The sequence below is a fragment of the Sphingomonas zeicaulis genome (genome assembly GCF_050433225.1).
Taxonomy (GTDB): Bacteria; Pseudomonadota; Alphaproteobacteria; order Sphingomonadales; family Sphingomonadaceae; genus Sphingomonas_D; species Sphingomonas_D zeicaulis.
The window spans coordinates 449,112-1,371,857 of the sequence record NZ_JBNPXQ010000001.1 but is presented as its reverse complement, the minus strand read 5'-3'; the positions used below and the strand labels follow the sequence as shown (position 1 = coordinate 1,371,857).

General features: G+C 66.2%; 816 protein-coding genes, 10 tRNA genes, 6 pseudogenes and 3 riboswitches (1 of these 835 cut by a window edge). Of the genes and pseudogenes, 361 read left to right on the top strand and 471 right to left on the bottom strand.

The genetic code is table 11. The annotated features are described in order from the left end of the window. Positions 1 to 262 carry the 3' portion of an HAD family hydrolase gene (locus tag FHS96_RS06435; protein WP_429588649.1) on the top strand. Its footprint begins 434 nt before the window's first position, so only the last 262 of its 696 coding nucleotides appear in the window; the start codon falls outside the window, past its left edge; it ends in the stop codon at positions 260 to 262. A 149-nt stretch (positions 263 to 411) separates the two neighbouring features. Here FHS96_RS06435 and FHS96_RS06430 read toward each other — a convergent pair whose 3' ends face one another. From FHS96_RS06430 to FHS96_RS06415, 4 genes are read right to left on the bottom strand one after another with little or no spacing between them, the layout of a single operon-like run. Continuing rightward, positions 412 to 4,725, bottom strand: coding sequence for a hypothetical protein (locus tag FHS96_RS06430; protein WP_429588648.1), 4,314 nt, complete (start codon positions 4,723 to 4,725; stop codon positions 412 to 414). Next, positions 4,725 to 6,755: a hypothetical protein gene (locus FHS96_RS06425; RefSeq protein WP_429588647.1), complete on the bottom strand. Its 2,031-nt coding sequence runs from the start codon at positions 6,753 to 6,755 to the stop codon at positions 4,725 to 4,727. The genes FHS96_RS06430 and FHS96_RS06425 overlap by 1 nt, the downstream gene beginning before the upstream one ends. A gap of 3 nt (positions 6,756 to 6,758) precedes the next feature. Next, entirely contained in the window at positions 6,759 to 8,747 is a 1,989-nt protein-coding gene (locus FHS96_RS06420; protein WP_429588646.1) for a GlcG/HbpS family heme-binding protein, read from the bottom strand. Next, the gene (locus tag FHS96_RS06415) at positions 8,747 to 10,138 is read right to left on the bottom strand and encodes a multiheme c-type cytochrome (RefSeq protein WP_429589652.1); all 1,392 of its coding nucleotides are present in this window, start codon (positions 10,136 to 10,138) and stop codon (positions 8,747 to 8,749) included. The genes FHS96_RS06420 and FHS96_RS06415 overlap by 1 nt, the downstream gene beginning before the upstream one ends. A gap of 204 nt (positions 10,139 to 10,342) precedes the next feature. On the opposite strand from FHS96_RS06415, the gene FHS96_RS06410 reads away from it, so the two are divergent. After that, positions 10,343 to 11,035 (top strand): Crp/Fnr family transcriptional regulator, encoded by a 693-nt coding sequence (locus FHS96_RS06410; RefSeq protein WP_429588645.1) that lies wholly within the window; start codon positions 10,343 to 10,345, stop codon positions 11,033 to 11,035. A gap of 18 nt (positions 11,036 to 11,053) precedes the next feature. Here FHS96_RS06410 and FHS96_RS06405 read toward each other — a convergent pair whose 3' ends face one another. Both FHS96_RS06405 and FHS96_RS06400 read right to left on the bottom strand, forming a co-directional pair. After that, the gene (locus FHS96_RS06405) at positions 11,054 to 12,487 is read right to left on the bottom strand and encodes an aldehyde dehydrogenase family protein (RefSeq protein ID WP_429588644.1); all 1,434 of its coding nucleotides are present in this window, start codon (positions 12,485 to 12,487) and stop codon (positions 11,054 to 11,056) included. 142 nt (positions 12,488 to 12,629) lie between these two features. Next, the gene (locus tag FHS96_RS06400) at positions 12,630 to 14,273 is read right to left on the bottom strand and encodes an acetolactate synthase large subunit (RefSeq protein WP_429588643.1); all 1,644 of its coding nucleotides are present in this window, start codon (positions 14,271 to 14,273) and stop codon (positions 12,630 to 12,632) included. A gap of 214 nt (positions 14,274 to 14,487) precedes the next feature. On the opposite strand from FHS96_RS06400, the gene FHS96_RS06395 reads away from it, so the two are divergent. Then, on the top strand, positions 14,488 to 14,784 hold the full coding sequence (locus FHS96_RS06395) for a putative quinol monooxygenase (protein ID WP_429588642.1): 297 nt from the start codon (positions 14,488 to 14,490) through the stop codon (positions 14,782 to 14,784). A gap of 4 nt (positions 14,785 to 14,788) precedes the next feature. On the opposite strand, the gene FHS96_RS06390 is transcribed toward FHS96_RS06395, so the two are convergent. Further along, positions 14,789 to 16,915 carry a prolyl oligopeptidase family serine peptidase gene (locus tag FHS96_RS06390; RefSeq protein WP_429588641.1) on the bottom strand — a complete coding sequence of 709 codons (2,127 nt, stop codon included), beginning with the start codon at positions 16,913 to 16,915 and terminating at the stop codon, positions 14,789 to 14,791. Between the two features lie 337 nt (positions 16,916 to 17,252). On the opposite strand from FHS96_RS06390, the gene FHS96_RS06385 reads away from it, so the two are divergent. Next, positions 17,253 to 18,083, top strand: a complete 831-nt coding sequence (locus FHS96_RS06385) for an alpha/beta fold hydrolase (protein ID WP_429589648.1) — start codon at positions 17,253 to 17,255, stop codon at positions 18,081 to 18,083. Between the two features lie 134 nt (positions 18,084 to 18,217). Further along, positions 18,218 to 18,979 (top strand): SDR family NAD(P)-dependent oxidoreductase, encoded by a 762-nt coding sequence (locus tag FHS96_RS06380; protein ID WP_429588640.1) that lies wholly within the window; start codon positions 18,218 to 18,220, stop codon positions 18,977 to 18,979. Positions 18,980 to 19,030: 51 nt separating this feature from the next. Here FHS96_RS06380 and FHS96_RS06375 read toward each other — a convergent pair whose 3' ends face one another. From FHS96_RS06375 to FHS96_RS06360, 4 genes are all read right to left on the bottom strand, one after another. Next, on the bottom strand, positions 19,031 to 21,037 hold the full coding sequence (locus FHS96_RS06375) for a TonB-dependent receptor plug domain-containing protein (protein ID WP_429588639.1): 2,007 nt from the start codon (positions 21,035 to 21,037) through the stop codon (positions 19,031 to 19,033). A gap of 888 nt (positions 21,038 to 21,925) precedes the next feature. Further along, positions 21,926 to 23,446 (bottom strand): aldehyde dehydrogenase, encoded by a 1,521-nt coding sequence (gene adh / locus FHS96_RS06370; RefSeq protein ID WP_429588638.1) that lies wholly within the window; start codon positions 23,444 to 23,446, stop codon positions 21,926 to 21,928. A 406-nt stretch (positions 23,447 to 23,852) separates the two neighbouring features. Next, the gene (locus FHS96_RS06365; protein WP_429588637.1) at positions 23,853 to 24,119 is read right to left on the bottom strand and encodes a hypothetical protein; all 267 of its coding nucleotides are present in this window, start codon (positions 24,117 to 24,119) and stop codon (positions 23,853 to 23,855) included. Further along, on the bottom strand, positions 24,116 to 25,168 hold the full coding sequence (locus FHS96_RS06360) for a Leu/Phe/Val dehydrogenase (RefSeq protein WP_429588636.1): 1,053 nt from the start codon (positions 25,166 to 25,168) through the stop codon (positions 24,116 to 24,118). Before FHS96_RS06360 ends, FHS96_RS06365 begins: the two co-directional genes overlap by 4 nt. Before the next feature lie 127 nt (positions 25,169 to 25,295). Between FHS96_RS06360 and FHS96_RS06355 the strand changes: the two genes are divergently transcribed. Both FHS96_RS06355 and FHS96_RS06350 read left to right on the top strand, forming a co-directional pair. After that, positions 25,296 to 25,757, top strand: a complete 462-nt coding sequence (locus FHS96_RS06355) for an Lrp/AsnC family transcriptional regulator (protein ID WP_429588635.1) — start codon at positions 25,296 to 25,298, stop codon at positions 25,755 to 25,757. An 89-nt stretch (positions 25,758 to 25,846) separates the two neighbouring features. Continuing rightward, a riboswitch (SAM-I-IV-variant riboswitch) is annotated at positions 25,847 to 25,955 on the top strand. Positions 25,956 to 26,001: 46 nt separating this feature from the next. After that, positions 26,002 to 27,084 (top strand): threonine aldolase family protein, encoded by a 1,083-nt coding sequence (locus tag FHS96_RS06350; protein ID WP_429588634.1) that lies wholly within the window; start codon positions 26,002 to 26,004, stop codon positions 27,082 to 27,084. On the opposite strand, the gene acuI is transcribed toward FHS96_RS06350, so the two are convergent. Next, complete coding sequence (acuI, locus tag FHS96_RS06345) at positions 27,074 to 28,108, bottom strand: acrylyl-CoA reductase (NADPH) (RefSeq protein ID WP_429588633.1); 1,035 nt, start codon at positions 28,106 to 28,108, stop codon at positions 27,074 to 27,076. The two genes, FHS96_RS06350 and acuI, sit on opposite strands and share 11 nt — an antisense overlap. 284 nt (positions 28,109 to 28,392) lie before the next feature. On the opposite strand from acuI, the gene FHS96_RS06340 reads away from it, so the two are divergent. After that, on the top strand, positions 28,393 to 30,063 hold the full coding sequence (locus FHS96_RS06340; RefSeq protein WP_429588632.1) for a long-chain-fatty-acid--CoA ligase: 1,671 nt from the start codon (positions 28,393 to 28,395) through the stop codon (positions 30,061 to 30,063). Positions 30,064 to 30,164: 101 nt separating this feature from the next. Continuing rightward, positions 30,165 to 32,024: a gamma-glutamyltransferase family protein gene (locus tag FHS96_RS06335; protein WP_429588631.1), complete on the top strand. Its 1,860-nt coding sequence runs from the start codon at positions 30,165 to 30,167 to the stop codon at positions 32,022 to 32,024. A 6-nt stretch (positions 32,025 to 32,030) separates the two neighbouring features. On the opposite strand, the gene sigJ is transcribed toward FHS96_RS06335, so the two are convergent. Beyond that, on the bottom strand, positions 32,031 to 32,945 hold the full coding sequence (sigJ, locus tag FHS96_RS06330; protein WP_429588630.1) for an RNA polymerase sigma factor SigJ: 915 nt from the start codon (positions 32,943 to 32,945) through the stop codon (positions 32,031 to 32,033). A 179-nt stretch (positions 32,946 to 33,124) separates the two neighbouring features. Here sigJ and FHS96_RS06325 point away from each other — a divergent pair, with 179 nt between their 5' ends. Together FHS96_RS06325 and FHS96_RS06320 are read left to right on the top strand one after the other, a co-directional pair. Further along, positions 33,125 to 33,580 carry a carboxymuconolactone decarboxylase family protein gene (locus tag FHS96_RS06325; RefSeq protein ID WP_429588629.1) on the top strand — a complete coding sequence of 152 codons (456 nt, stop codon included), beginning with the start codon at positions 33,125 to 33,127 and terminating at the stop codon, positions 33,578 to 33,580. A gap of 26 nt (positions 33,581 to 33,606) precedes the next feature. Then, on the top strand, positions 33,607 to 34,011 hold the full coding sequence (locus FHS96_RS06320; RefSeq protein ID WP_429588628.1) for a YybH family protein: 405 nt from the start codon (positions 33,607 to 33,609) through the stop codon (positions 34,009 to 34,011). Between the two features lie 16 nt (positions 34,012 to 34,027). Here the strand turns inward: FHS96_RS06320 and FHS96_RS06315 are convergent, their stop codons facing one another. The 5 genes from FHS96_RS06315 to FHS96_RS06295 form a co-directional block, all read right to left on the bottom strand. Beyond that, positions 34,028 to 34,516, bottom strand: coding sequence for a MarR family winged helix-turn-helix transcriptional regulator (locus tag FHS96_RS06315; protein WP_429588627.1), 489 nt, complete (start codon positions 34,514 to 34,516; stop codon positions 34,028 to 34,030). Between the two features lie 100 nt (positions 34,517 to 34,616). Then, the gene (locus FHS96_RS06310) at positions 34,617 to 35,027 is read right to left on the bottom strand and encodes an acyl-CoA thioesterase (RefSeq protein WP_429588626.1); all 411 of its coding nucleotides are present in this window, start codon (positions 35,025 to 35,027) and stop codon (positions 34,617 to 34,619) included. A 14-nt stretch (positions 35,028 to 35,041) separates the two neighbouring features. Further along, positions 35,042 to 37,321 carry a bifunctional salicylyl-CoA 5-hydroxylase/oxidoreductase gene (locus FHS96_RS06305; RefSeq protein WP_429588625.1) on the bottom strand — a complete coding sequence of 760 codons (2,280 nt, stop codon included), beginning with the start codon at positions 37,319 to 37,321 and terminating at the stop codon, positions 35,042 to 35,044. 61 nt (positions 37,322 to 37,382) lie between these two features. After that, a complete protein-coding gene (locus tag FHS96_RS06300) occupies positions 37,383 to 38,294 on the bottom strand; it encodes a fumarylacetoacetate hydrolase family protein (RefSeq protein WP_429588624.1) in 912 nt (303 codons plus the stop codon). 28 nt (positions 38,295 to 38,322) lie between these two features. Further along, positions 38,323 to 39,453: a cupin domain-containing protein gene (locus FHS96_RS06295; protein WP_429588623.1), complete on the bottom strand. Its 1,131-nt coding sequence runs from the start codon at positions 39,451 to 39,453 to the stop codon at positions 38,323 to 38,325. 107 nt (positions 39,454 to 39,560) lie between these two features. Between FHS96_RS06295 and FHS96_RS06290 the strand changes: the two genes are divergently transcribed. Further along, positions 39,561 to 40,490, top strand: coding sequence for a carbon-nitrogen hydrolase family protein (locus tag FHS96_RS06290; protein WP_429588622.1), 930 nt, complete (start codon positions 39,561 to 39,563; stop codon positions 40,488 to 40,490). A 1-nt stretch (position 40,491) separates the two neighbouring features. Beyond that, a complete protein-coding gene (locus tag FHS96_RS06285; protein WP_429588621.1) occupies positions 40,492 to 41,115 on the top strand; it encodes a flavin reductase family protein in 624 nt (207 codons plus the stop codon). Between the two features lie 166 nt (positions 41,116 to 41,281). Here FHS96_RS06285 and FHS96_RS06280 read toward each other — a convergent pair whose 3' ends face one another. Beyond that, positions 41,282 to 42,118, bottom strand: a complete 837-nt coding sequence (locus FHS96_RS06280; protein ID WP_429588620.1) for an alpha/beta fold hydrolase — start codon at positions 42,116 to 42,118, stop codon at positions 41,282 to 41,284. Between the two features lie 588 nt (positions 42,119 to 42,706). Continuing rightward, on the bottom strand, positions 42,707 to 43,174 hold the full coding sequence (locus FHS96_RS06275) for a MarR family winged helix-turn-helix transcriptional regulator (RefSeq protein ID WP_429588619.1): 468 nt from the start codon (positions 43,172 to 43,174) through the stop codon (positions 42,707 to 42,709). Between the two features lie 126 nt (positions 43,175 to 43,300). Here FHS96_RS06275 and FHS96_RS06270 point away from each other — a divergent pair, with 126 nt between their 5' ends. From FHS96_RS06270 to FHS96_RS06260, 3 genes are read left to right on the top strand one after another with little or no spacing between them, the layout of a single operon-like run. After that, positions 43,301 to 44,080 carry a cyclase family protein gene (locus tag FHS96_RS06270; protein WP_429588618.1) on the top strand — a complete coding sequence of 260 codons (780 nt, stop codon included), beginning with the start codon at positions 43,301 to 43,303 and terminating at the stop codon, positions 44,078 to 44,080. A gap of 6 nt (positions 44,081 to 44,086) precedes the next feature. Further along, positions 44,087 to 46,213 (top strand): thiamine pyrophosphate-dependent enzyme, encoded by a 2,127-nt coding sequence (locus FHS96_RS06265; RefSeq protein ID WP_429588617.1) that lies wholly within the window; start codon positions 44,087 to 44,089, stop codon positions 46,211 to 46,213. Further along, positions 46,213 to 47,688: an indolepyruvate oxidoreductase subunit beta family protein gene (locus FHS96_RS06260; RefSeq protein WP_429588616.1), complete on the top strand. Its 1,476-nt coding sequence runs from the start codon at positions 46,213 to 46,215 to the stop codon at positions 47,686 to 47,688. The genes FHS96_RS06265 and FHS96_RS06260 overlap by 1 nt, the downstream gene beginning before the upstream one ends. Before the next feature lie 56 nt (positions 47,689 to 47,744). Here the strand turns inward: FHS96_RS06260 and FHS96_RS06255 are convergent, their stop codons facing one another. Further along, positions 47,745 to 49,070 (bottom strand): M24 family metallopeptidase, encoded by a 1,326-nt coding sequence (locus FHS96_RS06255; RefSeq protein ID WP_429588615.1) that lies wholly within the window; start codon positions 49,068 to 49,070, stop codon positions 47,745 to 47,747. Between the two features lie 248 nt (positions 49,071 to 49,318). On the opposite strand from FHS96_RS06255, the gene FHS96_RS06250 reads away from it, so the two are divergent. Continuing rightward, entirely contained in the window at positions 49,319 to 49,840 is a 522-nt protein-coding gene (locus FHS96_RS06250; protein ID WP_429588614.1) for a MarR family winged helix-turn-helix transcriptional regulator, read from the top strand. Between the two features lie 86 nt (positions 49,841 to 49,926). On the opposite strand, the gene FHS96_RS06245 is transcribed toward FHS96_RS06250, so the two are convergent. From FHS96_RS06245 to FHS96_RS06210, 8 genes are all read right to left on the bottom strand, one after another. Further along, positions 49,927 to 51,306 carry an amidohydrolase family protein gene (locus FHS96_RS06245; protein WP_429588613.1) on the bottom strand — a complete coding sequence of 460 codons (1,380 nt, stop codon included), beginning with the start codon at positions 51,304 to 51,306 and terminating at the stop codon, positions 49,927 to 49,929. 40 nt (positions 51,307 to 51,346) lie between these two features. Beyond that, complete coding sequence (locus tag FHS96_RS06240; protein WP_429588612.1) at positions 51,347 to 53,053, bottom strand: DUF885 domain-containing protein; 1,707 nt, start codon at positions 53,051 to 53,053, stop codon at positions 51,347 to 51,349. Beyond that, the gene (locus FHS96_RS06235; protein WP_429588611.1) at positions 53,053 to 54,360 is read right to left on the bottom strand and encodes an NAD(P)/FAD-dependent oxidoreductase; all 1,308 of its coding nucleotides are present in this window, start codon (positions 54,358 to 54,360) and stop codon (positions 53,053 to 53,055) included. Before FHS96_RS06235 ends, FHS96_RS06240 begins: the two co-directional genes overlap by 1 nt. Positions 54,361 to 54,374: 14 nt before the next feature. Then, complete coding sequence (locus tag FHS96_RS06230; RefSeq protein ID WP_429588610.1) at positions 54,375 to 55,274, bottom strand: bile acid:sodium symporter family protein; 900 nt, start codon at positions 55,272 to 55,274, stop codon at positions 54,375 to 54,377. A gap of 14 nt (positions 55,275 to 55,288) precedes the next feature. Continuing rightward, entirely contained in the window at positions 55,289 to 55,768 is a 480-nt protein-coding gene (locus FHS96_RS06225) for a DUF3830 family protein (protein ID WP_429588609.1), read from the bottom strand. Positions 55,769 to 55,777: 9 nt separating this feature from the next. Continuing rightward, on the bottom strand, positions 55,778 to 57,445 hold the full coding sequence (locus FHS96_RS06220) for a DUF885 family protein (protein ID WP_429588608.1): 1,668 nt from the start codon (positions 57,443 to 57,445) through the stop codon (positions 55,778 to 55,780). A gap of 1 nt (position 57,446) precedes the next feature. Next, positions 57,447 to 59,687 (bottom strand): S9 family peptidase, encoded by a 2,241-nt coding sequence (locus FHS96_RS06215; RefSeq protein WP_429588607.1) that lies wholly within the window; start codon positions 59,685 to 59,687, stop codon positions 57,447 to 57,449. Between the two features lie 71 nt (positions 59,688 to 59,758). Continuing rightward, entirely contained in the window at positions 59,759 to 62,617 is a 2,859-nt protein-coding gene (locus tag FHS96_RS06210; RefSeq protein WP_429588606.1) for a TonB-dependent receptor plug domain-containing protein, read from the bottom strand. Between the two features lie 286 nt (positions 62,618 to 62,903). On the opposite strand from FHS96_RS06210, the gene FHS96_RS06205 reads away from it, so the two are divergent. Next, entirely contained in the window at positions 62,904 to 64,592 is a 1,689-nt protein-coding gene (locus FHS96_RS06205; protein WP_429588605.1) for a DUF885 family protein, read from the top strand. Positions 64,593 to 64,631: 39 nt separating this feature from the next. On the opposite strand, the gene FHS96_RS06200 is transcribed toward FHS96_RS06205, so the two are convergent. The 3 genes from FHS96_RS06200 to FHS96_RS06190 all read right to left on the bottom strand — a co-directional run bounded on the left by FHS96_RS06200 (position 64,632) and on the right by FHS96_RS06190 (position 69,646). After that, the gene (locus FHS96_RS06200; RefSeq protein WP_429588604.1) at positions 64,632 to 65,699 is read right to left on the bottom strand and encodes a CDGSH iron-sulfur domain-containing protein; all 1,068 of its coding nucleotides are present in this window, start codon (positions 65,697 to 65,699) and stop codon (positions 64,632 to 64,634) included. A gap of 52 nt (positions 65,700 to 65,751) precedes the next feature. After that, positions 65,752 to 68,127: a TonB-dependent receptor gene (locus FHS96_RS06195; protein ID WP_429588603.1), complete on the bottom strand. Its 2,376-nt coding sequence runs from the start codon at positions 68,125 to 68,127 to the stop codon at positions 65,752 to 65,754. Between the two features lie 226 nt (positions 68,128 to 68,353). Further along, positions 68,354 to 69,646 (bottom strand): NAD(P)/FAD-dependent oxidoreductase, encoded by a 1,293-nt coding sequence (locus FHS96_RS06190; RefSeq protein ID WP_429588602.1) that lies wholly within the window; start codon positions 69,644 to 69,646, stop codon positions 68,354 to 68,356. Positions 69,647 to 69,946: 300 nt separating this feature from the next. Here FHS96_RS06190 and FHS96_RS06185 point away from each other — a divergent pair, with 300 nt between their 5' ends. The 3 genes from FHS96_RS06185 (at position 69,947) to FHS96_RS06175 (ending at position 74,475) form a co-directional block, all read left to right on the top strand. Next, the gene (locus tag FHS96_RS06185; protein WP_429588601.1) at positions 69,947 to 72,247 is read left to right on the top strand and encodes a TonB-dependent receptor; all 2,301 of its coding nucleotides are present in this window, start codon (positions 69,947 to 69,949) and stop codon (positions 72,245 to 72,247) included. 60 nt (positions 72,248 to 72,307) lie between these two features. Continuing rightward, positions 72,308 to 73,873 (top strand): amidohydrolase family protein, encoded by a 1,566-nt coding sequence (locus FHS96_RS06180; RefSeq protein ID WP_429588600.1) that lies wholly within the window; start codon positions 72,308 to 72,310, stop codon positions 73,871 to 73,873. A gap of 338 nt (positions 73,874 to 74,211) precedes the next feature. Next, positions 74,212 to 74,475: a hypothetical protein gene (locus FHS96_RS06175; RefSeq protein WP_429588599.1), complete on the top strand. Its 264-nt coding sequence runs from the start codon at positions 74,212 to 74,214 to the stop codon at positions 74,473 to 74,475. 61 nt (positions 74,476 to 74,536) lie between these two features. Here the strand turns inward: FHS96_RS06175 and FHS96_RS06170 are convergent, their stop codons facing one another. Then, complete coding sequence (locus FHS96_RS06170) at positions 74,537 to 75,820, bottom strand: metal-dependent hydrolase family protein (RefSeq protein ID WP_429588598.1); 1,284 nt, start codon at positions 75,818 to 75,820, stop codon at positions 74,537 to 74,539. A 35-nt stretch (positions 75,821 to 75,855) separates the two neighbouring features. Here FHS96_RS06170 and FHS96_RS06165 point away from each other — a divergent pair, with 35 nt between their 5' ends. The 4 genes from FHS96_RS06165 (at position 75,856) to FHS96_RS06150 (ending at position 79,735) form a co-directional block, all read left to right on the top strand. Then, entirely contained in the window at positions 75,856 to 78,039 is a 2,184-nt protein-coding gene (locus FHS96_RS06165; protein ID WP_429588597.1) for a penicillin acylase family protein, read from the top strand. A gap of 150 nt (positions 78,040 to 78,189) precedes the next feature. Then, positions 78,190 to 78,504: a hypothetical protein gene (locus FHS96_RS06160; RefSeq protein WP_429588596.1), complete on the top strand. Its 315-nt coding sequence runs from the start codon at positions 78,190 to 78,192 to the stop codon at positions 78,502 to 78,504. A 30-nt stretch (positions 78,505 to 78,534) separates the two neighbouring features. Next, the gene (locus tag FHS96_RS06155; RefSeq protein WP_429588595.1) at positions 78,535 to 79,464 is read left to right on the top strand and encodes a pirin family protein; all 930 of its coding nucleotides are present in this window, start codon (positions 78,535 to 78,537) and stop codon (positions 79,462 to 79,464) included. 55 nt (positions 79,465 to 79,519) lie between these two features. After that, positions 79,520 to 79,735, top strand: a complete 216-nt coding sequence (locus FHS96_RS06150) for a hypothetical protein (protein ID WP_429588594.1) — start codon at positions 79,520 to 79,522, stop codon at positions 79,733 to 79,735. 12 nt (positions 79,736 to 79,747) lie between these two features. Here FHS96_RS06150 and scpC read toward each other — a convergent pair whose 3' ends face one another. The 8 genes from scpC to fabD form a co-directional block, all read right to left on the bottom strand. Further along, positions 79,748 to 81,259, bottom strand: coding sequence for a succinyl-CoA:acetate CoA-transferase ScpC (scpC, locus tag FHS96_RS06145; protein ID WP_429588593.1), 1,512 nt, complete (start codon positions 81,257 to 81,259; stop codon positions 79,748 to 79,750). A gap of 122 nt (positions 81,260 to 81,381) precedes the next feature. Then, the gene (locus FHS96_RS06140; RefSeq protein ID WP_429588592.1) at positions 81,382 to 85,719 is read right to left on the bottom strand and encodes a beta strand repeat-containing protein; all 4,338 of its coding nucleotides are present in this window, start codon (positions 85,717 to 85,719) and stop codon (positions 81,382 to 81,384) included. 343 nt (positions 85,720 to 86,062) lie between these two features. After that, positions 86,063 to 86,602, bottom strand: a complete 540-nt coding sequence (locus tag FHS96_RS06135) for a peroxiredoxin (RefSeq protein ID WP_429588591.1) — start codon at positions 86,600 to 86,602, stop codon at positions 86,063 to 86,065. A 71-nt stretch (positions 86,603 to 86,673) separates the two neighbouring features. After that, a complete protein-coding gene (gene mltG, locus FHS96_RS06130; RefSeq protein ID WP_429588590.1) occupies positions 86,674 to 87,702 on the bottom strand; it encodes an endolytic transglycosylase MltG in 1,029 nt (342 codons plus the stop codon). Positions 87,703 to 87,724: 22 nt separating this feature from the next. Next, positions 87,725 to 88,984: a beta-ketoacyl-ACP synthase II gene (fabF, locus tag FHS96_RS06125; protein WP_429588589.1), complete on the bottom strand. Its 1,260-nt coding sequence runs from the start codon at positions 88,982 to 88,984 to the stop codon at positions 87,725 to 87,727. Between the two features lie 127 nt (positions 88,985 to 89,111). Then, on the bottom strand, positions 89,112 to 89,351 hold the full coding sequence (locus tag FHS96_RS06120) for an acyl carrier protein (protein ID WP_429588588.1): 240 nt from the start codon (positions 89,349 to 89,351) through the stop codon (positions 89,112 to 89,114). A gap of 98 nt (positions 89,352 to 89,449) precedes the next feature. Further along, on the bottom strand, positions 89,450 to 90,193 hold the full coding sequence (fabG, locus tag FHS96_RS06115) for a 3-oxoacyl-[acyl-carrier-protein] reductase (RefSeq protein WP_429588587.1): 744 nt from the start codon (positions 90,191 to 90,193) through the stop codon (positions 89,450 to 89,452). A gap of 136 nt (positions 90,194 to 90,329) precedes the next feature. Further along, complete coding sequence (fabD, locus tag FHS96_RS06110) at positions 90,330 to 91,268, bottom strand: ACP S-malonyltransferase (protein WP_429588586.1); 939 nt, start codon at positions 91,266 to 91,268, stop codon at positions 90,330 to 90,332. 213 nt (positions 91,269 to 91,481) lie between these two features. On the opposite strand from fabD, the gene FHS96_RS06105 reads away from it, so the two are divergent. From FHS96_RS06105 to FHS96_RS06080, 6 genes are all read left to right on the top strand, one after another. Further along, positions 91,482 to 91,862 carry an RcnB family protein gene (locus tag FHS96_RS06105; protein WP_429588585.1) on the top strand — a complete coding sequence of 127 codons (381 nt, stop codon included), beginning with the start codon at positions 91,482 to 91,484 and terminating at the stop codon, positions 91,860 to 91,862. Positions 91,863 to 92,032: 170 nt separating this feature from the next. Continuing rightward, on the top strand, positions 92,033 to 92,458 hold the full coding sequence (gene rpsF / locus FHS96_RS06100; protein ID WP_429588584.1) for a 30S ribosomal protein S6: 426 nt from the start codon (positions 92,033 to 92,035) through the stop codon (positions 92,456 to 92,458). 3 nt (positions 92,459 to 92,461) lie between these two features. After that, on the top strand, positions 92,462 to 92,686 hold the full coding sequence (rpsR, locus tag FHS96_RS06095; protein WP_025292255.1) for a 30S ribosomal protein S18: 225 nt from the start codon (positions 92,462 to 92,464) through the stop codon (positions 92,684 to 92,686). Positions 92,687 to 92,699: 13 nt separating this feature from the next. Continuing rightward, positions 92,700 to 93,293, top strand: a complete 594-nt coding sequence (gene rplI / locus FHS96_RS06090; RefSeq protein WP_429588583.1) for a 50S ribosomal protein L9 — start codon at positions 92,700 to 92,702, stop codon at positions 93,291 to 93,293. Between the two features lie 225 nt (positions 93,294 to 93,518). Then, complete coding sequence (locus FHS96_RS06085) at positions 93,519 to 95,561, top strand: carbon starvation CstA family protein (RefSeq protein WP_429588582.1); 2,043 nt, start codon at positions 93,519 to 93,521, stop codon at positions 95,559 to 95,561. Beyond that, positions 95,558 to 95,743, top strand: a complete 186-nt coding sequence (locus tag FHS96_RS06080; protein ID WP_429588581.1) for a YbdD/YjiX family protein — start codon at positions 95,558 to 95,560, stop codon at positions 95,741 to 95,743. Before FHS96_RS06085 ends, FHS96_RS06080 begins: the two co-directional genes overlap by 4 nt. A 65-nt stretch (positions 95,744 to 95,808) precedes the next feature. On the opposite strand, the gene FHS96_RS06075 is transcribed toward FHS96_RS06080, so the two are convergent. Both FHS96_RS06075 and folE read right to left on the bottom strand, forming a co-directional pair. After that, positions 95,809 to 96,291 (bottom strand): hypothetical protein, encoded by a 483-nt coding sequence (locus FHS96_RS06075; protein WP_429588580.1) that lies wholly within the window; start codon positions 96,289 to 96,291, stop codon positions 95,809 to 95,811. Then, positions 96,285 to 96,893 (bottom strand): GTP cyclohydrolase I FolE, encoded by a 609-nt coding sequence (gene folE, locus FHS96_RS06070; protein WP_429588579.1) that lies wholly within the window; start codon positions 96,891 to 96,893, stop codon positions 96,285 to 96,287. Before folE ends, FHS96_RS06075 begins: the two co-directional genes overlap by 7 nt. Positions 96,894 to 97,212: 319 nt before the next feature. Here folE and FHS96_RS06065 point away from each other — a divergent pair, with 319 nt between their 5' ends. From FHS96_RS06065 to FHS96_RS06035, 7 genes are all read left to right on the top strand, one after another. After that, positions 97,213 to 99,744, top strand: coding sequence for a TonB-dependent receptor (locus tag FHS96_RS06065; RefSeq protein ID WP_429588578.1), 2,532 nt, complete (start codon positions 97,213 to 97,215; stop codon positions 99,742 to 99,744). A gap of 47 nt (positions 99,745 to 99,791) precedes the next feature. Further along, positions 99,792 to 100,430, top strand: a complete 639-nt coding sequence (locus FHS96_RS06060; RefSeq protein ID WP_429588577.1) for a phosphoribosylanthranilate isomerase — start codon at positions 99,792 to 99,794, stop codon at positions 100,428 to 100,430. Then, positions 100,427 to 101,638 carry a tryptophan synthase subunit beta gene (trpB, locus tag FHS96_RS06055; protein ID WP_429588576.1) on the top strand — a complete coding sequence of 404 codons (1,212 nt, stop codon included), beginning with the start codon at positions 100,427 to 100,429 and terminating at the stop codon, positions 101,636 to 101,638. Before FHS96_RS06060 ends, trpB begins: the two co-directional genes overlap by 4 nt. Then, entirely contained in the window at positions 101,635 to 102,453 is an 819-nt protein-coding gene (trpA, locus tag FHS96_RS06050) for a tryptophan synthase subunit alpha (RefSeq protein ID WP_429588575.1), read from the top strand. Before trpB ends, trpA begins: the two co-directional genes overlap by 4 nt. Beyond that, entirely contained in the window at positions 102,450 to 103,301 is an 852-nt protein-coding gene (gene accD, locus FHS96_RS06045) for an acetyl-CoA carboxylase, carboxyltransferase subunit beta (protein WP_429588574.1), read from the top strand. Before trpA ends, accD begins: the two co-directional genes overlap by 4 nt. A 45-nt stretch (positions 103,302 to 103,346) precedes the next feature. Further along, positions 103,347 to 104,672, top strand: a complete 1,326-nt coding sequence (locus FHS96_RS06040) for a bifunctional folylpolyglutamate synthase/dihydrofolate synthase (protein ID WP_429588573.1) — start codon at positions 103,347 to 103,349, stop codon at positions 104,670 to 104,672. 75 nt (positions 104,673 to 104,747) lie between these two features. Then, positions 104,748 to 105,188, top strand: a complete 441-nt coding sequence (locus FHS96_RS06035) for a DUF6628 family protein (RefSeq protein ID WP_429588572.1) — start codon at positions 104,748 to 104,750, stop codon at positions 105,186 to 105,188. Here FHS96_RS06035 and FHS96_RS06030 read toward each other — a convergent pair. Together FHS96_RS06030 and FHS96_RS06025 are read right to left on the bottom strand one after the other, a co-directional pair. Further along, on the bottom strand, positions 105,169 to 105,915 hold the full coding sequence (locus FHS96_RS06030) for a tetratricopeptide repeat protein (RefSeq protein ID WP_429588571.1): 747 nt from the start codon (positions 105,913 to 105,915) through the stop codon (positions 105,169 to 105,171). The genes FHS96_RS06035 and FHS96_RS06030 overlap by 20 nt on opposite strands. Positions 105,916 to 105,978: 63 nt before the next feature. Further along, on the bottom strand, positions 105,979 to 107,322 hold the full coding sequence (locus FHS96_RS06025; protein WP_429588570.1) for an AmpG family muropeptide MFS transporter: 1,344 nt from the start codon (positions 107,320 to 107,322) through the stop codon (positions 105,979 to 105,981). 81 nt (positions 107,323 to 107,403) lie between these two features. On the opposite strand from FHS96_RS06025, the gene greB reads away from it, so the two are divergent. Further along, complete coding sequence (gene greB / locus FHS96_RS06020) at positions 107,404 to 107,889, top strand: transcription elongation factor GreB (protein WP_429588569.1); 486 nt, start codon at positions 107,404 to 107,406, stop codon at positions 107,887 to 107,889. Positions 107,890 to 107,898: 9 nt separating this feature from the next. Here greB and FHS96_RS06015 read toward each other — a convergent pair whose 3' ends face one another. Next, entirely contained in the window at positions 107,899 to 108,687 is a 789-nt protein-coding gene (locus FHS96_RS06015; RefSeq protein WP_429588568.1) for a polyphosphate kinase 2 family protein, read from the bottom strand. A 55-nt stretch (positions 108,688 to 108,742) separates the two neighbouring features. Next, positions 108,743 to 110,521, bottom strand: a complete 1,779-nt coding sequence (gene aspS / locus FHS96_RS06010; protein WP_429588567.1) for an aspartate--tRNA ligase — start codon at positions 110,519 to 110,521, stop codon at positions 108,743 to 108,745. Positions 110,522 to 110,653: 132 nt separating this feature from the next. Here aspS and rnd point away from each other — a divergent pair, with 132 nt between their 5' ends. Further along, positions 110,654 to 111,832, top strand: coding sequence for a ribonuclease D (gene rnd / locus FHS96_RS06005; protein ID WP_429588566.1), 1,179 nt, complete (start codon positions 110,654 to 110,656; stop codon positions 111,830 to 111,832). Next, complete coding sequence (locus FHS96_RS06000; protein WP_429588565.1) at positions 111,829 to 112,158, top strand: I78 family peptidase inhibitor; 330 nt, start codon at positions 111,829 to 111,831, stop codon at positions 112,156 to 112,158. The genes rnd and FHS96_RS06000 overlap by 4 nt, the downstream gene beginning before the upstream one ends. Positions 112,159 to 112,191: 33 nt before the next feature. On the opposite strand, the gene FHS96_RS05995 is transcribed toward FHS96_RS06000, so the two are convergent. The 9 genes from FHS96_RS05995 to FHS96_RS05955 form a co-directional block, all read right to left on the bottom strand. Then, complete coding sequence (locus FHS96_RS05995; protein ID WP_429588564.1) at positions 112,192 to 113,688, bottom strand: Ppx/GppA phosphatase family protein; 1,497 nt, start codon at positions 113,686 to 113,688, stop codon at positions 112,192 to 112,194. Between the two features lies 1 nt (position 113,689). After that, a complete protein-coding gene (locus tag FHS96_RS05990) occupies positions 113,690 to 115,852 on the bottom strand; it encodes an RNA degradosome polyphosphate kinase (RefSeq protein WP_429588563.1) in 2,163 nt (720 codons plus the stop codon). Positions 115,853 to 115,872: 20 nt separating this feature from the next. After that, on the bottom strand, positions 115,873 to 116,481 hold the full coding sequence (locus FHS96_RS05985; protein WP_429588562.1) for an HdaA/DnaA family protein: 609 nt from the start codon (positions 116,479 to 116,481) through the stop codon (positions 115,873 to 115,875). Beyond that, entirely contained in the window at positions 116,478 to 117,737 is a 1,260-nt protein-coding gene (locus tag FHS96_RS05980) for a heavy-metal-associated domain-containing protein (RefSeq protein ID WP_429588561.1), read from the bottom strand. The genes FHS96_RS05985 and FHS96_RS05980 overlap by 4 nt, the downstream gene beginning before the upstream one ends. A gap of 89 nt (positions 117,738 to 117,826) precedes the next feature. Beyond that, entirely contained in the window at positions 117,827 to 118,837 is a 1,011-nt protein-coding gene (locus FHS96_RS05975) for an AAA family ATPase (RefSeq protein ID WP_429588560.1), read from the bottom strand. Then, positions 118,834 to 119,460 carry a dTMP kinase gene (tmk, locus tag FHS96_RS05970; RefSeq protein WP_429588559.1) on the bottom strand — a complete coding sequence of 209 codons (627 nt, stop codon included), beginning with the start codon at positions 119,458 to 119,460 and terminating at the stop codon, positions 118,834 to 118,836. Before tmk ends, FHS96_RS05975 begins: the two co-directional genes overlap by 4 nt. Positions 119,461 to 119,500: 40 nt before the next feature. Further along, on the bottom strand, positions 119,501 to 120,673 hold the full coding sequence (locus tag FHS96_RS05965) for a D-alanyl-D-alanine carboxypeptidase family protein (RefSeq protein WP_429588558.1): 1,173 nt from the start codon (positions 120,671 to 120,673) through the stop codon (positions 119,501 to 119,503). An 84-nt stretch (positions 120,674 to 120,757) separates the two neighbouring features. Further along, positions 120,758 to 121,741, bottom strand: a complete 984-nt coding sequence (locus FHS96_RS05960) for a septal ring lytic transglycosylase RlpA family protein (protein WP_429588557.1) — start codon at positions 121,739 to 121,741, stop codon at positions 120,758 to 120,760. Next, a complete protein-coding gene (locus tag FHS96_RS05955; protein ID WP_429588556.1) occupies positions 121,725 to 122,777 on the bottom strand; it encodes a lytic murein transglycosylase in 1,053 nt (350 codons plus the stop codon). Before FHS96_RS05955 ends, FHS96_RS05960 begins: the two co-directional genes overlap by 17 nt. 107 nt (positions 122,778 to 122,884) lie before the next feature. On the opposite strand from FHS96_RS05955, the gene FHS96_RS05950 reads away from it, so the two are divergent. The 3 genes and pseudogenes from FHS96_RS05950 to FHS96_RS05940 all read left to right on the top strand — a co-directional run. Further along, positions 122,885 to 122,974: transfer RNA gene (locus FHS96_RS05950), tRNA-Ser, on the top strand. A gap of 43 nt (positions 122,975 to 123,017) precedes the next feature. Then, entirely contained in the window at positions 123,018 to 123,356 is a 339-nt protein-coding gene (locus FHS96_RS05945; RefSeq protein ID WP_429588555.1) for a YciI family protein, read from the top strand. 337 nt (positions 123,357 to 123,693) lie between these two features. Beyond that, a pseudogene (locus FHS96_RS05940) lies at positions 123,694 to 123,831 on the top strand (DUF1761 domain-containing protein); the annotation flags it as partial. Here FHS96_RS05940 and FHS96_RS05935 read toward each other — a convergent pair. After that, entirely contained in the window at positions 123,823 to 124,485 is a 663-nt protein-coding gene (locus tag FHS96_RS05935; RefSeq protein ID WP_429588554.1) for a TetR/AcrR family transcriptional regulator, read from the bottom strand. The pseudogene FHS96_RS05940 and the gene FHS96_RS05935 sit on opposite strands and share 9 nt — an antisense overlap. An 80-nt stretch (positions 124,486 to 124,565) precedes the next feature. Between FHS96_RS05935 and FHS96_RS05930 the strand changes: the two genes are divergently transcribed. Together FHS96_RS05930 and poxB are read left to right on the top strand one after the other, a co-directional pair. Further along, complete coding sequence (locus FHS96_RS05930) at positions 124,566 to 125,306, top strand: SDR family NAD(P)-dependent oxidoreductase (protein ID WP_429588553.1); 741 nt, start codon at positions 124,566 to 124,568, stop codon at positions 125,304 to 125,306. A gap of 172 nt (positions 125,307 to 125,478) precedes the next feature. Further along, entirely contained in the window at positions 125,479 to 127,203 is a 1,725-nt protein-coding gene (gene poxB / locus FHS96_RS05925; RefSeq protein WP_429588552.1) for a ubiquinone-dependent pyruvate dehydrogenase, read from the top strand. A 42-nt stretch (positions 127,204 to 127,245) separates the two neighbouring features. Here poxB and ndk read toward each other — a convergent pair whose 3' ends face one another. From ndk to FHS96_RS05910, 3 genes are all read right to left on the bottom strand, one after another. Further along, positions 127,246 to 127,668, bottom strand: a complete 423-nt coding sequence (ndk, locus tag FHS96_RS05920; RefSeq protein WP_429588551.1) for a nucleoside-diphosphate kinase — start codon at positions 127,666 to 127,668, stop codon at positions 127,246 to 127,248. A gap of 91 nt (positions 127,669 to 127,759) precedes the next feature. Next, the gene (locus FHS96_RS05915) at positions 127,760 to 128,200 is read right to left on the bottom strand and encodes a DNA polymerase III subunit chi (RefSeq protein ID WP_429588550.1); all 441 of its coding nucleotides are present in this window, start codon (positions 128,198 to 128,200) and stop codon (positions 127,760 to 127,762) included. Positions 128,201 to 128,206: 6 nt separating this feature from the next. Beyond that, complete coding sequence (locus FHS96_RS05910) at positions 128,207 to 129,679, bottom strand: leucyl aminopeptidase (protein ID WP_429588549.1); 1,473 nt, start codon at positions 129,677 to 129,679, stop codon at positions 128,207 to 128,209. Between the two features lie 187 nt (positions 129,680 to 129,866). On the opposite strand from FHS96_RS05910, the gene FHS96_RS05905 reads away from it, so the two are divergent. The 4 genes from FHS96_RS05905 (at position 129,867) to rsmA (ending at position 135,350) form a co-directional block, all read left to right on the top strand. Beyond that, a complete protein-coding gene (locus FHS96_RS05905; protein ID WP_429589644.1) occupies positions 129,867 to 132,077 on the top strand; it encodes an LPS-assembly protein LptD in 2,211 nt (736 codons plus the stop codon). Between the two features lie 127 nt (positions 132,078 to 132,204). Next, entirely contained in the window at positions 132,205 to 133,491 is a 1,287-nt protein-coding gene (locus tag FHS96_RS05900; protein WP_429589642.1) for a peptidylprolyl isomerase, read from the top strand. A 13-nt stretch (positions 133,492 to 133,504) separates the two neighbouring features. Then, a complete protein-coding gene (gene pdxA / locus FHS96_RS05895; protein ID WP_429589639.1) occupies positions 133,505 to 134,497 on the top strand; it encodes a 4-hydroxythreonine-4-phosphate dehydrogenase PdxA in 993 nt (330 codons plus the stop codon). A gap of 19 nt (positions 134,498 to 134,516) precedes the next feature. Then, complete coding sequence (rsmA, locus tag FHS96_RS05890; protein WP_429588548.1) at positions 134,517 to 135,350, top strand: 16S rRNA (adenine(1518)-N(6)/adenine(1519)-N(6))-dimethyltransferase RsmA; 834 nt, start codon at positions 134,517 to 134,519, stop codon at positions 135,348 to 135,350. Between the two features lie 80 nt (positions 135,351 to 135,430). Here rsmA and FHS96_RS05885 read toward each other — a convergent pair whose 3' ends face one another. The 4 genes from FHS96_RS05885 to FHS96_RS05870 all read right to left on the bottom strand — a co-directional run bounded on the left by FHS96_RS05885 (position 135,431) and on the right by FHS96_RS05870 (position 139,542). After that, positions 135,431 to 135,952 (bottom strand): hypothetical protein, encoded by a 522-nt coding sequence (locus tag FHS96_RS05885; protein ID WP_429588547.1) that lies wholly within the window; start codon positions 135,950 to 135,952, stop codon positions 135,431 to 135,433. A gap of 35 nt (positions 135,953 to 135,987) precedes the next feature. Next, a complete protein-coding gene (locus FHS96_RS05880) occupies positions 135,988 to 137,169 on the bottom strand; it encodes an RsmB/NOP family class I SAM-dependent RNA methyltransferase (RefSeq protein ID WP_429588546.1) in 1,182 nt (393 codons plus the stop codon). Positions 137,170 to 137,196: 27 nt separating this feature from the next. Then, positions 137,197 to 138,657 carry an IMP dehydrogenase gene (guaB, locus tag FHS96_RS05875; RefSeq protein WP_429588545.1) on the bottom strand — a complete coding sequence of 487 codons (1,461 nt, stop codon included), beginning with the start codon at positions 138,655 to 138,657 and terminating at the stop codon, positions 137,197 to 137,199. 66 nt (positions 138,658 to 138,723) lie between these two features. After that, the gene (locus FHS96_RS05870) at positions 138,724 to 139,542 is read right to left on the bottom strand and encodes an HpcH/HpaI aldolase/citrate lyase family protein (protein WP_429588544.1); all 819 of its coding nucleotides are present in this window, start codon (positions 139,540 to 139,542) and stop codon (positions 138,724 to 138,726) included. Between the two features lie 105 nt (positions 139,543 to 139,647). Between FHS96_RS05870 and FHS96_RS05865 the strand changes: the two genes are divergently transcribed. Then, entirely contained in the window at positions 139,648 to 140,094 is a 447-nt protein-coding gene (locus tag FHS96_RS05865; RefSeq protein WP_429588543.1) for an NfeD family protein, read from the top strand. Beyond that, positions 140,091 to 140,405 (top strand): antibiotic biosynthesis monooxygenase family protein, encoded by a 315-nt coding sequence (locus FHS96_RS05860; protein WP_429588542.1) that lies wholly within the window; start codon positions 140,091 to 140,093, stop codon positions 140,403 to 140,405. The genes FHS96_RS05865 and FHS96_RS05860 overlap by 4 nt, the downstream gene beginning before the upstream one ends. A 5-nt stretch (positions 140,406 to 140,410) precedes the next feature. On the opposite strand, the gene FHS96_RS05855 is transcribed toward FHS96_RS05860, so the two are convergent. The 8 genes from FHS96_RS05855 to FHS96_RS05820 are packed head-to-tail and all read right to left on the bottom strand — an operon-like array spanning position 140,411 to position 146,015. Further along, positions 140,411 to 140,839 (bottom strand): hypothetical protein, encoded by a 429-nt coding sequence (locus tag FHS96_RS05855; protein ID WP_429588541.1) that lies wholly within the window; start codon positions 140,837 to 140,839, stop codon positions 140,411 to 140,413. A 2-nt stretch (positions 140,840 to 140,841) separates the two neighbouring features. After that, positions 140,842 to 141,648, bottom strand: a complete 807-nt coding sequence (locus FHS96_RS05850) for a TrmH family RNA methyltransferase (RefSeq protein ID WP_429588540.1) — start codon at positions 141,646 to 141,648, stop codon at positions 140,842 to 140,844. A 3-nt stretch (positions 141,649 to 141,651) separates the two neighbouring features. Continuing rightward, positions 141,652 to 141,924, bottom strand: a complete 273-nt coding sequence (locus FHS96_RS05845) for an HPr family phosphocarrier protein (RefSeq protein ID WP_429588539.1) — start codon at positions 141,922 to 141,924, stop codon at positions 141,652 to 141,654. Further along, positions 141,921 to 142,325 carry a PTS sugar transporter subunit IIA gene (locus FHS96_RS05840; RefSeq protein WP_429588538.1) on the bottom strand — a complete coding sequence of 135 codons (405 nt, stop codon included), beginning with the start codon at positions 142,323 to 142,325 and terminating at the stop codon, positions 141,921 to 141,923. The genes FHS96_RS05845 and FHS96_RS05840 overlap by 4 nt, the downstream gene beginning before the upstream one ends. Before the next feature lie 16 nt (positions 142,326 to 142,341). Further along, positions 142,342 to 143,298 (bottom strand): RNase adapter RapZ, encoded by a 957-nt coding sequence (gene rapZ, locus FHS96_RS05835; RefSeq protein WP_429588537.1) that lies wholly within the window; start codon positions 143,296 to 143,298, stop codon positions 142,342 to 142,344. After that, positions 143,295 to 143,750, bottom strand: a complete 456-nt coding sequence (locus FHS96_RS05830) for an HPr kinase/phosphorylase (RefSeq protein WP_429588536.1) — start codon at positions 143,748 to 143,750, stop codon at positions 143,295 to 143,297. The genes rapZ and FHS96_RS05830 overlap by 4 nt, the downstream gene beginning before the upstream one ends. Then, positions 143,747 to 145,336: an ATP-binding protein gene (locus FHS96_RS05825; protein ID WP_429588535.1), complete on the bottom strand. Its 1,590-nt coding sequence runs from the start codon at positions 145,334 to 145,336 to the stop codon at positions 143,747 to 143,749. The genes FHS96_RS05830 and FHS96_RS05825 overlap by 4 nt, the downstream gene beginning before the upstream one ends. After that, the gene (locus tag FHS96_RS05820; protein WP_429589636.1) at positions 145,302 to 146,015 is read right to left on the bottom strand and encodes a response regulator; all 714 of its coding nucleotides are present in this window, start codon (positions 146,013 to 146,015) and stop codon (positions 145,302 to 145,304) included. The genes FHS96_RS05825 and FHS96_RS05820 overlap by 35 nt, the downstream gene beginning before the upstream one ends. A gap of 218 nt (positions 146,016 to 146,233) precedes the next feature. Between FHS96_RS05820 and FHS96_RS05815 the strand changes: the two genes are divergently transcribed. From FHS96_RS05815 to FHS96_RS05800, 4 genes are all read left to right on the top strand, one after another. Next, on the top strand, positions 146,234 to 147,832 hold the full coding sequence (locus tag FHS96_RS05815) for a phosphoenolpyruvate carboxykinase (protein WP_429588534.1): 1,599 nt from the start codon (positions 146,234 to 146,236) through the stop codon (positions 147,830 to 147,832). A gap of 234 nt (positions 147,833 to 148,066) precedes the next feature. Continuing rightward, positions 148,067 to 148,837, top strand: a complete 771-nt coding sequence (locus tag FHS96_RS05810) for a PilZ domain-containing protein (protein ID WP_429588533.1) — start codon at positions 148,067 to 148,069, stop codon at positions 148,835 to 148,837. Positions 148,838 to 148,963: 126 nt separating this feature from the next. After that, entirely contained in the window at positions 148,964 to 149,179 is a 216-nt protein-coding gene (locus FHS96_RS05805) for a hypothetical protein (protein ID WP_429588532.1), read from the top strand. A 39-nt stretch (positions 149,180 to 149,218) separates the two neighbouring features. After that, the gene (locus tag FHS96_RS05800; RefSeq protein WP_429588531.1) at positions 149,219 to 149,989 is read left to right on the top strand and encodes a ThuA domain-containing protein; all 771 of its coding nucleotides are present in this window, start codon (positions 149,219 to 149,221) and stop codon (positions 149,987 to 149,989) included. A gap of 204 nt (positions 149,990 to 150,193) precedes the next feature. Here the strand turns inward: FHS96_RS05800 and FHS96_RS05795 are convergent. Further along, positions 150,194 to 150,270, bottom strand: a tRNA-Arg gene (locus FHS96_RS05795). A 54-nt stretch (positions 150,271 to 150,324) separates the two neighbouring features. Next, positions 150,325 to 150,401: transfer RNA gene (locus FHS96_RS05790), tRNA-Arg, on the bottom strand. An 82-nt stretch (positions 150,402 to 150,483) separates the two neighbouring features. Between FHS96_RS05790 and FHS96_RS05785 the strand changes: the two genes are divergently transcribed. Then, entirely contained in the window at positions 150,484 to 150,999 is a 516-nt protein-coding gene (locus FHS96_RS05785; RefSeq protein ID WP_429588530.1) for a hypothetical protein, read from the top strand. On the opposite strand, the gene FHS96_RS05780 is transcribed toward FHS96_RS05785, so the two are convergent. From FHS96_RS05780 to FHS96_RS05765, 4 genes are read right to left on the bottom strand one after another with little or no spacing between them, the layout of a single operon-like run. Next, positions 150,996 to 151,556, bottom strand: a complete 561-nt coding sequence (locus FHS96_RS05780; protein ID WP_429588529.1) for a gamma carbonic anhydrase family protein — start codon at positions 151,554 to 151,556, stop codon at positions 150,996 to 150,998. The genes FHS96_RS05785 and FHS96_RS05780 overlap by 4 nt on opposite strands. Positions 151,557 to 151,576: 20 nt before the next feature. Further along, positions 151,577 to 152,086, bottom strand: coding sequence for a GNAT family N-acetyltransferase (locus FHS96_RS05775; protein WP_429588528.1), 510 nt, complete (start codon positions 152,084 to 152,086; stop codon positions 151,577 to 151,579). 20 nt (positions 152,087 to 152,106) lie between these two features. Continuing rightward, positions 152,107 to 153,102 carry a porphobilinogen synthase gene (gene hemB, locus FHS96_RS05770; protein WP_429588527.1) on the bottom strand — a complete coding sequence of 332 codons (996 nt, stop codon included), beginning with the start codon at positions 153,100 to 153,102 and terminating at the stop codon, positions 152,107 to 152,109. Positions 153,103 to 153,143: 41 nt separating this feature from the next. Further along, positions 153,144 to 154,295, bottom strand: coding sequence for a cytochrome P450 (locus tag FHS96_RS05765; RefSeq protein ID WP_429588526.1), 1,152 nt, complete (start codon positions 154,293 to 154,295; stop codon positions 153,144 to 153,146). A gap of 86 nt (positions 154,296 to 154,381) precedes the next feature. Between FHS96_RS05765 and FHS96_RS05760 the strand changes: the two genes are divergently transcribed. After that, a complete protein-coding gene (locus FHS96_RS05760) occupies positions 154,382 to 154,918 on the top strand; it encodes a TetR/AcrR family transcriptional regulator (RefSeq protein ID WP_429588525.1) in 537 nt (178 codons plus the stop codon). Positions 154,919 to 154,955: 37 nt separating this feature from the next. Here the strand turns inward: FHS96_RS05760 and FHS96_RS05755 are convergent, their stop codons facing one another. Together FHS96_RS05755 and recG are read right to left on the bottom strand one after the other, a co-directional pair. After that, positions 154,956 to 155,990: a shikimate kinase gene (locus tag FHS96_RS05755; RefSeq protein WP_429588524.1), complete on the bottom strand. Its 1,035-nt coding sequence runs from the start codon at positions 155,988 to 155,990 to the stop codon at positions 154,956 to 154,958. Between the two features lie 109 nt (positions 155,991 to 156,099). After that, a complete protein-coding gene (gene recG, locus FHS96_RS05750) occupies positions 156,100 to 158,154 on the bottom strand; it encodes an ATP-dependent DNA helicase RecG (protein ID WP_429588523.1) in 2,055 nt (684 codons plus the stop codon). 73 nt (positions 158,155 to 158,227) lie between these two features. Here recG and FHS96_RS05745 point away from each other — a divergent pair, with 73 nt between their 5' ends. Continuing rightward, positions 158,228 to 158,494 (top strand): FAD assembly factor SdhE, encoded by a 267-nt coding sequence (locus FHS96_RS05745; protein WP_429588522.1) that lies wholly within the window; start codon positions 158,228 to 158,230, stop codon positions 158,492 to 158,494. A 201-nt stretch (positions 158,495 to 158,695) separates the two neighbouring features. Next, positions 158,696 to 162,157, top strand: coding sequence for a transcription-repair coupling factor (gene mfd, locus FHS96_RS05740; protein WP_429588521.1), 3,462 nt, complete (start codon positions 158,696 to 158,698; stop codon positions 162,155 to 162,157). Between the two features lie 51 nt (positions 162,158 to 162,208). Here mfd and FHS96_RS05735 read toward each other — a convergent pair whose 3' ends face one another. Both FHS96_RS05735 and FHS96_RS05730 read right to left on the bottom strand, forming a co-directional pair. Further along, positions 162,209 to 162,460 carry a hypothetical protein gene (locus tag FHS96_RS05735; protein ID WP_429589721.1) on the bottom strand — a complete coding sequence of 84 codons (252 nt, stop codon included), beginning with the start codon at positions 162,458 to 162,460 and terminating at the stop codon, positions 162,209 to 162,211. A gap of 315 nt (positions 162,461 to 162,775) precedes the next feature. Next, positions 162,776 to 163,291, bottom strand: coding sequence for a hypothetical protein (locus FHS96_RS05730; protein WP_429589719.1), 516 nt, complete (start codon positions 163,289 to 163,291; stop codon positions 162,776 to 162,778). Between FHS96_RS05730 and FHS96_RS05725 the strand changes: the two are divergent. The 3 genes and pseudogenes from FHS96_RS05725 to FHS96_RS05715 all read left to right on the top strand — a co-directional run. Next, positions 163,175 to 163,570, top strand: a pseudogene (locus tag FHS96_RS05725) (AAA domain-containing protein); the annotation flags it as partial. The gene FHS96_RS05730 and the pseudogene FHS96_RS05725 sit on opposite strands and share 117 nt — an antisense overlap. Before the next feature lie 546 nt (positions 163,571 to 164,116). Beyond that, on the top strand, positions 164,117 to 167,365 hold the full coding sequence (locus tag FHS96_RS05720; protein WP_429589633.1) for an AAA domain-containing protein: 3,249 nt from the start codon (positions 164,117 to 164,119) through the stop codon (positions 167,363 to 167,365). 264 nt (positions 167,366 to 167,629) lie between these two features. Next, positions 167,630 to 168,238, top strand: a complete 609-nt coding sequence (locus FHS96_RS05715) for a cell wall hydrolase (protein ID WP_429588520.1) — start codon at positions 167,630 to 167,632, stop codon at positions 168,236 to 168,238. Between the two features lie 27 nt (positions 168,239 to 168,265). Here FHS96_RS05715 and FHS96_RS05710 read toward each other — a convergent pair whose 3' ends face one another. From FHS96_RS05710 to FHS96_RS05665, 10 genes are all read right to left on the bottom strand, one after another. Next, entirely contained in the window at positions 168,266 to 168,607 is a 342-nt protein-coding gene (locus FHS96_RS05710; protein ID WP_429588519.1) for a hypothetical protein, read from the bottom strand. Between the two features lie 14 nt (positions 168,608 to 168,621). Next, positions 168,622 to 170,034 (bottom strand): MBOAT family O-acyltransferase, encoded by a 1,413-nt coding sequence (locus tag FHS96_RS05705; protein ID WP_429588518.1) that lies wholly within the window; start codon positions 170,032 to 170,034, stop codon positions 168,622 to 168,624. Between the two features lie 20 nt (positions 170,035 to 170,054). After that, on the bottom strand, positions 170,055 to 171,350 hold the full coding sequence (locus tag FHS96_RS05700; protein ID WP_429588517.1) for a GDSL-type esterase/lipase family protein: 1,296 nt from the start codon (positions 171,348 to 171,350) through the stop codon (positions 170,055 to 170,057). After that, positions 171,350 to 172,252, bottom strand: coding sequence for an SGNH/GDSL hydrolase family protein (locus FHS96_RS05695; RefSeq protein WP_429588516.1), 903 nt, complete (start codon positions 172,250 to 172,252; stop codon positions 171,350 to 171,352). The genes FHS96_RS05700 and FHS96_RS05695 overlap by 1 nt, the downstream gene beginning before the upstream one ends. Before the next feature lie 280 nt (positions 172,253 to 172,532). After that, positions 172,533 to 172,943 carry a hypothetical protein gene (locus FHS96_RS05690; RefSeq protein WP_429588515.1) on the bottom strand — a complete coding sequence of 137 codons (411 nt, stop codon included), beginning with the start codon at positions 172,941 to 172,943 and terminating at the stop codon, positions 172,533 to 172,535. Between the two features lie 13 nt (positions 172,944 to 172,956). Continuing rightward, positions 172,957 to 173,721 (bottom strand): SDR family oxidoreductase, encoded by a 765-nt coding sequence (locus FHS96_RS05685; RefSeq protein WP_429588514.1) that lies wholly within the window; start codon positions 173,719 to 173,721, stop codon positions 172,957 to 172,959. Between the two features lie 152 nt (positions 173,722 to 173,873). Beyond that, positions 173,874 to 175,532: a sensor histidine kinase gene (locus tag FHS96_RS05680; RefSeq protein ID WP_429588513.1), complete on the bottom strand. Its 1,659-nt coding sequence runs from the start codon at positions 175,530 to 175,532 to the stop codon at positions 173,874 to 173,876. Then, positions 175,529 to 175,921, bottom strand: coding sequence for a response regulator transcription factor (locus tag FHS96_RS05675; RefSeq protein WP_429588512.1), 393 nt, complete (start codon positions 175,919 to 175,921; stop codon positions 175,529 to 175,531). The genes FHS96_RS05680 and FHS96_RS05675 overlap by 4 nt, the downstream gene beginning before the upstream one ends. Before the next feature lie 82 nt (positions 175,922 to 176,003). Beyond that, on the bottom strand, positions 176,004 to 176,702 hold the full coding sequence (locus tag FHS96_RS05670; RefSeq protein WP_429588511.1) for a response regulator transcription factor: 699 nt from the start codon (positions 176,700 to 176,702) through the stop codon (positions 176,004 to 176,006). Between the two features lie 96 nt (positions 176,703 to 176,798). Beyond that, positions 176,799 to 177,194, bottom strand: a complete 396-nt coding sequence (locus FHS96_RS05665) for a hypothetical protein (RefSeq protein WP_429588510.1) — start codon at positions 177,192 to 177,194, stop codon at positions 176,799 to 176,801. A 122-nt stretch (positions 177,195 to 177,316) separates the two neighbouring features. On the opposite strand from FHS96_RS05665, the gene FHS96_RS05660 reads away from it, so the two are divergent. The 3 genes from FHS96_RS05660 to FHS96_RS05650 all read left to right on the top strand — a co-directional run bounded on the left by FHS96_RS05660 (position 177,317) and on the right by FHS96_RS05650 (position 182,091). Next, on the top strand, positions 177,317 to 180,385 hold the full coding sequence (locus FHS96_RS05660) for a sensor histidine kinase (protein ID WP_429588509.1): 3,069 nt from the start codon (positions 177,317 to 177,319) through the stop codon (positions 180,383 to 180,385). Continuing rightward, a complete protein-coding gene (locus FHS96_RS05655; RefSeq protein ID WP_429588508.1) occupies positions 180,378 to 181,013 on the top strand; it encodes a response regulator in 636 nt (211 codons plus the stop codon). Before FHS96_RS05660 ends, FHS96_RS05655 begins: the two co-directional genes overlap by 8 nt. A gap of 112 nt (positions 181,014 to 181,125) precedes the next feature. Further along, positions 181,126 to 182,091 (top strand): hypothetical protein, encoded by a 966-nt coding sequence (locus tag FHS96_RS05650; protein ID WP_429588507.1) that lies wholly within the window; start codon positions 181,126 to 181,128, stop codon positions 182,089 to 182,091. A gap of 26 nt (positions 182,092 to 182,117) precedes the next feature. Here the strand turns inward: FHS96_RS05650 and FHS96_RS05645 are convergent, their stop codons facing one another. The 6 genes from FHS96_RS05645 to pelA form a co-directional block, all read right to left on the bottom strand. Continuing rightward, positions 182,118 to 183,746: a pectinesterase gene (locus tag FHS96_RS05645; RefSeq protein ID WP_429588506.1), complete on the bottom strand. Its 1,629-nt coding sequence runs from the start codon at positions 183,744 to 183,746 to the stop codon at positions 182,118 to 182,120. Beyond that, positions 183,743 to 184,558 carry a rhamnogalacturonan acetylesterase gene (locus FHS96_RS05640; RefSeq protein ID WP_429588505.1) on the bottom strand — a complete coding sequence of 272 codons (816 nt, stop codon included), beginning with the start codon at positions 184,556 to 184,558 and terminating at the stop codon, positions 183,743 to 183,745. The genes FHS96_RS05645 and FHS96_RS05640 overlap by 4 nt, the downstream gene beginning before the upstream one ends. Next, the gene (locus FHS96_RS05635; RefSeq protein ID WP_429588504.1) at positions 184,558 to 185,874 is read right to left on the bottom strand and encodes a family 43 glycosylhydrolase; all 1,317 of its coding nucleotides are present in this window, start codon (positions 185,872 to 185,874) and stop codon (positions 184,558 to 184,560) included. Before FHS96_RS05635 ends, FHS96_RS05640 begins: the two co-directional genes overlap by 1 nt. Positions 185,875 to 185,904: 30 nt before the next feature. Continuing rightward, positions 185,905 to 189,318, bottom strand: a complete 3,414-nt coding sequence (locus tag FHS96_RS05630; protein ID WP_429588503.1) for a TonB-dependent receptor domain-containing protein — start codon at positions 189,316 to 189,318, stop codon at positions 185,905 to 185,907. A gap of 657 nt (positions 189,319 to 189,975) precedes the next feature. Then, complete coding sequence (locus FHS96_RS05625; RefSeq protein ID WP_429588502.1) at positions 189,976 to 190,743, bottom strand: enoyl-CoA hydratase; 768 nt, start codon at positions 190,741 to 190,743, stop codon at positions 189,976 to 189,978. An 83-nt stretch (positions 190,744 to 190,826) separates the two neighbouring features. After that, positions 190,827 to 192,113, bottom strand: a complete 1,287-nt coding sequence (gene pelA / locus FHS96_RS05620; RefSeq protein ID WP_429588501.1) for a pectate lyase — start codon at positions 192,111 to 192,113, stop codon at positions 190,827 to 190,829. A gap of 383 nt (positions 192,114 to 192,496) precedes the next feature. On the opposite strand from pelA, the gene FHS96_RS05615 reads away from it, so the two are divergent. Next, the gene (locus FHS96_RS05615; protein ID WP_429588500.1) at positions 192,497 to 195,097 is read left to right on the top strand and encodes a glycoside hydrolase family 3 C-terminal domain-containing protein; all 2,601 of its coding nucleotides are present in this window, start codon (positions 192,497 to 192,499) and stop codon (positions 195,095 to 195,097) included. A 26-nt stretch (positions 195,098 to 195,123) separates the two neighbouring features. Here the strand turns inward: FHS96_RS05615 and FHS96_RS05610 are convergent, their stop codons facing one another. Continuing rightward, the gene (locus tag FHS96_RS05610) at positions 195,124 to 196,749 is read right to left on the bottom strand and encodes an amino acid ABC transporter ATP-binding/permease protein (protein WP_429588499.1); all 1,626 of its coding nucleotides are present in this window, start codon (positions 196,747 to 196,749) and stop codon (positions 195,124 to 195,126) included. Continuing rightward, positions 196,746 to 198,410, bottom strand: coding sequence for a thiol reductant ABC exporter subunit CydD (cydD, locus tag FHS96_RS05605; RefSeq protein ID WP_429588498.1), 1,665 nt, complete (start codon positions 198,408 to 198,410; stop codon positions 196,746 to 196,748). The genes FHS96_RS05610 and cydD overlap by 4 nt, the downstream gene beginning before the upstream one ends. Positions 198,411 to 198,531: 121 nt before the next feature. On the opposite strand from cydD, the gene FHS96_RS05600 reads away from it, so the two are divergent. From FHS96_RS05600 to FHS96_RS05580, 5 genes are all read left to right on the top strand, one after another. Further along, on the top strand, positions 198,532 to 200,106 hold the full coding sequence (locus FHS96_RS05600) for a cytochrome ubiquinol oxidase subunit I (RefSeq protein WP_429588497.1): 1,575 nt from the start codon (positions 198,532 to 198,534) through the stop codon (positions 200,104 to 200,106). 17 nt (positions 200,107 to 200,123) lie between these two features. Further along, the gene (gene cydB / locus FHS96_RS05595) at positions 200,124 to 201,263 is read left to right on the top strand and encodes a cytochrome d ubiquinol oxidase subunit II (protein WP_429588496.1); all 1,140 of its coding nucleotides are present in this window, start codon (positions 200,124 to 200,126) and stop codon (positions 201,261 to 201,263) included. A gap of 12 nt (positions 201,264 to 201,275) precedes the next feature. Beyond that, positions 201,276 to 201,392 (top strand): cytochrome bd-I oxidase subunit CydX, encoded by a 117-nt coding sequence (gene cydX / locus FHS96_RS05590; RefSeq protein ID WP_429588495.1) that lies wholly within the window; start codon positions 201,276 to 201,278, stop codon positions 201,390 to 201,392. 99 nt (positions 201,393 to 201,491) lie between these two features. After that, positions 201,492 to 202,202, top strand: a complete 711-nt coding sequence (locus FHS96_RS05585) for a Crp/Fnr family transcriptional regulator (protein ID WP_429588494.1) — start codon at positions 201,492 to 201,494, stop codon at positions 202,200 to 202,202. 136 nt (positions 202,203 to 202,338) lie between these two features. Beyond that, a complete protein-coding gene (locus FHS96_RS05580; RefSeq protein ID WP_429588493.1) occupies positions 202,339 to 203,607 on the top strand; it encodes a hypothetical protein in 1,269 nt (422 codons plus the stop codon). 53 nt (positions 203,608 to 203,660) lie between these two features. Here the strand turns inward: FHS96_RS05580 and FHS96_RS05575 are convergent, their stop codons facing one another. The 3 genes from FHS96_RS05575 to cysD are packed head-to-tail and all read right to left on the bottom strand — an operon-like array spanning position 203,661 to position 207,375. Continuing rightward, positions 203,661 to 204,410, bottom strand: a complete 750-nt coding sequence (locus FHS96_RS05575; RefSeq protein ID WP_429588492.1) for a 3'(2'),5'-bisphosphate nucleotidase CysQ — start codon at positions 204,408 to 204,410, stop codon at positions 203,661 to 203,663. Then, positions 204,407 to 206,323: a sulfate adenylyltransferase subunit CysN gene (gene cysN, locus FHS96_RS05570; protein ID WP_429588491.1), complete on the bottom strand. Its 1,917-nt coding sequence runs from the start codon at positions 206,321 to 206,323 to the stop codon at positions 204,407 to 204,409. Before cysN ends, FHS96_RS05575 begins: the two co-directional genes overlap by 4 nt. Beyond that, positions 206,323 to 207,375 (bottom strand): sulfate adenylyltransferase subunit CysD, encoded by a 1,053-nt coding sequence (cysD, locus tag FHS96_RS05565; RefSeq protein ID WP_429588490.1) that lies wholly within the window; start codon positions 207,373 to 207,375, stop codon positions 206,323 to 206,325. The genes cysN and cysD overlap by 1 nt, the downstream gene beginning before the upstream one ends. On the opposite strand from cysD, the gene FHS96_RS05560 reads away from it, so the two are divergent. Next, positions 207,316 to 208,383, top strand: coding sequence for a helix-turn-helix transcriptional regulator (locus tag FHS96_RS05560; protein WP_429588489.1), 1,068 nt, complete (start codon positions 207,316 to 207,318; stop codon positions 208,381 to 208,383). The two genes, cysD and FHS96_RS05560, sit on opposite strands and share 60 nt — an antisense overlap. A 1-nt stretch (position 208,384) precedes the next feature. On the opposite strand, the gene FHS96_RS05555 is transcribed toward FHS96_RS05560, so the two are convergent. Beyond that, on the bottom strand, positions 208,385 to 209,113 hold the full coding sequence (locus tag FHS96_RS05555) for a hypothetical protein (protein WP_429588488.1): 729 nt from the start codon (positions 209,111 to 209,113) through the stop codon (positions 208,385 to 208,387). A gap of 478 nt (positions 209,114 to 209,591) precedes the next feature. Between FHS96_RS05555 and FHS96_RS05550 the strand changes: the two genes are divergently transcribed. Further along, positions 209,592 to 212,003, top strand: a complete 2,412-nt coding sequence (locus FHS96_RS05550) for a TonB-dependent receptor (protein ID WP_429588487.1) — start codon at positions 209,592 to 209,594, stop codon at positions 212,001 to 212,003. A gap of 65 nt (positions 212,004 to 212,068) precedes the next feature. Here FHS96_RS05550 and FHS96_RS05545 read toward each other — a convergent pair whose 3' ends face one another. From FHS96_RS05545 to araD1, 6 genes are all read right to left on the bottom strand, one after another. After that, positions 212,069 to 214,900 (bottom strand): TonB-dependent receptor, encoded by a 2,832-nt coding sequence (locus FHS96_RS05545; protein ID WP_429588486.1) that lies wholly within the window; start codon positions 214,898 to 214,900, stop codon positions 212,069 to 212,071. A gap of 215 nt (positions 214,901 to 215,115) precedes the next feature. After that, complete coding sequence (locus FHS96_RS05540) at positions 215,116 to 216,522, bottom strand: glycoside hydrolase family 43 protein (protein WP_429588485.1); 1,407 nt, start codon at positions 216,520 to 216,522, stop codon at positions 215,116 to 215,118. A 17-nt stretch (positions 216,523 to 216,539) separates the two neighbouring features. Beyond that, a complete protein-coding gene (locus FHS96_RS05535) occupies positions 216,540 to 217,580 on the bottom strand; it encodes an arabinan endo-1,5-alpha-L-arabinosidase (RefSeq protein WP_429588484.1) in 1,041 nt (346 codons plus the stop codon). 79 nt (positions 217,581 to 217,659) lie between these two features. Next, positions 217,660 to 219,225, bottom strand: a complete 1,566-nt coding sequence (locus FHS96_RS05530) for an alpha-N-arabinofuranosidase (RefSeq protein ID WP_429588483.1) — start codon at positions 219,223 to 219,225, stop codon at positions 217,660 to 217,662. Positions 219,226 to 219,244: 19 nt separating this feature from the next. Continuing rightward, positions 219,245 to 220,171, bottom strand: coding sequence for a Gfo/Idh/MocA family protein (locus tag FHS96_RS05525; protein ID WP_429588482.1), 927 nt, complete (start codon positions 220,169 to 220,171; stop codon positions 219,245 to 219,247). A gap of 3 nt (positions 220,172 to 220,174) precedes the next feature. Next, positions 220,175 to 221,173: an AraD1 family protein gene (gene araD1 / locus FHS96_RS05520; RefSeq protein ID WP_429588481.1), complete on the bottom strand. Its 999-nt coding sequence runs from the start codon at positions 221,171 to 221,173 to the stop codon at positions 220,175 to 220,177. A gap of 177 nt (positions 221,174 to 221,350) precedes the next feature. On the opposite strand from araD1, the gene FHS96_RS05515 reads away from it, so the two are divergent. Beyond that, positions 221,351 to 222,115, top strand: a complete 765-nt coding sequence (locus tag FHS96_RS05515; RefSeq protein ID WP_429589631.1) for a FadR/GntR family transcriptional regulator — start codon at positions 221,351 to 221,353, stop codon at positions 222,113 to 222,115. An 83-nt stretch (positions 222,116 to 222,198) separates the two neighbouring features. Further along, positions 222,199 to 223,338, top strand: coding sequence for an aldose epimerase family protein (locus FHS96_RS05510; protein WP_429588480.1), 1,140 nt, complete (start codon positions 222,199 to 222,201; stop codon positions 223,336 to 223,338). Between the two features lie 28 nt (positions 223,339 to 223,366). On the opposite strand, the gene FHS96_RS05505 is transcribed toward FHS96_RS05510, so the two are convergent. The 6 genes from FHS96_RS05505 to FHS96_RS05480 are packed head-to-tail and all read right to left on the bottom strand — an operon-like array spanning position 223,367 to position 229,669. After that, positions 223,367 to 224,854, bottom strand: a complete 1,488-nt coding sequence (locus FHS96_RS05505) for an FAD-dependent oxidoreductase (RefSeq protein WP_429588479.1) — start codon at positions 224,852 to 224,854, stop codon at positions 223,367 to 223,369. Beyond that, the gene (gene dmpG, locus FHS96_RS05500) at positions 224,851 to 225,891 is read right to left on the bottom strand and encodes a 4-hydroxy-2-oxovalerate aldolase (RefSeq protein WP_429588478.1); all 1,041 of its coding nucleotides are present in this window, start codon (positions 225,889 to 225,891) and stop codon (positions 224,851 to 224,853) included. Before dmpG ends, FHS96_RS05505 begins: the two co-directional genes overlap by 4 nt. Next, positions 225,888 to 226,832 carry an acetaldehyde dehydrogenase (acetylating) gene (locus FHS96_RS05495; protein ID WP_429588477.1) on the bottom strand — a complete coding sequence of 315 codons (945 nt, stop codon included), beginning with the start codon at positions 226,830 to 226,832 and terminating at the stop codon, positions 225,888 to 225,890. The genes dmpG and FHS96_RS05495 overlap by 4 nt, the downstream gene beginning before the upstream one ends. Positions 226,833 to 226,842: 10 nt before the next feature. Then, positions 226,843 to 227,622, bottom strand: a complete 780-nt coding sequence (locus FHS96_RS05490; protein WP_429588476.1) for a fumarylacetoacetate hydrolase family protein — start codon at positions 227,620 to 227,622, stop codon at positions 226,843 to 226,845. Continuing rightward, complete coding sequence (locus FHS96_RS05485) at positions 227,615 to 228,430, bottom strand: alpha/beta fold hydrolase (RefSeq protein ID WP_429588475.1); 816 nt, start codon at positions 228,428 to 228,430, stop codon at positions 227,615 to 227,617. Before FHS96_RS05485 ends, FHS96_RS05490 begins: the two co-directional genes overlap by 8 nt. Positions 228,431 to 228,463: 33 nt before the next feature. Next, positions 228,464 to 229,669 (bottom strand): acyl-CoA dehydrogenase family protein, encoded by a 1,206-nt coding sequence (locus FHS96_RS05480; protein WP_429588474.1) that lies wholly within the window; start codon positions 229,667 to 229,669, stop codon positions 228,464 to 228,466. 193 nt (positions 229,670 to 229,862) lie between these two features. Here FHS96_RS05480 and FHS96_RS05475 point away from each other — a divergent pair, with 193 nt between their 5' ends. The 6 genes from FHS96_RS05475 to FHS96_RS05450 all read left to right on the top strand — a co-directional run bounded on the left by FHS96_RS05475 (position 229,863) and on the right by FHS96_RS05450 (position 236,464). Continuing rightward, a complete protein-coding gene (locus FHS96_RS05475) occupies positions 229,863 to 232,079 on the top strand; it encodes a TonB-dependent receptor (protein WP_429588473.1) in 2,217 nt (738 codons plus the stop codon). After that, positions 232,079 to 233,791, top strand: coding sequence for an FAD-binding protein (locus FHS96_RS05470; RefSeq protein WP_429588472.1), 1,713 nt, complete (start codon positions 232,079 to 232,081; stop codon positions 233,789 to 233,791). The genes FHS96_RS05475 and FHS96_RS05470 overlap by 1 nt, the downstream gene beginning before the upstream one ends. A 13-nt stretch (positions 233,792 to 233,804) precedes the next feature. Beyond that, complete coding sequence (locus tag FHS96_RS05465; protein ID WP_429588471.1) at positions 233,805 to 234,560, top strand: SDR family oxidoreductase; 756 nt, start codon at positions 233,805 to 233,807, stop codon at positions 234,558 to 234,560. Next, the gene (locus FHS96_RS05460; protein WP_429588470.1) at positions 234,557 to 235,420 is read left to right on the top strand and encodes an SDR family NAD(P)-dependent oxidoreductase; all 864 of its coding nucleotides are present in this window, start codon (positions 234,557 to 234,559) and stop codon (positions 235,418 to 235,420) included. The genes FHS96_RS05465 and FHS96_RS05460 overlap by 4 nt, the downstream gene beginning before the upstream one ends. Before the next feature lie 61 nt (positions 235,421 to 235,481). Next, on the top strand, positions 235,482 to 236,000 hold the full coding sequence (locus tag FHS96_RS05455) for an Lrp/AsnC family transcriptional regulator (protein WP_429588469.1): 519 nt from the start codon (positions 235,482 to 235,484) through the stop codon (positions 235,998 to 236,000). Then, a complete protein-coding gene (locus FHS96_RS05450) occupies positions 235,997 to 236,464 on the top strand; it encodes an Lrp/AsnC family transcriptional regulator (protein WP_429588468.1) in 468 nt (155 codons plus the stop codon). Before FHS96_RS05455 ends, FHS96_RS05450 begins: the two co-directional genes overlap by 4 nt. 66 nt (positions 236,465 to 236,530) lie before the next feature. On the opposite strand, the gene FHS96_RS05445 is transcribed toward FHS96_RS05450, so the two are convergent. From FHS96_RS05445 to FHS96_RS05425, 5 genes are read right to left on the bottom strand one after another with little or no spacing between them, the layout of a single operon-like run. Beyond that, the gene (locus FHS96_RS05445) at positions 236,531 to 236,701 is read right to left on the bottom strand and encodes a hypothetical protein (protein ID WP_429588467.1); all 171 of its coding nucleotides are present in this window, start codon (positions 236,699 to 236,701) and stop codon (positions 236,531 to 236,533) included. Beyond that, positions 236,698 to 237,471, bottom strand: coding sequence for an MBL fold metallo-hydrolase (locus FHS96_RS05440; protein ID WP_429588466.1), 774 nt, complete (start codon positions 237,469 to 237,471; stop codon positions 236,698 to 236,700). The genes FHS96_RS05445 and FHS96_RS05440 overlap by 4 nt, the downstream gene beginning before the upstream one ends. Continuing rightward, a complete protein-coding gene (locus FHS96_RS05435) occupies positions 237,468 to 238,244 on the bottom strand; it encodes a TatD family hydrolase (RefSeq protein WP_429588465.1) in 777 nt (258 codons plus the stop codon). The genes FHS96_RS05440 and FHS96_RS05435 overlap by 4 nt, the downstream gene beginning before the upstream one ends. Further along, entirely contained in the window at positions 238,244 to 239,806 is a 1,563-nt protein-coding gene (gene metG, locus FHS96_RS05430) for a methionine--tRNA ligase (RefSeq protein WP_429588464.1), read from the bottom strand. Before metG ends, FHS96_RS05435 begins: the two co-directional genes overlap by 1 nt. Before the next feature lie 48 nt (positions 239,807 to 239,854). Next, positions 239,855 to 240,763: a LysR family transcriptional regulator gene (locus FHS96_RS05425; RefSeq protein WP_429588463.1), complete on the bottom strand. Its 909-nt coding sequence runs from the start codon at positions 240,761 to 240,763 to the stop codon at positions 239,855 to 239,857. 121 nt (positions 240,764 to 240,884) lie between these two features. Between FHS96_RS05425 and FHS96_RS05420 the strand changes: the two genes are divergently transcribed. Further along, the gene (locus tag FHS96_RS05420) at positions 240,885 to 241,649 is read left to right on the top strand and encodes an SDR family oxidoreductase (RefSeq protein ID WP_429588462.1); all 765 of its coding nucleotides are present in this window, start codon (positions 240,885 to 240,887) and stop codon (positions 241,647 to 241,649) included. A 59-nt stretch (positions 241,650 to 241,708) separates the two neighbouring features. Here the strand turns inward: FHS96_RS05420 and FHS96_RS05415 are convergent, their stop codons facing one another. Further along, a complete protein-coding gene (locus FHS96_RS05415) occupies positions 241,709 to 243,895 on the bottom strand; it encodes a hypothetical protein (RefSeq protein WP_429588461.1) in 2,187 nt (728 codons plus the stop codon). Positions 243,896 to 244,111: 216 nt separating this feature from the next. Here FHS96_RS05415 and FHS96_RS05410 point away from each other — a divergent pair, with 216 nt between their 5' ends. The 3 genes from FHS96_RS05410 to FHS96_RS05400 are packed head-to-tail and all read left to right on the top strand — an operon-like array spanning position 244,112 to position 247,832. Next, entirely contained in the window at positions 244,112 to 245,722 is a 1,611-nt protein-coding gene (locus FHS96_RS05410; protein WP_429588460.1) for a glycoside hydrolase family 43 protein, read from the top strand. Then, entirely contained in the window at positions 245,719 to 246,876 is a 1,158-nt protein-coding gene (locus FHS96_RS05405; RefSeq protein ID WP_429588459.1) for an endo-1,4-beta-xylanase, read from the top strand. The genes FHS96_RS05410 and FHS96_RS05405 overlap by 4 nt, the downstream gene beginning before the upstream one ends. A gap of 56 nt (positions 246,877 to 246,932) precedes the next feature. Next, positions 246,933 to 247,832, top strand: coding sequence for a diacylglycerol/lipid kinase family protein (locus tag FHS96_RS05400; protein ID WP_429588458.1), 900 nt, complete (start codon positions 246,933 to 246,935; stop codon positions 247,830 to 247,832). Here the strand turns inward: FHS96_RS05400 and FHS96_RS05395 are convergent. From FHS96_RS05395 to FHS96_RS05375, 5 genes are all read right to left on the bottom strand, one after another. Then, entirely contained in the window at positions 247,829 to 249,301 is a 1,473-nt protein-coding gene (locus tag FHS96_RS05395) for an MATE family efflux transporter (RefSeq protein ID WP_429588457.1), read from the bottom strand. The two genes, FHS96_RS05400 and FHS96_RS05395, sit on opposite strands and share 4 nt — an antisense overlap. After that, entirely contained in the window at positions 249,301 to 251,925 is a 2,625-nt protein-coding gene (locus tag FHS96_RS05390; RefSeq protein ID WP_429588456.1) for a valine--tRNA ligase, read from the bottom strand. The genes FHS96_RS05395 and FHS96_RS05390 overlap by 1 nt, the downstream gene beginning before the upstream one ends. A gap of 74 nt (positions 251,926 to 251,999) precedes the next feature. Continuing rightward, complete coding sequence (locus tag FHS96_RS05385; protein ID WP_429588455.1) at positions 252,000 to 253,208, bottom strand: MFS transporter; 1,209 nt, start codon at positions 253,206 to 253,208, stop codon at positions 252,000 to 252,002. A gap of 155 nt (positions 253,209 to 253,363) precedes the next feature. Further along, on the bottom strand, positions 253,364 to 253,852 hold the full coding sequence (locus tag FHS96_RS05380; protein ID WP_429588454.1) for a nuclear transport factor 2 family protein: 489 nt from the start codon (positions 253,850 to 253,852) through the stop codon (positions 253,364 to 253,366). A gap of 34 nt (positions 253,853 to 253,886) precedes the next feature. Further along, complete coding sequence (locus FHS96_RS05375) at positions 253,887 to 254,957, bottom strand: aldo/keto reductase (RefSeq protein ID WP_429588453.1); 1,071 nt, start codon at positions 254,955 to 254,957, stop codon at positions 253,887 to 253,889. Between the two features lie 150 nt (positions 254,958 to 255,107). On the opposite strand from FHS96_RS05375, the gene FHS96_RS05370 reads away from it, so the two are divergent. Further along, positions 255,108 to 255,998: an AraC family transcriptional regulator gene (locus FHS96_RS05370; RefSeq protein ID WP_429588452.1), complete on the top strand. Its 891-nt coding sequence runs from the start codon at positions 255,108 to 255,110 to the stop codon at positions 255,996 to 255,998. 47 nt (positions 255,999 to 256,045) lie between these two features. Here the strand turns inward: FHS96_RS05370 and FHS96_RS05365 are convergent, their stop codons facing one another. Beyond that, a complete protein-coding gene (locus tag FHS96_RS05365; RefSeq protein WP_429588451.1) occupies positions 256,046 to 256,960 on the bottom strand; it encodes an MBL fold metallo-hydrolase in 915 nt (304 codons plus the stop codon). A 186-nt stretch (positions 256,961 to 257,146) separates the two neighbouring features. Then, positions 257,147 to 257,680, bottom strand: a complete 534-nt coding sequence (locus tag FHS96_RS05360; RefSeq protein ID WP_429588449.1) for a VOC family protein — start codon at positions 257,678 to 257,680, stop codon at positions 257,147 to 257,149. Between the two features lie 158 nt (positions 257,681 to 257,838). Here FHS96_RS05360 and FHS96_RS05355 point away from each other — a divergent pair, with 158 nt between their 5' ends. Beyond that, complete coding sequence (locus FHS96_RS05355; RefSeq protein WP_429588447.1) at positions 257,839 to 258,849, top strand: alpha/beta hydrolase; 1,011 nt, start codon at positions 257,839 to 257,841, stop codon at positions 258,847 to 258,849. Positions 258,850 to 258,859: 10 nt separating this feature from the next. On the opposite strand, the gene FHS96_RS05350 is transcribed toward FHS96_RS05355, so the two are convergent. After that, positions 258,860 to 259,306: a cupin domain-containing protein gene (locus FHS96_RS05350; RefSeq protein ID WP_429588445.1), complete on the bottom strand. Its 447-nt coding sequence runs from the start codon at positions 259,304 to 259,306 to the stop codon at positions 258,860 to 258,862. Between the two features lie 45 nt (positions 259,307 to 259,351). Here FHS96_RS05350 and dapE point away from each other — a divergent pair, with 45 nt between their 5' ends. After that, on the top strand, positions 259,352 to 260,476 hold the full coding sequence (gene dapE, locus FHS96_RS05345; protein WP_429588443.1) for a succinyl-diaminopimelate desuccinylase: 1,125 nt from the start codon (positions 259,352 to 259,354) through the stop codon (positions 260,474 to 260,476). A 54-nt stretch (positions 260,477 to 260,530) separates the two neighbouring features. Here the strand turns inward: dapE and gspN are convergent, their stop codons facing one another. The 12 genes from gspN to FHS96_RS05285 all read right to left on the bottom strand — a co-directional run bounded on the left by gspN (position 260,531) and on the right by FHS96_RS05285 (position 271,777). Next, positions 260,531 to 261,199, bottom strand: coding sequence for a type II secretion system protein N (gene gspN / locus FHS96_RS05340; protein WP_429588441.1), 669 nt, complete (start codon positions 261,197 to 261,199; stop codon positions 260,531 to 260,533). Beyond that, a complete protein-coding gene (gspM, locus tag FHS96_RS05335; protein ID WP_429588438.1) occupies positions 261,199 to 261,678 on the bottom strand; it encodes a type II secretion system protein GspM in 480 nt (159 codons plus the stop codon). Before gspM ends, gspN begins: the two co-directional genes overlap by 1 nt. Next, positions 261,675 to 262,796, bottom strand: a complete 1,122-nt coding sequence (gene gspL, locus FHS96_RS05330) for a type II secretion system protein GspL (protein ID WP_429588436.1) — start codon at positions 262,794 to 262,796, stop codon at positions 261,675 to 261,677. The genes gspM and gspL overlap by 4 nt, the downstream gene beginning before the upstream one ends. Continuing rightward, positions 262,793 to 263,788: a type II secretion system minor pseudopilin GspK gene (gene gspK, locus FHS96_RS05325; protein ID WP_429588434.1), complete on the bottom strand. Its 996-nt coding sequence runs from the start codon at positions 263,786 to 263,788 to the stop codon at positions 262,793 to 262,795. The genes gspL and gspK overlap by 4 nt, the downstream gene beginning before the upstream one ends. After that, positions 263,788 to 264,402 (bottom strand): type II secretion system minor pseudopilin GspJ, encoded by a 615-nt coding sequence (gene gspJ / locus FHS96_RS05320; protein WP_429588432.1) that lies wholly within the window; start codon positions 264,400 to 264,402, stop codon positions 263,788 to 263,790. Before gspJ ends, gspK begins: the two co-directional genes overlap by 1 nt. Continuing rightward, positions 264,399 to 264,773, bottom strand: coding sequence for a type II secretion system minor pseudopilin GspI (gene gspI / locus FHS96_RS05315; RefSeq protein ID WP_429588430.1), 375 nt, complete (start codon positions 264,771 to 264,773; stop codon positions 264,399 to 264,401). The genes gspJ and gspI overlap by 4 nt, the downstream gene beginning before the upstream one ends. After that, positions 264,766 to 265,320 carry a GspH/FimT family pseudopilin gene (locus FHS96_RS05310; protein WP_429588428.1) on the bottom strand — a complete coding sequence of 185 codons (555 nt, stop codon included), beginning with the start codon at positions 265,318 to 265,320 and terminating at the stop codon, positions 264,766 to 264,768. The genes gspI and FHS96_RS05310 overlap by 8 nt, the downstream gene beginning before the upstream one ends. Positions 265,321 to 265,324: 4 nt before the next feature. Next, positions 265,325 to 265,804 carry a type II secretion system major pseudopilin GspG gene (gene gspG / locus FHS96_RS05305; RefSeq protein WP_429588426.1) on the bottom strand — a complete coding sequence of 160 codons (480 nt, stop codon included), beginning with the start codon at positions 265,802 to 265,804 and terminating at the stop codon, positions 265,325 to 265,327. An 8-nt stretch (positions 265,805 to 265,812) separates the two neighbouring features. Further along, entirely contained in the window at positions 265,813 to 267,057 is a 1,245-nt protein-coding gene (gene gspF, locus FHS96_RS05300) for a type II secretion system inner membrane protein GspF (protein WP_429588424.1), read from the bottom strand. A 7-nt stretch (positions 267,058 to 267,064) separates the two neighbouring features. After that, on the bottom strand, positions 267,065 to 268,582 hold the full coding sequence (gene gspE / locus FHS96_RS05295; protein ID WP_429589628.1) for a type II secretion system ATPase GspE: 1,518 nt from the start codon (positions 268,580 to 268,582) through the stop codon (positions 267,065 to 267,067). A 73-nt stretch (positions 268,583 to 268,655) separates the two neighbouring features. Then, positions 268,656 to 270,929, bottom strand: a complete 2,274-nt coding sequence (gspD, locus tag FHS96_RS05290) for a type II secretion system secretin GspD (RefSeq protein WP_429588422.1) — start codon at positions 270,927 to 270,929, stop codon at positions 268,656 to 268,658. Further along, on the bottom strand, positions 270,926 to 271,777 hold the full coding sequence (locus FHS96_RS05285; protein ID WP_429588420.1) for a type II secretion system protein N: 852 nt from the start codon (positions 271,775 to 271,777) through the stop codon (positions 270,926 to 270,928). The genes gspD and FHS96_RS05285 overlap by 4 nt, the downstream gene beginning before the upstream one ends. 197 nt (positions 271,778 to 271,974) lie before the next feature. Between FHS96_RS05285 and FHS96_RS05280 the strand changes: the two genes are divergently transcribed. The 4 genes from FHS96_RS05280 to FHS96_RS05265 all read left to right on the top strand — a co-directional run bounded on the left by FHS96_RS05280 (position 271,975) and on the right by FHS96_RS05265 (position 277,892). Beyond that, the gene (locus tag FHS96_RS05280; protein WP_429588418.1) at positions 271,975 to 272,607 is read left to right on the top strand and encodes a prolyl hydroxylase family protein; all 633 of its coding nucleotides are present in this window, start codon (positions 271,975 to 271,977) and stop codon (positions 272,605 to 272,607) included. A gap of 204 nt (positions 272,608 to 272,811) precedes the next feature. Then, positions 272,812 to 274,347 (top strand): hypothetical protein, encoded by a 1,536-nt coding sequence (locus tag FHS96_RS05275; RefSeq protein ID WP_429588416.1) that lies wholly within the window; start codon positions 272,812 to 272,814, stop codon positions 274,345 to 274,347. Positions 274,348 to 274,427: 80 nt separating this feature from the next. After that, positions 274,428 to 277,178, top strand: a complete 2,751-nt coding sequence (locus tag FHS96_RS05270; RefSeq protein WP_429588414.1) for a TonB-dependent receptor domain-containing protein — start codon at positions 274,428 to 274,430, stop codon at positions 277,176 to 277,178. Between the two features lie 540 nt (positions 277,179 to 277,718). Continuing rightward, a complete protein-coding gene (locus tag FHS96_RS05265) occupies positions 277,719 to 277,892 on the top strand; it encodes a hypothetical protein (protein ID WP_429588413.1) in 174 nt (57 codons plus the stop codon). Between the two features lie 71 nt (positions 277,893 to 277,963). Here FHS96_RS05265 and FHS96_RS05260 read toward each other — a convergent pair whose 3' ends face one another. Then, complete coding sequence (locus tag FHS96_RS05260; protein ID WP_429588412.1) at positions 277,964 to 279,196, bottom strand: GNAT family N-acetyltransferase; 1,233 nt, start codon at positions 279,194 to 279,196, stop codon at positions 277,964 to 277,966. 64 nt (positions 279,197 to 279,260) lie between these two features. Between FHS96_RS05260 and FHS96_RS05255 the strand changes: the two genes are divergently transcribed. The 3 genes from FHS96_RS05255 to FHS96_RS05245 all read left to right on the top strand — a co-directional run bounded on the left by FHS96_RS05255 (position 279,261) and on the right by FHS96_RS05245 (position 282,337). Continuing rightward, on the top strand, positions 279,261 to 280,322 hold the full coding sequence (locus FHS96_RS05255; RefSeq protein WP_429588411.1) for a LysR family transcriptional regulator: 1,062 nt from the start codon (positions 279,261 to 279,263) through the stop codon (positions 280,320 to 280,322). Positions 280,323 to 280,454: 132 nt separating this feature from the next. Further along, positions 280,455 to 280,772, top strand: coding sequence for a hypothetical protein (locus tag FHS96_RS05250; RefSeq protein WP_429588410.1), 318 nt, complete (start codon positions 280,455 to 280,457; stop codon positions 280,770 to 280,772). A 104-nt stretch (positions 280,773 to 280,876) separates the two neighbouring features. Further along, complete coding sequence (locus tag FHS96_RS05245; RefSeq protein WP_429588409.1) at positions 280,877 to 282,337, top strand: AMP nucleosidase; 1,461 nt, start codon at positions 280,877 to 280,879, stop codon at positions 282,335 to 282,337. 90 nt (positions 282,338 to 282,427) lie between these two features. On the opposite strand, the gene FHS96_RS05240 is transcribed toward FHS96_RS05245, so the two are convergent. From FHS96_RS05240 to FHS96_RS05215, 6 genes are all read right to left on the bottom strand, one after another. Then, a complete protein-coding gene (locus FHS96_RS05240) occupies positions 282,428 to 283,546 on the bottom strand; it encodes a GGDEF domain-containing protein (protein WP_429588408.1) in 1,119 nt (372 codons plus the stop codon). 57 nt (positions 283,547 to 283,603) lie between these two features. Then, the gene (locus FHS96_RS05235) at positions 283,604 to 284,752 is read right to left on the bottom strand and encodes a GGDEF domain-containing protein (protein ID WP_429588407.1); all 1,149 of its coding nucleotides are present in this window, start codon (positions 284,750 to 284,752) and stop codon (positions 283,604 to 283,606) included. Positions 284,753 to 284,943: 191 nt separating this feature from the next. Beyond that, positions 284,944 to 286,746, bottom strand: a complete 1,803-nt coding sequence (locus tag FHS96_RS05230) for a M2 family metallopeptidase (protein WP_429588406.1) — start codon at positions 286,744 to 286,746, stop codon at positions 284,944 to 284,946. Positions 286,747 to 286,811: 65 nt separating this feature from the next. Beyond that, on the bottom strand, positions 286,812 to 287,576 hold the full coding sequence (locus FHS96_RS05225) for an alpha/beta fold hydrolase (protein ID WP_429588405.1): 765 nt from the start codon (positions 287,574 to 287,576) through the stop codon (positions 286,812 to 286,814). Between the two features lie 36 nt (positions 287,577 to 287,612). Then, on the bottom strand, positions 287,613 to 288,287 hold the full coding sequence (locus FHS96_RS05220) for a DUF2238 domain-containing protein (protein WP_429588404.1): 675 nt from the start codon (positions 288,285 to 288,287) through the stop codon (positions 287,613 to 287,615). A 62-nt stretch (positions 288,288 to 288,349) separates the two neighbouring features. Further along, positions 288,350 to 289,378, bottom strand: a complete 1,029-nt coding sequence (locus FHS96_RS05215) for an aspartate-semialdehyde dehydrogenase (protein WP_429588403.1) — start codon at positions 289,376 to 289,378, stop codon at positions 288,350 to 288,352. Between the two features lie 204 nt (positions 289,379 to 289,582). On the opposite strand from FHS96_RS05215, the gene FHS96_RS05210 reads away from it, so the two are divergent. Beyond that, on the top strand, positions 289,583 to 290,395 hold the full coding sequence (locus FHS96_RS05210) for a DUF2189 domain-containing protein (protein ID WP_429588402.1): 813 nt from the start codon (positions 289,583 to 289,585) through the stop codon (positions 290,393 to 290,395). Between the two features lie 96 nt (positions 290,396 to 290,491). Here FHS96_RS05210 and FHS96_RS05205 read toward each other — a convergent pair whose 3' ends face one another. From FHS96_RS05205 to ffh, 7 genes are all read right to left on the bottom strand, one after another. Next, on the bottom strand, positions 290,492 to 292,726 hold the full coding sequence (locus tag FHS96_RS05205; protein ID WP_429588400.1) for a S9 family peptidase: 2,235 nt from the start codon (positions 292,724 to 292,726) through the stop codon (positions 290,492 to 290,494). A gap of 162 nt (positions 292,727 to 292,888) precedes the next feature. Further along, positions 292,889 to 293,272 (bottom strand): 50S ribosomal protein L19, encoded by a 384-nt coding sequence (rplS, locus tag FHS96_RS05200; protein WP_429588398.1) that lies wholly within the window; start codon positions 293,270 to 293,272, stop codon positions 292,889 to 292,891. A gap of 1 nt (position 293,273) precedes the next feature. Then, positions 293,274 to 294,005: a tRNA (guanosine(37)-N1)-methyltransferase TrmD gene (trmD, locus tag FHS96_RS05195; RefSeq protein WP_429588397.1), complete on the bottom strand. Its 732-nt coding sequence runs from the start codon at positions 294,003 to 294,005 to the stop codon at positions 293,274 to 293,276. A gap of 70 nt (positions 294,006 to 294,075) precedes the next feature. Next, positions 294,076 to 294,390: a hypothetical protein gene (locus tag FHS96_RS05190; protein WP_429588396.1), complete on the bottom strand. Its 315-nt coding sequence runs from the start codon at positions 294,388 to 294,390 to the stop codon at positions 294,076 to 294,078. A gap of 62 nt (positions 294,391 to 294,452) precedes the next feature. After that, on the bottom strand, positions 294,453 to 294,989 hold the full coding sequence (gene rimM / locus FHS96_RS05185) for a ribosome maturation factor RimM (RefSeq protein WP_429588394.1): 537 nt from the start codon (positions 294,987 to 294,989) through the stop codon (positions 294,453 to 294,455). A gap of 53 nt (positions 294,990 to 295,042) precedes the next feature. Next, complete coding sequence (gene rpsP / locus FHS96_RS05180; protein WP_429588393.1) at positions 295,043 to 295,435, bottom strand: 30S ribosomal protein S16; 393 nt, start codon at positions 295,433 to 295,435, stop codon at positions 295,043 to 295,045. 41 nt (positions 295,436 to 295,476) lie between these two features. Continuing rightward, a complete protein-coding gene (ffh, locus tag FHS96_RS05175; RefSeq protein WP_429588392.1) occupies positions 295,477 to 296,958 on the bottom strand; it encodes a signal recognition particle protein in 1,482 nt (493 codons plus the stop codon). Positions 296,959 to 297,168: 210 nt separating this feature from the next. On the opposite strand from ffh, the gene dapF reads away from it, so the two are divergent. From dapF to FHS96_RS05155, 4 genes are read left to right on the top strand one after another with little or no spacing between them, the layout of a single operon-like run. Continuing rightward, positions 297,169 to 297,978: a diaminopimelate epimerase gene (dapF, locus tag FHS96_RS05170; protein ID WP_429588391.1), complete on the top strand. Its 810-nt coding sequence runs from the start codon at positions 297,169 to 297,171 to the stop codon at positions 297,976 to 297,978. Then, the gene (mtaB, locus tag FHS96_RS05165; protein ID WP_429588390.1) at positions 297,975 to 299,225 is read left to right on the top strand and encodes a tRNA (N(6)-L-threonylcarbamoyladenosine(37)-C(2))-methylthiotransferase MtaB; all 1,251 of its coding nucleotides are present in this window, start codon (positions 297,975 to 297,977) and stop codon (positions 299,223 to 299,225) included. Before dapF ends, mtaB begins: the two co-directional genes overlap by 4 nt. Continuing rightward, positions 299,222 to 300,148, top strand: a complete 927-nt coding sequence (ftsY, locus tag FHS96_RS05160; RefSeq protein WP_429588389.1) for a signal recognition particle-docking protein FtsY — start codon at positions 299,222 to 299,224, stop codon at positions 300,146 to 300,148. The genes mtaB and ftsY overlap by 4 nt, the downstream gene beginning before the upstream one ends. A gap of 11 nt (positions 300,149 to 300,159) precedes the next feature. After that, complete coding sequence (locus FHS96_RS05155; RefSeq protein ID WP_429588388.1) at positions 300,160 to 300,786, top strand: septation protein A; 627 nt, start codon at positions 300,160 to 300,162, stop codon at positions 300,784 to 300,786. A 180-nt stretch (positions 300,787 to 300,966) separates the two neighbouring features. On the opposite strand, the gene FHS96_RS05150 is transcribed toward FHS96_RS05155, so the two are convergent. The 12 genes from FHS96_RS05150 to FHS96_RS05095 all read right to left on the bottom strand — a co-directional run bounded on the left by FHS96_RS05150 (position 300,967) and on the right by FHS96_RS05095 (position 312,170). Continuing rightward, positions 300,967 to 301,719 (bottom strand): AIM24 family protein, encoded by a 753-nt coding sequence (locus FHS96_RS05150; RefSeq protein WP_429588386.1) that lies wholly within the window; start codon positions 301,717 to 301,719, stop codon positions 300,967 to 300,969. A 33-nt stretch (positions 301,720 to 301,752) separates the two neighbouring features. Next, entirely contained in the window at positions 301,753 to 302,682 is a 930-nt protein-coding gene (locus tag FHS96_RS05145; RefSeq protein ID WP_429588385.1) for an HpcH/HpaI aldolase/citrate lyase family protein, read from the bottom strand. A 4-nt stretch (positions 302,683 to 302,686) separates the two neighbouring features. Beyond that, positions 302,687 to 303,766, bottom strand: coding sequence for a cysteine protease StiP family protein (locus FHS96_RS05140; protein ID WP_429588383.1), 1,080 nt, complete (start codon positions 303,764 to 303,766; stop codon positions 302,687 to 302,689). Between the two features lies 1 nt (position 303,767). After that, a complete protein-coding gene (locus FHS96_RS05135; protein ID WP_429588381.1) occupies positions 303,768 to 304,520 on the bottom strand; it encodes an HAD family hydrolase in 753 nt (250 codons plus the stop codon). Continuing rightward, entirely contained in the window at positions 304,517 to 305,668 is a 1,152-nt protein-coding gene (locus FHS96_RS05130) for a phosphoribosyltransferase domain-containing protein (protein WP_429588380.1), read from the bottom strand. Before FHS96_RS05130 ends, FHS96_RS05135 begins: the two co-directional genes overlap by 4 nt. Positions 305,669 to 305,676: 8 nt before the next feature. Next, positions 305,677 to 306,864: a trypsin-like peptidase domain-containing protein gene (locus tag FHS96_RS05125; RefSeq protein WP_429588378.1), complete on the bottom strand. Its 1,188-nt coding sequence runs from the start codon at positions 306,862 to 306,864 to the stop codon at positions 305,677 to 305,679. Next, positions 306,857 to 307,942 (bottom strand): ATP-grasp domain-containing protein, encoded by a 1,086-nt coding sequence (locus tag FHS96_RS05120; RefSeq protein ID WP_429588376.1) that lies wholly within the window; start codon positions 307,940 to 307,942, stop codon positions 306,857 to 306,859. The genes FHS96_RS05125 and FHS96_RS05120 overlap by 8 nt, the downstream gene beginning before the upstream one ends. Before the next feature lie 18 nt (positions 307,943 to 307,960). Next, on the bottom strand, positions 307,961 to 308,536 hold the full coding sequence (locus FHS96_RS05115; RefSeq protein WP_429588375.1) for a TerD family protein: 576 nt from the start codon (positions 308,534 to 308,536) through the stop codon (positions 307,961 to 307,963). 33 nt (positions 308,537 to 308,569) lie between these two features. Next, positions 308,570 to 309,148, bottom strand: coding sequence for a TerD family protein (locus tag FHS96_RS05110; RefSeq protein ID WP_429588373.1), 579 nt, complete (start codon positions 309,146 to 309,148; stop codon positions 308,570 to 308,572). 31 nt (positions 309,149 to 309,179) lie between these two features. After that, positions 309,180 to 310,259 carry a DUF475 domain-containing protein gene (locus tag FHS96_RS05105; RefSeq protein ID WP_429588371.1) on the bottom strand — a complete coding sequence of 360 codons (1,080 nt, stop codon included), beginning with the start codon at positions 310,257 to 310,259 and terminating at the stop codon, positions 309,180 to 309,182. Positions 310,260 to 310,298: 39 nt separating this feature from the next. Next, complete coding sequence (locus FHS96_RS05100) at positions 310,299 to 311,513, bottom strand: TerD family protein (protein ID WP_429588370.1); 1,215 nt, start codon at positions 311,511 to 311,513, stop codon at positions 310,299 to 310,301. Between the two features lie 75 nt (positions 311,514 to 311,588). Further along, entirely contained in the window at positions 311,589 to 312,170 is a 582-nt protein-coding gene (locus tag FHS96_RS05095) for a TerD family protein (RefSeq protein WP_429588369.1), read from the bottom strand. Between the two features lie 211 nt (positions 312,171 to 312,381). Between FHS96_RS05095 and FHS96_RS05090 the strand changes: the two genes are divergently transcribed. The 5 genes from FHS96_RS05090 to FHS96_RS05070 are packed head-to-tail and all read left to right on the top strand — an operon-like array spanning position 312,382 to position 317,675. Next, a complete protein-coding gene (locus tag FHS96_RS05090; protein ID WP_429588367.1) occupies positions 312,382 to 313,389 on the top strand; it encodes an arginine N-succinyltransferase in 1,008 nt (335 codons plus the stop codon). Further along, positions 313,376 to 314,806 carry a succinylglutamate-semialdehyde dehydrogenase gene (gene astD, locus FHS96_RS05085; protein ID WP_429588366.1) on the top strand — a complete coding sequence of 477 codons (1,431 nt, stop codon included), beginning with the start codon at positions 313,376 to 313,378 and terminating at the stop codon, positions 314,804 to 314,806. The genes FHS96_RS05090 and astD overlap by 14 nt, the downstream gene beginning before the upstream one ends. After that, positions 314,803 to 316,092, top strand: coding sequence for an N-succinylarginine dihydrolase (locus FHS96_RS05080; protein WP_429588365.1), 1,290 nt, complete (start codon positions 314,803 to 314,805; stop codon positions 316,090 to 316,092). The genes astD and FHS96_RS05080 overlap by 4 nt, the downstream gene beginning before the upstream one ends. Before the next feature lie 37 nt (positions 316,093 to 316,129). After that, complete coding sequence (locus FHS96_RS05075; RefSeq protein WP_429588363.1) at positions 316,130 to 317,014, top strand: dienelactone hydrolase family protein; 885 nt, start codon at positions 316,130 to 316,132, stop codon at positions 317,012 to 317,014. Positions 317,015 to 317,057: 43 nt separating this feature from the next. Continuing rightward, positions 317,058 to 317,675: a glutathione S-transferase family protein gene (locus tag FHS96_RS05070; protein ID WP_429588362.1), complete on the top strand. Its 618-nt coding sequence runs from the start codon at positions 317,058 to 317,060 to the stop codon at positions 317,673 to 317,675. Between the two features lie 203 nt (positions 317,676 to 317,878). On the opposite strand, the gene FHS96_RS05065 is transcribed toward FHS96_RS05070, so the two are convergent. Further along, entirely contained in the window at positions 317,879 to 318,625 is a 747-nt protein-coding gene (locus tag FHS96_RS05065; protein WP_429588361.1) for a Bax inhibitor-1/YccA family protein, read from the bottom strand. A gap of 159 nt (positions 318,626 to 318,784) precedes the next feature. On the opposite strand from FHS96_RS05065, the gene thpR reads away from it, so the two are divergent. Then, positions 318,785 to 319,318 (top strand): RNA 2',3'-cyclic phosphodiesterase, encoded by a 534-nt coding sequence (gene thpR, locus FHS96_RS05060; protein ID WP_429588360.1) that lies wholly within the window; start codon positions 318,785 to 318,787, stop codon positions 319,316 to 319,318. Here the strand turns inward: thpR and FHS96_RS05055 are convergent. Continuing rightward, positions 319,303 to 319,773, bottom strand: coding sequence for a low molecular weight protein-tyrosine-phosphatase (locus FHS96_RS05055; RefSeq protein ID WP_429588359.1), 471 nt, complete (start codon positions 319,771 to 319,773; stop codon positions 319,303 to 319,305). The two genes, thpR and FHS96_RS05055, sit on opposite strands and share 16 nt — an antisense overlap. A gap of 110 nt (positions 319,774 to 319,883) precedes the next feature. Here FHS96_RS05055 and FHS96_RS05050 point away from each other — a divergent pair, with 110 nt between their 5' ends. Continuing rightward, a complete protein-coding gene (locus FHS96_RS05050; RefSeq protein ID WP_429588358.1) occupies positions 319,884 to 321,470 on the top strand; it encodes an MFS transporter in 1,587 nt (528 codons plus the stop codon). 106 nt (positions 321,471 to 321,576) lie between these two features. Then, the gene (locus FHS96_RS05045; protein ID WP_429588356.1) at positions 321,577 to 321,819 is read left to right on the top strand and encodes a DUF2061 domain-containing protein; all 243 of its coding nucleotides are present in this window, start codon (positions 321,577 to 321,579) and stop codon (positions 321,817 to 321,819) included. Between the two features lie 77 nt (positions 321,820 to 321,896). Here the strand turns inward: FHS96_RS05045 and FHS96_RS05040 are convergent, their stop codons facing one another. Further along, positions 321,897 to 322,520, bottom strand: coding sequence for a superoxide dismutase (locus tag FHS96_RS05040; protein WP_429588355.1), 624 nt, complete (start codon positions 322,518 to 322,520; stop codon positions 321,897 to 321,899). Positions 322,521 to 322,622: 102 nt separating this feature from the next. Then, positions 322,623 to 323,660, bottom strand: a complete 1,038-nt coding sequence (gene pspF, locus FHS96_RS05035; RefSeq protein WP_429588354.1) for a phage shock protein operon transcriptional activator — start codon at positions 323,658 to 323,660, stop codon at positions 322,623 to 322,625. A gap of 177 nt (positions 323,661 to 323,837) precedes the next feature. Here pspF and FHS96_RS05030 point away from each other — a divergent pair, with 177 nt between their 5' ends. From FHS96_RS05030 to FHS96_RS04990, 9 genes are all read left to right on the top strand, one after another. Next, positions 323,838 to 324,011: a hypothetical protein gene (locus tag FHS96_RS05030; RefSeq protein WP_429588353.1), complete on the top strand. Its 174-nt coding sequence runs from the start codon at positions 323,838 to 323,840 to the stop codon at positions 324,009 to 324,011. A gap of 104 nt (positions 324,012 to 324,115) precedes the next feature. Next, a complete protein-coding gene (gene pspA / locus FHS96_RS05025; RefSeq protein WP_429588351.1) occupies positions 324,116 to 324,784 on the top strand; it encodes a phage shock protein PspA in 669 nt (222 codons plus the stop codon). Between the two features lie 3 nt (positions 324,785 to 324,787). Further along, the gene (pspB, locus tag FHS96_RS05020; protein WP_047099784.1) at positions 324,788 to 325,012 is read left to right on the top strand and encodes an envelope stress response membrane protein PspB; all 225 of its coding nucleotides are present in this window, start codon (positions 324,788 to 324,790) and stop codon (positions 325,010 to 325,012) included. A gap of 51 nt (positions 325,013 to 325,063) precedes the next feature. Beyond that, positions 325,064 to 325,441 carry an envelope stress response membrane protein PspC gene (gene pspC / locus FHS96_RS05015; protein ID WP_429588350.1) on the top strand — a complete coding sequence of 126 codons (378 nt, stop codon included), beginning with the start codon at positions 325,064 to 325,066 and terminating at the stop codon, positions 325,439 to 325,441. A gap of 32 nt (positions 325,442 to 325,473) precedes the next feature. Continuing rightward, positions 325,474 to 325,782, top strand: a complete 309-nt coding sequence (locus FHS96_RS05010; RefSeq protein ID WP_429588349.1) for a hypothetical protein — start codon at positions 325,474 to 325,476, stop codon at positions 325,780 to 325,782. 32 nt (positions 325,783 to 325,814) lie between these two features. Further along, entirely contained in the window at positions 325,815 to 326,060 is a 246-nt protein-coding gene (locus tag FHS96_RS05005) for a hypothetical protein (protein WP_429588347.1), read from the top strand. A gap of 31 nt (positions 326,061 to 326,091) precedes the next feature. Beyond that, positions 326,092 to 326,340 (top strand): hypothetical protein, encoded by a 249-nt coding sequence (locus tag FHS96_RS05000; RefSeq protein ID WP_429588345.1) that lies wholly within the window; start codon positions 326,092 to 326,094, stop codon positions 326,338 to 326,340. Positions 326,341 to 326,389: 49 nt separating this feature from the next. Next, positions 326,390 to 326,803 (top strand): SufE family protein, encoded by a 414-nt coding sequence (locus FHS96_RS04995; RefSeq protein WP_429588344.1) that lies wholly within the window; start codon positions 326,390 to 326,392, stop codon positions 326,801 to 326,803. Continuing rightward, positions 326,800 to 327,255, top strand: coding sequence for a c-type cytochrome (locus FHS96_RS04990; protein WP_429588342.1), 456 nt, complete (start codon positions 326,800 to 326,802; stop codon positions 327,253 to 327,255). The genes FHS96_RS04995 and FHS96_RS04990 overlap by 4 nt, the downstream gene beginning before the upstream one ends. Positions 327,256 to 327,279: 24 nt before the next feature. Here FHS96_RS04990 and FHS96_RS04985 read toward each other — a convergent pair whose 3' ends face one another. From FHS96_RS04985 to ccmC, 8 genes are all read right to left on the bottom strand, one after another. Continuing rightward, positions 327,280 to 329,220: a potassium transporter Kup gene (locus FHS96_RS04985; RefSeq protein WP_429589625.1), complete on the bottom strand. Its 1,941-nt coding sequence runs from the start codon at positions 329,218 to 329,220 to the stop codon at positions 327,280 to 327,282. A 200-nt stretch (positions 329,221 to 329,420) separates the two neighbouring features. Further along, positions 329,421 to 330,050, bottom strand: coding sequence for a tetratricopeptide repeat protein (locus FHS96_RS04980; protein ID WP_429588340.1), 630 nt, complete (start codon positions 330,048 to 330,050; stop codon positions 329,421 to 329,423). Continuing rightward, positions 330,050 to 330,460: a cytochrome c-type biogenesis protein gene (locus FHS96_RS04975; protein WP_429588339.1), complete on the bottom strand. Its 411-nt coding sequence runs from the start codon at positions 330,458 to 330,460 to the stop codon at positions 330,050 to 330,052. The genes FHS96_RS04980 and FHS96_RS04975 overlap by 1 nt, the downstream gene beginning before the upstream one ends. Further along, a complete protein-coding gene (locus FHS96_RS04970) occupies positions 330,457 to 330,984 on the bottom strand; it encodes a redoxin family protein (protein WP_429588338.1) in 528 nt (175 codons plus the stop codon). The genes FHS96_RS04975 and FHS96_RS04970 overlap by 4 nt, the downstream gene beginning before the upstream one ends. Continuing rightward, positions 330,981 to 332,909, bottom strand: a complete 1,929-nt coding sequence (locus tag FHS96_RS04965; RefSeq protein WP_429588337.1) for a heme lyase CcmF/NrfE family subunit — start codon at positions 332,907 to 332,909, stop codon at positions 330,981 to 330,983. The genes FHS96_RS04970 and FHS96_RS04965 overlap by 4 nt, the downstream gene beginning before the upstream one ends. Beyond that, positions 332,906 to 333,364 (bottom strand): cytochrome c maturation protein CcmE, encoded by a 459-nt coding sequence (gene ccmE / locus FHS96_RS04960; protein WP_429588336.1) that lies wholly within the window; start codon positions 333,362 to 333,364, stop codon positions 332,906 to 332,908. The genes FHS96_RS04965 and ccmE overlap by 4 nt, the downstream gene beginning before the upstream one ends. After that, positions 333,361 to 333,492 (bottom strand): hypothetical protein, encoded by a 132-nt coding sequence (locus FHS96_RS04955; RefSeq protein ID WP_429588335.1) that lies wholly within the window; start codon positions 333,490 to 333,492, stop codon positions 333,361 to 333,363. The genes ccmE and FHS96_RS04955 overlap by 4 nt, the downstream gene beginning before the upstream one ends. Before the next feature lie 18 nt (positions 333,493 to 333,510). Beyond that, entirely contained in the window at positions 333,511 to 334,227 is a 717-nt protein-coding gene (ccmC, locus tag FHS96_RS04950; protein ID WP_429588334.1) for a heme ABC transporter permease CcmC, read from the bottom strand. A gap of 246 nt (positions 334,228 to 334,473) precedes the next feature. Here ccmC and sthA point away from each other — a divergent pair, with 246 nt between their 5' ends. After that, a complete protein-coding gene (gene sthA, locus FHS96_RS04945; RefSeq protein WP_429588333.1) occupies positions 334,474 to 335,907 on the top strand; it encodes a Si-specific NAD(P)(+) transhydrogenase in 1,434 nt (477 codons plus the stop codon). Between the two features lie 10 nt (positions 335,908 to 335,917). Here the strand turns inward: sthA and FHS96_RS04940 are convergent, their stop codons facing one another. The 5 genes from FHS96_RS04940 to FHS96_RS04920 all read right to left on the bottom strand — a co-directional run bounded on the left by FHS96_RS04940 (position 335,918) and on the right by FHS96_RS04920 (position 341,858). After that, positions 335,918 to 336,838: a M15 family metallopeptidase gene (locus FHS96_RS04940; RefSeq protein ID WP_429588332.1), complete on the bottom strand. Its 921-nt coding sequence runs from the start codon at positions 336,836 to 336,838 to the stop codon at positions 335,918 to 335,920. Between the two features lie 156 nt (positions 336,839 to 336,994). Then, positions 336,995 to 337,071: transfer RNA gene (locus FHS96_RS04935), tRNA-His, on the bottom strand. A 54-nt stretch (positions 337,072 to 337,125) separates the two neighbouring features. After that, on the bottom strand, positions 337,126 to 339,003 hold the full coding sequence (locus tag FHS96_RS04930; protein WP_429588331.1) for an asparagine synthase-related protein: 1,878 nt from the start codon (positions 339,001 to 339,003) through the stop codon (positions 337,126 to 337,128). Positions 339,004 to 339,102: 99 nt separating this feature from the next. Then, on the bottom strand, positions 339,103 to 340,338 hold the full coding sequence (locus tag FHS96_RS04925) for a pyridoxal-dependent decarboxylase, exosortase A system-associated (RefSeq protein WP_429588330.1): 1,236 nt from the start codon (positions 340,336 to 340,338) through the stop codon (positions 339,103 to 339,105). Beyond that, entirely contained in the window at positions 340,335 to 341,858 is a 1,524-nt protein-coding gene (locus tag FHS96_RS04920) for an acyl-CoA ligase (AMP-forming), exosortase A system-associated (protein ID WP_429588329.1), read from the bottom strand. Before FHS96_RS04920 ends, FHS96_RS04925 begins: the two co-directional genes overlap by 4 nt. A gap of 220 nt (positions 341,859 to 342,078) precedes the next feature. Between FHS96_RS04920 and FHS96_RS04915 the strand changes: the two genes are divergently transcribed. Then, on the top strand, positions 342,079 to 342,351 hold the full coding sequence (locus FHS96_RS04915; RefSeq protein WP_429589622.1) for an acyl carrier protein: 273 nt from the start codon (positions 342,079 to 342,081) through the stop codon (positions 342,349 to 342,351). A 59-nt stretch (positions 342,352 to 342,410) separates the two neighbouring features. On the opposite strand, the gene trxB is transcribed toward FHS96_RS04915, so the two are convergent. Next, positions 342,411 to 343,385, bottom strand: a complete 975-nt coding sequence (gene trxB / locus FHS96_RS04910) for a thioredoxin-disulfide reductase (RefSeq protein ID WP_429588328.1) — start codon at positions 343,383 to 343,385, stop codon at positions 342,411 to 342,413. A gap of 215 nt (positions 343,386 to 343,600) precedes the next feature. On the opposite strand from trxB, the gene FHS96_RS04905 reads away from it, so the two are divergent. Beyond that, positions 343,601 to 343,981 carry a hypothetical protein gene (locus FHS96_RS04905; RefSeq protein ID WP_429588327.1) on the top strand — a complete coding sequence of 127 codons (381 nt, stop codon included), beginning with the start codon at positions 343,601 to 343,603 and terminating at the stop codon, positions 343,979 to 343,981. Between the two features lie 158 nt (positions 343,982 to 344,139). Next, a complete protein-coding gene (locus FHS96_RS04900; protein WP_429588326.1) occupies positions 344,140 to 345,156 on the top strand; it encodes a peptidase associated/transthyretin-like domain-containing protein in 1,017 nt (338 codons plus the stop codon). A gap of 57 nt (positions 345,157 to 345,213) precedes the next feature. Here FHS96_RS04900 and gorA read toward each other — a convergent pair whose 3' ends face one another. Beyond that, a complete protein-coding gene (gene gorA, locus FHS96_RS04895) occupies positions 345,214 to 346,560 on the bottom strand; it encodes a glutathione-disulfide reductase (RefSeq protein WP_429588325.1) in 1,347 nt (448 codons plus the stop codon). Positions 346,561 to 346,710: 150 nt separating this feature from the next. Beyond that, positions 346,711 to 348,213 (bottom strand): glucose-6-phosphate isomerase, encoded by a 1,503-nt coding sequence (gene pgi / locus FHS96_RS04890; protein WP_429588324.1) that lies wholly within the window; start codon positions 348,211 to 348,213, stop codon positions 346,711 to 346,713. A 166-nt stretch (positions 348,214 to 348,379) separates the two neighbouring features. On the opposite strand from pgi, the gene lepB reads away from it, so the two are divergent. The 6 genes from lepB to FHS96_RS04860 all read left to right on the top strand — a co-directional run bounded on the left by lepB (position 348,380) and on the right by FHS96_RS04860 (position 355,033). Further along, entirely contained in the window at positions 348,380 to 349,246 is an 867-nt protein-coding gene (gene lepB, locus FHS96_RS04885) for a signal peptidase I (RefSeq protein ID WP_429588323.1), read from the top strand. Then, on the top strand, positions 349,246 to 349,911 hold the full coding sequence (rnc, locus tag FHS96_RS04880) for a ribonuclease III (RefSeq protein WP_429588322.1): 666 nt from the start codon (positions 349,246 to 349,248) through the stop codon (positions 349,909 to 349,911). Before lepB ends, rnc begins: the two co-directional genes overlap by 1 nt. Continuing rightward, positions 349,908 to 350,801, top strand: coding sequence for a GTPase Era (era, locus tag FHS96_RS04875; protein WP_429588320.1), 894 nt, complete (start codon positions 349,908 to 349,910; stop codon positions 350,799 to 350,801). The genes rnc and era overlap by 4 nt, the downstream gene beginning before the upstream one ends. A gap of 231 nt (positions 350,802 to 351,032) precedes the next feature. Further along, positions 351,033 to 351,914 (top strand): hypothetical protein, encoded by an 882-nt coding sequence (locus FHS96_RS04870; RefSeq protein ID WP_429588319.1) that lies wholly within the window; start codon positions 351,033 to 351,035, stop codon positions 351,912 to 351,914. Between the two features lie 216 nt (positions 351,915 to 352,130). Then, positions 352,131 to 354,683: an HWE histidine kinase domain-containing protein gene (locus FHS96_RS04865; protein ID WP_429588318.1), complete on the top strand. Its 2,553-nt coding sequence runs from the start codon at positions 352,131 to 352,133 to the stop codon at positions 354,681 to 354,683. Positions 354,684 to 354,691: 8 nt separating this feature from the next. Continuing rightward, complete coding sequence (locus FHS96_RS04860) at positions 354,692 to 355,033, top strand: hypothetical protein (RefSeq protein WP_429588317.1); 342 nt, start codon at positions 354,692 to 354,694, stop codon at positions 355,031 to 355,033. On the opposite strand, the gene xth is transcribed toward FHS96_RS04860, so the two are convergent. Then, positions 355,003 to 355,821 (bottom strand): exodeoxyribonuclease III, encoded by an 819-nt coding sequence (gene xth, locus FHS96_RS04855; protein WP_429588316.1) that lies wholly within the window; start codon positions 355,819 to 355,821, stop codon positions 355,003 to 355,005. The genes FHS96_RS04860 and xth overlap by 31 nt on opposite strands. Before the next feature lie 276 nt (positions 355,822 to 356,097). On the opposite strand from xth, the gene FHS96_RS04850 reads away from it, so the two are divergent. Further along, positions 356,098 to 358,905 carry a PAS domain S-box protein gene (locus tag FHS96_RS04850; RefSeq protein WP_429588315.1) on the top strand — a complete coding sequence of 936 codons (2,808 nt, stop codon included), beginning with the start codon at positions 356,098 to 356,100 and terminating at the stop codon, positions 358,903 to 358,905. Between the two features lie 78 nt (positions 358,906 to 358,983). On the opposite strand, the gene FHS96_RS04845 is transcribed toward FHS96_RS04850, so the two are convergent. The 3 genes from FHS96_RS04845 to FHS96_RS04835 form a co-directional block, all read right to left on the bottom strand. Continuing rightward, on the bottom strand, positions 358,984 to 359,250 hold the full coding sequence (locus FHS96_RS04845) for a hypothetical protein (protein WP_429588314.1): 267 nt from the start codon (positions 359,248 to 359,250) through the stop codon (positions 358,984 to 358,986). Between the two features lie 137 nt (positions 359,251 to 359,387). Beyond that, on the bottom strand, positions 359,388 to 359,612 hold the full coding sequence (locus FHS96_RS04840) for a hypothetical protein (protein WP_429589619.1): 225 nt from the start codon (positions 359,610 to 359,612) through the stop codon (positions 359,388 to 359,390). A gap of 5 nt (positions 359,613 to 359,617) precedes the next feature. Further along, the gene (locus FHS96_RS04835) at positions 359,618 to 360,361 is read right to left on the bottom strand and encodes a Crp/Fnr family transcriptional regulator (RefSeq protein ID WP_429588313.1); all 744 of its coding nucleotides are present in this window, start codon (positions 360,359 to 360,361) and stop codon (positions 359,618 to 359,620) included. A gap of 240 nt (positions 360,362 to 360,601) precedes the next feature. Here FHS96_RS04835 and katE point away from each other — a divergent pair, with 240 nt between their 5' ends. Next, positions 360,602 to 362,806, top strand: a complete 2,205-nt coding sequence (gene katE, locus FHS96_RS04830; RefSeq protein WP_429588312.1) for a catalase — start codon at positions 360,602 to 360,604, stop codon at positions 362,804 to 362,806. Then, entirely contained in the window at positions 362,799 to 363,350 is a 552-nt protein-coding gene (locus FHS96_RS04825) for an ankyrin repeat domain-containing protein (protein ID WP_429588311.1), read from the top strand. The genes katE and FHS96_RS04825 overlap by 8 nt, the downstream gene beginning before the upstream one ends. A gap of 263 nt (positions 363,351 to 363,613) precedes the next feature. Here FHS96_RS04825 and FHS96_RS04820 read toward each other — a convergent pair whose 3' ends face one another. Further along, positions 363,614 to 363,916, bottom strand: a complete 303-nt coding sequence (locus FHS96_RS04820) for a hypothetical protein (protein WP_429588310.1) — start codon at positions 363,914 to 363,916, stop codon at positions 363,614 to 363,616. 387 nt (positions 363,917 to 364,303) lie between these two features. Between FHS96_RS04820 and FHS96_RS04815 the strand changes: the two genes are divergently transcribed. From FHS96_RS04815 to htpG, 4 genes are all read left to right on the top strand, one after another. Continuing rightward, positions 364,304 to 364,969: a dienelactone hydrolase family protein gene (locus FHS96_RS04815; RefSeq protein ID WP_429588308.1), complete on the top strand. Its 666-nt coding sequence runs from the start codon at positions 364,304 to 364,306 to the stop codon at positions 364,967 to 364,969. Positions 364,970 to 365,145: 176 nt separating this feature from the next. Then, positions 365,146 to 365,352, top strand: coding sequence for a hypothetical protein (locus FHS96_RS04810; protein ID WP_429588306.1), 207 nt, complete (start codon positions 365,146 to 365,148; stop codon positions 365,350 to 365,352). A 19-nt stretch (positions 365,353 to 365,371) separates the two neighbouring features. After that, entirely contained in the window at positions 365,372 to 365,761 is a 390-nt protein-coding gene (locus tag FHS96_RS04805) for a GFA family protein (RefSeq protein ID WP_429588305.1), read from the top strand. 79 nt (positions 365,762 to 365,840) lie between these two features. Next, positions 365,841 to 367,721, top strand: a complete 1,881-nt coding sequence (gene htpG / locus FHS96_RS04800) for a molecular chaperone HtpG (protein ID WP_429588304.1) — start codon at positions 365,841 to 365,843, stop codon at positions 367,719 to 367,721. A gap of 132 nt (positions 367,722 to 367,853) precedes the next feature. Here htpG and FHS96_RS04795 read toward each other — a convergent pair whose 3' ends face one another. The 8 genes from FHS96_RS04795 to FHS96_RS04760 all read right to left on the bottom strand — a co-directional run bounded on the left by FHS96_RS04795 (position 367,854) and on the right by FHS96_RS04760 (position 376,771). Continuing rightward, a complete protein-coding gene (locus FHS96_RS04795; protein ID WP_429588303.1) occupies positions 367,854 to 368,018 on the bottom strand; it encodes a divalent metal cation transporter in 165 nt (54 codons plus the stop codon). A gap of 339 nt (positions 368,019 to 368,357) precedes the next feature. Further along, the gene (locus tag FHS96_RS04790) at positions 368,358 to 369,098 is read right to left on the bottom strand and encodes an NRAMP family divalent metal transporter (protein ID WP_429588302.1); all 741 of its coding nucleotides are present in this window, start codon (positions 369,096 to 369,098) and stop codon (positions 368,358 to 368,360) included. Positions 369,099 to 369,144: 46 nt separating this feature from the next. Further along, positions 369,145 to 370,242, bottom strand: coding sequence for a UDP-glucose 4-epimerase GalE (galE, locus tag FHS96_RS04785; RefSeq protein WP_429588301.1), 1,098 nt, complete (start codon positions 370,240 to 370,242; stop codon positions 369,145 to 369,147). Beyond that, on the bottom strand, positions 370,242 to 372,545 hold the full coding sequence (gene glf, locus FHS96_RS04780; RefSeq protein ID WP_429588300.1) for a UDP-galactopyranose mutase: 2,304 nt from the start codon (positions 372,543 to 372,545) through the stop codon (positions 370,242 to 370,244). Before glf ends, galE begins: the two co-directional genes overlap by 1 nt. A 114-nt stretch (positions 372,546 to 372,659) precedes the next feature. Beyond that, positions 372,660 to 374,045, bottom strand: a complete 1,386-nt coding sequence (locus tag FHS96_RS04775; RefSeq protein WP_429588299.1) for a glycoside hydrolase 5 family protein — start codon at positions 374,043 to 374,045, stop codon at positions 372,660 to 372,662. A gap of 258 nt (positions 374,046 to 374,303) precedes the next feature. Further along, complete coding sequence (locus FHS96_RS04770; protein WP_429588297.1) at positions 374,304 to 375,098, bottom strand: ZIP family metal transporter; 795 nt, start codon at positions 375,096 to 375,098, stop codon at positions 374,304 to 374,306. Next, positions 375,095 to 375,610 (bottom strand): YciE/YciF ferroxidase family protein, encoded by a 516-nt coding sequence (locus FHS96_RS04765; RefSeq protein ID WP_429588296.1) that lies wholly within the window; start codon positions 375,608 to 375,610, stop codon positions 375,095 to 375,097. The genes FHS96_RS04770 and FHS96_RS04765 overlap by 4 nt, the downstream gene beginning before the upstream one ends. A 12-nt stretch (positions 375,611 to 375,622) precedes the next feature. Continuing rightward, entirely contained in the window at positions 375,623 to 376,771 is a 1,149-nt protein-coding gene (locus FHS96_RS04760; RefSeq protein ID WP_429588295.1) for a manganese catalase family protein, read from the bottom strand. A gap of 129 nt (positions 376,772 to 376,900) precedes the next feature. On the opposite strand from FHS96_RS04760, the gene FHS96_RS04755 reads away from it, so the two are divergent. After that, on the top strand, positions 376,901 to 377,167 hold the full coding sequence (locus tag FHS96_RS04755; RefSeq protein WP_429588294.1) for a hypothetical protein: 267 nt from the start codon (positions 376,901 to 376,903) through the stop codon (positions 377,165 to 377,167). Positions 377,168 to 377,332: 165 nt separating this feature from the next. Here the strand turns inward: FHS96_RS04755 and FHS96_RS04750 are convergent, their stop codons facing one another. From FHS96_RS04750 to FHS96_RS04740, 3 genes and pseudogenes are all read right to left on the bottom strand, one after another. Beyond that, the gene (locus FHS96_RS04750) at positions 377,333 to 379,564 is read right to left on the bottom strand and encodes a hypothetical protein (protein WP_429588293.1); all 2,232 of its coding nucleotides are present in this window, start codon (positions 379,562 to 379,564) and stop codon (positions 377,333 to 377,335) included. Between the two features lie 36 nt (positions 379,565 to 379,600). Beyond that, on the bottom strand, positions 379,601 to 380,101 hold the full coding sequence (locus FHS96_RS04745) for a DUF4142 domain-containing protein (RefSeq protein WP_429588292.1): 501 nt from the start codon (positions 380,099 to 380,101) through the stop codon (positions 379,601 to 379,603). Between the two features lie 120 nt (positions 380,102 to 380,221). Beyond that, a pseudogene (locus tag FHS96_RS04740) lies at positions 380,222 to 380,374 on the bottom strand (hypothetical protein); the annotation flags it as partial. Positions 380,375 to 380,704: 330 nt separating this feature from the next. On the opposite strand from FHS96_RS04740, the gene FHS96_RS04735 reads away from it, so the two are divergent. Then, complete coding sequence (locus FHS96_RS04735; protein ID WP_429588291.1) at positions 380,705 to 381,388, top strand: PAS domain-containing protein; 684 nt, start codon at positions 380,705 to 380,707, stop codon at positions 381,386 to 381,388. A 45-nt stretch (positions 381,389 to 381,433) separates the two neighbouring features. Here FHS96_RS04735 and FHS96_RS04730 read toward each other — a convergent pair whose 3' ends face one another. The 6 genes from FHS96_RS04730 to FHS96_RS04705 are packed head-to-tail and all read right to left on the bottom strand — an operon-like array spanning position 381,434 to position 388,062. After that, on the bottom strand, positions 381,434 to 381,850 hold the full coding sequence (locus FHS96_RS04730; protein ID WP_429588290.1) for a c-type cytochrome: 417 nt from the start codon (positions 381,848 to 381,850) through the stop codon (positions 381,434 to 381,436). Beyond that, the gene (locus tag FHS96_RS04725) at positions 381,847 to 382,461 is read right to left on the bottom strand and encodes a cytochrome c oxidase subunit 3 (protein ID WP_429588289.1); all 615 of its coding nucleotides are present in this window, start codon (positions 382,459 to 382,461) and stop codon (positions 381,847 to 381,849) included. Before FHS96_RS04725 ends, FHS96_RS04730 begins: the two co-directional genes overlap by 4 nt. Then, a complete protein-coding gene (gene ctaD / locus FHS96_RS04720) occupies positions 382,458 to 384,347 on the bottom strand; it encodes a cytochrome c oxidase subunit I (RefSeq protein ID WP_429588288.1) in 1,890 nt (629 codons plus the stop codon). Before ctaD (FHS96_RS04720) ends, FHS96_RS04725 begins: the two co-directional genes overlap by 4 nt. Further along, positions 384,344 to 385,339: a cytochrome c oxidase subunit II gene (locus tag FHS96_RS04715; protein WP_429588287.1), complete on the bottom strand. Its 996-nt coding sequence runs from the start codon at positions 385,337 to 385,339 to the stop codon at positions 384,344 to 384,346. Before FHS96_RS04715 ends, ctaD (FHS96_RS04720) begins: the two co-directional genes overlap by 4 nt. Then, positions 385,336 to 385,785 carry a cytochrome c family protein gene (locus tag FHS96_RS04710; RefSeq protein ID WP_429588286.1) on the bottom strand — a complete coding sequence of 150 codons (450 nt, stop codon included), beginning with the start codon at positions 385,783 to 385,785 and terminating at the stop codon, positions 385,336 to 385,338. The genes FHS96_RS04715 and FHS96_RS04710 overlap by 4 nt, the downstream gene beginning before the upstream one ends. After that, entirely contained in the window at positions 385,786 to 388,062 is a 2,277-nt protein-coding gene (locus tag FHS96_RS04705; protein ID WP_429588285.1) for an FdhF/YdeP family oxidoreductase, read from the bottom strand. It abuts the gene before it with no gap. Between the two features lie 280 nt (positions 388,063 to 388,342). On the opposite strand from FHS96_RS04705, the gene FHS96_RS04700 reads away from it, so the two are divergent. Genes FHS96_RS04700 through FHS96_RS04685 form a run of 4 tightly spaced genes read left to right on the top strand, consistent with a single transcriptional unit; the run spans position 388,343 to position 392,030 of the window. Continuing rightward, positions 388,343 to 388,933 carry an SRPBCC family protein gene (locus tag FHS96_RS04700; protein WP_429588283.1) on the top strand — a complete coding sequence of 197 codons (591 nt, stop codon included), beginning with the start codon at positions 388,343 to 388,345 and terminating at the stop codon, positions 388,931 to 388,933. Then, entirely contained in the window at positions 388,933 to 390,111 is a 1,179-nt protein-coding gene (locus tag FHS96_RS04695) for a zinc-dependent alcohol dehydrogenase (protein WP_429588281.1), read from the top strand. Before FHS96_RS04700 ends, FHS96_RS04695 begins: the two co-directional genes overlap by 1 nt. A gap of 22 nt (positions 390,112 to 390,133) precedes the next feature. Then, on the top strand, positions 390,134 to 390,928 hold the full coding sequence (locus FHS96_RS04690; protein WP_429588279.1) for an SDR family NAD(P)-dependent oxidoreductase: 795 nt from the start codon (positions 390,134 to 390,136) through the stop codon (positions 390,926 to 390,928). Between the two features lie 25 nt (positions 390,929 to 390,953). Then, positions 390,954 to 392,030 (top strand): catalase family protein, encoded by a 1,077-nt coding sequence (locus tag FHS96_RS04685; RefSeq protein ID WP_429588277.1) that lies wholly within the window; start codon positions 390,954 to 390,956, stop codon positions 392,028 to 392,030. An 80-nt stretch (positions 392,031 to 392,110) separates the two neighbouring features. Here the strand turns inward: FHS96_RS04685 and FHS96_RS04680 are convergent, their stop codons facing one another. From FHS96_RS04680 to FHS96_RS04620, 13 genes are all read right to left on the bottom strand, one after another. Next, positions 392,111 to 392,713, bottom strand: a complete 603-nt coding sequence (locus tag FHS96_RS04680; protein ID WP_429588276.1) for a DUF4142 domain-containing protein — start codon at positions 392,711 to 392,713, stop codon at positions 392,111 to 392,113. A 53-nt stretch (positions 392,714 to 392,766) separates the two neighbouring features. Next, on the bottom strand, positions 392,767 to 393,534 hold the full coding sequence (locus FHS96_RS04675) for a cytochrome c oxidase assembly protein (RefSeq protein WP_429588275.1): 768 nt from the start codon (positions 393,532 to 393,534) through the stop codon (positions 392,767 to 392,769). Between the two features lie 87 nt (positions 393,535 to 393,621). Beyond that, complete coding sequence (locus tag FHS96_RS04670) at positions 393,622 to 394,743, bottom strand: GAF domain-containing protein (RefSeq protein WP_429588274.1); 1,122 nt, start codon at positions 394,741 to 394,743, stop codon at positions 393,622 to 393,624. A 1-nt stretch (position 394,744) separates the two neighbouring features. Then, complete coding sequence (locus tag FHS96_RS04665; protein WP_429588272.1) at positions 394,745 to 395,497, bottom strand: Crp/Fnr family transcriptional regulator; 753 nt, start codon at positions 395,495 to 395,497, stop codon at positions 394,745 to 394,747. Positions 395,498 to 395,667: 170 nt separating this feature from the next. After that, a complete protein-coding gene (locus FHS96_RS04660; RefSeq protein ID WP_429588271.1) occupies positions 395,668 to 397,680 on the bottom strand; it encodes a hybrid sensor histidine kinase/response regulator in 2,013 nt (670 codons plus the stop codon). After that, positions 397,670 to 398,308, bottom strand: coding sequence for a chemotaxis protein CheX (locus FHS96_RS04655; protein WP_429588270.1), 639 nt, complete (start codon positions 398,306 to 398,308; stop codon positions 397,670 to 397,672). The genes FHS96_RS04660 and FHS96_RS04655 overlap by 11 nt, the downstream gene beginning before the upstream one ends. Then, positions 398,305 to 398,685 (bottom strand): response regulator, encoded by a 381-nt coding sequence (locus FHS96_RS04650; RefSeq protein ID WP_429588269.1) that lies wholly within the window; start codon positions 398,683 to 398,685, stop codon positions 398,305 to 398,307. Before FHS96_RS04650 ends, FHS96_RS04655 begins: the two co-directional genes overlap by 4 nt. Positions 398,686 to 398,732: 47 nt before the next feature. Continuing rightward, the gene (locus FHS96_RS04645) at positions 398,733 to 399,008 is read right to left on the bottom strand and encodes a hypothetical protein (protein ID WP_429588268.1); all 276 of its coding nucleotides are present in this window, start codon (positions 399,006 to 399,008) and stop codon (positions 398,733 to 398,735) included. Then, positions 399,005 to 400,972 carry a chemotaxis protein CheA gene (locus FHS96_RS04640; protein WP_429588266.1) on the bottom strand — a complete coding sequence of 656 codons (1,968 nt, stop codon included), beginning with the start codon at positions 400,970 to 400,972 and terminating at the stop codon, positions 399,005 to 399,007. Before FHS96_RS04640 ends, FHS96_RS04645 begins: the two co-directional genes overlap by 4 nt. Then, positions 400,972 to 401,820, bottom strand: a complete 849-nt coding sequence (locus FHS96_RS04635) for a CheR family methyltransferase (protein ID WP_429588264.1) — start codon at positions 401,818 to 401,820, stop codon at positions 400,972 to 400,974. Before FHS96_RS04635 ends, FHS96_RS04640 begins: the two co-directional genes overlap by 1 nt. Next, on the bottom strand, positions 401,817 to 402,881 hold the full coding sequence (gene cheB / locus FHS96_RS04630; protein ID WP_429588263.1) for a chemotaxis-specific protein-glutamate methyltransferase CheB: 1,065 nt from the start codon (positions 402,879 to 402,881) through the stop codon (positions 401,817 to 401,819). The genes FHS96_RS04635 and cheB overlap by 4 nt, the downstream gene beginning before the upstream one ends. Further along, positions 402,878 to 404,239 (bottom strand): chemotaxis protein CheW, encoded by a 1,362-nt coding sequence (locus FHS96_RS04625; protein ID WP_429588261.1) that lies wholly within the window; start codon positions 404,237 to 404,239, stop codon positions 402,878 to 402,880. The genes cheB and FHS96_RS04625 overlap by 4 nt, the downstream gene beginning before the upstream one ends. Before the next feature lie 41 nt (positions 404,240 to 404,280). Beyond that, positions 404,281 to 406,332 (bottom strand): methyl-accepting chemotaxis protein, encoded by a 2,052-nt coding sequence (locus FHS96_RS04620; RefSeq protein WP_429588260.1) that lies wholly within the window; start codon positions 406,330 to 406,332, stop codon positions 404,281 to 404,283. 342 nt (positions 406,333 to 406,674) lie between these two features. Between FHS96_RS04620 and FHS96_RS04615 the strand changes: the two genes are divergently transcribed. The 3 genes from FHS96_RS04615 to FHS96_RS04605 all read left to right on the top strand — a co-directional run bounded on the left by FHS96_RS04615 (position 406,675) and on the right by FHS96_RS04605 (position 409,792). Continuing rightward, positions 406,675 to 408,705 carry a PAS domain-containing sensor histidine kinase gene (locus FHS96_RS04615; protein WP_429588259.1) on the top strand — a complete coding sequence of 677 codons (2,031 nt, stop codon included), beginning with the start codon at positions 406,675 to 406,677 and terminating at the stop codon, positions 408,703 to 408,705. After that, positions 408,695 to 409,063, top strand: coding sequence for a response regulator (locus tag FHS96_RS04610; RefSeq protein WP_429588258.1), 369 nt, complete (start codon positions 408,695 to 408,697; stop codon positions 409,061 to 409,063). The genes FHS96_RS04615 and FHS96_RS04610 overlap by 11 nt, the downstream gene beginning before the upstream one ends. 411 nt (positions 409,064 to 409,474) lie before the next feature. After that, the gene (locus FHS96_RS04605; protein WP_429588256.1) at positions 409,475 to 409,792 is read left to right on the top strand and encodes a hypothetical protein; all 318 of its coding nucleotides are present in this window, start codon (positions 409,475 to 409,477) and stop codon (positions 409,790 to 409,792) included. A 334-nt stretch (positions 409,793 to 410,126) separates the two neighbouring features. Here the strand turns inward: FHS96_RS04605 and FHS96_RS04600 are convergent, their stop codons facing one another. After that, entirely contained in the window at positions 410,127 to 410,876 is a 750-nt protein-coding gene (locus FHS96_RS04600) for a Crp/Fnr family transcriptional regulator (protein WP_429588254.1), read from the bottom strand. Positions 410,877 to 411,132: 256 nt separating this feature from the next. After that, a complete protein-coding gene (locus tag FHS96_RS04595) occupies positions 411,133 to 411,906 on the bottom strand; it encodes a Crp/Fnr family transcriptional regulator (RefSeq protein ID WP_429588252.1) in 774 nt (257 codons plus the stop codon). 230 nt (positions 411,907 to 412,136) lie between these two features. Here FHS96_RS04595 and FHS96_RS04590 point away from each other — a divergent pair, with 230 nt between their 5' ends. The 5 genes from FHS96_RS04590 to FHS96_RS04570 all read left to right on the top strand — a co-directional run bounded on the left by FHS96_RS04590 (position 412,137) and on the right by FHS96_RS04570 (position 419,004). Next, a complete protein-coding gene (locus FHS96_RS04590; RefSeq protein ID WP_429588250.1) occupies positions 412,137 to 415,328 on the top strand; it encodes a helicase-related protein in 3,192 nt (1,063 codons plus the stop codon). Positions 415,329 to 415,425: 97 nt separating this feature from the next. Continuing rightward, positions 415,426 to 416,109 (top strand): hemerythrin domain-containing protein, encoded by a 684-nt coding sequence (locus tag FHS96_RS04585; RefSeq protein ID WP_429588249.1) that lies wholly within the window; start codon positions 415,426 to 415,428, stop codon positions 416,107 to 416,109. A gap of 182 nt (positions 416,110 to 416,291) precedes the next feature. Beyond that, positions 416,292 to 417,377 (top strand): patatin-like phospholipase family protein, encoded by a 1,086-nt coding sequence (locus FHS96_RS04580; protein ID WP_429588247.1) that lies wholly within the window; start codon positions 416,292 to 416,294, stop codon positions 417,375 to 417,377. Positions 417,378 to 417,592: 215 nt separating this feature from the next. After that, positions 417,593 to 418,000, top strand: a complete 408-nt coding sequence (locus FHS96_RS04575; RefSeq protein ID WP_429588245.1) for a hypothetical protein — start codon at positions 417,593 to 417,595, stop codon at positions 417,998 to 418,000. Beyond that, a complete protein-coding gene (locus tag FHS96_RS04570) occupies positions 417,997 to 419,004 on the top strand; it encodes an SDR family oxidoreductase (protein WP_429588243.1) in 1,008 nt (335 codons plus the stop codon). The genes FHS96_RS04575 and FHS96_RS04570 overlap by 4 nt, the downstream gene beginning before the upstream one ends. Before the next feature lie 39 nt (positions 419,005 to 419,043). On the opposite strand, the gene pncB is transcribed toward FHS96_RS04570, so the two are convergent. The 8 genes from pncB to FHS96_RS04530 form a co-directional block, all read right to left on the bottom strand. Then, positions 419,044 to 420,348 (bottom strand): nicotinate phosphoribosyltransferase, encoded by a 1,305-nt coding sequence (gene pncB / locus FHS96_RS04565; protein ID WP_429588241.1) that lies wholly within the window; start codon positions 420,346 to 420,348, stop codon positions 419,044 to 419,046. A gap of 92 nt (positions 420,349 to 420,440) precedes the next feature. After that, positions 420,441 to 421,463 carry a UDP-glucuronic acid decarboxylase family protein gene (locus tag FHS96_RS04560; protein ID WP_429588240.1) on the bottom strand — a complete coding sequence of 341 codons (1,023 nt, stop codon included), beginning with the start codon at positions 421,461 to 421,463 and terminating at the stop codon, positions 420,441 to 420,443. A gap of 25 nt (positions 421,464 to 421,488) precedes the next feature. After that, a complete protein-coding gene (locus FHS96_RS04555; RefSeq protein ID WP_429588238.1) occupies positions 421,489 to 422,568 on the bottom strand; it encodes a CgeB family protein in 1,080 nt (359 codons plus the stop codon). After that, a complete protein-coding gene (locus FHS96_RS04550; RefSeq protein ID WP_429588236.1) occupies positions 422,565 to 423,656 on the bottom strand; it encodes a CgeB family protein in 1,092 nt (363 codons plus the stop codon). Before FHS96_RS04550 ends, FHS96_RS04555 begins: the two co-directional genes overlap by 4 nt. Further along, a complete protein-coding gene (locus tag FHS96_RS04545) occupies positions 423,653 to 424,780 on the bottom strand; it encodes a CgeB family protein (protein ID WP_429588235.1) in 1,128 nt (375 codons plus the stop codon). The genes FHS96_RS04550 and FHS96_RS04545 overlap by 4 nt, the downstream gene beginning before the upstream one ends. Then, positions 424,777 to 425,880 carry a glycosyltransferase gene (locus tag FHS96_RS04540; RefSeq protein ID WP_429588233.1) on the bottom strand — a complete coding sequence of 368 codons (1,104 nt, stop codon included), beginning with the start codon at positions 425,878 to 425,880 and terminating at the stop codon, positions 424,777 to 424,779. The genes FHS96_RS04545 and FHS96_RS04540 overlap by 4 nt, the downstream gene beginning before the upstream one ends. Next, positions 425,877 to 426,947 carry an SDR family NAD(P)-dependent oxidoreductase gene (locus tag FHS96_RS04535; protein WP_429588232.1) on the bottom strand — a complete coding sequence of 357 codons (1,071 nt, stop codon included), beginning with the start codon at positions 426,945 to 426,947 and terminating at the stop codon, positions 425,877 to 425,879. The genes FHS96_RS04540 and FHS96_RS04535 overlap by 4 nt, the downstream gene beginning before the upstream one ends. Then, positions 426,944 to 428,056 (bottom strand): NAD-dependent epimerase/dehydratase family protein, encoded by a 1,113-nt coding sequence (locus FHS96_RS04530; RefSeq protein ID WP_429588230.1) that lies wholly within the window; start codon positions 428,054 to 428,056, stop codon positions 426,944 to 426,946. The genes FHS96_RS04535 and FHS96_RS04530 overlap by 4 nt, the downstream gene beginning before the upstream one ends. A 249-nt stretch (positions 428,057 to 428,305) precedes the next feature. Between FHS96_RS04530 and FHS96_RS04525 the strand changes: the two genes are divergently transcribed. The 8 genes from FHS96_RS04525 to FHS96_RS04490 all read left to right on the top strand — a co-directional run bounded on the left by FHS96_RS04525 (position 428,306) and on the right by FHS96_RS04490 (position 435,176). Next, the gene (locus FHS96_RS04525) at positions 428,306 to 428,902 is read left to right on the top strand and encodes a histidine phosphatase family protein (RefSeq protein WP_429588228.1); all 597 of its coding nucleotides are present in this window, start codon (positions 428,306 to 428,308) and stop codon (positions 428,900 to 428,902) included. Further along, the gene (locus tag FHS96_RS04520) at positions 428,899 to 429,720 is read left to right on the top strand and encodes a TIGR04290 family methyltransferase (protein ID WP_429588226.1); all 822 of its coding nucleotides are present in this window, start codon (positions 428,899 to 428,901) and stop codon (positions 429,718 to 429,720) included. Before FHS96_RS04525 ends, FHS96_RS04520 begins: the two co-directional genes overlap by 4 nt. After that, positions 429,717 to 430,637 carry a beta-xylosidase gene (locus tag FHS96_RS04515; RefSeq protein WP_429588225.1) on the top strand — a complete coding sequence of 307 codons (921 nt, stop codon included), beginning with the start codon at positions 429,717 to 429,719 and terminating at the stop codon, positions 430,635 to 430,637. Before FHS96_RS04520 ends, FHS96_RS04515 begins: the two co-directional genes overlap by 4 nt. Before the next feature lie 17 nt (positions 430,638 to 430,654). Next, the gene (locus FHS96_RS04510; protein WP_429588223.1) at positions 430,655 to 431,821 is read left to right on the top strand and encodes an inositol-3-phosphate synthase; all 1,167 of its coding nucleotides are present in this window, start codon (positions 430,655 to 430,657) and stop codon (positions 431,819 to 431,821) included. Continuing rightward, positions 431,818 to 432,786 carry an MDR/zinc-dependent alcohol dehydrogenase-like family protein gene (locus FHS96_RS04505; RefSeq protein WP_429588221.1) on the top strand — a complete coding sequence of 323 codons (969 nt, stop codon included), beginning with the start codon at positions 431,818 to 431,820 and terminating at the stop codon, positions 432,784 to 432,786. Before FHS96_RS04510 ends, FHS96_RS04505 begins: the two co-directional genes overlap by 4 nt. Continuing rightward, complete coding sequence (locus FHS96_RS04500; protein WP_429588220.1) at positions 432,783 to 433,811, top strand: Gfo/Idh/MocA family protein; 1,029 nt, start codon at positions 432,783 to 432,785, stop codon at positions 433,809 to 433,811. The genes FHS96_RS04505 and FHS96_RS04500 overlap by 4 nt, the downstream gene beginning before the upstream one ends. A 19-nt stretch (positions 433,812 to 433,830) precedes the next feature. Further along, positions 433,831 to 434,115, top strand: coding sequence for a hypothetical protein (locus FHS96_RS04495; RefSeq protein WP_429588219.1), 285 nt, complete (start codon positions 433,831 to 433,833; stop codon positions 434,113 to 434,115). Between the two features lie 137 nt (positions 434,116 to 434,252). Then, positions 434,253 to 435,176 (top strand): dimethylarginine dimethylaminohydrolase family protein, encoded by a 924-nt coding sequence (locus FHS96_RS04490; RefSeq protein WP_429588218.1) that lies wholly within the window; start codon positions 434,253 to 434,255, stop codon positions 435,174 to 435,176. A gap of 203 nt (positions 435,177 to 435,379) precedes the next feature. Here FHS96_RS04490 and FHS96_RS04485 read toward each other — a convergent pair whose 3' ends face one another. The 4 genes from FHS96_RS04485 to FHS96_RS04470 all read right to left on the bottom strand — a co-directional run bounded on the left by FHS96_RS04485 (position 435,380) and on the right by FHS96_RS04470 (position 437,894). Continuing rightward, positions 435,380 to 435,988, bottom strand: coding sequence for a hypothetical protein (locus tag FHS96_RS04485; protein ID WP_429588217.1), 609 nt, complete (start codon positions 435,986 to 435,988; stop codon positions 435,380 to 435,382). Positions 435,989 to 436,044: 56 nt separating this feature from the next. After that, a complete protein-coding gene (locus tag FHS96_RS04480) occupies positions 436,045 to 437,016 on the bottom strand; it encodes an SDR family oxidoreductase (RefSeq protein ID WP_429588216.1) in 972 nt (323 codons plus the stop codon). A gap of 176 nt (positions 437,017 to 437,192) precedes the next feature. After that, complete coding sequence (locus FHS96_RS04475; RefSeq protein ID WP_429588215.1) at positions 437,193 to 437,423, bottom strand: hypothetical protein; 231 nt, start codon at positions 437,421 to 437,423, stop codon at positions 437,193 to 437,195. A 114-nt stretch (positions 437,424 to 437,537) separates the two neighbouring features. Then, on the bottom strand, positions 437,538 to 437,894 hold the full coding sequence (locus FHS96_RS04470) for a response regulator (protein ID WP_429588214.1): 357 nt from the start codon (positions 437,892 to 437,894) through the stop codon (positions 437,538 to 437,540). Positions 437,895 to 438,008: 114 nt separating this feature from the next. Here FHS96_RS04470 and FHS96_RS04465 point away from each other — a divergent pair, with 114 nt between their 5' ends. The 3 genes from FHS96_RS04465 (at position 438,009) to FHS96_RS04455 (ending at position 440,172) form a co-directional block, all read left to right on the top strand. Further along, positions 438,009 to 438,791 (top strand): Crp/Fnr family transcriptional regulator, encoded by a 783-nt coding sequence (locus tag FHS96_RS04465; RefSeq protein WP_429589616.1) that lies wholly within the window; start codon positions 438,009 to 438,011, stop codon positions 438,789 to 438,791. After that, complete coding sequence (locus FHS96_RS04460; protein WP_429588213.1) at positions 438,788 to 439,387, top strand: HWE histidine kinase domain-containing protein; 600 nt, start codon at positions 438,788 to 438,790, stop codon at positions 439,385 to 439,387. Before FHS96_RS04465 ends, FHS96_RS04460 begins: the two co-directional genes overlap by 4 nt. 143 nt (positions 439,388 to 439,530) lie before the next feature. Then, positions 439,531 to 440,172: a LuxR C-terminal-related transcriptional regulator gene (locus FHS96_RS04455; RefSeq protein ID WP_429588212.1), complete on the top strand. Its 642-nt coding sequence runs from the start codon at positions 439,531 to 439,533 to the stop codon at positions 440,170 to 440,172. Positions 440,173 to 440,278: 106 nt separating this feature from the next. Here FHS96_RS04455 and FHS96_RS04450 read toward each other — a convergent pair whose 3' ends face one another. Then, the gene (locus FHS96_RS04450; protein WP_429588211.1) at positions 440,279 to 440,584 is read right to left on the bottom strand and encodes a hypothetical protein; all 306 of its coding nucleotides are present in this window, start codon (positions 440,582 to 440,584) and stop codon (positions 440,279 to 440,281) included. A 138-nt stretch (positions 440,585 to 440,722) separates the two neighbouring features. On the opposite strand from FHS96_RS04450, the gene FHS96_RS04445 reads away from it, so the two are divergent. Then, positions 440,723 to 440,920: a hypothetical protein gene (locus tag FHS96_RS04445; RefSeq protein ID WP_429588209.1), complete on the top strand. Its 198-nt coding sequence runs from the start codon at positions 440,723 to 440,725 to the stop codon at positions 440,918 to 440,920. Between the two features lie 145 nt (positions 440,921 to 441,065). On the opposite strand, the gene FHS96_RS04440 is transcribed toward FHS96_RS04445, so the two are convergent. From FHS96_RS04440 to FHS96_RS04405, 8 genes are all read right to left on the bottom strand, one after another. Further along, on the bottom strand, positions 441,066 to 441,530 hold the full coding sequence (locus FHS96_RS04440; protein ID WP_429588208.1) for a DUF4267 domain-containing protein: 465 nt from the start codon (positions 441,528 to 441,530) through the stop codon (positions 441,066 to 441,068). Continuing rightward, positions 441,527 to 441,961, bottom strand: coding sequence for an NUDIX hydrolase (locus FHS96_RS04435; RefSeq protein ID WP_429588206.1), 435 nt, complete (start codon positions 441,959 to 441,961; stop codon positions 441,527 to 441,529). Before FHS96_RS04435 ends, FHS96_RS04440 begins: the two co-directional genes overlap by 4 nt. 661 nt (positions 441,962 to 442,622) lie before the next feature. Further along, the gene (locus FHS96_RS04430; RefSeq protein WP_429588205.1) at positions 442,623 to 442,997 is read right to left on the bottom strand and encodes a response regulator; all 375 of its coding nucleotides are present in this window, start codon (positions 442,995 to 442,997) and stop codon (positions 442,623 to 442,625) included. After that, positions 442,990 to 447,858, bottom strand: coding sequence for a PAS domain-containing protein (locus FHS96_RS04425; RefSeq protein WP_429588203.1), 4,869 nt, complete (start codon positions 447,856 to 447,858; stop codon positions 442,990 to 442,992). The genes FHS96_RS04430 and FHS96_RS04425 overlap by 8 nt, the downstream gene beginning before the upstream one ends. A 236-nt stretch (positions 447,859 to 448,094) precedes the next feature. Further along, complete coding sequence (locus FHS96_RS04420) at positions 448,095 to 448,406, bottom strand: hypothetical protein (RefSeq protein ID WP_429588202.1); 312 nt, start codon at positions 448,404 to 448,406, stop codon at positions 448,095 to 448,097. A gap of 36 nt (positions 448,407 to 448,442) precedes the next feature. Beyond that, positions 448,443 to 449,564 (bottom strand): glycoside hydrolase family 130 protein, encoded by a 1,122-nt coding sequence (locus FHS96_RS04415; RefSeq protein WP_429588201.1) that lies wholly within the window; start codon positions 449,562 to 449,564, stop codon positions 448,443 to 448,445. After that, on the bottom strand, positions 449,561 to 450,322 hold the full coding sequence (locus FHS96_RS04410) for an SDR family oxidoreductase (RefSeq protein ID WP_429588199.1): 762 nt from the start codon (positions 450,320 to 450,322) through the stop codon (positions 449,561 to 449,563). The genes FHS96_RS04415 and FHS96_RS04410 overlap by 4 nt, the downstream gene beginning before the upstream one ends. Positions 450,323 to 450,556: 234 nt before the next feature. Beyond that, positions 450,557 to 450,646: transfer RNA gene (locus FHS96_RS04405), tRNA-Ser, on the bottom strand. A 130-nt stretch (positions 450,647 to 450,776) separates the two neighbouring features. Between FHS96_RS04405 and hspQ the strand changes: the two genes are divergently transcribed. From hspQ to FHS96_RS04385, 4 genes are all read left to right on the top strand, one after another. Further along, the gene (gene hspQ, locus FHS96_RS04400) at positions 450,777 to 451,154 is read left to right on the top strand and encodes a heat shock protein HspQ (protein ID WP_429588198.1); all 378 of its coding nucleotides are present in this window, start codon (positions 450,777 to 450,779) and stop codon (positions 451,152 to 451,154) included. Positions 451,155 to 451,311: 157 nt separating this feature from the next. Next, on the top strand, positions 451,312 to 451,629 hold the full coding sequence (gene rplU / locus FHS96_RS04395; RefSeq protein WP_429588197.1) for a 50S ribosomal protein L21: 318 nt from the start codon (positions 451,312 to 451,314) through the stop codon (positions 451,627 to 451,629). Between the two features lie 29 nt (positions 451,630 to 451,658). Next, positions 451,659 to 451,928: a 50S ribosomal protein L27 gene (gene rpmA / locus FHS96_RS04390; protein ID WP_429588195.1), complete on the top strand. Its 270-nt coding sequence runs from the start codon at positions 451,659 to 451,661 to the stop codon at positions 451,926 to 451,928. 171 nt (positions 451,929 to 452,099) lie between these two features. Further along, on the top strand, positions 452,100 to 452,651 hold the full coding sequence (locus FHS96_RS04385) for a GNAT family N-acetyltransferase (protein ID WP_429588194.1): 552 nt from the start codon (positions 452,100 to 452,102) through the stop codon (positions 452,649 to 452,651). 73 nt (positions 452,652 to 452,724) lie between these two features. Here the strand turns inward: FHS96_RS04385 and FHS96_RS04380 are convergent, their stop codons facing one another. The 15 genes from FHS96_RS04380 to FHS96_RS04310 all read right to left on the bottom strand — a co-directional run bounded on the left by FHS96_RS04380 (position 452,725) and on the right by FHS96_RS04310 (position 464,721). Then, a complete protein-coding gene (locus tag FHS96_RS04380) occupies positions 452,725 to 453,111 on the bottom strand; it encodes an Mth938-like domain-containing protein (RefSeq protein ID WP_429588192.1) in 387 nt (128 codons plus the stop codon). Further along, positions 453,111 to 454,073, bottom strand: a complete 963-nt coding sequence (gene secF, locus FHS96_RS04375) for a protein translocase subunit SecF (RefSeq protein ID WP_429588190.1) — start codon at positions 454,071 to 454,073, stop codon at positions 453,111 to 453,113. The genes FHS96_RS04380 and secF overlap by 1 nt, the downstream gene beginning before the upstream one ends. Before the next feature lie 16 nt (positions 454,074 to 454,089). Further along, entirely contained in the window at positions 454,090 to 455,691 is a 1,602-nt protein-coding gene (gene secD / locus FHS96_RS04370; protein WP_429588189.1) for a protein translocase subunit SecD, read from the bottom strand. Positions 455,692 to 455,698: 7 nt separating this feature from the next. Then, positions 455,699 to 456,037, bottom strand: coding sequence for a preprotein translocase subunit YajC (gene yajC, locus FHS96_RS04365; protein WP_429588188.1), 339 nt, complete (start codon positions 456,035 to 456,037; stop codon positions 455,699 to 455,701). Positions 456,038 to 456,306: 269 nt separating this feature from the next. Continuing rightward, positions 456,307 to 457,212: a hemolysin family protein gene (locus FHS96_RS04360; RefSeq protein ID WP_429588186.1), complete on the bottom strand. Its 906-nt coding sequence runs from the start codon at positions 457,210 to 457,212 to the stop codon at positions 456,307 to 456,309. A gap of 11 nt (positions 457,213 to 457,223) precedes the next feature. Continuing rightward, complete coding sequence (gene ybeY, locus FHS96_RS04355; RefSeq protein WP_429588185.1) at positions 457,224 to 457,733, bottom strand: rRNA maturation RNase YbeY; 510 nt, start codon at positions 457,731 to 457,733, stop codon at positions 457,224 to 457,226. 2 nt (positions 457,734 to 457,735) lie between these two features. Further along, positions 457,736 to 458,731, bottom strand: coding sequence for a PhoH family protein (locus FHS96_RS04350; RefSeq protein ID WP_429588183.1), 996 nt, complete (start codon positions 458,729 to 458,731; stop codon positions 457,736 to 457,738). Between the two features lie 103 nt (positions 458,732 to 458,834). After that, positions 458,835 to 460,193, bottom strand: a complete 1,359-nt coding sequence (gene miaB, locus FHS96_RS04345) for a tRNA (N6-isopentenyl adenosine(37)-C2)-methylthiotransferase MiaB (RefSeq protein ID WP_429588181.1) — start codon at positions 460,191 to 460,193, stop codon at positions 458,835 to 458,837. 7 nt (positions 460,194 to 460,200) lie between these two features. Beyond that, positions 460,201 to 460,980, bottom strand: coding sequence for a lysophospholipid acyltransferase family protein (locus FHS96_RS04340; protein ID WP_429588179.1), 780 nt, complete (start codon positions 460,978 to 460,980; stop codon positions 460,201 to 460,203). Beyond that, positions 460,952 to 461,374 (bottom strand): Fur family transcriptional regulator, encoded by a 423-nt coding sequence (locus FHS96_RS04335; protein WP_429588177.1) that lies wholly within the window; start codon positions 461,372 to 461,374, stop codon positions 460,952 to 460,954. Before FHS96_RS04335 ends, FHS96_RS04340 begins: the two co-directional genes overlap by 29 nt. Before the next feature lie 111 nt (positions 461,375 to 461,485). Next, on the bottom strand, positions 461,486 to 461,911 hold the full coding sequence (locus FHS96_RS04330; RefSeq protein ID WP_429588175.1) for a Ros/MucR family transcriptional regulator: 426 nt from the start codon (positions 461,909 to 461,911) through the stop codon (positions 461,486 to 461,488). A 117-nt stretch (positions 461,912 to 462,028) separates the two neighbouring features. Further along, the gene (rimI, locus tag FHS96_RS04325) at positions 462,029 to 462,535 is read right to left on the bottom strand and encodes a ribosomal protein S18-alanine N-acetyltransferase (RefSeq protein WP_429588174.1); all 507 of its coding nucleotides are present in this window, start codon (positions 462,533 to 462,535) and stop codon (positions 462,029 to 462,031) included. Then, a complete protein-coding gene (gene tsaB, locus FHS96_RS04320) occupies positions 462,532 to 463,164 on the bottom strand; it encodes a tRNA (adenosine(37)-N6)-threonylcarbamoyltransferase complex dimerization subunit type 1 TsaB (RefSeq protein WP_429588172.1) in 633 nt (210 codons plus the stop codon). Before tsaB ends, rimI begins: the two co-directional genes overlap by 4 nt. Before the next feature lie 22 nt (positions 463,165 to 463,186). Continuing rightward, positions 463,187 to 463,747, bottom strand: coding sequence for a NifU family protein (locus FHS96_RS04315; protein WP_429589613.1), 561 nt, complete (start codon positions 463,745 to 463,747; stop codon positions 463,187 to 463,189). Positions 463,748 to 463,809: 62 nt separating this feature from the next. Further along, a complete protein-coding gene (locus FHS96_RS04310; protein ID WP_429588170.1) occupies positions 463,810 to 464,721 on the bottom strand; it encodes an alpha/beta hydrolase in 912 nt (303 codons plus the stop codon). A gap of 29 nt (positions 464,722 to 464,750) precedes the next feature. On the opposite strand from FHS96_RS04310, the gene FHS96_RS04305 reads away from it, so the two are divergent. Next, on the top strand, positions 464,751 to 465,863 hold the full coding sequence (locus tag FHS96_RS04305) for a helix-turn-helix transcriptional regulator (protein WP_429588169.1): 1,113 nt from the start codon (positions 464,751 to 464,753) through the stop codon (positions 465,861 to 465,863). Positions 465,864 to 465,903: 40 nt separating this feature from the next. On the opposite strand, the gene FHS96_RS04300 is transcribed toward FHS96_RS04305, so the two are convergent. Beyond that, on the bottom strand, positions 465,904 to 466,674 hold the full coding sequence (locus FHS96_RS04300) for an SDR family NAD(P)-dependent oxidoreductase (RefSeq protein WP_429588167.1): 771 nt from the start codon (positions 466,672 to 466,674) through the stop codon (positions 465,904 to 465,906). Then, positions 466,671 to 467,819 carry an LLM class flavin-dependent oxidoreductase gene (locus FHS96_RS04295; protein WP_429588165.1) on the bottom strand — a complete coding sequence of 383 codons (1,149 nt, stop codon included), beginning with the start codon at positions 467,817 to 467,819 and terminating at the stop codon, positions 466,671 to 466,673. The genes FHS96_RS04300 and FHS96_RS04295 overlap by 4 nt, the downstream gene beginning before the upstream one ends. Positions 467,820 to 467,980: 161 nt before the next feature. On the opposite strand from FHS96_RS04295, the gene FHS96_RS04290 reads away from it, so the two are divergent. After that, the gene (locus FHS96_RS04290) at positions 467,981 to 468,856 is read left to right on the top strand and encodes a VOC family protein (protein ID WP_429588163.1); all 876 of its coding nucleotides are present in this window, start codon (positions 467,981 to 467,983) and stop codon (positions 468,854 to 468,856) included. Positions 468,857 to 468,997: 141 nt separating this feature from the next. Here the strand turns inward: FHS96_RS04290 and FHS96_RS04285 are convergent, their stop codons facing one another. Continuing rightward, positions 468,998 to 469,867: a LysR family transcriptional regulator gene (locus FHS96_RS04285; RefSeq protein ID WP_429588162.1), complete on the bottom strand. Its 870-nt coding sequence runs from the start codon at positions 469,865 to 469,867 to the stop codon at positions 468,998 to 469,000. Positions 469,868 to 469,952: 85 nt separating this feature from the next. On the opposite strand from FHS96_RS04285, the gene FHS96_RS04280 reads away from it, so the two are divergent. The 3 genes from FHS96_RS04280 to FHS96_RS04270 are packed head-to-tail and all read left to right on the top strand — an operon-like array spanning position 469,953 to position 471,973. Beyond that, positions 469,953 to 470,969, top strand: a complete 1,017-nt coding sequence (locus FHS96_RS04280) for a bile acid:sodium symporter family protein (RefSeq protein ID WP_429588160.1) — start codon at positions 469,953 to 469,955, stop codon at positions 470,967 to 470,969. A gap of 44 nt (positions 470,970 to 471,013) precedes the next feature. Further along, on the top strand, positions 471,014 to 471,415 hold the full coding sequence (locus FHS96_RS04275) for a DUF1801 domain-containing protein (protein ID WP_429588159.1): 402 nt from the start codon (positions 471,014 to 471,016) through the stop codon (positions 471,413 to 471,415). 18 nt (positions 471,416 to 471,433) lie between these two features. Continuing rightward, positions 471,434 to 471,973, top strand: a complete 540-nt coding sequence (locus FHS96_RS04270) for a GNAT family N-acetyltransferase (RefSeq protein WP_429588158.1) — start codon at positions 471,434 to 471,436, stop codon at positions 471,971 to 471,973. Here the strand turns inward: FHS96_RS04270 and FHS96_RS04265 are convergent. From FHS96_RS04265 to FHS96_RS04245, 5 genes are all read right to left on the bottom strand, one after another. Next, positions 471,909 to 472,211, bottom strand: a complete 303-nt coding sequence (locus FHS96_RS04265; RefSeq protein ID WP_429588157.1) for a hypothetical protein — start codon at positions 472,209 to 472,211, stop codon at positions 471,909 to 471,911. The genes FHS96_RS04270 and FHS96_RS04265 overlap by 65 nt on opposite strands. Beyond that, positions 472,208 to 472,711: a class I SAM-dependent methyltransferase gene (locus tag FHS96_RS04260; protein ID WP_429588156.1), complete on the bottom strand. Its 504-nt coding sequence runs from the start codon at positions 472,709 to 472,711 to the stop codon at positions 472,208 to 472,210. The genes FHS96_RS04265 and FHS96_RS04260 overlap by 4 nt, the downstream gene beginning before the upstream one ends. Before the next feature lie 14 nt (positions 472,712 to 472,725). Continuing rightward, complete coding sequence (locus FHS96_RS04255; RefSeq protein WP_429588155.1) at positions 472,726 to 472,989, bottom strand: hypothetical protein; 264 nt, start codon at positions 472,987 to 472,989, stop codon at positions 472,726 to 472,728. 157 nt (positions 472,990 to 473,146) lie between these two features. Next, complete coding sequence (locus FHS96_RS04250) at positions 473,147 to 476,254, bottom strand: glycoside hydrolase family 2 protein (protein WP_429588154.1); 3,108 nt, start codon at positions 476,252 to 476,254, stop codon at positions 473,147 to 473,149. 159 nt (positions 476,255 to 476,413) lie between these two features. Next, entirely contained in the window at positions 476,414 to 477,484 is a 1,071-nt protein-coding gene (locus tag FHS96_RS04245) for an ATP-dependent DNA ligase (protein ID WP_429588153.1), read from the bottom strand. Positions 477,485 to 477,588: 104 nt separating this feature from the next. On the opposite strand from FHS96_RS04245, the gene FHS96_RS04240 reads away from it, so the two are divergent. Both FHS96_RS04240 and FHS96_RS04235 read left to right on the top strand, forming a co-directional pair. Further along, complete coding sequence (locus tag FHS96_RS04240; RefSeq protein WP_429588152.1) at positions 477,589 to 478,767, top strand: mechanosensitive ion channel family protein; 1,179 nt, start codon at positions 477,589 to 477,591, stop codon at positions 478,765 to 478,767. Between the two features lie 51 nt (positions 478,768 to 478,818). Further along, positions 478,819 to 480,447, top strand: coding sequence for an alpha-D-glucose phosphate-specific phosphoglucomutase (locus FHS96_RS04235; protein ID WP_429589610.1), 1,629 nt, complete (start codon positions 478,819 to 478,821; stop codon positions 480,445 to 480,447). Positions 480,448 to 480,511: 64 nt separating this feature from the next. On the opposite strand, the gene hslU is transcribed toward FHS96_RS04235, so the two are convergent. The 4 genes from hslU to sseA form a co-directional block, all read right to left on the bottom strand. Then, on the bottom strand, positions 480,512 to 481,810 hold the full coding sequence (hslU, locus tag FHS96_RS04230) for an ATP-dependent protease ATPase subunit HslU (protein ID WP_429588151.1): 1,299 nt from the start codon (positions 481,808 to 481,810) through the stop codon (positions 480,512 to 480,514). A gap of 45 nt (positions 481,811 to 481,855) precedes the next feature. After that, positions 481,856 to 482,407: an ATP-dependent protease subunit HslV gene (gene hslV, locus FHS96_RS04225; protein ID WP_429588150.1), complete on the bottom strand. Its 552-nt coding sequence runs from the start codon at positions 482,405 to 482,407 to the stop codon at positions 481,856 to 481,858. Between the two features lie 81 nt (positions 482,408 to 482,488). Continuing rightward, positions 482,489 to 483,679 (bottom strand): cystathionine beta-lyase, encoded by a 1,191-nt coding sequence (metC, locus tag FHS96_RS04220; protein WP_429588149.1) that lies wholly within the window; start codon positions 483,677 to 483,679, stop codon positions 482,489 to 482,491. Next, entirely contained in the window at positions 483,676 to 484,518 is an 843-nt protein-coding gene (sseA, locus tag FHS96_RS04215) for a 3-mercaptopyruvate sulfurtransferase (RefSeq protein WP_429588148.1), read from the bottom strand. The genes metC and sseA overlap by 4 nt, the downstream gene beginning before the upstream one ends. Positions 484,519 to 484,599: 81 nt before the next feature. Here sseA and queF point away from each other — a divergent pair, with 81 nt between their 5' ends. From queF to FHS96_RS04190, 5 genes are all read left to right on the top strand, one after another. Beyond that, positions 484,600 to 485,046 (top strand): preQ(1) synthase, encoded by a 447-nt coding sequence (gene queF, locus FHS96_RS04210; RefSeq protein WP_429588147.1) that lies wholly within the window; start codon positions 484,600 to 484,602, stop codon positions 485,044 to 485,046. Between the two features lie 93 nt (positions 485,047 to 485,139). Beyond that, positions 485,140 to 485,424 carry a YggT family protein gene (locus FHS96_RS04205; protein ID WP_429588146.1) on the top strand — a complete coding sequence of 95 codons (285 nt, stop codon included), beginning with the start codon at positions 485,140 to 485,142 and terminating at the stop codon, positions 485,422 to 485,424. Further along, positions 485,421 to 486,299 (top strand): bifunctional methylenetetrahydrofolate dehydrogenase/methenyltetrahydrofolate cyclohydrolase FolD, encoded by an 879-nt coding sequence (gene folD / locus FHS96_RS04200; RefSeq protein ID WP_429588145.1) that lies wholly within the window; start codon positions 485,421 to 485,423, stop codon positions 486,297 to 486,299. Before FHS96_RS04205 ends, folD begins: the two co-directional genes overlap by 4 nt. Then, positions 486,299 to 487,099, top strand: a complete 801-nt coding sequence (locus FHS96_RS04195; protein WP_429588144.1) for a hypothetical protein — start codon at positions 486,299 to 486,301, stop codon at positions 487,097 to 487,099. The genes folD and FHS96_RS04195 overlap by 1 nt, the downstream gene beginning before the upstream one ends. Then, entirely contained in the window at positions 487,096 to 487,716 is a 621-nt protein-coding gene (locus tag FHS96_RS04190) for a MarC family protein (protein WP_429588143.1), read from the top strand. The genes FHS96_RS04195 and FHS96_RS04190 overlap by 4 nt, the downstream gene beginning before the upstream one ends. 12 nt (positions 487,717 to 487,728) lie before the next feature. Here FHS96_RS04190 and FHS96_RS04185 read toward each other — a convergent pair whose 3' ends face one another. After that, positions 487,729 to 488,490, bottom strand: coding sequence for a phosphodiester glycosidase family protein (locus tag FHS96_RS04185; RefSeq protein WP_429588142.1), 762 nt, complete (start codon positions 488,488 to 488,490; stop codon positions 487,729 to 487,731). Between the two features lie 100 nt (positions 488,491 to 488,590). Between FHS96_RS04185 and FHS96_RS04180 the strand changes: the two genes are divergently transcribed. Then, positions 488,591 to 489,043, top strand: a complete 453-nt coding sequence (locus FHS96_RS04180; RefSeq protein ID WP_429588141.1) for a YaiI/YqxD family protein — start codon at positions 488,591 to 488,593, stop codon at positions 489,041 to 489,043. An 81-nt stretch (positions 489,044 to 489,124) separates the two neighbouring features. On the opposite strand, the gene FHS96_RS04175 is transcribed toward FHS96_RS04180, so the two are convergent. The 6 genes from FHS96_RS04175 to FHS96_RS04150 all read right to left on the bottom strand — a co-directional run bounded on the left by FHS96_RS04175 (position 489,125) and on the right by FHS96_RS04150 (position 492,731). Then, positions 489,125 to 489,194 (bottom strand) — tRNA-OTHER (locus FHS96_RS04175). 107 nt (positions 489,195 to 489,301) lie between these two features. After that, entirely contained in the window at positions 489,302 to 489,847 is a 546-nt protein-coding gene (gene rpsI / locus FHS96_RS04170; protein ID WP_429588140.1) for a 30S ribosomal protein S9, read from the bottom strand. Then, on the bottom strand, positions 489,847 to 490,326 hold the full coding sequence (rplM, locus tag FHS96_RS04165; RefSeq protein WP_429588138.1) for a 50S ribosomal protein L13: 480 nt from the start codon (positions 490,324 to 490,326) through the stop codon (positions 489,847 to 489,849). Before rplM ends, rpsI begins: the two co-directional genes overlap by 1 nt. A 115-nt stretch (positions 490,327 to 490,441) precedes the next feature. Beyond that, positions 490,442 to 491,350: a hypothetical protein gene (locus FHS96_RS04160; protein ID WP_429588136.1), complete on the bottom strand. Its 909-nt coding sequence runs from the start codon at positions 491,348 to 491,350 to the stop codon at positions 490,442 to 490,444. 32 nt (positions 491,351 to 491,382) lie between these two features. Then, a complete protein-coding gene (cutA, locus tag FHS96_RS04155) occupies positions 491,383 to 491,697 on the bottom strand; it encodes a divalent-cation tolerance protein CutA (protein ID WP_429588135.1) in 315 nt (104 codons plus the stop codon). Then, entirely contained in the window at positions 491,694 to 492,731 is a 1,038-nt protein-coding gene (locus FHS96_RS04150; RefSeq protein WP_429588134.1) for a COX15/CtaA family protein, read from the bottom strand. The genes cutA and FHS96_RS04150 overlap by 4 nt, the downstream gene beginning before the upstream one ends. 159 nt (positions 492,732 to 492,890) lie before the next feature. On the opposite strand from FHS96_RS04150, the gene FHS96_RS04145 reads away from it, so the two are divergent. The 4 genes from FHS96_RS04145 to FHS96_RS04130 all read left to right on the top strand — a co-directional run bounded on the left by FHS96_RS04145 (position 492,891) and on the right by FHS96_RS04130 (position 496,842). Continuing rightward, positions 492,891 to 493,238, top strand: a complete 348-nt coding sequence (locus FHS96_RS04145) for a MerC domain-containing protein (protein WP_429589607.1) — start codon at positions 492,891 to 492,893, stop codon at positions 493,236 to 493,238. A gap of 37 nt (positions 493,239 to 493,275) precedes the next feature. Next, on the top strand, positions 493,276 to 493,752 hold the full coding sequence (locus FHS96_RS04140; RefSeq protein WP_429588133.1) for a Fur family transcriptional regulator: 477 nt from the start codon (positions 493,276 to 493,278) through the stop codon (positions 493,750 to 493,752). A gap of 268 nt (positions 493,753 to 494,020) precedes the next feature. Further along, positions 494,021 to 495,946: a 1-deoxy-D-xylulose-5-phosphate synthase gene (dxs, locus tag FHS96_RS04135; protein ID WP_429588132.1), complete on the top strand. Its 1,926-nt coding sequence runs from the start codon at positions 494,021 to 494,023 to the stop codon at positions 495,944 to 495,946. Positions 495,947 to 495,954: 8 nt separating this feature from the next. Next, entirely contained in the window at positions 495,955 to 496,842 is an 888-nt protein-coding gene (locus tag FHS96_RS04130; RefSeq protein ID WP_429588131.1) for a tyrosine recombinase XerC, read from the top strand. A gap of 9 nt (positions 496,843 to 496,851) precedes the next feature. Here the strand turns inward: FHS96_RS04130 and FHS96_RS04125 are convergent, their stop codons facing one another. The 3 genes from FHS96_RS04125 to FHS96_RS04115 are packed head-to-tail and all read right to left on the bottom strand — an operon-like array spanning position 496,852 to position 499,428. Further along, positions 496,852 to 497,244 carry a DUF2497 domain-containing protein gene (locus tag FHS96_RS04125; protein WP_429588130.1) on the bottom strand — a complete coding sequence of 131 codons (393 nt, stop codon included), beginning with the start codon at positions 497,242 to 497,244 and terminating at the stop codon, positions 496,852 to 496,854. Positions 497,245 to 497,263: 19 nt separating this feature from the next. After that, positions 497,264 to 498,754: a TolC family outer membrane protein gene (locus FHS96_RS04120; protein ID WP_429588129.1), complete on the bottom strand. Its 1,491-nt coding sequence runs from the start codon at positions 498,752 to 498,754 to the stop codon at positions 497,264 to 497,266. Positions 498,755 to 498,774: 20 nt separating this feature from the next. Beyond that, positions 498,775 to 499,428 carry a protein-L-isoaspartate O-methyltransferase family protein gene (locus tag FHS96_RS04115; RefSeq protein ID WP_429588128.1) on the bottom strand — a complete coding sequence of 218 codons (654 nt, stop codon included), beginning with the start codon at positions 499,426 to 499,428 and terminating at the stop codon, positions 498,775 to 498,777. A gap of 162 nt (positions 499,429 to 499,590) precedes the next feature. Between FHS96_RS04115 and FHS96_RS04110 the strand changes: the two genes are divergently transcribed. Beyond that, positions 499,591 to 499,664, top strand: a tRNA-Cys gene (locus FHS96_RS04110). A 181-nt stretch (positions 499,665 to 499,845) separates the two neighbouring features. Then, entirely contained in the window at positions 499,846 to 500,964 is a 1,119-nt protein-coding gene (locus FHS96_RS04105; RefSeq protein ID WP_429588127.1) for a hypothetical protein, read from the top strand. A 6-nt stretch (positions 500,965 to 500,970) separates the two neighbouring features. Here FHS96_RS04105 and FHS96_RS04100 read toward each other — a convergent pair whose 3' ends face one another. The 5 genes from FHS96_RS04100 to FHS96_RS04080 all read right to left on the bottom strand — a co-directional run bounded on the left by FHS96_RS04100 (position 500,971) and on the right by FHS96_RS04080 (position 508,401). Next, entirely contained in the window at positions 500,971 to 502,512 is a 1,542-nt protein-coding gene (locus tag FHS96_RS04100; protein WP_429588126.1) for an MBL fold metallo-hydrolase, read from the bottom strand. Next, the gene (locus tag FHS96_RS04095) at positions 502,509 to 504,737 is read right to left on the bottom strand and encodes a gluzincin family metallopeptidase (protein ID WP_429588124.1); all 2,229 of its coding nucleotides are present in this window, start codon (positions 504,735 to 504,737) and stop codon (positions 502,509 to 502,511) included. Before FHS96_RS04095 ends, FHS96_RS04100 begins: the two co-directional genes overlap by 4 nt. A 14-nt stretch (positions 504,738 to 504,751) precedes the next feature. After that, positions 504,752 to 505,291, bottom strand: coding sequence for a hypothetical protein (locus FHS96_RS04090; protein WP_429588123.1), 540 nt, complete (start codon positions 505,289 to 505,291; stop codon positions 504,752 to 504,754). A 175-nt stretch (positions 505,292 to 505,466) separates the two neighbouring features. After that, on the bottom strand, positions 505,467 to 507,851 hold the full coding sequence (locus FHS96_RS04085; RefSeq protein WP_429588122.1) for a serine/threonine-protein kinase: 2,385 nt from the start codon (positions 507,849 to 507,851) through the stop codon (positions 505,467 to 505,469). Further along, a complete protein-coding gene (locus tag FHS96_RS04080) occupies positions 507,844 to 508,401 on the bottom strand; it encodes an ECF-type sigma factor (RefSeq protein ID WP_429588121.1) in 558 nt (185 codons plus the stop codon). The genes FHS96_RS04085 and FHS96_RS04080 overlap by 8 nt, the downstream gene beginning before the upstream one ends. 229 nt (positions 508,402 to 508,630) lie before the next feature. Here FHS96_RS04080 and FHS96_RS04075 point away from each other — a divergent pair, with 229 nt between their 5' ends. From FHS96_RS04075 to FHS96_RS04040, 8 genes are all read left to right on the top strand, one after another. Continuing rightward, positions 508,631 to 511,726, top strand: a complete 3,096-nt coding sequence (locus FHS96_RS04075; protein WP_429588120.1) for a CHAT domain-containing protein — start codon at positions 508,631 to 508,633, stop codon at positions 511,724 to 511,726. Between the two features lie 20 nt (positions 511,727 to 511,746). Beyond that, positions 511,747 to 513,810 (top strand): CHASE2 domain-containing protein, encoded by a 2,064-nt coding sequence (locus tag FHS96_RS04070; RefSeq protein WP_429588118.1) that lies wholly within the window; start codon positions 511,747 to 511,749, stop codon positions 513,808 to 513,810. Positions 513,811 to 513,829: 19 nt separating this feature from the next. Then, positions 513,830 to 514,627 carry a hypothetical protein gene (locus tag FHS96_RS04065; protein ID WP_429588116.1) on the top strand — a complete coding sequence of 266 codons (798 nt, stop codon included), beginning with the start codon at positions 513,830 to 513,832 and terminating at the stop codon, positions 514,625 to 514,627. A 202-nt stretch (positions 514,628 to 514,829) separates the two neighbouring features. Next, on the top strand, positions 514,830 to 515,597 hold the full coding sequence (locus FHS96_RS04060; protein WP_429588115.1) for a hypothetical protein: 768 nt from the start codon (positions 514,830 to 514,832) through the stop codon (positions 515,595 to 515,597). A 420-nt stretch (positions 515,598 to 516,017) separates the two neighbouring features. After that, positions 516,018 to 517,754: a ShlB/FhaC/HecB family hemolysin secretion/activation protein gene (locus tag FHS96_RS04055; RefSeq protein ID WP_429588113.1), complete on the top strand. Its 1,737-nt coding sequence runs from the start codon at positions 516,018 to 516,020 to the stop codon at positions 517,752 to 517,754. 15 nt (positions 517,755 to 517,769) lie between these two features. Beyond that, on the top strand, positions 517,770 to 532,790 hold the full coding sequence (locus FHS96_RS04050) for a hypothetical protein (protein WP_429588111.1): 15,021 nt from the start codon (positions 517,770 to 517,772) through the stop codon (positions 532,788 to 532,790). Positions 532,791 to 532,946: 156 nt separating this feature from the next. After that, positions 532,947 to 534,395, top strand: coding sequence for a cysteine--tRNA ligase (cysS, locus tag FHS96_RS04045; protein ID WP_429588109.1), 1,449 nt, complete (start codon positions 532,947 to 532,949; stop codon positions 534,393 to 534,395). Beyond that, entirely contained in the window at positions 534,395 to 535,339 is a 945-nt protein-coding gene (locus tag FHS96_RS04040; protein WP_429588108.1) for a D-2-hydroxyacid dehydrogenase, read from the top strand. The genes cysS and FHS96_RS04040 overlap by 1 nt, the downstream gene beginning before the upstream one ends. A gap of 12 nt (positions 535,340 to 535,351) precedes the next feature. Here FHS96_RS04040 and FHS96_RS04035 read toward each other — a convergent pair whose 3' ends face one another. Further along, on the bottom strand, positions 535,352 to 536,611 hold the full coding sequence (locus tag FHS96_RS04035) for a M24 family metallopeptidase (protein WP_429588107.1): 1,260 nt from the start codon (positions 536,609 to 536,611) through the stop codon (positions 535,352 to 535,354). Positions 536,612 to 536,721: 110 nt separating this feature from the next. Here FHS96_RS04035 and FHS96_RS04030 point away from each other — a divergent pair, with 110 nt between their 5' ends. Further along, entirely contained in the window at positions 536,722 to 538,020 is a 1,299-nt protein-coding gene (locus FHS96_RS04030; protein WP_429588106.1) for a dicarboxylate/amino acid:cation symporter, read from the top strand. Positions 538,021 to 538,274: 254 nt separating this feature from the next. Here the strand turns inward: FHS96_RS04030 and FHS96_RS04025 are convergent, their stop codons facing one another. The 3 genes from FHS96_RS04025 to FHS96_RS04015 all read right to left on the bottom strand — a co-directional run bounded on the left by FHS96_RS04025 (position 538,275) and on the right by FHS96_RS04015 (position 540,216). Next, positions 538,275 to 538,901, bottom strand: a complete 627-nt coding sequence (locus tag FHS96_RS04025; RefSeq protein WP_429588105.1) for a glutathione S-transferase family protein — start codon at positions 538,899 to 538,901, stop codon at positions 538,275 to 538,277. Positions 538,902 to 538,957: 56 nt separating this feature from the next. Then, positions 538,958 to 539,722 (bottom strand): DUF1223 domain-containing protein, encoded by a 765-nt coding sequence (locus FHS96_RS04020; RefSeq protein ID WP_429588104.1) that lies wholly within the window; start codon positions 539,720 to 539,722, stop codon positions 538,958 to 538,960. Between the two features lie 68 nt (positions 539,723 to 539,790). Then, positions 539,791 to 540,216: a response regulator gene (locus FHS96_RS04015; RefSeq protein ID WP_429588103.1), complete on the bottom strand. Its 426-nt coding sequence runs from the start codon at positions 540,214 to 540,216 to the stop codon at positions 539,791 to 539,793. 24 nt (positions 540,217 to 540,240) lie between these two features. Here FHS96_RS04015 and FHS96_RS04010 point away from each other — a divergent pair, with 24 nt between their 5' ends. The 5 genes from FHS96_RS04010 to FHS96_RS03990 all read left to right on the top strand — a co-directional run bounded on the left by FHS96_RS04010 (position 540,241) and on the right by FHS96_RS03990 (position 545,348). Next, positions 540,241 to 541,122, top strand: coding sequence for a pseudouridine synthase (locus tag FHS96_RS04010; RefSeq protein WP_429588102.1), 882 nt, complete (start codon positions 540,241 to 540,243; stop codon positions 541,120 to 541,122). Positions 541,123 to 541,129: 7 nt separating this feature from the next. Continuing rightward, complete coding sequence (rsmD, locus tag FHS96_RS04005) at positions 541,130 to 541,669, top strand: 16S rRNA (guanine(966)-N(2))-methyltransferase RsmD (protein ID WP_429588101.1); 540 nt, start codon at positions 541,130 to 541,132, stop codon at positions 541,667 to 541,669. A 103-nt stretch (positions 541,670 to 541,772) separates the two neighbouring features. Then, the gene (locus FHS96_RS04000) at positions 541,773 to 542,882 is read left to right on the top strand and encodes a DUF4272 domain-containing protein (protein WP_429588100.1); all 1,110 of its coding nucleotides are present in this window, start codon (positions 541,773 to 541,775) and stop codon (positions 542,880 to 542,882) included. A gap of 136 nt (positions 542,883 to 543,018) precedes the next feature. Next, positions 543,019 to 544,110: a YfiM family protein gene (locus tag FHS96_RS03995; protein WP_429588099.1), complete on the top strand. Its 1,092-nt coding sequence runs from the start codon at positions 543,019 to 543,021 to the stop codon at positions 544,108 to 544,110. 5 nt (positions 544,111 to 544,115) lie between these two features. Beyond that, positions 544,116 to 545,348: a phospholipase A gene (locus FHS96_RS03990; protein WP_429588098.1), complete on the top strand. Its 1,233-nt coding sequence runs from the start codon at positions 544,116 to 544,118 to the stop codon at positions 545,346 to 545,348. Positions 545,349 to 545,351: 3 nt separating this feature from the next. Here the strand turns inward: FHS96_RS03990 and FHS96_RS03985 are convergent, their stop codons facing one another. Further along, positions 545,352 to 546,632: an MFS transporter gene (locus FHS96_RS03985; RefSeq protein WP_429588097.1), complete on the bottom strand. Its 1,281-nt coding sequence runs from the start codon at positions 546,630 to 546,632 to the stop codon at positions 545,352 to 545,354. Between the two features lie 43 nt (positions 546,633 to 546,675). After that, the gene (locus FHS96_RS03980) at positions 546,676 to 547,548 is read right to left on the bottom strand and encodes an EamA family transporter (RefSeq protein WP_429588096.1); all 873 of its coding nucleotides are present in this window, start codon (positions 547,546 to 547,548) and stop codon (positions 546,676 to 546,678) included. Between the two features lie 86 nt (positions 547,549 to 547,634). On the opposite strand from FHS96_RS03980, the gene FHS96_RS03975 reads away from it, so the two are divergent. Continuing rightward, positions 547,635 to 548,183: a helix-turn-helix domain-containing protein gene (locus tag FHS96_RS03975; protein WP_429588095.1), complete on the top strand. Its 549-nt coding sequence runs from the start codon at positions 547,635 to 547,637 to the stop codon at positions 548,181 to 548,183. On the opposite strand, the gene FHS96_RS03970 is transcribed toward FHS96_RS03975, so the two are convergent. Continuing rightward, positions 548,173 to 549,000, bottom strand: coding sequence for an oxidoreductase (locus FHS96_RS03970; protein WP_429588094.1), 828 nt, complete (start codon positions 548,998 to 549,000; stop codon positions 548,173 to 548,175). The genes FHS96_RS03975 and FHS96_RS03970 overlap by 11 nt on opposite strands. A 91-nt stretch (positions 549,001 to 549,091) precedes the next feature. Here FHS96_RS03970 and FHS96_RS03965 point away from each other — a divergent pair, with 91 nt between their 5' ends. The 6 genes from FHS96_RS03965 (at position 549,092) to purN (ending at position 558,298) form a co-directional block, all read left to right on the top strand. After that, positions 549,092 to 549,673: a TetR/AcrR family transcriptional regulator gene (locus tag FHS96_RS03965; RefSeq protein WP_429588093.1), complete on the top strand. Its 582-nt coding sequence runs from the start codon at positions 549,092 to 549,094 to the stop codon at positions 549,671 to 549,673. Positions 549,674 to 549,684: 11 nt separating this feature from the next. Continuing rightward, entirely contained in the window at positions 549,685 to 551,169 is a 1,485-nt protein-coding gene (locus tag FHS96_RS03960) for an ABC1 kinase family protein (protein WP_429588092.1), read from the top strand. A 230-nt stretch (positions 551,170 to 551,399) separates the two neighbouring features. Continuing rightward, positions 551,400 to 554,489, top strand: coding sequence for a TonB-dependent receptor domain-containing protein (locus FHS96_RS03955; protein ID WP_429588090.1), 3,090 nt, complete (start codon positions 551,400 to 551,402; stop codon positions 554,487 to 554,489). A gap of 65 nt (positions 554,490 to 554,554) precedes the next feature. After that, positions 554,555 to 556,138 carry a rhamnogalacturonidase gene (locus FHS96_RS03950; RefSeq protein WP_429588089.1) on the top strand — a complete coding sequence of 528 codons (1,584 nt, stop codon included), beginning with the start codon at positions 554,555 to 554,557 and terminating at the stop codon, positions 556,136 to 556,138. 107 nt (positions 556,139 to 556,245) lie between these two features. Next, positions 556,246 to 557,355, top strand: coding sequence for a phosphoribosylformylglycinamidine cyclo-ligase (purM, locus tag FHS96_RS03945; RefSeq protein WP_429588088.1), 1,110 nt, complete (start codon positions 556,246 to 556,248; stop codon positions 557,353 to 557,355). Beyond that, complete coding sequence (gene purN, locus FHS96_RS03940; RefSeq protein WP_429588087.1) at positions 557,348 to 558,298, top strand: phosphoribosylglycinamide formyltransferase; 951 nt, start codon at positions 557,348 to 557,350, stop codon at positions 558,296 to 558,298. Before purM ends, purN begins: the two co-directional genes overlap by 8 nt. Before the next feature lie 16 nt (positions 558,299 to 558,314). Here purN and FHS96_RS03935 read toward each other — a convergent pair whose 3' ends face one another. Both FHS96_RS03935 and FHS96_RS03930 read right to left on the bottom strand, forming a co-directional pair. Next, the gene (locus FHS96_RS03935; protein WP_429588086.1) at positions 558,315 to 559,460 is read right to left on the bottom strand and encodes a sterol desaturase family protein; all 1,146 of its coding nucleotides are present in this window, start codon (positions 559,458 to 559,460) and stop codon (positions 558,315 to 558,317) included. Positions 559,461 to 559,617: 157 nt separating this feature from the next. Continuing rightward, the gene (locus FHS96_RS03930; RefSeq protein ID WP_429588085.1) at positions 559,618 to 564,378 is read right to left on the bottom strand and encodes a beta strand repeat-containing protein; all 4,761 of its coding nucleotides are present in this window, start codon (positions 564,376 to 564,378) and stop codon (positions 559,618 to 559,620) included. A 204-nt stretch (positions 564,379 to 564,582) separates the two neighbouring features. Between FHS96_RS03930 and FHS96_RS03925 the strand changes: the two genes are divergently transcribed. Both FHS96_RS03925 and FHS96_RS03920 read left to right on the top strand, forming a co-directional pair. Further along, positions 564,583 to 565,059: a DUF4126 family protein gene (locus FHS96_RS03925; RefSeq protein WP_429588084.1), complete on the top strand. Its 477-nt coding sequence runs from the start codon at positions 564,583 to 564,585 to the stop codon at positions 565,057 to 565,059. A gap of 7 nt (positions 565,060 to 565,066) precedes the next feature. Then, positions 565,067 to 566,449: an FAD-containing oxidoreductase gene (locus FHS96_RS03920; protein WP_429588083.1), complete on the top strand. Its 1,383-nt coding sequence runs from the start codon at positions 565,067 to 565,069 to the stop codon at positions 566,447 to 566,449. A 48-nt stretch (positions 566,450 to 566,497) separates the two neighbouring features. Here the strand turns inward: FHS96_RS03920 and FHS96_RS03915 are convergent, their stop codons facing one another. The 14 genes from FHS96_RS03915 to rpsB all read right to left on the bottom strand — a co-directional run bounded on the left by FHS96_RS03915 (position 566,498) and on the right by rpsB (position 583,737). Next, complete coding sequence (locus tag FHS96_RS03915) at positions 566,498 to 568,975, bottom strand: TonB-dependent receptor (protein ID WP_429588082.1); 2,478 nt, start codon at positions 568,973 to 568,975, stop codon at positions 566,498 to 566,500. A gap of 210 nt (positions 568,976 to 569,185) precedes the next feature. Then, positions 569,186 to 572,116, bottom strand: coding sequence for a M10 family metallopeptidase C-terminal domain-containing protein (locus tag FHS96_RS03910; protein WP_429588080.1), 2,931 nt, complete (start codon positions 572,114 to 572,116; stop codon positions 569,186 to 569,188). Between the two features lie 150 nt (positions 572,117 to 572,266). Next, complete coding sequence (gene rpmE / locus FHS96_RS03905; protein ID WP_429588078.1) at positions 572,267 to 572,497, bottom strand: 50S ribosomal protein L31; 231 nt, start codon at positions 572,495 to 572,497, stop codon at positions 572,267 to 572,269. A 143-nt stretch (positions 572,498 to 572,640) separates the two neighbouring features. Further along, complete coding sequence (gene fabZ / locus FHS96_RS03900; protein ID WP_429588077.1) at positions 572,641 to 573,123, bottom strand: 3-hydroxyacyl-ACP dehydratase FabZ; 483 nt, start codon at positions 573,121 to 573,123, stop codon at positions 572,641 to 572,643. After that, positions 573,120 to 573,767, bottom strand: a complete 648-nt coding sequence (locus FHS96_RS03895) for an OmpH family outer membrane protein (RefSeq protein WP_429588075.1) — start codon at positions 573,765 to 573,767, stop codon at positions 573,120 to 573,122. Before FHS96_RS03895 ends, fabZ begins: the two co-directional genes overlap by 4 nt. After that, the gene (gene bamA / locus FHS96_RS03890; RefSeq protein ID WP_429589604.1) at positions 573,767 to 576,424 is read right to left on the bottom strand and encodes an outer membrane protein assembly factor BamA; all 2,658 of its coding nucleotides are present in this window, start codon (positions 576,422 to 576,424) and stop codon (positions 573,767 to 573,769) included. Before bamA ends, FHS96_RS03895 begins: the two co-directional genes overlap by 1 nt. 146 nt (positions 576,425 to 576,570) lie before the next feature. Further along, complete coding sequence (gene rseP, locus FHS96_RS03885) at positions 576,571 to 577,704, bottom strand: RIP metalloprotease RseP (protein WP_429588074.1); 1,134 nt, start codon at positions 577,702 to 577,704, stop codon at positions 576,571 to 576,573. After that, a complete protein-coding gene (locus FHS96_RS03880) occupies positions 577,701 to 578,858 on the bottom strand; it encodes a 1-deoxy-D-xylulose-5-phosphate reductoisomerase (RefSeq protein WP_429588073.1) in 1,158 nt (385 codons plus the stop codon). Before FHS96_RS03880 ends, rseP begins: the two co-directional genes overlap by 4 nt. Next, complete coding sequence (locus tag FHS96_RS03875) at positions 578,855 to 579,646, bottom strand: phosphatidate cytidylyltransferase (RefSeq protein ID WP_429588072.1); 792 nt, start codon at positions 579,644 to 579,646, stop codon at positions 578,855 to 578,857. Before FHS96_RS03875 ends, FHS96_RS03880 begins: the two co-directional genes overlap by 4 nt. Then, positions 579,643 to 580,389, bottom strand: coding sequence for an isoprenyl transferase (locus tag FHS96_RS03870; protein ID WP_429589601.1), 747 nt, complete (start codon positions 580,387 to 580,389; stop codon positions 579,643 to 579,645). The genes FHS96_RS03875 and FHS96_RS03870 overlap by 4 nt, the downstream gene beginning before the upstream one ends. A 2-nt stretch (positions 580,390 to 580,391) precedes the next feature. Beyond that, positions 580,392 to 580,949 carry a ribosome recycling factor gene (gene frr / locus FHS96_RS03865; RefSeq protein WP_429588071.1) on the bottom strand — a complete coding sequence of 186 codons (558 nt, stop codon included), beginning with the start codon at positions 580,947 to 580,949 and terminating at the stop codon, positions 580,392 to 580,394. Further along, positions 580,936 to 581,679 carry a UMP kinase gene (gene pyrH / locus FHS96_RS03860; protein WP_429588070.1) on the bottom strand — a complete coding sequence of 248 codons (744 nt, stop codon included), beginning with the start codon at positions 581,677 to 581,679 and terminating at the stop codon, positions 580,936 to 580,938. The genes frr and pyrH overlap by 14 nt, the downstream gene beginning before the upstream one ends. Before the next feature lie 140 nt (positions 581,680 to 581,819). Next, on the bottom strand, positions 581,820 to 582,767 hold the full coding sequence (tsf, locus tag FHS96_RS03855; RefSeq protein WP_429588068.1) for a translation elongation factor Ts: 948 nt from the start codon (positions 582,765 to 582,767) through the stop codon (positions 581,820 to 581,822). 190 nt (positions 582,768 to 582,957) lie between these two features. Next, positions 582,958 to 583,737, bottom strand: coding sequence for a 30S ribosomal protein S2 (gene rpsB, locus FHS96_RS03850; protein ID WP_429588067.1), 780 nt, complete (start codon positions 583,735 to 583,737; stop codon positions 582,958 to 582,960). A 253-nt stretch (positions 583,738 to 583,990) separates the two neighbouring features. Between rpsB and FHS96_RS03845 the strand changes: the two genes are divergently transcribed. After that, positions 583,991 to 584,224, top strand: a complete 234-nt coding sequence (locus tag FHS96_RS03845; RefSeq protein WP_429588066.1) for a hypothetical protein — start codon at positions 583,991 to 583,993, stop codon at positions 584,222 to 584,224. On the opposite strand, the gene FHS96_RS03840 is transcribed toward FHS96_RS03845, so the two are convergent. Then, entirely contained in the window at positions 584,187 to 584,984 is a 798-nt protein-coding gene (locus FHS96_RS03840) for a CDP-alcohol phosphatidyltransferase family protein (RefSeq protein ID WP_429588065.1), read from the bottom strand. The genes FHS96_RS03845 and FHS96_RS03840 overlap by 38 nt on opposite strands. A gap of 2 nt (positions 584,985 to 584,986) precedes the next feature. Next, entirely contained in the window at positions 584,987 to 585,721 is a 735-nt protein-coding gene (locus tag FHS96_RS03835) for a phosphatidylserine decarboxylase (RefSeq protein WP_429588064.1), read from the bottom strand. A 122-nt stretch (positions 585,722 to 585,843) separates the two neighbouring features. Here FHS96_RS03835 and FHS96_RS03830 point away from each other — a divergent pair, with 122 nt between their 5' ends. Next, entirely contained in the window at positions 585,844 to 587,064 is a 1,221-nt protein-coding gene (locus FHS96_RS03830; protein ID WP_429588063.1) for an NADP-dependent isocitrate dehydrogenase, read from the top strand. A 102-nt stretch (positions 587,065 to 587,166) separates the two neighbouring features. Beyond that, on the top strand, positions 587,167 to 588,771 hold the full coding sequence (locus tag FHS96_RS03825) for a GNAT family N-acetyltransferase (RefSeq protein ID WP_429588062.1): 1,605 nt from the start codon (positions 587,167 to 587,169) through the stop codon (positions 588,769 to 588,771). 3 nt (positions 588,772 to 588,774) lie between these two features. On the opposite strand, the gene ybaL is transcribed toward FHS96_RS03825, so the two are convergent. After that, positions 588,775 to 590,415, bottom strand: a complete 1,641-nt coding sequence (ybaL, locus tag FHS96_RS03820; protein WP_429588061.1) for a YbaL family putative K(+) efflux transporter — start codon at positions 590,413 to 590,415, stop codon at positions 588,775 to 588,777. A gap of 138 nt (positions 590,416 to 590,553) precedes the next feature. Here ybaL and FHS96_RS03815 point away from each other — a divergent pair, with 138 nt between their 5' ends. Continuing rightward, positions 590,554 to 592,350 (top strand): cation:proton antiporter domain-containing protein, encoded by a 1,797-nt coding sequence (locus FHS96_RS03815; RefSeq protein WP_429588059.1) that lies wholly within the window; start codon positions 590,554 to 590,556, stop codon positions 592,348 to 592,350. Between the two features lie 38 nt (positions 592,351 to 592,388). Here FHS96_RS03815 and alaS read toward each other — a convergent pair whose 3' ends face one another. Together alaS and FHS96_RS03805 are read right to left on the bottom strand one after the other, a co-directional pair. After that, positions 592,389 to 595,046, bottom strand: coding sequence for an alanine--tRNA ligase (alaS, locus tag FHS96_RS03810; RefSeq protein WP_429588057.1), 2,658 nt, complete (start codon positions 595,044 to 595,046; stop codon positions 592,389 to 592,391). Positions 595,047 to 595,129: 83 nt separating this feature from the next. Beyond that, entirely contained in the window at positions 595,130 to 596,905 is a 1,776-nt protein-coding gene (locus tag FHS96_RS03805; RefSeq protein ID WP_429588056.1) for a hypothetical protein, read from the bottom strand. 133 nt (positions 596,906 to 597,038) lie between these two features. Between FHS96_RS03805 and FHS96_RS03800 the strand changes: the two genes are divergently transcribed. Next, the gene (locus tag FHS96_RS03800) at positions 597,039 to 598,832 is read left to right on the top strand and encodes an MBL fold metallo-hydrolase (protein WP_429588054.1); all 1,794 of its coding nucleotides are present in this window, start codon (positions 597,039 to 597,041) and stop codon (positions 598,830 to 598,832) included. A 23-nt stretch (positions 598,833 to 598,855) separates the two neighbouring features. On the opposite strand, the gene FHS96_RS03795 is transcribed toward FHS96_RS03800, so the two are convergent. Genes FHS96_RS03795 through FHS96_RS03745 form a run of 11 tightly spaced genes read right to left on the bottom strand, consistent with a single transcriptional unit; the run spans position 598,856 to position 609,545 of the window. Then, positions 598,856 to 600,517: an FAD-dependent oxidoreductase gene (locus tag FHS96_RS03795; RefSeq protein WP_429588052.1), complete on the bottom strand. Its 1,662-nt coding sequence runs from the start codon at positions 600,515 to 600,517 to the stop codon at positions 598,856 to 598,858. Between the two features lie 5 nt (positions 600,518 to 600,522). Further along, positions 600,523 to 601,293, bottom strand: coding sequence for an anti-sigma factor family protein (locus FHS96_RS03790; protein WP_429588051.1), 771 nt, complete (start codon positions 601,291 to 601,293; stop codon positions 600,523 to 600,525). Then, positions 601,286 to 601,858, bottom strand: coding sequence for a sigma-70 family RNA polymerase sigma factor (locus tag FHS96_RS03785; protein WP_429588049.1), 573 nt, complete (start codon positions 601,856 to 601,858; stop codon positions 601,286 to 601,288). The genes FHS96_RS03790 and FHS96_RS03785 overlap by 8 nt, the downstream gene beginning before the upstream one ends. A 19-nt stretch (positions 601,859 to 601,877) precedes the next feature. Continuing rightward, a complete protein-coding gene (locus tag FHS96_RS03780; protein WP_429588047.1) occupies positions 601,878 to 603,209 on the bottom strand; it encodes a lipopolysaccharide biosynthesis protein in 1,332 nt (443 codons plus the stop codon). Positions 603,210 to 603,259: 50 nt separating this feature from the next. Continuing rightward, positions 603,260 to 605,317 carry an NAD(+) synthase gene (locus FHS96_RS03775; protein WP_429588046.1) on the bottom strand — a complete coding sequence of 686 codons (2,058 nt, stop codon included), beginning with the start codon at positions 605,315 to 605,317 and terminating at the stop codon, positions 603,260 to 603,262. Then, positions 605,314 to 605,853 (bottom strand): CinA family protein, encoded by a 540-nt coding sequence (locus tag FHS96_RS03770; protein WP_429588045.1) that lies wholly within the window; start codon positions 605,851 to 605,853, stop codon positions 605,314 to 605,316. Before FHS96_RS03770 ends, FHS96_RS03775 begins: the two co-directional genes overlap by 4 nt. 55 nt (positions 605,854 to 605,908) lie before the next feature. Then, on the bottom strand, positions 605,909 to 606,337 hold the full coding sequence (locus FHS96_RS03765; RefSeq protein ID WP_429588044.1) for a YbaN family protein: 429 nt from the start codon (positions 606,335 to 606,337) through the stop codon (positions 605,909 to 605,911). Next, complete coding sequence (locus FHS96_RS03760) at positions 606,315 to 606,524, bottom strand: DUF4169 family protein (RefSeq protein ID WP_429588043.1); 210 nt, start codon at positions 606,522 to 606,524, stop codon at positions 606,315 to 606,317. Before FHS96_RS03760 ends, FHS96_RS03765 begins: the two co-directional genes overlap by 23 nt. Before the next feature lie 59 nt (positions 606,525 to 606,583). Beyond that, positions 606,584 to 607,621: a sensor histidine kinase gene (locus FHS96_RS03755; protein WP_429588041.1), complete on the bottom strand. Its 1,038-nt coding sequence runs from the start codon at positions 607,619 to 607,621 to the stop codon at positions 606,584 to 606,586. Then, positions 607,621 to 608,064 carry a response regulator gene (locus FHS96_RS03750; RefSeq protein WP_429588039.1) on the bottom strand — a complete coding sequence of 148 codons (444 nt, stop codon included), beginning with the start codon at positions 608,062 to 608,064 and terminating at the stop codon, positions 607,621 to 607,623. Before FHS96_RS03750 ends, FHS96_RS03755 begins: the two co-directional genes overlap by 1 nt. Beyond that, positions 608,061 to 609,545 carry a sensor histidine kinase gene (locus FHS96_RS03745; protein WP_429589598.1) on the bottom strand — a complete coding sequence of 495 codons (1,485 nt, stop codon included), beginning with the start codon at positions 609,543 to 609,545 and terminating at the stop codon, positions 608,061 to 608,063. The genes FHS96_RS03750 and FHS96_RS03745 overlap by 4 nt, the downstream gene beginning before the upstream one ends. Positions 609,546 to 609,676: 131 nt before the next feature. Between FHS96_RS03745 and FHS96_RS03740 the strand changes: the two genes are divergently transcribed. Continuing rightward, positions 609,677 to 610,201: a hypothetical protein gene (locus FHS96_RS03740; protein ID WP_429588038.1), complete on the top strand. Its 525-nt coding sequence runs from the start codon at positions 609,677 to 609,679 to the stop codon at positions 610,199 to 610,201. Here FHS96_RS03740 and FHS96_RS03735 read toward each other — a convergent pair. The 4 genes and pseudogenes from FHS96_RS03735 to FHS96_RS03720 all read right to left on the bottom strand — a co-directional run. Continuing rightward, the gene (locus tag FHS96_RS03735) at positions 610,167 to 610,817 is read right to left on the bottom strand and encodes a M23 family metallopeptidase (protein WP_429588037.1); all 651 of its coding nucleotides are present in this window, start codon (positions 610,815 to 610,817) and stop codon (positions 610,167 to 610,169) included. The two genes, FHS96_RS03740 and FHS96_RS03735, sit on opposite strands and share 35 nt — an antisense overlap. Continuing rightward, positions 610,814 to 611,911, bottom strand: coding sequence for a L,D-transpeptidase family protein (locus FHS96_RS03730; protein WP_429588036.1), 1,098 nt, complete (start codon positions 611,909 to 611,911; stop codon positions 610,814 to 610,816). Before FHS96_RS03730 ends, FHS96_RS03735 begins: the two co-directional genes overlap by 4 nt. A gap of 63 nt (positions 611,912 to 611,974) precedes the next feature. Then, positions 611,975 to 613,030, bottom strand: coding sequence for an AI-2E family transporter (locus FHS96_RS03725; protein ID WP_429588035.1), 1,056 nt, complete (start codon positions 613,028 to 613,030; stop codon positions 611,975 to 611,977). Positions 613,031 to 613,132: 102 nt separating this feature from the next. Then, positions 613,133 to 613,861: pseudogene (locus FHS96_RS03720) on the bottom strand (aldehyde dehydrogenase family protein); the annotation flags it as partial. A gap of 176 nt (positions 613,862 to 614,037) precedes the next feature. Between FHS96_RS03720 and dapB the strand changes: the two are divergent. The 3 genes from dapB to FHS96_RS03705 are packed head-to-tail and all read left to right on the top strand — an operon-like array spanning position 614,038 to position 615,899. After that, positions 614,038 to 614,766 (top strand): 4-hydroxy-tetrahydrodipicolinate reductase, encoded by a 729-nt coding sequence (gene dapB / locus FHS96_RS03715; protein WP_429588034.1) that lies wholly within the window; start codon positions 614,038 to 614,040, stop codon positions 614,764 to 614,766. A 10-nt stretch (positions 614,767 to 614,776) separates the two neighbouring features. Further along, complete coding sequence (gene nth, locus FHS96_RS03710) at positions 614,777 to 615,448, top strand: endonuclease III (RefSeq protein ID WP_429588032.1); 672 nt, start codon at positions 614,777 to 614,779, stop codon at positions 615,446 to 615,448. Positions 615,449 to 615,503: 55 nt separating this feature from the next. Beyond that, the gene (locus FHS96_RS03705) at positions 615,504 to 615,899 is read left to right on the top strand and encodes a hypothetical protein (protein WP_429588030.1); all 396 of its coding nucleotides are present in this window, start codon (positions 615,504 to 615,506) and stop codon (positions 615,897 to 615,899) included. A gap of 18 nt (positions 615,900 to 615,917) precedes the next feature. Here the strand turns inward: FHS96_RS03705 and FHS96_RS03700 are convergent, their stop codons facing one another. Further along, entirely contained in the window at positions 615,918 to 616,514 is a 597-nt protein-coding gene (locus FHS96_RS03700) for a YdeI/OmpD-associated family protein (protein WP_429588029.1), read from the bottom strand. A gap of 421 nt (positions 616,515 to 616,935) precedes the next feature. Continuing rightward, complete coding sequence (locus tag FHS96_RS03695) at positions 616,936 to 617,271, bottom strand: DMT family protein (RefSeq protein ID WP_429589596.1); 336 nt, start codon at positions 617,269 to 617,271, stop codon at positions 616,936 to 616,938. 397 nt (positions 617,272 to 617,668) lie between these two features. Between FHS96_RS03695 and FHS96_RS03690 the strand changes: the two genes are divergently transcribed. Then, positions 617,669 to 618,169, top strand: a complete 501-nt coding sequence (locus tag FHS96_RS03690; RefSeq protein ID WP_429588027.1) for a glycine zipper 2TM domain-containing protein — start codon at positions 617,669 to 617,671, stop codon at positions 618,167 to 618,169. Between the two features lie 73 nt (positions 618,170 to 618,242). On the opposite strand, the gene FHS96_RS03685 is transcribed toward FHS96_RS03690, so the two are convergent. The 4 genes from FHS96_RS03685 to FHS96_RS03670 are packed head-to-tail and all read right to left on the bottom strand — an operon-like array spanning position 618,243 to position 620,687. Further along, positions 618,243 to 618,833, bottom strand: a complete 591-nt coding sequence (locus tag FHS96_RS03685; protein WP_429588026.1) for a hypothetical protein — start codon at positions 618,831 to 618,833, stop codon at positions 618,243 to 618,245. 39 nt (positions 618,834 to 618,872) lie between these two features. Continuing rightward, positions 618,873 to 619,814, bottom strand: a complete 942-nt coding sequence (gene rarD / locus FHS96_RS03680; protein ID WP_429588024.1) for an EamA family transporter RarD — start codon at positions 619,812 to 619,814, stop codon at positions 618,873 to 618,875. Positions 619,815 to 619,846: 32 nt separating this feature from the next. After that, on the bottom strand, positions 619,847 to 620,068 hold the full coding sequence (locus FHS96_RS03675; protein ID WP_429588023.1) for a hypothetical protein: 222 nt from the start codon (positions 620,066 to 620,068) through the stop codon (positions 619,847 to 619,849). Between the two features lie 7 nt (positions 620,069 to 620,075). Further along, complete coding sequence (locus FHS96_RS03670; protein ID WP_429588022.1) at positions 620,076 to 620,687, bottom strand: SOUL family heme-binding protein; 612 nt, start codon at positions 620,685 to 620,687, stop codon at positions 620,076 to 620,078. Between the two features lie 94 nt (positions 620,688 to 620,781). Here FHS96_RS03670 and FHS96_RS03665 point away from each other — a divergent pair, with 94 nt between their 5' ends. The 3 genes from FHS96_RS03665 (at position 620,782) to purQ (ending at position 622,426) form a co-directional block, all read left to right on the top strand. Continuing rightward, complete coding sequence (locus FHS96_RS03665) at positions 620,782 to 621,450, top strand: hypothetical protein (RefSeq protein ID WP_429588021.1); 669 nt, start codon at positions 620,782 to 620,784, stop codon at positions 621,448 to 621,450. Between the two features lie 77 nt (positions 621,451 to 621,527). Next, positions 621,528 to 621,761 carry a phosphoribosylformylglycinamidine synthase subunit PurS gene (gene purS / locus FHS96_RS03660; RefSeq protein WP_429588019.1) on the top strand — a complete coding sequence of 78 codons (234 nt, stop codon included), beginning with the start codon at positions 621,528 to 621,530 and terminating at the stop codon, positions 621,759 to 621,761. After that, positions 621,758 to 622,426 carry a phosphoribosylformylglycinamidine synthase subunit PurQ gene (gene purQ, locus FHS96_RS03655; protein WP_429588018.1) on the top strand — a complete coding sequence of 223 codons (669 nt, stop codon included), beginning with the start codon at positions 621,758 to 621,760 and terminating at the stop codon, positions 622,424 to 622,426. Before purS ends, purQ begins: the two co-directional genes overlap by 4 nt. 44 nt (positions 622,427 to 622,470) lie before the next feature. On the opposite strand, the gene FHS96_RS03650 is transcribed toward purQ, so the two are convergent. Together FHS96_RS03650 and FHS96_RS03645 are read right to left on the bottom strand one after the other, a co-directional pair. Then, positions 622,471 to 622,776 carry a hypothetical protein gene (locus FHS96_RS03650; RefSeq protein WP_429588016.1) on the bottom strand — a complete coding sequence of 102 codons (306 nt, stop codon included), beginning with the start codon at positions 622,774 to 622,776 and terminating at the stop codon, positions 622,471 to 622,473. A gap of 2 nt (positions 622,777 to 622,778) precedes the next feature. After that, positions 622,779 to 623,555: a queuosine precursor transporter gene (locus FHS96_RS03645; protein ID WP_429588015.1), complete on the bottom strand. Its 777-nt coding sequence runs from the start codon at positions 623,553 to 623,555 to the stop codon at positions 622,779 to 622,781. 29 nt (positions 623,556 to 623,584) lie between these two features. On the opposite strand from FHS96_RS03645, the gene FHS96_RS03640 reads away from it, so the two are divergent. Next, positions 623,585 to 623,661: transfer RNA gene (locus FHS96_RS03640), tRNA-Arg, on the top strand. A gap of 59 nt (positions 623,662 to 623,720) precedes the next feature. Here the strand turns inward: FHS96_RS03640 and FHS96_RS03635 are convergent. Then, positions 623,721 to 624,098, bottom strand: a complete 378-nt coding sequence (locus FHS96_RS03635; protein WP_429588014.1) for a VOC family protein — start codon at positions 624,096 to 624,098, stop codon at positions 623,721 to 623,723. 75 nt (positions 624,099 to 624,173) lie between these two features. Here FHS96_RS03635 and FHS96_RS03630 point away from each other — a divergent pair, with 75 nt between their 5' ends. Next, positions 624,174 to 624,686 carry a hypothetical protein gene (locus tag FHS96_RS03630; RefSeq protein ID WP_429588013.1) on the top strand — a complete coding sequence of 171 codons (513 nt, stop codon included), beginning with the start codon at positions 624,174 to 624,176 and terminating at the stop codon, positions 624,684 to 624,686. A gap of 99 nt (positions 624,687 to 624,785) precedes the next feature. Continuing rightward, entirely contained in the window at positions 624,786 to 626,957 is a 2,172-nt protein-coding gene (locus FHS96_RS03625) for a TonB-dependent receptor (protein WP_429588012.1), read from the top strand. Positions 626,958 to 627,219: 262 nt separating this feature from the next. On the opposite strand, the gene FHS96_RS03620 is transcribed toward FHS96_RS03625, so the two are convergent. Together FHS96_RS03620 and FHS96_RS03615 are read right to left on the bottom strand one after the other, a co-directional pair. Continuing rightward, positions 627,220 to 627,477: a hypothetical protein gene (locus FHS96_RS03620; RefSeq protein ID WP_429588011.1), complete on the bottom strand. Its 258-nt coding sequence runs from the start codon at positions 627,475 to 627,477 to the stop codon at positions 627,220 to 627,222. Between the two features lie 320 nt (positions 627,478 to 627,797). Further along, the gene (locus FHS96_RS03615) at positions 627,798 to 628,802 is read right to left on the bottom strand and encodes a phytase (RefSeq protein ID WP_429588010.1); all 1,005 of its coding nucleotides are present in this window, start codon (positions 628,800 to 628,802) and stop codon (positions 627,798 to 627,800) included. Between the two features lie 210 nt (positions 628,803 to 629,012). Between FHS96_RS03615 and FHS96_RS03610 the strand changes: the two genes are divergently transcribed. Next, complete coding sequence (locus tag FHS96_RS03610) at positions 629,013 to 631,244, top strand: TonB-dependent receptor plug domain-containing protein (protein ID WP_429588009.1); 2,232 nt, start codon at positions 629,013 to 629,015, stop codon at positions 631,242 to 631,244. 45 nt (positions 631,245 to 631,289) lie between these two features. On the opposite strand, the gene FHS96_RS03605 is transcribed toward FHS96_RS03610, so the two are convergent. Continuing rightward, positions 631,290 to 631,475 (bottom strand): hypothetical protein, encoded by a 186-nt coding sequence (locus FHS96_RS03605; protein WP_429588007.1) that lies wholly within the window; start codon positions 631,473 to 631,475, stop codon positions 631,290 to 631,292. Positions 631,476 to 631,577: 102 nt separating this feature from the next. Between FHS96_RS03605 and FHS96_RS03600 the strand changes: the two genes are divergently transcribed. Beyond that, positions 631,578 to 632,399, top strand: a complete 822-nt coding sequence (locus tag FHS96_RS03600; protein WP_429588006.1) for a class I SAM-dependent methyltransferase — start codon at positions 631,578 to 631,580, stop codon at positions 632,397 to 632,399. Positions 632,400 to 632,515: 116 nt separating this feature from the next. On the opposite strand, the gene FHS96_RS03595 is transcribed toward FHS96_RS03600, so the two are convergent. The 11 genes from FHS96_RS03595 to FHS96_RS03545 form a co-directional block, all read right to left on the bottom strand. Further along, positions 632,516 to 632,938, bottom strand: coding sequence for an acyl-CoA thioesterase (locus FHS96_RS03595; RefSeq protein WP_429588004.1), 423 nt, complete (start codon positions 632,936 to 632,938; stop codon positions 632,516 to 632,518). Between the two features lie 79 nt (positions 632,939 to 633,017). Then, positions 633,018 to 633,917, bottom strand: a complete 900-nt coding sequence (argB, locus tag FHS96_RS03590) for an acetylglutamate kinase (RefSeq protein WP_429588002.1) — start codon at positions 633,915 to 633,917, stop codon at positions 633,018 to 633,020. Between the two features lie 55 nt (positions 633,918 to 633,972). Beyond that, complete coding sequence (locus FHS96_RS03585) at positions 633,973 to 634,638, bottom strand: queuosine precursor transporter (protein ID WP_429589593.1); 666 nt, start codon at positions 634,636 to 634,638, stop codon at positions 633,973 to 633,975. Positions 634,639 to 634,759: 121 nt separating this feature from the next. Further along, positions 634,760 to 636,295 carry a FadD3 family acyl-CoA ligase gene (locus FHS96_RS03580; RefSeq protein WP_429588001.1) on the bottom strand — a complete coding sequence of 512 codons (1,536 nt, stop codon included), beginning with the start codon at positions 636,293 to 636,295 and terminating at the stop codon, positions 634,760 to 634,762. A gap of 33 nt (positions 636,296 to 636,328) precedes the next feature. Further along, entirely contained in the window at positions 636,329 to 637,447 is a 1,119-nt protein-coding gene (locus FHS96_RS03575) for a Gfo/Idh/MocA family protein (protein ID WP_429588000.1), read from the bottom strand. After that, complete coding sequence (locus FHS96_RS03570) at positions 637,440 to 638,291, bottom strand: sugar phosphate isomerase/epimerase family protein (protein WP_429587999.1); 852 nt, start codon at positions 638,289 to 638,291, stop codon at positions 637,440 to 637,442. Before FHS96_RS03570 ends, FHS96_RS03575 begins: the two co-directional genes overlap by 8 nt. Next, complete coding sequence (locus FHS96_RS03565) at positions 638,281 to 638,688, bottom strand: VOC family protein (protein WP_429587998.1); 408 nt, start codon at positions 638,686 to 638,688, stop codon at positions 638,281 to 638,283. Before FHS96_RS03565 ends, FHS96_RS03570 begins: the two co-directional genes overlap by 11 nt. Then, entirely contained in the window at positions 638,688 to 639,446 is a 759-nt protein-coding gene (locus FHS96_RS03560; RefSeq protein WP_429587997.1) for an SDR family NAD(P)-dependent oxidoreductase, read from the bottom strand. Before FHS96_RS03560 ends, FHS96_RS03565 begins: the two co-directional genes overlap by 1 nt. Before the next feature lie 12 nt (positions 639,447 to 639,458). Next, complete coding sequence (locus tag FHS96_RS03555; RefSeq protein WP_429587995.1) at positions 639,459 to 640,676, bottom strand: hypothetical protein; 1,218 nt, start codon at positions 640,674 to 640,676, stop codon at positions 639,459 to 639,461. After that, positions 640,673 to 641,926 (bottom strand): sulfotransferase family protein, encoded by a 1,254-nt coding sequence (locus FHS96_RS03550; protein ID WP_429587993.1) that lies wholly within the window; start codon positions 641,924 to 641,926, stop codon positions 640,673 to 640,675. Before FHS96_RS03550 ends, FHS96_RS03555 begins: the two co-directional genes overlap by 4 nt. Next, a complete protein-coding gene (locus tag FHS96_RS03545; RefSeq protein ID WP_429589590.1) occupies positions 641,919 to 642,926 on the bottom strand; it encodes a zinc-dependent alcohol dehydrogenase in 1,008 nt (335 codons plus the stop codon). The genes FHS96_RS03550 and FHS96_RS03545 overlap by 8 nt, the downstream gene beginning before the upstream one ends. Positions 642,927 to 643,183: 257 nt before the next feature. On the opposite strand from FHS96_RS03545, the gene FHS96_RS03540 reads away from it, so the two are divergent. From FHS96_RS03540 to FHS96_RS03455, 18 genes are read left to right on the top strand one after another with little or no spacing between them, the layout of a single operon-like run. Beyond that, positions 643,184 to 644,077, top strand: a complete 894-nt coding sequence (locus FHS96_RS03540) for a VOC family protein (RefSeq protein ID WP_429587991.1) — start codon at positions 643,184 to 643,186, stop codon at positions 644,075 to 644,077. Then, positions 644,074 to 644,961: a CoA transferase subunit A gene (locus FHS96_RS03535; RefSeq protein WP_429587989.1), complete on the top strand. Its 888-nt coding sequence runs from the start codon at positions 644,074 to 644,076 to the stop codon at positions 644,959 to 644,961. The genes FHS96_RS03540 and FHS96_RS03535 overlap by 4 nt, the downstream gene beginning before the upstream one ends. Positions 644,962 to 644,971: 10 nt before the next feature. Beyond that, positions 644,972 to 645,757, top strand: coding sequence for a CoA-transferase subunit beta (locus FHS96_RS03530; RefSeq protein WP_429587988.1), 786 nt, complete (start codon positions 644,972 to 644,974; stop codon positions 645,755 to 645,757). Next, positions 645,754 to 646,191 (top strand): Zn-ribbon domain-containing OB-fold protein, encoded by a 438-nt coding sequence (locus tag FHS96_RS03525; RefSeq protein WP_429587987.1) that lies wholly within the window; start codon positions 645,754 to 645,756, stop codon positions 646,189 to 646,191. The genes FHS96_RS03530 and FHS96_RS03525 overlap by 4 nt, the downstream gene beginning before the upstream one ends. Beyond that, positions 646,188 to 647,369, top strand: coding sequence for a lipid-transfer protein (locus FHS96_RS03520; protein ID WP_429587986.1), 1,182 nt, complete (start codon positions 646,188 to 646,190; stop codon positions 647,367 to 647,369). The genes FHS96_RS03525 and FHS96_RS03520 overlap by 4 nt, the downstream gene beginning before the upstream one ends. Positions 647,370 to 647,373: 4 nt before the next feature. Then, positions 647,374 to 648,465 carry an NAD(P)H-dependent flavin oxidoreductase gene (locus FHS96_RS03515; RefSeq protein WP_429587985.1) on the top strand — a complete coding sequence of 364 codons (1,092 nt, stop codon included), beginning with the start codon at positions 647,374 to 647,376 and terminating at the stop codon, positions 648,463 to 648,465. Then, positions 648,465 to 649,214 carry an enoyl-CoA hydratase family protein gene (locus tag FHS96_RS03510; RefSeq protein ID WP_429587984.1) on the top strand — a complete coding sequence of 250 codons (750 nt, stop codon included), beginning with the start codon at positions 648,465 to 648,467 and terminating at the stop codon, positions 649,212 to 649,214. Before FHS96_RS03515 ends, FHS96_RS03510 begins: the two co-directional genes overlap by 1 nt. Position 649,215: 1 nt before the next feature. Continuing rightward, complete coding sequence (locus FHS96_RS03505) at positions 649,216 to 650,367, top strand: acyl-CoA dehydrogenase family protein (protein ID WP_429587983.1); 1,152 nt, start codon at positions 649,216 to 649,218, stop codon at positions 650,365 to 650,367. Between the two features lie 11 nt (positions 650,368 to 650,378). After that, positions 650,379 to 651,362, top strand: coding sequence for an acyl-CoA dehydrogenase family protein (locus tag FHS96_RS03500; protein WP_429587981.1), 984 nt, complete (start codon positions 650,379 to 650,381; stop codon positions 651,360 to 651,362). Beyond that, the gene (locus FHS96_RS03495) at positions 651,355 to 652,509 is read left to right on the top strand and encodes an acetyl-CoA C-acetyltransferase (RefSeq protein WP_429587979.1); all 1,155 of its coding nucleotides are present in this window, start codon (positions 651,355 to 651,357) and stop codon (positions 652,507 to 652,509) included. Before FHS96_RS03500 ends, FHS96_RS03495 begins: the two co-directional genes overlap by 8 nt. After that, entirely contained in the window at positions 652,509 to 653,108 is a 600-nt protein-coding gene (locus FHS96_RS03490; protein ID WP_429587977.1) for a gamma carbonic anhydrase family protein, read from the top strand. The genes FHS96_RS03495 and FHS96_RS03490 overlap by 1 nt, the downstream gene beginning before the upstream one ends. A gap of 14 nt (positions 653,109 to 653,122) precedes the next feature. After that, a complete protein-coding gene (locus FHS96_RS03485; protein ID WP_429587976.1) occupies positions 653,123 to 654,037 on the top strand; it encodes an SDR family oxidoreductase in 915 nt (304 codons plus the stop codon). After that, a complete protein-coding gene (locus tag FHS96_RS03480) occupies positions 654,037 to 655,167 on the top strand; it encodes an acyl-CoA dehydrogenase family protein (RefSeq protein ID WP_429587975.1) in 1,131 nt (376 codons plus the stop codon). Before FHS96_RS03485 ends, FHS96_RS03480 begins: the two co-directional genes overlap by 1 nt. Further along, positions 655,164 to 655,946: an SDR family oxidoreductase gene (locus FHS96_RS03475; protein WP_429587974.1), complete on the top strand. Its 783-nt coding sequence runs from the start codon at positions 655,164 to 655,166 to the stop codon at positions 655,944 to 655,946. Before FHS96_RS03480 ends, FHS96_RS03475 begins: the two co-directional genes overlap by 4 nt. Continuing rightward, complete coding sequence (locus FHS96_RS03470) at positions 655,943 to 656,410, top strand: MaoC family dehydratase (protein ID WP_429587973.1); 468 nt, start codon at positions 655,943 to 655,945, stop codon at positions 656,408 to 656,410. The genes FHS96_RS03475 and FHS96_RS03470 overlap by 4 nt, the downstream gene beginning before the upstream one ends. A gap of 2 nt (positions 656,411 to 656,412) precedes the next feature. Beyond that, positions 656,413 to 656,799 carry a nuclear transport factor 2 family protein gene (locus FHS96_RS03465; RefSeq protein ID WP_429587972.1) on the top strand — a complete coding sequence of 129 codons (387 nt, stop codon included), beginning with the start codon at positions 656,413 to 656,415 and terminating at the stop codon, positions 656,797 to 656,799. Next, on the top strand, positions 656,792 to 657,991 hold the full coding sequence (locus FHS96_RS03460; protein ID WP_429587971.1) for a thiolase family protein: 1,200 nt from the start codon (positions 656,792 to 656,794) through the stop codon (positions 657,989 to 657,991). Before FHS96_RS03465 ends, FHS96_RS03460 begins: the two co-directional genes overlap by 8 nt. Positions 657,992 to 658,020: 29 nt before the next feature. Continuing rightward, the gene (locus FHS96_RS03455; protein WP_429587970.1) at positions 658,021 to 658,770 is read left to right on the top strand and encodes an SDR family oxidoreductase; all 750 of its coding nucleotides are present in this window, start codon (positions 658,021 to 658,023) and stop codon (positions 658,768 to 658,770) included. Between the two features lie 69 nt (positions 658,771 to 658,839). On the opposite strand, the gene FHS96_RS03450 is transcribed toward FHS96_RS03455, so the two are convergent. Next, positions 658,840 to 659,766, bottom strand: a complete 927-nt coding sequence (locus FHS96_RS03450; RefSeq protein WP_429587968.1) for an alpha/beta fold hydrolase — start codon at positions 659,764 to 659,766, stop codon at positions 658,840 to 658,842. Positions 659,767 to 659,874: 108 nt separating this feature from the next. On the opposite strand from FHS96_RS03450, the gene FHS96_RS03445 reads away from it, so the two are divergent. The 4 genes from FHS96_RS03445 (at position 659,875) to FHS96_RS03430 (ending at position 666,172) form a co-directional block, all read left to right on the top strand. Next, a complete protein-coding gene (locus tag FHS96_RS03445; protein ID WP_429587967.1) occupies positions 659,875 to 660,771 on the top strand; it encodes a LysR family transcriptional regulator in 897 nt (298 codons plus the stop codon). 101 nt (positions 660,772 to 660,872) lie between these two features. Next, positions 660,873 to 662,501 carry a Na+/H+ antiporter gene (locus FHS96_RS03440; RefSeq protein ID WP_429587966.1) on the top strand — a complete coding sequence of 543 codons (1,629 nt, stop codon included), beginning with the start codon at positions 660,873 to 660,875 and terminating at the stop codon, positions 662,499 to 662,501. 62 nt (positions 662,502 to 662,563) lie between these two features. Next, positions 662,564 to 662,772, top strand: a riboswitch (cobalamin riboswitch). 113 nt (positions 662,773 to 662,885) lie between these two features. After that, entirely contained in the window at positions 662,886 to 665,189 is a 2,304-nt protein-coding gene (gene metE, locus FHS96_RS03435; RefSeq protein ID WP_429587965.1) for a 5-methyltetrahydropteroyltriglutamate--homocysteine S-methyltransferase, read from the top strand. A gap of 179 nt (positions 665,190 to 665,368) precedes the next feature. Next, positions 665,369 to 666,172, top strand: coding sequence for an acyl-CoA thioesterase (locus FHS96_RS03430; RefSeq protein ID WP_429587964.1), 804 nt, complete (start codon positions 665,369 to 665,371; stop codon positions 666,170 to 666,172). A gap of 235 nt (positions 666,173 to 666,407) precedes the next feature. Here FHS96_RS03430 and FHS96_RS03425 read toward each other — a convergent pair whose 3' ends face one another. After that, complete coding sequence (locus tag FHS96_RS03425; RefSeq protein ID WP_429587962.1) at positions 666,408 to 667,361, bottom strand: haloalkane dehalogenase; 954 nt, start codon at positions 667,359 to 667,361, stop codon at positions 666,408 to 666,410. A 115-nt stretch (positions 667,362 to 667,476) separates the two neighbouring features. Between FHS96_RS03425 and FHS96_RS03420 the strand changes: the two genes are divergently transcribed. Continuing rightward, positions 667,477 to 667,917: a nuclear transport factor 2 family protein gene (locus tag FHS96_RS03420; RefSeq protein ID WP_429587960.1), complete on the top strand. Its 441-nt coding sequence runs from the start codon at positions 667,477 to 667,479 to the stop codon at positions 667,915 to 667,917. Next, positions 667,914 to 668,483, top strand: coding sequence for an EthD domain-containing protein (locus FHS96_RS03415; protein ID WP_429587959.1), 570 nt, complete (start codon positions 667,914 to 667,916; stop codon positions 668,481 to 668,483). The genes FHS96_RS03420 and FHS96_RS03415 overlap by 4 nt, the downstream gene beginning before the upstream one ends. A 54-nt stretch (positions 668,484 to 668,537) precedes the next feature. Here FHS96_RS03415 and FHS96_RS03410 read toward each other — a convergent pair whose 3' ends face one another. Further along, complete coding sequence (locus FHS96_RS03410) at positions 668,538 to 669,308, bottom strand: SDR family NAD(P)-dependent oxidoreductase (RefSeq protein ID WP_429587958.1); 771 nt, start codon at positions 669,306 to 669,308, stop codon at positions 668,538 to 668,540. A 31-nt stretch (positions 669,309 to 669,339) separates the two neighbouring features. Continuing rightward, entirely contained in the window at positions 669,340 to 670,479 is a 1,140-nt protein-coding gene (locus FHS96_RS03405) for an NADH:flavin oxidoreductase (protein ID WP_429587957.1), read from the bottom strand. A 214-nt stretch (positions 670,480 to 670,693) separates the two neighbouring features. Here FHS96_RS03405 and FHS96_RS03400 point away from each other — a divergent pair, with 214 nt between their 5' ends. Genes FHS96_RS03400 through FHS96_RS03390 form a run of 3 tightly spaced genes read left to right on the top strand, consistent with a single transcriptional unit; the run spans position 670,694 to position 675,907 of the window. Further along, positions 670,694 to 673,045, top strand: coding sequence for a TonB-dependent receptor (locus tag FHS96_RS03400; RefSeq protein ID WP_429587956.1), 2,352 nt, complete (start codon positions 670,694 to 670,696; stop codon positions 673,043 to 673,045). A gap of 46 nt (positions 673,046 to 673,091) precedes the next feature. Further along, positions 673,092 to 674,681, top strand: a complete 1,590-nt coding sequence (locus tag FHS96_RS03395; protein ID WP_429587955.1) for an arylsulfatase — start codon at positions 673,092 to 673,094, stop codon at positions 674,679 to 674,681. After that, a complete protein-coding gene (locus FHS96_RS03390) occupies positions 674,678 to 675,907 on the top strand; it encodes an MFS transporter (RefSeq protein WP_429587954.1) in 1,230 nt (409 codons plus the stop codon). The genes FHS96_RS03395 and FHS96_RS03390 overlap by 4 nt, the downstream gene beginning before the upstream one ends. A 4-nt stretch (positions 675,908 to 675,911) precedes the next feature. Here the strand turns inward: FHS96_RS03390 and FHS96_RS03385 are convergent, their stop codons facing one another. Next, positions 675,912 to 676,370 carry a DUF2721 domain-containing protein gene (locus tag FHS96_RS03385; protein WP_429587952.1) on the bottom strand — a complete coding sequence of 153 codons (459 nt, stop codon included), beginning with the start codon at positions 676,368 to 676,370 and terminating at the stop codon, positions 675,912 to 675,914. A gap of 102 nt (positions 676,371 to 676,472) precedes the next feature. Here FHS96_RS03385 and FHS96_RS03380 point away from each other — a divergent pair, with 102 nt between their 5' ends. Next, positions 676,473 to 679,511 carry a M16 family metallopeptidase gene (locus FHS96_RS03380; protein ID WP_429587951.1) on the top strand — a complete coding sequence of 1,013 codons (3,039 nt, stop codon included), beginning with the start codon at positions 676,473 to 676,475 and terminating at the stop codon, positions 679,509 to 679,511. A gap of 27 nt (positions 679,512 to 679,538) precedes the next feature. Here FHS96_RS03380 and FHS96_RS03375 read toward each other — a convergent pair whose 3' ends face one another. Further along, positions 679,539 to 680,216, bottom strand: coding sequence for a S24 family peptidase (locus FHS96_RS03375; RefSeq protein ID WP_429587949.1), 678 nt, complete (start codon positions 680,214 to 680,216; stop codon positions 679,539 to 679,541). Between the two features lie 99 nt (positions 680,217 to 680,315). Here FHS96_RS03375 and FHS96_RS03370 point away from each other — a divergent pair, with 99 nt between their 5' ends. Further along, positions 680,316 to 680,552 carry a hypothetical protein gene (locus FHS96_RS03370; RefSeq protein ID WP_429587948.1) on the top strand — a complete coding sequence of 79 codons (237 nt, stop codon included), beginning with the start codon at positions 680,316 to 680,318 and terminating at the stop codon, positions 680,550 to 680,552. Here FHS96_RS03370 and FHS96_RS03365 read toward each other — a convergent pair. Beyond that, on the bottom strand, positions 680,497 to 681,054 hold the full coding sequence (locus tag FHS96_RS03365; protein ID WP_429587947.1) for a type 1 glutamine amidotransferase domain-containing protein: 558 nt from the start codon (positions 681,052 to 681,054) through the stop codon (positions 680,497 to 680,499). The two genes, FHS96_RS03370 and FHS96_RS03365, sit on opposite strands and share 56 nt — an antisense overlap. A 96-nt stretch (positions 681,055 to 681,150) precedes the next feature. Between FHS96_RS03365 and FHS96_RS03360 the strand changes: the two genes are divergently transcribed. Then, positions 681,151 to 682,197, top strand: coding sequence for a DNA topoisomerase IB (locus FHS96_RS03360; RefSeq protein ID WP_429587945.1), 1,047 nt, complete (start codon positions 681,151 to 681,153; stop codon positions 682,195 to 682,197). 5 nt (positions 682,198 to 682,202) lie between these two features. Continuing rightward, positions 682,203 to 683,450: a mechanosensitive ion channel family protein gene (locus FHS96_RS03355; protein WP_429587943.1), complete on the top strand. Its 1,248-nt coding sequence runs from the start codon at positions 682,203 to 682,205 to the stop codon at positions 683,448 to 683,450. A 27-nt stretch (positions 683,451 to 683,477) separates the two neighbouring features. On the opposite strand, the gene FHS96_RS03350 is transcribed toward FHS96_RS03355, so the two are convergent. After that, positions 683,478 to 683,957 (bottom strand): hypothetical protein, encoded by a 480-nt coding sequence (locus FHS96_RS03350; protein ID WP_429587941.1) that lies wholly within the window; start codon positions 683,955 to 683,957, stop codon positions 683,478 to 683,480. Between the two features lie 227 nt (positions 683,958 to 684,184). On the opposite strand from FHS96_RS03350, the gene FHS96_RS03345 reads away from it, so the two are divergent. Next, positions 684,185 to 684,667, top strand: coding sequence for a pyridoxamine 5'-phosphate oxidase family protein (locus FHS96_RS03345; RefSeq protein ID WP_429587939.1), 483 nt, complete (start codon positions 684,185 to 684,187; stop codon positions 684,665 to 684,667). A 103-nt stretch (positions 684,668 to 684,770) separates the two neighbouring features. On the opposite strand, the gene FHS96_RS03340 is transcribed toward FHS96_RS03345, so the two are convergent. Beyond that, the gene (locus FHS96_RS03340; protein ID WP_429587938.1) at positions 684,771 to 685,190 is read right to left on the bottom strand and encodes a DUF2147 domain-containing protein; all 420 of its coding nucleotides are present in this window, start codon (positions 685,188 to 685,190) and stop codon (positions 684,771 to 684,773) included. Positions 685,191 to 685,286: 96 nt separating this feature from the next. Here FHS96_RS03340 and FHS96_RS03335 point away from each other — a divergent pair, with 96 nt between their 5' ends. The 6 genes from FHS96_RS03335 (at position 685,287) to FHS96_RS03310 (ending at position 695,466) form a co-directional block, all read left to right on the top strand. Beyond that, the gene (locus FHS96_RS03335; protein WP_429587937.1) at positions 685,287 to 687,575 is read left to right on the top strand and encodes an ATP-binding cassette domain-containing protein; all 2,289 of its coding nucleotides are present in this window, start codon (positions 685,287 to 685,289) and stop codon (positions 687,573 to 687,575) included. A 173-nt stretch (positions 687,576 to 687,748) separates the two neighbouring features. Further along, on the top strand, positions 687,749 to 689,104 hold the full coding sequence (locus FHS96_RS03330; protein WP_429587935.1) for a PP2C family protein-serine/threonine phosphatase: 1,356 nt from the start codon (positions 687,749 to 687,751) through the stop codon (positions 689,102 to 689,104). Between the two features lie 62 nt (positions 689,105 to 689,166). Then, the gene (locus FHS96_RS03325; RefSeq protein ID WP_429587934.1) at positions 689,167 to 689,706 is read left to right on the top strand and encodes a hypothetical protein; all 540 of its coding nucleotides are present in this window, start codon (positions 689,167 to 689,169) and stop codon (positions 689,704 to 689,706) included. A gap of 541 nt (positions 689,707 to 690,247) precedes the next feature. Next, entirely contained in the window at positions 690,248 to 693,034 is a 2,787-nt protein-coding gene (locus tag FHS96_RS03320) for a TonB-dependent receptor (protein WP_429587932.1), read from the top strand. Between the two features lie 12 nt (positions 693,035 to 693,046). Further along, positions 693,047 to 694,516 (top strand): sulfatase-like hydrolase/transferase, encoded by a 1,470-nt coding sequence (locus tag FHS96_RS03315; protein ID WP_429587931.1) that lies wholly within the window; start codon positions 693,047 to 693,049, stop codon positions 694,514 to 694,516. Beyond that, positions 694,513 to 695,466: a formylglycine-generating enzyme family protein gene (locus tag FHS96_RS03310; RefSeq protein ID WP_488168721.1), complete on the top strand. Its 954-nt coding sequence runs from the start codon at positions 694,513 to 694,515 to the stop codon at positions 695,464 to 695,466. Before FHS96_RS03315 ends, FHS96_RS03310 begins: the two co-directional genes overlap by 4 nt. A 6-nt stretch (positions 695,467 to 695,472) precedes the next feature. Here FHS96_RS03310 and FHS96_RS03305 read toward each other — a convergent pair whose 3' ends face one another. Then, complete coding sequence (locus FHS96_RS03305; protein ID WP_429587929.1) at positions 695,473 to 696,339, bottom strand: helix-turn-helix domain-containing protein; 867 nt, start codon at positions 696,337 to 696,339, stop codon at positions 695,473 to 695,475. Between the two features lie 114 nt (positions 696,340 to 696,453). Between FHS96_RS03305 and FHS96_RS03300 the strand changes: the two genes are divergently transcribed. The 3 genes from FHS96_RS03300 to FHS96_RS03290 all read left to right on the top strand — a co-directional run bounded on the left by FHS96_RS03300 (position 696,454) and on the right by FHS96_RS03290 (position 699,137). After that, a complete protein-coding gene (locus tag FHS96_RS03300; RefSeq protein WP_429587928.1) occupies positions 696,454 to 697,692 on the top strand; it encodes a hypothetical protein in 1,239 nt (412 codons plus the stop codon). Between the two features lie 5 nt (positions 697,693 to 697,697). Continuing rightward, positions 697,698 to 698,525: an oxidoreductase gene (locus FHS96_RS03295; protein WP_429587927.1), complete on the top strand. Its 828-nt coding sequence runs from the start codon at positions 697,698 to 697,700 to the stop codon at positions 698,523 to 698,525. A 72-nt stretch (positions 698,526 to 698,597) separates the two neighbouring features. Next, positions 698,598 to 699,137, top strand: a complete 540-nt coding sequence (locus FHS96_RS03290) for a nuclear transport factor 2 family protein (RefSeq protein ID WP_429587926.1) — start codon at positions 698,598 to 698,600, stop codon at positions 699,135 to 699,137. Positions 699,138 to 699,190: 53 nt separating this feature from the next. On the opposite strand, the gene FHS96_RS03285 is transcribed toward FHS96_RS03290, so the two are convergent. Beyond that, complete coding sequence (locus FHS96_RS03285; protein ID WP_429587924.1) at positions 699,191 to 699,709, bottom strand: flavin reductase family protein; 519 nt, start codon at positions 699,707 to 699,709, stop codon at positions 699,191 to 699,193. A gap of 295 nt (positions 699,710 to 700,004) precedes the next feature. Between FHS96_RS03285 and FHS96_RS03280 the strand changes: the two genes are divergently transcribed. Further along, entirely contained in the window at positions 700,005 to 700,385 is a 381-nt protein-coding gene (locus FHS96_RS03280) for a hypothetical protein (RefSeq protein WP_429587923.1), read from the top strand. A gap of 25 nt (positions 700,386 to 700,410) precedes the next feature. Here the strand turns inward: FHS96_RS03280 and FHS96_RS03275 are convergent, their stop codons facing one another. Both FHS96_RS03275 and FHS96_RS03270 read right to left on the bottom strand, forming a co-directional pair. Continuing rightward, the gene (locus FHS96_RS03275) at positions 700,411 to 700,773 is read right to left on the bottom strand and encodes a hypothetical protein (RefSeq protein ID WP_429587921.1); all 363 of its coding nucleotides are present in this window, start codon (positions 700,771 to 700,773) and stop codon (positions 700,411 to 700,413) included. Between the two features lie 22 nt (positions 700,774 to 700,795). Beyond that, a complete protein-coding gene (locus tag FHS96_RS03270) occupies positions 700,796 to 702,133 on the bottom strand; it encodes a phage tail tip lysozyme (RefSeq protein ID WP_429587920.1) in 1,338 nt (445 codons plus the stop codon). 160 nt (positions 702,134 to 702,293) lie between these two features. On the opposite strand from FHS96_RS03270, the gene FHS96_RS03265 reads away from it, so the two are divergent. Next, positions 702,294 to 703,208: a Tle-like phospholipase domain-containing protein gene (locus FHS96_RS03265; protein WP_429587919.1), complete on the top strand. Its 915-nt coding sequence runs from the start codon at positions 702,294 to 702,296 to the stop codon at positions 703,206 to 703,208. Between the two features lie 38 nt (positions 703,209 to 703,246). After that, the gene (locus FHS96_RS03260; RefSeq protein ID WP_429587917.1) at positions 703,247 to 704,113 is read left to right on the top strand and encodes an ankyrin repeat domain-containing protein; all 867 of its coding nucleotides are present in this window, start codon (positions 703,247 to 703,249) and stop codon (positions 704,111 to 704,113) included. A 24-nt stretch (positions 704,114 to 704,137) separates the two neighbouring features. Here FHS96_RS03260 and FHS96_RS03255 read toward each other — a convergent pair whose 3' ends face one another. Then, complete coding sequence (locus FHS96_RS03255) at positions 704,138 to 704,770, bottom strand: ATP-binding protein (RefSeq protein WP_429587916.1); 633 nt, start codon at positions 704,768 to 704,770, stop codon at positions 704,138 to 704,140. 364 nt (positions 704,771 to 705,134) lie between these two features. On the opposite strand from FHS96_RS03255, the gene coxB reads away from it, so the two are divergent. Genes coxB through FHS96_RS03230 form a run of 5 tightly spaced genes read left to right on the top strand, consistent with a single transcriptional unit; the run spans position 705,135 to position 710,665 of the window. Next, complete coding sequence (gene coxB, locus FHS96_RS03250; RefSeq protein WP_429587915.1) at positions 705,135 to 706,106, top strand: cytochrome c oxidase subunit II; 972 nt, start codon at positions 705,135 to 705,137, stop codon at positions 706,104 to 706,106. Beyond that, the gene (gene ctaD / locus FHS96_RS03245) at positions 706,106 to 708,640 is read left to right on the top strand and encodes a cytochrome c oxidase subunit I (protein WP_429587913.1); all 2,535 of its coding nucleotides are present in this window, start codon (positions 706,106 to 706,108) and stop codon (positions 708,638 to 708,640) included. Before coxB ends, ctaD (FHS96_RS03245) begins: the two co-directional genes overlap by 1 nt. Next, positions 708,640 to 709,023 carry a hypothetical protein gene (locus FHS96_RS03240; RefSeq protein ID WP_429587912.1) on the top strand — a complete coding sequence of 128 codons (384 nt, stop codon included), beginning with the start codon at positions 708,640 to 708,642 and terminating at the stop codon, positions 709,021 to 709,023. The genes ctaD (FHS96_RS03245) and FHS96_RS03240 overlap by 1 nt, the downstream gene beginning before the upstream one ends. Continuing rightward, positions 709,023 to 709,628, top strand: a complete 606-nt coding sequence (locus FHS96_RS03235; RefSeq protein WP_429587911.1) for a cytochrome c oxidase assembly protein — start codon at positions 709,023 to 709,025, stop codon at positions 709,626 to 709,628. Before FHS96_RS03240 ends, FHS96_RS03235 begins: the two co-directional genes overlap by 1 nt. Then, the gene (locus tag FHS96_RS03230) at positions 709,625 to 710,665 is read left to right on the top strand and encodes a c-type cytochrome (protein ID WP_429587909.1); all 1,041 of its coding nucleotides are present in this window, start codon (positions 709,625 to 709,627) and stop codon (positions 710,663 to 710,665) included. Before FHS96_RS03235 ends, FHS96_RS03230 begins: the two co-directional genes overlap by 4 nt. A 50-nt stretch (positions 710,666 to 710,715) precedes the next feature. On the opposite strand, the gene FHS96_RS03225 is transcribed toward FHS96_RS03230, so the two are convergent. Then, on the bottom strand, positions 710,716 to 711,534 hold the full coding sequence (locus FHS96_RS03225) for an ABC transporter substrate-binding protein (protein ID WP_429589584.1): 819 nt from the start codon (positions 711,532 to 711,534) through the stop codon (positions 710,716 to 710,718). A 117-nt stretch (positions 711,535 to 711,651) separates the two neighbouring features. On the opposite strand from FHS96_RS03225, the gene FHS96_RS03220 reads away from it, so the two are divergent. The 7 genes from FHS96_RS03220 (at position 711,652) to cobS (ending at position 718,607) form a co-directional block, all read left to right on the top strand. Then, a complete protein-coding gene (locus tag FHS96_RS03220) occupies positions 711,652 to 712,644 on the top strand; it encodes a FecCD family ABC transporter permease (RefSeq protein WP_429589581.1) in 993 nt (330 codons plus the stop codon). After that, positions 712,638 to 713,411: an ABC transporter ATP-binding protein gene (locus tag FHS96_RS03215; protein WP_429587907.1), complete on the top strand. Its 774-nt coding sequence runs from the start codon at positions 712,638 to 712,640 to the stop codon at positions 713,409 to 713,411. The genes FHS96_RS03220 and FHS96_RS03215 overlap by 7 nt, the downstream gene beginning before the upstream one ends. 207 nt (positions 713,412 to 713,618) lie before the next feature. Next, positions 713,619 to 713,805, top strand: a riboswitch (cobalamin riboswitch). Positions 713,806 to 713,950: 145 nt separating this feature from the next. Further along, positions 713,951 to 715,909 carry a TonB-dependent receptor plug domain-containing protein gene (locus FHS96_RS03210; RefSeq protein WP_429587906.1) on the top strand — a complete coding sequence of 653 codons (1,959 nt, stop codon included), beginning with the start codon at positions 713,951 to 713,953 and terminating at the stop codon, positions 715,907 to 715,909. After that, positions 715,909 to 716,445, top strand: coding sequence for a hypothetical protein (locus FHS96_RS03205; protein ID WP_429587904.1), 537 nt, complete (start codon positions 715,909 to 715,911; stop codon positions 716,443 to 716,445). The genes FHS96_RS03210 and FHS96_RS03205 overlap by 1 nt, the downstream gene beginning before the upstream one ends. Before the next feature lie 4 nt (positions 716,446 to 716,449). Next, positions 716,450 to 716,857, top strand: a complete 408-nt coding sequence (locus FHS96_RS03200; RefSeq protein ID WP_429587903.1) for a DUF1636 domain-containing protein — start codon at positions 716,450 to 716,452, stop codon at positions 716,855 to 716,857. Continuing rightward, a complete protein-coding gene (gene cobT, locus FHS96_RS03195) occupies positions 716,854 to 717,873 on the top strand; it encodes a nicotinate-nucleotide--dimethylbenzimidazole phosphoribosyltransferase (RefSeq protein WP_429587902.1) in 1,020 nt (339 codons plus the stop codon). Before FHS96_RS03200 ends, cobT begins: the two co-directional genes overlap by 4 nt. Continuing rightward, complete coding sequence (gene cobS, locus FHS96_RS03190; protein WP_429587901.1) at positions 717,870 to 718,607, top strand: adenosylcobinamide-GDP ribazoletransferase; 738 nt, start codon at positions 717,870 to 717,872, stop codon at positions 718,605 to 718,607. The genes cobT and cobS overlap by 4 nt, the downstream gene beginning before the upstream one ends. Positions 718,608 to 718,612: 5 nt before the next feature. Here cobS and FHS96_RS03185 read toward each other — a convergent pair whose 3' ends face one another. From FHS96_RS03185 to FHS96_RS03140, 10 genes are all read right to left on the bottom strand, one after another. Then, the gene (locus FHS96_RS03185) at positions 718,613 to 720,082 is read right to left on the bottom strand and encodes a PepSY-associated TM helix domain-containing protein (protein WP_429587899.1); all 1,470 of its coding nucleotides are present in this window, start codon (positions 720,080 to 720,082) and stop codon (positions 718,613 to 718,615) included. 10 nt (positions 720,083 to 720,092) lie between these two features. Then, a complete protein-coding gene (locus tag FHS96_RS03180) occupies positions 720,093 to 720,662 on the bottom strand; it encodes a hypothetical protein (RefSeq protein WP_429587898.1) in 570 nt (189 codons plus the stop codon). An 89-nt stretch (positions 720,663 to 720,751) separates the two neighbouring features. Continuing rightward, on the bottom strand, positions 720,752 to 722,239 hold the full coding sequence (locus FHS96_RS03175) for a cobyric acid synthase (RefSeq protein ID WP_429587896.1): 1,488 nt from the start codon (positions 722,237 to 722,239) through the stop codon (positions 720,752 to 720,754). Next, complete coding sequence (gene cbiB / locus FHS96_RS03170; protein WP_429587894.1) at positions 722,239 to 723,189, bottom strand: adenosylcobinamide-phosphate synthase CbiB; 951 nt, start codon at positions 723,187 to 723,189, stop codon at positions 722,239 to 722,241. The genes FHS96_RS03175 and cbiB overlap by 1 nt, the downstream gene beginning before the upstream one ends. Beyond that, a complete protein-coding gene (gene cobD / locus FHS96_RS03165) occupies positions 723,182 to 724,153 on the bottom strand; it encodes a threonine-phosphate decarboxylase CobD (protein ID WP_429589578.1) in 972 nt (323 codons plus the stop codon). Before cobD ends, cbiB begins: the two co-directional genes overlap by 8 nt. Positions 724,154 to 724,358: 205 nt before the next feature. Further along, on the bottom strand, positions 724,359 to 734,213 hold the full coding sequence (locus tag FHS96_RS03160; protein WP_429587893.1) for a cadherin domain-containing protein: 9,855 nt from the start codon (positions 734,211 to 734,213) through the stop codon (positions 724,359 to 724,361). A 432-nt stretch (positions 734,214 to 734,645) separates the two neighbouring features. Continuing rightward, positions 734,646 to 735,464 (bottom strand): SDR family NAD(P)-dependent oxidoreductase, encoded by an 819-nt coding sequence (locus tag FHS96_RS03155; protein ID WP_429587892.1) that lies wholly within the window; start codon positions 735,462 to 735,464, stop codon positions 734,646 to 734,648. Positions 735,465 to 735,489: 25 nt separating this feature from the next. Then, the gene (locus FHS96_RS03150; RefSeq protein ID WP_429587891.1) at positions 735,490 to 737,118 is read right to left on the bottom strand and encodes a DUF5597 domain-containing protein; all 1,629 of its coding nucleotides are present in this window, start codon (positions 737,116 to 737,118) and stop codon (positions 735,490 to 735,492) included. Between the two features lie 11 nt (positions 737,119 to 737,129). After that, entirely contained in the window at positions 737,130 to 737,474 is a 345-nt protein-coding gene (locus FHS96_RS03145; protein ID WP_429587890.1) for an L-rhamnose mutarotase, read from the bottom strand. A 106-nt stretch (positions 737,475 to 737,580) separates the two neighbouring features. Then, entirely contained in the window at positions 737,581 to 740,403 is a 2,823-nt protein-coding gene (locus tag FHS96_RS03140; RefSeq protein WP_429587889.1) for a TonB-dependent receptor, read from the bottom strand. Between the two features lie 206 nt (positions 740,404 to 740,609). Here FHS96_RS03140 and FHS96_RS03135 point away from each other — a divergent pair, with 206 nt between their 5' ends. From FHS96_RS03135 to FHS96_RS03115, 5 genes are read left to right on the top strand one after another with little or no spacing between them, the layout of a single operon-like run. Next, positions 740,610 to 741,401 carry an IclR family transcriptional regulator gene (locus tag FHS96_RS03135; RefSeq protein WP_429587887.1) on the top strand — a complete coding sequence of 264 codons (792 nt, stop codon included), beginning with the start codon at positions 740,610 to 740,612 and terminating at the stop codon, positions 741,399 to 741,401. Beyond that, complete coding sequence (locus FHS96_RS03130; protein WP_429587886.1) at positions 741,401 to 742,390, top strand: alpha/beta hydrolase; 990 nt, start codon at positions 741,401 to 741,403, stop codon at positions 742,388 to 742,390. Before FHS96_RS03135 ends, FHS96_RS03130 begins: the two co-directional genes overlap by 1 nt. Continuing rightward, positions 742,387 to 743,217 (top strand): SGNH/GDSL hydrolase family protein, encoded by an 831-nt coding sequence (locus tag FHS96_RS03125; RefSeq protein WP_429587884.1) that lies wholly within the window; start codon positions 742,387 to 742,389, stop codon positions 743,215 to 743,217. The genes FHS96_RS03130 and FHS96_RS03125 overlap by 4 nt, the downstream gene beginning before the upstream one ends. Then, positions 743,214 to 744,848, top strand: a complete 1,635-nt coding sequence (locus FHS96_RS03120; RefSeq protein ID WP_429587883.1) for an alpha-L-fucosidase — start codon at positions 743,214 to 743,216, stop codon at positions 744,846 to 744,848. The genes FHS96_RS03125 and FHS96_RS03120 overlap by 4 nt, the downstream gene beginning before the upstream one ends. Positions 744,849 to 744,895: 47 nt before the next feature. Next, a complete protein-coding gene (locus FHS96_RS03115) occupies positions 744,896 to 747,250 on the top strand; it encodes a glycoside hydrolase family 31 protein (RefSeq protein ID WP_429587881.1) in 2,355 nt (784 codons plus the stop codon). A gap of 300 nt (positions 747,251 to 747,550) precedes the next feature. Here FHS96_RS03115 and FHS96_RS03110 read toward each other — a convergent pair whose 3' ends face one another. From FHS96_RS03110 to FHS96_RS03095, 4 genes are all read right to left on the bottom strand, one after another. Further along, complete coding sequence (locus FHS96_RS03110) at positions 747,551 to 749,794, bottom strand: TonB-dependent receptor (protein WP_429587879.1); 2,244 nt, start codon at positions 749,792 to 749,794, stop codon at positions 747,551 to 747,553. Positions 749,795 to 750,010: 216 nt separating this feature from the next. Continuing rightward, positions 750,011 to 750,847, bottom strand: a complete 837-nt coding sequence (kduI, locus tag FHS96_RS03105) for a 5-dehydro-4-deoxy-D-glucuronate isomerase (protein WP_429587878.1) — start codon at positions 750,845 to 750,847, stop codon at positions 750,011 to 750,013. A 26-nt stretch (positions 750,848 to 750,873) separates the two neighbouring features. After that, positions 750,874 to 752,028, bottom strand: a complete 1,155-nt coding sequence (locus FHS96_RS03100; protein ID WP_429587876.1) for a glycoside hydrolase family 88/105 protein — start codon at positions 752,026 to 752,028, stop codon at positions 750,874 to 750,876. A 194-nt stretch (positions 752,029 to 752,222) separates the two neighbouring features. Continuing rightward, positions 752,223 to 753,002 carry a FadR/GntR family transcriptional regulator gene (locus tag FHS96_RS03095; protein WP_429587874.1) on the bottom strand — a complete coding sequence of 260 codons (780 nt, stop codon included), beginning with the start codon at positions 753,000 to 753,002 and terminating at the stop codon, positions 752,223 to 752,225. 88 nt (positions 753,003 to 753,090) lie between these two features. Here FHS96_RS03095 and FHS96_RS03090 point away from each other — a divergent pair, with 88 nt between their 5' ends. The 3 genes from FHS96_RS03090 to FHS96_RS03080 are packed head-to-tail and all read left to right on the top strand — an operon-like array spanning position 753,091 to position 758,560. Beyond that, complete coding sequence (locus tag FHS96_RS03090) at positions 753,091 to 756,336, top strand: glycoside hydrolase family 2 TIM barrel-domain containing protein (RefSeq protein ID WP_429587873.1); 3,246 nt, start codon at positions 753,091 to 753,093, stop codon at positions 756,334 to 756,336. After that, positions 756,333 to 757,274, top strand: coding sequence for a DUF4861 family protein (locus FHS96_RS03085; RefSeq protein ID WP_429587872.1), 942 nt, complete (start codon positions 756,333 to 756,335; stop codon positions 757,272 to 757,274). The genes FHS96_RS03090 and FHS96_RS03085 overlap by 4 nt, the downstream gene beginning before the upstream one ends. Positions 757,275 to 757,297: 23 nt before the next feature. After that, complete coding sequence (locus FHS96_RS03080; protein WP_429587871.1) at positions 757,298 to 758,560, top strand: DUF2264 domain-containing protein; 1,263 nt, start codon at positions 757,298 to 757,300, stop codon at positions 758,558 to 758,560. Here the strand turns inward: FHS96_RS03080 and FHS96_RS03075 are convergent. Then, positions 758,545 to 759,396: a helix-turn-helix transcriptional regulator gene (locus FHS96_RS03075; protein WP_429587870.1), complete on the bottom strand. Its 852-nt coding sequence runs from the start codon at positions 759,394 to 759,396 to the stop codon at positions 758,545 to 758,547. The two genes, FHS96_RS03080 and FHS96_RS03075, sit on opposite strands and share 16 nt — an antisense overlap. 90 nt (positions 759,397 to 759,486) lie before the next feature. On the opposite strand from FHS96_RS03075, the gene FHS96_RS03070 reads away from it, so the two are divergent. After that, positions 759,487 to 760,392 (top strand): SDR family oxidoreductase, encoded by a 906-nt coding sequence (locus FHS96_RS03070; protein WP_429587869.1) that lies wholly within the window; start codon positions 759,487 to 759,489, stop codon positions 760,390 to 760,392. Here the strand turns inward: FHS96_RS03070 and FHS96_RS03065 are convergent. Next, positions 760,370 to 761,128, bottom strand: a complete 759-nt coding sequence (locus tag FHS96_RS03065; protein ID WP_429587868.1) for an alpha/beta fold hydrolase — start codon at positions 761,126 to 761,128, stop codon at positions 760,370 to 760,372. The genes FHS96_RS03070 and FHS96_RS03065 overlap by 23 nt on opposite strands. Before the next feature lie 202 nt (positions 761,129 to 761,330). Between FHS96_RS03065 and FHS96_RS03060 the strand changes: the two genes are divergently transcribed. Beyond that, positions 761,331 to 762,620, top strand: coding sequence for an MFS transporter (locus FHS96_RS03060; RefSeq protein WP_429587867.1), 1,290 nt, complete (start codon positions 761,331 to 761,333; stop codon positions 762,618 to 762,620). Between the two features lie 14 nt (positions 762,621 to 762,634). Here the strand turns inward: FHS96_RS03060 and hutC are convergent, their stop codons facing one another. Then, positions 762,635 to 763,387, bottom strand: a complete 753-nt coding sequence (gene hutC / locus FHS96_RS03055) for a histidine utilization transcriptional repressor HutC (protein WP_429587866.1) — start codon at positions 763,385 to 763,387, stop codon at positions 762,635 to 762,637. A 78-nt stretch (positions 763,388 to 763,465) separates the two neighbouring features. After that, positions 763,466 to 766,045, bottom strand: coding sequence for a M14 family zinc carboxypeptidase (locus tag FHS96_RS03050; RefSeq protein WP_429587864.1), 2,580 nt, complete (start codon positions 766,043 to 766,045; stop codon positions 763,466 to 763,468). A 650-nt stretch (positions 766,046 to 766,695) separates the two neighbouring features. Between FHS96_RS03050 and FHS96_RS03045 the strand changes: the two genes are divergently transcribed. Then, entirely contained in the window at positions 766,696 to 774,576 is a 7,881-nt protein-coding gene (locus FHS96_RS03045; protein WP_429587862.1) for a hypothetical protein, read from the top strand. 44 nt (positions 774,577 to 774,620) lie between these two features. Here the strand turns inward: FHS96_RS03045 and FHS96_RS03040 are convergent, their stop codons facing one another. The 5 genes from FHS96_RS03040 to hutI are packed head-to-tail and all read right to left on the bottom strand — an operon-like array spanning position 774,621 to position 780,400. After that, on the bottom strand, positions 774,621 to 775,187 hold the full coding sequence (locus tag FHS96_RS03040) for a HutD/Ves family protein (RefSeq protein ID WP_429587861.1): 567 nt from the start codon (positions 775,185 to 775,187) through the stop codon (positions 774,621 to 774,623). Positions 775,188 to 775,189: 2 nt separating this feature from the next. Next, a complete protein-coding gene (hutU, locus tag FHS96_RS03035; RefSeq protein ID WP_429587860.1) occupies positions 775,190 to 776,857 on the bottom strand; it encodes a urocanate hydratase in 1,668 nt (555 codons plus the stop codon). Continuing rightward, the gene (gene hutG / locus FHS96_RS03030; RefSeq protein WP_429587859.1) at positions 776,854 to 777,678 is read right to left on the bottom strand and encodes an N-formylglutamate deformylase; all 825 of its coding nucleotides are present in this window, start codon (positions 777,676 to 777,678) and stop codon (positions 776,854 to 776,856) included. The genes hutU and hutG overlap by 4 nt, the downstream gene beginning before the upstream one ends. Continuing rightward, entirely contained in the window at positions 777,675 to 779,201 is a 1,527-nt protein-coding gene (gene hutH, locus FHS96_RS03025) for a histidine ammonia-lyase (RefSeq protein WP_429587857.1), read from the bottom strand. Before hutH ends, hutG begins: the two co-directional genes overlap by 4 nt. Then, complete coding sequence (gene hutI / locus FHS96_RS03020) at positions 779,198 to 780,400, bottom strand: imidazolonepropionase (protein ID WP_429587856.1); 1,203 nt, start codon at positions 780,398 to 780,400, stop codon at positions 779,198 to 779,200. Before hutI ends, hutH begins: the two co-directional genes overlap by 4 nt. Before the next feature lie 100 nt (positions 780,401 to 780,500). On the opposite strand from hutI, the gene FHS96_RS03015 reads away from it, so the two are divergent. Continuing rightward, entirely contained in the window at positions 780,501 to 781,865 is a 1,365-nt protein-coding gene (locus tag FHS96_RS03015) for a formimidoylglutamate deiminase (protein ID WP_429587855.1), read from the top strand. A 104-nt stretch (positions 781,866 to 781,969) separates the two neighbouring features. Here FHS96_RS03015 and FHS96_RS03010 read toward each other — a convergent pair whose 3' ends face one another. Then, positions 781,970 to 784,045 (bottom strand): malate synthase G, encoded by a 2,076-nt coding sequence (locus tag FHS96_RS03010; protein ID WP_429587854.1) that lies wholly within the window; start codon positions 784,043 to 784,045, stop codon positions 781,970 to 781,972. Positions 784,046 to 784,171: 126 nt separating this feature from the next. Here FHS96_RS03010 and FHS96_RS03005 point away from each other — a divergent pair, with 126 nt between their 5' ends. Together FHS96_RS03005 and FHS96_RS03000 are read left to right on the top strand one after the other, a co-directional pair. Then, positions 784,172 to 785,380 carry a hydrolase gene (locus tag FHS96_RS03005; RefSeq protein ID WP_429587853.1) on the top strand — a complete coding sequence of 403 codons (1,209 nt, stop codon included), beginning with the start codon at positions 784,172 to 784,174 and terminating at the stop codon, positions 785,378 to 785,380. Further along, positions 785,377 to 786,399 (top strand): arginine N-succinyltransferase, encoded by a 1,023-nt coding sequence (locus FHS96_RS03000; protein ID WP_429587852.1) that lies wholly within the window; start codon positions 785,377 to 785,379, stop codon positions 786,397 to 786,399. Before FHS96_RS03005 ends, FHS96_RS03000 begins: the two co-directional genes overlap by 4 nt. A 3-nt stretch (positions 786,400 to 786,402) precedes the next feature. Here the strand turns inward: FHS96_RS03000 and FHS96_RS02995 are convergent, their stop codons facing one another. Together FHS96_RS02995 and FHS96_RS02990 are read right to left on the bottom strand one after the other, a co-directional pair. After that, positions 786,403 to 786,894, bottom strand: coding sequence for an EF-hand domain-containing protein (locus FHS96_RS02995; protein WP_429587851.1), 492 nt, complete (start codon positions 786,892 to 786,894; stop codon positions 786,403 to 786,405). 44 nt (positions 786,895 to 786,938) lie between these two features. Next, positions 786,939 to 787,697, bottom strand: coding sequence for a squalene/phytoene synthase family protein (locus FHS96_RS02990; protein WP_429587850.1), 759 nt, complete (start codon positions 787,695 to 787,697; stop codon positions 786,939 to 786,941). 74 nt (positions 787,698 to 787,771) lie between these two features. Here FHS96_RS02990 and FHS96_RS02985 point away from each other — a divergent pair, with 74 nt between their 5' ends. Beyond that, positions 787,772 to 788,221 (top strand): hypothetical protein, encoded by a 450-nt coding sequence (locus FHS96_RS02985; protein ID WP_429587849.1) that lies wholly within the window; start codon positions 787,772 to 787,774, stop codon positions 788,219 to 788,221. Continuing rightward, positions 788,191 to 789,051 carry a hypothetical protein gene (locus FHS96_RS02980; protein ID WP_429587848.1) on the top strand — a complete coding sequence of 287 codons (861 nt, stop codon included), beginning with the start codon at positions 788,191 to 788,193 and terminating at the stop codon, positions 789,049 to 789,051. Before FHS96_RS02985 ends, FHS96_RS02980 begins: the two co-directional genes overlap by 31 nt. 118 nt (positions 789,052 to 789,169) lie before the next feature. Here the strand turns inward: FHS96_RS02980 and FHS96_RS02975 are convergent, their stop codons facing one another. From FHS96_RS02975 to eno, 4 genes are all read right to left on the bottom strand, one after another. Continuing rightward, on the bottom strand, positions 789,170 to 790,561 hold the full coding sequence (locus FHS96_RS02975) for a pyruvate dehydrogenase complex E1 component subunit beta (RefSeq protein WP_429587847.1): 1,392 nt from the start codon (positions 790,559 to 790,561) through the stop codon (positions 789,170 to 789,172). Next, positions 790,561 to 791,637, bottom strand: a complete 1,077-nt coding sequence (gene pdhA / locus FHS96_RS02970) for a pyruvate dehydrogenase (acetyl-transferring) E1 component subunit alpha (RefSeq protein WP_429587846.1) — start codon at positions 791,635 to 791,637, stop codon at positions 790,561 to 790,563. Before pdhA ends, FHS96_RS02975 begins: the two co-directional genes overlap by 1 nt. Positions 791,638 to 791,777: 140 nt before the next feature. Further along, a complete protein-coding gene (locus FHS96_RS02965; protein ID WP_429587844.1) occupies positions 791,778 to 792,089 on the bottom strand; it encodes an FtsB family cell division protein in 312 nt (103 codons plus the stop codon). A gap of 158 nt (positions 792,090 to 792,247) precedes the next feature. Beyond that, positions 792,248 to 793,522 (bottom strand): phosphopyruvate hydratase, encoded by a 1,275-nt coding sequence (gene eno, locus FHS96_RS02960; RefSeq protein ID WP_429587843.1) that lies wholly within the window; start codon positions 793,520 to 793,522, stop codon positions 792,248 to 792,250. A 156-nt stretch (positions 793,523 to 793,678) separates the two neighbouring features. Here eno and FHS96_RS02955 point away from each other — a divergent pair, with 156 nt between their 5' ends. The 4 genes from FHS96_RS02955 to FHS96_RS02940 are packed head-to-tail and all read left to right on the top strand — an operon-like array spanning position 793,679 to position 795,621. Then, positions 793,679 to 794,308: a hypothetical protein gene (locus FHS96_RS02955; protein WP_429587842.1), complete on the top strand. Its 630-nt coding sequence runs from the start codon at positions 793,679 to 793,681 to the stop codon at positions 794,306 to 794,308. A gap of 10 nt (positions 794,309 to 794,318) precedes the next feature. After that, on the top strand, positions 794,319 to 794,723 hold the full coding sequence (locus FHS96_RS02950) for a phage holin family protein (RefSeq protein ID WP_429587841.1): 405 nt from the start codon (positions 794,319 to 794,321) through the stop codon (positions 794,721 to 794,723). After that, a complete protein-coding gene (locus FHS96_RS02945; protein ID WP_429587839.1) occupies positions 794,720 to 795,061 on the top strand; it encodes a hypothetical protein in 342 nt (113 codons plus the stop codon). The genes FHS96_RS02950 and FHS96_RS02945 overlap by 4 nt, the downstream gene beginning before the upstream one ends. Positions 795,062 to 795,096: 35 nt before the next feature. Next, a complete protein-coding gene (locus FHS96_RS02940; RefSeq protein WP_429587838.1) occupies positions 795,097 to 795,621 on the top strand; it encodes a hypothetical protein in 525 nt (174 codons plus the stop codon). A gap of 49 nt (positions 795,622 to 795,670) precedes the next feature. Here the strand turns inward: FHS96_RS02940 and FHS96_RS02935 are convergent, their stop codons facing one another. Further along, a complete protein-coding gene (locus tag FHS96_RS02935; protein WP_429587836.1) occupies positions 795,671 to 796,471 on the bottom strand; it encodes a DUF72 domain-containing protein in 801 nt (266 codons plus the stop codon). Between FHS96_RS02935 and FHS96_RS02930 the strand changes: the two genes are divergently transcribed. Both FHS96_RS02930 and FHS96_RS02925 read left to right on the top strand, forming a co-directional pair. Beyond that, entirely contained in the window at positions 796,458 to 796,997 is a 540-nt protein-coding gene (locus tag FHS96_RS02930) for a hypothetical protein (protein WP_429587835.1), read from the top strand. The genes FHS96_RS02935 and FHS96_RS02930 overlap by 14 nt on opposite strands. Before the next feature lie 18 nt (positions 796,998 to 797,015). After that, positions 797,016 to 797,504, top strand: a complete 489-nt coding sequence (locus FHS96_RS02925) for a MaoC family dehydratase (protein WP_429587834.1) — start codon at positions 797,016 to 797,018, stop codon at positions 797,502 to 797,504. A 111-nt stretch (positions 797,505 to 797,615) separates the two neighbouring features. On the opposite strand, the gene FHS96_RS02920 is transcribed toward FHS96_RS02925, so the two are convergent. From FHS96_RS02920 to FHS96_RS02905, 4 genes are all read right to left on the bottom strand, one after another. Next, a complete protein-coding gene (locus FHS96_RS02920) occupies positions 797,616 to 798,950 on the bottom strand; it encodes a cation:proton antiporter (protein ID WP_429587833.1) in 1,335 nt (444 codons plus the stop codon). Beyond that, positions 798,931 to 799,152, bottom strand: a complete 222-nt coding sequence (locus FHS96_RS02915) for a hypothetical protein (RefSeq protein ID WP_429587832.1) — start codon at positions 799,150 to 799,152, stop codon at positions 798,931 to 798,933. Before FHS96_RS02915 ends, FHS96_RS02920 begins: the two co-directional genes overlap by 20 nt. A 283-nt stretch (positions 799,153 to 799,435) precedes the next feature. After that, positions 799,436 to 799,512 (bottom strand) — tRNA-Pro (locus FHS96_RS02910). Positions 799,513 to 799,561: 49 nt separating this feature from the next. Next, positions 799,562 to 799,637: transfer RNA gene (locus FHS96_RS02905), tRNA-Ile, on the bottom strand. Between the two features lie 185 nt (positions 799,638 to 799,822). On the opposite strand from FHS96_RS02905, the gene FHS96_RS02900 reads away from it, so the two are divergent. Further along, positions 799,823 to 800,293, top strand: coding sequence for an Lrp/AsnC family transcriptional regulator (locus FHS96_RS02900; protein ID WP_429587831.1), 471 nt, complete (start codon positions 799,823 to 799,825; stop codon positions 800,291 to 800,293). Positions 800,294 to 800,378: 85 nt separating this feature from the next. Here FHS96_RS02900 and FHS96_RS02895 read toward each other — a convergent pair whose 3' ends face one another. Continuing rightward, complete coding sequence (locus FHS96_RS02895; protein WP_429587829.1) at positions 800,379 to 801,662, bottom strand: hypothetical protein; 1,284 nt, start codon at positions 801,660 to 801,662, stop codon at positions 800,379 to 800,381. Positions 801,663 to 801,879: 217 nt separating this feature from the next. Here FHS96_RS02895 and yaaA point away from each other — a divergent pair, with 217 nt between their 5' ends. The 4 genes and pseudogenes from yaaA to FHS96_RS02875 all read left to right on the top strand — a co-directional run bounded on the left by yaaA (position 801,880) and on the right by FHS96_RS02875 (position 806,692). Further along, positions 801,880 to 802,635, top strand: coding sequence for a peroxide stress protein YaaA (gene yaaA, locus FHS96_RS02890; protein WP_429587828.1), 756 nt, complete (start codon positions 801,880 to 801,882; stop codon positions 802,633 to 802,635). A 135-nt stretch (positions 802,636 to 802,770) separates the two neighbouring features. Next, positions 802,771 to 805,476 carry a DNA gyrase subunit A gene (gene gyrA, locus FHS96_RS02885; RefSeq protein WP_429587827.1) on the top strand — a complete coding sequence of 902 codons (2,706 nt, stop codon included), beginning with the start codon at positions 802,771 to 802,773 and terminating at the stop codon, positions 805,474 to 805,476. A gap of 109 nt (positions 805,477 to 805,585) precedes the next feature. Beyond that, positions 805,586 to 805,873: pseudogene (locus FHS96_RS02880) on the top strand (DUF952 domain-containing protein); the annotation flags it as partial. Then, positions 805,862 to 806,692 carry an aspartyl/asparaginyl beta-hydroxylase domain-containing protein gene (locus FHS96_RS02875; RefSeq protein WP_429589575.1) on the top strand — a complete coding sequence of 277 codons (831 nt, stop codon included), beginning with the start codon at positions 805,862 to 805,864 and terminating at the stop codon, positions 806,690 to 806,692. The pseudogene FHS96_RS02880 and the gene FHS96_RS02875, both read left to right, overlap by 12 nt. Here FHS96_RS02875 and FHS96_RS02870 read toward each other — a convergent pair. The 3 genes from FHS96_RS02870 to FHS96_RS02860 all read right to left on the bottom strand — a co-directional run bounded on the left by FHS96_RS02870 (position 806,689) and on the right by FHS96_RS02860 (position 808,932). Continuing rightward, a complete protein-coding gene (locus tag FHS96_RS02870) occupies positions 806,689 to 807,285 on the bottom strand; it encodes a hypothetical protein (protein WP_429587826.1) in 597 nt (198 codons plus the stop codon). The genes FHS96_RS02875 and FHS96_RS02870 overlap by 4 nt on opposite strands. A gap of 6 nt (positions 807,286 to 807,291) precedes the next feature. Next, the gene (locus tag FHS96_RS02865; RefSeq protein ID WP_429587825.1) at positions 807,292 to 807,729 is read right to left on the bottom strand and encodes a DUF488 domain-containing protein; all 438 of its coding nucleotides are present in this window, start codon (positions 807,727 to 807,729) and stop codon (positions 807,292 to 807,294) included. Between the two features lie 216 nt (positions 807,730 to 807,945). Continuing rightward, positions 807,946 to 808,932 (bottom strand): DUF6607 family protein, encoded by a 987-nt coding sequence (locus FHS96_RS02860; protein WP_429587824.1) that lies wholly within the window; start codon positions 808,930 to 808,932, stop codon positions 807,946 to 807,948. 76 nt (positions 808,933 to 809,008) lie between these two features. On the opposite strand from FHS96_RS02860, the pseudogene purU reads away from it, so the two are divergent. Further along, positions 809,009 to 809,152 (top strand): annotated as a pseudogene (purU, locus tag FHS96_RS02855) (formyltetrahydrofolate deformylase); the annotation flags it as partial. A gap of 91 nt (positions 809,153 to 809,243) precedes the next feature. Here purU and FHS96_RS02850 read toward each other — a convergent pair. The 16 genes from FHS96_RS02850 to FHS96_RS02775 all read right to left on the bottom strand — a co-directional run bounded on the left by FHS96_RS02850 (position 809,244) and on the right by FHS96_RS02775 (position 819,269). After that, entirely contained in the window at positions 809,244 to 809,681 is a 438-nt protein-coding gene (locus FHS96_RS02850) for a hypothetical protein (protein ID WP_429587823.1), read from the bottom strand. 8 nt (positions 809,682 to 809,689) lie between these two features. Beyond that, the gene (locus FHS96_RS02845; RefSeq protein ID WP_429587822.1) at positions 809,690 to 809,998 is read right to left on the bottom strand and encodes an immunity protein YezG family protein; all 309 of its coding nucleotides are present in this window, start codon (positions 809,996 to 809,998) and stop codon (positions 809,690 to 809,692) included. After that, positions 809,999 to 810,772, bottom strand: a complete 774-nt coding sequence (locus FHS96_RS02840; protein WP_429587821.1) for a DNA/RNA non-specific endonuclease — start codon at positions 810,770 to 810,772, stop codon at positions 809,999 to 810,001. It abuts the gene before it with no gap. Positions 810,773 to 810,796: 24 nt separating this feature from the next. Beyond that, positions 810,797 to 811,693: a DUF1521 domain-containing protein gene (locus FHS96_RS02835; protein WP_429587819.1), complete on the bottom strand. Its 897-nt coding sequence runs from the start codon at positions 811,691 to 811,693 to the stop codon at positions 810,797 to 810,799. A 43-nt stretch (positions 811,694 to 811,736) separates the two neighbouring features. Continuing rightward, positions 811,737 to 812,180: a hypothetical protein gene (locus FHS96_RS02830; RefSeq protein WP_429587818.1), complete on the bottom strand. Its 444-nt coding sequence runs from the start codon at positions 812,178 to 812,180 to the stop codon at positions 811,737 to 811,739. 311 nt (positions 812,181 to 812,491) lie between these two features. Continuing rightward, positions 812,492 to 813,469, bottom strand: a complete 978-nt coding sequence (locus FHS96_RS02825; RefSeq protein WP_429587817.1) for a DUF6683 family protein — start codon at positions 813,467 to 813,469, stop codon at positions 812,492 to 812,494. A 19-nt stretch (positions 813,470 to 813,488) separates the two neighbouring features. Next, positions 813,489 to 813,797 (bottom strand): hypothetical protein, encoded by a 309-nt coding sequence (locus FHS96_RS02820; RefSeq protein ID WP_429587816.1) that lies wholly within the window; start codon positions 813,795 to 813,797, stop codon positions 813,489 to 813,491. Positions 813,798 to 813,881: 84 nt separating this feature from the next. Further along, entirely contained in the window at positions 813,882 to 814,493 is a 612-nt protein-coding gene (locus FHS96_RS02815; RefSeq protein WP_429587815.1) for a hypothetical protein, read from the bottom strand. A gap of 140 nt (positions 814,494 to 814,633) precedes the next feature. Then, positions 814,634 to 814,999: a helix-turn-helix domain-containing protein gene (locus FHS96_RS02810; RefSeq protein WP_429587814.1), complete on the bottom strand. Its 366-nt coding sequence runs from the start codon at positions 814,997 to 814,999 to the stop codon at positions 814,634 to 814,636. Continuing rightward, positions 814,996 to 815,784 carry a type III secretion system export apparatus subunit SctT gene (gene sctT, locus FHS96_RS02805; RefSeq protein WP_429587813.1) on the bottom strand — a complete coding sequence of 263 codons (789 nt, stop codon included), beginning with the start codon at positions 815,782 to 815,784 and terminating at the stop codon, positions 814,996 to 814,998. The genes FHS96_RS02810 and sctT overlap by 4 nt, the downstream gene beginning before the upstream one ends. Before the next feature lie 7 nt (positions 815,785 to 815,791). Further along, positions 815,792 to 816,061, bottom strand: a complete 270-nt coding sequence (gene sctS, locus FHS96_RS02800) for a type III secretion system export apparatus subunit SctS (RefSeq protein WP_429587812.1) — start codon at positions 816,059 to 816,061, stop codon at positions 815,792 to 815,794. A gap of 42 nt (positions 816,062 to 816,103) precedes the next feature. Then, on the bottom strand, positions 816,104 to 816,754 hold the full coding sequence (gene sctR, locus FHS96_RS02795; RefSeq protein WP_429587811.1) for a type III secretion system export apparatus subunit SctR: 651 nt from the start codon (positions 816,752 to 816,754) through the stop codon (positions 816,104 to 816,106). A gap of 5 nt (positions 816,755 to 816,759) precedes the next feature. Beyond that, positions 816,760 to 817,074, bottom strand: coding sequence for a FliM/FliN family flagellar motor C-terminal domain-containing protein (locus FHS96_RS02790; protein ID WP_429587810.1), 315 nt, complete (start codon positions 817,072 to 817,074; stop codon positions 816,760 to 816,762). Between the two features lie 13 nt (positions 817,075 to 817,087). Continuing rightward, positions 817,088 to 817,840, bottom strand: coding sequence for a hypothetical protein (locus FHS96_RS02785; RefSeq protein ID WP_429587809.1), 753 nt, complete (start codon positions 817,838 to 817,840; stop codon positions 817,088 to 817,090). Further along, positions 817,837 to 818,145 carry a flagellar biosynthetic protein FliO gene (gene fliO / locus FHS96_RS02780; protein WP_429587808.1) on the bottom strand — a complete coding sequence of 103 codons (309 nt, stop codon included), beginning with the start codon at positions 818,143 to 818,145 and terminating at the stop codon, positions 817,837 to 817,839. The genes FHS96_RS02785 and fliO overlap by 4 nt, the downstream gene beginning before the upstream one ends. After that, entirely contained in the window at positions 818,142 to 819,269 is a 1,128-nt protein-coding gene (locus FHS96_RS02775; RefSeq protein WP_429587807.1) for an EscU/YscU/HrcU family type III secretion system export apparatus switch protein, read from the bottom strand. The genes fliO and FHS96_RS02775 overlap by 4 nt, the downstream gene beginning before the upstream one ends. 561 nt (positions 819,270 to 819,830) lie before the next feature. Here FHS96_RS02775 and FHS96_RS02770 point away from each other — a divergent pair. The 14 genes from FHS96_RS02770 to FHS96_RS02705 all read left to right on the top strand — a co-directional run bounded on the left by FHS96_RS02770 (position 819,831) and on the right by FHS96_RS02705 (position 831,404). Then, positions 819,831 to 820,595: a lytic transglycosylase domain-containing protein gene (locus tag FHS96_RS02770; RefSeq protein WP_429587805.1), complete on the top strand. Its 765-nt coding sequence runs from the start codon at positions 819,831 to 819,833 to the stop codon at positions 820,593 to 820,595. After that, positions 820,592 to 822,562: an FHIPEP family type III secretion protein gene (locus FHS96_RS02765; RefSeq protein ID WP_429587804.1), complete on the top strand. Its 1,971-nt coding sequence runs from the start codon at positions 820,592 to 820,594 to the stop codon at positions 822,560 to 822,562. Before FHS96_RS02770 ends, FHS96_RS02765 begins: the two co-directional genes overlap by 4 nt. Continuing rightward, entirely contained in the window at positions 822,559 to 824,415 is a 1,857-nt protein-coding gene (gene sctC / locus FHS96_RS02760; protein WP_429587803.1) for a type III secretion system outer membrane ring subunit SctC, read from the top strand. Before FHS96_RS02765 ends, sctC begins: the two co-directional genes overlap by 4 nt. After that, on the top strand, positions 824,412 to 825,548 hold the full coding sequence (locus tag FHS96_RS02755) for a hypothetical protein (protein ID WP_429587802.1): 1,137 nt from the start codon (positions 824,412 to 824,414) through the stop codon (positions 825,546 to 825,548). Before sctC ends, FHS96_RS02755 begins: the two co-directional genes overlap by 4 nt. A 25-nt stretch (positions 825,549 to 825,573) precedes the next feature. Next, on the top strand, positions 825,574 to 825,891 hold the full coding sequence (locus FHS96_RS02750) for a hypothetical protein (RefSeq protein ID WP_245648603.1): 318 nt from the start codon (positions 825,574 to 825,576) through the stop codon (positions 825,889 to 825,891). 4 nt (positions 825,892 to 825,895) lie between these two features. After that, complete coding sequence (locus FHS96_RS02745) at positions 825,896 to 826,300, top strand: hypothetical protein (protein ID WP_025293053.1); 405 nt, start codon at positions 825,896 to 825,898, stop codon at positions 826,298 to 826,300. A 19-nt stretch (positions 826,301 to 826,319) separates the two neighbouring features. Beyond that, positions 826,320 to 827,063, top strand: coding sequence for a type III secretion system inner membrane ring lipoprotein SctJ (gene sctJ, locus FHS96_RS02740; RefSeq protein ID WP_429587801.1), 744 nt, complete (start codon positions 826,320 to 826,322; stop codon positions 827,061 to 827,063). Further along, the gene (locus FHS96_RS02735) at positions 827,060 to 827,554 is read left to right on the top strand and encodes a hypothetical protein (protein WP_429587800.1); all 495 of its coding nucleotides are present in this window, start codon (positions 827,060 to 827,062) and stop codon (positions 827,552 to 827,554) included. The genes sctJ and FHS96_RS02735 overlap by 4 nt, the downstream gene beginning before the upstream one ends. Next, the gene (locus tag FHS96_RS02730) at positions 827,551 to 828,153 is read left to right on the top strand and encodes a FliH/SctL family protein (protein WP_429587798.1); all 603 of its coding nucleotides are present in this window, start codon (positions 827,551 to 827,553) and stop codon (positions 828,151 to 828,153) included. The genes FHS96_RS02735 and FHS96_RS02730 overlap by 4 nt, the downstream gene beginning before the upstream one ends. After that, a complete protein-coding gene (locus FHS96_RS02725) occupies positions 828,143 to 829,456 on the top strand; it encodes a FliI/YscN family ATPase (protein ID WP_429587797.1) in 1,314 nt (437 codons plus the stop codon). The genes FHS96_RS02730 and FHS96_RS02725 overlap by 11 nt, the downstream gene beginning before the upstream one ends. Further along, complete coding sequence (locus FHS96_RS02720; RefSeq protein ID WP_429587796.1) at positions 829,453 to 829,920, top strand: hypothetical protein; 468 nt, start codon at positions 829,453 to 829,455, stop codon at positions 829,918 to 829,920. The genes FHS96_RS02725 and FHS96_RS02720 overlap by 4 nt, the downstream gene beginning before the upstream one ends. After that, positions 829,911 to 830,528: a hypothetical protein gene (locus FHS96_RS02715; RefSeq protein ID WP_429587795.1), complete on the top strand. Its 618-nt coding sequence runs from the start codon at positions 829,911 to 829,913 to the stop codon at positions 830,526 to 830,528. Before FHS96_RS02720 ends, FHS96_RS02715 begins: the two co-directional genes overlap by 10 nt. A 46-nt stretch (positions 830,529 to 830,574) precedes the next feature. Beyond that, a complete protein-coding gene (gene cobU / locus FHS96_RS02710; protein ID WP_429587794.1) occupies positions 830,575 to 831,096 on the top strand; it encodes a bifunctional adenosylcobinamide kinase/adenosylcobinamide-phosphate guanylyltransferase in 522 nt (173 codons plus the stop codon). 155 nt (positions 831,097 to 831,251) lie between these two features. Beyond that, a complete protein-coding gene (locus FHS96_RS02705) occupies positions 831,252 to 831,404 on the top strand; it encodes a hypothetical protein (protein ID WP_429587793.1) in 153 nt (50 codons plus the stop codon). Between the two features lie 130 nt (positions 831,405 to 831,534). On the opposite strand, the gene FHS96_RS02700 is transcribed toward FHS96_RS02705, so the two are convergent. Continuing rightward, complete coding sequence (locus tag FHS96_RS02700) at positions 831,535 to 832,911, bottom strand: sensor histidine kinase (RefSeq protein WP_429587792.1); 1,377 nt, start codon at positions 832,909 to 832,911, stop codon at positions 831,535 to 831,537. Between the two features lie 6 nt (positions 832,912 to 832,917). After that, positions 832,918 to 833,610: a winged helix-turn-helix domain-containing protein gene (locus FHS96_RS02695; protein WP_429587791.1), complete on the bottom strand. Its 693-nt coding sequence runs from the start codon at positions 833,608 to 833,610 to the stop codon at positions 832,918 to 832,920. Positions 833,611 to 834,136: 526 nt separating this feature from the next. Between FHS96_RS02695 and FHS96_RS02690 the strand changes: the two genes are divergently transcribed. Next, positions 834,137 to 834,349 (top strand): hypothetical protein, encoded by a 213-nt coding sequence (locus tag FHS96_RS02690; RefSeq protein WP_429587790.1) that lies wholly within the window; start codon positions 834,137 to 834,139, stop codon positions 834,347 to 834,349. Between the two features lie 187 nt (positions 834,350 to 834,536). Here the strand turns inward: FHS96_RS02690 and FHS96_RS02685 are convergent, their stop codons facing one another. Both FHS96_RS02685 and FHS96_RS02680 read right to left on the bottom strand, forming a co-directional pair. After that, positions 834,537 to 834,716 carry a hypothetical protein gene (locus FHS96_RS02685; RefSeq protein ID WP_429587789.1) on the bottom strand — a complete coding sequence of 60 codons (180 nt, stop codon included), beginning with the start codon at positions 834,714 to 834,716 and terminating at the stop codon, positions 834,537 to 834,539. An 86-nt stretch (positions 834,717 to 834,802) separates the two neighbouring features. Beyond that, positions 834,803 to 835,003: a DUF6771 family protein gene (locus tag FHS96_RS02680; protein ID WP_429587788.1), complete on the bottom strand. Its 201-nt coding sequence runs from the start codon at positions 835,001 to 835,003 to the stop codon at positions 834,803 to 834,805. 127 nt (positions 835,004 to 835,130) lie between these two features. On the opposite strand from FHS96_RS02680, the gene FHS96_RS02675 reads away from it, so the two are divergent. Then, a complete protein-coding gene (locus FHS96_RS02675) occupies positions 835,131 to 836,612 on the top strand; it encodes a protein adenylyltransferase SelO (protein WP_429587787.1) in 1,482 nt (493 codons plus the stop codon). 134 nt (positions 836,613 to 836,746) lie between these two features. Here the strand turns inward: FHS96_RS02675 and FHS96_RS02670 are convergent, their stop codons facing one another. Then, positions 836,747 to 837,001 (bottom strand): YMGG-like glycine zipper-containing protein, encoded by a 255-nt coding sequence (locus FHS96_RS02670; RefSeq protein ID WP_429587786.1) that lies wholly within the window; start codon positions 836,999 to 837,001, stop codon positions 836,747 to 836,749. A 583-nt stretch (positions 837,002 to 837,584) separates the two neighbouring features. Here FHS96_RS02670 and FHS96_RS02665 point away from each other — a divergent pair. After that, positions 837,585 to 837,824: a DUF5818 domain-containing protein gene (locus tag FHS96_RS02665; protein ID WP_429587785.1), complete on the top strand. Its 240-nt coding sequence runs from the start codon at positions 837,585 to 837,587 to the stop codon at positions 837,822 to 837,824. Next, positions 837,781 to 838,143: a gamma-glutamylcyclotransferase family protein gene (locus FHS96_RS02660; protein ID WP_429587784.1), complete on the top strand. Its 363-nt coding sequence runs from the start codon at positions 837,781 to 837,783 to the stop codon at positions 838,141 to 838,143. The genes FHS96_RS02665 and FHS96_RS02660 overlap by 44 nt, the downstream gene beginning before the upstream one ends. Positions 838,144 to 838,197: 54 nt before the next feature. Here FHS96_RS02660 and FHS96_RS02655 read toward each other — a convergent pair whose 3' ends face one another. The 7 genes from FHS96_RS02655 to FHS96_RS02625 all read right to left on the bottom strand — a co-directional run bounded on the left by FHS96_RS02655 (position 838,198) and on the right by FHS96_RS02625 (position 848,011). Continuing rightward, positions 838,198 to 840,963: a TonB-dependent receptor gene (locus FHS96_RS02655; RefSeq protein WP_429589572.1), complete on the bottom strand. Its 2,766-nt coding sequence runs from the start codon at positions 840,961 to 840,963 to the stop codon at positions 838,198 to 838,200. 251 nt (positions 840,964 to 841,214) lie between these two features. Next, entirely contained in the window at positions 841,215 to 842,624 is a 1,410-nt protein-coding gene (locus FHS96_RS02650; RefSeq protein ID WP_429587783.1) for a zinc-binding metallopeptidase family protein, read from the bottom strand. Positions 842,625 to 842,637: 13 nt separating this feature from the next. Further along, complete coding sequence (locus FHS96_RS02645) at positions 842,638 to 843,855, bottom strand: MFS transporter (RefSeq protein ID WP_429587782.1); 1,218 nt, start codon at positions 843,853 to 843,855, stop codon at positions 842,638 to 842,640. Next, positions 843,855 to 845,279, bottom strand: coding sequence for an amidohydrolase family protein (locus FHS96_RS02640; protein WP_429587781.1), 1,425 nt, complete (start codon positions 845,277 to 845,279; stop codon positions 843,855 to 843,857). The genes FHS96_RS02645 and FHS96_RS02640 overlap by 1 nt, the downstream gene beginning before the upstream one ends. Beyond that, positions 845,276 to 845,932, bottom strand: a complete 657-nt coding sequence (locus FHS96_RS02635) for a cysteine hydrolase family protein (RefSeq protein ID WP_429587780.1) — start codon at positions 845,930 to 845,932, stop codon at positions 845,276 to 845,278. The genes FHS96_RS02640 and FHS96_RS02635 overlap by 4 nt, the downstream gene beginning before the upstream one ends. After that, positions 845,925 to 847,049: an LLM class flavin-dependent oxidoreductase gene (locus FHS96_RS02630; protein WP_429587779.1), complete on the bottom strand. Its 1,125-nt coding sequence runs from the start codon at positions 847,047 to 847,049 to the stop codon at positions 845,925 to 845,927. Before FHS96_RS02630 ends, FHS96_RS02635 begins: the two co-directional genes overlap by 8 nt. A gap of 23 nt (positions 847,050 to 847,072) precedes the next feature. Next, positions 847,073 to 848,011, bottom strand: coding sequence for a ribokinase (locus FHS96_RS02625; protein WP_429587778.1), 939 nt, complete (start codon positions 848,009 to 848,011; stop codon positions 847,073 to 847,075). 165 nt (positions 848,012 to 848,176) lie between these two features. Between FHS96_RS02625 and FHS96_RS02620 the strand changes: the two genes are divergently transcribed. From FHS96_RS02620 to FHS96_RS02605, 4 genes are all read left to right on the top strand, one after another. Further along, the gene (locus FHS96_RS02620; protein WP_429587776.1) at positions 848,177 to 849,007 is read left to right on the top strand and encodes an oxidoreductase; all 831 of its coding nucleotides are present in this window, start codon (positions 848,177 to 848,179) and stop codon (positions 849,005 to 849,007) included. Continuing rightward, a complete protein-coding gene (locus FHS96_RS02615) occupies positions 849,007 to 849,669 on the top strand; it encodes a cysteine hydrolase family protein (protein ID WP_429587774.1) in 663 nt (220 codons plus the stop codon). Before FHS96_RS02620 ends, FHS96_RS02615 begins: the two co-directional genes overlap by 1 nt. 226 nt (positions 849,670 to 849,895) lie before the next feature. Further along, complete coding sequence (locus FHS96_RS02610; protein ID WP_429587773.1) at positions 849,896 to 850,153, top strand: hypothetical protein; 258 nt, start codon at positions 849,896 to 849,898, stop codon at positions 850,151 to 850,153. Positions 850,154 to 850,293: 140 nt separating this feature from the next. Next, complete coding sequence (locus FHS96_RS02605; RefSeq protein WP_429587771.1) at positions 850,294 to 850,458, top strand: hypothetical protein; 165 nt, start codon at positions 850,294 to 850,296, stop codon at positions 850,456 to 850,458. A gap of 47 nt (positions 850,459 to 850,505) precedes the next feature. Here FHS96_RS02605 and FHS96_RS02600 read toward each other — a convergent pair whose 3' ends face one another. Both FHS96_RS02600 and FHS96_RS02595 read right to left on the bottom strand, forming a co-directional pair. Further along, positions 850,506 to 851,603 carry a TauD/TfdA family dioxygenase gene (locus FHS96_RS02600; RefSeq protein ID WP_429587770.1) on the bottom strand — a complete coding sequence of 366 codons (1,098 nt, stop codon included), beginning with the start codon at positions 851,601 to 851,603 and terminating at the stop codon, positions 850,506 to 850,508. Between the two features lie 176 nt (positions 851,604 to 851,779). Continuing rightward, entirely contained in the window at positions 851,780 to 852,808 is a 1,029-nt protein-coding gene (locus FHS96_RS02595) for an oxidoreductase (protein ID WP_429587769.1), read from the bottom strand. A gap of 134 nt (positions 852,809 to 852,942) precedes the next feature. Here FHS96_RS02595 and FHS96_RS02590 point away from each other — a divergent pair, with 134 nt between their 5' ends. Next, positions 852,943 to 854,058 (top strand): glycoside hydrolase family protein, encoded by a 1,116-nt coding sequence (locus tag FHS96_RS02590; protein WP_429587767.1) that lies wholly within the window; start codon positions 852,943 to 852,945, stop codon positions 854,056 to 854,058. A 31-nt stretch (positions 854,059 to 854,089) separates the two neighbouring features. On the opposite strand, the gene FHS96_RS02585 is transcribed toward FHS96_RS02590, so the two are convergent. Beyond that, positions 854,090 to 855,115, bottom strand: coding sequence for a LacI family DNA-binding transcriptional regulator (locus FHS96_RS02585; RefSeq protein WP_429587766.1), 1,026 nt, complete (start codon positions 855,113 to 855,115; stop codon positions 854,090 to 854,092). 356 nt (positions 855,116 to 855,471) lie between these two features. On the opposite strand from FHS96_RS02585, the gene FHS96_RS02580 reads away from it, so the two are divergent. Next, positions 855,472 to 856,971, top strand: a complete 1,500-nt coding sequence (locus FHS96_RS02580) for an SH3 domain-containing protein (protein ID WP_429587764.1) — start codon at positions 855,472 to 855,474, stop codon at positions 856,969 to 856,971. Between the two features lie 51 nt (positions 856,972 to 857,022). On the opposite strand, the gene FHS96_RS02575 is transcribed toward FHS96_RS02580, so the two are convergent. Then, positions 857,023 to 857,946 carry a pirin family protein gene (locus FHS96_RS02575; RefSeq protein ID WP_429587763.1) on the bottom strand — a complete coding sequence of 308 codons (924 nt, stop codon included), beginning with the start codon at positions 857,944 to 857,946 and terminating at the stop codon, positions 857,023 to 857,025. 70 nt (positions 857,947 to 858,016) lie between these two features. After that, complete coding sequence (locus FHS96_RS02570; protein ID WP_429587762.1) at positions 858,017 to 858,862, bottom strand: diacylglycerol/lipid kinase family protein; 846 nt, start codon at positions 858,860 to 858,862, stop codon at positions 858,017 to 858,019. Positions 858,863 to 859,083: 221 nt separating this feature from the next. Here FHS96_RS02570 and FHS96_RS02565 point away from each other — a divergent pair, with 221 nt between their 5' ends. The 6 genes from FHS96_RS02565 to FHS96_RS02540 all read left to right on the top strand — a co-directional run bounded on the left by FHS96_RS02565 (position 859,084) and on the right by FHS96_RS02540 (position 869,577). Then, entirely contained in the window at positions 859,084 to 859,452 is a 369-nt protein-coding gene (locus tag FHS96_RS02565) for a hypothetical protein (RefSeq protein ID WP_429587760.1), read from the top strand. Continuing rightward, entirely contained in the window at positions 859,452 to 860,201 is a 750-nt protein-coding gene (locus tag FHS96_RS02560) for a cellulose synthase operon protein YhjQ/BcsQ (protein WP_429587758.1), read from the top strand. The genes FHS96_RS02565 and FHS96_RS02560 overlap by 1 nt, the downstream gene beginning before the upstream one ends. Before the next feature lie 10 nt (positions 860,202 to 860,211). Beyond that, a complete protein-coding gene (gene bcsA / locus FHS96_RS02555; protein ID WP_429587757.1) occupies positions 860,212 to 864,600 on the top strand; it encodes a UDP-forming cellulose synthase catalytic subunit in 4,389 nt (1,462 codons plus the stop codon). Positions 864,601 to 864,603: 3 nt separating this feature from the next. Continuing rightward, the gene (locus FHS96_RS02550) at positions 864,604 to 868,089 is read left to right on the top strand and encodes a cellulose biosynthesis protein BcsC (RefSeq protein ID WP_429587756.1); all 3,486 of its coding nucleotides are present in this window, start codon (positions 864,604 to 864,606) and stop codon (positions 868,087 to 868,089) included. An 83-nt stretch (positions 868,090 to 868,172) separates the two neighbouring features. Beyond that, the gene (gene bcsD, locus FHS96_RS02545; protein WP_429587755.1) at positions 868,173 to 868,565 is read left to right on the top strand and encodes a cellulose biosynthesis protein BcsD; all 393 of its coding nucleotides are present in this window, start codon (positions 868,173 to 868,175) and stop codon (positions 868,563 to 868,565) included. Positions 868,566 to 868,617: 52 nt separating this feature from the next. Further along, on the top strand, positions 868,618 to 869,577 hold the full coding sequence (locus tag FHS96_RS02540) for a family 8 glycosyl hydrolase (RefSeq protein WP_429587754.1): 960 nt from the start codon (positions 868,618 to 868,620) through the stop codon (positions 869,575 to 869,577). A gap of 68 nt (positions 869,578 to 869,645) precedes the next feature. On the opposite strand, the gene FHS96_RS02535 is transcribed toward FHS96_RS02540, so the two are convergent. The 4 genes from FHS96_RS02535 to FHS96_RS02520 all read right to left on the bottom strand — a co-directional run bounded on the left by FHS96_RS02535 (position 869,646) and on the right by FHS96_RS02520 (position 873,211). Continuing rightward, on the bottom strand, positions 869,646 to 870,059 hold the full coding sequence (locus FHS96_RS02535) for a hypothetical protein (protein ID WP_429587753.1): 414 nt from the start codon (positions 870,057 to 870,059) through the stop codon (positions 869,646 to 869,648). Positions 870,060 to 870,192: 133 nt separating this feature from the next. After that, a complete protein-coding gene (locus FHS96_RS02530; protein WP_429587752.1) occupies positions 870,193 to 871,104 on the bottom strand; it encodes an Hsp33 family molecular chaperone HslO in 912 nt (303 codons plus the stop codon). Continuing rightward, positions 871,104 to 872,030 carry an ornithine carbamoyltransferase gene (gene argF, locus FHS96_RS02525; RefSeq protein ID WP_429587751.1) on the bottom strand — a complete coding sequence of 309 codons (927 nt, stop codon included), beginning with the start codon at positions 872,028 to 872,030 and terminating at the stop codon, positions 871,104 to 871,106. Before argF ends, FHS96_RS02530 begins: the two co-directional genes overlap by 1 nt. Continuing rightward, complete coding sequence (locus tag FHS96_RS02520) at positions 872,027 to 873,211, bottom strand: aspartate aminotransferase family protein (RefSeq protein ID WP_429587749.1); 1,185 nt, start codon at positions 873,209 to 873,211, stop codon at positions 872,027 to 872,029. Before FHS96_RS02520 ends, argF begins: the two co-directional genes overlap by 4 nt. A gap of 138 nt (positions 873,212 to 873,349) precedes the next feature. Here FHS96_RS02520 and FHS96_RS02515 point away from each other — a divergent pair, with 138 nt between their 5' ends. Beyond that, positions 873,350 to 874,054 (top strand): TonB family protein, encoded by a 705-nt coding sequence (locus FHS96_RS02515; RefSeq protein WP_429587748.1) that lies wholly within the window; start codon positions 873,350 to 873,352, stop codon positions 874,052 to 874,054. Here FHS96_RS02515 and FHS96_RS02510 read toward each other — a convergent pair. From FHS96_RS02510 to nadC, 4 genes are all read right to left on the bottom strand, one after another. Then, positions 873,967 to 874,797 carry a prephenate dehydrogenase/arogenate dehydrogenase family protein gene (locus FHS96_RS02510; protein WP_429587747.1) on the bottom strand — a complete coding sequence of 277 codons (831 nt, stop codon included), beginning with the start codon at positions 874,795 to 874,797 and terminating at the stop codon, positions 873,967 to 873,969. The two genes, FHS96_RS02515 and FHS96_RS02510, sit on opposite strands and share 88 nt — an antisense overlap. Positions 874,798 to 874,999: 202 nt before the next feature. Continuing rightward, complete coding sequence (locus FHS96_RS02505; RefSeq protein WP_429587746.1) at positions 875,000 to 877,585, bottom strand: TonB-dependent receptor; 2,586 nt, start codon at positions 877,583 to 877,585, stop codon at positions 875,000 to 875,002. Positions 877,586 to 877,678: 93 nt separating this feature from the next. Further along, entirely contained in the window at positions 877,679 to 878,398 is a 720-nt protein-coding gene (locus tag FHS96_RS02500; protein WP_429587744.1) for a ribonuclease T2 family protein, read from the bottom strand. Further along, on the bottom strand, positions 878,385 to 879,230 hold the full coding sequence (gene nadC / locus FHS96_RS02495) for a carboxylating nicotinate-nucleotide diphosphorylase (protein WP_429587742.1): 846 nt from the start codon (positions 879,228 to 879,230) through the stop codon (positions 878,385 to 878,387). The genes FHS96_RS02500 and nadC overlap by 14 nt, the downstream gene beginning before the upstream one ends. A 156-nt stretch (positions 879,231 to 879,386) precedes the next feature. On the opposite strand from nadC, the gene FHS96_RS02490 reads away from it, so the two are divergent. Then, on the top strand, positions 879,387 to 879,734 hold the full coding sequence (locus FHS96_RS02490) for a DUF6152 family protein (RefSeq protein ID WP_429587740.1): 348 nt from the start codon (positions 879,387 to 879,389) through the stop codon (positions 879,732 to 879,734). Between the two features lie 22 nt (positions 879,735 to 879,756). Continuing rightward, positions 879,757 to 880,218 carry a DUF6644 family protein gene (locus FHS96_RS02485; protein WP_429587738.1) on the top strand — a complete coding sequence of 154 codons (462 nt, stop codon included), beginning with the start codon at positions 879,757 to 879,759 and terminating at the stop codon, positions 880,216 to 880,218. 49 nt (positions 880,219 to 880,267) lie between these two features. On the opposite strand, the gene nadA is transcribed toward FHS96_RS02485, so the two are convergent. From nadA to FHS96_RS02455, 6 genes are all read right to left on the bottom strand, one after another. Beyond that, a complete protein-coding gene (nadA, locus tag FHS96_RS02480) occupies positions 880,268 to 881,278 on the bottom strand; it encodes a quinolinate synthase NadA (protein WP_429587737.1) in 1,011 nt (336 codons plus the stop codon). Between the two features lie 48 nt (positions 881,279 to 881,326). After that, on the bottom strand, positions 881,327 to 882,028 hold the full coding sequence (locus FHS96_RS02475) for a DUF4230 domain-containing protein (protein ID WP_429587735.1): 702 nt from the start codon (positions 882,026 to 882,028) through the stop codon (positions 881,327 to 881,329). A gap of 1 nt (position 882,029) precedes the next feature. Continuing rightward, positions 882,030 to 882,887, bottom strand: coding sequence for an MBL fold metallo-hydrolase (locus tag FHS96_RS02470; protein ID WP_429587733.1), 858 nt, complete (start codon positions 882,885 to 882,887; stop codon positions 882,030 to 882,032). 123 nt (positions 882,888 to 883,010) lie between these two features. Beyond that, a complete protein-coding gene (locus tag FHS96_RS02465; protein WP_429587731.1) occupies positions 883,011 to 884,729 on the bottom strand; it encodes a M56 family metallopeptidase in 1,719 nt (572 codons plus the stop codon). Next, positions 884,726 to 885,094, bottom strand: coding sequence for a BlaI/MecI/CopY family transcriptional regulator (locus FHS96_RS02460; RefSeq protein ID WP_429587730.1), 369 nt, complete (start codon positions 885,092 to 885,094; stop codon positions 884,726 to 884,728). The genes FHS96_RS02465 and FHS96_RS02460 overlap by 4 nt, the downstream gene beginning before the upstream one ends. 136 nt (positions 885,095 to 885,230) lie before the next feature. Then, positions 885,231 to 886,193, bottom strand: a complete 963-nt coding sequence (locus FHS96_RS02455) for an L-threonylcarbamoyladenylate synthase (RefSeq protein WP_429587728.1) — start codon at positions 886,191 to 886,193, stop codon at positions 885,231 to 885,233. A gap of 49 nt (positions 886,194 to 886,242) precedes the next feature. Between FHS96_RS02455 and FHS96_RS02450 the strand changes: the two genes are divergently transcribed. Next, complete coding sequence (locus FHS96_RS02450) at positions 886,243 to 887,952, top strand: acyl-CoA dehydrogenase family protein (RefSeq protein ID WP_429587727.1); 1,710 nt, start codon at positions 886,243 to 886,245, stop codon at positions 887,950 to 887,952. A 134-nt stretch (positions 887,953 to 888,086) separates the two neighbouring features. Here FHS96_RS02450 and FHS96_RS02445 read toward each other — a convergent pair whose 3' ends face one another. Continuing rightward, positions 888,087 to 889,814, bottom strand: coding sequence for a type I secretion system permease/ATPase (locus FHS96_RS02445; protein WP_429587725.1), 1,728 nt, complete (start codon positions 889,812 to 889,814; stop codon positions 888,087 to 888,089). 485 nt (positions 889,815 to 890,299) lie between these two features. On the opposite strand from FHS96_RS02445, the gene FHS96_RS02440 reads away from it, so the two are divergent. From FHS96_RS02440 to grxD, 9 genes are all read left to right on the top strand, one after another. Beyond that, a complete protein-coding gene (locus tag FHS96_RS02440; RefSeq protein WP_429587724.1) occupies positions 890,300 to 891,667 on the top strand; it encodes a TolC family protein in 1,368 nt (455 codons plus the stop codon). Positions 891,668 to 891,691: 24 nt separating this feature from the next. After that, positions 891,692 to 892,990: an HlyD family type I secretion periplasmic adaptor subunit gene (locus FHS96_RS02435; RefSeq protein ID WP_429587722.1), complete on the top strand. Its 1,299-nt coding sequence runs from the start codon at positions 891,692 to 891,694 to the stop codon at positions 892,988 to 892,990. A 276-nt stretch (positions 892,991 to 893,266) separates the two neighbouring features. Further along, positions 893,267 to 894,577: a serine hydrolase domain-containing protein gene (locus FHS96_RS02430; RefSeq protein WP_429587720.1), complete on the top strand. Its 1,311-nt coding sequence runs from the start codon at positions 893,267 to 893,269 to the stop codon at positions 894,575 to 894,577. A gap of 79 nt (positions 894,578 to 894,656) precedes the next feature. After that, entirely contained in the window at positions 894,657 to 896,090 is a 1,434-nt protein-coding gene (gene leuC / locus FHS96_RS02425) for a 3-isopropylmalate dehydratase large subunit (RefSeq protein ID WP_429587718.1), read from the top strand. Between the two features lie 4 nt (positions 896,091 to 896,094). Further along, the gene (locus FHS96_RS02420) at positions 896,095 to 896,967 is read left to right on the top strand and encodes an N-acyl homoserine lactonase family protein (protein WP_429587717.1); all 873 of its coding nucleotides are present in this window, start codon (positions 896,095 to 896,097) and stop codon (positions 896,965 to 896,967) included. 14 nt (positions 896,968 to 896,981) lie between these two features. Continuing rightward, on the top strand, positions 896,982 to 897,560 hold the full coding sequence (gene leuD / locus FHS96_RS02415) for a 3-isopropylmalate dehydratase small subunit (protein ID WP_429587716.1): 579 nt from the start codon (positions 896,982 to 896,984) through the stop codon (positions 897,558 to 897,560). A 120-nt stretch (positions 897,561 to 897,680) separates the two neighbouring features. After that, positions 897,681 to 898,004, top strand: coding sequence for a DUF1476 domain-containing protein (locus FHS96_RS02410; protein ID WP_429587715.1), 324 nt, complete (start codon positions 897,681 to 897,683; stop codon positions 898,002 to 898,004). A gap of 1 nt (position 898,005) precedes the next feature. Beyond that, entirely contained in the window at positions 898,006 to 898,248 is a 243-nt protein-coding gene (locus tag FHS96_RS02405; protein ID WP_429587714.1) for a BolA/IbaG family iron-sulfur metabolism protein, read from the top strand. 2 nt (positions 898,249 to 898,250) lie between these two features. After that, the gene (gene grxD, locus FHS96_RS02400) at positions 898,251 to 898,583 is read left to right on the top strand and encodes a Grx4 family monothiol glutaredoxin (RefSeq protein ID WP_429587713.1); all 333 of its coding nucleotides are present in this window, start codon (positions 898,251 to 898,253) and stop codon (positions 898,581 to 898,583) included. A gap of 231 nt (positions 898,584 to 898,814) precedes the next feature. On the opposite strand, the gene galU is transcribed toward grxD, so the two are convergent. The 8 genes from galU to FHS96_RS02360 form a co-directional block, all read right to left on the bottom strand. Then, positions 898,815 to 899,681, bottom strand: coding sequence for a UTP--glucose-1-phosphate uridylyltransferase GalU (gene galU / locus FHS96_RS02395; RefSeq protein WP_429587712.1), 867 nt, complete (start codon positions 899,679 to 899,681; stop codon positions 898,815 to 898,817). Between the two features lie 193 nt (positions 899,682 to 899,874). Further along, positions 899,875 to 900,423: a peptide-methionine (S)-S-oxide reductase MsrA gene (gene msrA, locus FHS96_RS02390; RefSeq protein WP_429589569.1), complete on the bottom strand. Its 549-nt coding sequence runs from the start codon at positions 900,421 to 900,423 to the stop codon at positions 899,875 to 899,877. Between the two features lie 56 nt (positions 900,424 to 900,479). Next, complete coding sequence (locus tag FHS96_RS02385; protein WP_429587711.1) at positions 900,480 to 901,478, bottom strand: M48 family metalloprotease; 999 nt, start codon at positions 901,476 to 901,478, stop codon at positions 900,480 to 900,482. Positions 901,479 to 901,505: 27 nt separating this feature from the next. Continuing rightward, positions 901,506 to 902,123 (bottom strand): ATP-binding cassette domain-containing protein, encoded by a 618-nt coding sequence (locus FHS96_RS02380; protein ID WP_429587709.1) that lies wholly within the window; start codon positions 902,121 to 902,123, stop codon positions 901,506 to 901,508. Further along, on the bottom strand, positions 902,116 to 902,793 hold the full coding sequence (gene modB / locus FHS96_RS02375) for a molybdate ABC transporter permease subunit (protein ID WP_429589566.1): 678 nt from the start codon (positions 902,791 to 902,793) through the stop codon (positions 902,116 to 902,118). The genes FHS96_RS02380 and modB overlap by 8 nt, the downstream gene beginning before the upstream one ends. Continuing rightward, positions 902,793 to 903,545, bottom strand: coding sequence for a molybdate ABC transporter substrate-binding protein (modA, locus tag FHS96_RS02370; protein WP_429587707.1), 753 nt, complete (start codon positions 903,543 to 903,545; stop codon positions 902,793 to 902,795). Before modA ends, modB begins: the two co-directional genes overlap by 1 nt. 96 nt (positions 903,546 to 903,641) lie before the next feature. Next, positions 903,642 to 906,395: a preprotein translocase subunit SecA gene (gene secA, locus FHS96_RS02365; protein WP_429587706.1), complete on the bottom strand. Its 2,754-nt coding sequence runs from the start codon at positions 906,393 to 906,395 to the stop codon at positions 903,642 to 903,644. A 112-nt stretch (positions 906,396 to 906,507) separates the two neighbouring features. Then, positions 906,508 to 906,786, bottom strand: coding sequence for a hypothetical protein (locus FHS96_RS02360; RefSeq protein ID WP_429587705.1), 279 nt, complete (start codon positions 906,784 to 906,786; stop codon positions 906,508 to 906,510). A gap of 141 nt (positions 906,787 to 906,927) precedes the next feature. On the opposite strand from FHS96_RS02360, the gene argJ reads away from it, so the two are divergent. The 3 genes from argJ (at position 906,928) to FHS96_RS02345 (ending at position 909,658) form a co-directional block, all read left to right on the top strand. After that, entirely contained in the window at positions 906,928 to 908,154 is a 1,227-nt protein-coding gene (gene argJ / locus FHS96_RS02355) for a bifunctional glutamate N-acetyltransferase/amino-acid acetyltransferase ArgJ (protein WP_429587704.1), read from the top strand. A gap of 1 nt (position 908,155) precedes the next feature. Beyond that, the gene (locus tag FHS96_RS02350) at positions 908,156 to 908,950 is read left to right on the top strand and encodes an inositol monophosphatase family protein (protein ID WP_429587702.1); all 795 of its coding nucleotides are present in this window, start codon (positions 908,156 to 908,158) and stop codon (positions 908,948 to 908,950) included. Between the two features lie 93 nt (positions 908,951 to 909,043). Then, entirely contained in the window at positions 909,044 to 909,658 is a 615-nt protein-coding gene (locus FHS96_RS02345; RefSeq protein WP_429587700.1) for a glutathione S-transferase family protein, read from the top strand. Between the two features lie 416 nt (positions 909,659 to 910,074). On the opposite strand, the gene FHS96_RS02340 is transcribed toward FHS96_RS02345, so the two are convergent. The 5 genes from FHS96_RS02340 to dnaK all read right to left on the bottom strand — a co-directional run bounded on the left by FHS96_RS02340 (position 910,075) and on the right by dnaK (position 915,204). Next, entirely contained in the window at positions 910,075 to 911,028 is a 954-nt protein-coding gene (locus FHS96_RS02340; protein WP_429587698.1) for an MBL fold metallo-hydrolase, read from the bottom strand. Between the two features lie 108 nt (positions 911,029 to 911,136). Beyond that, positions 911,137 to 911,529 carry a type II toxin-antitoxin system VapC family toxin gene (locus tag FHS96_RS02335; protein ID WP_429587697.1) on the bottom strand — a complete coding sequence of 131 codons (393 nt, stop codon included), beginning with the start codon at positions 911,527 to 911,529 and terminating at the stop codon, positions 911,137 to 911,139. After that, positions 911,526 to 911,771, bottom strand: coding sequence for a type II toxin-antitoxin system Phd/YefM family antitoxin (locus FHS96_RS02330; RefSeq protein WP_429587696.1), 246 nt, complete (start codon positions 911,769 to 911,771; stop codon positions 911,526 to 911,528). Before FHS96_RS02330 ends, FHS96_RS02335 begins: the two co-directional genes overlap by 4 nt. 309 nt (positions 911,772 to 912,080) lie before the next feature. Beyond that, complete coding sequence (gene dnaJ / locus FHS96_RS02325; RefSeq protein ID WP_429587695.1) at positions 912,081 to 913,196, bottom strand: molecular chaperone DnaJ; 1,116 nt, start codon at positions 913,194 to 913,196, stop codon at positions 912,081 to 912,083. A gap of 109 nt (positions 913,197 to 913,305) precedes the next feature. Next, the gene (gene dnaK, locus FHS96_RS02320; protein WP_429587694.1) at positions 913,306 to 915,204 is read right to left on the bottom strand and encodes a molecular chaperone DnaK; all 1,899 of its coding nucleotides are present in this window, start codon (positions 915,202 to 915,204) and stop codon (positions 913,306 to 913,308) included. A gap of 211 nt (positions 915,205 to 915,415) precedes the next feature. On the opposite strand from dnaK, the gene FHS96_RS02315 reads away from it, so the two are divergent. The 4 genes from FHS96_RS02315 to FHS96_RS02300 are packed head-to-tail and all read left to right on the top strand — an operon-like array spanning position 915,416 to position 917,833. Next, on the top strand, positions 915,416 to 915,889 hold the full coding sequence (locus tag FHS96_RS02315) for a copper chaperone PCu(A)C (RefSeq protein WP_429587692.1): 474 nt from the start codon (positions 915,416 to 915,418) through the stop codon (positions 915,887 to 915,889). 10 nt (positions 915,890 to 915,899) lie between these two features. Next, complete coding sequence (locus FHS96_RS02310; RefSeq protein WP_429587691.1) at positions 915,900 to 916,382, top strand: vgr related protein; 483 nt, start codon at positions 915,900 to 915,902, stop codon at positions 916,380 to 916,382. Then, positions 916,379 to 917,353, top strand: a complete 975-nt coding sequence (locus FHS96_RS02305) for a hypothetical protein (protein WP_429587690.1) — start codon at positions 916,379 to 916,381, stop codon at positions 917,351 to 917,353. Before FHS96_RS02310 ends, FHS96_RS02305 begins: the two co-directional genes overlap by 4 nt. 36 nt (positions 917,354 to 917,389) lie before the next feature. Beyond that, positions 917,390 to 917,833, top strand: a complete 444-nt coding sequence (locus FHS96_RS02300) for a PH domain-containing protein (protein ID WP_429587689.1) — start codon at positions 917,390 to 917,392, stop codon at positions 917,831 to 917,833. A gap of 340 nt (positions 917,834 to 918,173) precedes the next feature. On the opposite strand, the gene FHS96_RS02295 is transcribed toward FHS96_RS02300, so the two are convergent. Then, positions 918,174 to 918,830 (bottom strand): hypothetical protein, encoded by a 657-nt coding sequence (locus FHS96_RS02295; protein WP_429587688.1) that lies wholly within the window; start codon positions 918,828 to 918,830, stop codon positions 918,174 to 918,176. A 598-nt stretch (positions 918,831 to 919,428) separates the two neighbouring features. Then, the gene (locus FHS96_RS02290; RefSeq protein WP_429587687.1) at positions 919,429 to 919,770 is read right to left on the bottom strand and encodes a VOC family protein; all 342 of its coding nucleotides are present in this window, start codon (positions 919,768 to 919,770) and stop codon (positions 919,429 to 919,431) included. A 55-nt stretch (positions 919,771 to 919,825) separates the two neighbouring features. Between FHS96_RS02290 and FHS96_RS02285 the strand changes: the two genes are divergently transcribed. Beyond that, a complete protein-coding gene (locus FHS96_RS02285; RefSeq protein ID WP_429587686.1) occupies positions 919,826 to 920,902 on the top strand; it encodes a PA0069 family radical SAM protein in 1,077 nt (358 codons plus the stop codon). Between the two features lie 186 nt (positions 920,903 to 921,088). After that, the gene (locus FHS96_RS02280) at positions 921,089 to 922,339 is read left to right on the top strand and encodes an oligogalacturonate lyase family protein (protein ID WP_429587685.1); all 1,251 of its coding nucleotides are present in this window, start codon (positions 921,089 to 921,091) and stop codon (positions 922,337 to 922,339) included. Positions 922,340 to 922,746: the final 407 nt, after the last annotated feature.

Sequence of the window (922,746 nt, the reverse complement as noted above, 5' to 3'; positions counted from 1 at the left end):
CGAAATCGTCAGCGACAAGAATGCCGGCACGTTCCACCGGTTGTTCGCGCGCTATGACGTGAACCCCGGCCGCGCAATCATGGCCGGCGATTCCATGCGATCCGATGTCTTGCCAGCGCTCGAAGCAGGCGCATGGGCGGCCTTCGTCCCCCAAGCGCTGGCATGGAGCCATGAGCGCGCCGAGGCGCCAGCCGCGCATGATCGCTTCCGTCAGTTGGCGTCACTCAGCGAGTTGCCGGACTGGATCGATCAGATCGGGTGACGCTCGCGGCTTTCTCTCAGGCGCGCTGCCGCGATACTTGAGGATCACGCCGCACAGCGATCCGGCGAAGTGCAGGAGATGGCTTCGGGGGCTTCTCAACGTTGAATAAGTGCACGCACTTCCGCTGAGGTGGAACGTCCCTCAACGCATTACTTGCCCGAAGCCATCATCATCCCAGGCACCCACGCGGTCATGTCAGGCTTGTCACTGACCTTGTAAGGCACGCCGCGGCGCGTGAGGAACAACCGCTCCATCTCGCTGCGATTGAACGGCCGGGAGCCGAGGCGGCCGAAGACCGCGATCTGCCCGCCGGTCTCGTCCACCGCGCGATCGCGATCGAGTCCCTTGGACAGCGCGAGCGCGGGGCTCGGCGTCCGTGCCCACGCGATCAGTTCCGGCACCGGCTTCGGCGAGAAGCCGTAGAAATTTGGCTGGCTGCCGGGGCTGGTGAGTTGGATGACCTTCAGGCCATTCCGGCCGTCTGCGACATAGGCGAACAGCGAGGCGTTGGTGGTGCCGACGATGACGTCCTCGGCGTCGTTGAGCGCGCCGTTGAACGTCACCTTGTCGACGATCTTCTGCGCCTCCGGGTTCGTGATGTCGACGATCACGAGGCCATCAGACTTTGCCGCGACATAGGCGTAGGTGCGCGCCAGATACACGCGACGGGCGTCGGCGAGCGGGATCGTTGCCTCCGGGATCAGCCGCGGCGCGGTCCAGCGGTCCGGCTTGGTCGGATCGGGATCGACCGAAAGACCGGTGATGTCCACCACCTGGAGGCCGTCCGCGGTGGTCACCCAAAGATAGCGGAACTGAAGTGCAGTCGCCCGGGCGTCGCGCAGCGGGATCGTCGCGACATGGACGGGCTTGAGCGGATCTTTGAGGTTCAGGATCACCAGGCCGGCGTCGGCCGCGATATAGGCGTAGCGGCCGCCCAAGGTGATATGGCGCGCGCCCTTCAATATGCCGCCGGCGTTCCAGGTGAGCGCCCGCTTCAGCTGATTGTTGCGGAACTCGCCGTCGGCCATCGTATCGATGTCGACGACGACCAGACCTTCGACGCTGTCGGTGATGAAGGCGTAGCGATAGAGTTCCTCCAGCGCCTGTTCCTCATTCTCTGGGAATTCGGTCAGGATCCGTTTGTTGCGCGCCATGCTGATCGGCTGCGTCGTCGCCAGTGCCATGCAGGTCGCATTGCTCGTTTTGACATGCGTGTCCTGGCCCAGCGGCGAGAAGGGCGCCGTCACGATCCGCTCAGAGAAGCCCTTGTTGCCGATCGAGGCGACATCATAGACGCGGAAGCCGCTCTTGCCCTCGGCGACATACATATATTCGCCGCGAAGCTGCAGGCAGCGCACCGCATCGGGCGTGCCCTGGACGACGTTGGCGAACTGCTCCAGCGCCTGCGTCTCACCGCTCAGATTCTTGTCGAATGTCTTGCCGCGGGTCCATTCGACCAGCTCGCGCTTGTTGCGGTTGACGTGCGCGTCATACCAGTCGGGCGACGAATAACGATGAAGATAGGATCCGATCACCGCCTGCGGCTCGTCCCACTCGGTCACACGGATCGCCTCGAAGCCGCCCTGCAGGCCGGTCCAGGCATGGAGTCCGACGAAGTTCACGAAGTTTGTGCCGAGCAGCAACAACTGCGACATGATCGCATTGTTGTCGTTCGCCGCGGAGAGGTGGCAGTCCGTGCACACCTTGGTCTCGGTCTTGCGTACCGTGTGCGGGAAGTGGGGAGCGAACGCCTGGCTCGAGAAGCCGGCCGCGCTGATCGGCGGCTGCTGCACATAGATGCGCTCGCGGTTGATGTTGGTCGACGACAGGACCAGCGCCGAAGTCGAGCGCACCGGCGCGATCTGGTTCCCCTTGGTCGTCTGATGCCGACCGAGCTGGAACATGTCGTCGCGCGCGACCTGCGGGTTGTAGGTCGCGAAGTTGCGCGTCTCCAGCCCATCATATTTGTGGCTGGTCGTCTTCCAGTTCGCTTCGATCGGCAGATGGCAGCCGCCGCAGCTCGTCGTCCAGCTCAGATGGCAGGTGAAGCAAGCCATTTCGTCCGGATTGTGCGCGCGGTCGGCCGGGGCGACGCCCGGGCCGAAGGCGAACGTCCCGTCTTCGGCGCCATGCTTGCTCATCAGCTTGGCGCGGGCAGCGCGCGGGTTGAACAAGGGCACGCCCTTATCGTCGAGCACATTTTCAAGGTTGCGATCGACCGCGTCCTTGACGAGGCTGACAGTCCACTTGAGTTCGGGGTCGACGATCGAACGCTGGATCAGCGCGCGGCGGCCATGCTTGTCATAGCCCCACTCGAAGCGGCGCTCGCCATTGGCGTTGCGGAGCAGCGCGAGGTTGGTGCCTTGCGGCCGCGCCGCGACGTTGGAGGTCAGCAGGGTCGGGTAGGCGTCGGCGGTGCCGTGGCAATCCTTGCACCCGATCTCGACCGCGTTGGCGACCTCGCCCTGGATCAGGCCATTGCCATGGCTGTCCTGAGCGAAGTGGCAGTCGGCGCACTGCATGCCGACCTCGGCGTGGATATCCATCATGTGGACGGTCTTGCCGGGGTTGGTACCCGGTTCGACGAACTGGCCTTCACCCGCCTTGCGGAACTTCTCGGGGTCGTCGGGCGAAACGATCTTGCCGTCCGCATCGAGCAGATTGCCCTCGCGATCACGCTTCAGGATCGATCGGAAATTCCAGCCATGGCCGTGATAGTCGGCGAACTGGGTATCCTTCGCTTTCGGATTGACCGTGTCATAGACGTTACGAAGGAAGGACATATTGCCCCAGCGCCCGCGCGTCGCGGCCATTTCCGGGTTGCGGTTGAGGATCTCGTGAGCCTCGGCCGCGGTCGGATATTTCTGCTTTACCGGCCACATCAGCGGCGCGTCGGACTCATAGTCCCACATCGTGTAGCCGAGGAAGCTGTTCAGGAAGATGTTGGGCTGGTGCATGTGACAGTTCATGCACTGCGCGGTAGGGATCGCGCGGGTGAAGGTGTGGCCGATCGGATGGCCGCGTTCCTTGATCATCCGGCCTGCACCGTGCTCGCCGCCGGCGGCGCCATGCGGGCCGGCGGGGGCCCGCGCCGCGATTGCTACATCCTTCATGCCAACGCGTGTCATATCCAGATCATGGCCTTCGCCGCTCGCAGCGCCATAGGCCCGGGGGCTCTTGCCCTTCAACGCGACGGTCGCGGGATGATCGGGTGCGCCGGGGCAGGCGAGATGCTCCCCCTTGGCGTGCGCCTTCTCGATCTTTTTCGCATGCGGACGAAGCGCCTCTTCCTCCTCCTCGGTCGGATCGTCGCATTCCATCTTGGATGCGATCGTCGGATCCTTGGAGAAGCTCTGCCCGTCACGACCGAACTTGGCGTAGGTCAGGCTGTGCCGCGGCTCGCGATCGTTTGCGTAGATCACGTGGCACGACGCGCAACCCGAGGAGCGATAGTCACCCGGCTGGTCGTTGGTGCCCAGGAACCAGGTGAACGGATCATTGAGGCGCGTCTTGTGGATGTTGAGCACGGGGATAGCGACTCGCAGACCCGTGCCGGGCCCACGGTTGGACTGCTTCAGATCCGGTCGGCCGGGTTCCTCGAGCCGCTGGATGTTGCCCGAGGGATTGGGTAGCGCGAGTTCGGGGAAGGCGCTGGAAATATTGCGACCGCCGCGCTCGAACACGCGGAACACGTCGCCCGGCGGGATCACGTGCCATGTCGGCAGCGGATAGAGCAGCGGCAGCGCGCCACGCTTCTTCTGCGCCTCGCTCACCGTCCCGTGCTGGCCGGTCTCGCTCGGCGATACGATCTTCGCTGGCTCACCGTCGCGCGTATAGGCCTCGCCGAACGCATAATTTTTATAGGGGACAATGCCGTTATTGTAGGCCGCACCGCCCCATAGCATCGCGCCCGAGGCCATCAGCGAGCGTTCCGCGGCCTCGATCACCTCGATATGGCAGGCACCGCAGCTATCGCGCGCAACGCGATAGTCCGAAGGGTTCACGAACCGGATGAACTCCGGCGATTCCTTGTTGAGCAGCGTGTAGCTCTGCTTAGGGTTCGCCGACGACGGCCAGTTCCAGCTCTTGGGGTAGCGCGGCAGCACGTGCGCGGCCTTGATCCGGTCGACATAGCGCGGATCGGTCTGGGCGAGGCTCGTATCTACCGAGGCCGGGTCGATCTGGTTGCCGCCATGGCAGTCAATGCACGACAGGTTGACCGCAGGGGTCGCGTGCATCGTCTTCTGGTCACTCTCGGTATGGCAGGCGACGCAGCCGGCGTTCATCTTCTCCATGTCTTCATAGGTGCGGTCCGACGGCGCGGGCGCATAGAAGGCATAATCGATCTTCTGCGGCTTTTCCGCATCGGACGCGAGCGACATCGCGGACGGGATGACGAACGCCGCAAGCAGCGCGAAGCGCGCGCGGGCGAGGGCTTTGAGGAGGGCGTTCGCCTTCAGCATCAGTAGGCCAGGATCACGTTGAGGAGGACCGAATAGTAGCGGTCATCCCCGTGGTTGTTGGTAAACAGGTCGGCAAAGCCCTTCGAAGGGTCAAGCACCGCGCCCGAAAGGCGGAACACGATGTTCTGGTTGCCCTTCGGCCGCCAGATCGCCGCGGCCGACAGATCCCAGCCGATCGACTTAGGGATGCTACCTTCGTTGCGCAGCGCCTGCAGCGAACTCGTATTCTCGAACCACATATGATTGACGTTGGTCGAGAGCCGGAACGTCGGCGTGATGTCGAAATCGGTGCCAGCGCCGAGCAGCATGAAGCCCGGATTGTTGAAGTTGGACTGCCCCTGTTCCTTGGAACTGCGCAGCGACGGCAGCAGGCCGTTGCGGCCGTTGACGCCCACCGCGCGACCGCCGCCGGCAAAGGGGATCACCTGGCGGATCCAGTAGCTGGTATCGGCACCCGCGATGATCGGGTTTTCGAAGATCGCGTCGAACCCGCCCAGCGTGTCGTCATACGGATCCTTGTCGCCCGAGGCGTAGACACCGGAAAGCCGGAAGCGGATCCAGTCATGATCGTAGCTCGCCTCGGCCGCCGCGAAATAGGCGCGGATGTCGGCGGGCCGGCTGGTGAAGAAATTATTGCTGATCTCGCCGAACGCGCCGTAGATCTGCGCGGACAGGTTGAGCCGGCCGATGCGGCCGTCCACCGCATAGCCCGGATAGAAGACTTCGTAGCGATAGGCGCGCAGATCACCCAGCAGCGAAGGACGGATCGGGAAGCCGTTATCGTCGATCGCGATCTCGTCTTCCTCGCGATTGATGTTGAACGCCGCGATCGCCTGACTGGTGAGGCCGACCACGGGGAAATCCTGCCGGAACAGATTGCCGAAGATCACGACATCGTCGCGCGGCCGCTGATAGACGTCGTTGAGGCCACTGTTGGTATCCTTGTCAAACCGCCAGATCGCGCCGACGCTGTACTGGAAGCGGTTGTTGTCGCGCGTGCCGAACAGGCGGATCGCGAGATTGTTGTCGTTGAACAGGAAGCCACGAAAATCGAGCTGCAACGGCTGAATGCCGACCCGGATGGAGTCGAAGTCGAACCGATCCGACGTGTTGCGAATGTGATAGTCGAAGAAGAATTCCTGCACGCCGACGAAACCGTCATGGCGGTGCGTGGGGTAGCTTGGCTCGACGCGCAGCACGCGACGCTCGCTGACGTCGACATAGTTGGTGTTGAACGCCAGTGCGACGCGATACTCGATCTTCGGCGGCTCGTAGGCTGTCGAGCCCTTGGTCAGCGCCGCGCCCAATATGACGGTCTGCGACAGCAAGAGGCTGTTGGCGCGGCCGAAAACATCGTTGCTCCCCGGATTCTGCACCGACTGGCGATTGACCGGCTGCGGAAAGCTGCGCGGCTCGACCACAGTGTCCGAGATCGCGTTGAGCGTCAGGAACCAGTCGTCCGACTTGAAGCCGAGGAATTTGGGGGTGCGGCACTTGGGCAACTTTTCACGCCGCCGCCGTTCGCGCTCTTCCTCATTTTGTAGGCAGAGCGGCCGATCACCCTTGTAGGTGTTCTGGTTGTAGGGATCCCACCAATGCTCACGCACGAGGCCAAGCGATTCGACCAGCCGCCAGCGATCGGGCAGCGGGAACTCGTCGGTCGGGAAGGCCTCAGGCGGGGGCGGGCGGACCGCGCCGATATTGTCCTGTTCGATTCGTTCAGGCAGCCGGCGCTCCGAACCGGGGCGGCGGCGGCCTGGCAACAGACTGTCGTCGGCGTCAAGTTCCGGCGCGCCATCGGGCGGGGGCGGTTCATCCGCGGACGATGTGGGCGGCGACGCGTCTTCAGCAGACTGTGGCACACCATCGCCCGAGGCCGCCTGGGTGACGTCTCCCGTCACCGCGACTGAGGACGGGGTTGCCTGCCAAGCTACCGCCTGATCGGCGATCAGCAACGGGGGTGCGTCGACCGGCAAAGCATCGCCGCTCATCAGCGCGAGAATGGGCAAGAAGGGCGTGGCGACGCTCATCCGCTATTTGTCCTGACACGCATTCTGGTCGCTGGTGTCGAGGAACGGCGCGAATGGGCATTGCACATAGAGCAGCCGCGCCTGACGATTGCCGACGGGCACGGTGATGCGGTCGGCACGCATCTCCGGTGGTGCGTTGCCGATTGCGCCATTAACGCGCAGTCCGCCGAAATGCGTGCCGAGGAACGAGATCATATCGTCCTGGTCGATGCCGTCACCGGAGATGCCGATCGCTCCGATCAGCGCGTTGCCGCGATAGATCGGCATGCTGCCGGGGAAGATCTGCGCGCCATTCTGCAGCCGGTTCCGCCCCGGCGCAAACTCGGGCAGGAAGGTGCAGACCTCGCGCGTGTCGGCGGGGTTCATCCCGTCGACGAAGAAGATGTGCGCGGCCAGATTGGTGATGATCAGCGCCGATTGCAGGCCCGTGGAGAACGGGTTGAAATTCTCGATCGGGCGCGACAGTGGGCCGTTAGGGCGACCGACCTCACCATCGGGGAAGAAAGGCCGGGAGAGGTTTCCGCCCGCACGATCGCTGAACGCCACCTTGCCGGTCAGCGCGGTCTCGTCGTTCAGGAATGTCCGCAGCCGCGGCACGAACTCGCGGATGTCGGGAATGGTGTTCTGCTGCAGTTCGTCTGCGGCGAAACGGCTGGAGAAGAAGGCCGCGGTGCGCGCTTTCTGGAGCGACACGTCGGTGCCGAACACCGGCGCATCCGGCGCGCGGACAACACCCAGCACCTGACCGCGGGTATCGACGAGGGAGATCGTCACTTGCGCCCGACTGTCGAGCGGGCGGCGAATCTGTGCGCGAGCGCGCGACATGATCGTGAACGCCTCTTCCAGCACCGCGCGCGATTCGGCGAGCGTCAGCGGCTGGGAAACTTCGGCGCTGTCGGTGCCGGCGCGCACCGGGAAGCGGTTGTTACCATTGCCATCTGTCAGGATGAACGCGTCGCTGTTTGCAAACTCGGCGCTGGTTGCCTTCCGATAGCCGGAGGCCTCGGTGCCATAAGGCGTGCCGGCGAGCACCACCGGATCGGGTGCGCCGACCTGGTAATAGCCGCGCACTGCGGTCAGCCGGCCGATCGCGCTGTTGTTGATCGCCGAGAAAGGCGGCGCAGACGCAGGCGTGCTCTTGAAGTTCGCGGCGGTCGCGTCGGTGAAACGTAGGGAGGTGCCGTCGATCGTGATCCGGTTGGCCTTGATCGTTTCGGACGGCTCGAACCCGACCGAGCCAGCGAGGGCGACGAATTCTTCGCCATCCTCGTCGATATTGGTGACGTCGGGATCGTCGGCATAGTTGCCGTCCGCCATCACCCCGATCGCGCCGACCACGACACCGTTCTTGTAGAGCGGGATGCCGCCTGGATCGGCCGAAAGACCGAGCGGAGAGCGCTTGGGGCCGATGAAGGCGGAGGCGGCCGGCGCCGTCGCGCTGTAGCGGTTGACGAGATCGGAGCAGGGCAGCGAACTGAACTGCACACCGAACAGTGGGCCGCTTTCGAGGCCTGCGGTGTTCGGTCCTGGCGGGAAATGCTCCTTCACGATCATGCTCGCGGTGCGCGTCGTGAACGCGTTGCCGCTACTCGACAGATAGGCGCCGGTGATCGCCTTCGAGATAGCACCCATCGAAGCGGGGAAATTAACGTTCTGTACGTCGAGATTCTGGCCGTTGGGCGCAGGCTGTGCGGTCGCGCGCGGCCGAGCTCCGGTCATGGTGTAGACTGCCAGCACATTGCCGACGCGATCGACCACCGCGATCACCGCGGGCAGGTTACGCGCCTGCGCCTCGGCGACGGCGCGAGCAAGGATGCCCTGCACGTCGGCGACGCTCAGCGCCTCGGCCGCGGGAACCTGATAGCGGCCCGGTGATGGGGTGGGGGAGGGCGTCGGCGTCGGCGTGCCGCCGCTGGCGGTGCCGCCGCCACCGCAGGAGGCGAGGAGCAGCCCGGCCATGGTGACCGCCGCGGTGAGTTGAAGCCGCCGCATCAGCGCAGCGTCCGGATCGTCCTCACCGCGCTGCCAAGCGCACGGCGGAACTCAACTGGCCGGTAATCATTGGGATCGCGCACCGCGCCATAGGCGACATTGACGTCACCGCGGATCGAGGTCGCAGCACCTGCCGGGATCTGACCGGAATTCACCAGCGCATTAAGCAAGGTGTCGACCGCCATCACCGCCTGCACGCTGCCTTCATAGTCGGTGTAGCGCTGGCTGATCGCCTCGCTCGAAACGCTGTCGATGATCGCGAACACCTGCTCGCGGCTGAAGCTGGCCGCGGAGAACGCCGAGGCGAGTGCCTGCGCTGTGCCGCGCAGCTTGGCTGCCGCCGTAATTGACGAGGCGCGATCCTTGGCGAGCGCGGCGTGGAAGGCACGACTGTCGGCGTCGAGCCGCCCGGCGAGCGCCGGTGCCGCGATGCGCGCGGCGGCGCTCAGCATGATCATGTTCTCATCATTGTAGGGTGGCATGCCAGCCGGGATCGGACGGCCGGGATTGGCCAGCTTTTGCGGACGCGCGTCCTCATCGTCGAAGATGCGGCGATGGCAGCTATGGCAATCAAAGAAATAGAATTCGGGGAAGACGCCCGCGCCGCCGGTCGGCTTGCCATAAAGGTCCAGCGACCGGTCCAGCGCCATCGCTTGGCCGACTGCCCAGAAGCGGACATTGTTGGTGCGGCCGCCCTTGCGCTCGATATAGTCGCGATCCTCGTCATGATGCTGCTGCAGCGTCGAGAAGAGATCGAGCTCGAACGCGATCCTGGGATGGCCGGCCGCCATGATCCGGTGATTGACGAACTGCCCCTTGCGGGCAGAGCCGAAGTGGCAATCAAGGCAGACCGAGGCGCGTTCCGCCGGATTTTCCAGCGCGCGCATGCCCATCTGCACATTGCCGCGATGCGTCGCGCCGACCGAATAGTGGCTTTGCAGCCAGTTCTGCGCGCCGCCATGGCACGCCTCGCAACCGACGCCATCGCTCAACTGGAAGCGCGGACCACGGCCCGCAGGAGCCGGATCGGCGTGGCACCCCAGGCATTCCGAGGAACTGCTGGCCGAACCGATCCCCATCCGTGCGGCGATCGCCTGGCTGCGCGCCGACGCCAGCACGGCATAGGCACGGCTATGGGCGCCGCCTGGGGTCGACGGCTCCTGCCAGCGCATCAATTCGTCCTGGCGTACGATTCGGCCGTCGGCCTCCTGACGGCCATGGCACGTCGAGCCGGAGCAGGATGCTACGCCAAGGTGAAGATTTTCGGTTGAAGCAGGTGCGGCGACGGCAGGTTCACCGCGGCCGAAACCAATCAGTAACGCAAAAGCTGCAAGCGACAGACAAAGCGCGACAGCGCCAATCCAGGCGCGCGCGCGCAGCGCTTCCGCCATGTCATTGTAACGCATCGCCACCCCGCTCGGCCCTGAACCACGCGATGCAACCCTGTTGTTTTTTTGGACTTATGAGCAGTTCGGCGCGGAGAGGCAAGCGCGCTTTTGTGACTTGACGCAGCCTTGGGATGATTCATCCCTGTGCGCCGACGACTGTCCGTCATAATGCGAGTATATGCTCGCTTCACAATGCGGTGGGAAGGCATGCATTTCGATCCGATCACGACGCCAGACGGACTGCTGCTCCACCTCATGCTCGGCTTGCTGGTGCTCACCGCGCTGCTGCCTCGCGGAAGCGGCATGCGCGCGGCACTGGCGGGCGCAGCGCTCGCGGGCCTTGCCTATTTCATCCGCACGACCAGTCTTTCGGGGATGGTATGGACCAGCGTGCTGCTGCTCGTCACCGGCGCGCAGCTTGCGCGCCTCGTCATCGGCGATGTCCGTGCGGGCTTCCGGCCCGAGGAACAGGGTCTGCTCTCGACGCTCGACGGGCTCAGTCGCAGCCATGTTCGCCACCTGATCGACCAAGGCCTCTGGCTGAACGGCAAGGCGGGGGACATTCTGACGGAAGAAGGGCAGGCGGTGCCCAACCTCTATTATCTCGCGTCGGGCAGCGCGACCGTGTCCAGCGGCGGCAAGGTCGTCGCGACTTGCCCGCCGGAAAATTTCATCGGCGAGGTCACCGCGCTGGCGGGAACGCCGGCGACCGGCACGGTGATGCTGGATCGCCCGTCGCGCATCTGGTGCATGCCGGCGGACAAGCTGCGCGTCTATGCGGACACGCATGATGGCGTCCGCGCCGCGCTGGAGCGGGCGTTCCGCAAGGCACTCACCGCCAAGCTCGTCGCCGCCAACGCCACGATCGCCGAACTCAGCAATGTCGAACGCCCGGTTTGACGGCGCAGGGCTGCGCCGTCAGCGCCGCCGGATCACCAGATTGCGGATCTCGGTCATGTCTTCCATCGCGAACTTCACGCCCTCGCGGCCAAGACCCGAATCCTTCACGCCGCCGTAGGGCATGTTGTCGACGCGATAGCTGGGCACGTCGTTGATCACGACGCCGCCGACGTCGAGCCGGTCCCACGCGTCGAGCGTCTTGAACAGGTCGCGCGTGAAGATGCCCGCCTGCAGCCCGAACTTCGAATCATTCACCTCGTCGAGTGCGTCTTCAAATTTCTCGAACTTCGAAAGAAGCGCGAGCGGACCGAACGCTTCCTCGCGATAGGCCTTGGTGTCGCGATCGACATTTTCCAGCAAGGTCGCTTCGAGCATCGCGCCGTCGCGCTTGCCGCCGCACAGCAGGGTCGCGCCCTTCGCCAGCGCCTCCTGGATCCAGCCATCGAGGCGGGTCGCTTCCTTTACGTCAATCATCGGGCCGACGAAGGTGTCGCGGTCCTTGGGATCGCCGGCAATCAACGTCTTCGTCTTGGCAACCAGCATGTCGCGGAACTGGTCGTAGATGTCGGCATGCGCGATGATGCGCTGCACGCCGATGCAGCTCTGGCCAGATTGATAGAAGGCGCCGAAGATCACGCGATCGACCGCGTCGGCCAGATCGGCATCATGATCGATGATCACCGCGGCATTGCCGCCGAGTTCCAGGATCACCTTCTTCTTGCCGGCCTTGGCCTTCAGATCCCAGCCGACGCCCGGCGAGCCGGTGAAGCTCAGCAGTTTCAGCCGGTCATCCTCGGTGAACAGGTCGGCGCCGTCGCGGTGCGCAGGCAGGATCGAGAAGGCGCCCGCCGGCAGGTCGGTCTCCGCGAGCACCTCGCCCATGATAATCGCGCCCAGCGGCGTACGGCTGGCCGGCTTCATCACGAACGGGCAACCCACGGCGATCGCCGGCGCCACCTTGTGCGCCGCCAGGTTGAGCGGAAAGTTGAACGGCGAGATGAAGCTGCACGGCCCGATCGGCACGCGCTTCCAGATGCCCTGATAGCCCTTGGCGCGCGGCGAGAAATCGAGCGGCTGAACCTCGCCGGTCATCCGCACCGACTCCTCGGCGGCGATGCGGAACGTATCGATCAGTCGGCCGACCTCACCCTCGCTGTCCTTGATCGGCTTGCCCGCCTCGACGCACAGCGCGTAGGCGAGTTCGTCATAGCGTTCCTTGAATCGGTCAACGCAGTGCTGCAGCACCGCCTGCCGCTGATAGGCGGGCAATCGTGCCATCGGCTCAGCCGCAGCGACCGCGCCGGCAATACCGGCATCGATCGTCTTCGCATCCGCCTGTGCCACGCGGAACGCAACCTCGCCGGTGAACTTGTCGGTCACCTCCAGGTCCGCGTTAGGCTGCTCTGCCTTGTTGTTGAGATAGAGCGGATAAACGGATTTGAGCTTGGTCATCTGATGTCCTCGACCTTCACGCGCGATCCTCGGCGGAACCGGCGGCACCAGGCACCGGTCTTCCGGGTAGACCGATCCAAAGGCTGGCGCCTCGCTTTGGTTCCGCCAAGTTAAATTCCGGTAGTTTCAGCGCCGTGTCAGATCACAGCGCTGCACTGAGCTGCTTGATCTCTTGGTTGAGGATGCGGTCATTGTCCGCATAGTCGACCGGGCAGTCGATCAGTTGCACACCCTTGGCGTTGAGGCATTGCTCGATCAACTGCGGTAGCTGCTCCGCGCTTTCCACGCGATGGCCGGTGGCGCCGTAAGCCTCGGCATATTTCACGAAATCGGGATTGCCATAGGTCAGCCCCCAATCCTGGAACCCCATATTCGCCTGCTTCCAGCGGATCATGCCATAGCTGCCATCGTTGAGGATCAGCACGGTGATATTGAGGCCGAGGCGAACCGCGGTCTCCATCTCCTGGCTGTTCATCATGAAGCCGCCGTCGCCGCAGATCGCCATTACCTTCCGGTTCGGATAGACCATCGCGGATGCCATGGCGGAGGGCAGGCCGGCGCCCATCGTCGCCAGCGCGTTGTCAAGCAGAACCGTGTTCTGCTGACGCGCCGGATAGTTGCGCGCGAACCAGATCTTGTAGACGCCATTGTCGAGGCAGATGATGCCGTCGTTGGGCATCGCCTTGCGGATCTGCTTGACCAAGTAGGGCGGGAAGATCGGGAAGCGGGCGTCATCCTCAAGGGTGGCAGTGTGCGCCACCTCCGCCTGCCGCGCGGCGAGCATGCGGCTGCACGCCCAATCCTTGGGAACGATGTCTTCCTTCATCTGCCAGATGGCGTTGGCGATGTCGCCGATCACCTCGATCTGCGGAAAGTAGACCGGATCAACCTCCGCTGAGCGGGTCGAGACATGGATCACAGGGCAGCCGCCATTCTTCATGAAGAATGGCGGCTTCTCGATCACATCATGACCGATATTGACGATCACGTCGGCCGCCTCGACCGCCTTGTGGACGAAATCGCCAGCGGACAGCGCGGCGCAGCCGACGAACTTCGGATGGGTCTCGTCGATCACGCCCTTGCCGAGCTGGGTGGTCAGGAAGGGAATGCCCGTCTTCTCCACGAACTGGAAAAGCATCCGCCCGGTCATCTTGCGGTTGGCGCCGGCGCCGATCACCAGCAGCGGCGATTTCGACTTCTCGAGCATCTCGACCGCGGCGCGCACCGCCTTGGGCTCGGCGGAGGGCCGGCGCGCAAGACTTGGTTTGATCGGCAGGCTTTCGGTCTGCTCGTCCGCAACGTCCTCGGGAAATTCGAGGTGGGTCGCGCCGGGCTTTTCCTCTTCCGCCAAGCGGAACGCCTCGCGGATCCGGCTTGGAATGTTGTCGGCGCTGGCGAGCTGGTGGGTATATTTGGTGATCGGCCGCATCATGTCGACCACGTCGAGGATCTGGAAACGGCCCTGCTTGGATTTCTTGATCGGCTTCTGGCCGGTCACCATCAGGATCGGCATGCCGCCAAGCTGTGCATAGGCTGCAGCGGTCACGAAATTGGTCGCGCCAGGGCCCAGCGTCGCCAGGCACACACCGGTCTTGCCGGTGTGGCGGCCATAGGTGGCGGCCATGAAGCCGGCACCCTGTTCATGCCGGGTGAGGATCAGCTTGATCGATGTCGAGCGCGACAGCGAATCCAGCAGGTCGAGATTCTCCTCACCGGGCACGCCGAACATATATTCGACACCCTCTTCCTCGAGGCACGCGACGAAAAGATCGGAAGCCTTGGTCATGGTTCGCCATTTCCCCTTGCCCGGCATGGGCGTTGATCGCGGCAACTGTCTGGCGACCTCACGATTGGCTGCTCCGGTCTGCCGCCGGACGATGGTTGGGGTCTAGCCGCCTTTGTCCACCGTCGCCAGCCTCAATGCACCAACGCCGACTATCGCTCGAAATCGGCGCGCCGCAGGCTATGACGCGGGGGACACAGACGAAAGGGAACAGGCGATGACCAGTCCGGTGAAGATTGTGGCGGTGCTGACGGCACGTGCCGGCAAGGCGCAGGATCTGGCTGCACTGCTCGAATCCATGCTGGCTCCGTCGCGCGCAGAGCCCGGCAATCTGCGCTACGACCTGTGGCGCGACAAGGCGGATGCCACCCGCTTCGTTCTCGACGAACTCTATACCGACGATGTGGCGGTCGCCGCGCACCGGGCGACCGCGCATTTCCAGGCCTATCTCGCGCGGATCAACGATCTCGCTGAACGCAGCGCATTCGTGCTCGATCCCGTCGCAATCGGCTGAATCGTCACTTCGCCGGCGCCATCAACTCCTTCTTCAAGAAGGCGTGGAGCATCGCCGCGCGCACCGCATCCTCGGCATGATCAGCCCCCACCGAATGGCCGCCTTCCAGATACTCGTGATAATAGACGCGGTTGCCATAGGCGCCCAGCCGGGCCGCCATCTTGCGGGCGTGGCCCGGGTGGACGCGGTCGTCCCGCGTCGAGAGGTAGAAGAAGGCGGCCGGGTAGCGCACGCCCGGCTTCACATTCTGATAGGGCGAATAGAGCTTCATGAAGGCCCAGTCGGCGGGCACGTCGGGATCGCCATATTCCGCCATCCATGACGCCCCGGCAAGGAGGTGCGAATAGCGCTTCATGTCGTGCAGCGGCGATCCCGAGATGACGGCGCCGTAGAGATCGGGCCTTTGCGTCATCGCCGCGCCGACCAGCACGCCGCCGTTGGAGCGGCCCGAGATCGCGATCCTGCCCTTGCCGCTGATCCCGGCCTTCACCAGATCCTCGGCGACGGCGTGGAGATCGTCGAAGCTGTTCTGCCGCTTCTCGCGCAGCGCCGCTTCGTGCCAGGCCGGCCCATATTCGCTGCCACCGCGGATGTTGGCGAGAACATAGGCGTTGCCGTCTTCCGCCCAGAACAGCCCCAGCGGGCCCGCGCGATAGGGCTGTCCCGTCAGATAACCGGGAAGCTGCGCGGCGCGGAAGCCGCCATAGCCGTGGATCAGCGCCGGCACCGGACCGGTCGCGCCCTTCTTGCGAACGAGGAAATAGGGAACGCGCGTGCCATCTTTCGAGGTCGCGAAGCGCTGTTCGACGGTGAAGGCGTTCGCATCGAAGCGGGCCGGCAAGCTCTGCACGGGAGCGGACGAGCCCACCGCCGGCACCGCCATCAGCGCCGGCGGCTGTAGCATCGTCTCGACCGTCACGAACGCCAGATCCTGCGCAGCCGCGCCGGCCGCGATGTCAAGGGTCGCATTGGCCGCAAGCGGGATCGCGCGGCTGCTCCAGCGCCTTGACGTCGCATCGCGGGTGAGCGCCAGCAGCTTGCCAGAGACATCGTCGAGCAGCCGCACCCACAGCACATGGTCGGTCGCGACGGCTTCCTCGATCGATTGGCTCTCGGTCGGCGCAAGCACGAGTTCCGGCTTCGCGTCACGCCCCGCGGCGATATCGGCAATCGCGTAGGAAATGAGCGCACCAGCGGGGAAGGCATCGAGTGGCTTGTTGAGGAACACGATCATCCGCCCGCCGATTACCGCGCGAAGATCAGCGCTCGGCGGCACCGGCGTCGGCACGAAACGGCCGTCGGGAAGGCGCAGCGAAAGGATGCTTGTATAGAAATCGACGCCGCGCGATGCGAACACGCGCCGCACATCGCCATCCATCACCGCCGAGGGGGCGAGGCTGACATCCTCCGCCTTGCCGGCCATCACGTCGGTGGCGGCAGACAGCGGCGTGCCGCGCTTCCACTGCTTCAGCAGTCGGGGATAGCCCGAATCGGTCATCGATCCGGCGCCGAAATCGGTGCCGACCAGCAGCGTATCGCGATCGATCCACGCCACATTGCTCTTCGCTTCCGGCAGTCCGAAGCCGTCCTTCACGAACGCGCCCGTCTTCATGTCCCACTCGCGGACGACATCGGCATCGGTGCCGCTGGGCGAGAGCGAGACGAGGCAGCGTTCATAGGCCGGCGCAAGGCAGTCCGCGCCATGCCACACCCAACTCTTGCCCTCTGCCTTGCCAAGCGCGTCGACATCGATCAGCGTCGTCCACACCGGCTTCCCCGCGCGATAGGCGGCAAGCGGGCTCACCCGCCAAAGCCCGCGCGGATTCCTCGCGTCGCGCCACAGGTTGAGGACCTTGTCGCCAAAGATCTGGTCCGGCATCGCGATCTGCGCCTCGTCGTCGAGGATCGCGCGCGCCCGTGCCCGATCGGCCTCGAAGCCCGGCATCGATCGGACGCGCTGGTCGGTATCGGCGTTCCACGCCTCCACCTGCTTCAGCGCGCGTGGCCCATCGATCTCTTCAAGCCAGAGAAACGGATCTTCATCCTGCGGCGCGGCGCCGAGTGCGGCGCTGGCGAGCGCGATGGCGAAAAGGGCGGAACCGGCGATGGCGGTGCGGGATCGGAACGTCATCGGCATGGCCTAACCCTGACGACGGCGTTCATCAACATCGCCCGATCCGGCGGAGACGGACCAAGGTATGGGATCGCGCCTGCCTTGGTCGAATGGCGGCCAGCGGCGGCTGCGCCCATTATCACCGGCATGGCGGGCAGGCGATGAGGCGTGCCGCCAGCGAGGACGCCCGATGGCCACCATCCAGAGATATTCCGCCACTGCCAATATCACCGCATGGTCGCTCGACACCAGCCGCCGCGAATTGCTCGGCGGGATGATCGCCGCGGGCCTCCTCGCAGGCACGCCGGCATTCGCCGCACCGCTTTCCGGAAATCTGCAGCACGGAGACAAGAACATGGCCACGATCACCACGAAGGACGGCACCCAGATCTTCTACAAGGATTGGGGCCCCAAGAGCGCGCAGCCGATCGTCTTCCACCATGGCTGGCCGCTCAGCGCCGACGATTGGGACGCGCAGATGCTGTTCTTCCTCGACAAGGGCTATCGCGTGATCGCGCATGACCGGCGCGGACACGGCCGCTCGACCCAAACCGACACCGGCAACGACATGGATACCTATGTCGCCGACCTGATCGAACTCACCGACCATCTTGACCTGAAGAATGCCGTGCACATCGGCCATTCCACCGGCGGCGGCGAGGCGGCGCGTTATGTGGCGCGCGCTAAGCCCGGCCGCGTCGCCAAGGCGGTGCTGGTCAGCGCGGTGCCGCCGATCATGATCCAGTCGGAAAAGAACCCCGGCGGCCTGCCCAAATCGGTCTTCGACGGTCTGCGCGAAGGCCTCGCCGCCAATCGCGCCCAATTCTATCTCGATGTCGCGTCGGGGCCGTTCTACGGCTTCAACCGGCCGGGCGCGAAGATCCTTCCGGGAACCATCCAGAATTGGTGGCGGCAGGGCATGATCGGCGGCGCCAAGGCACATTATGATTGTATCGCCGTGTTTTCCGAGACGGATTTTACCGAGGACCTGAAAGCGATCACGGTGCCGACGCTGGTGATGCACGGCGATGACGACCAGATCGTGCCGATCGCCGACGCCGCCCTGCTGTCGGTCAAACTGCTCAGGAACGGCGAACTCAAGGTCTACAAGGGCTATCCGCACGGCATGCTGACCAGCCATGCCGACGTCCTCAACCCCGATCTGCTGGCCTTCATCAAGGGCTGACGCTGGCCGCAGGAGACCTTCCGCCCGGTTCGGGTGGATCGATCGCGCAATCCGATCTATCCGGCATGCCTCCCTGGCGGAGTCATGCCGGATAGGCGCGCGACCGCCATTGAACCGATCTGAACGGAGGTCTCATGCAGCTCAACGGAATTCCGGTCATCGTGACGGGGGGCGCGTCCGGGCTGGGCGCCGCCACGGCGCACCTGCTGGCCGAACGCGGTGCGCGCGTGTCGCTGTTCGACCTCAACGCGGAGGCTGGGGAAAAACGCGCTGCCGCGATCGGTGGCGCCTTCTTCGCGGTCAATGTGACCGACGATGCCAGCGTTGCAGCGGGTATTGCGGCCGCCGAGGATCGGCATGGTGTCGCTCGCATTCTCGTCAACTGCGCGGGCATCGCACCCGCGATCAAGACGGTGGGCAAGGAGAATGTGCCGCATCCGCTCGATGCCTTTCGTCGCGCGGTCGAGATCAACCTGATCGGCACCTTCAACATGATCGCCAAGTTCGCGGCGCGGCTGGCGAGCGTCGAGACGGATGAGGAGGAACGCGGCGTCATCGTCAACACCGCATCGGTCGCTGCCTATGACGGGCAGATCGGGCAGGCGGCCTATGCCGCGAGCAAGGGCGGCGTCGTCGGCCTGACGCTCCCCGTGGCGCGCGATCTGGCACAGCACCGCATCCGCGTCGTCACGATCGCGCCCGGCATCTTCCTCACGCCAATGCTGATGGGGCTGCCGCAAGCGGCGCAGGATTCGCTGGGAACGCAGGTGCCCCATCCCAGCCGCCTGGGGCGGCCGGAGGAATATGCGCAACTCGTTGAGTCGATCATTGCCAACCCTATGCTCAACGGGGAGGTGATCCGTCTGGACGGCGCGATCCGCATGGCGCCGCGCTAGGCCGGCTCAGGTTTCGCGCACAGCGCTGCCGTTGCTCATCTTTCTCCCCCTTTATCGTTCGAGCTTGATCCCGATCCAAAGCGTGCGCGGGGTGCCGACATCGATCGATCCGGCAACATTGCGGGTGACGACGGCGGTATCGAAGAGGTTCTCCGCGCGGCCGACAAGGAAAGCGCCTTTGCCGAGCGGCACGCGCGCGACCGCATCGACGGTCAGCGCATCCTTCAGCGCATCGGTCTCGCGATCATCCTCGAACTGGCGGCCGACATAGCGCAGCGTTCCCGAGAGGTTCCAACCGGGGGCGGGGCGCCAGCCGAGCGTCGTGCTCGCCGCATGGCTCGGCGTCTGCGCCGGGATCAGCCGGTCGAACGCTTCGCCCGGCGCATCCACCCGGCTGTGGCTGTAGGCGTAGCTCGCCAGTGCGAAGACCTGGCCGAGCCGCAGGCTGGCCGAAAGCTCGACGCCCTTCGCCGTCACCGCATCCACATTCTGCCGTTCCCGCAGATTGGTTCCGATCGTCACATTGGCGATCGCGCCTTCCAGCCGGTTGTAGAAGGCGGTCGCAGCGAGCGTGACGCCAGGGGCGGGCATGAGATCTACGCCCGCTTCGACGCCCTTCAATCGCTCAAGCCCCAGCGCGGCATTGGCCCGCGTCGTCACCGGGAACACGGTGAAGGGACGATAGAGTTCGTTGAGCGTCGGCAGGCGGAAGCCGGTATAGCCCGCACCGCGCAGCGCGACCGCGCTCGACAGCTTCAGCACTCCGCCCGCGCGGAAGCTGGGGCGCCAGCCGTCACGATCGGCGAATTGCCGATCGTTGGTGACCATGCCGACGGCATTGCGCTCGGTCAGGAAACCACCGTCGATCGACCAGTGATCGAGCCGCGCGCCGCCAGTCAGCGTGAGGCGGCCGATCGTCCAGTCATCCTCGACGAACAGGCCGAAGGTCGCCTGCTCGCCGCCGGCATTGCGGCGGACCGTGACGGCGCCGGTAGTGGCGTTGAACCCGTCCTCGAACATCTCGCCATCGGCCAGCCGCGCGTCCGCACCGATGCGCAGCAGATGCGCATCGGCAACCGGCGGGCGCAGCTCGATCTTGCCGCCATAGCCGGTCGAGGGCGTGTTGCGCTGGTCGAGCGTCTTGCGGAAGCTGGTGGCGCTGATCACAACGTTGGAGAAGTTGCGCGCCTGCACATAGGCGAGCAGATCGACCTGCCAGCGCCCCCGCGACACCAGCCGGATGCTGGCGTCCTGCCCTTCCGAATGGCTGTCCGCACCTGCGAAGCGCAGGGTGCGGTCATCGCTGAACAGGAGCCCGCGGAACTGGACTTCAAGGTCCGGTGCGATCGGCGCGACCGCGCGCAGCCCCGCCGACCAGCTTTCATATCGCGCCCGCGCTGTGGCCGCGACTCGCTGGTCGCGCGGCGTGGTATGGAAGCCGTCGCCACGGTCCCACCGGCCGGAGACCGTCACGAAGCCCTCGCCGAGATCCGGGGTGATGGCAGCGGAAAGTTCGGTTGCATCCTGGCTGCCGTAGAAGGCGCTTGCCGCCACCGTCGGCAGTTGCGCGCGACCGGCGCTGGCGAGTTCGATCGTGCCGGCGACCGCGCCTGCCCCGAACGCGCCGGTACCGCCGCCCCGGGTGATGCGCGCCTCGGCGAGCCGCTCGGGGGCGAGGGCGCTGTAAGGGATATAGCCGAAGAAGGGATCCGCCTGCGGCACCCCGTCGAGCAGCAGGAGGGTGCGGCTGGAGGCATTGCCGCCCAAGGCCCGCAAGGTCGCGCCCTGCGCCGACGGATTGGCCGAGCGGCTGTCCGATCGGCGGAACTGCTGGAAGCCGGCGACGTCGGCCAGGATATCCTCGATGCGGCCCGCGGCGCTGTCGGTCAGCCGGTCACGGTCGATCGTCACCGCGCCGTAGGCGGGCGTTCCCGGTGGCAGCGGCAGGCCTTCGCCCGTCACGACGATCGGATCCCCTTCGTCCGGCGCCCCTTCCGCCGCAGCCGGGCTGGGCAGCGCCAGCAGCGCGAGCGCCAGCGCGGAAAGGGACGTAACCAAAGGAACCGGGATCGGGCGACAGGGGGCAGGGAACATCAACGCGCTTTCGTCGGACAGGAAGCGGCGCCCGCCGGGCACCGCCTTCCCAAGGAGAACGGGGTTATCGGAATAAGCCGGCAGGGTCAGGCTCCCCCGCGACCAAGCCTCAAGGACAGGGGAGGGGGATCTAAGCCTTCATCTCGTGAATCCGAACGCATCCGGAAAAGCGGCGGTTAGGACGTATTTTTTCGCCAGAGGCAAACGCAAGCGAGCCCGCGCAGGCGAAAGTGACAAAGGTTACACTGAAATCCGGTTTCGCGGGTGCCATTCCGCCGCCGCTAAGTGGCGTCGCGGGCGATATTCTGGTTTTTCTGAAGCATCTCATGACCTTCCACTCTTAATGAAGACGTTGCCAGGCTTGAATCGCAAGCGCCTCAAAACCGGCGCCATAAGCGGCACGATCGGCGCCTTCGCTTCACCGCATGGCGGCATTGCCAGGGCGGTGAGCGACAATGCGCCCACGCCTGATTATCACACCAGCGTCCGGATGCGATGTCGTGGCCTGCCTGTACGGCAAGCGCTCTCGTCGTTGCTGCGATCTGGCAGGGGGCAGGCACAGCGATCAAGCCGACGAGCGATTTAAGGACACGAAGGCACGCTTTCGATCACTAATGTCAAGAACGAGGATATTCCGATAAAGTCTTGAAAAATCACAGATGTTCGTCTGGGGCGCCGAAATAAGGCGCCGAAATGGGACTGTCGTGCTCGGTTCGACCGCGCCGTCGGCGAGCGGATGTGGCTGGGCCGATGCACTGGCCAAGTGGAAACGCGTACAGATCGGCGACATTCCGGCGAGCGGGAAGGCCCGCCGGTTTGCCGTCGTCGTTCAACACAGCCTTAGAAGGCGTCTCAGAAGAAGCCTAGCGCCTTCGGGCTATAGCTGACCAGCAGGTTCTTGGTCTGCTGATAATGATCGAGCATCATCTTGTGGGTTTCGCGGCCGATGCCCGACTGCTTGTATCCGCCGAATGCGGCATGTGCCGGATAGGCGTGGTAGCAGTTGGTCCACACGCGCCCGGCCTGGATCGCGCGGCCCATGCGATAGGCGGTGTTGCCGTCACGCGTCCACACGCCGGCGCCGAGGCCGTAGAGCGTGTCGTTGGCGATGGCGAGCGCATCCGCCTCATCCTTGAAGCGCGTCACCGCCAGCACCGGGCCGAAAATCTCCTCCTGGAAGACCCGCATCTTGTTGTGGCCTTCGAGGACGGTGGGGGTGATGTAGAAGCCGCCGTCGAGATCGGCGCCGAGCGTGGCACGGTCGCCGCCGGTCAGCACCCGCGCGCCCTCATCCTTGCCGACCGCGATGTAGGAGAGGATCTTGTCCATCTGCTCGCTCGACGCCTGCGCGCCGATCATCGTCGAGGGGTCGAGCGGGTTGCCCTGCTTGATGCTCTTCACGCGAGCGACGGCGCGCTCGATGAAGGCGTCGTAGATCGAATCCTGGATGAGCGCGCGGCTGGGGCAGGTGCAGACCTCACCCTGGTTGAGCGCGAACATCGCGAACCCTTCGAGGCATTTGTCGAAATAATCATCGTCGGCGTCCATCACATCGGCGAAGAAGATGTTCGGCGATTTGCCACCCAGTTCCAGCGTCACCGGGATCAGGTTTTCGCTGGCATATTGCATGATGAGGCGGCCGGTGCTGGTTTCGCCTGTGAAGGCGATCTTGCTGATCCGCTTGCTGGTGGCCAGCGGCTTGCCGGCTTCGAGGCCGAAGCCGTTGACAACGTTGAGCACGCCCGGCGGCAGCAGATCGCCGATCAGATCCATCAGCACCATGATCGACATCGGCGTCTGCTCGGCGGGCTTGAGCACCACGCAATTGCCCGCGGCGAGGGCCGGCGCCAGCTTCCACGCAGCCATCAGGATCGGAAAGTTCCACGGGATGATCTGGCCGACGACGCCCAGCGGCTCATGGAAATGATAGGCGATGGTATCCTTGTCGATCTCGGCGATCGAGCCTTCCTGCGCGCGGACGCAGCTTGCGAAATAGCGGAAATGGTCGATTGCGAGGGGGATGTCGGCTGCGGTGGTCTCGCGGATCGGCTTGCCGTTGTCGATCGTCTCGGCCATCGCCAGCAGATCGAGATTTTCCTCCATTCGCTGCGCGATCTTCAGCAGCACGCCCGCACGATCGGCCGCCGCGGTTTCGCCCCAGCCGGCCTTCGCCGCATGCGCCGCATCGAGGGCCAACTCGATATCCTCGGCACTGCTGCGGGCGACCTTGCAAACGACCTCGCCGCTGACGGGGGAGACGTTGTCGAAATAGGCGCCACGCGACGGCGCGACCCAGGCGCCGCCGATGAAATTGTCATAACGTTCACCGATCAGGCTCTTTCCCGCCAGACCGTCGATGGCTTGCTGCAGCATCTCTCTCTCCATGTAGCGCGAGCTATTTTCAGCTTCCCCGCGATCATGAAGGCAGGGAGCAAGGGGAGCAATTGGCCGTTCGGTCGTTTGAGCCAGCCATCGCATTGCAGGCACGGTTCGACGGAGAAATTTTGAGCGCTGCGAGTTGCGATCCGCGCTTTGCAATTCGCTCCGGATGTAGGGCTGAGCGGATGAAGATGAATCAGCGCGCCATTGATTTGGAGGCTGTTGAACCGAGGTCAAATGGACGGCAGCGGTCGACTGCTCGCAAAGCCGTGCGGTATGATCGGCCTTATCCCAAACCGTCATCGTCATTCGACAGCCAGCGTGCCGCCAAACCCCGCGGCAAATCTAATAGACCGATAATATACATTATGTAAAATACGCGTCGATATGGCGGTCCGGGTTAGGCCGCCGCCGCGACTATGGCGTCGCCACCGCCCAGCAGCGTCACATGGCAGACGAGCACATTCTCGCGCAGCTTTGCCGCGATGATCGCGGCGCCCTGCTCATCGAGCGTGTCGACTGCCACGGCGACGTCGATCGCCATGCCGCCGTCGCGCAGCGCCATCGTCACGCCGCTCGGTACGATCCAGCGTTGCGCGAAATAACCGACGATCCGCGGCAGGCTTTGCGGATCATCGGCGGCCTCGATGGCGAAGCGCCAGCTCATGCCGCCTGCCTCTCCTCACCAGCGATGATCCGCTCGGCCATCTCGTTTGCGACGAATGCGGGTGAGCGATGCTCGCGCGCGGCCTGTTCGAGGACGGATGCGACGCGCTCACCGATGCGGTCGACCCGCGCGGAAACGCCGGCCTTGTCCTCGCCCAGATATTCGGCGGCGACGCTGATGATGCCGCCGGCATTGGCGACATAATCGGGCACATAGGCGATGCCGCGATCAAGCAGCAGATCGGCGACAGCCGGCTCGGCCAACTGGTTGTTGGCGCCGCCGCACACCAGCCGGACCGGCGTTGCCGCGACGCTCTCCATCGTCAGCGCGCCGCCGAGCGCGCAGGGCGCGAAGACATCCGCATCGACCGACGCGATCTCCGTGGCGTCGACGACGCGCGCGTCGAGCACGGCGGCCAGCGCATCACGCCGGCGGCCGTCGATATCGGCGATGACCAGCGTCGCGCCGGCATCCTTGAGGCGGCGGCACAGCCCGGCGCCAACATTGCCGGTGCCCTGCACTGCGACGGTCAGGTCGGAAAGATCGGCGCCCAGCGTCAGCCGTGCGGCGGCCTTCATCGCCTCGAACACGCCCTGCGCGGTCCAGGGCGACGGATCGCCGCCGGCGCGGCCGTCGACCGCGTCGAGTCCGGCGACGTGGCGGGTCGACTTGGCGACCTCGCGCATGTCGAACAGGGTCGTGCCGACATCCTCGGCGGTGACGTAGCGTCCCTCCAACTCCTCGACCGCGCGGCCGAATGCACGGAACAAGGCGGCGCGATCGAACGCGCCTTCGGGCCGGCGTAGCACGGCCTTGGCGCCGCCGAACGGCAGCCCGGCCAACGCATTCTTGTAACTCATGCCCTCGGCCAGCCGGCGCGCATCTTCCAGCGCTTCGCCGAACTCGGGATAGGTCCAGAAGCGGCAGCCACCGGCACCCGGGCCGAGCGCGAGCGAATGGATCACGATGACGCCGTCGAGCCCGGTCTCCGCATCCTGAAGGCGGACCGATTGCTGCATCGGATTGAGCGGCGCTGCGCGGACGACCATGACATTCTCCCGGTGGTTGGCGGGCGCGCTTATCCCGTGTTCGGCGCGAAGAATCTTGCTCGATATGTGGCGACAAACGCGTTAATCGAGGAAAAATACTCCGTCGATCATCTGATTGTGGATTAAAATGACCGAACTGGACAGTTTCGAGCGGAAGATCCTCCGCGAGTTGCAGCGCGATGCCGGCCAGACCACCGCCGAGATCGCGGAGAAGGTGGGGCTCACCCCCTCCCCCTGCTGGCGTCGCATCGACCGGCTTGAACGCGAGGGCTTCATCCGCAAGCGGGTGGCGCTGATCGACCGGCGCAAGCTGGGGCTGAACGCACATGTGCTGGCGCAGGTGAAGCTCAACGCGCATGGCCGCGCCAATCTCGACGAGTTCAGCGAGGCGATCCGATCGTTTCCCGAGGTGCTGGAGGCCTATGTGTTGATGGGTCAGATGGATTTCATGCTGCGCGTCGTAGCCAAGGATATCGACGCCTATGAGCGCTTCTTCTTCGACCGGCTGAGCAAGCTGCCCGGGGTGCAGGAAATCAACTCCACCGTGGCGCTTTCCGAGATCAAATCGACCACCGAACTCCCCCTTTAGACACTCCTAACACCCCTTTAACGCCCCCGTAACGCCCCCTTCCCCAGCCCTTAGGGTGTTGATCCCGGCTCCGCGCCGGAGTAGCAGCGCGGCAACATCAAGAGTCGGGCCGACGCCCGGCACCAACCTGCTCCCGGGCAAGGTGGTGCCTCGTTTCAAACGAGGGATGTGGCCGGACCGGCAACAAACGGGTACCCAAGCCGCACGCGCGTCGACCTGGCTTCTGTGTGACAGGAGCTTTGGAATGACTATTCGACCGCAGCAGTTCGCCAGCGACAATTATGCCGGGATCTGCCCCGAGGCCTGGGCCGCGCTGGCGCGCGCCAACCAGGGGTCACAACCGGCCTATGGCGAGGATATCTGGACGACGCAGGCGGCGGACGGATTGCGCAGCCTGTTCGGCACCGCGTGCGAGGTGTTCTTCGTGTTCAACGGCACCGCGGCCAATTCGCTCGCGCTGGCATCCTTGTGCCAATCCTATCACAGCGTGATTTGCGCGGCGGCGGCGCATGTCGAGACCGACGAATGCGGCGCACCCGAATTCTTCTCCAACGGATCGAAGCTGCTGGTGGCCCCTGCCCCCGACGGCAAGCTGACGCCGCAGGCGATCCGCGACCTGGCGACCAGCCGATCGGACATCCATTTCCCCAAGCCGCGCGTGGTGACGATCACCCAGCCGACCGAGACCGGGCTGGTCTATACGATCGAGGAGATCCGGGCGATCTCGGCGGTGTGCCGATCGCTGGGGCTGAAGCTGCATATGGATGGCGCGCGCTTCGCGCATGCCTGTGCGGCGCTCGGCTGCGCGCCCGCCGACATCACGTGGCGCGCGGGCGTGGACGTGCTGTGTTTCGGCGGCACCAAGAATGGCATGGGCGTGGGCGAGGCGGTGATCTATTTCGACACCGCGCTGGCTGAGGATTTCGCCTATCGCTGCAAGCAGGCGGGGCAGCTCGCTTCGAAAATGCGTTTTCTTTCAGCCCCCTGGATCGGCATGCTCGAAAGCGGTGCATGGATGCGCAACGCGCTTCACGCCAATGATTGCGCGCGGCGGCTGGCGACAGCGGTGGGTGAGACCGACGGCCTCGACCTGATCTTCCCGTGCGAGGCCAATGCAGTGTTCATCGCCGCGGCCGATGACGTGCTCGACGGGCTGCGCGCGCGGGGATGGCGGTTCTACACCTTCATCGGCGGCGGCGCCCGGTTCATGTTCGCCTGGGATGCCGACCCCACGGTGGTCGATGCGCTGATCGGCGACCTCAGGGATCTCGCGGCCGGCGCGCGCCTCGCAGTGTCGGCCGCGGGCATGGTGGCGGTCAGCGGTTGACGTCGACCACGAAGCGGCCGCGCACGGTGCCGGCCATGAGGCCGGCGGCGGCATCGATCGCCTCGCCGAGCGCGATGTCGATCGCGATGCTCTCGAGCGCCGCGGCCGGCAGATCGCGCGCGAGGCGCTGCCACGCCGCGAGGCGGGCGGCCCGGGGCGCCATCACGCTGTCGACGCCGAACAATGTGACGCTGCGCAAAATGAAGGGCATGACGGTGGCGGGCAGATTGCTGCTTTCCGCGAGACCGCAAGCGGCGACCGCGCCGCCATAGCGGGTCTGCGCGCAGGCGTTGGCGAGGGTGTTGCCGCCCAGCGTATCGACCACGCCGGCCCAGCGTTCCTTCTGGAGCGGCTTGCCCGGCGCGGTCAGTTCGGCGCGATCGAGCGTGGCCGCGGCGCCGAGATTGTGGAGATAGGCCGCCTCGGCGGGCTTGCCGGTGGCGGCGACCACGGTGAACCCCGCCTTGTGGAGCAGCGCGATGGCGACGCTGCCGACGCCGCCGGTCGCGCCGGTCACCAGGATTTCGCCCTGGTCGGGGGTGATGCCGGCCTTCACCAGTGCTTCGACGCAGAGTCCGGCGGTGTAGCCGGCGGTGCCGATCGTCATCGCCTGGTGCGTCGTGAACGCGTCGGGCAGCGGCACCAGCCAGTCGCCGTTCAGCCGGGCCTTCTGCGCGAGCCCGCCCCAATGCCCCTCGCCGACGCCCCAGCCGTTGAGCACGACCTTGTCGCCGGCCCTCCAATCGGCATGGGCCGACTGGACGACGGTGCCGGCAAGGTCGATGCCGGGGACCATCGGGAAACTGCGGACGATCGGGATCTTGCCGGTGATCGCCAGCGCATCCTTGAAGTTGAGCGTGGAATAATCGGTGTCGATGAGGACATCGCCCTCGGGCAGCGCGGCCTCGTCCAGCGTGGCCAGCGCGGCGCTTTGGCCGGCATCGGTCTTCGTGATCAAAATGCCCTGAAACATCGCTGCATCCTCATCGTCGCCCACCCCGAACGGCTCGCGATAGATGCGCATTCGCCGCCACCGTCAATCCCCTTCGAAGGTATGGGAGGGTGCCGCGGAATCCGCCTGCACGGAGAGGATGCGCGAAAAATCATCATTTCATTCGATTTCCGAACGGAGAACCGCCCTCGCCGGCCGCGCATCACGCGTTATGATGATCAAATTCGAATCATCGGTATGCAAAATACCGAGGCGGAGAAGGATGTTCGTGTGGACCGTGGCGCCATCATCGGGGGCGGCTGGGAGGACGGGCACCCGCATGCCATAATCGCCGAAAACAGATCGAGGAGAGAGCCATGCCATTGCGCTTCGCCGAACCGGCGACGGAAGCCTATCGCTTTCCGCTGACCATCCGACACCTGCTGGACGGCGTCGTCACCCGATCGGGCGACCAGCAGATCCTCTACCGCGACGAGAAAAGCTACAGCTATCGTGAGTTCGTCGGGCGGGTCGGCCGGCTCGCGGACATGCTCGCGAGCGCAAGCGCGGCGCAGGGGATGACGGTGGCGGTGATGGACTGGGACAGCCATCGCTATCTCGAGGCCTATTTCGCGATCCCGATGATGGGCGCGGTGCTGCAGACCGTGAATGTCCGGCTGCCGCCGCCGCAGATCGCCTATACGCTGCAGCATGCGCGCGCCGAGATCCTGATCGTCCACCGCGACTTCTTCCCGATCGTCGAGGCGATCCTGCCCGCGCTGCCCGAGGTGAAGGCGGTGATCGCGATCCTGGACGGAGCGGATGCGGATCTGCCGCCCTGGACGGTCGGCGAATATGAAACGCTTTCCGCTGCGGCATCGCCCGATTATCCGTTCGAGGATTTCGACGAAAACGCGGTGGCGACGACCTTCTACACCACCGGCACCACCGGCAATCCCAAGGGGGTGTGCTTCACCCACCGCCAGTTGGTGCTGCACACGCTGGCGGCGACCGGGCCGTTCGGCGCGTCTCGCGCGGCGCCCTGCCTCGGCGTCGGCGACGTCTATATGCCGCTGACGCCGATGTTCCACGTCCATGCCTGGGGCGTACCCTATGTCGCGACGATGCTGGGACTGAAGCAGGTCTATCCCGGCCGCTATGAGCCGGCGATGATCTGCCGGCTGCGCAGCGAGCATCGGGTCACCTACTCGCATTGTGTGCCGACGATCCTTGAAATGGTGCTGCAGGCGGCGCGCGAGACCGGCGCGGACCTCCAGGGCTGGCGGATGACGATCGGCGGCTCGGCGCTCTCCAAGGCGCTGTGTGCGGCGGCGCGCAGCGTCGGCATGGATGTGGGCGCCGGCTACGGCATGTCGGAAACGGCGCCGATGGTCCTGATGGCCGCGCGCCGCGACCCCGATCTCGCGGGAAATGAGGAGGCGATCGTCGACATGCTGACGACGTCAGGTGTGCCGATCTCGCTGGTCGAGGTGCGGATCGTCGACGATGCGATGCGCGACCTGCCGCATGACGGCGAGACGCGCGGCGAACTGGTGATCCGCACGCCGTGGCTGACGCCCTGCTACACGGGCGACAGCGCCGCATCCGAGACATTGTGGCGCGGCGGCTGGCTGCACACGCAGGATATCGCGACGATCGACGCGCAGGGGCAGGTCCGCATCCGTGACCGGCTGAAGGATGTGATCAAGACCGGTGGCGAATGGATCGATTCGATCCAGCTTGAGGAACTGGTCGCGACCGTGGAGGGCATCGCCGAAGCCGCGGTGGTCGCGATACCCGATGCCAAATGGGGCGAGCGGCCGCTGGCGGTGGTGGTGCCGAAGCCCGGTGTCGTGCCGACGCTGGCTATGCTCAACCAGCCGGTCGAGGCGGCGATCGGAAAAGGTGCGATCACCCGCTACGCCCGGCTCGAGCATTTCGAGATCCTCGAGCAATTGCCGCGCACCAGCGTCGGCAAGATCGACAAGAAGCAGTTGCGCGCGCGGTTCGGTGAGTCCCCGCCGGAACTGTGCCGGCAGGCGGGCTGACGCTGCGGCGACGCTTCAGGCCGCGATCATTTTTTGGCTGCGCGGCCGGCGCGGGCTGTTAGGACGGACTTTCTGCCGCTGCGGCAAGAAGGAGTTCGACCATGCGCCGACGGACGTTCATCGCCACATTGCCCGCCGTGGCGCTGGCGCCGGCCCTGGTCAATGCCCGGCGGGCGGACGAGGCGGCTGGCGGTGCGGCGGCCCCCGCCCCCGCCCAGCCCCCTGCCCCGGCCAAGTCCTGGGTCGCGGGTGAGGACCGGTTCCTCCGCCCTGATGTGCATGCCGGCGACCGCCCGGTCGGCGCGAGCTTCGCATCGCGCACCGCCGCCTATGGACTGAACGGCGCCGCCGGCACCGCGCATCCGCTCGCCACGCAGGCGGGCATCGATATCCTCAAGCGCGGCGGTTCGGCAGTGGACGCGGCGATCGCGATCAATGCCTGCCTGGGGCTGCTCGAACCCACCGCCAGCGGCATCGGCGGCGACGTCTATGCGATGATCTGGGATCCGGCGACGCGCAAGGTGGTGGGGCTCGCCGGCTCGGGCGCCAGCCCGAAGGGCCTGTCGCTGGAGACGGTGCGGAAGCGCGCGGTCAACGGCGCGCTGCCGCCGCTGGGCGCGATCACGGTCTCGGTGCCCGGCGCGGTCGACGGCTGGTGGACGATGCACAAGCGCTACGGCAAGCTGCCCTGGCCGCAATTGTTCGAGCCGGCGATCGCGCTGGCGGAGGCGGGCGCGCCGGTGCCCGACATGATCGCCTATTATATCCGCCGCAGCATGGCCTCGTTCGCGCGGCGTGGCAACGGCGTGGAGGAGACCGCCAATGCGCTCGCGACCTGGGGCATGGCCGAGGGCAAGGGGCCGAAGGCGGGCCAGGTGTTCCGCAACCCCGACCTCGCCCGCACCTATCGCGCGATCGCCGCGGGCGGCCGCGACGCCTTCTACGCCGGCGACATCGCCCAGCGGATCGACGCCTATTTCCGGCGGATCGGCGGCTGGCTGCGCAAGGAGGATCTGGCGGCGCACCGATCGGAATGGATCGAGCCGAGTCGCACCGACTATCGCGGCACCACCGTCCATGCGCTGGGGGCGAACACGCAGGGCATCGCGACCTTGCAGATGCTCAACATCCTCGAGCATTTCGACCTTGCCGGCGCCGGCTTCCAGTCACCGCTGTCGATCCACCTGCAGGCGGAGGCCAAGCGCCTTGCGTATGAGGATCGCGCGCGCTTCTACGCCGATCCCCATTTCTCAAAGGTTCCGGTGGAGTGGCTGATTTCAAAGGATTATGCCGCCGGACGCGCGAAGCTGATCCGCCCCGACCGCATCCTGACCCCGGTCTATCCCGGGCAGGCGCCGAGCCGCGGCGACACCACCTATTTCTCCTGCGCCGATGCCAGCGGCATGATGGTTTCGATGATCCAGTCCAACTTCCGCGGCATGGGATCGGGGCTGGTGGCCGACGGGATGGGTTTCATGTTCCAGGATCGCGGCCAGTTGTTCAGCCTGAAGGACGGCCACCCCAACATCTACGCCCCCGGCAAACGCCCCTTCCAGACGATCATTCCGGGCTTCGCCACGCGCGGCGACGATCCGTGGATGAGCTTCGGCGTGATGGGCGGCGACATGCAGCCGCAGGGCCAGACGCAGATCATCGTCAACCGCGCCGATTACGGGCTGGAGATCCAGTCCGCGGGCGACGCGCCGCGCTGGCATCATGAGGGCTCGTCACAGTCGATGGGCGAGGACGCGCCGGACCTCGCCCCCACCGGCCTGCTGCGCCTCGAAAGCGGCGTGCCCGCAGAGACGCGCAAGCGCCTCGCCGAGATCGGCTGGACGATCGGCGAGCCCGATGGCGGGTTCGGCCGCTACCAGTGCGTCGAACATCGGATGGACGGCCCGACGCGCGTCTATGCCGCAGCCAGCGAAATGCGTGCCGATGGATGTGCGCTCGCCTATTAGGCCGCGCTAACCCTGCGGCGCCCGATCCCGCTCGGACGCGAGATGCAGCAGCTTGTCGGGGTTCTTGACGATGTAGATCGCGACGATCTTGCCATCGCGCGTGTCCAGCGCCGTCGTCTGCAAGGCACCGGCCTGATCGAAACTGATATAGCCGGGCAAGCCATCGATCATCACGGTTCGCAGCAAGGTCGGCGGAAGCACATTCTTGCGCCGGATGCCTGCGAACAACCGCAGCGCGCGCTCGATGCCACGCAACACGTTGCGCAAGGCAAGCACCTTGCCGCCGCCATCGGTATGGATTTCGACATCCTGCGCGAGAAGTGCCGAGAGCTGCGCCATGTCGCCATCATGCGCGGCGGCGAAGAAGGCGCGCGCCATCCGGTCCGCCTCGGCGACCTCGACGGTGAAGCGCGGCCGCGCCGCCTGGACATGTTTTCGCGCACGGGAGGCGAGCTGGCGGACAGCGGCAGGTTCTCGGCCCAGGGTGACGGCGATCTCGTGCAACCCGATCTCGAACACATCGTGAAGGAGAAACGCTGCCCGCTCCAGCGGGGAGAGGCGCTCCATGGCGAGCATCAGAGTGACCGTGATGTCGTCAGCCACGATCTCGTCGGGCTCGGCAGACCCGAGCAGCGGATCGGGCAGCCAGGGACCGACATATGCCTCGCGTTGCACACGCGCCGATTTTTGCCGGTCGAGGCAGAGACGGGTGACGATGCGGGTGAGATAGGTGGTGGGGAAATCTATCCCGTCTTCGACCCGGTCCCAGCGCAACCACGCATCCTGCACGACATCCTCTGCATCGCTGAGTGAGCCGAGCATCCGGTAGGCAAGGCGCAGCAATCGACTGCGCTCCGCCTGGAAATCGGCGGTGCGCCGGTCCTTCTCTCCCGCCGGTCGCTTCGCGGTTGCGCCGGTCATGCTCGCTGGCACCGATGCCTCCCAATATGGTCATGTCCATAAGACGACATAGCCCGGCTGGATGTGACACGGGCTCGTCTTTCCCGGGATATTTTTTGCCGCGCATGTCACACGCGCCCCTCCTGTCTCGTCAAGTCGAGGAGCGTCGCATCCCGGCGCCGAGACCAAGGGACATCATCATGAGCGAGAGTAAAAGGCTGATCTGGCACGACGTAGCGCCCCAGGGCGCAAAGGCGCTGTTCGGCCTGCATCATTATGTCGTCACGGGCACGAACCTGCCGGCGGAACTGATCCACCTCATCTTTCTGCGGGTTTCGCAGATCAATGGCTGCGCCCATTGCATCGACCTGCACACGCGCGACCTGCTCAAGACTATGGCGGTCGATAGGGTTGCGCTGGTGCCGGTGTGGGCCGAGGTGCCGCACCTGTTCCCCGATCAATATCGCGCCGCGTTGGCCTGGGCCGAAGAGGTGACGCTGGTGAGCGAAACGCATGCGTCCGACGAAGCTTATGCGGCTGCGGCCGCCGCGTTCGAGCCGAAGGATCTGGTCGATCTCACCATCGCGATTGCCGCGATGAACGCGTTCAACCGGCTCGGTGCGCCTTTCCGGCTGCCCGTCAAGGCGCAAGCCTGACCCGCTTTTCCAAAAGGACCGCAAGCATGACGGCCAAGCCCGAACTCTCCCGCACACCGGAAGGGATCGTTCCCTCGCTCCTCCAGCATTTCAACTCGATGGACGTCGACACGATGTGCGGATTCTACGAACCCGACGCCATCCTGGTCAGCGCCAATGGCGAGCCGCAGCGGGGCATCGCCGCCATCCGTGCGGAACTGCTCAAATATTATAGCGTGCAGCTTCCGATGGCGATCATCGCCCGCCATGTGTTCGTCGCCGACACGATTGCATCGCTTGTGCTCGACTGGAACATCGTCGGCAAGACGCCGAACGGCGACAACTTCCATATGGTCGCGACGTCGAACGACATCGCGCGACGCGGCGCGGACGGTTACTGGCGGTACATCATCGACAACCCGTTCGGAACACAGGTGCGCAGCCTGGCCTAGCGACGGGCGGCAACCGCTACTCCTGCGGCTCGTTCTCGTCGCCCGCCAGCGATTCCTTGAGGATCGCGAGGAGGCCGTAGAGTTCGAGCTGCTGGGCGCGAGTCATGCCTTCGAACATGGCCTTGATCCAGCGGTGGTGTGCGGCGGCGAGGTCGGTAAAATGGGTGCGGCCCTTATCGGTCATCGCGACGATCGACGAGCGGCGGTCGCCCGGGGCGGCGCGCGATTCGATCAGCCCCTGCCCCTCAAGCTGGCGGACGAGCGCGGTGACATTGCCGTTAGAGACGAGCAGCGCGCGCGACAATTCGCCCATGCTGATGCCTTCGGGTGCGCGCTCCAGCGCCGCCAGCACATCGAAGCGCGGCAACGTGGTTTCATATTGTTCGGCAAAGCGGCGACGCAGGCGCTTTTCGATGATCGTCGAGCAACTGAGCAGCCGCAGCCATACCCGAATGTCCGAGCGCCACACCATTGCGCCGTCATGCTTCTCGCGCACGTCGAGCATTGCCCACCTTACTCCTACAGACACAGCGCGATCACGCGGTGCTTGAAGCCTTAAAGGCTCCTGCGGGCGACGCCAAGCGCGCTGCGGATCGGCGCGTCGATCAGGCGGCGAGCGTGGCAGTGACCGCAGGGCGCATATCGTCAGGCCAGGGCATCGACTTGCCGGCGACGAGATCCATGCAGACGAGGACGACGCGCAGCGACAGCCGCGGCGCGCCGGCGCAGGTCACCGCGACGTTGAGCGTGGCCGAACTGCCGCCGACCTTCTCGACCTCGATCGCGAAGTCGAGGACATCGCCCAGCCGGCTTGCCGACTGGAAATCGACCTGCAGGTTGACAGTGGGCACGCCGATTTTGCGATCGAGGTGCATGGTCGCGAAGTCGACGCCGATCTGTTCGGCGAACATGTCCTCGACCGCGGCGTTGAGCATCTCGAAATAGCGCGGATAAAAGACGATCCCGGCCGGATCGACATGCGCGAAGCGAACGATGGTCTGCGAATGAAAGGTCATGAGGCCGATCTTGATCAGTTGCGCGGGGCGGTGCGCGCCAGTTGCGCGAAGCCGAGAGCGTAGGCGGCCGGGGCCGAGGGAACGCGGCCGGCGAGCGCGGCCATGCGGTTGGTCCAGGCCGGATCGGCGAGGTGCGGGCGGCCGAGCGCGACCAGATCCGCGCGGCCCGCCGCGAGGATCGAGTTGACGTGATCGGCCTCGAAGATGTTGCCGACCGCCACCGTGGGGCAACCGGTTTCGTTGCGGATCCGGTCCGAAAACGGCGTCTGGTACATGCGGCCGTAGACCGGGCGCGCATCGACCGAGGTCTCGCCCGAGGACACGTCGACAAGGTCGACGCCGATGTTGCGGAACGCGGCGGCGATGGCGACGGCATCGTCGGGCGAAATCCCTTCCGCGCCCTTCCAGTCGTTCGCGGAGATGCGGACGGCGAGCGGCTTTTCCTCCGGCCACGCCGCGCGCACCGCCTTGGCGACTTCGAGCGGAAAGCGCAGGCGGTTGCCGAGATCGCCGCCATAATCGTCGGTGCGGCGGTTCATCAGCGGGGTGATGAAGCTGGAGAGCAGGAAGCCATGGCCCGCCTGCAGTTCGACCATGTCGAAGCCGGCGCGATCGGCGTTGCGGGTGGCGGCGACGAAGTCGGCGATCACCGCATCCATGTCCGCCCGGCTCATCTCCGCGGGCACGCGGCCATTGGCGGCGAAGGGCTGCGCGCTGGCGGCGAGCAGGGGCCAGGCGGCATCCTCGGCAAGCGGCCGATCGGGGTGCTGTGCATCGGCGACGGTCGCGCCGCGCGGGCCGGCATGGCCGATCTGCACCGCGATGCGCGCATCCGAACTGGCATGGACGAAATCGGTTACCCGCGCCCAGGCGGCGACATGCGCTTCGTCATAGAGGCCGGGGCAGCGATCGGTGATGCGGCCCGCGGCGCTGACCGCGACCATCTCGGTCACCAGCAGCCCCGCCCCGCCCAGCGCGCGCGCGCCATAATGGACGAGGTGGAAATCGCCGGGATTGCCATCCGCGTCAGCGGCATAGGTCAGCACCGGGGAGACCATCACGCGGTTGGCGAGATCCATGCCGCGCAGGCGATAGGGCGCGAACATCGGCGGCAGCGGCTCGTTGCAGCCGACGCGCTCGGCGAACCAGCTTTCGACATGGCTCAGCCATTTCGGATCACGCTTGCGCAGATTCTCATGGCTGACGCGCTGGCTGCGGGTGAGCAGCGAATAGGCGAATTGCGGCAGGTCGAAGTCGATATAGCGATCCAGCGTCTCGAACCATTCGGTCGAGTTACGCGCCGCGTTCTGGATCTTCATCACCTCGGTGTGGCGCTCACGCTGATATTCGGCGAGCGCGGCGGGCAGGTCGGCGCGGGTCAGTTCACCGCGGCTCATCACCTCGGCGAGCTTGATGGCATCCTCCAGCGCCAGCTTGGTGCCGGAGCCAATCGAGAAATGCGCGGTGTGGGCGGCATCGCCCAGCAGCACGACATTGTCGAACGACCATTGGTGGCAGACGACGCGGCGGAAATTGATCCACGCCGCCGAGCCGCGCAGGTGCGCGGAGTTGGAGAGCAAGGGATGGCCATCGAGGTGGCGCGCGAAGATGCGCTCGCAGGTCGCGATCACCTCGGACTGTTCCATCACATCGAAGCCGAGGCCGCGCCAGGTGTCCTCGGAGCTTTCGATGATGAAGGTCGAATGGGTATCGTCGAAGCGATAGGCGTGCGCCCACAGCCAGCCCGCCTCGGTCTTCTCGAAGAAGAAGCCGAAGGCATCGAACTTCTGGGTGGTGCCCAGCCAGGTGAACTTGTTCTTGCGCACCTCGATATCGACATCGAGCCGATCCGCGTTGGCGGTGCGGATCTGGCTGTTGATGCCGTCCGCCGCGACGATCAGGTCATAATCGCCGTAGGCTGAGAGATCGGCCGAGAATTCGGTTTCGAAACGCAGGTCGACGCCCAGTTCGTGGGCGCGATCCTGCAGGATGTTGAGCAGCCGCTTGCGCGCGATGCCGATGAAGCCGTGGCCGGACGAGCATTCGCTGGCGCCGTCGACGCGGACCTCGATATCGTCCCAATGCGCGAAGCTCGCCGCGATGGTCTCGGCGCTCGCCGGGTCGTTCGCGCGCAGATTCCCGAGCGTGTTGTCCGAAAACACCACGCCCCAGCCGAAGGTGTCGCCCGCGCGATTGCGTTCGATCACGGTGATCTCGTGCGCGGGGTTCCGCAGCTTCATCGAGATCGCGAAATAGAGACCCGCTGGGCCCCCACCGAGGCAAACCACCTTCATGCGCCTACCCAACTTTCTTCAGGGCCGGGCCGCGACGATGCGGCCCGGCAAAGAGGGATGATCAGGCCGGAACGACCGGCACGCGGAGCTGGCCGATGCCCTCGACGGTGGCGACGATCATGTCGCCCGCACCCAGCCATTCTTGCGGGGTGCGGCCGGCACCGACGCCCTCGGGCGTGCCGGTGGCGATGATGTCACCCGGTTCCAGGCTGATGCCCTGCGACAGATCGGCGATCAGCTCGTCGACCTTGAACAGCATGTGGCTGGTGTTCGAACGCTGCTTCTCGACGCCGTTGACGGTCAGCCACAAGTCCAGCGTCTGCGGGTCGGGGATCTCGTCCGCGGTGACGATGCACGGACCCATCGGCGCGTAGCTGTCCTGCCCCTTCGAATAGATCCACTGGCCGGCGCGGCGGCAATCGCGCGCGCTCATGTCGACGATCAGCGAGTAGCCGAACACGTGCGACAGCGCATTCTCACGCGTGACCGCCTTGGCGCCCGAGCCGATGATCGCGGCGAGTTCGACTTCCCAGTCGAGCTGCTTGGTGATCTTGGCGTTGAGGCGCACCGGATCATTGGGCCCGATCACCGTCGTCGGCGGCTTGGAGAAGATCACCGGCTGCTTGGGCAAATCCGGCGAGGTATCGAGCGCGGCCGCCGATTCGGCGACATGATCGATATAGTTCAGGCCGATGCCGAAGATGTTCTTGCGCGGGCGCGGGATCGGCGCGAGCAGGGTGACGCTGGTCAGCGGCACCGCGACGCCGATGGGCCACGCCTTGGCGGCATCCTTGAGCATCGCGGTGACCGCAGGGATCGCGGTGGACCCCAGATCGATGAAATCGAGCATCCGGTGCGGCAGTTCCACGCCGGCGGCGCGGCCGAGCATCGCGATATCGGCGACGAGGCCGTCGACGATGGCGCCGAGCCGCGCTTCGGATTCGATCGAACGACGATAGGTGACAAGACGCATGCTGTGACTTTCCGCTTCTTGGATGGTGTCAGGCGAGGATCGGCTGGTGGCCGCCATTTTCGGCGAGCGCTTCCTGCCGGTAGAGGTTGAGCGAGCGCATCACCGGCAGGTCATGGAACGAGAACAGGCAGGCATCCTCGCTCTCCGAGAGGTTCACATGTTCGTGGAACATCCAGGAGGGCACGCAGAAGATGTCGCGTTCCTGCCAGTCGAAACGCTGGCCGTTGATGATCGAATAGCCGCGGCCCTTGCAGCACTGATAAAGGAAACTGCCGACCTCGCGGTGCGCCTTGGTGTGCTCGCCGGGGCGCAGCATCTGGATCGAGGCGCCCATCGTCGTCATCACCGGGCCGCCGGTGCTGGGATCGACATAATCCATGTGGATGCCGTCGAACGGCGATCCTTCGCTGACCTCGGCGGCGCGCAACAGCGCCTCATAGGTCGGCGCCCATTCATATTTGAACATCGGCGAATAGCGCTTGGACCAGCTTTCGCCGGCCGGACGCAGGCCGGGATTGCCCCAGCGCATCGTCGTGTCGTCGACCGGGAAGGTCACCGCTTGCTGCAGTTCCGGATGGACCTCGTAGAAATTGGCTTCCAGCGCGTTCATCAGCGGGATATCCAGCCCGTCCTGCCAGATGCAGGTCGTGCCTTCCGCCGCCACGCCATGTTCGTGCCAGGTGCCGTTGGGGGTCAGCACGAAATCATTGGCGTTGAGCGGCATCTTGTGGCCGTCGACATTGGTGAAGGCGCCCTGCCCTTCCATGATGAAGCGGATCGCCGAGGCCGAATGGCGGTGGCTGGAGGCCACCTCGCCCGGGTTCATCACCTGCAGCCCCGAATAGAGCCAGCCGACCGCGGCGGCGGCATCATCCCCCCGCCCCGGATTGTTGAGATAGACGACGCGGCGGCCGGCCTTCTCGGGCGTCACCAGATCCAGCGCGCGCAGCACGTGCGGGCGCAGATCCTGATAGCGCCACAGCACCGGCACCGATCGCGACTCGGGCTGCCACGGTTCGATCCTGTTCGCCACCGTCCACAGCGCGCCGGCGTGGAAGCGTTCGAGATCCCCGTAGAAGTCGACAAGCTCCTCGGTATCCGCGACATTCGCGCGGCCGATGACGTCTTCGCGATACTGATCGTGCCTGCTGGTTGCCATGTGTCGGCCCTCCAATTGTTATAGGCTTAAAATTTCCTGTTGCGTCCTGTCAACCGTCCTCCGAAAAGAGGCTATCGCTATTCGTGATCCAGATCCGTGGAGGTCAGATGAGCAAGTTTCGGGCAGCCGTCGTGCAAGCGGCTTCGATTCCCTTCGACACACCGGCGGCGGCGGCCAAGGTTGCCGGCCTCGTGCGTGAGGCGGCGGCCGGCGGCGCGCAACTGGCCGTGTTTCCCGAAGCGATGCTGGGCGGCTATCCCAAGGGCTGTTCGTTCGGCACGCCGGTGGGGATGCGCAAGCCCGAGGGGCGCGACATGTTCTCACGCTATCATTCCGCCGCGATCGATCTCGACGGGCCGGAAGTCGCGCTGCTGGTCGATGCCGCGCGTGAGACCGGGCTGTTCTTCGTGATCGGCGTGATCGAGCGCGACGGCGCCACGCTCTATTGCACCGCCCTGTTCTTCGATGGCGCCAAGGGGCTGATCGGCAAGCATCGCAAGCTGATGCCGACCGGCGCCGAGCGGCTGATCTGGGGCTTCGGCGACGGTTCGACCTTGCCGGTGTTCGAGACCAGCATGGGCAAGGTGGGCGCGGTGATCTGCTGGGAGAATTACATGCCGGCGCTGCGCCTGGCGATGTATTCGCAGGGCATCACCATCTATTGCGCGCCGACCGCGGACGATCGCGACGGCTGGGTCGCCTCGATGCGCCACATCGCGCTGGAGGGCCGATGCTTCGTGCTGTCGAGCTGCCAGCACATCACCCGCGGCGCCTACCCCGCCGACTATGAATGCGCGCTGGGCGACGATCCGGAAACGGTGCTGATGCGCGGCGGCAGCCTGATCGCGGGGCCGCTGGGCGACCTGCTCGCCGGACCCGACTATAGCGGCGAGACCATCCTCTACGCCGATCTGGAGACCGACGAGGTGATCCGCGGCCGTTACGATTTCGACGCGAGCGGCCATTATTCGCGGCCGGACGTGTTCCGTCTGGAGGTCGACACCCGCCCGCGCACCGCGACCAACTGGATCGGCTGACATGCGCTTCGACATGGCAGAATTGGCGGGGGCCGAGCGCTACAAGCTGCTCGCCTCCTCGGTCACGCCGCGGCCGATCGCCTGGGTGACCAGCCTCGATCCGAAAGGCCGGTTGAACACCGCGCCCTACAGCTTCTTCAACGTGATGGGGCATACGCCGCCGACGGTGGTGCTGGGCTTCCTCGTGCGCGAGAATGGCGAGCCCAAGGATACCCCCGCCAACATCCTCGCGCGCGGCGAGTTCGTGGTGAACCTCGTCTCCGAAACCGACGCCGCGGCGATGAACGCGACCTGCATCGACGCGCCGCCGGGGTGGGACGAGGCCAGCTATGCCGGGCTAGACCTGATCCCCAGCGACCATGTTGCCCCGCCCCGCATCGCCTCCGCGCCGGTCAGCATGGAATGCCGGCTGCTGCAGGCGGTGCATCCTGGGCCGCAGCAGATCATCGTGATCGGCGAGGTGGTGACGATGCACGTCGCCGACCATCTCGTACTGGACGCCGACCGCTGCCACCTCGACACGCCGGCAATGGGGCTGGTCGGCCGCGTGCATGGCGCAGGCTGGTATGCGCGGACGACGGACCTGTTCCAGTTGGAACGGCCGCGTTTTGCGGATGTGAAGTAACGTGGCGTTGGCGGGGGCGGGCTTCCGGCCCGCGCCCGCCATGACAAGGCATTCGGCCTCTCCCGATCACTCCGGATCGCTGTGATCAGCTTAAGGGGACGTCCGAACCAGCCTGGAGCTTGCGATCGGTTGTCCGCTGCGGTCGGTCAGCAAAGGCACCGGTTGCTCATGCCGGGTGTCTCGACATGAATTCGAGAATCAGCCTTGCAATCTCCTCGGCTCTTTCGTCGAGCGCGAAGTGGCCTGCGTCGAGCAAATGAATGTCCGCATGGGGCAGGTCTTTCCTGTAGGCCGCGCCTCCTGCCGCGATGAAGGATGGGTCATTGGCTCCCCACACGACCAAGGTGGGCGGCTGGTGCTCGCGAAGCCAAGCCTGCCACTGCGGATAGGCTGCAACATTGGTTCGGTAGTCGTATAGCAATGCCGCCTGGATCGCGTGTTGCCCGGGCTTGGACAGGTGAGCAAATTCGCCTAGCCATGCGTCAGGATTGTAGCGCTCGGGATGCAGGCTGCCCGCCCTATGACGCAGCTTGGTCGTCTCCAGCGACAAAAAGGTCTCAAGTATCTTTCGATGAGCTTTCGGATCAGCCCAGTATTGGGCGATACCGGCCCACTTTTTGCCCAACCCTTCCTGGTATGCATTGCCATTTTGAACGATCAGGGCGTGAACGCGCTCTGGATGCGCCAGCATCAAGCGAAAGCCAATTGGCGCACCATAATCGTGAATGTAGAAGCTGTAGCGGTTGATGCCGAGGCTGACGATCAGATCGTCCATCACCTTCGCAAGATGATCGAACGTATACATGAATGCAGACGGATCGGGCGCATCGCTTTGTCCGAAACCCGGATAATCTGGCGCGATGATGTGGTATTCCGCGGCCAGCAGCGGGATTAACGTTTCATATTGGTGAGACGAAGTTGGGAACCCGTGCAACAGAATGATCGTCGGCGCATCTTTGGGTCCGGCCTCGCGATAGAAGATCCCGACGCCGTCGATCTGCACTCTGTGGTAGGTAATGGTCGAATGAGCCGATCGCAATGGAGCGGCCCATGCCGCCGGCGCGAGGCAAAATACACAGAGAGATGCAACCGCAAGTGTCAGTGATCTATACACGAGGCGAAGGGGCGGGCGACGCATTTTGATTATCTCCTCGTCGAGGGCGCTTCCATGCCAGGCTCGTGCGATCGGAGCCGACGTTTATTTCCCACCTTTCGCCCAAACGCAGGGATCGGTTACATCCATTAGCCGCGATGTGACGTGGGGCGTTTGGGGGGCGGCAGAACGAGGCACCTTCGCAACGCTTCGCCATGGTGCACACTTTCTTGGCGGGCGCGCGGCGCACCACCCACCCTACCTGAGCTCGACCTGCCTATCCGCCGATGAAGTCGTTACCGTCATGAACAAGCTTGATCGTCTAGTTCGAATGCTGGGTCGCGCTGCTGGACGAGCGTCTTGGTGCTGAGCCGGTCGGCAAAGCATCGAAGCCGCAGGAAGCGCCTTCAATGCGCTCAACGATATGCGTTTAATTTTCCGAAGATCGGCCTATCCCCACGTTGGGGCTTGGCCATTCATGATTTTTGGTCGCGCACGCTATCGCAGCCCTTCCAAATTCTCATCCAGCCTCCCCAGCAGCGCCAGCAATTTCTCGAAATCCCGCGCCGAGAAGCCGTCGATAATCCGCGCATAGACCGGCGCGGTTACTTCGCGTGCCTCGCTGAGCTTGGTCTCGCCGAGGCCAAGTAGTGACACCTCTGTTACCCGCGCATCCTCCGCGCTGGCGGCGGGGGCGACAAGGCCGGCGGCGGCCATGCGCTGGATGATGCGGGTCATCGTCGAGAGCGGGATCACCGCGGCCTCGGCGATCTCGCGGACGCCGCGCGGCGCCTGTCCGCCCAGGATCATCAGCACGCGCCAGCTCGGAATGTCGAGATCGATCGCGCGCAGCCGCGCGTCGATGATGCCGTTGTAGCGGCCGACCAGCCGGTTGAGCCGGTAGAACGGATATTTGTCCACCTGGAACGCCGGGGTTCCGGGATCACCCAAGATGCGACTGTCCAACCGATCCTCCGCTTTGGCGCCCTTAGGCAATCGGCGGACGCGTCACAAGCCATGCCCGAAATTAGTTGCACATGCACGTTTTATCAGGCAGCTTTCGATTCGCTCCAGCCAGACGGAGGAAAAATCATGACAACAGCCATCCTCGCCCAGTTCGCCACCGCGCTCGCCGCGGGCAGTGTTCGCACGATCGACCTCACCCAGACGCTGTCGGAAGACACGCCCTTGCTCGTCCTGCCCGAGCCGTTCGGCCAGACCGCCGCGTTCAGCCGCCAGGAAATCTCGCGCTACGACGATCGCGGCGTCGCCTGGTATTGGAACAATTTCACCGTCGGCGAGCATACCGGCACCCATTTCGACGCGCCGATCCACTGGGTCAGCGGTGCCGAGTTGCCGGACAACACGGTCGACGCGATCGATCCGGCCGCCTTCGTCGCCCCCGCCGTCGTCATCGACGTGTCCGCCGCCTGCGCCGCCGATCCGGACTATCTGCTGACGGTCGCCGATATCGAGGCGTTCGAGGCCGCGCATGGCAAGATCCCGCCGCGCCACTGGGTGCTGATGCGCACCGACTGGTCCAAGCTGCCGGTCGACCAATATACCGGCCGCCGCGCGGATGGCGCGCACACGCCGGGGCCCTCGGCGGAGGCCGTGCGTTTCCTGATCGACGAGCGTGACGCGCATGGCTTCGGCACCGAGACGATCGGCACCGATGCCGGCCAGGCACATCTGCTGCACCCGATGTATCCGGCGCATACCTTGTTCCACGGTGCCGGCCGTTACGGCCTGCAATGCCTGACCAACCTCGACCAGCTTCCCGCGACCGGCGCGATCATCGTCGCCGCGCCGCTGAAGATCCAGGGCGGCTCGGGCAGCCCGCTGCGCGTGCTCGCGCTCGTCGGCGAGTAATTCGAGATGGCCGAACGCTCGTTCAAGAAGGAAGTCGAGAAGCTGCGCGTCGGCGCCGGGGAGGTTTTCGAAGGCGAAGGCATTCTCGCGGTCACCAAGGCGCTGCTCCAGGCCGGCGTCGCCTATGTCGGCGGCTATCAGGGATCGCCGATCAGCCACCTGATGGACGTGTTCGCGGATGCCGACCCGCTGCTTCGCGAACTGGGCGTCCATTTCGAATCCAATGCGAACGAGGCGGCGGCGGCAGCGATGCTCGCCGCCTCGGTCAACTATCCGCTGCGCGGCGCGGTGGCGTGGAAATCGGTGGTCGGCACCAATGTCGCCTCGGATGCGCTGGCCAACATCGCCTCGGGCGGCGTCACCGGCGGCGCGCTGATCATCGTTGGCGAGGATTATGGCGAAGGCTCCTCGATCATGCAGGAGCGCACGCACGCCTTCGCGATGAAGAGCCAGATGTGGCTGCTCGATCCGCGCCCCAACCTGACGAGCATCGTCGACATGGTGGAGCGCGGCTTCGAACTGTCCGAGGCGAGCAACACGCCGGTGATGATCGAGCTGCGCGTGCGCGCCTGCCACGTGACCGGCAGCTTCGTCGCGCGCGACAACAGGCGCCCGGCCATGACGGTGGGCCAGGCCGCGGCCAATCCGCGCCGCGACGTCGACCGCATCGTGCTGCCGCCCGCCAATTTCCTGCATGAGCATGAGAAGATCGAGAAGCGCTGGCCCGCCGCGGTGCGCTTCGTCAGCGAGAACCGGCTCAACGAGTGGTTCGGGCCGGAACGCGACGATATTGGCATCATCGTGCAGGGGGGACTCTACAACTCGCTCAACCGCGCGCTCGAACTGATCGGCCTGTCCAACTCGCATGGCGCCAGCGCGATCCCGATCTACTGCATGAACGTCACCTACCCGCTGATTCCTGACGAATTGCGCAGCTTCTGCGCCGGCAAGAAGGCGGTGCTGATGGTGGAGGAGGGCCAGCCCGAATTCATCGAGCATGAGCTCAACACGTTGCTGCGCAAGGCGGACCTGCAGACCCGCGTGGTGGGCAAGGACATCTTGCCGCGCGCCGGCGAATATACCGGCGCGGTGCTGCGCGACGGCGTCGCCGCCTTCCTGCGCACCTGGGCGCCGGAACGCGCGCCGAAGGAACTCGTGCCCGTGCCACCCGAGCCCGAACTGGCGCGCACCGTTCCGCAACGGCCGGCGGGCTTCTGCACCGGCTGCCCCGAACGCCCGATCTTCTCGGCGATGAAGCTCGTCCAGCAGGAACTGGGCGAGTTGCACGTCTCCGCCGACATCGGCTGCCACCTCTTCTCGATCCTGCCGCCCTTCCACATCGGCAACACGACGATGGGCTATGGCCTCGGCACCGCCGCCGCATCCGCCTTCAAGCCGGACGGTAAGCGCGCGGTGGCGGTGATGGGCGATGGCGGTTTCTGGCACAACGGCCTGACCTCGGGCATCGGCAACGCCGTCTTCAACCAGGACGACACCGTCACGCTGATCGTCGACAATGGCTATTCGGCGGCCACCGGCGGGCAGGACATCCTTTCCTCCCGCGCCGAAAACGCGACGCGGACGACCAACAACCCGATCGAGAAGGCGGTGCGTGGCATGGGCGTCGGCTGGGCGCGCACGCTCACCCGCACCTATGACGTCGCCCGCATGCGCGACACGCTGCGCGAGGCGCTGACCAGCCCCGAAAAGGGGCCCAAGGTGATCGTCGCCCAGTCCGAATGCATGCTCAACAAGCAGCGCCGGGTGAAGCCGCTGATGGCGCAGGCGATCAAGGAGGGCAAAAGGGTCGAGCGCGAGCGGTTCGGCGTCGATCCCGACACCTGCACGGGGGACCATGCCTGCATCCGCCTTTCCGGCTGCCCCTCGCTCAGCATCCGCGACAATCCCGATCCGCTGCGCGCGCATCCGGTGACGCATATCGACAATAGCTGCGTGGGCTGCGGCAATTGCGGCGAGGTCGCCCACGCCGCCGTGCTCTGCCCCTCCTTCTACAAGGCGCGGATCGTCAGCAATCCGAGCCGGTGGGAGAAGATGCGCGATCGCGTGCGCCGTTCCGTGATCGGGTGGCTGCAGGCGCGCCACGCCCGCACGCTCGCGGCGAGGGCCTTCTGATGACGATGCCAATCATGATGTCGCAGGATCCGGATCGCGACCGCATCACCCTCGCGATCCTTGCGCTCGGCGGCCAGGGCGGCGGCGTGCTCGCCGACTGGATCATCGAGATCGCCAACGCCAATGGCTATATCGCGCAGGGCACCTCGGTGCCCGGCGTCGCGCAGCGCACCGGCTCTACGGTCTATTATGTCGAGATGGTCCGCGCTGCGGCGGCGGGCGCCAACAGGCCCGCGCCGGTGCTGGCGATGATGCCGGTGCCGGGCGATGTCGACGTAGTCGTCGCCTCCGAACTGATGGAGGCGGGCCGCGCGATCCTGCGCGGCTTCGTGACCGAGGACCGCACGACGCTGATCGGCTCCACCCACCGCATCTATGCGATCTCCGAGAAGGCGGCGCTGGGCGACGGGCGCGGCGCGAGCGAGCGCATCCTCGACGCCGCGGAGCGCCGTTCGGCGCGCTTCATCGGGTTCGACATGGAGGAAACCGCCGGCAAGGCGGGCAGCCTGATCAGCTCGGTGATGCTCGGCGCGCTCTCCGCCAGCGGCGCCCTGCCCTTCCCGCCCGCGGCCTTCGAGGAGGCGATCCGCCATGGCGGCAAGGCGGTGGCGGCAAACCTCAAGGGCTTCGCGGCGGGCGCCGAGGCGGCGCTCGACAAGCGGCGCGAGGCCGAGGCGGCGGAAGCCTTGCCCGAGCCGACCACCGCGATCGGCCAGCAGCTTCAGACCCGCATCCTGCTCAACCTGCCGGCGCCCGCGCAGGCCAATGCGCTGCGCGGTGTCGCCCGGCTGCTCGACTATCAGGATGCGCGCTATGCCGAGGATTATCTCGACCGGCTCGAACGCATCGCGACGCTGGACGGCGCCGAGGATGGCTGGGCGCTGACCAGCGAGACCGCGCGCCACCTCGCGCTGTGGATGGCCTATGAGGATACGATCCGCGTCGCCGACCTCAAGATCCGCGAGACGCGCAGCCGGCGGGTCGAGAAGGAGGTCAGGGTCAAGGACGATCAGGTGCTGACCGTGACCGAATATATGCACCCGCGCCTGCGCGAGGTGTGCGAGACGCTGCCCGCCTCGATCGGCGGCGCGATCCTCGACAAGCCGTGGCTGCGCAAGCGGCTGGAACCGCGCTTCGCGCACGGCCGCCATGTGCGCACGACCAGCCTGCGCTGGCACCTTGCGCTGCGCCTCGTCGCATCGATGCGCGGCATCCGCCGCTCGACCTTGCGCTATGCCGAGGAACAGGGCCGCATCGCCGACTGGCTGCGGCTGGTCGAAACCGCGGCGGCCACCGACCGTGCGCTCGCGCTGGCGATCGTGCGCACCCAGTCACTCATCAAGGGCTATGGCGACACGTTCGACCGTAGCCTGGGCAAGTTCCAGGCGGTCACCGGCGCGGCCAACGACCTGATCGGCCGGCCGGATGCGGCCGAAAGGGTGCGTGCGCTGCACGACGCTGCCCTCGCCGGCTGACCGCCAGGAAAGCGCGCCGGCGGCCTGGCAGATGCCGCCGGCGCGTTTATTTCCGCCTATTTCACCAGAAGGATGCGGCTGTTGGCCGGATAGCTCCATTCGAAGCCGCGTTCGGTGACGACGCCATTGTCCTCGAGCGGGATCTTGATCTTGCGATCGCCCCATTCCGGCACGACAGTGTAGAGGAACAGCTCGATCGACAGGAAATTGCTCGGGCGCAAGGTGTAGGTCATGCGCAGCGGGTTGAAGTCGGCCATCGAGGGGCCCGACCCGTGGCCGAGATCGCCGACCGAATGGCTGCCGATCACCACATCCGACACCTTCGGATCGGCGCTGGGATCGTCATAGCGGCCGAGCACATAGCCCTTCGTCGCGGCGACCTTGCGGTTGACCGCCGCCAGCGCATCGCCCGCAGTCACGCCCGGGCGGATCTCGTCGAGGATCATGCGGCGAATACCGAGCGCGCGATCAAAGGCGCGCTGGACGCCCGCGGGCGGTGCATTCTCGCCGGGCTTCAGCACATAGGCCATGCGCTTCATGTCAGTGTAGCTGAGCTGGTAATTGACGCCCCAGTCCATCGTGATCAGGTCACCCGGCTGGATGACATGATCGCCCGAGGTCGGCCCGCGCTCACCCGGCCCCAGCACATAGATGCTGGGCAGGCCGAAGGAATCGCCTAGCCCTTCCTCCTGCAGCCGCTCCATCATCCACCAGGCGACATCGCCGGTGGTGGTGTGGCCGGGGCGGATCACCTCGTTGGAGAGCGCACGTTCGGCGATGGTGCGCGAATATTCGCCGGCGCGGGCGAAGGCGGCGATCTCGGTCATGGTGTGGCGTGAACGGACGTCCGACACGAGCTTCTCGGCGGAGACCAGCCGCGCGGCGAAGGTGGCGCCGAGCGTTTCGCGCAGTTTCTCGTGCAGCGAATGGCTGAGGCCGTCCGCCGCGCCGATCTCGTTGGCGACGTCGATGCCGATGCGCTTCGGGTTCCGCTCCGCGACGAAGCGCTGCACGGTCGCCGGATCGCCCTTGATGTCGTAGAGCGGGCACTGGTCGAACGCGGCGCCGCCGATGCCCAGCGCCGCACGTTCGATGCGGCCGCCACCGCGATCGGTGAAGACATAATAGCCGATGTCGCCGACATAGCCGCCGCCCAGCATCGCCGCGTTGGGATCGGCATGGCCTTCGCGGCTGGCGACCAGCCACATGTCGATGCCATTCTCACGCATGGCCTGCGGCAGGATCTGGTCCAGCTTGTCCTTGCGGATCTGGCAGAGCTCATCCCAGCGGCGCTTCGCCTCGCGCGCCTGGGCCGGCGCCAGCATGGCGGCGCCCAGCGCGATCATGGCCCCCGTTCGCAGCACGGCACGTCGCATTGTCATATTCTTTCTCCCCCGATGACGTCACCGCCGCCCCTTCGGCACGAACGGTCAACAACAAATTTCACATGAATTTCATCATATCGCGTTTATAGGCTGCGTCATTAGGTTACGAACATAGGCATTCAGCCTCTTTCGCCGACCGGATAATGCGTGCAGAAACATGTGCATTCGGCTCGTTCTCCCGTCCCGCCCAATGTTGCAAGGCCGGGCAACAGACGGGTTCGACAAGCGTTTCAAGTGAGGGCAAGATGGCGACCAAATCGACAAAGAACTCGCCGGGCATGGCAGAGGATGAGATGAGCCAACAGAGCCCCTACGATCCGAGCGCGCCGGAATTCCGGCTCGAAAACTCGCCCTTTTACCAGATGGCGCACGCCGACTTCAAATATCACGAAGACATGGACAAGGTGCTGCACAAGCATGGCGTCTCCAAACCAATCTATCGCGTGATGACGGTGCTGCGCGAACGCCAGCCGGCCAGCATCGGCACGATAGCCGAAGCCGCGCTGACCAAGCGTTCGACGGTGAGCCGCATCATCGACCGCATGGTGGAACAGGGGCTCGTCAGCACCGAGCCCAATGCGGAGGACAATCGCATCACCGAAGTCACGCTGACCGCCGCGGGCCAGCAGAAGCTGCGCAAGCTGACCCCGATCGTCGGCCGCCAGTTCGTCCGCGCGATGGACGGCATCAGCGAACGCGACATTGCCCACCTGCTCAAGACGTTGCAGAAGATCAGCGCCAATCTGAGCAAGTTGCCGATCGAGTAGGGCCAGCCGCGGCGCTCGTTCGGCTTGCGCCGAAGGCCCCCATCCCAACCCCTCCCCTGAAGGGGAGGGGCTGAAATGGGCTCGCCTCAGCGGGCGGAGCCGTCGACCACAAGCTTGCCGTCGGCGATGACGTAGCGCACGTCGCGCAGGTTCTTCAGCGCGACGAGCGGATCGGCACCGACGACGAGGATGTCGGCGATCTTGCCGGATTCGATCGTCCCGAGCTTGTCGCCCATCCGCATGATCTGCGCGCCGACGCGGGTGGCCGAGGCGAGCACGTCGGCATTGCTGAGGCCGGCCTGGTGAAGATAGTCGAGCTCGCGGAAATAGGCGTCCGGATAGCGGACCTCGTTCTCGAACGGGATGTCGGTGCCGACGCCGATCGGCACGCCTGCGCGGAACGCCTCGGTCACCTTCTTCAGATGATCCTGCTGGTTAATCACGAAGCGGCGCGAATGAGTGTGATAGAACCCGCCGGTCGGGATCCCCGCGGTCGGGTAGCCACCCTCCAGCAAATTGTCGAACGCGCCGATCGTGGGGACGAAGGCGGTCTTGTGCTGCTTCATCAGCGGCACCGCCCGGTCGCTCATCGCCAGCGGATGTTCGAGCGTGTCGACGCCGGCCTCGATCGCCCAGTCGGTATAGACGCCATAGCTGTCGATCGCCACCGGCACGCCCAGCGAATGCGCCTCGTCGATCGCGGCGGCCAGTTCCTCCTTGGCGGCCGGGGCGCCCAGCTTGATCCAGTCGGCAAGACCGCGGATCTGCTGGCGGACGGCGGCGCGCCATTCCCACGGGCCATTATATCCGCGTGTCTCGCCACCCATGCCGGGCTTCTCGCGGCCGGTGGCGGTGGAGGTGACCTCGTCGCCATGGCCGCCGGTGGACGAGATGATCTTGCCGCTCCACAGCACGCGAGGCCCGCGAATGATACCGCGGTCGACCGCTTCCTTGATGCGCAGCGCGACGTCATCCATCGTGCCGACGTCGCGCGCGGCGGTGATGCCGGCGGTGACGAGCTGGTTCGCGAGCGCGGTGCCGCGGATCGCAGCGGCGGCTGGACTGTCCGCATATTTGCCCATGTCGGGCCCGCGCTGCTGGGTGAAGTGGATGTGGAGGTCGATCAGCCCGGGCAATATGTACAGCCCGGTGGCGTCGATCCGTCGCGCGACCGTGGCAGGCAACGGCGTGCTGGCGGCCGGACCGGCGGCAAGAATGCGATCGCCCTGCGTTACCACGACCGCATCGCGGATCGCCGCCCCACCCCGCCCGTCGAGCAATGTGCCGCCGACGAGCGCCACGATCGGCTCGCGGCTGCGATCGACCGGCGGGATCGGCACGCGCCGCACATCGTCGCTGGTTTCGGGGATCGGCCGATCCGCCATCGCGATGCCGGGCACGATCAGCGCCGCCCCCGCCAGCATCACCGCCATCCGCCGCCACCCGCGCGCACCGCCGATCTTCATGCCCAACCCCTTTCGATTGATGATCATATCTGCCCCCGATCTAGCGCTGCGCGGCGATCCAGCCGTCCACCCGCCGTTCGAGAATTGAGAGCGGCAACTGACCCTGCGCGAGGATCAGATCGTGAAAGCCGCGAATGTCGAAGCGATCGCCCAGCGCCGCCTCCGCACGCCGTCGCAGTGCGACGATCTTGAGTTCGCCGACCTTGTAGGCGACCGCCCCGCCCGGCGCGCCGATATAGCGCGCCAGTTCGGTGTCGATGTTGATGTCGGCCAGCGCCGTGTTCTCGACGAAGCAGGCCCGCGCCTGCGCGTGGCTCCAGCCCATCGCGTGAATGCCGGTATCGACGACCATCCGGCACGCGCGCCACATCTCGTTGGAGAGCGCGCCGAACGCCTCATAGGGATCGCGATAGACGCCCATCTCATGCCCGAGCCGCTCGGTGTAGAGCGCCCAGCCTTCCCGGAAGGCGAGCAGATCGCGCTGGCGCCGGAACGACGGCAGATCGGGCTGTTCCTGCGTGATCGCGGCGTGGGTGTGATGGCCCGGCGCCGCCTCATGCAAGGTCAGCGCCGGCACTTCGTAGAGCGGCCTCTGATCGAGGTGAGAGGTGTTGACGATGAACCGGCCCGGAAAGCCCTTGCTGAAGTCGCCGCCGCCCGAGCGCGCGGTGGTATAGCCTTCCTCCAGATCGGGCGGCACTGGCTCGACCGTGAAGGGCTGGCGCGGCAAGGTGCCGAAGAAGCGCGGCAGCACGCCATCAATCCGCTTGGCAGCCGCGCTATATTTGTCGATCAGCTCCTCGCGGCTGCGCGCGTAGAAGCGCGGATCGGTGCGGAGGAAGCGCAGCCATTCGGCGAAGCTGCCGGTGAAGCCACTGGCCGCGATCACCCGCTCCATCTCGCCGCGGATGCGCTTGACCTCGGCGAGGCCCATCGCGTGGATCTGCTCGGCGCTGTAATCGGTGGTCGTGTAATAGCGCAGCAGGAAGTCGTAATAGGCGCGGCCGCCCGGCACCGCGGCGATGCCCAGCGCCTGTCGGGCGCGGGCGCGATAGGGCCCGTCGATATAAGCGAGCGCCGCGCGCTGCGCCGGCCGGATCTCGCGCTCGATCAACGCCCGCGCCTCGGCGCCCAACGCCGGATAGGCGGCGAGCGGGGCCAGCAGCGGATCCTCGCCCGCCGGCCGCGCGATCTGCTTGCGCAGCACCGCGGCCGCGACGTCGACGACCAGCCCGGGCTGCGTCCAGCCGGTGGCGATGCCGCGTGCCAGATTGCCGCGTTGCGCCGCGAAATAGGCGGGCACGCCGCGCAGCCGCTCGACCCAAGCGCGCGCCTGCGCTTCGTTCGCCACGGTCACGCCGCGCGCGGTCTGGTAGGGCGTGTTGTAGAAGCCCTCATGCGCGACGAAGGCGAAGCGGCGCTCGTCGAAATCGATGCCCTCGATCCGCCAGCGGATCAGGCCGAGCAGCACGTCGCGATTGATCCGGCCTTCCTCGCCGAGCGCAGCGCCATCAAGCGCAGCCAGGCCGGTGGCGATCCGCTGCAGCTCCGCCTTGCGGCGCGCCATCGCCGCCGGATCCTCCTGTGGCCAGCCTTCGCGGGCATGCGAAGGGTCGGAGCGGCCGGCCTCCATCGGATAGTCGGCGGAGAAGGCCTCATAGCGCGCGATAAGACCGGGCAACCCCTCTGCCGAGGCGGGGGCAGCAACGACCAAAGCCGCCGCGAGGAGGATGCGGAAGCTGCGCATCAGTTGGACAGATAGGCTATCGACATCAGCAATTTGGGCACCAGCGTGGCCGCGGCGTGGAAGCGGATGGGCCTGGGCGCGCGCATCGGCACCGCCAGCGCATCCCGATCGCCCCGCGCGAGCATCGCCGCCATGCCGATGCCGATCGACGTGTTGACGGTAATGCCGCGACCATTGCACGCCTGGATCGCGAAGGCGTCGTCGCCAAGCTCATAGACCTCGGGCAGCAGCGACGGATTGACCCACGCAGTGCCCGGCCAGAGATAGGCGATGCGCGGCTCGGGCATCGCTGCAAAATGCTGCTTGAGCCGCCGCTCTGCCTCGCGCAGCCCGGCCTTCTCGCCGCGCACGAGGAAGGAGGCGGCGAAGGCGGAGATCAGGTGGCCGACGCCATCGAGCCGCGCGGTGAACAGATAGGGAACCTTGTCCGTGAAGGCGCCGCCCATCGGCATGATGAACCGCCGCTGTTCGGGCGAGAGCGGGGCGCTGGCGAACTGCATGACCTGAAGCGGCAGCGCGGTGCGGCGCAGCGCCGGATGCAGCGCGGCGTTGCCACCATTTGCAGCCAGCACCAGCCGCCGCGCGGTCACTGTGCCGCCGGGGGTCCGTGCCTGCCACTGCCCACCCACGCGGGTCAGCGTGACGACCGGGCTGCCGGCGAACAGCCGCGCCCCCGTCTGCCCCGCCGCGCGCGCCAGCCCGCGCGAATAAGCGAGCGGGTTGAGGCGGCCGCCATCGGCGAAATAGAGCGCGCCGCAATAACGACCGGCGCCGAAGGTGGCGCGTGCCGCCTCCGCCTCGATGAAGCCGACATCATAGCCGCGCGACCGCCATTGATTGGCGTAGCGGCGCTGGTTCTCGGCAAGCGCCTCGCTGTGCGCCGGGGTGTAGAACCCATCCTGATGCGCGTCGCAATCGATCGCGTGGCGCGCGATCAGGCCGAACACGTCGCGCGCGGAATTGCCGATCATCTGCGTCAGCCGCGTCGCCGCCTGCCGGCCGATGACGCGGCCCAGCGTCTCCGGCGTATGGCGGATGAAGTCAGGCGCGATCACGCCGCCGCTCTGGCCGCTGGCGCCATCGCCTACCTGGCCCGCTTCGAGCAGCACAGTATCGACGCCGGCCTCGGCCAGATGCAGCGCGGTGGTGTTGCCGGCGATGCCGCCGCCGATCACCAGCGTGTCCGCCTGCACGTCTCCGGCGAGCACCGGCAGCGCCGGCCCGGCGGGGGCTGTCGCCAGCCACAGAGATGAACCGGCGGGCGGCGCGAGAGGGCTCGCGACGTCCGCTTCACGCGACACTTTCATCAATCGGTCTCTGGTTATGCGGTTGCGGGTGCCGGCGCGCCCTCACGCCCCGTCCGCCGCGCGATCGCGACGAACGCCAGCACGAAGCACAGGGCCACCGGCGTGTTCATGATCATCGGCAGCGACATCTGGTTGTTGCCGACGATGGATACGGCGATGAAGATCGCGGTGCCTTCCTGGCGCATCAGATGCTCGACACCGATCGCGATATTCTCCCGCCGGGTGAACCCGGCGAAGCGCACGATGCTCATCACGACGATGACCATCACGAGGTTGAGCGCGACGGTGATCCAGAACAGTGCGCCGAGATTCTGGCGCAGCACCGGCACCTGATCGAACAGGATCACGCCGAAGGAGGAGAAGAGCACGATCGTCGCCGCGTTCTTGACGTAGCGCTTGGCCCGGATCGCGAAATCCGGCCACAGCGCGCGGATCGCGAAACCGGTCGCCGCCGGCAGCACCGTGATCGAGAAGATATCCCAGAAGAAGGAGGCGAGCGGCACCTTCACATCCGCTTCCAGCCCCATGAAGTGGAGCAGCGCAAAATGCGCGTAGAAGGGGATGACGAGGATATAGATCATGCTCAGCAGCAAGGTCATCGACATGGACAGCGCGAGATCGCCCTTGGCCATGTCGGTGAACAGGTTGGAGAGCATGCCGCCCGGCGTCGTCGCCAGCAGCACGAAGCCCACCGCCAGCGCCGGGGTCGGCGCGACGGTGACCGCGAGGGTGATGCCGATCAGCGGCGGCACCACCAGCATCGAGCAGACGCCGAAGATCAGCGCCCGCTTGTTGCGGAAGACGTGAGCGAAATCATTGGCGGTCAGCGACAGCCCCATAGCCGTCATGATCGCCACGAGCGATCCCGGCAGCAGCCAGTTCCCCAGGAGCGACATCAGATCGGCATAGGTCATCGCCGGCGCCTCCCTCAGCCCAGTTCGATCGAGAAGCTGCAGGCGCCGTTGCGCCGGATGGTGCGGCAATCGGCCTGCGCCTTGGCGAGATCTTCGGCCACGATACGCGCGCAGACATTGGCCTGGATCCAGCCGAACGGCATCAGCAGCCGGCCGCCCGAACCATAGAAGACGCCGATGTCGTAGAAATTGCCCGGCGGCAGGCCGCGCGTGCTGCCCGCGGCGAGATAGGCGAGGACGATGTCACCGGCGTCCGGATAGGATGTGGCGTTCTCGGCCGGGATCGCCGGCTGGGCCATGCCCTCCGGCAGCGCCGCCGACGGCATCGGCACCGAGATTTCCGGGCCGGTCCAGATCGCGTGCATCGCCTCGAAGCTCGCCTTGCGCTCGGCCAGATCCCACAGGAAGGCGCACGAGGCGGGCGCCGCCGCATCGAGCAGTTCGCACCGCGCGTCGAGCCCCGATTTGGGTTCGGTAAAACGAATGATACGCATCGATGCCACCTATTCCTTGGCCGTCATGGAGAGATATTCCTGCTTCAGCAGGGCGATCGGCACATTGCCGTTCTGCCAGAGATAATCGTGGAAGCGGCGCAGATCGAACGCCTTGCCTTCCCGCACGCGCGCCTCTGACAGGAATTCCAGCGTCTGCAGCTTGCCGATCTGGTAACTGATCGCCTGCCCCGGCGCGGCGGCGAAGAACACTGCTTCCTCTTCCGCGGTGGCGCGGTCCATCGGCACCATCGCTTCCAGATAATCCGCGGCCTGGGCGATGCTGAACTGGCCGAGCGCGAGCTTCACATCGACCTCGACGCGCAACGCGCGCAGGCGGGCGAAATTATACACGATCTCACGGCTGCGCGGCGCATCCGCCCACAGCCCGGCCTGCAGCATCATTTCTTCGGCATAGAAGCCGGTGCCCTCATTGGCGGCGCTGTCATAATAATGGCGGCGCAGCTTGTTGGGGTTCGCCCAGCTCATCGCGAGCTGGAAATAATGGCCGGGCACGCCTTCATGGACGATGATCGGACGCGGATCGCGGGTGATCGAGAGGTTGAAATAACCGAGCTTCGGCGACGGCTCCGGCAGATAGACGGTCGCGTCCTGCCCCAGCCGCGACGGGCCGGTGAAGTCGAAGGTGCGGCCCAGCCAGCCGATCGGCGCGAGATAGGCGGGAAAGCCCTGCCCGCGATAATGGCCCGCCCAAGCCGGAATGGTCAGCAGGCGCTGATCGGTAAGGAAGCGGCGGACCGCCAGTTCGTCCGCGTCGAGCTTCTTGACCACCGCGTCGAGCGAGGCGCCGATCGGAAGTTCGGGCACGCCCTGGTTGCGGTTGCGCTCGACCTCCTCGAACTGGACCGCGCGGGTCCATTCCTGGCGGCCCATGACGAGCAGTTGATCGGGCGTGTAGGGATAGAGCGCCACTTGCTCCAGGAAATAGCGGTAGCCCGCCTCCCCCACCGCGGTTTGTTCGGACAGGCCGGCGCGGTGCGCGCGGAGATGATCGGCGAAGGCGGCAAAGGCCGGGATCGCCTTCGCCACCGCCGCATCGAGCCGGCGGCGCCGCGCGGCATCGGCGAAGGGCTTCAGCCCCGCCGCCATGCCGGTGAGGCTTTCCGGCACCTGCGCGAGCTGCCCCAGCGCGACATCGACGAAGGGGCCGCGCATATCATCGAGGTTGGTTCGCCCTGCCGCGAGCGTGGCGGGTGCGGCCTCGAGCAGGCGGACGACACCGTCGATACGGTCATGCGCGACAGGCGGCGGCGGCAACAGCAGTTCGAAGATCGGGTTGAGCGCCTGCGCCACATAGAAATGCGGCTGCCGGCGCCAAGCCGCGACCGTGTCCAGTTCCCAGTGGACGCGCGCGAAGGCGGAGCCGAGCAGGCGATAATCGACGGTTTCGGAGACGCTCTGCGGCGCGGCCGCCAGCGCCTGCCAGCGCGCCTCGAACCCGGCGAGGTCCGCGCGCTGCGCCTTGACCGCGGCGGGCGACCAATCCGGCACCCACGCCTTCGGCCGCTCGATGCGCGGGATATCGTCGCTGCTGGCGGGCTGGGTCTTCGCGCGCCACGCCCAATAATCGGCGCCGAGCGCCTGCACCGCCGGCTGCGCGGCGGCGGGCGCCGCCGACAGCATGGTCGATGCGATCAGGATCAGCGCGGCGCGCAGCATGTCACTTCTTGTTCTTCACGTTGCGGTCGAAGAATTCGACCATCTTCTTGAAGGCGAAGCGGGTCTGCACAATGCCCTCATTGTCCCAGCCATGATTGGCGCCGGGCAAGGTCACCAGCTCGAACATCTGCTGGTTGGCGATCATCTTTTCCGTCAGCGCCACCGTATCCGAATAGAGCACCACCGGATCGCGCGTGCCGTGGATCAGCATCAGCGGATCCTTGACGCCCTGCACCTGGTAGAGCGGCGATTGCGCCTCGTAGCGGCCGGGCATGTCCGGACCGTCCGGCGGGCCCATGATCCACATCTGCGACGGATAGGCGTGCCACACATTGGTCGCCGGCGCGCCGGCAATGCCCGCGGCATAGACATCGGACTTCTTGGCGAGCGACATGATCGTCATCAGCCCGCCATAGCTGGAGCCCCAGATGCCGACGCGGGCCGGATCGACATAATTCTTCGCGACCAGATAGCGAACGCCGCTTTCCAGATCGTTGATGTCCATCGTGCCATAGCTGTGCCACTGCGCCTGGTTGTGCTCGCGACCCTGCCCCCATGATCCGCGCAGATTGACGTTGAGCACGATATAGCCCTGCGCGACGAAATACTGGTCCAGCCCCCAGGTCGGGTGCGCGCGGCGGCCGCCCCACTGGTTCTGCACCGCATCCGAATAGACCGAGCCGACGATCAGCGGATAGCGCTTCGACGGATCATAATTGGCCGGCAGGCTGACGCGGCCGATCAGCTTCTGGCCGTCGACATGGCTCGGGAACTCGACATAGCCGGTGTTGCTCCACGTCTGCGCGTAGAATTCCGGCTGCGGCGATTTGGTGACCTGCGTCGCGCGGCCCGGCTTCGCGGTGTCGATCATCGTCAGTTCGGGCGGCATCGTGTCGCTGCTGAACTGGCTGGCGACATGGCGGAAGTCCGGCGACCAGACCGGCTGGTTGGTGCCCGCGGTCTCCGGCGAGATGCGCTGCACCGCGCCGCCCGCCAACGCCACGCGATAGAGCTGCCGTTCGGGGATGTAGGATTTGTTGGCGACGAAATAGAGCTGGCGCTTCGCCGCATCGACCTCGAACGAGGCGATTTCCCATTCGCCGCTGGTGATCTGGCGCGGCGCGGCACCCGCGCTGCGCTGGTGATAGAGGTGCAGCCAGCCGTCACGATCGGTGAGGATGATCAGGCCGTCGTCACCCGGCGCCCAGGCGACCTGCCAGTCCGGCCGGATATGCTTCGGCTCGCGCAACTGATAGAAGGTCTCGCGCGTGCCGGAGGCCACATCGAACATGTAGATCGTGTGTTCCTTGGCCTCCATGTCGGAGCCGCTGACGAACAGCCTTTTGCCGTCATGCGACAGGCCATAGCCCCAGATATGGTGCTTGGCGTCCGGCCGCTCGTAGAAGCGGGTCTCGCCCGAGGCGAGGCTGACGACGCCGATGCGCGCCCTGGTGGTCTCGTCCCCCGGGAAGGCGCGGATCACGCGATTGTTCTGCAGCCCGCCCTTGGCGTAGAAATAGATATCCCGCTCAGGCATGGCGCGGTCATCGGCCTGCTCGAACGCGATCGCCTTGCCGTCGTCGCCCCACTGGAAGCTGTCGACATAGATCTTGGGATCGTCCTCGCCGGCGACGCGGCGGGCGACATTGCCGCCCTTCGCGGTCACGTCGCGCACCCAGAGCAGCCCGCCCAAGGTCACGCGGTTGCGCGTGTCGACCGGATTGCCCGAAACGAAGGCGAGTTTGCTGCCGTCGGGCGAGACGGCGAGCTTGCGGATCGCCTGCTTGTCGGTCTCGACCGCGGTGACGGTGCCGTCCGCCTCGCGGATGTTGAGCGCGCCGCCAACGGTGAAGGCGACGCGGCCCTTGTCGAGGAACACCGCCTGCATCACGCCGGGGCGCTCCGCCTCGGGCTTCGCATCCTTGCCGAGGAAGGTCAGGCGGGTCTTCCGGCCGGTCTTGATCGAATAGGACCAGACGTCGCGGAAGGTGTAGCCCTCGTCATTCCACAGGAACAGCACGGTGCCGCCATCGGCAGACCAGGCGAAATTTTCCGGCGTGGTGCCGATCAGCGACTTGAACTTGTAGAGCTCATCGAGGGAGAGGCTGGTACCCGCGACTTGCGCGGTGCCCTTCGCCGGCTCATGCGACTGCGCGAAAGCGGGCATCGCTGCCCCCATGCCAGCGGCCATCAGCAGCGCCGCTGCCGAAACGCGGCAGCGGAAAAGGCGAGACTTGATCATCGTACCAGTACCCCAACCAGAAGCTTTGCCGGCAGGGATGGCACCCCGCCACCCTTGCCGGCACATCAACCTTAGAACTTCGTCCGGAAGCCGACGGTGAACCGGCGACCGATCGCGTCATAGGTTTCCCGCTCATAGAGCTGGAACGGCGGATCCTTGTCCGTCAGGTTGTCGATCGTGCCGAAGAAGCTGAAATTCTCGTTCACGTTGAAATAAGCGGTGACGTCAAAATAGTTGACTGTCCCCGTCTTGGGCACGGCGAGCAGCGGCGCCGGGGCGCCATTGGCCTTCGCCGCGGCGATGCGGCCATCCTTGGCCGAACCGATGAAGCGATGGCGCACCGAGAGCTGAAGCTGGTCGATGCTCCAGGTCAGGCGCTCGACGAAGCGCCAGTGCGGATTGGCGCTGCCACACGACCCCCCGCCGATATAGCCGGCGCAGTCGACCGCCGGGACCACCGGGCTGCTCTGCGTGGTGTTCTTGATCAGATAGCTGCCGGCGATGAAGTAGCTCAGCTTGCCGAGATTGCCGATCTCGCGCGCATAATCGAGGCGGAAGTCGACGCCGGACGCCTTGATCGCCGCGATGTTCGCGTTGAGCAGCGACACGTCATAGAGTTGGCCGTCGGGCGTGCGGTGGTTGAGCGGCGCGCAGAACGGGTTGGCGAGCGACAGGTTCTGGGCGCAAGCCGTGATCGTCGGCTGCAGACCGCCGCCGAACACCGCGATCGCACCGTCGATCTTGATGTTGTAATAATCGACGGTGAGTTGGAGGCCGGGGATGAACGCCGGACGAAGCACGCCGCCGACCGACCAGGTATCCGAGGTTTCTTCCTGCAGGTTCGGATTGCCGCCGGTAATCGCGCGGATCTGGGTGTTCTCCTGCTGGAACACGTCGATCACGCTCGCCGGAACGCCGAGCTGGAGGCAGAAATCGCGCTGTGCGGCGGTGCGCGAAGGCAGCGCGTTACAGAAGTCGGTTGCCTGCGGGGCGGTGTTGGTCGCACCCGAATAGAGCTCGATCACGTTCGGCGCACGCACCGCGCGCTGATAGAGGCCGCGCAGCTTGAAGCCCTCGACCGGCGAATATTCGCCGCCGGCCTTCCACGACACCACTGAACCCGCGGTGGAATAGTCGGAGAGGCGGATGCCGCCTTCGAACGCCAGCAGGTTGACGAACGCCATGTCCGCGAGCAGCGGCACATAGACTTCGCCATAGACTTCCTTGACGTCGAAGCTGCCGCCGGTCGGCTGGATGCCGGCCGAACGCGACAGTGCCTTGCCCTCGACATAAAGCTGGTCGGGGCGGAAATCCGAACTTTCCTTGCGATATTCCGCGCCCACCGAGATGCCGACATCGCCGGCCGGCAAGGTGAACAGCGTGCCAGTGACCGTGGCGCCTGCCTGCCGCTGCTTGACGGTCGTGACGTTGGTGAGATCGGTATAGATATAGTCGATCATCTCCTGCGTGAGCGAGCCGAATCCAAACGGATTGATCGTGACGCAGCGCGGATCGGCGACTGCGCAATCATAGGGATTGCTCGGGTTGGTCAGGAAGCTGTTGGCGAAGTTCTGGATCAGCACGCCACCGCCCTGAAGGTCGGTGATCTTGCTCTTGCCCTGGTTGTAGAAGACTTCCCACTTCAGCCGTTCGGTCAGCTTGCCGCGCAGGCCGACGACGCCGCGATAGAATTCGCGGGTCTGGTCGCTGGTGCGGTCGCCACCTTCCACCAGACGACGGTTGATATTGAGGGTGACGAGATTGTTGCCGTCCTGATCGAGATTGGTGCTGAGGAAGCTCCGCAGCGACGGATCGAGATAGGGGTTGCGCAGATCGAGCTGGAAGCCGGGAATGAAGCCCGAGCTCGACATCGGTACGGCGCCCAGCGTCGAGTTGATCTTGTTATGGACATAGGCGCCTTCCCAGAAGGCGGTGATGTTCTCCGTCAGGTCGAAATGGCCCTGCACCGAGGCCTGCCAGCGCTTCATCGGCATCTGCAGGTTGGTGAAGGGGCGATCGTTGAAACCGTCAGCAGTGGTGTACGCACGCCAGCCCTCGGGCGCGAAGAAGATGCCCGCGGTGCCGATGCGGTTGCCGAACTGGTCGATCTTGCCGACCAGGTTGGGCGTGAAGATCGTACCCTGCGGGGTCACGCCGTTGCCGCCCGGCACCAGCACGCCGACGCCATTCTGCACGGCATCGACCAGATAGAGCGAGGCATGGTCGCGCGCGGCGCCCTTCACCTGGGCGCGATCATAATAGCTTCCCGAGAAGGTGATGTTGCCGCGGTCGCCGGCAAAGTTGGTGCCCGCGGTCAGCTCTAGATTGTAGCGCCGCGAGTCACCCTCGTCACTGATGCCCATCTGGCCACCGGCTTCGATGCCCTGAAAATCTTCCTTGGTGACGAAGTTGACGACGCCGGCCATCGCGTCCGAACCGTAGACGGCGGAAGCGCCGCCGGTGACGACCTCAACGCGCTGGATCAGCGCGGTGGGGATCATGTTGAGGTCGACGACGCCATCCTGGCTGGAACCGACGATACGGCGGCCGTTCTGCAGCACCAGGGTGCGGACGGTGCCGAGATTGCGCAGGTTGACGGTGGCCGAGCCATTGCCCGCGTTGGACTGACCGCCGGCGCCGGCAACCGCCTGCGGCAGCGCGTTCAACAGCTGCTCGGTCTCGATCGTGGCGGTGAGCTTGATTTCTTCCTGGCCGATCACGTTGACCGGGCTGTTGGAATCGACGTCCGGCCGCGGGATGCGCGAACCGGTGACGACGATCTCGCCGCTCTCGGTCTGACCCGATGCGATCTCCGCAATGTCGGCCGGCGCAGCATCCTGCGCGAACGCGGTGCCGGTGACGAGCATCGCCACCATCGTCGCGGCGCTGCCCTTCAGCGCCGCACGCACAACCATACCCCTGTTGCTCATTCGATTTCTCCCCGAAATGCCTTCACCCCTGCGGCGCTGCTCATCGGGAGCGTCGATGCGCCCCCTGTTATTCGTGAACAGTTGTGTGATTTTGATCATATCTGCCGGAGCCGGTCAACGGCTGTTTATCGGAAAGGAGAAATCTGTCACTTTATCGACACATCTTTGATGCCTGGGCGCGCCGAAACGCAAAATTCGCCGAAAATGCTGGTGCTACGGCGCTTGACCGGTGAGACCGGCCACCGCATCATAACCAAATTCACGTGATTTGAAGGGGGATGGAATGATGCGGAACAGGGCTGTGATCGCAGCTTTGCTGGCCGGTGGCTCGACCATGATGGCAGCACCCGCCGTCGCGCAGACCACCGCTGCGATAGCAGAGGTGGGGCCGCCGCGCGGCACACAGGATTATGCAGCGCTGGTCAGCCTGTTCGCATCGTTCAACGCGTCGAAGGATCCGAAGCCGGTCGACGGCGTGGTCGATTACAGCCCGGCCACCGTCGAGAAGCGCCGCGCTGAATTGCGCGCCTTCCAGGCGCGCCTGCCCGACTTCGCGGTGGCGAGCTGGGACCGGCATCAGCAGGTGGATTATCTCGCGGTGCGCGCGCAGATGGACCAGCAGGATTTCATTCTCAACGTCACCAAGCCCTGGGCGCGCGATCCGGGCATGTATGTCGATGAATTGCAGCAGCTCGCCTATACCGAGCTGCCGCTGGAGCCGGCGAAGCTGGCACCGTTCCAGGTGCGGCTGCGCACGATCCCCGCCTATCTGGCGCAGGCGCGGATCAACCTGGATGCGGTGGCGGCGGACTATGCCGATCTCGCGATCCACAGCCTTTCCAATGGTGACGGCGTCGGCCATGGCATGCCCTATCGCGCGGTCGAGCCCGCCGGGCTGATCGGCTGGTTCGCCGACCTGCGCGGCCGCGCCGAAAAGCAGCAGCCCACGCTGGTTGCCGACATCGTTGCCGCGGACAAAGCGATCGCATCCTTTCGCGACTGGCTGGTCGCGCGACGCCCTAAGATGGTCGCACGCGCCGGCGTCGGCCGCTCGGCCTATGACTGGTTCCTCACCAATGTGCGGCTGATGCCGTACACGTCGGACGAGATCGTGCTGCTCGCGGAGCGTGAGCTCGAGCGCCACTGGGCGAACTACACCACCGAGCGCCACCGCAACCGCAAGCTGCCCGAACTGGCGCTTCCGAAGTCCGGCGCCGAATATGAGGCGCAGCTCGCCGGCACCGACGCCAAGATCCGCAAATGGCTGGTGGACGAGGAGATCATCAGCGTCCCCGATTATATGCCCAAGACCTATCAGGAGATGGGCTATAACGCGCCGTGGATCGTGCGGCCGACCGGGCCGATGTTCTGGGAGCAGGTGCAGTTCCGCGACGCTTCCCCCGACCATCTCCACGCGACCTTTCCGGGCCACCGCTTCGACGGTCTTGCCGGTGCGCGCGTCGACCATCCGATCCGCCGCTTCATCAAGGACAGTGGCCGCACCGAGGGATGGGGCTTCTATCTGGAAGAGACCGCGCTGCAGCTCGGCCTGTTCGACGATCGCCCCCGCACGCGCGAGCTGATCTATATCTTCGGCCTGTTCCGCGCGGCGCGCACGATGGGCGACGTGAAGATGCAGCGCAACGAAATGACAGTCGATCAGGCGATGCGCTTCTGGAAGCAATGGACGCCCTATCTCGACGACGATGTCGCGCGCACCGACGCCGGCATCTATATCCGCCGCCCGCCGGGCTACGGCATGACCTACACGATCGGGATGATGCAGCTTCAGAAGCTGATGATCGATCGCAAGCGCCAGTTGGGCGACGCCTTCTCGATCAGGGACTATCACGATTATCTGATGAACACCGGCCGCCTGCCTGTCTCGCTGCTGCGCTACGACCTCACCGGCCATGATGACGAGGTGAAGCGCTTCTGGGCGCATGTGCCGCTGTCGGCGGTGAAGCGGCAATAGGAGCCTGGTCCGGCGGGATCGTGCGATCCCGCCGGATGCTCAATAATTCACGCCCGGATTGTCGCCCGGGTGGATCAGCCCGACGACATCCATCCCCTCGGGTGCCACGCATTCCAGCGAATGGAGATGCTTGCGCGGGAAGAAGATCACGTCGCCGGCGCCGACCCGCGCGGCGCTGGTTTCATTCCAGATTATACCTTCACCCGACATGATGATCAGCGCTTCCTCATAGAGGTGGCGGTGCATCTCGGCGCGCGAACGCGGGATATGACCGATGAACTGAGCGGCAGTGGTCGATCCGATGCGCTTGTCGACGAGCATCTGGAACCATCGCGGCCCCATCGCCGTGCGCTCTTCCTCGTCGATCGAAACGACGCGGTCAGGCCAATTCGCATCGAACGCGGGCATCTCCGCCAGTTCGGTCAGCGCCTCGACCGCCGGACAGGCGGAGACATAGGCGCGCAGCGGCGCATCGGCGGACAGCCGGAAGGCCTCGCCAGCGCGAACATAGACGCCGCAAGGCGCGGCGACCGGAAAGCTGCGATCGCCAATCTCGATCGCGCCCCTGCCCGCCATGATCCAGAGGATGGTGTCGACGTCCTCGGCGGCGAGGATCGGCGTCTGCCCTTCTTCCAGCCGGAGATGGAATTGCGATTGATGCTCGGCCCCCAGCGACGGGCCGACGAGCGTGCGCAGCGCGTAGCGCAGCGAGGGATCGGCGCCCTGTTCGGGCGAGACCGCGAAGCAGCGCCCGTCGACGCGCGAGACGCCGGTGGCGTCGGCGCTGACGAGATCGGGGCGCGGTGCCTCGGCGCCATCGGTCGCGTCGCTATAGCCGCCGGGGAGGTTGGAATGGGCGCCGTCGCAGAAAGGCGCGGTCGCGCTGTGCTTGCACCCGCAGAACAGCACCTCCTCGCCATCCTTCGTCGCGGTGTAGCGCACGGGTTCGAAGCCAGTCCCGATGTGCGAGCGGCCATCGCACAAGGGCTGGCGCTTCGATCGGCCGCAGGAGCACCAGAGGTAGGAACGCCCCGCGCGCAACTCGGCATAATAGGGCTTGCGATTGGCAATCACCGGACATGTGCCGGTGCAGGCATGGTCGGCCATGGTCAAATCCCTCGCAGGAAGGGGCACAGCCCCTCCCCGCTCATGGTCCTTATCAAAAGCGCTTGGTCACTTCGAAGCCGATCGTCCGGGGACGATTGGTGATCTTGGTGGTCGGCACATTGGCGGCGGCGGCAAGGAAGACATCGCCCTGCACGTCGAACACATTGTCGACGTAGAGCGCGAAGCCCAGTTCGGAATCGGCATTGTCGGCGCCGATGCGGGCGTTGACGATGCTGAAACCCTTCTGGGTGCGGTAGGTCGGCGCGGTCGGGCGCAACTCGGTGCCGGCCTTGCCCTTGTAGCTGTAATCGCCGCGGATCCAGCCGCTCCAGCCGTCGACCGCGAGGTCCGTGGTGTATTGGGCGGAGAAGTTGGCGGTCAGCGCCGGGATGCGCGGGATCTTGTCGCCCGCTCTGCCCGGAGCCGAGATATCGCTGCTGATCTGGTCCTCGGTCAGCTCACGCTTCGGCAGCCAGTTGAGGCCGGTGGTGATCTGCAGGCTGTCGATCGGCCGGCTCTGCACTTCCAGCTCGATGCCCTCGATCCGCGCCGCACCGGCGTTGCCGATGAAGCCGAACGAGTTGGTCGGATCGCGGCCGGTGACCTGGATGTTGCTCCAGTCGACGCGATAGGCGGCGGCGTTGAAGATCAGGCGACGGTCGAGCCAGGTCGACTTGAAGCCCAGTTCATAGTTCCACAGCGAGTCCGATTCATAGCCATCGGGCACCGCCACCGCGGCGGACTGGTTGGTCCCGCCGAGACGGAAGCCCTTGGAGGCCAGCGCATAGACGGTGATGTCCTCGGTTGGCTTATACGAGACCTGCGCTTTGGGGATGAAGCGATCCTCATTGACGCGACGGTTGTAGGGCGCCGGCAAGGTGCTGCCGAAGGTCGGGAACTGGAACAGCGTCGTGCCCACGTCACGCTGCTTGGCCTCGAACCAGCGCAGGCCGCCCATGATCTCGAAACCGTCGAGCAGTTCCAGCGTCGCTTCGCCGAACACCGCCTTTTCCTTGATCCCGCGGGTGTTGACGCGGGCGAAGGCGCACGGATTGCAGCCCTCGATGCCGGCACCCGGCGCGGTCGAGAAGCCTGTGGGCGGTGTCGTCGCGACGATCGGATAGCCATCCTCGTCGACCAACGGCGAATAGCTGCGGAAGTCGGAGTCGCGATCGCGATAGAAAACGCCGGCGACCCATTGGAAGGCACCCGTGCCGGTGGAGTTGAGGCGCGCCTCGAACGTCTTCTGCTCAACGCTCTGGGTCTGATCGGTCAGCTGGGGCACCAGGTCCGGCCGGACGCACGGGCGACCGTTCGGGCAGATTTCGCCCGCCGGGCCGACTCCCAGCGACCAGACGAAATTGTCGCGATAGAATTGCAGCTTGCGCTTGTAGATCGAGCCCGTGACGGTGAGTTGCGCGAAGCCGAGATCGCCATTGCCGGTCAGCGAGTAGATCTCCTGCCGGTCAGGCCGCGGCGAGCGGACATAGCTGCCCGAATTGAACTTGCCGGTTTCGAAATAGGCGAAGCGCGGGACGGCGTCGTTCCAGCCCTGGTCGCTGGGATCGCCGCGCTCACGGAAGCTGTCGAACGGGCTGTATTCGCTGGCGCCATGCGTGTTGCGGCGCTGGTACCAGGCCATCGCATCGACCGACCAGCCCGGTGCCGGCTCCCAGCGCAGGATGGCGCGGACGCCCGAGGTGGCATCCGAATTGACGTCCTTGAGGCCGAGGCGGACGTTGTCGACATAGCCGGCGGTGCGATCATGATAGCCGACGACGCGCAGGCCGAGCGTTCCCGCCACGATCGGCATGTTGAGCATGCCATAGACATTGTAGCCTTCGTCGCCACCCGTCACGATGTTGGCGCCGGCCTTCACCGAGCCTTCCACGTCGGTGAGGTTGGGCTTGTTGGTGATGAAACGGATCGCGCCGGTCTGCGAATTGGCACCGAAGGTGGTGCTTTGCGGCCCCTTCAGCACCTCGACGCGCGACATGTCGTAAAGCTGGAGGTCGCCGATCTGGGAACCCGAGTCACCGGTTGAGCTCTGAATGCCCGGCACCGGCACTTCATCATAATAGACCGCGACCTGTTCCTGCCCGGCCGACTGGATACCGCGCAGCGTATAGCGCTTCAGTCCTGGTCCCTGATCGGTGAAGGTGAGGCCCGGCACGCGATAGGCGAAATCCTGGAAGCCGGTGGCGCCGGTGCGGGCCAGCGTGTCGCCGCTGATCGCGCTGATCGACGCCGGGATATCCTGCAGCCGTTCCTCGCCGCGCTTGCGGGCGGTGACGACGATATCGCCGTCGATCCCGCCGGCGGCAGCGGCCGGCTCCTCGCTCTGCGCCATGGCAATAGCGGGCATGGTCGCCAGCGCGACCACCGCGAGCGAGGCATAGGACCAGAGCTGTGCGTTACGTCGTTGCATCGTGATTCCCCTTATATCCTTGAAACGTGCTTCCCCTGCGCGTCCTCGCATTCATATTCTTTTTCATATGTTATGGTTGATTTAGGCTTGAAGCAAGTGAGGAATCGTCACGCGCGACGGTGCGCCGCGCGGGCCAGCCGCAGCCTGCGGAAATCCTTTGTTACGGCAATGTTAAAGCCCGCGCGAGGGGGTCGCGCGGGCTGGATCGTCTCGGCGGAACGCCCAATCAGCGCGTGAAGGCGCTGCGGATCTTCTTTGTAGCGAGTCCCGCGGCGAGGATGAGTCGCGGCAGATGGCGAGCGATCAGGAAGCCGCTCACCCGACGCGGCGGCTCCAGTGCGAGCAAAGGCTGGCCCGGCAGATGGCCGAGGCTGCGCGCGACCTCGCGGCCGATCAGCACATTGGTCGCAAGGCCGCGGCCATTGCACGCCTGCACCGCGACCAGCCCCTCGGCGACGCGCACCAGCCTCGGCAGCAGATCGGTGTTCACCCAAGCGGTGCCCTGCCAGACATGGTCGAGTGCGAGCGGGCGGTGGACAGAAAGCATCGCCGCCAGCCGCGCATTGACCCCGGCGGTCGCCGCTTCATGCGTCAGCCGGTCGGAGGCAGGAAAGGCGGTGACGAGCCGAAAGCCGGCGGCATAGCGGATCGAGAAGACGTCGGTCTCCAGATCGGTCATGCTCTCGCCGCCGGGCAGGATCGCCGCGCGCATCTCCGCCGGCAGCGGTTCGGTCGCGACCTCGCACACCGGCAGCGGCAGCACCGATCCGCGCAGTTCGTGGCGCAGCGCCGCATTGCCGCCGTTTGCGGCCAGGATCACGGTGCGCGCGAGCACCTCGCCGCCGGCAGTGCGGAGCCGCCACGCGCCGGGGCCACCCTCCACCGCGCACACCGCGCTGGCCTCATGCAGCCGCGCGCCCGCCTGTTCGGCAAGATCGGCGAGGCCGCGGGCGAGCAACAGCGGATCGACCGCTCCGCCGCTGGCATCGTGGATCGCGGCGCCATAGCCGCGACAGCCGGTCGCCTGCGCGACTTCGGCCGCATCGAGCAGGCTGAGGTCGCTGCGCACGCCGCGCCATTCCTCGATTACCGCGTCCAGCCGCCGCGCCGCGCCCTGCCCGGCTGCCGGCGCGAGGAAGCCCGCCGGTCGCGCGTCGCACGCCAGCCCTTCCCGGTCGATCAGATCAAACAGATGCCGGCCGCTCTCGGCCACGAACCGCAGCAGCGCGGTGCCGCGATCCCTCCCCAGCCGCCGCAGCACCTTGGCGGGTGTGGTGCGCACGAGTTGCGGTGCGACCACCCCGGCGCTGGTGCCGGTCGCGCCTGCGCCGATGCGCGCGCTCTCCAGCAGCAGCACATCGAGCCCGGCGCGCGCGAGGTGCAGCGCGCTCGACAGTCCAGCGACGCCGCCACCGACGATCGCGACTTCCGTACGCACGCTGCCGTCCAGCGCCGGCCGTGGTACCGCCCCCGCCCCCGCGCCCCACACGGGTACGCCATCAGCCGCAAGCCCGCTCATGCGCCGGCCGTCCCGAGAGCGAATCGGCGTGCCGCGCCCGTGCACAGAGCACCGGCACTTTGGGCTATCCAATCGCGGTTATTACCCGATCCACGCCAGGCATCGGCCAAGCGACGGCAAACATCTCTGTTTTTCAACGTTTTCAGACCCGCCCTGCCCCGTGACGATTCAATGACAAGCATCTTGCATTGTAATGCGATTACACACAATATCGCATGCATATTCACATAAAAAGTATCGCAAGCGAGGAACGGACGGTCCCCGGCGCCGTGGCATGCCGGATGAAAAAGGGGTCCCGTGATGATGCTACCAGGAACGCGCGCTCATCTTTCGACCACCAGCCTGATCGGGCTGGCCATTCTGGCCCTTGCCGGCGCATCGCCCGCATCGGCGCAGACCGAGCCCGGCGCCGAAGATACCGGCACCAACAGCGGCGACATCGTCGTCACCGCCGAACGCCGCAGCCAGAACCTGCAGGACGTGCCGGCATCGATCACCGCCTTCGACGGCAATTCTCTGCGTGACCTCCGCGTCACCCAGGTGAGCGATCTGTCGCGACTAACGCCCGGCCTCGCGGTGCGTGTGTCGGGCTCGACCTCCGATCCGCAATTCACCGTGCGCGGTATCGGCATGAACAATTCGGAGACCAACCAGAACCCCGCGGTCACCACCTATCTCGATGAGATCGCCCTGCCCTCCAACGCGATGCTCGGCGTCCAACTCTTCGATCTCGAGCGGGTCGAGGTGCTCAAGGGGCCGCAGGGCACCTTCTATGGCCGCAACACCACCGGCGGCGCGGTCAACCTGATAACCAAGCGGCCGACGCGCGAACTAAGCGTCGATGCGCGCGTCGATGCCGGATCGCTGGCACTGCGCGAGATAGAGGTCGGCATCGGCGGGCCGATCACCAACACCCTGTCCGCGCGCATCGCCGCCAATTCCTACCAGCGGCATGGCTGGCAGGATCTGATCGTCAGCGGCCCTCGCCACGGCGATTTCAGCACGCGAAACGGCGATCTCGACCGGCAGGCGTTCCGCGCCTCGCTGCTGTGGGAACCGGGCACGGTGTTCAGCGCGCTGCTGGTGGGCGATTACTCGACCACCAACGACGATGCGATGGCCTATCAGCACACCGGCAATCTTAAAAGGGACGGCAGCCGCACCTTCTGCGGCTATGTCACCACCGGCGTCCGTGATGAGGCGAATTGCGGATCCTATGCGATCCCGCGCACGGGACCGGGCGGCACGCCCGTTGCCGGCCTGCAGATCTTTTCGGACCGGCAGGACGATCCCCGCACCGCTTATGCGAGCTTCGTCTACGGCAACCAGAACGATGTCGATAGCGGCGGCGTCTCGCTCAAGATGAACGCCGACTTCGGCCCGGTCATCCTTACCTCGGTGACCGGCTATCGCAAATATAAGCGGATCAGCACCGCCGACGACGGTTCACCCTATGTACTGAGCGACAATTATCGCGATCAGCGTATGAGCGTGTTCCAGCAGGAGTTGCGCGCGGGATCGGGCGACGGCTGGGGTGCGCTGAGCTGGATCGCCGGCATGTATTACACCCGCGACACCAATGATGATTTCGTGCTGTTCGACCAGAGCGACCAATTCGCCTATTCGGCCGAATTCGTTTCCACCTATCGCCAGGTGACCGAGTCACTGGCCGCCTTTGCGCAGGTCGATTACGCGCTGACCGACCAGCTCACCTTGACCGCGGGCGGCCGCTACACTGGCGAGCGCAAGGAATTCTCCTATGACGGGTCGGTGATCGGATCGGGGGCCTTCCCCGTGCCGGTGCAAGGCTATGAGAACCATATCAACGCCGATCGCGGCACATGGCGCGTCTCGCTGAAATATGAGCCCAGCGCCGATCTCAACCTCTACGCGAACGTCAGCACCGGCTTCAAGGGCGGCGGCTTCCCGGGGACAATCGCATTCTCGGTGGGCCAGCTCACCCCGTTCGCGCCGGAGACGATCACCGCCTATGAAGGCGGCGTGAAGGCGGCCTTGTTCGACCGCACCGTGCGCCTGAACACCGCTTTCTATTATTACGACTGGAAGGATTTCCAGGCGACCACGCAGGTCAATGTCTCGGGCGTGCCGCTGGTCATCCTCGGTACCGCCGGTGACGCCCGCATCTATGGCGTGGAAGGCGATATCAGCTGGTATCCGGTGCCCTCCCTGGTGCTGCGTGGCGGCTTCAACTGGAACGACGCGAAGATCAAGAATGGCCGCTATGACGGCCAGATCCCCCCCAATACGCCGGACATTTCGGCAACCGGTTTCGCCCGCTGGGAGCCGAAGAACCTGTTCGGATCGCTGACCCCCTATGCGCAAGCGGATGTCAGCTACACCAGCGCCACCTTCGTCGCCCTGGCCAATGCGCCGACGGTGAAGGAGCCAAAGGCCTTCTTCGCCAATGCCCGCATCGGCTTGAAGCATGACAATGGCATCGAGATCGCCGGCTGGGTGCGCAACCTGACCGACAAGCTTTACCGCACCTCGATCCTGGGCTCGGGCTCCGCCTCGCTGCCCGCGCGCGCCACGTTCAACGATCCACGCACCTGGGGCGTCAGCCTCGGCTACCACTTCTAGAGAAATTCGACCTCAATGCCCGGGGCGCAGCGACGCTCCGGGCCAGTCGGGAGGAAATCCATGACCCTTCGTAACAGCCTTCTCCGCACCGTCGCGCTCACCGGCGCCGCGCTGTTTACCGCCACAGCCGCCACCGCACAGGCCCCCGCCGGCCCCGCTGCCACCGAACAGCCGCCCAAGGCCTGGTTCGGCCCGCAGGCCGCGCCCTATAAGGTTGAAACGCCGATCGCGCTGATCCACGGCCTGCTGATCGACGCCACCGGCGCGCCGGCCAAGCCCCGCCACACGGTGTTGATCGACGGCGGCAAGATCAAGGCGGTCGGCCCGGACGGGTCGATTCCGATCCCGTCCGATGCGCGCGTATTCGATGCCAGCGGCATGACAATCATGCCCGGCCTGATCAATTCCAACCAGCATATCCAGTTGAACCCGCTGTTTCCCGCACCGGTGGCCGACCTGCCGATCGCCGATCTGCGTGCGCGCTGGGAAGCCAATTTCGCGAACATGCCGCGCAAGGCATTCGTGTATCTGATGCAGGGCGTAACGACGATGCGGCAGACCAGCGGGCCCTACAAGCGCGAGCTGCCGGTGAAGCAGCAGATCGATTCCGGCCAGATCCCGGGACCGCGGATCATGCTGGGCGGCGCGCTGATCATGAGCCGTCAGCACTTCCAGCAATATACCGAAAAGAACCGTACCCCCGCCGAGGCGATGGACTGGCTGGAGAACGACTTCGCCTATTTTGTGGTCGACGATATCGACAAGGATCTCGCCAAGATCGCTGGCCCCGAGTTCAATTACTGGAAGCTCTACCTCGGTGACGAAGTGTTCGACGGCAAGAACGACTTTACCGACGAGCAGCTCCGCAAGATCATCGCCAAGGGCCATGCGCTCGGCAAGAAAATCGACGTCCATGCCAACAGCACGCCGGAAGGGTTCGCCCGCCTGCTCAAGTTCGACATCGACACGCTGGAGCATCCGTTCGAGACCGACTTCCTGCTCGACGAAAAGACTATCGCCGGTTTCGCGAAGAAGGGTGTGATTGCCGATACGCTGCTGCGCGTGAGGGTGACCGCGGCGGAGCATCAGATGGATCCCAACCGCTTCAACACCACCGACTACATCATGTCATCGACGCCTGAAGAATATCGCATTATCATGAATTATCGGGACAAGATGCTCTACAACAAGCGCAACCCCGATCATCGCGGCCTCGCCTTCTATGAGAAGCGCGCCTCCAACAGCGACATGTTCGGCCAGTCCGGCCCCTCCTTCAACGACCAGATGAAGGGGCGTGAGACCGCGCGCGAGAATATGCGTCGCTTCATCAAGGCCGGCGTCAAATTCTCGATGGGGACGGACAGCACCTCCTTCCTCAACTTCCAGCAGGACGATCCCAACGCCACCGAGATGGCCTATATGGTCGAACTGGGGATGACGCCGATGGACTCGATCATCGCCTCCACCCGCAACGGCGCCGAGATGCTGGGCATGTCGAGCGCGCTCGGCACCGTCGAGGTCGGCAAGATCGCCGACGTCATCGTCGTCGCCGGCAATCCGCTGGAGGATATCGGGGTGATGAAGAATGTGGCGATCGTCATCAAGGACGGCATCCGCTTCAAATAACTCTCCCCGCGCGACGGGTCGCAACGCCTGCCGGCCATCCGGTTTCCGGAAGGCCGGCAGGCGAACGCATTTCCGGACACTGCACTGTTCGCGAACGGACCGGCGTTCGAATTCGGACGCTTTCGGCGAGGACCTCTCGGCACATTTCGCCAATAAGCGGTCATAATCGCAGATTATCGGAAATTTTTCGGCTGAAATGCCTCAAATCCGTCAAACCGGTCGGCGAAATCCCCGCTTTTCGGGGCTTTTTCGAAGTTGGCACAGCGCTTGCTGAATATCGGGCACAGGCGGACATCGCCGCCTGGTTACCAACTGGTTCCGTCAGAAAGGATTTCGAGATGACCCGTCAGCCGATCTTCGCCCACCTTTCCCGCACCGCCACCCAGGCCGTTCTGGGCGCCGTCGCCGCCTTCGCAACTGTCCCCGCCATCGCCGGTGCAGCCGCGCCGCAGCAGGCTGTGCCTGTCGCCGACAAGCCGGCGGCCGAGCAAAAGGTCTGCGTCAAGACCACTCCGACGGGTTCGCGCATCGCCCGGATGGTCTGCATGACCCGCGCTGACTTCATCGCTCGCAGCGGCGTCGATCCCTTTACCGCCAAGTAACACCAGCGGCTGACGGCGACCAGCGGCGGCATGTGCCGTCGCTGGACCGCCGAACCTCCGGTCAGTCCCCTTCCCGGCGCACGATCGCGCCATTCTTCACGACCAGGCGGATGCGGCGCACCGCCTTGATATCCGCCACCGGATCGCCTTCCACCGCGACCAGATCGGCGAGAAGCCCCGGTTTCACCGCACCGATCCGGTCTACCATGCGCAGCCAGCGCGCATTGCCCGAGGTGGCGGCGACCAGCACCTGTGCCGGGCTCATCCCGGCCTCGACCATCTGCTCCATCTCTCGCGCATTGTCACCATGCGCGTAGACGCCGACATCACCGCCCATGCAGATCGGAACGCCGGCCTTCAGCGCCAGCTGGAGGCTTGAAACGCTGTGCTGCACAGCCGACGGTGCGGGCGCGCGGCCTTCCCAGCCGCGATAGCGTGAGACCGCGTCCGACGCGGCGAGCGTCGGACAGAACGCCACGCGCTTCGCCGCCATCGCCGCGAAAATCTCCGCTGTACCGCCATCGCCATGTTCGATCGTGTCGGCGCCGGCGGCGATCGCGCGCTTCATCCCCTCCGCGGTGCCGGCATGAACCGCGACGGGGCGGCCGGCATCATGCGCTGCCGCCACCGCAGCTTCGATCTCGGCCGCGCTCAACGTCGCGCGGCTCGGCTCGCCGGGGCGCCAGCGATAATCAGCATAGAGCTTGATCCAGTCCGCGCCCGCGGCGATCTGGCGACGCACGGCGGCGACGACGCCATCGACGCCCGACGCCTCCTCCGCCCCCTGCGGCACCGGTACGCCAGGCTCGAACCCCTTGGGGCCATAGGCGCCGAGCGCGACGATCGCGCGGGTCGAGACGAGCAGGCGCGGCCCTTCGACGATGCCCTGTTCGATCGCCGCCTTGAGCCCGACATCGGCATAGCCGGCGCCCTCGGTGCCGAGATCGCGCAGGGTGGTGAAGCCCGCGCGCAAGGTGGTGCGGGCTTGCGCCACTGCCCGCGCGGTGCGCAGCGCCAGCGCCTCATGAAGCACCTGATCGTCCCAGCTCGTCTCATTATAGGGGTGGAGGAACAGGTGACCGTGACCCTCGATCATCCCCGGCATGAGCGTAGCGCCGGCGAGGTCGATGACCGTCGCATCGGCGGGCGCGGCGAGATCGGGACCGACCGCGGCGATCGTATCCCCACGCACCATCACCTGCCAGCCGCGATGCGTCTTGCCGTCAACGCCGTCGAACACCGCCGCGGGCTTCAGCAGCAGCGTTGCCGGTTGCGTTGCAGATTGGGCGTGCGCCGCCATCGGGGCCAACGCCAATGCCGCAAACATCATCATCAGCCAGCGCATGGTCTTTCCCCCCGTCCCCAACTAGGCTTCGGTCCATGAATAGGGCTCTCCGACGCGCGCGCAATCCACTGATCCTGCTGGCAATGCTGACCGCGGCGGCGAGCGCACCGGATGCCGAGACGGCGCGGTGGCGCGCGCAGGCGGCGCGCGTGACGATCATCCGCGACGATTGGGGCATTCCCCATGTGAAGGGACGGACCGACGCGGATGCGGTGTTCGGACTGATCTATGCGCAGGCGGAAGATGATTTCGCGCGGATCGAGGCCAATTACCTGACCGCGCTGGGGCGGACGGCGGAGGCCGAAGGTGAGGAGGCGATCTGGGCGGACCTGCGCCAGCGGCTGTTCGTCGATCCCGCCGAGCTGCAGGCCGATTATGCCGCGAGCCCGGCCTGGCTGCGCGCGTTGATGCAGGCCTGGGCCGATGGGCTGAACCATTATCTCGCGACTCATCCCGAGACGAAGCCGAAGGTGTTGAAGCGGTTCGAGCCGTGGATGGCGCTGAGCTTCACCGAGGGCAGCATCGGCGGCGATATCGAGCGGATCTCGCTGAGCGCGCTGCAGCGTTTCTATGGCGTGCCCCCGCAGCCGACGCCCGAAGAGATCGGCATGGTGCCGCGCGAACCTTCGGGGTCCAACGGCATCGCGATCGCGCCGCGGCTCACCGCCGATGGTCGTGCGCTGCTGCTGATCAACCCGCACACCAGCTTCTATTTCCGCTCCGAAGCGCAGATGACCAGCGCGGAAGGGCTGAACGCCTATGGCGCGAGCACCTGGGGGCAGTTCTTCATCTATCAGGGGTTCAATGCGCAGGCCGGCTGGATGCACACCTCGTCCACCGTCGACAATGTCGACGAATTCGCCGAGGCGGTGGTGCGACGGAAGTGCACGCTTTCCTACCGTTATGGCGATACGCTGCGCCCGCTGACCAAGCAGGTCGTCACCTTGCGTTTTCGCCGGCCGGATGGCGCGATGGGGGAGCGCAGCTTCACCACCTGGCGATCGCACCACGGCCCGATCGTCGCGGCGAAGGACGGCAAGTGGATCGCCACGGCGCTGATGTGGAAGCCGGTGCCGGCGCTGGAGCAAAGCTATTTGCGCACCAAGGCGACCGACCTGAAGACCTATATGGCGGTGGCGGAACGCGCCGCCAATTCGTCCAACGACACGCTGTTCGCCGACAGCGCGGGCAATATCGCCTTCCTGATGCCGCAGTTCATGCCGGTACGCGATGACCGCTTCGACTATCGCAACCCGGTGGACGGCAGCGATCCCGCGACCGACTGGAAGGAAATCCACAGGCTGGACAGCCTGCCAAGCGTCGCCAATCCGCGCATCGGCTGGGTCTACAACACCAATGACTGGCCGTGGAACGCAGCGGGGCCGGAAAGCCCGAAGGCCAGCGCCTTCCCACGCTATATGGACCAGGTGGGCGGTAATGCGCGCGGCGTGCATGCCGAACTGCTGCTGAAGGGCAAGAGCGGCTGGACCGCCGACAAGCTGCGCACGGCCGCGTTCGATCCTTATCTGCCGGCGTTCGCCCGGCTATTGCACGACCTCGTCGCCGCATGGGAGGCGCTGCCAGCCGGCGATCCGGGGCGCAAGAGGCTGGCCGCGCCGATTGCGCTGCTGAAAGGCTGGGATCATCGCTGGGCGGCGGACTCCACCGCGACCAGCCTGGCGATCTTCTGGGGCGATGAACTCTGGCGTAAGGTCGGCAGCGCGGCGCAGGCGGAACGGATGAACGTGCCCGACTATATCGCCACCCGCGTCAGCGCCGAGGCGCGGCTGGCGGCGCTGGCCACCGCGGTCGACCGGCTGACGCAGGATTTCGGCGACTGGCGCACGCCGTGGCGGACGATCAATCGCTTCCAGCGGCTGGACGGCGCGATCCGCCCGCATTTCGACGATGATAAACCTTCTGTGCCGGTGCCCTTCACCTCGGCGCAATGGGGCAGCCTCGCCTCGTTCGGTGCAAAGCCCTGGCCGGGGACGAAGCGCTATTATGGCAGCAGCGGCAACAGCTTCGTCGCGATCGTCGCTTTCGGCCAGCGTGTGCAGGCGATGGCGGTGATGGCCGGCGGCCAGAGCGGTAACCCCGCCTCCCCCCATTTCGCCGACCAGATCCCGCTTTATGCCGAAGGCCGGCTGCGCCCGGTCTATTTCTATCCCGACGAGCTCGAAGGCCATATCGAACGGCGCTACCGCCCGGGGGAATAGAGATCCCATCGATCGGGAATGGCGGCGATGGTGTCAATCATACCGATGGATGATCATTTCTAAATTTTAGAAAGTTTCGTCGCCTTTTATCTGACTGATCCTGAGAGCCGCGTGCGCCTACATCCAAGTCATCGAAGGATGGAGGCAGAGATGGCGTCGAGTGTCGCGGAGCTGAGCAAGACCGAGTGGATGGCGGTTGCGGTGGCGCTGAATGACGCCAACGCCTTCGGCTGCAGCATCCCGCCCGAAGCCGGCAGCCTGCGCGACAAGCTGAGCGGCGCCGCACGGACCCTGTTCGGCATCGAGCAGCGCAAGCAGCTCGCGGATCCGCGGCTGGAGACGTTGCGCCGCTTCGTCTGCACGACGCGCGCGCGCCGCCGCCCGGCCGATGAGTTCATGCCCGCCCTCATCCAGCATGGTTTCAACCCCGCGCAGGTCCACGCGATCGCGCAGCTTTCGGCCTGAGCCGAACCCGCTTCTCCAAGGAAATATCCCATGAGCATCCAGTCCAGCACCGACACCATCGACAATGGCATCGACCGCGTTCTTCTGGCGCCGCTGCGCGACCTGGGCGACGGGTTCAACGTCCGCCGCGCGCTGCCTTCGCCGCAGCGCAGGATGGTCGGCCCCTTCATCTTCTTCGACCAGATGGGCCGCGCAACCTTCGGCAGCGGCGAGGGGCTGGACGTTCGCCCGCACCCGCATATCGGCCTCGCCACGATCACCTATCTGCTGGAAGGCGAGATCCTGCATCGCGACAGCGTCGGCAGCGTCCAGACGATCCGCCCCGGCGAGGTCAATCTGATGACCGCGGGTTCGGGCATCGTCCATTCGGAGCGCACCGGCCCCGCCGTCCGCGCCGCCGGCGGCCCACTGTTCGGGCTGCAGAGCTGGATCGCGCTGCCGACCCGGCTGGAGGAAATGGATCCCGGCTTCGACCATCACAAGGCGAGCGAGATCCCCGGCATCGACGCGGAAGGTGTGACGCTCAAGCTGATCGCCGGCACCAGCGACGGCCTGCGCTCACCGGTGAAGAGCTATTCGGACATCGTCTATGCCGACATCCAGTTGGCGGACCGCGCCCGCTACCAGCTTCGCGCCGACCATATCGAGCGAGCGATCTACGTGGTCTCGGGGAAGGTCGAGGTGGCGGGGCAGACCGGTGCGTTCGAGGAAGGCCAACTCGTGCTGTTCAAGCCGGGTGCCGAGATCGTGATCCGCGCGATCGGTGCCGCACGGGTGATGCTGGTGGGCGGCGAGCCTTTCGCCGAGAGCCGTCACATCTTCTGGAACTTCGTCTCCAGCTCACCCGAGCGGATCGAGCAGGCCAAGCGCGACTGGCAGCAGCGCCGCTTCGCAGAGGTGCCCGCAGAGACGGATTTCATTCCGTTGCCCGACCCTGTTCCCGCCCGTGCCGCGGCGTGACCCGCATCACTGCGGCATCCGCGAATCGCAGCTACCCAGACTGCGGAGGAAAGACATGCAGACCCAATCGACCCAACTGACCCACACCCGCAGCACCGCGCACCAGACGCTTGCCGTCTTCGGCGCGCTCGCCGCGACCCTCATCGTCCTGTTCGTGCTCATCAATCAGGCGATCGGCGACAAGCTGATCGCGTCCAGCGTAGCGCTGATCATTGTCGCGATGGTTGCGGCGCTGGGCGCCTCCGGCGGGACCGAGAAGCGCCGCCGCTGAGCCGCTTCCGCTTCAGGGCAGCATGCTGCCCGTATCGATGAAGCGCTGATGCCAGCTCAGCGCCTCGCCCGGGAGCGAGGGAGATTGCTGGCCATAGGATCCCTTCCGCGCCCGCTCATAATAGTCGGCCAGCATCGGCCGGTAATTCGGGTGCGCGCAATTCTCGATGATGAGCTGGGCGCGCTGCTTGGGGCTGAGGCCGCGGAGGTCGGCCAGCCCCTGTTCGGTCACCAGCACCTGCACATCCTGCGCGATATGATCGACATGCGAGGCCTGCGGCACGATCGCCGAGATCGCGCCGCCCTTCGCCGTCGACGGCGTCATGAAGATCGAGACATAGGCGTTGCGCGCGAAATCGCCCGAGCCGCCGATGCCGTTCTGGATGCGCGATCCCATCACATGGGTCGAGTTGACGTTGCCGTAGATGTCGGCCTCGATCAGCCCGTTCATCGCCAGGCAGCCGAGGCGGCGGATCAGCTCCGGATGGTTGCTGATTTCCTGCGGGCGCAGGATCATGCGCTCACGATAATGGAGCATGTCGGCATTGATCCGTGCCGCCGCTTCCGGGCTCAGCGAGAAGGCAGTGGCGGAGGCGATGCGCAGCTTGCCGGCATCGAGCAGGTCCAGCATGCCGTCCTGGATCACCTCGGTATAGGCGGTCATGTCCGTGAAGGGGCCGTCGACGAGGCCGGTGAGCACCGCGTTGGCGATGTTGCCGACCCCGGACTGGATCGGCAGCAGCGAGGCGGGCAGCCGGCCGCGCTTCACCTCATGCGCGAAGAATTCGAGCAGATGGCCGGCGATCGCATGCGCGCTGGCATCGGGCGCGGCGAAGGGCAGGTTGCGATCGGGCGCCTCGGTCTCGACGATGGCGACGATCTTGGCGGGATCGCAGCGCAGATAGGCTTCGCCGATGCGGTCATCCGGGCGGACCAGCGGGATCGGCACGCGATCCGGCGGCAGGCGGGTGCCGTAATAGATGTCGTGCATCCCCTCCAGCGCCGGGTTCTGCCAGGCGTTGACCTCGAGGATGATCTGGCTGGCGCGATCGAGCCAGGTCTTGTTGTTGCCGACCGAGGATGAGGGGATCAGCGAGCCATCCGGGCGGATGCCGCTGATCTCGACGACGGCGGTGTCCAGCGGCCCCAGAAAGCCCTGCCACGCCATCGGCGCGACCTGGCTGAGATGCATGTCGAAATAGTCCATCTCGCCGCGGTTGATCTTTTCGCGTGCGATCGGATCGGAATTATAAGGCAGCCGGAATTCGATGCCATCCGCCTTGGCGAGCGCGCCGTCGAGCTCGGGGCCGGTCGAGGCGCCGGTCCACACGCGGATGCGGAACGGGTTGCCGGCAGCATGTTCAGCCTCGATGCGCGCGGCAAGCGCCTGCGGCACCGCCTTGGGATAGCCCGAGCCGGTGAAGCCGCTCATGCCCACCGTGCTGCCCGATCCGATCAACGCCGCCGCTGCATCCGCCGACATGATCTTCGACCGCAAATCGGCATGGGCTATCCGGCTGCTCATAGCTGTTCCTCATATCATTTTTTCATGTTCAGCCGGCCCTAGAACCCTCCGTCACGGAGGGGAACCCCTAGAGGGGCGCATCGCGACCGAAGTATGGGCCGCAACCGCGATGCGCCCTTCGCTCAAAGAAAAAAGTCGGTCGAGACCAACGGATCGGCCGCGGTCACCCCGGTCAAGATGATCTGGATGTCGGCCACTCGGTCACCATCCACATCGCCCGACACGATCGCCGATCCCGCGCCATAGGTGACCCGCAACTGCCCCGCCGCGCCCGTGAACGCACCGGTCCCGATGAAGGCGAAGGCGTTGTTGCCGTTGACCGTGGCATTGGCGTCGATCGCAGTCAGGTCCACCCGGTCACTCTCGGTGCGGTTGAAGTCCCGTATCGTGTCACGCGCGGTGCCGCTGCTGTCGGCAACCGACTGGAAGGTGAAGCGATCGCCGCCGAGCCCGCCGGTCAACTGGTCTGCGCCGGCACCGCCGATCAGCCGATCATTGCCGGCATCGCCGCGCAGATCGTCCGCCCCGGCGAGCCCCGCCAGCACATCATTGCCGGCGCCGCCGAAGAGGCTCTCCGCCACAGCGCTGCCCGAAAGGCTGTCGGCAAAAGCGGAGCCGATCACCGACTCGATGTTGATGATGCTCTCACCGAGATCGCCGGCGTGCGCACCGAGCCCGAGGGTGAGATCGACGACAACCGCGCCGCCGGCCAATGCATAGTCGACAGTGTCGATACCACCGCCGCCGTCGATCGTATCCGCGCCGGTGCCGACGATGATGCGGTCATTGCCATTGCCGCCGACCATCACATCGTCACCCGCGCCGCCATCGAGCAGGAACTGCCCGGCGGATGCGCCGACGCCGGCATCGATGGCCAGGAGATCATTGCCGCTGCCGCCGCGGATTTCGAAAAGGTCGGTCGCATCGGCGTTGCGGACGCCGATCACCGCACCCAATCCGGTCACGGCGAAGCCGCCGATCTCTGCGATGACCTGGATGACATCGTTGATGCCGCTGCCCTCCAACGTCACCCGATCGACCCGGGCGTCGCCGCTGAGTGCGGCGGCTGTGGCGCCGAGGTTGAGCGCGACGCGCTGCACGTCGGTGCCGCCGAGATGGCCGATCACGATGCTGTCCGTACCGCCCAGCGGCGCGAGGTTGATCGTCTCGATGGTCGCGGCGCTGACCGCGCCGCCCCCTGCCTCCGCGACCAGCACGCGACTGCCGACGGCGGTCACGCTCACCGCGTCCGCAAGCGCGCCGGTGGAGAAAGCGAGACTGTCCAGCCCGCTTTGCCCTTCAACCTGATCGGCGCCGCCGCCCGCGGCCCAGCGGAATTCGTCATCGCCATTGCCGAGCTTGGCGAGATCATTGCCAGCGCCGCCGATGACAATGTCCGCCCCCTCGCCGCCATCGAGCTGGTCGGCGCCGGCACTGCCGGTGAGCATATCATTGCCGTCCCCGCCGCGCAGTTGGACACCGACGCCGCTGAGCCCCGCGGCGGAGAGCCGGTCATTGCCCGCGCCGCCATTCACCGAAACGATGTCCGACGCGTCGGCGCGAACGATGCTGAGCTTGCCGGCCAGCCCGCTGGTGAAGACGGTGCCGCCGCTGCCGCTGAGGTTCACCATCGCATCGCCCGCGCCGGTGAACAGGCTGACGAAATCGGACGCGCCATCGGCCAGCGCGGGGTTCGCGCCGGCGAGGTCGATCGTGACTTGCGGCAGATCGGTGCCCGAAAGGTCGCCGACCGAGATCGTGTCGCTGCCGGCGCCGGCGATGATCGCCACCCGCTCGACATCATCCGTGTCGACGCTGCCTCCAATGCCGAACGCCACCAGCCGGCCGCCCGCCGGAGCGAGCGCGAACACATCATCGCCCGCGCCGCCGACGAGATCGAGCTGGTCGATGCCGGCGCCGGCTTCGAACAGGTCATTGCCGTCGCCGCTGTTCCAGATGAAGCGATCATTGCCGGCGCCGAGCAAGGCGATGTCGTTGCCGCGCCCGGCGGCGACGGTATCGACGCCATCGCCGCCCGTCACCACATCGGCGCCCTGGCTGCCGGTGACGCGGTTGGTGCCCGCGCCGAGGTCGATCTCGAGGATGGCGCCACCGTCGAGCAGCGCGCCGGCGTTGACGACGTCATTGCCGCCGCCGAGCGCCAGCCGCACCCGGTCGGTCGGCTCGGCGCCGCCGACGATCACCTCGGCGACCAGCCCTTGCACCGCGATCTGGCCGGGACCGCCGGTCAGGATGATCTGGTCGATACCCGCGGTGCCGGCAATGTTGACGACATCGGCCGCCGCATCCGCGCCGCCCAGATCGATGCGCACCTGCCGAACATCGGTGCCGGTGAGCGGATTGACGTTGATCACGTCAGCCCCGCCGACCGCCTTGATGTCGATCGTCTCGACATCGTTGAGGTCCATGACGATGTTGGCGATGTTGCGGGTCAGCAGCGCGCGGCCGCCACTAGCGGACACCTCCATGATCTCCGCAGCGTTGGAGCCGTTGAACAGCAGCCGGTCGGCGCCGGTCTGCCCTTCGACGACATCGCTGCCGTCGCCCGGATCCCATTGAAACAGATCATCTCCGGCGCCGAGCAGCGCGGTGTCATTGCCCTGCTGGCCGTCGACGAAATCGTCGCCATCGCCGCCAAGCAGCAGGTCTGCGCCATTGCTGCCAAGCAATGTGTCGTTGCCGGCGCCGCCATCGACGGTGATCTGGATGAGCGCGGCGAGGTTGCCGGTGGCGGACACGGTGTCATCGCCCCCGCCGGCGGTCAGCACCAGCCGTTCGGCCGTGCCGATATCGAGCGAGAACGGTGCCGGATCGAGGCGATCGAACCGCACGCGGGCGCCATTGGCAGTGATGGTGAACAGCGCGTCGCCATTGCCGCCATTGACCTCGACGGTGTCGGTGCCGTCGCCGCCCTCGGCGAGATCGGTGTCGTCACCGGGGTTCCAGATGATGCGATCGTCGCCGGCACCGCCGACCATCTGGTCGTACCCGTCGCCGCCGCGCAGCACGTCATCGCCGTCGCCACCGGTCAGTATATCGCGCGCGGAGCCGCCATTGAGTTGGTCATTGCCAGTGCCGCCGTCGAGCTCGAACTGGATCGCCGCGAATCCCGTTGTGGTGAGAACATCATCACCACCCAGCCCCATCAGCACCAGCCGATCACCCACGAAACCGCCGCTGACAATGGTCGTCGCGGCAAGGCCGCTGGTGGCGACACCATCGGGACCGACGACGATGCCCGCGCTGTCTGCGCCGCCGGTCGCGTGCGCTTGAACCACATCCGCCGCGAGATCATCGACACCGCCCGCCGCCGCGAGATCGACGCGTATCTGGGTCACGTCCGTACCGCTCAGATCGTTGACCGTGACGAGGTCCGCACCGCCGAACGCCCTGACGTCGATCGTCTCGACATCGTTGAGGTCCATGACGATGTTGGCGATGTTGCGGGTGAACAAGGCACGCTCGCCATTGGCGAGCAGGTTCATGATCTCGCCGGCGGCGGAGCCGTTGAACAGCAGCCGGTCGATACCGCTCTGCCCCTCGATCACATCATTGCCGTCGCCCGGATCCCATTGGAACACGTCATTGCCGGCGCCAAGCAGCGCAGTGTCGTTGCCTTGCTGGCCATCGACGAAATCATCGCCATCGGCGCCCAGCAGCAGGTCATTGCCGTTGCTGCCCAGCAATGTGTCATTGCCGGTGCCGCCATCGACGGTGACCGCGATCAGCGCGGCGAGATTACCGGTGGCGGAGAATGTATCGTTGCCGCCATTCATGTTGACGACCAGCCGCTCGGAGGTGCCGATGTCGAGCGCGAAAGGGGCCGGCTCGAGCCGGTCGAAGCGGACGCGGGTGCCGTTGGCCGTCACGGTGAACAGCTCGTCGCCATTGCCGCCACTGACCTCGACCGTGTCGGTGCCGTCGCCACCTTCGGCGAGATCGGTATCGTCGCCGGGGTTCCAGATGATGCGGTCGTCGCCGCTTTCGCCGAACATCTGATCGTCGCCATCGCCACCGATCAGCACGTCATTCTCGGTGCCGCCGAACAGGAAGTCGGTGCCGCCGCGCCCGACCAGCATGTCGTTGCCGGCCTGGCCGAAAAGCTGATCCGCCCCCGAGCCGCCCGTCACGCTGTCATTGCCGGCACCGCCGAACAGGTTGGCGCGGGGCAGCGCGCCACTGGCCTCGTCGAGCGCGAGCACATCGTCACCCGTCTGCCCGAAGGCCTGGATCAAAGCGGTGTTGGCCACAGTCGGCGTGCCGCCGGTCACCGGTGTAGCGCCGCCATTGACGAGGATCACACCCGCCGCATTGCGACTGAAGACGATGGTGTCGGCAAAGGACGCACCAAACGCCGATAGCGTGTCGTTCGCGAAACTGGCGGTGACGTCTGTAATGCTCGCGAAAGCGGGATCCGCCTCGACAAACTTCTTGCGCATGTTCGATATCTCCGAACGTTCCGCAGGCGCAGCACGGCGCTTCACGCGGAACGGGCGCGACGGGACCTGTCACAATCACCCCGCCGCAGGGTTGGACCTCAGCCGAGCCTCAAGCCCGGCACACGAGCGCCTGCGAACCCTAAAGTATCGATATGGAAAGCGGCCCTCCGGATCCTGGACGGGCGAACATGCGGCCGTGCCGCGCTGGCGCGCGCGACGGTTCACTACCACTGCTCAATCTCCGCCCGAGGCACCGCCCCGTTCGACATGCGCCTTTTACGCGCTCCCGGTGGGAACGCGCGTGGAAATCAACGTGGAAATTTCGAGCGCGCGCGATCGCGAGTCAGGCGGCCGGGTTCTTGCTCAACCATTCAAGCACCGTGTCGGGGCTCGACACGCCATAGGGATCATCGTCTTGACCGGCATCGTTGATGCCCGGTTCCTCGAACCACGCGACGATCCGGCCATCGTCTACCACCATCGCGTAGCGCCACGACCGCTCGCCGAAGCCAAGATGATCCTTGCGGATCAGCATGCCCATGCGGCGGGTGAAATCGCCCGAGCCATCGGGCAGCAGCTTGAGGTTCTTGATACCCAGCATCTTGCCCCACTGGAACATCACGAACGCGTCGTTGACCGACAGGCAGTACACCTCGTCGGCGCCTGCCGCCTTGAGATCGTCATAGACCCGCTCATAGGCCGGGCATTGCTCCGTGGTGCAGGTGGGGGTGAAGGCGCCGGGCAGCGCGAACACCACGGTGCGCTTGCCGGCGAAGAGATCGCCGGTCTGCACATCCTGCCAGCGGAAAGGGTTCGGGCCCTCGACGCTATCGTCGCGCACACGGGTCTTGAGCGTCACGTCTGGAACCGTACGTCCGATCATAAATGCCTCCTTGATGCCGGGCCACCGGCCCTCCTCCGGCGGGTCGAGAACTTCGCTCAACGCACGTTGCGTCACATCTCTCCGCGTTCGCGGCGCAACGCGTACCATTTGCGGACATTGGCATTATGCTGATCGAGCGTCTCGGCAAAGGCGTGACCGCCCGACCCGTCCGCTACGAAATACAGCGCGTTGCTGCGCGCCGGATCGAGCACCGCTGCGATCGAGGCGCGGCCGGGGTTGGCGATCGGACCGACCGGCAAGCCCGGGATCCTGTAGGTATTATAGCCGTTCTCGGCCTGAAGCTCCGAGCGCAGGATGCGGCGGCCGAGGCGCCGCCCCTTGGTGATCGGATAGATCACGGTGGGGTCCGCCTGCAGCGGCATGTTGCGTTTGATGCGGTTGGAATAGACCGCTGCGACCGTCCGCCGCTCGGCGGCGACCGACGTTTCCTTCTCGACGATCGAGGCCAGGATGATCGCCTCGCTCGGCGTCTTCACTGCGATGCCGGGCTTGCGCGCCTTCCACAGTTCGTCGAGCGTGCGGGTCATCGCCGCCTGCATGCGCTTGAGCACCGCCGCACGCGTTTCGCCGCGTTCGAACGTGTAGCTGTCTGGCAGCACCGATCCTTCGGCCGGCACCACGACCGCGCCGGTCAGCAGCGGTTCGGCCATCAGCCGTTCGTGGACCAGCACCGCCGGCATCCCCTCGGGGATCGAGACGAGCCGCTGGATCGGAACGCCCGACTGCATCGTACGCAGGTGGGCCGCCCAATTGTCGGTGGGGTAGAAGCCATATTCGCCCGCCTTGATCGGCGCGTCGGAGCCGAGGAAGCGGGCGAGTGTCAGGAAGCGATCGGCCGAGCTGATGACATCGGCCTTCTCCAGCTTGGCCGCCGCCTTTGCGAGCGTATCCCCGCTCGATACGGTGACCTCGACCGGCTTGGCCCGGGCGGGGCGCGGCGATCCCTTGAACCAGGGGGCGACATAGGCCGCACCTGCCGCGCCGATTGCGCCGACGAGCAGCAGCAGGAGGAGCCAGCGCTTCGCCGCCCCTCCCCGCTTCTTCCTGCCGCGCGCCGCCGGGCGCTTCTTGCTGGCCATCGGCCTGGCTCCGGTCAGGCGATCAGACCGCCTTCATCACCAGCGAGGCGTTGGTGCCGCCAAAGCCGAAGCTGTTGTTCAGCACTGCGCTCACCTTCCGCTGCTTGGCGACATGCGGCACCAGGTCGACGCCGGCGCAATTGTCGCTCGGATTGTCGAGGTTGAGCGTCGGCGGCACGATCTGGTCGCGCAGCGCGAGGATGCAGAAGATGCTCTCCACCGCGCCGGCGCCGCCCAGCAAGTGGCCGATCGCCGACTTGGTCGAACTCATCGACAGCGTGCCCATTGCATCGCCAAACAGGCGGCGTACGGCGCCGAGTTCGAGTTCATCGCCCAGCGGCGTCGAGGTGCCGTGCGCGTTGATATAGTCGATGTCGCTAAGCGCGAGGCCCGACTTCTTCATCGCCATTTCCATCGCACGGAACGCGCCCGAGCCTTCCGGATGCGGCGCGGTGACGTGATAGGCATCGCCCGACAGCCCATAGCCGATCACCTCGGCATAGATCTTGGCACCGCGCGCCTTGGCGTGTTCATATTCCTCGAGGCAGACGACGCCTGCGCCCTCGCCCATCACGAAGCCATCACGGTCCTTGTCATAGGGCCGGCTCGCCTTCTCGGGCTGGTCGTTGAACTGTGTCGACAGCGCGCGCGCCTGCGCGAAGCCGGCGATGCCGATCGGGCAGATCGCGCCCTCGGCGCCACCCGCGAGCATCACGTCGGCATCGCCCAGCGCGATCATCCGCGCGGCGTCACCAATCGCGTGCGCACCGGTGGAGCAGGCGGTGACGACCGCGTGGTTGGGGCCCATCAGGCCATATTTGATGCTGACCTGGCCCGAGATCAGGTTGATCAGGCGGCCATGGACGAAGTGCGGCGAAACGCGGCGCGGGCCCTTGTTGGCGAGCACCAGCGATTCGCTTTCGATGCCCGGCAGACCGCCGATGCCCGAACCGATCGAGCAGCCCATGCGGAAACGCTCTTCCTCGGACGCGTCGACAAGGCCAGCATCCTCGAGCGCCTGGCCGGCGGCATCGATGCCATAGACGATGAACGGATCGACCTGGCGCTGGACCTTGTGATCGACGCGCTTGTTGGCATCGAAGCCATATTCATGGTCCGTGGGCTTCACCTCGCAGGCGATGCGGCACGCATAGTCGGTCGCGTCGAAACGGGTGATGGTGCCAGCACCGGATTTCGCGGCGATGATGTTGGCCCAGGCGGTCTCGACATCGGCGCCCAGCGGCGTGACGAGCCCAAGTCCGGTTACGACGACACGGCGCATCCCAACTCTCCAAATACTTCAACAAAAACAAACGGCTCCCCGGCCCCTTTCATCCGGGTCGGGAAGCCGTCCTGAATGGCTCCGAAGCCAGGCAGGCGCGCCGAACCCGGCGCGCTCACCCGAGACATCAGCCCTTGGCGTGCGTCTCGATATAGTTGATCGCGTCCTTCACGGTCGTGATCTTCTCGGCGGCGTCGTCGGGGATCTCAACGCCGAAATCTTCCTCGAAAGCCATCACCAGTTCGACGATGTCGAGGCTGTCGGCGCCAAGATCGTCGATGAAGCTCGCATCCTCGGTCACCTTCTCGGCTTCAACGCCAAGATGCTCGACGACGATCTTCTTCACCCTCTCGGCGGTGTCGCTCATAAACGGTCCTTCTCTTCAGAATTTGAGGATGCACTAATCGGCAGTCAGAACGCTGGCAAGCCCTGCCGGTTCACCCGGCGTTCACCGTAACGGATACGTCACGAAATCATTGCCATGCCGCCATTCACGTGGATCGTCTGACCGGTAACGTAACCGGCCTCGCGACTTGCGAGATAGGCGACCGCGGCGGCCACGTCACCCCCCTCGCCCAACCGACCGGCGGGAATCCGGCCCGTCAGTGCCTCTTTCTGCGCCTCCGGCAGCGCGTCGGTCATCGCCGACTTGATGAAGCCGGGGGCAACGCAGTTCACCGTGATGTTGCGCGTCGCCAGTTCCTGCGCCAGCGCCTTGGTCATCGCGGTGAGCCCGCCCTTGGACGCTGCATAGTTCGCCTGCCCCGGATTGCCGGTGGCCCCCACCACCGAGGTGATCGAGACGACGCGGCCGAAGCGCGCCTTCATCATCGGCTTCGTCGCGGAACGGATCAGGCGGAACGCGGCTTCCAGGTTGACGCGGATCACCGCATCCCAATCCTCATCCTTCATCCGCATCACCAGATTGTCGCGGGTGACGCCGGCATTGTTGACGAGGATGTCGAGCTTGCCGCCCAGCGCCTCGACGGCGGAAGGCACGAGCGCGTCGACAGCAGCGGAGTCGCCGAGGTCGCACGGCAGGATCACCGGATCATTGCCGAGGCCGGCCGCGACCGCCTGCAGCTTTTCCGCGCGCGTGCCCGAGAGCGCGACCCGCGCGCCCTGCGCCGCGAGCGCCTCGGCGATCGCCGAGCCGATACCCCCCGATGCGCCGGTCACCAGCGCGGTCATGCCTGAGAGATCGAACATGCCTGTCTTTCCTGTATGAAATCGTTGAGGCATCGCGCGGACGGCAGAATGTCGTCCACCGATGCCTATCCAAAGTCCGCGCGGTCGCGCCAGCCCCTTCGTCGCATTCGCGGGCCCGGCCGATCGGTTGGCGGGCTCAGAGGCTCTTCGCCAGCGCCTCGATATCGGCCATAGCGATGATGCTTGCGGTCTCGACGTCAGTCGGGGCGCTGCGCTTGACCATCGGCGCCAGCACCTTGCCGCCAAACTCGACGAAGCTGGTGACACCGGCCTCCGTCATCGCGATCACCGATTCGCGCCAGCGGACGCGGCCGGTGACCTGGCTGACGAGCAATTCGCGGATCGCGGCGGGATCAGCGACGGGGGCGGCGGTGACGTTGGCGAATACCGACACCAGTGGCGGCACCAGCGCCGCCGCGCCCAGCGCCTCGGCCATCGCATCGGCCGCCGGCTGCATCAGCGGGCAGTGGAAGGGCGCCGACACCGGCAGCAGCACGCCGCGCTTGATGCCATGATCCTTCACCAGCGCCACCGCGCGATCGATCGCGCCCTTGTGGCCGGAGATCACGACCTGCGTCGGATCATTGTCATTGGCGACGGTGCAGACCTCACCCCCGGCCGCGGCATCGGCCAGCGCCTGCGCCTTGTCGATATCGGCGCCGAGCAGCGCGGCCATCGCGCCGATGCCCACCGGCACCGCCGCCTGCATCGCCTGCCCGCGCAGCTTGAGCAGCCGCGCGGTGGTCGCGAGATCGAGCGCCTGCGCGGCGCACAGCGCGCTATACTCGCCCAGCGAATGGCCGGCGACGAACGCGGCCTTGTCGGCAAGGCTGATGCCGCCTTCCTTCTCGAGCACGCGCAGGAATGCGATCGCATTCGCCATGATCGCGGGCTGGGCATTTTCGGTCAGCGTGAGCTGATCCTCCGGCCCCTCGCTCATCAGGCGGAACAGGTTCTGGCCGAGCGCATCGTCGACCTCCTGAAACACTTCGCGCGCGGCCGTGCTCGCATCGGCCAACGCCTTGCCCATGCCCACCGCCTGGCTGCCCTGGCCGGGAAAGATGAATGCACGCATGTCGAAGACCTCGCTGAGAAAACGAGCGGGCGCACTAGAAAGCCGCACCGCGCATGGCAAGCCCAAGCGTAGCGAAGCGGGCCACTTCATGACAGCCGCAAGACAATTTGCGACCGTTTCGGCGCGACGTTGACAAAGATGCGCGACAGCCGCCGCCCATAAAGCCCCTGTCAGCGCCGCTGGTGCGCTTCGAAAATTCAAGGAGACGCAGTCATGAAGACCTTCATCCTCGCCGCCGTCGCCGCCTCGCTGGTTGCGACCCCCGCAATGGCCGCCCCGGGCCGCGACCATGGCCGCAACGATCGCGTGGCGGTGAAGACGGTCAAGCATGAGACCGTCCGGCGCGGGCCGCAGCGCACCGTCGTCAAGAAGACGGTGGTGAAGCGCACCCCCACCAACTATCGCGCCTGGTCCAAGGGGCAGCGCTTCGACTCCCGCTATGCCCGCAACTATCGGGTTGTCAGCCAGCCGCGGAACTATCGGCTCTACGATGCGCCGCGCGGCTATCACTGGGTGCAGTCAGGCAATGATGCGGTGCTGGTGGGTATCGCCAGCGGCATCATCGGCGCGGTGATCGCGGGGGCGCTTAACTAAGGAGCGCTCCGCCCAATCCGGGCTTGCCTTTTCCCCGGGTTTCGGCCAAGGGCCCCTCAGCCGAGGCGGAGAGCATCGCTTTCCGCCCGGCTTTCTATTTGGAACGACAGCCGGAGGGGCGTCCGCATGGGGCGGCGTCAGCGATCGGCCAACGTGAAGGACAAGCGCGCATGGCTCTGTACGAGCATGTGTTCCTCGCGCGTCAGGATCTGGCTCAGACCCAGGTCGACGCGCTGGCGGAAACCGCCACCAAGATCATCGAGGAGAATCAGGGCAAGGTCGTGAAGACCGAGACCTGGGGCCTCCGCAGCCTCGCCTATCGCATCGCGAAGAACCGCAAGGCGCATTATGTGATGCTCGAGTTCGAGGCGCCGAGCGGCGTCGTCGCCGAGCTGGAGCGCCAGACGTCGATCAACGAAGACGTCATCCGCTACATGACCATCAAGGTCGACGCCCATGAGCAGGGCCCGTCGGCGATGATGCGCCGTGGCGAGCGTGAAGGCCGCCGTGGCGACCGTGATGGCCGCGAAGGTGGCCGCCGTGACGATCGCCCCCGCGAAGACCGTCCGCGCCGCGAAGAAGCGCAGGGAGAATAATCAATGGCCCGCCCGTTTTTCCGTCGCCGCAAGAGCTGCCCCTTCTCCGCGAAGGACGCGCCCCGGATCGACTATAAGGACGTTCGTCTGCTGCAGGGCTTCGTGTCCGAGCGCGGCAAGATCGTGCCCAGCCGCATCACCGCGGTTTCCGCCAAGAAGCAGCGCGAACTCGCCCAGGCGATCAAGCGCGCCCGTCACATCGGGCTGCTTCCCTACATCGTGAAGTAAGGAGGGCACGCACATGGATGTGATCCTGCTCGAACGCGTCGAGAAGCTCGGCGCCATCGGCGACGTGGTTTCGGTGAAGCCCGGCTTCGCCCGCAACTATCTCCTGCCCCGCAAGAAGGCGCTCCGCGCCAACGAAGCGAACAAGAAGGTCTTCGAGGCCAACCGCGCGACGATCGAGGCGGACAACGCCAAGCGCCGAGAGGTGGCCCAGGCCGACTCGAAGGGCATCGACGGCAAGACCGTGACCCTGATCCGTCAGGCGTCGAACACCGGCCAGCTTTATGGTTCGGTTTCGGTGCGTGACATCGTCGAGGCTCTCGAAGCCGATGGCGCCAAGGTCAACAAGAGCCAGATCGTGCTCGACCGTCCGATCAAGGCGATCGGGGTGAACGAGGTGAAGGTCGTCCTTCACCCGGAAGTGTCGGTGACGATCAAGGTCAACGTCGCGCGCAGCCCCGAGGAAGCCGAGCTTCAGGAGCAGGGCGTGGACGTGATGTCCGCGATGTTCGAGAAGGACGTCGCCGGCTTCACCGAGGATTACGATCCGAACGCCGAGCCGGGCGAAATCGCCCCCGAGACGGTGGACTCGGACGAAGCGCAGGGCTGACCAGAGCTTCCTGCCAGACCAGCGAAAGGGCCGTCCGGAGCGATCCGGGCGGTCTTTTTGCGTTTGGAGGGCCGGGGAGAACTGCGCCATCCCACGCCGGGTGCGGGCTTCGTTGAAAGGATAGCCGCTCCCCCGAACATGGGTTCAGATTCCGCTGCAAAGCTTCTAGACCGGCGCAGGGCGCGCCTACGGCGTCCGCGTAACCTGTCGAGAGAGGTGCCCCGCTTGTTCGCCCGCCATCTGCCCTGGATCCTGCTCGCCATCGTCGGCGCCTTCGCGCTCGCCACCCTTGCCGTCTCACGCGGTGAGACCGTCAATGCGCTGTGGATCGTGGTCGCCGCGACCTCCATTTTCCTCGTTGCCTATCGCTATTACGCGCTCTACATCGCGCGCCATGTTATGCGGCTGGATCCGGCGCGGTCGACGCCCGCCGTGCGTCTCGCCGACGGGCTCGATTATGTCGCGACCGACCGGCGCGTGCTGTTCGGCCATCATTTCGCGGCGATTGCCGGCGCAGGGCCGCTGGTGGGGCCGGTGCTCGCAGCGCAGATGGGCTATCTGCCCGGCACCTTGTGGATCATCGCGGGGGTCGTGCTGGCGGGCGCTGTGCAGGATTTCATGGTGCTGTTCATCTCGATGCGGCGCGACGGGCGCTCGCTGGGAGAACTCGTCCGCATGGAGATGGGATCGATCGCGGGCACGATCGCGCTGTTCGGCGCGTTCATGATCATGGTGATCATTCTCGCGGTGCTTGCGCTAATCGTGGTGCGCGCGCTGGCCGAGAGCCCGTGGGGCATGTTCACCGTCGCCGCGACGGTGCCGCTGGCGCTTTTCATGGGCGTCTACACGCGCTGGATCCGGCCTGGACGGATCGGCGAGGTTTCGCTGCTTGGCTTCGTCGGTCTGATCGCGGCGATCCTATTCGGCCAGCAGATCGCCGAGTCCGTGTTCTGGGGGCCCGCCTTCACCTTCACGCCGGTGCAACTCTGCTGGATCCTGATCGGCTATGGCGCGGTCGCGTCGGTGCTGCCGGTGTGGCTGCTGCTCGCACCACGCGACTATCTTTCCACCTTCCTCAAGATCGGCGCGATCGCGGCGCTGGCGATCGGCATCGTCATCATGGCGCCGCCGCTGAAGATGCCGGCGCTGACCCAGTTCGTCGGCGGTGGCGGGCCGGTCTGGTCCGGCGCGCTCTTCCCCTTCCTGTTCATTACCATTGCCTGCGGCGCGGTTTCCGGATTCCACGCACTGATCGCCAGCGGCACCACGCCAAAGCTGATCGCCACAGAAGCCGACGCGCCCTTCATCGGCTATGGCGCGATGCTGATGGAGGCCTTCGTGGCGATCATGGCGCTGGTCGGCGCCTCGATCCTTGATCCGGGCATCTATTTCGCGATGAACAGTCCGACCGCCCTGCTCGGCAGCGATCCTGCCTCCGCCGCCGCCGCCGTGACCGCGATGGGCTTCCCGGTCGATGCCGGCACGCTCACCCAGACCGCGCGCGAGGTCGGCGAGGCGACGATCGTGTCACGCACCGGGGGTGCACCGACCCTCGCGGTGGCGATGGCTGAGATCTTCAGCCATGTTGTCGGCGGTGCTGCGATGAAGGCGTTCTGGTATCACTTCGCCATCCTGTTCGAAGCGCTGTTTATCCTGACCGCAGTCGACGCGGGCACCCGCGCCGGCCGGTTCATGCTGCAGGATCTGATCGGCCTTGCGGTCCCCAGCTTCCGCAAGAGCGGTGCGGTGGTGCCCGGATTGATCGCGACAGCGCTATGCGTGAGCGCCTGGGGCTTCTTCCTCTACCAGGGGGTCACCGACCCGCTGGGCGGGGTCAACACGCTGTGGCCAGTGTTCGGCATCTCCAACCAGATGCTCGCCGCGATCGCGCTGATGTTGGCGACCGCCGTGCTGTTCCGGATGAAGCAGCACCGCTTCGCCTGGGTGACGGTGGTGCCGACCGCCTGGCTGCTGATCTGCACGATCACCGCAGGCGCGCTGAAACTCTTCTCCAGCGATCCGAAGGTCGGCTTTCTCGCGCATGCAGATCTGTTCGCAACCGCCTATGGCGAGGGCCGGTTGATGGCGCCGGCCAAGTCGATGGCGGAGATGCAGCGGATCATCTTCAACGACCGCATCGACGCCGCGCTGTGCGGGCTGTTCCTGACGGTTGTGCTGGCGATCCTGTTCTTCACGATCCGCACCTGCGTGAGGGCGTTGGCCGTCCCGCAGCCAACAGCCGTCGAACTGCCGGCGACCGTAGCGTGAACGGCTGGATCGCCCTGATCGGCGAGACCGCGCGGCTGATGGTCGGGATGCCGAGTTATGAGGCCTATTGCCGACACATGGCGGAGCACCACCCCGATCAGCCGGTAATGACGCGGACGGCGTTTTTCAGGGATCGGCAACAAGCACGCTATGGCGGGCGTGGCGGCGGGCGGTGCTGCTGAACCGCCGGGTTCAACAGCACTGAACACCAAAAAAGCGGATAAATCAACGATTTAAGGAAAGGTTCTCACTTGCATTGCCAAGTGCCGGCATGGCGCGCGTTACGGCCTGCGCGATCGATGATTGCCGCTGCGGTCCATGCCGTACCGCCCCCCGCGGCGGCACGGGCCGTTGCGCTGTCCGGCTCGATCACGATGGTCACGTCACCAGCGGTGAAATAGCCGCCGAGCCGCAATTCGGGGCCCTCATAAAACATCGGCGTGGCGACACCGCCAGGGCGCGCGAAGGCCAGCCGTTCCGCGCCGGCGATCAGCACTGCGCCGCGATCGGTGGCGAAGCTGCAATGTTCGCCGGCGGGCATCGTCCCGCGCCGATCCTCGTCGGTTACCGGATCCAGCCCCGGCGGCGGCGTGGTCGCCGCATATGCGGGCAGGTCGTCAGACTCCGGCGGCAAGCCGGTGCCCTTCACCATCGGCGGCGAGCGCGTGATCTCCCCGCCCTGCCCCATCAGCGCGAGCGCGGCGGCGGCGATCCCGAGACGCTTCAGCATCCCATCAACGCCAATACTTCCTTGCGGCTGCGATCATCGTCGCGGAACACGCCCATCATCCGGCTGGTCGTCATCACGACGCCGGGGGTGCGCACGCCACGCGCGGACATGCAGGCATGGCTCGCCTCGATCACCACCGCGACGCCGATCGGGTCCAGGTGCCGCCAAATGCAATCGGCGACCTCGGCGGTCAGCCGTTCCTGCACCTGCAGGCGGCGGGCATAGCCCTGCAGCACGCGGGCGAGCTTGGAGATGCCCACCACCCGATCGCGCGGCAAATAGGCGATGTGCGCGCGGCCGATGATCGGCGCCATATGATGTTCGCAATGCGACTGGAACGGAATGTCCTTCAGCAGGACGATCTCGTCATATCCGCCGACCTCCTCGAAGGTCCGGCTGAGGTGCACCGAGGGATCCTCGAGATAGCCCTGGCAATATTCCCGCCACGCGCGCGCCACGCGCCGCGGCGTATCGACCAGCCCTTCGCGGGTGGGATCGTCACCCGCCCAGCGGATCAGCGTGCGGATCGCCTCTTCGACATGGTTCGGCACCACGATCTTGCCATCGTCGCCGATCGCAATGTCGCCGCTGTCATCCTCCATCATCGCGTCCTTCTTTGCATTACCGAATGGCGCCTAGTCCAGAAATCGCACGCTCGCAAAGTCCGGGGCGATGCGCGGGGTGCATCCCATGCACGCTCCACAACCATCCAACGACCCGGATGGCTTCACGGTTCATGGCGCCTCGCGCGCGCCAACAGGTTCCGCCCCTGCGATTTGCGTGCAGTAGAGATTTTGCGTGCAGTAGAGATATGGTCCCCACTCAAAACGACCATTGACCTGCGTTACAATCGGGTTTCAAGAATAGGGAGAATTCAGGACACCCGTCCTGACTCGGGGGCGGGCTGGGAGCGATCGGGTCGTGGGGAAAACCGATATCTTGTTTGCAGCGGCGCTGGGGGCGCTGCTCGCAACTCAGGCACGCGCCGATGATGGCGCAGCAGCACCTGCCCAGCAAGGGGCAGAACAACCCGAAATGGGTGACATTGTCGTTACGGCTCAAGGACGTGCGCAGGCGGCACAGGATGTGCCGCTGGCGGTGGCCGTCATCGATCCGCAACTGATCCAGAACGCCGGCATCGTCGATGTCCGCGGTTTGCGGCAGTTGACGCCCAGCCTTCAGGTCACCACGGGCCAGTCGGCCGCGACCGGCGTCGTCATCACGATCCGCGGCGTGGGCACCGCCAGCGACAATCCCGGGTTCGAGCCAGCGGTGGGCGTGTTCATCGACGGGGTCTTCCGCGCCCGCGCCGGCCTAACCCTCACCGAATTTCCCGAGCTGGAACGCGTCGAGGTGCTGCGCGGGCCGCAAGGCACATTGTTCGGCCGCAACACCTCCGCAGGTGCGCTCAACATCATCACCGCGGGGCCGAAATTCGATTTCGGCGGCTATGCGGAAGCGTCCTACGGCAATGCCGACGAGATCGAGCTCAAGGCAGGCGTCACCGCACCGGTGGCAGAACATCTCGCGCTCAGGGTCGACGCCGGCTATCACAAGCGCGACGGTTATTCGCGCGACGTCAACAGTGATCGCCGGTTCAACGATCTCAATCGCTATTTCGTACGCGGCCAAGCGCTCTACGAGGATGGCGGGCTCAAGATCAGGCTGATCGGAGATTACGCCGAGACCGACGAGCAGTGCTGCATCGCGATCCATACCGAGCCGGGTACGACCGGACCGATCATCGACGGGTTGGCGGCACTTGCAGGCCGCGAAGGCATCATCACGCCCGTCGACATCGAGAAGCGCCTGTCGTCGATCACTCCTGCGCGCGACCTGAAGGAGAAGGTCAAGGATTGGGGGTTTTCAGGCCAGATCGATCTGGCGCTGGGCGACTTCAACCTCACCTCGATCAGCGCCTATCGCGACTGGCGGGCGTTGCGTAACCAGGACATCGACTTCACCGGCCTCGACCGTACCTATCGCGAGGGTTACCGCACCGCGATCCGCGACATCACGCAGGAAGTGCGGCTGCAGGGCACGGTGTTCGACGGCACGCTCGATTTCATGGTCGGCGGCTTCTATCTCGACGAGCGGTTGAAGCTGCGCGACACGATCCGCTTCGGCGCGCAGGCCGGCCAATATGTCGATGCGCTGCTGGGCGCTGCGACCGCGGGGCTTTCGCCGCTCGCGCCCAACGGCTTCTCGCTCTACGGCTCGCTGCCGGGGCGCCCATTCCTCGGCAACGCCTTCCTTGCCAACCCGCAGGTGCAGGCGCTGATCGCGCAGAACCCGGCGCTGCTGCCACAGTTTACCAATTTTCTACCCAGCCCGGTCGGCACCGGGCAATATAGCGACAATTTCGAGGTCGATACGCGCGCCATCGGTCTGTTCACGCACAACATCGTCAACCTCACCGACGCGCTCTCGCTGACGATCGGCCTGCGCTACAACCATGAGCGCAAGAAGATCCGCGCCGACCTCAATGGCGTCAACGCCCCCTGCACCGCGCTGCTGCCCGGCGGCGCCAGCGCGGTGTTCGGCCAGGTGCTCGCCGCCAACGCCAGGTTCGATCCGATCCGCCTGCTCGTCTGCAATCCCACGATCAACGCCGAGTTCAACGGCGACTATGCCGACAGCCACAGCGAGAGCGAACTCACCGGCACCGCGCGCCTCGCCTACAAGCTGACGCCCGACGTTCTGATGTTCGCGGGCTATGCCCATGGCTACAAGTCGGGCGGCTATAATCTCGATCGCGGCGGCTTCGATTCGACCTATTTCGGAGGCAATGGCGCGCAGCTCAGCGATCTTTCCTTCGGTAAGGAAACTGCGGACTCGTTCGAGGCCGGCATCAAGACCAACCTCAGCCGCGCCTTCCAGCTCAACATCACCGGCTTCTATCAGGACTTCTCAGGCTATCAGAGCCTGCGCTTCGAGGGATCGAGCTTCGTCGTCCGCCAGTTCGACAAGGTGATTTCGAAGGGCGTCGAGCTGGAAAGCATCATCCGGCCGAGCGGCAATGTCAGCGTCAATCTCGGCTACACCTATCTTCACACCGTGGTCGACGATCCGCTCCACGCCGGCGACGATGATGGCAAGCAGGCGACCAATCAGCCGCGTCACGTCGTCACCAGCGCCTTCACCTGGACGCCGCCGATCACCGATACCCTCTCCGGCCTCGTCCATGTCGATGCGCGCTTCAACAGCGATTCGAACACGCTGAACGCGCCCGGCGGAATCGCTTCGACCACCAACGACGCCTATGTGCTCGTCAATGCGCGGCTGGGGCTGGATTTCGACGAGGGCCGCTTCGGCATCGAGGCCTATGTCGAGAATGTGTTCGACGTCTATTACAACATCCTCGGTTTCCCGGTGCCCGAGCAGATCGGCGCCTATGCCGTCTACCCTTCCCCGCCGCGCTTTTATGGCGTGCGGCTGCGGACGCGGTTTTGACGGCGGGAACGGTTTGGATTTCGCGCGCACCAGCCTAAATCGCCGCCATGCCTCGAATCACAGCCAAGATCTGCGGCCTTTCGACCGCTGACAGCGTCGGTGCCGCGGTGCGCCATGGCGCGTCGCATGTCGGCTTCGTCTTTTTTCCCAAGAGCCCGCGCCATGTGAACACCGAACGGATGCAGGCGCTTGCCGCCTTCGTGCCGGGCCATGTGTCGAAGGTTGCGGTGCTGGTCGATCCCGACGACGCGCTGCTGGCTTCGGTTGCGCCGCTCGTCGACATTCTCCAGCTTCATGGCAGCGAAACGCCCGAACGGGTGGCCGCCGCGGCGCGTGCGACGGGGCGCGAGGTGTGGAAGGCGGTTTCGGTGCGGACCCGAGCCGACCTGGCGACCGCGCCCGCCTGGCGCGGCGCCGCCCAGCGCATCCTCTATGACGCCAAGCCGCCGGCAGGTGCCGACCTGCCCGGCGGGCTCGGTCTGCGTTTCGACTGGACCTTGCTGAGCGGCTTCGATCATCCTCTGCCCTGGGCGCTTTCGGGCGGCATCGATATCGACAATGTCGCGCGCGCGGTCAGCACCACGGGTGCGCGCCTCGTCGACATTTCCTCCGGCGTCGAAACCGCGCCAGGCGTCAAGGATGTGGACAAGATCGCCGCATTCCTTAAAGCCGTCGCCATATTATGACCCTGACCAACTCGCTCAGAAGCCAGCCCGACGCGCGCGGGCATTTCGGCCAGTTCGGCGGACGCTATGTCGCCGAGACGTTGATGCCGCTCATCCTCGACCTCGAGCGCGCCTATCGCGACGCCCAGGCGGACCCGGCCTTCCAGGCCGAGTTCGACGATCTGATGAAGCATTATGTCGGCCGGCCCAGCCCGCTCTATCTCGCGCGGCGGCTGACCGAGGAGCTTGGCGGCGCCAAGATCTATTTGAAGCGCGAGGAACTGAACCACACCGGGGCGCATAAGATCAACAATTGCATCGGCCAGATCCTGCTCGCCCGGCGAATGGGCAAGACCAAGATCATCGCCGAGACCGGCGCGGGCCAGCATGGCGTGGCGACCGCGACCGTCGCGGCCTTGTTCGGCCTGCCCTGCACGATCTTCATGGGCGCGGTCGACGTCGCCCGCCAGCAGCCCAACGTCTTCCGGATGAAGCTGCTCGGCGCCGAGGTCGTGCCGGTCGAATCCGGCGCGAAGACGCTGAAGGACGCGATGAACGAGGCGCTGCGCCACTGGGTCGCGAACGTCCACGACACCTTCTACATCATCGGCACCGCCGCGGGCCCGCACCCCTATCCGGAACTCGTGCGCGATTTCCAGTCGGTGATCGGCAAGGAAGCGCGTGCGCAAATTCTCGAGGCGGAGGGGCGCCTGCCCGACATGCTGATCGCTCCGGTCGGCGGCGGATCCAACGCGATTGGGCTGTTCCACCCCTTCCTCGACGATCCCGACATCGACATCGTCGGCGTCGAAGCGGCGGGCGATGGCGTGGAGACCGAGCGCCACGCGGCCAGCATCGCTGGCGGTTCGCCGGGCGTGCTCCACGGCAACCGCACCTTCCTGCTGCAGGACGAGGACGGCCAGATCACCGAGGCGCATTCGATCTCGGCCGGGCTCGACTATCCGGGCATCGGCCCCGAACATGCCTGGCTGCATGATATCGGCCGCGTCCGCTATGTGCCGGCGACGGATGCCGAGGCGCTCGCCTCGTTCCAGCGGCTGTGTCGGCTGGAAGGCATCATCCCCGCGCTCGAATCCGCGCATGCGCTGGCCGCGGCGGAACGGATCGCGCCGGGCATGGACAAGGACAAGCTCATCATCGTCAACCTCTCGGGGCGCGGCGACAAGGACATCTTCACCGTCGCCGAAGCGCTGGGGGTGAAGCTATGAGCGATCGTATCGCCAGCGCCTTCGCCGCCGCCCGCAAGGAGGGTCGCGCGGCGCTGGTCACCTTCGTGACCGGCGGCGATCCGACGCCCGCCGCCACCGGTGCGATCCTCGACGCGCTGGTCGAAGGCGGTGCCGACCTGATCGAACTGGGCATGCCCTTCACCGATCCGATGGCGGACGGTCCAGCGATCCAGCGCGCCAACCTGCGCTCGCTGGGGGCCGGCACCAGGACGACGGACATTATCGACATCGCCCGCGCTTTTCGCGCGCGCCACCCCCACGTGCCGCTGGTACTGATGGGCTATGCCAATCCGATGGTGCGCCGCGGCGCCGACTGGTTTGCCGCCGCTGCCCGCGAAGCCGGCGTCGATGGCGTGATCTGCGTCGACCTCCCGTCGGAGGAGGATGACGTCCTCGGCCCCGCGCTGCGCGACGTCGGCGTACACCTGATCCGCCTCGCGACGCCGACGACCGACACCGCCCGGCTGCCGGCCGTGCTCGATGGCGCATCGGGCTTCCTCTATTATGTGTCGGTCGCCGGCATCACCGGGCTGCAGCAGGCAGCGCAGGCCTCGATCGAGGATGCTGTGGCGCGGCTGAAGGCCGGCACCGCGCTTCCCGTCGCGGTCGGCTTCGGCGTCCGCACCCCCGAACAGGCGGCAGCGATCGGCCGCGTTGCCGATGGCGTCGTCGTCGGCTCCGCGATCGTGGACATCGTCGCCGAGCATGGCGCCGATGCCGCCGCGTCGGTCAGTACCTATATCTCGTCGCTGGCGGCCGCGATCGCCGCCGCACGTCAGGAGATTGCCGCATGAGCTGGCTGAACCGTGTCCGCCAGTCGATCCCGCTCATCGCCAAGCGCGAGACCGCCGATGTTCTCTGGCAGAAATGCCCGGGTTGCGGTCAGATGGTGTTCCTCAAGGAATATGAGGAAAATCTGTCGGTGTGTCCGAAATGCGGCCACCATGGCCGCATCGGCGCCAAGGCGCGCTTCCGCCAGATCTTCGACGAGGGCAGCTTTCAGTTGATGCACGCGCCGCAGGTGGCGCTCGATCCGCTGAAGTTCCGCGATTCCAAGCGCTACACCGATCGCATCAAGGCCGCGCGTGCGCAGACCGGCGAACCCGACGCGCTGCTCAACGCCGAGGGCCGGATCAAGGGCCTGAAGGCGGTGGTCGGCGTGCAGGATTTCGCCTTCATGGGCGGATCGATGGGCCTCGGCGTGGGCGCGGCGTTCGTCGCCGGCGTGCGCGCCGCGCTGAAGGCACGCGCTCCCTATATCATCTTCACCGCCGCGGGCGGCGCGCGGATGCAGGAAGGCATCCTCTCGCTGATGCAGATGCCCAAGACGACAGTGGCGATCGCCGAGCTGCGCGACGCAGGGCTGCCCTATATCGTCGTGCTGACCGACCCCACCACAGGCGGCGTCACCGCGAGCTATGCGATGCTGGGCGACATCCAGATCGCTGAGCCCGGCGCGCTGATCGGCTTCGCGGGCCAGCGCGTGATCGAGAACACGATCCGCGAGAAGCTGCCCGAAGGCTTCCAGCGCGCGGAATATCTGCTCGCGCACGGCATGATCGACATGGTCACGCCGCGCCACGACCTGCGCGACACGCTGGCTTCGCTGATCGGCTATCTGGCGCCGGCCGAAGCGGCCTGATGCTTTTTCTCCCTCTTCCCTGTGGGGAGAGGGGCAGGGGTAAGCATGGATTACGCCGTTTCCACCGATCCTGCCGTCCAGCAGCAGCTCGACCGGCTGGCAATGCTCTCGCCCGGGCGCGATGTGCTGGGGCTGGAGCGGATCAGCCAGTTGCTCGACCGGCTCGGCAAGCCGCAGCACCGCTTGCCGCCGGTGTTCCATGTCGCCGGCACCAACGGCAAGGGATCGACCTGCGCCTATCTCCGCGCGGCGCTCGAAGCGGCGGGGCTGACCGTGCATGTTTATTCCAGCCCGCACCTCGTGCGCTTCAACGAGCGGATCCGCATCGCCGGCCGGCTGATCGACGACGCGACACTGGCACCGCTGCTGGCCGAAGTCCTCGACGGCGCAGACGACATCAATCCGAGCTTTTTCGAGACGACCACCGCCGCCGCCTTCCTCGCCTTCGCGCGCACGCCCGCCGACGCCTGCATCGTCGAGGTCGGGCTCGGCGGGCGGCTTGATGCCACAAACATCATCGAGCGGCCCGTGGTGTGCGGCATCGCGCGGCTGGGCATCGACCATGAGGCGTTCCTCGGCGACACGATCGTCGCGATCGCGCGCGAGAAGGCAGGCATCGCCAAGTCCGGCGTACCGCTGGTGATGCTCGATCATCCCGCCGAGCCGCTCGGCGCCGTCGCCGAGGCGGCAGCCGCCGCCGGTGCGACCTTCCTGCCCGGCGGCACCGCCTGGCGACACGCCGAATATCGCGGCCAGCTCCATTATCGCGACGAGGCTGGCGTGGTGACGACACCCCTGCCCCGCCTGCCCGGCGCGCACCAGCAGGACAATCTGGCGCTGGCCATCGCGATGCTGCGCCACCAGAGCGCCGTGCCGATCCCCGCCGCTGCCCTTTCCGCGGCGCCGCTGTGGGCGCAATGGCCCGCGCGACTGCAACTGCTCGAACAGGGGCCGCTGACGGCGCTTCTGCCCGCCGGCAGCCGCGTCTGGCTTGACGGCGGCCATAATCCGGCCGCCGGGGAGGCGATCGCCGCCTATTTCCGCGAGGCCGCCAGCGACGCGCGGCCGCTGCACCTGATCCTGGGCATGCTCGCCAACAAGGATCCGGTGGGGCTGCTCAAGCCCTTCGTTGGACTGGCGACGAGCGTTTCGACCGTGCCGGTGCCTGGCCATGAGCATCATAGCCCCGCGGCGCTCGCCGCGCTGGCATCCGACCTCGGCGTCGCAGGCCTTTCCGCGGAGGATCCCCGCTCCGCGTTGGCGCGGATCGCGCGCACCAGCGCACCGTCACAGCCGCCGGCGGTGCTGATCCTAGGCTCGCTCTACCTCGCCGGCACCATTTTGGACGCAAACAACCAGCCACCCGACTAACTGCCGCTCAATTGCGATTGACTTGCAATAGCTGATGCTGAAGGATCGTCTTCCGATATGGAGACGAGGCGACTCATGAACAGCAGCCAGGCCGACATCGACGATCTGCTCATCCGGACGGCGCCGGAAGCGCCCACCGATCGCACCCTTTTGTTCGCGATGCGGCGGATGGCGATGGGCGGGCTGAACGATGCGTATGCCGCGCATGCGCTGTTCTCCGCATTCGGCGGATCGCATCGCCGGCCGCTGGTGCTGTTGCGCGCGCTCATGGCGGAACTCGCCCGCAGCTCGCGCAACCGCATCATGGTCGCGCCCTGCTGCTGCGGCCGCATGACGCACGGCGAGGCGATGCTGATGGGCGCGATCGGCGTCGCCGCTGAGGATCCGCGCCGTGCGCACAGCAGGCTGTCGATGGTGCTGGGAACATCGGACTGCCTCGGCGCCCTCTCCAGCGCGCAGGCGCTGGGGCAGACCTTCGAGGATCTCGGCAGGCCGCTCAGCCCCGCAGCGCTTTGAGCTCGCGCTCGGCCCAGTCATACATGTCGCGCTCGGCGAAGCGCTGGGTGCGGTCGAGCCGCCTCGCGCGGCGTTCGACCTCTTCCAGCACGCTGCGCGCCTGCATGCGATCGCCGGTTTCGAGCAGCAGCGCGGCATAGCGGCAGCGCGCCTCCTCACCAGGCACGCGGTTAACGATATCGGCGTAGAGCGAGAGCGCTTCGGCGGAGCGACCGATCTCGGCGAGAATGCGCGCCTTGAGCAGCAGGCGCTGATCACCTTCGCCCGTGCCGGCGGCTTCGGGCAGCGCCTCGATCACAGCGAGCGCGCTTCTGGAATCGCCGCTTTCGAACAAAGACCGCGCCAGCCGGGTTTGGACGCGCGGATGGTCCATCGGCATCATCGCCAGCGCTTCCCGATACGCGGCCACGGCCTCGCCATGACGGCCAAGCACGGCGAGAGCATCGGCGAGCGCGACACGGTTGGCGATGGTATCGGCCACATCGAGCCGGCCCTGCGCTTCCCGCAGATCGCGTTCGGGATCTAGCTTCGCCATCGCCGCGCCACGTGCGGTACGGACATGGCGGTTGCCGCGCATGTCGGGCAGCACCTCGGCGAAGAAATAGACGACGCAGCCGATCACCGAGAACAACAGGATGATGAACAGCCACATCTGGCCGCGCCCGGTACGAACCGCATGCACGGCGCAAAGCACCTGAAGAAGCATCGACGCGACGAGCAAAGCCATGCTGCTATCCCCCCGCCGCGCCTATAGCCGCAGCGGGGGAACACGGGAAGCGCAACCGCTTGTCTAGTCGAAGATGTCCTTGTCGTTCGCCGGCTCCTTGCCAGCGCTGCCGATCGAATCGTCGATCATGCCCGCGCGCATCATCAGCCAGAACAGGATCACGCCCGGGAAGGCGATCAATGTGGTGAACAGATAGAAGTTCACATAGCCCATCGCCTCGATCAGCGCGCCAGCGGTGGTGCCCGTAAGTAACCGCCCGACGATGCTGGAGGCGGCGGAGATCAGCGCATATTGCGCGGCGGTGAAGCGCAGATCGGTCAAGGCCGAGAAATAGGCGACGACGGTGACGCCGCCGATGCCGCTGGCGAAATTCTCGAAACCGATTGCGGCCGCCATGCCGATGTTGCTGTGCCCGGCACCCGCCAGCAGCGCGAAGCTGAAGTTGGAAACCGCCATCAGCACCAGGCTGACCAGCACCGACCGCTTCATCCCCCAGCTGGCGTAGAGGAAGCCGCCGGCGAAGATGCCGAGCAAATAGGCCCAGAAGCCGACGCCGACATCGTAGATCGCAATCTCGCTGTTGCTAAAGCCGAGATCGTTGAACAGCAGCCGGAAGGTCAGGTTGGCAAGCGTATCGCCGATCTTGTGGAGCAGGATGAACAGCAGCACCAGCAGCGCGCCGCGGCGCTGGAAGAATTCGATGAACGGCCCGATGATCGACGTACCGAGTTCGCCGAGCCCCTTTCGCGGTGCTGCCTCACGGTGGCGCTGCGGCTCGCCAAGGATGAGGCCGGTCAGCATCGCCGGCAGCGCAAACACCGCGCACGCCATGTAGGCGATCGTCCAACCAACCGATTCGGCCAGCACCAGCGCCAGCGCGGCCGCGGCGACCGAGCCGATCCGCCAGCCATATTGGGTCATCCCCGATCCGACGCCGAGCTGACGCGGCTCGAGGATCTCGATGCGATAGGCGTCGATCACGACGTCATAAGTGGCGCCGGCGAAGCCCACCAGCACTGCCGCCCAGGCCGTCCACAACAGGTTGGTCGAAGGATCGACGAGCGCAAGGTTCGCGACGGCCGCGATCACCAGCATGCCGGTGACGATCAGCCACGACACGCGCTGGCCGAGACGCCCGAGTACCGGGATCCGGACGCCGTCGATGATCCACGCCCACAGGAATTTGAAGTTGTAGACGAGGAAGGCGAGCGCGAAGGCGGTCACCGTCTTCTTGTCGATTCCGCTCTGCGCGAGCCGCGTCGTCAGGGTAGCGGCGATCATGGCATAGGGAAAGCCCGACGACACGCCGAGGAAGAAGGAAGCCAGCGGAGCCCGTTCGACATAGGGCTTGATACCGGCGATCAGGCGGTTGGCGCCGGCATCGGCGGCGGGCGGGCTGCTCGTCATCGGGAGAGACAATAGCGCCCGCTTCGCGTCCGTCCAGCGGCAGCGATTGTGCGCCGATGCGCGGCGGGATAGGCAGGCGGGATGGATCGCCCCAATTACATCACCCCCGATGGCTATGCCAGGCTGCGCCGCGAATATGACGAACTGTTCAGCGTCGAGCGCCCGAAGTTGATCGAGACCATCTCATGGGCGGCGGGCAATGGCGACCGATCCGAGAACGGCGATTATATCTATGGTCGCAAGCGGCTGCGCGAGATCGATCGCACGCTCAACCGGCTGTCGCGCAAGATGAAGGCGGCGAAGGTGGTCGATCCCGCCGCGCAGGCCGATCGCAGCCGCATCTTCTTCGGCGCGACCGTGACCATTGCCGACGAAGACGACAATCATCGCACCTTGACCATCGTCGGCGATGACGAGGCGGACGCCGGCGCCGGACTGATCGGCTGGAACGCCCCCCTCGCCCGCGCGCTGCGCGGTGCCGGCATCGGCGACGTTCGCCGGATCGAGCTGCCGGCGGGGGCGAGGGAGTATGAGGTGATGACGATCGGCTATCCGCCGGCCAACTGACCCCGCGTCTCAGATCTTCCCGATCCGGTCGCCATACGCCTCCTGCGCCAGCCGCAGCACTTCGGGATCGACGCTCGGCGGCTTCATCGAGACTGCCGCCTCGAGACGGTCGGCGATATAGGTCAGCCCGGCGATCCGTGCGCCCTTCTTGCTGTTGCCGTCGACCACCTGCCACGGCGCAACCTTGGTGTCGGTCTTGCGGAACATCGCGTCCATCGCCTTCAGATAATCGTCGCGCCGCGCACGGTTGCGATAATCCTCCGTGCCCGTCTTCCAGCGCTTCCACGGATTTTCGATGCGCTCGATCAGCCGGCGATCCTGTTCCTCCTGGCTGACATGGACGAACAATTTCACGATCGTTGCGCCGGCATCATGCTGCTGCTGCTCGAAGGCGTTGATCTCGTCGAAGCCGCGCTTCCATTCGGCCTTGCTCGCAAAGCCCTCGACGCGCTCGACGAGGACGCGGCCGTACCAGCTCCGGTCGAATACGGCGATCTGGCGGTTGGCGGGCAGCTTGTTCCAGAATCTCCACAGGAAATGGCGCTGCTTTTCCTCGGGGGTCGGCGCCGCGATCGGCCAGACGTGGAAATAGCGCGGATCCCACTCGGCGGTCATCCGCTTGATGATGCCGCCCTTGCCGGCGGCGTCCCATCCCTCGAACAGGATGATCGCCTTGCCGCCGCGGACGATGAAGGCGGACTGGATCCGCGCCAGCCGCTTCTGGATGTCGGCGAGCGCTGCATCATAATGTTCGGGCGCCGCGACGCCCCGTTCATAGTCCGACAGATCGATGGTCATACGCACCCAACTCCCTCGACAGGAAGCTAGGCGCGCATGGCCATCGTTCGCAAGCTTAGCCCTTGGTCTGCTCGACGACCCGGATGCTCAGCTCGCGGAGCTGCTTCGGGGTCGCCGGCGCCGGCGCATTCATCATCAGGTCTTCCGCCTTCTGGTTCATCGGGAAGACGATGACCTCGCGGATGTTCGGCTCGTCCGCCAGCAGCATGACGATGCGGTCGATGCCCGGCGCGGAGCCGCCGTGCGGCGGCGCGCCGAACTTGAAGGCGTTGATCATGCCGGAGAAGTTCGCGTCGACCTGCTCCTGCGTGTAGCCGGCGATCTCGAACGCCTTGTACATGATCTCCGGGCGATGGTTCCGGATCGCGCCCGAGCTCAGCTCCACGCCGTTGCAGACGATGTCATACTGGTAAGCGAGGATATCGAGCGGATCCTTGGTCTCCAGCGCCTCCAGCTCGCCCTGCGGCATCGAGAAGGGGTTGTGGCTGAAGTCGATCTTCTTCGCGTCCTCATCATATTCGAACATCGGGAAGTCGACGATCCAGCAGAACTCGAAACGCTTGGGATCGATCAGGTTCAGCAACTCGCCCGTGCGGGTACGCGCAAGGCCGGCGAGCTTGGCGGCATCGGCTTCCTTGCCGGCGGCGAAGAACACGCCGTCGTTGGCGCCGAGGCCGAGCTCGGCGATCAGCTTCGCGGTCGCCTCTTCGCCATGATTCTTGGCGATCGGGCCGCCGGGCACACCATCCTTGATGTTGATATAGCCGAGACCGGTGAAGCCCTGGGCGCGGGCCCATTCGTTCATGTCGTCGAAGAATTTGCGGCTGCCCGCACCCGCGCCCGGCGCCGGGATCGCGCGGACCTTGCCGCCGCCCTCGACGATGCGCGAGAAGATGCCGAAGCCCGAGTCGACGAAATGGTCCGAGACGTCGGTGATCAGCAGCGGGTTGCGCAGGTCGGGCTTGTCGTTGCCGTATTTGAGCATCGATTCCGCATAGGGAATGCGGCGGAACGGCAGCGGCGAAACCTGGCGGTCGCCCGCGAATTCCTCGAACAGGCCGTGCAGCACCGGCTCGATCGCGGCGAACACATCGTCCTGCGTGACGAAGCTCATCTCGAAATCGAGCTGGTAGAACTCGCCCGGGCTCCGGTCGGCGCGCGCGTCTTCATCGCGGAAGCAGGGCGCAATTTGGAAATAGCGGTCGAAGCCCGCCACCATCAGCAACTGCTTGAACATCTGCGGCGCCTGCGGCAGCGCGTAGAACTTGCCCGGGTGAACACGGCTGGGCACCAGATAGTCGCGCGCACCTTCCGGGCTCGATGCTGTCAGGATCGGCGTCTGGAACTCGGTGAAGCCCTGGCTGATCATCCGATTGCGAACCGAGGCGATCACATTGGAGCGCAGCACGATATTCTTGTGCAGCCGCTCGCGCCGCAGGTCGAGGAAGCGATAGCGCAGGCGGATGTCTTCGGGATAATCGGCTTCGCCGGCGACGGGCATCGGCAGTTCCTGCGCCGCCGATTGCACGCTCACGCCCCGCGCGAACACCTCGATCTCACCGGTCGACAGGTTCGGGTTCACGGTCGAGCCCGACCGCGCCTTCACCACGCCGTCAATCGTGACGACGGATTCGACCCGCAGCGATTCGAGGATCGGCAGCGCGGCGGAATCGGAATCGGCGACGATCTGGGTCAGGCCGTAATGATCCCGCAGATCGACGAACAACACGCCGCCATGGTCGCGCTTGCGGTGGACCCAGCCCGAAAGACGGACGGTCTCGCCGACGTGGCGCGCATTGAGTTCTGCGCAGGTGTGGGTGCGATAGGCGTGCATGATGCTGCTCATGTTGCGAATGGGATGGACGGCGTCCGTAAAAGCCGCGCCTAACACAGGCGATGGGGGGCTTTGTCAAGGGATGGCGCCGTCACGCTTCCCCCTTGCGTGTTCACGCTCTATGGGAACGTGATGGAAATTCACCCTCTTATCGAAGACAGCCAGACGCTCGCGGACCTTTGTATCCGTCTTGCCAAGTCGCCGTTCGTCGCCGTCGATACCGAATTCATGCGCGAGAACAGCTATTGGCCGGAACTTTGCCTGATCCAGATCTCCGACGGCAAGGAAGCCGCCGCGATCGATCCAATGGTCAAGGGCATCGATCTCAAGCCGCTGCTCGACCTGCTCGTCGAGAATGAGGATGTGCTCAAGGTCTTCCATGCCGGGGGGCAGGACATCGAGATCGTCCACAACCTGACGGGCAAGACCCCGCATCCGATGTTCGACACCCAAATCGCGGCAATGGCGCTCGGCCAAGGCGAGCAAGTGGGCTATTCCAATCTGGTCGACAATTATCTGGGCATCACGCTCGACAAGGGCGCGCGCTTTACCGACTGGTCGCGCCGCCCGCTCGACCGGCGCCAGATCGACTATGCGATCGCGGACGTCACCCATCTCGCCAAGATTTTCCCGCGCATGCTCGACAAGCTGCGCAAGACCGGGCGCGGCGACTGGCTGGACCAGGAGATGGAGCGGATCGCCGACCCGTCCAACTATGTGAACGATCCCGAGGAGGCGTGGCAGCGCGTCCGCATCCAGGGCCGCAAACCCGAGGTGCTCGGCCGCCTGAAGGCACTGGCGGCGTGGCGCGAGCGCGAGGCACAGGGCAAGAACCTGCCGCGCGGCCGCATCATCAAGGACGAGACCCTGGCGGACGTCGCCGCACATCCCCCGCGCCAGCAGGCCGATCTTGCCAAGGTGCGCGGGCTCTCAACGAGTTGGGCGACCAATGATATCGGCGGACGGCTGATGGCGGCGATCGCCGCCGCGAAGCCGATGTCGGCGAGCGACATGCCGCCGCGCGACGATCGCAAGCCGGGGCTCGGCAAGGATGGCGGCCTGGTCGCCGACCTGCTCAAGCTGCTGCTCAAGATCCGCGCGCGCGACATCAGCGTTGCCCCCCGACTGCTTGCGCGGAGCGAGGAACTGGAACTGCTTGCCGCCGGCGTGCGTGACGATCTCGCGATCCTCGACGGCTGGCGCTACGATCAGTTCGGCCGGGATGCACTGGCGCTGGTCGAAGGCCGATTGGGCTTCGCGGTGATGGGCGGTAAACTCAAAATGAACCGTATCGGAGACGAAGCCGCATGATCCTGTCCGTCACCCGCACGTCCGCGGCCCTGCTTGCCGCCTGCATGACGCTGGGCGGTTGCGCCACCGCCAACGCCGGCGACGCCCCCGAAACTGCGCCGGCCCCGCCCACGGAAGCCGGTGGCGCTTGTAACGCCAGCGCGCTCACCGATCTCGTCGGCCAGCCGCGTTCCGAAACGCTAGGCGATGAAGCGATGAAGCGCTCCGGCGCGCGCAGCCTGCGCTGGATTTCGCCCGGCATGGCGGTAACGCAGGATTATCGCGAGGACCGGCTGAACATCGAGCTGGATGCGGCGAACAAGGTGGTTTCCGCCCGCTGCGGGTAAAATGGCCGGGCGGCGTTTGCCGCCCGCGCCCCTTCAACCCATCAATACCGGCGTAAGCCCCATCAAGCCGGCCAATTGCCGGTGGCGGCGCTCGACTGCCTCGCCATAGAGCGGAGCATCCTCTGCGGTGAGAAACAACCGCAGCGCCCCCTCACCCACTTCGACGCGGCTCGATTCCAGTGGACCAGCAACGCCGCCGCTCAGCCGCTGTCCCAGCCGCATCGCGAGCCCCCATCGAAGCGCACGCTTGAGTTCGGCTTCGGGGCAGATCGAGAACAGGCTGTTCATCGCTGTCGACCCGCCACCGAAATTGGCGCACAACGCCTGCGCCACCATCGCGCGGCCGAACGCATCGATGCCCACCCAATTGCCGTGCAACGCGGTCTCGACACCGCGTTCGGCGCGGAAATCGGGGTTGGCGCGCCAGCCGACATCGGCAAGCAGGCAGGCGGCATGGCGGAGCCGCTGCTGCTCCGCGCTCTCGCCCTCGAACAGCGGCGCGATCCAGCGCGCGAGCAGATCGCCATGTTCGCGGAAGCGGCCCTGCCGAACACCTTCCTCGCGCGCCGCCGCGATCAACGGATCGATCGCGCGCTCTTCATCGGAGAGGTTCTGGTAGAGCAGGCCTTCGCGCAGGCCGTTGGCCGACGCGATCAGCACGCGCGATCCCAGCGCACGGCCCAGTACCGCCAACAGCAACGCCGAGTCGAGCAGGGTCGGGATACGGCCCGGCGAGATCTCGGTGATCTGCTTCAGCTTGCGCTTGTCTATCCGCGCCAGCACCCGCACCAGCCGCGCCGCGGCAGTGGGATCCATCTCATAATGATGGACGATCGGCAGCGGATAATCCGTGGCATGCATGTCGAGCCGCGCGAGCGCGCGCCACGAGCCACCGACCAGATAGAAGGGCAACCCCTGGCTGTCCGCGATCCAACCGACATCGGCCAGCGCCTTGCGCACGAAGCTATCGAGCGCGCGCTTGCCCTTGGCACGGATCGCTGCGATGCGCAGCGCGCCGAGCGGCAGCGAGAGGCGATCATGCACCGCACCGCCGCGCACCCGGACGAGTTCGAGGCTGCCGCCCCCCATGTCGCCGACGATGCCATCGGCATCGGGAATACCCGAGATCACGCCAAGCCCTGCGGCCTCGGCCTCCTGCTCCCCGCTCAGCAATTCGACGGGTAAACCCAGCGCTTCGATGCGCTGAATGAAGCGCGGCCCGTTGGACGCATCGCGCACCGCTGCGGTTGCGACCGTGCGCAGGTTGCCGACCGCCATCTCGACGCAGAGCCGCCGGAAGCGCGCCAGCGCGACCAATGCCGAATCCATCGCCTCGCGATCGAGCGCGCCGTTCGAGGAAAGCCCGCGGCCGAGGCCAGCGAGCACCTTCTCGTTGAACAGCGTCGCGGGCGAACGACGCGGCCCATCATAAACGACGAGACGGACCGAGTTGGAGCCGATGTCGATGATCGCGGACCGATCAAGCACGGGCGCGGACTGGTTACGCTGGAACAGGTCAAGCACGGCCATGTCAGCGCCTCAGGCGAAGCTTCGGCACGGCATCCGATCCCTGCAGCGCGGCACCACGGCCCGACAGTGAGGGATTGGTCATGAAATAACGATGAAGATTGAACGACTTGGTGCCAGGTTCTGCCACGACACGTTCATAGCGGCCATCGGCTCGCAGCTCCCAGCTCTGCTCATTGTCGATCAGGTTGGCGACCATCACCTGGTCAAGCACCTGATCATGGACCGTCGGGTTCTCGATCGGCATCATATATTCGACGCGCCGATCGAAGTTGCGTGACATCCAGTCAGCCGACGAGATGAACAGCCGCGCATCGTCATTGGGCATCACCCTGCCCTTGCCGAATGCCCAGATGCGGCTGTGCTCGAGGAAGCGGCCGACCACCGACTTCACCCGGATGTTGGCGGACATGCCGGGTACGCCGGGCCTCAGGCAGCACATGCCGCGCACGATCAGTTCGATCCTGACCCCGGCTTCGCTCGCCTGATACAGCTTCTCAATGATCGCCGGATCGACCAGCGAGTTCATCTTGGCCCAGATCGTCGCCGGTTTGCCCGCCTCGGCAAAGGCGATCTCGCCATCGATCAGCGCGCAGAGCTTCTGGCGCATGTTGATTGGCGACATGGTGATCAGTTCGAGGTTGGTCGGCTCGACATAGCCGGTGATGTAGTTGAAGAGTTGCGCCGCATCGCGGCCCGCGCGCGGATCGGCGGTGAAGAAGCTCAGATCGGTATAGATGCGCGCGGTGATCGGGTGATAATTGCCCGTCCCGAAATGGCAGTAGGTGCGATAGCTGCCGCCCTCGCGTCGCACGACCATCGATACCTTGGCGTGAGTCTTCCAGTCGATAAAGCCATAGACCACCTGCACGCCGGCACGCTCCAGCGCGCTTGCCCACAGCAGGTTCTGCTCCTCGTCGAAGCGCGCCTTGATCTCGACCACCGCGGTCACCGACTTGCCGGCCTCCGCCGCCGCGATCAGCGCATTGATCACCGCGGACTGCTTGCCGGCGCGGTACAGCGTCTGCTTGATCGCCACCACGTCAGGGTCGGCCGCCGCCTGGCGCAGGAAGGCCAGCACGACGTCGAACGCCTCATAGGGGTGATGGACGACGATATCCTTGGCGCGGATCGCAGCGAAGCAATCGCCGCCATGCTCGCGGATGCGCTCGGGGAAGCGCGGGCTGTAGGGGGTGAATTTCAGATCGGGCCGGTCCTCGTCGACCAGCATGTCGAGATCGCCGAGGCCAAGGAAGCTCGCCTGCTCGGTGATCAGCGCGTCATTGCCGCCCAGTTCTTCCTTGACCAGCGCCTCCACCTCGGGCGGCACCGCGGTCTCGATCTCCAGCCGGATCACCCGACCGCGGCGGCGCCGCTTGATCGCGCTGCGGAAGTGGCGGACGAGATCCTCGGCCTCTTCCTCGATTTCCAGATCGCTGTCGCGGATGATACGGAACGCACCGACGCCCTGCATCTCGAAGCCTGGAAACAACAGCCCCGCAAAGCGCCGCAGCACATGTTCCATGGAGATGTAGCGCGCCGCGTCTCCGGGAAAGCGGACGAAGCGCTGCAAGGTGGACGGCACCATCAGCAGTTCGCGGATCGGTTCCTTGTCAGAGAGCCGCACCAGATCGAAGATCAGGCTCAGCCCCTTGTTGGGGATGAAGGGAAAGGGATGCGAGGGATCGAGCGCCTGCGGCGTCACGATCGGAAAGATCTGCTCGCGGAAATGCTGTTCCAGCCAAGCTTCCGATTCGTCATCGATGCGATCGCTGCCGACCACCTCAATGCCCGCTTCGGCGAGTTCGCGCCGCATGGAGCGCCACTGCGCCTGCTGCTCCACCATCAGCGCATCCGCCTCCGCGGTGATCGCCGCGAGTTGCTGCGTCACCGTCATGCCATCGGGGGCGCGCGCCTCGATCGCCTGCATCTGCTGGCCCTTGAGGCCGGCGACGCGGACCATGAAGAACTCATCGAGATTGTTGCCCGAGATGGACAGGAACCGCAGCCGCTCCAGCAGCGGATGTGCGGTGTTCGCGGCCTCCTCCATCACGCGACGGTTGAAAGCGAGCCAGCTCAGCTCGCGGTTGAAATAGCGTTCCGCGTCGATGATCGCGGGTTCGATGGGGGTCGCATCAGCGGCCACGCGTTCGGCTGGATGGCTCATATGCGAATCACCTAGCTGCATTATGTTACGGGGTCGATCATGCCGATGCCGGCAAGTGCGGTTCTTGCAAGCGGCACCGACAGCCGGGTGCGGCGGCTGAACGCCTCCTGGTCGAGCGCGTCGATGACGCGATGGACTGCGACATAGTCGCGTTCTACCCGTGCAAGGATGAAGACGAGCAGGTCCGGCGCCACCGCCAGCCCGCGCCGGCCAAGTTGATCCTCGATCAGGCGCGCGATCAGCGCATCGTCAGGATTGCCGATCTCTACCGCAGGTGTGGCCGCGATGCGCGAGGCGAGATCAGGAAGGGCGATCTCCCAGGCGGGCGGCGGCCGATCCGCGACGATCACCAGGGGCCGGCGCTTTTCCTGGGCGTTGTTCCATGCGTGGAACAGGCCTTCTTCCGGCTGGGATTCGGCATTGTCGATCAGCCGCCCACCGGTTCGCAGCGCGAACTGCGCGGCGAAGCGCGAGCGGCCGGACTTGCGCGGGCCGGTGAGCAAGGTCGCCATCACCGGCCAGGTCGTCCACCGTTCGAAATGGTGGGCGACATGGGCGTTGGCGTCACTCACGATGATGTCGGCAGCCGTCGGGTCTGGCCAGTCGAGCGGCAGCGCGATCTGGCTCATGGCGTCGGCGTTGCACTCGGCGAGGGTGAGGCGCTCCCGCCGCGTCGGATGCGCAGCACGCCGCCCGCTTCCTCGACCTGCCAGCCGCGCGCCTGCAGTGCGAGGCGCAGCGCAGCGGCATCTCCGCGATAGACGACGCGCATGACCGAGGTGCCACCGATCGCGAGGCTCGTCGTCGATGCGCCGCTCACACCCGGAAGCCCGCGGACCTGAGTCTCGGCGGCGTTGAGCGCGGCGACATCCGGCGTCATGAACTGGACGGTAACCGAGGTCGTGCCCTGCGTGGCATCCGGCGTCACGATCTCGGCGGTGTCGGCGGCCTCGACCGCTTCCTCCATCTCCTCGACCTCGACCGGATCCTCGATCACCAGCGACGGATCGGGTCGCAACCGTCCCTCGCGCAGCGCAGTGACATAGAGTTCGTCGAGCCGCTGGACGCCGCTGTCGAGCAGTTGCGGCAGCAACTCGCTGCGCTCGACGCGCAACGTGAACTCACCGAGCAGCTTCGAATCGGGGCCGTAATGCGCGCTGAAGCGGCCGATCACCGGGCCGCCGGGCCACATCCGGCTGAGCTTCACCGTCGGCACCAGCACGTCGGCGGCGCCGAACTGGTCGAGCAGCATCCGCCACCAGATCCGCCCGGGGCGGCCGGCCTGCGCTGCGTTCAGCAGCAAAGGATCGGAGCCGGTGCCGGTGGGGCGGACATAGTCGATCGCACTCGATCCGGTGCGGAAACGCGCCCAGGCCTTCTGCCATTCGGTGCGGGTCTCGAAGCTTTGCGGCGCACCGCCCGACCATTGCACGGGGATTACCAGGAGCGGCGGCGAGCGCATGATCTGGCCACTCACGCCCAGGATCTGGCCGGCGCGCGCCCGATCGAACAGTACCCCCAACCGCGCGATATAGCGGGTGGGGCCGATCTGTTCATTTTCGACGACGACGCCGGCGACGATCGCATCGAGCGCGCTGTCCGAAAGCTGGGGTGCCGCGGCACCGGCGTGGGTGCGGCTCCACAGCGCCTTCCAGCCCTTGCGCTGAGCCTCTCGCCAGCCGGCATAGCGCGCGGCGTCAGCGGTCTTGGCGGCGACATCGACCTGGATGCCGGTCACCTCAAAGCTCGACGAACTGTCGATCGGCGAGACGCCGCGTTCGGCGCCGCCCTCGATCTGCGCGACCACGGCCACGCCGCCACCGACGAGCGCAAGCCCGGCGCACAGCATCAGCAAGGGGCGGAACGATGGGGTAGCGGACGTCACGGCGCCCTTTTGGCGAGTACGGCGCAGAAATCCAAGCACGATGTCATGGGCGGGTGCGAAGCGGGGCATGGCCGGGGCGGAAGAGGGGTTCAGGCGGCCCGCGCGGTGGCGAGTTCGGCGAGAATCGAGCCGAGTTCGATTACCACGCTCTGCGGGTCGAGCGACAGGTGGACGGCGCTGCCCGCGAGCCGGCGCGCGCGTTCCCACTGGTCGAGCGATTCTCCCAGCGCGGTGCCGCGCCGCCGCCGTGCCTCCGCCGAGATCGCGGCGGGCACGCGCTCGAGGAACGCCTCATAACGCTGCTGTGCGGCCTTGGCCGACAGCATCTTCGCAAGCTTCGCCCGCGCCGCATTGGCGGGATCGCCGCTTTCGATGATCGCGGCGATCGCCGCATCGAGCGTAGCGATGTCGAGGCCGGCGAAACGCAACGCACGGCCCGGAGATCCCTCGCCGACCTCGACCAGTGCTGCGATCTCGTCCGCCTCCAGATCGGGCCGCTCGGCGCGCAGCACAGCCGATACATCCTCACTGCCCAACCGGCCGAAGCGCAGCACCCGGCAGCGCGAGCGGATCGTCGGCAGCAGCCGGCCCGGCGCGTGGCTGACGAGCAGGAACAAGGTGCCGGCGGGCGGCTCCTCTAGGCTCTTGAGCAGCGCGTTGGCGGCGGGCCGTTCAAGATCGTCGGCGGCGTCGATCAGCACGACGCGGCGCGGCGACAACGAAGGCGTCGTCGCGAACAGCCCCTGCAGCGCGCGCACCTGCGCGATGGTGATGCTGCGCGCGCGCTCGGCATCGTCCCACTCGGCGCGCGGCTGATCGCGCAGCTTGATGTCCTTGGGCAGGCGTTCGAGCCGGCGGAAATCGGGATGGCTGTCCGCCAGGAAATAGCGGGCTACGGGATGATCGCCGGGCACGCCGAAACCATCGCCGGGCGGCGGCCCCGCGGCCTCGGCGAGCAGGCGCAACGCCGCCGCCTGGGCGAAGCTCGCTTTGCCGACGCCCTGCGGGCCGACCAGCAGCCAGGCATGGTGGAGCGCGCCCTGCGCCATCGCCGCGCGGAACGCGGCGATCTGGGGGTCATGGCCGATCGGCACGGTCATGGCAGCAGGTCCGCCAGTGCGGCGACGAGCCGTTCGGTCACTTCTTCTGCGGATCCGCGCGCATCGACGGTACGGAAGCGATCCGGCTCCGCCAAGGCGAACCCCGCGAAGGCGGCCGCGACCGCGGCGTGATAGGCGGCATCGCGTCCACCGATCCTGTCCGCTCCCCCCACGTCGCGCGCGGCGCTGCGCGCGGCCGCCTCTTCGGCGGGCAGATGGAGCAGCAAGGTACGATCGGGCAGCACGCCGTCGCTGCCGACGCGGTGGAGCGCGACGATGTCTGCATCCGCCAGCCCGCCGGCACCACCTTGATAGGCGCGGCTCGAATCGAGGAAGCGATCGCACAGCACGATATGCCCCGCTGCGACTGCGGGCAGGATCGTGCGCGCCACATGGTCAGCTCGCGCCGCGGCGAACAGCAGCGCCTCGGCGCGCGCATTCCAGCGGCCGGCATCGCCCTCCAGCAGCAGGCGGCGGATCGCCTCCGCCCCCTCGCTACCCCCGGGTTCGCGAGTGATTGTGACCGTCAGCCCGCGCGCGCGCAACGCATCGGCCAGGCGGGCGAGTTGCGTAGACTTGCCGACGCCCTCGCCGCCCTCAAGGCTGATGAACCGCCCCGTCACCGCTGATTGCCTGCGCCCATGGTGGGCGCCTGCTGATCGATCACGCGCCGAACAGCGACATCAGTCCCGCCCAGGCGCGGCCGAAGAAGCCGGCTTCCTCGACATCGGCCGCGGCAACCAGCGGCATGATCTGCGGCGGCGTGTCCGGCGTGGTCACGACGAGATCGGCGATGTGCTGCCCCTTCTTGATCGGCGCCTTCACCGGACCCTGATACACCACCTTGACCTGCATGTTGCTGGCGGCACCGCCCGGCAAGGTCACCGCGAGGTTGCGCGGGGCCACGAGACCGACCTGATCCTCGGCACCCTGCTGCACCTCGGCGGTTTCCACCGCGGCGCCCTGCTTGAACAGCGGCTTGGACGCCCAGGCGCGGAATCCCCATTCGATGAAGCGCACCGATTCTGTCGCACGGCCATTATAGCTGTCCAGCCCGGCGACGACCATGACGAGGCGGCGGCCATTCTGCTCGGCGGAGCCGGTGAAGCCATAGCCGGCTTCCTCGGTGTGGCCGGTCTTCAGGCCATCGGCACCCTGCACCTTGCCCAGCAGCGGGTCACGGTTCATCTGGGTGATGTCCTGCCCCGAACCCAGCGTCTTGCCCCAGGTGAAGCTCGTCTGGCTGTAATATTTCTTGTAGAGCTGCGGGAAGTCCTCGATCGTCCGCTCCGCCAATGTGGCGAGATCACGCGCGGTCACATAGGTGCGCCCCTCGTCCGGCCAGCCGTTCGACGTGCCGAACTGGCTGTTGGCGAGGCCGATCTTCTTCGCCGTCTCGTTCATCCGCGCGACGAAGGCTTCCTCGGTGCCCGAAATGCCCTCTGCCAGCACGACGCAGGCATCATTGCCCGACAGAGTGACGATGCCGTGGAGCAGGTTCTGGACGCTTACATTCTCGTCGACCGAGAGGAACATCGTGGAACCCGCCGCCGGGCCATGCCAGCGCTTCCACGTTTCGGGCCGCACATGCATCAGGCGATCTTCCTTGAGCTCGCCCTTCTTGATCATGTCGAACACGACATAGACCGTCATCATCTTCGCCATCGAGGCGGGCGGCATCCGCCGGTCCGCATCCTTGGCGTAGAGCACCGCGCCCGACGACAGATCCTTGAGGAACGCGACCTGCGCCGGGGATTCATAGGGCGGCGCTGCGGCGCTCGCGGGCAGGCTCATGGCGACGGCGAACAGGGAAGGAAGAACAAGGGCTCTCATCATCGGCATTCCAGCTTGGCTCGGTTCAAGGTCGCGGCACGATAGTGGCCCCGGCTCCGCCGCGCGTAGGCGCCGGGGCGTAAAGCATCAATCCTGCACGATCTGTGCATCAGCATAGCCCGCCGCGCTCGCCTTGGCGACGCCATCTCGCGCGGCATCGGCACTGGCATAGGGGCCGAGGCGAACGCGGTGCAATGCGCCGACGTCAGACACGCGTGCGCCGAGCTGCCCGGCGATCATGGCCGCGCGTTCGCGGCTGGAAAAGGCGCCGACCTGCACGAACCAGCCTCCGCTTTCGGGGAGCGGCGCAACGGCCGGGGCCGGAGCGGCCTGCGGCATCGCCGTGGACGGCGCGCTGTAGGGTGGCGGCATCGGGATGCCGATCGGCACCTGCCCCTGCTGCGGCGCGGGTGCCGAGGTAGGGACGCGATAGGGTTGAGGCGCAGGCTGCGGCACAGATCGGGCTTGGGGCTGCGGCGGCGGGGTCGGCGCGCGTGCCGCTGTCGGCAGCCGCGCCGGCACCGAATCGGTCCGCATTGCAAGCTGGCCGCCGCTGCGCAGCGCCGCGCGATCGCGCTCCGAGGGATAGACGCGGCGCACCCGCACGCGCGCAGTGCCCGATCGCTCGATGCCCAGCGCGCGCGCCGCCGCCTGCGAGAGATCGATCACGCGATTGCCCGCGAACGGCCCGCGATCATTGACGCGCACCGTGATCGTGCGCCCGGTATCGAGCGCGGTCACCTCGACATAGCTGGGCAGGGGCAAGGTCTTGTGCGCGGCCGACATGCGGCCGGGATCGAAGCGCTCACCATTCGCCGTCGGGCTGCCGCCGAACTCGCCGCCATACCAGCTCGCCAAGCCGACCATGTCATAATCGGGATCGTCGACCGGCATGTAGGTGATGCCACCCACCTGATAGGGCGCGCCCACCTTCACCGGATAATCGACCACCTTGCCGCCGGTCGGCCGCCCCGCCCCCGCCGTCGGCCGCGGCGTCGATCCGCAGCCGGCGAGCAGCAATGTCAGCGTGGCGACGGCTGCGGTCGCCGCGCCGCTACTGCCTGACCGCATCGGCCAGCAGACCCACCGAGAGCGCGTAGAAGTTCGAGCAGTTATAATCGAGGATCACCCGGTAGTTGCCGGTCAGCAGATAGGCGGTGCGGCCGGGGCCGTCGGGCTCCAGCAGCGAGGCCATTTCGGTGTCCGCGGGCACCGGCGCACCGATCGGCCGCACGCCGAGCGCCCGCCATTCGGCGATCGTCTTCCAGCGGCTGTGCCGATCATGCACGCGCGGGCAACGCGGGGAGACGGTGCGGTTGGCGATCGCGCCGCGGTTGAGCGTCGACGGCACCGTCGCCGCGACGCCCCACGGCACGCCGGGCTTCCACCCGGCATTCACGAAATAATTGGCGATCGAGGCCAGCGCATCCGCCTCGCTGGACCAGATGTCGGCGCGGCCATCGCCGTCACCGTCGCGGGCGAGGCGGAGGTACATCGAGGGCAGGAATTGCGGATAGCCGGTGGCGCCCGCCCAGCTTCCCTTCAACTGATCACGCCGGAAGCCCATGTCCATCAGCTTCAGCGTGGCGATCAGTTCGCCGGTGAACAGCTCGCGCCGGCGCCCCTCATAGGCGAGCGTGGCGAGCGAGCGCGCCAGATCGAAATCGCCGCTGAACGCGCCATAATTGGTCTCATGGCCCCAGATCGCGACCATGATCGATTCGGGCACGCCGGTCTGCCGCTCGATCGAGCCGAGCTTCGGGCGCAGCGCATTGTATTTCGCGCGCCCCCGACTGATCCGCGCGGCATCGACATGACGCACGCGATAAGGCTCGAAGGCGGGGATCGCGGCGGCCGGCGCGTTGGGATTGCCGCCCGGCTGGTCGCGATCCAGCGCGATCACGCGCGGATTGAGCGTCAACGTCGGCAACACCGAATCGAGCGTTCGCCGCGACACCCCTTCCCGCTCCGCGCGCACGCGGAACTGGGCGAGCCAGGCCTGGAAGCCAGCTTCTTCCTGCGCGAGCGCCACATGCCCGCTGCCGAGATCCGCCGACGGCAACACCGCCGCAAAGGCGAGTGCGGCGAGGAAAGACTTGATACGCATACTGCCCCTTTCGCGAGCGCGACGATGGCACAGGCAGCAGTGCAGATTAAACCCCCTTTCGCCGCCCCCTTGCGTCAAACGGCCGAGACGGCGATAGCGCACGGCGAGGACAGGTGGCCGAGTGGTTTAAGGCAGCGGTCTTGAAAACCGCCGTGGGTTCACGCTCACCGTGGGTTCGAATCCCACCCTGTCCGCCAACACTGAGTTGCTTCCGCACAGGTCGCGCGGCAACATCCCTTCATGACCAAATATCTCATCTCCTTCCCAAGCGAAGCGATGATGGTGACGGACGAGGAACTGCCGACCGTCGCCGCGGCGGCGCACGCGGTGATCGAGGAAGCCAAGGTTGCCGGCGTCTATGTCTTCGGCGGCGGGATCGACGAGCAGGTCGATCCAGTGCTGGTTTCCGCCGCTGGGGCCGTCTCCGACAGGATCTATCCCGGCAGCCACCTCAATGGCGGATTCACGGTGCTCGAACTGCCGACGCGCGAGGATGCCATCGCCTGGGCGCGAAAGATCGCGGCCGCGTGCCGCTGCGCCCAGGAACTGCGGGAGTTCATGTACGACCCGGCGAGTTGAGGTGACGGCGAGCCCATCGGCGCCCATCAAGCTGGACCGACTCGCGGCCGGGATGAAAAAAGATGCTCTCCCTGGTTGGAAGCGTGCCGACACAGGGGCGAAAGTGACACGCGTTACAGTGAAATTCGGTCTGTTCGACCTTCCCGATCACCCCCTGACGGAGTCGCTGCCCGGCATTTCGGCGCAGGCAGCGCATCGCTGACGCATGGCTATCGTCATCGCGTTTAGGTTTGAATCGGCGATCCGCCCTCCTGACTCTTGACTGAACATTCAATCAACTACCGCTCATCAACCCGCCTAAACCCACCCGCGACAAGATCGTCGAGGGGTTGCGTGCGGGATCGCCTGGGTCGCCCCGTCGTTCGGGATCAACTATCTGTTCGAGCATCGCAGCCTGAAGCATTGGCTGATCGATGGCGGCTATCACGTCGTGCAGTTCACGGCGTTCGGCTTCATCATCGGGACGCTACAATAAGGACGGGCCACCTGCCCGCGCATCCCAGCCGAGCATCGCCACCGCGACAACCTCTTCCAGATCGGCGCGGGTGGCGCCGTCGCGGGCGAGGATCGACATGCCGTTCTGGACGATCTGCACGAAGCGGGCCAGCGCGGCGGTATCGGTTCCGGCGGGAACATCGCCGTCGGCAACGCCCCGATCCAGCCGCCGCTTGAGCCGCGCGAAGGTCTCCCCGCGGGACGCGCGCACCAGATCGCCCAGTTCCGCATGCCCTTCGCTGCCCACCGACGACAGCGCCACCATGCAGCCGCGAGGATTGTCGACGACGCAGCCGGTGAGTGCCGCGGCCGAATCCATCAGGAAAGCGTCGAATGCCGCGCGCGCAGTGGAGGCGGCGGCGAAACGTGTCCAGAAATAGGGCTCGTTATGGTCATGATAGTGGCGCAGCGCCTCGGCGTAGAGCGCCTCCTTCGAGCCAAAGGCGGCATAGAGGCTAGGCGATCCGATCCCCATGGCCTTGGTCAGATCGGCAATCGACGTCGCCTCATAGCCCTTGGTCCAGAACAGCCTCGTGGCGCTGGCGAGCGCCGCCTCCCGATCGAAAGCACGCGGCCGCCCCCGGCTTCGCACACCGCCCCCGTCGGCATTTTCGGGCTGATCCGATTTCTGCATCGATCGTTATATAAATCCGTTGACACCCGAAATCAACCTTCCTAGCTAATTGTGTATTGATCATTATAGAAAGACGATCCATGACTGAACTGGCTGGCAAGCGTGCGCTCGTGACGGGCGCGTCTCGTGGCATCGGCGCCGCGATCGCCTTGGCGCTCGCCGAAAAGGGCGCCGATGTTGCCATCACCTACGAACGCTCGGCCGATCGCGCCGCCGAGGTCGTTCGCACGATCGAAGCCGAGGGGCGCAAGGGCTTTGCCTTCCAGGCGGACAGCGCCGATCCTGCGGCGGTCAAGCAGTCGGTGGACGATGCTGCGTCAGCGCTGGGCGGGCTCGACATCCTCGTCAACAATGCCGCGATCGTGATCTACGATACGATCGCCGGCATGGCGCTGGACTCGATCGACGCGCTGCTCAACGTCAACATCCGCTCCCCGATCCTCGCGGCGCAGGCGGCGATACCGCATCTCAGCGAAGGCGGCCGCGTGATCGGGATCGGATCGGCGGGCGCCGACCGCATCGTGGGAGACACCGGTACGGTCTATTACATGACCAAATCCGCGCTCCATTCCTTCACGCGCGGCCTCGCCCGCGAACTCGGCCCGCGTGACATTACTGTCAACCTCGTCCAGCCGGGCTCGACCAACACCGACATGAACCCGGCCGATGGCGAATTCGCCGACTTTCAGCGCGCACTGATCCCGCTCGGCCGCTATGGCGAACCGCGGGACGTGGCCGCCGCAGTCGCCTTCCTCGCGAGCCCCGCGGCGCGGCAGATCAGCGGCGTCATCCTCAACGTGGATGGCGGGCTGAACACCTGACGGCATCGGCGCGATCCACCCCGCCTATCGTCGCACTCGACGATGGGCGGGAGCGGCGTGCATATTCCTGACGAGCGGTGAGCAAAGCCGCATGGAACCGGATCGCGCCGCATGGGCTTCCATAAGGGGTGCCCGTGTTGATGGGCGCCAGTACCCAGGGAGTCCGCCGACCATGGCCCGAACCGTTGCCGATCTTCTCGCCCACACGCTTGCCGATGCCGGCGGCCAGCGTATCTGGGGCGTCACCGGGGACAGTTTGAATGGCCTCAATGACAGCCTGCGCCGGCTCGGCCGGATCGAATGGATGCATGTCCGCCACGAGGAGACCGCAGCCTTCGCGGCGGGAGCCGAAGCGGCGATCACGGGCAAGCTGGCGGTGTGCGCGGGCAGCTGCGGGCCGGGCAACCTCCACCTGATCAACGGGCTGTTCGATTGCCAGCGCAACCATGTGCCCGTGCTCGCCATCGCCGCGCACATCCCCTCATCCGAGATCGGCCTCGGCTATTTCCAGGAAACGCATCCGCAGGAATTATTTCGCGAATGCAGCGACTTCGTCGAACTTGTTTCTAGCCCTTCGCAAATGCCGGAAGTGCTGCATCGCGCGTTGAACACCGCGGTCGGGCGCGGCGGCGTGGCCGTCATCGTCATTCCCGGGGATGTCGCGCTGGCCGAAGCACCCGCCGGTGCCTCGACAGCTTGGGCCGCGCCCCTGCCCCCGCGCATCCTGCCCGCCGACACCGAACTGGACCGGCTGGCGGCCCTGCTCGACGGATCGGAGGCAATCACAATCCTTGCCGGCAGCGGCTGCGCGGGCGCGCATGATGCGGTGGTCGATCTCGCGGCGCGGTTGCGCGCGCCGATCGTCCATGCCCTGCGCGGCAAGGAGCATGTAGAGTGGGACAATCCCTATGATGTCGGGATGACCGGGCTGATCGGTTTTTCTTCCGGCTATCATGCGATGATGAGCAGCGACACGCTGCTGATGCTCGGTACCGATTTCCCCTATCGCGCCTTCTATCCCAAGGACGCAAAGATCGTTCAGGTCGATCGCGATCCCGGCGCTCTGGGCCGTCGCGCCACCTTGACACAGGGCATCGTCGGCGATGTGGGTGAGACGATCGCGGCGCTGCTGCCGAAGCTCAAGCCGCGGTCCGATGAGGCCTTCCTCTCAACCGCACTCAAACATTATGCAAAAGCGCGGGAGGGTCTCGACGATCTCGCGGTGCCCGACAAGCCCGGCCGCCCGATCCATCCGCAATATCTGACCCGGCTGGTCAGCGAGATCGCAGCCGAGGATGCGATCTTCACCGCCGATGTCGGCACGCCGACGGTGTGGGCCGCGCGCTACCTGAAGATGAACGGCAAGCGCCGGCTGCTCGGCTCGTTCAATCATGGTTCGATGGCGAATGCGATGCTGCAGGCGATCGGTGCGCAGGCGGCGGCGCCCGAGCGGCAGGTGGTTTCACTGTCCGGCGATGGCGGGTTCACGATGATGATGGGCGATTTCATCAGCCTTACCCAGCTCGGTCTGCCGGTGAAGGTGATCGTTTTCAACAATGGCTCGCTGGGATTCGTCGCGATGGAGATGAAGGCCGGCGGCTATCTCGACAGCGGCACCGATCTGGAAAACCCCGATTTCGCGGCGATGGCGACAGCGATGGGGGTGAAGAGCTTCCGCGTCACCGATTCGGCCGCGCTGGAGGGCGCGCTGCGCGAGGCGCTGGCGCATCCGGGGCCGGTGCTGGTGGATGTGGTGACGGCGAAGCAGGAACTGGTGATGCCGCCCAAGATCCAGCTCGAACAGGCCAAGGGCTTCAGCCTCTATATGCTCAAGGCGATCATCAGCGGTCGGGGCAGCGAAGTCGTCGAACTGGCGCGGACGAACTTCAGAAGTTGAGAGAGCAGGGGCGCGGCGATCGATGCCGCGCCCCCTTCGCGATCAGCCGACGATTTCTTCCGGCTTGAAGAAGAAGGCGATCTCGATCGCCGCATTCTCATCGCTGTCCGAACCGTGGACGCTGTTCGCCTCGATCGATTCGGCGAGTTCCTTGCGGATCGTGCCGGCATCGGCGTTCGCCGGATTGGTGGCGCCCATGATGTCGCGATTGCGCTGCACGGCGTTCTCGCCTTCCAGCACCTGCACGACGACCGGGCCGGAGGTCATGAAGCCGACCAGATCGTTGAAGAAGGGGCGTTCCTTGTGGACGCCGTAGAATTCCTCGGCCTGCTCCTTGGAGAGTTGGATGCGCTTGGAAGCGACGACGCGCAGGCCCGCTTCTTCCAGCATCTTGGTGACTGCACCGGTCAGGTTGCGGCGGGTGGCATCGGGCTTGATGATCGAAAAGGTCCGGTTCGCGGCCATTGCCGTGTCGCTCCGTAAAGTTGCTGGGGAAAAAGTGGCCGCCCCCTAGCCGCTCGGCCGCGCGGGGGCAAGTCGGGGTTTGGTCTGCGGGCTAAGCCACTCGTTCCCAGCGACCCTGTTCGTTCTGCTTCCAGTAGCGCGGCTCGATGCCCTCGCGGCCGGAAAGTGCGCGCCATGCGGTGCGTGCCACGGCGATGCTCGCTTCGTCGAAGAAGTGGAAGGCGCGGTCGAAGTCCAGCGCGGCATCCCGCCATTCGCCGTCGACCAGCGCGACGTGGCTTGCGCCATTCGCGGCGGCGACGTCCGCGCCGATCAGCACGGGCTGGTCGGCATCATGGTCGCCACCCGCCAACCCATGCGGCAGGAAGCTTTCCTTGTCCTGCGTCCACAGCGCGCCGTCGATGCGCTCGCGCTGTGCCTCGTCCGCCGAGACCACCAGCAGCCGCGCGCCCGATTCCAACACGCGGTCGGCGATGCGCGGCAGCACCGCCTCCACTGGCCGCGCGGTCAGGTGGTAGAAGTCCACCTGCACCGCCGATCAGCCCTCGAACTGGTCGGCGACGAGCCGGTCGAGCAGGCGCACGCCATAGCCGGTCGCGCCCTTCTCCCACAGCGGCGTCGCCTTGTCGGACCAGACCATGCCGGCGATGTCGAGATGCGCCCATTTCACGCCCTCGTCGACGAAGCGCTGGATGAACTGCGCCGCGGTGATCGATCCGGCGCCGCGCGGGCCGACATTCTTCATGTCGGCGATCGGGCTGTCGATCAGCTTGTCGTAATCATCGGAAAGCGGGAAGCGCCACAGCGGATCGCCCACCGCCTTGCCCACGGCGAGAAGCTGGTCGGCGAGCGTATCGTCGTTGGAGAACAGCCCGGCATATTCGTTGCCCAGCGCGATGATCATCGCGCCGGTCAGCGTCGCCAGATCGACGATCACCGAAGGCGAATGGTTGCGCTGAACCCAGGTGATCACGTCGCACAGCACCAATCGCCCTTCGGCGTCGGTGTTGATCACCTCGATCGTCTGGCCGGACATGCTGGTGACGACGTCGCCCGGGCGCTGCGCGGTGCCGGACGGCATATTCTCCACAAGACCGCACACGCCGATCACATTGGCGCGCGCCTTGCGCAGTGCCAGCGCCTTCATCGCACCGGCGACGGCGCCCGCGCCGCCCATGTCCCACTTCATGTCTTCCATGCCGGCGCCCGGCTTCAGCGAGATGCCGCCGGTGTCGAAGGTCACGCCCTTGCCGACGAAGGCGACGGTCGGCTGGTCGGCGCTCTCGGCACCGTTCCAGCGCATCACCAGCACTTGCGCCTCGCGCGCCGAGCCTTGGGACACGCCGAGCAGCGCGCCCATCCCCGCGGCCGCCATCGCCGCCTCGTCCAGCACTTCGATCTCGACGCCGAGCTCGGCGAGCGAACGGCAGCGTTCGACGAAGCTTTCCGGATAGATGATGTTGGGCGGCTCGGACACGAGTTCACGGGTCAGGAACAGCCCCTCCGCAATCGCCGAGAGCCGCGACCATGCCTCGTCGGCACCGCTGCCGCCTCCAATGACGATCAGTTCCTCAAGGGTCGGCTTCTGCTTGGCGGTCAGCTTGGTGCGATAGGTATCGATCCGCCAGTTGCGCTGCGCTGCGCCGAACGCCACGCGTGCGGCCGCCTCGGCATCGCCACCCTCGCCGCCGAGCGTGACGACCAGCCGAGTTTCGCCCGAGGTCTGCAGCCGCGCGACCAGTGCGCCGCCCGCTTTCTCCAGATCGGTCGGTGCGGCTTTGCCGATGCCGACCAGCAGCACGCGGCGCACCCCATCACCCGCGCCGACGAAAAATTCGACGATGCTGCCCGAATCGCCTTCGAAGCGCTGCGCGGCCGCGGTCAGCCGCGCATGCGCCACGTCGCCAGCCTCAAGCCCGGCGAGCGGCAGCGCTTCGAGCGCGCCCTTGGCGACGGGAAAAGCGAGGGCGTGGGCGCCCTCGGGCGCGGTGTCGGCGAAGCTGATACGCATGATCTATGCTGTCCTGATGCGAGACGTCGGCTGCCTCTCTAGGCCAGCCGGACCGTTCAGGCCAACCCCGCCCGACGTCAGGGCAATTGCGGTTGGCGCTGAGCGATGCGATAGGCCGTCGGATGCAGCGTTCGGCATATGGTGTGTGGGGACTTCGGTGACGAGCAGGATCGCAATCATCGTGGCCATGCTTGCTGTCGCCGGCTTCGCGGAAAGCCGCGCAGCGGCGCAGGATCTTTCGGAGCGCCCGGTCGACCCGCCGCCGCTGCCCCCCGAGGCGGCGGCGCCGGCCGATCCCGAACAGATCGATTTCACCGCCGATGCGCTGACCTATGACAATGATGCGGATGTCGTGACAGCCAGCGGCGACGTCCGCATGTTTCGCGAAGGCAACCGCCTGCGCGCGGACAGCGTGACATGGAATCGCAAGAGCGGTGAAGTGCGCGCGACCGGCAATGTCGCGGTGACAAATCCGGGGGGCGACACCGCCTATGGCGATTCGGTGGAGCTCACCGACACGCTGAAGGACGGCGCGGTCGAAAACCTGCTGCTCGTGCTGCAGGATGGCGGCCGCCTCGCCGCCCGCCGCGGCACCCGCGTCAACGGCGTCTCGACGCTGGACCATGCCGCCTACACGCCCTGTTCGGTGGTCAACCAGGATGGTTGCCCGAAGGATCCGGTTTGGCGGATCACCGCGGTGAAGGTTGTCCATGATCCGGTGCGCCACCGCATCAGCTACAAGGGCGCGCGCATCGAGATGTTCGGGCTGCCGTTCATTCCGCTGCCCGGTCTGTCGCATCCCGATGGCGGCGCCGGCGGCGCCGGCCTGCTGGTGCCGAACCTGCGCTACAGCCGGCGCAACGGGCTCGAGATCGGCCTGCCCTACTACATGCCGCTCGGCCCCAATCGCGACGTCACGATTACACCGCACCTCTATACAGGGGTGCTGCCCGCGATCGAAGGCCAGTATCGTGCGCTGACCTCGAGTGGCGCCTACCAGGTCTCCGGCTGGGCCACCTATGGTTCGCGCCTGCCGGCGACCGCAGAGCAGACCGCGGATTCGCAGCGCGATTTCCGCGGCTATCTCGACGTCAGCGGCAAGTTCCAGCTTTCGCCCTATTGGAGCGTGCGCGGTTCGGGCCGGCTGACCACCGACCGCACCTTTCTGCGCCGCTATGACATCAGCCGCGAAGATCGCCTGCGTTCGGTGGTCGAGGCGGAGCGGATCGACGATAATTCCTACCTATCGATCGCCGGCTGGGCGGTGCAGACGCTGCGCGTCAACGACGTACAGAGCCAGCAGCCGATCGCTCTGCCGATCATCGATTATCGCTATCGCCTGACGGATCCGCTGCTCGGCGGACGGATCGAACTGCAGGCGAACAGCCTCGCGCTGGCGCGCACGGAAGGACAGGATACGCAGCGCGCCTTCGCCAGCGCGCGCTGGGACCTGCGGACGCTGACCGGCATGGGCCAGGAGGTCGTGTTCACCGGCTATGTCCGCGGCGACGTCTATCATACCGACGAGGTGTTGCGCACGATCACCGAGAGCTATCGCGGCCGCCCCGGCTGGGAAGGCCGCGGCATCGCCAGCGCGGCGGTGGACGTGAAATGGCCGTTCGTGGGCGAGTTGTTCGGCGGCACCCAGCGGCTGACCCCGCGCGTTCAGGTGGTCGCCACGCCCGACGTCGCCAACCTCAAGATCCCCAACGAGGATTCCCGCGCGGTCGACCTGGAAGACAGCAACCTGTTCGCGCTCAACCGCTTCCCGGGCTATGATCGCTACGAGGATGGCACGCGCGTCACCTACGGCGTCGAATGGCAGCTCGACCGGCCGGGCCTGTCGATCAACGCGATCGTCGGCCAGAGCTATCGCCTGACCAGCAAGCCCAGCCTTTTCCCCGACGGCACCGGGCTTTCCAGCCGCACGTCGGATATCGTCGGCCGCACCACGGTGCGCTATCGCGATTTCGTCAGCGTCACGCATCGCTACCGGCTCGACAAGGACGGCTTTTCGATCCGCCGCAACGAGATCGACGCGACCGTCGGTTCCGAGAGCACCTATGCCCTGGTCGGCTATCTCCGGCTCGATCGCAACATTGGCCCGGAGCTTGAGGATCTGCGTGACCGCGAGGAGCTTCGGCTGGGCGGCCGCGTGCAGGTGGCGCGTTATTGGTCGCTGTTCGGATCGACGATCATCGACCTCACCAGCCGTGGCGAGGATATCTTCTCTTCGGCCGACGGCTATGAGCCCGTCCGCCACCGTCTGGGCATTTCCTATGAGGATGATTGTCTGGAGCTTGGCTTGACGTGGCGGCGCGATTATGAGGACACGGGTGACGCGCGGCGCGGCAACAGCTTCCTGTTGCGGCTGTCGCTGAAGAATATTGGCCGCTAAGCGTGCGTTCAGCGACATTGGGGCACAAGCGCCGCATGGTGGAAGCGATGGGACTTTGAGCAAGGCAGTGGGAAAAACCAACAGCATCGGCCTGCGCGCGTGCGCAGCGCTGGCAGCGATCGCGACGATGACGAGTGGTGCGATCGGCCAGGCCGTTCCCGACCAGGGCGCCCCCGGCGAAGCGCAGCTCAACCTGCCGGACAATCCGACGATCTACGGTCCGTCGACGATCGCGATGCGCAAGGCGACCGCGATCATCAACGGTGAGATCATCACCGAGACCGACGTTGCGCAGCGGCTCGCGCTCGTGATCACCGCCAATGGCGGCAAAGTACCCGCCGAGGAGCGGGAGCGTCTTCGGCTGCAGGTGTTGCGCAACCTGATCGACGAAACGCTGCAGATCCAGGAGGCCAAGGCCAACGAGATCACCGTTTCCGACGACGAAGTGCAGCAGAGCTATGTGCGCGTCGCCCGCAATTTCGGCCGCGCGCCCGACGATTTCGCCAAATATCTGCGTGAGAACGGCTCGTCCGAGTCCTCGATCAAGCGCCAGATCCGCGGCGAACTCGCCTGGAGCCGGCTGCTGCGCCGCCGTGTCGAGGCCGGCGTCAGCGATGCCGAGGTGCAGGCGGTGATCGACCGCCTGAACGCCGCGAAGGGCCAGTCCGAATATCATATCGGCGAAATCTATCTCTCCGCGACAGCCGAAACCGCGGGCGAGGTTTTTCAGAACGGCCGCAAGATCATCGAGCAGATCCGCGCCGGCGGTTCGTTCGCTGCCTATGCGCGGCAGTTCTCCGAAGCCTCGACCAAGTCGGTCGGCGGTGACGCCGGCTGGATCCGCGCCGGCCAGCTGCCCGACGCGCTTGATACCGCGATGCGCGAAATGAAGATCGGCCAAATCGCAGGTCCGATCGAAATCCCCGGCGGCTTCTCGATCCTCTATATGGTCGATCAACGCCAGGTGCTGACTGCGGATCCGCGCGACGCGCTGCTCAGCCTGCGCCAGATCTCGCTGCCCTTCCCGCCAGGCACCACCCAGGCGCAGGCATCGGAAAAGGCTGCCGCCTTCGCCGCCGCAACCGCCAAGATCCAGGGTTGCGGCGGCGCGACCGAGATCGCCAAGTCGGTAGGCGCGGAGGTCGTCGACAATTCGCAGATCCCGGTGAAGAACCTGCCGGCGCAGCTTCAGGACATGATGCTCAACCTGCAGATCGGCCAGGCGACACCACCATTCGGCTCGCAGGAAGATGGCGTGCGCGTGCTGGTGCTGTGCGGCCGCGACGACCCGCAGGTGGCGGACGGTCCGTCGTTCGAGCAGATCAAGAACGACATGGAAGACCAGAAGGTCAACCGCCGCGCGCAAATCTATCTGCGCGACCTTCGGCGTGACGCGGTGGTCGATTATCGCTGACCGTCCCGCATCGATGCCGCCGCTCGCGGTGGCACTGGGTGATCCTGCCGGTATCGGCCCGGAGATCGCGGCGAAGGCCTGGGCGGCCCGCGGCGCGCATTCGCTCCATCCGTTCTTTGCAGTCGGCGATGCGCGGTCGGTTGAGACCGTGTGGAGCGGGCCCGTCGTTCGCATCACCGATCCCGATGAGGCGGTGCCAGCGTTCGAGCGCGGCTTGCCGGTTATCCAGATGGAGGATGCAGGGCCCATCACGCCCGGCCAGCCAAGCCTTGAAGGCGCGCGCTGCTCGCTGGATTCGCTTGAACTGGCTGCCGGGCTGACCCGCGCCGGCATTTCGAGCGGGCTGGTGACCGGGCCGGTTTCGAAGAGCCAGCTCTACGCGATTGGTTTCCGCCACCCCGGCCAGACCGAGTTCGTCGCCGAGCGCTGCGGCATCGCGCGCGACAATGTCGCGATGATGCTGGCAGGCCCGTCGCTGCGCGTCGTGCCGATCACCACGCATGTGCCGCTGTCGCAGGTATCCTCGTTGCTGACGGTCGACTTGCTCGTCGCCAAGGCTCGCACCACCGCGCGTGGGCTGACGCGCAACTTCGGCATCGCCGCCCCTCGCCTCGCCTTCGCCGGGCTGAACCCGCATGCGGGCGAGAATGGCGCGATGGGGCGCGAGGAAATCGACATCATCCTGCCCGCGATCGCGCAGCTGCGCGACGAGGGTGTCGACGTAAGCGGCCCGTTCGCGGCGGATGCGATGTTCCATGCGCGCGCGCGGCAGGGCTATGACGTGGCGATGTGCCTCTATCATGATCAGGGGCTGATCCCGCTCAAGACGCTGCATTTCGACGAAGGCGTCAACATGACGCTAGGGCTTCCGATCGTGCGCGTCGCGCCCGACCATGGCACCGCATTCGCCATCGCCGGCCGTGACGAGGCGATCCCGGGGGCGATGATCGCCGCGATCAAGCTTGCCGCCACCGCCGCCGAGCATCGCGCGCGCGCCAACCAGTGACGATGGGCCTGACGGGCCGATGACACAGCCCTCTTCATCGCTGCCGCCGCTGCGGGACGTGATCGCGCGGCACGGCCTCGCCGCCTCCAAGGCGCTCGGTCAGAACTTCCTGCTGGACGAGCAATTGCTCGATCGCATCGCCGCCATTCCCGGCGACCTTGCCGGCCAGACCGTGTTCGAAGTCGGCCCCGGCCCCGGCGGCCTGACCCGCGCGCTCCTCCGCGCCGGCGCCTCGGTGGTCGCAGTCGAGCGCGACCGGCGCTGCCTGCCTGCGCTCGCCGAGGTCGAGCAGGCTTTTCCGGGCAAGCTCCGCGTGATCGAGGGCGATGCGCTGGCGATCGATCCCGAGCAGGAAGCCGGGGCAGGTGCGCATATCGTCGCCAACCTGCCCTACAACGTCGGCACCGCGCTGCTGGTCGGCTGGCTCTCTGGCGACCGCTGGCCGTCCTGGTGGCGATCGCTCACCCTGATGTTCCAGCGCGAAGTGGCCGAACGGATCGTCGCCGCGCCGCAGTCGGACGCGTTCGGCCGGCTGGCGGTGCTGGCGCAGTGGCGCAGCAGCGCAAAGATCGCGATGAACGTCCATCGCTCCGCCTTCGTGCCGCCGCCCAAGGTGATGTCCGCGGTGGTTCACATCCGGCCGCAGCCGTCGCCCGAAGGCGTGCGCTTCGCGACGTTGGAGCGGCTGACCGGCGCCGCCTTCGGCCAGCGCCGCAAGATGCTGCGGCAGAGCCTGAAGGGCATGCCCGGCGCCCTGGATGCGCTGGAACGCTGCGGCATCGATCCGACGCGGCGTGCCGAGACGCTGTCGGTCAGCGATTTCGTCGAGGTTGCCCGCGCGATCGGGCGCTAATATCGTCCCGAGCGGTCTGAGGCCGTTCGGAACAAGGTTTCGCTCAGGCGCCGCGCTGGATTAAGCCAGTCGCGATTGACCTATTCGACCGCTTCCACCGCCACGGTCGGCGCCGGCGTCACCGCCTTGGCGCTGAGCGCGGTCGGCGGCGGGCCCTTGTCGATCGCTGCCGCAAGCGTGGTCGCCTCCGCGCACGTCGACGAACCGCACAGCCCCTTGATCCGCGCCAGATTCTCGCGGGCTTTGGCGACTGCGCCCTTCTGGACGAGCGCCTCACCCTGCCCCTTGAGCGCCGCCAAATCGGTCGGTTCGAGCAGCAGCGCTTCGCGATACATGCGGATGGCCTTACCCGGCAGTTGCTGCGCCTGGGCGATGCTCGCGAGCGCAATGAACGCAGACCGGTTGCGGGGATCGACGGCGAGCGCCGTTTCGAGCAGGTCGGTCGCGCCGTTAAGATCGCCAGCCGCGCGCACCGCTGCAGCCCGCTGGACCAGTGCCACCGACCGGGCATCGACCTGATGGTCTGGTCTTTGACCCGTCACGCTGCTGGAGACGGCGGCAAGCGCCAGCGCCAGGGCACAGGCAACGGGTGTATAACGCATCACGGTCTCCCAAACGGGCGAAACAGGGTTTCGTATCACGGCTTGATCAGTCTCGCGACGAAAAATCCATCGGTACGATCATGCCCCGGTGTCAGCAAGATGCCCGCGCCATCGCTTCGTCCGACTTCGGCCAGCGGCGCAACCGCGCGCCACCCCGGATTGCGATCGAGGAAGGCCGCCACCTGCGCCGCCCCCTCGTCGGCGACGAGCGAGCATACCGCATAGATGAGGGCGCCGCCCGGCCGAACAAGCCCCGCACCGATCTCAAACAACCGGGTCTGCACCGAAATCACGCGCTGCAGCCGTTCCGGGGTCAGCCGCCAGCGCGCCTCGGGGTTGCGCCGCCACGTACCGGTGCCCGAACAGGGCGCGTCGATCAGCACCAAATCGGCCGCACCGCCCAGGTCTGCGAACGCCGCCACCTCACGGCCGTCGTCCAGCAGCCGCGTCTCGATGATCGTCGCCCCGGCCCGAGCGACGCGCGGCTCCAGCCGCCGCAGCCGGTCACGCACCGTATCCGACGCGATCAGCCGGCCGCGATTCGCCATTGCCGCCGCCAGGGCCAGCGTCTTGCCGCCGGCGCCCGCGCAAAGATCGACCGCGACCATATCGGGCGCGGCGGCGCAGGCGAGCGCCAGCAGCTGACTGCCCTCGTCCTGCACCTCGACGAAACCATCCTTCCAGACGTCGCTCTGCTCAATCTGGACATTGCCGGCCAGCCGCACGCCATCGGGCGCGTGCGGCGTCGGCTGCGCACCCGCGAGCCCGGCCAGCACCGTAGCCCTATCGGCCTTCAGCCGGTTGACCCTGAGATCGAGCGGCGCACGCCCGACCAGCGCGTCACGTTCTTCCGCGTCGACGAGCGGCGAAAGCCGATCGACCAGCCAGCCCGGGATCGCCGACGCAGCCTGCCCCGGCTCGTCCGCCGCGATCGGCGCCGGGCCGTAGCCGCTGCCATCGAACAGCGCCGCGAGCGCGGCATCCTCGCGCGCCAGCCCGACCATCGCCGCACGGCCATTTGCTGGCCGCTCGCCGCTGCGCCGGATCGCGGCATAGACGAGATCGCGGATCGCCCGCCGATCCTTGCTGCCGGCAAAGCGCCGCTCGGCAAACCAGCGCGCGATCAGCGTATCCGCAGCCGCCCCGCCCTCACGCGCTGCGACGATGATCAGGTCGAGCAGATCGATCGCTGCCTGAGTCCGCGCCGAGGGCGTCATGCCACGTCCCGCTGAGCGATCACCCGATCACCCACGCGTCGGATAGTTCGGCGCCTCGCGGGTGATCGTGACGTCGTGGACATGGCTTTCGCGCAGGCCGGCGTTGGTGATCTGCACGAAGCGCGCGCGCTCCTGCAGTTCGGGTACCGTCTTCGCGCCGGTATAGCCCATCGCCGCCTTCACGCCGCCGACAAGCTGGTGGATCACGTCGCGCGCCGGGCCCTTGTAGGGCACCTGGCCCTCGATGCCTTCGGGTACCAGCTTGAGCTGATCCTTGATGTCCTGCTGGAAATAGCGGTCCGCCGAGCCCCGCGCCATCGCCCCGACGCTTCCCATGCCGCGGTAGCTTTTGTACGCGCGGCCTTGATAAAGAAAGGTTTCTCCCGGCGCTTCTTCGGTGCCCGCGAGCAACGAGCCAACCATCACGCAGCCGGCACCCGCAGCGAGCGCCTTGGCGATGTCGCCCGAGGTGCGCAGGCCGCCGTCGGCGATCACCGGCACGCCATGCTTGGCGGCTTCCTTCGCCGAATCCATCACCGCGGTGAGCTGCGGCACGCCGACGCCGGCGACGACGCGCGTAGTGCAGATCGAGCCCGGCCCGATACCCACCTTGATGCCGTCCGCGCCGGCATCGATCAGCGCCTTGGTCGCCTCGGCCGTCGCGACATTGCCGGCGACGATCTGCACCGAGTTGCTCAGCTTCTTGATCCGCTCCACCGCGACCGCGACCATCTTGCTGTGGCCGTGCGCGGTGTCGACCACGATCAGGTCGCAGCCGGCGTCGATCAGCGCCTCGGTGCGCTCGAAGCCCGCATCGCCCACCGTCGTCGCCGCGGCGACCCTCAGGCGCCCCGACTCGTCCTTGGTGGCGTTGGGATAGGTGACCGCCTTTTCGATATCCTTCACCGTGATCAGGCCGATGCAGCGATAGGCATCGTCGACCACCAGCAGTTTCTCGATGCGGCGCTGATGGAGCAGGCGGCGCGCTTCGTCCTGCGACACGCTTGCCGGCACCGTCGCGAGGTTCTGGCTGGTCATCAGCTCACGTACCGGCTGCGCCGGATTCTCCGCGAAGCGGACGTCGCGGTTGGTGAGGATGCCGACCAGCTTGCCGTTCGCCTCGACCACCGGAATGCCCGAGATGCGGTGGCGCTCCATCAGCGCCTGTGCCTCGGCAAGGGTCTGGCTCGGCTCGATCGTGATCGGGTTGACCACCATGCCGCTTTCGAAACGCTTCACCTGGCGGACGGCGGCGGCCTGTTCCTCGACGGTGAGGTTGCGGTGGAGCACGCCGATGCCGCCGAGCTGCGCCATGACGATCGCCATGTCCGCTTCGGTGACGGTATCCATCGCCGAGGAGAGGATCGGGATGTTGAGGCCGATCTCACGCGTGACCTTCGTCCGCGTGTCCGCCATGCTGGGCAGCACTTCGGATGCGCCCGGCACGAGCAATACGTCGTCAAAGGTGAGGCCGAGGGCGATGTCCATGGGGTGCCGCGCTTTCCTGCTGGGGAGATTCGTGGCGGCCCATGTAACCAGTCAGGCTGCCCGACGCTAGGCCGCGCCTGCACCCCGCAGCGCACGCGCGATCAGCGCCTTTGCCTGATCGACATGCATCGTCTCCACCATCCGCCCTTCGAAGCGCTCGGCACCGCCCGTCGCCGCCGCGATCAGCGCGTGCGCATCAGCCAACTCGGCATCGGAGGGGCCGAAGGCGCGGTTGGCGATCTCCACCTGGTTGGGGTGGATCAGGCTCTTGCCATCGAATCCGTAGCGCCGGCCCTCCAGGCACTGCCGTTCCAGCGCCTGCGGATCGTCGAGCCGGTTGAAGACGCCGTCGATCGCCCAGATGCCCCCCGCGCGCGCCGCCAGCACCACGGTCTGCAGTGCCAGCACCAGCCCTGTCCGGTCGTCGCCCGCGGGCGTGCCCAGCGTTACCGAAAGATCGTTGGTTCCCGCAATCAGCCCTGCGACGCCCGGAACCCGTGCGATGTCCGCCGCCGCCAGCAACCCCAAAGGTGTCTCGATCATCGCGAGCAGTCGCTTGCCGCTGCCCCGAACCGCCGCTGCTGCCGCCGCCGCCGACTCCACCTTCGGCAACACCACCATCTCCACCGCGGACGCGCGTACTGCGGCCATATCCTCGGCATGAAGGCTGGTATCTTCGCCATTGACGCGAATTGCCGCCGCCCGCTGCCCAAAGCCCTCGGCCACGGCAGCAACCGCGCCGGCGCGCGCGGCGAGCTTGTCCTCGGGCTTCACCGCGTCCTCGAGATCGAGCAGGACCAGATCTACCGGTAGGCTGCGCGCCTTGGCGATCGCGCGCGCATTGGATGCCGGCAGAAACAGTGCTGAACGTGGCGCGAGCCCCATAGTCATCCCCTGGTCATCATGCGATCCCGATAACACTTGGCGGGTCGTGCGGCCGCGGGCAATATCCCGTTGACCGTGCGAAGAGCGGCATGATGGAGGGATGCGATGGCGGAAACGCTTCCGCTGGAAGGCCATTGGCTGTGGATGGTACTCGGCTTCGCGATGGGCGTGGTGGAGATCATCGCGCCAGGATATTTCCTGATCTGGCTCGGTGTCGCGGCGCTGCTGACCGGCATCGTTGCGCTGCTGACCGGCATCACGCTGGCGCTGCAATTGGCGGTGTTCGCGGTGCTGGCGGCGATTGCGGTGTTCGCCGGACGCCGCTGGTTCGGCCCCGACGCGATCAGCACCAGCGATCCGTTGCTGGGCGATCGCGCGCAGCGACTCGTCGGTCATGTCGTGGTGGTGATCGAGGCGATCGACCATGGCCGCGGCCGAGTGGAGGCCAGCGGCGGCATCTGGAATGCGCGTGGGCTCGACGCGCCGGTGGGGGCGCAGCTGCGCGTCGTCGGCAGCGACCATGGCGCGCTGCTCGTCGAGCCGCTGCCATGATCCTGCGCCGCTGGCGGGGCCGCATCCGCACTGCCGACCGCCAGGCCTATGCCGACTATATCAGCGGGACCGGCGGCAGCGACTATCGATCGACGCCGGGCAATCTCGGCTTCCAGATGCTTTTCCGCGATCTGGGAGACGGCAGCTCGGAGGTGACGACGTTGAGCTGGTGGCGGACGCTGGAGGATATTGCGGCTTTCGCCGGCGCCGACATCGCGCTTGCCCGCTATTACCCCGACGACGACCGCTTCCTGCTCGATCGCCCGCGCGAGGTGGAACATCATGAGGTGGTCGCGGACTCGATCTTCTGACGACCTCAGAGGTCGGGCGCGACATAGCCCCGTCGTGCTGCGACCGAGAACAGCCGCTCGCGACTATAGAGCGTCAGCGGATAATCGCGTTGACCGCGCGGCGACAGCAGCAGCGCGTTGACTGCGGTGACCAGATCCTCACCTGCCTGGCGCTCGACGAGATGCGCGCGCACCGCAGCGATGAAGCATTGGGTGATCGTCTCATGATAGCCGTTATGATCATCGTTCACGCCACCCACTGAGACGTTGTAGGCGCCGATCAGCGCGGGCAGGTCGCGCTCCGCGACGATGTCCGGTCGCTCGACGAGAATGTAGAGGCAGGTGCCGAGATGCGCCTCATGCGTCCATTCCGCCTTGGGCAAGGTGCAGCCGATCATCCCTTCGCCGACATGCCGGATTGCGGCGGCATCCGCGAACAGGCGCGGCGCGTTCATGCTCAGCCCCGAGCGCGGCGCTGATTGAGCAGCTCATAGGCCATCACCGCGGTCGCAACCGCGGCATTGAGGCTGTCCGCCTTGCCCAGCATCGGCATCTTCACCAGCAGGTCGCACTCTGCCTCATAGGCTTCGGGCAGGCCCTGCGCCTCGTTGCCGACGAACAGGAAGGCCGGGCTTTCATAACGCGGCGCCTGATAATCATTGTCGGTGTTGAGGCTGGTGCCGATCAACTGCCCTTCGCCGCCGCGCAGCCAGGCAAGAAAATGCTCCCAGCGCGCTTGCACGATCGTCTGCGTGAACAGCGCGCCCATGCTGGCGCGCACCGATTCCACCGAGAAGGGATCGACGCAATCGTCGATCAGGATCAGCCCCCCTGCCCCCACCGCGTCGCCGGTGCGCAGGATCGTGCCGAGATTGCCGGGATCGCGCAGCGCCTGCGCGACGATCCAGATGTCGGCACTGCTGCGGTCGATCGCATCCAGCGGCGTGAAGCGTTCGGGATAGACCCCGACGACGGTCTGCGGATTGTCCTTGCCCGAAAGCTTGGAGAGAATGTCCGGCGTCGTGCGCAGCACCTCGCCGCCCGCCGCCTCGGTCGCCGCGATCAGCGACGCGACCAGCGGGTGCGTATCATGATCGCCGGCGAAGAACAGAAGTTCGGGCAGCGCGCCGGCCTCACGCGCCTCGGTCAATATGCGCAGCCCCTCCGCGAGGAAGCGGCGCGACAGGCGACGGTGCTTCTTCTCGCGGAGCTGGCGAACCTGCTTGACCAGCGGGTTCGAGAAGCCGGTAATCTCACGGATCAACGACTATTCCTCGCCGAACTTGTCCTCGACGAGCTTGGCAAGCACCGTCACTGCAGACTCCGCACCTTCGCCACGGGCGCTGATCGTCACGCTGTCGCCCTTGGCGGCGCCCAGCATCATCAGCCCCATGATCGAGGTGCCCGTCACCTTGGATCCATCCTTTTCGACCATCACCGTGGCCGCCAGCGACGCCGCGAGCGTCACGAACTTCGCGCTTGCCCGCGCGTGCAGCCCGCGCTTGTTGGTGATCGTTACCGTCCTGCTGATTTGCGTCACGCCGCCTCGCCAAGCACCTCGGATGCCACGGAAATATATTTACGGCCCGCCTCCCGTGCTGCGGCGACCGCTTCCTTAACCTTCATCGTCTTACGCGCGCCGTCCAGTCGGATCAGCATCGGCAGGTTGATTCCCGCGATCACTTCCACCCGACCCGGCGACATCAGCGAAATCGCAAGGTTGCTGGGGGTGCCGCCGAACAGGTCGGTCAACAGGATGACACCGCGGCCGCCATCGACCGATTCGATGGCCCTCGCAATATCCGCGCGGCGAATCTCCATATCGTCGTCGGGACCAATGCAGATCGTCGCAATCGCGGTCTGCGGGCCGACGACATGCTCCATCGCGACCACGAACTCGGCGGCAAGCCGACCGTGTGTCACCAGCACCAGACCGATCATGATTGCACCCGAGTCCCTACTTCAGCCCCTGTTGCCCCACCGGCATCCCCTCAAGCGCGTCTTGTGGTTTTGATCCCAGATCGCGATGGGCGACGTTGAGCGAAAAACCCGCTTTGCGCAACCGTTGCGCAATCCGCTCAGCGCAATGGACCGAGCGGTGACGCCCTCCGGTGCAGCCAAAAGCTATTGTAACATAAGCCTTTCCTTCGCTTTCATAGCGAGGAAGCAATAACAGTAACAAATCTTCTATTTGCGTCAGCGCGGGCCCGTAAAGCGCATCCTCCGCAACATAGGCGGCAACGTCGGAGTCGAGCCCGCTCTTGGGCTTCAGCGCCGGCACCCAGTGCGGATTGCGGAGAAACCGCATGTCGAACATCAGATCGGCATTACGCGGCACGCCGCGCGAAAAGCCGAACGACATCACCGACACGGTGGTGACCGGTCCGTGGGTACCCCCGAAGCGCCCGCGTATCTCACCCTGCAACGCGTTGCTGTTGAACGCCGTCGAGTCGATCAGATGATCCGCCCATTCGCGGATCGGCGCCATCAGTTCCCGCTCACGAGCGATACCGTCGGCAGCCGGCCGGTCCTGCGCCAGCGGATGGCGCCGCCGCGTCTCGGCATAGCGACGCTCAAGCTCGGCGCCCGCGCAATCGAGGAACAGCGTTTCGACGGCCGGTCCGCCCTGCCCTGCGAGTTGACGGATACGGCGAACGATCGCAGCCGGATCGAACCCCCGCGTGCGGCTGTCGACGCCGATCGCAAGCGGCCGTTCACCATCCGCTGCGCCCGCGGCGATCGGCGCGTCGAGCAGCCGATCGAGCAACGGCAGCGGCAGGTTGTCGACCACCTCCCATCCAAGATCCTCGAGCGTGTTGAGGGCGGTCGACTTGCCCGCGCCCGACATCCCTGTGACGATCAGGATACGCTCGGGCCGCGGCGCTCCCGTGCCCGCCTGGTCGATGTCGCTCATTCCGCTTCCCCCACGGCGGCAAGCGCCAATTCGACCTTGATCGGCGCGGACGGCTCGGTGCCCGCCAACGTGACCCGCGGCACCGCCACCCCCGCAATTCGCCGCCTCAGCCCTTCCTCGGGCAGGCGGGCGACAGGCTCACCAAGACCGACGATCAGCGCGACCGGCACATCCTCGACATGCGCCATCGCGACGATGCCGATGCCGCGCACCTCGATGCTGCCGGCAATGGTCTCTGGCGCGAAGGCGCGCAGCCCGGCCGCGGTGCGCCGGACGATCGTATAGTCGTCACTGACCAGCGCCGCGCCGCGATCGATCAGGCGCAGCGCCAGATCCGACTTGCCGGTGCCCGAGAGCCCTTCGATCAGCACCGCGTGTCCGCCGATCGCGACGCAGGACGCATGCAGCGTCTCGGTCGCGCCACCCTCGGTGCCGTCGTTTCCTTCGCTCATGCCACCTCGCCCGTGGTCGCGGCCGGCAGGCGGATCGCGAAATGCGCGCCGTTGCTGCCGTCGCGCCGATCCTCGATGTCGATCCGGCCGCCATGGCCCTCCATGATCGTCTTGGCGATCGCGAGCCCCAGCCCCGAATGGCGACCGAACTCCTCGCCGGGCGGGCGCTCGCTGTGGAAGCGACGGAACACCGCTTCGCGGCTGTCCGGCGGCACGCCCGGCCCTTCATCCTCGATCGAGACGATCACTTCATGCGCCACACGCGTCGCGCTGATCTGCACCAGCCCGCCATCGGGCGAGAAGGAGATCGCATTGTCGACGAGGTTCTGGACGACGCGCGCGAGTCGCTGATCCTCCCCCATCACCACCGCCACGCCCACGCGGGGGCGCGCGAAGGCGATACGTACGCCGCGCTCCACGCCGCGCGCTTCATAGGTGCCCAGGATCGATTCGATCATCGCGCCGAGGTCGACGGGCTCGAAGCGCGCACGGGCAAGCTGCGCATCGATGCGGGAGGCATCGGACACGTCGGTAATCAGCCGGTCGAGCCGGCGGACATCGGCGCGGGCGATGCCCAAAAGCTGTTCGGCCAGCGCCGGATCCTTGACCCGGTCCAGCGCCTCCAGCGCCGATCCCAGCGAAGCCAGCGGGTTCTTGAGCTCATGCGTGACGTCGGCGGCAAAGGCCTCGATCGCGTCGATGCGCTGGTTGAGCGCGTGACTCATATCCGAAACCGCGCGCGCCAGCAGCCCGATTTCGTCGCGGCGTGAGGGCAACCGCGGCACCACCACCTCGCGCGCGCGCCCCAGCCGCACGCGCACCGCTGCGCGCGCCAGCCGCCGCAGCGGGCGGACGATGGTGCGGGCGAGGAACAGCGAGAGCAGGATCGAGACGAGCGTGACCAGCGCAAGCACGATGCCGAGCCGCAGCCGTTCCGCCCGCACCGTGCGGACGATGTCGCGGGCATTGGCGGTGGTCAGCACCAGCGCGCCGCTGCGGCCAATCGGCGCCGCCGCCGAGATCATGTGCGTGCGATCCGGCGCGCGGCGCAGATAGACCTGCGAATGATGCGTGCGCTGCGCCGCGACCAGTTCCGGCCAGGCGGAGACATTGTCCTTGCCCGGCTCCTCATAGGGCGGCGGCCGTTCGGCACCGACCACGGCATCGATGATGCGATCGAGATAGCGTGCGGCTTCCCGCTCCCAGCGTTGGTCGGCCGGATCGATCAAGCGATAGTTGGGGCCGGCGAGCGTCCAGCTGTCCCCGGTCAGCCGGCCGTCGGCGGCATAGGTGCGCACGCGCGCCTCGGTGGTCGCGCCGAAGCCGACCAGCAGGCGCGGCTCCTGCGAGACCATCGCCGCATCGAGCGAATCGGCGAGGATGCGCACCTCGCGCTCCGCCTGCCCAAGGCGGTCGTCGACCAGCCGCGCGCGGTAGCTGTCGAGGTAGAAGAATCCCCCGGCGAGCATCGCCAGGGCGAAGATGTTGACCGCGAGGATGCGCCGGGTGAGCGAGACGCGCCCTGCCCACAGCGGCGCCCCGTCACGCGGCTCAACCGTCGTCGCTGAATCGGTATCCGGCGCCATAGAGCGTCTCGATAGCCGAAAAATCCGAATCCACCTGCCTGAACTTGCGCCTCAGCCGCTTGATGTGGCTGTCGATGGTCCGATCGTCGACATAGACATCGTCCTGATAGGCGGCGTCCATCAGCTGGTTGCGGTTCTTCACCACACCCGGCCACTGCGCGAGCGTCTCCAGGATCATGAATTCGGTGACGGTCAGCACCACCTCCCGCCCGGCCCATTTCACGCGATGCCGCGCCGGATCCATTTCCAGCCGGCCGCGCACCATCGGTTCCGAAACCGGCTCATCGCTCGCTTCGTCGCGCGGCTGCGCGCGTGCCTCGGTACGCCGCAGGATCGCCCGGATGCGCGCGATCAGCAGGCGCTGCGAGAAGGGCTTGGTGATGTAATCGTCGGCGCCCATTGCGAGCCCCAAGGCCTCGTCGAGCTCATCATCCTTGGAGGTCAGGAAGATGACCGGCATGTCGCTTTTCTCGCGCAGCCTGCGCAGCAGTTCGAGGCCATCCAGCCGCGGCATCTTGATATCGAAAACGCCGAGGTCTGCGGGGGTGTCGGTAAGCGCCTTCAGCGCCGCCTCACCATCCGAATATAGACGGGTGACGAAGCCTTCGGCCTGTAAAGCGATCGACACCGATGTCAGAATGTTACGGTCGTCGTCGACGAGCGCGATCGAAGCGGCCATGCCAGCGTCGGTCTCCATGGGTTCCTCACCCGCCCCTAGACCATGGCGGGCAGCCAGGCAACGCGCGCCGGATTGCCGCACCGGCGCGACGGAACCGCCATATTGTCATAAATTTACAGCCTAACCCGTGTGATTGACCATATAGTGGGCGTTCGATATGCCGACGCCCGACTGGAGGACGCCGGAAACAGGCGCCTCGGTGGAGAGGGATTCCAGCTATGGCAAACCGCATTCCATCCTTCACACTCTCCGATCAGGGCATCACGACCGATGCCGAACTGCATTGGAACCTGGGCACCGCGCCGCTCGTCGAAACCGCGGTGAAGCGCGGCGAAGGGCTGCTGGCCAAGGATGGTCCCCTCGTCGTCAAAACGGGCAAGCACACCGGCCGTTCCGCCAATGACAAGTTCATCGTGCGCGACGCCGAAACCGAAGAGACGGTGTGGTGGGGCAAGACCAACAAGGGCATGAGCCCTGCGCAGTTCGCCGCGCTCAAGGCGGCCTTTCTCGCCCACCTCGGCACGAGGGACACGCTGTTCGTCCAGGACCTTCACGGCGGTTCGCAGCCCGAACATCGCGTCAACGTGCGGGTGATCACCGAGTTCGCCTGGCACAGCCTGTTCATCCGTACGCTGCTGGTGCGGCCCGAGGTCGAAGCGCTGGCGGGGTTCATGCCCGAATATACGATCATCGACCTGCCCAGCTTCCAAGCCGATCCCGAGCGGCACGGCACGCGCAGCGAAACGGTGATCGCGGTCAACTTTACCGAGAAGCTGATCCTGATCGGGGGCACGCGCTATGCCGGCGAGATGAAGAAGTCGGTATTCGGCATCCTCAACTACAAGCTTCCCGTCGCCGGCATCATGCCGATGCATTGCTCGGCCAATATCGGGGCCGATGGCGACACGGCCGTGTTCTTCGGCCTTTCCGGCACCGGCAAGACGACGCTGTCGGCAGACGCGAGCCGCACGCTGATCGGCGATGACGAGCATGGCTGGTCCGACACCGCCGTCTTCAATTTCGAGGGCGGCTGCTACGCCAAGATGATCCGTCTCTCGCCCGAGGCCGAGCCGGAAATCTTCGCCACCACCAAGCGGTTCGGAACCGTGTTGGAGAATGTGGTGATCGACGAGGACAGCCGCGAGATCGATCTCGACGATGACAGCCTGGCCGAGAACAGCCGGGGCTCCTACCCGATCGACTTCATCCCCAATGCGTCGAAGGACAATCTGGGGCCAGTGCCGACCAACATCATCATGCTGACGGCGGATGCGTATGGCGTGTTGCCGCCGATCGCCAAGCTGACGCCCGACCAGGCGATGTATCACTTCCTGTCGGGCTATACCGCGCGCGTCGCCGGCACCGAGATCGGCGTGACCGAACCGACCGCAACTTTCTCGACCTGTTTCGGCGCTCCCTTCATGCCGCGCCACCCCTCGGTCTACGGCAACTTGCTCAAGCAACGGATTGCGAAAGGCGGCGTCGATTGCTGGCTGGTCAACACAGGCTGGACCGGCGGCAGCTATGGCACAGGCACGCGCATGCCGATCAAGGCGACCCGTGCGCTGCTCAACGCGGCGCTCGACGGCAGCCTCAACGATGCCGAATTCCGCACCGATCCCAATTTCGGGTTCAAGGTACCGGTGGCGGTGCCGGGCGTGGAGGCTGCGATGCTGGATCCACGTGCGACCTGGGCGGACAAGGCTGCCTATGATGCGACCGCCAGGAAACTGGTCGGTCAATTCATCGACAATTTCGCGCAATTCGAGGAGCACGTCGACGCAGCCGTGCTGCAGGCCGCGCCAAAGGCGGCCTGACCCAGATTGCCATCCCATGGCGAATCACGCCGCGCGTCCCCCGGCGCGCGGCGTCTTTTTTATGCAATGACGCCCCGCGCGTATTCCTTCTGCCGTCACCCGACCTCGACTCATCCCGATCTGCGCGCGGATGACGCCGTTTTGCGGCCGTTAACCATAAAAAAAGGTGAGTTGGTCATTCATATCGTCGATTCGGGTAACATGAATGGATTGTGTGATCCGCGGGGGGGCGAAATGAAGGCTTTGGAACCGGCGAATGCGGCAGCGGTCGATGACGGTGGGCCGAAGACCGGCGCCTCGGCAGCATGGAGCGTGATGATGGACGATGTTGCCCCGCCCCCTCCCCCGTTGCGGCTGGCGACCGACGAGGATGAGGCGCGCGCGGCGGGGACCGCAGCGCTCTCCGTCCTGCAGATCGGCAAGCTCATCACCGCGGAAGGCCAATCCTTGTGCACGCTGCACAGCGTGACCGCGAACGGCGCCACTGCGCTCGCCACGATCGCGCTTGCCGTTGGCACGCCGGTCGCCATCGGCTTCCGTTCCTCGCACATCCTCACTGGCCGGGTCTCCTCGTCGCGCAACATGCTGACGACGGTGGTTTTCGACGAGATCGCGGACAGCGATTCGCTGCTGGCAGTCCAGCATTATGGCGTCAGCGGCCGCTTCCTGCCCGACTCGGTGCGCGTCGAACTGTTCGGCACCGTCCATGTCGAGGTCGATGGCCGAAGCTTCGATACCGAATTGTTCGACATCTCGCTGTCGGGCGCGAAGCTCGCCGATGCCGAGGCGTTCATGATCGGCACCCGCATCGTCCTGTCGATCGACGGGCTGCCGATGCGCTCGGGCTATATCCGGTGGCGGCGCGATGGCCGTGCCGGGGTGGCCTTCAACCTGGGCATGCCTTTCGAAGTGCTTTCCGCCTGGGTGTTGCAGCAGCCGTCGCGCCTGACGCTCGACACGCTGGGGACCGGCACAATCCATCCATCGGCGCGACAGGTTGGCTGAGTGGAATTGCGAATAGCGCGATTACCGGGTGTCCGCGTACGCGCTGCTTTGCCGACGTCCATCACACTCGCCGCCGCACTGCTCGCCAGCGGATGTGATGGTGCATCAAGCAGTCTCACCAATCCGATGGATCCGCACGCCGACGAGGTCGAGCAGTTTGCCGACGAATGGGTCGCGGGTCTGCAAGAGGAACAACGCGTTCTGCTCGAGCGCGGCGCGCGCGGCGATAGCGACGCGCAGGCGCGGGCGATGGCGCTGGAAGAGCAGATCGATGATCGCATGGCCACCAGCAGCGAACGCGCGTCGATCGCGCGTGAGGCCGGCGATCTGCTGAGCGACTAGACGGCCGCCAGGCACAGCAAAACCCGACGGAGAACGGCCATGAACCGCACGATCCCCCTCGCGATCGCCGCCCTTACGCTCGCTGCACCCTCAGCCGCGTTGGCGGACAGCCAGTTCAAGCTGCTCATCCTCTCGATCCCCAACAAATATCATTACGAGTATATACCCGTGGCGCGCGACAGCCTCGAACGGCTCGCGAAACTTCATGCCTTCGAATTCACCTGGGCGAACCGCACCGATGCGTTCGACGGCGACCTCAGCCAATATGCTGCGGTGATGTTCCTCAACACCCCTGGCGAGGAACTGAGCCCGGCGCAGCGCGCCAAGTTCGAAGCCTATATGCGCGCGGGCGGCAATGCGATCATCGTCCACCGCGCGGCGATCATGCCGGCGGGAAACTGGCCCTGGTATGAGAAGCTGGTTGGCCGATCCTTCATTATCCACCCGATGCTGCAGACCGGCGTGGTGACCGTTGCCGACAGGGGCTTTCCGGCCACCTTCGGCGTTCCCGACCGCTGGATCTGGAGCGACGAGTTCTACGTGCTGGCCAACCCCTACAAGGTCAGCATCAATCCGGTGCTGAATGTCGACGAAACAAGCTATGATCCGACGAAGATCTGGCCCGGGCAGGTCTCCAAACCGATGGGCAAGGACCATCCCGTCGCATGGCACCACGGTTATGAGAAGGGCCGCGTGTTCGTCACCACGCTCGGCCACAATGTCGAGATGTATCGCGATCCGACCTATTTGACGCACCTGATGGGCGGCATCTACTGGACCGCGACAGGGCTGGGCCAACGGCGGCCCTGAGTCGCGACGGGAGCGCATGCGCGCTCGTTCGAACAGCGCCCAATCCCCGGCGCGAAGATCAACGCGCTGAACGCCGCATCTTCGACATCGCCGGCCTCGACGGGAAAGACCATCGGCTCGGTCACGAAGCGCGGCTTTGAGGAGGCGCAGGTCACGCCCGCCTCGGCGACATCCACATGATTTGCATGGCCGAGCAGAAAGCGTTGGCGCACCCGGAACGATTCGAACGTCCGACCCTCAGATTCGTAGTCTGATGCTCTATCCAGCTGAGCTACGGGTGCCCACCACGCCGATGTGCGATCGATTACCGATCCCACATCGCTGCGGAAGTATGTTGGCGCACCCGGAACGATTCGAACGTCCGACCCTCAGATTCGTAGTCTGATGCTCTATCCAGCTGAGCTACGGGTGCGTGGGAGGCGGGCAATAGTCGTGTCTTTCGAATGATGCAAGCCCGTTGCGACGATTGTTCGCAAAGCTTATCGACTTCGCCCATGAATAGCCGCCGCCCCCCTATCCTGCCCCTGTTCGTAATGCTGGCGCTGGGCGCTTGTGCGGGCGGCGCGACGCAGGGCACGCCTTCGTTGGCACGCCGCCCGATCGAGGCCCCGCGCCCCGATCCGACGCCCACGCCCACGGGACCCGCCGAATCATCGCTGGTGCAGCGGATCGCCGCGCTGGTCGACGATGCCCGTCAGGGCGATGCCGCGTTCAACAGCGCTGCTTCGGCTGCGGAGCCGCGGATCGCGCGCGCCGCGGGTGCCGCCGCTGGCAGCGAGGCGTGGATCGAGGCACAGCAGGCGGTGGCCGCGGTCGAATTCTCCCGCGAGAAGAGCGTCGGCGCGATGGTGGCGATCGATTCGCTGCTGAGCGAGCGGCTGAACGCGATGGCCGCGCGCGATGCGGCCGGCGGCGCGACCGAGATCGCCGCCGCCCAGGCCCAGATCAGCGGCATCGTCGAGGCGCAGGCGACCCGCCTCGCCGCGCTCCAGCGCCAATTGCAGCGTTAACCGGCCGATCCGTCGCCAGCGATGGCTGCGCGATGCGCGCGGCCGTTGCGCACATAATTGGCTACGCCCGCGGCATGCGCCGCGCGTTCCGCGTCGGCCAGGTCACGGATATGCTTGGCAGGGCGACCGAGCCACAGCTGGCGAGGCCCGATCGTCTTGCCCGGGGTCAGCATCGCGCCGGCGCCAATCATGCCTTCCGACTCGATCACCGAATCCAGCACGATCGCGCCAAGCCCCACAAACGCCCGGTCGTGCAGAACGCTGCCATGAATCAGCGCCATATGGCCGATCAGTACATCCTCACCGATGATCGTCGGCGCGCCTTCGGGATGTTCCGCGGTCGGCGAATCGACATGGACGACGCTGCCGTCCTGGATGTTGGTGCGCGCGCCGACACGGATGCTGTTCACGTCCCCCCGCAGGACGCAATTGTACCAGATGCTCACGTCCGGCCCGATCTCGACATCGCCGATCAACCGGCAGCCGGGTGCGATGAAGGCGCTGTCGTGGATCCGCGGCGTCTTGCCGCCGAAGCTGATGATGCTGACACCGTCCATGATAGTCCCTTCCGCTGCGATCAGGCCGGCCGCGCCACCCGGTAGGTCACATGCGCGCACAGCGCCGCATCTCCGGCGAGCAGCGGATGGACAAAATCGTGCGCCGGCACATGCACCATGCCGATTCGGTCCATCACCTGCCGGCTGGCGGCGTTGGCGGCGGTGGTGATCGCGGCGATCGACGGCACGTCGAGCATCGCCCACCCCCAGCCCAGCGCCGCGCGCGCGGCCTCCAAGGCATAGCCCTGGCCCCAATAGTCGGCACCGAAAAGCCAGCCGATCTCCACTTCACCCTCGATCGGCGTACCCGGCGCGCCCGGCTTCAGCCCGCAAAAGCCCATCACCGCGCCATCCGCGCGCCGTTCGACCGTGAAGAAGCCCAGCCCGTGCGATCGTTCATAGCCGCGGTGGCGTTCGCGCACTGCGTCAGACTGTTCAGCGGTCAGCAGCGGCCCCATGAACCGCCGCACGCGCGGATCGGCATCCTGCGCGCGAAAGGCCGGCAGGTCGGCGTCGCGCCAGCGGCGCAAGATCAATCGTTCGGTATCGATCATCCCGCCAGCAGGCGCGCGGCATGCATCGCATGATAAGTAAGCACGCCGGAACATCCCGCGCGCTTGAAGGCCAGCAAGGTCTCCAGAACGAGCGCATCGCGCTCCCCGGCACCGGCCGCGACCGCCGCCTCGATCATCGCATATTCGCCGGATACCTGATAGGCGAACACCGGCACCTCGAACCGCTCCTTCACACGGCGGACGATATCGAGATAGGGAAGGCCAGGCTTCACCATCACCGTGTCCGCGCCCTCCGCCAGATCGAGCGCGACCTCACGCAACGCCTCCTCGGCATTGGCATGGTCCATTTGGTAAGTCTTCTTGTCGCCCTTCAGCAGCCCGCGTGAGCCCACCGCATCGCGGAACGGTCCATAGAAGGCGCTCGCATATTTGGCGGCATAGGCCATGATCTGGACATTGACGTGGCCGCCCGCCTCCAGCGCGGCACGGATCGCGCCAACGCGCCCGTCCATCATGTCCGAAGGCGCGATGATGTCGGCACCCGCCGCGGCCTGTGTCAGCGCCTGGCCGACCAGCAGTTCGGACGTCACATCATTGAGTACATAGCCCGCGTCATCGACAAGCCCGTCATGGCCATGCGCGGTATAGGGATCGAGCGCGACATCGGTCAGCACGCCGATGTCAGGCACCGCATCCTTGATCGCACGGATCGCGCGGCACATCAGATTGTCGGGGTTCAGCGCCTCACGGCCATCCTCGGTGCGCAATTCGGGCGGCGTGTTGGGGAAGAGCGCGAGGCAGGGAATGCCGAGATCGCGCGCTTCGCGGGCGCGCTCGACCGCCAGATCGACCGACCAGCGCGAGACACCCGGCAAGGTCGCGATCGGTTCCTCCACCGCGCTGCCCGAGGTTACGAACAGCGGCCAGATCAGGTCCGCGGGGGTCAGCACGGTCTCCGCCACCATCGCGCGGCTCCAGCCATGGGCACGGGTGCGACGAAGGCGGAGCGCGGGATAGGCGGCGTGTGTCATGCCGGCGACTTACACAGTTTGGACGCGGCTGTGAAACCGGCTCAACAGGAAATGCGGCAACCGCGGAGTTCATATCCGGTGACCAGCGCATTCCATCGCATCGCCGGCGGCCGTTCGAGGCGCAGCCCCGGCACGCGCAGCAGACGATCGAGGAACAAAGCCGATTCAAGCATCGCCACCCCCGCCCCCGGGCAACGGTGCGCGCCATCGCCGAAAGCCAGCCCAGCCGCGGATACCCGCGGCGCCCGATCGCGCGCAGGATCGATCCGGTGCGGGCAAGCGCCCATCGCCGCTTCATCGGCATTGGCCGCACGAATATCGAGTGCGGTCGCTGCCGGCTCGCCGGGGATGCGGCGATAGAGTGTGCCCACCACCGGCTCCAGCCGCAGGATTTCCTCCAGCAACGCGATCTGCCCGGCTTCGTCCGCTTCGAGGAAGCGCGCGCGCAACGCCGGATCCTCGAGCATGTGCCAGCCCGCCATCGTCACGAACTCGCGGGTCGTCACCATGCCCGCCGCACCATAAGTGACGCATTCGGTGAGGATCTCGCGCTCGGCATAGCCCTCATCGATGAGGTGCGAAATGACATCATCCTGTCGTTCGGCTCGACGGGTACGGATCGCAGGCAGCACATCGGCACGGTGGAAGCGCAGCATCCGCCATTGGCCGAGCAGGAAATTGATGAACGCGGTAACGCGACCGCCACCCCCGCCGCTCACCGACAGGAACGCATCGAGCCGCCGGATCATACCGGCGCGGTCGCTGTCGGTCAGCCCCACGATCTCCCCCGCAACGGTCACCGCAAGATCAAGGCTCATCGCGTCGAGATCGCCCGCACCATCGCGCCGAAATGCCGCCACCAGCCGGTCGCTCGCATCCACCATCACCGCGCGGTGCCGGGTGGCGACCAGCTTGGGCGCGAAGAAGCGCGCGGTGGCGCTGCGCTGCCGCCGATGTGCGGCGCCTTCGAGGAACAGGATCGGCGGCCGCATCGCACCGCCGAACCTTTCAAGCAGTTCGGCCATGAAGCCGGCCTGCCGCGCGCCATCATCGCGCAGCACCGCGCGCGCCGCATCATAGCCGGCGATGGTGCGGTGCGTTTTCGTCAGGCCATCGGCGGCGATCGCAGCGCTCTTGCGATCATCGTCATTTGCTGCTGGGCATCGACCATGAGAGAGGGTTGCGTCCATCATCCCGGCCTCCATTTATGAGCAGTGATGGATCATAATTAAGGTATTCGATCGTGGATGCAAGCAGCCGCCGAACCCGTGACGCCAGAGTGGTTCGAACCCGCGCCGCCTTGCGCGACGCACTGATCGCGCTGCTTGCCCACCATCCGTTCACGGAGATCACTGCGGCCATGGTGGTGGCGGAGGCGGGCGCGGGGTACGCCACTTTCTTCCGGCATTATGCGGATACCGCCGCGCTGCTGACCGACGCCGCCGACGCCATGATCGCCGAACTTGTCGCCATTGTGGGCCCTGCGCTGCGCGCCGGCACGCCCGACGCCGCGATGGTCGCGCTGGCGGCCTATGTCGATGCGCGACGCGACGCATGCCGGGCAATGCTCTGCGGAGCGGGCGACGCGGTGCGCGCAGCGATCGTTGCACGGGCCATCGCACTCGCGGAAGCGGCGCCGGTCGATCTTGCCGGCGGCCTGCCCCCTGCACTCACCATCCGCTTCCAGACCGCGGCCGCCGTGGAAGTGCTCGGCTGGTGGCTGGATCAGGCGCCTGAACGGACGCCGGAGGAGGTTGCGCGGCTGCTGCGTCGGCTGGTCATTGCCCCCGTGCTAGTCGACGCGATCATGCCATAGGCACCACCGCGCCAACCCAACCCATTGTCGACCCTGCTCAGCAATGGCCGAGCGCATCCTCCGGCGCGTCGCCATTGATCCAGCACAGCAATTGCTCGGCAAGATCGACCTCGGCGTCGGGCGCGACGACATGTTCGGTGCGCCAGACCTCCCGCCGGGTCTGGCCGTCGGCGAAGTGCAGCACGGCCGACATTTGCCAGGGCAGTGTGCCGTGGGTGAACAGGAAGAGCTCGATCGTGGGTGAGACCCGATCGGTCGTAAGTAGGATCAGGCGCCAGCCTTCCGAATGCCAGGGCGCGCGATAAGCCTGATAGCGCCCCGCATAGGTGGTCGAGTCGAGCAGCGCCGAGACCACCGCCAGCGCGATGCCATGTTCGAACCGGCCGTGCGGCAAGGCGCCCGACAGCCGATCGATGACATTATCGCCCATTCCCACTTCGCCGGGCAGGCGTTGGCGCCGATGCCAGGGTTCGGCATCTCGCCAGTCAAGCCGCGGCAGCACCCAATTGTCGGCGTCGCCGCCCTGCCCCAGATGGCGTTTCACCGCGCGGATCAGACAATAGGCGGAAAGCTGCACAGGCAAGCTGCCGATGTCGACGACGATGTCGGCGGCACGATAGACATCCGAAGGCAGCGCGAAGGCACGGGTTTTGGCGATGCGCTCACCGGCCGCTGCCCCACCCTCTCCAGGCTCGGCTCGAAAGGCGGACATCGGCGCCGCAGGCGTCGTCGAGATCAGTTGGGTTGAACCGCGCCGCTCGGCGACCTGCCCCTCGATGAAGACGGACAGCGCATGTTGGCGGATGCGATCGCCGGCGACGTCGGGCAGGAAATCCTCGAAACCCGTCGCGATCACCGCGGCGCCGCCCGACAGCAGCTTGTCGATCACTGCCTGCCGCCGGGCGACCGCGGCCGTGCCGGGTTCGGCGCGTCGGAAGCGGACCAGCGACTGGTCGACATCAAAAAAAGGAATGTCGAGCGCCTCCGCCAGATAAGGCCCAAGGGTCGACTTGCCCACACCGGTCGGACCGACCAGCACAATGATCGGCACCGACAATCGATTGTCCGCCATATCCCCCCGCTGCGATGTTACGGCGCACCCCGTCTTGTGCCGCACGCGACCCCTAATCGGGTATGGTCTGTAAAAACATCAATAATTTGGGATATCTTAGGAGATATCATTATCCCGAACGTAGAAGCTGAACACCCGCTTCCCGCTCAAACAGGTAAAGCGCCACCCGCGCAGCCTGTCCACGCGGTCCTTCCAGCCCGCCGTCGCGATCGATCAGCAACCGCGCATCGTCGGTCGCGATCGGCAGCATTGCCTCCAACCGCTCGGGCGTCGCCAGCTTGAATCGCGCCTCGCCCGACTGCTTGGTGCCCAGCACCTCGCCGGCACCGCGCAGCCGCAGATCCTCCTCGGCAATGCGGAAGCCGTCATTGGTCTCGCGCATCAGCGCCAGCCGCGCGCGCGCCGTCTCGCTCAGCCCGTCGCCGCGCAGCAGCAGGCAGGTCGACTTGCCGCTGCCGCGCCCCACCCGCCCACGCAACTGGTGAAGCTGGGCGAGGCCGAAACGATCGGCGCCCTCGACCACCATCAAGGTAGAGTTGGGCACGTTGACGCCGACTTCGATCACCGTCGTTGCGACCAGCACGGACAATTCGCCGCGCTGGAAGGCGTCCATCACCTTGTCCTTTTCCGGCCCCTTCATTCGGCCGTGGACGAGGCCGATGCGGTCGCCAAAGCGCGCGCGCAAGGTTGCGGCGCGATCCTCCGCCGCGGCCATGTCGCTGTTGGCGCTTTCCTCGACCAGCGGACACACCCAATAAGCCTGCCCGCCGCCCGTGATGTGTCGATCGAGCGCATCGACGATCTCGACCAGGCGCTGCACGCTCATCACCCGCGTTTCCACCGGCTGCCGACCCGGCGGCATTTCGTCGAGCCGGCTGACATCCATCTCGCCATATTGGGTCAATGTCAGCGTGCGTGGAATCGGCGTCGCGGTCATTACCAGCAGGTGGGGCGGATGTTCGGCCTTGGCGGTAAGCATAAGCCGCTGCGCCACGCCGAAGCGGTGCTGCTCGTCGATCACGGCGAGGCCGAGGCGCTTGTAGTTGACCTGTTCCTGGAAGATCGCATGGGTGCCGACGAGGATGTCGATCGATCCGTCCGCCAGCCCCATCAACGTCGATTCGCGTGCCCTGCCCTTGTCGCGCCCGGTGAGGATGGCGAGGTTGACCGGCACGCCGGCGAGCATCTCGCGCAGCGTATCGAAATGCTGCCGCGCGAGGATCTCGGTGGGCGCGAGCAAGGCGCCCTGCGCCCCCGCCTCCACCGTGACCAGCAGCGCCACCAGCGCGACCAACGTCTTGCCCGAGCCGACATCGCCCTGCAGCAGCCGTACCATCGGCGTCTGCTGCTGCATGTCGCCCTCGATCTCCCCGATCGCGCGGGTCTGCGCACCGGTCGCGGCATAGGGCAGCCGCAGCGCGTCCCGCAGCCGGCCATCACCCCTCAATGGCAGCCCACGCCGCTTGCGAGTGGAGGCGCGCACCAGCATCAGCGCGAGCTGGTTGGCAAAGATCTCATCATAGGCGAGCCGGTCACGCGCCACCGAATCCATCGGATCGGCGTGCGCGCGCCCCAGCGCCTCGCGCCAGTCCGGCCAGTTGCGGCGCTCCTTCAGGCCGGTTTCGATCCATTCGGGCAGTTCGGGGGCGCGGGTCAGCGCCGCTTCGGCAAGCTGCACCATGCGCTTGCCGGTCAGCCCATCGGACAGCGGATAGACCGGCTCGCGCTCCGGCAGCATCTCGTCCAGCGCCAGGACATGATCGGGATGGACGATCTGGAGATGCTCGCCATAGGATTCGAGTTTGCCCGAAACGAGCCGCGGCTCCTCCACTGGCAGCAGCTTCCTCGCCCAGCCCGAACCGCCGCCGAAGAAGACGAGGCTGACGACATCGCCGCCGGCATCGCGCGCGAACACGCGGAACGGTCCCCGCCCGCCGCTCTGCCGATAATCGAACGGGGTCAGCACGATGCTGATGATTCGCCCGACATCGGCCATGGCGAGGCCATGGACGCGCGTGCGCTCGACCAGTCCGGTGGGCAAGTGGAAGGCAACATCCACCGCACGCGCCAGCCCCAGCCGTTCCAGCGGCCGGGCAAGCGCCGGTCCCACTCCCTTCAGAGCGGTGACCTCGGCGAACAGCGGATTGAGAATATCGGGACGCATGCTTATCTGCGCCCATATAGCTCAGCCGACAGACGCTTCCAGCGTCCGCCGGCCTTTCTTGTATTGGAGACCCATGGACCGCGAGATTCGCCTCAAGCGCCTGCGCTTCCGCGCCTGGCACCGCGGCACCCGCGAAGCCGACATGATGATCGGCGGCTATTTCGACCATGCCCACCATGGCTGGTCCGAAGGCGAGATGCAGTGGTTCGAGGCGCTGCTGGAGGAGCAGGACGTGGATATCATGGCCTGGGCGATGAAGGTGCAGCCGGTGCCGGCGAACTGGTCCGGACCGATGATGGAGCGTCTGCAGAAGCTGGACTTCATCGAGGTGAACGAGTGAGTGCACCCACCTCTCCTCCCCGGCACGGGGAGGGGGACCATGCGCGCGAGCGCATGGTGGAGGGGATTGCGCCGAAGACCCCCGCGCCACCTTCGCCTGTTCCGCTCGCCCCCATGATCGCGCGTATGCTCCGGCGCCGTCCCCTCCACCACCGGCTTCGCCGGCGGTCCCCCTCCCCGTTCCAGGGAGGAAAGTGAGTCCATGCCCAACCTCAAGACCATCCTCTCCGCCGCCCGGCCGCTGACCCTTGCCGGCGTGCCTGCCGGCTTCCTGCCCTGGCTCGCGGCCGACATCGCCCGCGCCGCGCCGACGCGGGCAGTGCTGATCGCGTCCGACGATGTCGCGATGCGCGCGGTTGCCGAGGCTGTGCATTATTTTGCACCGGAGCTTGAGGTGCTGGTTTTCCCGGCGTGGGACTGCCTGCCCTATGACCGGGCCTCCCCCTCGCTGCGCTCGACGTCCGGGCGCCTCGCGACGTTGCACGCGCTCCAGCGCAAGCCGAGGGGGCCGCAGCTCGTCATCACCACACTCAACGCGGCGACGCAGCGTACCTTGACGCCGTTCCGCGTCCGCCAGCTTACCGCTCGGCTGGCGCCCGGCGAGCGCATCGACCGCGACCGGCTCGCCACCTTGCTGCAGGCCAATGGTTATGTCCGCACGGATACGGTGGCGGATGCCGGCGAGTTCGCGGTACGCGGCGGACTTGTCGACCTCTATCCGGCCGGCGAAGAACTCGCGCTGCGCCTCGACTTCTTCGGGGACGAGATCGAGAGCGTGCGCCGCTTCGATCCTGCCGACCAGCGCACCGTCGACCGCGTGGACGGCTTCACCCTGCTGCCAGCCTCCGAAGCCTTGCTTGACGAGGACAGCGTCAAGCGCTTCCGCAGCCGTTACCGCGAACGCTTCGGCGCCACCGCGACCGGCGATCCGCTCTACCAGGCAGTCAGCGAAGGCCGCCGCCTCGCCGGTATGGAGCATTGGTTGCCCTTGCTCGAAGAGCGGCTCGAGACCTTGTTCGACCATCTCGGCGACGATGCGGTGATCCTGCGCGACAGCGGCGTCGCCGGCGCCGCCGATGCGCGCTTCGAGGCGATCACCGACTATCACGCCAACCGCGTCCGCGCGCAGTCCTCCGACCCCGGCAGCTATCGCCCGCTGGCGCCCGACGCGCTCTATCTGGCCCGGGCGGACTGGGACGCGGCGATCGCCGAACGTCCGATTCACCTCACCTCCCCTTTCCACGAGCCCGAAAGCGCAAGCGTCGTCGAGTTCGATGTCGAGGGGCCGCGCGATTTCGCGCCCGAGCGCGCGCAGAACGCCAATATCTACGAAGCGGTGGCGGCGCACGCCCGCGCCGTGCAGCGCGACGGCAAGCGGCTGGTGCTGGCGAGCTATTCCAACGGCTCGCGCGAACGGTTGCAGGGGCTGCTGTTCGACCATGGTCTGAAGGATATCGCGCTTGCCGATAGCTGGCAGGAAGCGCTGGGAGCCGCCGCGCAGGGCCGCGCCGCGCTTACCGTGCTGCCGCTGGACCATGGCTTTACCGCGCCCGACGTTGCGCTGCTCACCGAGCAGGACATGCTCGGCGACCGCCTCGTCCGCCGCGCCAAGCGCAAGAAGAGCGCCGACGCCTTCCTCAACGAACTGGCGACGCTTTCCCCCGGCGACCTCGTGGTCCATGCCGATCATGGCATCGGCCGCTATGAGGGGCTGACCTCGATCCCGGTCGGCAAAAGCCCGCATGACTGCGTGTGGCTAAGCTATGCCGGCGGCGACAAGCTCTATGTGCCGGTCGAGAATCTCGAGGTTCTGAGCCGCTACGGCGCCGAGAATGACGGCGTCCAGCTTGACAAGCTGGGCGGCGTCGCGTGGCAGGCGCGCAAGGCAAAGATGCGCGAGCGCATCCGCGAGATCGCAGGCGAGCTGATCGCCACCGCCGCCGAGCGCGCGCTGCGCCCGGCCGAAGTGGCGGAGCCAGACAGCGGCGGCTATCCGGCGTTCGTCGATCGTTTCCCCTATCAGGAAACCGACGATCAGGACCGCGCGATCGGCGATGTGATCAGCGATCTCGGCGCGGGCCGGCCGATGGACCGGCTGGTCGTCGGGGATGTCGGCTTCGGCAAGACCGAGGTGGCGCTGCGTGCCGCCTTCGTCGCGGCGATGGCGGGAATGCAAGTGGCGGTGGTCTGCCCGACGACATTGCTCGCGCGCCAGCATTTCAACAATTTCCGCGAACGCTTCCAGGGCTTCCCGCTCGAAATCGGCCGCCTTTCCCGCCTCGTCACCGCGAGCGAGGCGAAGGCCACCAAGGACGGGCTTGCCGCGGGCACGATCGACGTCGTCGTCGGCACCCATGCGGTGCTCGCCAAGGGCATCGAGTTCAAACGGCTCGGGCTCGTCATCGTCGATGAGGAACAGCGTTTCGGCGTCACCCACAAGGAACGGCTGAAAGCGCTCAAGACCGACGTCCATATGCTGACGCTGACCGCGACGCCGATCCCGCGCACATTGCAGATGGCGATGAGCGGATTGCGCGAGCTTTCGGTGATCCAGACGCCGCCGGTCGACCGCCTCGCGGTGCGCACCTATGTGATGCCCTGGGATCCGGTGGTGCTGCGCGAGGCGCTGCTGCGCGAACATTATCGCGGCGGGCAGAGCTTCGTGGTCACCCCGCGCATCGCCGACCTGCCGGACATCGAGAAATTCCTCCGCGATGAGGTGCCCGAGGTCCGCTATGTCGTCGCGCACGGCCAGATGGCACCGTCGATGGTGGAAGAGCGGATGTCCGCCTTCTACGACAAGCAGTTCGAGGTGCTGCTGTCGACGACGATCGTCGAGAGTGGGCTCGACATTCCGAGCGCGAACACCCTCATCATCCATCGCGCCGACCGGTTCGGCCTCGCCCAGCTCTACCAGCTCCGCGGCCGCGTCGGCCGCTCGAAAACACGCGCCTATGCCTATCTCACGACGCACGAGCGGGTGATGACCGAGGCGGCGGAGAAGCGGCTCAAGGTGCTGTCGGACCTCGACAACCTCGGCGCCGGCTTCCAGCTCGCCAGCCACGATCTCGACATTCGCGGCGCGGGCAACCTGCTGGGCGACGAACAGTCCGGCCATATCAAGGAGGTCGGGTTCGAACTCTACCAGTCGATGCTGGAAGAGGCGATCCTCGACGCCAAGGCCGGCGGCATCGCCGCCGAGACGCGCAAGACCGATTTCAGCCCACAGATCACCGTCGACGCGCCGATCATGATCCCTGACGATTATGTGCCGGATCTCGACTTGCGCATGGGTCTCTATCGACGCCTCAACGAACTTGACGACGCCCAGGCGATCGAGGCGTTCGCCGCCGAACTGATCGACCGCTTCGGCAAGCTGCCGGATGCGACGCAGAACCTGCTGAAGCTCATCGAGATCAAGCTCAACGCCAAGCGCGCGCGCATCTCGAAGATCGACGTGGGGCCCCGCGGCGCGCTGGTCAGCTTCTTCGAGGACCAGTTCCCCGACCTGCCCGGCCTCATCGCCTATGTGCAGCGGCTGAAGGACACGGCCAAATTGCGGCCGGACAGCAAGCTGGTGATCACCCGTGCGTGGAACGATCCGGCGGCGCGGCTGAGCGGCGCGCTGCAATTGTCGCGGGGGTTGGCGAAGATCGTGCGGTGATCCGCGCGTGACGGCTACGCCCGCGCACTATTGCCTCCCGTTGCTCATCGTCTAGACATCGATCGGGGACGAATAGAGAACGGTGCGCGCTCGGCCGTGCCGGAGAGCCGGGGCATAATGATGAGCGTGCAGCGTGATCGACTTCTCGACTTGATCGCCTATGTCGAGGCGACCGAGCGGGACAAGCTGAAAACGGTGCTCGATGTTACGCGGCACAACGGCTTTCTTTACGCTAAAGACGAACTCGACCTGCCCGGCGTGACGCTGAATCGTCTGGTCGACGATGACGTCATCTGGCTTCACGTCGAACGGTTGACCAAGCAGGCGCCGCCGGTTCCCGAGAGCATTGGCCTGCGCTGCTGGCTGAGGCTGCAGGATGATCCCGCGCAGCCGCCGCGGCTGATGGGCGAGGTTGCAACGCGAGCGTTGATCGACGCCGGCTTGTCCGTCGTGGATGAAACGGCCCCGTCCGTTCGGATCGACGATTATCCCGATGCCGAGGAACTTCGCTCTGCGCTGGACGGCTACATCGCCGGTCCGTGGACATTATGGGCCGAGCAGGAACGGCCTCGGCGGCTTACGATCAAGCTGTACAACGCGTTGTTCCTGCTTCGGCAGTCACTGGAGATCGCGGTCGATACACCGAGCGAACTTGTATGTGGCATCGGCCTGGCGACGCTGGACCGTGACGGCCAGACCTTGCGTTATCCTTTGCTGACGATGGCGACTGAGATCGCCCTCGACCCTTTGACCCACGCCATCGAAGTCCGCCCGCGCATGGAAGCGACGCCGGCCGTGGAGGCGGAAACGCTCGACCGTATGGCACTCCGGTCGGTCGATGAGTGGAGAGCCAATGCAAAGCTTCATCTTGCCGAACTGGAAGATGAGCCGCTGTCTCCCTTCGCCCCGGAGAGTTACGAAGCGATCCTGCGCCAGGCTGCCGCGCTGCTTGATCCCGATGGCCGCTATCAACCGCTCGATGATGCGACAGCATCCGGCTTGCCCAAAGCCGTCCAGATGCTTGAGGTCCACGAGACCTTCATGTTCTTTCAGCGGGAACGCCGCGCCTCGCAATTGATGGACGATCTCGATCGCTTCCGCGATCAGGCCCTCGCCACGGAGCCCGACCTTCAATTGCCGGGTGCGTTGCTCGCGTTGCTGACCGAACCGGCAAGCGCGCCCAATGAGGAGGACTATCCTTCATACCGGGGAATCTCGACGATTCCCGGCATCACTTCGTCCGACGGCGGCGGCGAGGATCTGTTCTTTCCCAAGCCGTTCAATCGTGAGCAGGTCGAGGTCGTCCAGCGGCTCGCGGTGAGGCCGGGCGTGGTTGTTCAGGGGCCTCCCGGCACCGGCAAGACGCACACCATTGCCAATATCGTCAGCCATTATCTGGCACTGGGAAAGCGCGTTCTGGTCACGTCCCAGAAGGCGCCGGCTCTTAAGGTCCTGCGGGATCAGTTGCCGCCTGCCGTCCGACCACTGGCAGTCAGCCTGCTCGACAGCGACCGCGATGGCCTGAAGCAATTTCAGGAATCCGTGGAAATTATCGCGGATCGCCTGCAGCGCATCAAGCGCAGCGAACTGACCAGCGAGATCGAGGCGCTCGACACCCAGATTGACAATCTCCACCGCACATTGGCCCGGATCGACAAGGAGGTGGACGATATCGGCCGCACGGCGATCACAAGCATCACGCTGGATGGGGAACAGATCGAACCGCTCCGCGCCGCACGCGACCTGATCGCAAACCCGGACCTGGCGACTTGGCTCACCGATCCGATGGACGAGCAGGCCGCATTTGCGCCGCGCTTCTCCGATCAGGAGATCGTCGATCTCCGCGCCGCGCGGAAGGCATTGGGCAGACGGCTGGCCTATCTTGGCATCGACCTTCCGATGGCGGATGGCCTTCCCGACGACGATGCGATGACCGATGCGCATCGCGATCTCGCACAGATGGAAGCGCTGCAGCGACAAATCGCTTCCGGCGAGATCGTCGCGCTCGTCGATCACCGTCCGGAAACCTTCGCGCGCGCCGACGCGCTGCTGGCGATGGCGCGCAGCCTCAAGGCCGGCCGAGACGCGCTGTCGTCATCGGAGCATCTCTGGACGGAGCAGACGATCAGCCTGCTCCGCCGTGTTCCCGACGACGAAGCGATCTGCGCACTCGAAGCGAAGCGGCCCGAGGCCGAGGCACTGCTGGAGGAAAACCGCTACTTCCTCTCTCGCCCGGTGGAACTGCCGGCGGACGCCATCGACGATGACAAGCTCATCGGCGCGATCGCTGACCTTGCGGGCGGCGGCACCGGTCTCGGTCTCGTCGCCGGCCTGTTCGCGGGTCAGCTCAAGATGCGCCTCGCCAGCATCCGCATTCTCGGCGAAAAGCCGCGCACGACGGCAGACTGGATGGATGTGCGCCGGTTCGTGACGGCCCAGCAACAGGCCAAGCGGCTGAAGGTCGCATGGAACCACGCAGCCGCACACAGCAGCCTCAGCCCCATCGACGTCGATGGCCTGATCGGTGTCCGCCCCCTGCTCGCCCAACTGAACCAGCTCGGCTCGATCCGGGAGCATATCGCGCTGGAGAATAGGGTCGCTGAAGACATCGCCAGCGTCGCCCCGCGCTGGTCGAAACCGGTTCAGGCCGGCAGCGAGGCGATCGCCGCACTGCTCGACATGCTCGAAACCCATGCCCTGCGGCGACGGCTCGAACGAGCCGGGGAAGTCCGCAGATCCATGGTCGATCTTTTCGCAAAAGGGGGCGGAGAACTCGGCGCACGGTTCAGGGGCTGCCTGCAAGCCGATCTTGGATCGCAGTCGATCACCACATCCGACTTCCGCCATCGTTGGGCGGACTTGCGCAATGAACTCTCCGAGATACTCGCGCTGGGTTCGGCGTTCGAAACGGTTGCGCGGGTTACGCGGTTGATTGAGGAATCCGGGGCGCCGACCTGGGCACGGCAATTACGTACCGAGGCGGTCGACGGGGTCGAGGATCCGTTGACGCCGGGCGATTGGGCGCGCCGCTGGCGCCTGCGACAGCTTGACGGATGGCTGTCGCGCATCGACCGCCATGGCCGGCTACATCGGCTGGCGACCGAACGCGTGGAAAGCGAAACGCTACTGAAGACGGCTTACGAGCGCTCGATCGAACAGCGGACATGGCTGAAACTCAGCAATCGTGCGACCGACAAGGTGCGCGCCGCCCTCGCGGCCTATGCCACTGCCGTCCGGCGCATCGGCCGCGGCACCGGCAAGAGTGCGGCACGACACCGGCGCGATGCGCGCGACGCATCCGACCGGGCGAAAGGCGCACTGCCCTGCTGGATCATGCCGCATTATCGCGTTTCGGAATCGCTGCCGTCCGATTTCGGCCTGTTCGATCTGGTGATCGTCGACGAGGCGTCGCAGTCGACGCTCGCAGCGCTGCCCGCGCTGATGCGCGCGGAGCAGATCCTGATCGTCGGCGACGACAAGCAGGTCAGCCCAGAGCATGTCGGCCTCGACCAAGAGCGCGCCGACACCCTCGCCCACCGTCACCTAGATGATCAGGTGCCGGACTATCGGCGGCAGTTGCGCCAGGAGAACTCGCTTTACGATCTTGGACAGGTCGTATTCGCCGGCGGACGGCTGATGCTCAAGGAGCACTTTCGCTGCGTCGCACCGATCATCGAATTCTCGAAAGCCCAGTTCTACGCCCATGAACTGATGCCGCTGCGGCTGCCTCGTGCGTCCGAACGCCTCGACCCACCGCTGATCGATATTCTCGTGGAGGACGGCTATCGCAACGGAAAACAAAACCGGCCGGAAGCCGACTGCATCGTGTCGGAAATCCGGAAGATCGCCGACGATCCCGCCATGGCGAAGCGCACTGTCGGCGTCACGACGCTCCTTGGGCAGGAGCAAGCCAAACATATCTACGACAAGATCCAAGACGAAATCGGCACCGAGATCATCGAACGGCACGACATCCGCGTCGGTGACCCGACCGCCTTTCAGGGCGATGAGCGCGACATCATGTTCGTGTCGCTCGTCGCCCAGCGGGGTGACATCGCCTTGTCCGGCTCCGCTTATGATCAGCGGTTCAACGTCGCGGCATCGCGCGCGCGCAACCGCATGATCCTCGTGCGGTCGGTAGACCTTGGCGATCTCAAGCCCGCTGATAAGCTGCGGCGCGCGCTGATCGAACATTTCCGGGCGCCCTTCGCCAACGAGGCGGCCGGCACCGGCAGCCGCCGCGAACGGTGCGAATCCGACTTCGAGCGGGAGATGTTCGATCTGCTCGTGGCGCGCGGCTTTCACGTCGATACACAGGTCCGCGTCGGCAACTTCCGGATCGACCTGGTCGTGGAGGGTGAGAATGATCGACGCCTCGCCATCGAATGCGACGGCGATCGGTTCCACGGTCCTGACATGTGGTCGCGCGACATGGAGCGCCAACGCCTGCTGGAACGGGCTGGCTGGGAAGTCTGGCGCTGCTTTGCCTCACGCTTCGTCCGGGAACGAAGCGCCGTGCTCGACGAACTGCTCATGCTGCTCGAAACGCGCGGCATCGAGCCGATGGGTGCCGAAGAAGGGTGGACGAGCCGCCACACGGAGCATCGGCGCTGGCGCTCGCGATCCAGCGACAGCGACGAGCAATCCGCGACTGTAGAGGAGCGCGCGGTAGACGAGGCCAAGGATGTGCTTCCTGCGGATGAAGCGCCCGCAGCGAGCCCGGATCCTGGAAGCAGGGCTGACTTTCCGTTCGTGACGGATCAGAATCCCGACGCATATATCTTCGAGAACGGCCGGAGAACGCCTCATCGACCAACGAAACGCCGCGTCGCCGTCGACCTGTTCGATAGGTCCGGCGATGAGGGCGATCATCCATCCGATGCGCCGGAACACCGGACGACCGAGTCAGAAATCCAGTTGGCGATCCTTTATGTGATGACCGACGGTGCGGAGTGGACAAACGGCGAACTGAAGCGCGTTCTGGACGAGAGCTTCCCGTTGACAGCGGGTGACCGGATGCAAGCCGCGCACCGCCCGAATGAGCGAAAATGGGAGGAGTTGGTGGACAATGCATTGTCACCGTCCCGCGGCAATTCGCTGACATCGAGAGCGCTGGTCCGAACCGTTTCGAGGGGCCATCATGTTCTGACCGACGAGGGCCGGGCGCTGATAGAAGCCAAGATCGCGAAGGATCGCGGGGCAGACTGAGCCATGGCTTCGCGGTGATTTGCACCACAGCGCACCCCAAAAACCTCCTCCGTTCACCGGGTTCGCCCAACAACTGGTCGTAACGCGGTTGCAACATATCGCACGCGCGGCCATCGGCGGCAGGTCGTTTGCCCGGGGGCATCACCAGATTGCGTTTCGACGCGTTTGCGCGCGCCCGTGGGAAGACGTGGGAAGCCTGTGTACCGCCAGTGTTTTTAGAGTTTGGCGCGGTCCACACTTCTTGCGCATGTGATGGGGCTCTTGATGTCCGCCGGACGCAAGACATTTTTGATTGCTACTCTGTCCGTCGCCGCGGTGGCCTCCATGGCCGTGCCCGAGACGTACAGCCTCGCCGCCAGCAGCCTGGTCGAACCCAAGCCTGCAGCGGTGGTCGGTGCCGAAGCACCGATCCAGATCGCGCCTGCCACGGCTGAGTCGCAGCCCGCGATGATTGCCACGGACACCACCGTGGCCGATGCCGGTGCCGAGCCGGCCCTTCAGGTCAACGAAGCCGATCCCGAACTGGTCTGCATGGCCAAGGTCGTTCGCCATGAGGCTGCAAACCAGCCGCGCGATGGTCAGCTTGCCGTCGCCCAGCTCATCATGAACCGTTTGCGTTCGCCGAAGTTCCCGAAGACCGTGTGCGGCGTGGTTCATCAGGCCGGCCAATTCTTCAACACCAACACCTACAACCCGTCGCGCAACGATCGCATGTGGCGCACGGCGATGGATGTTTCGATCGAAGCGCGCAACGCGATGCGCGAATCCGTGATCGGCAACGCTATCTATTACAACGCGGCGCGCACCCGATCGGCCTTTCATGCCGGCCGCAAGCTTGCCGCCACGATCGGCGACCACGCCTTCTATCATTGATCGGCCGATTGGCGGCCGCTCCGGCGCTCAGCCGGCGACGTCGGCCCCTTCCGGCTTCTTCCCATCCTGATCACCGAACCGCGCGGCCTTGACCCCGTCATAGGCAGCGCGGATCGTTTTGCCGGGCGCGGTCAGCCCGATCCGGTCGGTCAGCGCATACCAGCCTTCTGCCGCCGCCACGATGCGCTCGGTCACCGGGCCTGGCGGCAGATCCTGCGCCCATCCGCGCAAGGCGGTGGCGTTGAACAGCGCAAGCAGCGCCGCTGCCGTCACGATCACTGTCGCGGTCCAGCCTAGCGGACGAAGCGTCCCGCGCTCGTCCTCATCGACCGGCAGATCGACAGGCGAGGCGAATTCGCTGTGTGGCATACCGCGCTCCTTCCTCAGAATTGGTAATAGATGAAGGGCTCGACGCCCTCGGGCCGCATCGAATCCACCACCAGGATGGTCGCGCCGATCGCCAGCCCCAGCATCAGCGGCGACCAGCGCCGCATCACCAGCGCGACCCGCTGGATCAATGTCGGCGGGAAGGCATGCAGCGCGAGGCCGAACAGGATCAGCACCAGGCCAAGCGGCGCCACTGTCGTGCCGCGGCTGAAATCGAGCGCGGCGATACCGGCCAGATAGGCGCTCGCGGCATCGAAGCTTGCCGAGCGGAAGAAGATCCAGGCGAGCGTGACGATGTGGAAGGTGATGAAGATCCCAAGCGCGGTCGGCAGCAGGGGCCAGCCTTCCGAGCGATGCTGGCGCCAGAGCCGTTCGAGCACCAGCACGCCGCCATGGATCGCGCCCCAGATCACGAAGTTCCAGCTCGCGCCATGCCACAGGCCGCCGAGCAGCATCGTCGTCATCAGCGCGAGATAGAGCCGCGCCGGACCATGCCGGCTGCCGCCGAGGGCAATATAGAGATAGTCGCGCAGCCAGCTCGACAGGCTGATATGCCAGCGCCGCCAGAAATCCTGCAGCGAGGCGGCGCGATAGGGCTGGTCGAAGTTGGTCGGGAAGCGATAGCCGAGCAGCGCCGCGAGGCCGATCGCCATATCGCTGTAGGCCGAGAAATCGCAATAAATCTGAACGGCATAGCCGTAGGATGCGAGAATCAGGTCGAGGCTGCCATGCGCCGCCGGATCAAAGAAGATCGGATCGACGAACTCGGTGGCGAGGTAGGAGGCGATGATCGACTTCTTGAACAGGCCCCAGACGATCAGCAGGAAGCCCATCGTTGCCATGCCGCGATCGAGCTTCGGCCCCGCCTCCAGCTGCGGCACGAGGTGCGAGGCGCGCACGATCGGCCCGGCGACGAGGTGCGGGAAGAACGACATCAGCAGCACCATGTCGAGCAATCGCGCCGGCTGCGTCTCGCGCCGGTAGATGTCGATCAGGTAGCTCATGCCCTGGAAGGTGAAGAAGGAGATGCCGACGGGCAGCACCACCTGCATGATGGTGACGTCCCGCTGCCAGCCGAGGCCATGAAGCAGCTCGACGAACTGCTCCATGAAGAAGCCATAATATTTGAACCAGCCGAGGATGCAGAGATTGGCGACGACGCCCGCGATCAGTACCAGCCGGCGCCCCCGTTCCTCCGCATCGAAATGCAGGATCAGCCGCGCGGCGCCCCAGTTGAGGAAGCCGCTGGCGATGAGCAGAGCGACGAAGCGCCAGTCCCATGCACCGTAAAAGATCCAGCTCGCCACGAGCAGCACGATCTTGTGCCATTCGAGCGAACGCCGCGTGCTCCAGCCGAGCGCGAACACGCCCAGAAAGAACAGCCCGAAGCTGGCCGTTGGAAACAGCACCCCCGCCCCCTCGCCTGCCGTTACCGCGGACGCGATGCGGCGAAGCGCGCATAGGCGGCATCGAGATCCGAGAAGATCATCGATCCGATGCGGCCGCCACCGGCGCGAGTGAAGTGAACATGGTCGCCACGCACCAGCGGCGGATCAGCGTTGCGCCAGGTCGATGCCGAGCATGCGCCGCCCATCGCCGCGTTCCAATCCCAGAAGCCGAGCTTCAGGTCACGCGCGACGATACGCTGGCGTTCGCGGATCGCGGAAAGGAGCGTCGGGGTGTACCAGCCGGGATCGCCCGGGCAGGCGACGGGGCTGCCATAATTGCGCGCGAGCGCGACATTGCTGGTCCCGGCATCGGGCGCACCGATCAGCAGGATCGGCACGTCGCGTCCGGCCAGCCGGCGCAGGCGCCGCACCTGCGCGCGCAGGTCGACCTCGAACACCGCCGGTGTCAGCGCCTGCGAGAACCCCTCATTGGTGCCGAAGGCGAGTACGATCAGATCGGGCTTGTACTCGGCCAGCTCGTCGGCGACGACGCGGTCGTCCTCGCGGCCGAGATGGGTGAGCTGCGACCCGCTGACGCCGAGATTGGAGACGACCACCCCGCCCTTGCGCATGAAGGTGGCAAAGGAGGTGATGGTGACGACGCCATTGCCCTCGGTGGTGAGTTGGGCTGCTGACTGGCGCCAGTCGCTGTCCACCGTCTTGCAGGCGGCACCGCCCTGGCTGCCCGACAGGTCGAGCCGTTCGGTCTTGGCACCCAGCTGGATGATCGCACTGCCGCCGCCCGCGCGACGGACACCGCACACAGTGACCCGATCGAAGTTCTGGTCGGGCGTATCGCTGGTCACCCCCATACGCTCGTCGCCGCCGACGGCGGTAAGCGAGAAGCCGGCGATGCCGATCGGCGCACCCGCGCTGTTCCAGCCCCTGCCGAAATTGGCGTTGACCGTCCATCCCGCCGACATCGTCTGGGTGACGCCGAAGGTGATCACCCCCGGATAGGGCCGGCCCGGCGCCAGCATGCCGCGCCCGCCGAAACCGAAGCGCGCCTGCATCGGCACGCGCCAGCCATTGGAGATCATGTCGCCGGCGGTGTGGCTGTCGCCCACCTGCATGATGTGGACGGGCCGGCGCCCTTTGCTGCGCGCATCGTCCAGCGCGGCGAGGAAGGGTTCGAGGTTGCGCGCATAGCACAGGCGCGGGCCGCAATCGCGCGCCGCCGCCTGCGCCGCTGCTTCGGCCGTTTCCTGCGCCGCGACCGGAGTCACCGATGCCGCCGCCGCGATGATCGCGGCGGCTATTGTTGCGATCTGCCGCATCAGTTGGTGCGCTCCTCGACGGGATCCGCAGCGGGGGCCGGACGGCCCGCTTCGGTCCGCGCGATATCGACGCTCTTGCGGATGCGCGTCGTCAGGCTGTTGGTCAGCAGCGAATAGGCATGCCCCGTTGCCATATGAATTCCGTCATTGGCACGGGCCAGTTCGCTCTTGCCGGTTTTGGGGTCGGTCAGATGTGCAGTATATTGCCCATTGCCATCGACACTCAGCGGCACCGTGTCGATGAAGGGCACGCCTAGCGCCTGCATGCGCGCGGCATAAAAGGCGTTCATCTGCGCGACCTTCGCCTCGAAATCCGGCTCGCGCATCTTGGGCAGCCCGACCCAGTAGACCGCGATGCCGCGATCCTTGAGCAGTTTGACGATCGCCTCTGCGCGATCACCGACGATCTTCTGCCATTCGGGGGTCATATATTTGGCGGCTACGCCATCGGCATAGATGTCGAACGTGTCGTTCGCGCCGAACGAGATCACCGCGACATCCACCGGCTCGGCATCGATTTTGCTGCGGATGTCGTCAAGGAGGTTGAGCTTGGCGTAACGAGTGAATCCGGTCGCCTGCCTGGCGAACCCTTCCACCTCATAGCCCTTGTCGCCCTTGAACTGCAGGTAAAGCCCCTGCGTCAGGCCGACGCCGAAGCTGTCGCCGAATACGCCGATCTTCACCGGCCGTCCGGCAGCGGCGGAGCGCGCGACCGCGGGGCTGACCCGGTCGATTGCGATCTGCGGCGCGGTGGGCTGCGCCTGTGCGCCGATGGCGGGAGACGGCGTCGCGACGGGCGGGAGGACCGCGGCGGGCGCCGGCGTTCCGCCATGTTCGCCGAACGCGAAGCCGATCGTGACACCCACTGCGATGCCGACGAACAGTACCGCGGTGCGATCCATCACCAGCGCCAACGGAGAGCGTCGCCGCGGCGCCCGCGCCCAGGCGGGCGCGCCCGGTTCGATCCCTGGGGGGATACTGCTCTCATTCGATGTCGGGCGTGCCGCCGCCCCGTCCGTTGCCCAATCCCGCGTATCGACCATCAATCACCCTTCGCGACCGGTGCATGTCCGATCGCCCCGGGATTGGCAAGCGCCCGCCGGGAAGGACACACCGTTCGCGACGGGCAGTGCATGCGGCACCATGGACCGCCCGTGAACGAGCCGCCCATACCAACCCCTTTCAGTATGATCCGGCCGCTCTCCGTTCACCGACGGCCCAACAGGTCAGCAGGATCCCGATCAGTGCGGGCAAGGTGACCGCCGGGAAATCGCGGGCAAGCGCGGAGGCACCGCAGATCCCGACCGCGACCTCCCAGAAGTGAAACAGCGCGTGCGCGCAAAGCCACAAGGTCGCGCCGCCCCACAGCACGACGCGCGCCGCAGGCCTAACGATGCCGGCAAGGAAGGCCGCGCCGAGAAACATGAAGATGATGCCGATGTCGCGGATGAAGTGCTGGTTGAACGGGCCGGTGGTGGTCACACCGGGCACCGCAAAATACCAGTCCGCAGGGGCGATCAGCATGAAGATGCCGTTGACCACCGACAATGTGCCGAGAAGGCCGGCGAGCAGCAGGCAAGTCTGTCTGAGCATCGTCGATACTCCCTCAGGCGCGGGGCTGCGGGGGCGGCACATTGGCGAGCCACCAATCGAAGCCGGTTTCGCCTGCATGTGCACCTGGCGCCGGCATCAGCGATGCATCGTCGAGCAGTACGCCGAAGTAGGGCGCTGCCGGATCGGCGACAACTCGCCGCGGATCCTCGTCGAAGGCGAGAGTGCGGGCCACGAGTTCGTCCAGAAAGAAGGGTTCGGGACCGGACACCTCGACGATACCGTTCACCGGCTCCGCCAGCGCGGCCTCCGCGACCGCCGCCGCCACATCCTGCGCCGCCATCGGCTGGAACCGCGCATGCGGCAGGCGCACGATATCGCCTTCGGTGGCCGAGGCCGCGATGCCGCGCACGAACTCGAAGAACTGGGTGGCATGCAGCAGGGTGTAGGGAATGCCCGCGCCCGCGATCAGCTTTTCCTGCGCCAGCTTCGCGCGGAAGTAGCCGCTGTCCTGCAGCCGATCCGTGCCGACCACCGATAAAGCGACATGGTGGCCAACGCCCGCTGCCCGCTCTGCCGCCGCGATGTTCTGCCCCGCAGTCTGAAAGAAGCGCATCGCCGCCTCATCTTCAAACGATGGCGAGTTGGAGACGTCGACGACGACCGCCGCGCCCTCCAGCGCCTCGGCGAGCCCCGCGCCGGTGATCGTGTCGACCCCGGTGTTGGGAGCGGCGGCAATCACCTCATGCCCCCGGGCCCTGAGCAACGCGACGGTCTTCGACCCGATCAGGCCGGTGCCGCCAATCACGACGATCTTCATCATCCTATCCTCTGCTTAAGATATCCGCAGGCGCGCGCTGCCCCGCGACGACGAGCAGCATCGTCGAAAGCGTTCGGCGGCGGCATTGTACCGGAAGCCATGCGAGGTTCGACGAAAGGCAAGGCAACCTCTCCCTGAGGTCAGGGTACGCATCAGGCGACGGGCAGCACGAACCGGAAGCGTGCGCCGCCATCGGGATGGTTGGCAGCACCGATCGCGCCGCCATGCGCGGTGATGATCGACTGGCAGATCGCCAGCCCGATGCCCATCCCCTCATCCTTGGTGGTGAAGAAGCTGGAGAAGATCCGATCGAGATGCTCAGGCGCGATGCCGGGTCCGCTGTCATGGATCGCAAAGGCCACCCCACCCGCCGGATCCAATGCGGTGCTGAGGTCGATCCGCCCCTTCTTCCCCACTGCCTGAACGGCGTTGAGGATCAGGTTGACGATCACCTGCTGCAATTGCACGCGATCGCCGAATATGTTCGGCAGGCCGCTGCCAAGGCGCATCGCCAGATCTATGGCGCGCGATTCCAGTTCATGCCGCACGAACACCAGCGCCTCGAACACGACGATGTTGAGTTCCAGCGGTTCGCGCTCGGGCGCGCGCGGTGCTGCCATCGCCCGCACCCGCTTCACGATGTCGCTGGCGTGACGCGCGCTTTCGGCGATGCGCGCGGTCAACTGCATCACCTTGGCAAGATTAGGATCGTCACGCGCCAGCCAGCGCAGGCTGGTTTCGGCATTGGTGACGATCGCCGCGAGCGGCTGGTTGACCTCATGCGCTATGGAGGTTGCCAGTTCGCCCAGCATCGAGATTCGCGCCGCGCGCGAATAATCCGCCTGGAGCTGCCGATACTGCACCTCGGTGCGCAACCGGTCGGTGATGTCGTCGAGGCTCAGCATCGACACGTCGAGCCGCTCGGGTGGGGTCGGGTAGGTCACGGTCAGTTCCACGTCCCGTAACCGACCGTCGAACGTCCGCAGCTTCATCACCTCGGTATAGCTGCGCTCACCGTCGAAATGCGCCTTGATCACACGCTTGGCGGTTTCGGGCGAAGCGGCGAAGACGAAGTCGACCGGACCGATCACCTGATCGACCGAAGCAACGCCCAGCACCTGCAGCGCCTTCAGATTGGCATCCGTCACGCGCACGATGTCACGCGACTCAAGCGCGACTTCGGGCGCGGTGGCAAGGAACGCGCCGATGTCGGTCACGCCGCGGCAGCGCAGCGCCTCGAAGATCGGCGCCATCGCGGTGGCATCGACCTGCAGCAGCGCCCAGGGCAGATGGTGAATCAGGCTGCGATAGCGCTGCTCCGATGCGCGCACCGACCAGAAGGAGCGATCGTCCGCAGGACAGCCGCCGAGCGAGGCGACAAGCATGTCGGGTCGTGCCGGATTGCCGGAGACGGTGAGCGTCGCGTCGTCGAACAGCGATGTGGAAATGCGGCGCGACGCCATCCGGCCAGCGACGGCGGCGACCACCAGCTCGGCAAGATCGCGCCAGCCTTCGGAAGGCCAGTAGGCAGTTACCGGTTGGCCCAGCATCCGCCAGCGCGCGCCGATCGGCCCCAGCGCGTGCATCGCATTCTGATCGGCATCGGCGATGCGCACTGCGGCGAGCAGTGCAGATGCCCAGTCCACCGGCCGGGCGCCATCATCGGCGGCGGCGATAAGTGCATGCGCCTTCGAAATGTCCAGCGCCCACCAAGCGGTGCCATCCCCATCGACTTGGCGCAGCCGGTCGCGGCCGGGATCGACGGCCCCCGCGGGCACGGCATCGATGAGGAACCGATAGGACTCAGTCATGTTGAGGCGCCCGGCTTCTCCGTGCCCCGAAGCACGGCGCGGAGCGAAACGAACAATGCATCGTCGGAGAAGGGCTTGGTGAACCAGGCCGTGGCGCCGGCCGCCATTGCCCGCGCGCGCGCTGCCTCGTCCTGCAGCGACGTGATGACGATGACCGGCAGCGTCGATCCGCGCTGTCGCAGGCGTCGCACCAGCTCGATCCCGTCCATCTCCGGCATCCTCACATCGGTGATCAGGCAGGCGAAACGGTCTGGCGCCGGGTCGTTCAGGAAATCGATCGCACCTCTGAATGTCTCCGCGGCATAGGCTTCGACCAGCAGCAGGTCCGACAGCGCCTCACGAACGGCTTCATCATCATCCACGATCGCGATCAGGGGCGGTGTCGACACGCGGTAGGCCCTTATCGAAATGGCCGGTGCGGCCACCCCGCGATGTCGCCGAAACCTGTTGGTTTCGTAACCATCCCATGGTCTAGGTCACCAGATCGCGCAGCTCCTCAGGCAGCAGATCCCAGGCGCGGATAAGTTCGCCGACCGACGTGGCCTGCATCTTGCGCATCACGCTGCTGCGATGAAGCTTCACGGTCACTTCCGAGATACCGAGATCGAACGCGATCTGCTTGTTGAGTCGGCCATTAGCGACATGGCGCAGCACCTGGCGCTCCCGCGCGGTGAGCGTGGCGTGACGATCGGTCTGCTGGCGCTTCACCCGCGCGCCGGCGCGATAGGCCATGTCGCGCTCGATACCGGTCATCACCGCATCGAGCAGCGACTGATCGCGCACCGGCTTGGTGAGGAAGTCGATCGCGCCGGCCTTCATCGCCTGAACGCTCATCGGAATGTCGCCATGGCCGGTCAGGAAGACGATCGGCCAGGCCTTGCCCGACGAAGCGAGGTGCTGCTGCAGATCGAGCCCGCTCGATCCCGGCATCCGCACGTCGAGGACGAGGCAGCAGGGGCGATCGGGAATGTCGCGCTCGAGCAGTTCGCGCGGCGAAGCGAAGCCGATCGCCTCGAGACCGACCGAGTCCATCAATTCCATGAGGGCGCTGCGGACGGCGGCATCATCGTCGACGATCAGCACCAGTGGTGCGTCATGCCCTTTCGCCGGCCGGCACTGGGCGAGATCGCTGGCGCGCGGCGGCGTCGGGCGCGCAAGCGGAGGGCTCATCTGCAATCCGAGGCTCATCCTGTGCTCTCCCAGTGATCGCGACAGCGGATGCTGGATATTTTCATGAGGCATCGCGGAACAAAATCCCAAGATCAGTTATTCGGCACCTCCCCGATCGGGGGAGCGCGGTTCGAGGCGGATCACCCGGCGGCCATAGCGGTGGGCATCCACCGAAAACGCCCCCGGGCCGAGCAGCGCGAGCGCCCCCGCCCCCATCGCTGCGGCAAGCGGCAGCAGGATCGTCTCTCCGGCGACCATCGAAAGATCGGCGGCGAGCGTACCCACCAGCAGCAAGGCCACCGCGCGCGTGCCGAAGCCGGCAACGAACGCGAGCGCCATCACCGTCGCCGGCATGGCCACCAACCAGCCATGCGTGCCCGTGGGCAGGATCCGCGCCAATGCCGGAAAGGCCATCAGCGCACAGGAAAACCGCATCAGCAGCGCCGCGGCGCCAGGCGCGCCATCCGGATAACGTATGATCAGCTTCGCCACGGCAAGCCGATAGCATCCGCTGGCTGTCGGGCCAGCCTTCGTTGCGGCTATGTCTCTATCCCCCATTCGGGGGTAGCATCGATCCCCGCTCCCGCGGAATGGGAGCGCATTGGAATGATGCTGTGGGGAAGGGCCAGCGTGGCTTGCTGACGGGAATGATGCGGCTGATCGGGATCCCGCTTGCCCTGGCGCTGCTGATGCGGTCGCCAGCGGTCGAGGCCGATCCGGGCCGGCGGCTGGCGCATTATGTCCATTATCGCTGGACCGGCGGCGACGAAGTGCCCGCGCCCGTGCTCGGCATGGCGCAGGGGCGTGATGGCTTCCTCTGGCTCGCCACCGCCGAGGGCCTGTTCCGCTTCGACGGCATCAGCTTCGAAGCGATCCGCGCGGGCACCGCCGCCGGCAGCGAGGATCCACCCAGCACGGTGATGGTCGCGCGCAATGGCGATGTCTGGGTGGCGCTGCGACGCTCGCATCGCTTCCTCGTCTATCGCGGCGGGCGCCTGCGCGCGCCCGCGCCGGCCGCCCCCGAGTGGATCATCGAGCTTGCCGAGGCCCGTGACGGCGCAGTGTGGGCGCTGACCGCCAGCCACAGTGCGGAGGTGCTCCGCGTGGCCGATGGCCGCTGGCAACGCTTCGGCCCGGCGCAGGGCGTGCCCCACGATGACGCGCTGAGCCTCCTCGTCGCGCCTGACGGCGCTATCTGGGTCTCCCTGTGCAATTCGATCATCCGCATGGCGCCGGGAGCCCCGCGTTTTTCGCTGGTGCGCGAAACGCCGCGCGCCAATGGCCGGCTGTCGCTCGACCCCGAGGGGCGCGTGTGGATCTCCGAGCGGGGCGGCAGCTATGCGCTTACCGGCACCGGCGGCCGCGGCGCACCCGACCGGCCGGGCAGGCCCTATGCCACCGACGATGCGCAGATCCGCGGCGCGCCGATGTTCGATCGCAGCGGCAATCTGTGGCTGGCGACGCGCTATGCCGGGCTCCAACGCGTCGCCGCTGGCGCCACGCCCGGCACCGCGCCTGAGCTTTTCCGCACCAGCGACGGTCTCTCGTCCGATGTCACCAACCGGCTGCTGGAGGATCGCGAAGGCAATATATGGATCGGCACCGAAAAGGGGCTGGACCGGCTGCGCGCATCGACACTGCGCTTCGAGCCGCGCCTCACCGCCCCCGCCGCCTTCGGCGACAAGTTGATGGTAGCGCGCGACGGCAGCGTCTATGTCGGCCAGGCCCGTGCGCTCTACCGCATCCGCCCCGGCGGCGATCCGGAGGCGATCCTCACCGGAATCCGGGAGCCCCAGAGCCTGTGCGAAGCGCCCGACGGCGCGATCTGGGTGGGGTTCGGCACCGACATCCTCATCCTCGACGGCGGCCGGGTTCGCCGCACCATCCCGCGCCCCGAAGTCCGCAGCATCATCTATGATTGCGCGTTCGACGCGGCGGGCGATTTCTGGATCTCGGCTGCCGCCGGCGGCCTCCACCGTTACCGCCAAGGCCATTGGGAGCGTATGTACGGCGCCACCCACGTCGATGGCTTCACCCCGATGACATTGGTGCGCGATTCCGCAGGCCGCCTTGTGGTGCAATGGTCTTTCGGGGAACTTGCCTGGCTCGACGGCACGACGCCCAGGCTGCGCCCGATCGATTTCGGTAATGCCGAACGCGATGCGGTGACACTGCACGCGGGCCGCTCCGGCGATATCTACGTCGCCGGCGCCTTCGGCATCAGCCGTTTCCACAACGGTCGCATCGAACGCCGCGCCGCACGCCCTGCGTCGGACAACAGCCGCATCAACGGCATGGTCCAGACGCCCGATGGCGACACCTGGCTGGCCTATCCCCGCGCACTGGTGCGGATGCGGTCGGCGGACTTCGCTCGTGCGCTCGCCGAGCCGGCCTTTAATCCACCGGTCCTCGCGCTGGGTGCTGCGGAAGGGCTGGTCAGCCGCCCGCATTCCAAAAGCCAGCTCGCGCTGGTGCAGGGCGGCGACGGGCGACTGTGGCTCGCCACCGAAACCGGCACGATGTGGATGGACCCGCATCATATCGTGCGCAACGCCCTGCCCCCGCCCGTCGCGATCAAGTCTATCGTGGCGGACGGGCGGATGTTTCGCGATCCGGCGTCGGTGTTGCTGGCAGCAGGCACGTCGAGCATCGAGATCGACTTTGCGGCGCTGAGCTTTGCCGATCCGCGGCAGGTCGGCGTGCGCTATCGGCTCGACGGCTTCGACCGGGGCTGGCTCGATCCGGGGGCGCGGCGGCAGGCCTTCTACACCAACCTGCCGCCCGGCCAGTATCGCTTCCGCGTCATCGCGGCGAACGAGGCGGGCATCTGGAACCGCGAGGGCGCCGCGGTGGCGTTCGAGATCCCGCCCACCTTCCTTCAATCCCGCTGGTTCATCGCCGCCTGCGCGCTGGCGTTGCTGCTGCTCGGCTGGCTTCTCTATCGGCTGCGGCTGGCACAGGTGGCCGGCCGCATTCGCAGCCGGCTGGAAGAAAGGCTCGGCGAGCGCGAACGGATCGCGCGCGAACTGCATGACACGCTGCTGCAGAGCGTGCAGGGGCTCGTGCTACGCTTCCAGTCGGTCGCCAACCGGATGCCGGCGGAGGGCGAGGCGCGCGCGCACCTCGAATCCGCGCTGCGGCGCGCCGACGACGTCATCACCGAGGGCCGCAATCGCGTGCAGGATCTGCGTGTGAGCGACGGATCGAGCGACCTGCCCGGGCTGCTGAAGGAGCGTGCGGAGGCCGCCGGTTTCGACGGCACCGTACATGTCCGCATCGTAGTGGAAGGGCGGCCGCGCCCGGTGCATCCGCTGGTCTCGGTCGAGCTCGGCCGCATCGCCGACGAAGCGCTGTTCAACATCGTTCGCCATGCCCGGGCCAGCGCGGTGGAGATCACCATCCGCTTCTCCCGCCGCGAACTGGGCCTCGAAGTCTGCGACGATGGCATCGGCATGCCCGCGCACATTTGCGATGCCGGGCACAAGCCAGGGCATTTCGGCCTCGTCGGCATGCAGGAACGCGCGCAGCGCATCGGCGGCACCTTCTCGATCGAAAGCAAGCCCGGCATGGGCGCGGCGGTGACGATCACCTTGCCCGCCCGCCTCGCCTTTGCCGACCACCGGCCGCGCCGGCGATTGCTGCCGCGCCTCTTCTTCCGACACAGGGACGCTGACCATGGCTGATCCGGCCGCACCACCGATCCGCATCCTCCTTGTCGATGACCATCCGATGCTGCGCGAAGGCGTGATCGCGATCGTCGAGGATCGCACCGACATGATCGTCGCCGGCGAGGCGCGCAACGGCCTTGAGGCGATCGAGCAGTTCGCCGCGCTGCATCCGGACGTGACGTTGATGGATCTGCAGATGCCGGTGATGAACGGGCTGGAAGCGCTCATGGCGATCCGCGCCGATCATCCCGATGCGCGCATCCTGGTCCTCACCACTTATGCCGGCGACGTGCAGGCCGTGCGCGCGCTCAGGGCCGGTGCCACCGGCTATCTGCTGAAGAGCAGCCTCAGGACCGAACTGATCGAAGCGATCCACGACGTTCATCGTGGCCGGCGCCACATCCATGGCGACGTCGCCGCCGAAATCGCGCTGCACATCACCGATGACGCGCTGACCGAGCGCGAGGCGGCGGTATTGCGGCTGGTGGCGGTGGGCAAGGCCAACAAGGAGGTGGCCCGTGCGCTCGGCCTTTCCGAGGAGACGGTGAAGGCGCATCTGAAGAATATCTTCGCCAAACTGGACGTGGCCGATCGGACGCACGCGGTGACCGTTGCTGTGCGACGCGGGATCATCGAGCTATGAGTGCGCCGATGGCGTGAATCATACCATCGTCTGGGTTTTCCCCGCCGGGGAGCGGATTCACTCTGCAAGTCGAATGGGCCATGCCCCGCATCAGCCCATCAGGAGACCATCAATGGCACCGCCGATCCGCATCCTTCTCCAGACCACGATCCCGCCCATCGAGGATGACTGGCATATCGGCCGCTTCTCGATGCTGCGCGATCATCTTGCCGGGCTGACCGACGAGGATGGCGCGCCGCTCTACGCGGTCACCGCGCGTGACCGGGCGCCGCCGGGCACGCCCGATCCGGTGCTGTCGCAAATCGACACCAGCGATTTCGACCAGTTGTGGCTGTTCGCGGTCGATACCGGCGACGGGCTGCATGCCGATGATTGCGCCGCGATCGGTCGCTTCAGGCAACGCGGCGGCGGGCTGCTGGCAACGCGCGACCATATGGACCTGGGCAGTTCGCTTTGCACGCTGGGCGGCGTGGGCGAGGCGCATTTCTTCCACAGCCGCAATCTCGACCCCGATCCCGCCCGGCGTGTGATCGACGATCGCGAGACGGGATATATCCTGTGGCCCAATTATCATTCGGGTGCCAATGGCGACTATCAGGACATCGAACCTGTCGATCCGCCGCACGTGCTGCTGAGCGATCCCGGCGCGGTAGACGGGTTGATCCATTATCTGCCCGCGCATCCGCACGAGGGCGCGGTCGGCGCACCGCTCAACGATCCTTCAGCGCGGGTAATCGCCACAGGCACCAGCAAGGTGACCGGTCGCCGCTTCAACATCGCGGTGGCGTTCGAACCGACGACGGAGACCGGCCCTGCGCTCGCCGAATCCACTTTCCACCATTTCGTCGACTATAATTGGGATCCGGCCGCCGGCTGCCCCAGCTTCGTCAGCGAGGCGCCGGGATCGGAGATTGCGGAGTCACCGGACGCGCAGCGTGCGGTCCGCCGTTATGTCCACAATCTCGCGCAGTGGCTTTCCGGACGGCCTGTCGAGGACAGCCGCGAGCGGCTCGACCGCGAGCGCGACGAGGCGCTGGAAGACAGCTTCCCGGCAAGCGATCCGCCCGCGATCCCCTGAGCCACCATGTCAGGAATAGGAGCGGTTCAGGGGTGCGGATCCCACCCCGCCCCGCCGTTCCAGCCGGCGAATATCTCGGCCCGCGTGTCGAGCCCGGAAAGGTCGATGCGCGTTCCCCCCACCGGCGACCGCCGGCTGAGGTCAAGCGGACGGCCGGTGGGACCGGTGCTGCGCCATTCACGCCACCCTGCCATGGCTGATGGCAGAACGCCGGGCATCGGCTGTTCGAGCCAGCCGACCGGCGCAATGTGCGGCCCCATCCGCGTGCCGATATAGGCGATGTTGTCGCAATTGACGGTGCGGTTGCCCTGCGGTGCGCCCTCGGGCCGTTCGAGGCAGTGGCCATCGCGCGGCTTGAACCCGCCCGAGCGCGCGAGGAAGGTGCTGCGATCGGGCACGCCAGGCCCTGCGGTCAGCCGTGAATTCAGTACGACGAAGCCAGGATAACCCGCGACGGCGCGGGCCTGGAAGATGTAGCCGCCGGATCCTGGTGTCACCGTGTCGGCGAGCGTCCTGATCTCGCTGTCCTCGATCAACACGGCGTAGGGCGTGCCCCAGATGAAATCGACATCGCCAGCGATCAGGCTGCGATGGATCCACACCCAGCCCTTCAGCAACAGCGTGTCCTGCGCGCTTTCGAAGCTCATGTCGGTGGCTATCAGCCGTGATCCACGGGGCGAGGTCGAGTTGAAATGCAGCGTCTCGGCCTGGCCGCCGAGCACTGGCGCTTTGATATGGCGGTTGCGCAAGGTGAACCCGGTGAGGCGGATCTGGTCGGCATCCTCGATCAGGAACAATGACCGCCCGCCGCCGAGCCGCAGGCGGGTGCCCAGCACGCCATCCTTGCCGACCGGGCTGTAGCGGGTGTCGGGCGCCGCGCGACCTTCGCCGATGCCGGGGTTCATCAGGTCATAATTGTCGGCCGAAACCTCGGTCCGCGCCCTGCCCTCGCCTGCGATCGTCAGCCGGTCGACGCCGGTGAGGTAGAGCTGTCCATCATAGCGCCCGGGACGCAAGGCGATGCGCTTGTCCTGCGCCCCAGCGGCGCAGGTGCGGCAGCCGGTGGCCATGACATGATCGAGCGCGCCCTGCAGCGTGCGGAAGTCCGCCTCGCCATCATCGTCTACGGTCAGGCGGGTGGCATCGCGAGGGGCGGCGCGGGTGCGGAAGCGCCATTGCCCGGCAGAAATGCCGGTGAACGGCTTTCCCTCTGTCGCGCCCTCGATCGTGCCCGGATCAATGGTGACATAATAAGTGCCGCCGAACCGCAGCGCGCCGTCGCGAAGCTTGATCACCGCGCGGTCGCCGACGATCGAGACCGGCCGGTACCAGGTGAAGCGCCAGCGCGTCAGCCCCGGCACGCCCGCACCGAGCTTGTCGATCTCCATATTGCGGCGATCAAGCAGGCGCTGGGTCTCGCCGCCTGCATCGACCGCGGTCGTGCCGAGATCGAGATCGTCGACCAGCACTCCCGCGGCGGTGAAGACGCGGATATGCCCGCCCTCCCCAAGCCGCGGCGGTGCGTCGAAGCGGATTTCCAACAATGTATCGCTGTGGACGTCCGCCGACCCGGGGGCCGGCAGCATCACTTCGCTCGCAAGCGCGGGCGCGGCGTTCAGTGCTGCGGCGAGCAGCAGGGTCAGTGCGATCCTCATCGAGCGAGCGGCACCGCATCGGGCTGGCTTTCGAACAGCAGCCCGCGCATTTCCGGCACTGCCCGCACCAGCGCTGTGGTCACCAACCGCGCATAATGATCCGCCCCGGCACGGCCGAGATGGGTACGATCGAAGGAGAGCTTGCGCTGCGCGAAGGGCGTATCGTTGACCTCGGTCGCGGCATTGGGCGGTGCGGTGCCCTCGGCCGGCTTGGGCAGTTGCGCCAGCCGGTCCGCCCACGCCTCTCCCTTCGCGTCCAGCTCGGCGACGCTCAGCGCGTTGAAATCGAGCAAGGGCGCGCCGGTTTCCGCCGCTACCTTGCGCGTTGCTTCCGCCCACGGCGCCAGATCATTGTCGATGCGGCCATCCTTGTAGATGCGTCGGCTGAGCGGCGTGACGAGGATCGGGATCGCTCCCGCTCCACGCACCTCGGCCACGTAGCGCCTGAGATTAGCGGGGAATTCGGTGGCGAGATCGGTCGAGCGGCCGGGTTTGCCGGGCTGGTCGTTATGGCCGAACTGGATCAGCACCCAAGTCTTCACGAAACCCGGCGCGCGCATCTCGGCGAGCGCGAGATCCCAGGAACCTTCGGCACGATAGCTGCCCGAAGAGCGGCCGCCGCGCGCAAGGTTTACACAGGCGACGAAGGAACTGACATGCTCGCCGCAGAAGCTGCCGCCCCAGCCGCCGCTGACCGCGGTGGTGGAATCGCCGACGAGGATGATCTTCGAGGCGCGGATCGGGGTCGGGGTTGGTGGCTGTGCGAAAGCGGGCGCCGCGACCAGCGCCAGGGTAAGAAGCAAATTCCGCATCAGGCTGTCATTCCCCCTTCGAACGGCTGGGTAGCGAAAGGCTGGTCGCGCATGAAGCGTAAATGGCCCTTGGCGTCGAAACCGACCCGCGCCAGCCCCGGCATCTCACGGAACGGTGATGGCGATCCGTTGCCGAAAAAGGTCACCCACCATTGCCCCTGATGGTCGCGGAAGAAATTGCCGCCGCCGCAATCCGGCATTTCATGCCGCTCGCGATAGGGGCCGGTGATCCTCTCCGCAATCCACATGGCGAAGGAATAGCGATCCTCATAACGGTCGACGACGCCCAGATAATAGCGCCCGTCGCGCTTGAACAAGGTCGCACCTTCATAGCCGAAATGCTTGTAGCCGTTGGCGGTGCATTGATCGCGATGATGCGTGGGATCGAGATCCCAGCCATCGGCACTCAACGGCTGCCACGACCCGGCAATGCCGGACAGATCATCCTTCAGCCGCACGATCGTGTCGGCGGAACCGGCGGTCAGCCACACCGATCCGTCCTCGTCCTCGAACAAGGTTGAATCGATCCCCTTCCCCACCGGCTTGTCGGGCGAGAAGGCGTGGATATAGGGGCCTTCGGGCCGGCCGCTGGTCGATTTCAGGACGGCAAGGCCGGCGCGGCTCATCGAATGGCAGATCAGCCAGTTGCCGCGGATGTAGTGGATCTCGGGGGCCCACAGCGCCCGGAACGGCACGCCCTTGCGCATTCGCCAGTGCCGTTCCCAAACGCCGTCGCGCTCGATCGACCAGACGAGGCCGCGATACTCCCAGGCGGAAAGGTCGCGGGAGCGCCACAGTTCGACGCCGTCATTGGCGGCCCAGATATTATCGCCGGTGGAGCCGGTCATATAGTACCAGCCATCCGGCCCCGGCTGAATGATCGTGTCGCGGATATGGACGTGATGGATCGGCCGCAATGCGGGCAGCACGCCCTGCTTCACCGCCGTCGCCGCTGTCGCGTCCCCCCATGGCACGGTAGGGTAACGCGGCGTCTCCGGCCCCGCATAGCGTACGTCGGGAAGCCCCGAGACCCAGCCCTGGCCGATGCTCGCCGCCGTCGCCGCGCGGCCTGGGCCGCTCAACCCCGAATAGGGCCAGTAGCCGGCGGGTGGCGGACCGACGAGGCGGCCGCTGTCGTCGCCCGGTGGCAGCGGCTGGCCCGCCAGCGGCGCGGCGCCATAGGTTTCGGCCGCGAACGCGCGATCGCCGCCGGCGCCCAGCGCGCCGAGGGCAAGGCCGCCGACCAGGATATGGCGGCGCGAGAGCGCCGCATCCTGGCCGGCGCAGTGTGCCGGGTGGAGAGAAGGGATGGTCATCACCGCGGTGATCCTGGGATCAGGCATCGTTCAGAACCTCACCCGCGCGCCGACGCGGTAGATCGGGCCCGAACTGGCATATTGGGACACCGCGTTCTGCCCCGCATAGGCATAGCGGTCGCTGGTCTGGTTGGTGAGGTTGAGCGCCTCGGCGCTGACCGAGAACCATTCGGTGACCTTGAAGCTGGTCGAGGCATCGAGGTTCAAGGTCGAGCGGCTATAGACGAAATCGTTGATCAGCGGGCTGCCGCAATAGCTGGGCTGAGTGTTGGGGCTTGCCGGCGTCGGCGGCACGAGGCCCGGCGCGCAGGAACCCGCCGCGATCGGATAGGTGGTGCTGTAGCCGGTACGCCATGCCGCGGAGACGCGTGCGCGGAACCGCTCGGTTTCATAATAGAGCGTCGCGTTGACTGCCTTGGGCGAGACGCCGAGGAACGGCCCCTTACCGATCGTCGCGGGGATCGTCCGCGTGCCCGGATCGAGGATATAGTTGAGGCGGGACTTGATGTAGGTGCCGTTCACCTGGATGCCGAAATTCTTGAGGAAGCCCGGCAGGAAGGTGAGATCCTGCTGGTAGCTTGCCTCGATGCCGCGCAGCCAGCCGCCCGGCGCGTCGCGGAACTGGCGCGCGAGGAACGGGAAATTGCCGTCGATATAGGCCTGCTGCTGCGGGTTGGTGAACTGCGCGCGGATCGCTGCGATCGTCTCCGCATCGGCGAATTCCGAGAGGTTCGCTTCATAGAGCACCGTCTGCGGGAAGCTGCTGATCTCCTTCGAGAAGCCCGCGATGGAGATCAGCCCGCCCGGCGCGAAATACCATTCGGCGCTGACATCGAAATTGGTCGACCGGAACGGGTTGAGCTTAGGGTTGCCGATCGTCAGCGTGCCGCCCGTCGTGTTGCCGTCGTTGGGTACGCTGATCGACTGGATGGTCGGTGAAAGATTGCCGAGCAGCGGCCGCGCCATCACCTTCGAGACCGCGAAGCGCAGGATGAGGTTATCGAGCGGTTCGTAGTTCACGTTCACCGAGGGCAGATAGTCGGTATATTTGTTGGTGCCGCGGATCGGGCGGCCCGCCTGCGTCTCGCCAAAGGAATCGACCTCGGTCACCGCGATGCGCGTGCCGGCATTGCCGCGTAACGGCGCACCGAACAATTCGGTCTGGAAATCAACCTGGAAATAGTAACCGGTGTCAGTCTCATTGACACCAAAACTGGTCGTGCGATTGCGCAGATTGGTGATCCGCCAGTCGCCCCACTTGTTGACGCAGTTGCAGGTGAAATCGAGGATCTGGTTGAATTTCTCGATGCTCGGCACGACGAATTCGGTGACGGTGCCGTCGGGCACGCTCAGCCCCTGGCCGAACTGCACCTTCTCCGCCAGTGCACCCGCGGTCGTGCCCATTTCCTTCAACGTCGGGTTGAGCAAATCGTTGACGCGTTCGAACTGGTTGGTCTCGAAGCCATATTCGCGGCGATTGAAACCGGCCTTCAGGGCGAACTGATCGTTGACGTTCCATTCGAGATCGATCTTGCCGCCATCATAGGTGTTCTTGGCAAGCCGAGTGTAATGGCGGATCGCCGAGAAGCCCTTCACCGTATCCCAATTGTTCGGATCGGCGGCGTCGAAGCCGAAATCGATCTTGGGCATCGATCCGCCATCGCGCTCGTCATAGACGAACAGCCCCTGGCTATCCATGCGGTTGAACTCAACGAGCAGCCCACGCGAATTGTTGGTCGATCGCGACTGGCCGTAGAGCAGGTTGACACGGAAATTGTCGGTGAATTCGTGCGTCAGGTTGATATTGCCCTGCCGAAACTTGGTCACATAATCATTCTGGTCCTGCGCCGATCGGAAATCGACATTCTGCAGCACCAGATAATCGGCAAAGCCATTGGTGACGTTGGATTCCAGCACGCGCACCGCCGGGCGGCCGATCAAATTGCCACGGAAGGCGAGCCGATTGGCGGACGGGATGTAGCCCACCGAATTGGGGTTGTTGTAATAGTCGTAGGGATCGAGGTTGTTCGGGTTGACGCTGAAGATGTTGGCATTGCCCGGGTTGGTCGACCCCGGCACCACCGCCGCCGATCCAAGCACGGAGGGCACGACGTTGCCGTTCTGGTCGAGCGCGGTCGAAAAGGCAGGGGTGGTGCCGTAAAGCTGCTGGCCGCAATCGACCGGCGCGTTCAGATCGTCACCCGCCACCGGCGCGCAGAGGCCGGGATAAAGCCCGCGCGCAGCGGTGGGGCTCAAATTGTTGCCCGCGGTGTTGAGCGTCGCATTGGTGTTGTTGCGGTTGAGCCCCACCGACGAGATCTGGTTGTAGGTGCTGACATTGTGGAAGCGCGAATAGACGCCGTCGATCGTCAGGCGCGTGCGCGGGCCGATCTGCCACTGATAGGCCGCAGTCAGGCCGAGGCGATCATTCTTGACGTTCTGCTGTTCGAGCGCGCCGAGCGCGGGAATGCGGACCTGCGAGTCATCGAACCGCCCCGGCGTGTTATAGGGCGCACCGGGATAAAGATTGGCATAGGCCTGCGGGTTGGAGCCTGAGAGCAACGCCGCGATTTCCGGATTGGTGATCGCCGATCCGAAATTGGTGCCGGCCGGCGCGGCAAAGCCGGCGCGCTGCGGCCCTTCGCTGCCCGCCCAATCGGCGCCACGATAGAGATAGTCGGCCGAGCCGACGCCGCGGCGATACTGGTCGATCTCGTTGACCGACTTGCTGTAGGCACCCGAAATCAACAGCCCCATGCTGTCATCGAGGAAGCGCTTGGAGACGAGCCCGGCGATGCGCGGCGACCATTTCTTGCTGTTCTTCTGGTAACTGCCCTCGGTCGACAGCGCGAGCGCGCCCTTCTTATAGTCGAAGGGCTTGCCGGTGATCAGGTCGATCGTCGCGCCAAGCGAGCCTTCGTCGGTTTCGGCCGACGGTGTCTTCTGCACCTTCAATGCACTGAACAACTCGGATGCGAAGGTATTATAGTCGAAGGACCGGCTGCGGTTGGGGCTGGTGCCGGCGTCGTTCGAGCCCGCGGTCGCCAGCGCCTCCAGCCCGTTGAGGCGAGTGCGGTTGAAGTCGCCGCCCAGGCCGCGCACCGTGATGGTGCGCCCCTCGCCATTGTCGCGGTCGATCGACACGCCCGGCAGGCGCTGCAGCGATTCCGCCAGGTTGGTGTCGGGAAAATCCGCGATATCCTCGGCGGTGATCGCATCGACCTGGACGATCGCCTCGCGCTTGATGTTGAGCGAGTTGCGCAACGAAGCGCGATAGCCGGTAACGACGATATCCTCCACCGTGGCTTCGTCGAGCGGCGCGCCGGCGCCATCGGTTTCGCTCTGCGGCGCGGCAGCGGCTGCCGCCGTGCCGGCATCCGCCCTTGGCTGCCCCGGCGCCACATCCTGAGCCATCGCCTGTTGCGCCGCACTGATCAGCGCCAACGCTGAAATCCCTTGGCAAATCGCACGCACATTCGCTCGATCGGTCATCCTTGCCTCCCTCCGTTCCGGGCATGGCTCCGCCTCCGATATAGTAACCGGTGTCAAAGCCGTCGCCTTCTTGGTCCTGTAGGCCGCCCCCGGCGCACAGGTCGTCCGCGGCTGCGCGCCGCTCAATTCTTGGTTAAAACCATGGCGATCCGGATCGGACGCACGACGTCGCCTGCGCCGGTGAGGCGCATGACACTGATCCTTACTGTCACCGAGACGATAGCACGCTATCTCATCGGTGACGGATCTATCAGATTATGATAGCGCTCTCACAATCGAGCGAATGACTGCATCTTTCATTCAGCCTCCTCTCCCGCTGACCTCACTTCACAGGGCTGCTCTGTCGCCGCCTTCTTCGGTTACCGGTGTCATGTCATGACCGACATATGATGTAGTGTCAAGGCCCACAATATGACTTCACTTGCTGTTGGTTTCGACTGAGCGCAGATCTCTGATCAACTTGCCGCGATTATTAACGGCTACTCGTTTGCGACGCAGCACTTGGCTCCGGATCATAACGAATCCGCACCAACTCGAAAACCGAGCATGCCAACGCGATTTCTTATGTGCAAGTCTTTTTCATATATGACGGATAGATGGCGGCTTTGGTCAGGCAAACCGGCTGAAATCCGGCGCTCTTCGTTCGGCGAAGGCGGTGAACGCCTCGCGTGCCTCGTCCGTCCGCAGGCGAGCGTCGAACTGCTCGTTCTCGGCTTCCATCTGCGCGGCTACCGGGCCTGCATCGCGCATCAGGCGTTTGGTCGCGATCACCGCACCCAGCGGCTGGCCGGCAAGTCGCTCGGCAAGGGATGCGGCCGTCGGCAACAGGTCAGCGGTCGGCACCAGCCGATTCGCCAGCCCCCAGGCCAGCGCGTCTCGCGCCGAAACCGGCTCACCCAGCGCGAACATCGCGAAGGCGCGGGCGTGACCGATGCGTGCGGGCAGCAACAGGCTGGAAGCCGCCTCGGGCACCAGCGCGAGGTTGACGAAGGGCGTCGTCAGCACCGCATCCTCAGCCAGCACGACGAGATCGCAGTGGAGCAGCATCGTGGTGCCGACGCCGACCGCCCTGCCCTGCACCGCCGCGATCAACGGCTTAGCGTTGCCTGCCAGCGCCTTGAGGAACCGGCCGACATGCGGACCCGGCACGCCGCCGGCGGCCACCTTGGCGAACTCGCCGACATCATTGCCCGCGGTGAACATGTCGCCCTCGCCGCGCAGCAGGATCACCCGGGCGGAGGCATCGTCCTGCGCATGTTCGATGGCATCGGCAAGTGCGCCATACATCGCGTCGGTGAGCGCATTTTTCTTGTCGGGCCGGTTCATCACAAGCGTCAGCACGCCGTTCGAAATGCTGGTCATGATCGCATCGGTCATCGTTCACTCTCCCGCGGGCGCGTCGGTCGTTGGTCCGCCGAGCGCACCTTTGCCCCGATCTCGTCAATGTTTTGCGGCGTTCGTCAACTGCGCCACCGATCATAGGCGGCAAACAGACGCACCGGGCTGGTCGTGAACCAGCTATAGCCGTTGCGGCGCTCAACGCTGATCTCGTTGACATCGTCGTGGATCGACTTGTCGCGATCGCCGAAGATCGGTTGCCCGGTCCGCAGATCATAGATCCGCGCCCAAAGTGGTCCGGCCCCCGGCGACGGTACGAGGCGGCGCCCTTCGGTACCCGCCGGCCGCTTCGTCCACTCCACGTCGTGCAGCGCATGCGCCCGCAGCCACGCGACGCCCCCCTCCACCGCCGCGACCATCTCGGGCGAGCGATCCGGTTGGCGCATCAGGAACAGCAGCAGGTCGACGCTTTCGTCGGAGGCGAGCGACGCGGGCTCGAAATTGCGCGCACCCACCGGTTCCAACGTCAGCGCATCATGCTGCTGGCCCCACAAGGTGCGCTTGCCGTCGATCACGACCTGCGTCCTGATCACAAGCGCGACGGCGCGACCGACTGCGGCGCGCGCCTCGGCCGCGACATCGGCCGGCACCGCAGCATAATCGCCCTGCCGCGCCCCGGCATCGGCGAGCAGGTTCGCGGCCTGCTGCAACGCTCCGTCATTATAGGTCAACGCGTCATGATAGCCGCCCTGCAACGGGAACACCTGCGGCCAGCCGCCATTGGGGAATTGCGCGGTCAGCAAATAGCGCAGCCCCTTGAGCAACGCCGCGCGGTAGGGCGCCCCATCCTTGCCGGGCAGATTGGCCTGCACCCGCGCAAGGAAGCGGAGCTCGTTGATCGTCGCATTATTGTCGATCGTGCCGACATAGCGCCAGACCTGGTCGGCGGACTTGATATCCTCCTGCGCATAGGCGGGCAGCTTTTCGATCGGCACATAATTCTGACCGCGCAGCCGCGGCGGCCCGGCGCGATCCTGGTTCTTGCCCCAGCCGCCTGCCGGCGTCTGGAAGCTCAGCACGGTGTCGGCCACGCGACGCGCCTCTGGCCCGGCATACCAGGCCGCCGGCCGATCCATCGGCGTGCCTGCGCCGCCGCCCGGGCCCGATGGCGGGCCTTCCGGCGCGGCAATGCCCTTGCGCTCTTCCGCCAGCGCGGCCTTGTCCGCCGCCATCAGCGCCTGCGACCGCGTGAGATAGGCACGCCATGCCGATCGCTCCGCTGCAGGCAGCTGCGCGATCCGCGCCGCGCTGATCGACTCGGCCACGGTCATATGGCCAATGACCTTCGCGGCGGCGGGCTGCGCGATGAGGGTAACCGCTATCATCGCTGAAAAGGGCGAGAGGCGCATGGGATCCGATCTCCTAAACAATCCGTGCCGGGTGTGCGCCGTGGCGTTTTCTCTCCGCGATCGGGAAGCGCCTGCGCGGTCGCGTCGCGGAAAACATCGCAACCATGCGTGCAAGTCAATCCGCGAGCCTCTCGGTGCGCGGCGCTTTCGCTTTCCTGCCACTCTTTTCGTTCGCTGACGGTTGCAACGTTACCGCTATCATTCCATGACCTGCGGACCGCGAGCGGTCGCGCGCGGCGACCGGCCCGAGAGCCGAACGGATTTCAGGGGAGAGTGATATGCGCCTGCGGCCCGCACGGTTTGCGATTGATCGGCCAAACTGCATTTCGAATCGCAGCCAATCGAAGCAGCGGAGATTCGCCGGAGCCGCCCTCGCCCTGGCATTGGCGATCAATGCCGCCCCTGCCCTCGCCGAGCCCGCCCCGGCCGATGCCCCCGACGCAGCGGCAGCCGCCGCCGATGCCAGGACGCGTGCCGCCGCGCTGGTCGCGCGCATGACATTGGAGGAGAAGGCCGCTCAACTAAAACATGAGGCGCCCGGCATCCCTCGTCTCGGCATCCCCGCCTATGACTGGTGGAGCGAAGGACTGCACGGCGTTGCCCGCGCCGGCGAGGCGACGGTCTTTCCACAGGCGATCGGCCTCGCCGCCACCTTCGATGCGCCGTTGATCCACCGCACCGCGGACGCGATCGCGACCGAGTTCCGCGCCAAATATGTCGCCGAGCGCGGTGCCGACGGCAGTTCGCGCCAGTATCGCGGCCTCACCGTCTGGTCGCCCAACATCAACATCTTCCGCGATCCGCGCTGGGGGCGTGGGCAGGAGACGTTCGGCGAGGATCCCTATCTCACCGGCCGCCTCGGTGTCGCCTTTATCACCGGCCTGCAGGGCGACGATCCGCGCTATTACAAGACGGTCGCGACCGCGAAGCATTTCGCGGTGCACAGCGGCCCCGAGGCCGATCGCCACCGCGACGACATCCATCCCTCGCGCCACGACCTAGAGGATACCTATCTCCCCGCCTTCAGGGCGGCGGTGGTCGAGGGCAAGGCGGCGGCCGTGATGTGCGCCTATAACGCGATCGATGGCGTTCCCGCCTGCGCGACGCCGCTGCTCCAGTCGCGCATCCGCGGCGCCTGGGGGTTCGATGGCCATATCGTTTCGGACTGCGCGGCGATCGCCGATTTCTTCAAGCCGGAGGCGCACCGCTACAGCCGCACGCCCGAGGAAGCCGCCGCGGCTGCGCTGAAGGCGGGCACGGATCTGTTCTGCGCCGAATTCTCCGCGAACAAGGGCACCGATCCGCAGGTGGTGGTGCGCGCGGTAACGTCCGGGCTGCTGCCGGAAGCCGTGCTCGACCGGGCGATCACGCGATTGATGGAGGCGCGCATCCGCCTCGGCCTGTTCGATCCGCCAGCGCAGGTGCCCTATTTCGCGATCCCCGCGACCGACTTCGACACGCCCGAGCATGCCGCGCTAGCAATGGACGTTGCCCGCGCCTCGATGGTGCTGCTCAAGAATGACGGGCTGCTCCCCCTCAAGGCGGCGCCGCGCCGGATCGCGGTGATCGGCCCCAATGCCGACAGCGTTGACGCACTGGTCGGCAATTATAACGGCACGCCGTCGAAGCCGGTGACCGTGCTCGCAGGGCTTCGCCAGCGCTATCCCGATGCGCAAAACGACTATGTCGAGGGTACCGGGCTGACCGGCGCGCCGCTCAAGACCGTGCCCGATGCGGCATTGTGTATCGACGCCGCCTGCTCGGCGAAGGGCGTCATGGTCGAGGAGTTCGCCGGCCCCGCCCTCACCGGCAAGCCGGTGCGCAGCGGTCGTGAAACCAATATCCGCTTCACCTGGGGCCGCCCCAACCGGCAGGAGCGTGACAGCGCGATCCGCTGGACGGGCTATATCGCCCCCACCGAAACCGGCGCCTATCGCTTCAAGCTCAACAGCTTCGATGGCTATCGCATCACTATCGACGGGAGCGAGGTCGTCAATGCCTGGGATGCCGCCGATCCTTCGACGATCGCCGATGGCGAGATCGCGCTCTCCGCGGGCAAGCGCTATCGGATCGTCGTCGAGGCGCGGCAGCGCGGCGGCCGCGGCGACCAGAGCCTTGCCTGGAGCAATTTCGGCGAGCGTGAGGAAGCCGCCATCACGGCCGCCAAGGCCGCCGATCTCGTCGTTTATGTCGCGGGGCTCACCGCCAAGCTGGAGGGGGAGGAGATGCGCGTCTCCGCCCCGGGCTTCCTCGGCGGCGACCGCACCAGCCTGGATCTGCCGGCGCCGCAGCAGAAGCTGCTCGAAGCGCTCGGCGGCACCCGCAAGCCGGTGGTGCTGGTGCTGATGAACGGCAGTGCGCTCGCGGTGAACTGGGCGGACAAGCATATCCCCGCGATTGTCGAGGCCTGGTATCCCGGTGGTCCCGGCGGACGCGCCGTCGCCGATCTGATCGCCGGCGATTACAGCCCCTCGGGCCGCCTGCCGGTCACCTTCTACCGCGCCGCCGAGGATCTGCCGGGCTTCAAGGATTACAGCATGGCGGGCCGCACCTACCGCTATTTCAGCGGCAAGCCGTTGTATCCGTTCGGCCATGGCCTCAGCTACACCCGCTTCACTTATGCCAAACCGGTGCTCAGCGCGAAACGGCTCAAGCCAAGCGAGCCGCTGGAGGTCGCGGTCGACGTGACAAACGCCGGCGGTCGTGATGGTGCCGAGGTCGTGCAACTCTACGTCCATCGCGCGCTGCCCGGTGCGCCGCTGCGGGCGTTGAAGGGGTTCCAGCGCGTGCCGTTGAAGCGCGGAGAGACCCGTACGGTGCGCTTCACGCTCGATGCCGATGCCTTCGCGGTGATCGACGAACAGGGCGAACGGCGCGTGCCCGCCAGTGCCGCGGAATTGTGGATCGGCGGTGGCCAGCCTGCTGCGGTGGATGGCCGGCCGCCGGTGGCCGGCATCGCGACCACGGTGGAGATTGGCAGCTGATCAGCCCGCGGCCGGTGGCCTGACGATCAGGCTACCAGCGAAAGGCAGGCCGGCAGTGCATCGCCGTTCAGCACCAGCCGCCGCCTGCACAAGGCGACCATGCCGGGCCGGTGGCTGACCAGCAGGAGGCCCTGCTGCGTCCGCCGCAGCCGCATGTCGAGCCGGGTCGCCAGCAACGCCTCGGTCTCCGCATCCACGCCTTCGCTCGGCTCGTCGAGCAGCAGCCAGGGCGCATCGGCGCAATAGGCGCGGGCGAGCGCCAGCCGACGGCGTTCACCGCCCGACAGCCGCTCGCCATTCTCGCCGATCCAGGCGTCCAGCCCGCCGGGTAGCGCCCAGATGCGCGCGTCGAGCGCCGCGTCATGGAGCGCGGCCCACAGCGCGCTGTCGTCGGAGTCGGGCGCGGCGAGCTTCAGATTGTCGCGCACCGTGCCGGAGATCAGCATCGCATCCTGCGGCGTCCAAGCGAATTGCCGCCGCTGCGCAGTCACGTCCATCGCTGCAACGTCGACTCCACCGATCGTCGCTGTGCCGGGCGCGGTGTGGCGCAGGCCGAGCAGGGTTTCGACCAGCGTCGTCTTGCCGACGCCGGAGGGCCCGACCAGCGCCAGCCGCTCGCCCGGCTCCAACCGACAGCCGATCGGTGCACCGATGGTGATGGTAGCGGGTTGCAGCGGTTCCTGCACCCCGGCGACCTCGGTTTCGGCTGCATCGAACAGCGTGCCCAGCCGTTCCTCGGCCTCACGCAGCCGACCGCGCTCGATCATCGCGCGCATCACCGGCGCGGCGCCATCCACCGTCATCGCCGCGGCAAGCGCGGCCAGCGCCGCGATCGGTGCGCCGGCGCCGATCGACAGCAGCAGCGCAAGCGCGGCAGCGACGCCGACCGTGCCGGCGTGAAGGAGTTCGAACTGCGCGGAGAGTTTCGCCTGCGCGCGCTGCGCCGCGGCCAGCGCATCGCCGGCGGCAGCGATGCGCTCCGCCGCCCAAGCCTCGAGGCCATAGCAGCGCAGTTCGGGCGCAGCGTCGCTCAGCGTGGCGAACGTCTCGCGCAGCGCGCCCTGCGCCTGCTGCACCGCCCTGCCCTGCGCCTCCTGCCCGCGCCACAGCCGATCGGCGACGACCAGCAGTAGCACGACGCATGATACCGTCGCGGCGACCGCGGCGATGCCGCCCAGCCAGGTCAGCGCAACGCCCGATGCGAGCGCCGCAGCGGCACCCCATGGCCCCGAGCGACGGACGAAGCGCAGTTCGATCGCATCGACATCACCGATAAGCCGTGCGGTGGCATCGCCGCGGCCCAGCGCCAACGCGCTGGCGACCGGCGACGCCGCGATCGCGCGGAACAGCGCCGGGCGCAGCCGCGCGAGCGCGCCGAGCGCCGCGTTGTGGCTCGCCAGCCGCTCACCATAGCGCGCACCGGTGCGGACGATCGCGAGCAGCCGGATGCCCGCCGACGGCAGCATATAGTTGAAGGTCTGGGCCACCGCCGTGCCCGCCGCGCCTGCGACCGAAGCCGCGGTGATGAACCAGCCGGAAAGGCCAAGCAGCACCACCGATGCCGCCGCGACCAGCGCCGCGAACAACGCCGCCTGCGCCAGGCGGCGCGCTTCGCGCCGGCGTTCGGCCGCGAGCAGATCTTCAAGCTTCATCGGCCCTCTCCCAGCCGGACGACCCGATCGGCGATGGCGGCCAGCCGCTCGCTATGGGTTGCGATCAAGGTGGTGCGGGTGCGGCAGCCGCGCGCGATCGTCGCGATCATTGCCGCCTCCGCCTCGATATCGAGATGCGCCGTCGGCTCGTCGAGCAGCAGCAGCGGTGCCGGCTTGAGCAGAGCGCGCGCCAGCGCGATCCGCCGCCGCTCGCCACCCGAGAGCCCGCCGCCGCGCGCGTCGAGCAGGCTCGACAGGCCATAAGGGCGGCGCGCGAGCATCGGCCGCATTCCCGCATCCGTCACCGCCTGCCACAGCGCGTCCTGCGAGGCATCGCGGTTGCCAAGCAGCAGATTGTCGCGGATGGTGCCGGGAATGATCAGCGGATGCTGCCCCGCCCAGCCAGCGAGCGAGGCCACCGAACCTAGCGTGCCGAGCGGCACCCCGCCCACCTCGACCTCTCCCGCGCTGAGCGGCGCCAGCCCCAGCAGCACGTGAAGCAGGCTGGTCTTGCCGGAGCCGGAGGGACCAAGCAGCGCGATCGTCTCGCCTTCGGCAACCGAGAAGGAAAGATCGCTGATCGCCGCAGTGTCGTTGTCCGGATAGCGGATTGAGACGTTGCGGAAGACGAGGTCATGGGCGGTGGGCAGCGTCGTCGCCATCGGAACGGCCGGCATCGGTAGCGCCATCAGCCGGTCGGCCGCGCTCTCCGCCGCCTGCCTGTCATGATAGGCGGCAGCCAGGCGGCGCATCGGCGCATAGAATTCGGGCGCGAGCGCCAGCACGAAGAAGGCTTCGGCGAGGCTCAATGTCTCGGGTGCCGGGAAGGGCAGCAGCCCCAGCAGGCTAAACCCGCAATAGACCGCGACGAGTGCGACCGAGAGCGCCGCGAAGAATTCGAGCGCGCCGGAAGAGAGGAATGCGACGCGCAGCACGCGCATCGTGCGCTGCGCAAGTTCGTCGGCCGCCTGCCTCAGCCCCTCGGCCTCACGCGCTTCGGCGTGGAACGCCAGCACCACCGGCAGCGCGCGGATGCGATCGGCGAAGCGGCTGGAAAGCCGCGCGAGCGCCACGAATTGGCGGCGCGACTCGTCCGCCGCGGCGCCGCCGGCAAGCGCCAGCGCGACGATGAAGGGCAGCAATGTTCCGGCGAGGATCAACGCTGCGAACCAGCTCGCGCAGGCGGTGGCGGCGAGCACGATCACCGGTGCCAGCGCCGCCGCGGTCCGCGCCGGCATGAAACGCGCGACATAGCCGTCGAGCGCATCGACCTCGTCCACCACCGCGCTCGCCAGCATTCCGGTGGTCAGCGACGATCCCGGGGCGCGGTGGATCGCGCTGTCTATCACCTGCGCCCGCACGCCTTGCTTGGCGCGTTCACCGCCCCGCGCCCCGATGCGCACCGCCGCCATCGCGAATAGGCCGCGCAACACTCCCGAAAAAACGATGAGCAGCAGCCAGGGCAGCACCGCGACCAACCCGCGATCGATCGCTGCAACCGCGCCGGCGATGCCGCCTGCAAAACCGATCGCCGCCACCGTATCGAGCAGCAGCGCCGCCACCGGCTGCGCGCTGCCCTGCCGGCTAGCGTCCCGCAGCCAGCCCGCACGCTGTCGCTTAACCGCCCGCGCGTCCGGGCCCATCTGTGCCTTGATCTTCATGCGCCATCGCTCGCCCGAACCGACGGCCAACGCTTTGACCGCGATCAATGTCGCGCGGTTGGCACGCTCCTAGTCGGAAGGCCTTCAGGGCCGATTTTCAAGCCCCTCGGGGAGTATAACCATGGACGAGATGGTCACAGACCTGTCGCGCCTGCAATTCGCGCTGACAGCGCTTTATCATTTTCTATTCGTTCCGCTCACGCTCGGGCTGTCGTTCATGCTCGTCATCATGGAGTCGGTTTATGTGATGACGAACCGGCCGATCTGGCGGACGGTCACACGCTTCTGGGGCAAGATCTTCGGCATCAACTTCGTGCTGGGTGTCGCCACCGGTCTCACCATGGAGTTCCAGTTCGGCACCAACTGGTCCTATTTCTCACATTATGTTGGCGACATCTTCGGCGCGCCGCTCGCCATCGAGGGGCTGATGGCCTTCTTTCTCGAAGCGACGATGGTCGGCATCATGTTCTTCGGCTGGGATCGGCTATCCAAGCTGGGCCATCTGATCGTCACCTTCCTCGTCGCGCTGGGCACCAACCTTTCCGCGCTGTGGATCCTGATCGCCAATGGCTGGATGCAGAACCCGGTCGGTGCGGCGTTCAATCCCGACACGATGCGGATGGAAGTGACCGATTTCGGCGTGGTGCTGTTCAATCCGATCGCCCAGGCCAAGTTCGTCCACACCGTCAGCGCGGGCTATGTCATCGCCTCGGTGCTGGTGCTCGGCGTTTCCGCCTTCTGGCTGCTCAAGGATAGGTTCGTGCCGGTCGCGCGGCGCTCCTTCACCGTCGCGGCGGCGTTCGGCCTTGCTGCCTCGCTCTCCGTCGTCGTGCTGGGTGACGAGAGCGGCTATGCGCTCACCGACAACCAGAAGATGAAGCTCGCTGCAATCGAAGCGGCCTGGCACACCGAGGAGGCGCCATCCGGTCTGACGATCGTCGGCATCCCCGACCTCGCCAGCCAGACCACCCGCTACGAGGTGAAGATCCCGTGGGTCCTGGGCCTGATCGCCACCCGCAGCCTCGACGGCACCGTCTCCGGCATGTCCGAACTGGTGCTCAGGGCCGAGGAGCGCATCGCATCCGGCATCATCGCTTACGATGCGGTCGAGAAGCTGAAGGCCAACCCGACGGATCTCGCTGCCCGCGCGCAGTTCGAGGCGCACCGCGTCGACATGGGCTATGCCCTGCTGCTCAGGCGCCACGTGGCGGACCCACGCGACGCAACCCCGGGGCAGATCAAGTCGGCCGCATGGGATACGGTTCCGAACGTGCCGGTGATGTTCTGGTCGTTCCGGATCATGGCGGGTATCGGCCTGCTGATGATCGCGATGTTCGCGACCGCCTTCATCCTCTGCTCGCTGCGCCGGCACATGGATGCGCGCTGGTTCCTGAAACTCGCCGTCGCGGCGATCCCGCTGCCGTGGATCGCAACGGAACTGGGCTGGGTGGTCGCCGAGCTCGGCCGCCAGCCCTGGGCGATCGAAGGCGTGCTGCCCACCTTCCTCGCCAACAGCTCGCTCACCCGCGGCGCATTGTGGACGACGATCATCGGATTCACGGCGCTCTATGGTGCGCTTGCCGTGGTCGAGATCCGGCTGATCCTCGCCACCATCCGGCACGGACCTGACGAGGGCGAGCCCCAGCACGAGCCCGCGCCCGCGCCGCTCGCCTCCGCCATCCCCGCCACTGCCTGACAGAAGGAACGGGACCAATGTTCGATTATGAAACCTTGCGCCTGATCTGGTGGGCGCTGCTAGGCGTGCTGCTGATCGGCTTCGCGCTCACCGACGGGTTCGACCTTGGCGTCGGCGCCCTGCTCCCTTTCGTCGCAAAGAGCGATGAGGAGCGTCGCCTGACGATCAACTCGATCGCGCCCACCTGGGAGGGCAACCAGGTGTGGTTCATCCTGGGGGGCGGCGCGATCTTCGCCGCCTGGCCTTTCGTCTACGCGATCAGCTTCTCAGGCTTCTACCTCGCGATGTTCGTGGTGCTCGCAGCGCTGATATTGCGGCCGGTGGCGTTCAAGTATCGATCCAAGAAGACCGGCGCCGCATGGCGCAGCCGGTGGGATTGGGCGCTGTTCATCGGCGGTTTCGTGCCGGCGCTGGTGTTCGGCGTCGCGGTCGGCAACGTCCTGCTCGGCGCGCCGTTCCGCATCGACAGCGATCTGCGCGCCTTCTACGAGGGCAGCTTCCTCGGCCTGTTCAGCCTGTTCAGCCTGATGTGCGGCCTGCTCTCCGTGGCGATGCTGGTGCTGCACGGCGCTGCCTGGCTGTCGATCAAGGTGGAGCGCGGCCCGGTGCATGATCGCGCCCGCGCCTTCGGCAGCATCGCCGCCCTCGCCTCCATCCTGCTGTTCGGCGCCGGCTTCCTGTTCATCGCCTATGGTGACATCGGCTACCGGCTGGTCGGCCCGGTCGATCCGTTCGGCCCGTCCAACCCGCTGCGCTCTACCAGCGAGGCTGCGGCCGGCGGCTGGCTGACCAACTACGGCCTCTATCCGTGGATGGTGATCGCGCCGGCGCTGGGCTTCCTGGGTGCCATCGCTGCGTTCATCGGCATCCGTCGCGGCACCGAGCCGCTCGCGTTGGCAGGGTCTTCCATCTCCGCGCTCGGCATCATCGCCACTGTCGGCTGCTCGATGTTCCCCTACATCCTGCCCTCCAGCATCGATCCGCATTCCAGCCTGACGGTGTGGAACGCCTCCTCCACCGAGAAGACGCTGGGGATCATGCTGTTCGTGACCGCAGTGCTGCTGCCGATCGTGCTGATCTACACCGCCTGGGCGTTCAAGCTAATGTTCGGCCGCGTGACCACGCAGGACGTCCGCACCAACCCCGACTTCTACTGAGGAGCACAAGCCATGTGGTACTTTACCTGGGTACTCGGCCTCGGCCTCGCCGTTGGCTTCGGAATTCTCAACGGCATCTGGCACGAATTCCATCTGCCGCTGGAGGATGAGACCCCGGCGGGACGTTGATCCGCGATGCAAGCCGATGATTGGGCCGGTCGCGATGTGCGGCCGGCCCTAAACACAAGGATAGGCGACAAATCGCTGCAGTGCCGCTATGACGATGCCATGGCCCTGACCGACATCTGTGCCGACTGCTCGGTTCGCGACCACGCCCTGTGCGGCAGTCTCGACGATCGGGAACTCGACGCGCTCAACAGCCTCGGACAGACGCGGCGGATCGCCCGCGGCGAAACCCTGATCTGGGCCGGCGACGACAATCTGATCTGCGCCAACCTGTTGAGCGGCGTGATGAAAATGGTGGCCTCCACCAGCGATGGCCGCGAGCAGATCGTCGGCTTGCTCTATCCTGCGGACTTCGTCGGCCAGCCGTATAGCGAGGAAGCGGATTTCTCGATCACCGCGCTGACCGACGCTGAACTGTGCGTGTTCCCACGCCTTCCCTTCCAGCGCGTTCTTGAAGATCATGTCCGCATGGAACGGCTGTTGCTGCAGCGCACCCTGCAGACGCTCAACGAAGCGCGCAACCGCATGCTGACGCTCGCGCGCAAATCCGCCTCCGAACGCGTCGCCGGCTTCCTGCTCGACATGGCGGAGCGCGCCGCGGGCACCGGCTGCCGCGCGACGCCTAGCGGCCCCGCTACCTTCGATCTCTCGCTTACGCGCGGCCAGATCGCCGATGTGCTGGGCCTCACCATCGAAACCGTCAGCCGTCAGCTCACCAAGCTGAAGGATGCCGGGCTGATCCGCCTGCCGGGTGGCCGCGCGATCACAATCAGCAATCGCGATGCGCTCGAACGGCGGGCCGAGGCCGCCTGACTCTTCCCCGCCGCCCTTTCGGGGCAAGCCTCCCAAAACACGCCACTTCCGATCGCTCGCCATTCAAGCTATGTGCCCGCGCACAGAGCTCAAAAAGCCAATTCCGGGTCGCGACACTCAGTTTGCAGGAGTCGCGATGCGCAACCCTATTCTTCTCGTTCTGCTCAGCGGTGCTGCCGGAGCAGCCTTGATCACCGCTTCCGCATTCGGCCAGCAAGGCCAGACCGTCACCCCACCTAAGGCGCGCTATGCGATGGACGTGGGGACCAGTTCGGGCTTTGGTGCCGGCGGCCGCGCCCCCTCGCTCGGCGCGATCCTGGGCGGCGGCGGCGGCGGCGGATCCGTCGTCCATGAGCTTCGCCTCCGCCTGGGGTCCTCGCTGCCGCCGAGCGGCGGCGCGGCAAAGGCGGATCATTTCTTCCAGCCCGCCGCCGACCTCGGCCCCAGTGTGCCGCTGCACTGGGAACGCCAGGGCACCACGCCCGGCGAGACCGAATATCAGCGCCCTAAGGGCAAGCTGCTGATCTATTGGGGCTGCGGCGAGCGTGCCGGCCCCGGCCAGCCAGTGGTAGTCGACTTTGCCAGGATCGCGGCTGGCCAGATGCCGCCGGGTCTGTTCAGCACCAACGTACCCGTTGATCGCGGCCCCTCGGCGGCCAATTCGAAGACCTATGGCGAATGGCCAAACGTCAAGACCGCGAAGCAGGTCACTGGGCGGTCGAGCCTGATCGGCGAACACCGCGTTGCCGGCACCTACAGCCCGGAGATCAAGTTCGCCCTGACGCAGGATTACATGGCCGGCCTCTCCGCGCGGTCGGCGATCGCGCCGAGCGGTGCGGTCAACCTCACATGGAACAGCCTCCCCAACGCTACCGGCTATTATGCCTGGGCGTTTGGCGCGAAGGAGATGGGAGAGAAGGCGCCCGAGGAGATGGTTTGGTGGACCTCGTCCGCCGCCAAGGAGTTCGGCGGCGGGCTGTGGGACTGGTTGCCGCCCGAAACCGTCCGCCGCCTGATCGCCAGCAAGGTGGTGATGCCGCCGTCACAGACGAGTTGCACCGTGCCTGCCGAAGTCCGGCAGGCTGCGCCGCAATTCATGATGGGCAATCTGTTCGCCTATGGTCCGGAGGCGAACTTCGTCTACCCGCCCCGCCCCGCCAATCCGCGCACGCCGTGGAACCAGGAATGGACGGCGCGCGTGCGCTATCGCTCCAACACCAGCTTCCTTGTCGGCGGCCCTGATCTTTCGGGCCTTGGCAATGACGAGGCGGCGAACGCCGATAGCGGCAGCACCGCAGAGGCGCCGAAGAAGAAGTGCAAGAAGCGTGGGCTCGGCGGGCTGGGAGGCCTTGGCGGGCTCGGCGGCGCAATCGGCGGCGCGCTGGGCGGCAATAAGTGTGAGTGAAGTAACAGGCGCGCCTGGGCCCGGCGAACAGGGTCCGGGCGCGCGTCACATCCTCAGTCGGCAAGAACCCCGCGATACGCGGTCAGCACCTGCTCGGCATATTCCGGCCGGCAGATCAGCAGGTCGGGCAGATAGGTGTTTTCGCGATTATAGACGAGCGGGCTGCCGTCTGCCCGGCTGACGTGAAGGCCATAGGCCGCGGCAACCGCGGCGGGCGCGCAATTGTCCCACTCATATTGGCCGCCGGTGTGCAAGTAGATGTCCGCCTCGCCGCGGACCACGGCCATCGCCTTGGCGCCTGCGGAGCCCATGGCCAGCAGTTCGGCACCGATCTGCTCGGCAACCTCGATCGCCTCGCGCGCGGGCCGCGTGCGGCTGACCAGCATGCGCGGCGGCTGGTTTCCCGGCGGCAGCGGCTGCGGCCGATCGGATCGCAGCACGAGATCGAGCCCCGGCAACGCCACCGCGCCGAGCGTCGCGACACCGTCGATCGCGAGCCCGACATGAACCGCCCAATCCTCCCGCTCTTCGCCATATTCGCGAGTGCCGTCGACCGGGTCGACGATCCACACGCGCGCCCGGCCGAGCCGATCGTCATTGTCCTTCTCTTCCTCGGAGAGCAGGCCATCCTCAGGGCGCTGCGCCCGCAGGGCGTGACAGAGGAACTGGTTGGCGGTCTGGTCTCCCGCCACGCCCAGCGCCTTGCCGGGGAACAGCCCACTGTCGCGCACCGCGAGCAGGATGCGGCCGGCCGTCTCGGCGAGGTGCGCTGCGAGCTCGCCATCGGTCAGCGCAGCGCTCATGGGATCAGCCTCGCGACGATCAGGTCGGCCGCCTGTTCGGGCGTCAGGCTGGTCGTGTCGATGCGGATTTCCGGATCCTCGGGGGGCTCATAGGGGCTGTCGATGCCGGTGAAGTTCTTGAGATCGCCACGCCGTGCCTTGGCATAGAGCCCCTTCACGTCGCGCGCCTCGGCATCAGCCAGCGGCGTGTCGATGTGAATCTCGACAAACTCGCCGGGCGCCATCATCTGGCGCACCATGTCGCGCTCCGCCCGGAACGGCGAGATGAAGGCCGTGATCACGATCAGCCCGGCATCGGTCATCAGCTTGGCGACCTCACCCACGCGGCGGATATTCTCGACGCGGTCGGCATCGGTGAAGCCGAGATCCTTGTTGAGGCCGTGGCGGACATTGTCGCCGTCGAGCAGGAAGGTGTGGCGGTTCATCCGCGCCAGCTTCTTTTCGACGATGTTGGCGATCGTCGACTTGCCCGCGCCGGACAGGCCGGTGAACCACAGCACCGCCGGCTTCTGGTTCTTGATCGCCCCATGATGCTCGCGGCTGATGTCGGTCGGCTGCCAGTGCACGTTCTGCGCGCGGCGCAGCGAGAAGTGGAGCATGCCCGCGGCGACGGTGGCGTTGGTGATCTTGTCGATCAGGATGAAGCCGCCGAGGCTGCGATTGTCCGCATAGGGCTCGAACACGAGATTGCGGTCGGTCGAGAGGTTGGCGACGCCGATCGCGTTGAGCTCGAGCGTCTTCGCCGCCAGATGTTCCATCGTGTTGACGTTGACCTGATATTTGGGCGCCTGGATGCTGGCGGTCACCGTCTGCGTGCCGAGCTTCAGCCAATAGGGCCGGCCCGGCAGCATCTCCTCGTCCGCCATCCAAACGATCGTCGCCTCGAACTGGTCGGCGGCCTGCGGCGGCGCGTCGGCGGCGGCGATCACGTCGCCGCGGCTGCAGTCGATCTCGTCGGCGAAGGTCAGTGTCACCGACTGACCGGCGACGCCCTCCTCCAGATCGCCGTCGAACGCGACGACCCGGGTGACGGTGCTCGTCTTGCCCGAAGGCAGCACGCGCACCGCATCGCCCGGCTTGACCGTGCCCGACCCGATCAGCCCGGAAAAGCCGCGGAAGTCGAGATTGGGGCGGTTCACCCATTGCACCGGCATACGGAACGGCCGCGCCTGATCGGAAACCTGATCGAGCTCGACCGTCTCGAGATGCTCCATCAGCGCCGGGCCTGTATACCAGGGCGTGTTGGGCGAGAGCGCTGTGATATTGTCGCCCTTGAAGCCCGAGATCGGCATCGGCACGAAGCTCTCGATACCGATCGAGTCCGCGAAGGCGCGGTAATCGGCGACGATCGCGTCGAACACGGCCTGATCATAGCCGACCAGATCCATCTTGTTCACCGCGAGCACGATGTTGCGGATGCCGATCAGGTGCGCGAGGTAGGAATGGCGCCGCGTCTGCGTCAGCACGCCCTTGCGCGCATCGATCAGGATCACCGCGAGATCGGCGGTCGAGGCGCCGGTCACCATGTTGCGGGTGTACTGCTCATGCCCCGGCGTGTCGGCGACGATGAACTTACGCTTCTCGGTCGAGAAGAAGCGATAGGCGACGTCGATGGTGATACCCTGCTCGCGCTCGGCGGCGAGGCCATCGACGAGCAGCGCGAAGTCGATCTCCTGCCCCTGCGTGCCGACGCGCTTCGAATCCGCCTCCAGCGCTGCGAGCTGATCCTCGAAGATCATCTTGCTGTCGTAGAGCAGCCGCCCGATCAGGGTCGACTTGCCGTCGTCCACCGAACCGCAGGTGATGAAGCGCAGCAGCGTCTTGTGCTGGTGCAATTCCAGATAGGCATCGATGTCTTCGGCGATCAGGGCATCGACCTGGTAGGCGCTTTCCTGTTCCAAGGTATCGCTCATCAGAAATACCCCTCCTGCTTCTTCTTCTCCATGCCGGCACCGCCGGCATCCTTGTCGATCGCGCGGCCCTGCCGTTCGGATGTGGTCGTCAGCAGCATTTCCTGGATCACTTCAGACAGGTTTGCCGCCTCGCTCTCCACCGCGCCGGTCAGCGGGTAGCAGCCGAGCGTGCGGAAGCGGATCGAGCGCTCGACGGGCACCTCGCCCGGCTTCAGTGGGAAGCGATCGTCATCGACCATCAGCAGCATGCCGTCCCGCTCCACGGTCGGGCGCTTGGCCGCGAAATAGAGCGGCACGATCGGCACCTCGTTGAGCTGGATGTATTGCCAGATATCCAGCTCGGTCCAGTTCGAGATCGGGAAGACGCGGATCGACTCGCCCTTCGCCTTCCTCGCATTGTAGAGGTTCCACAGCTCGGGCCGCTGGTTCTTCGGATCCCAGCGGTGATTGGCCGAGCGGAAACTGAACACGCGCTCCTTGGCGCGACTCTTCTCCTCGTCGCGCCGCGCGCCGCCGAACGCCGCGTCGAAGCCGTAAAGGTCCAGCGCCTGCTTCAGCCCCTCCGTCTTCCACATGTCGGTGTGGAGCGCGCCATGATCGAACGGGTTGATCCCGCGCGCCTGCGCTTCGGGGTTCTGATAGACGAGCAATTCCATGCCGCTTTCGCGCGCCATCCGGTCGCGCAGCTCATACATCGCCTGGAACTTCCACGTCGTATCGACATGGAGCAGCGGAAATGGCGGCGGCGACGGGTAGAAGGCCTTGCGCGCAAGGTGAAGCATCACGGCGGAATCCTTGCCCACCGAATAGAGCATCACCGGCTTTTCGCATTCGGCGACCACTTCCCGCAAGATGTGGATCGATTCCGCCTCGAGCCGTTCGAGGTGGGTCAATGTCTTGGTAGCCAGCATTGAGGCATATCCGTTGTTCTTGGCGCTCGTCGCCCCTCCTAGCGACGTGACTATTTCATGAACCTCCCATATGGGAGGTATATGGCGCTGTCCCGCACCGACGAGAATGAACTGCTCACTTCGCTGCACGAAGGCATGCATGAGCAGCCGCGCTGGCAGACCTTCCTGTCGCGTCTGCGGGCCCGTACCCGCGCCGACTATTCATCGCTGATCTTTCGCCAGGGAGATGCGCCGGTGCATCGCGCGACGCAGCTTTTCGCCGGGCGTGACGTCCGCGCGGAGGCAGAGCGATTGGCCGAACTCGCTGCACTCGATCCCATCCGCTACGATCGGCTCCGGCCTGGTCGCGTCTATTCGCCCGAGGAAATGATCGACCCCGCCGACATGCGCCACGATCGCTTCCGCCGCGAATATATGGAGCGGATCGGGGTGCGCTATGGCCGCTTCATGCGCGTGACCGAGCCCGGTGGATCGAGCCTGTGGGTGGTGATCTCCCGCCAGAAGGAGGATTTCGGCGCGGCGGACGCGGCGCTCATCGGGTCGCTCGCCCCCCATCTCGGCATCGCGCTGCGCAACTTCCTCGCGCTGGAGCAGGCGCGCTTTCGTAGCAATGTGGCAGAGGATGCGCTGCGCCGCGCCGGGATTGGCTGGCGCGCGCTCGATGGCGAGGGGCGGGTGCTGGCGGGCTCGGGCAGCGAAAGCATCGGCCGGCGGCTGACCGCGGGCTCGGTCGATGCCGACCGCGCGGTCACCCGCGCCGCCCACGCCTTTGCCGAGCATCCCGACCATGCGCCCGAGGCGATCGACCTCGATACCGACGATGGCGCGCGGATCGTCGCGGTTCCCGTTCCGGAACAGCCACTCGCGGCGCTCGCCCTCCCCGCACTCGTCGCATTGTCGCGCAGCCAGCCACCGACCGGGCCACACCACGCCCCGCTTCTGGCCAAGCTGCACGGGCTGGCGGTCGGCGAGGCACGGCTGGCGCTGCTGCTGGCGGATGGGCACAGCCTTGCGGAGGCTGCACCAATGCTTGGCCTCACGATAGAGACCGCACGCAATTATTCGAAGCTGCTCTACGCCAAGACCGGCACGCGCGGTCAGGCGGATCTGGTGCGGCTGGTGCTGACCAGCGTGGCGGTGCTGGGCTAGGTCAAAGGTCGCGCACAGCCGCCATTGGCCCGCCCGGCTTCGTCAATGCGTTGCCGACCGCCGCCAGCCCCGCCTCGCCAAGATGGCGTCCGTCGATCAGCACCGACCCCGGCACGAGGCCGGCACTGATGTCGGCGCGATCGCTATCGGTGCCGTTCGCCAAACCTTGCAGGACCGGCAATGCATCGAAGACGTGGATCTGGCCATATTCGGAGACGAGGGCATCACGCAGCGCCGCCATATCCTTGCAGACCTGTTCAGCGTTGGGCTGCTCGCGCGTCACCACGGATGGAACCAGCAGCCAGTTCTTGCTGGGCGCCTTGAAGCGGACGATCTCGTCTACCACGCCCAACTCCATGTCGATCGAACCCAGTTTACGGCCGACCGCGGCACCATCCCAGATCAGCAGGGGGTTGGCGCGCAATGCGGTCGCAGCCAGGATGCGATCACCGATCTGGCGGAAGCTGGCACCACTGACGGCGCCGTTCTCGACCGTCTCGCCCAGCGCTTCCTCGATGAAATAGCCAAGGAACAGCCGCTTGCCGCGACGGGCGACATAGGAATCACCCTCCAGATGCCAGGCCGGCTTCGCGGCGGCCTGCGGCGCTTGCGTGGTGAGGAGGTTTGCCGCTGCCTTGCTGGCATCATCGCTATCGCTGCCACAGGCTGGAAGCGCCAAAGCGGCGGGCAGCAGCAATCCGTTCCCCAGCAATGCGCGGCGCGTCAACATCATGACCTCCCCGGAAGCGTCTCGCCCGACAGGTTCCTGCAGAACAGGCGCGCAGACAAGAGCCGCCGTGCCCCATGTCGCGGCCGGCGGGGCAGAGGCCGCGACCGGCGGAGAGACTTGTCGCCAGCCCCCTTGCGACTTTGGCGCAGGCGCACGAACCCCATTTTGCGATCCATGAGCCGGCACGAGCACGCTCGACATCGCCCCTGCCCGGCGGGCAGCCGCCGTCAATTGGCCGTCGCACGATCAAAAGCACCGCGCCGCGGGCCCTACCCGCCACCCACGCGGAAAAATGGCGGCACCTAGCAGCGGTTCATGACGGTTTCTTGGCACATGCGGGTCGCATCGCCGTCAATTTCTTATTCGCCGGGGCTCAAGACCCCATGCCGTTCGCAGAACAGATTTGATGCAAGCGGTGACCAGCAAAATCAGACCGCAGCCGGAGAGGGCAAAGCAACAAGATTCCGGGGGGTCTTCCATGGCAAGACAGATTCATAAGAGCTGGTGCGTACTGGCTGCGGGCGTGTCGCTGCTCGCGTTCACCGCGGGAGCCGCCCGGGCAGAGGAGGCAGCTCCGGCACCAGAACCCGCAGCGGCACCCGCAGAGCCTGGCGAACTCGCGGAGATCGTCGTCACCGCCGAGCGGCGCGACGTCAACCTGCAGCAGGCGCCGCTTTCGGTCACCGCGATTACCGCGGATGCGCTGAAGGCCGCCAACATCACCGACATCACCGGCCTCAACGGCAGCGTGCCCGGCCTCGTCGTCGCGCGCAGCGGCGGCGGCGAGCGGATCATCTCGATCCGCGGCATCGGTTCGGAAACGCCGGAGAACACCAACACCCAGCCGGGCGTCTCCTACCATGTCGACGGCGCCTATATCTTCAACTCGATCGCGGCGAGCGCGGCGTTCATCGACGTGGCTCAAGTCGAGGTTCTGCGCGGCCCGCAGGGCACCTTGTTCGGCCAGGGTTCGACCGGCGGCACGATCAACGTCGTGTCGATCGCGCCCTCGCCCGACGAGCTGACCGGCAAGGCCAATATCGGCGCCGGCAATCATGGCTGGTTCGAGGGCGATGCCGCGATCAACGTGCCGATCGGGGAGACCTTGGCGGTGCGCGGTGCGATCCAGTACATGAAGCATGACGGCTATGCCTATGCGACAGGCGTGCCCGGCTTCGAGAAATATGAACTGGACGATGCCGACGAACTCGGCTGGCGCGTGGGCGCGATCTGGCAGCCGACCAGCGACTTCTCGATCACGCTCAACACCATCCAGTATGACAGCGACACGCACGGTCCCGCGCAGAAGAACATTCTCGATCCGGAGCCCGATCCGCGCATCCTGACGCAGGATTATACCGGCCGCTCGGTGGTGGAGACCGAACTCTACACCGCCACGCTGAAGTGGAACCTGCCTTTCGCGGTGTTCAAGGCGATCACCAGCTACCAGAAGCTGCACAGCGAGCAGGCCTGGGACGGCGACGGCCTGACCGCCGACCTGTTCTACGACCTGACCTACAGCCCGATCAGCTTCACCGGCAACCGCTACGACCACGTCGCGCTGTGGCAGACCGATACCAAGAGCTGGACACAGGAGATCAACTTCTCCTCCTCAGGCAACGGACCGTTCCAGTGGGTCGCCGGCGGCGTCTATCTGCAATCGACCAACGACCAGTATATCGTCGAGTATCGCGCCAACGACGCCAACATTCTGCGGCCGCCGCTGCCGATCGACACGCCCTACAACAGCCCGGAAATCTCGACGCTGACCTTCGCCGAACTCTCGCAGATCAAGCGTGAACTGTGGGCGGTGTTCGGGCAGGCGACCTATGATTTCACCGACCAGCTTAAGCTGACCGCAGGCGTCCGCTACAATCATGACAGCGCCAAGGGGCTCTATTCGAGCGCATCGGGTGGATCGACCGACGCGACCTCGGGCAATTACCTGCAGCCGGCGCCGACCAGCCCGCGCTCGGCTGATGAATGGACCGGCAAGCTGGCGCTGGACTATCAGTTCACGCCGCAGAACATGGTCTATGCAAGCTATACCCGCGGCTTCAAGCCGGGCGGCATCAACAGTTCCGCCTCGTCGGGCAACAGCGCCTATTACATCTTCGGTTGGACCGACGCGATCCAGCCGAACTACAAGGCGGAGACGGTCGACTCGTTCGAAATCGGCACCAAGAACCGCTTCCTCGGCAACAGCGTGCAGTTGAACGGATCAGCCTTCCTCTACAATTACAAGAACATGCAGTTCCTCGAAGAGGATCCGGTGCTGTTCGGTGAAGGCATTTCCAACGCACCCAAGGCCCGCGTCTACGGCGTCGAGGTCGAAGGATCGTGGCTCGCTACGCAGCAGTTGCGCTTCGATACATCGCTTTCCTGGCTGGAAGGCAAGTTCACCTCGGACTATTTCGCGCTCGATCCGAGTGATGCCAGCGCCGCGCAGATCGCCGCGGGCTATCCCGACTATCTGTTCTGGACAAACTTCTACGCCGCCTCGGTGGCCCGCGATGGCGCCCGCCGCAACATCAACGGTAATCGCGTGCCCAAGCTGCCGCGCTGGCAGGGCAATATCGCGGCGACCTATACCGCCGACGTCGGCCCCGGCCTGGTCACCGCCCGCGCGCAATATATCTACCGCGGCAAATATCAGTACCGCCTGTTCAACGACTCCGGCATCGACACCACGCCCTCCTACAGCCAGGTCAACGTGATGCTCCGTTATGAACTCGAGGATCCGGGCGTGAACTTCACCTTCCGCGCCACCAACCTGTTCAACAAGGATGGCGTGAACTCGCGCTTCTCCGATCCCTATGGCAGCGCGCAGGTGATGGAGACCTTCATCCCGCCCCGGCAGTTGATCTTTTCGGTCGGCTATAAGTTCTAACCTGACGGTGGGCCCGCGAGACCGGCCCAGGCACAGCGCCGGGGCCGGTCTTTTCTGTGCGCAGATCAATCGAAGGTGTAGCGCGCGCCGAACGCGAAGGTACGCGAGAGCAAGGTGGTGCCGAGGTTGAACTGATCGGGACCGCCGACATCCTCGAACTTGTAATAGGTCTGCTGCGTCGAACGCGTGAGGTTCACCGCGTCGAAGGTCAGCCCCAGCCGTTCGGTCAGATTATAGGTGAGCTGCAGGTCGAGGCTCTTTTCGGGGTTGCGCCACACGCCGATCGGGTTGGCGAACAGACGCGCCTCGTTGTTGGCGAGGAACTCCTTGCGCCACACATAGGAAAGGCGCGCGCCGATCGGGCCATGATCATAGGCCAGCGTGACGTTGTAGGAGAGATCGGACACGCCGAAAAACGCCGAACTCGTCTCACCGGTGATGTTGCCGTTGCTGTCGACCAGCGGAATGTTCTGCTTGGAATCGAGCACGGTTAGGCTGCCCTGCACGCCGAGGCCGTCGAGGAACTTCGGTAGATAATGCGGGAAATAGGTGACGCCCACCTCGACGCCCTTGAGCACCCCGTTGGACGCGTTCTCGGGCCGGGTAACGAGGAACTTGTTGGTGTTGAGCCCGGTATTGTCCACCGTCCTGAGCGCGGTGATCGGCACGACAAGCCCGTCGATCTCGCGGCGGAAGCCGGTGACCGTGATCGCGCTGTCGCGATCGAAATACCATTCGACCGCCACGTCGAAATTCTTCGAGGTCGTCGGCGCCAATCCCGGGTTGCCGCTGGAACCGCTGCCATAACCGACGTTGGTGAGATCACCGGTGAGCGTGTAGTTCGGATTGAGATCGGGGAAGTTGGGCCGCCGCAGCGTCTCGCCATAGTTGAAACGCAGACGCAGCTTGTCGGTCAGTTCGTAGCGCAAGGTGACGCTGGGCAGGAAGCGGCTGGTGCCGGTAGAGGCGCGCGTCGAGAGCAGCGGGCTCGAATAGCGATCGGTGAAGGTGAAATCGGTATCGACCGCGACGTAGCGGATGCCGCCCTGCACATGGAAGGGCCGGCCGAAGATCGGCACCTCGCCATCGACCATCAGATAGGCGGCGGTGGTGATCTCGTTGATGTCGAACACGTCGATCAGCGAGAGATCGCTCGAAAGCTTGATATGGCCGTAGCGCGGATCGTTGCGATAGAGCTGCCGGATCGTATCGGCATTGGCGTGGAGATAATAGCCGTTGGCGAGCACCCATGAGGTCGGCACGTCGGCGCGGCCTTCGTAGAAATCGCTGTTGGTGAAATAGGCCTCCTCGCCGAGCGCGGTTAGCGGTACGCCGAGGCCGCCGGCATCCTGCGCCCGCACCGAATCCCGCGCCTTGCGATCGTCGTAGCGGAAGCCCGCGCTGACCCGGCGCAGGAAGCCCTCATCCCATTCATATTGGCCGTTGAGCTGCAAGGTCAGCGCGCTGCCCTTCGACCGGTTGGCATTGTCGTAAAGCTCACCGACGGTCCACTGCGCCGGGTTGGTGAGCAGCGCATCATCGTTGAAATGATAGGAAGGGATACCGCCGCCGGCATTGAAATCCACGTCGATCGCCTGCGCGACGCGCGTCGTGCGCAATGCCAGGAATGTCGTGGCGTTCTTGCTGTCCTGATAGGCGACGTCGGCGACGATCTTGCCGCTCTCGCCGATGTCCCACTTGCCGTTCAGCGCGTAGAGATAATTGTCGGTGCGGCTGGTGCCGTAGTCGCCGCTGTTGAACCCGAACACGTCGCCCACGCGGCGCGACTTGATCAGGTTGGTGCCATCGTAAAGTTCAAATGTGGAGCCGGGATTGGGGCCAAGCGCCTGCCACCAGTCGACGAAGCTGAACATCAGGCTGTTGAAGGTGTTGCCGCGGAAGCCGTTGTAGAAGAATTCCGCTGTATAGACGGAGCTGCTGTTGGGTGCCCATTGCAGCGCGGCGTTGATCGCCGGCCGCTCGCGCTTGCCGTAGAGGTCCGAACTGAACACCGCGTCGCGCGCGAGATAATAGGGCGTCTCGACGCCATTGATCGTCAAGGTCGATCCCGGCGCGGTCGGCAGGCCGCGCTCTAGGCCCGGCTGCCAGTTGATATTATCCGGCCCCGGGAAGATGCGTTCGAGCGGAGTCAGCCCCGAACCCGCCGGTGGCGCCTCGGTGGCGAACGGCACCAGCGCGCCTGCAGTCACCGTCATGTCCCGATATTTGGTGCGGCTGTAGCTGCCGTTGATCAGGATACCGATGTCGCCGATGCCGGTTTCCCAGCGGTTGGACAGCAGCACGCTGACGTTCGGATTATAGGTATCGGCCTGCTCGTTGTAGATGCCGCGTGCCACGCCCGAGATTGCGAAACCGTCGAAATCGAACGGGCGCCGCGTCGAGACGTCGATCTGGCCGGCGATGCCGGTTTCGATCTGGTTGGCCGACCGCGTCTTGTAGACATCCACCTGCCGCACGAGGTTCGCCGCGATATCCTGCAGCGCGAAGGCCTGGCCCGACGCGGTGAAGATGTTGCGACCATTCATCGTCGTCAGCGCATCGGGCAGGCCGCGGATCGAGATCGCCGCCGCCTCGCCGCCCGTACGGTTTGTCACCTGGATGCCGGTGACGCGTTGGAGCGCCTCGATGACATTGTTGTCCGGCAATTTACCGACGTCCTCGGACACGATGGAGTCGACGATCTGGACGGATTCGCGGCGCACGTTGAGCGCGCCGATGATCGACGCGCGCACGCCAGTGACAACGATATCTTGGGCCTGTGCGTCGCCAGGCTGTGCTGCGTCAGCATCTTGGACATCCGCCTGGGCGTGGGCCGCGCCGGCGGCTGCAAGCGCTACCATCGAGGCAGACGCAATCATGGCGATTTTCGAGATCATCGCTTCCTCCCCTTTCCCGCATGCACGTGCGCTTATTTACTCAGACTATTTAAGGCGTTTCAAAAATGCGCGCAAGCAAAATGGTCGCAATTAATCGACAGTAAACACAACATTCGGCGCCGTGATTCAGCATGTAACCGGCTCATTCAAAAAGAAAAAGCGGCCTGTCCAGTGGACGGGCCGCCTTCTCTTATGTCGGAGTTAAGCTGTTTGGTTCAGGTGACTTTCCAGCGTGCCGTAGGGTCATTTCGCGCCACCAGGCCAAGCCCGCCGGCGGCGGGTGCCAGTGCGCCGCCACCTGCCTTCGACAGCCAGCGGACGCTGCCATCCGCAACCGCTTCCCGATCAAGCGCCGCGCTGCGGAGCAGATCGGCGCTGCCATCGTTGCGGACCAGCGCCACATTGCGGTCGGCGCCGACCGCGACGACATGGTCGGGCCGTTCGATCGGTGAGAGCATCTGCGCTCCACCGTTCGTCAGCGTGCGGAACTGGGTGGCCGGCAAGGCCGCTGCACTGACGCTGAGCATGCCGTCCACCTGTGCGAGGAACCGACCGGTTGCGGCGGCCGGTGCGAAGCGTTCCGGCAGTGCGCCATTGCCCACCGGAATGCCGAAGTCCGGCGTGCCATCCGCCCGGTAGTAGAGCCGCTGCACGCGGGTATGGCGGTTGGGATCGAACAGCGGATCGCCCTTGATCGCCTCATAGTCGCGGCCGTGATAGACCAGCACGTCCCTGCCCTGCTCGTCGACGGTGAAGCTGTTGTGGCCGGGGCCGTAGACGCCGGTCTCGCGCGAAGTGACGAACACCGGGTCGGGCGACTTGGTCCAGACGCGCGGATCCATCAGGTCGGCATCGTCCGGCGCGGTCAGCAGGCCTAGGCAATAGCGCGCGTCGGTGGCACTCGCCGAATAGGTCATGAACAGCCGGCCGTTGCGGATCAGCGGCGCGGCGCCTTCCGCCACCTTGAAGCCGCGGATCTCCCACGGCAACGTCGGAACGGTCAGCCGCGTCGGCGCGCGCTTGAGCGTTGTCGGCGTCGCCAGCGGCGCGAGATAGAGGTTGGAGTTGGTCTCGATCCCCGGCTCCTTCTGCGCCCAGCAGATATAGCGCGTGCCGCGATGGACGAAGACGGTGGAATCGAGCGTGAAGGTGTCCCACGGCGTTTCCAATTGTCCCATCACGTCCCACTTGGCCGACATCGGATCGGCGCCCAGGCAGCGCAGCACATAGGTGCGGATGCGGAACGGCTCGCCGCCATCGCCCGCGGCGAAATACATGTACCAGCGGCCGTCGATGGAATGGAGTTCGGGCGCCCAGATATAGCCCGCCAGTTTGCCGCTCGCCGGACGGCGCCAGAGCACCGCCTCCTCGGCGGTGGCGAGGCCGGCGATCGTTTTCGACCGACGCAGGATCAGCCGATCATATTCGGGCACCGAGGCGGTCATGTAATAGAGACCATCCTCGTGGCGGAAGATCTGCGCATCGGCACGCTGGCGGACGAGCGGATTCTCCGGCGCGGCGCCCGACTTCGCCGCGGGTTTCGCGGCCAGCAGCCCGGTGGAGGTCGCCGTCGCGGCCGCCGCCGCGCCCAGGAACAGCCGGCGGGAAAGGTCGAATGTCATGGCGGCGCTCCTTCGTCTCAATAATCAGCGACCGGCCAGCCATCGGCGCCCCACCGGATCGGCGCGATCCGCATCGTCGAGGCGCCTTTGTTCTGGCGATCATATGCGTGGTAGACGACATAGTCGGTGCCGTCCTTGTCGCGGAACGCGCCGGGATGGCCCGGTCCACGGAAACGCTGCTGTTCCTGCAGGTCGGCACGCAGGAAGATGGTTCCGCCGCCCTGCATCATCGCGCTACCATCCTTGCCCAGATAGGGCCCGGTGATCGCCTTGGACCGGCCGACGACGGTATAATAGGTGCTGTTCACGCCCTTGCAGCAATAGTCGTAGGAGGCGAGCAGCCAGTAATAACCGCCATGATCGATGATGAACGGCGCCTCCACCGGCGCGGGGCCGCCGGCCGGTGCCGGGCGGCGCGCGATCGACCAGGGCTTTTCGCCCGGCTTCGCAAGCTTGCCGGTCTTCGGATCGAGCGCGAACAGCTTCAACCCGGTCCAGAAACTGCCCAGCGCCAGCCAGTGCTTGCCCTCGCGATCCCTGATGAAATTGGGGTCGATCGCGTTGAAATCATCCTTCTCGGTCGACATCAGCACCATGCCCTCGTCGCGCCAGCCATAGCCGGGCGCGTTGGGATCGAGCGTGGGGCTGGTGAACAGCCCGATCGCCGAGCGGTTCGAACCGAAGGTGGAGACGGCATAATAAAGCCGGTAGCGGCCGTTCACAAACGCGATGTCGGGCGCCCACATCTCCTTGGTGCCGGGGACCGCCTTCACCGCCCAATCGGGGATCTTCGAAAACAGGGGCGCGCCCGCGGTCCAGTGAACGAGATCCTTCGAACTGCGGGTGAGGATGTAGCGGCCGGTATCCCCCGGCACGCCGGTGCCGAAGACATGATAGGTGTCACCCTCGCGGATGATCACCGGGTCATGCGTCGGTGCGAGGTCGCCGGTCAACCGGCTGTTGAGCGTGCCCCCGCCCTTCTCCCCCACCTGCTGCGCCCCGGCCACGCCGACCAGGCCGATCATCGCGGCCAACCCCAACAGCATCGATCGCGTCATCGTCCGTCTCCCATTGGCCAGTTATATTTTATCGGGTCGAAGAACGGGCGCGCGACGATCCATCGCGCGCCCGCCGGCCTCATTGCAGGTCGAGCATCACCACCGACTTCGCCGGCAGGGTCACGCTCAGCACGCCGCCATCGATCCGCGCGCCGCTGAACGGCACCGGCTTCACCGTATCCGGCGCGTCGAAGCTGTTGAGCGCGTTCATCGCGTTGGCGGTCAGCACGCGGCCGCTCACGCCAGCTGCCGAGAGGCCCTGCAGCTTCACCGTGATCGTATGCGGCTTGTTGGGATCGAGGTTGGAAAGGCCGACATGGACCTTGCCGTCCTTCGCCCGCACCGCCGAACCGCTCACCGCCGGCATGTTCCAGGCATCCTTGGCGTACCAGGGCGAGTCGATCTCGATCGGCAGCACCGTCGCGTCCTGATAGGGCTTGTACATCTCGAAGACATGATAGGTGGGCGTCAGCACCATCTTCCTGCCGTCGGTCAGGATCATCGCCTGCAGCACGTTTACCATCTGTGCGATGGCGGTCATCTTCACGCGGTCGGCATGGCGGGCGAAGATGTCGAGGTTGATCGAGGTGACCAGCGCGTCGCGCAGCGTGTTCTGCTGACGCAGGAAGCCGGGATTGGTGCCGGGGTCGCCGGCATACCACGTCCCCCATTCGTCCACCGCCAGCCACACGCGCTTCTTCGGATCATATTTGTCCATGACAGCGCTGTGCTTGGAGATCAGGTCCTCCATCTTGCGCGCGCCGGCAAGCGTCTCGGCCCAGCCAGCCTCGTCGAAGTCGACCGCGGAATGGCGCGGCGGCCAGCCGCCGGGCACGGTGTAATAGTGCAGCGACAAGGCATCGACCTTGTCGGCCGCCATCTTCATCATCGTCTCGGTCCAGGACACGTCGTCGCCGTTTGCGCCAGATGCGATCTTGAGGATCTTGGTGCCGGCCGGCGCCTTGATGAAAGTGGCATAGCGGCGGGTGACGTCCGCCGCATATTCGGCGCGCATATTGCCGCCGCAGCCCCACAATTCGTTGCCGATGCCGAAATAGGGCAGCGCCCACGGCTCCTTATGGCCGTTGCGCGCGCGCTCGTCGGCAAGGCTGCCGGCGGGCGAGGTGATATATTCCACCCACTCCGCCATTTCCTGCGGGGTGCCGTTGCCGACATTGCCCGAGATATAGGCTTCCGAGCCCATCTGGCGGACCAGTTCCATGAACTCGTGCGTGCCGACAGTGTTGGGTTCGGTCACGCCGCCCCAATGGGTGTTGATCTTCACCGGCCGCTTGGCGCGCGCGCCGACGCCCTCGCGCCAGTGATATTCGTCGGCGAAGCAGCCGCCCGGCCAGCGTACCACCGGCACCGAAAGCTGCTTGAGCGCTGCGATCACATCGTTGCGGAAGCCGTTGGTGTTGGGGATGGAGCGGTCGTTGCCAACCCACAGCCCCTCATAGATCCCGTGGCCGAGATGCTCGGCGAACTGGGTGAAGATGCGCCGGTCATAGACCGGGCCCGGCTTGTCCGCGCTGATCGTGGCGGTGGCAGCCTCCTCCGTGGCGGTCTGCGCGGCCGCAGGTGCCGCGAGCGCGGCGGTAGTCAACAAAAGCGCGGCGGTTGCGCGGCGCAAGGTGGCGATCATTCTTTCCCTCTCCCTTGGTTCAGTCGTGAAAGGCGTCTGTTGTCTGGCGGCGGCCGCACAGGAAGGCGTCGGCCACGATGCGCAGCGGGTCGGTATCGACGTCGCTGCGCCCGCCGCGGATCAGATTGGCGAAACGGCTGTAGAGCCCGGCATATTCGACATCCTCGCCATGATCGGTGCCGCCGGGCAATGAGAGCACCGCGCCGCCCTGCGACAGCCGCAAGGCGCCAGCGTCAGTCTCGACGATGATATCCCAGATCTGCGGGCCCGTCTGCCTCCAGTCGAAATCGACCGAGACCGGCGCGCCCGCGATATCCAGCAACTCAAGCTCGGCGGCAATCGGCGCTTCGCGGTTCGTCGGCACGGTCAGGGTCGCCGTCTTGAGGAAGATCGGCCGCGGCAGGATATGCGTGACGATCGAGAGCGCGTTGATCCCCGGATCGAACACGCCGAGCCCGCCCGGCTGCCAGATCCATGCCTGCCCCGGATGCCAGACGCGCACATCTTCGCGCCAGATGACCTGCACGCGATCAATGCGTCGTGCCGCCAGCCATGCCCGCGCCGGCGCGACGCCGGCGGCGAAGCGCGAATGCCAGGCGGCGAACAAGGTTGCGCCCACCTTGTCGGCGCGCGCCTGCAACGCCGCGACCTCGCTCAAGGTCGCCCCCGGCGGCTTTTCGAGCAACACGTGCACGCCGCGCTTCAGCGCCGTGACGGCCAGGTCATGGCGCACCTGCGGCGGCGTGCACAGCGCGATGGCATCGACTGCCGGTCCCTCGGCGAGCAACGCGTCTAGGGTGGCGAGATGCGGCACAGTGTCGATGCCATGATCGTGTGGGCTGACCGTCGCCGCGAGGCTGAACGTGCCATTCCCCGCGATCGCCGGCAGATGCTGGTCGCGCGCGATCTTGCCGAGCCCGACCACCGCGATGCGGATCGGGTCCATCGCTCAGAGCGCCTTGACGGCTACCGGAACGGCTTCCTCCTCGCTTCGGGCCAGCGGGTTCGCAAGCGGCAGGGTGAAAGGTGCCGCCGCGATCTCGAACACGTCGCCCGGCTGCGTCTGGATGCCGTCGCTGAACGACAATGTCGCCGTACCGAAGAAATGGACGTGGACATCACCCGGCTTGCGGAACAGCGCATATTTGAAATGGTGCGCCTCCAGATTGGCGAGCGTGTGCGACATGTTCGCCTCGCCCGACAGAAAGGGCTTTTCCCACAGCGTCTCGCCGTCGCGCAGGATGCGGCTGGTGCCCTCGACGCCTGCTGGCGGCGCGCCGACCAGCAGTTCGGCGCCGATCGCCGCCTGGCGCAGCTTGGAATGGGCGAGCCACAGATAATTGTGGCGCTCGGTCACGTGGTCGCTGAACTCGTTGGCGAGGCACAGCCCCAGCCGGAACGGCGTGCCGTCCGGCCCGATCACATAGATGCCGGCCAGTTCGGGCTCCTCGCCGCCATCCTTGGCGAAAGGCGGCATGGTCAGCGGCGCGCCGGGGCCGACGAGTTGCGAACCGTCGCCCTTGTAGAACCATTCGGGCTGCTGGCCGAAGCTGCCCGCCTCGGGCTTGCCGCCCTCCAGCCCTTCCAGGAACATGCGCATGGAGTCAGTCTTGGTCGCGGCGGCCGCGGCCTCGCGGTGCATCTTGTCGCGCCCCTCGGCCGAGCCGAGATGGGTGAGGCCGGTGCCAGTCATCCACAGATGCGCGGGATCGTCATGGTCGATCGGTGCGAGCAGCCGGCCGGCTTCTGCCTCGGCGGCGATGTCGATGGCAGCGCCCTTGCCACGCGCCGCGACCGCATCGGCCAGCCCCTGCCCCGCCGCGATCGCCTCGAGCGCAAGCGCGCGAACAGTCTCGACACCCGGCACGATCCAAGCCGCATCGTCCTCGGCAGCGATCACCGCGCGCGCACCGTCGGCACCGCGCTGCTGCAGCAAACGGAAAGCCATCAACATTCTCCCCTTCAGGCGCCGTCCAGGCGACGCGGTCCGCATGTCACGGCCACCGGCCGTCGTCGCGCGTCGGCTTATTTACTCCGACATATTAGAGCAAGCGCGCATTGGCAATGTTTGTCGTTTCCCGGCTCCACCTTCGCTGTTAGGTGTGACGCGGGGAGGACGGCGATGATGCCATCGAATGCGGCGGACGAGGAAAAGGGCCAGGCGGAAAGCGCACCCGCGCCGCGGCCGACCCGGGGCCCCGGTCGTCGCCTGCACGGCGCCGTCGCGCACAAGCTGGGCGTCGCGATCGTTTCGGGAGAATATGCCCCGGGTGATACGCTTTCGGGCGAGGTCGCCTTCGCCGAGGAACTCGAAGTATCGCGCAGCGCCTATCGCGAAGCGGTGCAGGTGCTGACCGCCAAGGGCCTGGTCGAAAGCCGACCCAAGGCCGGCACCCGCGTGCTGCCGCGCAACCGCTGGAACCTGCTCGATCCCGATGTGCTCGCCTGGGCGTTCGCCGGTGAGCCGGATGTGGACTTCGTGCGGAATCTTTTCGAACTGCGTGCGATCGTCGAGCCTGCCGCGGCCCGGCTGGCGGCGGAACGGCGCGACCGCGCCGACCTGAAGACGATGAAGGATGCGCTGGCGGCGATGCGGCGCTTCACCTTGGCGACCGACGCCGGCCGTGCCGCCGACCGCGATTTTCACAACGCCATATTGCAGGCGACGCACAACGACGCACTGATGGCGCTCACCGCGAGCATCGGCGCCGCAGTCAACTGGACGACGCAGTTCAAGCAGCGCTCGCGCGCCTTGCCGCGCAACCCGATCCCCGATCATGCCCGCGTCTATGATGCGATCGCGGCCGGCGATGGGGGTGCCGCGGCGACGGCGATGCGCACGCTGGTCGACCTCGCGCTGGAGGATACGCGCAGCTCGATGGAACGCTGAGCGGCCGACTTGCGCTTGTCAGAATAGTCAGACAAGAGAGGCGCCAAGCCGCGGCGACAGGCGCCAGCGACGGGGAGAAGGCAATGCGGAAGGTAAGCAGGCTGTTGGGTGCGGTGGCGTGGCTGGCCGCGGTCCAATTGGCGAATGGAACGGCGATCGCCGGAGAGGCGAGCCGGGCCCCGGCGGGCAAGCTCGCGGACGGCACCGCGATCGAGGCGATCACGCTCAAGAACAGCCATGGCGTTTCGGCGACGATCCTGACCTATGGCGCCACGCTGCAAACGATGGTCGCCCCGGACCGGGCCGGAAAGCCGGCCGACATCCTGCTCGGCTATGACAAGCTCGACGGTTATGTCGAGCAGCCCAATTACTTCGGCGTCACTGTCGGCCGCTATGCCAACCGCATCTCCGGCGGCCGCTTCACGCTTGATGGCAAGACCTACCAACTGCCGCTGAACGACAAGGTCAACTCGTTGCATGGCGGTGAAAAGGGTTTCGACAAGGTCGCCTGGGCGGTGCGCTCGCTGAAGAGCGGCCCCTCTGCCAGCGTGGTGCTCAGCTACAAGAGTGCGGACGGCGAGCAGGGCTACCCGGGGGCGCTCGACGTTACGGTCACCTATGCGCTGGACGAACAAGGCGCGCTGACGATCAGCTTCGACGCGACCACCGACAAGCCCACGGTCGTCAACATGACCAATCATGCGCTGTTCAACCTCGCGGGCGGCGGCACCGCCGAGAACCATGTGCTGACAATCCCGGCCAAGGCCTACACGCCGGTCAACGACAAGCTGATCCCAACCGGCGAGCTACGCGCGGTCGAAGGCACAGTGTTCGACTTCCGGGCGCCCCACGCGCTGGTTCCCGGCATCCGCGACGGCCGCGACGAACAGATCCGCTTCGGCCACGGCTATGATCACAACTATGCGCTCGACAAGGGCGCGACTGCCAAGCCCGAACTGGCCGCGCGACTGGAAGATCCCGCATCGGGCCGGGTGCTCGAAGTGCTGACCACCGAGCCCGGCGTGCAGTTCTATACCGGCAACTTCCTCGATGGCACCTATATCGGCAAGGGCGGCGCGCTCTACCGCATGGGTGACGGCGTCGCGCTGGAGCCGCAGAAATTCCCGGACTCGCCCAATCAGCCGAAATTCCTCTCGGCTCGGGTCGATCCCGGCAAGCCCTACCACCATGTGATGGTCTACAAAGTCTCGGTCGCCAAATAACGAGCCTGAAAGTGGTGGCGGCCAGCGATCAGGCCGCCACGACCTCCTCGCGCGCCGCCGCCAACGCAGCCACCGCCGCCGCTTGCCCCGCCTTGCGGCCGAAGAAGGTGCAATCCGCGAGACTCATCCCCGAACTATAACCATGCCCGGAGCGCGGCAGGCCTGATGTCGCGCGGCCGGCGGCGAACAGGCCGGGGACCGGCGCACCGCCCCGGTCGAGCACTTCGCCGCTCGGCAATGTCGACAGCCCGCCGAGCGTGAAGAAGGAGAAATAGCTGCCGGGAAAGCTGAGTTCGAGCGCGGCGTAAGGCGGCTCGTCCAGCACCTTCAGCCATTTCGCCGCCTTGTGGCAGACCGGATCATGCCCCTCCGCCGCATAGCGGTTGAAGGTGCGGACGGTGGCGGCGAGCGTGTCTTCGGGAAGTCCCAGTTCGCGCTCTACCTCTTCCCAGGTCTCGCCGACCGCGGCGATGTCGATCCGCGCAAGTTCGATCGGGCGCGCAAAGATCGCATTGTCGACGAGCAGCCAGACGCGATCGCCGGGCTGGTCGACCATCATCCGGCTCACCCGGCCATGATAGCAATCCTCGTTGATGAAGCGCTGGCCGCGGCTGTTGACGAAGATGCCCTTCACCAGACTTTCAGGCATGATCCACGGGCAGGTGGTGAAGAACTCGTCCATGTGAATCGCGTCGCCGCCGGCGCTCATCCCCATCAATATGCCCGAGCCGTTGTCATTCTCGCCGATCGGATCGGTCAGCTTGAGCGCTCCGGGCGCATAGCGGCGCAGCATGTCGTTGTTCATGCAAAAGCCGCCGGTGCAGATCACCACCGCGCCGGCTCGGACATAGACCGGACGGTTGTCGATGCGAGCGACCAGCCCCATGACCTGCTGGCCATCGGCGATCAGCGACAAGACCCGCGCATCCGTACGCACCTCGACCCCGGCCGCGCGGGCATTGCGTTCGAGGATGTCGACCAGCTTGCGGCCGCCGCCCCAGCCGTCCCACTGGATGACATGGCCGCGCGGCGCCGGCGTCGCCGCCTCGCTATAGGGCCAGGCCTCCTCGCTGCCCGACCAGATCAACGTGTCGTCGGTTGCCGGCTCGATGATCTTGCCCGGCACGAAGGTGCCCTTATAGGGTACGCCCTGCGCCTTCAGCCAGGCAAAATGGTCGAGGCTCTCGGCGGCATAGAGATCGCATTTGGCGACATCGGCATCCGGCCCGCCAGCCATCTTCAGATAGGCTGCAAGCGCCTCAACGCCATCCTCGAAGCCCGCGGCACGCTGCACGTCCGTCCCGCCGCCGATATAGATCTCGCCGCCCGACAGCGCCGAGGCGCCGCCGCTGCCAGAGGCCATCTCGAACAAGGTGACGCGGGCCCCACCCCGCGCCGCTTCCAGCGCAGCGCAGGCGCCCGACGCGCCGAAGCCGATGACGGCAACGTCGGTCTCGATATCCCAGCCCGGCACCGCGTCCACCGGCAGCGGCCGGTGCAGCGATCCCTCGCTCACGCCGCCGCCTCGCGCGCCTTGACCATGTCGAGCGCGACGTCGACGATCATGTCCTCCTGTCCACCAACCATGCGGCGGCGACCGAGTTCAACGAGGATCGTGCGGGTATCGAGGCCATGATCCGCCGCCGCCTTCTCGGCGTGGCGCAGGAAGCTCGAATAGACCCCGGCATAGCCGAGTGCCAATGTCTCGCGGTCCACCCGTACCGGCCGATCCTGCAGGGGACGGACGAGATCCTCCGCCGCATCCATCAGCTTCATCACATCGGTCCCGTGGTTCCAGCCCTTGCGGTCAGCGGCGGCAGCGAACACCTCTAGCGGCGCGTTGCCAGCGCCGGCGCCCATGCCGGCGAGGCTCGCGTCGATGCGCACCGCGCCTTCCTGCGCCGCGACGATCGAATTGGCGACGCCCAGCGACAGATTGTGATGCGCATGCATGCCGCGCTGCGTTTCGGGCTTGAGCACGCGATCATAGGCGCGGAAGCGATCGCGCACGCCATCCATGTCGAGTGCGCCGCCGCTGTCGGTCACATAGACGCAGTGCGCACCATAGGATTCCATCAGCACCGCCTGCTGCGCCAGCGCCTCGGGCTCGATCATGTGGCTCATCATCAGAAAGCCGGCGACGTCCATGCCGAGGTCGCGGGCGATGCCGATATGCTGTTTCGAGACATCCGCCTCGGTGCAATGCGTCGCGACGCGCACCGATCGCACGCCCAGATCATAGGCACGGCGCAGTTCGTCGACCGTGCCGACGCCGGGCAGGATCAATGTCGTCAGCACCGAGCGTTCGAGCACCTCGGCCACCGCTTCCAGCCATTCCCAGTCGGTATGCGCGCCGAAGCCATAGTTGAAGCTTGCGCCGTTGAGGCCATCGCCATGCGCCACCTCGATCGCATCGACGCCGGCCTCGTCGAGCGCCTTGGCGATGCTGCGGACATGATCGATGCCATACATGTGGCGGATCGCGTGCATGCCGTCACGCAAGGTCACATCCTGGATGTAGAGCTTGTCGGTCTCGACGTCGAACCGGCTCATGCCGCCACCTTCCGCTTTTCGAGGATCTTCTGCGCGAGCAGTTCGCCGGTCGCCTTGGCGGCGGCGGTCATGATGTCGAGATTGCCCGAGTAGCTGGGGAGATAGTCGCCCGCCCCTTCGACCTCGAGGAAGATCGAGGTCTTCAGCCCGGTGAACTCCCCACGGCCGGGGATCTTCAGCCGGTTATTGTCACCGAAGCGCTCGAATTGCACCTCCTGCTTCAGCCGATAGCCCGGCACATAGGCCTGCACCGCCTCGACCATCGCCTTCACAGACGCGCGGATCGTCTCCTCGTCCGCGCCTTCCGACAGGGTGAACACGGTGTCGCGCATGATCATCGGCGGTTCGGCCGGGTTGAGGATGATGATCGCCTTGCCCTGCGCCGCCCCGCCGACCTCCTCGATCGCGCGCGCGGTGGTGCGGGTGAACTCGTCGATATTGGCGCGCGTGCCGGGCCCGGCCGAGCGCGACGAGACCGAGGCGACGATCTCCGCATAATGGACGGTCGCCACCCGGCTGACCGCGGCCACCATCGGGATCGTCGCCTGCCCCCCACATGTCACCATGTTCACATTGGACTGGTCGAGATGCGCCTCCATATTGACCGGCGGCACGGTGAACGGCCCGATCGCCGCTGGCGTCAGGTCCACCACCTGCTTTCCGTCGCCTCGCAGCACCGCATCGTGCGCCTTGTGCGCATAGGCGGAGGTGGCGTCGAAGACGATGCCGATCTCGTCATAGCCCGGCAACGCCTTCAGTCCGTCGATGCCCTCATGCGTCGTCGCCACCCCGCGCTCGCGCGCCATTGCCAGCCCTTCCGACGCGGGATCGATGCCGACCACCGCCGCCAGCTCCATATTCTGCGGATATTTGAGCATCTTGATCATCAGGTCGGTGCCGATGTTGCCCGATCCGATGATCGCCGCCTTCACCCGTGCCACAGCATTCTCCTCAGACGAAGCGGGCGGCCGCGCGCCCCACGCCATGCAATTCCATTTCGAAGACGTCACCCGCCTTGGCCGGCGCCAGCGGCACGAGGCTGCCGGAAAGGATCACGTCCCCGGCATCGAGCGTGACGCCATAGGCGCCGAGCGTATTGGCGAGCCACGCGACCGCCTCAGCCGGCGATCCCTGCACCGCCGAGCCATAGCCTTCGGACAGCGGCTCGCCATTCTTGGTCACCGTCACGCGCAGCGCCGGCAGGTCATGCGTCGCGGCGGACGCGCGCGCCTCGCCGAGCACGAACACGCCGCAGGAGGCATTGTCTGCCACCGTATCGACGATGCCGATCTTCCAGTCGGCGATGCGGCTGTCGACGATCTCGAAGCAGGGCGCGATGCTCTCCGTCGCCGTGATCACCTGTTCGGCGGTGACGCCGGGGCCCTTCAGCGGATTCTTCAGGATGAACGCGATCTCGGCCTCGGCGCGCGGCTGGATCAGGCCGTGCGCATCGATATCGATGGTCTCGCCGTCGATCAGCATCCGGTCGGTCAGGAACCCGAAATCGGGCTGATGTACGCCCAGCATGTCCTGCACCGCCTTCGAGGTGACGCCGATCTTCTTGCCGACAACGCGCTCGCCATCCGCCGTACGCCGATCGAGGACGGCGAGCGAGATCGCATAGGCATCGTCGATCGTCAGCGCCGCGTCCTGCCCGCTCAGCGGCGGCACGGTCTGCCGGTCGCGCAGCGCGCGGTAGAGCGTCTCCGCCCAGGCGCCCCGGTCAGCCATTGAGGAAGGCCAGAGCGTAGCGGTTGAACTCGGCGGCGCGCTCCACCTGCACCCAGTGGCCGACGCCGTTGAAGGTCATAAAGCGCACGTCCGGGCAGGCTTCGAGGAAGCGCTGCGCGCCCGAGGCGGGGCAGAAATCGTCCTGCAGCCCCCAAAAGCCGAAGATCGGCATGGTCAGTTCGCCCAGCCGCGGCGCGAGGTTGGGCGTGCGCATCCGCGCCAGCACATCCTTGGACTGGGTCCGCGCCACCGCATAACGCTCCGCCACCAGTTCGTCGGTCACGGTCGACGGATCGTAGACGAGGTTCGTGATCAGCGCGCGCTGGTCCTCCAGCGAGAATTCCGGGCTGCCGAAACTCGACTTCATCTTGGCGATACCGGGCATTGCGAAATAGACCGGCAGTTCCTCGATGCAGCCCGGCGCCATCATCACCAGCTTCACGACAAAGCCCGGATGGTCGAACGCGATCTGCATCGCGACGCCGCCGCCCAGCGAATTGCCGACGAGGATTGCCGACGTCACGCCGGCCTGAGCGAGCGCGTCAAACACTGTGTCGGTGAAGAGTTGCAGCGTATAGTCGATGCCCTCGGGCTTCGACGATGCGCCATAGCCGATCATGTCGGGCAGCAGCACGCGATAGCCCGCCGCGACGAATTCATCGGCATTGAGCCGGAAGTTGGATGCGCCCGACGCCCCCGGTCCGCTACCGTGCAGGAATGCCACGGCGGGGCCGCTGCCGGCTTCCGCCATGCTGATCTCATATCCCCCCGCCACCTGATAGGCGGTTCGCGTATATGTCGCGGTCATTGCCGCTCCCTCTCCTGGTTTATGGTCGTCCGCTCAGAGGAACAGGAAGGACGGCGGTTCGCCGTTCAGCGTGTTCACCAGATCCGGCGCCATATTGTTGGGATCATTGGCGACGTGCGCGCGCGCCGCATTGATGTCGAGCCAGGGCTGCACGATCGGGCTCGACATGTAGATCGCCCGGCCGCCCAGCAGCGGCATGAGATCGTCGACCAGATCGGCGCAGCGCCGCGCGACGGTGGAGGACTGATAGCGGTTGAGCGCGCGTTCCTGCATCGTCATCGGCTCGCCGCGCTCGGCCTTCGCCAGTGCCGCGTCGAAGCTCGCCGTCAGCGCCGCTTCCATCTCAACGAGCTGCGCATAGGCCCGCGCGATCGCCGCCATCAGCACCGGATCGGTCTTGGAGGCCTTGCCGGTATTGGTCGAGACGCGATCCTTCGCGATCCGCATTGCCGCGTTGATCGCCGCGCGCGTGCCGCCCAGCGCCGCGGAGGAAACGGAGCGCACGAAGATCTGCGCCCAGGGCAGGCTGAACAGCGGCGCCTTGTTCTCCTGCTGCCCCGGATTGGTGCACAGGAAGCCGTCCGCTGCGCGGTGGGTGCGATAGTCAGGCACGAACGCGCGCTCGACCACCACGTCATGGCTGCCCGTGCCCTGCAAGCCGAACGTGTCCCATTTCTCGTCGATGCTATAATCGGCGCGGGGCACCAGGAAGGTGCGCATGTCGGGCGCCTCCCCTTCCGCCTTGGGCGGCACCAGCGCGCCGAGCAGCACCCATTGGCAATGCTGCGACCCCGAGGAAAAGCCCCAGCGCCCGGAGAGATAGAAACCGCCCTCGGCATGCTCCACCTTGCCAACCGGCTGATAGGAGGAGGAGACGAGCACACTATTGTCCTCGCCCCACACCTCGGTCTGCGCGCGATCGGAGAACAGCGCGAGTTCGTAGGGATGGCAGCCGACGACGCCATAGACCCAGCCCGTCGACATGCAGCCCTCGGCAATCAGCTTGAGGATGTCGAAGAAGACATTGGGATGCATCTCATAGCCGCCCCAGCGTTTGGGCTGGAGCACGCGGAAAAAGCCCGCCGCCTGCATCTCGACGATCGATTCGTCGGGCACCTTTCGATCGGCCGTCGCCCTGCGCGCCCGCGCCTGCAACGCCGGAATCATCGCCCGCGCCCGCTCGACCAGCTCTTCCGGACTGGGGATATCCGTCGCATCCATCCTGAGCGCCGTCGCCATAGCTCCCTCCTGCACGCCTCACACCTTATCTTTCACCAGCATTCGTAATGATGGCTAGTGATTTTTACGCAAACCGTCAACTGCATCGACTCATTATCGCGAGAGTCGATCTAGCATAGTCATAGAGCGCGTGATACGCATCCTCGCACAGTGCTGGCACGAGATCGGCATCTTGAGTAAGGGAGAGGACGAAATGCAACGCATCATCCGGCCAGCGTCGATGGCGGGAGTCGCCCTTGGCGTGATGCTGACCAGCCCCGCGACCGCGCAGGTGATGGGGGATCCCGATGGCCTGCCCGATATCGTCGTCACTGCGACACGCATGGGCGAGACCGAGCTGCAATCGACCCCGATCGCGGTGACCGCGCTCAGCGCGGACCAGCTCGACGATCGCGGCGTGCGCGACGTGCAGGATCTCAAGACCTATGTGCCCTCGCTGCAGGTGTCGGACCTGTCCGGCTATACCCAGCTTTTCATCCGCGGCATCGGTTCGAACATCGTCTTCATCGGCTCCGATCCGAGCACGACGATCCACACCGACGGCATCTACCTCGCCCGCCCGCTCAGCTATTTGCAGGACTTCCTCGATGTCGAGCGGGTGGAGGTGCTGCGCGGGCCGCAGGGCACGCTCTATGGCCGCAATTCGGTTGGCGGCACGATCAACATCGTCTCGCGCAAGCCCTCGGCCGAACTCGAGGGCCAGGTGCAGGCCGCCTATGGCAGCTTCGATCGCTATGCCGCGCAGGCCTATATCTCCGGTCCGATCGCCGGCGGCATCCGCGCCAGCCTCGCCGCCGACATTTCCGGCCATGATGCGTTCCGCGAGAATGTGTCGACCGGCAATGATGCCGAGGATCTGAAATCGCGCGGCGTCCGGGGCCAGGTCCTCATCCCCATCGGCGCGTCCGGTGAGTGGACGCTGCGCGCGGACTGGTCGCGCCAGTCGGGCGCGTTCGGCGCCTATCCCAAGCTGATCCGCCCCACCGGCAATCCCACCGACGATGCGGTCCTCGACGATTCCGACAAAGTCTCGATGAACCGCGACAATTTTACCGTTTTGAAGAATTATGGCGTTTCCAGCGATCTCATCCTGCCGCTGGCCGACGGTCTCAAGCTGCGCTCGCTGACCGGCTACCGCGTGTTTCGCGGCAGGATCATCGCCGATGCCGATGCAAGTTCGGCGGACGTGCTGCTCAACCAGCTCCGCCCGATCCGCCAGCACCAGTTCAGCCAGGAACTCAGCCTGCTGGGCGACAGCGAACGGCTGAGCTGGGTGCTCGGCGCCTATTATTTCGACGAGCGCAACCGCGAGCCGCTGACCCTCACGCTCTTCCCGTTCGGCGCCTCGCACATCCAGCGGCCGCTGCTGCAGGCACGCTCGATCGCCTTCTTCGGGCAGGGCGAGTATCGCCTGTCGGATCAATTCTCGCTCATCGCCGGCCTGCGCTACACCCGTGAGCGCAAGCGTTACGCGATCGACGATTATTTCACCGCGTCGACCGATACCGACCCTTCGGTCGCCGAACAGGGTTTCGTGCTGAGCGGCATTCCCGGCCTGCCCGAGCCCTTCTCGATCGACACCAAACGCCACGACGATGCGTTGACGCCGAAATTCGGGATCAACTTCACGCCCAGCGAACGCGTGCTGATCTATGCGTCGGCCACACGCGGCTTCAAGAGCGGCGGCTATGATTATGGCGCCAACAATGCGGTCGATGCCGCCGCCGGCTATGGCCCCGAAAAGCTCTGGTCCTACGAACTGGGCCTCAAGAGCGACTGGCTCGACCGGCGGCTGCGCTTCAACCTGACCGGCTTCTATTATGACTATACCGACTTGCAGGTGCAGAGCTACGTCCAGATCGGCGCCTCGCTCGGCGCACGCACGCAGAACGCCGCCACCGCGCGGGTGAAGGGCATCGAGGCGGAAATCGTCGCCCGCCCAGTCCGTCCGCTCGAACTGACCGCCAATGTCGCGTGGCTCGATGCCAAATATCGCGACTATCCGGATGCGTTCGTCACGACCTTCGGCAATTTCGACGCCTCGGGCAATCGCCTCAACAACGCACCGCGCTGGTCCGCCACCTTCGGCGCGGCCTATACGGTCGAGCTGGCGGATGCCGGCAAGATCGTGCTCGGCGCGGATGCGCATGTGCAGAGCCGGATCTATTTCACCGCCGCCAACAACGGCCTCGGCGCGGTGACCGACTATGCCGAAAAGCAGGACGGCTATGGCATCGTCAACGCGCGGATCGGCTGGACCAGCGATGATGACCGCATCAAGGCGCAACTGATCGCGACCAACCTGTTCGACCGCGACTATATCGTCGGCACCGCCAACTACACCGCCGCCATCGCCGCACGCCAGGGCCGCCCCCGCGAGGTGCTCGGCCAGGTCTCGTACCGCTTCTGATGAACGCGCCCTTCTCCCCCGCCAGCGAGGTCGGCGTTTCGGTCGACGCGCCGCTCATCGTCGAGGATGCCGGCGACGTCGCCTGGACGGAGATCGCCGATCTCGTTGTCGTCGGCCTCGGGGGCGCGGGTGTCGCCGCCGCATTGGAGGGTCTGGAGCGCGGCCTCGCGGTCACCGCGGTCGATCGCTATGCCTGCGGCGGATCGACCGCGGCCAATGGCGGCGTCTTCTACGCCGGTGGCGGCACCGCGATCCAGCGGCAGGAGGGCGAGGAGGATGATCCGCAGGCGATGCTCGATTATCTGCGGATCGAGGCCGGCGACGTGGTGTCGGACGCCACCTTGCGCCGCTTCGTCGAGGAAAGCCCGGGCACGATCGACTGGATCCTGAAGCATGGCGGCAAGCTGGCGGGCGGCGTCTGGCGCAAGAAGGCGTCCTATCCGCCGCTCGATCGCTTCCTCTACCATCCGGACAATTCGCTGGTCGCCAGCTATCGCGCGCGCGCCAAGCCGGCGGCGCGCGGCCATCGCGCCTTCGGCAAGGATGGCAAAAAGGCCTGGGGGCTGGGCAAGTTCATCACCGAACCGCTGACCCAATCCGCGCTCGGCCTCGGCCTGCGGTTCCACCGCTTCGCCGAGGCGCGGCAACTGGTTCAGGACCGCAGCGGCCGTGTGGTCGGTGTGCGCATACTGCAGATCCCCGAAGGCTCGACCGACGCCCAGCGCTTCACCCGCTACATCGCGCGCGCCAACACATTGCTCGCGGCACTCCCGCCAAGCATCCCGCTGGCCTCGGTGACGATCGGCCTCGGCAACCATTATCTCCGCAAGGCCGCCGCAATCGAGGCGCACGGGCGCACCGAACGGCTGATCCGCGCGCGTGAAGGCGTGCTGCTGAGCGCCGGCGGCTTCATCATGAACCCGCGCATGGTCCAGCGCTACGCCCCCACCTACGCGAAGGGCATGCCCAACGGCACCTTGGGCGATCAGGGCTCCGGCATCTTGCTCGGCATGAGCGCGGGCGGCGCCACCGCGCTGATGGACAAGATCAGCGCCTGGCGCTTCATCAACCCGCCCAAGGCGTGGTCGGATGCGATCGTCGTCAACCGCGCCGGCGAGCGCTTCGTCGACGAGACCGTCTATGGCGCGACGCTCGGCGAGCATATCGGTGATCATCAGGGCGGCATCGCCTGGCTGATCTATGACAAGGCGCTGCGCAAGGCGGCGTTCGCGCAGGCGCGCGATCCCAACCTCGTGCCCTTCCAGCGCGACGTGACATTGCTCAACCTCGCCTTCAACGCGAAGAAGGCGCCCAGCCTGGATGCGCTTGCCGCCAAGATCGGCGTTGACCCCGCCGGGCTCGCACGCACCGTCGATGCCTATAATGCCGCCGCTTCCGGCGCCGCGGCGGACCCATTCGGCAAGGAACCGGCGGATATGCAGCCGATCGCGCAAGCGCCCTTCTACGCGATGGATATCTCGATCGAGAGCCGCTTCCTGCCGCTGCCGGTGATCAGCTTCGGCGGCCTGCGCGTGTCGGAGGAAAGCGGCCAGGTGCTCGATCGCACCGGCGCGCCGATCCCCGGCCTTTATGCGGCGGGGCGCAGCGCGGTCGGCCTCGCTTCGCAGACCTATGTCAGCGGTCTGTCCTTCGCCGACTGTTTCTTCTCCGGCCGGCGCGCCGCCCGCCATGCGGCGCGCGCCAATATCTGACGAAAGGATGCGAATGGGGGATTCGAGCACTCTGGAAGGCAAGGTGGCGATCGTCACCGGCGGCACGCGCGGCATCGGCCTCGCCATCGCGCGGCGGCTTGCGGCGGCGGGTGCGACCGTCACGGTCTGCGGGCGTAGCGCGCAGGCGATCGACGGGCTGGAGGTGGTCGCGTGCGACGTGCGCGATCCCGATGCGGTACGCGTGATGGTCGATGCCGTCGCGGCCAAGCATGGCCGGCTCGATATCCTCGTCAACAATGCCGGCGGCTCGCCCGAAGCGCCGCTCGCCACCAGTTCGCCGCGTCTCGCTGAACGGGTGGTGGCGCTCAACCTGATGGCGCCGATCTATCTGGCGCAGGCGGCGCATTCGCACATGCAGGCGAGGGGCGGGTCGATCGTCAACATCGCCAGCGTCTCGGCGGAGCGCCCCTCCCCCGGCACCGCGGCCTATTCGGCGGCCAAGGCCGGACTGATCGCGCTGGGCCGCAGTCTGGCACACGAATGGGGGCCAGCGATCCGGATCAACGCGATCATCGTCGGCTATATCGAAACCGAGGCGACCGAAGCCACCTATGGCGATGCCGCCGCGCAGGCTGCGATCGCCAGCAATATCGGCGCGCGGCGGCTGGGCCGCGCCGGGGAGATCGCCGAAGCGGCCCTGTTCCTCGCCTCTCCGGCCGCATCCTATGTCACCGGCGCCGCGCTCGAAGTCCATGGCGGCGGTGAGCGCCCCCCTTTCCTCGACATCCTCAAGGAGCATTCGGCATGAGCAAGGACAATCGCAAGGTCGCCGTCGTCACCGGCGCCAGCCGCGGCGCGGGCGCGGGCATCGCGCGGGCGTTGGGGGCGGCGGGCTATGCGGTTTATGTCACCGGCCGCACCACCGTTGAGGGATCGGCGGCGCTGCCCGGCACGATCGGCGGCACCGCGCGCGCGATCGACGAGGCGGGCGGGCGCGGCATCCCCGTCGCGGTCGATCATCGCGACGACAATGCGGTCCAGGCGCTGTTCGGCCAGATCGAGCGCGATGAGGGTCGGCTCGACATCCTCGTCAACAATGCCGCGATCATCGACGATGCCCTGATCCAGCCCGGCGGGTTCTGGGAGCGCCCGCTGAGCCTGGTCAACATCCTCGATGTCGGGCTGCGCTCCGGCTATGTCGCCAGCTTCCATGCCGCGCCGCTATTGATCCGCACCGGCGGCGGGCTGATCGTCTTCACCTCCTCCTTCGGCTCGGCCTGCTACATGCACGGCCCCGCCTATGGCGCGCAGAAGGCCGGCGTCGACAAGTTCGCTGCAGACATGGGCGTAGACCTGAAGGAGGTGGATGTCGCTGCGGTCTCGATCTGGATGGGGCCGCTCAAGACCGAGCGCACCGACAAGGCGATCGCCGAGCGGCCGGACCAGTATGAGGCGATCATGGCCAATGCCGAAACGCCGGAGTTTACCGGCCGGGTGGTCGCTGCGATCCACGCCGATCCAAACCGGATGGCGCTGACCGGGCAGACATTGATCGGCGCCGAGATGGGCGAGCGTTACGGCATAGTCGACGCCGGCGACAAGCAGCCGCCCTCCTTCCGCGCGATGCTGGGCGAGCCCCGCATTCCCCACCCCGCGATTGTTCGCTAAGGAGGTCGACCGCGATCAGGCGGCGCTGTGGGGAAGCACAGAGACAGGAACGGAAAAAGACGTGGCGACACGACGGACAAAGAAGACAGTGGAACCGGCGGCCGCCCCGCAGCGCGTCTCCGCACCGCCCGCCGATCTCGAACCGATCGACGAGAAGATCATCGCCGCGCTGCGCCAGTCCGGCCGCATCGCCAATCGCGACTTGGCGCGGCTGATCGATGTCAATGAAGCGACGGTGCGCACCCGGCTGCGCAAGCTGGAAGCCAACAACACGGTGCGCGTGGTCGCGATGCGTGACCTCACTGCGATGGGCTTCAACGCCATCGCGGCGGTGGGCGTGCAGGTGAAAGGCCGCTCCGCCGCCGAAGTGGGCGCGGAACTCGCCGCGCTCGAGAATGTCATCACCGTCAACGTCACGATCGGCATGTATGATCTGGAAATCCAGGTCGTCGCCGCCGACATCGAGGAGCTTGACCGGCTGCTGACCGACTCGATTGCCAATGTCGAGGGCGTGGAGCGGCTGTTCCCGGGCCTCTCGATGAAGATCCTGAAGTACAACCCCGAATGGGCGCCGCTATGACCCGCATCCCGCTCGACGAACTCGACCATAAGATCATCGACCGGCTGAGCCACGACGCCCGCGTCAGCAACCGCGAGATCGGCCGCGAATTCGGGCTGACCGAAGGCACGATCCGATCGCGCCTGAAGCGGCTGCTCGACAACAAGGTGATCCGTGTCGCTGCGGTGACGAACGCCAACCGCCTGAAGAACCCGTTCCTCGCCTATCTCTGGATCGAGGCGAACACCGCGGGTGACATCCACGCGCTCGCCGAGCACCTCGCCTCGCTGCCCGAGATTGGCTTCGTGTCTACCATGCTCGGCCGCGCCGATGTGCTGGCGATGACCTTGGTGGAGGATGGCAACCAACTAACCGAATTCCTGCACCAGACGATCGACAAGATCCCGGGCGTGCGGCGGGTACGTTACAGCCTGGGCCAGAATTTCATCAAGCACGACTTCAGATATTGCGCGTTGGTGGATTGAGGCGGGCGAATTCGCAGTGCGTCCCCCTCCGTTCGCTCAGGGCGAACGGGGGAGGAAGCCGCTTCCTTACCCGCGCACCAGATGGACGATGAAAAACCCCACCGCGAAGATCGCCACCCAGGCGATCGCCATCTTCAGCGTCTGCCCCAGCGGCAAGCGCCGCGCGATCAGGCTGCTGCCGACGAGCACCAGCAACAGCAGCATATAGATGAAATTGGCGGTCTGACCTTCGCTCATCCGACTTCGACAACCATCCCGTCATAGCCCGGTTCTACGCCCGGCGGCAGCGTGGCGCACAATGTGCGATAATCCATCGACCAGTCCATGTGCGTCAACACCGCACGGCGCGCGCCGGCTGCGGCGATCGCATCGAGCGTCAAGCCCACATGCGGATGCGTCGGGTGCGGGCGATGGCGCAACGCATCAATGATCCATATATCAATAGCTTGGAACAGGCTGCTCATAGCCGATGTCACGATATGAAAATCGGTCGAATAGCCTATCGCCACCCCACCTGCCTCGAACCGAAACCCCGCTGACGTGATCGACCCGTGCGGCTGATCGACCACCGCGATGTCGATGTCGCCGATCCGTAGCGCATCGGGCAGGTCATGGCCGCTGACGGTCGGCGGATAGCCTTCCTTGCCGTCGAACGCATAGCCGAAGCGCTGGCGCAGGGTCTCGAGCGTCGCGGCCCGGGCATAGGCCGTCACCGGCGCGCCACGGGCGTGGAAAAGCTGCCGCAGATCGTCGATGCCGTGGCAATGATCGGCATGGTCGTGCGTCCACAGCACCGCGTCGACATCCGAGACATCGGCCGACAGCAATTGCTCGCGCATGTCGGGCGATGTGTCGACGAGGATCCGGGTCGTCGCGCTTTCGATCAGGATCGAGGCGCGGCGGCGGCGGTTGCGCGGCTCGGTGGGGTCGCAATCGCCCCAGTCATTGCCGATGCGCGGCACCCCCGAGGAGGTGCCGCTGCCGAGGATCACCGCCCTCAGGCTCAAGCGCGCGCCTTCGTGAACAGCCGGTAGAAATTGGCGGTCGTCGCCGCCGCCAGATCCTCGATGCTCTCACCACGCAGCTTGGCGAGGAAGCGCGCGGTATCAGCCACGAAGGCGGGCTCGCCCGGCTTGCCGCGATGCGGCACAGGCGAAAGGAAAGGCGCATCGGTCTCGACAAGCAGCCGGTCCGCGGGCAGGCGCGCTGCGGTTTCCTGCAGTTCGGCTGCATTTTTGAAGGTCACGATCCCCGAGATCGAGATGAGCAGCCCGAGGTCGAGCATCTTGTCCGCGAAGCCTCCGCTCGCGGTGAAGCAGTGGATGAGCGCGGGGAAGGCCCCCTTCCCCATCTCTTCCGCAAGGATCGCCGCTGTATCGTCCTCGGCATCGCGGGTGTGGACGATCAGCGGCAGCCCCGTCTCGCGCGCGGCGGCGATGTGCGACCGGAAGCTCGTCTTCTGCCGATCCCGGTCGCTATGGTCGTAATAATAATCGAGCCCGGTCTCGCCGATGCCGATCACCCGCGGGTGCGCCGCGCGCGCGACCAGCTTGGCGGCATCGACATCGGGATGCGCATCAGCCTCATGCGGGTGGATGCCGACCGACGCCCACACATCCGTCTCACGCTCTGCGACCCCCAGCACATCGTCCCACTCGCGCTCACGCGTGGAGATGTTGAGCATCGCCGAAACGCCCGCGCCGCGTGCGCGGTCGAGCGCCTCCTGCTGGTGCTCGGCAAGTCCCTTGTAGTTGAGGTGGCAGTGGGAATCGATGAGCATCAGGCGGCGTCCGCGGGAAGTTCCAGTTGCGGGAAGATGGGGGTCGGCGGTGCCAGTTTGAAGCCAGATGCCTGCAGCGCCTGATACCAGCCTGCATCGCCGATACCGGCGATCGTGCGGTCCTCGGCCGGGATGCCCAACTGGTCGAGCAGCTTCGCGGCGGAAGCCGGAATGACCGGCTGGATCGCAATGGCGAGGTTGCGGATCGCCATTACCAGCGTCGCCAGCACCGTTTCCATCCGCGCAGGATCGGTCTTGCGCAGCGCCCAGGGCGCCTGCGCATCGACATATTGGTTGCCGGCCCACACCGCCCGCATCCACGCCTCGATCGCCTGCGAGATCGCCAGATCCTCCCAATGGCGCGGCATCTCGTCCAGCGTCGCCTGCGCCACCAGCATCGAGAATTCGGTGTCGGCAGGCTGCGGATCGTTGAAGTCGGGCAGCCGACCGTCGAGATTCTTGGCGATGAACGACAGCACCCGCTGCGCGAGGTTGCCGAAGCTCTTGGCGAGATCGGCATTGACCCGGGTGACGATCGCCTCGGGGCTGTAGTTGCCGTCGCTGCCGAAGGTCACTTCGCGCAGCAGGAAGTAGCGCAAGCCATCAACGCCGAAACGCGCCGCAAGGTCGAGCGGGTTGGTGACGTTGCCGACCGACTTCGACTCTTTCTGCCCGCGATTGAGCAGGAAGCCATGGCCGAACACCTGCCGCGGCAGCGGCAGGTTTGCCGACATCAGGAAGGCCGGCCAGTAGACCGTGTGGAAGCGGACGATATCCTTGCCGATGATGTGGACGTCGGCGGGCCAGAAGCGCGCCATCCGGTCCTGGTCGTCGGGATAGCCGGCGCCGGTCAGATAGTTGGTCAGCGCGTCGACCCACACATACATCACATGGCCGTCGGAACCCGGCACCTTCACGCCCCAGTCGAAACTGGTGCGCGAGACCGACAGGTCCGAAAGCCCGGCCGAGACGAAGGCGATCATCTCGTTGCGCCGGCTTTCCGGCCGGATGAAGTCGGGCTGGTCGTTGAACAGCGCCAGCAATTTGTCCTGATAGCGGGAAAGGCGGAAGAACCAGCTCTCCTCGACCGTCCACTCAACGGGGGTGCCCTGCGGGCTCAGGCGGACCCCGCCCTCCCCTTCGACCAGTTCCTTCTCGTCATAGAAGGCTTCGTCGCGCACCGAATACCAGCCCTCGTAGCGGCCGAGATAGAGGTCGCCATTGGCCTCCATCGCGCGCCAGATCGCCTGGCTCGCGGCATGGTGCCCGGGCTCGGTAGTGCGGATGAAACGATCATAGGAGATGTTGAGAGCGTTATCCATCTCACGGAAATAGCCCGACATTTCGGTCGCGAGATCAGCAACCTCCATACCCTTGTCGCGCGCGGTCTGCGCCATCTTCAGGCCATGCTCGTCGGTGCCGGTCATGAAGAACACGTCGCGGCCGGCGATGCGGCGCGAACGCGCGATCGCATCGGCGGCGATCGCCTCATAGGCGTGGCCGATATGGGGGCGACCATTGGGGTAGCTGATCGCGGTGGTGATGTAGAATGGGTCGGACATGCCCCGCGCCTTATCGCCTCGCTGCGTCGCGGGAAAGACTTGGCCTGCTCAAGATGTCGGTGGATCCCAATAAGGCGGGTTGCCGAAGCGGGCGCGGAGATGCTCGACGATCGCGCGCAGCTTGGCGGAAGGGGTCCGCCCCGCCGGATGCGCCATATAGATGAACTCGGCCGCAGGCTGGACGCCGATGTCGATCGCCACGAGGCTGCCGTCGCGCAGCGCCTCACCGACGATGAACCCCGGCAGCAGCGCGATGCCCAGCCCCGAAATCGCCGCATCGCGCAGCATGTCGCCATTGTTGGAGCGCAACGCCACTTTGGCGCGGACGGAGATGCCGCCCGCCGGCGTCTCGAACAGCCAGTCTGCGATACCGCGATAGGCGTAGGACATGCTGCGATGCGTTTCGAGATCCTCGAGCGTCTTCGGCGTGCCGTGGCGATCGAGATAGTCGGGCGCGGCGACGAGGTAGCGCCGGCTGGGCGCGAGCGTCCACACGACGAGGCGCGAATCGGCGATCGGGCCGTGGCGGATGATCGCGTCATAGCCGCCCGACGTCGCATCGACGCGGCGATCGTCGAGGTCGAGCGTCAGTTCGATCGCCGGATACTCGGCGAGAAAGGGATAGAGCGCCGGTCCCAGGTGCATGCGGCCGAAGGTCACGGGCGCGGCGATCCGCAACGCGCCGGACAATGTGCCGCGCCGTTCCGCCATGTCGGCGGCGGCCTCGGTCACTTCGTGGAGGATGTGGCGGGCGCGATTGAGGAAGGCGCCGCCATCCTCGGTCAAGGTCAGCCGCCGCGTCGAGCGATGGACGAGCGCACCGCCGAGACTGCGTTCGAGATCGGCCAGCCTTTCGCTGACCACCGACTTGGAGAGGCGCAGCCGCCGCGCCGCCTCGCTGATCGATCCGCCCTCCGCCACCGCGACGAACGCGGCCAGTCCCTCGATCCTCAGCATCGTTCGGATTTCCGAAAAGCAGTTCCTGAACCAGCTCACTACTCCGAACGATCCACCCGCGCCATCTTCGCAATCATCGACGGAACGGCAAAGGGCCGCCCCGCCGTTCAGGAGACATCAAATGGATCGGTTGAACAACAAGGTGGCGATCATCACCGGCGCAAGCTCGGGCATCGGTCGCGAAACGGCACGGCTGTTCGCAGCAGAAGGTGCGAAGGTGGTGGTCGCGGCACGGCGCGGCGCCGAACTCGACACGCTCGTCGCGGAGATCGAGGCGGCGGGTGGCAAGGCGATCGCGGTTGCCGGGGACGTGCGCTCGGAAGCGTTTCACGAGACGCTGGTGCGTACCGCGGTCGATCGATTCGGCGGCCTCGACATCGCCTTCAACAATGCCGGCACGCTCGGCGAGGGCGGCCCCTCCACCACGGTCAGCGAGGCGGGCTTCGCCGATACGGTGGCGATCAACCTCACCGCCTCCTTCCTCGCCGCCAAGCACCAGATCGCGCATATGGCGGCGCATGGCGGTGGGTCGGTCATCTTCACCTCCACCTTCGTCGGCCACACCTTCGCCTTCCCGGGTGCCGCCGCCTATGCCGCGAGCAAATCCGGCCTGATCGGCCTCACCCAGGCGCTGGCGGCCGAGTTCGGCCCGCAGCAGGTCCGCGTCAACGCGATCCTGCCGGGCGCGGTCGACACCGACATGTATCGCGACATGAACGACACCGAGGAAAAGCGCGCCGCGCTGACGGCGATGCACGCGCTGAAGCGGGTCGGCACACCGGAGCAGATCGCGCGCTCGGTGCTGTATCTGGCGTCCGACGATGCGGCATTCGTGACCGGCACGGCATCGCTAGTCGATGGCGGGATTTCGATCACGCGGAGCTGAAGGCCCGTTCTGTGGCCATCAATTCCCCCCGAGGAAAGCTCGGGGAGGAAAAATTCGGGTCAAGGCAGCGGATTGATCCCTTCCGTCCGCACCACCCAGCCCTGCTTCGGAAATCCCGGAGCGGGGCCTTCGGCGCCCTCCCACCCAGCGGCCATCATGCCGACCGCAAGCAGCAGCGAGCCATTGGACGGGAAATAAGTGTCTGCCATCCGCTTATAGCCATCGCCGTCGGGGCCACCCTGCTCCTCCGGCGCCAGTTCCACGCGCGGCGTCATCCCTGTCACGCCCCAGCGATTGTTGGTCGTATCTTCAAACAACCAACTTACCGCCGCGTCGCGTTCGCCGAGCCGCGCGGCGGTCATTGCGATCATCGGGAAATCCCAGCCCCACGTCTGGCGGATGTCCCAATGCTTGCGCACCGCCGCCAAGGTGCTGCGCATCGTCGGCGGTGAAACACGGGTGCCGCCGATCAGGCCATAGGCCATCAGGAAAGATGGATGGTCCCGGTTGAGGCAGGGCGGTTTTGCCGCATTGCCGCTGCATGCCGCCGACATCGTGTCCGTCCAGAAGCCGGGCGAGGTCTCGACCGGCAGATAGAGGCCGTCGCGCACCGCGGGCGCGGGCAGCCCGGCGATCACCCGGTCCCACGCCGGCTTGCGCGGCAGCCCGCGTCGCTCACGCCACGCCTGCGCGGTCGCCAGCCCCCAGCGGAAATATTCGAGTTCGAACGCAGGGTTGGTCGTGCTCAGCGGCGGATGATTCTCCTGCACCGGCACGATCGGCGGGCCAAGCTTCAGCCGGCCGTTCTCGCTGAGCGGCCAGGAGGCGAGCAGATCCGCTGTCGCATCGACCAGCGCGCCGTAGCGATCGAGCGCGGCGCGGCCGCCCTCGGCGCGATACAGCATCTCGGCGAGATAGATCGGGTGCGGCTGCTGCCACATGATGAAGGGATTGATCGGGCTCGGGCTTTCGTCCCCCGCCGGTCCCGCCATCTTGGGCCACCACGCGCCCTCGACACCGTGGCGCCTGGCCCGGTCGCGCGCCTGATCGAGATGCGCGACATACCAGCCCATCGAGCGTTCGAGCAGCCCGGCGCGACCCCATTGCGCAAAATGCGCCGCGTGCCAGCCATGCATTTCGAGGTGGAACTTGCCGTTCCAGCTGTTGGAGAACAGCCCCTCTTCCTGCGGCAGCACGTCGCCCGCCTCATTGATCGCGGCCAGATATTGCGAAAGCACCACGCGGCGTTCGAGTTCGGCCGCGCGCGGATCGGTGCTGCCGCTGAAATCGACGACGCCCCCCTTCGACCAATAACCGCGCCACGCCGCCGCAACCCGCGTCGCCGCCGCATCATTGTCGGACGCAGGCAGCGCCGCCGCCTTGCGCTCGAACCCGGCGACGACATCCAGCCGGTCCTTCCCGTGGGCCGAGGCGCGGAACCGGTGCGCCGCCACCGCAGCTATCCGCCCGCCCGGCGCCTGGATGCTGGCGCGATAGTGCGTATCGTCAACCTGCCGATCAATCTGCACCGCATCGCCCTGCTGTGCGACGACCGTTGAGACATTTGCTGCGCCTGCCGACCAGTCCGACGGATCGGGGTTGAGTTGGCGCGACACGCCGGGATAGCGAACGTCGACTGCGACCCGCCCCGCCGCCACCAGTGGCGAGGTCACGCGGACGCGGACAAGATCGCGATCGGCGTCGACGCGCGTTTCGACGGTCACCATCTGGCCGTCGAACCGGAAACGGCTGGTGAGCGTGCCCGTCCACAGGTCGAGCTTCTGCTCGGTCCCGCTCAGCGCCTCGATCCGCGCCGGCTGCCCCTTGGCGTCGGTCAGCACCAGCGCGACTCGTCCCAACGAGAAGCGATGCGGATTCTCGCGCAGCCAGGCGAGCGCGGGCCGCTGCTCGATCTCGGCGAAGTCGCGGATATAGGAATAAGGTTGCTTGCCGCGCCCGGGCACGTCGACCAAAGCCTCGCCATCCCGCGCGGTATAGCCTTTGGGGTTGGGGAAGCTGTGCCACGCCCATTGCGCCATCGTCAGCAGCGGGGACTGCTTGGCATAGGCCTCGGGAAAGGTCTGGAGCCCGGTGATATCGGCGGTGAAACCGAGCGATCCGTTGCCGAGCATCACCGGCGCGTGCGGATCGACCTTCGTCTGGATGACAGCGTGCCGCGAAACGAGTGCGTGGCGATCGATCGGCGCGCTCGCACCGCCGAGCAGGAGGAGCGCTGCGGCGGTCATGCCGATTCCGGTGAGGGACCGTATGATAACGCTACCTTTACGGTGGCCGGCTGTCTTGGCGCCGTTACCGATTCCGATCATCCTGCTCCCCTTCTGCGCGTCCGGCCGATTCTTGGTTTGACGTCAACTTTCTCATCTAATAGCATAACATCCCATAAGTTGAGAAGGAAAACCGACCCGGTTCGCGGGCGCAACCGATGAGGGGATGTCTGAGCGATGCGCACCACCTTCCATGTCGCGGCAGTGGCCGTGATCGCTACCATGGCACCTGTCGCCCTCGCGGCGCAGGGCAATGGCGCGCGCTACGCAAACCCGATCCTGTTCGCTGACTATTCGGACCCGGACGTGATCCGCGTGGGTGAGGACTTTTATCTCGTCTCGTCGAGCTTCCACCTCTCCCCGGGCATCCCCGTGCTCCACTCGCGTGACCTCGTGCATTGGCGGATCATCGGCCATGTGCTGCCTCGCCTCCCCTTCGGCCGGCTCTACGACATGCCGGGGCCGCACACCCTCAACGACAGCATCTCCAAGCCGATCGGTGGCACCAAATATGCCAGCGGCGTGTGGGCGCCCTCGATTCGTCACCATGATGGCCGCTTCTACGTCTATTGGGCGACGCCCGACGAAGGCGTGTTCATGGCGAGCGCGGCCGACCCCGCCGGCCCTTGGACCGCGCCCGTGCAGGTGATCGCTCAGGCCGGTCTCGAAGACCCCTGCCCCTTCTGGGACGATGATGGCACCGCCTGGCTGGTCCATTCGCGTGTCGGCGCCGGGCCGCTCGTGCTCCACCGGATGAGTCCGGACGGCAAGCGCGTGCTCGATGCGGGCAAGACCATCGTCGAGGACAAGGCAAACCTGCCGGTGCTCGAAGGCCCCAAGGTCTACAAGCGCGACGGCTGGTATTATATCTGGGCGCCGATCGGCGGCGTTTCCACCGGCCCGCAGGCGGTGATGCGTGCGCGCTCGATCGAGGGCCCCTATGAGCATCGCGTCGTGCTCAAGCCCGGCGGGTCGCTCGACCTCGCCGGGCCTCACCAGGGCGGCTGGGTGGAAACGGCGGACGGCAAGGGCTGGTTCGTCCATTTCAATTCGACCGGCGCCTTCGGCCGCATCGCCCATCTTCAGCCGGTGCGCTGGGGCGCCGATGGTTGGCCGATCGTTGGCGAGGCGGCAGCCGGCGAGACCGCGGGCATGCCCGTTGTCGGCGGACCGATGCCGGCGCCAGCCGTTCCCGCCCGCATCCAGGCTGGCGACGAATTCGCCGGCCGCACGCTGGGGCTGCAATGGCAGTGGAACCATAATCCCGATAACGCGGCATGGAGCCTTGCCGAACGGCCGGGCTACATGCGGCTCAGGGCCGGCCATGCCGAGCATCTTGTGACCGCGCGGAACACGCTGACGCAGATGCTGCAGGGGCCGACCATGCGCGTCACCGCACGGATCGACGTGTCGGCGATGCGCGACGGCCAGCGCGGCGGGGTCGCCTTGTTCGGGGTGAAGCCAAGCTGGATCGGCGTGGTGCAGGAGGGCGGCAAGCGGCGCGTGACCCTGGCTTCGGAAGGTACCGAGACCCCCGCCGTCCCGCTGCCCGGCAAAACGATCGACCTGCGCGCCGAAGTCGGTATCGAGCAGCAGGTCCGCTACAGCTACAGCCTCGATGGCGGACGCCGCTTCGTGCCGCTCGGCGATCCGATTCCACTCGCAAAATTTTCATGGTGGCGGGGGTCGCGCCCCGCCCTGTTCAGCTTTACCCGCGCGAAGGCGGGCAAGAGCGGCTGGATTGATGCCGACTGGTTCCGCGTCGAGGTGATGGAGGCGCGGCCATGATGCGGATCGGCCGCCGCGAGGCGATGATCGGCGCCGGCGCGGCGCTTGCCGCCAGCACCCTGCCCGCCTTCGCACAGGAAGAGGTTGCACTGACGCCGGGCATACCACTTGATGCGCTCGCGGTGGCGGCCGGCATGCGCTTCGGCTCGGCGATGGGCATCGGCAGCAAAAACGGGCCGCGCGGCTTCGTCGATGCCCGTTACCGCGCGGTGATGGCCGCCGAATGCGGCATCATGACGCCCGAGAATGAAATGAAATGGTCGGTGATCCGCCGCAACGGGCCACAGGACTGGGACTTCTCGGGCGCCGACCAGTTGATCGCCTTCGCCGAGAAGAATGGCATGGCTTTCCGCGGCCACACCTTGCTGTGGAACCACCCAGACTATGCGCCGAAATGGTGGGACGCGCATGATTATGGCCAGCGCCCCGCCAGCGAGGCGGAGCGGCTGATGGTCGAGCATGTCGATCGCGTCTGCTCCCGCTATGGCAAGCGCATCATCAGCTATGACGTCGTCAACGAGGCGATCGACCACAAGACCGGGGTGCTGCGCGAAACTGCGCTGTCGCGCCCGGTCGGCGCGCTGCAGCTGATCGACATCGCCTTCCACGCCGCCCGCCACGCCGCGCCGCATGCGGAGCTAGTCTATAACGACTATATGCTGTGGGAGCCGGGCGGCGAGTTGCACCGCGCGAAGGTGCTCGAATTGCTGGAGGGCTTCCGCAAGCGGAACGTGCCGGTCGATGCGCTCGGCATCCAGGCGCATATCGGCGACCATGATCCCGACAAAAGCAGCGCGTTCGGCCTTCATGACGAGCGCGCATGGCGCGACTTCCTCGATCGAGTGACCGAGATGGGCTATGATCTGCTGATCACCGAGCTCGACGTCAGCGACAAGCGCCTGCCTGCCGACATCGCAACCCGCGACCGCGAAACCGCGCGCTACCTGCGCAGCTTCCTAGACACCTGCCTGTCCTACAGGCAGCTAAAGGACGTCATCGTGTGGGGTATGGCCGATGCCTATAGCTGGCACCAGGGCCTCACCCCGCGCGCCGACAGGCTGCGCAAGCGCCCCTGCCTCTATGATGAGGACTTCCGCCCGAAGCCGATGCGCGCCGCGCTGGCGGACGCGCTCAAGGCACGCGCGAAGCTCTAGTTCATATACAAGAGATTTCGTTGGGACCACGAAGCATTTCGTGCGTTATCGGCGGCATGAACCAACCCCGCCCGGTGCCCAAGCGCGCGATCCTTGTCGTCAACGCCAAGTCGCGCAAGGGCCGCGAGATGTTCCGCCATGCCGTCGTCCGGCTGCGGGAGTCCGGGATCGACGTGATCAAGGCCTATCCCGTCCGCAAGCCCTCGAAACTGCAATCGACCATAGAGGAAGCGGTGAATTCAGGGGCGCCGATGGTGATCGTGGGGGGTGGCGATGGATCGCTTTCCTGCTCGGTCGACTATTTCGTCGGCAAGGACTGCGTGTTCGCGCTGCTGCCGCTGGGCACCGCCAACAGCTTCGCGCGGGGGCTCGGCATCCCCCTCGACATCGACGGCGCGATCGACGTGATCGCAACCGGCCAGCGCCGGCGCATCGATCTCGGCATGATTGACGATGACTATTACGCCAATTGCGCCGCGATCGGCGTGTCGCCGCTCATTGCTGAGACGGTGCCGCACAAGCTGAAGCGCGCGCTCGGCCGCATCGGCTACCTGATGTGGGCGACCTACCAGATGACGCGCTTCCGCCCGTTCAAGCTCACCGTCGGCGAAGGCGCCGATGCCGAGACGATCGACGCGCTTGAGGTGCGCATCGCCAACGGACGCTACCATGGCGGCACCGAACTGGTGGAGGATGCCGAACTCGACAGCGGCGAGATCATCGTCCAGGCGGTGGTTGGCACCAAGAGCAGCACATTGGCGTGGAGCTGGTTCACGAGCGTGGTGAAAATGCGCGCGCGTAAGAAAACCTATCGCGAATTCCGCGGCACCGCGATGCGCGTCGCCACCGACCCGCCGCTGCCGATTTCGATCGATGGCGAGGTGCTGGCGCATACCCCGGTGATGGCGAAGGTGGCGAAGGCTGTAATAGAGGTGGTGGCGCCGGCGGAGGCCTAGCCCACCGGCGCGATCTTGCCCGCCGGTTCGGAGCAGGCCATCGCCTCCTCCTCCACCTCGATGCGGCTCGGCGGCGGCAGCATCCGCGTCTCGCGCCACCCGCCCCAGCGATAATAGGCGGCCATCACGCCCGCGGCGGCGATCGAGCCGACCCACATGCCGACCCAGAGGCCATCGGTGCCGAACACCGGCCGCAGCCCCCAGGCGACGCCGAAGCGGACCGGCAAGGTGGCGATGCCGAAGATGATCAGCGGCGCGATCACGGCGCCATTGGCGCGCACGGTCGCGCTCAGCACCATCGATATGCCCATCAATGTGAAGCTCCACACCACCATCCGGTTGATGTGGCTGGCCAGCGCGATCGTCGCGCCGTCTGTACCGAGAAACAGCCACAGCACGTGGCGATCGATGAACCAGACGATTGCGATCAAGGCGCCGGTCAGCGCAAGGTTGAGCAGGATGCCGCCGCGCGCGATCAGCCGCACGCGATCCCAGCGATCGGCCCCGATATTCTGCGCCGCCATCGCGCTGACCGCTGCGCCCACCGACATCGCCGGCATCTGGATGTAGGTCCACAACTGGCTGGCTGCGCCATAAGCTGCGGTCATCGCGCTGCCCTCGCGATTGACCAGTCCGATCAGCGCGAGGCCGGAGGAGGCGAAGACCAGCATCTGCACGCCGATCGCGAAGCCCTTCGCGAAGATCGCGCCGAGCAGCCCGCGGTCGGGCAACAGGTAGCGCAATTCTGCACCGCGTAGCCGGATCATGCGGTCCCGGGCGTAGATCACGTAGACCACGCCAATCAGGCTGACCATGTTGGCGATCAGCGTCGCTACCGCGCTGCCGGCGATGCCGAGTTGCGGCGCAGGCCCCAAGCCAAGGATGAACACCGGGTTGAGCGCCACGTCGATCACCACCGAGGCGGCGATCGCCCAAAGCGGCGTGATCGCATCGCCGATGCCGCGCAGGCACATCGTCAGCAACACGCTGACCAGCATCGGCGGCATGCCGAGGAAGATCACGCGGAGATAGGCGAGCGCCATCGGGAACACATCGTCTGGCGTGGCGAGCAGCCGCAGCAACGCGGGCGCGGAAACCCAGCCGATGAAGCCGATGAGCAGCGAGGCTACGCCGAACAGCCCCATCGTGGTACCGAACACGCGGCGCACGCCGTCGAGATCGCGCCGCCCTACCGCTTGCCCGATTAGGATCGCGGCGGCCATGCCGAAGCCGAACACCGCCGAAAACATCAGGAACATGACGAGATTGGCGTTGGTCGTCGCCGCCAGCGCCGTCTCGCCGAGGAATTGCCCGACCCAGATCGCGTTGATCGAGCCGTTGAGCGACTGAAGAATCGACGAACCAAGCGTCGGCAGGGCAAACAACAGCAGGGTACTGTTGATCGGCCCCGACGTCAGGTCACGCGTCGCTTTCGGGGACGCAGCACCGGCTTCGCCCCCGCCTTCCATCAGCCGAGGCGCGCCAGCGCGGCACCGAGACGTTCGGCCTCGGCGGTCTTCGCGGCATGATCCTCACGCGCCTTGGCCACGGCTTCCGGCTTCGCCTTCTCGGCGAAGGCCGGATTATTGAGCCGGCCGGCGAGCCCATCGCGCTCCTTCTGCGCAGCAGCAAGCGCCTTGGCGAGCCGGGCGCGTTCCGCGTCCACGTCGATCACGCCTTCCAGCGGTAGCACATAGGTCGCCTCGTCGACGACGATCTGCGCGGCACCGCCAGCGGGCGCCGGATCGGCCAACACGCACTCAAGCCGCGCCATGCGCTGGAGCATCGGCAAGGCGCGCTCCAGCCGCTCGTTGGTCAGCTGTGCACTATCTTGCACATAGGCCGCGAGCTTCGCGCCGGGGGGCACGTTGAGTTCGGAACGCGCTGCGCGCACCTCGGTCACCAGCCGGATCAGCCAGTCGATCTCGGCCTGCGCGGTCGGGTCGATCGCGCGCGCATCGGCCATCGGCCACTTCGCGAGGATCAGGTCATAGGGTCGCTCGCCCATCGCATGCCATAGTTCCTCGGTTATGAACGGCATGAACGGGTGGAGCATCACCAGGATCTGGTCGAGCACCCAGCCGGCGACGGCCTTGGTCTCGTCGTCGATCTGGCCCTTGATCAGCTCCAGATACCAGTCGCAGAACGTCGCCCAGACGAACTGGTAGATGGTGTTGGCGCTTTCGTCGAAGCGCAGGTCGGTCAGTGCCAGATCGAGCTTCTGCACCGTCGCCACGGTCTCCGCGAGGATCCAGCGGTTGACCGCGCGCTCGGCCGCCGGCGGCTCGATCGTCGCCGAGGCGCCGATGCCGTTGGCCTGGCAGAAGCGCGAGGCGTTCCACAGCTTGGTCGCGAAGTTGCGATAGCCCTCGACGCGCTTCTCATCGAGCTTGATGTCGCGTCCCTGGCTTTCCATCGCGGCAAGCGTGAAACGCAGCGCGTCGGCGCCGAAGCGGTCGACCAGCCCCAGCGGATCGACTGTGTTGCCCTTCGACTTGGACATCTTCGAACCGTCCGCCGCGCGAACAAGACCGTGCAGATACAAGGTCTTCCACGGCACTTCTTTCATGAAGTGCAAGCCCTGCATCGCCATGCGGGCATCCCAGAAGAACAGGATGTCGAAGCCGGAGATCAGCACGTCATTGGGATAATGCCGATCGAGCGCGGTCGTCTGGTCCGGCCAGCCGAGCGTGCCGAACGGCCACAGCGCGGAGGAGAACCAGGTGTCGAGCACGTCCGGATCGCGGAACAGCTTCTTGTTGCCGGCCTGCGCCTGCGCTGCGCCTTCATCCTCGGCGACGTAGCAATTGCCATCCTCGTCATACCATGCGGGGATCTGATGGCCCCACCAGAGCTGACGGCTGACGCACCAGGGCTGGATATTCTCCAGCCAGTTGTACCAGGTCTTCTTCCAGGTCTCGGGCACGACGCGGATGTCGCCGTTGCGGACCGCATCGAGCGCGGGGCCGGCCAGCGTCTTGGCGTCGACATACCATTGGTCGGTCAGCCAGGGCTCGATGACGACGTTGGAGCGGTCGCCATAAGGCGTCTGGATCGTGCGATCCTCCACCTTCTCCAGCAGCCCTTCGGCCTCGATCAGCGCGATCACCCGCTTGCGCGCCTCGAACCGGTCGAGCCCGAGCAGATCCTCGGGGATCAGGACGTCCGCGGTCTGGATGACCCGCGCCTCGGCGTCGAGCATGTTGAGCATGTCCGCCGGCTTGATGCCGGCGCGACGGCCGACTTCGAAGTCGTTGAAATCATGCCCAGGCGTGATCTTGACCGCGCCCGAGCCCAGTTCGGGATCGGCATGCTCGTCGGTCACGATCGGGATCAGCCGGCCGGTGATCGGCAGGCGGACCTTCTTGCCGACCAGTGCAGTATATCGCACATCCTCCGCATTCACCGCGACCGCCATATCGGCGAGCATCGTTTCCGGCCGCGTCGTCGCGACCGAGATGAAGCCGCTGCCATCCTCCAGCGGGTAGCGGAAATGCCAGAACTTGCCGGCGATTTCCTTGGTCTCGACCTCGAGGTCGGAGATCGCGGTCTTGAGGCCCGGATCCCAGTTCACCAACCGCTTGTCGCGATAGAGCAGGCCCTGCGCGTGGAGATCGACGAACACCTTGATAACGGCGCGGCTGAAGCCCTCGTCCATCGTGAAGCGTTCGTTCGCCCAGTCCATCGAGCAGCCGAGCCGGCGGAGCTGGCGGGTGATCGTGCCGCCGCTCTCTTCCTTCCACTCCCACACCTTCGCGACGAATTCCTCGCGGGTGAAATCGGTACGCTTCTGCTGCCGTTCGGCCATCTGACGCTCGACCACCATCTGCGTCGCGATGCCGGCATGGTCGGTGCCGACCACCCACAGCGCATCCTTGCCCTGGAGGCGGGCGTGGCGGACGAGAATGTCCTGCAGCGTGTTATCCAGCGCGTGGCCGATGTGCAGGCTGCCCGTCACGTTCGGCGGCGGGTTGACGATCGTGAAGGGCTGCGCCTCCGGCCGCTCGGGGCGGAAACGCCCTTCCTGTTCCCAATGCGCATACCAGCGCGCCTCGATGGCGGCGGGGTCGAAGGTCTTGGCGAGTTCGGTCATGATGCGCCGGCCTTAGCGGCGCGCGGGCGCGGATGCCAAGCGGTTATGGCGATATGGCCGCGCATCGCGGCGCGTCAGCGCGCCGGGCGGGCGAGCGGCGCCAAGTTGCGCGTGATGAACAGCAGCAGCGCGGCGACCACCATCGCCAGCGGTGCGAGCGACACCCACAGCACCGTATCCCACCCGTAGAGCGTGAGCAGTTCGCCTGAGGTGAAGGATCCGACCGCCATCAGCCCGAAGATGATGAAGTCGTTGAGCGACTGCACCTGCGCCTTTTCCTCCGGTCGATGGCAGTCGAGCACCATCGTCGAGGCACCGACGAAGCTGAAGTTCCAGCCGATCCCCAGCAGAATGAGGGTGAGCCAGAAATCCGCCACCGCAATTCCGCGCAGACCGGCGAACACGGCCATGCCGATCAACGCGAAGCCGACGATGGCGACACGTGCCGCGCCGAAGCGAGTGACGAGCCCACCAGTGAAGAAGCTGGGGCCATACATTGCGATAATGTGCCATTGCAGGCCGAGGTTCGAGCTCGCCTGGTTATGGCCGCACAGCCGCATCGCCAGCGGTGCCGCCGTCATAAGGAAGTTCATCACCATGTAGGAGATCGCGCCGCACATCACCGCGACGGCAAAGCCCGGCTGTCGCACGATCGCCGACAATGGCCTGCCGCCGGCAATCTCCTCGGCGGTCGGCAGCGGCAGGCGCACGCCGGCCAGCACGACCGCGGAGAGCAAGGCGACGATCGACTGGGCGATGAAGGTCGCCGCGAACATGTGCGCGGGCCACAGGTCCATCGTCAGCGTGACGAGCTGGGGGCCGAGCACGCCGGCGACGACTCCGCCCGCCATCACGATCGAAAGCGCCCGCGGACGGCGTTCGGGCTCGACGCAGTCGGCTGCCGCGAAACGGAAGGACTGGACGACCGCCGCATAGGCACCGCCGAGAAAGGCGCCGAGGCAGAGCAGCCAGAACGACGCCTGCATCACCGCCAGCATCGACAGCAGCCCGACCAGCACACCGCAGATATTGCCCAGCAGGAAGGCGATCCGCCGCCCATGCCGCCGCGCGACAGCGCCGGCCGGCAATATGCATGCCGCCATGCCGACGACGAAGATGGAGATCGGCAAGGTCGCCAGCGCCGGGATCGGCGCCAATTCATGGCCAAGGATGGCGCCCGTCGCGAAAAGGACGACCGAATTGGCGCCCGCCAGCGCCTGTGCGATCGCCAGCCGCGCGATATTGCTCCGCGCGTAGCGGAGATGCGGCGCGGTGGCGCTCACGCCGCCATCCTTTCGACGCGGCACTGCCCATCCGCTCCAGTGATCATCATGCCCATGCCGCCGCGATACTGCATGATCCCGCGCTTGAGAGCCGGCTGCGGCATAAGATGCGATGACACGCGGCATAAGGCGAGCAGCGCGCCGACGCGGCGATCTTATTGATCATCCGGCGCCGGAATGCGGCGCAGCACATCATCATAAGGCGCGAGGTCGAGATAGGCGGTTACCTCCACTGCCTTTCCGTCGCGCATGCGGAGGATCCAGACATAGCTGTTGCGGTAGGGCGCCCCGTCGCGCGCGACGCCTTCGCCCTCCCAATTGGCAATGACATGGTCGCGATCCGCCCAGATATGGCGCGTCACCGGACGCACCGGCGCCGACAAGCGGCTGACGAAAGGGCGCACCGCGCGGGCGACGAAGGCATCCCTGCCTTCGAAGCGGCCCGCGCTCGGCCCCGAACCCTTGATCGTCCACACCGCGTCCGGGGAGAGCAATTCCTCGAAGATGTTGCCGGTTCCGGCCGCCCAGCGATCGAAGGCGGCCGTGACGATCTGGCGGTTGCGCGCGGATGGTGCCGGCCGCGCCGTCGCCGCTTGTACGACGACGGGCGCGGCGTGGGGAGGCGCCGCGGTGGCCAGCGTCACCGCAGCTAGCCTCGCGATGCACGCTGGCAGCATCTCAACGTCGCCCGACAAGCTTCGACGTGCCGAAGATAAGTTGCTGCGCCATCGGCCGACCGATGAAATTCTCGGGGAAGATCGGTGCCGGCGCGCTGGCGCGGTCGAGGCGGTCGAGTTGGTCCTGCGTGAAGCTCACCCCGAGCGCGCCGAAATTATCCTCTGCCTGCGCCAGTGTTCGCGCGCCCATCACCGGTGCCGCCACCGCGCTGTTCTGCAACGTCCAGGCCAGCGCGACCTGCGAGCGCGAGGCGCCGATCTCCCCGGCGATCTCCCCCACCACATCGGCGATGGCGAGCGCGTCTTCGTTAAGATGGCCGGATGAGGCGATCACGCCCTTGCGCGTGGCCGAGACATTGGCGTCATTCTCGTCCGAAAGGTCGGCGCGGCTATATTTGCCGGTCAGGATACCGCCGCCCAGCGGCGACCAAGGTAGCACGCCCAGCCCCATCGCCTCAGCCATCGGCATGAGTTCATGCTCCACCGTGCGCTCGACGAGGCTGTAGCCGATCTGGAGCGCCACGAAGGGCGACCAGCCGCGGAGGTCGGCGATCGCCTGCATCTGCGAAACCCGCCATGCCGGCGTGTTGCAGATGCCGAGGTAAAGGATCTTGCCGTCGCGTACGAGATCGTCGAGCGCACGCATCACTTCCTCGGAGCTGGTCGTGAAGTCCCACGCATGGAGGTAGAACAGGTCGATCCGGTCGGTATCGAGCTGGCGAAGGCTGGCTTCGACGGACCGCACCAGGTTGTAGCGGTGGTTGCCGCCAGAATTGATGTTCTCCAGATCGCGCGCCATCGTGAACTTGGTGGAGACGACGAAGCGATCACGCTTCGGCTTGATCAACTCGCCCACCATCCGCTCGGACGCGCCATTGGTGTAGTTGACGGCGGTGTCGATGAAATTGCCGCCGCGATCGGCATAGGCATCGAAGATGCGCCGGGCTTCGGCGGGGTCGGCACCCCAGCCCCAGTCCTCACCGAAGGTCATGGTGCCGAGCGCGAGTGGCGAGACGCGAAGGCCCGATCGTCCGAGCAGACGATACTGGTCGAGAGAGGTCGATTGGGTCACGGACAAGCTCCTGCATTGGTTTTCCGATGCGCCTGATGTGCCCCGCGCCGCAGCGACGGCGGTAGACGGCTTGTCCGATATCCTTGCACGATCGTCCGAACCCGTGCCTCGCGGACTTTCCCGCAGCATAGACGATGCTAGATGATGGCCATGACCGGACTGGAGACATTTGCGGCCGCCATCGCCCGCCATACCCCGCAAGATGGCATGTTCGATTGCGCTCTGCCGGGCGTGACGCTCATACGATGGTCATTCCCGAGCTTGCCGATGCCGGTGATCTACGAACCGACCCTGTGCTTCATCGCGCAAGGCCGCAAGCGCGCGGGGCTGGGCAACATCAGCTATGACTATGATCCGGCGCGTTTCCTGATCGCATCGGTCGGCCTACCAGTGATGGGATCGGTGATCGAGGCGAGCGCCGAGGCGCCCTATCTCAGCCTCCAGCTCGATCTCGACATCGCCGCGCTGAGCGACCTCGCGATCCGCCATCCGGCCGCCGACGACGAGGAGACCGCGTTGCCCGCCGGGCTGACGCTCAACGCAATGACGCCGGCGCTGCTCGATGCGGTCATCAGGCTGGTGAGCCTGCTCGATACGCCTGCCGACATCGATGCGCTGGCACCGCTGACGATCCGCGAGATCCTCTACCGCCTGCTGACCGGGTCGGAAGGCGGCATCATCCGCCATATGGCGCAGGCAGACAGTCGGCTGAGCCAGATCGCGCGCGCGATCATCTGGATCCGCACGCAATATCGCGATCCATGCCGCATCGACGACGCGGCGGAAGTCGCCGGGATGAGCAGATCCTCCTTTCACCAGCATTTCCGGGCGATCACTGCGATGAGCCCGATCGAATTTCGCACCCAGTTGCGGATGCAGGAGGCGCGCCGGCTGATGGTGAGCGAGGCGATGGACGCCGCCACCGCGGGCTTTCAGGTGGGTTATGGCAGCCCTTCCCAGTTCAGCCGCGATTATTCCCGCCTGTTCGGCGCCCCGCCCGCCGCCGACGCGCTCCGGCTGCGCGCGGCAGCGGACGCCTGAGGAGGCAGGGCGTGCATCAATCCGCGCCCCGCCCCGCCACCTCGTCCTCAGAAGTCCCAGAAGCCTGCCACCCAGCGGAAGGCATCTCCATCCACCGCGACACGGCCGACCGAAGGGAACGGCAGGTGCGTGGCGACCAGCAGTTCGCCGGTCGCCGCGGCCTCGTTCAGCAGGCGGATGCGGACACGGGCCGCCTCTTCAGGGTCATGCTCGAACCCGTTGGCCCAATCGGGATGGTCGAACCCGACCGGGAAGATCGCATCGCCGGCAAAGGTCAGCCGCTCGCCGCCCGACGTCAGGCGGACCACGCTGTGCCCCGGCGTATGGCCGCCGGTGCGCGAGACGATGACGCCTGGCGCGACCTCGAAATCCTGTTCGAACGTCTGAATACGATCCCGATAGGCTTCGTGAAACTGCTGCGCGGTGGTGCGCAGCACCGGTGGCACCGGGACCGGCATCGAGGTGTGCGAGAAATCGGGCCGCGCCCAGAAATCGACCTCGGCGGCGCAGACATGCACGCGCAGGTCCGGCCGCAACCGGCTCTTCACCGCATCGACGAGCAGCCCGCCGACATGGTCCATATGCATATGGGTGATGATCACGTCGGTTACCGAGGCGAGATCGATGCCCGCGGCCTCCAGCCGGTGTGGGAACTGCCCGGCGCGCGGGAAGCCGGGGAATTGCCCGCCAAGGCCGGCGTCGACGAGAATGGTCTGGTCGCCGCTGCGCACCACGAGCACGTTCAAGGGCCAGTCGAACCCGTCGGGCGGCAGGAACATGCCCTTCAGCCATGCGGCGCGCGCTGCGGGCTCGGCATTGGTCGCCAGGGTTTCGGTGGGCAATGGCAGCACGCCATCGCTGACGACGAGCACATCGAGTTCGCCGACCCGCAGCGCATAGCGCGACGGCACCAGCTCTTCCGCGCCGGTTGCGTCGGGCTGCGCGAAAATGTCCAGCTTCATGAGTCTACCTCCTGGTTGCCGCGTTGGACACGGCGACAAGAAGGCTAGGCCCCGGCGGATCGGCGATCGATCGGATGGAGGGATTGCTCAGCCTATGCCGCGGCACAGGGGTTGCTACGCGGATTGCGGGGCATCGCGATACGTGCGGGAGGTATCGGCTCGCGCGCGATCGTCGACATAATCGCTCTACGCCTCCGCGGCGAAATCGATGACGCGGATCGGGTCGCTGCCGTCCCAGACGCGCGTGGCGGCGATGCCATCGGCGATGAGTTGGCGGGTCTGCGCGCTTTCGATGAACTCGAACAGGATGCCCGCCTCGCCCGGCGCCTCGAGATAGGCGACGCGCGTGCCGGGGCTCTCCGCCCGGAACAGGGTGCGCAGGCCATCCGCCTCGGCATCGGCCAACGTGGCGTCGAGATCGTCGGTGATCCACGCGAGATGATGCAGCCCGGCCAGCGGCGTGCCGTCCGCAGCGAGATAGGGGCAGACTGCGCCGTTGGTCACGTGGATCAGTTCGACCTGCGTCTCGCCCTGATAGGCGAGGCCGACATCCATCCTGACGACGGCTTCCTGACCGCGAAACCGGCCCTTCAACATGACATTGCGGAACAGCGTCCATGGGCCGACGCCCATCGTCGCAATCCAGCGGGCGATGCTTGCATCGAGATCGCCCGTCACCATGCCGATCTGCGCGATCGGCCCGTATTTCGCCTGGCTCATCCTCTCGGCCCTTCACAAGGTGGGCGATTATCTTCTCCTGTCGATGCCGGATCGCGCATGGGATGGCAATCGCGCACGGTCCGTTCGACGCAACTTGCCAACATTGCCAGCAATCGCGCCGCGCCATAGGGCCGTGCGCATCGCATAGAGAGACCATCATGACCGACGACACCCCGGGCGTGCGGCTGGACCCGCGCATCATCCCCTTCCCCACCTCGATCAGCGCGGAGGCGCGCAACGCGCTTCAGCGCCTTGTGCGCGACGATGGCGTGCCTCTGAATTCGCTCCACGCGATGCCGGCCGTCGACGATCATGATGGCTGGATGCGGATCAAGGCGGCCGTCGATCAGCAATATGCCGCGGGCATGAAGGCGCTGGCCGGGCAGTCGCAATCGCAATCGCAGTCGCGCGTGACGACGATCGAGGTCGGCGGCGCGACCGTCCATGTCGCCACGCCGACCGATCCGGTACGCAGCGACTGCGCCTATATCGATCTGCATGGCGGCGCGCTGGTGTTCGGCGGCGGCGATGCCTGTCGTGCAGCGGCGCAGACGCAGGCCGACCGGCATCGCGTGACCTGCTATGGCATCGACTATCGCATGCCGCCCGAACATCCTTTCCCGGCGGCGCTCGACGATTGCCTGGCGACCTATCGCCACCTTCTCGACAGCCTTGATCCCGCGAACATCATCATCGGCGGACGCTCCTCGGGCGGCAATCTCGCGGTCGCGATGCTGCTGCGCGCGCGGGACGAAGGGCTTCCCTTCCCGGCCGCGCTGGTGCTGCTGTCTCCGGAAGTCGATCTCACCGAATCCGGTGACAGCTTCCAGGTCAACCGCACGGTCGATGTCGTGCTGCCCGGCTCACTGATGGCCAACAACCTGCTCTATGCCAGCGGCGCGGACCTTGGGCATCCCTATCTCTCGCCAGTGTTCGGCGATTTCAGCGGGTTTCCGCCGACCTTCCTGCAGAGCGGTACGCGCGATCTGTTCCTGTCGAACGCCGTCCGCATGCACCGCCTGCTGCGGCGGGCTTCGGTGCCGGTGGACCTGCATATCTTCGAGGCGATGCCGCATGGCGGCTTCATGGGCGGCACGCCCGAGGACCAGGAACTCGTGGCCGAGACGGTGCGCTTCGTCGCCGCGCATTGGCCGGGTGCGGACGGCTGATCCCGCCTGGTCAGATCGCGCTGCCATCCTTGCGGCGAAAGCCGAGGCCTGGGAACACGTGCAGGTCGATATCGGGATAATGGCAGTCGCTCACCGCCGGGCGACCGACGGCGATGAACACGCAGTCCGCCCCGCTTTCATTGACCAGCCGGTGGCCGTTGCCGTCTCCCTTGGGAAAGGCCGCGCAGTCGCCGGCCTTGAGCGGGGTGCGGCCATGATCGTCGATCAGAACCGCCTCCCCGGAGAGGATCACGACGAACTCGTCTTCCTCGGCATGCCAATGCCGCTGCGACGACCAGGCGCCGGGTTCGAGGCGGACATGGCTGACGCCGAAGTCGCTGAGGCCCGCCGGCGGCGCAAGTCGCCGATACCAGCGCCGCTCGACGACGTCGCGATAGGGCGCCGGATAGCCGCTGGCATTGGTTTCCGGGATGGCATGCAGATCGATCTTCGGCATGGCGCCAGTCTAGGCAAAGCCGGGCGGCGTCGCTAGGCGGTCGCGATGATCGATCCCGTCACATTCGCCCAGACCTTGATGGCCGTTCCCAGCGTGACGCCCGCCGGTGTCGCGATGATGGAGACGCTGGCCGAACCGCTCCGCACGCTTGGCTTCGCCGTCGACATCTTCGAGGCCGGCGAGGCGCCGGACGGGCCGGTTGCGAACCTGTTCGCGATCCGCGGCACCGGGGCCAAGCATTTCGCCTTCGCCGGCCACCTCGACGTCGTGCCGCCCGGCGAAGGCTGGACGAGCGCGCCGTTCGCTCCAGAGATTCGCGGCGGGCTGCTCCATGGGCGCGGCGCGGTCGACATGAAGGGCTCGATCGCCGCGTTCGTCGCCGCGCTGGCAGAAGTTGGCGATCTAGACGGCACCGTCAGCCTGATCATCACAGGCGACGAGGAAGGCCCGGCGCTGTACGGCACCGTCGCGCTTATCGAGCATATGCGCGCGCGCGGCCTGTGCCCGGATCTGTGCGTGGTCGGCGAGCCCACCTCCACCATAAGGCTGGGCGACATGATCAAGATCGGCCGACGCGGCTCGGTCAATATGTGGATCGAGGTGTCAGGCACGCAGGGGCATGTCGCCTACCCGCATCTCGCCGACAATCCGATCCCGCGGCTGGTGCGCATCCTCGCCCGGATCGAGGCGATCGTGCTGGACGAGGGCACCGACTGGTTTCAGCCTTCCAACATCGAGATCACCGATCTTGAAGTCGGCAACCCCGCGACCAACGTCATCCCCGCTTTGGCGAAGGCGCGGATCAGCATCCGTTTCAACGATCGCCACAGCGGCGAAGCGCTGACCGCGATGATCCGCGCGATCGTGGAAGAGGAAGCACCCGGCGCACGGCTGATCGCGCGCATCTCGGGCGAGGCCTTCCTCACCCAGCCGGGCGAACTTTCCAGCCTGGTCGCGGGCGCGATCACGCGCGTCACCGGCATCATCCCGGAACTTTCAACGACCGGCGGCACCTCCGACGCGCGCTTCCTGTCCAAACTGTGCCCGGTGGTGGAGTTCGGCCTGCCCAACGCCACGATGCACAAGCTGGACGAGGCCGCGGCGGTGGAGGATATCCACGCGCTCACCGCGATCTATGCAGAAATCCTGCGGGCGGCCTTGCCGGGCTGACACTCCAGCGGACAGGCGCTCCCCAGCCCCTCCCGCACGCGGGAGGGGAGCGGGTCAGAGCGTGCCCTGGATCGTCTGGGAGAAGCCAGGTCCGTCGCCCTGACGCACAGCGATGTCGGCGGTGAAGCGGCCGCCCTGGCGGATGCGCAACATCACCTGTTCCATGCCAGATTCGCCGACCAGCGGCAGCAGCAGCGCCCCGCCGTCGCAGCGCGCATTGCCAGTCAGACCGCCACCCAACCGCACACCGGCCAGCGCACCTTCCAGATTGGCGCGGACCCGGCCACTGGCACGCTGGCACTGGCCGTCAGCGAAGCGCACGGAGAGATCGGTGAGGTCGATCGTCGAAAGCGGCAAGGGTGCGAAGCTGGCGCCGGCCTGCAGCTTGGCGGTGACATCATCCACGCCGAAGCTGTTGCGCGAAACACCGACAGCGCCGCGCACTCCATCGGGCCCCTTGCCGCCGAGGTCGACGCGCGCGCGGCCGACCAGCAATTGCACGGGCGAAAGTGACGCGCTGACGTCTCCCAGCGGGATCGTGCCGGCCCGCGCCTCGGTCAGCCGGCCGAGCCAGACGCTGCCGTGAACCTCGCGCGCTGAAAAGCCGCTGTCGCCCAGCCCGATCGCGCCGAGCATCAGGCGCATGGGGAAGCTGATGATGAGCGCGATGACGAAGGCCGCGATCAGCAGCGCGCGGCGGCCCAGCGGAAGTCTCAACCGCATCAGCGCGTCCTTCCCCTGAGCGTGAGTTCGACATTGAGCGTCGGATCGGCATTGTCGCGCACCACCAGCCGCTCGACCAGCAAGCCGCGCCGTTCCAGGCCGGCAATCCAGCCGAACAGCGCGGCCGGCCGGGCATTGGCGATCGTCAAGGTCAGATGATCGGCGCTGTCGGCGTTGAGGCTGGCGAAGGTGAACCCCGCCTCTCCCGCGGTCTGGCGCACGACGGCTTCGAGCGGTTGATCGAGCGGGGCTGGCGCAGCGCGGGTCAGCGCACGCAGCGCGTCGCGCTTCGCCAGCACCTCGCCATAGCCGATCACGGCCTGCGCGTGGCGCTCACGCGCCAGCGAGAGGCCATCGGTCACCGGCCGCAATATGCCGAGCCAGACGATGACGATGGCAAGCAACGCCGCCATCGCCAGCAGCAGCCGCTGCTCCCGGAGCGTGCGGCCGCTCCACCACAGGCGCAGTTGCGTCTTCATCGCGGCGCCACCGTCAGGTCGCCATTGATCCGGTCGCCCGACTGCTGGAACACGCTGGGCACGACGCGGAGGCCGAGCCCCTCCAGCCTTGCCTTCACCGCCTCCACCTCGAGCCCGGTGCCTGCCGAGAGCGTGAGCTTCATCGTGCCATCCCGTTCAAAGGTCATTGCGTTGAGATCGACTGCGGGCACGCCTTCGACCGCGGCGAACACCGCCCCCGCGGTGACCGAAAAGCCGTAGCCGCCGCCCCGTATGCCCGCGAGCCGTTCGTCGAGGAGCGCCACCGCATTGCCCTGCCCCGCGCCGCCCGGCAGCGCCTCGGCCGCCACGACCTGGGCGCGTCGTTCGAGGTCGTCTGCGGCGAGCGTGTAGCGAAGGATCAGGGCAAGGCTGATCGCCAGGGTAACGCCAGCAATGGCGACGCCGATAGTGATGAGCCGCCGGACCTGCTTCCAGTCGATCGCCCAGCGCCGGCGCCGCGCGAACGCGCCCTGCCTAAGATCAAGCAACGGATCGGCGACGCCGGCGGCGATCGCACGTTCCAGCGCCTCGCGGTCGAGCGAGTCGGTGGACGCATCGCCGATCAGCAGCGGCGCAAGCTGTGGATCCTCGACGAAGCCACTGTCACGGCCGCGCACCACGGTCTCTTCGCCCAGCACGCCGCGGACGAAGCCGGTCTCCGGCCGCGGCAGCAGCAGCGCCGCGGGCACGATCGCATCCGGATCGAGCCCACGCGCCTGCAGCGCCGCCAGCCAGGCACTCATGCGCGCGGCTTCCAGCGTCGCCATCGGGCGGACGCCGGCCTCGGCTTCGTCATCGGGCTCGCCGAGTGCCACGTGCAGCGCCTCGACCGGCTGGATCGTGTTCTCCGACGCCAGCAGCTTTGCCGCCGCACGCGCCTGGGCGGGTGCCAGCTTAGGCAATTCGGCCCAGTCGAGCGTCATCGCGCCGGCTGGCGCCACCGCGACGATACGCTCGATCTCGGCACTGTCCGCCGCCGTCGCCGGAATCGTCTCGGCCCCCTCGCCGCGCCCGACCACGGCATCGCCGGCGAAACGCAGCCAGCGCCACACGCTGTCCGGGCGCTCTGGCAAGAAAAGCACCAGCGCATTGCTCATGAAGGATCCCCCCATTGCCGCCGCACCAGCCGCGAAGGCGTGCGGGTGGCATCGATCAGCGCGGTCTCGCTCAGCTCGGCGCCGGCCAGCTCAACGCTGATGCTCAGATTGAAATATCGCGTCCTTACCTTGATCTGCTCGGCCGCCTGCATCGGCGGCACCAGCGCCTCCAGCGCAGGCAGTTTCCAGAAGGCCGCGGCGCTCGAAAAGCCGTTCGACGGCCGCTCCAGCAGCATCTGCCGTGCCCGATCGAGCGTCAGTTGCTGTGGCAACAGCATGGCGAAGAGCGGCGCCTGTTCGGGCGACAGCGTGTTGACGTTGATCGGTGAAAGCTCATTGTTCGGCAATGCGCAGATCCAGGGCCTGAGGCGCGCGTAGACCTCGGGCGTGACGCCCGCAACCGCGCGCAATTCGCTGATATCCTGAATCAGCATGTTGGGGGGCAGATAGGGTTCGGCGAGCGCGGCGTAATAATTGTCCTCGGCGCCGCCCGAGCCAGGCGTGCTGTCCGTATCGATCCAGTCGGCCAGCGAGACCGCGATCGTCCGCGCTTCCTGCGGCGGGATCTCCAGCAAGGTCATCAGCGCCTCGAACTGGGAGATGCCGTAGGGATAGGCCTGCTTCTCCAGCCCTTGCGCGCCGCTGACGACGCTGTTGAGGTTGAAGCAATTGCCGCCGTCCGAAACGGTCGCGGTGGCGAGGCCGCCGGGGATCGGCAGGCGCTGGCGGCGGCCGTTCCAATTGCCCTCCAGCGTCGTGCGCGCCGCATCGCGCTCCATGATGTCGTCGATGCGGCGCTGCGTCAGCGTTTCGGCGGCATAGGCATAGGCGCGCGCCTGATCGGTCGCGTTGGCATTGGCGGCAAGACGCGTCGAGATGCGCAATTTCTCCAGCGCCCCCGCAGCCAGCACCGAAATCACTGCGACGAGCAGCAGCACCGTCAGCAAGGCGGCCCCACGCTCTCCGGCGGGTATGGGAGGACGCGCGCGCATCAATAGCCCGTTCCGACGAGGAAGAGCTGGCGATATTCGCGGCCATCACGGCGGCGGATGGTGAGTTCCATCGCACGCGGCAGAGCCTCGGCGCGGGTCGGCTGCCACGCGTCCATCCAGTCATTGTCGATGCGATAGCGGACGCTGAGCCGGTCGACATCGTCGAGCAGCACTGATCGGGTGATCGGCTCCGCCCCGTCGAGCATGGCGAAGGGCACGCGTTCGAGCCTGCCATCGACCAACTGATATTCCACGCGCTGCAGGCTGGCGCGTGCCGATCCTTCCGCATTCGTCCAGCCGGAGCGAACGAACGACAGGAAGGGCTCGCCATTGCTGACGGCGAGACCATCGAAAGCGGGAAGCGGATCGCCCTCCCGGTTACGGGTCGAGCGCGGGATGACTTGTGCCATGTCGGCGGAAACGATCGCCCCGACACGACCGAGCGCGGCGATTTCGTCGAGCCGATCGCTCGCCGCTGCCTGCGCGCGCACGCTGAAGGCCAGGATCGCGACACCCGCGCCGGCGAGCAGCGCGAAGATGAAAAGCGCGACCAGAAGCTCAACCAGTGTGAAGCCGTGTTCGGCGGAACGCCGTGAATAGACATGGGCCGTCATTCGCGCGGCCTGACGATGGTGAGGCGTGCTGCCTGCAAACCGGTCGCGTCGAACACGGAGATATCGACGCGGGCAATGCGCTGGTCGCCGGTCAGCGAGGTTCGGCGCTCCCACCGCCACTGGCGGCCGCCATTCTCGGCCTTGCCGTCACTCTTGCCGAGCGATGGCGCAAGCGGATCGCTCAGCGTTTCGACCGCGACGTTACGTGCGACCATCTGCCCCACCGTTTGCGTTTCGAGATCGGCGGTGCTGCGGATCGTCGCGCCTTCCAGCCGCAGCAGCGCCAGCGCGGCGAGGCTGAACACGATCAGCGCGACGAGCATTTCGAGGAGGGTGAAGCCGGCTTCCCCTTTCGCGCCGGACTTACCCATCGATCCGCACCGTTCCGTCGGTATCGATCACCACCGTGCTGCGCACGCCTTCGCGCAGCAGCGTGACTTCCATGCGCTGGCTGGCGAGGCCGGTAGAATCGAACGTCACCCGGCTGCGCCCGCCCGCGGCGACCGCGACGGTGCCGTCGCTCCATTCCTCGGGGCGGAAGGGCTTGTCCGCCAACTTCATCCAGCGCCCCGCGCGGCGCGCCTCGAAGCTGTAGCCCTGCGCCGACACGCTGAGGTTGATGCTGTGCGATTCGACGACCGCGGCATCGCGCGCCGCCTTGGCGCGCGCCGCGAAACGCTCCGCCTCGTCGACTAGACGGCCACGCGGATCGGGCATCGCAAGCACCACCGCCGCGGACATCAACGCGACGATCGTGATCACGATCATCAGTTCGACAAGCGTGAAGCCGTGTTCGGCGGAACGCCTCAGGGGCGTGAAGCCGTTTTCGGCCACACGCTTCAGCGACACGAAGCCGTGTTCGGCGGAACGCCGCAAGGGCATCGCGCCCTGTGCCCGATCGTTCCGCCGCGAGGTCATCGGCTTACTGCCAGCTACCGATATCGGCGTTGTCGTCCGTGCCGCCCTCGACGCCGTCGGCGCCATAGGACCAGATGTCGAACGGACCGTTCCGGCCCGGTGCGCTGTAGTTGTACGGGCGGCCCCACGGGTCGTCGGGCAGCTTCTTGATATAGCCGCCGCGCTGGTAGCGCTGGGCGTTCTGCAGCGACGCCGGCGGGGTCAGCAGCGCCGACAGGCCATCGCCGGTCGACGGATAGTTGAGGTTGTGGAGCCGGTACATCTCCAGTGCCTGCTCGATCGTGGCGATATCCGCCTTGGCCTTGTCCACGCGGGCGCGGTCGCCTGCGGGGATCACGTTGATCGCGACGATCGTGGCGAGCAGCCCGATGATCACGATCACGACCATCAGTTCTACCAGCGTGAAGCCGTCCTCTGCCGGCCGCCTGGCCGGTCTGGCGGCCAGGCGGCGGCGCAGGGAAGAAAGGATCGAGGAACTACGCATGAAAAACCTCATGATGCCGCCAGCGTTTCGAGCTGGAGGATGGGAAGCAGGATGGATAGCACGATCATCGCGACGATGCCGCCCATCAGCACGATGATCGCGGGCTCCAGCAGCGACAGTGCCGCCGAGGTGAAGCCCTCGAACTCGCGTTCGAGATAGTCGGCGGCGCGTTCCAGCATCGTATCCAGCCGCCCGGACGCCTCGCCCGATGCGGCGAGATAGACGAGCAGCGGCGGAAAGATGTCGGCGCGGCGCAGCGCCGCCGAAAGACTGCCGCCGCCTCTGATGGCTTCGACGATCTCGTCGGTCGCAGCCCGCAGTGCGCGATTGTTCACCGTCTGGCTGGTGAGCGCGAGGCCCTCCAGCAGCGGCAGGCGAGAGGCGATCATCGTCGAGAGCGTGCGCGCCATCCGCGCGGCGTGAAGATCGCGGATCAACCGGCCGATGAACGGAATGCGCAGCAACATGCGATCGAAGCGCAGCCGGATGCCCGGATCCTTCAACGCGCGCCAGCCGACGAAGCCGAGCAGCGCGACGCCGATCAGCAGCGCCCACCACCAGCCGGCGAGAAAGTCCGAAAGCGCGATCACGATCCGCGTCAGCAGCGGCAATTCCTGCCCGACCGTATCGAACTGCTCCACCACCTGCGGCACGACGAAGATCATCAGCGCCATCACCACGCCCATCGCGACGAAGGCGAGCACGGTAGGGTAGGCAAGCGCGGTCATCACCTTGGAGCGCATCTGCGCCTGGCGTTCGAGCAGTTCGGCCTGCCGCTCCAGGATCGATGGCAAGGTGCCGGATCCTTCGCCGGCAGAGACCATCGCGCGGTAGAGCGGCGGGAAGCTCCGCGCCTCGCGGCCCATCGATTCGGAGAGGCGCCGCCCCTCGACGACGCCGGCATGGACGCGTTCCAGCACCGCGCGAACGTGAGGCTGTTCGGTCTGGCGCGAAATGGTGCGCAGCGATTCCTCCAGCGGGCTGACCTGAATCAGGGTAGCGAGCTGGCGGGTGAACAATGTGAGCGCCTTGCCGGACATGCGGCGCGGACCGAACAGGCTGCCGCCTGCAAGCAAGGGCCGCGCGCGCGTTGCCGCCGCGGCGCCGCCGCCACCGCTGCCGAGCTCGATGCGCACGACATAAAGGCGGCGCTTGTCGAGCCGCGCGCGCGCATCCTCGATCGTCGGCGCGGCGACGCTGCCGCGCCGTTCACGGCCACCGGTATCGAGCGCGAGATAATCGAAATCAGGCATTCAAGCCTCACGCATCGATCGTCTCGCGACGGGAGACGCGCACAGCCTCCTCGGGCGTTGTCATCCCCTCGCGAACCAGCGCGCGCGCAGCGGCGCTCAGGTCGCTGCTGTTGCGGAAGGCGTGGCGGGAGATCGCGACCTCATCGCCGCCTTCATTGATCAGCCGGCGGATCGTGTCGTCGATGCGAACCGCCTCGTAGACGCCGATGCGGCCCTTGAACCCGGTGCCGCTGCACTCGCTGCAGCCCTGCGGCTCGTAGATGGTGGTGCCGGGCTCGATGCCGAGCAGCGCCGCGACCGAGGCGTCTGCGGGCATTGCCTGGCGGCAGTTGGGGCATAGGCGCCGCACCAGCCGCTGCGCAAGCACCGCCCGCAGGGTGGAGGCGAGCAGGAACGGCTCCACCTTCATGTCACGCATGCGGGTGATCGCGCCGACCGCGTCGTTGGTGTGGACGGTCGAGAGCACGAGATGGCCGGTGAGCGAGGCCTGCACCGCAATTTCGGCGGTCTCGCGGTCGCGGATTTCGCCCACCATCACCACATCCGGATCCTGGCGCAGAATCGCACGGAGCCCGGCGGCGAATGTGAGACCGACCTTGGCGTTGACCTGGGTCTGGCCGACGCCTTCGACCGCATATTCGACCGGATCCTCGACGGTCAGGATGTTGCGCGAGCCATCGTTGAGCAGCCGCAAGCTGGCATAGAGCGTTGTCGTCTTGCCCGAGCCGGTCGGGCCGGTCACGAGAATGATGCCATTGGGTTCGGCCAACGCATCGCGCAGCAGCGCATGCATCGCCGGCGCCATGCCGAGCGCGTCGAGCGTGATCCCGGCATTTTCCTTGTCGAGGATACGCAGCACCACGCGTTCGCCGGCACGGCTGGGCAGCGTGGAGACGCGGACGTCGAGAAGCTTGCCGGCCAGCGTCAGGCCGATGCGGCCGTCCTGCGGCACGCGGCGTTCGGCGATGTCGAGCCGCGCCATGACCTTGATACGGCTGACGACGACGGGGGCGACGTGCGGCGGCATCCGCAGCGTCTCGCGCAACACGCCATCGATGCGCATGCGTACGACGAGGCCGGTCTCATAGGGCTCGATATGGATGTCGGACACGCCCTGCCGCGCGGCTTCGGCGATGATGCCGTTGATCAGGCGGATCGCTGGCGCGTCGTCGGCGGTGTCGAGCAGGTCGTCAGCGGTCGGCAGGTCGGTCGCGAGCAGATCGAGCTCGTCACCGAGGCCGAGCGAGCCCGCGGCCATCGCCGCCGCCTGCCCGTCCATCGCGTAGCGATCAGAAAGCAGCCGGTCGAACTCGATGACGGGCACCTGGCTGACATCGAATGCGCGGCCGAGATAGCGCCGCACCTCGAGCAGCACGCGCGGATCGCTGCCCTGCCGCAAGGTCACGGCATAGCCCCCCGCAGCGTCGGGCCCGTTGAGCACGACCCCGAACTTCCGCGCAAAGCCATAGGGGATGGCATAGAGCGTCTCGACCGCGGGCACAGGCGCCACGTCGGCCGCAACCATCCCGGCGGCGGCCTCGGCTTCGGTGTCGACCGCCTTCGCCTCGCCGCCCTTGCGGATCCTCATCCCCGGATCCTCACTTCTGCTCCAGCCCGGTCGCGGGATCGACCGGGCGGATCGTCGAGGTCGAACCGCGGACTTCGGGCCGAATGATCGCGGGCTCTGCCGGTGCCGGCGGCAGCGCTTCGGTCGCGGCGCCCGGCACGGGGGGCGCGACGGCATCACCCGGAGCAAGCTGGGATGCCGGGATCGGCGGCGTCGCGCCCATATATTCGCGCACCAGTTCGTCGATCGTCGGTTCGCGGTCGGGTCGCGCGTCAAGCTGCTGCTGGCGCATATAGCCGTAGCGGCGCTCGGAAACCTCACGCGAATCCGCGGCGGTGCGCAGGATGGTCGGGCGGATGAACACCATCAGGTTGGTCTTGGCGCGCGAACGGGCCTTCGAACGGAACAGCACGCCCAGCCCCGGCAAATCGCCGAGGAACGGGATCTTCTCCACCGTTCGCCGCTCATTGTCGTCGAGCAGGCCGCCGATGCCGACGATCTCGCCATCGTCGATCGTGATGGTCGTTTCGATCTCGCGCTTGTTGAGGATCAGGTCGGAGAAATCCTCGCTCACCGGGCCGGCGATCGAGCTAACCTCCTGCCGCAGTTCGAGCTTCACCGTGCCGCCCGCGTTGATCACCGGCTTCACCTCCAGCGAGATCCCGACATTCTGGCGCTGAACGGTGCGGAACGCATTGTCGAAATTGTTGCTGAGCGCCTGGCCGGTGGTGATGGGGATTTCCTGGCCGACGAGGATGCGCGCTTCCTGATTGTCGAGCGTCATCACCGACGGCGCCGACAACAGGTTGGACTGGTTGTCCGACTTCACCGCATTGACGATCGCGCCGAGGATCAGATCGCTGCCGATCTTGGTCGCGAAGCCGGCAAACCCGCCTTGCGCGGCCAAGATCTGCTGCGCGGCATTCTGTTCGAGCAGATCGGTGACGGCGGAATTAGTGCTTGTAGTGACGGTGTCGCCATTGATGACGGTGGTCGTCTGGCTCAGCTCTCGCGCACCGATCGCGCCGGCGATCGAAAGGATGCTGGGTGAACTGTTCGAATAGTTGGTAACGGCGAAGGGCGCGTTCTTGCCGCCGAACAAAAGCTGGACGCCCAGCCGCTTGGCGGTCGCGTCCGAAATCTCGGCGATCACCGCCTCGACCAGCACCTGCTCGCGCCGCGTGTCGAGCTGACGCACGACCTCGCCCAGCGTGCGCTGGATCTCGGGCGGTGCGGCGATGACGAGCGCGTTGGCGCCCTCAAAGCGGGTGATGATCGCGGGGCCACGGCCGGCAATGCCCCCATTCCCGCCTGCGCTGGCGGCAGCCGGGGCGGCGGCTGCCGCCGGGCTCGGCGATGGCGTGGGCGCCGGTGCGTCGGAGGAGGATCCGCTCGATCCGCTCGTGCTGCTGCGGCGGCTGAGCCCGGAACTCGACGATGACGAATAGGTCGGCTGCTGCCCGACAAGCTGCTGCAGCACCGGCAGCATCTTTTCCGCATCGGCATGCTGCAGCCACAGCACGCGGATCTCGGTGCCGGTCGCCGCGCGGCGATCAAGGTCGGCAGCGATGTCCGCGAGGCGAGCGACGGTCGGGCCGTCACCGCGCAGCGCGATCGAGTTTGAGCTGTCGATGGCGACGATCGTCGCAGCGGGGCCACGCGCCGCGGCCCCCTCCCCACCCCCGGTGCCGACAAGCTGCTGCAGCGACTGCGCGATCTCACGCGCGCCGGCATTCTTCAGCGGCACCAGCCGCGTCGTCGCGCTGTCCCGGTCGATCTCGGCGATCACCTGACGGATGCGGCGGATATTGTCGGCAAAATCGGCGACGACCACCGAATTTCCCGAGCGGTTGGCGGTGACCGAGCCCTCGCGGCTGACCAGCGGGCGAATCGTCTCGACCGCCGAGGTCGCGTCGATCGATTTCAGCCGGAAGATCTCGGTGACGAAGGCGTTGCGCGGGGCGCGGGCCGCGCCGCCGACGGCACCCGGTTGCGAGGCTGCGCCATCGGCGGGCTGGATGCGGAACGCGCCGCTTGCGGTCGGCACCGCGATCAGGCCGTTGGCGCGGATCGTCGAGAGGAAGATCTCGAAATACTCGCTGCGCGACAGGGGACGGTCGGTCACCACCGAGACCTTACCCTGCACCCGCTGATCGATGATGAAGGTCCGGCCGGTCACCCGCGCCGCATCCTGAATGAAGGCGCGGATGTCGGCATCGCGCACATTGAGCGTCTGCTGCGCGTGGAGCGGCAGCGGCGCAGCCAGCGCAAGCGCGAGGCCGATGGTCAGGAGATGCTTCTTCATTGTCTCGCTATCGTGATGACGAGGGGAACGACCTGCGATCCGCGTTCGACCTGCAGGCTGATATTGCCGCCCTTGCCGCCAGCTTCGGTGGCCATGCGTTCAAGGTCACTGGCGTTGGTGATCTTCTGGTTGTTGACCGAGACGATGATGTCCCCATCCTGCAGTCCCGCGACGCGGAATGCGGTGCCGGCGCCCTTGGGCTTCACGACGAAGCCGGTGATCTGCCCCTGATCGAGCCGCGGCGCGAAATCGATCTCGCCAAGCAGTTGCTGCGGCGCCACCGTCTGCGATCCGGGAACGGCGGCGGCCGTTGGCGAATCAAGCAAGGTGCTGGTGTCTGACTGATCGGGCGCGGGCGGCGGCGGCGCCGCCCCCGATTGATCGAGGAACAACTGCTCGTCAGCGCCGCCGCGACTGATCGTCACGCCATCGAACTGCACCGACTTGAGCGTAACGCCGGGGACGATCTCGTCGCCAACGGCGTAGCTGTTCTGCACGCCATCGGGCCCGCCGATGATCGCCGATCCGCGCCCCATCGCCTCGTCGACGCGCACGCCGAACAAGGTGAGTTGCAGCGAGGTGACGACGGCCTCCGCCGGGCCCGAGGACTGGCGGAAGAAGGGATCGAACCCGCCGAGCAGCCGGGCGCGCGACTCGGCGCCCTGGACGATCCCGTTCTGCGGGCGCCAGTCTCCCAAGGGGCCGACCGGCGTGACGACGGCCCACAGCAGGCGGGCGCACTGCACCGCCAGCACCAACAGCAATAAGAGCTCGACGACCCCGTAAGCGCTGGTGCGGGGCAAGCGTCGCAACAGCCGCTTCGCGCGCGGATCCAAGGCGATACGCATCAAACACCCCCGATCCGGCCGCGCTAGGGACAGGATGTGACGGAACAATGACACTCTGGTGACGGATTTTCTGCAGATCGGGCAAGCCCAAATCGACAGCATGATCCCCGCACGGAAAATCGCCGCCTTCCGACCTCCGCGAAATTGATCGTGCCCGCTCGTCGCTTTAGACGCAACCGCGGATCAAGGAGTAGATCATGGACATCGCGTCGCGGCTGTTGGGAACCCCGGGTGTGCAGAAGGTGCCGAGCCCCAAGCTCGACCTGTTCATCAACAAGAAGTTCCTCTCAGCCGAGGAGTGCGCCGCTTTGATCGAACGGATTGATGCCAAGCGCCGCCCCTCCACCGTGTCCGACGACATGGGCGACAAATATTTCCGCACGAGCGAAACCTGCGACCTAAGCTGGGACGATCCCGTCGCAATCGCGCTCGACGAAAAGATCGCCGGCTTCATGGGCATGGATGCCGCTCTGGGCGAGCCGCTGCAAGGCCAGCGCTATGCGGTGGGCCAGGAATTCAAGGCGCATACGGACTATTTCGAGGTCAACGGCCCCGACTATGTCAAATATTGCAGCGAGACCGGCCAGCGCACCTGGACGGCGATGATCTATCTCAACACGCCCGAAGCCGGCGGCGCGACGCGCTTCAAGGTGATCGACAAGATCGTTCAGCCCGAAGAGGGCAAGCTGTTGATGTGGAGCAATTTGCGCGCCGATGGCTCGGGCAACGCCGCCACCCTGCACCATGCGATGAAAGTACGCGCCGGTTTCAAATATGTGATCACCAAATGGTATCGCCAACGCCCCTGGCCACGCCCCGCCACCGGTTGATCCGATAACCGCCTGTGGCAGGAATGCCACAACCGATCCCGTCATAAAATCGCAACGCTTGTGACTTCGATGAGTCATCGAACCACAACCCTTGTGTCATGCACCGCGCCTAGGGCGCCCCGGAGGGCGGCAGGGGGCGCGGCCGAATCCAGCATTTTCCCCTTTCGCTCCGATACCCGAAGCTAAACCGGAGCGTAGACGATAATGGCCAAGATTTCCCGCGTAACGAAGCTGCTGCTCGCGACCTGCGGTTGCGCGGCGCTCGCCGCTTGCGGCGCCGACGACGTCGCCTCGCCCGGCGACGGCGTCATCATCCAGCCGACGCCCACCCCGACGCCGACCCCGACGCCCACGCCGACCCCGACCCCGGGTCAGCCGGCGGCGAGCTGCCCGTCGGGCACCACCGATCGCGGTGTCGTGGGTTCTAAGCGTTCGTGCGAGCTGCCGGCCCGCTTCACGCAGGACACCCGCATCGACAACCTCCCGGGCGTCGTCTACTCGCTCTCGGGTGCGGTCAACGTCGGCTCCGACCTCGGCGGCAGCGGCTCGCAGTCGGGCGGCCAGGCCGTCACGCTCACGATCCAGCCGGGCGCGCTGCTGATGGGTTCGGCGGGTAACGACTATCTCGTCGTCAATCGCGGTTCGCGCCTCATCGCGAACGGCACCGCGACGCAGCCGATCATCTTCACCGCCAAGGCAAATGTCGAAGGCACTGCGACCGACTCCACGCAGGGCCTGTGGGGCGGCATCATCCTGCTCGGCCGCGCGCCGATCAGCGATTGCAACGCGTCGGTCCCCGGTGGTTCGGTCGACTGCCAGAACGTCATCGAAGGCACCACCGGCTCGCTGTACGGCGGCGCGACCGCAACCGACAACAGCGGCTCGCTCACCTACGTCCAGATCCGCTACTCGGGCTTCGCGATTGCGCCGGGCAACGAACTTCAGGGTCTGACCTTGGGGGGCGTCGGCAGCAACACCACGCTGAACCACATCCAGGTCCACAACAGCTCGGACGACGGCATCGAGATCTTCGGCGGCCGCCCGAACCTCAAGCATCTGGTGATCACCGGCGCCGACGATGACGCGCTCGATACCGACCTGGGCTATCAGGGCTTCATTCAGTATGTGATCGCCGTCCAGCGCGACACAAACAACGGCGACTCGATGATCGAGGCCGACTCGAATGGCAACGAAGACGCGCTGCCGCGTCAGAAGACCGTCGTTTCAAACGCGACCTTCGTCCAGCGCTCGACCGTCCAAGGCGGCAACACCATCCTGATCCGCGGCGGTGCCGACTACAAGCTGCTCAATAGCGTCGTTTCGGGTCCGCAGGCCTGCCTCGACATCGACCAGACCGGCGGCACCACGATGCGTCCGGCCGACAGCGCGCTGCAGGACGACGGCCCGCCGCAGTTCCGCTCGGTGCTGTTCAGCTGCCCGACGATCGCCCGCGACGACGGCAATGTCGCCGTGGCCGACATCACCGCCCTGATCGCGCTCGACACGAACAACCGTACCAACGTCACTGCGACGCTGAGCAACGTGTTCGTCAACGGTTCGGCCGAGACCGCGGTCACCGCGTTCAACGCCAACACGCTGAACGCCTTCCTCGACACCACCACCTATATCGGTGCCGTCCGTGACGCGTCCGACACGTGGTACCAGGGTTGGACCTGCAACTCGGGCTATGTCAGCTTCGGCTCGACCAGCGCGACCTGCACGACCGTCCCCACCGCCTAACCCGGGCTTTTGCCTGAACCCCGGGGGCAGCGGCCAGCGCCGCTGCCCCCGTTTTCCGACGAGACCGCTTGGGGGAAACGATGAAGACTTCACTCACCTTCGGGAGCTTGCTCCTGCTCTCGACGGCGCTGATCGCACCGTCGGCAATCGCGCAGACCACCGGCGAAACCGCCGGCTCGACCGCCGATGCGCCCCCCTCGAGCACGGCCGACGCGGAGCCCGCGCAGCCGACGGCGGAACAGGCCGACAATCCCGAGGAACAGGTCGAAATCTCGGCGCCGGGCGCCGATACCGGCGCCGACATCGTCGTCACGGGCCGCTTCATTCCCAACGTCGTGCGCGCGACCCCCGAGGTTGTCTCGGTACTGTCGGCTGCCGACATCGCCCGCACCGGGGAAGGCGACATCGCGGGCGCGCTCTCGCGCGTCACCGGCCTCAGCGTGGTCGGCAACGGCTTCGTCTATGTCCGCGGCCTGGGCGATCGCTATTCGTCGGCGCTGCTCAACGGCTCGCCGCTGCCCAGCCCCGAACCGCTGCGGCGCGTCGTTCCGCTCGACATCTTCCCGACCAGCGTCATTGCCAGCTCGCTCGTCCAGAAGAGCTACTCGCCCAACTATCCCGGCGAATTCGGCGGCGGCGTCATCAACCTCACGACCAAGGCCGTGCCCAAGGAATCGTTCCTGACGATCGGCTTCTCGGGCAGCGGTGACAGCGAGACCACCGGCAAGCTCGGCTATACCTATTATGGCAGCGACAGCGACTGGCTCGGCTTCGACGACGGTTCGCGCGACTTCCCGTCCGCGCTCGCCCAGTCGGTCAAGGGCGGCACTTTCGGCAGCAGCACCGACGCCCAGCGTCGTGACTTCGCCGCGAGCCTGCTCAACGCCTCGACGACGCTGCTCCAGCGCAACTTCGACATCCCGATGAACTTCTCGGCGGATATCAGCGCCGGCGGTTCGACCGATGTCGGCGCGACCCGCATCGGCTTCATCGCCGCCGCCGGTTACAGCAACAGCTGGCGGACGCGCAGCGCCCTGCAGCAATTCTCCAACGACCCCAATGTCGAAGGGACGCCGCAGGAAAGCTTCACCCGCGTCTCCACCGACAACCGCATCATCGTCAACGGCTTGCTGGGCCTGGGCGCCGAGTTCGGCGATCACCAGATCCGCTGGACCAACCTCTATATCCGCGACACGCTGAAGCAGGGCCGCCTCGGCGCTGGCTTCAACCGCAACGTCGCCGACCAGGAAGAAGGTCTCCCGCCGTCGCTGATCGAGCAGAACACCTTCTGGTTCGAACGCCAGCTCATCGACACGCAGCTCGTCGGCGAGTTCAAGTTCGACGATCTCAGCGTCTCGACTCGCGCGGCCTATGCGAATTCGCAGCGCGAATCGCCGTATGAGCGCAGCTTCTCCTATTTCTACCTGGGCGATGGTGATCCCACGACCAAGGGGCCCGGCGACGTTGACGACTATGTTAACAACCTCACCTCTGGCGGCCAGAGCGCCTCGGTGGCGTTCAGCGACCTGAACGAGGATGTCTACTCCGGCGCGATCGATCTCGGCTACAAGCTGCCCTCGTCGATGCCGATCACGCTCTCGGCCGGCTACGCCTACACCAAGACCGAACGTTCCGCTTCGCGCTACCAGTTCCAGTACTTCCGCCCGGATGGCGCGCTGCCGCTGGACGTTGCGCAGGAACGGCCGGACTATCTGGTCTCCGACTACAACATCTACACCTACAACATTCAGCTCCGCGACGTTTCCGGTGCCGAAGGTACGGCGGCCTATGATGCCGACCTCGAGGTTCATGCCGGTTATGGCCAGATCGAAGCGGAAGTCACCGATGGCGTGCGCATCGCTGCCGGCGTCCGTTATGAGGATGCCAAGCAGAATGTTCAGCCGATCGGCGCGTCGCTCGCCCCGACCAATCTGAGCAACAGCTACTGGCTGCCGGCGGCCACGCTGACCTGGAACTTCGCCGACGACATGCAGATCCGCCTGCATGGCTCCAAGACAATCGCCCGCCCGCAGTTCCGCGAACTCGCGCAGCAGATCTATCAGGATTATGAATCGGATCGCGAGTTCACGGGTAACCCGTTCCTCGTGGACAGCAAGCTGTGGAACGCCGAGGCCCGCTATGAGTGGTTCTTCGGTCGTGGCCAGCAACTGACGGTTGCCGGCTTCTACAAGAAGATCGACAATCCGATCGAGGCGGCAGCGTTCATCGCCGGCGGCGGCCAGTTCCGCAGCGGCTTCGCCAACGCTCCCGAGGCGCGGCTCTACGGTGGCGAGATCGAAGTCCAGAAGCATGTCCCGCTCGATACGCTCGGCAGTGACTTCTTCTCGACGCGGCGCCTCGTGCTGATCGGCAACTACACCTACACCCAGTCCGAGCTGAAGGTCGACGACTCGATGATCGTCGGCCCGAACCTCCAGACGGTGGCGGCGAACCTGCTGTTCAGAGACGGCGCGCCGCTGACCGGTCAATCGGATCACCTCGCGAACATCCAGATCGGCATCGAGGATACCGACAAGCTGTCGCAAGCGACGGTACTGCTGACCTACGCCAGTAAGCGGGTCGTCGATCGCGGTCCGATCCAGGGCGAACTCCGTCAGCCGGACATCATCGAAAAGCCCGGCTTCCGGCTGGATTTCGTGGCCCGCGAGGGCTTCACCTTCCTCGGCAAGGAGATTGAGCTGAAGTTCGAGGCGCGCAACATTACCGGCACGCGTCACCAGGAATATCAGCAGGCCGGGACCAACCGCATCGACATCAACACCTATGATGTCGGCCGCAGCTTCTCGCTGGGTGCGCAGGTCAAGTTCTGATGCGAAACCGGGGCGGGTAATGCCGCTCCTGCGAGATGCGGACAGGCGCCGTAGCCCATGGGGCTGCGGCGCCTCTTTCGTTATTCACGTCGACCGATCTGCCGCTTCCGCCGCATCCTTTCCATACGTGAGGCACTCGCCTGCCACGCGGCGTTGGGCATGCCGACACCGGCAACGAAAAGACGGGCGACAGGGCCAACTGCCCACCGGGCACTGGCCGTGCAACGGCGGATGCGAATAAGCGCCCCTGCACAACCGGCGCCCCAAAAGGCTGAAGCGCTATCCCATTTGGGAGAGGCCGCTGCCCAAATCGGTAACGCTACCCTATCGGAATTTCTAAGCCCTGCGCACGGCTTCGAAATGTCTTGCAATGCAGGGAAATTGCCCTGTAATCGGGCCTCACGCGCAACCACCGGCCCGAATGCGTATTTTGTTGCGGACGGCAGCGTCTGTTTTACGCAACCACGGGCGGGCGGCGATCGATGCCGGGCGTCCCTTTAGGGCGAGAGTGTCGAATGCGCGTCGAGCGGCTTGTCGGCAATGAGTGAGCGCGATCTGGCGACCATATTGTCGCAAGCCAGGCAGTTGATGGCCGAGGCGCTTCGCCTGCTTGACGGCGTCCAGGCGTGGGAGCCCAGCGCACATCTCGATCTCGCCATCCAGCGGCTTGATGTCCTGCTGGATGACGATGCTTCCGCGCGCCGCGACCATTGAACAGCGCGTGCACCGCCCCCGGCCGGCGGTGCGCCTTCAAGACGCGCCCGCCCGCCAGGGATCGGCAATCTTCAGGCGGCGAGAACGCGCGTCTCGCTCATCGTCTTGATGCCGGTGCGGATGTGACCACGCCGGTCGAGCAGCGACTGGAGCCCCGCCGACGCATCGAGCACGCCAGGCCGGTCCCACGCGCCCTCGGGGCGGATCGTCACCAGCGGATCGGCACCGAAGCGGATCGCGCTGTCGGTCGGCTCTATGTCCATGTGCATCTCGCGGAATTCGACGTCCGAGAAGCTGAACGGCGGCCGGTCTTCCAGCAACCGCGCGCCGAAGCGACGCCACAGCGGCACCAGATCCTCGCGGGCATGCGCATAGAGCTTGCGGAAGCCCTTCTCGCGGCAATGCTGGATGCACATGCGGGCAAGCTCGAACATCAGGCGCGTGTTGCGATATTCGACCCGCACGGCCATCCGCTCCAGCTTGGCGAAATCGCCGAAATAGCGGATGCGCGCGCATCCCGCGGCGTCGCCGTTGACGGTGCCGATCAGGTGCGTGGCACAGAAATCATTGCCGTCGAACTCTTCTTCGAAGGTCGCGAACTGCTCTGCCATGTAGGTGGCAGATCGGACCGCGAAGACGCGCATCATGTCGTCCATCGTGCGGACGACGCGCACCGACAATTCGGGGCGCTTGCGCTTGGCCTCGGCCGCGGGCGTCTCGCGGGCGTGGAGAACGATCGCCCACTCCGGGGCATCCGGATAGAAATCCCGCGCCGCCATAAAGCCGGCGTTGAGCTGGATCTTCGCCGAAACCTCGCTGATGGGCCGCGAGAACACCGGGCATCCGTTGCCGATCGTCTCCAGCACCTTGAGAAGGCGAAGACCATCGACCATGCGGTTGGGCGCGAACACCAGCCAGATATAGATGGCAGCGGGCGTCTCGGCCGGCGTCGCGATCCATTCGGCCTGCGGCGTTGCGCCGTCGAACTGCCCGGTCACGAAGGCAGCGGCACCCGCTTCGTTCAGCGGCAGGAAGGCGATGAATGGCCAGTCGGCCACGGTCTCGCCACGCCGCATCAGGCGGAACAGGTCAGGATTGCGGCTGCGCACCGCGGCCACCGTTTCAGGGCTTGCAATCGCCATCGACTGGCGCACATGGGCCAGCGCGTCGGTGATCTCGCGTTCGGAGGGGCGTTCGATCGCCGGGGCGTTCTCCGCACCGCGACCGATCAAGCGATAGAAATCGGGCGAGAAGGCGAGCGCACTAGTCGCCTCATCGGAGAAATGCCCCACAGCATGTTTCATTGTCTTCGAACCCCTGATGCGTCAGAATGGGTAACGCCCCCTGGGAGATCCAATAAAGCGAAGCATGGAGTGTGGGGTGACCAAGAAATCTGACCGGCCTGTTCAGTCACTGCACACCCACCTTCCGGTGATGCTCCCGCGTGGTTTGCGCTGGGATGATGTACGTGCGTTTTTGGCTGTCGCAGAAGTGGGCAGTCTTCGACGTGCAGCGGTATTGCTCAATCTTTCTCCTAATACGGTGCGTGCGCGTGTTGCCCGGCTGGAAGAGGCGGTTGCCTATCCCTTGCTGGAGCGGTGGCCCGATGGCGCTCGTCCGACGGCTGCGGGCATGCGCGTGCGCGACTTGGCACAACGGATGCGCGGCGCCGCCTTCGACCTGTTTAACGATGAGCCACATTATGAACTGCGCCGCCCCGGCGAATTGCGGATCGGCGCCAGCGAGGCGATCGGATCGGGCTGGCTGACGCCGCGATTGCTCGACCTTCAAACGGAGATGCCGGAACTCACCGTCTCGCTGATATGCGACTATGACGTTCATACCGAGCGCAGCGAAGAGTTGGATGTCGGCCTGCTGTTCCGCCCGCCGGCCAATCCTGAGTTGATGGTCAGCAAGCTCGCGACGATGCACTTCCTGCCCTTCGCCTCGCACGACTATGTGCGCAAATATGGTGTGCCGTCGTCGCTGGACGATCTGCTCAACCATCGCTTCATCGAACAGGAAGCGCCCGGCGTGCGATCCGACCTGCTCAACCAACTGGTCGGCTCCGAACGCCCGCCAGGCTTTTTGCCGATCCGTACCAATTCAAGCCTCGCGCTGTTCTGGGCGGTCGCCAGCGGCGCCGGAATCGCCTTCATGCCCACCTATGTGATGGGCGTGACGCGCAAACTGAAGCCGATCGCCCTGCCCGCGCAGTTCAAATTCGAGCTCTTCTATTATTATCATCCGGCCGCACGCAATTCCGATCCGGTGATCAAGACGATCGCCTGGCTGCGCAAGCTGTTCGACCCCGCGATTTACCCCTGGTTTCGCAACGAGTTCATTCACCCGGACGATTTCGGCCCGGCCCTGCGCCCCACCGGCAATGTGGTGAACCTGTTCGAGCCGATGATCGGCGACGCAATCTGACGATCACATGTCGGTGCAAGACGGCGGAGGTCACGGCTCGTCCCGCATCATCGTCAATTTGGCGCTCAGTGGGACACGAAGGCGCCGTCGCGCGTTTTCCGGTCGATCTTAACAGAAATCGGGAGTCAGATGATGATCGAGGACGCCATCGAGAAGCAGCAAGCCGGGCTTGATCTGGCCGAAACGCCGCGCTCCACGCGCGAGCAGATCAACGCGGGGATCGAACGTGGTCGCGAAGCCGCGGGCAATCTCATCGCTTCGGCACAGGACCATCCGTGGACAACGGCAGCGATCGCCGGCGGCGTTGTCGCGGCGGCGGCTGCAGCCACCGCCGGGGTGGTCTATCTCAACCGCCGCCGTGGCGATACGCCAGAAGACGCTGGGTCGAACGCGGCAGGCGAAATTTCGGCGGCGGCGCGTTCTCCCGCCTACGGCATCGCGGCTGAGTGACGACAGCGCACGTCGCGTTGGATTCCTGATGAAGAAAGCACTGGCCGAGCGACCGGCCAGTGCTTTCGCTTGCGCGCTGCAACGCAGCACCTTATCCAACATCGATGTCGATAAACGCCGAAAGAGCTGACGCCGCCGCGCTCGTCGCCGACCTTGAGCGGCTGTATTCCGCATCCGTCGATCGGCTGCGCGATGCCTTGGCAGACTTTATCGCCAATGGCGTTCGCCCCACGCCTGAGCAACGTCAGGATGGCAGCTTCGCCTATCCGGAAATCCGCATCCGCTTCCAGGGCGACAGCGGTCTCGTCGTGCCGCCGCGGTCCTATGGGCGGCTGGTCACGCCGGGCGAATATGCCATCAGCGTCACCCGCCCTGCCCTGTTCGCCGACTATCTGATCGAGCAGCTCGAGCTGCTGATCGAGGATTATGGCGTCACCGTCGAGGTGCGGCCAGGTCGGCAGGAAATCCCGTTCCCCTATGTACTCGATCCGGGCCACGAGCTGTCGCTTGAGGGGATCAGCGCGCTGGAGCTCGCCCGGTGGTTCCCGGCCACCGAACTGGCGCACATCGGCGACGAAATCGCTGATGGCACGATGCTGGCGGGCGACCAGCCCCGCCCGCTTGCCCTGTTCGACGGGCTGCGCACCGATTTCTCGCTCGCGCGTCTGCGGCACTACACCGGCACGCCGCCGGAGCATGTCCAGCGCTATATCCTCTTCACCAACTATCACCGCTATGTCGACGAGTTCGTGCGGTGGGCGTGCGAACAGCTCAAGGATCCGGAAAGCCCCTATACGGCACTGTCCGGTGCCGGTGGCCTGATGGTGACGGCAGAGACGAGCGATCCCGAGCGGGTCGTGGCCGACAGTGCGTGGCGGCGGCACCAAATGCCGGCCTATCATCTGATCGCGCCGGACCGGACGGGCATCACCTTGGTCAATATCGGCGTTGGCCCCTCCAACGCCAAGACCATCACCGACCATCTTGCGGTCGTTCGTCCCGAAGCCTGGCTGATGATCGGCCATTGCGGCGGGCTGCGACCCAGCCAGCGGATCGGCGACTATGTGCTCGCGCACGCCTATCTGCGCGACGATCATATTCTCGACGATGTGCTGCCGCCCGAAATCCCGGTGCCTGCCATCGCCGAGGTGCAGCTTGCGCTGGCCCACGCCGCCGAGATCGTCTCGGGAGAAACGCAGGAAGCGCTGAAGCGCCGCCTGCGCACCGGCACCATCGTCACCACCGACGATCGCAACTGGGAACTGCGCTACAGCCGCTCCGCGCTGCGCTTCTCACAGTCACGCGCGGTGGGGATCGACATGGAGTCGGCGACGATCGCGGCGCAGGGCTATCGCTTCCGCGTGCCCTACGGCACCTTGCTGTGCGTGTCGGACAAGCCGCTGCATGGCGAGCTCAAGCTGCCGGGCCAAGCCAACCGGTTCTACGAACGCGCGATCAACGAGCATATGCTGATCGGCATCGAGGCCTGCGAGCAACTCCGCCGCGAGGGCGCCAAACTGCATAGTCGCAAGCTGCGGGCGTTCAACGAGCCGCCGTTCCGCTGATCGCAGACGACCCGCCGCGCGCTCGCCGCCGCCGGTCGGTATGAAGTTTGGATCAAGCCAGGCGTCATTTCGCCGGATCGCCGGATCTTGTCAGATCGCGATCGATTGCGGCGCCGCGGCGCGCGTCGCCTCTTCCGCGCGGCGGATGATCACTCCGGCCGCCAGATCCCCCGGCCCTGCCGCCGCCACGCCGACGCGGATGCCCTCGATTTCATGACCATGGCCGCTAAGCGTGTTGCGCATCCGCTCGGTGACGACAGCCGCGCCAGTGGCGTCGGTATCGATCAGCACCACGCAGAACGCGCCGTTGCCGAGATGGCCGAATACATCCTCCTCACGGATGACGGCGCTCAGCGTGTCCGCCACCGCGGCAAGCCGGCGTCGCGCAGCCTGCTGCGTCAATCCGGTCAGCGTGCCGCCGACATCGAACATCAGCAAGGTCATCGGTCGTCGGCGACGGCGCGCATTTGCGAGCGGCGGCAACATTGCCTGTTCAAGGCCGCGACGGTTGAAGAGCCCGGTGAGCGCATCGCGCGTAACCATCACCTGCAGGCGATCGTTGAGATCCGATGCGATGAGCAGCATCGCCGCGATGCCCGCTGCGACATAGGCGAAGGGCATGGTGATGAACAACGCGTTGGTGCGGAGCGCCGCGCGTGCCAGATCATGCGGCCCATCGATCTGCAGCCAAACCGCCGCCAGCCCGATTTCGCAGGCCGCGAACAGCAGTGCGGCGCCGACTGCGGCATATTCGGCGAAATTCGCCTTGCGATCGCGCGGCCGGATGACCATCGCGCCGAGCAGGAACATCGCCGCCGAGAACAGATTGACCGGCGCGCCGCGCAGGGCGATCCGTCGCGGCTCGATCATGAACATGCCCCATGCCGCGAGCAACATCACCACCAGTGCGGCGGCGAGCATCCATCCGATCGGCGGCTTCCGCCCGGCGCGGCGGAAAAATCCGAGCGCCACCAGCATGCTGTCGCACACAGTAAGCAGCCCGGTGATCATCAGCATCCACCCACCTTCGGGGGTGTCGCGGGATGAGAGCGCGTTGATGAGCCACTCCACCGTCTCGCCAGCGGCGGCGGCGGCCCAGAACAGCGCGTAGGGCATGCGGCCGAAGATGAACCAGCCGACCACCAACGATCCGGACAAAACTGCCGTAATCGCCAGTAGCAGCGTGAAGCCGCTGATACCGATGCTCATGGCTGGTGCGCCACCTGCATCGCCGCGCAGGCCGGCGCAGACATGCCGTTCAAATCGTCAGGCCGCGATCCGGATCCGGGTCGCCGTCGAATCCGATCCGTTCTCGCCAACCATCTCGCGCTCAGCACGGTCGAGCAGCAGGCTGAATGCGAAATCCTCCGAACGAAGCTGGGCGACACCCCAGCTCGCCTTCATCGAGCGACCGGCTGGCGCTGCGGCAGCGATGGCCGCCTCAGCCTGGCGCGCGATGAACAGCGCCTGCTGCAGGCGCGTGTCACCCAGCAACAGGCAGAACCGCGTCGGCCCCAGACGCGCGAACACATCTTCCTCGCGGATCAGCGCGTTGAGCTGATCGGCAGCGCCCACCAGTAACTGGTTGAGCACGGCGCGCGACGGGCCGCCGCGCTGCGCACGCACGCCATGAAGATCGATGAGCACTACCGACAGGGGTAGGCGGCGGCGGCGCGAATTCGCCATCGCCGCAACTGCGGCCTGATCCAACCCACGACGGTTGAGCGCACCTGTTTCCAAGTCGCGCGTCGTCAGCGCCTCGAGGCGGTGCGCGAGATCGGCGACCAGCAGCATCACGGCGCTGATGCCCAGCGCGACATAGGAGGCCGGCATGCCGATGCCGAGCACCAGACGATAAGCGTTCGCCGCAGGCGCGACGCCTTCCGAACCAAAGCCAAGCGCGCTGCCGGCAACCGCCAGTTCGAATAGCGCGAACACCGTCGCGACAGCGGCCGTGGCGATTTCCATCGGCTGCGCCCGGCGGCCATTGGCGAGAAGCGCACCCACCGCGACCAGGAAGAGCGCACCGCAACCCGCGTTGGCGATGAAAGCGCGCCACGCCGCATCATGCAAGTCGGCAACGACATAACTGACCGCCGCGAACACGATCAGATTGCCGGTGACCCACAGGCCGATTCGCGGCTTAAGCCCCGCGCGCTGGCGGAAGGCGATCGCAATCAGGCTGCTGTTCATCACCACAAGCTGGGTCGTGAGGATGCTGGGCAGTGGCGAATCGGGGAAAGCGAGACGGCCGACGATCGCGATCGTCCACTGCAGGATCGCGCCGCCCGCGGCGAGCGACCAGAACAGCGAATATTGATGGCGACCGAAACAGAACCAGGCAATTGACATCGCGACGAACAGCGCGATGCTGGTTGCGAGCAGGACGCAGATGGTGATCAGCTCAAGATTCATGCGATCCCCCCCGGCCATGGCCGGCGGCCTTCTTCGCCACTTGTTTCGGTCTGGTTCCCGCTCAGCGTCGCGGCGCACAACGCTTGAGCGCGGCCAATAGCCGATTCAACGCAGAATGTCAGCTGTCCCGTGCGAACAAACCATATCGGAGTGAAAGAATCCGATGAATCTTTTCGCGGTGTTGCAGCCAATCACCAGCCGCAGGCACGGCCGGCATTCTGCTCCTTCAACCAACTCATCAGCGGTTCGAAATAAGCGATCATCGCCTTACCTGACATTTCGCGCTCGCCTGTAAATGCCTCCAGCGCGTCGGGCCACGGCTTGGATGCGCCCATTTCGAGCATCGCATTGAATTTAGCGCCGACATCCTTGTTGTCGAAGAAGGAACAGCGGTGGAGCGGGCCGGTCCAGCCCGCCTGGTCACAGGCGGCCTTGTAGAACTGGAACTGCAAAATTCGCGCGAGGAAATAGCGCGTGTAGGGCACCGATGCAGGTACATGAAACTTGGCGCCCGGATCGAAAGCGGTCTCTTGCCGATCGACGGGCGGCGCTACCCCCTGATATTGCAGGCGCAACGCATCCCACGCCGCCTGATAGCTGCGATCCTTGATCTGCCCAGCGAACACGCCCCAACGCCATTTGTCGATCAGCAGGCCGAACGGCAGGAAAGCAACCTTGTCCATCGCCTGGCGCAACAGCAGCCCGGTATCCTTGTCTGCGGGCGGCACCTTGGCGGGATCGAGCAGGCCGATGCTCACGAGATAATCGGGCGTGATCGACAGCGCGATCGTATCCCCGATCGCCTCATGGAAGCCGTCATTCGCACCGTCGCGGAACAGATAGTCCTGTTTGTTGTAGGCGCGCTGGTAGTAATTGTGGCCGAGTTCATGATGGATGGTGACGAAATCGTCGCCATTCACCTTGATGCACATCTTGATGCGCAGATCCTCGACATTGTCGAGATCCCAGGCGGAGGCGTGGCAAATCACCTCGCGATCAGCCGGCTTCACGAACTGCGAGCGCTGCCAAAAGGTGTCGGGCAAGGGCGCGAAACCCAGCGACGAGAAGAAGCCCTCGCCCGTCTTCACCATCTTCAGCGCATCATATGACTTCGCCTTGAGCAGCGCCGTGGTGTCGTAACCGACATCGCCCGTGCCCTTCGGGGCAACGACATCATAGATATTGCCCCATTCCTGCGCCCACATGTTGCCGAGCAGGTCGGCACGGATCGGTCCGGTCGCGGGCTGCACCGCCTCGCCATATTTTTCATTGAGCTTCGCACGGGTGAAGCAATGCAGTTCATCATAGAGCGGCTTCACTTCCGCCCATAATCTGTCGATCAGCCGTGCGAAATCCTCAGGCGGCATGTCGTAACGGGAGCGCCACATCGCGCCGGCATCGTTGAAGCCAAGCTCCCGCGCACCCCGGTTGGTCAGGTCGATCATGCGGACATAATCGTCGCGCATCGGCGCGCCGACATTTTCGTGCCAACTGACCCACATCTCCTTGAGCTTCGCCGGGTCGCGCACCGTACCCATCTCGGCTTCGATATCGCTGCCGCTGATCGGCTTGCCGTTCAGCGTGCCCTTGCCGGCGCCGTAGATCGCCTTGATCTTGGTGCCCAGTTTTGCGAGTTCGGCTGCCGCCCCCGGCGTGGTCGGCGCGGGTGAGGTGATCCCGCCGCGCAACGTATCCAGCTTGCGCTTCGTCTCTTCCGGCAACCCGGCGATCTTGGCGAACGTCGCCGCCTCCTTCGCCTGGCGCACCCGCATCTCGCTCTCGCGTGTCGCGAACAGCGCGGCGATCGCGTTGCTGTCGTCGGTGATATAGGTTTCGTTAATCCAGTCGACCTGCGCCTTGGAGGTGCTGAAATCGAGCAACTCCTTCTCGGAAGCGGCGACGAAGGCGTCGGCCTCCGCCACGGTCTGCGCGGCAGCGGGCGACGCAGCGGCCAATGCGGCCGCCAGCGTCAGCAGCGAAATCTTGCGATGCATGAGAGCGATCCCCGGGACTGAAGGATGTGTATTGCGGTTGAGATTGAGCCTCGCCCCGTTCCCGGTCAAGCGGCGAGGAAGCGGGCGATCCCGGTGCCAAGTTCGGGCTTGGTCACCGCGCTCATATGATTGCCCGGCACGATCGCGAGTTCACCCTGCGGTAGCAACTCCGCAAGCGCTTCGGCCGAGCCATTATCATCGTCGTCGGCACCGGCGAGCACGAGCAAAGGCAGATCCAACCCGGCCAGCACATCGCGCGGCGTATCGACGAAGCTGTCGAGCAGGCGCAGCAGCGCGACCGGATCGCCGCCAGTGGTCTTGAGGAAGGCTGCGGCCATGAATTCGGGCGAGCCGCGCGGATGGGCATCGATGTCGGTCAGCACGCGGCGAAAATGGTTGGCGCGGTCGCCGGTGGAAGTCAGCCCGCTCAGCCCCATGCCGGAGATGATCGCGCGGCGCGGCGTGGCGCCGCGCGCCAACATCCGCGCGGTCGTGCGGCCGCCCAGCGAATAGCCGCCAAGATCATAGTCGGTGAGGCCGAGATGCGCGATCAGCGCGAGGCCGTCATCAGCGAGGATGTCGGGTGGATAGGAGGCCGGATCGTGCGGCTTGCCGCTGCTGCCATGTGCGCGCAGATCCGGCATGATGACGCGGAAGCCTTTGGCGGCGATCGCCGCGGCATGGCCATATTTGATCCAGTTGGTGCGCGCGTCGGAGAAATAGCCGTGGATCAGCACCACCGGCCGTCCCCCGCCCAGTTCGTGCCACGCCAGTTCCACCCCGTCGGGCGCGGTGAAACGCTGGGTCACGACCTCGCTGCTGTTCGTCACGCTGCCATCCTCGTTCGTTCGCTACGAACGTGGCGACTAGCCCCGACGATCGCCGCTGTCGATCCGGACGCGCGCCGCGAGCCCCGGCCGCGCCACCCAGAGCACCGCGATCAGCGCGCCGAGCCCGGCCAGCGCCATATCCTTCTGCGCATCCCACATGTCGCCTTGCTGGCCATTATAATCATCGGCCATAGAAGCGGGTGCAGCGAGGCTGATGCCCCATTCGAAGATCTCGTAGACGCCGCCCGCGGCCAGCACGAAGCCGACCGCGATCGACGCGGCCCACCACGCCCCTGCCCCCGCGCGTCGGCACGCCAGCCCGACGATCGGCGCGACCGCGAACGCGCCGAAGGCGAAATGGACGATGCGGTCATAATTGTTGCGCTCCCAGCCGAGCAGCGCGTTGATCGACGCGCCGAACACCGCCTCGCTCCACATGTCGTATGGCATGTTGGTATAGGTCCAGCGCGCGCCGAAGGTGTGCAGCGCGAGGAAGCCGGCGATGCACGCGAGTTCGGCGGTGGCGAGCGGCCAGCGCGCGAGCAGCACCGGCGCCGCAATCAGCAGCAGCGCGGTCGGGATATGGTGGAGCGGCGCCGTGCCCGGAAACGGTTGGTCGATCTGCACGACGAGCAGCAGGAGGGTCAGCGCGATCAGGATCCAGCGCTGTGCCCCGGGCAAAGCGCGCCAGCCATTCAACCACCGCGCCATATGCCCCCCTGCCCCCACAAGAAAAAAGGCCGAGCGGCTTTCGCTGCCCGGCCCCGATTTCGTCAGGCCGCCTTCTTGAGGTGACGGCGCCCGAGCAGTTCGGCGATCTGCACCGCGTTGAGCGCGGCGCCCTTGCGGAGATTGTCGCTGACGCACCACAGCGAGAGGCCGTTGTCGACGGTGGAATCGTCGCGCACGCGGCTGATGTAGGTCGCATATTCGCCGACGCACTCGATCGGCGTGACGTAACCGCCATCCTCGCGCTTATCGACGAGCATCACCCCCGGCGCCTCGCGCAGGATGCGCTGGGCCTCTTCGGCGCTCAGTTCGTTCTCGAACTCGATGTTGAGCGCCTCGGAATGGCCGACGAACACCGGCACGCGCACGCAGGTGGCGACCACCTTCACCTTGGGATCGAGGATCTTCTTGGTCTCGGCGACCATCTTCCACTCTTCCTTGGTGGAGCCGTCGTCCAGGAACTTGTCGATGTGCGGGATCACGTTGAACGCGATCTGCTTGGTGAACTTCTTCGGTTCGGCCTGGTCGCCGACGAAGATGTTCCGGCTCTGCTCGAACAGTTCGTCCATGCCCGCCTTGCCGGCGCCCGACACCGACTGATAGGTCGCGACGACGACGCGCTTGATCTTCGCCGCGTCGTGCAGCGGCTTCAGCGCGACGACCATCTGCGCGGTCGAGCAGTTCGGGTTCGCGATGATGTTGCGCTTGGTATAGCCGTCGATCGCTTCCGGGTTCACTTCCGGCACGATCAGCGGAATATCCGGGTCCATGCGGTAGAGCGAGCTGTTGTCGATGACCGTGCAACCGGCGGCCGCGGCCTTGGGCGCGTAGATCGCCGTCGCCTCGGACCCGATCGCGAACAGCGCGATATCCCAGCCGGCCCAGTCGAAATGCTCGATATTCTTGACTTTGAGTTTGCGACCGGTCTCGCCGAAATCAATCTCGTCGCCGGTCGAGCGGGCCGAGGCCAGCACGGCGATCTCGTCGAGCGGGAATTCACGCTCGGCAAGGATGTTCAGCATTTCGCGGCCGACATTGCCGGTCGCGCCGGCGACCACCACGCGGTAGCCCATCGCAATCACTCCAGTTCCAACAAAAAAGGAGCGCGCGCCATAGCGCCATGATCGGAAAACGCCAACCTGCTTTCGCGACAGAAGATGTCGTCTGGCGCCAACCTATGGTATCAATGCCCATTGTCGGTTCGACCGACTCCGCCGCGTGACGGCGTAGCCAGCAACCGACAGGATGATGGAGACGCCTGAACAGAGGAGGAGAGGATGGTCGCACTTAGCTTGGACCCGGTGCGCACGCCGCCATTCGATACGATCCCGGTGCGCCGGATCGAGACGGAAGATATCAACGCCGCGCTGCGCGACGCGCTCGATGATTTTCGATCCAAGCGCGGCGACCTCGTCTTCGTCGGGCTGATCTATCCCTTCGTCGGCATCGCCGCAGCGTGGCTGGCTCTGGGCAACGGCATCTTGCCCTTGTTCTTCCCGATCGCCGCCGGCATCTCGCTGCTGGGGCCGCTCGCGGCGACCGGCTTCTACGAACTGGCCCGCCGCCGCGAGGCCGGACTCGAGGCAGGCTGGCGGCATTTTTTCGATATCGGCAAGAATCCCGCGCGGGATTCGATCGCCGTGGTCGGCACCATATTGATCGCGCTGTTCGGCCTGTGGCTGCTCGCTGCGGCGCTGATCTACACCGCCTTCATGGGGCCGGCGGAGCCCGCCTCGCCCGGTGCCTTCCTGTCGGCGCTGTTCGGCACCGCAAATGGCTGGGCGATGATGATCTTGGGCAACCTCGTCGGCCTCGTCTTCGCGGTCGTGGCGTTCGCGATCAGCGCGATCTCGCTGCCGATGCTGGTCGATCGCGATGTCGGCGCCGGCCCGGCGATGCGCGCGTCGATCGTGGCGGTGCGGAACAACCCGCTGGTGATGACCCGCTGGGGGTTGACCATCGCCGCGCTGCTGGTGGTGGGATCGCTGCCTGCCTTCCTCGGGCTGGCGGTGGTGCTGCCGGTGCTGGGCTATGCGACCTGGCATCTTTATTCGCGGATCGTGGATCGGGAGGCGCTGGCGGGGCTGTAAAACCGCCCCTCAAACACCCCCCGAAAACCCCATCTTCTCCCCCTCCCCACCCCCGTTCGCCCCGAACGGAGGATGGGTGGTCGAAGGCGGCAGAGTTTACTCGCCCTTGCCCACGCTCCGATCGAGAAACGCCTCGATCGTCTTCCACAGATGCACGCTCACGCCGGGACCGCCGACGCTGTGCGTCTGGCCCGGATAGACCATCGTCTCGAACGGATGCCCGGCCTTCTGCAGCTTCGCCATCAGCGCGGTGGAATGTTCGAACACGACATTGTCGTCGGCCATGCCGTGGATCAGCAGCAGCGGGTCGGCGATCTTGTCGGCGTTGCCCAGCGCATCCGAGCCCGAATAGGATTGCGGATCCTTGTTGGGATCACCCAGATAGCGTTCGGTATAATGGGTGTCGTAGAGCCCCCAGCGCGTCACCGGCGCGCCCGAGACGCCCGCGGCGAAGGTGCCCGGCGCGGCCTCCAGCAGCTTCAGGGTCATATATCCGCCATAGGACCAGCCATAGACCGCGACCTTCTCCGGATCGACGAAGGGCTGCTGCTTCAGCCAGGCGACGCCGGTAAGCTGGTCGTCAACCTCGACCGTGCCCATCGCGTGGTAGATCTGGTTCTCGAACGCGGTGCCGCGATCGGGCGAGCCGCGGCCGTCGATCGAGAAGATCACCCAGCCGCGCGAGACGAGATATTGGTGCAGCGGATTGCCCCACTGCTTCATCACCTGTCGCCCCGCGCCCGGCCCGTTATAGACCTGCACCAGCACCGGATGCCGCGTGCCCTCGGCACCCTTCGGCTTCAGCAGCTTGTAGTGCAGCGTGCTGCCGTCCTTGGCCTTCAGCGTGCCGAACTCGGGCGTCACGTGTTGCGCGAGATAGGGCGCATAAGGATGATCGCCGGCGATGGCGTTGCGATCGAGCCAGCGCAGCCGGTTGCCCTGCGCATCGGCCAGATAGGTCTGCGCGGGCTGGTCCGGGCCGGAGCGGTTGACGAGCATGCGGGTGCCGCTCTTGTCCATCTCCGCGGCGTTCCAGAAGCCGGCCTCGGTCAGCCGGCGCGGCGTGCCGGGCTTCGCAAGATCGATCTCATAGACATGCTGTTCGATCGGCGTGTCCTTGTTGGCGGTGAACAACAGCCGCCCCTTGGCCTCGTCCACCGCGATGACGTCGCGCACCTCCCACGCGCCGCTGGTGAGTTGCGTCCATTTGCCGTTCGCCCAGCGATAGAGATGGCCGTGGCCGTCACGCTCGGACCACCAGATCAGGCTGCCATCCTTGAGCGCGCGCAGATTGTCGCTGAGATTGATCCAGCTCCGCGCGCCGGCGACCTCGCCGAACAGCACGGTCGACGCGCCGGTCTCGGGATCGACCCTGAGCATGTCGAGCCGCTTCTGATCGCGGCTCTCGCGCTGGACCAGCAGCGCCGAGCCGTCCGCGGTCCAGTCGACGCGCGCCAGATAGATGTCGGCCTCGGTGCCGAGATCGACCTTCACCGGCGTGCCGCCCTTCGGGCTGACGATATAGAGTTCCACGAGCGCGTTGGGCGTGCCCGCCGCGGGATAGCGCTGGTCATAGACCTTGGTGCCGTCGGCACCGATCGCGGCGCGGCTGACGATGCCCACCGGCGCCTCGTCGAACTTCTCGACCGCGATGCGCTTGTCGTCGGGCGACCACCAATAGCCGGTGTAGCGGTTCATCTCTTCCTGCGCGACGAACTCCGCCTCGCCGAAGCCGATGGTGCCGCCACCGCCCCGCGTTACCTGCCGCTCCTCATTCTTCGCCAGGTCGAAGGTGAAGAGGTTGCGATCGCGCACGAACGATACATGGCTGCCGCGCGGGCTGACCACCGGGTTGAGTTCGCCCGCCTCGCTCTTGGTCAACTGGCGCACGCGGCCGTCGCGCGTGGCGAGGTAGAGATCGCCCTCCAGCGGCACGAGGATCGTCTGGCCGTCCGCCGACCATTGATAGCTGACGATGCCTGTGCTGCCGCCGATGCGCCGACGCTCGCGCTGCATCTTCTCCGCCTCGGAGAGCTCGGCGCCGCTGCCCAGCCGCTTGCTGTCGACCAGCATCCGTTCCTGGCCGGTCGAAAGGTCCAGCGCCCACAGGTCGAAGCGCTCCTTCTCATCGGCGCGGGCGCGCAGTGAGGTCAGCAGCTTACCGTCCGGCGACAGCTTCTGCGCGCGTACCGGCGTGCCACCGAGTGCGGGGGTGCCGAACACGCGTTCCAGGGTCAGCCCGCCGGCCTGCGCAGGCGCCTCAGCCATGGCGGCGGTTCCGACCAGCGGCACGATCAGCGCCACGGCGCCCAGCAACGAAGTCAAACGCATCGAAAATCACCTCGGACATCATCCCTCTTCGGGGTCATATCGTCCCGCTTAGCTATCGTGTGGCAGAGGTAAAGCGTCACAGGCACGAAAATGGACGGACACGAAAAAGGGCGCGGAAGCCAAGCCTCCGCGCCCCTGATCCGTTCGCTGTCGTGCGAGCGATTATTCGGCGGCAGCCGCCGGACGCGGATCGCGACGCTCGGCGATACGCGCCGACTTGCCGGTGCGGCCACGCAGATAATAGAGCTTCGCGCGACGCACGACACCGCGACGGACGACCTCGATCGAGTCGACGTTCGGCGAGTAAAGCGGGAAGACGCGCTCGACACCCTCGCCGAAGCTGATCTTGCGGACGGTGAAGCTGCTGCCCATGCCCTTGTTGGAGCGGGCGATGCAGACACCCTCAAAGTTCTGGACGCGGGTGCGATCACCTTCGACCACCTTCACGCCGACCTTCAGCGTGTCGCCCGGACGGAACTCGGGGATCTTCTTCGATTCGTTGAACTTGGCAATCTGCTCGGCTTCGAGCGTCTGGATGAGGTTCATCTCACCGGTCCTTCTTCTTCCGCTGCGCGCCAGAGGGCGGCTGGACCCGAGCGCCCTCATGGCGCTCCCAAAGATCCGGCCGCCTTAGCCGTGTATCGTTCTCCGCCATCGACTTGCGCCAGGCGGCGATCTTCGCATGATCCCCCGATCGCAGCACTTCGGGGATCGTGCGCCCTTCCCATTCGACAGGTCGGGTATAATGCGGATACTCGAGGAGGCCGTTTTCGAAGCTTTCCTCATCTCCGCTGGAAGCGGCGCCCATTACGCCGGGAAGCAGTCGAATGCAAGCGTCGAGCAGCACGAAAGCGCCGATTTCACCGCCGGAAAGCACATAGTCGCCGATCGAAACCGGCTCCACGTCACGCCCCTCGAAAATGCGCTCGTCGAAGCCCTCGAACCGGCCGCACAGGATGATCGCCCCCGGGCCCTCGGCAAGCGCACGGACTCGATCCTGCGTCAACTGACGGCCGCGCGGCGACATCGCCAGCATGGGCCGGCCATCCGCGACGCTGTCGATCGCGGCGGCGAGCACGTCCGCGCGGAGAACCATGCCGGCGCCGCCACCCGCGGGCGTATCGTCGACCGAGCGATGCTTGTCGGTCGCGAAGTCGCGGATCTGCACCGCCTCCAGCGACCAGGCCTCCTCACGCAACGCGCGGCCGGCGAGCGAAACGCCGAGCGGCCCCGGAAACATCTCCGGATAGAGGGTGAGGATGGTGGCGGCAAAGCTCATGCGCGTACGGTTACTCAGGGCTAATGGGGTTGCGCGTCCCTAATCCCCCACCCTGCGGGCGGCAACCGCTTCAGCGCCGAAGCGCCGTCACCGCCACGAACGCTGTCGGCACGCCCAGCACCACACCGATGACCAGCGCGTAGAACAGGAAGAAGGTCAGCGCTAGAATCGGCATTCCCGCCGATCCGCTAGCCTCCCCCGTAGACGACAGCAATGCGATCGCCAGGCCCAACACGAACAGTACCGCTGATAGTATCGGGAAGCTTACCACAGAGCATAGCAGATGTGTGCCGCGCCCGATATTTGGCCGCACCTTGATGATCAACCACGCCGCGAGGATCGTCACGCCGACCGCAAGCAATGCGGAAATCAAGATGAACTCCATCGGCTTGCTGCTCCTCTCATCACAGAAGCGCAGCAAGGCGATTTAGGTTCCGCACATCCCGATCACTCGGCTGCGAAGGCCGCCGTCACCATCAGATGCTTGTCGTTCCATTCCGGCACCGCATCGGGCTGCATCGGCACCATGAAGCGCTTGCCCGTCGGCCGCTCGATCTCGACGACATCACCCGCGCCGAAATTCTCGACCGCGACGACGGTGCCCAGCGCCTCGCCCTCGGTCGAAACCGCAGGCAGGCCGATCAGGTCGACATGATAATATTCGCCCTCGCCCAGCGCCGGCATCGCCGAACGCGGCACGGTGAGCGCCACCCCGCGCAGCGCCTCGGCGGCGTTGCGGTCGGTGATCTCGGCGAAGCGCGCGACCGCGCCATTGGGACCGGGGCGCACCGACTTGAGCGTCAGCGTGCGGCCCGCGGCGTCGAACGCGGCATAGGCCCTCAAGCCCTCCGGCCCATCGCCGAACAGCTTGAGGCGCACTTCGCCGGTTATCCCGTGTGCGCCGATGATGGCGGCCAAGGTAACGGGTGCATCGCCCCTTCCGCTCGCGGGAGCGGCCGGGGAAGAGCTTGCGTCAACGGACATGGATATGACCGAATAGGGCTGTCCCCTCCCGCACAGCGGGAGGGGAACAAGGCTTACGCCTCGGCAGCGGCTTCTTCCTCGGCCGGCGCATTCGCGGCGGCTTCAGCCTCGGCCAGCTTCGCGGCACGCTCCTCGGCGCGCTCCTTGGCCTTCTCGCCCGGCTCCGCCTTCTTCGGGTTGTTGCGTGCGGCGCGCTCCTTGAGGCCGGCCGCATCGAAGAAACGGGCGACGCGATCGGTCGGCTGCGCGCCGACGCTCAGCCAATGCTTCGCACGATCGGCGTCGATCTTGACGCGCTCGGGCGAATCCTTGGCGAGCAGCGGGTTGTAGGTGCCGATCTTCTCGATGAAGGCACCATCGCGCGGGCTGCGCGAGTTGGCGACGACGATGCGATAGTAAGGGCGCTTCTTGGAGCCACCACGCGACAGACGGATGGAAACGGACATTCTACACTTCCTTCTTCAACATTCGAACGGCGTGGAGCCGATCACTTCTTCTTCATGAAATTCTGGAACCCGGGGGGCAGCCCCTGCGGCGCACCGGGAAGCCCCGGCAGTCCGGCCGGCGGGGTGCCACCGGCACCACCACCGCCACCGAGCAGGCCGCCAAGCCCGCCCATGCCGCCGCCACCGCCGCCACCAAGCATGCCGGCCAGGCCCTTGAGCCCGCCCATCTTCTTGATCTTCTTCATGGCATTGGCCATTTCCTGATGCATCTTGAGCAGCCGGTTCACGTCCTGAACGGTCGTGCCGCTGCCCTTGGCGACGCGGATCTTGCGCTTGGCGTTGAGCAGTTCCGGCTTGCCACGCTCCTTGGGCGTCATCGAGCCGATGATGGCATCCATGCGGACGAGGATGCGATCGTCGACCTGGCCATTGGCCATCGCGTTCTGCACCTTCTTCACGCCCGGCAGCATCGAGGCCAGCATGCCGAGGCCCCCCATGCGCCGCATCTGATCAAGTTGCGCCCGCAGATCGTTGAGATCGAACTGACCCTTGGCCATCCGCGCGGCGAGCTTTTCCGCCTCGTCCTGCTTGATCGTCTCGGCGGCGCGCTCGACGAGGCTGACGACGTCGCCCATGCCGAGGATGCGGCCGGCGACGCGGCTGGGATGAAAGGGTTCGAGTTGATCGAGCTTTTCGCCGGTGCCGGCGAACTTGATCGGCTTGCCAGTGACGGCGCGCATCGACAGCGCAGCACCGCCGCGCGCGTCGCCATCCATCCGGGTCAGCACGACACCGGTCAGCGGCACCTGATCGGAGAAGGTCTGGGCGACGTTGACCGCATCCTGGCCGGTGAGCGAGTCGACGACGAGCAGGATTTCATTCGGGGTCGCGACATCGGCGACTGCGCGCATCTCGTCCATCAGCGCCTGATCGACGTGGAGACGACCGGCGGTGTCGAGCATGACGACGTCATAGCCCTGCAGCTTCGCCGCATTCAGCGCGCGCCGGGCGATATCGACCGGCTGCTGGCCGGCGACGATCGGCAAGGTCGCGACATTGGTCTGCGTGCCGAGCACCGCGAGCTGTTCCTGCGCGGCCGGACGCTGGACGTCGAGCGACGCCATCAGCACCTTCTTGCGCTGCTTCTCGCTGAGCCGCTTGGCGATCTTGGCCGTCGTGGTCGTCTTGCCCGAACCCTGAAGACCGACCATCATCACGACCGCGGGCGGCGTGACGTCGACCGAGAGTTCCGATGCCTCGGACCCGAGCATCTCGACCAGCGCATCATTGACGATCTTCACGACCTGCTGGCCGGGCGTGACCGATTTCAGCACCTGCTGGCCAATGGCCTGCTCGGTCACCTTGTCGACGAAATCGCGAACGACGGGAAGCGCAACGTCAGCCTCTAGCAGCGCGATGCGCACTTCGCGCATCGCCGCGCGCACGTCCGCTTCGTTCAGCGCGCCACGGCCGCGCAGGCGGTCGAAAACGCCGCCAAGCCGTTCGCTCAGACTTTCAAACATGCCAAGGCACTCCAACCGTTTCGTTCGATGCCCGCCCACGCAACGCAGAAAACGCCGGTGGGCGAAACCTCGCCGACCGGCGTCGCACCTCCTCCAGCGGATGGCGCGTCCTTGTCACGTTCGTAGCGGAACGATCCGGGACCCATAAACGAGTGCGTGGGGAATGGCAACAAGATGGACAGCAGCCCGCCGCATCCCTAGATCGCGGCCATGACGCTGCGGTTCCACAAGATGCACGGGCTTGGCAACGACTTCGTCGTGATCGACGGCCGCGAGGCTCCGATCGCGATCGACGAGGCGCTGGCGCGCGCGATGGCGGACCGCCATCGCGGCATCGGTTGCGACCAGCTCATCCTCGTCGAGAATTCGCCGCACGCCGATGTGGCGATGCGCATCTTCAATGCGGACGGCAGCGAGGTTTCGGCCTGCGGCAACGCGACGCGCTGCGTCGCGCAGCTTGTCGGCGGCGAGGCGACCATCGCCACCGCCGCCGGGCTGCTCCATGCCAGCCGCACCGATGGCGGCATCAGCGTCGACATGGGCGAGCCGCGCTTCGGGTGGGAGGAGATCCCCCTTGCCTTCCCGATGCACAGCGCCGGCCTGCCGCTGGCGTGGGAAGCGCTGGAGAAGCCCTGGGCGATCAATGTCGGCAACCCGCATGTCGTGTTCTTCGTGGAAGATTGCGACGCGGTGCCGCTCGACCGGCTTGGGCCGCTGATCGAGCATGACCCGGTGTTTCCGGAGCGGATCAACGTCAATGTCGCGACCATCGTCGATCGCGGCCGTTTGCGCCTGCGTGTGTGGGAACGGGGCGCCGGCCTCACCCGCGCCTGCGGCACCGGCGCCTGCGCGACCGGCGTGATCGCGATGATGCAGGGGTTGGTCGATTCGCCAGTGACGGTCTCGCTGCCCGGCGGCGATCTTTCGATCGGCTGGGCGAAGGGCGAATCGATCCGGATGACCGGCCCCGCCACCCATGTGTTCAGCGGCGAGGCGGAGCTGGCGGCGTTCAGCGCATGAGCGGCCCCGAGCTGATCACGCTCGGCTGCCGGCTGAACATCGCCGAGAGCGAGGCGATGCGCGCGCTGGCAGCTGATGCGGACGATCTCGTCATCGTCAACAGTTGCGCGGTGACCGAGGAAGCGATGCGCCAGGCGCGCAAGGCGATCCGACGCGCACGGCGGGCACGGCCCGAGGCGCGGATCCTCGTGACCGGTTGCGGCGCACAGATCGATCCGCAAGCGTTTGCGGCGATGCCCGAGGTGGATCGCGTCGTCGGCAATGCCGAGAAGCTGGACCGCGCAGCGTTCGACTTCGTGCGCAATGGCGAGGATCGCGTGCAAGTGTCCGACATCTTCGCGGTTCGCACCACCGCGCCACATCTCGCCCCCGCCTTCGCCGAACATGCCCGCGCCTTCGTCGAGGTGCAGACCGGTTGCGACCATCGCTGCACCTTCTGCGTGATCCCGCAGGGTCGCGGCAACAGCCGCTCGGTGCCGGCCGGCGCCGCGGTGGAGCGTATCGCCGCGCTGGTCCAAGCCGGCCACGCCGAGGTGGTGCTGACCGGCGTCGACCTCACCAGCTATGGCCCCGATCTGCCTGGCGCACCGAGCCTCGGCCTGCTGGTCGAGCGGATCCTCAAACATGTGCCGGGGCTGCGGCGGCTGCGCCTCTCCTCGCTCGACAGCGTCGAGATCGACGACCGGCTGTTCGACCTGATCGCGCATGAGCCGCGGGTGATGCCGCATCTCCATCTTTCGCTGCAGGCGGGCGACGACATGATCCTCAAGCGGATGAAGCGCCGCCACGATCGCGCGCAGGCAATCGCGCTTGTGGAGCGGCTGAAGGCGGCGCGGCCGGAGATCGCGATCGGCGCGGACCTGATCGCCGGTTTTCCGACCGAGGATGAGGCGATGTTCGACAATTCGCTGCGGCTGATCGACGAGTGCGACATCGTGTTCGGCCATATCTTTCCCTATTCCCCGCGCCCCGGCACGCCGGCCGCGCGGATGCCGCAGGTGGCGCATAATGCGATCCGCGCCCGCGCCGCCCGGCTGCGTGCGGCCGCCGCCGCACGACGGAGCGGCTGGCTGGCGGGTCTCGTCGGCTCGACGCAGTCGATACTGGTCGAGCTCGACGGCCGCACCGGCCATGCCGCGAACTTCGCGCGGATCCGGCTTACCGCCCCCGCCGAGGCCGGTTCGGTGCAGCCGGTTCGCATCCTGCGGGTTGAAGACGACGTGCTGATCGCCGAAAGGGCTGCATGACCGACGATATCAAGCCCTGGCAAGACCGGCTGCTGGGCGGCTTCCGCCGCACCTCCGACCGGCTGAGCGAGAATCTGACCGGCCTCTTCACCAAGGCCACGCTCGACCGCGAGACGCTGGACGAGATCGAGGAGGCGCTGATCGCGTCCGACCTCGGCCCGAGTACCGCAGCACGCATCCGCGAACGGCTCGCCGCCGAGCGCTTCGAGCGCGGGCTGGACGAAGCCGGCGTGCGGCAGGTGGTGGCGGACGAGATCGCGCGCATCCTCACGCCCGTCGCCGAGCCGCTCGACGTCGACGCCTTCCCGCGCCCGCAGGTGATCCTGGTGATCGGCGTCAACGGATCGGGCAAGACGACGACGATCGCCAAGCTGGCGCGCCGCTTCATCGAGCAGGATTATGGTGTGATGCTGGTGGCGGGCGACACGTTCCGCGCCGCCGCGATCGGCCAGCTCAAGGTGTGGGCTGAGCGGCTGGGCGTGCCGATCATCTCGGGCAAGGAAGGCGGCGACGCGGCCAGCCTGGTGTTCGAGGGCGTGAAGCAGGGCGTCGCCACCGGCATCGACGTGCTGATCGTCGACACCGCGGGCCGCCTGCAAAACAAGGCCGGGCTGATGGATGAACTCAGCAAGATCCGCCGCGTGCTCGGCCGTCTCAACCCGGAGGCGCCACATGACGTGGTGCTCGTGCTCGATGCGACGACCGGCCAGAATGCCATGTCGCAGATCGAGGTGTTCAAGGAAGTGGCGGGCGTGACCGGGCTGGTGATGACCAAGCTGGATGGCACCGCGCGCGGCGGCATTCTGGTTGCGGCGGCCGAGAAATATGGCTTGCCGATCCACGCGATCGGCGTTGGCGAGGGCATGGACGACCTGCGGCCGTTCGACCCGCAGGAAGCGGCGGCGGCGATCGCCGGCGCCTGAGGACGATTGAAATGAACCAGACCACATCCGAGAAGCAGGTCAGCCCGCTTGGCCGCATGGCGATCGACTTCGGGCCGATCGTCGCCTTCTTCGCCACCAACAGCCTGCTGCCTTCCGATTGGGCATCGCTGCGCCGGATCATGGCGGCGACCGCGGTGTTCATGGTCGCGACCGTCGCGGCGATGATCTATTCACGGCTCAAGGCCGGCAAGATATCCCCGATGCTGTTCATGTCGGGCGCGCTGGTGCTGGTGTTCGGCGGGCTGACCTTGTGGTTCCACAACGACACCTTCATCAAGGTGAAGCCGACCATCGTCTATTCGATGTTCGCCGCGATCCTCGCCTTCGGCCTCGCCACCGGCCGCCCGCTGCTCAAGATGCTGCTCGAAAGCGCCTATCCGGGGCTGACCCCGGAAGGCTGGCGCAAGCTGACGATCAACTGGACCTTCTTCTTCGTCGCCATGGCGATCCTGAACGAGATCGTCTGGCGCAACAGCAGCTTCAATTTCTGGCTTGGTTTCAAGGTGTGGGGCGCGATCCCGCTGACCTTGCTGTTCGCGATGGTCAACATCCCGATGCTGCTCAGGAACGGCATGTCCGACCCGAGCAAGCCGGCCCCGGTGCCGCCGGAGGGCTGAGCGGGGCTCAGCCTGGCGACGGCGCGATCAGCTTCAGGCCAGTCGCGATCACGGCCCTCTCCCGCGACGTGCGCCATCAGATGCTCACAGCGCAGGGCAAGCGCACGGAGCGGATATGTTCCTCCCCGAGCAAAGCTCGGGGAGGAACATATAGGCGCTTTCTAGCCCCCGCCCGACCGATCAGATCCGCATCGTCGGCGTCAGCCACACCGTGCCGCGCCCGCGGAACACGAACACGAGTCCCTCGCCGCTGCGCATCGCGTTGCGCAGCCCGCGGACGAGCGGGCGGAGCTCGACCTGCAGCGACGCGGAATACATCATCATCAGGTCGCCATCGACGATGAGTTCCTTTGAACCATCGAGTTCGATCGCCTCGACCTCGTCCACCGGCACCGGCGCCTCGACCACGAACACGCCCGTGCCTTCCAGCTTGGGCTGCATCAGGCCATTGCCCGAAAGCACGCCCGAGATCGTGTTGTGCATGTGCGTCTTGACCTGGATCGAGCTTTCGCAGGCGTAGAACGCCTTGTCGTCGAGGATCAGCGCGTCGCCAGGGCCATCCATCTCGGCGATGATGAACTGCTTGGAGGTCGGCTCGCTCCACACTTCGCCATAGCCGCTGTAGCGCGTCGCGAAGCCGGATTCGCCGGTGCCGGCCGAGCGTACGGCACGAGCGAAGAAGCCACCCTGCTCGTTCTGCTGGACTTCGACCTGCAGCTTGCCATGCGCATATTGCAGCGCACCCGGTTCCAGCAGCGCGGCGCCGCCATCAAGGATGATGCGGAGCTGGCGGACGGTGATCGGTTCACCGCCATAATAGGTCGCGCCCTCGCCGCCGAGGCCCAGCGAATAGCTCTTGCGCTTGAACTGATAGAGTTCGAAGCGCGCGCCGCGGCCAACCTTTTCATCGATCTTGGTACGATAGTCGGACATCTGGACTCTCCTGCTACTCGGATTGGTTCAGAATCAGGCGGTGCGCGGCACCTCGATCGCGTGGCGCAGGCCGAAACAGTCGGCGCGGCGCAGGATCGTCGAGGCCCAGCGACCATGTGTCGCCGGCTCGCACATCGTCGCCTGGCTGGCGAACACCGCGCGGCTGTCCCGCGAGAGCATCGCGGTCGCCTCGACCAGTTCGTCGGTGGTCACCTGATAGGCTTCGTGGATCGGCCCGATCTGCGCCGGGTGAATCGCGGTCTTGGTCAGCAACCCGTGTTCAATGTCGCGCTCGAGCTCCTCGCGGAGCAGCGCAGTGTTGCCGAAGCCCTCGAACACCGGCGCACTCAGCGCAAAACCCCAGGGCGCGAAGGTGGCAACGAGACTGACGATGGTGCTGCCCAGCGGCCCGTCATAGGCGGTGCGCACCGGAGATCGCCGCGCACCCACAGTCTGCAACAGGTCATTGCCGCCGATGCGGATCGCAAGCACGCGTTCGGGGATCGCCAGCAACTGCTCGCGGAGGCGACGCATCTCGGCCTGGTCGAACACCTCGCGCGTTTCCAGGGTCGGCATCAGCAGATGGTGGTCGTGATGGCCGAGCGCGGCGAGATAGCGCGGCATCGTGTCAGCGGTGGCCTTGGGGATGACGAAACCGTCGACCTGCTCGATGCCCGCCATCGCCGCGATCTCACCCAGCATCGCCGCGTCGCGCGGGCGGACGAACAGCAGCGGCCGGGACGGCTGCTCCTCGCGCGGCCGCAAGGCGGCGAGCATCGTGGCAAGCCGGCGCAGCGCAAACGGCAGCTCATCCTCGCGCACCGAATCCTCAAGGCACAGCACCGCCGAGCGCAATGTCGGATGGCGATGACCGCTGGCGACCTCGCCGAGATCGTCACGCGTGGCAGGCACATACAGCGTCGCGCCCAGCGCGATCGGATCGACCGTGGGAAGACCGTTCATCCTGCTACTCCGATCCGAGGGATTTGATGATGGCGACAGCGCGGAACCGGCAATCGGGATCGAGTCGATCGACGGGTACGCCGCGGCCGCCGGCGAGGTGGATGAGGTGGGCGACATCGGGATCCGCTGGGTCGCGGACGAACAGTCGGTCGGGCACGCGCCGCAGCACCGCGCGGGTCGCCTCGGCGATGCCGGGCTTAACCCGGTTGCGGTCGGCGATGCCGAGGCGCGCCATCAGCGTCTCGACCAGCGCGTCGCACGCCGCCGCGGTTTCGGCCCGCTGCGCATCGTCACGCGGGTCGAGCGTCGGCACGACTTCGGTGGCGAGCGCGTCGATCGTCTCGATGAAGGCGCGGGTCACATCATGCGGTGCGAAGTGCGGATAGGTGACGCAGGCGTGGAAATCGCCCGGCCCGACCACGCTGTCGTTGAGGATCGAGCGGCTGACGAGGCCGGAGACGATCGCGTTGAGCAGCCCCGAGGCGATCAGATAATCATCCTCGGTCGCGGCGAGATCGGCGCGGCCGGCAGGGTCGGCGATCACGGTCAGGAAAGGCGCGACGCCGAACGGACGTTCGGCGAGGCAGGCCTGCAATTCGGTGGAGATCGCGCCCTTCCCCGTCCAGCCATCGACGAAGACGATGTCCTCGGGCGCGTGCCGGCTGGCGATATGCGCCAGCGCAACCCGGTCGATGCCGCGATCGCGGATGATGCTCACCGAATAGTGCGGCGCCGATCGCCCCTGCCGACGCAACGCGCGGGCGAGCAATGCGCCGATCGGAGTACCGGCGCGCGCGAGCGAAACGATCACCACCTCACGGCCATCCCCGGCGCGCTCTGCCAGCGCCAGCGCCAGCCCGGCGACATCGGCGGCGAGCCGCGCGCCATTGCGCGCCAGCGCCGCCTGGTAAAGCTCGATATAGATCGGATCGGGGAGGCTTTCGGCCGAAAGCATCTCCGAATAATGGCGGCGGCCCGACTGGATCAGGCGCTCCTTGGTGTCGATGTCAGTCGGCGCGAGCGCGACCGGCTTCATCAGGAAGGTGACGTCGGCTGGATCATAGCTGCCCGGAAAGCCGACCATCTCAGCTCCGCGCGAAGGGCGTTGCCGCCGCAAGCTGGGAACCGGTGGGGGTCATCGCGAAATCGCACAGCGCCATGAACGGGGCATCGGTCAGGCTGTCGCCGATGCCGATCACGGGCAGGTCGGGATGTCGCTCGCGCAGCGCCGGCAGCATGTGCGCAACCGCCTGCTTCTTGCCGAGAAAGGGTGGCATCAGCGCGACATTGTTGCCGTTGATGTGCGTCGTCCAGCCGGAAGGCACAGCATGCGCCGCCGCCCGCGCCGCATTGTGCAGCGCTTCATCGTCGGAGGCGGGATGCTTCACCAGCACATAGAGACCGCCGACATTGTCCTCGGTCAGCACGCGCACGTTGAGGCGGTGGCCGGCGGCGGTGGCGGCGGCGTCGATCGCCTCGGCGACCAGCGCCAGCGGCTCGGCATGGAGCGCCGCCGCCTCGGAAATCGTCTCGGCCCACACCGGATCGGGCTCGCCATCGTCACCCAGCACAACGCCGCCATGCGCGCAGACCGCGGCGCGATAATCGAGCTTTACGCGGCGCAGCGCCTCCAGCCCGCGCGCGGTGACCGGCACGAACAGTGTCGAATCGAGCAGCCAGCGGATGAAGTTCATCTGGCGCGGCGTCGCATAGCTCAGCGGCGATCCATCACGCGCGTAACCGATTGGCGTCATGTCTGCCTCGGCCACGTCGATGGGGCGCTTGCGCATCGTCTGGAACAAAGTGTCGTCGAGGTCGACGAGCGTGATCGCCCTCATGCCCGCGCCCCGAAGTCGATCGTGATCGCGTCCAGCGTCTTTACCAGTTCGGGATCGACGCTGCCTTCCGGCGTCTCATGGCAAATGATCGTCACTCGCGGGTCGTCCAGATCGACATTGTAGATGTGGTTCGGCACGGCGGTCCCGTAATTGTCGGAGAAGCGCAGGCGGCTGCGGATCGCGCCATCGATCCGCGCCGGACTGCGCGTCGTTGACTGCATGACCACGTCATGCCCCATCGCCTCCAGAGCCTCGGCGAGGCGGAAGGGCGGATAGGTGAATTCGCCGGTGGCAATCACGCGGATGCGCGTGGCCGGCGGCAGATCGAGGCCGGCGGTGATGGCTTCGACATCGACCGCGGTATCGGTGCGGCCGAGCCGCCCGAAGTTATGGTGCCGCGCCATCGCGCCCAGCGCCAGCGCCGCGCGATCAAACGTGTCGGTCGCCGTCTCGGGCGGCAGCGGCGCACCGGCCCGCCATTCCAGCTTGCCGGCGAGCAGGCTGGCGCAGCGCGCTGGCGCCGGCATCCGCGCAAGCCAGTCGATGCTCCCCGTCCAGTCGGCGAGCGTCGCGACGCGCACCGCTTCCAGCGCTGGCAGTTTTTCGGCGAGCGCGGTGGCGAGGTTGACCAAGGTCGTGCCGGTCGAAACTTCGTCATCCACCAGGATCAGCGAGCGGAAGCGCGCGGTGAGCCCCTCCCCCCATTCAGGCGCGTAGATCAGGTGGGTCGAGGCGTGGCTGTGCGGCTCCTCGAAACGGCAGAGCAAGGGATGGTCCAGTTCCTGCCGCGTCGAATGGATGAAGGCGACGTCGTTGCGCCCGGTAAGGCCGACATAATCCTCATACGCGCTCTGCCCCAGGCACACCGCGGTCTCGGCGAGGCCGACGACCAGCACCGGGCCCGGCAGATCCGCTTCCAGTAGCCCGGCGAGGTCGCGAGTGCTCGCGCGCATCGTCGAGGGCTTCGCCGGAATATGGCGGCCGAGCAGTCGCGAGACGACGAGGAAGGCGCGGCGCGGATTGTCACGCGCGGCGAAGTCGCACAGCGCCTCCAGCGGCCAGTGCGCCCGATCGATCCGCGCGTTGAGCGTGCCGCTGGTCAGCGCGATCGAGATAGTGTCCGAAAGGGAAGCGGGGCTGGCGGCCATCGTCGCGCTCACGCCTCGCACTTCACGAGATAGATATAGGTGCGCGCCTCACGCACGATGTCCGCACGGTTGCGCTGCGCGCTGTCGTCAGAAACGGTGCAGCCGACATCGTTGGTGGCAAGAAAAGTCCGCAACATGGGTGCCTTCGATCCGAAATTGACATTTTCCGCGTTCACGCCGCCCTGGCGGATCCGCTCAATGTTCAGCGAACTGTGAACCTGCCCGACGACCAGCCCGGCCATGTCGAGGATCGGCCCCCCGCTATTTCCGCTGGCGGTCGGCGCCGTAAACTGCATCACGCTGCTGTCATTGCCCATCCCGCATAATGAGGAAACATTGCCGGCGGTCGCCTGCGGCCCCGATCCGAGCAGCCCCTGCAGCGGAAAACCAACGACGACGATGTCCTCGCCGAGATGGAGGTCGAGCGCGAAACGGAAGCGCGCCACGGCGGGCAGGTCACGCTCGACGCGCAGCAGTGCGATATCGTTGCGGGTGTCGACGAACACCACCTCGGCCGGGCTCGTCAGCTTTTCCGACGCGATCGACACGGTGCGCGCGCCATCAACGACATGCGCGTTAGTCAGCACGTGGCGGCTGTCGACCGCGAAGCCGCTACCGGAGAATTTGCTGCCCGGCGGCGGCCGGTCATGCCCGCCCGGTGACGGTGCAATATCTTGCACACCATCGGGATAGGTCACGGGAATGTCGATGTTGAGCGAGGAAGCGACCGCGCCGATGCCGCCGACGAAGCCCTGCCCGTTGGCGGACAGGCGCCATTCGCCGTTGCGGCGATAGATCTCGACGAGGATCACCGAGGCTTCGCCGCGATTGGTGGTGTCGAGCGGGAAGCGATAATCCGCGATCGTGGTGGTGATGCTCTGCAGGTCACGCAGGGTGACGCCGGCACCGATGCCGCCGAGGATGTGCAGTACCAGCATCAGCCGGTCGACCTCGCCTGGCAGCGCCTTCAGGTCGATGCGCAGCGCACCGCCCTCGACGAAGCTCGCGCCGGGGCGCATCTCGCGTGCGCCGCTGTCCATCGGGCGGAAGCTTTCGGGCACGCGCCGGTTGGCATCGAGCGCGATCAGCACCGCGCCGAGATGGCGGGCGTAGCGATCCAGCCCCGCCCCCGAGACGTTGATCTCGACCGCATCGGCGCCCAGCGGCACCCGCTGGCCGGCGGTGAGTTCAGCCATGGACGGTCGTCCGGTCGGCGATCAGCACGGCATCGCCGATCGCCGCGACCAAAGCGCCTGGCTCCGGCTCCGGAATATCTTCCTGCGCAATCAAGCCAAGTTCGGTGGCGACGTGGCACCACGGCAGGCGGACACCGGCAAAGCGCGTATAGGCGCAGCCGCCGCTCATCCGCGTGTTGATTTCCAGCAGCCGCGGATCGCTGTCGTCGATGCGCGCGGCACGACATTGCAGGTTGATCAGCCCCGAAAGGCCGAAGGCGGCGATCGCACGGCGGCCGATCTCGAACGCCGGCCCGTCGGTCTCCAGCCGCTGGGCGCGCCCTTCCTTGCGGCGCGCGACGCCGACGATCAGTTCGCCGTCGCGGCAGACGCAGTCGAGGCTCCATTCAACGCCGGCAAGATGCTCCATCACCAGCAGCCGCTTGCCGAGCCCAGGCTCCGCAAGGGCGCGATGGACGACCTCGGTCGCGATGACATGGCCTTCGGGGTTCATCAATGTCGAGAACAGGTCACACCCGTCGTCGAGCATCCAGAAACCCGCGCCGAAGACACCCTCGGGCGGCTTGACGCAGGGGTTGAGTCCGGCGGCGCGGACTTCCGCAACCGCGGCATCGAAACCGGTAGCGTCGCGCACCTCGATGGTCAGCGGCATCGGCAGCCCCACCTCCAGCGCGGCCTCGTAGAACGCCGCCTTGTCCTCGATCAGCGCCAGCATCTCGGACGATGCGGGCACGGACACGCGCGTGCCGATCGCGGCGAACGCTTCCGCATGGGTCGCGATCAGCGCGCGGCCGTTCTGCGGCACGAACAGGTCGACGTCATGGACGCGGCAGATGTCGAGGCACCAGGCGACAAACGCAGCCGCCCCGTCCTCCGTATCGCGATTGAAGCGGGGCTCGATCAGCGCCAGATCGGCGGCGTCGAGCACCGCGGCCTGCGCATCGCGATGCGACGCGATCAGCCGCAGGCCGGCGGGGTCGGGATGAAGGGGAAGGCCCGCATCGCGCGCGCCTTCCCGGATCATGATGAGTGCGTCACGGACGCTGGAGTAGCCGTGATTGTACCAGACTGTTGCCACCGAGCGTCCGCTTGCCGATCAGATGTTGACGCCGAAGGACTTGGCGAGCGGCCCAAGGCCGCCGGCGAAGCCCTGGCCGATCGCCTTGAACTTCCACTCATCGCCGTTGCGATAGAGCTCTCCGAAGATCATCGCGGTCTCGGTCGAGGCGTCTTCCGACAGGTCGTAGCGCGCGATCTCGGTGCCGCCATCATTGTTCAGCACGCGGATATAGGCGTTGGAGACCATGCCGAAGTTCTGCTTGCGCGCATCGGCGTCGTGAATGGTGACCGAAAAGGCGAGCTTGGTAACGTCGGCGGGGAGCTTGCTCAGCCCGACGATCACCACCTCGTCGTCACCGGCGCCCTCGCCCGTGGTATTGTCACCCTGATGCTCGACCGCCCCGCCGGCGCCGCTCTTGTTATTGTAGAAGATGAAGTCGGCGTCCGAGCGCACCTTGCCCTCGGCGTTCAGAATGAACACGCTCGCATCGAGATCGAACGCGCTGCCGTCGGTGACGCGCGTATCCCAGCCCAGGCCGACCTTGACGGTCGTGAGGCCCGGCGCCTCCTTGGACAGGCTGACATTGCCGCCCTTTGAAAGTGAAACCGCCATAAGTTTACTCCTCTCTCCGAATTACGCGCCGGCTCAGCCGACATTCACACCATAGTTGCGGGCGAGCGGGCCGAGGCCGCCCTGATAGCCCTGGCCGACCGCGCGGAACTTCCACTCGCCATTGTGGCGATAGACTTCTCCGAAGATCATCGCGGTTTCGACCGACGCGTCTTCCGTCAGGTCGTAGCGCGCGATCTCGCGGCCGGTGGCATCGTTGACGACGCGGATGAAGGCGTTCTGCACCATGCCGAAATTCTGACGCTTGTTCTCGCCATCATGGATGGTCACCGCGACCGCGACCTTGTCGATATCCGCCGGCACGCGGGTCAGTTCGACCTTCAGCGATTCGTCGTCGCCATCGCCCTCGCCCGTGCGATTGTCGCCGGTGTGCTCGACCGAGCCATCGGTGGACTTGAGCTGGTTGTAGAAGATGAAGTCCGCATCCGAACGCACTCGGCCATCGGTCTTGAGCAGGAAGGCGCTGGCATCGAGGTCGAAGTCGGCGCCGTCGGTCGAGCGGACATCCCAGCCGAGACCGATCAGGATCTTGCTGAGGCCCGGCTCTTCCTTCGACAGGCTGACATTGCCGCCCTTGGACAGGCTGATGGACATAGTTGATGCTCCTCTTGGCTCAGATCTGTTCTCAATGTGCCTTGTCGGCGGTGAGATCGATGCCCTCGGCATCCTCAGGGTGGAGGCGGTTGTGCCGCACCGACCACCAGAAGGAGAGACCGATGAACACCGCGCCGATCAGACCGGTGACCGTTTCAGGAATATGGAAGCGTTCGGATGCCGAGAGCAGCATGATCACCGCGAGCGCGATGATCGCCCAGAAGGCGCCATGCTCAAGGAAGCGATACTGCGCGAGCGTGCCGCGATCGACCAGCATCACAGTCATCGAACGGACGAACATCGCACCGATGCCGAGGCCGAGCGCGATGATGAACAGGTTGTTGGAGAGCGCGAACGCACCGATCACGCCGTCGAACGAGAAGGAGGCGTCGAGCACTTCCAGATAGAGGAAAGAGGCGAAGCCCGAGCGCGCGACCGCCCCGGTCAATTCGTCTTCCTCACCCTCCAGGAGCGAGCCGATCGCCTCGACGCCGATGAACACGACGATGCCGAAGATGCCGGAAACCAGGTAAGTCACCGCATCGCTTTCGGGCAGGATGGTCGACACGCCGTACATGAACAGCAGGACGATCGCGATCTCGACCGACTGGACGCTCGACAGCTTGGCCAGCTGCGATTCGATCACTGCGATCCAGTGCACATCCTTGTCGGCATCGAAGAAGAACTTCAGGCCGACCATGCCGAGGAACGCGCCGCCGAAGCCGGCGATGCCGACATGCGCGCTGGTGATGATCCGCTCATATTCCTGCGGATTGCCGGCCGCCAGCTTGACCGCCGAGATCGGATCGAGCCGCGCGGCGATCGCGACGATCGCGAGCGGGAAGATGATGCGCATGCCGAAAACGGCGATCGCGATACCCCAGGTGAGGAAGCGATGGCGCCATTTGTCGTCCATGTCACGCAGCACCGTGGCGTTGACCACCGCGTTGTCGAACGACAGCGACACTTCGAGCACACCGAGGATCAGCACGATCCAAATGATGCCCAGCGTACCGGGTATGGTGCCGGTCAGTTCCCAGCCCAGCCATGCGCCGAGCGCGAGGCAGACCGCCGTGAAGAGCAGCGAGCCCTTATAATATTTCCAGAACACGCGTTTCCCCTTGTTCCCCGCGATGCGTCGACCGGCGCGTCAGTCCTTGCGGCCCGCCGTCCAGCGAAGCCCCCACCCCAGCGCTCGATCGAGTTCGCTCTGGTCCCTGAAATAGTCGACCAAGCGCGTAGCCTTCAACGTTCCGCGATCATTTTCAAGCAGCACGACGCCGCACAGCCGCATGTTATTGCGACCTTCGGTCATCCGCACCTCGATCGGAGGCTGATCGGGCATGGTGATGGTCACCACGCCGTCGGTCTGCTGCCAGTTCGGAACGCCATCATAGATGTTCGCAAAAATGGCTATCCGCTTGAGTTCGTTCCAGAACTGACCGTTGATCCGCATCGTTTCACCCTTCGACACGTCGCCGGTGCGATCGTCGCCGTCAAGCTCGACATAGGGCGGATTGTGGAAATTCCCGAAGACACGGCCAAGCGCCTGGACAACGCCCTTAGACCCGTCCGCCATCTCGATCAGGCAGCCAAGGTCAAGATCGACCGCATTGCCGCCACCGAAGAAGCCCTTCTTGCCGCGTGACCAGTTCAGATTGATCACGATCTCGCCGAACGAACTGCCGCGCTTCTCGAGGTTTACCGCCTGACCGGGCTTGTCGAGCGTCACCTTGCTGAGACTCACCGGTGGCGCAGGGGGCGGCGGGGGCGGAGGCGGAGGCGGCGGAGGGGGTGGCGGCGGAGGCGGCGGCGGCGGTGCAGCCGAGGCCGGTTCGTCCGCTACATCGATACCGAAAGACCGCGCCAGCGGCGCGAGGCCGCCATTGAATCCCTGCCCCACCGCACGGAACTTCCACTGTCCGTTGCGCAAGTACAGTTCACCGAATGTCATCGCCGCTTCGCTGGCGCCGCCGAGCTGGGGGACATAGCCAACGCTGGGCGCCTGCCCGCGCGCGGCGACCGCGATGCGCGCGCCGGAGACCATTGCCAGCGTCTGGCGCCGCGCGGCGGCCTGGTCGATCGTCACGCAGAACACGATGCGCTGGATCGCCGGCGGAAGTCGGGTCAGATCGACATCGAAGCTGCCCTTGGGCGAGGATCCCGGCGTGTAGCGCACCGCGCCGTCGCCGCCGCTGTTCTGATTGTAGAACACCATGTCCTGATCACCGCGCACCTTGCCGGTTTCGGTGAGCAGGTAGGCCGAGACATCGACCTCGCAGCCCGCAGGTGCCGACCAGTCGACAGTTACCGTGACGGAATCGCCCGTCAGCGGCGCATTGCCGCCCTGCTGCAGTTCATTCATCGCACGCTCCTGTCTGGTCTTTTATCGGTCTGCCGCGCCTTCCCGGCCTCGCGGCCCGGCCGTCGCGCCGGACCGTCAGAGATGCTGCGTGATCACAGGCATCAAGTCGTGGAAGGTGCGACCCTTCGTCTTCTCGCCAATGGCCTTCATCTCCCAATCGCCATTGGCGCGGGATACACGTGCCATCAGCTGGCCAGTGTGATCTCCGGCACCGGTCAGGTCGAAACGCGCCAATTCCTGATTGGTGGTCGCGTCGACAAGCCGACAGTAGGCATTCTCGATCCGGTCGAACGTGTCACCGGTGAAACTGTTCACGGTGAAGATCAACGTCACGACATTCACCGGCAATGCGGTGAGATCGACGATGATCTGCTCGTCATCCCCATCGCCCGCGCCGGTGCGGTTGTCGCCGGTATGGACGATGCTGCCATCCTGGCTGCGAAGCTGGCGGAACCACACGGCGTCCAGCAACTGGCCCGCGCGATCGAACAGCAGGCAGGATGCGTCGAGATCGACGTCGCCACCGCCCCCGCCGAAAAACTTCGCCAAACCGCCCGCCTTCCGGACGTCCCAGCCCAGCCCCATCGTGACGCGCGTCAGCGCACCTCCGCCCGATTTCTCGAGACGGATCGTCTGACCTTTTGCAAGGCTTACCATGTACCGCTCCCACCGTGGCGCGCGCCGGACGACGCGAAAGGGTTGATCATACATCGATCTTCCTGATGGGTAGCGATGAACTCTTGATGACGGCAGTACCACCCGGCGCGCCCGTGGCACGCTTCGTCTCCGCATCGCATTTTGGATCGACTGCCCTTATATCCGGTCACACATTTCAATCCTCCCACCCGCCGCTTACCGGAGCAGGTTTTTGACCGCGTTGCTCGTTCGCCCCGCTACCTATGCCGACCTCGATGGCCTGGTGGCGCTGGCCGCCGCCGGCGGCCCCGGACTGACCAACCTGCCCGCCGATCCGGATGTGATGGCGGAACGGCTGGCGGCGAGTGACGCGACGATCGCCAGCCATGGCGGCGGCCGTGCGGTGATGCTGGTGCTGGAGGATCATGGCCATGTCGTCGGCAGCGGGATGATCTTCCCGCGCGTGGGCGTCGATTGGCCGTTCTACAGCTATCGCATAAGCCGCCACACCCAGCGGTCAGCGGTGACCGGTGGGCGCGTTTCCTACGACACGCTGACCTTGACCAATGATTTCGACGGCTGTTCCGAAGTCGGCGGACTGCTGGTCGATCCGGCCGTGCGGCGGCAGGCTGCGGGGCGGCTGATCGCTCGGGCGCGCTACCTGTTTATCGCTCAGCATCGCGACTGGTTCGGGGATCGCATCGTGGCGGAGCTGCGCGGGGTGCAGGTGGATGGCCGCTCCCCCTTCTGGGATGCGGTGGGCAGCCGCTTCTACGACATGAGCTTCGAGGAGGCGGATCGGCTGAACGGCATCGCCGGCAACCAGATGATCGCCGATCTCGGGCCACGCTTCCCGATCCACGTCAATCTTCTGTCCGAGGAAGCCCGCGCGACGATCGGCCAGCCGCATCAGGATGGTCGCAAGGCGCGCGAGTTGCTGCTGGCGGAGGGCTATCGCGAGGAAGGCTATGTCGACATCTTCGATGCCGGTCCCACCCTGTGTGCCGAGATCGACACGCTCGCTGCGGTGCGCGACAGCCGGCGCGAACCGGTCGCCGCGATCACCGTCGTCGATGCGCAGGAAGCGATCGACTCGCTGATCGCGTGCGGCACCGGCAGCGCCTTTCGCGTGGTGCGCGGCGCGGTCTATGCCGTGCCCGGCGGCATCGCGATCGAACCAGCTGCCGCCGAGGCGCTGATGTTGAGTGAAGGAAATGAGATCCGCCATGTCCGATTCTGAGCCCGTCACGATCGTCTCGACCGATCCGATCACAGGCGAACTGCTGTGGCAGGGCCCGCCCGCGCGCGCTGCGGAGATCGACGCTGCGGTGGCGGCGGCGCGGCGCGAGGCGCGCAGCTGGCGGCACGTTCCGCTGGACGACCGCATCGCCATCGCGCGCGGCTTCGCGCAGCAGGTGGCGGCGCGGCGCGAGGATTTCGCGACCCTGATCGCAAAGGAAACTGGCAAGCCTTATTGGGAGGCGCTGACCGAGGCGGACAGCGTGCGCGCCAAGGTGGAGATCAGCATCACCGCACAGGCCGAGCGCGCCGGTCGCCGCGAAACCGAGACCGCCGGCGTCCGCGCGGTGCTGCGCCACCGCCCGCACGGCGTGCTGACCGTGCTCGGGCCCTACAACTTCCCAGCGCATCTGCCCAACGGGCACATCGTGCCAGCGCTGCTGGCGGGCAATGTCGTAATCTTCAAGCCCAGTGAGAAGGCGCCCGCGACCGGCCTGTTCATGGCAAGCCTGTGGCATGATGCCGGGCTGCCGCCGCACGTGCTGACCACGCTCGTCGGCGATGGCGAGACCGGCAAGGCGCTGGTCGGCCATGACGGGATCGACGGCGTGCTGTTCACCGGCGGCGTCACCGCCGGCCAGGCGATCCACCATGCGCTGGCGGACCAGCCGCAGAAGATCGTCGCGCTGGAACTGGGCGGCAACGCGCCGCTGGTGATCGCCGAGCCTGCCGATCCGGAAGCTGCCGCGCACCTTATCGTGCAATCGGCCTATATCTCGGCGGGACAGCGCTGTTCCTGCGCGCGGCGGCTGATCGTGCCCGAGGGTGCGTTCGGGGATAGCGTGATCGCCGCGCTGCTTGGCCTGATCGATCGCATCCGGGTCGAGCAGCCTTTCGCGGAGCCGGCGCCCTTCATGAGCGCGCTGGTCGATAACGCCGCCGCCGACGCGATCCTCGCTGGACAGGACAAGATGATCGCCGCCGGCGCGGTGGCGCTGCGCCGATCGGAGCGGATCATGGAGGGCAAGCCGTTGCTGACGCCTGGGCTACTTGACGTGACCCACCAGCGCGAGCGCGAGGATCGCGAATATTTCGGCCCGCTGCTCCAACTCATCCGCGTGGCCGATTTCGGCGCGGCGCTCGCCGAGGCCAACGCCACCCGCTTCGGCCTCTCCGCGGGGCTGATCGGCGGCGGCGAAGAGGATTATGCCCGTTTCCAGGATGAGATCCGAGCGGGCGTGGTGAACTGGAACCGACCGACCACCGGCGCGGCATCGTCGGCACCATTCGGCGGCGTCGGTGTTTCGGGCAATCATCGGCCGAGCGCCTATTATGCCGCCGATTATTGCGCCTATCCGGTCGCCAGTCTCGAGGCGGACAGCGCGAGCTTCCGGATCGAGATGGGGCTGACCGCATGACGACGCCTCCGCAGCCGGTGCGCGAGATCAATTTTGACGGGCTGGTCGGACCGATGCACAATTATGCGGGGCTGTCGCTCGGCAACATCGCCAGCGCCAGCAACGCCGGCAAGACCTCGGCGCCGCGGATGGCGGCGCTGCAGGGGCTGGCCAAGATGCGCCGGCTTATGGAGCGCGGGCTGCTGCAGGGCTTCCTGCCGCCATTGCGCCGCCCGGCGGTGGGCATGCTGCGCGGGCTGGGCTTCGGTGGGAACGACATCGCCGTGCTCGCCGCGGCGCAGGCCGAGGATCCGGTGCTGTTCAACAATGCCTGCTCCGCTTCCTCGATGTGGACCGCCAATGCGGCAACGGTGATCGCAGGGGCTGACAGCGCGGACGGTCGCGTCCACCTGGTCACCGCCAATCTCGCGACGATGCTCCATCGCAGTATCGAACCCACCGAGACCGAGGCCAATCTGCGCCGCATCTTCCGCGACACGCGCCAGTTCGCGGTGCATGCCGCGCTGGCGCCGGCAAACCATCTCGCCGACGAGGGCGCCGCCAACCACATGCGCGTCGCCCCGACGCATGGCGCGCGCGGCACCAACATCTTCGTCCACGCCCCCGCCACCGAAGGCCGCTTCCCGGGCCGGCAGAATCCGCGCGCGGGGCAGGCGGTGGCGCGGATCGCCGGGCTTTCCCACGCGATCCACACGCCGCAGGCGGGCACGGCAATCGAGGCGGGCGCCTTCCACAACGATGTCGTCGCGGTCGCAAACGAGAGCGTGCTGTTCGCGCATCATCAGGCGTTCGACGATCGCGAAGCGCTGTTCGAAAGCCTCGGCCACGCACTGCCCGGTATCCATATCGTCGAGACCGAGACCGTCCCCCTCGCCTCGGCGATCGGCAGCTATCTGTTCAACTCGCAGCTTCTGACCATGCCCGAGGGTCATATGGCGCTGGTGCTGCCCACCGAGACGCAGGCCGAGCCGGCGGTGAAGGCGGCGATCGATGCGGTGGTGGCGGGCAACAATCCGATCAATGAGGCGATCATCGTCGATGTGCGCGAATCAATGCGCAATGGGGGCGGTCCTGCCTGCCTGCGGCTGCGCGTGCCGGTGAGCGAGGCGGCAATCGCCGGCATCGACCCCGCCTTCCTGCTGACCGAGGCGCGCTGGGAGCAGCTTCACGCGCTGGTCGAACGTTACTGGCCCGAGCATATCGCGCCCGAGGATCTCGCCGAACCCGATCTGTGGGCGGCGGCGGCGACCGCGCATGACGCGCTGGAGGCGTGGCTGACGGCATGAAATCACGCCCCGCGGGGGCACGAGGGAGAGGCTGGAAATGATCGACAAGTCCGTGCGCGAAGCTGCGATCGCGCTCTACGACCGGTTTACCCACGTCGATCATGATCGACGAGCCTTCATGACCGAACTGACCAGACTGGCGGGCAGTGCCGCCGCTGCCAATGTGCTGCTGGCGACGATCGCCGCCGATCCCGCCGCCGCCGCGATCGTCGCGGCCGACGACGCGCGCGTGAAAGGCGCCGCAGCCGCGTGGCCGGTCGCCGGCGGACGGACGATGAAGGGCTATCGCGCCCGCCCCGCCAAGGCGACGGGCAAGCTAGGGGGCGTACTGGTGATCCACGAAAATCGTGGGCTCAATGAGCACATCCGCGACGTTGCGCGCCGCGTCGCGCTGGCCGGGTTCGACGCGCTCGCGCCCGATTTCCTCAGCATCTCCGGCGGCACACCGGCCGACGAGGATGCCGCGCGCACCGCGATCGGTGCGCTCGATCTGGCGACCGCGGTGGCGGACGGCGTTGCGACGATCGGCTGGCTGCGCACTCAGCCCGGCGTCAACGGCAAGGTCGGCGCGATGGGCTTCTGCTGGGGCGGCGCGATGACCGACCGGCTGGCGGTCGCCGCGGGCCCCGCTCTGGCTGCCGCCGTGCCTTATTATGGCCCCGCCCCTGACCCCGCCGAGGCCTCGAGGGTCAAGGCGGCGATGCTGCTGCACTACGCCGGCAATGACGAGCGGGTGAACAAGACCGCGCAGCCCTGGATCGACGCGTTGAAGGCCGCCGGCGTCCCGAGCGAAGCCTACTTCTACCAGGGCGCCAACCACGCCTTCAACAACGACACCTCCGCCGAACGCTATGACAAGGCGGCAGCCGATCTGGCTTGGGGCCGAACTCTCGCCTTTCTCAAATCACGACTCGACGATTGATATCGTTCCCTATATGTTCTTGTGCGCGCAACAGGAGGGTGACATGGCTGGAAAGATCGATTTCTACTATAATCCGCAAAGCCGGGCGGCGGTGACGCGCTGGGCGCTCGAGGAAGCGGGCGCCGATTATGAAATCAAGCAGGTAAGGTTTGGCGAGGGTGAGGGCATCGACTCGCGATCGGACGAGTTCCTCGCGATCAACCCCATGGGCAAGATCCCGACGCTGGTGCTGGACGACGGCACGGTGCTGACCGAAAATGGCGCCATCATCGCATGGCTGGCCGATGCCTATCCCGACGCCGGCCTCGCGCCGCCACCGGGCAGCCCGGAACGCGGCACAATGTATCGCTGGCTGTTCTTCATGGGCAGTTGCTTCGAACCGGCGATGACCGACCGGATGATGCGGCCCGACTCCACCATTAACCCGCGCTCGCTTGGCTGGGGCGATTATGACCATGTCGTAGACACGCTGGAGAAGGCGCTGGCGCAAGGCCCGTGGCTGCTGGGCGACAACTTCAGCGCCGCCGACATCTATGTCGCCGCCTCGCTGGGCTGGGCTGGCATGTTCGGCGCGCCGCGGATCAAGGAAAGTCAGGTGATCCAGGACTATGTGGCGCGGGCTAGTGCCCGGCCGGCGGCGCAGCGGGCGAACGGGGCCTAAGGGCCTCCGGCTTACGAAAAGCCTTCATCACCGGACTACGATGTTCACACGTCCGGGCTAAGCACCGATTTCCTCCCCGAACTCTGCTTGGGGAGGACATATCCGCCACCACCGCCCCGAGCAGAAGGGGAAGAAGCCCGGAAACAAAAAAGCCCGGCGGATCGCTCCGCCGGGCCTTCTTTTCACCCATTCCAGTCCGCAGATTAATCGCGGTTGCCGAGGAAGCTCAGCAGGAACTGGAACATGTTCACGAAGTCCAGATACAGGTTCAGCGCGCCCATGATCACCGCCTTGCCCATGAAGTCGGTGCCCTGGACATGGAAGTAGATGCTCTTGATCTGCTGCGTGTCATAGGCGGTGAGGCCTGCGAACAGCAGCACGCCGACTGCGCTGATCACCATCGAGAGCGTGCCCGAGCCCAGGAAGATGTTCAGGATCGACGCCACGATCAGGCCGACGAGGCCCATAATCAGGAAGGTGCCGAAGCCCGACAGGTCACGCTTGGTGGTGTAACCATAGAGGCTGAGCGCCGCGAACGCCGCCGTCGTCGAGAAAAAGGTCAGCGCGATCGACGGGCCGGTAAAGCGGATGAAGATCGTGGACATCGAAACGCCCATGACCGCCGCGAAAGCCCAGAACAGCGCCTGCATCGCCCCCGTCGACAGACGGTTGATGCCGAAGCTCAGCACCATGATGAACGCCAGCGGCGCAAACATGAAGAGATACTTCAGGATGCCGGGGCTGCCGAAGATCGACGCCGCCATGCCCGACGACGCGAAGAAGAAGGCGACGGTGCCGGTGAGTGCAACACCCAGCGCCATATAATTGTAGACCGACAGCATGTACTTGCGCAGGCCAGCGTCGAAATCGACGTCACGCGCACCTGCACCCGCTCCGGGCCTGGCTCCAGCGCCAGCCGCGGGCGACCTCGGGTCAGACCAGTTTGCCATCTTTCAATAAGCTCCTTTGACCGCCATCAGTGGCGGATGCCTGTAATATCACCGCCGGACCCGCGCTTTTCAAGGGAAACAGGCCTTTCGGTGGCAGACTGAAATGTAACATAATATGTCCCAGACAGGCCTGTGGTAAGATAACAAGGTTCGCCCGACATGCACCGTCTCTTCGTCGCACTACGCCCGCCGCCGCCAATCCGTTCCGCATTGATAGATGTGATGGGCGGCGTGCCCGGTGCGCGCTGGCAGGATGACGACCAGTTGCATCTCACCTTGCGCTTCATCGGCGAGGTCGATCGCCATCAGGCGGAGGACATCGCGACCGCGCTCGGTTCGATTGCCACCCTCCCCTTCGAACTCTCGCTCGATGGCGTCGGCCAGTTCGACCGGCGCGGCATGGTGGATACGTTGTGGGTGGGGGTACGGCCGCACGATCAGGTCGCCGCCCTCCACCGCAAGGTCGACCAGGCGGTGCAACGCGCCGGCCTGCCGCCGGAGGGTCGCGCCTATATCCCCCATATCACCGTTGCGCGCTTCGGGCGAAGTTGCGGCGCGATCGACGGCTTTGTCGCCAATGCCGCCGCGGTGATGGGCATGCGCTTTACCGTCGAGCATTTCATGCTGTTCGAAAGCACGATCGGCAGCGACGGCGCGCGCTATGAGGCGATCGAGCGTTACCGGTTACGCTGATCGATCGCGGCGGCCAGCGCCCGGGCGCCGGTGGTGACATCCGCCCAAGTGATGTCGAACCCGGCGTCATCGCCATAATAGGGGTCTGCCACCGCCTCGCCGACGCGGCCAGGCACATGGTCGAGCAGCAGCGACAGGTCTGCCGTGGCATCGGCCGGTCGGATCCGCCGCAGGTCACCCAGATTCTGCGGATCGAGCGCGACGATCCGGTCGAAGCGATGGAAGTCCCCGGGCGTAACCTGCCGCGCACGGAGCCCGGAGATGTCGACGCCGTTGCGGCGCGCGACCGCCTGCGCGCGCCGGTCAGGCGCTTCGCCGGCATGCCAGCCGCCGGTGCCGGCGGAATCGACGATGATGTCGAGCCCGCGACGCCCCGCCTCGGCACGCAGCGCGGCTTCGGCCAAAGGCGACCGGCAGATGTTGCCGAGACAGACGAACAGCACCGATTCGGTCATCGCAATCCCTTCGCATCGCCCGATGGACGCGCGCCGTAACGTCTTTGGCGCCGTTCCGCACCTCTGCTACCCTGCGGCACAAAGACAAGGACATAGCGAGAGGAAGCGCCTTGGCCACTGCCGACACCGCCGTGCCGCGCCCGTCGGGCACGGCCGCACCCGATACACGCCCCGATCTGCGTTACGCCTGGTATGGGCTGACCGTCCTCGTCATCGTCTACATGCTCAACTTCATCGACCGGCAGATCCTGTCGATCCTCGCCGAAGAGGTGAAACGCGACCTCGGCCTCGACGATGCCGATCTCGGCTTTCTCTACGGCACCGCGTTCGGCGTGTTCTACGCGTTGTTCGGCATTCCCCTCGGGCGGCTGGCGGACAATGTGAGCCGGGTCAGGCTAATGGCGGTGGGGCTCGCACTATGGTCGGCAATGACCGCGATCAGCGGGCTGGTGCGGTCGGGCGGCGAACTAGCGGCGGCGCGCATTGGCGTCGGTATCGGTGAAGCCACCGCATCGCCCTGCGCCTATTCGCTGCTCTCCGACTGGTTCCCGCGCGAGAAGCGCGCGACCGCGCTCGCGATCTATTCGTCGGGGCTGTATCTGGGCGGCGGCCTCTCGCTGTTCCTCGGCGGCGCGATCGTTGCGCAATGGGGTGCGGCCTTCCCCGGTGGTGGCCCGCTGGGGCTGAAGGGCTGGCAGGCGGCGTTCCTCGCGGTCGGGCTGCCCGGCATGCTGCTGGCGCTGTGGGTCGCCACATTGCGCGAGCCGGTGCGCGGGCTTTCGGACGGGATCGTGACGCCGGCGGCACCGCACCCGTTCCGCCTGTTCGCCGCCGAACTGCTGACGATCATCCCGCCGCTTACCTTGCTCGGCGCCGCACGAAATGGCCCCCGCGCGCTCATGGCCAATGTCGTCGGACTGGTCGTGTTCGCCGCGATCGCTGCCGGACTGATCGCGCTGACCGGCGATGTCGCGCAATGGGCGGCGATCGGGATCGGTGCCTATGCCGTCCTGAGCTGGGCGAGCGCGCTGCGCCATCGCGACAAGCCTACCTTCGCGCTGATCGTCGGCACACCAGCCTTCCTGCTGGTGGTGGTCGGCTATGGCCTGATCGCGTTCCTCGCTTATTCCGTCAGCTTCTGGGCGGCACCCTATGCGCTGCGCGTGATCGGGGCCGAACCGCATTTCGCAGGGCTGTGGCTGGGCGGTGCCGGCGCGCTCGGCGGATTCCTCGGCGTCGTGCTGGGCGGACGGCTGGCCGATCGCCTGCGGCTGCGCAATCCCGGTGGCCGGCTGCTCGTCGCGCTGATCGGCGCGGTGGCGCCACCGCCACTGGTGGTGATCGCCTTCACCAGCGGCAGCCCGACCCTGTTCTTCGCGCTGGCGCTGCCGTTGCATATCCTGTCGTCCTGCGCGCTCGGCGCTTGCGCGGCGACGACGCAGGATCTGGTTCTCCCGCGGATGCGCGGCACCGCCACTGCGACCTTCTTCATCGGCACGACGCTGATCGGCCTCGCGCTCGGCCCCTATGTGGCGGGCAAGGTCTCTGCGGTCAGCGGCAGCCTTTCGATCGGCATGCTCTCATTGCTGGCGGCAACGCCGATTTCGATCGCGTGCCTGTGGCTCGCCTATCGCCGACTGCCCGCAGCCGAAGCCAGCCGTGAGGCGCGCGCACGCGCGGCGGGTGAGGCAATCTGACCGCTGGCCTACTTCAAAGATGCCAGAGCCGATCACTCTTATCGAAAACGCTCGCTTGAAGATTTGCAAACGATTCGCAATATCCACCCCGAAAGGGAGTGACACCATGCCACGCGACATCGCCAAGACGCTGAGTTTCCTGTCGGTCCACCTGGTGGTGGGGTTCACCGTCGCCTACGTGCTGACTGGCTCCGTTGCGGTCGCCGGGGGCATCGCGCTGATCGAGCCGATGGTCAATGCGGTGGCCTTCTACTTCCACGATCGCGCCTGGTCACGCGACTGGAGCGGGTTTTCGCTGCGTGACCTGATCCATGTCCACGACCATGCACGGGAGCCTCGAATGGCATGAAGCCGCCCCCACCGGTCCTGAACCGGCGGGAACGGCTTCATTAGCGGGAGCTTGCACCCCGCCAGCCGATCGGTCGATCAGCCCTGGGTCTGGTCGGCGCGGCTGGCGCCCTGCCCGTCGAGGTTCTGGGCGACGAAATCCCAGTTGATGATGTTGGTCAGCACCGTCTCGGCGAATTTCGGCCGGGCGTTGCGATAGTCGATGTAATAGGCGTGCTCCCACACGTCGAGCGTGAGCAGCGGCACCTGGCCGTTGACGATCGGCGTGTCGGCGTCATGCCACGAGGTCACCTTCAGCTCGGTGCCGTCGAGGATCAGCCACGCCCAGCCGCTGGCGAAGTGGCCGACGGCCTCGGCCTGCAGCTTCTGGAGCAGCGCCTCGGTCGAACCGAAGCTCTTCTCGATCAGCGTGAGCAGTTCGCCCGACGGGGTCTGACCGGCCGGGGCCAGGCAGTTCCAGAAAAAAGTGTGGTTCCAGATCTGCGCGGCGTTGTTGAACAGGCCCTTGTCGCCGTCCTTCTTCGCCTTCTCGATCGTCTCGATAAGGGTCAGGCCACCGAGGCCCTTTTCGTCGATCCAGCCGTTGACCTTGTCGACATAGGCCTTGTGATGCTTGCCGTGGTGGAACTCGAAGGTTTCCGCGGACATGTGCGGCTCGAGGGCGCTCTTGTCGAAGGGAAGCTCGGGAAGGATGAAAGCCATGTGACTGGACCTCCTGATTGGGGTTTTTTGGCGGTCCCCCGCTAACGCACCAGACCCCGCCGGTCTCCAAAAATCTTGCTTGGGGGCGGCTTTCGATTTCTTTCAGGCGCCGCCGAGCAGACCATGCTTGCGCAGGCAGTGGCGAAGCTGGTCGTAGCTGAGGCTCAGCGCCTTGGCGGTCGCGCGCTGATTGAACCGGAAGCGCGCCATCGTCGCCTCCAGGATCGCGCGCTCATAGGTGTCGACCGCATTCTTCAAGTCGGCGATGCTCGCTATGTCCCCGAAGGCAGCGCCGCCGCTTTCCGCCACCGTCGCGACTGCTGCGGCCACTGGCGCTTGCGGTTCGGCGGCGGCGCCGGTCGGTCGCCAGGGGGAGGCGAAGGGATCGAAGACGATATCGTCGACAGGACGTTCGGGCTGGTCCCAGCGATAGACCGCGCGCTCGACGACATTGCGCAATTCGCGGACATTGCCTGGCCAGGGGTGGCCGACGAGCCGTGCCGCGGCCTCCGCACCGAACCCCGGCCAGCGATCCCAGCCCAGTTCGGCCGCCATCCGGCGCCCGAAATGGTCGGCGAGCACCGCGACATCGCCCTCGCGCGCGCGCAACGGCGGCAAGGTCACCACTTCGAAGCTTAGCCGGTCGAGCAGGTCGGCGCGAAAGCGGCCCTTCTCCACCAGCGACGGCAGATGTTCGTTGGTCGCCGCAACGATGCGGACATCGACGCGCACGGCGCGATTGGAGCCGATCCGCGTGACCTCACCATATTCCACGGCGCGCAGCAGCCGTTCCTGCGCGGCGGCGGAAAGCGTCGCCAATTCGTCGAGGAACAAGGTGCCGCCATCGGCCTCCTCGAAACGCCCCGCACGCACGCGCGTGGCTCCGGTGAAGGCCCCCGCCTCATGACCGAACAATTCGGCCTCGATCAGAGTTTCCGGCAATGCCGCGCAGTTCATCGTCACCAATGGCCCGTCCCACCTTTGGCTGAGACGATGTAGACGCTCCGCGACGAGTTCCTTGCCGGTGCCCCGTTCACCGATCACCAGCACCGGCCGGTTCAGCGCGGCGGCGCGGCTGGCTCGCTCGACCGAATCGAGAAAGGCGAGGGATTGGCCGATAAAGGCGTTGTCGCGATCCATGCCCGCAGGTTGGCGCAAATCACCAACTATTGGCAACAGAAATTTGGTAAGTGGGACGCATCAACCGAAGGAGAATGGCTGAATTCAGCCATTTCTTAGAGTTGGCACACCTCCTGCAAAGATGTTGGCGAACCGCCACGCGGCGGCACGCAACATGCTGAGGTTCAGGAGTTCACGATGTTCAACACCGATAAAAATCGCAAGCATGTCGCAGCCGCGATCTGTGCGGCTATGTTCGCCAGCACCTGTCTGCTGAGCGCGATCGGCCCGGTGAGGGCCGCCGAAGCCCATCCTGGCGCAGCCGGCCATGTCGCGCTCGCCCGGTCCACCGCCGCCATGCCCCTGGCCTGACGGCATTCCCCGCCGGGGGCGGAAATCCCCTTGCTCCGCCCCCGGCACCCCAACCACGCTGCCACCACCGAAGACCAGAGCAATCACGTCCAGGAGTTCACCCGATGGGTATTTTTTCCCGCACCCGAGACATCATCGCCGCCAATGTCACCGACCTGCTCGACAAGGCGGAAGACCCCGCCAAGATGATCCGCATGATCATCCTCGAGATGGAAGAGACGCTGGTCGAGGTTCGCGCCTCCGCGGCGCGCACCATCGCCGACCAGAAGGAAATGCGCCGCCACATCAGCAAGCTCGATGCGCTGCAGGAGAGCTGGACGGAGAAGGCCGAACTCGCGCTGTCGAAAGATCGCGAGGATCTCGCCAAGGCGGCGCTGGTCGAGAAGCAGAAGGCGGCCACCATGGCCGACCAGCTCAAGGCAGAGATCGAGACTCTGGACGAGGCGCTGCGCGCTTCGGAAGAGGATATCGGTAAGCTGCAGAACAAGCTGCGTGAGGCGCGTGCCCGCCAGAACTCGATCGTGACCCGTCTCGAATCGGCACATAATCGCGCACGGATGCGCGAGATGTATGCGGGCGCCAAGATCGACGAAGCGTTCAGCCGCTTCGACCTGATGGAGCGCCGCGTCGACCTGGCCGAAGGCCGCGCCGAAGCCGCCGGCATGGGTGCCGCGCCGAAGACCCTCGAGGAAGAGATCGCCGAATTGCGTTCTTCCGAAAAGGTTGAGGCCGAACTCGCCGCGATGAAGGCCCGCGCAGGCAGGGAAGGCTGATCGATGGAAGACCTCGTTCCCCTGTTCGCGGTCGGCATATTATTCCTCGGCCTGCCGTGGGTCATCCTCCACTACATCACCAAGTGGAAGCAGGCCGCGACATTGACGCGCGAGGACGAGAACCTTCTCGACGAACTTCACGACATGGCGCGGCGGCTCGAGGATCGCATGCAGACGATCGAGCGCATCATCGCCGCCGACCACCCCGACTCTAAACCCGGCGCCTGACGGCGCCGGTCATCGCCAGACAGACAATTTCAGACTCACAGGGAGACTGACATGAGTGCCCGCCGCACCAAATTCTACCTCGACAAGAAGAACGGCAAGTTCATGGGCGTTTGCGCCGGTGTTTCGGAATATACCGGCATCGACGTCACGTGGGTCCGCGTCAGCGCGGTGCTCATCACGATCTTCGCCTTCCAGCCGCTGATCATCGTCTATCTCGTGGTGGGCATGGTCGCGAAGCCGGAACCGCGCGATCTGTATGAAGACGCCGAGGATGCCAAGTTCTGGCAGGGCGTCCGCCAGTCGCCGGCGCGTTCGACCCGCGATGTCCGCTCGAAGTTCCGCGACATCGATCGCCGCCTTGCCGAAGTCGAACTCTACTATACAAGCCGTAACCGCCGCCTCGCCGACGAGATCGACGCGCTGCGCTGACACGTGCAACGCCCTTTCAGGGAGGATTGAACATGTTTCCCTTCGAAGCCTTCATCCCCGTCGCGATCGTCGTCGGACTTGCCGGGGTCTGCGGATGGGTGCTGGTGACCTGGCTGCGCATCCGCCACGGCTATCCGCTGGATGGCGCCTGGGGGCAGGCCGTCTATCCCAGGACGAACGACGAGGCGATGGAGCGGATCAAGCTGCTCAGCCAGGAAAACGCGCAGCTTCGCGCCGAGCTGGGTTCGATCAAGGACCGCCTCGCCAATGTGGAGCGCATCGTCACCGACGGCGCGCACAGCCTCGACCGCGAGATCGAGATGCTGCGCAAGGCCAACTGACCCGACCGTCACCTGCAGGGAGCAATAAGAAGATGTTCGACAACCCTTTCTCGATGGTCGTCGCGATCGTGCTGATCGTGTCCATCGCCGGCGTGATGCGTGCCAAATACAAGGCGGAACGGCAGGAAACCGAACGGACGCCCGATCCGGAGGCCCACCGGTTGCGGGACGAAATTAAGGCGCTGAAGGAACGTGTCGCGGTGCTCGAACGCCTCGCCACCGACAGCACCAGCGCACTCGACCGCGAGTTCGAGATGCTGCGCAAGCGCGACAGCTGAGGCTGCTCGCCCAACCCCGAGGAGCACCGCCATGTACGGCGCCGATCCGACACTGATCTTCACCACCGCAGCCGCCGGCCTTACCGCCATCGCCATCCTGTCGCTGACCGCGCTCAAGGCCTGGAATGGCTGGCTCGACCTGCGCCGGCAGCAGATCTCCGGACATGCCATTGCCAATGACGAGGCGGTTCCCGGCACGATCGGCGCGCGCATCGAGCTGGCGGACCTCAAGGAACGTATCCGCCGTCTTGAAGCGATCGCCGCCGGCGTCGATCTTTGACCGACGCCGGGGGATGACGGCGGCCCTTGCCGCCGCTAAGCCCCGCGGCATGAGCGCCGCCCCCACCCTCCCCGCCATTCTCGACGATTATGAACTGCTCGATGCCGACGATCGCTATCGCCTGCTGATCGATCTCGGCCGCGCGCTCGAACCGATGCCCGATCCGCTGAAGACGGATGCGACGCTTGTAAGGGGCTGTTCCGCTGCGGTGTGGGTCTACCCGACCCGACTGGAGGATGGCCGGCTCCATTTCCTCGCGGACAGCAACGCCGCCATCACGAAGGGCATCATCGCGCTGGTGCTACTGACGGTGCAGGATCGCAGCCCCGCCGAGATCAGCGCCACCGACATCGAAGGCGCGCTTGCCCCGTTCGACCTGCGCAACCAGCTCAGCTCCAACCGCACGCAGGGCATTCCCAACATGATCGCGCTGATCCGCGCGACGGCGGAACGCTACGCGTGAAGACTGCGGGGTGCCGCGCGACGGCGATCGCGGTTCTGACGCTGCTCGGCGGCTGCGGCGATAGCGGCAGCGGATCGACCACCATAGCCGGCGCGCCCGCGCAGACCGGGATCGAGCCGGAGCCGGTCAGCTATGCCAGCGTCACCGGCGACGCCAAGGCGGGCGAGCGCAGCTTCCTGCAGTGCAAGATCTGCCACACGATCGAGGCCGATCAGAACCGCATTGGCCCTTCGCTGTACGGCATCATCGGCCGCAAGGCGGCGACCGTTCCCGGCTTCGCCTATTCGCCGGCGATGAAGAACAGCGGCATCATCTGGAGCGAAGAGGAATTGTTCCGCTTCATCGGTGACACGCGCGGCACCGTACCCGGCACCAAAATGGCGTTCGCGGGCATGCGCAACGCGCAGACCCGCGCAGACGTGATCGCCTATCTGAAGTCGGCTTCGAAGTAGACCTTTGCGGCTCCGCCGCGGCCCTCAGATCTCGACCTGGCTACCCAGTTCGACGACGCGGTTGGTGGGAAGGCGGAAGAATTCCATCGCGCTTTCGGCGTTCCGCAGCATCCAGGCGAACAGCTTCTCACGCCAGATCGCCATGCCGGGGCGTGACGAGGGCAGCAATGTCTGCCGGGCGAGAAAGAAGCTGGTATCCATCATCTTGAACGCCGGGCCGCAACCGGTGAGGCGCTTGAGCGCCTCTGGCACGTCGGGCTCCTGCATGAAGCCGTAGCGGATGATGAGGCGGTGGAAGCCCTCACCCAGATCCTCCAGCTTGCAGCGCGTTTCCTGCTCGACGAAGGGCTCGTCGGCGATCTTCACCGTCAGCAGGATCACGCGCTCGTGCAGCACCTTGTTGTGCTTGAGATTGTGAAGCAGCGCGTGCGGGACGCCATCGGGTGACGAGGTCATGAACACCGCGGTGCCGGGCACGCGCGTCGCCGAATTGGCTGCCGAATCGACGAAGATCGAGATCGGCATCGCCGCCTCGCGCATCCGCGCCATCATCAACTGGCGCCCCTTGGCCCAGGTGGTGAGCAATGTGAACGCGATCAGGCCGATCATCAGCGGGAACCAGCCGCCATCGGGCACCTTGGTGAGGTTGGCGCCGAAATAGGCGAAGTCGATCGCGAAGAAGACCGCGAGCATCGCAACCGCCCCCCACCGGTTCCACTTCCATAGGTTGAACAGCACCACCGCAAGCAGGCAGGTGTCGATCAGCATCGCCCCGGTCACCGCGATGCCATAGGCCGCAGCAAGGTTGGACGAAGTCTGGAAGCTCAGCACGAGCACCATCACCATCACCATCAGACCCCAGTTCATCACCGGGATGTAGATCTGCCCGGCGGCGGAAGCGCTGGTGTGGGTGATGCGCAGGCGCGGCATGAAACCGAGCTGGATCGCCTGCTGAGTGACCGAGAAGGCGCCCGAGATGACCGCCTGGCTGGCAATCACCGTCGCCAACGTCGCGAGGATGACCAGCGGCAGCCTGAGCGACTCGGGCGCGAGCAGGAAGAAGGGGTTATGGATCGCGACCGCGGCATCGGCCGGGCTCAGCGACAGGATCATCGCGCCTTGCCCGAGATAGTTGAGCATCAGCGCGGGCAGCACAAAGAACAGCCAGGAAACCCGGATCGGATTGCGGCCGAAATGGCCCATGTCGGCATAGAGCGCTTCGGCGCCCGTCACCGCGAGCACGACCGAGCCAAGCGCAAGGAAGGCGGTGATGCCGTCGCTGAGGAAGAACTGGATCGCGTACCAAGGGTTGAGTGCGATCAGGATGCCGGGATCAGTGGCGATGTGGACGATGCCCAGCACCGCGAGCGTGACAAAATAGACCAGCATGATCGGGCCGAAAAGCTGCCCGACCTTTTCGGTGCCGCGCGACTGGATCGCGAACAGCCCGGCGAGGATACCCATCGCCAGCGGCAGCACGAAGGGCGCGAAATCCTTCTCCACCGTGGTGATGCCCTCAACCGCAGAGAGTACCGAGATCGCAGGCGTGATCATCGAATCGCCGTAGAACAGCGCGGTCGCGAACACGCCGAGCAGCACGATGGGCGCGGTCCAGCGCTTGTTGCCGGAGACGCGGTTGATGAGCGCGAGCAGCGCGAGGCTGCCGCCCTCGCCCTTGTTATCGGCACGCATGATGATCGTGACATATTTGATCGAGACGACGAGCATCATCGACCAGAAGACGAGACTCAGCACGCCATAGATGTGCAGGCGGTCCGGATCGAGCGGATGATGGCCCGCGAAAGTCTCCCGAAACGCATAGATCGGGCTGGTGCCGATGTCGCCGAAGACGATACCGATCGCGCCGACCGCGAGCTTGGCCAGCCCTTCGTTGCGATGACCATGGCCGTGGTGCGCGTGCGGATCGCCAACGTCGGCGGCGGCCGGCGCAGCCTCGGCTGGCACATCCTGGGGTTGATCACTCACTTCGCGACGCGCTTCGGATGGTTCAGGTGCATCCACATATCATCAAGTCCCTGCCCCATGAGCCCCCGGCGGCGAGCGACGCGCGCCCCTACCACGGGCTTGGGCGGCCCGCAACGGCGCCCGGCAATCACTGGATATAGGCGTTTTCGGCCGCGCAACGAGGGGTGGCAGCGAAATGATCAGGGTGCCGGCACACCCCGTTCGCCATCGACCTGCGCGATTCGCTTTTCGAGGTCGCCCCGCCACGAGGCGTTGGGCGGCGTCCGCTCCAGCAGTTCGCGCCAGATCGTCGCGGCCTGGTCGAGCTGGCCCGAGCGGGCGAGCGCGAGCCCGAAGAAGAAGGGCGGTGCCGGGTGCTGGGGCGAAAGTGTCGCCGCCTTCTGGAATGCATATTGCGCCGCCGGGTTGATCGCGCCGCCGCCATGTTCGACCAGCGCATTGCCGAGACCGACCCAGAGATCGGAGTTCTGGGGATATTTCCGCGTCGCCGCGCTCATAATGGCCACCGCGCTGGCGGTGCTGCCATTGCGGATCAGCGCTTCGGATGTGTCGATATACTGCGCCTCCCCGCTGAACTGCCCCATCAGCGCGCGCCGTTCCGCTGTGACCATCAGTTCGCCGCCCAGATCGGGCGTGGCGGGCTGGACGGGGCTACCCGGCAGATTGGGATGCCCCTGCCACGCATAGCCGGCGACCCCGAGCAGCAGCGCCGCGGCAACGTATTCGAGGCCACCCTTGGGCAAGCGCCCGAACCACCACAGCAAGCCGGCGACGAGCGCGGCGAAGATCAGCAGGATCACCCAGCCCATCAGCGTTTCGCCTTTCGCTTGAACCGTCCGCGCGCCAGCAGCGCGCCCATCGCCAGCAGCAGCAGCGGCAACACCCACAGCGGCCAGGTGACCGCGTTGACCGGCGGCTCATAGGTCACCCACGCGCCATAGCGTTCGACCAGCCAAGCGCGGATCGCCTCCGGATCCTCGCCCGTGGCAACGCGGCGACGGACCAGCGCGCGCATGTCTCCCGCCATGTCGGCATCGCTGTCGGCGATCGACTGGCCCTGGCAGACGAGGCAGCGCAGCGTCTCCATCAGCGCCTTCGCCTTTGCCTCCTGCTGCGGATCGGGAAGCTGGCGGTTGGCGAGGTCGGCCGCGGGCAGCGCCGATTGGCCGAGCACCGGCGCGGCGGCGGCGAGCGCAAGCGCGGCGAGCGCCGTCCTCATCGTGCTTCTCCCAGCGCGGTCAGCACGTCGGGCAGATCCTGGGGCATGATCGGGCCGATATGCTGGAAGCGGATGATGCCCTGGCTATCGACGACGAAGGTCTCGGGAACGCCCGACGAACCGATCGCGAGTTGCAGGCTGGCGTCTACGTCGGAGCCGATCCGGTCGTAAGGATCGCCGTTGCGGCCGAGGAACAGCGCGACATCCTCCGGCCGATCGCGGATCGCGACCCCGTCGATCGCGATGCCCTGGCGCTTGAGTTCCATCAGCACCGGTGCCTCGGCGATGCAGGGCACGCACCAGCTTGCGAACACGTTGAGCAACCGTGGCCGACCACCCGGCACCGATCCGGTTGCGAAGGCGGCGCGACCGGCAACACCCGGCGGCAACTGCATGCGCGGCATCGGCTTGCCGATCATCTTGGAGGTGATCAGCGTGTCACCCGGATTGATCAGCTTGTAGCCGACGAAGCCGAAGAACAGCACGAACAGCGCCAGCGGCACCCAAAGTACCCAGCGCTTCATGCCAGCGCCTCCTCCGGCGCGCGCGAACGCCGTTCGCGCACCAGCCGGCCGATCAGCGACAACAATCCGCCGAGCGCGATCAGCCCGCCGCCGAGCCAGATGAAGGTCACGAACGGCTTCCACCACAGCCGGAGCTGCCAGCGGCCCTGCTCATCCTCCGGCCCCAGCACGAGATAAAGCTGGCCGTCGAGCGCGGTTTCGAGCGCGGCCTCGGTGGTCGCGGTCGGCGGATCGGGGAACATGCGTGCTTGCGGCCGCATGGTGAACGGCGCGCCCGCGCCACGGCGGACCTCGAGTTCGGCTTCGAGCGCGGTCCAGTTCGGCCCGGCGCGCGGCGAAATATCCTTGAGCTTCACGCTGTAGGGGCCGACGCTGGCGGTGTCGCCGACCTTGGCCGCGACCAATGTCTCGCGGTTGAACGCGCTTTCGCACGCCATGCCGGCAAGCGCGACGGCAACGCCCAGATGCGCCACCACCATGCCCCAAGTGAACAGCGGCGTACGGCGCAGGTTGCGCTTCCACAGCGGCGCAAGGCTGGCGACGCCGACGCCGACCGAAAGCACCAGCCCGAGCAAGGGCAGGATGCGGATGCCCGGCGCCAGCAGCACGACCGCGAGCAGCATCGCCGCAGTCAACAGCACCGGCAGCGCGAGGCGCGGCAAGACCGCCTTCAGCCGGTCGCGCCGCCAGCGCATCACCGGTCCCATCGCCATCACGACGACGAGGAAAAGCGCCAGCGGCCCCGCCGCGCTGTTGAAATAGGGCGGACCGACCGAGAGCTTTTCACCGGTCACTGCCTCGACGCCGATCGGATAGAGCGTGCCGACGAAGACGATGCCGAGGATCGCCGAGAGCAGCAGATTGTTGACGACCAGCGTGCCTTCGCGGCTCACCGCCTCGAACTGCGATCCTTCCTTCACCGTCGCCACGCGCAGCGCGAACAGCGCCATCGCGCCGCCGATATAGATGGCGAGCAGCGCGAGGATGAAGCTGCCGCGTTCGGGATCGACCGCGAAGGCGTGGACCGAGGTGAGGATGCCCGAACGGACGAGGAACGTGCCGATCATCGACATCGAGAAGGCGACCACCGCCAGCATCACCGTCCACGCACGCAAGCCGTCACGCGTTGCCAGAACGGTCACCGAATGGAGCAAGGCGGTCGCCGCCAGCCATGGCATCAGCGAGGCATTCTCGACCGGATCCCAGAACCACCAGCCGCCCCAGCCGAGCTCATAATAGGCCCAATAGCTGCCGGCGGTGATGCCGAGGGTGAGGAAGATCCACGAAATCAGCACCCAGGGCCGCATCGCACGGGCGAAGGCCGGGCCCACCTCACGCGTCAGCAGCGCGCCGACCGCGAAGGAAAAGGCCACCGACATGCCGACATAGCCGATGTAGAGCGTGGGCGGATGGAAGGCGAGGCCGGGATCCTGCAGCAGCGGGTTGAGCCCCTGCCCGTCGCGCGCCGCCGGCACCAGCCGCTCGAACGGGTTGGACGAGAAGAGCAGGAAGGCGAAGAAGCCGATGCCGATAAAGGCCTGCGCGGCGAGCGTCGCCGCCAGCATCCGTGCATTCACCCGCCGTTCGAGCAACGCCACCGCGCCGCCCGCGACACCCAGCACGGTGACCCAGAGCAGCATCGAGCCCTCATGGTTCCCCCAGGTGCCGGCGAACTTGTAGAGCCAGGGCTTGGCCGAATGACTGTTCGCCGCGACCAGCTTCACCGACATGTCTGAATCGAGGAACAGCTTGATCAACAGCAGGAAGGCGATGAGCGTCAGCACGCCCTGCACTACCGCAACCGGACGGATCGCCGGCAGCAGCGCATCGCGCCCGCCGGTCAGCCCGATCGCGCCGAGCATAAGCTGAAGGACGGCGAGCGCGGCTGCGAGCCACAGCGCGGCCAGCCCGGCCTCGGCGATCATTTGTCCAGCGTCTCCGTCTTGTGCATCTTGCCGTCGAGCTGCGGCGGCATGTAGCGCTCGTCATGCTTGGCGAGCAGATTGTCGGCAACGAAGCTGCCATCGGCATCCAGCCGCCCTTCAGCGACGACGCCGCTATCTTCCTTGAACAGATCGGGCGTGATGCCGCGGAAGCTGACCGGCGTCTTCGCCAAGCCATCGGTCACCACGAAATGGACGGTGACTCCATCGGGATCGCGCTTGATCGAACCATGTTCGACCATGCCACCGAGGCGGATCGCCTTGCCAATCTCCGGGCGGTTCTTCTGAATGTCCGCCGGCGCATAGAAATAGGCGGCCTGTTCGCTGAGCGCCGACATCGCCAGCAAGGTCGCGCCGATCATCGCGGCAAGCGCGATCAGGATCAGCACAAGCCGTTGGTGCTTCGCCTTCGCCATCGTTCCCGTACGCGCGTTCATCGATCACGCCTCAAGGCATCGCTCTTGCGTTCGGCGCGGCGCATGGAAGTCCACGCCCAGCCGAGCATGCCGCCGGTGCCGCCCAGCGCCAGCGCATAGGCGGCGATGATGAATGGCCAGTGGTTCATATCGTGCGGTTCATCGCATCAGGCCTCCGCCAGCCGGCGCATCCGCGCTTCCACGCGCGCCTCGGCGAGGATCGCGCGCATCCGCATCAATACGATCGCGGCAAACAACAAGGTGAAGCCGATCACGGTGAATGCCAGCGGCCACAGGATCGAGCCATCGATCGTCGATCCCTTCAAGGTGATGCTCGGTCCTTGATGCAGCGATTTCCACCACACCACCGAACGATTGATGATCGGCACATTGACCGCGCCGATCAGCCCGAAGATCGCCGTCGCGCGGCTGACGGTGGTCCGCTCCTCGCTGGCATTGGCGAGCGCGATATAGCCGAAATAGAGGAAGAGCAGGACGAGCATCGAGGTCATCCGGCCATCCCATTCCCACCAGGTGCCCCAGGTCGGTCGCCCCCAGATCGAGCCGGTGGCGAGGCATAGCGCGGTGAACAGCGCCCCCGGCGCCGCGGTGGCGCGCGCAGCGACGCCGGCCAGCGGATGCCGCCAGACGAGTTGGACGAGGCTGGCGATGGCAAGCCCGGTCCATCCGCCCATGCCGAGCCAGGCTGACGGCACATGGACATAGAGGATGCGCACGCTTTCGCCCTGCAGATAGTCGGGCGGCGTGAAGAACAGGCCGGCACCGACGCCGATCGCGATCAACAGCAACCCGCCCAGCGTCAGCCAGGGGGTGACCGGCTTGGCGATCGACAGGAATCGGGCTGGGTTGGCGAAGATGTGCATCGGGACGCGAAGTCTAGAGGGCTGATGTACAAAGCGGAAGCGACCGATGGTACAACCCATTCATGCGACGGGCTTAGCGGCTGCCTAGCGCCAAGCGCGCGTTCGGGGCAAGCGCCGATACAGGGCGCACGTTCGGCTCGTCGCAGCGCAGGCGGGAGCCATCCGGTGCTTTGGGGGTTCACCCTTGGCCCTTAACATCCCGGCGTTACGCTCGGCCCGGCCAGCCAGTTCCATGGAGACCAATGGATGCAGCGACACTTCGACCTGATCGTGATCGGCAGCGGCCCTGCCGGGCGCCGCGCCGCAATTCAGGCAGCGAAGCTCGGCAAGGCGGTGATCGTCATCGAAAAGGGCCGTCGTGTCGGCGGGGTTTCGGTTCACACTGGCACCATCCCCTCGAAGACGTTGCGCGAAACCGTGCTCAACCTCTCCGGTTATCGCGAGCGCGGCTTTTATGGCCGATCCTATCGGGTGAAGCAGGATATCTCCGCCGCGGACCTGATGGCGCGGCTGCACAAGACCCTCGACCATGAGGTCGAGGTGCTGGAGCATCAGTTCAGCCGCAACGGCGTGCGCACCGCGCGTGGCGAGGCGCGCTTCGTCGATCCGCACCGGGTGGATGTGACCGGGGATGATGGCGACATCTGGCAATGCACCGGCGACCATATCCTGATCGCCTGCGGCACCCGCCCCTTCCATCCCGACAACATCGCGTTCGATCATGAACTGATCTTCGATGGCGACGAGATCCTCGAAATCCCCAAGCTGCCGCGCAGCCTGACGGTGATCGGCGCGGGGGTGATCGGCGTTGAATATGCCACGATCTTCAGCGCGCTCGACGTCGCTGTGACGCTGATTGAACCTCGCGACACCTTCCTCGATTTCATCGACAAGGAATTGATCGAGGAGTTCACCCACGAACTGCGCGACCGCGGCGTGCGGCTGCGGCTGGGTGCAGAGGTGGAGGAAGTGACCGCGGAGGGCCATCATACCGTCTGCCGGCTGGCCGATGGCCGCCGCGTCGTCAGCGACGTGCTGCTGTTCGCCGCCGGCCGCGTCGGCGCGACCGACCGGCTGGGGCTCGACGCGATCGGGCTGGAGGCGGACAAACGCGGGCGCATCTCGGTCGACCCGCAGACGATGCAGACCGACGTGCCGCATATCTATGCCGCGGGCGACGTGATCGGCTTCCCCAGCCTCGCCTCCACCTCGATGGAGCAGGGCCGCCTCGCCGCCTGCCACGCCTTCGGGCTCGAACCGCCGCCGCCGCCCGAATTTTTTCCCTATGGCATTTATTCGGTGCCCGAAATCTCGACGATCGGCATGACAGAGGAGGAGGTGAAGCGCCGCGGCATCGCTTATGAAGCCGGCATCGCTCGCATGCGCGAAACCTCGCGCGGCCACATCATGGGGCTCAACAGCGGGCTGATGAAGATGCTGTTCGCGATCGAGAGCCGGGAACTGCTGGGCGTCCACATCATCGGCGAAGGCGCGACCGAACTGATCCACATCGGTCAGGCGGTGCTCAACCTGAAAGGCACAATCGACTTCTTCATCGACAACACGTTCAACTATCCCACGCTGGCGGAGGCCTACAAGATCGCCAGCCTCGATGCGTGGAACCGAATGCCGGCACCGCCGACGGCTGAGGAAGCGGCGGTCGCGACGCCTTCGGACTGATCGCGGTAGATCAGCGCCCCGATGCGAGGTCTGTAAGACTCCGTGTGCCAATGGCATAGCGGCGCCAGTCCTTGTGGTCGAAGTGCCACCATTCCTCGGGATAGACCTCGAAGCCTTCGGCGACCATCGTCTCACGCAAGAGGTCGCGCAGCGCGCGTTGCTTCGTGGTGTTTCCGATGAAGTTGGCGAAGGATCGGCTCGACCACTCGTCATAGCGGCTCGGCATCTCGACGACCTTGCCTGTCCCAAGATCATAGAGCGTGAGATCCACCGCGCTGCCGCGATTGTGGCGGGAGCCCTTGGCCGGATCCGCGACGAACGCATGAACCTCCGGCGGGGTCGCCTCCCAGAACATCCAGGTGACGAACCAGGGCCGATAGGCATCGTGGATCATCAGCCCATAGCCGCGGGCGGCCAAAGCCTGCTGCGCCCGTCCGAGCGCCTCCGCAGCAGGGCGCTGGAGGAAGGCAGCGGCGCGCTCGTAGAGCGGGATGCCCATGAAGTTGTTCGTGCCGGCATAGCGGATGTCGAGGCGGATGCGCGGATCGACACCGGTCAGATCGACGAGATCGTCGGGCGAAAACGGCCCCGCCTGAACGGGCGGGGTCGCCGCCTGCGCGCGACGGCGCAACGCAACCGGATCGGCCTTCACCGCGCTGCGCGTCGCCGCTTCCGATTCTGCGCCGAAATCACGGAAAGGCAGCGTCCGGCCGTTCAGGCGCACCGCGCGCTTCGCCAGCACGAGTTCGCCGCCGCCGGCGATCCCATAGCGGCCATCATCGATCCGCGTGAGGCGCGCCGCGGTATGGCCGGCTCCATCGACGAACAGTACCGCATCCCGCTCGAACAGAGTCAAAGGCGCGCTTTTCTCACCATATTGGCCGATGGCACGCCATTCGGCGGGCGTCTGGGCACCCGCAGGCGATGCCATGAGCGCAGCAGCGGCGGTAAAGACAAGCTGAAATCGGAATCCACAGCGCATCATCTTCCCCGCCGCTGCACGGCCACGCCGCCGGGACGGGACCGAATCGCAACGAGCCTCGCCGAAATCGGCAAGACTTCCAATATCCGACGCTATGGGAGAAAATGGGGCGATCGACGGGGATTGAACCCGCAACCTCCGGTACCACAAACCGGCGCTCTAACCAATTGAGCTACGATCGCCATATTCGGCGGTAACGCCGAGCGCGGGCTCTTAGGCCCGAGCGTGGCGGCACGTCAAGCACCAACACCGAACAAGTTTCGCATCGATCGATCGAGCAACACCAATTGCCACAGCAATGCTGCATGATCGGCGCTGCCGGAGCGATGCTGCTCGGCGATCCGGGCGATCCCGGCGGGGCGGAACCAGCCGGTCGCGGTCAAGGCGGGATCGCGGACCAGCGCGGACACTGCATCCGCCAACGCCGCCGCCGGCCAACGCGCCGGCTGCGGCATCGCACCGGCGCGATCAGGCAGATCGGAGGGCAGATGGCGGCGCAGCGCCTTGCGCAGCATGCCGCCCAGCCGCAGCCCGGCGGGAAGCTGAGCGGCGAATCGAACGATGTCCGGATCGAGCAGCGGTGCGCGCAGTTCGACGCCGGAGGCCATCCCCGCGCGATCGAGGCGGGTCAGCACCCGGGCCGGCGCGGCGATCGCCAGATCGGCGTGATGGGCGCGATCGAGCGGCTCGCGGGCGGCGGCGGCGCGCACCGCATCCTCATAGCGCTGCTCGGCGCGATGGCCCTGCAATGCGGCAGCCATCCCCGCGTCATAGAGCAAGGCACGCTGCATTGGCGTGGTGACCGTGACCGCCGCGGCATAAAGCACAGCCGGATCGGCCGAGATTGCGCGCAGCGTGCCATCCGCGCCGAACCGCCGCGCGATCCGCGACGGCCGCGACTCGCCGGCACCAATCCGCCCCGCCTGCTCGCGCCATCCAGCCGGCAACAGCGCCCGCAGTGCCGCGAGCCTTGCATGGTCGCGATGACGGGGGTCGGCCGCCATCGCCAGGTCGAGCCCATCGACGCCGAGCGCGATCGCCATTCTGCCGCCCGCGGCCGCTGCCAGATGCAGCGCGGCAGGTGCCGCAGGGTCGGCAAAGGGCTCATCAAAGATCTGCGCCAGCAGATCGGGCAGCGCCATCGGATCCGGCATCGGGCCGGCATCGACATGCTCGGTCGCGAAGCGCTGGACGATACGGGCGATCGCTCGCCCGGCGCCCGATACATCCCCCTCCCCAGCCCCCACCGTCGCCACCGCGCGCGGGCTGGCCGCGGCCATCAGCGCGACGAGCGCGGCACCGTCCGCACTGCCGTCGATCAGCGCGCCCGGCGGCGCATCCGCCTGCATCGCACGCCGCACCGCCGCTTGCAGGCGCTCAGACGCCTCGGCCTGCAAGCCGGCGCCACTGCGTTCGCTGCGGCGGGTAAAATCCAGGCTCCACCAGCGTCGCGCCTCGGGCACTGGCCGGCCGCGCGTCACCAGCAGGCAATGCCCTGCGGCGAGCTTCTCGACACCATCGACCAGGCAGGCGTCGTCGGGCACATGGCCAAGCGCGAGGAAATCCTCGATCGCGCGCGGATCAGGCCGCCGCCGTAGCAGCCGGTTGGCGAGCAAGCCCTTGAGTTCGGAGGCGAAGGCGAGGCTGCCATCCGACAGCAGCACATAATGCAGCGGTTTCGCGCCCATCCGATCGCGCGCGAGGAACAGGCGCTGCCGCTCCGCATCATGGACCGCGAAGGCGAAGCCACCCTCCAATCGGGAAAGGCACGCCTCCCCCCAACGCTGCCAGGCGGCGAGGATCAGCGCGGCGCTGCCGCCGCCCGCCAGCACATGACCGGCACCCTCAAGCTCGGCGCGTAGCGGCGCGGCATCGAGCAGTTCGCCGTCGCACACCACGCTCAGCCGCCCGCTGGGATCGGTCAGCGGTTCGGCGGCCGCATCGCCGGCACCGATGATCGAGAGCCGGCGATGGCCGAGGCCGATCCCGCGCGCGGTCCACACGCCCGCGCCGTGCGGGCCGCGATGGCGCATCGCGTCGGTCATCGCCCGCACGCGATCGGGATCGACCGGCTTGGCCGTCTGGAGGTGGAAGATGCCCGCGATGCCGCTCATGCTCGCGCGCCCTATCGCCCGGCGGGGCGGCACGGGGCAAGGGCGACCGATCCGGCGAACTCAACGGTGCGGCGCATCCGCAGCGCCGTCACGCGCCGATCAGGCACCCACGAGCATCTCTATCGCGGGCAAATGGCCGAGGAACGCCGTGGGGCTGGCGCTGGCGCCATAGGCGCCGGCCATGAACAGCGCGACGACATCCCCCGCCTCGGCACGCGGCAGGCCGACCTGATCGCCGAGCCGGTCGAGCGGGGTGCACAGGCAACCGACCACGCTCACTTCCTCCTCAACAGGCCGGCCGAAGCGGTTGGCGATCGCGATCGGATAGTTGCGCCTGACGACGGTGCCGAAATTGCCGCTTGCGGCAAGCTGGTGGTGCAGCCCGCCATCGGTGACGAGAAAGGTCTGCCCATGGCTCGTCTTCCGGTCGACGACGCGGGTGAGATAAACCCCCGCCTCCCCCACCAGCCAGCGGCCGAGTTCGATCGCGAAGGCCGTTTCGGCGAGCACGGGCGCGCGCGCCGCCAGCGTTTCGCCCAGCGCCGCGCCCACCTGCTCGACATCGAGGGGCACGTCCCCAGGGAAATAGGCGATGCCGAAACCGCCGCCGAGATTGACCAGCGGCGGCACCGCACCCACCGCCTCGGCAATCGACGCCGCCAGCGCGACGGTCGCCGCCTGCGTCTCGGCGATGGCGGCCGCGTCGAGCGCCTGGCTGCCGGCGAAGATGTGCAGCCCCTGCCAGTCGGCGCCGGCCGCGATCAGGCGACGGATCAGCGGCGGCACCTCGGCGGCGTCGATACCGAATGGCTTGGCGCCGCCGCCCATGCGCATGCCGGAGCCACGCAGATCGAAATCCGGATTGACCCTCACCGCCAGCCGCGGAACGCGCCCCAGCCGGTCCGCCACCGCCAGCGCGCGATCCGCTTCGCCAGCCGATTCGAGGTTGAGCGTGACGCCCGCCGCGATCGCCGCCTCAAGCTCGCGGTCGCGCTTGCCCGGCCCCGCGAAGGAAATCCGCCCCGCGCCGATGCCGCTGTCGAGCGCGCGCTGCAATTCGCCGGCGGATGCGACGTCGAGTCCGTCGACCAGTTCGGCCATCCACGCGATGAGCGGCGCATAGGGGTTGGCCTTGATCGCATAATGGATCGCGAGTTCCGCGGGCATCGCCGCGCGCAGCCTTGCCACGCGCGCCGCCAGCAGCGCCGCATCATAGACGAACAGGGGCGTGTCGCCCGCCGCCGCGATCAGCGCATCGATCCGCTCGCCGCCGATCAGCAGCATGCCGTCATCGTCCGCCGCATAGCCCAGCGGGATGGCACCGGCGGGTTTCATCCGCCGATCTCCCGCTTCAACCCAGCCCGATCGAGCTTGCCGTTGGGGCTGCGCGGCAGCGCGTCGCGCCAGTGCAACTGGTGCGGCTGCATGAAGCCGGGCAGTTCGAGCTTGAGCGCGGTGCGCAGACGCTCCTCCGCCTTGGCCGCCTTCAACCGCTTGGCCGGGCGAACGATCAGGTGGATCGCCTGCCCCAGCCGCTCGTCGGGCAGGCCGATCGCCACCGCCTCGGCCACCGCGCCGCTGGCGATCGCCGCCTCCTCGATCTCGGTCGGGCTGATGCGGTTGCCGGCACTCTTGATCATCTCGTCATCACGCCCGACGAAATAGAGCAGCCCTTCCCCATCGCGCATCACCGTGTCGCCGGACCAGACCGCGGTGCCGCCATAGGCGGATACCGGCGGCGCGGGGCGGAAGCGCTCGGCGCTGCGTTCGGGATCGTTCCAATAGCCCTTGGCAACCAGCGGCCCGGCATGGACCAGCTCGCCCGGCTCATCGGCATCGGTCGGGCTGCCATCCGGCCGCACGACGAGAATTTCGGCAAAGGGGATCGCGCGCCCCATCGATTCGGGGTGACTGTCGACCAGCGACGGATCGAGATAGGTCGAGCGGAACGCCTCGGTCAGCCCGTACATCGGATAGAGGTCGGCGCCCGGAAACACGTCGCGCAGCCGACGCACGAGCGAGGTGCCGAGCGCGCCGCCGCTGTTGGTCAGCCGCTTCAGCTTCGCCGCGACCTCGGGCGGCCATGCCACTTCGACGAGTTGCGTCCACAGCGGCGGCACGCCGGCGAGTGTCGTCGCCTCATGCGTCTCGACGGCGCGGATCACGTCACGCGGGGTCAGATAATCGAGCGGGATCGCCGCGGCGCCCGCAGCCCACGCCGACAGCAGTTGGTTCTGGCCATAGTCGAAGCTCAGCGGCAGCACGCAGAGCGTGCGGTCGGCGGAGGTCAGGCGCAGATAATCGGCCACCGCGATGGCCCCCAGCCACAGATTGGCGTGGCTCAGCATCACCCCCTTGGGACGGCCGGTGGAGCCGGAAGTGTAGAGGATCGCCGCGAGCCGATCGGCATCGCCGTCCGACGGCGGCAGCCGCTCGGGGTTGCCGGGCAGCACATCGTCCGCCTGGGTTTCGGTCAGCAACACGCAGCCGGCGGGCACATCGCCGTCGCCGAGCGTCGTCGCGCGCGCATCGCCGGCGATCAGCAACCGCGCGCCGCTATCCGCCAGGATATGCGCGACCTGCGCATGTTTGAGCAGCGGGTTGATCGGCACATGGATCAGCCCAGCGCGCGCCGCGGCCAGCGGCAGCACACAGGCAAGCCGCGTCTTGGCCAGCCAGCTCGCCACCCGATCGCCCGGCTCCAGCCCCTGCGCACGCAGGCCCGCCGCGACATGGCCGGTGAGCGCATCCAGCGCGGCATAATCGAGCGTGCCGAAACGACCGATCAGCGCCGGCGCATCGAGCGCGCCGCGAAGAACCAATCGGTCGAGCGTCTGCGCCTCGGCGGTCAACATGGCATCGGGATCCAGGGAAGACTTGGCATCGGACCAGAGTCGATAGCGAGTAAGACGGCGACGGGGAATATCGATGCACCCTCCCCCACTGTCCGATCGTCGCAGCGTTGCCACCGAGTCACAGTGTGGCGGCGGATGGGGCGCGATGCTTGTCCTGCCCGCGCCCGTCGATTAAGCGGCGCGCGCATGAAGAAATAATGACAGTCGAGGGACGCAGGTGATCGCTGGGGACGATGCAGAGCTGATCGAACGGACCGTACGCGCGGTGCTGAAGGATGTGCTGGGGCTGGACGATGCCCGCGCGCAGGCGCTGGAGGCTGATTCTGGATTGTTCGGCGCCATGCCCGAACTGGATTCGATGACCGTCGCCGGCCTGCTGACCGAGATCGAGGATCGGCTGGGAATCATCATCGAGGATGATGAGGTGGACGGCGAGATGCTGGAAACGTTCGGCAGCCTCGTCCGCTTCGCGCGCACCAAGGCGCTGCGCTAGGATGGCAGCCGGCTGAGCGGCCGGCGGGCACGCTGCCCGCCGCGCCGTTCCCTGCCCGTTCAAGCCGCGACCGTTACTTCGCGGGTCGATTCGAAATCGGCTTCCTGAAGGAAGCGCTCGGCATCGAGCGCGGCCATGCAGCCCATGCCAGCCGCGGTCACCGCCTGGCGATAGATCTTGTCGGTCACGTCTCCGGCGGCGAACACGCCCGGGATCGCGGTGTGGCTGGTGCCCTTCTCAACGACGACATAGCCCTCGTCGAGCTCCAGCTTGCCCTCGAACAGTTCGGTCGCCGGCTTGTGGCCGATCGCCACGAACGCACCGTCGGTCTCGACATGGCTCTTCTCGCCGGTGACCGTGTCGATCAGGTCGACGCCCACCAGCCCTTCGGGAGTGCCACCGCCGACGAAGCGATCGACCGCCTTGTTCCAGAGTACCTTGATCTGCGGATGGGCGAACAACCGATCCTGCAGGATCTTCTCGGCGCGCAGCGAATCGCGACGGTGAATCAAGGTCACGTCATGGCTGTGGTTGGTGAGGTAAAGCGCCTCCTCCACCGCGGTATTGCCGCCGCCGATCACGACCACTTTCTTGCCGCGATAGAAGAAGCCGTCACAGGTGGCGCAGGCGGAAACCCCCTTGCCCTGCAACAGATGCTCGCTGTCCAGCCCCAGCCACTTGGCCTGCGCACCGGTGGCGATCACCAGCGTATCGGCGACATAGAGCGTGCCGCCATCGCCACGTAGGCGGAACGGACGCTCCGAGAGGTCGACATCGACGATCTGGTCATAGACGAACTGCGTGCCGACATGCTCGGCCTGCGCCTGCATCTCCTCCATCAGCCAAGGGCCCTGGATGACGTTGCGAAAGCCCGGATAATTCTCGACGTCGGTGGTGATGGTGAGCTGACCACCGGGCTGCAGCCCCTGCACCACGATCGGCGCCAGACCGGCGCGCGCGGCATAGATCGCCGCCGAAAGGCCGGCGGGGCCCGATCCGAGGATCAGCATGCGGGTGGAATGGGTGGCGGTCATCGAAAATCTCTCATCCTGTTCGATCCCCGAGATAGGGACTGGAGCCACCCCAACGCAACCGATGGAATTTCTTGGGGGGCAGCAACCCCGGCTCGCGACCTTCGCGACAATTCGCGACACTAATGAACGGATCTTGTCGGCGTCACTCAGAATCCGTTCAATCGAGCGATCGTAGAAGCATCGACATCGAAGTGATCAGGATAAGGAATTTGGTCATGCTGAAGTCGATTGGAACTATCGCCAAGATCGCGATCGCCGCCGTGACAATCGGCGGAATGACGGCGCCGGCCATGGCGCAGAGCTGGGGCCAGCAGCAGCAAGTCCGTTTCGATCCGCGTTACGATCGTGACTGGAATGGCGGTTGGAACGGGGGCGGATATCGGTTCGAACTGGTGGGCAACGGCGTCGCCCGTCTGCACCCGGTGCTGAAGACGACCCGCGAGGGACTGCGGTTCGTCAGCCAGTTCGACTATAACCGCGACGGTCGGCTGAACGTGAACGAGGCCGGCGAGGCGAACCGGGCGCTGATCCGCGGTGCGGATCGCAATGGCGACGCCAACGTTTCCAGCCGCGAGGCCGCGCGGTTCCTGCGCTGAGCCGCGGCACATTGGATGACCAACGGCGCCCTGGCGATGGCCGGGGCGCCGCCTTTTTGTGCGGAACCGGCAATCCGCCATCATCTTAGCTGTCGACAGGCGTTGAAGCCGGCCACCAAAGCGGGCTAATCGGCGCGAGTAACAGTGAGGACGCGAAGATGAGCCACGAGGCCAACCACGACAATGACGAGCAGGACCTCGGGGCTGAGCTTGCGCAGATGCGCAGCCGGCGGATCGGCCGTCGCCGTGCACTGTCGCTGCTTGCGAGCGCCGGCACCGCCGCGCTGATCGCGAGCTGCGGCGGCGGCAATGATGACGACGACGGCGGCACCCCCACGCCGACACCCACGCCCACCGGGACGCCGACACCCACTCCCACGCCAACGCCGACCCCTACGCCGACGCCGCTTCCGCTGCCGACGACCTGCAGCAACTATCCGCCCGAGGAGGTCGGCCCCTATCCCGCCGACGGCAGCAACAGCCTGCCCGCGGGTGCGCCGACGCAGACCAACATCCTGACGTTCAGCGGCATCGTGCGCACGGACATCCGCCCGAACTTCACGGTGCCGACCCCGACCCCCACGCCGACTCCGACACCGACACCCACGCCTACCCCGACGCCGACTCCAACACCCACACCGACGCCTACCCCCACGCCGCCGCCGACGCCTGGCGTGCAGGTGACGCTGACCTTCATCGTGGTCAACACGGCCTCGACGTGCGCGGCGCTTTCCAACTATGCCATCTATCTGTGGCATCCGCGCGCGGACGGGCGCTACTCGCTCTACAACGATCCGGCGGAAACCTACTGCCGTGGTGTGCTCTACACCAACGCAAGCGGCCAGTGCACGTTCACGACAGTCTTCCCAGGCTGCGAACCCGGGCGCTTCCCGCACATGCACTTCGAGCTGTTCACGAATCCGAGCAACGCGCTGGCCGGCAGGTTCGCAAAACTCACTTCGCAGATCGTCATGCCGCCCGAGGTTGCTACGTCGGTCTATTCGAGCAGTGCAGACTATGCAGCAAGCGCGACCAACTTCGCCTCGGCAACGATCGCCGGCGATCCCGTGTTCGGCAACAACACGTCGGGGCAGATCACCAGCATGACGCCGACCTTCACTGGCACGGCCGCGACGGGCTTCACCGCCTCGATCGTGATCGGCGTGACGCCATAAGCCCACGCCGAAGGCAGCTTGCCTCCCCGAGCCCGGCCCGGGGAGGCAAGGCCTGCATCAGCGCATCAGCACCAACTCTTCCGCCATCGTCGGGTGCAGCGCGACGGTGTCATCGAACGCCTGCTTGGTGAGCCCCGCCTTTACGGCGATCGCGGCCGCCTGCAGGATCTCGGGCGCATCGGGGCCGATCATGTGCAGGCCGATGATCACATCGGTCTCGGCGTTGCAGATCATCTTGTAGAGCGCGCGCTCGTTGCGGCCCGCGAGCACATTCTTCATCGGCCGGAAATCCGACGTGTAGACCTTGATCGCGCCGAAGCGATTTCGCGCCTCGCCCTCGGTATAGCCGACGCCGGCGATCGGCGGGTGGCTGAACACGGCATTGGGCACGCAGCCATAATCGACGCGGCGCGGCTTCTTGCCGAATATGCTGTCGGCAAAGGCCTGCCCCTCGCGGATCGCTATCGGAGTCAACTGGATGCGGTCGGTCACGTCCCCTACCGCATAGATGCTGTCGACGCTGGACTTGTTGTCGTCATCCACGACGACGGCACCGCGATCGTTGAGCTTCACGCCCGCCGTCTCCAGCCCGAGGCCCTTGGTGTGAGGCATGCGGCCGGTGGCGAACAGCAGCAGGTCCGCCTCGATTTCCGGCTGCCCGGTCATGAACAGGCGCAGGCTGCCATCCGCCTGCTTCTCCACCTTCTCGAACGGTGCGTTGAACAGGAACTTGATGCCCTTGGTCATCGAAATCTGCAGCAGGCGATCGCGCACCTGCTCGTCATAACCGCGCAGGATCGTGTCGGAGCGGTTGACGAGCGTCACCTCGGCGCCGAACTCGTGGAAGATGCCGGCGAATTCATTGGCGATATAGCCACCGCCGGCGATCACGACGCGCCTGGGCAGCGTTTCGAGATGAAACACCTCGTTGGAGGTGATGCCATGCTCCGCGCCCGGGAACTCCGGCACCATCGGCCAGGCGCCGGTTGCGATGAGGATCTTGCCGGCGGTAACGGTGCGGCCCGATGCCAGCGTGATCTCATTGACGCCGCTCACCGTCGCGCGTTCGAGAATCACCTCGACGCCATGATTGTCGAGCGTGCTCGTATAGGCGCCGTTCAACCGCTCGACATCGGCAAGAACATTGTCGCGCAACGTCGGCCAGTCGAAATCGCAATCGGGCACGTTCCAGCCGAACCGGCGTGCATCCTTCAGATCCTCTGCAAAATGCGCGCCGTAGACGAGCAGCTTCTTGGGCACGCAGCCGCGGATCACGCAGGTACCGCCGACCTTATATTCCTCGGCAATCGCCACCTTCGCGCCATGGGCCGCGGAGACGCGCGCCGCGCGGACGCCGCCCGAACCGGCGCCGATGACGAAGAGATCATAATCGAAACTGCTCATTGACCCGCCCTTGATGTGCTGCGTGGGCATCTAAGGAGCCGGGCCCGCTGCGACAAACGGCTTTTCCGGTTTGCGCTGATCGATTTCCTTCGCTGAGCCCGACATCGGGCAACGGGAATGACACCCACTACCCGATGCTGGATCGAGACGTCAGCCGAAGGCGCGCTCAATCAGCGCCCGTGTCGACGGATCAAAGCGATCCGTGCCTTCGCTCTCGATCGACTTGGCGATCGCCTTGCCCAATTCGACGCCGAACTGGTCGAAGGCGTTGATTCCCATCAGCACCGCATTGGCGAAGGTGCGCTGTTCGTAGAAGGCGATCAGCGCGCCCAGGGTCCGTGGGTCGACGCGGTCGAGCAGGATCGTCGATGAAGGCCGGTCGCCGGCATAAGCGCGTGCGGGATCGTCGCTCTGCTTGCCTTCCATCAGCGCCGCGCCCTGCGCGAAGCAATTGACCAGCAGCGCGCGGTGGTGGCGGTCGTCAAGCGGGTGGCCGGGTTCGATCGCGGCGATGAATTCGACAGGGATCAGGTGCGTGCCCTGGTGGAGAAGCTGGAATACTGCGTGCTGCGCATCGGTGCCGACGCCGCCCCAGGTGACCGGCGCGGTCGGGCCATCGACGGGGGTGCCGTCCGCCTTCACGCTCTTGCCGTTCGATTCCATCTCCAACTGCTGGAGGTAGGAGGGCAGCAGGCGCAGCCGCTCGTCATAGGCGAATACGGCGCGGGTCTGGCAGTTGCGGACGCGGGCATAATATTGATCCGCGAACGCCGCGAGCAGAGGCGCGTTGCGGCGCGGTTCGGCGAAGCGGAAATGACGGTCCATCGCCGCCGCCCCTTCGAGCAATTCTTCGAACGCCGTCCACCCGAGCGCGAGCGCTGCGGGGAAGCCGATCGACGACCATAGCGAATAACGCCCGCCGACGCTTTCAGAGAAGGGCAGCACGCGGGTTTCGTCGACACCCCACGCCACAGCCTTGTCCGGCGCCGCGGTCAGCGCGACGACGCGGCCATAGGGGTCGTCAACGCCGCCCTCCGTCAACCACGCCAGCGCGCTATCCGCATTCATCAGCGTTTCGGTGGTGGTGAAGGTCTTGGAGGCGACGGCGATCAGGGTGCTGGTCGGATCGAAGCGCGCGAACGCTTCTTCCAGCGCGGCGCCGTCCACGTTGGAGACGATCGCGGTCTGGTAGCGATCCGCCTCGCGGCCCAGCGCGTCGACCAGCAGGTTCGGCCCCAGCGCCGAACCGCCGATGCCGATGTGCAGGATGTTGGTGATGGGCCCCATCGCGCCGGCTTCGATCGCGTCAATCAGCCCGCGCATCCGTGCATGGAACATCTTGGCCTGCGCCACGCTCTCGGGCGCGCCCTCGCCGCGCTCGGCGCTATGCTCGACGGCGCGGCCCTCGGTGACGTTGATCTTCGCGCCCGCGAACAGCGCGTCGCGCTTGCCCGCGAAGTCGCTCGCCTCGGCCAGCGCGACGAAGGCGTCGATCAACGCCGGGGTCAGGTGCGTCTTCGACCAGTCGAAGCGCATGCCGACTTCTTCGATCACGAGCTGCGACAGGCGATCGGGCGTGGCATCGAACAGTTTCGCCAGGGTTTCGGGCTGCTCCGCCCGGATGACCGTCCACGCCGTTTCGGTGCCGCTCATGTCGCGAATCTCCCTGATATTGCAGCGCATCCTCTACGCCGCCGCCCGCGCCGCTGCCACCCCCCGGCCTGCCGCTTTTCTCTCAGGCGCCGCCCGATGGGCGCGACTAACGCGTGTCGATCGAAGCTCGCTTGACCAAAGCGCGCCACGCTTCCAAACCCCGGCGATGACCGACCAGACGTCGGGCGGCGCGCAAGCCGCCGCCGCCAAAGCCAACAAACGGGCCCGAAAGGCAAAAAGCGAAGGGCGCGAGTCGTTCACCTTTCTGCTGAAACTGTTGCTGTTCGTCTTCATCTTGCGCAGCTTCATCGTTTCGCCCTTCGTCATCCCCTCGGAGTCTATGCAGCCACGGCTGCTCGTGGGCGATTATCTGCTCGCGGCGAAGTGGCCCTATGGCTTCTCGCGTTACAGCCTGCCCTGGGGGATGCCGCTGCTGCCCTCATCCCGCATCCTGCCGCATCAGCCCGAGCGTGGCGACGTTGTGATCTTCCGCGCGCCGCCGACCAATGATGTCGATTATATCAAGCGCGTGATCGGGCTGCCCGGTGACCTCGTCCAGATCCGCAAGGGCCAGATCATCCTCAACGGCACGCCGATTCCGCGGCAGCGGATCGCCGATTTCGTCCATCCGGTCAGCCCCAACAGCCCCTGCTACGAGTTGGAAAAGGGCGTCCCCTCCCCCTTCCTGCACCGCGACAGCACCGGCCAGGCGGTATGCCGCTATCCGCAGTATCGCGAGACGCTGCCCAACGGCCACAGCTATGCCGTGCTCGACCTGAGGCCGACCGAATATGACGATACCGACGTCTATGTCGTGCCCGAGGGCCATCTCTTCCTGATGGGAGACAATCGCGACCGCAGCCTCGACAGCCGCTTCGCGGTGGAGCGCGGCGGGATCGGATTCGTACCGCAAGATAATCTGGTCGGCCGCGCGATGGTGTCGATCTTCTCGACCGATGGCTCCGCGAACTGGTTCCTGCCCTGGACCTGGTTCACCGCTGCGCGCTGGGAACGGATCGGCGAAACCTTCTGATGGCGGCCGATCTTTCCACCTGGATCCGCGAGACCTTCCATCACGATCCGCAGGATCTCGCCTCATTCGAACGCGCGCTGACGCATGGCAGCCAGAGCGCGCTCAATTATGAGCGGCTCGAATTCCTGGGGGATCGCATTCTCGGCCTGTTGATGGCCCGCTGGCTGTTCGTGCTGTTTCCGGACGAGCCCGAGGGCAAGCTCTCGCGCCGCCTCAACGCGCTTGTCTCGGGCGGCACCTGCGCGGAGATCGGCCGTGCGATCGGCGTGCCGACGCACCTGCGCCTCGGCAAGCAGGCGCGTGACGATGGCGCAAGTGACAGCGACAATGTGCTGGGCGACGTCGTCGAGGCGCTGATCGGGGCCGTCTTCCTCGAAGGCGGCCTCGAAGCCGCGGATCGCTTCGTCCGGAGCGCCTGGGGCGACCGGGTGCTGCAGCAGCAGCGTGCGCCGCTCCATCCCAAATCGGCGCTGCAGGAATGGGCCGCGGCGCACAACCGGCGCCCGCCGGTCTATGAAATCACCAATCGCGCCGGGCCGCACCACGCGCCTCGCTTCACCATCACTGTCACGATCAAGGGCGCCGGTGAGGCCTCCGCGGAAGGCTCGTCGAAGCAGGATGCGGAAACCGCGGCGGCACGCGCCCTTCTGGAGAAATTGCAATGAGCGAGCGGTGCGGAACCGTCGCGGTCGTCGGCGCCCCCAATGCGGGCAAGTCGACCCTCGTCAACGCCCTCGTCGGGCAGAAGGTGGCGATCGTCAGCCCCAAGGCGCAGACCACGCGTACGCGGCTGATGGGTCTTGCCATCGAGGGTGAGACGCAGATCATCCTCGTCGACACACCAGGCATCTTCGAACCGCGTCGGCGGCTCGACCGCGCGATGGTGTCCGCTGCGTGGGGCGGCGCCGAGGATGCCGACCTGATCGCCCTGGTGATCGACGCAAAGGGCGGCCTCGGTCCCAAGGTCGAGGTCATCATCGAACGACTGGCGGCACGCCGCGAGCCCAAGATCCTGATCCTCAACAAGGTGGACGTCGCCGCCAAGGAGAAGTTGCTCGTCCATGCCCAGCGGCTGAACGACCGCATCGGCTTCGTCGACACCTACATGGTCTCCGCCGCGACCGGCGATGGCGTGCCCACGCTCAAGGCCGCGCTTGCCGAAAAGATGCCGGAGGGGCCGTGGCACTTCCCCGAGGATCAAGTGTCCGACGCGACCGATCGTATGCTCGCCGCTGAAGTGACGCGCGAACAGCTCTATCTGCAGCTTCACGCCGAACTGCCCTACGCCGCTGCCGTGGACACGGAACGCTATTCGGAACGCGAGGACGGATCGGTCGAGATCCACCAGCAGATCCTCGTGGGGCGCGCCACCCAACGCGCGATCGTGCTCGGCAAGGGCGGCACGCGGCTGAAGGAGATCGGCTCGCGCGCCCGCGCCGAACTCACCAAGCTGCTCGGCGCACGCGTGCACCTCTATCTGCACGTCAAGGTGAAGCCCGACTGGGAAGAGGATCGCAGTCTTTACCGCTCGATCGGGCTGGAGTGGGTGGAGTAGGGCCGCTCCCCTCCCGATGACAGCGAGAAGCGGGCTTAGCGGCCTCAGCCGCACATTGGAGCAATCAAGCGTTAAGAAAGCAGCGCTGCCAAACAAAGACATCTCGGGCGGAGCGTGGGCCGCAGCAGACGCTCCGAACGCCTTGTAAACGTGACGTCGCCAAGAAGACCCGCAGCGTCGCGCATTTTAACCGGCGATGCGGGCATTTCAGCCGTCTGAAATATGCCTCTGTTGCCCAAAATCAGCCAGCCACTGTCGAAATATGCCCAGCGCCGGGCGCTATCCCGGCGCAGTTGCTCAACGCTGGGGCTGCAGCGATGCGGGGATAAAGGCGAGGCCCAGCTCGTCCAGGAGGTTTTCGTGCAGCGATCATGCGAAGTGCGGCTTTGGTGGCGCGGGGAACAATGCAACGCGGTGGCGCGCTGGTTCGACACAGTGCAGCACGCGAGCGGCGACGGGCGTATCGAAGATGCGGCTCCACCAACGCGAACCGATATCTACCTTTATGACCCTGCGCAGACCGAATGCGGCATCAAGGTCCGCGCGGCAGAAGGCGAAGACAGGCGGGTCGAGATCAAGTCACTGATCGCGCGCCGCGGCTTGCTGGCGCCGCTGGGGCAGATCACGCTCTGGACCAAGCTCGCATCGGCGGCACTCGTTCTGGAGGGCTCTCCGACAATAAGGGTTCAGAAGCAAAGGCGGCTGCAATCCTTCGCCTGGACCAGTGACGGCCTTGTTCCGATCGATGCCGCGCGCGATGGCAGAATATTGCATGCGGGATGCAATGTCGAATGGACGCGCGTCATCCGTCAGGATCGCCCCGATATATGGTGGACCCTCGGCTATGAAGCGTTCGGCGATCTGGACGATATCGAGAAGATTTTGCGCCATTGCGTATTTGTCACGACCAGTGGGACGCGAATACCCGATGTCGCAGCCGCCCGGGCGGGAAGTTATCCGGAATGGCTTGCCTGGCAACATACTGGCATGGGCGTGCTTGATCGACGCCGTGAAACTTTCGGCCGCCTGACAGCCTCTCACGCCCGTCATTCCCCTCCCAGCGCCACGCCAGCGGGCGCCGATCGACGATACAGGCGCCCTGCCCGAGCATAGAGGGGGAACCTTTGTGGCCATTCCGCATCTTAACCTACGGCGTATCAATCTGTGGGGTACCGAAAGCGTTGAAGAATAGCGTCCTACGCGGGACTCCGCATCCATCGTTCCGCCGCACATCGCCTCCCGACGGCTAGATAGCGGTCGGCGAATGGCACCCACGCATTTCAGCGTGCAGCGGCCGATCCGGACAACCGATCTGACGTAAGGAAAAGCGTGACCGAAACCCTGGAGCATGTCGACCTTTCAAACTGCGACCGCGAGCCGATCCACCTGCTCGGGGCGATCCAGCCCGTAGGTTTTCTGATCGTCGTCAGCACAGATTGGATCATTGCGCGCGCGTCGAAGAATGTCGGGACGTTCCTCGGGATCGAGGCACGGTCGCTGATCGGCCACCCGCTATCGGATTTCGTGCCGCCAAAGCTGGTCCATGACCTGCGCAACCGCGTCGCCTTTCTGACCTCGCCCGACACGGTCGAGCGCCAGTTCGGCTGCCAATTGCGCGAGAATGGCGAGCCGTTCGATTTCGCCGTTCATTTTTCCGACGGCCAGATCGTCATCGAGGCCGAACCGGGCAACCACAGCAATGGCGATGCGACCGGTGCTGTCAGATCGATGATGGGTAGGCTCGATGCGCAGGGGGAGATGTCCTCCTTCTACCGCGAAGGCGCGCGGCAGGTGCGCGCGCTGCTCGGTTACGACCGGGTGATGGTCTATAAATTCGCTCCGGATGGAGCCGGAGAGGTCGTCGCCGAGGCTTGCAAGGCCGGCATCGGATCCTTCAAGGGCCTGCATTATCCGGCAAGCGATATCCCCCGTCAGGCGCGCGCGCTCTACAAGCGCAACCTGATCCGCGTCATTCGCGACGTCAATGCGACACCGATCGGCATCGAACCGGCGCTCGATGAAAACAAGAAACCGCTCGACCTGTCGCTGTCGATCCTGCGCTCGGTATCGCCCATTCATATCGAATATCTCAAGAATATGGGCGTCGAGGCCTCCCTCTCGATCTCGATCATCGTCGACGACGAACTTTGGGGCTTGTTCGCCTGCCACCATTATTCGCCGCGCGCGCCGACCTTCGAGCGGCGCTCGGTGACCGAGATGTTCGCGCAGATGTTCTCGATGCGGCTTGAAAGCCGGGAGCGGCGCGCGCTCGTCGAATATGAGCGTCGGGCGCGCGACGTATCGGACCAACTTCTCGGCGCCGTGGCGTCCGACGAGACATTGCTCAACGATCCCGACTGGCTCGCCGACATCCTGACCAGCACGATCCCAGCGGACGGTGTCGGCGTCTGGATCAATGGCAGCTACGCCTTCTCGGGCACGACCCCGCCGACCGACGATTTCCGCCGTATCATCCGCGCGCTCAATGGCACCGCGGCGGGCAAAGTGTTTGCGACGGACCATATCGCCTCGCTCGTCGACCGCGCGGCCCCTTTCGCCCGGCAGGCGTCGGGCCTTCTCGCCATTCCAATCTCGCGCAGTCCGCGCGACTATGTCGTGCTGTTCCGCTCGGAGATACGTGACTCCGTCCGTTGGGCCGGCGATCCCCACAAACCGGTAACCTTTGGCCCCAACGGCCCGCGGCTCACGCCACGCGAAAGCTTCGCCGAGTGGCAGGAACTGGTCGAAGGTCATTCAAAGCCATTCACCCCCTCCGAACTGCGCGTGGCTGAAACCTTGCGCGCGACGCTGATCGAAGTCGTGCTGCGGCTCGCGGACGAGGCCGCGGCGCAGCGGCATCAGGCGAATGCCAGGCAGGAACTGCTGATCGCCGAATTGAACCACCGCGTCCGCAACATCCTCGGCGTCATTCGCGGGCTGATCCGTCAGTCGCAACCGGACGAGGAAGTGGTCCGCGATTTCGTGAAGCTCGTCGACGGACGCATCCATGCCCTCGCACGTGCGCATAATCAGATCACGGACGATCATTGGGGTCCGGCACCGCTGCAGGCGCTGATCGATGCAGAGGCGGCGGCCTTCGCCGCGACGCGAGAAAACGCCATCCTGCACGATGGCCCCCCGGTGCTGCTCAACCCCCAGGCCTATTCGACCATGGCGCTGGTCATCCATGAGCTCGTCACCAATTCGACCAAATATGGCAGCCTTTCCGCTGACGGCGAGGTCCGGATCCGTTGGTCGCGCAATGGCCAGAACGATCTCGTGCTGACCTGGCAGGAAACGGGCGGCCCCCGCGTGACGAAGCCGACGCGCAAGGGGTTCGGGACGACGATCGTCGAGCGGTCCGTACCCTATGATCTCGGCGGCGCCTCGGAGATCGACTATGCGCCGGACGGCGTTCGCGCGACCTTCCGTATTCCCGCGCGGCACGTTTCCGAACGGCGCAACTTCAAGGGTCCGCACGTCCGGCTGCCTGCCGCATCGCATAGTTCGCAGGTGGCAGTCAGCCCGCATCTCCTGGCCGGACGCAACGTCCTGCTGGTCGAGGACAGCCTGATCATCGCGCTCGATGCCGAGGACATCCTCACCCGGTTCGGAGCGGTGATCGTCACCGCTTCTACGCCCGAAGCCGCTCATGATGCGCTGGACGACACCAGGCCAGACCTCGCGATCCTCGACATCAACCTGGGCGATCAGACGAGCTTCGGCATCGCGGACCGGTTGCATGACATGGGCGTGCCCTTCTTCTTCGCGTCGGGCTATGGCGAACAGGCGAAGCTGCCCGTGGAGCATCGCGCGCGCACCGTTGTTCAGAAGCCCTATACGACCCACAATATCGCCCGGGCGGTGGAGGAGATGCTCTGACATCGCCGATGGCCGATGAGCCCGCACGGGCGGCGGATGGCCATCCGACAACGCCCGACGGCCGCTATTTCGTGGTTCGCGGGCGCTTGTGGCGCTGCGCCAATCCCGCACTTTCCGACGCCATACGGGCGCAGCTTGTCTCAGAACTCATGCAGGCGCGCCGGTCCGTCGGCATGGCAAAACGCGCGGCGGACGTCGCCGCTGAAAAAGCGGCGCGCCGCAGCGTCGATCGGGCGAAACGCGCGCTCGGCGAACGCGGCCCGGTCTGGTGGAGCGATGGCGCGCCCGACTATAATCGCTGCATGGCGCGCAATACGCCTTACGCGGCATGGTTCGCGGCCCTGGGCTGACGACGGCGACGCGGTCGGTCGGCCAGTTCGATCCAGACCGGCGCATGATCGCTTGACTTGTCCCACCCACGCACCTCGCGGTCTACGCCGGCCGCGACCAGCCGCTCGACGAGCGGCGGAGCCAGCAATTGGTGATCGATCCGCAGTCCCGCATCGCGCGCGAAGCCGTTTCGGAAATAGTCCCAGAAGCTGTAGATCGTCTCGTCGGGGTGCAGCGCGCGGACCGCATCGGTCCAGCCGGTGGCGAGCAGGCGTGCATAGGCGTCTCGCACCTCCGGCGCGAACAGCGCATCATTCTGCCAACGCTCAGGCTTATAGACGTCGCGATCCGTTGGAATGATGTTGAAGTCTCCGGCGAGGATGACCGGCAGCTCCGAAGCCAGCAATACTTCGGCATGCATCGCGAACCGTTCTAGCCAGCGCAGCTTGTACTCGAATTTTGGCCCGGGCCTCGGATTGCCATTAGGGAGGTAGAGGCATCCAATGATGATCCCGTTGACCGCAGCCTCGATATAGCGACTGTGATCGTCGCCGGGATCGCCGGGCAATCCGCGCCGGGTTTCATGAATCTCGCCCACGCGGCTGAGGATCGCGACCCCGTTCCAGCTCTTCTGGCCGTGCCAGATCGCATCATAGCCAATTTCGGCAAGCGCCTCGTCGGGGAAGCGTTCGTCCGGCGCCTTTAGTTCCTGGAGACAGACGATGTCGGGCGAATAGGCCTGCAGCCATCGTATCAGAACCGGCAGACGTCCGTTCACGCCATTGACGTTATAGGTTGCGATTCTCATCGGCCTATCCTTACCCGTTCCGTGCTGCTGCGTCTGTTCCTCGCGCCGCGGGAAGGAGGCGCAAGCCGATTTCGCGATCCGGGCGCTGCGCGAGTGCGGGGCGGCGTTCGACTTGCTGGATGCCGCAACCGAACGACGCATCGCCGCGCTCCAGGATCCGACGCACCTGCGGCATGGAACGTTCGGGGGAAGCGCGTCGCAGGGGCGTCGGCATGCTCGCGATCCCGTGCGCATCCAAACGGTTGGCCGGACGTTGGCACGGGCATGAGGGGATACATGCCGGACACCACCGACCGCACGCTTTGGGATATTTTTCCGGGTACTACGCAGATGGCTCAGACCATGCGCGCCCGCGACTGGTCGGCGACACCGCTGGGCGATCCACGGCTGTGGCCCGACGCGCTCAAGATCCCGCTGCGGATGATGCTGACATCACGGTTCGAGATGTGGCTGGGCTGGGGCGACGACCTCTGCTTCTTCTACAATGATGCCTACATCCCGACACTCGGCCTCAAACATCCTGCGATGCTCGGCCGCCCCTTCCGCGAAGTGTGGAAGGAAGTCTATGACGACGTCGCGGACCAGGTCGAACGCGTACGCGCTGGTGAGGCAAGCTGGAACAACGCGCTGCTGCTGCTGCTCGAGCGCAACGGCTATCCCGAGGAGACTTACCACAGCTTTTCCTACAGCCCGCTGTTCAGCGCGACCGGGCAGGTCGATGGCCTGCTGTGCGTGGTAAGTGAGGAAACCGCGCGTGTCATCGGCGAACGTCGGATGGAAACCCTGCGCCACCTCGGCGCGGCGCTGGGCAACGCCCGCAACCCTGCCGCAGTGCATGCCGCGGTCGACGCCACCTTCGCCGGGAACAAGCGCGACTTCCCCTTCGCCGTGCTGCAGCTTGCCGGAGACAATGCAGGCGAGGCGCTCTTCCGCCGCGCCGCGGCGACCCAGGGGAGCGGAATCGACGACGGCGAGGCTTTCGATCTCGCAGCGGACGTTCCTTGGCCTACCGGAGACTGGTCGGATCCGCCGACCAAGGCGATGGCGATCGCCATTCACGGGCAAGGCGATGCGCCGGCGGGCAGGCTGCTGGTGGGGCTCAATCCCCATAGGCGCGACGATCGCGAACTCCTCAAGATCCTCCGCCTGATCGCGGCGCAGATCGAGGGAGCGCTTGCCACCATCGCCGCGCTCCACGTCGAGACGCGGCGCGCCGACCGCATCTGGAGCCTTTCACGCGACATCATCGTCGTCGTCGACGCACAAGGCGTGTTCCGCTCGGTGAGCCCGTCCTGGAGCCGCCTGCTCGGCCACCCGGTCGATGCGGTTGTGGGCCGTCCATTTCGCGATTTCATGCATCCGGATGACATCGAGCCAAGCGCCGCGGCGCTCGCGCGCGCATTGGAGAGCGAGGAACTCACGGACTACGAGAATCGCTTCCGCGCGATCGACGGACGCTACCATCGTATCCAGTGGCATACGACGCTCGAGGACGGGCTTGTCTACGCCTATGGCCGGGATGTCACCGAACGACGCCAGGTCGAGGAGCGCCTCAGCGAGAGCGAGGAGCAGTTCCGCCATCTTGTGAACGGCGTAACGGATTATGCGATCTGCATGCTCGATCTCGAAGGCCGCGTATCGGCGTGGAACGAAGGCGCACGGCGCATCAAGGGTTATGAACCCGAAGAGATCATCGGCGAACATTTCTCGCGTTTCTACACTGAAGAGGATCGGGCGCGCGGAGAGCCTGATCGGGCGCTGGCAACCGCGAAGCAGGAAGGGCTGTTTCGAGCCGAAGGCTGGCGGGTCCGCAGGGATGGCAACCGCTTCCGTGCGAGCGTGGTGATCGGCGCGATCCGGGACGATGGCGGCCGGCCGATCGGTTATGCCAAGATCACGCGCGACGTCACCGAGCGCGAGCAGGCGGAACGAGCGCTGGAACAGGCGCGCGAGGCGCTTTTCCAGTCGCAGAAGATGGAGGCGATCGGCCAACTGACCGGCGGGATCGCACATGATTTCAACAACCTGCTGATGGCCGTGCTCGGGAGCCTCGAGCTTCTCGGCAAGCGACTGTCGGAAGATCCGCTCGCGCGGCGGCTGCTGAACAACGCGATCGAAGGCGCGCAGCGCGGCGCGACTTTGACCCAGCGTATGCTTGCCTTCGCCCGCCGGCAGGATCTTGTCGTGGATCGCGTCGACCTGCCTGGCTTGCTGATGGGGATGAACGACCTGGTGCAAAGGTCGATCGGACCGGAGTGGCCGATCTCGACGCGGTTTCCGATGAAGCTGCCATCCGTGCGCGCGGACGCGAACCAACTCGAGATGGCGCTGCTCAACCTGATCGTGAACGCGCGCGACGCGATGCCGGCCGGCGGTCCGATACTTATCTCCACCAGCTGCGAGGATCTGGATGAGGGTGTGATCTCGGACCTGCCTGCCGGCAGCTACGTGCGGCTCGAGGTCGCCGATCGCGGCGCGGGCATGGATCCCGAAACCCTTCGCCGCGCGACGGAGCCCTTCTTCACCACCAAGGGCGTCGGCAAGGGAACCGGGCTCGGCTTGCCCATGGTTCATGGCATGGCGCGGCAGATCGGCGGCACGTTCGAACTGATGAGCGAACCAGTCGCAGGGACCAGTGCCATAATATGGCTTCCCGCGGTGTCCGATCCGATCGTCCAGGCGGAGGCGGTGCCCGCGGTTGCGACAGTCGAGCGCGCGGCTTCGCTAAGGATCCTCGCCGTCGATGATGATGCACTTGTGCTCATCAACACCGCGGCGCTGCTCGAGGATCTCGGACATGAAGTCATCGAGGCCGGTTCCGGCGAGGAAGCGCTCGCGCTGTTCCGCACCGCCGGCGAAATCGACTTGCTGCTGACGGATCACGCCATGCCCGGCATGACCGGAACCGAACTGATCGCCGCGATCGACGCCGAACGGCCCGGGATCCCGACGATCATCGCCAGCGGCTATGGCGAAGGGGTCGGCGTCGATGATCGTGCCATCGTCAGGCTGGGCAAGCCGTTCAACCAGGCGCGTCTTGCGCAAGCGATTGCGGAGGCGATCGACCTCAACCCATTGAAATGAAGCACGAGCAACCGTTCCTGCCGGCGCCCAGCTTTACCGCCCGCGCGGGAGACCGGGCGGCTCCAGAGCAACGGTAATTCAGTCGTTTCCGAGCAGCGCCTCGCGTCGCCGACGATACCGCTCCGCCAAGTCGAGATGGACGCGACGGGCGCAGCCATCGCGGGCGAGATCCGCGGCGCGCACGCACGCGGCGATCCTCTGATCGAAATATGACACGTCTTCGGCGCGCGATGCCGAGCCAATAGCCTGCCCTGTCATCGGCGCCGACCGACCATAATCAGAAACGTCGCCACGACGACGTGTCACCAGAAGATCTTCACTGCCAATTTCGTTACGCCACGACATCTAGACACACCCGCTTACATCACGCCCTTGATGGGCAACTAGCTGGAAAATACCTCACGTTTAACGAAAGACGCGCCGCAAGACTGTGTGGCTACTATGAAATCGATCAGAGGATAGCCGACCAAGCAGCCTCGCAATCAGCCTGCTGCGCGTCCGGCGGTATCCGCGGCTCCAGCCCCATCAACCGTCTGCCGTGCGGCCTCCTCGGCAGCGGAAATCAGGCTGTGCCCGGTGAGTGCAGCGGCGTGCGACGTCATGGTCACAGCAACACCGTCCGGCCCGTCGAGAATAACGACGCCATTCTCTGCCGTCGCCACACCAGGCTCGCGCTCGGGCTGTGGTGTTGCGATCCGATCAGTCATGTTGGTCACCTTGCTTCCTTGGTGGAAGACGCCGCTGGCGGCGTCTCGAAATAGAGATACGCAGGGTCGAACTGGCCCCGCACCGCCAGCCGCTCGGGCGACTGGACTTCCACCAGCGACGAGCGAAAAACGCACATTCCGTCCTCGCGCAGCTGGCGCATCACGCGATTGATATGCACCGGGGTCAGCCCGCAAATCTCGCTGAGATCCGCCTGGGTAAGGCCGAGCGCAAACCGGCGCCCGTCGCTGAGCCCGGCCGCCATCAGCCGAACATTGGTTTCGCACAGGAAATGGGCGACGCGTCCGACGGCGTCGAGCCGGCCGAGACGGAACAGCCAGGCACGGTGGATCGCAGCGTCGAGAAGCGTCGAAAACCAAAGCTTGCGCGCGAGATCCGGCATGTCGCGCATGATGCTGTCGAGCCGACGGTGGGGCACGATCGCAACCGTCGCCGCGGTCATCGTGCCGACGTCGTGGTCGAGAACGCGGAGCGGAAAGGCGTGCAGATCGACGAAATCGCCCGGAACGTGGATAGCAACCAGTTGGCGCAGCCCATTCCTGTCGTCGATATGCCGCGACATGATGCCCTCGACCAGCAATGTGCTGTGCGAGAGCGGTTCGCCGACAGACGCCAGCGTCGTTCGTGGCGAGACCGTCTTCACCTCAATAATCGCGTCCTCGAGGACCCGGCGTTCGGCTGCGGTCAGCGCGACACCCTTCTTGTCCCGCAGGAAGCGTTCAGTGAACATTCTCGATCCGTCTCCTTGCTCGTGCGGGAAAAGGATAAACGGTCATATACCCGGCCTGTTTCGCGCGGGCGGACCGAAATCGTCCTGATAAAGGTTAATTAGCCGCCCGCGGCGGCAACTTCGCACCAAGCGGTGGGTTTGACGAGCGACATCCGCCACCGGCGTCGCGGCGTGGGACCCCCGAGCCATCCCCGTCGGCAGTGCGCCAAGTCTCGATCCAGCCAACAGACGGGAAGCAGCATGGCAAAGAAAGCATCCACTCCCAGGGCGCCGCGCAAGGCCGCGGCCAAACCGGCACCGGTGCGCGACGCGCAGGTCGCTTCGCCCCCGGGCGCGCGCGCCCTTCCCGCCGATGTTGCGTTCTCGCCGCGCTTCGCGGAACAGCAGGCCCCCGGTGGCGAGACGCATCAGGCGGCAGGCGGCGATGTCGCGACGCTGACGAGCCAGCAGGGCGTGCCGGTCGCGGACAACCAGAACAGCCTGAAGTTCGGGCCGCGTGGGCCGACGCTCATCGAGGATTTCCATTTCCGGGAGAAAATCTTCCATTTCGATCACGAGCGCATCCCGGAACGGGTGGTGCACGCCCGCGGCTATGGCGCACATGGTTTTTTCGAGCTCACCGAGAGCCTTGCCGACATAACCCGTGCGGACATCTTCCAGCGCGTGGGCGAACGCACGCCGGCCTTTGTGCGCTTCTCGACCGTTGCAGGATCCAAGGGCTCCGCCGATCTCGCGCGCGACGTGCGCGGTTTTGCGGTCAAGATCTATACGCGCGAAGGCAATTGGGATCTTGTGGGCAACAATATCCCGGTCTTCTTCATCCAGGACGCGATCAAGTTTCCCGACCTGATCCATGCCGCCAAGCCCGAACCGGACCGCGCCTTCCCGCAAGCGCAGACCGCGCATGACAATTTCTGGGACTTCGTCAGCCTCACGCCGGAATCGATGCACATGATCATGTGGATCATGTCGGATCGCACCATTCCCCGCTCCTTCCGTTTCATGGAGGGCTTCGGCGTCCACACCTTCCGCCTGCTCGACGGCGCCGGAAAGTCGACGTTCGTCAAGTTCCACTGGAAGCCGAAGCTCGGCCTGCAGTCGGTGGTGTGGAACGAAGCGGTCAAGCTCAACGGCGCCGATCCCGATTTCCATCGGCGCGACCTGTGGGATGCGATCAATACCGGCAATTTCCCGGAGTGGGAGCTTGGCGTCCAACTGTTCGACGAGGCCTTCGCCGAGCAGTTCGACTTCGATGTGCTCGACCCGACCAAGATCATCCCCGAGGAGGTTTTGCCGGTGCGCGTGGTGGGCCGCCTGGTGCTCGATCGCGTCGTGGACAATTTCTTCGCGGAGACCGAGCAAGCGGCGTTCTGCACGCAGAATGTGCCGCCGGGGATCGACTTTACCAACGATCCGCTGCTGCAGGGTCGCAATTTCTCCTACCTTGATACGCAGTTGAAGCGTCTGGGCTCGACCAACTTCACCCATATTCCGATAAACGCACCGAAATGTCCGGTCGCGAATTTCCAGCAGGACGGCCACATGGCGATGCGCAATCCGGTTGGCCGCGCCAATTACGAACCGAATAGCTGGGGTCCGTCGATCGGAGGTCCGCGCGAGGACCCGGCGCGCGGTTTCCGCAGCTTCGAAGAGGCTGCCGAAGGCCCAAAACTGCGCATCCGCCCCGAAAGCTTTGCCGACCATTATAGTCAGGCGCGGCAATTCTATATCAGCCAGGCAGCAATCGAGCAGAAGCATATCGCCGATGCGCTGGTGTTCGAACTCTCCAAAGTAGAGCGCGTAGACATCCGATCCCGCATGGTTTCGCACTTGCTCAATATCGACGCAAACCTCGCCGCGACGGTTGCCGATGGGCTCGCGTTGGCTGTGCCCGAACCCGCAAAGGCGGCACGTCCGACGCAGGAAGGTCTGCCGCCCTCGGCGGCGCTCAGCATCGTCGCCAACGGGCCGAAGAGCTTCAAGGGACGCAAACTCGGGGTGCTGCTGACCGACGGCAGCGACGCCGCACTGCTCGCAGCGCTGACGAAGGCTATCGGCAAGGAAGGTGCGTTGATCGAACTGGTGGCGCCGAAAATCGGCGCGGTGACGTTGTCGGATGGCAGTGTCATCGCGGCCAACCACAAGATCGATGGCGGCCCGTCAATCCTATTCGATGCGGTGGCCGTGCTGCCCTCGGCCGAGGGCGCCGCGCTGCTCGCGATCGACGCCCCATCGAAGGATTTCGTGTCGGATGCGTTTGCCCATTGCAAGTTCATCGGCATCGGTGCGGCGGCAGCGCCACTCTTCGAGAAGGCAGGGCTTGCTGACGATCTCGACGACGGGTGTTTCCCGCTCCGATCGGCAAAGGACATCGGCGTTTTTCTCGAGGCCTGCCGAACGCTCCGTCACTGGGCGCGCGAGACTGCGGTCGACCTCGATGGCTGAGAGTCCGGAGTCCGGCGGCCTGCCGCCCCTTCCTTCGCCGGAGCGCTTGCAGGAGTTGCTGTTCGATGCCGCGCGGCTTGGCCGCGCGGACATGATTGCGCCCTTGCATCGTGCCGGAGTCGATCTCGAGGCGAAGGATCAGCGTGGTTATACCGCGCTGATCCTCGCCAGCTACAACGGGTCGATAGATACCACGCGCATGTTGATCGACGCCGGCGCACTGCCCGATACGCCCGATGAGAACCGGGGGAACACTGCGTTGATGGGCGTCGCATTCAGGGGCAATCGCGAGATTGCCCGTCTGCTGTTGGAGGCTGGTGCCACGGTCGATGCCCGCAATCGGGCCGGGCAGACCGCGCTTATGACCGCCGCCTTGTTTGGCCATGGTGGCATCGTCGAGGATCTGCTTGGTCAGGGCGCCAGCCCGCTCTTGGTCGATGCGGCCGGCAATTCGGCGCGTTCGGTTGCCGCCGCGCAAGGCAACGCGCCGATCGTGGCGCTGCTCGATGCCGCCTGCCCGCCGATCGGCATGTTCGACGGCTGATCTGTACAGGATTGGCGGTCGCGCGGCGCCCTCCTGAAATTTTCGCATTCCCGGCATGCATGGCCGGGCAGCCGCCATAAGGAGGGCGCTGTTGACATCCCCGCGCGCGAAACTGGATCGGGTTTGCACGCGCGTCAGCGGGGGCCATCCCGCCCGGATTGGCATCGATCTGACGAACACATGATCGAGACCGGATTGCCCACGCCAACGCGTTATCGGCGATCTATGAGCAACATCTGCGTCTCCGCAGAGCGCAGCCTCACCTACCCAGCCGCCACGCTGCCGCCGGCGTCCGTCAGTGCCTTGCGCACAATGTCGCCACTCTCGCCGTTGACATCGACGGACACGTCGATCGCGCCTTCGAGCGCCGGCAATGGATCCGGATCGACTCCGGGATGACCGCTTTCCGCATCCGCGCCCGCGGCGGTCACGCCCGCGCTGTTCCGTTCGGAGGCGGGCTCGACGAAGATGTCCGTCCGCTCGATGCCATGTTCCTGAACCAGATGCTCGATCGCCAGGTCGGCGCTTCTACGGCTGTCAAAGCGGCCAATGATCGTTTCACTCATTACTGTCTCCTTGATTGCTCAGGCCATTCGGCAAAGGTCATCGTCAATTGGCGTCGGCATGCTCAAGCGGTGCCATTTTACAGCTAGCCGGCTCGCAACCGCCCCGCCTCGCGCCCGATCCTCTCATGCTCCGGCCATCACGCTTGATGACCTGGATTCAACGTGTGGCTTGGCGCTGGGGTCCACGGCCGCTCTTCCATGGGATCGCGGTACGTCCTGAATCGTGGCCCTTGCCGCGATGCCGGCATGCAACGCGCAGCAACTTAGCTCGTTCACCAAGGGCGATCACGGCAGGCGGCCCTGCGCACGATCTGGGAGGGCGATGGGATGGCGGTACGCTCCTGGGCTTATCTTGACGGCCCGCTTGAATGTCTCGGCGAAATTCACGTGCCTCATGCACCGGCGAACGGCGGTGCGGTCCTGGTCCTGCACGAAGCAGACGGGCTGGGTCAGAATGTGCGGCGCCGCTGCGCGATGCTGGCGTCGCTCGGCTATGTCGCGGCTGCAGCCGACCTCCATGGTGGAGGTCAGGTGCTCGAGGGCGGCGCGATGATGTCAGCAGTCGCACGCTTCCGTGCGGACGCAGACCTGATGCGCAGCCGTGTCGCCGCAGCCTTCGCCGCGCTTGAAATCGAAACCGGGTTATCCGCGCCGCGGATCGCGGTCATCGGTTACTGCTTCGGCGGTTATGCGGCTCTCGAATTTGCGCGCAGCGGTGCTGAGTCCGCAGCAATCGCCAGCTTTCACGGCCTTCTCACAACGCCCCGCCCCGCCGCGCCTGGCGCGATCCGCGCTCCCCTCCTCGTGGCCACCGGGATGATGGATCCCCTTGTCCCCGAGCAGGATGTCGAGGGTTTCGAGCATGAGATGCGTGCCGCCGACGCGGACTGGCACGTCCTACGGCATGGCCGCGCCTATCATAGCTTTTCGAACGCCGCGGTGGGGCAGTTGGACGATCCGCGGATGCGCTACGACGCGACTGCAGACGCAGTCTCCTGGGCGGCGGCCACCGCCTTGCTTGCGGCTACGATCCCTGGCCCAGCTGAGAAGTGATCCGCGCGGGGCTGGTTTGAGGATAGAGCGCTGTTCGCAGGCGATGGCGCCGGCCGCCACCGCATGATGATTGCGACGAAGAACCCGCGAATTTGCATAGCGCCGCGAGAACCCGCGCCATGCTGGCGCGTTGTCATCCCATGATCGACAATATGTCAGGAGAAGGCCGCGACCTGGTGGCCGCGGTTCGAACCGCGGTCGCTGTCCACAAGGCCAGTTGGGCGCGGCTCGTCCCGAGCGAGACGGTCATAAACCTCGAGGCGGAGGCCGAGGAGGAAGCGGCCTATGTCGACATGGCGATCGCGAAGGCGGAATTGCGCGATCATATCTGCCGAATCTACGGCCTGAGCAGCAGTGAACTGTCCGCCCTCGCCGCGCCCTAGATCGGTACATTGGAGGGAAATGCCGATGGAGACCGTCGCTGGCGGATGCCTGTGCGGCGCGATCCGGATCGAAGCGCGCGGGGCGCCGATCCGGGTCGCTGTCTGTCATTGCCTCGACTGCCGCAAGCATCATGGTGCGCTGTTCTTTGCGGCCGCGATCTTTCTCGAGGACCAGGTCGAAGTCCAAGGCGTCACCCGCTGCTACAGAAATCGCCATTTCTGTCTCGATTGTGGATCATCCGTCTTCGTTCGCAGCAGCAATGAGATCGAGCTGCATCTGGGTGCGTTGGATGCGCCAGACCAGTTCACGCCGACTTACGAAAACTGGACGATCCGGCGGGAGCACTGGCTGCCGCCTTTCGACGTCACCCACCGATACCGTCGCGATCGCGGAAGCGAGACGGATTGAGCCCTCGCCGGCCGCCTTGAAACCATTGAAGGACGCCGCCATCTGCCGGTCGATCGATTCTGGGAGAGCCTCGACCACCATGACCACCGATACTGCGCCGCAACCCCGCTCGTTCGAAGCCGATGTGTCCAAGCTGCTGCATCTCATGGTGCATTCGATCTATTCCGAGAAGGACGTGTTCCTGCGCGAGCTCGTGTCGAACGCGGCCGATGCCTGCGAGAAACTGCGCTACGAAGCGCTGCACCAGCCAGACCTGCTCGGCGGCGACGGCGAGGCTCGCATCACCGTAACGATCGACGCAGGGGAGCGCAGGCTGGTTGTCGAGGACAATGGCATCGGGATGAGCGAGGGCGAACTCGCCGATGCGCTCGGCACTATCGCGCGGTCCGGCACCAAGGCGTTCATGGAACGGCTCGGCGACGAACGGGACGGCGAAGGCAGCAAGCTGATCGGGCAATTTGGCGTCGGCTTCTATTCCGCCTTCATGGTTGCCGACCGGGTCGATGTCGCTTCGCGCCGGGCTGGATCGGACGCGGCGTCGCTTTGGTCGTCGGACGGCCTCGGTACCTATACCATATCGCCGACAGATCTGGCCGACGCGCCGGCGCGCGGCACCCGCGTGATATTGCACCTCAAGGACTCAGCCGAAACATTTCTTCAGCCATCGACGCTCGAGCGGACGATCCGGGAACAGTCGGGCCATGTCCCCGTCCCGATCCTGCTCAAGGAGCAGCCCGATGCCGAGCCCCGGCAGGTCGCCGACGGCGCCGCGTTGTGGGCAAGACCCAAGGCCGAGATCGCCGAGGACGAATACCGGGATTTCTATCGCAGCCTTGCCGGGCAGTTCGACGATCCTGCCCTGACGCTGCATTACCGCGCCGAAGGCCTGCACGAATATAATGTGCTCGCCTTCGCGCCCGGCTCACCGCCGTTCGACCTTTTCGACCCAGAGCGCGCGGGGCGCATGAAGCTGTATGTCCGCCGCGTGTTCATCACGGATGATGCCCAGATTCTGCCCCGCTATCTCCGCTTCGTGCGCGGACTTGTGGATTCGAGCGACCTGCCGCTCAACGTCTCGCGCGAGATGATCCAGGGCGGACCGATCCTGTCGGCGATCCAGAAGGGCGTCACCAATCGCATGCTGTCCGAGCTAGAAAAGCTAGCCACGGGCGATCGGGATCGCTTCCTTGCGCTGTGGAACGACTTCGGTGCGGTTCTGAAGGAGGGCCTTTACGAAGATTTCGCGCGCCGTGAGACGCTGCTCGGCCTCTTGCGGTTCAAATCCACCACCTCCGGCGGGGCGTGGCGGTCTCTGGAAGACTATGTCTCCGGTCTCCAGGAAAACCAGACCGCCATCTATTATGCCACCGGCGCCGAGGCCGAGCGGCTGGCATCCTCACCGCAGCTGGAGGGTTATCGTGCGCGCGGCATCGAGGTGCTGCTGCTGACCGATCAGGTCGACAGCTTCTGGCCAGGCTCGGGTCTCGATTACAAGGGCAAGCCGTTCAAGTCGGTGACGCAGGGCGCGGCGGATCTCGACCTCATTCCCCTTCCCGACGATGCGGCGCAGGCGCCCGTCGAGACAGCTGCGATCCAGAGCTTCATTGCCTTCGCGAAGGCGGCGCTTGGCGACATCGTCAGCGATGTGCGCATCTCCGAGCGGCTGACCGAAAGTCCTGTCTGCTTGGTCGCACCGGAGCATGGCATGGATCGTCAGCTTGAGAAGCTGCTCGCGCGCGCGGGCCAGGTCGGGGCCGCCACGAAGCCGATCCTCGAGGTCAATCCGCGGCATGCCATCATCGCACGCTTGAGCGATATGGGCGAAGAGCGCCGGGAATTGCGCGAGGACGCCGCCTTCCTCCTCTTCGACGAAGCGCGGATCGCAGACGGCGAGCTCCCCCTTGATCCTCGGGCGTTTTCAGCTCGGCTGGCGCGGGTTTTGGCCCTCGGCCTCGGCTGAGGCACGGTGCCGACGGCCAACGGCGTTGGTCGTCGCACCTTCCGGTGTGGGCAAGTCGCGCAGACTTGAATAGGCCTCAAACAAACCATGTCGTGACGAGCGCTGCCGTGCACAGAAGAGTCACTAATGTGGTCACCAGCCGAGCAGGTTCGTCCACCGGCCGTTGGCCCCTGCCCCGACAACCTTCCGGCTGTTGATCAGGAGCATCATCAAAAGCAGCAGCGGAGGCACCGAGAATCCCTGGGCGATGCCGGACCACACGAGCATTTTCATTGGGTTGAGGCCGAGGAAGTTCATTCGACCTCGACTACGGTCATAATCCCGATGATCGCGTAAAAGAGGTGTTTCTCTGCCGGTTTGTCATCAAGGCTGCCTTCGCGCCCGATCCCCTGGATGACGTCATAAGCCGCGCCTGTGTCATGATCGGCACGGCGAGAAAACCCACACCGACTACACCGGCGGCAAAAGGATACTTGGCGCCCTCGCCCGCGAATGATTCCAGCGCTGCCGCCGCCTATGCCGCATTTCGATTTCTGTCTGCCCTGCGGGGTGCAGGGTCAGTCCGGTAGACATGATGATGCAATAAGGGATGATATTCGAGAAGACATGCCGACGAGAACGTGCGGCTTGTCCGCTTCATCTCAATCCTGGTCGCACCTTTGCGCTGCCAGATTGACCTCCCGCCGATGGCGATCCGCTCTTCGACTTCCTGGTTCGACTGCCAAGTCTAAACATAGGCTGACAACGAGGTTCCGATACACGCCACGACGAGGGCCATAAACGTGGGGCCCAATGTGATGCTTGGCATAAATGTGGCCTGCAGGATCTCCAGCGGATCGGGAGGGCCAGGATCGCGGCGGCGACGTAGGCGAAAAGTGCAAGGGCCAGCCAACTGAACACGCGGCGGATCACCTGGTAGGAACCAGATAGCTGGATCCCCACGATACATGCCGCGGCGCCCACGACGATCACCGGCACGGGGAGCGGAACCAGCAGGTTCAAGGCGGCGCCAATGCCGCCGAGGTCTGCCGCCGCTTCGATCATGTTGATCGCGAAGGCGAGCGCCACCATCGGGTAGAGCACCCAGCGCGGGAACTCATCGCGGATGCATGCGCACAGGCCCTTTCCGTAGACCTGGCCGATCTTCGCCGACAGGTAGGTCACGACATACATCATCGGCAACAGGACTGGAGCGATCCACAGGAACGCAAAGCCGAACTGCGCGCCAGCGCTTGCAGATGTCGTTATTGCAGAGGGATCGTCATCCGCGGCACCGGTGACGACACCCGTCCCGAACAGCTTCATCATGCCTGCGGGGGGCGTGGGCGAAGCTGCCGTCGCATCCTCTCCATGTCGGTCGCCAATGCTCTCGCTCATATTCCCGCTTTGCCGATGCGCCTCAGAACCGTGTCAGAGAGCGGCATCAATCGCGCAGGTCAGGGATCGGAGTTGAGAAAGCGGGCGATCGCGATCCGAAAATAGGGATGACCTTTGCCGATCGTCGCGCTTCCACCGTCTCTGTGGAAGACCGATCGACTTGGTCATCCCTCCGCATGCAATGCCAACGCCACGCTGACGCGACGATTTCGGTAAGCCCGAAGCGCGGGCGCCAGCCGAGCACTGACCGCGCGCGTTCTGCATTCGCGACCAAGGCTGCGGCGTCACCCGCACGCCGGCTTTCCAGGCGCGTGCGGCAGCGGTGCCCGCTTATCCGTTCTATCTCAGCGACCAGTTCGTGCACCGTCGTTCCTGTCCCGGTGCCGACGTTGAAGCTTCCACCGCAACCGCCCTGCAAGAGATGCTCCAGCGCAAGGACGTGCGCGTCTGCCAGATCGACGACATGCACATAATCGCGCTCGGCAGTGCCATCGCGGGTCGCATAGTCAGTGCCGTAAATCGGGAAACTCTCCGCTCCCCGATGGACGCTGCGCAGCGCCAGAGGGATGGCGTGGGATTCGCAGCGATGACTCTCCCCGATGCGCCCTTGCGTATCCGCTCCAGCCGCATTGAAGTAGCGAAGGCACACCACCCGCATTTGCTGCTCGGCGCACAACTCGCCCAGAGCGCGCTCTACAAGCAGCTTGCTGTGGCCGTAGGGATTGAGCGGATTTTGCGAATGATCTTCCGTCATCGGAAGCATCATCGGCTCGCCATAGGTGGCGCAGGTCGATGAGAAGATGAACTTGTCGATGCCCGCTCGCCGCGCCGCGCCGGCCAGCGCAAGCGCGCCGCGCACATTGACGTCGTAGAAGCGCTGCGGCGCGCGGACTGATTCCGAGACCTCGATGAGCCCAGCGAAGTGCATGATCGCAACAGGTCGGTGCTCAGCCAGCACCGCGTCGAGGCGGAGCGAATCCCGCACATCGCCCTGCTCCAGCGGCCCCCACTGAACGAATTCGGGATGGCCGTTGGTAAGATCATCGAAGACGACAGGCAAGAAGCCGGCCTCGGCCAGGCGCATGGCAGTGTGCGCTCCGATATAGCCGGCACCCCCGGTGACGAGAATGCGTGGCGCCGGCATCACCCGACCCGCCCGGCTGAAGGCGTCGACTGAACTTCATCAAGTCCAAGCGCCATCCGGCGATACGCCGCCAGCGCCTGCCCAACGACCTGATCCATATTGTAGTAACGATAAGTTGCCAAGCGCCCTACGAATGTGACGTGCGGCTCCGCCAGCGCGAGAAGTTCATATCGCTTGTAAAGCGCCCGTGCCGCCTCGCGCGGTACAGGATAATAGGGTTCTCCCACATCGCAGGGGAACTCGTAGGTGATGCTCGTTCGGGCAGCTGCCTGACCCGTCAGATGCTTATATTCCGTAATGCGGGTATAAGGCGTCTGCTCTTCCGGATAGTTCACCACCGCGACCGGCTGAAACCACTCGGAATCAAGGGTTTCATGTTGGAACTGCAGAGAACGATACGGCAGCCGCCCATAACGATAGTCGAAATACTCATCGATCGGACCGGTGAAGACGATATCGCGATAGCCGAAGCGGCTCCGCACGTCGCGAAACTCAACTCCCAGTTGCACGTCGATATTGGGATGATCAAGGATGCGCTCGAACATGGCGGTATAGCCGTCCAGCGGCATCATCTGAAAGCGATCGGTGAAGTAGCGATCGTCGTCGTTGGTTCGCGTCGGCACGCGCGCGGTCACGGTCTTGTCGAGTTCAGAAGGGTCCAAGCCCCATTGCTTGCGGGTATAGCCCTCGAAGAAGCGCCGGTAGAGATCGCGCCCAGCGGCGGCGACGACCACGTCACGCGCGCTCTTGATTTCGTCGAGCCTCTCGGCTCGGCCTGCAAGATGGACACGCGCCTCCTCCTCATTCTGGAGGTCCAGGCCGTAGAGACGGTTGAGTGTCGTGCGATTGATCGGGACCGGCAGCAGATCATCGCCGATCTGCGCGAGCACGCGGTGTTCATAACTGCGCCATCGCGTGAAGCGGGAGAGATAGTCGACCACATCCTGAGCATTTGTGTGGAAGATGTGCGGACCATATTGATGGATCAGCACCCCCGCCTCGTCGTAGCGATCGAACGCATTCCCGGCGATGTGGGGGCGTTTGTCGATGACGAGCACGCGCCGGCCGCCGTCCGCCGCCAACCGCTCAGCCATGACCGCGCCTGCGAAACCGGCGCCGACAACGAGCACATCATACCCGTTGTAGTTCGTCCACGCGGGTCGGGCGGCTGCCGGCCGACTAATTGCCCGGATTAGCGCGACCATCTCGGCTACGGTTCGATCCCAGGACGAGGATGCCAGCTGAGCATCAACTGCAGCCAGCCAATCGTCGTCCGGCGTCTGCGCCAAGGCGAGAGCTTCATCGCACGCCTGCACGAAGCGCTCCGTGCTGCTCGCGATCGAGACTGCGGCCAGTTCGCCATAATGTCGCGCGACATCAACGATCGCGGTCGAGACGACGGGTCGCCCCGCAGCAAGATACTCGGGCGTTTTGGTCGGGCTGATGAAGCGCGTGGCCTCATTGATGGCAAAAGGCATCAGCGCGACGTGCCAGCGGCCGAGCCAGACCGGCAGGTCCGCATAGTCGCATGGTCCGGGATAGGAGATATTGGGCCGCTGAGGAAGATCGTCAGGGTCGATCTTCACGACGGGGCCGACCAGAACGAAATTCCAGTGCGGCCGGGCATCCGCCACTGCGGCCACGAGCGCGAGATCCATCCGCTCGTCGATGACGCCATAGAAGCCGAATGTCGGCGCGCCGTCGATCTGCCTTGGCGGAGTGGACCGGGCGGGGTGGAAATGCCCTACGTCCACGCTTGAGGGAAAGGGGTGAACGTCCGGATGGCGCGCTTTCTTTGCTTCGTAGAGGCTATAGCCGCCTGTGAAGACGAGATTTGCCCTGCCGAGCAACTCCTCTTCCAGCACCAGCAAATCTCGCGGTGCGAAGCGAAAATTGGCAAGCTCGTCCATGCAGTCGTAGACGATGCACGGAGCCGGAAGGTGCCGTGTGAACGGCAGCATCATCGGCGTGTAATACCAGAGCAGAGCCGGCCCGGGCGCCTCACGCAGAAAGGTATCGATCTGGGCCCGCAGCATCGCTTCAGGCGCCGTCGAGGATCGATCGGGCAGGTGTGGGGTAGCGATGGTTATCCCGGGCATCGGAGACCGGAGACGCAGCCATGCCTCGCCGGCCGCGTTCACCGGTTCCTCCCAGAAGATGATGCGATAGAGCTTTGCGAGCCGCATCATGAGATGTTGCGGCCTTTGAAAAACAAACTCCCAGCGGAGGTGAGAAAAACATAGCAAGAGCGGGCGATTGTCATGAAATTCGGGCAGATCGGCAGAATGATACGATTCGGGCATCAAGGACTCCGTCGCTCAACCCGCCCGAAACACGACACTACATACTACGAACTTCGAATGACATAACTTGTGATATAAGCATCAACGTTAACCCGATAAACGAACTAATAATTGTTATTTTCGAGTGAAGGGCGAGATAACGATCGCCAGATCTGTCGACAATGCTGGAACCGCGACAATCAGTTGGCCGGCCGAATCGCGCGAAACCGTAAGCGTTCCCACGTTCGCGCCCGTCGTCGTTTCATAGGCGATGGCAGAGCGGTTCGAGGACATCGGCGGCAGTATGACCGATACCGCACGGGGTGGAACGTCCCGCCGCAACGTTCCGCTCGGCCCAATGCTGTCGGTCCTGACCAGCCAGAGCAGCGCCTGATCGCCATCACCGCAGCCAACCGCACGAACCTGCCGATCCGACAGCCTGATCTGAGCGGAAAGGTTACGCCGGTGAAAACGTCGCCAGTCGATGCGCGAGAGTAGCTCGGACAACACACGCTGCGCATGACGCATTCCCGGCGTAAGCACATGGGGATGGCGATTGGGCCAGCGCATCCCACCGCCCGCCCCGCCGCTGGCGATATGGGCCCACTGAATATGACGAAAATATTCGTCGTCGAACGCGGCGGGCAAGGTCCGCTTACGGTCCTTGAAGGAATGGATAGGGCCATGCTCGGTATCGAGAACCGGCCGCAACCCCGCTTCCGACACGGCGCTCGCCATGAGGCGTCCGGCGGCGATGGCCGGGTCGACCGTATCGCGGGGATCATCGATCGTGCCAAATTCGTAGAGGTGGGTCGTTGCGAAATCCAACGACGGATGGCGGAAGATCGGCTCTGCCAGGCTTGGATGATTGATGAGTTCCGGTCCGAAGATCGAAACGGTCTGCAGGTGGCTGCGACCATGGCGGCGCATTTCATAATCCCTGAGCCAACCGCCAACTTCCGCAATGAACGGGGCAATCGCAGACGTATCGTCTTCCGCATGCGCCGGATGAATTTCATTCCAAAGATCCCACGCGAACAAGGCAGGGCTCCCGCCCCATCGATCGCTTGCAAAAGCCAGGCGCGCTAGGATGGCTTCACGGGTGGCGGCACAGGTCAGCCACGTCCGCCGCCCCCTCGAAGGGCCGCCATTCTGCCGGGCATAAGGGTGGTGCCGCCATCGGATCCACATGAAGAAGGTGTCGTAGGGCGTCAGCAGCACATGCAGCCCGACTTTCTCTAGCAGTCGGAAAAGATCATCCCACAGTTGCACCATGTTGGCCTGCATGCGGCCCACCGGCCGCTCGATATAGCGATGCTGGCCCTGGCAATATTCGAGCATCAGTCGCAGGCAAGTGACCCCGGACGCCCGCAAACGCCACAGATGCTCCTCGACTCCGCCCATGTCCTTCCGGCGGAACAAACCGTTCAGCTCCGGCCAAGTGATTGCGTCATTCTGTCCGATCGGGGTCCAGCTCTGCCCGGCCTCGGTGACGAAATAAGGCGAACCCGACTCCACCATGATCCATTGCAGCGGGTTCGTGGGCGTCGAGCCCCCCTCCGATCTAAGGCGCGGCGCAGTAGCGGTCGGAAGGGGCTCAGCCGGAGCCGGATTGTCATTCATCGCCGTACCGGCCCATCGAAGATACGCAACCACGGATATCGTTGCCTGTGGCTACGATAGCCGATGCCGCCGTTGCGCCCCTTAAAAGTCTCCATGCCTGCCCTTCGAGAAAATATGTGACCGCTCGCGCCACGGCTATCCTCGCTGTTTCCCGGCTTATTGCAGCACGGTGTCTAGAAACATCATGATGACGAGCCCGATCATCAGTGCCGCCGTTCCCGCCAGCCCGCCACCGCGCTCGCGGACGTCGGGAACGATTTCGGCCACGACGACATGGATCATCGCGCCGGCGGCAAAGGCGAGCCCGAGTGGAAGCAGCGGCTGCGCGATCGACACCATGGCCGCACCGAACGCGCCGCCGACGGGTTCAACGAGGCCGGTCGCCAAGGCGCCAAGCGTGGCAGTGAGACGTGAATAGCCCAGGCTCATCAAAGACACCGCGACAGCCAGCCCCTCCGGCATGTTCTGGATGCCAATCCCGAGCGCGGTCGCGCCTCCTTGCGCAATGTCGCCGCCGCCGAAACTGACGCCCACGGCCAGCCCTTCCGGCAGGTTGTGCAGCGAGATTGCGGCAACGAACAACCAGATCCGGCGGCGCCGGTCGTTCGCGCCATGTGCGGCAGAGTTGCCGAGCATCGGAACCGCCTGCTGCGACAACCAGTGCTCCGCACCGGCGATGCATCCACTGCCGGCAAGAATGCCGGCGACGACCATCGCCGAAGCGATCCAGCTGGCGCTGACCATCGCTCCGGACAGATCCAGTGCAGGGATGATCAACGAGAAGAAGGAGGCGCCCAGCATCACGCCCGCAGCAAAGGCAAGCATCAGCGTTTGCAGTCTCTCGCCGGGGCTGCGGGCGGCGAGCACCGGGAAAGCACCGACGCCCGTCGCCGCGCCTGCGGCAAGGCTACCCAGCAAACCGGCAACGACAGCCGAGCCGCCGCCCGTCAATGGCTGGCCTGTTCGCCAGCGCTCCGAAGCGAGATATAGCGATCGATGACCGCGGGCAGCATGTCACCGATGAAGCGCACCATCACTTCCTCCTCGTGCAACGATTCCTCCAGCAGCGGGATCGCGTGATCGTATCCACCTGTGCGCGCGATGGCGATGAGGGAGCGGTAGGTCGCTACCTCGAAGTTCTCGAACGCATAATTGGCCAAACTGTTCTTGATGACCTCGTCGGGCGCGAACATATGCCCAAGCGAGGCAAGCGCCCCGCTTGTCGACATCGCCACATCCTTGAGCGTGGAGGGGCTTTCCGCCAGCCCTTCCAGGATGCGTTCGAGGCGGGAGATCTGCTGTTCTGTCTCGTCACGATGGATACGCAGCTTCTGCTCCATCTCGGCGTAGCGCGCAAGATGAGCGAGCTGGCTGTCCATCAGCGTCAGTGCCTGATGCTCCACCGCGTGAGCATTCTTCAGCCCTGTGACGAACAGATGTCGTATGGTGGTTTCGTCCGTCATGCATCCCTCCTTTCAGACTTCGGCAACCGGCTTGGCCGACTTCGCATCCGCCATCGCCTTGGCTTCGGCCATCGATTGTGCGCCGCCCAGATCCTCGTCGCTCGTCTTTCCGGCACCTGGGCCTGCACCCAGATCCGCACCCGTGGTCGGGCTCATCGTCGGATCGGAGGCAAGGCGCGCCACCATCGCGTCATAGGTCGAAAGCTGATCGGCCGGCAGTTGCACCACCGCCTCGCCATCACCTTCGCTCAACGGCAGCGCTCCCTCGATATCGTCGAGCTTTTCCCATTGCTCGCCCTCGTTCCACGGGCCGGTCATGTCCCCCTGCCCCTGTGACGTATTCACATACAAGTTCGCATACTGGGTAAGACCCGGCAGTTTGCCCGGCGGGAAATTGTCCTTCATCGAATAGAGCGCCTTCTCAAAGCTCTTCTGATGAGAGACCTCGCGTGTCATCAAGAACCCGAGAGCATCCTTGATCCCAGGATCGTCGGTGATGTTGATGAGCCGCTCGTAGATGATCTTGGCGCGGCTCTCCGCCGCGATGTTCGAGCGCAGATCACAGGACGGATCGCCACGGCTGTCGACGTACGCGGCGGTCCAGGGCACCCCGGAACTGTTTGTCAGCGCCGGCCCGCCGCCATAGAGCAGCGACTGGGTATGGCTGTCGCCCCCGGCATTGATCGCGAGATAAAGATCAGCTTCCTCGAGCGCGCCTTCCGCAAGCTGGGATTTCACCCCCTTGTTGAGCATCGCCACAATCGATCCGATCACCTCCAGGTGGCTGAGTTCCTCGGTTGCGATGTCTAGCAGCATATCCTTGCGGCCCGGATCTTCCTCGGCCAGGCCCTGCGTGAAGTAACGCATGGCAGCAGCCAATTCCCCGTCAGGCCCACCAAACTGCTCCAGCAGCAGCGAGGCGAGAGCCGGATTGGGTTCGGAAACGCGCACGGTGTATTGAAGTCGCTTGTTGTGCATGAACATGCTGGTTCTCCTGGTGAGACAGTCGAAAGGCCCCGATAATTTTTTGATTGCGGATACGTGACCAGACGCCACCTCACCCGCATCATTCAACAACGACAGCTGGACAGCCATGTTCCGAGACTTATTGATCAAATCATGATCGAGATTATTATCAAGGAATGCAATATTCAACATCATCAACGCAGCTTCTTCTACTATGAAGCTTTGCCGATCAGCGCACGCTCATCCGCAACTTGATAATCAAAGTTAGGATCTGCAACGACGCCCATACATTGGCGTTGAAGACGCGAGCAAGAAGGACATCCCATGACAGCCAAGAAGCCAATGCAAGCCGATGGCCGCGGATCGCGCGGCGCAGATGATGGCGTTTCCCAGCCCCGTACGAGCGGACGAAGCGATCCAGGTGAAAGCGGCGGTGGCGCTTATCCGAACCCTTGGCAGGGTAAACGGAAAAGCGAATTCGGCACATGGAGCGGGCATGGCGGCCAGAGCAAGTTGGCCTATCACGGCAGTGGCCAGCTCGGCGATGAGGCTACTGGCGACGCCGATGGCGACGCGAAGAAGGACGATTGATCTCGGTAGACCAAAAAGTTCGCGCGCGTCGGATCGAGAGCGATGATCCCAATGTCGATCACCGCATTTCGGCTTACCTTCCTATCGCGGGCGAACTGAGGCGGCTGCGCGAGCTCGCGCTACCATGCTTGCTCTCGCTTTGCCCCCCTCCAGCGGGGCGGATCATCAAAGATGGTCGCCCCAGGCAAGGATGATCCGGCCGTTTGCGGGAACGCGAAAATCAATTCGATCATCCGACGAGTATCGAGCACGCAGCGCATCGCCGCCTACCGTGGTCAGCCGAACCTTCGGCAGCGTCCGCCGCTTCAACCTGACGAGGCTAAACCGCGCGACACAGGTCTCGCCGCCGTCGAGCGTGACGCTCAGGGCACGATCGCCCGTTCGCTCGCTGGCGCGCAAGAGATGGTCGCAGGCCAGCAGAAAGGGCGCGCCCTCGACATGGTGAAACGCCCGCGATGCAAAGATGAAAGCCGCTCCCGCGCCATAGATCTCCTGCCCGACCTGCCCTGCCAGCTGCCCATCCGGATACAGATCCTCCAAGGGGAACGAGAGGCTGCGGTCGATACGGCCGTTACCGTCGCGTTGCTCCGATGATATGCTTTCCACCGGCAGCGCATCAGGAAAATAATACCATGCCCGATCGAGTGCATATTTGCAGTATTCTGCGATCAACATCCGGGCCGCCGGATCCAGATCGGGGCCGCTGTCGTTCAGATAATGCTCGAAGGCGGTGAAGGAGTCGAAGCATTCGTAGATGGCCATGTAGGGCGCATCCTGAAGGCAGGTTACGCCCATAAAGGTCCGATAATGCGCCGCATGGCCTATGCGACTCTGCCACATGATCGTGTTGTGAAAGAAGCTGGCAATATAGACGTAGCTTTGTTCAAGATAAATCGCCTCATTGGTGATCCGCCACAACCGCATGCATGCAGCTGCTCCCCAGGCGGTAAGGTTCGCCTGATAGTTGATGTCGAACCTGAGGCCGATGGCCGCATCGATCGCGTTGCGCGCTTCGTCCAGATAGCGCTTGTCATCCGTCAATTCGAAGGCCTGTAGCATCACCCAAGCATAAACCCCACCGACATCGGTCTGGCCACGACCGTCAGCTTCGGCAACGTCCGTGATCACGGAGAAATCCCTTACATCATACTGCACGGGCCAATTATACTGGAAGTGATGCGCTGCACGGATGCCATAGTCGATCGAGTTCATCAGCAATGCTCGGGCATCTTCATCGCCATCCAGCGCGAGCAGGCCGAGATTGAGCAGCGGATGATAGAGATACCAGCTGTCGACGGCGTCGGCATCCTTGTCCTCTCCCACGTTGGGGAGATAGCGGCGCAAGGTCTTCAACTTGCGGTCGTAGAATTTGTCCAGCCCGGCCTTCAATTCATCCTCGAACGGGTGCAACTCTCCACGCCATCGGCCCCACTGATGAAGGGCGGCTATGATCGACATCTGAACCATGACGTCGGGATATTCTGCTGCTGTGTAAGGATGGATGTACCGATGGCCGTAGTGGGTTATCGTAGCCTCGGCCGCTTCCTCAAGATCGCGCAGCGTGCGGTCGGCGCGTTCGACCCAATCCCGATACTCAGCTTCGGGCATCTGGAGCATCTTATAGGCCGTGCCGAGAAGCTGCAGGAACCGCCGGGCTGACTCCCGCTCGTGCGGCGCCGTATCATGACGAAACACGAGGATGGCATCGGACAGCGTCACCGTTTCGCCGGCAACAAGTCCGCTTGGCTGCTCTTCGCCCTGTGATTGCGTTGGCGCCAGATAGCCGAGTTCGGGCCACACGCCGCCGACAGCATCTTCTGGTTTCGTCCGCGTAGCGAGAAAATAATCGTTCAGCGAAGTGAAGTTCTGGAGATAGAGCAAACTGCCGAACATCGGCGCGTCCATGCGGACATAGACGATCCCAACGTTCAGCCCCCGCTGCATCGCCTCGACGGCGCCCGCCGCCTTGAGGGGATCGTCATTCCTCCCGAGCGGGTACAGATCACGCGGCAGATATGCCATCTGCAGCGTAACGGCGGGCGTAAGATCGACCGTCACCCGCAGATGCTCGAGCGCGTCACGGCCGGATTTGAAGCTGAGGATATGCGTGCCCAGCGTGCTGGTGACCTTCAACCGCGCCACTTCGCCGCTCAGCGGATCCATCTTGCGCCACTCGAACCGTTGGCCGACATGAACGCAGCGCAAAGCGACGCCCCCATCAGCGCCCCTCCGTGCAACCGCCCAGACCGCATCCGCCGCCGCCCGAAGTTCGATTTCGAGCGCGCCCGCAGCAAAGCTAAGGATGGTCTTGAACGCACCATCCTGAAACGCCGCCCGCATCGCAAGCAATTGAGGACTGACCGGATGATCGACTTCCGGCATCGTCCTCATCGCCATCTCCATCTCCATGCCATGTTGTCGACGCTATGCGTCTTATCGGGCCTTCATCGACTGAAGCTCCGTCAGATGACGCTGAACGATCGGTGTGGCGGCAGAGGCGGCATTGCGCAGCTGCGGCTTGTCGCCACGTTCAGCATAGTCGCTGTGTAGCGCAAGTGCCTGTTCATGCGCGGTGCGCTGCTGCATCAAATACGCCTTGTCGAAAGCATCCCCCGAGAGCGGCTGCAGCGCAGCGATCATCTGAGCCTGAGCTGGTTCCAGTTTCGCAGGCGGCGAGGCGACGCCAGCTTCTTTGGCCGCTGCAGAAACCTGCTGCGTCGTTTTCGTGTGATGGTCCACCATCATCTGTGCGAAACGCCTCACCTCTTCGTTGCGCGACTTCTGAAGCGCCAAGCGCGACGATTGGATCTCATAAAGGTCGCTCGCGGCCGCCTTGGCGACGAACGACGTTGCTGGCGCGGTTGGCGCTGGCTGCGCAAGCGCCGCGCTCGGAAGTGCAAGCGCAACGCTGAGTGTCAAAAAGATCGTCTTCATCCTATCCTCCGCCTATTACCATGTTCAGGCACAACATGACTAAGCATGCGATGTTCCTCCGATCCGCAATTAACTCATGTGACCACAGTCACCCGCACACAGAAAATCATGAAAGCTGATCTATGAGAATAACACACACTGCATCATCGTAATTTTGACGCTGGAGGAGGCGCGATCAAGGCGGAAGACCAACAGCTTGACTTGATGGAATCCAGGGATCTTCACGTGCAGCATAATTTCCCTCAACATCATGCGCACGAGCGTGAATTTACGATAATAAGCACGCCGTCAGCCGGTGCTCGCACATCGGTTCCGAACGCGGGTCGGATTGGCAGTGCGCATTTGGGGCGCGTAGCGCGCAATGCGCGCCTTTCACCGTTCGTCCTTTCTTACCTCGGTTTTGCTGGCTGCGGCAGTTCTCCATCACCATACGCGACGATGATGAGAGCGAAGACGCCCCTCCGCGCTGACACAGGATTGGCCGCCGTATTCCCGACAGAGGCGTCCGAAGGTATGCAGCCGTCATAACCAAGATCAACATAGTATGTTGTAAGAACGTCGAGCGACCATGCATGGTCACGACCGTCATAAGGGGAAAGCAATATGCCTGTTGGAACCGGACCTGTGGGGCAGTGCCTGGCGGATGAGAATAAGACCATCATTTGGATTGACGACGCCCTTTTGGAGATGCTCGGTCGTGAGCGAGATGAGGTCGTCGGCCGTGATGCCCTGGATTTTACGTTCGCCCCCGATAGAGCGCCCAACCTGGATCTGCTGAAGCAGCTGGTTGATGATGATCGGCCGTTTGCAATCACCAAACGCTACATCGGGCCGTCGGGCCACGCATTTTGGGTTAACAATCACGTCAGTTCCGTGCGCGACGGTGCCGGCCCGCGCCGACTGCTGGCAACCAGCCGCCACCTCGAGCCGACGAGCCAGACGCGGATCGACGGGCAGATGCTGGCAGCCGCCAAGCGTCTTGCGGCAGCATTGCAAGACAGCGGCAGCGACGAGTGCGCCTACCTCGCAAGTTCCGCTCCACTCGAGATGATGGTCCTGCTCTACATTGCCAACGCCGAGACAGATGCTCATACCGTGGCGAGCATTGCCGAGGATGTACGGCTGCCCTTCTCAACCGTGGAGCGCTGGATGCGGCACCTGCGGTCGCGCGCACTTGTCGAGTTCGATGATGAAGGACCATTGCGCGGAGACAATGGCATAAGGATCAGTCGCCGTGGCGGCGATGCTTTGGAGAGCCTGCTTCTGAAACTTGCCACGCCGGCCTAGCGCAACCGTCCATCTACGCATACGCACTCCCGCCACAGGCGCAGCCTATCGCAGCGTGTAGAGGTAGGCCGCGATATCGTGCGCGGCACTGTCTGATACCCGCTGGTCGGGCATCGCGGTATCCGGCGAAACATGCTCGGGCGCGCGAACCCATGCAATCAGCAGCGCGGGTCGGTTGGGCAGCCGACCCGCGATCATCGCGCGCGAGGCCAGCGCGCGCAGTGACGGACCGACCCGGCCGTTCGCGCGGTCGATTCCCGGTATGATGTGGCAGGCACCACAGCCCAACCGCTCGATCGCAACCTTGCCACGTTCGGCGCTGCCGCCCGTCATCGCCTCCGCAGCGTGCTGCGCCCGTCGCTCGCCTGCGCGATACTGGACGATGATCGACGCGGCCGCGCCGAGGAAGCCAAGCCCGAGCAGGATCAGCACGAAGCGCAGGCTTGCCGGCGACGACTTCATGCCAGCCTCGGGGCCCAGTAGATAAGAGCGTAGAGCGGCAGCCAAGCGATCGCGACGAAGGTCCAGTAGTTGGCGTCATCCTCCATGTCGGCGAACTGGTCGTCCCCGATCTCGTGGGTGAACAACCAGGCCGTTTGAACCCCGGTTTCCCCGAGCTCGGTAACGAGATGGGTGCTGTGGAGCACCAGCAGCATCCAGGTCACCGAGCCATAGGCGTCCTTCTGCCAGTCGATGCCGAGATGCGCGAATTCGAACGCGCGCAGCACGATCAGTGCGACACCATAAGCCATCATCAGCGCCGCGAGCCAGCGCACCCGTCGAGCCTGCTTGTTCCTGGCGGCACGAAGCAGAAGTAGGTTCGGGAACATGCTGAGCAGCAGCGCCAGCGTGAAGGCGCCGCTCCAGAACAGGCCGGGCGGAGCGTCGCCGGACGGCGGCCATGTCTCGGTTCGCGCCATGAGATAGAGGTAGCAGCCTGCGGCGAGCAGGAACGCCATGCCCTCGATCAGCATGAAGCCGAAATTGCCCCACCAGACGAGGTTGGTCGGGCCGGTGGCGCTGGCGGGCAGGTCGCGAACGTCGCCGACGATACGGACGGGCGGTTCGCTCATTGCGATCGCACCGCAAGCGGGCCGCTGGTCGCTCGGGGGCGGGTGGGCCAGAACCATAGGGTGAGCGCGATGCCGACTGGGAGCGCGCCCCACATGATCGCCCAAGGCGTGAAGATGCTTCCGACGAACAACGCCGCCACCGCAACAGCCGCGACCAGGGGCCAGATCGAAGGCCCGACGCTGTTCTGCCGATAGCGCGGCGTGGCATCGATCAGCGAAGTGACGAGGACTTCGCGCCGGTCGGTCGCCAGCCCGTCGAGAACCGGGAGCCCCTCGCGCGACGTCCATAGCGGTACCAGATCGGCAACCACGGGTGGTCGATCATGATTGTGCGGCGGCGGCGGTGAAGGCGTGGCCCATTCGAGCGTCGGCGCGTCCCACGGGTTCGCGCCCGCGAGCGCACCGCGCCAATAGCTCATCAACGCGTTGGCGACGAAGAGCAGCCCTCCGGCAACGGCAATGGCTGAGCCCAACGTGGCGATCAGGTTGAGCAGGTCCCAGCCCATATGCGCGGGATAGGTATAGACCCGGCGCGGCATGCCCATCAGCCCCAGAAGATGCATCGGGAAGAAGCCGAGGTTGAAGCCGCCGACGACCAGCCAAAAGGCCCGCCGGCCCCAACGTTCGGACATCATCCGGCCAGTCGCCTTGGGATACCAGTAGCAGAAGGCGCCGAACAACGGGAACATCGCGCCGCCCACGAGCACATAGTGAAAGTGCGCGACGATGAAATAGGTATCGGTCAACTGCTGGTCGAGCGCGGCGGAGGCCGTCATCACGCCGGATAGACCGCCGATCACGAAGGTCGCCAGGAACGCGATCACCCAAAGGAGGGGCGTCTGCAGGCGCGGCCGTCCGCCCCACAACGTGGCAATCCAGCAGAAGATCTGAATGCCTGCCGGCAAGGCAATGGCCATGCTGGCGGCGGTGTAGAAGGCGTTGCCGATCCGCGGCAGCCCGACCGCGAACATGTGGTGCACCCATAACGAGAAAGACAGCACCGCGATGGCGAGTAGCGAAAGAACCATTGGGCGGTAACCGAACATCGGCCGCCGCGCGAAGGTGGGCACGATCGCCGAGACGAAGCCCACTGCGGGCACGAAGATGATGTAGACCTCCGGATGCCCGAAGAACCAGAAGAGATGCTGGAAGAGCAGCACGTCGCCCCCCGCCGCGGGCGCGAAGAAGGCGGTGGCGACCAGCCGATCCGCGATCAGCATGCTGGTGACGAGCATGACCGCGGGCAAGGCGAAGATCGTCATCAGCGAGGCGACCAGCATCGCCCACAGGAACAGCGGCATCCGGCCCAGGGTCATGCCAGGCGGCCGCATCTTCAGGATGGTGACCGCGATATTGACCGAGACTGCCAGCGCCGCGACCTCGGTGAAGGTGATCATCTGCGCCCAGATGTCGGCGCGGTGACCGGGGGAATAGGCAGGGCCTGACAGCGGTGCATATTCGAACCAGCCGAGATCGGGCGTGACGTTGAGCGCATGCGGCACCCACAGCATCAGCACGCCGCCGAGATAGAGCCAGTAGCTGAACGCCGAAAGCCGCGGAAAGGCTACGTTGCGCTGCCCGAGCATCAAGGGCACCAGCCACAGCGCCATCGCCTCCATCACTGGCACGGAGACCAGGAACAACATGGTCGAGCCGTGCAGCGTGAAGGCCTCATTATATTGCTGCGGTCCCATCCGCGTCAGGCCCGGCTGCGCAAGCTGCAGGCGCATGTCGAGCGCGACCATGCCCGCAAGGAACAGCAGGGCTACGGCGGTAAAGATGTAGCGCCCCGCGATGCGCTTGTGGTCGACGCTGGTCAGGAAACCCCACCAACCGGGCGCATCGGCCCAGGTTCGGGCAAGATCGAGCCGCTGTTCCGCGGTCACCGCAACGTCGCCAGATAGAGCGATGCGGCCTTGGTATCGTCTGCGGAGAGTGCGATGGCCGGCATCATCGTGCCCGGCTTCAATGCCGCGGGCTTGAGGATCCAGCCCTGGATGGCGCCACGGCTCATCGGCAACATGCCCGCTGCCAGCGATCGGCGCGACGCAAGATGGGTCAGGTCGGGCCCTGCCCGTCCCGCCGCCGCGGTGCCACGCAGTCGATGGCAGCTTCCGCATGCCGCCTCCACCACACCACGTCCCCGCGCCCGTGCCGGGTCCGAGACTGTCGTGGCAGGCGCCTGCTGGCCGGCCAGCCACCGCGCGAAGTCCGCGGGCGGCTCCACCTTCACGTCCAAGGCCATATGGGTGTGCTGGAGGCCGCAGAACTCACCGCACTGGCCGCGGAACCAACCGACCCGCCGCGGGGTCAGTGCCAGACGATTGATGCGACCCGGGATCATGTCGAGCTTGCCCGCGACGTTCGGCACCCAGAAGCTGTGGATGACGTCGGCCGATCCGAGCAGCACATGCGTGGTACGGTCGGCAGGCAGGTGCAGTTCGTTGGCGGTTTCTATCCAGCCGCCCGTCGCCGGATCGTGATACTCGATCCGCCACCACCATTGATGGCCGGTGATGCGCACTTCCAGCGCCGACTGGCGTTCGGCACGGGCAAGCGTCCAGTCCGCCAAGAAGCTGCCGGCGACAAGGATCATCAAGCCAGAGCCGACCATTCCGATCCAAACCGTCAGCCCGCGGCCAATCGACCGATCGCTTGGGGCCAATGTGGGCGCCTCGCGTTCGACCACGGATCGTGCGCGCAGGAGCGAAGCGCCCAGAAACGCGAGGACGATCGCAAGCACGATGCCGCAAACGAGCAGCATCAGACCGAACAGCGAGAGCAGCACGTCCGATTGTGCACCGGCGGGATCGAGAGCCGTTTGCGCCCCCCTGCAGCCGGTTGCGACGATCAGAAAAGCAGGTGCTGCTCGGTTCATTCGATCGGTCCGGACCACGCAGCGCCCTGAGCTTCGCCGGTTTGGTCGAGATCCTGACGTCGCCGCCGCGCTGGATCGAGCAATGGCAATTGCCGCACATAGGCTGCAAGCTGCCAACGCTGTTCAGACGGGATCTGCGCCGCGGCAGGCCCATGCCGCGTGATCGCGGCATAGATGCGATCAGGCGTACCGCCATGGTGCCACCGCCCATCAGCCAGATCGAGCAGATCCTTTGCCGTCGCACCGTGGCATCGGCCGCATCGATACCACGTGAAATAGCGTCCGCCTTGGGCAACCTGCCAGACATTTCCATCATATTGCGCCCATCGCGGATCGGTGGCGCCGATCGGATCTGTGACCGGCTGTTCGCCATCGATGGACCGGCGTTCCTGATCGCACGCCGTCAAGCCGAGCAGCAGCATCACGATCGCGACCGAGGTGCGCATCTACGCGACGATACGCACGGGCACCGTCTTGTAGGCCGGGGTTTTCGACTGCTCGTCATGGTGGGATAGCGGCACAAGAGGATTGGCCTCCGGATAATAGGCGCCCAGGCAGCCATCTGGAAGCAGGAACGGTGTGACCTCCAGGCCATCCACCCGCCGCTCGATGCCGTCCCCGGCGTCACTGAGCAGCGAGACCCGCTGGCCGGCCGCGAGGCCCGCGCGCGTCATTTCTTCCGGATTGATCAGCAGCACGTCACGCTTGCCCTCGATGCCGCGCAGGCGGTCGGAATAGCCGTAGATCGTGGTGTTGAACTGATCGTTCGACCGCATCGTGATCAGCCGATAGCGGCCAGGCGCCTCTTCGAAGCCCGTCGAATTCAGCGCCTTCGGCACGGTGAAGACCGCCTTTTTGGCGTCGGTCTTCCAGACGCGCTCGCGCGCCGCGTTGCCCTTGTAGAAGCCCCCGGGCGTGAAGACACGATCGTTGAAGTGCGCAAACTCGTCCGGATAGGTCTCTTCGATGAGATCGCGGACCTCGGCATAGTTGCCGACCCAAGCGTCCCATCGGACCTTGGGATTTGGCGGAAGTGTCGCCTTGGCGATGCCAGCCACGATCGCGGGCTCGGATCGAAGATGCGGACTTGCCGGCCGGTTTTTGCCGAGCGAGCCATGGATGCAACTCAGCGAGTCCTCCATCGTCACCGCCTGTGGCCCCGTTGCCTGCTCATCCTCCTCCGAGCGTCCCAGGCAGGGCAGCAGATAAGCAACCGCGCCGGGCAGGAGATGCGTGCGGTTGAGCTTGGTGGCGATGTGAACGGTGAGGCGCAGACGCGGCCATGCGGCTTCGACCCGAACCTGCTCGGGCACAGCACGCAGGAAATTGCCGCCGAGGCCGATGAACGCCCTCACGCTGCCGTCGATGACGCCTTCGCACGTCTCCACTGTCGCCCTGCCCTTCTTGCGCGGCGGCTCGAAACCGAACTGCGCGGCAATGGTATCGAGTGGCACGAGTTCGGGCTTTTCCGATATGCCGACGGTACGCTGGCCTTGAACATTGGAATGGCCGCGGACCGGCGAGATGCCGGTGCCGTCCCAGCCGATATTGCCTTTCAGCAAAAGCAGGTTTACCAACATTGCTACATTGTCGTAGCCGCCGGCATGCTGGGTCAGCCCCATGCCGTAGACGCCGATCGACTTGTCCGCTTCGACATAGACTTGGGCTGCAGCCTCGATTTCGACGCGCGCAAGGCCGGATTCCTGCTCGATCTCGTCCCAGCCGATCGCATCGACATGGCTCTTCAGCGCCTCGAATCCCGTCGTGTGCTGCGCGATGAAGTCCACATCGAGCACATGATGCTTGTTCACCGCCCAGTCCGCCGCGTCGGCCGCCAGCACATGTTTGATCATGCCGGTGATCGCCGCGATATCGCCGCCCGGGCGGACCTGAAGATAGAGACACGAGATCGGCGTTCGGCCGCCGCTCAGCATCTCCACTGGGTTCTGCGGATTGGTGAACTCGATCAGTCCCTTCTCGCGCACGGGGTTGAACGTGACGATTTTCGTCCCGCGCTTCACCGCTTCCTGCAGCGGGTGCAGAAAGCGCGGGCTGTTCGATCCGGTGTTCTGGCCGAAGAAGAAGATCGCATCGCACTGGTCAAAATCGGCCAGCTTGCAGGTGCCGACAGGTGCGCCGATCGTCGCCTTGAGCGCGACGGAAGTGGTTTCGTGGCACATGTTGGAACTGTCGGGCAGGTTGTTGTGCCCATACAGCCGTGCAAACAAGGCATAGAGATAGGAGGTTTCAAGGCTCGCCCGCCCGGAGACATAGAAGATGGCGCTTTCGGGATCGATAGCCTTGAGTTCCTGCCCGATCGCAGCGAACGCCTCTTCCCAGCTACATTCGACATAGCGGTCGCTGGCAGCATCGTAGCGCAGCGGATGGGTAAGCCGCCCCGCCTGCTCGAGGTCATGATCGCTCCAGTTGCGCAACGCCTTAACACTGTGCTCGGCAAAAAACTCCGGCGTGCAGCGGCGGCTCGTCAGTTCCCACAAGGTCGCTTTTGCGCCATTCTCGCAAAACTCGAACGGATGCGGCTGGGCGGGCTTGGTCCAGGCGCACGAGACGCACATGAAACCCTTGACCTTGTTCTGGCGCCGCAAGGTGTTGAGCGCAGCGGGGGTGCTGAGTTCATGCGCGAAGGTTTTGGAAATGCCGCTCAGCGAGCCCCATCCGCCCGCGGGCGCATCGGAATGGACCGTCTCGTTTTCCTCGGCCATGAATTTCCCTCTTCGCTGAGCGCTGTTTGAACGTCTCACGGGCCAATTCGGGTGCACGACACGAGCAAGATGAAGCGATATCGGATCGATATCGAGACCCGACAGGGGCACCTTCCACCGAATTTCAGCTACTCCGTCCCGGAAAAACTAGCCAGACGATCGCCCGCGGGGGTAAATATTATCAAATGTTAGTTTTGATAAGGTGAACAATTTCCTCGTTTGCGGAACGTCGATGACGCCGGGCTGTTCAGTGGATGACCTCCAACGAGCGAGAGAGCCCATGAGCGAAGATAATATTCGCGTCGCGGACGACGCGCCTCTGTCGACATCCAAGTCCAGCGGCAAGGTCGATCGCGCTACGGACGAGTTGGTCGAGTTAAATGGCAACACGCTGGTCGGCAGGACCGTAACCATCAACCGTCCGCGCGCCGAGCTGTTCGCCTATTGGCGTGATTTCAGCCAGCTGCCCAGCTTCATGGACAATGTAGTCAGCGTCGAACCGATCGATGCCACTCGGTCGCACTGGGTCGTGAAGGCGCCGGCGGGCCGCACCGTCGAGTGGGACGCGGTCATCACTGAGGAGATCGAGGGCGAGATGATCGCCTGGACGTCGGCCGAGGGGGCGGACGTGCCCAACAGCGGTCGCATCGATTTCCGTGACGCGCCGGGCGGACGCGGCACGTTCGTTACCGCCACGATCGTCTATGATCCGCCCGCGGGCATCGTTGGCAAGGTGATTGCCAAGCTGTTCCAGCGCGAACCGGCGATCCAGGCCCGGCGCGACCTGCGTCGCTTCAAGCAACTGATGGAAACCGGCGAGATCGCGACCGCTGCGCGAACCGCCAAGCAACGCGAAGAGGAGGCTGCCTGATGCGCGCCCTGACCTGGCACGGCAAGCATGACGTTCGCGTCGACACGGTCGACGATCCGGAGATTCTCAACCCACGCGATGCAATCATCCGCATCACATCGACCGCGATCTGCGGTTCGGACCTCCATCTCTACGATGGCTATATTCCGACGATGCAGAAGGGCGACATCCTCGGCCATGAGTTCATGGGCGAGGTTGTCGAGACCGGCGCCAGCTCAACCCTGAAAAAAGGGCAGCGCGTCGTGGTACCCTTCACCATTTCCTGCGGTTCATGCTTCCATTGTTCGAAACATCAATATTCGGCTTGCGACAATGGAAATCCCGCGGACAACCAGGACATCGGCTTGGAGCTGTACGGCCAGCCGATGTCGGGCCTGTTCGGCTACAGCCATCTGACCGGCGGCTATGCCGGCGGGCAGGCCGAATATGTCCGCGTGCCCTTCTCGGACGTCGGCCCGATCATCGTTCCGGACGGCGTGGACGATGACAAGGTGCTGTTCCTCTCCGACATCCTGCCCACCGGCTGGATGGCGGCGGAGAACGCGCAGATCGAGCCCGGTGATACCGTGGCTGTGTGGGGATGCGGACCGGTTGGATTGTTCGCGGTGCAGTCCGCCTTCCTTATGGGTGCCGAGCGGGTGATCGCGATCGATCATTTCCCTCGGCGGCTTGAGCTTGCAAGGAAGTTCGGCGCGCTCACGATCAATTTCGAGGAGACGCAGACCTATGAAGCACTGATGGAGATGACCGGCGGGATCGGGCCCGACGCGGTGATCGACGCCGTCGGGCTCGAGGCGCACGGCTTCTTCGTCGACAATGTCGTGGACCAGATCAAGGCATCGACCTTCCTTGGCACGGATCGCATCCATTCGATCCGCCAGGCGATCGTTGCCTGCCGCAAGGGCGGACGCGTGTCGATGCCCGCGGTCTACGGCGGCATCGTCGACAAATTCCCCTTGGGCGCTTTCATGGAAAAGGGGCTGACGCTCAAAACCGGCCAGACCCATGTCCAGCACTATATGCCGGCGCTGCTGAACGCGATCATGGAAGACAAGATCGATACGACCTTCCTGATCAGCCACCGGCTGCCGCTCGAGCAGGCGCCGGAGGGGTACCGCATGTTCCACGACAATCAGAACGAGGTGACCAAGGTCGTACTCAAGCCCGGCCTCGCGTGACGTTCGAATCAAGGAGATAAACATGGCCAAGGGCTTTGCCATTGTGACCGGCGCCTCGACCGGCATCGGCTTCGAGTTGGCGCACGTCGCCGCGGTGAACGGATATGACCTGCTGATCGTGGCGGACGAGCCGCTGATCGAGGATGCCGCCGCCGATATCCGCGCGTCGGGTGTCAGCGTGGATGCGATCGAAGCGGATCTTTCGACGATCGACGGTGTCGATCGCCTGCTTGCCGCGGCAGCGGGTCGGCCGGTGGACCTGCTGTTCGCCAACGCCGGCCGCGGCCTCGGCCATGCTTTTCTCGATCAGACGGTGAAAGATTGGCGACTCGTCGTCGATACCAACATCACCGGCACCCTCTATCTGCTGCAGAAGGTGCTGACGCAGATGGTTGCGCGCGATGCCGGGCGCGTGCTCGTGACCGGATCGATCGCCGGTTACATACCGGGCACCTTCAATGCCGTTTACAATGGCACCAAAGCGTTCGTCGACAACTTCACCGATGCGCTGCGCAACGAGTTGAAGGACAGCCACGTCACCATCACCACCTTGATGCCGGGGCCGACCGAGACCGAATTCTTCGATCGCGCCGATCTGCTCGATACGCAAGTCGGATCGCAGGAAAAGGACGATGCCGGAAAGGTCGCTAAGGATGGATGGGATGCGCTGATGAAGGGCGAGGCGCATATCGTCTCGGGCTGGAAGAATTGGGCACAGAAGACGATCGCCAACGTCACGCCTGCAAGCCTTCTCGCAGCACAGCATCGCAAGATGGCTAAACCTGGTACGGCAGAGCCGGAAAAAGCAGATCGCTGACCGCAATTGCCAAGAAAGCCGGATATTGCCGCATGCCAGTCCTCTAACGTCCCGATCTCGAGAGGATCGACCCCGACGAGGCCGAGACGCAGGCCGAATTGATCAAGGCGTTCCGCTAGATCATCGTGACTATGGCCATGGCTTCCGCGCGGTGCACGCCAAAAGCCATGCGCTGCTCGAAGGCGAGCTGCGTGTGCTGTCCGGGCTGCCGCTCGAATATGCACAAGGTCTTTTCGCCGAACCGCGTACCTATCGGGCGTTGCTGCGCATTTCGACCATTGCCGGCGATCCATTACCCGATTCCATCTCGCTCCAGCGCGGCATCGCGATCAAGGTACTGGATGTCGATGGCGAACGGATGCCCGGTACCGAGAGTGACCGCACCCCGGACTTCGTGCTTGCCAATGGCGTTGCCTTCCCGGCGCCCGGCCCCAAGGCGTTTCTTGGCAACCTCAAAATGCTTGCAGCAACAACGGACAAGATCGGCCCGACGCAGAAGGTCATTTCCGCCGCGTTCCGGACGATGGAGAAGCGGCTCGAGGCGGTGGGTGGCGAAAGCGCGCTGCTGAAGCAACTTGGCGGCTATCACAACAGCCACCCCGTGGGTGAGCGCTATTTCAGCCAGGTGCCGATCCGCTATGGCGATTACGTCGCCAAGATCGGTCTTGCTCCCCTGTCGCCCAATTTCAAGGCACTGGAAGGCGCGGAGATCAACATCGACGGACGCGAAGACGCACTGCGCGAGGAGATCGCCAGCGTGCTTTCCAGGGCGGACGGCGAATGGGAACTGCGCGTGCAGCTTTGCCGCGATCTGGAGGCGAATCCGATCGAGGACGCCTCGGTCCCCTGGCCGGAGGACGATAACCCCTATGTCGCCGTGGCGGTGATCCGTATCGCGACCCAACCAACCTGGACCTGGGATCGCTCGCGAAAGCTCGACGACCAGACGTCATTCAGCCCCTGGCACGGCATCGTAGCACATCGGCCGCTTGGCGGCCTGATGCGCGCGCGCCGCCAGGCCTATCAAGACTCGGCCGGACTGCGCGGTCGTCTCAACGGCTGCCCCATCCATGAGCCGATCACCGCCGATCTTCCAGCCTGATCCCGATACAGAGCGGGCGGCGGTGACTGGTTGTCACCGCCGCCCGTTGGCCTCCTCGCGGAGGCCTGCGCGAAGACTGTTCAGCGGTCCGTTTTCGCCTCGAGATCACGCGCCATCTTGAGATGACCTTCGACAACGGGCGCAATCTCGCCCGCTGCGGTCTTGAGCGGGGCGGCCGTGCCCGATGCGGCATAGGACTGCATCAAGGCAAGCGCATCCTCATGCGCATCGACCTGACCATCGACATACTCCTCATCGAACTCGGCGCCGGTCAGGCGTCCCAATTCCGCCAGATCCTCGTTCTGTTCGGCTGTCAGCGTCGCATCCGGCGTCACGGCCGGGGTCGCGCCTGCCGCTGCGGTTTTGATCTTCGCGGTCGAGTCCGTGTGAGCCTTGATCATCTGCGCGGCGAACGCCTTCACCTCGGCGGACGCCGCGTTTTTGGCCGCGAGGCGCGCCGCGGCGATCTCGAACGCATCGCTCCTTGCCGCGGTGTTCACGAAGTCTTGCGCGGACGGTGTCGGCTTGAGGCCAGCCGCTGCAGCGTCTGCAGCATTCTCGATGCGATCGCCGGCTCGGTCGGCGGTTGCTTCTGCAGAAGCGGCGGCGTTTTCGGCGCTGCGTTCGGCGCTTTCACTACACGCGCTGATGGTCGTGCCGGCAAGCAGGATCGCCAGCGCCAATTTGGTTCGGTTCACGACATTCTCTCCTGATAGGTACCGGTAGCAACGTCCGCTCAGTGGCGGTGTTCCCCGGCTGCCAGTGCTATGCCGCGTGCTGACGGCGTCGTCTGATGATCAGGGAGGCGGCCAAGCAGGCGCCATGCGACCGTCAGCAGCGCGCCAAGATAGGCGAGCGATCCAGGGATCCACATGAGAAGGCCGGCGAGGCGTTGATCGTCGAGCGGCGACAGGCCCCAGGCGGCGGTCGTCAGCCAATGCGGCGCGTAAAGCGGTGCGGCGGCGAACGTGATCAGCGCGCCAAGCAGTCCCATCTGGGCCATCGTCGCCGCCAGTGCGATGATCGCTGCCGGCGGGGTGGCTCGCCGGAGGCCTGCCCAGAAACCGATCGCGCTGCCGAGCAACGATGCTTGCATCAGCCAAAACAGAATGTCGTTCGACAGTGCAGCGCCATAAAAGGCTGGCGCGTGCCAGCCCCAAAGGATCAACGCATGAGCAAAAGTCCAGCCAGCCAGCGAGCCGGCCGGTCGAACCGCGCCGGCGAGCATCGGGGCCACGACGGTGATCAGGATGAGATGATGGGCGACGCGCGCCGAAAACAGGGCCGAGGTCATCGCGCAGAGCGGTGACACGAATGACAGGGCACAGAGAGCAAGGGCGATCATGGCAGCCGCCCTCTCTGTTTTGCCCGGCAAGCGCCTGATCAGTATTGCCGCGGCGACAAGCCCGATGAGCAGGACCGGATCGAGATTCCAGCGCGTGATCAGTTCTGCAGGCAGCGGCGCAGAACCGCAATAAGGTGTCGGATCTGACTTCATCGCCATTGGCCGCGCTTCCACATCTTGATCGAACCCACCGTCATGCCAAGGGTTCCGCCGCGGCACTTGTCACCGCCATGCGCTGCTCGGGCGTCACAGCGGCATCTCCAGTTCGAACAACAGACCGGGCGGGCGCGCTGAGAGCCACGTGCTGCCGCCGACCAAGCGCGGCAGCATATGCAGCAGAAAGTCGAACCCGAAACCTTCGGATGTCGCGGCTTCAAGGACCGACGTGGGTCGGTTTTCCGACCATCGGAAGCTGAGCCAGGCACTGCCCTCGCGTTTGAAGACACCCCATTCCACGAGAACGCGGCCATCATCCGCTTTGAGCGCCCCATGACGAAAGGCGTTGTCGAGAAGCTCGTGAATGGCGAGACTGATTGGAGCCGCTGTCGCTGTGGATAATGAGACGGCTGGTCCGACGAACTTGATCCGGCCGCCTTCGCGTTCGCCCATCGATCGCAGATTTTCGGCCAGAAGCAACCAAAGGTCGGCAGGCCCATCGGGCCCATATGCCAGAATGACGTCCGCATAGGCGCCGATCCTTGACCCCAGTTCTGCGGCGACTTCCCGCGCGGCGCCGTCGGCCGCACGCTCGGCAAGGCGGCGGACGATGAGCTTGATGATCTTCAGCGCCGGCTGGATGCGCTCATCGCCCTCCTCGGCATCGCCCGGAGCCGGCTGGCCGGCTCGGGCAAGCGCAGCGGCAAGCAGCCCCAGGCGTTCGAGTATGCGCCCATCCTCGTTGTTGAAGCGATACTCATCATGGGACAGCGCCCATAAGGTGCCGAAAGGACGACCTCCCCCCACCATCGGTATCAGAAGCAGTTCATGGATCATGGGCTCTCCCGAAGCGTTGGGGAACAGCCGTTGCGGATCGGTGAAGAGCATTGCCTCGCTGCGCTCGATCACTACCCCGCAGGGGGAGGCATCGACCGGCATGCCGCCGCCGACATATTTCGCCCAATGGCCGGCGATCGCGGGCCAGACGAAGCGATCTCCCTGCAGGATGCTGACCCCGGCCGACCCCGCCCCGGTAAGAGCGACCACGGTTTCGGTCAACGCCTGAAGGGCGCTCCCAGGATTGCGGTTGATGCGTCCGATAAGGTCGTCGAGCGCCCTGCTCTCGCGGCGCGCGTCGCGCCTGCCCCCCCGCCGGCGCCGAAAAGCGTCACGGGCGAGGATTGCGCCCGTGTCGGGATTTGGCGAGGCCATTCTAGACTGAAATCCCCCCGCCGACCCTCCGATCCAGGCCGTGCTGACGGTCGGCCAGATGGAGATAATTCGCATCGAAGTCACAGAATTGCCGAAGGCGCTCGGGGTCGGCAACGATCAGCCTGCGACCCTCGATGCGGATCAGGTCGTGCCCGCGGAGAGCCATCAACGTCCGGTTGGCATGAACGATCGTCACGCCCAGGGCATCTGCGAGTTCCTCCTGCGTGAACGGCATGTCGAAACTGTTATCCATGGCCCTGCCGATCGCCTGCAGTCGTGCGAGCAACTCACAGAAGAGATGTGCGGTCTGCTGATCCGTGGGGCGTTGGCCCATGCCGACGAGCCACTCGCGCAACGTGCCCTCATCGACCAGCGTCGACCACCACAAGGCACGATTGATCCGTGGATTGGCTGCCAAGGCCGCGATCGTCTCGGGGGAGAGGTCGACTACGTCGGACTCGATCAAGGTCCCGATCGAATGATCCATCTGCCCGAGAATGTGGACGTGCAGGTCGCAGATGTCGCCAGGCACGAAGAAGGCCATGATCTGCCGCTTGCCGTTCGGCAGCAGCTTGTACCGGCAGGCAAACCCCTCCTTGATGAGATGAACGTTGCGCGGCTCATCCCCCTCCGAGATCAGGGTCGTTCGCCCGGCGACCTTTCGCGATCCATGAGAAGCCGACTCAAGCGTAAGGCAATCCTGCGCCGTGAGCGCTGCGCCATATTCAAGCTTGCGGACGAACGGGCTTGCCATGATAGTCTCCGGCCATGCCGTCCGAACGCGCCGGCACGCCGATCGGTCCTTACATGTCCTTGAAACGGTTTCGACTCGTTGCCCGCGGGTCGATGGCTTGCGCGTTTGACCGCCGCTCGCGAACTACGCACACATCGGCCGCGCCGATCGTGCCGAGTGAGGGCGCCCCCCTATCGACGATCGAGCAAATCTCGGACGCGTTCGGCGAGTGCGGCGAAGGTAAAGGGCTTCGCCAGCAGGTCCACGCCGGGTGCCAGCCGCCCGTCGCGCATAATTGCATCCCGGGTGTATCCGGACGTGTAGAGCACGCGCAGTTCGGGTTGGCGGTGGCGCGCCGCCTCGGCGAGTTCGGCGCCTGACATTTTCGGCATGACGACATCTGTCAGCAGCAGATGGACATTCTGGTCCTGACGGTCGAGGAGACGCATCGCAGCCTCCCCATCGTGGGCTTCGATCACGCGATAGCCCAATTCACGCAGCACATCGACGGTATAGGCGCGCACATTGTCATCGTCCTCGACGACGAGCACGGTTTCAGTGCCGCTACTGCGCTGTATCATGGTGCCCGCAAGCTCGGTCGGTGCATCCGCTGCCCGGTGCATGCGCGGGAGATAGAGCGTGACGGTCGTCCCTTCGCCCGCGGTCGAGGCAATGATCACCTGCCCGCCAGACTGTTTGACATAGCCATAGACCATCGAAAGCCCCAGGCCGGTTCCCTTGCCCACGTCCTTGGTGGTAAAAAAGGGATCGAACACACGCGCTGCGATCTCATCCGGAATGCCGGTCCCCGTATCCGTCACGGCAATCGCCACATAATCACCTGGAACGAAATCATTGTCGGCACCGCGCGGCGCGGTGCCGAGGCGCTGATTGCGCGCTAAGATGGTGAGAGAACCGCTGCCCGTCATCGCATCGCGCGCGTTGACCGCGAGATTGAGGATCGCGTTCTCGAGCTGGTGGGGATCGGCTTCAACCGTCCAGATGTCCGCTGGAGCGCTGACATGGATCGCAATCGCTTCGGAAATCGAGCGAGTGAGCAGGTCGGTCATGCCCGCGAACAGCCGGCCCACGTCAACCGGTTTGGGATCGAGCGGTTGCCGTCGCGAAAATGCGAGCAGACGCTGGGTCAGCGATGCCGCGCGCTCGGCGCCCTTGAGCGCGTTGTCGAGAGACCGTCGTGCGCGGGGATCTTCGTTGAGATCGAGCCGGCGTAGCGCCGTGTCGATATTGCCGATAATGATGGTCAGCAGATTGTTGAAGTCATGGGCGATGCCGCCCGTCAGATGGCCGACCGCCTCCATCTTTTGTGCCTGACGCAACGCCTCCTCGGCCTCATGCCGTTCGGCGATCGCCTCCTCCACCCGCGCTTCCAGCGTGTCGTTGAGCGTGCGAAGCGCCGCTTCCTGGGCCTTCGCCGCGGTGATGTCATAGATGACCCCGATCAAGCGATAACCGCTGCCCTCGCCATCGCGGACGATCTCCCCCCGCCGCGCGATCCAACGATTTGTTTCGTCGCTCGGCCGACAAATGCCGAACTCACCGTCAAGCGTTTCAGGCGCCACGCCGTGCTGGTCGGCTTCCGGGATGAGCGCGCCCGGGCCTTCGAGCACGACACCGTTGATCGTGGAAATAGGTAACACGCTTGCCGGATGAAGTCCGAGCAACCGGCAAAACTCGTCCGAGACCGTCGCGGTCGCGAAACCGTCGCTATATTCGAACGTACCCACACCGCCGGCACTCTGCGCAATGCGTAGCCGTTCTTCGGTGCGCTTGCGCTCGGTGACATCGATCAGGATGCCGGTGAACCGAATGGGCCGTTCCAGCGCGTCGCGCTGCGTCTGCCCGCGGCCATGAACCCAGATCAAGGCGCCATCAGGCCGGACGATCCGGAACTCTTTCGAGAACAGGTCCGCACCGTTGCGGATGCCGGCAACGGCAATCCGGATGCGTGCCCTGTCGTCGGGATGGATCGCCGAATAAAAGGCGGAACCCGGCAGTCCGTCCGGGCCGGCGCCATCCCGGTCTATGTCGAATGCGTAAAGATCCGCGAAGCGCTCATCGACATGAAGACGATCGGGCACAAGATCCCAATCCCAGGTACCGCTTGCCCCCGCCGCTGCGAGGATCGCGCCGAGTTGCGGATCGGCGCGATCCTCGCGCCGGCCGGGGCCGTCACTCGCCATCGCCAATTACGCTCGCGATAAATTCCTCCAGCAATTCCTTCAACACTGCCAGCGACGGCAGGTCCATGACCATCGCGATATAGCCGCGAATGTCATGCCGGCGCACGGCGAAGTCGATATAGAGGAACAGCACCAGTCCATCGGTTGCGCTGGTTTCGTCGACCTCGAAAAGCCGCGCGCCGTCGCCTCGAAGCACCTCAGGTATCGTCATCGTCAGCGAGCGCTTGAGCATGTTCGCCATGGTCGCTAGGCAGGAATTGAGGATGATGTTGCCGGTTTCGGCGAGCGCCTCATGCTCCATCTCAAGCACGTCCTGCGCGCCCAGTTCGCCTCCCGTTACGGCGCGAACCAGTTCTAGGCTGTTCGCCTCGGGGAAGATCAACAACGCTCTGCCCGAGAAGGGGCCGTTGAAATCCTGACGCACGGCGACGAGTTCGGCGGCTTCCCGCTCGCTGATCAGTCGCGCGGCGCGACGCTGGCTCACCACCTCGATCGATGGCACCGACAGCAGCACCTGATCGTCGATCATCTTGCGCAGGCTGGATGCTGCACGGCTGACGCCGATGTTGACGATCTCGGTCAGAGCGTCGCGCTCGAGTTCGGCGAGCGTGATCGAGCCCACCTTCACAGCCGTGACCGCAACCGCAACGCAGCCCCCGAGATGAAGCTCTGCAGACTGTCGATCGTAACCGGCTTGGCAACAAAAGTCGCGCCCACAGCGCGGGCGCGCGCGATTACTTCGTCCTGAATGTTGGCGGTGACGATGGCCATCGGCAGTCCGGGTTTCAGGGCGTGGAGATCGGCGGCGAGTTCAAGCCCATCCTTGCCGGCCATGTTGAAGTCGATCAGCGCCACGTCGACCTGCTGCGCGGCAACGATCTCCATCGCCTGTTCGGCGCCTCCCGCCTCTACCTTGCTCCAGTCCGGCTGCAGCTCGGCGAGCGCCTTGCCAGCGACGATCCGCGCAAGCTTACTGTCATCCACGATCAGAACGGTAACCGGCATCTTCAACTCCATCCGCGTCGCGCATAGCGCGATGCTCAACGATTCCCTTAAAGCGGATCAACGGCGGCGCGAAACTGTTTCGCACCATCAGCATTCGCGATCAGCGGCATGATGTGGCGCGCAAGGAAAGCGTCCGCCGGGGTTCCGATGACAGTGGGTCGCTGTGCCACCAGAAGCTGTGCGATGGCCATGTGCAATCGGACCGCGCTGCTGATATCGACCTGGACGCAACCGTCGAGCAGTGCGACGAGCAGCGGTTCAGCATCCTCAACCGCGCAAATGCCTTCCAGATAGATGATGCCGCTCACCACACGCACGCTCATCCCACAAGCTCCTCCAGATTGAGCACGAGCAGCACGCCGCCATCGCCAAGAAGGGTCGTACCGGCGATTCCGGGGACGTTGGCGAGCAGTCCGCGCCGTTCCCGCACAAGCCCGTCGAACCGGTCGCCGAAAGCGTCGATACGGATGGCCACCGGCGTGCTTCGCGCCTCGGTAACGACGAGGCGCGCGATCTGCGTTCGCTCCGCGGGCATGCCGAGCAGCGTACCGAGATGCAGCACCGGCACGGTGCGGTCGCGCACGACGCAGGCTTCGCCCGCCCCCAACGGCACGATGCGATCCTCGGGAATGGCCACCGTCTCGACGATCTGGTCGAGCGGAACACCGAAGCGATCCTCGCCCACGTGCACCACGAGCAGCCGGGTGGTGATCGCATTGAGGGGGAGACGCAAGCGGAACTGGGTCCCCTCGCCGGGACGGGCTTCGACATCGATACGACCGCGAAGCCGCCCGATAGCCGTCTTTACCACATCCATTCCGACGCCACGACCGGACAGGTCGGTAACGCGCGCCGCCGTCGAGAAACCCGGAGTGAAGATCAGTCGGATGGCCTGCTGATCGTCGAGTTCCGCCGCTGCGACCGGCGAGAGTAAGCCGCGCTCGGCCGCGATCGCGCGGATGTGTGCCGGATCGATCCCGGCGCCATCGTCGGCAAGTGAAATGACGACATCCTCGCCCTCGCGCCACACGACGAGCCGCAACGTGCCTTCGGGCGGCTTGCCTGCGGAACTGCGGGCAGCGGGCGGTTCGATGCCGTGGTCCAGTGCGTTACGGACAAGATGGAGAAGCGGTTCGAACAACGCGTCGGCGACCTGCTTGTCGACCTCCATGGTTTGGCCGCTCATCTCGAAGCGCACCTGCTTGCCAAGGGTTTCGGCTATTTCCCGCACCAGCCGCGGCAGTCGCTGGAGGCTCGCGGCAAGGGGCACCCTGCGCATGGACGAAAGATTCCGGTGCAGGTCGGCCGCGACGCGCTCGATGTCCGCCTGGGTGGCGCGGATCGCCGCGCCGAGCGCCGGATCGATCGCCTCCGCGCGCATGGCGCCGTGCGACAAGGCATTGGTCGCCACCAGCAATTCACCAATGCCATTGGCGATTGCATCGATTCGATCGGCCGCAACACGCAGGGTTTGATCGGCCTGGGCAGACGAAGCTGCGGTTTCATCTGCCACGCCACGCGCAGATGGCGCTATCGTCGACAGTTCGACCTGGTCTGGCATCAGGCGAAACGCCGCACGCACGGTATCAAGCGATGCGTCGATCAATCCTTCCAGCACGGCCGTGCAGCGGAATGGAAGCCAATCGGCAAGCGGGGGCCAGACGCCGGCGGGCTGAACGTCCAGCCGGACCAGTCCGGGGATTGCGGCAACGGCGGCAAGCGGATCTTCACCTCTGAAGAAGCAGTCCTCATCCGGCACGTAGCGAAACGCGATCAAGCTCTTGTCCGTCGAGTCCAACGCCTCCCGCTCACGGTCGCGCAGCGCGTCAAGCCAAGGCTCGGGCTCGGGCTCGGGCGCCGGCGCCGGCGCTGGCGCCGGCGGCACAACGGCCGTTTCGGTTGCCGGGAACGGGCGGGAAACCAGCCTCTCTATCAGCGCGTCGGTGAGATCGGCGGCTCCCGCTCCCAACCCGATGCCGGTCTCCATCTCGTCGATCCAGCGCTGCGCCTGATCGATGCAGGCGAGCAGTACCCGGATTTGCCCACCTTCCAGCGGATGTGTACCCCCGCGGGCTGCGGCGAGGCTGTCTTCCGCTACGTGGAGCAGCCGTTCGGCGGGCGCCATGTCGAAAATGGCGACGGAGCCCTTGAGCGTGTGAAAGGCGCGGAAGGCGCGATCCAGCGCCGCCTGATCGGTTGGTTCGACGGCGAGCAGCGCCAGCGCGGCCTCGGCTTCCATGGCGAGTTCCCGACCTTCGACCAGAAATTGCTCGAGCAGCTCGTCCATCACGGCCGACGATAGACGATTGCATCCTCAAGGCGAACCATCTCGAAGCGATCGCCGATCCGCGCCATGGATTCGCTGTGCCCGAGACAAAGAAAGCCGCCCGGCTTGAGGCTGTCGAAGAGATTGGCCGCGGCGATCAGCCGCGATGCCTCGTCGAAATAGATCAATAGATTGCGGCACAATATGACGTCGAACTGACCTTGGCTGCGCATCGATGCCGGATCGATCAGGTTTGCAGAAAGGAAGTGGACCGACTCGCGCAGGTCGTCGATGATTTTGCGGCGGTGGCCATGTTCCGCCTCGAAATAACGCTCGACCATGGCGGCAGGCAGCCGTGACAGTGCCCGCGCCGCATACTGGCCCTTTTTTGCCGCCGCGATTGCTGCGGTGTCGATGTCCGATCCGACGATCTCGATATTATAGGCGTCGACCAGCGGCCAATGTTCGAGCAGCCAGATCGCGATCGAATAGGCTTCCTCACCGGTCGAGCAGGGCATGGACCAGATCCGGATGAGATCGCCGGGCCGCCGCTTGCAAGCGATCGCTGGCAGCAGGTCACGCCCCAGCGCGGCGAGTTGATGTTCCTCGCGGAAGAAGTAGGTTTCGTTGATCGTGAAGCTGTTGATCAAGGCCTCGCGCTCGGCAGCGTGGCTCGCAAGCGTGGCAAGCCAGATGCCAACATTATCCGTGCCCGCTCTGCGCAGCCGTTCGAAAACGCGACGCTCGACGAAATAGCGCTTGTTCTCGCCGAAGGTCATACCCGTCCAGCGATAGATGAGTTCCGTAACCCGCTTGAAGTCATCGGGCGACAGGCTGATGCAGGGCGCACGCGCCCCCTCAGGCGTCACGCGAGCCGCGCCAGGAGCGCTCTGGCGATATCCTCAAGGGGGAGGATCTGGCTGGCACCGCCGGCAGCGACCAAGGCGCCGGGCATGCCCCAGACGACGGCGGTCTCAGCCGACTCCGCGATAACGTGGCCGCCAAGCGTCCGCAATTCCGCCATCCTCGCCGCTCCGTCCGTGCCCATGCCGGTCATCAACACTCCAATCAAGTTTTCGGGTGCGACCTGCTGCAACGCGCTTGCAACAAGCCGGTCAACACTGGGATGCCATGGATGATCCCCGGCAGGCGCCGGCAGCGCAGTGAGCATCCCGCCGCGCCGCGACACGATCATGTCGGCGTCGCCGCGGGCAACATAGGCGTGGCCCGGAAGAAGCGGCGTCGGACGGTCGACTTCCACGACATCGAGCGCACAGAGCCGATCGAGCCGGCGCGCGAGCGGTCCGGTGAAGCTTGCCGGCATGTGCTGGGCGATGACGATCGGACAAGGAAAATCGGCCGGCATCGGCGCCAGCAATGCGTCGAGCGCAGGCGGGCCGCCCGTGGACGTTCCGACGACCACCAGCGCGTCGGTCGCGAGCCGGGGATGAGACGTCGATGCCCGCTTGCGTGGCGCAGCCAGCGCATTCGCCATGCGCATTCGGATGCGCTCCGCCAGCCTCGACGCCCGCGACACCCGCGATCGCGCCGCGGTTCGCACGGTCTCGATGAGGTGTGGCGCGATAGCCTCAATCTCGAGCGAAATCGCACCGCGGGGCTTCGCGACGAAGTCGACCGCCCCAAGCGCCATCGCTTCAAGTGTCTCTTCTGCGCCCTCCCGCGTTAGCGACGACAGCATCACCACCGGGCATGGTCGTTCAAGCATGATGCGGTCCAGGCACGTCAGCCCGTCCATACCAGGCATCTGGATGTCGAGCGTAATCACGTCCGGCTGCCAACTGTCGAGCTTCGAAATCGCCTCCTCGCCACCGCGCGCAACCTCGATCTCAAAATCGCCTGCAGCCTCGAAGATCGTGGTCAGCAGTCGCCGCATCAGCGGCGAATCATCGACGATCAGCAACTTTGTCACGACGCGGCCGCCGGTTCCCTTGCCAGCGCGGCGATCAGGTCGCGCTCGGCGAGATCGAGCAGATCACGCGGCGAAACGATCAGCACCACCTGCTCGGATCCGTCCAGGCTCGCGACACGATCGAAAACCTGCGCGTCATCGGCACCCAGGTTCGGCGTCGGCTGGATCGCCGTAGATGGAACGCGGAGGATCTCGTCCACTCCGTCGACAAGGAAGCCGACGCGCATCTCACCGATGGCAACCACGATTACCCGCCGCCGTGCGCCTGCCGCTGGCACGCCGGCGAACCGCCGCGCCTGGTCGATCACCGGAACGACCATGCCGCGCACGTTCATGACGCCCTCGACGAATGCCGGCGCCCTGGGCAGCCGGGTGAGCCGGTCGGGTAGCCGGGCCACCTCCTCGACCGCTTCAAGCGGCAGCCCATACGACGCGTCGCCGATCCTGAAGAGCAGGATCGGCGCACTGGCTTCTTCGGACATTCTCTCCTCCGCGGCGTGCTCCCCGCCCCGCCCCTGCAACAGCCGCGTCGTCAGATCGTCGCGGAGAAGATGTTCGGTCGCGAGAACCGACACCAGCCGACGGCCATGATCCAGACGGCAAATCGCCTGGATGCGCGCCTCTGCGGATCCACGTGCGAGCACCTGCGGCACCGGGTCGATATTGTCCGGCTCGACATGGAGCGTGCCATGCACCGCATCCGCCATCAGCCCGATGCGATGCCGGCCGATCCGCAGCACGATGACCCGGCTGCGGCGCGCAAGGTGACTTGTGCCGAACCCGAGCAGCGCGCTGGCGGATAACAAGGGCAGCAACGTATCGCGCAGCGTGGCCGTGCCGAGCACTGCCCGATCGGCATCCGGCAGCGCGGAGATCCGGTCCGGAACGGGCAGAACCTCTTCAACGTCGCGCAACGGCAGCGCGAAATCCTGGACGCCGGCAAGAAACGCGAGAAGTGGAACCGCGGTCGACCTGCTCGCTGCCGCGGCGGCACCGCGCACCCGTGCCCAACCGCGCGTGACAGCACGCTGCGAACCGGCGAAGACGCTGCCCAACAACGGGTCGAGATCGAGCGTTTGTGTACCAAGGCGGCCCACCTCGCCCACCTTCTCTACCGCATCGACAGCCAGACCAATCGGATCGTCACGTTCGATCACCACCACCCGCGTCGGCGTTCCCGGGGCTTTACCCAAAAGCGATGACAACGAGATCACCGGCACGACGTCACCGCGCAGGCTGGCCAGCCCCATCAGGGCGGGGGGCGCCTGCGGCACGCGGGTCAGGCGCGGCAGCCGTGTCACTTCCCGCACGCTGCTTGCCGGCAGAGCAAGGGTTTGGCCCGCGGCGCGGATCGTCATGTCTGCACCGCCGGTCGTGGCGGGGCGCCGTGCCACGATGCTCAGCCCTCTCCGGCCGTCAGCGCGCCGGCAAGCGACGCAATATCCTCGATCGCAGCAGCCAGGCTTTCGGCTCCGTGAGCCTGTTCGCGCGCCGCGGCCGCCGCTTCGCGCGCTGCGGTTGATGCCTGATCTGCAGCGCTGGCGATCTGCTCCGTTCCGCGCTTCACTTCCTCCACGGATCGCAGGATCGCGCCTGCGCCATCGCAGATTGCGATATTGGCAGCGCGCATCGCTGCCAGGTCAGCGCCAATCGCCTGAAACCGCGTAGCCACGACCTGGTTGCGCCCGATTTCGAATTCGGCGGTACTAACGATCTGGTCGAGATCGCGGCGGATGCTCGCAAGCTGATCCTGAATGGCACGAACGACATCCTTCGCTCGCTCGGCATTACCGGCGGCTTCATGCGCAAGCTTCCGGATGTCGCCGGATACGACGCCAAAGCCCCGGCCGGCATCACCGGCCCGCGTCGCCTCGACCGAACCGCTGACCGCAAGCATATTGGTCTGCACCGCATCGAGGGCGAGTCGATCGGTGATCTTCTCGATGCGCCGCGCCGTATCGCCGAGCCTTGCGAGCAGGTCGAGGACGTCTCTGGTATCGTCGAGCGTCGCGCCGACACCCTTGGTCAGCGCCGTGACGATGGTGCGCCCTTCCTCGATCGACGCGACGACGGCGCCCACGCGATCGGATGCGATTTGGGCGGCCGTAAACGTGCCCTGCGCGGCGTTCTCGATCTGCATCATGGCGGCATTGGCCTGATGCGTCGCCGCGGCCTGGATTTGCGCGACGCGGCCGATTTGCTCGACCGCGACGAGAATCTCGCTCGCGGCACCGGACAGTTCCTGCACCGTGGCTGACAATTGTTCGGCTGCGGCTGCGACTATTTCGCTCGTGGCGGCCGCCCCGCCCGGTTCCAGCTTGCCTGCAGAGGCGCTCAATGCCTCGGCGGTCTGCTGGCTCTCCTCAAGCGAAATGCTCTGTTGCGCGATTGCCTGATGCGCCTCGGCCGCCGCGGCCGATTGTTCCTCGGCCGCGCTGGCGACCTGTTCAGCGCCACGTTCGGCCTCGCGAGCGGCCCGCACCGACTCGGTAGTAGCCAGCAGAATATCCTGCGCACCCGTCGCGATCCGCGCCAGTTCCGCGCGCGCCGAAACCAGGCGATCGACCACCTCGCGTCCCGACTGCGCTTCCCCGGTCGCAGTTTCGGCGGCGGCACGAACCCGCCCCGCGATCGCGCCGATTTTCGCGGTGATGTCACCGGCAAGTCGCTCCATCTCGCCCGCCCGCGCCTCGGAACTTTCCGCAAGCGCACGGACCTCGTCCGCAACGACCGCAAAGCCTCTCCCATCCTCCCCGGCGCGAGCGGCTTCGATCGTCGCGTTGAGCGCAAGCAGCCCCGTCTGATCGGAAAGGTCGGCAACCGTGCGGCCGATCTCACCGATCCCAGAAGCGGCGATTTCGAGCGAGTCGATGATCTCTACCGAACCGAGCTGTCGTCGTGCATTGAGTTCGATGGCCGCGACCGATACTTCGATCTGCGCGCTGGTCTCCCCGAAAGCCGTTTCCATTGCCTCGACCTGCCGAAGCGACGAGTCGGCCCGCGCCTGCGCATCGGCGAACCCGCTGCCGAGTACGCCGATCAGGCCGAGCGATTCCTGCGCTGCACCCGCAGCTTGCTCCGCACCGCTTGAAATCTGCTCCATCGCACGTTGCAGTTCGGTCGATGACGCCGATGCCTGGGCGAGGCCGCTCTCCAGCTCCTGCATCGCTGCGTCGATGCGATCGGTGGCAGACGCCCCCCCTTTCTGCCGTTGCGCCTGCGAGACAGCGTTCGGCTGCCGGGCGGCAGGAACGGCTTCCTCATATATGGCATCGCGAACGCCGGGCTTTCCCAAAGAGGATTTCTTCACCAGTGCCATTAGCGTCCTCACGCGCGAAACCGATTGAAAGGTTCGCATAGGGCAAGCCTCACCCATCCGCCAGAGCGCCGCGGGCTGGTCTTTTGCCATGGGCGCAGCAGCCCGGGTCCGCGTTGCTGCGCCCTTGTCCACCTGCCGACAATCGAATGCCGGGGCGGGTGTAGCATCTGCCGTGACCGGCGACCGAGTGGACGACCTCTGTCGAAATACGAGCGCGCGGCGGGCTTCGCCCGACTGCTGATCAGTCAGCGCAGCGAAGGCGGCGCGATCGAATTCGCGCTGGTGAAGCGCCGGAGATGGCGCGGAAAGTCGACTGCGATCTGCCTGCTGGCCATGTTGAAATTGAAAGGTCGCTTTTGCTTGATGGCTGACGAACCGCGCCGGCTCCTCTAGAAGTGCGCGGGGTCGCCGCGAGCTGCGAGAACAGATTTGAAACATCACCCATCATCTGACTGGCCGCAGGACGCGGGAGAAATGGCCGCCCGCATCCGGTCACATCGCTGGGACAGGACGCCGCTCGGTCCGATCGCGCGATGGCCGCAAAGCCTGAAGACCGCGGTCGATCTGATGCTGGCGATGCCCCGCGGCGCCTTCATTGGCGCGGGCCGGGAACTGATTGCGATCTACAACGACGCATATCTTCCTGTCCTCGGCAGCAAGCACCCGGATGCGCTTGGCCAGCCTTCGGCGCAGCTGTTCGCTGAAATCTGGGACGAGATCGGACCTTTGCTGGACAAAACTCTCGCCGGCAAGCCGCAATGCTTCGTCGATCTGCCCCTTACCCTGGCGGGGCGTCGACCGACCGGATCAGAGGATGACAGCCGGGGCTTTTTCACCCTCGAATGGACGCCCTTGCGTGACGAAGCCGGCGCTATCACAGGCTTCTTCGGAACGATCACCGAAACCACCCGCGATGTGCTCGCGCGCCAGGCGCTCGGCGAGAGCGAAGAGCGACGAGGTTTCCTTCTCTCGTTGAGCGACGCGCTGCGCGCGATCGAGGATGCGGATGTTATTCGGAATATAGCATGCGCACGGCTGGGCCAGTGGCTCAGCGCGGACCGCGTTTATTATGTCGAGATCGATCCGGCTGGCGCCTTCGGTGTCGTCTCGAACGATTATGCCCTGCCAGGTCTGCCGAGTTTGAGCGGGCAATACCCCTACGAGACATTTCGTTCCACCTTCGACCGCCTTGCGGACGGCTCCACCTGGATCGTCAATGACGTCGCCCGCGACGTCGTGCCGGCCGAGCACGAACGCGAGATATTCTCGGCCCAGAAGGTAACGGCCTGGGTCGACGTGCCGTTGCTCAAGGCAGGCCGTTTGCACGCTGTGCTGTGTGTCGTGCAAACGCGCGATAGACTATGGTCATACCCCGAAGTCGCCGTGATCGAAGAGGTGGCGGAGCGGCTCTGGGCGGCGGTCGCGCGTCACGGGGCTCAAGCCGCCCTGCGCCAGAGCGAGGCCAGGCTCACCGCGATCGTCGAAGCCGCGCCGGTCGGCATCGCGATGGTGGACACATCGGGAGCGCTGATCTACGCAAATGCCGACGCGCAGCGCCTGATACCCAGCCGACGCATGCCGTCGCGAGATCCGGATCTCGGTTGGCGCTGGCACGCGGTCTATCCCGATGGCTCCGTCGTGCCCGCGGATGATTATCCCGGCGCACGTGCCCTTCGTGGGATCAGCACCATACCTGGAATGGAGTTCCTCTACGACGACGGGGCTGGCCGAAAGACCTGGATAACGGTGTCGTCGGTGCCCATCCGCGATGCCGATGGCACCATAACCGGCGCGGTATCTGCGCTGAGCGACATCGATGCGCTCAAGCAATCGCAGCAGGCGCTGCGGGCGAGCGAAAAACGGCTGCACATGCTGCTCGGCGAACTGCAGCATCGCGTGCGCAACATGCTTGCCGTCGTGCGCTCACTTTTTGCACGCACCGTGCAGTCGGGCGGCGACCTCGACAATGTCGCTGATCATTTCAAGGGCCGTTTGGACAGCCTCGCGCGCACCCAAGTCGTTATGACGCAAAGTCCGAATGGGCGCGTCAATCTGGAAAACCTGATCCGCGAAGAGCTGCTGAGTCTCGGAGTGACGCATGGACCGGAACCGACGATCGAAGGTCCGGAAGTCGCGCTTGACCCCGCAACCGCCGAGGCGCTGGGACTGGCGATCCATGAGCTCACAACCAATGCAATAAAATATGGAGCCTTTCGAACCGCCAGTGCCAGCCTCGACATCCGGTGGAGCGTCGGCCCGGCCCCTGACGGCACCGCACAATTGCATCTCACCTGGACCGAAAAAGACGTGCCTGCCGTTCCCCTCAAGCCCACGCGACGCGGATTCGGCACCGAATTGATCGAGGAAGCGCTGCCTTACCGCCTGAATGCAGACACCAGGCTCGAGTTTCGCGGCGGTGGCATATGCTGCACCCTCACAGTGCCGCTGCACACCGATCCTGTCGATGCCGACTCTTCCTCAAGGGATGCGGAACATGATCGGTAAGTTGGCGGGCAAGCGCATTCTTGTGGTCGAAGACGAATATTACCTTGCGTCCGATATCCAGGCCGCACTTCGCGGCGAAGGCGCCGTCGTCGTCGGCCCTGTCGGCCAGCTTGAGCCAGGGCTGGCGCTCGCGCTGGCCGGAGCCATCGACGGAGCGGTGCTCGACATAAATCTGCGGGGCATCCCGTCCTATCCTCTCATCGATCGGTTGGCAGAGCATGACGTGCCCTGCCTCCTCGTTACCGGATATGACGGATGGTCCATACCGGAGGTGTACCGCACGATACGCCGCCTCGAGAAGCCTTGTCAGATGACCAGCATAGTTGATGCTGTGGCACAACTGATCGCGCACCGCTGAACTTCCCCTCCTTGGCAGCCGAGCCAACGCACCGAATTCATCAACATAAAGCCTCTGCAGGAGAATACGACGCCAATCCTAACGAGAGATAGAGCGCCGACAGCTCTGCTCATTACTGTCGGGCATGAAGAGGATTCATCATGTCTAAATCGTCCGAGGAAAACGACCAATTCTTGCCTATCGGCCCTCCGAGCGAGCCGTCTGCCAGACCGAGCCTGTCGCAGGAACAGATCGATCGGGATCGCGCGTTTGCGAGCTATGAAAGTTCGTGCATCGTGCTGAAGATGCCATTGCCGCTGTTCCGGAATTGATGCGCTGCGGGCATCACCGGTCGACCGCGAATCCCGCTCGCAAATAGATAGTCGACCGGCAAACGGTATGGCGAAGACTTACGCACCTTAGGAGACGACCATGGCCGAACGCCATCATCCGAATAGCCCGCTGTCGCGCAAGGCGCAGGATAACGCGCCAGGTTCGGAAGCCCTCAACAGCGAGGTTGCGCGTGCCGAACAATCCGCCCAGCGCTCTGGCGCCGGTGGCGACGAGCAGATCCCGGCAATGCCCAGTCAGGCCGAAGGCGAGCGCGATCCTGACGATGATAGCGACGGCGACGGCGACGGCGATGGTGACGACACGGGGAGTGATGGCATCATTTTCACCCGTGACGAAGAGGGCGTTCTTCCTCCCACCGTCTTCTCCAGCGATATCGCGCTTTCCGACGAGCGCTGAGACCGATCATTTCGGTGGATGGCGCGGCGACGTCTCCGCGCCGCGCCTTATCCCATCGGCAAGTGCAAAACCAAGCCTGCCGGTCTCGGTTTATTCTGAAAGTCTTCGGTCATCCGCTGTGCGGCACGCACGGTCCAGATAGAATCCAGCCAGTTGATAGTGGATTTTCGAAGCAGCCTCGCTGGTCGCTTCACGCGCGCGCTGAATCTCGGTTTCGGCCCTCTGCCGACAATAGTCATGATACTCGACCCTCATGGCGATCGCCTCCTGATGCCGCGAGGATAACACCTCCGCCTGCGCCATCCATCACATGCGTTAGACACCATCTAAAGCATCAAAAAGTGCCAGTACGCGCGGGTGAAGACGCGTCTTCTCTAAGCTGGATCAAGCGGCTGATCGGGAACTCGTTGGATGCACCGAACTCGAACAATCCAAGACCCGCCAGTCGGTCGAAATCGGGAAGTCGTAGGCTGCGATGGTGCAACTCGATCAAACCGCGCTGCCGCATTTCCTGGAGCACGCGATTCACGTGAACCGGCGTCAGGCCTGCTAGATCGGCCAGGTCATTCTGCGTCAGGGGAAAATCGCAGATGTCGTCGCGTGTCAAACCCACTCGGCGCAAACGCGCGAAGATCTCGGCCAGCAGATAGGCGAGCCTCTCGATCGCGGTCTTGCGACCCAGCATTGCGATCCAACTGCCGCGCCGATGGAGCTTCTCGAACATGTCAGCTTGCAGGCACTGCGCGACTTCGGCGCTGCTCGCGCTTGCCGCCTCGATCTCGCGGCGATCGAGCGCGATCGTGGCGAGCGGCGTCATAGCAACGGCAGGATAGTCCGCGCTGCGCTCGTTCAACCAGTCGATGTCGCAAAGATCTCCCGGCAGCAGCAAATCGATGATTTGTCGACGCCCGTCATGCAGCAGATGATATCGACAGGCCCAGCCCTCGATAATCAGGTGCACGGTGGACGGCTGTTCACCCATCCGCGCCAGGAAAGCGTGTTGGCGCAGCCGCGCCGCATTCCCCGTCAACGGCCGATGCTCTCCGCGCCCGGCGGGGACAATCGCAAGAAGGCGATGAGACATGGAACTGTACTCCCTGTTCGCCGCCCGGATCGGCAGTAGGAGGGACGTCAATCGAGGATGCCATAAAATGTTAATCGCGGCGATTTTAGCAGATGATCCGCCCTCGCATCGCGATCAAGCGATGCAATTGCACTGCGCGGATGCGGCTTTCCGTTACAACATTGAGCCGCCGAAGGGCGTCGCACCGGTCTTTACGGCAGAATCGCTCACAGCACCGTCTTCCCAACATGTGAGGCGCGCCTGCCCCCCCTGGCCATCATATGACGCGAAGCGCACGTTGCGCACGTTCCGCAGCAGCGGGGGAAAGGTGGAGATAGTGGGGGTCGAACCCTGCGGCATCGACGAGACCCTCCCAGTCGAGTATTTCCACACCTCTCGACTGGGTGCGGACAAGCTCGCGACTCCGCAAGTCCATCATCATGCGGTTGAGGTGCACCGACGTCATGCCGGTGCATTCGGCGAGATGATGCTGAGTTGCCAGCATGTCATACCGCATGCCGCGTGCTTGTCCGATGAGCGCATAGCGGACGGCCAGCTCACACAGCAGATGCGCGAGACGGGCGCCGCCCGTCCTACATCCGAGATTGAGAACCCAGGTCGACAGGATCGACGCATCGACAATGCAATCGCGCCAAAGGGCGTACCCGACTCTTGGATATCTGGCGATCAGAGCCCAAAGCGCGCGGTGCGGGATGATGACGATCATCGCATGCGAAAGCGCCTGCAGGCCAGCACCGACGTTCGGAACGAGCAGCGAATAAATGTCGGCCACGTCACCTGGAATGTGCAGCGCGAAAATCTGCCGACCGCCATCGAGCGTTTGCGCAAATCTTCCGACCAGGCCTTCGGCGATCAGGCAGACATGGTTGCGCGTCTCGCCGAGACGGATGAAGTCGCGGTGCGCCCCGACTTCCGCGATCTCGCATGGCAAGCCACGAATCGCGCTTTGCTCCTCTTCAGTCAACGGTGACCGCATCAGCAGACGTTCCAGCCATAAGTTCAGTGCGGGTAGGTGCTTCGGAACGTTCATGCGGTCTCCCGGAAACGGTCCAACGCGGGCCGCAACCGGAGAAGGGAAAACATCCCCCCACTGATTCATGCTTCAATAAATGTTATAGGTATTGCCCATTCTCCCGACATTTGCGCGCGAGGCGCCACACGGCCAAAAAAAGGCCGGCGCGACGCCACCCCCGTCGATGTCGCGCGTTCGGCTTCAATGACGTTCTTCCCCGTATTCGATTCACCTGCGCACTCCTTCGCATGCGCACCAGCCATCCGGTTATCGAGGTCCGCTTGACTGAATCATCCCGCGCGCGGCTGGCCGCAGCCCCGAACATCGCGCTTGTGGCAATCCGGATCGTTGAGGCCCGTGCCGATAGCAACGTGCTGTATCTGGCGGATGATGAACAGCAGGCTGAGTCATTGGCCTTTGCCGCTAGCGCCATAGCGGGCGACGCGGCGATCATCTTCCTGCCGTCCAGCGACGCACTTCCTGGCGATGAAGCGCTTGCTTCACCGGCGAACAGCGGCCGGCGCGTCGCGGCGCTGCGTCGCCTGCGTCGAGTTGTCGCCACGGATGCGCATTACGCCTGCATCATGAGCGGCGAGGCGGCCGCCCGGCTTTACCCGGCTCCGGAGGCGTTCGATGCGGCGCCACCGATGCTCGCCACGGATGATCCGATCGATGCGGAGGCTTTACGCGCCTCGCTCCTCGATATCGGCTATGTAGAGGACGATCGCGTAGATGAACCCGGCGAGATCGCCTTTCACGGCGATGTCATCGATATTTTTCCCGCGGATGCCGGCTTGCCTGTCCGCATCGAAATCGTCGAAGACCGGATAGCGGCGATCCGCTTCTTCGATCCCCTAACCCAACGAACGACGGACGCGTGCGAGCGCATCGAAGTCGGGCGCGCGACCGAGCCGCCAGTGGCGGCGACCGGCACATCCATTCTCGCGCACCTGCAGCCCGGCCTGATCGGCTATGGCGCACAGGCCGAGCATCAGCGCCTGAGATTCCAGGCGCTCGCACGCGACACGCTGAAACGACGAACCGGTACGTCGGACCTTGTCGATGACAAAGCGTGGCAAGCCGCGCTCTCCGCGTGGCGCATTCATCATTTCACCGATGGCGGCGCTACTGCCCTGCCGCGCTTCGTCGAACGTCGCCGACCGCTGGACGAGCTGGCCCGTTTTGCAAAGCCACTGCTGGCGGAAGGTCGCCGGCTGATCATCGTCGGGGGCGAACGCGACTTGCGCTTCGTCAAGCCCCGTCTGCGCCGCCGTTTGCGCGTCGCTATCGAAGACGTCGCAGCCTTAGCAGAAGTAGCGGCCCTGCCAGGAGATCGTGCTGCAGCGCTGATCATGCCTGCCGACCGTGGATTCGTCGACGACACCCGGCTCGTTCTTGCCGCGGGTGACCTGCTTGGCAGCCGCGCGATCCTCGACCGGCCCCTGCGCGGCGGGATCGATCCGCTCGCGGCAGCCGCGGGCGATATCCGCGCAGGAGACACCGTCATCCACGAGGATCATGGGGTTGCCGTGGTGACGGGGCTGGCGGATGCCGTGCCTGCCGAACAGGACACCGAGACGATCGTCCTGGAATTTGCCGGTGACGCGCGGCGGCTGGTGCCGATCACGGAGGCCGGTCGGATCTGGCGCTATGGTGCGGACCGTGACGCCGTGACCCTCGATCGCCTTGACGGTGCAAGCTGGCCGCAGCGGCGCGACACGATCATGGCCGCAATCGCGAGTACCGCAACGAAGCTCACGGAACTGGCCGCTGCGCGCCGAGCCATCGCCGCCCCGGTTATGGAGCCCGACGAGGCGCAGTACGAACGGGTCGTCGGCAGCTTCGCGTTCAACGAAACCGCAGACCAGGCGCGCGCGATCGCTGCCGTGCGAGACGATCTTGCCTCGGGCCAGCCGATGGACCGGCTCATCGTCGGCGATGTCGGCTACGGCAAGACCGAAGTGGCGCTACGTGCGGCAGCAATCGCGGCCTTTTCAGGCTATCAGGTCGCCGTCGCTGCCCCCACCACAGTGCTCGTCCGTCAGCATATCGAAACCTTCCGCCAGCGCTTCGAAGCCAGCGGTATCGGCGTCGACGGCTTGTCCCGCCTCTCGTCCGCCGCGGACCGGAAGCGGGTGAAGGCGGGGCTGGCCGATGGATCGGTGCGCATCGTGATCGGCACCGGCGCGATCATGGGAAAAGCCATCAGCTATGCTAAGCTCGGCCTCGTCATCATCGACGAGGAGCAGCGGTTCGGCGCGGCCGACAAGGAAAGGCTCCGGGGGGACGGTGCCCGCCATCTGCTGACGATGAGCGCAACGCCGATCCCCAGGACGCTGCAGATGGCGATGGTTGGCGTGCGCGACATTTCTGTGATCGCCACGGCGCCTGCAAGGCGGCAGCCGATCCGTACGCGGCTGGAGCCGTTCGATCCTCATCGCGTCCGCACTGCGCTGCTCCGGGAGAAGCAGCGCGGCGGCCAGAGCTTCGTCGTCGTGCCCCGCATCGACGACATGGCGAACGTTCGCACAAAGCTCGAACGCGCCGTACCCGAACTTGGCATCGTCGAAGCACATGGCAAGATGGCTGCAGCCGATATCGACCGGGTTATGGTCGATTTCGCGCGAGGTACCGGCGACATCCTGCTGGCCACCAACATCATCGAAGCGGGGCTCGACGTGCCGCGCGCGAACACGATGCTGGTCTGGCGTGCCGATCGCTTCGGTCTGGCGCAGCTTCACCAGCTTCGCGGCCGCGTCGGCCGGGGCGTTCGGCGCGGCCAGGTGATGCTGGTGACAGATGCCGAAGCGAAAATCGCTGACCGCACACTGAAGCGATTGCGCACGCTCGCCACGTTCGACCAGCTTGGTGCCGGCTTCCAGATCAGTCAGCAGGATCTGGATCAACGCGGAGCCGGCGACTTGATGGGTGAAGCGCAGGCCGGCCACACGAAGCTGATCGGGGTCGATCTCTATCAGCACCTGTTCGCCGCAGCGTTGCGCGAGGCGCGCGGCGAACCACCCCTGCCTGACGAGCCCGAGTTGCGCATCGGGGCAGCCGGGATGCTGCCGCCGACGTGGATACCCGAACCCGATGTTCGGCTAGGCCTCTATGTACGGCTTGCCCGGGTCGCGCACGAGGCGGAGCTTGACGCATTCGAGGACGAGATCGTGGATCGGTTCGGCACCCTGCCCATGCCAGCCGAAATACTGTTGATGCGTGCGCGCTTGCGGCTTGCCGCGCGATCGGCACACGTGGTGCGGCTCGACGCGGGGCCTGCGGCAGTGGCGATCACACCCGGCCGCGGCTTCACCGCCGACATCGCTACTTACGGTTTCAATCAAAAAAATGGGCGGCTGATCCGACAGCTCGGTCCAGAAGACCGGGATCTGGTTCTTGTTCGTACGCTGGAACTGCTGGAAGCCTGCAACGCGGAATGATCCAGCGTTGGGCGGATGTTGCATGTCTACCGAATAGCGCACCGACCGGCCATGGTTAGTTTGCGGGTGCAGAAGATCTAACAAGGGTTAGAAATCGATGAAAGCGTCGCCGAAGCGGTGCCGCAAAAGCATCCATTGGCATCCTGTACCGTTCTACATCGACGTACCACCAGCCATGGACCGGATTGATGAGCATCACGCGCCGCGCCGGTCCCGCAAGACAATGGAGTTCCTCATGTCCTTCTTCGACAAGATCGTCGCAGCGGTTACGCCTCCGGAAAGCGATGAAAAGCGGATGGAAACCCGGGCGCACGCGCGCAGCCTCGCGCGTTCCGGGGATTGGCTAAGCCAGGTGCTGGACCATCATGATCGAATCGAAAGCGCCTTCGCGGACGTGAAAGGCGCACGAGACGCAACTGCGCAGCGTACAGCGCAGAAGCGCCTCGCCCTTATCCTCACCGGCCATTCCAACGCGGAGGAGACGGTGCTTTACCCGGCTCTCGCTGACAACGGCGAGAAGGCACATGCCGGCCTCGCCTATGAGGAGCAGGCCGCAGCGAAGGTACAAATGGCATTGCTCGAACGTCTCGAACCGCTCACCGACGATTATTTCGAGAAGCTCGAGCATATCCGCGGCGCGGTTACGCACCATATGTATCAGGAAGAAAGCAGCTGGTTTCTCCACCTCATCGAGAAAGTTCCGGAAAGCGAACAAATGATGCTCTCGGATCGCTATCGCGAGGAAATCGAGCGCTACGTCCGAGAACCCGCGATCGCGTGACTACGCTTTGATCAAACGACGGTCCTGTCCCCTCAGAAGATGACACCTGGGCGCCCGTTGCACACTGGGGCTTCGGGCGACAACTCTGCATGGCCGGACAGACGCGGGCCACTGCGGGGCGCCGAGGGAACGCGCACGCATACCCTGGGTTCAGGAAGCTCCGCCGCATCGATGGAGCCGACATGACTGATCGCGACTATGACATCGCTCTCGTTCTGAGCGGTGGCAACGCTTTGGGCGCCTATCAAGCCGGTGCCTATCAGGCCCTGCAGGAACATGGCGTCGAGCCGGATTGGGTAGCCGGGGCATCTGCCGGCGCAATCAACGGCGCCATCATCTGCGGCAATCAGCCCGGGCAGCGGCTGTCGAAGCTGCGCACGTTTTGGGGCGTGGATGGCAATCATGCGCCACAGGCCGACGCGATATGGACACCGCTGGATGAGACACGACGCACCGCTGCTGCTGTGATGACACTGGCCGGCGGCCGCCCCGGCCTGTTCGTGCCCCGCCACATGTTCGGCCCCTGGTGGAACCCGCTCGGCAGCACCAAGCCATCGAGCCTCTATGATGCGAAGCCGCTGGCGCAAACATTGGAAAGCTTGGTCGATTTCGATCTGCTCAACGATGCGCCTCCGCGCTTCTCGGTTACCGCCGTCGATGTCGAGAGTGGCGAAGACATCGCGTTCGATACGAAGAACCGCGTCGTCACGACCGAGCATCTCCGTGCCAGCAGTGCATTGTTGCCCGCGTTTGAGCCGGTGGACATCGAAGGGCGCCTCGTGGGTGACGCGGGAATATCGGTCAATCTTCCTCTCGATGTGGTCCTCAGCGACAGACACGACCGGCCGCTACTGTGCATCGCCATCGATCTGCTTCCCTTGTCTGCGTCGCGGCCGACGACACTCGGGGCAACCGTCGCCCGGACGCAGGATCTGATCTTCGCCACGCAAAGCCGGCGCGCGATCGCTTCATGGCAAGCGATCTTCGATGAGCGCGCACGGCATGGCGCGAGTGACCAGGTTACCCTCGTCCACCTCGATTATGCCGACCAGCAACGCGAAGTGAGCGGCAAGGCTTTCGACTATTCGGCCGCATCGGCAGCGGCACGCTGGCGCAAAGGGTGCGAGGACATGGCCGCCATCTTGCAAGCGCTGCCTTGGAAGCCGATAACGAAGGCCGGGCTGACCGTTTATCGTCCTGCGCAAAATAGCCCCGAGGAGAGATATCTTCAGGCGGTTCATTGGTCTTTGGCGCCGGTTCGGGGCTGAAGCGGAAGGTACTGACAATATGCACCGCGAAAATATCGTCCTCATAACATGGTTTAATCCATCCTCATCTTCCTTGGCGGGAGCGGAACAGCGTGTTGGACCCGCCGTTTCCCGTCTAAGTCATGGCAGTGCGACCCGCGTTTCACCGTTATGGATGCCAAGACATTCGTCGTCACCGGAGCCGGAAGACGTAAGCCGCTCAAAGAGGAGATATTATGATCTACAAGACGCTGGGGTTCGGTCTTGGCATTTTCTCCATCGCGCTCGGTGTAGCGGAGCTGTTTGCGACGCGTCGCATTGCCCGCACGCTTGAGGTCGAAGGCCACGAAAATCTGATCCGCGGGTTCGGCGCGCGTGAGATTGTCGCAGGCGTCGGGCTCCTCGCCGCCCCCGCAAATGCCAGCGGCGTTTGGGGCCGGGTTGCCGGGGATGCGCTGGATCTCGGCACGCTGGCCGCAGCGGCAACGACGCGATCGCGCAACCGCGCAGTGTGGGGCGCGCTGGCGTTTGTCGCCGGCGTAACGCTGATCGACATCGTCGTCGCCCGCGGTCTCGACCGCACCACCGGCAAGACATTCCCAGTGCGCCCTTCGAAACCTGCGGCAGGCGGAGCGACCGCATGACCATCGGCGGGAAGAGTAAGGCGAGCGCTGCGCGGACCGTAGTAATCAGCGGCGCATCCAGCGGGATCGGCCAGGCAACCGCCGAAGGGTTCGCCACAACCGGAGCGTCGCTGGTGCTCGCTGCACGCGACGAAGATGCGTTGAACATCGTCGCGCAGCGTTGTCGTGACCTCGGTGCCCGGGTGCTCGTCGTCCCAACGGAGGTGGGCGACGCCGATGCTGTGCACGCTCTGGCGATTGCGGCCCGCGATTTTGGAGACGGCCGCATCGACTTCTGGTTCAGCAATGTCGGCATCGGCGCCGTAGGGAAATTCGTCGAGGTTCCAATCGACGCGCATGAGCGCGTGATCCGCTCCAACCTGATCGGGCATATGAACGATGCCCATGCCGTGCTGCCGGTCTTCATCGCACAGGGCCGAGGCACCTTCGTCAACATGATCTCGCTGGTCGGCTTTTCAGGTGCGCCTTTCGCGGCGGCCTACAGCGCCAGCAAATTCGGCCTGCGGGGCTTTTCCGAAGCTCTTCGCGGCGAGATGGCGGATCACCCCGACATCCACATCTGCGATGTCTATCCCTCCTTCGTCGATACGCCGGCCATCGGCCATGCCGGCAACTACACGGGCAAGCGTCTCACCGCGCCACCGCCGATCCTTGATCCGCGTCGCGTCGCGGCGGCCGTCGTGTCGCTTGCCGATCATCCGCGCGACACCGTCATCCTCGGCACCCCGACATGGGCCGCGCGCGTGGCGCATCTGGTATCCCCGACGCTCACTGCGCGGATGGTGAGCGGCATGTTCGGACGCTATTTCGCGTCAGCGGATCCTGCGCCGGTTTCGTCTGGCAATCTGTTTTCCCCGCCGGGAGACGGGGGGCGAGCGGAGGGTGGCTTGCGGGCGCCAAGACCCGTGCGGCAGCGCCGGGCGGCCGCCGCGATCGGAAGCATCGCAGCGGTGGTGATCGCCGCGACACTTATCGCCCAGCGGCGGCTATCGCCGAAGATGTAATATATTGCACATGCCGCTTGGAACGCGCAGCTTGGGCAGCTAAACGAACACGTCCTGCCGGGCACGACCGTCCTGACCGAACACGCGGATGTAACGTGCGACTTCGGAAGGGTCGCCGCTGGCCTTTGCCGGATTGTCGGACAGCTTGACGGCTGCCTGCCCCTCCACCTCCGTGACCTTGCACACCAGCGAGATCGGCTGCAGCCCGGCGCCATCATCGGGATCGCAGCCTGTGAAGTCGTTGGTCAGGTTCGTGCCCCAGCCGAAGCTCATCCGCACCCGCCCGTCGAAGTGCCGGTAGACAGCCTCGATCGAATTCACGTCCATACCGTCCGAGAAGATCAGCAATTTGGTCCGCGGATCCCGCCCCCTCTCCTGCCACCATCGAATGATCTGCTCGCCCGCCGCGATCGGCGGCGCGCTGTCCGGACGGAAGCCGGTCCAATCCGCGACCCAATCCGGCGCGCCGCGGAGGAAAGCCGCCGTGCCGAAGGCATCCGGCAGGGCGATCAGCAGGTTGCCGCCATAGTGCGCCTGCCACTGTTCCAGTACGCGGTAGGGCGCGCCGGCGAGCGCCGCGTCATCCTCCGCCAGCGCCGCCTCGACCATCGGCAGTTCGTGCGCGTTGGTGCCGATGGCCTCCAGATCCGCATCCATTGCGAGCAAGACGTTCGACGTGCCGATGAAGCGCGTTCCCAGCCCCTCCTTCAGCGCTTCGACGCACCAGCGCTGCCAGAGAAAACCGTGGCGTCGCCGCGTGCCGAAGTCTGACAGCATGAGATCGGGGAGCGTCTGCAGCCGTTCGACCTTCTGCCACAGCTTGGCTTTCGCTCGGGCATACAGCACATCGAGCGCGAACCGTCCCTTTTCGCGCATCGCAGCGCGCGACCGCAGTTCGTTGATGATGGCGAGCGCCGGGATCTCCCACATCGTCGTCTGGATCCAGGGACCGCTGAAGCGCAGTTCATACTGACCATCGACGGCGCGCAATTCATACTCGGAGAGGCGGAAATCGGCGAGCCAGGCGATAAACTCGGGCGAGAACATCTGCTGTTTGCCATAGAAGCTGTTGCCGGCGAGCCAGATCAACTCCTTCTTGGTGAAGCGCAGCGTTCTGGCGTGGTCGAGCTGCGCCCTGAGTTCATCTTCATCGATTATATCAGCGAGGCGGACCGAACGAGTGCGGTTGATCAGCGAAAAGGTAACCTGCGCAGATGGCCGGACGTGCCGGATCATCTGCAGCATCAACAGCTTGTAAAAATCGGTGTCCAGCAGACTGCGAACGATCGGGTCGAGCCGGAAACCATGGTTGTAGGTGCGCGTGGCGATATCGGTGGTGGCCATGCCGCTACCATAGTGAGCATTAGCTGGAAGACCATGCTGGCGCGCGCCCCGCGCTCACCGGCATGGCGGCCTGAACAGTTGGAAGCGTCGGCCTATTCGGCAGCAATCTGACAGCGCATCCCGGCACTGCCGATGGCAGCGCCCGCCCCGATTTCGCCGGCGAACCAGCGTGCGGTGGCGGCAAGCCCCTGCGCCAGCGGCACGGTCGGTGCCCACCCGAGCAGCGCGCGTGCGCGGCTGATGTCCGGCCGGCGGCGGCGCGGGTCGTCGATGGGCAGCGGGCGGCGGATCACGGGCGCGGTGCTGCCGGTCAGCGCGACGACCTGGTCGACCAGTTCGTTGATGCTATATTCCTCGGGATTGCCCAGGTTGACCGGCGCCAGCGGCAATTCGTCGGTCTCCATCAACGCCATCAGCCCTGCCACGAGGTCGGAGACATAACAGAAGCTGCGCGTCTGCGTGCCGTCACCATAAACGGTGATCGGTTCGCCGGAGAGCGCTTGGCAGATCAGGTTGGAAACAACGCGGCCATCGTCCGGATGCATCTGCGGGCCATAGGTATTGAAGATGCGCGCGATCCGCACATCCGCCCGGCCGAGCCGCGCGAAATCAAATGCCATCGCCTCGGCGGCACGCTTGCCTTCGTCATAGCAGGCGCGCGGACCCGTGCAGTTCACCCAGCCCCGATATTCCTCGGGCTGTGGATGCACTTCAGGATCGCCATAGACTTCACTGGTGGAGGTCAGCAGGAAACGCGCGCCCGCCGCTTCCGCCAGGCGCAGCAGACGATCCGTGCCCATGACGTTGGTGAGCATCGTATGTTCGGGATCGGCCTGGTAGTGCGGCGGGGACGCGGCGCAGGCGAGATTGTAGACCCGGCTGATTGCATCGATCCGCGTGACGACCGCTTCGGGCAGGGGATCGATGATGTCGGCCTTGATGAAGGTAAAGCCAGGCTGCCCTTCCAGCAGCCCCAGGTTAACCGGCCGCGAGGTCTGCAAACTGTCGATGCAGATCACTTCCTCGCCCCTGTCGAGCAGCGCCTGACACAGATGGGAACCGATAAACCCGGCTCCACCCGCCACCACGGTAACGCCAACGCGCCTGTCTTCCATGACCGATCCTTTCCTTTTCATTGTTTTAACCAGCAGCCACCATGGGCACGGCAGCCTTGGCCGCGACCGCCGCATCGAGATGGCGCTCCAGTTCTTCTGCGCGGTGCCCTGCGGTATGAGCGGCGAGCACCCGCTCGCGCGCTGCTTCGCCCATTGCCGCTGCATCGTCGGACAGCGCCGTCATCACCGCGGTCGCATCATCCGCCAGCACGATTTCGCGCCCGGGCTCGAACAGCGTCCCAAGCCCTTCCCAACGATCGGAGATGATCGGCGTGCCACATGCTGCGGCCTCGAACAGCCGCACCGAAGGTGACCAGCCGGCGCGAATCATGTCGGCGCGAGTGACATTGAGGGTGTAACGCGACGCCGAGTAGAATTCGGCGTGCTCGGCCGGGGGCAGATGCTCGATCCGCTCGACATTGCTCGGCCAGTCGATATCGGCAGGATATTGCGGCCCCGCCACCACGAACCGGTGATCGGGGTTGGCGCGCGCCGGTGCGAGCAACAGTCTTTCCAGCGTCGGCTGGCGATCGGGGCTGTAGGTGCCGAGATAGCTCAGGTCCCAGCGCTTCGACGCACCGGTAGGGCGATAGGCTGCGGGATCGACCGAGCAGTAGAGCGGCCGTGCCGCCGGCGAGCCATAACGCTCCTCGATCAGGTCGAGTGTCGGGCCGCCGGTGAACGAGAGATAGGTATCATAGCCCGGGACCAGGTCCGGCGAGAGATATTCATGGTCGCCCGCCGCAAGCTTCGCCAGCGTGACGGGCGTATCGATGTCGTAAAAGGCGACAGGCCGTGTCGCCCAGGTCTGAACCCTCGCGCCAACCTCGACGCCCTCAGGCACATAGGAACCGACGATCACGGCATCGGCGCTCGCGATCTCGCCCCGCCAGGCGTCGAGCCCGGCCAGATCCGCGTAGAAGCGCAGATCGCAATAGCCGGGCTCGGCAAGATCGCGCTGGCTTGCATACCAGGGCACGTCGCGCTCAAGAAAGAGAATGTCGTGCCCCCGTGCCGCAAAGGCGGCGAGCAGCGCCCGAAAGGTGGTGGCATGACCATTTCCCCAGGACGAGGACAGGCTGAGCCCGAGAACGATCAGCCTCATGCCGCTTTCTCGATCAGGCGGGAGCGATGCGCGTTGAATATCGCTTCGACCTGTTCTCCGCGCAGCACGTAGGTGTGGTCGGCACGTACACGGGCAAGCGCTGCCTCGCCGATCATCCGGGCCTTGAGCGGTGTCAGCGAAGCCAGCAGATCGGCCACGTCCTGGCCGTCCCGCGCGACGAGAACCTCTTCGTCGGGCTTCAGGAATTGCTCGATGCCTTCCCACTCATCGGTGATCAGGCAGGCGCCGGCACCGGCCGCCTCGAACACCCGCGTGGCCGGCGAGAAGCCGACATTCGCCATGCTGTCCCGCGCGACGTTGAGCACCGCCAACGGCGTCACGTTGAAGGCATTATGCTCCTTCGTGTAGACATGGCCGAGATGACGGACATTCTCCGGCATCACCTTGCTCTCCCAGCCGTTGCCGCCGATCAGGAATTGCCGGTCTGCCAGCATCGCGGCAGGCTTCAGGAAGAATTCCTCGACACGGGATTCGCGGTCCGGCAGCCGATTGCCAAGGAAGGCGAGATCGCTCGAAAAGCGCGGATCGCTCTCCACCGGATGATGTGTGCGCGGATCGACCGCGTTGTAGATCGGTACGCAATCCGCTGCGCCGAACCCCCGATAGGCGTCGATCACCGGCGGGCCGCCGCCATAAGTCAGCACCATATCGAGTTCGGGAAGTGCGCGGCGCACGGGGTGCTGTGCATCGCCGCGCATCTCGTCCAGCGTGGCCGCGGCATCGACATCCCAGAAGATGCGCAGCGCGTGCGGCGCGGCGTTGGCGATGATGCCTTCCAGCAACTCAGTGTCGAAAACGCCCACGCCGTTGGCCTTGACGACGATGTCCGCGTCTCCAGCCTCGGCGAGCACCGAACGCAGGCCTTCTTCAGTCGCAGGATAGACCACCGATCGCGCCCAATCCGGCGGATCGATGTCGCGATGCTGCTGCCGGTCGAACGCGTCCGGCTCGTAGAAGGTGATGATGTGGCCGCGCCAAGCGAGGTCGCACAGGATGCCGCGATAGTAGGTCGCGGCGCCATTCCAGTAGGACGAAAGCAGGCTCGATCCGTAAAACGCGATCTTCATACGAGGCTCCTTTCGTGGAGAGGAGACGTGCGCGCGGGTGCCGTAAGGCTGGCGACGACGCCCATCAATTCCGCTGCGCGATGCGCGCAGCTATGTCGGCTGCGGATGGTTTCGAGACCACTCTTCGCCAGCGCTGCCCGCACCTCGGGTTCATGCGCCAGCGTGCGCAGCAGCGTCGTCATTTCCGCCTCGCTATGTGCAAAAAGGAAATCTTTGCCCGGGCGGAAAAGCGCCTCGGCATCATCCCATGGTGCCGAGAGCAGCGGGATGCCGCACGCCAGCGCCTCGAACACGCGGATGGTCGGAATACCGGGCAGGATCTCGGTATAGTAGCGGCGGGGGACGTGGACGGTGGCAAGATGCCGCGCAAACAGCGCCGGTGCCGCTGCGTTCGGTGCCCAGCCGTGGTAGGTCGCGCCATAGCGGCCGAGTGTGGCGAGCGCCTCGTTCGTGTAGCGAACGCCATAGACATCCAGCGACAGAGCCGCTTCACGCGCCGGCCTGAACAGAAATTGCTCCAGTTCCTCGGTGCGTTCCCCGTCGCCCCAGTTGCCGATCCAGACCAGACCTTGCCGGTCTTCCTCGGTCTGCGGCGGATGGAAATGGCGCGTGTCGGCCGCTTCATGCCAGGTCCAGACCCGATCGCCCCAGCCCCACCGCCGATAGACGTCGGACAAGGCCTCGCCGAAGGCGAGCACGCCGTCATAATTCGCGAGATCGAATGCGCGGATGCCATTGGGATCGCTGACGGCGCGATGGTGCGTGTCGTGAAACAGCAAGGTGAAGCGGCCGCCCTGTGCCCGTGCATCGCCGATCGCTGCGACCAGCGCGGGCTCATTCCACTCGTGGACGATGACCAGATCGGCGTCGCCGATCAGCGCTGCGACGTCAGAGCCAGGCGCGTAGCTGTTCGAAACGAGCGTGGGATAGGCGGCCCTGAACGGCGCGTTGCCGGCCTCACCATGATCGGCGATCAGGTTGGCAAGGCTCCAGGAGCCCTCCGGCTCGTAAGCGGCAACATCATGCCCCATGTCACCGAGTTCGCGCAGTACCCCGCGCAGGAAGTGAGCGTTGCCGTGATTCCAGCAGGAGCGCAGCGAATGCGTGAAATAGGCGATCTTCATGCCGCCGCTCGCCCAGGAACCGCGTTCCCCTCGAGCAACGCAATATAATGCATCATCATCTTTTCTGCCATTTTGGTAGCCGTGTACCGGCGGGCGTGCAGTCGCGCCGCCGCGCCGGCTGCATCTCGCGCATTGGGATCGCGAACGAGCGCCCGGATGGCTGCTGCGAAACCCGCAGCATCATCTTGATCCACAAACTGCGCCACGCCGCCCCACAATTCGCGGAATGTCGGGATATCGGAGAGCACCAACGCGCATCCGGCGTGAGCGGCCTCCAGCACGGCAAGCCCGAAGGGCTCATAGCTCGCTGCCGATACGAAAATCGGTTGCGCGCCCAACCGCGCCTCGAGCGCGGCCGCATCGAGTTGCCCAACCGGCCGGAGAGCGTCGAGGGAGACGAACTCGCCATGTGGCGCCACGGTGGCGCCAGCCGCCTCGAACGGGATGTCAAGTTGTGCCGCAACCGCATCGAGCAATGCGACATTCTTGCCGGCGTCCCACAATCGGCCCGCGGTGAAAGCGAAATCCTCGCGCCGACGTCGTACAATCGCTGCGAGATCACGGCCGTTGTGAACCGTCGCCGGCGCGTTGCGCAGCGCGTAACGCTGAGCCACGGCATGACCGAAGGCTGCGCTGGGCGCGACGACCCGATCTGAGGCTGCAAGGCCGGTACCGGTCAGTTCGGCACGCCATGCGAGATCCGGCGGCAATGCTCCGCCTCGGGCGGCATCCCACCAGGTGGCGACGCAGCTGTGGACGACGCTCAACACAGGCGCATCGAACGCGGCAATTGCGCAGAACGGGTTGTTGATCTGGACGACGTCGGGCTGGCAGCGCGCAGCGAGCCCCGCTACGGCATCAGCGGCTGCACGCGCTTCTCGCTCGTCGGCAGCAAGCCATTCCGGCATCAAGCCGGTGTCGAGCAGCGTCACGCCGGTTGCCTCGGCACGCGCCCGCTGATCCGCCGAGGCGGCTGGCCCCAGGACCGCGATCGTCACTTGCCAGCCGCCGGCAACGAGCCGCGCTGCGAGGTCGGCAGCGTAGGTCCACACCCCGCCCACCGCATCGGCCGTCATGAATAGATGGTGGCCTGCCGTCACGAAGCCCTCGCCAAGGCGGGCACGTCTCCGGGAACGACGGGCGAGCGCTCTTCGGCAAGCCATGCGGCGAGGCGGGCGACCCCGTCACGCCAGTTGCGCTTGGCGGCAAGACCGAGGGCGTGATCGACCGCGCGGGTGTCGGCTACGAAATAGCGCTGGTCGCCCTGCCGCCAGTCGCTGCTTTCGATCCGGACCTCACGGCCGGTGATCTGGCCGATATGGGCAAGCAACCGCCGCAGGCTTACGGCATTGGCGGCGCCACCGCCCAGGTTGAAGGCCCGGCCCGCGATATTGTCGATCTTTTCCCATGCGGCGACATAGCAATCCACGGCATCCTCGACGTCGAGGATATCGCGCACCTGATGGCCATCACCGAACAATGTGACCGGCTTGCCCTCAAGAACCCGGATCAGGAAGTGTGCGACCCAGCCCTGATCCTCGGTGCCCATCTGCCGGCGGCCATAGATGCAACTCATCCTCAGGACCGCCGCGCGCAATCCGAAGCTGCGGGCATAATCGAGCACATATTGATCGGCCGCTCCCTTGGAGCAGCCATAGGGCGTGTGGAAGTCGAGCGGCCGGTTTTCACCCACGCCGCGCTGCCGGGCAACGGCATCCGCCGGCAACCAGCCGCCTTCTTCAAGCACAAGCTCGATGTCGGCAAGGTCGCCATAGACCTTGTTGGTCGAGGCAAAGATCAACGGCGGCGGATCGGCGCGGCGGCGCACCGCTTCCAGCAGGTTGAACGTCCCGGCCAGGTTGATGCCGAAATCCTCGACAGGATCAGCCATGCTCGTGGTGACCGCAACCTGCGCCGCCATGTGAAACACGGCACTCGCCTCAGCCACCGCCTGTGCGACGCCATCGGCTTCGCGCACGTCGCCCGCGATATGCGTGATCAGCGGGCCATGTCGTTCCTGCAGCCAATGCAGATTGCGCTCGACGCCCTTGCGGGAGAGGTTGTCGTAGACCAGCACCGCATGGCCCTGCCCCGCCAGCCGATCGGCGATGTTGCAGCCGATGAAGCCGGCCCCGCCCGTGACGAGGACGGGTGCCTGCGCGCTCATGCGACGAGACCGCGCGCTTCGAGTTCGGCCCGCGCGTCGGCAACCCGGTCCTCGGCAGTCTGCTGCGCCACCCACTCCGCGAGTTCGGCAAGCCCTTCGGTGAAATCCTGCCGCGCTGTAAAGCCGAGCGCCTGTTCGCTCTGGCTGGTGTCACAGAAACAATGGCGGATATCGCCGGCGCGGGCGCGCCCGACGATTTCCGGCGCAATGTCGTTCTTGCCCATCGCCCGCGCCAGTTCGGACGCGACCTCCGTCACCGATCGATCATGGCCCGACCCGATGTTGAAGGTGCCGCCCGCCGCCTGCGGCAACGTCAGGGCGTCTGCGAAGGCGCGTGCCACGTCCGAAACATGGACGAAGTCGCGGCGCTGCTCGCCATCCTCGAAGATCATCGGCTGCTGGCCGTTCAACAGGCGCGAAGCGAAGATGGCCAGCACGCCCGTATAGGGGTTGGAGAGCGCCTGCCCTGGCCCATAGACATTGAACAGCCGCAGACACACGCCTTCCATGCCGTACGACCCGGTCATGATATGGGTGGTGCGTTCCTGCACATATTTGTTCAGCGCGTAGATCGACGACAGGCTCGGACGCTTCCATTCCGGCGTTGCAACCGGCGTCAGCGGACGACCCTGGGCGTCCACCGGCTCCCAATTCTTTTGATGATCGCGCAGGGTTCCACGCGCGGCATCTTCCACGAGCGCACCGTTGGCATCGCGATAGAGGCCTTCGCCGTAGATGCTCATCGAAGATGCGGTAACGACGCGCCGCACAGGACGATCAATCAACTGTTCGAACAACACAGCTGTGCCGACATCATTGACCGACGTATAACGCTCGACCTCGTACATCGACTGGCCAACACCCACTTCGGCGGCGAGGTGGATGACGCTGTCGATGCCTTCAAGTGCCCGCTTTACGGCATTACCGTTGCGGATATCCGCTCGGTGAAAATCGACGTCGGCATCCATCTCCGCGGGATGCTCCACCGGCCCGTGAACTTGCTCGATCAAGCTGTCGAGCACCCGAACCTGATGGCCGCGGCGCAGCAATTCCTTTGCCACGGCGCGACCAATGAAGCCGGCGCCGCCGGTGATCAGAATCTTTTCCATCACTGCTCCCGCTAACTTTTGTTAAATATAACTCATGTTATAAGGCTTTGTTGCCCCGGCTGTTCACACATCAAAATCAAGCTGTCACAATCAGCTGACCAACCACTGCTTCATCATCTAAGTTCCACCTACTCCTGGCGACTTTCATAACTTAAATTGATTCTGCCATAATCGGCTCATATTGCAGGAACCGAGCTCGATCATTTCCGTTCTTCGAGCATCTATGTTGATGCTGGCCCCCTCCCCTTCATGAGCGTTCGTGTTCATCTCATGCGTCACGGCGCCCACGGCGGCGTGGGAAGGATGCTGACAGGGCGGAACGACGATGGCGGGCTGACCGAGGCCGGCCGTCGCCAGGTCGAGGCAGCCGCTGCAGGAATGAAGCCGTTCGATGTCGTTCGGATAGAGGCCAGCCCCAGACGACGCACTCAGGAAACCGCACAGATCATCGCCGACACGCTCGGAGTGCCGGTTTTGACGGTCGACGCGCTGGACGAACTTGATTTTGGCGCATGGACCGGCCGCAGCTTCGCGGCTCTCGACCAAGATCCTTCATGGCACGCCTGGAACAGCCGGCGCAGCGTGGCGGTGCCACCGGGCGGGGAGCCGATGACGGCCGCCGTACGACGGGTATCGGCTCACCTGAACATGCTTGCGCACACCGACGCGGGAGCAGCGATCGTCTGCATCAGCCACTGCGACATCATCCGCGGCGCGATCGCCCATTATCTCGGCCTGGGGCTCGACCATCTGCTGAATTTCGACATCGACCCGGGCTCGATAAGCACGCTTCTGGTCGGTGACTGGGGCGGCAGGATTACAAGCCTGAACAGGAGCTGCGAATGAGGAGCATTGCCGGCGAGGCGATGAGCGCGACGGGCCGCCAGCAGGCGGTGCGCGATCGGATCGACGCCCTCGGGCCCTGGTTCCAGAACATGGTGATCGAGGGCGTAGATACGGCGCCGGATCATTTTCTAGGCGACTACCCTGCCTTCAAGTTTCGACGCTTTGCCGACGCACTGCCGGCGGATCTGTCCGGCAAAAGCGTTCTGGATATCGGTTGCAACGCCGGCTTTTATTCCATCGAAATGAAGCGGCGCGGCGCGAGCGAAGTCGTCGGCATCGACAGCGACGAGCATTATCTGGCGCAGGCGCGTTTCGCTTCCGACGCGTTCGGTTTTGGCGACATCGAGTATCGCAACTTGTCGGTCTACGATGTCGGACGGCTCGGCCGGCGCTTCGACCTCGTGATCTTCATGGGGGTGCTCTACCATCTCCGGCACCCGCTGCTGGCGCTCGACCTGATCCGGGAACATGTCGCCGGCGAGATGATGCTGTTCCAGACGATGCAGCAAGGGTCCAACGACGTTCTGCAAGTGCCGGAGGACCACCCGTTCCACCAGCCGGGAACCCACATCCCGCCCACCTGCTTCGACAATCCGGCCTATCCTAGAATGCACTTCATCGAACGCCAGTTCGCCGGCGATTGGACCAATTGGTGGGCGCCCAACAAGGCAGCATCCCAGGCGATGCTGCGCGCCGCCGGGTTCACGATCGAGGCGCAGCCCGAAGACGAGGTCTATCTCTGCCGCACGGCGCCCGTTCCCTTTGTGGAATGGGGCATGACCGCTGCGGCCTATCCAGCGCGAGGAACCGACGCATGATCGAAGCGGCGATGATCTGGAACGAACCGAACAACAAGTCGCACTGGGATCCGCTGCTCGATCCGGAATGGTCGATCTATGCCGATACGGTGATCCGCGCCGGTACCGTGATCCATGCGATCAACCCCGCGGTCACGCGCGTGCTGGGCGGCATGTCCCCCATCGATCCGCACTGGGTGAACCGGATGCGCGACCATGGCGCGCTGGAAGCAGTCGACGCGGTCGCCGTACACGGCTTCCCGCTCGACTGGAACCTGTGGCCGATCCACGCCTGGCCCGAAAAGATCGCCGAGATCGAGGCGGTCGTGCCGGACAAGCCGGTGTGGGTGACAGAGGTGGGCGTCGGATCCTTCGGCGCTGAAGAGGTGCAGGTATTCGGGCTCAACCGCACCGCGGAACTGCTGATCGGGCGGGCGCCGCGCATCTTCTGGTACTCGCTCTACGACTTGCCGATGGCCTGGGGTGCCACGACCCGCCATCGCGAGGCAGAGGGCTCCAGCTATTACCGGCACTTCTACATGGGCCTGATCCGTGAGGATGGAACGCCAAAGCCGGCGCTCGACGATTATGCCCGCGTTGCCGATCAGATGGGCCTGATGCAGTGGTTCCACTTCGAGGATCCGCGGCTGGACGATGCCGTCGCGTGGATGAAGCGGCTCGGCGTGCGCCATCTTCGTACCGGCCTTTCCTGGGCGGACAGCTTCCGCCCCGGCGCGATCGACTGGTTCGATCGGCAGATGGAGGCGCTGGCCGATTTCGACGTCACCGTCACCTTCTGCTTCACGCCCGAGCATCTGGGCGTCGAGCCGCACCACACCAGTTGCGCGCGCGACCCGCAGCAATTCGCCGATTTCTGCGCATGGATGATCGAACGCTACGCACCCGCAACGGCGCAACCCGCCGTGGCCCATGGCTGAGGCCAAGGAGACGAACGATGCTCGCACCGCCAAAGCCCATCAACATGGCCATCGTCGGCGTCGGCAACTGCGCCAGTTCGCTGGTGCAGGGGCTGTTCCATTATCGGGACGGCGCCAACGACCATAGCGGACTTACCCGTTGGGATCTCGGCGGCTACCGTCCGAGCGACATCAAGGTCGTCGCAGCGTGGGACGTTGACCGCAGGAAGGTCGGCAGGGACGTGAGCGAGGCGATCTTCGCCAAGCCCAACTGCACCGCCCGCTTCTGCGATGCCGTGGAGATGACGGGCACGCCGGTCGAGATGGGATGCGTGCTGGATGGCGTCGCCGATCATATGGCCGACCAGCCCGAGGATCGCACCTTCCTCGTCGCCGACGCGCACCAACCGACGCGCGCAGAGGTCGTGCGGCGGTTGCGCGAAGCGCGGGTCGACGTGCTGATGAACTATCTGCCCGTCGGCTCGCAGGCGGCAACCGAGTTCTACGCCGAGTGCGCGCTCGAAGCCGGCGTCGCCTTCGTCAACAACATCCCCGTGTTCATCGCCAGTGATCCGGCCTGGGCGGCGCGTTTCGAGGCGGCGGGGGTGCCGATCATCGGCGACGACATCAAGGCGCAGCTCGGCGCCACCATCGTTCACCGCGTGCTGACCGATCTGTTCGCCCGACGCGGGGTGAAGCTCGACCGCACCTATCAGCTCAACACCGGCGGCAATACCGACTTCCTCAACATGTCCAACCGCGGGCGCCTCGCGTCGAAGAAGGTGTCGAAAACGGAGGCCGTCCAGTCGGTTGCCGAAACACGGCTGGCCGACGAGAATATCCATGTCGGGCCCAGCGACTATGTGGCCTGGCAGAACGACAACAAGGTGTGCTTCCTCCGCATGGAAGGCCAGCTCTTCGGCGGTGTGCCGATGAACCTGGAATTGCGGCTGTCGGTGGAGGACAGCCCCAACTCGGCGGGCGTCGCAATCGACATGATCCGCTGCGCGAAACTGGCGCAGGACCGCGGTATCGGCGGCCCCATCCATCCTGCATCCGCCTGGTTCTGCAAACATCCGCCGCAACAGACCACTGACGACGCGGCGCATGCCGCGCTGGAGGCATTCATCGCTGGACCCGAGGCAGAAGCGCCACCCGAACCGATACCCTTGCGCGCGCATGCCAAGAAGGGGCGCAGTCAATGACCGGGCCCGTGATGCGTGCCGCAGTGGTCACCGGCCCGGGGCAGGTCGAAATTGCGCATGTGCCGATGCCCGAACCCGGGCCCGGCCAGGTTCGCGTGCGGCTTGAGGGATGCGGCGTTTGCGCTTCCAATCTCACGCCCTGGGAGGGGCCGGAATGGATGCAGTTCCCCACCAAGGCGGGCGATCTCGGTCATGAGGGCTGGGGTGTGGTGGACGCCGTCGGCGAAGGCGTGACCACGGTTGTACCGGGTCAGCGCGTTGCCGCCCTCTCCTATCGCAGCTATGCCGAATATGATGTTGCCGAGGTCGAGGCCGTGGTGCCGCTGCCCGCGGCCCTGGACAGCCTGCCCTTTCCCGGCGAGCCGCTGGGCTGCGCGATGAACATCTTCCGCCGCTGCAAGATCGAGGCCGGGCAGACGGTCGCGATCGTCGGCGTTGGCTTCCTCGGCGCGATCCTGACGCGGCTTGCCACCGATGCCGGTGCGCGGGTGATCGGCATTTCACGACGGGGCTATTCCCTCGACGTCGCGCAGGCGCACGGCGCCGCAGAAACGATCGAGATGGCGGATCATCATGCGATCATCGAGCGGGTGCGCGACCTGACCGATGGTCGCTTCTGCGAACGCGTGATCGAGGCAGTCGGCAAGCAATGGCCGCTCGACCTGGCCGGTGAACTCACGGCCGAACGGGGCCGCCTGATCGTTGCCGGATATCACCAGGACGGGCCGCGGCAGGTGAACATGTGGCTATGGAACTGGCGCGGCATCGATGTGATCAACGCGCATGAGCGCGATCCACGCCGCTATGCCGACGGGATCCGCGAAGCCATAGCGGCAGTTGCCGAAGGGCGCATCGATCCACGACCGCTGGTGACCCACCAATATCCGCTCGAGCGGCTGGGCGAGGCGCTGGATGCGACGCGTGATCGGCCTGATGGTTTCCTCAAAGCGGTGGTGACCCTGTGAGCGGCGCGTCGCTTGCCGCGGCGCCGGCAGTGGGACCGCGGCTTGCCCGCCCCCGGCTTGGGTTTCTCGGCGTCGGCTGGATCGGCCGGCACCGCATGGCGGCGATTGCCGCCGAAGGCAGCGCCGACATCGTGGCCGTCGCCGACCCCTCCGCCGACAATCTGGCGGAAGCGGTGGCCGCGGCGCCCGGTAGCGTCGCGGTGGACTCGCTGGACGCCTTGCTGGATCATGGGCTCGACGGGCTGGTGATCGCGACGCCCAGCGCTCTCCATGCCGAGCAGGCGATCCGCGCGCTTGATCAGGGGGTTGCCGTGTTTTGCCAAAAACCGCTGGGGCGCAACGCCGCAGAAGTTGAGGCGGTTCTGGCGGCCGCGCAATCGGCGGACCGGCTGCTAGGGGTCGACCTGTCCTACCGGCACACTGCAGCAATGGTGGCTGTCCGACAGGCGTTGCAGGATGCGCTCATCGGCAACGTCCATGCCGTAGACCTCATATTCCACAATGCCTACGGGCCGGACAAACCCTGGTTCTATGACCCGTCGCTTGCCGGCGGCGGCTGCGTCATCGATCTCGGCGTGCATCTCGTCGATCTCGCGCTGTGGGCGCTCGACTGGCCGGCAGTGGCTGAGGTCGCCAGCAGCCTCTATGCCAATGGCGTCTCGCTCACAGATCCATCGGCTACCGTCGAGGATCTTGCTTTTGCAACCTTGACCCTCGCCAATGGCGCCACGATGCGGCTTGCCTGTTCGTGGCGGCTGCCGGCAGGCTGCGATGCCGTTATTGCGGCCGACTTCTATGGCCCGCATGGTGCGCTCAGGATGCGTAACATCGGCGGCTCGTTCTACGACTTCACCGCCGAGCACTGTCAAGGCACGGCCCGCACTGCGCTCACATCACCGCCGGACGAGTGGGGTGGCCGGGCCGCGATGGCCTGGGCTCGGCGGCTCACGCGTGACCGAAGCTTCGATCCGAGCGCCATGCGCCTGCTCGACGTCGCCGCCGTTCTCGATCGAATTTACGCCTGAAGCAACAGAGGAGAAGATCATGCACCGCTCATTGTTCGTTCGCCGCGCCATCCTCATGGCAGCCGCGCCGCTGGCGCTCACCGCGTGTGGCGAGGGACGCGAGGATGCCGCCATTACCGCGAACAGCGCTGTCCCTGCCGATGTCGGCGAAGCGGAGGCGATGACCAACGGGCTGGGCGGCGAAAGATCCTCCGGCCCATCCGGGATCGGCGATACGTCGCTGGGCACGACTGACCAAGGTCTTGGGCAGGGCGCGAAATCGGGGAACCGCAGCGACACTGCAGATGGCACCGCGGCCGATTGACCGCGAACGGTTGTGTGGCCGTTACCTTGCAATCGACAGCGGTTGATCCCTCGCCGCCTGTTCAATTGATCAATGTTGAGCAGCGGAACTCGCATCCCGTTCGGGCGCTAGTCTCTTCACTATGAGGGATGAATGCCATGAAACAGGATTTCATGTCGATGATCGGCAGCAGCCAGGCAACCACAACCAGGCAGCGTAATTGCAGCGTATACAGCGAGACTGACCCGCTCACGGACGTTCTTCTCTGCAGACCTGCGTTTCTCCGCCCCATCCCCTGCTGTTCAGTCACGCGGGAAGCGTTGCGCGACGGCTTCTCGACCAGCGGATCCATCGCCGCCGGGCAACATCGCGCCTTGCAAGCCGCACTCGATCGCCATGGTATCCGCTGCCATCTGATCACCCCGGACGAAACCATGCCGGACATGTGTTTCATGCGCGATGCATTGGTCACGACGCCATGGGGGGTGCTCGGGCTGCGCCCGGCAATGCAGCACCGCATCGGCGAAGTGGAAGAGGCGTTATCCGCATTGGCCGGCATCGGCGTCTCTCCTGTTGCCCGCGTGACAGCTGGCACCGCCGAGGGCGGCGACATCGCGATTATCCGGAACGGACTGGTCGTGATCGGATGCTCGGGCGAACGCACCGATCAGCGCGGCGCCGATCAAGTGGCGCGGCTGTTTGCAGAACATGGCTGGTCAGTGATCATCTATCCATTCGATCCGCATTTCCTGCATCTCGATACGCAGTTCGCGATGGTTGACGACGATCTGGCGCTCGCCTGTACGGATGTTCTTTCCGACGATTTCCTGGGTCAGCTTCAGGCGCATGGCATCACCACCATCCCGGTGACATACAAGGAAGCGCGCACGCTCGGGTGCAACGTTCTTTCGCTGGGGTACAGACGGCTTCTTACCGCATCGTCGAATGAGCGCGTCAATATCGAATTACGCGCGCGCGGATATAAAGTGGAAGCATTGCAAATCGAACAGTTTACGCGCTGCGGCGGCGGCGTTCATTGTCTGACCATGCCGCTGCATCGCGTCCGCACGACGCGACACTGAAAGTGCCACTGTATCGGCACGTTCAGAAATTCAAAAATACTGATCCCTGTAAGCGAAGCGCATGCTCGACAGGATCAAAGTCAGCGGCAGCTCCATCGTACCCGCAGTCGGCGGAGCTCGCGCCGGAGCCCCGGTTCGTGACCCTAACTGGAAGCGGCGGAGTCTGACTCCGCCGCTTTTTTCCGGCCGCGTCTGACCGTCTTTCAATTACGCCATTTGTCGAGTGCCGATCGATAACGCGCTTCGGCCTTTGCGACCCGCGCTTCCATCTTTGCAACCTCAGCGTTATGCCGGCGCTCAAGCGCGCGCCGCTCCTCCTGCAGGCGCTGTTCGCGGCGGCGCATTTCGGCAGCAGCATCCTTGCGCGCGGTTTGCGCCTGCGCCAGCGCCTGTTCGGCCGCTTCAAGCGACGCTCGGGAAGGCCGTGGTTTGCGGGGCGGAGCCTTGCGCGGCGGCGGTTTTTGCTCGGTGGGCCGCGATATGCTGCTGGCCTGAGCCTTACTCGCCTTCTTGGGACGGAGAGAGCTCATCTCCGGCGCCTTTGCACGCGGCGGCCGTGGCGCGGGAGGTTTTTCCTTGGGAAGTGCCGCCAGATGCTCTTCCGCCGTGCCACGCGCCCGGCGGATCACCGTCCCTGGCGATGCGAGCGGCTCACGCGTGAGTGCCTCATCCGTCACCCGTTCGGCGGAGCCCCGCGCGAAGAGGTCGACATCGCTTCCCCACGCTGCCAGCGCCGCCTTCTGGCTGGGGGCTGCGACATATGCGTCGTGGAAGCCGATCGGCGTTCGGAAAACCTTGAGGGGGCGCGTCATGATCCGTCAACGCGCGGCGAACGCAGTCGTCGCAGCGCCGCGCAATCATCTCCGCGTCAGATTGCGCCCGTCCCACCGTTGGCGCCGAAAACGCTTCCCGTCGTGAAGCTCGTTCCGCTGTCGGCCAAGGTCACGTAAAGCGACGCGAGTTCGGCCGGCTGGCCAGCACGGCCAAGCGGCGTATCCTGGCCGAACTCGCCGAGTTTTCCCGGCAGTTGCCCCCCTGCAACCTGAAGCGGGGTCCAGACCGGCCCTGGCGCCACGGCGTTCACCCGTATGCCCCTGGGCGCAAGCTGCTTCGCAAGGCCCTTGGTGAAGACCATGATGGCCGCCTTGGTGGTGGCGTAGTCCAGCAACTCCTTCCCCGGATCGACCGAATTCACCGAAGCCGTATTGATGAAGCACGCACCGGGCCTCATCAGCGGGATCGCGGCCTTGCTGATATGGAACATCGCGTAGACGTTGGTCTTCATCGTCCGATCGAACTGCTCCGCGCTGATCTCGTCGATCGAGGCCTTCGACTGCTGATAGGCGGCGTTGTTGACGACGATGTCAAGCCCGCCCAATCCCTTCGCTGCCTTGGCGACCAGGTCGCGACAAAAATCGGCGTCGGTGAGATCGCCCGGAATCAGCACGATCTTCCGGCCTTCTCCGCGCAACAGCCGCGCAACGTCCTGCGCATCGGGCTCTTCAGTCGGATAATAGTTGATCGCGACATCTGCACCTTCGCGGGAAAATGCGATCGCGGCCGCACGGCCGATCCCGGAATCACCTCCCGTCAGCAGGGCCTTGCGACCCGCCAGCCGACCGCTCCCGCGATAGCTGGCCTCGCCGCAGTCGGGCACCGGCCGCATATCGCGCTGTAGCGCGGGCCATTTCTGTTTTTGTTCGGCGAAGGGCTCGGTCGGATAGCGCGTCTTCGGATCGGCGGTCGCACCGCTCGCGGCAAAGGCCGGTCCCGCGGCGAGCGCGGCAGTGGACATCGCCGTCGCCTTCAAGATGTCCCTCCGGTTGCTGGAATCGACCATCAAATTTCCTTCGTTCGAAAGAGTGGCGCGCAAGACGGCTTTGCCCGGCCGACTTCCAGCCCGGCATTGACGGCACAGCGCCTATCGCGAGCGATGCGAAAGACCGGCCTCGGCGACATTTTTCGGCAAGATGGAGCTGTGACCGTGACCGCGCCTCACTGAGCGCAATCGTCGGGCTAAGCGAGCGCCAAGGCGCGCTCGGCCCGCCGTTGCTCGACGAACGTCATCTTCTCCGCCAGCGAAGTCCAGCGCTGAGCCGCTTCCAGATGGATATACTTGCGTTGAAGCAGCACCTCCGCGTGCGCAGCGTCTATGCTCGCTTGGGCGCGCCGCACATAATGGCGGTACATTGCCAGCCGGTCATGACGGCTCTCGCCCTCAGGCCAGCGTTCGCTACACTGGGTCATCAGCATCTCCAGACTATGGAAACTGGACGCCTTGCCGCCCTGCTGGTTCCGCAGATCCTCAGCCTTCCGGCGTGGAAACCAACTTCTGTTATGAACTTGTCGGCGGATGCGCCGCTAAATGCGGAGACGGCTCAATGCTTCCTCCAACTCCGTGGCTACGAACGGCTTTCGGAAAACTGGTACGTCACCAAGTTCATCGGGAACGTAATGCCGATCATAGCCCGTCACGATGACGATCGGGATGCCACGTTCCTGCAGCATCCGAGCGAGCTCGAAAGTGAGTTCGCCGTCGAGGTTAAGATCTAGCACGGCACCATCGATCTTCTCACTATCGACTATACACATCGCATCGCCGATCGACGACACCGGCCCAAGCACTTCAAAATTCGATTCCCGCAAAATTTGTGCGAGCTCCGTTGCGATGAAATACTCATCTTCGACTACGAGCAACTTAGGCAGCGCTGACGACATCTTGACCCCATTTCTAACGAACAGAGAATTAAGCAAGCGAGCTAAAGCTCGCCCTCACGCAATAAAATAACATGGGTGAATCTTCGGATCGCCAGGATGTCCTAGCCTGTGGTGATGAACGCCCTAGCGACCGAGTTTGACCAAGTCCTCAGCCGGCATCTGGCCCGGTTCAGCGCCCTCACCGCAGAAGAGGCGCAGTTTTTGCGCCCGTCTGCTCTGGGACCGCTGCGAACGGCAGAGGCCCGCTACGATCTGATACGCGAGGGTGAGGCGCCGCGGGCGGTATTCCTCATCGTCAAGGGCTGGGCGTGCCGCTATAAGATGCTGGAAGACGGCCGCAAGCAGATCGTCGGCTTCCTGGTGCCCGGGGATCTATGCGACCTGAACAACTCGCTTCTTGTCGAGATGGATCATTCTCTGGGGGCTATCACCCGCGTCCATCATGTCGAGATCGCACATGACGTCCTGAAACGGCTCACCGAGCAGCACCCTGGAATTGCGCGGGCTTTATGGATTCAGCTTCTCGCAGGCCTTTCGATCCAGCGGGAATGGACACTCAATCTCGGACAACGGATCGCTATCGAGCGGATCGGCCATCTATTCTGTGAACTGTTCGTCCGGATGCGCGCGGTCGGGCTTGCCGAGGGCGGGGCGTTCGAACTACCTATCACGCAAAACGACATCGCTGACGCCACCGGGCTGACTGCAGTCCATGTCAATCGCACGCTGCAGGAATTGCGCGGCCGCGAGCTCATCAACCTCCACAATCGCACGCTCCGGATCCTCGATTTCGAATCCTTGTCCGACCTGTCGCTTTTCTCACCGTCCTACCTTCATATGCAGCCCGAACAGGCACATGCTGGAGCGAAACCCGCGATCGGGATCGTCGCACCATGACCCTGGGCAAGGACTCCGGCCTGATCAGCCCTCCTTCGGCCTATTCCCCCGAAATGGACGAGCGGAACCGTGAACTGATACGTCATTTTCGTAATGTGCTATCCGTTATTCGCGCCCTCGCCCGCCAAACGATGGAGGGGGAGCGACAAGAAGGCTGCGATAGGCTTGCGGCGCGGATAGACGCGCTGGCGCGTGCGCAGTCCGCGCTCTTGCGCGACATCGCCGCCGGCGCGGATCTCGACAGCCTGGTCCGCGACGAACTGATGACCTTCGGGATCAGGCCCGAATGGCCGGTTCAGGTCGAAGGCCCGGAAGTCCGGCTCAAGGCCCGGGCGGCGGGGCTGGTGGCGCTGCTCATCCACGAGTTGGCCCTTGGCATCGTCGCGACGCCCAGCGCGAAGCTGGCCGTCCTGTGGCGCGAGCGCGAAGACGGCTCCCTGAAACTGATCTGGAGAGACCAGTCCAGCGGTGGCTGCGATTGCGGCTGGCTCACCCGCGCATTCAGCTATGAGCTCCGCAGCTCGCTTCGCGAGGAGGATCACGGGGCCGGCAGGCAGTGGGTGGCCGACCTTCCGTCGGCCAATCTCATCCGCTGACCGACAAGGCCGTTGATGATGATTGATGTCGCGCCGGATAGAGCAACTGGGCAATCGCGGTAACAAAAACTGCCCCTCACCTATGTGAGTGCCTCTTTGACCGAAGCGAATAACAGTTCGATCCTCAGGAAGAGGGGTTTATCGTGCAAACCGAGATCGCAATTTCCCTTATCTTCAGCAAACCGGTTATCATGATGGGGCTCGAAAAAATCCTGGCTCATGCCGGCTTCACGGTGGTGCAGTCTGTGGACAACCCTGCCCTGCTTCAACCTTGCCCGCCTGGCGCCACCCGTCTCATCATCATCGGTGCCGATCTTGCGGCAGGGAGCGAGTGCGCAAGCATGATCCAGCTGCAGCAGATGCAACCGGGAGCCAGAATTCTCATTTTCGGCCCGAATCTGCCGCTGGACCGGATCATCACCCTTTTTGCGTTCGGCGCCTATGGCTACCTGTCGGACGATGCCTCATGCCGATCGCTGCTTCTTCGCATCGCAATCGCAATTAACGGGGAACGCGTGCTGCCTGCCCTCGTCATTGAAGCGCTGGCCAATCGAACTATCCCCTCGCCACTTGCGAAGATGGCGCAGCAGCCGAGAGGTCTGACGCCACGTGACCGCGACATTCTCGCGGAATTGGTCGATGGCCATCCGACCAAGCTCATCGCGCGGCGGCTGGATCTGAGCGAGCCGACGATCAAGCTTGCCTTGAAAAGGCTGTTCCGAAAACTGGAGGTTCGCAATCGCACGCAGGCAGCACTGCTGGCACGCGAGGAATGCCTCATCTGACAGGCACGGCCACGTGCATGAGCGCTAACGCCTTGCCGTTGTCGAAGGCGGTTTCAGGCCGGTGACACAGGCGTGCGTGACCCGATAATTGCAGCGGCTGCGTTGGCTATCGGCTTCCTCCCTTGGCGCCGTCTGCGCCCTTCCCCACCGGCCGATCATGATCGTGGTGAACCGCGCCACCGCCGCCGACCGCATCAGAATCATGATCCTCGGCCCCGCCACCGCCACCGGCACCTGCCCCGCTGCCGATTACGGCACCGCTACCAGAGCGGGGTGCGCGCTTGCCGCGATTTTCCTCGGCGGAAAGACCGTCCCGCCGCGCCGCCTTGCCGGCCGGCTCAGCGGCCTCGGCGTCGAGGTCTCCGCGATAGCCCGTCTGGGTTGCGGGGCTGCGATACACGTCACGATCCATGGAACATCTCCCAAGCTGTTGATGACCAAACGCCTCCCAGACGCCGATGTTGCTCGCGCGCCATGCGCACCCCGTCACTTTCTTTGGGTTGAGGCGTTCTCCGCGAGGGGTTCAAGAACATTTCATTGGAGAGTGAGAATGAACGAACTGTTCAGCGGCGGCCTCTACGGCGTTGTCACGATCGTGGGACCAATCCTGCTCCTAGCAGCCCTGGCCTTTGCGATACTGCGCAATCGCAAACGCACGCCGGCCGACCGGCAGCGCACAGAGCAAGCCACGCGGGAGTTGCGCGAACAACTTTCCGATGAAGACCGCGCACGTGATCGCAATCCTTGAGAAACGGACCGGTATCGAGCGCTATTCGGCCGCGATGAACGCGACTGCGCCCAGGAAGCTAGGGAACAGGGCCGGACATGTCGATAGTCAGAATAAGCCGCTAATAACGGCTCCCCCCTCGGCGGATCATCGTCGTGCAGCGATGCTATCTGAGGCGATCGGCGGGAAGCTTGCCCCGCCTGCGGCTCGGCACGGGCTTTGCGCCCTTCGATACGTACACCCACAGTCCGAGGCCGACGAAGCACAGCAGGCTTCCAGCGTGGAGGAGATAGTTAACCATCCCGACACCCGCCGCGCCTGCCAGCAGGATCATATCTCCGCATGGGATGATGGCGGTTGCGAGAAGGACGGTAGCGAGCGGTTTGCGGTCCCCAAGCAGGTTCAGGCCCACCAGATAGGCAGCAAGAGCGAGATCGCGACATCCCAGCGCCCGCACATAAGGCAGGGCAGAAGCGCCGACGGGGTCAAGACCATAGATCGCGATGCCCCAGGCAGGTGCGAGGACGAAGATAAAGCCTAGCACGAAGAACAGGCAGGAAATTATCAAGACGAGCGCACGGACTACCCCGGGCGCTTTCTCTGCGCCGTACCACCGCTCGCGCCCTGTCACCGCGATCTGCGCCGTTGGCGCTCGACGAGCTCAACCAAAAGGGCACGCAGCCCCGGGTTGCGGATAGCCTTCACCGCCTCGTCCAGCGGGAACCATCGCCGCTTGCGAATGTCCATCTCAGGCCAGGTGTCGAGTTCTTCCACCACGCGCAGGGGAAAGGCACGCACCACCAACGCGATGCGTTCGCCATCGCCGCCTGCCTTGCGCTCGTGATAGCGACCGATCGGGTGCGACGTAACGTCGCCGATCACCCCCGCTTCCTCGAATGCCTCGCGCGCCGCCGATTGGTGGGCGGGTGATCCCGTGGTCACGCGCCCCTTGGGCACAATCCAGTGCCCGCGCGTGCGCGAAGTCACCAACATCAATTCGGTCTGGCCGTCGGCCTGGACGCGATACGGTATGGCGGCTGATTGATCCACGGATCTGAGCATAGAGCCTGATCGCCTTCAGGCACCAACATGTGTGATGATTCACGCTCGTTGTTGTCCAAGATCCGCTTCAAGCGATCACGGGTGCTCGCCGCCTCAGCGAAACTTGTTGACTGCATCGGCATCCCGACAACACCGCAGCGCGCATATCGTTTAATTTCGGTTGATTTGGCGCTGCAACGGCATTGAACGGCGGCCACGTCATGGCGAGTAAGCCCCTGCCGATGCGTAATATCATCAATCCTGGGCGGGGGTTGCGATTGGAAAGCCGATATTGGGTCGCATTCAAGATCCACAATGCCGACGGATGGGAATTGACCTGCGAGGAGCGAGCACGGGGACTTCAAGATCAGCTCAGAAGCACGCTCAAGCAAAGTGACCTTTGGTGGCAGGGCGCGGCAAATTTTTGCCTTTTCTCATCGATATACAGCCTGGATTACATTGCCAAGAGAGCAAAATTGTCGATCGACGAAAGCGTAGATAGCGTTGTCATCATCGACATTAACACCCGATCTCGGCGCATCATCGGGAATCTCATTGATCCCGATATGCTCGCATTATTATCGAATCGATCCTCGTCTCGAACACGTTAGCGTGCTACAACGCACCGGCGCGATTGACCGGGTGGATGTTAAATCCTCGATGCGATTTTGTTCAAGCGACTTCAGTCAGCTCTAGCACTTCCACCGATTGCTTGTACGATCTTCTTGATGTTGATTGGCTTGTCGCAACTCAGAACATGGGCAAAGCGCTTCGGGATTACCGACGCGTCATAGCCCGTCGCGAATACGAACGGCACGCCTCGTGCGACCAGCTCGTCGGCCGCAGGATAGACCGGTTCGCCGTGCAGGTTTACGTCGAGAATGGCGCCATCGACGTGCGGATCGGATCGGAGAAGGTCGAGTGTAGCATCGACGGTGCCGACGGGCCCGAGAACGACGGCATTTACCTCCATGAGTGCGGTGCGCAGTTCGGCGGCAAGCATATACTCATCCTCGACCACGAGAATGCGACGGCCGTCGAGGAGATGTTCAGTCATTTTCGCCGGTCTCCATCGTCTTCGAGATCGGAATGGTGATCGTACAATGCACCCCGTCCGGTCCCAGAGTATAGGAGGTCCTGGCGCTGAGCTGATAGGGCAGCGCCTGTTCGATCAGTTCACGACCCTGCCCGAATCCGCTTGGCGGTGAACCGGCTGAAGGCATCTTGACGCCGGTCTCGCGCCAATCGATGTGCAGCCAGGGCCTGCCATCATCGATCGACGGTTCGAGTGACCATCGGATCGTGAGTTGTCCGGATGCCTGCCTGAGCGCCCCGTATTTCACCGCATTGGTCGCGAGTTCATGGATCGCGAGCGAGAGCGTCTGTACCGTTGAGGAGCGCAAGCGGATGCCTGATGGCCCCTCCAGCACAACCTTTTCGGCGTTGCCGTCCAGTGCGGATAGTTCCGTGCGGATCAGGTCGTCGAACGTGACGCGATCGCGGTCGCTTAGGCGGGAGAGCAGCCCCTGCACGCGCGAGAGCGCGTCGAGCCTGTCGCGGAACCGGGCGCGGAAATCCTCAAGATCGCTGCTGGCACGCGCCGTTTTGTCCGCCATCGAGCGGACCACGCCGATCAGATTGCGCGTGCGATGCTGCAGTTCACCGATCAGCACCTGCTGCCGCTCTTCCAGCTTGCGCCGTTCCGTGGTTTCCAGCATCGCACCGATCATTCGGACCGGCTCGCCGGCCTCGCTGTAGAAGAAGCGCCCTCGTCCGGAAAGCCAGTGCACGGAGCCATCCGGATGCAGGCTGCGGAACTCATGGACATATTCGGTCTTGCTGTCGCGCGCGCGGGCAAGCTTCGCCTCCGCCTCCGCCCGATCGTCGGGGTGGATGCGGGCCACCCACGCATCATAGCTGGGCGCAACCTCGCCCACGCCATAGCCCTGCATGCGGAAATGCTCGTCTGACCAGGCGAGCTCGCCGGTGGCGATGTTCCAGTCCCAAAGTGCGAACTTGGCCACTTCGGTGGCGCTGCGCAGCCGCTCCTCGCTGGTCCGTAGGCTCTCTTCCGCCGCTTTGAGCGAGGTTACGTCCTGCCCGATGCCGCCGAAGCTGGTGACGCGTCCATGTTCGTCGAGGATAGGAAAGTCGGTATCGCGCAACCAACGGATCTCGCCGTCGCGCGGTCGGCGGACGCGATACTGGAATACGACATGCTCGCCCGCCAGCAGGCGGTCGATCATTGCCCGCGCGCGGTCGCGATCATCGGGGACAAGCAGATCCAGCCAGTTCTGGAAATTGTCGCCCCGCAGCACTTCGGCGCGAGTCAGGCCGTAGATCTTCTCGAAGGCGGGGGTGAGATACGTCCACGCAAGCGTCTCCGCGTCACGGATCCACAGGATGTCGTGGGACGCCTCGCCGAGACCGCGCAAACGCTCTTCGCTCTCCCGCAGCGCTTCCTGCACCGTCTTTTGATCGGTAATGTCGATATGGGCGCCGACCAGGCGTAGCGCCTTGCCATCCGCGTCGCGTTCGATATCGGCGCGCGCTGCGATCCAGCGCAGTGCATGATCGCTCGGGCGAATGATCCGATATTCGCTTTCGTAGGAGGTCGCGTCGCCTTCCAGCGCCGCAAACAAGGTCTGCTCGGCGCGCGCTGCATCGTCGGGATGGATCCTCGCGAGCCAGTCGGCATGCGCTTCCTGCACTGCTTCCGGCCGCAGGCCGTGAAGCCGCAGATATTCGGGAGAGCGCTGGCTGATCATGCCTGCCGCGATGTCGATGTTGAGCCCGCCGACCCCACCAATCCGCTGAACACGGGCGAGATCGGCTTCCCGCTCGCGCAGTCGCCACTCGCTCTCCCGCAGCGCGGCCTCGGCCCGCCTCTGCTCGATCAAGTCGGTCGCCTGCCGAACCAGCAGATCGAGGAAGCGGGTCTCGCGTTCAGAGGGACGGCGCCCGAGTTCCCCCCAATGGGTCGAGACCATGCCGATCGGCCTGCCCGAACGGGATACGAGAATGGACGACTGCGCCGAGAGCGCTCCATCCTCGACGTGGAGCCGCGCTTCGAAATCCGTGCTGGCGGGATCGAAGTCCATGAACGCGCGCTGTCCGCTGCGCAGTGCCTGGCCGCAGGAAGTCTTCGAGCTCGCATCGACGCGCCGAAAATAGGCTTCCGTCCGCTTGCTGAAGCCCCTCGTGGCAAGAACAATCAGTTGCTCGGTATCATCGTCCAGTATCTGGACCGTGCCGGCCTTCGCCCGCGTGATCTCGATCGCCGCGGTCAGGATATCCTCGTAGATCGTCTGGATATTGTCTTCGGTGACCAGCCGAGCGCCGAGCTTCTGGAGTACGGCAGTGTTGCGCAACTCGTCGGCCAGCGCCTCCGCCGCTTCCTTGCGATCGGTGACGTCATCGAAGGTGGCGACGGCGCCTTCGACCTTCTCGTCGGTGGTACGATAGGGTCTGATCCTGATGAGGAACCAGCGTTCGTCGGTGGTACGAACCTCCCGCGCGATCGGCGTCAGGTCGCGCAGCACGCGCTGAACGTCGGCTGCGATGCCGTCATAGTCCAGTTGGTGCGTGAAATTGGTGATCGGTCGGCCGACATCGGGTTCCGCGATGTTGATCAGTTCGGCGACGCGCGGCGTGAACATGCGGATACGCAGGTCGAGATCAAGAAACAGCGTTCCGATTTCCGACGAGGCGGTCAGGTTCTGAAGATCGTTATGCGCAGCCGAGATGATGCCCAGCTTGCTTTTCAGCTCGGCATTGACGGTCTGCAGTTCCTCGTTGATCGACTGCAATTCTTCCTTGGATGTTTCCAGTTCTTCGGCGGTTGAACGATATTCCTCGTTGAGAGACTGCAACTCCTCATTGCTGGCGCGCAATTCCTGGACGACGCTTTCGTGCCGGATGCGGCCTGCCAGTTCCGCTTCCTGCGCGACCTTCAATTCGCTGTGCAGGTGCTGCAATTCGTCCGGCGGTGGCGCGCTCTGCTGGACGCCCTCGGACGGCGACGGTCCGCTGTCGAGGAAATAGACGATCGCGCGCGGCGCAACACCCTCGGCGGAGGGTAACGGCGCGATGTGCAGCAGCACGCGGCGCGTCTCGCCTTCCATCGCGACGTCGATCGGCCGGGTGATCATCGGCCGCTGGGATTCGAACGCGCGCTCCAGCGACAGCTTGAGGTCCAGCCGCAGTTCGGGGCGGACGATGCTCGGCAGCCGCCCGGAAAGCGGGCCGGCGGAAAGCAGGATGAAGCGGCCGGCGCTCGGCGACAGATGCAATACGCTCTGCTCCGCATCCACCAACGCGCTCGGCGGCGCGCTGACTTCGAGCGCGGCCGTGTGGCTTTCCCCCAGTACTTCGCCCGCGGCCAGGCGAGACGCAGTAAGCCGGCTTTCCGTAAGCGCCGGCCGGCTGGCGTTCCACGGTCCCGGGACGGTCAACGTCGGCACGAATTCCGGACGCGCCGGCAACGCGCGATAGATGCGCGCGTCGCGATCGACGACGGCAAAAAGATTGTCGGATGTGTCGGCGGTCTCCGCAGTCCCCAGAAACAGATAGCCATCGTCCTTCAGGCCGTAGCGGAAGATCGAGTTGACGTGGTTCTGCAGCGCACGCTCGAGATAGATCAGCACGTTGCGGCACGAGACGAGGTCGAGCCGCATGAACGGGGGCTCCCGCACCACGCTGTGTGCGGCGAACAGGATCAGGTCTCGCACCTGGCGTTCGATGCGATAGTGCGTGCCCTCATCGACGAAGAAGCGCTTGAGCCGCTCGACCGAGACATCGGCCTCGATGCTGCGTGGGTAGCGCCCCTCGCGTGCAGTCGCCAGTGCGCCTTCGTCGAGGTCGGTGGCAAAGATCTGGATGGGCACGTTGAGCTTGAGACGCTCGGCCTCCTCCAGCAACAGCATGGCGAGACTGTAGGCTTCCTCGCCGGTCGCGCAGCCGACTACCCAGGCGCGGATCTCGCCTTCTGCTTCACCCGTGCTCCGCGCCTCGAGCAACGGCTGGATCACGCGATGGCTGAGGGCGACGAAGGTCTCTGGATCGCGGAAGAACATCGTCACCGAGATCAGCAGATCGGAAAGCAGCGACTTGGACTCCTCCGGATTGGCGCGCAGATAGTGCAGATAGTCAGCCAGCCCGATGATCTGGCAGACCTGCATCCGGCGTTGAATGCGCCTGAGCACGGTGGAGCGCTTGTATCCCGAAAAGTCGTGGCCGGTGCGCGTCCGCAGAAAAGCGACGATGCGGCGCACGTCGTTGGCGGCACCGTCCTCGTCGAGCGATCGCACGGCCTCCTTGCTGTGCGCGGCTTCGGCTATCCGTTCCGCCAGGCGGGCGAGCGGCGCCACCACATCGGCCACGCCGGTTGCAATCGCGTTCTGCGGCATGGAGGGAAAGCCCGCTTCTGCCGGCTCCTGCACCATGACGATGCCGCCCGCTTCCTTGATCGCGCGCACGCCGAATGCGCCGTCGGCGCCGGATCCGGTCAGCACCACCGCAATGCCGTCTCCCCGGCCCGCGGCGACGGACCGGAAAAACATGTCGATCGGCGCCCGTCGCCCACGCGGGTCGGTGAACGGCCGCGACCGCACCTCGTCACCCTCTATCACCAACTCCCTATCCGGCGCGATGACGAAGACGCAGTTCGGCCGCAGCTTCGGCCCGTCCCTCACCTGATGCACCGGCATCTTGGTGCAGGAGCCGAGAATCTCGTGCATCGCACTTGGGTGATCCGGGGACAGATGCACCACCACGACGTAGGCGAAGCCGAGATCGTCGGGCAGCAGCCTGAACAGCGTTTGCAATGCGCCGACGCCACCCGCCGACGCACCGATGGCGCAGACCGGAACGAAGCCTTGCGCGGCCGGATGAACGGGTGGCTGGTGGCTGTTCGACATCGATCCTCCGCGGCGGCGCTGCGCCTTGAGGTCGACCAGCTCCAGATTGGCGGAAGGGTAGCGCCTTCCACACCGGCGCGCGAGCGGGTTATCCTGACAGGTTATCACTCATGCTAGGAACATTGGCTGGCGCGTGGGTCGACGATTACCCGCTTTCATACAGACGTCAGCGTGCAGGCACCTCCCGGCCTCGGGTCAGGCTGCCGTCTGCAGGGAGGACGCGACCGAGTGGCCGATCAATCCGGCTCGCCCCGCGTCTTGGGTGGCGGCACGGGGTCGCCCGGCTGGTGTGGCTGAGCCTGGACGGCGGGGGGTGGAACCTGCTGTTCCGCCTGCGCATTGCCCGCGACGGACATTGCATTCTGAGCGTCACCGGCGGGGTCGACCGATCCATCGCGAATGTCATCCGCAGCATTATCGAGAATGGGTGCGGCGATGTTACCGCTCTGGTCTGCGGCGTTCTCGAGTTGGTCTGCGACATTATCGGCGGCATCGTCGGCGCAGGCGCCAACGAGCAGGAGCGTGACCAGCGGAATCAATACCTTCATTCAACCTCTCCCTTCGAATGGCGATGAGCGTCTTGGCTACGGTTGGAACCGCGATTTCGGGATGTGGGTGATCCTGCAGGCGAGATCAGCCTCGCCGGACGCGACAACATAATGCTCGCCAAATCTCGCGATGCCGGTCGTGAAGACCACGTCGCGAACATACATCTTGTCTTCCAGCGGCCGCGTGAGATCCGGATTCGCCTCCAGCAGCGGCATATGGTCGGTGTGAACGGTGACGCTGGGATCGTCGCGGTCGAGTATCGACCAGTAGGTGCGATAGATGCCGACAATCTCCTTCGGCTCCACGCCGTGCCACAGCGTAAGCCACCCAGCGTCGATCTCGATCGGTGGCGTCCCGCCGCCCATCCGTGCGGTTGCTACCGTATCGGCATGAGGCCGGATGCCCGGTCGAAGATTGGGCCGCCAGTGACGGCCATCGGGTGAGGTCGCCAGATTGATCGACGGGCCGGGACGCCATTCGCTGCCAGGGGGATAAGCGAAATAGAGGTCGCCCAGTGGGCGGGTCTGCGCCCAGTATCGATCGTCGATCAGGCCCTCGAAGATCAGCATATCCTTATTCTGATGATCGAGCAGCAGACCGTCGAAATGCCAGTCGAGGCCGTTGTCCGAGGTGTACAGCGTCGTCGAATGACGCTCCGGACTGACCGAACAGGTCGTCATCATCCATTCGTCGCCGACGCGACTGATCCGCGCGTCCTCCACGCCATAGCACTGCCAGTCTCCCTGAGGAGCGACGGCCCGGTCATAGTGCACCGTCACTACCTGCAGTCCGTCGGCACTCAGTTCCACTGGCAGCAACCAGGACAGCGAGGTCAGCGCCATAACCTTCCAGCCGCCGCCGTGCAGCAGGAACTTGCGCGGATCCGCTGTGTCCGTGAGCGCCAGCGGCCAGGCATCGAGGACGTAGCTGCCGGCATCCCAGCGGATCGCATGGACATGACCGTCGAACACCGGCGTGCGCAAAGCCTCGGCGACGCGAACCATCATCAACAGATTGCCGTTGGGCAGCCTGGTCAGCCCGGGATTGAACGCGCCGAGCACATAGGTTTCAGCACCCAGCTTGCCCGCAAGCGGAGAGCGGGACAGGTCGACATCGTCGGGCGTGAAAACCAGCCGATCAACCGGATACGCGCTCATCCTGCAACCCGCGGCTCTACACGCATCAGGGATACCGCCGTCCGGCGAGGCTGAGAGAGCATGAAATGGGTCGCCGCTGCGATATCTTCGGCCCGCAACATCTTGGAGGCGTGGATCATTTCGCGCTGCTTCTCGACAGGTATCTCGGGCAACTGCATGTCGGAGCCCGTCAGCCCCGGCTCGATATTGCCGACCTTGATGTCGCGCTCTGCGAGTTCCTCGCGCAGAGCTTCGGCAAACGCCTGAACACCGGTTTTGGTCGCGGCATAGACGGTCGAACTGCCCGAACGCGACTGAGCGGACATCGATCCGATGAAGACGATGTCACTGCCCGCCGCCATATGATCCACCGCGCGCTTCGCGGTCATCATCATCGCGGTCAGGTTGGTATCGACAACGTAGCGGATGTCATCGCCGCCGGTCTCCTCCAGCGTATCGGCGGCAATGCCGGCGTTGATGATCGCGATGTCGATGCCGCCCAGGAATCGATCGGCTTCGACGATGAACCGGTCGAGTTCGGGTTGCAAGGTGAGATCGATCGCGATCCCTTCGCCCTCCCCCACCTCCCGGATACGCTCCAGCGCATCCGCCAGATGTTCGGGCCGGCGCCCGCACACGAAGACCTTGGCGCCCTCGGCGGCGAGCAACACCGCGATCGCTCGCCCGATCCCGGTGGTGCCGCCCGTAACGATCGCACGCCGGCCGGCAAGGCTGGGCCGGGCGGTATGGGCATCGGCTTGGTCGACGGTTCCGGTCATCTTCATCCTTCCTGAGATGATGAGACAAGCCATGACACACGCCCAAGTTCCGGCGCGCGTGCAGACCTATGTTACCATTGAACCGGAATACGAGGGTCAGCCGCAACCTCGAAGTCGAACCGCGGGGCAGCGGGCGCTATCAGCCGCATCTTGCAGCGCCACGTCGTAGCACTGGACGGTGAAACCCGAGGCTTTACCAAGAGGTTGGGTAACGACAATCACTACAGAAAGTCGTGGCGGAGAGGGTGGGATTCGAACCCACGGTACCGTTGCCGGCACGCCGCATTTCGAGTGCGGTGCTTTCGACCTCTCAGCCACCTCTCCGCTCAGAGACGTACAACGCGTACCATGTGGTCCGCGTCGGCCGGGTCAAGGAGGGGCGCCACTAGCGCATGAAATCGCGCTTGCCAAGCACCATCTTGCCTCCCGCGCACGAACCCCTAAATGAGATGGTATGACCAGTCCCCGCCTGCCACACGACCTGCCGGCCGACCGCATCGCGCCGCCGATCAGCCACGCGCGTTTTGCCATTGGCGATGTCGTGCGGCACCGGTCGTTCGAATTCCGCGGCGTCATCTTCGATGTCGATCCTGTCTTCGCCAACACCGAAGAATGGTATGAATCGATTCCGGAAGGCGCGCGCCCAGCGAAGGACCAGCCCTTCTACCATCTGCTCGCCGAGAATGCGGAGAGCAGCTACATCGCTTATGTCAGCCAGCAGAACCTGATGCATGACGACAGCGAGGAGCCTGTGGAGCATCCCGGCATCCCCGGCCTGTTCGATGGCTATCGCGATGGTCGCTACCAGTTGCGTCGCGAACATCGCCACTGATCGTTGCGGGGGCGTCGTTCGCGCCCCGCGCCGGCGAAACCCTGCGGAATCGGTTGACAATCCGCCATTCGCCCCCTAGTTGGCCGGCTTTCCGCGCTGGGTTGTGGCTCTCGCCGCCGCCGTATGCGGGGTTCAGCTTTAAGAAGTGATGAGGGCCATGTTCGCTATCGTGCGCACGGGCGGCAAGCAGTATCGCGTCGCCGCCGGAGACAAGATTGTCGTCGAGAAGCTTGCCGGTGAAGCCGGCGAGACCGTGTCGCTGGGCGACATCCTGCTTGCGGGCGAAGGCTCCGAGCTCAAGTCGACCGACGGGCTGACCGTTTCGGCCGAGATCATCGCGCAGGCGAAGGGCGAGAAGGTCATCGTCTTCAAGAAGCGCCGCCGCCACAACTATCGCCGCCGCAACGGCCATCGCCAGCAGCACACGATCCTCAAGATCCTGTCGATCGGCGACCAGAAGTCGGCCGAAGCCTGAGCGCAGCGAGAAGCAAGGAGTAATTCGAGATGGCACATAAGAAAGCAGGCGGCTCCTCGCGTAACGGTCGCGACTCCGCTGGCCGTCGCCTCGGCGTGAAGAAGTTCGGTGGCGAGCAGGTCATCGGCGGCAACATCATCCTGCGCCAGCGCGGTACCAAGGTCTATCCGGGTCGCAACGTCGGCATCGGCAAGGATCACACCCTTTTCGCGCTCGGCGAAGGCCGCGTGGTATTCCACGACGGTAAGCTCGGCCGCAAATATTGCTCGGTCGACGCTATTGCGGCTGCGGCCGAATAACGGACGACTTGACCAGGGTCGTCCCGCCTGGGGCGACCCCGGATCCGCCTAAAACGGATCCATGAGGGAGACGGGACGCCCCCGGTCTCCCTTTTCTTTTGCCTCCCTCGATCGCAACTGTCGCCTGCCGGCAATAAAAGTGCGGCATGGCGCGAATTAGAGGAGAGTCAAATGTTCGCGCGTACCCCCCGTTTATTGTTGCGGCCAGGCTGGCACGAAGATGCCCCGGCCCTGTCCCGTGCCATCGGCGAGGAAGCGGTCGTCCGCAACCTCAGCCGGGCGCCCTGGCCCTATGCGCTGGGCGATGCGGAGCGCTTCCTGGCGCGTGATGGTGATGCCCGGCTGCCGAGCCTGCTGATCACCGCCCGCACTGCAGGAACGCCCCGGATCATCGGTGGCATCGGCCTCACCGCCGATGGCCCCGACGGCACCGTCGAACTCGGCTACTGGATTGCCCGCCCCTATTGGGGGCTCGGCTTTGCCACCGAGGCCGGCAAGGCGATCGTCGCGCTCGCGCGTGACAGCCTGCGGCTGCGCCGTATAAGCGCCTGGCATTATCTCGACAATCCCGCCTCAGGGCATGTCCTGGCTAAGCTGGGCTTCCATCCCAGCGGCCATATCGGGCAGCGCCACAGCCTCGCGCGCGGCCGTGCCGACGCCAGCGCCCATTATGTGCTGGAGCTGGACGAGAGCTGCAACGGGCCGATGCCGTTGGCGGCGTAGAGGCAAGTTTTAACCCGTTTGCCGGCGGTGCCGCAGGCGCTTCCGGCGAACGGGCAAGCAGCGGCAATGCCGTTCACTCCCCCGCCGCGATCAACGCTGCGGCAATCCAGCGCCCTTCCCCGCGCAGCACGCTCCACACGCGCGCGGCAGCGCGGCTGTCCATAGCCTCGACGCCGATGCCCCGCGCCTCGAGCGCTGCCACGAATGCACGCGGCGGCCGGCGCAGCGTTGCGCCGGTGCCGAGCAGCAGGAATTCAGGAGCGCGGGCGATATCCGTCACCGTCGCGACATGCGCCGGCGTCAGTTGCTCGAGCGCCGGTGCGTCCCACGGCTGCGCGTCCTCGGGAGTCAGCAGCAGCGCGCCCGGGAACACCGTATCATTGATGCGGAAACGGCCGCCTGCGGCGATGCCCGTGATCAGCGGGCCCGACGCGACCGGCTCCCGATCAAGCCGCGCCATCAGTCGGGCATCCGCTCCGCGCCGAAGGGATCGGCAGCCTTGGTCTTGCGATCGACGAACTGCGGCTTGAGGCCGAGCGTGATGAGCAGCGACGAAGAGACATAGACCGACGAATAGGTGCCGACGAAGATACCCAGCAGCATCGCCGAGGCGAAGCCACGCAGCACATGGCCCCCCAGCAGCAGCAGCGACAGCAGCGCGAGCATGACCGTCACCGTCGTCATCACCGTACGCGGCAAGGTCTCGTTGACGGACAGGTCGATCAGCGACTTCAGGTCCATCTTGCGATATTTGCGCATATTCTCGCGAATACGGTCGTCGATCACCATCTTGTCGTTGATCGAATAGCCGACGATCGTGAGCATGGCGGCCACGATGTTGAGGTCGAACTCCAGCCGGGTGATCGCGAAGAAGCCTAGCGTGATCAGCACGTCATGCGTGATCGCGACGAAGGTGGAGACGCCGAACTGCCACTCGTAGCGGAACCACGAGAACACGGCGATCCCGAACACCGCGAGCACCACGGCGAGAATGCCGTTGGTCACCAGTTCGTTCGAAACCTTGCCCGAAACCGCGTCATAACGGTTGAAGCGCGCGCCGGGGAATTCCTTCTCGAGCGCACCGCGCACCTTGTTGAGCACGGCGTTGGTGGCGCCCTGGTCGGCGCTTTCAGGCGCCGGCAAGCGGATCGACACGGTGTTCTTGTCACCGAACTGCTGCAGGGAGCTTTCGCCCACGCCGAGGCTGTCGACGACGCTGCGCACGCGCTCCAAATCGGGCGCGGTCGGGAAGGTTTCCTCGATCATCAGGCCGCCGACGAAGTCGACGCCCAGATTTAGCCCCTTGTAGAAGGTCGCCCCCACCGCAAGGATGGTGAGGATCAAGGTGATCGCGAACGCCCAGTGACGGACAGCAACGAACCGGATGTTCGTGTTGTCGGGGACGAATTTCAGAAGCTTCATCTCGTATCTCCGTCCGTCAGATCACGAGGTCGGTGGGACGTGCACGATGCAGCCAGCCCGCGGCGAGCATGCGCGTGAACACCACCGCCGTGAACACGGAGGTCGCAATGCCGATCAGGAGAACGATCGCAAAACCCTTCACCGGCCCGCTGCCCATGAACAGCATGATACCGCCGGCGATGGCGTGGGTCACATTCGCCTCGAAGATGGTGCGGCTCGCTTCCTTGTAGCCGAATTCCACGGACTGCATCACCGTGCGCCCGCGCCTGCGTTCCTCGCGGATACGCTCATAGACCAGCACGTTGGCGTCCACCGCGGTACCGATCGTCAGCACGAAGCCGGCGATGCCCGGCAGGGTCAGCGTCGCGCCGAAAATGCCCATCACGCCCAGGATCACCAGCACGTTGATGATGACGGCGATGTTCGCATAGATGCCGAAACGGCCATAGCTGACGAACATGAAGATGATGACGGCAGCGGCCGCCACGATCGACGCGACCACGCCGGCGCGAATGGAATCCGCGCCAAGGTCGGGCCCCACCGTCCGCTCGTCGACGACATTGAGCTTCACTGGCAGCGAACCGGATTTCAGCGCGATCGCGAGTTGGTTGGCGCTCTCGACGGTAAAATTGCCCGAAATCTGCGCGGACCCGCCAGTGATCGGTTCATTGATGTTCGGCGCCGAAAGCACGACCCCGTCCAGGATGATCGCGAACGGGCGATCGACGTTCTCGGTGGTGACGCGAGCGAATTTCTTTGCACCGGTGCTGTTGAAGCGGATGCTGACGACCGGCGAGTTGTTTTGCGGATCGAATTGTTGAGAAGCGTCGGTCAATTCCTCGCCCGACACCATCACCTGGCGCTGCACGGCGATAACCGGAACGCCACCCGGATTGGTTGGGTAGGGCAGGATCTGCGTGCCGGCGGGCGCGCGATTCTGCAGCAGATCGGCCTGCGACAGGTTCGCGACGAGCTTGAACTCCAGCTTCGCGGTCTGGCCGATCAGGCTCTTGACCTGCGTCGGATCCTGCAGGCCGGGCACCTGCACGAGAATGCGAGTGCTGCCCTGGCGCACGATCGTCGCCTCACGCGTGCCGAGCGAGTCGATGCGCTTGCGAATGATCTCCGTCGCGACTTCCATCGCGGCGTCGACGCCAGCCTTGATGCCCGCGTCGGTCGGCACGACATTGATCGTATTGCCATCCCGTACGGTGACGTCGAAATCGCGCTGGCCCGTCATGCCGGCGCCCTGCGTCAGCGGACGGATGCGCTCCACCGCGGCATCGACCTGCGACTGATCCCGCACCATGAAGACGAGCCGGCCGTCTCGCGACGAAATGTCGCCGATCGCGATCCGGGTCGTGCCGGCGCGGCGCAGTTCGGCGCGGATCTGCTCTTCCATCGAGGTGAGCTTCAGCTTCGCCACCTCGTCTGCGCTCGCTTCCAGCAGCAGATGGCTGCCGCCGGCAAGGTCGAGACCCAGGTTGATGCGCGGCTTGAGGAAACCCGGCAAGGGCTGTAGCACGCGTTCGGGCAGGAAGCTCGGCACGGCGCACAGGACGCCGAAGACGATGACCGCCCAGATCAGCAGCTTTTTCCAGCGCGGGAAGATCAGCATCGGCGGATCAGTCGTTCGCGGGCTTGGAGGCGCCGCCGGTCAGCACGTCGGTCAGCGTGCCCTTGACCGCCTTCACCCTGACGCCGTTGGCGATCTCGACCTCGACATGATCGTCGGCGACCTTCGTCACCTTGCCGATCAGCCCGCCGCCGGTAACGACTTCGTCGCCACGCTTCACCGCCTCGATCTTGTCACGATGCGCCTTGGCCCGCTTCTGCTGCGGGCGGATCATCAGGAAATAAAAGACGACGACCAGCAGCAGCATCTGGCCGATCATCAGGAATGTACCGCCGCCCGCGGACGCGATGCCGGTTGCGGATTGGGCGTAAGCGGGAGAGGAAAACATGGGCGAGGCCGACCTGAATAGCGTTTGGGGGCCGCGTCACCGCGTCCCCGGAGAAGGCGCGCGCCTATCACGGAGTCGCGCGGCGACGCAATGGCGGCGTGGCCCCAGCGCCACGCGCGCTTTGCCTTTGCCGGAACGTCCCCGGCAACGAAGCCCCGCTTTGCAGCCGCTTCGGCATCGGCAATCGCGATCGGATGGCGATCGAGGGCGCTTTCACGCTCCCCCCGCGTCGGCCGGTCTCTCCTGAACGCACCTGCTCGGAAGGAAGGTTATTTACCGCCCTCGGCCACCGCAGCCGGCGCATGAAGGCGCACGCGGGTCACGCGCTTTTCGTCGCCCTCGGTGACCTCGATCTTCCAGCCGCTGTCATGCTCCACGATCTCGCCCGGCTGCGGCACATGGCCGGCGAGCACGAAGGCGAGGCCGCCGAGCGTCTCGACATCCTCCTCGACATCGGCGAGCCGCGGATCGATTTCCTCGGCGACATCCTCCAGCTCGGCGCGCGCGTCGGCATCCCAAATGCCGTCCTCGACGAGCGCGAAATGCACCGGCGCGGCCTCGTCATGTTCGTCCTCGATCTCGCCGACGATCTCCTCGACGACATCTTCGATCGTCACCAGCCCTTCGGTGCCCGAATATTCGTCGAGCACGATGGCGAGATGGACGCGCTGCGTGCGCATCTGCACGAGCAGGTCGATCACCCCCATCGCCTGCGGCACGTAGAGCGGCTGGCGGATCAAACCGGCGATGCCGTCAGGGCGCGGCTTCACCCCCGCCATGATCTCGAACACGTCCTTGATGTGGACCATGCCGATGACAGTATCGAGGCTCTCGCGATAAACCGGCAGGCGGCTGTGCCCGGCCTCGGCGAACAAGGCGACGAGCTCATCGAAGGTCGCGGTCTCGGCGATCGCCACGATGTCGGCACGCGGCACGCCGACATCGTCCGCGGTGCGCTCCCCGAAATGCAGCAGGTTGCGCAGCATCTGGCGTTCGAGCGGAGACAGATCGCCATTGGCGGCGATGGCGCCGCCAGTTTCCTCATGCTCGTCGATCGCTTCCTCGATCTGGTCGCGAAGCGATGGCTCCGCATCCTCGCCGAACAGCAATCCGCGCAACCCGCGCCACAATCGGCCGCGACTGTCGCTGCCTTCGCTACTGGAATCCTCTGGCATGTCGCTGCCGGTCAGCCCTCATCTACGGGATAGGGGTCAGCGATGCCCAAGCCAGCGAGCGCCGTTCGTTCCAGCGCTTCCATGGCCTCTGCTTCGTCAGTCCCCTGATGGTCATAACCTAGCAAATGCAGGGTGCCGTGGACAATCAAATGAGTCGCATGTGCTTCAAGCGTAATGCCGCGTTCTTCCGCCTCGGCCTCGCACACGCCTTGGGCGAGTACGATGTCGCCCAGCAGCACCTCGCCATCATCCGAATTGGTCAGGCTTTCGATCAGGTCGGGCTGTACCATCGGGAACGACAGCACATTTGTCGGCCGATCCTTGTCGCGATAGGCGGCGTTGAGCGCGCGCACTTCCTCATTGCCGGCCAGCTTCACCGATACTTCGACTGCGAATGAGGCGGAGGCGAGGAAGCCGTGCGGCGTCTGGGTGACCGCGGCGGTCACCGCCTGCGTCGCCAGCGTATCCCAGTCGGTCGTGTCGGGCCAGTCGGCATCCTGCAGCAGGGCGATGTCGAGCATCCCTAGTTCCCCCGCCCCTCATAGGCGTCAACGATGCGGCCGACGATCGGATGGCGCACGACATCCGCCACGCCGAAGCCAATCACCGAAATGCCCTGCACGCCGGTCAGCCGCGACACGGCATCGGCGAGGCCCGACTTGCTGGGATCGGGAAGGTCCACCTGCTTGGGATCGCCGCACACCACCATCCGGCTGTTCTCGCCAAAGCGGGTGAGGAACATCTTCATCTGCGCGGGTGTCGTGTTCTGCGCTTCGTCGAGGATGATGAAGGCGTTGCCCAAGGTGCGGCCGCGCATGAAGGCGATCGGCGCGATCTCGATCTCGCCGGAGGCAATGCGTCGTTCCACCTGCTCGGCTGGCAAGCAGTCATAGAGCGCGTCGTAGAGCGGGCGGAGATAGGGATCGACCTTCTCCTTCATGTCGCCGGGCAGAAAGCCCAGCCGCTCACCGGCCTCGACCGCGGGGCGCGACAGGATCAGCCGGTCGACCGAACCGGTGATGAGCTGCGCCACCGCCTGCGCGACCGCCAGATAGGTCTTGCCGGTGCCCGCCGGCCCGAGCGCGAAGATGATCTCGTCGCGCGCCAGCGCTTCCATATAGCGGATCTGCGTCGCCGAGCGCGGCACGATCGTCTTCTTGCGCGTGCGGATCATCACCGCAGGCGGCTGGCTGACGTCGGCGCGGATGATGCCGTCTAGCGTCGGCTCAGAAGACATGGCGATCACCGCCTCCACCGTACCCGAATCGATATCCTGCCCCTGCACGATGCGGTTGTAGAGGCCGGTCAGCACGTCGCGCGCGCGCGCCGTAGCGCTCGCCTCGCCCTCCAACTGCAATCGATTGCCGCGCGCACCGATATAGACGCCGAGTCGATCCTCGATGGCCACCAGGTTCTGGTCATATTCGCCGAACAGGCGGCCGAGGAGCTGAGGCTTGTCGAAGACGATCTCTAGGCGGGATCTGTCCCCGTTCTGGGCTGGCACTGGCTTGCGCGACATAGGGCTCCTGGCTCGTCCGCGGGAAGGCCCGCTACCGGACCCCGCTACAATGCGGATGTGGCTGAACGGTGTCTATCGGCTCGATCAAGCGCGATGGCGATTCTCAGGCAGCCTGTCGCCCAAACAGCACAGCCGACAGGCTATTGGGCCCGGCATGCGCGATTTCGACCTCGACGAGATCGCCGATCGCCGCGGTGGGATCGACGACATGGACGGATTGCAGCCAGGGCGACTTGCCGATGAGTTGCCCGGGCAGCTTGCCCTTGCGTTCCAGCAGCACACTGGTCTGGCGGCCGACGGTGGCCTGGTTGAACGCATGCTGGTCGGCATTGATCGCCGCCTGCAGCCGCTGGAGTCGCTCATCCATGACCGCAGGGGCGATCTGGTCCGCCATGGTCGCAGCGGGGGTGCCCGCGCGTGGCGAATATTTGAAGCTATAGGCCTGCGCGTAGCGCGCCTCCCGCACCAGCGCGAGCGTCTCCTCGAACTCTGCGTCGGTCTCGCCGGGGAAGCCGACGATGAAATCGCCCGACAGCGCGATGTCCGGCCGCGTTGCGCGGACGCGCTCGATCACCCCCATATAGCTGACGGCGTCATGGCTGCGGTTCATTGCCTTCAGGATGCGATCGCTACCCGATTGCACGGGCAGGTGAAGGAAGGGCATCAGCTTCTCCACCTCGGCATGCGCGCGGATGAGCCCCTCGCGCATGTCGTTGGGGTGGCTGGTGGTGTAGCGGATGCGCGCCAGCCCCTCGATGCGGTCGAGCGCGCGGATCAGGCCGTCGAGGCCCTGGCGCTGACCCTTGTCGTCCTCGCCCTCCCAGGCGTTGACGTTCTGGCCGAGCAGGGTGATCTCGCGCGCGCCGCCATCGACCAGAGCCTTCGCCTCGTCGACGATCGCCCCCCACGGCCGGCTGATCTCGGCACCGCGCGTATAGGGTACCACGCAGTAGGTGCAGAACTTGTCGCAGCCTTCCTGTACGGTCAGGAAGGCGCCCGGCGCACGCCGCCGCGCGCGATCGGGCAGCGCGCCGAACTTCGAGGCGGCAGGCATGTCCGTATCCAGCGCACGCTTGCCCGCGGCGGCATCCGCCACCATGCCGGGCAGGCGGTGATAGGCCTGCGGACCGACGACGATGTCCACCTGCGGGGCGCGGCGCGGAATCTCGCCGCCCTCGGCCTGCGCGACGCAGCCCGCCACCGCGATCATCGGCCGGGCGACGCGGTTGCCCTCGCCATCCTCGCGCTTCGCGAGCCGGCCGATATCCGAATAGACCTTTTCCGCCGCCTTCTCGCGGATATGGCAGGTGTTGAGCACCACCAGATCAGCGGTATCCGCCCCCGCCTCGCTCAGCCCCTGCCCCGTCAGCAGCTCGGCCATGCGCTCTCCGTCATAGACGTTCATCTGGCAGCCGAACGACTTGACGTGGAAGGTACGGGGATTCTGGCGGGGTTCAGTCATCGCGCGCCTATACAGAGCGCGACGCCGCCTTGGAAGCCGCCAGCGCAGAGGAGATCCGCGCGCGCGCCTCGGCGGACACCGCCTTGCGGCCGTCCAGCGCGGCGGGATCGTAGGGCTCGAGGAAATGCAGAGTCACCTTGAAGCAGCCCTTGCGCTGGAGCACGCGGATGGCGTTGGCGTCTCCCTTTTCCTCGCCGATCCATGCGATGTCGGAGCCCGCTGCGCCATAATCGAGCAGCAGCGGCTGCACGAGCATCGGCCGCGGCGGCGGCGCCATCGCCGCGAACAGCGCGGGCTTGAACGGCAGCAGGAAGCTGCCGTCGGTCGTGGTGCCCTCGGGAAAGATCGTCACCGGCTGATGCACCGAGACCGCGACGCGCAGCGCCTCGATCTGCTCGGCCACGCCCAGCCGATCGCTGCGCGAGACGAAGATGGTGTTGTTGAGCGACGACAGCCAGCCGACGACCGGTGCGCGCGCTATGCCGTCCTGCGCGACGAAGGCGGCGCCGCTGGCGCCGGCGATCACCGGAATGTCGATCCAGCCGAGATGATTGGCGACATAGAAAACGTCGTGCGCCACCGGCGCGCCGACGACATGCACCCGCGCGCCAGCCACCCACGCGACGCACGCCAGAAAATGACGCGGCCAGGGCGAGGGCTGCCGCAGCAGCCGCCACAGGAAATGCAGCGGCACATGAAGGATGAGCAGAATAAGAAGCGCCGCGACACGCACGGCAAAACGCAGCCAGCCGAGCGGGTCAGCTCTTCCGATCGATCGAGACGCCATAGAGTTCCATGCGGTGATCGACCAGCCGGAACCCCAGCTTCTCCGCGATCTGCCGCTGCAGCGCTTCCAGTTCCGGATCGACGAATTCGATGACGTTTCCGGTCTCGACATCGATCAGATGATCGTGATGCGCTTCGGGCGCCGCTTCGTAGCGCGCACGGCCGTCACCGAAATCATGACGTTCGAGGATGCCGGCCTCTTCGAACAGGCGCACCGTACGATAGACGGTAGCGATCGAGATGCCGGGGTCGATCGCCGAGGCGCGAGCATGAAGTTTCTCGACGTCGGGATGGTCTTCCGCCTCGGAAAGCACACGCGCGATCACGCGGCGCTGCTCGGTGATGCGGAGCCCCTTTTCGTGACAAAGCGCTTCGACGTCGATCTTACGGGGCATGCAACTCGCCTGATTGATTAGGGTTGCCCCGGTCTAGCGACTTTCGCAGCGCAGCGGAAGCCGCCGATGCGCGCCGATCCTGCCGAACGGCCCGGCGCGCACCTTCCAGGCTTAGCGGCCCTTGCGCGGCTTGGTGCCGAGGCCGATCTTCTTCGCCAGCGAACGGCGTTGCTCGGCATAGCTCGGCGCGACCATCGGATAGTCGGCGGGCAGGCCCCACTTGGTGCGATACTGTTCCGGCGTCATCTGATAATGCGTCATCAGGTGGCGCTTGAGCATCTTGAGCTTCTTGCCGTCTTCGAGGCAGACGATGTAATCCGGCTTCACCGAGGCACGCACCGAAACCGCCGGCTCCTGCTTCACTTCCGGCTCGACCGGCTTCTCGCCCAGATTGGCGAGCGCGCCATGAACGTTCTGGATCAGCAGCGGCAGATCAGCAACAGCGACGCTGTTGTTGCTCACATGCGCGGCGACGATGTCAGCCGTCAGGGTGACCAGCGTCTCGTTGAGTTCGGCCAGTTCGGTGTCTTCGCTCATCTAGTTCAACTTTCGTGTCGGTTGTGCCGGGATGCGACCTTATATCGGCGTGCCGCGGCTCGATCCGATGTCAAAATCATCCGTTGATTGCAAGCAATAAACGACAAACATTGGCTACTATCGAACTTCAGCAGTTCGGGCGTCGATGTCCAGTAATCGGCGATAGGTCAGCGCGTCGCGCACGCGGCCATCATTTCCACGATAATAGCCGCGTCGAATACCGACTTGCACAAATCCAACGGATTCATACAACGCAACCGCGGGATTATCCGAGCGCACTTCCAGATTCATCGTTGAAACACCCAGATCGCGCGCCGCATCCATGGCCGACAGTAAAAGCCCACGACCGATGCCGTGCCGCGCGTAGCCTGGATGCACCGCGAGCAACAGCAACTCGGCCTCATCGAGGATCGACCGGGTGAGCGTGAAGCCCGCCGGCGAGTCGTCCACGCGCGCAATCAGCAATTCGGTGCCGGGCATGCCAAGGATGCCGCTGCACTGCGCGGCGGTCCATGCCTCGCCGAACGCGGGGAGGAAGGCCTGCTTCATCACCACCATCACCTCCGGCAAGTCATACGCGGTCCCGCGCGACAGCATCCATTCGAGCGGCGCGAGGCTGCTCATGCCGGCGTTCGCCCGCCCGGCAGCTTGGCGTCGGGCGCCCGGCCATAGATCGGCGTCGGCGGCAGGGCGGCAAGATCAGCCGGCAGCAGGCCGAGATCGGCGGCGGCGGGCAGCGCGTCCAGCGCCTCACCCCATCCGCGCGCGGCGACGAGCGCCGCAGCGCCGGATCCGATGACGATCGCATCGGGCACGGCCTGGGCCGCATCGGCCGGGGTCAGCGAAGCGAGCTCATCGAGCGGGCGCACTGGCGATCCTGCGAAGCGTTGCACGAAGAGCTGACCATGCCCGCCCGTCATCGCGATCGCAAGCGTCGAAGGCGCATCAGCCGGTGCCAGTGCCGTCGCGGCCAGCAGCGCGAGCGTCGGATAGCCATGGGCCGCCACGCCCCATCCCAGCGCCAGCGCGCGCGCCGCCGCAACGCCCACACGCACGCCGGTGAAGCTTCCGGGCCCGCAGCCGACCAGGATCGCGTCGGCGCGGCCGCCATCCGGCAGCGCCGCGATCATCGGCATCAGCCGCTCGGCATGGCCGCGCCCGACGACGTCATGCCCGGCCGCGATCACGCGCTCACCGTCGAGCAACGCCACCGAGCAGGCGGCGGTCGCCGTTTCGATAACCAGGCGGATCATGCCGGCGCCGCGTCGTGAACGCTCAGACCGCCCGGACCTCGGTCACTTCAGGTACATAATGCTTGAGCAGCGATTCGATGCCCTGCTTCAGCGTCGCGGTCGACGAGGGGCAGCCCGAACAGGCGCCCTGCATGCGCAGGAACACCGTACCCTGACGGAACCCCCGATAGATGATGTCGCCGCCATCATTGGCAACCGCGGGGCGCACGCGCGTGTCGATCAGGTCGCGGATCTGCGCGACGATGTCGGCATCCTCGGGGTCGTCCTCGACCTCGGCATCGACCTCCTCGGCCGCGGTCTCGCGGAACAGCGGCATGCCGGCGCTGAAATGATCGAGCAGGATGCCGAGCACCTCTGGCTTCAGATCCGCCCAGCTGCTGCCCGGCCCCGCGGTGACCGAAACGAAATCCTTGCCGAAGAACACGCCCTCGACATCGCCGAGCGTGAACAGCGCCTCTGCAAGCGGCGACGCCTCCGCCTCTTCGGGGTTGGCGAAATCGCGCGTGCCGGCGGTCATCACCGGGCGGCCCGGGAGGAACTTGAGCGTCGACGGATTCGGCGTCGTTTCGGTCTCGATCAACATGCGCCGCATGTGGCGTCTTGCAGCCGAAGGATCAAGGGCAGAGCGCGGGTTAATCCGCCGGATCAGCCCAGCGCCCGGCGCAACGCCCCCGTGGCGATGGCCACCGCCTCCGCCGCGATCGGCGCGATCGCGAAGAAGCTGGCAAATCCATGGACGCCGCCGGCAAAGTCGTGGAGGTCGGTCGGCACCCCCGCCGCGCGCAGCCGCACCGCATAGGCGAAGCCCTCGTCATGCAGCGGATCGCTGCCGGCAAGGATGATTGTCGCCGGGGCCACGCCCTCCAAGCTCGCAGCGCGGATCGGGGCCGCGAGTTCGGCGGGTTCGGCGTCCCCGACATAGGCATTCCAGAAGAAGCGCATCATGTCGTTGGTCAGCAGCCCGCCGGCTTCATTGGCGCGGTATGATGCCGTGCCGTAATCATTGTCGATCACCGGATAGAACAGGATCTGTACCGCCGGGCCATCCGCCCTGCCCTTCAGCGCCAGCGCGGCCGCGGCCGCGAGGTTGGCACCGGCGCTGTCGCCGATCACCGCATAGCGGTCCGCGCGGACGCCGAATTCGGCAGCGCGCGCCGGCAGGTCGGCAATCGCGGCGAGGCAGTCGTCGAGCGGCGCCGGAAAGGGATGTTCGGGCGCCAGGCGATAGTCGAGCGAGAGCACCGCGCAGCCGGCATCGCGCGCGACGACGCGGGCCAGCCCGTCATGCGTGTCGAGCGTGCCGATCACCCAGCCGCCGCCATGCATCAGCACCGCTACCGGCAAGGTTTCGCCGGGCGCCGGGTGATAGAGCCGCGCCGCGATCGGCCCGGCGGCGCCCGCCACCGTCACGTCACGCACTTCGGCCACGTCGATCGGCGGTTGCGGGAACGGATTGTCCATCGCCGCGCGCAGCCCCTCGGGCGTCAGCGGATCGGGCAAGGTGAAGCCGCTTGCCGCCATCGCGTCGATCATCTGCTGCAGTACCGGATCGATCATGCTACGTCCCTCTTCCAATGCCGGACGTGGTGCCCGACGATTATCCCGACATGCCCGGCGTGCTCGCCGCGCTGTTCGCCAGCCTGTTGGATGAGGAGCCCTGGCGGGCCTTCCTCGACCGGCTGGCGGCGGCCGCCCAGGCGAACTGGACGACCCTGATTCTCACGCCCCGCGCCGCCGACCATCCCGGCATGATCCTGACCCCAGGCGCCGACCCCGGCGTGGGCCAGGATTATGTCCGCCGGCTGTTCGCGGACGATCCCTTCACCGGGCTGCCCGAGGGCAAGGTCGCGCATTTCCGTGACTTCGTGTCCGAAGCGACGCTCAGGCGCAACGCGGCCTATCGCGAGTTCCTCACGCAGACGAGCAGCGACGAGGTGCTCGGCGTCGATATCATGGGGGCGAGCCGGCTGGAGCTGCGGCTGCGCCTGACCCGCGCCGCCGACGCGCCGCCGTTCGAACCCGCCGACTTCCGCCATATGGAACGGCTGGTGCCGCATCTGCGCATTGCTCTGGCATTGTTCGAACGGCTGGCAGCGGGTGAGACGGAACAGCGCATCTATGCGGGCGCGGTCGCGCAGATGGCGGTGGGGGTGATAATCCTCGACCGGCAGGGCAAGGTGTTGCGGCTCAACGCGCCCGCCTCGACGATCCTTGCGGAAGAAGATGGCATCGCGCTGCGCCGCGGATCGATCGCGATCGCCGACGCTGACATCAGCCGACAGTTGCAAACGCGGCTGGCCGGACGCGACGATGGCGCGCCGCTGTCGCTGCGGCTGGAGCGCACATCGGGCGCCGGCGATCTGCTTCTGGTGGTCGGCAGCGCGCCGGGGCCGGATTTCGTTTCCGCCGGCGGCGGCCCCGCCGCGGTGCTGTTCCTGACCGACCCCACCCACGGCCCGCGAATTTCCGCCGACGCTGTCCGCGACCTGCTGGGGCTGACGCAGAGCGAAGCGGCCGTGACCGCGCAGCTCGCCGAAGGGCTGGCCCCCGCCGAAGTCGCCGCGCGGCTCGGCATCTCCCCCAACACGGTCCGCGCGCATCTGCGCTCGATCTTTGGCAAGACCGGGGTCAGGCGGCAGAGCCAATTGGTGCAGCTCGTCCATCATGGGCTGCGGGGCCTTTCTTCGACGGCGGGGTAACACCCCCCTCCCCGAGCATCGCCCGGGGAGGACATGCGCCCTAAAGCCCCTCCAGCGGCGGGAAGGACGACAGCAGCGCCGCGTCCACCAGTTGCGCCTGCCCGTTCACCCCCGCTGCCCGGCGCGACAGCAGGAACAGCGCCACCTCCGCGATATGCTGCGCGGAAAGCCCGCCGCGATAGTCGGGATCGGTCAGTTCCTCGGCGATCACATCGTCCTGCTGCAGCCCGTTCATCGGCGTCAGCACCATGCCGGGGCAGATCGCATTGACCCTGAGGCCCTTCGCCGCGAACGCCCGCGCCGCCGAGCGCACCAGCCCGACGAGACCGTGCTTCGAGGTCGCATAGGCGGCAGCTTCCGAAAAGCCGATCAGCCCCGCCGCCGACGCCGTCACCACGCACGCACCGCCGGGCCGCAGCCGCGCCAGCGCGAGCTGCATGCCGAGGAAGCTGCCGCGCAAATTGACCGAGATGATCCGGTCGAACAGCGCCGGGGTCACCTGGTCGAACGGGATATAGGGCTGCAGCATCCCCGCGTTGAGGAAGGCGAGATCGATGCCGCCGAACACGTCAGCCGCGGCATCATACATCGCCGCGTTGTCCGCCTCGGAAGCGATGTCGGCGGTCACCGCGGCCGCGCGGCCACCGGCCTGCTCGATCAGCGCAACCGTGGCCGCCGCCCCCTCCCCATTGAGGTCTGCGACCACCACGGCGGCGCCATCCGCGGCGAGCCGCCGGCTGGCGGCCCGGCCGATGCCGGAACCACCGCCGGTGACGAGGGCGACCTTGCCCTCGAACTGGGGGGTGCTCATTCCGCGGCCAGCGCCGCGGTCTGCTGCACACGGAAGTGCGGGATCACCTTTTCTCCAATGTTGCGGATCGTCTCCATGATCACCTCGTGCGGGATCGTGCCCATCTGGAAGAGGAACAGGATCTCGTCCGCGCCGGCATCCTGCAGCCGGGTGACGTAGCGGATGCAATCGTCGGCATTGCCATAGGCATCCTCGGCGATGGCGTAGTTGCTGGTATGCTCGTCACCTATCGAGATCTTCTCTTCGGAAAGATAGGTGACGATCGCTTCCTTGCCCTGGTTCAGCGCGGCTTCCTGCTCGGCGGCCGACAGATCGTCGGTGCTCGGCTTCGGCCCGCCCTGATACCAGTGCGCGATCGCCTCCGCGAAGAAGCGCTGGCCGCGCAGGCCGATGCGCCGCGCCTTCTCGCGATCGTCAAGCACGCAAGCCGCGCAGAAGGCGGCGAGATGCTCGGTCGGCACCACACCCACCTGATCCTCGACCTTCCGGTTGCGGAAATTCTCACGGTAGACGACGTTCTTGCGTGCGATCTCGTCGGGACCGGAGAAGCCGAGCACCAGCGCGCCGATGCCGCGCTTGCCGGCGAGCTCGAGCGTCGCTTCGCGGGTGCAGGCATAATAGAGCGGCGGATGCGGCGTCTGCAGCGGCTTGGGGTGGATCGGCCGGCGCGGGATCTTGATGTACTCGCCATCATGCTCGATCTCGTCCTGCGTCATGATCTTCGGGATCAGATACATCGATTCGTCGATCATCGGCTGCAGCGACGACAGTTCGTAGCCGAAGGTGCCGGCCTCCTGCTGGGTGCCGCCCTTGCCCATGCCGAAATGGACGCGCCCGCCCGACAGGATGTCGAGCGTCGCGATCCGCTCCGCCACCTTGACCGGATGGTTCATCGCCGGCGGCAGGCAGACGACGCCATGGCCGATGCCGATCCGCGTCGTGCGGCCGGCGATATAGGCGAGGAAGGTCTCCGGCGCCGACATATGAGCATATTGGGTGAGCGCGGTGTGCTCCACCGCCCAGACATTGTCGAAGCCCATTTCCTCGGCATAGATGACCTGGTCGACGATCTCGTTGAAGCAGGCGACTTCGGAGGCCGGCGACGGATCCGCCATCTGGGCTTCGTAGATGATCGAGAATTTCATGGCGCTCACTCTCTCCTTGGGGCCGCCTTGTCGTCGCGGCATGGGCAGAGACTAGGCGCCTGAAATCATCCCGGCATCGTCCGTTCGGACTATGCGGCGCACGAAGCGATGCTGCAGGGTGCCGACCGCAGCATGACTGCACAAAAGAGAGAGGATGAAGGATGGTCAGCCTGTCGCACCGGGGGATCTGCGTCAGCGATTTCGACGCGTCGGATCGCTTCTACCGCGAGGCACTCGATTTCGCCGAGCACCAGGATTACGGCATCATCGAAGGTCCGGACATGGACCAGACGATGGAGCTGCCGGGCGTGAAGCTGCGCGCCAAGATGCTCAAGCGCGCCGACGGCCCGATCATCGAGTTGCTCCACTTCCTCGCGCCCGCGGCAAGCGGCCCGCGCGAGAGGCGCTCGACGTTGGAATATGGCCTCGTCCACCTCTCCTTTTATGTCGACGATATCGATGCTACCGCCGCACGGATCGCCGCAGCAGGCGGCACCGTGCATGAGGAAACTCGCGCGCATTATGCGGAGAACGACACGACGATGCTCTATTGCACCGATCCGGACGGGGTGCGGATCGAACTGATGAAGGCACCGGGCGAGGCCGAGCGTTTCTCGCACAGCGGCATCTGCGTGGCGGATGTAGACGCGTCGCTGACCTATTACCGGACATTGGGGTTCGAGCCGGCCGAGAATTATGTGCTCGACCAAGGGCTCGACTGGCTCGGCGTGATCAACGAGGTGCCCGGCATCAAGCTGCGCGCGCAGATGATCCGCGACGCCGCAGGCAATACGTTGGAATTGCTCAAGGTCTATGATCCAGACAGCTTCGGTCCCCGCACCCGCAAGCCACTCAACCGCTTCGGCCTGACCCACCTCGCCTTCTGGGATCAGGAACCGAACGCGACCGCGGCGGCGCTCACCGAGCGCGGCGGCTATTTCGTCGAGGAGGCGCATGTCGTGACGCCGGTGATCGAACTGATGCACGGCGCCGATCCCGATGGCGTGCGCGTGGAGTTGATGCGGCCGGTGGGGTGATCCAGCCTGCGGCCGACTGCACGTATTCAGTCTGCAGAAACGTAAAGCCCTCTTCCGCACTTCCGCGGGAGAGGGCAATTCAGCGCAAGCCTCAACTGCTGCGCCCCTTCGGGCACTTCCGAGGCAGAACCAATCCAAAACCTACCGCCGGCTCCCCGCCTGGCTCCATTGCAGCATCGTCCCCGTCAGCGCGGCAATTGCCGGATTGCTGCCGCCGGGGCCGATGACGACGAACTGCATCGTCGGCAGCGCCGGCAGGTCCGGTGACGGCGCGATCGTGGTCAGCCCCGGTGGCAGAAGCCGCGCGGAGTGCGGCAGCAGGCCGATGCCCGCGCGCGTCGCCGCGCTCAGCCCGGTCAGGCTGCCGCTGGTGAACGCCACGCGCCATGCGCGGCCGGCGCGGTCGAGGATTTCCAGCGCGCGGCCCCGCGTCACGCTGGGCGGCGGATAGAGGATCAGTGGCAGCGGCACCTGCGGGTCGATGCGGAAATCGGGATGCGCCGCCCAGGCGATCGGCTCTTCCCACGCCAGCGTCCCGCGACGATCCCCGATCCGCCGCTTGACGAAGATCAGGTCGAGCCGGCCGGCGTCGAACGCGTCGTACAGATCCTCGCTCAGCCCCGCGCGCAGTTCGATATCCACATCGGGATGGCGGCGCGCGAAGGCGGCGAGCACGTCCGGCAGCGCCGAGAGCACGAAATCCTCTGACGCGCCCAGCCGCAGCCGCCCGCGTAGCGGCGTTCCCGCGAGATGCTGCTGCAACCGGGCATGACCATCGAGGATGCCGCGGGCATGATCGAGCAGCATCTCGCCATCCACCGTCAGCGCCATGCGGTGGGTATCCCGGTCGATGCAGCGCCGGCCGATATGCCGTTCGAGCCGGCCGATCTGCTGGCTGACCGTCGACTGCCGCACCCCCAAGGCGCGCGCCGCGCCGGTGAAGCTGCCGGCGTCGACCACGGCAACGAAGGTCTGGAGCAGATCGACGGGCACCATATCCATGCTCATCATGATATATGATGACTGATATCGCTGCCATCGCAATTGTGCATGGTCAGAAGCACGCATAGGTCGTGCGGCGCCGAAGGAGGCCGCCATGACCCTCGCGATATTCCGCTTCAAGCCCGACACCTTCCTGATGCTGCTGATCGCCACCGTCGCGTTCGCCGCGGTGCTGCCCGCGCGCGGCGCGGCGACCGCGATCGTCGGCAATGTCGTGACCGTCGCGGTGGCGGCATTGTTCCTGCTCTATGGCGCGCGGCTCGCGCCGCAGGCGATCTGGGCCGGGCTCGGCCATTGGCGGCTGCAATCGCTGGTGTTCGCCAGCACCTACATCCTCTTCCCGCTGATCGGCATCGCGGTGGGGCTGCTGGCGCGCGGCCACCTGCCTGCGGACGCCGTCGCCGGGCTGATCTTCCTGTGCCTGCTGCCGTCGACCGTGCAATCCTCGATCGCCTTCACCTCGATCGCGCGCGGCAATGTGCCCGCGGCCCTGTGCAGCGCCTCGCTCTCGAACCTGCTGGGCGTTGTGCTGACGCCGATCCTCGTCTCGCAACTGCTGCCGGTGGCGAGCGGCGGTTTCTCGCTGCAGGCCTTGCAGGATATCGCGCTCCAGATCCTGCTGCCCTTCCTCGTCGGGCAGGCGCTGCGCCCCTGGGCGGGCAAATGGCTGCTCGCGCATCCCAAGCTGACGATGGTGGTCGATCGCGGTTCGGTGCTGGTGGTGGTCTATGCCGCGTTCAGCGCGGGCATGGTCGCCGGCATCTGGCACCAGCTTTCGGTCGCGGGCATCATCGCCATCCTGGCGATCGACCTCGCGATTCTCGCGCTCGTCATCGCAATCACCACCTTCGCCAGCCGCCGCCTCAAATTCTCGAAGGAAGACGAGATCGCGACCGTCTTCTGCGGTTCCAAGAAGAGCATGGCGAGCGGCATCCCGATGGCGGCGATCCTGTTTCCGGGGCACGCGGTGGGGTTAATCGTGCTGCCGCTGATGCTGTTCCATCAGCTGCAGTTGTTCGTCTGCGCCACCCTCGCCCGCCGCTATGCGCTGCGCGGCAGTGACACGGTGGCCGACGGCACCGGCCCCGCGCTCGCCCCCGCAGCGGGCTGACAACAGCGGCTCGACATCGCCAATGGTGGTGGCACAGTGAAGCGATGAGCGCGCTGTTCCTTCTCCCCACGGCGGTGCCCGAGGATCCCGCCGTCCGCGCCTGGTTCGGGGATGGCGAGGATTCGCTGCGCAGGCTGGTCGAACCCTGGTTCGCCCGGATGCACGCACATGGCGCCGACGTGACCGAACTGATTCATGACGGCCGCCCCACCGCCTGCGTTGGCGATGCCGCCTTCGCCTATGTCGCCGCCTTCCGCGCGCATGCCGCCATCGGCTTCTTCCACGGCGCCGATCTCGACGATCCCACGCGCCTGTTCGAGGGGTCGGGCAAGCGCATGCGGCATGCGAAGCTGCACCCCGGCCTGCCCCTCGACACCGCCGCGCTTGAGGCGCTGATCGCCGCCGCCTATCGCGACATTCGCGCACGGCTCGACGCCGGGCGCTGAACCGCGCCGAAGGTCATGATGCCCGTCCTCACCCACCGCCTCGCCCAGCTCGACGACCTGCCCGCACTGCGCGCGCTGATGCAGCGCGCGATCGAGGGGCTGCAGCATGGATTCCTCACTCCCGAGCAGATCCGGGCGAGTCACAAGGTGATGGGGCTCGACACCCAGTTGGTGCGCGACCAGACCTATTTCATCGTCGAGCACGAGGGGCGGATCGCCGGCTGCGGCGGCTGGAGCTGGCGCGCGACCTTGTTCGGCGGAGACGACAGCGTCGTCGCCCGTGCCCCCGCCGCGCTCGATCCGGCGAGCGACGCCGCACGCATCCGCGCGATGTACACCGATCCCGCCTTCACCCGGCAGGGCGTCGGCAGCGCGATCATGGCGCTGTGCGAGGCCGCCGCCCGCGCGCACGGTTTTCGCCGCGCGGAGATGATGGCGACGCTCGCCGGCGTGCCGCTCTACACCGCGCGAGGCTATGCGCCGATCGAGCCCTTCACCTCCGATCCGATCGACGGCGTAACCGTGCCGTTGATCCGGATGGGGAAGGATCTCGCCTGACCGCGCGCCGCCGGAGCAGCGCGGCGTGGACCACCTCCGCCGTGCGACCATGGCCGCGACGCTCCGCGCGGAACATCTGCCCCACCCGCTTGCCATGGATCATCAGCGGCAGCCCGGCAAAGGTCAGCGGGAACAGCACCGCCATCCACGGCGTATCGCCCGCGGCGATGCAGGCGCTGCCGGCAACCGCGCTGAGCGCGAAGCCGGCGCAGCGCCAGTTGAGGTCGCGCCGCGTCATGCCCGCCCCGCCGCGGCATCATCGCCGATCACCACCCTGCCCGCACCGGCGAGCGCCGCCGAGACGATCGTCCGACGCTCGGCACGGCGGGGCCGGTGCCAGAGGATGATATCGGCGGGAAACTCGGCCTCTTCGAACAATGCCTGACGCATGTCCGCCAGCGTGAACTCGATGCCGATCGCGGGATCGTGCAACCGGGCCGCGGCGGCCCGCGCGCGGCTGACCAGCGCCGGCGAGCCATCGATACCACGGCCTTCGATCGCGGTGAAACCGAGCGACCGGGCATGGCGCACCGCCTCGATCAGCAGCGCGCCGGTGCCGCAATCCGCATCGACGATGCGCACGGCATGCCGCCCCTCCTCACGCAGCGCGGCGAGCGTCGCCGCGATGTGCGGCCAGCGCGGGTCGCTGCGCGCGGCGTGGCCACCGGGCGTGATCGACGGATGGCGCCGCACCCGCACCGCCGGCTGCTGATCCAGCATCTTGTATCTTGCAATCATGATCGGAAGCTCCGTCAGGCGGCGCGCCGACGCGCGCGCTCATCGGCCGCGAGCGGGCCGAAAGGGATCAGCGGCACCAGCGGCACCGCGGCGATCTCGACACTGGCATGATAGGTCTGGCATTCCGCTTCGGCGAAGCTCAGCGCCGCGCTGCGGGAGACGAAGCGGCCCTCCAGGCTCTTGCCGCTATCCTGCACGAGCCAGTGGCCCGCCTTGTCCTGACCGACATAGATGATCAGCCCGCGTTGGTCGGGCTCCGAACAAAATCCAGGCGACATGCATCGCACCTTCTACAAACGAGCATCAAAGCGCTCGCCCGCAGAATTACGAAGCTCGCCATAGCGTTTCGAGATCGATTGGCACGAACCGCATAATGGCCGCATAGCATTGCCCTCGGCCCGTCGCTTCTGGCCTCGATTCGTCGATGCGGCGCCGTCAGAATTGGATCGTCAGCCGCCCCGTGTAGTCGCCATCCGCCGTTGCGGGTTCGCCCGCAGGGCCGGTGAGTTCGGCCGCCTGCCCCTTGGCGCCCATCGCCGGGATCGCGTGAAGGAAGCCGAAGTCGCTTGCCGGGAAATCGACCGTGGTCGTCGGGAAATCGGCCAGCCGCGCACCCAGTTGCAGATAGCGGGCGCCCTCGTTGGCGATGGTCAGGGTACCGCCGCTGGTGCCGAGCCGCACCCAGCGCGGGTCGGCGAAATAGCCGGCATGTGCGGCATCCGGCAGGTCCGACGCGGCGCCCCCCGGAATGCCAACGATGTCGTACACACCCAGCACCGGGCCACGCAGCCGGTTTTGCCAGACCGGAGACGGGCCGCGTGCCAGCGCACGGGCGTTGCGGATCTCGCCCCCCGGCCGGTCGAAGCCGATGCCGTGGTAGAGGAAGCGACCGCTCAACCGATAGCGATACTCGAGCGTCAGTCTGCCATCCGCCGCCATCGTCCAGCGCGCGCTGTCGAGCCCGCCGGCGTTGCGCGTCTCGATCCAGGCGATCGCGCGGCCGGTGGCGGGATCGCGGCCGGTGCCGCTGCTGATCGCCGGTGCGGCGGCCGCTTTGGGCAGCGCGAACCGCTCCGCCTCACCTGCCAGCTTCACTGAGCGGATCGTCGGGGTCGCGCGCACGCCGGTAACGTTGGTCAGCCGCACCGCGCGCACCGTCTGCGGCGGGAAGGCATAGGTCTGGCCATCGCGTGCGACGCGCGCGCCATCATAAACGGTGCGCCAGTTCTGCAGGTCGGACGAGATTTCGAGGCGAAAGCCCGCCCAGCCATCCTGCTCGGCGATGCCGGTATCGATGCTCGCGATGTTGGCGAGCATCGGTTGCGGAAGCATGTAGACGCCGTCCCGGCCCGGCTGTGCGTCAACCCAGGCCGGCTCCGCCGTAGACTTGGGCCGCGCGATCACAAGGTGTGGACCGGCGGCGAAGCTGTGCTGGCGGCTGCCATTGCCCAGCCCCGTCAGCAGGCCGTTAGCGGGATCGAAGGACGCACTCACCGCCCCCACCTGCAGTCGCAGCGCGGCACCGTCCTTGACGATGCGCGGCTCGCCGCGCGACGGTGCCGGGGCGGCGGCGGGCTTGTCGGCCGTCGGCCACACCCACGTCCACAGCGTCTCCGCGCCGCGCCGCGCGGTCAGGCGGAGCGCATCCGCACGCTTGCCGGCGGCCAAAGGCGGTACGCTCAGCGTGCCGGCGGCGTGTGGCGCCACCGCAGGCCCCTTCAGGTCGGCCGCCGCGATCACCCGCGCCACGGTGCCGCGCGCGCTGGGCCCGGCAAAATCAACCCACTCATAGCGGAAGCTGAGTTGGTCGAGCGCGGTGAAGTCATGGTCGTTACGTACGGCAAGACGGCCATCGAAACCGGCATCGAGCCGCGGCGCGGCGATCTGTACGGGCGACCAGACCTCCTTGACGGTATACCAGCTCGGCTCCTTCTCCAGATGCGGACCGACGATGCCGTCGGGCGCATAGGCCGCATAGGTGTCTATACGTCCGCCCTGATCGGTGCGGGCGATGCCCTCGTCCGCATAGTTCCACAGGAAGCCGCCAGCCCCGCGTGGCGAGGTGGTGATCGCGCCCCAATAATCGTCGAGCCCCGCTCCGCCACCGCCGTCGAACAGCCCGTGGAGAAATTCGGTGGGCATCACCAGCATCGGACCCGCCAGCCGGCGCTGGAGATCCGGGTAGCGCGGATAATGTTTGGTATCGATGCCGCCGAACGCCTCCCAGGGGTGGAGAACGCGGCGGCGCTGCGGGTCATAGAGCGCGAAATCGCCGTCGAGCTCGCGGTTCCAGCCGCCCTCATTGCCGTTGGTCCACAGCACTATGCTGGGATGGTTGACGTCGCGCTCGACCAGTTCGCGGATCAGCTTGCGGCCAACCTCGGTGCCATGCGCATGCTGCCAGCCGCTGAGTTCGTCGATCACATAGAGGCCGAGTTCGTCCGCCGCGTCGAGGAACGATTCTTCCGGCGAATAATGCGACATGCGCACCGCGTTCATGTTGAGCGCGCGCAGGCTGCGGACGTCGGCATAAGCATCGGCGCGCGAGATCGCGCGCCCGGTCTCGGGCCGAAAGCTGTGGCGGTTGACGCCCTTCAGCAGGATGCGCTGGCCGTTGAGGAACAGCCCCTCGCCGTCGCGCACTTCGAAGGTACGGAAGCCGAAGCGGCGGGTGACATGGTGAACCGCTGTCTCCCCTTCGAACAAGGTGACGTCGAGCGTATAGAGGCGCGGCGTTTCGGCAGTCCACAACGCGGGGTGATCGACCTGCCCCTGCAACCGCACCGCGCCCGCCCCCCCGGCGGGGATGATCGTCTCGAACGGCCGCCCGACCGGCTTGCCGTCCGCGCCCAGCACCTGCCCGACGACGCGCGTGACCGTCCGCGGGGCGGCAAGCGCCACGTCCGCGCTGAGCGCGCCGCTCGCCTGCGCGTCGATTGCGACATGGGCAATCGCCTGCGCGGGCGCCGCTTCGATCCAGACCGGGCGGTATATGCCGCCGAATACCCAGTAATCGCCATGCCGCTCGGCGACGTCGGTATCGCGCGCGGCAGAGGCTTCGCTGACCTCCACCTCCAGCCGGTTTTGTTCGCCCGGCTTCACCAATGCGGTGATATCATGGCTGAAGCGGTTGAAGCCGCCCTGATGAACCGGCCCGGCAACCGCGCCGTTCACCTTGACCAGCGCGTCGGTCATAACGCCATCGAAGACGATGCGGATCGTGCGCCCCTTCCATGCCGCCGGCACGGTGAAGCCGCGGCTATAGACCGCGCGGTCGCTGGCGCGCGGGCCCTTATCATAGCCATATTGATAATGGCCGAAGCCCTGCTGCTGCCAGTTCGAGGGCACCGGGATCCGACTCTTCTCTCCCGCCTTGCGGCCGCCGTCGATCAGGAAATCCCAAAGCACCGCATCGTCTGGGCCCTCGCCCGACAGCATCTGCTTTTCTGTTTCCGGTCCCGCGGCCTGGGCGGCGACAGCAATCGGGAGCCATGCCACCATCATCGCTGCCCGCAACAGCGCCACGCTCGACCGTCTTGACATGCGCCACCGGCTCATCGTTCTCGCCCCTCCCCCGTCATGAAGCGCTCTCCGCCATCATGCGGATATTCATCCCATATATTGACGAAGCTAACGAACGACGCTGGTCACGTCCAGTCTATCGATGGCAAAGCATGGTCGTCATTCGCGACCTCGGTCTGCTCAACTACGCAATTCGCTTAGTTGCGACGGTGCCAATGCATAGTCGAGTTGGTCCATCCGGCATTGGCTCGGCGCCTTGTCAGGCCGCCACCGTTCCAGTGCCGTGCCGTGGCGGAAGCGCTGTCCCGTCACTTGGTCGAAGCCGACCTCAACGACCAGTTCGGCCCGCAATGGGTGCCATTCGCTCTCACGGCCATTGTTCCAGCGGCTGGGGCCACCCGGTGCCTTGCCGGTGAAGCCCGGTGGCTCGATCAGCGCCTCCAATTGCTTCGTCAGCGCCGTTCGATTCTCCTTGCCCAATGCGGAGGTGAAGCCAACATGGTTCAGCCTGTCCTCGTCATCATAGAGGCCGAGCAGTAGCGATCCGACGATCTTCTTGTCCTTCGCATAGCGGAACCCGCCTACCACGCAGTCGGCGCTGCGATGCTGTTTCACTTTTAGCATCGCCCGCTCACCCGGCTGATATGGCGCATCGAGCGGCTTCGCGATGACCCCGTCCAGCGCGCCGCCGCTTGCGGCGAGCCACGCCTCAGCCGCTCTAAGGTCCCGGCTGTGCGGCGAGAGCAGCAGGGTTGCATTGCCTTCGTGGCGGTGGAAGGCTTCCAGCGCTGCCCGACGGTCCGCCAGCGGTCGATCGATCAAGGCGGTGCCATCAACCGCAAGCGCATCGAACAGCATCAGTTGCGCTGGCGTCTGCGCCGCAAGCTTGCGAATGCGGCTTTCGGCAGGATGCAGCCGCGCCTGAAGGGCATCGAACGACAGAACCCCGTCCAGCGGCAGGATCAATTCAGCGTCGAGAACAAACGCCTTGGTCTTCGTCGCTGCCAACGTCGCGACGATCTCGGGAAAGTAGCGGTCGAGCGGCTTACCGGATTTGGACATGATCGACACCGCCTCGCCTTTGCGAGCGATGATCGCGCGAAAGCCGTCCCACTTCGGTTCATATTGCCAGCCCGGTTCGTCGGGCAGCGTGGCCACCAGGCGCGCTTCCATCGGGACCGTGTCGGCAAGCGGGTGCGTCTTGACCATCTCGATCACCAGACGCCAATGCATCGCGATCGTTCCGATCATCGTAACGATCGCACGCAGCGTCCGAGAAATTCGCTGTCCGCATTGATCCCTGGGCGCTGCACCGCGTTGTCCCCCGCTTGAGACCTGATGGGAGCCTTTGATCAATGACCAATGCCGCCGCCGTTCCAGCCGCAGCAAGCCGGACGGATGCCGCGCGCCAGTTCCAGGCCATGGTGGACGAAAGCCTCGTCTGGCTTTCGGACAACTGGTTGCGAATCCTGATCGCGGCCGCCGCGGCGGCGATCATCGTGTTGCTGTTGCGGGCCGCGCGATCATGGGGCGCGAAGCTGTGCACCCGGCGCGAGACTGGCAATGGCTGGCTGCGCATTGCCGGCGCGACTATCGGCAAGACGACCAACTTCTTCATCATCATGGCGGCCGCAAAGCTGGTGGCCGGCTATGCCGACCTGCCGCCTTTGCTCGATCGCACGATCGGCTTCCTGTTCACCGTCTCCGCCGCCTTCCAGGCAGCGATCTGGGCGCGCGAGTTCATTCTCGGCGCGATTGAGCGCCGAACCCAGTCCGACACCTATCATGGCGAAGCGCTGCTCAACGCGATGGGGTTGATCCGCCTGCTGATCAGTTGCGTGGTCTTCGCGATCGCGCTGGTCGTGGTGCTCGACAATCTCGGCGTCAACGTTACCGGTCTCGTCGCGGGCCTGGGCGTCGGCGGCATCGCGATCGGCCTCGCCGCACAGGGCATCTTCGCCGATCTGTTCGCGGCTCTGGCGATCATCTTCGATCGCCCGTTCCGCCGCGGCGACAATATCCAGTTCGGCACCAGCAGCGGCACCATCGAGGAGATCGGACTCAAATCCACCCGGATCCGCGCGTTCAGCGGCGAGGAGCGGATCATCTCCAACAAGTCGCTGCTCGACAAGGAAATCCTCAACACCACGCGCCGCAACCATATCCGCATCGCGATGCCGATGCTGATCTCCTACCGCACGCCGCCCGAACTGCTCGAAAGGCTGCCGGCGATGGTCAGCGAGATCGTGACCGCGCAGGGCGCTACCCCGGCTCGATCGGGTTTCGGCGGGCTGAAGGACAGCGCCATCGGCTTCGATCTGGAAGTCGACTTTCCCGGCACCGATTGGGGCGCGGCCCATGCCGGCCGCGACCGCATCATCGTCGCGCTGCTCCGCCGCTTCGACGAGGAAGGCATCGAGATCGGCCTGCCGGCGCAGACCAGCTATATCGCCGGCCTGCCCGAAGCCCCCGCGGTCGCGCTGCGCACCGCCAAGGGCGCCAACAACGGCAGCCTGACCAAGCATCACAGTTGAACCCAATCGTCGAATGCCGCAGGGAAACGCGGTCATAGGGTGGAGGCAATGTTGGTTCAGATTGTCGAGACGGTAGCGTTTGACGACCAGAAGCCGGGCACGTCGGGCCTGCGGAAGAAAGTCCGCGTGTTCCAGCAGCCGAACTATGCCGAGAATTTCGTGCAGTCGGTGTTCGACTCGCTCGAAGGCTATGCCGGCAAGACGCTGGTCGTGGGCGGCGACGGCCGTTTCCTCAACCGCGAGGTGATCCAACTCGTGCTGCGCATGGCCGCGGCGAACGGCTTCGGCCGGGTGATCGTCGGCCAGGGCGGAATCCTCTCTACCCCCGCCGCCAGTCATGTGATCCGCAAATATGGCGCGTTCGGCGGCCTGGTCCTCTCCGCCAGCCATAACCCAGGCGGGCCGGACGAGGATTTCGGGATCAAATACAATATCGGCAATGGCGGCCCCGCGCCGGAAAGCGTCACCGATGCGATCCATGCGCGCTCGCTGACCATCACCAGCTATAAGACGGTCGACACGCCTGATGTCGATCTCGACGCGATCGGCACCCAGAACGTGGCCGGTATGGCGGTAGAGGTGATCGATCCGGTCACCGACTATGCCGAGTTGATGGAGACATTGTTCGACTTCGACGCGATCCGCGCGCTGCTCGGCACAGGCTTCACGATCAGCTTCGATGCAATGAGCGCGGTCACCGGGCCCTATGCCACCGAGATTTTCGAGCGGCGGCTGGGCGCGCCCGCGGGCACAGTTGTCAACGGCACCCCCCTGCCCGACTTCGGCCACCATCATCCCGATCCCAACCTCGTCCACGCCAAGGATCTTTACGATCGGCTGATGCAGGCGGACGGCCCCGATTTCGGCGCCGCTTCGGACGGCGACGGCGATCGCAACCTGATCATCGGCAAGCAGCGCTATGTGACGCCCTCGGATTCACTCGCGGTGCTGGCCGCGAACGCGCATCTGGCGCCCGGCTATGCCTCCGGCCTCGCCGGCATCGCGCGCTCGATGCCGACCAGCGGTGCGGCCGATCGCGTCGCCGCGGCGCTCGGCATCCCGCTCTACGAGACGCCGACCGGCTGGAAATTCTTCGGCAACCTGCTCGATGCCGGCTTGGCGACGATCTGCGGCGAGGAAAGCGCCGGCACCGGATCCAACCATGTCCGCGAGAAGGACGGGATCTGGGCGGTGCTGCTGTGGCTCAACATCCTCGCGGTGCGGCGCGAATCGGTCGCGGCGATCATGGCGGACCATTGGGCGCGCTACGGCCGCAACTATTATGCCCGCCACGATTATGAGGCGATCGCCACCGACCGCGCCAACGCACTGATGGCGAAGCTGCGCGACAGTCTGGCAACCTTGGCCGGCACCGAAACGCCTTCAGGCGCGGTGCAGGCCGCCGATGATTTCAGCTATACCGACCCCACCGACGGCTCGGTCAGCGCGAAGCAGGGCGTGCGCATATTGTTCGCCGAGGGCTCACGCCTCGTCTTCCGCCTGTCCGGCACCGGCACGCAGGGTGCGACCTTGCGGCTCTATATCGAGCGCTACGAGCCGGCCGGCGGCGATCTCGGGCTCGAACCGGCCGAGGCGCTCGCACCGCTGATCGCCGCGGCCGAGCAGCTTGCGTCGATCCGCGACTTCACCGGCATGGACGAGCCGAGCGTCATCACCTGATCGGAAGAAAAAAGGGCCGCCTCCCTGTCCGGAAGGCGGCCCCTTCATCGTTCAGGCCACGCGATTACAGCACATATTTGCTGAGATCGGTGTTCCGCGCGATCGCGCCGAGCTGCGTCTCGACATAGGAACGGTCCACGACCAGCTTCGAACCGCGGCGATCCTCCGCCTCGAAGCTGATCTCTTCGAGCAGCTTTTCCATCACCGTCGCAAGGCGGCGGGCGCCGATATTCTCGACCTCGCCATTCACCTCGGCGGCGATGCGCGCGATCGCGGCGATGCCATCGTCGGTGAAGTCGATCTCGACGCCCTCGGTGCCGATCAGCGCACGATACTGCTCGGTCAGCGACGCGCGCGTTTCCTGCAGAATGCGGACGAAATCGGCCTCGGTCAGCGCCTTCAGCTCCACCCGGATCGGCAGGCGGCCCTGCAGTTCGGGCAGCAGGTCGCTCGGCTTCGCGACATGGAACGCGCCCGAGGCGATGAACAGCACATGGTCCGTCTTCATCGGCCCATATTTGGTCGCCACGGTCGTGCCCTCGATCAGCGGCAGCAGATCACGCTGCACGCCCTCGCGGCTCACCGATCCGCCGCGCACGTCGCTGACCGCGATCTTGTCGATCTCGTCGAGGAAGACGATGCCGTTGGCTTCGGCGTCGGCCAGCGCGACGCGGCTGACCTCATCCTCGTCGAGGCGCTTGTCCGCCTCTTCCTCCACCAGCTTCGCCCAGGCCGCGGAAACCGGCATCTTGCGGCGCTTGGCCTTGCCGCCGGTCAGCTTGCCCATCATGTCCGACAGGTTGATCATCCCGACCTGGCCGCCCATGCCGGGGATCTCGAACGGCGCGCCGCCATTGTCGGAGACCTCGATCTCGATCTCCTTCTCGTCGAGATGGCCATCCTCGAAGCGCTGGCGGAAGGCGGTGCGCGTCGCTTCGCTGGCATCCTTGCCGACGAGTGCGTCGAGCAGGCGCGCCATCGCGGCCTCCTCCGCCTTGTCCTTCACCGCCAGCCGGCGCCGTTCCTTCTCGAGCCGCACCGCTTCCTCGACGAGGTCGCGCGCGATCTGCTCCACGTCGCGGCCGACATAGCCGACCTCGGTGAACTTGGTGGCTTCCACCTTGACGAAGGGCGCATCGGCGAGCCGCGCGAGGCGGCGGCTGATCTCGGTCTTGCCGCAGCCGGTGGGCCCGATCATCAGGATGTTCTTGGGGCTCACCTCGTCGCGCAGTTCGGGCGCCAGCTTCTGGCGCCGCCAGCGGTTGCGCATGGCGACCGCCACCGCGCGCTTGGCATCCTGCTGGCCGACGATGTGCGCGTCGAGCGCAGCGACAATGGCCTTGGGGGTAAGATCGTCGTTCATGTTCTGGTCTTTCTCCACTCCCGGTCGCGGGAGGAGCGTTTGAAATCAGGCTGCGGCGTCGAGGGTTTCGAGCGTAAGCTGATCATTGGTGTAGACGCACAGGTCCGCGGCGATCTTCATCGCCTTGCGGCAGATCGTCTCGGCGTCGCTTTCATATTCATTGAGGCCGCGCGCGGCGGCGAGTGCGAAATTGCCGCCCGACCCGATCGCAGCGATGCCCTCGACGGGCTCAAGCACGTCACCATTGCCGGTGAGGATCAACGTCACATCCTTGTCGGCGACGATCATCATCGCTTCGAGGTTGCGCAGATACTTGTCCGTTCGCCAATCCTTGGCGAGCTCGACCGCGGCGCGCAGCAGCTGGCCGTGATGCTGTTCCAGCTTGCGCTCGAGCCGTTCGAACAAGGTGAAGGCATCCGCGGTCGCGCCCGCAAAACCGCCGATCACGCTGCCGTCATGCAGCCGCCGGACCTTGCGCGCATTGGGTTTCATCACGGTCTGTCCCATCGAGACCTGACCGTCGCCCGCCACCACGACCTTGCCGCCCTTGCGGACCGAGAGAATCGTGGTGCCGTGCCATTTGGGTAATTCGCTCATTGCCGTCCCGCTATTGTAGGTGGGCGCCATATGGGAAGCGTGCCGCCGTCCCGCAATCGCACCCCACGGAGAGAGACGCGCTCAGCCGCGCGCGGCGCGGAACGCGGCGAGTCCGCCGGCAAGATCCGCGATCAGGTCGTCGGCATCCTCCAGCCCGACATGCAGCCGCACGAGCGGGCCCGTGCCCTGCCATTTGGCGGCGGTGCGTACCGGATCGGCGGGCACCGCGAGGCTTTCGAACCCGCCCCAGCTATAACCGATGCCGAACAGCTCCAGCGCGTCGATCAACGCCGCGCGCTCCGCCTCGCCGCCGCCGTTCAGCTCGAACGCGAACAGGCCCGACGCACCCTTGAAGTCGCGCGCCCACAACTCGTGGCCCAGGCAGTCGGGCAGCGCGGGGTGGAGTACGCGCGTCACCTCCGGCTGCTCCGCCAGCCAGCGCGCCACCTCCAGGCCATTCTCGTGATGCCGAGTCAGCCGCACGTCCATCGTCCGCAAGCCGCGCGCACCGAGATAGGCATCGTCGGGGCTGACGCACTGGCCGAAGCCATAGGTGGTCGCGCGCAGCGCCTCCCAATAGCCAGGCGTCGCGGTCACCGATCCGAGCATCACATCGCTGTGTCCGACGACATATTTGGTGCAGGCGAGGATGGTGAGATCGATGCCGTGCACCATCGCCGGGAAGAACAGCGGCGTCGCCCAGGTGTTGTCGAGCAAGGTCACCAGACCGCGCGCCTTCGCCGCGGCGACGATCGCCGGCACATCCTGCACCTCGAAGGTCAGGCTGCCGGGACTCTCCATGAACACCGCGCGGGTGCGCTCGCCGATCAGCGCGAAGATGCCCGCGCCGATCATCGGGTCGTAATAGCGCGTGGTGATGCCGAACGCCTTGAGCTGTTTCGCGCAGAACGCCCGCGTCGGCCCGTAGGTGCTGTCGACCATCAGCAGTTCGTCACCGGGCTTGAGCACGCTGAGCAGCGCCATCGTCACCGCCGCCACGCCCGACGGGTAGAGCAAGGTGCCGGCAGCGCCCGGCTCCAGCGCGGTCAGCGCGTCCGCCAGCGACCATTGCGTCGGCGTGCCGCGGCGACCGTAATAAAGGCGGTGGTGGGTATCGTCGCCCACCGCGCGCATCTCGGCCATATCCTCGTAGAGGATCGTCGAGGCGCGCCACACCGGCACGTTGACGATCCCCTGCGTCCACTCGCTGCGGCGCCCAGCCGCCACCAATTGCGTCGCGGGGCGCCGCTTAATCTCATTGCCGTCGGTCATGCGGTGCCGGTCGCCTTGGGCGTCGAGGGATCGGCGCCCCATTCGGACCAGCTGCCGTCGTAGAGCCCGACGTCGGTCTTGCCGAGCAGATGCGCGCCGAACAGCACGATCGCGGCGGTGATGCCGCTGCCGCAGGTGGTGATCATCGGCTTGTCGAGGTTGACGCCGGCGTCAGTGAAGGCAGCGCGCAGCGCGTCACCCTGCTTCCAGGTGCCGTCCGCGTCGAACAGCCGGCTGTAGGGCAGGTTCTTCGAACCCGGAATGTGCCCGGAGGCGACACCAGCGCGGGTTTCCGGCTCCTCGCCGGTGAAGCGGCTGGAACTGCGCGCATCCACCACTTCATTCACCTCATGGCCGAGATTGGCGAGCAGATCTGCCTTGCTGCGAGCCGCCTTCTCATCCTGCCAGACGGTGAAGTGACGGTGACGCACCGCGGGCTTGCCGCTTTCCAGCGCGCGCCCTTCCGCCTTCCACTTGGCCAGCCCGCCGTCGAGGATGGCGACATCGTGCGAGCCGAAAATCTTGAGCATCCACCACGCACGCGCCGCCGTCTTCCAAGGGCTGTTGTCGTAGACGATGATGCGGCTGCCATCGCCCAGCCCCAGCGCCTGCATGCGGCTGGCGAATTTTTCGGCCGGCGGCAGCATCGAGGGCAGCGGATTGTTGGTGTCGCGCAGTTCGGCGAGGTTGAAATAGACCGCGCCGGGAACGTGCTCCGCCTCATACTCGGCGGCGGGATCGCGTCCCGATTCCGGCAGCACCAGGGTTGCGTCGACGATCCTGAGGTCCGGCGCCCCGATCTCTCCGGCGAGCCATTCGGTGGAAACCAGCGCGTCCATCTTCATCTCCCTGCTGCCTTTCGGTCGATCTAGTCGGTGGCCGAATTGAGGGAAAGGGCCTTAAGCCCTATAGGGGCGAACATGCAGACCACCCATCTCGGGCAGACGTCGACGCTTCCGCAGAGCCCGGAAGCCGCGACGCTCGACTATGTGCCCAATCCGCGGCCCGGCCGCCCCTATCTCGTGCGCTTCACCGCGCCCGAATTCACCTCGCTGTGCCCGGTCACCGGCCAGCCCGATTTCGCGCATCTCGTGATCGATTATGCCCCGGCGGAAACCATCGTCGAATCCAAGTCGCTCAAGCTGTTCCTCGGCGCGTTCCGCAACCATGCGGCGTTCCATGAGGATTGCACCGTCGGCATCGGAGAGCGGCTGTTCGCCGAGATGAAGCCGGTCTGGCTGCGTATCGGCGGCTATTGGTATCCACGCGGCGGCATTCCGATCGACGTGTTCTGGCAGTCGGGCGAACCGCCGCAGGGCATGTGGCTGCCGCCGCAGGACGTGCCGGGCTATCGCGGCCGCGGCTGATCCTTCGTCGGTCGATCACCATCTTTCGACCGGTGGCGTTGCCGCGATGCGGCGCAATCGCTATCTCCGCGTCGACACAGACAAGGGACGCAGATGCCGCTCATTCTCGACATTCTCCAGTATCTGATCAACATTGTCTGGTGGATCATCGTCATCCAGGCGATCCTGTCATGGCTGGTCGCCTTCAACGTGATCAACACCCACAACGACTTCATCCGGCAGTTGCTCTATGCGCTGGATCGGCTGACCGAGCCGCTCTACCGGCCGATCCGGCGGATCATGCCTGATCTCGGCGCGCTCGACCTGTCGCCGCTGGTCGTGCTGATCATCCTCGCGATCCTGAGCATGGCGATCAACCGCGCCTATTTCATGCTATGACGACGGCGTCGATCATCGACGGCAAGGCCTTCGCGCTCGGACTGCGCGAACGCATCGCGGAGCTGACCGCCGATTTCACCGAGGAAGCGGGCCGCGCGCCCGGCCTCGCGGTGGTGCTGGTCGGCGAGGATCCGGCGAGCGCGGTCTATGTGCGCTCCAAGCACAAGGCCTGCGTCGAAGCCGGCATGGCGAGCTTCGAGCATCGCCTGCCCGCGGACACCTCGCAGGCCGAGCTGCTCGCGCTGGTCGGCACGCTCAATGCCGATGATGCGGTGGATGGCATCCTCGTCCAGCTCCCCCTGCCCGCGCAGATCGACGAGAACCGGATCATTGCCGCGATCGATCCCGACAAGGATGTCGATGGCTTTCATCCGGTCAACGCCGGCCGGTTGGCGACGGGGCTCGACGGCTTCGTGCCCTGCACGCCGCTGGGGTGCCTGATGCTGCTCAAGGATCGGCTCGGCAGCCTGTCCGGGCTGGAGGCGGTGGTGATCGGCCGCTCCAACATCGTTGGCAAGCCGATGGCGGCGCTGCTGACCAAGGAAAGCTGCACCGTTACCGTCGCACACAGCCGCACGCGTGACCTGCCCGACGTCGTCCGGCGCGCCGACATCGTCGTCGCCGCGGTCGGCCGCGCCGGCATGATCAAGGGTGAGTGGATCAAGCCCGGCGCCACCGTGATCGACGTGGGCATCAACCGCGTCGACGGCAAGCTCGTCGGTGACGTCGATTTTGCCAGTGCCGCCGCGGTCGCGGGCGCGATCACCCCGGTGCCCGGCGGCGTCGGTCCGATGACGATAGCGGTGCTGCTTCGCAACACGCTCGTCGCCGCCCACCGCCACGCTGGCATCGCGCTCGCCGCCGACGCGATCTGATGCTGCCGCTGCTCCTTCTTGCCGCCGACACCCCTGCTTTGGCCGCCGGCGCCAGAGCCGCGGTCGATGGCGCGGTGAAGGCGGAGCGGGCGTTCGCCGCCGACGCGCAGCAGGGCGGGCAGTGGCCGGCTTTCCGCGCCACCGCCGCGCCCAAGGCAATGGTGTTCACGCCGCAGGCAACATCGGTCGAAGAGGCGTTCAAGAAGCCGCCCGAGCCCGCGATCCCGGTGATGTGGTGGCCGGCGACGGTGTTTCCGGCGTGCGATGGGGCGCTGGCGATCAACACCGGTCCGTGGGTGCTCGCCGCCTCCGCCACCACCGGCACCTTCACCACGGTTTGGACCAAGCAGTCCAACGGCCGCTGGCGCTGGCAGCTCGATCATGGCCGCGACACGCCGCATATGATCCCCGCCGGCAAGGAGCCGCAGGTGCGCGCGCCCGACTGTGCCAGCGCCAAAGCCGCGACCGCCCCGGAACGTAACGCTGCCTTCCAGGGCACGATGGCGCGGCTCGCGGAGGTCGCGCTGAGCGGTATCACCTCTTCCATGCTGGATGGTCTCGTCGCGGAGGATCTGCTGCTCCAGCGTGACAATGCGATGCCGGCGACGGGGGTCAAGGCACTGCCCGCCGCCACCTACGGCGAACGTCTCGGCTTCGGCAACGACTCGCTATGGACGCAGGTTTGGGAGAGCTATGCGACCTCGACCGGCGGGCATGATCTGCGCGTCTGGCAATGGCGCGGGCCCGATCTCGGCTGGCGCCTCGCGCTGTATGAGCTCGCCGAGCCGCCACGGCCGTGATCGAGCTGTTCATCTCCACCTTCGTCACGTTCTTCGTCGTCATCGATCCGCCGGGCTGCGCGCCCATCTTCGCGGGGCTGACGGCGGGAACGCCGACCGCGCATCGCCGCAGCATGGCGGTCCGTGCGGTGCTCTACGCATCGGGCATCCTGCTGGTGTTCGCGCTGTTCGGAGAGGATTTCCTCCGTGCGCTGGGCGTCAGCCTCGATGCGTTTCGCATCGCCGGCGGCATCATGCTGTTCCTGATCGCGCTCGACATGGTGTTCGAGAAGCGCACCGAGCGCCGCGAGGAACGCGCCGCCAAGGTCAAGGAAACGCCAGAGGCCGAGGATATCTCAGTGTTCCCGATGGCGATCCCGATGATCGCCGGCCCGGGCTCGATTGCTTCCGCCATGCTGCTGATCGGCAAGAGCGACGGCTGGGTCGAAGGCGCGGTCGTGCTCGCCGCGCTGGGCTCGATCCTGCTGCTGACCCTGATCGCACTGCTCGCATCCGGCCCGCTGATGCGGCTGCTTGGCCATAAACTCGAAGCGATGATCACGCGGCTGCTGGGCGTGATCCTCGCGGCGCTGGCGGCGCAGTTCGTGATCGACGGCATCAGGGACAGCTTCCTCTGATCCGGCGGGCGGTCAGCCGCCCGCTTCGAGCACCACCACCATCGGCCCCAGTGGCATGCCGCTATCCTGTCGGCCGGACTGCGCATCCCACAGCCGCGAGATCGATCCGTCGAGATAGAGCGCGTTCCGGCAGCCCAGCCCGTCGCGAAACAGGCGCGCAAAGCGGCCGAACGACACCCTTTCTTCGCTGATCGCGAACACCGCATTACCGTGTTCATCAACGCCGACGCCGTTGCGAACATGCTGCGAAGTGCCGTCCGGTGCGAACGCCGGATGAAACTTGCCCTCGATAACCAGCATCGGCCCGGACTGGGTGGCGAAATCGATTCGCGCAGGCCGTTTGGCGGCAAAGGCGTCCGTCGCTGTGACATGCCAGCCTTTGGCATCGCCGAAGAAGACACCGTTGGGTTTGAGGTGGAAATTGCCGTGCCCCTCCCGCCGGCTGAGCATGACTTGCTCCTTCCCCGCCTCGACATGAAGGCCGATCGGCCGGCCGCTCATGTCGAACATGCCCGCGTTCATGGCGAAGGAGACGCGCCGGGCATCCCCACCAAGATGCATCTTGAGCCGGGAAAATTGACGCAATGGCCGCCCGTCTGCGTCGAGGTCGGCCAGGCGGATGTCGTGGCGGCCGCGTCGTGCGGTGCAGACCGTGAAGCGACTACCTTCGAATGTAAGTGGCCGGCAGTCGACAGCCGGTTTGGGTGAGGCAGGCGCATCCCCGGCAGAAAGCAGGGTAATACCAAGAGCGGCAGTGACGAGACGAGCAAACATGGATGCAGGCTAGCGCCCATTCGGTCGGAACGCGAAAGGCGCTTCGATGGAAATGCCGTGCAGACTTGGCGCGCGGCCGATTTCGCGCGAGGGAGCGACGATGCTCCAGATACTCGTCGATGCCGATGCCTGCCCCGTCAAGGAAGAGGTCTACAAGGTCGCTTTCCGCCATGCGCTGCCGGTCGCGGTGGTCAGCAACACCGCGATGCGCGTACCCGTGCACGAACTCATCCAGCGGGTCGTGGTGAGCGACGGCTTCGACGCCGCCGACGACTGGATCGCGGAGCGCGCCGGCCCGCAGACGATCTGCATCACCGCCGATATCCTGCTCGCCGATCGCTGCCTCAAAGCCGGCGCCGTCGTGCTCGCGCCAAACGGGAAGCCCTTCACCAACAACTCGATCGGCGCCGCTATCGCCACCCGCGCGATCATGGCCGACCTGCGCGCCGGCGGCGACGTCATCGGCGGCCCCCCGCCCTTCTCGAAGACGGACCGCTCACGCTTTCTGTCCGCACTCGACGAAGCGATCGTGAAGCTGAAGCGGGGGCGATAAGCCCGACGAAAACGTAAGTGCGATCGGACAAAAAGGCTGCCGCACATCGCCAAGGTAATGCCGAAACCGGCGAAGCCAGAATAGGGACGCGTTGGATTCGAACCAACCACCTCTCATCACTAAGCACTCTCGCCAAAGAGCTTTCGTCCCCGGAGGAGGATACTCAAGCGCTGACGGCCTTGAAGCCTATATAATCGCCCAAAAGAAAAGGGGCCGGAAAACCGGCCCCTTCCCTTGATCGTTCCTGTCGGAAGCGGATCAGCGCTTCGAGAACTGGAAGCTGCGACGCGCCTTGGCGCGGCCATACTTCTTACGCTCGACCGCACGGCTGTCGCGGGTGAGGAAGCCAGCGGCCTTCACCGGGCTGCGCAGCGCCGGCTCGAACTTGGACAGCGCCTGCGCGATGCCGTGCTTGACCGCACCGGCCTGGCCCGAAAGGCCGCCGCCCTTGACGGTGCAGATCACGTCATACTGGCCAGAACGCTCGGCAACGTCGAACGGCTGGTTGATGACGAGACGCAGCGTCGGACGCGCGAAATAGATTTCCTGATCGCGGCCGTTGACCGTGATCTTGCCGGTGCCGGGCTTCAGCCACACGCGGGCGACGGCGTCCTTACGACGGCCGGTGGCGTAGGAACGGCCATAGGCGTCGACTTCGCGCTCACGCAGCGGGGTGGTCGGCAGAACCGGCGCCTGCGGGGCTTCGCCCTCGGCTTCCGGAGCAGCGGCAGCAGCCTGCGGGGCGGCGGCGGCAGCGGCGGTGAGGTCCTTCAGGTCGGACAGCGACTGACGGTTATCGGACATTATGCGCCCACCTTGTTCTTACGGTTCATCGACGCGACGTCGAGCACCTCGGGGCTCTGCCCCTCATGCGGATGCTCGGTGCCGGCATAGACGCGCAGGTTGCGCATCTGCTGGCGGCCCAGCGGGCCACGCGGGATCATGCGCTCAACGGCCTTCTCAAGCACGCGCTCCGGAAAGCGGCCTTCGAGCACCTTGCCGGCGGTCACGCCCTTGATGCCGCCGGCATAGCCGGTGTGCTTGTAATAGATCTTGTCCTGCAGCTTCTTGCCCGTGAAACGGATCTTGTCCGCGTTGATCACGATGACATTGTCACCGCAATCGACGTGCGGGGTGAAGCTCGGCTTGTGCTTGCCGCGCAGGATATTGGCGATGATGGTTGCCACGCGGCCGACCACCAGGCCATCGGCATCGATCAGATGCCACTTCTTCTCCACCTCGGCCGGCTTCGCCGGCTTGGTGGTCTTCATCAGCGCCTTCATGGGGCCAGACCTCTTGAAAATGACTGCGCCGCCCGTTCAAAGGGCGGCGTTGGTGGGGCGCTAATGACGAGTCGGTCTCGAAAAGTCAAGCAAACCGCGGGTTTCCCGACGGGTATCAGGATACCCAGTCGCCGAACCGCCGCCTTTCCTCCACCACCTGCTCCCCTTTGGCGGAACGGATGCGCTTCATCGATTGCGACGCGATGATGAGGCCCCAGTGGCGCGAGACGGTGTAATCGACGGCTTCGTCGAACGAGAGCGTGCCCATCGCGGCAAGCTCGCGCTCCAGCTTGGCGCGCTCGGCGGCGTCGGAGGCGGCGGAAAGCTGGCGTGCGAGATCGGCGATGCGGCGATCCAGTTCGGGCCCGCCCGAGCGGGTGGTGCTGCGGTAGAGCGCCGTGTCTGCATCGACATTGACCCAGCCCGAGGCGATGCTGACCGGAATGGTGCCGCCGAACGGCGTCGGCGTCTCCCGCGTCTCGCTGCTCTGCGCGGCAGCGCCCCCCTGCCGGCCGGCGAAGGCGAGCAGCCGTTCGGGGTCCTCGCGCAGCATGCGTTCGCGCGCGGGGACGGGCAATGCGATCAGCGCGTCGAACACGCGGCGGATCAGCACCTGCCCGTCCGCGGACCTGCTCTTGGCAAGCTGGGTGTCCCGGATCGCCGGTAACCGCGCCCAGACCGCGTCGCTGTTCTCAACTGCCACCACCTTGCCGGCGCGATCGATGCGGAAACCGATCTCGATATCGGCGAGCAAGGCGGTCGACAGGCGGAAATTGTCGCCGCGCATGCCGGTGGCGTCGGTAAAGGATTCGATCGCGCGTGACGTCATGCGGTAGCCGCCGTCGCTCGCCGGCACGAACTGCACCTCGCGGACGATCGTGTAACGCTCCTTGCCCGCCTCGCCGTCGCGGATCTGCGTGGTCTCGTAGCGCAGCTTTCGCCCCGTCGGCGGCGCGAAGGGAAGCATCACCGTCGCCGCGGTGCCGGTCGGCGCCTGCGCAGGCGCGCCGGCAGGCGCGAGCATCAAGAGCAGCAATAGCGCGATCGGCCAGCCCCTCACGTCGTCACCTCGTCAAGCCAGGCGGCATAGGCGGTGCCGGTTTCGGCCGGCCAGTGGCTGATCGCCGGCACATCATAGCTGTGCAACTCGGCGATGCGGCGCGCGAGCGGTTCGGCAAGCGCGCTGCGCGTCTTGAACAGCGCCGGCACTTCGGTCGCGCGCTCGATGGCACCGTGCCATCGATAGATCGATCGGCAAGGTGCCTGGATGTTGACGCAGCCCGCCAGCCCTTCCTCCACCACCTGCTGCCCGATCCGGTCCGCCTCGTCGGCGTCGGCGAACAGCGCATAGACGCAGGCGAGCGCGCTCAACGCCGCGATCCCAGCTTGTGCGCCGCCGCCGCCGCCGCTGCGACGAGCAACGCGCCGACCGCCTGGTGAGCGACGGCGACGTCGATCAGCACGCCGGTCAGCAAGGTCGCAATGCCGAGCGCGATCTGCGTGACGAGGAGCAAGCCGAGCAGCAGCGCGATACCGCCCCGCGTCCGCCAGGCGAGCAGTGCCAGCACCGCGGCCACGACCCACGCAAACCAGCGATGCGCGAACTGCACCACGATCGGGTTGTCGACGAGGTTGCGCCACGCCGGCTCGATCATCGGCGTCGCGGCGGGGAACCACGCCTCGCCCATCTTCGGCCAGCTCGAGAAAGCGAAGCCGGCATTGAGCCCGGCGGTGAAGGCGCCGAGCAGCAATTGCACGAACAGCAGTGCCAGCGCGGCGAACGCGAAACCGGTCAGCCGCGCCGGCTTCGCCCGATGATCGCGGGCGAGCGCGCGTAGGTCGAGCGCCGTCCACACCAGCCCGCCCAATATGAAGAGCGCGGTCAGCAGATGGACGGCAAGGCGGACATGGCTGACGTCGGTGCGGTTGACGAGGCCAGAGGCGACCATCCACCAACCGATCGCGCCCTGCAGTCCGCCGAGCAGCAGCAGCGCCACCAGCCGCGGGCCATAGCCCGCCGGGATCGCGCGCTTCATCCAGAACCACAGCAAAGGCAGCGCAAAGGCCAGCCCGATCAGCCGGCCGAGCAGGCGATGGATATATTCCCAGAAGAAGATGAACTTGAAATCCGCCAGGCTCATACCGCGGTTGATCTGCTGATATTCGGGCGTCGCCTGATAGGCGCGGAACGCCGCTTCCCATTGCGCGTCCGTCAGCGGCGGCACCGCTCCCGTCACGGGCTTCCATTCGACGATCGACAGCCCCGACTCGGTCAGCCGAGTGATCCCGCCCACGACAACCATCGCGAAGACCAGCAGCGCAACGAGCAAAAGCCAGCGCGACAGCGCCAGCGGACGGGGCTGCGCCGCGCGGGCGGCGCCGGAAACGGCGAACGTGCGAGCCATTGCCGGCCTATGCGCCGCGCGGCGGGCCGAAACAAGCAAGGCTTGATTGCAGCGCTGCACTGACGCACCCAAATGTTATGTTGTCACGTCGCTATCTTCGTGGCAGAGGGACGTCCGATAAGAGGAGTCGTTGTGAGTAGCCTGCTGGTGCGTGAGGGGATGCTGGATCGACTGGCCATAGGCCTGTCGGGCATTTGCCTTGTCCACTGCATCGCCACCTCGCTGATCCTCGCGCTCGCCGCATCGGCTGGTGGGCTGCTGTTCGATCCGCTGGTGCATGAGATCGGGCTTGGCATCGCCATATTGCTCGGCGCGCTCGCGCTCGGTCGTGGCGCGATGATGCACGGCCAGATGCTGCCGGTGGCGATCGGTTCGCTCGGGCTCGGTGTGATGATGGGCGCGATGAGCCTGCCGCACGATGGCAGCGAATCGCTGTTCACGATCATCGGCGTCGCACTCCTCGCCTACGGCCATCATTTGAACAGCCGCGCGGCCGCGCTCGCCTGAACTTGCCGCGGGGCGCCACTGCCCTTAAATCCGGTGCATGGCCGATCACCACCATCATGCGCTCCACGAGGGCGAGTCGCTGACTTCCGCCGCACAGGGCGCGCTCGAACGCGCCGGCGAACAGTGGACGACGATGCGCGCGAGCGTGTTCGAAGCGCTGGCGGGCTTCGATCGTCCGGCCTCGGCCTATGACATCGCCGAGGCGGTCTCGAAGGCGGAAGGGCGTCGGGTGGCGGCCAACAGCGTCTATCGCATCCTCGACCTGTTCGTGACCGCGAACCTCGCGCATCGCGTGGAAAGCGCCAACGCCTATATTGCCAACGCCCACCCGGCCTGCCGCCACGACTGTATCTTCCTGGTCTGCGATGTCTGTGGGCAGACCACCCACATCGACGACGATCATCTGTCGGACGCCGTACGCGGTGCCGCGCGCGGCGCGGGATTCGCGCCCGAACGGCCTGTAATAGAGGTGCGCGGCCGCTGCGCGGCGTGCGTGGAAAAGCAGGCGGCCTGATCGCACTCGGATCCAGCACCTCGGCCTCCCCTCCTCCGTTCATCCCGAGCGAAGTCGATGGGGCGGGTCCAGCGAAGCCGAGACCGAGAGACCCGCTCCGTACGCGGCCGCTCGTCCCTCGACCCGTCGTCGTCGCTCGGGACATGCTTCGCCCATGGCGAACGAAGGGCAGGCTGACGTTCCACACGGAACCAAACGGATCCTCCACAGCATCTTCATTCGACACTGTTGCCCGGCTCGGCTAAACCGCCGAGCTTAGAGGAAGAATATGTCAGACTTGCCGAAGACCCCGCTGCTCGATCAGGTCCACACGCCGGACGAACTGCGCAAGATCCCCGTCGAATCGCTGCGCCAGCTTGCAGACGAGTTGCGCCAGGAAACGATCTCCGCAGTCGGCACCACGGGCGGGCATCTGGGTTCGGGCCTCGGGGTCGTCGAACTGACGGTGGCGATCCATTATGTGTTCGATACGCCCCATGACCGGTTGATCTGGGACGTGGGCCACCAATGCTATCCGCACAAGATCCTCACCGGCCGGCGCGATCGCATCCGTACGCTGCGGCAAGGTGGCGGCCTCTCGGGCTTCACCAAGCGCGCCGAGAGCGAATATGATCCGTTCGGCGCGGCGCACAGTTCCACCTCGATCTCGGCGGCGCTGGGTTTCGCGGTCGCGAACAAGCTTGCCGGCAAGCCCGGCAAGGGCATCGCGGTGATCGGTGACGGCGCAATGTCGGCCGGCATGGCCTATGAGGCGATGAACAACGCCGCGCAGGCCGGCAACCGGCTGGTGGTGATCCTGAATGACAACGACATGTCGATCGCGCCGCCGGTGGGCGGGCTTTCGGCCTATCTCGCGCGCCTCGTTTCCAGCCGCGAATTCCTGGGGCTGCGCGAATTGGCCAAGCGCCTGGCGCGCAAGCTGCCGCGTCCGCTGCACAAGGCCGCGCGCAAGACCGACGAGTTTGCCCGCGGCATGACGATGGGCGGTACCCTCTTCGAGGAACTCGGCTTCTATTATGTCGGCCCGATCGATGGTCATAATCTCGAGCATCTGATCCCGGTGCTGGAGAATGTGCGCGATGCCGCCGAGGGCCCGATCCTCGTCCATGTCGTGACCCAGAAGGGCAAGGGCTATGCTCCGGCCGAGGCCGCGGCGGACAAATATCATGGTGTCCAGAAGTTCGACGTCATTTCGGGCGAGCAGGCAAAGGCGCCGCCGGGGCCGCCGAGCTACACCGGCATCTTCGCCAAGGCGCTCGCCGCCGAGGCGGAACGCGATCCAGCCATCTGCGCGATCACCGCGGCGATGCCGGGCGGGACCGGCCTTGACCTGTTTCAGAAGCGCTTTCCCGAGCGCGCGTTCGACGTCGGCATCGCCGAACAACATGCGGTGACCTTCGCCGCGGGCCTCTCCGCGCAGGGGATGCGCCCGTTCTGCGCGATCTATTCCACTTTCCTGCAGCGCGCCTACGATCAGGTCGTCCACGACGTGGCGATTCAGAACCTGCCGGTGCGCTTTGCGATCGACCGTGCCGGGCTGGTCGGCGCCGACGGTAGCACCCATGCCGGCAGCTTCGACATCACCTATCTGGCGACATTGCCCAACTTCGTGGTGATGGCGGCGGCCGACGAGGCCGAAATGGTCCACATGGTCCATACCTGCGCTTTGCATGATTCCGGCCCGATCGCGCTGCGCTATCCGCGGGGCAACGGCACCGGCGCGGCGCTGCCCGAAACGCCCGAGCGGCTGGAAATCGGCAAGGGCCGCATCGTCCGCCAGGGCAAGACGGTGGCGATCCTCTCGCTCGGCACCCGGCTGGAAGAGGCGCTGAAGGCGGCCGACCAGTTGGAGGCGCAGGGCCTCTCCACCACCGTCGCCGACCTGCGCTTCGCCAAGCCACTCGACGAGGCGCTGATCCGCAAGCTGCTGACCAGCCACGAAGTGGCGGTGACGATCGAGGAGGGTGCAATCGGCGGGCTCGGCGCGCACGTGCTGACGATGGCGAGCGACCAGGGGCTGATCGATGGCGGGCTCAAGCTCCGCACGATGCGCCTGCCGGACATCTTCCAGGATCAGAACAAGCCCGACAAGCAATATGCCGAGGCCGGGCTGGACGCCGCGGCGATCGTGCAGACGGTGCTGACCGCGCTACGCCACAACAGCACCGGCGTGTCGCAGGGCGCGCGCGCCTGACGGGCGCGGTGATCGCCCTTCCCCAGCGCTGGGCGGATCATCTCCGCCGCGACCGCCGCCGTTCCCCGCACACGGTGCGCGCCTATCAGGCGACCGCCGAGCGGCTGATGACGTTCCTCGCCGAACATCTCGGCGGGCCGGTCGACGCGGCGGCGCTGGCGCGGCTCGAAGCCTCCGACCTGCGCGCCTTTCTCGCGGCGCGGCGCGGTGACGGCATCGGCAATCTTTCGGCCGCGCGCGAGCTTTCCGCGGTGCGCGGCTTCCTCGCCTTTGCCGGGGGCGAGGGCGCCACGGTGCCGCGGCTGCGCGGGCCGCGCGTGAAGAAAGGCGTGCCGCGCCCGATCTCGCCCGACGAAGCGATCGCGCTGGCCGAGGATGTCGCCGAGCAGCAGGAGGAAGCGTGGATCGCGGCGCGCGACTGGGCCGTGCTGCTGCTGCTCTATGGTGCAGGGCTGCGCATCGGCGAGGCGATGGCGCTGACCGGCGCGGTGCTGCCGCTGGGTGAAACGCTCGCAGTCACCGGCAAGCGCAACAAGACGCGGATGGTGCCGCTGCTGCCACAGGTGCGCGCGGCGCTGGAAAGCTACGCCCGGCTCTGCCCCTGGGCGCCGGCGCGCAACGAGCCGCTGTTCCGCGGCGCACGCGGCGGACCGCTCTCCGCCGCGATCATCCGTCGCTCGGTCCGCGGCGCGCGGGCGCGGCTGGGCCTGGGCGAGCGCACGACGCCGCACGCGCTGCGCCACAGCTTCGCCACCCACCTGCTGGGGCGCGGCGCCGATCTACGCTCGCTGCAGGAATTGCTCGGCCATGCCAGCCTCAGTTCGACGCAGGTCTACACCGCGGTCGACGCCGCGCATTTGCTGGATGTCTATCGCAACGCCCACCCCCGGGCGTAAAGCCGGGGCCTAGCTGCGGTCCGAAAGCCGCGCGATCTCCCGCGCGACCAATGTCTCCACGATCGCAGGCAGATGCGCATCAAGCCATTCGCGCAGCATCGGGCGGAGCAGATCCCGCACCAGCCCTTCCAGCGTATTGTCCCCCGGCGCCGCATCCCTGACGACAAGGCCCGACAGCGACGACAGCGCCTGCCGGCTCGCCTCGGCGGCCGCATCGGAAACCAGCGAAGACGCCGGGCTGCCTGGTCCCGCCGCGACCGGCTCGGCCTGTTCCGGCAGATCCTCCGGCTGATCCTCGTCGATCGCGGCACGGCGCGCGCCATCCGCATCCTCGGCGATGATCCTTTTGATCGATGCGAGTATCTCTTCCATCGACGCGTCTTGCCGGGCTTCGCCCATCATACCGGTCCCCGTGCGCGAACTACTCGCCGGGCGGCGTGGCGGGACGCTCCGGCAAAGGCTGAACAGAGGGGGTTTGGGCCGGCGTGTCAACGGTGCGCGTCGATTGCTGCTTCGGATCCGGGCGTGAACTCCAGTCGAAGAAGCTATTCTTCACCCGCCGGTAATTGTCGAGCGGGTCGTAGAGCGGGCCGCCATCCAACCCCAGGTCGCGCGCCTCGGCCTTGCCCATCGCCGCCAGCAGGGTGAAGCCGGCGACATAGGCATCGCGCCGCGCGGTCACGAGTTGCACCTGCGCGTTGAGCAATTCCTGCTCGGCGTTGAGGATATCGAGGATGGTGCGGTTGCCGACGCTGTTCTCGGCGCGCACGCCCTCCAGCGACAGGCTGTTGGCGTCCACCGCGCGCTGCTGCGAATCGATCACTGCCTGTGAGGCGCGCCAGCTCGCAAAGGCCGCGCGGGTCTGCGCGATCACGCCGCGCTCGACCTCGACCGCCTGCTCGATCGCCTGCCCGGAGCGCGCCTGCGCCTGGCGGATCTGCGCCGCCGGGCGCCCGCCCTGGAAGATCGGCAGCGTCGCCTGCAGGCCGATCTGCGCATCCCTCTGCGTCTGGGCGACGCTGACGCCGGGCACGTTGCTACCCAGCGTGCCCAGGAAGTTCACATAGGTGGCGCTACCGACACCGGAAAGCGTGGGCAGGCGTGACGCGCGCGCGACGCCGATATCGCGATCCGCCGCTTCGCGCCGGGCGACGGCAGCGGCGATGTCGGGGTTGTTCGCCGTCGCCACATCCACCGCGTCATCTGGGGTCTCGGGCAGGTTGGGTAGCGGCGGCGGCGGCTCCAATTCGCCAGGTGGCGTGCCGACGAAGCGGATATACTGCTCACGGCTGTTGATCAGCGCCGCTTCGGCGGAGCGGAGCTGGCTCTGCGCCAGCGCCAGCCGTGCTTCGGACTGGGCAACGTCGGTGCGCGTCAGGTCACCCACCTCGAACCGGTCGCGCGTCGCTTCCAGATTGGTCTGGAGAACGCGGTTGTTCGCCTGGTTGAGCTGGACGATCGCCTGATCGCGGATGACGTCCATATAGGCCGCCACCACCTGGTTGAACACGCTGGCCTCGGTGCCGCGCAGATCGCCCTGCCCCGCCTCGACCCGCTTCTTGGCCGCGGCGATGCCGTTGCGCACCAGCCCACCCTGATAGATCGGGATCTGCAGGTTGACCTGCCCCGCCACTTGCCGTTCGGGCGCATTGAACGCGTTCGCGGGAATGACGACATTTTCGGTGTAGCTGCCGCCCAGACGGAGATCGGGGAGCCCGTCCGCCTTGGCGATCGGCACGCCTTCATCGGTCGCACGCTGCTGGGCGCGCGCCGCGGTCAATGTCGGGTTGTCGGAATAGGCCTTGATCAATGCTTCGCGCAGCGTTTCAGCATAGGCGGGCGCACCGGCGAACAGCGGAGCGACCGCCGCGCCTGCGCAAAGAAGAAAGGACTTACGCAGGCAGCGGCGCATCATGGCCTCTTAGACGCTGATTAGAAGCTGAAGGTTCGCGGCCGCTCGAAGCCGGGCAGCACGGCCGCCTCGGCGTCGGTGACGCGCTGGAAGCTGACGGTACCGCCGGCCACGCGGCCGATCACCAGACGGGTAACGCCATCGTCGATCACCGGCGCGGCGATGCGGCCACCCGGCGCAAGCTGCGCGACCAGCGCATCGGGGATTTGCTCGACCGCGCCGTCGATCAGGATCAGGTCATAGGGCCCCTGGTCGGGGGCACCGGCGGCGGCCGGCCCCTCGACGACCGTCACGTTCGCCGCATCGGCGAGCGCAGTGCGCATGTCGGCGACGAGCGCGGCATCGGCCTCGACCGCGACGACCGACGCGGTGAGACGCGCGAGCAGGGCGGCGGCATAGCCGGTCGCTGCCCCCACCACGAGCGCCTTGTCGGTGGCGACGACATTGGCCTCGGTCAGCAGCCGGCCCACCACCATCGGCGGATTCAGCGCACGGCCACCCGCCAGCGGCACGGGCGTGTCGACATAGGCGAGCGCACGACGGCCGGCGGGCACGAAGCGCTCACGCTCCACCGCGCCCATCGCCTCGATCACGCGCACGTCGTTGACCGCGGTGGTCCGCAGCTGGCTCGCCACCATCGCGCGGCGAAGGGTTTCAAAGCTCTGATCGTTCACAACGCCCTCGATGACATAAGTGTGTTAGTGACGCAATACACCAATTGCGCGCTCCGCAATTCCCTATCGGTTGCTGCAGCGCACGCCAAGCGTCGTTCGCCGAAAACAGTCGGTCGCTGGTAGTTGACAGACGGCTTCGCTTTCAGCACATGGCGCCGCTCCGGCCCGATGGCGGAGTGGTGACGCAGAGGACTGCAAATCCTTGCACCCGGGTTCGATTCCCGGTCGGGCCTCCACTTCCTTTAATACCGCACCGGCGCGACATGCGTCGAACAGGCGGAAATGCCGGGCGAGTCGCCGGGCCCGGCGGCTTGCCCGGGCCTTTGCGGATGGAGCCTCGCCGCAAAGTCCCATAATCTTCCCCGAAAGCCGCGCGGAAAGACTCGGCGCGGCGCATCGCGGGAGGGGATCTGGGTCATGGCGATCTACAGGGTTCTGGGCGAACAACTCGTTGCCGAAACCGAATTCCGCGCCAAGGGCGCAGCACTCGTCCGATCGCTCAACGCAAAGCTCGCGGGCGGCGATGCCGGTCCGGAAATCATGCTCGACGATGGCAGCCCCTTCGCTTTTGCGGCCAAGCCGGCCGCCGAAGCCGCCGGAGCGTTGACCGGCTTCACCCCGGTCGCCTTCGGCAGCCCGGTCGCGATCGACATCCGCCACGTCTATACCGGCAAGGTCGGGGACGATGGGGGGTTCCTGAGTGGCGGCACCGGAGACATCGCGGTGGTTTCGGGGGTCAAGACCTGGGGTGCTTTCCAGGCGAGCGCGCGCGCGCTCAACTGGGTCGCACCCAAGAAGGGCAAGCGATCCAACCTCGGCAAACCCGGCGCGCTGCGCGACGGCACGCCGATCATCGCCTATCAGAAGGCGATTGCCACGCGGCAGTTGACGGTAACGGTGGAACTCTCCTCCGCCCCGCGCGACAAGAATATCCTCGATCATCTCGCCGGCGCCTTCACTGCCGCCGCCGGCATTCCGCTGTTCATGCCCTATTCGGGCGCGCTCCTCGCCGCCGGCCAGTTGCTGCCGGCCGCGGGCAAGCTGCTCGAATCGATCTCGGGCAGCCACCGCCAATGGGATGCCAGCGAGGACCTCAACTTCGGCCTGGCCGGCACCGAGGATGCCGATGCGGGCTTCCGCGTGATCGCCGATGCCAACGCCGGGCTCGAAGGGCTGCATTTCGACGCGAAGAAGGGCCTCGTCGATGCCGGCGGGCAGCCCTATGCGGGCGACCAGCCCTATATCGTCATCGCGGTGGACGGCGCCCCGCAGACCGAGTTGGAGGGTTTCACGCCCGCCGTCACCTCCGCCGAGGTGCTCAAGCGCTTCCGCATGGGGCAGACCGGTCAGAGCCCGATCATCGACGATCTGACCGACCTGATGACGATCATTTCCGACGTCAAGTTTCGCGGCCAGGCGATGAGCCTCAAGGACAAGATCGCGGACCTCACCGGCGCCGAGAAGGACAAGGCGCAGGCGCAATATGATGCGCTGGTGAAGAACATCATGAAGAAGGAACTCAAGCCGCCGGCCTGATCCGCGTCAGCGGACGATGTGGAAATCGCAATAGAGATCGGTCTCGGTGACGGCGCCGGCCTCGAAATCGGCGAGGTCTACATCGGCGAGATCGTCGTCGCTCTCCAGCAGCCCTTCCAGACGCGCGCGCACCTCCGGCACCTTCAGGTCGCTGCGCAGGATCCGCCCGCGCGACTGGCGGATCAGCCCCTTGTAGGTTTCCGGGTTGGGCATCAGCCAGCCCTTGCTGCCCTGCTGCAGCGCGAACGCCTCATCGGTCGGGATCAGCACCACCAGTTCGGGATGCGTCATCAGTTCCAGCCCCTGCCCCTTCAACGTCGCATTGTGGCTGCCATGATGGCCGACCTTGTAAAGCCGTGCGCGCGCCAGCAGTTGCGCGGTGGTGATGTCCAGCTTGGCCCGCGTCTTGTGGTCGGCATAATCGACCTTCTCCCACGACAGCCAGTTGCCGACCTGCGCATCGGCGGCGAACAGCATCGTCGTGCCGTCCGGCAGCGCGAAGGCGATGACGAGGCTGGAATTGTTGGTGTTGCTGTCCATGCGGATCGCCAGCGCATTTTCGACCGGCGCCATCACATTGCCGATCTGGCGATAGCCCTGCCACCGCCCGCACAGGAAATCCTGCGCGCAGGCATGGCCGGCGGGCGCAGTGCGGCCGGCAAAGCGGCATGGCGTAATCGCATCCACATAATGTTCGCGCAGGAAGGTTTCCGCCGGGCTGAGGTCGCGCGGCGTCGCCGGTGAAAGCTGTTCCAGCGTGCGCCAGCGATACCGATCCGAGAAGGGCGAGCGCGCCTGCGCCCGTGCATTGTCGCCCCCCGACGCATCGATGCCGAGATAGGTCTCCTTGGCCTCGCCGCTGGAGGGCAGCGCCTTGAACAGCAGTTTCTCGTCGCGCGGCGGCCCCAGCACATGCGCGCGCAGTCCGTTATTCCCCGGCGTATCGAGCACATGGCCAGGCGAGAGATAGGTGATGCCACCGGCCACCGCCTTGAGCTGCGCATAGATCTCCCGGCTGTTGCGCGGCTTCTTGCCCGCGGCAAGCGCGGCGGGATCCTCGTCCACCCCCTCGAACGCGGGCAGGCCGAACACGTCGCCCGCGACCGGCGTCGGCACGTCCAGCGCAATGCGCAGTGCGGCGAGCTTCTGGTGGCCAGCCGCAAAACGCTCCTGCAGGCTCACCCCCATGCTGTCGTCGGGATCCTCGGTCCAGCCGAGCCAAAGTTCGCCGATCTCGATCTTGCGCCCGTTGCGGAACGCCGCCTCATCGGGCGCCTCGATCACGTCGAAGAACCATCCCGAGGCGAACTTGAAGCCGGCGATATGATCGAAATGCTCATGCGTGACGACCAGCAGGTCGAGCTTGCCGCCTGTCCGCTGCCAGATATCTGACGCTACCTCGCGCATCCGCGTCGGCGCGCCCGACGTGCCTTGCAATATGCCGAAGTCGATGAGGATATGGCTCTCCGACCCCGCCTGCCCCGCCGTGATCAGGAAGCAATCGCCGAGGAAGCCGCGATACATGCGGACGGTAACGGGCGCGCTCATTCATGGCCTCCGTGCATGAAGCAGAAGGGCTCCATCCTCAACGCCATGCCGTCCACCGTCATCGCCAGCGCCGCCTCGTCACCGAGGATGAAGCGGCGCTGCTCGGCAAGCCGCTCATCCTTGTCGACGCGCTTGCGGACGATGTGGGTCAGCCGCCCGTCGTTGAGGTTGACGATGATCGTGGCGCCGCCGAGGAAAACGAAGTCGCTGTCGACACGCTCCTCGGAATCGGGATGCTCGAGCGTGTGAGCGTCCTTCGGCCCATGCTCGTCCGCCTCGCGCTGCGCATTGGGATCGAAATAGCCGTAGCGCTTCTGGGTGACCTGCGCGATCAGCTGATAGAGTTCGCGACCCTCCACCGTGCGCCGCCGCGCGATCCGCACCGAATGAACCTCGAACTTGGGCGCGCGCCGCCCGCTGCTGGTGGTGCGGCACTCGACCGTCTGGCACGGCTCCGTCGCATCCAGCAGCCGCAATCGCAGGCCCAGCAATTTTTCCCACAGCCGGTCCTTCACCGCGCCATCGGACCTTTCGAGCCATCGGTGCAGCGCGCGCTGGTTGTGCAGCACGATACGCATCGATTCCTCGCGCATATTGGGCTCATGCACCTCGGGATCGCGATATTCGGAATAGTTGATGAAGTCGTTGCGCAGCTCCCACGGCATCTTCGGCGGCGCGCTTTCGGGGCGGCTTTCCTCTTCCGTCCGCCGCGACGAGGTGCCTGGCTCGGCGAAGCGCGGCGTGTAGGTCATGCCCCCCAGCGCATCCGCGAACAGCGTGTTGGCATCCGCGCCGTCCGCCAGCACCGCGAATTCTGACATGTCGGGCGCTTCCCAGCACAGGCTTTCGGGCGCGTAGGAGAGGCAGCCCGGCACCGGGATGCCGCGCTTGCGGAAAGCCTCGGCGATCGCCACACGATATTTCAGCGGATCGTCGGGATAAAGGTCGGTGTCCGCGGTCATGATCGCGCGCAAATATTCGCCGAAGGTGGCAGAGACGGCGGGCAGATAGTCAAGCGCGCGCACGCACATCTGCATCACGCTGGCGGCGGTCTTGCACGCCTCCGCCGCCAGCCGTGTCACTAGCGCTTCGGGCAGCGCATCCTGCTGGCCGGCGACGGTGTCGGTCATCCGGAACAGGTCGAGCGTGCGCCGTTCGTAGATCGTGACGAATGCGTCGAAGATCGCCGCGACGAGGAACTGGCCGCGCTCATGCGGCTCGGCGACGTCGGAGATGCGCTTCACCTTCGCCGCCGCCTCGGCCTCGCCACCGGTGCGGCCGACGCTGGCATTGTGCAGGGCGCGGTCCATCGCGCGCTGTTCCTCGCCCAACGTGTCCAGCGCTTTGCGCAACGCCCCGCGCCGTCCCGTGGCCCAGCCGAACTGCTCGGCAAGCCCGGTCAGCAGGCTGACGGAGCGCAGCAACCCGCGGGTGCGGGCGAGCTCATGCGCGACGACGCGGCGCATAGAGAAATGCTGCATCAGCGCGACGATGTCCGCGAACCCCTCATGGAACGCCAGGCTGTCCTCGTTGCTCGCCTCCACCGAGCGGCGGCGCATGCCGTGGAGGATCGCATGCGTCGTCTCATGCGCGATGATGTCCTGGGAAAGCGCGGTGAACACCCAGGGTGCGTCGAGCCCGGGCGCCGGCGGCGTGCCCTTGAAATAGCCGAACAGCAGCGCCGCCTTGGCCGGGCTGTAATAGGCGTTCGCCGCCAGCATCGCGTGCGGATAGATGCGCAGGCGCTTGATGAAGTCGGGATAATAGCGGCCGTTGATCGGCGGCTCGCTGCCGTCGGGCGCGCGAAATTTCCACACCTCTGGCTGCGCCCAGAACACCGGCCGGCCCAGCGCACGTTCGAAATCGAGGATCGTCTTCATCGCCACCGCGAACACCATCTGTTGATGGAATTGCGGGCGCCCTTCCGAAAGCGGCAGGCCGTTCTGCGCGAGCAAGGCCGGCTCGTTCAGGTCGAGCGGCTCATAGAAAGTGCGGCTCGGGAAATCATAGTCAATGATCTCCAGATATTCGTTGGTCGGTCCGATCGTGACCGGATCCTCATAGGGCTGTTCCCACGGCAGTTCGATCTCGGCATCGTTGATCACCGCGGTTTCGAGCGCGACCGACGCGTTGGGATCGAAGGCATAGACGCGCAGCCGCCGTTTGGTCGGTGACGGATGCGGCACTGAGGGAGGAAGATGGCCGGTCGTGACATTCGTCGCCATCGTCGCGCCTCCGCTCAGAGATTGTCTTCGATCACCGCGAAGGCGTTTGGGATCGGCTCGCCGTCCGCGGCGGGGAAGCCGGAGAGGAACTGCTTCATGTCGTCGATCAGCGCGATCACCCGCCGGCGGCTGCCGCCATAGGAAATCGGCTCGCTCGCATCAGGCAGATCCTTGCACAGGTTGATGCAGCCGATCGAGGCGAGAAAGCCGATGCCGGGGTGAATCAAGATCTCGCTGCGATCGCCCGTCTTCAGCAGTTCGATGCCCGGCTTGCGGATCGCCGCCTGGTTCTCGTTGCTGGTATAGTTCAGCGTCGAATATTTGCCGCCCGCCTGCGTCGCCAGCGGATAGCGGCCCGGCTTGATGCGGACGCCCTTCGTCTCGTTGGAGCTCGGCCCCCGCGATTCCGCAGTCATCCCCGAAAGCTCGGCGACCGGCGCGCCATCATGGAAGACCTGATAGAGCCCGATCGTGCGAACCTTGCCGTCGCTGGCGCGCTTCTGCGTCGACTTGCGGACGATCAGGATTTCCCAACCCGTGTTGCTGATCGGCATGCAGCACCCCCTCGTGCCGCGCGTCTTTGCGACGGGCGACGCGATATCCTACGCCTTTCGGGCCACATCTATTGGATAATTGCGACACCGCTCGGCCTCCTCTCAATCGCGAGCGGCAGATCGAAGGATTGTCACTCGCGCGTGTGGAAAGGGAGCGTGCCATGCACGTCGAGTGTCAGATCGTGTCGCGCATACGTGTGACAGGCATGCCGCCGCTGCAGGCAGCGACCACCGCCTCCAATGTCGGCCGATGCGCTTCGTTGTTGCCGTTCAGTGCGCCCCTCGCCGCGAGCCGGCGAAGGGCGGCGAGGCCGCTGGTCGCGCTGTCGCAGACCAACTGCCGGTCGCCCGCAGCCAGCGCAACGCGCAGCAGCGTGAACTGCGCGGTGACGAGACGATTTTGGGTGGAAACACGCGGATCGTCGCGCAACATCTGCTCGTAGAGGCTCACGACGCCGCGCTGGAGCGCCACCGCGTCCTGATGCTTGCCTTGGCTGCTCAGCATCTGCGCGCGCGCGCTGCGCACGGTCGTCGCCAGCGCGCGCAAGGTGCGGTCATTGGGCTCGATGCGCAGCAGTTGGTCGACGCTCGCGCTCGCCGCTGCCACCAACCGCTCGGCTTCGCGCTGCTCGGCGGGCAGGCCGGATGCGATGCCGAAGCCGAAATAGGCGTTGAAGGCGATGAGTTGCAGCACCATCGGATCATTGGGCTCGGCCGCCTCGAGGCGCGTCAGGCGCTGTTCGGCGTCGCGGATGAACGCCAGCCCCTTGGCGAGATCCTCGGTGAAATAGGCGGCGAGCGCGCGATAATGTGATGCTGCGGCGCGATCGAAGGCGGCGGCGCGGCCCTTGCGCATGTTGTTGGGCCAACTGCCGATATCACGCTCCAGCCGGTCCGCGCGGCGGAGCACGAGATCGGGATCCTGCGCCAATATCGCCAGCTCGAGCTGCGCCCGGCGCAAGCGGCTGCGTGCCGCATGCCAGCTTCCATCCCGGGAGGAGGTGGGGACCGCGTCCAATATCCGCTCGGCCTCGCCGGCGACCGCGCCGCCCACGCCGGTGTCGCTGTCCGAATGCGCCTTGACCATCGCATAGTAAGCCAAAGCTTCGGAAAGGCTCACCGCCGCCGCCGGCTGCGGCAGCCCCGGCGCACGCAACATCGCGATGGCGCGCGTCAGATTGGCGCGCGCCTGCGCCACCTGGCCGAGATTGGGCTCGGTCGGCACGCCCTGCAGCCCGGCCAAAGTGACGAGCCCCTGCGCCGCCTCCAGCCGCAGCGTGGGCGAGGCACCGGGCGTGTCGGCGAGCACGGAGAGATAGGATTGCGCGCGCGCTGCAAGGTCGACGCGCGCCGCATTGCTCCCGACGACACGCCGCAGCCGCCCGTCGAGTTCGGAAATGACATAGCGGGCAAGGCTCCGCAACTGCTCGAAGCGTTGCGCCTCGGCAACGCGCGCTGCCTCCGCGCGCCGATAGGCATCGGCGGTGAGCCCCAGCGCCGCCACAAGCGCAACCAGCGCCAGCGTCGCCATTGCCACGCCGAAGCGGTGACGCCCGAGGAAGCGGCGGAAGCGATAACGGCGACCGCCCCCCACCGCGATCACCGGGAAGCCCCCGGCCCAGCGCGCGACATCCTCGCCCAGCGCCTCGGCGGTCGGATAGCGATCCTCCTGCCGCTCGGCGGTCGCACGCGCCACGATCGCGTCGAGATCGGCATCCCGCATGTCGGGCGGCAGCAATTTTGCCAGCAACTTGCCCAGCGAATAGACGTCCGCTGCGGTCGTCACCCGTGCACTCGTCATCCGTTCGGGCGCGGCATAGCCCGGCGTCAGGCTGAGGCTGCTGATCGACGGGCCGGAGACCGGCTGCGGTGCGGCATCGTCGTCCGCTGGCTTAGCGATGCCGAAGTCGATCAGCTTGGCGGTGCCGTCACGCGTGACGAGGATGTTGGACGGGGTGAGATCGCGGTGGACGATGAGGTTGCGGTGCGCAAAGCCGACCGCTGCGCAAATGTCGCGGAACAGCCTCAGCCGTTCCGCCGGGCTCGCGCCCTGCCCGTCCGCCCATTGCAGCAGCGGCAGGCCGTCGACCAATTCCATGATGATGTAGGGCGCGCCCGCCTCGGTCTCGCCGCCATCATAGAGCTGCGCGATGTTTGGGTGCGAAAGCTGCGCCATCGTCTGGCGCTCGCGGCGGAAACGCTCGACCAGCCGCTCGGAGAGCAGGCCGGGCTTGATCAGCTTGATCGCCACCGCATGGACGAAATCGCCGGTGGCGCGCTCGCCGCGATAGACCGCGCCCATGCCGCCGCCGCCGATGCGGCCGGTGATGCGATAGGCGCCGACGCGCTCGGGCGGCGGCGGTTCCGCCACCATGTCGACTGCGCCGCCGGTGCGCAGTTCCGCCGCGCGGTCGGCCGCCGCCATCGCCAGCACCCGCAGCCTCAGCGCCGGTTCGCCCACGGTCTCGCGCTCCAGCCAGCCGGGGCGATCGACTTCATCGACATCGAGCATCCGTTCGAACAGCGCGATCGCGGCGCGCTCGATTGCCGGATCAGTCATCACCCACCGGATTGTCGATGGCGTCGAGCAGCCATGCGCGCGCCACCTGCCAGCGCCGCTTCGCGGTCGCTTCCGACATGCCCGCCACCAGCGCGACATCCCCCATCGACATTCCTCCGAAATACCGCATCTCGACCAGCTCCGTCAGTTGAGGGTCGATCGCCCCCAGACGAATAAGCGCGGTTTCCAGGTGAATCAGGTCAAAGCGACGGTCGCCCTCGATCTGGGTGCACAATTCCACCTTCACGTGGCGGCGCTTGTCGGAATCGCGGGCGCGGGCATGGTCGACCAGCGCGTTGCGCATCAGCCGCGAGGCGAGCGCCATGAAATGGGCGCGGTCGGCCAGGTCGATGCGCTCGATCCGCATCAGCCGCACCACCGCCTCGTTGATCAGGTCGCCGGTGGACAGCGAACTGTTCCGCTCGCCGCGCAGCCGCGCCGCCGCGATCTGGGCGAGTTCGGGATAGAGGCGCGTCACCAGCCGGTCGCGCGCGGAGACATCGCCCCCACGCCAGCGCACGACCAACTCGACAGTGCTCTCCCCATCCATGGGCCTTGCCTTGCATGCGCTGCGGACGCGCACAAGCGGGGTGTAATGCCTTGGGAATGCACATCATGCGGATGCGCCAACGGCCAAGCGCGGCCGCGCCTTCGGGTTCGACATTCCCGGTGGCTGCTGTATTCTGATCGCCGAGTCGTAAGAACAAAAGACGGGCGCAAGATGTTGGCCCGGCTGGAATCGGCATGTCGCCGTGGTCTGGCCGGCAGGGAGATCTGTTGTGCGCGCTCGTCCGTTGCTTGCCTCACTTCCGCTCGTCGCTGCGCTGTTCTGCGGCACCGCCCTTTCCGGCGTTGCCCATGCGCAGATGATGGCGCCCAGCCTGCTCGACAGCTTCCGCCTCGGCACCGGCGGCGGCGTGCTCTGCCAGGCGCAGAATGCCAGCCGCGATCCGGCGCTGAAGGGCATGTTCGATCGCGCCTGGACCGTGGTGTGCCGCGATGCCGCCCGCCCCATCGCCAAACTGTATGCGCTGCGCACCGACCAGCCCGACCTGATGGCGCGCCTGGCGGATGCGCGCGCGAAGGAGGTCGATTGCGGCGCGGAGGGCCAGGGCAGCATCCCCGGGCTCGGGCCGGTGTCGGTCACGCGCTGCCGCCTGAAGGCCGCCGAGGTCGAATATACCGCCTACACCTATCGCAAGGGCCGCACGCTCTACGTCGCCGAAGGGCTTGCGGGCTATGACAGCGCGCTCGCGCTCGGCCTGCGCACGATCGTCGACGATCGCATCGCCGATGGCATGGTCACGGTCGCGACGACCTCGGTCTCCAACCCCGCAGCGTTCGCGCGCGTGCAGGCCGGCACGCTCGATCCCGATCAGGCGCTGGCCGAGGGCTATCGCCGCAACGCCAGCGGCGACTATGCCGAGGCGGCCGAATTCTTCGCGACCTTGCAGCAGCGCGCGGGGCAGGACGAGGCGCAGCGTGAGCGGTCGGGCGAATATCTGATCAACCAGGCGTTGCAGAAGTCCAATCTCGGCGAGTTCGCGGAAGCTGACCGGTTGTTCGCCGAGGCGGAGCGCGTCCCGACCAGCGACAGGGTGGAATCCCGGCTGCGGCGCAACTTCATGGCGCTCCACCTGCTCAACCAGCAGAAGCTGCCCGAGGCGCTGGCGGTGCTCGACAAGCCGATGGCGCAGATGGACGATCCGATCCCCGTGCGCGGCTCGGCGATCGAGATCGGCGCCGACGTCGCCGCCGAGATCAACAGCGGCCTGCCCGTCGCCCAGCGGCTCGGCGCGACCGAGAGCACCGCGCTGACCCCGGTGGAGCGTGCGGCGATCCTCGATGCGCAGGCCGGCCAGCTTCGCGGGACGATCTGGCGGCTCCAGGGCCGCCCCGCCGAGGCGCGGACCGCGCTGGAAAAGGCGCTCACCGATGCGGTGGCGGTGCGCGAGGGGCGGATCGTTTCGATCACCCGCCTGCGCGCGCAGATACTCGCCGAAATAGCGCTGGCCGAAGAGGCCAGCGGCAATGTCGCCGGCGGCGAGGCGCGGCTGCGCGAGGCGCTGACGCTGCTGCAGACCCAATATCCCGAAACCAGCGCGGTCAACGGCGCGCGCGCGCGGCTGGCCGCGTACCTCGCGCGGCACGAGCAGGCCGATGCGGCGATGGCGATCTATGCCGAGGTGATCCGCTCCGCCAGCAGCAATGGCGGCTCGATCACCGGCATCGCCAACCAGATCGCGCCCTATTATGCGCTGCTCGTCGAGCGGATGCCCGCCAATCCGGCGCTGGCCGACGATTTCTTCCTCGCCAGCCAGGTGTTCGTCCGCCCCGGCGTTGCCGATACCCAGGCGGTGCTTGCCCGCGAACTGAGCGAGGGCGGCAGCGAGGCGGCGCGGCTGTTCCGCCAGTCGGTAACCTTGTCGCGCGACATCGAGCGCAACCGCATCGAACTGGCGCAGGCGACGATGCGCGTCGAACAGGAGGGCGTCGCCCCTGTCGACGTCAACGCGATCCGCACCTCGCTGATCCAGCTCGAGGCGCAGCAGGCGGCGACGCAGGCTCTGCTCGGCAATTATCCGCAGTTCCGCGCGGTCGCCGCCTCGACGCTGACGCTCGCCGACCTCAAGGGAACGCTGAAGCCCGGCGAAGCCTATATGAAGCTGCTGACCGTCGGCGGCACGCTCTACGCCTTCTACACCTCCCCCGCACTGACAACCGCCTATCGCCTGCCGATCAGCTCGGGCGAGCTCGATACCAAGGTGAATTCGATCCGCGAGACCATCGCCAGCGAGGTCAACGGCCAGTTGCTGACCTATCCGTTCGACATGGACAGCGCGCGCAGCCTGTTCGTGTCGTTGATGGGTCCGGTCTCGGCCGATCTCGCCAATATCACCCACCTCGTGTTCGAGCCCGATGGCGGCATGCTGCGGCTGCCCGTCAACCTGCTGGTCGAGGATGATGCGAGCGTGCAGCGCGTCGCCGCACGTGTCACGCAGCCGGGGGCAGATCCGTTCGACGTCAGCGGCGTCAACTGGCTGGGCCGCAACCGCGCGGTCAGCACCGCGGTTTCGGCGCGCGCGTTCCGCGACACGCGCATGGTCCGCCAGTCGGCGGCGACGCGGCAATATATCGGCTTCGGCCAGAACGCGCCGGTGGGCGGCAGCGTGCAGCTCGCCGCAACCCGGTCGATGAGCGGCGCCGGCAGCACCGGTTGCGACTGGCCGCTGACCGCGTGGGACCGGCCGATCTCCGCTGCCGAGTTGCGCACCGCCAGCAACGCTCTGGGCGATCCCTCTTCCGCGATCGTCACCGGCGCAAAGTTCACCGACACCGACGTCGTCTCGCGCGGCGATCTTGGCAGCTATCGCATCCTTCATTTCGCCACCCATGGCTTCGTCACCGCGCCGCGCGTGGGCTGCCCGGCGCGACCGGCGCTGCTGACCTCGTTCGGCCCGGCGGGTCAATCAGACGGGCTGCTGAGCTTCGGTGAAATCTTCGACCTCAAGATCGATGCCGACCTCGTCATCCTTTCGGCCTGCAACACCGCGGGCACGGCCTCGATCGCTGCAACGCGGGAAGCAGGCGTCACCACCGGCGGCGGCACCGCGATGGACGGCCTGGTGCGCGCCTTCATCGGCGCGGGCGGCCGTTCGGTGCTCGCCAGCCACTGGCCCGCGCCCGACGATTTCGACGCGACGCAGAAGCTGATGAGCAGCCTGTTCGAGGATGGCCGTGGCGAGAGCATCGGCCAGGCTGTGCGCGGCGCGACGGTGAAGCTGATGAACGACCCGCTGACCTCGCACCCCTATTACTGGGCGGGGTTCGCGCTGGTCGGGGACGGGGCACAGCCCCTGCTCGCCGCCCGCTGAGGATCGGCGCCGGGGAAGACATGGCGGAGGAGGATGACAGCCAGGCGCCGCCGCAGCGGCTGAAGCTCGCACGGCAGGTGATCCGGCAGACGGGCTGGGTGCGGCTGGCCGCCACCGCCCTCTTCCTGGTGTTCGCAGTCTTCGTCGCGCGTTACAGCTGGTCGATCCCGCTCATCAAGGATGCCGCGCGCGCCTTCTACGGCATGCGCCTGCTCGTTGCAGCGCCCGCGGTCGGGCAGGACCAGCGCATCGTGCTCGTCACCTATAATGACGAGACATTGCGCAACACCGGCATCCGATCGCCGCTGGACCGGGCGATCCTGGCGCGCGCGCTGCGCCAGCTCGACGCCATGGGCGCAAAGGCGGTCGGCATCGACGTGATGATCGATCAGCCCCGCCCCGAGGATCCCGAACTGATCGCGGCGCTCGCTTCGATGCGGATCCCCACCTACCTCGCCTTCGCCACCAATGAGGCGGCACCACGCGTCATCCAGCTCTGGCAGGAAGAGTTCGTCCGCAACTTCAAGGTACAGGTGCGCAACCCCAACGTCCGCTTCGCGCACATCATCGTCGATCCCGATCCCGAGGACGGGGTGATGCGGAGCTGGCCGCGCCCGCGTCCGGGGCTGCCACCCAGCTTCGCCAATGCGCTGGCCGGCGGCGTCCACCCTGAGATGAAGAACTATACCGGCAGCATCGCCTATCGGCTGCCCGCCGATCCATCGGTGCCGGTGTTCAGCAATCTGCCGATCGACCTCGTCGCCGATCCGGAGACCGCCCCCCTCATCGCGCCGCAGATCCGCGGCCGCATCGTGATGATCGGCACCGACGTGCTCGAGATCGACCGCTTCGACACGCCGATCAACCTGCGCCCCGCCCCGCCCGCCGCCGCGGATATGGCCGCCGGCGAGGAGCCCGCCGACCTCAACGAACGCATCCCCGGCGTCGAGATCCACGCGACGATGCTCGCACAGCAGCTCGACGGCATCGTCATGCGCCATGTGCCCGATTGGGCGCTGTGGCTGGCGTCGGTGCTGGTGGTCGTCGCCGCGATCGCCACCAGTCTCGCCGATCTCAGGCCCTGGAAGCTGGCGATCGCGCTGGTGCTCCAGATCGTCAGCTTCGGCCTCGTGCCGTTCTGGATGCAGCAATGGGGCGTCGATACGCAGTTCCTGCCGGCCTTCGGCTGGATCGTCGGCTGGGTGATCGCCTTCACCGCCGCCAGCTCCGCCGCGCGCGCGGTCAATTCGGAACAGAGGCGCTTCGCCCAGTCCGCGCTCGGCAAATATCTGCCGCGCGACATCGCCAATGAGATCATGCGCGATCCCGAACGGCTCGCGCTCCACGGCGAGAAGCGCGGCATCTTCGTGGTGTTCACCGATCTCGAAGGCTTCACCAAACTCAGCCACGCGATCGAGCCGGAGATGGTGGCGCTCCTGCTCAACCGCTATCTCGACATGCTGAGCGCGGTGGTGCTGCGCCATGGCGGCACGATCGACAAGTTCGTCGGTGACGCCGTGGTCGCCTTCTGGGGCGCGCCGATCTCCCGCCCCGACGATGGCGAGCGGGCGGCGCGGGCGGCGCGCGCGATGTTCGAGGCGGGCGAGGAATTCCGCCGGTCGGTGCCGCCGGGCCTGCCGCCGATCGGGCGCACGCGGGTGGGGCTGCACTACGGCGAGGCGATCGTGGGCAATTTCGGCGGCGAAGGCCGCATCCAGTATACCGCGCTGGGTGACAGCATGAACACGGCGGCTCGGCTGGAAGCCGCCAACAAGCAGCTCAAGACCACCGTGCTCGCCAGCCGCGACGCCGTGGATCGGTCCGGGCTCGACTGGTGGCGGCCGATGGGGACGGTCACCTTGCGCGGCCGCTCCACGCCGATCGAGGTGTTCGAGCCGGTGCCCGACATGCCGTCCGAAGCGCGTGACCGCATGCGCATGCTGTTCTCGCTGGGCAGCCTCAGCGCGCGCGAACTCTGCGCCTTGCTCGCGGCAGAGGCGCCGATCGAGGATGAGGATCCGGCGCTGCAATACCTGATCGAACGGCTGAACAAGACGAAGGAGGGCAGCTTTGTTCTGGACTGACCGCTCGTTCGCATGCGCCATGGCAGGCCCGCTGGCCGCGGCCGCGCTTCTCGCGGCGCCGCTGCCCGCCGCCGCACGCACCGTGATCATCAAGTCGATCGGCCCCGTTGCGGCGCGCTATCCGCGCGGGATGGTGCTGCCCGATCGCGTCCGCATCCAGCTCAGCCGCCTCGATGCGATCACCTTGCTTGACGATCAGGGCACCCGCGCCTTTCGCGGGCCGATCGCGATCTCGATGCCGCTGCCGCGCAATCGCTATCGCGTACGCCCGGTGCTTGCCGGTTTCCTTCGTGCGCTCTCCCCCTCGGAAGTGCTCGCAGCGCTTGGACGGCCACCCGCCCCTGCCATCTCACCCGGCCGCAGCAGCCGCTTGGCGCGCCGTGCCGCGCCCTCGGCCATCCCCGCGCCCGCCGCCGGCCTGGCCCCCACCCCCGCGGAGGCGATGGCCAATCTGTGGCTGATCGACCCGCAGCAATCGGGCGCATTCTGCCTACCGGCGGCCGAGGCCGCGACCATCCTCGATCGCTGGCCCGGCCGCCCCCTGCGCGTGGTGCCGCTGGAGGGAGGCCCTTCGATCGACAATATCGGCAGTGAAGGCGGCATCGGCTGGCCGGTAACGGCGGTGCCGATCGTCAGCGGACGCAGCTATGTCCTCGGCGATGGCGGCCCGCAGCGCGCAGTGGTGAAGCTGGTCGTGCTCGATGGGCTGACGGCGGAACCCGATCCGGCAGACCTCGCCGTCAAGCTCGCATCGGCGGGATGCGATTTGCAGCTTGAAAGGCTCGCGGCTGATGCGCCGATCAACGGACCGGAGTAAGATGCTGCGCAGAGTCGTGCGCCTGTGCCGACGATCACTGCGCGAGTCGCAGGTGGGGCGTAGTTGGGGCGCAGCAGTTGGTGGCCCAGATTCGCCACTGCCCGCCAGGTTCAGGATCGGCTCAGACCCGATCGGCGATGTTGCAGTGGGATGAGGCAAAGGCTCCGGCGCGAAAGACCGCCGGAGGACCAGAATGCGGGAGGTGAAGGTGTTGGTTAAGAAGCTCAAGGCCCTCGGTTACGCCGCCGGTGTCGCGGCGCTGGCCGGTACCGCCGGGGTGGCCGCGGCGAAGACGATCGTTGTGCGTGCCACCGGCCCGTCGTCGGCCGCCTATCCGGCCGGCAAGGTGCTGCCGGACAATGGCACGATCACGCTGAAGCCGGCCGACGTGCTGGTGGTGCTCGACAGCCGCGGCACGCGCACCTTGCGCGGCAGCGGCCCGCACCAGCTTGCCGGCGCGACGCAGACCGCGGCGACGACGCAGACCGCGTTCCAGCGCCTGCTGACCGACAGCGGCGGCCGCCCCTCGCGCGGCGGCGTCTCGCGTGACCCGACCACCGGCGCGACGATCGCGACCAGCCCCAATCTGTGGTTCGTCGATGTGCGGCAGGGCGGCACGGTCTGCGTGGCCGATGCGAACACGCTGAAGCTGTGGCGGCCCTCGCTCGACGGCAGCGCCAAGGCGACGATCACCGCCGCCGGCGGCCAGGCGAACAGCATCGATTTCGCCAAGGGCGCGATGGTGCGGGAATGGCCGTCGCAGCTTCCGGTGACCGATGGTGCCACCTATCGCGTCCAGATGGACGGCGCCCAACCCGTGACGATCCGCTTCGCGCTGGTGCCCACCGGCACCGCCGCGCGGGCGCTGCCCGACACGGCGGAGGCGCTGGCGCAGCACGGCTGCACCGCGCAGCTCAACCTGCTGGCGCAGGCGGTCAGTGCCGACGGCTCGGCGCCGCCGGTCGGTTGACACATCATGCGATCCGCCTCGCTGCAGCAACGGCGTGGCGGCGCGTGCCCTGGCCAAGCCCTTGTAACTGCGGGGCGTGGCTGGTAGCCAATTGAGGTGGTCTAATCGCGAGTCACGCGATGGGCCAAGCTCCGTGGGTCGTCGGAGTGCGGTGTTCCGGGCCAGTGCCCGCCGCCGCTGCAGCCGCCAACGAGTGGCCTGTGCGTAGCGGTCGGCCCCATGCCCGGCTCGCGGCGGCGTTGGCTGGACGGAGGAGGCAATCGGCCCCTCCAGACCCCTTTGCCGTTGCGTGGCCGTTTCCGGTTGTGCGGTGCGACCTCGCAAGGGGGATGGGGAATGCGCTTGATCCGGACGAGGCCGCGGCTCGCCGCAACTTTGCTCACCGGAAGTTTCTGTATCGGCCTGGCTCCATGGCAGGCGGTGGCGCAAACCACGCCGCCGGAATTCCCCGCACAGAATCCGTCGACCGGCCAGACCCGTGAAGAGATCGAGCGCGGCCGCGCGGAACCGCTCGATCAGACGCGCGGGCCGCGGCTGAGCGTCGAGGGCGAGGTCGAACGCGCGCCCTGCCCGCTTGCCGATCCGCAATATGGCGAGATCAGCGTCACCTTGTCCGAAGTCGCCTTCGACAATCTCACCGGCGTGCCCGCGGAGCGGCTGCGCCCCGCCTATGCCGAATTCCTCGGCAAGCCGGTGCCGATCGCCACCGTCTGCGAGATCCGCGATCGCGCCGCCACCATCCTGCGCAGCGACGGCTATCTGGCGGCGGTGCAGGTGCCCGCGCAGCGCATCGAAAATGGCGTCGTCCATTTCGACGTGCTGATGGCCAAGCTGGTCGGCATCCAGGTGCGCGGCGACGCTGGCAATTCCGAACGCACCATCGCCGGCTATCTGGAAAAGATCCGCGAACAGCCGGTGTTCAACATCCGCGATGCCGAGCGCTATCTGCTGCTCGCGCGCGACCTGCCCGGTTTCGACGTGCGGCTGGTGCTGCGCCCGGCGGGCACCGCGCGCGGCGAGGTGATCGGTGAGGTCGCGGTAGTCCGCCGCCCGGTCGAGGTCGACGTTAATTTCCAGAATTTCGGTTCCCGCGATGTCGGCCGCTTCGGCGCCAATGCCCGCGTCCAGTTCAACGGGCTGACCAGCCTGGGGGATCGCACGACGATCGGCTATTTCGCCACCGCCGACTTCAAGGAACAGCATGTCCTGCAGGCCGGCCACGCCTTCAAGCTGGGGCGTGAAGGCCTGGGGATCAGCGGCGATCTCACCTATGCCTGGACCAAGCCCTCGCTCGAGGGCGGCATCAACCTCAAGTCGAAGACGCTCGCCGCCTCGCTGGCGGTCAGCTATCCGCTGATCCGTTCGCAGAGCCGCAACCTGTTCGCCTCGGGCGGCCTCGACTATGTCGACCAGGACGTGACCGTGGTCGGCCTGCCGCTGACCGAGGATCATCTCCGCGTCGCCTTCGCCCGCCTCGATTATGAGGCGATCGACGATGACAGCGTGACCAGCGGCGTCGGCTACAACGCGGTCGAACCGCGCTGGCGCGTCGGCGTTTCCGCGGAGCTGCGCCAGGGCCTCGATATCTTCGGCGCGAGCGATCCATGCGGGCGCAACTTCGCCAACTGCACGGGTGCCAGCAACGTGCCGCTCAGCCGCATCGAGGGCGATCCCACCGCCTTCGTCGCGCGGCTTTCGGGCACCGCCGAATATCGCCCCACCCCGTTCTGGGCCTTCGCACTCTCCCCGCGCGCGCAATATGCGCCGAACGCGCTTCTTTCCTATGAGGAATTCTCGGCGGGCAACTACACCGTCGGGCGCGGTTATGATCCGGGCAGCCTGATCGGCGACAGCGGCGTCGGCGTGCAGGCGGAAGTGCGCCTCGGCAGCATCCTGCCGCGCGAGCGCGATGGCTTCGCCTTCCAGCCCTATGCCTTCTTCGACGCCGCCTGGGTGTGGAACGAGGATGCCGCGTTCGACGGGATCGACCCCCAGAAGCTTTATTCGGCGGGCGGCGGCGTTCGCGCGGCGTGGGGCGATCGCGCCCGGCTCGACGTCAATGTCGCGGCCCCGCTCAGGCGTGTGGGTCTTCAGGAAGATCGCGGGGATGTCCGCGTGCTGGTGTCGCTTACCGCGCGGCTGGCGCCGTGGCGGTAAGGAAGGCGTAAAAAAGTGGAGAGCAAGGCCATGCTGGCGACCATCCCCGCCCCCCGGAGCGCTGCCGCCGGCAGTCGACCGCGGCTGCTGACCGGCTGCGCGATCGCGGTTGCACTGGTCGCGGTGACGCAGGCGCCCCGCGCACGCGCGCAAGTCTCTCCCGACAAATCGTTCCAGGGCACGGGTTCGATCGCGCTCGGCAGCGCGTCGATCAACCAGAGCGGCACGCAGGATACGATCACGGTAAACAGCAGCCAGGCGGTGATCGACTGGCGGCTGGACAGTGAGGGCGGCACTGGGCCGATCAACTTCCTGCCGGAAGGCCGCACCGGCCTGTTCACCAGCGGTGAAGTCAGCAATTTCGTCGTCCTCAACCGCATCGTGCCGACCGACCAGACGCGCGGAATCCGTCTCGACGGCACCGTGCGCAGCCAAGTCCGTTCGCCCGCCGGCGCACCGGTGACGGGCGGTTCGGTGTGGTTCTACAGCCCCGGCGGCATCATCGCCGGCGCCAACAGCCTGTTCGACGTCGGCAGCCTGCTGCTGACCACCAACGATATCGACACCACCGGCGGCCTCTTTGGCCGCGGCGGCGAGATCCGCTTCCGCGGCGCCGAAAACAGCCAGTCCGCCGTGCAGATCGATGCCGGCGCGCGCATCCGCGCACTGGCGACCAACAGCTATGTCGCGCTGGTCGCGCCGCGCATCGTTCAGAACGGCAATGTCCAGGTCGATGGATCCGCCGCCTATATCGCCGCCGAGGCGGCCGATGTGACGATCAACAACGGCCTGTTCGACATCCGCTTCGTCACCGGCACCACGGTGGAGAATGCCATCACCCATGGCGGCACCACCACCGGCCCCGCCTCCACCGGCGCGGCCACCGACAATCACCGCATCTATATGGCGGCGGTCGCCAAGAATGATGCGGTGTCGATGCTGCTCGGCGGCACGATCGGCTATGAACCCGCGTCCAGCGTCGCGGTGGAAAATGGCGTCGTCGTGCTGTCGGCGGGCTATGCCACGGTCAGCGGCGATGTCGTCGATACCGCCAGCGCCACCGGTGACGGCAATATCGAGATCGGCAACAGCGCCTTCCTGTCGCGTCTTACCGCCAATGCGTCGGACTCGATCCTCGTCAATCCGGGCGGCCCCGCCGGCGCCGGCCGCGTGCGTTTCGACGCCGATGCCACGCTGACCGCGGTCAATTCGGTGGTCGCGGCCACCGAAAACGCCAATGAATCGATCTCCGCCTTCGGTGACCTCACCTTGCGCGCGACCGGCACGGGCACCGGCTCGCAACGCGCGACGATCAGCGCGCTGGGCAATGAGACCGGCTATGGCGGCCTCTTCGTCAGCGGCCAGCTTACGGTCGACGCCAGCGGCCTCGGCCTCAGCGCCGGCCAGGTTCCCGGGCCGGGCGGCGCCGGCATCGGCGGCACCGCCTCGGTCGACGTCACGGGGACAAGGATCAGCGTCGACAGCCTTTATGTGGTGGCTGACGGCATCGGCGGCAGCGGCACCGACCTGGGCGGGGCCGGCCGCGGCGGCAGCGCCAGCGTCTCGCTTACCGACGGAGACATCGCCGTCAATCGTGAAGTCAGCATCTCGGCGGCCGGTCGCGGTGGCTTTGGCGCGACGACCGGCGGCGTCGGTGCGGGCGGCACGACCAGCCTCGCACTAAACGGCGATTCCCGGTTCAACGCCAATCTTCGCGGCACGGCCGAAGGCGTGGCACTTCTGCTCGACAGCAGCGGCACGGGCGGCGGTGACTTCCGCCTGCCATCCGCAACGGGCGGCGCCGCGACCGGCGGCGATGCGGCGATCACAGTCGATGGCGGTCTGCTGTCCGTGCCTGGCACGATGCGGGTCAATGCCGGCGCTACCGGCGGAGTCGGCGCGTCCCTGTCCGGCGCCGCGACAGCGGGGACCATCGCTACGTCGCTCGATGGCGGCGACGCGACGATCAATCAGCTCTCCTTGTTCGCCGACGCCGAGGCGCCGGGCAATTTCGGCAGTGAGACCAGTGCGGCCGGCTCGGCCATCGGCGGCGACATCACGCTCTCGGTCGCGGACGGGACATTGACGTCGGCCGGCGGCATCTCGATCGGCGCCAGCGCGAATAGCTATGCGGCAACTGGCCTGGGCACCGCCACCGGCGGCAGCATCAGCGTGAATGTCGGCCCGGGCGGCGAGGTGGCGGCCGGCACGGCATTGTCGCTGCGCGCCGATGGCTACACGTCGAGCTATGCCGGCGTCGGCCGGAACGCGATGGGCGGCGATATCGGCTTGACGCTCGATGGCGGGCTGCTCGGCACGGATGAATTCTATGCATCGGCGGTTGCCTTCGCGGGATCCGGCGTGGGCGCAGGCGGGGTCGGCAACGGCGGCTCCGTCACGCTCCAAGCGGGCGGCGGCGCATCGCTGCTGGTCGGCACCCGCACCGAGATCGATGCCGGCGGCACAGGCGGCTCAGGCCTCAACCGGGATCCTGGCGGCTTGCCGACGGCGCGGCCCGGTGCCGGCAATGGCGGCATCGTCCGCATCTTCTCCCAAGGCAGCACCCTTGCGCTGGGAGAGAGCGCGCGGATCGATGCCAGCGGCGATGCCGGCAGTGCGCAGGCGGAAGGCGTGACGGGGCCAGGCGCGTTCGGCGGCCTGATCAGTCTCGACCTGAACGGCGGCGCGCTGTCGTTCGGGTCGCTTGACCTCATCGCTAACGGCGGCAGCCCCTACAGCGGTGAAGGTGGCTTCTCCAACGGAGACGGCGGGATCGGCAATGGCGGCACAGTGCGGATCAGCGCGCTGGGCGCAAGCATCACCGGGGCGGGCCTCAGCGTCTCCGCGAGGGGCTTTGGCGGCGCGGCGTTCGGCGATTTCGTCGGCGGCACCGGAAACGGCGGCGGCATCGCGATCACGACCGACGGCACGGTCGATATCGGCACGATCGGCCTGATCGCGGATGGAACCGGCGGCACCGCGGTAAGTGGCGCGACGGGCGGGGTCGGCCGCGGCGGCAGCGTGCTGTTCGACATACTCGGGGGCAGCTTCTCAAGCGACACCGTCAATCTCAGCGCCGCGGGCTATGGTGGCGAAGGTGGCGATGCGTTCGAGGCGGATGCCGGCGAAGGCGGCGACGGCCTGGGCGGCACGCTGCGCTTCACGATCGGACAGGGCACACTCGCCGATATTGGTGAGCTTTCAGTGCTCGCCATGGGCTTTGGCGGCGTCGGCGGCGATGTCGGCTATTTCGACAGCGGCTATGGCGATAACTATGGTTTCGCCGATCAGAACGGTGGCGGCGGCAACGGCGCGGGCGGCATCGTCACGATCAACATCGCCGGCGGCATCGACGCGACCGATCTGATCTCTGTCGGCAGCCTGACCGCGAGCACGGCCGCGCGCGGTGGCGCCGGCGGGACTTTCGTCGATTTCGGCGGTACCCTGGTGGAGGGACCAGGGGGCTTTTCGCCCTTCGCACTCGGCGGCCCCGGCTCGGGTGGCGACGCGACCGGCGGCAGTACGTCGGTCACGATCGCCTTTGACGGCATCGATCTGGGCGCGACGATCGTCGACGCCAGCGCCGTCGGCGGCGACGGCGCGACGGGGATCGAGGGCGGTGCCGGCGGCAGCGCGGTAGGCGGCACCGCCTTGTTCGATGCCGTCCATTCGGAACTGGCGCTCGCCAACCTGCAGGTGCTGGCGACCGCGACCGCGGGGACCGGCGCCGACTCGCTGGGCTTCGGCGGCGCGGGTGGCGATGGCGGCAATGCGACCGGCGGCACTGCGACGATCCGTGCGCAGACCGCCGATACGCGGCTGACGCTCGGCATCGTCACGCTCTCGACCGATGCCGTGGCCGGCGCCGCCGGTGACGGGTCGGTCGCCGCGATCGGCGGCAATGGCGGCGTCGGCGGCATCGCCATCGGCGGCACCTCGGCGGTCAGCGTCGAGGATGCCGCGCTGATCTTCGACAATTCGGTCTTCGGCGATCCGCTGGCGCGCTACACAATCACCGCGCGCGCCACCGGCGGCGCCGGCGGCATCGGCGCGGACGGCACCGATTTCGGCGATACCGGCGGCTTCGGCGGCATCGGCGGCGCGGCCACCGGCGGCACCGCGCGGATCGGCGTCGCGGGCGGTTCGGTGACGGGGCCGGGCCTCACGCTCAACGCCAACGCCATTGCCGCCCTTGGCGGCCTTGGTGGCACCGGCGCCACCTTCCCGGGCGTGCCGGGCGAAGTGCCGCCGATCTTCGGCGTCACCAAGCTGCAGGCATTGAGCGGCAGCGGCACGGGCGGCGCCGCCGCGCTCAGCGTGAGCGACAATGTGCTGGCCGGCAGCATGACCTTTGGCGCGACGACGCTGACCGCAACCGGCACCGGTGCCGGCGGCGCGCAACCGGGGGCATCGATCGGTGGGTTGATCTCGATCCGCGACACCGCGACCAATCCGGCAGGATCGCTGCTGCTCGCCAGCCTCGATGCGCAGGCCGGCCCGTTCGGCGGCGGCGGCTTCCAGCTTTACAGCGCCGATGGTCCGGTGCGCGTGACCGGCGATGCCACGATCGATGTCGGCGGCCAGATTCGCATCGAAGGCTCGGGTGCCGGCGGCCTTGCGGTCGGCGGCGCGCTGAACATGTTCACCAATGCCGACATCGCGGTGACGCAGGCCGATCCGCTCGGCACCGGCGATCCCTTTGTCACCATCCAGGCCGGCAGCATCACCGCCGAATCCTTCACCGGCTTCATCGCCGGGCCGGGCTCGCGCATAGTCTCCACCGGCAGCACCAGCATCAACGCGCACTCGGGCGCGCTGGTATTCGACACGATCATCGCCGGCGGCGCGATCAGCGCGCTGGGCGGCAATATCGACGGCACCACCGCCCAGGCGGGCGGCAACGCCTTCTTCTCCGCGCTGGGCGATGTCGCGCTGCGGACGGTCACGACCACCGGCGAGACGGGCTATGGCAACATCACCGTCAACGCCAATGGCAGCGCGAGCGTGGGCACGCTCGACGCGTTCGGCCGCGTCACCGTCGACGTGCTCGGCAATCTGGTCGGCCTGCCCGATCCCAACGCCCCCGACATTGTCGGCGCGGTGCTCGTCGCTGGCACCGATATCGACGTCACCACCGGCGTCGACGCGCAGATTCTGAGCGCGGATGCGGGCGACGAGATCGACCTCGTCATCGGCGGCAGCCTCGAATTCGGCACGCTTAACGCCGTCCGCAGCATCGAAACGGCGTCGGGCGACGGCACCGTGGGTGACAGCGTGACCGCCGGGACCAGCGCCTTCCTCCAGTCCGGACTGGCCGGGCTGCGGCTGGGCAGCGTCATCACCGGCACCAGCGCGGCGCTCAACAGCACCGGCGCGGTCTCGTTCGGCGCCGGCCGCGCCGGCGGCGATTTCGGCGCACAGGGCGCCAGCGTGACCGCGAGCATCGTCACGACAACCGGCGCCACCGGTGCGCCCGGCAATATCGTGCTGATCGCGACCGGGAGCGGTGTGGAGGTCGATCAGGCCGATGCGTTCGGCAGCGTCGCACTGCAGGCCGCCGGCAATGTCGGTGCCGGCACGCTGGACGCCGGCGCCAATGTGCTGCTGGTGTTCGGCGGCGACGCGACGGTCGACAGCGCGACGGCCGCCGGCGTCTTCCTGGCACAAGGCGGTGGCGCGCTTACCTTCACGACGATCGATGCCGGGCTCCAGACCAGCATCGACCTCGTCGGCGGGCTCAACGGAGGCACGATCCTGTCGGGCGGCGTCACCGATATCGACGCGGGCGACGTGATCCTCACCACGCTGTCGTCGGATGGGCTGGCAACCGTCACCGGCGGCGGCATCGTCCAAATCGATTCGATCGTCACCCCGCTCGGCGGCAGCTTCTCCGCGGGCGGCGACCTGACCGTCGGCGGCCTCCAGTCAGGCGGGTTGCTCAGCCTCAACGGCTTCAACGTCACCGTTCTCAGCGACATCACCGATGCCGATGAACTGGCGATCACGACGCAGAACGACCTGACCTTGCAGAACGTGACCCTGGCGGGCGATTTCGACGTCGTCGTGCCGGGCGCGATCGACGCCGGCACGATCACCAGCGGCGGCGAAATCCTCATCTCCGCCTCGCAGATCGACCTCGCCGGCGCCTTCGCGCGCTATTCGGTCAATCTCTCGGCGAGCAGCACTGTCGCCGTCGGCGCGGGCAGCGCGGGCGATGATTTCCTGATCGACGCCGGCGGCGACGTGACGCTGGGTGCGATCACCGCCACCGGCGCGGAAACCGGCTATGGCGGCGAAGGCGGTGTCGGCAGCAATATCGATATCTTCACGCTCGGCACCGTGCGGGCGCGCAGCCTCGACGCGTTCGATCGGCTGACGGTCGACGCCGCTGCGCTCACCGGCAACCCGCCGGTCGCTGGACGCGGCGAAGGTGGTGCGGTGCTCGCCGCGGGCGACGATATCGCAGTCACGACGACCGGCAGCGCGCTGATCGCCAGCGCCGATGCGGGGCTCTCGATCGCGATCGCCAGCGACGACCTCGAATTCGGCACGCTCGATGCGGGCACCACCATCGCCTTCACCGCGACCGGCGACATCGCCGGTGACGCCGCGACGGCGGGCACCGGTATCACCATCGGCACGCCCGAGGATGTGACGATCGACAGCCTCGTCGCCGGTGGCGCGGTAAGCGTCGCCGCGGGCAATTTCGACCTTGGATCGCTGACGGCGAACAGCCTGCTCGTCAGCGGCGGCGGCGGTACGATCGACCTCGCGCGGACCGTGGGCGACGTCACGATCCAGACCGACGCCAATGTGACGCTGGGCGACATCGCCAGCAGCGCGGGCGCGATCGACGTGACCGCGGGCAACATCGGCGGCGGATCTCTCGCTGCCGCGACCACCCTCTCGCTCGATGGCAGTGCGATCACGCTGGGTACGATCCGCTCGGGCGGCGCAACCGACATCATCGCAGAGGGGCTGATCGACCTGACCATCGCGCAATCCGGCACCGCTTTCACCGCGCGGTCGCTGGCCGGCGCGATCGACATCGACACGCTGAGCGCCGGCGGCTTTGCGCAGGTGACGACCGACATCGGCGTGATCCGGATCGGCCAGATCAACACGCCCGTAGGCGGCCTTTTCGACGCTGCGGCGGACCTCACGGTCGGCGCTCTCAACTCGGGCGGCCTGCTGACGCTCAACGGCTTCAACGTCACCGTCCTCAGCGACATCACCGACGCCAACATCCTGTCGATCACGACGCAGAACAATCTGACCTTGCAGAACGTGACCTTGGCGGGCAATTTCGCGGTCACCGTTCCGGGCGCGCTGACGGCGGGCACGATCACCAGCGGTGGCGACATTGTCGTCGATGCTGGCGCGATCGATCTCGCCGGCGCCTTCGCGCGCTACAGCGTCGACCTCACCGCGACCCGCGGCATCTCGGTCGGCAGCGGCCGCGCCGGTGACGACTTCCTCGTCGATGCCGGCGGTGACGTCTTCCTCGGCAGCATCCTCACCACCGGTGCCGAAAGCGGTTACGGCGGCGAAGGCGGCTTCGGCAGCAACATCATCGTCACCGCAGGCGGCGATATTGTCGCGGGCAGCCTCAACGCCTTCGACGCGATCAGCATCATCGGCGAGGGCGGCCTGGTCGGCGTGCCCGAGCCCGACTCGCGCGGCGAAGGCGGGTCGGTGCTGGTCGCCGGCGGCGACATCGACGTGATGACCGGCGGCGACCAGTTGATCGCCAGCGCGGACGCCGGCGGCAGCATTCGGATCGGCGCAGATGCGCTTGAGTTCGGCACCTTCACTGCGGTCAACGGCGTCACCATCGGCACGGCGGCGGATGTCGCCGGCGATGCGATCGACGTCAGCGGCGGCGCCATCGGCATCGATGCCGATGGCGGCGTGACGTTGGACGAACTGGCGGCCTCGGGCAGCATCGGCATCAGCGCCGGCGCGATCGGCACCGGCATCACCATCGGCACGCTGGCTGCGGGCAACACCGCCAGCCTGACCAGCCTCGCCGGCATCCGCCTCGACGACGGGCGTTCGACGGGCAATTTCACCTTCCAGGCCGAAGGCGATGTCGTGCTCGGCTCGGTCGTCACCAGCGGCAGCGAGTTCGGCTATGGCGCGACGATCGGCGTCACCGCCGGCGGCGGCCTGACCGCGGAGTCGCTCGATTCCGCCGGCCAGATCGCGATCGACGGCGATGGCGGCATCATGATCGGCAGCCTTGCCGCAGCGGATTTCGCGCGCGTCACTGGCGGCGCCGGCGTGACCGTGAACAGCATCGAGACGCCGGTCGGCGGCAGCTTCTCGGCGGTCGGCGACCTCACCGTCGGTGCTCTCGCTTCGGGCGGATTGCTGACGCTCGACGGCTTCAACGTCGCCGTCCTCAGCGATATTACCGACGCCGACGCGCTTGCGATCACGACGCAGAACAACCTGACCCTGCAGGATGTGACGCTCACGGGCGACTTCGACGTCACCGTCCCCGGTGCGCTGACGGCGGGCATTGTCACCAGCGGCGGCGACATCATCGTCGATGCCGGCGCGATCGACCTCGCCGGCGCCTTCGCGCGCTACAGCGTCGACCTAACCGCGATCACCACCGCCTCCGTCGGCTCCGGCCGCGCCGGCGATGATTTCCTCGTCGATGCCGGCGGTGCGGTCAGCCTCGGCAGCATCGTCACCACCGGTGCCGAGAGCGGCTATGGTGGCGAAGGCGGCCCCGCCGGCAGCAACATCATCGTCACCGCGGGCGACGGTGTCATCGCCGGCCGCCTTCAGGCGTTCGACGATATCAGCATCGAAGCGGACGGCGGCCTGACCGGCCTCCCCGTCCCCACCCGCCGCGGCGAAGGTGGCGCGGTGCTGGTGTCGGGCGGCGATATCGAGGTGACGACCGGCGACGATGCGCTGATCGCCAGCGCCAATGCCGGTGGCGAGATCGACTTCGACATTGGCGGCGGCCTCGAATTCGGCACATTGGTGGCGGGCCGCAGCATCGAATCCGCCTCGGCCGGCGCGACCGCGGGCGACATTGCGCGCTCCGGCACCAGCGCGGTCTTCAACGCGGGTGCCGCCGGGCTGACGCTTGACAGCCTGACCGCAGGCAACAGCGCCGCGCTCAACAGCACCGGCACGGTGAGGCTAGGCACCGCCACCGTCGGCGGCGATTTCGGCGTCAACGCCGGCGATGCCGTGCTCGGCTCGATCACCACCACTGGGGCCGTGCGTACCCGGCCGGGCAACATCGTGCTGGTCGCAACGGGCGATCTCAGCATCGACAACGCCGATGCCTTTGGCAGCATCGGCATTCAGACCGGCGGCACGCTGACGGCGAACACCCTCGAAGCCGGCGCCGGAATCGCTCTCGTTCCGGCCGGCGACGCGACGCTGGGTTCGGCACGTGCGGGCACCGCCGTCGTCGCGCAGGGCACCGGCGCGCTCGACTTCGGCACGATCGAGGCGGGCACGTCGATCGAGATGGTCGTCGGCGGCCTCACCGGCGACAGCATCGTTGCCGGCACCACGCTTGCGGTCACCGCCGACGACATCGTCGACATCGCAACGCTCGCCGCCGGAGGTCAAGCGACCGTCACCGGCGGGTCCGACGTCAGCATCGGTTCGATCGAGACCTCAGCGGGCGGCAGCTTCACCGCCGCAGGCGACCTGACGGTCGGCGCGCTTGCCTCGGGCGGCCTGCTCAGCCTCGATGGCTTCAACGTCACCGTCCTCAGCGACATCACCGATGCGCAGGATCTGGTGATCACCACCGACAACAACCTGACCCTGCAGAACGTCACGCTCGGCGGCGACTTTGGCGTCACCGTGCCCGGCGCGCTGACCGCCGGCACGATCACCAGCGGCGGCGGGATCTTCATCGACGCCGGGTCGATCGATCTGGCCGGCGCCTTCGCGCGCTATAGCGTCGACCTCACCGCGACCGGCGGAATCTCTGTCGGCAGTGGCAGCGCCGGCGACGACTTCCTTGTCGACGCCGACGGGGATGTCTTCCTTGGCGGCATCGTCACCACCGGCGCCGAAAGCGGCTATGGCGGCGAAGGCGGCTTCGGCAGCAACATCATCGTCACCGCGGGCGGCGATATTGTCGCGGGTAGCCTCAACGCTTTCGATGCGATCAGCATCGTCGGCGAAGGCGATCTGGTCGGCGTGCCCGACCCCGAAGCGCGCGGTGAAGGCGGATCGGTGCTGGTCGGCGGCGGCGACATCGAGGTGATGACCGGCGGCAACCAGCTGATCGCCAGCGCAGACGCCGGCGGCAGCATCCGGATCGGCGCCGACGCGCTCGAATTCGGCGCCTTCACCGCGGTCAACGGCGTCACCATCGGCGCCGCCGCCGACGTGGCCGGCGATGCCATTGATGTCAGCCGCGGTTCGATCAGCATCGATGCCGATGGCGCGGTGACGTTGGACGAACTGGCGGCCTCGGGCAGCATCGGCATCAGCGCCGGCGCGATCGGCACCGGCATCACCATCGGCACGCTGGCTGCGGGCAACACCGCCAGCCTCACCAGCCTCGCCGGCATCCGCCTCGACGACGGCCGTTCGGCCGGCAATTTCAGCATCCAGGCCGAAGGCGATGTCGTCCTCGGCTCGGTCGTCACCAGCGGCAGCGAGTTCGGCTATGGCGCGACGATCGGCGTCACCGCCGGCGGCGGCCTGACCGCGGCATCGCTCGACTCCGCCGGCCAGATCGCGATCGACGGCGATGGCGGCATCATGATCGGCAGCCTTGCCGCAGCGGATTTCGCGCGCGTCACTGGCGGCGCCGGCGTGACCGTGAACAGCATCGAGACGCCGGTCGGCGGCAGCTTCTCGGCGGTCGGCGACCTCACCGTCGCTGCTCTCGCTTCGGGCGGATTGCTGACGCTCGACGGCTTCAACGTCGCCGTCCTCAGCGATATTACCGACGCCGACGCGCTTGCGATCACGACGCAGAACAACCTGACCCTGCAGGATGTGACGCTCACGGGCGACTTCGACGTCACCGTCCCCGGTGCGCTGACGGCGGGCATTGTCACCAGCGGCGGCGACATCATCGTCGATGCCGGCGCGATCGACCTCGCCGGCGCCTTCGCGCGCTACAGCGTCGACCTAACCGCGATCACCACCGCCTCCGTCGGCTCCGGCCGCGCCGGCGATGATTTCCTCGTCGATGCCGGCGGTGCGGTCAGCCTCGGCAGCATCGTCACCACCGGCGCCGAGAGTGGCTATGGCGGCGAAGGCGGCCCCACCGGCAGCAACATCATCGTCACCGCAGGCGACGGCGTCGTCGCCGGCCGCCTTCAGGCATTCGACGATATCAGCATCGAGGCGGATGGCGGCCTTACCGGCCTCCCCGTCCCCACCCGCCGCGGCGAAGGTGGCGCGGTGCTGGTCTCGGGCGGTGACATCGAGCTGGCCACGGGCGGCGACGCGCTGATCGCAAGCGCCAATGCCGGCGACGAGATCGACTTCGACATCGGCGGCGGCCTCGAATTCGGCACCCTGGTGGCGGGCCGCAGCATCGAATCCGCCTCGGCCGGCGCGACCGCGGGCGACCTTGCACGCTCCGGCACCAGTTCGGTGTTCAACGCGGGCGCCGCCGGGCTCACGCTCGACAGCCTGACCGCAGGCACCAGCGCCGCGCTCAACAGCACCGGCACGGTGACGCTGGGGACTGCCACCGTCGGCGGCGACTTCGGCGTCACCGCGGGCGATGCCGTACTGGGTTCGATCACGACGACCGGTGCGGCGCGCAACCTGCCCGGCAACATCGTGCTGATCGCCACCGGCAACCTCGGCATCGACACTGCCGACGCGTTCGGCAGCATCGGCATCCAGACCGGCGGCACGCTGAACGCCGCCACGCTGGAGGCCGGCGGCAGCATCGTGCTGATTCCCACCGGTGACGTCACGCTGGGCGCCGCGCGCGCGGGCACCGCCTTCGTCGCGCAAGGCACCGGCGCGCTCGACTTCGGCAGCATCGAAGCCGGAACTTCGATCGAGATGCTGGTCGGCGGGCTCACCGGTGACATCATCACCGCCGGCACCACGCTCACGATCACCGCCGACGACGTCATCGATATCGCGACGCTCGCCGCTGGCGGTCAGGCGACCGTATCGGGCGGATCGGACATCCAAATCGGTTCGATTGCCACCGCGGTGGGTGGCAGCTTCACCGCGGCGGGCGATCTCACCGTCGGCGCACTGTCCTCGGGCGGGCTGCTCACCCTCGACGGCTTCAACGTCACCATCCTCAGCGACATCACCGATGCGCAGGATCTGGCGATCACCACCGGCAACAACCTGACCTTGCAGAACGTCACGCTGAGCGGCGATTTCGACGTCACCGTACCCGGTGCGCTGACCGCGGGCACGATCACCAGCGGCGGCGACATCATCGTCGATGCCGGCGCGATCGATCTCGCCGGCGCCTTCGCGCGCTACAGCGTCGACCTCACCGCGACCACCACGGTCATCGTCGATGCCGGCAGCGCCGGTGACGATTTCCTCGTCGATGCCGGCGGCGATGTCAGCCTCGGCAGCATCGTCACCACCGGCGCCGAGAGCGGCTATGGCGGCGAAGGCGGCAATGACGGCAGCAACATCTTCGTCAGCGCGGGCGGCGACGTGTTCGCCGGCAGCCTCACCGCGTTCGACGCGATCGGCATCGACGCTGGCGGCGACCTGACCGGCTTCGCCGGCACTGGCGGCACGGGCGGCAATGGCGGCGGCATCGGCGAAGACGCGCTCGGCGAAGGCGGCGCGGTGCTGGTCGCAGGCGGCGGCATCGGGGTCACCACCGGCGGATCGGCGACGATCCTCGGCGCCGAGGCGGGCTTCGACATCGACATCCTCACCGGCAGCTTCGTCGATTTCGGCACGCTCGATGCGGGCGGCGACGTGCGCATTGCATCGCAGGGCGTCGATGGCGGCAGCGTGACCGCGGGCGACGATGTCGATATCCTCTCCGGCCTCGCGGTCGCGATCGGCACGGTCTCGGCGGGCGATGAAGCGCGCGCCAGCGCCGGCGCGCAGGGGCTGCTGATCGGCACGATCAGCGCTGGCAGCAACGTCTCCATCACCAGCCTCGGCGCCGCTGCGATCACCAATGGTACCGCCGGCGACGGCGACTTCACCGTCGATGCCGATGGCGACGTCACGCTCGGCACCATCCTGGCGCTCGGCGAGAGCGGCTATGGGGGCGAAGGCGGCGCGGGCAACATCCTGATCGGCTCGGGCGGGCTGGTGACGGTGGGCAGCGCCACCGCCTTCGGCGCGATCGACATCGACGCCGACGGCGACATCAGCGGCACCAGCTTCGTCGCGGGCGACATGCTCACCGCCAACGGCCGCGGCAGCTTCACAGCGCAGTCGGTGCGCGTCACCGGCGCGACCGGCAGCGGCAATACCGCGATCGACGCGGCGACCGGCATCGACATCCGCACCCTCGCCGCCGCCGGCAACGCCGCCTTCACCGCCGCGAACGGCGACATCGCGGTGACCGACGACATCGCGGTCAACGGCATCGTCACCGCGCTCGGCCGCGCCGTGTTGCTGAACGCACTCGGCGGGCTGCGCGTCGGCTCCGCCACCGCGACCGCGGGCGCGATCGACATTGACGCGGGCGGCGCACTCACCATCGATGCCGGCAGTGCCACAGGCGGCATCGCACTCGCCAGCACCGGCGGCAGCGTGACCGCAGGCACGCTGACCACGATCGCGGGCGACGGCGCCGGCGATATCGCCATAACCGCGGCCGACGATGTGCTGCTGAACGGCGCCGTCACCGCGCGCGGCGCGCTGGCGGTCGATGCCGGCGATCTCATCCGCGTCTCGGCACTGGCGGACGGCACCAGCGTCACCTTGGGCTCCAACGATATCGAGATCGGCGCGCAGGGCCGGGTCGGCACCATCGGCAAGACCATGCTCGTCGACATCACCAATACCGGCGGGCGCCGCACCTTCATCGGCGGTAGCGGCGGCAATGCCGGTTTCGACCTTTCAGCGGCGGAAATCGCGCGGATCTTCTCCGACGACATCTTCATCCACGCGCCGCCGGTCGCGACGCAGGGCGGCCAGTCGGTCGGCTCGTCGCGCACGCCGGATGTCATCGTCGGCTCCTTCACGCTCACCTCGCGCGCGGGCACGCAGGGCGGCAATCTCGGCAGCGGCGGCACCTTCGGCATCGATACCACCGGCAAGCTGCGCGTCGTCGGCGATGCGCTGTTCACCGGCCTCGGCGCCGACAACCGCGTCGAACTGGTCGCGGACGATGCGCTGGAGGTGGACAGCCGGACGGGCTCGATCCTGCTCAACGGCAGCGGCGGCCTCGCCGGCACCCTCATCCTCACCTCCGACGACATCTTTGTCGGCACGCTGGAAGCGCTGGCAGACATCGCCACAGCACCCGACATGGCGGCGATCGACGAACGCCTCGCGCTCAATGACGGCGCGCTGGACGAGGGTGGCGCGATCCAGGCAGGCGGGCTCGAGGTGAATGCCGGCAACGGCTTCTTCGTCCAGAACAGCGGCGTCGAAAGCCGCGTCCTCGCCGATCGCCGCGGCTTCACCGTCGGCACCGGCGGCCTCACCATCCGCACCGGCGGCGTCACCACCCGGATCGTGATCAACGGCCGCGAGGTGGATCCGGCGACCAACGGCTTCTTCACGGGGCTGGACCTGATCCCGCGCGTCCGCATCCTCGGCGCCGATGGCGACCTGCCGGGCGCGTTCGATCAGGGATCGACGATCAACGGCTGCCTGATCGCCAACACCGCGGCCTGCCAGATCGTCGTCAACTTCCCGGTGCAGGACGTGATCCAGGATATCACCGATCCCTCGCAGGTGACCGTCCAGCCGCTGCAATCGCCGCTGATCGAACTGCGGGACTTCGAACGGTTTGGCTTCCAGCCGCTGATCGACGAGCCGGTGACGGGCGCCGGCAATGACGATCTGTGGACCGAACAGTGCCGCGCCGATCCGCGCCAGCCCAACTGTCCGCGGTCGAACCCGTAATACCGTCCCGATCGGTCTGCGACCGATCGGGAGAGGGTTTCGCTCAGGCGCCGCGCGCGCTTAACCAAGCGTCGATGAGTCCTGTTCATCGCAGCTTGGTATAACTCCACCAACCCCGGTTGACCTAGGCGGCGATCCGTTCGAAGGGTCGCCGCCATGCCGGAACCAGCCATGATGACGGGTGCGCCCCTCACCTTCTACGACAGCTACACGCGTGAGCTCAGGCCGTTCGAGCCGATCGAACCGGGCAAGGTCCGCATCTATTCGTGCGGCCCGACGGTCTACAACTATGCCCATCTCGGCAATCTGCGCGCCTATGTGTTCACTGACACGCTGAGCCGGACGCTGGCGTTCAGGGGCTTCGCAGTCGACCACATCATCAACATCACCGATGTCGGACACCTGACGTCGGATGCCGATGCCGGCGACGACAAGATGGAAGCGGCGGCCCGCGCGCAGGCGAAGAGCATCTGGGATATCGCCGCGCATTACACCGAGGCTTTCAAGGCCAATATCCGTGACCTCAACATCCGCGAACCCCGGCTCTGGTCGGTTGCGACCGACCATATCGCCGACATGATCGACTTCGCGAAGGCGATCGCGCCGGGCCATTGCTACGAACTCGACAGCGGCCTCTATTTCGATGTCGGCACCGTCCCCGATTATGGCCGGCTGGCGCGCAGCGTCGACGATGAGGGCGAAAGCCGTATCGATCCGGTGGCGGGCAAGCGCCATGCGCAGGATTTCGCAATCTGGCGCAAGTCTGCGGCGGGTGAACAGCGCCAGATGGAATGGGATTCGCCGTGGGGCCCGGGCGCGCCCGGCTGGCACCTCGAATGCTCGGTGATGAGCCGCAAATATCTCGGCGACCAGTTTGACATCCACACCGGCGGCATCGATCATCGCGAGATCCATCATCCCAATGAGATCGCGCAGAACCAGGCGCATAGCGGCAGGCCCTGCACCGGTGCCAACTGGTGGATGCACAACAATTTCCTGGTCGTCCGCGATGGCAAGATGTCCAAGTCGCAGGGCAGCTTCACCATCCTCGCGTCGATCGTCGATCGCGGCATCCACCCGCTCGCCTACCGGCTGATGTGCCTTTCGGCGCATTACCGGTCCGAACTGGAATTCAGCGGCGAAAATCTCGTCGCGGCGCTCACCCGGTTGCGGCGGATGGTGATTGCGGTCAACCAACTCCGCGACCGTGCCGAGCCCGAGGCGGTGGATACGCATCCGCTGCTCGACGCGTTCGATGCGGCACTGGCCGACGATCTCAACACGCCCAAGGCGCTGACCGTGCTCGATCAGGCGATTGCCGACAAGAAGCTGGCACCGGGGCTGAGGCTGGGGCTGATCGCGCGGATGGATGCCGCGCTCGGCCTCAACCTGCCGACGCTCACCCGCGCCGACCTGCGGCTGCGCCCGGCCGATGCGCTGCTGACCGACGAGGCGGTCGAGGCACGCATGGCCGAGCGCAAGGCGGCGCGCGCGGCCAAGGATTTCGCGACCTCGGACGCGATCCGCGACGAACTTTCAGCCCAGGGCATCGAGATCATGGACGGCGACCCGCTGGGATGGGACTGGGCGATCCGGATCGACTGATGACCCGCCTTCCCGTCCTCGCGGTCGTCAGCGCCGCCCGCCCCTTCCTCGAACCCCTGCTGCCCGCGGGCATCGAGGTGCGCTGGATCGATGGTGCCGCCGATGCCGCGCCCAAGGTGGCCGGTGCCGAGATCGGCTGGCTGGACCTGTTCCCGGGCGACGGCATGGACGGGATGATCGCGGCGGCGACCGGGATGCGCTGGCTCAACACCTGGCGCGCCGGCATCGATGCGCTGCCGGTCGATCTGCTCAAGGCGCGCGGCGTTGCGCTCACCAACGGGTCGGGCGTGCATGATGTCGCGATCTCCGAATATGCCATCGCCGGCATGTTCGCGCTCGCCAAGCATCTGCCCGAAGTCGTCCGCGCGCATGATCGCCAGGAATGGGCGAAGCCGATTCCTTCGGCCAATCTTGCCGGCAGCCGGGTTCTGGTGATCGGGTATGGATCGATCGGCCGCCGCATCGGCGCGATGCTCACCGCGCTCGGCGCCACCGTCACCGGCGTCCGCCGCTCCGCCAGCGATGGCGCAATCGGCGCCGATGACTGGCGGCCGCGCCTCGGCGAATTCGACTGGGTGGTGCTCGCGGCACCGGGGACCGCGGACACGCGGCACATGATCGGCACCTCGGAGCTCGCCGCGATGAAATCGGGCGCTCGCCTCGTCAACATCGCGCGCGGATCGCTGGTCGATCAGCCCGCCTTGATCGCGGCGCTCGAGGCCGGCCAACTTGCGGGCGCCTTCCTCGACACCGTCGATCCCGAGCCGCTGCCCCCCACCGACCCGCTGTGGCGCGCACCCAACGCGATCATCACCATGCATTTGTCGGGCCGCGCCCAGACCGGCCAGTGGGAACGCGCGGCGCCCTTGTTCGCTGCCAACCTCCAACGCTGGATCGCGGGCGAGCCGCTGAAGAACCGGGTCGATTTCGCGCTCGGCTATTGATCCTGAGAAAGCCTACCCGAACGGCCGCTCGATCGACGTCGGCGGCGTGCTGAACCAGCGCGGGCCCTCAGCGGTCATGTAGACGCAATCCTCCAGCCGGATGCCGAAGCGACCCGGCAGATAGAGCCCCGGTTCGTTGGAGAAACACATCCCCGCCGCCAGCGGCGTCGCCTCGCCATGCACGAAATTGACCGGCTCATGTCCGTCCAGCCCGATGCCGTGGCCGGTGCGGTGTGACAGGCCCGGCAGGCGGTAGCGCGGGCCATAGCCGATCTTCTCATAATGCCGGCGCACCGCATCATCGACACTGCCGGCGGGGGCACCCGGCTTCATCGCCGCGAACGCGATCTGCTGGCCCTGCCGCACCTGGTCGAACACGCGGCGCTGCTCGGCGGTCGGCGTACCGAACACGAAGCTGCGTGAGATGTCGGACTGATAGCCTTCGACCGTGCAGCCGCAGTCCATCAGCACGACTTCGCCCTCGCGCACCTGTTGCGGCTTGCCGCTGCCATGCGGATAGGCGCTCGCCTCGCCCAGCAGCACCAGCGAGAATTCGGGCTCCCCGCCCAGCGCCTTGGTCGCCGCGTTCATCAGCGCGCCAATGTCGGCGGGGGTCATCCCCGCCTTGATGCGGGGATAGGTGTGGGCATAGGCCGCAAGCGTGACGTCGGCGGCGAGCTGCATCAGCGCGATCTCTGCAGGCGACTTGATCATTCGGCATCCACGCACGACGGGGTTGGCGGAAACGGTCTCAAGGCCCGGCAGTGCGCTGCCGAGGCCTGCGATCGCGAACTGGCGGACGGTCTCTTCGATGCCGAGCGCCTTGCTCTGAAGGCCGCGCTTGCGCATCCAGTCGGCGATCGGCGCGAAGGGGCTCTCATCCTCCTGCCAGGTGCGAATCTCCGCCGGGATTGCCAGGCTTTCGCGAACCGAGGGCTCCTCGAAAAAGGGCGTGACGATCAGCGGCTCGCCTTCGGCGGGCAGGATCGCCGCGGTCAGCCGCTCGGATCGCCACCAGCGCACACCGGTGAAGTAGGTCAGCGAAGCGCCCGGCTCTATCAGCACCGCGCCGATGTCGTTCGCGGCCATCAGCGCCTGCGCACGAGCCAGGCGGCTTGCGCGTTCGGTCGGCGTGATCGGCACTGCCTTGCCGGTAATCGGTGCGAGCGCGGCGGTTTCGGTGCGGCCGCGGGCGGGCAGCACGGCAACGGCGCCGGCAGCGAGCGCGCCGGTCAGGAAGGCACGACGACTGGGCGGAAGGAGGATCGGCATATCGCAGACGTCCGGCAGCGAGCAGCGCCTGTCAAGCCGAGCCGCAGCTTGACCCGGCGCCCGCAATCCTCTTTCCCTTGGCGTCGAGCCAATATCCGAGGAAAGCGCCAGTGGCGAAACGCCTGACCATGTTCATCCTGATCGCGCTCGTTCTGGGCCTGATCACCGGCTGGGCGATCAACGCGGGCATCGACGACGGCAGCACCGCGGCGGATGCGCGGCTGACCGAGATCGCCGGCTATTTCTCGATCGTCACCACACTGTTCCTGCGGCTGATCAAGATGATCATCGCGCCGCTGGTCTTCTCCACGCTTGTCGCCGGCATCGCCCATATGGGCGACACCGCGGCGCTGGGGCGGATCGGGTCGCGCGCGGTGGGCTGGTTCATCTGCGCCAGCCTCGTCTCGCTCACGCTCGGCCTGATCCTGGTCAACCTGTTCCAGCCCGGCGTCGGCCTCGATTTCCCGGTACCGCCGGTCGATGCGGCAAGCGGTGTCGAGAAGGCCGGGTTCAGCCTCAAGGTCTTCATCACCCATGTCGTCCCCGCCTCGATGTTTGAGGCGATGGCGGATAATGAGATCCTCCAGATCGTCGTCTTCTCGCTGTTCGTCGGCGTCGCGATCACCGCGGTCGGCGAAAAGGCGCAACCGCTGGTCCGCGCGATCGAGGCGCTGGTGGCGGTGATGCTGCAGATCACCGATTATGTGATGCGCTTCGCCCCCTTCGCGGTGTTTGCGGCGGTGGCGGGCACATTGGCAGAGCGTGGCCCCGGCATTATCGGCAACCTCGCTTACTTCATGGGCAGCTTCTACATCGGCATGATGCTGCTTTGGGCGGTGCTGCTGGGCGTCTGCTTCCTTATCGTCGGCCGGCGCACCGGGCTGCTGATCCGCTACATCCGCGAACCGATCCTGCTTGCTTTCTCCACCGCCTCGTCCGAGGCCGCCTATCCCCGCACGCTGGAGGCGCTCGACCGCTTCGGGGTGCCCCGCCGGATCGCCAGCTTCGTGCTGCCGCTGGGCTATTCGTTCAACCTCGACGGCTCGATGATCTACATGACCTTCGCGACGATCTTCATCGCGCAGGCCTATGGCATCGATCTCACCATCGGCCAGGAAATCGTGATGCTGCTGGTGCTGATGGTCACGTCCAAGGGCGTCGCAGGCGTGCCGCGCGCCAGCCTGGTGGTGATCGCGGCCACATTGTCCTTCTTCAAGATTCCCGAGGCGGGGCTGCTGCTGATCCTCGCGGTCGATCACTTCCTCGACATGGGCCGCTCCGCGACCAACGTCGTCGGCAATGCGGTGGCGAGTGCGGTGGTGGCGAAATGGGAAGGCCGGCTCGACCCGCTCGAACCCGCCGAAATCGAGCCGCCGCACGCGCCGACTTCGCGGACCGAGGGTCATTGAATCTCTCCCTCGCCTCTATGGGGAGAAGGAAAGGTCCGCGCAAAGGACCAGGGAGCGGGTCAGTCGCGGCAAGCGTAATGCTCTGACAGGTTCGCTCTGGAAGGCTGGCGAAGCAGGAGAGCTGAATCTTCAAACCCCTCAGGCTTGGCGCGACTTCCCCTCTCAATGTCCTCGTAGGGACGAGGGGACGCGGCGGCAGCGCCGCTCAAGCCATCCATGATGTGTGGATCTGATAAGCACTTCGCGGAAGAGGGCTAAGCAAAGGCATAAGGCCCGCCACGCTCCAACGCGCGGGCATAGGCCGGCCGCGCATGGATGCGGTTCAGCCAGCCCATCAGGTTCGGCCGCGACATATCCAGGCCGCCGCGCTGCACGCTCGCCTCCAGCGGAAAGCTCATCATCACATCCGCAGCTGTAAAGCAGTCGCCGGCGAACCATTCGCGTCCGGCGAGTTCGCTTTCCAGCCAGTCGAGATGGACGTCGAGCATCGCCTGCACCGGCTTGCGCGCCGGCTTGCCGAGCAGCCCCAGACGGCCGACGATCAGCAGCGCGAGCAGCGGCGGCATCATCGAACCTTCGGCATAGTGCAGGAAATGGCGATAGCGGAGCACCGACGGGCGATGTCCCGGTGGGCCCAGCCGCCCGTCCGCACGTTCCACCAGATATTCCACGATCGCGCCCGTCTCGGCGATCACCGCGCCATCATCCTCGATAACCGGTGACTTGCCGAGCGGGTGGACGCGCTTGAGTTCGGGCGGCGCCAGCATCGTCTTGGGATTGCGCGCGTAACGGCGCACCTCATATTCGAGGCCCAGTTCCTCCAGCATCCAAAGGATGCGCTGCGATCGCGAATTTTCGAGATGGTGGACGATGATGGCCATGGCTTGCTCCGCTCAGTCCCTGCAGGACGCGTGGCGGCAGCGCGCGTTCCCCGCGGCTACAGGAACCGCCCCGCCAGGATCCGCCCTGCCGCCCCTTCGCGCAGGATCACGGCATAGCGGTCCGCGCCAGGCACGGCCAGCGCACCCGTGGGCAGCGCGAAGCGCGCCTTGCCGCCGCGCCATTCGCCCAGCACCTTCTCCCCGCGCACGACATTGGTATAGCGCACATGCCGCCCGCCATTCTCGCCGCTGCCGATCGCGACATCCGCAGCCGCGGTCAGCGCCAGCAAGCGTACGGAGATGGGCCGTGCCGCATTGCCGTCGATGACCACGCCGGTGCGGCTCGCGGCAAGTGCGGGCTGCGGCACCCGGCGCGCCGCCGCGATCGTCTGGCGCAACTGCTGCCCGCGCGAACCGACCATCGCCGCCCCGCCCTGCACCACCGCCTGGGGCGTATAGACGCCCGCCCCCGCCCCGCCGCGCGCGGCGTAGGCGCGTTGCAGCGCCGTATTGTCCTCGCGCGCCAGCGTGTCCTTCCAGCCCAGCCGATCCCAATAGGTCACCGGCCGAGTGATCGCGACCACGCCCGGCTCACGCGCCAGCGTCGCCAGCAGTGCATCGGCGGGCGGGCAGGATGAACAGCCCTGGCTGGTGAATAGCTCCACGACCACCGGCAGCGCGGCGTCGGCCGGGCGCAGCGCGGCATCCCTCGCGGTGATCCTTTTGGGGGCAGGTGGCTTGGGAGCATTGTCGGGGCCCGCGGCGATAAGCCCGCCCACCGCCATCGCGACGCCGAACGCGCCGACCATGAAGCTTCGCATCCCTCATCCTCCCTGAGCGTCTTTTTCATATTCGTATCGCTCAGCCGCTGGGTTTCACCCAGTCGGCATCATACCGGGTCGTAAAGGCTCAATCCATTGGGCAATCGTCGCAGCGGGCGCCCGGCCTGCAACGCCTCGACGGCGTCGATCGCCTGCAGCAAATCGCGTTGCGGGTACGGCTTGGCGAGGCAGCCCACGGCAAGCTTGCGCGCCTCCACCGGGCATTGCCCGCTGACGAACAGCACCGGCACGCCGCGATCGAAGGCGGCGCGCGCCACGTCGACGCCGCTGCCGTCGTTCAGATTGATGTCGGCCAGGATCAGGTCCAGCATCGATTCGCCGAGCAGCGCGACCGCCGGTGCCACGCGATCGACGGTGCCGACGATCTCGAAGTCGTTGTCGCGAAGGAAATGCTCGGTATCGAACGCGATCAACGGCTCATCCTCGACAATCAGGATCCGCTTCAACACACGCATCTTCCGACCGAACAGCATTGCCGCGCCGCTCCCTTTGCGCTTATGGGTCGCGTTCCGCGACACTGGTTTGGACCCTGTAACGCGCCGCCGCCGCGATCGCTGCAAAAAATCGCCGGGCGGAAAACCACAAAGATTTCGTCCGAGGAGCCTACCCTGCCCGAATCCCGTCCCGCCGCTGCCAAACGCCCGCCGGCCAAGTCGAGCCGAGAGCCGCAGCGCATCGCCAAGCTGCTCGCCCGGGCGGGCGTCGCCTCGCGCCGTGAGATCGAGCGGATGATCGCGGAAGGGCGGATTGCGCTCAACGGCAAGGCGCTCGATACGCCGGCGACCCTGTTGGTCTCGCTCCACGGCGTCACCGTCGATGGCCAGCCGGTACAGGCCCCCGCCCCCGCGCGCCTGTTCCGCTATCACAAGCCTTCCGGGCTGTTGACCACCGAGCGTGACCCCAAGGGCCGCCCGACCATCTACGACAAGCTGCCGGGCGGCCTCCCGCGCGTGATGCCGGTCGGCCGGCTCGATCTCAACACCGAAGGGCTGCTGCTGCTGACCACCGATGGCGAGCTCAAGCGCCAGCTCGAACTGCCGAAGACCGGCGTCACCCGCACCTATCGCGCGCGCGCCTATGGCCAGGTCAGCCAGGAGCAGCTCGAGGATCTGATCGAGGGCGTCGAGATCGACGGCGTACGCTACGGTTCGATCGACGCCAATCTCGAACGCCGCACCGGCGCCAATGTCTGGGTCGAAATGAAGCTGACCGAGGGCAAGAATCGCGAGGTTCGCCGCGTGCTGGAGCATCTCGGGCTCAAGGTCAGCCGACTGATCCGCACTGCCTATGGCCCGTTCGAACTGGCTGACATGCCGGTGGGCGTGGTCGATGAGATCCGCCAGCATGATCTCGTCGCCTTCCGCAAGACGCTGAAGTGAGGCGCGCATGAGGATCGTAGCAGGCCGCTGGCGCGGCCGCCCGCTCGCGTCGCCCAAGGGCGCCGCCACTCGCCCCACCGCCGATCGCACGCGCGAGGCCTTGTTCTCGATGCTGGCGAGCCGGCTCGGCAGCTTCGAGGGGCTGCGCGTGGCCGACCTGTTCGCGGGCACCGGTGCGCTTGGGCTTGAGGCGCTGTCGCGCGGTGCAACATATTGCACATTCGTCGAGCAGGACCGCGCGGCTGTGGACGCGCTGCGCGCCAACGTTCGCGCGTTGGAGGCCGAGGGCGATGTCCGTCACCAGTCGGTCGCGGCGCTCGCCCCCGCGCAGCAGGCCTACGACCTGCTGCTGTTCGATCCGCCCTATGGCACCGGCGGCGCCGGCGCGCTGATCGAGCGGCTGACCCGGCTCGGCTGGGCGTCCGACAGCGCCTGGGCAAGCGTGGAAACCGCGCGGGACGAGGATGTCACGGCCGGCGGCTGGACGGTCGATGTCGAGCGCGTCCATGGCAAGGCCAAGCTGACCTTGCTCCACCGCTCCGCCTGACGCGCGGGCGGCGCCATTCGCCGCTCCGCCATGGCGCGTTGCGGTAGGCCGCCCCATCCGGTTGCGTCCAGCCCGCGACGGGCGCAGCAATGGAGCCATCAGGATGGGCCTGTTCAAGTCCCTGTTCGGTAACCCCTCCCCCAAACAGGACAGCGGCACGACCCAAACCGATCTCGCCCTGGCGGAGCGCCTGCCCGCAGGGCCGATCAACGCCTATGCGACGGTGGCAGGTGCGCCCGCGCCCGAATTTCCGCATCGCCCGTTCGGCACGCGCGATCGCAGCGATCCGGAACTGCTGCCGCACCTGCAGGGCTTCGCCGGCTATGTCTTCAATCCGGCGCAACGCCAGCCGCGGCAGAGCGAATGGGCGCTGCTCAACCACGCCTTGCGCACCCAGCGCCATTTCTCGTTCGAGATCGACGTCACTGCGGTACCCGCGCTCGCCGAATGGGCGCGACGTGCCAACGCGATCCTGTTCCTCGCCGACGGCACGGTGCGCGATCCCGAACTGCGCATCCTCTTCGATCCCGCCGGAGGCGATGAGGATGGCCGCCTGCCCTACCCCGCCGACGCCGAGGCGCGCCGCCAGCGCAGCCGCGCGCAGGCCGAGGCGGAATTCGGGTTGCGCTCACCCGACAGCCTGCCGCCGATGATCGGTGCCGGCGAGGTCGTGTTCCGCCCTGCACCCGAAGTCGCAGCGCGCGCCTCCGCATTGATGGCGGTCGCGGTGCGGGCCGAGGGGCAGAATGAGGGCAATCCGCTGCCGCCCGAGATGATCCTTGAACGGATCCCGCTCGCCGAGGCCGCCCTCAGCCCTGCCGAACGCGCTTTCCTGTTCGACGAGGCACCGGACGGTCAGGCGGTGGCCAATGCGCTCTGGCGCTATGAGGCGCTGACCGCCCTGCTCTGGGCGCTGGACGAGATTGATGCGCTGCCGGCGCTGTCGAGCATTTGCGATGTGCCGCTGATCGCCGGACTGATGGTGCGCCGCGGTGCGGCGCTTGCGACCGGCGCGCGGCTGCGCGATCCGTCGAAGATCCTCGACGCGCTCGACCTGACCTTCCGGCTGCACTGGTGCCTGGTCGATGCGCGCCAGAAGGGCGTCGAGATCCCAGGGATCGTGCCGGGCGTGATCACCGAACGGCATTATGCGTTCAACTGGCTCGTGCGCCATCATGACGCCGAGTGGGACGACGTCCAGACCCCTACCTGAACGGCTGCAGCGCCTCTGGACAGCGCCACTGCGGATCGGGCACCGCGGCGGCGTCAGTTCGCATGTGCCGCATCGACAATTGACACGACGGTTCAGTGAGATGCTACGGTGAATGCCGTATAACGGGGACAAGAGTATGACAGGTCGCGTAACGTTCTCGGCGTGGGTTCGCCGCTTCTCCTTGCTGGCCGGCGTCGCCCTGCCAGCCTTCACCGCCCCAGCACTCGCCGAAACGATCGCGGCCGATATCCTGACCGTCCAGCCCTCTGCGCACTTCGATTTCGATCTCGCCGCGCCAAGTGCGACCAGATTCGCCCCGGTGGCGCTGCCCGATGCATTTGCGCCTGCCGGAGAGCCGGAACTGCCGCACTTCGCTGCGCTGCAGGACACGCCGGACGCGGAACCCGCCGTGGGCCCGTCGCTCGCGGCCATGCCCGACGACGATCCCGAGCGGCAGCGTCTGTCCTTCGGTCGCCAGATCGGCGCGATCAAGTGGGAGGTCGGCCTCGCCGTCGCCTATATGACCGCGACCAACATCGCCAAGGTCAGCAAGGATGGCGGCCACAGCTTCCGCTTCAAGAATGAGGGCTGGTTCGGCGACAACACCGTCAATCTCGGCATGGACAAGCTTGCCCACGCCTGGAACACCTATTGGCTGACCGACCTGATCGAAGCGCGCATCCGGCACAAGAGCGGCGCCAGCAACGCGGCGCTGCCGGCCGCCGCAGTCTCGATGGGCCTGATGCTCTACAGCGAGATGTGGGACGCGCATAAGGAAACCAGCGGATTCTCGTTCCAGGACGTCGCGATGAATGCCGCGGGCGCCGGCTTCTCGGTACTGCGTAACAGCGTGCCGGGGCTTGAGAAGAAGCTGGATTTCCGGCTGCTGCTGACGCCGAACGACGACATCTACACCTTCTCCGGCACCGAGCATTACCGCCAGATGCAATATATCCTGGCGCTCAAGCTGTCGGGGTTCGAGGCGTTGGAGAATACGCCGCTGCGCTTCGTCGAGTTGCACGCAGGCTATCGCGCGACCGGCTTTACACTGCGGGAGGAGCAGCGTGGTGACGAGCGGATCCAGCGGCCGTTCATCGGCATCGGCCTCAACGTCAACCAGCTGATCTTCGGCCGAAAGAAGCCGCGCGGCACGATCGGCCGCGCCGCCAATGAAGTGCTGAACTATCTGCAGGTGCCCTACACCTCCACCCATGTGGAAATCCGATGAGCCGCATGAGGCATTCCGCACTCCGCCTCGCGCCGTTCGTGTTGGCGGCGGCGGTGGCGCCGAACGCCGCGCTCGCCGCGCCGCGCTTCGTGATCGGCGAGGCCGAGCGGGTGGAGGGCAGCGACGCCGCCACCGTCGAGGTGCTGCTGCTCAACGACGGCGCGGATGAGGAACAGGTGACGCTGCCGCCGCGCGTGCAGGCGAGCCTCGGCGGCGCGCCGCTGTGGCTCGACCGCGCGCCGGAGACCCCGGCCAGTGTCACGATCGCGCCCAAGGGCTTCGCACGCATCGCCTATCGCTTCACCCCGCCGGCGGGCATGACCGGCCCTGCGCTGGTCAGCATCCCCGAATGGTCGACGCAGACGGTCGCGCTCGCCGCGCCGCAGCCGACCCGGGTGGCGAGCAGCACCCCGGCTGGCGCTGAGCCGGTGCGCACCGCCGCCGCCCTGACCGCCAGCGACGGCACGCCGCTGGCGGCTGCGGACGGCACCGCGCAAACGGCGGTGGAGGAGCGGTTCAACGGCTTCTTCGGCAACCTGTCCGCCTATCAGCCCATGTACGTCGCCTATGGCACCGCCGAGGACAGCGAACTGCGCGTGCAGCTGAGCTTCAAGTATCAGGTGCTGGGCCGGACGCGCAAAAACCCGGAATTTCCGGCATGGTCCGACGGTCTCTACCTGGGCTACACCCAGAAGATCCTGTGGAATCTGGAATCGGACGCCGATTTCCGCGACTCGAACTACATGCCCGAGCTCTTCTTCCGCACGCCGGCGATGGCGCTCGGATCGAATGGCGCGGCGGGGTTGCAGCTGGGCGTGCTGCACGAATCCAACGGCCGCTCCGGCGGCTTCTCCCGCAGCCTCAACAGCGTCTATGTCGCGCCGACCGCGATGTGGAATCTGGGCAATGGCTACAGCGTCACCGCCGCGCCGCGGCTCACCTTCCTGTTCGGCGGCAAAGCGGGCAATCCGGACATCCGCGCCTATCGCGGCGTCACCGGGCTGGACTTCCAGATCGGCAAGGATGACGGGCTGAAGCTCGCGACGCACGGCCGCTACAACTTCTCCAGCGGGCGTGGCGGGCTCGAGACCGAGCTGTCCTATCCGCTGTCCGAGATCTTCGGCGGCGGGCCGGAATTCTACCTCTTCGTGCAGAATTTCACCGGCTATGGCGAAAGCCTGATCGACTATGACCGCAAGATGACGCGGTTGCGCTTCGGCATCGCCATCACCCGCTGAGGATCATTCGCCCAGGTCGGTCCGCCGCAGCGCGAGCAGCGCGACGAGGCTGAGCGTGGACATGGCGGCAAGGTAAAGCCCGACGAGGGCAAGTCCCTTGCCCGCCAGCGCCTGCGCCACCACCGGGGTCAACCCTCCGCCGATGATGCCGGCAATGTTGAACGCCAGCGAGACGCCGGTGTAGCGCACCCGCGCCGGGAACAGGCCGGGCAGCCACGCGCCGAGCGGGCCATAGACGAAGCCCATCACGAAGAGCGCGAAGGCCAGACCAGCGAAGGTCAGCCCAAGCGCGCCCGATCCCAATGTCGGCAGCAACAGGAAGCCCGCGACGATCGCACCACAGCAGCCATAGGTCAGCACCCGCCGCGGGCCGATCCGGTCCGATGCGTGGCCGGACAGTACAATCCCCACCGCCATGAACAGGATCGCGCCAAGCTGGAGCCCGAGGAAGGTTTCGAGGGGGATTTTCAGGGTTTTGGTGCCGTAGCCGAGGGCAAAGGCGGTGGCGATGTAGTAGACCGCGAAACATGCGACCGCACCCAACGTGCCGCCGATCGTGACCCGCCAATGGTCGCGCATCAATTCGCCGATCGGCACCGCGGGCGGCGGCCCTTCCTCGAGAACCTTGGAAAAAGCGGGCGTCTCGCTGATCTTCAGCCGTACCCACAGGCCGAGCCCGACCAGCAGGATGCTGGCGAGGAAGGGCAGACGCCAGCCCCACGCCATGAATTGCTCCTCGGTCAGCCACAGTCCTAGCAGCATGAACAGCCCGTTGGCGGCGATGAACCCCACCGGCGCACCAAGCTGCGGCACCATGCCGAAGCGGCCGCGCCAGCCCGGCGGGGCATTTTCCACGGCGAGCAACGCCGCGCCGCCCCATTCGCCGCCAAGCCCGAAGCCCTGGCCGAAGCGCAGCAGGTTGAGAAGGATCGGTGCCCACCAGCCGATCGTCTGGAAGGTGGGCAGAAAGGCGATGGCGAGCGTCGATCCGCCCATCAGCATCAGCGAGGCGACGAGGGTCGACTTGCGGCCGATGCGGTCGCCGAAATGGCCGAAAGCCCAGGCGCCCAGCGGCCGCGCGACGAACGCGGTGCCGAGGCTGGCGTACGACAGCAGCAGTTCGAGCCCGGGATCCTTGGACGGGAAGAAGAGCGGGCCGAACACCAGCGCTGCCGCCGTCGCATAGATATAGAAATCGTAGAACTCGACCGACGTGCCGACGAGGCTCGCCAGCAGGATGCGACGATTGGATGCCGGTTGGGGCGCTGCTGCGATGCTTGCCATGAGGTTCCTCTCGCGCCGCCCTTGATCGGGCCGGCGCGCCGCGTCAAGCCGGGTCGGCGGGCGGCACCGGCCGCACGGCGCCGAGCGCCGCACCCAGCGATGCGGCGACGATCGCGCCGATCGCGCCCCATTGCAGGACGCCGAGTGTCTCGCCGAGCAGCAGCAGGCCGGAAAGCGCGCCGATCGCCGGCTCAAGGCTCATCAGGGTGCCGAAGGTCTTGGCCGGCAGCCGCGTCATCGCCAGCATCTCCAGCACATAAGGCAAGGCGGTGGAGAGGATCGCGACGCCCAAGGCCAGCGGGATCGCCGCCGGCGTCAGCATCGCGGCTCCCGCCGAGACGATGCCGACGGGCGCCACCAGCAGCGCGGCGACAACCGTGCCCAATGTGACGGTGCGGATCGCCCCATCCTTGCCCGCCTTCTGCCCGAAGATGATGTAGAGCGCCCAGAACAGCCCGGCGCCCAGCGCGAAGGCCGCACCCCACGGATCGACATGGCGACCTGCGCCAGTGATCGGCAGCAGCACCACCAAGCCCGCAACCGCCAGCGCGATCCAGACGAAATCCAGCGGCCGGCGCGAGGCGAACAGCGCCACCGCCAGCGGCCCGGTGAATTCCAGTGCTACGGCAATGCCGATCGGCAAGGTCTTCAAGGCATTGTAAAAGCTCAGGTTCATCGCGCCGAGGACGAGGCCGTAGGGTAGCGCCCGCTTCCAGTCCGCCCAGCGCAGCCCGCCGCGCCACGGCCGCGTCGTCAGCACGAGGATGGTGGCCGCGAACGCAAGCCGCATCGCGGTTGCGCCCGAGGCGCCGACAATCGGAAAGAGATGCTTGGCGATGCTGGCGCCGGTCTGAATCGAGATCATCGCGAGGATGGTGAGCGCGATCGGCCCGGCCACCCCCTCCATCCCGATCATCGGCCTTTCACCCATTTGAAGCCCGGACATCACTTGCATCACCCAACATTGTGCAACATACTGCACATCGCCCTATGAGCAATATATTGCACAGTCAAGCACCCTCGACGGTGCTCGCCCACCTCGCCGGCAACCTCCGGCGCTATCGCCAATCCCAAGACCTGAGCCAGGGTGCCCTTGCCGAAGCGGCCGGGGTCAGCCGGCGGATGATCGCCGCGATCGAGGGCGGCGATGCCAACGCCAGCATCGCCACGCTCGACAAGCTGGCGGCGGCGCTTGGCATACGCTTCGCCGACTTGGTCCGCGCCGAGCGTGCCGATCACACGAAAATCGACGAGATCGCGTGGCAGGGTGAATCGCCGCAGAGCAAGGCGGTGCTGCTCGCCACGGTGCCGGCCGAGACCGAGGCCGAACTGTGGACCTGGTCACTGGCCCCGGGCGACGGCTATACCGGCACCGCCTTTCCGGGCCACGAGATCATCTATGTTCTGGACGGCAAGCTGACGATCGAAACCGATACCGGGCACCGCGACGTGCTGGCCGGCAATTTCCACGCGCAGAGCCTTGCCGAGCAGAGACTCTACACCAATCGCGGCACGACGCTGGTCCGCTTCATCCGCGCCATCACGCAGTAAATGCGGTCGATCGCGACACCTCGTCCCACACCGTCATCTCGGTGCGAATCGCATCGAGTTTCTGCTCGACCAGCCCGAGCGCATCGGCGCCGAGGAACAGGCGGGTCGGCGGATTCTCGGCGTCGACGAGTTCAAGCAGAGCCTGCGCCGCCTTTGCGGGGTCGCCGGGCTGGCTGCCGCTCTTCGCCTGTCGCGCGGCGCGGATCGGATCCATCACCGCATCATAATCGGGAATCGAGCGCGGCGTGCGATCCATCGAGCGGCCCGCCCAATCGGTACGGAACTGGCCGGGTGCGAGGCTGGTCACCTGGATGCCGAAGCCCTCGACCTCCTTGCCGAGCGCTTCCGAGATCCCCTCCAGCGCGAACTTGCTGCCGCAGTAGAAAGAAATGCCCGGCATCGTGATGAAGCCACCCATCGAGGTGACGTTGACGATATGGCCGCGGCGACGCTCACGCATGCCGGGCAGCACCGCCTTCATCATCGCCACCGGCCCGAACACATTGGCGGCAAACTGGCGCTGAAGATCCTCGATCGAGGATTCCTCCAGCACGCCCTCATGCCCATAGCCGGCATTGTTGACGAGCACGTCCACCGCCCCTGCCCGCGTCACTGCGGCCGGGATGGCGGCATAATCGGTGACATCGAGGACCAGCGCCTGCGCACGCCCTGGTGCCAGCGCTTCGAACGCCTGCGCATCCTCTGTGCGGCGCACCGTGCCGAACACTTTGTGCCCCGCGGCGAGCGCGCCCGCCGCGAAGGCGTGACCGAGACCGGAACTGACTCCGGTGATGAGGAAAGTCTTGCCCTTTGCCATGATCTGCTCCGACGGTTGCGAGTTGATTATATCATGATATAGTCCGGCCATGCCCGATGACAAGACTGCCCCGCTACCGACGCGTGACCGCGTGCTCGCCGCCGCCGAGACATTGCTGGATAACGGCAAGGCCGAATTCTCAATGCGCGATCTCGCCGCCGCCGCCGACGTCAGCTTCGCGACGCCGTTTAACCAGTTTGGCAGCAAGCTGGCGATCATGCGCGCGCTTTCCGCCAGGCGAATCGCAACGATGCACGACCGGCTCGCCGCAAGCGCCCTGCCCGCCCCCGCGCCGCAGCGTGTGATGACGGCGGTGCGCATCGCGGTTGCGGTCATGACCGAGGCTCCGGCGGTCAATCGCGCGGTGATGGGAGCGATCGGCGCACCGGGAGCCGAGGGCGGCGACACACTCGAACGGTCGCGCGCCTATTGGGCCGCGGCACTGGGAGATGCAGCGGCGGGATTGGAAGTGCCGATGCTGCCGGAACTGCTGGCTATTGCGTTCCGAGGCGCGCTCTCTTTCTGGACGGCCGGTGAAATCGACGAAGCGGAGTTGCTGCGCATGGCGCAAGCTGCGGCCGCCGGATTGCTGTTGGGCTTCGTCTGCGAGGCGGATCGCACCGCGCTGATCACGCTTGTCGCACGAGAAAGCGCCCCTATCTCAACCTCATGATCGAGACCGCCATGGTCGCCGCGCGCGATCGCAAGCGCCTTGCCGAGATCGGCGGCGTTGTTACTCGTTTCGGCCTTGGCGCGCTCGGCGCGCGGCTTGGGCTGCCCGGCAACGATGGCGCTGCGGCACCGACGCCCGAGCGCGTGCGACAGGCGATCGAGGCATTAGGCCCGACCTTCGTGAAGCTGGGGCAGATACTTGCCACGCGATCGGACCTGCTCGAACCGGAGTGGATCGCCGAGTTGGAAAAACTCCACAGCACGGCGCCGACGCTGGATTTCGAGAGCCTACGTGGCGATGTCGAAGCGGCCCTCGGCGGGGCGCCCGAAACGATCTTCGCGCGCTTCGATACCAAGCCACTGGCGGCCGCGTCGATCGCGCAGGTGCATCGCGCCACGACCGAAGATGGCCGTGAGATAGTGCTCAAGCTGCGCCGCCCGGGGATCCGCGCGCTGATGGAGGCGGACCTGCGGCTGATCGCGCAGTTCGCCAAGGTGGCGGAGGCTAATCCGGCGGTGCAACGCTATCGTCCGCGCGAAATGGTGCGGTTGCTGGCGGAAGCCGTGCTCGAGGAACTCGACTTTACCAATGAGGCGCTCAACGCCGAGCGTTTCGCCGCCAATTTCCGCGACCGCCCCGGCATCACCATCCCCGCGATCCACTGGCAGTGGACGCGCGAGGATCTGCTGGCGATGGACTTCGTGGAGGGCGTGCCACCGACGGACGCGGCCCGGTTGGAGGCTGCAGGCATCTCGCCGCGCGCGATCGCCGCGCTGGGCGCCGACACCGTGCTCGACATGGTGCTGATCGACGGGCTGTTCCATGGCGACCCCCACCCCGGCAATTTGCTGTGCCAGCCGGGCGACCGCATCGCGATGCTCGATTTCGGCATGGTCGGCCATGTCTCGCCGCGCCGGCGTGAGGAAATGATGGGATTCGTCCAGTCATTGAGCGGCGGCGATCCGGCGCGGTTGGCGGACGTGCTCGCAGCGTGGACCGAAGGCACCGGTGCCGATCGCGCCGTGCTGGCCGAGGCTGCCGACCGGCTGGTGCAGCGCCATGGCCAGGGGCCGCTGGTCCTGGCGCGCGTGGTGGAAGACATGATGGTGCTGATCCGCGACCGCGGGCTGATCCTGCCCGCAGACCTGATCCTGATCTTCAAGGCGATGATCACGATCGACGGGGTAATGCAGCGCATCGATCCGAGCTTCGACCTCAGCGCCGCCACCCAGCGCGCCTGGGGCCGGGTGATGACCGCGCGCTACAACCCGGAGGCGGTGCGGGACCGTATCACGGCGCTGCTGCTCGACCTGTCCACCACCGGCGACAACCTTCCCCGGCTGATCCGCGCGGCCACGGCGCGGCTGACCGAGCCCTCCCCCGCCCCTGGTGACACGGCGGCCGCGGCGCGCGACCTGACCCGTGCCATACGATGGCTGTCGGCAGCCGTTCTGGCGGGTTCGGCAATAATTTCTGCGACACTTTTCCTGGGCTGATTATTCGCATTTCCGGCTTTTTCGGCCGCAATGAAATGCTTGGGCGGCGCGCGGTGCGCGCCTGCCAGCGCTGGCGGGATTGACAAAGCCCTCCCAATAAGCAAAACACAATCCCAAGAAGTGAGAAGCACCGAGAAATGTTAGCGCAATCATAGCGCTTTCGTCTTTTTACGCATTTCGAAAAGATAAGCCCCGTTGTGGGGACGAGGGACTAAGAGAGAGGGGATGGCATGATCTACACACATCATCTTAAATCTACGCTGAGTAATGGTAGCGCGACCATTGCGCTGCTTCTTGGCGCGTGGGCAGTGCCTGCGGTGGCGCAGACCGCGGAGCCGGTAACGCCGGCTGAAACGACTGCCGATGAGGCTCCCGAAACTGACATCATCGTGACCGGTTCGCGCATTGCGCGCCCCGAGGCGGACGCCTCCACCCCGGTCAACGTCGTCGGCCAGGAGGACATCAAGCTTTCGGGCAATGTGAACATCGAAAAGACTCTGGCGCAGATTCCGCAGGCGATCGGTTCGCAGTTCGGCAGCGCGACCTCCAACACGGTTCCGGGCGGCTTTGCCGACGTCAACCTCCGCGGCTTCGGCGCAACCCGCAACCTCGTGCTGGTCAATGGTCGCCGCTATGCGATCTACGGGCCAGAGCAGGTTACCGACCTCAACACCATTCCGTCCTCGCTGGTGAAGCGGGTGGAGGTCGTCACCGGCGGCTCGTCCGCGGTCTATGGTTCGGACGCGATCACCGGCGTCGTCAACTTCATCATGCGTGATGATTTCGAGGGTGTTGAAGGCCGCGCGCAGCTCAATCTCGACCGGCCGACCGGCACGCCGGTCTATACGGTCGACCTGACGCTCGGCGGCAATTTCGCCGAGGGCCGTGGCAACCTCGTCGTTTCCGGTAACTATCTGAAGCGCAACTCGATCACGCGCGGCGAGCGCGGCAGCTTCGCCTTCCTGTCGCTGAACGACGGCTGCGTCGTGCGCGGTACCAGCAGCCCGAACACTGCGGGCACACCCTTCACGCCGCCGGCGGGGATGGGTTGCGTAGCCGGCGGTGGCGAACTGGGCTTCGTCGCGGGCGGCAGCGGTGACATTCCCAATGGCCGTTTCTCGGGCATCCCGACCTTCGCCGCGGCCAACCCGGCGCTGCAATCGGCCTATGCGGCGGCGGGGCTCGGACAACTCGGTTCGCGCGGGTTTACCTTCAACGATGCCGGCACTGCGGCGCGGCCGCAGATCACCCCGCAGGACGATTTCAACCTGGGGCCGGACAATTATCTGATCCAGCCGCAGGAACGCTGGATGATCAACTCCTTCGGCCACTACGACTTCACGAATTCGATCACCGGCTACATGGAGTTGCACTACAGCAACAACGTGGTGAATGCGCGGCTGGCGCCGACCAATGTCGGTTCGCCGACGCTCTTCAACGTCAACAACCCCTATTTGACGCCGCAGCTTCAGGAAGTGCTCCGCCAGCTCGACCTTGCCGAAACCGGCACCACGACAGTGGTCTCCGGCACTTCGAGCCGGACGACGACGGCCGGGGACGGGCTTGCTGTGCTGACCGCCGGCAAGCGCTATTCCGAAGTCGGCGCGCGCATGGCAAGCGAGCGGCGCAACGTGTTCCGCGGCGCCTGGGGCCTGCGCGGCGATATCGGCAGCCTATCTGAAAATGCGCTGACCGACCTGAAGTTCGACGTCTATTACACCTATGCCCGCAGCGAGAACACACTGAAGCTGAGCAACGCGATCTCGCGCAGCCGGCTGCAGGCCTCCCTGCTGTCGGTCGGTGGCGCGGCGCCGGTGTGCAACATCTTTGGCCAGAATATCGATGATGCCTGCGCCTCGGCGATCGCGATCAATGCGACCAACACAACCGTCGCCACCCAGCAGGTGGCGCAGGCCAGCGTGACCGGCACCTTGTTCAACCTGCCCGCCGGGCCGGTCGGTTTCTCGACCGGCGTCGAATGGCGCAAGACCAGTGCGGAGTTCAGCCCCGATTCCTTCCTTGCATCGGGCGATGTCGCCGGCTTCAACCCCGGTTTGCCCACTCAGGGCTCCACCTCGGTGAAGGAAGTGTTCGGCGAGGTGCGCATCCCGCTGCTCGGCGACCTGCCCTTCGTCGACAGCCTGACCGCCAATGCCGCCTTCCGCTACTCCGACTACAGCCTGTCCGGCGTTGGCGGCGTTTGGACCTATCTGGGCGGCCTCGACTGGCGGATCAGCCCGGACATCACGATCCGCGGCCAGTACCAGCGGGCGATTCGCGCGCCCAACGTCGCCGAACTCTATGGCGGCGTGACCCGCACCGTTGGCGTGGCGACCGATCCCTGCTCCAGCCGCGCGCCCACCGCGCAGCAGACCGAAGCCGTCCGCGCGGTCTGCATCGCCACCGGCGTGCCGGCATCGCAGGTGTTCACCGACAGCGTTCAGCCCAACAACATCTTCCCCGCAGACTTCGGCGGCAATCCGAACCTGGGTGAGGAGAAGTCCGACACTTACACGCTGGGTGTGGTGCTGACGCCGCGCTTCGATCGCCGCCTGTTCATCAGCGTCGATTATTTCAACATCGGGCTCGAAGGCGCGGTGGCCGCCCTTGGTGGCGGCCTGCAGAACACGCTCAATCTCTGCTATGTCACATTGCAAGATGCCAGCAGCGAATTCTGCCGGGCGGTTCAGCGCAACCCGAACACGGGTGAGATCAACGATCCCTATGTCGCGCAGATCCGCAATGCCAACACCGGCATGCTCAAGACCTCGGGCATCGACATCGCGGCACGCTATCGCCTCGACCTCGATTTCGGCTTCCCGGGCCTGGGCAGCGCCAGCAACCTGACTTTCCAGACCAACTGGACGTGGCTGAACGAGTTCACCTCGACGCCGGTGGCGGCGTTCCCGAACATCAAGAACAAGTGCGTCGGATCGTTCGGGCCGACCTGCGGCCAGCCGCTGCCGCGCTGGCGGGGCACCTCGCGCATCACCTGGGAGATCGAGGATCTCAGCCTGTCGGTGCGCCACCGCTATCTTGGGCCGGTGACCACCGACCGCTATCTGGTGCCGCTGCGCCAGGGATCGGCCGCCACGCCCGCGCTGGAATCGATCGTCTATCCGCGCCTCGCCGCGCAGAACTATATCGACTTGTCGTTCAACTATGACGTGAATGAGAACATCCAGTTCTTCGGCGGCGCGAACAATGTGTTCAACAACAACCCGCCGATCACCACGCAGGGGCCGAACGCCAACACCTTCTCGGCGACCTATGACGTCATCGGCACCGAGTTCTTCATTGGCGCCTCGTTCAAATTCTGATCCCTCCCCTGGGGCCGCACATGTCGTGCGGCCCCGTTTTTTTTTACGCGAAAGGGCCGATCCGAATGTTTGATCGACGGACTTTGCTCCTATCCGCCGGCGCGGCCGGGATCGGTGCGATCGGTGCCGCCCCCTTCCCTGCCTTCGCCGCTGCCGCCCGCACGGTTCTGCCGACGGAAGGCTGGGTGGATGTGCGCCGCTTCGGCGCCAAGGGGGATGGCAGCACGATCGACACCCCCGCGATCAACCGCGCGATCGATCATGTCGCCGCCAAGGGTGGCGGCACCGTCTATTTTCCGGCGGGCACCTATGCCTGCTATACGATCCGGCTGAAGAGCCGGGTGACATTGCACCTCGACAATGGCGCAACGATCCTTGCGGCGGCCCCCGTCGGCGAGACCGGCTATGACGTCGCCGAGCCCAACCAGTGGGACATGTTCCAGGATTTCGGCCACAGCCACTGGCGCAACAGCCTAATCTGGGGCGAAGGGCTGCACGACATCACGATCGAGGGCGCCGGGCTGATCTGGGGCAAGGGCCTGGGCCGTGGCGACGGCAAGGACAATTGGCTGAAGGACCCCAACGGCCCCGGCACCGGCAACAAGGCGATCGCACTCAAGCTGTGCCGCAACGTGACCTTGCGCGACATCCGCATCCTCGAGGGCGGCTGGTTCGCGCTGCTCGCGACCGGGGTCGACAACCTCACCATCGACAATGTGCTCTGCGACACCAACCGCGACGGCTTCGACATCGATTGCTGCCGCAACGTGCGCGTCAGCAACTGCACGGTCAATTCGCCCTATGACGATGCGATCTGCCCGAAGAGCAGCTATGCGCTGGGCTATCCGCAGATCACCGAGCATGTGACGATCAGCAACTGCTTCGTCACCGGCAATTATCAGGTGGGATCGGTGCTGGACGGCACGTGGAAGAAGATGCCGGCGGAATTCGCGCCGACCATCCACGGTCGCATCAAGTTCGGCACCGAATCCAATGGCGGATTTCGCAACATCACGATCACCAACTGCATCTTCGAGGACAGCCGCGGCCTCGCCTTCCAGACGGTGGACGGCGCGATCGTCGAGGATGTGACGGTCAGCAACCTGACCATGCGCGGCATCGTCAACGCGCCGATCTTCCTGCGCCTCGGTCGGCGGATGCGCGGCCCCGAAGGCCGTGCGATCGGTACGATGCGCCGCATCCTGATCAAGAACGTCACCAGTTCGAACGCCAACGAGCTTCCCTCGGTGATCGCAGGGCTACCCGACCATCCGATCGAGGATTTGAAGATCAGCGACATGTTCCTCCACCATGTCGGCGGTGCGCCCGCGGCGATGGCGGGCCTGCAACCGCCCGAGAACGAACTCGGCTATCCGGAGGCACCGATGTTCGGCGACCTGCCGGCGACCGGCTTCTTCATCCGCCACGCGCGCAATGTGGAACTGAGCAATGTCGAGATCGCGGTCGCCAAACCCGATGCGCGCCCGGCGCTGCGACTGGACGATGTCGACGATATCGACCTGTTCCGCGTGACCGTGCCAGAGGGCGCGAAGGCGGTTTCAACCGCCGGCGTGCGGCGGTTGCGGAGTTTCGGCAATCTGTGGATGCCGGATCGGATGATCGCTGGGCCGACCAGCGAGACGTTTTGAGTTCAAGCCGCCTTTCGCCAATGCGGGAGGGGGCGAGAGACGCCAACGATCGGCTTTTGGTTGCAACAGCGGTTCCGTTTTGCCGCGATCCGCTCTAGGGCCGCGACATGAGCGACCAACAGAACGACGCAGCTTCGTCCTACACCTATGCCCGTGCGGGCGTTTCGATCGCCGCCGGCAATGCGCTGGTGAAGGCGATCGCGCCACTCGCCAAGGCGACGCGCCGGCCCGGTGCCGATGCGGAGTTGGGTGGGTTCGGGGGTTTCTTCGATCTCAAGGCGGCGGGCTATGACGATCCGCTGCTGGTGGCGGCCAACGACGGCGTCGGCACCAAGCTGAAGCTGGCGATCGACCATGGCGCGCATGACGGCGTCGGCATCGATCTCGTCGCGATGTGCGCCAACGACCTGATCGTGCAGGGCGCCGAGCCGCTTTTCTTCCTCGACTATTACGCCACCGGCAAGCTGGAGTCCGGCGTTGCCGAGCGCGTGATCGCCAGCATAGCCGAAGGCTGCCGCATCGCCGGCTGTGCGCTGATCGGCGGCGAGACCGCCGAGATGCCGGGCATGTATGCCGATGGCGATTATGATCTTGCCGGCTTCTGCGTCGGCGCGGTCGAACGCCATCGTGCGCTGACCGGAACGGATGTGGCCGATGGCGATGTGCTGATCGGCCTCGCGTCCTCCGGCGTGCATTCGAACGGCTTCTCGCTGGTCCGGCGCCTCGCCGCGGACAAGGGCTGGAAGCTGGAACGGCCCGCGCTGTTCGACCAGGATGTGCGGCTGATCGACGCGCTGATGGCGCCCACGCGCATCTATGTGAAGTCGCTGCTGCCGCTGGTCCGCGCCGGCATGGTCCGCGCGCTGGCGCACATCACCGGCGGCGGGCTTCTGGAAAATGTGCCGCGCGTGCTGCCGGAAAACCTCCACGCGCGCATCGATGCCGACGCCTGGCCGCAGCCGCGGCTGATGGCCTTCCTGCAGGCGCAGGGCAACATCGAGCCCGAAGAGATGGCGCGCACCTTCAACTGCGGCATCGGCATGGTGCTGGTGGTCAATCCGTCGCATGTCGACGATGTCGTCGCGGCGCTGGAGGGCTCGGGCGAGACGGTGTTCCGCATCGGCGCGATCGAGGCTGGCGCGCGCGGCTGCACCGTGCAGGGTTCGGCCGATGCGTGGAGCGCGCGCGACGCCTGGACCGCGACGCACAATGGCTGAACCGCGGCCGCGCGCACGGGTCGGCGTGCTGATCTCGGGCCGCGGCTCCAACATGGCCGCCTTGCTCTACGCCTCGCGCGCGGCCGACTGCCCCTATGAGATAGCGATCGTCATCTCCAACGATCCCGACGCGCCGGGCCTCGCGCTCGCCGCGGCGGAGGGCGTGCCGACCTTTGCGCAAAGCCACAAGGGGCTGAAGCGCGCCGAGTTCGACGCGATCGTCGATGTGCAATTGCGCGCGGCGGACGTCAGCCATGTCGCACTGGCGGGTTATATGCGGCTGCTGTCCGAAGCCTTCGTCAACGGCTGGGCCGGTCGGATGATCAACATCCATCCCTCGCTGCTGCCGCTCTACAAGGGGCTCGACACCCATCAGCGCGCGCTGGATGCGGGCGACACCAAGGCGGGCTGTTCGGTGCATCTGGTGACCGCCGAGTTGGACGACGGCCCGGTGCTGGGCCAGACGCAGGTCGCGATCGTGCCGGGCGACACTGCTGCAACGCTGGCTGCGCGCACGTTGATCGCCGAGCATCAGCTCTATCCGCGCGTGCTCGCCGAGCTGGTGACGCTGGAGCGCAACCCGGACTATCTGCTGGGGCTGGTACGCAAGCATGCGCTCTCCCTGCCTGCCTCGGAGGAAACGCTGTCGCACGGCATGCCGGCGTTCCGCATCGAGGGCGGCAAGATGTTCGGCTATTTCACGCAGGACCATCATGGTGACGGCGAAATCGCGCTGATCGTCAAGACCAGCGGCGCGGACGAGCAAGCGATGCTGATCGATGCCGATCCAGATCTCTATTATCGCCCGGCCTATTTCGGCCCCTCCGGCTGGGTGGCGGTCCGCCTCGACGGCGGCGATGTTGACTGGGAGCTGGTGGAAGAGCGGCTGCGCAACAGCTGGCGGCTGGTGGCGCCGCGCAAGCTGGCGGATTTGCCGATCTGAGGGCGGGCGCCCTGCCCTACCCCTTTGCCCGGCCCCGCCGGAACGGGTACAGGAACTGCGCCATATAGCCGTTGGGGACCTTTTCCGGCACGCCATAGCCCTCGGGCCAGCGCCCGGGCGGGAAGTGATAGGTTCCGAACAGCCGGTCCCACAGCGGGAAGTGGATCGCGAAGTTCACGTCGATCGCCTCGGGCTCCAACCCGTGGTGCCAGTGGTGGAAGCGCGGGGTGGCGACGAAGCGGCCAAGCCGGTCGAAATCGCCGCGCAGATTGGCGTGCAGCAGCGACGAATAGACATAGACGATGCCGATGTAGATCTGCAGCGCGGTCGGCGTGAACCCCAATGTCATCATCGGGATCGCGGTGACGCCGCGCAGCGCCACGATCTCGAAGAAATGCATGCGCGCGCCGGCCAGCCAGTCCATCGACTTTGCGGAATGATGCACGGCGTGGAAGCCCCACAGGAAGGGCACGCGGTGGAAGGCACGGTGGAACCAGTATTGGACGAAATCGGTGAGCAGCATGATCTCGATCACCTGCAGCACCAGCGGCTGCCCGGCGACGAGCGCACGAAAGCCTTCCCAGCCGCCGGTCTGGCCGAGCACCGCCCTTGAAGGCGCAAAGGACAGGAAGGTCAGCGCCTGCACCATCATCGAGCTGACGAGATAGTAGAACAGATCCTCGCGCCATTCGGGGCGGAACAGGCGCTGGGTGCCGTGGCGCGGCAGCAGCCGCTCGACGGGTGCGAACAGCAGCCCGGTCATCACCATGTTGAGCACGAAGAAATCGAGGCCGAAGAAGATGCCCCAGTCGCGCACTTCGCGCGCCTCCGCCCCCGCGCCGCCGAGCAAGCCGGCGAGCAGCGCCAGCGCCAGCGCGGTGAAGCCAAGCACCTTGCGCGGGCGGAGCAGCAGGCTGAGCAGCGCCAGCGTATAGGCGCCGAGGATCGCGCCATGGATGATCGGGCGGAGCACCGAGGAATTGCGCAGCATCGCCAGTTCCGGCGTGCCGAACAAGCCGGGATAGCGGAGCACGACGACGAGGCCGAGCCCGGCGATCGCCAGCACCAGCGCGAAGAAACCGGCGAACCAGCCGCTGCCGAAACGCCGCGTTTCGATCGGCGCTTCCAGATCCTTCTTCAGCGCCTTGAAATAGTCGGCCATCGCCCCTTGCTCCTTCCCCGGATCGGGCAGTCTAGCACCACCGGGCGTGTACGCAAAAAAAGAGGAGCGCACCAACGCAGGGCGGGCGTTGGTGCGCTCCGGACTCGCTCCGGCGGTCCGTGGTGGGGGGAGGACCCGCCGGTGCCAGCCTAACCCATCAGAGGATGAAGTCCGTGCTGGTCAGCGGTGCGGGGGTCGTCACGTTGATCGTGAAGTCCGCCGCGCCGTCGCCATTGACGTCGCCCTGCACCAGATAGCCGCTGCCCGACGCCACCGAGATGAGTTGCCCCGCCACCCCGGTGAAGGCGGCGACGAAGGTGAAGGCATCATTGGCGCCGCCGGTGACCGCGTCGATCGCCGACAGGTCGATGCGATCGCCCTGCGCGGTGGAGAAGTCGGTGATGCGGTCGACGAGGCTCAAATTGGTGCCCGCCGTATCCGATACAGCTTCGTAGACAAAGCGGTCGGCACCGGCGCCGCCGATCAGCGAGTCCCGCCCGGCACCGCCGACGATCACGTCATTGCCGGCAAGGCCGTAGATCGCATCATTGCCGCCGCCACCGCGCAGCGTGTCCGCACCGGCCGCACCGTTCAGCCGATTGTCGAAGCTGTTGCCGGTCAACGTAGCCCCGGCATCGTTCTTCGACGTGATCTGCTCGATCGAGATGCTGTCGACCAGCGTGTAGTTGGCGGTGGTAACGATGGTGTCGTAGCCGCTCGTCGCGGTGAAACCCTCGACGATCGTGTCGACCGGCGCGTCGATATAGTAAACGTCGTTGCCGTCGCCGCCGATCAATGTGTCACTGCCGGCCTCGCCCGACAGCGTGTCGTTGCCCGCGCCGCCGGTGAGCGTGTCGTTGCCGACACCGCCGATCAGCGTGTCGTTGCCATCGTCGCCGTTGAGAATGTCATTGCCATTGTCCCCGCGGACAACATCGTCATTGGCGCCGCCGAAGATGGTGTCGTTACCGTTGCCGCCGGCAAGCGAGTCATTACCGTCGAGGCCGCGGATGGTGTCGTTGCCGCCACCGCCCAGGATGTCATTGTCCAGTTCGTTGCCGATCAGCGTAGAACCGGCGTTGCTTAGACCCTGCAGGCGCTCGATCGAGGATCCGGCCGCCAGCGTGTAATTGCCGCGCGCCTGGATGATGTCGCTGCCTTCACCCGCGAGTTCGACCACCACATCGTCGGCATCGACGATATAGGTATCGTCACCCACGCCGCCGACGAGCGTATCGGTGCCCGCCTGACCGTCGAGACGATCGTTGCCGGCGCCACCCACCAGCGTATCGGTGCCGTTGCCGCCATAGATCAGGTCGTTGTCGTCGCCGCCATCGAGCGTGTCGTTGCCGTCATCACCCGTGATGATGTCGTTGCCAGCGCCGCCCTCGACCGTGTCGTTGCCGGCCTTGCCGGCAAGATGATCGGCGCCGCCGAGGCCACGGACGATGTCGTTGCCGGTGCCGCCATCGATATGGTTGTCGCGGCTGTTGCCGGTCAGGATCAGATCCGCGCTGCTGTTGCTGCGGAGCACCTCGACGAACTGATCCTCGCCCAGCGTATAGTTCACGCTGGTCAGGATCGTGTCGGTGCCCTGCCCGTCGAGTTCGACGACGATGTCGCTGGCGCTTTCGACGATGTAGGTGTCGGACCCGAGGCCGCCGCGCATCGTATCCGCGCCGGCACCGCCCTCCAGCCGGTCATTGCCGTCACCGCCGACGAGCGTGTCGTCACCGGCATTGCCGTAGAGCAGGTCGTTACCGGTGCCACCGTCGATCTGATCGTTGCCATTGCCGCCCGAAAGCGTGTCGATGCCGCCGCGGCCTTCGATCGTGTCGTTGCCGTTGCCGCCGTCGATCCGGTTGTCGAAGGCGTTGCCGATCAATGTGACGTCACCGGCTGCGATCGAGGCGAGGCGTTCGATCGACTGGCCGTCACTCAAGGTGTAGCTGATGCGTGTCTGGATGGTGTCGCCGCCCTCGCCGTCAAGCTCGGTCACGACGTCGCCGGCATCATCGACGATGTAGATGTCGTTGCCGGTGCCGCCCACCATGGTGTCGGCACCGGTGCCGCCATCAAGCCGGTCGTTGCCGCCATTGCCCTGGATATTGTCGTTGCCGGTGCCGCCGCTGAGTTGGTCGTCGCCCTCGCCGCCGATAAGCGTGTCACTGCCGGTGCCGCCGGTGACGAGGTCGTCGCCGTTACCGCCATCGATCGTGTCGTTGCCCGCGCCGCCATCGAGATCGTCATTGCCGTCGAGGCCCGATATGGTGTCGTTGCCGTTGGCGCCGTCGATGACATTATCGAGGCTGTTGCCGGTGAGCACCAGACCAGCGTTGGAACCGGCGCGCAGATTCTCGATATTGCTGTCTTCGCCAAGCGTATAGTTCACCGAGGCGATGACCGTATCGGTCCCCGCACCAGCACCCTCCTCGATCACGTCGCCGGCGCTGTCGACATAATAGGTGTCGTTGCCGAGGCCGCCGCGCATGATGTCGTCGCCGGCGCCGCCATCGAGCGTATCGTCGCCATCGCCGCCTTCGAGCACGTCATTGCCACCGGCGCCGAACAGCTCGTCATTGCCGGCAAGACCGTAGATCGTGTCGGCACCACCGGCACCGGTGATCGTGTTGTCCGCACTGTTGCCGGTCAAGATCAGCCCGGCGTCCGAGCCCGCGCTCAAATCCTCGATATTGTCGCCGTCGGCCAGCGCATAATCGATGGTGGTGATGATGCGGTCATTGCCGCCTCCGGCATCCTCGTGAATCGCATCGCCGGGATTGTCGACATAATAGGTGTCGTCACCCGCGCCGCCGGTCATGTCGTCGGCACCGGCACCGCCATCGAGCGTGTCGTTGCCGTCGCCGCCGACCAGCACGTCATTGCCGTCGCCGCCGTCGAGCGAGTCATTGCCGGTGCCGCCGGTGATCTCGTCGTCTCCGGTGCCGCCATCGAGGATGTCGTCGTCGGCGCCGCCATCGATCGTGTCATTGCCGGCGCCGCCGTCGATCGTATCCGTGCCGGCACCACCGTTCAGGATGTCGTCGTCATTGCCGCCCGAGAGCGTGTCGTTGCCGGCCTCACCGTTGACCTGATCGTCGCCATCGCCACCGTCGAGGATGTCGTTGCCATCGCCGCCGTTGAGGATGTCGTTCCCCGTCCCGCCAAGCCCGGTATCGTTGCCGCCACCACCATTGACGGTGTCATTCCCTTCGCCGCCATTGAGCGAGTCATCGCCGGGGCCGCCGTTGAGCACATCATCGCCGCCCATGCCGGCGAGCGTATCATTGCCGTCACCGCCGTTGAGCGTGTCGTTACCGCCGGCGCCGGTCAGCGTGTCGTTGCCACCGCCGCCGTTGATCGTCGTGGTGTCGTCCGATGGCGCGGTGATGACGTCGTCACCGGGGGTGCCGTCGATCGTCGGAAACTCGTCGACATTGATCAGCAGGATGGTGATCGTCTGGTCGGTCGCGGTTCCGTTCTCGTCGGTCGCGCGAACAGTGATGTCGATATCGCGATCGGTTTCATAATCGAGCACCGCGCCGGGCGCGACGGTGATGACGCCGGTATTGGCGTCGATCACGAAGCGGCCGCCGCCATTGTCGACCAGCGAATAGGTGATCGTGTCACCATCCGGATCGGTCGCGCTGACGGTGCCGACCACCGTACCCGCCGCAGCATTCTCCTCCACCTGCGCGTCGTCGATGACGATGCCGGTCGGCGCTGAATTGAGGACGAGCTGCTGCGAGACGATCGCGGTCACCCCTGCGGTACCGGGGGTTTCCCAGGTGATGGTGATCTTGCCGTCGGCCAGCACCGTCACCGAGGGGTTGAGCTGCGCGCCGGTGGTGCTGGTATTAACGAGCACCGGGCTGCCGACCTTCGCGCCGCTGGCGTCGAACGCCTGCGCAAGGATAGCCGAGCCGCTGGCATCACCATAGGAACCGCTGCTGTCGGTCCACACGACGACGAAGCCGCCATTGGGCAGCGCCGCGATCACCGGCTCGGTCTGTGCGCCGGTCAGCACGGTGTTGACCACGAACTCGCCACCTACGGCGACGCCGCCGGACGTGTAGATCTGGCCGCGGACATTGGTGTTGCCCGCGCTGGGATCGGTCCAGGTGACGACGAAATTGCCGTTGTCGAGCGTGGTGACGGTCTGGTCGACCTGCGAACCCGCGGTGGTGGTGTTGACGCGGAACTCGAAGCCCACGCGATCGCCATTGGCCGCGAAGATCTGCGCAACGATCGCCGAGCCGCTGGTATCGCCATAGTCGCCGCTGCTGTCTTCCCAAGTGGCAATGAAGCCGCCGTTGGAAAGCGCGGTGATCTTCGGTTCGATCTGCGCCCCGTCGAGGTTGGTGTTGATCCGGAAATTGCCGCCCACTGCCGCGCCGGCAGCGTTGTAGAGCTGCCCGATGACTTCGCTGCTGGTCAAACCATAGGTCGTGAAGGTGACAAGGAAGCCGCCACCTTCAAGCGCGATGACGTCCGACGTGTTCTGAACACCGAGCAGTGCGCCGAGAAGGCCGGTGTTGACGACGAACTCACCGCCGACAGCCGCACCCGTAGCGGTGAACATCTGGCCATGCACATTCGCCCCGAGGACACCAGCGACTGCCGGGTCAGTCCAGGTGACGACGATGTTGCCGTTGTTAAGGGTCGTGATCGCCGGCTGGGTCTGACTGCCGAGCAAGGTCGTGTTGACGAGGATTTCCGCACTGGTCGGATTGCCGTTGGCATCATAAATTCTAAGCTTGATCCCCGATCCGGATAGATCGATCAACGAACCGCTATAGTCTTCCCATGCTATAGCATAGCCACCATTGTTCAGCGCCGTGATCGATGGCGCCAGTTGATTGTCGAACGAATCGTTACGAACGACAACCTCACTCCCCACGCGAACCAGTTCTGGCATTTTTAGTCTCCCCAACCAAGATTCCACGGGGTCGATAATAAAATGCAGAACCTTAAGATTGTTAACAAATATAGTTAATTTTTTCTGATGCGTCGAGAATGGTTACATTGTGAAAACGCCCCACACACCCGATTCCGCGCCAATGGAACGTGACTTCACACGCTTGCTGTGTCAGCCTGCGGCCGCGCGGAGTGGGAGGCTTACATGGTGTGGCTGCTTGCTGTGCTGATCGGCGCAATTGCCGGTTTGCGAGTGTTTACGGCGCTTGCGGCGCTATGCTGGGCGGTGGCCCTCGCCAGGCTGGATCTGTCGCAGACGGGGCTCGCGTTTCTCGGTTGGCGGTATTTGCCAGCGATTCTATCACTGCTTGCGGTCGTTGAGTTCATTACGGATCAATTACCGTCGACGCCCAGCCGCAAGGTTCCCGCCCAATTCGGAGCACGTTTGATCGCCGGCGCGCTCGGTGGCGCAGCCTTCGCAGCCGCGGCGCAGCCCGACCAATGGCAAGGCGCGGCACTGATCGGTGCAGTGCCGGGGCTCGTCGGCGCCGTGATCGGCACGCTTGGCGGCGCTGGAGTGCGGGCGCGCCTCGCCGCCGCGTTCAGCAGCGACCGCCCCGCCGCGCTGGTCGAGGATGCGGTGGCGATCGGTGCTGCCGTGGCGCTGGTTGCCGCGCTATAGAGGGCGCATGAGCGAAACATTCGATGCGATCGTGATCGGCGCCGGCCAGGCCGGTCCTTCCCTGTGCGGCCGGCTGACCGATGCGGGCATGACGGTTGCGCTGGTCGAGCGCCACCTGGTCGGCGGCACCTGCGTCAACACCGGCTGCATGCCCACCAAGGCGCTCGTCGCCAGTGCCTATGCGGCACGACTGGCACAGCGTGCCGCGGATTACGGCGTGGTGATCGCCACGCCGATTTCGGTGGACATGAAGGCGGTTTCGGCGCGCGCGCACAAGGTGACGCTGAACGCACGCACCGGAAACGAGAATTGGCTGGCTGGCATGCAGGGGCTCACCCTGATCCGCGGTCACGCCCATTTCGTCTCGCCCGACACGATCGCGGTCGGCGATCGGCGGCTTACCGCGCCGCGCATCTTCCTCAATGTCGGTGGCCGCGCGGCGGTGCCCGACATGCCGGGTGTGCATGACGTGTCGTTGCTCAACAACCGCTCGATCATCGCACTCGACACCCTGCCCGAGCATCTTGTGGTCGTCGGTGGCAGCTATATCGGGCTGGAATTCGCACAGATGTATCGCCGCTTCGGTGCTAAGGTGACGGTGGTTGAGAAAGGGCCGCGGCTGGTGGGGCGCGAGGATTCCGACATTTCAGAGGCGATCCGCGACATTCTCGAGGCCGAAGGCATTGCGGTGCGCACCAGCGCCGAATGCATCTCGTTCCGGCCCGAACCCGATGGCCGCATCGCCGTGGGCGTGGATTGCGAATCGGGCGAGCCGGAAGTGGTCGGCACACATGCGCTGCTGGCGGTCGGGCGGCGTCCCAACACCGACGATCTCGGGCTCGACGTAGCCGGCGTCGCCGTGGACGCGCGCGGCTACATCCAGGTCGATGACCGGCTGGCCACCAATGTACCCGGCATCTGGGCATTGGGCGACTGCAACGGGCGCGGCGCCTTCACCCACACCGCCTATAATGATTTCGAGATCGTTGCGGCCAATCTGCTCGACGGCGAGGACCGCAAGCTCAGCGACCGCATCCTCGGCTATGCGCTCTATATCGATCCGCCGCTCGGCCGCGTCGGCATGAGCGAGGGGGAGGCACGCAAATCAGGCCGTCCGCTCGCCATCTCGACACGACCGATGACGCGCGTCGGCCGCGCGGTTGAGAAGGGCGAAACGCAGGGCTTCATGAAGCTGATCGCCGATGCCGAGACGCACGAGATGCTGGGAGCCGCGATCCTTGGCACCGGTGGCGACGAAGCGATCCACGGCGTCCTCGACATGATGAACGCGCACCAGACCCATGACGTGCTGCGCTGGGCGATGCCGATCCACCCCACCGTATCCGAGCTGCTGCCCACGTTGATCCTGGGGCTCAAGCCGGTTGAATGAAGGCGCGGCCGGCACGAAGATCATCCGCGCCGGCCCCACCCTCCCACATCAGAACGAGAATTTGATCGTGCCGCCCCAGGTCTGCGGATCGCCGAGTTGCGCGGAGATCAGGCCGGTGTTGCCTGGGGTGACCGCCAGCGATTCGAAATAATTCTGATCGAAGGCATTCCGGATCCAGCCGAACACGTCGAAATTATCGGTACGGAAGCCGACGCGGAAATTGTGGATCGAATAACCCGAAACATCGGTGTAGATCGATCGCGACGCGTTGGACGAGAATTTCGAGCGGTAATTCGCATCATAGCCCAGATAGACGTCGCCATCGCGCCCGAGAACGGTCGCCGGAATGTCATATTCGGCACCCCACGAAAACGCCCATTTCGAGATGCCCGGCAGCCATTGCCCCGAAACGTCGCAATTGGCGGGGCTGTTTGCGCCCGGCGTTGCGGCCGGGCCGGCGGGTGTCCCGGTGCCGCCGCCCGCGAGTTCGGGCGGGCACGGCGCGTCGACGAACTTCCTGAACTCATGGTCGGTGAATGCACCGCTGACATAGGCACTGAGCTGGTCCGTCGGGCGAACGCTGAAATCGGCCTCGATCCCGCGCACCCGCACCTTGTCCGCATTGGCCAGATAGCCGCGCAGCACGTTGCTGCCGCTGACATTGCTGATCACGCTGGCCTGGAAATCCTTGATCTCGGTCCAATAGCCGGTGAGGTTGAAGGTCGCACGGCGATCCCAGAACTGAGTCTTCAGGCCAAGTTCGAAATGGTCGACCTTCTCGGGCTTGATCTGCGCGACCTCCAGCGCGGGTGTGCCATCGCCGCGGCTCGGCACGCCGTTCAGGTTGATGCCGCCCGTCTTGAATGAACGCGCATAGGTCGCATAGGCGAGCACATCCTCGGTGACCTTGTAGGAAAGGTTGAGGTCGTAGGAGAGATTCCAGTCGCTGAAGTCGGGCTCGAAGAATTGCGAGGACTGGGTACCGCGCTGAGCCGCGGTCCACGGATCATTATAATAGGGATGCGTCGTGTCATTCGTGATGAGCTGGCGCGTACCGTCCGACGCGGTGCCGATCACCACCGAGTCATAGAGGCCTTCCTTCTTGTCGTAATTAATACGAATGCCAGGCGAGACGGTGAGCTTGTCCGTGACGTGCCAGTTCACCTTGCCGAATGCGGCCAGGCTGAGATTGTCGAGACGGATGTCGTTTTCCGCGACGATGTCATTCAGCACCGCCGGGTTGCCCGACAGCGCGCTGCTGGGGTTGAGCAACCATGCGCTCGCCGCCGGGCCGGTTTCCTGAATGCCGCTGGTGCGGATTTCCTGGTAGAAGGCGAAGGCACCGACAACGAAGTCCAGCCGGTCCGCCTCATAGGCGTAACGCAGCTCCTGCGTATACTGGTTCTGCTTCGTCGGGTTGTTGACCTTGGTGTAGACCGGAAGACCAGTGAAATCGCGGTCGTTGGAGGGATCCCAATCCCAATAGCGCCACGCGGTGATCGAGGTCAGCGTGCCCGGCCCTACATCCCATTCGGCGCGCAGCGAGGCACCACCCATCTCGTTGCGCGCGGCGAGCGGCGCATCGAGATCGGTCAGCCGGTCGAACGCGTTGGTGCTGGGCACCTGGTAGCCCGGGAACAGCGCGGTCAACGCCGCATATTGGCGGTTGAGCGCGCGCTGTGTGGTACCGACGCGCGCATAGATCTGGCCGCAGCAGATCGGATCCTGCAGGTTGAAATCAGCCGCCAAGGTGATCCGCAGATCCTCGCTCGGCTTCCACAGCAGCGCGCCGCGAACGCCAATATTATCCTGCGAGTTGATCCATTGGTCGGTGGCGACATTGTAGATCGTGCCGCGACGATCGGTGCTCGAAACGCTGATCCGCGCGGCCAGTTTGTCGGTGATCGGCCCGGACACCGAGGCCTTCGCCTGCTTGAAGCTGTAATTGCCGAGCGAGATTTCCGCCTTGCCCTCGAATTCGAAGCTGGGCGCTCGGGTGGTGACGTTGATCGCGCCGGCAGTTGTGTTCTTCCCGTAGAGCGTGCCCTGCGGCCCACGCAGCACCTCGATCTGCTCGACGTCGACGAAGTCCAGCGTCGCAGCGGCGATGCGGTTGTAATAGACTTGGTCGATGTAAATGCCGACACCCTGCTCGAAGCCGTCATTGGTAAGGCCGAACGGCGCGCCGATGCCGCGGATGTTGATGAACGTGTTGCGCGGATTGGTGGAGAAGAACTGCAGTGTCGGCTGCAGCTGGGTCAGCCGGTTGATGTTGTAGGTGCCCTGCGCTTCCAGCGCGGCACCGCCCACCACTGAGATCGCGACCGGCACGTCCTGCACATCTTCCGCACGGCGGCGCGCCGTCACGACGATCTCGCCGCTGTTGGCGCCACCGGCAGGCTCGGCCGCATCCGCGTCGGCCGGGGCGGCTGCATCCGCGGCAGCGGGCGCCCCGTCGGCGGCAAACGCGGGCGTGGCGGCGAAGGCTGCTGAGAGCAGCAGCAATGGCTTGAGACGGCGCAGCATGTTTCTTCCCCTAGAAGCGACGCGCCGACGGCGCCGCCCGAGTCATTCTCGACTTGTCGGCTGGGGAACCGAGCTAAATGTCTATTAATCTAGTGGGTAGATAGATTTCTTTGCGCGGTGCCAAGAATGCGCTGTTCTGCGGTCGCCCCACACTCAAAAAAAGGGCGCCCGCAGCGCGGCCGCCCTCATGCATTCGCATGGACGCGCGTGCTACAGATCCCAGATCAGCACCACCTGATCGAGACTGCCGTTGAGCAGGATCCGCATGTCAGCGACCGCATCGCCGTTCACGTCGGCGAGGAAGGTCGTGACGTTGGCGACGGCGTCGTAGGTCAGCGTGGCTTCCGCTGAAGCGCCTGTAAAGGCCGTGACGAAGTGGAAAGCCTGGTCGCCCTCGATCCCAACATCCGCATCGACCTGCCGGAGATCGACATGGTCAAAATTGAAGGTACCCGCGTGACGCCCCGGATCGAAGATACGGTCCGGATTGCCAACGGTAGAATCAGCGACTGAACTGAACTCGAAATAGTCTGCACCAAGGTTACCCTGCAGGATATCGGCGCCACCTCCACCGTTCAGAGTATTGCGGTCGTAGCTGACGCCGGAAATCTCATTGTCAGCGGCATTGCCGATGCCACGGCCACCATAGATCCGCAGGATCTCGCAATTGTCGGGAAGAACATAGGTCATCGAATATGTGTGATCGTAGTAAAACACGGTATCACGGCCGCCACCGGCAAGTTCTACCACGATATCATCAAGCGTGCGCAGATCGTAGAAATCATCGCCGGCGCCGCCGATCAGCGTATCGCTGCTGAGCGCCGAGCTGACGCTCCCGATTAGGCCGTCATTGCCATCACCACCGATCAGGACATTGCTGCCACTGTTGCCGCCGAGCGTGTTGTTTCCGGCATTGCCCGTACCATTGATGTTGGCGCTTCCCGTCAACCACAGGCCTTCCACATGGTCGGGCAAGGTGAAACTCACCGACGAGTAGACATCGTCCGGCCCGCCATCGAGAAGTTCGATGATGGTGAGGTTGGCGGTGTCGATATAGTACCTATCCCACCCGCTGCCACCGATCAGCGTATCGCCTGCGCTTCCGGTAAGATCATCCTGATCATTACCCCCAATCAGTATATCGACACCGGCGCCGCCGATCAGTTCGTCATAGCGGTCTCCACCCTCCAGAACTGTCCCGACATTGCCGGCGATGATCCGGTCATCATAGGCGGAACCGATGATGTGTTCGACATTGAGGATGATGTTCGAGGAGGAGAGGCCGGGGACCGGCTGCGCCGTCGTCAGCCCCAGGTCGATATCGATCGCCTGCGTCGCCGCTGCGAAGCTGATCGTGTCGAAACCAGTGCCGCCGTCGAGGCTGTTATTGCCCACACCGCCATCGAGCAGATCGTCGCCCGCCTCGCCGAGCAGCACATCGTCGCTGCCGCCGCCGCGCAGCGTGTCGTTGCCGGCACCGCCGTCCAGCGTATCGGCGCCATGCGCACCATCCAGCAGATCATGACCATTGCCGCCCGACAGCATATTGGCCTGGCCGTTGCCGGTCAGCGTGTCATTATATGCCGAGCCGGTCAGGTTCTCCATCGCGATGAAGGTGTCTATGCCGGCGCCGATCGTGTCCTGCGCGGTGGTGATCGCCAACGAGACCGTGACGACTGAGGCGGCGCCGGCATAGCTCGCAGTATCGCTCGACTGGCCGCCGGACAGCGTATCGTTCCCGCCACCGCCGTTGAGCACGTCGTTTCCGGCATTTCCCGTTAGCACATTATCGCCGCCATCGCCGGTGAGTTGATCGTCGAAGGCCGAACCGGTCAAGAGCTCGATCCCGATCAGCGTGTCGGTATGTGCGCCCAGCGTATATTGCGCCCCGGCGATCGCGAGGCTGACCTTCACCGCCGATGCCGCCGCGGCATAGGTCGCAGTGTCCGTGCCCGCGCCGCCATTCAGCATGTCATTGCCGAGCCCGCCCGAAAGCAGGTCGTCACCCTCGCCACCGTCGAGGATGTTGCCATATTGGTTGCCCGTCAGCGTATCTGCAAACGCCGTGCCGATCAGGTTCTCGATACTGCGGAGCGTGTCGCTCCCGGCCCCACCGGTGGGCTGCGCCGAGGCGCTGAGCAGATTGATGGTGACCGCGGACGCCGCATCGGCATAAGTCGCGGTGTCGTTGCCACCACCGCCATCGAGCGTGTCGTTGCCCGCCCCGCCTGAGAGAAGATCATTCCCCAAGCCGCCCGACAGGATGTTGAGGCCGGCATTGCCGATCAGCACGTCGTTGAACGCCGATCCGGTCAGCCCCTCGATCGAGACCAGCGTATCGGTGCCCGCGCCAAGCGTGTTCTGGGCGCCCTCAGCCAGCAGGCTGACGGTCACCGCTGCGGTCGCCGAGGCGAAGCTCGCGACATCGTTACCGAGACCGCCATCGATGAGGTCGTTGCCCGCCCCACCGTCGATCGTGTCGATACCTGCGCCACCGGCGAGTGTATCGTCGCCATCGGCGCCGTTGATCTGATCGTTGCCATTGCCGCCGGTGATGATGTTGGCGACCTCGTTGCCCGACAGCCGATCGTCGAAGCCGCTGCCGACGAGATTCTCGAAGCCTGAGACGGTGTCGTTGCCCGCGCCCACTGTCGCCTGCGCGGTCGCGACGGACAGGCTGACATAGATGCGCGCGGCGGAATCGGCGTAGCGCAGCGTATCAATACCATCGCCGCCGACCAGCACGTCGGCACCTGTGCCGGTGCCGCCATCGATCACGTCGTCGCCGGCGCCGCCATCGATGCGATTGGCGCTGCTGCTGCCGGTCAGCGTATCGCCGAAGGCAGAACCGATGATGTTCTCGATCGCAACCAGCGTGTCGATGCCGTCGCCGCCGCTATTCTGCGCACCTGCGACCGCGAGGCTGAGGGTGACCGCCGCCGACGCCTCGCCATAGTCGGCAGTGTCGATGCCGCGGCCGCCGTTGAGGCTGTCATTGCCGGCGCCGCCGGCCAGCACGTCCGCACCGTCCAGCCCGGACAGCGCATCATCGCCGCCGAGCCCCCTGATGATATCGTCGGCCGCTCCGAAAAGATCGCCCGCCAGGATGTCCCCATCCGGCGTTCCAACATATGTCGGCATGCCCCTCTCCCGCTCACGAGCGCTCGCTCGCGCCGCTTTCGGTTAACATAGCGCAAGCTGGGGGAGTCGCAAACGCACATCGACCCGCCCCCGCAGGCGCGGAGACGGGTCGATGGAAGTGTCTGGCGCGGCGCGATGCGCCGCTGCCGCTTACTTGCCCTTGAGCGTGAGGCCGCCGAAGCGCTTGTTGAAGCGCGCGACCTGACCACCCTGATCCAGCATGCGCTGGTTGCCGCCGGTCCACGCCGGGTGGACGGTGGGGTCGATGTCGAGCTGCAGCGTGTCGCCTTCCTTGCCCCAGGTGGAGCGGGTTTCGTACACGGTGCCGTCGGTCATCTGCACCTTGATCATGTGGTAGTCGGGGTGGATATTCTTCTTCATCTCTATGCTCCGGAGATGGCCGGTTTCCGACCGGCCGTGGATGCGAAGGCGGCGCCATAGCGGCGCTTCGCCCAAAGGGCAAGACAGCTGGGAAAAAGGAAGCGTGCGGCCGCCGCATCGCGCCGGCCGCACGTGCTTCGTCTTCAGGCTGCGGGCGGGTCCGCAATCATCGCGGTAAAGTTCGCCTGCGCAACCACCTTGCCGTCAATCAGCGCCTTGCCGGCAAATTTGCACACCGATGCGCGCTTCTGGACGAAGTCCACGTGCAGCTTCAGCAGCACGCCGGGTTCAACCGGAGAACGGAACTTCGCTTCCTCGATCGCCATGAAATAGACGAGCTTGCCGGATCCGGCGAGCCCGAGCGATTCCACCGCGAGCACGCCGGCGGCCTGCGCCAGCGCCTCGACGATCAGCACGCCCGGCATGATCGGACGGCCGGGAAAATGCCCCTGGAAGAAGCTCTCGTTGAAGCTCACCGCCTTCACCGCGACGATCGACTGGTCGAGGACGATCTCCTCGACGCGATCGACCAGCAGCATCGGATAACGGTGCGGCAACGCCGCGAGCACCTGCCTTATGTCGAGAGGCCCGATGCTCGCGGGCGCCGGATCGGCGCCGTCGCTCACCGGCCCTGCGGCTTCGGTGCGGCCGGAGCAGCGGGCGCGGCGGCGGCCGCCGCCTGCTGCTGGCCACCCGGACGCCAGCCCGCCGGCGGGGTGATCTGGACGCTGGGCACCGCGGTGTTGAGCTCGGCAGTGACATCTTTGGTGATGTCGACGGTCGGCTGGAACGAGACGGCCGCCTGCGGCTGAAGCACCAGGCTGACCTTCTTCTTGGTCATCGCCGACTTGAGGGCGTCGTTCAGCTTCGCCGCGATCTGCTCTTCGACATAGGCCTGCGCCAGCGCAACCGGCTCATTCAGCTTCTGCAATTCGGCCTGGCCGGCCTGCTGCTTGGTCTGGATCGCGGTGTACTGCGTCTGCAGCGCCGCGCGATTGGGGGTCGCGGCCTTCTGATCCGCCTGGAACTTGTCGACCAGCGGCTTCAGTTCGGTTTCGAGCGCGGTGGCACGCGCCTGAACCTGATCGATCTGCGGCTTGTAGGTGGTGCGCATCTGCGTGATCGCATTGCGATATGCGTTGGTCTCGGCAATCGCCTGCTCGAGATTGGCGATGGCAACGCCAGCGACCTGCGCATGCGCGGGGCCGGCAGCGACGAGAGCGGGAATGGCAGCAGCGGCGAGCGCCAGCGCCTTGAACAAGGTCTTCATCAGAATTGAGTCCCTACATTGAAGGTGAAGAGTCGGGTGTCATCCCCCGGTTCCTTCAGCAGCGCTTTCGCGATGTCGATCCGGAACGGGCCAAAGGGCGAGTTCCAGTTGACGCCGATGCCCACCGAGAGGCGCGGCTTCCAGGTATTTCCGAAGAACTGCTCGGAAAAAGGCTGTACGATATTGCGGGCTTCCGTGTTCGCCACGTCGCCGACGCAGCCGGTCTGCCCGGACACCATCTGGCCGGTGGCGCAGGTGGTGGAGGCGCCGGCGTTCAACTGGCCGGCCGGGATGGTGTAGATCTGCTCGCCAGCCGCGGTGCGCAACGGCCCGAGGTCCAACGGGTCGGGATAACCGTCACCATTGGTATCGGGGAATTCGGTGAGTTGCGGACGCTTCACGCCGAACACCGAGCCCGCAACCGCGAAGATCGATGGCCTCAGGCCCAGTTCGCGCGCGCCCGAACCGAGCGGGATCTCCACCTCGAGCTTGGCGAGATAGTAGTAACGACCGCCCAGCGCGTCATCGACGCGGTTGTTGTTGTCCGGCACCAGATCCAACGGCTCTTCGGTCGTCGTATCATATTGACGACGCACGACGCGCGGGCCGATGCCGCGAATGTCGAACCCCGGGAATTGCGGCTGGCCCAGGAAGAAGCGGTCGACAAGGCGGACCGCGTCCCGACCGGCGCCCTGGCTGCTCTGGAACGGGATGATCGCGCCGCCCTCAATGCTGGCCGAACCGATGAAGCCGGCACCGATATTGACGTATTTCGCGGCATCGATGCGGCTCTTGAGGTAGCGCACCGAGCCGCCGAGGCCGGCGAAATCCTGGCTGAACACCACGCGCTGACCGCCGGTCGGACGGATGCGGTTGTTCAGCGTGTCATAGACCAGGCTGTAGCCGACGGACGAGGTCGTGCGCTTGCCGATGGCGTCGCAGAGATAGCGACCCGCGATGATCGGGCTACACTCGCCATTGGAGTAGTAGCTCTCGTCCAGCGTGATGTCGTCGAAGCTGAGGCCGTAACGCAGCGCCAGCGAGACATATTCGGTGATCGGCACACCCGCACGAAGCTGGAAGCCCGTGGTGATCTGCTGATAGGTCGTGTTGCGATCGTTGTTGCTGATATAGTTGAACGAGCTGAAGTCACGACGGAAGATGTCGCCGCCGACCGCGATCGTCTTGTCGAACAGATAAGGCTCGGTGAAGCCGACCTCGACCGACTTGGAATAGCTCGAATAGTTGACGCTGGTGCGCAGTTCCTGGCCCTTGCCGCGGAAGTTGCGCTGGCGCACCGACGCTGCGACGATGAAGCGTTCGAGCGACGAGAAGCCCGCCGAGAGCTGGAGTTCGCCGGTCGACTTTTCCTCGACATTAGTCTCGAGGATGATGCGATCGGGCGCCGAGCCCTGCTTCTGTTCAACTTCCAGATTCTCCTGGAAGAAGCCCAGCGACTTGATGCGGTCGGTCGAGCGCTTGACGAGGAAGCTGTTGAACGCATCGCCTTCCGCCAAGCGGAATTCGCGGCGGACCACCTTGTCCTGCGTCAGCGTGTTGCCGTTGATATCGATCCGCTCGACATAGACGCGCGGCGCCTCCCCGATGCGGAAGGTGATGTCCATCGTCAACGCGTCCTTGTCGCGATTGAACTCCGGAGACACCTCGGCGAAGGCATAGCCGAACAAACCGGCGCTTTCGGTCAAGGATTCGACCGTGTCCTCGACCATCTTGGCGTTGTACCAGTCGCCCTTCTTCATCGAGACCTTGCCGACATTGTTCGGCTTGAAATCTCGAATATCGCTTTCGACCTTCACGTCGCCGAACTTGTAGCGCTGCCCTTCCTCGACCACATAGGTGATGATGAAGTCACGCTTGTCCGGCGTCAGTTCGGCGACCGCGGAAACGACGCGGAAATCGGCATAGCCCTGTGTCAGGTAGAACTGGCGCAGCTTCGCCTGGTCATAGGCGAGGCGATCGGGATCATAGCTGTCGGACGAGGAGAAGAAGCGGAAGAAGCGCGACTGCTTGGTCGCCATCTCCGAGCGCAGTTCGCCGTCGTTGAACGCCTCGTTGCCGATGATGTTGATCTGGCGGACCTTCGACTTCGCGCCCTCGGTGATCTCGAAGATGATGTCGACGCGGTTCTGGTCGAGCGAGACCATCTTGGGCTCGACGGTCGCGGCGAAACGCCCCTGGCGGCGATAGAGTTCGATGATGCGGGCGACATCCGCACGCACCTTGGATCGTGTGAAGATCTGGCGCGGCGCGAGACGGATTTCGGGCCGGATCTTGTCTTCCTTCAACCGCTTGTTGCCCTCAAGCACGATGCGGTTGATCACCGGATTCTCACGCACCTCGATCACGATGTCGCCGGTGTCGCCGCCGGTGATCCGCACGTCGGCAAACAGCTCGGTCGCGAACAGATCCTTCAGCGCCTGGTCGAGCGTTTCGGTCGTGTAGCTCTCCCCCGCGCGCAGCTGGATGTAGGAGCGGACGGTATCCGCCTCCAGACGCTGGTTGCCGGTGACGTTGATCGACTTGACCGTGCCCACGGTTGGCGCCGGTGCCAGCGGCGCGAGCGCAGGCGCGGCTGCGGGCGCCGCCGGCGCATCGGCGGCCTGGGCGAGCAGCGGCGTCGGTATCCCCGCGATCATCGTGCCGACGAGCAGTGCCGCCTGGCGTTTGCCGAACCGTTGCTTTTCAGTGACTGTCACGCGTCCCTACCCTTTGTTGCGCGCTCGGCTGCTTGTCATTTCCGACGATTGCGTCCCCGAACGATCGCCGCCCTGCCCCACTCCCGTCAACCGATCAAGCCGCCCAGCTTCTGCCAGAGGCCAAAAGAGGTCAGATCGTTGAACGTCACCAACAGCATCAGCGAGACGAGCAGCGCAAAACCACCGCGATATGCCCATTCCTGCGCTTCGACCGGTACCGGTTTCCGCCGCACCGCCTCGATCGCATAGAAGAACAGATGCCCGCCATCCAGCATGGGAACTGGCAAGAGATTGATGAATCCCAGATTAATCGAAACGAGCGCGATGAAACCGATCAGGCTCTCCCAACCCATCATCGCTGCCTCTCCAGAGACTTGCGCGATCTTGAGCGGTCCGCCCAGTTCCTTGACTGACCGCCGTCCGGCAACGACCTGGCCGAGCGTGTCGACCATCAGCCGTACGATCCCCCAGGTCCGCTCCGCACCGACCAGCGGCGCTTCGAGCAAGCCGATCTCGTCATAGACCGCGGGCGGCTTGCCGATACCGAGTTGCCCCATGCGATATTCATTGCCGAAGCGATCGCGTTCGACGATCACGCCGGGCGTCACGTCAACCGACAGCCGGTTGCCGCCACGATCGATCGCGATCTGCATCGGCTCGATCGGGCTGAAGCGGACAATCCGGTAGATATCTTCGAAATCACCGATCGAACGGCCCGAGATCGAAAGGACGCGATCACCCGCCTTCATCCCCGCCTGATCCGCGGCAGATCCTTCGGCGACCATCGCGATCACTGGCGGAGTGCGTGGCACGCCTTCAAGATAGGCGAAGGAACCGAGGATCAGGATCGCGAACAGGAAATTCACGATCGCACCAGCCGCGACGATGATCGCGCGCTGCCACAGCGGCTTGGCCTGGAAGGTCTTCGCGCGTTCTTCCGGCGGCAGCGCCAGCCATTCGGCGGTTGGCTGGCTCGCGGCACCCATGTCACCGGCGAAGCGCACATAGCCGCCCAGGGGCAGCCACCCTAGCTTCCAGTGCGTGCCGCGCTTGTCATGCCAGCCGGCGATCGTGCCGCCGAAGCCGATCGAGAAGGTCTCCGCCTTCACGCCGAAGATGCGGCCGGCGATATAATGGCCAAGCTCATGGACGAAGACGAGCGGGCCGATGACGAGGACGAACGCTAAAACGGTCAACAGGAAGCCGGGGTTGTCGGTCACGCAGCACTCACCTTCATAACCCCTGATGCCACGTCCCGCGCTTCACGGTCGATCGCGAACACATCGTCAAGCGAGACCGGTGCCCCCGGGTCATAGCGCTCCAGTGTTTCGCGCACAATTGCGGCGATTTCGAGGAAGCCGCAGCGCCCCTCAAGGAAAGCGGCGACCGCCACCTCGTTCGCCGCGTTGAGGATGGCCGGGCGAGCGCCGCCCGCCTCCAGCGCCGCGCGGGCCAGCGCCAGCGCCGGAAACCGTTCCGGATCAGGGGCTTCGAAGTCGAGCCTGCCAACCTTGACGAGGTCGAGCCGTGCCGCGCGCGTCTCCATCCGATCCGGCCAGGCCAGCGCATGCGCGATCGGCGTCCGCATGTCGGGCGTGCCCAACTGCGCCAGAACCGATCCATCGACATATTCGACCATCGAATGAACCACCGACTGCGGGTGGACGAGGATGTCGATCTTCTCGAGCCCGACCGGGAAGAGATGGAACGCCTCGATCAGTTCGAGGCCCTTGTTCATCATCGTCGCCGAATCGACGGAAATCTTCGCGCCCATCGACCAGTTGGGATGCTTCACCGCCTGCGCCGGGGTGACCAATGCCATCGCCTCCAGCGTCCATTCGCGGAACGGGCCGCCGCTGGCGGTCAGGATGATGCGCTGCACGCGTTCCGGCGCGTCATGATCGAAGCATTGGAAGATCGCATTATGCTCCGAATCGACCGGCAGCAGCGTCGCACCGGCGCGGCGGGCGACGTCGGTCATCAGCGATCCGGCGCTGACCAGCGCTTCCTTGTTGGCCAGCGCGACCGCTCCGCCCTGCTCCAGCGCGGCCAGGACCGGCGGCAGGCCGGCGCAGCCGACGATCGAAGCCATCGTCCAGTCCGCCCCCAGCCGCGCGGCATCGACGATCGCGCCGGCACCTGCCGCCGCCTCGATGCCGCTGCCCGCGAGCAGCCCTTTCAGGGCTCCGTAGCCCGTCGGATCCCCGATAACCGCGAGCTTAGCACCCGTCGCCCGCGCCGCCGCGGCAAGCCCGGCGGCGTCACGATTGGCGGTCAGCGCGATCACATCGAAGCGATCGGGATCCGACTGGAGCAGATCGAGCGTCGATGCGCCGACCGACCCGGTCGCGCCGAGAACGGTGACGCGCTTCATATCCGCACCCCCGCCGCCAGCACGAGCGCAACGACCACCGACACCGGCACCAGCCCGTCGAGCCGATCGAGCACGCCGCCATGGCCGGGCAGGATCGTACCGCTGTCCTTGACGCCGGCGTTGCGCTTGAGCGCGCTTTCGAAGAAGTCGCCCGCCTGCGCGACCACCGCCAGCGGCGCGCTGGCGAGTGCCAGGCCGATGGTGAGGCCGCCGAAAACGTGGAACAGCAGCCCGGTTACGAGCGCAGCGACCATGCCGCCGCCCAGCCCCGCCCAGGTTTTGTTAGGGCTGACCGAAGGCGCGATCTTGGGTCCACCGATCAGGCGACCGGCAAAATAGGCGCCGATATCGGTCGCCCAGACCAATGCCAGCGTCCAGCCCGCAAGCAACAAGCCGGCCGGTTCGGCGCGCACGAACAGCAGCGAGAGCACTGGTAGCGCGATATAGGGCGCGCCGCCGCCAAGCTGGGCGTTACGGCTGATCAGCCCGATGACGAGCGCCGCGCCCAGAATGATCGCGATCGATAGCCAGCCGGGATGCCCGAGCGCCGGCGAGACCGCGACCAGCGCCGCTCCGAGGCCGACAATCGCGACCCAGCGGTCGCGCCCCTCGGCCGCGGCGAGCGTTGCCCACTCGACCATCATCAGCAGCCCGAACGCCGACAAGAGCAGCCACAGCGCGTAGCCGCCGGCGATCAACCCGCCGACAGCGACGGCGACGAGGATGACCGCGACCAGCGCCTTGCGCGGCAGATCGGCAACCCAGTTCGCCTTGACCGATGTCGTCATAAACCTCCGAACCGCCGCTCGCGTGCCGCGAACGCATCGACGGCGGCCGCGAGCTCGTCGCGACCGAAATCGGGCCACAGCGTATCGACGAACAGCAGTTCGGCATAGGCCGCCTGCCACAGCAGAAAATTGGACAAGCGCTTTTCGCCCGATGTGCGGATCAGCAGGTCGAGCGGCGGCAGGCCTTGCGTATCGAGCCCGTTCTCGAACATCGCCGCATCGATCGTGGCAGGATCGAGACGCCGCTCGGCAGCCTCGATCGCCAGTCGACGGGCAACGCGAACGATCTCATCCTGCGCGCCATAATTCAGCGCCACAACAAGCGTCTGCCGGGTGTTGTTGGCAGTGCGCGCGATGGCACCCTCGATCAGTTCGACAATGTCGCCCTGCAGCATCCGCCAGTCACCCAACACGACCAGGCGAATGCCAGCCTCGTGGATTTCATCGAGATCCGAGACGATGAAGCGCTTGAGCATGCCCATCAGCTCGCCGATTTCCGCCGCCGGACGGCGCCAGTTTTCCGACGAGAAGGCGAACAATGTCAGCGCCTCGATACCGAGCTCTCCGGCGGCGCGCACGGTGCGGCGCACCGCCTCGATCCCGCGGCGATGGCCGGCGACGCGCGGCAACAGCCGCTTCTTCGCCCAGCGACCATTGCCGTCCATGATGATCGCGACGTGGCGCGGCACCGCACCGCGGCCGCCCGTCCTCGGCGATGCGCCACCGGACTGGATCGGCAACAGGCTCACTTGCCGAGGATTTCCTTTTCCTTCGCGGCAGCGGCGGCATCGATGTCCGCAATCGTCGCGTCGGTCAGCTTCTGCACCTCGGTCTCGGCGCGCTTGCGCTCATCCTCGCTGATCTCGCCCTTCTTCTCGTCCATCTTGAGCGAGTCATTGCCGTCACGGCGCACGTTGCGTGCCGCGATCCGGGCCTTTTCCGCGTATTGATTGGCGAGCTTGGCGAGTTCCTTGCGGCGCTCTTCGGTCAGATCAGGAATCGGCAGACGCAGCGTCTGGCCGTCGACGATCGGATTGAGGCCGAGGCCGGCCGAGCGGATCGCCTTGTCGACCGGGCCGACGTTCGACTTGTCCCACACCTGCACCGAGATCAGCCGCGGCTCGGGAACCGAGACGGTGGCGACCTGGGTGATCGGCATGTGCGCCCCATAGACCTCGACGGTCACCGGATCGAGCAAAGTCGTCGAGGCGCGACCGGTGCGCAGGCCGACGAGATCATGCTTCAACGCCTCGACGGCGCCGGCCATCCGACGCTCGAGGTCGGACTTGCTATAGGCTGGCATCGATCAACTCTCCCTCATTCTGCACGATGGTCGCTGTGCCCTTGCCCTCAAGGACCTGCGACAGATTCCCCTGCTCGCGGATGTTGAACACCACGATCGGGATGTCGTTGTCGCGGCACAGCGACACGGCGCTCGCATCCATCACCTTCAGATCGGCTGCGAGCACATGGTTGAAACTGACTGTATCGAAACGCTTTGCACCCGGCACCTTCTTGGGATCGGCATCATAGACGCCATCGACCGAGGTGCCCTTGAACAGCGCGTCGCAATTCATCTCCGCGGCGCGGAGCGCGGCAGCGCTGTCGGTGGTGAAATAGGGATTTCCGGTGCCGGCCGCGAAGATCACGATCCGGCCCTTTTCCATATGGCGCTCGGCGCGGCGTTTGATGAAGGGCTCGCACACCGTGTTCATCGGGATCGCTGACTGGACACGGGTGTCGACGCCGATCTGCTCCAGCGCGTTCTGCACCGCCAGCGCGTTCATGACCGTGGCGAGCATGCCCATATAGTCGGCGCTGGTGCGCTCGAAGCCCTTGGCCGCCGCTGCAAGGCCGCGAAAGATATTGCCGCCACCGACGACGATGCAAAGCTCATGGCCGGCTTCCTTGGCCGCCTTGATCTCGTCCGCCACGCGCGCGACCGTGTCGGGATCGATACCGAACTGGCCGGGCCCCATCAGCACCTCTCCGGACAATTTCAGGAGGATGCGGTTGAAGCGTGGGCGCAGCATAGGGGAGCGATCCTGATCGTTGGGGAAGAAGCGGCGCGCACCTTAGTTGCGCCGGTGCGTGGTGCCAAGCCGGGCAAGGCACTCCGCGCGAACACAGTTTCGCCGCCGTTCCAATCGAAGGAACGGCGGCGTGACTGCGATCAGGCGTTGGCCGGCTCGTCCTTCTTGACGCCGGCAGCGGCCGCGACTTCCGCCGCGAAATCGCTCTCTTCCTTCACGATGCCCTCGCCCAGCTGGAAGCGCACATAGTTGGCGAGCGTGATCGGGCTGCCGGCTTCCTTGGCCGCCGCGGCGACCACATCCGACACCTTCGACTTGCCGTCGATCACGAAGATCTGGCTGACCAGCGCGTTTTCCTTGCGGAACTTCGCGATCGAACCCTCGACCATCTTCTCGACGATGTTCGCCGGCTTGCCCGATTCGGCGGCCTTCTCGGCGGCGATCGCGCGCTCACGCTCGATCAGATCGGCCGGCAGGTCTTCCTCATTCAGCGCCGAGGGATTTGCGGCGGCGACATGCATCGCGAGCTGCTTGCCCAGCGCCTCCAGCGCTTCGGCGGGCGCGGCGCTCTCGAGCGCGACAAGCACGCCGATCTTGCCAAGGCCCGTAGCCGCGGCGTTGTGGACATAGGAGACCACGACACCCTCGGAGACTTCGAGCAGCGCCGCGCGACGCAGCGCCTGGTTCTCACCGATCTGCGCGACATTGGCGGTCAGCTTCTCGGCGACGGTGCCGCCCTCGGGCCAGCTCGCGGCCGACAGCGCCTCGACGTCCGCACCCTTTTCGAGCGCGATGCCGGCAACCGTCTTCACGAACTGCTGGAACAGTTCGTTCTTCGCGACGAAATCGGTCTCCGAGTTGACCTCGACGGCAGCGCCGCGGGTGCCCGACACGGCAACGCCGACCAGACCCTCGGCGGCGGTGCGGCCCGCCTTTTTCGCGGCGGTCGCAAGACCCTTGGTACGCAGCCAGTCAATCGCGGCTTCCATGTCGCCGCCGGTTTCGGCCAACGCCTTCTTGCAATCCATCATGCCGGCGCCGGAGCGCTCGCGCAGTTCCTTCACCAGGGCGGCAGTGATCTCGGCCATGTCCTGTTCCTTCAGTTTGTCTCGATAAAAAGACGGGGCAGACGCTGCTTAGCGCCCTGCCCCGTCCGCATGACAAGGCAGTGACGCCCTATCCTGTCGCCATCGATCATTGACCGGTGGCAATCGCTTTCGCTCAGACGCCGCACGGGCACGATCAAGGGACGGCAGGCCGGAGCCCGCCTGTCCTCGATCACGCCTCGGCCGGAACGCCCTCGGCCTCGGCCAGCGCGGCTTCCGCCGGCGGCTCATCCATCGCGCCGAGATCGACACCGCGCGACGCGGCGCCGCCCTGCTGACCGCGGGTCGCCGCCTGGGCGATCGCTTCGCAATACAGGCGGATGGCGCGGCTGGCGTCGTCGTTCGCCGGAACCGGGAAGGCGATGCCGTCCGGGCTGACGTTCGAATCGAGGATCGCGACGACCGGGATGCCGAGCGTGTTGGCTTCCTTGATCGCCAGCTCTTCCTTGTTGGCGTCGATCACGAACATCACGTCCGGAATGCCGCCCATGTCGCGGATGCCGCCGAGCGACAGCTCGAACTTGTCGCGCTCACGGGTGAGCTGAAGCACTTCCTTCTTGGTGAGGCCGTGCGTGTCGCCAGCGAGCTGCTCCTCGAGCGCCTTGAAGCGCTTGATCGACTGCGAGATCGTCTTCCAGTTGGTGAGCATGCCGCCCAGCCAGCGATGGTTGACATAGTGCTGCCCGGCGCGGCGGGCCGCCTCGGCGATCGGATCCTGCGCCTGGCGCTTGGTGCCGACGAACAGCACTTTGCCGCCGTGCGCGACGGTCTGCGACACGAAGTCGAGCGCGCGGGCGAACAGCGGAACGGTCTGGGACAGATCGAGGATGTGGACGCCGTTGCGCTCACCGAAGATGTAAGGCTTCATCTTCGGGTTCCAGCGGTGCGTCTGGTGACCAAAATGCGCGCCAGCTTCAAGCAACTGGTGCAGGGAGACGGTGGGAGCCGCCATAGGATTATTCTCCTTCCGGTTGAACCTCTGGGAAGCAGTGACCAGGGCATCGGCCCAGGCACCGGTATGTGCGCTTCCCATGTGGAATGCGGCGGCCCTTAATCGGAACCACGCGCGAACGCAAGCCTGTCCTGCACCCTCATTGGCGCGCAACTGCCATCCCACCGACATTGGATCGGCGCTTGACGATAGAACAAATATCGAACATAAACCGCTCAGTCATCGAACAAAGGTCCGCTTCGGGAGGTTCGTCATGCTGCATATGGTAGGTTCGCTGCTGTTCGCGTCCGGCTTGCTGATGGCGCTGGCCATGATCTGGCACATGATCGCATCCCGGCTGGACGCGATCATGGAAGCGCTCGACCCGGCGGGCCGAACGGTTCAGGCCGGCACTTTGGCGGAGCATCGCTCCGCGCGCGAAGCGATGCGGGAGTCGGCGCGCGCCGCGCTCAGCCGGCCGCGGCAGCAGCAGCGCGCTGCCGCCTGATCCGAGCGTAGCTGTTGGTGCTGAACGGGATCGTCAGCAGATAGAGGTTCGCGACGCCAATCAGCGTTGCCCACGGCACCGCGAAAATGGCGCCCCCGATCAGCGCGACACCGACCAGCAATTCCATGCGGATATGGCGACGCAGGCGCAGCGAGCCCCAACTGTAGGTAGGCAGGCTCGACGTCATCAGGAAGACGACGAACGCCATCCATGGCGCAACGAGCATGCCGTTGCGCGCGATGTCTGCAACCGGGCCCTGCCCCTTCACGAACAGGAAGAGATAGAGCGGCAGCATCGCCAGCCCCGCTGCGGTCGGTGCGGGTACGCCGGTGAGGAATCCCGCCGATTTATGCGGCTGCTCGGCCGCGTCGATCTGGGCGTTGAAGCGCGCAAGCCGCAGCGCGCAACCCGCCGCATGGGCGAGCGCGAAGATCCAGCCATAACGCTGCCCTTCCTCGCCCAGATGCTGGAGTGACCAGAGGTAGAGGATGATCGCCGGGGAAACGCCGAAGGCGATCACATCCGACAGCGAATCGAGTTCGGCGCCGAACCGGCTTTCGCCCTTGAGCAGGCGCGCGATGCGCCCGTCGAGGCCGTCAAGCACGCCCGCCAGGATCACCGCGCTCACGGCCATCCGCCAGTCCTCAGCAATGGCGAAGAGGATGCCGGTCAGCCCCGAACAAAGGGCAAGCGTGGTGACGGCATTGGGCGCCAGTGCCCTTAGCGGAATGCCACGGCGGGGATCGGGGCGTCTGCTCATCCTTATTGCGGAATGCCGCTCGAGGCGATCGGATCCCCGATCACCGCAAGCACCGTCTCGCCCGCGATCGAGCGCTGGCCCAGCGCGATGCGTGGCGCGGTACCAGCGGGCAGATAGACGTCGACACGGCTGCCGAAGCGGATCAGGCCGAAGCGCTGGCCGGCAGCGAGAATGTCGCCCGGCTTGACGAACGGCAGGATGCGGCGCGCAACGAGCCCCGCGATCTGGGTGAAGCCGATGCGCAGCCCGTCATGCCGTTCGACGATCAGATGCTGGCGCTCATTCTCCTCGCTCGCCTTGTCGAGATCGGCATTGAGGAACTTGCCCGCGATATAGACCACCGCCTTGACAGTGCCGGCGATCGGCGAGCGATTGATATGGACGTCGAACACAGACATGAAGATCGAGACGCGCACCAGCGGTTCGTCCCCCAGCCCCTCCGGCCCGGCGAGCTCGCGCGGCACCGGCACCCGCTCGATCAATGTCACCAGCCCGTCCGCAGGTGCGACGATTAGATTCTCGCCCTGCGGCACGGTGCGAACGGGATCGCGAAAGAAGGCTGCGACCCACAAGGTGATGCCGGCCATCGGCCAGGCGAGCGTTTCCCACGCCATCAACGCGAACGCGAGCGTGATCACCGCCGCGATGAGAACGAATTTGCGACCTTCGGGATGAACGGCGGGAAACCGCCATTTAACGGTGGTGGTGCCCACCGCCGGCTTTTCTAGTGACGTCATCTGCACTGTCTAATGTGCGCGGCGCGCAGTGACAATCGCCGCGATCATCCCTCCGCGCGGTTGATCCCGGCGCATCCTGCTCCTAGAGCCATCGCGACCACCTCCCCCGGAGAAGAGAGCATATGGCGAAGATCAAGGTGAAAACCCCGGTCGTCGAGATCGACGGCGACGAAATGACCCGGATCATCTGGGAATGGATTCGCGAGCGGCTGATCAAGCCCTACCTTGATATCGATCTGGAATATTATGACCTCGGCGTCGAGAAGCGCGACGAGACCAATGACCAGATCACGGTCGATGCCGCGAAGGCGATCCAGAAGTATGGCGTCGGCGTGAAGTGCGCCACGATCACTCCGGACGAGGCACGCGTCGAGGAATTCAAGCTCAAGAAGATGTGGAAGTCGCCCAACGGCACGATCCGCAACATCCTGGGCGGCGTCGTGTTCCGCGAGCCGATCGTCATCAAGAACGTTCCCAGGCTGATCCCGGGCTGGACCGACCCGATCGTCGTCGGCCGTCACGCCTTCGGCGACCAGTATCGCGCCACCGACTTCCGCGTGCCGGGCCCCGGCAAGCTCAAGATGGTGTGGACCGGCGAGGACGGCCAGCAGATCGAGGAGGAAGTGTTCGACTTCCCGTCGTCGGGCGTCGCGATGGGCATGTACAACCTGGACGATTCGATCCGCGATTTCGCCCGCGCAAGCATGAACTACGCGCTCGAGCGTCGCTGGCCGCTGTACCTGTCGACCAAGAACACGATCCTCAAGGCCTATGACGGCCAGTTCAAGGATCTGTTCGAAGAGGTGTTCCAGGCCGAGTTCAAGGACAAGTTCCGCGACGCGAACATCAGCTATGAGCACCGCCTGATCGACGACATGGTCGCTTCGGCGCTCAAGTGGAACGGCAAGTTCGTCTGGGCTTGCAAGAATTATGACGGCGACGTCCAGTCGGACCAGGTGGCGCAGGGCTTCGGCTCGCTCGGCCTGATGACCTCCGTGCTGATGACGCCGGACGGCAAGACCATCGAGGCCGAGGCGGCGCACGGCACCGTCACCCGCCACTTCCGCATGCACCAGCAGGGCAAGGCGACCTCGACCAACCCGATCGCGTCGATCTTCGCGTGGACCGGCGGCCTCAAGTTCCGTGGCAAGTTCGACGATACGCCCGATGTGGTGCGTTTCGCCGAGACGCTCGAAGAGGTCTGCATCAAGACCGTCGAGCAGGGCGGTATGACCAAGGATCTTGCGATCCTGATCGGGCCGGACCAGGCGTGGATGACCACCGAGCAGTTCTTCGAGGCGATCCGTTCGAACCTCGAAAAGGAAATGGCCAACTGGGCCTGACCTGAAGGCCGGGCGCCGCATGCCGGCGCCCGGGCTACGGAACCCGTTTCCGTTCATCCCCGTTACGCTTGCTCAACAGAGCAGACGTGACGGGGATTTTTCATGCCGACCAGCAGCCGCGCCCGCCTTGAGGTGCGCAACGCCACGCCCGCCGACGTCCGCGCGATCGTCGCACTCGTCGATCGCGCCTATGAAGGGCTGTCCGGCTACACCGCGGGTATGATCCGCGGACAGATCAACAATTTTCCGGAAGGCCAGTTCGTTGCTTTCTATGACGGCAAGGCGGTGGGCTATTGCGCCTCGATGCGCCTCACCGCGGAAATCGCGCTGAAGCCGCACGATTGGGAAGAGATTAGCGGCAACGGCTTCGGATCGCGCCACGATCCCACCGGCGAATGGCTTTATGGCTATGAGATGTGCGTCGATCCCAGGCAGCGTGGTCTGCGCATCGGCCAGCGGCTCTATGACGCGCGCAAGGCGCTTGCCGAGCGGCTCGAACTGCACGGCATTGTCTTCGGCGCGCGCATGCCCGGCTATCAACGTGCCCGGCGCAAGGTCGACGGCCCCAAAGATTATGTCGAGCAGGTCATCGCCGGCAAGCTGCGCGATCCCGTACTCGGCTTCCAGCTTTCCAACGGCTTCGAGCCGATCGGCGTGCTGCCCGCCTATTTGCCCGAAGATACGGCGTCCGGCGGCTTCGCGGCGCATATGGTCTATCGCAACCCCTATGTGGAGAGCGACCTGGCGCCCAAATTCCGCGTGCCGCGCGATGTGGAGAGCGTGCGCATCGCCACCGTCCAGCTCCAGGCGCGCGCGGTTGAGAATTTCGACGAATTCGTCCGCAACATCGAATATTTTGTCGATGTTGCAGCTGATTATCGTTCCGATTTCGTCGTCTTTCCCGAACTCTACACGCTCCAACTGCTGTCCTACGAGAAGAAGGAGCTCAGCCCGATCGAGGCGATCGACCGGCTGACCGCGCACACCGACAAGCTGGTGAAGGCGCTGACTCGGATGGCGATGGAGTATAATATCAACATCATCGGTGGCTCGCACCCCACCCGCACCGACGATGGGGACATCCAGAACGTCGCCTATGTAGCGCTGCGCGACGGATCGATCCACGCGCGCGAGAAGATCCACCCGACGCCCAACGAACGCTATTGGTGGAACATCAAGGGTGGCGACGCGATCGAGGTGATCCAGACCGACTGCGGCCCGGTCGGCGTGCTCATCTGCTACGACAGTGAATTCCCCGAACTCGCCCGCCGGCTGGTCGACGAGGGCGCGCGCATATTGTTCGTGCCCTTCTGCACCGACAGTCGCCAGGCTTATCTGCGCGTGCGCTATTGCGGACAGGCGCGCGCGATCGAGAACCAGTGCTTCGTCGTGCTCTCGGGCAATGTCGGCAACCTGCCCAATGTCGACAATATGGACATCCAATATGCGCAGAGCTGCATCCTCACGCCCTGCGACTTCCCCTTTGCGCGCGACGGCATCGCCGCGGAGGCAAGCGAGAATGTCGAGACCTTAACGATCAGCGACGTCAACCTTGCCGACCTCACCTGGGCCCGCGCCGAAGGAACGGTGCGTAACCTCGCGGATCGGCGGTTCGATCTCTACCGGATCAGCTGGGGGCGCCGCGGCAGCAAATCACGGCCAACCGGAAAGCTGCCGGTAGGCCCGGCCACTCCCGGCGGCGGCTGAGGATCAGCCGCCCTCCACCGTTCTGCCGACCACCGCCTCGTCGACCATCTTCCGCGCGATCTCACGCTCGCCCATGATCGTCAGGTCGGCCCCTTTGGCGGCGAGGTGCACGATCTCCGCATCGCTGTGCGCGCGCGCGATGATGCGCAGGCGCGGATTGAACGAGCGCGCCTGCTCGACGATCTGCCCGGCCTCGAAGCATTGCGGGATCGCGACGAACAGCAGCCGCGCATTAGCGATGTCGGCGCGCGCCAGCATGTCGGCGCTGGCGGCGTTGCCGACCAGCACCTCAACGCGTGGCTGATCGGTCGGCAAGCCGGTGATATCAGCCTCGGTCTCGATCACCGTAAGCCGCTCACCCGCCGCGATCAGCGTCTTCGCAACCGTCGCCCCGACCCGGCCGTAGCCAACCAGCACGACATGGCCGGTCGGCGTCGGCACAGTGCCGCCGATGCCGGCGCCGGGCTCGACCGCCAGCGCCTTGCCCGCGAAGCGATCGATCGTCGAGAACAGCAGCGGGTTGATCATGATCGAGAGGATCGCGCCCGCCAAAATCAGATCGCGGGCGTCGCCGTTCAGCAGATCGAGCGAGGAGCCAAGCGTTGCGAGGATGAAAGAGAACTCGCCGATCTGCGCAAGGCTGGCGGCGATGGTCAGCGCCGTGCGCGTAGGCCGACGGAACAGGCGCACGATCAGGAAAGCCGCAACCGATTTGCCGATGATGATGATCGCCAGCGTGCCCAGCAGCGCGAGCGGCTGATCCGCCACGACGTGCGGATTGAACAGCATGCCTACGGACACGAAGAACAACACGGCGAACGCATCACGCAGCGGCAGCGTCTCTTCCGCAGCGCGCTGGCTGAGCGGAGATTCGGCGAGGATCATGCCTGCGAAGAAGGCACCGAGCGCGAAGGACACACCGAACAGCAGCGCCGCACCGAACGCGATTCCCAGCGCGATCGCCAGCACCGCAAGCCGGAACAGCTCGCGCGAGCCGCCATGTGCGACGAGATGAAGCAACCACGGCACGGCGCGCCGGCCGATGATCAGCATGAAGGCGACGAACGCGATGACCTTGCCGATGGTGATCGCAAGCGTGGTCAGCAGGGCCACGCCGCTGCCGCCATGCGCAATCGCAGGCAACAGCACCAGCGCCAGCACCATCACCAGATCTTCGACGATGAGCCAGCCGACCGCGATGCGGCCACGCTCGGTATCGAGGATCCGGCGGTCCTGAAGCGCCCGCAGCAACACCACCGTGCTGGCGACAGAAAGCGCAAGCCCGAAGACGAAGCCCGTCGCGACGCTCCAGCCCAGCAGCCATGACAAGCCCATGCCGAGCAGGATGGCGACGCCGATCTGGCCGATCGCTCCGGGGATGGCGATCGTCCGAACCTCCATCAACTGCTTCAGCGAGAAATGCAGGCCGACACCGAACATCAGCAGGATCACGCCGATTTCGGACAGTTCGCTTGCCAAACCCTGATGCGCGACGAACCCGGGCGTGAACGGGCCAACGGCGATCCCCGCAACCAGATAGCCGATCAGGGGCGACACACGTGCGCGATGCGCGATCGTTCCGAAGATGAAGGCAAGCACGATCCCGCCGACGATGGTGGCGATCAGCGGCGTGGCATGGGGCATTCGGCAGGCTCTCGTCAGGGGGTCGGCTGGATAGGCTAACCAACCAACGCGAGGGGATCGAGCCTGATCCGAAATAATGTTGCAGCGCACCGTTTATTGGCCTGACAAGCCGCGAATCTTCACGTTAAGACGGTGCCCATGGCTGGCGAACTCCACACACTGAAGGGCTTGGGCGACACTCTGGTGGTGCTGGGCGCTGCGGGAATTGTCATTCCCGCCTTCGCGCGCTTCCGGATTAGCCCGGTGATCGGTTTCATTCTCGTTGGGCTTTTGGTGGGTCCGCACGGCCTGGGTTCTCTGACCGATCAATACCCGTGGATCCGCCACGTTACGATCACAAGCCCCGAGGCCATCCAACCCTTTGCCGAGTTCGGCATCGTACTGCTGCTGTTCACCATCGGCCTAGAACTTTCATTCAAACGCCTGTTTCAAATGCGAAAACTTGTTTTCGGGGTAGGTGCCGCCGAGCTTGCTCTTTCCGGACTTATCATCGGCATAGCGTTGTGGCTGATGGGCCAAGGCTGGGCTGGTGCCATGGGCCTGGGCCTGGCGCTTGCCCTGTCCTCCACGGCCCTCGTGCTGCAAATGGTCGGAACTTCGGGGCCGGTGGGCCGCCCGGCCTTTGCGATGCTGTTGTTCGAGGATCTGGCGCTGGTGCCGATCATCTTCGCGCTGGGCGTGCTCAGCCCGCACGCGCAGGATGCGGGATGGGACGGCTTGCTGCGCACGCTGTGGATCGGCGTACTCACCGTCGGCGCGCTGCTGCTCGCCGGGCGGTTCCTGCTGCCCAGCCTGTTTGCGCAAGCGGCCCGCACCAAGAGCCCGGAACTGTTCCTTGCGGTCAGCCTGCTCACCGTCATCCTCGCGAGCCTCGCCACCACCGCCGCCGGCCTCTCACCGATCGTCGGCGCGCTCCTCGCGGGGCTGCTGATCGCCGAGACCGAATATCATGGCGAGGTCGAGGTGATGACCGCGCCGTTCAAGGGCCTGGCGCTCGGCGTGTTCCTGCTGACAGTGGGCATGAGCCTGGATTTCCGCGTGATTGGCGCCAACTGGCTGCCGCTCGCGATCGCGGTCGTCGGCGTAGTGCTGGTGAAGACGGTGGTCACCACCGGCATGCTGCGGCTGATGGGCATTCGTCTGGGAACCGCAGCCGAAACCGGGCTGCTGATGGCGGCACCATCGGAAACCACGTTGATCGTGCTCTCCGCGGCGACCGCGGCAGGGTTGATCATGCCGTCCACTGCCGCCTTCTGGCAGATCGTCACCGCAATCGGCCTCACCATCACGCCGATCCTCGCCAAGATCGGTCATGACGTCGCCCGCCGGATCGAGTTGCGCGACGATGGAGATGGCGGGATGCCGGGCGAAACCGGCGAGGAACCAGGCACGGTGATCATCGGCTTCGGTCGCGTCGGTCGGCTGGTAGCGGACATGCTCAAGGCGCACAGCCGGCCGTTCATCGCGGTCGAGGCGAACATCGACGCCGTCACCGCGGCGCGGCGCGACGGTTATCCGGTGATCTTCGGCGACGTCGCCCGCTCGGAACTGGTCGACAAGCTCAACCTTGGGCGTGCCGAGGCGCTGGTGCTGACGATGGACGATCCGGTGCTGACCGTGCGCCTCACCCGCCGCGTGCGCAGTTGGGTGCCGGACCTGACGATCGTCGCGCGCGCACGCGATACCGATCATGCCGCGCAGCTTTACCGGGCAGGCGCCACCGAAGCGGTGCCCGAAACGCTCGAAAGCTCGCTACAGCTTTCCGAAGCGGTGCTGGTGGAACTGGGTGTCGCGATGGGCCCGGTGATCGCGTCGATCCATGACAAGCGCGCCACCTTCCGCGACCGCATCAGGGACGATGCGAAACTCGACCGCGAACCCCGCATCGGCCGCCTCAGGCGCGCCGACGTGGTGGAGGAGAAGCCAGCGGGGTGATCGACTCCCTCTCCGCAAAGGGAGAGGGAGTGATCGTATCACGCCGCCGCGGCTTGCCCTTCCAGCACGCCGCGCACCGCCGCAATCGCGGCATCCGCCTGCGCACCATCGGGTCCGCCGCCCTGCGCCATGTCCGGCCGGCCGCCGCCGCCCTGCCCGCCCAGCGCCGCAACCGCCGCCTTGACGAGATCGACTGCGCTCACCGCCTTGACGAGATCGGTAGTGACGCCGACCGCGACCGAGGCGCGGCCGTCATTCACCGCAACCAGCACGGCGATGCCCGAACCGAGCTGCGTCTTCATGTCGTCGACCGCACCGCGCAGCCCCTTGGGATCGAGCCCCTCGACGACGCGGGCGAGCAGCGCATGACCGCCAACCGTCTCGGGTCCGGCCGCCTCGGCCTTGCCGCCGCCCATCGCCAGCGCCTTCTTCGCATCGGCCAGTTCGCGTTCGAGCCGGCGGCGATCCTCCATCAGGCTCAGCACGCGCGCCGGCACATCGTCCGGCGCGGTCTTGAGCGCGGCGGCAACTTCCTTCAGCCGGTCGTCGCGCGCGACCAGCCACTGGCGCGCGGCCTCGCCGGTCAGCGCCTCGATGCGACGCACACCGCTCTGCACTGCGCCTTCGGAAACGATCTTGAAGATTGCGATATCGCCCAGCGCATCGACGTGGGTGCCGCCGCACAGTTCAACCGAATAATTCGCTTCGGCACTGCGCCCCATCGAGAGTACGCGAACCTCGTCGCCATATTTCTCGCCGAACAGCGCGAGCGCGCCAGCGGCAACCGCATCGTCCGGTGTCATCAGCCGCGTCATCACCGCTTCGTTGCCACGGATCTGCGCGTTCACATCGGCCTCGACATCGGCAATCTCGGCCGGGGTCAGGGCGCTGGGATGCGAGAAGTCGAAACGCAGTCGATCGGGCGCAACCATGCTGCCCTTCTGCGTCACATGGCCGCCGAGCCGGTTGCGCAGCGCGGCGTGGAGCAGGTGGGTGGCGCTGTGATTGGCACGGAGCTGCGCGCGGCGCTCAACATCGATCGCCAGCTTGACGGTTTCGCCGACGGCGATCGCACCCTTCTGGATCAAGGTGCGATGCGCGTGCAGGCGGCCGAGCGGCTTTGAGGTATCCTCCACCAGCCCCTTGAACCCGGCATCATTGGCGATCGTGCCGGCATCGCCCATCTGGCCGCCGCTTTCGGCGTAGAACGGCGTCTGGTTGGTAACGATCAGCACCTGCTGGCCGGCCTCTGCCATTTCGACGCGCGCACCATCCTTGACGATCGCGACGACCTGCCCCTCGCCTTCGCTGGCGGCATAGCCGGTGAACTCGGTACCACCGGCCTCCTCGGCGATATCGAACCAGACCTCGTCAGAAGCTTTCTCGCCCGAGCCCTTCCAGGCTTCGCGCGCCTTGCGCTTCTGCTCGGCCATCGATTCCTCGAAGCCGGCGCGATCGACCGACAGGCCGCGCGGACGCAGCGCATCCTCGGTCAGGTCATAGGGAAAACCGAAGGTGTCGTAGAGCCTGAACGCGGTGGCGCCTGGCAGCGTGTCGCCCTCGCCCATCGTCGCGGTCGCTTCATCGAGCAGCCGCAGGCCATTGGCGAGCGTCTTGCGGAAATTGACTTCTTCCTGCTGCAGAGTCGCCTCGATCAACGGCTGCGCGCGGACCAGTTCGGGGAAGGCAGCGCCCATCTCGGCGACCAGCGCCGGCACCAGCTTGTGCATCAGCGGTTCGGCAGCGCCCAGCAGGTGCGCATGGCGCATCGCCCGGCGCATGATCCGGCGCAGAACATAGCCGCGGCCCTCATTGGCGGGCAGCACGCCGTCCGCCACGAGGAAACCAGCGGAGCGGAGATGATCGGCGATCACGCGATGGCTCGCCTTGTTGTCGCCGTCGGTCGGGGTCTTGGTCAGCGCGCCCGATGCCTCGATCAGCGCGCGGAACGTATCCGTGTCATAATTGTCGTGAACGCCCTGCAGCACCGCGGCCAGACGCTCCAGCCCCATGCCGGTGTCGATCGACGGGCGCGGCAGCGGCGTGCGGCTGCCGTCCGCCGACTGCTCGAACTGCATGAACACGAGGTTCCAGATCTCGACGAAGCGATCGCCATCCTCTTCCGGCGATCCCGGCGGGCCGCCCCAGATATGGTCGCCATGATCGAAGAAGATCTCCGAACAGGGTCCACACGGCCCGGTATCGCCCATCGACCAGAAATTGTCGTTGGTGGCGATGCGGATGATGCGACTCTCGGGCAGGCCCGAAATCTTGCGCCACAGATCGAACGCTTCGTCATCGGTGTGATAGACGGTGGTCGTCAGGCGATCGGGCGAGATACCCCATTCCTTGGTGATCAGGGTCCAGGCGTGGTGGATTGCCTGTTCCTTGAAATAATCGCCGAAGGAGAAGTTGCCGAGCATCTCGAAGAAGGTGTGATGCCGGGCGGTGTAGCCGACATTGTCGAGATCATTATGCTTGCCGCCGGCGCGGACGCATTTCTGGCTGGAGGTCGCGGTGGAATAAGGCCGCTTTTCCAGCCCGGTGAAGACATTCTTGAACGGCACCATCCCCGCGTTGACGAACATCAACGTGGGATCGTTGTGCGGCACCAGCGGCGCAGACGGCACGCGGGCATGGCCCTGCCCCTCGAAATAGTCGAGGAAGGAACGGCGAATGTCGTTGGTCGATGTCATAGCGTGCGACTTAGGCGAGCACTTCGGCGCGTACAAGCGGCGGCTTGACGCTTGCGCGGTCGATGACCGCGGACTTTCCGCCGTCAAAGGTAGGGAAGCATCTTCATCGCCTTCTTCTCGGGCAACGTCAGCGCGGTCTCGATCAGCGCGATGCGGGCCTCGCAGATCGTCGTCGGGCTGCCCTCTCTGTCCAGTCCTGCGGAGAAATCAGCCACGCTCATCCCGGCACGCCTGGCGGCCGCTGCCATCGTATCGCCATCGATCCAGAACTTGCCGTCACCTTCCTCAGCACGCATCTTGCCGCGCGTCTCGATCAGGATGCGATACTGTGCAGCGCGGTAGCGTCGGTCGAATTCGAGCGGCAGCAGCTTGCGGCCGAGCAGTTCGTCCGCGCAATCCTGCGGGGATAGGCCCGCGCGGCGGACGGCCTCAATCCGGATGCGCAAGAGATCGGATAGCGCGGCACGGCTCGCCTGTTCCACGATGCGTGGAAAGCGCTGCCTCAGATGATCGTCGACATGGCTGACGAACATGTCCCGCCTTTCGCCGGCGGCCTTGTCATCCTGCCAGATCCTTTGGAGATCTTCGAGCAATTCGGGATTGCTCTTGGCCAGATCCTCCGGCCGATAAGCGCCATTGCTGGCCCATTCGATTGCGGCGGGAATATCTTTCGCGGGGGCATCGAGTTGGTAGGCTCGAGCCTCGATCGATGCCGGCACGGACACCGGAACAGGATCGCCATTCCCTGCAGACGAGAAGATCCTGAGCAGGTTGAACGCGAGGATCAACCCCGCGATCACCAGCCCGCTCGTCGCGCCGCCACTGCTTCCGCCACCCTGCGCCTCCCAGAGCTGGACCCGGTACCAGTCGAACGATTGTTCGAGCTGCGGATGGTTCTGCCTGATCATCGCGAGCAGTTCGAGCACGCGCTTGCGGCCTACCCAGCCGCGGCGCGACCCCGCATCCGCCGGCGTCATGAGTTCGCGCCACGCCCGGCGATAGCGATGCCCCGGCACCTGCACCGCCTCAGCGAAAGAAAGCGCGCCGATCCGCGCGGTGATGTGCGCGATCGCCGGGGTTTCGCCGACCTCATCGGCCTTCGCCATCCAGCCGAAGCGCTCCGCGACAGTCACGAGTAAAGGATCCGAGCGCGGTACCGATCCCGCCAATACCTCGCTCAGCCAGCGCTCGACATCGCCATAATAGCCAAGCTCACCCATGCGCGGATCGGCGAAGACCCGGTTGAGATGCGCCATCCACAGCGCGATATCCTCGGCCGACATGGGCCCGGCGTCATCGCCCTCTTCGGGAAACAGAACTGCGGCCATCGCCTGATAATCATCGTCGGTGACCATCGCCGGAGGAACGACGCGGCTGTCTCCAGCCGCAATGTCGAGTTCGGGGACCCACCATCGGCTCCGATCCAAACGCAGCGTCTCGCCCGAACCATGATCCTCACGCGCGAAGGGCGGAGTCGCGGAAATGCCAAGCTCTTCATCGGGAAGGGGCGCCCTCGTGATGACGCCATGATCGGCATCCACATCGACCAGAACCGGCCCCATCAGATCATATCCGGCGGATCTTTCCGCCACGCACGAGCCATCATCCGAGACCGCAGGCAGGTCGGCCGATTCGTCTGGCTCGTCCACTCCAACAGCCGCATCGCAATCGGCCGCCCATGCCAGCGCTTCCTCACGCGCGGCGCGCAACTCGGCGAAAGCCTCGGCATCCTCGCCGACATCGCTCTCCTTCATTCGGCGCGCATAGGCGCGCCGTATCTCAATCGAGTCGGTGGTGGGTGCGATGCCGAGCACCGCCCACATGTCGCCACCGATCACCAGGCTTCCCCGCTGCCGCATTCCCCACCCCGAACCGCAGTCTCCCACGCGCCGCACCATCGGGCGTTTCGTTGTCAGGTCAAGCAGCGTTGCCAAGACATCGCCGTTCAACCGCGATATGGGATAACAGCGCGTAGCGGTTGGGGAGAATCGGATGCAGGTTCGTTTCTGGGGAACGAGGGGCTCGATCGCCAAGCCGGGGCCTTCCACCGTGCGCTATGGCGGCAACACCTCCTGCGTGGAGGTGCGGTCCAAGGCGGGCACGCGGATCGTGATCGATTGCGGCACCGGCGCGCATGCGCTAGGCCAGTCCATCCTCGCCGAAGCCGCCGGGCGGCCGACGCGCGGCGCGATCCTGATCAGCCACACCCATTGGGATCATATCCAGGGCATCCCCTTCTTCGCTCCGCTGTTCGCGCCAGGACATCATTGGGATTTCTATGCGCCGCGCGGCTTTGGAGACAGCCTGCGCGATACGCTCGCCGGGCAGATGGACTTCACCTATTTCCCGGTCACTCTGGAAGCGTTCGGTGCCGAGGTCGGCTATCACGACCTTGGCGAAGGCAGCTTCACGATCGACGATGTCCGCATCACGACGCGCTTCCTCAACCACCCCGCGCTCACCCTCGCCTACCGGCTGGAATGCGATGGCGCGAGCCTGGTCTATGCCTGCGACCATGAGCCGCACAGCCGCGCGCTGGCGAAGGCGGAAGGGCCGATCCACGGGCAGGATCTCGACCATAGCGCCTTTCTCGCGGGCGCCGACCTCGTCATCCACGATGCGCAATATACCCCCGCCGAATATGACGCGAAGATCGGCTGGGGGCACAGCACACCGCATTATGCCGCGATGGTCTGCCGCGCGGCGGGTGTCGGCCGCCTCGCCTTCACCCACCATGATCCGATGCGCACCGACGCCGATGTCGATGCGCTGGTCGCCGAGTTGCAGCGCGATGGCGAGGGCCAGGAGCCGCTGGAGATCATCGCAGCCGCCGAAGGCCTGACGATTGCAGTCGAGGGGCGCACCATTGCGGCGGCGGATCCGGCCCCGAGCGCGCTGGCGCCGGCACCGGCGGCAGCCGCCGATGCACCGCCGCTCGTGCTCGTCGTCGCCAATGATCTCAGCGCCGATGATCCGCTGCGCCAGGCGCTTGACGATGAGCAGCTTCGCACCGCCTTCGCGGCCAGCGCGGCGGCGGTGCCCGAACTCGCGGCGGCCAAGGGGCCCGCGCTGCTGATCGTCGATGATGATCGCCGTCCCGTCGGCATCGACACGCCCGAAGCGGCGGAACAGGTGGTCGCCGAAGTTGCGACCGGCCTGCCGCCGCCCCTGATCGTCGCCAGTTCGGGCGCGAAGCCGGCGCAGCGCGTGCTGCCGCCCGATGGCGACTGGATCGAACGCCCCTTCTCGCGCGAATTCGCCCGCGCACGCATCCGCACCGCGCTCACCCGCAGCGAGTTCCGCTGGGTCAGGCCGCCCCTACCCGAGAATGAGGCGGAACGGCTACAGGCGCTGCTCGCCACCGGGCTGCTCGACAGCCCGCGCGAGGAACGATTCGATCGCATCACCCGCCTCGCCGCCGCGCTGTTCCGCGTACCGGTCGCGCTCGTCTCGCTGATCGACACCAACCGGCAATGGTTCAAGTCCTGCGTTGGGCTCGATGCCACAGAAACCTCCCGCGAAGTTTCATTCTGCGCGCATGCCGTCGCCGACGGCGGGATGCTCGTCATCCCCGATGCGCTGCAGGATCGGCGTTTCGCCGATAACCCCGCAGTGACCGGGGGCCTGCATGTCCGCTTCTATGCGGGTGCACCGCTGCGGCTGGCGGCGGGCGGCTGTGCGGGCACGCTATGCATTGTTGACGTGCGTCCCCGCGCGTTCGATGACACCGACCGCGCCCGGCTGAGGGACCTCGCCGACCTGCTGGAGCTCGAGATCAACCGCTGAGGCGGTGCGCGCGGCGTGATTCGTCAGCGCATCCACTGGCCGGAGCCGGCACCCGCCTGACGGGGGAGATCCAACGCGTCCTGATCCGACGGCAGGCTGCGGCCGAACTGGCCGAGGATCGAGTCCGCGGTGCGCATGGCCAGCGCGATGATCGTCAAGGTCGGGTTCGCCCAGCCGGAGGTCGGAAACAGCGCGCTGCCGGCGACATGGAGATTGTCGATGCCGTGAACGCGACCGAACGCATCAGTCACGCCCGCGCGCGGGCTATCCGCCATGCGCAGTGTGCCCATGTGGTGATAGCCGCCGATCGGGTGCGAACTGATCAGCGGATCGGTCGCCCAGTCGCGCGCGCTGTCGCCCAGCCAGGGCGCGGGTTCGACCCGGCCGAGCCCCAGCCGCTCGGTCTCTCGGCCGAGCGCCGCGACAAGGCCTGCGATGCTGTGCTTGTCGATTGGGCTTGTCCGCCAATCGAGCTTGACGCGAGGCACGCCCGCCGCATCGACATCGTCGGCCAGCATCACCCGGCTGGCCGGGTTGGGCGCCTGTTCGGCGCGCACCACCAGCGCAACATCGAGCCGTCCGAGCCGGTTGAGAAGCCAGGGGCGGAAAGGATCAGACAGTGCCTGCGCCTGGTTCACGACCCGCTTGGTCAGTTTCCACAGTGATCGGCCCTGCCGCGTCGGCGCGGTTCGGTGCTTGGCATGCAGATAGGCACGCATCAGCAGCGCTTCCTGCGCCTCTTCCGGACGGCGGCCGGCGATGGTGAGCGAGGTGTTGAGCAGCCCCTCACGCGCCTGCAGCGCCGCGGACGGCGCGAGCAGCGCCGCAAGCTTTTCCCCATTGAGTTCGCGCTTCTGGAACGCCGCGAGCAGCTGCCACGCCGCGCCATCGACGATGCGACCGCCGCGCGCATGCGGATGCTCCATGAAGAAACGGCCGACAAGATCATGGCCGTTGCCCAGCCCACGCGACATCACCGAGCGCGAGGCGAGCATCAGCCGCGGCGATTCGATGCCGCCGGCCGCGAGCACATGATGGCCGGCACGCACCTGCAGCCGGCGCCCTGACAGCGCGACGACATCGAGCCGCTCGATCCCGCGTCCTGACGGCGCCGCGACAATCTCCCGCACAGTCGCGTGGGTGACGACGGTGCAGCGCGGATGATCAACGAGATCCCGACAGCGCGCGAACGAGAAGCGATCGAACTGGTCGTCGAAGCTCCACAGCGGCGTCGCCAGTTCGGCGCGTGACAGCCGCGCGAGCACGCCGCCGAGTTCCGCGGCATCGGGCACCTGCGGCCTGAGCCCAAGCGCAGCGCGCGCCTCGGCATAATAGGGGCGCAAGGTCTCGACGGCGAACGGCCAGCCCGAATGCGGCACCCAGCTGCGGCGGGCGAAGTCGATCGGATCGAATTCGGCGCAGCGGCCACCCCAGATCGCGGTGGTGCCGCCGAAGAAGCGCAGCCGGGCGTCGCGCAGATCGTAATAATCGCGGCCGACGCTCTCGCCGTCGTTGAGATCGGCGATCGCGGCTTCCCAATCGAGCCCACCACTTTCAAGCAGAACGACCGAACGGCCGCCGGCAAGCAGCCGCCGCGCCATCGTGATACCGGCCGCGCCGCCGCCGATCACCGCAACGTCTGCGGCAACGCTGTCCGGCGCGTCTGAGAGGAGGTCGATATGCATAGGCGTCAGTCCAGGCGATTGTCGGCTAGGTCTTCGGCGGCGACATCCAGCGCCTCCGGGCTGTCCATGCCCGTCAGGGCATAGGCGATGTCGCCGTGCCGCCAATAGGCGACCGAGGCGTCGCCCTTGCGGACGACAACCGGCCGCAGCGGGGCAGAAGCAGCGTTGCGCACCGCGAAGATCGAAACCGGCTGCCCGGCCGTGGTGCGCGCCATGATCTGCAGCGCCGGGCCATCGTCGGACGGGAAGATCTGGACGTCGGTGATCCGCCAGTGATCCGGCAGCGCCGGCACGCGGATCTGGGTGGAACGCATCACGTCACCGGCATCGAACACGCTGATTTCGGGCTGCGACACCATGGTTTCGCGCAGCAGTCCCGTGCGGAACGAGGTGACCGCATCGCTGACATAATCGGGCGCGCTGGCGGAAACCTCCATCGGCGGGCCGACCAGCATGACCCCGCAGAAGACCGCGGCCAGCGCGCCGAGCGCCCCGAGCCGGGCGGGCGAAAAGAAACGCGCGACCACCCAGCGACGGCGCTGGCCGCCAACGAGCCGGGCGGCGAGCTGGTCCGCGGTGGCCACCAAATCCGGCGCGGGATCGTGCGGCTCGGCATGGGCGAGGCGCAGCGCGGTGCGCGCGCGCATGTCCGCCAGCATTCGCGCTGCCGCCTCGGGGCAGCGGGCAAGATGATCCTCGACGGCAAGGCGCCGTTCTGGTTCCAGTTCCCCATCAAGATAGGCGTCTAGCTCGACGTCGCTCACCCGATCACGCATCACGTCCCCCAATCAGGCGCAGGCGGGGTTCGTCCGGCAGGCTGCCCGCATCGCGCAGTGCTGCGCGCGCGCGGCCCAGCCGCGACATCACCGTGCCGATCGGGATCGACAGCGCGTCGGCGGTCTCACGATAGCTGAGCCCCTCGATCGCCACGAGGTGAAGCACCGCGCGCTGAGGCTCTGGCAACGCTGCGAAGCGCGCGGAAATATCGCGCAGCAGTAACGCCTGCTCCTGCTCGCCCTCGTTCACATCATCGCTGCGTGCCTGCGCCAATCCCTCGAGTCCGCGCCGTTCGACGGCCGCATGGCGTCGACCGGAAATGAACTGATTATGAACGATAGCAAGCAGCCAGGACTTTAGCGAAGCGCCGTGCCGAAATGTCGAGGCGCCCTCGATTCCGCGCAACAATGACTGCTGAACGAGGTCATCTGCGGCAACCGCATCATGGACGAGCGAGCGCGCATATCGGCGCATTGCCGCAAGATGCTTGGCTACATCGACCGAAAACGCGTCACTCATATGCCATATACGCCCAGGCCGTTGGTTTAATCCGGGCGACGGCAAAAAAATCAGCGCATGGACTTCACGCCGCCTCCCCTACGGAGACGCGCTCGACGCGCACCATCCGCATTGCGGCAATTCCCGAGAGAAACGCGCCCAGCAAACCCATTCCGATGAACGCCCAACCCGCGCCGATCAACCCGTCGATCGGCAACCGCCAGACCATCAGCGCGACGAACAGGGCGGCTGAGACGATTGCGACCGCAAGCGGCACGCCAGGGCGCCCCAATGCGAACATGATGGGATCCGCTGGAAAGGCCAACACGCGGATCGTGGTCCCCGCCCCCACCGCGACCAGCACCGGCGCCGCCGCCACGAATTCGCGACCGAATACGGCATCGACGATCAGCGGCCCGAGCAGCCAGATCAGCCCGGTGACGAGAATGCCGACGCCGAACGCGGCCAGCCCGGCGCGCACCGCTGCACGGCTGAGCCGCTCCCATGACCGCGCCGCGATCAGCCGCGCGAGATCGGGGTAGAGCGCCTGGTTCATCAATTCGATGGGCTTGATCATGCCGGTGCCGAGTTCACGCGCAATGCGGAACAGGCCGGCAGCGGCGGGCCCCAGCAGCCAGGCAACGATCATCACCGCAAGCTGGGTCGGCACCAGTTGCACCGAACTGTTGAGGTTGGAAAGGATGGCGAAGCGCCACATCCCCGGATTGGCGTCCGACAGCCCGCGCAGCGATGGCGTGAGCCCGGTCAACAAATCATGACGCCACGCCTCGCGCCACGCAAGGAAGCCTCCGGCAAGCGCGCCCAGCCAGCCGGCGACGACCCAAGCCGCGATATACCAGGCCAGCCCCGCGCCGGTCAGCGCGAGGATGGCGATCAGCACCAGCCGGAATGCCGGGGTGATCACCGCCTGCGCCGTCAGCAGATCGAACCGGTTGAGCAGCCGCAGGATCGCCTTGGGGGTGGCGATCGAATTGGCGAAGGCGAGCGGTGCGGCGCATTGCGCGAGAAAGACGAGATCAGGGCCCCATCCCAGCCGCCCGGCCATGAACGGTGCTGCGATCACCGTGGCCAGGGCGGCGAGCGCCGAGGCGCCGATATCGAGCAAGGTGCCTGCCTTGAACAGCGCCTGCACTGCGGGCAGATCCCGCGAATTGAGGTGCGGCACCCCATAGCGGATGATTGCCTGGTTGGATTCAAACTGGGCGAGCCCGGTCAGCAGCATCACCTGCGCGACCACCACCGAGAACACGCCGAACCCCTCCAGCCCCAGCCCACGCGCCGCCATCGCGAAGGTGCCGAGTTGCATGACGCCGGCGGCGGTCTTGCCCCCCAGTAACAAGCCAGCGTTGCGCACCGCGCGTTTGAGAATGCCGCCCTGCGGATGGGGGTGAGTCATGGCCGGGTCTTTAGGCTTCGCACGTGCGAAAGCCATCGGAATCCATGCGATCACTCCCTCGAACGCAGCGCGCGCTCCAGTTCCGCCAGCCATGCTGCCGCGGTGCCGTCCGATGGCGCGCGCCAGTCACCACGCGGCGACAGCGCCGCGGCGCCGGAAACCTTCGGACCGTTCGGGATGGCGGAGCGCTTGTACTGGCTGATCTGGAAGAAGCGGAACAGGAAGTTGTTCAGCCAGTGCCGGATGGTCGGCAGATCATAGGCGTTCCGACCGCTTTCGGGGAAATCGATCGGCCAGCTTCCCCGCTCCGCATCCCGCCAGGCATGCCAGGCGAGAAATGCCACCTTCGACGGCGGCAGCCCGAAGCGCGCGATGTAATGGAGGAAGAAATCGTTGAGTGCATAGGGTCCGATCTTGCTCTCCGTGCTCTGCAACGCGCCGCTCGCATCCGCCGGCACCAGTTCGGGTGAGATCTCGGTGTTGAGGATCGCGGTCAGAATCCGATCGGTCTCGGCATCGAACTGATTGCTCTGCACACACCAGCGGATCAGATATTGGATCAGCGTCTTGGGCACGCCGCAATTGGCGGCATAATGGCTCATCTGGTCGCCAACGCCGTAGGTGCACCATCCAAGTGCCAATTCCGACAAATCGCCGGTGCCGACGACGAAGCCGCTGCGCTGGTTGGCAAGGCGGAACAGATAGTCGGTGCGCAGCCCCGCCTGCACATTCTCGAACGTAATGTCGTAGACCGGCTCGCCCGCAGAAAAGGGATGCCCCATGTCCGTCAGCAACTGCCGCGCGGCCGGACGGATATCGATTTCCTCTCCGGTCACCCCCAGCGCGTTCATCAGCGCCCAAGCGTTGCCCTTGGTGCCGTCACTGGTCGCGAAACCGGGCATCGTGAAGCCGAGTATGGTCGAGCGGGGCAACCCCATGACGTCGCACGCCTTGGCGGCGACGATCAGCGCATGCGTTGAATCGAGCCCGCCCGAAACGCCTATTACCATCGTCTTGCCGGAGGTGGCGCGGAAGCGGCGGACGAGCGCCTCCACCTGGATGTTGAAAGCCTCGTAGCAATCGTCGTCGAGCCGCTGGGGATCGTCCGGTACGAACGGAAAGCGCCGCACCTTCCGCTCCAACCCAACATCCTTGAGTACGACGCGATGATCGAACGTCACGCGGCGGAAGCCCCGCTCAGGATGGCCAGCGGCAACTGCGGCGTCATTGAAGGTACCGGTGCGCATCCGTTCGAGCCGCAGCCTCTGCACGTCGACATCGGCATAGATGATCTCGGCATCGTTGCCGAAGCGCGTCGATTCGGCGAGCAGATCACCCAGCTCGTGAATCATCGCCTGCCCGTCCCACGCCAGGTCGGTCGTGCTTTCCCCTGGCCCCGCCGCCGAATAGGCATAGGCGGAGATCGTCCGCATCGACTGTGCGGCGGAGAGCAGCGCACGGTCGCGCGCCTTGCCGATGATGATGTTGGACGCGGAAAGGTTGCACAGGATCAGCGCCCCGGCGAGCGCGCCCGCGGTGGAGGGCGGCGTCGGCGCCCAATAATCCTCGCAGATCTCGACGTGGAAGCTGAAGTCAGCAAGATCGGTAGCGGCGAAGATCAGGTCCGGGCCGAAGGGCGCGGTCTGCCCCGCCACTTCGATATCGAGCCCGGTGAGCCCCGCGCCTGCCGCGAACCAGCGCTTCTCATAATATTCGCGATAATTGGGCAGGTAGGATTTGGGCACAACACCCAGAATGCGGCCGCGCGCGATCACCACCGCGCAATTGTAGAGCCGCCCTGCCCGCTGGAGCGGCGCGCCGACCAGCATCACCGGTGCGATGTCGATGCTCGCCGCGACGATGCGCGCGATGCCGGCACGCACCGCCTGCTGCACCACATCCTGCAGATGGAGATCGTCGATCGCGTAGGATGAGATGTTGAGTTCGGGGAAGATCAGCAGATCCGCCGCCTTCGCGCTGGCCAGACGGGCGAGCGCGATCGTCGCCTCGACGTTGGCGGCGACGTCTCCCACGCTGGCGACCGGCGTCGCGGCGGCGACACGGACGAAACCGTGCGCATGGATCGAACTGAACTGCACTGGCTTCATCCAATCGCCTCACGCATCATTCCAAGTGCGGTGCGCAGGCATTCGATGCGCACCGGTCCCCGCCCGATATCACCGAAATGCGCCTCGCGGTGAACAACCGGTGCGCCTTCGCGCGCGCAGGCGAAATGGACAAGCCCGGCTTCGTCCCCCGGCTTGGCCGGGCCGGCAAAGCCGGTGACGGCCAGCGCGATGTCCGCATGCGAGGCCGCCAGCGCACCGCGGGCCATGGCAATCGCAACCTCGCGGCTCACCGCGCCGCAGCGGTCGATTTCGCCAGGCGCTACGCCGAGCAACTCGCACTTCGCTTCCTCGCTATAGACCACGAAGCCGCGCTCGAACGCGTGGGACGCGCCTTCCACGTCCGTCAGCAGCGAGGCGATCAACCCGCCGGTGCAGCTTTCGGCGGTGGCAAGGCGGAGCGATCGTTCGCATGCCGCTTCCAGCACAGCGGCGGCCATGCGTTCGACGTCGGGCGGCAACGCGGATGACAGGGTTTCGGCGGTATCCGTCTGTTCTTGCGTTGTTTCAGTCTCCATCGGCTTCAACTCGGCGATCTCACCGATCCCCGCAATATCCCATGTTGATCATGGATCAGCGCGCACGCGGTGCAGGGCGCGAAACGACATAGGCCATGCATCCCGCAAAGATCGCGAGCACGGCGGCGCCCAGCGGCAAGGACGGATGGGCGCGCCAGACGAAGGTCGCATAACCGATGATCATGCCGATCACCGCGGCAAGCTTGCCACGCCAGGGGATTGCGCCTTCCTCACGCCAGCTCCGCACGGACGGGCCATAGCGCGGATGATCGAGCAGCCACGCCTCAAGCTTGGGCGATGAGCGGGCGAAGCAGGCTGCAGCGAGGATCAGGAAGATCGTGCCCGGCATCACCGGCAGGATGACGCCGACGATGCCGACGGCGACGAAGAACAGCCCAAGCGCGGCCCACAACCGCCGTCGCACCGACTCGCCGAGCCGGCGTGGTGGCGGAACGCGATCGTCACCCCCGGGTGTGATCGGCATCCTCCTCGGGGCCTTCGCGGCGGGCACCCTCGAGCAGCGCCTCGCGCCGCGCCTGTTCATTGCTGTCGGCACGCCGTTCGGCGGGCGTGCGGCCGAACTTCGCGCGGTTCGCCGCAGCCGCCGTCTCGGCGGTCGCGCGGGCCTTCGCCTTGCGCGCCAGTCTGAGGTTCACGACTTCGCCCATCATTCGTCCGATCGCCAGTCCGTCAGCGTCTTAGGCGCCGGTGCCGTTGCAACGCAATCGCATTACGCCGCGGCAGCGAGCACCACGCGGAAACCCGGGCCGCCATGATTGTAGCGCAGTTCGGCGCCGAGCGTCTGCGCCATCGCACCGATCAGCTTGGAGCCGAGCCCGGTGCCCTTGGCGCCCGCCCCCTCGGCGACGCCGCAGCCATCATCCTCGACCGCCACGGTGAAGCGATCGGCGCCATCGACGCCCAGCAGCACCCGCACCTGCCCGGCAACGTCCGGCGCATAGGCATATTTGCAAGCGTTGCTGACCAGTTCGTTGACGATGATGCCCACTGCGACCGCCTTGTCGGTAGCCAGCCGCACCGGCTGCGCATCCAGCCTGATGTCGCGCGGCGCATCGGGGGTCGACCAAGTCTCGCTCAACTCGGCGAGTAACGAGGCAAGATATTCAGCCATGTCGACGCTCTGCACCGAATCGGCGGTGTACAGCCGGCGATGAACCTGCGCGATCGCCTGGATGCGCCGCTGTGTGTCGGTCAGCGCCGCGCGCGCGGCCTCGTCGGTCAGCACGCGTGACTGCATGGCGACAAACGCCGAAACGATCTGCAGGCTGTTGGCGACGCGGTGGTTGACCTCGGCGAGCAGCGCCTGCAGCCGCTCATTGCTCTCCCGCAGGCTGGCCTGTGCCGCCTCGTGCGCGCGGCGCAACCCTTCGGTGGTCAGCGCCTGTTCGATCGCGCGGGCGAGCAGGTCGAAGAAATCGTCGTTTACCGACTTCACGACATAGTCGATCGCGCCGGCCTTGAGCGCAGCGACTGCAAGCCGGCTCTCGTCCGATCCGGTGACGAAGATCACCGGCGGCGGCACGGCGAGTTCGCGTAGCGCCGCGAGCGTCTCCAGCCCGTCCTGTCCCGGCATATAATGATCGACCGCAACGAGATCGAAGCTCTCGGCCGCCGCCATCGCCACACCTTCGACGCCATCCGCGGCAAGCGCCACCTGATAGCCGGCACGCTCCAGCGCCCGCCGGGTCAGCCGGCGAAGCCCTTCATCATCGTCGATATAGAGGATCTTCGGGAGCGACGCGTTCATCAATCCTCGGCGATTTCCGGCACCTGAATCACCGACAGGAACAAGCCGAGCTGGCGGATCGCGTCGGCAAAGCTCTCATAATTCACCGGTTTGGTGATGTAGACGTTGCAGCCGAGATCATAGCAGCGCTGAATCTCCAGCTTGTCGTCGGTCGTGGTCAATACCACCACCGGCGCGCGCTTCAGCGGCCCCTCTCCCTTGACCTTCGCCAGGATATCGATGCCGCTCATGTCCGGCAGGTTGAGGTCTAGCAGGATCAGCGCCGGGCCGTTGTGGACCGGGCCACTCGGATCCTCGTAGAGGAACTGCAGCGCCGAGGTGCCATCGAGGAAATGCTTGATCGGATTCGAGATACCTGCGCGGCGGATATTCTTCTCGATCAGGCGCGCATGCCCTTCATCGTCCTCGATCATGACGATGTTGACGGCTTGCTCACGAGTCATGGCCTAGGCCCCCTGTCACCCATAAAATGTACTGGAATATTGAGCGTGAAGGTTGAGCCCTCGCCGAACTCAGACTCCACTCCGATGGTGCCGCCTAGCCGATAGGCCAAAGCGCGCACATGCGCGAGGCCGATGCCCTCGCCCTGCTGATCCTGCACCCCGGAACGGCGGAACAGATCGAAAATACGGTCATGGTCGCGCTTCTCGATGCCACGGCCATTGTCCACGACATCGATCATAGCCCGGCCATGCTTCACTTGGCCAGTGATGCGGATCAAGCCGGGGCGGCCGGGCTTCAGATATTTGACCGCATTCTCGACGAGGTTCGACAAGATCTGTTCGATGGCGAGGCGATCGCTGACGACATCCGGCAGGTCGGTCGCGATGTCCACCGTCACGCCGAGTTCATCGATGCGGTGGCGCAGGCCGTCGACGATGCCGTGAACCAGCGCGTTCATGTCCAGTCGCTCGGGTGAGATCGTCCGCCGCCCCTCGCGCGACAGGCGCAGGATGGCGTTGATCAGCCGGTCCATCTTCTGCGTCGAGGTGCGAATGAAGCCGATCGCCTCGGGCAGATCCTCATCCACCGCCTGCCGGGCCTCGGCGCTGGCGATCGCAGGCGCCTCTGCGTCCACCTGGTCGAGCAGCGCGCGCATCGGCTTGATGGAGGCGTCGAGTTCGGCGGTGAAGCCCATCACATTGACCAGCGGCGAGCGCAGGTCATGCGAGACGATATAGGCGAAGCGCTGAATCTCGTCATTAGCGCGCTGGAGATCGACCGTGCGTTCGGCGACCGCGTCCTCGAGACTATCGTTGAGTTCGGCGAGCGCGTTGCGGGACGAAACGAGCGTGCGCGTGTAACGCCGCACGATCGTCAGCGAACCGATGCCGGTGACGATGATGAGGATCGCGGCCAGCGCCAGCACGCCATAGAGTATCTCGGTGCTCTCGCGGCGATCGCCGTCACGCTCGGCGAACAGCGCCCGCTCCGCGTCGAGCATCGCATCCGCCCGTTTGACGACCGCACGCGCGGCCGCCTGACGGGCGGCTTCGTCCGCCTCGGCACCACGCTGGCCAGGACGGAGCGAACGCTTGAAGAGACTGTCCATATGATCGGCCAGCCGCCGGAGTTCGGCGATATTGCCTTGCTGCCGGGGATTGTCCGCAGTGAGGCGCGAGGCGGCGTCGATCTCCAGATCAAGCCGCGCCGCGGCGGCAGCATAGCGTTCATGGGGCGCCATCCTGATGCGCAGCACTTCGCCACGCCGCGCGGTGCGCATCTCTTCCACCGAAAGTCGGATCTGGGCAATCTGCCGCTCGACATCGAAGCTGTGATTTACCCATTGGGTCTGCTCCTGCGTGCGCAGGAGCACCAGGGCTGCAGCGATGCCCGCGAGCAGCATCGCAGCGAAGCCTGCGACCATCAGCAGCAAAACACGCCGTGAGAAACGCCGTTCCGACGCGGCTTCCTGCTGATCCATTTCCGTCACCGCGACGCGTTAGGCCGGGAGTTGATCGTTGCCAACAAGCAAATGCGATTTGTCACGGGCCGAGGATCGGGAACATCATCGGCGTTGCCCGGTTTTCAGCAGCAATGCGGCGGAGACAGGCGATGCAGGATCGATCGACGCGGCTCATTCTTCATTGCGGGCGCCTGACGGCCATCGTCGTCGTGGGCGCCACGCTCGGCACGATGCTGGGCAATTTTGCGACCGGCGACGTCATCAGCAAGGCGATCGCGGAGCCGCCCGCGATCGATGAACCTTTTTCGCCACAGCCCGACGCCCAACCGGTCGCCGCGATCGAACCCGCGCCGCCGATCCGATCATGCATCGGCTGCGATCCACCGCCTTTCCGGCGCTGGTATGAAGGCGAGCAGGCGCGCATCGCCGCGCATCTTGCCGAGACCGATTACTCCGAGGGCGATGGCAGCTACGGCTATGACCGGTATGGCAATGTCTATTATGATGACGGTGCCTACGATGCACTGGCGCGTGGTCGCCCCGAACATCTCGCCGAAGAAAAGCCCACGCCGGAGCGCGTCGAAGTGGCGGCGGACGCCCCGGCGATACGCGTAACGGTGTCGCCGCGTGACCGGCCGCCTATCGAGCGCGCTTCAGTAACGGATATGGATTGACCGCATCTCCCTGATACCAGGGCTCCTCCGGCCGGGCATGATGAATGGCGAAATGCAGATGTGGTGCCGCTGGATCGGCATTGCCGGTCGAACCCACCGTGCCGATCGGCGCACCCCGCGCAATCACCATCCCCTCGCGGAGCCCCGGCGCATAGCCTGACAGATGCGCATAATAGTGGATCCAGCGCTTGTCGGGCGTGCGGATGTAGACCGTGTTGCCGCCGAGATCGCTGACGAACAATTTCTCGATACGCCCCGCCGTGGCAGCGACAACGGGTGTGCCGGCCGGCGCCAGAATATCGATCGCGTCGTGCACGCGTCCGCCCGACCGCGCCTCTGTGAAACTATCATATAAGGCGCTCCGACGAACCCCCGCGACCGGCACGGCCATCGGCCCGGCCAGATCCACCGGCAACCGCCGCTTGGCTGCCGACGCGGGAGCCGGCCCGGCGTCGGGCTGCGGCGCCGCCTTCGCCTTCGGCGCCTCGGGTGGCGCCGGGACGAAACGCATCCGTGCGGCGAGCTGGATGACGAGCAGCAGCGCCAGCGCGCCGCACACCATCAGCAGCCGGCGCCGCCGGACCGCCTTGGCGGGGGGCGGCACGGGTGTCGTCATGCTTGGAAGACCACGGTAATGCCGCCCTTCACCATCTGGGCGAGCCGGGCGACATCCCAGTTGGTCAGGCGCACGCATCCATGGCTCTCTGACCGGCCGATCGTTTGCGGCTCACTGGTGCCGTGAATGCCATAATGCTCCTTCGACAGATCGATCCATACCACGCCTACCGGGCTGTTGGGCCCGGGCTTGATCAATTTGTCTTCCTTGTGATCGCTGACATCCCAGAACAATTTGGGGTTATAGTGGAAATCGGGGTTGCGGCTGACGCCGTTCACCTTCCACGTGCCGATCGGGAGCGGATCATGTTCGCTGCCCATCGTCGCCGGCGCCTGCATCAACAGCTTGTCGTCCGCACCATAGGCGCGCAGCACGCCTTCGGACTTGTCGACGACGATGCGCGTCGCTTCCGGCTGCTTCGGCGGCACCGCCAACGTAACCAGCGTGCGGTTCCAGCCGCGCTCATCCTCGCCCAGCGCCGCCGGATCGATGTCGGCGACGTTAGGCACGCGGATCACCCGCCCCTCCCCCACCTTCGTCGTCGGACCGTTGAGCGCGACCAACGTCTCCGGCGTCGTGTGGAAGCGCTCCGCCAGCGCCTCCATAAGGCTGCGATAGCCGAGCGCCGGAAAATCGGCCTGCGCCGAAGTCTCGCGCGGCAGGTTGGGCACGAACGGGCCGGCGGCGAAGGCGGCGGGAATGCGCACCATGCGCGTGGCCGGCACATCCTTCCATTCAGCCAGCGCGGCGCGGGTCGGGTCGTCGAGCGTTCCCGTCTCGGTGAGCCCGCGCGATGCCTGGAAGCCGCGGAGCGCCAGCTTCAGGCTTGCACCCTCCTTGCCGTCGATCACGCCCGGCGAGATGCCGAGCCGATCAAGCACCACCTGCAACTGCAATGCCGGCGGATCGGCCTGTGCGCCCGGTGCCGGCGATGCGTCGGCGGGGGCATCGGCGAAGAGCAGCGCCGCGCCCGGGTTCGGCGCTGCGGCGGCCGGTGCGGCAGCGGCCGCGTCGCCACCGGCGTCGGGCTCCTTCACCGACACTTCGCAGCCGCCGAGCAGGACAAGAGCGATCAGGGGAATATAGGCCTTCAACGCGGCATCCTTTCGCTTGTGGTTCGGGTCTGCAACGCCCGAACTAGCGCAAAGGCTGCGCGATCAGCCCTCGCCGGCGATCCGGATCGGCTTGTTCAGCAATGTGCGCACATAGATGCGCTGCACGAACACATAGACGACGACAGTCAGCGGCGCCGCGAGCAGCACGCCGAGCGCCCCGAACAACATGCCGGCGCCCACCACCGCGAACAGCAACACCGCGGGCGGCACGTCTACTGCCTGCTTCTGGATCATCGGCTGCAGGAAATTGCCCTGGATCTGCTGGATGATCAGGAACAGCACGATCGTCCACAGAGCGGTAGCGGGCGAAACGGTGAAGGCGAGCAGCACCGCCGGGATGCCGGCCACGATCGGGCCGACCATCGGGATCACGTCGAGCAGCCCGGCGATCAGCCCGAGCCCGCCCGCCGCCGGTACGCCAAGCAGCATCAATCCCAGCCAGGTGAGCAGCGCGACCACCACCGACGACACCGCCTGGCCGATCATCCAGCCACGCAAGCCCCGCGAGGCATCGTCAAGCGCCTGCGCCACCGGCCCCTCGGCCCGTTGCGGCATCATCATCACCAGCCCGCGGCGGTAGACCGCCGGATCGCTGGCGAGGAAGATCGCGCCGACCAGCACCAGCACGAAATCGGCGACGCCGCTGCCGGCCGCAAGCACATAACTGCCCGCACGGGTGGCGAGCGCGCTGAGATCACTGCTGCCCTGATCGAACAGGCTGCGCACCTGATCGCCAATGCCGAAGCGGTTGAGTTGTGCCTCCACATTGGCGATGGCGGGCGGCAAACTTTGGCGGATCGTGTCGAACTGCTGGACGAGCTGCGATCCGAACAAGGTGAACACGCCGACGAAGATACCGAGCAAGGCAAAGACGGCGATCAACAATGCCAAACCGCGCGGAATTTTCGTGAGATCGCACAGCTTGCGCGCCAGCGCATCGAAGATGGTCGCGATCACGATTGCGGCGAACACCAGCATGAACAGCCGGGTAAGTTCGGTCAGCAGCGAGGCGACGCCAACGATCGCGATCAGCATCACGATCACCACCGCGACCCGGCCATAGCTCCAGCCCTCGCGCGTGCTCTGCCTGTCACTCATGTCCTCGCCCCCTCATTCGTGCGCCGCCTTCGCGGCTGCACAAATCACCGCCGCCGCCGATGTTCCGCTTGCGCCATCAATTTGGCGAAGGCGAACGCCAGCTTACCGGAACTCACGCGCCACGTTCCGTCGCAGCGCGGCACCATAAGGCGGCTTCAATCCCGCCAGTGCGGCAATGTCGAGCTTTGGCTGGCGATAAACCGCTCCGGCGTGGGTGAACGTTCGAAACCCGTCCTGACCATGATAATGGTCCATGCCCGAAGCCCCGATGCCACCGAACGGCAGATCCTCCCTGCTGACATTAAACAGCACGTCCTTGACGGTCACCCCGCCGGAGATCGTACGATCGAGCACCAGCCGTTCCTCGGCGTGGTCGGTGCCAAAATAATAGAGCCCGAACGGACGGTCGCGCCGGTTTACATAGGCGATCGCCTCCTCGATCCGGCGATAGGGCCTGATCGGCAGGATCGGCTCGAAAATCTCCTCCTGCATCACCCTCATCCTGTCCGCCGGATCGAGGACCAGCGTCAGGGGCAGCTTTCGCGTGTTGGCGGCGGCGAAATCGTCGCCGGCGGGATTGACCTCCACCAGCCGAGCGCCCTTGGCACGGGCATCGTCGAGATGCGCGGCCAGCCGGCCGTGATGACAACCGTTAATCACCGCCCCATAGTCGGGATTGTCGATGAGCCGCGGATACATCGCCGCGGCCGTACGGCGCAGCCCTTCGGCCGCCTCATCGATACGATCCTCCGGCACGAGCATATAATCGGGCGCGAGGCAGATCTGGCCGGCGTTGAGCATCTTGCCCGTCGCGATGGCACGGCGCAGCCGATCCTTGCGCACGCTGGCAGACACCGGCAACGCGCCCTGAAAGTCCGCCCTCTGGCGATCGAGACAGTTCCGCACCCGCTTCTCCGTTTAGCCCGTTTGCGCCGTCTCGCCGCGCCCCCTGTCCAGCGCGCCCCTCCTGCCCTAAAGCGACGGCGATATTCACGCGAGGGAGCGGCATGACGGCGATCGGGATCATCGGTTCGGCAGGACGAATGGGGCGCGCGATCGCCGCCGCCGCGGACGAGGCAGGGGTGAGCGTTGCGGGCGGCATCGATGCCGGGGGCGACGTCGCCGCGCTCACCGATACAGCCGACCTGCTGATCGACTTCTCGGTGCCGGCCGCGCTGGAAGCGACGCTTGCCGCCGCCGTTGCCGCCAAAACCCCGCTGCTGATCGGCACCACCGGTCTCGAACCCGCGCATCACGCCGCGATCGATCGCGCCGCGGCCGCCATCCCGGTGCTGCAGACCGGCAACACCTCGCTGGGCGTCACCCTGCTCGCGGCACTTGTGCGCGATGCCGCGGCGCGGCTCGGGCCGGACTGGGACATCGAGATCGTCGAGATGCATCATCGCCACAAGGTGGATGCCCCCTCCGGCACAGCGCTGCTGCTGGGGCAAGCCGCGGCGGCGGGGCGCAACGAGGAACTGGCAGCGGTCGCCGATCGCGGGCGTGACGGCATCATCGGCGCGCGCCGCGAAGGGGCGATCGGCTTCGCCGCGCTGCGGGGCGGATCGGTGGCCGGCGACCATCAGGTGATCTTCGCCAGCGAGGGCGAGCGCATCGAGCTCGGCCATCGTGCCGAAAGCCGCGCGATCTTCGCGCGCGGCGCGATCAAGGGCGCGTCGTGGCTGCTCGGCCGGCCGGCCGGGCGCTACACGATGAACGACGTGCTCGGGCTGTGAAGCGCCAAACGTGAAAAAGGCCGATATCTTCGAATTCTTCCGTAGGCTGGCGGAGGCCAATCCCTCGCCGGAGACCGAGCTGGAATCGGTCAACGACTATACGTTGCTCGTCGCCGTCGTGCTTTCGGCGCAGGCTACCGACATTGGCGTCAACAAGGCAACCAAGCGGCTTTTCCAAGAGGTGACGACCCCCGAGCAGATGGTCGCGCTGGGGGAGGATGGCCTCAAGCAGCACATCAAGACGATCGGGCTGTTCAACGCCAAGGCGAAGAACGTCATCGCGCTGTCGGAAGCGTTGATCCGCGATCATGGCAGCCAGGTGCCCGCAGATCGCGACGCCCTCGAAAAACTGCCGGGCGTCGGGCGCAAGACCGCCAATGTCGTGATGAACGTGGCGTTCGGGCAGGAGACTTTCGCGGTCGACACGCATCTCTTCCGCCTCGGCAACCGCACCGGCCTGGCCAGGGGCAAGACGCCGCTCGCAGTGGAACTGAAGCTGGAGAAAGTGGTGCCGCAACCCTTCCGGCTGCATGCGCATCACTGGCTGATCCTGCACGGCCGTTACATCTGCAAGGCGCGGCGGCCCGAATGCTGGCGCTGCATCGTTGTGGATCTCTGCGCGTTCAGGCCCAAGTCAGAGGCAACGATGCAGTCTCGTGCCGCCCATACCAAATCGGGGTAGGATCGACTCGCGCTTCCTTGATAGGCTTGCCGCGGGGGCAAGAAAGGTTTGACCCATGACCAGGCTTATCAAGTTCCTTGCCTGCGCCGGCATTGCCGCCGGCACGCCGCTGCTGCTCGCCGCCGACCGCAATACACCGCCCCCCGCGAAGGAAACCGGCGCCGCTGTCTCCTGCATCCCGTTGCGCTCGATCCGCCAGACACGCGTGCATGGCGATCGGGTGATCGACTTCCACATGAACGGCAAGAAGGTTTACCGGAACACCCTGCCCTATAGCTGTCCGCAACTAGGCTTCGAGGAGCGCTTTTCGTACAGTACCTCGCTCAGCCAGCTCTGCTCGCAGGACATCATCACCGTTCTACGCACCGCGCCGGTCTCACCGGGTGCAAGCTGCGGGCTCGGCCAGTTCCAGCCGGTCGAACTGATCAAGCCGGACAAGAAGACGAAATAGCAGCTGCGCTGCCTGCGCTCAGCAATTCTGATACTTCCAGTTGCGCGGCTTGCCCTCGGCCAGCCATTCAACCGTTTGCGCCAGCCGCCGCTCCCGGGTCTCGGCACGCTTCGCCTCGCTCAGCCATTCGACATAGTCACGTTGCCCGCTGGGCGGCAGCGCATCGAAGGTCGTTTTCGCGGCAGCATTGCCTGCGAGCGCCTCGACAAAATCGGGGGGCGCCTCGAGCGGGGGCTTGGGATGCTTGAGCACGCGCGGCTGCTTTACGCCCGCATCGGCCAGCGCCATCGCCTTGGTGACGAACGCCTCGAGCGTCGCGTCATCGGGCAGGTCCGACAGTGCGACGATCCGGCCGAAGCTGCCCATCGCACCCTCGCCCCGGCCGCCGGTGACAAGTTCGCCCTTCCAGAAACCGAAGGTTGCATGTTCCTTGAATGCGGCCATGGCCGCCAGGATCTCGCCACGATAGACGAAGGCGGGCGACGACCACTTGAGCGTCTCCGCCACATCCGGGCAGGTGCGATGCACCAGCGCGCGCAGATGGCGGAGGATCGGCTGCGCGAAATCGCGCTGACGTTCGATATAGGCATCAACCCTGGCATCGACGGTTGGCATCGGCGGCTACCCCCGTCGTTATCCTATCCGCGCATACCCACGCTCGACAATATCGCGCTCGAACTTCCGCGGTCAGTTGTCCGATCGGCCGCGCACCACGCCAGCATCATCATCGAGTCGCCCGCTTTCGGCCTTATGCCCCGGATGTGCCGCCATCTCTTCAGCGGTGGGCGCACGCCAGCCGTCCGGCGCCCGAATCAGCGGCGCGTTGCACCGCTTGCAACTCGTCCAATAATCCTGCCCGTCATGACGAGCAGTTCCCCGGTCGGGCAGATGCCCACGAAGCTTGCACAGAACCGACACGCGACCATCCTCGTTGCTCTGGGAAAATTTCCTTTTCGCACCGACCGTTACGCTGTCGATTCGCAATACTAAGCCTTCCATTCATCTATGTTGGTTAATAATTTATTACCACCCCGGATCAGCGGCCGACGAACAAAAAAGCCACGCCGGCCATGATGCACCCAAAGGCAGCGAAGTGGCGCCAGTGCAGCGGCTCTCCCAGCACCCAGACCATGAACCCGGCGAACACGATCAGCGCGAGCGCTTCCTGCACGATCTTGAGTTGCCCGGCGCTCCACCCAGACGCATAGCCGATCCTGTTTGCAGGCACGGCAAGGCAATATTCGATGAGGGCGATGCCCCAACTGATCAGCACCACCAGCCAGAGCGGCTTCGTGTTGCCGCCCTTCAGATGCCAATACCAGGCGGTCGTCATGAAGATATTGGAGAAAGTCAGCAGAATGATCGTGGGCATCGGCCGGTCTTCCATGGGCTGTTCATCAAAGGTACAGCCGCCTGTGCCCATTCTGACTCCATGGGGCGACTTCTTTTTCTTGCGATCGGAGCTACGGCGCTGATGCCGGTGTCGGCCATAGCTGATGCGCCCCGATCACAGGCACCGTCGAGCGCGCGCGCCCAGCAACCCTGCACCGAAAGCGCGAGCCAGACGACTGCGCGCGCAAGCAGCGCGTCCCGGCTGATGCCGCGGCAGGTGCCCAAGCGCATGCCGCGCCGCTTCATCCTGATGTAAGCGGCTGCCTGTCGGCAGCCTTCCACTTGCGAAACGATCTTTTCCGAACGGCGCAACCACAAGCCGGTTCGCGCGCTTTATGCCTGCGGCGTCTGAGGATGCCGCGCAGAGGAGTGACGAGATGAAGACGTTTATCGTGGCGGCCCTGCTCGCCGCCATCGCCGCCCCGGTCGCACCGGCGCTTGCCGGCCCGCAGGACGCGCGCGAGTATCGCCGCGACGTGCGGAAGGCCGATCGCGAATATCAGCGTGACGTGCGCGAGGCTCGGCGGGACCGCAACAATGCCCGCCGCGACGCGTGGCGCGATTATAACCGCTACGATTACAACCGCCCCGATCCGCGCACCGGCCGCTATGACGCCGGCCGCTATTATCGCGACGGCCGCTACTACAAGGCACGAACGATGCGCCGCGGCGAGCGCGTCTATCGCGGCAATGACGGGCGCTATTATTGTCGCCGCAACGACGGCACCACCGGCCTGATCATCGGTGGCATCGGCGGCGGCGTGCTCGGCAACGTCATCGCGCCGGGCGATTCCAAGACGATCGGCACGGTGCTGGGCGCTGGCCTTGGCGCGTTGCTCGGCCGCGAGGTCGATCGCGGCGAGGTGCGCTGCCGCTGATCGATCGGCATCGCCCGCAGTCGAAAAGAGACAGCCCGGCACCACGCGGCGCCGGGCTTTTTCTTTTCAGATCCTACGGGTTGGGAACCCGACGGAACTCGCGCCGCGGACTGGGCGCGACGCGGGTCGTGCCGCTACGCGGGCTGCGCCACTGACGCTGCTCCGTGCGTCGTTCGGTGCGCAATGCCGGTCGCCGTTCGGTCGGTCGGTCGGCACGACGTTCAGTGCGGCGCTCGTTGCGCCACGTCCGGCGATCATCACGCCGTTCCGCCCGCCAATCACGTCGGTCATCGCGGCGTCCCGACCGCCAATCACGGCGATCGTCACGCCTGCCGGCACGCCAGTCCCGGCGATCGTCACGGCGCCCGTCGCGCCAATCCCTCCGGGCCTCGCGCCGGCCTTCCCAATAGCGCCTGTCGCTGTCGCGCCAGCGATGGCGGGTACCGCGGCGGTCATACACATAATAGCCGCTGCCGGGATAATAGAAGCCATCATACCAGCCGCGGCCATAGCCGGACGCATAATAGTCGTCATAATAGCCGCCGCCATAATAGCCGGCGCCGACATTCAGGCCGCCATAGCCATAGCCGTCGTCATAACAGCCGCTTAGCCCAAGCGACGCGACGAGTGCCAGCGCTGCGGCCTTCACCTTCTTACCGATCATGACTGTCTCCCGGACCGGAAATCAGCCCCTGCGGAAGGATTAACGCACGGGGTGGCCCTGCGGGTCCGCTCCGGCGGGTTCAGCGGTCGGCACCACGATGCGGCGGGCATGGCGCACGGCATCGACCGCGAACAGCGCCAGGCCCGACCAGATTAGCGCGAAGCAGATCAGATGCGCGGTGGTCAGCGGCTCGTGATAGACGAACACGCCGATCAGGAACTGCAGCGTCGGTGCAATATATTGCAGCAACCCCAGCATCGCATAGGGCATGCGGCGCGCCGCGGCGGCGAACAGCAGCAGCGGCACCGCGGTCACCGGCCCTGCGGCGACGAGCAGCGCGGTCGTCGACGGGTCAGCGCCGAAGGATAAGTTGTCACCCATCCCCAGCCAGACCAGGCAGGCGATCGCCGGCGGCAGCAACAGCACCGTCTCGATAGCGAGCCCTTCGAGTGCATCGACCGTCACCACCTTGCGCAGCAGGCCGTAGAAACCGAAGGTCAGCGCAAGCGACGCGCTGATCCACAGCCCCTCGCCCGCGCCCACCGCCAGCACCGCGACACCGCAGCCGGCGAGCAGCACCGCACCCATCTGGATCGGTCGAAGCCGCTCCTTCAGCAGCAACACGCCGAGCAGCACGTTGAGCAGCGGGTTGAGGAAATAGCCGAGGCTGGAAGCGATCACATGACCGTTGGTCACCGCCCAGATATAGACGAGCCAGTTTAGCGCGATCAGCGTCGCGCTGCCGGTGAGGATGGCCAACGCGCGACGATCGGCGAACGCCCGCGCCAGCGCCCCGAGCCGGCGTGTCATCACCAGCAGCGCCCCGACCAGCAGCAAGGACCAGACGACGCGTTGCGCCAACACCTCGAACGGCGAGACATGGCCGACCGCGTTGAAGAACAAGGGCAGCAGACCCCAAATACCATAGGCGCCGATGCCGAGCGCTATGCCCCGGCGCTGGTCCGTCTCACGTTCCGTCATATCGTTTCACTTCAATCGGCGCGGCGTGCGCCTCAGATGATCCCGCCGCCCATCATCAGCCGGACGATGCCGACCAGCACGACGAAGATGTTGAGGTTGCGGCCCGACGTGCTGCTCGACAGCGCGCCGAAGAACAGCCCGACCAGCGCAAGCGGAATGATGGCCCAATAGGCCCAGCCGAGAAATGGAAGAAAGGCAAAGACCGCGAGAAACGCAGCGACCAGGCCGATCAGGATGGAAAAGGCGTTCAGCATCGGCGGGTCATCCTGTCGGAATCAGAACTTCGGAGCGGCGCAGCGGCCCCGGTATGGCGGGCGAGTTGTAGAAGGCATGTTCGGCATCGCCAAGCGCGATCAGGCCGCGCTTGTGCATCCAGCGCCGCAGCACCTCCTCGCGCCCCGCCAGGCGGGCATCGTCCGGCGTGCCGCCGAAGCGGATTGCCGCCACACGTCGTTCGGGCAGGCTGGCGATGGTGACGCCGGTGGGCGGCGCCGGCAAGGTGGCGCGGGTCTGCGCGGCGGGCATCACGAAGCGCTTGCGCCAGCCGCCGGGGACCTCCGCCGCCAGCACCGGCACGGTCATCGCGATCCTGCCGCCGCCCCGGCCCTTGCCGCCAATGAAGGCAGCGAGCCGTGCGAACCCTTCGGAAAGCGCCGGCTGGCGCGTACCCGGGGCGATCGTCTCGGCAACAAGCAACGCGGGATAGTCGCGCAGTTCGATGTCGCCATCCTCTTCGATCAGCCGGAAGCGAGCTTCCTCGATCAGCCGCTCGCGCGCATACCATGCGGCGGCCCCGGCAGCGGCGAGCACTGTCCCCACACCGACCCACTTCCACACCGGTTTCACACCCTTTTCGCCCGTCTTTCCGGCCATCGCCATACTCCCTCGATCGCCCGAAGCCTGGCCGCGATATAGGGGTGCATCATGACCGGCGATAGGGCACTGGCACCAGCCACCGCCATTCGCCATGATCGCCACCATGCGCATATTGCTCGCCGCTGCGACAGCCCTGTTCCTCGCCGCTTCCGCCACCGCGGAAGAGCCCGCCACGCGCGAAGCCGACCCCGTCGTCGGCCGCTATTATGCGCAGCTCGGTCCGGACGCACTGTCGGCGCTGCGGATCAATCCGGATGGCACCTTCGATTATGCGCTGAGCGCCGGTGCGCTCGACGAGCGGGCGAGCGGCCGCTGGATGCGGCATGGCGACATGCTGCGCTTCACTACCGAGCCGCATCCGGTCGCGCCGCTGTTCGTCGCGCTGGCGCCTTTGCAGGCGACTGGGCCGTTGTCGGTCAGCGTCACCTGGCCCGACGGACAGGGAATCGCCGGCATCGACGTGACGGTGGGGTTTGACAGCGGTGAGCCGGCAACCGGTTACACCCAGGAGGATGGCTGGACGCTGCCCGCCGACGAAAGCCGCATGCCGCGCTGGATCCGGCTCGACGAGCCGGTTCACGGCATCGTCTCCCCCGAATTCCGCATCGATCCCGCCGCGGGCAACGCGCTGGTCTTCAAGCTCGAGCCCAACGACCTGGGGATGTTCGATTTTCGCGACGCGCCCGTCGAGATCGATGGCGACGAACTGCTCGTTCACCGGGGAGAAGGACGCATCCGCTATCTGCGCCGCCCGCGCTGATCCGATGGCGCGGGCTTGCCCCCTGCCCCCAGCCGCGCCATAGGGGCGGCGTTTTCCAGCCAGGCGAAGGACGCGCGATGAAGACCCGCATTCATGTCACCTTGAAGAGCGGCGTGCTCGATCCCCAGGGCAAGGCGATCCACCATGCGCTCGAAGGGCTCGGCTTCTCGGGCGTCAACGATGTCCGCGCCGGCAAGCTGATCGAGATCGAGCATGATGCGGCGCTGACCGATGCCGAGCTCGACCAGATGTGCGCCAAGCTGCTCGCCAATACGGTGATCGAGAATTACCGCATCGAGCGCGGCGCATGAAGACCGCGGTGATCGTCTTCCCCGGCTCAAACTGCGACCGCGACCTCGCGGTGGCGCTGGAGGCGGTGACCGGGCGTGCCCCCGACATGGTGTGGCATGGTGAGGCGAGCCTGCCCGACGGCGTCGGCTTCATCGGCGTGCCCGGCGGCTTCTCCTATGGCGACTATCTGCGCTCGGGCGCGATGGCGGCGCGATCGCCGGTGATGCGCGCGGTGGTCGAGGCGGCCGGCCGCGGGGTGCCGGTGTTCGGCGTGTGCAACGGCTTCCAGATCCTCACCGAAGCCGGGCTGCTGCCGGGCGCGCTGATGCGCAATGCCGGCATCCGCTTCGTCTGCCGCAACGTGAAGCTGACGGTGGCGAACGCGCAGAGCGCCTTCACCGGCCTGTATGACGCGGGCGAGGAACTGCTCGTGCCGGTCGCGCACCATGACGGCAATTATTTCGCAGACCACGAGACGCTCGACCGGCTCGAGGGCGAAGGCCGCGTCGCTTTCCGTTATGCCGAGCCCGTCAACGGATCGGCGCGAGACATCGCCGGCGTGCTGAACGCCGCGGGCAATGTGCTGGGCATGATGCCCCACCCCGAGCGCCGCATCGAGGCTGCCCATGGCGGTGACGATGGCCGCCGCCTGTTCGCCGGCTTGCTGGAAGCCGTCGGCGCCTGATCCTGCCCGGCGGGGCTGCTATCGGCAGCCCCGCCGGCGGACTTTTAAGATCCCGGCTCGTCGCGAACCGCATCGAGCAGCGCCCGCACTTCGGCATCGCCGCCGAACCTGCGCAGCAAAGCGGCCTCGTCCGCATCCAACCGGTCGCAGCGCAGATCGGCCAGCGCCGCCTCGATCTGCTTGCGCCGCGGCGCATCATAGGGTTCCTCGCCTGCCCAGTGATTGCAGCCAGTGCGCCGATCGATGAACGCGCGCACCGCCGCCGGCTGGCGCGCGACGCGTTCGGCCAAGCCGGGCGCCGGCGCATCCGCGGCGGTCTGGAGAAGCGCCAGTGCGATCAGCGGTGCCACCGTCAAACCCGCGTCCGGAACGGCGTGAAGTCAGTGGCCTCGTCGTAGACGTCGAGGCCCTCGCGCGCCTTAAGCCAGCCGACGACGACATAGGTCGCCGGCGTCAACAGCGCCTCCCAGCCCACCTTCAGCGCCCATTGCGTAATTAGCACCTGAAGGACTAGGTCGGTCGTCCACCCCTCCGCGAAGAGGAAGGCGGCGGGATAGAAGATCAGGCTGTCGACCGCCTGCCCGGCTATCGTCGAGCCGATCGTCCGCGCCCACAGGTGGCGCCCGCCGGTGATCAGCTTCATCCGCGCGAGCACATAGGAATTGACGAATTCGCCCGCCCAGAAGGCGATCATCGAGGCGAAGACGATACGCGGCACCTGGCCGAAGATCGTCTCATAGGCGGCCTGGTTGCCCCATTCGGGCGCGGGCGGCAGCGCGACGACGACCCAACTCATGAACGCCATGAAGATCAACGCGGCGAACCCCGCCCAGATCACCCGGCGCGCGCGGGCATAGCCATAGACCTCGGTCAGCACGTCGCCGATCACATAGGAAACGGGGAAGAACAATATTCCCGCGCCGAACGGCCAGAGGCCGATGAAGGGCAGATCGACCACCGCGACCTTGCCCGCGCCCAGCACGTTGGACAGCAGCAGGATGGCGACGAACGCCGCCATCACGAAGTCGAAGTAACGAAGCGGCCGCCCGGCGATATCCGCCGCCGAAACCGCGCGCGGCGCGGCAGAATCCCCCATGCTCATGCCGGGCAGACTATCGCGGTTTCCCACGCACGCAATCCGCGCTATGCGGCGGTCGAGCGCCCGTAGCTCAGTTGGATAGAGCACTAGCCTTCTAAGCTTGTGGTCGCAGGTTCGAATCCTGCCGGGCGCGCCACTTTCGATCTCGCTTCATGCCGGCGCAGGATTCGTCCGCCGGCGTTCCGCGCATGTCTCTCATTTCGCGGAGTAGGTGACCGCCTCGATCTTGTTACCGTCCGGATCGCGGACGAATGCACCATAATAATGGTCATCATATTGCGCGCGGATGCCCGGTTCACCATCCGACGATCCGCCATTCTCCAGAGCGGTGGCGTGAAAGCGGTCGACCATCGCACGGCTCTCGGCCGTGAAGCAGATGTGACTGCCATTGCCGACCGTCGCCGGCTCGCCGTTCACCGGTACCTGAACGCTGAAGGTCATCTGCCCGCTGCCCCAGCCGATGCCCTCCGCATCCGCAGCCATGAACGCGAGTCCGATGGTCTTGAGCACCGGGTCATAGAAGCGTCTCGAGCGTTCGAGGTCGTTGGTGCCGACCGACACATGGTGGATCATCTGGCTTCCCTTCGATCAGCTTTAGGTTAGGGCAGGTTCACTGGCGGCGAATGGCAGCGACAGGAGGGGCGCAGCATGCATCATGTCGACGTGAAGGGCGACTGGCATTTGGTCGGTTTCGCGCAGGCCAGTGGCGAGGCCGGCCTGATCGGCGAGGAAAGCGACCAGGCCGACATCGACGCCTGGCTCAACGGTTCGGGGGAGGCGCTGGCAGCGTCCGCGCTCCCCATCGCCGGACTGTCCCTCACGATCGATGCCGACATGAACCTCACCGAGCGCTGCGACGGGACCCCCAAGCTGACCTGGTTCGATGCGGAGGGCGTGCTTGTCGAGGACGTTACCCCGATCAACGGCCCCCTCATCGGCACCGGCCCGGTCCGCTATCTCCGCCCGGACACCATTGCCTCATGGGCCGTGCCGCGCGATGGCCGGCATGGCCCGGCAATCCTGCGCTACGACGACGGCGACACGAAGATCGTCGACGCCTTCGCGCTCGCCGGCGAACAATTGGTCCGCACCGTCAACGTCGTCACGGACGAACTCTGCTTCAACCGGGCAGCCCTTTTCTACGCCCGCGACGAGCCCTGATCGGCGCCGAAACTTGCTTGTGCGAGTGAGTTGCACTAACCTTTTTGCAGACCGAGCCGGGCCCCAAGAAGGGCGTGGCCGCTGTAAAAAGGGGCTTCCATGTCGATCGTTGGTATCTGTCTCCGCGCGCTGCTCGCGTCTTCGGCCGCGCTTATCCCGATGGCCGCCCATGCGCAGGTGGAGCCTGCACCGGCGGGGGAAGACAGTGGCGAGATCGTGGTGACCGCGCAGCGCGAAAACCGCACGCAGGTGATCCGGGGCGGCCAGATCGGCATTTTGGGAGACAAGGATTCCGGCGACGTGCCGTTCAGCGTCAAGAGCTATAGCGAAACCCTGATCCTCAACCAGCAGCCGCAGACGCTTGGCCAGGTGCTGGAGAATGATCCATCGGTGCGCACCACCTACGGCTTCGGCAATGCCTCCGAGCAGTTCGTGATCCGCGGCTTTGCGCTTTTCGGCGACGATATCGGCATGAACGGCCTCTATGGCCTCACCCCGCGCCAGCTCGTCGCGCCCGAACTCTATCAGCAGGTGCAGGTGCTGAACGGCGCCACCGCCTTTCTCAACGGCGCCGCACCGGGCGGCTCCGGCATCGGCGGCAGCGTCAACCTGATCACCAAGAAGGCAGGCGAGCGGCCGCTGAACCGCGTCACGGCCAACTATACCTCCACGAGCGATTTCGGCGGCAGTTTCGATTTCTCGCGGCGCTTTGGCGACGGTTCGTTCGGCGTCCGCGTCAATGGCGCGCTCCGCGGCGGCGACGTGGCGATCGACGATGAATATCGCCGCTCGACGGTGATCGGCGCCTCGTTCGACTGGCACAGCGAAAATGCGCGCCTGTTCGTCGATCTCGCCTATCAGCGCGTCAAGGTGCGTAACCTGCGCCCCACCGTCAGCCTCGCCGCGGGCGTCACCGCGATCCCGCGCGTGCCGAAATCCGATCATAATTATGGCCAGGCCTTTGCCTATACCGATCTGCGCGACATCTTCGGCACCATCCGCGCCGAATATGATCTGAGCGAGAATGCCATGCTTTATGCCTCGTTCGGCGCGCGCGACGGGTTTGAGGAAGGCGTGTACGACGGCATCACCGTGACCGACATCGTCACCGGTGCGGCCAACGGCAGCGCGAGCTACATCCCGCGCACGGACAACAACGAGGCCGCGCAGGCGGGCCTGCGGGTGAAGCTGGAAGCCGGCGGGATCACCAACGAGTTCAACTTCGGCGGATCCTATATCTGGCAGGTCAACCGCAACGCCTATGACTTCCGCACGGGCTTCGCGACCAACCTCTACGATACGCCGCAGATGGCCTTCCCGGCCCGTTCCTTCGCCGGCGGCGATCTGGACGCCCCCTTCCCCATCCAGCGCAACCGGCTGGCCAGCGCCTTCGCCTCCGACACGATCGGCTTCCTCGACGATCGCATCCTCGTCACCGCCGGCCTGCGCCTGCAGACGATCAAGGTCACGCGCTACGCCTACGCCACCGGCGCCTTCGAAAGCCGCTATGATGAGGATGCGGTCACACCGGTGGTCGGCGTGGTGGTGAAACCGATGGAAGGGCTCTCAATCTTCGCCAACCGGATCGAGGCGCTCGTCCAGGGCGATACCGCGCCCAACGGTGCCAACATTACCAATCCCGGCGAGGCGTTTCCGCCCTTCAAGTCGAAGCAATATGAGGTCGGCGGCAAGCTGAGCCTGGGCCGCTTCAACATGTCGCTGGCCGCCTTCCAGACCGAACGGCCGAGCGCCTACAGCGTGTCGACGCCGATCCCCGGCAATCCGGACGCGGTGACCTTCGGTATCTTCGGCCAGCAGCGCAACCGCGGCATCGAGTTCAGCGTGGACGGTGAGCCGGTGGAAGGCCTGCGGATCATTGCCGGCGGATCGATCAACGATGCCAAGCTGCGCCGCACGTTGAACGGCCTCAATGAAGGCAATGATGCGATCGGCGTGCCCGAATATCTTGCCAACGCGAATGTCGAATGGGATCTGCCTTTCCTCCTCGGCGCCACCGTGACCGGCCGCGTCGTGCGCACCGGCGAGCAGATGGTGAACCCGGCGAATACGCTGGAAATTCCCGCCTGGACCCGCTTCGACCTCGGCGCGCGCTACGTCGTACCGATCGCAGAGAACCCGCTGACCCTGCGCTTCAACGTCGATAATGTCGCCGACAAGCGCTACTGGTCGTCCGCCTTCGGGTCGTTCGGCAGCGCGCTGCTACAAGGCATGCCGCGCACCTACAAGGTCTCCGCCTCGATCGACTTCTAAGGACGACGAGCCATGCCGGGCGCTCGCCCAAAGACCTAAGGACGTCGCGATACCGCAACGCCGTCGTGCTGACCTGCCTGCTGCTGAACGAACGCCGTCAGTGCAGAGCTGAGCCGCTGACGTGCTTATTTGATTGCGTACGCGTCTATTCGCTGTTCCCCGATCTCGCGCCCGAGCGCCACCGCGTCGCTTCCAACCTCTGCTTCGCCGCGCTGATGGCGGCGGGCGCCAGCGCCGGCTACTATTTCGGCGACGGGATCGTTCAAGCCGCCGATGCCGGCCTGCCTTTCGCGATGGCGCCATGGCGCAAGGCGATGCTGCTGCTCGCCTTCGCCGGATTGCCGCGGCCGAGGCCGAAACGGCGGGCTCGCTGCCCGTCTTCCTGCGTGAGCGCTGGCAGGCGATCGGCCTGTTCGTGGGCATCGCCGGTTGCCTGATGATCGCGGTGCAGGCGCTCAATCCGTTGATCGCACTGGCGCTCGAGCGTCGCTTCCACGCCGGCATGCGCGACATCGGCCATGCGCTGGGAATCGTCACCTTGATCACCAGCATCGGCTGCCTGCCCATTGCCGGCTTCCTCGATCGCGTGCTGCGCGCGCGCCTCGGCCTTGCCGCGCAGCCGATCATGATGGGTGGCGGCGCGTTGCTCGCCATCCCCTGCGTCGCGCTGCTGCCCATGGTGGGCGATCCATCATGCGCTGGTGCTGGTCGCGGTGGGCGGACGCCTGCTCACCCCGATCGCGACGGTTGCAGTGCCTGCGCTCGTCGTCTCGGTCGCCTGCGCTGCGGTCGGCGCGGCAGCGCTAGCGGGCGGAGGCTGCGCGCCCCCGCCCTTTGGCTTCACTTCAGCTTCAACGTCTTCAACACATCGTCCCACGCGACGAGCTTGAAGTTCTGCGCCGCCGGCGCGTTCTCGCCATCCTGCGCGATCATGATGCCGCCGGGGAAATCGGGGCCGAAGTCGCCGGCGATCACCTCGATGCCGTCGGTCTCCTCGGTCGATCCCAGCTTGCCCTTGGCGATGCGGAATCGGCCGACATAGGAATCATCGGCCAGCCGATAAAGCGCGTAGGCATTGTCGCCCTGGCTGGAGACGACAAGATAGCCGCCATTGGCACCGTCGCTCGCGATCGCCAGTCCCTCGACATCGTCGAACAGACGCTGCTTGTCGACTTTGGCGATCGACACCGCTTCCGCCGCCCCTGTCGGCCGCGAATCGAAGCGCCAGATGCCGACATCCTCCTCGGCGACATAAAGGCGCTGGGTGCGTTCGTCGACGACGCAGCCTTCGGCCTGGCTGCCCACCTTCAGGCGGCGGACCAGCCGGCCGGTGGGCTTGGCGCCGGCGAGATCGAGCGCAACCTGGCCGATGCCACCTTCCTTGGTGACCATGAAGGCATAAAGAGCGCCAGCGTCGCGATAGAGGCACATGCCATAGGCCTCCCCCTCGATCGACGGCACCGTGCCCAGCGCGGTCAACTTCGCGGTCGCGGTGTCGAGCCGGAACAGCGCGATCTTCGCGTTGGCCTCGTCGCTGCGGTCGCTCGCCACCACGAGAACAGCGTTGGTGCCGCCGATCGGCACATCGGCGCGCAGATCAACATTGTTGACCCGGCCGGTCTTGATGAAGGACCGCGTCTTACCGTCCAGTCCATAGACATAGAGGCCGGCCTTCTTGTCGGTAGCGACGATCAGGCTCTTCGCGGGGTCGGCGGGGTTGCGCCAGACCGCGGGATCATCCGCCGCATCGGCGTTAGCGGTGCCGACGACATCGGTCTCGCCGCGCGCGGTGACCTCGGCCGTAACGATCGGCGCGGGCGTCGCCGCAGGCTCAGACTCCGACATGTTCCCAATGTTGGACACTGTGTTGTCAGCCGTTTCGCCGCCGCCACAGGCCGCCACGGTGCAAAGAAGCAACGCAGTGGTCACCGATTTGAAACAAAACTGTAGGGTCTGCGTCACGTGAATTCTCCACTGGCCCGCTCAATCGCGCCGCTCATACATCGCAAACCGCGGCGGTCAATTTCGGTGTCTTGCCGGAAAAAGGGGAATTCTGTGACCAAGAAACTGCTGCTGCTTGGCGGCGTTGCGCTGCCGCTCATCTTCGCCATGCCCGCCGTCGCGCAGGAATTGCCGACCGATGCGGAGACGCCGCAGGAGGAGGCCGATCCGGTCCGCGCCACCGACATCATCGTCAATGGCCAGATCAGCTTCCGCAACCGCACCGACGACGTCAACCCGGTGCTCTCCTACGACCTCGAATATTTCCAGCGCTTCGAGCCGGTTTCGGTGGGCGAGATGCTGAAGCGCGTGCCGGGCGTGACCTTCACGTCCGACGTGCTGGAATATGACGGCGTCCAGATGCGCGGCCTGCCGCCGGGCTTCACCCAGGTGCTGATCAACGGCCGCCGCGCGCCCGGCGGCGAGGCGGATCGCAGCTTCTTCGTCGACCGCATCCCAGCCGAACTGGTCGAGCGCATCGAGATCGTCCGCGCCCCCCGGGCCGACCAGCCGAGCGAGGGCATCGCCGGCACGCTCAACATCATCACCAAGGAATCGGTCAGTTTCGAGGGCGGCTTCGCCAAGGTCGGCGCGCTGATCAACGAGGATGGCAAGGTCCGCCCCTCGGGCGCCATCGCCTATGCGACCAACATCGGTGAGGACACCACGATCTGGGCCGGCCTGAACTATCAGGAGCGCCGCAACCCGAAGAAGAAGGTCTCCTACCGCTTCGGCGACACGCCGACGACCGGCGCGCCCTACAATGACGATCCCGAGTTCGACGATACCGAACTGCAGGACGATACCCGCGACGGCAGCGACCTTTCGGGCAACCTGGAACTGACGCACCGCTTCGGCGATGACGGCCGCATCCGCTTCTCGGGCTTCTTCGTCGACACCGATCGCGACGAGGACGAGACCTCGCTGACGCTCGCCGGCGAGGATCTGGAGTTCGATGGCATCGAGGTCCAGCATGAGGAGATCAACCAGCAGACCTACTCGCTCGGCATGGATGCGATCGTACCGCTGGGTGGCGTCGAACTCGGGCTGGCCGCGGGCTGGGCCGGCTTCCGCGAGGATTCGACCTCGACCGTGTTCGTCGGCGAGAATGAGGACGATCTGACCGACCTCGAACTCGACGAGGAAGAGACGCTCAACATCAAGGACGATGAATATACCGGTACGATCAGCCTCGCCTTCGGCAAGGATTCGCCGCTGAAGGTGAAGGCGGGCGTCGATCTGCTTCACAAGGAGCGCAACGGCCTGAACGATGGCGACTTTCTGGCCGGCGAGTTCAAGATCAAGGAAGATCGCTACGACCCCTATGTGCGGCTGACCTATGAGCCGAGCAAGACGTTCAGCATCGATGCCGGCCTGCGTTACGAGGTCACCCGCCGCGACGTGACCGGCGAGGATATCGACGACGCGTCCTACGACACGGAGACGCTCAACCCGTCGCTGCACCTCCGCTACGCACCGACGGCGCGCGACCAATTCCGCGCCTCGATCGCGCGCACCGTCCGCCGCCCGAACTACGGCCTGCTTTCGCCCTTCGAGGAAGAGGAAAGCCCGGGCGACGAGGATGTGACGATCGGCAATCCCGCACTCAAGAACGAACGCGCCTGGGGTGTCGACGTCGGCTATGAGCGCCGGCTGGGGATGAGCGGCATCGTCGGCATCAACTTCTTCTACCGCGACATCAAGGATCTGACCGAGCTGGTGCGGATCGCCGACAGCGATATGGGCGGCAATGTCTATACGCCGCGCAACATCGGCGATGGCCAGACCTGGGGCATGGAGATCGATTTCTCCGCGCCGCTGACCGTCTTCGGCCTGCCCGATACCGGCCTGTTCGCGAACTACACCTATCTCGACAGCGAAACGACCGACCCGTTCACGGGCGAGAAGCGACGCTTCAACAACCAGCCGCACCACGTCTACAATCTGGGCTTCATCCAGACGGTCCGGACGATCGACGCCAGCTTCGGCGCCACCATTTCCGGCCGCAGCAAGGCGCGCGAGTATAATTTCGACGAGACGATCGACCTGCGATACGATCCCGACCTCGAATTGTTCGTCGAAAAGCGCATCGGCAAGAATTTCGTGCTGCGCGGATCGGTGCAGAACCTGCTCGACCGCCAGAAGAAGGAAGACTTCCGCAAATATGACGGGGATTCGCTCGACGAGATCCTCGCCAACCGCGCCGCGGGCGAACTCGACGAATATGAGATCGAACGCGAGAAGTCCGGCCCGCTGTTCCAGGTGACATTGCGCGCCGCGTTTTAACGGCCTCTGCTCCCTCTCCCCCGCGGGGGAGAGGGCTTTCCTTTTCTACCCTCTTACCGCCAGTGCTGCCGCGACGATCGCCGTCAGCATCGCGGCCACCAGCACGCCCGGCCAAGGCATAACGCCTACACGATCGAGATCCTCACGTGTCAGCCGACGACGGTCGGCAAAGGCCGCAATGCCCGCCACCGCCGCGGCGATGCCGCTAAGCGCCCACAATTCCGTCTGCAAATTACCCCGCCTTCGACTTGTCTTTCCTCGCATCTTCCAGATAGGTTGCAGACAAGGGGGCGAAAGTCCCCGCGCCGACAAAAACATGGGTGGAGAGTGATGATGCGGAATGCTTTGCTGGCAGCGGCTGCGCTGCTGGTGGTAACTGCGGGCAGCGGCGCTGCGATCCTGGCGAGCGAGACGAAGGCGCCGGGCACCGATGCGCAGGCGCTGGCCACGGCCATCGCAGGCTCCAACCGCAGCGAAGCCAACCGGGCGCGCGACAAATATCGCCACCCGGCCGAGACGCTCGCCTTCTTCGGCGTCGCCCCCACCGACACGGTGGTGGAATACAACCCCGGCGGCGGCGGCTGGTATACCGAGATCCTCGCCCCCTATCTGGCCGGCAAGGGCGCCTATTATGCCGCTCAGCCCGGCACGCGCGGGCTCGATGCGCTGAAGACCAAGTTCGACGGTGCGCCTGCCGCTTATGCCAAGGCCAAGCTGGTCGCCTGGCCGCCCTCATCCGGTGCGATCGCCGATGGCAGCGCGGACAAGGTGCTGACCTTCCGCAACGTCCACAACATGATCATGACCGGCGGCAGCGCGGCGGACGATAATTTCGCCGCCTTCTATCGCGTGCTCAAGCCCGGCGGCGTGCTCGGCGTGGTCGACCACCGCCTGCCCGAGAACCGCGACAGCGCGCTGGAGAAGAAGAGCGGCTACATCAAACGCTCGACGGTGATCGCGCTCGCCGAGAAGGCCGGCTTCAAGCTGGTCGATGAATCGGAAATCAACGCCAACCCCAAGGACAGCGCGGATTGGCCGGACGGTGTGTGGACGCTGCCGCCGTCGCTCGCCAAGAAGGATGTCGATCGCGAGAAATATCTGGCGATCGGCGAAAGCGATCGGATGACGCTGAAGTTCGAGAAGCCGAAGCGATAGCGCCGGACAAGACCGACACCCCCGTTCGCCCCGACCGAACGGGGGTGATCGATGGATCTGGAAAGGTCCGTTCGAACAGGCACCGCAGCAACGCGCGCTGATCGACGCCCGGAGCCTCAGCCCGCGGCCGGCTCCCCCGTCCGGTCCCCGAAAAAGCGCGCAGCGATGTCCGCCGCGATCCGTGCCGGGCGGAGCGTTTCGGCATCGACGCAGCACCAGCTCGATTTCACCTCCGCCAGCACTTCCTCGCCGCGCCGGATCAGCGTTTCGTAAAACGCACGCGCGCCCTGCACTTTTTCGAGGATGACGGTTGCAATCACCTCATCGTCGAGGAAGGCGGGCTTGCGGTAAGTGATCTCATGCTTGAGCGCGACCCACAGGTGCTGCGCCACCGCCTCGGCCGGCGCGAGGTTGCGCCAGTGGGCGATCACCGCATCCTGCACCCAGCCCAGATAGCGGGCATTGTTGACGTGCCCCATGAAATCGATGTCCGCCGGTTCGACGGTGATCGGATGATGATGCGGGGCAGCGGCGGACATGGTGCTTACACTAATGTAAGCGCCCCGCCCTGTCAGCACAGATTATGTTGCGCGGCAGCAATCTTGTGCGTCTGCAGGCCTATTTCCGGATTAACGTGCCCGCGCCGCGGCGAGTGAAGATCTCGATCAGCATCGCATGCGGCACGCGGCCGTCGAGGATGACCGCGGCATCGACGCCATTCTCCACCGCGTGAATGCACGTGTCGAGCTTGGGGATCATGCCGCCCGAAATCGTGCCGTCAGCCTTCAGCACGGCAACCTGTTCCGGGTTGAGATCGGTCAGGAGGTTCTTCTCCTTGTCGAGCACTCCTGCGACGTCGGTCAGCAGGAAGAAGCGCGACGCCCCGACCGCGGCGGCGATCGCGCCCGCCATCGTATCGGCGTTGATGTTGTAGGTGTGGCCGTCCGCGCCGCTGGCGATCGGTGCGATCACCGGGATCACGCCCGCTTCGGACATCGTATCGAGGATGCGGCGGTCGACGCCCACCGGTTCGCCGACGAAACCGAGATCGACATGCCGTTCGATGCCCTGCAGCGCATCCGCCTCGTCCCGCCCCACCTTGCGCGCGGTGACCAGCCCGGCATCCTTGCCGGAGATACCCACGGCGCGGCCACCGGCGGTGCCGATCCAGTTGACGATTTCCTTGTTGATCGACCCCGCCAGCACCATTTCGGCGATGTGCGCGGTTTCCGCATCGGTCACCCGCAGGCCGCCGATGAACTGTGATTCGACGCCGAGCCGCTTGAGCATCGCGCCGATCTGCGGGCCGCCGCCATGGACGACGATCGGATTGATGCCCACCGCCTTCAGCAGCACCACATCCTCGGCGAAATCGCGCGCCAGTTCGGGATCGCCCATGGCGTGACCGCCATATTTGACCACGAAAGTCCGCCCCGCATAGCGCTGCATATAGGGCAGCGCCTCGGTGAGCGTTTCGGCCTTGGCGAGCATCGCCGGATCGATGGTGCTGTTCGTCATGCGCGCGGCCTTAGAGTTTCCGCGCGCGCGTGAAAACGGCTTTTTCGCGTGCTGCTCAGCGGGCGGTCACGCTGCCGTCAAGCCGCCGCCCGAGTGCGACGAACGCGTAGATCAGCAGCGGCACCAGCACGATCGACAACACCACCTTGGTGACCATCTGCCCGACGATGACGCCGCCGATCGGGAACACGCCGTAGAAGGCGATGGTGATGAACAGCAAGGTATCGACAATCTGCGACAGGGTACTGGCCACCGCCGAACGCAGCCACAGCAGGCGGCTTCCTTCCCGCCCCTTGAGGGCGCTGAACACGGTGACGTTGAGCGTCTGTGAGGTGCCATAGGCGATGAGGCCGGCGAGCATCAGCCGCGCGCTCTGCCCCAGGATCGTCTCGAACGCGGCCAGGCGCTCGGCCTCCATGCTGGCAGCCGCCGGGAGCGACAGCACGAGCTCGATCAGCGCCATCGCCACGATCATCGGCAGGAAGCCGATCTGCACCAGCCGGTTCGCGGCCCTCACGCCATGGATCTCGGCGACTGCGCTGGACAGCGCGACGAGCAGCAGGAAGGCGAAGATGCCCGCCTCCACCGCCAGCGGCCCCAGGCCGATGACCGGCCCCAGCGCCGAGATCGGGCCGAGCGAGACCAGCTTGTTGCCCAAGACGCCGGCGATGCAGACCATGCCGCCGTAGAACAGCGCATAGACGAACAACGATCGCGGCATCGCGCCCGTGGAATTGGGTTCAGCAGTCACGATCGGTCCCCGGCAGATATCAAACGCCAACGACTAGAGGTTCGGGCGGGAAATGGAACCACCTGTGTCATGCGCGGCGATCGCGCCCCGGCTATTTCAGCATGAATCGCTGCACCTTGCCCGCGGCGTTCAGCGGCAGTTCCGCCACCCACTCCACGGTGCGCGGTGCCTTGTAGTTCGCCATCTCGTCACGGCACCAGGCGAGAAAGGCCACTTCATCCTGCGCAGCGCCGGGCTTGGGGACGACCACCGCATGCCCCACCTCGCCCAGCCGCTCGTGCGGCCGGCCGACGACGGCGACGCGGGCGACCTCGGGATGTTCGAGGATGCGCGCCTCGATCTCGGCGGGATAGCAGTTGAAGCCGCCGCAGATGAACATGTCCTTGGCGCGATCGGTGATCTTCAGATAGCCGCGCGCATCCTGCGTTGCGATGTCGCCGGTGCGCAGCCAGCCTTCGGCATCGATCGCCTCGGCGGTGGCGGCGGGATCGTCGAGATAGCCCTTCATCACATTGAACCCGCGCACCAGCAATTCGCCCGCCTCACCCGTCGCGACATCCCTGCCGTCCGGATCGACCAGCCGCACCTCCACGCCGGGGATCGGCGTGCCGCAGCTTGCCGCGACCAGTTCGGCCGGATCCCCTGCCTTGGTCGCGCTGACGCAGCCGCAGCTTTCCGTAAGACCATAAGCGGTCAGCACGTCCTCGATGCCGAGATCCTCGCGCATCCGCCGGATCAGCACGGGCGGCACGCTCGCGGCGCCGGTGACCGACAGGCGCAGGCTGGAAATGTCGCTGACGGCACGCTCGGGCGCGTCGAGCAGCGACTGGAAGATGGTCGGCGGCCCCGGCAGCACGCTGATCCTGTCCTCGGCGATGCGGCGAAGCGCGGTCGCAGCGTCGAACATCGCCATCGGATAAACGGTCGCACCCTGCAGCAGCGCCGCGATCCAGCCCGCCTTGTAGCCGAAGGTGTGGAAGAAGGGATTGACCACCAGATAGCGATCGCCCTCGCGCAGCCCCACCGCATCGCTCCACGCCTGGAAGGTGCGCAGGTTCTGCATGTGGCTGCTCATCGCCCCCTTGGGCCGGCCGGTGGTGCCCGAGGTGAACAGTATGTCCGCGACATCGTCGGGCGCGACCGCCGCGATGCGCGCATCGACTGCGGCATCGTCGACCGGGTCGCCGGCCGCCAGCCACGCGTCGAAGCCGTCATCGAGGAAGACGGTCTCTTCGAGCCGTGGCAGATCGCGCCCCGCCAGCATCGCGCCATAGTCGAAGCCGAGGAAGTTGCGCACGCTGAACAGCCAGCGCACCCCGCCGCGCCCGAGGATGTCCGCCGCCTCGGCGCCCTTGAAGCGCGTGTTGAGCGGTATCAGGTGCAACCCGATCTGCACCGCGCCCGCCGCCGCGATCGCCCAGCCCGCGCTGTTGGGCGCCCAGATCGCGATGCGATCCCCCGGCACGCCGCCGCGCGCGATCAGCGCGCGGGAGACGCGGCGGGTGGCGGCGCGAAAAGCGGCGAAACTGATCGTCCCGCCATCCTCGTCGTGCAGGAAGGCGGTATCGGGCCAGCGCGCGGCGGCTTCGTCGATTAGCGCGCCCATGGTCAGCGTGTTGGGAAGCATCTCACCTCATCTCGCGAAACATCATGATCATGATCAGTCCTGCGCCACATCGACCCAGGCGCCCTGCGCGGCCGAAGCACGGGCCGCGTCGAGCACCGCCTGCCCGCGCACCGCATCGACGAAGCTACCGGCGGTCTCACGCGCGGTAATCGCCTCACCCGCGATGCGGCGGCGCATCTCGGCGAACAGCCGGGCATAAGGCGCGACGTCGAACCCCATTGTGTGCCAGCGATCCTGCTCGGTCTGGATCAGGTCGGCGACCGGAAAGGGCTCGGGGCGCGGCATCGCCAATTCTGACGGCATGTCGATCCGGCGCTGGCCTGCGGCATCGCTGACCCATACCTCCTCCGGATCGCCGAAGCCGGCGCCGGACTGGATCCAGGCACCGCCCTTTGTGCCGACAATCTTGGTCGCCATGATCAGCGGCCCCGGCGCGGCCATCGCCGCGATCAGCGCGCCCTTCGCACCGCCCGCGCATTCGAACTGCAGCACATAGCTGTCGTCCGCGGTCATGTTCGGCCGGCCGGGCGCCAATGTCTGCAGCACGCAATTGACCCGCATGACCGGTCCCAAGGTCGAGAGGATCTGGTCGATCATGTGGGTGCCGAATGCGCCGAGGAAGCCGCCGCCCTGCCCCGCATCCTCCCACCAGTCGCTGAGCTTCTCCGCAGGATCCTGCAGCCCGGGCTGGTGGTAAATGCGTAGAAACTGGCGCGGTGCGCCGATCAGGCCATCCTGCACCACCCGCCGCAGCAGCGCCTGCGCGCCATCGAAGCGGAACTCGGCGCCGAGCATATGGATGATGCCCGCGCGCTCGGCGGCATCGCGCATCGTCCGCGCCTCCGCCAGATCGCGCGCGAACGGCTTTTCGCAGACGATGTGACGGCCGGCGGCGATCGCCTCCATCACTACCGGGAAATGGGCATGCGGCGGCGTCGCGACAGTCACCAGCATGGTGGCCGGGTCCGCAAGCGCTTCGGCCAGACTGTCGGTGGCGAGCGGAATGCCGAGCGGCGCGGCGCGCTGTGCGGTGCGTTGGCGGTTGCGCCCGACGATCGCGCGCACGGCGAACCCCGCTTCGCGCAGCGCGCGGACATGGGTGAACAGGCCGAAGCCGGTTCCGACCACCACAGCGCCCGGTTGTTCAGCCATCGATCGTCTCCCCGATCATGCGCCGCGCCGCGGCGGCACAGCGCGCGGCGATCTCCGCCATCGGCAATGCCGCGAGCGCATCCGAAAATATTTCCACCCCCAGCGGGGCCGACGTGCCGGTCTCGCGCAGCGCCACTATGAAACCTGCAAGATCGAGCGCCCCCTCACCGGGCAGCAGCCGGTCATGCACCATCGCATGGTCGAGATCAGCCTCGGGTTCCGCCGGTGCATCGCAGATCTGGATGCTCTTGATCGCCCAGGCGGGCAGCGATGCGAGCAGGCCGAGATCGGGCGTGCCGCGGAACATGTGCCAGCTATCGACCAGCAACCCGCCATTGGCGCGCCCCGCCGCCTCGACGATGGGCCATGCGGTGGCGAGGTCGGGAATGCGGCCGGTCGGCACGAATTCCAGCGCGACGTGCAGCCCGACATCCGCCGCGCGGTCGCACAGCGCCGCGAATGCCTGCGCCGCTTCATCCGGCGGGCATGCGACGCCGCGCAGTTCGGCGACAGTGATGCCCCGCGCGCCGACCGCCCCGGCGATGGCGATCACATGCGCGGCGGTAGTGCGCTGAAGCAACGCCTCCAGCCACCCCGGATTGGGCTTGGTCGGCGTGCCGGGCAGCCAGTTGCCGACGATCTCCACTTCATGGATGAACAGCCCGGCATCGGCGACGCGCATCCGCACCTCGGCGGCATCGACACCCTGCCCAGCCAGCGTCTCCATATCGGCGGCGAACATCGAAACGCCGGCGAAGCCGGCGGCGCGCGCCGGTGCCAGCCGATCGAGGAAGGGCACGGCCTGCACCGTACCCGCCGAAAGGATCAGCGCGTCAGGGCTCATGGAAGTTGAGCTCAAGCAGGACGCCGTCGGGATCGACGACAAAGAGCTGGGTCAGTTCCACCGCGTCGATGCGGTTCGCCGTCCAGCCGACGCCCTGGGCGGCAAGCCGCGCCTCCATCCGATCGCGATCGGTACAGGCGAGCGCGACATGGTGCAGCGCGCCCTGCGCTGCTCCGGCCTGCCAGGGCACCGCATCGTCGCTCGGATAAGCGAGCGCCGCCGAGCCGATATGCACCGCTGCATGGCCGCCATCGTCCAGCATCCAACCGCCGCGCACGCCATCCTCATATCCGGGAAAAGGCTGGAAGCGCATGCCGAGCACGTCTCGGTAGAAGGCGATCGCGCGCGCCGGGTTCGGCGTACGCACATTGACATGGTCGATCGTCGCGATGCCCATCAGCCGGACACCGTGAAGCCGCCATCGATCGGCAGCACCTGCCCCGTGATCCACGATGCTGCCGAGCTGGTGAGGAACAGCACCGCGCCGGCAATGTCGGCGGGCTCGCCCAGCCGACCGATCGGGGTGCGCGCCAAGGTCGGCCCGGTCCACTCGATTTCATCGAAGGTGCCGGCGGTCATTTTGCTGCGGGTCAGCCCGGCGGCGACCGCATTCACGCGGATGCGCTGTTGCGCCCATTCCACCGCGAGCACGCGGGTCAGCCCCACCAGCCCGGTCTTCGCAGCGCCATAGCCGGGGATCATGCCGATGCCGAAAAAAGAGGTCATCGAGGCGATGCCGATCACCGACGCGCCGCCCGCGCGCCGGCTCTGCGCCAGCGCGCCGCGGCAGCCATGCGCCATGCGATAGGCGGCGGTCAGGTGCATCGCCAGCGAGCGTTCGAAGATCGCCGGATCCCACTCGTCGAGCCCGATCGATCCCAGCGCCAATCCGGCATTATTGACGAGGATGTCCAGCTCGGCCTGCGCGGCGGCGACCGCGGCGATCTGGTCGCGATCCTCCACGTCGAGCCGGAGGTAGCGATAGGCGGACAGATCCTCGTCATAGTCGGCGGAGTCGCCGCGCGTGCCGGTGATCGTCACCGTCGCGCCCGCCTCGACATAGTTGCGCGCGATTTCGGCGCCGATGCCGCTCGTGCCGCCGGTCACCAGCACATGCGCGCCGGCATAATTATAGCTGAGATCGCTCCAGCCCATCCTCTTGCCCCCTCAATCGGTGATTTCGCCGCTCTCGATCGGCGCGGCCGTGTCGAGCAGTGCCCGGCCTTTGGCGGTGAGGTCGGCCAGTGGCACGCGCCACAGGCGCACTGGCGGTGGCTCGCCCTCTGTCTTGATCAGCCGCAGGCTCATCCCGCCATGGCGATGGCCATAGGGATCGACATGATTGCCGCCGATGCCGGGATCATGCGCCGCGATGGTGATGAGGATCGACCCGTCGGGCTCGGCTATGGCGCGATATCTCTGCACATGGCCGCCGCCATCCTCATAATTGTCGAGATTTTCCTGCCAGATGTTGCAGAGCTGGAAGATCCAGTAATCGCAGGGCGTCGGCGTGAAGCGGATCGCCAGCGCGTCGTCCGCGCCGCATTCCCAGGTGCCGAAGCCATGATGGCGATCGGGCACGCCGCCGTTGGAGAGATAGACCGCGCGGCTGAAGCGGATGCGGTTGGGGCGCTGCCCCAGATTGTCCTGCCACCAGCGCCGCACCAGCGCGGCATAGGCCAGCACCACCTGCGCCGACTTCGCCAGCCCGTCCGCCATATCGGCGGGCCGGATCGGGCGGGGCTCGGCACCGTCCAGCCGCTCGATGCGCATCACCGGCGCGATCGTTTCCTCGCGCAGATGATAGACGGTGCGGACGAGCAGCCCGACGCAATCCTCGGTGATGGGCAACCATGCGACGTCACCCGCCGGCTTGTGCTGCGAGACGATGATCTCGAAATCACCATTGGCAGCGAAGCGGATCGCATCGCTCTGGAGGAAGCCGGTGGTGGTCAGGGTTGCGGGATCGAAGTCGGCCAGTCCCGCCTCGCCCGGCCCCGCCCAATCCTGTTCGCCGGGTGCCGCCGGCTGCGGCGCGCGCCAGCTTGCGATCACGAAATAGGGGATCGTGCCGCGATTGCCGGTGATGCGATAATCGCGACGCCCGTCGATGAATTCGGCGAGGAGATGATCCTGATCGGGCGACTGGAAGTTGATCGCCTGCCGCCACGGCGTGTCGCGCAGCCGTGGCCGTTCGGGTTCGCAATTCTCGACGAAACGCTCGAAGCCGTTCCGCATCAACCGCGTGACGAAGCGATACCATTCGGCGCGATCGAGATCGTCCACCTCGTCGCCGAACCGATCGATCATCCGCGCGGCGATGCGAATGGTTTCGAGATAATCCTCGAACGCGCGGCCCGAGAGCAGCCGGTCGGCGCCACTCACAGCCGTTCCCCTGCCACCGGCTCGCGCGCGACCGGGAAGCGATCATAATAGAAGCCGAAGCGCTCGCGCAGCGCACCGATGTCGATGCCGAAATCGCCGATCAGGTCATAGACGACGCGGCCATGCTTATTGCGCGGGTTGGCGGTGAGGAAGGCATCGATCCGTGCCTCCGCCTCCGGCGTCATCTCCAGCCCGGCCATCGCATAGACGCGCGCCACCGTCCGCTTCTGGTCGGCCATATATTCGTGAAAAAGGATGTCGATCGATTGCGCCGCCGGGATCGCATCCCGATCCCGCACGCAGCGGCGCAACAGCGCCTCGATGCGGTCGATCCACCAGGCGGCGAGCGCGGGCAGATCCTGCCGCTTGCGGCGGATGCGGTCGCCATAGGCGATCATCGTGATCGCCGATTGCAGCACCGCCACCGGATCGCGATGCGTGATCGGCACGATCGCGGTTGGATGCACCGCGATCAGCGCCGGCAGATTTTCCATGTGCGGCGGCGATTTCACCACCCAGCGGCGCGGCCCCTTCAGCCAGGTCAGCGCCTGCATCATCCGCTTGGCATAGGCATAATGCGGGGTCTGATCGGTGTTCAGATAATGATCCCGCCACGCCGTCGGCCGGCTCAGCCATTCGGGCAGGTAGGAGGAGAAGTCCGGCCCCTGCAGTTCGATATCCTCATGGACATGCTCGGGCGCCATTTCATGCATCGCCGGCATCAGCGGCAGCGTCTCCTCGAACGCGCCCCACATCGCCGCGGTGCGAACATAGCGGGGATCGGGCGTGCCCTGATCCTCCGGCGCCGGGATCGGCTCCATCGTCTCCCACAAGGGCGTCGAGCGCAGCCGCGGGTCGGCGGCAAGGATGTTGACGAGGTGCGTCGTGCCCGATCGCGGCAGCCCGGCGACCATGATCGGCCGGTCGATCGCGATCCGCCCGATCTCGGGGTGGCGGCGCAGCAGATCCTCAAGCCGCAGCCGGGTGGAGGCATAGCGCACGCATTCGCCGAACAGCGTCGCTCGGCCGAGGTCGGTCAGGTCGGCATCGGCATCGAAACTGTCGAGCCACAGGCCGAGCCGCTGGCGAAAATCATCGGCGCCGAAATCGTCGAGGCCGGTGGTGCCGCGCGCCGCCGCCAGCACCGATTCGACATCGAAGCGCACCGGCGGCGCCCCCGCGATGGCAGCGCGCTGACGGTCGGTCAGGCGCGGTTCGGCGAGGTCGTCGATATGGATCGCGTCAGGCATCGCAAGTCACCATGATCTTGGCCGATCCGGCGCGGTCGCGCGCGGCGGCGAGCGCATCGCCGAACCGGCTGAGCGGCACGCGATGGCTGATGAAGGCATCGGCATCGAAGCCGGGTTCGGAAAGTGCTGCGATCACTTCCGGAAACTCGTCCGGATAGGCCATCGAGGTGATGAAGCTCATCTCCTTGCCCAGCGCCATCTTCCAGTCGATCGCGAGCGGCGCGTGGTGGACGGCCACCATCACCACCCGCGCATGGAAGGGTGCGAGCCCGACGATGCCGGGCAGCACCGCCGGGCCGCCCGCCGCCTCGTAGAACAGGTTCGTGCCCACGGTCGGCCAGCCGAACAGGTCGGCGCGGCCATGCGCATCGCCCAGCGCCCCGGCGATATCGTCCCGCGAGGCATCGACACAGAGATCGGCTCCCAGCCGCGCGGCGCGCTCCAGCCGGCCGGCGGAGAGATCCACCGCCGCGACATGGCCCACGCCCATGCGCTTGAGGAAGAAGATGATGCCGAGCCCGATCGGCCCGGCGCCATAGACCGCCACCTTGTCCCCCCGCGTCGCGCCACCCCGCCGCACCGCGTGCAGCGCGACCGCGAGCGGTTCGGCCAGCGCCGCCGCATCCCAGCCGACATGATCGGGGATCGGATGGATGCTGCCGCCGGTCGTGGCATTGGCAACGCGGAGCAGGGGCGCGAACGCGCCCTCGGGCACACCGGCGCCGATGCCGTTACCATCCCCCATAGGGTTGACGATTACGCGCGTGCCGGTCGCGATGCCCTGCACCGCCGATCCCACCGCTTCGATCGTGCCGGCCAGTTCATGACCGATGCCGAACGGCTCGGTCGCCGGCGCGGCGACGCCGCCGGTTTCAATATAGCCAAGATCGGATCCGCACAGCCCGCAGCGCGCCACCCGCACCAGAACGTCGGTGGGGCCACAGCGGGGAATCGCGACATCGTCGAGCGAAACCGCCCCCGGCCCGTGCACCCTGACCATCCTCATGGTTCCGGCGTCCATACCCTCTCCCTTCCCGACGGTTGTTCCGCCTTGCGGCGAGATTAGTCCGCGCATGCCACAGCTGGCAAGGCCATAACCGCGATCATTCTTCGCGTCGCGCAGCAAAAACACGTTTCCAATAACGATGTGCGTATCAGATTGCGTATTTTTTCACGTGAACCGCTTGAAAGGCATCAGACGTGCCGATAGGTGTGGGTCAACGCAAAGCAGATTTCAGGGGAGGGACGCTGGGCACTATGGGGGTAAGATCTCTCGCCTATATCCGCGTCGAATCGCGGGACCTCGAAGCGTGGAGACGCTTCGGAGAAGAGGTGGTCGGCGCCGCCGTCGCACCGGGTTCGGATGACGCGGCATTGCTGCTCAGGCTCGATGGCCGCCCCTGGCGGTTCCGCATCGAGAAGGGCGATCAGGAACGCTATCTGTGCGCCGGGCTGGAATGCCCGAGCGAAGCCGCATGGCAGCAGGTGATCGATCGGCTGCGCGGTGCCGGCATCGCGATCACCGAGGGGAACGCCGCCGGCGCGAAGCTGCGCCACGTGCGCGGCTATGTGACGCTGGACGATCCGTCCGGCAACGCGATCGAACTGGTGTGGGGCAATATCGTCGCCGGCACGCCCTTCGTGTCGCCGGTGGGGGTGCCCGCCTTCATCACCGGGGAAATGGGCTTCGGCCATGTCGTGCTGCCCACGACCTGCTATGATGCCACCCGCAGCTTCTACAAGGATCTGCTGGGCTTCGGTGACAGCGACGAGATGCGCGTCCATTTCCCGGGCGCCCCCGAACAGGGCCTGGGCATGAGCTTCATGCACGCCGCCGGGCCGCGCCATCACACCGTGGCGGTGGGTGAATTCCCCGCTCCGACCGGCCTGATCCACACGATGGTGGAGGTGCCGACGATCGACGATGTCGGCATGGCGCTGGACCGCGCGCTTGCCGCCGGCGTCCACATCTCGTCGACGCTCGGGCGGCACACCAACGACAAGATGATCAGCTTTTACATGCGCAGTCCAACCGGTTTCGACATCGAATTCGGCTGTGGCGGTGAACAGACTGATGATTGGACCAAAGTGACGCCGACCTTCACGATCAAGGAAGATCTGTGGGGCCACAAATGGGATTTCGGCGGATGAGCGCTGGATTGGACAAGAGGATTTCGGCCGAGGCGATGGTCGCCCAGCTTGCCGACGGGATGACCATCGGCATCGGCGGATGGGGCCCGCGGCGCAAGCCGATGGCGCTGGTCCGCGCGATCCTGCGCAGCGACCTCAAGGATCTGACCGTCGTCGCTTATGGCGGCCCCGAGATCGGCATGCTGCTGGCGGCGGGCAAGATCCGCAAGCTGGTCTATGGCTTCGTCTCGATGGACGCGATTCCGGCGGATCCCTTCTTCCGGCAGGCCCGGCAGGCGGGCGCGGTCGATGCTCGCGAGCTTGACGAAGGTCTGCTGCAATGGGGGCTGCGCGCCGCCGCGATGCGCGTGCCCTTCCTGCCCACGCGCACCGGCCTCGGCTCCGACGTGCTCACCGCCAATCCGGATTTCCGGACGGTCGCCTCGCCCTATGACGATGGTGAGGTGCTGCTGGCGATGCCGGCGCTGAAGCTCGACGCCGCACTGCTCCACGCGACGAAGGCGGACCGGATGGGCAACACGCTGACGCAGGGCCCCGATCCTTTCTTCGACGAGCATTTCGCGCGCGCCGCCGACCGCTGCTTCGTCAGCGCCGACGAGGTGGTCGATACGCTGGTGCTCGACGGCGCCAGCGCGAAGGACAATCTCTACGAACGCTGCTTCGTGAGCGGGGTGATCGAGACGCGCTTCGGTGCGCATCCCACCACCAACCCGCCCCACCATGGCTGGGATTTCAAGGCGATGAAGGCCTATGCGGCCGCGGCCGACGCCGAGGGCGGCTGGGCCGCCTATCGCCGCGACATCATCGGCGAGGATGAGGCCGGCTATGTCGACCGGGTCGGCGGCGCGGCGGCGATCGCCGCTTTGCCCCTGCCGGTCTTCTGAGGATCAGGGCATGACTACCGACTATACTTTGGCGGAACTCGCCATCAACGCCTGCGCGGACGCGTTTCGCGGCAATGGCGAAGTGCTCGCCTCCGGCATCGGCACCTTGCCGCGCCTCGGCGCCGGGCTCGCCAAGCTGACCCACAGCCCCGAACTGATGATGACCGATGGCGAGGCCTATCTGATCGAGGATCCGATCCCGCTCGGGCCCCGCGCCGCGCCGCCGCCGCTCTCGGGCTATATGTCTTACGCGCGGGTGTTCGACATCGTCTGGTCGGGCAAGCGCCATGTGATCATCGGCCCGCTGCAGATCGACCGCTGGGGCCAGACCAACCTTTCGGGCGTCGGCGATTATGCGAGGCCCAAGATCGCGATGCTCGGCATGCGCGGCCTGCCCGGCAACAGCGCCAACCACATCAATTCGATGTTCGTGCCCAATCATTCGAAGCGCGTGTTCGTGGAAGGCGAAGTCGATATCGTCGGCGGCGTCGGCTATAATCCGGCGCGCTGGCAGACGGGCATGAACGACAGCGCTGTCGATATCCGCCGCGTCGTCACCAATCTGTGCGTGCTCGATTTCGAGGGGCCCGATCACGCAGCGCGGGTGCGCTCGCTCCACCCGGGCGTGTCGTTCGAAGAGGTGCAGGAAGCGACCGGCTTCGCGCTGATCCGGCCTGACGATCTGGGGGATACGCCCGCGCCCGATGCGGAGGCGCTGGCGATCATCGCGCGGCTCGATCCGAAGAACATGCGCGCCGCCGTGTTCAAGGACAATCCTGCGGGGAGGCGCGCATGAGCGACCCGCAACCCGTTCTCGAAGGCTGGTTCACCACCGGCGAAACGCCGCACCTGATCGGCACACGATGTTCGGCGTGCGGCAGCTATTATTTCCCCAAGCAGGACGAGTATTGCCGCAACCCGGCGTGCGAGAGCACCCAGTTCGAGACGGTCGAACTCTCCCGCACGGGCACGCTCTGGTCCTTCACCAACGCCTGCTACACGCCGCCCGAGCCCTATATCGCGGCCGAGCCGTTCGTGCCTTATGCGATCGCCGCGGTGGAGCTTGAGCGCGAGAAGATGATCGTGCTCGGCCAGGTCGTCGAGGGCGTCGGCGTCGAGGCGCTGAAGGCCGGGCTGGCGATGGAGTTGGTGGTCGAAACCATCCCCGATCGCACCGCGCCCGAGGGCAAGCTCGTCTGGAAATGGAAGCCGATGGAGGCGCGGTCATGAGCGGCGAGATCGCGATCCTGGGTGCGGGTATGCACCCGTGGGGCAAATGGGGCCGCAACTTCGTCAGCTATGGCGTATCCGCCGCGCAGGAAGCGCTGGCGGAGGCCGGCATCGAGTGGCGCGACGTGCAGTTCGTCTCGGGCGCGGCGACGATGCGCTGCGGCTATCCCGGCTATGTCGCCGGCGCCACCTTCGCGCAGGCGCTGGGCTGGCAGGGGGCGGAAGTCAACACCAGCTATGCCGCCTGCGCCAGCGGCTCGCAGGCGCTGGCAGCGGCACGCGCCAAGATACTCAGCGGCCAGGCAGATGTCGCGCTGGTGATCGGGGCCGACACCACCCCCAAAGGCTTCCTCGCCCCGGCGAAAGGTGATCGCCCGGACGACCCCGATTGGGTGCGCTTCCGCGTCGGCATCACCAACCCGACCTATTTCGCGCTCTACGCACGGCGGCGGATGGAGATTTATGGCGACACCCAGGAGGATTTCGCGCGGGTGAAGGTGAAGAACGCCGCGCACGGCCTCGCCAACCCCAAGGCGCGCTATCGCAAGGCGTTCAGCATGGAGGATGTCGCGGGCTCGGCGATGGTCGCCGATCCGCTGCGGCTCATGGACATCTGCGCGACTTCGGACGGCGGCGCCGCGCTGATCGTCTCCAGCCTCGATTATGCCCGCCGCATCGGCAAGGGCGACGCGCCGCGCGTCGCCGCGATCTCCACGGTGACACCAACCTTCGCCTCGGCGATCGTCGAGATGCCCGATCTCGCCACCGACAGCGCGGTCGCCGCCGACGCACGCAGCTTCCGCGCCGCGCTGCCGCAGAAGGCCTATGCCGAAGCCGGCATCGGCCCCGAGGATATCTCGGTGGCCGAGGTCTATGACCTGTCGACCGCGCTGGAGCTGGACTGGATCGAGGATCTGCAGCTTTGCGCGCGCGGCGATGCCGCGGCGCTCACCCGTGAGGGCGCGACGCGCGTCGGCGGACGGATCCCGGTCAACCCGTCGGGCGGGCTCGCCTGTTTCGGGGAAGCGGTGCCGGCACAGGCGATCGCGCAGGTTTGCGAACTGAGCTGGCAGTTGCAGGGTCGCGCGGGCGAGCGGCAGGTCGAGGGTGCCAAGGTGGGCATCACCGCCAACCAAGGGCTGTTCGGCCACGGCTCCTCCGTGATCGTGAAGAAGTGAGCCGATGGCGGACGCTCTCGAAACCCCGCTGACCCGGCTGCTCGGCTGCCGCTATCCGATCGTCCAGACCGCGATGGGCTGGGTCGCGACGCCGCCGCTGGTCATCGCCACCTCCAACGCCGGCGCCTTCGGCTTCCTCGCCGCTGCGGTGATGCAGCCAGCCGAGGCGCGCGCGGCGATCGAGGCGGTGCGCGCCGGCACGGAGCAGCCGTTCGGCGTCAATTTCCACAGCTTCCAGCCCGGCGCCGCCGAGATCGTCGACATCATCGTCGAACATGCCGCGCAGGTCCGCGCGGTGAGCTTCGGTCGCGGGCCGGACGCGAAGATGATCGCGCGCTTCAAGCAAGCCGGCATCCTCTGCATGCCCACCGTCGGCGCGGTGAAACATGCGCAGAAGATGGTGCAACTCGGCGTCGACGCGGTCACCGTGCAGGGCGGCGAAGGCGGCGGCCACACCGGATCGGTGCCGACCACCGTGCTGCTGCCGCAGGTGCTGGACGCGGTGCAGGTGCCGGTGATCGCCGCGGGTGGCTTCGCGGATGGCCGCGGCCTCGCGGCAGCACTCGCCTTCGGCGCGGTCGGCATCGCGATGGGCACGCGCTTCCTGATGACCCGCGAGAGCGCGCCGCCGGACAATGTGAAGGCGCGCTATGTGAAGGCGGGCACCGACGACATCCTCGTTTCGACCAAGGTCGATGGCCTGCCCCAGCGCATGATCCGCAACGCCGCGCTCGATCGTATCGAACGGTCTTCGGGCATGGGGCTTTGGCGCCGTGCGGTCGAAAGCGGCATGCAAATGAAGAAGCAGAGCGGCGCCTCTTATGGCGAACTGCTCGCAGCGGCGAAGGGCATGACCAGCCATGGCGGGCTCAGCCTGCCGCAGGCGATGATGGCCGCCGCCGCACCGATGCTGATCCAGCGCGCGGTGGTGGATGGCGACGCCGATGGCGGGCTGATGGCGACCGGTGTCGTCGCCGGCCGCCTCGGCGACCTGCCGAGCTGTACCGAACTGATCCAGTCCATCGTCATCCAGGCACGCGAGCGGCTGGCGGCACTCGCCCCCTCGCCTGCCCCCACCCCGGCCGGAGTGCTCTGATGCCGATCACCACCACGATCAGCGATCGCATCGCCGAGATCGTCTTCGACGTGCCCCCGGTCAACGCGTTCGATAGCGCAACCTGGAATTCCATCCCCGCAATGATCCATGCGGCCGGCAGCAATCCCGACGTCAATGTCGTGCTGATCCGCGCCGAGGGCCGCGGCTTCTGCGGCGGCGTCGACATCAAGGAGATGCAGGCGCATCCGAAGCGGATCACCTCGCTCAACCGCGGCAATTACCTGACCTTCAAGGCGATCCGCGATTGCGAGGTGCCGGTGGTGGTCGCCGTCCACAAATTCGTGATCGGCGGCGGCATCGGCATCTGCGGCGCGTCGGACACGATCATCGCCGCAGACGACGCCTATTTCTCGCTGCCCGAGGTCGATCGCGGCGCGATGGGCGGCGCCAGCCACCTGTCCCGTATGCTGCCGCTGCACAAGGTGCGCGCGGCCTTCTTCACCGGCGGCAACATCCCCGCCGCCGAGGCCTATCGGCTGGGTGCGGTGGAGGCCGTCGTTCCGCGTGATGCGCTGCTCGACGAGGCCCGCGCCTTCTGCGGCAAGATCGCCGGCAAGAGCCGCAAGGCGCTGGTGATCGCCAAGGAGGCGCTCAACGGCCTCGAACCGCGCGACGTCGATCGCGGCTATCGCTGGGAACAGGGCTTCACGCTCGAAATGTACATGCACGAGGATTCGCAGAAGGCGCGCGACGCCTTCGTCGAAACCGGCAAGGCGGCGACCTTCTGACATGGACCTCGCCTACACCGACGAACAATGCGCGTTCCGCGCCGAAGTCCGCGCCTGGATGCGCGCGCATGTGCCGGCCGCACCGCTCAAGACCTTGGAAGGCCGCGAAGGCTATGACCAGCATGTCGGCTGGGAACGCGAACTCGCCAGCGGCAACTGGGGCATGGTCACCTGGCCGGAAGCCTATGGCGGGCGCGGGCTGGATCTGATCCGCTGGCTGATCTTCGAGGAAGAATATTGGGGTGCCGGCGCCCCGCTACGCGCCAATCAGAACGGCATCTTCCTGCTCGGCCCGACGATCATGGAATATGGCAGCGACGAACAGAAGGCCCGCTTCCTGACGCCGATGGCGAAGGGCGAGGTGATGTGGGCGCAGGCCTGGTCCGAGCCCAATGCCGGGTCCGACATGGCGGCGATCCGCAGCCGCGCGGTGCGCGACGGCGATCATTATGTGATCTCGGGCCAGAAGACATGGTCGAGCCGCGCCTCCTTCGCCGACTGGGGTTTCGGCCTGTTCCGCACCGATCCGGACTCGAAGCGGCACAAGGGCCTGTCCTTCATATTGTTCGATCTCGACGCGCCGGGCGTCACCCGCCGGCCGATCCGCCAGCTTCATGGTGAGCCGGGCTTCGCCGAACTCTTCTTCGACGAGGTGCGCGTGCCGGTCGCCAACCGCATCGCCGGCGAAGGCGAAGGCTGGAACGTGGCGATGGCGACCGCTGGCTTCGAGCGCGGGCTGATGCTGCGCTCCCCCGCCCGCTTCCAGGCGATGACGAAGCGGCTGGTGGAGCTGTATCGCCGCCACGCCGCCATTGCCTCGCCGCAGGCGCATGAGGCGGTGCTGCAGGCGTGGATGGATGCGGAAGCCTATGCGCTCAACACCTATGCGGTCGCCTCGCAGGTGATCGCGGGCGCGCACATCGGCGCCGAGGCGAGCCTCAACAAGATCTTCTGGTCCGAGTTGGATCGCGCCGCCAACCGCGCGGCGATGAGCCTACTCGGCGCGGCGTCCGAACTCCGGACATTGCCTGACGGCACCGAGAATGCATGGCTGGAAGGTTATATCTTCTCGCTCTCCGGCCCGATCTACGCCGGATCCAATGAGATCCAGCGCAACATCATCGCCGAGCGCCTGCTCGGCCTGCCGCGCTGAGGGAGGCCGACATGGATTTTCGCCTGACCGACGACCAGCGCGAACTGCGCGACGCCGTGCGTGACTATCTGGCCGGCGAACATGGCCCCGAGACGCTTCGCCGCCTCGATGCCGAGGGCAATCGCGATGCAACGCTGTGGCACGGCCTCGTCGGCATGGGGCTTACCGGGCTGCTGGTGTCCGAGGCCGATGGCGGCCTCGGCCTCGGGCTGGTCGAAGCGGTGCTGGTGGCAGTCGAACTGGGCCGCGCCGATGTCTCCGAACCGGTGGCGGATACCGCGCTGGTCGCAGCGCCCTTGCTCCATGCCGCGCAGCGCCAGCAGATCGCCGCAGGCGCACTGAAGGTGGCGCTGGCGCATCCCATCAATCCGTGGATCGCCGATCTCGATCAGGCGGATACTCTGTACGGCGGTGGCGCCGCGCTGGCTGCGCCTGAGCCACAGCCGCTGGGAAGCGTCGATCCGCTGCGCCGGCTGTTCGCCCCCGTCGCGGTCGAGCCCGACGATCGTCTGCTAGACCGCGCCGCGCTGATCGCCGCCGCGCAGCTCGTCGGCGCTGCCGAACGCATGCTCGACCTTGCGACCGACTATGCGAAAACGCGCGAACAGTTCGGCCAGCCGATCGGCGGCTTCCAGGCGGTGAAGCATCATCTCGCGACGGTCGCGGTGAAGCTGGAGTTCGCCAAGCCCGTGCTGTGGCGCGCGGCCTATGCCGCCGAGGCCGGCCACGCTCGCGCGCCCGTCCAGATCAGCCATGCCAAGATCGCCGCAACCGACGCCGCGATGCTGAGCGCCGAGACCGCGATCCAGGTTCATGGCGCGATGGGCTATACCTATGAGGTCGATCTCCATTTCTGGATGAAGCGCTGCTGGGCGCTCGCCGGTGCCTGGGGTGACCGCGCCTTTCATCAACGCCGGATCGAGGACGCCGTGATCGGCGGCGGCATGGCGATCGGCCCCGACACGACCTTCGAAAGCGAGCTGCACCATGGCTGAGGCCTATATCGTCGACGCTGTCCGTGCGCCCACCGGCCGCAAGAAGGGCAGCCTCGCCGCCGTCCACCCCGCCGATCTCGCCGCGCATCCGCTCAAGACCTTGATGTCGCGCACCGGCATCGATCCGGCCGCGGTCGACGATGTGATCTGGGGCTGCTGCGACACGATCGGGCCGCAGGCGGGCGATATCGGCCGCACCGCATGGCTGGTCGCGGGCCTGCCCGAACATGTGCCGGGCGTGACGATCGACCGGCAATGCGGCTCCTCGCAACAGGCGATCCATTTCGCCGCGCAGGGGGTGATGAGCGGCACGCAGGATCTCGTTGTCGCCGGCGGCAGCCAGGCGATGAACGCGATCCCGATCTCGGCGGCGATGTTCGCCGGCCAGACCTATGGCTTCGACAGCCCGTTCATCGGATCGAAGGGGTGGGACGCGCGCTACGGCACCGAGGAGATCAACCAGATCAAGTCCGCCGAGATGATTGCGGAGAAGTGGCAGATCAGCCGCGAGGCGATGGAGTCATTCGCCACCGCCTCCCACGCCCGCGCCCAGGCGGCGACCGACAAAGGCTGGTTCGCCGGCGAGATCGCGCCGCTCGAAGGGCTCGCGCATGACGAGACGATCCGCCCGACAACCTCGCCGGAGGGCTTGGCACAGCTCAAGCCGGTGCGCGAAGGCGGGATCATCACCGCCGGCATCTCCAGCCAGAATTGCGATGGTGCGGCGGCGCTGCTGATCGCCGGCGAGGCGGCGGTGAAGGCGCATGGGCTGACGCCGCGCGCGCGCATCCATCACCTCTCCATCCGTGCCGACAACCCGATCTGGATGCTGACCGGCCCGATCCCCGCCACGCGCCATGCGTTGGCGAAGGCGGGGATGTCGATCGACGATATCGACCTGTTCGAATGCAATGAGGCGTTCGCCTCGGTGCCGATGGCGTGGATGCAGGAACTGGGCGTGCCGCACGAGAAAGTGAATGTGCAAGGCGGCGGCATCGCGCTCGGCCATCCGATCGGCGCCACCGGCGCGCGGCTGATGACGACATTGCTCAACGCGCTCGAGCGCACCGGCGGCCGCTATGGTCTGCAGACGATGTGCGAGGGCGGCGGGCAGGCCAACGTCACCATCATCGAACGGCTCGGCTGATGCCGGCCTTTGCCTTCGAGGGATCGGTGCCGGTGGTCGACCCGGGCAGCTTCCTGCACCCGACCGCCTCGCTGATCGGCGACGTGATCGTCGGGCCCGGCTGCTATATCGGCCCCGGCGCCTCGCTGCGCGGCGATTTCGGGCGCATCCTCGTCGAAGGCAACGCCTCGGTGCAGGACAATGTGACGTTGCACAGCTCGGCCGAGACCGACTGCGTCGTCGGCTATGGCTGCACCATCGGCCACGGCGCGGTGCTGCATGGCTGCACCTTGGGCCGACACGTGCTGGTCGGCATAAACGCGGTCGTGCTGGATACGGCGGACATTGGCGACGAATGCCTCGTCGCCGCGCTCAGCCTGGTGAAATCCGGGCTGGAGGCGCCACCGCGCAGCCTGATCGCGGGCAATCCGGCCAAGGTGGTGAAGGCGCTGACCGCCGAGCAGGTCGTGTGGCGGATGGAGGATGACGGCGAATATGTCCGCCTCGCCCGCCGCTCGCTCGCCGCGCTGGTGGAATGCGCGCCGCTGGCCGCACCCGAGCCCGATCGCCAGCGCCCCGCGCGCGGGGCGCGTGCCGTGCGGCTGTCACGAAGCAATTAAGGGGAGGATAGAGCGTGGGATTGTGTGACGGACGCGTGGTGATCGTGACGGGCGCCGGCGGCGGTCTGGGCCGCGCCTATGCGCTGGGTCTCGCCGCGGAAGGCGCGAAAGTGGTGGTCAACGATCTGGGCGTCGGCACGCATGGCGAGGCCGGCGAAACGAAGGGCGCCGCCGAAAAGGTCGTCGATGAGATCCGCGCGGCGGGCGGCGAGGCGATCGCCGACACCGCCGACGTCGCCGACTGGGATGCAACGCGCGAGACGGTGAAGAAGGCGATCGATGCGTTCGGCGCCCTTCATGCGGTCGTCAACAATGCCGGCTTCGTGCGCGATCGCATGTTCGTTTCGGCGACGCCCGACGAATGGGATGCGGTAACCCGCGTCCATCTGCGCGGGCATTTCTGCCTCAGCCGCCATGCGGTCGATTATTGGCGTGCCGAGCAGAAGGCCGGCCGCCCGGTCGACGCCCGTATCGTCAACACCACCTCCGGCGCGGGGCTTCAGGGCAGTGTCGGCCAGAGCGCTTATGCCGCCGCCAAGGCCGGCATCGCCGCGTTGACATTGGTGCAGGCGACCGAACTGGCGCGCTACGGCATCACCGCCAACGCGCTCGCCCCCAACGCCCGCACGCGCATGACGATGACCGCCTTTGCCGACACGATGACCGCGCTGCAGGATGCCGCGTTCGACCCTTACGCGCCGGAGAACACCGCGCCCCTGGTCGCCTGGCTGGTCAGCGAGGCGTCGAAGTCAGTCACGGGCCAGGTGTTCGAGCCGTTCGGCGGCACGATCCGCATTGCCGAGGGCTGGACCGACGGCCCCACCTCGCCCGATCCCGGCCGCGCCTTGACCGCGGCAGAAGTGGGCGGCGTCGTCGCGGCTCTGGTCGCCGGCCGCGCGCCCGCCAAGCCGGTCTACGGGGCCGGCTGATGGCGCTCGCGCTCTCCGACGAGCAACTGGCGATCCGCGACACGGCGCGCGATTATCTGCGCGACCATGCCGGGTTCGAGACGTTGCGCGGCTTGGTCGACAGCGCTGTCGGCTGGGACGAGGCGCTGTGGCGCGGCTTTGCCGGCGAACTCGGCTTCACCGGCCTCGGCATCGCCGAAGCGGATGGCGGGATTGGGCTCGGGCCGATCGAACAGGCGCTGGTACTGGAAGAACTCGGCCGCACATTGGCGCCGATCCCTTGGTTCGAAAGTGTGGTGCTGGCCGGCGGCATGATCGCGCATGCCTTCGAAGGGCCCGCGCGCGCCGCGCTGCTCGGCCGCATCGCCGGTGGCGAGGCCGCGACTTTGGCGATCCGCGCACAGTCCGGCGCAGCGCTGCCCGCCGGCATCGGCCCGCGCATCACCGACGGCCGCCTGTCGGGCGAGGCGCATTATGTGGCCTTCGGCCATGTCGCCTCGCTGCTGCTGGTTGCCGCGCGACATGGTGACGGTGACGGCGATGGCTGGGACGCGCTGACGCTCGCTGCCATTCCCGCCGACCGCGCCGGGGTCTCGATCGAGCGGGTCACCACGCTCGACCTCACCCGCCCCTTCGCCACGATCCGCTTCGACGCCGTCGAGGTGGCGCCGGACGAGATGGTCATCGGCGCGGGCGAAGCCATTCGCCAGGGCTGGCTGGCGGCGGCGGGCCTGCTCGCGTCCGAACAGGTCGGCGGCGCCGCGCGCTCGCTTGAGGAGACCGTCGCCTATGCGATGGAACGCGTGCAGTTCGGCCGCATCATCGGCTCCTTCCAGGCGGTCAAGCATCGCCTTGCCGACATGAAGCTGCTCGTCGACAGCGCCCGTTCCGCTGCAGACTGGGCAGCGCGCGCGATCGCCGAGGGCGGAGATTTCGCGCCGGCCGCCGCGGGCGCCCGCACCTATTGCAGCCAGGCCTTCCTCACCTGCGCCGCCGACGCGATCCAGCTTCATGGCGGCATCGGCTTCACCTGGGAACATCACGCCCACCTGTTCTTCAAGCGCGCGCGCGGCAGTGCCGCGCTGCTCGACGCGCCCGATACGCATCGCGACGCGATCGCCCGCGCCATCATCGACGAGGTTGCCGCATGAGCCGTAACGTTCCGCCCTACCCCACGCCCCGCAACCTCCTTGCCGGCAAGACGGTGGTGATCACCGCCGCCGCCGGCACCGGCATCGGCTTTGCGGTCGCCAAGCGCGCCGCGGAGGAAGGCGCGTCGGTGCTGATCAGCGATTTCCACGAACGCCGGCTCGGCGAGGCCGCGGATCGCATCGCCGCCGAAACCGGCCACCGCCCGGAGATGCAGCTTTGCGACGTCACCAGCGAGGACGCCGTACAGGCGCTGCGGGATGCCGCGATCGCCAGGCTGGGCCATGTCGATATCCTCATCAACAATGCCGGCCTCGGCGGCACCGCCAATGTCGTCGACATGAAGGATGAGGAATGGAGCCGCGTGCTCGACGTCACCCTGACTTCGGTGATGCGGATGAGCCGCGCCTTCCTGCCGCACATGTATGAGCGCGGCGGCGGCGCCGTCGTCAACAACGCCTCGGTGCTTGGCTGGCGCGCGCAGGAAGGGCAGTCGCATTATGCCGCCGCCAAGGCGGGGGTGATGGCGTTCACGCGCTGCTCGGCGATCGAGGCGGCGGCGCATGGCGTGCGGATCAACGCAGTCGCGCCGTCGATCGCGATGCACGCCTTCCTCGCCAAAGTGACGACCGACGAACTGCTCGCCGAACTCTCCGCGCGCGAGGCGTTCGGGCGGCCGGCGGAGGTGTGGGAGATCGCCAATGTGATGATCTTCCTCGCCAGCGATCTCGCCAGCTATATGACCGGCGAGATCCTCTCGGTTTCGAGCCAGCGCGCATGAGCGAGGCGCATGTCTTCACGTCGCCCCGCGACCTGCTGACCGCGGAGGGCACCCAGCTCGGCCCGACGCCATGGATGCTGATCGACCAGCCGCGCATCGATCGTTTCGCCGACGCGACCGACGATCATCAATGGATCCATGTCGATGCCGAAAAGGCCGCCAACGGCCCGTTCGGCCGCACGATCGCGCATGGCTATCTCACGCTCAGCCTCGCCAACGCCTTCCTGCCGCAACTCGTCGAGGTGCGTGGGTTCAGCCATGGCGTGAATGTCGGCACCGATCGCACCCGCTTCCTGGCACCGGTGCCGGAAGGGTCGCGGATCCGCGGCGTGGGTGAGATCGTGAAGGTGGAAGAGATCAAGGGCGCGATCCAGTCGATCGTGCGCATCACCATCGAACTCGAAGGGTCGGAGAAACCCGCCTGCGTCGTCGACACCATCAGCCGTTATTATCCGGAGGATTGAGGATGCCTGCTCCCGAAGCCATGGTTCGCGCCGTCGAAACCTATGTCGCGGCGTTCGACGCCGCCGATCCCGACATGGTCGTCAGCCTGTTCGCGCCCGACGCCACCGTCGAGGATCCGGTCGGCACACCGCCGCATGTCGGCCACGCCGCGATCCGCACCTTCTACGCCAATTCGATGACCACCGGCGCGAAGCTCAAGCTCGAAGGCCCGGTGCGCGTGGCGGTCGACACCGCCGCCTTCGCCTTCCACGTCACCTTCGCCGATCCCGCGATGCGCGTCGACGTAATCGACCTGTTCCAGTTCGGGGAGGATGGCAAGGTCGTCTCGATGAAGGCCTTTTTCGGCCCCACCAACATGATCGGTTTCGGACGGCCGGCCGATGCGTGAAGCCGTCATCGTCTCCACCGCGCGCACGGGGATCGGCCGCGCCTATCGCGGCGCGCTGAACGACACCGAGGCGCCGGTGCTTTCGGGCCATGTCGTGCGCGCCGCGGTCGCGCGCGCCGGGATCGATCCAGCGCGTGTCGACGATATCTTCCTCGGCGTCGGCACCCAGTCGGGCACGCAGAGCTACAATCTCGGCCGGCTGACCGCTGCCACCTCGGGCCTGCGCAACGTCCCCGGCTTCGCGCTCGATCGCAAATGCGGCTCCGGCCTCACCGCCGTCGCGCTCGCGGCGCGCTCGATCATCGCTGACGATATCGACGTGGCGGTGGCCGGCGGCGTGGAATCGATCAGCCTGACGCTCAACAAGCATGCGATGACCTATCGCAACCGCTCCGAGGCGGTGATCGCGGCCGAACCGCACGCCTATATGCCGATGATCGAAACCGCCGAGATCGTCGCCGAGCGCTATGGCGTCAGCCGCGAAGCGCAGGATGCATTCTCGGCGGAAAGCCAACACCGCGCCGCGGCCGCGCAGGCGGCGGGCCGCTTCGCCGACGAGATCGTGCCGATCGACGTCAGCAAGGCGCTGTTCGAGAAGGACGGCAGCGCTGCCGGCCACCAATCGGTGACGCTCGATCGCGACGAAGGCATCCGCGCCGACACCACGGCCGAGGGGCTCGCCGCGCTCAAGCCGGTCTACAAGGATGGCGCGGTCATCAAGGAAGGCCGCCATATCACCGCCGGCAATGCCAGCCAGCTTTCGGACGGCGCCTCCGCCCAGGTGCTGGTTTCGCGCGCGATTGCGGAGGCGGAAGGGCTGCCGATCCTCGGCATCTATCGCGGCATGCAGGTCGCCGCCTGCGCGCCCGAGGAAATGGGGATCGGCCCGGTGTTCGCGATCCCGAAGCTGCTCGACCGCGCCGGCCTTGCCGTTGCCGACATCGGGCTGTGGGAAATCAACGAAGCGTTCGCATCGCAGGCGCTCCATTGCCGCGACACGCTCGGCATCGATCCGGACAAGCTCAACGTCGATGGCGGCGGCATCGCGCTCGGCCATCCGTTCGGGATGACCGGATCGCGGCTGGTCGGCCATGCGCTGATCGAGGGGCGCCGGCGCGGGGTCCGCCATGTCGTCGTTTCGATGTGCATCGCCGGCGGCATGGGCGCGGCCGGCCTGTTCGAGATCGTCTGAACCTTTTCAACAAGAGCGGGAGAGAGACCATGGCAGGATTGCTGGAAGGGAAGATCGCGTTCGTCACCGGCGGCGCCGGCGGCATCGGTGCCGCCACGGCGCGCGCATTCGCGGCGGAAGGCGCCAAGGTGGCGGTGGCCGATCTGAAGAATGCCGAGGGCACGGTAAAGAAGATCGCGGATGCCGGCGGTGAGGCCTATGCAATCGCACTCGACGTAACCGATGAGGCTGCGGTGACCGCGGCGGTCGACGCCGTCGTAGAGAAATGGGGCCGGCTCGACATCGCCTTCAACAATGCCGGCGTGTCGCTGGAGGATTTTACGACACCCTGGGAGTCGGTAGAGCTCTACGACAAGGTCGCTGCGGTCAACCAGCGCGGCGTGATGCTGTGCATGGCTGCCGAGGTTCGCCACATGAGCCGGCAGGGTTCAGGGTCGATCGTGAACACCTCGTCGGTCGCCGGCATGTCCGGCCTGTCCGGCCCGGGCTACTGCGCGAGCAAGCATGCGGTGGTCGGCCTCACCCGTTCCGCGGCGATGCGCTATGCCGCCGAGGGCATTCGCGTGAACTGCGTCTGCCCCGGCGCGATCAGCACACCGATGACCGAGAGCGATGCGCTGAGCGAGGAATCGCGCGCTTTCATGGCGCAGATGCACCCGATGAACCGCATGGGGCGGCCCGAAGAGATCGCCGATGGCGTCGTCTTCCTCGCTTCGGACCGGGCGAGTTTCATCACCGGGCACCCGCTGGCGATCGATGGCGGCTATCTGGCCCGGTAGGCGCCGCCCTCGTCATCGGGAATGCACTCCTCCCCTCGCGCTGCGCGTCGGGGAGGAGTGGCAACAGCGCTAAGCGCCGCGATCCAGAAACGCCCGCACCAGCTTCACCGTCGCCTCGGGCTGTTCCTCCATCAGCCAGTGCCCGGAATCCGCGACCACCGCCTCGGTGACATTGGTCGCCGCCGCGCGCATGACCACCGCCATGGTCGCCCCGAAGGATTTCTCGCCCCCCACTGCCAGCACCGGCATGGTCAGCTTGCCTGCCGCGAGACTGGCCTTGTCGTCGATCGCGTCCTGGTCGAACGCTGCGAATTGCGCGAAGCCGGCGTGCATCGCCCCCGGCAGCGCGTAAAGCCGGGCATAATGCCGGCGCGAGTCCTCGCTGAACTTCGCGGGTGTAGCGGAGAATTCGTTCCAGAAGCGGTCGAGATAGATGCGCTCGCGCCCCGCCACCAGTCGCTCCATGTCCGGGCCGCCGAAGCGAAAATGCCAGAGCAGCGGGTTCTTCAGAACCTCTTCCCACGGGCCGATGCCCGGAAGCGGCGCATCCATCAGCACGAAGCGCGTCACCCGGTCGCGGTTCGCCGCCGCGAAGGCATAGCCCACCATGTTGCCGATATCGTGGGTGACGAGATCGACCTTGCCGATCTTCAGCGCGTCGAGCAGCCCGGCGACGTCGCGTCCCTGCGTTTTCTTGTCATAGCCACCGGCCGGCCGGGCCGAGAGGCCCAGGCCCCGCAGATCCGGAACGATCACGGTATGATCGCGCATCAGATCGGCGGCGAGCGGCGCCCACATGTCGCCGGTCTCGCCATAGCCGTGGAGCAGCACCACCGCCGGCCCCTTGCCACCGATGCGCACATGCAATGTCGTGCCGTTGGTCGCGATATCGCGCTCGGCGAAAGAAGGCGGAAAAGGCTCAAGCTGCGCCGCTGCGGGCGCGGCGGTGAAAGCGGTCGTGAACAAGGCGATGGCGAGGATGGCTGAGCGTAGCATGACGATGCCCCCGTACGGGGCACCGATGCCCTCGACACCATGCTGCGCGCGATGCACCGTCCGCACTAGCCCATGGGGGCCGAAACTGGCTTTCGGGAAAGCCGAACGATGATGAAGTTCGAAGGCATCGCCGCTTTCGTCGCAACGGCAGAGGCCGGCTCGATCAGTGCCGCTGCGCGCCTGCTCGGCCAGGCCAAATCGGTGATCAGCGAAAGGCTGGCCGAACTCGAACGTTCGCTCGGCACCAGCCTCGTTCAACGCACGACGCGCAAATTGTCGCTGACACAGGACGGCGCCACTTTCCTGCCGCGGGCGCAGCGCATCTTGTTCGAGGCTCGGCAGGCCTCCGCCGAGATCGCCGAGCGGCGCGGTACATTGGCGGGGCCGCTGCGCCTGTCGGCGCCGGTCGGCTTCGGCATCCTCCACCTCGGGCCGGCGCTCTACCGCTTCCTCGCACAGCACCCCGCGATCGAACTGACGCTCGAACTCGACGATCGCTTCGTCGATGCTGCCGCCGATGGCTTCGACGCTGTCATCCGCCATGGGCCGGTCGCCGACAGCCGGCTGATCGCGCGGCGGCTCGCGGTCACCCGCCGCATCCTCGTCGCCTCGCCCGCCTATCTGGCGGACCATGGCACGCCCGCCTCCCCCGCGGAACTCCAGCAGCATCGCGGCATCGTCTACATCAATCGCGAGGCGGACTGGCGTTTTGCGAAGGATGGCGGCTGGACGGTCGTCAGGCCGCGAAACGCGATGCGCGTCAACAACGGCCTGATCATGCGCGATGCGGCGCTGGCCGGTCTCGGCATCACCTTGCTGCCGACCTTCTTCGTTCACCGCGAAATCGCCTCCGGCACGCTCGTTCAGGTCGATGTCCGGGCGGAGGGCGAAGGCGCCGAACTGTTCGTCTGCTATCCGCAGTCGAGCATGGCCTCCGCCAAGGTCGCGGCGCTGACCGAAAGCCTACGGCGCGCGCTGGGCAATCCACCTCATTGGGGCGATTGAGGTCGGCTCAGCGCCCAACCGTGTTTTTCCATCGACAAGCGGTTGACCTGCTGCGCTGCGTTCGCAACAAGGGCGGCAGTCTCAACGATCAGGAAAACGCCTTGGAAATCATCACGATCGTCCTCGTCCTGCTGCTCGCCGTCATCGTGAGTGGTGTCATCTCGAGAATCGTGCCGATTCCCCTGCCAAGGCCTTTGTTCCAGATCGCGCTGGGTGCGGTGATCGGCCTCGTCGCCGATTGGCGCGTCACGCTCGATCCGGAGATCTTCTTCCTGCTGTTCCTGCCGCCCCTGCTGTTTCTCGACGGCTGGCGCATCCCGCGCGAGGAGTTGTTCAAGGACGGCAAGACCGTGCTTGAGCTCGCGCTCGGCCTTGTCCTCTTCACGGTCGTCGGCATGGGCCTGTTCATCCACTGGATGATCCCGTCCATGCCGATCGCCGTCGCCTTCGCGCTCGCCGCCGTGGTCTCTCCCACCGATCCGATCGCGGTTTCCGCCATCGCCCAGCGCGTGCCGATCCCCAAGCGAATGATGCACATCCTGGAAGGCGAATCGCTGCTCAACGATGCGTCCGGCCTGGTCTGCCTGCGCTTTGCGATTGTTGCGGCGCTGACCGGCGCCTTCTCGATACAAGCCGCCACGCTCAACTTCCTGTGGGTCGCGCTGGGCGGCATCGCGGTCGGCGTCGGCGTCACCTGGGGCGTCTCGCGCGCCAAGGGCTGGATCACCCGGCGCTATGGCGAGGATGGCGGCGCGCAGATCCTGATCAGCCTGCTGATCCCCTTCGGTTCCTATCTGGTCGCCGAGCATGTCCATTGCTCCGGCATTCTCGCGGCGGTGGCGGCGGGCGTGACGATGGGCTTCGTCGAGACTACGGGTGAGGTCGCCGCGACCACGCGGATGCGCCGCAACTCGGTATGGGATACGATCCAGTTCGCCGCCAACGGCATCATCTTCGTGCTGCTGGGCGAGCAATTGCCGATGATCCTTTCCGGCGCCGCCGAGATCGTCCGCACCACCGGCCATCATGAGACCTGGTGGCTGGCAATCTACGTGATTGCGATCAACCTCGGCCTCGCCGCGCTGCGCTTCATCTGGGTGTGGGTTTCGTTTCGCTGGACGCTGTTCCGTGCGGGCGAATGGAAGCAGCGGCCGAACTGGCGCGCGGTGGCGGCGATGTCGTTCGCGGGCGTCCGCGGCGCCATCACCCTCGCCGGTGTGATGACCCTGCCGCTGGCGATGGGGGACGGATCCCCCTTCCCCGCGCGCGACCTCGCCATCTTCCTCGCGATGGGGGTGATCATCGTCTCGCTGGTCCTTGCCAGCATCGGCCTGCCGCTGCTGCTCAAGGGGCTGAAGCTCCCCGCCGAAACCTCCTATCAGGCCGCGGAGGATGCCGCGCGCGTCGCCGCCGCGCACGCCGCGATCGAAGCGGTCGAGCGTGCCGAACATGCCATGGCGGAGGGCCATGCGGATGCCGACTTCTATGTCGCCGCCGCAGCGCGGGTGATGGACATGTATCGCGAGCGCATCGAGCGCTTCGATATCGACACGCCCGACCAGCCCTCGGCCCGCGAAATCGAGCGGATCGAGCGTGACTTACGACTTGCCGGCCTCAAGGCGGAGCGCACCGAGCTGTTCCGCATGGTCCGCCGTCGGGAACTGGGCAGCGAGGTCGCCCGCAAGCTGGTTCGCGAACTCGACCTGCTGGAAGCACGCTATGCGGTTTGACCGCCCCATATAACGATATAAAGATTTCTTTATATCATGCTTGACGCGCGCTGTCTCTTGCCCGATGGTGAGGCTGTCGAGGTTCTTCGGCCGGGTTCGCCCGCACCGAAGCTAAGACGGGAAGCCGGTGCGATGCCGGCGCTGCCCCCGCAACTGTAAGCGGCGAGCGGTTGGTCATTACGTGTCACTGGCGGCGTTCGCGCCGCCGGGAAGGCCAGACCATCCGCGCTGACCCGTGAGCCAGGAGACCTGCCTCAGACGCGATAACGTCCACCGGCGGGGTGCCCGGTCTGGCCGCTTGCTCGTCCGCGGCCGGCCTGATGCGTCCGCGGCACTGGTGCGTGAGCCCGTCCGGTCCCCTGCCCTTCATCGGGGTATGTGAAGATGACCGTCACCATTGCCACGCTGGGATTTCCCCGCATCGGCCCGCGCCGCGAACTCAAGTTCGCGCTGGAGAAATATTGGGCCGGAAAGATCGATGAGGCCGATCTGGAGGAGGCCGCCGCCGGCCTGCGGACCGCCGCGTGGGCGCGACAGAAGGCGCTCGGCGTCGACTGGCTGCCCTCCAACGATTTCTCGCTCTACGACCATGTGCTCGATCTCAGCATCATGCTGGGCGCGATCCCAACGCGCTACCGCGCGGCGGGTGATGAGCCTGCCGATCTCGCCACCACTTTCGCGATGGCGCGCGGCACGACCGGTGCCGATGACGGCTGCGGCCACGCGCATGGCAGCGTCACCGCCGGCGAGATGACCAAATGGTTCGACACCAATTATCACTATATCGTGCCGGAAATCGAACCGGACCAGACGCTCGCGCTCGGCCGCCTCAAGATCGTCGATGACTATCGCGAGGCGAAAGCGCAGGGCTATGAAACGCGGCCGGTGCTGCTGGGCCCGGTCACCTGGCTCAGCCTCGCGAAGGGCCAGGGCGTCGATCCGTTCGACCGGCTGGACGAGGTGCTCGCGCTCTACGCCGATATTCTCGGTCGGCTCGCCGGGGCCGGCGCCGGCTGGGTGCAGATCGACGAGCCGATCCTCGTCACCGATCTCTCCGAACGCCAGCGGCTCGCCTTCACCCGCGCTTATGCCCGCCTCGCGCGCACCGGCCCTAAGCTGATGCTGACCACCTATTTCGGCGGGCTCGAGGATAATCTCTCCTTCGCCGCCGCGCTGCCGGTGGCCGGACTCCATGTCGATCTTGCCCGCGCGCCGGACCAACTCGATGCGGTGCTGAAGGCCGCGCCCAGGGAGATGCGGCTCTCGCTTGGCGTGATCGACGGGCGCAATGTGTGGCGCGCGGATCTCGACGCGCTGCTCGCCCGGCTCGAGCCGATCGCCGCCACCCGCGACCTGATCCTCGCCCCCTCCTGTTCGCTGCTCCACGTGCCGATCGACCTGGCGCTCGAACCGAAGCTGGATGGGGAGATCCGGCAATGGCTCGCCTTCGCGGTGCAGAAGATCGCCGAACTGGATCTGCTCAAGCGCGCGCTGAACGAAGGCCGCGCCAGCGTCGCCGAGCCGCTCACCCTCGCATCGCGCGCCGCCGCCGAGCGCAGGACCTCGCCGCGCATTCATGACGCCGCGGTGCAGGCCCGGCTCGCGACGGTCACGCCGGCGATGCGCGACCGGCAGGGCAGCCGCGCCGGGCGCAGCCGCATGCAAGCCGGGGTGCTTGGCTTGCCGCCCTTCCCCACCACCACGATCGGCTCCTTTCCGCAAACCGCCGACGTCCGCCACGCTCGCGCCGAACATGGCCGCGGTCATCTCGACGATGCCGGCTATGAGCAGTTCCTGCGTGAGGAAACCGCGCGCGCGATCCGCTGGCAGGAGGAGGCCGGGCTCGACATGCTCGTCCATGGCGAGTTCGAGCGGAACGACATGGTGCAATATTTCGGCGAAAAGCTTTCGGGCTTCGCCTTCACCATCCATGGCTGGGTGCAGAGCTATGGCTCGCGCTGCGTCCGCCCGCCGATCCTCTATGGCGACGTCGCGCGCCCGCAGCCGATGACGGTGGCGTGGTGGCGCTACGCGCAGTCGCTGACGACCCGACCGGTCAAGGGCATGCTCACCGGCCCGGTGACGATCCTCAACTGGAGCTTCGTGCGCGACGACCAGCCGCGCGCCGCATCCTGCCGACAGATCGCGCTGGCGATCCGCGACGAGGTGGTCGACCTCGAACGCGCCGGCTGCCAGGCGATCCAGATCGACGAGGCCGCGCTGCGCGAGGGCATGCCGCTGCGCCGGCGGGACTGGCAGCCCTATCTCGACTGGGCGGTCGACGCCTTCCGCCTCTCTGCCGCGGGCGTTGCCGATGCCACGCAGATCCACACCCACATGTGCTATTCGGAATTCAACGAGATCCTGCCCGCGATCGGCGCGATGGATGCTGACGTGATCTCGATCGAGACCGCGCGCTCGCAGATGGAGCTGCTGGAAGGCTTTGCGCGCTACCGCTACCCCGGCGAGATCGGGCCGGGCGTCTACGATATCCATTCCGCACGGGTGCCGGCCGAGACCGAGATGGTCGAGCTGATGCGGCTCGCCCAGCAGCATCTCCGGCCCGAACAGCTCTGGATCAACCCGGATTGCGGCCTCAAGACGCGCCGCTGGGAAGAGGTGCGCCCGGCGATCGCGGCGATGGTCGCCGCTGCCCGCACTTTGCGGGCCGGCTCGCCGCGGGTCTGATGCGGCTTGACGCCGCTGCCGCATCGATCGATGGCCGCGGCGTTCGAACAACGACGGAGAGCCGGGGCAACACCGGCGCTGCCGCCCGCATTTCATGTGCGGGCGGCCCGATCGCCGCGCCGCGCTATGGGCCGGGAGACCCGCTTTCCACACCTCCGCCCGCCGAAGGATCTGATGCCATGACTGCTGCCCCCACCGCTTCGGCCACAGCCTCCCAGGTCGCGCAGCCCACCGCCCCCGTGCAGCTCATTGACATGGTGTTCCCGGGAGACGCCAACCATCATGGCACCTTGTTCGGCGGCGTGGCGCTTGCGCATATGGACAAGGTCGCCTTCCTCGCCGCCGCGCGGCACGGGCGGGTGCCCTTCGTCACCGCGTCGTCGCAGAAGATCGATTTCGCAGCACCCGCGCACGTCGGGGACATGGCCGAGGTCACCGGGCGGGTCGTGCGCGTCGGCAACAGCTCGCTCGACGTCGAGGTCGAACTGGTTGCGGAGGGGCCGGTGTCGGCGGAACGGCGGCTGTGCACGCGCGGGCGCTTCACCATGGTCGCCGCCAAGGGCCCGGACACCCGCCTGCCGCTGCCGCCGCTCGATCCCGCGCCGGCCGTCGCTGATGAACGGGTGTTGCGATTGGTCGACATGATCTTCCCCGGCCAGACCAACCATTTCGGCACGCTCTATGGTGGCGACGCGCTCAAGATGATGGGCAAGGCCGCCTTCATCGCCACCAGCCGCCACGCCCGCGCAGTGATGGTGATGGCGGCATCCGACCGCATCGATTTCACCTCCCCGATCCGTGAGGGCGAGATGGTCGAGCTGGTATCCGAGGTACGGATGACCGGGCGCAGCTCGGTTCGCGTCGCGGTGGAGCTGTGGGCGGAAAATGTGCTGACCGGTGAGCGCCGCCACGCCGCGACCGCGCTGTTCACGATGGTCAGCGTCGACCCGGCCGGGCGTCCGCGCGCGTTCCAGCCGCGCTGAACGCCGCGATCAACAGGGCGAGATCATTAGAGGTCGTGGCGCACGGAACGCTCGTAACGGCCATCGAGCGCCGCGACGTCGGCTTCGCCGCGTTCGACGAGCGCGACCGGCGTCTGCCCGACCATGGCCAGGCGGTCGCGATCGATCCGCGGCGCCCGCTATTTTTTCGGGCGCGAATTCCGGTCTTCCTCGGTGCGACACCTGGTCGGACCTGGTCAAGCGCAGCTAACGCGCCTCACCCCAGATCGCGCAGAAAAGCCACTAGCGCCGCCGCCAGCGCCTCGCCCTGTTCCTCCTGCACGAAATGCCCCGCCCCTTCGATCCGCACATGCGGTGCCTGCGCCGCGCCCGGCACGCGGCGGCGGAACACTTGCTCCCACGCCGCGGTCGCCGGATCGGCATCGCTGAACGCGGTCGCGAACGGGCGGTCGAAGCGCTCGAGCACGTCCCACGCGGCGCGGTTCTCGGCAATGCCGGGGGCGCCTTCGTTCGCCGGGATCAGGCAGGTGATCGCCAGCGCCGCCGCCTTGTGCCGGGCATCGGGAAAGGGCGCGTCATAGGCCGCCAGCACGTCGGGTGACGGGCGGGTGACGCAGGTCGCGGCGATGATTTCGCTCACCGCCAGATCGTCGCTCGTCCGGCAGAGTTCGATCCATGGTGCCACGATCGTCCCCGGCCAGTCGGCGACGCCGCGCGGGGGCGGTTCGGCGTTGGGGAGCAATGTGTTGGTGGCGAACACGCCGACGAAGCGATCGGGCATCTCGCTCAGCAGCCTCAGCCCGATCGGCCCGCCCCAATCCTGGCAGACCAGCACGATGCGGCGCAGATCGAGTTGCTCGACGAAATCGCGGATCCAGCGCACGAAGCGATCCTGGCTGTAGGCGGCGCGGTCCGCCGGCTTGTCCGACCGGCCGAAGCCGACATGGTCGGGCGCCACCGCGCGCCAGCCCGCGGCGGCGACGGGGCCGATCAGCTTGCGATAGAGGAAGCTCCAGCTCGGCTCGCCGTGGAGCATCAGCACGGTGCCCGCGGCCCCCGCCCCGCCCTCGTCCAGATAATGCATCCGCAAGCGGCCGAGCGCGCCGCCATCGACATCGAGATAATGCGGCGCGAAGGGAAAATCGGGCAGCCCCGCGAAGCGCGCGTCGGGCGTGCGCAGCACCTCGTTCGCCATACCCCTCTCCAACATATTGCGAATCCTGTATCGCCACTTGATACGCATCGCGAATAGCATCTTGCAACAGCATAGCGGTTCGCGCACGTTCCGCGCCGGACGGTCACGAGGCCGCTGGAGGGAGAGGATCATGCTGTCGCTGCAGGAATTGTCGGATCGCGTCGAGATCCAGGATCTGATCGCGCGCTATGCCCATGCGATCGACGACCAGGATTGGGACGCGCTGGACCGCGTGTTCACCGAGGATGCGGTGGTCGACTATACCGAACTGGGCGGCGCCAAGGGCAGCCGCGCGGAGACCAAGCGCTACCTGGCCGAGGCGATGCCAAATTTTTCCGCCTTCCAGCACCTTTCCACCACGACGAAGCTGGATCTGGACGGAGACCGTGCCAAGGCGCGCACGATCCTGTTCAACCCGATGGTGATGCAGCATGAGGGTGAGGAGCGCGTGTTCTTCATCGGCCTGTGGTATTGCGACGACCTCGTCCGCACGCCGGAGGGCTGGCGCATCGCGCACCGCCGCGAGCAGAAATGCTGGTCCTACAACGCGCCCGCGGGGCTGCTGCCATGAGCGCGGGCGGCGTGATCAAGACGATCGGCTTCATGCCCCGCCGCCCGGACATCAGCCGCGCCCAGTTCCGCGAATATTACGAGACGCGCCACGCGCCGCTGGCGGTGCCATTGTTCCCTTTCATCCGCTATCGCCGCAACCATCTGGCGGACATGGATGTGGAACCGGGCTTCGACTGCATCTCCGAATTCTGGGTGCCCTCGCTCAACCAGATCGGCGAGCTGATGGCAGGCGAGGTCGGCGATACGATGCGTGCCGACGAACGCAACTTCCTCGACCAGCCGCGCATCGTCGCGGCGCTCGCGGATCCCGTAGCGACGGGGTGCGATGCGGGGAGCGTGATGGTGCTGCTGCGCAATGAGGGGGGTGATGTGGAGGCGTTGGTGGCGGCGGCGCGGGAGGCCGGGGCGGGGCTGGATTTGCTGTCGCCGATGGATGAGCGGGTGTTGCCTTGCGATGCGATTTGGCGGTGCGAGAAATCGGTGAACGAATACTGCAAAGGTTGGCGCACCGCCCGCACTACAACCGTCGATACGCATGATACAAATCTGGAGACGCTAAATTAAGATGTCACAGACGTAACAGTTTAAGCGTCTTTCAAAATCAATGCACAATGAGCTTCAAATCGCCGTCTGCCCGCCATCCACCGCCAGCACCGCCCCCGTCACGAACCGCGCATCATTCGACAACAAAAACGCCACCGCCGCTGCGATGTCCGCCGGTTGCGCCATCGGGCCCAGCAGTGGCGTCATGCGGGTGAACAGGCCCATGTCGACGCCGTCGATCGCGTCGAAGCCGCCGGCGATGAGGGGGGTGTCGACCGCGCCGGGGCAGATCGCGTTCACGCGCAGCCCGCGCGTCGCATATTCGGCAGCGACGGTGCGGGTGAGGCCGAGGACGCCGCTCTTGGAGGCAGAATAGGCCGCGGCATAGGGTGTCGCGACGAGGCCGGCGGCGCTGGCGATGTTGACGATCGCGCCCTTCGTTTCCGCCAGCGGCGGCAGCGCGGCGCGGGTCATCTGGAAGACGCCGGAGAGGTTGACCGCGATCACCCTTGCCCATTCGGCGTCGCTGGTCGCCGCGACATGGCCGAAGCAGCCGATGCCGGCGACATTGGCCAGCCCGTCCAGCCGCCCGAAGCGTTGGACCGCGCTCGCTACCACTGCGTCGCAGGCGGCGGGGTCGGTCACGTCGAGCGCGATCGCGGCGCAGGTGCCGCCGCTCTCCACGCCCGTGGCGACGAGGCTGGCGGCGGTCTCCTCCGCACCGGCGAGGTTGATGTCGGCGCACAACACCTGTGCGCCCTCCTCCACCAGCCGCGCCGCCGTCGCTCGGCCGATGCCGGAGGCGCCGCCCGTCACCAGCACCGCCCGATCCTGAAACCGCCGCATAATCCCTCCCCGCCTGTTCGTCGTCGTTGGTTCAAACCAATGTCGTCAGCGCCGCCAGATCGAGCGGGCGCAGCTCCGCCTCGCGGCCTTCGCGCACCTTTGCCGGCCATTCGGGATCGGCGAGCAGCGAGCGGCCGACCGCGAGCAAGTCGAATTCGCCCGCCGCCAGCGCTTCCGCCACCGCGTCCAGCCGCGCCAGCGATACGCCGGGCAGGCTCGCGCCGGGGGTCGCGGCTTCTTCCTCTGTGAACAGGCCACCGAGGCCGATCGAGCCGACCGCGATCGTCGGCAGGCCGGTGAGCGCCTTCGCCCAGGCGGCGAGGTTGCGCGGGTCGCCGGCGAAGGCCGGTTCCCACGCCTCGCGCTGCGAGCAATGGAGGATGTCCGCCCCGGCCGCGACCAAAGGCGCGAGCAGCCGGCCAAGTTCTTCCGGCGTCTCGGCGATGCGCGCCGCATAGGCGTCGATCTTGAACTGCGACAGGCGCAGCAGGATCGGGAAGTCGGGGCCGACCGCGGCGCGGCAGGCAGCGATCACCTCCGCCGGGAAGCGCGCGCGGTTCTCCGGCGGGCCGCCATAGACGTCGCCGCGGCGGTTAGTCGCGGGCCACAGGAACTGGTCGAGCAGGAAGCCGTGGCCGGCATGGATCTCGATCCCGTCGAACCCGCGCGCCTGCGCCGCCGCCGCGGACAAAGCGAAGGCTTCCGCCACCGCCGCCATGTCCATCCCGTCCATCGCCGATCCGCTGGGGCCGCGGCCTGCCTCCAGATCGGCGATGGCATAGCCGGACGGGCCGATCGCGGGGGCGCCGCCCAACGCGTCCGTCTTGCGCGCCATGCCGGTGTGCCAGAGTTGCGGCATCAACTTGCCGCCGGCAGCGTGGACCTCCGCCAGCACGTGGCTCCACCCGTCGAGCGCATCCTCGCCGAAGAAGTGCGGGCCGGTGCCGTCATAATCGGCAAGGTCATGCGCGATCGCGGCGGCGCCGGTGATGGCGAGCGCAACGCCACCCTCGGCGCGGCGGCGGAAGTAGCTGGCGTAATCCGGGTGCGGCCGGCCGGCGGCGGCGTGGGCGCGGCCCATCGGCGACATGACGATGCGGTTGGGGAGGTTGAGGGTGCGGGAATGGAACGGGGTGAAGAGGGCGTGGCGGGGGTTCGAGGCCTCGCTCATATCGCCCCCTCCCCTGAAGGGGAGGGGCTAAGCTCGGCCGTAAGCGCGCATACGCTTCGGCCGTTCACCGCCACCGCGTCACCGTTGCGAACATTCGTCACCCTCTCCTAACTTTACGCACATTTACATATTCTTGTTATCGCACCTACACTATGCGGAGATATAATCGGCATTCAAGCATCAAAATGAATGCAAAGCCCAAGGGGAGGACGGGATGCGCAGAGGGTGGCTGATCGCGGGCGTGGCGGTGCTGGCATGCCCCGGTGCCGTCGCGGCGCAGGAGGGCGGCGACATCATCTCGACCTCCTATCGCGTCACCGACGACGACATCGTCGTCACCGCGCGGCGACGCGAGGAGAGTGCGCAGGATGTGCCGATCGCGCTGACCGCGCTGACGGGTGCGCAGGTGACGGTGCCGGGCACGATCGGCCTCGCGCAGGTGCAGCAGCTTGCGCCCAGCCTGCAACTGACCGCCACCAACCCGCGCAACACCAACATCAACATCCGCGGGCTCGGCGCGACGCCGGCCTTTGCCAGTCTGGGGCTGGAATATGGCGCGGGTGTTTATGTCGACCAGGTCTATTACAGCCGGCCGGCGCAGACCGCGTTCGACCTCTACGATCTCCAGCGCGTGGAGGTTCTGCGCGGGCCGCAGGGCACCTTGTTCGGCAAGAACACCACCGCGGGCGCGATCAGCCTGACCACCGAGGCGCCATCCTTCACCCCCGGTTTCCGCGGCGAGATCAGCCTGGGCAATTACCGATCGCTGCAGGCGCGCGCCACCGGCACCGCGCCGATCACCGACAGCATCGCGGTGCGGCTGACGGTGACGAGTGCGCTGCGCGACAGGGGCTTCCAGACCATCCCCCGGCAGGGCGGGCGGCGGGTGCATGATCTCTCCAGCTTCGGCGCGCGCGGGCAGATATTGTTCGACAATCATGACGCGTTCAGCCTGCGGCTGATTGGGGATTATTCGTCGCTCAATCAGGATTGCTGCACCGGCGTCACCACCACGATCCGCACGACGCGGATCGACGGCAGCCCCCTCCCCAACAATTTCCTGATCCGCACCGCGCGCGCCGGCTATGTGCCGCTGCCGATCGATCCCGACGCGCGGCGGCTGGAGACCAACCGGCCCTTCACCGTCGACATGGAGACCTATGGCGGCACCGCGATCGCCGATTATGATCTGGGCGCGGCGACGATCACCTCCGTCACCGGCTGGCGCAAGCTCAGCTACAAGCCGGCGACCGATGGCGACGTGATCGGGCTCGACATCTTCGAGAATGCCGGGGTGCGCGAGGATCAGGAGCAGTTCAGCCAGGAACTGCGCGTCGCCAGCAACGGCAAGCGGACGATCGATTATGTCGCCGGGCTCTATTATTTCTGGCAGCGGATCGATGATCGCTTCTTCACCATTTATGGGCGAGACGCGGCGCTGTGGATCCTGGGCCCGGCCACACCCGGCGGAACCGCGCCCTCGGTCGCCGGCCAGGCGGCACTCAACGGGCTGTTTGCGGATGGCGCCGCCACCGCGCGCACGCGCAGCTACGCCGCGTTCGGCGAGGCGACATGGAACATCGCCGACACGCTGAGCCTCACCGGCGGGCTGCGCTATACGCATGAGAAGAAGGATGGGTCGTTCGGCCAGATCCAGCGCGGGCCGGCGCTGACGCCGGCGGAAGTGTTGCTGGGCGCGCAGGCGATCCGCAACAGCTTCGCCGCCAATATTGCGACCTTCCTCGCCGAGACCAAGGAGGACAATCTTTCCGGTCGCGCCACCGCATCGTGGAAGCCGGTGGAAGGCGTGCTCGCCTATGTCACCTATGCGCGCGGCTTCAAATCGGGCGGGCTTAACCTCAACGCCACCGCCGCGCCCAAGGTGATCGATCCGGAAAAGGTGCAGAACTGGGAGGCGGGGCTCAAGACGCAGTTCCTCGACGATCGCGTGACCCTGAACCTCGCCGCCTTCACCCAGACGGTGCGCAACTATCAGAGCCAGCAGATCGACACGCGGATCGCGCAGACCGCCTATATCGCCAATGTCGGCACCGTCCGCTCACGCGGGTTCGAGGCGGACATGCGGGTGCGGCCGGTGGCGGGGCTCAGCCTGTTCGCATCCGGCGCCTATACCGATGCCACCTATCGCAGCTTCACCAACGCCCCCTGCCCGGTCGAATATCTCGGCCTCGCCGCGGTGTGCGACCTCAGCGGCGAGCGGTTGCCCGGGGTTTCCAAATGGGCGGCGAGCGTGGGCGGCGAATATCGCGCGGCGTGGGGCGACGGGCTTGAGCTGGTGCTGTCGGCGGACCATGCCTATCGCTCCAGCTTCTACACCACCTACAATCTCGCGGCGGACTCGCTGGCGGGCGGCTACCATCTGACCAACGCCAGCATCGCCCTGCGCGCAGCGGACGGGCAATGGGGCGTCGCACTGTTCGCGCGCAACCTGTTCGACACGACCTATGAAAGCATCATCAATCCGTCCGCGTTCAACACCGGGCAGTCGACGGCGATATTGGGGGATCCAAGGACGTGGGGCGTGACGTTGAGGACGGCGTTGTGAGGGGGGCGATGATGTCTGGGCCGCGCAAACGCGGGGGTGCGCGATCATGACCGCCCCCAACATCCTCCTCATTGTGGCCGACGATCTCGGCTTCTCCGACCTCGGCTGCTTCGGCGGCGAGATTGCCACCCCGCATCTCGATGCGCTGGCCTATGCCGGCACCCGCTTCACCGATTTCCACTCCGCCCCCGCCTGTTCGCCCACGCGGGCGATGCTGATGACGGGGACCGATCCGCACCTCGCCGGGATCGGCACGATGCTTGAGGTCGCGCAGCCCGATTTCGCGGGGGCGCCCGGCTATGAGGGGCATCTCAACGATCGCGTCGTCACCGTCACCGAATTGCTGCGCGACGGCGGCTATCACACAATCCTGTCGGGCAAATGGCATCTCGGCGAGACCGCGACGAGCATTCCCGCCGCGCGTGGCTTCGATCGCTCCTTCGCGTTGCTGCCCGCCGGTGCCAGCCATTTCGCCGGCGAGGGGCTCGATCGCTTCTCGATCGTCACCACCGCCTATCAGGACGATGGCAGGCCGGTGGATCGGCTGCCCGACGATTTCTACTCGTCCGACCATTTCACCGACCGGCTGCTCACCTATCTCGCCGAGCGACCGCGCGACCGGCCCTTCTTCGCTTATCTGCCGTTCAGCGCGCCACATTGGCCGCTGCAGGCGCCCGACGACAGCATCGCGCGCTATCGTGGCCGCTACGACGCCGGGCCGGAGGCGTTGCGCGCCGAACGGCTCGCGAAGCTGACCGCAATGGGGCTGTGCCCGCCCGACGCGGTGCCGCATCCCTTCGTGGATGGGCAGGACTGGGCCACGCTGACGCCGGCGCAGCGCGCCTGGTCCGCGCGGACGATGGAGGTCTATGCCGGTATGGTAGACCGGATGGACTGGAATGTCGGCCGCGTCGTCGAGGCGTTGCAGGCGGCGGGCGATCTCGAAAACACGCTGGTGCTGTTCCTTTCCGACAATGGCGCTGAAGGCGCGATGGTGGAGGCGATGCCGATCGTCGGCGAGATGATCGCCGCGCAGATCGAGGCGCATTTCGACAACAGCCTCGACAATCTCGGCCGGCCGACGAGCTGCTGCTGGTATGGCCCGCGCTGGGCGCAGGCGGCCACCGCGCCTTCCCGCCTGCACAAATCCTTCCCCACCGAGGGCGGCATCCGCGTGCCCTTCTTCGCCAGCGGCCCCGGCGTGCGTGGCGGTGCGATCAGCCACGCGTTCAGCACCGCGATGGACGTGCCGATGACCTTGCTCGACCGCGCCGGCCTTCCCTTCCCCGCCGACTATCGGGGCCGTGCGGTGGAGCAGCCGCGCGGCCGATCGATGGCGGCGCATCTCGCGGATGGCGACGTGCCCATCCACCCCGCCGGTACCGAGACTGGCTGGGAGCTGTTCGGCCGCCGCGCGATCCGTTGCGATCAGTGGAAGGCGGTGTGGATGCGACCTCCCGAGGGCGTCGGCGTGTGGCAGCTTTACGACCTTGCCGACGATCCCGGCGAAATCCGCGACCGCGCCGCCGACCAGCCCGAACGGCTCGCGGCGCTGGTCACCGCGTGGGAGGAGTATGTGCGGCAGGTCGGCGTGGTCGAGGGGCCGGTAAGCCTGTTCGAGATCGACGCGGCATGAGTGTGACCGGAGAAAGGCTGACCCGCGCGCATGTCGGGCTGATCGCAATGCTGGCGGTGGTGGTGATGTTCGAGGGGTTCGACATCAGCGCGACCAGCGTCGTGCTGCCCTATCTCGCCGAGGATTTCGGCGCGGCCGCTCCGGAACTGGGCCGCGCGCTGGGCGTGATCGCGCTGGGTTCGATCGCCGCCTGGCTGCTTGTGCGGCTGGGCGACCGCTTCGGCCGGCGGCCGATCTTGCTGCTCTCCGCCACCGGCTTCTCGCTGGGGTCGCTGGCGACGGTGCTATCGGACTCGGTCGCGCATTATACCGCGATCCAGCTCGTCACCCGCGCGCTGCTGGTGACGCAGATCGCCACCGCCTATCTGATCGTCAGCGAGACCCTGCCCCCCGCCGCGCGCGGCCGCGCCAACGGGCTGCTCGGCGCGTTCGGCAGCTTCGGCGCGGCGCTGCCCTTCCTCGTCCTCGCCCCCGCGCTCGCCAGCCCGCTCGGCTGGCGCACCTTGTTCGTGATCGGCGCGCTGCCATTGCTGCTGATGCCGCTGCTGCTGTGGAAGCTCGCCGAAACGCCGGTATGGCTCGCCGCACGCGCGGAAGGGTGCCCGCGCCTCTCAGCGTTCGGCGAACTGTGCCGGCTGGCGTCGCGCGACCTGCGTCGGCGGTTCGTGGCGATGAGCCTGATCTGGTTCATCGTCAACTTCGCCACCGCGGTCTCCAGTCTGTTCTTCACGCTCTATGCGGTGCAGGAACGCGGCTGGGTCCCCGGCGATTTCGCTCGCATCGCGCCGATCGGGCTTGCCGGCTGCTTCCTCGGCTATCTCGGCACCGGCTGGCTGCTCGACCTGATCGGCCGGCGCTGGACGGTGACGGTGATGATGGCGGCGCTCGGCGGCCTCACCCAGTTCTGCTACACTGCCCAGGATTGGTGGGCGGTGGCCGCCGGCTTCCTCGGATTGCAGGCGGCGCTCGGCGTGTGGGTGGCAACCTACACGCTCAATTCCGAACTCTTTCCCACTGAATTGCGCGCCGCCGCCAATGGCTGGTGCCACAATCTGCTCGGCCGCTGGGGCGTGGTGATCGCGCCGGTGCTGCTGGGGGGCCTGGCGGCCAAGCTGGGCGCGATCGGCCCGGCGGCGGCATGGCTGGCGCTCAGCGCCTATCTGGCGATCCCGCTGGTGTGGATCGCACTGCCAGAAACCCGCGCACGGGCGCTGGATGCGGGCTAGCCGCTTATTTGTCTTTCTCGAGCAGTTCGCGCGGCACCCGCACGTTGATGATCGCCAGCCGCACCTCATAGGCGAAGGAGATCAGCGCCGCCGTCAGCAGCATCATCGCCAGCACGAACAGCACCGCCACCGGCACGCCGGCGCGCAACTGCGCGAGCGAGGCGACGAACAGCAGCGCGACCAGCAGGCAGACCGCGATCGCGCTGGCGACGCTGAGCGCGATCGACGCGCTCACCACCTTGATGCGGCGGTCGATCAGGCGAAGCTCCCACACATGGCGCTCATGCTCGGCGCCGGTCGATTCTCCGTGCAACGTTGCCAGGAAGCGCGATCGATCGACGACGCGCTGCAGCCGACCAGCCAGCACGTTGAGGATGCCGCCGATGCCGGCCAGCAGGAACACGGGGGCGACCGCGAGCTGGATCGTGTGGGCGATGTCGGTGACGGCGGGTCCGCTGAGCATCGTTCAAGGGTGGCGATGCTCGATGACAGGGTCAAGCATCGCGGCGATGCGCGACATGTTTCGACCGATGTCACTGGCGGGCGGCGGAAAAGGCCGATAGACATGCGGCATATGCGCTCCGAGTATCGGCGTTTCGCCCGCTTCGCCCTTCCCCTGATCGCCGTCATGCTGGTTGCGCCGCAGATCGCGGCAGCCCAGCAGCAATCGGCGCCCACGACCGCGCAACCGCGCCCGGCGCCCCCGGCTCCGCAGCCCGCCCCGGCCGCACCCACGACTGCCCCGGCGCCCGCAGCGAAGCCCTGGCTCTATGAGCGCAGCGACATCCCGCCCGACACCAACTGGCGCTTCGGCACGCTCGCGAACGGGCTGCGCTATGCCACCCGCGCCAACGGCGTGCCGCCGGGCCAGGTTTCGGTGCGTGTCGCGATCGACGCCGGTTCGCTGATGGAGCAGGACGGCGAGCGCGGCTTCGCCCATTTCATCGAGCATCTCAGCTTCCGCGGCTCCACCCACGTGCCCGATGGCGAGGCCAAGCGCATCTGGCAGCGCCTGGGCGCCAGCTTCGGCAGCGACACCAACGCGCAGACCACGCCGACGCAGACCATTTACAAGCTCGACCTGCCGCGCGCGACGCCCGAAAGCCTCGATGAAAGCCTGAAGATGCTCGCCGGCATGATGTCCGGCCCCACCTTCACCAAGTCCACGGTGGATACCGAGCGTGCCGTCGTCCTGGCGGAGAACCGCGAATCGCAGGGCGCGCAGCGCCGCGCGTTCGAAGTGCAGCAAGGCCTGTTCTTCGCCGGCCAGCCGCTCGCCAACCGCATGCCGATCGGCACCATTGAGACGCTACGCGGCGCAACCGCGGAGTCGCTGCGCGCCTTCCACGACCGCTGGTATCGCCCCGGCAACGCCGTGATCGCGATTGCGGGTGATGGCGATCCGGCGATCTTCGCGCAGATGATCGAGAAGCATTTCTCCGCGTGGCAGCCCAAGGGGCCGAACCCGCCGGAGCCGAACTTCGGCGATCCCGATCCCAACCAGCCGGTCAGCCGCGTGCTGGTCGAGCCTTCGCTGCCGCCGCTGCTGACCTTGGCGACCTTGCGGCCGTGGCGCTTCAAGGACGACACGATCGTCTACAATCAGGGCAAGATGCTCGACCAGCTTGCGATGATGATCATCAATCGCCGGCTGGAGACCCGCGCCCGCGCCGGCGGCAGCTATATCGCCGCGCAGGTGAGCTTCGACGATGTCGCGCGTTCCGCCAACGCGACCACGATCTTCGTCCAGCCGATCGGCGAGGACTGGAAAACGGCGCTGACCGACGTCCGCACCGTAATCGCCCAGGCCAAGGAAGTGGCGCCCAGCCAGGCCGAAATCGAACGCGAATGGCAGGAGCTCGACGAGGCGCTGAACGTCCAGGTGCAGACGTCGCGCACCGAGGCGGCCGCCAAGCAGGCGGAAGACATCCTGCAGGCGGTCAATATCCGCGAAACCACCGCGTCGCCGCAGGTGATCCTCGACATCTTCCGCGGCATGAAGGGCCAGGCGACCCCGCAGCGGATGCTCGAAGGCACCCGCCGCCTGTTTACCGGCACCGCCGATCGCGCGCTGATGGTGACGCCGAAGGATATTCCCAACGGTGGGGCCGACCTGGCCGCGGCGATGAAGACCGAGATCAAGGTCGATGCTGCCGAGGTGCGCAAGGATCAGGCGCCGATCGGCTTCGATCGGGTGCCGTCGATCGGCGGCACACCCGCCACCGTCGTGACCCGCCAGCCGCTGTCCCTGCTCAACATGGAGACGGTGGAGCTTTCCAACGGCGTGCGGCTGGTGCTGTTCCCCAACAACGCCGAAGCCAACAAGATCATGGTCAATGTCCGCTTCGGCGGCGGCGTGCGTAGCCTCTCCCCCAAGAAGCAGACCCCGCACTGGGCGGGCGAGGCCGTGCTCTATGCCAGCGGCATAGGCGATCTCGGCGCGGACGAGCTCGACCGGCTGACGAGTGCGCGGCGCATCGGCATCCAGTTCGAGACCGAAGAGGACGCGTTCGAGCTTAAATCGGTCACGCGCGCGGCGGATCTGGAGGATCAGCTTCACCTGATGGCGGCGCAGCTGAGCTTCCCGAAATGGGACGAGGCCCCGATCAAGCGCCTCCGTGCGGCGATGCTCGCGGGCTATGAGGCGCAGTCGGCCAATGCTTCGGCTGTCATGAACCGCGAACTGCCCTCGCTGCTCAAGAGCGGTGATCCGCGCTGGACGACGCCGGACCGCAAGGACATCGAGACGCTCAACGGCAAGGCGTTCCGCCGCCACTTCGAGCCACTGCTGAAGGAAGGCCCGATCGAAATCCTGTTGTTCGGCGATTTCGACGCCGAGACGGCGATCGCGGCGGCCGAAAAGACCTTCGGCGCACTCGCCAAGCGCAAGCCGGTGACGGGCCCGGGCGCCCCCGCTGTGTTCCCGGCGCACAATGCCAAGCCTGAACTGCGCTATCACAACGGCCCGGCCGATCAGGCCGCCGCGGCGATCGCCTGGCCCACCGGCGGCGGCATTGCCGGCATTGCCGAGAGCCGCCGGCTGGAAGTGCTCTCGCAGATCTTCAGCGACCGCCTGTTCGATCGGTTCCGGCAGGAACAGGGCGCGAGCTACAGCCCGTTCGTCTCGACGAGCTGGCCGGTCGGCATGGACACCGGCGGCTATATATTCGCGATGAGCCAGATCGAGCCCGATCAGGTGGCCGCCTTCTATCGCATGGTCAACGAGATCGCGGTCGAACTCTCCACCAAGCCGGTAACCGCGGACGAGCTGGAGCGGGCGGTGGGGCCGATGCAGCAATATGTGGCGCGCGCGTCGAGCGGCAACACCTTCTGGATCGAGCAGCTCGGCGGCGTTTCTACCGATCCGCGCCGCGCCGCGGCGTTGCGCCAGCTTCCGCAGGATCTCGCCTCGATTACGCCCGAGCTGCTGCAGGCGACCGCCGCCAAATATCTGCTGCCGGGCAAGAGCTTCTCGCTGACCGTGCTGCCCAAGCCGGGCGCGCCTGCGACCGAAGCGCCTGCGGTTCCGGCGACCGGCGGGTTGCCGGTGCCGATGCCGCAGACGGGCACGCCGCAGCAGCAGCCGCAACAGCCGCAGCAATAAGGGCAAACAGGGCAGCCGCCGGCGCGATCAGAGCCGGCGGCCCACCCACAGCACGCGGCCGACGATGCCGATCCGGTCGGCTGCAATATTTAGCCAGTCGCGATACTGGCGATTGTCGCTGAGCACGTCGATGCCGCCGTCGGGGCGCAACGCCAGCCGCTTGACCTGCAGCGCCTCGTCCAGCCGCAGCACATAGATGCCGTCGCGCAGCCGCCCCGCAGCATCGCCGGCATCGACTAGGATATCGTCGCCGTTGCCGAGCGTCGGCAGCATCGAATCCCCCTCGACGCGGATCACCGAAAGCGCCGCAGGGCTGCTGCCCACCTGGCGCAGCCAGGGCGCGGGGAACGGCATGCGATCGCGGATCCGCTCCTCCCCCGCGATCGCCCCCGGCCCCGCCGATGCGCCGATCGCGAGGCGCGGCACGAGGATCATATCGAACTCGGCGCCGCCGCGCGTCGCGGCCTCGGCCGGCGCCGCGGTGGCGCTGCGCTCGGTCGGTCCGCCCAGCTCAACTTCCGGCACCCCGAGATAGGCGGCGAGCTTGCGCCTCTCCTCCTCGCCCAGCCGGCGCGGCGTGCCGCGTTTGATATATTGCTGAATATAGGCGCTGTTGCGACCGAGCATGCGGGACAGCGATGCATAATCCTCCCCCCGCGCGCGGATCGCAGCGTCGAGCGCAGCCCTGGGGTCGGAGTCGGTCATCGCCGCAGACTATCGATAGGAAAAATCCTAGACAAGTAGGATTTGGATAGGAAGATGGGGTGTGCAAGCGGGCGAACGAGTCGCCCGGCGGGATGAAAGATGACCCTGCTCCGCGAGATCGAACTTTATCTGCGCGCCTCCGGCACCTCCGCCACGCGCTTCGGACGCGAGGCGCTCGGAGATCCGCGGCTGGTGCATGATCTGCGCGCAGGGCGTGAGCCGCGCGCGGCAACGGTGGCGCGTATCCGCGCCTTCATCGCCGCGCATCGGCCGGCGCCGGTTACTCTGCCGGCACAGCCTGCGCCTCGGACACCGCCTGGATCAGGGCGCGACTGAAGGCGGGAACGTCATCCGGGTTCCGGCTGGTGATGATGTTGCGATCGACCACGACCTCGCGGTCGACGACCTCGGCGCCGGCGTTGGCAAGGTCTGTACGGACGGAGGGCCAACCCGTCACGGTCAGGCCGCCGATGACATCGGCTTCCGCAAGAAGCCAGGGCGCATGGCAGATCGCAGCCACGGGTTTGCCGGCGTCCACGAACTGCTTGATGATTTCAATCGCCTTGGCTTCGGTCCGCAATTCGTCCGGGTTCGCGACGCCGCCGGGCAGCAGCAGGGCGTCATAGGATGATGCGTCGACCCCATCGAGGGTGAGATCCGGGGTGATCGTGTCGCCCTTCTCATGATGCTGCATGCCCTGGATCGGATCGGACTTGGGCGATGCAAGCTGAACCGTGGCGCCGGCTTCGATCAACGCCTCGCGCGGGCCGAACAATTCGACCTGCTCGAAACCATCGGTCGCGAGAATAAGGATCTTTGCGTCAGCGATGCTCGTCATGGCAGCCTCCTAAATGTGCGGAATGAATATGCCCGCCAGCGTTCGGCCGGCGCCGCAGTTCCGGAACGAAGCGGCAGGGCGAAAGTTGGACAGGGCATGACGAAGGCCACGAAGAGAAGCCCGCCCGAGGAGAGTTCAGCCTCACCCCCGAAGATCTGCTACGTCGATGATGCATTGCCGGGCATCACCCGGCGCAAGGTGCGCCACGGCTGGGGCTATTGGGATGAGACAGGCAAGCGCATCACCGACCGCGCCGAGATCGACCGTCTCAACCGGATCGCCCTGCCACCGGCCTATCGCGACGCATGGTTCTGTCCATCGCCGCATGGCCACATCCAGGCGACGGGCTATGATGAGCGAGGTCGCAAGCAGTATCGCTATCATGTCGATTTCCGCGCCGCGCGCGACACCGAGAAATATGATCGTTGCGCTGCGTTCGGACGCGCGCTGCCGCTGTTGCGGGCGCGGGTCGAAGCGGATCTGGCGCAGCGCGGCCTCGGCCGCGACAAAGCGGTCGCGGCGGTCGTGCGCCTGCTCGATCTCGGGCGGGTGCGGATCGGCAACGAGACCTACGCGAAGACGAATAAGAGCTTCGGCGCCACAACCCTGCGCAGTCGCCATGCCGCGGTACAGGGATCGACACTGAAGCTTCAATATCGCGCTAAGAGCGGCAAGATGCAGATGCTGACGATCTCGGACAAGTCGCTCGCCCGCTTCGTCAAGAAATGCCAAGACCTGCCCGGCCAGCACCTCTTCCAATATCTCGATGAGGAGGGGGAGGCTCATCCGGTCACCTCCACGGATGTCAACGCGTACATTCGCGAGGCGATGGGCGACAGCTTCACGGCCAAGCATTTTCGAACCTGGGGTGCCAGCGTGATCGCCTATGACGCCCTGTGTGGCGCGAAGGAGAAGCATCCTTCGATCAAGGTGCTGCTCGAACCGGTTGCTGCTGCGCTTGGAAATACGCCGGCGATCGCCCGCAAATCCTATGTCCACCCTGCCCTGCTGACCTTGTGCGGCACGCCTTGCACCAGTTGCGCCTTGCCGCGCCCCCGCCAGACGAAATATCTGACGGCAGCAGAACGCGGGCTGATCGACTGGCTCGAGACTGCGGCCACGCAAGCAACGAAGGCAGCCTGACCTCCATGACCAACGCCGCTGCTGCGAACAGTTCCGCGCCTGCCGCAGCAAAGGCGTCACCGCCATCGTTGCCGGATTTCGAAGCGACGATGCGCGATTTCGGCAACTGGATTGCCGGCCACACCATGCAGGTGGTGATCGGCACGCTGATCGGCGTGGGGATCGTCTTCGTGTTGATGGGCATCCGATCGGTGGGGATGCGGCTGTGCCGCAACGATCCGGGCCGCACGCATTGGCGCGCGATCATCGGCAGGGTGATCGCGACCACCCAATTCTGGTTCATGGTGATCGTGGCGATCCAGGCGACCGCGACCTACGCCGCGACGCCGCCCACCTTGCTGACGATCGTGCGCGCGCTGTTCGTGATCGCGATGATGCTGCAGGCGGCCATCTGGCTGCGCGAGTTCATCCTGGGCGTGGTGGAACATCGCGCAGGCACGCTGGAGGACCATAGCGGTCTGCAGAGCGCGCTCGGCATCATCCGCCTGCTCGTCACCTTCGCCTTGTTCGCCGTCGCGACGATCCTGATCCTGGCCAACCTTGGCGTGAACGTCACCGGCCTGGTCGCCGGTCTCGGGATCGGCGGCATCGCCATCGGTCTCGCGGCGCAAGGCATCTTCGCGGATTTGTTCGCCGCGCTTTCGATCCTGTTCGATCGTCCGTTCCGCCGGGGCGATTCCGTTCGGTGGGATACGACTTCGGGCACGGTCGAGGCGATCGGCCTCAAGACCACGCGCGTGCGTGCGCTGACCGGTGAGGAGATCGTGATCTCCAACACCAACCTGCTCAACAAGGAACTCTACAACCTCGCGCGGCTCGATCGCCGCCGCATCGCAATAGTACTGGGCGTGATCTACCAGACTCCCGTCGCGACGCTGGCGCGAATACCGGATATGATGAAGGCGATCGTCGAGGCGGAAGAAAATTGCTCCTTCTTCCGCTGCGTGCTGAGCGCCTTCAACGCCTCCAGCATCGACTTCGATTTCCAGTTCGACGTGCATCATGAGAATTATGCCCATGTGCTGTCACGCAAGCATAATGTGATGCTCGCCATCCTGCAGGCCTTCGAGAAGGAAGGCATCGAATTCGCCTATCCGACGCAGACGAGTTTCACGGCTGCGCCGGACGGCAAGGCGATCATGCCGTATCCGGAGGTCCAGATGGTGTCCGACGTCGGCGACAGGGACGACGACGCACCGGCTCCACCGCAGCGCTCCGGCCCTGCCGACGGCTCGGCAGGATCCGCGAATTGAGCAGTTCATAAGCGAAAAGGCTGGTGATCATGCCGCCTCCGCCATGGCTGGATGGCCGCTCAGCATTGCGCGCCAGCGATCGATGCTGAGCGATTCGAGATACTCCGCCTGGAATTCCGGCGTCAGCAACTCGATCATCTGCGATCCTTCGATCCATAATTCGATCACGTGGAACAGGCCATCGCGAGAGAAGGTCTCGGCGTGCCAGCCCTCGCGCGCGGCGAGCGCCTTTACCGCATCCTCGTCCAGCGCCGTCGCCAGCGCAAAATGGGTGGGGTTATGGCGCGAACGATGTGCCGGCAGCCCCATGACTCCACCGTCGGCGCGGTGAAGTTCGGTACCGCGCGGATAGACTTCCACCAGAGTGTTGCGATCGTCGCCGGCATGCGCGACCCATGATCCATCGATGACCGGCGGAAAGGGCGTGGCAATGCCCCCCATGACCTCTGCCAGAACGCCGGCAACACGGCGGGGTTCATCGGCTTCGATCGACACATGAAACAGCATTTCGGATCCTTCCTCGATACGGTGTTGCGACCCGTTTGCTGAAGGACGGCGGCGATCGCTGTGATCAGCACCACGCGGCTCCGTTTTGTTTGACGAACGACCGTATCGGTTCGACGAACAGCAAATGGCGATCGTCGCGGGGTTAAGCCGTGACCCTCCCGGCCACGGAACCGCGCCCCGGCTTGCCGGTTGATCCTGGGTATCGGGATAATCCGAAGGAGACGGAGATGACCACCGAAGCCGACATCCGCGACCGCTTCTGGAAGGATCTGAAGGCAAGCCCTTTCCTGATGGTCGCGCTGGACAACAGCCCGCAGCACGCGCTGCCGATGACCGCGCATTTCGACGAGACCGGTACGGGGCCGTTGTGGATCTTCACCTCGCGCGACAATCGCCTCGTCACCGGTCTCGATCACGGCGGCAGCGCGATGGCGCAGTTCGTCGCCAAGGGGCATGATCTGTTCGCCTGCCTGCACGGCGTGCTGACGATTGACAACAACCCGGCCACGATCGACCGCTTCTGGTCTGCGAAGGTCGCCGCCTGGTATCCCGACGGCCGCCAGGATCCCTCGCTGACCCTGCTGCGCATGGACATCGAGGACGCCGAGATCTGGCTGGCCGATTCGAGCTATTCCGGCCTGTTCACGCGAATTTTCGGCGGCGACCTACGCGGCGAAGTCGCGGGCAAGCATGCGGAAGTGACGTTCTGAGCTGCGGCTGGAGCTGAGCTGCGCGTAAAATCCCTCTCCCGCACATCACGGGAGAGGGCAGTTCGGCGTGCGTTCAAGCGACCTTCAGTCTGTCCACCGCGCCTTATCGCGCCCGCGTCCAGGTCTGACCGCGGCACAGGAACAGGATGCAGCCTTTTACCTCCAGCGTTCCATCCCGGTTGAGCCTTACGACCGAGCGATAGGTCTTGCCGCTTTCCGGGTCGTAGATCTGGCCCTTCCAGGCTTCGCCAGCATCGGTGAAGCTGTGGAGCACCTGCAGCCCCAGCAGGGGCCGCGTGCGCCGTTTCGGGTCCGGATTGTTGATGTCGGTGTGCGGCGCCTTTGGATCGCCGACGCGGCGGATCTTCCCGCATTGCGTGCGGCCGCAGGCGGCGATTTCCACCAGCCCCTTGCCTCCCTCCGTCACCCAGCGGCCAGCGATCGAATCCGCCGCCTGTGCCGGGAATGCCGGCACGGCAGCAAGCATCGTGGCTGCGAGTAGGGGGAGCGCGCGAATCGCCATGACCGTCAGGCCTGGGAGTAAAGCGTTGAAACGAGAAGAATGCCACAGGCCAAAGTGATGTTGCACAGGCCGCCGCCCTCGGTCTAACCATCGGTCGTGGCGGGCATCAGACTGATCGATCGAGAGGGCCGGCGCTTCGAGCTGGCTGGAACCGGACCCTGGCGGATCGGGCGGCAGAACGTCTGCGACGTACAGATCCCCGACGACCCCTATTGCGGGCGTACCCAGTGCGAGCTCAGCCTTGACGGCAATACGCCGATGCTGTCGCCGATCTCCCGATCACCGACCCACATCGACGGCCGCGAGATCCAGTCCGCGACGCGCCTCGCCAGTGGCAGTCTGATCACCTTCGGGCAGACCGAGCTGCGGCTGGAGATGGATCCGTCCGCCCCCCGCGCCGGGCCGCGCCCGGCCCCGCGGCCGCAGACAATTCCTCCCGGCCCGATGCCATCGTCCATCCATGGCAGCCTGACGATCGGGCGCGAACCCGGCGCCGACGGCCTGACACTCGATCATCCGGCGGTCTCGCGCCGCCACGCCATCGTGCACGGTGGCACCGATCCGCGCATCGAGGATCTCGGCAGCACCAACGGCACCTTCGTCAATGGCGAGCGGGTGCGCGGCAGCCAGCGGCTCGCCGAGGGTGACAGCATCGCCTTCGGCCCCTTGCGCTTCGTGTTCAGCGGAGGTGCGTTGCGCGAACCGCGCAAGGCCGGCAAGGTCGCGATCGCTGCGGACAATGTCTGTTTCGACGTGCCCGCCAAGGGCGGCCGCAAGCGTATCCTCCACGGCACGTCGCTGCGCATCGGCCGCGGCGAGTTCGTCTGTCTCGTCGGCGGCAGCGGCGCGGGCAAATCGACGCTGATGAACCTCCTCGCCGGCCGCCGACAGGCGAGCGTCGGCAATATTCGCGTCGAGGGAGTCGACATCGCCCGCGAGTTCGAATCGATCAAGCAGTCGATGGCGTTCGTGCCGCAACGCGAGGTGCTGCACGAGCATCTGACGGTGCGCCGCGCGCTCGGCTATATCGCCGAGCTGCGCCTGCCGTCCGATACCCCGCGCGCCGAGCGCGATGCGGCGGTGGCGCAGGCGATCGTGGACGTCGAACTCTCGCAGCAGGCCGACACCGAGTTCCATCGCCTGTCGGGCGGACAGAAGAAGCGCGCCTGCTTGGCAGCCGAGATCCTCTGCCGCCCCAAGATCCTGTTCCTCGACGAGATCACCAGCGGCCTGGACGAGCAGACCGACTTCGAGATCATGCAGTTGCTGCGTCGCCTGGCGGATGGCGGCACCACCGTGGTGTGTGTCACCCACACGCTCGCCAACATCCAGCGCTTCTGCCACCGCGTGGTCATCATGGGATCGGGCGGCCACCTCACCTTCAGCGGCGCGCCCGACGATGCACTTGGCTTCTTCGGGATCGAGCGGCTGGGTGACGTGTTCCCGATGCTCACGCGGGACAAGGCGCCGGGCTGGGCCGAACGCTGGCAGCAACGCGGGGACGGCAGCGACGAGGATGCCGAGCCGCCGACGACGAGCCACTTCCAGCGCCAGCGCATGCCCGCCGGGCGCAAGCTCGCCGTCGGCCTGCACCAGTTCAGCGTGTTGTTCCGCCGCAACGTCGCCTTGCTCGCCGCCGACCGCGGCACATTGGGGCTGGTCTTCGCACAGGCGCTGATCATCGGCGTGTTCGTCGGCTGGGCGCTCTCGGATTTCGGTGAGGGGATGACGGCCATCACCTCCCGCAAGACGCTGCTGATGCTGCTCGTCGTCTCGTCGATCTGGATGGGCTGCAATGGCGCCTCGAAGGATATCGTCGGCGAATCCGAAATCCTGCAGCGCGAGAAGGACGTCAATCTGGCGATGGGCGCCTATCTCGCGGCGCGCATGCTGGTGTCCTCAATCTTCGTGCTGCTGCAATGCGCGCTGCTGTTCGCGCTGGTCTACGGCCTTGCGGAAGAGATTCCGGGCGGCGTGCCTCAGCAGCTCGCGCTCACCTTCGCGGCCGGGCTGATGGGGGTCGCGGTCGGGCTGCTGATCTCGGCGGCCTCCTCCACGCCCAGCCAGGCGACCTCGATCGTGCCGTTGGTCCTGATCCCGCAGCTCATCTTCATCGGCACCGTCGTGCCCAACCTGCCCGAGCTTCTGGGCAAGATCGCCGAGACCGTGATCCCGTCCAACGTGCTCAACGCGGCGATGACCGCGGTCTATGTGGAGAATGACGGGCCGATCTTGGAACTCGATTTCGCCACCGGCCAGCGCGTGCCGCTTGAAACCGCCTCGCTCGGCGGGTTGGAGGCAACGATATTGGTCCACTATCTCCTGTTCGTGCTGGCGACCTATGGCGTATTGCTGTTCCGCTATCGCAGCGGCCGCAACGCCTGATCCGCGACCGGCAAAGTGACATTTTTGAGGCGTCGCATTGATCTGGCGGATTGGCAGCGCGCACGATTTGGTCTTTACCTGCGAGCCATGGGACGGTTCGGGGAGGAGAAGGCCCGTGCGGACGATCGGAGATCGGCGATGACAGGAACGCCCCGCCCCGGAGCCGCTACCGCATGAGCACGCCCCCCGTTTCCCCTTCCGGACTGTTCGGCAGCAGCGCCACCATTGGCAAGCGCGAGGTGCAGGAAGATGCGGTCGGGTGGTCTGCCCCGCATGGCGAGACCGGCGCGTTGCCCGCGCTGACCGTGATCGCCGACGGCATGGGTGGCCATGCCGCGGGCGAAGTGGCGAGCGACATCGCGGTTAACGGCTTTCTCGATGCCTGGCGTCGCGGCGAGCATGGCGGCAAGACGACGCTGATCGAGGCGCTTGACCAGGCCAATGCGCTGATTTCGGCGCATGTCGCCGAACACCCCGAAACCGACGGCATGGGCTGTACGCTGATCGGCGTGGAACTGGACGGCAAAACTGCAGCCTATCGCTGGATCAGCGTGGGTGACAGCCTGTTGCTGAGCGTGACCGAGACGGGCGTGGAGCGGCTCAACGCCGACCACAGCTATCGCGAGGAACGCGAACGGCTGATCGCCGCCGGCGAAAGCCTCGATGGCGCGCCGGCACCCAACGTGCTGCGATCCGCGTTGATGGGCTTCGACGTGCCGCTGATCGACGATCGGCAGGACTGGCGCCCCTTCGCGCCCGGCGAAACCCTGATTCTCGCGACCGACGGCATCGAGACGCTGAGCGATGCGCAGATTCTGGAGATCGTCGCCGCCAATCCCGGCGCCAACGCCGTCGCCGCCGCACTGGTGATGGCGGTGGAAGCCGCCGGCAAGCCGCGGCAGGACAATACCACGGTCGCCGTGCTCCGCCCCGATGCGGACGAAGCCGCCTCCCCCATCACCGCGCCGATGCCGCCCCGCGCCACCGATGACCAGCCGACCCTGTCGGTGACGGCCGATGCCGCCGCAGCTGCCAAGGCAGGCGCAGGTGCTGCCGCGGTGGAGGCGCCGACATTGCCGGCGCGCCCCGCAGTTGCCCCCGGTGCGGCGGCAAGCGCTGCCAAGCGCGCGCCCGACATCCGGATCATCGTGATCGTGGTCGCGGCCGTGGTGCTGGCACTGCTCGCCATCCTGGCCTTCAGCGGGATTCTTTCCCGCAAGCCTGCGACGCCGGACGTTGCGGCGCCGGCCGCGGCACCCGCCGCACCGGAAGCGGACACGCCCGAGGAAGCAGGCCTGCCAGAACCCGACGAGGCGGCGGCGACGGAAGGCGCGCAGCAACCCGCGGAACGCGCCGAAGGCAGCGCGAACGCGGGCGGCAATGCTCCCGCGAACAATTCGGCCTCGAACACCGGCAGCGGCAGCAGGCCGGGCGCCGCCCCGCGCGGCGAGAAGAGCCCGGCGCCGCAGCCCCGGGCCAACCGCGCGCCCCCTGCCGTCACCGAACCGACTGTCGCTGACCCGAACTGACTCACCGCCGGGCGTGGCCATCGTTTCTTGAAACCGTCGCCCGCTTCGGGCTTAACGGCTTCATGCGTATCCGCCTCTCGTTCGTCCTGCTGACGCTGCTCGCCGGTTGCGTGAGCACCCCGGCCCCGCCACCACCCCAGCCCCCCCGGCCAACGCCGACCCCGGCGCCGCCTCCCCCGCCACCGCCCGCCCCGGTGCTGCGCGGCGACTGGCAGGATTGGCCGGCGTCACCCGGTGCTTGGGTCTATCGACAGGATTCGCGCGGCAGCCTTGCGCTGTTCGGCGCGCCGGATACCGGCGCACAATTCATGGTCCGCTGCGATCGGGCGGCGCAGCGCGTCTACCTTTCGCGCGCCGGCGCGGTCACGGCTGGCAGCGGGCCGATGACGATTCGCACCTCCGCGCAAACCAGCAGCCACATCGTGCGCAACACCGGCGGCCAACCGCCCTATGTGGCGCTCGACGTACCCCCACGCGATCCGCTGCTCGATCGCATGGCGTTCAGCCGCGGACGCTTCGTGGTGGAGGTGACGGGGCTGCCGATTCTGGTGGTCCCGGCCTGGCCGGAACTGAGCCGCGTCGTTGAGGATTGCCGCGGCTGATCCGCGGTGGCGATATGCGTGGGCCAAGGATGATTGCCGCGATTTTTTTGTAATACAAGGCTTGATCGCGGCGCCATGCTGACTCATCTTTCGGACGTGCCCGAGGGCACATGGGCTTCAACCAGCGAAAGGAGGTGATCCGATGTCTCATGGTTCAGCAGAGAGGTCGGTCCTGTCCGTTCGGGAGGCGCGCGCCTGACAGGCGCTGCCTGAGTCTCCCGGAGGCGGCACTTCCGGCCGCTGACCATGTTAGGGGGTTGCCGGGTCGTCAGGCCCGGCAACCTCTTTTCATATCTGCTTCCCTGCCTTTGCCCTGCGCATTGGGCATGTCGCCATCATCCATCATTAACTGACGTCGCGCCTCTGTCGCCGGCCGCGACCCTCTAACCACCCGCACGCGCTGCAACGAGAGCTTGCTCCGCCCTAAAGCCATGCTTTGTTGTATTCTCTATTTCGCTAATAGACTTAACGGACAATCGTCGGGCCAACCGGCGTATCCGAGGGTCACGGCCTGAACGGGCCGCCATGTGGGGAAAAAGAAATGCGATCGAACGACAGGCGGCATCGTGCCGCGCTGCTTGGGGTGGCCGGCGCGGCCGCCTTGCTGGCGAGCCAGGCCGCGCACGCACAGGACGTGTCAGCCCCCGAAGCCACGGCCGATGACGGTGATGCCATCGTTGTCACCGGCGTTCGCGGCTCGCTGGAGCGTGCGGCGGACATCAAGCGCGATGCCGCACAGGTGCTCGATTCGATCGTCGCGCAGGATATTGGTCGGCTTCCTGATCCCACCACCGCCGCCGCGCTGCAGCGGGTACCCGGCGTTCAGGTATCGGTGAACCGCAACAACGAACTGGGCGACGTGCGCGTACGCGGGCTGCCCGATGTGCTGACCACGGTAAACGGCCGCGAGATCTTCACCACCACCGGCCGCAAGTTCGACCTCAACGACCTGCCCGCCGAGGCGCTCTCCCGCATCGACGCCTACAAGTCGCAAACGCCGGACCTGATCGAAGGCGGCCTCGCCGGCGTGATCGACCTCAAGCTCAACAAGCCGTTCAGCTTCACCAAGCCCACGATTGTCGCCTCGGCGCGCTCCAACTGGGCGGCGCGCGCGGAAGCGTTCAACCCGCAGTTCGGCGCGCTCGCCACCGATCGCTGGGATACCGGCATCGGCGAGATCGGCGTGCTGGTGAACGCCACCTGGTCGCGCAACGATTATCGCCGCGACCAGACCACCTTGTCGGGCCTGCGCAGCACCGCGGCGGCGCCGCTCAACACCGCCGGCTACATGGTGCCCAATATCCTCCAGAACTTCCCGGAGGAAGGCCGGCTGGAGCGCACCCAGGTCAACGCCGCGCTGCAATGGCAGGCCAGCCCCGCGCTGCTGTTCTATGCCGACGGGCTCTACACCCGCTCGCGCGACCGCGGCGTCCACTACGGCGCCAACGTCCAGCCCTTTACCACCAACGTCTCGCTGACCGATGCGACGTCCAGCGGCGATTGCTTCCGCGCGCGGGTGACCGCCGCCGGCCAGAATCCGACGATCCAGACCGACGCCGCGGGCAACCGCACGCTCCAGCCCCATACCGTCCAGAACCTGTGCTATCTGGAGAGCGGCACCTTCAACAACATCGTCGTCAACCAGACGACGCAGGCGCGCGACATCGTGCAGGAAAACAAGCTGATCGCCGGCGGCGCCAGCTTCGAACAGGGTGGCTGGAAGGCCGACCTTGATGTCTCCTACCAGACATCCAAATCGGATCGCACGCTGATCATCGCCGATATCGGCCAGCGGCTGAGCAGCCTGACGATCACACCGGACGTCAACGGTATTCCGCAGTTCACCGTTCCGGGTGATCAATTGCTCTCCACCGCCAACCTTTCGATGCGCAACAGCTTCCAGCAGCAGTTCGGATTGACCGAGGGCGATCTGTTCGCGGCAAAGGTGGATGTCGAGCGCGAGCTTGGCGGCTTCCTGTCGAAGCTGCGCGTCGGCGGGCGTTACGCACGACGCGCGGCGGATTCCTACCAGGTCAACCTCAACACCGCGCTGCCGGGCGGCAACATCGGCACCGCCACCGAGGCGCGCGCGGTGCTGGTGTCGAACACCGGCCTGCCCTCCTCCTTCCTCTCGATCGGCGCGCCGGCGCCGGGCATCGATGGCGGCCAGCGCTTCTACGTGCCCAACCCGGATTATCTGCTGTCCGACGAGGGGCAGGATGCGCTGCGTGCCTATGTCGGCCTGCCGCTCGGCCGGCCGGACTTTCAGAAAGTGCGCCAGTTCAACGCCGAGGAAGATACGTTCGCGGCCTATGCCGAGATCGATTACGAGGTCGCGCTGGGTGGGACGGCAACGCTCGATGGCGTCGTCGGCGGCCGCTATGTGCGGACGGAGCGGGACATTACCACCTTCGTCGCCACCAATGGCGGCTTCGATCCGCTGACCGCCTCCACCACCGACCAGGATTTCCTGCCGACCGCGACCGCGCGGCTACGCTTCCAGAATGGCCTGCAGGCGCGCCTCGGCTATTCGCGCTCAATCCGCCGGCCGGAGTTCGGCGATCTCAACCCCGCCGTCACGCTCTCGCTGTCGAACAACCCGTTCGTGCAGAGTTCGGGCAGCGCCGGCAATCCCGACCTGCGCCAGCAGGAGTCGGACAGCTATGATGCCACGCTCGAATATTATTTCCGCGGCGGCTATATCGCGGTCGCCGGCTATTATCGCGAGATCAGCGATCGCGTGATCAACGGCGCCGCGAACGAAACCTTCAACGGTGTCGACTACAGCGTCACCCGCCCGCGCAACCTCGGCTCGGCGACGCTGAAGGGCATCGAGATCAGCGGCCAATATTTCCTCGATTTCCTTCCCGGCCCGCTCTCCGGGCTCGGCGTCCAGGGCGCCTTCACTCTGGCGGATTCCAAGATCGGCGGGGACGATCCGCTGGCGGGCAACCCGCTGCAGGGCGTCTCGAAATACAACTTCACCTCCGGCCTGCTCTACGAGAAGGGCGGCCTCTCCGGCCGACTGGTCTACACTTACCGCTCCAAATATTTCGAGAGCGACCAGACCGGATCGATCTCGGTGCGGCCGATCGCCGAAGGCCAGGAGGGCGAGGTGTTCGTGCCGACGCTGCTCAGCTATGTCCGCCCCGCGGGCCGGCTCGATTTCAGCGTGGGGTATGATATCAACCCGGCGCTTCGCCTCGACGTGGGCGGCACCAACATCCTGCGCAACCGCACGAAGGAATATCTCGGCCAGTCCTTCGCGGTGTTCCAGGGCTTCTATGACGAGACCAGCTACACCATCGGCCTTCGCGTCCGGCTGTAAGGGATCAGGCACATGTCCAACACCTTGAACCGCCTTGCCTTGCTCGGCACCTGCATGCTCGCCGGGCTGGGGCCGCTCGGCACCGCCGCCGCGCAGACCGGACCGGCGCCCGCCGGCCGGCAGCAGGCGCCGGTCACCGCGCAGCGCCCGAACATCCTGTTCATCCTCGTCGACGACATGGGCTATGCGGACCTGTCGATCACCGGCAACCGTAAGATCGCGACGCCCAATCTCGACAAGCTCGCGACCGATGGCGTGCTCGTCACCCATTTCTATGACGCTGCGCCGATCTGCTCGCCCTCGCGCGCCGGCTTCTTCACCGGCCGCTACCCGGCCGAACTGAACTTCGTGACCTTCATCAACGATCGTGCGTCCAACGTCCAGTTCGGCCAGGCGAACTGGCTCGATCCCAAGCTGCCGAACCTCGCGTCCCTGCTGAAAGGCGCAGGCTACGCCACCGCCCATTTCGGCAAATGGCATATGGGCGGCGGCCGCGACATCGGCGATGCCCCTTGGCCCACCGCCTATGGCTTCGACGAGAGCTTCACGACGTTCGAGGGGCTGGGCCCGCGCGTGCTGGTCTCCGACGAGGAACGCAAATTGGCGGACGCCTCGGCAGCGCTGGGCAACGGCACCTTCTTCTACGATCGCAAATCCAACCTGACCCAACTCTACGCCTCCAAGACCCTCGAGTTCGCGGCGAAGCATCATGACCAGCCCTGGTTCGTGCAGCTCTGGCTCAACGACGTCCACGATCCCTGGGCGCCGGACGAGGCGCATCTCGCCGAGGTGAAAGGCAAGGGCGCGAACGCCGATGACGATCGCTACCAGGCCTCGATCCTCAAGATGGACCGCACGCTCGGCAATCTCGTCGACCGGCTGAAGGACAGCGGCCAGTTCGACAATACGCTGATCATCCTCACCTCGGACAATGGCCCGACCGCGCGCGCTCTCTATTACAAGAATGGCGCGACCTCGCCTGGCAGCGCCGGCGCCTTGCGCGGGCGCAAGGGCAGCCTGTACGAAGGCGGCATTCGCCAGCCGCTCATCCTTTCTTGGCCCAAGGGCATCGCCGCACCGCGCCGCGACGAAACCAGCGTCGTCCAGGCTGTCGATCTGCTGCCGACGCTCGCCGCGATCACCGGTACTAGGCTGGCATCAGCGACGCCGGGGATCGATCTCTCGCCGGTGCTGCGCGGCCAGTCGATCGACAAGCGCCCGGCCCTGTTCTGGTCTTTCGGGCTGCCCGGCGCGGCGAAGCAACCCGGCGGGCCGCATCCCGAACATGATCGCGCGCCGCGCCTCGCCGTGCGCGACGGCCAATGGAAGCTGCTCGCGGAGGCCGATGGCAGCGACGTGCAGCTCTATGACGTGGTGGCCGATCCCAACGAGACCAAGGACGTCGCCACCAGTCAGCCGCGCATCCGCGACAGGTTGAAGACGCGCCTGCTGGCATGGGCGCAGCAATTGCCCAAGCCATGACCAATATTCAGCCACCCGGCATGCGCCTGATTCCGGGTGGCGCGTTCACCATGGGCTCGGATCGCTTCTACGATGAGGAACGGCCGAGCCGGCGGGTGCGCGTCGATGGCTTCTGGATCGACGAGACGCCGGTGACCAACCGGCAGTTCGCCGCTTTCGTCGACGCCACCGGCTATCGCACCGTCGCCGAGATCGCTCCCGACCCGCGCAACTATCCGGGGCTGCTGCCAGAACATGCCGCGCCGGCGTCGCTCGTCTTCCAGCGGACGCCGGCGCCGGTGGCCCTTCACGATCATGGTCAATGGTGGTCGCTCGTCGAGGGTGCCGACTGGCGCCACCCCGCGGGGCCGGACACCGGCATCGAGGCGCTGCTCGATCACCCCGTCGTCCACATCGCGCATGCCGATGCTGAGGCCTATGCGCACTGGGCGGGCAAGGCGCTGCCCACCGAGGCGGAATGGGAATTCGCCGCGCGCGGCGGGCTGGACGATGCCGACTATGCCTGGGGTGATGAACTGGAGCCCGAGGGCCGGATCCTTGCTAATTACTGGCGCGGCCTGTTTCCCTTCGCCAACCAGCGCCCCGGCGGCGACTATCGCACCACCCCGGTGGGCGCCTATCCGGCCAACGGTTTCGGGCTGCACGACATCATCGGCAATGTCTGGGAATGGACGGCGGACTGGTATGCGGAGCCCAAAGCGCTGACCGGCAAGAGCCACCGCAAGAGCCCGTGCTGCGCGATCCCCGATCCGCGCGGCGGCAGCTTGCGCGGCAGTATCGACCGCCGGCTGCCCGGCAAGCCGATCGGCCGCAAGGTGCTGAAGGGCGGATCGCATCTCTGCGCCGCCAACTATTGCCGGCGCTACCGCCCGGCGGCGCGCCATGCGCAAACGATCGACAGCGCCACCAGCCATATCGGCTTCCGCTGCATCCTCCGCCCGCCGCGCTGATTGCGATCAGTTCAGCGCCCCGGCCCGCACCCGTGCGCGCCATGCGCTGGGGGTCATGCCGAAACGGCGGCGGAAGGCGGTGGCGAAAGCGCCCTGGCCCATGAAACCGCAGGCGCCGGCAATGCTTTTCACCGGCAGCCGGTCTGCCGCCAGCAGATCGCGCGCGCGGGCGAACATGGCCTGCTCCACCCGCTCCATCACCGTACCGCCGGTCGTCGCCTTCCACGCCCGCATCAGATGGCGCCGGCCGATGCCGCACAGCGCCGCGAGTTCGCCGACATCGGGCGGTGGCCGATCGCCATCCGCCAGCCGCGCCTCGATCCGGCGGACCTGCCATTCCGCCAGCATCCCCCGTCCCCGCGCGGCGCTGCGCACCGTCTCGAAATGGCGCGCCAGTTCGCCGAGCACGACCAGACCAAGCCCAGCAACGATGGTTTCGCGCGCGATGCCCGGCCGCGCCATCTCGACCGCGAGCCGGTCCATCGCCGCCGCCACCCCGGCTGCGCGCACATCGACGCAGGCGGCGAGATCGCCCGCATCCGGCGCCGCGCCGATGCCGGTGAGCGCACCGAAGCGCCCCTCATCGAACCGCATGACGATCATCTCGCGCGGCCCGAAGCCCCCAGAGCGAACGTGGAGCGGCACATGTGCCGGCACCACCACCGCCTGCCCGAACGGCGCGAAGCTGCGGTGCGAGCGCGGCTCGCCGAAGCAGCCGAATGCGGCGCGGTCCGGACTGCCGGGCAGGTAGACGAGCGACGGCGCATCGACGCGATGGCAGCGCTCGAACGGCCCGCTGCCCTCCTGATGGAGTTGCTCGAGCCGGAGCTGCGCCAGCGACAGTTCGACCGTCACCCGATAAGCGCCGTCCATGCCAATTGCTCCCCTTCCGTCCGCGTCACTTTAGCGCAAGCCTGTCCGTATCGCCACATGCGTAGGGATTGCGCCACCATCTCTACGCATTAGCCTGCAGCAAAACGAGAGGATATGCGCTTGAACCCCATCGCCACGCCCGACCAGGCTCGCTTCGAACGAGAGGCCTTGGCCGTCCTCGCCGATCCACGCATGCAGGAAACCATCGAAGACCGGCGCCGCTACTGGCTGGACAAGGCTGCTCCCTCCCCCGCGATGCGCGGCGCGTTCGAATGGGCCTTTCCGGAGGTGGTGTTCGGCGCGATCATCTGGTCGCTCAACACCGATGCGCAGCGCCCCGCGGTGGTGACCATCACCCGCATCCCGCATCGGCTTGGCGATCTCGACGTGCCGGGCTCGCGCTGGGGGCTCGACAATCCCGACTCGGTCTATCGCGTCATTCCGATCGACGGTGCCGAGCGCTATGTGATCCGCGGCCGCGTGCCCGATCCGCGGCTGACCGAGAATTATTTCACCTTGTGGAATGCGCATATGGGCACGGTCGACGTGCTCGACGGCAAGAGCCTAGTGCTCGATGATGAGGGCCGCTTCGAGATCTTCGTCGACGCCGACGAGAAGGGCGATCGCGCCAACCATATCCGTTCCGCCTCCGAGGCCGTGGAATTCTACATCCGCGACGTGATCGCGGACTGGGCGCAGGAACGCCCCAACGAACTGTCGATCGAGCGCTTGGGTGGGCCGCCGAAAACGCCCGAACGCAGCTTCGACCAGAAGGTGGCCGACGCGCAGGCGATGCTGATCCGCAACGTCGACAACACGATGCGCTGGAACGCACAGGCCACGACGCGGCCCGCAAACGGCTTCGATTTCACCATCGATCGCGACAGCGACGGCGCGCTGCGCAACCAGATCTACATCATGGGCCACTTCGACCTGGCCGACGATGAGGCGCTGGTGATCGAGGTTGGACTGGGCGGTGCCGGATATTTCCTCGCGCCGATCACCAACATCTGGGGCACGACCAACGAGATCGTCCACCGCACCTCCAGTCTCAATCTCACCCAATCGGTGCGCGATGCGCCGGACCGGCTGACCTATGTCGTCTCGCGGCAGGATCCCGGCGTTTGGAACTGGCTGGACCCCTGCGACATGCCGGAAGGGCTGCTGACCTTGCGCTGGGCCGAATTCGCCGACGGCCGCCCCAGCGACGGCTTCGGCGCGACCAGCCGCGTCGTGAAGCTCGCCGATCTCGGCGCCGCACTGCCTGCCGACACCAGGCGCGTTACGCCGGAGGAAAGGCAGCGCCAACTCGCCGACCGCGCACCGTCCTATCTCTGGCGGATCGCGGAGTGAGCGCGATGCGGACTTGGCTGATCACCGGCTGCTCGACCGGCATCGGGCGCGCCATTGCTGAACATGTTCTCGCCATCGGCGACGCCGCGGCGGTCACCGCACGCAATCCCGCCGACGTCGCCGACATCGTCGCCGCATATCCCAATCGTGCGCTAGCGCTCGCGCTCGACGTCGCCGATCCGGCGCAGGTGACCGCGGCGGTCGCGGCGGCGGAGGCGCATTTCGGCGCCATCGACATCCTCGTGAACAATGCCGGCTACGGCTATGTCTCCTCGATCGAAGAGGGCGACGAAGCTGCGATCAAGGCTATGTTCGAGGTCAATCTGTTCGGCGCGCTCAGGATGATGAAGGCGGTGCTGCCGGCCATGCGCGCGCGGGGTGCGGGGGCGATCCTCACCATCTCGTCGCTCGCCGGGCGGATCAGCAATCCGGCCACCGGCTATTATTCCAGCTCTAAATTCGCGCTGGAGGCGATCAGCGAGGCACTGTCTCGCGAGGTGGAAGCCTTCGGCATTCGCGTCTGCTCGATCGCGCCGGGCATGTTTCGCACCGACTTCTCCGGGCGCTCGCTCCAGAGCGGCGAAGGTGGCATTGCCGACTATCAGGCGACCCACGAAAGAATGTCGCTGGTTCGCTCGGTCGACGGGCGGCAGCAGGGTGATCCGCTAAAGCTGGCCAAGCTCGTTGTCGCTGTCGCGGAGATGGAAAAGCCCCCGCGCCAATTGATCGCGGGTCCCGATGCGCTGGCCGCGATCACCGGACGGATGGCGGAGATCATGACCGCGATCGACGCGAATCGCGCCCTCAGCAGCGGGACGAACTTCACGGACTAGCGGTCAGAACGGCATTGAAGCGCATTATGCGTATCTATATAGCCTGTTCAGATACGCATAATGGAGAGGATCATGCCCTACACGCTGCAGCAGCTCTCGGATTTCGAGGACATCCGCACGCTCAAGCACCGCTATTATCGTGGCATCGACACTGCCGACGAAGCGCTGCTCGACGGCTTGTTCACCGACGATGTCACGGTCGAGTATCGCGGCGGTGGTTATCTTGTCCGCCTCGCGGGGCGTGCCGAGATGGTCGATTTCCTGATGAACAGCTTCCATGCCGATGCGGTGGCGATGCACCAGGGCAGCATGCCCGAGATCAAGCTGCTGGGCGACGACGAGGCCGAAGGCCTCTGGTATCTCGAAGATGTCTTCATATCGTTCGAGCGCAACGACATCACCAGCGGCACCGCGCTCTATCGCGACCGCTATCGCCGCGTCGACGGCCAGTGGAAGATCGCGCGCACCGAATATGATCGGATCATGGAGGTGGTGGAGCCGCTCCGCCCCGAGCAGAAGGTCACTGTGCGCCACCTCGGCAAGGTGGGCCGACGCCGCGAGCAACGCCACGACATCAGCCACCTGATCACCTGGTTCGAGCCGGCGGAATGAACCGCGCCGGCGTGGCCGGTCATGCGCGGCCGGCGACCGCGCATGACCGGTACTCAGGCGGCGGCGCTGACCACCGTGTAGCGACCGTCGACATAGACCAGCGGGTCGACCGGACCGTGGTTCATCACCTCGGCCACCGCGCCAATAAAGATGCCGTGCGTACCATAATCGACCTGCTGGGCGTTGCGGCAGACGAAGCTGGCTTGTGCGTCCTCAAGATAGGGCAGACCCAGTTCGCTCTCCGCCCACCGCCCCTGTTCGAACCGCGCCTCGCCCTTCAGCTTGCCGCTGCACGCCGCCGAGATCGTCTCGTGCGAGCTGTGCAGGATGTTGACGCAGAAATCCGCACCCGCCGCCAGAGGCGTATAGAGCGAGGCGGTGCGGTTCACGCAGATTAGCAGCGAGGGCGGATCCATGCTCAGTTCGCTCACCGCCGTCGCGGCCATCGCAAAGCGCCGCCCCTCATGGCGGACGGTGATCACCACCACCGCCTTGGCAAGACGCCGAAGCGCATCCCGCATCTGCACTGCAATCTCGTTCGATTCCGCCACGCCGCCCTCCGCTGGGATCATGATTATCGACTCATGATTAGAACTGATCACAGATTATGACAATAAGAATTGCACAAAATATTCTATTTATCGCCAATATATATTTATGATCGGCAGGTTGTCTCTGATGTTCCGCCGAAGATATATTCTATTATGACAATATGATCTTAGTGCAACTGCACTCTGTTCGCGAGACGGCGCGACTGGTCGCAAGCATGAAACGGCGGAACGCTCCGGCATGGGACCGCGTTTGAATATCCGGCACAAGCTGGATAGGCATAACCTTCGGATGTTCTGGACAGGGATGATCGTCGCCGTGGCAAGCACTCACCTCGTCGACACCGCCGATCGCAGCGCGATCCTCGACGCTGCGCGTATTCCTGTGGCGGAAGAACTGGGCAAGCCGCCCCTCTTCGCCGTCCGCCAGTTGAAGCGCGAGGGCGAATGGGCCTTCCTGTTCGCCGACATGCAGCAACAGGGCGGTCAACCCTTCGACTATAGCGGCACGCGCAAGGCCGAAGCCGCGCGCCAGGGCCTCGTTTCGAAAAGCTATGCCGCGCTGCTCCGCAAGACCGAGCGCGGCTGGCGCGTTGTGGAGGCTGCGATCGGGCCGACCGACGTCGCGTGGGAAGGCTGGGCAGCGAAATATGGTGCGCCCGAGGAGTTGTTCGCGTTTTCGGCTGAGGGGCGCGATTGAATGACGCGCTGAGCACTAAATGCGCTCAATAGGTGCCGTGCTCTTCCGCCGGATAGAACCATGCAAAGGTCCGCGTCAGATCGGTCGTGCTGAACACGACATGCCCTCGGTTGCGCTCGAAGCCCATCGCCGGCTTGCCGTCCAGCTTGCCCGACCACCAGCCGCCCTGCGCGCGGCCGACGAAGCGGATCTGCCTGCCGCCGACATCGAAGCGCAGGTCGCGCACACCCTTCTGCGTCGTCACCTGCATGCGGCAGCCGATTGGCGGTTTCTCGTCAACCGCGCAGCGCACCACCTCGGGCTTTTGCGCCGGTGCCGGCGCCGCAATCAGCAGTGCCGGCGCCGCAATCAGCAGCGCCGGCGCGAGCAGGATGGTGAACCTTGTCATGCCGGTTCAGCGACGGACGCGGTCAATTGTTCCAGATGTCGCGCGCGCGCTCGGCGCGGCGGACCGCCTCGCCCGCGCTGTCGGCAGGCCGCTCATAGCGGGTGGTCACGATCGAGGCCGCCTCGCCCGGATCATCCGCACCGCGCAGTGCCCGGCCGGCTCCCGCCTCGGTGTTGGTCAGCTCCCACTGGATGAATCTGAGCTGTTCGCCGAAGGTCGACTGGCGGATATCCTTGCCGGCCCATTCGCGGAAGTCGGCCTGGCGTGGGTTTTCCCACTGGGCGAGGCCGTAGCCGGGGCCGCCGCCGATCTGGTTGATGTTGGGATCCATGCCGCTTTCGGCGTCGAGGTTGGCGACGATCCCCACCGCCTGCGCGCGGGTCCAGCCCTGGCCCTCGAAATAGGCGATCGCCTGGTCGATGCGCTGGGCGCGCGTGCCATCCCCTGTGGGTGCTGCGCCTTCCGTGCGCTGCGGCCCTTCCGCCGGCGCGCTGCCGTTATTCTCGCCGCCCGGCGCGCGGAGGATCACCGCACCATGATCGAGCGCCCACGAGAGATTGTTTTCCGAGATGCGCTGGGTGCCGTCGGCATTGACGTTGTTCGAGCCGATCATGCGGCCATTGCCCGCATAGATTTCGGTGTGCGAAACCCCGCCGCCTCGGATGATGACAACGTCACCCGGCTTCGCCTGTGCCGGGTCGACCTGCGTCCAGCCGGCACCGCGCAGATTGGTGTTGAGCTGCGCCACCGAGTCGGTGCGCAAGTTCGCCGGCATCACCCCGGCCTCGATCAGCACGCCCGACACGAAGTTCGCGCAGCACACGTTGGAAGGCACATTGGCGTTCATCGGCAGGTCGTCGCTGGTGTCGCGCTTGAGGTCGGTAGCGTTGCGGCCGAGATACTGCCGCGCGACATCATAGACGTTGGGCGTGCCGCCGCCCGTCGCACCCGAAGGACCATCGACGCCGCCGGGGCCGTCCACCGATCCGCCGCCACCCACGCCGCTGCCACCGATCGCGAGTTGCTGGCCGGGGAAGATCAGGTTGGGATTATCCAGCCCGTTCTGCCGCGCGATCGTCTGCCAATCGGTGCCGAAGCGCGCGGCGATGTCGGACAGCGTATCGCCGCTCTTCACCGTGTAGCTCTGCGCGGCGGTGCCGCCTTCGGGGATCGAAACGACCTCGCCCGGCCGGATCAGGTTGGGATTGCTGATCTGTGGATTGGCGGCGATCAGCGCGTCGAGCGACACGCCATGATCCTGCGCGATATCCGAAAGCGTATCGCCCGACTGGACACGATAATCGTTCGAGCCCTGGAGCGAGGCCGACTGGCTGCTCTCTGCGGCGGAGATGCGAGTCACGGTGCGAACCCTCCTTGATGCTTGGCAATGGGGTACGCTCATTCCGCCGCCCGCTGAATAATCGGACCGACTAGGTGCGGCGGTCAATCTAATCGAACCGATTATGGGCCGCCTCGCCCCCCAGGCGTAAATTTTCGCCATCTCATAAGGGAGTAAGGCGATGGTCGAAGCCGTCCGGTCCACAGAACCGCAATCCTTCGCGGCCTCGTCCGCAGTCGCGTCACCGCCCACGCCGGCGAACGATATCGCTGGCTGGTGGAGCCCCACCGTCGCCGCGCCCTCGACCAGCGTCCAGGCGGCTGCCGCCAATGACGTCTCGCTCACCGATCGCGCGCAGACCAATGCGATGCTCGCCGACGATGTCTATCGTGCCGAACCGACCCCGCCGGATGGCTATCGCGTCGCCTCCGCCGAGGAACTCGACAAGCTCGGCATCACCCCCGAAATGCTCGAACAGCCCGGCTCCAGCTTCCGGGCCCGCGTCTATGCCACCGAAGAGGGCGGCGAGACGCAATATGTCGTCGCCTTCCGCGGCTCGCAGACGGGCGAAGACTGGCGCAACAATGTCGAACAGGCGCTGGGGCTCAATTCCGAAAGTTATGCCAAGGCGCTGGAGATCGGCCGCTCGATCGCGCGCAGCGACGAGGCGGTGACCTTCACCGGCCACTCGCTGGGTGGCGGCCTCGCGTCCGCGGCCGCAGTCGCCAGCGGGCGTGAGGCGGATACGTTCAATGCCGCCGGCCTCTCGCAGAACACGCTCAATGCGGCGCGCGGCATCGCCGCCGCCAACGATCGCGGCGTCTCGACCGTGCAGGCCTATCATGTCCCGGGCGAGATGCTGACAATGCTGCAGGAAGGCGGGGATCGTGCGATCGGAGGGATCGTTGGCGGCATATTCGGCGGCGGCATCGGCGGAATTGGCGGCGCGCTCGCCGCCGACGCTCCCGAGGCCTATGGCACGCACCACACGCTTCCCAATGTCCGCCCCGAGGGCAAGGGCTTCTTCGACGGGCTCAACCCGATCGATCGCCACGGCATGGATTGGGTGCTGGCGGGAACCGCGGCGCTGGATTGAGCATTGCCCCGGCATAATCCCAAGCCGGAGTGCGCGATGTGCCCCACCCCGCCCCGCTCGTCCTCGTCGGCGCGCTGCTGATGACGGGCTGCGCCGCCGACGCGCGCACGCAATGCTTCGCGCCGGGCACCGAATTGCCTGCACCGGATGCGGCGCTGGCGCAGCCCGGCGTCGGCGAGAGCGCCAAGCAACTGGTCGACGCGCTGGCTGCGGCGGACGTGCCGGCGGTCCGCCGCCTGCTCGCCGCCGATCCGGCGCTTGCGCGGCTGCCGCTGGGCAAGGGTGCGGACATGCTGTCGCTGGGCGTGGCGAGTTGCGAACGCGAAGCGCTCGACCTGCTCATCGCCGCCGGCGCCCCGCTCGACGGCACCGATGCCAGTGGCCTGCCCTTGACGCTCGCGTTGCGCGCACGCGATCCGTGGTTCACCACCCGCCTGCTGGCGGCCGGCGCCGCGCCGGAACCCAAGGGCGCGCCGATGCTGCCGCTGCGCACCGCGATCGGGCTTAATTCGATCGCCGGGGTCGAGTTGCTGCTCGATGCCGGCACCGATCCCGACATCGCCGACCGCACCGGCCGCCGCCCGCTGCACGTCGCGCTCGACATGGAACGCTTCCGCATTGCCGAGCGGCTGATTGAGCGCGGCGCCGATCCCTGGGCGATCGACTCAGGCGGCGCCAACCTCGCCACCGCGACGGTCACCGAAATGCTGACCGACGACGATGCCGAGGCCGCTGCGCAAAAGCGCCTGCGCGCCAAGGTGGCGGCACTCAACTGGCCGGAGCCCTTCCCCACCCCCCGCGCGATCCGCGCGCTGGCGCTGGAAGGGAAATGGCCACCCGCCGGCCGCGGCGCGGCGGCAGTGCCGGCGGGCGTGCTGGAGTTGATCCGCGAACGCGCGCGCTGAAGCTGGGTGCCGCGCCGGTCGCGCTTATTGATCGAAATCCGGTAGCTGCACGACCGCGGTCGTTCCCTGGCCGGTGAACGCCCATTCAACGAGACCGCCGAGTTCGGCGACGAGCGCGCGGATCACACCCTGCCCGCGCCCCGGCTTGGCATTGGCGCTCGCCGCGCCATCGTCACTGACGACGCAGGTCAGCACGCCCTGCCCGCGGCCGATATGGACGCGGATCTGCCCGCTGCGCCCGCGCAGCCCGTGCCGCGCGGCATTGCGCACAAGTTCGGCGACGACGAGGCCGATCAGCCAGCAGCGGCGTGCCGGCAGTACCGGATCGACGGTCACGAAATGCAGATGAAGATGCACGCCGCGCTGCGCCAGGGTTGCACGGGCATAAGCATTGCAGATGCCACCGAGATAATCGGCAAGGTTGAGTTCGCCGGCGGTGCGCGGCGGCAGCAGCGATCGATGCGCATCGGCATGCTCCCGCAGTCGATCTGCAGCGCGCTCCAGCGCGGCGTTTGCAGCGGCGCCCTGCGCGGCCGACGCGGCGATCGACAGGCTGCCGATCGCTTCGGCATATTCGTTGATCACCCTGTGGCCGATTTCCTCGACCAGCGTTAGCCCGGGCAGCGTCGAACCGGCGGCGGCATTGGGCGCGAACATGACGGGCCTCCGAAATTCGATCCGGCGTATCCGGATCAGGCCACTATCTGCGCGAAGGCCGGCGCATAAGGAAAGTAAACAATGGTCTAGGATATACTTGGGTATGTGACCATCACGCGTCGATCCTTGCGAACAGCGGGCGGAGGCAGTTCTCCATGAAGATGGGAATATCTAAGGCGTCGGGCACGCCGGCCTAAACGGCCCGAATGCGGATCAGGTTGCCATTGTTGAAAACAGTTGCGCGGATCGCTGGAGGGCGAGCATCGCCGGAAGCCCCTCTGCGCATTGCGCAACGCAAAATTACGGATCGTTCCGCCCCTGCATGCATTGTGATCGCCAAGGGTCGCGCAACGGGGGCAGTGTGTTGGGGATCGGCGTTCATCGAGATTTGTTCGTACCTGCCTGCCTGATCCTGTCCGCCTGCGCGAGCGAACAATCCGCTCTCTCGCCTTTCGGCGTCGGTGCCGACAGCATCCTGGATATCACCTGGGTGCTCGCAATCGGCGCTGCCATCATCTTCACATGCGTTGCGCTGCTGACCGTTCATGCGATGCGGCAGCCTGAACACAGTCTCACCCACCATCAGGGCATGCGCGTTGTGCTGTGGCTTGGCGCGGTGCTGCCCGCCGTGCTGCTTGGCATATTGCTGCTGTTCGCGCTGCCCGCGATGCGGCCGATGGCGACGACGCCGGGCGACCTCAAGGTCGCCGTCGATGGGCGCCAGTTCTGGTGGCACGTCACCTATCAGGCCGGTGCCGCGCCGCCGTTCACCACCGCCAACGAGATCCGCCTGCCCGCCGGACGGACGGTGGTGTTCGAGCTGACCGCGCAGGACGTGCTCCACAGCTTCTGGATCCCTGGCCTCGCCGGCAAGATGGATATGCTGCCCGGCCGCACCAACCGGCTGGTGGTGAAGGCGGAGAAGCCCGGCACCTATCGCGGCGTCTGCGCCGAATTCTGCGGTCTCAGCCACGCACTGATGGCGTTCGACGTGGTGGTGATGCCCGCCCCCGCCTTCGACCGCTGGCTCGCGGGGCGCCGGGCCGCGACGCCGCCCGCCCCCTCGCCCGGCCTCGCGTTGTTCGACCGGCATGGCTGTCGAAGCTGCCACACCCTCTCGCCCACGGATACGCTCGACAGCATCGGCCCCAGCCTCGCCGGGCTGGGCAGCCGCCGCACCTTGGCCGCCGGCGTGCTGCCGATGACCGAGGATGCCATCGCAGGCTTCATCCGCGATCCTGCTGCAATCAAGCCCGGAGCGCGAATGCCCTCTGCCCCCGACATGACCGATCAAGACGCCCGTCTGATCGCCCGCGCGCTGCTGGAGCTGCGCTGATGAAGGCCGCCGATCTCCACGCCCCCGACCAGGACGATCCCGCCGTTCGCGCCGCGCAGGAAGACCGCCTGCGCAAGGTGTGGGAGGCGCCCAAGGGCATCTTCTTCTACTGGACGGACACCAACAACAACAGCGTCGGCGCCTGGTACACGCTAACCGCGTTCGGCTTCATGCTGTTCGCCGGTGTGCTCGCGCTCATCATGCGCGCGCAGCTCGCGACGCCCGACAATGATCTCGTTTCGGCATCGACCTTCAACCAGCTCTTCACGCTGCACGGCTCGATGATGATGTTCCTGTTCGCGGTGCCGATGTTCGAGGCGGTCTCGATCCTGCTGCTGCCGCAGCTGCTCGGCGCGCGCGACCTGCCCTTCCCGCGCCTCTCCGCCTTTGGCTACTGGAGCTTCCTGATCGGCGGCGTGTTCGTCTCCGGCTCGATCTTCTTCGATGCCGCGCCCGATGGCGGCTGGTTCATGTATCCGCCGCTCACCACCGATCCCAAGCTGTCGGGCATCGGCGCGGACATCTGGATGCTCGGCTTGTCCTTCATCGAGGTGTCTTCGGTCGCCGCCGCGGTGGAACTGATCGTCGGCGTGCTCAAATGCCGTCCGCCGGGCATGCGGCTGAACCTGATGCCGCTCTACGCCTGGTATATCCTCGTCGTCGCGGTGATGATCCTGTTCGCGTTCCCGCCGCTGATCGCGGGGGACATCCTGTTCGAGATGGAGCGGCTGCTCGACTGGCCCTTCTTCGATGCCGCGCGCGGCGGCGATCCGCTGCTGTGGCAGCACCTGTTCTGGATCTTCGGCCATCCTGAGGTCTACATCGTCTTCCTGCCTTCGATCGCGCTGTTCGCGATGATGATCCCGACGTTCGCGCGCCGCCATCTGCTCGGCTATCCGTGGATCGTGCTGGCGGCGGTGGGCACCGGCTTCCTCAGCTTCGGGCTGTGGGTGCATCACATGTTCACCACCGGCCTGCCCAACATCAGCCTGGGCTTCTTCTCGGCGGCGTCCGAAGCGGTCGCGATCCCCACCGGCGTGCAGATCTTCGTGTTCATCGCAACCTTGTGGGCGGGCCGGGTGGTATGGTCGACGCCCTTGCTCTACGCCGTCGGCGCTCTGGCGATCTTCGTGATCGGCGGGCTGACCGGGGTGATGGTCGCGGTCGCGCCGTTCGACTGGCAGGCGCACGACACCTATTTCGTCGTCGCCCACCTTCACTACGTGCTGATCGGCGGCACCTTGCTGCCGCTGTTCGGCGGCCTTTATTATTATTGGCCGCTGATCACCGGCAAGAAACTGAGCGACCGGATGGGCCGCATCGCCTTCTGGATGATGTTCGCCGGCGCCAACATCACCTTCTTCCCGATGCACTTCACCGGGCTGATGGGCATGCCGCGACGCGTGTTCACCTATCCGGCCGAACTCGGCCTCGGCGGGCTCAACCTCGCCTCCACGATCGGCGCCTATCTGTTCGCGTCGGGCGTGGTGGTGCTGGTGCTCGATCTCTGCCGTTCGCCCTGGCGCCCCAAGGCCCAGCGCAATCCGTGGAACGCCGGGACCCTCGAATGGCTGGTGAAGCCGGAAGACGAGAATTGGGGCGTCCGCTCGATCCCGCTGATCGAGAAGCGCTACCCTCTGTGGGACCAGCCGAACTTCGTCAAGAATGTCGACGAGGGCCGCTATTTCCTGCCCGACGCCGAGGAAGGCCGGCGCGAGACGATCATCACCACCGTGCTCGATGCGCGTCCGCTGCAGGTGGCCCGCCTCGCTGGCCCCAGCGTCGTGCCGATGATCACCGCGGTTCTGCTCGGCAGCGTGTTCATCCTCACCACCTATCACCTCTATTGGTCGGCTTTGATCGGCGGCGTGCTGACGTTGGGCGCGATCCTCTATTGGCTGTGGACGGGCACGGGCGAATTTCCGGAGAAGCCCGAAAAATCGATCGGCCACGGCATCTCGCTGCCGCTCTATACCTCGGGCCCGGCCTCGTCGGGCTGGTGGGCGATGTTCATCACGATGATGGCGGATGCCACCGCCTTCGCCAGCCTGATCTTCGGCTATTTCTTCTACTGGACGGTCCACCCGGATTTCCCACCCGCCGAACTCGGTCATCCGGGTGCGGGCTGGACGATGGCGGCGCTCGCGCTGCTGCTCGCCGGCTGGGTGGCGACGATCGGCGCGCGCAACACCAACGCCCGCGGGCACATCCGGCTGTCGCGCCTGCTCCTCGTCTTCGCCGCGCTCGCCAGCATGGCCGGGGGCGCCACCACGCTCGCCGGGCCATGGGTGAATGGGCTCGATCCGGTCGCGCATGTCTATCCCGCGATCGTCTGGGTGATCGCGATCTGGACGGCGATGCACGCCGGTGTCGGCTTGATCATGCAGCTTTATGGGCTTGCCAGCAGCCTCGCCGGGCGGGTGACGCCCAGCCACGACGGCGACCTCCACAACATCGCGCTCTACCAGCATTTCATGGCGTTCACCGCGCTGGTCTCGCTGTGCACGATCGGCCTGTTTCCGGGGGCTGCCTGATGAAGTTGCCGGATCGCGCGCGCAACCTGCGCATCACCTTGTGGACGCTGATCGTGCCGCCCACGGTGTGGGCCGCGCACTTCCTGTTCTGCTACATCCTTGCCGCCACGATGTGCGCGAAGGGCGCGTTCGACCTGTCCTTCTTCAGCTATCACTGGATCGTGGCCGGGGTGACGCTGGTCGCGCTGATCCTCGTCACCGGCTCGGGGATCATCGCGCGCTGGCAGGAAAAGATTGCGGACGATCCGCCGCCGCACGATCGCGGTACGGAAGAGGCGCGCCTCCGCTTCCTCGCCAAGTCGACCGAATTGCTCGCCGGGCTCAGCTTCATCGCGATCCTGTTCACCGCGTTGCCGGTGATCTTTCTGCAGGATTGTCGCTGATGCGTGGGCTCCTGCTCGGCTGCGGTGCGGTGCTGGTGGTCGGCGCCTGGACCACTGCCGCCGCGCACATCGGCATGGTTGGCCATATGACCGCGCACATGCTGAGCGTGGCGGTCGCAGCACCATTCATCGCGCTCGGGCTTCGCGGCGGGCGCTTCGATCCGGCCGCGCGCTGGCAGTGGCTGCGCCCGCTCGGTGCCTCGCTTGTCGAGTTGGTCGTGGTCTGGGGCTGGCACCTGCCCATCGCGCGGCGGCTCGCGCAGCATCCGGCGGGGCTGGCGGTCGAGCAGATCAGCTTCCTCCTCGCCGGCCTTGCGCTGTGGAGCGCGGTGCTGGGCGCCGCCGGCAGCGGCGTGCCGGAACGTCGCGCCGCCGGTGTCGGCGCGCTGCTGCTCACCTCGATGCACATGACCTTGCTCGGCGTGCTGATCGGCCTCGCACCGCAGCCGCTCTATCCGCAGCACCACGCGATTCACGGGCTCGCCCCCCTGGAGGATCAGCAGCTTGGCGGAGTCGTCATGCTGGTGGTCGGTACCGGCAGCTATTTGGTGGGCGGCCTCGCAATGCTCGCGACATTGCTTGCCCGACGGGAAGAACGGCCATGAAGATCACGCTCAAACGGGGGGTGCTCGGCCTCATCGTCGCCGCCGTAGCCGGCATGGCCTTCGCCTGGTCCGGTCTGTTCAACGTCGCCGCGTCCAGCGGCCACTGGGCGATCACCGACTGGTTCCTGCATTGGGTGATGCAGAATTCGGCTGCCACCTGGAGCCGGATCGAGGGCGAGAAGCAGCCGGTCGATGCCAGTGGCCTCGTCTCCGCCGCCGGCCTGTTCGACCAGAGCTGCGTCGCCTGCCACGGCGCACCGGGCATCGCACCGCTTCCGGTGATGCAGGCCGCGACGCCGCCGGCACCCGATCTCGGTCAGCATCCCGACAAATGGACCGCCGGCGAACATTTCTGGATCATCAAGCACGGCGTGAAGTTCACCGGCATGCCTGGCTGGGCGGCCGAGGAGCGGGATGACGAGGTGCGCCGCATGACCGCCTTTGTCCGCGCGTTGCCAACGATGTCACCTCAACGCTATCGCGCACTGACCCGCGATCCGGCCGAGACCGGCTCCGACCCGTTGATCGCGACCTGCACCGGCTGCCATGGCGTGGACGGTCGCGGCCGTGGCGGCCCCGACACGCCGATCCTCGGGGGCCAGAGCGTGACGGCCCTACGCCGCGCGCTCGACGATTACGCCAGCGGCCGCCGCGCATCCGCGGTGATGGGCAACGCCGCCGCACGCCTTTCCCCGGCTGATCGTCAGCGCCTCGCCGAGCATTTCGCCGCGCTGCCGGGTCTGCCGCGCCGGCAGGCTGCCGTAACCGATGGCGCCGCGGCGCGCATGTTCGCCCAAGGAAACCGCAGCATCGAACTTCCCGCCTGTGCGCAGTGCCATGACCGTGACAACGGCAAGGCGCCGCGGCTCGCCGGGCAGAAGGCCAGCTATGTCGCAGGCCGCCTGCACCGTTGGCATGCGGACGAAAAGGCGGTGGAATCGACCCAGCCGCGCGACACGATGGCGATGATCGCACGGCGCATCCCGAAGGAGATGATCGACCCGCTGGCGCGCGAGATCGAGGCGCGCGGGCGGTGAATGCTTAGCGAATCCACTGTAACCTTTGTCACCTTAAGCCCCCTGCACCTTTACCGCCGCACCTGCTCCGCCAGCATCCGCGCCGCCCAGACATAGGCAGGCCCACCGCACACCGTCCACGCCTGCGGCACATAGACCCGCTCGATCTCCGCCAGCGCCGGATGGTGGAGCATCTCCGTCCCCTGATCGACGACATGCTCGGTCGCACTTTCCATGATGAGGAAGTCCGGCCGCGCCGCCACCATCTCCTCCAGCGACACCTGTGACAGCGGCGGCTTGCCCAGTCGCGCGGCGAGGTTGACCAGCCCGACCCGCGTCATCAGCTCGTCGACCAATGTGCCGGTGCCGGTCATATAGCCGCGCCGCTGGTAATAGGCGGCCACCGCCCCCGCACCGGTCTTGCCGATCTTCGCCAGTTCGGCGTCCATTCGCCGGATCAGCGCCTCGCCGCGTTCGGGATGGCCGACCGCCGCCGCGACCAGCCGAGTCTGCGCGACGATGTCCGCGTAGCTGGCGTCCGGACCCAGTTCGACGATGCGGTAGCTGCGGCCCGAGAGCGCTGCGAGCTTGTCGGCGCGGCCGGCGGGCACGCCGACGATCAGGTCGGGATCGAGCGCCAGCACCTCTTCGGTCGAATCACCCATCACGTGCAGCGATCCGACGCGGCCAGCCGCCGCCGACATCTCCGGATCGCGCGCATTGCGCGTCAGCCCGACGATCTGGTCGCGATCGGCCAGCGCCAGCAGATACTGGTCCGCGCAGAGATTGAGCGACACGATGCGGCGAGGAGCCGATCCGTGCGCCCGCTTCGCGGCGGCATCTTGCGGCGCGGCCGCCATGGTGCCAAGCGCGAGCGCCATCAGGGGCATCCCGACGACGAGCGACAAGCGAAGACGGCGTGGCAGACCCATAAGCGGCATGGCATAGCGCCGCGGGGCGGGCTGGCAAGCGGGGCGGAGACGAGCATTCCAGTGACGGCAGCATCGATCGCCATACGCCGCCCAGCGCTGATCGCCGGGCTGGCGCTGCTCGTGCTGGCGAGCGCCATCGCGTCGCTGATGCTCGGCAGCGTCGCCATCGCGCCGGCGCGGCTGTTCGCCGCGCTCACCGGCCATGGCGATCGCATCGCCAGCGCGATCCTGTTCGACCTGCGCCTGCCGCGCACCATCCTCGGCCTCGCGGTCGGCGCGATGCTCGGGCTCGCCGGTGCGGCGCTGCAGGGCTATCTACGCAACCCGCTCGCCGAACCCTCGGTGCTCGGCGTCTCCAACGCCGCCGCGCTGGGTGCGGTCTGCGCGATCTATTTCGGCATCGCCGGGCTGCACCCCAGCCTGTTGCCGCTGCTCGCGATCGGCTGCGGGCTCGGATCGCTGCTCCTCCTCTTTCTGCTCGCCGGCGCGAACGAGAGCCCGCTGACCTTGATCCTCGCCGGCATCGCGGTTTCGACCTTGGCGGGCGCGGGCATCAGCCTCGCGCTCAACCTCTCGCCCAATCCGTTCGCGGCGATGGAGATCATGACCTGGCTGCTGGGATCGATCGAGAACCGCTCCTACGACCATGTTATCGTCGCATTGCCCTGCATCCTCATCGGCGCGGCGCTGCTGTTCGTCGACGGGCGCGCGCTCGATGCGCTGACCTTGGGTGAGGACGGCGCCCGTGCGCTCGGCTTCGATCTCGGCCGCACCCGGCTGCGCCTGCTGCTCGGCGTCGCGATCGGCGTCGGCGGCGCGGTCGCCGTCTCCGGTGCGATCGGTTTCGTCGGCCTGATCGTGCCGCACCTTGTCCGCCCCTTCACCGATCGCAGCCCGTCGGCGATCTTGCTGCCTTCGATGCTCGCAGGCGCGGTGCTGCTGGCGGGCGCCGATATCGCGGTGCGGCTGATCCCGGCTTCGAACGAACTCAAGCTCGGCGTGGTCACCGCCTTCCTCGGCGTGCCCGTGTTCCTTGCGCATCTGATGCGGGGTGGCCGGCTATGGTGACGGTCACGCTCGATCGCGTCTCCGCCGCGCTCGGCGGGCGGGGCGTCGTCCATGACGTGTCGGCGGTGCTGCAGCCGGGCGCGCTGGTCGGCATCATCGGCCCCAATGGCGCGGGCAAATCCACCTTGCTGCGCACGATGCTGGGGCTGCTCAAGCCGACCGGCGGCGAAGCGCTGGTCGACGGCGTGCCGGTGCCGCGCCTCGGTCGCGCGACCATCGCCCGCCGGCTCGCCTATCTGCCGCAGGGCCAGACGGTCCATTGGCCGATCGCGGTCGAGCGACTGGTCGCCCTCGGCCGGCTGCCTCACCTCGCACCGATGTCCGGCATCGGCGCGGCGGACGCGGAGGCCATCGCACGCGCGATGGAACGCGCCGACGTCGCTCACCTCGCCGGCCGCGTCGCCACCGAGCTTTCCGGCGGCGAACGCGCCCGCGTCCTCCTCGCCCGCGCGCTCGCGGTGGAAGCCGCCGGGCTGGTCGCAGACGAGCCGCTTGCGGCCCTGGACCCCGGCCACCAGATCGACGTGATGACCTTGCTCCGCCGCGAAGCCCGCGCCGGCGCGCTGGTGATCGTGGTGCTGCACGATCTCACCATGGCCGCGCGCTATTGCGACCGGCTGCTGCTGCTCGACCAGGGCCGGCTGGTCGCGGATGGCCCGCCGATGGCGGTGCTGACCCCCGACGCGCTGCGCGATGTCTACGGCATCGCCGCGACGATCGATGGCTCGGGCGCGGAGCCGCTGGTGATCCCGACGACGCGCATCTAGCCCCCTCTCCCCTCGGGGGAGAGGGTTGGGGAGAGGGGCAGTCGCGCCAGGCGTACAAGCCCAGTGGCTTTGCTCCGGCGCAAACCAGACAAGGCTCTGCGCTCGGCGCGACAGCCCCTCTCCCCGGCCCTCTCCCCACAGGGGCGAGGGAGCGCGGCAGCAGCCCTTTCACGTCTTGCGCGATTGACGCCCCGCCCCACCCCACCTAAGGCGCCGCCAGCGACAGGTGCCCCGGAGACGGGGTGAAAAGGGAATGGGGTGCAAAACCCCGGCTGCCCCTGCAACTGTAAGCGGCGAGCCATCCGACCATATGCCATTGGGATCCATCCCGAGAAGGCGGCCGGAGCGGCATCGACCCGCGAGCCAGGAGACCTGCCCGTCGCCGTCGTCCTTCGCGCGGACAGGGTGTGCCGGGCGGACGGGGTGAAAGACCCGAGCGACGACAGCAACCGGCCGCGTGCGCGGCGGGGTTGCCGTCATGCGACAGGCAGGCGGCAGCGCCGTCGCGGGCAGGCCTCTGTCAAAGGGGTTACCGCTCGATGTTCCGTTATATTTCTCTGCTTCCGTTGCTTTCCGCCGGCGCCGCGCTGGCGCAGGAAGCGCCCTCGCCCGATGCCGCCGCGGTCAGCGTGCCCGCCGCCGAAGCCGGCAGCGACGCGATCATCGTCACCGCCACCCGCGCCGCGACCACGATCGATCGCGTACCCGCCTCGGTGACCGTGCTCGACAAGGCGGCGATCGACCGCGCGCAGGATCTCGGCGCCTCCGAACTACTGCTGCGCACGCCTGGTGTCAGCCTTTCCCGCAACGGCGGCTATGGCACCGCCACCTCGCTGCGCATTCGCGGCGCCGAAGCCGACCAGACCGTGGTGGTGATCGACGGCGTCAAGCTCAACGACCCCTCGTCGACCGGCGGCGGCTACAACTTCGCCAACCTGCTGGTGGGTGACGCCTCGCGCATCGAGGTGCTGCGCGGGCCGCAGTCGATCCTGTGGGGCAGCCAGGCGATCGGCGGCGTGGTCAACGTCGTCACTCCGCTGCCGCAGAAGGAACTGGAAGGCAGCTTCGACGTCGAGGCGGGGTCGCGCGATACCGTCAGTGGCCGCGCCGCGCTGGGCGGCAAGACCGGTCCGGTAACATGGCGCGTCGGCGGCCATGCCTTCACCACCGATGGCATCTCGGCGCTTGCCGCCGGCACCGAACGTGACGGCTATACCAATCGCGGCGCCAGCGGCCGCGTCGAGATCGCGATCACCGAGGGCGTCACCGCCGACCTGCGCGGCTATTATTCGTCGGGCCGCGTCGACATCGACGGGTTCAGCGGCGACACCCCCGAATATAGCCTCAACAAGGAATTCGTCGGCTATGCCGGCCTGAACGTCGACCTGCTGGGCGGCCGTTTCCGCAACCGCTTCGCCTATGGCTATACCGACACCAACCGCGACAATTTCAATCCGCAGCTTGAGCGCGCGCGCACCTTCGACGCCGCGGGTTCCAACCGCCGCCTCGAATATCAGGGCAGCTTCGCCTTCACCGACAGCATTACCGCGCTGTTTGGCGTGGAGAATGAGCGTGCGAAGTTCCGCAGCGTCTCGCCCTCCAGCGCGCTCTCGGTGCCGGTGCCCGAGCCGACGCGCGGCCGTTCGGAACTGACCGGCGTCTATGCCCAGCTCAGCGTCTCGCCGATCGAGGGGCTGACGTTGAACGGCGGAGTGCGCCATGACGACCACAACCGCGCCGGCGGCAAGACCTTGTTCGCGGCCGGCGGCGTGTGGGCGCTCTCCACCGGCACGACCCTGCGCGCCAGCTATGGCGAGGGCTTCAAGGCGCCAACGCTCTACCAGCTCTTCTCCGAATATGGGAACGCTGCGCTCAATCCGGAGCAGGCGCATGGCTGGGAAGCCGGCGTCGAGCAGAAGCTGTTCGATGGCGTGGTCAGCGTTGGTGCGACCTATTTCGATCGGACCACAACCGACCAGATCATCTTCGCGAGCTGCGCCTTCCCGACCTCGACCGACCCGCTGTGCGTCACCCCGGGCAGTGGTGCGCCGCGCTTCGGCTATTACCTTAACGTGGCGCGCGCCGAGGCGCATGGCATCGAGGCGCAGGCGGCAATCCGCCCGGTCGAAGGGCTGATCATCGACGGCAATTATAGCTGGACGGTCGCCGAGGATCGTTCCGAGGGCGCCTCCACCTTCGGCAACTGGCTGCCGCGCCGCCCGCGGCACACCGCCAACGGCTCGATCAGCTATGAATGGGGCTTCGGGCTGACCACCGGCGCCGCGCTGCGCTATGCCGGCAAGAGCTTCGACAACGCCTCCAACAGCACCCGGCTCGACGATTATGTGCTGGTCGACCTGCGCGCCGAATATGCATTGTCCGATGGCGTCAAGCTGTTCGCGCGTGCCGAGAACCTGCTCGACGAGGAGTATATGACGGTCAATCGCTACGGCACGCTCGGCCGCAGCATCTATGCCGGCATCCGGGGGCGGTTCTGATGGCCGCCCCGGCCTCCGGCGCGGCCCTGCTCTGGGTCGCGCTGCTCACCGCAGCGAGCACCGTCACCACCCTCGTCTTCGCCTGCGCCACGCCCTTCCCGGCGCTGGCGGCGATCGCCGCCGTCCATCTCGGCGCGCGCGACGGCGCCGGGCTGATGATCGCCTGCTGGGCGGCGAGCCAGATCGTCGGCTTCGGCCTGCTCGGCTATCCGCATGACGCCGCGACCTTGGCATGGATGCCGGGGCTGGCGAGCGCCGCGCTCGTCTCCCTCGGCGTCGCGCGCTGGGCGGCGGAGGGTGTCGGTCGGTCGACCGTGCTGCGCCTCGTGGCCGCCTATGTCGCGGGCTTTGCCGCGTTCAAGCTGGTGGTGATGCTGTGGTCCATCGCGCTGGGCGGCGGCGACGCGCTGGCGCCGATGGTGGTGGCGCGCCAGTTCGTTCGCAACGGCGCGATCCTGCTGGGCTTGGTCGCGCTCTATCACGGGCTGATTGCGCTCGGCATGCCGGCGCCGCGCCGGCGACTCGCAGCGGGCTGAGGCGATGCTCCAACGCGTCGAGGATGGGCCCGCCGTGGTCGTCTGCAGCACCTGCCGTCACGCGCCCGACGCGCGGACGGATGCGGCGGGCGTCACCGGCGGCGCCCGCCTCGCCGCGGCGCTGCGCGAGGTGCAGGCCGGCGACGCCCGCTATGCCGGGATCGCGGTGCAGGACATGCCCTGCCTGTTCGCGTGCAGCGCCCCCTGCGCGGTGCATCTGCGCGCGCCGGGGCGGATCGGCTATGTGATGGGCCGCTTCACGCCGGATGCGGCCTCTGCGCAGGCGATCCTCGATTATGCCGTCCACCACGCAGCCAGTGCCGAGGGTCAGGTGCCCTATCGCGACTGGCCCGAGGGCGTGAAAGGCCATTTCATTGTGCGGGTGCCACCCGCCGGATATGTCGCGGGATGATGCATTTCCCCGATCTCGCCGCGTTCGACGCCGCGCTCGCCAGATTGCCCGCCGCCGATGAGGGCGCCATCGCCGCCGCCCGCGCGCGGCAGGGCCAACTCACCAAGCCGCCGGGCTCGCTCGGCCGGCTGGAGGAGATCGCGCTGTTCGTCGCTGGGTGGCAGGGCCGCGCGGTGCCGCGGATCGATCGCGGCCGGGTCACGGTGTTCGCGGGCAATCACGGCGTGGCGGCACAGGGCGTCAGCGCCTTCCCGCCGGCGGTGACCGCGCAGATGGTTGCCAATTTCGAGGGCGGCGGCGCCGCGATCAACGCGCTGTCGGGCGCGGCCGGGCTCGACCTCAAGGTCGTGCCGCTGCTGCTCGACCAGCCGACACAGGATTTCACACGCGCCCCGGCGATGAGCGAGGCAGAATGCCTCGACGCGCTGTCGGCGGGCGCGGCCGCGGTCGAGCCGGGGATCGACCTGCTCGTGCTGGGTGAGATGGGCATCGCCAATTCCACAGCCGCCGCCGCCCTCGCCGCCCGCAGCTTCGGCGGCAGCGCGCTCGACTGGGTCGGGCCCGGCACCGGCGTCACCGGCGCCGCGCTCGCGCACAAGGCGGCGGTCATCGGCCGCGCCATCGCCGTCCACGCCGATGCGCCGCTGACGCCGTTCGAGACGTTGCGCCGGGTGGGCGGGCGAGAGATCGCCGCGATCGCCGGCGCGGTCATCGCCGCGCGCCATCAGCGCGTGCCGGTGCTGCTCGACGGCTTCATCTGCTGCTCCGCGGTCGCACCGCTCGCCGCCGCGGTGCCGACGATCACCGCGCATTGCCTTGCCGGCCACCGCTCCGCCGAACCCGGCCATGGCCGCCTGCTCGACCGGCTCGGCCTCATGCCGCTGCTGATGCTCGATATGCGATTGGGCGAAGCCAGCGGTGCCGCCGTCGCCGCCGGCATCGTCCGCGCCGCGCTCGCCGCGCATGCGCAGATGGCGACCTTCGCCGAGGCGGGTGTCGCGTCGTCCGGCGCATGACCGGGCTGATCCTCGCGCTGCAATTCCTCACCCGGCTGCCGATGCCGCGTGTCGCTGCCGACGCCGATCGCTTCGCCGCATCCATCCGCTGGTTCCCAGCCGCCGGCCTCGTCGTCGGCGCGATCGTCGCGGGCGCCGGTTGGCTGGGCGCACTGGTCGATCCGTGGGTCGGTGCCGCTGCCGCGCTCGCCGCGTGGGTGCTGGTGACCGGCGCGCTCCACCTCGACGGTCTCGGCGACCTCACCGATGCCACCGCCGCCGCGCACAAGCTGGCCGATCCGGCAGCGCGGCGGGAGAAACTGCTCGCCGTGCTGGGCGATCCGCACATCGGCAGCTTCGGCGTTGTCGCGATCGTGGTGCAATTGCTCGCCAAGCTGGTGCTGCTTCATGCAATCGTCGAAGCCGGCGCCTTGGCGTTGCTGCCGACGCTCGCCGCGGCGGCACGGATCGGCCCGCTGATCTGGGCGCGCTGGCTGCCGCCGCTCCACGCCGGGCTGGGATCGCGCTTCAGCAGCGCGGTGCGGACGGTCGACCTGGTCGTCTGGGGCGCCTTGCTGCTCGCCGCCGCACTGCTGCTTGCTCCAGGCTATGCGCTCGCGGTGCCGGCGATCGGCGGCTGGCTGCTCTGGCTGCGCCACCGCATCGGCGGCATTTCCGGGGACGCCCATGGCGCCGGCATCGAACTGGTCGAAGCCGCGCTGCTGCTGGCGCTCGCCGTCCTCGCGCTGCGCTGACGCGTTTACTCAGCCGGCGCCAGTTCGCCGCGCGGCTCACCCCGCGCCACGCGCAGCGCCGCCCACGGCGCCACCGCGATACCTGTGAGCAGCAGCGCGATATCAATCACCAGCGGCCCCGCGACGATCGGCGCCATCGCTGCCGCATGCGCGATGCCAATGCCCGCCAGCAGCACCGCCAGCGCGCCGCGCAATGCGGTGGCCAACGGCTTCGCGCGCGCGGTGACGGTGGCGATACCGATCAGCAGCGCAAGACCGATCCAGAACAAGGCGACCATCGGCGCATCCTTGCCCGCCGCCGTGCGCAGCACGAACGCCAGCGCCAGCATCAGCGGCGCACCCCACAGAGTGGCGGACCACACTCCTTCGAGCCGCGGTGACGGCTTGCCGCGCGCGCGGCGCTTGATCAGCCAGATCGTCATGCCGGTGGCGGACACCACCGTCGTCGCGGCGCCGAGCAGGATGTAGATCAGCTTCACCGGCAACCCGCCGAAGCTGCCGAAATGCAGCTTGTAGACCGAGGCGGAAAATTGCTTGCCCATCTCCCCATCGCTCATGTGCTGGGTGCGGCGGAACGCACCGGTGGCGTCGAACTCATAATAGTCGCCGAAGATCAGCCGGCGCGGATGCTCGGCGAGGATCTGGACGAACTGCTTGGGCGTGCCCGGATCGTGGAGGATGATATAGTCCAGCCGCAGGTCGGGATGGTGCCGCGCCATATAGTCGAGCGGGCGCGCCATGCTCGGCAGCGCGGTCGGCGCCGGCCCGAAAGCAGGCTCGCTGCCGAACACCGGCTCGAACACGCGCTCGACATTGCCGCCATACCAGCTCGTCGCGATCGCGAACGCCATCACGGTCGCCAGTCCCAGCAACGCGCCGGTGATCGATACTGCCAGCCCGAACGGCAATGTCCACACGCCCAGCCGATTGTGCCAGTCCGCATAGGCGAGCTGCCGCGATCCCCGCGCGCGCAGGCGGAAGGCATCGCGGAAGATCCGCGGGTGCGCGATCACGCCGCCCACGCTCAAGGCCGCCATCATCACGCCGAGCGCACCGACGACGATCATCCCCCACATCGAGGGCAGGTGCAGATAATAATGCAGGCCGATCACGAACTCGGTCCAGCCATGCGCCTCGGGGCCGGCGATGGCACCGTCGCGGTCGATATACACCGCCTGATGATCGGTGGTGATCACCGTGCGGGGCAGCCCCTGATTGGGCATGTGGACGAACAGGTGATCGCTCGGCGTCTTGCCCGCGTCGGCGGCGAGCACCGCGCGCAGCGCGCGATCGATCGCCGCCGGTTGCAGCGCCATCGCCTCCGGCTGGTTAGGCTGTTCCCAGCGCTGCCATTCCTGCTGGATGACGATCAGCGTGCCGCTAAGGCACAGCAGATAAAGCAGTCCGCCGGCGAGCAGCCCGATCGCGGCATGGCCGGCGAGGGCGCGGCGGACGATATCGGCCGGAATACCCATCCCGCCCCTCCTACAATGACAGCCAGAGCGCCAGCGCGGACGGCGCGGCGACGAAGGCGAGCGGCCGCGCAATGCGCGCGACCCTTTCATACATCAGCATCCAGGTGGCGAGCAGCGCCCAGGCGATCGGCCACAGCAGGAAGCCCAGCGGCGTGCTGTTGACATCGTGCCAGCCCACCGCGCGAACGCCGCCCAGCACCGCCAGCGCGAACAGCATCGCCACCACCGCACCGAACGGGACGACGAGCAGGAAGATCGTCACCCGACGGCCCACGCCCAGCCAGCCGCCCGGTGACAGCGTGACCGTGGGATCGGTTTCCCGCGGCGCCCGCTCAACCTTGGCCTTCTTGCCCTTCTCCAGCGCCGCGACCGCAAGCGGCCCATGCGCGACGACCATCGCGACCACGGCGGACATCGTGACGCCCCAGGCGCCATCCCGCCAACCCATCACCACCAGCGACACGGCGATTGCGCTCCAGCCGCCGATCAGCAGCGGTCCGCGTCCCCGTGCCTTCGCCGGCCAGCCTGCACGCACGAGCAGCACACCCGCCGCCGCAAGCAGCAGCATGAGCGACGTCACCGCAGCCCCGCTCAATATCCAGCGCCCCGCACATCAACCTCCGCATCCACGACAGCGCCATCGCTAAACCTAGTGAGAGTCAGTTGCAATCATGCGTTGGTGGGCAAGGCATCAGCGGGCGATGCGTCGGCCGCCAATGCCAGCATGGCATCGATATCGAGATGCGTTTCGAGCGTGGCGGCAATACCGTCGAGCGCGGCATCGACCGCCGCATGATAATCCTGTCCTGCTCCCTCGGCACCGATGCGCGCGAGCAATGCCGCGCGCTGGCGCGGATCCGTGAGCAGGCCGTGGACATAGGTGCCGAGCACGCGGCCGTCGCCGCTGATCGCGCCGTCCTGCCGGCCATCGTCGAAGCGGACGAGCGGCCGCGCGGTGTCGGCGCCATCACTCTCGCCCATATGCATCTCATAACCGTCGAAGCGCGCGCCGAGCGCGGTGCCGCTTACCTGGCGCAGGGCCTTCCGCGGACCGAGCACCGTTGCGATATCGAGCAGGCCGAGTCCATCGACCGCACCTGCCGCCCCCTCGATTCCGTCTGGATCGGCGACGCGGCGCCCGAGCATCTGATAGCCGCCGCACAGCCCCAGGATCGAACCGCCGCGCCGGTGATGCGCGCGAATGTCGATGTCCCAGCCCTCGGCGCGCAGCGCGGCGAGATCGGCGATCGTCGCCTTGGAACCGGGCAGAACGATCAGCGCCGCCTCCGCCGGAATCGGTCGGCCGGGTGGCACCATTACCACGCTGACCGCGGGCTCAAGCTTCAACGGGTCGAGATCGTCGAAATTGGCGATACGCGGCAGGATCGGGCAGGCGATGAGCAGCCGTGCCGCGCCGTTCGTCGCCGACCGTTCGAGCACCACCGCATCCTCGCTCGGCAGCCGCGCGGTCTGGTGCAGCCAGGGCACGACGCCGAAGCCGCGCCAGCCGGCCAGTTGCTCGATCTGGCGGTAGCCATCCTCGAACAGCGCCGGGTCGCCGCGAAACTTGTTGATGATGAAACCGCGAATCATCGTCGCGTCGGGGGGATCGATCACCGTGCGCGTGCCAACGATCGCCGCGATCACCCCGCCGCGGTCGATGTCGCCGACCAATAGCACCGGCACACCGGCGGCGCGCGCGAATCCCATATTGGCGATGTCGCCGGCGCGCAGGTTGATCTCCGCGGGGGATCCCGCCCCCTCGACAACGACGATATCCGCCTGCCCGCGCAACCGGCGATAGCTCGCCAGCACCGCATCGAGCAAAGGCGCGCGCGCGGTGCGGAAGCTGCCCGAGCCCATCGTGCCGCGCACCTGCCCGTGGACGACGAGCTGCGCGGTCCGATCCGCCTGCGGCTTGAGCAGCACCGGGTTCATGTCGGTATGTGCGGGCACCCGGCACGCGATCGCCTGCAGCGCCTGCGCACGGCCGATCTCGCCGCCATCGGCGGTGACCGCGGCGTTGTTGGACATGTTCTGCGGCTTGAACGGACGGACCGTCAGCCCGCGGTTGGCGAGCGCGCGGCACAGCCCGGCGACCAGCACCGACTTGCCGACGTCCGAGCCAGTGCCCTGCAGCATGAACGCGCCCGCCATCATCCGCGCCATGCGACGAGGCCGGCGAGCAGCCACAGGCACAGGCACGCATGGCGATAGACCTCGAGCGCGCGGGCGACGTCTGCGGCGCTTGCCTCGGCGCGGCCGGCGCCGATCCAGGGCTTGTCGTGCCACACCCCGTCATAGGCGACCGGGCCGCCCAGCCGCAGGCCGAGCACGCCTGCCATCGCCGCCTCCGGCCAGCCGGCGTTGGGCGAGGCATGCAGGTGTGCGTCGCGCCGCATCACCGCGAAGCCGGCCCGGGGCCCGAGCGCGCGTCCGCCGGCAAGGCAGACGACCAGCCCCGCCAGCCGTGCGGGGATCAGGTTGGCCACATCATCGAGCCGCGCCGCCGCCCAGCCGAAATCGCGCCAGCGTTCTTCACGATGGCCGATCAGGCTGTCCGCGGTGTTGATCGCCTTATAGGCCCAGATCCCCGGCAGACCGAGCAGCAGCAGCCAGAATAGCGGGGCGGCGACGCCATCGCAGAAGCTCTCGGCGAGGCTTTCGATCGCCGCGCGGCTGATGCCGGCCTCGTCGAGCGTTCGGGTGTCGCGTCCCACGATGCGCGCGACCGCCGCGCGCGCCGCCGGCAGGTCACCGATGGCGAGCGGTTCGGCGACGGCGCGGACATGATCGTGCAGGCTGCGCTGCGCAAGGCCGGGAGCGGCAAGCAGCCCGATCAGCACCCACGCCCAGCGCCCGGCGATGCGCTCGGCCGCCTCCTCCAGCGCCCAGCCCGCCCCGCCGGCCAGCGCCACCAGCAAGATGACGGTCAGGATGCCCATCCGGCGGCGCCGCGCCGGGCCGCCCCGGTTCCACCGCGCCTCGCACGCATTGATCAGCCGCGCGAAGCCGCCAACCGGATGGCCGATGCGATCATAGAGCTGCGGCGGCCAGCCCAGTGTCGCCTCGATCGCCAGAGCGGCAAGGACGAAGGGCTCAGCCATGCGCGAGCGCCCAGTCGAGCCTGTCCTGCGCGGCGGCATCGCCCGGCAGCCCGAAGCGCAGCCAGCGCGGTGCATAATCGAACGGCCGGCACAGGATGTGGTGCCGCGCGAGACGGTCGAACAAGGCCGCGGCATCATCGTGCGCGACGAGGCGGAACAGCGGGCAATCTCCGGTCGCGGCAAGGCCATGCCGCGCGAGCAGGGCATCGAACGCGGCGGCATCGGCGACAAGCCGCGCGCGGGTTGACGCGATCCACTCATGGTCTCGATAGGCCGCAGTGCCGATCGCGATCGCGGCGGAAGAGACCGGCCAGGCGCCGAGCAAGCCGCGCAGCGCCGCGATGATCGGCCGCGGAGCGACCGCGAAGCCCAGTCGCAGCCCGGCCAGCCCAAAGAATTTGCCGAAGGAGCGCAGCACGAGCAGCCGGCGATGATCGGCAACGTCCGCGGCCACGCTGGCGTCCGGGTGGAGATCGGCGAAGGCCTCGTCGACGATCAACCAGCCGGCGCCCGCATCGGCGGCATCGCGCAGCATCGCGCGCGGCAGCAGGCGACCATCGGGATTGTTGGGATTGGCGAGCAGCACCGTACGCCCGTCGGCGCGCGCCGCCGCCACCGCGTCGGTGGCAATCGGCATCGCCCCATCCAGCGCGACTTCATGGGTGCGATAGGCGGGCGCGACATGCGCACCTTCCGCCCCCAGCCCCAGTCGACCCAGCATGCGGATGCCGATCTCGGACCCCGGCAGCGCACAGACATGCCCAGGCGCGACGCCGAAATGGTCGGCCGCCGCGTGCTCGAGCCCCGCCAACGCCGCCTCGGACGGCAACGCGCGCCAGTCGACCGCGATCGACGCGGCTCCGAGCCAGGGGTTCGGGTTGATGCCCGTGGAAAGATCGAGCCACTGATCGGGCGCACCGCCATAGGCGCGCGCGGCGGCATCCAGCCTGCCGCCATGCACCATCCACTCCTGCGCGTGCGCCCCGTCCGTCACCCGGCGCTGTTCGCCGGTTCCGATCGAGACGACAAGGGGGTTTGTGAACGCGGATAACCCGGTGCGCGAGACGCCCGCAAAAAAAGCAGAAGAGCGCACCGACGCAATGGCCAAGCGTCGGCGCGCTCCCGGTGTCCGGCGGACCGCCCCGGTGGGGGCGATCCGCCAAACGGAGTTAGAGAATGAAGTCGGTCGAGGTCAGCGGCGCCGCGGTCGTCACGTTGATCGTGAAGTCCGCGACCCGGTCGCCATTGATGTCGCCCTGCACCAGGAAGCCGCTGCCCGACGCCACCGAGATCAGCTGCCCGGCCACCCCGCTGAACGCCGACACGAAAGTGAAGGCATCATTGGCACCGCCGGCGATCGCATCGATCGCCGACAGGTCGATCCGGTCGCCCTGCGCTCCGTTGAAGTCGGTGATGCGGTCGACGAGGCTCAGATTGGTGCCCGCCGTATCCGACACCGCTTCATAGACGAAGCGGTCGGCACCGAGGCCGCCGATCAGCGTGTCACGGCCGGCGCCGCCGACGATGACGTCGTTGCCGGCGAGACCGTAGATCGAGTCATTGCCGCCACCGCCACGCAGCGTGTCCGCCCCGGCAGCACCGTTCAGGCGATTGTCGAAGCTGTTGCCGACCAATGTCAGCCCCGCATCGTTCCGCGCCGTGATCTGCTCGATCGAGATGCTGTCGGACAAGGTGAAGTTGGTGGTGGTAACGACCGTGTCGTTGGTGCCGCTCCCCGCAGTGAACGCCTCGACGATCGTGTCGACCGGCGCGTCGATATAATAGATGTCGTTGCCGTCACCGCCGATCAGGATATCGGTGCCGGCGCCGCCGGTGAGCTGGTCGTTGCCCGCCCCGCCGGTGAGGGTGTCGTTGCCGACGCCGCCATCCAGCTTGTCGTCGCCTTCGTCGCCGTACAGCAAGTCGTTGCCGTTATCGCCCCGGACGATGTCGTTGCTGGCACCGCCATAGACCGTGTCATTGCCGTTGCCGCCGTTGAGCGCGTCGATACCATCGAGGCCGCGGATGATGTCGTTGCCGCCGCCGCCGATGATCTCATTGCCCAGCTCATTGCCGACCAAGGTCGAGCCCAAATTGCTCAGCCCCTGGATCCGCTCGATCGAGACCCCAGCCGCCAGCGTGTAGTTGCCGCGCGCCTGGAGGATATCGAAGCCTTCGCCGGCCAGTTCCTGCACGATGTCGTCGCTGTCGACGGTGTAGGTGTCGTCCCCCGCGCCGCCGATCAGCGTGTCGACGCCCGCCTGGCCGTCGAGCCGGTCATTGCCAAGGCCGCCGATCAGCGTGTCAACGCCGTTGCCGCCATAGATGATGTCGTTGCCGGTACCGCCGTTGAGCGTGTCATTGCCATCATCGCCATTGATATTGTCATTGCCGTCGCCGCCCTCGACCTGATCGTTGCCGGCCTTGCCCGCGAGCGTGTCATTGCCGGCGAGGCCGCGGATGATGTCGTTGCCGGTGCCACCATCGATCTGGTTGGCGCGGCTGTTGCCGGTCAGCGTCAGTGCGGCGCTGGTGTTGCCGCGCAGGATCTCGACGAACTGGTCCTCGGCGAGCGTGAAGTTGACGCTGGTCAGGATCGTATCCGTCCCCTCGCCATCGAGTTCGACGACGATGTCACCGGCGCTGTCGACGATATAGGTGTCCGAACCGATGCCGCCCCGCATCGTGTCCGAGCCGGCTTGGCCCTCCAGCCGGTCATTGCCGGCGCCGCCGATCAGCAGATCGTCGCCGGCATTGCCGTAGAGAAGATCGTCGCCGTCACCGCCATCGACCGTGTCGTTGCCGGCACCGCCCGACAGAGTGTCGAGCCCGCCCAGACCCTGGACGAGGTCATTGGCGTTGCCGCCGTCGATGCGGTTGTCGGAAGAGTTGCCGATCAAGGTAACGCTGGTGGCCGAGATCGACGCGAGGCGCTCGATCGAAAGCCCTTCGGCCATCGTGTAGCTGATCCGGGTCTGGATGGTGTCATACCCTTCCCCGTCCAGCTCATCGACGACATCGCCGACATCGTCGATGATGTAGATGTCGTCGCCCAGCCCGCCGCGCAGCAGGTCGGCACCGGTGCCGCCATCCATGCGGTCATTGCCGTCGCCGCCGATGATCGTGTCGGTGCCGGCGCCAGCGAGAAGCTGGTCGTCGCCCGCGCCGCCGATCAGCGTGTCGTTGCCGACGCCGCCGGTGACATAATCGTTGCCGTCACCGCCGTCGACGGTGTCGTCGCCCGCGCCGCCGTCGAGATCGTCATCGCCGCCCAGGCCGAGCACGGTGTCGTTCCCCGTGCCGCCATCGATCACATTGACCTTGCTATTGCCGGTAAGGACCACGCCGGCGCTGGTGTTGGACTTCAGATTCTCGACTTCGCCATCCTCGGCGAGCGTATAGTCGATCGAGGCCAGGATGAGGTCGGTGCCGCCACCGGCCGCCTCGACCACCACGTCGCCCGCATCGTCGACGACATAGGTGTCGTTGCCGGCACCGCCCGTCAGCGTGTCAGCGCCGGTGCCGCCATCGAGCCGGTCGTTGCCGGCGCCGCCGTCGAGCGCATCGGTGCCCGCGCCGCCGCTGAGCAGGTCATCGCCGTCACCGCCGATGACGCTGTCGTCACCGTCGCCACCGCCGGCGATATCGTTGCCGGCACCGCCGTCGACGGTGTCGTTCCCGGCCCCGCCATCGAGCGAGTCATTGCCGTCGAGCCCGAGCAAGGTGTCGGCTCCCGCCCCGCCGGTGATGCTGTTGGCGAAGGCGTTGCCGGTCAGCGCCACGCCGGCATCGGTGCCCGCGCGAAGGTTCTCGACGCCGCTGTCGTCAGCCAACACATAGTCGATCGAGGAAATTACCGTGTCAGTGCCGCCGCCGTCAGCTTCGGAGACGGTGTCGCCGGCATTATCGACGATGTAGGTATCGTCGCCGGCACCGCCCGCCAGCGCATCGGCACCCGCACCGCCGTCGAGCCGGTCATTGCCCGCCCCGCCGGTCAGCGTGTCGTCGCCATCCTCGCCGCGCAGCAAATCGTCGCCCTCGCCGCCGTTGATCGTGTCCGCACCCGCGCCGCCGCGCGCGGTATCGTTGCCGCTGCCGGCATCGATCACGTCATCGCCGCCCGCACCGGTCAACAGATCGTCGCCGGCCAGGCCCGAGATCGTGTCGTTGCCGTCTCCGCCGATGATCTCGTTGGCGAAGGCATTGCCCGTCAGCACCAGCCCCGCGTTGGAACCGGCGCGCAGCACCTCGACATTGCTGTTGTCGGCCAGCGTATAATCGATCGAAGCGACGATCGTGTCAGTGTCGCCATCGGCCGCCTCGGTCACGGCATCGCCGGCATCATCGACGACATAGGTGTCGTCGCCCGCGCCGCCCGCCATCGTGTCGATACCGGCGCCGCCATCCAGCCGGTCATTGCCGGCGCCGCCGTCAAGCGCATCATCGCCATCGCCGCCCAGCAACACGTCATCGCCGTCACCGCCGGTGATCGTGTCCGTTCCAAGCCCGCCGACCGCGGTGTCGTTGCCGGCACCGCCATCGAGCGTGTCGTTGCCCGCGCCGCCGTCGAGCATGTCGTCGCCGCCGAGGCCGGACAGCGTGTCGTCGCCGCCTGCCCCATCGATATCGTTGGCCAGCCCATTGCCGGTCAGCGTCAGCCCGGCATCGGTGCCGGCCCGCAGATTCTCGACGCCGCTGTCGTCCGCCAGCACATAGTCGATCGACGACACGATCGTGTCGGTGCCGCCATCGGCCACCTCGGTCACGACATCGCCGGCATCGTCGACGATATAGGTATCGTCGCCGTCACCGCCCGCCAGCGCATCCGCGCCGGCGCCGCCGTCGAGCCGGTCGTTGCCGGCATTGCCCTCGATGGTGTCGTCGCCGTCGCCGCCCTGCAGCACGTCGTCGCCGTCACCGCCGATGAGGCTGTCCGCACCCGCGCCGCCGATCAGCATGTCGTTGCCCACGCCGCCATCGAGTGCGTCGTCACCGTCGAGACCCGAGAGCGTATCGTCGCCACCGAGGCCCGAGAGCGTGTCCGCGCCGGCCGCGCCGGTGATCGCATTGTCGCCGGCATTGCCGGTCAGCGCGACGCCCGCATCGGTGCCGGCGCGCAGGTTTTCCACCTCGCTGTCGGCAGCCAAAGTGTAGTCGACCGAGGCGAGGATGGTGTCGGTGCCGCCGCTGGCCGCCTCGATCACGACATCACCGGCGTCGTCGACGATATAGGTGTCGTCGCCGTCGCCGCCAGTCATCGTGTCGGCACCAGCGCCGCCGTCGAGACGGTCATTGCCGGCATTGCCCTCGATGGTGTCGTCACCCGCACCGCCGGCGAGGATGTCGTTGCCATCGCCGCCGATCAGCGTGTCGGCACCGCCGCCGCCCGCCAGCGTATCGTCGCCGGCCGCGCCGTCGAGAGTGTCGCCTCCGGCGCCGCCGACGATCGCATTGTCACCGGCATTGCCGGTGACGGCGAGGCCGGCATCGCTGCCGATGCGCAGCGTCTCGACCTCGACATCGTCGCCGAGCTTGAAGTCGACGGTGGTGATGATCGTGTCGGCACCGCCGCCGGCACCCTCGACCACCACGTCGCCGGCATCGTCGACCAAATAGGTGTCGTCGCCAGCACCACCTTCCAGCGTGTCGGCACCGGTGCCGCCATCGAGGCGATCGTTGCCGGCATTGCCCTGGATCGTGTCGTCGCCCGCGCCGCCGACGAGGATATCGTCACCGTCGCCGCCGATCAGGCTGTCCGCCCCATCGCCGCCGCTCAGCGTGTCGTCTCCGCCGGCACCGTCGAGCGTGTCCGCCCCCGCGCCGCCGGTGATCGCATTGTCGCCGGCATTGCCGGTCAGCGCGAGCCCCGCATCGCTGCCCGCGCGCAGATTCTCGATCTCGACATCGTCGGTCAGCGTATAGTCGACCGAGGTGACCACCGTGTCGGTGCCGCCACCGGCCGCCTCGACCACCACGTCGCCGGCGTCGTCGACGATATAGGTGTCGTCGCCTGCGCCGCCTTCCAGCGTGTCGGCACCCGTGCCGCCATCGAGCCGGTCGTTGCCGGCATTGCCCTGGATGCTGTCGTCGCCTGCACCGCCGACGAGGACATCATCGCCCTCTCCGCCGATCAGGCTGTCCGCGCCGGCGCCGCCGGCCAGCACGTCGTCACCGCCGGCACCATCAAGCGTATCGTCGCCCGCGCCGCCGGTGATCGCATTGTCTCCAGCATTGCCTGTCAGCGCGAGGCCGGCATCGCTGCCCGCGCGCAGATTCTCGATCTCGGCGTCGTCGGCCAGCGTATAGTCGACCGAGGTGATCACCGTGTCGCTGCCGCCACCGGCCGCCTCGACCACCACGTCGCCGGCATCGTCGACGATATAGGTATCGTCCCCGGCTCCGCCGGTCAGCGTGTCGGCACCGGCGCCGCCATCGAGCAGGTCGTTGCCGGCATTGCCTTCGATGATGTCGTCACCCGCACCACCTGACAGCTCGTCGTCGCCGTCACCACCGATCAGCGTGTCGGCACCGTCGCCGCCCGCCAGCGTGTCATTGCCGTCACCGCCGTCGAGCGCGTCGTTGCCGGCCCCGCCATCGAGCGTATCATCGCCACCGAGCCCTGACAGCGTATCGTCGCCCGCCGCACCGGCGAGCGTGTTGTCGCCCGAATTGCCGGTCAGCGCGACACCCGCATCGGTACCGGCCCGAACGATCTCGATATTGCTGTCCTCGGCCAAGGTGAAGTCGACCGAGGTGATTACCGTATCGGTGCCGCCATCGGCCGCCTCGACCACGACGTCGCCGGCATCGTCAACGATATAGGTGTCGTTCCCCGCGCCGCCGGTCATTGTGTCGGCACCGGTGCCGCCATCCAGCGTGTCATCGCCATCCCCGCCGTCGAGCGTGTCGGCACCGGCACCGCCGTTCAGCGTGTCGTCACCGCCAAGTCCCGAGAGCGTGTCGGCCCCGGCGCCGCCCGTGATCGTGTTGTTGCCGGCATTGCCGGTCAGCGCCACGCCGGCATCGGTGCCGGCACGGATGAATTCCACCTCGCTGCCATCGGCCAGCGTGAAATCGACCGAAGCGATGACCGTATCGGTGCCGCCGCCGGCCGCCTCGACCACGGTGTCGCCGGCATCGTCGACGATATAGGTGTCGTCCCCGGCACCGCCCGTCATCGCATCGGCGCCGACGCCGCCATCGAGCAAATCGTTGCCGGCATTGCCTTCGATGGTGTCGTCACCGGCACCGCCCGACAGCGTATCGTCGCCATCGCCGCCGATCAGCGTATCGTTGCCGAGGCCGCCGCTCAGCGTGTCGTCACCGTCAAGGCCAGACAGTGTGTCATTGCCGTCGCGGCCGATGATGAGGTTGGCGCCACTGTTGCCGGTCAGCGCAAGGCCGGCGTTGGAACCTGCGGTCAGGTTCTCGACGTTGGACCCTTCCGCCAGCGTATAGTCTATCAGCGCGACGATGCGGTCGGTGCCGCCATCCGCAGCCTCGTTCACGACGTCACCGGCATCGTCGACGACATAGGTGTCGTTGCCGGCACCGCCTGTCATCGTATCCGCACCGGCACCGCCATCGAGCGTGTCGTTGCCGTCGCCGCCATCGAGCGTGTCATTGCCCGCGCCGCCCGAAATCTGGTCCTGCCCGGCGCCGCCCGAGAGCGTGTCCGCACCATTGCCGCCGGAGATGGTGTCGTCGCCGGCATCGCCGGTGACCGTATCGTTGCCGTCACCGCCGGTCAGCGTGTCGTCGCCATCGCCGCCGGCCAGCGTATCGTTGCCCGCAGCGCCGACCAGCGTGTTGTTGCCGGCATTGCCGGTCAGCGCGACGCCGGCATCGGTGCCCGCGCGGACGATCTCGATATTGCTGTCCGCCGCGAGTGTATAGTCGACCAAGGTGATGACCGTGTCGGTGCCGCCATCGGCGCCCTCGACCACAACATCGCCGGCATCGTCGACGATATAGGTGTCGTCGCCAGCGCCGCCGGTCATCGTATCCGCGCCGGCGCCGCCATCGAGCAGGTCGTTGCCGGCATTGCCCTGGATGATGTCGTTGCCGGCTCCACCCGAGAGAGTGTCGTCACCATCGCCACCGATCAGCGTATCGGTGCCGTCACCGCCCGCCAGCGTGTCGTTGCCGATGCCGCCGTCGAGCGTGTCATTGCCCGCGCCGCCATCGAGCGTGTCGTCACCGCCAAGGCCCGAAAGCGTGTCGTTGCCCGCACCGCCGACGAGCGTGTTGGCGCCGGCATTGCCGGTGAGCGCCACGCCCGCAGCGGTTCCCGCACGGACGATCTCGATATTGCTGTCGTCGCCCAGGGTGAAGTCGACCGAGGCGATGACGGTGTCGGTGCCGCCGCCCGGCGCCTCCACGACTACGTCGCCGGCATTGTCGACGATATAGGTGTCGTCGCCCGCGCCGCCGGTCATCATGTCGGCACCCGTGCCACCGTCGAGCACATCATTGCCGGCATTGCCCTGGATGATGTCGTCGCCTGCGCCGCCCGACAGGCTGTCGTCGCCGTCGCCACCGATCAGCGTATCGGTGCCATCGCCACCCGCGAGAGTGTCGTTGCCGATGCCGCCATCGAGCGTGTCATTGCCCGCGCCGCCATCGAGCGTGTCGTCGCCCGCGAGGCCGGAGAGCGTATCGTTGCCGGCGGCGCCGGAGAGCGTGTTGTTGCCGGCGTTGCCGGTCAGCGCCACGCCGGCGTCGGTGCCCGCGCGGACGATCTCGACATTGCTGTCGGCTGCCAGCGTATAGTCGACCGAGGTCAGGATGGTGTCGGTGCCGCCGCCGGGCGCCTCGACCACGACATCGCCGGCATCGTCGACGATATAGGTATCGTCGCCCGCGCCACCGGTCATCGTATCGGCGCCGGTGCCACCATCGAGGCGATCGTTGCCGGCATTGCCCTGGATGATGTCGTTGCCGGCGCCGCCCGAGAGATTGTCGTCGCCGTCGCCGCCGATCAGCGTATCGGTGCCGTCGCCCCCGGCAAGCGTATCGTTGCCGATGCCGCCATCGAGCGTATCGTTGCCGAGCCCGCCATTGAGCGTATCGTCGCCCGCCAGGCCCGACAGGATGTCATTGCCGTCGCGACCGGTGATGACATTCGCGCCGGAATTGCCGGTAAGCGAGAGCCCGGCATTGGAGCCCGCGGTGAGGTTCTCGACGTTCGAGCCGTCCGCCAGCGTGTAATTGATCGTCGCGACGATGCGGTCGGTGCCGCCGCCGGGCGCCTCGTTCACCACATCGCCGGCATCGTCGACGAGATAGGTGTCGTTGCCCGCTCCGCCGGTCATCGTATCGGCACCAGCACCGCCATCGAGCGTGTCGTTGCCGTCGCCGCCATTGATTACGTCGTTACCGGAATTGCCCTGCAGCGTGTCGTCATCGGCACCGCCATCGATCGTGTCGTCGCCCGCGCCGCCCGAGATCTGGTCCTGCCCGGCTCCGCCCGAAAGCGTGTCGTTGCCGTTGCCGCCGGAGATGGTGTCGTTGCCGGCATCGCCGTTGACCGTGTCGGCGCCATCACCGCCGTTCAGCGTGTCATTCCCATTGCCGCCATTCAGCGTGTCATTGCCGCCGGCACCGGTCAGCGTATCATTACCGTCGCCGCCGTTGATCGTCGTTGAGTCATTGCCCGGCGCCACGATGACATCGTCGCCCGGAGTGCCGTTGATCACCGGGAATTCGTCAACATTGGTCAGCTGGATCGCGATTACCTGATCAGTGAACGAACCGAACTGATCGGTTGCCCGCACGGTGATGTTGAAGTTGCGCAGCGTCTCGAAATCAAGCACCGCGCCGGGCGCGACGGTGACCGCGCCGGTCGTCGCATTGATGACGAAGCGGCCGCCGGCGTTGTCGACCAGCGAGTAGGTGATCGTGTTGCCGTTGGGATCGGTCGCGCTCACCGTGCCGACCAGCGTCCCGGCCGGCGAATTCTCGGGCACGAACGGGTCGTCGATAACGATGTTGACCGGCGCGTCGTTCAGCCGGAGTTGCTGCGATACGATCTGGAAGACGCCGTTGGCGCCGGGCGTCTCATAGGAAATCGTGATCGTGCCGTCCGCCAGCACGGTCACCGAGGGATTGAGCTGGCTGCCCTGCAGGCCGGTGTTGACCCGCACCGGCCCGCCGATCGCGACGCCGCCTGCGGTGAACGCCTGCGCCACGATCGCGGTGCCACTGGTGTCGCCGAACTGACCGCTGCTGTCTTCCCACACCGCAACGAAGCCGCCGCCGGGCAGCGATGCCACGCTGGGTCGGGTCTGCGCGCCGGCCGTGATCGAGTTGATCAGGATCTCGCCTCCGACGGCGACCCCCGCAGAGGTGTAGATCTGCCCACGGATGTCGCCGACATTGGCAGGATCCGTCCACGTCACCACGAAATTGCCGTTGCTCAGGGTGACGACGCTCGGGTCGACCTGCGATCCGGCGGTGGTGGTGTTGACCCTGAATTGCGCGCCTACTGCCACGCCCGACGCGTCGAAGACGCGCGCGACGATCGCGCTGCCGGCCGTATCGCCGAACGCGCCGCTGGTGTCTTCGAACGTGACGACGAACCCGCCCCCGGCAAGCGCGGTGATGTTGGAATCGCCCGACGCGCCATTGGTATTCGCGTTGACGAGGAAGTTGTTACCGACCGGGCTGCCCGATGCGGTGAAGATCTGGCCGACGACGTCTGTGCTGGGCCCATTGTCGAAGGTGACAAGGAAATTGCCGTTGGACAGCGCCACCACGTCCGGCGTCGTCTGATCGCCAAGCAGCGCGCCCAGCAGGCCGGTATTGACCTGCGATTCCGCGGTGATGGCAACGCCGGTGGGGCTGACGATCCGCATGCTGATATTGCTGCCCAGCGCGCCGAGCACCGTCGGCTCGGTCCACGCGATGACGATATTGCCGTTTGCAAGCGTGGTGATGGCGGGCTGGAACTGAACGCTGAGCAGCGTGGTATCGACGAGGAATTCCGGCGTGGTCGGCGTTCCGCTCGCATTGAAGATGCGCAACCGGATCCCGCCCGACCCTTCCCATGCGACAGCGTAGCCGCCGTTGTTCAAGGCCGTGATGGACGATCCCGTTTGGGGAAGAAGCGTGTCGCTGCTAACGACAGTTTCGTTTCGAATGCGGACCAACTCGACCATGAGACTCTCCCGAATCGAACAAGATTCGGGGAATTCGTACGCCGCGGTCATTTACGCTAAAGCGCGGTCCATGCTCAATTTTCGAAGATGAACCCGTTTTGGATCAACTTAAAGAGACGCATCCACTTTGGTTGTTTCTTGCCCCGAACCGTGGGCACCTTGCGACGAAATGCGCGTTACGGGCGCCCATCCAGGCATTTGTCCTCAAGCGCAAATCGATGCTGTCGATCCAAAACGATCGCGAAACGATGTTACAGATGGAGAGGCTTTCCCGGGCGGCGTGCCACCCCGACCGAATCATAGCCTGCGGGCCATGTGGGCTGCGAAGGCAGGCGCGTGATCGGGATGCCAGCGCGAAAGCGCAGGCCGGTTTTCGATGATATCGCCCATCGCCCAGGCCATGCGGCCCTCGTCAACGTCGCGGGACACTTCATTGTCCGGGCAGAGAATGTAGAAGTCGCCTGCGTCCAGGCGCTCGAGCATGAAATCGACCACCTGATCCGCACTCCAGGCGCCGGCTGGCTTCTCCGCCGCCGCGGTCATGCCGGTAAATGTATAGCCCGGGATCAGCAGATGCGCGCTCACGCGCCCGCCCGTCGCCTCGCGCAGGCTGTGCGCCAGTCCCTCCGTCAGCGATTTCACCGCCGACTTGCTGACATTATAGACGGTGTTGCCAGGCGGCTGGGTAATGCCCTGCTTGGAACCGGTATTGATCACCAGCCCCGGCTGCTCCCCTGCCACCATGGCCGGCACGAACGCCTGGACGCCGTGGAGCACGCCCATCAGGTTGATGCCGATCACCTGCTCCCATATGTCGGGCGCCGACAGCGCATCGGCACCGCCATGGATGGCGGCATTGTTCATCAGCACGGAAACCGTACCGAAACGTGCGCAGATCTCGCCCGCCAGTGCATCCACCGCAGCGCGATCGGCGACATCGGCGACGAAGCCCGCCGCGTCATCGCCCAGTTCCGCCGCAGCCGCCTTCACCGTTTCCGACCGGTCGACGAGGCAGACCTTCATGCCCAGCGCTGCGAAGCGCCGCGCCGCCGCATGGCCGATGCCGCCGGCCGCCCCCGTGATCACCGCGACCTTACCCGAAGAGAAGATGTCCATGGCCGTTCCTTTCGGAACCGCCTTATCAGCGATAGCGCGCCATCGTCACCTTCAGCCAGACGGGCGTGTCGATCAGGTTGAGGCCGTAATCGGTCTGGTCGCCGTTCCACACGCGATCCATCACCCATTTGCCGGCCTCGAAATGCCCTTCTTCTACACGCAGCATCATCGCGTTTTCCGGCGTGCCTTGGCGCGCCGCGAAGTTGACCCGCACGAAGTCGCCGGTCAGCAGAAACTCATCGGCCGAAAGCTGCGCCACCACCATGCCGCCGACGGGTTCGGCACCCCAGGGCGTCGGGTCGGTCTTGAGGAAGGCCCATTCCTTTTGGCCGAACTGCCACTCGCCGAAGCTGGCGGTGATCGTCCAATCCCCCATCGTCGTGCTCAGCGGCGTACCGTCGTCGGGCCGCGCTGCGCCCCATGTCGGCCGTTCATAGGCGATCCGTGCCCAGTCGCGCATCGCACCACCGATGATCCGGTATTTCACGCCGACTGCGTCGAGCGTCGCCGCGTCAAACTGACGCGCGCCCAGCGGGAAGTTGAAATAGCCGGTGTCATCCATGCCGAACGGCGCATAGCCGATCGCGCCACGCCCCAGCGCCGCCCAGAAATAGCGGGCATATTCACGGGCATTGCCGATCTCGGGCACCATCAGCGCATTGTCCGGCCGGGTGTAGAGATCGAGGTGGCGGAACACGTTGCGGCTGGCGCGGTCGTAAATGTCGGGCGCAGCGATATCGATCGAGGGTGCCCCCGCCTTCCAGATGTCGATCACATCGCCCTGCGGCCCGCCGCTGGCGACGCCCATCGGGTCGGGCGTCTTGAACGGGTCCGAGAGCGCGGCGTTCACATACATCGGCAACGGCTTGATCGCCTTGCCGGCCGCCGCCAGCGCCTCGACATAGCGCGCGGTGTGCCAGGTGTTGAACATGCGATCGGCCTGATCGCCGAACATCTGCGCCCAGCTTCCCGCCGGCTTGCGCAGCGCCTTCGCCAGCGCCGCGGGAACCGGCGCATCGAACATTTTCTGCGCGGCCGCGCTGTAGTCACGCGGGTTGCGATAGCTGCCGACCTCATTCTCGGGCTGCACCATGATGACGCTGTTCTGCGCATCATGATCGCGGATGTAGGTCATCAGCTGCACGAAGGCGCGCTTGTCCGCCTCCTGCGTTGCCGACGCCAGCGGCGTCAGCACGTCATGATCCTTGCCGTCGCGCGTCTTCATTCGCGGGAAGCGGCGGTTGTCGCGCTTCACCCAATTGGGCGCATAGCCATAGCCGGTATTCTTGTAGGCGCCGAACCACAGCAGCACGATGCGCTTGTCGTGCTTGCGCGCCTCATCGAGCAGATGCTGGACGAAGGCGAAGTCGAACCGCCCCTCCTCCGGCTCCAGTTGCTGCCAGGCGATCGGGATCTCGATCGTGTTGGCGCCGATGCGATCGAGGATCGGCCACACCTTGGTCAGCGGTTCGGGATAGTTGCTGGAGTTGTTGACCTGCCCGCCCAGCATGACGAAGGGCGCGCCGTCGACCATCAGCGCATGGCGGCCGTTGCGCGTCTCCAGCCGCGGCAGATCGCCTGTTGCCTGGGCGCCGGCGGCGGTGCCGGTGATCAGCAGCAGGCCCAGCGCGGCAGAGAGAATGCGGGTCTTCATCGGCATGGCCCTCATGGCTGTTCGTCGAGCGAATAGATGCGGTCGGCCGGCGTCCACTTGTTGCCCCGCGCCGCCCAGGGCAGTGGCCGCTGCACCGAGTCCATCTGCGTTTCCCACGCCTGCACGGCGGGGCTGGCGGCGTCCGCGGCGGCCTTCGCCGCCGCGTCATAGTCGGGCGCGGTTTCCATCACCATCACCAGCCGGTTGCCGGTGCGGTAAATCTCCATCGCAACGATGCCGGCGTCGCGGATGCTGGCGTTGATCGCCGGCGGCACCGCGCCGGCGGCATGCCACGCCTCATAGTCGGCGATCGCCTGCGCCTCGTCGACAAGATCGATCAGCAACACATGCCGCATGCTTCGCTTTCCATGAGAATGCCCGAAAAAATGCGGGCCGGCTGCAAGAACATGCCGGCCCGCAGGCTCTCGGGGAATGGGGTTACGACCTATGTCTATGCGCCGATCAATAAGTGATCCGCGCGGTGATGCTGAGACGGCGATCGTTCAGCACGTGTGACTGCGGACGGCTCGGAATGCCGTAATAAGTCTTGTTCTCGGTATCGGTCAGGTTCACGCCATCCACCGTCAGCGCGAAGTTCGGCGTGAAGGTGTAGGTGAAGGATGCGTCGAGCTGACCGCGAGCGGCGTTGAAGATCGGCAGGTTGCCGCTGCCATTGCCACGCGTCGTCACCACGAAGCTGCTGCGCCAGTTATAGGCGACGCGCGCCGAAATCGGCCCGCGATCGTAGAAGCCGATGAGGTTGTAGCTGTGCTTGGACAGCTTCTCGAGCGGTACGCTGAGCTGGTTGCCCGACGTATCCTGCGCATCCGGGCTCGGCGCCTTGCTGTCGACATAGGTATAGTTGGCCTGGACGCCGAAGCCTGACCAGAAGCCGGGAAGGAAATCGAAGAAGGTGTTGCCGCCGATTTCGAAGCCCTTGATCTTGCCATTGTCGCCGTTCAGCGGCCGGGTGACATCGACAACGAACGGGCCGTTGCCGAAATCGAAGGTCTCCGTCGAAGTGATGTTGGCGATGAAGCCGTCGACCTTCTTGTAGAAGGCGGCGCCATAGATCGATCCGGTCTTCGAGAAATACCATTCGAGCGAGGCGTCGAGCTGATCGGCTTCAAGCGGACGCAGATTGGCATTGCCCGAGCTCGCCGTGCGGCGGTTGCCGCCCGAATTCAGCTCGACGATGTTGATGTTGGGGTTGAGCTGGTTGAAGTCCGGGCGAGTCAGCCCCTTCGAGGCGGCGAGGCGGAGTTGCAGCCCGTCCATCAGGTGGAACCGCAGGTTCAGGCTCGGCAGCACCTTGGTGTAGCTGGAATCCGCGCTGATCGGCACATAGCTGATCGGGCCATTCATCGGGGTGCCGTCCGGCCCGGTGACCTGCGGCGTCTGCACGCTGAAGCCGTCGGTGCTGACCTCGGTCTTCACCACGCGCACGCCGATATTGCCGTCGATCCGCAAGCCGCTGTCGATGCCGAAGCGCGCCACCGCATAGCCGGTATAGGTCTTCTCGCCCTGCGTGTTGCGGTCGCTGGGCACATAGGAGACGCCGTCGAGCAACGCCTGGCGCTGGCTGTCGGCCGCATAGGGCGCCAGCGCCGCACGGGTCGCGTCATAATCCAGCACGATGCCGCGGTTGAAGAACAGCGCCCCTTCGGGCACTGCCGCGCCGCCGCGATACAGATCGCCCTCGAACCCGCGAAGCTGGTAGAGATCGTCCGCCAGCGCGCGCGTGAAGCCATAATAGGCATAGGTGCTGCTGTCGGTCACCGCCGAGCGATCGGTGTAGCGCGCGCCCACCGAAATCGATCGCAGGAAGCTGTCGTCGAAGCGATATTCGGCGTCGATCCGGCCGGCATATTCGGTGCCCACCGCGCGCTCGACATGGTCGAGATAGGCGCCGGGGTTGGTCGCATAGCTGGCGGGGTCAAGCAGATTGCCATTGCCGTTCGCAGGGTTCGAATCCGGCGAGATGATCATCGTCGGCACGCCATCGCCCACGACCTGGTAAAGCCGCTCGGCGTTGGAATGGAGGATCACGATCGAGCGCTCGCCGTCGGTCGTGCCGCGGATATATTGGAAGTCGCCCTTCAGCGTGAAATTCTCGGTCGGCGTCCACTTCGCGTTCAGCGAATAGTCGTTGGTCACCGACTTGCGGCGTTCGAGGCTGGTGTTGGAATCGACCGGCACGTTGACGAAGGTGCCGCTTCTGAAATTGCCGTCATCGTCGAAGGTGAACGGCTGCGAGAAATCGGGCGTGATCGGGCCGTCGCCGGTATAGGCGAAGAAGCTGTAGTCGCCGTAGCGGAACTTATAGTCCGAACGGATATATTCAGCCGTGAATTCCAGCGTGTCGGTCGGCCGCCATTGCAGCGCGACGTCCACGCCGATGCGGCGGCGGTCGCCGAGATATTGGCCGATGCCCACGCCGTGCGGAAGATAGGTCGGCTGGCCGGTGCGGCCGAGGCCGGCCGCAGTCGCGGCGTCGGCGGCCACCGCCTCGTTGAGCAGGAAGAAGGGCTGGCTCGAAATCTGGTCCTGCCGGAACGCAGTTTCCTGATAGGCGAGGTCGACGAGCAGGCCGATCTCGCCGATGCCGGTATCCCAGCGGTTCGAAACGAGCAGGTTCGCCTGCGGCTTGGTCTTCTCGTACAGGTCATAATGGTTGAGGCTGCCGCTGGCCGACAGCTTGAAGCCGTCGAAGTCGAACGGCTTGCGCGTGCGCAGGTTGATCAGGCCGCCGAGACCGCCTTCGATCATCTCCGCCGAGGGATTCTTGTAGACGTCGACGCCGGCGAGCAGTTCGGACGGCACATCCTCGAGGCTCAGGTTGCGGCCGCTGTTCGCGGTGAAGATGTCACGCCCGTTGATCTCGGTTCGAACCTGACTGAGGCCGCGGATGGCGACCTGGCTGCCTTCGCCGAAATTGCGCTGGATCTGGATGCCGGTGATACGCTGCAGCGCCTCGGCAACGTTACGGTCGGGCAGCTTGCCGATGTCTTCCGCCACGATCGAGTCGACGATCTGGTCGGCATTCTGCTTGATCGACTGCGCGCTGCTCAGGCTGGCGCGCACGCCGGTGACGACGATTTCCTCGGTGGTCGCATCGTCGGTGGCGTTACCGCTACCACCCTGCGCCGACTGAGGCTCGGCGGGCACCGCGGCGGCATCCTGCGCCAGTGCGGGTGCGCTGCCGAGCATCAGTCCGGCGATGCCCGTAGTGAAAAGGAAGCTGTGGCGCGTGGCGCGCCGGGGCAAACAGACCAAGTGGGCCATGATATCTCTCTCCCTTCAATCGCCCTGTTCTCGGGCGCCCCTGATGATTGTCCGACAAATAGCCATCTGAACGCAGCCACACCGTGTCGGAGTCGGCTCTTTCTACGCCTGTTGCGCCGTTTGTAAATTTAAAAATTGCTTTTATCCGCAATAAGCGGATAAATCCGCAGAGAGCAAAAAGCAGATCTACGACCAAAGGAGGGGGCATGAACGGCAAGACGCGGTACCAGGCGCCGGCACTCAAAAAGGGTCTTGAGATCCTCGAGTTGCTCGCGACCGCGAGCGAGCCGCTCAACATGACCGACATCTCGGCGGCGCTCGGACGCTCGGTCAGCGAGATCTTCCGAATGCTGCAAGTGCTGGAGGAACATGGCTATATCGCGCGCAATGGCGACGGTTACAGGCTCACAAACCGGCTGTTCGCGCTGGGCATGGCGCAGCCGCCGGTGCGCGAACTGACCTCGACTGCGCTGCCGGTGATGCAGCGGCTTGCGCATGAAGCGGGGCAAAGCTGCCACCTCGCCGTCGCCTCCGGCGCGGAGATGGTTGTGATCGTCACCGCCGAAGCTCCCGGGCTGGCGGGCTTCGCGGTACGCGTCGGCTATCGGCGTCCGCTCCACCGCTCGAATTCTGGGCGCATCCTCCTCGCCTTTCAGCCGCCCGAGGCGCGGGCGGCGATGCTGGACGACGTGCGCGCCGGCCCTGAGGGGATGGCGAAGGGGGAATTCGAAATCCTCGAGGCGCGGCTCGAAGAGATCGTCGCCGCGCATGGCGCGGTCGCGCCCAGCCCGATGCTCAACGGCATCACCGATCTTTCGGCGCCCATTCTGGTCGGCGCGGCCGCGCGCGCGGCGCTGACCATGCCGTTCGTCGATGGTCCGGCAAGCCGCGTGACGCTGGACGAATCCCATCGGCTCGTGCGAGCCGCAGCAGAGTCGATCGGTGACCTGCTCGCGCCCGCGGTGCAGGCACCGCCACGCGAGCCGGAGCAAGAATGATGACGACGCTGGACCGCCGCACCCTGCTGACTGCCGCCACCGCCGCCGCTGCCGGAGCGGCCGTGCTGGCGCCCGAACTGGCCGCCGCGCAGACCGGCTTCGCCGACGAGGTGATCGACCTGTGGCCCGGCGACCCGCCCGGCCGCGCGCCGGTGCGTATCACCCGCAAGATCGATGAGAAATCGAGCGATCCGGCCAAGCCCGATCGCTGGGTGACGGGCATCGCCCGGCCGATGCTGGTCGTGCGCCGGCCGGCGCGACCCAATGGCAGCGCGGTGCTGCTGATGCCCGGCGGCGGCTATGGCTTCGTGTCCTACGACAATGAAGGGACCAGCCAGGCGGCGTGGCTCAACGCGCGCGGGATCACCGCCTTCATCCTGCTCTATCGCCTGCCCGGTGAGGGCTGGCAGCGGCGTCAGGACGTACCGCTGCAGGATGCGCAGCGCGCGATGCGGCTGATCCGCGAACAGGCGGCGCGCTTCGCGATCCGGCCAAATGCGATCAGCGTGATCGGCTTCTCCGCGGGCGGGCATCTCGCGGGCTCGCTGGCGACGCGCCATGCCGAGAAGGTGTATGAGCCGCGCGACGCGGCCGATCGCCTTTCCGCGCGCCCCGATCTGGTCGGGCTGATCTATCCGGTGATCACGCTCGAGGCCTATTTCACCCATGGCGGATCGCGCGACAACCTGATCGGCCCGGGCGCCTCTGCGATGGGCGCCGAACTGCGTGCGCGCTCGGTGGACCAGCGCGTCGATGCGCAAACGCCGCCTGTATTCCTCGTGCACGCCGTCGATGACGGGCTGGTGCCGCCGGCGCACTCCATCCTGATGTTCCAGGCGATGCAGGCGGCGCGGCGTCCGGTCGCTTTGCACATCTTCGAGGATGGCGGCCATGGCTTCGGCGTGCGCCTGCCGCGCGCGATGAGCGCATCGGCCTGGCCAAGCCTGTTCGTGACCTTCGCCGCCCGCCACGGAGTGCTCCCCGGATGATCCTGCAGCGCCCTGCCCTTGCCGCCCTGCTGCTGGGCATGGCGCTGCTGATGCCCGTCACCGCGCCGGTGGCGGAGGGCGACAAACGCTATCAGAGCTCGCCGGACCGGCGGACGGTGCCGGAAAAGGATTGGGGGCCCTGGCTCGGGCCGTTCCGCGCGAAGCTGGTCCCCAGCCTGATGCAGGATTTCGGCGAACGCTATCTCTATGCGCCCGCCAATGCCGCGCTGCCGCCGCCGAAAGCGGGCGAGCAGCGCGTCGTGTTCCTTGGCGATTCGATTACCGACCTGTGGAATCTGCCCCGCTATTTTCCGGGCAAGCCCTATATCAACCGCGGCATCGGCAGCCAGGTGACCGCGCAGATGCTGCTGCGCTTCCACCAGGACGTCGTCGCGCTGAAGCCGAAGGCTGTCGTCATCCTCGCCGGTATCAACGACGTGCAGGGTTTTCTCCAGCAGGAAACGCCCGAGCAGATCGAGGCCAATTGGGAAGCGATGGCGGACCTCGCCGAGGCGCATGGCATCGCCGTCGTCTTCGGATCGCTGCTGCCGGTGAACAACTATACCGAACCCGCGCGCGAGATGCTGCGGGAGCGCCCGCCCGAGCGGATCCGCGAACTCAACGCCTGGCTGAAGGATTTTTGCGCGCGGCGCGGGCTGGTCTATGCCGATTATGTCCCGGCGATGACCGATGCGCGCGGGTTGCTGCGCGCCGACCTCACTCGCGACGGCGTCCATCCGCTCGACACCGGCTATGCGCTGATGGCGCCCGTCGCCGAGCGCGCGATCGGCCGGGCGCTCGCCCGCAAGCCGCGTCAACGGCGATGATCACCCTCCCCCGTCGTTCCTTCCTCGCCGGCGTCGCCGCGCTCGGCCTGTCCCGCGCGGTGCGCGCGGCGAGCCCGATGGGCACCGCCGCCGGCCCGGTGCAAGCGAACTGGCCGTCGATCGTCGACGCCTATCGCTACCCGGACTGGTTCCGCGACGCCAAGCTCGGCCTGTGGTCGCATTGGGGACCGCAATCGGTGCCCGAACAGGGCGATTGGTATGGTCGCTTCATGTATATGCAGGGCCATCCGATGTATGCGCATCATCTTGCGACCTATGGCCATCCTTCGGTCAGCGGCATGAAGGATATCCAGCACCGCTGGACCGCCGAGCGCTGGGATCCCGACGCGCTGATGGCGCGCTATGTCCGCGCCGGCGCGCGCTACTTCGTCACCCTCGCCTGCCATCACGACAATCTCGACTGCTATGACAGCCGCTATCATGCGTGGAATTCGCTCAATGTCGGGCCGAAGCGCGACGTGGTCGGCATCTGGGAGAAGGCGGCGCGCAAGGCCGGGCTGAAGTTCGGCGTCTCCAACCATGCTGCCCATGCCTGGCACTGGTATCAACCCGCCTACGGCTATGACCCGACCGGCCCGAAGAAAGGGGAGCGCTATGATGCGTTCCGGCTGGGCAAGGCGGACGGCAGGGGCCAATGGTGGGACGGGCTCGACCCGCGCGAACTCTATACCGGCGGCCATGCCGTGCTGCCCGACGGGCTCGACACGATCGAGGCGATGAACGCCTGGCATGAGGCGAACAACGGGCAGTGGATCGAGACCGGCCCGAAGGACGACCCCGGCTATGTCGCGCGATGGCTGCTGCGCCAGACCGACCTCGTCGCAAAATACAAACCCGATCTCGTCTATTTCGATGATCATGGTCTGCCCTTCGGCCCGGTCGGGCTCGAGGCGCTGGCCGACTATTACAATCGCGCGATCGAATGGCATGGCAGCATCGATGTCGTCGCCACCGCCAAGCAGTTGAAGCCGCATGAGCGCTTCGGGCTGGTGCAGGATGTCGAGCGCGGCTTTTCGGACCGGCTGTGGGACGAGCCATGGCAGACCGACACATGCCTCGGCGACTGGTTCTATAACGTCGCCCGCCTCAACGACAGGAATTACAAGACCGCCGAAGAGGTCGTCCAGCGGCTGGCCGACGTCGTCTCGAAGAACGGCAACCTGCTGCTATCGGTGCCGCAGCCCGGCGACGGATCGATCGACGCTGAGGAAGAGAAGATCCTCGATGCGATGGCGGCATGGACCGCGCTGAACGGCGAGGCGATCTTCGGGTCGCGCCCCTGGCGGATCTATGGAGAGGGGCCGACGCGGCTGATCGCCGGCATGCAGAACGAGCAGCAGGCCGCGCCCTTCACCGATCGCGACGTCCGCTTCACCACAAACAAGGGCGCGCTTTACGCGCTGCTGCTGGCGCCACCGCGCGGATCTACGACGATCGTCGCGCTGGCGCGGGGCCGCTTCACCGGCAAGATCGAGCGCGTCTCGCTGTTGGGCGGCGGCGCGCTCCGCCACCGGCAGGATGGCGCCGGGCTGCACATCGAGATGCCGGCGCGGCGCGATGGCCCCAACTTCGTACCGGTATTGAGGATCGACGGACGCGGGCTCGTCTGAACGGGCAGGACCAAGTGGGCGCAAGTCCCCGCAACAGGAGGAAGACGATGATCGGCAAGGCAAAAGGCATGCGTGCGGCACTGCTGGCGGCGGGCGCCGCATGGCTCACGCTCGGCACGACGCAGGCGCTGGCGGAGCCGATGGCGATGCTCGATCGGCATGGCAGCCGCGTCGCGATCGAGCCCTATGCGCCCAACATCGTGCGCGTCACCATCTCGCTCGATCCCGCGCTGGCCACCGCCGCGCCCGGCCCCGGCCCCAACGCCAGGGCCGATGCCACCGGCTGGAGCCACCGTACCGACGCCAGCGGCGACGTTTTCACCTCCTCCGCGCTCTCGGTTGTGGTGGATGCCAAGCCCTGGCCCAAGGCGCCCAGCCAGATGGAGCGCTATTTCGCGCCGTCGCTGCCGCCGGTGTCGCTGTCCGTCAGCACCGCCGACGGCCGCCTGCTGACGAAGATGAACGGCTGGGAAATGGCGCCCCACACCGTAAACGGCGAGGAGACCTTCCGCGTCGGCGCCAGCTTCGCCGCGCCGCTCGACGAACATTATTACGGCCTCGGCCAGAACCAGGAGAGCCTGGGGCCGCTCGACCTGCGCGGCCGCACCATCGACTGCAAGCATTGGTATGATGCGCCGGCGGGCGAGACGGTGTGCGTGCCCTTCCTCGTCACCAACAAGGGCTATGGCATCGTCTGGGACAATCCGGCGCGCACGGTGGTGTCGCCGGGCCTCAACAACGGCACCCGCTGGCAGTCCGAAGTCGGCGAGCGCGTCTCCTTCTTCGTGATCGCCGGCGCCACCACCGACGAGATCTATGCCGGCTATGCGAAGCTCACCGGCGAAACCCCGCTGCCGCCCAAGGCCGCGTTCGGCCTCATCCAGAGCAAGGCGCGCTTCGAGAGCCAGCAGGAACTGCTCGGCATCGCCGAGGGCTATCGCAGCCGCAACTATCCGATCGACGTGATGGTGCTTGACTGGTTCTACTGGACGCGGATGGGCCAGCTCGACATCGACCGCACCTATTTTCCCGATCCCAAGGGCATGAACGACAAGCTCAAGGCGATGGGCATGCGCTCGATCATCAGCGTGTGGCCGCGCTTCGAGCGGGAATCGCGCTATTTCGACATGCTCGCCGCCAAGGGCTGGCTGCTTCAGCATGAGGATGGCAGTCCGGTCGACGGCCTGCCGGTGCGCTTCGACCGCGCCGGGGCGCTGCTCGACAGCACCAATCCCGAAGCGCGCGAGTGGTTCTGGGGCAAGATCCGCGACAATATCGCCAGCGAGGGCTTCGACTGGTTCTGGCTCGACGAGACCGAGCCGGATCTGGTGCCCGACGGCTATCATTATTCGGTCGGATCCGGCGACCGTTACCACAACCTCTTCCCGCTGGTGCACACCTCCAGCGTCGCCGAAGGCTCGGCGCGCGATCGGCCGGACCTGCGCAACCTGATCCTGTGCCGCGCCGCCTATCTCGGCACCCAGCGCAATGGCTGCGCCTTCTGGTCGTCAGACGTGCATTCGACGTGGGAGGCGCTGAAGCGGCAGGTGCCGACCGGCCTCAACTTCACCGCATCGGGCATGGCCTATTGGGGCAGCGACATCGGCGGCTGGCAATATCCCAGCGGCCCCAAGGCCGAACATCCGCTGCTCGTCGATCCCGCCGGCGCGACCGCGATGGACGCCGGCTATGCCGACTATCCCGAGCTGTTCGTGCGCTGGTTCCAGTACAGCGTGTTCACCCCCTCGCTGCGCATCCACGGCCAGCGCCCCGCCGCGGCGCTCTGGGAATATGGCACCGCCGCCGAGCCGATCCTCGCCAGCTATTTGCGGCTGCGCTACAGCCTGATGCCCTACATTTACGCGCTCGGCGCGCAGACGCATCGCACCGGCGCGCCGTTCATGCGTGCGCTGTTCATGGACTTCCCGAACGATCCCAAGGTCGCCGACATCGGCGATCAATATATGTTCGGCCCGGCCTTCCTCGTCGCCCCGGTCACCGACCAGGGGCGCACCAGTCGACCGGTCTATCTGCCGGCCGGCGCCGACTGGTACGATTACTGGACCAACAAGCGCTACACCGGCGGCCAGACTGTGGAGGTCGCCGCGCCGATCGACCGCATGCCGCTGTTCGTCCGCGCCGGATCGATCGTGCCGATGGGCGCGCAGGTGAAGAGCACCGCCGAACGCCAGGCGCTGGAGAGCATCCGCGTCTATCCGGGCCGCGACGCGCGCTTCACTCTCTATGACGATGACGGCACCACCAACGCCTATCGCAAGACCGGCGGCGCTAGCGCCGAACTGGTGTGGAACGATGCCAGCCGCACGCTCAGCGCGCGCGGCAAGCTGCCCACCGGTCAGAATGCGGCGCAGCTCGTTCGCATCGTCGACGCTGCGCAATAGGAAGACCCGGGATGCGGGCGTTCCGCTCCACGGCTATTTGCCGTGGAGCGGAAGGTCATTTCGAATGGACGCGCGGCTATGGCGAACGCTTCGGCATCCACCATGTCGACCGCAGGTCCCCTCAAGCACACACCCAAGCGGCGAAGCTATATCGTCGTTTACAAAGAGGATGAGACGCAAGTCAGGATCTTGCGTGTGCTTCACGCTGCGCAGCAATGGCCGCGCTGAGTTATTGACCAATCGCGCAGGCGACGCATGCCAAGACGTCGGAGGGGGCTCACCAACGAAGCCCCTCCCCCCTCAGAAATTTAACGTCGCCCGCACGCCGCCATAGCGCTCGAAATCGCGCGGGATATAGCTCTGCACCGCCTGAGCATTGCCCTGGTTGCCGAACGAATTGGTGACGTTGAAGAAATATTGCTTGTCGAACAGGTTGTTGACGAACGCGACGATCTCCCACTTGCGGTCCGGATCGCGGACGCCGGCGGACAGGTTCATGATCCCATAGCCCTTCTGGATGCTTTCGGGATCATTGTTGATGTTGAAGTTGATCTTGCTCTGATAGGTATAGGCGAACTGCAGCACGCCATCGAGGCTGTCGGTCAGTGACGGCGTATAGTCACCGTTCAACGTCAGCTTCCACTCGGGCGCCTGCGCGGGGCGGAAGCCCTTCAGGTCCTGCCGCGCCGGGCTGCCGGTGCAGCCCTGTGCCGCGGTCTGCCCCGGATAGCATTGCGCGAACGGGAAGGACCGGATCTTGGCGTCCGCATAGGTCACCCCGCCGCCGAAGTTCAGGTCCGGCGTGAAGCGTACCGATCCTTCCACCTCAATGCCTTGCGTGCGCAGCTTGCCGACATTGGCGAGGCGGAAATTGCTGGTGCCGTCGGACAGCGTTTCGATGCCCTGCGCCTGGAAATCGTCGAAGGTGGTGGTGAACAGGGTCGCGTTCAGCGTCACCCGGCGATCGAGGAACTGGGATTTGATGCCGAGCTGCCAATCCTCCGAATCCTCCGGCCGCACCGGCACCAATCGCGTCGCGTTGAAGCCGGTGCCGATGTCATAGGCCTCACCCTTGTGGCCGGTGGCATAGGTGAAGAAAGCCATCACGTCGGGCGCCAGCCGCTGCTGAATGCCCGCCTTGTAGGTCTCGTAGGACTCGGAACTGTCGCCCTCGAAGAAGGTCGCGGCGCGGCGATCGTCAAACGTCACGTCGATCTTGTTCTTGCCGATGCGCAGGCCGCCGATCAAAGTCGTGCCGTCGAGAATGTCATATTCGACCTGGCCGAAGCCGGCATATTGCTTGGTGCCGTTGGTGCCGTACCAGTCCGCCTGCGAGAAGAACGGCCCGCGGATGAAATCACGCGAGAGGTTGAGGTTCGAATAGAACAGGCCGAAAGTATAGCGGAACGCCGTGGCGCCCGGCGAGACCAGCCGGAATTCCTGCGAGAAGGTGTCGACGTCGAAGGTGCCGAACTGGCGGTTGTCGAGCGCTGCGATCGCGGATTCATCCTGGTCGAGGATGTCGAACTGCTTGAACTGATCCCACGCGGTGATCGACACCAGCGAGGCGAATCCGACATCCCATGAGACCTTCAGAGATTGAGAGAAATCGCTGTAGTCGGTGCCCGAGGTGACATCATTGACGACGTCGGTATTGTCCTCGCCGAAGGTCACGCCCGGCGCGAACACCGAGGGTCCATAGGCGGGGTTGCCACGCAGCCGCGCCGCGGGGGAAACCCGCGCGAAAGGCCGGCCGATCGTCGTGCTGCCGTCGATATAGCCCAACTGCGCGACCACGTTCAGCGTGTCGGTCGGATCCCACACCAGCTTGCCGCGCACCGAGAAGATCTCGCGCCCGTTGATCTTGTCGCCGTTGAACAGGTTGCGGACATTGCCTTCGAACTTGTTGTAGTTCGCGCTGACGCGGAAGCCGAGCGTCGGCGTCAGCGGGCCGGACAACGCAGCGTTGACGCCATATTCCTCGTCGGTCGTGACGATGCCGCCGATCCGGCCGCTCAGCGTCGACGATGGCCCCTGCGTCACGATGTTGACCAGGCCGGCGGAGGCGGCGCGGCCATAGAGCGTGCTCTGCGGCCCACGCAGCACCTCGATCCGCTCGATGTCCGACAGGTCAGCGAAGGCGCGCGCGAGGAACTGCACCGGCACATCGTCGATCTGCACCGCAACGCTAGGTTCGACGCTGGGCGAGAAGGCGAAGGTGCCGATGCCGCGGATGGAAATCGACGCGTTGACCGGATGTTCGGCAGGCCGGATCAGCAGCGACGGTGCCGCGCGGGTGAGCTCGGAAAATTCGCGAATACCCTGGGATTCCAGCGCCTCGCCGCCGATCACCTGCACCGCCAGTGGGATATCCTGAACCCGCTCCTCGCGCTTCTGCGCGGTGACGACGATATCGCCGTCGGTGGACGAAGGCTGGTCGGCGGCCGGCGCGGCCTGCTGCGCATGCGCCTGGCCGGTCGCGGCCCAGGCCAGCCCGGCAGCGATCAAGACGCGCGACAAGGCAGTACCATGACGGAATTTCATAAATCCTCCCCAATTCATGCTGTGCAAGCGAGTCTTCCGACTTCTGTGGATCGAGATTTAGCGGATTTGATCGGAATGACAAGAGTTATATGACAAATATTTCGCCAATTAAGGACCTCTTTGAGGTGGAATACGACATTGGTATGATAACAAAAAGCCCCCTCCCGCACTTCACGGGAAAGGGCCGCTTGCCATCCTTCCTGCCTGCCCAGCCCCTCAACAAAGCTGGCAAATATCCTTCACATCCATGTCGTTATAATCCAGATTTTCCCCCGCCATCGCCCAGATGAAGCTATAGGCGCGCGTGCCGGAGCCCATGTGAACCGACCAGGGCGGGGAGATCACGACATCCTCATTGCCCATCACGATGTGGCGCAGCGCGTCGGGCTTGCCCATGTAGTGGAAGACGCGGTCATCCTCCTGCAGGTCGAAATAGAGATAGATTTCCGAGCGCCGCTCATGGACGTGCGGCGGCATCGTGTTCCAAACGCTGCCCGGCTCAAGGATGGTCATACCTAGGCAGATCGAGGCGCTTTCGCAGGTATGCGGCAGGATCAACTGGTAGATCTTGCGCGCGTTGGAGGTGGCGAGTTCACCGCGCTCCATCGGCACCACTTCCGACAAGGTCAGCTTGCGCAGCGGGAAGGCGCGATGCGCTGGCACGCTCAGCAGATAATAGCGCGCACCCTCACCCGAAAAGCGCACGTCGGCCGAGCCCATCGGAACGTAGAGCGCGTCGCGCGGGGCTAGGTCGAAACGCTCGCCATCCACCTCGACCACGCCGGCGCCGCCGCCGATATTGACCATCGCCAGTTCGCGCCGTTCCAGCAGCGGATGCCCCGCCGCGCTTTCGGGTTCGGTCTGCGCCGGCAGCACCAGCGCCCCCGCCCCCGGCACCGCACCGCCGATGATGAAGCGCTCGCCATGCGAATAGGTCAGCACCAGTTCGCCGTCGCGGAACAGCCCGCTGACCAGATGGCGGTCACGCAGATCTTCGTTCGACGCCCCGTCCATCATGTCCGGATGCGTCGCGTAATAGGTCTTTTCGAACAAGGCTGTTCCCCCGGGGAAGTTGAGCGTCAAAGCGCGGCGATGGCGGTGGCGGCGAGCAGGAAGGCGCCGGTGCCATAATATTGCGTGTCGGCGGCTTCGACCTTTTCGGGCCGGTCGCTCACCTGCTGTACCCAGCCCAGGCGGCCATCGGGCTGCACCGCTCTGGTCAACGCATCCCAGCCGCGCCGTGCGACCGGCTCATAGGTTGCCCGGTCGAGAAGGCCGGCCTCGATCCCCCAGGCGATGCCATAGGTGTAGAAGCCGGTGCCGCTCGATTCCGGCGGAGAATTCTCGGGCGCGAGCAGCGACGGCGCCCAATAACCGTCCGGCTTCTGCACTGCGCGGATGCGCGCGGCCATCTCGAGGAACAGCGCCTCCATGCGCACGCGATCCGGGCTGCCCTTCTCAAGCAGCGGGATGATCCGCGGCATGCTGGCGAACACCCAGCCATTGCCGCGGCTCCAGAACTGCTTGCGCGCCTTCTCGTCGCGCCGCTCGAAGAAGCGGCTGTCGCGGTAGAACAGTCGCTCGGCCGGGTCGTAGAGGAAGTCGGTGGTCGCCCAGAACTCGCGCAGCGCGTAATCCTGATAGCGGCGGTCTCCGGTCTGGCGGGAAAGCTCGACCATCGCCGGCGGCGCCATGAACAACGCATCGCACCAGCACCAGCGCTTCAAGCATTCGGTATCGTTATAGCCGGAGGGCGGCTGGTAGAAGGCCAAGGTTACGCGCGGCGGATTGGCGACGATATAGTCGAACGCCTTGCGGGTCGGCGCGATGGCCGCATTGCCGGCGCCTTTCTTCGCCGCCCACAAATAGCTCTGGGTGATCACGAGGTCGTCGGCGTGGAAGGGGCGGCTGGCCGGCAGCCACTGGTTCTTCGCGCCCATGTCGAAGATCGCCTTGCGAATGTCCGGCGCCTTGCCCGCATCCGCCAGCGCGGTCATGCCGATCCAGAACACCGCCTGCTCCCAGGCGCGGGGGTTGCGCGTCTCGCTGGTTGCGCGCGCGACCTGCTTCGCGCCCTCCATATGCTGCAGCTGCCAGCGCGCTAGGTCTCGTGCGATGGCGATCGGATCGCGCTGGCTGGCCGCCGCCGTCTTGGCGGGCGCCTGCGCTGGGGCGGGCGCGGCCAGGCCGAGCAATGGCAACGCAGTCAGGGCAACGATCCTACGCAACATCATGCCGGCTCCTCAATCAGACGGTCTGGCCGGAACAGGTGCGAAGAAGGTGGAGGCACGCCCCGCCCCGAAAAATCGGGGCGAAGCTGCGCGACCGAAGTCCTCGATCCGGAATCCCTCTCCACGGCCGATCCATGGCCATGGGAAGTTATCCTACAAGTTTAGGCGCAGCGGTCAATCACCTTGCGCCGCACCCTTCAAGACTGGACATCGCGCACGCGTACTCGTGCGCTCAAGGTCGAGTGGCGGGTCAGGCTTTCCTGCATGTGGCGCCGCGCCGCCTCGCGCGCCTTGGCCGCATCCATCCGGACGATGGCGTCGACAATCGCCTCATGCTCATCCTGCACGCGATCGGCATAGGCCTGATGCGCAGCCGCCGGCTGGTCACGCAGATAGAGGTTGCGCGGCGGGACCAGCCGCAACCCGAGAAAATCGACGAAGCGGACAAAATAGTCATTCTGGCTGGCGCGGGCGATGGCGAGGTGAAAGGCCGAATCGGCCTTGGCCGCAGCGGCGGGATCATCACGCCGCTCCCTCATATCGAACAGCGCCTGCTGGATCGCCCCGATATCCGCCGTCGTCCGGCGCGACGCGGCGAGCCCTGCCATCTCGGTCTCCACCGCCAGCCGCATCTCGAGCAGCTTGATGACGTCGGCCAGTTCGGCGAGTTCATCGCGCGTCACCTGGAACGCGCGCAGTTCGGGTGCATCGGCGACATAGACGCCCGAGCCCTGGCGGGAGATCGTCAACCCCTGGGCCGCCAGCCGCGCCACCGCCTCGCGGACTACGGTGCGGCTCACATTTTCGCTGAGCGCGATTTCCTTCTGCGTCGGCAGCCGGCTGCCCGGCGCCAGTTCGCCCGAACGGATGCGCGCCTCGATCCGGCCGTACAGCGCATCCGTCAGCGACGATTGCCGCACAACTTCCTCTCCCGTCCCCATATCGCCGCCTCCAGCCCCGCCAGCGCGACTTGTCATATCAATCTCCATTGGCTAGGTGCGATTTAACACCAATGGCAGAGCCAAGTCGATCCGGCGAACGGGCCGGATAAGGAAGGGGATCGCGATGCATCTTTCGGCCCGGATCAGTCTGCTCGCGTTGCTTGCCACGGCTTCAGGCGCTGCGCTGGCGCAATCCGCGGGGCCGGCGATGGCGCCGATCCTCCATCCGCAGGTTGATCCCGCCCGCCCCGACTGGGAAAACCCTGCGGTGTTCGCGATCGGCAAGGAACCCGCGCGCGCCACCGGCTTCCCTTTCGAAAGCCGCGCAAAGGCGATCGAGGGCCATCGCACCAAGTCCGATCGCTTCCTCTCGCTCAACGGCGCATGGAAGTTTTCCTTCTCGCCCAGCGCGGATGCACTGCCCGCCGGGTTCGAAAAGCCTGGCTTCGACGTCTCGGCCTGGAAGGAGATCAAGGTTCCGGCGGACTGGCAGGCCGAGGGCTATGACCAGCCCCGCTTCAACAACATCACCTACCCCTTCCCCGCCAACCGCCCGTTGATCCCGCACGCGACCAATCCGGTCGGCTCCTACCGCCGCGATGTGGACGTGCCAGCGAACTGGTCGGGATCGGACGTGATCCTTCACATTGGCGCGGCGGGCTCGGCCTATTATGTCTGGGTCAATGGCGAGCGCGTCGGCTACTCGGAAGACAGCAAGCTGCCTTCGGAGTTCGACGTCACGCGCTTCGTGAAGCCGGGCAGGAATGTCGTCGCGATCCAGATCTTCCGCTGGTCCGACGGCAGCTATCTGGAGGATCAGGATTTCTGGCGCGTCTCGGGGATCGAGCGCGAAGTGTTCCTGATGGCGGCACCGAAGACGCGGATCCGCGACTTTTTCGTCCATGCTGGGCTCGACGAGGCCTATCGCAACGGCGAACTCGCGGTCGATGTCGCGGTCACCGGCGCCGCCGGCGCGACGTCCGCGCGCGCGGTTCTGCTCGATGGCGACAGGCAAGTCATGGCGCTCTCCGCATCGGTTCCGGCCGGCAGGGATGAGCGCAAGGCGCTGCTGCGCGGCACCGTGCGCGATGTGAAGCCGTGGACCGCCGAGACGCCCAATCTCTACCTGCTGCTGGTCGAACTCTATGATGCGAAGGGCGCGGTCATCCAGTCGACCTGGAGCCGCATCGGCTTCCGGACCGTCGCGATCCGTGACGGGCTGGTCAGCGTCAACGGAAAGCCGATCACGATCCGTGGCGTAAACCGCCACGAACATGACCCCGAGACCTTCCATGTCATCTCGCTGGAGAGCATGGAGCGCGACATCCAGCTGATGAAGCGCGCCAACGTCAACGCGCTGCGCACCTCGCACTACCCCAACGACCCGCGGCTCTACGAACTCGCCGACCGCTACGGCCTCTACGTGATGGACGAGGCCAATATCGAGAGCCATTTCTACATGGACTGGGCCAACAAGCGGCCCGAGCTGCGCGCGCAATATCAGATCGGCTTCGATCCCGCGTGGGAAGCGGCGCATGTCAGCCGCGTCACCAACATGATCGAGCGGGACAAGAACCATCCGTCGATCATCTTCTGGTCGCTCGGCAACGAAGCGGGCATCGGCCAGGCGTTCGTCAAGGCCGCCGCCGCCGCGAAGGCGCGCGATCCGGACCGGCTCGTTTCCTATCTCGGTTGGGGCACCTTCCCGGACGCGCCCGACCACCGCACCAACGACTATGCCGACATCTACGCACCGATGTATGACAGCGCCGCGCGCATGGCAGACTATGCGACCAACTGGAACCACCGCCAGCCGATGATCCAGTGCGAATATGCCCATGTGCAGGGCAATTCCGGCGGCAATCTCAAGGATTATTGGGACACGATCTACGCCCACCCCCACAAGCTGCAGGGCGGCTTCGTGTGGGACTGGGTAGACCAGTCGATGTATCGCTATACCAAGGACGGGCGGCGTTACTGGGGCACTGGTGGCGAATATGGACCCAATCCGGGCGGCGACATCGAATTCGGTGACGGGCTCTATCAGCCCGATCGCACGCCGAACCCGCATCTGTTCGAGCTGCGCAAGGTCTATGCGCCGGTGCAGTTCACCGGCTTCGATGCCGCGAGCGGCATGCTGACCGTCGTCAACCGCCACGACTTCATCGACCTTTCCGGCCTCGATCTCGGGATCGAGGTGCTGGAGGACGGCGTGCCCGTGGCCAGCGCTGCGCTGCCGCACCTGAAGACGCCGGCCCATGCGCAGGAAAAGCTGCGCCTCCCCCTCCCCGCCTTCACCCGCAAGGCCGGCGCCGAATATGTGCTGACGGTGAGCGCGCGGGCCAAGGCGGGGACCATCCCGGGGGTAGAAGGCGGCACGCTGATCGGCTGGGAACAGTTCGCGCTGGGCCGGGAAGCGGCGCCGGCCATCACCGTGGACGGCAGGGCCGCTCTGTCGGACAAGGGCGGCAAGCTCACCCTCACCGCCGGCGGGGCCGAACTGGTGATCGACCGCAAGACCGGGCTGGTCGATGGCTACACCGCGAAGGGCCGGCTGCTGCTGCAGGGCGGCGCCCCCAATTTCTACCGCGCGCTGATCGACAACGACATCGGCACCGGTGTCGGCAAGAGCCATGAGGTGTGGAAGCGCGCGTCAGAGGCGCGGGTCGTCGAGGGCATCGAGGCGAAGCGGCTCGACGATGGCGGCGCTGAAGTCACCGTGCGCTATGCGGTCGGCGATGGCGCCGCGCGCTTCGTCTCGCGCTACCGCATGGCTGGCGACGGCCGGGTGACGGTTTCGGGCGATTTCACGCCGCTCGCCGAAAAGCTGCCCGATCCGCTGCGCATCGGCCTCGCCTTCACCATGCCGGAAGCGATCGACACGCTCGAATGGTATGGCCGCGGCCCGCACGAAACCTACCAGGATCGCGCCACCGGCGCGCCCATCGGGCTATGGCGCGGGCGCATCGCCGACCAGAACCATGATTATATGCGGCCGCAGGAAACTGGCAACAAGGTGGACGTGCGTTGGATGGAACTGCTTCAGCGCGGCGTCGGCGGCGTGCGCATCGATGGCGCCGTGCCGCTGTCGATGAACGCGCTCGCCTTCCCGTATGAGGATCTGTCGCGCCGTCCGCCGGGCACGCGCCGGTCCACCGACATCGTACCGCACGATCATGTCTCGCTGATGGTCGATGCCGTGCAGGCCGGCGTCGGCGGCGACAACAGCTGGGATCAGGGCGGACGGCCGCTTAAGCACTATCGCGTCCCCGTCGCGCCGCTCAGCTACAGCTTCACGCTGACGCCGTTCGATGGAGACGGCACCACCCCCGACCGCGCCAGGCCGGCTGCCGCTGGAGAACTGCAATGACCATGCGTTTCGCGCTGCCCCTGCTTGCACTCTCCCTCGCCGCTTCGGCGCCCGCGCAAGCCCCCGCCGGAGAAGCCCGCCTGCCGCCGGTCGACAAGCCGCTTCCCCCCGCGACGGACAAGACGCCGCGCGCCGCGGTGATCATCGCCGACTATCGCTATGACGACCTGCTGTGGGAGAATGATCGCACCGCCCACCGCATTTATGGCCATGCGCTGCAGGCGGTCGAGCCGCCCTCGGGCTCGGGCATCGACAGTTGGGGCAAGCATGTGCGCTGGCCCTATATGGACCGGCAGCTCCGCACCGGTGACCAGCATGGCTATCATGGCGAGGGCATGGACTTCTACAATGTCGGCGGCGGGCGCGGTGCCGGCGGGCTCGGCATCTGGTTCGACGACAAATTATGGACCTCGCGCAACTATCGCGCTCACCGCATCCTCAAGAACGGGCCGGACGCCGCGGATTTCGAGGTCGATTATGCGCCCTGGCCGGTCGATGTCGACCGCAAGGTCTGGGAAACGCGGCGCTTCACCTTGCCGCTTGGCACTCATTTCACCCGCATGGTCTCGACGATCGGCTCAAGCAGCCGCGAACCGCTGATCGTCGGCATCGGCATCGGCAAGAAGACCACGGGCGACGGCGGGGACGTGACCGTCGATCGCGCGCGCGGGCTGCTCTCCTGGTGGGGGCCCAATGATCCCCACCATGGCCGCATGGCGATCGCGCTGCGTGTCGATCCTGCGGCGATCGTCGACATCAAGCAGGATGCGGACAACCATCTCGTGCTGGTGCGGGTGACGCCGGGCGAGCCCTTCGTCTATTATTCGGGCTCCGCCTGGAGCCTCGGCGAAGGCGGCTTCCGCGATCGTGCTTCATGGGATCGCTACGCCGCCGAACAGAAGCTCGATTTCGCGCCGCCCGCCGCCGCGGCGCGCTGATTTTCCCGCCCAGGAGACCGTCGATGGACCGTCGTCACTTCCTTGGTTCCGCGCTCGCCGCCGGCGCGCTCGTTCCCGCCGCCCAGGCTGCATCGGCTGCCGCCCCCGCTCCGCGCGCCGGCGCGAAGGATGATCGCACCTATATGGTCGATCTGCTGCGGCAGATGGCGGTGCCGATCCTCGGACCGATGTCGCAGGGCCGACTGCAGGCCGAATTCAAGCCCGAACTCAGCCCCACCTGGGACGGACGCGATCCCAAGGTTTCCTATCTGGAGGCGTTCGGCCGGCTGATCTCGGGCATCGCGCCCTGGCTGGCGCTGCCCGACGATGCGACGCCCGAGGGCCGGCTGCGCGCGACGCTGCGCCAGCAGGCACTCGCCAGCTATGCCCATTCGGTCGATCCGCAGAGCCCCGACTATCTGGCCTGGAAGGTCTATGGGCAGCCGCTGGTCGATTCCGCCTATTTCACCAACGCCTTCCTGCGCGCGCCCAAGCAATTGTGGGAGCCGCTGGACGCGACCACGAAGAAGCGCGTGGTCGAGGAGATCAAGGGGCTCCGCAAGGTCTCGCCGCCCTATACCAACTGGCTGCTGTTCGCGGCGATGAACGAGGCCTTCCTGCTCTCGATCGGCGAGGATTGGGATCCGGTGCGGATCGATCTGGCGGTGCGCAAGGTCAATGAATGGTATGTGGGCGATGGCTGGTACGCCGACGGTCCCCGCTTCCATTTCGATCATTACGGATCCTATGTGATCCATCCGATGCTGGTCGAGATTCTGGAGGTGCTCGCGGCGACGGGCGCGAAGTTCAACAGCCTCGATGCCGAGGCGCTGCTCGAACAGGCCTATAAACGGATGCAGCGCTATGGCGAGCATCTGGAGCGGCTGATCGGGCCCGATGGCGCCTATGCGCCGATCGGCCGGTCGCTCACCTATCGCACCGCCGTGTTCCAGCCGCTCGGGCTGCTGGCGTGGCGGAAGCGCCTGCCTGCTTCGCTGCCCGAGGCGCAAGTGCGCGCGGCGACGCTCGCCGCGCAGCGCGCGGTGTTCCGCCACCCGTCCAACTTCAACGATCGGGGCTATCTGACGATCGGCTTCACCGGCCATCAGCCAAAGCTGGGCGACTGGTATTCGAACGCCGGCAGCATGTATATCGCCTCCGAAAGCCTGATCGCGCTCGGGCTTTCCGCCAGCGACAGCTATTGGACGGCACCCGCGCAACCCTGGACAAGCAAGAAGGCGTTTGCGGGCGAAGAATTCCCCAAGGACTACTACGTCGAGTATTGATCGCCGGCGCCACCGCGCGCAGAGATGAGCGCGCGGATGGCATTCGCCGTCTCTTGCGTCGCCGGGTTGTGGACGACCATGCCCAGATCGGGCCGGCCGTCGACTGCGAAGGCCGAGAATTCCAGTTCGACCAGTCCGAGTTCGGGGTGACGCAGCCGCTTCGCGCCCTCGCCCTGCCCCACGACATCATTCTCGCGCCAGAGCGCCGCGAATTCGGGGCTGGTTTGCGACAGTTCCTCCACGAGGTGCGTCGTTTCCGCGCCGGCGCGCGCGGCGTCCGCCCGGAACGCCGCGACGACATAGCGCGCGACGCCAAGCCAATCGTCCTGCGCCTCGCGCACCCGTGCACTGCCGAAGATCAGCCGCAAGACGTTGCGCTGCTCGCGCGGCAGGCTGCCATAATCGGTCAGCATGATCGCCGCAGCGCGGTTCCACGCCACCACATCCCAGGTGGCGGTCTTGATGATCGCGGGGCTGATCGGCAGCGCGTCCAGCACGCGCTGCAGCCGCGGCGTCACCCCGTCGCTGCCGCGATAGCGCGTCTCGGGCGGGCGGCCGAGGCCGAGCAGGAAAAGATGCTCGCGCTCCGGATCCGTGAGCATCAGTCCTGCCGCGAGCCGGTCCAGCACGTCGGCCGAGGGCGCGCCGCCTCGCCCCTGTTCCAGCCAGGTGTACCAGGTCGGGCTGATATTGGCGCGCTGGGCGACTTCCTCACGGCGCAGCCCCGGCGTGCGCCGCCGCCCGCCCGCAAAGCCCAGCGCAGCGGGGTCGAGCCGCGCGCGCCGGTCCCTCAGGAAACTGCCGAGGCTGGGCGCGCCATCGTGTCGGATCGTCATCCTGTTGCTCATTATACCATGATAAGATCACTACTTTAACAGGATCGATTGCGATGCGACAGGCGCCTTCGACATCATCGGAGACTGTTCATGCGCATCTTCCTGACCGGCGCGACCGGCTTCATCGGATCCCATCTCGTGCCCGAACTGCTGGGCGCGGGGCATGAGGTGCTCGGGCTGACCCGTTCGGATGCCGGAGCGCAGGCGCTGGTCGCGGCGGGCGCCGCGGTGCATCACGGCGACCTCGCCGATCCCGATACGCTCGCAGCGGGCGCGGCGCTCGCCGACGCGGTGATCCACACCGCCTTCGACCATGACTTCACCGATTTCGCCGCCAATTGCGCGAAGGACGAACGGGCGATCCGCGCGCTGGCGGCGCCGCTCGCCGGCACCGGCCGGCCGCTGGTCATCACCTCGGGCATCGGCATGGGCATCGCGGCGCCCGGCATACCCGCCACCGAGGATGTGTTCGACGCCGCGCATCCCAATCCACGTGCGTTGACCGAAATCGCGGGCGCGGCGGCGCTGGCCGAAGGCGTCAATGTGTCGGTCGTGCGGCTGCCGCAGGTCCACGACACCGTGAAGCAGGGGCTGATCACCTATTATGTGGCGATGGTGCGCGCGAAGGGCCTCGCACCCTATGTCGGCAATGGCGGCAATCGCTGGTCCGCCGCGCATATCTGCGATGTCGCGCGGCTCTATCGGCTCGCGGTAGAGGCGGGCACGGCCGGCGCGCGCTACCATGCGGTAGCCGAGGAGGGCGTGCCCTTCCGCTCGATCGCCGAGACCGTCGCCGCCGGCATCGGCGTGCCAGCCGTCTCTGTGCCGCCCGAACAGGCGGCGGAGCATTTCGGCTGGCTGGCGCTGTTCGCCGCGCAGGATCTGAGCGCATCGAGCGCCCTCACCCGCGCGCGGCTGGGCTGGCAGCCGACCGGGCCCGGGCTGATCGCGGATCTCGAGCGGATGGATTATATCACGGCACGTCAGCAGTCCTGATGAACGCGGCAACGTCCTGCGGGTGCGCCAGCATCACCGCATGGCTGCTGCTGATCTCCACCGTCTTCGCACCGGCGCGCTTCGCCATGCCGCGCTGCGCCGAAGGCGGGATCATATGATCCTGCGTCGTCACCATGAAATGCGTCGGCTTGGTTTTCCAGGCGACGCGGGTGATCTTGGTCTGCACCGCCTCCAGCCCCCACGGCACCTGCGCCGCGGCCATGAAGCGCGTCACCTTCGGGTCGACCTCGGCGGCGAAGGCGGCGGGGAACTTGGCGGGATCGGTGATCAGATAGCCGTCCTTGGGCGGCAACAGCGGCGCCTTGCTCTCGCCCGGCGGCGCCGGCTGCTCGGCCAGCGACAGGACCGATTCCCCCGCCGCCGGCGCGAAGGCGGCAATATAGGCGAGGCTCTTCACCTTGGGGTTGTCCCCAGCCTCGGTGATCACCGCCCCGCCATAGGAATGGCCGACCAGCACCACCGGATGCTTCGCCATCGCGATCACCCGCTCGGTCGCAGCGACATCGCCCGCGAGCGTGACCGTAGGGTTCTGCACGACCAGCACCTCATAGCCGTCGGCCGAGAGGAGGTCGTAAACCGCCTGCCACCCCGATCCGTCGACGAAGGCACCATGGACGAGGACGATCGACACCGGCTTTTCGGTTTCGGCGGCGGCGACGGTTGGGCTGACGACGGCGAGCATGGCCGCGGCGAGCGCGGATGCGGTGCGGATCATGGCATCTTTCCCTTCCTGCTGAACGGAGGCGCCCAGCATAGCGCGTGGCGGGGCTCAGCCGGGTGAATAGGGGTAAAATCCGGTGCATTGCGGGGGCGTTCAGGGGATCGAATCACGCGATTTTACCAGCTTTAACCCCGCCCCTCCCCTCCAGCCTGTACCGTTCCGGCCATGCGCGCGCCCAGCGCCCGGGAGACCGCCCTTGAAGCTGCCGCATGATGGCGATCGCGACATCCGCACCGACCTGAGCCCGCTCAACCCGCTCGGCCGCGCCTATAAGCCGCAGTGCGAGGCGGTGAAGCTGCATTGTTCCGACGCCGCCCAGCAGCGCAACCGCAGCCGCACATTGTTCGCCCTGGCGCTCGGCAGCTTCTGCATCGGCACCTCCGAGTTCGCGAGCATGGGCATCATCCAGCTCTTCTCGGCCAGCCTCGGCATCACCATCCCGCAGGCGACCAACGCGATCACCGCCTATGCCTTCGGCGTGATCATCGGCGCGCCGCTCGTCACGCTCGCCGCGGCGCGGCTCAACCGGCGCACGGTGCTGCTCGGGCTGATGGCGCTGTTCATCGTCGGCAACCTGCTGTCCGCCGCGGTATCCGATCTAGGGCTGCTGATGGTCGCGCGCTTCATCGCCGGGCTGCCGCAGGGCGCCTATTTTGGCGCGGGCGCGGTCGTCGCCTCCTACATCGTCGGGCCCGGCCATTCGGGCAAGGCGTTCGCGATCGTGATGGCGGGGCTGACCGTCGCGACGATCTTCGGATCCCCGCTCGCCACCATCCTCGGCCAGACACTGGGCTGGCGCGAAACCTATGTCGCGGTGGCCGCGCTCGCCGGCTTCGCGCTGCTCGCCATCCATTTGTGGGTGCCGCGCAGCGCCGCGCTGGACGGCAGCCCGGTGATGCAGGAACTGAGCGCGCTGCGCAAACCCGCGGTCTGGGGGGTGATGCTGGTCGCCGCGATCGGCGTCGCCAGCATCTTCGCGGTCTACACCTTCATCGGCCCGCTGGTGACCGACACCGCGGGGCGCACCCCCGCCATGATCCCGTTTGCGCTCGGGCTGTTCGGCCTCGGCATGACCGCGGGCAATCTGTTCGGCGGGCGGCTGGCGGATGGCAGCCCGGTGCGGGGCATCGTCATCGGCTTCGGCTGCGCGCTCCTCGTCCTCGCCATCCTCGCGGTGGGCGGCTCCAATATCTGGATCCTGCTGCCGGCGATGTTCGGCGTGGGGGCGACGATGATGACGGCGATCCCGACCATCCAGGTACGCCTCACCCGGCTCGCGCCTGAGGCACCGTCACTGATGGGCGCGATGATCCTCGCCGCGCTCAACGTTGCCAATGCGGTCGGTGCCTGGGCGGGCAGCATCGCGATCGGCGCCGGGCTGGGGCTTCTCGCCGCCGTCTGGGCGGGCTTCGCGCTCACGCTGGCGGGCCTGCTGATCTTCGGCCTCACCTTGCTCGACAGTCGCAGCCGGCCATTGCCGGCGTAAGCACCCCTGGTCGCTCAGCCGTCGCCTTCGGGCCCCACATTGGAGACGAAGCGCGCGGTCAGGTCGAAATTGTCGCCGTTGAAGGTCAGGCGGACATAGGTGATCGATTCCTTCTCCCGCCACGTCCAGCGCTGCAGCACGAGGCAGGGCTTGTCCGCCTTCACACCCAGCGACTTCGCCTTCTCCCCCGCCGCCACCGCGGTGATGCGATGCTCGGCCTCGGTCCATGGCACGTGCGACAGCAGCCAGCTTCCCGGCGGCGTTTCCGAGAAATCGACCTCGGCCGCCTGCGGCACCGCGGCCAGATTGATGAAGCGCTCCTCCAGCGCATAGGGCAGCCCGTCCGCCAGATGGAGGCAGCGGATCGCCAGCAATTGACCGCTGGCGGGCAACCGCATCATCTCCCCGGTCTCGTCGTCGACCGCCTGGACGAGGCTGCTCAGCAGATGGAGGCGATAGACGTGCCCCCGCCGCTCGATCTCCTCGCGCAGATCGGGGATCTGCAGCGCCGCCATGTGGATGCGCGGCCGCGTCACGAACGAGCCGCGCCGGCGCTGGCGGGAGATCAGCCCGGCGGCGGCGAGGCTCGACAGCGCCTTGTTCACGGTCATCCGTGAACACTCATACTGCGCCATCAGTTCGTGTTCGAACGGGATGCGATCGCCGGGCTTGAGCGCGCCCGACATGATCTGCGTCTCGATCGCATTGCGGATGGTCTGGTACAGCGGCCGGGTTTCGGGGGCCGCGCGCTTCTTCTCGATCAACACGCATCTCCCACGGGGAAGGCCGCAATTGGCGACGATGGCGGGCAGCCGCGAAAGCCGCCCGCCATCACCGCGACCCGATCAGCGGTAACCCGCCTCCTCGGTAACCTTGAGCGTCGAGGCTTCCTGATCGGGATAGGCGAACAGCAGGTTGAACAGCATCTTGTAGGTGCCGTGCGTCTGCCCGCGCCACTGCGGTCGGAAGCCGTAGAGGAAGACGCGACCCTTGCCATATTCCACCTCGAGCGCCGCCGCCCGGCCGCGGATCTTCTCCCCGTGAAGCAGCACGCCGCTGAGCAACGGACTGCCCTCGGTCGGGTAGGACGCCAGCACATTGCCCTTGAAGCCCCGAGCCGGCTGGAACACCGGCCCCTTCTCGAACATCACCACCGGATCCGCCGGCATGCCCGCGGTCGCACGCGACGGTGTCGCGAGCTTCACCTGCAGCAGCGCGCCCGAGCAGAAGAATTCGTCGCTGCGCGCATTCTTGACGATGTTGGTGACCGGCAGCGCGAACAGGTCGATCGCCGCGTCCGCCGCATTGTTGAAGGTCACCAGCGTACCGCCGTCGGCCACGAACTTCTTGAGCGCGATCGCGCCTTCCTCGCCGATGCCGCCAGTGTAACCCGCGGGCGCATCCTCGGGCTTGAGGCCGTTCAGCAGTGAATCGCGACCGCGCAGATCGGGCAGGATGATGACGTCATATTTGGCCGAAAGACCGCCCTTCTTCATATCCTCGTTGCGGATCGACGAAGCGCCATATTGATATTGTTCGAGAAGCCAGCGCGTCCAGCCCTCGTCCATGTTGGAGCCCCATGGGCGATAGAGGCCGACGCGCGCGGCCTTGACCGCGATTGCCTGCGGCGCGGTGGTGGCCGCCGTCGCAGTGGCACCGGTGCTGGTGGCGATCGTGCCCATCGCATCTGCGCCGAGGCCGCTCAGCACGATCGTGTCGGGCGTAAGGCTGATCTTCGCGCCGCGCTTCGCCGCCTCGTTCGCCGCGAGGAAGCTGGCATTGACCTTGCGGCTGAGCAGGAAGGTGGAGCCGGAGCCGGTCACCCCGCCCTGCTCCTTCGCCTCGGCGACCGGCGTCAGCGCGGCATAGGCATCCGCAGCGGGTTTCGCGGTCACCGGCTCGGCGGCGACGCCAAACTGCAGGGGCAAGGTCCAGCCGGTCACGTCATAGGGAAGGTCGACCGGCTTGCCGTCGCCACCCAGAATGGCGTCCGGATATTTCTGACGCTCGAACAATTCCTGGACGAGCCCGGCATAGGGCTGGTCCATGCGGATCACCCAGGAACCCGCCGGATAGGTCTTGCCGCCCAGCGTCACCGGCGCGTTGGCGCGGTTCACGATCACGCCTTGCTGGATCAGCTTCTGCGCGAGCGACGCCGCCTCCGGCGCGTCCGCCTGCCCGCCGGGGATCACCCAGGCATAGGGCCCTTCGCCGCTGGCGCCCTTCTTGATCGTGTCGCGCGCCGCCTGATAGCGGTTGTAGAGCAGCACGTCGCGATAGCGCACCGCGGTATCCAGCACCGACATCGACGCGACCGTTTCATATTTGATCGAGTCGGCGAAGTGCCACCAGCCACCCTTCCACGGCGAGGGGTACATCACCTGCGCCTTCATATCCTGCATGTTCTTCGGGAATTTCTTCGGATCATAATATTTCGGCGTCGCCGAACTGTGCGCGACTTCAGTAAAGAAGGAGATCGTGTGGCGAAATACATGAGTATAGTCGAGGAAGCCGGGATACCAGTTGTCGAACCGCGCCTGCGCGATCGCGCCGGGCATCTGCCGTTCCTCGAATGCGTTCATCATGTTGACGCCGATCGAGGTGGTCCAGCTCCGCATATAGGGGCTGATGTTGCTCGACATCGGATCGGAGAAGGGCGGCACCCAGATACGAGCCGGGAACGGTGCGACCTGGTGATGCGTGTACCAGATCGTCGGGCTGTAGCTCTGTTCCGCCTTGAAGACGTTCTGCGACTCGATCATGTTGAGCATGTATCCGTCGCGATTGTTGTCGTGGCCGACATACTCTTGATACAGCCAAGGCATCGAACTGGTTTCCCACTGGGTGCCGCGCTGCTTGCGATACCAGTCAACGACCATCGTCATGCCGTCCGGATTGAGCGTCGGCCACAGCACGACGATGACGTTCTTGAGGATCTTTTGAACCTCTTCGTCATTGGGCGAAGCGACCAGCTTGTAGGCGAGCGCCATCGCAGACTGGTGCGCGGAAACCTCCGCCGCGTGCAGGCCGCCATCGATGTGGACGATGATCAGGCTCTCCTTGGCGAGCGCCTTGGCGGCGGCATCGTCGAGCCCGTCCGCCGTGGCGAGGCGCTTGTGCGCGGCGACCGTCGCATCCCATTTCGCGAGATTTTCAGGGCTGGAGATGATCGCATATTCGTAGGTGCGGCCCTGCGTGGTCTTGCCGGCCGTCACCATCTTCATCTTGTCGGTCGAAGTGGCGAGCTTGTGGAAATAATTGACCGAGTCCTCGTAGGTGGCGAGGTAATAATCCTCACCGACATCATGACCGAGAACTTCCTTGGGCGTCGGCTGCGCCGCGGCGGGCGCCGCCGCCAGCACGGCGGCCATTGCGCCGATCATCGCCGTCGTAGAGAAAACCAGCCCCCGCTTCGAACCCCGCATTCCCGTCTCCAATTCCGATGCAACCCCATCCGCGCGTTGGGCGCGCGCCCATTCAGGTCCAGCCTCTCCAGCCGCCATTCTGTTATGCAGATGCGACGCTATCGGGATAATTTTGTATATACAATAGCTGGTAGCGAAATTTCCGCTCCCGGTGCGCAGACGCTGAAACGGCTCAGGTCAATGGTCGGGAAGAAGGCAGCACATCGGGCCGTCGGGATGCGCTCACCGCTGGGCAGTTAACTTAACTGCAATCAGATATACCCCGATTGGGGTATAGTTCTATTGAACTCAATTCGATTATCCGAGCTCGGTTCAGCCAACAAAAATATCATGGCGTAGTCAGTAACGATCCATCACGACATTGATAATATTTGATTGTAAGACGCCTCTCAACAAGCTAAGCTGGCGTCACTTCGGGGAATAACAGATTCGCAGTCTTACGTCGCGTTTGGTGGGGGCCAAGCCGTTGATGATTCGAGCATTTCTCACGCGCAAACCGTTATGGTTGGCACGCCCGTTGACCGGGCCGAGCTCGCCTACGCCATCGCGCCCCTGACCCCGACCACCCATCCCGATCCCAGCCGCTCGCCGCGACCGAGGCGGACACCGGCCCATCGCTCTGCACCAACGCCTTTTTGAAGGATCCGACGATGCCGACCTACAACGGAACCACCGGCCCGGACACGATCACCGGCGATCAGTCCGGCCCCGCCGAAGACACGATCAACGGCGGCAATGGCAATGACGTGCTCACCGGCGGCGAACTGGTCGACATCCTCAACGGGGGTGCCGGTGCGGACACGCTCTATGGCGGCAATGGCGACGATACGCTGAACGGAGGTGCCGGCGCGGACACGATCAATGGTGGCGATGGCGACGATGTGATCCTCTACACCGCGTCGGCTGACCCCGTCGCGGGTGAGCAGATCGCCGGCGGCGCCGGCTTCGACGTGATCCGCGGATCGACAGGAGCGGCGCTGGACCTGTCAGTGGTCACGATCGCGGCGGACGTCGAAGGCCTGGATGCTGCCGGAACCGTCAGGTTGACGGCGCTGCAGTTCGATCGTTTCAGCTACATCTACTCATATGGATACGCGATGGAGATCGCGAGCGCCGGCATCATTTCGCTGAATGGGGCCACGCTTATCAACAACTTCAACGTCTATCTTTCGGTCAGTGGGAACACGCTCGACTTCACGGGCGCGATCGCAGACAATTATGCCGCCGTCTATGGTGCTGCCGGAAACGACATCGTCACTGGCACGGCCTTCGGCGACTATCTGTATGGCGATGCCGGCAACGACATCCTGAACGGGGCCGACGGCGCGGACACGCTCTACGGGGGCACCGGCACCAACACGCTGTTCGGCGGGGCGGGTGACGACACGATCCATTCGATCTCCGTCCTCGATACGATCGACGGCGGTGCGGGTACGGATACGCTCTACCTCGATGCTTCGACCATGACGAGCGGTGTCGTCAGCGCGCTCTCCATCACGGGCGTCGAAGCCTTGGGATATCTGTATCTCACCTTTTATGACGACAACGTCTCGCTGGCGAACGTGTCGTTCACGATCGGGGGCCCCATCTACCTCCTCGAAGGCAATGACCAGGCGACCGGCAGCATCGCCGGCGACATCATCTCTGGCGGCGGTGGCGACGATGTGCTGAACGGTGGTGCCGGCGATGACGAATTGATCGGCGAAGGCGGCGCCGACACGCTCGACGGCGGCGACGGCAATGACGTGCTGTACTCGAACACGAGCTATGGCATACTCGCCGGCGAAGATTTCGGCCTGGAGCAAGACACGCTGTCCGGTGGCGCCGGCGATGACCGGTTGTTCGGCGGCTATGGCGACACGCTTTCGGGCGGCACTGGCACGGATACGCTGACGATCGAGAATCGCGATGCGCCCTCGGCGCTCAACCTCGATTTCTCCGTGCTCTTCGGCGGCGGCACGATGTCGATCGGGGGCGGGGCGATCAGCGGATTCGAACGCTATGGCTATGTCACCGGCACGAATTTCAACGATGTAATCTCTGTCGGCAATGCGGCGGAAGACATCGCGATCACCGATCATGGCATCTGGGGCTATGATGGCGACGATACGTTGAACGGAGGATCAGGCAACAACACTCTGCTGGGTGGCCTCGGTCGCGACATCCTGAACGGCGGCGGCGGCATCGATACCGCCGCCTATTACGACCTCACCGCCGGCGTTGGCGTCAACGTCAACCTCAACACCACCGTAGCGCAGAACACGGGCGGCGGCGGGGTCGACACGCTGAGCAGCATCGAGAACGTGATAGGCACGTTCTGGAACGACACAATCGTCGGCAACGGCGGCGACAATGTGATCGAGGGGATGACCGGCGATGACGTGCTCAACGGCGGCGCCGGCATCGATACGCTGAGCTACGAGCATACCCAGACATCGGTCAATGTCAGCCTGGCCATTACCGCCGCGCAATTTACCAACGCGGGTAACCAGAGGATCAGCAATTTCGAGAATCTGACCGGCTCCAACTACGGCTATGACACGCTGACCGGAACCAACGACGTCAATGTGATCAGGGGGCTGGCCGGTGTCGATACGATCTACGGCGGCGGCGGAAACGACGTAATCGACGGCGGCGCGGATGGCGACACGCTCTATGGCGAAGCCGGCGTCGACACCATCGATGGCGGTGACGGCGATGACAGCATCGATGGCGGCGCTGGCATCGATATTCTCCGCGGCGGGGCGGGTACTGACACCATCTATGTCTACAGTATGGCCGACATCGTTGCTGGCGAGCAATATGATGGCGGCACAGGCTTCGATACGCTGAGCCTTTACTTCACAGCGGATGGCGATCTCTCCGCGACCGCTCTCACGGGCATCGAGTTTCTGCAGCACGCCCAATATTACTACAATGTCTCGCTGAGGACCGAGCAACTCAACGACTTGCGCCAGATTTATGGCCAATCATTCACGCTCACCGATGGCGGGGCGGTGTCGCTGAACGGCATCTTCACGCAATCCGTCCAGGTTTTCCACCTGTCCGCCACCGGCAACGTCTTCGACATGACCGGCGTTACCGGACAGAGCGGATACCGCATTGAGGGTGCCGGAGGCGCGGACACGGTGACCGGCTCCGAGAATGACGAGCAGATGTTCGGCGGGAACGGCAATGACATACTCTCCGGTGCCGCCGGCAACGACACGCTCAATGGTCAAGCCGGGATCGACGCGCTCAACGGCGGTGATGGCGATGACACGCTCAACGGTGAAGCCGGGATCGACACGCTCAGCGGCGGTAACGGCAATGATGTGCTCGACGGTGGCACCGGCGCGGACATTCTGAGCGGCGGCGCAGGTGACGACTATATCTATGTCTATGATGTCGCGGATATCGCCGCAGGCGAGCAATATGACGGCGGCGCCGACTACGACACACTTAGCCTCTACTTCCAGGCCGATACCGATCTATCTGTAACCAGCCTGACCGGCATCGAATTTCTTCAGCAGGCTTACTATAGCTACAACGTCTCTTTGACGGCTGCGCAACTCAACGGACTGAGCCAGACCTATGGCCGTATATTCACGCTTACGACCGGTGGATCGGTCTCTCTGGCAGGCAAGCAGATCGCGACCGAAATTTTCGTTCTGAGTGCCGCCGGAAATGCCTTCGATGCTGGAGGCGCCATCGGACAGGCCGCCTTCACCGTCCAGGGCGGAGGGGGCGTCGATACCGTGACCGGCGCCGAGGGCAGTGACCAGTTGCTCGGTGGTGCCGGCAACGACGTGCTGAACGGTGCGGATGGCTTGGACAGCCTGTACGGCGAGGCCGGCATCGACACGCTCAACGGCGGTGACGGCGATGACGTGCTCGATGGCGGCGCCGGCGCCGACGTGCTGAACGGCGGCGCGGGCAACGACGTGATCTACGTCTATGATGCCGGCGACATCGCTGCCGGCGAACTCTATGACGGCGGCAGCGGCGAAGATCGGCTCGATCTCTACTTCCAGGCTGATGTGGATCTGTCGGCGACCAGCCTGACCGGCATCGAACTGCTCCAGCAGTCCTATTACAGTTACACCGTGTCGATGACTGCCGCGCAGCTCGATGCGATCGGCGGCCTCTCTGTTCGCTGGGTGGCGCTGACCACCGGCGGATCGGTGTCGCTGAGCGGCACCAACGTGACGGCCAACGAGGCCTTCTATCTCGCGGCTGCCGGCAATAATTTCGATCTCTCTGGCGTGACCGGCCAGAACGGGTATACCGTCTATGGCGGCGTCGGCAACGACACCATCACCGGCTCAATCTATGGCGATAATCTGCTGGGCGGTGCTGGCAACGACACGCTGAGCGGCGGCGCCGGCGTCGATTACCTCTCTGGCGAGGCCGGTAACGACATTCTTTCAGGCGGCCTCGGCAACGACACGATCGACGGCGGCGACGGCATCGACACCGCGAGCTATGCCGATGCGACCACGGCGGTGAGCGTCAACCTCAACACCAATGTCGCGACGGGCGGCCATGGTTCCGACACGCTGTCCAGCATCGAGAACGTCATCGGCGGCAGCGCGAACGACGTGCTGACCGGCAATGCCGAGAGCAATGTCCTCGAAGGCGGCACCGGCAACGACACGATCAACGGCATGGGCGGCACCGACATCGCCAGCTATGCGGGCGCCGCGAGCGCGGTGACGGTGACGCTGGCGGTCGCCGGCCAGCAGAACACGCTGGGCGCCGGTCTCGATACGCTGACCAACATCGAAGGCCTCGCCGGCTCTGAACATAACGACACGCTGACGGGCAGCGCCGCGATCAACTCGCTGCTCGGCAATGGCGGCGACGATCTCATCAACGCCGGTGACGGTGCAGATGTGCTGAGCGGCGGCGACGGCAACGACACGCTGAACGGCGAAGCCGGCAACGATGTCATCAATGCCGGCGCCGGCAACGACATCGCCAATGGCGGCACCGGCAACGACACCGTCAATGGCGGTGACGGCAACGACATGCTGACCGGAGGTACCGGCGCCGACACGCTCAATGGCGAAGGCGGCGACGATAGCTTCGCGGTCAGCGGCACCGTCGATGCGGGCGACCATTTCATCGGCGGCAGCGGCATCGACACGCTGCTGTCGCAGTCGGCGACGCTGCTCGACCTGACCGGCGCGATCATCGATGCGGACGTCGAGCGGGTGGTCAACACCGGCGCGACCGTGCTGCTCACCGCGGCGCAGCTGGGCGGGCTCAGCTTCGTCGAGGCGGATACCGTGCGGCTCGCCGGCAGCGGCACCGCCGACCTGACCGACGCCACGCTCGCCATCACCGGCAGCGCCGTCGGTTCAGGCTTCGTGCTCAGCGACGCGGGCAACACGCTGATCCTGAGCGGCGTGAGCGGCGGCTATCGCATCAACGGCGGCGTGGGTGCAGACACGGTCACCGGCGCGCTGGGTGCAGATCAGATCGCGGGTGGCGCGGGCAGCGACACGCTGAACGGCGATGCCGGCAACGATGTGATCGAAGGCGGCACCGGCACCGACATCCTGAACGGCGGCGCGAATGACGACCTGCTGATCGGCGGCGACGGCAACGACACGCTCGACGGCGGCGACGGCATCGACACCGTAAGCTATGCGACGGCGACAGCCGCCGTATCGGCGAGCCTCGCGGCCGGCAGCGCCACGAGCGGCGGCGAGACCGACACGCTCGCGAATATCGAGACGCTGATCGGATCCGCCTTCGCCGACACGCTGATCGGCAACGCGGCCGCCAACATCCTCTCCGGCGGCGCGGGCAACGACATCATCGACGGCAGCGACGGCAACGACCTGCTGGACGGCGGCAGCGGCGACGACCTCCTGACCGGAGGATTGGGCACCGACATCGCGATCATCGCGCTGATGTCGGCCGACGCGGTCATCGATCAGCGCCCGGATGGATCGGTGATCGTCTCGAGCCTTTCCAATCCGAGCTTCGGCAGCAAGACGCTCACTCAGATCGAGTTCATCCGCTTCCTCGATGGCGATGTGCCGGTTGTGAACGACATGACCCCGATCGTCGGCACGTCGGCGGACGACGTGCTCGATGGCAATGGCGGTGCCAACACCATCAACGGCCTTGCCGGCAATGACCGGCTGAGCGGCCTCGGCGGCAATGACACGCTGGATGGCGGCGTCGGCAACGACATCCTCAACGGCGGCGACGGCATCGACACCGTATCCTATGCGACCGCCGCCGCGGCCGTGACGGTCAGCCTCGCGCTGGCCAGCCAGCAGGCGACCGGCGGATCGGGCGGCGACACGCTTTCCAACATCGAGAACATCACCGGTTCGGCCTTTGCCGACCGCCTGACCGGCAGCGCCGGCGCCAACACGCTGGCCGGCGGTGCGGGCGACGACCTGCTGGTGGGCGGCGCGGGCAATGACGTGCTCGACGGTGGCACCGACTTCGACACCGCCAACTATGCGACGGCGACCGCCGCGGTGGTCGCCAGCCTGCTGACCGGCAGCGCCACCGGCGGCGCGGGCACGGACACGCTGGCCGGCATCGAGGCGCTGGTCGGCAGCAATTATGGCGACACCTTCACCGGCGACGGCGGCAACAACCGCCTGAGCGGCGCCAACGGCAATGATGTGCTCGAAGGCGGCGCGGGTGACGATACGCTCGACGGCGGCACCGGCATCGATACTGCCAGCTATGCCGGCGCCGCCGCGGGTGTGACGCTCTCGCTGGGCACCACCGCCGCGCAGAACAGCGGCGGCGCCGGCCTCGACACGCTGCTGCTGATCGAGAATCTGATCGGTTCTGCCTTCGCCGACGTGCTGACCGGCAACACCGGTGCCAACACGATCAGCGGCGGCGATGGCGACGACCTGATCGATGGCGGTACGGGCCGGATTGCCGACATCCTGTCCGGCGGCGCAGGCATCGACACGCTGAGCTATGCCAGCGCCACCGCACGCATCACCGCCAACCTGTCGGTCACCACCGTGCAGGCAACCGGGGGTGCGGGCAGCGACACTATTTCGGGCTTCGAGAACCTCATCGGTTCCACCTATGACGACGTGCTGACCGGCGATGCCGGCGCCAACATCCTGACCGGCGGCAATGGCAATGATGTGCTGCAGGGCGGCCTGGGCGACGACCGGATCGAAGGCGGTGCCGGATCCGACACCGCGAGCTATGCCGCCGCGACGGCGGCGGTCACCGCCAGCCTCGTCACCAACAGCGTCACAGGTGGGGCCGGCACCGACGTGCTGGTGGCGATCGAGAACATCACCGGCACCGCCTATAACGACGTGCTGACCGGCGATGCCGGTGCGAACACGCTGAGCGGCGGCCTGGGCAACGACCTGCTGATCGGCGGCCTCGGCAACGACATCCTCGACGGCGGATCGGGCACCGACACGGTGACCTATGCCGACGCCGCCTCGGGGATCACCTTGACCCTCGTCGGCACCTCCGGCCAGAACACCGGCGGTGCCGGTACCGATGCGGTGCGCAACATCGAGAATGTGATGGGCTCTGCCTTCGCCGATACGCTGACCGGTAATGAATATGGCAATGTGCTGACCGGCGGCGACGGCAATGACGTGCTGCAGGGCGGGCTCGGCAACGACACGCTGCAGGGCGGCAACGGCATCGACACGGTGACCTATGCCGCGGCGAGCGGCGGCGTGCGCGTCAGCCTGGCGATCACGGTCGGCCAGTCGACCCTGGCGGCGGGCGGCGACACGCTCTCCGGCTTCGAGAACCTCACCGGCAGCGCCTATGACGACCAGTTGACCGGGGACACCGGCGCCAATGTGCTGACCGGCAATGCCGGCAACGACGTGCTGGCAGGCGGCCTCGGTGAGGACACGCTGGTCGGCGGCGCCGGGATCGACACCGCCAGCTATGCCACCGCCACCAGCGCCGTGACGGTGAACCTGGCCCTGGCGACCGCGCAGAACACCGGTGGCGCCGGCACCGACACTCTGTCCTCGATTGAGAATCTCACCGGATCAAATTTCGACGATATCCTCACCGGCTCGATCCAGATCAACATCATCGCCGCGGGTTCTGGCAACGACATCGTCGATGCCGGTTCGGGTAATGACACTGTCGATGGCGGCGTCGGCAACGACGTGCTGCGCGGCGCGGCCGGTGACGATGGGCTGACGGGTGCCGCGGGCACCGACACGCTGACCGGCGGCGCGGGTGCCGATCTGCTCACCGGCGGCACCCAGAACGACCGCTTCGTCTATGTCGCGGCAAGCGACAGCACCCTCGCCGCCTCCGACCGCATCCTCGACTTCGCGGCGGGCGACATTCTCGACGTGTCGGCGGTGGATGCGGCCAGCGCGGCGGGCGACCAGGCGTTCAGCCGGGTGGCGACGGTCACCACCGGCGCCGCGCAATATACGCTGGCGTTCGACGCGGGCACCAACACCACCACCGCCAATTTCTACATCAATGGCGATGCCAATGCCGACATGGTCATCCTGTTCACGGGTGACGTGACGGCGCTGACGACGACCTGGGTGCTGTGATCAACCTTCCCCGGCGCAAGCCGGGGAACGGCAGGACCGCCGCATCAATCCGGCCAAATCCTGACGATATGCACAGCCGCGTTCGCATCGATGGCGAGCGCGCCCGGCCTTTCGAAAAGCAGCGCGTCGAGCGCTGCCATCGCATGGGCGACGCCGCCGGTTTCGACATTGGCGGCCCCCGTCGCCACCACCAGCAGCGCCGCGGCATCCTCCGCCTCGATCGTCCCAGGAAAATCCGTCACCCGGTCCACCCTGCCCCGCCACATGCCGCGGCGGAGCATCAGGTTGAGATCTCGTACCATGCCGCCCACCGGCCGGCCATGTGCCGGCGCGTCCCCCGGAAAGGGGAACGCGCCGGCCTCGGGGGTCAGCCGAACCGGTGCGTCTCCGGCGACGGCCAGTTCGAGATCCCCCTCGAGTACGGAAAGCGAGCGATCGACATGCGCGAAGGCGGAAAAAGGCCCCGCCTCCGCGACCTCCGCGATGCTCAGCCGCCAGCCGAAATCCTCCATCCCCGCATCGGGCGGGAAGACGATCAGATCGCTGGTCGTGCCCCCGCCATTCTTCCACGGCTTGGGAGCGCGATCGGCGGCGGCGAGCAGCCGGGCCATGCTCAGCCGAGAATGGCCGGCAGGTCGAGGCCCTTCTCGCGCGCGCAATCGATCGCGATGTCATAGCCGGCATCGGCGTGGCGCATCACGCCGGTCGCGGGGTCGTTCCACAACACCCGCTCCAGCCGCTTCGCTGCCGCTTCCGTGCCGTCGGCGACGATCACCATGCCGCTGTGCTGCGAATAGCCCATGCCGACGCCGCCGCCATGGTGCAGCGACACCCAGGTCGCGCCCGAAGCGGTGTTGAGCAGCGCGTTGAGCAAGGGCCAGTCGGACACAGCATCGCTGCCGTCCCTCATCGCCTCGGTCTCGCGGTTGGGGCTGGCGACCGAGCCCGAATCCAGATGGTCGCGGCCGATCACCACCGGCGCCTTGAGTTCGCCCTTCGCCACCATCTCGTTGAACGCCAGACCCAGCCGGTGGCGATCGCCGAGGCCGACCCAGCAGATCCGCGCGGGCAGCCCCTGGAAGTGGATGCGCTCGCGCGCCATGTCGAGCCAGCGGTGGAGGTGCGCGTCGTCGGGCAGCAGCTCCTTCACCTTCTGGTCGGTACGATAGATATCCTCTGGATCGCCCGAGAGTGCCGCCCAGCGGAACGGCCCGACGCCCCGGCAGAACAAGGGCCGGATATAGGCGGGAACGAAGCCGGGGAAGTCGAACGCGTTCGCGATGCCCTCGTCCTTCGCGACCTGGCGGATATTATTGCCATAGTCGACCGTCGGCACGCCCGCCGCCTGGAAATCGAGCATCGCCTGGACATGCACCGCCATCGATGCCTTGGCCGCGGCGGCCACCGCCTCCGGCTCACGCTCGCGCCGCTCGCCCCATTCGGCGACCGTCCAACCCGCCGGCAGATAGCCGTTGACCGGATCATGCGCGGAGGTCTGGTCGGTCAGCAGGTCGGGCCGGATGCCGCGGCGGAACATCTCGGGCAGCAGTTCGGCGGCATTGCCGAGCAGGCCGACCGACACCGGCTTGCCCGCCGCCTTGGCCTCTTCGACGATCGCCAGCGCTTCCTCGATCGTCTCTGCGGCCTTGTCGAGATAGCCGGTGCGCAACCGCATCTCGATGCGCGAACGCTGACACTCGATCGCGATGCAGGATGCCCCCGCCATCACCGCCGCCAGCGGCTGCGCGCCGCCCATGCCGCCGAGGCCGGCGGTCAGCAGCCAGCGGCCGCCGAGGTCGCCCGCATAATGCTGCCGGCCCATCTCGACGAAGGTCTCGTAGGTGCCCTGAACGATGCCCTGCGTGCCGATATAGATCCACGAGCCCGCGGTCATCTGGCCGTACATCGCCAGCCCCTTGCGATCGAGCTCGTTGAAATGCTCCCAATTCGCCCATTGCGGCACGAGGTTGGAATTGGCGATCAGCACGCGCGGCGCATCGGCGTGGGTGCGGAACACGCCGACCGGCTTGCCCGACTGGACGAGCAAGGTCTGGTCGTCCTCCAGCCGGCGCAGCGTCTCGACGATGCGGTCATAGCTTTCCCAATCGCGCGCGGCGCGGCCGATGCCGCCATAGACCACCAGTTCCTCGGGCCGCTCGGCGACGTCGGGATGGAGATTGTTCATCAGCATCCGAAGCGGCGCCTCAGTCAGCCAGCTGCGCGCCGACAATTCGGTGCCGGTGGCCGGGCGGATGACGCGGCTGTTGTCGAGGCGAGTCACAGGGATCCTTTCGTCGAACGGGCAAAATCGAGGCAGTTCTGGAGGACGTCGCGCAGGATCGCGGCGAGCGGTGCCGCCACCTCCGCATTCCAGTCGGTCGGCCAGTTTTCGGGGGTCGGCGCATCGGGTTCGGCCATATAGCCGCGGATCGCCAGTTCCATCTGGATGGCGTGGACGCCGTCGCGCGGCTGGCCATAATGCCGCGTCGTCCAGCCGCCGCGGAAGCGGCCATCGACGACATGGCTGTAGGGGCTCGCCGCGCAGGTCGCGGTCACCGCGTCGCGCAATGCGGGATCGCAGGTCGTGCCATTGTTGGTGCCGATGTTGAACTGCGGAAGTTCGCCGTCGAACAGCCGCGGCACATGGCTGCGGATCGAATGCGCATCATAGAGCACGATCTTGCGGTGCGTGCCGCGCAGCCGAGCGATCTCGCCGGCGAGCGCGTCATGATAGGGCTGGAACCACAGCATCCGCCGCCGCCCCACCTCGATCTCGTCCGGCGCCGTGCCGGCATAGAGCGGCTCGCCATCGAACGTCGTTGTCGGGCACAGTTCGGTGGTCGCCTGTCCCGGATAGAGCGACGCGCCGGATGGATCGCGGTTCACGTCGATCACGCTGCGCGAAATGCGCGTGCGCACCGTCGTCGCGCCGAGATCGCGCGCGAAGGCGTAAAGCCGGTCGATCCACCAGTCGGCATCGCGCCGCGCCAGCCAGGGGGAGGCGAACTGCCCCTCGATCTCCGCCGAAAGGTCCGTGCCGGTATGGGGGAAGGAGACAACGAGCGGCGCCTCCCCGCGATGCACCTCGACAAAGCCCGTCATGCGACGCCCGGCAGCGAGAGCCCCGCCGCTTCCGCGATGGCGCCGCTCTCGACCAGCAGGTTCGCGGCCTCCATGTCGGGATGGAAGTGCCGGTCCTCCTCCAGCCCCGGCACCTGCGCGCGCAGGGCGGCGCGGACGGATTCCAGCGCGGCGCTCGACGTCAGTCCACTGTGGAAATCGACACCCTGCGCGGCTGCGAGCAATTCGATGCCCACCACCGCACGCGCATTGCGCGCCATGCCGAGCAGTCGGCGGGCGCCATGCGCCGCCATCGAGACATGGTCTTCTTGGTTGGCAGAGGTCGGGATCGAATCGACGCTCGCCGGATAGGCGTTCTGCTTGTTCTCCGAAACCAGCGCCGCCGCGGTCACCTGCGGGATCATGAAGCCCGAATTGAGCCCCGGCTTCGGCGTGAGGAAGGCAGGCAGCCCGGACAGCGCCGGATCGACCAGCATCGCGATCCGCCGCTCGGTGATCGAGCCGATCTCGCAGATCGCGAGCGCGATCATGTCGGCGGCGAAGGCGGTGGGTTCGGCGTGGAAATTGCCGCCTGACAGCGCCTCGTCGGCCTCGGGGAAGATCAACGGATTGTCCGAAACGCCATTGGCCTCGGTGTTGAGCGTCGTCGCCGCCTGGCGCAGCACGTCGAGCGCGGCGCCCATCACCTGGGGCTGGCAGCGCAGGCAATAGGGATCCTGCACGCGCGCATCATCTTCCAGATGCGAGGCGCGGATCGCCGAACCCGCCATCAAATTGCGCAGCGCATCGGCGACCTCGATCTGGCCACGATGGCGGCGCAGCGCATGGATGCGCGGATCGAACGGTGTGTCCGATCCCTTCGCCGCCTCGGTGGAGAGCGCGCCGGTGACCAGCGCGGACTGGAACAGCAATTCCGCCTCGAACAGCCCGGCGAGCGCATTCGCGGTGGAGAATTGCGTGCCGTTGAGCAGCGCCAGCCCTTCCTTTGGGCCAAGCTCCAGCGGCGCAAGACCGGCGGCGGCCAACGCCTCGGCCGCGGGCAATCGCCCGGCGGCGGTATGGATCCAGCCCGTGCCGATCATCGCCGCCGCCATGTGGGAGAGCGGCGCGAGATCGCCCGACGCACCGACCGAACCCTGTGACGGGATCTCGGGGGTCAGCCCCTGCACCAGCATGGTTTCGAGCAGCGCCACCGTCTCCGGCCGCACGCCCGAGGCGCCCTGCGCGAGGCTCGCCAGCTTCAGCGCCATCATCAGCCGCACCACCGATACGGGTGAGGCGTCGCCGGTGCCGGCGGCATGGCTCAGCACGATGTTGCGCTGGAGCGTCGCCAAATCCTCGTCGCCGATACGGACGCTGGCCAGTTTCCCGAAGCCGGTGTTGATGCCGTAGACCGGCTTGCCCTTGGCGAGGATGCGCCCGACCGCCGCCGCGCTTTCCGCGATGCGCGGCGCGCAGGCGGGATCGAGCGACGCCGGCGCGCCGCGATAGATGGCACGCCAGTCGGCGAGCGCCACATTGCCGGGATCGAGGATGATCGTCACAGGCCCTTCCAGATACGCTGATGGAGGGGGTTGAACCCCATTCGGTAAACCAGTTCCGCCGGCCGCTCGACGTTCCAGATCGCGAGGTCGCAGCTCTTGCCCGCCTCGAGCGTGCCCACCTCGTCGCCCAGCCCCAGCGCCTTCGCGGCGTTGCGGGTGATGCCGGCGAGGCATTCGTCGACGGTCAGGCGGAACAATGTGGCGCCCATGTTGAGCACCAGCAGCAGCGAGGTGAGCGGCGAGGTGCCGGGATTGCTGTCGGTCGCGAGCGCGATCCGCACGCCGGCGGCGCGCAGTGCTTCGATCGGCGGCAATTTGGTCTCGCGCACGAAATAATAGGCGCCGGGCAGCAGGCTCGCGACCGTGCCCGACCGGGCCATCGCCGCGATCCCCTCCGCATCGAGATATTCGAGATGGTCGGCGGAGAGCGCACCATGGCTGGCGGCGAGCGCCGCGCCATGAAGGTTGGAGAGTTGCTCGGCGTGAAGCTTCACCGGCAGGCCGGCAGCGACCGCCGCCTTCAGCACCCGCTCGGTCTGCGCGGGCGAGAAGCCGATACCCTCGCAGAACGCATCGACCGCATCCGCCAGCCCCGCCTCGGCCGCCGCCGGGATCATCTGCGCGCAGACCAGATCGACATAGGCATCGGCATCGTCGCGATATTCGGGCGGCAGCGCGTGCGCACCGAGCAAGGTCGTCTCGATCCGCACCGGCCGCGCCTCGCCCAGCCGCCGCGCGGCGCGCAGCATCCTGAGTTCGCTCTCCACCGACAGGCCATAGCCCGACTTCACCTCGACCGTCGTAGCGCCCTCAGCGATCAGCGCGTCGAGCCGGGGCAGCGCAGTAGCAACGAGCGCATCCTCATCGGCACCGCGCGTCGCCGCCATGGTGGAGGCGATACCGCCGCCCGCACGCGCGATCTCCTCATAGGAAGCGCCCGCCAGCCGCAGTTCGAACTCATGCGCGCGGTCACCGCCATAGACGAGGTGGGTGTGGCAATCGATCAGCCCCGGCGTGATCCAGCGGCCATCACACGCGATCGTCTCCGCCGCCTCGAAGCGCGGCGCATCCGCCGCCGGGCCGGCATAGAGGATGCGCCCGTCGCGGCTCGCGATCACGCCCTTTTCGACGATGCCGAGGCCGGTGGAATCGGCCAGGGTCGCTAGTCGCGCCTCCGTCCACAGCCTGTCACACCGCATCATATACCCCTGCATCCGCCCTGAATCTGTCGGCGCCTTATTGCGTCAGCCACCGCCAAATGTATAGACATAAAAGCACCAAACAGGACCGAAACCGACCATGACCGTGCCGCGCTGCTTTCACTTTTCCGAGGCTCTGCTCGCTGCTGGATGGGCGGAAAATGTCCGCATATCGGTGGCCGACGGGCTGGTCGCGACGATCCAGGCTGGTGTTGCCCCGACACCAGCGGATGAACGCCACGCCGTCGCGCTGCCCGGCCTGCCCAACGTTCACAGCCACGCCTTCCAGCGCGGCATGGCCGGGCTCGCCGAGGTGCGCGGGCCGGCGGGCGACAGTTTCTGGACGTGGCGCGAGATCATGTACCGCTTCGTCGACCGCATCGATCCCGACGACCTTTGTGCGATCGCAGCGATGGCCTATGTCGAGATGCTGGAGGGCGGCTTCACCCGCGTCGGCGAGTTTCACTATCTCCATCACGATCGAGACGGCACCGCCTTCGCCGACCGCGCAGCGATGAGCGCGGCGATCGCGGCGGCGGCGGACGAGAGCGACATCGCCCTCACTCATCTGCCCGTGTTCTACGCCCATGCCGATTTCGGCGGCGCCGCGCCGGGACATGGCCAGCGCCGCTTCATCAACAGCGTCGATGATTTCACCCGGCTGCTCGACGGCGCCCGCACGGCGCTCTCATCGCTGCCCGACGCCGTGCTCGGCGTTGCCCCGCACAGCCTGCGCGCGGTGACGCCGGACGAACTCGGCCCCGTCACCGCGCTCGCCGGCACCGGCCCCGTCCATATCCACATCGCCGAACAGACACGTGAGGTCGACGCCTGCCTCGCGTGGTCCGGCGCGCGGCCGGTGCAGTGGCTGCTCGATCATGCCGCGGTCGACGGCCTCTGGTGCCTCGTCCACGCGACGCACATGACCGACACCGAGGCGCAGGCGATGTCCGCCAGCGGCGCGATCGCCGGCCTCTGCCCGATCACGGAGGCCAATCTGGGTGACGGCATCTTCCCCGCCGAATCCTTCCTCGCCGCCGGCGGCCGCTATGGCGTCGGCTCCGATTCGAACGTGCTGATTGACGGCACCGAGGAACTGCGTCTGCTCGAATATGGCCAGCGCCTCGCATCCCGCGGCCGCAACCTGATCGCGCGCGAAGCCGGACGCTCGTCGGGCGCGGCGCTGTGGCAGGGCGCGCTGGACGGCGGAGCGCGGGCGCTGGGCGCGCCGGCCGGGCTCGCCGTGGGCAATGCGGCGGATTTCATAACGCTAGACATGGGCCATGCGTCGCTCGCTGGGCGGCGTGGCGATGCGGTGCTCGATGGGTTGGTGTTTGCAGCGGGGCGGACGGCGATCGACGGCGTGTGGCGACGTGGGGAGCCTGTCGTGACGGGTAGCCGGCATGTGCGGCGTGAGGCGGTGGCGGAACGCTATCGCGCGGTGCTGGCGAAGGTGCTGGGGTAAAGGCCAACCGTCGAACGCTGCCTCCCCTCCTCCGTTCGTCCCTCGACTTCGCTCGGGACGAATGGGGGGAGTAACTCCCCTCCCGCACGCGGGAGGGGGATAGATCAGGCCGCGGCCTTCACCTTCTGGCGGAACGCGTGGAGCAACGGCTCGGTATAGCCATTCGGCTGCGCCACCCCTTCGAACACCAATGCCCGCGCCGCCTGGAACGCCAGGCTCGCATCCGGATCCGCCGCCATCGGCCGATACAGCGGATCGCCCTCGTTCTGCGCGTCCACCTTCGCGGCCATTCGGAGCAGCGCCGCCTCGACCTGTTCCTCGCTGCACACGCCGTGCAGCAGCCAGTTCGCCATATGCTGCGAGGAGATGCGCAACGTCGCGCGGTCCTCCATCAGGCCGACATCATTGATGTCCGGCACCTTGGAGCAGCCGACGCCCTGATCGACCCAGCGCACGACATAGCCGAGGATGCCCTGGGCATTGTTGTCGAGTTCGCGCGCGACCTCCTCCTCGGACCAGTTCTGGCCATGCGCCAGCGGCACCGTCAGCAGCGGTTCCAGCCCCGGCGTCGGTTCGGCGGCAAGCTCCTGCTGCCGCGCGAACACGTCGACCTGATGATAGTGCATCGCGTGCAAGGTCGCCGCGGTCGGGCTCGGCACCCAGGCGGTGTTCGCGCCGGACCGGGGATGGCCGATCTTCTGCGCCATCATCTCGGCCATACGATCGGGCGCCGCCCACATCCCCTTGCCGATCTGCGCTTTGCCCGAAAGCCCGCAGGCCAGCCCGATCTGCACGTTGCGCGCTTCATAGGCGCCGATCCAAGCGCTCGCCTTCATGTCCGCCTTGCGGACCATCCCGCCGGCCTGCATCGAGGTGTGCAGTTCGTCGCCGGTGCGATCGAGGAAGCCGGTATTGATGAAGACGATGCGGTCCTTCACCGCATGGATGCAGGCGGCGAGGTTGGCGGAGGTCCGTCGTTCCTCGTCCATCACGCCGACCTTGATGGTGTGCCGCGCCAGCCCCAGCAGATCCTCCACCGCGTCGAACAGCCGGTTGGTGAACGCCGCCTCGTCCGGCCCGTGCATCTTCGGCTTGACGATATAGATCGATCCGGTGCGGCTGTTGCGGAAGCGACCGAGCCCCTTGATGTCATGCAGCCCGATCAGCGCGGTGAACACCGCGTCGAGCAGCCCCTCCGGCGCCTCGCCGCCATCGGGCAGCACGACCGCGGGGTTGGTCATCAGATGGCCGACATTGCGCACGAACAACAGGCTACGGCCGGGCAGGCTGAAGCCGGTGCCGTCCAGCGCGGTCCACTCGCGATCGCCTTCCAATTCGCGGGTCAGCGTCTTGCCGCCCTTGGCGAAGCTGGCGGACAGATCGCCGCGCATCAGCCCCAGCCAGTTGCTGTAAGCCGCCACCTTGTCCTCGGCGTCGACCGCCGCGACCGAATCCTCAAGATCGACGATCGCCGTCAGCGCCGATTCGAGGATAACGTCGGCAATGCCCAGCGGATCGGTGCGGCCGATCGGATGTTGGCGATCGATGACGAGTTCGATGTGCAGGCCGTTGTTGCGGAACAGCAGGGCGTTCGGCGCAGTCGCATCGCCACGATAGCCGACGCAATGTTCGCGTGCTTCCCAGCCGGGGATCGCTTGATCGAGGAAGCTGCGCGCGGCCGCGATCACCGCGGCGCCACGCTCCGCGTCATAGCCGCCAGGCTTCGCGGTGCCCGGCAACGCATCGGTACCGTAGAATGCATCATAAAGGCTGCCCCAGCGCGCATTGGCGGCGTTAAGCACGAAGCGCCCGTTGAGGCTGGGGACGACGAGCTGCGGCCCCGCCATCGTCGCGATCTCGGCATCGACATCGGTGGTGGTCACCGCGAATGGCGCCGGCTCCGCCACCAGATAGCCGATCTCCCGCAGGAAAGCCTGATAATCGGCAAGGTCGATCGGCTGCCCGCGCCGCGCGGCGTGCCAAGCGTCGATCTCACCTTGGATCCGGTCCCGCGTCGCCAGCAAGGCGCGATTGTCAGGCACGAAATCGGCGAGCAGTTGCGCGAAGCCCGCCCAGAAGGCGTCAGCATCCACGCCGGTTCCCGGCAACGCCTGGGCGTTGACGAAATCGAACAGCCTGCGGTCGATGCTCAGGCCGTTGCTCGCGACGAAATCGGTCATTCCATGGGCTCCTGCACTTTCCTGGGGAGGGGAAGCGAGGTCTCGCGCCTATGCCCGAGCGCTTCTGACGATGCAACGGCCAAGCAGGCGGTGACGGTCCCCATTGGAATGCTTTAGGGTGACGCAATGACTGCACTTGCCGCAACCGAACGCGCCGTGGTCGACACGGCAGCCGCGCAACCGATGCTTGCACAGGTCGAAGCCTGGGCACCCGTCAACAGCGGCTCACGCAACCTTGACGGGCTGGCAGTAACCGCGACCCTGCTCGCCGACGGCTTCGCTGCGCTGCCCGGCGAGGTCGCGCTGGAGGATGCTGCTCCAGTCGAGGTCGTGGAGCCTGATGGCCGCATCCGCGAGGTGGCGCATGGCCGCAACCTCGTCGTCTCGGTTCGGCCAGAGGCGCCCCTTCGCATCCTGCTGACGGGCCACATGGATACGGTGTTCGGGGTCGATCACCCCTTCCAGACGCTGACATGGCGCGAACCCGGCGTGCTCGGCGGCCCCGGCGTCGCCGATATGAAGGGTGGCATCGCGATCATGCTCGCCGCGCTCAAGGCGGTCGAGACCGCCCCCGGCATCGACCGCTTCGGCTATGACGTCGTGATCAACAGCGACGAAGAGGTCGGCTCGCCCGGCTCCGCCGCGCTGCTGGCACGGCTCGCGAAGAACAAGGTTGCAGCACTCACCTATGAACCCGCGATGCCCGATGGCACCCTGGCCGGCGCGCGCTCCGGCAGCGGCAATTACGCATTCATCGTCAAGGGACTGAGTGCCCACGCGGGCCGCAATCCCGATGATGGCCGCAACGCCGTGCTCGCAGCGGCGGATCTCGCGCTGCGGCTGGCGGCGGCACGCTCGCCGACCTTGTCGGTCAACCCGGCGAAGGTCGATGGCGGCGGACCCAACAATGTCGTTCCCGACCATGCGGTGCTGCGCGTCAACTTCCGCCCCAAGACGCCCGAAGACGAGGCACATGCGCGCGCGCTGATCGCGGAGAGCGTCGCGGCGGTCGCCGCCGCGCACGGCGTCACCATCCACGCGCATGGCGACTTCGGACGGCCACCAAAACCGCTCGATCCAGGCGCCGAACGGCTGTTCGGGCTGGTCAAGCGCTGCGGCAGCGATCTCGGCCTCGACATCGCCTGGCGCTCGACCGGCGGCGTGTGCGACGGCAACAATATCGCGGCGTGCGGCGTGCCGGTTGTGGACACGATGGGCGCACGGGGCGGCGCGATCCATTCGGCGGACGAATATCTGCTCGTCGATTCGCTCCCCGAACGCGCCATGCTCTCGGCCTTGACGATGCTGCGGCTCGCCGGTCAGGGTGCTCAATGACCTTCCGCATCCGCCCCGCCGCGCCGCGCGACCTGCAATCGCTCTACGAGATGGCCAAGCTCACCGGGGGCGGTTTCACCAACCTGCCCGCCGACAAGCCGGCGCTGCGAACGAAGCTGGATCGCTCCGAAGCCGGCTTTGCGCGCGACGACGATCAACTCGCCGACGACCTGTTCATCCTCGTGCTGGAAAATGCGGCGACCGGGCAGATCCGCGGCACCTGCCAGTTGCTGAGCAAGGTCGGCGAGAAATCGCCCTTCTATTCCTACCGCATCGGCGCGCTCACCCAGCATGCGCCCGAACTCGGCCGCACCTTCCGTGCCGACATGCTCAGCATCGTCACCGATCTCGAAGGATCGAGCGAGGTCGGCGGCCTGTTCCTTCACCCGCATGAGCGCGCCGGCGGCCTCGGCATGCTGCTCGCGCGCAGCCGCTACCTGTTCATCCGCCAGCACCGCGCGCGCTTCGCCAATCGCGTGCTCGCCGAACTGCGCGGCGTGATCGACGATGCCGGCGGCTCGCCCTTCTGGGATGGCATCGCCGGCAAGTTCTTCGGCATGAACTTCCAGGATGCCGACGCCTTCAACGCGATCCATGGCACCGGCGTGCTCGCCAACCTGATGCCCAAGCATCCGGTCTACACCGCGATGCTGCCCGAGACCGCGCGTGCGGTGATCGGTCTGCCCCACCCCAGCGGTCGCGCGGCGATGCGCATGCTGGAGGCGGAGGGCTTCCACCACGATCATTACATCGACATTTTCGATGGCGGCCCCTCGATGACTGCCTTCACCGATCGCATCCGATCGGTCGCAGACGCTGTCGACGCGCCGGTTACCCGCATCGTCGATTTTAGTGAGGATGAGGGCGAGAAGCTGCTCGTCGCGCGCGGGCGGCTGAAGGGCTTCGTCGCGGCCTATGCGCAGGTGGTGGCGGAAGAGGGCGGCATCGCGATCGATCCTGCTGCCGCTGACGCGCTGGGGCTGGCGGTGGGCGACGCCGTGGTCACGATTCCGCGCTGATCCTCAGCCCGGCTCTTCCTCATCCGCAGCGCGCGGGGTTGCCGGCGGGCAGTTCGCGGCCGCGGGCCTTGGCTTGCGCTTGACCGCGGTGGTGGCGAACTCGGCCGGGTTCATCGCACCGGACTGGTCGGCGTCCGCCGTGGCGAAGCGCTCGATCGTTTTCACCGCATATTCGTCGAAGTCGAGCACGCCGTTGCCGTTGCGGTCGAGCTTGGCAAAGGCCTTGCGGCGCGCGACGAGATATTCGTCGCGCGTGATCGCGCCGTCCTTGTCCTTGTCGTAGCGGCCGAAGCGCCGCTCCTCGCGCGTCTTCGCGGTGGCCTCGGGCAGTGCCGGCTCGACGGGCTCGGCCGCAGCGGCGGGCGTGGCGACCGCCGCTGCGATCGCGGGCGCCGGCGGGATTGGATCCTTGCGGCCGGTGATGCTTTCCCAGGCGAAGATGCCTGCCACCATCATCAGTAGCATCGCGGCTGCCCCGGCAATCATTCGGCCCATAAACCCCTCCAGCTCTCGTCGCGGCAGCCAGCCTATCGCGGTGCTCAGCGCCCCGCCAGCCGGAAGCCCAACCCGCGCAGCATCCGGCGCGGGGAACCCGCCCGGCCGGCGGCGAGGCCGGAGCAACGATCATCCTCGGCGAAACGGGCGAGCATTCCCAGCGGCCGCAGCGCACGCGGCCAGCGCACCGACAGTGCCTCGGCGAGCAACGGCGCGGCGAGATCGAGCGCGCGGGCGCGGCTTTCGGTGTCGGTCAGATGGCGCGCGGCGTCGACCAGCGCCCACCCCTTTCCCGCCCCCGAAACACTACCCGCCGCCCCCCCGAGCAACCCCGCCGCGACCCCGAACAGCCCGGCGCCGCGTTCGGCAGCGAAAGCGTTGAGCGCATCGGCATCGAGCGGCATCGGATCGAGCAACGCCTCCCACCCGATCAGGGCCTCGCCGAGCGCGCTGCCGGCGACGCCCGCCCCGACCAGCGCGGCGGCGACTTCTTCGAGCAGCGGTTCGGCCGGAGGCTCGCTGCTGTCGAGCTTGCCCAGCGCCTCATACCACCAGGTGAGCCGCATTCGACCGATCATCGCCTCGGTCGTGGAGCGAACGATCTCGGCGCCGCGCAGATCGAGGCGCCAGAGGGCGATGAGGGCGGCCCGATGCGCGATCGGCACGTGCGCGAGCATGATCGCGCGGTCGGGATCGGCGGCGAGAATGTCTTCGAAATCCATGGCGTTGCCGATGCCGTGCTGATCGCCTTGCCGCAAGCCGCTGCCCAAAATGCGACGAACTGCATAGGCTGTGCCATGCATCACAATCCTTTGCAGATGAACGGGTTAGACCATAAACCATGACGAAGACGATCCCCACCCGGCTTAGCAGAATCATGCTCGCAATCACCGCTGCCAGCGCGGCGTCGGCGGCGCAGGCCACGGCCGCGGCACCGGAAGCGCTGGGCATCGACACGATCGCAGCGCTTTCCGCCGCCGATCTCGAAGTCGGCAGTGCGCGCGGCAATGCTGCGTTGCGGCGACTGTTCCCGACGGGCGCCAACGCCTGCGAGAAGCAGGAACGCCTGCCGTTCGAGCGCACTTGCGCATGGTTCTCAAATCCCAACAGCGACGTGATCTGGCCGGACCTGTTTTTGGCGATCGATCACGGCCGCATCGTCAGCATCATGACGACCGATGTCGACAAGCTCGACCGCAAGGTCTGGGCGTGTGATCCGGGCAACGGCGACGGCGGCGCGGTGACGTGCAGCGTCCAGTCCGTTCCGCCGGAACTCCGCCAGCGCTGGAGCGCCGCGTGGAAGCAGTACATCGATTCGGTGAACTGATGCGCACGCGCTTCCCTGCCGCTTGTCTGGCGCTGCTCGCCGGGGTGACAGCACCCGCCATGGCAAAGTCGCCGCAGCCGCCGTCCGCGGCGGAAGCAATGCGGGCGCTGTGCGGCTTGTCCGATGCGGACGCCGAAGGCTGCACCGTCGAAGGGCAGAACATCAGTGCGTGGCGCACGGTCGAATACACCTTCGATGACGCCCCCCGCTTCACGCTGCTGGCAACGGTGAGCGAGGATGCGGACGCCGACAGCCCGCAACTTTCCGCGCCCGGCGATATGCTGGGCCTGGCGCAGGTCAGCTACCAGTTCCGGGACGGGCGCTGGCAGCAAACGGGCAGGCAGTTCAATTTCGGCAGCATCGCGGCGAGCGGTGCTGCGGGCAATCCGCCGATCGTCGGCGAAGGGGAACCGCTCGTCCAGCGGGCGCTGAGCAGCGGCATGCTGATCGGCCTGCCGATCCGGCGGTTCGAACCGGGTGGCATCTCGATCGCGGGCTACAGCATGTTTCGCCTGGCGGCGGGCGGCAGCGACGGCTGGACCTATGCCGGCGACATCGACACCGGAACCGACAACGGCGCGGATTGCGATGGCGGCGGCCCGCAACGCCCCTGCTACGCGAGCAGCGGTACGCTTCGGCAATTGCAGGTGCGCACCGCCGGGCTGCCGGCATGGCCGGAGTTCGAAGTGGTGCTGAGCGGAACCACCGTCGGCGACGATGGCAAGGTCCGCCCGGTTACCGCCGAGGATACCACGCTATGGCGCTTCAGCAAGGAGGCCGACGGCTATGTCGGCGTGCCGCGGCGCTGCGCGCGGCCGAAGGATTGCTGATCGGCCGGACGGCGGTCTGCCGAGCAGGTTAGCCAGCACCTTCCCACAGGGAAGCGTGCGCTGTGGGGGCGTCGCTGCCGGGATGAGGTTCATTCCACCCCGGCAGCGGCGTATCCCATCAGCGATAGCAGACCTTCTTGGCCGCTTCGACGACGCGCGCGGCATCGACCAGCGCGGCCTTTTCGAGGTTCGCGGCATAAGGCAGCGGAACGTCTTCGTTGGTCACGCGCAGCACCGGCGCGTCGAGATCGTCGAAGCCCTGCTCCATCGCCACAGCGAGGATCTCGCTGGAGATCGAGCAGACCGGCCAGCCTTCCTCGACCACGACCATGCGGTTGGTCTTGGCCAGGCTTTCCAGCACCGTCGCGGTGTCGAGCGGACGCAAGGTGCGCAGGTCGATCACCTCGGCATCGATGCCCTCGCCCGCCAGCGTCTCGGCCGCGTCGAGCGCGAGGCCGACGCCGATCGAATAGCTGACGATGGTGACGTCCTTGCCCTCGCGCATGATCCGCGCCTTGCCGATCGGCAGGACGTAATCGTCAAGCTTGGGCACCTCGAAGCTGCGGCCGTAGAGCAGTTCATTCTCGAGGAAGACAACCGGATCCTCTGAGCGGATCGCCGCCTTGAGGAGGCCCTTGGCATCGGCCGCATCATAGGGCGCGATCACGATCAGGCCGGGAACCGCGGCGTACCACGGGCCATAGTTCTGGCTGTGCTGCGCACCCACGCGCGCCGCAGCGCCGTTGGGACCGCGGAACACGATCGGGCAGCGCATCTGGCCGCCGGACATGTAGTTGGTCTTGGCCGCCGAGTTGATGATGTGATCGATCGCCTGCATGGCGAAGTTGAACGTCATGAACTCGATAACCGGACGCAGGCCGCCCATCGCGGCGCCGGTGCCGATGCCGGCGAAGCCATATTCGGTGATCGGCGTATCGATCACGCGACGCGGACCGAACTCGTCGAGCAGCCCCTGGGTGACCTTGTAGGCGCCCTGATACTCGGCGACTTCCTCACCCATCACGAAGATGCGATCGTCGGCGCGCATCTCTTCGGCCATCGCGTCGCGCAACGCTTCGCGGACGGTCGTCTTGACCATCTCTGTGCCGGCCGGGATCGCCGGATCGGCAACCTTGGCCTTGGCTTCGGTGGCGAGCTTGGCCACGCCTGATTCAGGCGGCTGCGGCGCTTCCTGCTTGGGCTCTTCCTTCGCTTCGGGCGGCGGAGGGGCCTGCGGGCTGGCTTCGGCCGGGGCGCCGGCTTCCTCGCCTTCGCCGCCGATCAGCGCGATCACGGTGCCGACCTTCACGCCATCGGTGCCTTCGGCGACCAGGATCTTGGAGATCGTGCCCTCGTCGACGGCTTCGAACTCCATGGTCGCCTTGTCGGTCTCGATCTCGGCGAGAATGTCGCCGGACTTGACCTCGTCACCTTCCTTGACGAGCCACTTCGAAAGCGTGCCCTCCTCCATCGTCGGGGACAGCGCGGGCATCTTGAGTTCGAGGGCCATCAGTAGGTTTCCACCAGGACGTCAGTGTAGAGGTCGGAGAGCGGCGGCTCGGGGGAGACTTCGGCGAACTCCGCGGCGTCGCTGACGATCTTGCGGATTTCCTTGTCGATGTCCTTCAGCGCGTCCTCGCCGACGCCGAGCGCCTCGAGCTCACGCTTCACGCCCTCGATCGGGTCGGACTTGTCGCGAACCGCCTGCACTTCCTCGCGCGAGCGATACTTGGCGGGGTCGGACATCGAATGGCCGCGATAGCGATAGGTCTTGAGTTCGAGCAGGATCGGGCCCTTGCCCGAACGCACCCACTCGACCGCGACATTGGCCGCACCGCGCACCGCGAGCACGTCCATGCCGTCGACCTGGATGCCGGGGATGCGGAAGCTCTCGCCGCGGCGATAGAGCTGGTCTTCCGCCGACGAGCGATTGACGCTCGTGCCCATGGCGTACTGGTTGTTCTCGATCACGAAGATGATCGGGAGCTTCCAGAGCTCGGCCATGTTGAAACTCTCATAGACCTGGCCCTGGTTGGCCGCACCGTCGCCAAAATAGGCCATCGCGACACCGCCGTCGTTGGCATATTTGTGGCCGAACGCCAGGCCGGTGCCGAGCGAGACCTGCGCGCCGACGATGCCGTGACCGCCATAGAAGCGATGCTCGGTCGAGAACATGTGCATCGAACCGCCCTTGCCGCGGCTGATGCCAGCCTCGCGACCCGTCAGTTCGGCCATGATCACCTTGGGATCGATGCCATAGGCGAGCATGTGGCCGTGATCGCGGTAACCGGTGATCACGCTGTCCTTGCCGACTTCGAGCGCCGACTGCAGGCCGACGGCAACGGCTTCCTGGCCGATATAGAGATGGCAGAAGCCGCCGATGAGGCCCAGGCCATAAAGCTGGCCGGCGCGCTCTTCGAAGCGGCGGATCAGCAGCATTTCGCGGTAGAAGGCCAGCAGCTCTTCCTGGCTCGCTTCGTAGCGGGCCGGTTCAGGCGGACGTTCGCGATTGGGGAGCGGCGTCGCTTCTGCTGCGGGGGCAGGCGCAGCGGCCTTGCCGCGCCGGGGAGTGGTCGGTTTTGCCAAGAACGTCATCCCTGTCGGTGGGTTCGTCGGGCCGTCTATAGGCGTCGTTTGACGCAGTGCGCAACGCCCCGGAAAAAGCTTGTCCGACATATTTGATGTCTGGACCGTCACAATGCCAGGCCTGTCAGACCACATCGCCCTTATTTCAAGGGGATGATGACCTCATCGGGATGTGCCACGCCTAGTTCCTTGCGGACCAGTTCGTCGACCATGTCAGGATTGGCGTGACGGGGATCGAGCAGGTCGACGCGATTGGCGAGCACCGCCTTCTGCGCCTTGAGCTTGTCCAGCTCGGCGCTGCGCACGCCGATCTGGCGCTTATAGTCGCTCCAGGCGAGCACGCCGTTCGAGCCCAGCACCGCGTAGCCGCCGAAGAAGGCGATCACGAGCAACGCGAACGCGGGGCCCGCGGCCGATGCAAGCAATGTGGGAAGTTTACGCGCCTTGGTCACCTTGCCCTTGAATCACATGCGACTCGCGGAATCAAGCGAGGTTTGCGCGAATTGACACGCACGCCGCGCGCCCCGCCGAAGAAGTGGCGGACCGCGCGGATCGTTGCGCTTACGACATTATTTCAGCGGCGTGACGCCGCCTCGATCAGACGACCAAATCAACCGAAGATGCTGCGGCCGGCATAGCGCGCAACCGAACCCAGCTCTTCCTCGATGCGGATCAGCTGGTTATATTTGGCGAGCCGGTCAGACCGGGCGAGGCTGCCGGTCTTGATCTGACCGCAGTTGGTGGCGACCGCGAGGTCGGCGATCGTCGAATCCTCGGTCTCGCCCGACCGGTGGGACATCACCGCGGTATAACCGGCGCGCTGCGCCATCGACACCGCCTCCAGCGTCTCGGTGAGCGTGCCGATCTGGTTGACCTTCACCAACAGCGAGTTGGCGAGGCCTTCCTTGATGCCGTCCGCCAGGCGCGCCGGGTTGGTGACGAACAGATCGTCACCCACCAGTTGCACCTTGTCCCCCACCAGGTCGGTCAGCGTCTTCCAGCCCTGGCGATCATCCTCGCCCATGCCGTCCTCGATCGAGGCGATCGGATATTTGGCGCAGAGGTCTGCCAAATAGGCGGCCATCTCGTCGGACGAGAGCACGCGGCCTTCGCCTTCCAGATGATAGGCGCCTTCCTTGTGGAATTCGGTGGCGGCGCAGTCGAGCGCGAGCATGACGTCGTCGCCCGGCTTGTAGCCCGCCGCCTCGATCGAACGCATGATGAAGTCGAGCGCATCTGCCGGGCTGGCGAGGTTGGGCGCGAAGCCACCCTCGTCACCCACCGCGGTGGCGAGGCCCTTGTCGTGCAGCGCCTTTTTGAGCGTGTGGAAGATTTCCGAGCCGCAGCGCACCGCATCGAACAACGTCGGCGCGCCGACCGGCATGACCATGAATTCCTGGAAGTCGATCGGGTTGTCGGCATGCGCGCCGCCATTGATGATGTTCATCATCGGCACCGGCAGGACATGCGCCGAAACGCCGCCGACATAGCGATAAAGCGGCAGGCCGCGCGATTCCGCCGCTGCCTTCGCCGTGGCGAGGCTGACGCCGAGAATCGCATTGGCGCCGAGCACACCCTTGTTGGCCGAACCATCGAGCGCAATCATCGTCGCGTCGACCTCGCTCTGGTCTTCGGCATCGAGGCCGAGCAGCGCCTCCGACAGCGCGCCGTTGACGGCATCCACCGCCTGCGACACGCCCTTGCCCAGCCACATCGTCTTGTCGCCGTCGCGCTTTTCGACCGCCTCATAGGCCCCCGTCGACGCGCCCGAGGGCACCGCGGCGCGGCCGAACGCCCCGTCCTCGAGGGTCACGTCGACCTCGACCGTCGGATTGCCCCGGCTGTCGATGATCTGGCGCGCGCGGATATCGATGATCGCAGTCATTTCGGTTGCGTTCCTTTCAGGCGTGGCGATGTTATCGACCGGCCTGTATCGATGGGGACGCCTCGGCGCAATTATCACCCGCCGAGGGGAACCGCGCCGCAACGCCGTATGTTGTGGGACAGGAACGACATCAGCGATCGAGATGCGAGGAGCGACATGACCGACGAGCGTGCAGAGTTCAACGGCGCCCCCGAGGCCGTGACGACGGACCCGACGAATGGCGCGACCCACCGGAGCGCGGAGGCCGTCAAAGCTGCCGCCGAGAAGGTTTCGGCAGCGGCGAAGCCGGCGGTGGACGCCACCCGGGCGGCAGCCAGGGACGCGGGCGAAAAGGTTCGTGCCGAAGCGAGCAAGCTGAGGGGCCAGGCGACCGACAAGGCGCGCGAAGTGGCGACCGACGGCAAGGAGAAGGCGTCCAGCGCGTTGGACGAAGTCGCCAAGCTGATCAGCGAGGCGGCGGGAACCGTCGATGAGCGACTGGGTGCGCAATATGGCGGCTATGCCCGCTCTGCCGCTGACATGGTTTCGGGCGTCGCCTCCCAACTGCGTGACAAGGATGTGGACGAACTGTTCGAGGATGCGCGCAGCTTCGTGAAGAAGAGCCCGGCAGTGGCGATCGGTACGGCTGCTGCGTTGGGCTTCGTGCTGGCGCGGCTGGTGAAGGCCGGCCTCGGCGATGCGCCGGTGGCGGAGGAATCGCCGTTCACGCCGCCCACACCCGTTACGCCGGAACCGGCAGCCTCCGGCTTCGCGGACACCCCACCCTCCGTACCCCCCGTCGTCTGAAGGCATGGGGGTGAGCGAGGGGTTGGACCCGGCCGCGGAGGCCATGGCGGCAGGGCCTGAAGATTCGTCGATCGGCAAGCTGCTGTCGCAGCTTGTCGATGATGGCGAGAATTTCGTCCGCGCCGAGATCAGGCTGTACCGTGCGCAGGCGATCGCGCGCCTCGCCGAGGCCCGCGCCGCCGTCGCGATGATCGCGGTGGCAGCAGTGATCCTGCTGGCAAGCGCGATCGCGCTGCTGGTGGGGCTGATCTTCATTCTTGCGCCATATATTGGGCGCGTCGGGGCCGTTGCCGTGGTGATCGGGCTGGCGCTGATACTGGCATGGCTGCTGGTGCGAATGGCGCTCGCCAAGCTGCGCAAGGCGACCGATCCCGATGCATCGCCCGCCGACCCTGATTTCGGAGACGGCCGATGAGCCGGGCGATCAGCGAATTGCGCGAGGCGGAAGCCAAGTCGAAGGCCGCGCGCCATCAACTGACGACGACGTTGATCACGCTGCAGAAGCGGCTGACCCCCAAGGCGCTTATGCAGGAAGCGACCGAGGAGATCCGCGAACGCGCCACCGCGTTGGCGCATGATACGGTGGAGACGATCAAGCAGCGGCCAGCCGCGGCCGCGGGTTTCGTCGCCGGCGTGGGCCTGCTGCTTTTCCGCGACAAGGCGATGAGGGCGGCAGGCCGATTGTTCCGGAGTGAAACCGAATCCGACGATGACGAGTTGAACGCGCGGATGGTCGGCGAGAGCATCGGCTGACCGGCGCGCCCCCGCAGGACAGGAGACAGGACGAGATGAGCAAGGTCAGCGAAGGTGTCGAGAAGGCCAAGGCCTTCGCCAGCGAAACCGCGGATAGTGCCCGCACCGCCGCCAATGACGCGGTCGCCACGGTGAAGACCACGGCCGAAACGGTGAAGACCAAGGCCGAGGACGCTTATGGCACGACCCGCACCAAGGCGATCGAAGCCGTCGAGGCGACCAAGCGCGGCGCCGCGAGCGCGACGCGTAAGGCGGGCGACGCCGTGCAGGACAATCCGCTGGCGGTGCTCGTTGGTGGCCTCGCGCTGGGCGCGCTGGCCGGCACGCTGCTGCCGCGCACGCGCCGCGAAGAGGAATTGCTGGGCGACGTCAGCCGCACGATCCACGAACGCGCCGGTGAAGCGGTAAAGGCTGCCCGCGCGGCGGGTGCCGAGCATCTCGACTCGATCGGCATCAGCAAGGAAAATGCCAAGGCACAGGCGAGCAGCCTGCTCGACGGCGTGGTGAAGGCGGCGAGCAGCGCCGGGACCGCCGCAGCGGAGAAGGTCAAGGGCGCCTGAACCTGTTTGTCCTCCCCGGCGCGTAGCGTCGGGGAGGACAATGGTGCTTCTACCCCTTCAACCGCTCCAGCATCGCCTCGGCAGCCGCAGGTGCGCGGACCTTGGCGCCGTTGATCATAAAGACGAACACGTCGCGCTCGCCGCCGGCGCTCGCTTCCGCCGTATCGACATAGGGCAGTCCGTCGGGCGCGTTGCCCGCGGCCCAGCCCCGGGCGATCGCGGTCCAGCGATCCAGCGCCGCGGGGGCATAGCCGGCCGGTTGATCCTCCTCGGCATCCTGAAGGCGCGCATAGACGAAGTCGGCAGTCTGGTCGGCGAAGCAGGGATGATCCTGGGCGTCGGCAAAGACGAGCGCAACGCCCGCTTCACGCAGCATCGCGACGAAACCCGGATCACGAAAGCTTTCGTGTCGCGGCTCGACGGCGTGGCGTAGCGGCACGCCGCGATGCGCCGTCGGCAGCAGCGCGAGGAACGCCTTGAACTCGTCGGCATCGTAGCGCTTGGTCGTCGCGAACTGCCAGAGGATGGGACCGAGCCGGTCGCCGAGCTCGACCAGGCCCTGATCGACGAATTTGGCGATCGACTCCGCCGCCTCGCGCAGATCCTTGCGGTTGGTGCAGTAGCGGGAGGCCTTGACGCCGAACTGGAAGCCATCGGGCACCGCCTTTGCCCAGCCCTCGAAGCTCTTGGGCGATTGCAGGCGATAATAGGTGCCGTTGATCTCGATCGCGGTCACTCGGCTCGCGGCATGTTCCAGTTCGCGCGCCTGCGGCAGCTTGGCCGGATAGAAGGTGCCGCGCCAGGGTTCGTACGTCCATCCGCCGATTCCGACCCGAATGCTGCCGGTCATTCGCACCTCCCATGATCTTCGTCACAGCTTGTCATCAAGCTGGCGGATATTCAAAAGCTTAGCTTCAGATCCAGCGTATCGGGATGACCCGCAGACCATGACCAACCGCTTTCTCAGCGCCACCGCAATCCTCTTCGCGAGCGCCCTCGTCGCGCCCGTCGCGCAGGCCGCCACCGCCTGCCCGGCCAAGGATTTCACCGCGTTCGTAACCGCATTTGCCGACGACGTCGCCACCCAGCGCGCCTTCACCGCGGATCCGCTGCTGAGCGAAACCATCGATCCGGCGGCCGAGCCCGAGCCGGCCACGGTCACGGAGCGCCTCGCCGGCGCGGCGCGCGCCTTTCCGGTGATGCCCGGCGCCGCCCAGCAGAAGCGCGAAGGCCTGCAGCGTATCATGAGCAACGGCACCAACGGCGAGCAGGTCGTCACGCTGCGAAAGCCCGACACCGACGCGCAAATCCGCTATGTCTTCCGCAAGGCCGGCAGCTGCTGGCAACTCTATCGCCGGGCGGACGATTCGCTCTGACGCGTGAGTAGCAGCGAGATGAGCAAAGACCTGTTTTTGGACGATCTGGTCGTCGGCCAGACCTGGCACGGCGGCCCGATCGAGATGCGCGAGGCGGATATCATCCGCTTCGCGCAGGAGTTCGATCCGCAGCCGATGCATGTCGACAAGGCGGAGGCTGCGAACGGGCGATTCGGCGGCATCATCGCCAGCGGCTGGCATGTCGCCGCCGCGCTGATGCGCGATTTCGTCGACAAGGCGCCGTTCGGCGACACGCCGCTGCTGGGATTGAAGGTGGACGATCTGCAGTGGCGCAAGGCCGTACGCCCCGGCGACGTGCTGAGCGTGACCCGCGAGATCCGCGAAATCACTCCTTCGCGCAGCAAGCCCGATCGCGGGACGATCTCGATGCGGATGACCGCCACCAATCAGGAGGGCGACGTCGTGATGTCGTTCCTCAACCTGATCCAGTTGCCGACGCGCCGGCCTGCCGCCTCGCCAGCTCCATCAGTTCCGGCAGAACCTTGACCCGTTCCTGCGCCTGCATCGAGGCGTCGGTGCCGCGGTGCGATAAAGCGATGGCAGCACCGCCCGAAACCACCGCGATGCCCATGGTTGGAGCCCGGAACGGCCCGGCGCTCAGGCGCCGGGCACGGGTTCGGCATGGTCGCGTGACCGTGCCCGATGCATGACGACATCGAACATCGGGTTCGCCATCATCGTCGTGACGATCGCCATCAGCACGAGGATCGCGAACAAGGCCGGCCCGATGATACCCTTTTGCAGGCCGATGTTGATGATGATCAGTTCCATGAGCCCGCGCGCGTTCATCAGCGCGGCGATGCCGAGGGCGACACTGTTCTCCTCGCCGCAAAGCCGCGCCGCGATGTAGCAGGCGCCCGCCTTCGCTAGGACCGATGCGACAAGGATGAGGGCGGCGATCAGCAAAAGGTCGGCCGAATTCACGACATCCAGCCGCGTGTTGAGCCCGGAATAGGTGAAGAACATCGGCAGCAGCAGCACCACTGTCAGCGGCTCGATCTTGCGCTTGATCTCCTCGGTCAGCAGACCGCGGGGCATCACCGCGCCGATCGCGAAACCACCGAAAATCGCATGGATGCCGACCAGATCCATCAGCAGCGCGGAGATGCTGAAGGCGATCATCACGATCGCAAGATGCGTCGCGGTCATCCGGCCTTCACGCTCGACCGACCGCCCAAGAGGCGCGAGGATCTGCGGGCCGACAAAGAACAGGAACGCCGCCCAGGCGAGGCCGCCGCCGATCGCCAGCACCGCTACGCCCGGGCCGCCGCCGAACGCCGCCAGTACGATGGCCAGCACGCACCAAGAACAGGCATCGTCGAACGCGCCAGCGGTAAGCGACAAGGTGCCCAACGAGGAATTGGCGAGACCGCGTTCGTTGATGATCCGCGCCAGCATCGGAAAGGCCGTCAGGGCGATGCAGGCCCCCAGAAAAAGCGTCGCGTTGGCACGGCTGATCCCGGGTGCGAACAGCCCGCCCACGTCGAGCAGCAGCGGCGTGATCAGCACCGCGAAGCCGAAGGGTGCGGCAATGCCGGCGATCGAGACGGCGAGCGCCGTGGGCCCCTTGCTTCGGAAATGGTCGACGCGCAGGGTCGTGCCGACGATGAACATGTAGAGGCCAACGCCCAGTTGCGCCCCCGCATAGAGCAGGTTGCGCGTCTCCGGCGGGAAGATCGTCGCTTGCAGCCCGGGGAACAGCAGGCCGAGCAACGAGGGCCCGAGGACCACGCCGGCGATCATCTCCCCCACCACCGGCGGCTGGCGCAGCAAGCCAACAAGGCGCCCGAACAGGAAACAGGCACCGAGGATCACGGCGAGCTGCAGGAAGAAATGGATGCTGTAGTCACCCGGCGCGAAACTGCCCCCGGGTCCGTGCGGCGCAAGCAGGTTGGAAACGGTGTTGACCAGGCTATCGAACGTCTCGCTCACCAATCACCCCCTGCCGGACGCGCGTGCAGCCGCCGCGCGCCACCGCCTGCCTCATGTCGTCCGATTGCGGAAGCGTTCGCTGCGTCGTATCGCCGATGACTAAGCGAAAGCTCGCAGACAGCGATAGAGAAAAAACGCGCAATTGCGCAAAGCCGGTTTCGGCTAAATAGATGCCGAAGCTCAAGCTCAGGACGGTGCCCAACACCGCGCCACAAACATCGACGACTTACATGTTCCTGGCCGGCCATCGCCGACTACGACCTTCGTCGTAAAACCGCCGACGGATCACACCATCCTCGTCAACTGCCGGCAACTGGCGAGCAGCCTGCAGCCTGTGCTGAACATTCGCGATCGAGCGCTGCGAATACTGGAAACCCTCTCAGCCGCGGTGCAAAGCAGAAGCCGATAACGCGTGGGCACGCAAACGGCACGATGCCGATTCGCGCTGACGCAAGGAGCGATTCAGGCTCCTCATTTCAGGAATTTGGTCGGGGAGACAGGATTCGAACCTGCGACCCTCTGCTCCCAAAGCAGATGCGCTACCAGACTGCGCTACTCCCCGACCCGGGCGGCCTTAGGCGCTTCTCCCTATGAAGCGCAAGAACCAGACGTGGTGGGCCCGGCAGGACTCGAACCCGCAACCTAGCCGTTATGAGCGGCCAGCTCTAACCATTGAGCTACAGGCCCCGCCGCGTCGAGCGAACGCGATAGCGGAGGGCGGATGGCGGTGGCAAGGCCGGCCGCGGGCGGCGCGGCCGAAATTCGGTCCGATTACGTTTGTAAGATTAATGATGTCCGGCTCGTCACCGGCCATTTGCATTCGCTCGCAACATTATTATGCCTGTGCGCAACGTTGTGAACGGAAAGTATAGATGCCTGCCCCCCATATCGATGACATCGACCGCAAGATCCTGACCGCGCTGCAGGACAGCGGCCGCATGACCAATGTCGAACTCGCCGCGCGCGTCGGCCTCACCGCCCCGCCCTGCCTCCGCCGCGTTCGCGGGCTGGAGGAAGCGGGGGTCATCCGCGGCTATCATGCGATGCTGGATTCGGCCTCGCTCGGCTATGCGATCACCGGCTTCGCACTGGTGAGCCTGCGCAGCCAGGCGGAAGCCGATCTGCGCGCGTTCGAGGATCATGTCGCCCAGCTTCCCGAGATCCGCGAATGCCACATGCTGAGCGGCGAGATCGACTTCATCCTCAAGGTCGTCGCGCATGACCTTCAGGCGTTCCAGAACTTCCTCACCACCAAACTTACCCCCGCTCCCAACGTGGTCAACGTCAAGACCTCGCTGACGATGCGCTCATCGAAGCTGCTGCCGGGCGTGCCGGTGGACTGATCCCCTTCCGCCCGATCGGCGAACCAAAACAAAACGCCCCCGAACCTGCCGGTTCGGGGGCGTTTCGCGTCGATCGGCCAGCCGATCAGTTGCCGGTCGGCGCCGCCGAGGCGGTGGCGCCGCCGCCACGCTGATCGAGGTAGAGCGTCCAGTAGGACACCAGCGGGCCGCGCGGGCCGCTGGCATTGACCTGGGAGAAGGCCTGGCGGGCCCCCGCGAGATCGCCCGAACGCACCGAGGCGATGCCGATGCGGGTGTTGATCGTGTCCTTGTCGGTCGCACCCTTCTGCAGCGCGATCTTGTAGAGCGGGATCGCGCGCGCATCCTCGCCATAGCCCATCAGCGCGTCCGCCGTGCCCGAGGCAACGCGGAAGTTATTGGAGGTGCTGGCTTCGCGCTCGGCAGCCGCCAGTTCCTTCTTGTCCGCTGCGATCTTGGCGCTCGACTGCGTGTAGACGTCCGAAATCGCCTGGTTGCTGGTGTTGAGCATGCCGCCGGCCTTGCCCTCGTCGATCACCGACTTGGCTTCGCCATAGATGCCGCGCTCAAACGCCGAATTGGCATATTCGAAATAATCGCGCTCGCCCGCGAGCGACTTGGTCAGCCGCATCAGGCGCATCAGGTCGAGCATCGACTGGTTGTCGAGATTGGCGTTGTCGCGGTAGATCACCAGCGCGGTACGCCAGTTCTCGGGCGTCGGGAACGCCTCGACATTCTTACGCGTCCACTTGGCCACCTCGGGCATCAGCTTGGCCTGATAGGCCACCGAAATGCCGCGTTTGTACCAATCCTCGGGTACCGGCTTGCCGGCGGCCTTTTCCGAAGCGATCGCCTTTTCGATATAGGCCAGGCCCTGCTGCGGATTGCCCGAGTTGCTGTTCGCTTCCGACAGCAGCAGGTTGAGGTCGGTGCCGGTGTAGCCGCCCTGCTCCGCCTCGGCCAGCAGCGTCTTCGCCTTGGCATAGTCCTTCTTGTCGTACGCGAACTTGCCCGCGTAGAACTTGAACTTCGGCAGATCGGCGGCGGGCACGCGGCCGCTGTCGATCATTGCGGTGATCGCTTCCGACTGGACGGCCTCGTCCTTGGACTGAAGGCCGATCTGCAGCAGGATCTGCGATGCGACATATTTCTCGTCAGGATTCTTGGCGAGCGCCGATGCCTCGGTGATCTTCGCCTTGGCCGTCGCGAGATCGTTCGCTGCGAGCGCAGCCTGCGCCTCACCCGCCGGCTTGCGGAACTCGTTGCTCATCTCGAGCTTCGGGCCCTCTTCCTTCTTTTCCTTCTTGGCGGCAATCGCCGGTGCGCCAAGCATCGCGACGCCACCGAGCGCAAGCGCGGTCGCCATCGCCGCTTTCGAAATCAGCTTCATGCCAGTCAGTCTCCTTGAACATGCCCGCGAGGGCGGCGCTAACCCGTGGCGGTCTGCTAATCCGGCCGTGCGAACCGCACAAGCCATACCGCCCAAACCCTTGGCGCGTGCCCTGCGTATAAATTGCCTTTGCATCACGCGCGCTGAACCATCCTTGAACCGTTTCCCCCGCAACCGCTTGCCCGCACGACAGACGCCGTCTAGGGACGGCGCCTCCATGCTTGCCATAATCTCACCCGCCAAAACGCTCGATTACGCCAAACCGTTTCCTTCCGTCGATGAAAGCGCCCCGCGCTTCGCCGAACAGACGGCCACGCTGGCCGCCGGCGCCGCAACGCTGACGGTGCCCCGACTCCGCCAGCTCATGCGCATCTCCGAGCCACTCGCCACGTTGAATGCGGAACGCTATCGCGATTTCCACTACCAGCCGACACGCCCGGCGATCTACGCCTTCGCCGGAGACGTCTATACCGGGTTCGAAGCGCGCAGCCTGGGCGCAGAGGCGATCGGTTATGCGCAGGATCATCTGCGCATCCTTTCCGGCCTCTACGGCCTGCTCCGCCCGCTGGACGCGATCCGCCCCTACCGGCTGGAGATGGGGACGCGCTGGGCGGTGGGCAGCCCCGACCTTTATGGTTTCTGGGGAGACCGCATCGCCGAGCGGCTGGCGGAGGACGCGCGCGCGTATGGCGCAGGCGTGGTCGTGAACCTGGCCAGCAAGGAATATTGGGGCGCGGTGGAAGGGCGGCTGCCGGGCGACATCCGCGTCATCACCATCGACTTCCGCGAGCAGGGGCCGGAGGGGCTCCGCTTCAACAGCTTCGGCGCCAAGCGCGCGCGCGGCATGATGGCGCGCTATGTATGCGAGCATCATCATGGCGACCCCGAAGCGCTGAAGGGCTTCGACACCGACGACTATGCCTTCGATGCCGATGGCTCGACCGACGACCTCTGGCGCTTCGTCCGCGGCTGACCGGCACCGCCCGGCCGCCTGCAACCAACGCTTTGCGCGCGCGTGTACGCGCGCACGCGTACACGCGCGACTGGTATTCCCCTTCCCGGTCGGCTAGAGCGTCATCATTCCATCACATAACCCGAAAGCACGGCCTTGACCGACGAGACTCCGCTCGCCGACCCCTCCGACATCCGCCCGATCAACATCGTCGACGAGATGAAGTCGAGCTATCTCGACTACGCGATGTCGGTGATCGTTGCCCGCGCGCTGCCGGACGTGCGCGACGGCATGAAGCCGGTCCATCGCCGCATCCTCTACGCCAGCCAGGAGGGCGGCTTCGTCCCCGGCCGTCCCTATCGCAAATCCGCCAAGATCGTCGGCGACGTGATGGGCAATTACCACCCGCACGGCGATTCCGCGATCTACATGGCGCTCGCGCGCCTGGCGCAGGACTGGTCAATGCGGGTGCCGCTGATCGACGGCCAAGGCAATTTCGGTTCGATGGACCCCGATTTGCCGGCGTCGATGCGCTACACCGAGGCGCGTCTCGCCAAGGTCGCGATGACCTTGCTCGACGATATCGACAAGGACACGGTCGATTTCACGCCGAACTACGACGGCTCGCTGCAGGAACCGGTCGTGCTGCCAGCGCGCTGGCCGAACCTGCTGGTCAACGGCGCGGGCGGCATCGCCGTCGGCATGGCGACCAACATCCCGCCGCACAATCTGGGCGAGGTGATCGCCGCCTGCCGCGCCTATATGGCGAACAGCGCGATCACCTCGGAAGAACTGCACGAGATCATCCCCGGGCCGGACTTCCCGACCGGCGCGCTGATCCTCGGCAAGGGCGGCGCCCGCAACGCCTATCTGAACGGCAAGGGCTCGATCATCGTCCGCTCGCGCCACGTGATCGAGGAAGGTCGGAACGACCGGCGCTCGATCGTGCTGACCGAGATCCCCTACCAGACCGGGAAGAACGGGCTGGTGGAAAGCATCGCCGAGGCCGCCAAGGACAAGCGCATCGAGGGCGTCAGCGACATTCGCGACGAATCGAACCGCTTCGGCGTGCGCATCGTGATCGACCTCAAGCGCGACGCGACGCCGGACGTGGTGCTCAACCAGCTCTGGCGGCACACCCAGGCGCAGTCGAGTTTCCCGGCGAACATGCTGGCGATCCGAGGCGGCCGGCCGGAGGTGCTGAGCCTTCGCGACATCATCGAATCCTTCGTGAAGTTCCGCGAGGAGGTGATCACCCGCCGATCGAAGTTCGAGCTCAACAAGGCGCGCGACCGCGCCCACATCCTGCTCGGCCTCGTCATTGCGGTCACCAACCTCGACGAGGTGGTGCGGATCATCCGCGGCTCCTCCAGCCCGGCCGAGGCGCGCGCCAACCTGCTCGCGCGGCAATGGCCGATCGCCGAGATCGCGCCCTATATCGCGCTGGTCGAGGCGGTAGAGAAGGAAGTCGAGGGCGACACCTACACGCTTTCCGACACGCAAGTCCGCGCGATCCTCGACCTGCGCCTGCACCGGCTGACCGCGCTCGGGCGCGACGAGATCGGAGACGAACTCGCCAAGCTGGCCGAGTCGATCGGCGAGCTGCTGCGCATCCTGTCCGACCGCGTCCGCCTCTATGAGGTGATGATGGAGGAGTTCGACGCGATCGACGCCGAATTCTCCACCCCGCGCAAATCCACCATTGCGCCCGCCGCCGACGGCATCGACGATGAGGATCTGATCGAGCGCGAGGAGATGGTCGTCACCGTCACCATGGGCGGCTACATCAAGCGCACCCCGCTCGACGCGTTCCGCGCGCAGCGCCGCGGCGGCAAGGGTCGATCGGGCATGTCGACCAAGGACGAGGACGTCGTCACCCGCCTGTTCGTCACCAGCACCCATACGCCGGTGCTGTTCTTCTCGACGCACGGCAAGGTCTATCGCATGAAGGTGTGGCGCCTGCCCGAAGGCGGGCCGACCACCCGCGGCCGGCCGATGATCAACCTGCTGCCGCTGGCCGATGGCGAGACGATCTCGACCGTGCTGCCGCTGCCCGAGGACGAGGCGGACTGGCAGAAGCTGCACGTGATCTTCGCCACTGCGCATGGTGACGTTCGCCGCAACAGCATGGATGCGTTCGCCAACATCCCGTCGAACGGCAAGTTCGCGATGCGCTTCGACGAGGACGCCACGGATCGGCTGATCGGCGTGGCGCTGCTCAGCGAACAGGACGATGTGCTGCTGGCGACCCGCCAGGGCAAGGCGATCCGCTTCGAGGCGACCGCGGTGCGCGAATTCCAGAGCCGCACCTCCACCGGCGTGCGCGGCATCTCGCTGAAGGATGGCGACGAGGTGATCTCGCTCTCGATCCTCGGCGGGTTCGATGCGACCACGGACGAGCGCGAGGCCTATCTGCGCGCCGCGCCGTGGAAGGAGAATGACAACGCGCCCACCCTGCCCGCCGAGCGCATGACCGAATTCGCGGCGGCGGAGGAGTTCATCCTGACGGTGACCGCCAACGGCTATGGCAAGCGCACCTCGGCGTTCGAATATCGCCGCACCAACCGCGGCGGCCAGGGCATCACCAACATCGAGACCTCGGCGCGCAACGGGCCGGTGGTCGCGAGTTTCCCGGTTCATGCCACCGACCATTTGATGCTGGTGACCGACCAGGCCAAGATGATCCGCACCGACGTGACCGAAATCCGCATCGCCGGCCGCAACACGCAGGGCGTGACGATCTTCAAGGTCGGCAAGAACGAGCATGTCGTCAGCGCCGCGCGGATCGAGGAAGGCGAGGAGGACGAGGCCGAGGGCGTCGAGGGTGGCGACGATGCCGCAACGCCGGAGGGTGAGGCGTAAACTTCCCCTCCCGCTTGCGGGAGGGGAGTGCGGCTGGACACTTTACGTGCCGTCTTCATCATGCTGAGGGGGAGCGGATTGCCCCAGCCATGACGAGGCAGACGACCGGATGACGCTTCCCGACACCGCCTACAAGGTGCTCACTGCCGACCAGTGGGACGCGTTCCAGGCCGCCGGCAGCTTCAACGGTGCGCCGGTGGATCATGCCGATGGCTATATCCACCTCTCCGCCGCCGACCAGTTGCAGGGGACGCTCGACAAGCATTTCGCCGGCCAGTCCGGCCTCGCGGTGCTGACCATCGACCTCGCGCTGCTCGGCGATACCGTGCGTTGGGAGGAATCCCGCGGCGGTGCGCTGTTTCCACATGTCTATGGCGTGTTGCCGATGACGGCGGTGCGCGGCGTGGAGACCGGGCGTTCGGTCGGGGCGCGGATCGAGCCGTCTTCGGCCGCGGTACCACCGCCTTCGACACCCAAACCCAGTTCAAAGCTGGTCCCGAAAAAGCCGCTGTTGATGAAGTTCGGCAAATGGGCGCAGCCGCGGGTCAATGCGCTGATCGGCCGTTCCTCCAAGGTGGGCGACAAGCCTTTCCACGATAAGACCGAGTTCCCCTGGGTCGCACGGCTGGAGGCGAACTGGGAGACGATCCGTGCCGAGGCCGCTGCAGTGCTCGGCGATCTGGAGAAGGTGCCGCCGCTCGCCGCGATCTCACCCGATCACCGCCGCATCGCGCCGGCGGGCAAATGGCGATCCTTTTTCTTCCAGGGCTATGGCTATCGGGTCGAGGCCAATTGCGCCGCCTGCCCGAAGACCGCGGCGCTGCTCGCCGAGGTGCCCGAGATCAACTCGGCCTTGTTCTCCATCCTGCTGCCCGGCACGCACATCCCCGCGCATACCGGCGTGACCAAGGCGATCCTCGTCTGCCACCTCGCGCTGCAGGTGCCGCGCAAGACCGAGGATTGCCGGATGCGCGTGGCGGACCAGCAGGTGAACTGGCGCGAGGGCGAGGCCTTCGTATTCGACGACATCTACCAGCATGAGGTGTGGAACGACACCGACGAGACCCGCATCATCCTGCTCGTCCAGTTCCGCCGCCCGGTGGGGCTGCTCGGCCGACTGGTCGGCGGCGCCTTCCTGAAGGGCGTGCGCCACTCGCGCTTCGTGCAGGAAGCGCGGCAGGGGCTGGCGGACTGGTCCGAGCGAGCGATGGCCTAGAGCGGTGGAGCGGTTGCCGCCTCGTCTTGCTGGCTCGGATGGATCGGAAGCCGGTATTGTGGCCCCATATAAGCTGGGCTGACCAGCCCCAATATGAGTGGATGGTTCGCCTCAAACTGGGCGCATTCATAGGCCGGCTGCCAGATATAGTTCCGATCGACGACGAAATGGAGATCGACCTGTTCGGGCCCCGTCGCCGCGACTTCGCGCAGCAATCGCTTTGCCTCGGCGGTAATCGCGACATCGTCATCATCCTGAACCACGATCTGATCCCGCAGATAACCGCGCGCAGGAAAGACACGGCTTATTGCCTCTTTATTGCCGTTGGAGCACCGCTTCAGGTCAAACGACACTAACCCGCTGTGGTTCGCCAGCGTCGCAAGATCGGCGCGCAGCATGCGGACGACCAAGGTGGTGAAGCTATCACCGGGTTCGACCGATGATGCGGGGATCGGAAGGTCGTCACGCCACGCAACCGCCAGCACCTTGACCGGCCGGTCATGCGGGCGATCACGGTCGCACCCCGCGAGCGATGCAACCAACAAAAACGCCGCACCCAGCCCTTGATACGCTGACGCCATCGACTCCCCCACACTTCCCTAGATCATCAGATCGACGATCTCCGCGTCCGGCGCCACCGCCTTCAGCAGCAATGTGCGATGGCACATGCCGGGGTCGCGCTCGAAGCAGAGCAAGGCGCTGGGGCGCTCGGCGGCGAGTTCCAGCATCTGCGCCGCCTGGGCCTGCGCCTCGGGCAAGTCGAGTTGGCCGGCATAGACGCACTCCAGCCCCGCATGATTGCCCTTGCGCGCCGCCTCGCGCCCTTCCGGCGGCGTGCCCAGCGCCTTCAGGTGGACATAGGCGATGCCGGCGGCCTTGAGCCCTGCGGCGAGGACATTCTTCGAGAAGCCCGGCTTGCGGGACAACGGCACCGCGCGGACGTCGATCACCTGAGCGACGCCGGCCTGCTGGAGCGTGGCGATGAACTGGTCCTGCGTGGCGCCTTCATAGCCGATGGTGAAGATGCGGGTTGGCATGAGGCAAGCGTACCACTCCCTCTCCCCTCGGGGGAGAGGGCCGGGGAGAGGGGGAGCCGCGCGATTCGTAAAGGTTCGGAGGGCTCAGCACTCCTGCTTGGTCGGCCTTGTTCAGAGCAAGCCCGTCAAGCCTTTACGCTTGGCGCGACCGCCCCTCTCCTTGGTCCGCTACGCGGGCCTTTCCCTCTTCCCCAAGGGGAGTGGGCTTTTCGCCTCCTACCCCTTCGTCGCTTCCGCGATCGTCGTCCGCGCTTCGGCCACCGCCACCGCCTCGGTCTTCTTGCCTTCGGCGATCTCGTCGGCGAGGCCCATCAGCTTGACGCCGGTGACCGAGCCGGTCTCGGCTTCCTCCTTCACCGTCACGCCCTTGTGCGCGACGATCGCGGCGTCCCACGCCTTGCGGACTTCGGCCCAGTAGGCCTTGGTCTTCGTCCAATAGTCATCGCCGGCCGAAACCTTGTAGCCGTCGAACTTCTCATAGGTGTTGAGCAGCGATTCCTGGACGATCGGGGTCAGCTTACCCTCGACGATGCCGAGCTTGATATTGTCCTGCCAATGGATCCAGCCGGTGGGTGTCGGCGAGTGGCGGTTGATGGCCTGGTAGCGGTCATAGACCGGTTTGCGCACCGCATCGCGGCGGGCGAGCGGACGCATCGTCCAACTGCTGCGCCAACGCGGCACGCCGCCTTCCGCGGTCCATTCGCCCCAACCGCCATAGCGCGGAGAATCATCGGTCTGCCAAACGGTCTGCGACCAGCGGCCCTTGCGGAAGCGCTCGGGCACAGTTTCCAGCTTCCAATGGTCAGGGCCGGCATAGACCAGCACGTCGACGGGTTCGTAGGTCCAGTCCTGCCGCCAATGCTTGATGATGAAGGTCTGGCCGCCATGTTCGGCGACGAGGATGTGCTGCAGCACGATCTTGCGGCCACTATCCTCGACCAGCCGGACGATCTCATGCCCGCCCGAGATCTTGGGGTCGATCGGCTTGTAGCCGGCGAGCCATGGCGTGGTCTCCCGCATGTCGAAGGTGACCTTGTAATTGCCCGCCATCGCTAGGATGTGAGCGCGATCCGCCTCGAACTTCGCCTTGTCGGCATCGGTCCGGCGGATGGCGACAGCGCCTTCCGCACGCAACGGCTGGGTTGCGACAAGCCCAAGCGGCAACAGCGCCGCTAGGAGCAGGGTGCGAGGCAGAATCGACATTGGCGTCCCCGAAGTTTCAATTGCGACTGCGTATCAAAAGCGGCGCGGAGATGAAAGGCGATATGGTCGCGATCCGCGGATCAGCCACCACGACACACCGGAGGATCTCGTCCGCAAGGGTCGCGACATCGAGCGCCGCGTTCTCGCCCGCGCGGTTTCCTTCCACCTCAGCGGTCGCGCCTTCATGAACGGCCACAAGACCGTCGTCTTCCCGGATTGAGCCACGTTCCGGAATTCAAATTGCCCACCATATCCCCGAACTGGCCTCCACCTTGCGTCCGGCCTGAACAGCACTGCGCGGGACGATGATTTCATCGCTTCTCGCGGGGCGTCGCCTTGTCGTTGCGCAGGATGATCGCGGGCATGAGATCGCCCTGCCCCGGCTCGACGATCAGCAGCGCATAATACGCATCGCCCGACGCGAAGGCGTAAAGTTCGCTGTGCCGCAGCAGTGCGTCAACCTTCAGCGGTTGCCAGCCTGCGGGCACGCCTTTCCGCAGCGCTGCGATCAGGGCCGCCTGCTGGTCGCGCCGGATCGTATGAAGCTCGTTGGCGACCCGGCCGAATTTCGGCTCCGCCGCCTTGCTCACCGCGATACTGTCCCAGACGAGCCGGTGATTGATGGTGTCACCGAACGGGTTTTCGTCCGGCGTCGCCAGCAGCGCAGGCGGTTGCGGCACCGCGTCGGGCCGGTCGTCACAGCCGGTAGCGGCGAGCAGCAGCGCCGCTGCAACACCGATTCTGAGCATGCGTGCGGTCAGGCCGCCTTGTCGTCATAGTCGACGTCGAAGCGGAAGCGCCCCGCCGGGTCGACAGAGAAGGTGCAGCGCTGCCAAGGCTGCTGGCCGGTCTTCACCATAGCATCGCGGATATCGGTCAGCGCCTTGGCGATCTGGAAGGAAGCGAGCGAGGGCAGCTTGGGCTGCGCGGTCGCGCCATCCTTCTCATACCAGTAGCGGGTCGTGGCGTGCCCGTCGTCGAGCTCCGCCTCAAGCCAGGCGCGCTGGATACCCGGCGGGCAGGCGCCGAGCAGCGCGGTCGCGATCGTCCGGTAGCTTTCTTCCACTTAAACGCCTCCAGGGCGGTTGAAGAAGGTGTCGGTCTGCGCGACGCCGCCGACCTCCGAATTGATCACGAAGCCGTCGGGACGCGTGCTGTCCCCGCTGTAGATCACGTCGATCTTCACGTCGACGGTCTTGCCGGTCTCCAGCGCCTGCTCGAACCCGCGCTCCATGTCGCGCCACGCGCCCATGTTGAAATTGCCGTTCATCGGCACGAGGTTCACGCGGTCGCCGGCACCGTTGAAGATCGACGCGATCAGGTGGCCGCCCTGATCGTCGGGCAGCCGGTCCTCACGGCCTGAAACGCCCTGCTGATAGGAATTGCGATCGGCGGTCTTGAGGTCGAGCTGGCCTTCGGCGCTGGTCACCCGCCCCTGATCGTCGGTCTGGTAGGTATAGCCGTTGACGACATAGTCGGTGTTCGGCTGGAGATCGCGGGCGTTGAGTTCGGGCGGCCAATCGCCCTTGCTGCCGCCGTCCATGACGATGCGATCGCGGTCGCCACCATCCGCGGCCTTCGCATCGAGCGCGGCGGCGAACTCGCCGCTCTCGACGGGCGAGAGCTGCGCGCTGACCGCCGCCTCGAGCGCGGCGCGGGCCTCATCGTCACCGCCGGCCTGCCGGGCGACGCCGGCGGCGAGCGCCGGCGCATCGAGCACGTCATTCGCCCCGCGATGACCCGCGATCAGCGAGGCGGCAACGCCGGCGGTGCTGCCAACCGCCGCAGGGATGTGCGTGCCGGACTGGCCAGAAAGACCAGAAATGCTGTCGTTGGTCATCGCGGGGCTCCCCGGGGAACAGTGTCAGGCAAACAGGTCTTCGCGGATCGTGCTGCGCGCGGCGGCGGCGAAGGTCTCACCGATGCCGATCGCGATGCCGAACATCAGGAAGGTGCCCAGCGCCTCGCGGATCTCGCCGAAGCTCGGCGTGGTGCTGCCGGGGCCATAGGCCTGGCCCGGCTTGGTGACCTCCAGATCGGCATGGGTCGCGACCTCGCCGGTCAGTTCGGAACGCCAGCCGAGCCCGGTCGCATTCTCGTGGAGAACGAAGCCGTCGCGCGTCGCCGCGTCGATGAAGGCGCCATTGTCCGACATCGAGATTTCGAGGTCGCCGATCTGGTTCTGGCTGATGCCGTCGACCACGATCGCGCGATCGCCGTTGGTCACCGTCACCTTGCTGGCGACATAGGCATCGGGATTGCCGCCCCACTGCTCGGTATCGATCGTCACCTTGGTGCCGTTTTCGAGCGTGAAGGTCGTGGTGCCCCAGAAGTCGAAGGCGCGCGTGCCGTTGACGTCGACGTGAGGATCACCCCAGATCCGCGTCCACTCGTTGGTCTTCTCGTTGTGGATCATGATCTCGGAGCTGCGCTCGTCGAGGCGCATCGTGTAACCGTCACCCAGATCGATATTGCCGGTATGCTCGCTGGTCAGCGAAGCGCTCCACTGCGCACCCGGCTGCGGCGCGAAGATCGGCGATGCGCCGGGGCGCATCGGCGGCTGCATCGTACCGCCGAGCAGCGCGAACTGCGAAGGCAGCTGCGCGAAGGCGAAGGGGCCTGCGAACAGCGGCTTTATGAAGGTGCCGAGGATGCCCGCGGCAAGCTGGATCGCCTGGCCCTCGATCGCGTTGTTCGGGCTCGATCCCGGTTGGAGATAGGCGTTTGCCGTCAAGCCGGCATTGTAGATGATGTCGCTCATCGTCGTTCCCTCAGTCCCGAGCGTCGGCGACGCCGGTGGTGGATCAGGTCGCGGCGAGGATCTCCTGTGCCGCGCGTTCGAGATAGGCTGCCACGGTGGCCACGCCGTCTTCGGCAGGGCCGGTCGGTTCGTAGGTTTGCAGCGCCCGGTCGACCCGATCGAGCGTGCCGCCGTCCACGCGCGCTGCCATGTCGGCAGAGATGGCGGCGGCGATCTCCTCGATCGCGCGCTGCAGTTCGCCCGCCGAAGCGGCCGGGCTGGTGGGAAAATGCCCGACGACCGCGGCACCGATCTGCTGCAGCCTGTAGGGATCGGAACCGATCGGCGTGTCGTTGCGCGCAATGCCGAGTTCCCCGGCAATCCGCACCACCACCGCCATCGCCACCGCCCGCGCGCTCGCCTCACCGAGGATGAGCGGCGTCACCGCACCACCGCCGGAGCGGTCGATGGGGCCAAGCGGGCCGGAGGAGATTCGGTCGATCGTCATGGCGTTGTTTCCTGAGAAGAGAAAAGCATGGCGCGTGAGGGGATGCGCTCCGCGATTCGCTTAGCTGGGGTAGTCGGATCGATTAGCGAACAGGTGCATAACCCGAGACGTACGGAGAATAAGAAGCCGTTCGCCCTGAGTAGCCATTGAGCTTGTCGAAATGGCATATCGAAGGGCCCGCTCCGAGCAAGCCCTTCGATGCGCGTCTTCGACTTCGCTCAGCCGCTACTCAGGGCGAACGGGGAAAGATAGATTTCGACATATCCGTCGAACGGAAATTGCTGAGGGCCGTGGGCGCAACGCCGCCGCGATCACCCCCGCTCCTGCCGCCCGCGCGCCTTCCAGGCGATCATCCCGCCAACGCCTGCGGCGACCAGCGCCGCGACGACGGGGGTGACGATGTTGGCGCTGCCGCCTTCCTTTTCGGCGGGCGCCTTTTCCGCATCGTCCGCGAGGGCCAGCGCCTGCTTGCCCTCGTCCTTCGTCGCATCGCGCGCGCCGGACTGCTGGAGCGAGAGGCCGTTCTCATCCAGCCCCATCGTCCGCACGTCGAAGCCGAAGGTCGATTGCGCGCCCTTGGCGATCGCATCCGAAACGCGTTCAAGCATCTCGGGGTCGTTCTTGACCTGCTCGATCGCGGCGCCGGCGTAGATGGTGTGGATCATCATCGCCTCCGCCAGTTCCTGCTTCATGTCGTCGGTCGCCTCGGCGAATTCGGGCGACGCGGCCATGGCGGACGCGATCTGGTTGCTGACCGCGCGGAGCTGCGCCTTGGAGGGATCGTCGCCACGCCCGCGCGAAGTGTACCAGGCGGTGACGAGATAGCCCGCGACTGTATCGGCGACGTCATTGCCGTCCAGCCCGAACTGGGCGAAAGCGGCGCGCGCCTCGGTCAGCATCTTGCCGCCGCGCAGCGAGCGTTCGAGGTCGGCGCCGGTCTTCTCGTCCGCCTCGCGCGTGCGCTGGACGAACTGGCGCAGATTCTTCTGCGTGCGCGCCGGATCCGGCGTGTAGCTGGTGTCGATGTCCGGCGCGCCGACGGGGGCGCCCTGCGCGCCCCGCGCGGTGAAGGAGGAGACATCGAGCGAGCGCAGCGGCGCGCGCGGCCGCACCATCGGGCGCGAAGACGAGCGCCGTTCGTTGGAATAGCGCACCGCCTCGCCGCCGGCATAGCCGACCATCAGCCCGGGATCGAGCGCGGGGCCAACATCCTGGGCGAACGCCGGAGGGGCGGAAACGAGCGTGAGACAGGCAGCCGCGGCGAGCGCGGCACGAGCCGATGCGAACATGTACATCCTCTCCTTTCGCTTAGTTCGATTGCCCCTGGCAGCGCCGGTAGCGCATATAATCGTCGCGCGAGAGCGAACCGACGCGTCGGCGAAGCTCGGCGACGTCAGAGCAATCCTCCTGACGACGCGTGGTGGGCCGGGCATTGGAGCGGCGCGCGAGCTTGGCGCGGCGCTGATTGTCGTAGCGTACGGCCTCGCCGCCGGCATAGCCGACCATCGCCCCGGGATCGAGCGCCGGGCCGACATCCTGGGCAAGCGCGGACATGGGGAAGATCAAACCGACGCTAATCGCGGCGACGAGCAAATAGGTCGAACGGACGGGAGCCATTACGCGTCTCCTCAACCAAAAAGGACTACCCCCCGGCCATAGCCGAGGGGTAGCACTTGGTTCGCCTTTTTTGCGGCAGGCCGATTACTGCTTGCGGGCAGTGGACGACATACCTTCGCCGATCGCCTTGATCGCGGTGCTGGCAGCGTTGAACAGGATGCTGAACTGCTGCGACAGGGCGCTGAACTTCGTGGTGAGGTCCGGCGTATCCTTGGTGATATCTTCCGCCATCGCGCTCATATCTTCAGCCATCTCGTTCAACGTGCCGCCCAGCGCCTCGGCGATCGCCTGCAGCCAGCCTTCGCCGCCCTTGCCGCCGCCGCGGGTGCTCTTTTCCGCCTGACGCGCGCCTTCGAGCGCGGTCTGGGTGAGCTGGTCGTTGAGGTCACGCTGGAACTCGCCCTGCTGCGCCGGCGAGAAGCCCATGCCCTCGGTGAACGCCTGGACGGCTTCCTCGAGGTTGCGCTGCACGCCCGCGGTATCGCCCATCGCGCCGGCGAACGCACCCTGCGCCACGTCGATCATCGACTGCGGTAGGCCGAGCTGCTGGCCGAGCTGCTGGATCAGCTGTTCGCCGATCGCCGAAACCAGTGTCTTGACCGCCAGCGAGGCCCAGCCCGCCGGGGTTGCCATCATCACCAGCGAGGCCGGGTTGATAACCGAAGAGAAAAGTCCGCCGAGTCCACCGATGCTCATCGTTTTGCTCCCAAGCTAGGGGCGGCCACGCCGTTCCCCGTCCGAATGTCGCGCCCGGCTGATCGCCGAGACACCAGTCTTGTCGCGTATCGCGCCCGCCGCCACACTCACCGATCCGACTAGCGGCCTAATCGGATCGCTTAGGTAAGCGGATGGAAGAGCAGCCCGGCCAGCGCGTTGAGCTCGCGCACGCCATCCAGCTCGAGCTTGCGGCACATATTGTTGAGGTGGACGCGCACCGTATTCTCGCTGATCACCAGCAAGGTCGCGATGTCTGCATTGGCGCGGCCCCAGCCGAGGAAGCGCATCACCGCCGCCTCCGTCTTCGTCAATGTGCGGATGCCCTCGATATGGCGTTCGGGAATGCGCGAGCGCGGGATGCGGAATTCGCCGATCAATTCCTCTTCGGCGCCCGCGGCGGCATCCGCCTTGCGCAGCAGCCGCATCAGTTCGCGCAGCCGCGCCTCTTCGTCGGCATCGACCGCGAGCGGATCTTCGCCGATCATCGCGCGAGCGCCCCGATGACGGCGCGCACGACATTGCCGCGTTCCGCCAGATCGCCGATCACCACCTGCGCGAAGGCCGGCAGCAGCAACAGCAGCAGGAAGGTGGCGGCCCAACTCTTGATCGACAGCGACAGTGAGAAAACGTTGAGCTGCTGCGCGAAGCGGTTGAGCAGCCCGAGCCCCGCGTCGATCACGTAGAGGAACATGATGACCGGCGCCGCGATCAGCAGGGCCAGCATCATCAGCCGGCCGAACTCCGCCTCGAAGATCCGCAGGCTCGACATTTCAAGGCTCGGCCAGTCCGCGGCAATCGGCCAGATCGCGTAGCTTTCGATGACGGTGCCGATCAGCAGCAAAATCCCGCCGGACGCCGCGAAGATCACATTGGCGAGGCGGCCGAGCAGTGCGCCGTTCAGCGAGGTCATGTTGCCGCCCAGCGGTTCGAGGATCTGGCCGATCGTCGCCCCCACCTTGGCGTCGATGATCTCGCCCGCGGCCTCCATCGCCCACAATATCGTGCCGAAGAAGAAGCCGATGACGAGCCCGGCGGCGGCTTCCTTCAGCAGCATCCGCGCCCATTGCAGCGCGCCGAGGGTGGTCGGATCGACCTGCGGCTGCATGACGAAGGCGACGCCGCCAAGGGTGAGGATGATCGAATTGCGCACCGTCGACGGGATCGTTTCCCGCGCGAAGATCGGCACGAAGATGAACGCGAAGGCGAAACGCGACGCGGCGAGCGCCACCAGCAGAAGCTGGTTCGCCCAGGCCTGATCCGCCATCACCATCCGCGCATCACTGCCGCACCATCCCGGCGAAGCCCGAGAAGATGGTGTCGCTGAAGGTGTAGAGGCTGCCCGCGAGCAGCGACGCGGTGACGAACAATGTGATCACCACCGCGAAGAATTTGAGCGTGTATTGCAGCGTCTGTTCCTGAAGCTGCGTCGCCGCCTGCACGACCGCGACCAGCAGCCCCACCGCGGAGGCGGCGATGATCGGCGGCGCGGAAAGCAGCAGGACCAGCCACAGTGCCTGGACGGTGATCGAGATGATGTCGTTGGTCATCTTCCCCCCTCCCCTACAGGGGAGGGGCTATGAAACACCCGTCTAGACATAACTCAGCACCAACCCGTGACTGATCTTCACCCAGCCATCGACCAGCACGAACAACAATAATTTGAATGGCAATGATATCGTCACCGGTGACAACATCATCATGCCGAGTGCCAGCAATATGTTGGATATCACCAGGTCAATCACCAGGAATGGCAGGAATATCAGAAATCCGATCTGGAACGCGACCGTCAGCTCCTTGACGATGAACGCCGGGATCACGACGATGAAGTCGGTCGGCTTGGCCGCCTCGGTATTGGTCTTCTTGGCGACGCGCTGCTGGGTGCGCAGGAAGAATTCGCGTTCGCCCGGATCGCTATGTTCGATCAGGAAGGTGCGCAACGGTTCCTTGGCGCGATCCGCGGTGTCGAACAACTGCTCGGTCTGCTGCGGCACGCCATCCACCTGCGCCGCCGCCTGCATCGACTGGATCGTCGGATACATCACGTAGAGCGACAGGATCAGCGCGAGGCCGTTGAGGACGAGGTTCGGCGGCACCTGCTGGAGGCCGAGCGCGTTGCGGATCAGGCTGAGCACCACGACGATCTTGGTGAAGGATGTCACCATGACCGCGAAGAAGGGCGCCAGCGCGATCAGCACCACCGTGACGAGGGCGGTGCCGGGCGAAAAAGCGGAAAGATCCATGCCGCCTACTCCGCCTCGATCAACACGCCATAGCTGTCGCCCACCGACACCAGGCTGCCACGCGCGAACGGCTTACCGCTCGCCAATATCCGCACCGGGATCACGCCGGCCTCGCCGTCGATCGGCACGATGCTGCCTTCGCGCATCGCCTGCAGGCTGGCGAGCGGCACGCTGGCGGCATCGAGTTCGATCGTGATCGGCACGGCGAAACGCGCATCGAGCGGTGCCGGTTCGGCCGCTGCGGCAGCCTCCGGCCGGGGTGGCAGATCCTCGGCGCCGGATGCATCCGGGCGCATGTCGTTGGGGCTGATATCGTCCATCGTGCAGGCTCCATCAGTTTCCAGGGGTCGGGCGGCAGTGGAAGCGGCGCTCGACCGGATCGAGCAGACCGGCGACGCGGATCGCGCCGCCCGCCACCAATGTCGCCGCGATCGGCGCCTTGCCGATCAGGATGCAATCGCCCGCCGCCAGCGCCGCGGCGTCGTGCGGCGCGAGGCGCGGGCCTTCTATGAACAGGCTCGTGCGGATCGCGACGCCGCCGACCAGTTCGGGGGCGAATTCGGGCGGCGCCGGCAGCATTGCGATCGCCGGCGACAGGGCCAGCCGCAGCACCGTCGAAGCAGCGGCCTCGCCGACCTCGATCGTCACGACCAGCATTTCGGCGGGGATGATCTCGGCGGGCGCCGGCAGATCGTCGTCGAGGGCCGCATCGGCCGGTTCGGCTGCTGCCGACTCGATCGTCGCCGGTTCGGGCAAGATGGCCACCACATCGACGGGTTCGAGTTCGATGCCGAGCGCGACCTCGATCGTGCGCAGCAGGGGTTCGATCCGCTCGACCAGAGCGACCGCGGCAACGCCGTCTTCGGGCTCGAAACGGGCGGCGGCACCACCGATCCGGTCGACAGCGAGCGCCGCGCCATTGTCGAAGCGCAGCCAGCCACCCCTTCGATCAGCCGAGCGTGCGACATACGCCGTGATCACGCCATCAGCATGGCGCCGGCCGGTCAGCGCGCCGATGACGGCGCGGCGAAGCTCGGCTGTGCGCGGGTCGATCCGCGGCAGTCCATGCAGCACGCGCGCGCTCATGATTGCGCTTCAAGTTCGGCGGCCAAGCCGGTGCCGCCCGGCCAGGTCTTGAGCAGATTGATACCGCCCGAAGTGACACCAACCAGCATCACCTCGCCGCGCACCTCGATCATGACGATGCGCTCGCCCTGCCCGAGCGGCATTGCGCGCAGGAAGCGGATCGGCCGCTCGCCCTCTTCGGACGGCCCCTGGAACCGATCCTGCCAACGGCGCAGCATCTTCAGCACGACATAGGCGAGCCCCAGGACGAGGCCGAGCGCGATGACGACCGACAGAAGGCTCGAAAGAACAGTCCAGACACTCATTGAGGATCCTCGCGCTCCAATGGGGCGTCGCCGGCGCGGGCGCGCTTCGCCCACAGGATGATCTCGGCGATCGCATCGAAATGATCTTCGGGAATGATGTCGCCGGGCACCGCGGTCGCGAAGATCGTGCGCGCCAAGGGCACGTTGCGCACGATCGGCACGCCCTGCCGTTCCGCCTCCCTACGCATCGCGGCTGCCAGCGGCCCTTCCGCCTTCGCCGCGATCACCGGCACCGGGCAGTCTTCGGGATCATAATCCAGCGCGATGGCCAGGTGGGTCGGGTTGGTGAGCAGCACATTGGCCTGCCCTGCCGAAGCGATCGCGTTCTGGTTCGCCCATTCCTCATGCATCTGGCGCCGCTGCTGCTTGAGCATCGGATCGCCTTCATTGTCCTTATGCTCCTGCTTGATGTCACGCCGGCTCATCCGCAGCCGCTTGATATAGCGGTGCTGCACCCACACCCGGTCGGCGGCGGCAACGAACAGGAAGATGGCGACCGTCCAGCCGATCAACTGCATCGTCAGCGATTGGGTGAGGCTGAGGATGGCGGAAGCTATCCTGGGCCCGGCGGACGCATCGAGCCCCCAGCCGGCGGCGTTGATCAGGGCGGCGAACTGATCGATCGAGCCCGACATCACGAAGCCGGTGATCGCCAATACCAGCACCGCCTTGATGATCGTCTTGAGCAGCTCGAACAGATTGTCCGGACTGAACATCCGCTTCAGCCCCTCGACTGGGTTCATCTTCGACAGTTGCGGCTTGAGCTTCTCGGTGGTGACGAGCGCGCCGGTCTGCAGGAATTCGGCCGCGAGCCCGGCGATCGCCGCCGGCACGAGCACCAGCGCGGCGACGAGCAGCACGAGCTCGAACGCGCTGGCGCCCAAGGTCGCGAGCGTCGCCTCGAACGGCTCACCGGTGGCGTGCGCGAGGCTGAGCTCGGTGAAGTCGGCGATCCGGCCGCCGACAAAACCCGCGCCGACCAGGAACATGAGCAGCCACGCGATCATGCCGATCGCGGCGCTGAGATCCTTTGACTTCGCAATATCACCCTTGTTGCGCGCATCGCGCAGGCGCTTGCGGGTCGGCTTCTCGGTCTTGTCGCCGCCGTCGTTCTTGTCGGCCATCCATCACTCCGGAACGCCCGCTGTGCAGCTTGGCGGGCTCGTGGTGTTTTGGTGCCCAGGCAGCAGGGCAATAATGACATCACTTATTCGGGGGATTTGCCGTCACACGAATCTAACAACGCAAGTAACGCCAAATAAAAGACCGCCGAAAGAGGGTCGGGTCAACAGCTTTCGGGCGTTTGACGGCGAGCCGTTGGGAGTGACGGATATTTCGCCCACGCAACGATTCGCACCTGATTCGAGGTGTGATTTGTGTCACATATACAACAGTCAAGTTACTTGCGACGAATTACCGGCAGAGGCTCCACTCGTCCGAATTTTCAGTTCAACTCAACGCTGAACGCTTTTCCTTGAGCGCCGAACTCCACAATGGAGCAACATTCGGTCGTTAGGAGGCCGATAGGGGATTGGGTGATCCCGCGTTCTTGGGGTCACTTCGTTACACGATTCTGGCCGACGCGAGTGTGGACATGCTCTGCACGCGGAGGGGACGGTATCGTGATGAATGCAAACCAGCTCCGGGTGTTAACGGTAGGTTTTACTATCGTTTCACTCGCGACCATGCCGAATTTTGCTTCAGCGAAGGAAAAGGATGCAAAATCCTATTTCATCGACTGTCCGGTCGACACCAATATTCGCGTGGCCAACGCCAAGGCGTCGGAGCGTTATGCGGCGCTGAGCGGCTGCACCGCCAACATCGTTCACGTCGCGCCCGCGCCGCTGCCGCCCGATCCGAGCGTCGCGCGCATCCAGGGCGTCAGCGACGAGGACGACAAGCCCGGCAAGGGCCAGCGCAAGCGCAAGCGTGACACGACAAGCCGGCTCGACGATGCCGCGTCCGGCCGCCGCCAGGTGGCGAGCTTCGCGGCCGCGCCGCAGCGCATCACCATGCCGCCGGCCGCGCTGCGCGTGCCCGCGACACCCTATGACGCGCAGATTTTCCGGACGGCCGCGACCTACAAGGTCGATCCGCTGTTCCTTCACGCGATCATCGCGACGGAATCCGCGCACAATCCCAATGCGCAGTCGCATGTCGGCGCGCGGGGGCTGATGCAGATCATGCCCGCCACCGGCCAGACGCTGGGCGTGCAGACGACCGCGCTGTTCGATCCGGCGGTCAATGTCGATGCCGGTGCGCGCCTCCTGAAGCGCCTGCAACGGCGCTACGGGCGCAATTTCGACCTGATCCTGAGCGCCTACAACGCCGGCGAAGGCGCGGTCGCGCGCTATGGCAACCGCATCCCGCCCTATCCCGAGACGCAGGCCTATGTGAAAAAGGTCATGGCGCGCTACCACGGCTATCGCCAGGCGGGCGCGGCCAAGTGAGCGCGCTCTCACTGCTGGCACGGGTGCCGCGCACCAAGTTGCGCCCGTCCGACTTCATGCTGGTCGTCGGCGTGGTCGCGATCGTCGGATTGCTGATCCTGCCGCTGCCGGCGCTCGCGATCGACTTTCTCGTCGCCACCAACATCACGATCGGCGTGATGCTGTTGCTGAGCACGCTCTACATCTCCCGCCCGCTCGACTTCTCGACATTTCCGGCGGTGCTGCTGCTGACGACCCTGTTCCGCCTGTCGCTGTCGATTGCCACCACGCGCATGATCCTCACCGAGGCGCATGCCGGCCATATCGTCCAGCAATTCGGCGAGCTGGTCGCGGGCGGCGAACTGGTCGTCGGCCTCGTCGTCTTCCTGATCATCACGATCGTTCAGTTCATCGTGATCTCGAAAGGCGCCGAGCGCGTGGCCGAGGTCGCGGCGCGCTTCAGCCTCGATGCGATGCCCGGCAAGCAGCTCTCGATCGACAGCGACCTGCGCTCGGGTCTGATCAGCAAGGATGAGGCCCGCGCGCGCCGCCGCACGCTCGAGAATGAGAGCAAGCTGCACGGAAGCCTCGATGGCGCGATGAAGTTCGTGAAGGGCGATGCGATTGCCTCGATCATCATCGTGCTCGTCAACCTGATCGGCGGCCTCGCGATTGGCGTTTTCTCCAAGGGCATGCCCGCTGAGGAAGCGATCCATACCTATTCGATCCTGACCATCGGTGACGGCCTCGTCGCGCAGTTGCCCGCGTTGTTCAGCGCGATGGCCGCCGGGCTGCTCGTTACCCGCACCACCGATGACGAGAGCGAGCGGGATCTCGGCCCGGCGATCGCCCACCAGGTGTCCAGCAAGCCACGCGTGCTGTTCATCGCCGCCGGCATCTGCGTACTGATGGGGCTGATCCCGGGATTCCCGACGCTCGTCTTCCTTGCCATCGCAACCGGCCTAGCCGGCGGCGGCGCGATGCAGCACCCGGTCTCGCGGCGCTGGATCGATGCCAAGTGGAAGCGCGTCGACAACCGTCCTGCCCCGTTGCCCGACAGCATCGAGGCGCGCCCTGCCCCGCTCAAGGCGGTGCGTCCGCTGCTGATCGAGGTCGCCGCGCCTGCACTCAGTGCCGATCGCGTCGCGGCGCTCACCGCCGCGGTCACCGCGATGCTCGAACGGATGCAGGAACGCTCCGGCCTGCCGCTCCCGGCGGCCGAGATCGACCCCGTTCTACTGCCGGACGGCACCGCGGGCAAATGGGCGCTCTACATCCACGACGCACCGGTCGCCGCCGGCCCGGTCGACCAGCCCGACGACCCGGCGCTGATCGTGCCGGCCATCGAAGCGGCGCTGCGCCGCGACGTCAGCCGTTTCCTAGGGCTGCAGGAGGTCACCACCCTGCTCAACCGGATCGGCATGGACTATCCTGACGTGGTCAAGGAGGTCGTCCGCGCGACGCCCACCGCGCGCATCGCTGAGGTGCTGCGCCTGCTCGCCGAGGAGGAAGTGCCGCTGCGCAACATGCGCGACGTGCTCGAAGCCATCGCCGAGGCCGGCCAATCCGAGCGCAACGCGATCCCGATCGCCGACCTCACGCGCAGCGCGCTGCGCCGCTATCTGTCGCCGCCGCACTGCGTCAACGGGCGCTTCCCGGTGCTCGTCGTCGGCGCGCGGCTGGAGCGCTTCCTGCGCGACAATACCCGCACCGTCGACGGCGTCGCTCGTCTCGCGATGGAGCCGGACCATGCCCGCACGATGATCGCGATGCTGCGGCGGGAGATGACCGCCAGCGGTGCGCGCGCGATCCTGACCGCGTTCGAGCTGCGCCGGCCGCTGCGCCGGCTGATCGGGCCCGACCTGTTCGAGACGCCCGTGCTCGCCTTCAACGAATTGTCGCCGACCGTGCCGCTCGACGTCGTCGGGCAGCTCGATCGGACCCCGATGTCCATCGAAGAGGAGAACAGAATGGGAGCCGCCGAGTGAAGCTGACGACGATGCTTGCCCCCGCGGGATCCGCGCTTGCGGTCGCCGCGCTGTTGCTCGCCACGCCGCCGGCGATCGCCGCGGACCCGCCTTTTCCGACACGCGCGGTGAGCCTTACCCCGCGCAACCAGGATATCGCCGCCTTCGTGCGGGAATTCTATGGCGCCACTGGCCTCAACGTCGTCGTCGACGCTCGCGTCACCGGCAAGATCAACGGCCGCTTCGCCGGCCCGCCCGCGCAGGTGTGGGCGACGGTCTCGCGCTCGTTCAACCTGATCGCCTATTACGACGGCTCGGTCGTGACCGTCTATTCGGGCGACCAGATCGAAAGCCGCACGCTCACCGTGCCGCCGGGCCGCTCGAACGAGCTGACCGCCGCGATCATGGACGCCGGCCTCACCGACATGACCAACCGAGTGCGGCCGACAAGCCCGACCACACTGCTGGCGATGGGCGTTCCCAAATTTCTAGACCAGGTGCAGCAGCTTGCCGCCGCAGCACCGCCGCGCCCGGGATATCGCGGCGATCCGCAGACCGCTCAAATCGTGCCGGGTGCGCCCGGCCCGATGCCGCAGGGCCCGGCCTATATCGAGCCCTATGAGCTGCGCGTGTTCTACCTGCGCTATGCACGGGCGGACGACACCAAGCTGGTCGCGGGCGGCCGCGAATTGACGGTGCCCGGCGTCGGCACGTCGCTCAGCCGGATCATGGGCGATGGCAGCGCCGTCGCCGGCACGATCGCAGCCACCTATGGCGGGCGCACGATGCGCCAGAGCGCGCAGAGGCTGGGCGGCCGCGGGCTCAACGCGTCGCCGCCGGACCAGACGCAGACGCCACAGCTCGCGCCCTATGACGACGAATATCTGGGGCTGCCGGCCGAAGGCGGCGGCGGCGCGCCGGTGCCCTACGCGGCGGCGCGCGAACCGTCGCCCCAGGGTGGCCCGCGCATCGCGATCGATCCCTCGCTCAACGCGATCATCGTGCGCGACCGCCCCGAGAACATGCCGGCCTATGAGGGACTCGTCCGCGCGCTCGACGTCGCGCCGCAGATCGTCGAGCTCGAAGCGACGATCATCGATCTCAACATCGACAAGCTGCGCGAGATCGGGATCAACTGGCGGATCCGCTCCGAAGGCTTCAACGCGCTGTTCGGCGGCGACATCCTGCGCCGCTCGGGCAATCCCATCCGCGACGAGAGCCGGTTCGGTGCGCCCAATGAGGGCCTCTCTCTGGGCGGCGTCATCGGCGCCAATCGCGAATTCATCGGGCGCCTGTCGGCGCTCGAACGCCGGGGTGCCGCCAAGATCGTGTCACGGCCGCAGATCGTGACTCTTTCGAACATCGAGGCGGTGTTCGATCGCACGCGCACCTTCTACGTCCGCGTCGCGGGCGACCGGCAGGTGGACCTGTTCAACGTCACCGCCGGCACCGTGTTGCGTGTCAATCCGCATGTGCTGATGGACAATGGCGTGCCGCGCATCCGCATGGTGGTGGGCGTGGAGGACGGCACCATCCTCGACAGCGAGGTCGATGACGTGCCGGTGGTGGAACGCGCCAGCGTCAACACCCAGGCGATGATCAACGAGGGCGAAGGGCTGCTGTTGGGCGGTCTGACCGTCAACGCGCAGTTCGACGGCGAGTCCAAGATCCCGCTGCTCGGCGACATCCCGATCCTGGGCGAGCTTTTCAAGTCGCGCAACAAGACGCGGCAGCAGACCGAGCGACTGTTCCTGATCACACCACGCATCATCCGGCTCGACGAACTGCAACCCGCGGGCGTGGGCGCATTGCCCGGGGCGGCCACCATGCTGCCGCCGCCCGCAGCCGGACAGGCGAGAGGACCAAGCCGATGACCGAGCATCGCGACACCCCGATCGACGTCGCCGCCATCCTGCGCATCGTGAGCGGACGGCTGGCGGGGAAGGATTATCCGCTGGCCCGCGACAGGCGGGTGTGCATCGGCCACGGCCTGGGCAATGACGTGGTGTTGCGCGGCGCCGGCACGCGCGACGGCGCGATCGAATTGCGGCTGGGCGAGGATGCCGCGGTGCTGCGCGTGCTTTCCGGGTCTGTCGAACTGCTCGGCCGCACCTTCGAGGCGGGCGAGGAAGCAGTGCTCCCGCCCTATCTGCCCTTCCGCTTCGGCGAGCATCTGCTGGCGCATGGCGAACGCGCCTCGGCGCGCTGGGGGGATGCCGCCGCGGTCGCGACCAGCGCCTGCGTCGCTCCGGTCGCGCCGCTGCCCGCGCCACGATTGCAGGATCGCGTGCAGACGGTCGGCCGCGCCTGGTTCGAAAAGGCCGCGCAGCGAATCAGCCCGAAGCACCTCGCCGCCGGCGGCGCGCTGGTGGTGCTGTTCGCCTCCGCCGCCGGCCCCGCGACCTCGCTGATCCAGCAGCAGTTCGACGGCGCCGACCGGCTGGAGCGCGCCTATCACCAGGCCGGCTATGTCGCGCTCGACGTCAGCGACAATCCCGCGGGCGGACTGATCGTGGGCGGCGCCGTGGAGAATGAGGCGGATATCGTGCGCGTGCGCGGAATCGCCGCCAAGGCATCCGAGCCGGTGATGATCGACGTCACCTCCTCCGCCTCGCTCGCCAATGCCGCGACCGACATCCTGGCTGCGCAAGGCATCGACGCGCGCGCGGTGCCCGCGGGGCTCGGCGGCATCGCGGTGGAAGCGCCCTATATGCCCGCCGATCGCCAGAACGAGCTGCGCAAACTGCTGTCGAACGACCTGCCCGCGCTCAAGCGCGTGAGCTTCCGCGTCAACGACAGTCTTGGCGGCAATCCGCTGCAGGCGCTGTTCGCGGACAGCGGCGCGGGGCTTGCCACCGTGGTCGAGGATCCCGGCCACATCGTCACTGCGGACGGATCCCGCTGGTTCCCCGGCGCGATCCTGCCCACCGGCCACCGCCTCGTTTCAGTGGAGGCCGGCATCGTCCGTTTCGAGAAGGACGGGCGGATCGAGGAAATGAAACTCTGACCTGCAACACCCAAGGAGACCTGACATGCCAGAGATCACGACCAGCCTGAACACCGACCTGTCGACGCTCGCGTCGAGCCCGCTGCAGGGCCAGCGCATGGGCCGCAACCAGCCCGGCAACTGGTTCGAGGCGTTCGCCGCCGCGTGGGGCAATGCTCTCGACCGCCAGGCCTCGGCGATCGAACAGCGTTCGGACCTGATTTCGAACGAAGGCGGCGACACCCCGTCGCAGATCACCCAGCTCACCGCGGAATCGATGAAGATGAGCTTCATTTCGCAAAGCTCGCACACCTCGCTCGACAGCGTCTCCAAGGCGCTCGAGACGATGGCGCGCAAGAGCTGATCGGATGTCGATCGAAGCGATCGCGGCGCAGGCCGCCGGCGCACCCGCTGCGGGCAGCGTCCGCATCTTCGAGCTTGCGCCGGCGATGCCGCAGCAGGTGGGCCCCGAGGCGACGGCGCGTTTCGAAAACGCGCTCCACGCGCAGGAGGCCCAGCGCGTGGGCGCCACCAGCGACGTACCGCCCGCGGTGAAGGGGCTGCTCGACACGCTGGACAAGGTGAATGTGGAGGCCCGCGGCGTCACCGATTATGCCCGCACCGCCGAAAGCTCGGGATCCGAGCTGACGCCGGGCGAGATCATCGAGCTGACGATGCGCTGCCAGGAATTCATGTTCCACTGCCAGCTCACCTCGAACATCGCCAACCGCAGTTCGGATGGCGTGCAGCAATTGTTCCGCCAGCAGGGCTGACAATCCGAAAGGATGTTCCATGAGGAGCCTCAAGCGCTCACTGCTTGCCGCCGGCCTGATGCTCGGTGCGCTGACCTTGTCGGGCTGCGGCAATCAGGAAATCTATGGCAAGCTCAAGGAAAGCCAGGCCAACGAGATGATCGCGGCGTTGCGCAACGCCGACATCACCGCCGCCAAGGCATCGTCCGGCGAAGGCGAATGGAGCGTCTCGGTCAGTCCCGACCAGTTCAGCCGGGCGGTCGAGGTGCTCAAGGCCAATGGCCTGCCGCGCAACGAATATCAGTCATTGGGCGACGTGTTCGCCAAGAAGGGCTTCGTCTCCTCGCCAGTCGAGGAACGGGCCCGGCTGATCTACGGCCTTTCGCAGGAACTGAGCCGCACGGTGAGCGCGATCGACGGGGTGGTGGAGGCGCGCGTTCACCTCGCCATCCCCGAAGCCGATCCGCTCTCCGACACGACCAAGCCCTCGTCGGCCGCAGTGTTCGTCAAATATCAGCCCGGGTTCGAGGTGCGCAGCCAGACCGGGGCGATCAAGAGCCTCGTCACCAATTCGATCGAGGGCCTGCAATATGACAAGGTCTCGGTGGTGATGGTGCCGAGCCAGTCGGCTCCCGTCGCCGCCGAAAGCAGCGATGTGCTGGCGTCGCCCTTCATCCGTATCGGCATCGCGATCGCCGCGTTGGCGGCGCTGATCTGGCTGCTCCTCAGCCGGCGCAAACGCCCGGGGGCCGGCCTTCCCTCCACGACCGAGCCGCAGGGATGAGCGGACGCGCGGCACGGCTGCGGCTGGGTGAGGCGGCGCGCGCGGCGGTGGCCGGCGGGCTGCCCGCCAGCCGCGCCGAACGACTGTCGCAGCGCCTTGCTGCCCAGCCGGCGGCACGGGTCGGGCTGGGCGAGCTCGCCGCCTGGCCGACCTGGCCCGGGCGCGACGAAGCCGAGCGCGACCGGATCTGGCGGATCGCGGCGCTGGTTTCGTCGCGCGATGCCCTCGCCGACATCATCTACGGCGCCACGCTCAGAAGCTATGCCACCAGCGTCGGCAACCGCGTTGTCGAAGCGGTGCTCGATCTGCCCGCTGGCGGCAATGCGCCGCTGGTCGGAGCCGACGCCCTCTCCGCCGAAGGGCTCGGCATCGCCGAGCGCGGCCTGCCCCCATTGCTCGCCACCGCGATGAATCGCCCCGCGATCCACGACGAGGCCGCGCGGCGCCACATGATCGCCGCCGAGCGCATCGCCCGGGAAACCCGCCCATGAGCTATCACGTCCTCCACAATGACGGGTACACCTTGCTCGCCACCGACCGGCCGATCGTCAAGGCGCATGAGCGCCAGCCGATCGGCGACGCCATTCTGCTGCTCGATCGGCTGAAGACCGAGGGGCAGCGCCGCGACGCCGGCATCGCCGCCGCCGAATCCGAGGCGCGCGAGCGCGGCTATCGCGAAGGCTATGACAGCGGCCGGCGCGATTTCGTCGAAGCCGTGACCAACCTCGCCGCGCAGCACGAAGCCGATCGGCGCCAGCGCGAACAGGAAATCGCCAGCCTCGCGCTTGCCGCGCTGCGCCAGATCGCCGGCGAGATCGGCGATGCCGAAACCATGCAGGGTGTCGCCCTGCGCGCCGCGCGCGCGGTGGTGCCGCAGGGGCCGGTGACGATCGACGTTTCGCCCACGATCGCGGTGGAGGTCGAGGCCGGCCTCGCCCGCGTCGAAGGCGAGATTGTCGTGCGCGCCGATCCCGATCTCGGCGAGCGCCAGTGCCGCGTGAGCGGGCCGGACAGCCGCATCATCGCCGACCTCGATCGTCAATTCGACGAGGTTGCCGAACGCTGGGGAGCCCCTGCGCATGTCGATTGAAGAACGCGTCAACGATCTCGTCCGCCAGCTTGGCGAGGCGCCCGCCTTCGAACAGCGCGGGCGTGTACGCGGCGCGGTCGGCACCTCGATCCGCGTCGCCGGCATCACCGCGCGCATCGGGCAGAGCTGTGCGCTGCTCGACGTGACCGGCGAGACGACGTTGATGGCCGAAGTCGTCGGCCTCGCCGACGGCGAGGCGCTGTTGACCCCACTCGGCGAACTGCGCGGTCTTTCCAACGAAACGGAAGTGGTCGTGCGCGTCGGCGAGGATCGCGTGCCGGTGGGCGACAGCCTGCTCGGCCGGGTGGTCGACGCGCGGCTGCGCCCCCTCGATGGAGGCCCGCCGATCAGCGCCGACCGCTTCCGGCCGCTGTATGGCGAGGCGCCCAACCCAATGCAGCGCGCGCGCATCGACCGCACCGTCGAGACCGGCGTGCGCGCGATCGACGGCGTGCTGCCGCTGGGCCGTGGACAGCGCATCGGCGTGTTCGCGGCGGCCGGCGGCGGCAAATCGACCCTGCTCGCAACGCTCGCGCGCCAGGCGGAGGCGGATGCAATCGTCATCGCACTGATCGGCGAACGCGGCCGCGAGGTGCGCGAATTCGTCGAGGACAATCTCGGCACCGAGGGGCTCGCGCGATCGGTGACCGTCGTTGCCACCTCCGATCGCCCGGCGCTGGAGCGCGCCCGCGCCGCACATGCCGCGACCGCGATCGCCGAGGGGCTGCGCGCCGAGGGGCGCCATGTGCTGCTGCTGATGGACTCGGTCACCCGCTTCTCGCGCGCGCTGCGCGAGATCGGCCTCGCCACGGGCGAACCGCCGGTGCGGCGTGGCTTCCCGCCATCGGTATTCGCCGAACTGCCGCGGCTGTTCGAGCGCAGCGGCACCGACGATGCCGGCGCGATCACGGGCATCTACACCGTGCTGCTGGAGGATGAGGAGGATGATCCGATCGGGGAGGAAGTACGCTCGCTGCTCGACGGCCATATCTATCTGTCCCGCAAGCTCGCGGCGCGCGGCCATTATCCGGCAATCGACATCCTCGCCAGCCAGAGCCGCCTGATGGGTCAACTCACCGGGCCCGAGCAACGCGCCGCCGCCAATGCGCTGCGCACCCACCTCGCCAAGCTCGACGAGATCGAGATCCTGCTGCAGGTCGGTGACTACAAGCCGGGCCAGGATCTGGCCGCCGACCGGGCGCTGGCGCAGCGCGAGGCATTGGATGCCTTCCTGCGGCAGCCGCTCGACGAACGGGTCGCGCTGCCGACGACATTGGCCTTGTTGAGAGGATTCGACGGATGACAGCTTCCAGTTGCCGGATCGAAAAGCTGCAGGCGCTGCGCGTGCGCGATCTCGACCGCGCCGCGCGTGCCGCCGCCGAGGCGGTCGCCGCCGCCGAGCGCGCCAGCGCGGCACGGCTGCGCGCCGAGCAGGGGCGAATCGCGGCCAATGCGGCGCTCGACGGCGCGATCGAAGACCGCGCGCGTCGGCCCGCCGACGAGTTGGTGCGGATGTTCGTCACCGCCTGCGAGCAGCGGTTGGGCGACGCGCATCGCCTGCTCGCCACCGCCAGCCAAGCATTGGGCGAGGCGCTGGAACGGGTCGCCGCGACCCGCCGTCTATGGATGCGGGCGCAGGCACGGCTCGACGCGTTGGAAACGCTGGTCCGCAAGATCCGCAGCGGCGAACGCCGCGCGCGTGACCGTCGCGCGTCCGACGAGGCCAATGAGCGTCGCGCCACGGTGGGAGGCATGGCATGGGCATGATCCCGATCGACCAGCCCCCCGCGCGCCCCGCCTCGCCGCCGCAGCATGCGCGATCGAAGCGACAACCCGAACCCGAACTGCGCGATCGTTTCGAGGATGCGATGGCGAAGCGCCGCAAGGCCGGCTCCGGCGCAACCGAGCGCTTCAGTGGCGAAACACCTGCCCCGACGCACGGTCACGCACAACCGCCGGTCACCGGGCAGCAGGCGTTCGAAGGCCATGGCGAGCACCCCCGCAAGGGCAAGCAGATCGCCGCGGACACAAAGGTTAGCGAGGCCGCCGCCGCGACACCCCAGCAGAGTGCGCCTGTCGCGGCCGCCGATCCTACACCGGTGAGCGCACCGCACTCGGCGGCTCTCTCGGCAAGCTTCGCCGACATCGTCGCGCGCATGGACATGCCGACCAGCGCCACCGGCGGCGAGACGCTGCTGACGATGAGCGACACGCGCTGGCTGGCCACCCAGGCGGTGATCGCGCGCGACGATGCCGGCGGGCTGATGCTCGATATCGACGCGCGGGGCGAGGATGCCGAGAAGCAGCGCGAAGCGCTGAAGGCACGCCTTGAGGCGCGCGGCCATCGCGTGGGTGAGATCCGCATCAACGGCTGAACGAAGCCAGGTTGTGCCGCCTTGGGTCCGGACCTAGGGCGGCACCATGTCCGCGCCCATCCTGTTCGTTCTCGGCGGTGCCCGTTCGGGCAAGAGCCGCTACGCCCAGCAGCGTGCCGAAGCGTTGCCGGGCGACCTGGTCTATGTCGCCACCGCGCAAGCCTTCGACGACGAAATGACGGCGCGCATCGCTCACCATCGTGATGATCGCGGCGCGCGCTGGCGCACCGTCGAGGCGCCGCTCGCGCTGGCCGAGACCGTTGCTATTGAGACGCGGACCGATCGCGTGCTGCTGGTCGACTGCCTTACGCTCTGGGCCACCAACCTGCTCCTCGCCGATCGTGCAGATGATGAAGGCGCGCAGGCGGCCGAAGCGCTGGTTGCGGCCCTGGCAGCGGCGGCCGGGCCGGTGCTGCTGGTCGCCAACGAGGTTGGGCTGGGGATCGTGCCGGACAATCCGCTGGCGCGCCGCTTCCGCGACATTGCCGGGCGGATCAACCAGGCGGTCGCCGCGGCCGCGCACGAAGTCCAGTTCATCGCCGCCGGGCTGCCGCTGCGGCTGAAATGACAAAGATTTCACGCCGCGGCCATGCTTCGGTCGGGTGCGGTTGTCTATCAAGCCCTTGCCGCCGGACGGAGCGGGCCTCGTCAGCCCCCGACCACCCGCCCGCCCGAGCGGCACCCCCGGACCGGCGCGGTGCCGGCAGGAAGAGGAGTGTGTTGATGACGTCATTCGCGAAGACGATCGGCCTCGGCGTCGCCGTGCTTGGTCTGGTCGCGGCGCCGGCGATGGCTGCCAAGACCAAGGCGCCCAAGACCGAGACCAGCAAGACCCACGTCCACAAGCACAAGACGAACGACGCGAAGAAGAACTGATCCCGGTCCGTCCGGCGGGGGTCCGCATCGCCACCCGTCCGGATCCGCTCTTCACCCCACAGGCCCGCCCGGTTCATGCCCCCGGGCGGGCCTGACTGCGCTTTGGGGAACGCTGCTCCCCCCCTCGGTCCTAATCCACCGCAATCGGCAGGATCAGCCGCACGACCAGTCCGGGACGGTTATCGTCCAGCTCCAGCCGACCGCGATGGAGGTGCGCCAAGGTCGCGACCAGCGAGAGGCCGAGGCCTGCACCGCTCGCCTGGCGGGCAGCATCGAGCCGGCCGAAACGGCGCAACGCCTCGCCGCGGCGGTCCTCGGGAATGCCGGGGCCGTTGTCCGCAACGGTGATGCGCACATCCTCCCCGCGCCGTTCGATGGCGAGGTCGAGCAGGCTCGCGCCTTCGGCATGGTTGAGCGCATTGTCGATCAGATTGGCGATCGCCTGCCCGAGCAGTTCGCGATGCGCGGAGACGCGCACCGGCGGATCGGCGTGGACGCGCACGTCAACGCCGCGATCCTCCGCCAGCGGACCGTAGACCTCGGCAAGGTCACCGATCATCTCGGAGGCGAGGAAGGTGCGGAACTGGTTGCGGCCGATGCCCGCTTCGGCGCGGCTGATCTGCAGGGCGGTGGTGAGCATCGCCTGCAGCCGGTCGGCCTCTTCCACCCCCGCGCCGAGCGCCAGTTGCGCGCGCGGGTCCGAAACGTCGCGCACCGCGCCTTCCAGCCGCGACTTCAACCGCGCGACGGGAGAGCGCAGGTCATGCGCCAGCGAGTCGGTGACGAGGCGCAGCTCGGCGACCAGCGATTCGATGCGCGCGAGCATTGCATTGATTGCCAGCGCGAGCCGGTCGAACGCGTCGCCGCTGCCGCTGAGCGCGACGCGCTGGGCAAGGTCGCCGCCGCCCACTTGCGCCGCGACCTCGGCGACATGATCCACCCGCCGGCCGATCAGCCGGGCGAGCAGCAGGCTGCCCGCCGCCGCGAGCAGCGCGCCCAGCAGCAGCGCGACGACGAAGGCGCGGCGGGTGCGATCCCCGAGGCGCCTTTGTTCCTCCAGCGTCTGCCCCGCGACCAGCCGCTCGCCACCGGGCAGCCGGGTGACGATCACCAGCATCGGTTCGGCCATTGGCGCCTCCCGCCGGCGCAGCGTCACCCGGTGGATGCCGCCGGAGACCACCTCGCCCCGGGGCCAGTCGAGCAGGTTGCCGGCGACCAGCCGATCATCGTCGACCAGCGCGATCACCGCGTCCCGCCGCCCCACCGTCTGGATGCGGCGCTCGATCGCCGCGGCCAGCCAGCCGCGGCCGCCCCGCTCATAGGCGTCGTCGAGATCCTGGTTGAGTTCGACGACGAACGACCGCGCGCCCTCGTCCAGCGCGCGTTCGGTGACGACCTGCATCGAAAAGAGCGCCGCGCCCGTCGTCAGCACCTGCACGCCCACAGAGGCGAGCGCGATGCGCCCGATCGTCGATCTGGGGATCAGGCGCAGGGCGAAGCGCGGCACCGGCGCTCAGGCGTCGACCGGGCCGAGCATATAGCCGGCACCGCGGATCGTGCGCAGCAGCGGCACCGCGAAGCCGTCGTCGATCTTGCGGCGCAGGCGGCTGACATGCACGTCGATCACGTTGCTGCCCGGATCGAAATGATATTCCCAGACTCCTTCGAGCAGCATCGTGCGGGTGACGACCTGATCCTTGTGGCGCAGCAGGAATTCGAGCAGCCGGAACTCGCGCGGTTGCAAGTCGATCGCGCGCCCGTCCCGACGGACCTTGCGCGAGAGCAGATCCATCTCCAGCCCCGAGCAATCGAGCCGGGTGACCTGACGCCCCGCCGCCGGCGCCTGCGCGCGGATCAGCAGCCGCAATCGCGCGAGCAGTTCGGCGAAGGCGAAGGGTTTGACGAGATAGTCGTTGGCGCCTGAGGTGAGCCCTTCGACGCGCGCATCGACCGCGCCCAGCGCAGACAGGATCAGCACCGGCGTGCTGATTTCCGCGGCGCGGATCGCGGCGAGCACCGCCATGCCATCCATGCCGGGCAGCATGCGATCGAGGATGATCGCGTCGTAGCCGCCGTCGGTGGCGTGGAACAGGCCGGTGCGACCATCCTCAGCGCGATCGACGGTATAGCCGGCCTCATCGAGACCCTTGGCGACGAACTCTGCGGTGGCGGCATCGTCTTCGACGAGCAGGATCTTGCCGGTCATCGCGGGACCGGCTGCCGCGCCGGAGCAAAATGCGCATCCATAGTCGCTGCATAGCCCATCGGATGGAGTTCTACCCGTTACAAACGCGTCATGTCATCAGGCTGTAATCGGCTGTTGCCGTCACGGGGCGGGGCGGCGTGCGGTACGGCGACGTGAACATATTTTAATGTGGTGGTCACGCCTGCGTGTGCCGCCCACGGCTAGGACGGGCGCCGAGCCTTTGGACAAAGCCCCTCGGAGTCGCATCATATGGGCCGACGCCTATCCTTCCCTGCTGAGCCGGCATCATCGTCTGTCGCCGGATCAGACGTCCTCCCGATCGCTCGACCGCTGTCCCTCGCGGACTCACCGACGAAAGAGATCATGTTCGAATTGATCAGATCCGCATTCGCCGGAGACGTTCCGACCGCAAGTCGGGACGGGCGGCCTGCCGAGCGGGAGGACGGCAAGGATAGGGCCGGCGTCGTCGCCTTCTCCGCTGGCCGCGGTGCAGCGCATGGCCGCGCTTGAAACCCGAGGATCACCGATGAACCTGCTGTGCCGGATCGTCGGCCACGATGCCAACCGTCAGCGCGCGCGGCACGATATGGAAGATTATTGGGCACCGTGCCGCCGCTGCGGCACGATGCTGGTCCGCGCGACTGCGGGCTGGCGCGCCCCCACGATCGATGAGATCGAAACGCACAATCGCAACCTCGCGCACATGGCGCAGAGGCCGCATGGCATGCGGGTGGATTGATTTTTCCTATTGCTTCCCCTGACCTCTGCTTGGGGACGGGCGCCAACGGCAAAGCCTTTGATCGCGGGGCCGGATCAGCGCCGACATCCTTGCTGCGATGCGATCAACCAGTCCCGAACCGGGGCCTCTACCATCCGCTGCGAGGATAGTCTCTTCCCCGACCCTGCGCGCCGGGGAGAACGTCACATCACAGCCTCTCCAATTCCTGACGATAAAGCTTCGCGAACGTGAAATGGACGCGGGCGGTGCCACGATTGTTGGTGCGCTCGGCGATAGCGAGGCATTCGCGCTCCCGCCGTTCAAGATAGGCTTTCTCGTTTTCCGCCAACATCTCAACTTCCCTTCGCGCAAGCATCGCCGTGGCCATTTCCGCCTCTCGTTGATGATCATCGGTAAAGCGTCCGGCAGCGCAAATCGTTCCAAGGATTAGAGAAAATCCTTTGACAGAACACCTTAAAGCAGGGGGAGCTGGTCGCGATCCTCTTGCTCTGGCGCGGCTGACGCTTCACCCATCCGCCTGACGATGGTGGCGGCAAGCGCATCCGCGGCGCGTTCGCGCAGCCCCGGATCTGGCAAGGTCAGCCCCAGCCGCGCCCAGGCAGGCGCGTCACGCAGGATCGTGGAAAGGCGGCGGGTATCGAGTCTCTGGTCCATGCCGCATGAGAACAAATAGCGAACATAATGACAAGCCCCGATGCGCCGGATCGAGGACGCGATAGTTACACCCGAGCGACGGGGTTGCGCCACGGGCGCGCAGTCGCCACCTCGGCGGAAAGCCGAGGTGCCCGTGACCCTGACATTGCCGTTCGACAACAGCTACGCCCGCCTGCCCGACCGCTTCTACGCGCATGTCGCGCCGATGAAGTCGCCCGCGCCGCGGCTGATCCGCCTCAACCGCCCTCTGGCGGAACAGCTTGGCCTCGATCCGGAGGCGCTGTCGAGCGAGGCCGGACTGCAGATCCTGTCGGGGCGGGACGTTGCCATCGGTTCCCAGCCGATCGCGCAAGCCTATGCGGGCCACCAATTCGGTCATTTCGTGCCGCAACTGGGCGATGGTCGGGCAATCCTGCTGGGTGAGGTGATCGACCGCGACGGCCGCCGGCGCGATCTGCAATTGAAGGGCGGCGGCCGTACCCCCTTCTCGCGCGGTGGCGATGGTCGCGCTGCGCTTGGGCCGGTGCTGCGCGAATATCTCGTCAGCGAGGCGATGGCCGCGCTCGGCGTGCCGACCACGCGCGCATTGGCGGCAGTGACGACTGGGGACAGCGTGATGCGCGAACTGGTGTTGCCCGGCGCAGTCCTCACCCGCGTCGCTGCAAGCCATATCCGCGTCGGCACCTTTCAATTCTTCGCGGCACGCGGGGATCAGGAAGCGCTGCGGCTGCTCGCCGACCATGTCATCGCCCGGCATTATCCCGAGGCGGCGGACGATCCCCAACCCTATCGCGCCTTGCTCGATGGCGTGATCGCCCGACAGGCCGCGTTGATCGCGCGCTGGCTTCATATCGGCTTCATCCATGGCGTGATGAACACCGACAATATGTCGATCTCCGGCGAGACCATCGATTATGGTCCCTGCGCATTCCTCGATGTCTATGATCCGGAAAAGGTGTTCAGCTCGATCGATCGGGATGGCCGTTACGCTTACGGCAACCAGCCGCGGATCGCCTTGTGGAATCTGGTGCGGCTGGCGGAAACCTTGCTCGAACTGCTCGATCCCGACGCCGAGAAGGCGGTGAAGATCGCCGAGGATGCGCTGGAGGCGTTCGGCCCGCAGTTCGAGGCGGCCTATCAGACAGGATTGCGACGCAAGCTGGGACTGGCCGCCGAACGCAACAGCGACGCCCAGCTCGCCGGCGACCTTCTGACGACGATGACCGCCAACCAGGTGGACTTCACCTTGTTCTTCCGGCGCCTCGCCGCCGCGCAGGCGCCCGACGCGGCCGAACCGGTGCGCGAATTGTTCGTGGATCCCACCGCGGCGGACGCGTGGCTGGATCGATGGCGGCAACGGCTGGCCGACGATCCGCAGGATCCCGCTGCCCGGACAGCGGCGATGAACCGGACCAACCCGGCCTATATCCCGCGCAACCATCGCGTCGAAGAAGTGATCCGCGCCGCCGTCGACAACGAGGATTTCGCCCCGTTCGAGCGGCTCGTCGAGGTGCTTGCCGTACCGTTCGAAGAACGCGCCGCGGATGCAGATTATCAGACGCCGCCACGGCCGGACGAACGGGTGATGGCGACGTTCTGTGGCACGTGAAGACGCGGCGCCACCGCAATATGCTACCGCGGGCAAATAATGCAGCTCAGGCGCAGGGAGAAAAGCCAAGCGTTTCCCGGCACATGGCCGGGAAGCGCATCTTGATGTCGCTTATGTCGGTCCGGCTGCGCTGATCAGCGATTGCGGCGACGCTTGCGACGATCCCGATCGCGATCGCGATCATCGTCCCGATCGCCGATGATCGCGCCGGCCGTGCCACCGACCAGCGCACCTTCGGTGGTGCCGAGGCCAGTGACCTTGCCGACGACGGCGCCACCCGCGCCGCCGATCAGGCCACCGCGCGTCGCGCCGGACGAACATCCGCCAACCATGATCGCGGCACCGGCAAGGCCGCAGGCGATCAACGGCCGGATGAGGTTATGGGTCATGCTCTGTCCTCCTGTCGCATTCGGCCATCAAGCGCTTGGAGGCATAGGACTTTCCGTTTGTCATGTTATGAAACATGCCGGAAAGGCGGCTGCTCATCATGCCGCTCAGTATCCAGCTTTCGAGCTGAGCACGCCAACCCTCTGAAAGCATATGATTCGTTTCGTCTGCGTCCCGGCGGCTCAGGGTCCGCTTCGTCATGCTCCGCTCGGCGATTTGCACCTTGGCGATACAGCTTGGGTGCACCGCAATGTGGGATTTCGCGGCGGTACAGCTGTTACCGGTAGCATTTACGCGGCCAACCACCGTCGGTGGTCAACGGATCGTCGCAAATCCGTCACAGAAACCTACTTTCTGGTTGCAAAAGCGAATGTTGCGATGCACAACGAACCTGCCTTTCAGGCATCCTCTCCTAGAACTTAAAAGGCCGCCTCCGGGCGGCCATTTTTTTGCCCGGCACCCACGGCTGTGACACATGCGCCACGGTTGGCCGGCGTTCCGCCCGGGCCCCTTGCCAACCACCGCCTTCCGGATAGTTTCAGCGGCAGGAGAGGATGACACTGAGGTTTCCTTGGAGGTTGTCCGATGGAAAACAGGATCGCAGACCCTCTGCTGACCGCGGGCGTGAAGACGAGCGCGCGTTGCCGGCAGTCCGGCGAACTGATCTACAAGCAGTGGTGCTACGCGCTTCGCCGGCACGACGGCAGCGAGATCTGGCTCGAGATGGATCGCATCCCGCTGCACCTTGTCGAACGGCAGGTGCTGGTGGAAGGCGTGGTTTATGGGAACGAAGTCCTTTCGGTCGAGCGGATCGGTCCTGGCTGATCAATCCTGCCGGCTGTTCGCCTATGGAACCCTACGCGACCCCGCGGTGCAGCAGCGGCTGTTCGGGCGCGGGCTTGAAGGCGATCCGGATGCGCTGTCCGGCTATGTTCCAGGCACAATCCTGATCGGCGGCACGACCTATCCGATCCTCCATCGCGGCAATGCCGATGACTGTGTTCCCGGCATCGCGCTTGCGATGACGGCGGCGGAACTCCATGCAGCCGATGCCTATGAGGGGGCGGACTATGCGCGGATCACGGTGACGCTGGAATCCGGTCGGCGAGCGTTTGTCTATGTGTCGGCGGGACTGGGCGGGTAGGCATTTGCCAACCGCCGGATGCGTCCTCCCCGAAACGGAGAGGACAATCACGCCTCAGAACAATTTCCGGAAGTTGATGCTGATCGCGCGCCCCAAGGGATCGAGATAAGCGGGCTGGTAGCGCACCGGGGTGGCGCCGGTTTCGTCGATCACCGACTGGCGCTGGTTGAAGATATTGTCGATCGACAACGAGACGCGTGCGCCGCGCAGGAAGGGGTGCTTCTGCACCAGCGTGGGCATCTGGCCGAGATTGGCGAACAGCCGCAGATCGACCGTGGCGAGGCTGCCGAAGCGCAGTGTCGTGTCGTTGCCGCCCAGCGCACCATCGACGCGTGTGGCGTTCTGCCATTCCACGCTCATCCGCGCGCCGAGACCATTGTTCGAATAGCCGAACTGCCCCTGCAGCTCGTGCCGCGGCTGGCCGCCGTTCGAATTCGTCGCATCGCCATCGAGCAGGTCGAGCGCGGGCAGCGAGGAATCGATCTCGATCCGCTCGATGAAATGCCAGGTGTGGAACAGCGCGAACTGCAGCCGGCCGCCGCCACCGCCACCGGGGCCGCGCCCGCCGCCGAAGCCGCCGCCGGGGCCACGACCGCCAAAGCCGCCACCACCCGGACCACCGGGGCCGCCGCCCCGGCCTTCGCCAGCCTGCCCGCCGCGCTCGCGATCGGCCTGGTTGGGCGGCACCTGCCCTTCGGGACCGCGCTCACGTCGGCGGTTGCCCATGATCGCGCGCAGGTCCGCCGGCATGTCCTCACGCTTGCCGCCAGCCTCCCTCCACGCCTCGATCTTTTTCTGAATCGAGGATTTCAGCGGTATCGACATGTTGAAGCCCCAGCGGAGCTGCGAACTGCGCGCGTTGGCAAAGTTGATCGGCCGGCCATCGACCTGAATCAAGGCGCCGCTGGCGTCACGCAGGAAGCGATCGGGAAAGGCCGCCTCGATCTGCGGGGTGGGCGTGGGGAAAGCCGCGATCGGATTGTCGGTGCGGCGATCGGTATAGGTCGCGGTCAACGTCAGGTCCGGCTTGTCGAACGGCTTCACCGTCAGCCCGACGCGCGTGACCGTGCGTTCGCTTTCGGTCAGCAGCGGATTGCCGCCGCCGATCTGCGATACGAACACGGTCTCCCCCCGCGCATAGTCGAAGATCGGCACGTTAGGCGTCACGATCTGCGGCGCGTTGACCTGCTGGCCGGTTGGCGCGTTCTGGTCATGCGTGCGTGAGGCGATCAGGCGGATCTGGGTGATCGGCGTCCAGCGCAGGCCATAGCCATAGGTGTTGAGCGTGCCCGCATCGGAAAGATGCTCGACCGCGGCATTGGCGTTGAGCGCGAAATCGCCGATTGCGCTGAGCACGCCGTTGCGGCGGCTGGTGATCGGCAGATCGATGTTGACTTGGCCGTTGACGATATCGCGCGAGAAGTCGGCGTTGCGCTCCACGCCCGACCGTACCGAGCGGCTCTCGACATCGTTGCTCGACGCGCCGACGCGCACGCTGGTGGTTGCCTTGCCCGCCGGCAAGGTGAACAGCGCGCCGGTTAGCAGCAGATCGCCGACGAGCCCCGAAGTGGTCGAACGCGCCCGATCGACGCTGGTGTCGCCCAGCAGGCTGGTCGGGATCGCCGCGAAGGGATTGACGGTGGGGTCGCCCGCCAGGATCGCCGCCTGCAGCGCGCTGGTATCGATGCCGCGATCGGTGCGCGTCTTCGATTCCGAAATATCGTAGGCGCCGGTGAACGACCATTGCCAGGTAGAGATCTGGCCGTTGAGTGCCACGCCGAGATGGCCGGTGCGGCCGCGCGTGCTCTGGCCGAGCGGCCCGGCGCTGTCGATATAGCGATAGAGCTGCGTCGTATCCGCAAAGGGAGAAAAGGGGCTGCCGCCGGGCAGTTGCAGCGAGGCTCCGGGCAGGCCCTGCAGGGAATCACTGTCGATGATCTCGAAGCGCGCATTGACCGAGGCCGAGATGCCGTTGCCCAGCGGCCGCGCATAGACCGCGTTGACCGCAAGGTTCTGCGTCGAGGGGCTGAGCGTGCGGAAACGGCCGACATCGCTGACCGAGGTCTGGTTGGCGCCCGGCACGAACGCCGCCAACGACGGCGTACTGCGCGCGGCCGATCCGGGCACCGCCACCACCGTCACCGGCGCGCCGGCGAGCGCGGACAGCGCCGGATCGATTTCGCTGTCGCCGTCGGGCGCGGTGATATTGCCGGTGAGCGAGAAGGGCCGCGAGGGCGCGGCGGCGGTGATGCCGCGTTCGTTTTCCAGCAGTCGCGTGGCGCGCGAATATTCGAGATCGAGGTTGAAGCGGTTGTCGTTGCGGATGCGCAGCAGCCCTGCCTCCACCTTGCCATTCTCACGGCCGCCATCGGTGGTGGTGCCCGCGCGCAGTTCCGCGGTCTCGGCGCGGAAGCGCCGGCGAAGCACGATGTTCACCACCTTCTGGTTGGCGGCATAGCCATATGAGAGTGCGACTTCTTCCGGCAGGATATCGACGCGCTCGATCGCCTCGGGCGGCATATCCTGGATCTCTGCGAAGGCGGAGATGCGCTTGCCGTTGAGCAGGATCACCGGCGCGCCGCTGGCGGCGTTGGTCTGCGGTGCGAGTTCGGTGATCAGTTCGGCGATTGAGCTGACCGCATAGGAACGGATGTCGGCGCTGCTGAGCTGCTGTTCCGGCTTCACATTGCCGACGACCGATCCGCGTTCACGCGCGCCGGTGACGACGATGTCTTCGCCGGCCTCCTCGTCCGCCGCCTCGGGATCGGTCGCGTCCGCCGGCTGCTCCGGCGGCGGTACCTCGGCACTGATCTGGGCCATCGCCATTGGCGATACGCCAGCCGCCAACGCCGCAATCAACACCCGACCCAAAAGCCGCATACGCCATCCCACCTTTTACCGATGGCAGAGCGTTACCGGCGACTTGTCGCGCGATTGTGGCGACCGATGCGGAAAATGTCGCAAATTGTCGCAATTGGTCGAAACAGCCGCAACCGTTGCACATCGGCGACATCGGGTTGGCATTCGGCATGGCGATTTGGTGGGCGGGCCTGCGCGTGGCGGCCATGAGATCAGAACGGCGTCTCATCCCCGTAGACGCTGGTCGTGCCGCTGCCGATGCCGGTGCCCTCAGCCCGCCCGCACACTGCGAGCATCGTCAATGCATAGACCAGCGCGCTCGACGCCATGTCTTCCGGCGTCGGCCGCCAGCGCGGCATGCCCGTGGTGATCGCGGGCACGCGGTGCATGTTGAAGACGTTATGATCGCGCCACATGCTCGCATAGACCGGATGGGCAAGGTCCACCGGCGTACCGCGCGCGAGGCGCGTGGCGGCATCGACCGCGCCGACGAGCGGCGCCACCGCGCCGACATCCGCCTCGAAGCCATGGCGGACGACCATCGCCTCGACGTCGAACTCCTCGACATCCACGCCGCGCATCGCTTCGACGATCCCGTGATAGGCGTCGGCAGCCTTCTGGCGCGGGTTGAGCGTGACATCGAGGTAGAGCGCACACACCTCGGTCCCCGCGCCGAAGTCGATCGGCATACCGCCGCGCACCGAGGCGAGCTGGACCTTAGGCACCGATCGCCCGCCAACCGTATCAAGGATGGAGTCGCGTTCGAAGGCGAGGCTCCAGGCGTGGATTGCGTCGATCACCGGACCCAGCCGATAGATCGGGTTGGGATGCTGGCGCGCGTCGACCGGCGCGTCGAGTATCGGCGTGAACATGCCACGCCCGAACACACGGATGCGGAACAGCGCATAGCCGCAGCCCTGCGAGGTGAGGCCGAAATCGGTGCCCTCCGCGGCGATCGCATAATCGGGCGCGACACCACCGTGGTGGAACAGGTAATGCGCGCCGATATCCTTGCCGTTGAAGCCGATACCGGAAAATTCCTCGATCGGCTCGGGCCCGATCTCGCCCGGGCAGGCGGTGAGCCACGTCTTGCCGGCAAGGCCGATGCCGGCCTTCTTCAGCGCCTTGGCGGCGATCAGGAAGCAGGACATCGGGCCGCGATCGTTGGAGATCGGGTAACCGCGCAGCCGGCCATCCTCCAGCCAGCACTGCGTCCATTCGGGATCGGCCAGGGTCGACTCGCGATAGCGGAACGCGTTCTGCTCCGGCATGTTCGACGGGCTCTCGGTATCGAGATGTGCGGTGAACAGCAGGTTGGCGCCCCGCCCCTGGCCACCATATTCGCCGATGACATTGGGCCGCTCGGGCGTCGCCCCCACTTTGCGCGGGCGGAAGCCCTCCCGCCCCATCCAGCCATGGACGAACTCGGCGGCCGCCGCTTCCTCGCGCGAGCGGCTGGGGATGTTGCCGAGAGTCAGCGCCAGTTCGACGAGTTCGTCGGTGTCGATCGCGGCCGCGATCGCGTCACGTTCCTCAGCCGTCACCTGATAGGGCGCATTCGCAGGATTGCAGAAGGCAGGATCGATCATGCGCTCTTGTGCCGGGTCGGGACCGTCGGCCATCTTGTATCTCCTGTCAGGCGCCGTGGAAGGCGAGTTTATCGGCCGGAGCGGCGCGGTCATCGAAGCGCGGCAGCAGCAACAGCAAGAGCGCGCCGACGATCAGGCATGCGCCCGCCGCGACCAGCGCATGCGCATAGGTCTGCTGCGCGTCGAACGCGGCGTCCAGCAGCACGGGCGTGAAGCCCTGCGCCACGATCACCGCCGAATACATCGCGCCGATGATCGTGCCGAAGGAGCGCAACCCGAAATAGCGCGCGATAAAATAGGGCAAGGCGCCGAACTGACTGCCGAGGCCGATGCCGAGCAGCACGCCGCCGACGATCAGCGCCGCCATGCCCTGCCCCAGTTGCAGCAGCGCGAGGCCGGCCACCGCCATCAGATACATCGGCACGACGATCCGCGGCGTCGGCACTTTGTCGAGGATGCGGCCGGTGGCGATCTGCCAACCCGAGGTGACGAGCGCGAAGACGCTGACCACCGCTGTGCCGGTCGCCACGTCGAAGCCGCGATCGCCGAGGATCGGCACGACATGGCTGAAGATCGCGGTCGTGCAGCCCGCACCCGAGGCGATCGCGATCAATGTGAGCCAGAAGGCCGGCAGCCGCGCCGCCTCCGCGAGTGCCAGCCCTGCCTGCGCCTCTCCCTCGCCGGTTCCGCCCGCGGTACTGCGATCACGCAGCAACAGCACGAGCACCGGCACCGCAACCAGCAGCATGGCGGCGGCGATACCGAGATAGGCGCTGCGCCAGCCATAGGCCGCCATCAGCGTGGCCGCGAGCACCGGCAGGATCACCGACCCCACGCCATTGCCCACCCCTGCGCTGATGCCAAGCGCGGTGCCCCGCCCCTGATCGAACCAGTCGGCGACGACCTTCTGGAAGATCGGGGTACCGCCGATCGCGCCGAAGACGGAGATCATCGCGAAGGTCGCGTAGAACTGCACCAGGCTGCCATTGGTCAGCGCCAGCGCGGCGATCGACAGTGCCAGGCCGATGATGCCGATGATCAGCGCGCGCCGCGCGCCATGGCCGTCCACATAACGGCCGACCAGCGGATAGATCAGCGCGCCACCGGCGGCGAGGATGCCGAGCACCACCGAGATGCTCGCGCGCGGCCAGCCGAACGCGTCGGACAGCGGCACGAGGAACAGCCCGAACACCGCATGGACCGCGGGCGTGACGCTGACCGCATTGCCGACCGTGCAGGCGAGCAGGACGCGACCGCGCCCCATCACAGCACCGGCCAGACGCAGGGCACACTCATGCCCGCGCGTGCCAGCACCGCGCCGCCCGCCGCCTCGACCTCGGCATAGAGTTTTTCCTCGTCGATCAAGGTCGAGCGATAATCGTCGACGACGCGCACGCCATCGACCCAGACGCTGTGCACGCCGCGCCCGTCCGCCGAATAGACGAGCTGGTTGAGCACATTGAGCAGCGGCCGCCACTCCGGCCGGTTGCGGTCGTGCAGCACGAAGTCGGCCTTCTTGCCGACCTCCAGCGAACCGATCAGATGGCCGAGCCGGGCGCCGCGCGCGCCGTTGATCGTCGCCATTTCGAGTATCTTCGATGCGGGAAACAGGCTGGCATCGCGCCGCGCATCCTTGAACAGGCCGGCGGTGGCGAACATCGCGCGCATCATGTCCGCGGCGTTGCCATTGTTGTTGCCGTCGGTGCCGAGCTGCAGGTTGACGCCGGTCGCCGCCATTTCGGGAAACAGCCCGACCGCGCTTGCGCCATAGGCGCCCTTCATCGCCGTCATCGGGCAATGGGTGATGCTGGTGCCGCTGTCCGAAAGCAGCCCGACCTCAGCCGCATCGAGATGGATGCCGTGGGTCAGCGACAGATGCGGCCCCAGCGCCCCAAGCGCGGCGAGGTGCGAAATCGGACGCTGACCGGTTTCGGCCAGATAGAAATCCGGGTCGGCAGGATCGGCGCTCATATGCGCGGTGACGCCCGCGCCGCTGTCCTGCGCCAACGCCGTCGCCTCGCGCCACAGCGTATCGGTGGCGGTGTTGTGGCCGACGAGGCCGACCCATCCGGCGAGCAGCGGATCGCCCGCCACTGGATAGCGCGCGAGCTGCGCCTTAAGCCCGCTGACCGCGCGCGCGGTGAGCGCCGCCTGATCATCGCCGGGCACGAAGGCGCGATCCTGCGTCCATTGCCCCAGCCGGCCGCGAATGCCGGTGGCGGCGAGCGCCTCCATCACCGCGCCGAGATCGACGATCGTCCCCGCCTCGACGAAGCAGGTCGTGCCCGTGCGCAGCATCTCCAGCGCCGCGAAGGTCGCGGAGATCGCCTCCTCTTGCGGCGTCTGGGCGAGATAGGTGGGGATCAGCCAGTCGAACACATTGGTTCGCCAGTCCGTATCGTCGGGCACGCTGCCGCGCGTGATGGGTTCCCCGGTGATATGGATGTGGCCGTTGACGAAACCGGGGGTCACGACGAAGCGGTCGCGCGCCTCGATCGTCTCGCGTGCGGTGACGGCATGCTCGACCTCGGCGGATGGCCCGACCGCGACGATCCGATCACCAGTGATGGCGATCGCACCATCCCGGTAGATCCGCCGCTGGTCGTCCATCGTGACGATCCAGGCGTTTCGAACCAGCAGATCCACCGGCGCCGGCACCGCCCCGGGCGCGCCGGCATCGCCGGTCATCGGGTCCACGCCGCCACGACCGCATCGGTGGTGGTGAGAAGGACGCAATTCTTTTCCATCGCACTCAGCGAGCTTTCGTGCAGCCCCGGTTCGTAGGCGGCGCAGGCATCGGAGACGAGGAACACGTCATAATCGCGGTGGAACGCCTCCCGCGCGGTGGAATCGACGCAGCAATCCGTGCTGAGCCCGCAGATCACCAGCGTATCGATGCCACGGGCCTGCAACTGTGCGTCGAAGTCGGTGCCGTGGAAGCTGTTGTAGAGCAGCTTCTGGACTTCGATGTCGCCCGGTTCGGGGAAGATGCGGTAATAATCGGCACCCGGTTCGTCCGCGCGGCAGATCGCCTGCTCGCCGGGACGGCCGCGGCGCGCGAACAAGGTCTTGAGCGCGCGGCTGTCGGTTTCGGGCCGGGTCACCACGCGCATCAGCGCGACGGTGGCACCGACGCCACGTGCGGCGACGACCAGCGCCTCGCACTTGTCGATCGCCGCCTCGGCGGGCGAGAGATCGACGCCGACGCGGCCGAGCAATCCCTCGGGCGCGGCGAAGTCGATCTGGATGTCGATCACGACGAGGGCGGTCTTCGCGGGATCAAGCATCGGCGGCAGCAGCGCCGCGTCGATGTGCGGCAGGTCGATCACGGCGTCAGCCATGCGCCAGTTCCTTCACCTTGGTGGGGAAGCGCTCACGCAGCACCGGCAGCACCTCGTTGCCGAACATCGGGATGCCCTTCAGATAATCCGGGAAGATCAGCATCAGCCCATCGGTCTGCGCGGTTTCGAACAGTTCGGTGAGCTGTTCGATCACGGTGGCCGGCGTGCCGATGACCGCCGCGGTCATGAAGCCCGAGCGGCTTTTCTTGACGAAGGCATTCTCCTTGCCGATCTCGGCATCGAGGAAGCCATAGGCGCGCATCATGCCCTTCAGCGCATCCTCGTCGAGCCCCTCCCGGAAATGCTCGGCGGTCGCCTTCGCCTCGGCATCGGTGTCGCCGAACACCACCGTCAGCATCGAATAGGTGCGCACCGTGCGGCCGAGTTCGGCGGCATCCGCCTTCGCCTGCGCGCTGGCCCGCGCCAGTTCCTCGGAATCGCTGCCCGAGAGGAAGATCGCGTCCAGCTCATCCGAGGTGAATCGCATGCCCTTCTTGGAAGACCCCGCGCAGACGAGGAAGGGCCGCGTATCCGGCTTCGGCCAGCTCTCGCACTGATCGAGCTGGAAATATTTGCCGTCCATGGTGACCGAATCCTCGGACCACAGCGCCTTGATCGCGCGGATCCATTCATAGGCGAGGTCGTAGCGCGCATCGTGATCGACGCCCTCCGGCCACATCCCCATCTGCGCGAATTCGCCCTTGTAGGATCCGGTAACGATGTTGAGCCCGGCACGGCCGTTGCTGACCTGCTGCAGGGTCGCGAGCATCTTGGCGGCGACCGCCGGGTTCTGGACGATGGTGTGGATCGTCGTCCACACCTTCACCCGACTGGTCACCTCGGCCAGCGCCGCCATCAGCACGATCGGGTCGAGCGAGCTGTTCCAATGCTCGGTATCACCGCCATAGCCGCGGAACTTGGACATCGACATGATGAAGTCGAGCCCCGCCTCTTCCGCGGCGATCGCCACCTTGCGGTTATAGGCATAGGACCCGTCGAGCACCGGTTTGTTGCGCGACAGGATCCAGCCGCCATTCGCGATCGGCAGAAAAATGCCGAGATCCTTGCCGCCGGTGTCGGACGGCAAACCGAAGGCGGTGGGCGTAAACATCGTCAAAGCGGCCTCCCCAGAGAATGGGTTTAGCTTAGGCAGGCAAGGTCCGGGTTCTTGATCGGATGCGCATGTTCTGTTGCGGCCTGTGCAATGAAGGCGTCGACGGCGGCGCGGGTCGGCATGGCGGGCGCGGCACCGCGCACCTGCGTGCACAGCGCGGCGGCGGCGTTGGCGATGGGCAGCGCGGCTTCCAGCGTGACGCCGGCATCGAGCTGTGCGGCCAGCGCACCGCAGAAGCAGTCGCCGGCGCCGATCGTGTCGACCGGTACCACCGGCATCGCCGGCACGTGGAGATGACGATCCGCCCACACCGCCAGCGCCCCGCCGGCGCCAAGCGTCACGACCACGATCTGGTCGGGCCGCCCAATCAGCCGGCGCGCGACCAGCGCTTCTTCCACCGTGCGCGGGGTGACCGACAGTTCGAGAAAGATGGCGAGTTCGTGCTGGTTGACGATCAATACATCGACATCGCCGAACAGCCGGCGGCCGTCGAGCACCGGTGGCGCGGCGTTGAGCATGCGCAGCCGGCCGCCCTCCGCGAACAGCGGCGCCATCGCATCGACCGGCGTTTCGAGCTGCGCGAGCAGCACGCCGCCGGGCTTGATCGCAGGCGCCGTCAGCCGGGCGTTGGCGCCCGCGGCAAAGATGATCTGGTTCTCCCCCGCGGCATCGACCGCAATATAGGCGGTGCCCGTCTGCGCGCCGGCGAGCACGCCGACACCTGCGACGTCGACGCCGGCTTCGGCGAGCTGCGCGCGCATCCAGCCGCCCGCCTCATCGTCGCCGACCGCGCCGATCATCGCGGTCTCGGTGCCCATCCGCGCCGCCGCCACCGCCTGGTTCGCGCCCTTGCCGCCCGCCAGCCGCTCGACACCGCTGGCCGGCACCGTCTCGCCCGGTGCGGGAATGCGCTCCACCGAAGCGACGATATCGACATTGACCGAACCAACCACCTGAACCGCCATCATTCACTCCCGAAACCAGGCACGAAGCGGAACACCCGCAGCGCCCGCGGTTCAAGCGCGAATCACCGGCCATGCGCCCGACCGCAAGAAATGCGACAGCTTCGACCAAGAGCGGAGACGCGGGCAGCGGCTAAGCCGCAGGCCAAATCCAATGAGGGGAATGGCATGACGACGTGGCTCATCACCGGCATCGGCAGCGGCTTCGGGCGCACCTTGGCAGAGGCGGCGCTGGCGCGCGGCGACACCGTGGTCGGCACCACCCGCAATGCCGATGGCCGCGCCGCGTTCGAGGCGGTGGCGCCGGGCCGTGCGCACGCGCTGGTGCTCGACCTGCGCGACGAGGCGGCGGTGCACGCCGCCATCGCCAAGGCCGAAGTGCTGACCGGCGGCATCGACCGGCTGGTCAACAATGCCGGTTACGGCCTGGTCGGCGCGATCGAGGAGGTCAGCCTGGCCGAGGCGCGGGCCTTGTTCGACATCAACGTCTTCGCGCCGATCGCGATGATCCAGGCGGTGCTGCCGGGCATGCGGGCGCGCGGTCGCGGCCATATCGTCAACATTACCTCCGTCAGCGGCTTCGCGCCGTGGGGCGGCACCGGCCTCTATGGCGCCAGCAAATATGCCTTCGAATGCATCGGCCAGACATTGGCGCAGGAGGTCGCGCCGTTCGGCATCCGCGTGACCAACGTCGCCCCCGGCGGCTTCCGTACCGGTTTCGCTGGCCAGGCGCTCAACGTCGCGGCACGCGAAATCGCTGCCTATGAGGATGGCGCCCACGCCGCCCGGCGCAGCCTGCAGTCTAACACCGGCAAGGAAAAGGGCGATCCCAACCTCGCCGCCGCCGCCATCTTGACCGCACTCGACGCGCCCGAGCCGCCGCTCCATCTGCTACTCGGCGCCGACGCTCTCCATTATGCGCGCGACCAGTTCGCCTTCGTCGAATCGCAGATCGCGACCTGGGAAGAGCTGTCGCTCGCGACCGCCTATCGCGACTGATGCACCCGCCCCTCGCCTTGCCCGACTGGGCGATCGCGCGCGGTCGCGGGCTCAACGCCTTCGACCGCATCATCCACGGCCGGACGGCGCTGGTGGTCATCGACATGCAGCGTGCGTTCGTCAGCGAGGGCGAGGTGTTCGGCAACGCCAATGCGCGCGCGATCGTGGCCCCGGTCAACCGGCTGGCCGCGGTTGCGCGTGCCGCCGGCATGCCGGTGATCTGGACACGCCAGACGGTGAGCGACCTGCCCCCGCTGGCGATGCCGGACTGGCAGTATGATCGCGGCAACCCGCATGTCGCCCGCGCGATCGAGGCGCTGCGTGTGGGCGCGGCACCGCATGCGCTGCACGACGGCATGGCGATCGCCGCCGGCGACGTCATCCTCGACAAATATCGCTACGGCGCCTTCATCTGTCCCGCCGGCCAACTCGCCCGCGCGCTTGAGGCGCGGGGGATCGAAATGATCCTGGTGGCCGGCACGCTGACGAACGTCTGCGTGGAATCGACCGCGCGCGACGGCAACATGCTGGGCTACCGGGTGGTGGTCGCTTCCGACGCAACCGCCGCGGTGTCCGATATCGAACATGACGCGGCGTTGCTTAATCTGGGGCTGAACTTCGCCGATGTGAAAACGGTGGCGGAGGTTGAGGCGATGCTTTGAGAATTTTTGCTCCCCGTCGCTGCGCGCCGGGAGGAAATATCGCCAACCACCAGCATTGCCCACCAACTACTAGCCAATCATTCCGTCGCCAGAACCACTCGCAGCACCCTCGATATTCCATAAACCAGGCAAATCGGCCGTTTCCAAAAACTGGCACGCCCCTTGCTGAGCATAGGACAGGTCCGATCGGGACCGAGACCAAGGTTCAAGACGAGGAGTTAGACCCATGACCAACACGATCATCGCCCGCCTGTCGATCGCCATCAGCGCCATCGCCCTGACCGCCGCCCCCGCCTTCGCCAAGCCCGTCGAGACGCCCGCCGCGGTCGACGCCGCGACCGCACCCGAGGCGCTGCCGATGAACCAGAAGATCTGCATCAAGGCCGACCTGACCGGCTCGCGCATCCAGAAGACGATCTGCCGCACCCGTGCAGAATTCATCGCGCTGGACGGCTTCGATCCGAGCGTCTCGGTCAAGAAGTAAGTCGGTGGCTCTGTTGACCAACGGCGCACCCGGCGCCGTTGGTGCTGCCACTGATCCAGATCACCTCCCGGGAACGACGCGCCCTTCCCATCATTGTTCCTGATGCCACTCCCTTCGAACAGGCTCAGGATGATGCGCGCATGACCGACCAACCCCTGAATCCCGGCGACGACGCTGCCCCCGGCACCCCCGGCACCGGCGAGAATATCTGCCCGCAATGCGGCGGCAGCGGCACAATCGATGGCGAGACCTGCGAGAATTGTGCCGGCAGCGGCCGCATCGTCGAAGGCATCGGCGGCGCATGATCAACGGGCGGCGGCACCCCCCGATGCCGCCGCCCGCGCCCGAAGGATCAGGAAATCAGACGCGGCACCGCACTGGTACGGATGTCGAAGCGGGCTTCCGGATGTTCCGCGCCGCCGTCACGCGGCGCGGCTCGCACCTGGACGACGCCGTTCTTGCCGAAGCCCGGCACCACCGGGCGGCCCGAATCCCGGCTCAGCCACAGCCGCAGCAGATGGCGGCGACGCTGCGGCTCGGGAAAATCATAGAAGATCGTCCGTGCGTGGAGCGCGGCATAGTTCGACAGCCACTGGATGTCGCCGGGCCGGAAATCCATCTCGATCGCCATGCCCTGCTCGTACGTGATCTCGTCGAACAGCCGCAGCACCTCGATCTGATCGGCGGTCAGTTGCGGCACACCGGGATATTCCTGCGCGGTCAGGATGTAGAGCGAGCCCGCGTACATGCTGAACACGCCATCGACCATGCTGACGATCGGCGAAGTGTAGGTGTCGGACGGCGCCTCCGGATCCTGGCGGCGCCAGTCCCAATGGAACGGCTCCAGCAGCAACGGCGCCAGGTCGGGGCGGCGGCGGAGGATCTCGTTGTAGATCTCGGCACCGGAAACGAGGCAGGATAGCCCGCCCTCCTTCGCCGGACGCAGGCACATCAGCGCCACGATGTCCGAACTGTCCGAATGATAGACGAGCTGGTCGCGCACCTTGGAGGAGCGCGCGGTAGGATCGTCCATCATCTTGTCCGACGTGGCATAGACATGGTCGATCACGTCGCCCATCTCGTTCTGCCGGATCGGATCGCCCATGTGCAGGCCGAGGATGTAGTAGATCGCGGCCGACAGCGGATCCGAATAGAGATGCGTGCGCAGCCCGCGCACCAGCACGAAGCCGCGGCCATAATCCACGTCGCGGCCCCATTCCTCGACCGCATCCGCGCAGGCGACCAGCGGATAGTCGGACGCCTGCACGGTGCGAAGGTCCGGATCCGCTTCCACGAAGCGCGTGCCCAGCGTCTCGAGCTCGGCGACCTGCGCGTCGTTCAGCCGATAGATCCATTCGCCCGTCTCGGCCAACCGATCCCCACGCCACGCCGCAGACGTGGTGACCGGGGGCAGAGCCTCCGCCGTTTCGGAGAGCGTGAGAACCGTCATCGAGGCTTCCTTCTTCGAACCTGCCGTTGATAGGGGATCACGCTAGGCCAGACGACCCGTCGGCGACTTGTCGCCTGATGCCGAAAGACTTTCCGTGCCGCGAAACGGGCGCGCGACCTCGAACGGCCGGCAGCGAGCACTGCCGCTGTCCGCGGCGCGCCGCGTCACGCAGGGGATCAGGCGTCTGCCAGCACCACTTCGCCGCCCAGATCGGCACTCCGCAGTGCCGCATCCAGCACGCGCATCACCGCGATCGCCTCGGCCGGCGGCACCGGGTTCGCCCCCTCCCCGCGAAGCGCTGCGGCGAGCGCGTTCCAGAACAGGCAATAGTCGCCGGGCACGCCCGCGACCTCGTCGCTCGCGCCGTCAGCCCCGGTGAAGCGTCCCGGCACCGAGTCGACCCCCCACTTCTCGCCACCGGGCACCACACCCCGCAGCGACGCTGCCTCCTGCGGATCGAAACCATGTTTTATCCAGCTGCCGCCGGTGCCGTGAACCGCGAAGCGCAGGCTGTGCTCGGCGACCAGCTTGCTCGAATGGAGGATCGCCCGGCGGTCGGGATATTTGAGCGTCACATGAAAATAATCGGCGGACGGTGCCCCGACGCGCAAGGTCGCAATGTCCGCCGATACCGCGGTCGGCAGCCCGAACAGTTGCAGCGCCTGATCGACCAGGTGCGGCCCGAGATCGAGCCAGGCACCGCCCGTCCGCGCTTCCTTCCACACCGGAGCGGGCTGCGGTCGCCAGCGATCGAAATGGCTTTCGAACTGCACGACGGCGCCCAGACGCCCTTCGGCGATCAACCCCTGCAAGGTCAGGAAATCGGCATCCCAGCGGCGGTTCTGGAAGATGGTGACCAGCCGCCCCGCGGCCTCGGCGGCATCGGCAACGCGGCGCGCGTCGGCAAGGCTGGTAGCGAACGGCTTGTCGACGAGCAGATGCTTTCCGGCCGCCAGCGCGGCGAGCGCATGTTCGGCGTGCAGATCATCGGGGCTCGCGACGATCACCAGCCCGATATCGTCGCGTGCAAGCAGCGTCGGCACATCCGGGCAGACCGCCACATCGGGCAGATCCGCCTGCACCTTAGCCGCATCGCGCGATACAACCGCCCGCAACGCGAGTCCCGGCGTGACCTCCACGAACGGCGCATGAAATGCGCGACCTGCCAGACCATAGCCGATTAATCCCACGCCGATTTCCGTCATACCTGTCTCCGCCCCTGATGCACCGCTCCGACATAGCTCATGCCAGCGCAGGCAAAAACATCATACAAATGATGTGTGTTCGCGCTATGGGGTGATCGATCGCTTTCAAAACGGACATGCCAAGGGAGAAGATTGTGGCAAAGGCCTTTCGACTGATTGCTGCAGCGGCGCTGGGGATGAGCGCGCTGCCCGGCGTCGCCCCCGCGCAGAATTACAAGCTAGATCCTCGCGACGCCAATTTCAGCGAGCGGCTGACCGTGATCGACGAATCGACCACGCCGGTGATCGGGCCCGACCATGCCGGGCTTGCGGGCAACAAATCGGGGTTCGAAACCGGCGTCACCGTCAAGGTTGATGGCGTCTATCATCTGTTCGTCGGCGAGATGTTCGGTCGCCCGCACCTCGATCTGCGCATCGCGCACTGGACGAGCAAGGACGCGGTCACATGGAAGCGCGACACCACCATCGTCTCCAGCGATCCCGCGCGGTCGGCGACCAACTTCAACGCCGAAAACTGGGTCCAGGCGATCATCTTCGATGAGAAAACAAAGCGCTGGAACCTGTTCTACGTCTCGTATCGCGGCGGCAACCCGGCCCATGGCGAGGCGCTCAACATGGATTATGAGGGCGCCATCCATCGCGCGGTCGCGGATACGCCGGGCAAGGCCGGGATCAACGGCCGCTTCACCGACGCCGGCGTGGTGATGAAGCCGGACATCAACTCAACGCGCTGGGAAGGCCAGCAGGGCGTCGATTCCTTCTTCCCCTATCAGGTCGGCGACAAATGGGTGGCGCTGCACGGCAGCCATAACCACATTCCGCCCTCGCCCTGGCTGGTGGGCGTGGCGACCGCCGACAGCCTGACCTCCACCGACTGGAGGCGCGTGCCGAGCGAGCAGCCCTCGCCCATTGAGGATCTGTTCATCGAAAATCCAATCGTCACGAAGCTGCCCAACGGCAACTACATCGCGGTCTATGACTCCAACAATTACCCCAACCAGGCCGATGTCGCGCCGAAGCCGGCGAACAGCATCGGCTATAGCGTGTCGCGCGATGGCATTCGCTGGCATCAGGGTCGCGCGCTCGTCGTCCAGACCCGCCCCGACAGCAGTTGGAGCGCGGATGTGCGCACGCCGATGGGCCTCGTTCCCGAGGATGACGGCACCTACACGCTGCTTTATGCGGCAAAGATGGTCGACAGGCCGTTCTGGGCGGTGGGGCGCGTCCGCGTTCGCTTGACCGAGAAATGAACTGACCGAACCAGCGCCGCGCCGCTGCCCGTCACTCGGGCGGCGGCGCCGTCGATTCCGCCGGGGTCAGTTCGAGATTGACCTTGTAATCCAATGGCCGCGGCTTGTGCTCGATGATGTCGAGCAGTGCCGCGGTGGCGTGCTCGGCCATCTCGTCATAGGGGCGATGGATGGAGGTCAGCGCGGGGGTAAGCATCCGCGCTAGCACGCCGCCATCGAACCCGACCACCGACAGCCCGCCTGGCACCGCGACACCGAGGCCGGATGCCGCCTTGAGAACACCCGCCGCCATCACGTCATTGGCAGCGAAAATCGCGGTCGGCGCCGGGTCGCGGGTCAACAGCCGCCGCCCGGCCTCGACTCCCGAATCAAAGCCATAATCGCCTTCCGCCTCACCGATCAGGCCGCACCCTGCTTCCGCCAGCGCAGTGACGAAGCCCGATCGCCGTTCGCGCGCCGAATGGACTCCGCTCGGCCCCGAGATGAAGGCGATCCGGCGGTGGCCCAGCCCCAGGAGATAGCGCGCGACATCCGCCGCCGCCTCGCGCTCGGGGCTCACCAGCACCTCGGTGAAATTTGCGACGGATACGGAGGAGATCGCGAACGCCGGCACGCCCGCGTTGCGCAGCGCGGCACCCAGCCCCGGGGTATCCGATACCGGCGGCAATACGATCAGCCCGTCCACCGACGATCGGCGGACGAAATGGAGCACATTCTCGATCGAGCTGTCGCCACCCGTCGGCGTGGGGTGGACGACCAGTTCATAGCCCCGCGCGCCGGTTTCGCGCACCGCTCCGCGCTGCACCGCATCGAGCACCAGCGCGTTGCTCTCATTGTGGACGACGCCGATCAGATAGGATTTGCCGGTCGAAAGCCCGCGCGCCCGCGCGCTGGGGCTGAACGAAAGCGCGTCGATCGCCTTCTCCACCACCTCGCGCGTCGCCGGCTTGACCTTGGTGGACTGGTTCAGGACGCGCGAGACGGTCCGGATCGAAACCCCCGCCAGTTCCGCCACGTCTGCAATGGTGACGCTCCCGCTGATCGTGCCTGTCGCCATATGGTTCCCGTGGTTCTCGCGCTTCGAACTTAATCTAGACTGTGCTTTCTGCCGGGAGAAACCTGTTTCATCAACGTCACCCCATCGACGAGCGCGCTACTTTCTGCGCTCTGCCGCGGAAGATCATGAGCCGGTGCCGATCGCGGTGCGCCAGATCCACCGAATCTGACCGCCAAAGTGCGGCGCTGGCGGCGCGGCGCGCCCATGAAGCCCGGCGGAAGGGCGGACCGGAGGCGCCGACGATCAAGGATCGCGGCCTTGCGGCAAATCCTGCTTGATTTGAGCGCCGGTCCCGCCTTTTGTGCAGCCGGCTGTTCATGACCGCCGCACCCCGGGGCGAGGCTGACCGATCGACAATGGCTCAGGACTTTACACTCATCACCTTTCACGACGGCTCGTCGCAGGCGCGTCTTTACACCGTCGAACAGTGCGAAGCCGCCGTACAGGAAGGCCGCATCCGCCCTGACACGATGGTCACCATCTATCGCGGCAGCGAAAGCCGGGCGATGCGCGCGGACGCCTTCCCACTGCTCGGGTCACTGCTGTCGGTGATGCGCAGCGGCGGCATCGATATCGACAAGCGCCCCGATTATGACGAGGATCCGGGTGAGCGCGCGACCGAGATGACGCCCGGCTGGGTCGGCCGATCGCTGGGTTGGAACCAGTCCCCGCAGGCGCCGGACGCCTATGATGCCGGCCAGCCGCGGGCTCGCCAGCCCTATGACGACGGTGGCCGCGCGACCGAGGTCTATCGCGAACCACCGCGCGAACGGCGCAGCGATCCCGGCCGCGCCACGTCCGACCCCTATGGCGGGCGCCAGACGTCCGGCCGCCAGACCTCCGGCGGCGGCCAGGGTGGTGGTGGCCATGACGGCCGCGGCAGCGGTGGCGGCGGCATGTCCGCCAAATGGTTCCTGCTGTTGCTGCTGCCCGTGCTGATCCTGATCGGCGGCGTGGTTTATGTGCTTGGTGACCAGCTCGAATGGTGGAAGGGCGGCACCAAGGGTGGCGACGTCACCGACAACAGTTCCGATATGGTCGACGGGGTGGAGCGAACCTTCTACGCCGTGCGCCAGGTGGACGTGCAGGACAAGGCGCGCGCCGGCACCCCGACCACGACCTTGCCGCGCGGCACCTCGCTGAGCGGCGTCGTCGTCGAGGATGAGAATGACAGCAGCCGCAAATGGCTGCGCATCCGCTATGGCCCGCAGACCGGCCGCTATGTTGCGCTGGTCGACCTCAGCGAGAAGACCCGGCCGCTGCTCGACACCGCCGCGTTCAGCGGAGAGCGGACGCTGTCGGTCGCCGAGACGCTGCGTACCGAACCGTCGAGCAGCGCGCCTGCGGTCGAGGGCGGCGGCGCGCTGACCGCGGGCACCAGCGTGATCGTGGCCGGCAAGGTCAACAGCGACTGGGTCGAGACGCTGCCGACCGGCGGCGGCGTCGGCTATCTGCCGATCAGCGCGTTTGGCGAGTCGACTGCCGGCGCCACCCCATCGCCCACGCCCGATACCAGCGGCGGCACGCACCAGATCCTGGTTTCCAATACGTGCGCCACGAAGTCGCTGACGATCGCGATCTATTATTATGATGGTCAGCGCTGGCAGACCAACAACGGCCTGATCTGGACGTTCACCCCGAACAATTCGAGCTACCCGGTGATCGGCGAGAAGCGCCTGCTCGCCGCCAGCGACGTGATCTACTACACCGCATACTACGGCGAAGGCTCGATCCGCGGGTTCGACGATGGCGACATCGAGGTGAACTATGGGGGCGAAAAGGTGAAGATGCGTCGCGCCTCGCTGAACAAGCTCGACGATGGCGACTACGAGATCCCGTTCAACTGCGACAATTGAGTCTGACTTGTCCTCCCCGACGCTGCGCGCCGGGGAGGAATGGAGATCTTTCTACGGATACCTTACCGGCAGCGGCGGATCCGGCGGCAGCGGGATGAACTCGCTCTCCTCCGGCACCGCCGCGAAGCGCTGTTCGCGCCAGTCCGCCTTCGCCTGCTCGATGCGCTCGCGCGAGGAGGAGACGAAGTTCCAGTAGATGAAGCGCGGCTCGGAGAGCGGCTCGCCACCCACCAGCGCCAGCCGCGCCGCGCCATCGCCGCGCACGACGATTTCCGCGCCTGGCTTCAGCAGCACCAGTTCGCCCGCCTCGAAGCGGCCGATCTGCCCTTCTACGGTCAGCGCACCGTCGATGACATAGATCGCGCGCTCGATATGGTCGGTGCCTAACCGGTAACGCGCACCGTCCGCCAGCGTAATCGCCGCATAGACCATCTCCGAAAAGGTCTCGACCGGCGAAACCAGCCCGTCGAGCGCGCCGATGACGAGGTTGATCGAGACGCCGTCCGCTGCGGCCGACGGGATCGCGTCCGCACTGTGGTGGACGAAACTCGGCGCGGTCTCCTCATGCGTGCGGGGCAACGCGACCCACGTCTGCAGCCCGTGCAGCGCACCGCCGGCAGCGCGTACCTCCGGCCCGCTGCGCTCCGAATGGACGATGCCGGATCCTGCCGTCATCCAGTTGACCTCGCCCGGCCGGATCGGCTGCACGCTGCCAACCGAATCGCGGTGCAATATCTCGCCCCGGAGCAGATAGGTGACGGTTGCGAGGCCGATATGCGGATGCGGGCGCACGTCGAGGCCATGGCCAGCGTCCAGCGTCACCGGCCCCATCTCGTCGAGGAAGATGAACGGTCCCACCATCCGCCGATGCGCCGAAGGCAGCGCGCGCCGCACCTTGAAGCCGTCCCCCAGGTCGCGCAGCGGCGGCAGCACCACCATCTCGACCCCGTCGATCCCGCTTGGCCGCGTCGTCATCATCATGCTCCCTGGTTCTCGGCTAGCTGCCGGGTAACGATAGCAGGTCGGCCCGGTTGCTCCACCTCGTTCAGCCCGCTTCGCCGTCAACCTCCGGCAAGGTCGCGATAAATGCCTTCCGGCTGAGCCCGGGGGTGATGCGCGTGCCAGGCTCCAGCCGCACCGGCTCGCCGTCGAACAGAGCGAGCACGGGTTTGCCCTCCGCCAGCCGCAGGACCTCCGTCTGCGCTTCGTCGACCGCGCGGGCGCGCACCCAGTCCCCGGTGAGCCAGTCCCATCCCAGTTGGACGATCGCGCGCCAATCCCGCGCATCGATCGCGGCGACGCTGAGGCGGGTCGCGCCGGGCTGGACGAACACCGCCTGATAGCGCGCGCGCAACCCCGGCGCGCCCGCGATGCGGATGCCACGTCCGAACGTCCGCCGCCAAGCGCCGAGTGCTGCGGAAAGCATCCGCCGCGGCCGCCCTGCGCGGGCCATCTCGCGCGCGCGGTACCAATGCGCCGCCGGTCCCAGGATCAGCCCCACGAAGGCGCGATGCGGCCCGGCTTCGATCATCGGCAGTGCGACGCGACGCGACGCACCATGCGCCGCGGCCACGATCGCCGCCGGATCGGCCTCTCCGTGGAGCGCGCGGGCGAGCAGGTTCATCGTGCCGCCCGGCAGGATCAGGAACCCGCCCTGCCATGATGCCAGCGCGCACAAGGCTGCGTTGATCGTTCCATCGCCTGCAAACAACACCGCCAGGTCGATGCCGGCCGCGTCGAGGTCTGCTGCAGTGGGCAACGAATCGCCCGGAAACTCCGTGCGCCCCGCAATCGTTAACCCGCGATCATGCAACAGCGCCTCGATCGCGGCGCATTTTGAAGGGCTCGACGAACCGGATGCTGGGTTGGTGATCAGCCAGAGTGTCTGCATTTCGCCCCCAAGTGCCGAACCCCGCGCGTGCAGTGTTCACGCGCGAGAACAGCCGAAGCACGGTATCGTTGCGCTGGCGTTGCAGCACCGCGGACCTGTGTCGCTGCGGACACGCCCGAGTTATCTCCATTTTCGATCCACAATTTTGGGGTGGGCAAAAGATCGACGGCTTATTAACCATTTGAACCCATAGCTGCCCCCGCAAACCACCGGAGCCACCGATGCGTCAGGATGCCCGCAGCCTTCTCGAACGACTGAACCGCCAGGATTTTCGCTATCGCGAATTCCCTGACCAGTTCGTCGACATGGAACTCTGGCCGCTGTTTCAAGCGCTGCTGACCGACGAACGCGTGATCGGTGGCCATGACACTGAATTGCGCGGTGCCGACGTGGAAGTCCGCGAACGGCGGACCGAAGCGAAGCGCCGTCCGGTCGATCGCGCGCCTGTTCAACATGGGCAGGCGCAGCAAGGCGAAACGCGCGCGCCGCAGCGGACCGGTTTGTTCAGCCGCTATGGCGGCACACCGGAACCCGCCGAGCGCAACGGCAACCTGCGGCAGTTCCTCGGCCGCCTTGCGGACAAGGACTGATGTCTCTCATTCTCTTCCATTCGCCCAAGGGCGGCGTCGGCAACAGCTTCCTCGCCGCGCAACTGGCCATCCAGCTCGCGCATCGCGGCCATCAGGTGACCGCGATCGACTTCACCTTCCAGGGCGCGCTGAAGTTGAACTTCGCGATCCTGCCGAGCCAGAGCCTCGCGAACATGAGCCGCACCCCGGGCGACGTCACCGTCGTCCACGGCGTGGAACTGCTCAACGGCTATGATCTGGCGCAGGAACGCGATTTCCGGGAAGCCCTGGCGGCGGGGCATGCCGGGATCTTCAATTCGCAGCACATCACCATCGTCGATGTCGAATCGGGCGATCTCGAACTCAAGTCGATCCTCTACGATCGCTGCGACCTCCACATCTGCACGCTGATGCCGCAGGCGGCCGCGCTCGCCACATTGCCGCTGGTCGTGCCCGGCACCGCTACGGTGGCGCTGGAAAAGACCGCGTTCGTGCTCAATTCGATCGACGACACGCGCCGCCTCTCGCGCGACAGCAACAAGTTCGTGCGCGAGTTGCTGGGCGATGCGCTCGTCGCCAATGTCCGCCGCGACGAGGCAGTGAACGAAGCGCTGGCCCGGTTCGAACCACTCACCAAGGCGGCGCCGAGCAGCATCATCCATGGCGATGTCGCCCGGCTTGCCGCCGCGGTCGAACAGCGTCTGGGCCGCACCGCCCTGCAGGCGGAAGACGCCGATGGCGGCGGCCGGCGCGGCGCGGCGAAGCGATAGGGCGGGCATCATGGCAAAACAGGGGAAATCGTCGCTTCTGAATCTCGCGCTGAGCGTGGCCGCTGCGGTCGCGGTCGGCTCGCTGGCCGTCCTCGTCATCACCGTGCCGATGGATCTTCAGGAACAGTGGATCTTCGCCGCGGTCTCGATCTTCGGCGCCATGATCATGACCCGCGTGAAGGGCCAGCGCGCGACGCTGGCGATCGCCGCGCTCTCGCTGCTGGTCTCGACGCGCTACATCGTGTGGCGGACGACGACGACGCTCGATTTCGATTCACCGATCGGCTTCTTCCTGGGCACCGGCCTCTATCTGGCTGAACTCTACGCCTGGATCATTCTCGTGCTCGGCTTCCTGCAGACCGCGTGGCAGTTGCCGCGGCCGGTGATCGAGCCCGAAGGCCCGCCGGAGGAATGGCCCACCGTCGACGTCTATGTGCCGACCTACAACGAAAGTCTCGAGATCGTCGCGAACACGGTCTACGCGGCAATGGACATGGATTATCCGGCCGACCGCTTCCGGGTGTTCATCCTTGATGACGGCCGCCGCCCCGAATTCCAGGCGTTCGCGCGCCAGGCGGGCTGCGGCTATCTGACGCGCGCTGACAATCTTCACGCCAAGGCCGGCAACATGAATGCCGCCATGAAGAAGACCGACGGCGAACTGATCGCGATCTTCGATTGTGATCACGTGCCGGTCCGCGCCTTCCTGCAACTCACCGTCGGCTGGTTCAACAAGGATCCCAAGCTGGCGCTGATGCAGACGCCGCACCATTTCTATTCGCCCGACCCCGTCCAGCGGAACCTGGGTGAATCGGTCAGCGACCTGCCGGGCGAAGGCGATCTGTTCTATGGCGCCGTCCAGCGCGGCAACGATCTTTGGAACGCCACCTTCTTCTGCGGTTCCTGCGCGATCATCCGCCGCGAGGCGCTGATGCAGACCAACGGCTTCGCCGGCGAAACCGTGACCGAGGACGCGCACACCGCGCTCAAGCTGCAGCGGATGGGCTGGAACACCGCCTATCTCGGCACGCGCCTGTCAGCCGGCCTCGCCACCGAGCGTCTCGTCATCCACATCGGCCAGCGCATCCGCTGGGCGCGCGGCATGACGCAGATCTTCCGCATCGACAATCCGCTGCTCGGCAAGGGCCTGAAGTTCACCCAGCGGCTTTGCTACCTGAATGCGATGCTGCACTTCCAGTTTCCGCTGCCGCGGATCGTGTTCCTCACCTCGCCGCTCGCCTATCTGCTGGCCGGCCAGAACATCATCCATGCCTCCGCGGCTTTGATCTTCGCCTATGCACTGCCGCACCTCGTGGTCTCCGCGCAGTCGAGCGAGCGAACCCAAGGCGGCGATCGCCGGCCCTTCTGGGGCGAAGTCTATGAAACACTGCTGTGTTTCCATCTGGTGAAGCCCACCGTCTTCACGATGTTCCAGCCGCGCAAGGGGAAGTTCAACGTGACCGACAAGGGCGGCATGCTCAACCAGACCTATTATGATTTCACCACGGTGCGGCCGCACCTCATCGTTGCCGGGCTGCTCGTGGCCGGCATCGCCTTCGGTTGCGTGAAATATTTCTTCTTCCCGCACATCTTCAACATCCAGCTCGATACGCTGCTGCTCAACACGACCTGGGCGATTTTCAGCCTGGTGACGCTGATCGCGGCACTGTCGGTCGCGCGTGAACGGCGGCAGACCCGCCAGCACATCCGCATCGACGTCGCGCTGCCGGTGACGCTCCATTTCGAGGACGGCTATGTCGTCGAAGGCGTGACGCGGGACATTTCGATGGGCGGTTTCGCCGCCACCATGCCGCAGGGCTTCACGTTGCAGGGCCGGTCGGTCACCGCCGTCTCGCTGCCGATGGGGGATGATACGCTGACGATCGAGGTTGAGACGGTTCGCATGGACCGCGGCATCGCCCAGGTGCGCTTCGAGCCGCTGGAGCCCATCCGTGCCCGCCTGCTCGTGCGCGCGGTGATGGGCCGCTGCGATGCGTGGCAGCAGGCCAAGCCGATGGCCGCGGTTTCCAGCGCGCGCTCGATGGCGGATATCCTGAAGGTCGACAGCCTGACGCTGCGGCGCATCTTCTCCTCGTTGCTGCCCGGCAAGAAGCGCCGGGCCGCCGCTGCCGCCGCCATGATCGCGCTGCTCGGCGCCGCCGCGCTGTTCGCCACCGCCCGCCCGGCCTTCGCGCAGGCGATGCCCGACGCGGCGGTGCCCGATCCGGATGCGACCGCGATTGCGGGCGCGGCGCCTGCCGCGCTGCCGGCCGGTGCCGGCGGTAAGCGCGAGCGGGTGACGCTCAAGGATCTGCGCGTCACAACCCCGATCCGGCTCGCCGGCGTGCGCGGCGAAATCGGCATCCCCTTCGGCATGCGCGGCGACCAGGTCGTCTCCGATGCCACGCTGACGCTCAACTTCGCCTATTCCCCCTCGATGCTGGGCGATCTCAGCCAGCTCGTCGTGCTGCTGAACGGTGAGGTCGTGCGTACGATCCAGCTCGATCCGGGTTCGGCCGCGGGCCAGGTGCTCTCGATCCCGGTCAACCCGGCGCTGTTCCTGCCGGGCAACAACCAGCTCAACCTGCGCCTGCTCGGCCACTATGCCCGCGATTGCGAGGATCCCTTCCACTCCTCGCTGTGGGCCAATATCAGCAACGTCCGCTCCTATTTCGAGCTGACCACGCAGGCGCTGCCCATCGCCCCCAACCTTCAGCGGCTGCCCAACCCGTTTTACGACCAGTACGACATCAAACCGCTGACCCTGCCCTTCGTGTTCGCCGGTTCGCCGAACGATCCGGAACTGGAAGCGGCGGCCAGCGTCGCATCCTGGTTCGGCGGCATGGCCAGCTATCGCGGCTTTGCGTTCAAGCCCTCGTTCGGCAGCCTGCCGCAAGGCAATGCGGTGGTCTTCATGACCCCCGGCCGCGGCCTGCCCGGCATTCCCAACAACATCACCGGTGCCTCGCTGGGCGTCATCCGCAATCCCGCCGATCCCAATAGCCAGCTTCTGCTGGTGATGGGCCGCGACGCGCGCGAGCTGAAGCTGGCCGCGGCGGCGCTGGCGAGCGGACGCGGCGTGTTCGGCGGCGCGCTGGTCTCGGTCGATAACGCCCGCATCCCCGCCTATCCGCGCTATGGCGCGCCGAAGTGGCTGCGTTCGGATCGCCCGGTGCGGCTGGGCGAGATTGCGCCCTCCTACCGTCTCGAGGGCCTCGGCCTGCCGCCGGGTCCGCTCACCACCGACTTCCGCGTCGCGCCCGACCTGTTCTTCTGGCCGCGCCAGGGCGCCAATCTGAACCTTCACTATCGCTATCCCGGCGCCACCTGGCTCGATCGCCGCGCCTCGCGCCTCGATCTCTCGGTCAACGGCCAATATCTGCAGACGCTGCCGCTGGGCGGTGCGAGCTGGTGGGATCGGCTGTTCGCGCAGGAATATGCGACGGCCTACACCTCGCGTGCCGATGTCGTGCTGCCGCGCTACAACCTGTTCGGCCAGAACCAGCTGATCTTCGACTACAACCTCGTCATCGCCGACAAGAAGAAGTGCCAGGGCACGGTGCCGGACAATGTCCACACCAGCATCCTGCCCGACAGCACGATCGACCTGACGAAGGCCTATCACGCGTTGCGCATGCCCGACCTCGCGGCGTTCGCGAACGCCGGCTATCCCTTCACCATCCGCCCGGATCTGGCGGAAACCGCAGTGGTGATGGCGACGCAGCCGAGCAGCGCGACGGTGGAGGCCTATCTCCAGCTCATGGGCCGCTTCGGCGACGCCACCGGTGCGCCGGTCACCGGCGTCATGGTCACGCGCTCGATCGACAGCGAAGCGCTGGGCGCAAAGGACATCATCGTCATCGGCGGCATGCAGCTCGCCCAGTCCGAACAGCTCTTCGCCAAGGCACCGGTCCGCTTCGAGGATGGGCGCCTGCGCGTGCCGCAGCGCACGATGGTGGAACGGATCTTCTACGGCTTCTCGCCGTTCGATCGCGCACCGGAGGCGGCCGACGCCTTCCTCTACAACACCAACAGCTTCACCGGCCTCGTCAGCTTCGAATCGCCGTTCGGCAAGGCGCACAGCGTCGTCGCGCTGCTCGCGAGCGACACGGTGACATTGCCGGGCATGGTCGAAGGCCTTGCCGACGTGAAGGTCAACGCGATGGTCCAGGGCGACCTCTCGGTCGTCAATGGCGAGGGCATGGTGAGCTATGCCGTGGGCGAGACCTATTGGGTGGGCGACCTGCCCTGGTTCATGCGCCTCGCCTACTGGTTCAGCCAGCATCCGATCCTGATGGCCTTTTCCGCCATCATCGTCGCGATCCTGATCTGCGGCCCGATCTACCACCTCCTCAAGCGTCAGGAGCGCAAGCGCCTGGCCGCCATCGACAAGGCCTGACCGATGCGAAACGCGTTGCTTTCCGTGTCCCTCCTCGCGCTGGCGATAACGGCGGTTCCCGCCCAGGCGCAGCAGGGTGTCGAGACGCTGCTCAGCCAGGGCCGCTACTGGCAGAGCAAAGGCAGGCAGGATCTGGCCCGCCAGGCCTTTCGCCGCGTGCTGGCGATCGATCCCAACAATGCCGCCGCCAAGGCGGCGCTGAGCGGCCCGGCGCCGGCACCAAGGCCAGCCCCCACCCCGGCGCCTGCGCCCGCCCCGCGCCCGGCGCAGGCGCAGCGTCCGCAGCCGGCACCCGCGGCACCGCGTGTCGCCACGCCGCAGCGTCCCGCCGCAAGCGCCGGCGCCGCTCCGGCGCCCCGCCCCGCAGCACCCGTCGATCGCGGCGGTGATGCCCGCGCCGCAGGCTATCGCGAACTGGATCGCGGCAACCTCGGTGCCGCCGCCCGCCAGTTCCAGACCGCGATCTCACGCAACGGCAATGATCGCGACGCGCTCGGCGGCCTCGGCATCGTCCGGCTGCGCGAAGGACGTTTTACCGACGCCCGCGATCTGCTGCTGCGCGCGTCGCGCGGTGGTGATGCCGGCAAATGGGCCGAAGCGCTGGGCTCCGCGCGGTTCTATGCCGGCATCGATGAAGCCAATGCCGCCGCCGACGCGGGCCGCACCGAGGATGCCCGCCGCATCGCCGAGGGGCTGATCGCCTCCGATTTCCGCGACAAGGCCGCCGCCTATGATCTGCTGGGCAGCATCTACGAGCGCGAGGGCCGCTACGATCAGGCGGCGCAGCTCTATGCGCAGGCCGGCCAGGGCGCGACCAAGGCGGATCCCAAGCTGCAGGCGCGCACCATCCGCGCGCAGGCGCTTGCCGCCGCCAATGCCGGCGATGCCAATGCCGCCAGCCAGTTGTTCCAGCGCGGCATCCTCACCGACCAGAGCGATCCCTGGATCCGCTACGAATATGGCCGCTTCCTCGACCGGCAGGGCCGCCGCGCGGAGGTGGACGGCGTGATCGCCGGGCTGCGCAACAACACCGATGCAGACTCGTTGTTCGCGGCGGCATTGCTTGCGCAGCAGATCGGTCGCCCCGCCGAGGCGGCCGCGCTGATCGATCGCATTCCGTTCAGCCAGCGCACGACCGAAATGGCCACGCTCCAGCGCAGCATCGGCGCGGACAATGCGATCGCGCGCGCGAAGCAGCTCGCCGCGCAAGGCCTCACCACGCAGGCGGGCGCTGCGCTGCGCGAGGCGGCGGCACAGCCGGGCCTGTCGATCGCCAACCGCAGCGCGATCGCGCAGGCGCTGCTCGATGCCGGCGATCCCGGCGGCGCCGCGCAGGTCGCGCAGTCGGCGCTGAACGAGCCGGCCGGCGAGCCGGCCGACTATGAAGGTATCGTTCGGGTGCTCGCACGCGCGGGGCAGGACAGTTTCGCGCTTTCCGCGATCCGCACCGCCAGCGAGCGCGCCGGCAGCAGCATGGACGGCCAGCGCGCGGTCGCGCGGCTAAACGGCGTCCTCGCCGCATCCCAGTCGGACCGGCTCCGGGAGCAGGGCCAATATGCACAGGCGTTCGATCTGCTGCAGGGTCAGTGGAACCAGTCGCCCGGCAACCTCGACATCCTGTCCGCGCTGGCCCGCCTCTACCAAAGCGGCGGCCTCAACCCGCAGGCGGCGCAGACCTTCCAGATGGTGCTCAACCAGGCGCCGGCGGACAAGGGCGCGCTGCTCGGCCTGATCGACACCGCCGCCGCCACCGGCGACTATGATCGCGCCCGCGCCGCCACCCAGCGCGCGATCGCGCTGAGCCCCGGCGACTATAACGTCTATCTTGCGGCGGCCCGGATGGAGCGCGCACGCGGCAATGAGGGCAATGCCAAGCGCTACCTGCAGCGCGCACGCCAGCTCTATATCGGCCAGTCCGGCGGGGCGACGGGCGGCTTCACATCGAACAACCCGTTCACCAACATGCAGCGCCAGTCACCCGCGGCGCCGATGCCGATCAATCCCTTCAATCTGGACGGTCGCGGCCAGCCCCTGGGCGCCGCCCTCCCGGCCTATGATGCCCAGGTACCGCAGAGCTATCCGCAGCCGCAGGCCGGCTATGCCGCACCCGCAGCGGAGCCCTACCCGGTTGCTGCCGGCTACGCCGCGCAAGGCGGGGGTGCTTATCCGGCGCAGGCCTATCCGCCGCCGGGCGGCGGTACCTATGCCACACAGAGCTATCCGCCACAGGGCGGCTTTCCCGGGGCGGCGCCCGCCGCAGGCGGCTTCCCGGGCCAGCAGCCCTACCCCGCGCCATCGGCGCCGATGCAGCCCGCCGTATCGGGCGATCCGGTGCTGGCGCAGATCGACCGCGATATCCGCGACATGCGCAGCGACGGCGCTCCCCGCGTCGAGGTCAACACCGGCTATCGCCAGCGGTCGGGCGAGACCGGGCTCAGCAAGCTGCGCGAGCTGACCGCCGACACCAAGATCTCGACCGGGCTGGTGGGCGGCCGCGTGTCCGTCCAGGCGACCGCCGTGGTTCTCGACAGCGGCCGGCCGACCGGATCGAGCCTTGCCCGATTCGGCCGCAACGGCACCCGCGAGGCCGAGGGCATCGTCGCGCAGCAGCCGTCACAGCTCGTCAACGCGGAATCGCAGCGCGATTCCGGCGTGGCGCTCTCTGCCGCCTATCAGCATGAACTGGTGCAGGCCGATGTCGGCATCACGCCGATCGGCTTCATCAAGACGCACATGACCGGCGGCATCGCGGTTTCCCCGCGCCTGTCGCGTTACAGCAGCGCGCGGGTGTGGGCCGAACGCCGCGCAGTGACCGACAGCATCATTTCCTATGCCGGCACCTATGATCCGGTGTCTGGCCAGATGTGGGGCGCGGTGACGAAGACGGGCGGCGGCGTCTCCTTCTCCTATGATCGCGATGGAACCGGTGTCTACGCTGATGGTTCGTACCATCATTATGATGGCACAGAAGTCCGCGACAATGAGGGCATTCAGGCGAATGTCGGCGGCTATCTCCGTGTCTGGAACGACGGCCACTCTTCGGCAACGGTCGGCGTCAACGCGAACTATCAGCACTTCAGTAACAACCAGAACTATTTCACGCTCGGTCATGGCGGCTATTTCAGCCCGCAGACCTTTTTCAGCGTGTCGTTCCCGATGCGTTACCAGCGGCGGACCGACCTGCTCGAGATCGAGGCGAGCGTGACCCCTGGTTTCCAGAGCTTCGATCAGGACGCGGTGCCGCTCTATCCGGTCGACGTGGCCGCGCAGGCGGCTCTGGATGCGCTGAAGGCACAGAACAACGATGTGCGTGCGCAATATGATTCGCTCAGCCGCACCGGCTTCGGTATCACCACCGGCGCGTCCGCCTATTATCGGGTCAGCGACACGACGCGCGTGGGCGGCCAGCTGAACTACAACACGTTCGGGCAGTATAAGGAATTCCGGAGCCTGCTCGGCATCCGCCAGACGATTGGGGGCAGTAACTGATGTTCATGGGCCGTCTCGACCAGGATCGCCAGGATTTGGGTCTAAGGACGGGGCAGGCCCTCGTCAGATCGATGCCTGCGATCATGGCGTTGACGATCGATGAAATTCTCGCCTCCACCGACGATGAGCAATGGGCCGGCTTCTTCCGAAAGATCGGCGAACGCGTCGCGCGCGAACTGAACCTTGACGGCATCGAGCAGGCCGAGGATCTGGTCGTTGCGATAAACCGCCTTTGGGAGATCCTCGGTTGGGGTTCCGTCCGCCTCGAACTCGATGATGAGGGCATCGACGTCTATCATCGCGACATGCCGATGGACCTTGAAAGTGACGAGGCCGGCAATTGGGGCAAGGTTGCGCCGCACATCCTGGTCGGCGCCTATGAGCATTGGTTTCACAAGCTCGGCAGCGGTACGTCGATCGAAACGCGCATATTGCGGCGGTCGCCCGACGTGATCCACCTTCGTCACGGTTATTGACGTCATGGTGATCCGGCGGCGGACAGTATTGCTGGGGGGATTGACGACATTGATGGCCGGATGCGCTCCCGCCGCACCGCCCAAGCCCCACCGCATCGATGGCTGGGGCGATTTCAGGGCGCGCTTCATGCAGCCCGACGGGCGCGTGATCGATACCGGCAATCGCGGCATCAGCCACACCGAGAGCCAGGGCTACGGAATGGTGATGGCCGAGGCGGCCAATGACCGTGAAAGCTTCGAACGGATCTATGACTGGACGCAGCGCACGCTCGCGCGCCACGATGACGCGCTCTATTCCTGGCGCTACGATCCGTCGCTGCCGCAACCGGTAAGCGATCCCAACAATGCCACCGACGGCGATATCCTGATCGCCTGGGCGCTGCTCCGCGCAGGGCAGCGCTGGAAGGTGCAGGCGTGGCGAGACCGGTCAGCGCAGATCCGCGCCTCGATCCGGATGCTGCTGATCCGCCAGCGCGGGAAGCGCACCTTGCTCGTTCCCGGCATCCAGGGTTTCTTCCATCCGGACCGGCTGACGATCAACCTTTCCTACTATATCTGGCCCGCGCTCGATGCGTTCCGCCAAGCCGATGGCGACGCCGCCTGGGGCCCGGTGATCCGCGACGGCGAGAAGTTGCTGACCGATGCCCGCGCCGGGCCGCTCGCGCTGCCGACCGACTGGACCGATGTGTTTGATGATGGACGTGCGCTGCCGGCGATCGGCAAGGACCCCTATTTCGGCTTCGATGCGATCCGCGTCCCGCTCTATCTGTCGCTCGCCGGCCGCCAGAACATGGCGCCGACGATCGCGCGCTTCTGGCACAGCTATGCCGACCAGAACCGGCCGATCCCGGCCTGGGTCGATGTCGTAACCGGCGCCGTCGCGCCCTATGCGATATCGGAAGGCGGCTGCGCGGTGGTCCGCCGCCTGCTGGGCAGCAGCGCCCCCTCCTGCACCACAGGCGGCCAGCCCGATTATTACGCATCGGTGCTCAAGACGCTCTCGACGCTTTGAGGCGGGCGACGCTCCGGGGCGGGGCCGCCGCGTCCGGCGGCGGTGTACCTCACCTCATTCGCGCCGTGTCAATGTGCGGTGGTGCAGCTTCCGATGTGGCGGCCCTCGAACGTATCGGCGAACGGCGCACCGTTGCGGATGCCCTGCGTATCGATCTGCACGAGCCGCGGGGTTTCGACGCGCACCGTCGTCCGGCCGCTGCCCGCACCTGGGCAGCTATAATGCACCGTCACCGTCTGCGGATCATTGGCGACGATGTGCCGGCTGCATGCGATGCCCGCATGCTGCACCTGTAGCAGCGCGGTGCGATCGCCCAGGCACATCCGCCGCGCGCCATCTTCGCCCGCGATCCGCAGCGTCCATTCGCCCCCTTCGAGCGCGGCGAGCGCCGGCATCGCGGGTGCGGTCGCGGGTTGTGCCGCGGCGAGACTTGCCAAACCGATAGTCGCGCACAGAAGCAGCCGCGCCAAACGCGTCGTCATCATTGCTCCGGATCCCCAGCCTGTGCCGTTGTTTCGGCGTCGTGGCGGCGTCCCTCGGCGCTCACGACTCTCTTTCGACGAACGACCTATAGCACGTTACGCACGGTTGGTCGCTATCCCCTGAGATAGGGTGTCAGGCGGGCCTTTCCAGCGGGATCGGGAAGGTGCGCGAACAAAATTCGCAATTCACCGCGATGACGCCATTGGCATCGGCCATTTCGGCGCGTTCTTCGTCGGGAAACTTCAGCAGCACCTCGGCAATATGGTCGGGATCGCAGCGGCAGCCCTTCGCGAGTTGCGCGGCGCTCAGCACCCGCACCTCGGCCTCGTCCTCGTTGAACAGCCGCCAGATCAACGTCTCCAGCGGCAGCGCAGGATCGACCAGTTCCTCACCCTTCACGGTGCCGCCGATCACGCTGACATGCTCCCACGCGGCATCATCCTCGCGCACGTGCAGCCGTTCGCCGCCCTCCTCGCCCTCGGGCAGATGCTGCAGGAGCATGCCGCCGGCGACGCAACCGACGCCCTCGATCCGCTCGATATGCGCCCGGATCAGGCTCGGGATCTGCTCGGATCGCTCGAAATAGTCCGACACCGCCTCGCACAAGGATGCGCCTTCCAAGGGTACGATGCCCTGATAGCGCTCGTTCGACGCGGACTGGTCGAAGGTGATCGCCAGATAGCCCTTGCCGAACAGCGCGAACAGACTGGGGTCGACCGGCATCTCCGCCAGCCGCTCCGCATCGAAGCGCACATAGCCACGCAGCTCACCCGCTCGGTAATCGGCGACCAGCAGGTCGATCACCCCATTCTCGGTCTGGGCCTGCATGGTGAGTTGGCCCTGATCGTCCTTCAGCATCGCGCCGAGCAACGCGGTCAGCACCAGCGCCTCGCCAAGCAGCTTCTCGATCGGCAGCGGATAATTATGCGCCGCGAGGATATCCTCCAGCGCCGGCCCGATGCGGACCAAGCGACCGCGCACGCTGCGCGACAGGATCGCGAAGCCGAGCGCGCGGTCGAGATCGAGGGTGGGTGTGTCGGTCATCAGAGCTTGCCAAGCGCCCACAGCAGCACGGATTTCTGCGCATGGAGGCGGTTCTCCGCCTCGTCCCACACGCGCGAGACCGGGCCGTCGATCACCGCATCCACCACTTCCTCGCCGCGATGCGCGGGCAGGCAGTGGAGGAACAGCGCGTCGGGCTTGGCCAGCGCCATCAGATCCGGCGTCACCTGATAGGGTGTCATCGCCGCGAGCTTCGCCTCGGCATGCGCCTGCCCCATCGAGATCCAGGTGTCGGTGACCACCACGTCGGCATCCGCAACCGCCAACTGCGCATCACGCAGGATGCGGACGCTGGCGCCACGGGCCTTGGCGGCCTCCGCCCAGCGCGAATCCGGCTCATAACCCTCAGGCACCGCGACATCGACCGAAAAGCCCAGCAGGCCGGCCGCCTCGATGATCGAATGCAACACGTTGTTGCCGTCGCCCAGCCATGTCCATTTCAGGCCGGGCAGGCTCTTGCCGTCCTCGATCACGGTCAGCAGATCCGCCATGATCTGGCAGGGATGGCTGTCGTCGGTCAGGCCGTTGATCACCGGCACACCGGCATACTCGGCCATCTGTGCCAGCTTTTCGGGATCGTCGGTACGGATCATGATCGCGTCGACATAGCGGCCGAGAACGCGCGCGGTATCCGCCACGCTCTCACCGCGGCCAAGCTGCATCGAGCCCGCATCCATCACGATGCTGGTGCCGCCAAGCTGGCGGATCGCCATGTCGAACGACACCCGGGTGCGCGTGGAATTCTTCTCGAAGATCATCGCCAGCGTATAGCCCGCCAGCGGCGCATCCGCGTCGACCTTGCCCTTCGGCCAGCCCTTGCGCGCCGCCTTGCGATCGAGCGCATCGGCCAGCATCGCCGCGACGCCGTCGCCACCGGCATCGCTCAGGTCGATGAAGTGCCGGCTCATGAGGCCGGCGCCTGATAGCTCGCGGCACCCGCCGACAGGCGTTCGATGAACTCGTCGATATGCGCCTGCTCGATCACCAGCGGCGGCAGGATGCGCATGACATTCTCGCCCGCCGAAACCGCGAGCAGGCCATGGCTGCGCAGATGCGCGACGAAGGCGCGGCTGTCGCTCTTCATCTTCAGGCCGAGCATCAGGCCCTTGCCGCGGACGCTCTCGAACAGATGGTCGTGGTTCGGGATGAACTGTTCCAGCGCCTGCACCAGCCGGTCGCTCATCTGGCGGACATTCTCCAAGAAGCCGGGTTCGAGGATCACGTCGAACACCGCCTGCCCTGCCGCCATTGCGAGCGGGTTGCCGCCATAGGTGGAACCGTGGGTGCCGAACACCATGCCCGCCGCGGCCTTCTCGGTCGCGAGGCAGGCGCCCATCGGGAAGCCGCCGCCGATGCCCTTGGCGCTCGCCATGATGTCCGGCGTCACGCCATATTGCTCATAGGCGTAGAGCGTGCCGGTGCGGGCGACGCCGCACTGGACCTCGTCGAACACCAGCATCAGGTCATGCTCGTCGCACAGCGCGCGCAAACCCTGGATGAAGGCGTCGCTGCCGACGCGGATACCGCCCTCGCCCTGGATCGGTTCGACCAGGAAGCCTGCGGTGTTCTCGTTCATCAGCGCCTTGGCGCCTTCGAGATCGTCGAACCTGGCATAGGCGAAGCCGGGCAGCAGCGGTTCGAAGCCGTCGCGCATCTTCGGCTGGTCGGTCGCGCTGATCGCGCCGAGCGTGCGGCCGTGGAAAGCGTTGCCGAAGGTGATCAACTCATGCTTGTGGGCATTGCCCTTGGCATAATGGTAGCGCCGCGCCGTCTTGATCGCGCACTCTACCGCTTCCGCCCCTGAATTGGTGAAGAACACCGTGTCGGCGAAGGTATTTTCCACCAGCCGCTTGGCGAACGCTTCGCCCTGCGGGCTGCCGTAGAGGTTCGAGACGTGCATCAGCGTGGCGGCCTGATCCTGGATCGCCTTGGTCAGCACCGGATGGCCGTGGCCCAGGATGTTGACGGCAATGCCGCTCGCGAAATCCAGGTAGCGCTCGCCCTGCTCGCCATAGAGGTAGCAGCCCTCACCTCGGACCGGACGCACCTCGCACCGCGGGTAGACGGGCATGAGTGGCGTGATGGTCATCTCAGTCTCTCCTGGCGAGGTTGCCGAAAACGCAAAAAGGCGACCAGAATGGTCGCCTGAGCGAGGCGGGCATATACCGGTGTCGGGGAAGCGACGTCAATGGCGCTGCGCCTGGTGTCAATTGGTGTAATATACCCCATGGCCGGAGCCGCCCAACGCCGCCCGATCGGAGCCGCAGCCACGCTCGCCGTGCATGGCGCGCTGCTGGCTGCGTTGCTGCTGATCCGGATGCCGCAGCCCGAGGCGCGGGCGTCCGCCGGCGCGCTCCAGACCTTCGACCTGCCGGCGCAGACGCCGCAGCCCAAACCGGCTCTCGTCCCGGCACCACGCGCCAGCGGCGCAGCGGCTCCCGCCAACCTGCATAGCGTGGCCCGCCCCGTCGTCGCGCCTCCCGCGCCGATCGAGATCGCGCAGCCGCTCGCGGCACCCCCGATCGCCGCCATCGGGCCCGACCGCAGCGCCGGTGCGACCGATCAGGCCGGCCCCGGCACCGGCGCGGGCGGGACCGGCGCGGGGCTGGGCAGCGGCAATGGTGGCGCCGATACCGGCGGCGGCGGCACGCGCGCACGGCGGATCGCCGGCGCGATCAACATCTTCGACTTTCCCCGCGCAGCGCGCGGACGGGCGAGCGCCAGCGTTCTCATCCATCTCGATGTCGGCGCCGACGGCCGCGTCACCGGCTGCCGCGTCGCGCAGTCCAGCGGTGACCCGGCGCTCGACACCACCACCTGCCGGCTCGCGACGAAGCGCTTCCGCTATCGCCCCGCCACCGACACCAGCGGCCGCGCGATCGCCGACGTGACCGGCTGGCGGCAGGATTGGTGGCAGGCGCCCGCCGACTGAGCCGATGCCGCCCCCTCCTCTTCGATGGCGCGGGCATGGTCGAAGAAGGCGCGGCGCACCGCCCCGGCATGGGGATTGGCCTGCTCGATCGCGTCGACCACGCCCGGCGCATCGTCGCGGACCATCTCGATCGCCTCGCGGATCAGCTCGAAGCTTCGTGTCGTGATGCGGTCCGGCAGGCGCTCCATGCGAAAGAGGATGCGCGCGATCAGGCGTGTCACCCCCTGCGCCAGCGCCGCCTCGCGATCATGTTCCTCCGGGCTGGTCCGGATCACGTCGAGCGCGAGCACATGGCGCAGGAAGGCGGCGACACGTGCCGTCCGGCGCCCCCGCAGCGGACAGAGCACGATCTTGTGCCCGGCAACGCCATCGCGCGCGCTCTGCGGGCCGAACAGCGGGTGCGTCGCGAGGATGTCGACATGCGCCGGCAGCCGTTCGAGCATGATCGTGGCCGGCGCGATCTTCACCGAGCCGACGTCGAGCACCAGCGCGCCCGGTCGCAAATGCGGCGCCATCGCTGCGATCGCCGCGCCCAATTCGCTCACCGGCACCGCGAGCAGCACGATCGGGCAGGCAGCGACGGCGGCAAGGGGAGCCATCGCCACCTCCGCCCCGCCGCGATAGGCCGGATCATAGGCGCGGATCTCGAAATAGGGCGCAAGATGGCGGACGGCGAGTGTGCCGAATGCCCCCAGACCGATGATACCAAGCGCGGGCCGCGACGGGCGGGCTCCAGCCTTCATTGACCATGCTCCACTGTGCTGCGGAGCAGGATGTGAAATCGCCGATCTCAACCGCTGGCCCGCAGCGGTTGAATGATGACGACGCACCCACCGCTATGTCAGCGGCGCGTAATAGCTCCCGGCGAAGAGGCGGATGGTGGCCATGCCCGGCGGCTAGAAGGCCGGGCGGCGCCTGTCAACGCCAGGCGTCGCGCCTGTCGCTTCAGAACTGGACCGAGGCGCCCGCATAATAGGTGCGGCCATAGCGCTCGTTCTGGATGATCCAGTCGCGGCGGCCGCCCTGATATTGCCGCGTCGGCTCGTCGGTCAGGTTCTGCCCTTCCACGAACAGGCGGATGTTCGGCGTCAGCGCGAAGCTTGCCTTGGCGTCCAGCCGGCGCAGATCGTCATTATATTGATCGGTCAGCGCCTCGCCGCCCAGCGCGATCAGCGCCCGGCCGGTGTGGTGATAGGCGACTGACGCCTCGATCGGCCCCTTCTGGTAGAAGAGCTGCGCGCCGTAGAGCAGCTTCGACTGTTCGGGGAAACCCGCCGGCTCGCCCCGACCATCGACCTTCAAGGTCGAATCGATCAAAGTCGCATTGGCTTCGAGACCGAAGCCCGAGAGAAAGCCGGGCAGGAATTCGAACTGCTGGCGATAGGCGACTTCGAGGCCGATGATGTCGGCGCTGGTGCCGTTCTGGCGCTGCGAGAATTCCAGCCGCGCATAGTCGCGACCGCCATAGCTGGTGTCGGTCAGGGTGACGCTCTCGGTATAGATCGGATTGTCGATGAACTTGGCGAACACGCCGACCGAGATCAGGCCGCCGCGCGCGAAATACCATTCCGCCGAGGCATCGAGCGCGTCGGAGACATAGGGCGCGAGGTTGGGATTGCCGACCGAGACCGAGCCGTCGAACGTGCCGTCGCCATTCTCCTCATAGGCGGTCTCGCCTCCCGGGGTCAGGTCCGAATAATTCGGCCGGCCGACGCTGCGCGTATAGGCGAGGCGCACGACCACTTCGTCGTTCGGGCGGAAGCGCATCATCAGGCTCGGCAGCCAGTCCGTATAGCTGCGCTTGCCGCTGACCGGCACGACATCGTCGCCATTTTCGAGCTGGAAACCGCGGATGCTGAGTTCGGTGCGCTCGATACGCAGGCCGGGCGTGATCGAGATCGCGCCGAAGTCGATGTTCGCCATCGCATAGCCCGCGGCGATCTTCTCGGACAGGTCGAGGTCGTTGAGCGTCGCATTGGCGAGCGACGTACCCTCATCGAGCACGAAATATTTCGAGTTCGTCGGGTCCGCAGTGAAATCGACGATCTTGTCCGCATCGATCACCGGAGTGATCAGATAGGGCCGCCCCTTGCGCGGGTAGGACGAGACATCCTCGCCCGCGAGGTCGAACTGGCCGAGCGAGAAGCGCGTCGCAGCACCGCTGCCACGCATGTAGACCGTGTTGTTGGAATCGAAATCCTTGTCGGTCGCGCGATATTTGCCGCCGACGCGGATGAAGCTGTCATCGCCGAATGCCAGCTTGCGGGTGACGTCCAGCTTGCCCGTCCAGATATATTCGTCGCCGCTCTCGTCCTGCTCGGAATATTGGCGGAACTGCAGGCCGTTGGCGGTCAGCGGCATGCGCGGCGTGGCGGTGAACAGCTTGTCCGAGAAGTCGAAATCGACCACGCCCGGATTGCCGCGGAACTGCCAGAGCTGGTTGGGTTCGATCACCTCGTTGTGCGAGCGCGCGCCGCCATAGTCGATCACCCAGTCGTCGGTTTCGGTGCGGCCGCCGATCATGCCGATCAGCACCGACTTTTCCTTATATTCCAGCCGCAGATCGGAACGCTGCTCGGTCACGCGCGACACGCCGGTCAGCCCGTCCGGATTGAAGCTGACGGTGCCTGCCGCGATCTGCGCCGCGGTGGCGAAATCCAGCCGATAGCGCTGGCGATATTCGTTCTCGGTGAACTTGCTGTAGAGCCCGCGGACATAGAGCCGCGTCGACGGCGTCGCTTGCCAGTCGAACGAGGCGATGCCGCCGATGCGTTCGCGCTCCAGATTATAGTCATTATATTTGATGTTGATCGGCGCGGCGCCGCGCGCGGCATCCTCGTTGAGCGCCCAATCGTCGGGATAAAGCCCGAAGCTCTGGAAATCGCGCTTCGAATAGCTCGCGCCGACGAGGATGCCGAACTGCTCGTCGCTGCCGAAGCGGCCGCCGATGCTGGCATCGGCGCGCACCGGCACCTTCTCGTTGAGCGTCTGATAGCCCGCCTGTGCGGTGACCGACACGACGAACGGATCCTTGAAGTCGAACGCCGTCTGGGTGACGAGATTGACGGTGCCGCCGATCCCCTGCCCGTCCAGCTCGGCGGTCTTCGCCTTGGTCACCTCGACGCGGTTGAGGAGCTGGCCGGACACGATGTCGAGCGGCAGGCGGCGGGTGTTGCCATCCGGATTGCCGAGTTCGAAGCCGTTGACCGTATAATTGTTCAGATCCGAGGGGATGCCGCGGATCGCCACATAGCGGCCCTCGCCCTGATCATATTGCACGCCCACGCCGGGCAGCCGCTCGATCACCTCGGCGACGTTCCTGTCGGGAAGCTGGCCGATCTCGTCGGACGCCGCGACGTCGACGATGCCGATCGACTCGCGCTTGATCTCGATCGAGCGCTGCTGCTGCGCGCGCTGGCCGGTGACGACGATCTCGGGCTCCCCGGTGTCGGCAACCTCCTGTGCGAACGCCTCCGTGCCCGCGATCAGCGCGAACAGGCTTACGCCGATGGCCAGCGATCTGAACGCCATAATCTCGTCCCCACTTTTCTATGAATGGGGCGCGGTTAGGCGTGATGTGCGACAGTCAGGTGACGATCGCGGGACGTGATGATGACAGGGCGGCTACCGCCCGCCGCGCCATATCTTGAGCGGCCCATCGTCGCGGACACCACGATCGCCACGCGCGCAGCTTCGCGGCTTCATCCGCGACCCAAGGCACAGCCGCACTTCCTCCAGCCAGCCGCGCGGGTTCGCGTCGATCGCCACCATGTCCGGCGTGATGCCCCTGTTCCGCGCCGCGAACGCCTGGCGGAAGTCGCCTGCGGTCAGCTTGCGGCGCGAAAGCGCGTCCATGTCCGGGAAGCGGACGGCGCGATACAGCATCGATGCCGCCTGGAAATAGCCGGCAGGGCTGCGCGCGGCGCAGGTGCCATGCTTCGCCCATTCGCGCTGCATCAGTTGCACCGAGGGCGTGTCGCATAGATGCCGGCGCACGAGATCGGCCGGCAGCGCCTCGGCCGGGCTGCACCAGCGCGGATCCCCGCCGCGGTCCGATTCCGGCCACAGCCCGTGGAGCACGAAACCGAAGCGGTTGGCGCGGCCGCATTGCAATCGGTCCGCCGCGCTGTCCTTGCGGGTGCGGCAATATTCGGGCGACCAGCTCATCGCCAACAGATAGCCATCGACCGGCGTGCGGCGCGGCGCCTCGTCGCGCGGCGGGAAGATCGCCCGCGCCGGCGGCACGCTGTCCGGCAAGCGACACGAAGGCGCCGCCGCCTGCGCCGAGGCAACTGGTGCGGCAACCGCCAGCACCAGCGCGGCGGCGAACTCAGACCGCCGCAAAGTCCAGCCCGATATCGGCGGCGGGTGCCGACTGCGTCAGCCGGCCGACCGAGATATAAGTCACGCCGGTTTCGGCGATCGCGCGGATCGTATCGAGCCGCACCCCGCCCGAGGCTTCGGTGGGCACGCGGCCGCCGACCAGCGTCACCGCGCCGCGCAAGGTGGCGGGCTCCATATTGTCGAGCAGCAGGTGGGTGGCGCCGGCGGCCAGCGCGGGTTCGATCTGGTCGATGCGGTCGACCTCGACGATGATCTGCGCGATCCCCGCCGCCGCCGCGCGGCGCACCGCCTCATCCACCGAGCCCGCGACCGCGACATGATTGTCCTTGATCATCGCCGCGTCCCACAGCCCCATGCGGTGGTTGGTCGCCCCGCCCATCCGCGTCGCATATTTCTCCAGCAGCCGCAGGCCGGGGATGGTCTTGCGCGTATCGAGCAGGATCGCGCCGGTGCCGATGATCTTGTCGACATAGGTCCGCGTCATCGTCGCCATGCCCGAGAGATGCTGCACCGTGTTGAGCGCCGAGCGCTCGGCCGTCAGCATTGCCCGCGCATTGCCGCGCAGCCGCAGCAGATCGGTGCCCGCGGCCACGCGATCGCCATCCTGCACCAGCCATTCGATCTCGACCGCGGGATCGAGCCGGCGGAAAAAGGCCTCGGCAATGCCGAGCCCGGCAACGGTAACGGCATCGCGACTGTCCATCACCCCCTCGAACCGCGCCTCCGCAGGAATCACCGCGGCAGAAGTGATGTCCCCGGCGTCGCCGAGATCCTCGGCGAGGGTCGCGGTGACGAAGGCGTCAATATCGAAACCGGGAAGAGAAAAGGTCATCAGTGATCCCATCGGCGGTGGACGCGACGCCCTCCTAGTCGCTCTCGGCGCGCGCGAAAAGCTGGGCGAATGCATCCCTTTGCCCCGATCGCGCGTTTGCGCGTGCGGCAGAGGCGTCGCGCAAGGCGGTGCCGGCCGGGTGCAAGGAGAGCGAAGATGTGGATGCGATGGACGATCGCCGCAGCTTTGATCGTGACGCCAATCGCGGTTCAGGCCCATCATGGCTGGAGTTCCTACGACGCCGAGAAGGTCATGACGGTGAAGGCGCCGCTCAGCGCAGTCACCTGGGGCAATCCCCATGGCGCCGCGAAGGTCCAATGGCAGAAGCGTACATGGGATGTCGTGCTCGCGCCGGTCGCGCGGATGGAGGCGCGCGGCCTCACCCGTGAGATGCTGGCCCCCAAAAAAACCGTGACGCTGATCGGCTATCCCCGCAGCGACGGTACGCCCGAAATGCGGATCGAGCGGGTGATCGTCGACGGCAAGACCGTCGAGCTGCGCTGAGCCGTCCGGGCATCGGGCGCGGATGATCGAGAGTTTCGCTGCCGCGCTTGAGGCGTCGCAGCTGGGCATGATCGCGCGCGGATCGGCCTGGGCCTATCCGATCGCGAACCTGCTCCATCTGCTGGGGCTGGTTCTGCTGGTGGGCGGCATCGGCATCCTTGACCTGCGCATTGTCGGCGCCTTCCGGTCGCTGCCGCTGCACGCGCTCTCGCGCGCGCTCACCCCGCTGGCAATCGCGGGGTTGGTTCTGATGCTGCCGAGCGGCCTGTTGCTGTTCGCCGCGGACGCCCGCGCGCTCGTGGTGTCGGACCAGTTCTGGCGCAAGATGGTGCTGATCGCGATGGCGTTGGTGAACGCGCTGGCATTCCGGTTCGTCGCACCGCCGGGCACGCAGCCGACGATCGCGATGCGGCTGATGGCCGGGGTGTCACTGGCACTATGGCTCAGCGTCGCCGCACTGGGCCGGCTGATCGCCTATAGCTGAACCTTATTCCCTCTTCCCCAAGGGGAGAGGGCTTCAGGGCTTCAGGCCCTCAATCCCCCGTCACCTTTCGCGGCCCAAGGTCACCCTGCCCCACCGATCCGCTGGCCATCGCCAGCATCGCATCGAGCGACTTCTTCGCCGCCAGCCGGAGGCCTTCCTCGATCTCGATGCGCGGCTGCAGGTCGCGCAGCGCGACATAGAGCTTTTCCATCGTGTTGAGCGCCATGTAGGGGCAGATGTTGCAGTTGCAGTTGCCGTCCGCACCGGGCGCGCCGATGAACGTCTTGTGCGGCATCGCCTTCTGCATCTGATGGATGATGTGCGGCTCGGTGGCGACGATCAGCACGTCGCCGTCCATCGCCTTGGCATAGTCCAGGATGCCGCTGGTCGAACCGACATAATCGGCATGGTCAAGCACATGCGGCGGGCATTCGGGGTGCCCCGCCACAGGCGCGCCGGGATATCGCGCCTTGAGCTTGAGCAGTTCGGTTTCGCTGAAGGCCTCGTGGACGATGCACACGCCTGGCCACAGCAGCAGGTCGCGCCCCGTCTTGCGCGCCAGATAGCCGCCCAGATTCTTGTCCGGCCCGAAAATGATCTTCTGCGTCGCCGGGATCTGGCTGAGGATCTTTTCCGCCGACGACGAGGTGACGATGACGTCGCTGAGCGCCTTAACCTCGGTCGAGCAGTTGATGTAGGTCAGCGCGATATGGTCGGGGTGCGCCTCGCGGAACGCCTTGAACTTGTCCGGCGGGCAACTGTCCTCGAGGCTGCAGCCGGCGTCGAGATCGGGCAGCACCACGATCTTCTGCGGCGACAGGATCTTGGCGGTATCCGCCATGAACTTCACGCCGCAAAATGCGATCACGTCCGCATCGGTCGCCGCCGCCTTGCGGCTGAGATCGAGGCTGTCGCCCACGAAGTCCGCGAGGTCCTGGATCTCGGGCTTCTGGTAATAATGCGCGAGGATCACGGCGTTGCGCTCCTTGCGCAGCCGATCGATCTCCGCGCGCAGGTCGACACCGGTCAGGCTTCCGCCCATGCCGCCGCGTGCATCCATCTCGTCTTCTCCTCCTCCGCTCGGCCGCCCTCTAGGCTGGTTGGGCGCTTATTCCGAACGATTCCCGAAAATCTCTTCCAGCGACCGCGAACGGTCCATCTGCTCGCCATTACCCGGCTGGGGCTCGTCTGCGAAGCGCACACTGACCTGCGCGTCGAACCCCGCCGCCTTCAGCGGCATCGCGAAGCTGCGCTCCACCGCGCGGCGGGTGGCGTCACGCGCCAGCTTCATCATCTGCGGCTGCCGCGCCTGGCGCTGCAATTCCTCCCACCCACGGCGGCGGTTGGCAGTATCGAGCGTCTTTTCGGCGTCGGTCAGCCGGATCAGCAGCCCGCCGCTGTCATATTCGCGCACCGCATTCATATCGATCTCGGGCCGGCTGGTCTCCACCGGCGGCAAGGTCACGGTCAGCCGCTTCGCCTCGCCGTCCCACGCGACATCCTTCTGCGTCAGCTTGGCCAGATCCACCTCATAGCGGACCATGCCCGGCATGATCATCGTCTTGCGCGCGCTGAACAGTCCCATGCGGGTCTGCTCGCTCGTCACCACCGCCACATAGCGCGCAGCGAAGGTGGAAAGGCGGTTCTGCTCGCGGATGCCCTCCAGGCTGGCCTGTGCGATCGTTTCCGGCGCGGGCGCGATCTTGTCGTCGAGATAGGATCCGATGCCCTGCAGCGCATACCAGCCGGCCACCAGGGCCAGCGCCACGCCCGCCGCGGTGGCGAGCATCGTCTTCAGCCAGCCGGGCATGTCAGGCCGCCAGCCGCCAATGATCGCCTTCGGCCACCACCACGCCGCGATTGCCGAGGTCGATCAGGTGCGCGAGCACCGATCGCCCCGCGGCGCCGACCAACCGGTGGTCGAGCCCGACATACATGCGCGCGACCATCGCCGGCACGCCGAGTTCGCCCTCGCGCAGCAGCGACAGGATCTGCTTCTCGCGCTGCTTGCGGTGCGCCGCCATGTGGCGGACGAAGCGCTGCGGCCGTTCGACGAGATCGCCATGCGCGGGATAATAGACGCGGTCCTCGCGCACGATCAGCCGCTCCAGGCTCGCCATGTACGCGGCCATATCGCCATCCGGGGGCGCCACCACCGTCGTGGACCAGCCCATCACATGGTCACCGGTGAACAGCGCGCCGCTCTCGACCAGCGCGAAGCAGAGATGGTTGGAGGTGTGGCCGGGCGTCGCCACCGCCTCCAGCGTCCAGCCGGGGCCGGTCACCCGTTCGCCGTCGGTCAGCACCCGGTCCGGCGCATAGCCCGCATCGAAAGCCGAATCGGCGCGCGGGCCATCGTCGACCAGCGCGAGCGGTGCGCAGCCAACGATCTCCGCACCGGTCGCCTTGGCCACCGCCACGGCTGCCGGGCTGTGATCGCGATGCGTGTGCGTACACATGATCGCGCTGACCCGCTCTCCGGCTACCGCCGCGAGGATCGCCGCGACGTGCGCGGCTTCTGCCGGGCCGGGATCGATCACCGCCACCTCGCCCCGGCCGACGACATAGGTCTGCGTGCCGGTATAGGTGTAGGGCGAGGGGTTGGGGGCGAGGATCCGCCGCACCAGCGGCTCGACCTCCACCGCCAGGCCGGTCGGTTGATCGTTCATACCCTTCGATGTGGCGATTCCACGATGAGAAGCAAGGGCCGACGCGATGCTCGTGCGCGCCGGCCCCGCCCCTGCCGCATGCGGCGGGTCCAGGTTATGAGATGCCGCGGCGGCCGACGCCGCTTACTTCGCCGGCGCGACGCGCAGCCGCGCCAGTTCCGCGTCCAGCCCGGCCAGCGCTTCCTGCAGGTGATTGCCCTGCAGCGCATGCGTCCGCGACAGATTCGCGCGGGCCTTTTCCAGCGCGTCGATCGTCAGCTTGCGCACTTCCGCCTCGCTGGGCGCAGCGGCGCACACGACCACCCGGCGGGTCGCGCCATCGCCTTCGCCGCGGGTGACGACCTGCGTCTCGGTCACCCGCCCCTTGCCGTTGCACCGGCCATGGCCGCCGGCGGTGACGCGACGATCGCCCTTCTCGTCCAGCACCATCATATAGGCGTGGCGCTCGGCGGACCGTTCGGCATGGCGCTCGGCAGCCTCTGCGGCGCGCTCGGCGGCCCGTTCACGCGCCTCCCCGGCACGCTCCAGCGCCCGTTCGCGGGCTTGCGCGGCGCGTTCGATCGCCGCGGCCCGGCGCTCGGCGGCGCGTTCCGCACGGTCGGCGGCGCGCTCGGCGGCGTCGGCCGCGGCCTCGGCTGCTTCGCTGCCGTCCGCCCAGCGCGGCATGGCTGGCGGAGCGGGCGGCGCCGGCGGCGCCGGCGGCAGCGGAGCCTCCGGCGGGACGACGGCCGGGATGGCGGGCGGCGCGCTGGGCGCGGCCAGGGCCACCACCGGGGCGGCAGGCGGCGCCGGCGCATCGACCAGCGGCGCCTCGGGCGCGGCCGGCAGCTCGAACGATTCCGGCGGAACCGGCGCGCCGACCAGCGCGACGCCGATCGGCTTCACCACCTCGCTCGCGGCCTCGGCTGCCATGCCCCCGGATGCGGTCAGCGCCAGCCCGCCCGCCAGCAGCGCAACCGCCAGGACGGCGCCCGAAACGCTGCGGCCCGGCGAGCGCTTGCCCGACTTCATCATGCGTAGTCTCCTCTTGAGTTCATCACGGCTCCCGAGAGTGCAGGCGGCGACCGGTGTCCGCGAACAGGCGGACTTGACCACCGCAAGGCCATAGCTGTGGCGCTCGGCCGGGGTCGCCCCCGCCAGTACCAGCGCGTCGCAGGCCAGTTCCTGATCGGCACGAAACGCGCGCCAGGCGCGGTGCGCGATCGGATTGAACCAATGGAGAGAGAGGAGCGCCAGCGCCGCGAAATTGGCGGACAGGTCCCAACGCAGATGATGGATGAACTCGTGGCGCAGCGCGAGGCGAAGCTCCTCCTCGCTGTAGCGCCAGCGCCAGTCGTGCGGCAGCACCACCGTTTTTACGAACACGCCGGTGGCGAACGGCCCGTCGACCGCCCAGCTTGCACACACCTCGATGCCGTCGCGGTCTAGGCGCGGCAGCGGCGTCGCCTGCGAAAGCGTGCGACGCACGAAGCGACGATAGGCGAGGATGTGCCAGCCGAAATGCAGCGCCGCGCCGCCCAGCCACAGCACCAACAGGATCGTGCCCCACGGCAACGCCGCGATCGGATCCCACAGCGTCGGCAGCGGATCGGCGGTGCCCGAACGCGCGGGCGCAATCACGCCGTCCAGCGAGACGAAGTCGACCAGCACCGGCAATTGCTCGATCGGCGGGTCGATCAGGCTGCGCGGCAGCGGCGGCAGCACCATGCGCAGGGCGGGCAGCAGCCACAGCAGATAGGCGATGCGCGGGCCGAACAGCGCTGCCGCACGCTCGCGCAGCAGCATCACGATCACCATCAGCAGGCTCGTGGCGACCAGCGTCTGGACGATCCACCCGGTCATGACCGTAACGCCTTGAGCAGCGCCTCGATCTCGTCGAGATCCTCATCGCTCAGCGCGTCGCGTTCGGCGAGATGCGCGACCAGCGGCGTGATCCGGCCACCGAACAACCGGTCCATCAGCTTGCGCGACTCGCCCGCGACATAATCGACGCGCTCGATCGTCGGCCGGTAGAGATAACGCCGCCCGTCTTCCTCATGCGCGAGCACACCCTTGCCCAGCAGGCGCGACAGCATCGTCTTGACGGTGCGATCGCTCCAGCCCCGCACCGGATCGATGCGTTCGGCAACCTCTGCGGCGGTGAGCGGGGCTTCATCCCACAGCACCTCCATCACGGCATGTTCGGCTTCGCTGATCCGCTCGGTCATTGTCCCGACCTCCCTGACTACGGATGTAATCGAAGTACGACTACACGTGTAGTCACAAAATCGCTGAACGGCTCATGAATGCGGTGAGTGGAGGGAGGTAATCGCTCCACTCCTCTTCAGAAGAGGGGCAAAAAGCTCAATCCCGATGCGCAGCACGGCGCAGGCGGTCGTTGATCGCCGCCCCCAGCCCGTCCTGCGGGATCGGGCGCACCGCGATGCTCGTCCGGCCACTGGCATCGGCGCGGTGGAGCGCGTCGAACAGCCCGGCGGCGGCCTCGACGAGATCGGCCGACGGGCTGAGATTGATGTCTCCGTCCGCCTCACCGAAACCGATCACGAATGAATCGGCGGCCGGCGCGATCACGTCGATCGCCAGCGGCGTGCCCGGCGCATAATGGCTCGAAAGCTGCCCCGGCGCCTCGATGCTGCCGCCATCCGCCGCGACCACCGGCAGCCCGCCAGCCGCTTCGCCCAGCTGCTCGGCGGTAATCGGGCCGGGGCGGAGCAGGCGCATATGGTCGGGCGCAGCGGCGGCAATGGTCGATTCCAGCCCCATCGCGGTCGCGCCATCGTCGACGATCAGCGGGATGCGTCCGCCCAGCCCCGCCATCACATGCTCCGCGCGGGTCGCGCTGATGCCGCCGCTGGGATTGGCAGATGGTGCCGCGAGCGGCCGGCCGCAGGCGGCGAGCAGGTCACGCATCGCCCGGTGCGCCGGGCAGCGGATCGCGACCGTCGGCAGCCCGGCGGTGACGATCGAGGCGATGGGGCTGTCGGGCACAAGCGGCAGCACCAGTGTCAGCGGCCCTGGCCAGAATGCGTCGATCAGCCGCTGCGACACCGGATCGATCGCCGCCAGCCGCGCCGCCGCGGCCACGTCCGCAACATGGACGATCAGCGGGTTGAACGAAGGCCGGCCCTTGGCGGCATAGATGCGCGCGACGGCCTCTCCATCGGTCGAATCAGCGGCGAGGCCGTAGACGGTTTCGGTGGGGATCGCGACCGTGCCGCCCTCCCCGATCACGGCCGCCGCGCGCGCGATCGCGGCCGTGCCGTAGCGGCAGATTTCGGTCGTGAAGGGGCCGTTTGAGCCGTGCATTTTGCGGCGCTATAGCGCCCGCCCACGAGAGGCAAGAGAGGAGCCCGCCATGACCTATACGCCCCCGGTGGCTGAACAGCGCTTCGTGCTGGAGCATGTCGTCGGCATCGCCGCGCTTGCGGCCGACGCCCGCTACGAGGCTGCCTCGCCGGACATGGTGGATGCGATCCTCGAAGGCGCCGGCGCGTTCGCCGCGGGCGAATATGCGCCGCTCAACCGGATCGGCGACACCGAGGGCGCGCGCTGGGAGGATGGCCGGGTCATCCTGCCGGCAGGGTTCAGGGAGGCGTACCAGGCGTTCGTCGCGGGCGGCTGGGGCTCGCTCAACGGCCCTGAGTCCTATGGCGGCCAGGGCCTGCCCTATGCACTCGCCGCGGCGGTGATGGAGGATCTCGGCAGCGCCAACATGGGCTTCTCGCTGGTCAACATGCTGACGCCGGGCGCGATCGAGGCGCTGATCGCCTATGGCACCGATGATCAGAAGGCGAAGTGGCTGCCCAAACTCATCACCGGCGAATGGACCGGCACGATGAACCTCACCGAGCCGCAGGCCGGGTCTGACGTCGGGGCGCTGCGCACCACCGCTGCGCAGGCGGCGGACGGAAGCTGGCGGATCAAGGGCACCAAGATCTTCATCACCTTCGGCGAGCATGAGCTGGCGGACAATATCCTCCACCTCGTCCTCGCGCGCACGCCGGGCGCGCCGGCGGGCACCCGCGGAATCTCGCTGTTCCTCGTCCCCAAGCTGCGCGACGACGGTACCCCCAACGACGTCCGCTGTGTCTCGATCGAGCACAAGCTCGGCATCCACGCCTCGCCCACCTGCGTCATGAGCTATGGCGATCATGACGATTGCCATGGCGAGCTGATCGGCGCCGAGCATGGCGGCATCGCTGCGATGTTCGTGATGATGAACAATGCCCGGCTTAACGTCGGGCTGCAGGGCGTTCAGATCGGCGAGCGCGCGACGCAGCAGGCGGTGGCCTATGCGGTGGACCGGGTGCAGTCGGCGCGCGCCGGCGCGCCTTCACGCGAACCCGTGCCGATCATCGAGCATCCCGATGTCCGCCGCATGCTGCTGCGCATGAAGGCGCTGACCCAGGGCGCCCGCGCGCTGGTCTATTATGCGATCGGCCAGTTGGACCGCGCGCATCTCGGGGACGAGGCCGCGCGTGACCGCGTCGAACTGCTCACCCCGCTCGCCAAATCCTGGGGCACCGATGCCGGCTGCGAAATCGCGTCGCTCGGCGTGCAGGTGCATGGCGGCATGGGCTTCATCGAGGAAACCGGCGCCGCCCAGCATTATCGCGACATCCGCATCGCCCCGATTTACGAGGGCACCAACGGCATCCAGGCCGCCGACCTCGTCGGCCGCAAGCTGGCGCTGGGCGGCGGCGCGCCGTTCGACGCGCTGATCGCCGACATGCAGCGCGACGCCGAGAATGAAGGGCTGGCACGCCTGATCGCCGATTGCGCCGAGGTCGGCCGCCACCTTGCCACGGCCGGCGCCGACGACCGGCTGGCGGGCAGCATGCCCTTCCTGACGATGCTCGCGGTGGCCGTCGCCGGCTGGCAGATGGAGCGCCAGGGTCGGATCGCGGCGGACGCCGAAGGCGACCCCGCCTTCCTGGCGATGAAGCGCGCGGCGGCGGACTATTTCGTCCGCCACATCGTGCCGGAAGCCGCCGGCCTCAAGCCGGCGGCGCTGGACGGTGCCGGCCTGCTCTATGCGGTGGAGGCGGAAGCGTTTCTGGCGTGAGCTCTACCGCCGTCGTCCTGAGCGAATTCGAGGGACCGCGGCGTTCCGCGCCTGAAGCCTGACGCGTTTTTCGCGCGACTCGCTCGCCGATTGCGTCCGGGACGAACGGAGAGGGGGAAATGCACGCCCCCCCCTTACGCCGCCTTCGACGGCCGGATCTGCTCCAGCACCTTGTCGCGCGGGCCATCGAGCTGAATGCGGCCGCGGTCCATCAGGATGATGCGGTTGACGAGGCGCAACAGCGGCGGGCGGTGGGTGATCAGCACCAGGGTGCGATCCGCCAGCTCGGCGCCCAGGCGCTGAAGCAGTGCGTCCTCGGTCTGCGCATCCATCGCGCTGGTCGGCTCGTCGAACACCATCACCTTGGGCTTGCCCGCCAGCGAGCGCGCGATCGCGATCGACTGGCGCTGCCCGCCCGACAGGCTCTCGCCACGATCGGCCAGCCGCAGGTCATAGCCGTTGACGAGTTGCCCCATGAACTGGTGCGTGCCCGATATCGTGCACAGGCGGACGAGCTCCTCATCGTCCACCTCGGCGCGGCCCAGCGAGATATTCTCGCGTACGGTGCCGCTCAGCAGCACATTGTCCTGCATCGCAGCTCCGATGTGGCGGCGCAGCTCCGACGGATCATATTGGCGGATGTCCGCGCCATCGATCATCACCAGCCCGTCCTCGGGCGGATAGAGCCCAAGGATCAGCCGCGCGATCGTCGACTTCCCCGAACCGACGCGGCCGAGCAGGCCGACGCGCTCGCCCGGCGCGATCGTGAAGCTCACCCCATCGAGCGCGCGCTCGGCGGCGCCGGGATATCGGAAGGAAACGTTGCGGAACTCGATCCGCCCTTCGATCCGCGTCATCTTCAGCGGCGTCGCCTCCGGCCCTTCCGCCGGGGTCGACATCAGTTCCTGCAGCTGGCGGTAGGAGGTGCGCGTGGCCGTGAGGCGCGACAGCATCTGCGCGATCTGCCCCAGCGGCGCCACCGCGCGGCCGGCGAGGATCGAGCAGGCGATGAGGCCGCCCATCGTCAGCTCATTCTTGGCGATCAGGGTCACGCCTACCACGACCACGCCGGCATAGGCGATGGTGTTGGCGGAGCTCGCGAAATTGACGCTGATCGAAGAGACCAGCCGCTGCCGCAGCGAACTGTCCGCGTGATCGTCCACCGCCTTCGCCCAGCGGCGCGCCAGCAGCGGGCCCGCGCCCGAACTCTTGATCATCTCCAGCCCGCCGACCGTCTCGACCAGCACCGACTGCTTGAGCAGCCCGCCGCTCATCGCGCGCGCCGAAAGCCGGTCCATCGCCGGATGCGTCAGCCAGCCGACCAGCACGACGAGCGGGATCATGATCAGCGGCACGATCACCACGACGCCGCCGATCGCGGCGGTCACCAGCAATGTCACGACGATGAACGGCACGTCGACCACCGCGGTCAGCGTGGCGGAGGCGAAGAATTCGCGCAGCGTCTCCAGTTCGCGCATCAGTGCGGTCAGCGCGCCGGTCGATCCCTTGCGCAGGTCCAGCCGCAGCGCCAGCAGCCGCTGGAACACGGTGGAGCCGACCTCATGGTCGATGTCGGCGCCAGCGACGTCCACCAGATAGGCACGCAACGTGCGCAGCACGAAATCGAAGATCACCACGATCGCCAGGCCGATCGTCAGTGCAATCAGCGAGGAGGTCGCGTTGTTGGGCACCACCCGGTCGTAGACCGTCATCGTGAACAGCGAGGTCAGCAGGCCGAAGATATTGATCATCGCCGCCGCGATCGCGACCTTGATATAGGTCTGGCGGTTGCGCTGCATCGGCTCCATCAGCCAGGCGGCGAACCTTGGCGGACGTTCGGCGACAGCGTCGGGGTTGCTCATGATCGGCCTTGCTCCTCCCACAGCCGCTTGCCGGAGCCGGCGGCGCACAGGGCACCATGTGCAGCGGCTTTCGTCGCCTGTCGAGCCGTCTTGGCTGCCGTCGCTTACATGCCGGGACAAATCGAAAAGCCCGGCACCCAAGCTTCGCAACGACGGTTTCGGCCGACCGGCACCGCGTGATTCCCACCGAAATGGACCAAGTTGCCAAGAAATCGCTGAGATCGACCGGTTTTGCTATGGTTCGCCTTGCCCCTGCGCCCTGCCGCCCTGCGCGAACATTATCGATCGGCCACGCAGGGCGCTCATTTCGTCGAACCCGGGGTGCTTCATTACGGCTGCGGATGAAGTTCCGCACGGAGGTCGCTTGGCGGGCGCCTTTTCCTGCGGTACGAGCCCGGCATCAGAGGGCGGCGCGTGGAGTGGGGATGGCGTGGCATAACCGCGCGATAGGGCAAGCGAGTGCACTTGCCGTGGCGCTTGCAATGATGGCCGCGCCGATCGGTGCCCAGCAGCCCGCGCTGCCGGCGCCCGATCGCGATCCGCTGAAGGTGGATATGGCGTCGGATCCGGTGGTGCGGCTGATCGGCACGATCGGCCTGCCCGAGACGTTCGTCGATCGCATCCACCTCGCGGTGGACCAGCACCCGGCGCTGACCGAGGCGCGCGCCGGCCGGGCGGAAGCCGTGGCGGCTCGCGGCGAAGCCAAGGCGCAGCGCTTCCCGCAGGGCGAAGTCAATGTCAGCGCGTTTCGTACGCTGGCCCGCGAATTCTCCAACGATCCGCAGAACATCATCGAACGGTCGCGTGCCCGCCAGCGCACCGACGCGACGGTGACGCTCTCGGCGCCGGTGTGGGATTTCGGCGCGACGGTGGAGCGCATCTCCGCTGCGAAGTCGCGTGTCGAGAGCGCGGATGCCGGCATCGCCGCCACCGCCGACGATATCAGCCTGCGCGCGATCGTCGCCTGGTATGACGTGTTCGCCTATCGCGCGCTCGTCTCGGTCTCCACCGCCTATGCCCAAAGCCAGACCGAGCTGGGCGCCGCGGTCGACGAGCGCATCCGCCAGGGCGTGTCGGCACCCGGCGACCGCGCGGAGGTCGACTCGTACGTTGCCATCGGCGCCAGCCGGCTCGCCAATTACCGCCGCCAGCTCGCCAATGCCGAGGCACGCTATACCGAATTGATGGGGGCACCCCCGCCCCCTGCGATGAACGGCCCGCACCGTGCCGGCTGGCCGGCGATGGACCGCGAACGCGCCGTCGCAGCCGCGGGAGACACGCCGGCGGTGCGCGCCGCCTATGCAGCCGCCAAGGCGGCGAACTGGGATGCGGAGGCGGTCCGCTCCGAAAACCTGCCGACGATCATTGCCGGCGTCGATGCCGGCCGCTACGGCGTGTTCGAGACGGATCGCGACTATGACGTGCGCGCGCGCCTCGGGCTGCGCTACCGCCTGTTCGGCGGCCGTGCGTTTCGCGCCCGCCAGGCATCGGCGCGCGCGGTGACCGCCGAGGCGCGCGCCGCGCGGCTGCGTATCGAGGCGGAGCGCGACGCATCGATCGCCTGGTCCGACTTGGAGGCGCTGAAGGTCGCGCGTGATGCGCAGGAACGCAGCTATGGTGCCGCGCGCCTCTCGCGCGACGTGCTCGCCGAGCGCTTCCGCGTCTCGCGCGGATCGTTGATCGGTGTGCTCCAGGGTGAGGATAATTTCTTCCAGTCGGCCGCGCAGTATATCCTCGCCGAAGTCGAGCTGGAGGTCGCGCGCTACGCACTGATGTCGCGCATGGGGGAATTGCTGCCGGCCCTCGGGCTCAACCCGTCGCCGCGGCTCGATTGGGACAAGGGGGATCGATGAGCGTCATCGGGCTGGAGCGTAAACATGTCTGAGACGCATATCGACGATCTGGCGATGAGGGTCCGCCCGCGCACGGTATCGAACCTGATGCTATGGGGCATTTTCGGCTTCTTCGTGCTGTTCCTGATCTGGGCGGCGATCGCCGAGATCGATCGCACCGTGCGCGGCCAGGGCCGCGTGATCCCCAGCTCGCAGCTCCAGCTCGTCTCGAACCTCGAAGGCGGCGTGGTCGAGCGGATCCTGGTCCGCACCGGCCAGTTGGTGAAGCGCGGCGATGCGCTGCTGCGGCTCAGCCCGATCCAGAGCGCCGCCGAACTGGGCAGCGGCCAGGCGACCACCTACGCGCTGTTCGCCAAGATCGCGCGACTGGAGGCCGAGGTGGGAGGCCGCGCCCCCGCCTTCCCCGACGCGCCCGACGAGCAGAGCCGGGGCCAGGTGGAGATCGAACGGGCGCTCTATCGCTCGCGCATCGCCGATCTTTCCAGCCTGCAGGCCGCCGCCGCTGCCCGCGTCAGCCAGTCGCGCAATGCCCTCGCCGAGGCACGCTCGGCCGAAGCGGCGCGAATCTCCGCGCGCGATTCGGCACGGCTGCAGCTCGATGCGATCCGTCCGCTCGTCGAACGCGGCATCGAACCGCGCGTCTCGCTGATCCAGGCCGAAAGCCAGGCGGCGGTGGCCGCCAGCGAAGCCGCCGGCGCCGCCTCCGCGGTCGCGCGCGCTCAGGCCGCGGTGGGCGAGGCCGAGGCGACGATGCGCCGCGCCACGCAGGATTGGCGCGCGCAGGCCGGCGGCGAACTTTCCGCCGCCCGGGCCGAACTCGATGCACGGCGCAGCACATTGCCCGCCCTCGCCGACCGCCAGAGCCGCACCGTGTTGCGCGCGCCGCTCGACGGCCGCGTCAACCGCGTGCTCGTCAGCACCGTCGGCGGCTCGGTCGCCCCCGGCGCGCCGGTGATCGAACTGGTCCCCAGCGAAAACACGCTGCTGGTCGAGGCGCAGGTGCAACCCAAGGACATTGCGTCGGTGAAGATCGGCCAGCGCGCCAAGGTCGATATCACCGCCTATGATCCGGCGATCTACGGCTCGCTGGAAGGCAACGTCGTCGCGATCTCGCCCGATGCGGTGCTCGACGAACGCAATGGCGAGACCCATTATCTCGTCCGCGTGCGCACCACTGCCGCCGGCATCCGCCGCAACGGCAAGCTGCTGCCGATCGGCCCGGGCATGACTGCCACGGTCAACTTGCTGGGCGAAAAGCGCACCGTCCTCAACTATCTCCTCACCCCGATTACCCGCATCCGCGACCAGGCCTTCCGCGAGTAGGGCTGCGCCCGAGAAGGTGTCCACAAGGCACAAAAAGGCCCTCTCCCGCCGCGCGCGGGAGAGGATTCATTGCGCAAGCGTCGCAACGGTTACACCCCTTCAGCGACGCTCTCGGTGACACCGGTAGGCCGCCCACCACTGACATCGCCCGCAGAAATCGAGCCAAATCGACTCCCTGCCGCGCCAAAGCGAGCGGAAATCTGGTTACCTTTTATTCATAAAGTCGTTACACTCGGTCCCAACCGGTGTACCGCAAGCGCCGGATCGGGGTGTCGCTTGAGCAAGAAAATCACGAAATCCGCGAAGATTCCAACCCAGCGCTGGATCGTCGCCGGTGGCGGTGCCATCGCCATCGCGCTGACCGCCTCCGCCTATAGTTTCGCGCATGCCGACGCGGCGGCGCAGGCGCAGCCGGGCCTCACCTCGGGCTATGCCGGCTCGGTGCCCGCGGTGATGCGTCGCGGCGGCCCCAGCCTGATCGACTATGCGCGGCTCGATCGCCGGCTGCAGCAGGTCGTCGCCACGCCGGGCATGGTCGGCATGGCCGTCGCCATCGTCGAAAATGGCGAGCTGCGCTTCGTGAAGGGCTATGGCGTCACCCAGTATGGCACGCATGACCCGGTAACGACGCGCACCGTGTTCCGCTGGGCCTCGCTGTCGAAGGGCGTTGCCGCCACCACCGTCGCCTCGCTCGCCGCCGACGGCAAGATCGCGCTCAACGCGCCGATCTCGCGCTATTCCTCATCGCTCAAGCTGCCGGGCGGCGCCGAAAACCGGCTGACCGTCACCGATCTGCTCGCCCAGCGCCTCGGCATCGTGCGCAACGCCTATGACGGCAAGCTGGAAGCCGGGCAGGATCCGCGCGTGCTGCGCACCCAGCTCGCCACCGTACCGATGCAGTGCGCCGCCGGCGGCTGCTACAGCTATCAGAACATCGCCTATGATGCGGCGTCGGAGATGGTCGAGCGTGTCACCGGCCGCCGTTACGAGGATGTCGTTCGCGAACGCATCTTCCTGCCGCTGGGCATGACCAGCGCGACGATCAGCCGCCAGGGCCTGCAATCCGCGCCGAGCTGGGCGCGATCGCATGTCGGCACCCGGGTGATGCCGGTGGTCGACAGCTATTATCGCGTGCCCGCGGCGGGCGGCGTCAACAGCTCGATCATCGACATGGGCCGCTGGATGCAGGCGCAGATGGGCGTCGCCAGCGGCGTCGTTCCCCCCAGCCTGCTCAAGACGATCCACGCGCCGCTCACCGTCACCGGCCGCGCACGCGGCTTCGGCATCGAGGATCGTGCGATCTCCGGCGTGACCTACGGCATGGGTTTCCGTGAATATGCCTATGCGGGCCACCAGCTCGTCGGCCATCGCGGCGCGGTGCGCGGCTATCGCTCGCTGATGGTGTTCGATCCGGTCCAGCGCACCGGCGTCGCCATCCTGTGGAACTCGCAGAGCACCAAGCCGGTCGGGCTGCAGCTCGAAGTGCTCGACATGCTCTATGGCCTGCCCACGCGGGACTGGCTGAAGGTCGACATGCCGGGCACCGGCCGCACGCTGGTTTCAGCCACCGCCGACACCGCGGAGTGACCGCACAGTGATCGCCGATCGGGAAATCCGCGTTCTGCGGCTTTCACCGGCGGCAAGCCTCGGCTAGGGCGGCGCCACTATGGCACAACCGCGCACCCTCTATGAGAAGATCTGGGATGCCCATGTCGTCGATCGCCGCGACGACGGGACCTGCCTGATCTATATCGACCGTCACCTCGTCCACGAAGTCACCAGCCCGCAGGCGTTCGAGAGCCTTCGCGTCGCCGGCCGCAAGGTCCGCCGCACCGATCTCACCCTCGCGGTGCCCGATCATAATCTTCCGACGACCGCGCGGCTCGATGCCGAGGGCCGGCGGATCCCGATCGCGGATCCCGAAAGCGCGGCACAGCTCGCCGCGCTCGAGCGCAACACCGCCGAATTCGGCATCCGTTATTTCGGCGCGACCGACGTCGAACAGGGCATCGTCCACGTCGTCGGCCCCGAACAGGGCTTCACCTTGCCCGGCACGACCTTGGTGTGCGGAGACAGCCACACCGCCGCGCATGGTGCGCTGGGCGCGCTGGCGTTCGGCATCGGCACCTCCGAGGTCGAACATGTGCTGGCGACGCAGACCCTGCAGCTCAAGCAGTCGAAGACGATGGAGATCCGCGTCGACGGCACGCTCGGCTTCGCGGTCAGCCCCAAGGATGTCGTGCTCGCGATCATCGGGAAGATCGGCGCCGCGGGCGGCACCGGCTACGTCATCGAATATACCGGCTCGGTGATCCGCGACATGTCGGTCGAAGGGCGGCTGACCGTCTCCAACATGTCGATCGAAGGCGGCGCCCGCGCCGGCCTGATCGCGCCGGACGACAAGACCTTCGCCTATATCAAGGGCCGGCCGATGGCGCCCACGAGCGAGCATTGGGACAAGGCGGTGGCGTGGTGGAAGACGCTGCCGACCGATGCCGGCGCCCGCTACGACAGCGTCGTCACGCTGCAGGCGAGCGACATCGCCCCCAACGTCACCTGGGGCACCAGCCCAGAGGATGTCGTGCCGATCACCGGGGTCGTCCCCGATCCGATGAGCTTCGCCGATCCGTCCAAGCAGGCGGCAGCGAAGAAGTCGCTCGACTATATGGGTCTCGTGCCGGGCACCCGCCTGCAGGATGTGGCGGTGGAGAATATCTTCATCGGCAGCTGCACCAACAGCCGCATCGAGGATCTGCGCGCCGCCGCCGCGGTGCTCAACGGCCGTCACATCGCCGATGGCGTCCATCAGGCGCTCGTCGTGCCGGGCTCCGGCCTCGTCAAGAAGCAGGCCGAGGCCGAAGGGCTCGATCGCATCTTCGTGGCCGCCGGCTTCGAATGGCGTGAGCCAGGCTGCTCGGCGTGTCTGGGCATGAATCCGGACAAGGTGCCGGCGGGGGAACGCTGCGCATCGACGTCCAATCGCAATTTCGTCGGCCGGCAGGGCCCGGGTGCGCGCACCCACCTGCTCTCGCCGGCGATGGCGGCCGCGGCTGCGATAACGGGACGGCTCACCGACGTTCGGGAGCTTGTGGGGGAGTAAGCGCGTGAAGCGGGTGATGTATGCGTTGATCGGCGGTGCGGCGTTGTGCGGCGTCGTCGCCTTCTCCGCCTCTGGGCAGAGCGACCAGACGCGCAAGGAAGCGGCGAGCACCGCCGATGTCCAGTTGTGGCGGCTGGATTGCGGCGCGGTGCGCGTCAACGATCTCAACGCCTTTTCGGACGTTCACGCCTATACTGGCCGTTCCCGCCAGCTTGCCGCGAGTTGCTATCTGATCCGCCACGGTGCGGATTACATGCTGTGGGATGCGGGCATATCGGAAAGCCTGAAGGGCAAGCCGACCAGCGCGAAGGACCCGATCAGCCTCACGCTCACCGTCACCATCCCCGAACAGCTCGCCAAGATCGACGTGAAGCCCGAGCAGATCCGGTTGCTGGGCATCAGCCATTATCATGGCGATCATATCGGCCAGGCGCCGGCGTTGACCAACGCGAAGCTGATGATCGGCAAGGGTGATCTCGATGTGCTGAAGGCTGGCCCGCAGCCGCGCATCGACCCTGCCCCGCTAGCCCGCTGGCTGACCGGCGGCGGCGAGGCCGAAGGCGTGGTCGGCGACAAGGACGTTTTCGGCGACGGCAGCGTGGTGATGTTGTCGCTGCCCGGCCACACGCCGGGGCATCATGGTCTGCTGGTGCGGCTGCGCAACAAAGGCGCAGTGCTGATCTCGGGCGATGCAGCCCATTTCAACGACAATCTCGTCAATGACGGGGTGCCGGGGTTCAACACCGATCGCGCCCAGTCGCTCGCCTCGCTCGGGCGGCTGAAGGGGCTGGCGACCAACATGAACGCCACGCTCGTGCTGCAGCACGAGCCCGAGGATATTATCAAGCTGCCGGTATTCCCGGCATCGGCGAACTGAGTGCAGGACTGATTATGAAGGCCGTGGACAGCATCGAGGGACGCGCGATCCCGTTCGGCGCGAAGAATGTCGATACCGACGTCATCATCCCCGCCAAATGGCTGAAGACCATCAGTCGCGCGGGGCTGGGCAAGGGCGCGTTCGAAACCGTGCGCGCCGAACCGGGCAACATCTTCGACGATCCCGAGTATAAGGGCGCGCCGATCCTGATCGCCGGTGACAATTTCGGCTGCGGCTCCAGCCGCGAGCATGCCGCCTGGGCGCTCGCCGATCTCGGCATCGAGGCGGTGATCGCGCCGAGCTTTTCAGACATCTTCTCGGGCAACGCGTTCAAGAACGGACTGCTGACGGTGGTGCTGCCGCAGGACGCAGTCGATCGGCTGCTCGAAGTGGCGAAGACCCACCCGGTCCATATCGACCTCGACAGCCAGACGGTGACGACGCCGTTCCAGGATCGCTTCAGCTTCGAGATCGACCCGTTCCGCAAGCATTGCCTGGCGGAAGGGCTCGATGAGATCGGCTTGACCCTGGCGCTTTCGGACCGCATCGCGAGTTATGAGGGGCAGCGCGCCGCCGAGCGGCCCTGGATGTAATCTCACCGGGCGGGGGTAAAGGCAGATGATCGCGCACGCGCAACGGCCCGCCGTTGCGCGGGGGCCCCGGCCATCCTATCTTCGTGCTCGATCATGAGCCGCATTGCGCAAGGGACGCCGATGACCACTTTTGATGAACGCGAACGGGCCTTCGAAGCCAAGTTCGTCATGGATCAGGATCTTCAGTTCAGGATCACGGCGCGCCGCAACCGGTTGCTCGGTCAATGGGCCGCCGTGCAGATGAAGCTGACCCCGGAAGAGACTGACGCCTATGCCAAGGCGGTCGTCCAGGCCGACTTCGAGGAAGCCGGTGACGAGGACGTCATCCGCAAGCTGCTGGGCGACCTGACCGCCGCCGGCGTCGAGGTCGACGACGCGACCGTGCGCCAGGCGCTGTCGGACAAGGCGGCCGAGGCGCGCCGCCAGTTCATGGAAGCGCAATAAGATGCCGATGCCGGCCAATGAGATCGAGGCGATGATCGTCGCCGCGATCCCGGACGCGCATGTCGAGATCACCGACCTCGCCGGCGACGGCGATCATTATGCGGCGCGGGTGGTTAGCGAAACCTTCCGCGGCGTTCCGCGCGTGCGGCAGCACCAGGCGGTCTATGCCGCGCTGGGCGGCCGAATGGGTGGCGTGCTGCACGCGCTGCAGCTCACCACCGCCGCGCCCGACAAGGAGCTTTGAGAATGACCGAAGACACGCTTGCGCGCATCGACGCGCTGGTGAAGGGCAACGACGTGCTGCTCTTCATGAAGGGCAGCCCGCTGTTCCCGCAATGCGGCTTTTCCAGCCGCGCAATCGCCATCCTCGACCATCTCGGCGTGAAGTATGAGAGTGTCGACGTGCTGCAGGACCAGGGCATCCGCCAGGGCATCAAGCAATATTCGGATTGGCCGACGATCCCCCAGCTCTATGTGAAGGGCGAATTCGTCGGCGGCTCGGACATCATGATGGAGATGTACGAAGCCGGCGAGCTGCAGCAGCTCCTGACCGACCAGGGCGTCGCCAAGGCGGGCTGAGCCTGATTTCAGCCCCCTTTTTTTGGGCTGCCATTCTTACATCAGCGCTGAAGCCGCGCAGATAGCCCTCTCCCGCGAAGTGCGGGAGAGGGCTTTTTGCGCCGACCTCACGTATCGCGCTCCTCCCGGAATCTCTTCGGCTCAAGGCCGGGATGACGGGAAGTTGAGAGCGCACGCGGCCGGACACTCCCCCTCCCCGACGCTGCGCGCCGGGGAGGAAAAACCTAATCCTCAGCCAGCGAACACCTGCTTGCCGATCTCGCGGATCGCCGCGCCGATGTCCTCGCGCGCGGCGGCCAGCGCCATGTTGGCGTGGATGAAGCCGGCCTTGTCGCCGCAGTCATAGCGGGTGCCGGCGAAGGTCAGGCCATGGAACGGCTGGTTGCCGATCATTGAAGCCATTGCGTCGGTCAGTTGGATCTCGCCGCCGGCGCCCTTGCCCTGCCCTTCGAGGATGCGCATCACCTCGGGCTGCAGGATGTAGCGTCCAATCACCGCAAGATTCGAGGGCGCGGTGCCCGGCGCGGGCTTCTCGACCAGGCCCTTCACTTCCGTGAGCGCCGCATCGCGCGTGCCCGGCGTGATAACGCCATACATATGCGCCTGGTCGTCGCGCACTTCCTGCGCGCAGATGATATTGCCGCCGACCTTCTCATAGGCATCGACCATCTGCTTGAGGCAGCCGGGCTGGCCGACCATCAGATCGTCCGCGAGCAGCACCGCGAAGGGCTCGTCGCCGACGATGTCGCGCGCGCACCATACCGCGTGGCCCAGACCCAGCGGCTCCTGCTGGCGCACCGACACGATCGAGCCCGGCTTCGGACGGGTGCCGTCCAGCGCCGCGAGCGACTTGCCGCGCGACGACAGCGTCTGCTCCACCTCGAACGCGAGGTCGAAATAATCCTCGATCGACGACTTGTTGCGGCCGTTGACGAAAATCAGCTGCTCGATGCCGGCTTCGAACGCCTCGTCCACTGCATATTGGATCAGCGGACGATCGACGACGGGCAGCATTTCCTTCGGCACGGCCTTGGTCGCCGGAAGAAAGCGAGTCCCCAGCCCTGCCACCGGGAACACCGCCTTGCGAATGCGCTTCATTCCGTCTTCCTCCTGTTCATCGTCCACGAGTTTGGGTCGAACCCCTGGAAGCACCCTGACGCGAAGTCAATTTCCAGAAAGTTACAACGTCCTGCCTAACATGCATTTATACCGCCCACCCGGTCCGTGACCGATCCGGCGCAAGTTTCGCCCGAACGCCGCGCGGGCTTGACCAACTCGCGGGGCCGCGCCGTCAGGCTGCGACGACGCCCTCCTTCAGCCGCGCCGCATAGCTCTTGCGGAACTTGCGCAGCTTGGGCGCCACCACCGCCATGCAATAGGGGTTCTGATCCCCCACCCGCGCGAAATATTCCTGATGATAATCCTCCGCCTCATACCAGGTGTTGGGATGCTCGATGGTGGTGACGATCGGATCGGGCCAGTCCGCCGCGGCGCGCGCCTTGGCAGCCTCGGCGGCGACGTGCTGCGCCTCCGAATGGGGGAAGATCGCCGACCGGTATTGCGTGCCGACGTCATTGCCCTGGCGGTTGAGCTGGGTCGGATCATGGATGTGGAAAAAGATATCGAGCAGGTCGTCATAGCTGATCACATCCGGATCGAACCGGATGCGCACCGCCTCGGCATGACCGGTGTCACCGTTGCAGACCTGCTTGTAGGTGGGGTTTTCAAGCCAGCCGCCGATATAGCCGCTCTCGACCGACGTCACGCCGATCACATCGTCGAACACCGCCTCGACGCACCAGAAGCAGCCCCCGGCGAGCGTTGCGATTTCTTCCGCCATGTTCTTGTGTCCCATTCCTTCTCGTGCCGCCAAGATAGGCCGGAGGCGGCCGCGCTTCAATCGAGCGCGGGCAGCGGCCCCGCCAGCAGTGGCGGCATCAGCGGCTTGCCCGCCGCTTTCAGCGCATCGACCTCCGCAGCGACGCCGCTGACAAGCGCGACCTGCTTGCCGCGGCCGAGATGGGTGCCGTCCGCCAGGATGCCTGCGCCATGTTCGCGCAACAGCCGATCCCAGAAGCGCGCGGCGGCGTGCGGATCGAAACCCGCACGCGCCATCAGATAGACGCCGAGGCGATCCGCCTCGATCTCGGTCGCCCGGATCAGCCGCGCGTTGCGCCCGATCTGCCCGAACAGGCCGCGTGAGACCCCTGCCTCGTTCAGCCGCGCGCGGTGGCGCAGGATGTTGTGCGCCATCTCATGCGCGATCACCGTCGCCAGCTCATCATCATCCTGGGTGAAGTCGACCATCGCCGAACTGAGCTGCGCGGTGGTGCCGTCCGCCCAGCCATTATAGGTTTCGGACGGGCGGATCTCGACGCGCGACGCGCAGCCCGGAACCCCGGTGACGGTGATGGCCAGGCGCTGGCCGCCGCGCTCCAGTTCCAGCCGGCCGCTGCCGTCCGCCATTACGCGGTCGATCGCGGCGCGCACCACGGGCATATGGTCGTCATCGCCCGGCAGCGCGTCGAAGCGGGCATCGTCGATCGCGATCAGCCTGTCGTCCGTCTGCACGCCCGCCGCCTCGGCCGGACTGCCGGGCACGACGCCCTCGATCGCGATGCCCTTGTCCCCGCCGAACAGGCTGCGCGCGGCATCGCGGAAGCCGCTGGTATATTGGCCGAGATCATGAACGACGAGGCCCGGCAGCGGCTGGGTCACCGGGCAGATTTCGGCACTGGCGCGCGCGATCCGGTCGGCAATGGTCGCCAGCCGCACATCGTCGGCGCGCAACTGGCGCAGCACCTCGATCGCGGTGTCGTCGGAAAGCGGCGCGGCGGTCGCTGGCCCCACCACCGTGGCGAGGGACAGCAGCAGGGCGATCAGGGGTTTTCGCATCGGTCCCGGGGCATAGCGCGGGGAATGTCAGCCGTCGATGGTAACCAAGGCGTCGGCGAAGCGATCTACCTCGGCGCGATCGTGGCTGACATGGAGGATCGGCAGCCGCACCTCGGCGCGGATGCGGTCGAGCGCGGCGAGGATGTCCGCACGGCGCGGCGCGTCGAGCGAGGCGAGCGGTTCGTCCATCAGCAGCAGCCGCGGCGCCGAGAGCAGCGCGCGGCCGATCGCGACGCGCTTGGCCTCGCCGCCCGAGAGCGTCGCGGGGTAGCGGGCCAGCAGATGGCCGATCGCGAGCAGGTCCACCGCCTGTTCGAAGCCGATGATTGGCGTCCGCCCCCGCGCCCGCGCCGCTCCATAATCGAGGTTCCGGGCGACGGTAAGGTGCGGGAACAGCAGCGCGTCCTGAAACACGAAGCCGATCGCGCGCGCCTCCGGCGGCACGTCCACGCCCGGCGCGAACACCGCGTCGCCGTCGATCAGGATACGGCCCTCGTCCGGCCGCAGCAGCCCTGCGACCATGCTGAGGATGCTGGTCTTGCCCACGCCCGACGGCCCGAACAGCGCGGTCACGCCGCCGCCGGCGGTGAAGCGCGCGCCCACGCGGCGGTCGCCGAGCCGTTTCCAGGCGTCGAACTCAAGCATGGCGTTGCCTGCGCGCCAGCGCCTCGGATCCCAGCAGCGCCGCGAGCGAGACGATGATCGAGAGGATCGCGAGCCGCGTCACCGCCCCCTCCCCGCCCGGCGCCTGCAACGCGGTGTAAATCGCCAGCGGCAAGGTCTGGGTCTCGCCGGGGATGTTGGAGGCGAAGGTGATCGTCGCGCCGAACTCGCCCAGCGAGCGCGCGAAGCCCAGCACCAGCGCCGCGGCGATGCCGGGCCGGCACAGCGGCAATGTGATGCTGACGAACACGTCCCACGGCCCCGCCCCCAGCGACCGCGCCGCGCCCTCCAGCCGCTGGTCCACCGCCTCGATCGACAGCCGGATCGCGCGCACCATCAGCGGCAGCGCCATCACCGCCGCCGCCACCGCCGCCCCCGTCCAGTGAAAGACGAAACCGACGCCGAACCAATCGTGCAGCAGCGCGCCCACCGGCCCGTTGCGCCCGAACAGGATCAGCAGCAGCCAGCCCGTCACCACCGGCGGCAGCACCAGCGGCAGATGGACGACGGCATCGAGCAACGTCCGCCCCGGAAACCGCCGCCGCGCCAGCAGCCAGGCCAGCGCGAAGGCGAAGGGCAGGCACAGCAGCACGGCGGCGATGCCGACCTTGAGCGACAGCCAGAGGATCGACCATTCGGCCGCGGTGGGCATCAAGGCGCGGTAAATCCGTGGGCCCGGAAGATCGGCAGCGCGGGGCCGACCAGATAGGCGCGGAACGCCTCAGCCTCGGGTGCGGACGCGGCCTTCAGGCGTGCTATCGGGTAGGCGATCGGCGGGTGGCTCGATGCCGGAAAGATGCCGACGACGCGGACCTTCTTCGATGCCGCTGCGTCCGTCTCATAGACGATCCCGAGCGGCGCCTCGCCCCGCTCGACCAGGGACAGCGCCGCGCGAACATTCTCCGCCACCGCCACCCGGTCGGCCACCGCGGGCCACACGCCAAGCGCGGTCAGCGCCGCCTTGGCATAGCGGCCCGCCGGCACCCCCGCGGGATCGGCAAGCGCCAGCCGCCCGTCGCCCAGCGCGGCGCCGATCGCCATGCCGGGCCCGACCGTAACCGCGGACTTTGACGTCGCCGGCGCGATCAAGACCAGCCGGTTGCCGAGGAAGGATGTGCGGGACGCCGGGTCGATCAGCCCCTTGGCGGCAAGCGCATCCATCCATTCCTCATCGGCGGACAGGAACAGGTCCGCCGGGGCGCCGCCTTCGACCTGCCGGGCGAGCGCCGAGGAAGCCGCAAAGCTCAGCACCGGCCGCGCATGCCCCTCTGCCGCCCACGCATCCGCCGCTTCCGTCAGCGCCTCCTGCAGGCTCGCCGCGGCCAGCACGACGGGTGCCTTGGGCGGCTCCGCTCCGCAGCCGGAGAGAAACAGCGCGAACAGCAGGAGGAGATTCCGGATCATATCCGGGGATATACAAAGCTGCGATCCGGAAGGCGAGAGGCACCGGCATCGCGATTCCTCCCCGACGCGCAACGCCGGGGAGGAGAACGGCTGCGCTTACAGCGCCCCGTGGCAGTGCTTGTACTTGTTGCCGGATCCGCATGGGCATGGCGCGTTGCGGCTGACGCGGCCCTCCCACTCGGCGGGATCGCCACCCAGTGTCTCGGCATCGTCCGCCGGTGCAATATATTGCATCGGCGCCAGGCGCGTCGTCACCAGGCCATAGCCGGCGTCGATATCGTTGGTGTCGTCCTCGCCGGTCAGCGGGTCGATATGCGTCGTGAAGATGTCCGGCATGCGCGGCAGTTCGGGCAGGTCCGGCAGTTCCTGCGGCGACATCATGAATTCGGCATGCGCCAACGTCTTCGTCACATCCTCGCGGATCGCGTCGAGCATGCGCTGGAACAGCGCGAACGCCTCCTGCTTATACTCGTTGATCGGCGTCTTCTGCGCGTAGGCGCGCAGGTGGATCACGGCGCGCAACGCATCGAGCGTCGCCAGATGCTCCTTCCAGTGATGATCCAGGTTCTGGATCATGACGCTCTTCTGCACGCGGTTCCAGGTGTCGTCCGGCAGTTCGGCGGCCTTGACCTGGATCGCGGCGTCGGCAGCGGCCTGGATGCGCTCCTCAAGCATCTCGGGATCGACATGATCCTCGTTCAGCCACGCGTCGATGTCGGGCTCCAGCGCCAGCACGTCCTGCACGCGCGTCTTCAGCCCGGCGACGTCCCACTGCTCGGGATAGGTGTTGGGCGGGCAGGCATCGGCGACGATCGCGTTGACCGTCTCGGCACGCATGTCGACGACGATGTCGTCGACGGTGTCCGCGTCCATGATGTCGTTGCGCTGCTCGTAGATCACCTTGCGCTGGTCATTCATCACGTCGTCATATTCGACGACCTGCTTGCGCTGCTCGTAATTGCGCGCCTCGACCTTCTTCTGCGCGGTCTCGATCGCCTTCGACAGCCAGCGCGAACCGATCGCCTCGCCGTCCGCCAGATTGCTGTTCATCATCTTGGCGAACAAGGTGTCCGGTCCGAAGATGCGCAGCAGATCATCCTCAAGGCAGAGGTAGAAGCGGCTGAGGCCGGGATCACCCTGGCGGCCCGAACGGCCGCGGAGCTGATTGTCGATGCGGCGGCTCTCGTGCCGCTCGGTGCCGAGCACGAACAGCCCGCCGGCTTCCAGCACCTGCTGCTTCTCGACCGCGATCTCGGCGCGGATGCGCTCGATCGCCGCGTCGCGCTCGGGCCCTTCCGGCATGTCGCGCAGTTCGTCTTCCACACGAAACTCGAGGTTGCCGCCCAACTGGATGTCGGTGCCGCGGCCTGCCATGTTGGTCGCGATCGTCACGGCGCCGGCGCGGCCGGCCTGCGCCACGATATGCGCCTCGCTCTCGTGGAAGCGGGCGTTCAGCACATTGTGCTTGGTGCCGATTTTGGTGAGGAAGTCCGACAGCAGCTCGGACTTCTCGATCGAGACGGTGCCGACCAGCACAGGCTGGCCCTTGTCCGCCTGCTCCTTGATCGCCTTCGCGATCGCGCCGAACTTGTCGAGCGTGTTCTTGTAGAACTCGTCTTCCTGGTCGATCCGCTGCACCGGCACGTTGGTGGGGATCGTCACCACGTTCATCTTGTAGATGTCGTAGAATTCCTGCGCCTCGGTCGCGGCAGTGCCGGTCATGCCCGAAAGCTTGGGATACATGCGGAAATAGTTCTGGAAGGTGATCGAGGCGAGCGTCTGGTTCTCGGGCTCGATCTGAACGCCTTCCTTGGCCTCGACCGCCTGGTGCAGACCGTCCGACCAGCGCCGCCCGTCCATCATGCGGCCGGTGAACTCGTCGATGATGACGACCTTGCCGTCCTTCACGATATAGTCGGTATCGCGCTTGAAGATCGCGATCGCGCGCAGCGCCTGGTTCAGGTGGTGGACGACCTGGGTGTTTTCATAGTCGTAGAGGTTGCTGCCCTGCAGCAGCCCCGCCGCCTCCAGCATCCGCTCGGTCTTCTCGGTGCCGTCCTCGGTCAGGATGATCGAGCGCTGCTTCTCGTCGACCTCATAATCATCGGGCACCAGCTGCTTCACGATCGCATCCATGCTCATATAAAGCTCGGACTTGTCGTCGGTCGGGCCGGAGATGATCAGCGGCGTGCGCGCTTCGTCGATCAGGATCGAATCGACCTCGTCGACGATCGCGAAATTGAACGGCCGGTGGACCATCTGCTCGCGATCATATTTCATGTTGTCGCGCAGATAGTCGAAGCCGAACTCGTTGTTCGTGCCGTAGGTGATGTCCGCGGCATAGGCGTCGCGGCGCTGGTCCTCCTGCAGGTTGGGCACGATGATGCCGACCGTGAGGCCAAGGAAGTTGTAGACCTGGCCCATCCACTCGGCGTCGCGGCGGGCGAGATAGTCGTTGACGGTGACGACGTGGACGCCCTTGCCTGGCAGCGCATTGAGATAGCAGGCCAGCGTCGCCATCAGCGTCTTGCCCTCGCCGGTGCGCATCTCGGCGATCTCGCCGCGATGGATGACGATGCCGCCGATCAGCTGAACATCATAATGGCGCTGGCCGAGCACGCGGCGCGAGGCTTCACGCACCGTCGCGAACGCTTCCGGCAGCAGATCGTCGAGATCCTCGCCGGCTTCCAGCCGATCGCGGAAGCGCTGCGTCTGCCCGCTCAGCTCCTCGTCGGACATCGCCTCCAGCGACGGTTCGAACGAACCGATCTGGTTGACGACCTTGCCGAGCGACTTGACGTAACGATCGTTGGACGATCCGAAAATGGCCTTGGCCATGCCACCGAACATGCTGCTTATCCTGTTTGTCTTGGCCTGCGCGCCGCGCGGCCCCGCCGCCACGGCGCATCCCTGTTCACGAAAACCCTTGCCGCATCACCCCTGGGCCGGCGGCAGCGCGCGCTTACTCCCGCCGGCGAACGCTCAGCAGGTCGGCTGCGATGGCGCGCGCGGGCACGGCGCCGGCGAACCACAGGCGGGCCGCCCGCGCGACGGCGAACGGGCTGCGCGGCTGGGGAATGGCCCGGCGCACCGCAACGGCGCGCGTGGCCACCGTCTCGACCGCAGCGCCGATCCCGGCGACCGCGGATTGCTCGACCTGCGCCACTTCGATCCGGCGGTCGCCGGTCAGCGCACCGGTCAGCCCGGCGAGCAGCGCAGAAAGGAAGAGCAGCAGTTCCAACGTCGATCCCGCATGGTTTCGCTTCGCCACATAAGTGCTGTGCGGCGGTTCGGCTAGTCAAAACGGGCAGGCCGCGCGCGCCATGTTCCATCCTGCGCGCATCCCCCCTATAGCCCGCCTCGACCCTACCAAGAGGAGCGCATGACCGATCGATCCCCGCTCGCGCCCGCCAGCTTTCCCGAACTGCCGCCGATCGAAGGCGTATCGCTGCGCGTCGCCCGCGCGCGCTACAAGGCGTGGGATCGCTGCGACCTGACCTATGCAGAGCTGGCGGAGGGCACCGCTGTCGCCGGCGTGCTGACGCAGAGCCGCTGTCCCTCCCCCGAGGTGGAATGGTGCCGTGCGGCGCTGACCTTGGGCAAGGCGCGCGCGCTGGTGGTCAACGCCGGCAATTCCAACGCCTTCACCGGCAATCGCGGCCGCGCCGCGGTGGAAGCGATCGCGGCCCGCACCGCGCAGCATCTCGGCTGCGATCCCTCCGACGTGTTCGTCGCTTCGACCGGCGTGATCGGCGTGCCGCTGCCGATCGACAAGGCCGAAGCCGGGCTCGACGCCGCCTTCACCGCCGAGCCCTGCGACTGGGAAGCGGCGGCGGCTACAATCATGACCACCGACACCTTCCCCAAGGCGGCGGTGACCTATGCCGTCGTCGGCGGCAAGACGGTGTCGCTGGTCGGCATCATCAAGGGATCGGGCATGATCGCGCCGGACATGGCGACGATGCTCGGCTTCGTCTTCACCGACGCCGCGGTCGCCCCGGAACTGCTGCAGCAGATGCTGTCCGCCGCGAACCGGCGGAGCTTTTCCAGCATCACCGTCGACAGCGACACCTCGACCAGCGACACCGTGCTGGCCTTCGCGACCGGCGCCGCCCGCAATGAGCCCCTGGCGAGCATGGACGATGCCGGCGCGGACGCCTTCCAGTCGGCGCTGTCGGACCTCTGCCTGCAGCTTGCCCACCTCGTCGTCCGTGACGGCGAAGGCGCGACCAAGTTCATCCGCATCGATGTCGAGGGCGCCGAATCCGATCGCAGCGCGCACCGCATCGCGCTCAGTATCGCCAACTCGCCGCTGGTGAAGACCGCGATCGCGGGCGAGGATGCCAATTGGGGCCGCGTCGTCATGGCCGTCGGCAAGGCGGGCGAGCCGGCCGAGCGCGACAGGCTCGCGATCCGTTTCGGCGCTACCCAGGTCGCGCGCGACGGGCTGGCGCTGGCCGGCTATGACGAGGCGCCGGTCGCCGCGCACCTGAAGGGCAAGGAGATCGAGATCGGCGTCGATCTCGGTCTCGGCGAAGGCCGCGCGACGGTTTGGACCTGCGACCTGACCCATGGCTATATCTCGATCAACGCCGATTATCGGAGCTGAGATGCACCCCCTGAATGCCCAGGTCGACGCGCTGCTGCGCGCGGTTTCCGCCGAAGTCGTCATGCCGATGTTCCGCAGCCTCGGCGCGGACCAGATCGAGGAGAAGGCGGAGGATGATTATGTCACCGCCGCCGACAAGCTTTCGGAGAAACGGCTGACCGAAGGCCTGCTCGCGATCGATCCGTCGACACGGGTCGTGGGCGAGGAGGCGGTCGCCGCCGATCCGACCGTGGTCGCCGGGATCGAGCAGGGTGCGGTGTGGATCGTCGATCCGATCGACGGCACCGGCAATTATGCCGCCGGGCGCCCGCCCTTCGCGATCATGGTCGCATTGGCGGTGGAGGGGGTGATCGAGGGCGGCTGGATCCTCGATCCGGTTACCGGGCGGATGGTGCACGCGGCGCTCGGTGCCGGCGCCTTCGTCGATGGCGCGCGCGTCCACGCACGCGGCACCGGCGCGGCGCTGCCCGTCGCCGCCATCACGACGCGCTTCCTGCCCGCAGGCATGCGTGAAGGGATCATCGAGCGCCTGCCCGGCCGCATCACCGAAGCGGCGCCGCCGCTGTGCGCCGGCGAGCAATATCCGCGGCTGGTGCTGGGCGAGAATGACGTTGCGATGTTCTGGCGTGCGCAGCCCTGGGATCATGCGCCGGGCGCGCTGTTCCTCACCGAGGCCGGCGGCCGCCTCGCACGCTTCGATGGCAGCCCCTATCGGCTGGGCGAGGACCGCACCGGTCTGCTCGCCGCGGCATCGCCCGAGCTGTGGGATCGCGCCGCCGCCATCCTCTTCGGCTGATCCCGGCCAAATCCGGGACCAGCCCGCGCGGCGCCTGAGCGAAACCCTCTCCCGATCGGCCGCAGCCCGGGAGGGACGGTACAAGGACCATCGATGCTGACGATCTGGGGCCGGCTCAATTCGCACAATGTGAAGAAGGTTGCGTGGGCGGCGCAGGAAATCGGCGTGCCCCATGTCCGCCACGACGTCGGCGGCGCGTTCGGGATGAGCGACGCCTATCTGGCGCTCAACCCCAACGCGCTGATCCCGACGATCGAGGATGACGGGCTGGTGCTGTGGGAATCGAACGCGATCCTGCGCTACCTCGCCGCGCGCTACGCCGCGGGTACCGCGCTGTGGCCCGACGATCCCGCTGCGCGGGCGGTGGGCGACAAATGGATGGACTGGCAGTTCGGCTATGCCGATGCGCAGCGCGACGCCTTCCTCAACTTGGTGCGCCGTCCGCCCGAGCGGCGGGATGCGCAGGAGATCGCCGCATCCGCCGTGGCATCGGCCAAGATGATGACCATCGTCGAGCGCGCGCTGGAACGCACGCCCTGGCTGTCGGGCGCCGCGTTCGGGCTGGGGGACATCCCGATGGGTGTCTACGCCCACACCTGGTTCACCCTCGCCATCGATCGCCCCACCCTGCCCGCGGTGTCCGGCTGGTACGAGCGGCTTAAGCAGCGTCCGGGCTATGCCAGCCAAGTGATGATCCCGCTGACCTGAAGCCGCGATCGTTGCTCTGCGTCCAGGCGCAAAAGTGACGGTTGCGTGACGCAATCAGCACCGCGCATCCTTTGAGTGCATGAACTGCACTCAGGATCACCTGTTTTAAAATTGCGCCAAAGCGAAATAATATTAGTTACGCGCTTGCACCGCTTCCGGTGCGATGCGGGTGCAACCCGTGACCAGGATCGGACCACCTCGGTCGATCTGATCCGCGAATCCTGGCCTTGATCAAAACCGAAGATGGCCCCGGTCGCCTGATGGCGATGTCGGGCACAAGGTTCTGTGGAGTAAAGACATGAAGACGTTCGAAACGGCATCGAGCCTCGCGCTCGCGTTCGCCAGCCAGCTTCTCGTGGTCAGCGCGGTTATCGCGTTTATCTGATCCCGATGCCTGAGCATCCCCGCCTGCCGGCTCAGACCGGCGCGGGGATAAGCTCGCTTTTTCCTTTTTTCGCCGTGGCTTGCCCGGCGGCCGGCCCGTCCAGGGTGGCGAGCACGAATTCCACGAAAACATCGCCGCGGATATAGGCCTTGGGATCCTTGTCCCACGCCGCCGCCGGCTTCGTCGCCTTGATTTCGGCCAATGTCCGCCCCTCGGCGCGCGCCCTCGCCACCCGATCCCGAATCTCGACAAGCATGTCGCGATAGGCGACCAGATCCGCGCGCGACGCGACATCGCCATGCCCGGGAATGATCCGGGTGCGCGCATCGCTCAACGCCAGCGCGCGCTCGACCCCCGCGATCATGCCCTTGATGCTGCCGCCCGACGACAGATCGATGAAGGGCAGCCCATAGCGCACGAACACGTCGCCGGTGTGGAGGATGTTCGCCTTCTCCCACTTCACCAGCGCGTCGCCGTCGGTATGCGCATTGGCGACATGCACCGCGGTCAGCGTATCGCCGTTCAGATGCAGGCTGAGGCCGTCGGCGAAGGTGAGTTTCGGCAGTGCTTCCGCTGCCGCGGGCGGGAATTTCAGCTTGAACGCCGCGATTACCTGATCGCTCGCCAGCCGCTGGCGGACATTGTCATGCGCGACGATCAGCGCGCCGCCCTTGCCGAGCGCGGCATTGCCGCCGCTATGGTCGAAATGCCAATGCGTGTTCACCACATAGCGCGCCGGGCCCTTGCCGAATTTTTCCAGCGCGGCGGTGAGCTTGGGCGTCATCTGCACATAATCATCGTCGATCACGACCAGCCCGTCCGGCCCGTGCGACACCGCGATATTGCCGCCGCCACCGAACAGCACGCTGAGTTCGGGAGTCAGCACCTCCGACCGGATGTCCGGATTGGGAATCTCCTGCGCCTGGCTGACGGCACAGGCCGCGGCGACCAACGGCAACAACAGCGCGATGACACGCATCGGCATCCCTCCCCCTTTTTTGCCGCCCGCCTGACTTGAGGCGGCGTGGTTTGGGCGCACGCTGCCCGAACTCGGGGGCGCTTGTCACGGGGGTTTCGGAACTGGCGTCTCGAATTACGATCGACGAAGAGCGGCCGTGAGATCTGTCCGGGCGAAATCGTCGCCCACGTAGAGCAGGGCACAGCTAAACTCGCTCGCGACCTCATAGCCGAAGCAATCGCCAAAATTCAGCCCCGCCGGGTGAACCCCCTTCCCCCATTTGCCGTAAGCCGCTGCTGCTCGGCGCGCTGAAGCGGGCGTAACGCTGACGATTTCAAAACCGAGCCCGTCGATCAACTGCGCCGCCTCGCTGCCCAAGTTGCGCCGCCCCGCAACGATCAGCGTTTCCATGACTGTACCCGCCGAGATCAACAGTCGGTCTTCGGCTTGAAGCGCGGCGGCACAGGCATCCGCATCCGGCTCGTTCAGCAGGATCGCCATCAGCGCTGACGTATCAACCGCGATCATTTGGGCAAGCCGTCCTCACCATACAGGAAATCCTGACTGCGCGCGGCACTCGACCCTGGCGCCGCTTTCGCGGCGGCGGAGGCCCGCACAGCATCGAGCAACACCTTTCGGGATTTCGCATCAGCGACCGGTTTCACCGGAACCAACCGCACCGCAGCGTGGCCGTGGCGAGTCAGGATGACCTCATCACCTGCCTCCGCGCGCCGTACGAGATCGGTGAGTTGGCCCTTCGCTTCGGTCACAGAGATTTGCATGACACTGCCTTCGTCTGCCTTGATCGTTGACTTAAATTTAGACCATTTGATAGTCCGTTTCAATCATCAACGACGGAGCGATTTACTGTAGCGCGCGGTGAGGCACGCGGCGTGTTCTGTGAGATCGAAGCGCGATCGATTTGCTTCGACGCCGGCTTCTCCACCGTCGGTCCCCCTCCACGACGCTGCGCGCCGAGGAGGAAAGCAAGGACGGCGGCTCACCTCAGCCCAAAACAAATCGGGCGACGCAGTCTGCACCGCGCCGCCCGTATCGTATCTATGGGTTGGAACGTCCGATCAGGTCAGGTCTTCCCACATGTCCTTGATCTTGGCGAAGAAGCCCTTGGAGTTAGGGCATTCGTCCCCCGTCTCGGTCTCGCGGAATTCCTCGAGAAGCTGCTTCTGCTTCGCCGAAAGCTTGGTTGGCGTTTCGACGTCGATCTGGATCACCAGGTCGCCGCGGCCGCGGCCCTGCAGCACCGGCATGCCGGCGCCGCGCTGGCGGATCTGCTTGCCGGACTGGATCCCCGCCGGAATGCGGATCTCGTGCGTCGCGCCATCCAGCCCGGGGATCGAGATCGAGCCGCCGAGCGCCGCGGTGGTGAAGCTGATCGGCGCACGCGCGAACAGCGCGGTGCCTTCCCGCTCGAACACCGCATGGCGGGTGAGGTGGATGAAGATATAGAGATCGCCCGGAGGCGCGCCGCGCGCACCCGCCTCACCCTCGCCGCTCAGCCGGATGCGCGTGCCTTCGTCGACACCGGGCGGGATGGTGACGTCCAGCGTCTTCTCGCGATCGACACGGCCTTCGCCATGGCAGGCGTTGCACGGATCGGAGATGGTCTGGCCGGCGCCGTGGCAGCTCGGGCAGGTCCGTTCGACCACGAAGAAGCCCTGTTGCGCGCGCACTTTGCCGTGGCCGGCGCAGGTGCCGCAGGTCTTGGCACCGGTGCCGGGCTTGGCGCCCGTGCCCTCGCACGTCTCGCACGCAGCGGACACGTCGATGGTGATCTCGGTCTTCTTGCCGTGGAACGCATCCTCCAGCCGGATCTCCATGTCGTAACGGAGATCGGCACCGCGGCGCGCCTGGCGCTGTCCGCGGCCGGAGAACTCGCCGAAGATATTCTCGAAGATATCGGCGAAGCCGGAGAAATCCTGCTGGCCGCCGCCACCGCCGCCGCCATTCTGGAAGGCCGCCTTGCCGAACCGGTCATAGGCGGCGCGCTTCTGCGGATCCTTCAGGCAATCATAGGCTTCGCTGATCGCCTTGAATTTTGCCTCACTATCCTTGCACCCCGGATTTTTATCCGGGTGATAGCGCATCGCCAGCTTGCGATAGCTGCTCTTGATGCTCGCATTGTCTGCGCCACGCTCGACTTCGAGCAGCTCGTAAAAATCAGCTTCGATACTCATGCCGCCCCCGACATAGGCCGCGCATCCCGCATTTGCGAGAGGTCAAGGCCGTCCCCCTGCCCTCTTCCGACCACAGCCGGAAGCGGGGAGCAAGGGGACGGCCGAGACATTACGCCTTGTTGTCGTCGACTTCCGAGAACTCGGCGTCGACCACGTCATCATCGGCCTTGGGAGCCTCGGCGGAGGGCGACGCGGCGGCCGCCTGCTCCTTCTCGTAGATCGCCTGGCCCAGCTTCATCGCAACCTGGGTCAGCGCGCCCGTCTTCTCGGTCATCGCGGCGGCATCGCCACCTTCGACCGCCGACTTGGCTTCGGCAATCGCCGCCTCGATCTCGGACTTCAGCGAGGCGTCGACCTTGTCGCCATGCTCGGCGAGCTGGCGCTCGGTCGAGTGGATCAGGCTTTCGGCGTTGTTCTTCGCCTCGGCCGCCTCACGGCGCTTCTTGTCGTCCTCGGCGAACTTCTCGGCATCACGCACCATCTGGTCGATGTCGTTGTCCGAGAGACCACCCGAAGCCTGGATCTTGATCTGCTGCTCCTTGCCGGTGCCCTTGTCCTTCGCGGAGACGTTGACGATGCCATTGGCGTCGATGTCGAACGTCACCTCGATCTGCGGCACGCCGCGCGGCGCCGGCGGGATGCCGACCAGGTCGAACTGGCCAAGCAGCTTGTTGTCCGCCGCCATCTCGCGCTCGCCCTGGAACACGCGGATCGTCACCGCCTGCTGATTGTCGTCGGCCGTCGAGTAGGTCTGCGACTTCTTGGTCGGGATCGTCGTGTTGCGATCGATCATGCGGGTGAACACGCCACCCAGCGTCTCGATGCCCAGCGACAGCGGCGTCACGTCGAGCAGCAGCACGTCCTTGACGTCGCCCTGCAGCACGCCCGCCTGGATCGCCGCACCCATCGCGACCACCTCGTCGGGGTTCACGCCGGTATGCGGTTCCTTGCCGAAGAAGCTCTTCACGACGTCGCGGACCTTGGGCATGCGGGTCATGCCACCGACGAGGACCACCTCGTCGATGTCGCCCGCCTTCACGCCGGCATCGGCCAGCGCCTTGCGGCAGGGCTCAAGGGTGCGCTGGATCAGGCCGTCGACCAGACGCTCCAGATCGGCGCGCGAGATCGACTTGACGAGATGCTTCGGGCCGGTGGCGTCGGCGGTGATGAACGGCAGGTTGACCTCGGTGTTCGCCGCCGAGCTCAGCTCGATCTTCGCCTTTTCGGCCGCTTCCTTCAGGCGCTGCAGCGCGAGACGATCCTTGGTGAGATCGATGCCCTCGGCCTTCTGGAAGTCCGCCGCCAGGAACTCGACGACCTTGGCGTCGAAATCCTCGCCGCCCAGGAAGGTGTCGCCGTTGGTCGACTTCACCTCGAACACGCCGTCGCCGATCTCGAGGATCGAGACGTCGAAGGTGCCGCCGCCAAGGTCATAGACCGCGATGGTCTTGTTGTTGTCCTTGTCGAGGCCATAGGCGAGCGCCGCCGCGGTCGGCTCGTTGATGATGCGCAGCACCTCGAGGCCGGCGATCTGGCCGGCATCCTTGGTGGCCTGGCGCTGGGCGTCGTTGAAATAGGCCGGAACCGTGATGACCGCCTGGGTCACCGTCTCGCCGAGATAGGCCTCGGCGGTTTCCTTCATCTTCTGAAGCGTGAAGGCGCTGATCTGCGACGGGGAATAATCCTTGCCGCCGGCCTGCACCCACGCATCGCCATTGCCGCCGCGCACGATGTGGTACGGCACCAGCTCGGTGTCCTTCTTGGTCACCGGATCGTCGAACCGGCGGCCGATCAGGCGCTTTACCGCGAAGATCGTGTTGTCGGGATTGGTGACCGCCTGGCGCTTGGCGGGCTGACCGATCAGCCGCTCGCCATCCTTGGCGAAGGCGACGATCGACGGCGTGGTACGCGCGCCTTCCGCATTTTCAACGACCTTCGGCTTGCCGCCTTCCATAACCGCGACGCAGCTGTTGGTCGTACCCAGATCGATCCCGATAACTTTACCCATGATAGTCCCTCATTGCCCCAAATGCCTGGCAGCCCCCGCGGCCCAGAAACGAGGCACCGCGGCGGTGTTTCGGAGGCGGATATAGGTGCGGTTCACAGGCCTGCAAGCCGCCTGCAACATTCTGGTGTTGCATCCGTTCCGGCGGAAAACCGTTCCCCACCGGCGGCCGCCTGCGATAGAATGGCTACGGTTGAAAAAAAGGATGCCTTCGATGCGCCGTCTCCTGCTGCCGCTCCTCGCCCTCGCCGCCCTGCCCGCGCTCTCGTCCTGCGAGAAGCGCGAGGTGACGGTGACCGATGGCTGGGTGCGCTTGTCGCCCAATCCGGATGCGCCCTCGGCGGCCTATTTTACCGTCAAGGGCGGATCGGACGCGACCCAGCTCAGCGCGGTGGCGTCCGACGTGGCGATCCGTTTCGAGATGCACGAAACCACGCGCGAGAACGGCATGATGCAGATGAAGCCGCTCGCCAGCGTCGAGATCCCGGCCAACAGCTCGGTGAAGTTCGAACCCGGCGGCAAGCATGTGATGATCTGGAACATCAACCCCGGCATCAAGCCCGGCCAGCGGATGGACATGGTGTTCACCTTCGCCAACGGCGCGCAGATCGAATATCCGATGGCGGTACGCGGCGCCGACGGGGCTGCGCCCGCCGCGGACGAACATGCCGGCAACCATAGTGGGTAAGGCATAGCGGGTGAGAAAAGGCGGCCGGCCGCTGACCGAGGGCGAACATGCCCTTGCCGCCTCGGTCTTCGGCGATGCGATCGCCTATGACCGGGTGGCGATCCACAACCGCAAATGGATGGTTTTCCAGCCGCGCCGCGTGGCGATGGCGCCCGATGGCCATATCTGGTTCCATCCGGACGGCGGCCTGTTCCGCGAGGATTTCGCCGCCGCGCCGCTGGGCGACCAAGGGCTGTTCATCCATGAGATGGTGCATGTCTGGCAGCATCAGCGCGGCATCCGGCTGCCGCTGCGCCGGCACCCCTTCTGCCGCTATGACTACAGCCTGAAGCCCGGCTGGCGTCTCGAGCGGTACGGGCTTGAGCAGCAGGCGGAAATCGTGCGCCACGTCTTCCTGCTGAGGAACGGCGCCCGCGTGGTGGGGGCGCCGCCGCTGGCGCAATATGAGGGCATCCTGCCGTTTCGCTCCAACGTGGTGAGCCTGCGCGGATGAACTCGCCCAACCGCATACAGGCGCTGCTCGACACGCTCGGCCTGCCATGGCGCGAAAGCATGGCGACACTGGCCGCACGCCATGGCGTGCAGCCCGACACTTGGTTGATGAGCCGCGTGCCGGTGGTGATGCTCGATCTGGAACCGCCGCCGCTGCCCGGTCTGCTGCGGCCACTGCTGTTCCATTTCGATCCGGACCATGATGGGTCGCTGCCGCCGGCCACCTTCATGGGCTATATCTGGGCGGGCAAGCGGGTGAGCCTGCTGCCGCGCGACTGGTCGCGCCAGTCGCTGGCACTCGCGCGGCAGGCGCTGGAACCCGCGCTGGGCGAGCCGCGGCCCTACGATACCAGCAACACCTATGGCTGGCGCTGGCAATTCGGCCCCTCGCAGATCGCGATCATCTGCTTCCCGCCGCCGCTGCAGCACTGGGGACCGACCGGTGATACCAACAGCGTCCACCAGACGGATGGCCGCACCAGGACCGCCTGCCACATCACCATCGAAACCGGCTATCGCGCGCCCTGCAGCGCGGAGGAGCGCGCGGCGGTGGCGGCATTCGTCCCCGCGCTGCCGCTGGGCGGCACTTATGATCCCGCCCTCGTCGCCACGCGCCGGATCAGCCAATATGCGCTGGACTATGTACGCGAACCCGCGCCCGGTTTCGAGCGTGCGGTGGGCCATCTCGGGCGCAGTGCCGATGGCAGGCTGCTGATCTTCGCGACGTCGGAATTGCGCATCATACCCGTGACGGATCTTCAGGCGATCGAGGTCGAGCGGTTGCAGCAGGCGCGCGGATCGGGTGGCGCCTTCGTTCGGCTGCGCTGCGCGCGCCCGGGCGCGAAGCCCAGGCGCATCGACCTGTTCGGCGACTATGGCATCGCGCCGGACGCGCTGAACGCCAGCGCCGAGCGCATCGCGGAATGGATTGGCATTCCATGCATCCTCCACGAATATCAGCCGGATTATTGAGCCGGCCGACGGCCGACCGACAGGAGCCTAGCGCCGATGCCCGCGACGATCGATCGTTTCCGTTCCTCCACCTGGGGCTGGCTGCGCGGCACCCTGGCCGGCTGGCTGACCTTGCTGCTCTGCCTCGTCGGCATCGGCCTGCTGATCGTCGCGTGGAAATGGCTCGCCAACCTCGCCACCATCTATGAGCTTACCGACGACCGGCTGATCCTGCACAAGGGCATCTTCGCCAAGAGCATCGACGAGATCGAACTCTATCGGGTGAAGGACATCCGCATCGATTTCACGCTGATCAACCAGTGGGCCGGCATTGGCACGATCAGCATCACCTCCAGCGACGAAACCACGCGCAACGGCCCGCTGGTGATCCGCGACGTGGAGGACGCCCGCGCCCGCCGCGAAAAACTGCGCCTGCTGGTCGACGCCGCGCGCCAGAAGCGCCGCGTACGCGAGATCGACATAGGGCATGACGATTTGTAGCGCCACGAGCGGTAGATCCACCCCGTTCGCCCTGAGTAGCCATTGAGCCTGTCGAAATGCGTATCGAAGGGCCACTCGCCTCAGTCGTCGAGCCCTTCAAGGAAACGCCCCCGCGAGCATCCCGCATTATAGAAAATCCTCAGCCCGGCTGAACGACGCCATCTCATGCCAATCATGTATTTCGGGGACACAATACAAAACTACCTACTTGAAGATCCTGTGCACGGCTCTGCATGAGTTTCGTATTATGTCCCCGAAATTCATGCCGCTGGCATGGGAAACTATTGCTCCCACGCGCCGTCGCTGACATTGTCCGCTCTCTTCGACGTATTCATCGAGATCATCTGACGCTGGTTGCGACCCAGTCGGCGGGCAGTTTGTGCCACGGTTGGTCTGGAAATCGCGCTGCGATCTCCTCTTTGATGCGCCGTTCCCTGCGAATCGGTCCACCGACATGCCATTCGGCCCGCTCCTCGCCGAAGTCCGCAGTCAATCGCTGCGGAAGATGATGTTCGGCATCCCAAACCGCCATCAGCTCCATGTCCTGGATTACCGGATCATCGACACGGGTATCCCACGTCGAGCCGTCACCGACCCATACCGATACGGTAAGTGTGCCAACCGGCCATTGGACAGATGGGCGCGGCTTGATGAGTCCGTCGACCACGGGAAAGCGTCCCAGCTTCTTCCAATGGCCAGAACGCAGGGCACGGGTGATCGAGGGATATGCGACTGTAATGACCGACATTACCGGCGCGGCGAGCACAATATCGACGTGCGCTGGTTCCCGATCGCGGCGCTGAAAAAAACCTACGTTCTTCTCGGGCGTTGCCTGTCCGTAATAGACCCAGCCGTTTTCACCAATGACGGCATAGAGAGTGCCAGGTTTCAGGTCCGCACGAGCGGTGGGCTGTTCTCCAAACATTCGCTGACGCTGTGCCGCAGGGCCATCGCCGTCAACGTCGAAATCGCAACAACAACGGCTGAACCCCGTCATTCGAGAATCTGAGAAATTTCGGGGACACGATACGAAACTCCCCCCGGGCGCTCGCGCAAGGCGTTGCATGAGTTTCGCATTATATTCCCCAGACTAATGAGGATTTTTAAAGCGGGGCGTGTGGACGGGGAGGGTCGCTGACGCCGAATTGCGGACGTCGCCGCGCATGCTAGATTGCAGTGTGCAGCAAACGAAAATCAAATCATTTTTGCTCATTGGAGCGCTAGTAATAGGGCTAATCACAGCCTTAACTTGGCAGGGCATCATACTTGCACTTGCAACGACCTCGAATGAAACACGGCCTAGCCTGCTCGCCGATGCACAGTGGGATGATCCACAATCTGCAGTTAGATTTCGCAAACGATTTAGCGCTGGATCGCCGGAGACCGTCTTGTTAGCTTGGCTGCGAGACAACGGCTTCACGATAGAACGAGATAATCGGAGAGCCAGCCGCACTATTAAGGCGTGGCCCTGCAGTGAGACAGTCGAGGTGAAGTGGCGTGTAACATCTAGCGGAGCGCTTAACAGCGCCCGAGCGACCTTAAGAGAGGCTGGCTGCCTCTAGGAAGCATCGACCGCTTTCCACGAGAAGTCGCCATTAGCCCCAACCCGGCTGGACGACGCCGACCTCATGCCCGTCAGGATCCTTGAACTGAAACCGCCGGCCGCCGGGAAAAGCGAAGATCGGGCGCGTCACGGTGCCGCCGGCCGTTTCGACCGCGCCCAGTGCCGCTTCCAGATCCTCCACCTCGACCACTGGCAGCGCCGCCGAGGTCTTCTCGCTGCCGTCCGCCTGCAGCCCGACATCGGTGTCGCCTGACATCGTCGCCGCATAGGTCGGCCCAAACTCGACGAAATCGAAGCCGAACGCGGCTTCGTAGAAGCGTTTCGCCGCGCCGATATCGGCGGTCGGCAGTTCGAGATAGTTCAGCCGGGCCATCTGCACCTCCTTCAATGTTCTTGATACGTTCTCATCCTTCGGCCATGATTTGTCAATGGATCCGAAGCTCCGACCCGCTCGCGGCGCGACCAGCAATCACACGCCCACGCGCTTCAAGCTGCCCGAGCGCTTGGCGGAGGGCGACTGGCTGGATGCGCGCGAGGAGATAGACGGCGCGCCGCCGCCGCTGCGCACGACTGTGACGGTCGAGGAACCGCGCACGATCATCACGCGCAACCAATCGCCCGACATCAAGTTCGATCGTTCGATCAACGCCTATCGCGGCTGCGAGCATGGCTGCATCTATTGCTTCGCGCGGCCCACGCACGCCTATCATGACCTCTCCCCCGGCATTGATTTCGAATCGAAGCTCTTCGCCAAGCCCAACGCCGCCGAGCTGCTGCGCGCCGAACTGGGCAAGCGCGGCTATGTGGCGGCGCCGATCGCGATGGGCACCAACACCGATCCCTACCAGCCGATCGAGCGCGACTGGCGGATCACGCGGGCCTGCATCGCGGTGCTGGCCGAAACCGGCCACCCGCTGCTGATCACCACCAAGTCGGACCGGATCCTGCGCGATCTCGACCTGCTGGCACCGATGGCGGCGCGGCAACTGGTCGCGGTGATGCTGTCGGTGACGACGCTCGATCCGAAGATCGCGATGACCCTGGAGCCGCGCGCGACCCGGCCGGCCAAGCGCATCGCGGCGATCCGGGCGCTTGCCGAAGCGGGGGTACCCGTCACCGTCTCACTGTCCCCCGTGGTGCCCGCGATCACAGACCATGAGATGGAGCATATCCTGGAAGCCGCGGCGGAAGCGGGCGCCCGCCACGCCTCCTACATCCTCGTCCGCCTGCCGCACGAGGTGGCGCCCTTGTTTCGCGGCTGGCTCGACGCGCATTTCCCCGATCGCGCCGCCAAGGTGATGGGCATCATCCAGGCGATGCGCGGCGGGCGGGACAATGATCCGGCGTTCCACAGCCGGATGCGCGCGCAAGGTCCATGGGCCGAGTTGCTGCGCACGCGGTTCGGGATCGCGTGCAAGCGCTATGGCCTCAACCAGCGCGTGTGGACGCCGCTCAGGACGGACCTCTTCCGGGCGCCGGCGGGTCGCCAAGGCGAGTTGTTTTGAAGGGTGCGCGCGCGTCCGCCGCGTCCTCGACTGCGCTCGGGACGAACGGAGGTAGCTGATATTCCCCGTTCATCCCGAGCGCGGTCGAGGGACGAGACACACGAAGACTCCCACCAATTGAAACGCACCTTTACATATCGGGATCGCGCGCCCTATCGCTCACCCCAAGCGCAAAGGGAGAGCGATATGCGACTGACCAAGGCAATCCGGCTGATGCTGGCAGTGACGACGCTTGCCGCCTCCCCCGCCCTCGCCGCGGACGGCTGGACCGATCCCACCACCGGCCGCCGTATCGTCCGCATCGACGACACGCCCGGCAATTACGCGCTCTATTTCAATTACAACCCGTTCACGCCCCAGGGCGACCAGATGATCTATCTGACGCCGGAGGGCATCCGCGCGGTCGACCTCAAGACGTGGGAAACGCGGCTGGTGCTCAAGCAGCGCGTCGATCGGCTGCTGTTCATGGGGCCGCGCACGCGCACCGCCTATTACACGGTGCGGGATACGGCGGTGGACGATGGCGGCCCGTTCCAAGTGTGGGCGGTCGATGTCGACAGCGGCAAAACGCGCAAGGTCGCCGACCTGCCGGGCGGGCGGATCGAGGCGATCAATGCAGACGAGACCTTGCTCGCCGGCGAACGCGAACTGGCGCCGCCGCCCGAGGAGATCGCCCGTCAGGGGCGCCGCGATCCGAAGACGGGCTCACCCGGCTATGCCGGCATCGGGCCGGACGGCAAGCCGCTCTCCTTCGCCGCCGCCAAGGCCAAGTGGATGGCGGACCGGCTTGCCGCGCGGGTGCCGATGGAGATGTACACCGTCTCGATCGCCAAGGGCGAGAAGCGCACGATCCACCGCGCGACCGACTGGCTCAACCATGTCCAATTCTCCCCCACCGACCCGAATCTGCTGATGTTCTGCCATGAGGGGCCGTGGGACCAGGTCGACCGCATCTGGACCATCCGCACCGATGGCTCGGCGCTGAAGAAGGTGCATGAGCGGACGATGGCGGGCGAGATCGCCGGCCATGAATTCTGGAGCAGCGACGGCAAGACGATCTGGTACGATCTCCAGACCCCGCAGGGCCGCGTCTTCTGGCTGGCGGGCTATGACGTGCTGAGCGGCGCCCGCACGCGCTACGAACTGCGCGACGACCAGCGTTCCTATCATTTCAGCCAGTCGCCGGACCGCACGATGTTCTCCGGCGACGGCAGCGATGCCGGCAAGTGGATCAGCGTGCTGAAGCCGCAGCCGACCGCCGCCCCGCGCGATGGCCTGATCGCGCCCGGCCGGCTGGAAACGGTGCGCCTCGCGACATTGGCGCTGCAGGATTATACGCTTGAGCCCAACCAGCATTTCACGCCGAACGGGAAATGGATCATATTCCGGGGGAATATGGAAGGGAAGCCGGCGATCTATGCGGTTGAGGTGAAGTAATCATCCCTCGCCCTTGGGGGGAGCGATCATCAGTTGGCGGGTCGGATCGCCCCCCTAGCGATCCTAAATCATGCCGGAGGCATGATTTACCCGACAACTGATGACCGCTGGGTACGCAGACTTGGGTCCGCCTTTTGGCGGGCCCTAGTCGGAGTTGGGAGCAGGGAGCGGCGCTCTCGCGCCGCGCGCTCGCTGCGCGAGCGCAACCTCTCATCCAACTTCGCCTAATTCGCTTCGCTCATAAGGCTTCGTATCCTTCTCCCCCGAGGGGCGAAGGTTTAATCATACGCGATTCCTACGCCGCCCCTCCCGCCGGCGTCTCGAATTCAAACCCGCCCCAGCCCTACTTCGGTACCTGCACAGACTCGCAGGAGTACCGAACATGCAGGACCTTCTCTGGATCCTGA

Coding starts and splice junctions, on each gene's coding strand:
- FHS96_RS02840 (WP_429587821.1), bottom strand. CDS start 810,772: ATGACCAACGACAGCATTTCTGGTCTTTCTGGCCAGTCCGGCACGCAC.
- pncB (WP_429588241.1), bottom strand. CDS start 420,348: ATGGCCACCACCGATATCGCCACGCGCACCTACAACCATGGTTTCCGG.
- yajC (WP_429588188.1), bottom strand. CDS start 456,037: ATGTTTTCCTCTCCCGCTTACGCCCAATCCGCAACCGGCATCGCGTCC.
- FHS96_RS05945 (WP_429588555.1), top strand. CDS start 123,018: ATGACCAAATATCTCATCTCCTTCCCAAGCGAAGCGATGATGGTGACG.
- poxB (WP_429588552.1), top strand. CDS start 125,479: ATGGCCCGAACCGTTGCCGATCTTCTCGCCCACACGCTTGCCGATGCC.
- FHS96_RS06165 (WP_429588597.1), top strand. CDS start 75,856: ATGAATAGGGCTCTCCGACGCGCGCGCAATCCACTGATCCTGCTGGCA.
- FHS96_RS06190 (WP_429588602.1), bottom strand. CDS start 69,646: ATGAGCGGGCTTGCGGCTGATGGCGTACCCGTGTGGGGCGCGGGGGCG.
- FHS96_RS02635 (WP_429587780.1), bottom strand. CDS start 845,932: ATGGCTGACGCCGTGATCGACCTGCCGCACATCGACGCGGCGCTGCTG.
- FHS96_RS02565 (WP_429587760.1), top strand. CDS start 859,084: ATGCGTCAGGATGCCCGCAGCCTTCTCGAACGACTGAACCGCCAGGAT.
- FHS96_RS04260 (WP_429588156.1), bottom strand. CDS start 472,711: ATGATTGCAAGATACAAGATGCTGGATCAGCAGCCGGCGGTGCGGGTG.
- FHS96_RS03465 (WP_429587972.1), top strand. CDS start 656,413: ATGCCTGCTCCCGAAGCCATGGTTCGCGCCGTCGAAACCTATGTCGCG.
- FHS96_RS04330 (WP_429588175.1), bottom strand. CDS start 461,911: ATGAGCGAAGACACCGAACTGGCCGAACTCAACGAGACGCTGGTCACC.
- FHS96_RS03000 (WP_429587852.1), top strand. CDS start 785,377: ATGACCTTCCGCATCCGCCCCGCCGCGCCGCGCGACCTGCAATCGCTC.
- FHS96_RS05125 (WP_429588378.1), bottom strand. CDS start 306,864: ATGGCTGAACTCACCGCCGGCCAGCGGGTGCCGCTGGGCGCCGATGCG.
- FHS96_RS04795 (WP_429588303.1), bottom strand. CDS start 368,018: ATGAACTTCCTCGGCCTCAACCCAATGAAAATGCTCGTGTGGTCCGGC.
- FHS96_RS02560 (WP_429587758.1), top strand. CDS start 859,452: ATGTCTCTCATTCTCTTCCATTCGCCCAAGGGCGGCGTCGGCAACAGC.
- FHS96_RS02815 (WP_429587815.1), bottom strand. CDS start 814,493: ATGAGCATCGGTGGACTCGGCGGACTTTTCTCTTCGGTTATCAACCCG.
- FHS96_RS05080 (WP_429588365.1), top strand. CDS start 314,803: ATGACGACGCCTCCGCAGCCGGTGCGCGAGATCAATTTTGACGGGCTG.
- rplS (WP_429588398.1), bottom strand. CDS start 293,272: ATGAACCTCATCCAGACGCTCGAAGCCGAGCAGATTGCCAAGTTCAAC.
- FHS96_RS03925 (WP_429588084.1), top strand. CDS start 564,583: ATGGTGTGGCTGCTTGCTGTGCTGATCGGCGCAATTGCCGGTTTGCGA.
- modB (WP_429589566.1), bottom strand. CDS start 902,793: ATGCCCACCGCGGCCGAATGGTCGATCCTCTGGCTGTCGCTCAAGGTC.
- greB (WP_429588569.1), top strand. CDS start 107,404: ATGGATCGCCCCAATTACATCACCCCCGATGGCTATGCCAGGCTGCGC.
- fabD (WP_429588586.1), bottom strand. CDS start 91,268: ATGCGTGCATTCATCTTTCCCGGCCAGGGCAGCCAGGCGGTGGGCATG.
- FHS96_RS03545 (WP_429589590.1), bottom strand. CDS start 642,926: ATGGTCAGGGTGCACGGGCCGGGGGCGGTTTCGCTCGACGATGTCGCG.
- FHS96_RS05415 (WP_429588461.1), bottom strand. CDS start 243,895: ATGACCGCCGCAGCGCTCCTCCTGCTCGGCGGTGCGAGCGCGCCGATC.
- FHS96_RS04745 (WP_429588292.1), bottom strand. CDS start 380,101: ATGAAGACGATCTTTTTGACACTCAGCGTTGCGCTTGCACTTCCGAGC.
- metC (WP_429588149.1), bottom strand. CDS start 483,679: ATGACCGACGGCAATGAGATTAAGCGGCGCCCCGCGACGCAATTGGTG.
- FHS96_RS02720 (WP_429587796.1), top strand. CDS start 829,453: ATGACAGCTTCCAGTTGCCGGATCGAAAAGCTGCAGGCGCTGCGCGTG.
- rpmA (WP_429588195.1), top strand. CDS start 451,659: ATGGCACATAAGAAAGCAGGCGGCTCCTCGCGTAACGGTCGCGACTCC.
- FHS96_RS04245 (WP_429588153.1), bottom strand. CDS start 477,484: ATGATCGGAACGATCGCGATGCATTGGCGTCTGGTGATCGAGATGGTC.
- thpR (WP_429588360.1), top strand. CDS start 318,785: ATGCACCGTCTCTTCGTCGCACTACGCCCGCCGCCGCCAATCCGTTCC.
- ybeY (WP_429588185.1), bottom strand. CDS start 457,733: ATGCTCGACATCGCCCTGCTGCAGGATGCCGACTGGCCCGACACGACC.
- FHS96_RS03215 (WP_429587907.1), top strand. CDS start 712,638: ATGGTGACGGTCACGCTCGATCGCGTCTCCGCCGCGCTCGGCGGGCGG.
- FHS96_RS02745 (WP_025293053.1), top strand. CDS start 825,896: ATGTCGATCGAAGCGATCGCGGCGCAGGCCGCCGGCGCACCCGCTGCG.
- FHS96_RS03005 (WP_429587853.1), top strand. CDS start 784,172: ATGACTGCACTTGCCGCAACCGAACGCGCCGTGGTCGACACGGCAGCC.
- FHS96_RS03815 (WP_429588059.1), top strand. CDS start 590,554: ATGGCTGGCGAACTCCACACACTGAAGGGCTTGGGCGACACTCTGGTG.
- FHS96_RS03550 (WP_429587993.1), bottom strand. CDS start 641,926: ATGCCTGACGCGATCCATATCGACGACCTCGCCGAACCGCGCCTGACC.
- FHS96_RS02785 (WP_429587809.1), bottom strand. CDS start 817,840: ATGAGCGCGCGCGTGCTGCATGGACTGCCGCGGATCGACCCGCGCACA.
- FHS96_RS05785 (WP_429588530.1), top strand. CDS start 150,484: ATGAATAGCCGCCGCCCCCCTATCCTGCCCCTGTTCGTAATGCTGGCG.
- FHS96_RS03200 (WP_429587903.1), top strand. CDS start 716,450: ATGCTCCAACGCGTCGAGGATGGGCCCGCCGTGGTCGTCTGCAGCACC.
- pgi (WP_429588324.1), bottom strand. CDS start 348,213: ATGAGCGGCACCGAAACGGCGTGGACGGTCATCCGGGCGGAGCAGCCC.
- gspJ (WP_429588432.1), bottom strand. CDS start 264,402: ATGACGGCCCATGTCTATTCACGGCGTTCCGCCGAACACGGCTTCACA.
- rplI (WP_429588583.1), top strand. CDS start 92,700: ATGGATGTGATCCTGCTCGAACGCGTCGAGAAGCTCGGCGCCATCGGC.
- FHS96_RS03240 (WP_429587912.1), top strand. CDS start 708,640: ATGAAGTTGCCGGATCGCGCGCGCAACCTGCGCATCACCTTGTGGACG.
- FHS96_RS03340 (WP_429587938.1), bottom strand. CDS start 685,190: ATGGCGATTCGCGCGCTCCCCCTACTCGCAGCCACGATGCTTGCTGCC.
- FHS96_RS04080 (WP_429588121.1), bottom strand. CDS start 508,401: ATGGATGGGGAGAGCACTGTCGAGTTGGTCGTGCGCTGGCGTGGGGGC.
- FHS96_RS05150 (WP_429588386.1), bottom strand. CDS start 301,719: ATGTCCGACTATCGTACCAAGATCGATGAAAAGGTTGGCCGCGGCGCG.
- FHS96_RS06135 (WP_429588591.1), bottom strand. CDS start 86,602: ATGATCGGACGTACGGTTCCAGACGTGACGCTCAAGACCCGTGTGCGC.
- hslU (WP_429588151.1), bottom strand. CDS start 481,810: ATGAACGACGATCTTACCCCCAAGGCCATTGTCGCTGCGCTCGACGCG.
- FHS96_RS05865 (WP_429588543.1), top strand. CDS start 139,648: ATGGCGGAAACGCTTCCGCTGGAAGGCCATTGGCTGTGGATGGTACTC.
- ndk (WP_429588551.1), bottom strand. CDS start 127,668: ATGGCCGCGAACCGGACCTTTTCGATCATCAAGCCCGATGCCACCCGC.
- FHS96_RS04360 (WP_429588186.1), bottom strand. CDS start 457,212: ATGCCAGAGGATTCCAGTAGCGAAGGCAGCGACAGTCGCGGCCGATTG.
- msrA (WP_429589569.1), bottom strand. CDS start 900,423: ATGGCGGAAGAAATCGCAACGCTCGCCGGGGGCTGCTTCTGGTGCGTC.
- FHS96_RS02770 (WP_429587805.1), top strand. CDS start 819,831: ATGCCGAATTTTGCTTCAGCGAAGGAAAAGGATGCAAAATCCTATTTC.
- FHS96_RS04530 (WP_429588230.1), bottom strand. CDS start 428,056: ATGGAAAAGATTCTGATCACCGGCGGCGCCGGCTTCATTGGTCGCGCC.
- FHS96_RS05475 (WP_429588473.1), top strand. CDS start 229,863: ATGCAACGCATCATCCGGCCAGCGTCGATGGCGGGAGTCGCCCTTGGC.
- FHS96_RS03825 (WP_429588062.1), top strand. CDS start 587,167: ATGCCGACCAGCAGCCGCGCCCGCCTTGAGGTGCGCAACGCCACGCCC.
- FHS96_RS03135 (WP_429587887.1), top strand. CDS start 740,610: ATGAACGGCAAGACGCGGTACCAGGCGCCGGCACTCAAAAAGGGTCTT.
- FHS96_RS05450 (WP_429588468.1), top strand. CDS start 235,997: ATGACCCGCATCCCGCTCGACGAACTCGACCATAAGATCATCGACCGG.
- FHS96_RS03690 (WP_429588027.1), top strand. CDS start 617,669: ATGAAGACGTTTATCGTGGCGGCCCTGCTCGCCGCCATCGCCGCCCCG.
- FHS96_RS03725 (WP_429588035.1), bottom strand. CDS start 613,030: ATGAGTGACAGGCAGAGCACGCGCGAGGGCTGGAGCTATGGCCGGGTC.
- cydD (WP_429588498.1), bottom strand. CDS start 198,410: ATGAAGATCAAGGCACAGATGGGCCCGGACGCGCGGGCGGTTAAGCGA.
- FHS96_RS03475 (WP_429587974.1), top strand. CDS start 655,164: ATGAGCCGTAACGTTCCGCCCTACCCCACGCCCCGCAACCTCCTTGCC.
- gspD (WP_429588422.1), bottom strand. CDS start 270,929: ATGAAGAAGCATCTCCTGACCATCGGCCTCGCGCTTGCGCTGGCTGCG.
- FHS96_RS03150 (WP_429587891.1), bottom strand. CDS start 737,118: ATGAAGACCCGCATTCTCTCTGCCGCGCTGGGCCTGCTGCTGATCACC.
- trpB (WP_429588576.1), top strand. CDS start 100,427: ATGACCCTGACCAACTCGCTCAGAAGCCAGCCCGACGCGCGCGGGCAT.
- rpmE (WP_429588078.1), bottom strand. CDS start 572,497: ATGAAGAAGAATATCCACCCCGACTACCACATGATCAAGGTGCAGATG.
- queF (WP_429588147.1), top strand. CDS start 484,600: ATGCAGACCACCCATCTCGGGCAGACGTCGACGCTTCCGCAGAGCCCG.
- gspF (WP_429588424.1), bottom strand. CDS start 267,057: ATGCCTGATTTCGATTATCTCGCGCTCGATACCGGTGGCCGTGAACGG.
- FHS96_RS06170 (WP_429588598.1), bottom strand. CDS start 75,820: ATGCGCTGGCTGATGATGATGTTTGCGGCATTGGCGTTGGCCCCGATG.
- FHS96_RS03325 (WP_429587934.1), top strand. CDS start 689,167: ATGCGTATCCGCCTCTCGTTCGTCCTGCTGACGCTGCTCGCCGGTTGC.
- FHS96_RS02515 (WP_429587748.1), top strand. CDS start 873,350: ATGGCCGGAGCCGCCCAACGCCGCCCGATCGGAGCCGCAGCCACGCTC.
- sctR (WP_429587811.1), bottom strand. CDS start 816,754: ATGGATCTTTCCGCTTTTTCGCCCGGCACCGCCCTCGTCACGGTGGTG.
- FHS96_RS03445 (WP_429587967.1), top strand. CDS start 659,875: ATGATGAAGTTCGAAGGCATCGCCGCTTTCGTCGCAACGGCAGAGGCC.
- FHS96_RS04995 (WP_429588344.1), top strand. CDS start 326,390: ATGAGCGCCGCCCCCACCCTCCCCGCCATTCTCGACGATTATGAACTG.
- FHS96_RS04300 (WP_429588167.1), bottom strand. CDS start 466,674: ATGAGCACCCCCCAGTTCGAGGGCAAGGTCGCCCTCGTCACCGGCGGT.
- FHS96_RS03045 (WP_429587862.1), top strand. CDS start 766,696: ATGCCGACCTACAACGGAACCACCGGCCCGGACACGATCACCGGCGAT.
- FHS96_RS04465 (WP_429589616.1), top strand. CDS start 438,009: ATGAACGCCCTAGCGACCGAGTTTGACCAAGTCCTCAGCCGGCATCTG.
- FHS96_RS03345 (WP_429587939.1), top strand. CDS start 684,185: ATGACCACCGAAGCCGACATCCGCGACCGCTTCTGGAAGGATCTGAAG.
- FHS96_RS06035 (WP_429588572.1), top strand. CDS start 104,748: ATGAACAGCAGCCAGGCCGACATCGACGATCTGCTCATCCGGACGGCG.
- FHS96_RS03625 (WP_429588012.1), top strand. CDS start 624,786: ATGTCGATCGTTGGTATCTGTCTCCGCGCGCTGCTCGCGTCTTCGGCC.
- rpsF (WP_429588584.1), top strand. CDS start 92,033: ATGGCTCTGTACGAGCATGTGTTCCTCGCGCGTCAGGATCTGGCTCAG.
- argF (WP_429587751.1), bottom strand. CDS start 872,030: ATGAGCCGGCACTTCATCGACCTGAGCGATGCCGGTGGCGACGGCGTC.
- FHS96_RS04970 (WP_429588338.1), bottom strand. CDS start 330,984: ATGAAGCGCTGGGTACTTTGGGTGCCGCTGGCGCTGTTCGTGCTGTTC.
- FHS96_RS03115 (WP_429587881.1), top strand. CDS start 744,896: ATGATCGGCAAGGCAAAAGGCATGCGTGCGGCACTGCTGGCGGCGGGC.
- FHS96_RS04640 (WP_429588266.1), bottom strand. CDS start 400,972: ATGGACGAGCTGCTCGAGCAATTTCTGGTCGAAGGTCGGGAACTCGCC.
- FHS96_RS02750 (WP_245648603.1), top strand. CDS start 825,574: ATGCCAGAGATCACGACCAGCCTGAACACCGACCTGTCGACGCTCGCG.
- ftsY (WP_429588389.1), top strand. CDS start 299,222: ATGACCGACGATATCAAGCCCTGGCAAGACCGGCTGCTGGGCGGCTTC.
- rsmD (WP_429588101.1), top strand. CDS start 541,130: ATGAGGATCGTAGCAGGCCGCTGGCGCGGCCGCCCGCTCGCGTCGCCC.
- FHS96_RS04805 (WP_429588305.1), top strand. CDS start 365,372: ATGCCGATGGAGACCGTCGCTGGCGGATGCCTGTGCGGCGCGATCCGG.
- FHS96_RS02295 (WP_429587688.1), bottom strand. CDS start 918,830: ATGACGGGGTTCAGCCGTTGTTGTTGCGATTTCGACGTTGACGGCGAT.
- FHS96_RS06235 (WP_429588611.1), bottom strand. CDS start 54,360: ATGAAAGTGTCGCGTGAAGCGGACGTCGCGAGCCCTCTCGCGCCGCCC.
- FHS96_RS02990 (WP_429587850.1), bottom strand. CDS start 787,697: ATGCATGGCACAGCCTATGCAGTTCGTCGCATTTTGGGCAGCGGCTTG.
- FHS96_RS05695 (WP_429588516.1), bottom strand. CDS start 172,252: ATGGATCGCACCGCGGTACTGTTCGTCGGCATCGCAGTGGGTGTCACG.
- FHS96_RS02705 (WP_429587793.1), top strand. CDS start 831,252: ATGACGTCATTCGCGAAGACGATCGGCCTCGGCGTCGCCGTGCTTGGT.
- trxB (WP_429588328.1), bottom strand. CDS start 343,385: ATGACCGCCACCCATTCCACCCGCATGCTGATCCTCGGATCGGGCCCC.
- FHS96_RS04430 (WP_429588205.1), bottom strand. CDS start 442,997: ATGACTGAACATCTCCTCGACGGCCGTCGCATTCTCGTGGTCGAGGAT.
- FHS96_RS03990 (WP_429588098.1), top strand. CDS start 544,116: ATGAGGCATTCCGCACTCCGCCTCGCGCCGTTCGTGTTGGCGGCGGCG.
- FHS96_RS04470 (WP_429588214.1), bottom strand. CDS start 437,894: ATGTCGTCAGCGCTGCCTAAGTTGCTCGTAGTCGAAGATGAGTATTTC.
- FHS96_RS04205 (WP_429588146.1), top strand. CDS start 485,140: ATGCCGCTCATTCTCGACATTCTCCAGTATCTGATCAACATTGTCTGG.
- folD (WP_429588145.1), top strand. CDS start 485,421: ATGACGACGGCGTCGATCATCGACGGCAAGGCCTTCGCGCTCGGACTG.
- FHS96_RS04025 (WP_429588105.1), bottom strand. CDS start 538,901: ATGGCCATCATCGTCCACCATCTCGAAAATTCGCGATCGCAGCGCATC.
- purS (WP_429588019.1), top strand. CDS start 621,528: ATGAAGACCCGCATTCATGTCACCTTGAAGAGCGGCGTGCTCGATCCC.
- nadC (WP_429587742.1), bottom strand. CDS start 879,230: ATGACCTTTTCTCTTCCCGGTTTCGATATTGACGCCTTCGTCACCGCG.
- FHS96_RS05115 (WP_429588375.1), bottom strand. CDS start 308,536: ATGGCGGTTTCACTTTCAAAGGGCGGCAATGTCAGCCTGTCCAAGGAG.
- tsf (WP_429588068.1), bottom strand. CDS start 582,767: ATGGCCGAGATCACTGCCGCCCTGGTGAAGGAACTGCGCGAGCGCTCC.
- FHS96_RS02445 (WP_429587725.1), bottom strand. CDS start 889,814: ATGAGCAACCCCGACGCTGTCGCCGAACGTCCGCCAAGGTTCGCCGCC.
- gspI (WP_429588430.1), bottom strand. CDS start 264,773: ATGGGTAAGTCCGGCGCGAAAGGGGAAGCCGGCTTCACCCTCCTCGAA.
- FHS96_RS04600 (WP_429588254.1), bottom strand. CDS start 410,876: ATGTCTCATCGCCTTCTTGCGATTGTCCCCGCCGGGCGCGGAGAGCAT.
- FHS96_RS02940 (WP_429587838.1), top strand. CDS start 795,097: ATGAGCAAGGTCAGCGAAGGTGTCGAGAAGGCCAAGGCCTTCGCCAGC.
- FHS96_RS05470 (WP_429588472.1), top strand. CDS start 232,079: ATGAACGCGCCCTTCTCCCCCGCCAGCGAGGTCGGCGTTTCGGTCGAC.
- FHS96_RS05155 (WP_429588388.1), top strand. CDS start 300,160: ATGAACCAGACCACATCCGAGAAGCAGGTCAGCCCGCTTGGCCGCATG.
- FHS96_RS06225 (WP_429588609.1), bottom strand. CDS start 55,768: ATGCGTATCATTCGTTTTACCGAACCCAAATCGGGGCTCGACGCGCGG.
- FHS96_RS06150 (WP_429588594.1), top strand. CDS start 79,520: ATGCAGACCCAATCGACCCAACTGACCCACACCCGCAGCACCGCGCAC.
- FHS96_RS05535 (WP_429588484.1), bottom strand. CDS start 217,580: ATGACGCGATCGATGCTGTTGGGGTTGGCCGCGATGATCGGCCTGGTC.
- FHS96_RS04040 (WP_429588108.1), top strand. CDS start 534,395: ATGACCCGCCTTCCCGTCCTCGCGGTCGTCAGCGCCGCCCGCCCCTTC.
- FHS96_RS02580 (WP_429587764.1), top strand. CDS start 855,472: ATGGCTCAGGACTTTACACTCATCACCTTTCACGACGGCTCGTCGCAG.
- FHS96_RS05530 (WP_429588483.1), bottom strand. CDS start 219,225: ATGATCGCCACCTTGCGCCGCGCAACCGCCGCGCTTTTGTTGACTACC.
- FHS96_RS06245 (WP_429588613.1), bottom strand. CDS start 51,306: ATGAAGATCGGCGGTGCGCGCGGGTGGCGGCGGATGGCGGTGATGCTG.
- FHS96_RS05075 (WP_429588363.1), top strand. CDS start 316,130: ATGATCGACAAGTCCGTGCGCGAAGCTGCGATCGCGCTCTACGACCGG.
- dapB (WP_429588034.1), top strand. CDS start 614,038: ATGACGGCGATCGGGATCATCGGTTCGGCAGGACGAATGGGGCGCGCG.
- FHS96_RS04255 (WP_429588155.1), bottom strand. CDS start 472,989: ATGTCGCCTGGATTTTGTTCGGAGCCCGACCAACGCGGGCTGATCATC.
- cobD (WP_429589578.1), bottom strand. CDS start 724,153: ATGGTGCATGGCGGCAGGCTGGATGCCGCCGCGCGCGCCTATGGCGGT.
- dapF (WP_429588391.1), top strand. CDS start 297,169: ATGACGCTGCGGTTCCACAAGATGCACGGGCTTGGCAACGACTTCGTC.
- FHS96_RS03920 (WP_429588083.1), top strand. CDS start 565,067: ATGAGCGAAACATTCGATGCGATCGTGATCGGCGCCGGCCAGGCCGGT.
- FHS96_RS02470 (WP_429587733.1), bottom strand. CDS start 882,887: ATGAACGATCAACCGACCGGCCTGGCGGTGGAGGTCGAGCCGCTGGTG.
- ccmC (WP_429588334.1), bottom strand. CDS start 334,227: ATGCACATCTTCGCCAACCCAGCCCGATTCCTGTCGATCGCCAAGCCG.
- rpsR (WP_025292255.1), top strand. CDS start 92,462: ATGGCCCGCCCGTTTTTCCGTCGCCGCAAGAGCTGCCCCTTCTCCGCG.
- FHS96_RS03615 (WP_429588010.1), bottom strand. CDS start 628,802: ATGTCGGAGTCTGAGCCTGCGGCGACGCCCGCGCCGATCGTTACGGCC.
- FHS96_RS03415 (WP_429587959.1), top strand. CDS start 667,914: ATGAGCGCGGGCGGCGTGATCAAGACGATCGGCTTCATGCCCCGCCGC.
- FHS96_RS04480 (WP_429588216.1), bottom strand. CDS start 437,016: ATGGTCGATTCCAGCAACCGGAGGGACATCTTGAAGGCGACGGCGATG.
- purM (WP_429588088.1), top strand. CDS start 556,246: ATGAGCGACCAACAGAACGACGCAGCTTCGTCCTACACCTATGCCCGT.
- FHS96_RS05005 (WP_429588347.1), top strand. CDS start 325,815: ATGTTCGACAACCCTTTCTCGATGGTCGTCGCGATCGTGCTGATCGTG.
- FHS96_RS03800 (WP_429588054.1), top strand. CDS start 597,039: ATGCAGGTTCGTTTCTGGGGAACGAGGGGCTCGATCGCCAAGCCGGGG.
- FHS96_RS04415 (WP_429588201.1), bottom strand. CDS start 449,564: ATGAGCGCGTATCCGGTTGATCGGCTGGTTTTCACGCCCGACGATGTC.
- FHS96_RS03705 (WP_429588030.1), top strand. CDS start 615,504: ATGACCAGGCTTATCAAGTTCCTTGCCTGCGCCGGCATTGCCGCCGGC.
- FHS96_RS06290 (WP_429588622.1), top strand. CDS start 39,561: ATGAGCAAGTTTCGGGCAGCCGTCGTGCAAGCGGCTTCGATTCCCTTC.
- FHS96_RS03665 (WP_429588021.1), top strand. CDS start 620,782: ATGATCGCCACCATGCGCATATTGCTCGCCGCTGCGACAGCCCTGTTC.
- FHS96_RS05715 (WP_429588520.1), top strand. CDS start 167,630: ATGTCCGCCGGACGCAAGACATTTTTGATTGCTACTCTGTCCGTCGCC.
- FHS96_RS03095 (WP_429587874.1), bottom strand. CDS start 753,002: ATGACAAGTCGCGCTGGCGGGGCTGGAGGCGGCGATATGGGGACGGGA.
- FHS96_RS06325 (WP_429588629.1), top strand. CDS start 33,125: ATGAGCGAGAGTAAAAGGCTGATCTGGCACGACGTAGCGCCCCAGGGC.
- FHS96_RS05250 (WP_429588410.1), top strand. CDS start 280,455: ATGATCGAGGACGCCATCGAGAAGCAGCAAGCCGGGCTTGATCTGGCC.
- FHS96_RS06335 (WP_429588631.1), top strand. CDS start 30,165: ATGCGCCGACGGACGTTCATCGCCACATTGCCCGCCGTGGCGCTGGCG.
- dnaJ (WP_429587695.1), bottom strand. CDS start 913,196: ATGAGTATCGAAGCTGATTTTTACGAGCTGCTCGAAGTCGAGCGTGGC.
- rimM (WP_429588394.1), bottom strand. CDS start 294,989: ATGTCCGTTGACGCAAGCTCTTCCCCGGCCGCTCCCGCGAGCGGAAGG.
- FHS96_RS05270 (WP_429588414.1), top strand. CDS start 274,428: ATGAAGACTTCACTCACCTTCGGGAGCTTGCTCCTGCTCTCGACGGCG.
- FHS96_RS03540 (WP_429587991.1), top strand. CDS start 643,184: ATGGGGGTAAGATCTCTCGCCTATATCCGCGTCGAATCGCGGGACCTC.
- FHS96_RS04925 (WP_429588330.1), bottom strand. CDS start 340,338: ATGAAACCCGCCGGTGCCATCCCGCTGGGCTATGCGGCGGACGATGAC.
- FHS96_RS05840 (WP_429588538.1), bottom strand. CDS start 142,325: ATGATCGGTCTGGTGCTGGTGACACACGGTCGGCTTGCCGCCGAGTTC.
- rpsP (WP_429588393.1), bottom strand. CDS start 295,435: ATGTCCGTTTCCATCCGTCTGTCGCGTGGTGGCTCCAAGAAGCGCCCT.
- FHS96_RS05540 (WP_429588485.1), bottom strand. CDS start 216,522: ATGACATTCGACCTTTCCCGCCGGCTGTTCCTGGGCGCGGCGGCGGCC.
- FHS96_RS04615 (WP_429588259.1), top strand. CDS start 406,675: ATGGCCGCCCGCATCCGGTCACATCGCTGGGACAGGACGCCGCTCGGT.
- FHS96_RS03070 (WP_429587869.1), top strand. CDS start 759,487: ATGCGCATCTTCCTGACCGGCGCGACCGGCTTCATCGGATCCCATCTC.
- folE (WP_429588579.1), bottom strand. CDS start 96,893: ATGGAGGATGACAGCGGCGACATTGCGATCGGCGACGATGGCAAGATC.
- secA (WP_429587706.1), bottom strand. CDS start 906,395: ATGTTCGGTGGCATGGCCAAGGCCATTTTCGGATCGTCCAACGATCGT.
- scpC (WP_429588593.1), bottom strand. CDS start 81,259: ATGAGCAGCCGGATAGCCCATGCCGATTTGCGGTCGAAGATCATGTCG.
- dnaK (WP_429587694.1), bottom strand. CDS start 915,204: ATGGGTAAAGTTATCGGGATCGATCTGGGTACGACCAACAGCTGCGTC.
- FHS96_RS04840 (WP_429589619.1), bottom strand. CDS start 359,612: ATGACTGATCGGATCGCAACACCACAGCCCGAGCGCGAGCCTGGTGTG.
- FHS96_RS03155 (WP_429587892.1), bottom strand. CDS start 735,464: ATGGACATCTTCTCTTCGGGTAAGGTCGCGGTGATCACGGGGGCGGCC.
- FHS96_RS06025 (WP_429588570.1), bottom strand. CDS start 107,322: ATGACGAGCAGCCCGCCCGCCGCCGATGCCGGCGCCAACCGCCTGATC.
- FHS96_RS06040 (WP_429588573.1), top strand. CDS start 103,347: ATGGATTACGCCGTTTCCACCGATCCTGCCGTCCAGCAGCAGCTCGAC.
- FHS96_RS03515 (WP_429587985.1), top strand. CDS start 647,374: ATGGCGGACGCTCTCGAAACCCCGCTGACCCGGCTGCTCGGCTGCCGC.
- FHS96_RS05040 (WP_429588355.1), bottom strand. CDS start 322,520: ATGGCTTTCATCCTTCCCGAGCTTCCCTTCGACAAGAGCGCCCTCGAG.
- FHS96_RS02790 (WP_429587810.1), bottom strand. CDS start 817,074: ATGGACGATATCAGCCCCAACGACATGCGCCCGGATGCATCCGGCGCC.
- FHS96_RS04090 (WP_429588123.1), bottom strand. CDS start 505,291: ATGCCGATCAGCAACACGGGTTGGGAAATCCTGATCGTCCGCAAGTCG.
- FHS96_RS05400 (WP_429588458.1), top strand. CDS start 246,933: ATGAACCAACCCCGCCCGGTGCCCAAGCGCGCGATCCTTGTCGTCAAC.
- argB (WP_429588002.1), bottom strand. CDS start 633,917: ATGACGAACAGCACCATCGATCCGGCGATGCTCGCCAAGGCCGAAACG.
- acuI (WP_429588633.1), bottom strand. CDS start 28,108: ATGCGCATCTATCGCGAGCCGTTCGGGGTGGGCGACGATGAGGATGCA.
- FHS96_RS04150 (WP_429588134.1), bottom strand. CDS start 492,731: ATGGCTCGCACGTTCGCCGTTTCCGGCGCCGCCCGCGCGGCGCAGCCC.
- FHS96_RS04775 (WP_429588299.1), bottom strand. CDS start 374,045: ATGGTGGAGTCGGGTTCGCCTTATTTCGTCACCGAGGCCGGGCAGAGC.
- FHS96_RS04550 (WP_429588236.1), bottom strand. CDS start 423,656: ATGAAGATCGCGTTTTACGGATCGAGCCTGCTTTCGTCCTACTGGAAT.
- FHS96_RS04280 (WP_429588160.1), top strand. CDS start 469,953: ATGACCCTCGCGATATTCCGCTTCAAGCCCGACACCTTCCTGATGCTG.
- FHS96_RS04595 (WP_429588252.1), bottom strand. CDS start 411,906: ATGAACGTTCCGAAGCACCTACCCGCACTGAACTTATGGCTGGAACGT.
- FHS96_RS03985 (WP_429588097.1), bottom strand. CDS start 546,632: ATGGCAAGCATCGCAGCAGCGCCCCAACCGGCATCCAATCGTCGCATC.
- FHS96_RS05935 (WP_429588554.1), bottom strand. CDS start 124,485: ATGCAGAAATCGGATCAGCCCGAAAATGCCGACGGGGGCGGTGTGCGA.
- leuD (WP_429587716.1), top strand. CDS start 896,982: ATGAAGGCCGTGGACAGCATCGAGGGACGCGCGATCCCGTTCGGCGCG.
- FHS96_RS02605 (WP_429587771.1), top strand. CDS start 850,294: ATGACCGACCAACCCCTGAATCCCGGCGACGACGCTGCCCCCGGCACC.
- FHS96_RS06310 (WP_429588626.1), bottom strand. CDS start 35,027: ATGACCTTTCATTCGCAGACCATCGTTCGCTTCGCGCATGTCGATCCG.
- FHS96_RS04975 (WP_429588339.1), bottom strand. CDS start 330,460: ATGAGGACGGCGCTCGCCGCGCTTGCGCTCGCCGCCGCCGCGCCGGTG.
- FHS96_RS06175 (WP_429588599.1), top strand. CDS start 74,212: ATGACCCGTCAGCCGATCTTCGCCCACCTTTCCCGCACCGCCACCCAG.
- FHS96_RS03805 (WP_429588056.1), bottom strand. CDS start 596,905: ATGCGGCAGCGGGGAAGCCTGGTGATCGGTGGCGACATGTGGGCGGTG.
- FHS96_RS04665 (WP_429588272.1), bottom strand. CDS start 395,497: ATGGCAAGCCCGTTCGTCCGCAAGCTTGAATATGGCGCAGCGCTCACG.
- FHS96_RS05650 (WP_429588507.1), top strand. CDS start 181,126: ATGGCACCGCCGATCCGCATCCTTCTCCAGACCACGATCCCGCCCATC.
- FHS96_RS04450 (WP_429588211.1), bottom strand. CDS start 440,584: ATGGATCGTGACGTGTATCGCAGCCCCGCAACCCAGACGGGCTATCGC.
- FHS96_RS04535 (WP_429588232.1), bottom strand. CDS start 426,947: ATGAGCGCGCAGGCACCCGTCCTCGTCACGGGCGGGGCCGGCTTCATC.
- FHS96_RS03450 (WP_429587968.1), bottom strand. CDS start 659,766: ATGCTACGCTCAGCCATCCTCGCCATCGCCTTGTTCACGACCGCTTTC.
- FHS96_RS04515 (WP_429588225.1), top strand. CDS start 429,717: ATGATCGAAGCGGCGATGATCTGGAACGAACCGAACAACAAGTCGCAC.
- FHS96_RS05490 (WP_429588476.1), bottom strand. CDS start 227,622: ATGGCTGACCGGGGCGCCTGGGCGGAGACGCTCTACCGCGCGCTGCGC.
- FHS96_RS05640 (WP_429588505.1), bottom strand. CDS start 184,558: ATGCGGAATTTGCTTCTTACCCTGGCGCTGGTCGCGGCGCCCGCTTTC.
- FHS96_RS03460 (WP_429587971.1), top strand. CDS start 656,792: ATGCGTGAAGCCGTCATCGTCTCCACCGCGCGCACGGGGATCGGCCGC.
- FHS96_RS04605 (WP_429588256.1), top strand. CDS start 409,475: ATGGCCGAACGCCATCATCCGAATAGCCCGCTGTCGCGCAAGGCGCAG.
- FHS96_RS05360 (WP_429588449.1), bottom strand. CDS start 257,680: ATGAGCCAGGCGAAATACGGGCCGATCGCGCAGATCGGCATGGTGACG.
- FHS96_RS05420 (WP_429588462.1), top strand. CDS start 240,885: ATGGATCGGTTGAACAACAAGGTGGCGATCATCACCGGCGCAAGCTCG.
- FHS96_RS02625 (WP_429587778.1), bottom strand. CDS start 848,011: ATGGCGGTTCAGGTGGTTGGTTCGGTCAATGTCGATATCGTCGCTTCG.
- FHS96_RS03405 (WP_429587957.1), bottom strand. CDS start 670,479: ATGAGCGAGGCCTCGAACCCCCGCCACGCCCTCTTCACCCCGTTCCAT.
- FHS96_RS04125 (WP_429588130.1), bottom strand. CDS start 497,244: ATGATGGGCGAAGCCCGGCAAGACGCGTCGATGGAAGAGATACTCGCA.
- FHS96_RS03255 (WP_429587916.1), bottom strand. CDS start 704,770: ATGTTCGCGCCCAATGCCGCCGCCGGTTCGACGCTGCCCGGGCTAACG.
- FHS96_RS04845 (WP_429588314.1), bottom strand. CDS start 359,250: ATGTCGTGGCGTAACGAAATTGGCAGTGAAGATCTTCTGGTGACACGT.
- FHS96_RS03880 (WP_429588073.1), bottom strand. CDS start 578,858: ATGAAGCGCGTCACCGTTCTCGGCGCGACCGGGTCGGTCGGCGCATCG.
- miaB (WP_429588181.1), bottom strand. CDS start 460,193: ATGACTGAACCCCGCCAGAATCCCCGTACCTTCCACGTCAAGTCGTTC.
- FHS96_RS04035 (WP_429588107.1), bottom strand. CDS start 536,611: ATGCCGATCCTCCTTCCGCCCAGTCGTCGTGCCTTCCTGACCGGCGCG.
- FHS96_RS04160 (WP_429588136.1), bottom strand. CDS start 491,350: ATGCTCGCGCCTGCCGGCGCGCCTGCGCAGGCGCCGACCGGCACCGCG.
- FHS96_RS06380 (WP_429588640.1), top strand. CDS start 18,218: ATGCAGCTCAACGGAATTCCGGTCATCGTGACGGGGGGCGCGTCCGGG.
- FHS96_RS05350 (WP_429588445.1), bottom strand. CDS start 259,306: ATGCCGAAGATCGATCTGCATGCCATCCCGGAAACCAATGCCAGCGGC.
- FHS96_RS03040 (WP_429587861.1), bottom strand. CDS start 775,187: ATGGCCCGGCTGCTCGCCGCCGCCGATCGCGCTCCCAAGCCGTGGAAG.
- FHS96_RS02285 (WP_429587686.1), top strand. CDS start 919,826: ATGGATCCGAAGCTCCGACCCGCTCGCGGCGCGACCAGCAATCACACG.
- FHS96_RS05685 (WP_429588514.1), bottom strand. CDS start 173,721: ATGAAGATCGTCGTGATTGGCGGCACCGGCCTGATCGGGTCGAAGACC.
- FHS96_RS05780 (WP_429588529.1), bottom strand. CDS start 151,556: ATGGACGGTGTCAGCATCATCAGCTTCGGCGGCAAGACGCCGCGGATC.
- FHS96_RS05405 (WP_429588459.1), top strand. CDS start 245,719: ATGATGCGGATCGGCCGCCGCGAGGCGATGATCGGCGCCGGCGCGGCG.
- FHS96_RS04610 (WP_429588258.1), top strand. CDS start 408,695: ATGATCGGTAAGTTGGCGGGCAAGCGCATTCTTGTGGTCGAAGACGAA.
- FHS96_RS05965 (WP_429588558.1), bottom strand. CDS start 120,673: ATGATGAGAGCCCTTGTTCTTCCTTCCCTGTTCGCCGTCGCCATGAGC.
- FHS96_RS02835 (WP_429587819.1), bottom strand. CDS start 811,693: ATGAGCGACATCATCTACAATGCCGGCTTGACGGCAAACGCCTATCTC.
- hutG (WP_429587859.1), bottom strand. CDS start 777,678: ATGACGGGCTTTGTCGAGGTGCATCGCGGGGAGGCGCCGCTCGTTGTC.
- FHS96_RS04930 (WP_429588331.1), bottom strand. CDS start 339,003: ATGAGCGGCATCGCGGGCATCTTCCACCTCCAGACGGCCAAGCCGGTC.
- FHS96_RS04715 (WP_429588287.1), bottom strand. CDS start 385,339: ATGAACCGAGCAGCACCTGCTTTTCTGATCGTCGCAACCGGCTGCAGG.
- FHS96_RS04250 (WP_429588154.1), bottom strand. CDS start 476,254: ATGTCAAGACGGTCGAGCGTGGCGCTGTTGCGGGCAGCGATGATGGTG.
- FHS96_RS04385 (WP_429588194.1), top strand. CDS start 452,100: ATGTTCGCGCGTACCCCCCGTTTATTGTTGCGGCCAGGCTGGCACGAA.
- FHS96_RS02685 (WP_429587789.1), bottom strand. CDS start 834,716: ATGGCCACGGCGATGCTTGCGCGAAGGGAAGTTGAGATGTTGGCGGAA.
- FHS96_RS04475 (WP_429588215.1), bottom strand. CDS start 437,423: ATGACCCAGTGTAGCGAACGCTGGCCTGAGGGCGAGAGCCGTCATGAC.
- mfd (WP_429588521.1), top strand. CDS start 158,696: ATGCCCAACCTCAAGACCATCCTCTCCGCCGCCCGGCCGCTGACCCTT.
- FHS96_RS03300 (WP_429587928.1), top strand. CDS start 696,454: ATGCGCTTGAACCCCATCGCCACGCCCGACCAGGCTCGCTTCGAACGA.
- araD1 (WP_429588481.1), bottom strand. CDS start 221,173: ATGGCTTTCCGTTTGCTGCAGCAGCGCGGTGCCGACGGTGCGCGCGCG.
- gspL (WP_429588436.1), bottom strand. CDS start 262,796: ATGAGCAATGCGCTGGTGCTTTTCTTGCCAGAGCGCCCGGACAGCGTG.
- FHS96_RS06015 (WP_429588568.1), bottom strand. CDS start 108,687: ATGACCATCGATCTGTCGGACTATGAACGGGGCGTCGCGGCGCCCGAA.
- FHS96_RS03840 (WP_429588065.1), bottom strand. CDS start 584,984: ATGAGCAGACGCCCCGATCCCCGCCGTGGCATTCCGCTAAGGGCACTG.
- FHS96_RS03140 (WP_429587889.1), bottom strand. CDS start 740,403: ATGGCCCACTTGGTCTGTTTGCCCCGGCGCGCCACGCGCCACAGCTTC.
- FHS96_RS06075 (WP_429588580.1), bottom strand. CDS start 96,291: ATGCTGAAGCGTCTCGGGATCGCCGCCGCCGCGCTCGCGCTGATGGGG.
- FHS96_RS03350 (WP_429587941.1), bottom strand. CDS start 683,957: ATGCTGTTTCATGTGTCGATCGAAGCCGATGAACCCCGCCGTGTTGCC.
- FHS96_RS03505 (WP_429587983.1), top strand. CDS start 649,216: ATGGACCTCGCCTACACCGACGAACAATGCGCGTTCCGCGCCGAAGTC.
- FHS96_RS04085 (WP_429588122.1), bottom strand. CDS start 507,851: ATGACTGATCCGGCAATCGAGCGCGCCGCGATCGCGCTGTTCGAACGG.
- FHS96_RS03120 (WP_429587883.1), top strand. CDS start 743,214: ATGATCACCCTCCCCCGTCGTTCCTTCCTCGCCGGCGTCGCCGCGCTC.
- FHS96_RS05830 (WP_429588536.1), bottom strand. CDS start 143,750: ATGAGCGAAGGAAACGACGGCACCGAGGGTGGCGCGACCGAGACGCTG.
- FHS96_RS04710 (WP_429588286.1), bottom strand. CDS start 385,785: ATGCGCACCTCGGTCGCGATCGTGATGCTGCTGCTCGGCTTGACGGCG.
- sctS (WP_429587812.1), bottom strand. CDS start 816,061: ATGACCAACGACATCATCTCGATCACCGTCCAGGCACTGTGGCTGGTC.
- FHS96_RS04520 (WP_429588226.1), top strand. CDS start 428,899: ATGAGGAGCATTGCCGGCGAGGCGATGAGCGCGACGGGCCGCCAGCAG.
- FHS96_RS02825 (WP_429587817.1), bottom strand. CDS start 813,469: ATGTTCGCATCGGCTCGTGCCGCGCTCGCCGCGGCTGCCTGTCTCACG.
- FHS96_RS02575 (WP_429587763.1), bottom strand. CDS start 857,946: ATGACGACGCGGCCAAGCGGGATCGACGGGGTCGAGATGGTGGTGCTG.
- FHS96_RS04095 (WP_429588124.1), bottom strand. CDS start 504,737: ATGGCGACGAATGTCACGACCGGCCATCTTCCTCCCTCAGTGCCGCAT.
- FHS96_RS06350 (WP_429588634.1), top strand. CDS start 26,002: ATGACTATTCGACCGCAGCAGTTCGCCAGCGACAATTATGCCGGGATC.
- FHS96_RS03490 (WP_429587977.1), top strand. CDS start 652,509: ATGCCGGCCTTTGCCTTCGAGGGATCGGTGCCGGTGGTCGACCCGGGC.
- aspS (WP_429588567.1), bottom strand. CDS start 110,521: ATGCACGCCTATCGCACCCACACCTGCGCAGAACTCAATGCGCGCCAC.
- FHS96_RS06205 (WP_429588605.1), top strand. CDS start 62,904: ATGCGGAACAGGGCTGTGATCGCAGCTTTGCTGGCCGGTGGCTCGACC.
- bamA (WP_429589604.1), bottom strand. CDS start 576,424: ATGATCGCGGGGATACCGACGCCGCTGCTCGCCCAGGCCGCCGATGCG.
- FHS96_RS02865 (WP_429587825.1), bottom strand. CDS start 807,729: ATGCCAACCCGCATCTTCACCATCGGCTATGAAGGCGCCACGCAGGAC.
- FHS96_RS02930 (WP_429587835.1), top strand. CDS start 796,458: ATGCTGCCGGTCATTCGCACCTCCCATGATCTTCGTCACAGCTTGTCA.
- FHS96_RS03145 (WP_429587890.1), bottom strand. CDS start 737,474: ATGCGGCATGTGTTGCTGATCGATCTTGTCGACGAGGCGCAGGCGATC.
- FHS96_RS03365 (WP_429587947.1), bottom strand. CDS start 681,054: ATGACGAGCATCGCTGACGCAAAGATCCTTATTCTCGCGACCGATGGT.
- FHS96_RS03595 (WP_429588004.1), bottom strand. CDS start 632,938: ATGTCCGCCGCTGCCCCGCATCATCATCCGATCACCGTCGAACCGGCG.
- FHS96_RS04730 (WP_429588290.1), bottom strand. CDS start 381,850: ATGAAGTCGTCGCCGGCAAGCCTGCGCTTCGTGCTGATCCTGCTCGGG.
- FHS96_RS06415 (WP_429589652.1), bottom strand. CDS start 10,138: ATGGCGGAAGCGCTGCGCGCGCGCGCCTGGATTGGCGCTGTCGCGCTT.
- FHS96_RS04065 (WP_429588116.1), top strand. CDS start 513,830: ATGGCAGGCCCGCTGGCCGCGGCCGCGCTTCTCGCGGCGCCGCTGCCC.
- FHS96_RS06250 (WP_429588614.1), top strand. CDS start 49,319: ATGGCGACCAAATCGACAAAGAACTCGCCGGGCATGGCAGAGGATGAG.
- accD (WP_429588574.1), top strand. CDS start 102,450: ATGAGCTGGCTGAACCGTGTCCGCCAGTCGATCCCGCTCATCGCCAAG.
- FHS96_RS02640 (WP_429587781.1), bottom strand. CDS start 845,279: ATGACCGGCGATGCCGGCGCGCCCGGGGCGGTGCCGGCGCCGGTGGAT.
- FHS96_RS03535 (WP_429587989.1), top strand. CDS start 644,074: ATGAGCGCTGGATTGGACAAGAGGATTTCGGCCGAGGCGATGGTCGCC.
- FHS96_RS05220 (WP_429588404.1), bottom strand. CDS start 288,287: ATGGCGCGGTGGTTGAATGGCTGGCGCGCTTTGCCCGGGGCACAGCGC.
- FHS96_RS06320 (WP_429588628.1), top strand. CDS start 33,607: ATGACGGCCAAGCCCGAACTCTCCCGCACACCGGAAGGGATCGTTCCC.
- FHS96_RS03635 (WP_429588014.1), bottom strand. CDS start 624,098: ATGATCCACCATGTGTCGGTCGGCACCAACGACCTCGAACGCTCGAGA.
- FHS96_RS06395 (WP_429588642.1), top strand. CDS start 14,488: ATGACCAGTCCGGTGAAGATTGTGGCGGTGCTGACGGCACGTGCCGGC.
- FHS96_RS05955 (WP_429588556.1), bottom strand. CDS start 122,777: ATGCGTATCAAGTCTTTCCTCGCCGCACTCGCCTTTGCGGCGGTGTTG.
- cobU (WP_429587794.1), top strand. CDS start 830,575: ATGTCCGCGCCCATCCTGTTCGTTCTCGGCGGTGCCCGTTCGGGCAAG.
- gspK (WP_429588434.1), bottom strand. CDS start 263,788: ATGCGCGCGCGTCCTCCCATACCCGCCGGAGAGCGTGGGGCCGCCTTG.
- FHS96_RS03285 (WP_429587924.1), bottom strand. CDS start 699,709: ATGATCCCAGCGGAGGGCGGCGTGGCGGAATCGAACGAGATTGCAGTG.
- FHS96_RS06365 (WP_429588637.1), bottom strand. CDS start 24,119: ATGAGCTGGCGCTTCGCCATCGAGGCCGCCGATGATCCGCAAAGCCTG.
- FHS96_RS03380 (WP_429587951.1), top strand. CDS start 676,473: ATGCGGCATATGCGCTCCGAGTATCGGCGTTTCGCCCGCTTCGCCCTT.
- pspC (WP_429588350.1), top strand. CDS start 325,064: ATGAGTGCCCGCCGCACCAAATTCTACCTCGACAAGAAGAACGGCAAG.
- FHS96_RS04015 (WP_429588103.1), bottom strand. CDS start 540,216: ATGCTGTTCGGTCGGAAGATGCGTGTGTTGAAGCGGATCCTGATTGTC.
- glf (WP_429588300.1), bottom strand. CDS start 372,545: ATGCCCGAATCGTATCATTCTGCCGATCTGCCCGAATTTCATGACAAT.
- FHS96_RS06195 (WP_429588603.1), bottom strand. CDS start 68,127: ATGCAACGACGTAACGCACAGCTCTGGTCCTATGCCTCGCTCGCGGTG.
- FHS96_RS05960 (WP_429588557.1), bottom strand. CDS start 121,741: ATGCGGTCAGGCAGTAGCGGCGCGGCGACCGCAGCCGTCGCCACGCTG.
- FHS96_RS05910 (WP_429588549.1), bottom strand. CDS start 129,679: ATGCGTATCAGCTTCGCCGACACCGCGCCCGAGGGCGCCCACGCCCTC.
- FHS96_RS03225 (WP_429589584.1), bottom strand. CDS start 711,534: ATGCCCCTGATGGCGCTCGCGCTTGGCACCATGGCGGCCGCGCCGCAA.
- FHS96_RS03580 (WP_429588001.1), bottom strand. CDS start 636,295: ATGCTTCCCAACACGCTGACCATGGGCGCGCTAATCGACGAAGCCGCC.
- rnd (WP_429588566.1), top strand. CDS start 110,654: ATGGAAATTCACCCTCTTATCGAAGACAGCCAGACGCTCGCGGACCTT.
- FHS96_RS04625 (WP_429588261.1), bottom strand. CDS start 404,239: ATGACGATCCGCGCCGCGGGCCAAACCCTTGCTCTGCCGGCAAGCAGC.
- FHS96_RS03455 (WP_429587970.1), top strand. CDS start 658,021: ATGGCAGGATTGCTGGAAGGGAAGATCGCGTTCGTCACCGGCGGCGCC.
- FHS96_RS04575 (WP_429588245.1), top strand. CDS start 417,593: ATGATCTACAAGACGCTGGGGTTCGGTCTTGGCATTTTCTCCATCGCG.
- FHS96_RS04825 (WP_429588311.1), top strand. CDS start 362,799: ATGGCTGAGAGTCCGGAGTCCGGCGGCCTGCCGCCCCTTCCTTCGCCG.
- FHS96_RS05975 (WP_429588560.1), bottom strand. CDS start 118,837: ATGACCGTGCCGATCGGCCATGACCCCCAGATCGCCGCGTTCCGCGCG.
- FHS96_RS04725 (WP_429588289.1), bottom strand. CDS start 382,461: ATGAGCGAACCGCCCGTCCGTATCGTCGGCGACGTTCGCGACCTGCCC.
- FHS96_RS03305 (WP_429587929.1), bottom strand. CDS start 696,339: ATGGACGGCGCTTATCGGGTGACGGTCGAACTGTCGCTGGCGCAGCTC.
- FHS96_RS04590 (WP_429588250.1), top strand. CDS start 412,137: ATGCGCACCAGCCATCCGGTTATCGAGGTCCGCTTGACTGAATCATCC.
- FHS96_RS05410 (WP_429588460.1), top strand. CDS start 244,112: ATGCGCACCACCTTCCATGTCGCGGCAGTGGCCGTGATCGCTACCATG.
- FHS96_RS03910 (WP_429588080.1), bottom strand. CDS start 572,116: ATGCCGACATATGTTGGAACGCCGGATGGGGACATCCTGGCGGGCGAT.
- FHS96_RS04900 (WP_429588326.1), top strand. CDS start 344,140: ATGAGCCACGAGGCCAACCACGACAATGACGAGCAGGACCTCGGGGCT.
- FHS96_RS06305 (WP_429588625.1), bottom strand. CDS start 37,321: ATGAAGGTGGTTTGCCTCGGTGGGGGCCCAGCGGGTCTCTATTTCGCG.
- FHS96_RS02735 (WP_429587800.1), top strand. CDS start 827,060: ATGAGCGGACGCGCGGCACGGCTGCGGCTGGGTGAGGCGGCGCGCGCG.
- FHS96_RS03895 (WP_429588075.1), bottom strand. CDS start 573,767: ATGAAGACCTTGTTCAAGGCGCTGGCGCTCGCCGCTGCTGCCATTCCC.
- FHS96_RS02530 (WP_429587752.1), bottom strand. CDS start 871,104: ATGACCGACACACCCACCCTCGATCTCGACCGCGCGCTCGGCTTCGCG.
- FHS96_RS06340 (WP_429588632.1), top strand. CDS start 28,393: ATGCCATTGCGCTTCGCCGAACCGGCGACGGAAGCCTATCGCTTTCCG.
- sctJ (WP_429587801.1), top strand. CDS start 826,320: ATGAGGAGCCTCAAGCGCTCACTGCTTGCCGCCGGCCTGATGCTCGGT.
- FHS96_RS04185 (WP_429588142.1), bottom strand. CDS start 488,490: ATGTTTGCTCGTCTCGTCACTGCCGCTCTTGGTATTACCCTGCTTTCT.
- FHS96_RS02610 (WP_429587773.1), top strand. CDS start 849,896: ATGACCAACACGATCATCGCCCGCCTGTCGATCGCCATCAGCGCCATC.
- pdxA (WP_429589639.1), top strand. CDS start 133,505: ATGCCGCCGCTCGCGGTGGCACTGGGTGATCCTGCCGGTATCGGCCCG.
- FHS96_RS02665 (WP_429587785.1), top strand. CDS start 837,585: ATGGAAAACAGGATCGCAGACCCTCTGCTGACCGCGGGCGTGAAGACG.
- FHS96_RS02975 (WP_429587847.1), bottom strand. CDS start 790,561: ATGGCCCTCGAACTCAAGATGCCCGCGCTGTCCCCGACGATGGAGGAG.
- FHS96_RS02305 (WP_429587690.1), top strand. CDS start 916,379: ATGAACTCGCCCAACCGCATACAGGCGCTGCTCGACACGCTCGGCCTG.
- FHS96_RS03795 (WP_429588052.1), bottom strand. CDS start 600,517: ATGCATATCGACCTCCTCTCAGACGCGCCGGACAGCGTTGCCGCAGAC.
- FHS96_RS03315 (WP_429587931.1), top strand. CDS start 693,047: ATGTCCAACACCTTGAACCGCCTTGCCTTGCTCGGCACCTGCATGCTC.
- trpA (WP_429588575.1), top strand. CDS start 101,635: ATGAGCGATCGTATCGCCAGCGCCTTCGCCGCCGCCCGCAAGGAGGGT.
- FHS96_RS02820 (WP_429587816.1), bottom strand. CDS start 813,797: ATGGCTCCCGTCCGTTCGACCTATTTGCTCGTCGCCGCGATTAGCGTC.
- FHS96_RS03130 (WP_429587886.1), top strand. CDS start 741,401: ATGACGACGCTGGACCGCCGCACCCTGCTGACTGCCGCCACCGCCGCC.
- FHS96_RS05000 (WP_429588345.1), top strand. CDS start 326,092: ATGTACGGCGCCGATCCGACACTGATCTTCACCACCGCAGCCGCCGGC.
- FHS96_RS04100 (WP_429588126.1), bottom strand. CDS start 502,512: ATGAGCGCGCCCGTTACCGTCCGCATGTATCGCGGCTTCCTCGGCGAT.
- FHS96_RS02385 (WP_429587711.1), bottom strand. CDS start 901,478: ATGCGAAAACCCCTGATCGCCCTGCTGCTGTCCCTCGCCACGGTGGTG.
- cbiB (WP_429587894.1), bottom strand. CDS start 723,189: ATGGCTGAGCCCTTCGTCCTTGCCGCTCTGGCGATCGAGGCGACACTG.
- FHS96_RS02300 (WP_429587689.1), top strand. CDS start 917,390: ATGCCCGCGACGATCGATCGTTTCCGTTCCTCCACCTGGGGCTGGCTG.
- FHS96_RS05480 (WP_429588474.1), bottom strand. CDS start 229,669: ATGGCGACGGCGCTCAGGATGGATGCGACGGATATCCCCAGTCCGGAA.
- lepB (WP_429588323.1), top strand. CDS start 348,380: ATGACCGACCAGACGTCGGGCGGCGCGCAAGCCGCCGCCGCCAAAGCC.
- pspF (WP_429588354.1), bottom strand. CDS start 323,660: ATGGATCGCGACAACGCCTTTATCGGCCAATCCCTCGCCTTTCTCGAT.
- FHS96_RS02595 (WP_429587769.1), bottom strand. CDS start 852,808: ATGACGGAAATCGGCGTGGGATTAATCGGCTATGGTCTGGCAGGTCGC.
- FHS96_RS04735 (WP_429588291.1), top strand. CDS start 380,705: ATGCCTGTTGGAACCGGACCTGTGGGGCAGTGCCTGGCGGATGAGAAT.
- FHS96_RS06240 (WP_429588612.1), bottom strand. CDS start 53,053: ATGCGCAGCTTCCGCATCCTCCTCGCGGCGGCTTTGGTCGTTGCTGCC.
- xth (WP_429588316.1), bottom strand. CDS start 355,821: ATGAGAATCGCAACCTATAACGTCAATGGCGTGAACGGACGTCTGCCG.
- pspA (WP_429588351.1), top strand. CDS start 324,116: ATGGGTATTTTTTCCCGCACCCGAGACATCATCGCCGCCAATGTCACC.
- FHS96_RS04195 (WP_429588144.1), top strand. CDS start 486,299: ATGCTGCCGCTGCTCCTTCTTGCCGCCGACACCCCTGCTTTGGCCGCC.
- FHS96_RS05460 (WP_429588470.1), top strand. CDS start 234,557: ATGAGCAAGGACAATCGCAAGGTCGCCGTCGTCACCGGCGCCAGCCGC.
- FHS96_RS05880 (WP_429588546.1), bottom strand. CDS start 137,169: ATGACGCCCTCGGCGCGGACTCAGGCAGCGATCGATCTGCTCGACCTG.
- FHS96_RS03235 (WP_429587911.1), top strand. CDS start 709,023: ATGCGTGGGCTCCTGCTCGGCTGCGGTGCGGTGCTGGTGGTCGGCGCC.
- FHS96_RS05755 (WP_429588524.1), bottom strand. CDS start 155,990: ATGGCGGACAATCGATTGTCGGTGCCGATCATTGTGCTGGTCGGTCCG.
- FHS96_RS03790 (WP_429588051.1), bottom strand. CDS start 601,293: ATGCGTGATCGGGTGAGCGACGTCGAGCTAGACGCCTATCTTGATGGG.
- FHS96_RS03175 (WP_429587896.1), bottom strand. CDS start 722,239: ATGGCGGGCGCGTTCATGCTGCAGGGCACTGGCTCGGACGTCGGCAAG.
- FHS96_RS05070 (WP_429588362.1), top strand. CDS start 317,058: ATGGCTGGAAAGATCGATTTCTACTATAATCCGCAAAGCCGGGCGGCG.
- FHS96_RS02935 (WP_429587836.1), bottom strand. CDS start 796,471: ATGACCGGCAGCATTCGGGTCGGAATCGGCGGATGGACGTACGAACCC.
- FHS96_RS05985 (WP_429588562.1), bottom strand. CDS start 116,481: ATGAGCCAGATCGCGCTGCCGCTCGACTGGCCAGACCCGACGGCTGCC.
- FHS96_RS02620 (WP_429587776.1), top strand. CDS start 848,177: ATGACGACGTGGCTCATCACCGGCATCGGCAGCGGCTTCGGGCGCACC.
- purQ (WP_429588018.1), top strand. CDS start 621,758: ATGAAGACCGCGGTGATCGTCTTCCCCGGCTCAAACTGCGACCGCGAC.
- FHS96_RS02860 (WP_429587824.1), bottom strand. CDS start 808,932: ATGTCGATTCTGCCTCGCACCCTGCTCCTAGCGGCGCTGTTGCCGCTT.
- FHS96_RS02550 (WP_429587756.1), top strand. CDS start 864,604: ATGCGAAACGCGTTGCTTTCCGTGTCCCTCCTCGCGCTGGCGATAACG.
- FHS96_RS03565 (WP_429587998.1), bottom strand. CDS start 638,688: ATGGGCATCGCGACGATCGACCATGTCAATGTGCGTACGCCGAACCCG.
- FHS96_RS03630 (WP_429588013.1), top strand. CDS start 624,174: ATGCATCATGTCGACGTGAAGGGCGACTGGCATTTGGTCGGTTTCGCG.
- FHS96_RS02895 (WP_429587829.1), bottom strand. CDS start 801,662: ATGAAGCTGATTTCGAAAGCGGCGATGGCGACCGCGCTTGCGCTCGGT.
- rpsI (WP_429588140.1), bottom strand. CDS start 489,847: ATGTCCGATAACCGTCAGTCGCTGTCCGACCTGAAGGACCTCACCGCC.
- FHS96_RS06180 (WP_429588600.1), top strand. CDS start 72,308: ATGACCCTTCGTAACAGCCTTCTCCGCACCGTCGCGCTCACCGGCGCC.
- FHS96_RS04070 (WP_429588118.1), top strand. CDS start 511,747: ATGGCGGAGGAGGATGACAGCCAGGCGCCGCCGCAGCGGCTGAAGCTC.
- cysN (WP_429588491.1), bottom strand. CDS start 206,323: ATGAGCGATACCTTGGAACAGGAAAGCGCCTACCAGGTCGATGCCCTG.
- FHS96_RS05580 (WP_429588493.1), top strand. CDS start 202,339: ATGCGCAACCCTATTCTTCTCGTTCTGCTCAGCGGTGCTGCCGGAGCA.
- FHS96_RS03230 (WP_429587909.1), top strand. CDS start 709,625: ATGAAGATCACGCTCAAACGGGGGGTGCTCGGCCTCATCGTCGCCGCC.
- FHS96_RS04525 (WP_429588228.1), top strand. CDS start 428,306: ATGAGCGTTCGTGTTCATCTCATGCGTCACGGCGCCCACGGCGGCGTG.
- FHS96_RS04505 (WP_429588221.1), top strand. CDS start 431,818: ATGACCGGGCCCGTGATGCGTGCCGCAGTGGTCACCGGCCCGGGGCAG.
- FHS96_RS05190 (WP_429588396.1), bottom strand. CDS start 294,390: ATGGAGTTCATCTTGATTTCCGCATTGCTTGCGGTCGGCGTGACGATC.
- FHS96_RS03980 (WP_429588096.1), bottom strand. CDS start 547,548: ATGATCGGGATGGAGGGGGTGGCCGGGCCGATCGCGCTCACCATCCTC.
- FHS96_RS06155 (WP_429588595.1), top strand. CDS start 78,535: ATGAGCATCCAGTCCAGCACCGACACCATCGACAATGGCATCGACCGC.
- FHS96_RS04145 (WP_429589607.1), top strand. CDS start 492,891: ATGCTGGATCGACTGGCCATAGGCCTGTCGGGCATTTGCCTTGTCCAC.
- alaS (WP_429588057.1), bottom strand. CDS start 595,046: ATGACATCGACCAACGACATTCGCCGTTCCTTCCTCGACTATTTCGAG.
- FHS96_RS03110 (WP_429587879.1), bottom strand. CDS start 749,794: ATGAAATTCCGTCATGGTACTGCCTTGTCGCGCGTCTTGATCGCTGCC.
- FHS96_RS06420 (WP_429588646.1), bottom strand. CDS start 8,747: ATGCGGCGGCTTCAACTCACCGCGGCGGTCACCATGGCCGGGCTGCTC.
- FHS96_RS04765 (WP_429588296.1), bottom strand. CDS start 375,610: ATGACGGACGAAACCACCATACGACATCTGTTCGTCACAGGGCTGAAG.
- FHS96_RS04340 (WP_429588179.1), bottom strand. CDS start 460,980: ATGGCGTCTCGATCGATCGGAAGAGCTGACCCGCTCGGCTGGCTGCGT.
- FHS96_RS05285 (WP_429588420.1), bottom strand. CDS start 271,777: ATGCGTATCGCCTTGGATCCGCGCGCGAAGCGGCTGTTGCGACGCTTG.
- FHS96_RS02875 (WP_429589575.1), top strand. CDS start 805,862: ATGACGGCGGTGCGCGGCGTGGAGACCGGGCGTTCGGTCGGGGCGCGG.
- FHS96_RS02490 (WP_429587740.1), top strand. CDS start 879,387: ATGTGGATGCGATGGACGATCGCCGCAGCTTTGATCGTGACGCCAATC.
- FHS96_RS06265 (WP_429588617.1), top strand. CDS start 44,087: ATGGCCGAACGCTCGTTCAAGAAGGAAGTCGAGAAGCTGCGCGTCGGC.
- FHS96_RS03100 (WP_429587876.1), bottom strand. CDS start 752,028: ATGATGTTGCGTAGGATCGTTGCCCTGACTGCGTTGCCATTGCTCGGC.
- guaB (WP_429588545.1), bottom strand. CDS start 138,657: ATGGACATCGCCCTCGGCCTCACCTTTGACGACGTATTGCTCGTGCCG.
- FHS96_RS05205 (WP_429588400.1), bottom strand. CDS start 292,726: ATGCGTTTGACTTCGTTGCTGGGCGCCGTGGCGCTGATCGTGCCGCTG.
- FHS96_RS03950 (WP_429588089.1), top strand. CDS start 554,555: ATGTTTGATCGACGGACTTTGCTCCTATCCGCCGGCGCGGCCGGGATC.
- FHS96_RS04560 (WP_429588240.1), bottom strand. CDS start 421,463: ATGGAAGACAGGCGCGTTGGCGTTACCGTGGTGGCGGGTGGAGCCGGG.
- FHS96_RS05065 (WP_429588361.1), bottom strand. CDS start 318,625: ATGGCAAACTGGTCTGACCCGAGGTCGCCCGCGGCTGGCGCTGGAGCC.
- FHS96_RS06430 (WP_429588648.1), bottom strand. CDS start 4,725: ATGCTGAAGGCGAACGCCCTCCTCAAAGCCCTCGCCCGCGCGCGCTTC.
- FHS96_RS04955 (WP_429588335.1), bottom strand. CDS start 333,492: ATGAACCACTGGCCATTCATCATCGCCGCCTATGCGCTGGCGCTGGGC.
- FHS96_RS03010 (WP_429587854.1), bottom strand. CDS start 784,045: ATGACCGATTTCGTCGCGAGCAACGGCCTGAGCATCGACCGCAGGCTG.
- FHS96_RS05885 (WP_429588547.1), bottom strand. CDS start 135,952: ATGCGTTATACACCCGTTGCCTGTGCCCTGGCGCTGGCGCTTGCCGCC.
- FHS96_RS05230 (WP_429588406.1), bottom strand. CDS start 286,746: ATGCATCGCAAGATTTCGCTGCTGACGCTGGCGGCCGCATTGGCCGCT.
- FHS96_RS05545 (WP_429588486.1), bottom strand. CDS start 214,900: ATGATCTCGAAAATCGCCATGATTGCGTCTGCCTCGATGGTAGCGCTT.
- FHS96_RS05425 (WP_429588463.1), bottom strand. CDS start 240,763: ATGCTGAGGATCGAGGGACTGGCCGCGTTCGTCGCGGTGGCGGAGGGC.
- FHS96_RS06425 (WP_429588647.1), bottom strand. CDS start 6,755: ATGAGCGTCGCCACGCCCTTCTTGCCCATTCTCGCGCTGATGAGCGGC.
- FHS96_RS06410 (WP_429588645.1), top strand. CDS start 10,343: ATGCATTTCGATCCGATCACGACGCCAGACGGACTGCTGCTCCACCTC.
- metE (WP_429587965.1), top strand. CDS start 662,886: ATGACCGTCACCATTGCCACGCTGGGATTTCCCCGCATCGGCCCGCGC.
- FHS96_RS04860 (WP_429588317.1), top strand. CDS start 354,692: ATGGCCGATGAGCCCGCACGGGCGGCGGATGGCCATCCGACAACGCCC.
- FHS96_RS02955 (WP_429587842.1), top strand. CDS start 793,679: ATGACCGACGAGCGTGCAGAGTTCAACGGCGCCCCCGAGGCCGTGACG.
- FHS96_RS03080 (WP_429587871.1), top strand. CDS start 757,298: ATGGACCGTCGTCACTTCCTTGGTTCCGCGCTCGCCGCCGGCGCGCTC.
- ctaD (WP_429587913.1), top strand. CDS start 706,106: ATGAAGGCCGCCGATCTCCACGCCCCCGACCAGGACGATCCCGCCGTT.
- hslV (WP_429588150.1), bottom strand. CDS start 482,407: ATGAGCGAATTACCCAAATGGCACGGCACCACGATTCTCTCGGTCCGC.
- FHS96_RS04495 (WP_429588219.1), top strand. CDS start 433,831: ATGCACCGCTCATTGTTCGTTCGCCGCGCCATCCTCATGGCAGCCGCG.
- rnc (WP_429588322.1), top strand. CDS start 349,246: ATGGCGGCCGATCTTTCCACCTGGATCCGCGAGACCTTCCATCACGAT.
- FHS96_RS05135 (WP_429588381.1), bottom strand. CDS start 304,520: ATGAGGGCGATCACGCTCGTCGACCTCGACGACACTTTGTTCCAGACG.
- FHS96_RS03745 (WP_429589598.1), bottom strand. CDS start 609,545: ATGGATCAGCAGGAAGCCGCGTCGGAACGGCGTTTCTCACGGCGTGTT.
- gspM (WP_429588438.1), bottom strand. CDS start 261,678: ATGAAGACGCAACTGCGCCTGTGGTGGAGCGGCCGCACGCTCCGGGAG.
- FHS96_RS02715 (WP_429587795.1), top strand. CDS start 829,911: ATGGGCATGATCCCGATCGACCAGCCCCCCGCGCGCCCCGCCTCGCCG.
- FHS96_RS03995 (WP_429588099.1), top strand. CDS start 543,019: ATGACAGGTCGCGTAACGTTCTCGGCGTGGGTTCGCCGCTTCTCCTTG.
- sigJ (WP_429588630.1), bottom strand. CDS start 32,945: ATGACCGGCGCAACCGCGAAGCGACCGGCGGGAGAGAAGGACCGGCGC.
- FHS96_RS03775 (WP_429588046.1), bottom strand. CDS start 605,317: ATGAAGCCAGTGCAGTTCAGTTCGATCCATGCGCACGGTTTCGTCCGT.
- FHS96_RS06285 (WP_429588621.1), top strand. CDS start 40,492: ATGCGCTTCGACATGGCAGAATTGGCGGGGGCCGAGCGCTACAAGCTG.
- FHS96_RS02440 (WP_429587724.1), top strand. CDS start 890,300: ATGGCCGCGCCGATCGGTGCCCAGCAGCCCGCGCTGCCGGCGCCCGAT.
- FHS96_RS05110 (WP_429588373.1), bottom strand. CDS start 309,148: ATGTCCATCAGCCTGTCCAAGGGCGGCAATGTCAGCCTGTCGAAGGAA.
- FHS96_RS04645 (WP_429588268.1), bottom strand. CDS start 399,008: ATGAGCGTGCGTGTGGTGAGCGGCATCATCTATCTGGAAGGCATTTGC.
- hemB (WP_429588527.1), bottom strand. CDS start 153,102: ATGACACACGCCGCCTATCCCGCGCTCCGCCTTCGTCGCACCCGTGCC.
- FHS96_RS04380 (WP_429588192.1), bottom strand. CDS start 453,111: ATGGCGCGGCTTGATCGGGAGCCGGTCGCGTCGGGCCCGCTGATCACG.
- FHS96_RS05645 (WP_429588506.1), bottom strand. CDS start 183,746: ATGAGGATCGCACTGACCCTGCTGCTCGCCGCAGCACTGAACGCCGCG.
- gspG (WP_429588426.1), bottom strand. CDS start 265,804: ATGCGTAGTTCCTCGATCCTTTCTTCCCTGCGCCGCCGCCTGGCCGCC.
- FHS96_RS04000 (WP_429588100.1), top strand. CDS start 541,773: ATGGGCCTGTTCAAGTCCCTGTTCGGTAACCCCTCCCCCAAACAGGAC.
- FHS96_RS06000 (WP_429588565.1), top strand. CDS start 111,829: ATGATCCTGTCCGTCACCCGCACGTCCGCGGCCCTGCTTGCCGCCTGC.
- FHS96_RS05145 (WP_429588385.1), bottom strand. CDS start 302,682: ATGAACGGTCTTCCCACGGTCGATCCGATCGCGCTGGGCGCGACGCTG.
- FHS96_RS03075 (WP_429587870.1), bottom strand. CDS start 759,396: ATGACGATCCGACACGATGGCGCGCCCAGCCTCGGCAGTTTCCTGAGG.
- FHS96_RS04700 (WP_429588283.1), top strand. CDS start 388,343: ATGAGCGAAGATAATATTCGCGTCGCGGACGACGCGCCTCTGTCGACA.
- FHS96_RS02755 (WP_429587802.1), top strand. CDS start 824,412: ATGACCGAGCATCGCGACACCCCGATCGACGTCGCCGCCATCCTGCGC.
- FHS96_RS03090 (WP_429587873.1), top strand. CDS start 753,091: ATGCATCTTTCGGCCCGGATCAGTCTGCTCGCGTTGCTTGCCACGGCT.
- FHS96_RS04760 (WP_429588295.1), bottom strand. CDS start 376,771: ATGATGTTGAATATTGCATTCCTTGATAATAATCTCGATCATGATTTG.
- FHS96_RS05055 (WP_429588359.1), bottom strand. CDS start 319,773: ATGACCGAATCGGTGCTGTTCGTCTGTCTCGGCAACATCTGCCGGTCG.
- FHS96_RS03830 (WP_429588063.1), top strand. CDS start 585,844: ATGGCGAAGATCAAGGTGAAAACCCCGGTCGTCGAGATCGACGGCGAC.
- gspE (WP_429589628.1), bottom strand. CDS start 268,582: ATGGTTGCGGCCGACGTGGCGCCTGTGCCCGCGGTCGAGACGCTCTAT.
- FHS96_RS03685 (WP_429588026.1), bottom strand. CDS start 618,833: ATGATCGGTAAGAAGGTGAAGGCCGCAGCGCTGGCACTCGTCGCGTCG.
- FHS96_RS02615 (WP_429587774.1), top strand. CDS start 849,007: ATGCACCCGCCCCTCGCCTTGCCCGACTGGGCGATCGCGCGCGGTCGC.
- FHS96_RS05095 (WP_429588369.1), bottom strand. CDS start 312,170: ATGGTAAGCCTTGCAAAAGGTCAGACGATCCGTCTCGAGAAATCGGGC.
- FHS96_RS05690 (WP_429588515.1), bottom strand. CDS start 172,943: ATGCTCAGACAGACTTGCCTGCTGCTCGCCGGCCTTCTCGGCACATTG.
- FHS96_RS05240 (WP_429588408.1), bottom strand. CDS start 283,546: ATGAGCATCGGTATCAGCGGCTTCACGCTGCTACTGGCGATTACGGCA.
- FHS96_RS05600 (WP_429588497.1), top strand. CDS start 198,532: ATGGACGAGATGGTCACAGACCTGTCGCGCCTGCAATTCGCGCTGACA.
- FHS96_RS06385 (WP_429589648.1), top strand. CDS start 17,253: ATGGCCACGATCACCACGAAGGACGGCACCCAGATCTTCTACAAGGAT.
- FHS96_RS04335 (WP_429588177.1), bottom strand. CDS start 461,374: ATGCCCCGTAAGATCGACGTCGAAGCGCTTTGTCACGAAAAGGGGCTC.
- FHS96_RS06140 (WP_429588592.1), bottom strand. CDS start 85,719: ATGCGCAAGAAGTTTGTCGAGGCGGATCCCGCTTTCGCGAGCATTACA.
- secD (WP_429588189.1), bottom strand. CDS start 455,691: ATGCTGATCTTCCCGCGCTGGAAAAAGCTGCTGATCTGGGCGGTCATC.
- FHS96_RS03385 (WP_429587952.1), bottom strand. CDS start 676,370: ATGCTCAGCGGACCCGCCGTCACCGACATCGCCCACACGATCCAGCTC.
- fliO (WP_429587808.1), bottom strand. CDS start 818,145: ATGAGTGTCTGGACTGTTCTTTCGAGCCTTCTGTCGGTCGTCATCGCG.
- FHS96_RS05990 (WP_429588563.1), bottom strand. CDS start 115,852: ATGAGCCATCCAGCCGAACGCGTGGCCGCTGATGCGACCCCCATCGAA.
- FHS96_RS02405 (WP_429587714.1), top strand. CDS start 898,006: ATGCCGATGCCGGCCAATGAGATCGAGGCGATGATCGTCGCCGCGATC.
- FHS96_RS05445 (WP_429588467.1), bottom strand. CDS start 236,701: ATGAGCGAAGGTCAGACCGCCAATTTCATCTATATGCTGCTGTTGCTG.
- adh (WP_429588638.1), bottom strand. CDS start 23,446: ATGCTGCAGCAAGCCATCGACGGTCTGGCGGGAAAGAGCCTGATCGGT.
- FHS96_RS04580 (WP_429588247.1), top strand. CDS start 416,292: ATGACTGATCGCGACTATGACATCGCTCTCGTTCTGAGCGGTGGCAAC.
- FHS96_RS06185 (WP_429588601.1), top strand. CDS start 69,947: ATGATGCTACCAGGAACGCGCGCTCATCTTTCGACCACCAGCCTGATC.
- era (WP_429588320.1), top strand. CDS start 349,908: ATGAGCGAGCGGTGCGGAACCGTCGCGGTCGTCGGCGCCCCCAATGCG.
- FHS96_RS05930 (WP_429588553.1), top strand. CDS start 124,566: ATGACTGAACTGGCTGGCAAGCGTGCGCTCGTGACGGGCGCGTCTCGT.
- FHS96_RS06300 (WP_429588624.1), bottom strand. CDS start 38,294: ATGCGTCTTGTCACCTATCGTCGTTCGATCGAATCCGAAGCGCGGCTC.
- FHS96_RS03430 (WP_429587964.1), top strand. CDS start 665,369: ATGACTGCTGCCCCCACCGCTTCGGCCACAGCCTCCCAGGTCGCGCAG.
- FHS96_RS03125 (WP_429587884.1), top strand. CDS start 742,387: ATGATCCTGCAGCGCCCTGCCCTTGCCGCCCTGCTGCTGGGCATGGCG.
- astD (WP_429588366.1), top strand. CDS start 313,376: ATGTCCGATTCTGAGCCCGTCACGATCGTCTCGACCGATCCGATCACA.
- fabF (WP_429588589.1), bottom strand. CDS start 88,984: ATGCGCCGTGTCGTCGTAACCGGACTTGGGCTCGTCACGCCGCTGGGC.
- grxD (WP_429587713.1), top strand. CDS start 898,251: ATGACCGAAGACACGCTTGCGCGCATCGACGCGCTGGTGAAGGGCAAC.
- FHS96_RS05465 (WP_429588471.1), top strand. CDS start 233,805: ATGGGGGATTCGAGCACTCTGGAAGGCAAGGTGGCGATCGTCACCGGC.
- FHS96_RS06215 (WP_429588607.1), bottom strand. CDS start 59,687: ATGATCAAGTCTCGCCTTTTCCGCTGCCGCGTTTCGGCAGCGGCGCTG.
- bcsD (WP_429587755.1), top strand. CDS start 868,173: ATGGCGTTGACGATCGATGAAATTCTCGCCTCCACCGACGATGAGCAA.
- FHS96_RS05815 (WP_429588534.1), top strand. CDS start 146,234: ATGGCAAACCGCATTCCATCCTTCACACTCTCCGATCAGGGCATCACG.
- FHS96_RS04660 (WP_429588271.1), bottom strand. CDS start 397,680: ATGGCGAGTGACGGCCCCGGCCGGCGCGAGGATCGCGCCGATCCGCAA.
- FHS96_RS04835 (WP_429588313.1), bottom strand. CDS start 360,361: ATGTTCACTGAACGCTTCCTGCGGGACAAGAAGGGTGTCGCGCTGACC.
- FHS96_RS06360 (WP_429588636.1), bottom strand. CDS start 25,168: ATGGTCGTCCGCGCAGCGCCGCTCAATCCGATGCAGCAATCGGTCCGC.
- hspQ (WP_429588198.1), top strand. CDS start 450,777: ATGACCAGTCCCCGCCTGCCACACGACCTGCCGGCCGACCGCATCGCG.
- FHS96_RS02455 (WP_429587728.1), bottom strand. CDS start 886,193: ATGCACGGCTCAAACGGCCCCTTCACGACCGAAATCTGCCGCTACGGC.
- FHS96_RS05370 (WP_429588452.1), top strand. CDS start 255,108: ATGACCGGACTGGAGACATTTGCGGCCGCCATCGCCCGCCATACCCCG.
- FHS96_RS04670 (WP_429588274.1), bottom strand. CDS start 394,743: ATGGCCTCGCCAAATCCCGACACGGGCGCAATCCTCGCCCGTGACGCT.
- FHS96_RS04490 (WP_429588218.1), top strand. CDS start 434,253: ATGAAACAGGATTTCATGTCGATGATCGGCAGCAGCCAGGCAACCACA.
- FHS96_RS04290 (WP_429588163.1), top strand. CDS start 467,981: ATGGTCAGCCTGTCGCACCGGGGGATCTGCGTCAGCGATTTCGACGCG.
- FHS96_RS05900 (WP_429589642.1), top strand. CDS start 132,205: ATGACGAGTGGTGCGATCGGCCAGGCCGTTCCCGACCAGGGCGCCCCC.
- FHS96_RS02450 (WP_429587727.1), top strand. CDS start 886,243: ATGACCTATACGCCCCCGGTGGCTGAACAGCGCTTCGTGCTGGAGCAT.
- FHS96_RS05275 (WP_429588416.1), top strand. CDS start 272,812: ATGGCCAAGATTTCCCGCGTAACGAAGCTGCTGCTCGCGACCTGCGGT.
- FHS96_RS05140 (WP_429588383.1), bottom strand. CDS start 303,766: ATGGTCGGCTTTCCGGGCAGCTATGATCCAGCCGACGTCACCTTCCTG.
- FHS96_RS02315 (WP_429587692.1), top strand. CDS start 915,416: ATGCGCCGTCTCCTGCTGCCGCTCCTCGCCCTCGCCGCCCTGCCCGCG.
- FHS96_RS04940 (WP_429588332.1), bottom strand. CDS start 336,838: ATGGCATCGCCTGCGGGTGCCCAGACGCCCGCCGAATGGCGTGCCATC.
- FHS96_RS05260 (WP_429588412.1), bottom strand. CDS start 279,196: ATGAAACATGCTGTGGGGCATTTCTCCGATGAGGCGACTAGTGCGCTC.
- FHS96_RS03960 (WP_429588092.1), top strand. CDS start 549,685: ATGGTCGCCGCGCGCGATCGCAAGCGCCTTGCCGAGATCGGCGGCGTT.
- frr (WP_429588071.1), bottom strand. CDS start 580,949: ATGCCAGCCTATAGCAAGTCCGACCTCGAGCGTCGGATGGCCGGCGCC.
- FHS96_RS03510 (WP_429587984.1), top strand. CDS start 648,465: ATGCCGATCACCACCACGATCAGCGATCGCATCGCCGAGATCGTCTTC.
- mltG (WP_429588590.1), bottom strand. CDS start 87,702: ATGGCCAGCAAGAAGCGCCCGGCGGCGCGCGGCAGGAAGAAGCGGGGA.
- cydB (WP_429588496.1), top strand. CDS start 200,124: ATGTTCGATTATGAAACCTTGCGCCTGATCTGGTGGGCGCTGCTAGGC.
- FHS96_RS04265 (WP_429588157.1), bottom strand. CDS start 472,211: ATGACGCGGCGCGACCTCAACTGGCGCTGCGCCGGCTTCGCGCTCAGC.
- FHS96_RS02695 (WP_429587791.1), bottom strand. CDS start 833,610: ATGACCGGCAAGATCCTGCTCGTCGAAGACGATGCCGCCACCGCAGAG.
- FHS96_RS03085 (WP_429587872.1), top strand. CDS start 756,333: ATGACCATGCGTTTCGCGCTGCCCCTGCTTGCACTCTCCCTCGCCGCT.
- FHS96_RS03500 (WP_429587981.1), top strand. CDS start 650,379: ATGGATTTTCGCCTGACCGACGACCAGCGCGAACTGCGCGACGCCGTG.
- FHS96_RS02725 (WP_429587797.1), top strand. CDS start 828,143: ATGTCGATTGAAGAACGCGTCAACGATCTCGTCCGCCAGCTTGGCGAG.
- FHS96_RS06200 (WP_429588604.1), bottom strand. CDS start 65,699: ATGGCCGACCATGCCTGCACCGGCACATGTCCGGTGATTGCCAATCGC.
- FHS96_RS02475 (WP_429587735.1), bottom strand. CDS start 882,028: ATGCCCGGCTGGCTGAAGACGATGCTCGCCACCGCGGCGGGCGTGGCG.
- FHS96_RS04485 (WP_429588217.1), bottom strand. CDS start 435,988: ATGACGCGCCCCCTCAAGGTTTTCCGAACGCCGATCGGCTTCCACGAC.
- FHS96_RS03425 (WP_429587962.1), bottom strand. CDS start 667,361: ATGTTGGAGAGGGGTATGGCGAACGAGGTGCTGCGCACGCCCGACGCG.
- pspB (WP_047099784.1), top strand. CDS start 324,788: ATGGAAGACCTCGTTCCCCTGTTCGCGGTCGGCATATTATTCCTCGGC.
- FHS96_RS02900 (WP_429587831.1), top strand. CDS start 799,823: ATGCCTGCCCCCCATATCGATGACATCGACCGCAAGATCCTGACCGCG.
- FHS96_RS03370 (WP_429587948.1), top strand. CDS start 680,316: ATGACCCTGCTCCGCGAGATCGAACTTTATCTGCGCGCCTCCGGCACC.
- FHS96_RS05610 (WP_429588499.1), bottom strand. CDS start 196,749: ATGAAGCTTGAAGATCTGCTCGCGGCCGAACGCCGGCGCGAAGCGCGC.
- FHS96_RS04820 (WP_429588310.1), bottom strand. CDS start 363,916: ATGAGTGAAACGATCATTGGCCGCTTTGACAGCCGTAGAAGCGCCGAC.
- FHS96_RS03275 (WP_429587921.1), bottom strand. CDS start 700,773: ATGACAAGGTTCACCATCCTGCTCGCGCCGGCGCTGCTGATTGCGGCG.
- FHS96_RS06315 (WP_429588627.1), bottom strand. CDS start 34,516: ATGCTCGACGTGCGCGAGAAGCATGACGGCGCAATGGTGTGGCGCTCG.
- FHS96_RS06400 (WP_429588643.1), bottom strand. CDS start 14,273: ATGACCAAGGCTTCCGATCTTTTCGTCGCGTGCCTCGAGGAAGAGGGT.
- FHS96_RS05765 (WP_429588526.1), bottom strand. CDS start 154,295: ATGATGGACGCAACCCTCTCTCATGGTCGATGCCCAGCAGCAAATGAC.
- FHS96_RS05485 (WP_429588475.1), bottom strand. CDS start 228,430: ATGACCGCGACATATACGCGAACCGCCTATCAGGTGGCGGGGGGATAT.
- FHS96_RS02985 (WP_429587849.1), top strand. CDS start 787,772: ATGCTCGCAATCACCGCTGCCAGCGCGGCGTCGGCGGCGCAGGCCACG.
- FHS96_RS05995 (WP_429588564.1), bottom strand. CDS start 113,688: ATGGCCGTGCTTGACCTGTTCCAGCGTAACCAGTCCGCGCCCGTGCTT.
- pyrH (WP_429588070.1), bottom strand. CDS start 581,679: ATGCTGCGCCCACGCTTCAACCGCATCCTCCTGAAATTGTCCGGAGAG.
- FHS96_RS03735 (WP_429588037.1), bottom strand. CDS start 610,817: ATGACGACACCCGTGCCGCCCCCCGCCAAGGCGGTCCGGCGGCGCCGG.
- FHS96_RS03410 (WP_429587958.1), bottom strand. CDS start 669,308: ATGCGGCGGTTTCAGGATCGGGCGGTGCTGGTGACGGGCGGCGCCTCC.
- FHS96_RS03585 (WP_429589593.1), bottom strand. CDS start 634,638: ATGCCGCGATCGTTGTTCGTCTATGCGCTGTTCTACGGCGGCATGGTC.
- FHS96_RS05555 (WP_429588488.1), bottom strand. CDS start 209,113: ATGTTGACGCGCCGCGCATTGCTGGGGAACGGATTGCTGCTGCCCGCC.
- FHS96_RS04435 (WP_429588206.1), bottom strand. CDS start 441,961: ATGCTCAGATCCGTGGATCAATCAGCCGCCATACCGTATCGCGTCCAG.
- FHS96_RS02925 (WP_429587834.1), top strand. CDS start 797,016: ATGAGCAAAGACCTGTTTTTGGACGATCTGGTCGTCGGCCAGACCTGG.
- FHS96_RS04140 (WP_429588133.1), top strand. CDS start 493,276: ATGGCCGATCACCACCATCATGCGCTCCACGAGGGCGAGTCGCTGACT.
- FHS96_RS05635 (WP_429588504.1), bottom strand. CDS start 185,874: ATGACCATCCCTTCTCTCCACCCGGCACACTGCGCCGGCCAGGATGCG.
- FHS96_RS05515 (WP_429589631.1), top strand. CDS start 221,351: ATGCCATCGAATGCGGCGGACGAGGAAAAGGGCCAGGCGGAAAGCGCA.
- FHS96_RS05215 (WP_429588403.1), bottom strand. CDS start 289,378: ATGGGCTACCGCGTGGTGGTCGCCGGCGCGACCGGCAATGTCGGCCGC.
- FHS96_RS05355 (WP_429588447.1), top strand. CDS start 257,839: ATGACCGACGACACCCCGGGCGTGCGGCTGGACCCGCGCATCATCCCC.
- sthA (WP_429588333.1), top strand. CDS start 334,474: ATGCAGCGACACTTCGACCTGATCGTGATCGGCAGCGGCCCTGCCGGG.
- FHS96_RS05010 (WP_429588349.1), top strand. CDS start 325,474: ATGTTTCCCTTCGAAGCCTTCATCCCCGTCGCGATCGTCGTCGGACTT.
- FHS96_RS02850 (WP_429587823.1), bottom strand. CDS start 809,681: ATGCTCAGAATCGGTGTTGCAGCGGCGCTGCTGCTCGCCGCTACCGGC.
- FHS96_RS05680 (WP_429588513.1), bottom strand. CDS start 175,532: ATGACTGAGTCCTATCGGTTCCTCATCGATGCCGTGCCCGCGGGGGCC.
- FHS96_RS04555 (WP_429588238.1), bottom strand. CDS start 422,568: ATGAGGCTGATCGTTCTCGGGCTCAGCCTGTCCTCGTCCTGGGGAAAT.
- FHS96_RS05720 (WP_429589633.1), top strand. CDS start 164,117: ATGGAAGCGCTGCAGCGACAAATCGCTTCCGGCGAGATCGTCGCGCTC.
- FHS96_RS05365 (WP_429588451.1), bottom strand. CDS start 256,960: ATGAAGCTGGACATTTTCGCGCAGCCCGACGCAACCGGCGCGGAAGAG.
- FHS96_RS03295 (WP_429587927.1), top strand. CDS start 697,698: ATGCGGACTTGGCTGATCACCGGCTGCTCGACCGGCATCGGGCGCGCC.
- FHS96_RS02345 (WP_429587700.1), top strand. CDS start 909,044: ATGCTGACGATCTGGGGCCGGCTCAATTCGCACAATGTGAAGAAGGTT.
- FHS96_RS03210 (WP_429587906.1), top strand. CDS start 713,951: ATGTTCCGTTATATTTCTCTGCTTCCGTTGCTTTCCGCCGGCGCCGCG.
- FHS96_RS03360 (WP_429587945.1), top strand. CDS start 681,151: ATGACGAAGGCCACGAAGAGAAGCCCGCCCGAGGAGAGTTCAGCCTCA.
- recG (WP_429588523.1), bottom strand. CDS start 158,154: ATGCGTCCCGATATTCTCAATCCGCTGTTCGCCGAGGTCACCGCTCTG.
- rplM (WP_429588138.1), bottom strand. CDS start 490,326: ATGAAGGCGCTGATGAAGACCACCAAGCCGGCGAAGCCGGCCGAGGTG.
- FHS96_RS03875 (WP_429588072.1), bottom strand. CDS start 579,646: ATGACGACATCGGTCAAGGCGAACTGGGTTGCCGATCTGCCGCGCAAG.
- FHS96_RS06120 (WP_429588588.1), bottom strand. CDS start 89,351: ATGAGCGACACCGCCGAGAGGGTGAAGAAGATCGTCGTCGAGCATCTT.
- FHS96_RS02535 (WP_429587753.1), bottom strand. CDS start 870,059: ATGACGACGCGTTTGGCGCGGCTGCTTCTGTGCGCGACTATCGGTTTG.
- dapE (WP_429588443.1), top strand. CDS start 259,352: ATGATCGATCCCGTCACATTCGCCCAGACCTTGATGGCCGTTCCCAGC.
- FHS96_RS05550 (WP_429588487.1), top strand. CDS start 209,592: ATGGCAAGACAGATTCATAAGAGCTGGTGCGTACTGGCTGCGGGCGTG.
- leuC (WP_429587718.1), top strand. CDS start 894,657: ATGGCACAACCGCGCACCCTCTATGAGAAGATCTGGGATGCCCATGTC.
- FHS96_RS02660 (WP_429587784.1), top strand. CDS start 837,781: ATGGGAACGAAGTCCTTTCGGTCGAGCGGATCGGTCCTGGCTGATCAA.
- FHS96_RS03390 (WP_429587954.1), top strand. CDS start 674,678: ATGAGTGTGACCGGAGAAAGGCTGACCCGCGCGCATGTCGGGCTGATC.
- eno (WP_429587843.1), bottom strand. CDS start 793,522: ATGACTGCGATCATCGATATCCGCGCGCGCCAGATCATCGACAGCCGG.
- FHS96_RS03310 (WP_488168721.1), top strand. CDS start 694,513: ATGACCAATATTCAGCCACCCGGCATGCGCCTGATTCCGGGTGGCGCG.
- FHS96_RS04920 (WP_429588329.1), bottom strand. CDS start 341,858: ATGTTGACCGCCGAGGCGCAGACGCTCGACCGATTGGTTCTTCGCGGC.
- FHS96_RS04445 (WP_429588209.1), top strand. CDS start 440,723: ATGAACGAACTGTTCAGCGGCGGCCTCTACGGCGTTGTCACGATCGTG.
- FHS96_RS02680 (WP_429587788.1), bottom strand. CDS start 835,003: ATGGACCAGAGACTCGATACCCGCCGCCTTTCCACGATCCTGCGTGAC.
- FHS96_RS05905 (WP_429589644.1), top strand. CDS start 129,867: ATGCTTGCTGTCGCCGGCTTCGCGGAAAGCCGCGCAGCGGCGCAGGAT.
- FHS96_RS03375 (WP_429587949.1), bottom strand. CDS start 680,216: ATGACCGACTCCGACCCCAGGGCTGCGCTCGACGCTGCGATCCGCGCG.
- FHS96_RS04420 (WP_429588202.1), bottom strand. CDS start 448,406: ATGAAGGTATTGATTCCGCTGGTCACGCTCCTGCTCGTTGGCGCCTGC.
- FHS96_RS04705 (WP_429588285.1), bottom strand. CDS start 388,062: ATGGCCGAGGAAAACGAGACGGTCCATTCCGATGCGCCCGCGGGCGGA.
- FHS96_RS03400 (WP_429587956.1), top strand. CDS start 670,694: ATGCGCAGAGGGTGGCTGATCGCGGGCGTGGCGGTGCTGGCATGCCCC.
- FHS96_RS04120 (WP_429588129.1), bottom strand. CDS start 498,754: ATGCGCCGCTGCCTGCGTAAGTCCTTTCTTCTTTGCGCAGGCGCGGCG.
- FHS96_RS05655 (WP_429588508.1), top strand. CDS start 180,378: ATGGCTGATCCGGCCGCACCACCGATCCGCATCCTCCTTGTCGATGAC.
- FHS96_RS05030 (WP_429588353.1), top strand. CDS start 323,838: ATGTTCAACACCGATAAAAATCGCAAGCATGTCGCAGCCGCGATCTGT.
- FHS96_RS05280 (WP_429588418.1), top strand. CDS start 271,975: ATGGACATCGCGTCGCGGCTGTTGGGAACCCCGGGTGTGCAGAAGGTG.
- FHS96_RS02585 (WP_429587766.1), bottom strand. CDS start 855,115: ATGGCGACAGGCACGATCAGCGGGAGCGTCACCATTGCAGACGTGGCG.
- FHS96_RS03355 (WP_429587943.1), top strand. CDS start 682,203: ATGACCAACGCCGCTGCTGCGAACAGTTCCGCGCCTGCCGCAGCAAAG.
- FHS96_RS03765 (WP_429588044.1), bottom strand. CDS start 606,337: ATGCCGATCACACCCGGGGGTGACGATCGCGTTCCGCCACCACGCCGG.
- FHS96_RS05390 (WP_429588456.1), bottom strand. CDS start 251,925: ATGACCGAACTCGCCAAGACCTTCGACCCCGCCGCCATCGAGGCGCGC.
- rarD (WP_429588024.1), bottom strand. CDS start 619,814: ATGACGGAACGTGAGACGGACCAGCGCCGGGGCATAGCGCTCGGCATC.
- FHS96_RS03675 (WP_429588023.1), bottom strand. CDS start 620,068: ATGCTGAACGCCTTTTCCATCCTGATCGGCCTGGTCGCTGCGTTTCTC.
- FHS96_RS02670 (WP_429587786.1), bottom strand. CDS start 837,001: ATGACCCATAACCTCATCCGGCCGTTGATCGCCTGCGGCCTTGCCGGT.
- FHS96_RS04570 (WP_429588243.1), top strand. CDS start 417,997: ATGACCATCGGCGGGAAGAGTAAGGCGAGCGCTGCGCGGACCGTAGTA.
- FHS96_RS03695 (WP_429589596.1), bottom strand. CDS start 617,271: ATGCCCACGATCATTCTGCTGACTTTCTCCAATATCTTCATGACGACC.
- FHS96_RS02435 (WP_429587722.1), top strand. CDS start 891,692: ATGTCTGAGACGCATATCGACGATCTGGCGATGAGGGTCCGCCCGCGC.
- FHS96_RS06295 (WP_429588623.1), bottom strand. CDS start 39,453: ATGGCAACCAGCAGGCACGATCAGTATCGCGAAGACGTCATCGGCCGC.
- FHS96_RS04410 (WP_429588199.1), bottom strand. CDS start 450,322: ATGACCGGAACCGTCGACCAAGCCGATGCCCATACCGCCCGGCCCAGC.
- modA (WP_429587707.1), bottom strand. CDS start 903,545: ATGATCCGGAATCTCCTCCTGCTGTTCGCGCTGTTTCTCTCCGGCTGC.
- htpG (WP_429588304.1), top strand. CDS start 365,841: ATGACCACCGATACTGCGCCGCAACCCCGCTCGTTCGAAGCCGATGTG.
- FHS96_RS04790 (WP_429588302.1), bottom strand. CDS start 369,098: ATGAGCGAGAGCATTGGCGACCGACATGGAGAGGATGCGACGGCAGCT.
- FHS96_RS04460 (WP_429588213.1), top strand. CDS start 438,788: ATGACCCTGGGCAAGGACTCCGGCCTGATCAGCCCTCCTTCGGCCTAT.
- nadA (WP_429587737.1), bottom strand. CDS start 881,278: ATGGATGCACGCGGCGGCATGGGCGGAAGCCTGACCGGTGTCGACCTG.
- FHS96_RS05310 (WP_429588428.1), bottom strand. CDS start 265,320: ATGACCTCGCGGCGGAACGATCGGGCACAGGGCGCGATGCCCTTGCGG.
- FHS96_RS06105 (WP_429588585.1), top strand. CDS start 91,482: ATGAAGACCTTCATCCTCGCCGCCGTCGCCGCCTCGCTGGTTGCGACC.
- ybaL (WP_429588061.1), bottom strand. CDS start 590,415: ATGCCCCATGCCACGCCGCTGATCGCCACCATCGTCGGCGGGATCGTG.
- galE (WP_429588301.1), bottom strand. CDS start 370,242: ATGCCGGCGCCACGCATTCTCGTCACCGGGGGTGCCGGCTATATCGGA.
- FHS96_RS03700 (WP_429588029.1), bottom strand. CDS start 616,514: ATGCCAACCGTCGATGCCAGGGTTGATGCCTATATCGAACGTCAGCGC.
- FHS96_RS05700 (WP_429588517.1), bottom strand. CDS start 171,350: ATGCGGCAGATCGCAACAATAGCCGCCGCGATCATCGCGGCGGCGGCA.
- FHS96_RS05435 (WP_429588465.1), bottom strand. CDS start 238,244: ATGCTCATCGATTCCCACTGCCACCTCAACTACAAGGGACTTGCCGAG.
- FHS96_RS05575 (WP_429588492.1), bottom strand. CDS start 204,410: ATGAGCGCTGCGCTGACCGATGGCGAGCTCGCAGCGCACCTCGCCGAG.
- FHS96_RS05670 (WP_429588511.1), bottom strand. CDS start 176,702: ATGAGCCCTCCGCTTGCGCGCCCGACGCCGCCGCGCGCCAGCGATCTC.
- FHS96_RS02335 (WP_429587697.1), bottom strand. CDS start 911,529: ATGATCGCGGTTGATACGTCAGCGCTGATGGCGATCCTGCTGAACGAG.
- FHS96_RS06405 (WP_429588644.1), bottom strand. CDS start 12,487: ATGACCAAGCTCAAATCCGTTTATCCGCTCTATCTCAACAACAAGGCA.
- yaaA (WP_429587828.1), top strand. CDS start 801,880: ATGCTTGCCATAATCTCACCCGCCAAAACGCTCGATTACGCCAAACCG.
- FHS96_RS05805 (WP_429588532.1), top strand. CDS start 148,964: ATGGATCCGCACGCCGACGAGGTCGAGCAGTTTGCCGACGAATGGGTC.
- FHS96_RS04425 (WP_429588203.1), bottom strand. CDS start 447,858: ATGTCGAACAGCCACCAGCCACCCGTTCATCCGGCCGCGCAAGGCTTC.
- FHS96_RS04675 (WP_429588275.1), bottom strand. CDS start 393,534: ATGGCGATGAAGTCAGATCCGACACCTTATTGCGGTTCTGCGCCGCTG.
- galU (WP_429587712.1), bottom strand. CDS start 899,681: ATGAAGCGCATTCGCAAGGCGGTGTTCCCGGTGGCAGGGCTGGGGACT.
- purN (WP_429588087.1), top strand. CDS start 557,348: ATGGCTGAACCGCGGCCGCGCGCACGGGTCGGCGTGCTGATCTCGGGC.
- FHS96_RS05810 (WP_429588533.1), top strand. CDS start 148,067: ATGAAGGCTTTGGAACCGGCGAATGCGGCAGCGGTCGATGACGGTGGG.
- rimI (WP_429588174.1), bottom strand. CDS start 462,535: ATGAGCAGCCTCGCGCCGCTCGAATGGATGCTGTCGCGCGGGACCGCG.
- FHS96_RS03525 (WP_429587987.1), top strand. CDS start 645,754: ATGAGCGACCCGCAACCCGTTCTCGAAGGCTGGTTCACCACCGGCGAA.
- cysD (WP_429588490.1), bottom strand. CDS start 207,375: ATGCATGCCTTCGTGCAGCGAAGTGAGCAGTTCATTCTCGTCGGTGCG.
- FHS96_RS04270 (WP_429588158.1), top strand. CDS start 471,434: ATGCCCGTCCTCACCCACCGCCTCGCCCAGCTCGACGACCTGCCCGCA.
- FHS96_RS02995 (WP_429587851.1), bottom strand. CDS start 786,894: ATGGGCCGAATGATTGCCGGGGCAGCCGCGATGCTACTGATGATGGTG.
- FHS96_RS03470 (WP_429587973.1), top strand. CDS start 655,943: ATGAGCGAGGCGCATGTCTTCACGTCGCCCCGCGACCTGCTGACCGCG.
- FHS96_RS04650 (WP_429588269.1), bottom strand. CDS start 398,685: ATGCCGGTTACCGTTCTGATCGTGGATGACAGTAAGCTTGCGCGGATC.
- FHS96_RS03620 (WP_429588011.1), bottom strand. CDS start 627,477: ATGGCCGATGTCGCGCATGCCGGCGTGGAAGCGACGCTCGAGCGCCAG.
- FHS96_RS03050 (WP_429587864.1), bottom strand. CDS start 766,045: ATGCGGGGTTCGAAGCGGGGGCTGGTTTTCTCTACGACGGCGATGATC.
- FHS96_RS04315 (WP_429589613.1), bottom strand. CDS start 463,747: ATGTTGATCGAGACCGAAACGACGCCGAATCCGTCGACGCTCAAGTTC.
- FHS96_RS02290 (WP_429587687.1), bottom strand. CDS start 919,770: ATGGCCCGGCTGAACTATCTCGAACTGCCGACCGCCGATATCGGCGCG.
- FHS96_RS05245 (WP_429588409.1), top strand. CDS start 280,877: ATGTCGATAAACGCCGAAAGAGCTGACGCCGCCGCGCTCGTCGCCGAC.
- FHS96_RS04905 (WP_429588327.1), top strand. CDS start 343,601: ATGCTGAAGTCGATTGGAACTATCGCCAAGATCGCGATCGCCGCCGTG.
- FHS96_RS03935 (WP_429588086.1), bottom strand. CDS start 559,460: ATGGCCGACTATTTCAAGGCGCTGAAGAAGGATCTGGAAGCGCCGATC.
- cydX (WP_429588495.1), top strand. CDS start 201,276: ATGTGGTACTTTACCTGGGTACTCGGCCTCGGCCTCGCCGTTGGCTTC.
- FHS96_RS03755 (WP_429588041.1), bottom strand. CDS start 607,621: ATGAACGCGTCGCTCCCGAAGATCCTCTATATCGACGATGATGAAGGG.
- FHS96_RS04010 (WP_429588102.1), top strand. CDS start 540,241: ATGGGTCGCGTTCCGCGACACTGGTTTGGACCCTGTAACGCGCCGCCG.
- cobS (WP_429587901.1), top strand. CDS start 717,870: ATGACCGGGCTGATCCTCGCGCTGCAATTCCTCACCCGGCTGCCGATG.
- FHS96_RS06230 (WP_429588610.1), bottom strand. CDS start 55,274: ATGACCTATGCCGATCTGATGTCGCTCCTGGGGAACTGGCTGCTGCCG.
- FHS96_RS03835 (WP_429588064.1), bottom strand. CDS start 585,721: ATGACGTCACTAGAAAAGCCGGCGGTGGGCACCACCACCGTTAAATGG.
- rpsB (WP_429588067.1), bottom strand. CDS start 583,737: ATGGCGGCTCCCACCGTCTCCCTGCACCAGTTGCTTGAAGCTGGCGCG.
- FHS96_RS04020 (WP_429588104.1), bottom strand. CDS start 539,722: ATGCGAAGCTTCATGGTCGGCGCGTTCGGCGTCGCGATGGCGGTGGGC.
- FHS96_RS05100 (WP_429588370.1), bottom strand. CDS start 311,513: ATGAATGAACTGCAGCAGGGCGGCAATGCGCCGCTGACGGGCGATTCC.
- FHS96_RS03320 (WP_429587932.1), top strand. CDS start 690,248: ATGCGATCGAACGACAGGCGGCATCGTGCCGCGCTGCTTGGGGTGGCC.
- FHS96_RS03750 (WP_429588039.1), bottom strand. CDS start 608,064: ATGACTCGTGAGCAAGCCGTCAACATCGTCATGATCGAGGACGATGAA.
- FHS96_RS02830 (WP_429587818.1), bottom strand. CDS start 812,180: ATGACGATCGACCGAATCTCCTCCGGCCCGCTTGGCCCCATCGACCGC.
- FHS96_RS05130 (WP_429588380.1), bottom strand. CDS start 305,668: ATGGCCGCCAGCCCCGCTTCCCTTTCGGACACTATCTCGATCGCGCTG.
- FHS96_RS05745 (WP_429588522.1), top strand. CDS start 158,228: ATGGACCGCGAGATTCGCCTCAAGCGCCTGCGCTTCCGCGCCTGGCAC.
- FHS96_RS05820 (WP_429589636.1), bottom strand. CDS start 146,015: ATGGCCGCTTCGATCGCGCTCGTCGACGACGACCGTAACATTCTGACA.
- FHS96_RS05710 (WP_429588519.1), bottom strand. CDS start 168,607: ATGCCACACAGCGAATTCGCCTCGCCTGTCGATCTGCCGGTCGATGAG.
- FHS96_RS02650 (WP_429587783.1), bottom strand. CDS start 842,624: ATGGCCGACGGTCCCGACCCGGCACAAGAGCGCATGATCGATCCTGCC.
- FHS96_RS05870 (WP_429588544.1), bottom strand. CDS start 139,542: ATGGGGCTCGCGCCACGTTCAGCACTGTTTCTGCCGGCATCCAATGCG.
- FHS96_RS03065 (WP_429587868.1), bottom strand. CDS start 761,128: ATGATCCGCACCGCATCCGCGCTCGCCGCGGCCATGCTCGCCGTCGTC.
- FHS96_RS04295 (WP_429588165.1), bottom strand. CDS start 467,819: ATGAAATTCTCGATCATCTACGAAGCCCAGATGGCGGATCCGTCGCCG.
- FHS96_RS04980 (WP_429588340.1), bottom strand. CDS start 330,050: ATGGGCTGGGTGATCCTGCTGATCTTCGCCGCGCTCGTCGCCGGCTTG.
- FHS96_RS04695 (WP_429588281.1), top strand. CDS start 388,933: ATGCGCGCCCTGACCTGGCACGGCAAGCATGACGTTCGCGTCGACACG.
- FHS96_RS04285 (WP_429588162.1), bottom strand. CDS start 469,867: ATGATGAGCATGGATATGGTGCCCGTCGATCTGCTCCAGACCTTCGTT.
- FHS96_RS03530 (WP_429587988.1), top strand. CDS start 644,972: ATGACTACCGACTATACTTTGGCGGAACTCGCCATCAACGCCTGCGCG.
- FHS96_RS02775 (WP_429587807.1), bottom strand. CDS start 819,269: ATGGCCGACAAGAACGACGGCGGCGACAAGACCGAGAAGCCGACCCGC.
- bcsA (WP_429587757.1), top strand. CDS start 860,212: ATGGCAAAACAGGGGAAATCGTCGCTTCTGAATCTCGCGCTGAGCGTG.
- FHS96_RS03495 (WP_429587979.1), top strand. CDS start 651,355: ATGGCTGAGGCCTATATCGTCGACGCTGTCCGTGCGCCCACCGGCCGC.
- FHS96_RS03265 (WP_429587919.1), top strand. CDS start 702,294: ATGGTCGAAGCCGTCCGGTCCACAGAACCGCAATCCTTCGCGGCCTCG.
- FHS96_RS03770 (WP_429588045.1), bottom strand. CDS start 605,853: ATGGAGACTGAAACAACGCAAGAACAGACGGATACCGCCGAAACCCTG.
- FHS96_RS02945 (WP_429587839.1), top strand. CDS start 794,720: ATGAGCCGGGCGATCAGCGAATTGCGCGAGGCGGAAGCCAAGTCGAAG.
- FHS96_RS05510 (WP_429588480.1), top strand. CDS start 222,199: ATGCGGAAGGTAAGCAGGCTGTTGGGTGCGGTGGCGTGGCTGGCCGCG.
- FHS96_RS06210 (WP_429588606.1), bottom strand. CDS start 62,617: ATGAGCAACAGGGGTATGGTTGTGCGTGCGGCGCTGAAGGGCAGCGCC.
- FHS96_RS04750 (WP_429588293.1), bottom strand. CDS start 379,564: ATGGCGATGAGGACGATGCCGGAAGTCGATCATCCGGTCAGTCCTCAA.
- FHS96_RS02460 (WP_429587730.1), bottom strand. CDS start 885,094: ATGACCGAGCGGATCAGCGAAGCCGAACATGCCGTGATGGAGGTGCTG.
- FHS96_RS02505 (WP_429587746.1), bottom strand. CDS start 877,585: ATGGCGTTCAGATCGCTGGCCATCGGCGTAAGCCTGTTCGCGCTGATC.
- FHS96_RS03015 (WP_429587855.1), top strand. CDS start 780,501: ATGACCGTGCCGCGCTGCTTTCACTTTTCCGAGGCTCTGCTCGCTGCT.
- dmpG (WP_429588478.1), bottom strand. CDS start 225,891: ATGAGCCGGTTCGACGTCGAGACCGACAAGCTCTACATCCAGGATGTG.
- FHS96_RS05045 (WP_429588356.1), top strand. CDS start 321,577: ATGCCACGCGACATCGCCAAGACGCTGAGTTTCCTGTCGGTCCACCTG.
- FHS96_RS02465 (WP_429587731.1), bottom strand. CDS start 884,729: ATGACCGGGTGGATCGTCCAGACGCTGGTCGCCACGAGCCTGCTGATG.
- trmD (WP_429588397.1), bottom strand. CDS start 294,005: ATGAGCTTTGCCGCCACCATCCTCACCCTCTATCCGGAGATGTTTCCG.
- ffh (WP_429588392.1), bottom strand. CDS start 296,958: ATGTTTGAAAGTCTGAGCGAACGGCTTGGCGGCGTTTTCGACCGCCTG.
- FHS96_RS03520 (WP_429587986.1), top strand. CDS start 646,188: ATGAGCGGCGAGATCGCGATCCTGGGTGCGGGTATGCACCCGTGGGGC.
- FHS96_RS06220 (WP_429588608.1), bottom strand. CDS start 57,445: ATGCTGCGCGCCGCGCTGATCCTGATCGCATCGACCATGCTGTCGGCG.
- FHS96_RS02510 (WP_429587747.1), bottom strand. CDS start 874,797: ATGAAGGCTGGAGCCCGCCCGTCGCGGCCCGCGCTTGGTATCATCGGT.
- FHS96_RS03205 (WP_429587904.1), top strand. CDS start 715,909: ATGGCCGCCCCGGCCTCCGGCGCGGCCCTGCTCTGGGTCGCGCTGCTC.
- FHS96_RS03930 (WP_429588085.1), bottom strand. CDS start 564,378: ATGCCAGAACTGGTTCGCGTGGGGAGTGAGGTTGTCGTTCGTAACGAT.
- FHS96_RS06355 (WP_429588635.1), top strand. CDS start 25,296: ATGACCGAACTGGACAGTTTCGAGCGGAAGATCCTCCGCGAGTTGCAG.
- FHS96_RS04105 (WP_429588127.1), top strand. CDS start 499,846: ATGGCGATCTACAGGGTTCTGGGCGAACAACTCGTTGCCGAAACCGAA.
- FHS96_RS06270 (WP_429588618.1), top strand. CDS start 43,301: ATGACAACAGCCATCCTCGCCCAGTTCGCCACCGCGCTCGCCGCGGGC.
- fabG (WP_429588587.1), bottom strand. CDS start 90,193: ATGTTCGATCTCTCAGGCATGACCGCGCTGGTGACCGGCGCATCGGGG.
- FHS96_RS05800 (WP_429588531.1), top strand. CDS start 149,219: ATGAACCGCACGATCCCCCTCGCGATCGCCGCCCTTACGCTCGCTGCA.
- ccmE (WP_429588336.1), bottom strand. CDS start 333,364: ATGAACGCGCGTACGGGAACGATGGCGAAGGCGAAGCACCAACGGCTT.
- rapZ (WP_429588537.1), bottom strand. CDS start 143,298: ATGAGCGACATCGACCAGGCGGGCACGGGAGCGCCGCGGCCCGAGCGT.
- FHS96_RS05855 (WP_429588541.1), bottom strand. CDS start 140,839: ATGAACGCGCCGCGCCTGTTCGCGGATGCCGCCGCAATCCGGCATGTC.
- FHS96_RS04545 (WP_429588235.1), bottom strand. CDS start 424,780: ATGAAGATCGCCTATTTCACGCATTCGCTGCGCTCCTGCTGGAATCAC.
- FHS96_RS05585 (WP_429588494.1), top strand. CDS start 201,492: ATGGCCCTGACCGACATCTGTGCCGACTGCTCGGTTCGCGACCACGCC.
- FHS96_RS04965 (WP_429588337.1), bottom strand. CDS start 332,909: ATGATCGCCGAGGCCGGGCTGGCCGCGCTGTGGCTCGCAGCCGCGCTC.
- FHS96_RS02280 (WP_429587685.1), top strand. CDS start 921,089: ATGCGACTGACCAAGGCAATCCGGCTGATGCTGGCAGTGACGACGCTT.
- rsmA (WP_429588548.1), top strand. CDS start 134,517: ATGACACAGCCCTCTTCATCGCTGCCGCCGCTGCGGGACGTGATCGCG.
- FHS96_RS04585 (WP_429588249.1), top strand. CDS start 415,426: ATGAAAGCGTCGCCGAAGCGGTGCCGCAAAAGCATCCATTGGCATCCT.
- FHS96_RS04755 (WP_429588294.1), top strand. CDS start 376,901: ATGACAGCCAAGAAGCCAATGCAAGCCGATGGCCGCGGATCGCGCGGC.
- FHS96_RS03395 (WP_429587955.1), top strand. CDS start 673,092: ATGACCGCCCCCAACATCCTCCTCATTGTGGCCGACGATCTCGGCTTC.
- FHS96_RS06160 (WP_429588596.1), top strand. CDS start 78,190: ATGGCGTCGAGTGTCGCGGAGCTGAGCAAGACCGAGTGGATGGCGGTT.
- FHS96_RS03600 (WP_429588006.1), top strand. CDS start 631,578: ATGCGGAATGCTTTGCTGGCAGCGGCTGCGCTGCTGGTGGTAACTGCG.
- gorA (WP_429588325.1), bottom strand. CDS start 346,560: ATGAGCAGTTTCGATTATGATCTCTTCGTCATCGGCGCCGGTTCGGGC.
- FHS96_RS04275 (WP_429588159.1), top strand. CDS start 471,014: ATGAGCGCGCTGTTCCTTCTCCCCACGGCGGTGCCCGAGGATCCCGCC.
- FHS96_RS02520 (WP_429587749.1), bottom strand. CDS start 873,211: ATGACCATCACGCCACTCATGCCCGTCTACCCGCGGTGCGAGGTGCGT.
- FHS96_RS03915 (WP_429588082.1), bottom strand. CDS start 568,975: ATGCTGCGCCGTCTCAAGCCATTGCTGCTGCTCTCAGCAGCCTTCGCC.
- FHS96_RS06255 (WP_429588615.1), bottom strand. CDS start 49,070: ATGACAATGCGACGTGCCGTGCTGCGAACGGGGGCCATGATCGCGCTG.
- FHS96_RS04850 (WP_429588315.1), top strand. CDS start 356,098: ATGCCGGACACCACCGACCGCACGCTTTGGGATATTTTTCCGGGTACT.
- FHS96_RS02810 (WP_429587814.1), bottom strand. CDS start 814,999: ATGATCGGCGAAGATCCGCTCGCGGTCGATGCCGACGAAGAGGCGCGG.
- pelA (WP_429588501.1), bottom strand. CDS start 192,113: ATGCGCCTCTCGCCCTTTTCAGCGATGATAGCGGTTACCCTCATCGCG.
- FHS96_RS05255 (WP_429588411.1), top strand. CDS start 279,261: ATGGAGTGTGGGGTGACCAAGAAATCTGACCGGCCTGTTCAGTCACTG.
- hutI (WP_429587856.1), bottom strand. CDS start 780,400: ATGCGGTGTGACAGGCTGTGGACGGAGGCGCGACTAGCGACCCTGGCC.
- FHS96_RS02570 (WP_429587762.1), bottom strand. CDS start 858,862: ATGCAGACACTCTGGCTGATCACCAACCCAGCATCCGGTTCGTCGAGC.
- FHS96_RS02380 (WP_429587709.1), bottom strand. CDS start 902,123: ATGCTTGAGTTCGACGCCTGGAAACGGCTCGGCGACCGCCGCGTGGGC.
- FHS96_RS06030 (WP_429588571.1), bottom strand. CDS start 105,915: ATGGCTTTGCTCGTCGCGTCGATGCTTCTTCAGGTGCTTTGCGCCGTG.
- sctT (WP_429587813.1), bottom strand. CDS start 815,784: ATGGTGATGGCGGATCAGGCCTGGGCGAACCAGCTTCTGCTGGTGGCG.
- FHS96_RS03570 (WP_429587999.1), bottom strand. CDS start 638,291: ATGAGCCCTGACGCGCTGATCCTTTCGGCGGGTACGGTGCAGGCCGTG.
- FHS96_RS02485 (WP_429587738.1), top strand. CDS start 879,757: ATGATCGAGAGTTTCGCTGCCGCGCTTGAGGCGTCGCAGCTGGGCATG.
- FHS96_RS02655 (WP_429589572.1), bottom strand. CDS start 840,963: ATGGCCCAGATCAGTGCCGAGGTACCGCCGCCGGAGCAGCCGGCGGAC.
- FHS96_RS03780 (WP_429588047.1), bottom strand. CDS start 603,209: ATGACTCACCCCCATCCGCAGGGCGGCATTCTCAAACGCGCGGTGCGC.
- FHS96_RS03740 (WP_429588038.1), top strand. CDS start 609,677: ATGCAGGATCGATCGACGCGGCTCATTCTTCATTGCGGGCGCCTGACG.
- FHS96_RS03480 (WP_429587975.1), top strand. CDS start 654,037: ATGGCGCTCGCGCTCTCCGACGAGCAACTGGCGATCCGCGACACGGCG.
- FHS96_RS03955 (WP_429588090.1), top strand. CDS start 551,400: ATGATCTACACACATCATCTTAAATCTACGCTGAGTAATGGTAGCGCG.
- gspN (WP_429588441.1), bottom strand. CDS start 261,199: ATGCGGTTGAGACTTCCGCTGGGCCGCCGCGCGCTGCTGATCGCGGCC.
- FHS96_RS05235 (WP_429588407.1), bottom strand. CDS start 284,752: ATGAATCTTGAGCTGATCACCATCTGCGTCCTGCTCGCAACCAGCATC.
- dxs (WP_429588132.1), top strand. CDS start 494,021: ATGTCAGACTTGCCGAAGACCCCGCTGCTCGATCAGGTCCACACGCCG.
- FHS96_RS05395 (WP_429588457.1), bottom strand. CDS start 249,301: ATGGAAGGCGGGGGCGAAGCCGGTGCTGCGTCCCCGAAAGCGACGCGT.
- FHS96_RS06390 (WP_429588641.1), bottom strand. CDS start 16,915: ATGACGTTCCGATCCCGCACCGCCATCGCCGGTTCCGCCCTTTTCGCC.
- FHS96_RS04350 (WP_429588183.1), bottom strand. CDS start 458,731: ATGTCGCGCAAGCCAGTGCCAGCCCAGAACGGGGACAGATCCCGCCTA.
- mtaB (WP_429588390.1), top strand. CDS start 297,975: ATGAGCGGCCCCGAGCTGATCACGCTCGGCTGCCGGCTGAACATCGCC.
- sseA (WP_429588148.1), bottom strand. CDS start 484,518: ATGGACGCGCTGGTTTCCACCGAATGGCTCGCCGGAGAGATCGGGGCG.
- FHS96_RS03560 (WP_429587997.1), bottom strand. CDS start 639,446: ATGGGCTGGAGCGATCTCAGCTATAATTATGCCGGCGCGCATGTGCTG.
- FHS96_RS02690 (WP_429587790.1), top strand. CDS start 834,137: ATGAACCTGCTGTGCCGGATCGTCGGCCACGATGCCAACCGTCAGCGC.
- FHS96_RS05560 (WP_429588489.1), top strand. CDS start 207,316: ATGGCGCTGTCCCGCACCGACGAGAATGAACTGCTCACTTCGCTGCAC.
- FHS96_RS03670 (WP_429588022.1), bottom strand. CDS start 620,687: ATGGCCGGAAAGACGGGCGAAAAGGGTGTGAAACCGGTGTGGAAGTGG.
- FHS96_RS03575 (WP_429588000.1), bottom strand. CDS start 637,447: ATGGCTGAACAACCGGGCGCTGTGGTGGTCGGAACCGGCTTCGGCCTG.
- FHS96_RS05525 (WP_429588482.1), bottom strand. CDS start 220,171: ATGGACCCGATCCGCATCGCGGTGGTCGGGCTCGGCAAGATCGCGCGC.
- FHS96_RS04510 (WP_429588223.1), top strand. CDS start 430,655: ATGCTCGCACCGCCAAAGCCCATCAACATGGCCATCGTCGGCGTCGGC.
- FHS96_RS02410 (WP_429587715.1), top strand. CDS start 897,681: ATGACCACTTTTGATGAACGCGAACGGGCCTTCGAAGCCAAGTTCGTC.
- cysS (WP_429588109.1), top strand. CDS start 532,947: ATGCCGGAACCAGCCATGATGACGGGTGCGCCCCTCACCTTCTACGAC.
- FHS96_RS05210 (WP_429588402.1), top strand. CDS start 289,583: ATGGTCGCACTTAGCTTGGACCCGGTGCGCACGCCGCCATTCGATACG.
- FHS96_RS05860 (WP_429588542.1), top strand. CDS start 140,091: ATGATCCTGCGCCGCTGGCGGGGCCGCATCCGCACTGCCGACCGCCAG.
- FHS96_RS02350 (WP_429587702.1), top strand. CDS start 908,156: ATGCACCCCCTGAATGCCCAGGTCGACGCGCTGCTGCGCGCGGTTTCC.
- FHS96_RS03760 (WP_429588043.1), bottom strand. CDS start 606,524: ATGATGGGCGAAGTCGTGAACCTCAGACTGGCGCGCAAGGCGAAGGCC.
- FHS96_RS02540 (WP_429587754.1), top strand. CDS start 868,618: ATGGCCGGATGCGCTCCCGCCGCACCGCCCAAGCCCCACCGCATCGAT.
- FHS96_RS04240 (WP_429588152.1), top strand. CDS start 477,589: ATGACCAATGCCGCCGCCGTTCCAGCCGCAGCAAGCCGGACGGATGCC.
- cobT (WP_429587902.1), top strand. CDS start 716,854: ATGATGCATTTCCCCGATCTCGCCGCGTTCGACGCCGCGCTCGCCAGA.
- katE (WP_429588312.1), top strand. CDS start 360,602: ATGGCAAAGAAAGCATCCACTCCCAGGGCGCCGCGCAAGGCCGCGGCC.
- FHS96_RS04180 (WP_429588141.1), top strand. CDS start 488,591: ATGCTCCAGATACTCGTCGATGCCGATGCCTGCCCCGTCAAGGAAGAG.
- FHS96_RS05625 (WP_429588502.1), bottom strand. CDS start 190,743: ATGACCGATGCGATCATGACCAGCATTTCGAACGGCGTGCTGACGCTT.
- FHS96_RS03970 (WP_429588094.1), bottom strand. CDS start 549,000: ATGGCAAAGGGCAAGACTTTCCTCATCACCGGAGTCAGTTCCGGTCTC.
- FHS96_RS05265 (WP_429588413.1), top strand. CDS start 277,719: ATGAGTGAGCGCGATCTGGCGACCATATTGTCGCAAGCCAGGCAGTTG.
- FHS96_RS03290 (WP_429587926.1), top strand. CDS start 698,598: ATGCCCTACACGCTGCAGCAGCTCTCGGATTTCGAGGACATCCGCACG.
- FHS96_RS03420 (WP_429587960.1), top strand. CDS start 667,477: ATGCTGTCGCTGCAGGAATTGTCGGATCGCGTCGAGATCCAGGATCTG.
- metG (WP_429588464.1), bottom strand. CDS start 239,806: ATGTCCGACCCATTCTACATCACCACCGCGATCAGCTACCCCAATGGT.
- FHS96_RS05825 (WP_429588535.1), bottom strand. CDS start 145,336: ATGGCGCCGGATACCGATTCAGCGACGACGGTTGAGCCGCGTGACGGG.
- rplU (WP_429588197.1), top strand. CDS start 451,312: ATGTTCGCTATCGTGCGCACGGGCGGCAAGCAGTATCGCGTCGCCGCC.
- FHS96_RS06260 (WP_429588616.1), top strand. CDS start 46,213: ATGACGATGCCAATCATGATGTCGCAGGATCCGGATCGCGACCGCATC.
- FHS96_RS02340 (WP_429587698.1), bottom strand. CDS start 911,028: ATGCCGATGCGTGTCATCGCGCTGTTGTTGCCGTTGGTCGCCGCGGCC.
- FHS96_RS02730 (WP_429587798.1), top strand. CDS start 827,551: ATGAGCTATCACGTCCTCCACAATGACGGGTACACCTTGCTCGCCACC.
- FHS96_RS03845 (WP_429588066.1), top strand. CDS start 583,991: ATGCTGCATATGGTAGGTTCGCTGCTGTTCGCGTCCGGCTTGCTGATG.
- FHS96_RS04690 (WP_429588279.1), top strand. CDS start 390,134: ATGGCCAAGGGCTTTGCCATTGTGACCGGCGCCTCGACCGGCATCGGC.
- FHS96_RS02600 (WP_429587770.1), bottom strand. CDS start 851,603: ATGACGGTTCTCACGCTCTCCGAAACGGCGGAGGCTCTGCCCCCGGTC.
- secF (WP_429588190.1), bottom strand. CDS start 454,073: ATGAAGCTTCTGAAATTCGTCCCCGACAACACGAACATCCGGTTCGTT.
- FHS96_RS03330 (WP_429587935.1), top strand. CDS start 687,749: ATGAGCACGCCCCCCGTTTCCCCTTCCGGACTGTTCGGCAGCAGCGCC.
- FHS96_RS03185 (WP_429587899.1), bottom strand. CDS start 720,082: ATGGGTATTCCGGCCGATATCGTCCGCCGCGCCCTCGCCGGCCATGCC.
- argJ (WP_429587704.1), top strand. CDS start 906,928: ATGACCGATCGATCCCCGCTCGCGCCCGCCAGCTTTCCCGAACTGCCG.
- tsaB (WP_429588172.1), bottom strand. CDS start 463,164: ATGATCCGCCTGGTTATCGAAACGGCGACCGCCGCCTGCTCGGTGGCG.
- FHS96_RS04310 (WP_429588170.1), bottom strand. CDS start 464,721: ATGATCGATCCGGTACTGCAGCAGATGATCGACGCGATGGCGGCAAGC.
- FHS96_RS06060 (WP_429588577.1), top strand. CDS start 99,792: ATGCCTCGAATCACAGCCAAGATCTGCGGCCTTTCGACCGCTGACAGC.
- FHS96_RS02645 (WP_429587782.1), bottom strand. CDS start 843,855: ATGGGGCGCGGTCGCGTCCTGCTCGCCTGCACGGTCGGCAATGCGGTC.